Origin of the sequence: Burkholderia sp. AU45388 (assembly GCF_030481585.1) — a bacterium.
In the GTDB taxonomy this organism is placed as follows: Bacteria; Pseudomonadota; Gammaproteobacteria; order Burkholderiales; family Burkholderiaceae; genus Burkholderia; species Burkholderia sola.
Map to the genome: position 1 here is coordinate 1 of NZ_JAUJPV010000002.1, position 777,786 is coordinate 777,786.

The window sequence follows — 777,786 nt, forward strand, 5'->3', positions numbered from 1 at the left end:
ACTTGCATGTGTAAGGCATGCCGCCAGCGTTCAATCTGAGCCAGGATCAAACTCTTCAGTTCAAACCTGTTACTGTTTTCGGTTCGGTTAAGAACCGGTCGCTCACTCAAAGCTGACAGGAATATGAATCACTTCATAAACCTGACTTACTTTAGTGTGAGACTCTTGATACTTTCGCTATCTGATCCGAGGATCAGCTCGCTGCCATCAAGCGCCCACACTTATCGGCTGTTAATTTTTAAAGAGCATTTCTGCGAGGAACCTAGCGTTTCCCGGCAGCGCTGCGTTTTCAGCAGCAGAGAAGCGAGATTATGAACCGTGTTTCGCAGCTCGTCAACAACTTTCTACACGACTTCGTTGCGACTGCGGGGCTCAACTTCCTGTGCCGCCCAGGCTCGCTACCTCCCGAACCCAACAGCACTGCTTCCCTTCCTCCCGCGCCGCGTTTGCGTTAGCGCGAAAGAGGCGTGATTCTAAGCAGCTCACGTCGTGAGCGCAAGGGGTTTCGCGAAAAAATAAGGTGCCGCACGCTATCGCGTGCGGCACCTTATATAGAAGCAACCGGAATCGTCAGGAAGCCGCGCGCACCTGGCGCGCGACGATCTCCATATAACGAGCGAGATCCGGCGTCATCTTGCCTTCCTCCTTCGCCGTGTCGTCCCAGCGGCGCAGGCGCAACGCGTCCTCGGCGAAGGGCCGCCGCAGGAACGCCACCGCCTCCTCGTCACTGAAGATGCCGCCCTGCAACGCCAGACTGCGCACGGAGTCCGGCGACAGACTCTCGAAGTAGCCGGGAACCGTACGGCACAGGCAGCGCTTCGCGTCGACGTGCAGCCGGATCGGCTCCAGCACCGCATCGGCAAACAGCGGCCGCAGGAACGGCAGCACGTAATACTGATGCAGATCATCGATCCCGCGCGCGCTCGGCGTGTCGCCCTGGCGATTCAGCAAATGGCCGAAGTCGTGCAGGAACGCGGCCGCGACCAGCGCTTCGTCCGCCCCGGATTCCTCCGCCAGCAACCCGCTCTGCAATGCATGTTCGAGCTGCGTGACCGGTTCGCCGCTATAAGCCACATGGCCATGCGTGCGATACAGCTCGTGGATCTCTTCCACCGTCAACGCCATGCGCTTACTCCCAAGGCAGCGAAAACGTCTTCAGGTTCGTGAAGCTCCTCATCGCCTCCTGAACGCCTTCCTTGTAGCCGAGCCCCGAATCCTTGATTCCGCCGAACGGCGACAGCTCGATCCGGTATCCCGGCACTTCCCACACGTTCACCGTGCCGACGTTCAGCTCGTTCACGAATCGCACGACCGCCGCCGTGCTATCCGTACAGACGCCCGACGACAACCCGAATGCGGTGCCGTTGCTGATCCGGATCGCGTCGTCGATCGTGTCGAACGCGATGACGGGCGACACGGGGCCGAAGGTCTCCTCGCGCACGATCGTCATCGACGGATCGACATTGTCGAGCACGGTCGGCGCATACAGCGCGCCGCGCCGCACGTTGCCCGTCAGCAGACGCGCGCCCTGCGCGACCGCCTCGTTCACGCGCGCCTCGAACAGCCGCGCCGCCGCCTCGTCGATCACCGTGCCCATTTCGTTGGCAGGATCGAACGGATCGCCGTATTTCCATGCGCGCGTCTTCTCGACGAGCAATTCGGTGAACGCCGGTGCGATCGAGCGCTGCACCAGCATCCGCTTGACGGCCGTGCAGCGCTGGCCCGAATTCCGGTACGAGCCGAGCACCGCCAACGATGCGGCGCGGTCGAGATCGGCATCGGCGAGGACGATCAGCGGATCGTTGCCGCCCAATTCCAGCACGATGCGCCGGTAGCCGGCCCGCGCGGCGATCGCCTTGCCGATCGCGACGCCGCCCGTGAAGGTAATCAGCGACGCATGCGGATGCGTGACGAGTTCGTCCGCGATCTCGGCCGGGCTGCCCGTCAGCACCTGCAGCATCGGCTCCGGCAGCCCGGCTTCATACAGCAGGTCGGCCAGATAGAACGCCGACAGCGGCACCTTCTCCGACGGCTTCACGATCACGCGGTTGTTGGTCGCGATCGCCGGCGCGATCTTGTGCGCGACCTGGTTCATCGGATGATTGAACGGCGTGATCGCGACGATCACGCCGTCGAGCGGCTGACGCTGCGAGAACACGCGCCGCGTCTTGCCGAGGGGCGTCAGGTCGCACGAGAAACTCTGCGCGTCGTCGCGCAGCGCCTCGACCGCCGCGAACTTCAGCACGTCGGCCACGCGGCCGATCTCGTGGCGCGAATCCTGTTTCGACAGCCCCGACTCGAGCGTGATCAGGTCGGACGCTTCCTCGGTGCGCTCGCGCAGCAGCGCAGCCGCCCGTTCGAGAATCTGCGAACGCGCGTAGCGCGTGAGCGTCGGCCGGCAGGCCATCGCGTAATCGAACGCCGCGCGCACGTCGTCGACGCTGGCGAGCGGCACGGTGCCGACGCGCGTGCCGGTGTACGGATCCGTGACGTCGAGCGTGCGCTCGCGCATCGCGCGCGTGCCGCACCAGCGCAATGCTTCGGCACGAAACGACGGATGATCCTGCCGCGGATGAGCCATCATGTCGCGATCCGGTTCAACACGAAATCGAACACGTCGAAGTTGCGCGGGCGGCGGGCAGGATCGTCGCGTTCGATACGGCGATTGAACAGCAACGGCACTTCCTGCTCGGACACGCCGCCATGCGAACGCAACGGCACCGTGAGGCCCGACAGGTCGTGTTCGCGCTCGCGGGTGCCGAGCGTCATGTCGCGGCGGCCGATCACGACGAGATCGCCGATCCGGTCGGCCGGCAGTTCGAAACGGGCGGCGGCTTCCGCGTTGTCGAGCACGAGTTCGATGCCGTCGAGGCCGCCGACGCGCCACATCGCCTCGGCCCGGTCGACGCCCGGCGCCAGGTAGATCGTCGCGAACGACCCGAGCGCACCATGATGCACGACGTACGGATCGGTAATCGGCAGGATCACGCGCGCAGCCCGCGCGCCGTACCAGCCGTCGAACGCATCCTGCAGATAGATCACGTTCGGCCGGCCCGTCGCCGGATCGTGCTTCGCGTTCATCCCGTGGTCGGCCGTGAGGCCGATCGCCCAGCCGAGCGCATCGAGCTGCGCGAGGTAGCCGTCCATCATCGCGTAGAACGCGTTCGCGCCGGCACTGCCCGGCGCGCACTTGTGCTGCACGTAGTCGGTGGTCGACAGGTACATCAGGTCGACCTGCCGCGTCTGCGCGAGCCGTACGCCGGCCGCGAACACGAATTCCGACAACGCCGCGCTGTACACGTCCGGCGACGGCAGGCCGACCCAGTCGAGCACGTCGACGATCCCGTTTTCCGCGAGATTGGCCTGGGCAGCCTTCTCGGCCGAAAAGCAGATGCCCTTCAACTGCCAGCCGAGCAGCCGGCGCAGCTTGTCCTTCGCGGTGACGACGGCCACCCGCGCGCCGGCGTCGGCCACCGCCGCGAGCAGTGTGCCGGCGCGCAGGTAGGCCGGATCGTTCATCATGACTTCGGCGCCGCGCCCGCCGTCGGCGGCCGGATCCCAGAAATAATTGCCGCAGATGCCGTGGACCGCCGGCGGCACGCCGCAGACGATCGACAGGTTGTTCGGGTTGGTGAAGGTCGGCACGACGCAATCGGCGCGCCACGCAGTGCCTTCCGCAATCATCCGGCCGATGAACGGCGCGACGCCCGCTTCCACCGCGCGTTCGAGATAGTCGTACTCGCAGCCGTCGACACAGACGACGACGGTCGGCTCGACCGGCAGCCGGTAGCGTCGGCCGTTGACGTCGATCGAGCGTCCCGCGAGCTTCGTCGACCCGTTGCCGGCGGCCGGTTGCTCGCCGGGGCGCCGCAATGCGAACGCGGCGTTCATGATGCCACCCGCTTGCCGCGCGGCACGCGCGCGGCGATCAGCAGCAGCGCCGCGAGCGACGCGCCGAGCATCAGCAGCGACAGCGCCGATGCCGGCAGGTAATAACCGCGCTCGACCTGGCCGATCACGACGATCGGCACGGTCGCGAAGCCGGGCGGATACACCGTCAGCGTCGCGCCGAGCTCGCCGAGCGACAGCGCGAAGCCGAGCGCGAGGCTCGCGCGCAGCGCCGGCACGAGTTGCGGCAACAGCACGCGGCGCAGCACCATCGCGGGCGGCGCACCGAGGCTCGCGGCGGCTTCTCGCAGCACGGTCAGCTCCGGGCGCAGCGCGGCGGCCGCGCAGCGATAGCAGAACGGCAGAATCAGCGCGAGCTGCACCAGCACGACGATCGCGGCCGAGCTCGACAGGTCGAGCGGCTTCTGGTGATACGCGATCAGCACCGCGAGCCCGAGCACGACGCTCGGCACGCCGTTCGGCACCATCACGAGCGCGTCGACGACCGCGCCGAGGCCGCGCCGATCACGCCCTTCGAGCGCGAGCGCCAGCCACAGCCCGAGAATCGTGCCGAGCGCCGATACGCCGAAGCCGATTTCGAGGCTCGTCAGCAGCGCGTCGTATTCCGGTGAGCCCAGCCGCGCGAACCAGCGCAGGCTGTACCCGGCCGGCAAGATCGTGCCCGACCATTGCGTCGACACGCTCGACAACGCGACGACGATCACCGGCAGCACGAACAGCCAGAAGCACGCGAACGCGGCCAGCGCGAGCGCGGCGCGCGACGCATGCTTGAGCAGCGCGTCGGTCCAGCCGATCTGGTGGCGCGGCACGGCCTGCCCGATACGGAATTCAGCGGACATCGTTTCCTCCCGTCGCACGCCGGTTCACCCGGCGATAAACCGCATACAACGCCAGCGACAGCGACAACATCACGACCGCGCCGGCCGACGCGGTCGGCAGGTCGAGATCGACGGTCGCGCTGCTATAGATCGCGACCGGCAGCGTGACGAGCCGCGCGCTGCCGAGCACGAGCAGGATGCCGAACTCGTTCAGCGTCAGCAGAAAGCACAGCACGGTGCCCGCGGCGATGCCCGGCCATGCGATCGGCAGCACGACGCGGCGCGCGAGCATCCAGCCGGGCGCGCCGAGGCTGCGCGCGGCTTCGATCAGCCGCAAGTCGAGCGTCGCGAACGACGCAAGCGTCGGCCGGACGACGAACGGCGTGTAGAACACGGTCTGCGCGAGAATCACGCCGCCGATGCCGAACAGGAAGTCGAGCGGCGGATTCTCGAGATGGAACAGGTGCTGCAGTGCAATGCCGATCGAGCCTTGCGAGCCGTACAGGAAGATCAGCGTGAACGCGACGAGGAACGACGGAAACGCGACGTACAGCTCCAGGAAGCGCGTGACGAGCGACGCGCCCGGGAACGGCCTGAAGAACAGCAGCGCGGCCAGCAGCACGCCGAGCACCGACGCGGTGCCGGCGCTCGCGAACAGCACGCCGAGCGTCGTCAGCAGCACGTTGCGCGTGTCGGGATTGCCGAAGAAGGTCCGGTACGCGGTGAAACTCAGCCCGTGATCGCCGGTCACGCTCAGCAGCACGAGCCGCACCAGCGGATAGACGACGAGCGGGCCGAGCACGACGATCGCGAGCGCGGCCAGGTGCAGATCGCCCATGCGCCTGCGGCGTCGCGCGGCGGCGGCATGCGCGGCGGCCGACGCGAGCACGTGCGGCGGCAGGCCGGCTTCAGGGCTCGATAAGGACGACATCGTCTGCCTCGCAATGCAGGGACACGCGCGCACCGCGCTCGGGCGCCGCGCCGCGGCCGCGCTGCATCGTCACGCGCACGGGCTCGTCGGGCGCCGCGTCGATCACGACCGCGATCGACAGGTCCGCGCCCTGCCATTCGACGGCCGACACGGTGCCATGCAGGCCGCCGGCCGCGGGCGGCATCACGGTGAGACGCTCGGGACGCACGCATGCGACCTTGTCGCGCACTTCGTGACGCGGATCGCCGAGCGGGAAGATCACGTGCGGCGGCAACAGGTTCGCCGGGCCGAGATAGCGCGCGACGTAGCCGTCGCGCGGTGCGTCGTACAGTTGCTGCGGCGTGCCGAGCTGCGCGATGCGGCCGTCGCGCATCAGCAGCGCGCGGTCGGACAGCACGAGCGCGTCGTCGCGGTCGTGCGTCACGCAGACGACGGTCAGGTTCGGCAGGCGCTCGTGCAGCGCCTTCAGTTCGCTGCGCACCGACGCGCGCAGGTTGGCGTCGAGCGCCGACAGCGGCTCGTCGAGCAGCAGCACGTCGGGTTCGATCACGAGCGCGCGCGCCAGCGCGACGCGCTGCTGCATCCCGCCCGACAATTGCGCGGGCAGATGGTGGCCCGCATCGCCGAGTTGCACGAGCTTCAGCGCATCGGCGACGCGGCGCGTCACTTCCGACGACGCCATCCCGCGTGCACGCAGCCCGAATGCGACGTTCTCGAACACCGACAGGTGCGGGAACAGCGCGTAATTCTGGAACAGTAGACCGAGGTTGCGCTTGTGCGGCGGCGCATGGGTCAGGTCGCGTCCGGCCACGGTCAGCGTGCCGATCAGGCCATCGGCCTTCACGAACCCGGCGATGAAGCGCAGCAGCGTGGTCTTGCCGCAGCCGCTCTTGCCGAGCACGGTCAGAAATTCGCCGGCGCCGATCGATAGCGACAGATCCTCGAGCACCGTGCGGGCGCCGTAGCGCACGCTCAGGTGTTCGATCTGCACGCCGCCCGGCGCGCCGGACCGCAGCGTCGCGTGCGGTTCGGCGGCGCCGAATGCGCCGGGATGGGTCAGGGTGGTATCCACCGGGTTCATCCTCTTGCTCGCTGATACAGGCGGCGTGCGCCGCTCACTTCGGCTTGACGACGTCGAGCTGCTTGCCCGAGCTGCCGATCACATCCTTCTTCCAGCGCTCGATCCATTCCGGCTTCTTCGCCATCACGTGAGTCCAGTCGACCGGGATCAGATTCACGCCCGCGATCGCCTTCTTGACCGCTTCGCCGTTCTTGCCGGCCAGCGGCACGTCCGTGCGGCCCGGGATGCCGTACATGTCCGGCACCTTCGATTGCACTTCCGTCGACATCAGGTAGTCGATCAGCTTCCGGCCGGCGTCCTGGTTCGGGCCGCTCTTGATCAGGCCGATGCCGTACGGCAGCTGGAACGTGGTCGGCCGATCGCCGTCCTTCGCGGCCAGGAAGATCGGCTTGACCGACAACGCGCCGTGTTCGGCGTCGTCGAGATCCATCTGCAGGTCGCCGTTCGCGACGCTGATCTCGTTACGCGACAGCAGCACGTTCAGGTAGCCCGTGCCCTTCGTGTGGAACTTCACGCTCTGCGACAGCTTCGCGAGGTAGTCGAACGCCTTGTCCTCGCCCATCAGCGACGTCGTCAGGATCAGCACGGCCATCCCGTCGCCGGCCGTGGCCGGGTTCGAGTACGCGACCTTGCCGGCGTAGGCCGGCGCGAGCAGGTCGGCGAACGTCTTCGGCTGGTTCTTCACGACGTCCGGGTTGATGGCGAACGAGAAGTAGTTGTTGACGAAGGTCGCCCACGTGCCGTCCTCGGCCTTCGCGATGGCCGGCACGTTCTTGTAGTTCACGCTCTGGTACGGCTGCAGCAGGCCCATCTGGCCGGCTTGCTGGATGAACGGCGGCAGCGTGACGATCACGTCGGCCTTCGGGGAATTCTTCTCGATGTTCGCGCGGTTCACCACCTCGCCGCTGCCCGCCGTCACGATGTTGACCTTCACGCCTTCCTTCTTTTCGAAAGCCGGCAGCACATCGCGATAGAGGTTCTCGAGGCCATCCGCCGTGTACAGCACGACCGCATTTGCCGCGTGCGCCGGCATCGCGACGCCTTGCAGCAGGCCGGCGGCGCAGGCGGCCAGCGCGAGCTTGCGGAATGCGCCGGCGGCGGCGCGCGAGGGTTTCTGCAGTGTCATCTCACTTCTCCGTAGGCGGAACACCAAACGGCCGGGGCACGATCCGGCTCTCCTGTTATCTCCGGGCAGGCCGCTGAACGGCCGCCGCGCCGCCGCGCTCGGGCTGGGTATCGCGCGGCAACCGAAGGATCACAGCGTTCGATGACAAAGCCGTGACGAATGCCACAATTTCCAAAAAATGACACATTTTGCCACTATCATGCACGTCATCCGGAAATGCCGCCCGGCGTTTCGTTCGCCCTTTGCTGGAGACAAAAGCCATGCCCGCCCCGATCCTGCTCACGCCCGGCCCGCTCACCACGTCCGCCACGACACGCCACGCAATGCAACATGACTGGGGGTCGTGGGACGCCGCTTTCAATCAACTGACGGCCAGCGTTTGCGCGGATCTCGTCGCCATCGCGCAGGGCGGCGACGCATATGTGTGCGTGCCGATGCAGGGCAGCGGCACGTTCTCGGTCGAAGCGGCGCTCGGCACGCTGGTGCCGCGCGACGGCGTCGTGCTGGTGCCCGACAACGGCGCGTATTGCGCGCGCATCCTGAAGATCCTCGGCCGGCTCGGCATCGACGCGATCGCGTTGCCATTCGGCGAGGACGCGGCCGTCGACGCGGCGGCCGTCGAGGCCGCATTCGCGCGGGAGCCGCGCATCACGCACGTCGCGCTCGTGCACCTGGAAACGAGCGCGGGGATCCTGAATCCGCTCGATGCGATCGCGGCCGCATGCCGGCGGCACGGCAAGCGGCTGATCGTCGATGCGATGAGTTCGTTCGGCGCGCTGCCGATCGCGCTGGCGGACAGCGGCATCGACGCGCTGATCTCGGCCAGCGGCAAATGCCTGGAAGGCGTGCCGGGAATGGGGTTCGCGATCGTGCGGCGCGACGCGCTCGATGCGAGCGAAGGCCACTCGCGGTCGCTCGCGCTCGATCTCCACGATCAGTACGCGTATCTGCGCAAGACGGGGCAATGGCGCTTCACGCCACCGACGCACGTGCTTGCCGCACTGCGCGCCGCGCTCGACCAGTACCTCGCCGAAGGCGGCCAGCCGGCGCGCGGGGCACGCTATGCGGAGAACTGCCGGACGCTCGTCGAATCGATGCGCGCGCTCGGCTTCGTGCCGTTCCTCGACGCGAACGTGCAGGCGCCGGTGATCGTCACGTTTCACGCGCCCGACCATCCGGCCTACGATTTCCGCCGCTTCTACGACGCGGTGCGCGACGCGGGCTTCATCCTGTATCCGGGCAAGCTCACGCGGCGCGAGACGTTCCGCGTCGGCTGCATCGGCGCGATCGATGCCGGCGATATCCGGCGTGCGGTCGCCGCCATCGCGGCCGCGGTCGAATCGCTCGGCATCGCGATGCAGCACGCATGAGGTGGCGGACATGCGGGCCCGCCCGCCGGCGCCCGCAAACAAAAAAGCCCGGCGGCCGATCGGCCGCCGGGCGAACGCACCCTGTGTGCGGGGAACCAGCGCTTACAGCTCGATCCGCTTGATATCGCCGACGACGAAGATGTACGACAGCGCACCGATCAGCGCGATCACGCCGATGAACACGAGCGCGCCGACGAACGAGCCGGTGGACGCGACGATGAAGCCGACGACGAGCGGCGTGATGATGCCGGCGAGGTTCGCCGCGAAGTTGAAGATGCCGCCCGTCACGCCGAGCAGGCCGTCCGGCGCGATGTCCGACACGAGCGTCCAGCCGAGCGCGGCCATCCCCTGCGCGAAGAACGCGACCGACATGATGGCGATCACCGCCTCGTTGCTCTGCACGTAGTTCGCGAGAATGATCGTCGACGCGAGCAGCAGGCCGGCGATGATCGGCAGCTTGCGCGCGAGGTTCGCGGACTTGCCGCGGCGCAGCAGCCAGTCGGAGAAGATCCCGCCGAACATCACGCCGACCGACGCGGCGATGAACGGCATCACCGCGAAGAAGCCGATCTTCAGCCAGCCCATGTGGCGTTCGGTCGCCAGATAGGTCGGGAACCAGGTCAGGAAGAACACGAGCGTCGAGTTACCGGCGAACTGGCCAAGGCAGATGCCCGCGAGCTGGCGCTTCTTCACCAGCTTGCCGACCATCGACCAGCTGAACTTGGCCTGCGCCGGCTTGTCGCCGCTCTTGCGCGCACCGTGAACGAGGCCGCCGCCCGCTTCGATGTACGCGAGTTCCTCCGAGTTCGCGCCCGGATGGTTGCGCGGCTCGTGGTAGAACTTCCACCAGACGAGGCCGAACGCGATGCCGACCCCGCCCACGACCCAGAACAGCGAGCGCCAGCCGAACGCGCCCATCAGCGCGAACAGCACCGGGCTGAAGAACGCGAGGCCGATGTATTCGCCGACGGTATAGGTGCCGGTCGCCATCGCGCGCTCGTTCTGCGGAAACCACGTCGCGACGACGCGGCTGTTGGTCGGGAAGCACGGCGCTTCCGTCACGCCGAGACCGAGCCGGCATGCGAGCAGCGTCGCGATGCCCGGCACGAAGCCTTGCAGGAGCGTGCACAGCGACCACAGCGTCATCGACCAGTAATAGGTGACCTTGCTGCCGAAGCGGTCGAGGAACAGGCCGCCGGGCACCTGCATCGCCACGTACGTCCACGAAAACGCGGAGAACATGATGCCCATCACGGCCGCGTTGATGCCGAGCTCCTTGGTGAGCTGCGGCGCAGCCACGCCCAGCACGGTGCGGTCGAGATAGTTGATCATCGTGCCGATCGCGAGCAGCGCGAGGATCTTGTAGCGCGCCGACGTGCGCCGGACCGTGCCGGCCGCCTGCGCCGGCGCGGCGCTCGTGTGGGTGGTGTGCTGCATGGTCGTCTCCTGGTCTCTTTCTGTGTCTGTAAGGGGTCAGCGCGCGACGAGCGACTGAAAGTGATCGAACATCCGCTCGGCGTCGGGCGTGCGCCCGGTGAAGAGCTCGAACGCGTCGACGGCCTGGTACACGGCCATCCCGCCGCCCGGCAGCGTCGCGCAGCCGGCCGCGCGGGCGGCGTGGATCAGTTCGGTTTCAAGCGGGAAATACACGATGTCGGCCACCCACATGCCCGCATGCAGCAACTCGGCCGGCAGCGGCAGGCCCGGATGCTTGGCCATGCCGGTCGGCGTGCAGTGGATCAGGCCGGTCGCCACGCGCATCGCGGCCGTGAGATCGCTGCCCGGCGTGACCCGGGCGGCGGGGAAGCGCTGCTGCAATTCGCCCGCCAGCGCAGTCGCGCGCGTGCCGTCGACGTCGAAAATCGTCAGTTCGGCCGCGCCCATCTGCAGCGCCGCGTGCGCGACGGCCGCGCCCGCGCCGCCCGCGCCGAGCTGGACGACGCGTGCGAGCGACGCGCCGGGCAGCCCGCGGCTGAACGATTTCGCGAAGCCCGACCAGTCGGTGTTGTGACCGATCCGCTTGCCGTCCTTGAACAGCACGGTGTTCACCGCGCCGAGCGCACGCGCGTCGTCCGACAGCGCGTCCAGGTGCTCGATCACGCGCTGCTTGCACGGGTGCGTGATGTTCAGCCCGTTGTAGCCCATCCGCTGCGCGGCGTCGAGCAGTTGCGGCAGTGCGTCGGCGGTCACGCCGAGCACGTCGAGATCGATGCGCCGGTACACGTAGCCGAAGCCCTGGCGGAACCCCTCTTCCTCGTGCATCGCGGGCGACAGCGAACCGCCGATGCCCTGGCCGATCAGGCCGATCAGGAACGACGGACGGCTCATCGTGCGGCTCCCTTCGCGAACACCGTCGCCAGGCGCTGCAGCGCGAACACGTAGCCTTCTGTGCCGCAGCCGCAGATCACGGCTTCGGCGAGCGCCGACACATACGAATGGTGGCGGAACGCCTCGCGGCGATGGACGTTCGAGATATGCACTTCGATGACCGGCTTCGCGATCGCGGACAGCGCGTCGGCCAGCGCCACCGACGTATGCGTATAGGCGGCCGGGTTGATCACGATGCCGTGCGTGTCGTGACGCGCGGCGTGCAGCCAGTCGATCAGCTGGTGCTCGGCATTCGACTGGCGAAAGTCGATTTCCAGCCCGAGCCCTTCCCCCGCCGTACGGCAGCGCTGCTCGAGGTCGGCGAGCGTTTCCGCGCCGTAGATATGGGGCTCGCGCGTGCCCAACAGATTCAGGTTCGGGCCGTTCAGCACCAGTACCTTGTGCTTGCTCATCGTGTTTCTGCTCCTGAAACAGGGGCGGACCACGATCGGCGCCGCCCCGAAGACATCGGAATTTGGCGCTAGTGTGCGCCCGCGCAAGCGGGCTGTCTTTCCGGGTTTTCGCTAATTTGTACCATCTAGTTAGTTTGTACAATACGGATGACTAGCCTAGTAAATTCGGGATATGGCGCGTGCATCGAACTCAACGACTGGTTCATTCAGGGTCGGTTCGACACGGTCGGTTAGACACGGTCGGTCAGACCGGCGTCATGCCCCGCTCATCCGCAGGAATCGCCCCATGCAGCGCTCGATCGCCACCGTGTCCCTGTCCGGCACGCTCGCCGAGAAGCTCGCCGCCGTCCAGGCCGCGGGCTTCGACGGCGTCGAAATCTTCGAAAACGACCTCGTCTACTTCGACGGATCGCCGGCCGACGTCCGGCGCATGGCCGCCGATCTCGGCCTCGACATCGTGCTGTTCCAGCCGTTTCGCGACTTCGAGGGCGTGAGCGCGGCCCAGCTCGCGCGCAATCTCGACCGGATCAAGCGCAAGTTCGACGTGATGCATGCGCTCGGCACCGACCGCATCCTCGTGTGCAGCAGCGTGGCGGCCGACACGATCGCCGACGACGGCTTGCTCGTCGACCAGCTCGGCGTGCTCGCCGAAGCCGCGCGGCAGGCCGGCGTGGTGGCCGCGTACGAAGCGCTCGCGTGGGGCCGCGTCGTGAAGCGGTACGGCCACGCGTGGAAGCTCGTCAATGCGGTGAACAGCCCGCACCTCGGCCTCGCGCTCGACAGCTTCCACACGCTGTCGCTCGACGATTCGCCGGACGGGATCGCCGACATCCCCGGCGACCGGATCGCCTTCGTGCAGATCGCCGACGCGCCGAAGCTCGTGATGGACGTGCTCGAATGGAGCCGCCACTACCGCTCGTTCCCGGGCCAGGGCGACTTCGACCTGGCGCGCTTCACCGCGCGCGTGATCGAGTCGGGTTACACGGGGCCGCTGTCGCTCGAGATCTTCAACGACGGCTTCCGCGCGGCGCCGACCGCGCTCACGGCCGCCGACGGCCACCGCTCGCTGCTCTATCTGGAAGACCTGACGCGCGCGCGGCTCGCCCAGGAGGGCCGCGCGCCGGCCGCCAGCCAGCCGCTGTTCGCGCCGCCCGCGCCGCCCGCGCACGTCGGGTTCCAGTTCATCGAATTCGCGGTCGACGCGCAGGCGGCGGCGACCGTCGGCGAATGGCTCGGCCGGATGCGCTTCCGGCTCGCCGGCCGGCATCGCTCGAAGGACGTGACGCTGTTCCAGCACGGCGCCGCATCGATCGTGCTGAACGCCGAGCGCGACTCGTTCGCCGATGCGTTCTTCCAGCAGCACGGGCTGTCGCTGTGCGCGTCGGCGTTCCGCGTCGACGACGCCAAAGTGGCGTTCGAGCGCGCGGCCGGCTTCGGCTACGCGCCGTTCTCCGGCCGCGTCGGGCCGAACGAGCGCGTGCTGCCGAGCGTGAAGGCACCGGACGGCAGCCTCGAATATTTCGTCGACGAAGCGCCGAATGCGCCAACCCTGTACGAATCGGACTTCGTGCTGACCGACATCGACGGCCCGACCGAAGTCGGCCCGCTGACGGGCATCGACCATGTGTGCCTCGCGCTGCCGGCCGACGCGCTCGACACGTGGATCCTGTTCTTCAAGACGGCGTTCGGGTTCGAGGCCGAGCGCAGCTGGCTCGTGCCCGACCCGTACGGGCTGATGCGCAGCCGCGCGGTGCGCAGCGCCGACGGCTCGGTGCGGATCGCGCTGAACGCGTCGGTCGACCGTCACACGGCCGTCGCCGAATCGCTCGACCGCTACCACGGCACCGGGCTGAACCACGTCGCGTTCCGCACCGACGACATCGTGAAGACGGTCGCCGCGTTCGCGGCCGATGGCGTCCCGTTCCTGCGCATTCCGGCCAACTACTACGACGATCTCGCCGCGCGCTACGCGCTGCCGGACGAACTGATCGACACGCTGAGCGCGCACCACCTGCTCTACGACCGCGACGAACAAGGCGGCGAATTCCTGCATGCGTATACGGAACTGGTCGACAACCGCTTCTCGCTCGAGATCGTCGAGCGGCGCGGCGGGTACGACGGCTATGGCGCGGCAAATGCGGCCGTGCGGCTCGCCGCGCAGGCGCAGCGGCGGAAATAAGGAAAACGGGCGAATCAACCTGTTGGGGCCGGATCGCATCGCGCGATTCGGCTATCACGCAACGGGGCCCATCTCGCGTACGCCATCGCGGTAAATCGCACCGCCAGATACCGGCCGCGCGGCCGATCGAGCTCGCGCCAGCAACCCGCACGCCGTCCGGCGTTACATCCCGTAACCCGTACCGCGGTGCAGCATTGGGCCGCGCACTATGATTTTAAGAACCGCTTAAGTCTTCGACGGCACCATCCGCAACCAGTACCCGATGGTTATCTCGAAAAGGAGGACAGCGATGAGCGCCGTAGAAGCACCCGCGGGCCGCCCGGCCGCGCCCCCTGCAAAGAAGACGATGCTGCGCCGCCTGCTCAGTCATCATGAAATCGCGACGTTGCTCGTGCTGCTGCATGCACCGATCGGCGCGAACGCCAAACCCGAATTGCCCGCGTTGCAGGAAGCCGGCCTCGTCGAAATGGTCAAGCTCGACCCCGATACGGCCCCGAGCTTCCGGCTGACCGAAGACGGCACGGCCATCCTGAAAGGACTCGGCTACCGCTGAGCCATCGTTTCCCGACGCTTCACCCTTTCCCGTTTCCCCGCCTTACCCCGCCCCCTGCGACGCGCCGGCCACGCCGGCGCGTCGCGTCACCCTGCCCGCTCCTGCAGCATCAACCGGTATTCCGTCGGCGTCACGCCGACCGTCGCCTTGAACTGGCGCGTGAACGCGCTGTGATCCGTGTAGCCGCATAGCGCGGCGACGTCGGTCACCTTGTCGTGCGTGACGAGCAGCGCGGTGGCCGCGTCGAGCCGCGTCTTCAGCAGCACCTGGCGCGGCGTCAGGTGGAACACCTTGTGGAAGTAGCGCTCGAGCTGCGCGACCGACATCCCGGCCATCTGCGCGAGGTGCTTCAGGTTCAGCGGCTGCACGTAGTGATCCTGGATGTGCTGGACCACGTCGGCGAGCCGGCTGTACGCCGGGTGCGAGCCTTCGTGCGCCTTCAGGTCGCGCGAGATGCCCGCGAGGCCGACCACCCCGCCCGCGGCGTCGCGCAGCGGCTCCTTGCAGGTCAGGCACCAGCCCGGCTGGCGGCCCGGATACAGGTGCAGCTCGAGCTGGTCCATCAACTGCTGGCCGGCGTTGATCGTCGCCATGTCCTGCTCGAAATAGCTGCGGCCGAAGCGGCGCGGAAACACCTCGTCGGCCGTCTTGCCGAGCAGGTCGCGCTTGTCCTTGTAGCCGCAGCGCATCGCCAGCGTGCGATTGACGATCGCGTAGCGGCCACTTGCATCCTTCACGAAGAACGCGACGTCCGGCAGCGCATCGAACACCGGTTCGAGCAGGCGAAAATGCGCGAGCATCGCGCCGAAATCGGCGTTGTCGGGCTGGTAGCGCAACGTGTCGGACAGGCTCATGGGCGGTACGGCAAGCAAGGTCGTCATCCCGGCAACCGCGAAGCGAGTGGCAGATGGCGTCGATTATAGGAGCGCCCCTTCGATCGCGTCGCTTCGAATACAGGGCAGGCAAGACCGGTGGCCGGTGGGCGCCGCTGGTTGTGCACGCAACCAACGTACACGGCGCGCGGGCCGGCGAACGTTCTGCCTTCTTCGCAGCCGGCGCAGCGCATCGACACGCCGGCACCCCGCGCCCGAAACCATCATCCTAAAAATGCCGCCCCCCCGCGTCTTGGCGGGTTTGCGCATTCGTCATGACGATTTCGGCATATATCAGGGTAATCGACGATATGCCGATATCGTCGCCGGCCACGCATCGAACGCGCAAGACGCACGCATTTTCGCTGTCTAGACTTCGCTTCACGGTCACGAGACGACCTTCCGCCGCTGCCGCAATCGGCATGCACGGGCCACCGCCACCGCTGTCGCGCACGCCGATTCCGGCACAGCGCGTGCGGCGTGCGGCGCGCCTGCATGGCCGGCGCATCGGCCTGCCGACCGAACCGTCTCGCCCGGTTTACCGGCGTCGCCCGCATGCGGGCGGCAGCCCAACCACGCCATCAAGGGGAAGTGAAAGTGAAGCTGAAGGTATCGCACGTCGCGCTGGCCGCCGCCTGCGCACTGTCGGGCGCGCACGCCATCGCCGCCGACGTCGTCAAGATCGGTTTCGCCGCACCGCTGACCGGCCCGCAGTCGAATTACGGCACGGACATGCAGAAGGGCGTGCAACTCGCGATCGCCGATTTCAACGCGACGCATCCGACGATCGGCGGCAAGCCCGTCACGTTCCAGCTCGACGCGCAGGACGACCAGGCCGACCCGCGCACCGGCACGACCGTCGCGCAGCGGCTGATCGACGACAACGTCCGCGGGATCATCGGCCACTTCAACTCCGGCACGAGCATTCCCGCATCCGACCTCTACGATCGCGCGGGGCTGCCGCAGATCTCGATGGCGACGTCGCCGCAATACACGGCGCGCGGCTACAAGACGACCTACCGGCTGCTGACGAGCGACGCGCAGGCGGGCCGCATCGTCGGCACGTACGCGGTGAAGACGCTGCGCTTCAAGCGCATCGCGATCATCGACGACCGCACGGCCTACGGCCAGGGCATCGCCGACGAATTCGCGAAGGCCGTCGAAGCGGCCGGCGGCACGATCGTCAAGCGCGACTTCACCAACGACAAGGCGCTCGATTTCTCCGCGATCCTGACCAACCTGAAGGGCGTGAATCCGGACGCGGTCTTCTACGGCGGCGGCGACGCGCAATCGTCGCCGATGATCCGCAAGATGCGGCAACTCGGGATGAAGTCGGCGTTCGTGACGGGCGAGATGTCGCGCTCGCCGACGTTCCTGAAGGTCGGCGGCGACGCGGCCGAAGGCGCGATCGTCTACATGGGCGGGCTGCCGAAGGAAAAGATGCCGGGCTTCTCCGGCTACGCGGCACGCTACAAGGCGCGCTTCAACGAAGACGTGATCACGTACTCGCCGTATTCGTACGACGGCACGATCGCGCTGCTCACCGCGATGAAGGACGCGAACTCGACCGATCCGAAGGTATATACGCCGTATCTCGGCAAGGTGTCGATCAAGGGCGTGTCCGCGCCCAGCATCGCGTACGACGCGAAGGGCGACCTGAAGGACGCGCCGGTGACGATCTACAAGGTCGAGCGCGGCGCGTTCAAGCCGGTCGACACGATCGCCGGCAACTGACAACCGATTGGCCCCCAGCCCCGCGCGGCGCGTGCACGGCTCACCGGCCGCCCGCGCCGCGCGCGCTTCGGCTGCATGGTCCGAAGCCGCTCCCGACGCGCGCTCGCGCGCAGGCATTTCGCGCTCCTGTAGAATCCCCCCACCCGCTTTGACGCTTCGTCTCCGCCGCGCCCCATCCCGGTGCGGCGGCGCGTGTTGCGTGCCTCACCCGGCACGCGGCGCGCTTCGACGACGCAAGCCGCGCCTTGTCAGTCCATGCCGAAAAGCGGGCCCTGGAGACGCAGCACCGACAACTACATTCGAAAACCGATCGTCCTGACCATGCAAGCTTCCGAATTGAGCGGCGTGCCTCGCGCCGCCGAACGCGCGCTCACGCGCAGCGACTACAAGACCCTTGGCCTCGCCGCACTCGGCGGCGCCCTCGAGTTCTACGACTTCATCATCTTCGTGTTCTTCGCACCGGCGATAGGGCAACTCTTCTTCCCGCACGACATTCCCGACTGGCTGCGCCAGTTGCAGACGTTCGGCATCTTCGCGGCCGGCTATCTCGCGCGCCCGCTCGGCGGCGTGATCATGGCGCACTTCGGCGACCTGTTCGGCCGCAAGCGGATGTTCACGCTGAGCGTGCTGATGATGTCGGTGCCGACGCTGCTGATGGGCCTGCTGCCGACCTACGACACGATCGGCATCCTCGCGCCGGTGTTGCTGCTGCTGTTCCGCGTGCTGCAAGGCGCGGCGGTCGGCGGCGAAGTGCCGGGCGCGTGGGTGTTCGTGTCCGAGCACGTGCCGTCGCGCCACATCGGCTACGCCTGCGGCACGCTGACCGCGGGCCTCACGGCCGGCATCCTGCTCGGCTCGCTCGTCGCGGCCGGCATCAACAGCCGCTACTCCGCGGCCGAAGTCGGCGCGTTCGCGTGGCGCATCCCGTTCCTGCTCGGCGGCGTGTTCGGGCTGTTCTCCGTGTACCTGCGCCGCTGGCTGCATGAAACGCCGGTGTTCGCCGAGATGAAGGCGAAGAAGGCGCTCGCCGCCGAGATTCCGCTGAAGGCCGTGCTGCGCGACCACGGCCGCGCGGTGATCGTGTCGATGCTGCTCACGTGGATGCTGTCGGCCGCGATCGTCGTCGTGATCCTGATGACGCCCGCGCTGCTGCAGAAACAGTTCCACCTGACGCCCGCCACCACGCTGTTCGCGAACAGCGTCGCGACGCTGTGCCTGACGGCCGGCTGCATCACCGCGGGCTCGCTCGCGGGCTGGATCGGCGCGAAGCGCGTGCTCGCCATCGGCGGCATCGGGCTGGCCGCGTGCTACTACCTGCTGTTCGCGCAGGTCGCGGCCGACGCGTCGACACTGCCGCTCTACTACGGGATCGCGGGCTTCATGGTCGGCACGATCGGCGCGGTGCCGTTCGTGATGGTCAAGAGCTTCCCGGCCGTCGTGCGCTTCTCGGGCATCTCGTTCTCGTACAACGTCGCGTATGCGATCTTCGGCGGGCTCACGCCGGTGATCGTGTCGCTGATGATGAAGTCGAATCCGCTCGCACCGGTCGTGTACGTCGCGACGATCTGCGTGCTCGGCGCGATCGCCGTGCAGTTCTCGAAGGATGCGAAGGACGTGAAGGACGCACGCTGAACCGTCGGCGCGCACGCGCCGGCCGGATGAACGAAGGGCCGAATCCCGCGGCATGCGGGATTCGGCCCTTTTGTCTTGCGTCGGCTTGGCGCCGCGACGCGGATCAGTTCAACGCAGCACGCCGTACGACGAACTCGGCCGGCGCAGCGCGTCGATGCTCGCGCCGCCGGCGCCCGTGACGAACAGCAGCAGGAACCCGCCGGCGATCGCGACGTTCTTCCAGAAGTGAATCACCATGTCGTGCTGGACGGCGGCATTCGTCGCGTCCCAGAAATTGTGTCCGACCATCGCGGTCGCGATCGTGTAGACCGCCATCAGCAACGCGAGCGGCCGGACCTTGTAGCCGACGATCAGCAGCAGGCCGCCCAGCCCCTCGATCGCGACGACGATCGGCGCGACGACCTGTTGATAGGGCACGTTCATCCCGTGCAGATACGCGACGAAATCGCTGTAGCCGAGCAGCTTCATGATGCCGCCCCACAAGAACAACGCCGCCAGCGCCAGGCGTGCGAAAAAAATGACGCCGGAATCGACGGTACGCGTCATGCCTCTCTCCTCGTATGCAATTCGACCGCCCGCACCGGGCGCGCCCGGGCGGTTCGGCGCCGCGCGGCCCGGGAGGGCGCGCGGCAAATGGGCCAGCATAGAGGGTCTTTCCGCCGTGTCCAAGAGGTTGTAGCAAATCTTTACACTGCGGCGGCCGCGCCGGCGGCCCGGCGCGCTGAAAAACGCGTTTAGCCCGCGTCGCTCAACAGCACGCCTTTCTTGAAGATGAAGCAGCCGTAGCCGCGCGTTTCGCCGGTGACGATCACCGCATACGCCTGCTGCGCGCGCTCGTAGAACGCGAAACGTTCGACGCCGGTGAGCGGCACCGCGCGCCCTTCCGCGCGGTCGATCTCGGCCTGCACTTCGCGCTGCACGGGCGGCACCGCGGCTGCGTCGCCGACGACTTCCATCCGCCACGCGGGCGTGTCGACGAACGTGTCGAGCGGCAGCACCGACAGCACCGCGCGCACGACGCGCGCCGAATCGGCGCCGTCGACGCGCAGCGCGCGGCCGACCACCGTGTGCTCGGCAACGGATTCCGCCGGGAAATTCGCGTCGCAGATCGCGATTTCGTCACCGTGGCCCATCGCGCGCAGCGTGTGCAGGATGTCGGCGTGCAGCAGCGGGTCGAGATTCTTCAGCATGTGGGTTGGTCTCCGGGGTGGGTAACGAATCGCATAACGTTACCCGATCCCGGCGGCCGTGGTGCAGGCATCGTTCGCGTTACGACGCGGCGGCCGGCATTTCGTCGATGAAACCCGTGACCGACGCGAGGCGGCCCGACGCGTCGATTCAATCCGGCTCATGCAATCTGATGCGGTACTTGCAAATTCATCGCGTGTTTGCCGTGCATGTATTATCGAGGCTAGCACCGATACCCTTAAAAACAAAATCAACAACTATCTCAATGAATGAATCGGAAAATTGAATACTCTCCGATTCGGCCGCAATACTACCAGCCACCCAATTCACCACTCACATCAATCCGAACAGGAGCCCAATGAATAACGTCGAAAAAATCAGACGAGCCCTAACTGCGATTGCGACTGCATATCATGGAGCTTCATTCCAAAGCATCATTGAATCCGATCGCGAGTGCTTTCGAGGCTTACACGTGACATATGCGACTCGGGCGACGACACTCGACATCCAGGACATACAGCTCGACAAAATCGAAAGCGAGTGCCCGTTGCTAAAAAGCTTCTTTGATGGCACAGGACTCTTGTTCTATACCGACGAAATCTATCAGCAATCTTTGAATGGAAAGGCACCGATAAAAATCGATTTCTCCATTAGTCTTGATAAAAATGTAACCGATGCAGTTCGCTTGTTTGTCGAAGGCAAGCAGCCGTCACAACCTCAAAACCTGTACAAACTGCTGAAGCTCGCCTGCGGTCGTGGAGCAAGAAGTTTCAATTTCGATTACTTTGCCTACCTCTCCGAAGAATTCGAGCATTTCTCCGTAGAAGGGAACAATCGCCCTGTTCAGACCTTGATGGCGCTCAAGAAGCTCGATCACTTCGCCCCCGGCGCACTGGACGAGTCCCCAGGCAAACCAATATTCACCGTATCCGAAGACGAAATTGATTCGATCGTTCAGGACACGCTCAAGACCGTCGTGTTTGCCGAGCCCATGCGCTATCTGCAGACACGTCGACTAGCAACCTACCTTGTGCTTTTGAAAGCTGCATTACTGAATTGGCACGGGCAGCAGCGCGAACCCGTTCAGGCGCTGGAAGAGCTGGTGATGTTTAGTCTTGAGACGCTGGGCAAGTTTCCCAAGGCAGAAATCTACTTTGCGTGGAAATTGCTCGGCGGTGCCGGGGAAGTCCCTCTGTTCTTCACACCTGTAACCCAGCCGACAATGAAGTCTCTCGAACGCCTGCGGAGCATGTCATGGGATTTGACGTTGTTCCGAATGGCAGAGCTCTTGTCAGCAACGCCGCGGACAATTGGAACCGGCCATGCCGACTTCTTCGTCCCCTTCGTGGCCTCCTACGACGGCAAGTTCCGAGAAATGGTCGACGCCTGCCCATTGCAAGCAATCGTAATCGACTACACGTTCAAGGCCGTCAATCTCGTCTTTCGCGATGAATTCCCGTTTCAGCGCGACCTGTCAACCGCATCCGAGCGAGTCATGCGAAAGCTCAACGACCACCAGGCTTCCGCGCGCCGGCTACATAGCGACCTCGATCATCAACAACTCGAACGAGAGGTGCGCACGCTTGAGCAGGAAGCCTTAGCTCACCTCGCCACTCGCTGACGTCATCCAACCTCATCCCGTCGTATTGCTCAACAGCGGTTCAGGCGGGGAAAGCGCGCACGTTCGGCTTTGATGCCATCAGTTGGCGTGCGCGCCTCCCCAACGTCCTATTGCCTGGCTTGCCGGCACCGAATCAGCGGCGTCGGCGGATTCGTGGGCCTCCAATAGCAACGCCTGATAGCGTGTGCTTGCCGCTCATCCCATTGCGGCCGGCATTTCGTCGATGAAACCCGTGACCGACGCGAGGCGGCCCGACGCGTCGACGATGCCGAAATCCGAGCCTTTCACGATCGCCGCGCCGTCGGACGACACGAGCGCCCACGAGAACCGCAGGTGCGGGCCGAACGCGTCGACGTCGGTCGTGCGCCGAAAGCGGCAGGCAGGGAAGCGTTGCTGCACGGCGGCGATCATCGTGTCGATGCCCGCGTGGCCGTCGCCGGCCATCAGCGGATCGCGATAGGCCGCGTCGCTTGCGTAGGTCGCGTCGATCAGTTCGCGGCGGCGCGCGGCGTCGGGTTCGTTCCACGCGTCGAAGTAGCGGTCGATCAGGTCGGCGTGGACGGGCGATGCGGATTGAGCGGTGTTCATGGCGAGGCTCCTTGTATTGGTGGACGATGTCGCGGACGTTTCGGGTCCGCGTGCCGCTATCGTCGCCGGGCGCGTGACGGTGGTCGATTACGTACGAGGTAAGGAAATCGCGCCTGCCACGCGCGGTATGTTCGCGTCGAATCGCAAATACGCCGCCCCAATGAAAACGGGCGCCCGAAGGCGCCCGCATCGTCTCGCCGCAACCCGCGCACGCGTCAGGCGTCAGGTCACCGGCGCCGGATTGAACAGCGTCAGCGCATTCGCGAGCTTCCATTGCTCGGCCCACGTGCGGCGCTTGCCGCTCGCGACGTCGAGCATCAGCCGGAACAGTGCCCAGCCCGTGTCCTCGATCGTCGCCGCGCCGGTCGCGATCTGCCCCGCGTCGAGATCCATCAGGTCGTGCCAGCGGCGCGCGAGATCGCTGCGCGTCGCGACCTTGATCACCGGCACCTGCGCGAGCCCGTACGGCGTGCCGCGACCGGTCGTGAAGATGTGCAGGTTCATCCCGGCCGCGAGCTGCAGCGTGCCGCAGATGAAGTCGCTCGCGGGCGTCGCCGCGTACAGCAGCCCCTTCTGCTTCGCCCGATCGCCGGGGCGCACGACGCCGGCGATCGGCGCGCTGCCCGATTTCACGATCGACCCCATCGCCTTCTCGACGATGTTCGACAGGCCGCCCTTCTTGTTGCCGGGCGTCGTGTTCGCGCTGCGGTCGACGCGGCCGCGCTCCAGATAGCGGTCGTACCAGTCCATCTCGCGGATGATCTCGCGGGCGACGTCTTCGTTCGCCGCACGCGACGTGAGCTGCGCGACGCCGTCGCGCACTTCCGTCACCTCGGAGAACATGATCGTCGCGCCCGCGCGCACGAGCAGGTCGGCGGCGAAACCGACGGCCGGGTTCGCGGTGAGCCCCGAGAACGCGTCGCTGCCGCCGCACTGCACGCCGACGACGAGATCCGACGCGGGGCACGTCTCGCGGCGGCGGCGGTTCAGCCGCTCCAGATGCGATTCGGCCATCTTCATGATCGAGTCGATCATCGAGTTGAAGCCGACGTGCGCGGCGTCCTGCAGGCACACGACGCCGCCGTTGCCGGTCGCGCCGTCGGCCGCCACCGGAATCGCGCCCGGCGGCAACAGGCGCTCGGGCTGCAGCTTCTCGCAGCCGAGGCTCACGGTCATCACCTCGCCGCCGAAATTCGGATTCAGGCTGATGTTGCGCAGCGTGCGGATCGGGATGTCGGCGTCGGGCGCATCGATCGCGACGCCGCAGCCGTACGTATGTTCGAGCCCGACCACGTCGTCGACGTTCGGATAGCGCGGCAGCAGTTCGTCCTTGATCCGCTTCACCGCGTGCTCGACGACGCCCGACACGCACTGCACGGTCGTCGTGATCGCGAGGATGTTGCGCGTGCCGACCGAGCCGTCCGCATTGCGGAAGCCCTCGAACGTATAGCCTTCGAGCGGCTCGAGCGGCGGCGCGGCGCGCGTGGCGAGCGGCAGGGCGTCGAGCCCAGGCGGCTCGGGCATGCGCATCGTGCGCTCGTTGACCCAGCTGCCGCGCCGCAGGTCGGTCAGCGCATAGCCGATCACCACGTTGTAGCGAATGACCGGGTCGCCGGCCGCGAGGTCGACGAGCGCGACCTTGTGCCCTTGCGGCACGCCTTCGCCCAGCGTCAGCCCGTCGGCGAACGTCGCGCCTGCGGGCAAACCGCCGTCGTTGACGACGATCGCGACGTTGTCGTCCGGATGCACGCGGATGTAGAGAGGGGAAGCAGTCATCGGAATTCCTGGAGCCTATCTGCAATATCGTTAGTCATCATACGACATTCAACGTCAATTGATGATGCTGCGTAAACCCTTATCCGGAAACACCCTACCCTTGACCCGCCAGCAAACCGCTTGCGCCGCTCTTTCTTGCGTTGTACGATGACATACAACGACATCGCCAATTCGGCTCGTATGCCGTTTCCGACGAACCAGCACTCGCGCTAGACGGACGACACTCACCATGACTTCACCGCAAGAACTCAAACAGATCATCTCCCACGGCCTGCTGTCGTTTCCGCTGACGGATTTCGACGCCGACGGCAGCTTCCGTCCGACCACCTATGCCGAGCGCCTCGAATGGCTGGCGCCGTATGGCGCGAGCGCATTGTTCGCGGCCGGCGGCACCGGCGAATTCTTCTCGCTCACGCAGCGCGAGTATTCGGACGTGATCCGCGTCGCGACGGAAACCTGCAAGGGCAAGGTGCCGATCCTCGCCGGCGCGGGCGGCGCGACGCGCGTCGCGATCGAATACGCGCAGGAAGCCGAACGCCTCGGCGCGAGCGGCGTGCTGCTGATGCCGCACTACCTGACCGAAGCGAGCCAGGAAGGGATCGCCGATCACGTCGAGCAGGTGTGCCGCGCGCTGAAGATCGGCGTCGTGGTGTACAACCGCGCGAATTCGAAGCTGAATGCGGACATGCTGGAACGCCTCGCCGACCGTTGCCCGAACCTGATCGGCTTCAAGGACGGTGTCGGCGAAATCGAAAGCATGGTCACGATCCGCCGCCGCCTCGGCGATCGTTTCGCGTACCTCGGCGGCCTGCCGACGGCCGAAGTCTATGCGGCCGCGTACAAGGCGCTCGGCGTGCCGGTGTACTCGTCGGCCGTGTTCAACTTCATCCCGAAGACGGCGATGGCGTTCTACGAAGCGATCGCGAAGGACGACCACGCGACGGTCGGCCGCCTGATCGACGAGTTCTTCCTGCCGTACCTGAAGATCCGCAATCGCCGCGCCGGCTACGCGGTCAGCATCGTGAAGGCGGGCGCGAAGCTCGTCGGCCACGACGCGGGCCCCGTGCGCGCGCCGCTCGTCGACCTGACCGACGAAGAAGCCGCCGAGCTCGACGTGCTGATCAAGAAGATGGGCCCGCAGTAAGCCGGGGGCGCAGGCGGCGCGGCGCCTTCATCGGCACGGCGCGCCGGCGCCCGCAGTCCTCCGTAGCCGTATCACGCGATGGCCGCGCGGCTCGACGAGCCGGCGCGGCCATTGCATTACATCTGCGCGATCGCGCCGATGATCCGCTGGCGCACGGTCGCGAGCGTGCGCTGCGTCTCGTCGATCCCCTTGCGCGCCGCGAGCGGCCGGCCGCGCGCGGGCGACTCGGCGCCCACGATCTGTTCCAGCACGTCGCGGTCGACCACCGCATCGAAGAAGCGCCCGACCGTGAACATCGCGTACTGCTTCGCGGTCGCGAGATGCGTGTTGGCCTGCGTGAGCGCGTCGGCGCGCTCTGCGCCGTTCGGCTCGTCGATGCTGCGGCGATGCTTGAGCGCGAACACCACCGCCTCCATGTCGTACTTGAAACGCTCGACGGCCCTGCCGAAGATCAACGAATGCGGATCGGAGCCCGCGACGGGCCGCCCCTGGTTGATCGTCACGTCGAATTCGCTGCCGCCCAGCTCGCGCTGCAGCGCGAACAGCGCGTCGGCCAGCACGCGCCCTTCGCTGGTTTCGCCGATCTGGGTACGGACCGATTTCGCGACGTCGCCGATCGTTTTCCACAACCCGGCCGCGAACAGGTGGTCGCCACGCTTGCTGATATTCATCGGATGGTTCCTTGTTGGTCTTGTGATCTCTCAGGCTCGCCTGCGGGCCGGACGGCCCGAGGCTTCGCTACTGTAGGAGAAACGCGGGCAACAGGAAAGACACCCTGAAAAAAAGCGGAGGCGGCCATCGGCCGCCTCCGCTTTCATCCATCCGGCAAGCAGCCCGGCGTTCGCCGCCGGGCCGCCGCCACGTCACTCCGCCTTCCCGTCCCGCAGCCGCGGAATCGCGAGCGGATTGCCTTCCCGCAGCCCTTCGGGCAGCAGATCGTCCGGGAAGTCCTGGTAGCACACCGGCCGCAGGAAGCGCTCGATCGCGGTCGCGCCGACCGACGTGACGGCCGGGTTCGACGTCGCGGGGAACGGGCCGCCGTGCACCATCGCATCGCACACCTCGACGCCGGTCGGATAGCCGTTGACCAGCAGGCGCCCGGCCTTGCGCTCGAGGATCGGCAGCAGCCGGCGCGCGAGCGGCTTGTCGTCGGCGTCGATTTGCAGCGTGGCCGTCAACTGGCCTTCGAGCGCGTCGAGCACGCACGCGACTTCGTCGAGATCGCGGCAGCGCACGATCAGCGACGCCGGCCCGAACACCTCGTGGCTGAACGCCGGCTCGCCCAGGAATGCCTGCGCACCGACTTCATACAGCGCGCCGCCTGCCTGGCAGTCGGTCTGCGCGGCCTCGCCCACGCCGATTTCGCGCACGCCCGGCAGTTCGGCCAGCTTGCCGCGGCCATTGCGGTATGCGTCGGCGATGCCGCGCGTGAGCATCACGCCGGCCGCCTTCTTCGCGAGCGCCTGCGCGGCGACCGCCTCGAAACGGTCGAGATCGGGGCCGTCGATCGCGAGCACGAGGCCCGGATTGGTACAGAACTGGCCGACGCCGAGCGTCAGCGAATCGACGAAGCCCGTCGCGATCGCGTCGCCGCGCGCGGCGAGTGCGGCCGGGAACAGCACGACCGGATTGATGCTGCTCATTTCCGCATAGACGGGAATCGGCTGCGGGCGCGCGTTCGCGATCTGCACGAGCGCCATCCCGCCCTGCCGCGACCCGGTGAAACCGACGGCCTGGATCGCCGGATGGCCGACCAGCGCCGCGCCGATCACGCGGCCGGGGCCGACCAGCAGCGAGAACACGCCGGCCGGCATGCCGGTTTTCTCGACCGCGGCGCGAATCGCGCGGCCGACCAGCTCGGACGTGCCGAGGTGCGCCTCGTGCGCCTTCACGATCACCGGGCAGCCGGCCGCGAGCGCCGACGCGGTATCGCCGCCGGCCACCGAGAACGCGAGCGGGAAATTGCTCGCGCCGAACACGGCGACGGGCCCGAGCGCGATTTTCTGCAGCCGCAGGTCCGAGCGCGGCAGCGGCGTGCGTGCCGGCTGCGCGGGATCGATCGACGCGGCGAGGAAGCGCCCGTCGCGCACGACGCGCGCGAACAACCGCAACTGGCCGACGGTGCGGCCGCGCTCGCCCTGCAGCCGCGCGACGGGCAAGCCCGTTTCGGCATGCGCGCGCTCGATCAGCGCATCGCCGAGCGCGACGATTTCATCGGCGATCGCTTCGAGAAACGCCGCACGGGCCGCGAGCGGCTGCGTGCGGTATGCATCGAACGCATCGCGTGCGAGTTCGCACGCGCGGTCGACGTCGGCCTGCGTCGCGACGCCGAACGCCGGGGCCTCGATCGGCGCGCCCTTCGTCGGGTCGAACGCGTGCAAGGTGCCTGCCGAGCCGGCCACCGCTTCGGCGCCGATCAGCATCTCTCCTGTCAGTTGCATGGGTGTGCTCCGTGGTTCGGGAATGGATAGCTCATTGTAACGCAACAGATACGATGTCTGCCGACGGCATTGCGTCATGCTCGCCGCCTGTGAGGGCGCGGACGATACACCGCCGAGCGTTGTCAGGCCAGCAAATGACGACATTCCCATATTGTGGCGAGGATCTTCAAAGGGAAAACCCGAGGTTTCTGAATTCCGACATTGTCCATAAACTTTCGGCCATGTCATACGACGACGTACATTTAAAATGCACAATCAGCCCTCCCCTCGCGATCTTCCGCTCGACCTCGCGCGCACCGCGCGCCGAACCGCCGTGCGCTACTGGATCCTCGCGATGCTGTTCGTCGTCACGACGCTCAACTATGCGGACCGCGCGACGCTGTCGATCACCGGCACGCCGATCCGCAAGGCGTTCGGCATCGACCCGGTGACGATGGGCTATGTCTTCTCGGCGTTCAGCTGGGCGTACGTGCTCGCGCAACTGCCGAGCGGCTGGCTGCTCGACCGCTTCGGCGCGCGGCGCGTGTATGCGGCGAGCATCTTCCTGTGGTCGGCGTTCACCCTGCTGCAGAGCACGATCGGCCTCGGCGGCAGCGCCGCGTTCGCGGTCGCCGCGCTGTTCGCGATGCGCTTCGCGGTCGGCATGGCGGAGGCGCCGGCGTTTCCGGCGAACGCGAAGGTCGTCGCGAGCTGGTTCCCGACCGCCGAGCGCGGCACCGCGTCGGCGATCTTCAACGCCGCACAGTACTTCGCGGCCGTGGTGTTCTCGCCGCTGATGGCCTGGCTCACGCATGCGTACGGCTGGCACCAGGTGTACCTGTGGCTCGGCCTGGCCGGCATCGCGCTCGCGTTCCTGTGGCTGCGCGTCGTGAAGGATCCGGCCGACCATCCGGCCGTGAACCACGCGGAACTCGACCATATCGAGCAGGGCGGCGGGCTCGTGCGGTCGAGCGGCCGGCCCACCGGGGCGCGCGGCAGCGGCGGCGCCTCCGAAGGCAGCCGCGTAGCCGGCTGGTACTACGTGCGCCAGTTGCTGTCGAACCGGATGCTGATCGGCGTGTATCTCGGCCAGTACTGCGTGAACGTGCTCACGTACTTCTTCCTCACGTGGTTCCCGATCTACCTCGTCCAGGCGCGCGGGATGTCGCTGCTGAAGGCCGGCTTCATGACGTCGCTGCCGGCGATCTGCGGTTTCCTCGGCGGCGTGCTCGGCGGGATGCTGTCGGACGCGCTGATCCGACACGGCGTATCGCTGACGCTCGCGCGCAAGATTCCGATCGTCGGCGGGATGCTGCTGTCGATGACGATCATCGGCTGCAACTACGTCGACAGCGAAGCGCTGGTCATCATGCTGATGGCCGTGTCGTTCTTCGGCAAGGGGATCGGCTCGCTCGGCTGGGCCGTCGTCGCGGATACCGCGCCGAAGGAAGCGATCGGCCTGTCGGGCAGCCTGTTCAACATGTTCGGCAACACGGCGGGCATCGTCGCGCCGATCGCGATCGGTTACCTCGTCGGCGCGAGCGGCTCGTTCAACGGCGCACTGGTGTTCGTCGGGCTGAACGCGCTCGTCACCGTGTTCAGCTATCTCGTGATCGTGAAGGACATCAAGCGCGTCGAACTGCGACATCGCGCGGCGTGAGGTTCGACCTTTGAAAAACGGCGGCCGCTTTTTACGCGGCCGCCGTTTTTTTGCATCGGATCGACGTCAGACCGACGCGTGCACGACGCGCAGCATGTCGTGCACGCCGGACGTCATCAACGCAAGGAACGCGAGCAGGCCGACGTAGCAGAGCGCGTAGGTGGTCTTCGTCTCGATCGACGTCGCGTAGTACACGCGGTTCTCCGGCGCGTCGGGATCGTAGCGCCACGCGCGCTTCAGTTGCGGCAGCGCGAGGATCGCCATCACGATCAGCAGCGGGCTCGGCCGATACGCGAACAGCGCGATCAGCACCGGCACGCCCGCGAGCCAGATGCGCGGCGACAGCACCGCGGTGATCCGCCCGCCGTCGAACGGCGACAGCGGAATCATGTTGAACAGATTGAGGAAGAAGCCCGTGTACGACAACGCGAGCAGCAGGTTGCTGTCGGTGTGCCGCGCGGCCGCGTAGCAGGCCAGCGCGCCGAGCGTGCCGACGAACGGCCCGGCGAGCCCGACGTACGCTTCCGTTTCCGCGTCGTGCGGCATCTCCTTCAACTGGATCCACGCGCCGACGAACGGGATGAAGGTCGGCAGCCCGACGTCGAGCCCGCGCCGCTGCGCGGCGACGTAGTGGCCGGCTTCGTGCACCAGCAGCAACGCAACGAAGCCGGCCGCGAAGCGCCAGCCGTAAAACAGCGCATAGACCGCGATCGACGCGAGCATCGTGCCGGCCGATACAAGCACCTTGCCGAGCTTGAGGCCGCCGAAGATCAGCAGCAGCAGCTTCGTCATTCCTTGCGCTCCGTGGCGACCCCGTCGGATGCGTCGGCGACGGCCGGCACCGCGGCCGCCTTCGGCTTGCGCCCGAAGAAGCGCTTGAGCGCCGCGCCGCCGGCCAGCAGCGCGAGCGCGCCGACCTTGAAGAACTTCACCGCGAACGCGCCGATCAGCGCGAGCAGGCCGAGCTTTTTCGCGCCGACGCCGACGATCAGCGCCGCGAGCCCGTACTCGGCGACGTGGTCGGTCGACTGGTTGAAGTCGGCATAGCGCTTGCCGTCGTTGAAGCGGATGTTCGACAGCAGTTCGTCGGCCGAGGCCTTGTACTTCGGCAGATCGGCGAGCGTCGACGCCATCGTCAGCGACAGGTAGCCGTCGCGGCCGAGCACGAGCGTCCGGTAGTTCACGCCGTCGTTCGCGGCATTCGGCGCCGCGCCCTTGTCGCGGATGATCGCCGACCACACGAGCCGGTGCGTGGCCGCGTCGTAGGCGGGCGCCTTCGCCCAGCCGACCACCTCGGTTTCGGGCAGGCCGCGCTCCTTGCGCGCCGGGTTGCTTTCCTCGGTGCCGGCCTGCAGGCTTTTCAGCAGTTCGTCAGGCTTCCAGTCCTTCGCGTCGTCGTCGCGAATGTAGCCGCTCGGCTCGAACGACACGACCGAGAGCCAGTCGGCGTCCGGATCGTCGGGCAGCACGAGGCCGACCAGCTTCGATTCGTCGACCGAATTGCCCATCGAGCGCAGGTAGCGGCCGGCTTCGGCGGCCGGCACGAACGATTCGCCGGCCTTCAGCTTCAGCACGGCTTCGTGTTTGACGTCGATGTCGGTCGGCCCCTTCACGACCGCTTCGTTGGCGGCCGCGGCGGCGGCCCTCATTTCGACCTGTGCAGCTTCGGTCTGCGCGTGGCCGCGGGTCGCGGCGAGTGCGAGCGTCGCCACGCAGGCGAGCCGGACGGCAAGTTTTTTCATTGTTGGATTCCCCTGGAATGCCTTGTTGTCGATGTGCGCGGCGGCCGGCCAGGCGTTGTGGTCGCGGGTCCGGCGCCGCCTCTCAGGTGGCACGGGGGCTATGGTAACGCAGCGGCTGCACGCGACCGGGCGCGGCGCGATGCTTACCTCGCAGGTAATGCCGAAGCGGCGCGGGATTGCCTATCATCTCCTCCATGAACTCGACCGCCGCCTTCCATTCGCCTTCCCCGTCCGCCGGCCGCGCGTCCGGCATCGGCCCGCTGCTGCGCACGTGGCGGCAACGCCGGCGCCTGAGCCAGATGGCGCTCGCGCTCGAGGCGGACGTGTCCGCCCGCCACCTGAGCTTCGTCGAATCGGGCCGCGCGCAGCCGAGCCGCGAGATGGTGCTGCATCTCGCCGAACGCCTCGACGTGCCGCTGCGCGAACGCAATGCGCTGCTCGTCGCGGCCGGCTTCGCGCCGCTGTTTCGCGAACGGCCGTTTTCGGACCCGCAACTGGATGCCGCACGTCATGCGGTCGAAGCCGTGCTGCGCGGGCACGAGCCTTATCCGGCGCTCGCGGTGGACCGCCACTGGACGCTGCTCGCGGCGAACCGGATGCTCGGCGCACTGGTCGCGCAGGCGGACCCCGCGCTGCTGCAGCCGCCCGTCAACGTGCTGCGGCTGAGCCTGCATCCGGACGGTCTCGCGTCCCAGATCGTCAACTGGCACGAATGGCGCGCGCATATCCTGCATCGGCTGCAACGGCAGATCGATGCGAGCGGCGACCGCACGCTGCATGCGCTGCGCGACGAGCTCGCCGCGTATCCGGCGCCGGCCGGGCAGCCCGACGATTCGCACGCGCGCACCGATTTCGCGGATATCGCCGTGCCGCTGCGGCTGCGCACGACGCGCGGCGAGCTGACGTTCTTCAGTACGACGACGGTGTTCGGCACGCCGGTCGACGTGACGCTGGCGGAACTCGCGATCGAGGCGTTTTTCCCGGCGAACCCGGAAACGGTGGAGGCGATGCGAGCGCTGGCGGAGGCGTTGCCGGCGGCGTAACGCCGGCAGGCGTGCCGGCACCGTCCCGCTGTTGTTTACGTATAGAGCGACGCCGGCGGCAGCTCGCCCGTCAGCGCGAACCGGCCCACGTCGCGCAGCCGGTAGTCGAGCGGATCGTGCAGCGTATGCGTGCGCGCGTTCCGCCAGAAGCGGTCGAGGCCCAGCGACGCGGCCGTCGCGCGCGCGCCGCACGCGTCGAACAGCGCCTCGCCGTTATCCAGCGCCGCGCGCTGCGCGACGATCTTCGCTTCCGATACCGCGAGTGCGGCTTCGGCGCGTTCGTCGGCCGTCAGCGCATCCTGGCGCGCCCACGCGTGCTGCAACGCGCCGGCCGCGCGATCGGCCAGCGCCGCCGCGGCGATCGCGCGCACGCGCATGTCGCCGAAGCGCTGCAGCGTGTACGGATCGTCCTCGGCCCGCTCGACGCCCGCGTGGATCCACGGGCGACCATGCTGCCGCACGTAGTCACGCGCCTCGGCCAGCGCGCCTTCCGCCAGCCCGACGAACAGGTTCGTCAGCACGAGCTGCGACACGAGCGTGCGCAGCGTCGCGCGCGGCGTCGGCGCGGCCTCGGAGCGGTGCAGCACCTCGTCCGGCGCGAGCGTCACGCCGTCGAAGCGCACGCTGCCGCTGTCGGTCTGACGCTGGCCGACCGGATCCCAGTCGTCGTTGACCGTGATGCCGGCCCGATCGGTCGGCACCACGCCGAACACGGTGCGGCCGATCGCCGGATCGTGCGCGGACACCGTCATCCGCTGCGAGCCGCGCGTGCCGGAACAGAAGCCCTTCACGCCGTCGAGCCGGTAGCCGCCGTCGGACGTCGCCGTGGCGACGAGCCGCGTGTCGAGCGGATTGACCGCGTTGCCCCACCACCAGCGCCCGTCGACCGTGCCGCGCAAATAGCGCTCGCGCTGCGCGGCGCTGCCCCACACGTCGACGCTCACCACCTGCAGGCACTGGAAGCCGACCAGATGCGCGAGCGCGCTGTCGACTCGCGCGACCTGCCGGATGACGTCGTAGATCGCAGGCCACGCCGCTTCCTGCCCGCCGAACGCACGCGGCACCGCGAGCGTCAGCAGGCCCGCATCGGCAAGCCACTGCTTCTCCTGTGCCGCATGACCGCCGGCGCGGTCGCGCTCGGCGGCGCTCACACGCAGCGCATCGATCGCGCGCGCCAGCGCGGCGCGGTCGACGGCCGGTGTATCGGTAGCCGGCGCGAGCGTCGCCGGGCCGCTTGGATCGTTCATGCGACAGCTTCCTGTTCAACGGTTTCGCCCGACAGCGGAACGAGCGCACCCAGCTGACGGCCGGTCAGCCGCGACAGGATCTCGCGCCGCCAGTCGTCGTAGATCGCACGATATTCGGCGATATCCGCGCCGAATACCAGTGCGGTATGCGCGTATTCGTCGTGCAGATAGCCGTCGAGCCGCGCCTGGGTTTCCTCGTCGGCCGCGATCACGCGATCGATCAGCGCGTCGCGCTCGGCCGCCGGCAGCGCCTGCAGCGTGTCGAACCACCACTGGACGATCTGCACGCGATGCCATTCCTCGTCCGGGCGAATCCGGTTCTCGCCGTGCTCGCGCATCGCGCTGTCGCCGATGCGGCCGGTCTTGCGCTGGATCCACAGCTTCGCGAGGATGTGCAGCTCGTAATGCCATTCGAACGCGAGAAAGCCCGCGACGTCGCGCACCGCGATGTCGCCGATGCGCGCCCAGTGCGCGGCGACGAGCCGGTCGACTTCCGGCAGCGGATCGTGCCCCGTGAGTTCGGTCACGCGCTCACGGCCGATCACCGCGTGCGCGCCGTCGTCGCCGAGCTGGCGGGACAGAATCAGCTGGAAATGCGGATCGTCGCGAAACAGCGTGTCGATCGCCTTCGCGACGACCTGCACGATGAACAGGTCGTGCGACGCCATCTTCGTGTAGTAGTCGGCGACGGCGGCCAGTTCGTCGCCGTTGCGCGGCTCGCGCGGCGGCGTGGCCACCTTGTCGGGGAAGCCCGGACGATGGCGTCGCGCCACCTCCAGAAACAGCGTTTCCTCGAATTGTCCGTTCCATTCGCGCGGCGCGCCGATAGGCAAGGTCATGGTTTTCTCTCAGGATCAGGAATGAAGCGAGCGGACGCTTGTGGCGTCGCTCAGGTTCGCCGGGTCACGCGTCGGACCAGGCGGTCGCCCGTGATTTGCACGGCCGAGACGAGCGCGATCAGGATCACGATCACGGTCGCCATGACGGTCGTGTCGAAACGTTGATAGCCGTAGCGGATCGCGAGATCGCCGAGGCCGCCCGCGCCGACGGCGCCCGCCATCGCGGTCGAACCGATCAGCGCGACGACGGTGATCGTGAAGCCGCCGAGCATGCCGGGCAGCGCTTCGGGCAGCAGCACGTGCCATACGATGTGGCGGCGCTTCGCGCCCATCGCGAGCGCGGCCTCGATCAGCCCGCGATCGACTTCGCGCAGGCTCACTTCGGCGATCCGCGCGAAGAACGGGATCGCGGCGATCGACAGCGGCACGACGGCCGCCCACACGCCGATCGTCGTGCCGATCAGGATGCGCGTGAACGGCAGCAGTGCGACCAGCAGGATGATGAACGGCGTCGAGCGGAACACGTTGACGAGCGCGCCGAGCACCGTGTTCACGCCGCGCCGCGCGTAAATGCCGCCGGGCGCGGTGGTCACGAGGATCACCGCGAGCGGGATGCCGATCAGCGCGGCGATCGCGGCCGACGCGGCGACCATCGACAACGTGTCGCGGATCGCGTCGAGCAGTTCGGGCCACCAGAGCTCAAACATAGCCGAGCACCTCCGCATGGTTCGCATGGCGGCGCGCGCGTTCGAGCAGCGCGGCGACCGCATCGCCGCGCGCCGCCGACGGGCCGGCGTCATCCGCACGCGGCGTCGCGGCGATCACGAGCCGCCCCTGCGCATGCCCCTGGATGCTTTCGATGCCGCCGTGCAGGAACCGCACGGCGCCGCCGAGCGCCGCCGCGAGCGCGCCAACATCGGGTGCGCCGCCGCTCTCGCCCGTATAGCGCACGTCGAGCACGATCTGCGCGCCGTCGGGCAGCGCGGCCTGCTCCGGCAGCGGCCGCACACGCGCGGCCAGCTCGGGCGGCAGGTCGTGCTGCAGCGTGCTCAGCAGCGCGCGCGTCGCGCCGTGGTGCGGATCGCCGAACACGCGCCACACGGGGCCGGTTTCGACGACTTCGCCCTGTTCGATCACCGCGACCGTGTCGCACACCGCGCGGATCACCTCCATCTCGTGCGTGATCAGCACGATCGTCAGCCCGAGACGGCGGTTGATGTCCGCGAGCAGCGCGAGGATCGATTGCGTGGTTTCCGGATCGAGCGCCGACGTCGCTTCGTCGCACAGCAGCACCTCGGGATCGTGCACGAGCGCCCGCGCGATGCCGACACGCTGCTTCTGCCCGCCGGACAGGCTCGCCGGATACGCGTCGCGCTTCGCGGCGAGCCCGACGAGCTCGAGCAGCGCGTCGACCTTGCGCACGCGCTCGGCCTTCGGCACGCCGGCGATCTTCAGCGGCAGCGCGACGTTCTCGAACACCGTCTTCGCGGACAGCAGGTTGAAATGCTGGAACACCATGCCGGTGCGGCGCCGCAACGCGACGAGGCCATCCTCGTCGAGCGCGCCGACGTCGACGCCCTGCACGCGCACGCGGCCCGAACTCGGCCGTTCGAGGCCGTTCAGGAGGCGCAGCAGCGTCGACTTGCCGGCGCCGCTGCGGCCGATGATCCCGAACACCTCGCCGCGCCGCACGTCGAGCGTCACGTCGCGCAGCGCGGCGGCCTGGCCGCGCGGCGTCGCGAACACCTTGCCGACCTGCTCCAGCGACACGGCCGCGCCGCCGGCCGGCACGGCCGGTTCCTCATGCGCCGTTGCACCGACGCCGGCGCCCGCGCGCACGGCCGATGTCTCGATGAAACCCAGCGTATCGAACAATTGCGTCATCGCTTCGCTCCGTCAGGTTCACGCATGCGCGGGATGCGCGGGTTCGGCTGCGGCCGCCGGCCGGTGCTGCGCGCCGGTGTGCCAGACGGGCAGGCGCGGGCCCGCGCCGAACAGCTTGTCGCGCAGCGTCGGCGCGGGATCGTAGTCTTCCTTGTAGACGCCGCGGTTCTGCAGTTCGGGCACGACCCAGTCGACGAAATCCTCGAACGATTCGGGCATCACGGTGCGCGTCAGGTTGAAACCGTCGATACCGGTCTCGTCGCTCCACGCCTGCAGTTCGTCCGCGACCTGCGACGGCGAACCGACGATCGGCGCATAGCGGCCGCCGAGCGACATCTGTTCGAGCATGCGGCGCACGGTCCACGTGCCGGTCGTGCTCTTCTTCGAGATCGCGTCGACGGCCGACTGGATCGAATCGGTCTTCACATACGAGATCGGCTCGTCGAGGCCGTATTTCGCGAAATCGATGCCGGTCGAGCTCGCGAAATGCGCGAGGCCGGCTTCGGGGCTTGCGTAGCGCCGGTACTCGTCGAACTTCTCGCGGGCGAGCAATTCGGTCTCGGCCGTCACGACGCTCACGCCTGCAAAGATCCTGATCGACGCCGGGTCGCGCCCGTGCCGCGCGGCGGCCGCGCGGATATCGAGCGCCGCCGCGCGCGCCGCGGCCTTGCTCTGCCCGTTCACGAACACGCATTCCGCGTGACGCCCCGCGAACTCGACGCCGCGCGCGGACGAGCCGGCCTGGTACAGCACCGGCGTGCGTTGCAGCGACGGTTCGCTCAGATGAATCGCATCGATCGAATAGAACGGCCCGTCGTGCTTCACGCGCCGCACCTTGCCCGGCTGCGCGAACACGCGCGCCTTTGCGTCGCGGATCACCGCGTCGTCGTCCCAGCTCTGTTCCCACAGCTTGTAGACGACGTCCATGTAGTCGTCCGCGCGCTCGTAGCGGTCGTCGTGGCCGATCTGCCGCGCGAGGCCCATCCCGCGCGCGGCGCTGTCGAGGTAGCCGGTCACGATGTTCCAACCCACGCGCCCTTTCGTCAGGTGATCGAGCGTCGACATGCGGCGCGCGAACAGATAAGGCGGCTCGTAGGTCAGGTTCGCGGTCACGCCGAAGCCGAGATGCCGCGTGACCTGCGCCATCGCCGGCACGAGCAGCAGCGGATCGTTGACGGGCACCTGCACCGATTCGCGCAGCGCGGCGTCGGGGCCGCCGCCGAACACGTCGTACACGCCGACGATGTCCGCGAGAAAGATCCCGTCGAACTTGCCGCGTTCGAGCGTCTTCGCGAGATCGGCCCAGTAGTCGAGATCGGTGTAGTGCGCGGAGCGGTCGCGCGGATGCGTCCACAGTCCGTGGTTGATGTGCCCGACGCAGTTCATGTTGAACGCGTTGAGGAGGATTTTCTTGCGGTTCGCCGTCGTCATGCCGCCTCCGTCACCACGCGATCGCGTACAGCGAGCCGAACGCGTTGTCGAGCGCACGGCGCACCGCCGGCGAGTGCTGGTAGATCGAGATGAACTTGCGGATGCGCGGATCGTTCGCGCGCTCGGGCCGCACGACCCACTGGATCGCGAAGTTCTTGTTCTCGGTGCCGTCGAACAGCAGCGCGCTGTTCGGGTCGGTCGTGCCGGCGAGCTTGATGAAGCTCGGGTAACCCTGCGCGAGATCGACGTCGTCGAGCGAGCGCGCGAGCTGCGACGCTTCGAGCGGGATGATCTTCAGGTGCTTCGGGTTGGCGACGATGTCGTGCGTCGTCGCGCGGTAGTCGGCGCCCGGCTTCAGCGTGATGAGCCCCGCGCGCTGCAGCAGCAACAGCCCGCGCCCGCCGTTCACAGGATCGTTCGCGATCGCGACGCGCGCGCCGTCCTTCAGCTCGGCGAAGCTTTTCACCTTCTTCGAATAGAGGCCGATCTTCATGATCGTGCCGGGCGCGATCGAGATGAAGTTGTAGCCGCCCTGCTTCTTCGCGTTCTCGAGAAACGGGATGTGCTGGAAGTAGTTGACATCGATGTCCTTGTTCGCGAGCGCCGCGTTCGGCGTATTCCAGTCGGTGAATTCGACGATCTTCACGTCGAGGCCCTGCTCTTTCGCCTCCTTCGCGGCGATCTTCAGCGCCTCGATCTGCGGGCTGGTCGAGATGCCGACCTTCAGCGGCGCGGTGTCGGCGCGCGCACCGTTCAACAGCGCGACGCCGAGCAGCGCGGCCGTCAGCACACGGGCCAGGCCGGCCACACGGCCGGCGGAAAAGCGGGCGGAAAACACGGGATGCAGCATGGGAACCACTCTCCTGTCCAAAGACGGTGTCGACGGATGAGCGACGCCGCGGCGAACGCGCGGGCGTTCTCCGGACAGTCGTCGTCACGTCGGAAAAAAGATCAGCCGATGATAGAGAGCGGCGGGAAGGCGGTCTACGAAGCGATTGTGCGAAGAAAATCGCGCGCGGCGATATGGCGGGCGACATGGCAGGCGGCTGGCATGGCCGGGCGCCCGGGCCGCGGTCAGGCCGAAATCTCGGCCTCGCTGCCGCGGGAATTCCGAAATCTCGGCCACCCCGCGTGGGAAATCCTTTCCGCAGACGAAATAAATCCCTTACGAATCAATGGATTAAAAATATTCCGGCAGGCCGGAATTCTGGCATGGGGGTTGCGTAATAGACGGCACACGATGCCGCGAAGCGATGCAGGCATTCCAAACATCAGGAGACACGTCTTGCAGACCTCTATCCATACCCCGTCCCATCCCGAGCCGATTGCCGAAGCCGGCCCCGCCACGCGCGAACGCTTCTGGCCGGAAGGCTGGTGGAAGCTGATGGAAATCCGCATCGGCATCATCCCGCTGCCCGTCTACGTGATCCTGTTCGGGCTGATCGTCGGCTTCGCGGTGACGGGCAAGGTGCCCGGCGAGATCTCGATGGCGATCGCCGTGCTCGCGTTCTTCGGCTTCACCTGCGCGGAACTCGGCAAGCGCCTGCCGCTCCTGCGCAACATCGGCGCGGCCGCGATCTTCGCGACCTTCGTGCCGTCGGCGCTCACGTACTACCACGTGCTGCCGAAGCCGGTGCTGAACCTGACGGTCGAATTCACGAAGTCGACCAACTTCCTGTACCTGTTCATCGCATCGATCATCGTCGGCAGCATCCTGAGCATGGATCGCCGCGTGCTGATCCAGGGCTTCGTGAAGATCTTCATTCCCCTCGCGGCCGGCTCGGTCGCCGCGGCGATCGTCGGCACGGCGGTCGGCACCGCGCTCGGCCTCGGCGCGCGCCACACGCTGCTGTACATCGTCGTGCCGATCATGGCGGGCGGCGTCGGCGAAGGCGCGATTCCGCTGTCGATCGGCTATTCGGAACTGATGCATCTGCCGCAGGGCGAGATGTTCGCGATGGTGCTGCCGTCGGTGATGCTCGGCAGCCTGACCGCGATCATCCTGTCGGGCGCGCTCGACATGCTCGGCAAGCGCCTGCCGCACCTGACCGGCAACGGCCGCCTGCAAGTCGGCGAAAGCGGCGACATGACGCCGGAAAGCGAGGAAATCCGCGGCCACGTCGACGTCACGCACATCGCGGGCGCCGGCATCACCGCGATCACGCTGTACCTCGTCGGCCTGATGGCGCACAAGCTGTTCGGCCTGCCCGCGCCGGTCGCGATGCTGTTCCTCGCGGTGCTGGTGAAGCTCGCGCGCGCAGTGTCGCCGCCGCTGCAGGAAGGCGCGTTCGTCGTCTACAAGTTCTTCTCGACCGCCGTCACGTATCCGCTGCTGTTCGCGATCGGCGTCGCGATGACGCCGTGGGACAAGCTGACCGCCGCGTTCACGATCGTCAACGTGATCACGATCGTGTCGACCGTCGCGACGCTGATGGGCACCGGTTTCGTGGTCGGCCGCCTGCTGAAGATGTACCCTATCGACACCGCGATCGTGAACGCCTGCCACAGCGGGCAAGGCGGCACCGGCGACGTCGCGATCCTGACCGCCGCGAACCGGATGCAGCTGATGCCGTTCGCGCAGATCGCCACCCGCATCGGCGGCGCGATCGTCGTCACGGTGACGCTGATCCTGGTCGCGCACTTCGGGTAACGCGCGGCCGCGCGCACCGTCGCGCCGGCTGCCTCGCACGCGCCGCCGCCGGCCTTGGCCGGCGCGCGGCGCGCGTCGTTCCGGACGGCCGGTTGCGGACGGCCGGTTGCGGACGGCCGGTCGCGGACAACCGATCGCGGGCTTCGATGAGGGCGAACGTGCAGAAGAGCTTCAAGGGAATCCCGTGGTGGGGGTGGGCATCGGCCGCGGTGCTGTATGTCGGCGTGGCCGGCGCGGCCGTCGATTTCGCGTGGGAACGCGCGATCGACGCGCTCGAGGAAGCCGGCGCGCACCGGCTCGACCTGTATGCGTCGAGCCTCAAAAGCGAGCTCGGCCGCTTCGAGATCCTGCCCGGCCTGGTCGCGCGGCAGGACGGCGTACGCGCGATGCTGAAAGCCGCGCCGAACGAGGCGCCCGAGCTCGTGCATGCGGTGAACACCTACCTCGAAGCCGTGAACCGCGACGCCGGCAGCGGCGCGGTCGACGTGATCGATCTGCAAGGCGACGTGATCGCCGCGAGCAACTGGAACGAGACGATCAGCTTCGTCGGCACCAACGTGTCGTACCGGCCGTACTTCAAGGACGCGCTCGCGCGCGGCAGCGGCCGCTTCTTCGGCATCGGCACCAACACCGGCGTGCCGGGCGTCTACTTCGCGAGCGCGGTGCGCAGCGACGGCGTGCCGATCGGCGTGGCCGCCGTGAAGATCAGCGTCGATCCGCTCGAATCGGCATGGCGCGCGCCGGGCGTCGCCGCGATGGTCGTCGACGGTAACGGCGTGATCGTGATCTCGACCGAGCCCGCATGGAAATTCACCGCGCTGCGCCCGATCACCGCGCAGCAGCAGCGCGACATCCAGGCGTCGCGCCAGTACGCGGGCCGCACCGTCGACGCGCTGCCCTATCGCCGCATCGGCGACCGCAGCTCGGCCGCGTGGTTCGGCACCTTCCCCGATCCGCGCCACGCGGGCCGCACCACGCGCTATCTCGTGATGTCGCGCCCCGCGCCGCAGGCCGGCGATTCGCTGATGGTGCTGCTCGACATCGCGGGCGCGCGGCGCCAGCAGCAGACGGCGTTCGTGTTCGTCACCGGCGCGTTCCTGATCGTCGCGCTGCTGGTCGGCTATGCGATCCAGCGCCGCCGGGCGATCCTCGCGCGGCTGAGCGCGCAGGACGCGCTGCGCCGCGCGAACGACCGGCTCGAACTGACCGTCGCGCAACGCACCGCCGCGCTGACGGCCGCGAACGAGCGGATGCAGCGCGAGATCGACGAACGCGAGCGCACCGAGCAGCGGCTGCGCGATTCGCAGCAGGAAGTCGTGCACACGGGCAAGCTCGCGGTGCTCGGACAGATGGCCGCCGGCCTCACGCACGAGCTGAACCAGCCGCTCGTCGCGATCCGCACGCTGTGCGACAACGCACGCACGTTCTTCGAGCGCGGGCAGCCGGCGCCGGCGCTCGCGAACCTCGAACGGGTCGGCAAGCTGGTCGACGGCATGGCCGTGCTCACCGGCGAGTTGAAGGCCTTCGCGCGCAAGCCCGACGTCGAGCGCGTCGCGGTGTCGCTGAACGAGGCCGTCGCGCACGCGCGGCTCATCTACGAAGCGCGGATTCGCGACGAAGGCGTGCGGCTCGACGTGAACATCGCGCCCGGCACGACGGTATCGGCCGAATCGAGCCAGTTGCAGCAGGTGATCGTGAACCTGCTCGGCAACGCGCTCGACGCGGTGCACGACGCGCCGGTGCGCCGCATCGTCATCGACGCGGCCGGGCCGGACGACGACGGCCGCGTGCGCTTCACGGTGGCCGACAGCGGCGCCGGCATCGCGCCCGACGTGCTGCCGCACCTGTTCGAGCCGTTCGTCACGACCAAGCCGCGCGGCCAGGGCCTCGGGCTCGGCCTCGCGATCACGTCGCGCATCGTCGAGGCGTTCGGCGCGAAGATCGACGCGACGAACCGCGACGAAGGCGGCGCGCAGTTCACCATCGAATTCGCGGCGGCGACGCCGCAACAAAGGACAGAGCATGGAAGATGAGATTCGGGTGCTGGTCGTCGAGGACGATGAGAACGTCCGGATCGGCGTCGAGCAGGCCGTCGCGCTCGCCGGGTTCCCGGTCGACGCGTTCGCGTCGGCCGCCGACGCGCTCGCGCACGTCGCGCCCGGCGCACCGGTGGTGATCGTGTCGGACGTGCGGATGCCGGGCATCGACGGGCTGCAGTTGCTCGACCGCGTGATGGCCATCGATGCGCAGATTCCGGTCGTGCTGATCAGCGGCCATGCGGACATCTCGACGGCCGTCGGCGCGATGCAGGTCGGCGCGTACGACTTCATCGAGAAGCCGTTCTCGTCGGACGTGATCGCCGGCCGCGTCGCGCGGGCGGTCGAGAAGCGCCGCCTGACGCTCGAGGTGCAGGGCTTGCGCGCCGCGCTGAACAACTGGCAGGGCATCGAGGCGTTCGTGCTCGGCAAGTCGCCCGCGATGGCCGACGTGCGCAAGAAGATCCTGCGCCTCGCCGATACGTCGGTGTCGGTGCTGATCACCGGCGAGACGGGCACCGGCAAGGAACTCATCGCCCGCAGCCTGCACGACTTCGGCGGCCGTCGCGACGCGCATTTCGTCGCGCTGAACTGCGGCGGCCTGCCCGAGCAGGTGTTCGAGAGCGAGCTGTTCGGCCACGAGGCCGGCGCGTTCACCGGCGCGATCAAGAAGCGCATCGGCAAGATCGAATGGGCGGACGGCGGCACGCTGTTCCTCGACGAGATCGAGACGATGCCGATCGCGCTGCAGATCAAGATGCTGCGCGTGCTGCAGGAACGCGTGGTCGAGCGGCTCGGCGCGAACGACCTGATTCCGGTCGACTGCCGCGTGGTGGCCGCGTCGAAGGCCGATCTCGCCGAACTCGCGGCCGACGGGCGTTTTCGTACGGACTTGCTGTATCGCCTGAACGTCGCGCAGATCGAACTGCCGCCGCTGCGCGAGCGGCGCGAGGACGTGCCGCTGCTGTTCGAGCATTTCGTGCTCGCGGCCGCGCGGCGCTTCGGTCAGCCGGCGCCGGTCGTCACCGCCGCGCAGGTGTCCGAACTGATGACGCACGCGTGGCCCGGCAACGTGCGCGAGCTGCAGAACGTGGCCGACCGCTTCGTGCTCGGGCTGACCGGCGACAGCCTGCTGTCGTCCGGCGGCGCGCCGACGGCCGGCAGCACGCTCACGGAACAGCTCGCGTATTTCGAGCGGATGCTGATCGAGGACATGCTGCGGCGTCACAACGGCAACGTCGCGGACGCGAGCGAGGCGCTCGGCATGCCGAAGAAAACGCTCTATCACAAGCTGCGCCACCTGCGGATTCCCGCGCGCGGCGACGCGGCGGCCGACGGCGGCGAATGACGCGCACGAGGGCACGCACACCAGCATGGATCGCATCGACATCACCGAACGCGGCCGACTCGCCGGCCACCTGATTCGCGGCGTCACGCGCGCGCAGAAAACCTTTCGCCCGAGCGACTGGCCCGAGCGGCTCGCGGGCGTCATCACGCTGTTCGTCGGCGAACGGCGGCCCGGCTATCCGTGCGCGCTGTCGCGGCTCGCGATGCCGGTCGTGGACGGCGGCGTCAAATGCCTGTTCGTGTCCGACGAATTGCGCGCCGTGTGCGCGGATGCGTTCGAGTTCGCGATGCAGTTCGCGGCCGACAACGATCTGCCGGTCGAGCTTCGGATCGCGCCGGCGTTGACGGTGCGCTGACCGGCAAACCTTCCCTTTCCCGACGCAAAGACGCGTGCGCGCAGGCCCCCGCACACCCTTTCGGCACCGCAATCAACCGTCAGACGATTGAAGGCTTGGACGCATGACCAAGCTGTGACAAGGGTTTCCAGCGGAGCCATCAATAAAATTGATCGCCACGATGAAAATTATGCGTTTTCCTTGCAGGTCGCCGTGATGCATAGTTGCGTCGTGTTGACGCACCTTTGAGTCTTTCAGTCATGAACATGCGAATCGAGCCGTCCGTGCTCGCGAACCCCGACCTGCAATTTGCGACGCTTTCGTCAGGCATCAGCCTGCCGTATGTCGAGCGGGGCAGCGGTGCGCCGATGGTGTTCGTGCACGGCTCGCTGTGCGACTACCGCTACTGGGATCCGCAACTCGCGGCGCTGTCGGCGCACTACCGCTGCATCGCGCCGAGCCTGAGCCACTACTGGCCGGCCGTCGAAGCGGGCATCCAGGACGAGTTCAGCTGGCAGAACCACGTCGACGAGCTCGCCGAATTCATCGACGCGCTCGATCTCGGCCCCGTGCATCTGGTCGGCCATTCGCGCGGCGGCAGCGTCGCATTCAACGTCGCGCGCCAGCATCCGCACCTCGTCGAATCGCTGACGCTCGCCGATCCGGGCGGCCCGCTCCAGCAGCCGGGCGTGCGCGAAGCCGCCATGCCGGCCACCGCGATCGCGCTGCGCACGAAGGCCGTGAACCTGATCGATCAAGGTGACGTCGAAGCCGGCCTCGAAATGTTCGTCGATTCCGTGAGCCTGCCCGGCGCGTGGAAGAAGAGCACGTCGCGCTTTCGCACGATGGCGATCGACAATGCGAGCACGCTGCCGAAGCAACTGCGCGACCCGCTGCCCGCGTATTCGCTGCACACGGCCGGCGATATCGCATGCCGCACGCTGCTGATCGACGGCCAGCGCAGCCCGAAGATGTTCCGCCACAACGTCGACACGCTGTCGCAGTGGATCGGCAACGCGCAACGGCAAACCGTCGCCGGTGCGTCGCACGGGATGAATGCGGCGAGCCCCACGGTGTTCAACCGTTACGTGCACGAGTTCGTCGCCGCGTAACGCGGGCGGGCGGCATGCGCGCCGCCCGTCTTCCTTTCTCTTGCAGAAGCGAAACGGCGCGGGCAGTCCGCATCGTTTCGCGCCCCGCTGCATCCATCTGCATCACGCCACCGGCGCCGCCTTGCGCGTCACCGCATCCGGCAACCCGAACACGCTGTCGAACGCCCAGTTGTATGTAAACGTGAAGATCGGGAGGAACACGATCAGCACCGCGTCGTACAGGAACGCCTGCCATAACGACACGTCGAGCCACCACGCGATCAGCGGAATCAGGAACGTCACGAGCGCGACCTGAAACCCGCTCGCATGCTCGACACGTCGCCCGAGGGTGTGCATCGTTTCGGTGCGCCGCCGCTCCCACGCCTCGAACCCGAGGTTGTACAGAAAATTGACGGCGACGCCCGTCGTCGAGACCATCACGCCGAGCAGCCCGCTCGTTGCGCCGCGCATCCGGAGGCGATCGAGCGACTGTCGGGATTTCGGCAGATCGTGATCGCCGATCCGGAGCGTCCGCTCACCGACGTGCGTCCGCTGATCGGCAACCGCACGTAGAAGGTGACCGACATGGCGACCTCGATCGCGCTCGTGAAGGCCGGTCATGGCTGGGCGAATTTGCCGGAATCGGTCGTCGGCCGGTATGTGGCCGCCGGCGCACTCGCGCCGCTCGTGTTCGCGAACATTCGAAACGGGCTGCCGTTGCCGGTGTATGTGCGGCGGCCGCAACATACGGGGCTCGGCAAGGCGGCGGGGGAACTCGTGCGGGAGCTGCGGGCTGAAAACAGCAAGCGTTGAGCGGTGCGGCGACGAAATCGCCGCACCGTCCGCCAGCGCAAGAGGATTTGACCGTTAGTTGCGATCACCTCACCCCCGCCGCCTCCGCACGGCCCTGCACGAAGGTCCGCTCACGCGGCAGCACGTTCAGCGTGCGATCACGTTCGACGCCAGGAACGCGCCCGGCCCCTCCCTCGACTTCCCGACCGTGACGCGGGTCATACGACCGTGATGGCGAGCTCCTCCGCATACGCGTCCAACTGGTCGCCTACCCGCAACTTCAGGACATCGATGAACCGCTTGATCTTCGCGTCGACGAACTGACGGGACGAATACACCGCATAGACGTTGCGCTGAGCGGTGTGGAATTCGGGCAGAACGCGAACGAGCGCGCCTTTACGCAAATCGTCGATTGCCGAAAAGGCGGCGATCAGCCCGATCCCCGCGCCCTCGCGCAGTACCGTGGACATCGCATCCATGTCGTTGACGCTGAAGTGCGATCCCGCCGGACGATACACCGCCTCGCCGGCCGTGCCTTGCAGACGCCATTCGTCGGGCGCGTAGTCGACCGTGCTGAGGAGCACACAGGTGTGATCGACGAGGTCATCCACGCACGCGGGCGCCGGACGACGTGACAGATAATCGGGCGACGCCGCCAGAATGCAATGGCTGACGCCGATCTTCTGGCTCACATACGCCGAGTCCGGCAGCGTGCGCGCAATCACGATCGCCACGTCGAGCTGCTCTTCGAGCAGGTTCGGCATCCGCTGCGACAGCATGAGATCGACCGATACTTCCGGGTATGCGTTCCGATAGGCAAGCACGGCTTGCGAAACGAGTTGACGCCCTAATCCCGGCACCGCATGCACGCGCAATACACCACGCGGCTCCAGCAGCGCATCGCGCGCTTCCGCTTCTGCCCGTTCGATGTCCGAGAGGATCGCAACGCTGCGCTCGTAAAAACGTCGCCCCGCATCGGTAACGACGAGCCGTCGCGTCGAGCGCTGCAGCAACCGCGTGTTGAGATTGTCCTCGAGTACCGAGACCGCTCGAGAAATGTTGCCGACTGTCGTATCGAGGTGGTTTGCGACAGCCGTGAAGCTGCCCATCTCGACCACCTTCGCAAACACCGACATGGTGTGAACCTTGTCCATAACGCACCCTGTTTTGAATGGATCGCCGAATCGCTGCGTTTCGGCCCGCGCGAGCCTGTCGATCATAGGGCGCGCGCCTGTTTCCCGCAGTCAGCGCGCAATCCCCTGTCGTTTTTGCACATCCTTTCGACACGCTTTCATATTGGCAGGGGATTTTCCCTCCCGAGACAAGATTCATTCTTTCCGGCGCCTCTAAGTTGCCGCCCGCTTCACGCCTAGACTGGGTCCCGAAGTCAGGCAATCAGAACACGGAAGCATCAAACCCGAGCCCGGCCCGCCACGGCGAATCATCCAGACGCGGCGTGGCGCAGGTTCCCCTGCCCGGCTCGTGGCGAACGCACATTGAATCGCAATCCTAACCACAAAGGTACTACCATGGACATCAGTTACGACGCACTTCATCTTTTCATCGACGGCGAATGGATCGGTGCGAGCGAACGCGAAACGGCGTCGGTGATCAACCCGGCCACGCAAATCGAGATCGGGCGCGTCCCGCTGGCGACGGCAGCCGATCTGGATCGCGCGCTGCAGGCCACCGCCCCGGCCTTTGACGTCTGGCGCAACACCGTGCCAGCCGAACGCGCGCGCATTCTGAAGCGTGCGGCGGAACTGATGCGCGAGCGCGCCGAGCACATCGCTACCGTCATGACGCTCGAGGAAGGCAAACCCCTGGCGGAAAGCCGCGACGAAGTCCTGCGTGCCGCCGACTATTTCGAATGGTTCGCCGAAGAGGCTCGCCGTATCGACGGCCGCGTGGTGCCATCCAATCGCCCGGGCGTGCAACAGCTCGTGAAGAAACAGGCGATCGGGCCGGTCGCCGCATTCACGCCGTGGAATTTCCCCGCGATCACCCCGGCGCGCAAGCTCTCCGCCGCACTCGCCGCCGGATGCAGCGTCATCATCAAACCCGGCGAGGAAAGCCCCGCAACGGCGCTCGCGCTGGCACGCGCACTGGACGACGCCGGTTTGCCGAAGGGCGTGCTTCAAGTCGTATTCGGCGTGCCCGACCAGGTGTCGAAGCATCTGATCGCTTCCCCGGTCATCCGGAAGGTGACGTTCACGGGCTCGGTACCGATCGGCCGCCTGCTGTCGGCGCGTGCCGCCGAAGGCGTCAAACCCATCACGCTGGAGCTGGGCGGCCACGGGCCCGTCCTCGTATTCAACGACGCGGATGTCGAGAAGGCCGCGGTCGACGGTGCGGCGAACCGCTTTCGCGGTACGGGCCAGGTCTGCATCTCGTCGACGCGCTTCCTGATCCAGCGCGAAGTCTACGACGCGTTCGTCGGGCACTTCGTGCGCGCCACCCAGGCCCTCAAGGTAGGAAATGGCATGGATGCCGGCACGCAGGTCGGGCCGCTGGCCAACCCGCGCCAGCTTGCCAAGATGGAAGAACTCATCGCCGATGCAGTGGAACGTGGCGCAAGGGTCCTCGCCGGCGGAAAGCGCATCGAGGGCGAAGGATATTTCTTCGAACCCACGGTCCTCGCCGACGTACCGAAGGACGCGCGCGTGATGCACGAAGAACCGTTCGGCCCGATCGCGGTGCTGATGCGCTTCGATGCCCTCGCCGACGGCCTCGCCGAAGCGAACCGGTTGCCGTACGGGCTCTCCGCCTATGCATTCACGTGCAACGCGCGCACGGCCATCGATGTCGCGGACGGTCTCGAAGCCGGCATGATCGGCATCAACCAGTACCGCATCGTGTCGACCGAACTGCCGTTTGGCGGCATGAAGGAAAGCGGCCACGGCTCGGAAGGCGGCACCGAGGGCATCGAGTACTACCTCACGCACAAGTTCATCAGCCAGGCTTGAAGGAGTATCGCCATGTCTCATACGCATTTCGACAGTCCGCGCGAGGCCGCGCGGGCCTTCACGCCGACGCTCTCGGCATTCGTCGACGACACGCTCTATCCGCGCATCTGGAGCGATCCGGCGCTCGCGCCGCGCGACCGCAGCCTCGTGACCGTCGCCGCCCTGATCGCGGGAGGCCATCTCGACGAGTTGCCGGCGCACCTGCGGCGCGCGCTGACGAACGGCGTCACGCGCGAAGAGCTCTCCGCGGCAATCACTCACGTCGCGTTCTACGCCGGGTTTCCCGCGGCCATTTCCGCTTCCGCCGTGGCGCAGGCAACGCTGGGCGCACAACCGCGATCCGACGATCTCGCCGGTCATTCAGCTACGACGCAGGAAGGCATGAAATGAAAGCCATCACATTCAAGGAATTCGGCGAGGCCGAGGTTCTCGAACTGGCCGAAGTCCAGGCACCCGAGGTTCGGCCCGACGATCTGCTGGTACGCGTTCATGCCGCGGGCGTGAATCGCGCGGATCTGACACATCGGCGAGGCGGGTACGGCCGGCCGAACTTCGGCGACTCGACGATCATGGGGCTCGAAATCGCCGGGGAGGTAATCGAGACCGGAAGCACCGTGCAGGGTTACAAGGTGGGTGATCGCGTAATGGGCGTCGTGGGCGGCGGGGCCTATGCGGAACTGGCGCGCATTGACTGGAGAATGGCGATGCCCATTCCGGCAACGATCGACTACGTGCACGCGGCCGCCATACCGGAAGTTTTCGTCACCGCGCATGAAGCGTTGGTGCATCTGGGCCGCTTGCAGCGTGGCGATTCGGTGTTGATTCACGCAGCGGCGGGCGGGGTGGGTTCGGCAGCGGTCCAGCTCGCCTACGCAACCGGCGCGACGATATTCGCGACCGCCGAAGCGTCGAAACTGGAACGGATCGTTCAACTCGGCGTGGACCATGCGATCGACTACAACGCGCAGGATTTTTCGGAAGTCGTCGCAAGCAGCACAGGCAAACGCGGTGTCGATGTGGTCATCGACTTCGTGGGCGCGCCGTATTTTTCGCGGAATGTCGCGTCATTGGCAAACGGCGGCCGGCTGGTGCAAGTCGGCATCCTCGGCGGCGGCGGTGACGTGAGCGTTGCGCTCGATCAGGTCCTGTACCGTCATCTGCAAATCATCGGCACGGTGATGAAGTCGCGCGAGCCGCGCGAGAAACACGCGATGGTTCGGCGATTTCGCGAACATTGGCTGGACCGCTTCGCGGGAGGCGCGGGCCTCGAGCCGGTTGTCGACAGCGTGTTTCCTCTCGCAGATGCCGCGGCGGCTCATCGACGGATGGAGTCGGCCGTGAACGTAGGCAAGATCATCCTGGCGATGAACCCAAACGCCTGACGCCATAAAAAAACCCCGGCACACAGACCTGAGCCTGCATGCCGGGGTTCTTCGCTTCACGGCCGGCGAGCGACGAATCGCCCGCCGTTCGCGCTCATCGCGCAGCCACTTCCGCCTTGACGGCCCCCGCATCACCGACCGCCGTCGGCGCCGGGCCCCATCCGCCGCCCAACGCACGAATCAGATTGACGGTCGACACCGCCTGCGCACCCGTCAACTGGTTCGCCTGCAATTGCGACTGCAACACCGAGCGCTCGCTGTCGATCACATCCAGATACGCGACCTCGCCTTCCTGATACTGCGTGCGCGACAGCGTAGCGGCCCGACGCGACGCGTTGACGGCCGCATCCTGCGCGCGGATCTGGTCGTCGAGCAGGCGTAGATCGGCGAGATTGTCCTCGACCTCGCGGAACGCGACGAGCACCTGCTGCCGGTAGTTCGCGACCTGCTCGTCGTACTGCGCGCGCGCCTGCTGCACGCCTGCCGCACGCCGCCCGCCGTCGAACAGCGGCAGCGTCAGCGCGGTGCCGGCGAATGGCCCGAGCAGGAACGTGCGGCTCGACCACAGAAACAGGTTGCCGAGCGTCGACGCTTCATAGCCGAACGCACCCGTGATATCGAGCTTCGGGAAATACGCCGACTTCGCCAGCCCGATCCGCGCGTTCGCGGCCGCCATCGCGCGCTCGGCCGCCGCCACGTCCGGGCGCCGTTCGAGCAGCGCGGACGGCAGGCCCGGCGGAATCTTCACCGCGACCGGCACGATCGGCGTTTCCTTGAACGCGAAATCGGCCGGCGCCTTGCCGAGCAGAATGGCCAGCGCATGCTCCGACGCCGCGCGCCGGCGCGCGACGCCGACCGCATCGGCCTGCGCGCTCGCCAGTTCGTTCTTCGCGCGCGACACGTCGAGTTCGCTGATGTCGCCTTCGTTGAAGCGGCGCTGCACGAGCTTCAGCGCCTCCTCGCGCAACTCCACCGTGCGGCGGTACAGGTCCTGATCCGAATCGAGCTGGCGCAGTTCGAAGTAGTTCTGCGCGACGTCGGCCTGCAGCGCGAGCTGCACCGAGCGGAACAGCGCTTCGCTCTGCGCCTGGTCGGCACGCGACGCCTCGACGTTGCGGCCGACGCGGCCGAACAGGTCGGCTTCGTACGACACCGTGCCCTGCGCACGCCACAGCGTCGCGTTGGTCGGGCCCGTGCCCTGCGGCTGGAACTGCGACGCCGACGACAGCCCTTCGCGCGTCGGCCCGAACCCGGCGCCGATCTGCGGGAACCATTGCGAGCGCGCCGAACGGGTCGCCGCACGTGCTTCCTCCACTCGCGCGGCCGCGGCCTTCAGGTTCTGGTTCGCGGCGAGCGCCTGCGTCTCGAGCGAATCGAGCACCGGGTCGCCGAATACCTTCCACCATTCGCCGCGATGTTCGCTGTCCGACGGCTCGGCCGTCTTCCACGTGCCGGCCTGCTCGCCGGCGGCGAGGGCCGGCGCTTCCTTGAACGCGGCGGGCGCCGCCGCGTCCGGCCGCTTGTAGTCGGGGCCCACCGCGCACGCGGCGAGCAGCGTCGCGAGCAGGGTGCTCGCGGCCGCCACCTTCGCGAAGCGCATCAGGTCATTCGAGTTGTGCAAGTTATTCATTTTGTTGTCCTCAAGCATCGGGCGCCGGCACGCCGTACCCCGCCGAATCCTTGCCGGCGACGTGGATCTTGCCGCCCGCGAGCGTACGCAGCACGACGTAGAACACCGGGGTCAGCATCAGCCCGAACAGCGTCACGCCAAGCATCCCGAAGAACACCGCGACACCCATCGCATGGCGCATTTCCGACCCGGCGCCGGTCGACGTGACGAGCGGCACCACCCCCATGATGAAAGCGATCGACGTCATCAGGATCGGGCGCAGCCGCAGCCGGCTCGCCTCGATCGCGGCCTCGAGCGGCGTCCTGCCGTCGTGCTCCAGTTCACGCGCGAACTCGACGATCAGGATCGCGTTCTTCGCCGACAGCCCCACCAGCACCATCAGGCCGATCTGCGTGAAGATGTTGTTGTCGCCCTGCGTGAGCCACACGCCCGTCAGCGCCGACAGAATGCTCATCGGCACGATCAGGATCACCGCGAGCGGCAGCGTCAGGCTTTCATACAGCGCGGCGAGCACGAGGAACACGAGCAGCACGCTGATCGGGAACACATACATCGCCGAATCGCCCGCGAGGATCTGCTGGTACGTGAGGTCGGTCCATTCGAACCGCACGCCGCGCGGCAGCGTCTCGTGCGCGATACGCTCGACCGCGGCCTGCGCCTGACCCGACGAGAAGCCGGGTGCCGGGCCGCCGTTGATGTCGGCCGCCGTGTAACCGTTGTAGCGCACGACCATTTCCGGGCCGAACGTCGGCGTCACCGTCACCAGCGACGACAGCGGCACCATCTCGCCCTTGTCGTTGCGCGTCTTCAGCTGCAGGATGTCGTCCGCGCGCTGGCGGAACGGCGCATCGGCCTGCACGCGCACCTGGTACACGCGCCCGAAGCGGTTGAAGTCGTTCACGTACAGCGAACCGAGATACACCTGCATCGTGTTGAACACGTCGGTCACCGGCACGCCGAGCTGCTTCGCCTTCACGCGATCGAGATCGACGTTGAGCTGCGGCACGTTGATCTGGTAGCTCGTGAACAGCGGGCCGAGTTCAGGCGCCTGCTGCGCGCGCTTGATGAAGTCGTTCGTCGCATCCGACAGCTTCGCGTAACCGACCGCGCCGCGATCCTCGATCTGCATCTTGAACCCGCCGAGCGTGCCGAGGCCCAGCACCGGCGGCGGCGGGAACACCGCGACGAACGAATCCTTCATCGCGCTGTATTTCTGGTTCAGCGCACCCGCGATCGCCCCCGCCGACAGCGCCTTGCCGTGCCGTTCCGCGAACGGCTTCAGCGTGACGAACACGATGCCCGCGCTCGAGCTGTTGGTGAAGCCGTTCACCGACAACCCCGGGAACGCGACCGCGCTCTCCACGCCCGGCTGCTTCAGCGCGATCGAGCCCATGTCGCGGATCACTTTCTCGGTGCGGTCGAGCGATGCACCGTTCGGCAATTGCGCGAACGCGATCAGGTATTCCTTGTCCTGCGCGGGCACGAAGCCGCCCGGGACGACCTTCGACACGAGCACCGTCGCGCCCACCAGCACGAGGTACACGCCGAGCATCAGCGTCTTGCGCGACAGCACGCCGCGCACGCCGCGGCCGTAGTTCTCCGCGCCGCGATGGAACACCTTGTTGAAGCCGCGGAAGAAGCCGCCGAGCACGCGGTTCATCACGCGCGTGAGCCAGTCTTCCTTGTCGCCATGCCCCTTCAGCAGGATCGCGGACAGCGCCGGCGACAGCGTCAGCGAGTTGAACGCCGAGATCACCGTCGAGATCGCGATGGTCATCGCGAACTGCTTGTAGAACTGGCCGGTCAGGCCCGACATGAACGCGAGCGGCACGAACACGGCGACGAGCGTCAGCGCGATCGCGATGATCGGCCCGCTCACTTCCTGCATCGCCTTGTAGGTCGCCTGCCGCGCATTCATCCCGCCCTCGATGTTGCGCTCGACGTTCTCGACGACGACGATCGCGTCGTCGACCACGATCCCGATCGCGAGCACCATCCCGAACAGCGATAGCGCGTTGATCGAATACCCGAACGCGAGCAGCAGCGAGAACGTGCCGATGATCGACACCGGCACCGCGATCAGCGGAATCAGCGACGCGCGCCAGGTCTGCAGGAACACGATCACGACGATCACGACCAGCGCGATCGCTTCGAGCAGCGTGTGCACGACGGCCTTGATCGACGAGCGCACGAACTGGGTCGGGTCATAGACGATCTTGTAGTCGACGCCCGCCGGCATGTCCTGCTTCAGCTCGGCCATCGTCTTGCGCACTTCGTCCGAGATCTGCAGCGAGTTCGCGCCCGGCGACTGGTTGATCGCCATCGCGACGGCCGGCTTGTTGTCGAGCAGCGAGCGCAGCCCGTATTCGGATGCGTCGAGCTGGATCCGCGCGATGTCGCGCAGGTGCGTGACGCCGCCGTCCGGCGTCGTCTTCACGACGATGTCGCCGAATTCGTCCTCCGTCTGCAGTCGGCCGCGCGCGTTCACCGACAACTGCAGCGGCGTGCCGGGCAGCGACGGCGACGCGCCGATCACGCCGGCCGCGACCTGCACGTTCTGCTCGCGGATCGCCTGCACGACGTCCTCGGCCGACAGCCCGCGCTGCGCGACCTTCTGCGGATCGAGCCACACGCGCATCGCGTAGTCGCCCGAACCCCACAGCTGCACCTGGCCGACGCCCTGGATCCGCGACAGGCGATCCTTCACGTTGATCAGCGCGTAGTTGCGCAGGTAGGTCATGTCGTAGCGGTTGTCCGGCGAGATCAGGTGGACCACCATCGTCAGCGTCGGCGAGCTCTTCACCGTGGTGATGCCGAGCCGCTGCACGTCTTCCGGCAGGCGCGGCAACGCCTGGTTCACGCGGTTCTGCACGAGCTGCGTGGCCTTGTCCGGATCGGTGCCGAGCTTGAACGTGACGGTGATCGTCATGTTGCCGTCGCTGTTCGCCTGCGACTGCATGTAGAGCATGTCCTCGACGCCGTTGATCTGCTCTTCCAGCGGCGACGCGACCGTCTCGGCGATCACTTTCGGGTTCGCGCCCGGATACTGCGCCTTCACGATCACGGACGGCGGCACGACTTCCGGATATTCCGAAATCGGCAGCAGGAACATCGCGATCACCCCGCCGAGCAGGATGATCACCGATAGGACTCCTGCAAAGATCGGCCGGTCGATAAAGAATTTTGAAATGTTCATGTGTGGCTCTGTCTGGTTGAACGCGGATGCGAAGCGGCGCGCCGCTTACGAATCCGCCTTCGCCGGTGCGGCCGGCTTCGCGTTGCTCGCGAGCGGCGCGGACGGCTCGTCGCCGCCCGTCATCGGGACCATGTGCGGCTTCACCTGCTCGCCGGGGCGCACGCGCTGCGTGCCGTTCACGACCACGCGGTCGCCGGCGGCAAGGCCGCTCACGATCACGCGCCGGTTGCCGTGCTGCATCCCCGGCTGCACTTCGCGATACGACACGCGGCCCTGCTGATCGACGACGAACACGAACTTCTTGTCCTGGTCGGTGTTGATCGCCGCGTCGTCGACGAGCAGCGCCTCGTGCGGCGCGCTGCCGCCCACCTTCACGCGTGCGTAGAGGCCCGGGACGAGCATGCCGTCCGCATTGTCGAAGCGTGCGCGCACGCGGATCGTGCCCGACGACGTGTCGAGCCGGTTGTCGACCGAATCGATCTCGCCGCTGCGCGAGTAGCCGGTTTCGTTCGCGAGGCCCAGCTCGACCGGCACCTTGCGGCCGCTGCGCGCGCCGTTGATGTATTGCAGGTAGGTCTGCTCGTCCGCGTCGAACGACGCGTAGATCGGCGACACCGACACCAGCGTCGTCAGCGGCGCGGCCGATGCGCCGGCCGACACGACGTTGCCGAGCGTGATTTCCGCGCGCGACACGCGGCCCGATACCGGCGCCGTGATGCGCGTATAGCCGAGGTTGATGCGCGCCGTCTCCAGCGCGGCTTCGGCCGCCTTCAGGTTCGCGCTCGCTTCGCGCGCCGCGTTCTGCTTTTCGTCGTAGTCGCGCTTCGCGATCGCGTTGTCGCCGATCAGCCGCTGCGCGCGCTGCCAGTCGGTCTGCGCATAGCCGTTGCGCGCCTGCGCGGCCGCCAGCTGCGCGGCCGCGCGGTCGACTTCCGCCTGGTACGGGCGCGGGTCGATCACGAACAGCACGTCGCCCTTCTTCACGAGCGCGCCGTCCTTGAAGTTCACCGCGACGATCGTGCCCGACACCTGCGGGCGCACGTCGACTTTCTCGACCGCCTCGAGGCGGCCCGAATAGCTTTGCCAGTCGGTCACGGTCTGCGGCACGACGGTCGCGACGTCGACTTCGGGCAGCGGCGCCGCCGCTTTCTCGGGGGCGTTCGCGTTCACGCGCATCGCGCCGAACGTGCCGAGGCCGACGACGGCGAGCGTGACGATCGCCGCGGTCGCGATTCGGGAACGGGAGGTGCGTAGGATGGCCATGTGGATCTCCAGTAAGCGTGGATTGGTTCTGGTTATTCGGAACGGTTCGGCTGGCGCGCCTGGAAGCGGCACTGGAAGAAGCGCACGGCTTCCTCGAACGCGGCTTCGTGCGTGGCGAGCGCGGCGTGCGTGATGTCCGGGTAGCGGATCACCTGCGTGAGCACGCCCGACGAGATCAGGCAGCCCGCATATTTCTCCGCCTCGACGTGCAGCACGTCGTTCTGCGCGGTGACGACGAGCGTCGGCGGCAGCCCCGCGAGGCGCACCGATTCGATCGGCGCCGCGTACGGGTGCATGCGCTGCGCCGCCTGCGGCAGATACGCGCGGTAGCAGGCCGCGCATTCGCGCGCGGTGATGTCGGACGCGAGGCGCTCGGCGTCGCCGATGCGCGTCATGCTCGGGTCGAGCATCGGCCCGAACAGCGCCTGCGCGGCGATCGACACTTCGCCGCGGTCGCGGGCGATGAAGGCGAGACAGTTCGCGAGCTGGCCGCCCGCGTCATGCCCGGCGACGCCGATCTTCTTCGGGTTGCCGCCGAACGCGCGGGCGCGCGTCGCGGCCCACACGGCGGCGCGATACGCATCCTCCGGCGCGGCCGGAAAAGGAAAGGCCGGCGCGAGCGAATAATCGACCGACACTACGAGCGCTGGTAAGCGTTCTGCTAAAAAGCGCGCGGCGAAATCCGCGTCTTCGAGCGAACCGCGGACGAAGCCGCCGCCGTGGAAATAAAGCACTACTGGCAACCCGGTCTTGTCCGGGCGGCGGTAGAGGCGCAGCACGATGTCCTGTGCGTAGCCGGGAATTTCCACTTCGGCAACCGTCAGCCCCGCGCCCGCTATGGCTTGCGCGGGCAGCGCGGCTTTCAGGAATTTGCTGAATTCAGAAGCGTCCATGACGATGCAGCGTCCATTTCGAGATGGAACGAATTCTGGGTCCGGCAGACATTGGGATAAATGCCTATAATCCGGCAACACAATTCAACGCCCCCGAACAATCCGAGGCTGCGTTTACCCACGAGGTAGCGCAGCCTTCTTGTTCCGGCGGCAAATTAAATTGCGGAGGTTGTGATGGACCGGCTTCAGGCCATGCAGGTATTTACTCGCGTCGTCGATACAAGCAGCTTCACCAAGGCAGCAGAAACGCTCGGGTTACCGCGGGCGTCCGTCACGACGATCATCCAGAATCTCGAAGCCTTCCTCGGCGTGCGGCTGATGCACCGGACCACGCGCCGGCTCTCGCTCACGCCGGACGGCGCCGCGTACTACGAACGCTGCGTGCGAATCCTCGCGGACGTCGAGGAAACCGAAGCGAGCTTCCAGGCCAACAACCGGAAGCCGCACGGAAAGTTGCGTATCGACATGCCGGGCTCGATCGGGCGGCTGCTCGTGATTCCGTCGCTGTGCGAATTCCATACGCGTTATCCGGACATCGACCTGCAACTCGGCCTGTCCGACCGGCCTGTCGACCTGCTGCAGGAAGGCGTCGACTGCGTGATCCGCGTCGGCGCGCTGCAGGACTCGTCGCTCGTCGCACGCCGCGTCGGCCTGTTCGAATGCGTGACGGTCGCGTCGCCCGACTATCTCGAGCACCACGGCGAGCCGCAGACGATCGACGATCTCGGCCAGCACAAGGCCGTCAACTACTTCTCGAGCCGCACCGGCCGCACGATCGACTGGACCTTCCTGATCGAAGGCAAGGAAGTCGAGATGAAGATGGAGGGCATCGTGTCGGTGAACGACGCGGACGCGTACGTGACGTGCGGGATCGAGGGCTTCGGGTTGATCCAGCCGCCGCTGTTCATGGTGCTGCCGCACCTGCGCGAAGGCCGGCTCAAGGAAGTGCTGCCCGGCGTCAAGCCGCTGCCGATGCCGATCTCGGTCGTGTATCCGCACAGCCGCCATCTGTCGCCGAAGGTACGCGTGTTCGTCGACTGGATCGCCGAGGTGTTCGACCGTTGCCCGTTGCTGAGCGGCAAGGGCAGCCTCGATGCGACGTGCAGCAAGCGCACGTTCGAGGAAGCCGAACGCGCGCCGGTGCTCGATACGCCGGTCATCAACGAGTGGGTCGCCTGAATGGGGCGTCGCCGCGTCACTTCGCCCGCCAGTTGCGGATGAACGCACCGACCTGCGCGTGACGCGCAACGCGGCCGGGCCGCACCTCGTGCGCCAGCAGCCGCGCGAACGCGACGCGCTGCGTGTCCACATGCCGCGCGCAATGGCGATCGATCACCGCGATCTGGTGTTTCAGGAATGCGATCGTCTGCACGATGCCCGTGCGCACGCTCGCATGACACAACGTCAGCAGTTGATATTCCGCGATGTGCATGCGCGCCAGTTGACGTCGCCGCTGAACCAGCGCCTGCACGTGCGCCAGCTGCGGATCGGACAGCGGCTCGACGAGGCGCCCGCCCGACGGATGCCGGTCCAGCGCATCGGCGAGCGCCGCTAGGAGGCGCGCTCGCGCCCCTTTTCCGTCGAGCGGTAGCGTCGCCGAATCCGGGAGCCACTCCCGCGCCTGATGCGGCTTGACGATGGCAAGCGGCAATTGCAGCGCCTGAAGCGCACACGCCACCTCATGCTCCGCCCCGCCGGCCGATTCCAGCACGATGAGCGCGGGCGCCCATGCGGCGATCGCATCGGCCAGCGACTCGATGCCGAACGTCTCGTTCCGGTAGCCGAAAATCACGCTCAGCGATGAAATACACATCTCGAGCGTGTCGTGCGTCACGCCGATACCCATGCACACGGGCTCGAGCCACAGCCCCACGCGGTGGCGATCGTCCATTGCATCGTTCATGCGAATTTCCCCGTTGCCGACCCATCTCGCACCCCGCTGTCGGCATGAGATTGGTCCGTTCCACTAAATGTCACAATGAAAATGTAATATCGCCAAATGGAACCGGTACCATTTGGAACAGCATGCCGCCCCGCGCGAGTTCATCGGGGCGATCGCGTCAGCAAGCGGATGCACTGCGGGTTGCACCGCGGATGGCCGGCGTACCACGGAGGCGGACGCTCGCGAAGCGTCCGCGTCGTCACGTCGCCCGTACCCATGCACGCGTTCGCCGCGCATCACATCGTCAGGAATGCTCAGATTGATTCGAATCGCTCGCCGGTGCATCGATCGCGAACCGGCTTCGATCCTGCCCCCGCAACCACGTCGGCTCGCGGCCCACGCCTGACCACGTTTGCCCGGTGTCCGGATTGAAGTATTTCGCGCGACGCTTTCTTGCGTGTGTGCCGCCGTCGCCGGGAAAAATCTCGTTCGGTGTGAAACCGAACTCCTCGACGCAACGCCGTACCTCGAGCAGGACCGTCGCCGCTATGGCGAGACGCTCCCGCTCCAGTTGCGTCTCGAGGAGTGCCTTTTTTTCCACATAGGACTTGTAAATCAACATGCCCACTCCCGAATCGTTCGTTCCCGTCGTTGCGTCGACCGGCTGCCGACACGATCAAGCGTAATCGCGTGGTTCGCGCACATTGACAACGTTTGTCAACAAAAACCGGCCTCGAACTCCCTTCATCTATCCATCGAAAATTGAGTCATTGCTCTACATTCGCGCATTTCCAACGTTCAAAATCGTTGACAATTTTTCCAACGCATCGACGCGCATATCGCGGCAAATTAGGTGCTGCCGATCGTCGCGCGCCGCGTCGAATCATCCATTCCCGCCTGGATGCACGACACGGCCCGATCGCTCCGGTCAACATCGAAGGAGTACGCATATGAACGTCCTCTATCTCGAGGATGATCCCGCCTATGTCGAATTGATCGCCTCGATCCTGGAAATGGCCGGCTATCGCGTGCATGCGGTGAGTAACGGCAACCAGGCCATTCGCCACCTTGAGAGTTCGGTGGTCGACCTGCTGATTCTCGACTGGCTGGTGCCCGGCATGTCCGGATTCGAGGTGCTTCAGTGGACACGCGAACGCATCGGCGGCCGCCTGCCCATCCTTTTTCTGACCAACCGCATGCGCGAGGACGAGATCTTCTCCGCGATGAACGCGGGGGCGGACGACTACATGGTGAAGCCGATCAACCGGTTCGAATTGCTGGCACGGAGCAATGCATTGCTCAGGCGCGCCTATCACGGCGGCAACAGCCGGCACAACGTGCTCAATCTCGGCAGCTACGCGATCGACACGACGACGCGCACCGCGATGTTGAACGGCGTGCCGGTCAAGCTGACGCCGCGCGAGTTCGATCTCGCCGTGCTGCTGTTTCGCAATCCCGGGCGCATCATGCCGCGCGATACGCTGATTCGGTCGCTCTGGGGGCGCGACATGGCAGGCGTGTCGCGCAGCCTCGACACGCATATCTACCGGCTGCGCATGAAGCTCGCGCTGCAGCCGTCGAACGGCGTACGCCTCAGCGCGGTCTATACGCTGGGCTACCGGCTCGAAGCGATCTGACCCGCCCTCCACCGTCGGACGGCGTAGCCGGCCGTGCCCGTCGGCACGACGCGCGACGCCCGGCACGCGCCGCGGCATCCTGCCATCGTGCGCAAAGGACTATTGCTGCACTCGCACCGATCGCCGCGGCGCGCGCCGTCCGACCCGCCGTATCCCGCTGTCAGCCGCGCCAGGCAAGGCTGCGCGCATGTCCTCACTGCGTGTGCGGATTCCAATTGTTCCAGTACAGCGACAATTCAATTCGCGTCTGCCGCATTTATCGCGACGGAACGGATACCTAGAGTAAACCCTGTCGCGCACCTCGTTGCGCATCGAACAGATCCCGCCTGGCGGGACCGGAGTCAGCGCTCGGGCGCCAGCTCCGACATCTCTAGGAGTTACGCCATGAACCGCCGCCATCTTCTCTCGGTCCTTGCCCTCACGCTCGCCGTGTCCGCTCCCGCTTTCGCCGATTCGGGCACCGCGCCCGCCGGCGGCTACGCCAACACGTCGTGGTACGCGCAGCACAACGGCCCGCGTACGCGCGCCGAAGTGAGCGCGGAAGTCGAGCAAGCGCGCAAGGACGGCACGCTCGCGTATCTGCGCAAGGCGACCTCGTATCCGCAGGGGCTCGAACTCGCACAAGGCCCGTATCGCCCGATCCCGGAAGGCAACCAGCTCGCCGGCGGGGGTCGGTAAACGCGCGACGCCGCGCAGCGGGTTGCCCCGTGCGCGGCGTCTCGAACGCATTTATCGACGAGTTGCCGACTCAGTTAGTTACAGAGTTACAGGAGCACATGATGAACGATCAACTTCCTTCGTCGCTCGATCAATGGGACGACACCACGCCGGTGTGGACACCGTTCCGTTCCGGGCCGCAATCGCATTGAGGCTCGCGCCGACGCGTCGCCGATACCGTCCTGCGGCGATCAGCGACGCGGCACCCCATCACGCCATTCGCCCCAGTGCGTGACGATGTCCTGCACCAGCGGATTGCCCGCGCGGTACAGGTTTTCGGTCGCCGGTGCGAAGCCGCCTTGATCCGCATAGTTCAGCAGGTTGTCGGCGCTCGTCTGCCCTGCATACGGCCGGTCGAAGTCGGACCCCGTGCGCAGCACGGCGACGCGCGCCAGGTCGACGCGCTTCACGCTCGCCGCGCGCTTGAGCGCTTCGAACGTCGCGTTGTCTTCCTGCGCGGTCATGCAGTAGGTGCCCTTGCCGTCCGTCAGGATCTTGGTCCACTGGCGCGCGCGCTCGCCGATCAGCGTGCCCGAGAACCACGTGTTGCCCGATGACGTGTCGCACTGAATCACCGTCGGCGGCCGGTTCGCCGGCGCGTACGTGAACTTCGCGCGCGCGGCCTGCGCCTGTGCGCTGTCGGCGAGCACGACGTTGCGCGACAACGCATACGCGGCATCGGTCAACTGCGGGTTGAGCTGGAACACTTCGGTGCGATAGTCGAGCGGCGGCTTGTCGTTCGGGCTCTTCGTGTTGATACCGAGAAAGCCGGTGTTCCACCCGGCCGGAATCTCGCGTGCATCGAGCTCCCACTGCAGACTGAAATCGACGAGGTATTTCGACCACGCGGCCGAGCCGACCGTGCCCTGTGCAGGATCGACGCCCGCGATGCCCGAGACCAGGAAATACGTGCGGCGCAGATCGAAGCGCTGCGAGAACGTGAGAGCCATGATCGTCGCCGATGCATTCGCATAGCCCATGCCGGTCGTCACCACGCATACGTCCTGCTTGTTGCAGTGGACGGCCGGATAGTCGGGCGACAGGCCCGGCACGGTGATGTCGCGCCACGGGCCGAGCCGGTCGAGCCACGCGTGGCCTTCCGGGCCGAACATCGTGATGATCATGACCTTGACCGGGCGGCCATGCGAGCCGGTCTCGGCGAATGCGGCGTTGCCTGCATCGTTGCCCTGGTTGTCCTGCGCGATCGACGGCGCGGTCGCACAGGCGGCGAGCGAGAAGGCGGCGGCGGAAAGGATGGAGCGAGTCAGCATCGGTGTTCCTTGTTTCGATGATGTTGAGTGAGAACGGCTGTCGGAGACTGCGCGACGAGTATAGAACGGGCGTGCGCGATGCGGAACCCGACTACGAAACGGCTGGCCGTGTTTCGCGCGAACGGGTGCATGTTGCGTGATGGAAAACGCGTGTTCGTCGCGGCGTTGCAAACATCAGGAATGCTATCGGGTTCGTCGCAACGAGCGACGTCGGCCGCTTCTCCCCGCACTACACGCGCATCAGGCCCGCGACGCCGTAACCGAGCACGACGAGTGCGGCGACCACATGGCTCGCCGCGAGCCACCCGGCGATTTCACGAAGTGCCGATCGCACCGATCGTAAACGCGACGACCGCATAGCAACCGTCGGCAGCGGCCACGCCGATCGCCGCGCGCACGCCGGTCGCCGTGCCGGCGCGCATGCCGTAGTTCGCGATCATCAGTGCGACGGGCCCGACCGACAGCGCGATCATCAGCCCGAACAGGAAGTCGTTCATCAGTCGTCGATGGCATCGATATCGTCGATGGAAGACACCGATTCCAGCGACGTCGAAACGATCGGGCGTGTGTATCCGAAATCAGGCGACGTCGACGCGCGACGGCCCGTCCACCATCTCGCCGATCACGGCCGCGCGGTCGAAACCGTCGGCGCGGAAGCAGGCGAGCACGTCATCGACGGCCTCGGGTGCACACGCGACCAGCAGCCCGCCCGACGTCTGCGGATCGGTCAGCAACGCCTGCGCGACGGGCGGCAGCCCGTCGGCGAGCCGCACGTCGGCGCCGTACGCGGCCCAGTTGCGACCCGACGCGCCGGTGAACACGCCGTCCGCAACGAACGTCTCGACGCCCGCGAGCCACGGCAGCGACGCGTAGTGCACGCGCGCGGTGAGATTGGCGCCGCGCGCCAGTTCGAGCGTATGGCCGAGCAGCCCGAAGCCCGTGACGTCGGTCAGCGCGTGCACGCCCGGCAGCGCGGCGAGTTCGGCGCCCGGCCGGTTGAGCTGGGTGGTGGTCGCAACCATCTGCGCGTACCCGTCGGCATCGAGCTGGTTCTTCTTCAGCGCGGCCGACAGCACGCCGACGCCGAGCGGCTTGCCGAGCACGAGCACGTCGCCCGCGCGCGCGGCCGCGTTGCGCTTCACGCGCGATGGATGCACGACGCCGATCGCCGCGAGCCCGTAGATCGGCTCGACGGAATCGATCGAATGGCCGCCCGCGACCGGAATGCCGGCCTCCGCGCACACCGATTCGCCGCCGCGCAGCACGGCCGCGATCGTCTCGTGCGGCAGCACGTTGATCGGCATGCCGACCAGCGCGAGCGCGAGGATCGGCTTGCCGCCCATCGCATAGACGTCGGACAGCGCATTGGTGGCTGCGATACGGCCGAAGTCGAACGGATCGTCGACGATCGGCATGAAGAAATCGGTGGTGGCGACGATCGCCTGCTCGTCGTTGAGCCGGTAGACGGCCGCGTCGTCGGACGTCTCGGTGCCGACCAGCAGATCGGGGAACAGCGCGGGCGGCGTCGCGCGCTTGAGCAGTTCGGACAGCACGCCCGGCGCGATCTTGCAGCCGCAGCCGCCCCCGTGCGACAGGCTCGTGAGGCGCGGAACGGCAGGCTGGGCTTGGGTGGCTTCGGTCATCGTCGGCATCCGGTAAATAACAACCTTCTATTATCGACAATTCGGCGCGAGCGCGCCCGATGCGCCGCACGTTGCGGCAAGAATCGCGCTTCGACCGGCCTTTGACGGAATCGCAACCAGCCGATATTGCAGTGCTCGCGCGTCAAGCCAGCGCGACGGCCCCGCCGAACGCCCGCTCGTCGATCGCCTCGGCGAGGGTCGCGAACGCGGTCCCGATCTCGTCTTCCGGCACGCACGCATAGCCGAGCAGCAAGCCCGATGCGGCGCGCGAGCGATCCGCGTAATACCCGGACAGCGGCCGCACGACGATGTTGCGCTCCAGCGCGGCCTGCGCGAGCGCGCGATCGTCGACGCCATCGGGCAATCGCGTGACCAGGTGCAGCCCCGCGTCGCTGCCGAGCGCGTGCAGCGTATCGCCGTAGCGCCGCGCGACCGCGTCGAGCAGCACCTCGCGGCGCTGCCCGTACAGCGTGCGCATCTTGCGGATATGCGACACGAAATGCCCTTCCGCGATGAATTCGGCGAGCACCGCCTGCTGCAGCAACTGCCCTTCGCGATACAGCTCGGCGCTCGCGGTCGCGAAGCTTTCCGCGAGCGGCTCCGGCGCGACCAGGTAGCCGACCCGCAGCCCCGGGAACAGCGTCTTGCCGAAACTGCCGACGTAGATCACCTGCCCGGCCGTGTCGAGGCCCTGCAGCGACGCGAGCGGCCGGCTGCCGTAGCGGAATTCGCTGTCGTAGTCGTCCTCGATGATCCAGCAGCCGTGCTGGCGCGCGTATTCGAGCAGCATCCGCCGCCGCGCGAGGCTCATCACCATCCCGAGCGGATACTGGTGCGACGGCGTGACGAGCATCAGCTTCGGCGGCTCGGCCAGATCGGCGGCCGACGGCGCGATGCCTTCGTCGTCGACCGGAATCGGCCGCGTGGTGAGCCCCGACACGTTCAGCACGCTGCGCACGCCCCAGTAGCACGGATCCTCGGTCCAGATCGCGTCGCCCGGGTCGGTCAGCAGGCGCACCGCGAGGTCGATCGACTGGTGGATGCCGGTCGTGATCACGATCTGCTCGGGCGTGCAGCGCACCGAGCGCGACGTGCGCAGGTAGTCGGCCAGCGCCTCGCGCAGCAGCGCGAGGCCGCCGCCGGGCGCGTAGGTCAGCAGGTCCGGGCGCAAGCGCCGCCAGTACTTGTTGTGCAGCCGCGTCCACACGCGCGCCGGAAAGCGCGACACATCGGGCACGCCCGGCATGAACGCGCCGCCCTGCCGCTTCGACACGCCGGCGCCTTCGACGAGCCGCGTGCCGCGCGCGGACAGCCGCCGCGCGGACGGCGTCGCGACGGCCGGGCCGGCCGCCGCGTCGGGCGGTGCGCCGACGATCTCGTCCGGCGCGCTGTCGGCGACGAACGTGCCGCGGCCCGTCGCCGAGTTCACGTAGCCTTCGAGCGCAAGCTGTTCGTAAACCTGCGTGACCGTGTTGCGCGCGATCCCGAGCTCGGCGGCCAGCAGCCGCGACGACGGCACGCGCGTACCGGCCGGCAGTTCGCGCGACAGGATTGCCTGTTGCAGCAGCCGGTGCAGCTGCCGGTAGATCGGCTGTTCGCCGCCGCGCACGAGGCGCTGCGCCAGCCAGTCCGACAACACGCTCGCGCGCATGATTGGCTCCTGAATATTTATTGAAATGGCTCTGATTGCCAGAGCCAAATGTGATTATAGTCGCCTCCATGGGCTGCCAACGCGGCCGTTTTTTATCCCACCGGACAGAACATCAAGGAGATGACCGTGAAGAATGCCGACCTGCAGGCCCGCAAGAACGCCGCCACCCCGCGCGGCGTCGGCGTGATGTGCGATTTCTACGCAGCCCGCGCCGAGAACGCGGAGCTGTGGGACGTCGAAGGCCGCCGCTTCATCGATTTCGCCGCCGGTATCGCGGTGCTGAACACGGGTCACCGCCACCCGAAGATCGTCAAGGCGATCGCCGATCAGCTGAACCACTTCACGCACACCGCTTACCAGATCGTCCCGTACGCGTCGTACGTCGAGCTGGCCGAGAAGATCAACGCGCGCGCGCCGGGCGACTTCCCGAAAAAGACGGCGTTCTTCACGACCGGCGCGGAAGCCGTCGAAAACGCGATCAAGATCGCGCGCGCGGCAACCGGCCGTCCGGGCGTGATCGCATTCTCGGGCGGCTTCCACGGCCGCACGATGATGGGCATGGCGCTGACCGGCAAGGTCGCGCCGTACAAGCTGAACTTCGGCCCGTTCCCGGGCGACGTGTTCCACGCGCCGTACCCGAACGCGGTGCACGGCGTGACGACGGCCGACTCGATCAAGGCGATCGAGATGCTGTTCAAGGCCGACATCGATCCGAAGCGCGTCGCCGCGATCATCTTCGAACCGGTCCAGGGCGAAGGCGGCTTCTACGCGGCGCCGGCCGAATTCGTGCGCGCGCTGCGCAAGATCTGTAACGAGCACGGCATCCTGCTGATCGCCGACGAAGTCCAGACGGGCTTCGCGCGCACCGGCAAGCTGTTCGCGATGCAGCACTACGACGTGCTGGCCGACCTGATCACGATGGCGAAGAGCCTCGCGGGCGGCATGCCGCTGTCGGGCGTCGTCGGCCGTGCGGACCTGATGGACGCGGCGGCGCCCGGCGGCCTCGGCGGCACCTACGCGGGCAACCCGCTGGCCGTCGCATCGGCGCACGCGGTGCTCGAGATCATCGACGAAGAAAAGCTGTGCGAGCGCGCGACGCAGCTCGGCGACGTGCTGAAGGCGAAGCTGAACGCGCTGCAGGCCGACGTGCCGCAGATCGCCGACGTGCGCGGCCCGGGCGCGATGATCGCGGTCGAATTCCTGAAGCCGGGTTCGGGCGAGCCGGATGCCGAATTCACGAAGCGCGTGCAGACGCGTGCGCTCGAGCGCGGCCTGCTGCTGCTCGTGTGCGGCGTGTACTCGAACGTCGTGCGCTTCCTGTTCCCGCTGACGATCCCGCAAGCCGTGTTCGACGAAGCGCTCGTGATCCTCGAGGAAGTGCTGAAGGAAACGGTCGGCGTGCCGGCCTGAGTGCCCGTTCCCTTCCACTGAATGCGCCGCCGCCGTCGTGAAGACGGCGGCGGCCGTTTTCTTCCGTCCTTTTCAAAGCAGGCGATTCATATGAGCACCGTTCAGGAAACCCTGGCACTGAAAGATCCGTCGCTGTTCCGCCAGCAGGCGTACATCGACGGCGAATGGCAACGCGCGTCGAACGGCGAGACGTTCGACGTCCGCAACCCGGCGACCGGCGGCCTGCTCGGCACCGTGCCGGCAATGGGCACGGCCGAGACGCGTCACGCGATCGAAGCCGCGAACGCCGCATGGCCGGCGTGGCGCAAGAAGACCGCGAAGGAACGCGCGGCGATCCTGCGCAAGTGGCACGACCTGATGATGGAGAACGCCGACGATCTCGCGCTGATCCTGACGACCGAGCAGGGCAAGTCGCTGGCCGAGGCGAAGGGCGAGATCGGCTACGCGGCGTCGTTCCTCGAGTGGTTCGCGGAAGAAGGCAAGCGCGTGTACGGCGACACGATCCCGACGCCGGCGAGCGACAAGCGCATCGTCGTGACGAAGGAAGCAATCGGCGTGTGCGCGGCGATCACGCCGTGGAACTTCCCGGCGGCGATGATTACCCGCAAGGTCGGCCCGGCGCTCGCCGCGGGCTGCCCGATCGTCGTGAAGCCGGCCGAAGCGACGCCGTTCTCGGCGCTCGCGATGGCCGTGCTGGCCGAGCGCGCGGGCGTGCCGGCCGGCGTGTTCAGCGTCGTCACGGGCGACCCGAAGGCGATCGGCGGCGAACTGACGTCGAACCCGATCGTGCGCAAGCTGTCGTTCACCGGCTCGACGCCGGTCGGCCGTCTGCTGATGTCGCAATGCGCGGCGACGGTCAAGAAGGTGTCGCTGGAGCTTGGCGGCAACGCGCCGTTCATCGTGTTCGACGATGCCGATCTCGATGCGGCCGTGCAGGGCGCGATCGCGTCGAAGTACCGCAACAGCGGCCAGACGTGCGTGTGCACGAACCGCTTCTACGTGCACGAAGCCGTGTACGACCAGTTCGCGCAGAAGCTCGCGGCGGCCGTCGGCCAGTTGAAGGTCGGCCGCGGCACGGAACCGGGCGTCACGCAGGGCCCGCTGATCAACGAAGCGGCCGTGCTGAAGGTCGAGGCGCACATCGAGGACGCGCTCGCGAAGGGCGCGACCGTCGTGACGGGCGGCAAGCGCCATGCGCTCGGCCACGGCTTCTTCGAGCCGACCGTGCTGACGGGCGTCACGCCGGCGATGAAGGTCGCGAAGGAAGAGACGTTCGGGCCGCTCGCGCCGCTGTTCAAGTTCGGCAGCGACGACGAGGTGATCCGCCTCGCGAACGACACCGAGTTCGGCCTCGCCGCGTACTTCTACAGCCGCGACATCGGCCGCGTGTGGAAGGTGGCCGAAGCGCTCGAATACGGGATGGTCGGCGTGAACACGGGCCTGATCTCGAACGAAGTCGCGCCGTTCGGCGGCGTCAAGCAGTCGGGCCTCGGCCGCGAAGGCTCGCACTACGGCATCGACGACTACGTCGTGATCAAGTACCTCTGCCTGGCCGTCTGACGGTTCGGGGCCTGCCGCCTCGGCGACAGGCCCTGGCCGCCCGGCCGGAACCGGGCGGCCCGACGCGGGCCGGCACCCTCTCCGTCGCGCCCGCGTCACCTTCCCCTGCCGCGATCAGCGGAACACGTTCACCGCCTCCACCAACCGCGTCGCCTGCTGCTTCAGGCTCTCCGACGCCGCCGTGCTCTGCTCGACGAGCGCCGCGTTCTGTTGCGTGATGTTGTCCAGATGCACGACCGCCTGGTCGACCTGCGCGACGCCCGTGCTCTGCTCGGCCGTCGACGAGCTGATCTCCGCGATCAGGTCCGACACACGCTTCACCTGCGTGACGATCTCCTCCATCGTCTTGCCCGCGCCATCGACGATCCGCGCGCCCGACTCGACCCGCTCGACGCTCGCGCCGATCAGCGTCTTGATTTCCTTCGCCGCGTTCGCGCTGCGCTGCGCGAGCGCCCGCACTTCGCCGGCCACCACCGCGAAGCCGCGCCCTTGATCGCCCGCGCGCGCCGCCTCGACAGCCGCGTTCAGCGCGAGGATATTGGTCTGGAACGCGATGCCGTCGATCACGCCGATGATGTCCGCGATCTTGCGCGAGCTGTCGGTGATGTCGTTCATCGTCGCGACGACTTCGCTCACCGCCTGCCCGCCGCGCCCGGCCGCCTCGCTCGCGGAAACGGACAACTGATTCGCCTGCAGCGCCGTTTCCGCATTGCTCGACACGGTCGCCGTCATCTCGGCCATCGACGCGGCCGTCTGCTGCACGCTCGTCGACGCCTGCTCGGTGCGCGCGCTCAGGTCGCTGTTGCCCTGCGCGATCTCGTTGCTCGCGCGCTGCACGTTCAGCACCTGCTCGCTGACGTCGTCGACGAGCCAGCGGAACATCAGCCCGAGCTGGTTGATCGTGCGCAGCGTCATGCCGATCTCGTCGACGCGGTTCATCCGCACGCCGCTGCGGCTTTCGCCGGTCGCCACGCGCAACGCCTCGTCGCGCAGTTGCCCAAGCGGCCGCACGATCTGCGCGTCGAGCCACAGCCCGGCGGCCGCCGTCACGCCGACCGCCGCACCGGCGAACGCCGCGAGCCCGCCGCCGGTCAACCCGGCCGCCCAGCCGGCGCCGATGACGGCCGGCGCGAGCACGCACAGCGTCGACACCAGCCGGGCCCGCACCGACATCGTCTGGAACAGCGACGCGACGCGCATCGCGCCCGTGCGGACGATCAATCCCTTGTGGAACCGGCGGCTGCCGGCCTTGCCTTCGCGGAAATCGCGATACAGCGCCTCGGCGGCCGCGATCTCGTCGCGCGTCGCCTTCGTGCGCACCGACATGTAGCCCTTCGGCTGCCCGTTGCGCATCACCGGAATCGCGTTCGCACGCACCCAGTAGTGATCGCCGTTCTTGCGGCGATTCTTCACGAGCGCGGTCCACGGCTCGCCGCCCTTGAGCGTCGCCCACATGTCGGCGAACGCTTCCTTCGGCATGTCCGGATGCCGCACCACGTTGTGCGGCTGGCCTTCGATCTCCTCGGGAGAAAAGCCGCTGACCTGGATGAACGCCGCGTTCGCGTACGTGATGTGGCTGTCGACGTCGGTCGTCGACATCAGCGTCGCATCATCGGCAAATTCGAATTCGCGTTGCGTGACAGGCTGGTTGTTGCGCATGGTGTGGAACTCCGGGTGGCGGATCTTGCGTCCGCTCGTCGATTGATTCGAGACGCCGCGCATGGCGATCGAATCGCATGCGTGTGAGTCAGGCTCCTGCACTGTCGGCAAATTCGGCGAAAACCTTATGCCCCACCCGGGTAAATATGCATTAAACAGGCATCATCGCGTTTTTGCCGAATGCTTTGTTTATGGATAAACCGGAATGCATGCCCGTACGACGACCTGACGGCCATTCGTCCGACCATTCGACGTAATGCGTTCGGCCCGATTGAACGCGCAACGCCAATGTCGTCGATACGACGTGTTTGACGTCATTCGATTGAATTCGACAATCTGAACATGTGCCGTGCGCGACGTTCCGGAGTCGTTGATCGAATCCGCCCGTCGCGCACGCTTGCAACCCTCACCTGAACACGTTCACCGCATCCACGAGCCGCGTCGCCTGCTGCTTCAGGCTTTCCGACGCCGCCGTGCTCTGCTCGACGAGCGCCGCGTTCTGCTGCGTGATGTTGTCCAGATGCACGACCGCCTGGTCGACCTGCGCAACACCCGTGCTCTGCTCGGCCGTCGACGAGCTGATCTCCGCGATCAGATCCGACACGCGCTTCACCTGCGCGACGATGTCCTCCATCGTCTTGCCCGCGCCATCGACGATCCGCACGCCCGACTCGACGCGTTCGACGCTCGCGCCGATCAGCGTCTTGATTTCCTTCGCCGCGTTCGCGCTGCGCTGCGCGAGCGCCCGCACTTCGCCGGCCACCACCGCGAAGCCGCGCCCCTGTTCGCCCGCGCGCGCCGCCTCGACGGCCGCGTTCAACGCGAGGATGTTGGTCTGGAACGCGATGCCGTCGATCACGCCGATGATGTCGGCGATCCTGCGCGAGCTGTCGGTGATCTCGCTCATCGTCGTGACGACTTCGCTCACCGCCTGCCCGCCGCGCCCGGCCGCCTCGCTCGCGGACACCGACAACTGATTCGCCTGCAGCGCCGTTTCCGCATTGCTCGATACGGTCGCCGTCATCTCGGCCATCGACGCGGCCGTCTGCTGCACGCTCGACGCGGCCTGTTCGGTACGCGCGCTCAGGTCGCTGTTGCCCTGCGCGATCTCGTTGCTCGCGCGCTGCACGTTGTGAACCTGCTCGCTGACGTCGTCGACGAGCCAGCGGAACATCAGCCCGAGCTGGTTGATCGTGCGCAGCGTCATGCCGATCTCGTCGACGCGGTCCATCCGCACGCCGCGCCGGCTCTCGCCGGTCGCGACGTGCAGCGCCTGCTCGTGCAGCCGCTTCAGCGGTTGCACGATCTGCGCGTCGAGCCACCAGCCGGCCGCGGCCGCCACGCCGGCCGTCACGCCGGCAAACGCCGCGAGCTCGCCGCCGCTGAGCCCGCAAGCCCAACCCGCACCGACGACCGCCGGCGCCAGCACGCACAGCGCCGAATGAACGCGTGCACGCACCGACATCGTCTGCGGCAGCGAAGCGATCCGCAGCAGCCCGGTGCGAATGACGAGCCCCTTGTGGAACCGGCGCTGGCCGGCCTTGCCGTCGCGGAACGCGCGATACAGCGCGTCCGCGGCTTTGCTCTCGTCGTGCGGCGCCTTCGTGCGCACCGACATGTAGCCGTGCGGCGCGCCGTCGCGCATCACCGGAATCGCGTTCGCACGCACCCAGTAGTGGTCGCCGTTCTTGCGGCGGTTCTTCACGAGCGCGGTCCACGGCTCGCCGCCCTTGAGCGTCGCCCACATGTCGGCGAACGCCTCCTTCGGCATGTCCGGGTGACGCACCACGTTGTGCGGCTGGCCGACGAGCTCCTCGGTCGAGAAGCCGCTCACCTGCGCGAACGTCGTGTTTGCGTAGGTGATGATGCTGTCGGCATCGGTCGTCGACATCAGCGTGACGTCGTCGGGAAAATCGAATTCCTGTTGGGTAACGGGCTGGTTGTTGCGCATGCAAGGCTCCGAAAGGCGGATCTGTCGTCCGCGCCGCGCTGAATTCGCGCTCAGTAGCCGAAAAACGGTTGTTCGCTTTACGACCCTCTCGTCCTTGCTGTCGGCAATTCACCGGCAAACCTTAATTTCAAAACGAATAAAACGGGCACTCCGGTCATTGCCATGATTTAGATCAAATAATCCGGCGATAATCCCCGCGCACGTTATCTGTCCGTCACGAAGCACAACACGACATTGGTAATGCCAGCGGCCGTTGCGTGCGGCGAAACGATCGGCTTATCCTGCCCCGTTCCACCGGAATTCGAATCCGATGAAAAAGACATGGCACGGACTGAATCGGCTGTCCCGGAATACGGCGACGGTTGCGCAAGACAGCCATGAAGGCGATCAGGCTGCATTCTTTCGCAACGGCGGCTCGATGCCGTTTCCGGAAGAACGCGAACCGGACGGCTATCGCATGGTGCCGCCCGAAGGCATGCCGCGCCGCACCGCCGCCGAACGCGACGCGCTGTCGGCCCGCCCGCTGGCGCGCGCGATGGGCGCCGCGCGGCTGTACGTATCGGCCACGCCGTCGCGGCGCACGATCGACTTCTACCTGCGGCTCGGCTTCACGGTCAACCCGTCGCCCGATCCCGAGCTTTACGCGCTCGAGCCCGAGGATATTCATCTGGAAGGGCCGACGGCCTGACGGCCGGCACGCGGATGACGGCGCGCTCCGGCAACCGTCGCAAGCCGGTGAACGACGAAGGGCGGCACGAGACATCTCGTGCCGCCCTTCGTGGCGAAAACAGCGCAGCGGTAAAGCGGCGCGTATCCGGCCGCTTCACCGCATCACGCCGCTCACACGCGTTCGATCGCGATCGCGATGCCCTGGCCGACGCCGATGCACATCGTGCACAGCGCAAAGCGGCCGTTCGTGCGATGCAACTGGTACATCGCGGTGGTCACGAGGCGCGCACCCGATGCGCCGAGCGGATGGCCAAGCGCGATCGCACCGCCGTTCGGGTTCACGCGAGGATCGTCGTCGGCGACGCCGAGCATGCGCAGCACCGCGAGACCTTGCGACGCGAACGCTTCGTTCAGCTCGATCACGTCGAACTGGTCGATCGTCATCCCGAGCCGCGCGAGCAGCTTCTGCGTGGCCGGCGCGGGGCCGATGCCCATCACGCGCGGCGCGACGCCGGCCGTCGCGATCCCCAGCACGCGGGCGCGCGGCGTCAGGCCGAAGCGCTTCGCGGTGGCCTCGTTCGCGAGCAGCAGCGCGGCGGCGCCGTCGTTCACACCCGACGCGTTGCCGGCCGTGACCGAGCCGTCCGGGCGCACGACGCCCTTCAGCTTCGCGAGCGTCTCGAGCGACGTCTCGCGCGGATGCTCGTCGCGCGACACGACCAGCGGATCGCCCTTCTTCTGCGCAATCGTGACCGGCACGATTTCTTCGGCGAGCGTGCCGTCCTGCTGCGCGCGCGCGGCCTTCTGCTGGCTGCGCAGCGCGAACAGGTCCTGATCCGCGCGGCTGATGTGGTAATCGACCGCGACGTTCTCGGCGGTTTCCGGCATCGAATCGACACCGTGCAGTTGTTTCATCAGCGGATTGACGAAGCGCCAGCCGATCGTCGTGTCGTAGATGTCGGCCTGGCGTGCGAACGCGCTCGCGGCCTTGCCCATCACGAACGGCGCGCGCGTCATGCTCTCGACGCCGCCCGCGACCATCAGCGCGGCCTCGCCCGACTTGATCGCGCGCGCGGCCACGCCGACCGCATCCATTCCCGACCCGCACAGGCGGTTGATCGTCGAACCCGGCACGCTTTCCGGCAAGCCCGCGAGCAGCGCCGACATGCGCGCGACGTTGCGGTTGTCCTCGCCGGCCTGGTTCGCGCAGCCGTAGATCACGTCATCGATTGCCGTCCAGTCGACGTCGCGGTTGCGCTCGACGAGCGCCTTGAGCGGCACCGCGCCCAGATCGTCGGCGCGCACGCCGGACAGTGCACCGCCGTAACGCCCGATCGGCGTACGGATCGCATCACACAGAAAAGCTTCGGTCATCAGTGTCTCCGGTCCCTTGGAAGGCTGGGAAATGAACAGGGCGCGCCCCTTGCATTGCCCGCCGGGATGCGCTTAAATGTTCTATATACGAACATAAGATCGTGTATCGAACGTTCAACGCATCATAGGGAGTGCAGGGACGACCTGTCAAGCGCGCGGTCCGCCGGGCGGTTGGCGTGTCGGGCCCCATGCGCTATCTTCTCGGCTGCACGACATTCCAGGCGCTCATGACAACCGACGATATTCAAACGAAACCCGGCGACTCCTATGTGCAGTCGTTCGCGCGCGGCCTCGCGGTGATCCGCGCGTTCGACGCGACGCGCCCTGAGCAGACGCTCACCGAGGTCGCGTCGGCCACCGGCCTCACGCGCGCGGGCGCACGCCGGATCCTGCTCACGCTGCAGACGCTCGGCTACGTCGAGGCCGACGGCCGGCTGTTCAGGCTCACGCCGAAGATTCTCGAGCTCGGCTTCGCGTATCTGACGTCGATGCCGTTCTGGAATCTCGCCGATCCGGTGATGGAGCAACTGTCCGCGCAGATCCACGAAAGCTGCTCGGCCGCGGTGCTCGACCGCACCGAGATCGTCTACGTGCTGCGCGTGCCGACCCGCAAGATCATGACGATCAACCTGTCGATCGGCAGCCGGCTGCCCGCGTACTGCACGTCGATGGGCCGCGTGCTGCTGTCCGCACTCGACGACGCGGCGCTCGACGAAACGCTCGCGCAGAGCGGCATCCGCGCGCATACGCCGCGCACGATCACCGACCTCGGCGAGCTGAAGGCGGCGATCGCGCAGGCGCGCCAGCAGGGCTGGGCCGTGGTCGACCAGGAACTCGAAGTGGGGCTGATGTCGCTGTCGGCGCCGATCCGCAATCGGCGCGGGCAGATCATCGCCGCGATGAACATCAGCGGCAACGCGCAGCGGCATACCGCGAAGCAGATGGTGAAGGAGTTTCTCGGGCCGCTGCAGCAGGCCGCGCAGACGGTCTCGGAACTGGTGGCGCGGCGCGGGTGAGCGGCGACTTCGCTCGCGGGGTCGGCCCGACGGTCATGCGCGGATCGCGCGGATAAAAAGACGGGAGGCATTCGCCGCCCGCTCAACTCTGACTCTGCTTGAAACGTCCTTCTCACGGAACGCGGGGTGCGCTCCGCATCGACCAATTTAGGGGCGCGGCCACGCCCGGTCAATTTGACGAGAACGAAAATTGCGGGGCGCCGTTCGGACAGGGGCTCGCCGCGCCGCTCACGCGCCCAGCAGCATCCCGTGGCGCACCGGCACCGTGCCCGCCACACGGCCGAGCGGCGCGCCGGCCGTCACGAAGCGGATCGCGGGATCGTGCCGACGGCGGTCGGCCAGCGGCTGCTCGCGCGTTCCGGTTCAATCCTCGGCGAATGCGAGCAGGTCGAGCGGGAAATCCGTCAGTTGAGCGGCGCCTACGAAGGCACCGTCACGCTCGGCCTCGTGACCGAGCCGCTGATCGACGCGTTCGCGCCTGTACTGACCGCGTGCCGCGCGCACTTCGACAAGGTCGACGTGCACCTGCGCACCGGCACGTCGCGGATGATGATCGGCTGGCTGCGCGAAAGCGCGATCGATTTCGCGATCGCGCTGGTCGCGAAGCGGACCGACACGACCGATCTCGCGGTCACGCCGCTACGCACGTCGGCGCCGGTGGTCGTCTGCCGCAACGGGCATCCGGCGATGCATGCGCAATCGCTCGCGGAGCTGGCCGACTATGGATGGGTGTTGACGCGCTCGCCGAACCTGAGCGCCGATCCGGTCGTCAACCGGCTGCTCGCGTACTTCGACGCGCACGGCCAGCCGCCGCCGACGATTCTCGCGACCGTCGAAGGGATGTTCGAGACGCTGCGGATCGTCACGCAGACCGATTCCCTCGCGCTCGAAACCGAAGCCATCACGCGGCACGGGCCGTTCGCCGGCGCGCTCGTGAAGGTGCCCGTGCGCGAGCTTGCGGAATCGCAGGACATTTGCCTGCTGCAGCGCGCGGCCGTGCCGCTGACGCCGGCCGCGCAGGAACTCGCGACGATGCTCGCGTCGTACCTGAGAGTGGTGCGCGGGCGGTAAGCGCACACGGCCGCGTCGCCGCTCGCGCCGCGCATCGCGCGCCGGATCAGTCCAGCGATTCCCGCGCCGTCTCGCGCAGCATCGCGACCGCGATCAGCGACAGCACCACGCACGCGGCCACGTAGCCGGCCGGCGCGAGCTTGCTGCCGGTCGTCTTCACGAGCCAGGTCGCGATCAGCTGCGCGGTGCCGCCGAAGATCGTCACCGCGAGCGCATACGCGATCGAGATGCCCGTCGCCCGCACGTGGCGCGGCAGCGACTCGCACATCAACGCCATTTCCGACGCCGAACCGAGCGAATAGAACAGCAGCATCAGCGCCGTCAGCGGCAGGATCACCGACAGCGTCGGATGATGATTCATCAGCCAGAACGCCGGAAACAGCAGCACGACCAGCACGCCGCGGCCGACGAAGATCGGCAGGCGGCGGCTGCCGAGTTTGTCCGACAGCCAGCCGAACAGCGGGCACGTGACCAGCATCACGCAGCCCGACGCGACGCCGACGAACATCGACAGCTTCATCGGCAGGCCGAGCGTATGGATCGCGTAGGTCGGCATGTAGAACGTCAGGATGTAGGTCGACACCGTGCCGCCCATCACCGTGAGCATCAGCAGCAGCACCGTGCGCGTGTGATTCGAGAACAGCTCGCGCAGCACGCCGCGCTCGATGCCGTGATGGCGGTCGCCGGGCGCGTCGTCCGCGAGCCGGCGGCGCAGGACCATCCCGACCGGCGCGATCAGCACGCCGACGAGAAACGGCAGCCGCCAGCCCCAGCCCTCCAGCGCATCCCTCGTCATCGTGTTCGACAGCAGCGCCGCGAAGCCCGAGCCCATCAGCGCGGCGCCGCCCTGCGTCGCGAGCTGCCAGCTCGCGCGGAACGCGCGGCGCGACGTGCCGCCCTGTTCGAGCAGCGTCGACGTCGCCGCGCCAAATTCGCCGCCCTGCGAGAAGCCCTGCAGCAAGCGCGCGAACACGACGAGCAACGGCGCGGCCACGCCGACCTGCGCATAGGTCGGCGCGATCGCGATCAGGCCGGTGCCGAGCGCCATCAGCATGATCGTCAGGTTCAGCGCGGCCTTGCGCCCCTTGCGGTCCGCATAGACGCCGAGCACGACGCTGCCCAGCGGCCGCGTGAAGAAACCGGCGGCGAAGGTCGCGACCGACAGCAGCAGCGACGTGGTCGGGTCGCTCGACGGGAAGAACAGCTTGCCGATCAGCACCGCGAAGAAGCCGTACACGGTGAAGTCGAAGAATTCCAGCCAGTTGCCGATCACGGCCGCGGCGATCGCGCCGCGCTTGGTGACCGCAGGCGCATCGCGCGTGCCGGTTTCAACGGCCTCCGCCGACGCGGGGTGCAGCGCGAGATGGTCTTTCTGCATTGCTATCCTCTCCTGTCAATGCGCCGGAAGCGCCGGCCGCGCGCCGCCGCTGCGATCACCGCCCGAGGTAACGCTCGACGAGGCGCGTCCAGAACGCCGCGCCGATCGGCAGGTTGCGATCGTTGAAGTCGTATTTCGGGTTGTGCACCATGCAGCCGTCCTCGCCTTCGCCGTTGCCGAGCCGCACGAACGAGCCCGGCCGCTGCTGCAGCATGAACGCGAAATCCTCGCTGCCCATCAGCAGGTCGGTCTGCTCGACCACGTGCGCATCGCCGACGAGTTCGCGCGCGACCTGCGCGGCGAAATCCGTTTCGGCATCCGTATTGACGACGACCGGATAACCTTCGATGTACTCGACGTTCGCGCTCGCGCCGTAGCTCGCGGCCTGCGTTTGCGCCAGTTCGGTGATGCGGCGCTTGAGCAGCGCGCGCACTTCCGGGCTGAACGAACGCACGCTGAGCTCGAGGCGCGCGCCGTTCGGAATCACGTTGTTCGCGGTGCCCGCATGCATCGAGCCGACCGTGACGACGGCCGGCTGCGACGGGTCGACGTTGCGCGCGACGATCGTTTGCAGCGCCATCACGATGCTCGCGGCGACGACGACCGGATCGACCGTCAGATGCGGCCGCGCCGCGTGGCCGCCGACGCCTTCGATCGTGATGATCGCCTTGTCGCCGGCCGACATGAACGGGCCGCGCCGCGTGAGGAACACGCCGGGCGCCGCGCCCGGATGGTTGTGCATGCCGAACACCGCATCGCACGGAAAGCGCTCGAACAGGCCGTCGTCGATCATCTTCTTCGCGCCGCTGTCGACGCCGTGCTCTTCCGCGGGCTGGAAATACAGGTGCACGGTGCCCGAGAAGTTGCGCGTCTTCGCGAGATGCTGCGCGGCGCCGAGCAGCATCGTCGTGTGGCCGTCGTGGCCGCATGCGTGCATCTTGCCGTGCGTGCCGCTCGCATACGGCAGGCCGGTCGCCTCGACGATCGGCAGCGCGTCCATGTCCGCGCGAATGCCGATGCTGCGCGCGCCGTCGCCCACCCGCAGCGTGCCGACCACGCCCGTCTTGCCGACCCCGCGCGTCACCTGCCAGCCCCATTGCTCGAGCTTGTCCGCGACGAGCGCGGCCGTGTCGTGCTCTTCGTACGCGAGTTCGGGGTGGTGGTGGATGTGGTGACGGATCTCGCGCAGCCCGCCGGCGGCGGGCATCAGATCCTCGACTTCGGTGAATCGGGTATCGGTGGTCATCAAGGGGCTCCTGCGTTTATCTGCGCACGCCGATGGCGCGTGCGGGAAAGCGAGCCACTATATCCAGCCGATATCGGTTCAATAAGATGCGGAATTTTTCACCGTGATAAGGGTTTTTAATCAGGGTTAATACGGATGCGTCGGGTAACCCCCTTCGTCAGGAACTTCGGCCCAACGCGCAAGCGCTCATCCCTGACCTGTTCCATCGTGGAATGACACATCGGAGTCCTACGCCAATTTTCAATAAAAAATAGACGTCGTATCCTCCACGCTGTCGTGAACGTCCTTAAGCGAAACAATACCTGTCATTCGCCGATCGACTGGGTGGCATACCGCGCGCATCACTGAAAAGCGGCCATATCCCGGCCGCTAGTTGAGGGGACGCATCTCTCACACCATTTTCGAAGATGCATGGCATGAACGACCTCAGTCCCTGGGAACAGATGATCGCGGCGCTTGCGTCCATGCTCGACGGTGGAACCCGTGTACCGGAGCAGGGGCGCGGCAACGTGAGCGCAGCGCGAGAGCCGAACGGAACCGGCGTCCGGGCGAACGGTATTGACGAAGTCGCCAGGGCCATCGTCGCCGTCGAGCGTCTGAATGGGTCGACGGTCCTCGTGTCGTGGAGCGACTCGACACGCTGTCGCTATGACGAGCAGCGCTGGGTCAACGCGAAATCACGGCGCAAGGGGCGCTGTGCATTGAGTGGCGAACTCGTGCAAGTTGGCGACGATGTCTACAAGCCGCAGTGGCGTGGCTCGAAACGGCCGGGGAATAGCGCCGAGATGATCCTCGCGTCGGCAATGGATTGCATGATCCGCAGCCGCAGTTCAAGACTACTGCTTGATTGCGCTCAACTGCCGATCGAAGTCCGCGGGATCAAAGTAGTCTCGCCAAACCGTGATTCGATCATCGACGATGGTGAGTGTGCCCATCACGGGAAGTGTGATTTTTCCGCCTGATGCGTGTTGAAAGACGTCGATCCGCTCATTGAGAACGACGTTTCCCGCTGCGGCGATATGGGTCACCGTCCAGTCGGCCTTGAACGTCGTACCGATCCCGAAGTCGCCGTGGAATTTGCGGACATTGTCCCGTCCAACGATGGCGGGGAACGGAACGTTATCGTAGAGGACATCATCGGAGAGCATCGACAGTGCGTCGTCGATGCGGTTCTCCGTCCAAAGCGAAAAGAAGCGAAGCGCCACAGTCAAAACATCGGTAGTCATCTCAGCTCCACGGATTAGGGGGTGGAAAGCAGGCGCGGTACATGGCGCACAGGCAGGGTCTCCATGTACCGCCGGTCTTAGCCTTGAACGAATGCCAGCAATTCTGGGTTCAAGACACCTGCGTTGACGGTCAACATCCCATGAGAGAAGCCCGGGAACGTCTTCAGCGTGCCGTTCTTCAACAGCTTGATTGTCTTGAGCGCCGCGTCTTTGTACGGGACGATCTGGTCGTCTTCGCCGTGAAGCACCAGCGTCGGCACGTCGATCAACTGGAGATCTTCGGTCTGGTCCGTTTCCGAAAACGCCTCGATACCGTCGTAGTGGGCCTTCGCGCTACCCATCATTCCCTGGCGCCACCAGTTCTGGATCACGCCCGGATGAACGGTCGCATCCGGACGGTTGAACCCGTAGAACGGACCCGCGGGCACGTCTACGAAGAACTGCGCGCGATTTTCGGCGAGCCCCTTGCGTAGCCCGTCGAAGACATCCTGCGGCAGGCCTTCGGGATTCGATGGCGTCTTCAGCATCAGCGGCGTCACGGCGCTCACAAGAATTGCCTTGGCGACACGCCCCGCCGGCCCGCCGTGCCTTGCAACATAGCGCGCGACTTCGCCGCCACCGGTGGAATGGCCGATATGCACGGCATTCCTGACGTCCAGCGTCTCGACGAGCGCAAACACGTCCGCTGCGTAATGATCCATGTCGTGACCTTCGGCGACCTGCGACGAGCGCCCGTGTCCGCGCCGGTCGTGCGCAATGACGCGATACCCGTTCGACAGGAAGAAGAGCATCTGGGCATCCCAGTCATCCGCGGAGAGTGGCCAGCCGTGATGGAACACGATCGGCTGAGCATCCCTGGGCCCCCAGTCCTTGTAGAAAATGTCGACGCCGTCTCGCGTGGTAATGAATGACATGATCGTGTTCCTTTCGTACGGTTGCAGGGAAGTAACGGTTGCTGCGGAAGTCGTCGTGGCAAGCGCGATCTCGGGTGGTTGTCGCCCGAATGCGGCCGGCAGGCGAAAGGGACGTACACGGGTGCCGCCCGATCTTGAGCCCGCTTCAGGAAGGCAGAGTTACGTCGACGCCGCGAACGGGTAATCGATGTAGCCCTCCGCGTCTTGCGTGAACCACGTTGCCGGGTCGTCCGACGCGAGCGGAATCGCTTCGGCCAGACGCCGGGGGAAATCCGGATTGGAGATGAACGGGCGCCCGAACGTAACGGCGTCGCCAACGCCCGCATCGAGTTCCGCCTGAGCGCGAATGGCGTCGAAATCCGAGTTGAGCACCAGCGGTCCTTTGAAAGCCGGTCGAATTTTCGCAGCGAGCGGATCGAGGTAGCCGACGCCGAAACTGCCGTTCAGCGGAGGCTCACGCAGTTCCAGGAATCCGATCCCTACCGCGGATAGCGCCTCGGCGGCCGCGACAAACAACGGCAAGGGATCGCTGTCACGCACGCCCTGGGTTTCGCCGTTGGGAGACAGACGAACGCTGGTACGGCCGGGACCCGCTACATCCGCGACAGCCCGGGTTGCCTCGATGAGAAGCCTGAGCCGATTCGAGATCGATCCGCCATACGCGTCGCTGCGGAAGTTGGCACTGTCTCGCAGGAATTGATCGATCAGATAACCGTTCGACGCATGCAGCTGTACGCCGTCGAAGCCGGCCTGCAGCGCATTCCGCGCTGCGGCGGCGAACTGCTCGACAACCGCGGGAATTTCGTTTGTCTCGAGTGCGCGTGCCTGCGTGTAGGGCTGCTTGCCCGAGTAGGTGTGAGCATGGCCGGGCGCCGTCGTCCCGGACGAGGAGACAGGCGGTGCGCCATTCGGAAAGCTCGGATGCACGACTCGCCCCATATGCCAAAGCTGAGCGATGATGCGACCACCCGCTTCGTGCACGGCATCGGTCACCGTGCGCCAGCCGGCAATTTGCGCAGTTGCCCACAGCCCGGTGGCGTAAGGCCATCCCAGGCCCTGCCGGGAGATGCCGATCGCCTCCGAGATGATGACCCCGCGGACGCACGCTGACTGTAATAGTCCGCCATCATCGCGGTCGGTACGTGTTCGCGCGTTCCCCGCGCACGCGTCATCGGCGCCATGAAGATACGGTTGGGCGCTTCAATCGCACCGAGTCGCAACGGATCGAACAGCGTAGGCACCCGAACCTCCTTCTCGTTTTTGCCAACGTGGAAATGCCGGCATCTCTTTATCCGACTCAGACAAGGCGAGCGCCGCCGTCGACATGAATCGTCTCGCCGTTCATGGATCCATTGCTCATGAGGAACACCACGGCAGCGCCCACTTCTTCGGCGGTTCCCAAACGGTGCAGCGGCAATTTGTCCTTCAATGCGTTGACGTACGCGTCACGACCTTCGCCGAGCGTGCGAGCCAGCAACGGTGTATCGGTGGTGCCGGGCGAAACGGTGTTGACACGGCGAGGCGCAAGTTCGAGAACCAGCCCCCTGGCCAGCGCCTCCATCGCGGCCGACGCGGACGCAAGAATGGCTGTGCCATAGGCGTTGGGTCGATCGGCCAACACGCCGGAAATGAACGTGACGGAGGCATCGGCCGCCAGCCGGTCACCCAATGCGCGCAAGGTATGGACGGCTGCCCAAACGCGCTCGTCGAACGCCCGCCGTAGATAGTCGACGTCCGCCTCGAGTACCTTGCCTGCCACGAAGGTTCCCGCGAGGAGAACGAGATGGTCGACGTGAGCGATGTCCGCCAATGCCGCGACGATGGTCTCCGGCTTGGTCACGTCGGCGCTCCGCCAACCCGCGAATCCATTCTCGATCGCGACCTGTTCGGCGCCCTCCGGGTTGAACCCGACAACCGTGACGCTTGCACCGGCGGCCTTGGCCTGTTTGGCCGCGGAAAGGCCGATTCCGGACGTTCCGCCGAAGATGAGGACGGACTTGCTCTCGAGTGAATGCGAATCGAAATCGGAGTTCATGAAGTGGGCCCTGTCAGCCGGCGCAACTCAAGACGGCGCCGTGCAGAGCACTCTATACTTGGCAGCGGACATTGATAATCAGCGCCGCATTCGCTTCTATATTTCCGCCATGGAACAAATCAGCCTGGACCGCCTCACCGGTCTCATCGCATTTAGCCGCGCGGCATCGTTAGGAAGCTATTCAGCTGCAGCGCGCGCGCTTGGCGTAACGCCTTCCGCTGTGAGCAAAAGTATCCAGCGCCTGGAGCGTCACTTCGAGATCAAACTGTTCAACCGCACGACACGGTCATTGACGCTGACTTACGAGGGGCGCGACCTGCATGAACGCACGCTGCGCCTGCTGTCGGAAATGGAAGCGATCGAACAGGCTGCTGCCTCGGCGCGATCCGAGCCTGCGGGCATCCTGAAAGTGACCGCGCCGCTCCCGATCGGGGTCCATCTGATCGCGCCCGCCCTACCCGCGTTTCGTCAGCGCTTTCCAAAGCTGTCGCTCGACCTGCGCCTGGGCGATCATTTCGTCGACCTCGTCGGTGAAGGTATCGACGTGGCTGTTCGCGTGGGGGACCTCGCGGGCTCTCGTTTGGTCTCGCGAGCGCTTTCCCCTCACTACATCGGCGCCTACGCGTCTCCGGACTACCTTGCCAAACGCGGTGTGCCAAGGCATCCTGACGACCTCGTGGATCACGATTGCGTGAACTTTCGCTTTCAAAGTTCGGGGCAAGTTCTTCGCTGGACCTTTGCCACGGGCGAAGCGTCACTCAGCCTCACGCCGGATGCGGGCATCGTTGTCGACACCAGCGATGCGGTAGCTGCCGTCATGGCGGCAGGTGGAGGCGTGGGCATTTCACCGACGTATGTCGCTGCATCGTACGTTCGGCGCGGGGAACTCGTGCCGGTCCTCACCGAGTTCGTCGAACCGCGCTCACTATCACCGCGCTCTGGCCCGAGAGCCGCCGGAGTAGCCCGGCCGTCAAAGTATTCCTGGCATACCTGAAGAAAGTCTTTGCTTCGTATGCGGCAGGCCATTGACGACGTACCCGCTGTCGGGGCGCGCCGATGCCGGCCCACCGCATTGGGCTATGCAAATCCGTACAGCTTCGCCGGGTTCGTGACAAATATCCGCTGCTGCCAGTCCGGACGCCCGATCCACCCGGCAATCACGTCCAGCAGGCTTGCGTCGTCCGGCTTGTCCGTCTTCTGCGTCGGGTGCGGCCAGTCGGTGCCCCACAGCATGCGTTCCGGCGCCATGTCGATCAGCGCCTTCGCGACCGGCGCGACGTCGTCGTAGGCGGGCGCCCCCGTCTTGCTGTCGACGTACGGCCCCGACAACGTGATCCACGTATGGCCCTTTTCGACGAGGCGTTGCGCGGTGCGAAACGCGGCCGACGACAGCCCGCCGGGTTGCGGCACATGCGCGATATGGTCGATGACGAGCGGACAAGGCAGCACCGCAAGATGACGCTCGAGTTCCGGCAGCCGCGCGCCCTGCACCACCAGTTCGATATGCCAGCCGAGGTTCGCGATACGCGCGGCGAGCGGCGCCAGCATGTCGAGCGTCGTCGCGCCCGGATAGCTCAGGTTGAACCGGATCGCACGGATGCCGCCGCGATCGAGCGCCCGAAGTTCGTCGTCGCTCACGGTGCCGTCGACGACGGCCACGCCGCGCGCGTCGTCGCCGAACTGCGCAAGCGCCGCCAGCGTGCAGCGATTGTCCGTCCCGTACGTCGACGGCGTCACGACCACGTTGCGCTTCACGCCGATACGCGCCTGCACGCGCCGGTATTGCGCGACGGTCGCATTCGGCGGGCGCAGCGTCGTGCCCGGCGCGACCGGAAACCGGTCGTCGTAGATGTGCATGTGACAGTCGATCGCCCCTTCGGGCAATTGGAACACCGGCCGCTCGGTGCCGCTCGACCACGTTTCGTCGGCAGCGGCCAGCCTCGGCAATGCGGCCGAAGCCAGCGTCGCGCCGGCGATCCTGAGGAATTCGCGTCTCGCGATGCGCGCCATGATCAGATCGTCCCCGTCTTGCCGACCAGCTTGCCGGCCGCATGATTGCGCGTAAGCAGCAGCAGCGTCGCGACGCTCACGAGCGTGAGGATCGCGAGCGGCATCAACGCGAGCGCGTAGCTGCCCGTCGCCGCCTTCACCCACCCGTACACGTTCACCATCAGCCCGCCGCCGAGCAGGTTCGCGATCGCATTGACCGTCGCGAGCCCGGCCGCCACGGTGCTGTTGGACAGCATGTCGGTGGCGAGCGCCCAGAACGGGCCCTTGAACGAATACGCGCCGACCAGCACCGCGCAGAGCATGCAGACCGTCGGCAGCAGCGATCCGCTCAGCGACGTCGCGAACAGGCCCACGCCGATCAGCAGCATCGGCACGACCGTATGCCAGCGCCGTTCGCCGACGCGGTCCGAGCGCCGACCCCAGTACACCATCAGGACGGAGGCCACTGCGTACGGCACCGAGTTCAGCAGGCCGGTCTCCATGACGGTCAGGCCGAACGACTTCAGCAGTTGCGGCTGCCACACCGACAGCGTGCTGCCTGCCGCGGAAGCGCACGTGTCGACGAGCGCGAGGCACAGCACGTAGCGGTTGCGGAACAGTTGCGCGAGCGGCAGCGACGGCACCTTCTTGCGTGTCTTGTGGCCGGCGGCCAGCGTGGCCGAGAGCCATGCGCGCTCGTCGTCGTCGAGCCACCTCGCGTTCTCCGGCTTGTTCGGCAGCATGAACAGGCAGGCGACGCCGAGCAGCACGGTCGGAATGCCTTCGAGGATGAACAGCCAGTGCCATCCACGCAGGCCCCAGACACCGTCCATCTGCAACAGCAGCGCGGAGACCGGCGAGCCGATGAAGCTCGCGGCCGGAATCGCGACCATGAACGTCGCGACGATCCGCGCACGGTACTGCGTGGGAATCCAGTACGACAGATAAAGCAGCACGCCCGGGAAGAAGCCGGCCTCGGCCGCGCCCAGCAGGAAACGCAGCACGTAGAACGTCGTCGCGTTGTGCACGAGCGCGGTCGCCGCCGACACGATGCCCCACGTGATCATGATCCGCGCGATCCAGATCCGCGCGCCGTATTTCTGCAGCGCGAGGTTGCTCGGCACTTCGAAGAAGAAGTATGAAATGAAGAACAGGCTGCTGCCGAAACCGAACACCTGCGCCGACATCCCGAGGTCGTGGTTCATCTGCAGCGACGCCATCCCCACGTTGCCCCGGTCGATGAAGGCAAGCAGGTAGCAGATCATCAAAAAGGGAATGAGTCGCCAGACGACCTTTCGTATGGTCCGGCGCTCGATCGCGGACGCGTCCATGAAAGCGGTTTGCATGTTGTCTCCGTTTATTGTGCGCCTGAGCGCGTTCCTGTAAACCGTTGCCACGCGATGATCGCCACGACGCCGCACGCGAGCACGGTGGCCATGGCGGCGAAGGTGTGTCGCACGCCGAGCGCCTCCGATGCGCTGCCGACGAGCAGATAACCGAACGGCATCGTGCCGTTGTAGGCCATGCCGTACATCCCGACGAGCCCGCCGCGCACGTGTTCCGGACACTGGCGCTGAATCGTCGCGTTCGTCGACGTGGCCGCGAACGTGAGGCTGAAGCCGAGCGCATAGAACGCGGGAATCGATCCCGCCGCATCGGTCGTCGCGGCCAGCACGGCCAGTGCGCCGACCGCCGTCCACGGCGCATACGCGATGAACCGGCGCGACGCGCGCGGCCCGAACGCCGACGACAACAGCACCGCCGCGCTCAACGAACCGGCGCCGGCGCACGCGAAGAACACGCCGGTAAAGCGCGCCGCGTCGTGAAAGCCCTGGTCCGCGAGCAGCGGCACGAGCGTCTGGTAGCTGCCGGCGAACAGGCCGATGCACGCGAGAATCGGCAGATAGCGGGCCGAGAACGCATCGGACAGCACATAGCCGACCGCGTCGCGCAGGCCGCTTTCCGCGCGCGACGGGCGGTCCACCGACTCAACCCGGATCGACCGCACGCATGCCGCCATGAAGCACAGCGCGAGCGCATAGATCGCAAACGACGTGCGGGGCCCGAGCGTCGGATAGACGAATCCGGCGATGGTCGGGCCGACCATGCGCCCGACGTTGTAGACCATCGTGTTCATCGCGACCGCGTTGGAGGTGTGCGTCGCATCCTGCAGGCTCGTCAGCAGCAGCACCTGCCGCGCCGGCGTTTCCACCGCGCTCGACACGCCGATCGCCAGCGCATGCGCGAGGATCAGCTTCACGCCGAGCAGGCCGAGCAGCGACAACGTGAAGAGGCTGCCCGTCAGCAGCAGCGACGCCGTCAGCACGCATAGCGTCACGCGGCGCGCATTGGCCGAGCCGATGCGGGAGCCCGCCACCGGCGCGACGATCAACTGCGGGCCGTACAGCAGGAAATTGAGCAGCGCGAGGATCGCCGCCGAGCCGGACAGGTGATAGATCAGCAGATTCAGCGTGACGTTCTGCGTCCAGCTGCCGAGCACCGACGCGACCTGCCCGCTCAGATAGCGCCGCAGCGATGCCTCGGCCAGCGCGGGAAACAGCCGGCTCACCCACCCCGCTTGCGTGGCCACGTTCATGACAGCGTCTTCCCGCGCGTTTCGGGCGCGAACAGCACGACCGCGGCCGCGGCGACGAACGCGACGATCGTCGTCGCGAGCCCGAGCACGAAGCCGCCCGACGTCGACGCCAGCGCACCGATGATCAACGGCGCGATGAAGCCGCCGAGCCGGCCGCCGTTGTATGCGAGGCCCATGAAGAAGCCGCGCGATGCCGTGTTGCCGATGATCTCCGCGAGGAACGGGCCGGCACCCGCGAAGATGCCGTTCACGCTGAAGCCGGTCAGGAAGATCGCGGTCATCAGCAGCAACGGATTCGCCGACACGATGTACACGCCGACGGCCAGCGCACCGACCAGCAGGTAGGCCAGGAACATCGGACGCCGGCCGATGCGGTCCACCCATGCCGAGAACAGCAGGAATCCGGTGATCGCGCCGAACTGCAGCGCCAGCACGAACTTCAGGCTATGCACGAAGTCGAGGTGCTTCACCGTGACGAGGAACGTCGGCGTCCACGTGAATACGCCCCAGTACAGGTATTGCAGAAAGAAGATGAAGCAGAACGCGGTAAGCAGGCCGCGCACGTTCAGCTTCTCGCGACTGGCCGCGCCGGGCGCGCGGGCCTGCGACTTCGCGTGCCGGCGTTCGAGCCAGATCGGCGATTCCGGCGTCTTGCGCGCGACCCAGAACAGAATGAAGAACGGCGACGCGCCGATCAGGAACAGCAGACGCCAGCTGTCGCCACCCAACCCGCCATGCGCGGCGCCGACGATGCCCGAGATCGTGATCGCGAGAATCGCGCCGATCGGCAAGCCCATCTGCATCAGCGCGCCGCCCTTGCCGCGCCGGCTCGGGTGCCAGGTTTCCGCGACGAGCGCCGCGCCGGCGGTCCAGGTTCCGCCCATGCCGAGCGCGCCGAAAAAGCGCAACGCGGCGAACGTGTGCGCGTCGGGCGCGAATGCGATCAGGCCGGAAAACAGCGAGTAGATGCCGACGCAGAGCAGCGCGGTGCGCACGCGTCCGATCCGGTCCGACACGAAGCCGAACAGAATGCCGCCGACGATCTGTCCGGCCGCCGTGACGCTCGTGAACATGCCGAGTTGCGCCTTGCTCAACCCGAACTGCAGCGCGAGCGTCGGCAGCAGGAGCGACAGCAGGAACGAGTCGTAGCTCTCGAACGTCCAGCCGAGCCCGGCGAGCGACAGCGAACGCCATTCGATACCGGTCATGCGCGTGAGCCCTTTTTCCGCGGCTGCGGCTTCCATCTCCTGCGTCGTCACGATTGCATTCGTCTTCATGGGTTGTCTCCGGGAAGCGCGATGCGATACGTCGATGCGGCCGTCCGGCTGAACAGCGCGGCCCTTTCATCGGCCGACATCGCGGACGCGAGTCGTTTGAAGGCGTTCCACAGCACGCGATAGCCGAACATCCCCTTGTCGACGGGGAAGTTGCTTTCGAACATGCAGCGATCGACGCCGAAAAGCTCGACGCAGGTGTCGAAATACGGCTGCCACGCGGCCGCCAGATCCTGCGACGACGGCGGCAGGTCGCGCGCGGCGAAGTCGAAGCCGAACACGGTCATGCCCGCGCCGCCGAGCTTCATGCGCGTGTTCGGCAGCGCGGCGAGACGCGCGAGTGGCCGTTTCCATTGCGCATGGACTTCCGCGCGCCGGCCGGCATGCGGACCCACGCCGAGCGGACCGCCGAAATGGTCGATGACGACGGTGACGCGCTCGCATGCGCGCGCGAGTTCGTACAGGTCGTCGAGCTGCGTGTGATAGACCCACGCATCCAGCGACAGCCCGTAGCGGCCGAGCGTCGTCACGCCCTGCCGGAAAGCCGGGTCCGACATCCGGTCGCGCGGCGGCGTCACCGGGGTCGATCGCACGTCGGGGCTCGCATGCCACGCGAGCGGATTGCGGATCCCGCGCAGTCGCCCGCCGGACACCTGCGCCATCGTGTCGAGCACCGCCTCGAGTTCCGCGCCGAGCGACAGATCGGCGCCGCCGACGATGGCCTCGCAGCACCGCGCGGGACCGTATGCGCCGCTGTCGAACATCGCGGCGATGCCATTCGCGAATTCCACTTCGCCAACCGGCTTGAATGCGTCCGGGCCGCTTGCGCGCAACATCGATCGACACTGCACGTACACCGTCGACACGACCCGATGCCCGCTGCGCACGTCCGCGCCGAACTCGTCCGCGAGATAGCGTCCGGTCTGGCGGTCCCACAGGTGGTGATGGGCATCGACGATGGCAAGCTCGGGTTCGAGCACCGGCTCGTCGCGCAAGGCGAGCCACGCGGGCCGGACGGGCAGATGGGGCGCATGAACGGTCTGCATCGCGCTCGCCGTCAGAACTTCTGGCGCATGCCGATCACCACGCCCGTCTGGTTGTGATCGGGTGCGACCGTGCCGTAGCCGTTCAGGCCGAGCGCGGAGCCGCCCTTGTTGCGCGCGAAACCCGCCGTCGCATAGATGTCGGTGCGCTTCGACAGCAGGTAGTCCGCACTGAGCACGGCAAGCCACGGGTCGGCACTCGTCGAATGCACGTCCTGGTAATAGGCCGTTGCCGTGACCACGAACGCCGGCGACACCGCGTATTGCGCGCCGGCCCAGTACAGGTTCGCCGCGCTGGCGTCGGAACCGTTCGCGACACGGATCGGGTTCGCCGGCAGGAACGCGTTCGACGCCTGAAGATAGCGATAACCGGCGAATCCCTTCACCGGTCCGATCGCATACGACGCGGCGGCCGTCGCGCGACGCTCGATGCCCGTGTTGGTCGCGACGGTGTTGCTGTTGCGCTGCTCGTACGACACGCTCGCGGCGAGCGGCCCTTGTGCGAAAGTCAGCGCCCCGCTGAAGAAGCGGCCGGTGAGTTGCGCGCCCGGCACCTCGGCGCCGTACCCGGTGTCGTAGCGGGTGCTGTACATGGCCTGCGCCGTCAGCGGGCCGAACACGCCGGTGTACTTCGCCGAATTGTCGATACGCGCCGCTGCCGCGTAATCGACCGACAGCACCGAGTATCGCGACGACGCGCCCATCGGGTCGAAGGCCACGGCCTGTTCGTAGAAGAGCGAGTTCTGGCGGCCGAACGTCAGTTGCTGGCCCCGGTACGCCAGCCCGACCCACGCCTGCCGGCCGAAAATCCGCGACGTCGTGGCGGCATTCGAACCGAGGCCTTTCGTCGACTGCGCGGTCGTGCCGTCATTGATGTTGAAGCCGTTTTCCAGCTGGAAAAGGGCCTTCATGCCGCCGCCGAGATCCTCGACGCCCTTCAGCCCCCAGCGCGAACCGGACAGATTGCCCGACGCTTCGCGCGTCTGCGCGCCGCCGGTGCTCGCGTTGTTGATGTGCTCGATACCGACGTCGGCAATGCCGTACAGCGTGACGCTGCTTTCCGCATGGGCGGCGCCGCACCACGAGGTCGCGCTCGCGACGGTGAGGGCGCCGAGCACGAAGCGGGAGGTCGGGCGGGTATTCCGGCTGGCCTGATTCGACAACATGGAGTCTCCAAACTGTTTTTTATGGGTGGGTCCGACGAAGGAAAATTCACGGCTCGCGGGCGATAGGCGCTTCGCCGGCGCCCGAGCCCGGATCGCCGAGCCACGCGATGGTCAGCGCGCCGAGCAGCAGCACACCCGACACGGCGATGAGCGGCGCTGTGAAGCCGCCGGAGAATTGCTTGAGCGCGCCGATCAGCGACGGCCCGACGAAGCCGCCGAGATTGCCGACCGACACGATCAGCGCGAGTCCGCCCGCGGCGGCGCGGCCGGTGAGGAATCCCGACGGAATGGCCCAGTAGGTCGCCTGGAACGCGAGGATCCCGCTCACCGTGACGCACAGTGCGATCAGCTTGAAAACCGGCGCATGAATGAAGGCGCTCGCACACAACGCCGCCGCGGCGAGTGCCAGTGCACCGGCGACATACGGAATGCGGTTGGCCGCGCGATTGGCGACACGCGCCCACCAGAGCATCGCACCGGCGCCGATCGCATACGGAATGGCCGTCAGCCAGCCGACCACCGCGTGTTCGACGCCGAACTGCTTGATGATCTGCGGCATCCACAAGCCGACGCCGAGCGAGCCGACGATCCCGCAGAAGTTGACGAACGCGAGCACGAACACGCGCCAGTTCGTCATCGCGTCGCGCAGCTTGCTGCCGTGCTTCGCGCCGATGTCGCGTTGCTCGAACGCCAGGCGCTTCGCGAGCGACGCCTTCTCTTCGTCACTGAGCCACGCGGCTTTCTCGGGACGGTCGGCCAGCACGAACAGGCACGCGATGCCGAGGATCACCGCCGGTACGCCTTCGATCAGCAGCAGCCACTGCCAGCTGCGCAGCCCGTGCAGGCCGCCGAGTTCGAGCAGCGCACCGGAAATCGGCGAGCCGATCATGTTCGCGACGGGGATGCCGACGAGGAAGGCGGCCGTCACCTTCGCGCGCCACTTGCCGGGAAACCAGTGCGTGAAATACAGATAGATGCCGGGCGTGAACCCTGCCTCGGCGAGCCCGAGCAGAAAGCGCGCGGCCGCAAAGCTCTTCGGTCCGACGACGAACGCCGTCGCCATCGAGAACAGGCCCCACGTGATCATGATTCTCGCGATCCACACGCGCGCCCCGACCTTCTGCATGATCAGGTTGCTCGGAATCTCGAACAGGAAATAGCCGATGAAAAACAGGCCGGCGCCGACACCGAACTGTTCGGCCGTGAGACCGAGATCCTGGTTCATCGTGAGCGCGGCAAAACCGACGTTGGTCCTGTCGAGATAGCTGATCACGTAGCAGACGAAGACGAACGGCAGAATGCGCCGGAACGCCTTCGCGAGCGTGCGCTCGCTGGCCGCGTAATCGTCGCCGGCCAGGCGCTCCGCGGATGGCGCGTCGGCGCGCGGGGCGTCGTCGCCGGCATGCAGCGCGTGCGAAACGGTCATGCTTGTCTCCTTCGTCGCGCGGCTGGCGGCGCGATCTTTCGGCATACGGGCGAGAAGCCGACGCGCGGCTTCCCGGCTCTTGGGTCTCAGCCCTGCTTCGCGGCCTGCTTCGGCAGCGGGCCGGCAATACTCATGTCCGCTTTCAGCACGGAACCGGACGTCGATTCGGTGATGAAGAGCGTCTTCATGTCCGGGCCGCCGAAGCACACGCTCGTGAGCGACGCTCCTTTCGGCCCGGTCAGGATCTCGACGGGCTCCGCGCAGTGGTTGAGCACCCACACGCGGCCGAGCCCCGGATTCGCGACGAACAGGCGGCCTTCGAGATCGACGGTGAGGCCGTCGGGGCCGCTCGGTCCGTGGGACGTGAAGAACGGGCTGACCTTGGTGACCGATCCGTCGGCCTGCAGCGGCATGCGCCACACGGCATTGCCGCGCGTCATCGCGACGAACAACACTTTCTCGTCACGCGACAGGACGAGCCCGTTCGGGCTCGGGCAGGTGCCGAGCAGCATGTCGAGCTTGCCGTCGGGCGACAGCCGATACACGCGGCCCGTCGGATCATGCAGCCCGGTCTGCCCTTGATCGGTGAAATAAAGGTTGCCGGCCGAGTCGAACGTCAGGTCGTTCACGCCCTTGAAGCGCTCGGTGTTGCGGCGCTCGAGATACGGGCGAATTTCACCGCGCTCGATATCGAGCAGCATCAGGCCGTTCCGGTAGTCGGTGATGATCAGGTGCGATGCGTCGAAGCGCTTCATCCCGTTGGGCTCGCCGTCGTATTCGACGACCAGATCCCAGTCGCCCGACGGCGAAATGCGGAAGATGCGCCCGTGCGGAATGTCGGTCACGAACAGATAGCCGTCCGGATCCCACACCGGCCCTTCGAGAAAGGAATCCGTGACCATGCCGCCGCGATTCGCGCGCGCCCATTCCGTGCGAACGTCCGGCTTGCGAAACTTCTCCGGCATGCGCGTGAACACGTCGGCTTCGCGCACGTCGGGACTCGTCAGATAAAACATGCGTACCTCGATGTTCGGGTTTCAAGCCGCGCTGTGCGCGCGTTCGTCCAGCACCGCGAGAACGTTGGCGGCCGCGCCCTTGCCCATGTTCACGTACGCGGCATCGCTCACGCCGCCGATATGCGGAGACAGAATCACGTTGGGGATTTGCTGGAACGGGTGCGGCACCGTCATCGGCTCGACGTCGAAGCTGTCGAGCCCGGCCGCGCGCAAGTGGCCGCTCGCCAGCGCGTCGGCAAGCGCGGCTTCGTCGATCAGGCCGCCGCGTGCGGTATTGACGACAATCGCCCCGCGCTTGAAACGCGCGAGCGTGTCGCGGTCGAGCATGCGGCGGTTGTCGGCCGTCAACGGACAATGCAGCGACACGACGTCCGATTCCGCGTACAGCGTGTCGAGCGGCACGAGCTTCACACCGGCCGGCGCTTCCTTTGCGAACGGATCGAACGCGAGCACCTTCATGCCGAACGCCGCGCCGATCGCGGCCACGCGCCGGCCGATCGCGCCGAGGCCGACGAGGCCGAGCATGCGCCCGTCGAGTTCGACGGACTTGTGCGTCGACTTGTCCCAATGGCCTTCACGCATGCGGATATCGAGCTGCGGAACCGACTTCGCACACGCGAGCAGCAGCGCCCACGCGTGCTCGGCGACGGCGGCCGCATTCGCGCCGACCGCGGCGCGCACCGCGATGCCGCGCGCGGCGGCGGCGGCCTGATCGATCACGTCGATGCCGCTGCCGTGCTTCGAAATCACCTGCAGGTTTTCGGCGGCGTCCATGATGCGGGCGTTGACCTTGCCGTACCGGACGATGATCGCGACCGGCTTGTGCCGGGTGCAGAGCGCCACGATGTCGTCCTCGGTCGGTTGCTTGCCGGCGAACACGACGTCGAACTGCGCAAGCATCTCGAGCGCTTGGGGCGCCAGGTCGGCGGCGGTCACGAGGACCACGGGCTTGTGCGAAGCGATCTGCATCACAGTGCCTCGCCTTCGGCCAGCATGCCGGCTGCGCGCAGTTCCTTCTCGATCCAGCCCGGACGAAGGTCGCCCTTGTGGATCGCCGCGATACGCGCGGTTTCGAAGTCGAGCTTTTTCTGCGCGAGATCGACGATGCGCGCGACGTCGGTGCGCGCAATGACGACGACGCCGTCGGCGTCGCCGACCACCAGGTCGCCCGGATTGACCGCCGTGCCGCCCAGCGAGATCGGCGCATTCACGCGCCCCGCGACGCTTTTGGTCGGGCCGCACGGATTGAGGCCGGCCGCGAAGATCGGGTAGTCGCCGTTGGCCAGTTCGTGCGCGTCGCGCACCGCGCCGTCGATGACGATGCCGGCGATGCCGCTCGCCTTCGCCTGCGCCGCCATGATTTCGCCGAGCAGCGCGCACGAGATGTCGCCCTTGCCGTCGACCACGACGACGTCGCCCGGCTTCGCGACGGCGAGCGCCGCATGGATCGCCAGGTTGTCGCCGGCGCGAACTTCGACCGTGACCGCCGGGCCGGCGACCTTCATCTTCGGCGACAACGGCCGCACGCGGCCATGCACCGTGCCGCGGCGGCCCGCGACGTCGGCCAGGATCGCGGCCTGGTAGCGCGCGGCCGCCTGAACGAGTTCCGGCGAAACGCGTTCGATGTCGCGATTGATCGAAGAAGTGCCGGCGGATGTCTTGCTCATGATTCGACCTCGGGTTGTGTGTTGTACTCTGTACAACACTGGTGTACATGGTGAAATCACTATAGCCAAGCGAAGCGCGTCATGGCACTGGCGTTTACCCTTTTACGTGGTAAACCAGAGTTTTACCCTGTACAATTCCGAGTGAATGTCGACGGGAGAGAAGGAATGGGAAACGACGGGGTCGTTGCCGTGGAAAAGGCGCTTTCGCTGCTGGACTGCTTCAAGCCCGGCGCCGAATCGCAATCGCTCGCGACGCTGTCGCAGGCGTCCGGCATGCACAAGACGACGGTCTATCGGCTGATGAACTCGCTGGAGCGAATGGGCTACGTCGTGCGCGCGCAATCCGGCAATTATTCGCTCGGACATCGCGTGCTGTACCTGGGCAAGCTGTACGAGCAGTCGTTCCACCTGTCCACGGTGGTCGAACCGGCGCTGCATGCGCTGGCCGCGCTGACGAAAGAAAGCGCATCCTACTACGTGCACGACAACGGGCAGCGGCTTTGCCTGTTTCGGGTCGAACCGTCCGAAGGCTTGCGTGAAACGCGGCTCGCGGGGACGATGCTGCCGCTCGACGACACGGCCATCAGCCAGGTGATCCGTTTCTGGGGGCTTGGCGAACCGATCTACGACAAGCCGCCCGCACTGCCCCTCTTTACCGCGGGTGCACGCGACGTGCACACGGCGGCGTTCGCGGTGCCGATCTTCGGTGCCGGCGACAAGTTCATGGCGGCGCTGACGCTTTCCGGCCCTGCCTCCCGCCTCAGCGTCGCGCACGCGTCGGGCGAGCTGGATCGACCGCAACTGGATGCGGCCGCCGATCTGTCCCGGAAGCTGGGGGCGAGTGTCGCGCTCTGCGAGAACGTCTACGGCACCTGATTGCCGCTTCGGCGAAGGCAGGGTTCAACTCGGCGAGGCGTTCATCGCCCGCATGACGCGTGCGGGCGTTCCTTATGCATGCGTCGAGCGCGGCCGGTCGGTCGTCCGCACAACCGCATGGCCGGCGGACATCGACCGTGACTCGAAGTCCTCGCCGCGCGATTCGCGCGACGCGATCACCGCGACGAACGCGGGGAGCGCCATCAGCATCGCGTAACCCGCGACGAAGATCGCCGAGCCCGCATAGCTGACGAGCAGCGTGCCGACGATCGGGGCGATCGACCCGCCGAGCACCGATGCGAGCTGATAGCGGGTCGACAGGGCGGTAAAGCGCACCCGCGTCGGAAACAGTTCGGCCATCGGTCCGAGAATGATGCCGTGGCAGGCCAGGCACGCGATCAGCGCGAGTTGCGGATGCGCATAATCGCTGCCCGGCGACAACGTGAACAACGAACAACCGGCGACCGCCGCACCGAGCAAGCCGGCGATCAGCACCGGGCGCCGTCCGACCCGGTCCGACACGTGCGCGGCGAATTGCGCAATGACGCAGTGTCGGAAGCCGGCCTCGATCCGCCGCGCCGTTACGCCACGGCCGGAAAATCGAGCGTCGTATCGTTCACGCGATTGACGAGGTTCGTGAACGTGATCGATGCGATGGCCAGATTGATCTCGATGAGCTGGCGTTCCGTATAGCCAGCCGCGCGCACCGCATCGACGGCCGCAACGGGAACCGTGCCGCGCGTGCCGACGAGCGTACGGACATACGCGACCAACGCGTCGCGCGCGGCGTCGCCGGTGGCCGCGCCCGCGCGCACCTGCTTCATCTGATCGCTCGTCAGGCCTGCCAGCTTGCCCATCAGCGTGTGAGCGGCGACGCAGTAATCACACCCCGCGTATTCGCTGACCGCCAGCTTGATCACTTCGATATCGGCCTTGCCGAGCGTGCTCGCCGCGACCGCGGCATCGAACGCCAGCACCGCGCCGAGCGCGTCGGGGCTTTGCGTGCCGACGGTTGCGTATGCGTTGGGCACCTTGCCGACAGCCTTCTTGATCTTCGCGAACACTTCGGCGGCCGCGCCGGTTGCCTCTTCAGGGCGAATGGTGGTGAGACGGGACATGATCGACTCCTTGCTTCGTGGTTGAACGGTTAGCCATGTCGTATGGCATGGGAGTCAGTGTAGGGATGCGCGACGATTTCTTTAATGCCATACTGCCGCAACTTCATGCTCAAACGTCTCATATGGAAATGCTCGACCGATTGCTGTCGATGATGCCGGTCACCGGGCGGCTTGACGTGCGGTGCCACTTCGGCGCGCCGTGGCGCATCGACCATCCCGAGTCGAGCGAGTGGGAACTCCCCTATCACATCCTGTTGCGCGGCGAGGCTGTCGTCGAGTGCGAGACGGGCGGAGAAGACGAACCGACGCTCCGGATGAAGGCGGGCGACATCGTGGTGTTTCCGTCCGGCAGCGCCCATCGGCTGCACGACGGCAGCGGCGAGGCGCCGCGCGCGGCGCGCGAGCGGCACGGGAACGGCCTGACCGTTGCGACGAACGGCAGCGCCGATGCGAACACCGACGTGCTGTGCGGGCGCTTCGTGCTGCCTGCCGTCCCGCAGCAGTTGCTGCGCGACCATCTGCCGCGACGTCTGATCGTGAGCAGCGTAACCGCGGTCGATGGACAGACGCGCGACGCCGCGTTTGCAGCCACGCGACTCGCGCGGGTCATCGAATTGATGCGCGAGGAAGTACTGGAGCAACGCGCCGGCAGTGCCGCGGTCGTGGATCATCTATCCGGCGCGCTGTTCGCGTTGACCCTGCGCAGTGCGTCCGAGGCAGGCCACGCGCCGCGCGGGCTGCTTGCACTGGCACAACGTCATCGGCTGCAACCGGCGCTCGCAGCCATGTTCGACGAGCCCGAAAAGCCCTGGACGCTGGCACAGCTGGCCGAGCGCTGCCACATGTCGCGCGCGACGTTCGCACGCCACTTCGACGAGGCGATCAGCCGCTCGGCAAGCGACGTCCTGACGGAAATCCGCATGGCGCTGGCCGGGCGCAAGCTGGCGCAAACGACGATGTCCGTCGCCGAGATCGGCGAATCGGTCGGCTATCGATCCGAGGCCGCGTTCCAACGGGTGTTCAAACGGCAGGTAGGCATGACGCCGGCGAAGTGGCGCATGCGATCGTCGCGAATCGCGGAGCCGGAAGTGCGTTCATCCTGACGCACGATGCTTGCGCCGCGTTCGCCCGTCGACTCCGTCCGGGACCGACGTTCGCGCGATCGCCTGCATGCGGACCGGATTCGCGATGTTGCCGCATGCATCGCGGCCGGCCCACGACCGCGCATCCGTCGACGATGCATGTTGCCTGCACGAACAACGATCGTCCCGCACCGGCCCCACAGGCGGAGCGGGTTCGAAACTTTGCTATGCTGGCCGCCGCCATGCGGCGACATGGATGCGCACGATGCGCGCAAGGCCACGTTCACTTCACCCGGATATCTTTCATACATGGACAGGCTCCAGGCCATGACCACCTTCGTCACGGTGGTCGAGACGGAAGGATTCGCATCGGCGGCGCGCAAGCTGAACGTATCGCCGTCGGTGATCAGCCGCGTGATGACGGAACTCGAGGAATATCTCGGCGTGCGGCTGTTGACGCGGACGACGCGCGTGGTCCGCATCACCGATGCGGGCGCGTCGTTTTACGAAGACTGCCGGCGCATTCTGGCGGACATCGACGCGGCCGAGCTTTCCGCCACCGGCACCGGCAATGCGCCACGCGGCCAGCTCACCGTCACGGCGCCCGTGCTGTTCGGCAAGAGCTACGTGACGCCGATCGCGCTCGAGTATCTGGAGCAGCATCCTTTCGTCAATCTCAACTGCTGGTTTCTGGACCGTGTCGTGAATCTCGTCGATGAAGGCGCCGACGTGGCCGTGCGCATCGGCGAGCTGCCGAACTCGTCGCTGCAGGCGATCTCGGTGGGCAAGGTACGCCGCGTGCTGTGCGCGTCTCCCGCTTATCTGGACGCGCACAGCACGCCGCGGCATCCGGACGATCTCGCGGCTCACGTCACGATTCAGGCGACGGGCATCACGCCGGCGCCCGAATGGCGCTTCCGCGCGCGGGACAAGACGCTCGCCGTCCCTATCCAGCCACGCCTGCTGACCACGACGAACGATTCCGCGATCGCCGCGGCAACGGCCGGTCTCGGGATCGTGCGCCTGCTGTCCTATCAGGTGGTCGACGAACTCGCGCAAGGCGCGCTGCGCGTGCTGCTGGCCGAGCACGAACTTGCCCCGCTTCCGGTTCACGTCGTGCATCGCGAGGGCAGGCACGCGAACCGGAAAGCGCGCGCGTTCATCGATCTCTGCGTCGAAAAGCTGAGAGCCCAGGCGCCGATGTGGTCTGCATAGCAGGCACCGGCGAGTCGGCGCGGCGCGCGCGCGACGGAACCGTCCCGACCGGCACGCGTATCAGGCATCGCGTTCGGTAGGTAGGCAGGCAAGCCGCTCCTACAGGCCGAGATCGCTCAGGCCGGGATGATCGTCGGGCCTGCGCCCGAGCGGCCAGAAGAACTTCCGGTCGGCCTCGGCGATCGGCAGATCGTTGATGCACGCATGGCGGTGATGCATGAGGCCATCGTCACCGAATTCCCAGTTCTCGTTGCCGTACGACCGATACCAGTTCTGCGCGTCGTCGCGCCACTCGTAGGCGAAGCGCACGGCGATCCGGTTGCCGCCGTATGCCCACAACTCCTTGATGAGCCGGTAGTCGAGTTCGCGCTGCCACTTGCGTGCGAGCAGCGCGACGATCGCCGGACGGCCGGTCGCGAATTCGGCGCGGTTGCGCCACACGCTGTCGACGCTGTACGCGAGCGAAACCTGCTCCGGATTGCGCGTGTTCCACCCGTCTTCGGCGAGCCGCACTTTTTCGATCGCCGTCTCCAGCGAGAACGGCGGAAGCGGCGGGCGAACAACGTTGACGTCTTTCATGATCGAACTCCTTTCGTTGGGAATCGTCGCCGGGCGACGAGGGTTCTGAATTACACGTCGAGCAGCAGACGGTCGCCGCCGCCCGATTCGCGATGCGCGGGCACCGCGCAGCAGATCAGCGCTTCGTCGTCCGCTACCTTGAATTCCGGCGCGACCGGATACGTCACCGCGCCTTCGACGATCCGGGTGCGGCAGGTGCCGCAACTGCCTCCGCGGCACCCGTATTCGGGCGTCAGGCCGCGCGCCTCGGCCAGGTCCAGCAGCGAGCCGCTGCCCGGTTGCCAGCGCGCTTCCTTGCCCGACTTGACGAACGCGACGGGTGTCGGCGTATCCGCCGGCGCACGCAGCGGGGTACTCGCGCCCGCATCGGTTCGACGCCTGAGCCCGGAAGGGCCGAACGACTCCGCGTGGATTCGGTGGTCCGCCACGTTCAGGCCGCGGAGCCCGTCATAAACCGCTTGCATGAAGCCCGACGGTCCGCACAGATAGAAGTCGTAGTCGTCGAACGGCAGCGTGGCGCGCAGCAGGTTCGCATCGATGCGGCCCGCGACGTCGAACTCGTCGCCTTCGCGCGCGCCGGTCGCGTCCGACAGGACGCGCACCACGTTCACCGCGCCGTTCGCGGCCGACGCGAGCTGGCCGATCTCGTCGCCGAACGCGCGCTCCTTCACGGAGCGTGCGGCGTGAAAGAACCAGGTCTTGCGCGTGCCGCGCTTGCGCGCGCCTTCGTAGACGATGTGACGCAACATCGCCAGCATCGGCGTCACCCCGACACCGGCCGCCAGCAACACGGCAGGCCGGCGCTCGAGCGCATCGATCGTGAATTGCCCGGCGGGCGCCCGGACGTCGATGCGGTCGCCGACCCGCACCCCGTCATGCAGATGCGACGACACGCGCCCTTCCCGCTTGACGCTGATGCGATACACGCGGTCCGACGGCGCGCTCGACAACGTATAGGTGCGGATGAGCGGATCGCCGCCTTCCGACAGGTGCACGCGAATCGGCACGTGCTGACCCGCCAGGTGCGGCACCAATCCGGCGCCGTCCTCGGGTTCGAGCTGGAACGAGCGAATCAGCGTGCTCTCGTCGGTGATTTTCGCGACCCTGAACGGACGCCACGCCCGTGCCAGTTCGGCGGCGCTCAAGCGACTCGCGGCCTCGTCCCAGCTTCCTGTCATCAGCGAGTTGGGCGACCAGCCTTCCGCCCGGAACGTCCAGCGCAACGGCAATGCGCCGGCACGATAAACGACGCGGCGCGGCTTGAAACGCCACAGTCGCTCCGCGCCCTGAAAGGCGGCGATCTCCGGCGAATCGAGGTCCACTTCGGCTTCGCCGGTCATCTGCAACACGTCGCCGGTTTCGAAGTCGGCGAACACGATGCCCGCGCGCGGATTGACCAGGAAGTTGCCGAGCGTCGCGAAAAACAGGTTGCCGGCGAAATCCGGGATCGTCAGCACGCCGTCGTCGCCGATGCGCACGAACCCCGCCTTGCCGCCGCGATGCGAAACGTCGACCTGGCGCTCGGCGCCGTCGCCGACGTAGGACGCCACGAACAGCGTGTCGGCAGCCGCGATGATCGCGCGGGCGCGATCGTCGAGACGATCGCTTTCCTCCGGTGCGATCGCGGAGAACGTATCGGGTTCGCGAACGAACGCGAAGTCGCGCAACTGGATGTATTGCGGGCAGTTGCCGAAGCTCTGCACGACGTCGAGATCGAATGCGCGCGTCTCGCCGCGACGGATCATGCCGTTCAGGCGATTGCGACGCCGCGTATGCAGTTCGATGCCGAGCAGGCCGATCGCCGCGCCGTCGCGCGTGCCGCCGGCAGCCGGATCGTTCGGATCGGATACGGTGTCGATGCGCAGGCGTTTGTCGTTCGGCGACTGCATGAAGCCGGGCTGGCCGAATGCGAACGTCGCCCACGCATCGCCGTCGTCGGCCACCGCACCGACGACGACGAAAGGCAACTGCGCGAAGAACGCACGATGTTGGTCGGGCATGTGGTTCCTGACGAAGCGTCGTCCCACGCTGTCCATCTTCTGCATCACGCCTGTCTTTTCCTGCAGCTCGAGTTCGCCCCGATGCCACGGCGAGTTCGCTTCATTCGATACCGTGCTCACGATGTGTCTCCTCGACGGAATCCGCACATGACGCATTCGGCGCGCCTTGACGCGTCGGCGTCGCCCTCCGTCACCGCACGGGCAACGGGCCGACCTCGGTCACGCAGCGGCCGCGAGCCCGACCGGCGTCTTCACGAACTCGACGAAGCCCGACAACGCTTCGATGCGGCGCAGCCACGCCGCGACGTTCGAATAGCCGGACAGGTCCACATTGCCTTCGGGCGCGCGCGCAACGTAGCCATACAACGCGACGTCGGCGATGGTCGGCTTCGGCCCGACGATGAAGTCACGCCCCGCGAGTTCGGCGTCGATGAGCGCGAGGATGCGATGCGCACGGGCGATCACTTCGTCGGCGTTGAACTTCGCACCGAAGACCGTGATGAGCCGCGCGGCGGCCGGGCCGAATGCGATCTCGCCGGCCGCGACGGACAGCCAGCGCTGCACGGCGGCTTCCTGCGCGGGCGATTGCGGGAGATAGTCGCGGTTGCCCGACGTGCGGGCGAGATACACGAGAATGGCATTCGAATCGGCGATCACGGTCTCCCCGTCGACCAGCACCGGCACTTGACCGAAGCGGTTCAGCGCCAGAAATTCAGGCGACTTGTGCGCGCCGGCGGCCAGGTCGACTTCGATCAGTTCGTGCTCGATGCCGAGCAGCGAGATGAGCAGGCGGGCGCGGTGCGAATGACCGGAAAGCGGGTGAACGTAGAGCTTCATGACTGTTTCCTTTGGGAAGGTGCGACAAGCAGGTCTCATCGCTTGGAGCAAGTCTAGAAACTCGACGGTTGCGGCAGAATCCCCGCTGACGAGAATTGATCGTTCTCGTTTCGCGAATGGTCGGGCGAAAGCCGGCGTTGCGATGCGGACCAACGCGGCGTGTTGCGCGCCGGACCGCTGATGAAGTCGATCGCGCCGGCGCGCGACCGGGCTTGCGCGAGCGGCGCGCTCGACGCGCCGCCCGCGACGACGGCCGCCCTTACTCGAACGCCTTCAACGCATCCAGCCCGTCCGGCAGCGTCGCGTCCGGAAACTGCGTGGACAGCGTCGCGTCCCGCCACCGCGCCGCCTCTTCCGCGCGCTGCCGTTCCGCCTGCTCGCAGACGAACAGCGCATCGCCGCCGAGCAGCAGGCGCAGCGGCACGTCGTCGCGGCGCGACAGATCGACGATCAGCGCCGCGATCCGCGCGGGATCGCCAATCTCGCGGCCGCCATACGCGCCGAGCAGGTCGAGGATCTTCCCGACCGACGGCTGATAGTCGGGCAGCAGATCGTCGACGCCGCGCTTCGCCCGCGCGGCCCATTCGGTCCGCATCCCGCCCGGCTCGAGCGTGCACACGCGCACACCGAACGGCGCGACTTCCTTCGCGAGCACGTCGCTGAACCCGCCGACCGCCCACTTCGCGGCCTGATACGCGGACAGCCCCGGCGTCGACGTCCGCCCGCCGACCGACGACACCTGGAAGATGTGCCCCGCGCGCTGCCCGCGCATCGTCGGCAGCACCGCGCGCGTGAGGTTGATCACGCCGAACAGGTTCGTTTCGATCTGGTCGCGGAACACGTCGGCGCCCATCTGCTCGAACGGCGCCGTATGGCCGTAGCCCGCGTTGTTCACCAGCACGTCGATGCGGCCGAACGCGGCGCGGGCCGCCGAAACGGCCTGCGCCGCCGCCGCTTCGTCGGTGACGTCGAGCGCGACCGGCAGCAATCGGTCGCCATACCGTTCGGCCAGATCGGCCAGCCGCGCCGGATCGCGTGCGCCGGCCACCAGCCGGTCGCCCGCCGCCAGCACGGCTTCCGAAATCGCGCGCCCCAGGCCGCGTGCGGCCCCCGTTACCAACCAGACTTTCGACATTTTCCACTCCTTGACCATGGTGAAACGATGAAAATGAATGATTACTCACTCATTAATATGGACGATGAACCGATCCTTCCTGACCGCATCGCCCAGCCTGACACCTCGCTGCGCGCCATGGAGATGCGAGCCACCGCACGCGTCGCCATGACTTCCCTGCTCCGCTCACACCGTCTGCAACACGGCCCATATCGCGCGAAACCCCGCTTCCCGGTAGGCATCGGCCCGCGCAGGATCGCGCGCGATCGATTCCATCGCGGTTTCCGCGATCGACGTAAACAACGCCGAGCAGAACGCATGCGCTTCGTCGCGGTTCAGCCCGCCCGACGCGGCGACCTGTTCGCGCAGCAGCGCGCGGATCGCGCCGAAGCCCTCGGTGCCGGCCGCGCGATGCGCGTCGTCGATGCGACCGCTCACGCCGAGCTGCTGCAGCGCACGCCGGCCGTCCGGATTCGCGACGCCCCACGACACATAGCCGTTCCACGCATGCCGCACCGCCTGTTCGGCCGGCGCGCGTTCCGGAAACCCGGTCATCATCGCTTCGCGCATGTCGGCCTTCAGGCTCACGTACAGCGCGTTCAACAACGCATCCTTGGTTTCGAAATAGGTGAACACCGTGCCTTCCGCCACGCCGGCGAGCCGTGCGATGCGCGCGGTGGTCGCGGTCGCGCCGTCCTCGGCGAGCGCGACCGCGGCCGCGGCGAGGATGGCTTCGTGCTTGTCGGGACTGCGCGGACGGGCCACGTTCGATTCCTTTAATGAGTGAGCGCTCAATCATACTCAAGCCCTCGCCGGGAACGCAAGCCCTGTTACATCCGCGGGAACGCATACGCAATCCATCAAAACGGTGCACTATTGCGTTTTGCCGTACCGGCGCCCGCGCATCCGGCGCCGCATTGCCCTCGACGTTCGTTTCACGTTCACCGTTTCAAACCGCGAACCTCCCATGACGAATCAGCCTTCCCAGACGGCGGCCGACCGGCCCATCGACATGATCATCTTCGGCGGCGGCGGCGACCTGGCCGCCCGCAAGCTGTTGCCCGCGCTATACATGGCGCACCTGCACTGCAATCTTCCGCCCGAGACGCGCATCATCGCCGTCGGCCGCCGCGACTGGGGCATCGACGGCTATCGCAAGTTCATGGACGAGCAGTCGCGCCCGTTCATCGACGAGAAGGCGTTCGACGCCGACGCGTGGAGCCGCTTCCTCGACCTGTTCAAGTACGTGCTGATCGACGTCAACGTGCCGGACGACTACCTGCGCCTCGCCGAAGCGGCGCGTGGCGACGCGGTGCGCGTGTTCTACCTGTCGACGTCGCCGGAGCTGTTCACGACGATCTGCGACAACCTGTCGGCCGCGCACCTCGTCGACGCGCACTCGCGCGTCGTCCTCGAAAAGCCGCTGGGCCACGATCTCGCGTCCGCGAAGGCGATCAACGACGCGGTCGGCAAGCACTTCGAGGAATCGCAGATCTACCGGATCGACCACTATCTCGGCAAGGAAACCGTGCAGAACCTGATGGTGCTGCGCTTCGGCAACCCGATCTTCGGGCCGCTGTGGCAGGCGCCGAATATCCGCAGCGTGCAGATCACGGTCGCGGAAACGGTCGGCGTCGGCAGCCGCGCGGGCTTCTACGACCATACCGGCGCGCTGCGCGACATGGTGCAGAACCACCTGCTGCAGCTGCTGTGCATCGTCGCGATGGAGCCGCCCGTGTCGCTCGACCCGGACGCGGTGCGCGACGAAAAGCTGAAGGTGCTGCGCTCGCTGCGGCCGATGTCGCTGTCGGACGTCGCGCGCGACACCGTGCGCGGCCAGTACACGGCCGGCGCGGTCGACGGCCAGCCGGTGAAGGGCTATCTCGAGGAAGACAACGTGCCGGCGGACAGCCGCGCGGAAACCTTCGTCGCGCTGCGCGCGCACATCAACAACTGGCGCTGGGCGAACGTGCCGTTCTTCCTGCGCACCGGCAAGCGGCTGCAGCGCCGCCAGTCGGAAATCGTGATCGAGTTCGCGGACATGCCGTTCTCGATCATCCCGACCGGCCCCCGCAATTACGGCAACCGTCTCGTGATCCAGCTCCAGCCGGAAGAGTCGATCCAGCTGCAGATGCTCGCGAAGGAGCCGGGCAGCGGAATGAACATGGTGCCGGTCAGCCTGAACCTCGACCTGCAGCAGGCGATTCCGGAACGGCGCGCGGAAGCGTACGAACGGCTGCTGATCGACGTGATCCGCGGCCGCCTCACGCACTTCATGCGCCGCGACGAACTCGAAGCCGCGTGGTCGTGGGTCGAGCCGATTCTCGACGGCTGGAAGCAGCTCGGCGACCGGCCGCGCCTGTACACGGCCGGCACGTTCGGGCCCGCGGCTTCGTCGGCGCTGCTCGCGCGCGACGGGATGTCGTGGGCCGAAGAGGCGTAATCGCCGCACGACGGCGTGCCGCCGCGCGGCACGCCGGATTCCGCAGGGCAGCGCCGCCTGCGCTGCGCCGCTACTGCGGCTCCATCCACGCGGCCTTGCGCCGCGCCGGCGCATCGCCGCCGCTGCCGCCGCCCAGCACCTCGATCAGGTAGTCGACGAACGACGCGATCCGCGACGAGATCGCGGTATTGCGGTAGTACACCGCGTGAATCGGCTGCTGGACGTCGAGCGTCTGGCGCGCGAGCACCTGCACGAGCCGCCCGGCCTCGCGATCCTGCGCGGTCACGAAATCCGACAGGCATACGACCCCCGTGCCCGCCAGCGCGAGCTGCCGCAGCGTCTCGCCGCTCGACGACCAGACGTCGGGCTCGATGCGGCAGGGCTCGCCGTCCGTGCCGAGGATCGGCCATACGTTCAACGATTCGGGCTGCGTGAAACCGAGCAGCGTGTGCTTCGGCAGATCGTCGACCTTGCGCGGCTGCCCGTGCGCTTCGACGTAGTCGGGGCTGGCGAGGATGCGCACCCGGCTGTTGCCGATGCGCCGGCTGTGCAGCGTCGAATCCTTCAGCCGGCCGATCCGGATCGCGACGTCGGTGCGCCGCTCCAGCAGGTCGATGATGCCCTCGTTGCTGTTCAGCTCCAGCTCGACCTTCGGAAAGCGCTCGCGGTAGCCGCGCACGAGCGGCACGATCACGTGCAGCATGAACGGCGTCGCGGCGTCGACGCGCAGGCGCCCGGACGGCATCTCGCGCCGCGCGAGCATCTGCTCTTCCGCGTTCTCGACCGATTCGATGATCGCGCGCGCGTCCTGCAGGAACGCGCGCCCTTCCTCCGTCAGTTCGAGCCGGCGCGTGGTCCGGCGCAGCAGCGTGGTCTTCAGCTTTTCCTCGAGCCGCGCGAGCGTGCGGCTCGTCGCCGACACGGTGAGGTCGAGCTGCTGGGCGGCGGCGGTGATCGAACCGGTGTCGACCACGGCGGCAAAGGCCTGGAGTTCGTCTAGGGTGATCTTCATTGTTGATTTGAAATCAAAACAATTTGGTTTATAGACCAGTTTTTCCGCAAAAGTAAAGCCGGCACACTGCGATCCGTTCCTACTGAAACCCGGATCCCGTCATGCCACTCGCGTTGCTTGCGCTGACCATCAGCGCCTTTGCCATCGGCACCACCGAATTCGTGATCGTCGGGCTGATCCCGACGATCGGCGCCGACCTCGGCGTCAGCCTGCCGTCCGCCGGCCTGCTCGTCAGCCTGTACGCGCTCAGCGTGGCCATCGGCGCGCCGCTTCTCACCGCGCTCACCGGCCGCGTGCCGCGTAAGGCGCTGCTCGCCGGGCTGATGGCGCTCTTCACCGTCGGCAACCTCGTCGCATGGCAGGCGCCGGGCTACGAATCGCTGATCGTCGCGCGCGTGCTCACCGGCCTCGCGCACGGCGTGTTCTTCTCGGTCGGCTCGATCATCGCGACCACGCTCGTGCCGAAGGACAAGGCCGCCAGCGCGATCGCGACGATGTTCAGCGGGATGACCGTCGCGTTCGTCGCCGGCATTCCGCTCGGCACCTTCATCGGCCAGCACTTCGGCTGGCGCGCGACGTTCCTGATCGTCGCGCTGTTCGGCCTCGTCGCGTTCCTCGGCGCGGTTGCCTTCGTGCCGCGCGGGCTGCCGCAGACGCCGCCCGCCCCGCTCGCCCGCCAGTTGCGCGTGCTCGCCCAGCCGCGCCTGCTGCTCGTCTATGCGATGACGGCGGTCGGTTACGGCGGCTCGCTGATCGCGTTCACGTACATGGCGCCGCTGCTCGAACAGATCGCCGGCTTCACGCCGTCGCAGGTCAGCCTCGTGCTCGTCGGCTACGGCGTGTCGGTGGCGGTCGGCAACGTGTGGGGCGGCAAGCTCGCGGACGCCGTCGGCCCCGTGAAGGCGCTCAAGCGGATCTTCCTGCTGCTCGCGATCGTGCTGCTCGCGCTGACCTTCACGATCCACGTGAAATGGCTCGCGGTGCTGACGATGCTCGCGTGGGGCGCCGTGGCGTTCGGCAACGTGCCGGGGCTGCAGGTGTACGTCGTCAAGCAGGCGCGCCACTTCGCGCCGGACGCCACCGACGTCGCATCGGGCTTCAACATCGCCGCCTTCAACCTCGGCGTGGCGGGCGGGTCGTCGCTCGGCGGCCTGATCGTCGCGAACGTCGGCCTGGGCCACACGCCGTGGATCGCCGCCGTCGTCACGCTCGGCGCGTTTGCGCTCACTGCGCTGAGCGGCCGTCTCGACAGCCGTCAGGGCCTGCCGGAACGCACGGCCGAACCCGTCGAACTCGCCCATTGAACGTCATCCTTTCGCAGGAGCCCTCAGCATGAACGCATCGACCCAACGTCCGCCGTTCGCCGGCAAGACTTTCGAAGTCCGCTACGACGGCCTCACCGCGCTCAACGCGTACGACGAAGACGGCCTCCACATGCGCTACGCGATCACCGAAGGCCCGTACGCGGGCGCCATCGGCGAAGTCGAATACACGTGGCAGCCGATCGCCGGCGACACCTACGCGATCTCGTGGCAAGAAGCCGATCGCGCGACCGTCGTGCATATCGACGATTTCGCCGCGGGCACGTCGCGCTCGTTCTTCACCGCGCCGTCGCTCGATTTCCACCGGCTCGACGGCAGCCTGCGCGCGGTCTGAACGGAGCCCGACCATGTCCACTTCACTCGACTCGCTCGCCGCCGGCGGCTTCAGCATCGGCGTCGAACTGCCGCTCGACAACGACTGGACCCCGTCCGGCAACGCGAAACGCCGGCACGACGGCCGCCACCCCGGCGTGCCCAGCCTCGACATCCACGCGGAGCTCGCGCAACTGGCCGACACGCTCGGCTTTCGCGCGCTCTGGCTGCGCGACGTGCCGGTGTACGATCCGTCGTTCGGCGACGCCGCGCAGGTGTTCGAAACGTTCTCGTATCTCGGCTACCTCGCCGGGATCACGCGCGACATCCTGCTCGGCACCGCGGCCGTCGTGCTGCCGCTGCGCGAGCCGCTGCTGACGCTGAAATCGGCCGCGACGATCCAGGAACTGAGCGGCGGGCGCCTGCTGCTCGGCGTCGCGAGCGGCGACCGGCCGGTCGAATATCCGCTGTTCGGCCGCGACTTCGCCACGCGCGGCGCGAACTTCCGCGACCAGATCGCGCTGCTGCGCGACGGCGCGCGCGAGCATCTGCCGCCCGGCCTGGAAGTGCTGCCAGCCGCCCGTTCGCCGGTGCCGCTGCTCGTCGCGGGTCTCGCGCAGCAAACGCCCGAGTGGATCGGCGAGCACATGGACGGCTGTCTCGCGTATCCGGGCACGCCGGCCGATCACCTGCAGCGCGCCGCGAACTGGCACGCGGTGGCCGGCGACAAGCCGTACGTGAGCTTCATCCACCTCGACCTCGCGGAAGATCCGTACGAACCGCTTCAGCGGCACCGCTTCGGCGCCCGCGCGGGGCGCCTCGCGCTGACGGAAGAACTCGCGGCGATGCGCGACGCGGGCGTGCAGCACATCGGCCTGCATTTCCGCCGCAACCGCCGGCCGCTCGACGAGACGATGGCCGAAATCGCGGCGGACGTGCTGCCCGCGTTCCACCGGAACACGACGCCGCAGACGCGCGTCGCATAAGGGCGACCACGGTCCGGACGCCCGCGGCGCAACCAATATTTGACTTTAAATCAAATATTTTTGGCTTATGAAGGCGTTTATCTCATCAGTCTCACGCGCCAGAATGACGTCCATACCGCAATCGTTTCCTCACTTTCAGGAGCACATGATGAGCAAGATTCCCGCATTCGGCCTCGGTACGTTCCGCCTGCAAGGCCAGGTCGTCATCGACTCGGTCCGCAACGGCCTCGAAGTCGGCTACCGCGCGATCGACACCGCGCAGATCTACGGCAACGAAGCCGAAGTCGGCAAAGCGATCGCCGCGTCGGGCGTGCGCCGCGAAGACCTGTTCCTCACGACGAAGATCTGGGTCGACAACTACGCGCCGGAAAAACTGGCGGCCAGCCTCGAGGAAAGCCTGCGCAAGCTGCGCACCGACGTCGTCGACCTGACGCTGATTCACTGGCCGGCGCCGGGCAACGGCGTGTCGATCGACGCGTTCATGACCGCGCTGGCGGACGCGAAGGCGAAGGGCCTCACGCGCCAGATCGGCATCTCGAACTTCAACATCGAACTGACGAAGGAAGCGATCGCGGCCGTCGGCAAGGACGCGATCGCGACGAACCAGATCGAACTGAGCCCGTACCTGCAAAACCGCAAGCTGGTCGAGTTCCTGAACGCCGAAGGCATTCACGTGACGTCGTACATGACGCTCGGGTACGGCAAGGTGCTCGGCGACCCGGTGATCGGCGCGATCGCGCAGCGTCACGACGCGACGCCGGCGCAGGTCGCGCTCGCGTGGGCGCTGCAACTCGGCTACTCGGTGATCCCGTCGTCGACCAAGCGCGAGAACCTCGCAAGCAACCTGCTCGCGCAAACGCTGCGCCTGACCGACGCCGACATGGCGCAGATCGCCGCGCTCGAACGCAACGGCCGCGAAGTCGACCCGGCCGGCCTCGCGCCGAAGTGGGACTGAACGCCGCTTTCTTGATCGACCGCCCGCGGCCAGCCGGCCGCGGACACTGAGAGGACACCACCATGACCCAGGACCCGCTTTTCCAACCGCTGCGACTCGGCGCGCTGACGCTGCCGAACCGCATCGTGATGCCGCCGATGACGCGCTCGCGCGCGAGCCAGCCCGGCGACGAAGCCAACGAACTGATGGCCGCGTATTACGCGCAGCGCGCGAGTGCGGGCCTGATCGTCAGCGAAGGCACCTACATCGCGCCGCTCGGCAAGGGCTATGCATGGACGCCCGGCATTCACACGCCGTCGCAGGTCGCCGGCTGGCGCAAGGTGACGGACGCCGTGCATGCCGCGCACGGCCGAATCTTCGCGCAGCTGTGGCACGTCGGCCGGCTGAGCCACACGAGCCTGCTCGGCGGCGCGCAACCCGTGTCGTCGTCGCCGCTCCAAGCGAAGGGCGTGAACGTGTTCATCGCCGGCGAGGACGGCAGCACGCCGGGCTTCGTGCAGGCGTCCGAGCCGCGCGCGCTGTCCGTCGACGAGATCCGCGAGACCGTCGATCAATATCGCGCCGCCGCGCGTCACGCGATCGAAGCCGGCTTCGACGGCGTCGAGCTGCACGGCGCAAACGGCTACCTCGTGAACCAGTTCATCGATTCGAACGCGAACACGCGCACCGACGCATACGGCGGCTCGCTCGAGAACCGTCTGCGCTTCCTGCGCGAAGTCGCGCAGGCGCTGATCGAAGGGACCGGCGACGCATCGCGCGTGGGCATCCGCCTCGCGCCGCTGACCACGCTGAACGGCTGCGTCGACGACGATCCGGAAACGACCTACCTCGCCGCCGCGAAGCTGCTCGGCGAACTCGGCGTCGGCTACCTGCACATCGCGGAAGCCGACTGGGACGACGCGCCGCTGATGCCGGTCGCCTTCAAGCAGCAATTGCGCGCCGCGTTCCCGGGCGTGCTGATCTATGCCGGCGCGTACACCGCCGAGCGCGCCCGCGAAGCGATCGCCGCCGGCTGGGCCGATCTCGTCGCATTCGGCCGCCCGTTCGTCGCGAACCCCGACCTGCCCGAGCGGCTGCGCACCGGCGCCGCGCTCGCGCCGCACGATCGCAACACGCTGTTCGGCGGCGGCGCCCACGGCCTGACCGACTACCCGACGCTCGCGCAAGCCGCGGCCTGAACGATTCTCCTGTTCGTGCCCGGCCAGCCGCCGTACGTCGGCTCGACGCAGGTCAACATCAACCCGGCCGCGATCCGCTGATCGCGCCTTAGCCCTTCGGCAATCGCGGCGACTATCGCCGCGATTGTCATTTCCGGGTTGCGGCCCACGCGATCGGCGTCTAGTGTTGACAGGATCGACTCCACACGACCGTCACCCGACCTGAAAGGACGCCGCGCCATGCCAAGCCGCTCCCCGACACGCGACATGCTGCTGGCCGTTGCGGCCGGTCTTTCCTTCGCGGCATTCACCGCGCCCGCGCATGCCGACGACGCTGCCGGTCTCGCGCCGCCCGAGCCGGCCACGCCGGTGCTGTCGACCACCGCGAGCGGCTTGCAGGTCTACACGTGCGAATACGATGCCGAACACCGGCTCGCGTGGACATTCCAGCACCCCGAAGCGCTGCTGTTCGATGCCGGCGGCACGCTCGTCGTCCGGCACGGCGCAGGGCCGTCGTGGGAAGCGCTCGACGGCAGCCGCATTACCGGCAAGAAGCGCGCGGAAGCGCCAAGCGCAAGCCCGGCCGGCATTCCGCAACTGCTGCTCGCGGCGACGCCGGCCGCAACCGGCACGCTCGCCGGCGTGCGCTTCGTGCAGCGGCTCGACACGGCGGGCGGCACGCCGCCGGCCGCGACGTGCACGACCGAGCACGCGGTCGGCCGCTTTCCGTACTTCGCGCGCTACGTGTTCCTGAAGTAACGCGCACGACGCCGCAAACGACGGGCACCATCCCGTCGCCTTGCGCCACGCTTCCATTCAATCAGTTTTCCTATATTTGATGCAGGGAAGCGTGAAATCGCCGGCACCCTCGTTCCGTCTCGTCAGCGCAGCCGCATCGACAATTCGACGTCGCCGCCGAACGGCACCGACAGATAGCCGTTTTCCGGCGCGCGCACGTAAGCGAGGTAGTCGGGGCTGTATTCCGCGTTGTCGGCCACGACGAACGCGCCCGCCCTGAGCCGCGGCTCGACCAGCGCGAGAATCTCCGGATACAGCGCCTTCGCCCCGTCGAGCAGCAGCAGGTCGACCGCATCCGGAAGATCGGCGGCCAGCGTGCGCAGCGCATCGCCTTCGCGAATCTCCACGAGATCGGCCAATCCGCCTGCTGCCAGGTTGGCCTGCGCGCGTGCGACCTTCGACGGCTCGAACTCGCTCGTGATCAGCCGGCCGCCGCCGTTGTCGCGCAGCGCGGCCGCGAGATGCAGCGTCGAAATGCCGAACGACGTGCCGAATTCGACGATCGTCCTGGCTCCGCCGCTGCGCGCGAGCATGTACAGCAGCGTGCCCGTCTCGCGCGACACGGGAAGCGGATAGTCCTTCAGGCGCGCATACAGATCGGCGTAGTCCGTCTTGCTGCGCATCAGTCGCGCTTGCTCGTCGCGCGACACGTTCGCGAAGGCGGGGCTCGTCGCCGGGGACGACGCGTCGGCTTCATCGAACAGGCGCGCCAGCAGCGAAGCCAGCGGGTCGAGCATCAGGGTAGTCATGCGAATCTCCGGTATCGGGTTGAGTGCGTCGTTGCACCCGACTAGAATATGACGAACTATTCAGGTTTTACTATTCGCATTGGCAGACCGCTCATGACCGACCGCCGAAACGCCCCGATCGCCACGCGCAAGCAGCCTCGACAGGCACGCTCGACCCGTCTCGTCGAGGATGTCCTCCAGGCGGCTATTCAGGTTTTGGCGAGCGAAGGCGCGCAGCGCTTCACGATGGCGCGCGTCGCCGAGCGGGCCGGCGTGAGCGTCGGCTCGCTGTACCAGTACTTCCCGAACAAGGCGTCCGTGCTGTTCCGGCTCCAGCACGACGAGTGGCGGCAGACGCACGACATGCTGTGCGGGATGCTGCAGGACACGACGAAGGCGCCGCCCGAGCGGCTGCGCACCGCCGTCCATGCGTTCATCCGCTCGGAATGCGACGAAGCGCCGATGCGGATCGCCCTCGACGATGCCGCCCCGCTCTATCGCGACGCGCCCGAGGCGCAGGAAGTGAAGGCCGAGGGCAACCGGGCGTTCCGCGCGTTCATCCGCGAAGCGCTGCCCGACGTGCCCGACGCCACGCATGCGCTCGCGTGCGAGCTGATCCTGACGACGCTCACGACGGGCGGCAAGGCGTTCTCGGAAACCGCACGCACGCCCGCGGAAATCGACGCGTACTCGGACGCGATGGCCGACATGTTCTGCGCGTATCTCGCGCATCTCGCGCGCGATTGAGCGCCGCGCCGTGCCGTACCGGAACGGACACCGCACGCGCGCCGGCCTTCCGGGCCGCATTGAAAGTCATTCGTAATACCGGATGCCCGCCCGCTTGCGCCCTCACCCGCCGACCCTGCATTCAAATAGTCGCCTTAACGGATTCCAACTAGGCGTATACACGCGTGTCGGCGCGACGGAGCCCCGTTGCACGCCGATATAAGCGCTGCGACATGCGCTGCATGCTCTTCCCCCGATGGGACGTGATGGGCGGCTCGCCTAACCTTCGCTACGGCAAAGCACACGTGACGGGGTCGACCACACCACGCGTCGTCCGACGCGACACCCTCGCGATCGTTTCGATTCGCACGTAACGACACGCATCGCGCGTCAGGCGTCCCCGCGACGTTGCCGAACAATCCCAACTAGATACGAGACACCCTGACGACGGTTCGCAACGGGCCGTTTCAGCATGCTGATAAAGGAGCAAGCTCATGAGTGATACCCCGGTGCAGCCGACGGTCGGCGTCGGCGCGGAAGAAACTGACTTTGGCACCAAGGGAGTCATCGACCGCTACTTCGGCATTTCGTCGCGCGGCAGCACGCAGCGTCGCGAGATCATTGCCGGCGTGACCACCTTCCTCGCGATGGTCTATTCCGTGTTCGTCGTGCCCGGCATGTTCGGCAAGGCCGGCTTCGACACGAGCGCCGTGTTCGTCGCGGTGTGTCTCACCACCGCGTTCGGCTCGCTGCTGATGGGCCTGTGGGCGAAGCTGCCGATCGCGATCGGCTGCGCGATCTCGCTGACCGCGTTCACCGCGTTCGGCCTCGTGCTCGGCAAGGGGCTGCATCCGACGGTCGCGCTCGGCGCCGTGTTCCTGATGGGTCTCGTGTTCACGGGCATCTCGGTCACCGGCGTGCGTTCGTGGATCCTGCGCAACCTGCCCGCGGGCGTCGCGCACGGCACGGGGATCGGCATCGGCCTGTTCCTGCTGCTGATCGCGTCGAACGACGTCGGCCTCGTGATCAAGAACCCGGGCGCCGGCCTGCCGGTGTCGCTCGGCCAGATCACCGCGTTCCCGGTCATCATGTCGGTCGTCGGGCTCGCCGCGATCTTCGGCCTCGAAAAGCGTCGCGTGCCGGGCGGCATCCTGCTCGTCGTGATCGCGATCTCGGTGTTCGGCCTGATCTTCGATCCGGCCGTGAAATACCGCGGCATCTTCGCGCTGCCGTCGCTGAGCGCACCGGGCCACGCATCGCTGATCGGCGCGATGGACATCAAGGGCGCGCTGTCGATGGCCGTGCTGCCGAGCGTGCTCGCGCTGGTGATGACCGCCGTGTTCGACGCGACCGGCACGATCCGCGCGGTCGCGGGCCAGGCCGGCCAGCTCGACGCGAACGGCCGCATCGTCAACGGCGGCCGCGCGCTGACCGCCGATTCGATCAGCTCGATCTTCTCCGGCTTTCTCGGCGGCGCACCGGCGGCGGCCTACATCGAGTCGAGCGTCGGCGTGGCCGCCGGCGCGAAGACGGGGCTCGCGGCGGCCGTGGTCGGCCTGCTGTTCCTCGTCGTGATGTTCTTCTCGCCGCTCGCGGGGCTCGTGCCGTCGTATGCGACCGCGCCCGCGCTGATGTACGTCGGCCTGCTGATGCTCGGCAGCGTGAGCAAGCTGCACATGGACGACATGGTCGACGCGATGTCGGGCCTCGTGTGCGCGGTGTTCATCGTGCTGACCGCGAACATCGTGACGGGCATCATGCTCGGCTTCTCGACGCTCGTGATCGGCCGCCTCGCCAGCGGCGAATTCCGCAAGCTCAACGTCGGCACCGTGTTGATCGCGGCCGTGCTCGTCACGTTCTATCTCGGCGGCTGGGCGATCTGAGCACGCGACATGCGCGACGTCGCCTGCAGAAGGGCGGCGCGCATCGGGACGACACCGTCTCCTCCACCATCGTCGTCGATGGTCTGCCGCCTGGGAACGCGAGTTTCCAGGCTTTTTTTATCGGTGCGCCGCCGCGCGACGCGTTGCGCGAAAACGGCGCGACGCCGATTCGCGCGCGGTGCTACGATCGCGTTTTGCCCCTTCAGGAGTCGCGATGAACCCCCTTGGCATCGTCTCCGAATCGAGCACCCGGGCCTCGGCGCGCAAGCCGCCGTTCATTCCGTCGTTCGGCTTCCACGAAGTGCATGAATCGCAGCCGATCGACGCGCCGCCCGCATCCATCATCGATGTCGTCGCATCGCTCGACATGCGCGCCGATCCCGTCATCGACACGCTGCTGACGGTGCGCGAATTCCCGGCAGCCGTCGCCGGCGCGCTGCGCCACGCGCCGCGACGGCCCGAACGCGCGCGCTTCGGTTTCGACACCTTCACCCCGCTGCATCGCGACGACACGTCGCTGTCGCTCGGTCTCGTCGGCCGCTTCTGGCGCCCGACGCCCGACGTGCGCCCCGTCGCCGATGCCGACGCCTTCATCCGCCACGACGATCCGCGCGACGCGAAGCTGGTGCTCCGGTTCGAGGTCGTCGGGCTCGCGTCGGGCGCGCACATCCTGCGCACCGAAACCTTCGTCCATTGCCCGAGCGCGCGCACGCGCTGGCTGTTCACGCCGTACTGGCTCGCGATCCGGCTGGGCAGCGGCTGCATCCGGCGTCGCACGCTGGCGGCGGTCGAGATGGCGCTCGCCTGAACGCGCCGCGTCAGAACGGCTTGATCACGGCCAGCCCGACGACGAGCGCCATCGCGACGATCACCGCGCCCGCCGCGTGTCCGAGCCACGGAACCGGCGCGATCACGAGATCGTCGCGCTCCATGCGCCGCAGCGTGCCGGCCAGAATCCCGTGCAGCACCGACAGCGCGACGACGATCACAAGCTTCACCGACAGCCACGCGGCGCCGAACCAGTGACCGCTCATCGCGAGCGCGATGCCGGCGATCCAGACGATCGCGAGCGCGGGCGCCGTCACCATGCGATCCCAGCGTCGCACCGCGCGATGCACGGCGAGGTTCGCAATACGCACCGCGACGGACGACAGCAGCAACCCGCCGACGAACGTGACGACGGCCGCCAGATGCACGGCCTTCAGCACCAGGTAGATCATTGCGCGTGCCGCCGGCGCGCGATCCAGCCGGCGCTCGCCAGCCCCGCGAACGGCACGACGGCCGACAGCACGAGCCGCGCGACCTCGCCCTTGCTCCACAGCCCGCTCGACGCGGTGCCGACCACCGCCCACACGTACATCGCGAATGCGATGCCGTGAACCGGGCCCATGATCGATACCGCCACCGGATAGCCGGCCAGATGCTTGAGCGGCACGGCCACGCACACCAGCGCGACGAGCATGGTCGCCTCCAGCAGCGACAGGTATTGCAGGTTCCGCAACGCGTTGCGGTCGTCTTGTTTCATCGGCAGGCCTCCAGGGGGTCCGCCGCGATTGTCGCGTGTGGTGCCGGTCCGGGCCATTGGCTAGAATGACATCTTTCAACGGATTCTGGCCACGGCCGCACCCATCATGCACACGGTCGCCGTTCTTGCGTTGCCCGATGTCGTCCCGTTCGATCTGGGCGTCGCCTGCGACACGTTCGTGCGCGTGCGGGCGTCCCATGTCGAACCGGCGTACCGCGTACGCGTGTGCAGCGAGCTGCCGCGCGTCGGCGGCGAACTGTTCGAGCTGCGCCCGCCGTTTCGCCTCGACGCGCTGGCCGACGCCGACACGATCATGGTCCCCGGCACGTCGGCGCCGCTCGCGCCGACGTCGCGCCGCGTGCTCGACGCGCTGCGCGCGGCGGCCGCGCGCGGGCGCCGGATCGCGTCGATCTGCAGCGGCGCGTTCGTGCTCGCGGAAGCCGGGCTGCTCGACGGCCTGCGTGCGACGACGCACTGGCTCGCGGCCGCCGAACTCGCGCGCCGCTATCCGACCGTCGACGTCGACCCGAACGTGCTGTTCGTCGACAACGGCCGGATCCTGACCTCGGCCGGCGCGGCGGCCGGCCTCGATCTGTGCCTGCACATGATCCAGGCCGACTACGGCGCGGCGGTCGCCGTCGAAGCCGCCCGCAACGCGGTGGCGCCGCGCGTGCGCGAAGGCGGGCAGGCGCAGTTCATCGCGCCCGAATGGCCGGCCGGCGGCGACGGGCTGCACGACCTGATGGACTGGCTGCACGCGAACCTGCGCGAGCCGCTGACGCTCGACGCGATCGCGCGCAAGGCGTCGACGAGCGTGCGCACGCTGACGCGGCGCTTCCAGGAGCAGACGGGCACGTCGCCGGTTCAATGGCTGCAGACCGCGCGCGTCCGGCATGCGCAGCAGTTGCTGGAGGTGACCGGGCTGTCGATCGAACACGTGGCGACGGAAGCCGGGTTCGGCTCGGTCACCGCGTTTCGCGAGCGCTTCGCGCGCATCGTCGGCACGTCGCCGCAGCGCTACCGTCAGGCGTTCCGCGCGCGCGCCGACGCATGACCCTCATCGGGCTTGCCACCTGAACCCGCCCCCCCCTTTCGCGCCAACCGGACCCGACCGATGACCCGCATCCGCAATCCCCTGAACATCGCGCAGCTCCAGGCTTTCGTCTCCGCGGCGCACCTGAAGAGCCTGCGCGCCGCCGCGCGCGAGCTCGGCGTCACGCAGCCGGCGATCACGCACACGATCCGCGAACTCGAAACCGCACTCAACGCGGAACTGCTCGTTCGCAGCGTGCGCGGCGTCGAGCTGACCGCCTGCGGCGAGGCGCTGCTGCCGCGCGCCGAGCAGTTGCTCGGCGACGTCCGCCGCACCGTCGAGGCCGTCGAGCAGGTGAAAGGCGAGATGTCGGGCCGCGTCGCGGTCGGCACGATGCCGTCGATCGCGCTCACCGCGTTGCCGCACGCGGTGACGGCGTTTCGCCGCTCGATGCCGAACGTCAGCCTGCATCTGGAGGAAGTGACGGTGCCGGACGCGCTCGCGCAGTTGCGCAACGGCACGCTCGACATCGCTGCGATGCACCACGTGCCCGCGCTCGACCGCGATTTCACGCAATTGCCGCTGCTGTCGACCGAATTCACGATCGTGATGCGCGACGGTCATCCGCTCGCGCACGCGCGCCGGTTAGAGGAACTGCTCGACGCCGAGTGGATCGTCACCGTCGGCGCCGAGCAGTTTCCGCACAGCGTGATGGTGGGGATGTTCGAGGCGCACGGGCTGCCGCTGCCGAAGCGTTTGCTGCGCTCGCCGATGTCGTTCGCGGTGACGCTGGGGCTCGTCGCGCGCTCGGACGTGATCGGCTGCTTCACGCGCCCGCTCGCCGCGATGGTCGCGCCGCTCGGCATCCGCACGGCCGAACTCGACGAAAGCATGCCGCGCTTCGACCTGTCGATCATCGCGCGGCGCGACCTGCTGCCCACGCCCGCCGTGTCGCATTTCGCCACGTGCCTGCAACGCGCGGTCAACGAAACGCTCGGCTGAATCGTTCCTGTGTGTGAAACGGCGGTGCGTCCGACGCGCCGCCGCCGGGCCCGGTATCGGGGCTTGTCCTAGGCGCCCCGCCGGTATTTTGTCTTGATAATCTTCCGCACGTCGCGCGCCCCCATCGGGCGGGCGAAACGGACTGTCCGACGCGAAGCCGCGGCGGGCCGAAAGCTTACGGCGCGGCACAACCGCGCACCCATCGAACAAAACGAGGAGTCACCGAGTGAAAAAAATTCTTGCGGCTGTGACCGTGGCCCTGCTCGCCGTATCGGCCGGCACGGCATACGCGAAGGACTGGACGACCGTGCGGTTCGGCGTCGACGCAAGCTACCCGCCTTTCGAATCGAAAGGCGCCGACGGCAAGGTGGTCGGCTTCGACGTCGATCTCGGCAACGAGATCTGCCGCCGCATCCACGCGAAGTGCGTGTGGATCGAAAACGACTTCGACGGGATGATCCCGGCGCTGAAGGCCCGCAAGTTCGACGGCGTGCTGTCGTCGATGTCGATGACGCCGGCGCGCGCCGAGCAGATCGCGTTCTCGGCGAAGCTGTTCAACACGCCGACGCGTCTGGTCACGAAGAAGGGCGCGAACCTGCAGCCGACGGCCGAATCGCTGAAGGGCAAGTCGATCGGCGTCGAGCAGGGCACGATCCAGGAAACCTACGCGAAGACGTACTGGGCGCCGAAGGGCGTGAACGTCGTGCCTTACCAGAACCAGGACCAGGTCTACGCCGACCTGATCTCCGGCCGTCTGGACGGCACGCTGCAGGACGCCGTGCAAGCCGAGATCGGCTTCCTGAAGACGCCGCGCGGCGCGAACTTCGACTTCGCCGGCAAGGACCTCGACGATCCGAAGACGCTCGGCGAAGGCGCCGGTATCGGCCTGCGCAAGGAAGACACCGACCTGAAGACGAAGATCGACGGCGCGATCGCCGGCATGCGCAAGGACGGCACGTACGACAAGATCGCGAAGAAGTACTTCGATTTCGACGTCTACGGCAAGTAATCCGGCTGAACGACGCGCGATTCGGCGCGACGGGAACGGGCTCCGCGAGGAGCCCGTTTTTTTGCGCGCGGCGCGGGCGACGTTATTTTTTTCGCGCCAACCCGATGATTCTCAACGGAAATCCGCGCGCTCCGGCACCGGTTTGATGGCGGCGAGGAAGGCAACGTACAATCGATCTTCCACGCACACGGATCATTCGCGGCTGCGCCGCACTCTCCTCACCATGCAAACGCAGACCCATCCGCTGATTTCCCCCGCCGTCGGCACCGAACGCCAGATCACCAGCTTCCACTACGGCCCGCGCGGCGGAAAGAAGGTCTACATCCAGTCGTCGCTGCATGCGGACGAGCTGCCCGGCATGCTGGTCGCCACGCTGCTGCGTCGCAAGATCGCCGCGCTCGAGACGGCCGGCAAGCTGCAAGGCGAAGTCGTCATCGTGCCCGTGCCCAATCCGATCGGCCTGTCGCAACACGTGTTCGGCGATCATCTCGGCCGCTTCGAGCTCGGCTCGATGCAGAACTTCAACCGCAATTTCTACGATCTCGCGGCGCTCGTGCTGCCGCGTGTCGAAAGCCGCCTCGCGAACGACGCGCAACGCAATCTCGCCGTCGTACGCGCCGCGATGCGCGAAGCGCTCGACGAACAGAAGCCGCGCACCGAACTCGACTCGCAGCGCCTCGCGCTGCAGAAGCTGTCGTTCGACGCCGATATCGTGCTCGACCTCCACTGCGACAGCGACGCGGTGATGCACCTCTACACGAATCCCGATCTGTGGGCGGACGTCGAGCCGCTGGCGCGCTATCTCGATGCCAAGGCGTCGCTGCTCGCGCTGAATTCGGTCGGCAACCCGTTCGACGAAATCCACAGCTTCTGCTGGTCGGATCTGCGCAACCGCTTCGGCGACCGCTTCCCGATCCCGAACGGCGCGATTTCCGTCACGGTGGAACTGCGCAGCGAACGCGACGTGTCGTACGAGTTCGCGGAAAAGGACGCGCAGGCGATCGTCGAATACCTGACCGAGCGCGGCATCGTCGAAGGCACGCCGGCGCCGCTGCCGCCGCTCGCGCATCCGGCCACGCCGCTCGCGGGCACCGATCCGCTCGTCGCGCCGGTGTCGGGCGTGATCGTGTTCCGCACGCCGGTCGGCGCGATGATCGAGGCCGGCCAGGCCGTGGCCGACATCGTCGATCCGCTGACCGATCGCGTCGTCACGCTGAAGAGCAGCGTGTCGGGCGTGCTGTACGCGCGCCAGATCGTGCGCTTCGCGACGGCCGGCATGGAAGTCGCGCGCATCGCCGGCGCGACCGCGATCCGCACCGGTTCGCTGCTGTCGGCCTGAGGCTGCGCGCCGGGCCGCCGCGCCCATCGCGCGCCATCGGCTGCATCAAACGAAATCGCCCGCTTGCGCGGGCGATTTGCTTTCCGGAGCGCGCGTCGGCAGCCGATGCTTCGCCGCCGGCGCGCTGCGCGCGAAGGACGTTCAGAACGCCGGCACGATCGCACCGCCGAACTTCCGGTCGATGAACTTGCGCACGTCGTCCGATTCATAGGCCGCGACGAGCTTCTTCACCCACGGCTTGTCCTTGTCCTGCGCACGCACCGCGATCAGGTTCGCGTACGGCCCGCGCAGGTCCTCGATCGCGATCGCATCCTTCACCGGCGTGAGCCCGGCCTTGACCGCGTAGTCGGTGTTGATCGACGCGGCGTCGACATCGGGCAGTGCGCGCGGCAACTGCGCGGAATCGAGCTCGACGATCTTGATCTTCTTCGGGTTCTCGGCGATGTCGAGCGGCGTCGCGTTCACGCCGTTCGCACCGACGCCGGCCTTCAGCTTGATCACCCCGTACTTCTGCAGCAACAACAGCGCGCGGTTGCCGTTCGACGGATCGTTCTGGATCCCGACCTTCGCGCCAACCGGCAAATCCTTCAGCGACTTGAGCTTCTTCGAATAGAAACCCATCGGCGCGGTATAGGTGAGCCCGACGTTGACGATCTTGTAGCCGCGCTGCTTGATCTGGCTGTCGAGGAACGGCTGGTGCTGGAAGCCGTTCGCATCGAGATCGCCGGCGTCGAGCGCCGCGTTCGGCTGCACGTAGTCGTTGAATTCGATGACCTTGATCGCGAGGCCTTCGCGCGCGGCGACCTTCGTCACCTCGGTCCAGATTTGCGCGTCGGGGCCGCTCATCGTGCCGATCTTCAGCGTTTGCGAGTCGGCGTGCGCGCCGGGCGCGGCGAATGCCAGCGCGGCGGCGAGCGCGCCGAGGCCGGTCAGGATCGAACGTCGCATGTGGTGTCCTCTTGTCCCATGTCGTTTGTTGGAGGACGGATCGTGGCAGGGGGCGCGGACACGGCAAACCAAGCTTATTTCATGTGCATATTCCGGTTCGGGATCGAACGACTGGCGAATTCGGTATAACCCCGGATGTACAACCCGGGCAGAATTCGATGTCGCATCGGCACCACACATTCTTCATATGACAGGCGCTGTCATATTCATTACGTGGCCCGCCGATAAAGTTGCGCCGGTCCGTGAAAGCGCCCGTAGAGAGCGCCGGAACCGCAACTGGACACGCCATTCATTCGCTCGGAGAATCCTTTGAACAAGAAACTGTTGACCATCGCCGCCCTGGCAGCAACGGCCGGCACCGCGCACGCACAAAGCAGCGTGACCCTGTACGGCGTCATCGATGCCGGTATCAGCTACGTGAACCACAGCAAGACCGCCAACGGCGGCAGCGGCAAGCTGTTCAAGTACGACGACGGCGTGGCCCAGGGCAGCCGTTGGGGCCTGCGCGGCACCGAAGACCTCGGTGGCGGCCTGAAGGCGATCTTCGTGCTCGAAAACGGCTTCAACAGCGGCAACGGCACGCTCGGCCAAGGCGGCGCGATCTTCGGCCGCCAGGCTTACGTCGGCCTGAGCCAGGCGCAATACGGCACGGTCACGTTCGGCCGTCAGTACTCGTTCTCGACCGACATCCTCGGCTCGAACTACTCGACGGGCGGCAACACGGTCGCGGGTAACTACGCTTACCACGTGAACGACATCGACCAGCTGACGTCGAGCCGCATCAACAACGCGGTGAAGTTCCAGAGCGCGAACTACTCGGGCTTCACGTTCGGCGCGTTGTACGGCTTCTCGAACTCGACCGACTTCGCCGGCGCACCGTCGACGACGACGGGCACCACGACGACGCCGGGCTCGTCGCGTGCATACAGCTTCGGCCTGAACTACGCGAACGGCCCGTTCGCCCTCGGCGCCGCTTACACGGACATCCGCTTCCCGAGCCAGTCGACGCCGGCCTTCTCGACGTCGATCGCGAACCTCGCGCTGACGAACATCCGCGACCTGCGCACGTATGGCGTCGGCGGCCGTTATGTCTTCGGCCCGGCAACGGCATGGCTGCTCTGGACGCGCACGCAGTTCACCCCGATCGCGGCCGGCGCATCGGGCACGTTCTACAACGCCTACGAAGCAGGCGTGAAGTATGCGTTCACGCCGGCGCTGTCGGCGGCAGCGGGCTACACGTACACGAACGCGACGCAAAGCGGCAGCTCGGCGCACTGGAACCAGGGCAACGTGGGCCTCGACTACGCGCTCAGCAAGCGTACGGACGTGTACGGCCTGGTCGTCTACCAGAAGGCATCGGGCAACAACGTGCAGGCGCAGATCGGTTCGAGCACGAGCTACTTCAACACGTCGGGCAACGGTTCGTCGAACCAGCTGGCTGCTCGCGTCGGTATCCGTCACAAGTTCTAAAGCATCCGCTTAACTGGCCGCATCACGCGCGGATCAGGACGGCACGCAGCGCCCCGCTTCACGCGGGGCGCTTTTTTATGAGCTTTTAAGTTTCGCTTAATTCTGGGCTGAGACGATGCTTACACCCCCCCTGTTGGCCGCCTGAGCATCGGCGGCTTTTTTTTTGAGACCCCCTACGGCACCGCCATCAACTGCTCACAAGACAGGATCGGAGGCCACGATGATCGAAGATACCGTTTTCAGCCATCTGCACGCGATTCTGACGTGCCAACACTCGCTGCCGGTCCAGAGTTGCCGCGTCTCGGTGGAAATGCAGCGGCCCTGGGGCCGTCCGTATCGTCTCGTCGAATGGACGATGCATCTCGACGCGCCCGCGCGGCGCCAGATCGTGCCGGCCGAATCGACCGACGAAGAGATCGCCGAGGTGGTCGCGTCGCACGTGCCGGGCCGGCTTTACGGCGACGGCCGGCTGCAGTTCTGAACGCGTTGACGCGCCATCCGCTTCCCGTCTGCCGGCCGCGCCGCACGCGTCGTGCGGCAGTCGGTCTCGTTTGACGCGGCAACGAAACCTGCTACGCTGCGCGTTTTCGTCCACGTCACACACGATGGAAAACGCATTCAACGAACGTGGCGTCATGGTCACGCGCAACGGCCTGTCGGCCGCCGGGCAGGTATTCGCGCTGCGTGACATCCGCCAGGTCGATGTCGTCAAGATTCCGAAAAACCGTCTCGTGCCGTCGCTGATCTCGCTGATCGGCGCGGCCGTCGCCGTCGCGGGCGGCATCGGCGCATCGAGCGCCGCGCTGGTGGTCGGCGTGATGCTCGTCGTCGTCGGCTATCTCGCGTGGACCACGCAGGACGTCACGTATCGGCTGATGGTCGAGATGCCCGACGGCACGCGCGAAGCGCTGTCGAGCGTCGACGCCGCGTTCGTCGGACGCGTCGCGCAGGTCGTGCGCGACGCGCAGTCCGCCACCGCCGCCGGCTGATTCCATTCGCGTTCATGCACGCTCCGATTCGCGCTTGCCGCGTGCCCGCGGCGAGCGTCGGCGCGCGCACCCTTCCCGACGAATCGCATGCCATGCACCGTCGGCACGCACCTCGCCTCCACGGCGGACGCCGACCGCCTAGTATGGGAAGAGCGGCTCGCCGCCGCATCGTCCGAGGAGGCCAGCATGAACGCTCAATCGCTGTCCGGCATGCTTCGCGCGCAGGAACTGCTGATCGTGTCGATGATCCGCGCGCTTCCCCCTGACACACGCCGCGCGCTCGTCGAGCTCTACACCGAACAGATCGCATTCGCCGAACAGGCCGGCATCGAAAGCCACGGCGATCGCGCCACGCACGACGCGTTCATCGCGCATGCGCGCAATCTGCTGATTCGCATCGAAGCGCTGGCTTAGCGCCCGTTTCTCTCAAATTCGCGCCACGGCTCGCGCGAGCCGCGCAGGCGAGCGCTCACTCGCATGCGCGGCTTGGTGTCCTTGTATTGATAATAATTCTCATTTACACTGGCAAGGTTGTCAGTTGCCTTTCAAATCGCCGGTTGCCGCACGTCGCGCGCAACCGGGCCAGCCAGGTGAACGCGTCGCCCAGCCAGCCTTCGGGCTTGTTATCGTCAATGGGAGACCACCTGTGCATTGCTATACGCTGGCGCGGCGGCCGATCTGTGCCGCGCTGTTCGGCGCGTTCGGCCTGTCCGCTGCCCCGGCTCACGCCGATTCGTCGCCGCAAGGCGCCACCCCGCCTTCCGCCGTCCTGACCACCGCCGCCGCGTCCGTGCGCGGCGAGGCGGCGCTGCTCGACCCCGTCACCGTCACGGCCACCCGCACCGCCACCGCGGCGAGCCGCACGGCGGCATCCGTGTCGGTGATCCCCGACGAGGATCTCGAAGAACAGCAGGCCACCAACATCAAGGACGCGCTGCGCTACGAGCCGGGCATCACGGTGCGCCGCACCGCGTACCGGCCCGGCAGCGCCGCGCTCGGCGGCGGCCGCGACGGCGATTCGAGCATCAACATCCGCGGCCTCGAAGGCAATCGCGTGCTGCTGATGGAAGACGGCATCCGCCTGCCGAACGCGTTTTCGTTCGGGCCGCTCGAAGCAGGCCGCGGCGACTACGCCGATCTCGACACGCTCAAGCGCATCGAGATCCTGCGCGGGCCGGCGTCGGCGCTGTACGGCAGCGACGGCCTGACCGGCGCGGTGAACTTCATCACGAAGGATCCGCGCGACCTGCTGTCGATCTACGGAAAGCCCTACTACTTCTCGTTCCGGCCGAGCTACGACTCGACCGATCGCAGCATCGGCGCGACCGTGTCGGCCGCCGGCGGCAACGACCGCACCCAGGGGATGATCATCGCCGACGGCCGGCGCGGTCACGAAGTCGACACGCGCGGCAGCAACAACTCGGCGAGCACGCTGCGCACGACGTCGAACCCGCAGGACGTGTATTCGGAATCGCTGCTCGGCAAACTCGTGCTGACACCCACCACGCGCGACACGATCAAGTTCACCGCCGAAACGGTGCAACGGCGCGTGAACACCGACGTGCTGTCGGCGATCAACGCGCCGGCCACGCTCGGCCTCACGACGAACGACCGGCTCGAGCGCGATCGCTTCAGCGTCGACTACGACTTCCGCGACGACGCGTTCCGCTGGTTCCAGACCGCGCACGTGCAGTTCTACTACCAGGACGCGAAGCAGGATCAGTACGCATTCGAGACGCGCGGCCGGGCGGCTTCGCGCTCGCGCGACAACCAGTACAAGGAACGCACGTTCGGCGGTTCCGCGTTCGCCGAAAGCGGCTTCGCGACGGGTCCGCTCGCGCACAAGCTGCTCTACGGCGTGGACGGCAGCCTGTCACGCGTGACGAACCTGCGCGACGGCACGGTGCCCGGCGTCGGCGAAGCGTTCCCGAACAAGGCGTTTCCCGACACCGACTACACGCTGTTCGGCGCGTTCGTGCAGGACCAGATCGGCTACGGCCGCCTGCTCGTCACGCCGGGCCTGCGCTTCGACACGTACCGGCTGAGCCCGACCGAAAACGATCCGCTGTTCACCGGCAAGGCCGTATCGACGAGCGCGAACGAACTGTCGCCGCGCGTCGCCGTGCTCTACGAGATCACGCCCGCCGTCATTCCGTACGTGCAGTACGCGCACGGCTTCCGTGCGCCGACGCCCGACCAGGTGAACAGCAGCTTCTCGAATCCGGTGTACGGCTACACGTCGATCGGCAATCCGAACCTGAAGCCCGAAACCAGCGACACGTTCGAAGCCGGCCTGCGCGGCAAGGCCGGCACCGGCTACGGCGTCGTGCGCTACAGCGCGGCCGCGTTCACCGGCCGCTACCGCAACTTCATCTCGCGCACGACGATCGCCGGCAGCGGCCGGCCGGTCGACCCGTTCGTGTTCCAGTACGTGAACTTCGCCGACGCACGCATCCACGGCCTCGAAGGCCGCGCCGAGTGGGTGATGCCGAACGGCATCACGCTGAAGACGGCGATGGCGTTCACGAAAGGCTCGACGCAGAACGACGGCGCGGCCAGCCAGCCGCTCAACACCGTGAACCCGTTCTCGGCCGTGTTCGGCGTGCGCTACGAACCGAGCGAACGCTGGTTCGTGCAGGGCGACCTGCTGTTCCAGGCCGCCAAACGCGACAAGGACGTCGACAAGTCCGACTGTTCGAACAAGGCGTGCTTCACGCCGCCGTCGTCGTTCGTCGTCGACCTGCGCGGCGGCTACCGCTTCAACAAGCACGTGAGCGCGACCATCGGCATCCGCAACCTGTTCGACCGCAAGTACTGGAACTGGTCGGACGTGCGCGGCATCGCGGCCGATTCGCAGGTGCTCGACGCGTATTCGTCGCCCGGCCGCACGGTCGCCGTCAGCATGAAAGTGGATTTCTGATGCGCGTCGCCCGCGCGCCCACCCCAACCGTTACTCGAAGGAGTCCGACATGATGCAATCCGCCCTTCCCGGTCAATCGGCCACGCCGGCCCGCGCGGCCGCCGCGCTGCGCGATGCGTTCGTCAAGCTCAAGACCGAGCGCCAGCTACGCAACCGCGACGTCGCGCAGGCGCTCGGCGTCAGCGAAGGCGAGGCGCTCGCCGCGTTCGTCGGCGAGCACGTCGTTCGGCTCGACGCGCGCTTTCCGGCGATGTTCGAGGAAATGCCGCGCCTCGGCCGCGTGATGGCGCTGACGCGCAACGACACGGCCGTCCACGAAAAGGACGGCGAATACGCGCAGATGAGCCACGACGGCCCGGTCGGCCTCGCGCTCGGCGACATCGACCTGCGCATCTTCTATCGTCACTGGGTGTCGGCGTTCGCGGTGCGCGACGAGACCGCGCACGGCCCGCTGAAGAGCCTGCAGTTCTTCGATGCGCAGGGCCATGCGATCCACAAGGTCTATCTGCGCGCGCACAGCGATCACGCCGCATACGACGCGTTCGTCGAACGCTGGCGGGCGCCATCGCAGGAGCCGGGCCTCGAGGTCGCGCCCTCTGCGCCGAAAAAACCCGAGCGCGCCGATAGCGACATCGACGTCGCGGGCTTTCGCGCCGCGTGGGACGCGATGACCGACACCCACCAGTTCTTCGGCATCACGCAGCGCTTCGGCGTGAGCCGCATGCAGGCGCTGCGCCTCGCCGATCCGCACTACGCGTATCCGGTCGAAACCGCGCATGCGTTGCGCCACGTGCTCGAACACACCGCGAAAAGCGGCCAGCCGATCATGGTGTTCGTCGGCAACGCGGGGATGATCCAGATCCATACGGGCCCCGTCGCGAACGTACGCGAGGTCGGCGCGTGGATCAACGTCCTCGATCCGGGCTTCAACCTGCATGTGCGCGAGGACCTGATCGCCGCCGCATGGGTCGTGAAGAAGCCGACGAGCGACGGCATCGTCACGTCGCTCGAACTGTTCGACCGGAAGGGTGATCACGTCGCGCTGCTGTTCGGCGAGCGCAAGCCCGGCAAGGTCGAACGCGACGACTGGCGCGCGCTCGTCGCGACGCTGCCGGCCGCCGCACGCGGGGCCGCGCGGTGAGCGCGCGGTCGTTCGATCCGCGCCGCCGGTCGCTGCTGGCCGGCGCGGCGGCTGGCGCGCTCGCGGGCGCACTGCCCAGCAGCGTGCTCGCCCAGGCCGCGGCCGCCGCGCCGACACGCGTGATCGTGATCGGCGGCGCGCTGGCGGAAACCGCGTTCGCGCTCGGCGGCGCCGAGACGCCGCGTTACCGGCTCGTCGGCGCCGACACGACCTGCACGTATCCCGACGCCGCGAAGCGCCTGCCGAAGGTCGGCTACCAGCGCGCGCTGTCGGCGGAAGGGCTGCTGTCGCTGCGGCCCGATCTCGTGCTGGCCTCGGCGGAAGCCGGCCCGCCGACGGCGATCGCGCAAGTGAAAGGCGCCGGCGTCACGGTGACGACGTTCGACGAACGCCACGACGTCGAATCGGTGCGCGCGAAGATCACCGGCGTCGCGCAGGCGCTCGACGTACGCGATGCCGGCACCGCGCTGCTGCAACGCTTCGATCGCGACTGGCAGGCCGCGCGCGACGCGGTCGCCGCGCGCGTGCCCGGCGGCGCGCAGCCGCCGCGCGTGCTGTTCGTGCTGAACCACACCGGCGCCCAGGCGCTCGTCGCGGGCCGGCGCACGGCCGCCGACGCGATGATCCGCTACGCGGGCGCGCGCAACGCGATGCAGGGCTTCGAGCACTACAAGCCGCTGACGACCGAGGCGCTCGCGGCGGCCGCGCCCGACGTCGTGCTGATCTCCGACGAGGGGCTGGCCGCCGTCGGCGGCCACGCCGCGCTGCTCGCGACGCCGGGCTTCGGCGCGACGCCGGCCGGCCGCGCGCGGCGCGTCGTGTCGCTCGACGCGCTGTTCCTGCTCGGCTTCGGCCCGCGCCTGCCGCTCGCCGTCACGACCCTGCATCGACGCCTGTCGGATGCGCTCGCCTGATTCCGGATCGACCCGATGCCCGCTCACGCTTCGCCCTTCAACGCGCCGTCGTCCGCCTCGCGCGACGGCGCCGCACGCGTCGGTACGTCGCGCCGCTTCGCGCCGTTGGTCCTGGCCGCGCTCGCCGTTCTGGTGGGCGCGATGTCCGTCGTCGCGCTGTGCGTCGGCGCGTACCGCATTCCGCTGGCGGAAGCGTGGGCCGCGCTGAGCGGCGACGCGGCCGCTCAACAGGCGCGCGCGGTGCTGCTCGACATCCGCGCGCCGCGCGTCGTGCTCGCGCTGCTGGTCGGCGGCGGCTTCGGCGCGACCGGCGCCGCGATGCAGGCGCTGTTCCGCAATCCGCTCGCCGATCCGGGGCTCGTCGGCGTGTCGAGCGGCGCCGCGCTCGGCGCGACCACGCTGATCGTGCTCGGCCCCGCGCTCTTTGCCGCGCACGCGAGCGCGGCCGCGCTGCCGGTTGCCGCGTTCGCGGGCGGCCTCGCGGTCGCGGCGCTCGTCTACCGGCTGGCCGCGTCGCGCGGCCGGCTCGCGCTGCCGCTGCTGTTGCTCGCCGGTATCGCGATCAATGCACTGGTCGGCGCGGCGATCGGGCTGCTCACGTTCGTCGCCGACGACGCGCAGCTGCGCTCGCTGACCTTCTGGAGCCTCGGCAGCCTCGGCGGCGCGCAATGGTCGACGCTCGCGGCCGTCGCGCCGTGCGTCGCGCTCGGCTGCGTACTGCTCGTGCGCGAACGCGATGCGCTGAACGCGCTGCAGCTCGGCGAGACCGAAGCGCTGCATCTCGGCGTGCCCGTGCAGCAACTGAAGCGGCGCGTGCTCGTCGCGGTCGCGCTCGCGGTCGGCGCGCTCGTGTCGTGCGCGGGCATCATCGGCTTCATCGGGCTCGTCGCGCCGCATTGCGTGCGGCTCGCGTGCGGCCCGGACCAGCGCATCGTGCTGCCCGGCGCCGCGCTGCTCGGCGCGTTGCTGACGCTCGCCGCCGATCTCGCCGCGCGCACGCTCGCCGCGCCCGCCGACATTCCGCTCGGCGTGCTGACCGCGCTGCTCGGCGCGCCGTTCTTCCTGGCGCTGCTGTGGAAGAACCGCGGCGCGCTCGGCGGGTAATCCCTTCTTCACGACGACCATGCTGACTGCCCACCACCTCGACGTCGCCCGCCGGCACGACACGATCCTGCGCGACCTGTCGCTGTCGATCGAGCCCGGCCGCGTGACCGCGCTGCTCGGCCGCAACGGCGCGGGCAAGAGCACGCTGCTGAAAACCTTCGCCGGCGAGCTGACCGGCAACGTCACGCCCAACGGCGTGCGCGTGACGGGCGACGTCACGCTGAACGGCGAACCCCTCGCGCGCATCGACGCACCGCGGCTCGCGTGCCTGCGCGCGGTGCTGCCGCAGGCCGCGCAGCCGGCGTTCCCGTTCAGCGTCGACGAAATCGTGCTGCTCGGCCGCTATCCGCATGCGCGGCACAGCGGCGCCACGTCACATCGCGACCGCGACATCGCGTGGCGCGCGCTCGAACGCGCGGGCGCCGACGCGCTCGTCGGCCGCGACGTCACGACGCTGTCGGGCGGCGAACTCGCGCGCGTGCAGTTCGCCCGCGTCCTCGCGCAGCTGTGGCCGGACCACGACGCGACGGAAAGCGGCCCGCGCTACCTGTTGCTCGACGAACCGACCGCCGCGCTCGATCTCGCGCACCAGCACCGGCTGCTCGACACCGTGCGCGCCGTCGCGCGCGAATGGCAGATCGGCGTGCTCGCGATCGTCCACGATCCGAACCTCGCCGCGCGGCACGCGGATACGATCGCGATGCTCGCCGACGGCACGATCGTCGCGCAGGGCGTACCGCGCGACGTGATGACGCCCGCCCATATCGCGCGGTGCTATGGCTTCGCGGTAAGGATGGTGGAAACCGGTGACGGGACGCCGCCGGTGATGGTGCCTGCGTAGCGCGTGTATATATCGCATCGATGCCATGCGCTGTCATCAATGGCGACCTGCGCTCGAGATCTTTCGTCTATTCCCTTCGAGGAAACCTCCGTGTCGCTTCCGATGACCCGCATCATCCTGTACGTCCGCGACGTCGCATTGCTGAAGACGTTCTATCAACGACATTTCGCGCTGCCCGTCATCGAGGAAATCGACGGCGAATGGGTCGTGCTCGACGCAGGCGCGATCGAACTCGCACTGCATCGGGCCGGCCCGGCGTTCCGTGATGCGGCCATATCGGCAAACACGAACGCGCACGCGGCCACCGGCAACATGAAACTCGTATTCAGGATCGATGCCGATCTCGACGCGCATCGCGACCGGCTCGCCCATGATGGCGTGACCGTGCGCGATATCAAGCGCTACGACGGCTTCCCGTACCGGATGGTCGACGGCGTCGATCCGGAAGGGAACGTCTTTCAGGTGATGCAGCCGGATTGAATGCCGGCACGGCAACCTCCGGCACGAACGCTCAATGCTCGACGTCCGCCGCGCCGAAGGCCCGCATCTTCCAGCCGAGCCGCACCGCGAGCATCCGCATCGAGAAGCCGGCCGCGAGCGCGACGAGCGTCGCGAACCCCGCATCGACGCCGACATGCTGCATCCCGACATACAGCACCCCCGTGACGAACGCGACGCTCGCATACAGTTCCTCGCGCAGGATCAGCGGCATCTCGTTGCACAGCAGGTCACGCAGCATCCCGCCGCACACGCCCGTGATCGCGCCGGCCAGCACGACGATGATCGGCGCCGTGCCGGTCGACGCGCCGATGTCGCAGCCGATGATCGTGAACGCCGCGAGGCCGATCGCGTCGACGGTGACGAACAGCGTCTTCATCCGCGCGACGTGCCGCGCCGCCCACGACGCGACGGTCGCCGCGACGAGCGTGATCACCAGGTATTCGGGATGCGCGATCCAGCCGAGCGGATAGTGGCCGAGCAACACGTCGCGCACGGTACCGCCGCCGAGCGCCGTCACCGCGCCGACGAGCGCAAGCCCGAAACGGTCCATCCCGCGGCGCATGCTCATCAGCGCGCCCGACATCGCTTCCGCGACGATCGCAATCAGATAGAGCGTATGCATGGCGCGTGTCAGTCGTCGGTCCGGAACAGGTCGAGCACGCGTTCGCGCTCGGCCGCGTCGACTGCGGCAGGCATCGGTTCGTCGCGCTTGCCGTCGCCTGCCGGTGCGTCAGGCGCATCCCGCGTATCGCCGACCGCCGCGCCGCTGCATGCGAAGCGGCTGCGGATATACGCAGGCACGTCGGCCGTGCACGTGCCGCGCGTGTATTCGGCGTAGACGAAATCGCCGTCGACGAGCGCGACGTCCTGCGGCGGCGTCGCATCGACCGGCGTGCGCCCGTCGACGGCCGTCTTCATGTAGTCGAGCCAGACCGGCAGCGCGAGCGTCGCGCCGGTCGCGCGCCCCATCGGGCGCGGCGTGTCGTAGCCGAGCCACGCGACCGCGACGACGCCCGACGAATAGCCGGCGAACCAGACGTCCTTCGACCCGTTCGACGTGCCCGTCTTGCCGGCCGCATCGTCACGCTTGAGCGCGAGCGCGCCGCGCGCGGTGCCGGCCCGCACGACGTCGCGCAGCATGCTGTCCATCACGAACGCATTGCGCGCCGACACGACCCGCTCGCCCGCCGGCACGGTAGCCTCGTACATCGCGCCGCCGTGACGCTGCTTCACCGACAGGATCAGGCGCGGCTCCATGCGCGTGCCGCCATTCGCGAACACGCTGTACGCGCTCGCGAGTTCGAGCGGCGTCACGGCGCCCGCGCCGAGCGCGAGCGGCAGCGACGCCGGATTGCGCTGCGCGTCGAAGCCGAAGCGCACCGCATGCTGCTGCACGTAGCGCGCGTCGGCGGCCTGCATCAGGCTGACCGCGACCAGGTTCTTCGAACGCACGAGGCCGCGCCGCACCGGGATGAAGCCTTCGTAGCGATTGCCGAAATTGCGCGGACGCCACGGCCGCGCGCCGGTTTCCGCGTGCGTGAGCGTGCGTTGCGTATCGTCGACGAGCACGCCGGGAAAGTAGCCCTTCTCCAGCGCCGCCGAATAGACGAACGGCTTGAAGCTCGACCCCGGCTGCCGATACGCCTGCAGCGCGTGGTCGAACACGTTCCGATTGAAATCCGCGCCGCCGACCAGCGCGAGCATGTCGCCCGTGGCCGCATCGAGCGACACGAGCGCGCCTTCGAGGCCGTTGCGCGCATCGCGCGTCGCGCGCGACCGGCGGCTCAGCGTGCGATCGAGCGCGGCCTCGGCCGCGCGCTGGTCGCGCATCGAGATCGTCGTCGTCACGTCGAGGCCGAGCGTGTACGCGTCGTCATGAAACCGCTCGACCATCATCCGGCGCGCCCGCTCGGCGACGTACGGCGCCGCGATGATGCCGGGCGGCGGCGTGGTCGCCAGTGCGATCGGCGCGTCGACGGCCGCGCGATACGTCGCGTCGTCGAGTTGGCCGAGCGCGTGCATCCGGCCGAGCACGTAGTTGCGCCGTGCGGTCGCGCGCGCCGGATTGACGACCGGGTTGAACGCGGACGGCGCCTTCGGCAGCCCGGCGAGCACGGCCGCCTCGCCCGCGCTCAGCGCGTCGAGCGGCTTGCCGAAATACACGTGCGCGGCGGCCGCGAAGCCGTATGCGCGCTCGCCCAGATAGATCTCGTTCATGTACAGCTCGAGCAGCTTGTTCTTGCTGTATGCGCGTTCGAGCTTGGCCGCCATCAGGATCTCGGCGAGCTTGCGGCTCAGCACCTTGTCGCGCGTCAGGTAGAAGTTGCGCGCGACCTGCATCGTGATCGTGCTGCCGCCCTGCCCCGGCTGCCCCGTCACGACGTTCGCGAACGTCGCGCGCGCGAGGCCGCCGACATCGACCGGGCCGTGTTCGTAGAACTTCGCATCCTCGGCCGCGAGCAGCGCGTGCCGCATCAGCGGCGGGATGCGTTCGAGCGGCACGAACTCGCGCCGCTCGACACCGTATTCGGCCAGCAGGTCGCCGTCGCGCGAGAAGATCCGCAGCGGCAGCGCGGGACGATAGACGGCCAGGTGCTCGACGGACGGCAGTTGCGTCCAGATGCGATCGATCGTCCAGGCGCCGATGCCGGCACACGCGAGCGCCAGGCCGAGCAGCGCGCCCGCGAGCGTGCGCCATACGCGGCGGCGCGGTGGTGCGGATGGCGGCGCGGGCTGCGGAGGCGGATTGGCGGTGGGGTCGGTCATGTCGGGCTCCTTCTTCAGTGCCGCGACGATCGGCGCGAGACAGGCGCCGATCGGTCACGAAAGGCGCGCATTGTCGAAGGGATGGCGCTAAACCGGAACATTCTTTAGCCAAAGTTTGGTTGGCTAAATTTTATTTAGGAAATCGCTTTGGCGCCCGCTCGCACCGCGTATACGGGTTTGCGGCATGTCGTCACGGACGAGCGGGCCGGGCACGTGAACCGGTTCGCTTGTACCATCGTCGGATGTTCGATCGATACCTCGGCCTGTGGGGCCTCGTCCCCGACGGCGGCCCAATCCTGACCGCGAGCGGCGGCCTGTTGCCGGTCGTCTGGCACGCGCGGCCCGCGATGCTGAAAATCGCCACTTGTGACGAAGAGCGGCGCGGCAATGCGTTGATGCGCTGGTGGAACGGGCAAGGCGCCGCGCAGGTGTGGCAGCACGACGGCGACGCGATCCTGCTCGAACGCGCGCAGCCGGCGCCATCGCTCGCCGCGTTGTCGGCAGCGGGCCGCGACGACGACACGATGCGCATCGCCTGCGAGGTCGTCGCGCGGTTGCACGCGCATCACGCGCCGCAGGTGCCGCCGCTCGTGCCGCTGCATGACTGGTTTTACGCGCTGCTGTCGAACGATGCGGACAATGATGCGCTGCGCCGTTCGGCAGCGGTCGCTCGTCAGTTGCTGGCCGGGCCTTCGGTCGACGAAGTCGTGCTGCATGGCGACATTCACCACGGCAACATCCTTCATTTCGGCGATCGCGGCTGGCGCGCGATCGACCCGAAAGGACTGCGCGGCGAGCGCACGTTCGATTACGCGAATCTGTTCTGCAATCCTGCGCATGACATCGCGGTCGATCCCGCGCGTTTCGAGCGGCGCGTCGTGCTCGTGGCGGATGCGGCGCGGCTCGACCGGCGACGGTTGCTGCAATGGATGCTCGCGTGGTCGGGGCTATCGGCGGTGTGGTTGATGGAGGACGAGCTGCCGGCGGATACGCGGCTGGAGGTCGCGATGCTTGCGGCGAGAGCGCTCGGGCTGTAGCGATATGCGTCTGCCGTGAAGACACAGGTTCATCGCGGAGTTCTAGGGAAGTTGCGAAGACCACCGGTATTCGGCCAGTTTCAGACACTCGACCATACGACTAGATCACCGACAATCCTCGGTACCCGCTTGCCTTTGGTCAATATCGATGAAAGTTTCGAGAGATTTCGGAATCGTTGTCCGACGGGCTGCGCTAGCAGCCAAGAATGTCGACCTATCCACGGTCATGGTCGATTTCAATTTTCGCGAATATTTTGACGAATCCGATAGCCTCTTGTCGCTTGGCCCGTTTTTCGGAGGCGATGCGGCCGATGCGTGCACGAAGTCATTGGAACGGCTTGGGCTGACATACATCGACGACTTTTTTGTCTTCGAGCAGTTTGTGCCCGACTGGTGTTCGTTCGAAGTATTTTGATGTGAGCGTCGATATCGAGCTTACGAGGTCGGCTATCGGCCACCCGGCGACATTCGATCATCCCTTCGTTCGGACATGCAGACGTCGGCTCCTCGCTGCAAAGCGGACGGACTAGGAAAATTGGCTATGCAATCCCATATTGCAAAATAGTGTCCCGACCGTGGCCCTCGCGGCGACTTTGTCCTAGACGTCAGTGTCAGGCAGCTTTGGACCTGCGCCTTGTTGAGGCGCCTTCTTCGATTCTCGCCAGTACGCGCTTGCCCGAATCAATCACTGTCGAATCATGTGTCACCTGATAGCGCACAATCATGCCTTCTACGCAGAGCATCGCATCTGCGGCGACGGTAGCAGGCGACCGGAGCCCGAGGCGGCCAGCAAGTTCAGAAATGTACTGCTCGAGTGCGTGCTTATGGGATACGGCCTGCTGAAGGTGCCCCGGGTCTCCCGTCGACCCGGCTTCGGCGACCACATTGATAAAGGCGCAACCACGGAAGTCTTCCTGGGCGAACCATTCACCTAAGGCTTCCGCGATGACGGACAGCTCGGCACGCTGAGCAAAACGAGCCTCCACCTCTTCGACAAACCAGCGCATCCAGAATTCATGACGACGGTCCAGGAACGCTGCAATAAGTTCGCTCTTGGAGGCGAAGTGCCGGTAAAGCGACATTTTTGCGACGCCTGACTCGGCGATGATCTTGTCGATGCCCGTGGCACGGAACCCGTCCTGATAGAACAGGTGCGCCGCGGTTTCCAATATCCGGTCGCGTGCGGAGGGTTGTGACATTTCGGCCCCTTTTTTGCCAAATCATGTCTCCATTATGGCAGACAGACCTGTCTCTGCACAGGCATCGAGAGGCACAGAAATTTCTTGACAGACAGACCTGTCTACACCAATATTGATACAGACCTGTCTCAATCATTCAAGGTCGGTACGTCAAGGAGACTGTCATGTGCCCCTCGGATTGCGAAGTCACTGCCCTTCATCAAGCTCTGCAGGCCGATAAGTCGAATCCGGCCACATGGCGCTGGTACAGCGAGTTGGTCGACCACCAACGACTCGCGCTTCGCCTCAAAGAAGACCAGTGGGTCGTCGCGATTGACGGCAGCGACTTTGCATGCGCCGAGGGCCTGCACGCGGCCGTGCGTTGGGCGCACATCATGACGCACTCGGGCGGTTACATCACCTTCGCGGTGTAAGCGAGCGAAATCCGCCATGCAAACGGCCTAATCGCCAGACCAAGCGATCGAGAACACGCAGCACTGCTCTTATCCACCCTTCGGCCCGGAATCGGGTCTTCATCCACCAGCCATTGAGGTAACACCATGTCGACTAACACTGAACTCCGTCCGCCGCTTCCTCCTTTCACACGCGAATCCGCCATCGAGAAGGTGCGCCTGGCCGAGGATGGCTGGAACAGCCGCGACGCTGCCAAAGTGTCCCTCGCGTACAGCCTGGATACTCGGTGGCGCAACCGCGCTGAATTCGCGAACGGCCGAGATGAAGCCCGAGGGTTTCTTGAGCGCAAGTGGAAGAAGGAGCACGAGTATCGTCTGATCAAGGAACTGTGGGCGTTCGGCGGCAATCGCATTGCCGTGCGTTACGCATACGAATGGCATGACGACTCCGGCAACTGGTTCCGGTCCTATGGTAACGAGAACTGGGAGTTCCGCGAGGACGGTCTGATGCTGAATCGCTACGCTTGCATCAACGATTTGCCAATCAAGGAAGAGGAGCGGAAATTCCATTGGCCGCTCGGCCGTCGTCCGGATGATCATCCCGGCTTGTCGGATCTCGGCCTCTGATAGCTAGGCTGATCGTATCGATTCAGCTGGAAGAACGCGGGGAAAAATGGCAACGGTGAGGCAGTCTGTGCGACGGCTGCCTCACGAAACTTGGTATGACGGAGCAACCCCACCCAGCTTGGGAATTCCAAGGTGTCTCGCAGTCCTTCTCACCTCCGCCCTCAAACGATTGCGGCGCGTCCCACTTCCGAGTCGGTAGAGTTGGTGCCGATCGACTCAATTATGTCAAACGAAAATATTGAATCGCCGCTCGACCACTACCTCGGCTGGTACTCCTCCCTGCCGACGGAACAGCAAGAAATCATCGCCTTGAGTGCGCATTTCATTCCAGGTTTCAACATTGACGTTGCAGAAGCGATCTCGATGGCAGTTTCCAGCGTGAACGGCGGAAGCGGCGGGCGAATTTCGTGCTGTTGAGTCGACATGACGGCTTTCCTCTTCAGAACAGCGACTGCACTGCGTGCGTCGCGGATCGCCCGACCCGCGACGCGATGAGCTCAGAACGGCTTGGCCAGCGGATCTTTCACTGTAATCAAGAAGCCCTTCGATGATCTCGTTCACGATCGATCTCGATGTGTGCGTTGATTCGATGCGTAAAGGATGGACGCGAATTTCAATAGCGCCCAAGACTGGCTTGCGATAGAGTCGATAGGAATTGCCAATAGTTGAGGGGATTCCCGTGCTGCTACGTCATATCCGTTACTTCCTTGCCGTGGCAGAACAGAAGAATTTCACGCGCGCTGCCGAGGCCCTTCATGTGTCGCAGCCGACCTTGTCGCAGCAGATTCGGCAGCTCGAGGATACCTTGGGAACACAGCTGTTCGACCGTTCAGGCAGAACCGTTCAACTGACCGACGCGGGAGAGGCGTGGATGCGTTACGCCAAGCTCGCGCTACAGGACCTTGACGCAGGTGCGAGGGCGATACACGACGTGGCGGAACTGAGCCGGGGCAGCCTGCGTTTCGCAGTAACGCCGACCTATACGGCTTCCTTGGTCGGGCCGGTCGTCGATGGCTTCCACCAGATGCATCCTGGCATCAGGATCGATATCCGCGAACTCACACAGGATCAGATGGAGGCGCAGCTTGCAGACGACAGGCTTGATATCGGTGTCGCATTCCATCCGGCCTTTTCGGTCGACATCGAAAGCCAACCCCTCTTCGCGGAAACGCTGAGCATGGTGGTAGGCCGCAACCACCCGCGTGCCGCACGCCGCAAGGCACTCGCGGGGCCTGACTTTGGCAAGGAGCCGTTGGTCTTGCTGAACGACACATTCGCGACGCGCCGGTTCATCGATGAGCATTTTGCGCGTCACGCTATTCGACCGCTTGTCGCAATCGAAGTGGATACGATCGGTGCAATCGTTGAGATCGTGCGTCGCGGGCAGCTGGCGACGGTTCTCCCTGATCACATCGCACGCGTGCAAGAGGGCCTACATCCCGTGCCGCTCGATCCCCCTGTGCCAACGCGTACGGCTGCCGTCTTAGAGCGCAAGGGTGCGTATCGCACTGCGGCAAGCAGGGCGTTCTTACAACTGCTGACTGAGCGGTTTGGAAAGCCGACGTGAACACCACCGACATCGACGGCGTTGCGTAGTTGAGAGACTTGCTTCGAAGCTGATGCAGCGCGAGCGGATTGGCCCGCAACACCGCGTTTTGCCGAGATCGTCGACAGGAAGCCCGCATTTGCTGACTCGTCTCCGCCTCGTTAACGATCCGACATTTGGGTGGCGACCGGCCTTGGCGCAGCCGCGTTAGCAGGCGCGCCGACCCCGACACATTCCACTGCTGGGCGCTTAGTCAAACCGCTAACCGAGTGTTTGCTGGCCGTAGATTCGGCGGTATCGGCAAAGCCGATGTGGGCTGCGATCGAGGAGGCGTTCACGATCGAATTCGGCGTGATCGTTGCCGCTTGGATGCTGCAACCGACGATCCGCCGGACATAAACGCGTCGAGGCGACTCCCCCTTTTGAGGCGGCGTACGACTCCCTTCGTCGCAGCCGCTTGGTCTGGCGTCATGAGCCGTGGAAAACCGTATCGTTCAGGCGTTGCCGCGTACCGTCCTGATCGGCCTGGATCAGCTCGTTGATCACGTCGCGGCGGGTCAGTGCGCGCTGGGCTTCCGGCGCTGCATTCCGCTGGATCAACGGTGCAGAGGAGTGGTAACCCGGTGAAGCCGCTTCTGCGGAAGAGGCAGCAAACGCGGTCGTGGTGAAAGCAGCCAGCGTGAGTGCCGACAGGACGTAAGGAATGTGACGGATGCTCTTGTTCATGATGTTTCCCTTTCCTTGTTTCGATACAAATTCAATAGTACTAACAGTAATGATGTTGCGGTTCAAAGTTTCTGCTAGCCGAATCACCGGTCGAGATTCGCGCACCGCCCGACACAACTGGCAGTACCAGCCAACTTCAATACACGCCCAACAATCCGTCGTTCTTCGCAACCGGATCGTTGGGCGCTAATCGCTCACCGCGGCTGTAGCGATCCGGGCTTCAAAGCCCCAACTCGCTCAGCCCCGGATGATCGTCCGGCCGACGGCCCAGGGGCCAGTGATACTTGCGCTCGGATTCCTTGATCGGCATGTCGTTGATGCACGCATAGCGGTGTTGCATCAGGCCATCCTCGCCGAACTCCCAGTTCTCGTTGCCGTAGGAGCGGAACCAGTTGCCGGAGTCGTCGTGCCATTCGTAGGCGTAGCGCACGGCAATGCGATTGCCGCCGAACGCCCACAGTTCCTTGATCAGACGATACTCGTGCTCCTTCTTCCACTTGCGCTCGAGGAACGCCTGCGCTTCCGCTCGGTTGTTCGCGAACTCTGCGCGATTGCGCCATTTCGTGTCGAGCGAATAGGCGAGCGCGACCTTGGCGGCATCGCGCGAATTCCAACCGTCTTCTGCGAGACGGACTTTCTCGATGGCCGTCTCCAGCGTGAACGGCGGAAGCGGCGGACGGACTGCTGCGGGTGAGGTCATTTCGGATCTCCTTGTGGGGGACAGCGCGTTGTTGGTGCTCGACGTGGAGCGCGGCCCCGTCATCGTGCAACCCGAGAGGGCAAGGCCGCCCGAAGCAAGCGCGGCACCGGTGCTCAGTAAGAACTTTCGCCTTTGCATCATTGGTTCAGAACGGCTTGGTCGGCAGATACTTGCCGTTGAGCGTGATGACGGCACGCTCGCCGCCTTCCGGGTCCGGAACCTTCTGGATATCGAGTTTGAAGTTGATCGCGCTGATGATGCCGTCGCCGAATTTCTCGTGAACCAGCGCCTTCAACGTCGAACCGTACACCTGCACCATTTCGTAGAAGCGGTAGACGGTCGGATCGGTCGGCACGCCACCCGGAATGCTGCCGCGCACGGGAATGGTTTGCAGCAGGCGCACGGCGTCGTCGTCGAGCCCGAGGCGTTCCGCTACGAGCTTCGCCGCATTCTCCGGCAGCGCATGCTGACCAAGCAGCGCGGCTGTCGTGTATGCGAGGCTCAGGCCCGTGCCTTCGTTGATGGCTTCGAACGTGAGGTTCTTGCGCACCTTCGCGTCGACGATCGTTTCCGTCAGAGCTTCGCGTGCGTTCGGTGTGACTTGCGATTGGGTCATGATGTTGCTCCTTGAGTAAATCAACCTAGTGAGATCGGCAGTCGGTTTGACGAGCCGGGAATCAGAGCGCAGCCACGCACTCGGCGGGCGTCGCGGTGACATCGGGATGCGCGGCGAGCGGCACGAACTGGCGAGTCGCGGCGTCGAGCGCGTCGATCGAGCCGGATTCGATGTCGTAGACCCATCCGTGCAAATTGAGGCGGCCTTGCGCAAGTCCCAGTGCAACGGAGGGATGGGTCTTGAGGTTGTCGAGCTGCGCGATGACGTTCTCGCGCACCATCGAGTCGACGCGCTCGCGTTCGCCTGCATGTTCACGCGCCTGGTTGACGAGCTTCGCCGAGTCGGCGTAGCGCAGCCAGTTCGCGACGGCGGGCATATGGTCGAGGCACTTGCACGTTGCGACGGCCGTCATCGCGCCGCAGTCCGAGTGGCCGCAGATCACCACATCCGTCACGCCGAGCGCGGCCACTGCATATTCGACGGTTGCCGACACACCGCCCGGCTCGGGACCGAACGAAGGCACGATGTTGCCGGCGTTGCGGATCACGAACAGGTCGCCCGGTTCGCGCTGAGTGACCAGTTCGGGAACCATGCGGCTATCGGAACAGGAAATGAATAGAGTGCGCGGCGTCTGGCTGGTGGCCAGCTTGCGGAACAACTCCCTGCGAGCGGGCATGATGTCCCGTTGAAATTTCAGAAAACCGTCGATGATCTCTTGCATGGTCAGCTCCATTCAGTCTGGCGTTCGTCGCCGCGTCGGTCAGTGCGATGCGTTGAACAGAGAATGGACCTGTTGCGTCATAGTGTCCAAGACGGGTTTGTGATGCTAACAATAGGCAAGACCAATTGTTGTCGGACACGAGAAAATTCGCCGTGCTGTTGTGTGATGTCCGTTACGTCCCGGCCGTCCCGGAACACCGCAATTTCACGTACGCCGCCGAGGCACTGCACGTTTCGCAGCCCATGCTGTCGCAGCGGATACGTCAACTGGAAGACACGCCGTGGACTCAGCGGCTAGACCGTTCGGGGCGGAACGTGCAATTCATGGATGCCGGCACGGCGTGGATGCGCTATGCGAAATCCGTGCTACGGGATCTGGATGCGGGCGGGCGATACACGCGTTGGCGAACTGAAGGCTCGGCAGACTGGCGATGACGAATCGATGAGTTTTCCTGCCGATACCGCGAGCCACTGTCCGGCCGAGCAATGGGTGCCCGCGATGCTGGAAGGCGTATGGAGGCAAGTCACAAGCGCTCACGAACAGTAAGGTCCGCTTCGTTTGCGCCGTAGCCGGTGTGTACACGTCGAGCAAGGATATCGGCAGGCGAGATATCCTCCTGGTCATTCGGCTGTTGGTCTTCGTGAAGAACAAGCGCTGCCCCAAAATCAACGGAGACTGCGGCGGCTCAACATCGGAGGACCGGTTCATGGCGAACAAGAGTCATTGGCGCGAACGATGCGAAGGTCCGCTCAGGGTCGATGCCAGCCATCGACCTCCCGCGCAAGCGCATCGTTCGATGCGCGTCACGGACGGTGCCGCACCGATAAACGCAAGCGTTAACCCCGGCCTCGATCGAAACAGCCGCCGCCCGATCGTGGAGTAGTATTCCCCGATATCCAGGTGATTGCCCAGCCTCTACGGCGCACAGCCGCCCCATCGACGTATGGTGGCGCCAGCCGCGACGACGGCATTGACGGAAACGCATCATGTCCACCGAGTGGAAGCACCGCGTCCGATTGTTTATCCAGCGCTTCTGGCAGCCGACCAGCGCGTGCATGACCTGCATGCCCGGGAGCTGGGGAAACGTCATGAGCGTTGCCCACTGGACTATCGCCTTTCATACGGGTCTGCTGACCGGGCTCCTGGCGCTACTGCTGACTTTCACGCCTGTCTCGAAACTCTACGCGCATCGATACGGCAATGCGCTGATCGTTGGCATCCTGACGACGTTGGGCGATGCCTACTCGCACACGAGCCATTACCGCATCCCCTATGTCGAGCACATCGTGACCGGTGCGATTTCAGGTCTCTTGGCCCTTGCGGCCTCATACCTCTTCGAAAACCGCGCGCGACGCCTTCGGGCGGTGTGGGCTCGGGTCGTCGGGCAGCCTATCCGCTGACTTTCCGAACCGACGCCGAACCCGAAAAAAAGCCCGCCGGCAAACACCGGCGGGCTTTCATATCCGAGCTACGTCGCGCTTCAGCGCGCCGGGTTCAGCGTCAGATTCATGTGACGGTTCACGTCCTTGTACAGCAGATAACGGAACCGCCCAGGCCCGCCCGAATAGCACGCCTGCGGGCAGAACGCGCGCAGCCACATGAAGTCGCCGGCTTCCACCTCGACCCAGTCCTGGTTCAGCCGATAAACGGCCTTGCCTTCCAGCACGTACAGGCCGTGCTCCATCACGTGCGTTTCGGCGAACGGAATCACACCGCCCGGCTCGAACGTCACGATGTTCACGTGCATGTCGTGGCGCATGTCGCTCATGTCGACGAAGCGCGTCGTCACCCATGCGCCATTGGTGCCCGGCATCGGGATCGGCTCGACGTCCTGCTCGTTGGTCACGAACGCTTCCGGCAGCGGAATGCCGTCGACGGCCTGGTAATGCTTGCGGATCCAGTGGAAACGTACCGCGGCATCGCTGACGTTGTGCAGCGTCCAGTCGGCGCCCGGCGGAATGAATGCGTAACCACCCGGTTTCAGCGTGTGCTGCTTGCCCTGCAGCGTCAGCTCGGCTTCGCCTTCGACGACGAACAGCACGGCTTCGGCGTGCTTGTCCTGCTCGGGCTTGTCGCTGCCGCCGCCCGGATTCACTTCGACGATGTACTGCGAGAAGGTTTCCGCGAAACCCGACAGCGGGCGGGCGATCACCCACAGGCGCGTGTGGCTCCAGAACGGCAGCCAGCTCGTGACGATGTCGCGCATCACCCCCTTCGGGATCACCGCGTACGCCTCGGTGAACATCGCGCGATCGGTCAGCAGATCCGTCTGCGGCGGGTGGCCGCCATGCGGCGCGTAATACGTTGTCTTAGACATATTGCATCCTGCAATGGGTTGGTCCGGCCCCGGGCGCAAACGGCATCGGGCGGTTCGCCTGCGCGTGACACGCGCAAGCGATGGCGGGACATCGTTGCCGGGGTGGCTTGAAAGCGCATGCGCCTTCGGTCGGTCGGCCAGGCTTCGCGTCGGGTCCGTCCGTCGAGCGGACGCGGCGGCCCGGTGGTCGGGCCGGCCGTCGGGCCGCGGCCCTCGCGATCATGCAGCGAGGCGCGAATGGCGGCGCGGTTCGACTCCGTACGCGAGCATCGCCGACGATAGCGAAGTCGATCTCGATCGACCAATTAAATGTTGCGATGACATGCATTCGATTTCCCACTACCCTCCGGCCCCGCGATGCGCGGCGGGGAGGCGTGGCGGGGCGAGCCGGCTATCGGGGAAATCCTGACGGTTGCGAATGCTCGCGCGATGGGTCCGTGCACGACAACGCAGCGTACAAGCGTCGGTCTCGATGCATCACGTCAAGCGGATCGAAGGCAGTCGATACGTGCGCGTCAACTGCCCGCTGCGGCATGGTCTGGGGATACGGTCAGATCAGAACGAGCCAACGTGTCGAAGGCAAAGCGGATGGCATTCGGCTGCCCCTGTCCGGGCACATTCCGGCGCGGCAGGCGATGTCGTCGACAAAGGGGAAAACAGCGGAAGGAGAATGGCCGGCCCGTCGATCGGGCACATGGCAGCGGCTGATGAAGCCGGAGGAGAATCGCCGGTCTGGCCGGCGAAGCGGCCCGGCAGCACGCCGGGCTGAAGCTCGCGTCGGGATGCCGACGCCATCGGCGCGCCGGTGCGCGAATCGCGCACCGGGCCGCGCCAGCGGCGATCAGTCCCAGTCGCGGTGGTGGCGATGCTTGCGGCGATGGTAGCCGCGGTCGCCGTGATCGCGCTCGTACGAGCTGCGCGACATGTTGCCGCCAAGCGCCGCGCCGGCGCCGCCGCCGACGGCCGCGCCCAGCAGGCCGCCCGTACGGCCGCCCATCGCGTTGCCTGCCGCGGTACCCGCGCCGCCGCCGAGGGCGCCGCCGATGATCGCGCCGGTGCGCTCGCGACGGTTCGACGTCACCGCGCCGCCGGCGCCGCCGCCGATCGCGCCGCCGATGACGGAGCCCGTGCTGCCGCCGACCGCGCCGCCGACCGCCGCGCCGGCAACCCCGCCGAGCGCGCCGCCAAGCGCGTTGTTCAAGTCACCGGCTACGGCCGGCAGTGCAGTCGCGCCGGTCAACGCGGCGACGACGAGAGCGGGGGCGATTTTCTTCCACATTCCCGTATTCTTCCTTGTTCGCAATTCTGGTTATCGAGGTCCGCTCGGTACGACAATCTGAATCGATCGATGTCGGGCCAGGCATTGTGCCGAACCGCGGACCAATTCATTTCAACGAGCTTGCGGCGAAGAATAGCACCGGTCCCGCATTCCTGCCGTGGACATTGTGGTAACAAGTTGTTTACGAATAACTGGCGATGAACGCGGCCGTTTAATCCGGCTGAAACCCTTGCCGGTATTGGCTTCTGCGCGATTCCGGCCCCGCATCGCGACAGGCCGGTCATGCAGGCCGCCGCACATTCGAGACACAGGTGGCAACACATCTGCACATGCCGCGGGCGGCCTCCGAACGATGGTCAGGGGGGAAGACGACGAGGGTCAGTACACGCCGGGCAGCAACCGCCACGTCCGTGCGCAGTACGCGTCGTATTCGGCGCCGAATTCCGAACGCAGCAATGCCTCCTCCGAGCGGATGCGGGCGACGAGCGGCACCAGCGTCAGCACGACCAGCAGCACGCCCACGCCGGAACGGAACGCGAGCGCCCACCCGAGCGAATTGACGACCAGCCCGAGATAGCTCGGATTGCGGATGCGGCTGTAGATGCCCCCGGTCACGAGCGTATGGCCCGGCTGGATCGCGACGAGCCCGCTGAAGCGCTTGCCGAGCACGAACACGGGCCACATGCGTAGCACACCGCCCACGAGGTACAGCGCGACGCCAATCCAGCGCGCCGTGTCGCCGCCGAAGGTCCAGAGGTCGAGCCGGTCGGTCAGCGCGGGCAGGTATGCGAGCAGGAAGCCGCTCACCGCGAAGGCCGCGAGCACCCAGCGGTTGTCGCGACTCTCCCGCTCGCCGCTGCTCAGGTTGCCTTCGGTGAACAGCGCGGCGACGGCCATCGCGAGCGTCGCGACGACGATGACGACCAGCTGTGGATGCGAGAAGAACGCGGCGAACCCGCCGCTGCCGAGCACGGCGAGCCCGAGATACACGAGCGTGGACAGGCTCGACAGAACGATGACCTTGGGGGTGGCTGTCATGACGGCCTCGCAGGGATACGCATTCCTGTGAAGTATAGGAACTGCGCACCTCGAGTGCCGTGCCGCACCGTCATGCGGCGCGCGAACGCGCGTGTATCGTCCGGCCGACGGCAGCCGACCGGGCCGGCATGGCCGCGGCCGGCGCGCTGCGACGGATCAGCGGATGTGGAAGTGGCCGCCGATGCCGACCGTGACGGGCGGCGCATAATACGCGGGCGCATAGCCGTAGTAGGCCGGTGCGGGCGCGTAGCCGTACGGCGGCGCGACGTAGCAGCCGGACAGGCCGCCGATCAGGGCAAGCGTGATGAGAAGTCTGAACATGGCTCGGCTCCCGGCGCGAAAGACGAATGGCATCTCGCGAAGACCGCGCCGCCGCGTGTCGCCGCACCACGCGACGGCCGGCACGAAGAGGCGATCCGCCCCTCGTGTCGCTCGATGAAACAATGCGCGGAGTCTAGCGCCGGGCCCGGCCGGCCGAGTTTCCCGGGCGGTTACACGTGTTACCTCGCGTGACCGCCGAAACAACCTTGGGCGGCGCGGCGGCCGGCCGGTGGGCAGCCGCCGCGCCGGGTGCGGACGGGTTTGTTACACGAAGCGGGCGCGAATGCGCTGCGCGAGCGCTTCGAGCGTCGCGGCGTCGGCGATGTCGCGCGCATGCATCCGCAGCTCCGCGCCTTCCCAGCGCGGAATCACGTGGAAATGCACGTGCGGGACCGTCTGGCCGGCGGCCGCGCCATTGAACTGGCCGATGAACACGCCATCCGGCTCGAGTGCCGCGCGCACCGCGGCCGCGACGCGCTGCGTCATGCGGATGCCGGCCGCGGCCGCGTCGCCGGACAGCTCGAAAATCTGCGCGGCCGGCTCCTTCGGAATCACGAGCACGTGGCCGTCGGCCTGCGGCATCAGATCCATGATCGCGAGCGTCGCGTCGTCTTCGGCGACCTTCACGCACGGCAGTTCGCCGCGCAGGATTTTGGCGAACGGGTTGTTGTTGTCGTAGGACATGGCGTTTTCCGATCTCGATTGGACAGCAGGACTGGGGAAGCGATGCCGGACGATTATCGGTCGATGGCCGTCCCGATATCAACTCGCGCGACGTGCGACGCGTGCCGAACCGTCGTGTGGGCGGCAGCGCGACAGCATGCGGCCGTCGTCACGCAGCCGCGATTGCACCGCATCGCCCGAACCTGCGACACTGCCGGATCGTTGCCGGCCGGCACGCCACCGAGGACGCTCGCGCATGACGATTCCCCTCAAGAAGCTGATGCTGCGCGGTGTCGCGCTCGCGCTCGTGGCCGCAATCGGCTACACGGGCTACATGCTGTCCCGGCTCGCGCCGATCGCGACCGGCTATGCGGCCAAGGCGCTGTGTTCGGGCGTGTTCGTGTCGGGCCGCCCGGCCGCGTCCGTGATCGACGTCGACATCATGGCCGGCGTCCATCCGCTGCTGAAACTGGTGCGGCCGTCGCTCGATCCCGACCATCATCGCGCGGTGGCGACCTTCGCCGGCTTTGCCGAACGTGAAGCCGACTTCCGGCCCGGCCTCGGCTGCACGCTCGCGCTCGGGTCCGCGACCGGTGCGGCGGCGGCCACCTTGCCGGCCGCGTTGCCGCCCCTCCCCGATCCGCCGCCCGCTCAACCCGATCCGCCCGCTCCGGCCACGCCGCCCGCCGGCATCGACGCCCACACGCTGCAGACCGCGCTCGACCGCGCGTTCGACGAACCCGATCCGGCGCGGCCGCGGCGCACGCGCGCGGTCGTCGTGATGTGGCGCGGCCACGTGATCGCCGAACGCTATGCGCCCGGCTTCACGGCCGACACGCCGCTGCCGGGCTGGTCGATGACGAAGACCGTGACGGCCGCGCTGGTCGGCACGCTGGTCGCGCAACACAAGCTGTCGCCGGACGCGTCGGCGCTGCTGCCCGAATGGCGCGGCAGCGGCGATCCGCGCGCGGCCATCACGCTCGACGCGCTGCTGCGGATGACGAGCGGCCTGCAATTCAACGAGGACTACGACGATCCGCTGTCCGACGTCGCGGTGATGCTGTTCACGCAGCCCGATACCGCGCGGTTCGCGTCGGCGAAACCGCTTGCCGCGACGCCCGGCGCGCAGTGGTCGTACTCGAGCGGCACGAGCGCGATCGTCGCGCGCGTGATGCGCGAAGCGCTGGGCGGCAGCGACGCCGACTACCTCGCGTTTCCGCGCCGCGCGCTGTTCGCGCCGCTCGGGATGCGCAGCGCGGTGTTCGAGCCCGATGCGTCCGGCACGCTCGTCAGCGCGTCGTACCTGTATGCGAGCGCACACGACTGGGCGCGCTTCGGTCAGTTTCTGCTGCAGGACGGCGTGTGGAATGGGCAGCGGCTGCTGCCGGAAGGCTGGGTGCGTTACCTGACGCGCGCGACGCCACAGTCGTCGCGGCAGGAATTCGGCGCGCAGTTGTGGGTGAAGGTGCCGGAGCCGTTCAACGATCGCGGTCCGCATGCGCGCGCGATGCCGGCCGACGCGTTTCACGCGGTCGGCCATGAAGGCCAGTTCGTGAGCGTGGTGCCGAGCCGCGAGCTGGTGGTCGTGCGGCTCGGGCTGTCGCGGCCGGAAGCCGCGTGGAATCACGAGGCGTTTCTCGCGCGCGTGCTCGACGCGGTGCCGGCGCCCGGTGCGTGACGACGGGCGCCCGGCCGCCGCACGCGCTACGGCGGCGGCCGTGGCGACGCCGCCGCTTCACGCGCTATCCGCGCTGCATTACGGATTCGCGCTGCCCCCGTACTGCTTGAACCCTTCGCGCGTCGCGAGACGTTCGATGTAGCGCGACACCGCCGGCAGTTCCGGATGCTCGAACGGCGTGCCGAACCAGCGGTTCACCGACAGGCCGATCGGGATATCCGCCAGCGTGAACGTGTTGCCGGCCACGTACGCGCCGGTCTTGTCGAGCTGCGCGTTCAGCACGCGCATGTGCGTCGTCCAGCCCGCGATCGACCGCGCGATGCCGTCCGGATCCTGGTGCTCGGGAGACTTGCGCACGAGGCCGAGGAATGCACCGACCCACGAGCGGTTCAGGTCCGAGCCCTGCCAGTCGATCCACTGGTCGACGCGCGCACGCGCCTGCGGCTCGGCCGGATACAGCGCATCGCCGCCGTAGCGGTTCGCGAGATAGCGGATGATCGTGTTCGATTCCCACAGCACGAAATCGTCATCCTTGATGACGGGCACGAGCGCGTTCGGATTCAACGCGAGATAGGCCGGATCGTGGGTCGTGCGGAAACCCGCGCCCCAGTCTTCCTGTTCGAACGGCAGGTTCAGTTCGGTGCACAGCCACAGCACCTTGCGGACGTTGATGGACGGAATCTTGCCGAGGACGTGCAACATGCAGTCTCCTTGAGGGGTCGGGTGCGGAGCGTTCGGCGCGCACGGCACGCGCCGGACGCATTCACGCCGAATTTATACACGACCTCGCGGGAAACGGCAGAGCTCGGGCGCGAAATCGGTGTGCGGCCGATTCGTCAGATCGCGCAGCGCGTGCTCGGCCGTCGGGAAGCGGAACATGAATCCGTCCTGATGCAGCCGTGCCGGCACCACGCGCTGCCCGTCCAGCAGCAGCTCGGCCATCTCGCCCATCGCCGCGCGCAGCGGCCCGGCCGGCACGTGCAGGAACGCCGGGCGGCGCAGCACCTTCGTCACGACCTGCACGAACGCGCGCTGGGTCAGCGGCACCGGTGCGACCGCGTTGTAGACGCCGCGCATGCCCGCGTGGGACATCGCTCGCGCGACGATCCGCAATACGTCGTCGCGGTGAATCCAGCTCATCACCTGCGCGCCGTCGCCGAATCGTCCGCCCAGCCCGAGGTAATGCGGCAGCAGCATCGGGCGCAACGCGCCGCCCGGGCCGAACACGATGCCCAGCCGCAGCACCACCGCACGCACGCCGTGGCGCTCGAGCGGTTGCACGGCCGCCTCCCACTGCCGGCACAGCTCGGACATGAAGCCGGTGCCGGCGCGGCTGCCTTCATCGAGCCGTTCGTCGCCCGGCCGCACGCCGTAGTAGCCGATCGCCGACGCCTGGATCCACGTGCGCGGCTCGACCTCGGCGGTTTCGACCCAGCGCATCAGCGCCTGCGTGACGCCGACGCGGCTGGCGAGCAGCAGCGCCTGCCGACGCGGGCTCCAGCGCGCGCCCAGCACCGGCGCGCCGGCGAGATTGATCACCGTGTCGAAGCGCTCGTGCGGCTGCAACTGATCGACGGACGTCACGCTGCGCACGCGGCCTTGAAACAGGTAGGCCGCGCGCAACGGATCGCGCGCCAGCAACGTGACCGTATGCCCTGCATCGAGCAACCGGTTCACGAGCGTTTCGCCGATGAAGCCGGTCCCGCCGGTGACGAGCACGTTGCCCGGCCGCTGCCCCGCGAACGGGTTGGCGGCCGGCGCGCGTCGCGCGATGCGGCACGCGGCGATTCCGTCGCGCACGCCCGACACCGCCACGCCGACGGCGAACAGGCTGAGCAGCCAGCCGCGCCAGCCGACGTCGATCGCGTGCAGCGCGGTGGGTTCGTGCGCCCACACGGCGAGCTGCATCGCGATCATCCCGAAAAGCGCGCCGCCGTTGACGGCCAGCAGCGTATGCAGCACGCGCTCGGTCGCCGGCAGCTTGCGGCTCTGGTCCTCGACGACGAAATCCCACAACGTCAGCCCCACTTCGACGAGCACGACCGTCGCGAGCGCCGCGACCCACGCGCCGTGAAACGCGACGTTCGCGATCGACGCGAACACGAGGCCGTACAGCACGGACCGCACCGCGTGAATCGCCAGTTCGACCCGCGCGCGCGGGCTGTGCGGCAGGTCCTGCGTGAGTTCGTGGTGGTAAAGCGTATCGAATGCGCCCATCGCGCCCTGCACGATCAGCAGGTTGAGCGCCCAGTCGAAAGCCGGCAACGTGTTCATGCGGTATCCCTCCTCCACAACCAGATAAGCGGCGGCACCATCGCGACGAGCGCGGCCACATCGATCGCCACGTGCCCCCACACCTGCGCCTGCCACGACAACAGCATGTCCTGCGGCGCCCAGATCAACAGGCCGGCCAGCAGCCAGCCCCATACTTCCCGCTTCCGCAACCGGTTGCCGAGATGGACGAGCGCGAGCATCCAGACCGCGGCGCACTGCACCGTCGCGCCGAGCAGCGACAGCCACCAGACCTGCTGGGCGCGCGCGGCTTCGGGCGCCGCTGTCGACCAGAAATGCCGCTCGATGCCGCGGTGATAGGCGTCGAGCCATGGCGCGCCGGCAAGCCACGGAATCGCCACGCCGACGAGCAGATGCGCGATCGCGGCGGCGTACATTACGTTCACAGCGACGCGGCGCAGCTTGTCGCGCGGCTGGCGATTCGCCGCCGCGCTTTCGGCGTTCCTGCCGATGCTGCACACGTCGCCTTCGCAGCAGGCTTGCGCGCGATATCCGAGCCAGCGCGATACGGCATATCGGTTGCGTGCGAGGCGGCGATACAGCGGCGCGAACACGGCACGCATCGCTGGCACGCGAAGCAGCCAGGCGAACCCGCGACGCCCAACCAGCGCACGGGCGGCCGCGATGCCGTCGATGCCGGTCAGCATGCGTCCGTCGGGCAGGCGTGCATGCAGTTCGCGATTGAGCGCGGGCAGGTCGACGCCCAGCGGCGCCGGATCGAAACCCGGCTCGGCGATATCGACGAACGCCAGCCGATGTCGCACGTCGCGCTCGCCGAGACGCCGGACTTCCGCGACGCATAACGGACATCGCCCGTCGAAGTACAGCACCAATTCATTGGCATGCATGCTTTGCACCCCTTCTTGTCATCGCAAGCATCGTGAACCGATCGATCGACTGCTTTCCCGCGTATGCCGCCGCTCCCGCGCGACGGCGACGGGCTCACATCGGCTTGACCACCATCAGGAAATACACGGTCAGCATCGCGAAGAACGCCGGATAGCCGAGCAGCTCCCAGCGCTTCGCATAGCGCCAGTAGCGCTCCGGCAACGCGGCGTCGCCGTTCGCGTGCGCGAGCTTCGCCATCGATGCAAGTTCGAGCTGCAGCCACACGACCGGCAGCCAGCACGCGCCGGCGACCGCGTACAGCACGATCGATGCGAGCAGCCACGGCGTATGCCACGGCCAGCCGGCCGTATGCGCGAGCCACAGCCCGGACGCCGGCTGGAAGATCACGGCCGGCGTCGTGAACCACCAGTCCGCGCGCACCACGAGCCGCGACACGGCCGCGATCGCGGGCACCGACCGCGTGCGGTTCGCGAAGAACAGGTAGAACGCGGTGCCGAACCCCGTGCCGACCAGCAGCACCGAAGACAGGATGTGGAGCGCCTTGATGACGAGATAGGTATTCATGCGTGTTCTTCTTCTGAATAGAGGATCGACAGGATGGCGAGAATCGGCACGTTCTTGAGCACGGGGCCGAACGGTTCGGCCAGCAGGCCCGGCATCGTGACCGCGATGACCGCCGAGTACGCGATGATCAGCGCCGCCTGCGCGGCCCACAGGCGCCGCGACGGCGCGACGACGGTCGCGATGCCGAACGCGAAGTCCAGCGCGCTGGCCGCGTAAAGCGCGATCCGCGCGGGCAGGCCCGTCAGGTGCGCAGGCGCCAGCAGCGCGAGGCTCGCGTGCAGCGGATGGATGAAGGCGCTCGCGATCGCCGTCCAGATCCACACGATCGCGAGCGCCCCCAGCAGCAACGGGCGCCGCCACATCGCGAGCGCGTCGCGGCGCAATGCGCCGGCTTCCGCGCCGATGAAGCCGCCGAGGCCGCGCGGCGGGCGGCCCAGCACGGCCGTGACAGCCGCCGGATCGCCGGTGTTGCCGCCGCGCAGCATCGTCCATGTGTCGCGCGTCAGCATCGCCCCCGGCAGCGTGCCGAGCAGTGCGGCCGCCGCGCCGACCAGCGGGCCCGGCAGCGTCACGCGGGCCGCCGGCGGAAATCCCAGCGCGGCACGGTAGCCGGCCAGCATCTCGCGGTACTCGACCTCGTCGCTGCCGACCACGTCGATCACCCGGCTGCCCGCCGCCTGCGAATCGCCCGTTTGCGCGACGAGCCGCGCCACGACTTCGGCGAGATCGTCGACGTGCACCGGCCGCAACCGCTGACGGCCGCCCGCCGGCAGTACATGCACGGGCAGGCTCGCGAGCATCCGGAAGAACCGCGCGGACGCGCCGGCCGCCCCGTAGACGAGCGCTGGCCGCACGATGCGGAAGTCGATCGGCAGCGTCTGCAGGAAACGGTCGGCCGCCTGCTTGCTCGCGAAGTACCGCGTATCGCCGCGCTCCACCCCGAGCGCCGAAATCTGGATCACACGCCGCACGCCGGCAAGGCAGCACGCGGTAAAAAGCGCGCACGGCGCGGCGCGATGCACGGCGTCGAGCGTCGCGCCGCGTCGATCGGCCAGCATGCCGACCGCGTTGATCACCACGTCGACGCCCTTCAGCCGCGCGAGCCACGCTCGAGAATCGACGTCCTGCGCGAAGTCGATCGCGACGTCGTGCGGGCCGGCCGCGCGGCGCACGCCGCGCAGCACGCGATACCCGCCGGCTTCGAGCCGCGCGCACAGCGCCTGCCCGATGAAACCGTTCGCGCCGCAGACGAGCACGGTCATGCCGCGCGCGCCGGTGCGATCGGGCGGGCAATTCAATGGCAAGGCTGCGTTCATGCTCGCCCTCTATTTACAGTTATTTCTGTACAGACAGAAATAAAAGTCCCGAAAAAAGCGGGCTGCGTGCCCGCTCTGCCGTTACCGCTTACTTCGACGGCTTGCGCCTGACCGTCTGGCTGATCTTCGCGCCGATGCCGAGCGCCTTCATCAGCGTATCGGGCTTGAGCCGCAGCATTTCGTCGGACCAGGTCGTGAGCGTCTCGACGAACTGCAGCGTGTCGCGAATGCGCTGTTCGGTCTCGCGGCTCTCGTTCGCGATCTCCGGATTCGTCAGGCAATCGCGCAGCACCGTGAGCGTCGGCTCGATCTCGCGTTGCCGCCGCCCTTCGACGATCAGCTTGAACAACTCCCAGATGTCGGTCGACGTCTCGAAGTGGTCGCGGCGATCGCCCAGCACGTGCACGACCTTCGCGAGCCGCCACGCCTGCAGCTCCTTCAGGCTCGTGCTGACGTTGGAGCGTGCGACGTTGAGCGTCTCGGCGATCTCGTCGGCCGCAACCGGCCGTCCGGCCAGGTAGAGCAGCGCGTGAATCTGCGAGACAGTACGGTTGACGCCCCACCGCGAGCCCATTTCGCCCCAGTGGAGAATGAATCGTTCGGCAATCGGTGTGAGTTCCATGGTGGGGAATTTAGTTTTTTCAGTTATTTCTGTCAATAGAGAAATAGCCGGGCGATCCGGCGCCTGCCGGCCGCGGCCGCCCGCGATCGGCCGCTTCCTTTACAATGCGCGGGATTTTTCCGATTTCAGGCCGTCCCCGCCTTTCTGACTAGAGGTTCTCCCATGATCATCAAACCGCGCGTGCGTGGCTTCATCTGCGTGACGACTCATCCGGTCGGCTGCGAAGCCAACGTCAAGGAACAGATCGATTACGTGACTTCGCACGGCCCGATCGCCAACGGCCCGAAAAAGGTGCTCGTGATCGGCGCGTCGACCGGCTACGGCCTCGCCGCCCGGATCTCGGCCGCGTTCGGCTCGGGCGCGGACACGCTCGGCGTGTTCTTCGAACGCGCCGGCAGCGAAACGAAGCCCGGCACCGCCGGCTGGTACAACAGCGCCGCGTTCGAGAAATTCGCCGCCGAAAAGGGGCTGTATGCGCGCAGCATCAACGGCGACGCATTCTCCGACAAGGTCAAGCAGGTCACGATCGACACCATCAAGCAGGATCTCGGCAAGGTCGACCTGGTCGTCTACAGCCTCGCGGCACCGCGCCGCACGCACCCGAAGACGGGCGAAACCATCAGCTCGACGCTCAAGCCGGTCGGCAAGGCCGTCACGTTCCGCGGCCTCGACACCGACAAGGAAGTGATCCGCGAAGTGTCGCTCGAGCCGGCGACGCAGGAAGAGATCGACGGCACCGTCGCGGTGATGGGCGGCGAGGACTGGCAGATGTGGATCGACGCGCTGGCCGAAGCCGGCGTGCTGGCCGACGGCGCGAAGACCACCGCGTTCACCTACCTCGGCGAGCAGATCACGCACGACATCTACTGGAACGGCTCGATCGGCGAAGCGAAGAAGGACCTCGACAAGAAGGTGCTGTCGATCCGCGACAAGCTGGCCGCGCACGGCGGCGATGCCCGCGTGTCGGTGCTGAAGGCCGTCGTCACGCAGGCCAGCTCGGCGATCCCGATGATGCCGCTGTACCTGTCGCTTCTGTTCAAGGTGATGAAGGAAACCGGCACGCACGAAGGCTGCATCGAGCAGGTGTACGGGCTCCTGAAGGACAGCCTGTACGGCGCGACGCCGCACGTCGACGCAGAAGGCCGCTTGCGCGCGGATTATAAGGAGCTCGATCCGCAGGTGCAGGCGAAGGTCGTCGCGATGTGGGACAAGGTGACGAACGAGAACCTGTACGAGATGACCGACTTCGCGGGCTACAAGACCGAGTTCCTGCGCCTGTTCGGCTTCGAGATCGCCGGCGTCGACTACGACGCGGACGTGAACCCGGACGTGAAGATCCCGGGCATCATCGACACGACGGTCTGACGGGTCGATCCGCCGCCGCCCCGCGCACGGCGCGGGCGGCGGGTTCGCCTGCCGGCGGCGTCAACGCGGCGCCGGTTCTTCCAGATAGACGCCCGACGACAGCGTGGCCTTCACCTGCCGCGTGAACTCGTCGGTCGACACTTCCTCCGCCCCTGCCTCGATGGCGTCGTACGCCTGGCGCACGACGTCGGACGGCGTCGCTTTCGGTACGTCGAGGCCGGCCGTCAGGTCGGTGTCGATGAAGCCGGCATGCAGCCCGACCACCTGCGTGCGCTGCTCGCGCAGCGAATGGCGCAGCCCGTTGGTCAGCGCCCATGCGGCCGATTTCGATACGCCGTAGCCCGACAGGATCGGCCGGTTCACCCAGCTCGCGACCGACAGGATGTTCAGGATCGCGCCGCCGCCGTGGGCCGCAAGCGTGCCCGCGAACGCGCGCGACATCGCCAGCATCCCGAACACGTTGGTCTCCAGGTGAGCGCGCAATGCATCGACCGCGCCGTCGTCCGTCAGGCTGCCGAGCCGCGCGATGCCGGCGTTGTTGATCAGCAGCGTGACGTCGCGCGCCGCCTCGGCCGCCGCGGCGACCGCCGCCGGATCGGTCACGTCGAGCTTCACGGGCACCACGCCCGGCAGCGTCACGCTGGCCGGATCGCGTGCGCCCGCATAAACCTTGCGCGCGCCCCGCTCGAGCGCCTGCTTCGCGAACTCGAGGCCAAGCCCGCGATTCGCGCCCGTGATGAAAACGACTGCCCCTTCGATCTTCATGACCCTTCCTTTCGGAGATTCGATCCCGCGCGCGCCGGTTCGTCGCACGCCCGGAATCCGGTGAAAAACCACGCCGCCATCGCGTACCGAACCGTTGCACCGCCCGTGCGCCAGCCGGGCCGTCCCGCCGCCCTGGCCTCGCCGCACCCTGGACGCCGACCGACATCGATCCACGCTGCGCCGATTGCTTCGCTTCGTCCGCGAAGTCGGCTACACTCGAATCTCAATGTCGATCACCATCGTCTTGCGACGCATGGTGCCAGCGCGAGGTCGGCACGTCAATGTCGATCGCCATTGTGTTTTTTAATCGTGGCAATTGCCGGAAAGAGGGAGGGATCGATGGGCGTCTCGAGACAACAGGCCGCCGACAACCGCAACGCGATCGTCGCGGCCGCCGAGCGGCTGTTCCGCGTGCGCGGCGTCGACGCCGTCGGGCTGACGGAATTGATGAAGGAGGCGGGCTTCACACAGGGCGGCTTCTACAACCATTTCAAGTCGAAGGACGCGCTCGTCGCCGCCGTGGTGGACAAGGCCATGCAGGATCGCGCGGATTCGCCGAACGCGGGCAGCGTCGCGAAACAGGTGACCGCGTACCTGTCGGGCGCGCATCGCGACAACGTCGAGGGCGGCTGCCCGCTGTCGGGCTTCGCCGGCGATGCGCCGCGGCTGACCGACGCGGCGCGTGCCTGCTACACGCGCGGCGTCGCCGCGTATCTCGACCGGCTGGAACGCATGCTCGCCATGGAAGGCTCGGCCGCGGCGGACGCGCGCGGCGACGCGATCGCCGTCCTCAGCCAGATGGTCGGCGCGCTGGTGCTGTCACGGGCGGTTGCCGGCACCGATCCCGCATTCGCCGACGAGATTCTCGATGCGGCGCGCCGCACGCTCGTGGGGCAGCCGGACGATCCGGCCGTGCCGGCGTAGCGGCACGTCGCCATTCCCGCGCGACCGCATCGCCGTCGCGCGCTATTGGACTGCCCTCGCGGCATCCCACAGCGGCTGCGCGCCGCGCGCCGCATTCCACGCGGCAAACTGCGTGCGCCACGACTCGAACGGTTGCGCGAGCGGATAGCGCGGATCGTCGCTGAGCGAATACGCCATCCCTTCGATCAGCCAGCGCGGCTTGGTCACGACCGCGACGTTGCCGAGCACTTCCGCCTGCCGGTGATGAATCAGCTCGTGCGCGAGAAAGTAGGTCTGCCAGCCGCGCGGGGCGACGATCACGCCGAAATCCCCGAGCGTCAGCGCCGCGCGCGAGCCGAGGCCGAACGCATCGGCGCACGCGCGCGTCGAGCAGAACACGACGCGCGGTGAAGCCCGGAACGCGCCGACGGCCGCCGCCGCGCGCGCGTAGCCGTCGCGATAGAGCCGCCGTGCATCGCCGAGCTTCGCGACATCGTCCGTGCAGATGTCGGCGCTCGGGCACGACACGCCGGGAATCAGCGCGGGCGCGACGACGCGCAGCGGCTTGACGAGCGCATACGCGGCAAGCGGCAGCGCGACGAGGAGGCCCGTGACGGCGAAAGCGACATGGGCGCGTTTCATCGAGGCAGCGGTGTGACGAATGCCATTACGCGAGCTGCTTGTGGAAAAACGTCGTCGCGCACAGCGCGCCGTCGGGCATCAGCGCAAAGTTCGGCACGACGCCGACGCGCTGCCAGCCAGCCCGTTCGTACAGCCGCTCGGCGTCGCCGCCCGTCACCGTGTCGAGCACCAGCACGGTCTTGCCGGCGTCGCGTGCGGCCGCGTCGGCCGCCGCCATCAGGCGCGCGGCGACGCCCTGCCGGCGCGCGTGCCGCGACACGAGCATCTTCGCGATGTCCGCGCGGTGCGGCTGGTTCTCGGGCTGCGCGGTCACGACCTGCACGGTGCCGACGATCCGGCCGGACGCATCCTCGGCGACGAGCAGGATGCGCTCGTCGTTCGCGACGCCCTCGGCCACGTGTGTCCAGAACGCGACCGCGGTCGGCCGCTCGATCGGCAACATGAAGCTGACGGACGCACCGCCTTCGACGCAATCGATCAGCACGTCGGCCAGCGCATCGACACAGGCCATCGCTTCGCTCGCGCCGACGCGGCGGACGGTAACAGGTTCGGTCATGCAATCTCCGGTAGTCAGATAGGCCGCACGCGCGGGTTCGGCATGGGCCGGGTCGGAAAGAACGCCGGCCGGGCGTCGAGGCTCGCTCGGCGGCGGCACGCGTCCGGCAACACAGCGCCCGGTCGGCGCGCGTTACCGCCCCACTATCGTACGTGACGAATATTTTCGCTGCTTCGCAGCGCAATCGCCTACACTTAGCCAAATGGATAACCTTCAACCCGGCATCAGCGACGTGTTCCATGCCCTCGCCGATCCGACGCGCTGTGCAATCATCAGCGCGCTCGGCCACGGCGAGCGGACCGTCTCCGCGCTGGCCGCGCCGTTCGACATGGCGCTGCCGTCGTTCATGAAGCATGTCGCCGTGCTCGAGCGCAGCGGCCTCGTCAAGACCCGGAAAACCGGCCGCTCGCGCACCTGCGCGCTGGTCGGCAGCCGGCTGACCGAGGCCGAGGCATGGCTCGCCGCGCAGCGCGCGCAGTGGGAAGCGCGATCCGATCGTCTCGTCGAATTCGTCGAACGCCGTCACCAGGAGGAGCACGATGCCAGCCAGCCACGTCGAACCCGCTGAAGCCCACGATCTCGTCATCACGCGCACGTTGCGCGCGCCGCGCCACGCGCTGTGGCGCGCATGGACCGACCCGGAACTGTTGAAGGAATGGTGGTGCCCGAAGCCTTGGACCACCGAGGTACGCGCGTTCGACCTGCGGCCGGGCGGCGCTTTCCATACGTTCATGCGCGGCCCCGACGGCGGCACGAGCGACAACCCCGGCTGTTTTCTCGACATCGTGCCGGAATCGCGCATCGCGTTCACGTCGATGCTCGCGGGCGGCTGGCGGCCGCAGACGCCGTGGCTGGGCTTCACGGCGATCGTCACGATGGCCGACGACGACGCGGGCAGCCGCTACGAGGCGCGCGTGATGCATCCCGACGCCGCGACGCGCGAGCGCCACGAAGCGCTCGGCTTTTTCGAGGGCTGGAACACCTGCATCACGCAGCTCGACGCGTTCGCCGCCACGCTGCGCTGAACGCCGCCGCGCGTGCGGTCATTGCATGCCGCCGCGCCCGCGCCTAGGATTCCTGAAGGAAGCATGACGACACGCCGGGCGCCGGCGTGCACCGTCTCGCACGCTTCGCGGGAGGCGACATGTTGCACACGCACACGCATTCGACCCGGGTCAGCCGGCACCTGAACGCGCCGCGCGGGCGCGTCTATCGCGCGCTGCTCGACCCGCACGCGGTCGAGCAATGGAAGGTGCCCGACGGCATGACCTGCCGCGTGCACGCGTACGACACGCGCGAAGGCGGCGCGCTGCGCGTGTCGCTGAGCTACGACGCACCGTCGGCCGGCACCGGCAAGACCACCGCGCGCACCGACACCTATCACGGCCGCTTCGTCACGCTCGTGCCCGACGAGCAGATCGTCGAAATCGATGTATTCGAAACCGACGATCCGATGCTGCGCGGCGCGATGACGATCACGATCACGCTGTCGGACGAGGCGGGCGGCACGCGCGTGGACGCGGTGCACGACGGCCTACCGCCCGGCGTGCCGGCCGCCGACAACGAGAGCGGCTGGCAGATGGCGCTGGCGCGGCTCGCGGCGCTGGTGGAAGCCGGTTGACGCCGCGCACGCGCGTCAGCCGAGCCGGTACGCGCGCGTGACCGTGCCGCGGAACAGCGCGTCGCGCTCGTCCGCGCTGGCCTGCGCGGTCAGGCGCTTGAACGCGTTCCAGCCGTTCACGAACGAATACGAGCCCTTGTCGACCGGGAAATTGCTCTCGAACATGCAGCGCCCGGGGCCGAACGCGTCGATGCAGGTCATCATCCACGGCTTCCACGTGTCGGCGAGCTGTGCCGAAGACGGCGGCTTCGCGCCCTTCTCGAAATCGAACCCGTTGATGCGCATCCCGAGGCCGCCGACCTTCACGTACACGTTCGGCAATTGCGCGAGCGTGCGCATCGACGCCGACCAGCGCTCGAACACCTCCGGCCGCTTGTCCGCATAGCTGCCGATTCGCACGACGCCGCCGCAATGGTTGACGATGATCCGCGTCTCCGGGTTCGCTTTGGCGAGATCGAACAATTCGGGCAACTGCGGGAAGAACAGCCACGCGTCGTACGACAGCCCAAGCGGCGCGAGCTGCGCGACACCGGCCCGGTACGCGGGATCGAGCAGCAGCCCGCGCAGTACCGCCGACAGCGGATTGGCGAGCGTCGGGTCGACATCCCACGTACTCAGGTGGCGCACGCCGCGAAACCGTCCACGCCCGGCTTCGACATGCGCTTCCAGCACGTCGCGCACGCGTTCGCCGAGCCGCAGGTCCGCATGGCCGACGATGCCTTTCGCGACAGCCACGGGGCCGTGCTGCAGCGGCTCGGTCACGCCGGCGACGTAAGCCGTCTCGCCCACCGGCTTCAGTTCGGCCGGGCCCGAATCGCGGTAACGCGTCTGCGCCTGCATGTAGACGGACGCCTGGATGTTGTGGCCCGAGCGCGCGTCCCGCAGATAGTCGTCGAGCATGTAGATCCAGCCCGGCCGTTCGTAGAAGTGATGATGCGCGTCGACGATCGGCAGGTCGGGCTCGAGCGCGGGTTCGAGCGCCGACGCGAGCCAGTCGGGACGAACCGTGAGGTAGTTGCTTTGCGTCATGCGGGGAACTCCATCGTTGGCTGCCGTCTCGGCGAACGCGGGCAGCGCGAGCGAGGCGGCGGATGCACCGATCAACCGGCGCCGTTTGATCGAAAAGGTCATGTCATTCGCTCCTGTCGAACGCGTACAGCGACAGCGTGAGCAGCGTCGTGATCGCCAGCACGATCGCGAGGCCAAGCATCCCGGCCGTGAAGGTGCCGAAGCTGTCCTTCAGGTAGCCGACGAGATAGGGGCCCGCGAAGCCGCCGAGCGCGCCGATCGAATTGATCAGCGCCAACCCGCCGGCCGCGGCCTGGCCGGACAGGAAGCGCGACGGCAGCGTATAGAAGATCGTGCGGCCGGCAATCGTGCCGATCAGCGCGAGCGTGATGCCGACGAGCGCGGGCCCGAGCGTCAGGAAATGGGTCGACACGCCGAGCGCCACCGCGCCGATGCACAAGCCGATCGCCAGGTTCGCGACCGGGCCGCCGCGACGGTCCACCCGTTTCGCCCACCACAGCAGCGCGATCGTGGCGAAGAAGTACGGCACCGCGGAGAGCCAGCCCGTCTGCATCGTCGACATCCCGTGCGCCTTCAGCATTTGCGGCAACCAGATGCCGATGCCGTACGAGCCCATCGTGAAGCCGAACGAGATCAGCGCAAGCACGTACACGCGCACGTCGCGCAGCGCGACGCCGAAGCGCTTCTTGCGGCCGGCGGCCGCCGCGCCGTCGCGTTCGAACGCGCGCTGCAGCGCGGCGCGCTCGTCGTCCGACAGCCACGCGGCATTCGCCGGCGAATCCGACAGCAGCTTCAGCACGAGGAAGCCGAGCGCGCACGCGGGCAGCCCTTCGACGATGAACATCCACTTCCAGCCGGCGAGCCCGAGCGTGCCGTCGAGCTGCAGCAGCCATGTCGACAGCGGGCCGCCGACCAGCGACGACAGCGGCGTCGACACGGTGAACCACGCCAGCACACGCGTGCGGTAGCTCGCCGGAAACCACACGGCGAGAAAGAAGATCACGCCCGGAAAGAACCCGGCTTCGCCGATGCCGAGCAGCAGGCGGATCGCGTAGAAACTGGTCGGCCCGGTCGCGAGCGCGGTCGCGGCCGCCATCAGCCCCCACGTGATCATGATGCGGGCGAGCCAGCGGCGCGCACCGAAGCGATACAGCGCGAGATTGCTCGGCACTTCGAACACGCAGTAGCCGGCGAACATGATCCCCGCGCCCCAGCCGAACTGCGTTGCGGTCAGCCCGAGATCGCGGTTCATCGTGAGCGCCGCGAAGCCGACGCTCGTGCGATCCAGGTAGTTGAAGAAATACGCGAGCGCGAGCAGCGGGATGAAGCGCCACGCGGCCTTGCGCACGGCCCGTTGCTCGACCGACGTGTCGGTGTCGCGATCGACGGGCAGCGCCGGGGAAGCGGATGTCATGGTTGTCTCCGTGGATGCGGCGCTCCTCTGCCGCGCGGTGCGCGGCCCGGACGCCTTTGTTCGTTCGATGAATCGCGGCTGCGCTACGCGCTCGCCACTTCGTTCGCCGACGGCGCGCCGCCCGGCGCGTCGCCGTGCGCGGAAACGTTCGCGCCGTACCGCCCCGCGACGACGCCCGCCTCGATCAGCGCACGCGCGTCGTCCGGCGTGTAGCCGAGTTCGCCGAGCAGCGCGCACGTGTCCTGGCCGAGCGCGGGCGGCGCCGAGCGCAGCCGCAGGCGTTCACCCGCGAGCGTCAGCGGCAGCAGCGCGGTGCGCGTGTCGACCGGCCGCCCGGCGCTGCTCGCGTCGGCCGGCAGCGTCACGGTTTCGAGGCCGCCCGTGGCGAGCAGATGCGGATCGTCGAACAGGTCCTGCGGCTTCGTGATCGGCGCATACGGCAGGCCGGTCGATTCGAAGATCGCGCCGATCTCCGCTGCCGAGTACGGCGCCAGCCGCGAGCGCAGCTCGGGCAGCAACCATTCGCGCGCCTGTACGCGCAGGTTGTTGGTCGCGAGGCGCGGGTCGTCCTTCAGCGCGGCCAGGCCGAACGCGTCGCAGAACAGCGCCCACTGCGTGTCCGACACGACCGCGAGAAAAATCTGTTCGTCATCCTTGACGGAGAACACGTCGTAGACGGCCCACGCGGAAATCCGGCTCGGCATCGGCGACGCGGCCTGCCCCGTCACCGCGAACTGCATCATGTGCTGCGCGACGAGGAACACGTTGTTCTCGAACAGCGAACTCTGCACCTGCTGGCCGCGGCCCGTGCGTTCACGCTGCGCGAGCGCGGCCATCGCGCCGATCGCGCCGAACATGCCGCCCATGATGTCGTTCACGCTCGCGCCCGCGCGCAGCGGCCGCCCTTCGGGGCCCGTCATGTAGGCCAGGCCACCCATCATCTGCACGACCTCGTCGAGCGCGGTGCGATGCTCATACGGCCCCGGCAGGAAGCCCTTGTGCGACACGTACACGAGACGCGGATTCAGCGCGTCCAACTGCGGGTAACCGAGCCCGAGCCGGTCCATCGTGCCGCTCTTGAAGTTCTCGCTGAACACGTCCGCCGTCGCGACGAGCCGCCGCACGATCTCCAGCCCGCGCGGGTCTTTCACGTCGACCGCGACGCTCTTCTTGTTGCGGTTGAACATCCCGAAGAAGCCCGCGCCGGAACCGCGCAGTGCCCGCGTGCTGTCGCCCGCGATCGGTTCGATCTTGATCACTTCCGCGCCGAGATCCGCGAGCAGCATCCCGCACGTCGGGCCCATCACCATGTGCGTCATCTCGATCACGCGCACGCCTGCATACGGCAGCGCGGCAGCCGGTTGTCGATCGTTCATCGTGCGACTCCCGTCATGCATCCTTCCGGTTGCGCGGCCGACGGCGCGCGGCCATCCGCATAGCGGAATCCCTTCGGCAAGCCTGCGTCCGGCACGTGGCCGTACAGCGCCTCGGACGGCAGCGCCGCCTGCAGGATCGCGCGCGCGACGAGCAGCGCGTCGACGTCGACGCCCGTGTCGTATCCCATCGCTTCGAGCAGGAACACGAGATCCTCGGTGACGATGTTGCCGGTGGCGCCGGGCGCATACGGGCAGCCGCCGAGGCCGCCCTGACTCGCGTCGATCGTCGTCACGCCGGCGTCGAGCGCCGCGACGACGTTCGCGAGCCCCTGCCCGCGCGTGTTGTGGAAATGCGCGCCGCCGGCCTTGTCGCCGACTTCGCGCTGCAGCCGCATGAACAGCCGGCGCACCTGTGCGGGATTCGCATAACCGCTGGTGTCGGACAAGCCGATTTCATCGACCCCGCATTCGGCCATCGCGACGGCCATCGCAATCGTCTCGTCGTCGGAGACCGCGCCGGCAATCGTGCAACCGAACGCAACCGACACGCCGGCCTCGATCTGCACCGACGGAAACCGCGCGTCGCGCAGCGCGACGATCGCGCGCACCTCATCGATCATCTGCGCGGGCGTCTTGCGGATGTTGGCCAGCGAATGCGCTTCCGTGACCGAGACCGGCAGCGTCAGCTTGTGCACGCCCGCGTCGAACGCACCCTCGGCGCCGCGCAGGTTCGGCGCGAGCGCGGCGACGTGCAAACCGGGAATCGCGAGCGCGTGCGCGACGACTTCGCGCACGTCGGCCATCTGCGGCAACAGCGTGGCCGGCACGAACGACCCGACCTCGATCTCGCGCAGGCCGGCCGCGGCCAGCGCGGTGATCCAGCTCAGCTTGGCGGCCGTCGGCATCACGGTCTTGATGCTCTGCAGCCCGTCGCGCGGGCCGACTTCGCTGACCAGCATCTTCGGATTTTCCTCCATTCGACACCTCATCGTTCTATCTGAAAGAACATAGTTCTGTTTGACAGAACTTTAAGCGGGTGTTCAATGGGCGATAAGCGGGGTATACCCGTGAAATCGCGTTTTTCTGGAACTTGTGTTCTGCCAGATAGAACGATATAGTCCGCCGACCATCATTCGAAGGAAGCAGGCCGTGCCCAGGAATCCAGCAGATCACGCCGGCGGCGCAGCCGATCCGGCGACGGAAGAAGCGTCCAGCGGCGTCGCGGTGCTCGACCGCGCGTTCGCGATCCTCCGTGCGTTCGGCCAGACCGACGACCGGCTGTCGCTCGCCGAGTTGTCGCGCCGCACCGGGCTGTACAAGAGCACGATCCTGCGCCTGCTCGCCGCGCTCGAGCATGGCGGATTCATGCGCAAGCTCGATGATGGCCAGTACGCGGTCGGGCACGAGCCGTTGCGGCTTGCCGCGCTGTACCAGCGTTCGTTCCGCGTCGGCCCGGTGGTCGAGCCGCTCCTCGAGACGCTGAGCCGCGAGCTCGGGGAAACGGCGTCGTTCTATGTGCGCCAGGGCGACGTGCGCTCCGTGCTGTATCGCGTCGAACCCGCGCGGGCGGTGCGCGTGTCGATCCGCGTCGGCGAGGAGTTTCCGGTCGGCCAGGGCGCATCGGGCAAGGTACTGCTGGCCTTCACCGACACGCACGACACCCGCTGGAACGACGTGCGCGAACAGCTGTGGGCCGCGTCGTACGGCGAGCGCGACCCGGAAACGGCATCGGCGTCCGTGCCCGTGTTCGGCGCGGCCGGCGAATGCGTCGGTGCGCTGACGGTGTCGGGCCCGAAATCGCGGCTCGCCGCCGTGCCGGCGATGACGGCGGCGCTCACGATGTTGCTGCCGCTCGCGCAGAAGGCGACCGTCGCACTCGGCGGCGCGGGCGCCCGCTACGACGCGGCGGCCGTGCGCGACAGTCTCGCGCGGCTCGCGTCGTCGGCGGACGACGCCGCCCGGTCGTAGGACGCCGGTTGCGCGCGGCACGCGATACGGCAGCGCGAAAGGCGGCCGCATGCGACACTGGCCGGCGATGCACGCAGCGCGCCGTTCGCCGGCGACGCACCGAACGTGCAACCGTCAACCGGATCCGCCCGAGGAGACACCCGCGATGAACGCCGCGCGCACCGCCAGCTGGTATTTCGATTTCGTTTCGCCGTTCGCCTACCTGCAACAGGAACAGTTCGACCGGTTGCCGCCCGCCGCCGCGTTCGAGCCGCGGCCGATCGTGCTCGGCGCGCTGCTCGCGCACTGGGGCCAGAAAGCGCCGGCGGAAATCGCGGCCAAACGCGTGTTCACCTATCGGCATGCGCAATACCGCGCGGACAAGCTCGGCATTGCATTCCGGATGCCGCCCGCGCACCCGTTCAATCCGATCAAGCCGCTGCGCCTCGCGATCGCGATGGGCGGCTCGCACGACGCGATCCGGCGGATCTTCCGGCATATCTGGCGCGACGGCCAGGACGTCTCGACGCCGGCGGGCTTCGCCGCGCTGTGCGACGCCGTCGGCTTTCCGGACGGCGTCACGGCGGTCGAGGCCCAGCCGGTCAAGGATGCGCTGCGAGCGAACACGGATCGCGCGATCGCCGAGAACGTATTCGGTGTGCCGACGTTCGTACTCGACGACGACCTGTTCTGGGGCGAGGACGCGACCGACATGTTCGTCGACTGCGCGACGTCGCGCGCGTGGCTCGATTCGCCCGAGGTACGCCGGATCAGCGCGCTGCCGGAAGGAATCCGGCGCGGCTGACGGGCTGACGGCACGGCGGCCGTCACGCGCCGGCCGGCTCGCCCTCGCGCCCTTCGACAAGCATCGGCACGGCCTCGCGCATCATCGCGACGAACCGTACGAGCCGCGACGGATAGAACTGCGCATGCGGATAGGTCAGGTAGACGGGCAGCGGCGCGGCCTGCCACTCGGGTGCCAGATGGACGAGCTCGCCGCGCGCGAGATGGCCGGCGAGCATCCATGACGATCCGACGCACGCACCGACGCCCAGCAGCGCCGCGCTGCGCAGTGCATACAGGTTCGCGGTCGTGATGCGCGGCCGGATCGCGATGCGCCGCGTATCGCCCGTAACCGCATGCGTCAGCGTGAGTTCGTTGCGGTAGTAGGTGCGCAACGCGAGCCACGGCAGCGCGGCCAGCGCGTCGGGGTCGGCCGGGACGTCGGCACCGTTCAGCACCGACGGCGCGGCGACCACGAAACGCGGCACCTTCGCGATCCGGATCGCGACCACGCCCGGGTCGGTCGGCTCGCCGACCTGGATCGCGCAATCGATGCCGCTGCCGACGAAATCACGCACCTCGTCCTGCAGCAGCCACTCGACCGACACGCGCGGATAGTCGCGCAGGAACTGCGCGAGCGGCGCAACGAAACGCTGCTGGCCGAACGCGTGCGGCACCGCGACGCGCAGTAGCCCGTCCGGCTCCTCCTGCGCGCCGCGCAAATCGGCCTCGAACGCCGCCCAGCTCGCCAGCAGCTCCTTCGCCTGCTTGAAGCACCGCTCGCCGTCGACGGTCAGCCGCATCGTATGGGTCGTGCGTTGCAGCAACCGCATGCCGAGCGAATTTTCCAGCGCCTGCAGCCGCCGGCTGATGGTCGGCTGCGTCGTATGCAGCTGCACGGCGGCCGCCGACAAGCTGCCGGCCTCGACTATGCGCACGAACGTTTCCATCAGCTCGAAACGATAGCCGGCGCCGTCCACCGGCACCGCCTGAATGCGTCGAGACCCGCCAGCAGCGGGAGAAGAAGAGGATTTTTCGGTCATTCGTGGAGCGTATAACAAATCTGCGCGAGGCGGCACTACCGTCGCCGGCCGCGTACCGCCACACTCGCGTCCATCCCCTTCTTCAACCCAGGATGTACGCGATGTCCACCCCGACCCGTCTCGATGCCGCGCCCCGCGCGGCCCACGCTCCGGCCCGTCCGGCCGCCCATTCGATGCCCGATCGCCGGCTCGTGCTGCTGCTCGCGGCCGCCGCCGGCCTCGGCGTCGCCCCGCTCTACTACGCGCAGCCGATGCTCGGCGCGCTCGCGCCCGATCTCGGCGCGTCGGCGCGGGCGATCGGCTTCGTGCCGACGCTCACGCAGCTCGGCTATGCGCTCGGCATCCTGCTGCTCGCGCCGCTCGGCGACCGCTTCGACCGCCGCCGCGTGATCGTGACCAAGGCCGCCGCGCTGGTCCTCGCGCTGCTGCTGGCCGCCGTCGCGCCGTCGCTCGGGCTGCTGCTCGCGGCGAGCTTCGCGATCGGCCTCGCCGCGACGATGGCGCAGGACGTCGTGCCGGCCGCCGCGACGCTCGCGCACGATATGCATCGCGGCCGCATCGTCGGCACGGTGATGACGGGGTTGCTGCTCGGCATCCTGCTGTCGCGCGTCGTGGCCGGGTTCGTCGCCGAGACGGCCGGCTGGCGCGCGATGTTCGCGCTCGCGGCCGCCAGCGTCGCCGTGATCGGCGCCGTGGCCGCGCGCGGGTTGCCGCGCTTCGAGCCGACCACCCGGCTGCCGTATCGCGCGCTGATCGGCTCGCTCGGCGCGCTGTGGCGCGAGCATGCGGCACTGCGCCGCGCCGCCCTCGCGCAGGGGCTGCTGGCCGTGGGGTTCAGCGCGTTCTGGTCGACCCTTGCGGTGATGCTGCACGGCGCGCCGTTCCACCTCGGCAGCGCGGCCGCCGGCGCCTTTGGCCTCGCGGGTGCCGCCGGCGCGCTGGCTGCGCCGATCGCCGGGCGCCTCGCCGACCATCACGGCCCCGAGCGCGTCACGCGGATCGGAATCGGCATCGCAACGGTGTCGTTCGCGTCGATGGCCGCCGCGCCGCTGATGTCGCCGCATGCGCAACTCGTGCTGCTCGCGGTCGCGACGATCGGCTTCGATCTCGGCGTGCAGGCCACGCTGATCGCGCACCAGTCGATCGTCTACCGGATCGATCCCGCGTCGCGCAGCCGCCTCAATGCGGTGCTGTTCGTCGGCATGTTCATCGGGATGGCGGCCGGCGCAGCGATCGGCAGTCTGTTGCTCGCGCAACTGGGCTGGAACGCGGTGACCGGGCTGGCCGTCGCGACGTCGCTGGCCGCGCTCGCCGTACGGGTGTGGCGCAGCTGACGTCGGGCATCGCGTCACACCGGCGGCCAAGCCTCATCGGCTTGCCCGCTTTTTCTATTTTTTGATCGACGCGCATGACGCAGCGCCGCCCGGCAGATTCATACCGTTCCGGCGCGACAATCATTCATCCGGCGCAAGGTCCGCACGGGCCGGCAGAATGTCCAGTTCACCCAAATTTTTTTTCGGCGCTCGTGCACGCCCGCGCGCAAACGTCGGACGATTCATCCCTGCCGCACCGCTCGGCGCCTCCCCATCCGGCCCCACCGCCCAGCCCCGTTTTATCAGGGGAATCCCGGTATTTTTTCGCATTTTCTTCGAAATAACGGGTGACATACTTGCCCCCCGTTGCGCTCCGTGCGAGCGCGCTTTTCGATCCAGCCGGCCGCCCGTCATGCGCTGCGCGGCCGCCCGGGTCGCACAGGACATGAACAATTTCGACACGACGATCCAGATCTTTCTCACCCACCTGACGTTGGGCCCGTTGACGAATCACGCGATCCGCGTGATCGCGGGCCTCTACACGTTCAAGGGCTTCGTGCTCGTCCCGGTGCTGTGCTGGCTGTGGTTCCAGCCCGGCCCGAACCGCGAGCGGCAACGCGAGTTCGTCGTCGCCACCGTCGCGAGCGGGCTCGTCGCCCTCGCCGTCGGCCGCGTGCTCGCACAGGTGCTGCCGTTCCGCGTACGGCCGATCTACAACCCCGACCTGCACCTGCACTTTCCGTCGAGCGGACTGCGCGCGGCGACGTTGCAGACCTGGAGTTCGTTTCCGAGCGATCACGCGATGCTGTGGATGGCGATCGCGACCGGCATCTTCATCATCGCGCGCCGCGTCGGCATCGTCGCGCTGCTGTATTCGGTCGTGTTCATCTGCCTGCCGCGCGCGTATCTCGGCTTTCACTATCCGACCGACCTGATCGCGGGCGCGGCGATCGGCATCGCGATCGCGTGGCTGCTGACGCGCGATGCGATCCGCTCGCGCTTCGCACCGCAGGTGCTGGAGATGATCCGGCGCTTCCCCGCGCCCGCCTATACGCTCGCGTTCCTGCTGTGCTTCGAGTTGATCACGCAGTTCGACGAACTGCTGACGCTCGCGCAGTCGGCCACGCGCACGATGTGACGAGCAGGCGCGCGATGCTGCCGCTGCTGCTGTCGTTCCGTCGCCCCGGCGCGCGCTGCCGGCCATGCGCGGCCGCGGCACGGCCGGCGACGACCGCGTCCGTCAGTCGCGATCGGGCGCGCCGAGCGGAAAGAACGCACGATACGGCCGCGCCTCGTCGACCGCGCGCGCGAACGACGGCCGCGCGAGCAGACGCTTGCGGTACGCGATCACGTTCGCGAACGCCGGATCGATCCGGTGCGTCCAGTCCGCATAGAACAGGAACGGCGCCGCGCCGCAATCGGCGAGGCTGAAACGGTCGCCGGCCGCCCATTCGCGATCGGCCATCGTCTTGTCGAGCCACGCATACGACGTGTCGAGCATCGCGCGCGCGTCGGCCACCCCGCGCGCATCGCGCTCGGCTTGCGGTCGCAGCGCGTCGTACACGACCTTCTGCTGCGGCGTCGCCACGTAGTTGTCGAAGAAGCGGTCCATCGTCCGCACCTCCAGCGCGGCGCGCGGATCGTCGGGCAGCAGGCGCACGGGGCCCGGATAGGCGAGGCCGAGATACTCGACGATGATCGACGCCTCGATCACCGTGCGACCCGCATCGACGAGCACCGGGAAGCGCTTCAGCGGCCACAGCGCCGTCAGTTCCTGCATTGGCTTCGGATCGTCGTGCGCGAGCACGCGATACTCGAACGGCGTGTCGTTCTCGTACAGCGCGGTCAACACCTTCTGGCAATAGGACGAAAAGGGGTGGGCGTAAAGCGTCGGCATCATCGTGGAGGCTCCCGGGGTTGCGCGCCGCGTCACGCGGCGCCACATGATCGGATACCTTGACGACGCACGGCGCCCGGCCGTTTCGACATCGGCCCGATATTTTTTCGAAGGACAGGCCTGGGCCGCTACGAGCGGCCGTCCATCACGACGCGCCCTTCGGCGCGCCAGCGCAGCATCCCGCCGCCGAGATTCGCGACCGCGTCGAAGCCGGCCTGCTTCAGGATCACGGTGGCCTGCGCGGAACGGCCGCCGGCCCGGCACACGGTCACGACCGGCCGGTCGCGCGCGATTTCGCCGGTGCGCGCGGCCAGTTCGCCGAGCGGAATCGGCGTCGCGCCGGGCAGATGGCCGAGGGGGCCCGCGAATTCGTCCGGTTCGCGCACGTCGACGACCTGCACGGCCGGCAGATGATCCTCGAGCCATTGCGGATCGATTTCCCAGAAGCCGGCGAACGTATAGACGAGCGGCGCCCAGTCGGCGGCCGCCTGCGCATCGGGCGCGTTCGCGGCGACGCCGCACTGCAGGTTCGCCGGCACCGCGACGTCGATCTGGCGCGGATGCGCGAGCCCGAGGTTGCGCATGTAGCCGGCGAAATCGTCTTCGCTGAGATCGCCGCCGAGGCGCGGGTTGAAGCGGCGCTCCTCGCCGACGCTCGTCACCGTGAGCCCGCGATAGTCGTGCGCTGGGTACAGCAGGCACGCGGCCGGCAATGTGAAGAGCCGGCCGTGCACTGCGCGATACAGCGCGCGCGGGTCGCCCTGCTGGAAGTCGGTGCGGCCGGTGCCGCGGATCAGCAGGCAATCGCCGGTGAACGCCAACGATTCGTCGTCGAGCACGAGACTGATGCAGCCGCTCGTGTGGCCGGGCGTCGCGCGCACGGTCAGGTAGCGCGCGCCGAACACGCAGCGGTCGCCGTCGTTCAGGTAGCGGTCGGCGCCTTGCGCGCCACTTGCGGCCGAGATCGCGATCGTGCTGCCCGTGCGCTGCTTCAGCAGCCACGCACCCGTCACGTGATCGGCATGCACGTGCGTGTCGACGGTCGCGACGAGCCGCAGCCCGAGTTCATCGAGCAGCGCCGCGTCGCGGCGCACCTGCTCGAACACGGGATCGATCAGCAGGGCCTCGCGCGAGGCGCTGTCGGCGAGCAGGTACGTGTACGTCGACGATTGCGGGTCGAAAAGTTGCCGGAAGATCATGGCTCGGTTGCTCCGTTGTCGACTGACGCCGGCTGCAAGCAAAAGGGCACAGCCGTACCGCGCGTCCTTAAAGCGTAGATCAAAACGTGCACCGCGGATGATCCGCGAGTAGCTGATTCAAACCACACGTGCACGACGATTCAGTAGATATATCGATGACGAGTACACGCAATCTGTGACGGACAGCTCTCACCCTCGCCCGAGGGTCATACACCACGAGCCCTAGATATAATCGCGTGGTTGCGCTCTAGCCGCACCAGAGCTGTCAGTGCAAAGAGACACTTACTGAGAGAGACCATAATATGAAAAGAATCGCTGCAATCCTGCTCTGCGTCGCTTTGGCAGCCCCTACGATCAGCCTTGCACGGGGTGGGCACTATGCCGGTGGTCACGGGTCATCCCATAAGGGGGGCAAGTACAAGAATGCTCGCACCGGAGACCATTACGAGCGCCGCCGCTGAGCCCGTCCATACTGGTCCGAAACAATGATTAACGATCACGTGATCCAAGTGACGGAGGTCCTCGGAAGAACCACTCAAGGGATCACCGAACCATTCCTGTGTCGAGGCGACGATGGTGCGCTTTATTACGCAAAGGGCCGGGCTGCTGGCCGCAAGAGTTTGGTATCCGAATGGCTCGCAAGCTCACTCGCACGTGAATTTGGCCTCCCGATCGCACCCTTCGCTGTCGGCGAGGTGGACGACGCGATCGTCCAGTTTGGAGCTCCTGAGCTAGCCGACCTGGGCGCCGGCTACGTGTTCCTTTCCCGACGGGCCGAAAGCGTAATGGAATTTACTTGGCTGAACATACAAGAAGTCCCGTTAGTTGTTCGGAGCGATGTCCTTATCTTCGACTACTGGGTGAGGAATCAGGACCGCATACTCACCGATCTGGGAGGCAATCCCAACCTGCTTTGGGACCCGACACGCAAGGAACTTGTCGTCATTGACTTCAATCAGGCATTTGATACGGACTTCGATTGCGACACATTCTTTTCGTCCCATGCGTTCGCCGGATCGTGGGATCATGTCTTTGAGGACTTGATTGAGCGCCAACACTATGAAGATCGGCTTCATGCCGCCCTCGGCCAACTCGAGGGCATTTGCGATAGAATGCCCGATTCTTGGTGGTGGCTTGACGACGATCTTCCCCTCAATTTCAGCCAAGATGACGCAAGTTCAATCCTGACGGAGTACCTGCCCAACTTCTGGAGTCGCCGATGAAACATGCTTGCCGATACACCATCGTGCGCTTCATGCCGTACCCAGAGACTGGCGAATTCGCAAACATCGGCATCGTTCTGATGAGTCCGACGGCCAAGTACGTCGGATACAAGCTGATCGAGCGCGTATCTCGGATCACCGCATTCTTTGAAGAACTCGATGCAAACATTTTTCGTAAGGCACGAAAGGTGTATGCGACCGAGTTGGTCCGCATTGCACAATCAATCGAGCGAGCATTTGCGGAAGCAAGCATGGGGCCAAGTGCGGACTTCGCAAACTTCGCGTTCCGTGAACTTGTCAAACCGCGAGAAGGGTTGGTGACTGCTCAAGGCGACCGGGTAGTGATGACGGATGGGCATCCCAGCGAAAAGCTCGAGGAACTTTTCGATCACTATGTCGGTAGATCGTTTGCGACGAAAGCGTATCAAGAGCGATTCGTTGAGAAGAGGATTCACCAAATCCTCCGAGCGGCAGATCTGACTGGCCTTTACCGGGAACACACCTTAGGCAAGGACGATACCTACAAGGCACGCCTGCCCTTCGTTCGCGTCAACGCTGCCGGCGATGCCGTAAGGGCTATTAAGCCAATTTTCTTGGCCCATGACGATCCAACTCGGCTGTACGACCATGGTTGGGATTGGATCGGAAAAATCAGGAAGTTGCGACGCGATCAGACTCTAGTGGGTGATGTTCTCTTTGCCGCCGAAGCCCCGAAAGAAAGCTTCGGCCCGAGAGCAGCGGCCTATGCAGAAATCAGCGAGCAGTTGAAACTCAGCGATATTGCCTTGGCCCGTGAAACAGAACGCAGTCGTATTCTCGCGTTTGCGGGAGACACTCCCGACCTTGAAACCAGCGATTCTGACTAACCACTGTCAACTAGCCCCGCCCAGTGCGGGGCTTCTCATATATCGAGACGTGGCTGGCAACGCCAAGCCGGGACCTCATGTCCGACTTTCTCTTGTCTAATACATGTCGATGACGATCGATCCGAAGCAGGCCGCCGCGCTGCTGGCCGTCGCCGACACCGGCAGCTTCGAGCAGGCGGCCGTGCGCCTGCACGTGACCGCGTCCGCCGTCACGCAGCGGGTCCGCGCGCTGGAGGCGAGCCTCGGCACGCCGCTCGTGCTGCGCACGCGGCCGTGCCGCCCGACAGTGGCCGGACAGCGCGTGCTGCAGCACCTGCGCCGCGTCGCGCTGCTGCAGGCCGACCTGCAGAGCACGCTCGCGGCCGAGCGCGAATCGCCGATCTCGGTCACGATCGCGCTCAACTCCGACAGCCTCGGCACGTGGTTCCTCCCCGCGCTGACGTCCGTGCTCGCGGGCGAGCGGATCCTGTTCGAGCTGATCGTCGAGGATCAGGATCACACGTTCGCGCTGCTCGAAAGCGGGATGGCGGTCGGCTGCGTGACGACCGAGCCGAAGCCGATGCGCGGCTGCATCGCGACGCCGCTCGGCACGATGCGCTACCGGCTGCTCGCGGCCGCCGCGTTCGCGGTGCGCTGGTTTCCGCGCGGGCTGAACCGCACGAGCGCACGCCATGCGCCCGTCGTCGCGTATTCGCGGCGCGACACGCTGCAATCGTCATTTCTGAAGGAGAAGTTCGGGTTGCCCGAAGGCGCGTACCCGTGCCACTACGTGCCGGGCACCCATTCGCACTTCGCGGCGGTGCGGCACGGGCTCGGCTACGCGATGGTGCCGGAGCCGCTGATCGGCGCCGCGCCGCTCGATGCGCAGGGACTCGTCGATCTCGCGCCCGCGCATCCGACCGACGTCACGCTGTACTGGCACGCATGGACCGTGCAGTCGCCGACGATGGCGTCGCTGTCGGAGCGGGTCGTCGAAGCGGCGCGCCGGCTGCTCGCGCCGCTGCCGTAACGCGCTGGCGAGTGGGCGATCGACACGGCAAGGATCGGCCGACGACGCACCGCGCCACCCTTTCGGGTATTGCGTCATGCCACGCCGCGCCGGCCGGCGTGTTCTGCTTCATGCGCGACGCTGCGCGAAATACGCGCCGACCGCGCCGAGAAACGTGTCGATATCCGCACGCGACACGTCGCAATGGGTGACGAAGCGCGACGCATACAGCATCTGCGTGAGGATCCCGCGCTCCTTCAGCCACGCCTCGAGCGGTGCGCAATCGGCTTCGGGGAATTGCGCGAACACCATGTTCGTCGCACGCGACAGCACCTTCACCGAATCGATGCGTGCGAGGCCGGCGGCGAGATGTGCGGCATTCGCGTGATCGTCCGCGAGCCGCTCGACGTTGTGATCGAGCGCATACAGGCACGCCGCCGCGAGAATGCCCGACTGCCGCATCCCGCCGCCCAGCACCTTGCGCCAGCGCTGCGCGCGCTCGATCAGCGCACGGCTGCCGACCAGCACCGACCCGACCGGCGCACCGAGCCCTTTGGAGAAGCAGATCGACACGGTGTCGAACGGCGCGCACAGCTCGGCGATCGAGCGGCCCGATGCGACGGCCGCGTTGCAGACGCGCGCGCCGTCGAGGTGCGTCGACAGCCCGCGGCTACGCGCGAACGCGACGGCTTCCTGCACATAGCCTTCCGGCAAGACCTGGCCGCCGATCGTGTTTTCGAGCGCGAGCAGGCGCGTGCGGGCAAAGTGATTGTCGAGCGGCTTGATCGCCGCGGCGATCTTCGCGAGCGGCAGCGTGCCGTCCGGCGCGTTCTCGATCGGTTGCGGCTGGATGCTGCCGAGCACGGCCGCGCCGCCGCCTTCGTACTTGTAGGTATGCGCGAGCTGGCCGACGATGTATTCGTCGCCGCGCTCGCAATGCGACATCAGCGCGGCCAGGTTGCTCTGCGTGCCGCTCGGGAAGAACAGGCCGGCTTCCTTGCCGGCCCGCTCGGCCGTCACCGCCTGCAGGCGCAGGACGGTCGGGTCGTCGCCCCACACGTCGTCGCCGGTTTCGGCGGCGGTCATGGCGGCCAGCATCGCCTGGCTCGGACGTGTCACGGTATCGCTGCGTAAATCGATCATCGCTGTGCCCTGAGTAAACGCGAGCCGGCATCCCTGCGTCCGGCCCTGCCGAAAACGAGACTCAGAGTGTACGCAATTCACGCGGCATGTGCCGACGGATGCGCGGCGATCGCGTGCGTCAGTATCGCGGCGGCGGCGGCTGGACGCCCGCCGGCGGCATCGGCGGCGCGGCGCGCGGCGCAGTCCCGCCATAGCCCCCATATCCACCGCTCATCCCGCCCGGCACCGGCACGCGGTTGCCTGTCGCATACATGCATTGCAGATACGCGTAGTCGTAGCGGCGCTGGACGTCATAGGCCGAGCCCTGCGCGGCGCCCGCGCCGACGACGCTGCCCGCGAGCAGCCCCGCGCCCGCGCCGACCGCCGCGCCGGCGCCGCCGTTGAATGCGGCGCCGGCCGCCGCACCGAGCGCGGTGCCGACGGCCGCGCTGCCGACCGCGCTCGCGGTCGACGCCTGCCCGGCGCTCACGCCGCCCGATTGCTCGAACGCGTACTGCCGGCAACTGCCGTCGTCGGCGCGGAACTGGTCGAACGACTTGCCGGTGCCCGGCAGCGCCATCACGCTCGGCCCGGTCGGCATGTAGGCGCACGCACCGAGCAGCGCGGCGAGCGACATTACCGCCGGCACGCGCAGCAGTCGAAATACGGTTCTCATCATTGCGCCTCCGTCACTGCGGCCGCGCCGGCACCGAGCGCCAGCCCGACTTGCAGGTCTTCACGTACGGGTAGTAATGCTTCGACGCGTCGCAGTAGTACCAGAGGTTCGCGTCGCCGTTGTCCTGCGGCTGCCCCTGCTCGACATACTCGGTCGGCGGCGGCGGAGCGACCGGCACCGCGACGACGGGCGGCGGGTAGTAGTAAGGCGCAGGGACAACCGGGGCGTAATACGGGTAGCCGGGGCCGATATAGACTCCGACCCGGGCGGCATGCGCCACGCCGCCCGTCGCGACCGCCACCGCGGCGGCCGCACCCAGCGCGAGTTTCAATCCATTCACGTCACGTTCTCCGGCTGGCCGGTTCGTCGATGCGAACCCTGCATCCCGAACGCTACGCCGCATGCGATCCGGCATCCATTACCAACGCCCACGCGAATGTTGCGCGCCGTTACCCGTGTGACGAACGGCCCCGCCCGTCCGGACCGGCGCGTTACACGCTAACGGATCGAAACCGATCCCCGTCCCTGCACACGGTTTTCGCGCACGCAAAACCGTTCCGATGATGCGACGCGCCATATTGACGCACGTGCGGCAGACCGCCACGCCGCGGCCGCACGCGCCGCGAGCGGCCTTCTTGATACGAATCAACGATTTATCCGGAAATCGCCCGCGACGGGCTGGACATCTGCGACGAGTTGGCGCATTTCGCGGTGCAACATCGCGGCCCATACTCCAGCCAACCCCGACGCCCGTCCGCCGGGGGCCGCCGGCACCCGCCGGCGGGTATCGTCAGCCTCGGTCATCTGGTATGGACACCGCACTTTCGGCCCTCGATCTGGCCCGCCTGCAATTCGCGTTCACCGTCTCCTTTCACATCGTCTTTCCGGCGCTGAGCATCGGCCTCGCCAGCTTCATCGCCGTGCTCGAATATCGCTGGCTCAAGACCGGCAAGCAGTACTACAAAACGCTCTGCCTGTTCTGGTCGAAGATCTTCGCGGTCGCGTTCGGGATGGGCGTCGTGTCCGGCGTCGTGATGAGCTATCAGTTCGGCACCAACTGGTCGGGCTTCTCGAGCTTCGCCGGCGCCGTCACCGGCCCGCTGCTGATGTACGAGGTCATGACCGCGTTCTTCCTCGAAGCCGGCTTCCTCGGCATCATGCTGTTCGGCTGGAACCGCGTGAGCCCGCGCGCGCACTTCGGCGCGACGCTGATGGTCGCGATCGGCACGCTGATCTCCACGTTCTGGATCCTCGCGTCGAACAGCTGGATGCAGACGCCGCAGGGCTTCGAGATCGTCGACGGCCGGGTCGTGCCGACCGACTGGTTCGCGATCATCTTCAACCCGTCGTTCCCGTACCGCCTGTTCCACATGGCGATCGCCGCGTTCATCGTCGCCGCGCTGGTGGTGGCCGCGACCGGCGCATGGCACCTGCTGAAGGGCCGCCGCGACAAGGGTGTGAAGAAGATGTTCTCGATGGCGCTGTGGCTGCTGCTCGTGCTCGCGCCGCTGCAGGCCGTGATCGGCGATCAGCACGGCATCAACACGCTGAAGCACCAGCCCGCGAAGATCGCCGCGATCGAAGGGCTGTGGGAAACCGAAAAGGGCGGCACCGCGCTCAACCTGTTCGGCATTCCCGACATGAAAGCCGAAACGACCCGCTACGCGGTGAAGGTGCCGCACCTCGGCAGCCTGATCCTCACGCACAGCTGGGACGGCGAGATCCGCGGGCTGAAGGACTTCCCGCCGCAAGACCGCCCGAATTCGACGGTCGTGTTCTGGAGCTTCCGGATCATGGTCGGCCTCGGCTTCGCGATGATCGGCCTCGCCGCGCTCGCGTGGTTCCTGCGCCGCCGCGGCCGCCTGTATGAATCGAAGTGGTTCCAGCGCTTCGCGCTCGTGATGGGCCCGACCGGTTTCGTGTCGCTGCTCGCCGGCTGGGTGACGACCGAAGCGGGCCGCCAGCCGTGGGTCGTATATGGCGTGATGCGCACCGCGCAGGCCGTGTCGCCGCTGTCGGTGCAGCAGGTCAGCCTGTCGATGATGACGTTCGTGATCGTGTACTTCCTCGTGTTCGGCACCGGCGTGTACTACATGCTGAAGCTGATGAAGGCCGGCCCTGCGCTGCCCGACGTCAAGCACGACGATAAACCGGACACGCGCCCCGATCACACCGCGCGCCGCCCGATGTCGGCCGTCGACGAGCTGATCGAGACCGTCTGAGCCCACCCCATTCGCAAACGAGAAAACCTATGGACGTCACCGTAATCTGGGCCGCGATCATCGCATTGGGGCTCTTCATGTACGTCGTGCTCGACGGCTTCGACCTCGGCATCGGCATCGTCTTCCCGTTCTTCCCGGACGAAAAGGAACGCGACCTGATGATGAACACGGTCGCGCCCGTGTGGGACGGCAACGAGACGTGGCTCGTGCTCGGCGGCGCCGGGCTGTTCGCGGTGTTCCCGATCGTCTATTCGACCGTGCTGTCGGCGCTGTACCTGCCGCTGATCTTCATGCTGGTGTGCCTGATCTTCCGCGGCGTGTCGTTCGAGATCCGCGCGAAGGCACGGCGCACGAAGCAGCTGTGGGATCTCGCGTTCATCGGCGGCTCGGCCGGCGCCACGCTGTTCCAGGGGATCGCGCTCGGCGCGTTCCTGCAGGGCATCGACGTGAAGGACGGCGTGTACGCCGGCGGCGCGTTCGACTGGCTCACGCCGTTCAGCCTGCTGACGGGCCTCGGCCTGATCGTGACCTACGCGCTGCTCGGTTGCTGCTGGCTCGTCGCGAAGACCGAAGGCGACCTGCAACGCCGCCTGCATCGCGTCGTGTGGCCGCTGACCGTCGTGCTGCTCGGCTTCATCGCGGTGATCAGCCTGTGGACGCCGCTGCAGGATCGGGCCATCGCGCAGCGCTGGTTCGACTCGGGGCTGTTCTGGCGCCTGCTGCCGGTGCCGTTCCTCGTGGCCGCATGCGCGGTGTGGATGCGCCGCGCGGTGCGCGACCGGCATGACATGACGCCGTTCGTGCTGGCGCTGGCGCTGGTGCTGCTCGGCTACGTCGGCCTGCTCGTCACGCTGTTTCCCTATGCGATTCCGCAGACGATGACGATCTGGGAAGCGGCGGCGCCGCGTTCGAGCCAGACCTTCACGCTGGTCGGCGCAGCGGTTATCCTCCCGATTATCATCGCCTATACGACGATGGGTTATTGGGTATTCCGAGGCAAGGTGCGCCATGAAGACCAGCATTACTACCACCACTGATTCCACCGCCGGTCAGCCCGGCGCGCCGCGGCCGCGGATGCGCGGCTGGATGTGGTTCGTCGTTCTGTGGGCGGGCGGCGTGATCGGCGCCGTGACGCTCGGCTATGCGTTCAAGATCTTCATGAACCTGACGCTGTTTGCGGTGAAGTAGGCGGAGCGGCCGCCCGGGTCGAGCGATGGACCGGGCGGCCGTTTTGTCGTTGGGCCGCGGCTTCGGCCGGATGCAGCCAGCGCGGCAATAACCGGGGACCCGCGGACGACACGTCCCGCCCGGCTACGGGTTCTGTCGCACCACACCCAATTTAAGCCCCAGCATGCCGAAGATGCGATTCATCGTCTGTACCGTCCCGTCGCTGCGACCCTGCTCGATATCCTGAATTGTCTTGGTCGACACGCCGGCCAGCTTGGCCACTTCGGCACTCGTCAACCGCATCGTCTTCTTTAAATGACGCACCGATTCGCGCAGCGTCCATTCAGGATGTGCAAGAACCTCCTCGACCGCTTGCCGCCGCAGTGCGAGCTGCTCGGGAAGCGGCATCGTGTTATAGCGTTTGTCCATGGTGTCATCCCCGCTTAGCGCAGCGCATCCAGTTCGCGCGCAAACCGCTCCAGGCCCGGTTTAAGAAACGCATGCACATCGGGCTCCAGCCCACAATCCGTTCCTTGATCGGCGATCTCCTGTAGGCGCGGTGCCATTGCACGCAGCCGCGTCCGCAATGCATCGCGATCGAGCACGGGTCGCTCGCTCCCCGCCCGGGATTCGCTCGACCGGACCACCGTGTCAAGCACTCTCGCCCAGTCGGGCCGGCCACCGTCATTTCCCTCCCAGTGCATGCGTCGGGCAATGCCATCGGGATGCAGATACATCGGCGCGAAGTCGAAAAGCGGCGTCAACGCGATGCGTCCTTGGAAATCGCGTTGCAACGCGGTGTTTCGCGCATGATTGTCCTTATTGCCCAACGCAAGATTGGCGACGTCGCGACACAAGTACTCCGCAACCTCGGCCTGCGGATCGGTACATTGCCGTACGAGATGCGCGCATACCTCGTCGTGACTCGGCACGACGCCGAAGCCGGCTTTGCCCGTCAACGAAGCAATGCTTTCCTGGGCGAACCGGACAACGCCGTCACCCACTCGCGCGCGATCGAACCGTGGAATGAACAGCGCCCGCTCACGCAGCGTCAGCGGTGCATGCACGCGCAGACCGAGACGCTGGGCCAACGCCATGTAGGGCGCTTCGTGACGCAGAATCTGTGCAAGGCGCTCGTTGCTGCCGCGCCCGAACTTGACGATGTAGTGGGCAACCGCACGCTCGTCGGGCAGCGTGTGATCGAGATAGAGCAGCCCATCGTCGGCACGGGTCAGCAATAGCTTCGGCCATTCACCCTGCACACCCGAGGAGCCCGCAACGAAGAATCCGTGTTCGGCGAGATATTCGCTGAATGCGTCCCCGCGCATGGCGACGTCGTCGTCCGTGAAACCTTGCTGCGGCCCCTGTCGCTCGGCAAGCCACTGCGCGGCTTCCTTGATCCGCAGATTACCGATCGAATTGCCGGCTCCCGCCAGCAGTAATGGCCAATCGGCACGCTCCTCGGCCGTTTCCGGCAAATCGAGGCGGCGCAACAGTTCCTGGCGACCGAAACCCTGGGGCAACAAATCGATCAGGAAGACCGGCCAATGGGATGTCGCCAGCGGCTCAAGTTCGACGGGAAAGGTGCACGACGTCGCATGCGCATCGCGCGCGGCCTGATGACGGACGACCCATTCAACGCCGTAGCCCGAGTAGGCGCGAGCGCGCCATCCTTCGTCAGGCTCGCCGAACAAGGTGACGCTGCCGATGTCGTGCCAGTGACCGGCGGCGTGAAGCTGAATGGTGCAGGAATTCGTCATTTCGGCAAAAATCTATACAAATTGTATCTCTCGATACGAACAAAATATATAAATTTCTACTGAAATGCAAACTGCGGGGCCGAACTACCCGGAAAGGGATCTGCCGGCCTCATTGCGCCTCACCCCCGCCCGCGCAACGCCGCATCGATCTTCCGATCGGTCTTGTACTGGCTCAGCGCATATACCGACCAGATCGCGGCCGGCAGCCAGCCGATGATCGTGAGTTGCAGAAGGAGACAGATGATCCCGGCGATCGGGCGGCCGATCGTGAAGAACTGGAACCACGGGAGCAGCAGGGCGAGCAGCAGGCGCATGAACGATCCTCTCGGTACGTCGTTGAACGGGTGACACCCGGCCAATATGGCGGGTTGCGCGCCCCGTTTCAAGCCCGGGCGCGACGTTCGCCGGGCGCCCCCTCCCCCGATACCCTGCGCTACGCCGAATCGGCCAGCCACTGCGCGACGCGCAGGACGAGCGCGTCCGCTTCGTCGAAGCACTCGACCCCCGCCACCTGCGGCGCCCCGCAAATCGTGAACACCGGCTTGCCCCACTGCAGCCCGAGCGCGATTTCCGACAGCGTGCCGAGGCCGCCGCCGACCGCGATCAGGCACACCGACGCACGTGCGACCAAGGCATTGCGCGTGATGCCGAGCCCGGTCGGCAGCGCGACGCTCAGATACGGATTCGCCAGCGCGGCATCCTCCTCGGGCAACAGCCCGATCGCGCAGCCGCCGGCCGCGTGCGCACCGCGCGCGGCGGCCTCCATCACGCCCTGCTTGCCGCCGCCGACGAGCGCGACGCCCGTCGCCGCCACCGCGTGCGCGATCCGTTCCGCGACCCGCATCTGTTCATCCGTCGCGTCGCGCGGGCCGATCACGCCGACCGGCATCCGGTGCCGGTGCGTGCCGCGTTGCCGTTGCGCGAGTCGCGCGAGCGCGTCGCGCGCCGGTTCGGACCACGCGCATTCAATGACGTCGTTGGCGAACAAGGCCTTCCCCCAGTGCAAGAACGCAGGTACAGATGGCCGTCAGCACGATCGACAGCGCGGCCGCCTGCGAAAAATCGGTTTGCCCGTCCGACAGCTTCAGATACATCAGCAGCGGCAGGATGTTGATCTGCGTGCCGGCCAGCGCAATCGCCGTGCCGTAAGTACCGAGCGCGATCGCCGTCACGAGGCACCATGCGGACGCGACCGACGGCCACAGCTCGCGCCACGCGACGTCGAGCCACGCGCGCCACGGCCGCGCGCCGAGCGTCAGCGCCGCTTCGAGCGGCCGCCGGTCGAGATTCGCGAGCGTCGGGTAGATCATCAGCGCGACGCGCGGGATCAGGTAGTACGCATAGGCGACCGCGAGCCCCGGCATCGTGTAGATCGCGCCGCCGACCACGGTCGGATCGGCGCCGAGCGCGGCCAGCAGCGTGGTCACGAAGCCCGCGCGGCCGAATGCGAGGATGAAGCCGTACGCGATCACCAGCCCCGAAAACGCCAGCGGCACGCCGAGCAGCGCGAGCGACCAGTGGCGACGGGCCGGCGACTGCCCGGCGAGCGCGAACGCGACCGGCACGCCGACGGCGACCGACAGCGTGCCGGCGCCCACCGCCAGCGCCAGCGAGCGCGCGATCGCATCGGCGACGAGCGGATCGCGCCACACCGCCGCGAACGCGCGGCCGCCGCCCGCGCCTGCCGCATCGACCAGCGCGGCCAGCGGCAGCACGAAGCACACCGCGAGCAAGACCGCCGCGGGCAGCGCGCCGAAGCGGCGCAGCACGCCGCGCTCGGATAAGGAAGCGAGCATCCCGCGCCCCTTACTGGCCGAGCGTGGCCTGCGACCACAGCTGGTCGACCTCGGCCTTGCGCGCCGCCGCCTTCGCGACATCGAGCGGGCGCACCTGCGGCGCGTTCGGCAGCTTCGCCGCGACGTCCGCCGCGACCGGCGTGCCCGGCACCGCCGGGCGCACGTAGCCTTGCGCGAACAGCGCCTGCCCGACGTCGCTCATCACGAGGTTGAGCCAGAGCTGCGCGGCGGACGGATTCGGGCCGTTCTTCACGAGACTCATCGCATACGGCGCCGACACGCTGCCGTCCTGCGGAATCACGACGTCGGCCGCGTCCCCCATGCCGTCCGCGTACTTCGCCTTGAGGCCGTCGTTCTCGTAGCCGATCAGGATCGGAATCTCGCCCTTCACGAACTTCGCGTACGGCGTCGTACCCTCCACGCGCAGTACGTTGCCGGCCTGCTTCAGCTTGCCGAAGAAGTCGGCGCCCGGCTTCGGGTTATCGACGCTGCCGCCGTTCGCATACGCGGCCGCGAACACCGCGACCTGGCCCTGCCCGGTCGAGCGCGGGTCGAGATAGACCACCGCGTTGCGGTACTCGGGCTTCAGCAGGTCCGACCAGCGCTGCGGTACGTTCTTGACGAGCTTCCGGTTGACGAGGAACGCGATGTTCAGCGAATGCACGGCGAACCAGCGGGCGTCGGTCGCGCGGAACACGCCCGGCAGCTTGTCGAAGTTGACCGGCCGGAACGGCGCGACGACGTCCTTGCCCGCGGCGTCGAGCGCCGACGCCGCGAAGTAGTACGCGGTATCGGCCTGCGGACGGCGACGCGACTTGTCGAGCGCGACGACGGTCGCGGCCGAGCCGATGTCGTTGTACGTGATCTCGACCTTCGGGTAGCGCTTGCGGAATTCGGCGAACAGCGCCTTCCAGTTCGCCCATTCGGGGCCGGTATCGAACGACACGACGAGCCCTTCGTCGGCCGCCTTCGCGTACAGCGCGTCTTCGCCCGGATACAGCGGCGCGGCCTGCGCCGCCGCGCTGGAAAGCGCCGCGAGCGCGCACAGCGCCAGCACGCGGGCGCGCATGGCCTTCACAAAAAGGGAGCCTGCAAGCATCGTGAATCTCCGTTGAACGAAAGAGGTCATTGCGCGGCCGGCGACGCCGGCAGCACGAGCAGATGGCAAGGGTCGATCGCGATGCTGCGCGCGGCGGGCTCGCGCCCTTCGCACAGCAGCACGTCGGCCGAACCGTCCGGAATGAAGTCGTAGCGCTGCGTCGCGCCGAAATAGCGCACGTCCCCGCGACGGCCGTCGATGCGGTTGGCGCTGTGTTCGGGCGGATCGGCCTGCACGTGTTCGGGGCGCACCAGCACCTCGATTTCCGCACCCGGCCGGTGCCCGCCCGTTTCCGCGCGCAGCGTCGCGAAACGCACGTCGACGGTGCCCTGCGCGAGCACGCGGCCGCGCAGCAATGTCGAATGCCCGACGAAGCGCGCGATCTCGGCGGTCGCCGGGCGCTCGTACAGGTCGCGCGGCGTGCCGGCCTGAAGCACGCGGCCGCCGTCGACGATCGCGACGCGGTCGGCCATGCTCAGCGCTTCGTCCTGGTCGTGCGTGACGAACAGCGTCGTCGCGCCGCAGGCGCGCTGCAGTGCGCGGATCTCGTCGCGCAACTGATGACGGATGCCGGCATCGAGCGCCGCCAGCGGCTCGTCGAGCAGCAGCAGCTTCGGTTCGATCACGAGCGCCCGCGCGAGCGCGACGCGCTGCTGCTGTCCGCCGGACAGCATCGCGATGCCGCGCGTCGCATGCGACGACAACCCGACCCGCTCGAGCATGTCCAGCGCGCGCCGGCGCCGCACGTCGGCCGCGACGCCGCGCATCCGCAGCCCGTACGCGACGTTGTCGACGACCGACAGGTTCGGGAACAGCGCGTAGTGCTGGAACACCATCCCCACTTCGCGCCGCCACACGGGCACGCCGGCCACGTCGTCGCCGCCGATCGCGATGCGGCCGCGCCAGCCGTCGAGCAGCCCGGCCGCGAGCCGCAGCAGCGTGGATTTGCCGGACCCGCTGCGGCCCATCACCGCGAGCAGTTCGCCCTGCGCGGCCGACAGCGTGACGTCGTCGACGCCATGACGGGCGCCCGGATACTGGAAACTGACGTGTTCGAATTCGAGGCTCATGGATGACTCACTTCAGACGTTGCACGGTGCCGACGGACACGAGCGTCGCGAGCACGGCGAGCACGAGCAGCACGACCGTGGCCGCGCACGCCATCCCCGTCGCGCCGTAGAACGCCTGCAGCAACACGATCGGATAGTTCCGGTAGCGAAAGCCGGCGATCAGGTTCGAAATCTGGAATTCGCCGATCGACAGCGCGGCCACCATCACGAGGCCGGAAAACAGGCTGTGGCGCAGGTTCGGCAGCACGATCGTGACGAACTGGCGCAGCGGCGTCGCACCGAGCGTCGCCGCGCAGGCCTCGAGCCGCGCGAGGCCGAGGTGGCGCAGGTCGCCGAGCAGCGTCTGCAACAGATACGGCAGCGTCAGCACCGCGTGCGCCGCGATCATCAGCGGCAACGTGCCGAGCCACGGCAACGTGTCGCCGCTGAAGATCGCGATGTAGCCGAAGCCGAGCGTCAGCGCCGGCACGGCGACCGGCATCAGCATCACGATGCGCGTCGCGAACCCGCCGCCTGCCTGCGCGCGATGATGCAGCGCATACGCGAGCGGCAGGCCGATCACCGCGTTGAGCGCGCAGCACGCCAGCGCCACGATGAAGCTCACGCCGAACGCGCGCGTGAAGCTCCGGTTCGCGGCCAGATCGGCGAACCAGTGCCCGGTGACGCCGGCGGGCAGCAACGTGTTCGTCCACGATTCGCCCACCGCGCCGATCAGCAGCAATGCGATCGGCAACAGCAGGTAGAGGCCGAACACCGCGAGCAGCGCCTGCAGCAGCAGGCGCCCGACGGGCGGCCGGGCCGGTTTGTTACGACGAATCGGAATACCGTCGGCGATGGCCGGGGTGGTTGACGAAGACATGAAGACACTCGCGGACGATCGAAAAAACCTCGCGCAACGCCCGCCGGACGGGCCCGCATGCGTTGTCGAAGCCGGCGCAGTGTGCGGTTTCGACATGGCATCGTCATGAAAAAAACGTAAAAAGCGCGCATCGATCTATGCAAGGACGGAACAGCTCGCGATGAAGCACCTGTATCCGAACGTGGCGGAGCTGCATGCGTTCGCCACGTCCGCGAAGTACCTGAACTTCTCCTACGCGGCCCGCGAACTGGGCCTGACGCCGAGCGCGGTCAGCCGGCAGATCGCGAACCTCGAGGCGCTGTTCGGCGTGAAGCTGTTCGTGCGCGAGGGGCGCGGCCTCGCGCTCACCCGTGCCGGTCAGGTCTATCACGCGCGCGTCGTCGGGCCGCTGCGCGAAATCGGCAACGCGTCGATCGAGCTGCTAAGCGCCCGCGAGAACGGCGACCTGCTGACGATCGCGAGCGTGCCGACGTTCACGACGAAGTGGCTGTTGCCGAGGCTCACGCGCTTTCTCGCCGCCGCGCCGGGGGTCACGCTGAGCTTTCGCCGCCATCTCGCGCCCGGCGACGTGTTTCCGTTCGGGCTGGACGCGGCGATCCGCTACGGCGACGGTGGATGGGAGGGCGTGCGAAGCGACTATCTGGGCGGGCGGACCTTCGTGCCGGTCTGCTCGCGCGAATTCGTCGACCGGCATGCGCTGCGCGTGCCCGCCGACGCGGCGGCGGCGCCGCGCCTCGTGCACGAGCAGGCGGAGATCGCGTGGTCCGCATGGGCGGAACGTCATCGCGCGTCGCAGATGAACGCGCTGGCCGGGCCGCGCTTCGAGCAGTATTCGGTGCTGATCCAGGCGGCCCAGGCCGGGCTCGGGATCGCGCTCGTGCCGCGCTTCCTGATTCTCGACAATCTGGCGGCGGGCACGCTGATCGAGCCGTTCGACGCGCCCGTCGACGTCGACGCGCAGGGGCACTATCTGTGCTACGCGCCGGAGCGCCTCGACACGAGCGAGGCGTTGCGGCGTTTCAAGGAATGGATGCTGGACGAAGCCGGGCGTCCGTAGGGCGGCGCAGCGTCGTACGGGCCGCGCCGACGCGCACCGCCGCACGACAGCGCGCGCCCGTTGCCGGACGCCGCCCGACGGCGGCCTCCGGCCTGCAACGTCAACGCCCGATACCGAGCCCCGGCAGCACGCGCGTGTTCTCGGCCACGACCGCATGCAGCAGGCGCGGATCCGCGCCGAGCAGCGCCAGGATCGTCGGCGCGACCTGCTTCGTGCCGACGAGATCGCTCACCGTGCGCGCACGATGAATGCCCGGATACGACACCAGCAGGCCGAGATGGCTGTCGTCCGGCGCGTTGCCGCCGTGCTCCTCGTCCTTCTTCGTGCTCGACGTGTAGATCACGCCCGGATTCGGCTGGACGACGATGTCCGGCGTGCGGCCGTTGGCCGGATCGCCGAAACGGTCGGCCAGCGCCGCGCCGTACAGCACGTATGCCTGCGGGCCGTCCGCGCAGATCCCCGGCGCGTTGCAGCCGAGATTCGCCTTCAGCGCCTGCACGACGGCCGTGCGCTGGCCGCGGTCGCGCAGCCAGACCAGGCCGACGTCGTCGGTCTGCACGAAGCCCGTGCCGACCAGGCCCGAACCGTCGTTCAGGTTGCCCGTCGTCGTGTTGTTCTGGCCGAAGTTGCCGTTCGGGTCGAGGAAGTCGTTCGCTTCGAGCAGCTTCGTCAGCGTGTCGCCGTTCTTCACGAGCTTCGTGTGATCGCTCGGCGACTGGCCGTGCTTCGACGTGACGATCACCGCCGTCGACGTATACAGGTTCGCCTGCTTCAGCGCCGCGACGACATGGCCGATCGCGTCGTCGACGTACGTGATCGCGTTCGCGACCTGCCCGTTCGGCGTGAAGTCGGCATCGAGATAGCCGCCGCCCTTCGCGACCGGCGCCTTCTGCGCGACGCTCAGCGTCTGGAAGTTCGCGCCGAACAGCGTCGGCACCGGCGCGGCCTTCGTGCCGGTCGAATCGCGGCCGCCGATCTGGTTGATCAGCGCCTGCACGTGCAGGTTGTCGAAGCGCGCGGTGTGCGAGTAGACGTCCGTATAGTCGGTGTTGGTCGCCGGGTCGATCGAGTTGATCTCGGTGCGCATCAGGTCGTCGACGCCGGTGCCCGACGGGCCGTTCAGCCAGTCGTAGCCCCACGCGTGCTTGTCGGCCCACGCGGTGTGCGCATTCGGCACGCCGGCCTTCACGGCCTCGAACACCGTGTTGGTCTTCACGTAGTTGTGCGGGTAGACCGGCACGCACTGCCCGTTGACCTTCGCATGCGGTATCGCCTGCGGATTGAACGCGCCGCCGCCGTCGAGGTGCACGAGCTTGCCGCCGTTGAACGCATCGATGCCGGTCGTCTCGTCGAACACGACGTTCCAGCCCTGCTTGCCCGAACACGTCGTGTCGCTCGGCGCGTACAGGTTGCGGTCGTACGACACGTCGTAGAACAGGCCGGCCGTCTTCGGCGAGCCGCCCGTCACCAGTGCCGCAAGGCCCGGGAACGAATCCGACAGCCCCGGCGTATACGCATTCGCGTACGTCACGCCGCTCTTCGCGAGCACCGCGAGGTTCGGGCACGTATTCGCGCCGATGCAGCGCGCGAGATCCTGTTCGTGCAGGCCGTCGATGCTGAGCAGCAGCACGTGCTTCACGACCCGGCTCGCGCGGCCGCTGTCGTCCGGTTGCGCCGCGTGCACGCCCGCGCCGGCGAGCGCCAGCGCAGCCGCGACCATCGCCGCCGTTTTCCGTTGCTTGATGAACCTGGAAATCATCACCCCACCTCACCGATTGATGTTGAACTTCGTGACTTGCCGTCAGGCGCGCAAAATATCGCCGGGTCGTGCGGCGGCCGGATGAAGCGGGGCTTTCTGTTCTCTGTCAAACGTAACCAATCGCAAATGACGCGAAGCGGTCGCGATGCGCGGCCGTCGCGTGCGCCAGCCCGTGCGGCCGGATTTTTTTTCGGGTTGGCCCGCGACTATTGGCGTGGCATAAAGGGTTTTCCCTGACCCGGAGCACGAGTATGTCGACCCTGGAAGCCCTCCGGTTCGTGCTGGACGATGCACGTACCCCCGAAATCATTCGCCATCACGTCGTCGACGCGCTGCAGTATGCGTTGCGCAACCACGGACCGGTGTTCACCACGAAGGAAGTCGAATGGCTGGCGCAGTGGGACGACGCGCGTCTGCCGCTGGCCGCGAGGAAGGAGCTGGACAAGCGCGAACCGGCGATCGCCGGCCGCTGAAAAAAGCCGCCGCGCCCGGCGGGTGCGGGCGCGGCGGCGAATGACGGATAGCGGTAACGCTTACTGCAGCCCGAAGTCGACGCGGGTCGTCGCGCCCTTGTCCGAGATGCCCTTCGCGTCGAGCTTCGGCGCGACGACGAACATGCGGCTCGAGTCGATCTTGCCGTCGAGATACTGGCGCACCGCCTGCGCGCGCTGCTGCGCGAGCGCCCGCAGCGCGTTGTCGTCGGCCGGTGCGTGATCGGCGAGCGCCTGCTTCATGTCCGCATCGGGCAGCGTCTTCTGCAGGCCGACCAGGTTGCGCGGCTTCTTGAAATCGGCGGCCTTGTACGCACGCGTCAGGTATTTCGAGTATTCGGCCTTGTCGACCTTCACCGACATCGGATCGACGCTCTCGCCCTGGCCGATCACGTCCTTCAGCTTCTGCTGGCGCACCAGCCGCTCGACGTACGCGTCGCGCAGCCCCGGCGTGTCCTGCGCCGGATCGACACGGCCGATCAGGTCGAGGCGGATCGACGGCTTCTCGGTCAGCATCTTCACGACGGTATCGAGTTTCTTCTGCTGCGCGTCGGTCAACTGGTACGAGCCCGGCGCGAACTCGACGTAGCCGAGATCCTCGCCGCCGCTGCCGCCGAACGCATTCGCGAGCAGCGTGAACGGCGACGTGACGGCCTTCGCGATCAGGTTCAGCACCGCGTGCCAGATCAGCCCGCCGATGCTGAATTCCGGATTCGACAGCGACCCCGACACCGGCAGGTTCACGTCGATCTGGCCGCGCGTGTTCTTCAGCAGCGAGATCGCGAGCTTCACCGGCAGCTTCGTCGCCGTGTCGTTCTCGACGTGATCGCCGAACGTCAGTTGATCGATGAAGATGTGGTTGTTCGCCGACAGCTGGTCGTTCGCGAGCTGGTAGTGCAGGTCGACGTTGAGCTTGCCCTTCGTGATCGGATAGCCCGCGTACTTCGCCGAATACGGCGTCAGGTTGGTCAGCTCGATGTCGTGCGCGGTGGCCGTCAGGTCGAGCGCCGGCTTCTCGATCAGCGGGTTCACCGAGCCCTTGATCGTGATCGGCCCGTTGCCTGCGAGGTTCGCCGCGACGTCGACCGGCGCGGACGTCGTCGAATCCGTGCCGAACGCACCGACCGTGCCCTTGATCGCGACGAGGTTCGCCGTGTAGTTCGGCTTGATGAAGTTGTCCGTGTACGTGACGCGGCCGTTCTGCAGCAGCAGTTCGCCGAAATGCATCCGCACCGGGTTCTGCGGCTGCGGCGCGGCCTTCACGACCACCGTCGCCGACGCGGCGGCCGGCACGGACGCCTGCTGCGCGGCCGCGGCCGATGCGGCCCGCGCGGCGGCCGGCGGCGTCACGCCCGGCGACAGCGGCACCGGCTCGCCCTTGCTCGCGTCGCGGGTGAGCGACTGCGCGGGGCCCGTCTCCTTCGCGACCACGTCCTTCAGGTTCAGCCGACCCTGCGCGTCGAGCAGCACGCGGCCGTAGAAGTTCGAGAACGTCACGCGCGCGGCGTCGACGTCGGTGCCCTTCTCGTCGTAGTTCGCCTTCAGGTTCGACAGCGCGAGCGAGCGCCAGCCGGCGAACGGGTCGGACGTCGCCTTGTCGAGCATCCGCACGTCGACCAGCGCGACGTCGCCGCGATAGGTCGCGCGCGGCTTGTCCTTCACTTGCGCGAACGTCAGGTTGCCCTGCGCGTTGAGCAGCGCGCTCGCGATCGTCGCGTTCAGCGCGCTGCCGAAATACGGTTCGAACGCGGCCGCGTCGACGCGGTTGCCGTTGATCTTCAGGCCGAGCTTCAGCGGCTGCGCGGTCACGTCGCCCGTCACGTTCAGCGAACCCTTGCGATTCAGCGTCGCCTTCAGTTGCACGGGCAGCGGCTTCGTCAGGTCGTCGCTCACCTTCTGCACCGACAGCTCCAGCGGCTTGATCGCCAGCTTCACCGGGCGCGGCGTCGACAGGTCGGTGAAGTTCGCGGACGCATCCTTCACGTTCAGCGCGTCGATCCGGTAGTGCCACGACGGCGCGGCGGCCTGCGCCTTGCGCGCGACCGTGCGCGGCGGCACCGCCGCCTGCGCGGGTTCGCCCAGCGCCGCGAGGTCGATCTTGCCGTCCTTCAGGCGCTTCACGTCGAGCGCAAGGCCGCTCGCGTCGACGCTCGAGATTTCCGCGGTGCGCGCGGCGACGTCGACCTTCGCGATCTTCGCGTTCGCGTCGGGCAGCACGATCGCCGGCGCCTTGTTGTCCGGCGCGGCGATCTTCAGCGATTTCAGGCTGACCGTGCTGTCCGCGACTTCCGCGGCGAGCGGCGTCTTGCCCCAGTCGGTCTTCGCGTTGACGGTCGCGCCGAGCGTGCCGTCGAGCACGCGCGCACGCGTCGCCTCGCCGAGGTACGGCTGCAGCGCCGGCAGCGCGAGCGCGGCGACCGTCAGCTTCGTGTCGGCCTGCTTCGCGGCGAGATTGAATGCGCCTTCGGCCTTCAAGTCGCCGCCGCGCGACAGCGACGTCGACAGCGTGTATTTCGCCGGCGTCTTGCCCTGCAGCGTGAAGCCGTCGAGCGTCGCGGCGAGCTTCGTCAGCGACAGTGCGGTCGGCGTCGCCGGCACGCGGTCGTCGACGTTGATCGTGCCGCCGTCGATCGCGACGTGACGGATCGTCAGATCGAGCGGCGGCGTTTCCTTCGAGGCGGCGCCTTCGGCCTTCGCGCCGCTGGCGCCGCTGGCCGCGGCGACGGTCGCGCCGGAAGCCGCGGACGCACCGGAAACGGCGACGGCCGGCGCGGCCGTCTTGCCGGCTTCGGCCTTCGGTGCGGCGGCCGGTTGCGCGACGAGCTTCTCGACGTTCAACACGCCCTGCTTGTCGCGCGACAGGTCGACCACCGGCTGGTCGAGCCGGATCTCGTCGAAGTGCATCGCATTGCGCAGCGGTTCCAGCCCGGCCGCCGCGACGTGCACGCCGCGCGCGGCGAACAGCGGCCCCGACGCGCGGTCGGTCACCTTCGCGTCGTTCAGGTCGACGGTGCCCGACACGCGCAGCGCGGGCGTCTCGCCGCTCATCACGAAATTGACCGTGAGGTTGCTGCTGAGCAAGCCGCTCGTCACGGCCACCGGCAGTTTCGCCGGCACGTACGAGATCAGCTTCGGCACGTCGAGGCGGTCGAACTTCAGCGCGATCTCCGATTCGCGCGACTGCGCGAACGGCTTGGTCTTGCCGTCGATCGAGATCGGGCTGCCGTCGAAGCGCGCGCGCAGCTTCGGTTCGACGAAGATGTCGGTTTTCGAGGCCAGCGTCGCGATGTACGGAATGCCGAGCGTCCAGTTGTCGACCACGTGCTTTTCGTTCAGCAGGCGATCGTCGAAATCGATCCGGCCGTCGTTGATCTGGATGTTCGACACCGAGAACTGCGTCGGCTTGCTGTCGGGTGTCGGCGACGGCGACGAGAACTTCTCGATCAGGTCGGTGAAGTTGAAGCGCTGTGCGTCGTAGCGGACGACGTGAAAACGCGGCGAATCGAGCCGGATTTCGTTGACGATCGGCGCGCCGCGAAACAGCGACGACCACGACGGCCGCACGACGAGCTTGCCGATGTCGATGAAGTCGCCCTGGCCGCCGCGCTCGCCGAGGTGGATGCCGTCGGCTTCGAGGTTCAGCGTGTACGGGTTCAGTGCGATGCGCCGGATCGTGGCCGGCCGGTCGAGCTGCTTGCTCAACTCCTGTTCGGCGACATGGCGGATCAGCGGCGGCGCCGCGAAGAAGCCGAGCAGTCCGAACAAAACGACGAAGATCAACAGGCCGATGCCGATACGCCGGGTCCGGCGCGAGCGTGCAACGCCACCGAGGGCATGGAGGGTCGAGGGTAGGGTTTCTTTGTCTGCGCTTGCCATGCTTGAATGTCTCGGGAATGGATGCCGGGCCGCACCGCACAAACCGGGCGGCCGCGCACGCTATCCCGAAAGTATAGGCTCAGGAGGGGACGGTACGGCGGGCGGGCGCCGTCGCCGCGCCCGCCGTCGGACAACGGCGGCGGTCAACCGTTCATTTCCGGACGACGACGGGCGGCATCCACGCCCCGTCGCTCGCCTGCGGCTTCGGTGCGTACAGCCGTAACGCGAGCGCGAAATCGGTACGCGGCGCGGGCAGCCAGTTGGCCGCATGCGTGCCGCCCGGCGACGCCGATACGACGATGTCGATCGAGCCGTCGCGGTTGCGGCGCAGCCGGTCGCGATCGCCGAGCGAGCGCCGCGCCGACCCGACGTCGGGCAGCGCGCCGTTGGTCGTGTATGGGGTGAGCGTCCAGAATGCGCGCACCGGCGGCAGCGCGCCCGGCGCGAAATGCAGCACGTAGCGGTTCGCGCCGTTCAGTGCGTGACCGTCGCTGTCGACGCGGGTGACCGCGAGCGTCTCGTCGTCGCGCGTCGAGGTGCCGAACTGCGTGTAGGCCGCGTACGCGCGGAGCGCGTAGTCCTGGCCGTACTTGCCGGCCGTATCGCCGATCCACGTCCAGCCGTTCGCGTTCAGCAGGTTCGACGGCGGCGTCGCGAGCCGCGCGCGCGCCTCGGCCACGCCGGCCGTCGCGGCCGTGAGACGGTCGCCCGTCCACAGCACCGGATAGCCGGCCGTCACGCCGATGTCGCCGAGCGATTCCTGTGCGTGCGCGTCGTCGCCCGGCGGCGGATTGTCCTGCAGCGCCCGCGCGAAGCGCGTGAAGAACGCCTTCGGGTCGAGCGCGGCGACCTGCTCGGCCGGCGTGCCGCCGCCCACCGCTTCGGACGGCGCGCTGCCCGCGTGGACCGCGACCGACGCGCCGCGCTCCGCGCCCGTGTAGACCGACAGCGGCACCACGCGGATCGCGCGCTGCAGTTTCTTCACGTTTGTCAGGTCGCGCCCGCCGCTCGTCTGCAGCCGCACGTCGAGCCACGCATTGGCGGACGGCACGTCGACGCGCACCACGCCCTTCGGCAGCGTGCCCTGCCATGCCTTCGCGGCGAAGGCAATCGTTTGCGATCGCCCGGCGCCACGCGCACCGCGGGCGGCGACGCTCGACGACGACCACAACACGTTCGTCCACATGTCGAGTGCGCGCGCGTCCCAATAGCGGCCGCGCGTGTCGGGCAGCGTGACGATCACGGGTTCGGCGGCGACGTCGAGCCAGCCGCTCGAGTCGAGCGTGTCGACGCCCGGCAGCGGCGGATTGACCGCGCCGACGGGCGGCAGCGCCTGCGCGTGGCGCAGCGTGTTGAGCGGCGCCTGCCCCGGTTGCGCGCCGTCGCCGCCCGTCGCCGCTTCCTTCGCGACGTCCATCAGCACGAGCGGATACGCATAGATATAGGAGTCGGCGACTTCCGCGCGCATCCAGCCGGTTTTCCGCTGGATCGCGTCCGGTTGCGACGCGCATCCCGCAAGCAACGCCGCAATGGCCAGCGACGCGCACGCGCGTCGCAGAGAAACTGATTCTCGCTGGTTTTCAATCATGGATTACTGGCCGAATATCGTTCTTTTCAGTCAACGCCTTGTTCGTCTCGCGAACGGCGAAGCAAGGCACCCCAGCGTGCCCGGACGACCGTTCATGACGTTTCGTAACGGTGGGCGCTGATGTCAGGCCGGTATCATAGCGCCTAAGGGCATCCCCCAATATGCCGAATAACGGGTAAAACGCTAGCCGGATCGTCAAAAAATCTGAAATAGTTCACGGGATTCCGCAAAAATCCGGAACGGTTCGATCGCGCTGGAACGATGGTCGGGTGAGAACCGTCGACGCGGATTGAAAAATGGCGCCACTATTGACACCATTTTTGCTATGGCAAGCGAATGGAAGATCCTCGACCCAATGAGGCGCGAGCCCGCGAACGTGCGCTTCAACGATCTGTTCGAGATCTGCGAAGCCCACTTCGGAGCGGCCCGCCAATCCGGTTCCAGCCATGCTATTTTAAGACACCGTGCCAAGGCGATCCTCGAGTGAATATCCAGAATGATCGCGGGAAAGCCAAGGCTTATCAGGTGCGGCAGGTTCTCGACGCGATCGATCGACTGAAGGAACAGAAATCATGACCCAAGACCACTTTACGTACCGCGTAACGTGGTCCCCGGAGGACGGGGAGCACGTCGGCCTCTGCGCGGAATTCCCCTCTCTTTCGTGGCTCGATGCAACCCCGGAAGGCGCGCTGGTCGGCATTCGCCGGCTCGTTGCCGACGTCGTGAGCGACCTGACCGTGAACGGCGAAAAGGTGCCCGAACCGATCGCCGACCGAACCTACAGCGGCGAGTTCAAGGTCCGCATCCCGCCACAGGCGCACCGCGCGCTGGTCATCCAGGCCGCCGAACAGGGCGTCAGCCTCAATCGCCTGGCGAGCGCCAAGCTCTGCGCCTGAGCGCGTACGCGCACACCACGACACGATCGCCCGGCGCGTCCGTACGGAAGCCGGGCGATCGCTTTTTCCGCGTTGTGCCACCCTGTGCGCATAACCTGCGTCGCATCGTCGCCGACGCTTGACCTTACCATCATGGGAATGTTGATACTGGAACCATTCGCGGCACGAACCGCGCTTTTGGGGAATCCGACATGACTGAACCACTCGCCTCCGCGGCGCTGCAAACGATCGAGCTGAACGTCGACGGCATGCATTGCGGCGGCTGCACGGGCCGCGTGCAGCGAGCGCTGGCCGCCGTGCCGGGCGTCGTCGATGCGGCGGTCGATCTCGATGCGCATGCGGCGACGGTCACGGCGCAGGAAATCGTCGAGCCGGGCCGGCTCGTCGACGCCGTCCGGGAGGCCGGCTATCGCGCAGCGGTGCGCGAGGCGCCGGGCAAAGCCGGCGCGGCCACGCCTTCGGCGCACGCGTTGCGCGGCGAAACGCCGTCCGCGGCCTCCGCGTTTCCTCCCGCCGCCGCGACGATCGAACTCGATATCGACGGGATGACTTGCGCGTCATGCGCGTCACGCGTCGAAAAGGCGCTCGCGAAGGTGCCGGGCGTCACGCGCGCATCGGTCAACCTCGCGACGGAGCGCGCGACGGTCGACGCGTCGGCTGGCGTTTCGGCCACGCAGTTGGCGGACGCCGTGAAGCAGGCCGGCTATGGTGCGACGCCGACTGCGTCGGACACCGTCGTCCCGGCCGCCGCCACTGCATTGCCCACCGCGCCCGCGCCCGCAAGCATCGAACTCGACATCGACGGGATGACCTGCGCGTCCTGCGTGTCGCGCGTCGAGAAGGCGCTCGCGAAGGTGCCGGGCGTCACGCGGGCGTCGGTCAACCTCGCGACCGAACGCGCGACGGTCGATGCGTCGAACGACGTATCCGCCGCGCAGCTTGTCGAAGCGGTGAAACAGGCCGGCTACGGCGCGACTTCGGCCGCCGCCGTCGCCGCCGTCGCCGCCGTCGCCGCCGCCGCCGCGCTGCCCGCTACCGCCGCTGCCACCGACGTCGAACTCGACATTGGCGGCATGACCTGCGCGTCCTGCGCCGGGCGCGTCGAGAAAGCGCTGGCCGCCGTGCCGGGCGTCGCACGCGCGACGGTCAACCTCGCGACCGAGCGCGCATCGGTGCACGGCGCCGGCGCACTCGACGCCGCCACGCTGATCGCGGCGGTCACCACAGCCGGCTACCATGCGTCGCTTCCGGCCGCGTCACCCGCCGGCGCAACGGCCGGCGCCGACTTGCAGCCGGCCGGCCCCGCGCAGGACCCCGATGCCCGCAAGCGCCGCGACGCGATCCGCGAACGCAACTTCGTGATCGGGGCCGCCGTGCTGAGCGCGCCGCTCGTCGCGCCGATGCTCGCCGCCCCGTTCGGCATCGATCTGATGCTGCCCGGCTGGCTCCAGCTCGTGCTCGCGTCGATCGTGCAGTTCGGCTTCGGCGCGCGCTTCTACCGCGCGGCCTGGCATGCGGTGAAGGCGCGCACCGGCAACATGGACCTGCTCGTCGCGCTCGGCACGTCGGCCGCGTACGGGCTGAGCCTGTGGATGCTGCTGCGCGATCCCGCGCATCCCGGCCATCTGTATTTCGAGGCGTCGGCCGTGATCGTCACGCTCGTACGCTTCGGCAAGTGGCTCGAATCGCGCGCGAAGCGCCAGACCACCGAGGCGATCCGCGCGCTGAACGCGCTGCGTCCCGACCGCGCGCGCGTCGTCGAGCACGGCGTCGAACGCGACGTGCCGCTGTCGCAGGTGCGCGTCGGCACGCACGTCGGCATCCGGCCCGGCGAGCGCGTGCCCGTCGACGGACGGATCGTGTCGGGCCGCTCGCACATCGACGAATCGCTGATCACCGGCGAAAGCCTGCCCGTGCCGAAGGACGACGGCGACACCGTCACGGCCGGCTCGATCAACGGCGAAGGCGCGCTCGTCGTCGAAACCACCGCGATCGGCGCGGAAACGACGCTCGCGCGCATCATCCGCCTCGTCGAATCCGCGCAGGCCGAGAAGGCGCCGATCCAGCGGCTCGTCGATCGCGTCAGCGAGGTGTTCGTGCCGGCGATCCTCGGCATCGCCGTGCTGACGCTGGTCGGCTGGCTGATCGCCGGCGCCGGGATGGAGACCGCGATCCTCAACGCGGTCGCGGTGCTCGTGATCGCGTGCCCGTGCGCGCTCGGTCTCGCGACGCCCGCCGCGATCATGGCCGGCACGGGCGTCGCGGCCCGGCACGGCGTGCTGATCAAGGACGCGCAGGCGCTCGAACTCGCGCAGCGCACGACCGTGATCGCATTCGACAAGACGGGCACGCTGACCGAAGGCAAACCGTCCGTGACGGCGTTCGACGCCGTCGGCGTGCCGCGTGCCGAAGCGCTCGCGCTCGCGGCGGCCGTGCAGCGGCAGAGCGACCATCCGCTCGCGCGTGCGGTGGTCGCCGCGCATGACGCGGACGTGGCCGCGCAGGGCGGCGCGGCGGAGCCGGTCGTCGCGACCGATGCGCGCGCGGTGGCCGGACGCGGCGTCGAAGCGCACGTCGGCGCGCAGCGGCTCGCGCTCGGCAGCACGCGCTGGCGCGACGAACTCGGCATCGCGGTGCCGCCGGCGCTCGACGCCCGCGCGGCGGAGCTCGAGCACGCCGGCAACACGATCTCGTGGCTGATGCGTGCCGATGCGCCGCGCGCGGTGCTCGCGCTGATCGCATTCGGCGATACCGTGAAGCCGGGTGCCCGCGACGCGATCGCGGCGCTGTCGGCGCGCGGCGTCGCGAGCGCACTCGTGACGGGCGACAACCGCGGCAGCGCGGCGGCCGTCGCGGCGGCGCTCGGCATCGGCGAAGTGCACGCGCAGGTGCTGCCCGACGACAAGGCACGCGTCGTCGCCGAACTGAAGCGCACGCACGGCGGGATCGTCGCGATGGTCGGCGACGGGATCAACGATGCGCCCGCGCTCGCCGCCGCTGACGTCGGCATCGCGATGGCGACCGGCACCGACGTCGCGATGCACACGGCCGGCATCACGCTGATGCGCGGCGACCCGGCGCTCGTCGCCGACGCGATCGACATCTCCAAACGCACGTACCGCAAGATCCAGCAGAACCTGTTCTGGGCGTTCGTCTACAACCTGGTCGGCGTGCCGCTCGCGGCGCTCGGTTTGCTGAACCCGGTGATCGCAGGCGCGGCGATGGCGTTTTCCAGCGTCAGCGTCGTGACCAACGCATTGCTGCTGCGGAGATGGAAAGGCCGCGCGCGTTGACGAGGCGGGCGGTGAATGCGGGGGGGCCGGACGGGTCGTTTGGCGTTCGGCGTTTGGCCAACAAGAAGGATCGATCAGGAAGCGTGCCGGCGTTGGCCGGCGACGCAGCGCGCCAAACCGGCAGCATGTGACAACGCATCGTCGGCCCGCCGATTCAATTCGACACGACGGGTTTGATCAACGTCGTGGTGATCGGCGCGAAGCCGCACGCGCGATACAGCGCACGCGCCGCCGCGTTGTGATTGAACACCGACAGCCCGATCTCGGTAACGCCGTAGCGGCGCGCCTCGGCGTCGAGCGCGTCGAGCGCACGCGTGGCCCAGCCCTGGCGGCGCCGGGACGGGACGATGTCGAGGTCGTAGATGAACAATGTGCGGTTCGGCCCTTCGGGGACGATCGCGTACCAAAGGTCACCCACCGCGTCGCCGCTGGCGCCGTCGATGAGCGTGACGAGGGTCTGGCCGGCGGTCAGCAGGCCGTCCGGCAGCAGCGTGTCGAAACAGGCGCGCGCACGATCGGCCGCGTCGTCGACAGCATTTTGCCCGGAGGAAACGAGGTCGCGCGCGTAGCCGTCGATGGCTCGCGTGCGGTACGCGTGGAATTCGCCGGCCGTCATCGGCCGCATCTGCAGCATGGCCCGGTCGCCGTGAACGGAATCGGACTTCCAGTGTAGCGGGACAGTCGCACCGGCGCGCGAGGCGGCGGCGGAAAACAGGCAGGCAGGTGCGGCGGACGCCGCGCCGAATCAGCGAATCAGCGAATCAGCGACGGTACAGGACGATCGGCACGAGTTGCGCACGGCGCACGCGCTCGGCTTCCGCATGACGCGCGGCGTACGAGTATTCGGCGTCGAGCGGCAGATGCGGGGACACGAAGAGGTCGTCGATTTTTTGCAGCAGGGCGAAGATGAAGCTCATGTGAGACTCCTGACAGACGTGGCTAGGGTTTTCCCTTAGATGGCCTCTATTCTAAGGGTTTTCCCTGAACTCTGCCAGTGCACTGCATCGGTTTGCCGCGCGTGCGCGACACCCGGTCGCCGGTTCGGAACGGCGATCCTTGCTGCGTCGGGCTGTCAGGATGGGGTCGAAACGATTGATTACCGCGCGCGATGAGCCCGCTTCCCGACAGCCGCCTCGCGGTTCGCGTTGCGCTGAAGCCGGTCGACTTGCGACAGCAGCGCTTCGTGGTGCTCCTCGAGCGTCATCAGCGTGGCCTGCTGCGTCGACAGATCGGCCGCGAGGCGATCGATCCGTTGCTGCTTGGTGGCGACGTCCTGCTTCAGGTGCGCGATCTGGCGCGTTTGCAGCACCAGCGCGACGAGCCCAGCCAGCACGACGACCGCCAGCGCAAGCAGCAGGCGGTTGACGCGACGCATCTCGCGATCGGCCGAGCGCGTCAGGCCGTCCACGTCCGACTGCAGCGCGGCGATCCGGTCGGTCAGCGGGCGCAGGTGCGTGTCCGGATCGAAGGCCGGCGCGGCCGGTTGCGTACGCTCCGACGATGGCTTGGTCACGAACGATGCGGCGGAAGCCACCGGCTGCGCGACCGGCGACGGCGAAGCGTCGGGCTGCCGGGCCGTGTCGCGCGGCTTCGCGGAATGCGGGGCGATTGCCGGTTCGGGCGGTTGTGCCGGTTGTGCCGAGGTCTGCGGCTCGACCGGTGCGGCAACGACCGGCGACGCGTTCGAGTCAACCGCCTCCGGCTTCGAATCGATGCCTGTCGGAACCGGTGCGGCTTGCGTCGCCGTCGCTTCGCTTGCGCCGGCAGCCGCCCGGCGCTTGCCGCCCGACGACGCGCGACGCTCCTTCACGGCATCGCCCGAAGATTTCCCCTCGCGCGATTTGACGCCCGCCGCCTCGACGACAGGCTTCGCGCTCTCCGCCGCTTGCGATTCCGCCGCCTGCACCGCAGCGCCATCGGCGGCTTGCAGCTTCGCCGCCGCGTTCGCTGCGCCGTCGACCACGGGCACGTCGATCTGCGTTACACCGCCATCGCCTGCAGGCAAATCGGCGGCCTTCGTTGCAAGACCCTCTGCCGATGCGCCGCCGACGTTCGCGGCCACGTCGCGTTCCGGCGTCGAAACGACCTTGGCCGCCCCATCCGTCGTCGCCGCACCTTCGGCGTCCGCATGCGTTGCCCCAGCCGCATCCATATCCGCAGGCGGGGTGAACCCGTCCAGCGTGGCCTGTCGGCCATCGTCGACACCGACCGCAACATCGGCTTCCATGACCGCTTCATCGCGCGCCGCAACCGGCATGCGTTCGCCGGGCTCCAGCACCGGATCGCCGAACAAGTCGAGCGTCCGTTCGTCGCGCGGCGCGTCGCCGGCCGGTGCGCCGCCGGATCGTGCCGTCGCCCTGGCGGACGTGCTGCCGGCCGCAGCGGCCGAGCGCGGCCGCGAACGGGCCGACGAACGGGTGGAACGGGAGCGGGAGCGAGGCGGGGAAACGGATTCGGTCATGGAAATCGGATAGCGGGGCCCGCAGGCGCGAACCCGGATGTCGAACGGAATCGGTGGTCGGCCATTGTCGCACGCCCCGCAACCGAGTCACGCAATCGAATCACGCTATTCGTCGCCCCCCAGCCCGTTCCCGCCGTCGAAACGCGTGACGCCCGGCAGTGCGCGAAGCTTGGCGCAGATCGCCTTGTATTCCAGTTCCGACACCCGCGCCAGCGCGATGCGCACCTCGTCCTGCTCGCCCGTGTCGTCGGCACGCTGCACGATGAACTGCTTCACGCGCGCACTGTCGGGGCCGAGCGCCGCGTGCAGCGAATCGAACGTCAGCGTGCCGCTCGCCACCGTCAACGCAAGCTGGCGCCGCTGGCGCACCGTGAAATAGCGCCGCTCCAGCGGCTTGATGCCGGCCAGGATGATCAGGATGATGATCGTCGCCGAAATCGCCGCGACATAGAGCCCGCCGCCCACCGCGAGGCCGATCGCGGCGACCGACCACAGGCTCGCGGCCGTCGTCAGCCCGCGCACGATTTCACCGCGCAGCAGGATCGAGCCCGCGCCGAGAAAGCCGATGCCCGACACGACCTGCGCGGCGATCCGCGACGGATCGAGCACGACGTGGTCGCTGGAGCCGAGCACGTCGGCGAAACCGAACGCCGATACGATCATGATCAGCGTCGAGCCGACGCACACCAGCATGTGCGTGCGCAGGCCGGCCGCCCACGACAGGCGCTCGCGCTCGAAGCCGATGACGCTGCCGAGCGCCGCCGCGAGAACGAGCCGCATCACGAGTTCCAGGTTGCTGAGCATCGTATTTATCTCCTTTTTTTGGTGCTGGCCGCGCGGAATGTTTTATCCTTGGCCCCGGCCGCGCCGATTCTCCGGGCCGCGCCGACACGTTTCGATCCAAGCGCTCAACCCCGCCATGTCCGTTTCCGACTCCGCTTCCGCCCAGGCCGCCCAGTTGCGCCACCATTTCGCGCACGTCGTCTTGCCGATCTGGCGGGGTTCAGGGTTCGACCCAGCATTGCACCTGCCGTTCGAAGCCGTCGATCCGGCCACCCACGCGCCGTTGCCCGCGACCCGTTATCGCGCGATGGCGTGCGCGAGGCAACTGTTCGTGTTCGCGCAGGCCGGCGACACCGCGCACGCGGCCACGCTGTTCGATGCGCTGTGCCGGCACTTTCGCGATCCGCGCCACGGCGGCTGGATCTACAGCGTCGACGCGCAGGGCGCGCCGCTCGATACGAACAAGGATCTCTATACGCACGCGTTCATCGTGTTCGCGTGCGCCGCATGGCATGCGGCGTCGGGCGACGCCGCCGCGCGCACGGTGGCCGAAGCCACCGCCGCGCTGATCGAGGACCGCTTCGCGCCGCGCCCCGGCGACGCGTTGCTCGATGCCGCGCGCCACGCCGATTTCTCGTCATCCGGCAGCGGCGCGCTGCAGAATCCGCTGATGCATCTGACCGAAGCGTGGCTCGCGGCCGCCGATGCGTTCGGCGACCCGGCGTTCGACGATGCGCTCGCGCGCACCGCGCAGGCCGTCGAGCGTACCTTCGTCGACGCGGCGACCGGCTGCGTGGCCGAGCTGCCGCTCGGCGCGGCCGACAACCGTTTCGAGCCCGGTCACCAGTTCGAATGGTTCTATCTGGTCGATGCGGCCGGCGCGCGGCTCGCGCAGACGGGGCTCCCCGCCGCGCTGTCGCGCGCGTTCGCGTTCGCCGAGCAATACGGCGTCGATCCGCGGACGGGCGGCGTGTGCGCGGCGCTCGACGCGCAAGGCGCGTGCATCGACGGCACGCAGCGGATCTGGGCGCAGACCGAATACCTGCGCGCGCTCGCGACGCACGGCGGCACGCCGGCCTCCGCGCCGCTCGCGCGGCAGATCGAGCGGTTCGCCGCGCGCTTCCTGCATCCGCGCGGCTGGTTCGAGTGCAAGACGGCCGACGGCCAGGTGTCGCGTGCCGACATGCCGTCGACGACGCCCTACCACCTCGCGACCGCCTACGCGGCGCTGCCGGCCGGTTCGTAACCCGTCGCGGCGAACGACGGCGCCGCGCGATCGCCGCGGGCGGCGCGTCCGTCGCCCAGCTCGAACACCGACACCGCCTGCATCAGGTGCGCGGTCTGGTCGTTCAGCGACGCGGCCGCCGCCGCGACTTCCTCGACCAGCGCCGCGTTCTGCTGCGTGAGCTGATCCATCTGCGTGACGGCCTGGTTCACCTGCTCGATCCCGACGCTCTGCTCGACCGACGCGGCCGTGATCTCCGACATCGTCTGCACGACGCGCGTGATCGACGCCGACACCGTGCGCATCGCGTCGCCGGCACGTTCGACGAGCTCCGCGCCGCCGTTGATCTGCGCGACCGAATCCTCGATCAACGCCTTGATCTCCTTCGCCGACTGCGCGCTGCGCTGCGCGAGCGAGCGCACTTCGCCCGCGACCACCGCGAAGCCGCGCCCCTGTTCGCCGGCCCGCGCGGCCTCGACCGCGGCGTTCAGCGCGAGGATGTTGGTCTGGAACGCGATGCCGTCGATCACCGAGATGATCTCCGCGATGCGCCCCGAGCTCTGCGCGATGCCGCGCATCCGGTCGATCACGCTGTCGACCACGCCGCCGCCGTTGCTCGTCGCTTCGAGCGCCGCGTCGGCCAGCGCGCTCGCCGCGCGGGCGCTGTCGGTGTTCTGCCGGACGGTCGCGGTCAGTTCCTCCATGCTCGCGGCGGTTTCCTCGAGCGACGCGGCCTGCGTGCCCGTGCGCGCCGACAGGTCGGCGTTGCCGCCCGCGATCTCGCCCGCGCCGAGATGGATCGCATCGGACGCCTGGCGCACCGTGCGCACGGTGCCCGCGATGCTCGTCTGCATCGTGGCGAGGCCGCGCAGCATCCGGTCGATCTCGAACACGCCGCCCGCCCGCACGGCTTCGTCGAGACGGCCCTGCGCGATCCGCTCGAAATGGCGGCCCGCCTGCTCCAGCGGCGCGACGACCGCGCGCCGCGCGGCCGCGTAGATCGCGGCGCTCGCCGCGAGCATCGCCACCAGCAGCACGATGCCGACCGACTTGAACCAGAGCATGCCGCCGTCGATGGTGTCGAGCGCCGCGCGGCTCGAGGTGCCGCCATAGTCGGTGAAGCGATGCAGCTCGGCGATGTACGCGTCCTGGAAGCCCTGGGTCGGCTGGTCGAGGAACGCCTGGATGTTGTCGGCGTCGAGGAACTGCACGAGCTCGCCCAGCGCGCCGCGCAGCGCGCGATAGCGCTCGGTGAGCGCCGCGACGCGTGTACGGTTGGTGTCGTCGACCGCCTGCGCGGCCGTCAGCACCGCGAACGCCTTGTCCGCTTCCGCGAGCGACGCGCCCGCATGGCGGATGATGTCTTCGGGCTTGGGGCCGCCGCGCACCATTCGCGTGCCGGCCCGCGACAGGTTGATGCGCGCGTCGAGCAGTTGCTCGGTCGCCCGGCTGGCCGCCTCGACCTGCGTGATCGCAACGTTCGACAGATCGTCGACGCCGCTGCGCGTCGACGCGAGCGCCCAGAAGCCGAGCGCTTCGATCGCGAACAGGAAGAGGCAGAACACGGTCAACACGCCGAGCAGACCCGACGCGAGCTTGATTTTTCCGAACATGGGGGAATTCCTGGAAAGCGGACGATGAAGCGATGCCCCGGCATTAGCGGCATTTCTTCGTCGGACTTTAGGCGAAATGGCCCCCCACGCAGATCGATCGCGCGCTTCGCTCGCGCATTCGCGTCGAATCGCCCGCAAACGCGGGGATCTTGCGTATTCGGCGCAATAATCGCGACGCAGTGCGCCGGGATTTGCACGAAACGCGGACGAATTTCCTTGCTTATCCGGAGCCCCCTTCCTAGAGTTCAGCGCAAGCGGGCACTCATTTCGAGGGAAGTTCGATGACCGACATCACGGACCACGCGCGCGGCGCATTGCGCGCGCAGCCGTTCAGCATGCTGCTGGGCACGCAACTGATGCATATCGGCGACAACGAAGTGTCGCTGTGTCTGCCCGTGCGCGAGGAATTGCGGCAGCAGCACGGTTTCGTGCACGGCGGCGTCGTCAGCTATCTCGCGGACAACGCGCTGACGTTCGCCGGCGCGCTCGTGCTCGGCCCGCGCGTGATCACCGCCGAATACAAGATCAACTACCTGCGGCCGGCCGTGAACGGCACGCTCGTCGCCCGCGCGAAGCTCGTCTACGCGGGCCGGCACCAGGCGACCTGCCAGTGCCACGTGTTCGTCATCGACGGCGACCACGAGCGGCTCGTCGCGATCGCGCAAGGCACGATCAACCGCGTCGGCGACGGCAAGATGCCGGATGCGCCGGCGGAAACGGCGTGAGAACGGCCTGAACGGCCGGCGCCCAATATCGCGGCCGCCTGGCGCCTGAATCGCACCGCTAGGCCGCGTCATCCCCCGCCAACGGCAAGAACCGCGGCGCCACCCGTGCCCGCACGTTCCCGTGCTCATCCGTCCGATAGATCCCGCGCGCCACATTGTGCGGATGCACGGCCGCGTCGGCCACGCTCAGCACCGGCGCGAAGCACGCGTCAGTGCCTTCGAGCAGCGCGCGCCAGTGCGCGGACGGCTGCTGCGCGAACACCGCCGCGAAACGCGCCTTCAGCGCGGGCCAGCGCGCCCGGTCGTACTGCGACGCGGGATCGACGTCGGTCAGCCCGAGCCGTTCGACCAGCAGCGCATAGAACGGCGGCTCGAGCGCGCCGATCGTCACGCATTCGCCATCCGCGCAGCGATATACGTCGTAGAACGGCGCGTCGTGGAACAGGCTCGGCTGCGCACCGTCGAGCTGCCCGTTCGCGCGTGCCCACAACGCGAGCGAACCGAGCATCGACACGATGTCGACGATCGCGCCGTCGACCACCCGCCCCGGCCCGCCGCCGCGCACGTCGAGCAACGCGCAGACGATGCCGAACGCGAGCCCGAGCGCGCCGCCCGCATCGCCGACGACGGTCGGCGGCACGCCCGGCCGGCCGTCGCGCGGCGCGGACAACGACAGCAACCCGGTCAGCGCGACGTAGTTCAGGTCGTGCCCGGCCGCCGCCGCGAGCGGACCGTGCTGGCCCCAGCCCGTCATGCGCCCGTAGACGAGCTTCGGATTGCGGCGGGCGCAAGCGCCGGGCCCGAGGCCGAGCCGCTCCATCACCCCGGGCCGCAGCCCCTCGATCAGCGCATCGGCCTGCGCGATCAAATCGAGCGCGGCGTCCCGCCCGGCCGGCGCCTTCAGGTCGAGTTCGACGATCGTCTTGCCTTCGCGCAGCAAATCGCCGTCGCGGGCCCGCAGCGCGTCCGGGGCACTGGTGCGACCGGACGGACGCGCGATCAGCGTGATGCGCGCGCCCATGCCGGCGAGCATCCAGCCCGCGAGCGGGCCGGGGCCGAGACCTTCGAATTCGACGATGTGAATGCCGGAAAGCGGCCCATCGAGTGACATGCGATTCTCCTGTCGATCAGCGTTAGCGCTTTAGCGCTTACGCCGACCCCATGCTTCGCGGTCGGCCGGCGGCGGCGCTTTGGCGCTCACGCCGATTCCATGCCGCGCGATCGGCCGCCGTCCGTGCTGCGTGACGCACGCCGGCCCGGCGTCTGGCGTACCGGCATGCCTCCGTCACGCGTACGCCAAACGAAAAAAATCCCTGCGCGGCGGGTCCACTGCGCAGGGATCGCTCAAGCGTCAGTGGCGCCGGTTTGCACGCGCTCACCGCCATGCATCAGAACGCATCCCCCGGCACCCGCACCCAGCCTTCCATCAGCACGCGCGCGCTGCGGCTCATGATCGCCTTCGTGACGGTCCACTCGCCGTTCTCGTGCCGCGCTTGCGCGCCGACCCGCAGCGTGCCCGACGGATGGCCGAAGCGCACCGCGTTGCGTTCGCCGCCGCCCGCGGCCAGATTGACGAGCGTGCCGGGGATCGCCGCGGCCGTGCCGATCGCGACCGCCGCCGTGCCCATCATCGCGTGGTGCAGCTTGCCCATCGACATCGCGCGCACCAGCAGGTCGACGTCGCCCGCATTCACGCGCTTGCCGCTCGACGCGACGTAGTCGGCCGGCTTCGCGACGAACGCGATCTTCGGCGTGTGCTGCCGCGTCGCGATTTCGTCGAGCGTGTCGATCAGGCCCATGCGCAGCGCACCGTGCGCACGGATCGTCTCGAACTTCTCGAGCGCCTTCGGGTCGCCGTTGATCGCGTCCTGCAGCTCGGTGCCCGTGTACCCGATCGCTTCCGCGTCGACGAAGATCGTCGGGATGCCCGCGTTGATCATCGTCGCCTTCAGCGTGCCGATGCCCGGCACGGCCAGATCATCGACGAGGTTGCCGGTCGGGAACATCGACCCGCCCGCGCCTTCTTCCTCGGCGGCCGGGTCCATGAACTCCAGCTGCACTTCGGCGGCCGGAAACGTGACGCCGTCCAGTTCGAAGTCGCCCGTCTCCTGCACCGCGCCGTTTGTCATCGGCACATGGGCAATGATCGTCTTGCCGATGTTCGCCTGCCAGATCCGCACGGTCGCGACGCCGTCGCGCGGCACGCGCGCCGGATCGACGAGCCCGCCTCCGATCGCGAACGGGCCGACCGCCGCCGACAGGTTGCCGCAGTTGCCCGTCCAGTCGACGAATGCCTTGTCGATCGCGACCTGCCCGAACAGGTAGTCGACGTCGTGCCCCGGCCGCGTGCTTTTCGACACGATCACCGTCTTGCTGGTGGACGACGTCGCGCCGCCCATCCCGTCGATCTGCTTGCCGTACGGATCGGGGCTGCCGATCACGCGAAGCAGCAGCGCGTCGCGCGCGGCGCCCGGCGCCTGCGCGGCATCCGGCAGGTCCTGCAGCCGGAAGAACACGCCCTTGCTGGTGCCGCCGCGCATGTAGGTCGCGGGAATCCTGATTTGCGGAATGTGAGCCATGTTTGCGTTATCCCTGTGTGCGCCGGTCAGGCTGCCTGCGACGATTCGAGGAAGTCCTGCGCGAAACGCTGCAGCACGCCGCCCGCTTCGTAGATCGACACTTCCTCGGCCGTGTCGAGCCGGCACGTCATCGGCACCTCGACGCGCTCGCCGCTCTTGCGGTGAATCACGAGCGTCAGGTCGGCGCGCGGCGTGCGCTCGCCGATCACGTCGAAGGTTTCGGTGCCGTCGATGCCGAGCGTCGTCCGGTTGGTGCCCGGCTTGAACTCCAGCGGCAGCACGCCCATCCCGATCAGGTTCGTGCGGTGGATCCGCTCGAAGCCTTCGGCGGCGATCGCCTCGACGCCCGCGAGCCGCACGCCCTTCGCGGCCCAGTCGCGCGACGAACCCTGGCCGTAGTCGGCGCCGGCCACGACGATCAGCGGCTGCTTGCGATTCATGTACGTCTCGATCGCTTCCCACATCCGCATGACCTTGCCTTCCGGCTCGACACGCGCGAGCGAGCCCTTCTTCACCGCGCCGTCGACGACCGCCATCTCGTTGACGAGCGTCGGGTTCGCGAAGGTCGCGCGCTGCGCGGTCAGGTGGTCGCCGCGGTGCGTCGCGTACGAGTTGAAGTCCTCTTCCGGCAGGCCCATCTTCGCGAGATATTCGCCGGCCGCGCTGTTCGGCAGGATCGCGTTCGACGGCGACAGGTGGTCGGTCGTGATGTTGTCGCCGAGCACCGCGAGCGCCCGCATGCCCTTCAACGTGCGTTCGCCGGCCAGCGCGCCTTCCCAGTACGGCGGGCGGCGGATGTACGTGCTCTGCGCGCGCCAGTCGTACAGCGGCGCCGCGCGCTCGCCGGCGTCGGCGCTGCGCGCGAACATCGGCTCGTAGACCTTGCGGAACTGCTCGGGCTTCACGCTCGACGCGACGATCGCGTCGATCTCCTCGTCGGTCGGCCAGATGTCCTTCAGCGTGACGGGCTGGCCGTCCTGATCGTGGCCCAGCACGTCCTTCTCGATGTCGAAGCGGATCGTGCCGGCGATCGCGTACGCGACGACGAGCGGCGGCGACGCGAGGAACGCCTGCTTCGCATACGGATGAATGCGGCCGTCGAAGTTGCGGTTGCCGGACAGCACGGCCGTCGCGTACAGGTCGCGCTCGACGATCTCCTGCTGGATCTTCGGGTCGAGCGCGCCCGACATTCCGTTGCAGGTCGTGCATGCGAACGCGACGATGCCGAAGCCGAGCTTCTCGAGTTCCGGCAGCAGGTTCGCTTCTTCGAGATACAACTCGACCGCCTTCGAGCCGGGCGCGAGCGAACTCTTCACCCACGGCTTGCGCGTGAGGCCCTTCGCGTTCGCGTTGCGCGCGAGCAAGGCCGCGGCGATCACGTTGCGCGGATTGCTGGTGTTCGTGCAGCTCGTGATCGCGGCGATGATCACCGCGCCGTCGGGCATCTCGCCCGGCTTCTCTTCCCACTGGCCGGCGATCCCGCGCGCGGCGAGATCGGACGTCGGCAGCCGCTTGTGCGGATTCGACGGGCCGGCCATGTTGCGCACGACGCTCGACAGATCGAACGTCAGCGTGCGCTCGTATTGCGCGTTCGCGAGCGTATCGGCCCACAGGCCCGCCGCCTTCGCGTAAGTCTCGACGAGTTTCACCTGCTCGTCGCTGCGGCCGGTGAGGCGCAGGTAGTCGGTCGTCTGGCCGTCGATGAAGAACATCGCGGCCGTCGCGCCATACTCGGGCGCCATGTTCGAGATCGTCGCGCGATCGCCGAGCGTGAGGCTCGCCGCGCCTTCGCCACGGAACTCCAGATACGCGCCGACCACCTTCTCCTTGCGCAGGAACTCGGTCAGCGCGAGCACGACGTCGGTCGCGGTGATGCCCGGTTGACGCTTGCCGGTCAGCTCGACGCCGACGATGTCGGGCAGGCGCATCCACGACGCGCGGCCGAGCATCACGTTCTCGGCCTCCAGCCCGCCCACGCCGATCGCGATCACGCCGAGCGCGTCGACGTGCGGCGTGTGGCTGTCGGTGCCGACGCAGGTGTCCGGATAGGCGACGCCGTCCTGCACCTGGATCACCGGCGACATCTTCTCGAGGTTGATCTGGTGCATGATGCCGTTGCCCGGCGGGATCACGTCGACGTTCTCGAACGCCTTCTTCGTCCACTCGATGAAGTGGAAGCGATCCTCGTTGCGGCGATCCTCGATCGCGCGGTTCTTCGCGAACGCGTCCGGGTCGAAGCCGCCGCATTCGACGGCGAGCGAGTGGTCGACGATCAGTTGCACGGGCACGACCGGGTTCACCTTCGCCGGATCGCCGCCGCCGTCGGCGATCGCGTCGCGCAGGCCGGCGAGATCGACGAGCGCCGTCTGCCCGAGGATGTCGTGGCACACCACGCGCGCCGGGAACCACGGGAAATCGCGTTCGCGCTTGCGCTCGATGATCTGCTTCAGCGAATCGGCGAGGATCGCCGGATCGCAGCGGCGCACGAGGTTTTCGGCGAGCACGCGCGACGTGTACGGCAGCGTGTCGTACGCGCCGGGCGCGATCGCGTCGACCGCGGCGCGCGCGTCGAAATAGTCCAGCGACGTGCCGGGCAGGGGTTTGCGGTTGGCGGTATTCATGATGTGGGGCGGAATTCGGGGTAAGACGTGCCGCGCGTGCCGGCCGCCCGCATCGCGGGGCGCCGGCGTGCGCGGCGGGCGATCAGCGCTTCTCGATCGGCACGAATTGCAGATCTTCCGGACCGGTGTAGTTCGCGCTCGGGCGGATGATCTTGTTGTCGATGCGCTGCTCGATGATGTGCGCGCTCCAGCCCGACGTGCGCGAGATCACGAACAGCGGCGTGAACATCGCGGTCGGCACACCCATCATGTGATACGACACCGCGCTGAACCAGTCGAGGTTCGGGAACATCTTCTTCGCGTCCCACATCACCGATTCCAGGCGCTCGGCGATGTCGTACAGCTTGGTGTCGCCCGCTTCCTTCGACAGCTTGTGCGCGACGCCCTTGATCACCTTGTTGCGCGGATCGGAGATCGTGTAGACCGGGTGGCCGAAGCCGATCACGACTTCCTTGTTCTCGACGCGGCGGCGGATGTCGGCTTCGGCGTCGTCCGGCGAGCTGTAGCGGCTCTGGATCTCGTACGCGACTTCGTTCGCGCCGCCGTGCTTCGGCCCGCGCAGCGCGCCGATCGCGCCGGTGATCGCCGAGTAGATGTCCGAGCCCGTGCCCGCGATCACGCGGCCGGTGAACGTCGATGCGTTGAATTCGTGCTCCGCGTACAGGATCAGCGACGTGTGCATCGCCTCGACCCACGACTTCGACGGCGTCTTGCCGTGCAGCAGGTGCAGGAAGTGGCCGCCGATCGAGTCGTCGTCCGTTTCGGTCTCGATGCGCTTGCCGTTGTGCGAGAAGTGATACCAGTACAGCAGCATCGAGCCGAGCGACGCCATCAGGCGGTCGGCGATGTCGCGCGCGCCCGGCAGGTTGTGGTCGTCCTTCTCCGGCAGCACGGTACCGAGCACCGACACGCCGGTGCGCATCACGTCCATCGGGTGGGCCGACGCCGGGATCTGTTCGAGCGCGGCCTTCAGCGCGCTCGGCAGGCCGCGCAGCGCGCGCAGCTTGGTCTTGTAGGCAGCCAGTTCGGTCAGGTTCGGCAGCGTGCCGTGCACGAGCAGATGCGCGATTTCCTCGAATTCGCACGATTCGGCGACGTCGAGAATGTCGTAGCCGCGATAGTGCAGGTCGTTGCCGGTCTTGCCGACCGTGCACAGCGCCGTGTTGCCGGCCGTCACGCCCGACAGCGCCACCGACTTCTTCGGCTTGAATGCGCCTGCGGCGGCCGGTGCTGCTGCGTCTTTCGTCTCGCTCATGTTTTCTTTCTCCAATGGGTATCGGGGGTGCGGGCCGCGTTACTTCTTGCCCTGCGCGAACAGTTCGTCGAGCTTGCGCTCGTATTCGTGATAGCCGAGGAAGTCGTACAGCTCGGCGCGCGTCTGCATCGTCGGCACGGCCGCCTTCTGCGTGCCGTCGCGGCGCAGCGTCTCGTAGAAATTCAGCGCGGCCTTGTTCATCGCGCGATACGCGCCGCAGCAGTACAGCGCGATGTCGACGTTCGCCTCGCGCAGTTCGTCGACGGTGAACAACGGAGTCGAGCCGAACTCGGTCAGGTTCGCGAGGATCGGCACCTTCACGGCGGCCTTGAAGCGGCGGTAGTCGTCGAGCGTCTTCATCGCTTCCGGGAAGATCATGTCCGCGCCGGCCTCGACGTACGCGACCGCGCGCTCGATCGCCGAGTCGATCCCTTCCGCGGCGGCCGCATCGGTGCGCGCCATGATCACGAACTGGTCGTCGGTACGCGCATCGACCGCGGCCTTCACGCGATCGACCATTTCGTCGATCGGCACGACTTCCTTGCCCGGACGATGGCCGCAGCGCTTCTGGCCGACCTGGTCCTCGAGGTGCACGGCCGCGACGCCGGCGTTGATGAACGAGCGGACCGTGCGCGCGATGTTGAACGCGCCGCCCCAGCCCGTGTCGATGTCGACCAGCAGCGGCAGGTCGGTCGCGTTGGTGATCCGGGTCGCGTCGATCAGCACGTCTTCCATCGTGCTGATGCCGAGGTCGGGGATGCCGAGCGAGTTCGCGGCGACGCCGCCGCCCGACAGGTACACGGCCTTGAAGCCGACGGCCTGCGCCATCTTGGCTGCGTACGCGGTGATCGCGCCGACCACCTGCAGCGGCTGCTCGGCCGCGACTGCCGCGCGGAACTTCGCGCCGGCGCTCTGAAGATGCGTATTGCTCATGAACGGCCTCCTGATGGAATGCCTGATAACAGCAAGGACCGGGCCAGCTTGCGGAACGTCGCTAACCCACTGATTCTTAAGCCACCGCCGTGGGCGCGACATCGCCCGCTCATTTCAATTCCGCACTACATGTTTCAAAAATGAAATCACGCGCGCATAATCGGCCGTCATGGACCTCTCCTCGACCAAACCCGTCGGCCCGGCCGACCGCACGGTGCGCCCGCGCATCTGGGCGATGGGCATCAGCCGGCTGCGCGAGCTGTTTCGCGAGATCGCCGGCGAATTCGACGAACGCGCGGACGTGCGCATCGTCACGCGCGCCTATGAAGATGCGCTGAGCGCGATCGCGGAGGCCGGCACCGCGCGGCCCGACATGATCGTCGCGGCCGGCTCGAACGGCGGCTTCCTGAAAACGCGCGCGCCCGTGCCGGTGGTGGTCGTGTCGCCGACCGGCTTCGACGTGATGCAGGCGCTCGCTCGCGCGCGGCGCGATGCCACGCGAATCGCACTCGTGAGCGCCGGCGAGACGCCGCCCGAAGTGCGCCGCTTCGTCGCCGCGTACGGCCTCGACGTGCAGTTTGCGTCATATCAGTCCGCCCAGGAAGCGGAAGCCTGCGTGCACGACCTGCGCGATCGCGGCATCGAAACGATCGTCGGCCCGGGCCTCGTCACCGATCTCGCGGCCAGCGTCGGCATGGGCGCGGTATTCCTGTATTCGCATGCGTCGGTGCGCAAGGCCGTCGAGACGGCGCTCGAAGTCGCGTATGCGACGCACGCCGAGGCCTTCCGCCGCCAGCGGCTCGACACGCTGCTGCAGCATCTGCGCGACGGCGTGGTCGCGCTCGATGCGCACGGCCGCGTCGAGGCGATCAACGAGCGGCTCGCGTCGGCGCTCGGGGTCGAACCCGCGGCGGCCGTCGGCCGCGCGCTCGTCGACCTGCGGCCCGAACTCCGCACGCTGCGCGGCGAGGACGGCGACGCGCTCGCGACCGTGCGCGGCGTGCGCTACGTCGTGCATCGCGGGCCGCTGGTCGATCGCGGCGTCACGTCGGGCAGCGTGCTGACGTTCCAGGAATCGCGCGCGGTCGAACGGCTCGATCGCGCGTTGCGCTCGCAGCCGACCACGCAGCAGTTCGCCGCGCGCTACGCGCTCGACGACGTGGTCGGCGCATCCACGCCGATGACGCGCGTGCGCGAGCTCGTGCGCCGCTACGCGAAATCCGACGCGACCGTGCTCGTGCTCGGCGAAAGCGGCACCGGCAAGGAAATGATCGCGCAGAGCCTGCACGCGTTGTCGGCGCGGCGCAGCTATCCGTTCGTCGCGGTCAACTGCGGCGCGTTTCCGGAAGCGCTGCTCGAGAGCGAGCTGTTCGGCTATGAGGAAGGCGCGTTCACCGGCGCGCGGCGCGGCGGCAAGACCGGCCTGTTCGAGGCCGCGCACCGCGGCACGCTGTTTCTCGACGAGATCGGCGAGATGCCGCCGTCGCTGCAGAGCCGGCTGCTGCGCGTGCTGCAGGAGCGCGAGGTGATCCGCCTCGGCTCGACCGAGCCGATCCGCATCGACGTGCGCGTGATCGCCGCGACGCACCGGCCGCTGCTCGCGGCCGTCGAAGCCGGCACGTTCCGCGCGGATCTCTATTACCGGCTCAACATCCTGAATATCGGCCTGCCGCCGCTGCGCGAGCGCGCGGCCGACATCCCCGCGCTCGCGGCGACGCTGCTCGTGCAGGCCGCGCGCCGCGAGCCGCGTCTCGCCGACCGCATGCGCGATGCCGACGACGCGCTGCGCGTGCTCGCCGCGACGCTCGCGACGCTCGCGCGCTACCGCTGGCCCGGCAACGTGCGCGAACTGCAGAACGTGGTCGAGCGGATCGCGGTGGAGCTGGCCGAGGAAGTCGACGAAAACGATCCGGCCGCCGCGTGCGCGGCGCTCGCCCCCGACGCGCTGCAAGTGATCGCGCCCGAGCTGTTCGCCGCGCCGCCCGATGCGGCCGGCGCCGCCGACGACGATGCACGTACGCTTCAGGCGCGCCGCCGTCGCGCGGAAGCCGACGAGATCCGCGCGGTGCTCGACGCGTGCGGCGGCGACCGCGACCGCGCCTGCGCGATGCTCGGCATCAGCAAGACGACGCTGTGGCGGAAGTTGTCGGCGAAATAGGTCCCGCCCGCGCCGTCATTCGGCCTTGTGATAGTGGCGATACGCCTTCGCGCGATTGCCGCACGACGACATCGAGCACCAGCGGCGGCTGCCGTTCTTGCTGTCGTCGATGAAGAGCCACTGGCATGCGTCGTTCGCACAGCGCTTGACCTTCGCGAGCCGCGCGCCGCCGAGCAGGTCGATCGCCGACCACAGCACCGGGCTCAACAGCCCTGCGAGCGTCGCATCCGACGTGTCGATCCGCCACGCATAGCGGCCGTCGACGCGCGCCAGCGCAACGCGTGGCGACGCTTGCGCGAGGAAGCCGCCGAGCAGCGCGAGGTCGTCGGGTTGCGGCTCGCGCTGCTCCGCCTGTGCGTGAAAGAGCCGGTATAGCGTCTCGCGCAACGCGAGTGCGCGCGCCAGCATCGCCGGCTCGTCCCCTCTCTCTTCCCCTTTCTCCTCGTCGGGCACGCGACATGCGTCGACGAGGCCGGCCGGTACGCCCGCCTGCTCGCGGCACCACGCGAACAGGTCGTCGAGCGTGCCGAAGGTTTCCGTCGGCGGTTCGCTGCCGCGCCAATACAGCGTGTTCGCGAAATCGAGGCTCAACGTTTCGGGCGGTGCCGGGACCAGACAGTCCGTAGTGACGGAAGGTTGCGTTTTGTTCATGACGCGATCGTATCTAACCACCATGCCGGTTGACAAGCGCCTGAGCGATTTCTAAGATAACCGGCATGATGGTTAAAAAACACATTGGCTGCACCGAAGCCCCCTTCAACCCAAGGAGACACAGATGATCGATCGCTTTTCGTTCGGCGTTATCCACACCGCCGCTGGCCGCAGGTACGACGACGGCACGCCCGGCGCGCTTCGCTACAGGCGGCTGACAGGGTGCCTGTCGGCCGGTTTGCCGCACTGACGTCCCCTCAGTTCAAGGAGCCACAGATGATCGACCATCTTTCGTTCGGCGTTGCCCACATCGACCGCAGCCGCACCTTTTACGACAGCGCGCTCGGCGCACTCGGCTACAAGCGTCTGTATAGCGACGACGGCGCCCTCGGCTACGGCACGACCGAGCCCGAGTTGTGGTTGCAGCACGCGGCCCGGCCTGTCGTCGCCGATCCGGATTCGGGGTTGCACCTGTCGTTCAAGGCCGCGTCGCCGCTCGAGGTCGACGCGTTCTACCGCGCCGCGCTCGAGCACGGCGGCAAGGACAACGGCGGGCCCGGCAAGCGCGAGCACTACGGCCCCGGCTATTACGCGGCGTTCGTCGTCGATCCCGACGGGTATCGGCTCGAAGCGCATTGCGAACTCGACAACGTCGTGTGATTCGCTTCGCACGGACGGGCACGAACGACAAGAACCCGATTCCGCCTCGCGGGGAATCGGGTTCTTGGTGGTTGGCTATATCGCGGCTTTTTCGCGTTGATCACCGTCGGCGGTCATGCCGACGAGTCGGGCAACATGGCCAGCGTGCAGGTGGCCGCATCCTCCGGTCAGCCCGCGCCGCTCAAGCGCCTATTGCGCGTTGCGCGTGCGCTGCAACTGCTCGCCGAGTCCTTCAATCCCGAGACGCACCATCTGACCGGCCTTCAGGTATACCGGCGATGGCTTGATACCCATGCCGACGCCCGGCGGCGTACCGGTCGTGATCACGTCGCCCGGTTGCAGCGTCATGCAGGTCGACAGATACGCGATCAGCTGCGCGACGGTAAACACCATCGTGCGCGTGTTGCCGTTCTGATAACGATGGCCGTCGATCTCGAGCCACAGGTCGAGACGCTGCGGATCGGGCACTTCGTCGCGCGTGACGAGCCACGGGCCGATCGGGCCGAACGTGTCGAAGCCCTTGCCCTTGTCCCACTGGCCGCCGCGCTCGATCTGCCATTCGCGCTCGGATACGTCGTTGACGACGCAATAGCCCGCGACGTAATCGAGCGCGCGCGCTTCGTCGACGTCCTTGCATTTCGCGCCGATCACGACGCCCAACTCGACTTCCCAGTCGGTCTTGACCGAACCCTTCGGGATGTCGATGCCGTCGTTCGGGCCGCAGATCGAACTCGTCCACTTGCCGAACACGACCGGCTCCTTCGGCACCGGCATGCCGGCTTCGGCTGCATGGTCGGCATAGTTCAGGCCGATGCCGATGAACTTGCCGACTTGGCCGACGCATGCACCGATGCGCGACTCGCCGGACACGAGCGGCAGCGTGGCCGGATCGATCGCGCGCAGCCGCGCGAGACCCGCGTCGGACAGCACATCGCCGGCAAGGTCGGGCACATGCGCGGACAGGTCGCGAATCCGGCCGGCCGCGTCGAGGATGCCGGGCTTTTCCTGGCCGGACGGGCCATAGCGAAGCAGTTTCATCGTGCTTAACCTCTGTTGTCGAATGAGACAGGATACCGGCCGACGCGGCCTTTCACAGCCACGCGCCGGACTGATCGTCGATCGCCGATTACACGCGTCGGCGCCGCGTGCGGCATGCCGCCGATGCGCAAGCGTCGCACGGGCGCAGCGATCGTGGCGCCGCACGGCAGTACGGCGCGCATCGAACGGGCGGCCGCCGGTCTGCGCATCGGCGACGGCGGCCCGCCAGCCTTTGTACCATCGGCCGCGCGCCGTGAAATGACACGCGACGGATACCGACTATTGGTGCGACTGCCGAAGCTGCGGCGCAACACGCGCCGCATCCACGTCGATCCGCCGGCCGTCATTCGCAGGAGTGCCTGCCATCGGGGCATGAATACTGGCTATTCGGGGTGCCCCTGTCATCGAAAACGTTTGCCCATCCGTTCTTGTCACGTAATGATCGGTAAAAAGACGCTGCATTGCACACTATATGTTTATTGCTAAGCTCGTACGGATGGCTTTCATTGCCATACGCTGAGCAGAACCGGCCAGCGTGCGTCGCCACCGATCGACGGTAATCCCCCAACTTCACACCGACAATGCAGACAACCAACGACCCGCTTCCCGGCTGCGACGCACGGGAATCGATGGCCGCTCTTGATCGCTACCGCGCACCCGCGCTCGACAAGGGCCTCGACATTCTCGAACTCCTGTCCGAGCAGAAGGAAGGACTCACCCGCACCGAAATCACGAAGGAACTCGGCCGCAATGCGAGCGAAATCTACCGGATGCTCGAACGCCTCGTCGCACGCCGCTATGTGATGCGTTCGACCGGCGGCGACCGCTACACGCTCAGCCTCAAGCTGTTCGCCCTTGCGCACCGGCATCCGCCGATGAACCGGCTGATCGCCGAGGCGCTGCCGCCGATGCAGCGCTTCGCCGATGCCGCCGAGCAGTCGTGCCACCTGTCCGTCTACGATCGCGGCAACCTGCTCGTGATCGCCCAAGTGGACGGGCCCGGCCCATGGGGCGTGTCGGTCCGGCTCGGCTCGCGAGTCGGCCTCGCCGACACGGCGTCGGGACGGATGATGCTGGCATTCCAGAGCGCCGAGCAACGCGCGCACATGCTGGCCGAGCATCGCAAGGTCAAGGGCGAGGCGCCGCTGAACGAGCAGGAGCTCGCGAATGCGTGCCAGTCGATCCGGCAGTCCGGCTACCTGCGCCAGGACAGCCGCCAGGCGTACGGCGTGACCGACCTGACCGCGCCGCTCCTCGGTCCGGCCGGCCATGCGATCGCGGTGCTGACGTGCCCGTACATGCGCCGGATCGATGCGCACCTGGCGCCGTCCGTCGACGTGGTCGTCGACGCCCTGCGCGACACGGCTGCCCGTCTGTCGATGTGCCGCACCGAAACCTGCTGACACACGCGGGTTCCCGGCAACGCGCACGGGCCACGGCGCGGCGGCGCCGGCTCCGGTTGTGCGCGACGCCCGTGCGACGCCCGATGCGCGATGCCGCATCGGGCGCCCGCGGCGCTACGCTAGAATAGCGGCCCTCTCAAAAACTACGGCGGCCGGTTGTCGCGGCCGTCGTGTCCGATGGATGTCATGGCCAAACTTCTGAACGATCAAGAATTCCAGCGTTTCTCCGAACTTCAGCAGAAGCAGGCAAGCTTCACGATCACGCCCGAGGAAGCGGACGAGCTGCGCGACATCGTCGCGCGCGCGCAGAAGAAGCGCGACGATCGTGCCGCCGCGATGCAGGCGATCGAGAACTACATCGAGCAGTTCGACATCACGCCTGACGAACTCTTCTCGCCCGAGCAGATCGGCGACGCGGCGCGCACCTACGGGCTCATCACGGCGACCAAGAAGGAACGCACGCTGCCGCCGTCGATCACGTTCAACGGCAAGCCGTACCAGTGGACCAAGACGCTTCCGGACGACGTGCGCGGCGCACTGTTCGATGCGTTCACGTCCGGCGAGTCGGTCAAGCGCTTCATCGCGATGCCGAAAGACACCGCGCGCTGTGCGTTGACGATCGCCCGCCTCGAGCGCGAAACCGGCGCGGTCTATGCCGATCCGCACCTCGAGGAACTCGCGATTTCGCGCGACCAGGTGAACGACGCGGCATCGAAACTCGCTGCGTGAATGTGATCGCGGGCATGGTTCCTGCGTGCCCGCACCCAGCCGTCATGCCGGCACTGGCCGGCGCCGCGCCCGCGGGAGCCGTGCGTTCGCATGCTCCCGAAAAAGCTCACCTCGGCGTCCCGCAAGCACTCACCGCAGCCTCCCGAAAAGTCTCACCGCAGACTCCTGGAGACGCTCACTGATGTCTCCCGAACGTCCTCACCGATTGCTCCCGCAAGCGCTCACCGAGGCGTCCCGGAAAGGCTCACCGGCCTCTCCCGCAGGGGCTCACCGACCCTTCCCGGGAAGGCTCACCGAACACTCCCGTATCGGCTCACCACACTGCCCTGTAAAAGCTCACCCGCCGTTCCCGAAAAGTCTCACCTTGGGGACGGCCTTGAATTGGCAAGCCCGGAATGCGGCCACGAACCTGTACACGCACATCGATTGAAGCGGCTGCGGAAGGTGACCATCGCAGCACGCTGCATGCGTCTCCGGGCACCGTGCGTGCGTCGCGATATCGCCGCAATCGACAGATCCGACATGTTGGCCGTGGATTCAGTGCGAAGACCTCTGTGGCGTTATTTGCATTCCTCACTGAAATCGCGGCATGGCGGCACATTGCAACATCGACGCCATGCGCTGCCCTCAAGCGTCGAACCACGGACCGACACCTACGGCTGCAGCTTCATCCTGAAACCCACGACGCCGGGCTCCTCCGTCGTCGATACCGCAAACCCGCAAGCTTTTGCGAGCGAGATCATCGCCGAGTTCTCGCGCAGCGCCTCGCCGACCATCCATGCGGTGCCGCGCGCGCGTGCGTAGTCGATGATGCGGGTCATCATCAGCCGGCCGAGCCCCTTGCCCTTTTGATCGGGCCGTACCGCGATCGCGAACTCCGCCGTATCGTTGTCGGGATCCGCGACCGCACGCACCACCGCGAGCGTGTGGTCGCGCCCGGACACATCGGTGAACGACACGATGAAAGCCATTTCGCGGTCATAGTCGATCTGCGTCATGCGCGCCACCTGCGAATGATCGAAGCTGCGCACCGCGCCGAAGAAACGCATTCGCAGATCTTCCGGCGTCATCGCACCGAGCAGTTCGTTGTGGGCGGCCTCGTCCTCCGGACGAATCGGACGGATCGTCACCGTCTCGCCACGCCACTCGAGCGTCTGCTCGAGATGCCGAGGATACGGCATGATCGCGAGCCGGCTGCGCCCCGAAGCCAGCGTGATGCGCGGCGCGATCACCGATGCGCGGTCGGACAGCACGCGCAGCGTGACCGACATCGCGACCACTTCGCGTACGTCGCAGACGACCTGCGACAGTGCCGTCAGCGCGTCGAGCGTCGGCTCGACGCGCGTGCTGCGCGCATACGGCGAGCGCTCCATCACCGCGCGGGCGAGCACCGTGTTCAGCGGCGGCAGGCCGTAGACGACGAACGGCGCCGATACGCCATCGGCCGGCGGCACGGCATAGCGAAACACCGGACCGAAGTTCGAATCGTCGTACATGTCGACCGTGATATCGACGACCTTCTTGCCGGCGGGCTCGTTGGACTGCTCGCCCTCCAGACCGAAACGGGACAGCCAGCGCAGCGCGTCTTCGCCGGCCAGTTCATGCTGACCGGCTTCGACCAGGCGGCGTGCATCGGCCTGGGCGGACGCGACGCACTCGGCCGGCTGCAGCGGCGTGCCCTCCGGCGTCTGCATCAACAACTGGCGCCCGAGGTTGTAGTCGACGAGACGCGCATACGCGCGTGCGAGCCGCTGCGGCGTCGTGTGTACCGGAATGCCGTTCGCGTGCAGCGCATCGCGCGTCGCCGCGTCGACCGCGCCGAAGAAACACGCGAGGATGCCGCGATGCGCGTACTGCCGCGAATCGATCAGCGTGCGCGCGACCGACTCGGCCGGTGCACTGTGCGAAGTGGAATGAACGACGAACAGCGTGCCCGTCTGCGGAAACGGGGCGAGCGCCTTGATCGCCGCGGCGAAGTGCTCGGGACGCGCATCGTCGCCCAGCGTGAGCGGATTGCCGGGCGCCCCGAGATGCGGCAGCGCGACCGCGACGGCCGACGTTGCCGCGGGTGACCAGTCGGTCAGCACGTCGCGCACGTCGGCCACCGCATCGACCGCCAGTTTCGCCACGCCCGCATCGCTCGTCACGAGCGTCGCCGCGCCCCGCGCGGTGACGCGACCGACGCCGAGCGTCTCGATTTCGTCGAGCAGATCGTCGAGCGCATCGACACGCACCATGCCCGCGCGCTGGAACGCCGCCGTGTAGAGCGCGTCGCCGGGATCGGCACGGCCGGTGCGCAACGCGAGCACCGGCTTGTTGCGCGCGGCCGCGCGCGCCGCCGACATGAACTTGCGCGCCGCGCGCACGGTATCGAGCTCGAGCAGGATCGCACGCGTGCCGGGATCGCTGGCCAGATAGTCGAGGACGTCGCCCGCATCGACATCGGATTCGCCGCCGAGCGCGACGACATGCGAAAAGCCGAGGCCCCGCGCATCGGCCCAGCCGAGCACCGCGTTCGTCAGCGCATTCGATTGCGACACCCACGCGACGCCGCCCGATCGCGCCGTATAGGCAGGCGCGCCGAAATGCGCATGCCGCGCGGGCGACAACACGCCGAGGCTGCCGGGCCCGACGATACGGAGCACGAACGGCTTCGCCGCCTTCAGCGTGCGATCGACCGCGGCGCGATCGGCATCGGTGCGCGCCTCGCCGACGATCACCGCGACGCGCGTGCCGAGCTCGCCGAGCTTGCGCACGATGCCGGCCCAGGTCGCGGGCGGCGTGCAGATCACGGCAACCGACGGCGGCGCGGGCAGCCGGTCGACATCGGACACGACCGCATGCCCGTCCAGCTCGCGATATTTCGGATTGACCGGCCACACGGGCCCCTGGAACGCGCCGTCGAGCACACGCGACCACACCATCGCGCCGATACTGCCGGCGCGCGACGACGCGCCGACGACCGCAACGGACTTGGGCTGGAACAACGCATCGAGATGGCGAACGGTCACATCGGCTCCCTGCGGTGACGAAAGACGGCACGATCGGCATGCGGCCGGGCGGGCCGTGCGCCGATCGACGCGAACCCCAAGCATAGGCGAAGCGCTTGCGACTGCCTATATGCCGAACGGCCGACTATGCGACGGGCGTCAACGCCCGCACCATGGACCTGCAATACATGCGGCCCGGCATCGCAGCGCCGCATGCACGAGGCACGCAATGCGGCACGACGCTGCAGCCGCCTTCTCAAAGGTGAGGATTTACAGGAGCCATGGTGAGTATCTTCGGGAATCGCACGACACACCGCATCAGCATGAGAAAGGTGATGAAAATCCGCGTCATGCATGCACCGCGGAAATCGCGCATGCTACTGCGCATGCATTGCGCCATTACGCGGTTGTTTCCGGGAATTACCCGCAACATGCAACCGGATCGAGGCGAATTCGCGAAACGGGATCCGTTAATTGCGCGGCATTGCACTTCAATTCGTCGGGGAAAATCGCGTGACGATTACGCGAAAACAAAACGGTGCGAAGGCCGCATGGCCGTTCGCACCGTCGGTCGGCGCACGAAAGGTGAGTATTTTCGGGAGTTAGTCCTTGATCAGGAAACGTCCGCGATTCTTGCCGAGCCATGCCGGCGCGCGCCCGCGGCCACTCCACGTTTCGCCCGTCTTCGGGTTCAGGTACTTCGGCGGCAACGTGCGCTTGGGCTTCGCTGCCGCAGTGGCGGCGGCCGATCCTGCGGGGCGAAAACCGAGCTCTTCGGGCGTAATGTCGTATTCGTCGATTTTCGCGCGGATATGCGCGATCGCGTCGGCAATCGCCTTTTCACGTTCCTTGTCGATCTTTTGCTGAAGCCGTTCGAGCTGCGCGCTCAGTTGCCTGTAGGTCGCCATATGGATGGGACTCCATGAGTGTTATTCGTGAAAAACAAGTGACTCAAAGCAAACAGAAAAGCGCTTCGCCCGATCGTGGTCTCCCCAGCCGGTCATTTCGGGATCAATAACCGCTTTTCTTCTTGCACGCGAAGAGAAGATTTCGCACGGCGTCATCCGTCGATTGCTGGATCACGTCGAAATCTCCGTTGCACATGGCCCGGGCATTGTCCGTGCAATTGCTCCAGTCGCTGCCAGTGCATTGCACCTGAGTGGTCGGGCGCCCGTCCGACGTGAACAGCGGGGCACTGCCACCGCACCCGCCGAGCCCTGCAACCAGAGCCAACATCACGGCCGCCCGAGGCCACCGACAGACCGACGCAAGCATGTGTTTCATTGTTCTTCCCGTCAACCTTTTTTTGAATGTCGCGAGTATGCCATGGGCTGCCCTTCGGCCGTCAGTCCGGCGCGCGCTCGGGTTGCCCGCGCGCCTTGTACGGCAAGCGCTTGCGCGGATCATCCGTGATGCGAACGAAAACCTGCTCGACGTCCGGAAGCGCCTCGAATTCGCGTTGCAGCGCATGGCGATCGAGCGTCGTGTCCGCGCATCCTTCGACGTAGATGAAACGTCGCTGCACGGTGATCCACAGGCTCGTGCCGCGCAGACGATCGGAGCCGGCGAAGCGGGCCTTCGCCGCATCGGCGATCGACGCGTCATACATATACGAGTTCGGCTTCGTGCAGCGATGGGCGAGCCAGCAGGTCGTGCCGCGTTCGGCGCGGTAGTGCGCATCGTCGGTCATCTCAGCGCGCGTCATCCACGGGCCGAGCGGCAACGGGCATTCGGCCACGTCCTGCGACAGCGCGACGAACGGATCGTTGTACCAGTTGCGCCGCGCATCAGGTGCGTCGGGCGCGTCGGTGTTGTCGGCCTGCGCGAGCGCGGCGCTCGTCAGCAACATGGTCAACCACCCTGCGAAGCCGATCCGCTTCATCGTGACCTCCTGTTCGATGGGTTACATCGGGCCGCATCGGCGTCGCCGATCGACCTACCGGTCGATACCGAGCGCCGCCAGTTTCTTGTACAGCGTCGCGCGGCCGATGCCGATGCGCGCGGCCGCTTCAATGACCTTGCCGTCACAGGCCGCCAGCGCATCGGTCAGGAACTGGCGCTCCCACGCCGCCAGCGCATCGGCATACGAAGCGACCGGCGCACCGGAGGCCGCCGCCGCATCGCCCGCGCGCTGCTCGGCCGGCGCCGCCGCAACCCGCTGCGCCGGCACCGCGCTGTCCGGCGAGATGCGCACCGGCCCGAGAAACGGCGCGAGCGCGCGCGCATCGATCACCGAACGGTCCGACAGCATCAGCGCGCGTTCGAGCGTATTGCGCAACTCGCGCACGTTGCCGGGCCACGGGTACGCGCACAGCATCCGCAGCGCATCGTCGGTCAGCTCGCAGTGCGCGGCGCGCCCGTGCTGCGCGGCCAGTTCCTCGAGCGCCGCGTAGACGAGCGCCGCGATGTCGGATGCGCGTTCGCGCAACGGCGGCGCATGGATCGTCAGCACGTTCAGCCGGTAATAGAGATCCGCGCGGAAACGCCCTGCCGCCACCAGCGCCGGCAGGTCGGCCGACGTGGCGGCGATGATGCGCACGTCCGCGCGCACGATCCGGTTCGAGCCGACGGGCTCGAACTCCTTGTCCTGCAGCACGCGCAGCAGCTTGCCCTGCAACGGCAGCGGCATGTCGCCGATCTCATCGAGAAACAGCGTGCCGCGATCGGCCAGCTCGAACTTGCCGACGCGGCCCTTGCGATCGGCGCCGGTGTACGCGCCGGGCGCCGCGCCGAAGAATTCGGTTTCGAGCAGCGTGTCGGGAATCGCGGCGACGTTGACGGTCACGAGCGGCTGGAGCGCACGCGCCGACGCCGCGTGAATCGCGTGAGCCAGCAGCTCCTTGCCGGTGCCCGTCTCGCCGAGCAGCAGCACCGGCGAATCGACCTGCGCCGCGCGGCGCGCCTGGCGCTTGGTCTCGAGGCTCGCGGCGCTCGTGCCGACGAAGCTCGCGAACGTGTATTTCGCGCGGCGCGCCTGCGCGAGCGAGCGCTGCGTCGCGATCAGTTGCTGCTGAAGCTGCGCATAGCGGGAAAAAATCGGCGTGAGCGTCTTCAACTGATCGAACAGCGCGAAGCCGATCGCGCCGACCGTCTCGCCGGCCTCGTTCTTCAACGGCAGGCGCGTGACGACGAGCGGCTCGCGGCCCGTCTCCATGATGTCGAGCAGGATCGGCTGGCCGGTCGATACGACCTCGCGCATCAGGCTGTTCGGGATCACGGCCTCGCAGTCGAGGCCGACGGCCTGCTGCGGATCGGCGAATCCGAAGCGCGCCGCGTAACGCTCGTTCATCCACACGACGCGCGCGTCGCGATCGACGACCACCGTGCCCGCGCTCGAATCCTCGAAGGTCCGGAACAGCGACTCGGCAGCGCGCCGCAGCACGTCGCCGTAGTTGACGGGCAGGCGGGCCCAGTCGTTCATCATCGTGTCGTCGTCTCCCTATATTGTCGACCGGATGTCTCCGGAACGAGACGGATTATCTCACTCTGGAGACACGCCGCAATGCGTTATCCGGGAAAGCCCTGCACGATTTCGTGGGTTGGCCGGATGGCCGAAACGTCTCCAGATGGAGACGTTTTATGTAGAATCGTCACACCTGGACCGGCGCGGGCCCGCCGGCCGCCGGCGGCCCCATGCCCTGCGGCGCACGCCGGCCGATGGCACGAAACCTGCACGAACCTGAGCCGGTCCGCGGCGCATCGCGCGATCGAACAACAACCAAAGCCATTCCAAGCTTTTAGGAGACTCCCTTGTCTTTCGTGATCGTCCTCGCCGCGCTGGCGTTCCTGATGTTCGCCGCGTATCGCGGCTACAGCGTGATCCTGTTCGCACCGATCGCCGCGCTCGGCGCGGTGCTCCTGACCGAACCCGCCGCCGTCGCACCCGTCTTTTCCGGCATCTTCATGGAGAAGATGGTCGGCTTCGTCAAACTGTATTTCCCGGTCTTCATGCTCGGCGCCGTATTCGGCAAGGTGATCGAACTGTCCGGGTTCTCCGAGTCCATCGTCCATGCGGCGATCCGCTACATCGGCCGCTCGCGCGCGAATGCGGTGATCGTCGCGGTGTGCGCGCTGCTCACCTATGGCGGCGTCTCGCTGTTCGTCGTGGTGTTCGCGGTCTATCCGTTCGCGGCCGAACTCTATCGTCAGAGCAACATCCCGAAACGGCTGATGCCCGGCGCGATCGCGCTCGGCGCGTTCTCGTTCACGATGGATTCGCTGCCCGGCACGCCGCAGATCCAGAACATCATCCCGACCACGTTCTTCAAGACGACCGCGTGGGCCGCGCCCGCGCTCGGCACGATCGGCTCGCTGTTCATCATCGTCGTCGGCCTCACCTATCTCGAATGGCGCCGCCGTTCCGCGATGGCGAAGGGCGAAGGCTACGGCACGTCGCTCGTCAACGAGCCGGAGCGCGTCGAGGCGAAGGCGCTGCCGCATCCCGCGCTGGCGATCCTGCCGCTGATCCTCGTCGGCGTGTCGAACTTCGCGTTCACGAAGCTGATCCCGCAGTGGTACGGCGCCGCGTCGTATACGGTCGCGCCGGAAGTGCTGCCGGGCGTGCACGCGCCGGTCACCACGTCGATCAAGACGGTCGTCGCGATCTGGTCGGTCGAGGCCGCGCTGCTGCTCGGTATCGTGCTGGTCGTGCTGACCGCGTTCAAGCGCGTCAGCGGCCGCTTCGCGGCCGGCTCGAAGGCCGCCGTCGCCGGCGCGCTGCTCGCCGCGATGAACACCGCGTCGGAATACGGCTTCGGCGGCGTGATCGCCGCGCTGCCGGGCTTTCTCGTCGTCAGCGATGCGCTGAAGAGCATCCCGAACCCGCTCGTCAACGCGGCCGTATCGGTCAGCTCGCTCGCGGGCATCACGGGGTCGGCGTCCGGCGGCATGAGCATCGCGCTCGCCGCGATGTCGGACCTGTTCATCAAGGGCGCGCAGGCCGCCAACATCCCGATGGAGGTGCTGCACCGGGTCGTCGCGATGGCGAGCGGCGGCATGGACACGCTGCCGCACAACGGCGCGGTCATCACGCTGCTCGCGGTCACGGGCCTCACGCACCGCGAGTCGTATCGCGACATCTTCGCGGTCACCGTCATCAAGACGCTCGCGGTGTTCTTCGTGATCGCCGTGTACTACGCGACCGGGCTCGTGTAAGCGTCGGCATCCAGGCGGCACTTCATACGCCGCACGCCGTCGCCTTTCAAGATCGGACCGCATGCGCACCGGAAAGAATTCCGGAATGCGCATCCGGTCCGATTTCATTTCCGTGCCCGCCGATTCAATACGTCGGCGGGCATCCGGGCCGTCACTCGACCGCGCCCCAAACCCATTGTTACCCGCAGCAAAACACTGCGTTGGCCGCGATCGCATTTTTCGCGCGCCCGCCGCGGCCTACACTGGTTTCAACGTCGCACGGCGCTTCGACGAACGAAGCGCTGCGATTCACCGGAATCGTGGAGGTCCCGATCATGAAGCGCCTGATCCAAGCCGTTGCCCTCGCCCTGGCCGTCTCGGCCCCGTTCGCCGCACAGGCCCAGTCGAACCCACCGCTCACGCGCGCGCAGGTTCACGCCGAGGTCAAGGCGCTCAAGCAGGCCGGCTTCCAGTCGAGCGACTGGTTCTACCCGGCCAGCATCGTATCCGCCGAAGCGAAGATCGCCCGCGAGCATGACGCCGGATACGGCAGCGATCGCGGCGCATCGTCGGAGTGGGGCCGGTAATCCGTCGTCCAGGCCGCCCGACGATCCTTCCCCGCCCCGTTACGCCTTCACGGGCTGAATCAGCTTCGCGCACGCGGCCGCCTGCGGATCGCCGGCAGGCAGCTTGCCGCACACGCCGTCGAACTGCCTGACGACCGACCGAACCGACGCATCGTGCGCGCCGCTGCCGCGCCAGCGGTTCAGCTGCGTGACGACCTTGGTCAGCGCGCGCAGGTTCGCGCCGTAGAACGCGTCCCGGGTCTTGCCGGCCTGCGCGAGCACGCTGGCCGCAATCCCTTCGATGCGCGCCGAATCGTCCGGCGCCAGTTCGACCGCGTTCGCGAAATAAGTCGCGCCCCAGCGCAGCTTCGTCGCCGGCCCGCTCGCCGCGTCGTACGCCTTGCGATACCAGTCGAGCGCGGCCGCCTTGTCGCCGCGCGCCTTCGCGTTCGCGGCCAGTCCCGACATGAAGTAATACGGCGTGGACGAACGCGGCAACTCGGCCTTCAGCAACGCATCCGATTCGTCGTACAGCCCCGCGTCGGTCAGCGTGTCCGCGCCTTCGCTCACGAGCGCCTGCCGCTCGTACGCGTTCGCCGCGCCCTGCACCGACGCGGCGATCTGCTTGCGCGCGGTGTCGGCCAGCGCCGGCGCGGCAGGCGGTGCGCCGTTGCGCGCGTCGCCGCGCGCGAGCAGCACGCGACCGTGCAGCGCCATCAGCCGGTCGATCGACGACAGCGTGGTATCGGTCGACAGGCGCGCGAGCGCCGTGTCGTACGCGCCGCGCAACTTCGTGCGCTGCGCGTCGTCGCGGCCGAGATACGCGACCACGCGCGCGGGCGCCGCGACCAGCACGTCCGAATCGGCCCGCGACAGCGCCGCATCATGCAGCACCGTGCGCAGCGAATCGGCGAGCGCGGCCTTGTCGAGCGCGCCGGCCTGCGTCGGGTCGTCCGACGCGGCAACCACCGCCGACTTCAGCGCGAAGCGCGCCGATTCGGCTTTCGCACCGGCCGCTCGCGCGCGTTGCGCGAGCGACTGCAGCGTCTGCGCGACACGATCGGCCGGCACCGGCAGCGCGCCGTCGGTATCCCATGAATAGTCGGCCAGCAGGCGCCATTCGTCCGGCGTCAGCGCCGCGCCGTTCTTCAGCGCGGTCGCGAGCGTCTGCCGCACCGGGTGCGCGGCCGTCATCCCGAGCGACAGCGCCTGCATGTAGCGGTCGAGATCGGCTTCGCCGGGCAGCCGCGTCACTTCGGTGCCGTCGGGGCGGAACAGGATCATCGTCGGATAGCCGTGCACCTTGAAACGCTCGCCGAGCTTCTGCGCGCTTTCGGTATCGCCGTCGAGATACACGGGCACGAAGAACGACGAACGCGTCTTGAATGCCTGCTGGCTGAAGATCGTCGACTTCACCTGGTTGCACGACGGGCACCATACCGCGCCCCAGTACAGCAGCAGCGGCTTGCCCTCGCGCTTCGCGAGCGCGAACGCGGCATCGACGTCGCCGTGTTGCCACGTGATGCCGGGCGGCAGATGCGCACCGCCGGACGATGCGCTCGTCGCCGGGGCGCCCGCGGGCGTGGCGGCGGCAAGCGCCGCACCGGCGGCAACGAACAGGCAGGCGGCGGCGAGATTGCGGAGAACGGTTTTCATCGAAGCGGGTTCCGTTGAAAAGACGGTTTCAGGGCGATGCCGCGCACGCAACGAGGGCCGTGAAGCGATGACGATGAGGCCAGCCGACATGCAGCGCCGCGCATGCATCGATACGGAAAAGCGAAGCCGGCCGCGGCGACCGGCAAATCGTTCGACGATACGACGGGTACAGCCGAAGGAAAACGAACGAATTCTCGATTGGATATGACGCGCGGCAGCGTATGCCGTCACGTCCGCGACGGCCGGCCTTTCATTGCCGCGCCTTGATCCGGGCCATGTGATACACGGACGCGTGCACGCCGTCGCGCAATGCGTAATCCGGCGATTCGCCCTCGATACGGAAACCGTGTTTCTCGTAGAGCGCGATCGCCGCGCGGTTGTCGGTGAACACGGTCAGCTCGAGACGCGTGACGTTCAGCCAGTTCTCCGCGAGATCGATCGCGGCCGCGAGCAGCCGGCCGCCGATGCCGCGCCCGTGACGGGCCGCGTCGACCATCATGCCGAGCGCCGCCGCGTGGCGCCGGCGCGGATTCGGCTCGGGATGCAGGCCGAGATGGCCAACCACCGTACCGTCGATTTCGGCGACGAGGCTCACGCCGTGCTCGCGTATGGTGTCGAGCCGCTTCCGCCATTTTTCGAGCGACGGAAACGGCTGCTGCAACGTATTCATGTACACCGCGGGATGCGCGGCGATTTGCCGGATCGCGTCGACGTCGTGCGTCTCGCTGTGCCGGATCCTGATATCGGTCATGGGTGGGCCGGTTCCGAAAAGTCGCGCCGAAAGCGCGGGCTGCGCAGGCGCGCAGCAACGCATCGAGCTTAGCCGATTTCATGCATTTGAAACACGGGGGTCACGCGGTCGCACGTCAGGTTGCATCCGCAACGAAACGCGTTCCCGCCATCCCAGAAGATCCGGAAAATTCTGACCGGTCACACCTGCGGCGATCGGTAATTTCCGACCGCTTTCCACTTCGCATCGCGCTGCGCCGCATCGTTGCATACGCAACGTCACGTGCGCGGCATGCGATGTCATTTCTTCATCACGTCGACGTCATGTCGCCTCCCTAGACTGGGCGCCGCCCCAGTCCGGCATGCGCCGGGCCGGTGTGTGCCGACACCTGCGCCGCGCATCACGAGCGCGCGGCGCACGGGATCGCGGCGACGAGGCCGCGGCATCCGCGCGACGTCGGGCGTCGGGCATCGCGTGCGATGCCCGCAGCGCCGCGACACGCGGCCGACGCCCCGAACGCGCACGCATCGGCGCTCGCCCCGGGGCGGGAAAACGCCCGGGCACCACCAGACGCACTCACGAACGCTTCCACCCTCACAGGATCCGAACGCCATGACGTCACGCCGCAAATTCCTTCAGCAGACCGCCGGTTCCGGCCTCACCGCCGCTGCGCTGTCCGCGTTTCCGCCGAGCATCCGCCGCGCGCTCGCCATTCCCGCCTTCCACGAAACGGGCACCATCCAGGACGTCAAGCACGTCGTGCTGCTGATGATGGAGAACCGGGCGTTCGACAGCTACTTCGGCACGTTCAAGGGCGTGCGCGGCTATGGCGACCGCTTCGCGGTGCCGTCGCCGAACGGCCGCGACGTGTTCTATCAGGCATACACGAAGGGGACGCCCGCGCGACCGTGACGCCGTATCACCTCGACGCGCGGCAGGGCAACGCGCAGCGCGCGGGCGGCACGCCGCACACGTGGGCCGATGCGCAGGCCGCGTGGGATCACGGCCGGATGAACCGCTGGCCCGACGCGAAGACGCCGCTGTCGATGGGCTATTACGACGCGGCCGAAGTGCCGTTCCAGCGCGCGCTCGCCGATGCGTTCACGCTGTGCGACCACTACCACTGCGGGATGCACACGGGCACGATCGCGAACCGCCTGTTCTACTGGAGCGGCACCAACGGCCCGAACGGCATCAGCCCGGCCGACGGCAGCCGCGTGAAGATCGCCGCGCTGAACAACCAGTTCAACGGCGGCAACGACATCGGCCCGTCGAGCCAGGGCTGGACCTGGACGACCTATGCCGACCGGCTGCAACAGGCCGGCGTGAACTGGAAGGTCTACCAGAGCCTGATCGACAACTTCGGCTGCAACGAGATGATGAGCTTCCGCCACTGGCGCGCGGCGATCGAGCAGATGCCGGCCGCGCGCCGGCCCGCGTACGTCGCGGCGACCGACATCACGCAGCCGGTGACGGCGGCCGGCGCGTTCTACGACCCGGCGATCGACGATCCGCTGAGCCCGCTCGCGAAGGGCTTCGGCAACACGATGCCGTACGGCTTTCTCGAAACGTTTCGCGACGACATCCGCAACGGCAAGCTGCCGGAAGTGTCGTGGATCATTCCGCCTTCCGCGTACAGCGAACACCCGGGGCCGTCGAGCCCCGCGCAAGGCGGCTGGTACGTGCAGGCCGTGCTCGACGCGCTGACGGCGAACCCGGAGGTCTGGAGCAAGACCGTGCTGCTGGTCAACTACGACGAGAACGACGGCTTCTTCGATCACATGCCGTCGCCGGCCGTGCCGTCGCGCAACGCCGACGGCACGCTCGCGGGCGGCCATACGCTGTCGGCCGCCGACGTCGCGGCCGAATACCACGACTTCGCGCCGGCCACGTCGAGCCAGCCGGCGGCCGACGGCCGTCCGTACGGGCCGGGCCCGCGCGTGCCGATGTGGATCGTGTCGCCGTGGAGCCGAGGCGGCTGGGTCAATTCGCAGGTGTTCGACCATACGTCGACGCTGCGCTTCCTCGAGACACGCTTCGGCGTCGCGGAGCCGCAGATCGGCGCGTATCGCCGCGCGGTGTGCGGCGATCTGACGAGCGCATTCAATTTCCGCACGCCGAACGACGAGCCGCTGCCGACGCTCGCGGGCCGAGCGACGAAAAGCCAGGTCGACGCACTGAGCGCCGCGCAGCAAACCGCGCCGAAGATCGTGCCGCCCGCCACACCCGCGCCGCCCGCGCAGGCCACCGGCGTGCGTCCGTCGCGCGCGCTGCCGTACGAGCTGCACGCGAGCGCGCGCACCGATGCCGGCGCCGGCACGGTCACGCTCAAGTTCGCGAACACCGGCCGCGCCGCCGCCGTGTTCCACGTCTATGACAAGCTGCACCTCGACCGGCTGCCGCGGCGCTACGTCGTCGAGCCGGGCAAGAAGCTGCACGGCGACTGGGCCGCGCGCGCCGACGATGGCGGTAAATATGACCTGTGGGTGCTCGGCCCGAACGGCTTTCACCGCCGCTTCACCGGTGACCTGAGCCGCGTGGCCGGGGCCCGCGCGCCGCTTCCGGAAGTGCGCGTCGGCTATGCGGGCGCGAGCGGCAACCTCCACCTGCGGCTGCGCAACGACGGCGGCGGCACGGTCCGCTTCACGGTCAAGTCGAACCAGGTCTACGGGCCGCTGTCCGGGCGCGGCGGACACGACGATCACGGTCATGGCCATGGCAACGAGAACGGCCATGGCGCCGGCACTGCATGGACCGTCACGGTGCACGCCGGCGACCAGTCCGAACTGCACTGGAAGCTCGACTCGACCGGCCATTGGTATGACTTCATCGTGACCGCCGACAGCGACGCGAGCTTCTCGCGCCGCGTGGCCGGCCGCGTGGAAACCGGCCGCCACTCGGTGAGCGACCCGGCGATGGGGCTCGCCGACCGCTTCTGACGCCGCCGCGGCGACGCGCGGCGCGACGCGTGTCGCCGCCCACGCCGGCGTGGCCGCGAACGCCGTTCGGGTACCGGTTCGGCCGGTCCCCGATCCGGCGGAGACGCCCGCCCGGCGCGGCTCAAACTTCAGAAGGATCGGTGGTATAACCCTCTTTTCAGCCCCACGAAAATGCTCCGTGCCGCGGCCCGTTCGCGTTAAACTGCGTCAAGCTGTATTCAACAAAGACATCTTTGCCGCTACGGCATCCACGACACGAGGATAGGTTCGATGCGCACTACCGGCTCATCCGGGGCAATGACCCTGCTCACCGAACACGACGCGGCCGACGGCCGCGAACTGCGCTCGCTCCGGCTCGAAGCCACGGGCGACGGCAAGAGCGTGCTGCTGATCGAGGTCGACGAACGCAAGCCCGGCATCCACCGCGAGGTCCGCTACGAGATCACGCCGGCCGAACTGATCGCGGCGATCCGCTCGCACGGCGCCGAGCTGCCCGGCGAAAACCACGGCGCCGCATCGCTCGCCCGTACGCCTTCGTGATTCCGAACGGTGAGCCGCGTGCAATGCGTCGGCTCACCTCCATCCCCCTGCCGCCGTCAGGCGCTTTGCGTCATTCCCGCCACTGTCTTGAAAAAGGCCGATAATCGGTCTGTCTGCGTTTCCCGCCCACGCGTTTCCTTTTCGGCCAGCCGTCATGCTCCGTGACCTCGTCGCCCAGTACGGGCCGCTTCTCGTATTCGCCAACGTGCTCGCGGCGGCCATTGGCCTGCCGGTGCCCGCGATGCCGACGCTCGTGTTGTTCGGCGCGATGTCCGCGATGCATCCGGCGATGATCGGCTCGCAGCTCGTGACGGTCGTGGTGCTGGCGGTGCTCGGCGCGCTGATCGGCGACACGGTCTGGTACGTGGCCGGGCGGCGTTACGGCGGCACGACGCTGAAGACGATCTGCCGGCTGTCTCTGTCGCGCGATACCTGCGTGAAAAAGACCGAGCGCTTCTTCGGCCGCTACGGCGTGCGCGTGCTCGCGGTCGCGCGCTTCATTCCGGGGTTGTCGCTGGTGTCCGTGCCGATGGCCGGTGCGCTCGGCACGCGCTATCGCACGTTCGCCGGCTACGACGCGCTCGGCGCCGCGCTGTGGACGATCGTCGGGCTGGGCGCCGGCCTCGTGTTCTACCGGCAGATCGACTGGCTGTTCGCCGGCGCGAGCCGCCTCGGCCGCGCGGTGCTGGTGGTCATCGTCGCGCTGCTCGCGGTCTATGCGGCCGTGCGGTGGATGCGCCGCCGTGCGCTGATCCGCCAGCTCGCGAACGCGCGGATTGGCGTCGACGAACTCGACGTGCTGCTGCGCGACGCCACCGCCCCGGTGGTGCTCGACGTGCGCTCGCCCGAGCATCGCAAGCTCGACCCGTTCACGATTCCCGGTGCGCAGTTCGCCGACGAGCGCCAGATCGGCGATATCGTCGCGCGCTATCCGCTCACGCAGAAATTCGTCGTGTATTGCTCGTGTCCGAACGAGGTGACGGCCGCGCTGATGGCGAAGCGCCTGCTCGATGCAGGCTTCACCGATGCGCTCGCGCTGCGCGGCGGCCTCGACGCATGGCGCGATACGGGCCGCCAGCTCACGGCGCTCGCGGAAGAGACGCCCGCCGCGAACGATTCCGTAGCGGGCTGGCACAAGCCGGCCTGATCGCACCGATCGCAGGCCGGCGTGTACGACACCGGGGACGTGCGTCCCCGTTCCATCAGAACGCGTGCAGCGGCAGGTTCACGACCAGACGGTACTCGGTGTTCGTCGCGTCCGAGTAGTGTGCCGAGCCGTTGTGCCACATCGCGATGAACGTGACCTTCGTGTTCTTCAGCTTGCCGCTCTGGAACGTGTACGACGGGATGAAGCCGAACTCGTGGTGACGGCCCTGCACCGGCGCGCCGTTGCTCCAGTAGATGCTCGACTTGCTCGGGTCGTTGGCCGCGCCCGCGCTGCCGTCCGCGCCCCAGCCCGTCACGCCCCACACCATCGCCTTGAAGCCCGGCAGGCCCGCTTCCTTGCCGTAGAATGTGTAACGCAGCTGCAGCGATTTTTCGTGCGGCGCGTTGTAGTCGACGTCCATCGAGTTGGTCAGGAAGATGCCGTTCGTTTCGTTCAGGTAGTCGAAGAACTGGTCGCCGAGCACGTGCTGGAAGCCGAGCAGCAGTTCATGCGGGCCATGCTGCGCCGCGAGCGACAGGCTGTACGCGTTGTTGTTGATCTTGCCTTGCAGCGCATCGCCCGTGTCGTGCGTCGAGTAGACGTTGCCGAAGCCGGTCCACTTGATCGTCTGCGGGCTGCCGATGCTGTGCTTCACCGACGCGTAGTACTGGTGCCACACGTCGTCGGCCTGGTTCGCGTACAGCGCGACTTCGCCGTTCGGCGAGTAGTCCCACGTGCCGCCGACGTACGACAGGCGATTGATGCGCGTGCCGCCGTACTGCGTCGTCAGGTTGGTGAGCGTCGTATGGCCGCGCGCGTCGGTCTTCGTGAAGCTGCCGGCCTCGAGCATCACGTTCTTGAATTCATTGCTGACGAGCGTCGCGCCGAGGAACGTCGGCGGCAGCGCGCGGTTGTCGTGCTGCTCCATGAACGGGTTGTCGACGGCCTGCAGACCGTACTTGACCACCGTGTTCGAGATGCGCGCCTTGATGTCGTAGATGCCCGGATACGCCCACGCGAGCTGGTTGCCGCCGCCGCCGCCCTTCGCGATGTGCACCATGCTGCCGGCGCCCTGGCCGCCGTCGAGCTTCAGCGCCGCATACAGCGACGCATCGAAGCCGATCCCGATCAGGCCGGTCGTGTAGCCCGACTCGAAGTTCGCCATCGCGCCCTGGACCCACGCATGGCGATGCGGCCCGCCCTTGCTGTCGAGCACGTCCGCATAGTTGCGGAACAGGAAGTCGAGATGGCTGTCGGCGATGAAGCCGTTCGATTTCGACTGTGCCGACGGCTCGTCGGGCGGCGTGACGGCCTGGGTCGCCTCGGCGTTGACAATCGCGTTCGGCGTCGTTGCCTGCGCAACGGATGCGCCCGACCCGGCGGCCGGTGCGGCCGGTGCGGCCTGCGCGACCGTCAGCGGCGCCGGCGCCGCGTCGTCGGCGTGCGCGACGCCCGTCAGCGAGACGCCGGCAAGCGCCGGCAGCCCCCAGGCAAGCAGCATCTTCGATGCCGTCCCGATCTTCTTCTGCTGTTTCATCGTCATTCTCGTCTTGTGTTGATATCGTCCACGCCGGTCGCGATCCGCTCCCAGCCCCCCGGCGAGCCCGGCTAAGGACGCGCCTGTACCCGCGGCGCGAAGATCGTTCGCGCCGCACCTACCCCTGTTGACCTGCCTTGGTTATGTGTGCTGCGTCACTTCACATCACGCCGCGCCCGCGCGGATGCACGCGACGCGCGCCGCCGACCCCTGCCGCACTTCCGGCAGCGGCACGTCCTGCGCGCACGCGTCGATCGCGACCGGGCAGCGCGTGCGGAACGCGCAGCCGGACGGCGGGTTGAGCGGCGAGGGCATCTCGCCCGCCAGCAGCATCGGACGGCGAGCACGCTCGCGCGCCGGCTCCGGCGTCGGCGCCGCATCGAGCAGCGCCTTCGTGTACGGGTGCTGCGGCACGCCGTACACGTCATGCCGCGTGCCGAACTCCATCACGCGGCCGAGATACATCACGAGCACGCGCTGGCTGATGGCCTTCACCACCGCCAGATCGTGCGCGACGAACAGATAGGACAACGACAGTTCGCGTTGCAGATCGCGCAGCAGGTTCACGATCTGCGCCTGGATCGACACGTCGAGCGCCGAGACGGGTTCGTCGCAGATCACGAGCTTCGGCTCGCTGATCAGCGCGCGCGCAATGCCGACGCGCTGGCACTGCCCGCCGGAAAACTCATGCGGATAACGCAGCAGGTGATGCGCGTTCAGGCCGACGCGTTCGAGCATCGAAATCACGCGGCGGCGCACTTCGGCACGGCCGAGGCCCGGGTGGTGCGTGACGAGCGGCTCGGCGACGACCTGCTCGATCGTCATGCGCGGATCGAGCGAGGCGAGCGGATCCTGGAAGATCATCTGCACTTCGCGCCGCATCGCGGTGCCGCGCAGGTGATCGGGCGCCACGGCCTGGCCGCGCCATTTCACGGTGCCGGCCGTCATCGGCACGAGGCCGATCAATGCGCGCGCGAGCGTCGATTTCCCGCAGCCGGATTCGCCGACGAGCCCGACCGTCTCGCCGCGCTTGACGTCGAACGACACACCGTCGACCGCGCGCAGCGTGCCCTTCGGCGACCACGGATAGCCGCCGAGCGGCACGCGGAAATGCACTTTCAGATTGTCGACGGACAGCAGCGTGTCGTCCGTCGCGCCGGCTTGGCGGCGTTCATCGACACTCATCGCAGACCTCCCGTCAGATCGGCCAAGGGCCGGTGGCATGCGCGCACCGCGCCTGCGGCGCCATAGGTTTCGAGCGCCGGGCGCTCGGCGCCGCAGCGTTCTTCCGCATACGTGCAGCGCTTCGCGAACGCGCAGCCGGCCGGCGCGGTGCCGGGCATCGGCGGGTTGCCGGGAATCGCGACGAGCGGCGCATCGTCCGCGTCGGTCAGGCGCGGCAGCGCGTTGAGCAGGCCGATCGTGTACGGATGCGACGGCGCCGCGAAGATCGAGTCGGCCGGCGCGTATTCGACGGTGCGGCCCGCATACATGACCATCACGTCGTCGGCGAGGCCGGCGACCACGCCCATGTCGTGCGTGATCAGCACGATCGCGGTGCCGCGCTCGCGGTTCAGCTCGCGCAGCAGATCGATGATCTGCGCCTGCACGGTCACGTCGAGCGCGGTGGTCGGCTCGTCGGCGATCAGGATTTCCGGCTCGGACAACAGCGCCATCGCGATCATCACGCGCTGGCGCATGCCGCCCGAAAACTCGTGCGGATACATACGGATGCGGCGCGCCGCATCGGGAATACGCACCGATTCGAGCGCCTCGATCGCGCGCTTGATCGCGGCCTTGCGCGACAGCTTGCGATGCAGCTGCAGCGTCTCGGTCATCTGCCGCTCGATCGTCAGGAACGGATTGAGCGACGTCATCGGATCCTGGAAGATCATCGCGATGCGATCGCCGCGCACCGCGTTCAGCGCGCGCGTATCCATGTCGAGCAGGTTGTCGCCGCGGTAGCGCGCGGCGCCGGTCGTCGTGCCGTTGCCGGCCAGGAGGCCGAGCAGCGCCATCACGGTCTGGCTCTTGCCCGAGCCCGATTCGCCGACGATGCCGAGCGTCTTGCCGGCTTCGAGCGAGAACGACACGCCGTTGACGGCGTCGATCGGCGGCGCATCCTTGCGCGTGAAGCGCACGCCGAGGTTTTCAACTTCCAGTAGAGCGGCCATCTTCAGCGATCCTTCGGGTCTAGCGCGTCACGCAGGCCGTCGCCGACGAAGTTCACGCAGTAGAGCGTCACGCACAGCATGACGGCCGGGGCCAGCAGCAACCACGGCATCGATTCCAGTTTCTGCGCGCCGTCCTGGATCAGCACGCCCCAGCTCGTCATCGGCTCCTGCACGCCAAGGCCGAGGAACGACAGCACCGATTCGGTCAGCACGATGTTCGGCACCGAGACCGTGGCATACACGACGACCACGCCGAGCAGGTTCGGCACGACGTGGCGCAGCACGATCGACGTCGGCGACACGCCGATCGCGCGTGCCGCGTCGACGAACTCGCGATTGCGCAGCGACAGCGTCTGGCCGCGCACGACGCGCGCCATGTCGATCCACGAGAACGCGCTGATGGTCAGCACGACCAGCATGAACGAGCGGCCGAACAGGGTCATCATCAGGATCGCGATCAGCAGGTACGGGATCGCGTACATCATGTCGACGACGCGCATCATCACGGAGTCGACGCGGCCGCCCGCGAAGCCCGCGGTCGCGCCCCACGCGACGCCGAACAGGCCCGACACGAGCGTGCCGAGCAGGCCGACCTCGATCGATACGCGGCCGCCGATCAGCGTGCGCACGAGCAGATCGCGGCCAAGCTCGTCGGTGCCGAACCAGTGCTGGTTCGCCCAGGTCGGCGGCAGACTGATCGAGCCCCAGTCGCTCGCGGCGGGATCGGCCGCGAGCAGCCACGGGCCGACGAAACAGGCGAGCGTGATCAGCACGAGCAGCGCGAGGCTGAACAACGCCGCGCGGTTGTGAAGGAAGCGCGCGAACGCGAGCTCGAGCGGCGAGCGCGAACGCGGCGGCGAATCGGTCTGCACGGGCAGGCCGACGACGGGAGTGGTCGGAGTCATCGCTGTGCCTCGCTCAATAACGGATGCGCGGATCGAGCCATGCGTACGCGAGGTCGACCAGCAGGTTGAACAGCACCGCGAAGACGGTCGTCAGCACGACGAGACCGAGCACCAGCGTGTAATCGCGGTTGATCGCGCCGTTCACGACGAGCTGCCCGAGGCCCGGCAGCGCGAACACCGATTCGGTGACGACGGCCGCGGTGATCGACGTGATGCAGACCGTGCCGAACAGCGACACGACCGGCATCAGCGCGGGTTTGAGCGCATGGCGCAGCACGATCGTCGAGCCGGGCAGGCCCTTCGCGCGCGCGGTGCGGATGTAGTTGCTCGACAGCGTCTCGATCATCGAGCCGCGCATCACGCGCGCGAGCAGCGACACGTTGATGAGGGTCAGCAGCGCGATCGGCAGCAGCCGGTACTGCCAGCCGCCGTCGCCCCAGCCGCCGGCCGGCAGCCAGCCGTTGCCGGCCGACGTCTTCAGCAGGATCGCGAAGATCCACACCATGACGGGGCCGAGCACGAACGGCGGCACGACGTTGCCGAAGTTGCCGATCAGCATCACGAAGCGGTCGATCACGCTGTCGCGGCGCACGGCCGCGACGGTGCCGAGCAGCACGCCGAGCACGATCGAGATCGGGATCGACACGCCGCCCACGCCGAGGCTCACGGGCAGCGCCTTCTTCACGAGATCGTTCACCGACCAGTCGACGTAACGGAACGACGGGCCGAGATCGCCGTGCAGCAGCGAGCCGAGATACAGCAGGTACTGCTTCCACAGCGGCTCGTCGAGGTGGTACTTCGCGTTCAGGTTCGCGAGCGTCGCGGCGGACAGCTGCTTCTCCGTATCGAACGGGCCGCCGGGCGTGAAATGCAGCAGCAGGTAGCAGACGGTGATGACCGCGAGGATCGTCGGCACCGCCCACAACGTGCGCCTCAATGCGTAGGCCAGCATGATCGCTCCGTCAGTGCTTGATCAGGTACAGGTCCTGCGAAGCACGCATGTCGATCACGTTCTTCAGCGAATAGCCGCCCACGTAGGACTTCACGAGACGGTCGGCCGAGTACTGGAACAGCGGCACCATCGGCGTGTCCTTCATCGCCATGTCGTGCGCCTGCGTGAGCAGCGCGGTGCGCGCGTTGTCGTCGAGCTTCTGGTTGCCTTCCTCGACGAGCGCGTCGACCTGCTTGTTGCAGTAGCCGACGGTGTTCTGCGAGCTGCCGCAGCGGATCAGGTCGAAGAACGTCATCGCGTCGTTGTAGTCGGCGAACCAGCCGTCGCGCGCGATCTGCACCTTGCCGTCATGCCGCTGCTTCATCAGCACCTTGAATTCGACGTTCTCGAGCTTCGTGGTGATGCCGAGCTTCGTGCGCCATTCCGATGCGGTGAACAGCGCGACCTTCTTGTGCAGATCGTTGGTGTTGTACGTGAGCGTGAACGACAGCGGCTTCGCGTCCGAATAGCCGGCCTGCTTCAGCAGGTCCTTCGCGGTCGCGATGCGCTTGGCCATCGGCCACGACGCCCATTCCGGCGTGAACGGCCGCACGCCCTTCGTGCCGTTCGGCATCAGCCCGTACATCGGCTTCTCGCCGGCCTGCGTGAGCTTCGACGTCAGCACGTCGCGATCGATCACCATCGACAACGCCTGGCGCACGCGCTTGTCCTTCAGTGCCGGGTCGCTGTTGTTCAGGTAGTAGTAGTAAGTCGCGAGCTGCAGGCCCGGGCGCAGTTCGGCGCCGAACTGCTTGCTGACCTGCTGGAAGATGCCCGACGGAATCGAGTAGCTGTAGTCGATCTGCCCGGCCTGGTACATGCGCATCGCGGTTTCGTCGCTTTCGATCGGCAGGTACGTGACCTTGTTGATCACGACCTTCGGCGCGTTCCAGTACTTCGCATCCTTCGAGATCACGATGCGGTTGTTCGGCTGCCAGTCGACGAGCTGGTATGCGCCGTTGCTGACGAGATTGCCCGGGCGCGTCCATGCGTCGCCGAACTTCGCGACCACGTCCTTGTTCACCGGCACGAGCGGCGCCATCGCGGTCAGTTCGGGGAAGAACGCGACCGGCACGTCGGTCGTCACTTCCAGCGTGTACGGATCGACCGCGCGCACGCCGAGCGTCGTCGGTGCGGCCTTGCCGGCGATGATGTCCTTCGAATTCTTGATGAACTCGACGAGGATCGTGTACTTCGAACCCGTCTTCGGATCGACGAGGCGCTGCCACGAATAGACGAAATCGGCGGCCGTCACCGGCTGGCCGTTGCTCCACTTCGCGTCGTGGCGAAGCTTGAAGATCCACGTCTGCGGCGTCTTGCGTTCCCACGACAGTGCGACGCCCGGCACGACCTGGCCAGCCGCATCGATGCGCGCGAGCCCTTCGAACAGGTCGAGGCCGATCGTGTTGCCGGTCCACGATTCGATGTGCGCCGGGTCGAGCGACTCGACTTCGGCCGGCACCTGTCGCGTCAGGTCCTGTTGCGGAGCGAGCGCGACGTTCGACGGAACGGTTACGGCGTGGGCGACGGGCGTCGTCAGGGCGAGCGCGGCCAGCACGGCCGACATGGCATGCAAGGATTTCATCGTGGCAGTCTTGAGAAGGTGGTTCGGTGGGCGTCGCGCGGCGGATGCCGCGGCTTACGCGTGAGACGCTGACGGGGGCAGCGATTGAGGAGGCCCGTGATTCTCGTATTGCATGTTAGTATTCCTTACATTTCTTTCGACAGGCATCCCGTCGAAGAAACGAAGGAATACCCGTGCGTTAGAACAGTCGCGGCGTACCGACCCAGACCACCACCGACTCGATCTTCGCGGTGTTGACCCAGCTGTGCGGGACCGTCGACTGATAGTGCGAACTGTCGCCGGCCTGCAGGACGAACGTCTTGCCTTCCAGCGTCAGCGACACTTCCCCTTCAATCACGTACAGGAACTCCTCTCCTGCATGTGTCGTCACCTCGGACCGTTTCTGCCCCGGCGGCATCCTCACGAGAATCGCCTCCAGCTGGCGCCCTTCGGATACGTTCGTCAGTCGCGCGAACAGGTTCGCCGAATCGGCAAACCCGAAGAAGCGCAGCTGATCGCCTCGGCACACCGAGCGTTCCTCGCTCGGCGTATCGACGAAGTACTGCACCGTCACGCCGAGCGCGTGGGCGATACCGGCCAGCGACGTCAGTGACGGCGACGCGAGCCCGCGCTCGACTTGAGACAGAAACGGCTTCGAAATCCCCGCGGCGGTAGCGGTGTCGTCGAGCGTGCGCTTCAGACGTTGGCGCAACGCGCGAATCTTGCTGCCCAGTGCGACAGCGTCTGCCGATCGCGAGTTTTCAGTGGGGGGAACCATAGCAGGCCGAAAAGTGGTCGTCAAAAAATGTTTGATGGAAAGTAACTAAGTTAATTAGAGATAGCTTAATCTTCGGGTTCGCCCACGTCTTCGGCGTTGAGCCCGGTGCACTAAACAGGGCCCGAAGCGAGCGAAACGACGCGCTATCTTGCCAGACTCGAAGGCTTCACAGGCAAGCTGCAAGCGGCTCTCCGGGAATTTGCGGAGAACCGGCGTCAAGCTTACAAGTAGATGATGAGACAAATGTTCCTGAAAGCTGCCGCCATATCGGGAGTTTCCCTAAGTGGCGCGGACCCGACGCACCGGACCGGCAAACGTTACCATTCGCGCGCCGGTCGGGGCCGCGCTCCGCCTTCTCCGGCGGAGTCCGCCCCCGGCCCGGGCTAACCGCCCGATTGCTCCATCGCCGACGCAAGCCTACCCGGCCACAGTGCTCCGGCGCCAGTTCGACCCCAAGGCGACGCGCGATCCGCGCCGTCCGTTTCAAACGAGATTGATGATGCACGCACCTGTTTCACAGACCCGATCGTTTACGACGGTCTTCCTCATCGAAATGTGGGAGCGCTTCGGCTACTACGGCATGGCCGCGCTCCTGGTCCTCTTCATGGTCGACCGGCTCGGCTTCACCGACAGCCACGCGAACCTGACCTGGGGTGCGTTTACCGCACTCGTCTACGCCGCGCCGTCGATCGGCGGCTGGATCGGCGACAAGGTGCTCGGCGCCCGCCGCACGATGATCATCGGCGCGTCCGTGCTGTGCGCCGGCTACCTGATGCTCGCGGTGCCGAACGATCAGCTGACGTACATGTACGCGTCGCTCGGCGTGATCGTCGTCGGCAACGGCCTGTTCAAGGCCAACGCGGCGAACCTCGTGCGCCGCATCTACGAAGGCGACGACGCGCGCATCGACAGCGCGTTCACGATCTACTACATGGCGGTCAACATCGGCTCGACGGTGTCGATGCTCGCCACGCCGTGGATCAAGGATCACTGGGGCTGGCACACCGCGTTCGCGGTCTGCTGCGGCGGCATGCTGCTCGCGATCCTCAACTTCATGCTGATGCACCGCACGCTCGCGCACGTCGGCTCGCAACCGGACGACCAGCCGATCCGCTGGAAGCGCCTCGGCGCGGTCGCGGCCGGCGGCGTCGCGCTCGCGCTGATCACGCTGTACGTGCTGCAGCACAAGCAGCTCGCGGTCGCCAGCGTGTGGACGGCGGCATTCGCGATTCTCGCGATCTTCGCGTACATGATCGCGAAGTCGGAGCGCTCGGAGCGCGCGGGCCTGATCGCGGCGCTCGTGCTGATCGGGCAGGTGATCCTGTTCTTCATCTTCTACGTGCAGATGTCGACGTCGCTGACGCTGTTCGCGCTGCGCAACGTCGACCCGCGCTTCATGCTGTTCGGCACGACGCTGTTCACGTGGAGCGCCGCGCAGTTCCAGGCGCTGAACCCGATCTGGATCATGCTGCTGAGCCCGGTGCTGGTGTGGGTCTACAACGCCGTCGCGAAGGGCGGCCGCGACCTGCCGGTCGCCGCGAAATACGCGCTCGGTTTCGGCGCGGTCGCCGCGGGCTACCTGGTGTTCACGATCAGCGGCCGCTACGCGGTCGACGGCCGCGTGTCGTCGTGGTTCATGGTGTGGGGCTACGGGCTTTACTCGCTCGGCGAACTGCTGGTGAGCGGCCTCGGCCTCGCGATGATCGCCCGCTACGTGCCGGCGCGCATGAGCGGCTTCATGATGGGCGCGTATTTCGTCGCGACGGGCGTGTCGCAGTATCTGGGCAGCGTCGTCGCGAACTTCGCGCAGATGCCGTCGCACGAACTGCCGGCCACCGAATCGCTGCCGCTCTACCTGTCGCTGTTCGAGAAGCTCGGCTGGCTCGCCGCGATCGGCATGCTGCTCGCGCTGCTGCTGCTGCCGCTGATGAACCGCCTGTCGCGCCAGCATCAGCGCTGCGCGGACGAGCGCCGCGAAGAAGCGCTGCAGGCGCAAGCAGCCGCCGCGCAGTAAGTACTATCCCTCGGCGTGCGGCGTGCACGCCACATTCTCCCGCCGGAAACGCGAACGCGTCCTACACTGGTTGCAGGCAACGCATCCGCTTCGCGAGATGCGCACTGGCGGGAGAACACGATGAAAAGCAAGACGACGCGGCTTTTGAGGATCCTGTCGGACATCCGGCACGCGCAGCGCTGCACCGCGATGCGCGCCGCCCGGGCCGCGGCCGAAGCCGACGCGGTGCTCGCGGAGCGCGACGACCCGGCGCAGGACGAACGCGACGACGCCGAATCCGACGACGCCGCCGCCACGCCCCGCTCCCGTATCGGCTCACCTCACTGACGCGGCGCGGCGCCTGCCGCGCCGCACCCTTCTTGCGCGCGCCCAGGGCCGGTTCACGCCAATAACGGGCTTGCGTCGGCCCTAAGCCGCCGCGCCGCGCCATCGCGCGATCCACGTTCCCGAACCGGCCACCGCCATCATCAGCCCGACCGCGCACGCGTCGGCCCCGAGGCCCACGCCGACATGCCGCAGATCGGCGCTGCCCGCGACCGGATGCAGCAGCGAATCGATCACGAGCGAGATCGCCGCACCCGCGACGAAACAGATCAGCCCGCGCTGGCCGACCGCCACGACGGGCCGCACACCCTGCGCGATCCGCGCGATCCAGCCGAAGCGCGCGCAATCGGCCATCAGCCACGCGATCGCCGCGAAACTCACGACGCGCGGCAGCGCGAGATCGCGCTTGAGCACGCCTTCGGGCACCGGCAGCCCCGAGAACAGCTTGTAACTCGCGCAGCCGAGCACGATCGCGCACGCGAGCCCCGTCGCCGCGGCGCCCCAGCGGCCGAGCGCGACGCGCCGGTAGAACGGCTGGCAGCGCGCAAGCACGCCGGCGACGAACATCAGTTGCCACGCGAACGGGTTGAAGCTCCAGCGGAAGCCGTCGGTGTCCAGCAACTCGGAGCCGAGCCAGCCCGCCGCGAGCCACGATGCGGCGCTGATCGCGACGAGCGGCCACGGATGGCGCCGCGCGAACGGCACCAGCACCGGCGACGCGAGCGCGAACAGCACGTACATCGGCAGCACCGACGCGAGATACGGCTGGCGCTGGAACGTCAGCAGCTCGGCGAGACCCGTGAGCGGCGACGCGAGCATCACGCTGACGTCGTCGAGCGCGAGGTTCGGCGCATCGACGCCGAAGTGATCGAGCACCGCCGACACGACGAGCATCAGCGTCGACGTCGCGAGAAACGCGCGGTAGATCTGCGTCGCGCGCCGCACGAACCGCTGCTGCGCGGCGCGCGCGCCGTGGCGCTCGGCGATCGCGCCGTACGCGCTCGCGGTCGCGAAGCCGCCGAGGAACACGAACACCTCGGCCGCATCGCACAGCGCGAATGCGTGCAGCGTCACGCGCGACAGCACGCTCGCGCCGATGTGATCGACGACGATCATCAACAGCACGAGCCCTCGGAAGAAATCGATTTCGATCAGGCGGCCGCTGCGCGACGGCTGCACCGTGGCGGCATGCGGCGGGCTCAACGACATGAGCGCACCTGCGCGGCGGCGGTGCGACGCGCACCGGGGAAGGGATCGGGAGAGAGACGGCGAGCGCGATCGGCGACGATACGCGTATGCCCGTATCGTGCCAACCCGGCTGGCCAGGCGCGGAGATGACCGTTCATGGAAAGCTGCATACGAAGGGAAGTCGGTCAGGCCAGTCTAGTGGCCGATCAGGGGAGACCCTAAGTAACAAAGTGCAACCGAATCTTCTGTTCGATTACAAGCGCGAGCGTTGCGCGGCGAAGCAGGCAGCGTCGCCAGATTCGCGTCAGCGCGGCGCCAGTCGATGGTCAGTATCGACGGATTCGGCGGGACTCGGCAGCGGAACGCGCGCGGTTCGACGCGGTGGATGATGCGCGATGCGCGGCCCGTTGCGCACGGCCGGCGCATCGCGACGATGCAGTTATCCGCGCGCGGGCAAGCGCCGCATCAGCATCGCGCTGTGCCATACGGTGAGCGCGACGGCGACCCAGATCGGCGCGTACGTCGTGAGCTGCGCGACGCTCAGCGTCTCGCCGAGCAGGAGCAACGACACCACGACGAGCAGCACGGGCTCGACGTAGCCGAGAATCCCGAACAGCGCCATCGGCAGCATCCGGCTCGCCTTCAGGTAGCTCGCGAGCGCGAGCGTGCTGAGAAGGCCGAGCCCCGGCAGCAGCGCCGCCCACAGCAGCGGATGGCCGGCGACACGCGTCGCGCTCGTCGCGACCATCGCGAACGCGATCGGGCACAGCAGCACGATTTCGATCGCGAAGGCGGCCAGCGAATCGGCGTTGATCCGCCGGCGCAGCACGAAATACGGCGGATAGCCGAGCGCGACGACGAGCGTCGGCCACGCGAACGCGCGCGTCGCCCACACCTCGTGCGCGACGCCGAGCGCCGCGCATGCGACCGCCGCCCATTGCAGCGGGTCGAGCCGTTCGTGATAGTAGAAGCGGCCGACGAGCACCATCGTCAGCGGCAGCAGGAAATAGCCGAGCGACACTTCGAGCATGCGGCCATGCAGCGGCGCCCACAGGAACAGCCACAGCTGCACGCCGAGCAGCGCCGCGCTCACCGGCAGCGCGACCAGCAGGCGCCAGTCGCGCGCGCTGCGCCGCGCGAGCTCGCGGAGCGCCGGCCAGCGGCCGCGCAGCGCGATCAGCGCGAGCGCGCCCGGCGCGGTCCACACGATGCGCCACGCGAAGATGTCGAGCCCCGTCAGCGGCGCGAGCAGTTTCGCGTAAGCCGACATCAGCGCGAACAGCGTCGACGCCATCACCGACAGCATGAGGCCGCGCCCGGCTTCCGGATACCCCGTCATGTCGTTGTGCGCCGCTTACTGTTGCTGGAAGCGTTCGAAGCGCTTCTCGGTCCGGCGTTCCTCGAACGTCACCTCGGTCACGCGCGCGGCGGGCGGCCCGTGGCGCAGCCATGCGAGCATCCGGTCGATCTGCGCGCCGGGGCCCTGGATCATCGCCTCGACGGTGCCGTCCTCGAGATTCGCGACCCAGCCGCGCAGCTTCAGCGCATGCGCCTCGCGCACCGTCGCATGACGAAAGCCGACGCCCTGCACGACGCCGCGCACCCGCACGTAGTAGGTCTCGATCCGTTCGTCCAGTTCATTGCGGCTCATCGCGTCGCCCTCCCGTTGCATTCAAGCCCGGCATTGTAGTCGCGTCGGCCGCTTCGCACACGCGCCGGCCGGGCGTCGCCGCGCCCGTCGACCACGTACAATCTCGCCGATGCTCAACCGCCGCGCCGCCCGCGCGGCCCTGAAGGAAACGCATGACTGATACTTCCCGCGATCTCGTTCTCGTCACCGGCGCGTCCGGTTTCGTCGGCTCGGCCGTCGCGCGCATCGCGCAGCAGAAAGGCTATGCGGTGCGCGTGCTCGTGCGCCCGACCAGCCCGCGCACGAACGTCGCGGATCTCGACGCCGAGATCGTCACCGGCGACATGCGCGACGAGGCGTCGATGCGCGCCGCGCTGCGCGGCGTGCGCTACCTGCTGCACGTGGCGGCCGACTACCGGCTGTGGGCGCCCGACCCCGACGAGATCGAGCGCGCGAACCTCGAAGGCGCGGTCGCGACGATGCGCGCGGCCCGCGCGGAAGGCGTCGAGCGGATCGTCTACACGAGCAGCGTCGCGACGCTGAAGGTGACGAGCGCCGGCGATCCGTCCGACGAGAACCGGCCGCTCACGGCCGAACAGGCGATCGGCGTCTACAAGCGCAGCAAGGTGCTCGCGGAGCGCGCGGTCGAACGGATGATCGCCGACGAAGGGCTGCCGGCCGTGATCGTCAACCCGTCGACGCCGATCGGCCCGCGCGACGTGAAGCCGACGCCGACCGGCCGCATCATCGTCGAGGCCGCGCTCGGCAAGATTCCCGCGTTCGTCGACACGGGGCTGAACCTCGTGCACGTCGACGACGTCGCGCACGGCCACTTCCTCGCGCTCGAGCGCGGCCGGATCGGCGAGCGCTACATCCTCGGCGGCGAGAATCTGCCGCTGCAGCAGATGCTCGCGGACATCGCGCAGATGACGGGCCGCAAGGCGCCGACGATCGCGCTGCCGCGCTGGCCGCTGTACCCGCTCGCGGTCGGCGCCGAAGCGGTCGCGAAGTTCACGAAGAAGGAGCCCTTCGTCACCGTCGACGGGCTGCGGATGTCGAAGAACAAGATGTATTTCACGTCCGCGAAGGCCGAGCGCGAGCTCGGCTACCGGGCGCGCCCGTATCGCGAAGGGCTGCGCGATGCGCTCGACTGGTTCGGCTCGGCGGGCTACCTCAAGTAACACAAAGCGGCGCACGTCGCGCCGCTTTGCGCACTTTGTTACACGCCGCGCACGGACCGCTATCGGCGCAGCGGTTAAAATCGCGGGTCTTACGCAGAGAAGACACGCATGAACCTGAACGATCAGATCGCTTCGCTCGCCACGGGCGTCGATCAGCTCCTCCACGATCACCACGCCGCGCAGCAGGCGGCACGCAGCGCGGAAGCCTTCGCGCGCGCCGCGGCAGCGGAAGCCCGGGCCGCGGCCGAGCGTCACGCGGCGGCGGAAGCCGAAGCGCAGGCGGCCGCGCAGCGCCACACGGCCGCTGCCGCCGATGCCGAAGCCGCGCAGCGGCGTCATGCCGACGCCACCGCCGCCGCCGAAGCGGCCGCCCAACGTCATACGGATGCCGCCACGCAAGCCGAGGCCGCTTCGCAGCGTCATGCGGAAGCCACCGCGCTGACCGAAGCGCTCGCGCAACGTCACGCGGATGCCGAAGCCGCGTCGCAGCGACACGCGGCGGCGATCGCCGAAGCCGAGGCCGCCGCGCAGCGTCATCACGCCGCCGCGACCGAGGCTGAAGCGGCCGCGCAACGTCATGCCGCGGCGACCGCCGAAGCCGAAGCCGCTGCGCAGCGCCACGCGGAAGCGACCGCCGAGGCCGAAGCAGCCGCGCAGCGCCACATGGCTGCGATCGCCGAGGCCGAGGCGCTCGCCCAGCGGCACGCGCAGGCGCTCGCCGATACGCAGGCCGCCGCTCAACATCATGCCGACGCAACCGCCGAGGCCGAAGCCATCACGCGGCGTCACGCAGAAGCGATCGCCCAGGCCGAAGCAGCCGCGCAACGCCACGCGGAAGCGACCGCCGCGGCCGAAGCGATCACGCAGCGCCATACCGAAGCGATCGCCCAGGCCGAAGCGGCCGCGCAGCACCACGCGAAGGCCATCGTCGACGCCGAAGCGCTGGTCGAGGCCGTCGTCAAGGAAGCCGCGACGAGCGCGGTTGCTGCGTCGGCCGTGACGGCCGATGTCGTCGAGCCGGCAGTGGCGGCGCAAGCGTCGGCGAACGCGACCGCGCGGGCGGCGGCGGAAACGGTGGAAACGATCGATGTGGTCGAAGCCGCCGACGCCCCGGCCGATGCCGAGACCGCATTGATCCCAACGGCGCAAGCCGAAACCGCGGTTGAAACTGAAACCAATACCCCTGCCGCGCCTGCCGACAACGCGACGCTGCACGTCGCGCGCCCGTCCCAGAACGAACTCACGCTCACCATCAACGGCCAGTCGATCACGCTGCATCCGGAGCAACTGGGCCAGCTGATCGAGGAACTCGCGCACGCACGCGCGTCGATGCAGCCGGAGCCGCCGCCCGGCATTCCGGCCGGCTGGCGTTTCGTGACGACGAAGAACCCGATGATGGCCGTGCAGAAGCAGGCGAACGGCGACCGCCTGCTGGTCGCCCGCCACACGGGCTACGGCTGGGTGCCGTTCACGTTCTCGCCGGACGTCGTGATCCAGATGTACATGATGCTGACGCAGCGGTAAGCGCGCGCATCGGCCGGAAGCCGGCCAAAAAGCACACAGCCCGGATCGGCTCGAGCCGATCCGGGCTGTGTGCTTTCAGCGCTCCGGTTTATCTGGGCGGCCGGCCTCCGCCGGCGTGTGTCAACGCTCCACCGGCGCCTGCACGCGCGCCTTCCACTGGCCACCCTTGCCGCGCCAGTAACGCCACGCGGACGCAAACGTCGCGCCCACATAGAACAGCGCGACGAGTGGCAGCGCCGGCGCCCACAGCGGCGAGCGCCGGTAGTAGCGCAGCATCGGCGCATACGCGGCGCACATCGACGCCCACGCGAGCCACGCCGGCCATGCGCGCGCGCCGTAAGCGAGCGCGACGACGGGCGGCACCAGATAGATGATCGTCATCCCGAGCAGCGTGCCGGCCAGCAGCAGCGGCGAATAGTGCAGCTGCGTGAACGCGGTGCGCGCGATCATGTTCCAGATGTCGCGCCAGCTGTCGTACGGGCGCAGCGACACGCTGCGATCGGCGAGATCGAGCCGGATCGGATGGCGGCCGCTGCCGCGATGCTTGATCTGCGCGGCGAGGCTGCAGTCGTCGATCAGCGCGCCGCGAATCGACTCGATGCCGCCCGCTTCCTCGAGCGCCGTGCGCTTCACGAGCATGCAGCCGCCGGCGGCGCCGGCCGTCCGGTTGCGCGGGTTGTTGATCCACGAGAACGGGTACAGCTTCGCGAAGAAGAACACGAACGCCGGGATCAGCGCCTTCTCCCAGAACGAATCGCAGCGCAGCCGCACCATCAGCGACACGAGATCGCGCTGCTCGGCCTGCGCGCGCGTGACGAGCTGCGCGACGGCGTCGGGCGGATGGCCGATGTCGGCATCCGTCAGCAGCAGGTAGTCGGCCGGCAGGCCGAGCGTCTGCACGGCCGCGATCCCCTGCGACTGCGCCCACACCTTGCCCGACCAGCCGGCCGGCAGCGGCTTCGCGGTCAGCACCGTCAGCCGGTCGGCGCGGTTGATCGCGAGCGCGGCCGCGCGGGCCGCGTCGGCGGTGCCGTCGTCGCTGTGGTCGTCGACGATGATGAGGTGGAAGCCGCCCGGATAGTCCTGCTCGAGCAGCGAAGTCGCCGCGCGGGCGATCACGTCGGCTTCGTTGCGCGCCGGCACGACCGCCACGACGGCCGGCCAATCGGCCTCGGCCGCCGCGCCGCGGGCGTCGGGCGGCAGCGGCCGCGCCGGCTGCGCGCGCCAGAAGCCGCCGCGCGCGACGAGCAGCACGATCCAGATCACCAGCGACAGGCCGGACACCAGGAAAGCGATCGCGAGCATCATCGGCCTGCCTCCCGCCGCGCGCCTGCCGGCTCGGCATCAAAAAGGGTCTGGAACAACACACCCGAAGCCGCACGGGCGGACGGGCAATACGCGAGAGAATCGACGGTCATCGAATGGCCTTGAAATGAGCGCGATGGCGGGCAGCCGGAGCGGTCGCCCGCGAAACCGCGCAGTTTACCGGGTTCCGCGCGCGCCAGCGCCGACGCGGCTCTCCCGCAATTGCAACGGTGCCGACACGGCACCGAAGCAAGGACGGCCCGATAGGGTTAAAATGCGCGATTAATTCGGGGTTCCGGGGCCTGGCCGGCCGGTTCGTTCCTGCCTTCATAACATCAAGCCGGGGCGAGCAAGCGCGTGCCAAGCGCCTCGAACCCCGGCGTCTGTCGTCGGAGTTCGCTCACTTATGCGAGTCATCCTTGCCCAGCCCCGCGGCTTCTGTGCGGGGGTTGTCCGTGCGATCGAGATCGTCGATCGCGCGCTGCAACAGCACGGTGCGCCGGTCTATGTGCGTCATGAGATCGTGCACAACCGGCATGTCGTCGAAAACCTGCGTAATAAAGGGGCACGATTCGTTGAGGAACTCGACGAGGTGCCGCACGGCGCTGTCGCGATCTTCAGCGCGCACGGTGTCGCCCAGACGGTCGAGCGCGATGCTGAAACGCGCGGGCTCGACGTGCTCGACGCGACCTGCCCGCTCGTCACGAAAGTGCACGTGCAGGGCCGCCAGTACGTCGCGGCGGGCCGCCGGCTGATCCTGATCGGCCACGCGGGCCACCCGGAAGTCGAGGGCACGATCGGCCAGATTCCGGCCGAGGTGATCCTCGTGCAGAGCGAAGCGGAAGTCGATACGCTGACGCTGCCCGTCGACACGCCGGTCGCGTACATCACGCAGACCACGCTGTCGGTCGACGACACGCGCGGCATCATCGAAGCGCTGCAGCGCCGGTTCACCGACCTCGTCGGCCCGGACACGCGCGACATCTGCTATGCCACGCAGAATCGCCAGGCCGCCGTGCGCGAGTTGAGCGAACAGGTTGACGTGCTGCTCGTCGTCGGTGCGACGAACAGTTCGAACTCGAACCGCCTGCGCGAGATCGGCACCGAAAGCGGTGTGCCGAGCTATCTCGTCGCCGACGGCTCGGAAGTGAAGGCCGAATGGTTCGCGGGCGCGCAGACGGTCGGCCTGACCGCCGGCGCGTCGGCGCCCGAAGAAATGGTCGAGGATGTAATCGGCGCGCTGCGCGCGCTGGGGCCCGTCGATGTCGCGACGATGGCGGGCCGTGAAGAAAAAGTCGAATTCAAGTTGCCGGCGAAGCTCACGCAAGCTGTCGCCCGCGAAGTTTAAGGAGGACATCCCTTGTCTATTCCGCTGCTCCAGCAAGTCCGTGTCGGCGCCTACATCGTGCGCCAGCACCTGTCCGGCAACAAACGCTATCCGCTCGCGCTGATGCTCGAGCCGCTGTTCCGCTGCAACCTCGCGTGCAACGGCTGCGGCAAGATCGATTATCCGGATCCGATCCTGAACCAGCGCCTGTCCGTCGAGGAATGCCTGCAGGCCGTCGACGAGTGCGGCGCGCCCGTCGTGTCGATCGCCGGCGGCGAGCCGCTGCTCCACAAGGAGATGCCGGAAATCGTCAAGGGCATCATGAAGCGCAAGAAGTTCGTGTACCTGTGCACGAACGCGCTCCTGATGGAAAAGAAGATGGACGACTACCAGCCGAGCCCGTATTTCGTCTGGTCGGTCCACCTCGACGGCGACAAGGAAGCGCACGATCACTCGGTGTCGCAGGAAGGCGTGTACGACAAGGCCGTCGCGGCGATCAAGGAAGCGAAGCGCCGCGGCTTCCGCGTGAACATCAACTGCACGCTGTTCAACGACGCGGTGCCGGAACGCGTCGCGAAGTTCTTCGACACGCTGGGCCCGATCGGCGTCGACGGTATCACCGTGTCGCCGGGCTACGCATACGAGCGCGCGCCGGATCAGCAGCACTTCCTGAACCGCGACAAGACGAAGAACCTGTTCCGCGAAATCCTGAAGCGCGGCGAAGGCGGCAAGCGCTGGTCGTTCAGCCAGTCGTCGCTGTTCCTCGACTTCCTGGCCGGCAACCAGACGTACAAGTGCACGCCGTGGGGCAACCCGGCGCGTACGGTGTTCGGCTGGCAGAAGCCGTGCTATCTGGTCGGCGAAGGTTACGTGAAGACCTTCAAGGAACTGATGGAAACGACGGAGTGGGACAACTACGGCGTCGGCAACTACGAGAAGTGCGCGGACTGCATGGTCCACTGCGGCTTCGAGGCCACGGCCGTGATGGACACGATCTCGAACCCGCTGAAGGCGCTGCGCGTGAGCCGCAAGGGCATCAAGACCGACGGCCCGTTCGCACCGGACATCTCGATCACGAAGCAGCGTCCGGCCGAGTACGTGTTCTCGCGCCACGTCGAGATCAAGCTCGAGGAAATCCAGCGCGCCGGCAAGGGCAAGCTGCAGAAGCCGGCGAAGTCGGCAACGGCCGCTTAAGCAGCGCGGTTCGCCGTGCGGAGGTTCACGCCTTCGTAGCGGCCCGGTATCGAAGAAGCGCCACGGAGTTCGCTCCGCGGCGCTTTTTGTTTTTGACGGACGCCGTGTGATGCATTGCGTTTGCGCGCTTGCATGCCCGCGGGCGGGGGCGAACGTCCGTTGCCTAGCTTCGCGACTCCGCCGCGGCGATCAGTTGCCACGCGGTCGGCCCCGGATCGAGCAGCGGATCGGACGGCGGATCGAGATCGTGCGGATGTGCGTCCTCGGACGGCAACGCCTGCCATTTCGCAATGCCGATTTCGTCGCCGCATACGGTGCATCGATAAATGCCCGCTACCGTCACCTTGCTGCCCGGCGGCAAGTTCTCGCTGAATGCGCGGCCACTCCCACACGTGAAGTAGCCGCCGCTCCTGTATAGCGCCATCGCTCCTCCTGACCGAAACGAATGCGTTCGCGCCGATACGCACGATCGCCGCAAACGCGAGGATGGATCCTCGTCGCCCGGGCACGCCGGGTTCCAGTCATGTCATTAGACGGCGCGCGGCCGCGCGATGGAATGAGACGCATACGAAACACGGCCCACGGCCGGTCATTCAATGCAGAACGGCCGGCGCCCGCATCTTCGCCGCGGCCTGCGCGACGATCCCCGGCTGTTCGGCGGAAGCGAACGTGCAGACGTGACGCCACAGCTCGGCCAGCCGATGCCGCGTGAGCGTCGCCACGCACGCGTCGTTCGCGGCGAGCACGCGTTCGAGCACCGCGCATTCGCCGTCGTGCAGCGTCCACGCACCGCTTTGCGCGGCGCGCGCGACACTCGCGTCCAGCACGCGCTCGGCGTCGACGCAGAGGTCGATGGTCGCGTCGGCAGAGACCGCATCGTCGAGCGCGAGGAACACCAGATACACGCTCGTGCGCAGCCGCATCAGCAGCGTTTCGCTACCGTGCTCGCCGCGCAGCGCGACCAGCGCCATGTGGCATTTCAGCGAGATGTCGCGGGCATGCGCGGGCGGCAGCGGCAGCAGCCATTCGCGCGTCAACGGCGGATGGCGACGGCCTTTCCGGGCAGCCTTCATGATTCGCCCTCGCTCGCGGGCGCGTCGTCCGCCGCCGCCCCCGGCCACGCGCTGCGGCACGCAGCGACGCAGCGGCCCGCGTCGCGCAGGGTGTCCGGCCGGCGTCGCATGCCGTGCACGTCGGCGTGCCGCGATGCCGCGCTCGCTTCCGGCAGCCTGCGTATCGTCGACGCACGCCACACGCCGAGCGATCGGTTCGGGCACGCCATGTTCGTCTCCTGCATCAAAACGTGTTCTCGCCCTTCAGGTAGTACGCGGTTTTCACGAAGAACGCCTTCACCGGATGGCCGCTCTGCACGTCGCGGGCGGCCCGTGCTTCCATCGCGGCCTTTTCGTCGCGCCACCGGTCGGGCACCGGGTCGTACACGCGCTCGAGCGCACGCTGCATCGCGAGCGGATAGTTCTGGTTGCCGGCCGTCGTCGCGCGATAGCCGGCGCGCGTCATCTGCATCAGCTGGACATCGGTTTCGGCACGCGCCGCCGACCAGGTCAACGGCGCGGCATGCGCGGTGTCGCCGGCGCCGATCGACTGCGCGAAGCCGACGGCCGGTAGCGCAGCGAGTGCGCAGGAAAGAACGGCAACGGGAACGAGGGATCGCATAATGGCCTCCAGATGGTTGTCCCCGCATCGATCCATCATCGATGCGTTGAAATCATCGTATGTCGGACCGCATGCCGCTTGAATAGCCGAATCCGCAATTGTTATTTTCAGTCGCGCATTCGGCGTGCGACTTGCGTCATTCGCGCATCCCTTCGAAATGGAATTTCTTTATTTCATTCAACGATCTGATCGGACTTTTACCGACGCTCCGGTGGCGCGCTCACCCCGCTCTTTCAATTTAGGAAATGACGTGTTGCCGGTGCGATTCCGGCCGGCGCGCCTGCGCACAAGGCTTCCGGCGTGTTATCGCGCACGCGGATACCATCGAGGCGATTTCGTCGGATCAGCCGATTCTTCTGATGCAGAACAAATCACTCGCATCGTCCTGCCGGATTGAGACACGACGCAATCTGCAAGGACGCGCGATAATCATGCATCGGCCGTTTCGCACGGCATCTTAGGCATTTTCATTTTTAATCGAGCCTCTCCATGGTCGCCCTCGACATTACCGCCATCGACAGCTGGCACGCGCACGTCTATTTCGATGCGGCGAGCCGCGACGCGGCCTGGGCGTTTCGCCAGGTCGTCGACGCGCGGTTCGGCGCGGTCATCGAACTCGGCCGCTTTCACGAACGCCTCGTCGGCCCGCATCCGGCGTGGTCGTACCAGATCGCGTTCGATGCCGCGCGATTCGACGACATCGTGCCGTGGCTCGTGCTGAACCACGGCGCGCTCGATATCTTCCTGCATCCGAATACGCACGACGAACTGCGCGACCACCGCGATTGCGCGGTGTGGATCGGCAAGTCGTATGCGCTGAATCTCGACGCGCTGGGCGGCTGAGGGCCGACACCCGAGCGCCCGCGGCGCGGCGACGCATCCACGTTTCGGGTCGACGTGAAACGTCTCGCGGCGGAGCGCCCTACAGTGGTTTCCGTGATCGACTTCCGGAAACCCGCCATGACACCCGCAGATACCGACGCCAGCGCCGACGCCCGGCGTATCCATGAGGCGTGGCACGCCGCCGTCGTCGCCCGCGACTTCGACGCGCTGATGTCGCTGTATGCCGACGACGCGGTGTTCGAAACGCCGCTCGTCGTCGCCACGCTGCCCGAACACGGTTCGGGCGTGCTGCACGGCAAGGCCGCGATCGGCGCGTTCTTCGCGGCCGGCCTGCGCAATCCGGACAACAAGCTCGGGCGCTGGTACCGGACCGGGCTGTTCTTCTCGAACGGCCGCCAGCTCGTCTGGGAATACCCGCGCGCCACGCCGGACGGCGATCAGGTCGATCTCGTCGAGGTGATGGACCTGCGCGACGGGTTGATCGCGCATCATCGCGTGTACTGGGGATGGGTCGGGTTCAATGCGTTGCGGGCCGCCGCCTCGCCGACGCCCGAACGCGCATGACGGCCGCCGCACCGGATCGGGCCGCCGCGCGCCGCGTGCTCGCCGCGACCTGCGTGAGCTATACGCTCGTGTTGCTCGATGCGTCGATCGTCAACGTCGCACTCACCGACATCGCGCACACGTTCGGCAGCCGCGTGGCCGGCCTGCAGTGGATAGTGAACGCTTACACGCTCGCATTCGCGAGCCTGCTGCTGACGGGCGGCACGCTCGGCGACCGGCTCGGCGACCGCACCGTCTATGTGGCGGGGCTGGCCATCTTCGTCGTCGCGTCGGCCCTGTGCGGCGTCGCGCCAACGCTGCCGGCGCTCGCGGTCGCCCGCGCATTGCAGGGCGTCGGCAGCGCGATGCTGGTGCCCTGCTCGCTCGCGCTGATCAATCGCGCGTTCCCCGAGCCGGCCGCGCGCGCGTCGGCGATCAGCATATGGATGGGGTGCGGCGGCATCGCGATGGCGTCGGGTCCGCTGATCGGCGGCTTGCTGATCGATCTGTTCGGCTGGCGCAGCCTCTTCTTCGTGAACCTGCCGTTCGGGCTCGCCGGCATCTGGCTCGGCCGCACGGTCGCGCGCGCCGCCGTCAATAGGTCGCGGCAATTCGACTGGGGCGGCCAGGCGGCGGCCATCGTCGCGATCGCGGCGCTGATCGGCACGCTGATCGAAGGGCCGACGCTCGGCTGGCGCTCGGGACCGATCGTCGGCGGCGCAGTGGCGAGCGTCGTCGCGTGGATCGCGTTCATCGCGATCGAGGTGCGGCGCCGCGAACCGATGCTGCCGCTCGCGTTCTTCCGCAACCGGTTGTTCGCGGGTTCGACGTGCGTGTCGATGGCATCGGCGTTCGTGTTCTACGGCTTGCTGTTCGTGCTCAGCCTGTTCTATCGGCAGATTCGCGGCGCGGGCCCGCTCGATACGGGGCTCGCGTTCCTGCCGATGACCGCGATGGTCGCGCTCGGCGGCCTCGCGTCGGGACGGATCGTTGCACGCTTCGGCGCGCGCGGGCCGATGTGCATGGCGTTCGGGCTCTATGCGGCGGGCGCGCTCGGGATGACGACCATCGGCGCGACGACGCCCGCATGGCTCGCCGTCGCGCCGATGCTCGCGATCGGCTTCGCATCGGGCTTCATCTCGCCGGCCGCGACCTCGCCGGCGCTCGGGACGGTCGACCGGCACCGCGCCGGCGTGGCGGCAGCCGTGCTGAACGCGGCACGGCAAAGCGGATCGGCGCTCGGCGTGGCGATCTTCGGTGCGTGCATCGCGACGCTGCAGCCGTTTCCGGTGGCGATGCGCATAGTGCTGGCGTTGGCAGCCGGGTTGTCGGCGCTCGCGGCGGCGACGTGGTGGCTCACGGTGCAGGCGACGTCGACAGCCGCCGAAACGACCGCGCCTCCACGAGCCGTCGCGCGCCGATAGCATCCTCCCCAGCCGGCACCCGCGTGCCGGTGGTTATTGGCTCAACGCGCCATGCCGCTCACGCGACGTACATCGCGACACTGACGAACTGGCACAGGCTGCCGGCCAGCACGAACAGGTGCCAGATACCGTGCCCGTGACGGATGCGTTCGTCGTTGATGAAGAAGTAGATCCCCGCGCTGTAGATCACGCCGCCGGCCACGAGCCACGCGGTGCCGACCGGCGGCAGCGCATGGATCAGCGGCCGCACGGCGACGAGCGCGAGCCAGCCCATCAGCACGTACAGGATCATCGACAACAGGCGCGTGCGGCGCCCGAGCGTCAGCTCCTGCACGATGCCGAACACGGCGAGCCCCCAGCTCACGCCGAACAGCGACCAGCCCCAGGGGCCGCGCAGCGTGACCAGCGTGAACGGCGTATAGCTGCCGGCGATCAGCAGGTAGATCGCCGCATGGTCGCATTTCTGCAGGATCGCCTTCAGGCGCGGGTCGCGCACGCTGTGATACGCCGTCGAGATCGCATAGAGCAGAATCAGCATCGCACCGTACACGCTGAAGCTCACCACCTTGTACGGGTCGCCTTCGAGTGCGCCCATCGTCACGAGCGCGACGAGGCCGGCCACCGACAGCACCGCGCCGACGAGATGGGAAATGCTGTTGAAACGCTCACCGACATGCACGACGTGTTCTCCTGCGGTCCATCGGGAAAGAAACAGGGAAAGAAAGCCCTCATGATACCGGCGGCCGGATGCCGCCGTGCTGCGCGCGGGCAAACGGCCTGCAAGCGCCGTGCGATGCGCGCCGCGGCCCGGCCAAAGAAAAAAGCGCCGCGACAGCCATCGCGGCGCTTCCGTTTCGATACCGGGCCGATTCGTCAGGTCATTGCAACGGCCGGGTTCAGCAACACTTCCCCGCTCCCGACCCATACCGCGCATTCTGACGCTCGCGGAAGAATTCCTCGTACGTCATCGGCTCGCGCTCCGGATGGGTTTCGCGTATGTGCGCGACGTAGGTATCGTAGTCGGGCAGGCCGACCATCAGCCGCAACGCCTGCCCGAGGTAACGTCCCGCGCTGCGCAGGTCGCTGCCGAGATCGCTGAACATCGCGGCCTCCCGTCAACGTCCGCTGCCGAGCGCCTGCGAAGCCGGCATCGCTTCGTACGGTGTCTCGCGCACGGTGGGCTTCGATTCGCGGCGCGCGCGCAGCACGGCGATCACGCCGTACACCGCGATCGCGACGACGACGAAGATGAACAACCCGGCCAGCGCCGCATCGATGTAGTCGTTGAAGATGATCCGTTTCATCTGCGCGATCGACTTCGCCGGCGCGAGCACCTTGCCTTCGTCCGCCGCGGCCTGCAGCTTCGCGGCGTGCGCGAGGAAGCTGACCTTCGGGTTCGCGTCGAAAATCTTCTGCCAGCCGGCCGTCAGCGTGCAGATCAGCAGCCACGCGGTCGGCACGATCGTCACCCATGCGTAGCGCTCGCGCTTCATCTTGAACAGCACGACGGTGCCGAGCACCAGCGCGATCGCGGCGAGCATCTGGTTCGAGATGCCGAACAGCGGCCACAGCGTGTTGATCCCGCCGAGCGGATCGACCACACCCTGGTACAGGAAGTAGCCCCACGCGGCCACGCACAGCGCGGTGGCGACGAGGTTCGCGGGCAGCAACTCGGTGCGCTTGAGCGCCGGGTGGAACGTGCCGAGCAGATCCTGCAGCATGAAGCGGCCCGCGCGCGTGCCGGCATCGACGGCCGTCAGGATGAACAGCGCTTCGAACAGGATCGCGAAGTGATACCAGAACGCCATCATCGCTTCGCCGCCGATCACCTGGTGCAGGATGTGCGCCATGCCGACGGCCAGCGTCGGCGCGCCGCCCGCACGCGCGATGATCGTCGTCTCGCCGACGGCCTTCGCGGTTTGCGTGAGCATGTCGGGCGTCAGCACGAAGCCCCATTGCGTGACCGTGTTCGCCACTGCTTCCGGCGTCGAGCCGAGCACCGCGGCCGGCGCGTTCATCGCGAAGTAGATGCCCGGCTCGATCACGCACGCGGCGACCAGCGCCATGATCGCGACGAACGATTCCATCAGCATCGCGCCGTAACCGATGAAGCGCGCGTTGGTTTCGTTGTCGATCAGCTTCGGCGTCGTGCCCGACGAGATCAGCGCGTGGAAGCCCGACACCGCGCCGCACGCGATCGTGATGAACAGGAACGGGAACAGGTTGCCCGCCCACACCGGGCCCGTGCCGTCGACGAACTTCGTCAGCGCGGGCATCTTCAGTTCCGGTGCGACGACCAGGATGCCGATCGCGAGGCCGAGGATCGTGCCGATCTTCAGGAACGTCGACAGGTAGTCGCGCGGCGCGAGCAGGAGCCACACCGGCAGCACCGATGCGACGAAGCCGTAGCCGATCAGGATCCACGTGAGCTGTGTGCCGCTGAAGGTGAACCACGCGGCGATGGCCGGCGAGGCAGCCACGTTCTGGCCGAACGCGATCGCCGCCATCAGCCCGAAGAAGCCGATGATCGACACTTCGCCGATGCGGCCCGGGCGGATGTAGCGCGTATAGACGCCCATGAACAGCGCGATCGGAATCGTCGCGGCGACGGTGAACGTGCCCCACGGCGAATTGGTCAGCGCCTTCACGACGATCAGCGCGAGCACCGCGAGGATGATCACCATGATCAGGAACGCGCCGAACAGCGCGATCACGCCGGGCACCGTGCCGAGCTCCATCTTGACGAGGTCGCCGAGCGAACGGCCGTCGCGACGCGTCGAGATGAACAGCACGATGAAGTCCTGCACCGCGCCGGCGAACACGACGCCGGCCAGGATCCACAGCATGCCGGGCGTATAGCCCATCTGCGCGGCGAGCACGGGGCCGACGAGCGGCCCGGCGCCGGCGATCGCGGCGAAGTGATGGCCGAACAGCACGTACTTGTTGGTCGGCACGTAGTCGAGGCCGTCGTTGTACTTGACCGCCGGTGTCATCCGCAGCCCGTCGAGCTGCATGACCTTGCTGGCGATGAAACGGCTGTAGAAGCGATACGCGATCAGATACACGCAGACTGCGGCGATCACGATCCAGAGGGCACTGACGCGTTCGCCGTGCGCGAGTGCGATCGTGCCGAAGGCGAACGCGCCGAGCAGCGCGACCGCGATCCATAGCAGGGTACTGGAAGCCCGATTCATGGCGTCTCCTGGTCTCCAATGTGTTTTTGAGTGGATGCGGCGAGGCGCCGAACCCGCGTGACGTCGATGCGTCGTGCCGCGGCCTCGCAGAGACCGCGGCGATGGGCCGTAGTATTCCGCGCGACGGGGGACGCTTACAAGCGGATAACTACGTATGACGGGCTACGTAGAATTACGTAGCCGCTGGCGCCTGCCCGCCGTCAGGCCGCGATTGCCCGCGATCGGCGGGCCGCGTACAGTATTTGCCTGCTCCATTCCGGAACCGCCATGCCGATCGCATTTCAGAAGATGCACGCGAATGGCGATGACTTCGTCATCGTCGATCTGCGCGGTCAGGGGCACGATCCAGCACAGCGCATCGATCGCGACCTCGTGCGGCGCATGGGCGACCGTCATCGCGGCATCGGCTTCAACCAGCTCGCGATCGTGTCGGACTGTGACGACGCAGCCGCGCGCGTCGCGTTCCGGAACCCCGACGGCTCGGCGCTCGATACCTGCGGCAGCGCGACGCGCGGCATCGCGTGGAAACTGATGCGGGAAACCGGCGCGGCGTCGGTCGTGCTGCGCACGAATCGCGGGCGCCTCCACTGTACGCAGGATGCGGACGGGCTGATCCAGGTCGAAATGGGCGTGCCGCGGCTCGGCTGGCAGGACGTGCCGGTCTCGGAAGCCGTCGACACGCTCGCGCTGCCGCTGCCCGGCGCGCCGGCCGCATGCAGCATGGGCAATCCGCACTGCACGTTCTTCGTCGACGCTCTCCGCGCGATCGACGTGGCGGCGCTTGGCCCGGCCATCGAAACGCATCCGCTGTTTCCGCTGAAAACCAACGTGCATTTCGTTCAGGTCATCGATCGCACGCACATTCGGCTGCGCATCTGGGAACGCGGCGGCGGCGTGCCGCTCGGCTCCGGCTCGTGTTCGTGCGGCGCGGTGGTCAACGGCATCCGGCGCGGGCTGCTCGACGACACCGTGCGGGTGACATGCGATGGCGGCGACGTCACCGTTCGATGGGACGGCGCCGGCAGCGTGTTCCTGAGCGGGCCCGTGACGTTCGGGTTCAGCGGCGTGTGGCTGTGACGACCGACGACGCGGACGCGCTGATCGCAAACGAAAACGCAAACAAAAACGCGGCGCCCGCCGCATCGTGCAACGGGCGCCGCGCCGACACCGCGGATCAGTGCTTTTCGTCGACCTTCTTCGGCTTCGGCGGCGACGGCACCTTCGCGTACTGGAACGCCGGCGTGGCCTTCAGCGCTTCCTTGGTCGCGCCCGGCAGGTAGATGTTGCCGTTGCGCACGTCGAGCGACGCGATCGGCACCGCGACGTCATGCGCGGCCACGCCGAGGAAGCCGCCTGCCGACACGATCGCGGCCGACACCGAGCCGTCCGGTGCGACGATCAGGTCGCGCACCTTGCCGACTTTCTGGTTCTCGTCGTTGTACACGGTCTTGCCGAGCACGCTCTTCTTCACGCTCCAGCCTTCGAGCAGCGCCTGCGATTGCTCGACGGTCACGCTGATCGGCTGGGTGCCCGCGATCTGCGCGTGCGCGCTGACGCTCGAGGCGAGGACGGCTGCTGCGAGGAGGGTCTTGTAGAACTTCATGTGTCATGCACTCCGGTTCGGTTGTTGTGGATTCCGGGAGCGAAGCGGGCGCAACGGCTGATCGGTGGATGCCCCGCTTCGTCGGTCGCGTGATGGCCGGCCGCGCCGCCACGGCGTGTGTGCGTGGCCGGACTGCAGCGAGCAACACGTCCTTCATGGTAGCGGGATTCGCCGGGTCGTGCGTTCAGCGTGCAACGTGGCAGGCGGGGCGAGCCGGATCGGGATCAAGGATCGTGCGGACAGACGGGGGCGCACGGCGCGGAACAAGGGCGGCGCGGCCGGTCGATCAGGGCAATCTCGCGGGCGAGCGCCCGATCCTCGCGGCGCATCGAACACGTCGAACGACGCGCCGGGCGTCGCGCAGCCCCACGGCATCACGCATTCCGCGAATACACCCGACGATGCCGCACCGCTTCCGCCAGCACGTCGAGCACCGGCTCCGTCTGCGACCAGCTCAGGCACGCATCGGTAATCGACACGCCGTATTGCAGCGGCACGCCCGGTTTCAGGTCCTGCCTGCCTGCTTCGAGATGGCTCTCCACCATCACGCCGACGATCCGGTGCTCGCCCTGCCCCAACTGCCGCGCGAGATCCCGTGCGACCTCGATCTGCCGCTCGTGCGACTTGTTCGAGTTCGCATGCGAGCAGTCGACCATCACCTGCTCGCGCAAGCCGGCCTTGCGCAGCACCGCGCAGCTCGCTTCGACGTGCTCGGCATCGTAGTTCGGCCCATTCTTGCCGCCGCGCAGGATCACGTGCGCGTCGTCGTTGCCGCGCGTCTCGAAGATCGCGGCCATCCCCATCTTCGTCATCCCCATGAACGCATGGCTCGCGGCCGCGGCGACGATCGCGTCCGACGCGACCTGCACGCCGCCGTCGGTGCCGTTCTTGAAGCCGATCGGGCAGCTCAGCCCCGACGCGAGCTGACGATGGCTCTGGCTCTCGGTCGTGCGCGCGCCGATCGCGCCCCACGCGATCAGGTCGGCGATGTACTGCGGGCTCAGCAGGTCGAGGAATTCGGTCGACGCCGGCAGGCCGAGCGCGTTGATGTCGAGCAGCAGTTGCCGCGCGGCGCGCAGCCCTTCGTTGATGCGGAAGCTGCCGTCGAGGCGCGGATCGTTGATGTACCCCTTCCAGCCGACCGTCGTGCGCGGCTTCTCGAAATACACGCGCATCGTGATCAGCAGGTCGTCCTTCAGCGCATCGGCGGCGGCCTTCAGGCGGCGTGCATAGTCGAGCGCCTGGTCGTGATCGTGGATCGAACACGGGCCGACGACGAGCAGCAGCCGGTCGTCGCGGCCGTGCAGGATGTCGCCGATCGCGCGGCGCGTATCCTCGACGAGCGTCTGCGTAGCGGGCGGCACCGGCAGCTCGTCGAGCAGCAGCGCGGGCGAAATCAGCGGACGCACGGCGCCGATGCGGACGTCGTCGATGCGCGTGGTGTCCTGCGTCGCGTCGGCGCTGCCTACCTCGCGATCGTGGGACGGATTGTCGAGGTTCTGCATGGTGATTCTCCGGGGGACGTCTGTCTGGAATGATGGGCAGGCTCGATTATGGCACCCGCGCGGGACGATAGCGGGTGGCGGCGGGAGTCGATCGGCATCGACGCGACGCTCGCGAAGCGACGGCGATCGGGGGGCCGCCGGCCATTCGGCCGAGTGGTCGCGTGTCGCCGCGGCGCCGTACGATCGTGGTTGTCCGCTGCCGACGCGGCCCCTCGCTCGATGCAGGCGACGGCATGCGCCGCTTGCCTGCGATCGATCGTTCACCCCTTGCCCGACACGCCACGATGACCGTATCCGACCTGCTCAGCGCCATCCGCCAACCCTACGTCGACCTGCTCGCGCAAGCGGCCGCGCAACCGGCGGCCGTCGTCGAACCGGCCTACCGGAAAGCCGACGGCACGCTCGCCACCGAAGGGCCGCTCGCGCTGCCGTGCCGTGCCGACACCGTGCACACCGAGGGCGAATCGGCCGGCCAGCCGGCGATGATCGATTCGACCACGCAACTGGATTTCGAGCCGTTCGAGTTCGAGCTCGAAACGGTAGCCGTATCGATCCATCCGTTCGTGTGGGACTGGGCGACGATCGAAGCCGACGGGCTCGACGAAGCCGCGGCCACCGATGTGTTCAAGACCTGGTTCTTCGCGTGGTTCGACGCCGACGACGAAAGCATGCCGGCCGAAGACGGCCTGCACGGCATCGTTCACTATCTGTCGGAACCGGCGAACACGGAGCACGGATGGCGCGTCAACGCGGATCTCGGCTCGGCGCCGTGCGCGGCCGTCGAGGATCTGCTGTTCCGGCTCGTCGATGCGGGCGCCACGCGGATCAGTGTTGGTTGACAGGCATCTTCATCGTTCACGCACCGCCATGAAAACCATTCTGTTATCGCCCGTGATGCGCCCGTTGATCCGGAGCGCGTGCGTGCTGATCGCGCTGCATGCATCAAGAAGCGATCAGCCCGCGTCGCCCGGCGCGTCGACGTCGATGCCCAGTTCGCTCGCCATCCGCTGAACCAGCGCATTGAGTCGCGCCACTTCGTCCGCGAGACGCTTCTGCTCGGCCTTCAGCGCTTCGAATTCGGAAGGCGACACCGAATCCGCGCCACCGCCTGCCTCCGTGCTCGCGAAGTCGGCCATGTTCGCTTCGCCGCACATCAGGTGCATCCAGCGGTTCTCGCGCGCGCCCGGTGCACGCGGCAGCCGGACGACGAGCGGCTGCGCACGCGCCGCGAGTTCGTCGAGGAACGCCTCGACCGACGAGATATCCGCGAAGCTGTGCAGGCGCGCGCTGTTCAGGCGCAGCTCGGCGGCCGTCTGCGGGCCGCGCAGCAACAGGATCGTCAGCAGCGCGATGGCCTGGCTCGGGATGCCGAGCACGCGATTCATGTTGTGCTCGAAACGCGGCACGCGGCTGCTGCTGCCCTCCATCACGAGGCTCAGGTGCTTCAGCCCGTCGAGCGCGGTCGTGACTTCGTCCTCGCTGACGTTCATCACCGGCGCGCGCGCGGTTTTCTGGTTGCAGCCGGCGGTCAGCGCATTCAGCGACAGCGGATAGGTGTCCGGCACCGTATGCTGCTTCTCGACGAGCACGCCGAGAATGCGGGCCTCGAGGGGCGTGAGTTCGCGAAGGGCGCGGGGCGTGGGCGTATCCGGCGTGGTGTTCATGAGTGGCGTCGAAACGTGCGGCAGGTGAAGGGAAACGATCGCGGCCCGCGCGGCTTCGCGCACGGGCGAGCCATATGATAGCTCGCGACGCGCGGCCCGGCGCCGCTCGCCGCGCCGGCGCGCACACTCGCCTGAGCGGGCTTTCGTCCGACGCAGCGGCGCGCCGAGCGCACGTGCTGCAACGCGACGATGCGCGGGCCGCAGCGCCGCAGATTCATCCGTCACGCACGTCCCGGCGTTTGCGCGATGCTCACGCGGGCGCTACGATAAGCGTTCATCCCGAAATCAACGGTGCCGCGCGCGATCGTCTTCGCAGGTCGATACCACGCATCGCCCGCCCTGAACGCGCTGCCGCGTGCGTGCGCGCCGCTCGTCAAACCCGCTCATCCCCTCACCGGTTCACCACCATGACTGCATCTTCTCCCGCACACGTGCGCGCCATCGTCACCGGACACACCCGCGGCGTCGGCGCGGCGCTCGCCGAACAACTGCTGCAGGAAGGCATCGCCGTGCTCGGCGTGTCGCGCAGCCGTCATCCGTCGCTCGCGTCGCAGGCCGGCGAGCGCTTCGCCGAAATCGAACTCGACCTGTCGGACACCACGGCCGTCGCGGCCTGGCTGGCCGGCGACACACTGCGCCGCTTCGTCGACGGCGCGTCGCTCGTGCTGCTGTTCAACAATGCGGGCATCGTCGATCCGATCGGCCCGCTCGCCGCGCAGGATCCGGCGATCGTCGCCCGCGCGGTCGGCCTGAACGTCGCCGCGCCGCTGATGCTGTCGGCCGCGCTCGCGCAAGCCGCATCGGCCACGACCGAATGCCGGATCCTGCACGTGTCGAGCGGCGCGGCACGCAACGCGTATGCGGGCTGGAGCGTCTACTGCGCGACCAAGGCCGCGCTCGATCACCACGCGCGCGCGGTCGCGCTCGACGCGAACGGCGCGCTGCGGATCTGCAGCGTCGCGCCCGGCGTGGTCGACACCGGCATGCAGGCGACGATCCGCTCGACCAGCGAAGACAACTTCCCGATGCGCGAGAAGTTCGACGAGTTGAAGTCGAGCGGCGCGCTCGCGACGCCCGCGGCGGCGGCACGGCAACTGATCGGCCATGCGCTGAGCGACGCGTTCGGTAACGAGCCGACGGCCGACGTTCGCGAACTGCCCGCCGCCTGATCCGGGATAGAATTTCGCGGTTGCCCTTCCCGAAGGATCCCTCGATGGTCACGAAGACCACCGCACCGTTCCAGCAGATCAAGACGCTCGTTCGCCAGAATGTCGATGCGGGCGACTGGCGCCCGGGGGACCGCATTCCGTCCGAACTCGATCTCGCCGCGCAGTTCGGCGTCGCGCGCATGACGGTCAACCGCGCGCTGCGCGAGCTGACCGAGGAAGGCGTGCTCAAGCGCATCGCGGGCGTCGGCACCTTCGTCGCCGAGGTGAAGCCGCAGTCGAACCTGCTGATGATCGCGCACATCCGCGACGAGATCCGCGCGCGCGGTCACGAATACCGCTGCCGCGTGCTCAGCCAGTCGCGCGAGCCCGCGTCGTTCGACGTCGCGGCCGCGTTCGGCCTGCCGGTCAACACGCCGGTCTTTCACGTGGTGTGCGTGCACGAGGAAAACGGCCGCCCGATCCAGCTCGAGGATCGCTACGTGAACCCGGCCGCCGCGCCCGGCTTCATCGATCAGGATTTCCAGATCGAGCCGCCGTCCGAATACCTGTACAACAACGTGTCGCACTACGAACTGGAAATCGAGCACGTCGTCGACGCGTCGCTGCCGACCGGCGAACAGGCGCGGCTGCTCGACATGCGCGCCGACGAGCCGTGCCTCACGCTCACGCGCCGCACGTGGACGGACGGGCTGCCCGTCACGTTCGTGCACTTCCTGCATCCAGGCAATCGCTACCGGCTCGGCTCGCGTTTCAAGCCGGGCGCGGGGCGCCACCCGACCTGATCCTTCGTCGCACGCGCCAGGAACGCACGGCGGCCGTTTCGCCCCTGAAACTGCCGCCGGGTTCGTCACCTCGACGCACCGGAGTCAGATCCCATCGACCTGCCCCGCATCGCGCGACCACACGACCGGAAACAGCGGGTGATCGAGCGGTGCGCCGTCCGGCAGTTGATCCGCGAGCCCGGGGAAATCGGGCGACGTTTTCCAGCGGCGCGGCGCGTGACGGATGTCGTCGCCGACGAAGCGAATCGAAAACGCGCGCCGCCGGTTCTGCGTGCCGCCCGACGCATGCAGCGTGAGCATCTGGAAGCACACCATGTCGCCCGGTTCGAGCGCCCAGCGGCGGATCGGGAAGGCCGCGCGGTCGGCTTCGATGTCGGGCAGGTCGGCGAGGCTGCCTTCCGGAAACCACTTCGCCTCCTTGTCCATGAACGTGCGCGGCATCAGCCACGGCCCGCGATGCGAGCCCGCGACGAATTCCAGCGTCGATTCGAGCGGCACCGGATCGACCGGAATCCACATGCTCACGTTGTCGTCGCCTTCGATGTCGTAGTACGGCTGATCCTGGTGCCACGGCGTGCGCTGCCGCGTGCCGGGCTCCTTCACGAGCAGGTGGTCGTGATGCAGCCGCACGTGGTCCGTGCCCATCAGCGCGGCGGCGACCGACGGCGCCGGCGAGCGCACGATGAAGTCGCGATACGCGTCGTTGTGCCGCCAGTTGCAGAAATCCTCGAAGAACCAGCCCGGATCGTCGGGCCGGCTCGCGACTTTCGCGCGTTCGCTCGGTTGCGCGAGGTTCGCGTCGATGCCGGCCCGCAGCGCGGCCACTTCGTCGGGCGAAAAGATGCCCTTGATGCAGACCGCGCCTTCCTCGCGGAACGCGGCGATCAGCTCGGGCGTCACGGCTTGCGCGACGCGATCCTGAATGCTCGTCATGGTGTGCCTGTCGATCGGATGAGTCACGGGATCACGGCGCCGAAGTCAGTTGCTGCTTTGCGCCGTAGATGTCGAAGTCGAAGTATTTCGCGGCGATCTTCTGGTACGTGCCGTTCGCGCGAATCGCGACGATCGCGTCGTTCAGCCGCTTCTTCATGTCGGCGTCGCCCTTGCGTATGCCCATCGCGACGCCGTAGCCGGTGATCCGCGCGTCGGTCACGTCCGGCCCCGCGAACGCGTAGCCCTTGCCGCGCGGCGTCTTCAGGAACGAGTAGCCAGCCTGCGTCTTGTCCTGGAACGTCGCGTCGAGGCGGCCGTTGACGAGATCCTGGTACACCTGGTCCTGGTTCTGGTACGAGACGATCGTCACGCCCTTGGTCGCCCATTCGGCCTTCGCATACGCCTCCTGCGTCGTGCCCTGGTCGATCCCGACGCGCTTGCCGGCGAGCGATGCGGCGCTCGGCAGCAGCTTCGAGCCGACCGGCGCGACGAGTGCGCCCGGCGACGCGTACAGCTTGTTCGAGAAGTCGATCTGCTTGAGCCGTTCGTCGGTGGCGGTCATCGCGGACATGATCACGTCGAACTTGCGCGCGCGCAGCGCCGGGATCATCCCGTCGAAGCTTTGCTCGACCCACACGCACTTCGCATGCAGTTGCTCGCAGAGCGCATTGCGCAGGTCGATGTCGAACCCGGCGAGCGAGCCGTCGGGCTGCTTCGCCTCGAACGGCGGATACGTGGGGTCGATGCCCCAGCGGATCGTCGACGTGTCCTGTGCGAACGATACGAGCGGTGCGAACGCCAACGCGGTGACGAGGAGCTTTGCGATGCGGTTCATGGCGGGTCCTTGAAAATCTCGACGCGGCAGGCGATGCCGGCGTCCGGTGGAGGCGCCGCGACGAGAAGCCGGCACGGGGCGCGAAAGACGGACTTCGATGAAATTGCGATGCAGTCTAGACCGCATAATTTTTGGGCGCAAGCGGAGAAATGAGGAGCGCGGCGGATCGACGGAAGATAGAAGCCAAGGAAGCATAACGATGCTCGATTGACGGCTTTTTTACGGAATGCTCGAGTGTTTACCCTGCGCGATGCACGCGAGCGTCAGAACGTGTGTTCCGGATGTTAGCGAGAGGAAGTTGCCCACACCAGCAACCACGTCAATCTGTCGCCCGATATTCCGTTGAACCCGTCAGTAACGCGCCCTATACCGCGATCGAATTTTTCAATGCCGATATCGCACCTCGCCTCCGTGATCGACGTTCACGTTCGCCTCGATCAGCGTGCGTACCGTCTCGACATGATCGCGTTCGGCCGCCGGAATCAACCCGGAGCCGCGACACCGGTTCGTGCCGTGCAGATCGGCGTCGTGCGCGAACGTCCTCCACAGGATGTTCGTCAAGCACCTCACAACCCCGCAAAACACCCGCCCAGCTCCGGCGAAACCGCGATTGCCCGCGATGCCCCACCATGTTAAAAGTCGTCGCACGCATTTGAAAATGAAATGCCCGAATCCCTAGAAGTGCATAAATGAATAGACCCCTGTTCGACATCGACCTGCTGCGCGCGCTGGTGATGGTCGCCGACTGCGGCAGTTTCACGACGGCGTCCGCGCGCCTGCATTCGACGCAGTCGACGGTCAGTCAGAAGGTGCGTCGCCTCGAGGAAATCGCCGGCCACCGCCTGCTCGATCGCGGCACGCGCGACGTGCGGCCGACCGATGCGGGCGTGACGGTGCTCGGCTATGCGCGACGCATGCTCGCGCTGAACGACGAGATGCTGGAGGCGCTGTCGGGCGCGACGGTCGCGCTGACGATCCGGCTCGGCGTGCCCGACGATTTCGCGGCGGGCCGCACGACGCACGCGCTCGCGGCGTTCAAGCGCGAGCATCCGCAGGTGAAGCTCGAAGTGACGTGCGGGCTGAGCCGCGACGTCAGCGCCGCGTACGATCGCGGCGAACTCGATCTCGTGCTGATCAAGCAGCGGCGCGACAGCCGCGAGGCGGTCGTGCGCTGGCCGGAGAAGCTGCGCTGGATCGACAGCGCGAAGCATCCGTCGATCGATCTCGACCCGGTGCCGATCGTCGCGTTCCCGCCGCGCGGGCTCTACCGCGACGACATGATCAAGGCGATCGAGGAGCGCGGCCGCCGCTGGCGGATCAGCTTCACGACGTCGAGCCTGAGCGGCATCCAGGCGGCAGTCGCGGACGGGCTCGGCATCAGCGTGCTGCCCGCGCGTGCGGTGACGGACGAGCATGTGGTGCTGGCCGCGAAGCAGGGCTTCGCGCCGATCGAGCACATGGACATCGCGATCCTGCATCGGCCGACCGCCGACCCGATGGTCAGCGCGCTGACGAAGACGCTCGCGGCGATGCTGGAACTCGAAGGGCGGTAGGCGAAGCGGATTTCAAACGGGAGCGGCACACAGGCGCGCCGCGCGCCACACGCGTCAGAACATCGTGTTGCCGTTCGCCGCCTGCTCGGGCACCGGCTGGTTGACGTCCCAGTGTTCGACGATCTTGCCGTGCTCGAGCCGGAAGATGTCCATGATCGCGCCGCCGCGCGTGCCCGGTTCACGCACCGCGTGCACGTGCAGGATCACGTAGTCGCCGTCGACGAACGAGCGCTTGATCTCGCTGTGCGACTGCGGATATTTATCGCGCAGAAACGCGACGAACTTGCGGAAGCCGTCGCGTCCGTCGGCCGCGTTCGGGTTGTGCTGCACGTAGCGATCGCCGACATACGCGAGCGCGGCGTCCGCATCCTTCTCGTTCAGGCCTTTCTCGTAGAACGCGAGCACCGTGCGCCGGTTGGCTTCCTGCCGCGCGTCGGCCGGGCCGGCCGCCACCGCATGCGCGGCGCTCACGGCGAACAGGGCCGCCGCCATCCATCGTGCGGCCCGTGCCGCGGTCGTGCGTCGCATCGTCGTCTCCCGACATCCGGCTGAAAACCCGATCATACCGGGGCGACGCGACGCTCAGACCAGCGCGCCGTCGCGCGCGACGATCTTCCCGGACGAGACGACGACGCGCCGCACCGGTCGCGCGACGACGGCCTCGGCGAACGTCAGCGCATCGACCAGGACGACGTCCGCGCGGCTACCCGGCCGCAGCCCGTAATCCGCGAAACCGCAGCCGCGCGCCGCGCCGTGCGTCACGCAGTCGAGCGCGACTTCGAGCGCATCGTCACGGCGGAAATCGTTTCGCATGCCGATCAACATCGCGCGTTCGAGCATGTCGGGCGAACCGTACGGCGTCCACGTGTCGCGCACGCCGTCGTTGCCGCCGATCACGGTCACGCCCGCCGCGCGGCACGCGGCCACCGGCGGCACCGGTACCGCGGCCGGCGCGGTCGTGACGATCGCGACGCCGAGCTCGGCCATCCGCGCGAGCCGCGCATCGCGCTCGCGTTCGGCGAGATCGCCGAGACAAAAACCATGGCTGATCGTGACCTTGCCGTGCATGCCGTGCGCCGCGGTGCGCTGCAGGATCAGGTCGAGCGAATACGCGCCCATCGACCCGCGCTCGTGCAGATGGACGTCGAGCCCGCGGCCGTGGCGTTCGGCGATCGCGAACAGCACGTCCACCGCCTCGACCGGATCGCCTTCGATCGCGCATGGGTCGAGCCCGCCGAGCAGGTCGGCGCCGGCGTCGAGCGCGTCGGACAACAGCACATCGGTGCCCGGCCGCTTGAGCACACCCGATTGCGGAAACGCGACGATCTGGATCTCGACCTGTCCGCGCAGCGTTTCTCGCGTCGCGAGCACGCCGTGCAGATGACGCAGCCCGGCGTCGGTATCGACGTCGACGTGCGTGCGGATGCGCGTCGTGCCGGCCGCGAGAAACGCGCGCGCCAGCGCGAGCGACGCGGCGCCCGCGTCATGGCCGCTCGTCGCGCGATAGTGGCGTTCGTTCTCGATACGGTCGACGAGACGCGGCCCGACCGCGTTGCGATACCACGGCATCCCCCAGTGGGTCTTGTCGAGGTGCGTATGGCCTTCGACGAGGCCGGGCAGCGCCAACGCGCCCGCGCCGTCCTCGATCGCGCAGCCGGCCGGGGCCTCGAGCGACGGGCCGACGCGCGCGATGCGATCGCCTTCGATCAGGATATCGAGCGCGGCGTCGGCGTTCGTGCGGACATTGCGGATCAGCAGGTTCGTCATGTCGGTTCCGGTCGGGTCGATCGATGCAAGGCGGCCACGGCACATGCCGTGCCGCCGGTCGGGCGAATCAGCACGTGAAGCGCAGCGACGGCGCGAACGGTGCGCCCGTATCGCTTTCGCCGCGGCGGAATACCCAGCGTTCGGCCGGCACGCCCGCGACGGCCGCCGCCGCATTCGGCGCACGCACCGCGACGAAGCTCGCGTCGCAGCCCACCGCGATTCCGTAGTTCTCCTTGCCGATCGCGCGCGCACCGGCGTGCGTCGCCATGTCGAGTGCGACGCCGAGCGCTTCGTCGGTGTAGAAGCCCGATCGGTAGCCGACCATCATCGCGCGCTGCAACATGTCGCCGTTGCCGTACGGCCACCACGCGTCGCGGATGTTGTCGTTGCCCGCGAACACGTGCACGCCCGCGTCGCGCAGCCGTTGCACCGGCGGGAACGCGCAATCGCCCGGTGCTCGACGGCCGGCGGCGCGTCCGCGAGCTGATGCTTCTCGACGGCGAGCCGCTCGCGCAGCGAGCCGACCGGTTCGTGCGGCACCCAGCGATCGCCGACGAAGCTCTTGTCGAGATGGATGTGACCGTCGACGAAACCGGGCAGCACGACGCGGCCGTCGAGATCGATCGTCTGCGCGCCGGACGCGGCGGTGCACGCGGCGCCGATCGCGGCGAAGCGGCCGTCGCGGACGACGAGATTGACGGGCTGGCCGCCGGCGTCGCGGGCGTTGATGAAGAGTCGTTCGGTCATGGCTTCGAATGTGGGCGGTCGCGGCGCGACACCGGCGCGGACAGGGGAGGGAACCGCGGCCGGCGCGGCGCGACCGTTGGCAGGGAATCCGGCCACGATATCGGACGCCGCTGCGCGAGGCCAATTAAATGTCGCGATGCCGCGCATTCGATTTCGCGATGTGCGGCGCGCGGCGCCGCCGGGCCGGCGCGCAGACGGGTTGCGCCGGCCGTGGAAACGGCTGAAATGTCGGCGGCCGCGCGCGGGCCGCAGCGCGGGCACGCGTGCGCCGGGAAACCGCGTCGCGCCGTTGCCGGTCGGGGCTTCGGCGCCCCGCCCCACCGGCGATTTACGCGGCAACAGACTTTACACGTTGTTACCCGGCCACACCGGACGCGCATCCGGCCATTCCTTATACTCACGCCGAGTTCGCCACCCTGACGGGAATCCAGCGGCGGACACGTTGCCGATGCAGGAATCATCATGATGCGCATGCCTTCCACGAAGACCGTTCTGTTCGCCTCGCTCGTCGCCGTGGCGGCGCTTCCGCTCACCGCGTGTGTCGCGCCGGGCTACTACGGCGCGCAGCCGGGCTATCCGCAGCAGCAGCAATACGCGACGCCCGCTTATCCGCAGCCTGCGTATTCGCAGCCGGGCTACGTGCAGCAGCAACCGGCTTATCCGAACCAGGCGCCGCAACCGTACGATCAATACGGCAATCCGTCGCAATACGGCTCGCAGCCGTATGACCAGTACGGCAACCCGCAACAGCAATACGCGACCCCGTACGGCACGCAGTACGGCACCGTGTCGAACATCCAGCCGGTCAACGGCTCGGTCGCCCCGTCGGGCATCGCCGGCACCGTCGTCGGTGCGCTGGTCGGCGGGCTGGTGGGCAACCAGTTCGGCCGCGGTCACGGCCGCGATGCGGCGACCGTGATCGGCGCGCTCGGCGGTGCGGTGGCCGGCAACCAGATCGGCCAGCAGGTGGGCGCCGCGCAAGGCCCGAGCAGCTATCGGATCGACGTGCAGGTCAGCGACGGCTCGATGCGCTCGTTCGACGTGCAGTCGCCGGGCAACCTGCGTCCGGGCGACCGCGTGCAGATCAACGGCAATCAGTTGTCGCGCTATTGATTCCCGTTGCGTGCGCGTGAGTTGGTCGCGCGCACCTCGCCGGTTCGACGTCGCGCGTCAGCCCGACGCGACCGCGCATGCGCTTGACGCGCTCCCGCCTTGATAGCGGTACGACGCACCGCCATCACCGCGTTCTCCGTTCACGATCGTGCGCGCAGCCCGTACGGCGCACCGCACGTCGCCACCCGGCAGCCGGATTCCTATTAGGATAAGGACGATGCATCCCGCGACCGCGGCAGCGGCGCGCCGGCATGCACGCGCCCCTCAACCGGAATGCCCCCGATGACGATCACGATCCGCCAGCTTGACGCCGCCGACGCGGCGCAGTTCCAGACCGTCCGCCTGCGTGCGGTCGACACCGCACCCACGTCCTTCCTGCCGACGCTCGACGAAGAGTCGCAGGTGCCGGTCGACGAATTCGCGAAGCGCCTCACGCCGACGCAGGCACAAGCCGTGTTCGGCGCGTTCGACGGCGACACGCTCGTCGGCATCACCGGCGTACGCCGCGATGCGCGCATGAAGATCGCGCACAAGGCGACGATCTGGGGCGTGTACGTCGACGCCGCGTATCGCGGGCAACGCATCGCGCAGGCGCTCCTCGACAGCGCGACCGCGCATGCGGCCAACGCGTGGGGATGCAGCCAGCTGATGCTGTGCGTGAACGAGGTCAACAGCACCGCGGAGCAGCTTTACGCATCCCAAGGGTTCGTGCGGTTCGGCACGGAGCCGCGTTCCCTGTTCGTCGATGGCCGCTTCTACGACGAGCACTACATGATCAAGACGCTGGCTTGACGTATTCGCGTTCGCGTCCGGGCACCAACCGGGTCGCACGCGAACCTCGTGGCGTGTTGCTTCATCTCATCGCTTGTCGGTGATCGTCGTGTTGACAACCCTGCAGGGTGAGAGGGTATCGATGCGCCGATCGGCGGATCATGATTTATACGTCGTCGTACTACATTGCGGAGTCTGGACGCGACAGGCGCGAGATACGCATTCGTCGTTTAGGTCGTTTTCACCGAACATTTGTGCTGGATGTGTGCGCACACTCACATCAAAGAATGGACCGCCTAGAAGTAAGTTGTCGTATGTTTATGCGCAAAAACTTTTGCTGAATCGCGGCGTGCTGATCGCGCCGTTCCACAACATGATCCTCGTGCGCCCGCAAACGACGGCCGACGACGAGTGATCTCGACGCGTCGGCAACCCGGTGCGCTCGAGCATCGATGCGTCGTCGATGACGCAGGTGCACCGCCCGCGCAGCGAGCCGAATACGCGGCGACCCGCGCCCATCCCGCTATACCGCCTTCAACGCGCGCCGCGCCACTTCCGCGAAATATCGCGCGCCGATCGGCAAAATCTCGTCGTTGAAATCGTACGTCGCGTTGTGCAGCGGCACGCCGCCCTGCCCGGCCACTTCACCGGTGCCGATGAACACGAAATTGCCCGGCACCGCCTGCAGGAACGCGCCGAAATCCTCCGAGATCATCATCGGCTGCACGTCGGCGTTCACCGCGTCGGCGCCCGCGACGTGCGCGGCGGCCTGCACGGCCGTGTCGACCCATTCCGGCGAATTCACCGTCGGCGCGAACTCGTGCGTGTACTCGAACGTGCAGGTCGCGCCGTGCGTGCGGCAGATCCCTTCGCCGATCTCGCGCATCCGCGCCTCCAGCAGCGCCTGCACGTCGCGCGAATAGCTGCGCGTGTCGCCCTTGATCGTCACGGTCGACGGCAGCACGTTGCGCAGCCCGTCGGTGATGAATTCCGTGCACGAGATCACCGCCTGCTGGCCGGGGTCGAGATTGCGCGACACGATCGTCTGCAGCGCGAGCACGATCTGCGAACCGATCACGATCGGATCGATACCCATGTGCGGCCGCGCCGCATGCGTGCTGCGCCCGTCGATCCGGATCACGAAATTGTCTTCGCTCGCCATGATGCCGCCCGCACGCGTCGCGAACGTGCCCGCGCGCATGCCCGGCATGTTGTGCGCGCCGAAGATCGCGTCGACCGGAAAGCGCTCGAACAGCCCGTCGGCCATCATCGCCTTCGCGCCGCGGCCGTGTTCTTCCGCCGGCTGGAAAATGAAACGCACGGTGCCGTCGAAATCCTTGCGCTCGGCCAGCAGTTGCGCGGCGCCGAGCACCATCGACATGTGGCCGTCGTGCCCGCACGCGTGCATCTTGCCGGGCGTGCGCGACACGTGCGCGCGGTCAGGCGCATGCTCGACGATGTTCAGCGCGTCCATATCCGCGCGAATGCCGATCGCGCGCTGGCCGGTGCCGGCCGTCAGGTTCGCGACGAGCCCGGTGCCGCCAATGCCGCGATGCACGTCGAGCCCGAGCGTCGTCAGGATCCGCGCGACGTAGTCCGACGTGTTCACTTCTTCGAAACCCGTTTCCGGGTGCTGGTGCAGATACCGGCGCCAGGTCTTCAGTCGGCCCTGCAGCGTGCTTTCTGCCATTGCGTCGATTGTGTCCATTGCGTTCGCCTCGTCGGTGGTCATGTCGGTCGTCATGTCGTTCAGGCCGCCACCGCCGCGCGGCTCAGCCAGTCGCGCTGCCGCGCGAGCACCGCGTCGGCCGTCTCGCCGACGCAGTTCCGGTACACCGACGGCGCGGTCGCCCCTTCGGTGTTGATCGCCAGCACGCGCGCGTTGGCGTCGAGCCCGACCTGCCGCGCGCGCGCCGGGTCGCGCATCAGCACGGCCAGCCCCGCCACGCCGGCCGCGCCCGATTCGCCGGCGACGAGCGGCACGTCGCGTTCGCTGCCGGCCGCGAGGCCGCGCATCGCCTGCACCGCGTCGTCGTCGTCGATCAGCATGAAGTGGTCGATGCACATCTCGAGGAAATCCCACGCGAGCGGCGACGCCTCACCGCACGCGAGCCCGGCCATCAGCGAATCGACACTGCCGCTCGCCTTCGTCGCGCGCCCGGCCAGCGCGCTCTGGTACAGGCAATCGGCCTGGCGCGGCTCGACGACGACGAAGCGCGGCCGCCGTGCACCGTCGCGCTCCCACAGGTAACTCGCGACGCCCGCGGCGAGGCCGCCCACGCCGCCCTGCAGGAACACGTGCGTGAACGGCCGCCCGCCGCCCGCCGCCACCTGGATGGCCGCTTCGGCGGCGATCACGCCGTAGCCCTGCATCACGTCGCGCGGAATCGCTTCGTAGCCGTCGTACGACGTATCCGACACGACGTACCAGCCGTTCGCCTGCGCGAGCTGCGCCGCGCAGACCACCGATTCGTCGTAGTTCCCCGCGATGCGCACGATCCGTGCGCCATACGCGGAGATCGCGCGTTCGCGCTCGGCGTCGACGTTCGCGTGCAGCACGATCACGCACCCGCAGCCGATCGCGCGCGCGGCGGCGGCCAGCGCCCGGCCGTGATTGCCGTCGGTCGCGCTGATCACCGTCAGGTCGGCCAGCGCCGACGCGTAGCGGCCGGTGAGAAGCCCTTGCGGATCGAGTGCCTGCGCGCGGCGCAGCCGCTTCACGAGCCGCACCAGCGCGATCGGCGCGCCGAGCGCCTTGAAGCTGCCGAGCGGCGAGCGGCACGACTCGTCCTTCACGCTGACGTTCGCGACGCCGAGCCGCGCGGCGAGATCGGGCAGCGCGCGCAGCGGCGTGCGCGCGTGGCCGACGAGCGGCCAGTGCGCGAGCCACGCGCCGCTTTCGTCGGCCGACGCGATGTTCATCACGCGGCGCAGCGCGTCCGGATAGGCAGTGCGCGACGCGCGCGGGTTGGCGATCAGCATGACGTAAGGCTCCGGAGCGGGACCGCCGGGGGTCCGTCGGGTGAGTCGGGTCGGGCAGGCGCGGGGTTGCGCGCGCCTTCGGTCGGAAAAATAATATTGCGCGGGCGGGTGAACGAAATCGCCAAATCGACCGCTCCGACGCAAAAATTTCTCATTCTTTCGAGGTTGCACGCGCCCTCATGACGACTCCTCTCGATGCGTTCGATCGCAAGCTGTTGATGGAAGTCCAGCGCGACGCGCAGACGCCGCAGGCCGAGCTCGGCGCGCGCGTCAACCTGTCGACCGCCGCCGTGAACCGGCGGCTGCGGCGTCTCGCGGAAGCGGGCGTGATCGAGCGCTATACGGCCGTCGTCGCGCCGGACAAGGTCGATCATCCGCTGACGATCGTCGTGAACGTCGAGGTCGAGAGCGAGCAGATCGACCAGCTCGACGCGATGAAACGCGCGTTCGAGCGCTGCCCGCAGATCCAGCAGTGCTACTACGTGACGGGGGAATGGGATTTCGTGCTGATCCTCGCGGTGCGCAACATGGATCAGTACAACGCGCTCACGCGCGAGCTGTTCTTCGCGAACAACAACGTGAAGCGGTTCAAGACGCTGGTGAGCATGAGCCGCGTGAAGGTCGGGCTCGACGTGCCGGTCGATGCCGGCGAGTGAATGAAACGATGAAACGGCCGGCGCGCGACAGCGCGCGCCGGCCGTCTCCCATCGACGGCGACGTCAACGACAACTGAAGCTCGCCGCCGAGTTCAAGTCGCCCGAACCGTTGTAGCGCGCGACTTGCGGATACGGGCACAGCGGCCGCGTGCGTCCCGCGCCCCACGACGCGGGCACGTCCGCGTTCGGCACCGCGTTCGTCGCGTCGCGCGCGGTCGCCACGACCGCCGCGGGCGCCTGCCCCTGTTCGACCCACGCGACGAGCGGCGTCAGCATGTCGAACTGGTCGGCGGCCGGTCCGCCCGAGCAGTGGTTCATCCCCGGCACCGGATAGAAGCGTGCGAAGCTCGACGCATCGCCACCGTTCGCCTGCGCGACCTGCGCATACCAGTCGCGCGTGTCGTTGAACGAGAACACCGGGTCGCCCGTGCCGTGATAGACGAGCAGCTTCGCGCCGCGCGACTTCAGCGCGGCGAGGTTCGTCTCGTCGGGCAGCGTCATGAACGACCATGACGATTGCGTGTAAGTCCCGTTCGTCGCGAAGATCGCCGGCGCATCGTTGTCCATGTCGAAACCGAGCGCGAAGCCGGCGAGGTTCGCGAGCGTCGCGGTGGTCTTCGGCGGCGACATGAACGTGAACGCCATCGCGGCCGGGTCGAGCATGATCGAGTTCGACTGCTTCCACGCGGCCCAGCCCGGGCCCGACATGCCCGGATCGTACGGAAAGCTCGCGTACAACGCCGTGCCCGCGCTGTTGCGCGCACCGGCGAACACGTTCTCCAGCGCGGTTTTCTGCGCAGGCGTCAGGCAGGCGCCCGTGCGCGTACCGTTCGCGCAGGTCGGGATATCGACATCGACGCTGAAGTGCGCCTGGCACGCGGCGACGTCCTGCACCATCCCGTCGGCCGCGCCGTCGAGCGCGTCGCATTTTTCGAGGATCTTCGCGCCGACGAACTGGCGTTCCGCATCGTTGAAACCGCTGCGGATGTCCGGCAGCCCGTTCGTTCCCGTGGCCGACGCGATCTTCGCGAACTGCTGCGCGCCGTACATCTCGCCGATCGCCGCCTTCGGCAGATGGAAGCCCGGGTCGCCCGCGATGATGCCGTCGTAGTCGGCCGGGTTGCGCACCGCCGTCACCATCGCGTGACGGCCGCCGTTCGAGCAGCCGCCGAAATAGCTGCGATCGGGCGCCTTGCCGTACGCGAGCCGGATCACCTGCTTCGCCATCGGCGTCAGCGCGTCGACGGCGCCGTAGCCGTAGTCGATCCGCGCCTGTGGATCGAGGCCGAACAACGGATTCTGCGCGGCGCTGTGCCCGGAATCCGAGCTGATCACCGCGAAACCCTGGTTCAGCGCGTTGGTCAACGGCCCGCCGCCGCCGATCTCGCCGGTCGCGGTCACGACGTTGCCGTCGAGCCCGCCGTTCGCCTGGTAGAAGAAGCGGCCATTCCACGCTTTCGGCAATCGCATCTCGAAGCCGATCGCATAGGTCTTGCCGTCCACCGCGCTCACGCGCTCGTTCATCTTCCCTTCGATCACGCAGTGCTCGGCGACCGGCTTGCCGGCCACCGTCAGCGCGCCGGCCGCCGCGGTCGTCACCGACGTGAACGACGTGTTCGCATACGCGAGCTTCGCGGCGAGCGCGTCGCAGGTCTGCGCCATCGCGGCAGGCGTCGCGGCGCTCATGTGCGTGGGCGGGGCGCTGATCGAATCGTCGCCGCCGCAACCGGCGAGCAGGGCGGCGGCGGACAGCGGCGCGATACAGAGGAACGCAGATTTCCTGTTCAAGATAACTCCCGTTCGGTTCGTCACGCCGGTCAATCAGAACATGTGCCGCACGCCGACCATCGCGCCGAGCTGCCCCATCCCTGCGCCCGGCGTCGTGCCCGGCCCGCCGCCGCTGACCGCGTAGCGTGCATGCGCGCTGTTCCACAGATACGACGATTGCGCATAGACGGCCGTGCGCTTGGTCAGCAGATAGGTCGCGCGCAGCGTGGCCATCGTCGCGCGCGTGTCGTGCGCGCTGTTGACGATCCGGTAGCCTTCGCCGTCGACGATGAAATCGGGCTTCACCGCATACGACGCGCCGAGGAAGAACAGGTCCGAATGCGCGCCGGGCGCGGCCGGCGAACCGGTCGACACGCGCCGCCCGATCCAGCCCGCGCCGATCTTCGCGCCGGCCGCCTGCGCATACGCGCTCACGTGCGCGCGCGCGTCCTTTCCGCCGCTGCTCGTGAACGGGACGGGCGCCACGCCATCGAAGAAGTTCGCGGCCGCGCCGGTGCCGCCGCGCTGTTCCTCGTACGACGCCGCCGCACCGAAATACGCGCTGTCGTACTTGAGCATCAGCGACCAGTTGCGGCACTGCACCGCGTCGCCCGGCACCTGCCCCGCGCACGTGCCCTGCCCCGGCGAGTTGCCGGTGCCCGCGCCGTCGCGGCCGAACGAATAGGCGGCGCCGAACGTCACGCCGCGATACGTGCCGACGTAGGTCACCGCGTTGTCGGCGCGGCCGTTCGGCACGTATGCGTCGAACGAGCCGAGCCCGTAGATGTCGGGGCCGATGATGTCCGCGCCCTGCAGCGCGAGGTAGGTCATCGTGTACTGACGGCCGAACGCGAGCGTGCCGAAGCCGCTCTTCAGCCCGACGAACGCCTGGCGCCCGAACAGCCGGCCGCCTTGCCCGAGATCGCCGCCGCGCACGTTGAAGCCGCTTTCGAGCGTGAACACCGCCTGGTAGCCGCCGCCAAGATCCTCGGCGCCGCGCAGGCCCCAGCGCGACGGCAGCTCGCCAGTCACGCCCGGCATCCGCACGACGTGGTCGCCTGCCGCGTTCGCGTGCGACACGAACTCGACGCCCGTATCGATGATCCCGTAAAGCGTCACGCTCGACTGCGCGTGCGCGCCCGGCGCGGCGAGCGCGCAGCACGCGCCGGCGGCCAGCAGGCCGTTCCTTGTCTTCTTCATCGTTGCGTCTCCAGACCTTGAGTAAGCGCGCTCTGACGGCGCGCATTGAAAAAATCGAACCGTCAGCCGCCAGTCAGTCGCCGGCTTGCGGGCGGCGAATCAGCACGAATGCGGCGAAGGCCGCGACGAGCGTGACGGGAATGCTCGCGCCGATCACGACCGGCGCGCTGCGGCCCGCGGCCAGTAGCGTCGCGGCCGCGAGCGGCCCGACGACGGAACCGAGCCGGCCGACCGCCACCGCCGCGCCGACGCCGGTGCCGCGCATCGCCGTCGGGTAGTAGATCGCCGCGAGCGCATACAGCACCGACTGCCCGCCGACGACGAACATCCCCGCCGCGAACGCGGCCGCCGCGAGCGACGCGAAACCGGGCGCGGCCGCGAGCGCGGCGAGCGACAGCACGATCCCGACATACATGCCGCCGACCACGCGCGACGCGCGCATCCGGTCGAGCGCCGCGCCGATACCGAGCGCGCCGAGCCCCGCGCCGACGTTGAACGCGATCTGCACGAGGCCGACGTGTGCGCGATCGAGCCCGCGCGAGGCCATCAGCGACGGCAGCCAGTTCAGCAGGAAGTAGAGGACGATCAGCGTGCAGAAGTAGCTGACCCACAGCGCAACCGTCGACGTCGTGCGGCCGTCGCCGAACAGCGTCTTCCCGACGCTCGTGCGCGCGGCCTGCGTGCCGGCGACGTCGAGATACGCGCGCGATTCCGGCAGGAACCACACGAGCAGCGGCACGAGCAGCAGCGGGCCCACGCCGCCGACGTAGAAGATGTGCCGCCATTCGGTGTCGCCCGCGAGCAGCACGCCGATCACCGACGCGATCACGCCGCCGAACGGGATCCCGCAGTACATCGTCGCGACCGCGCTGCTGCGCGAGCGCGGCTCGACCGCTTCGGACGACAGCGCGATCAGGTTCGGCATCGCGCCGCCGAGGCCGATGCCGGTCAGCACGCGCACGACGACGAGCATCGCGAACGTCGATACCTGCGCGGTCGCGATCGACAGCAGCCCGAACAGCACGACCGATGCGATCAGCACGCGCTTGCGGCCGATCCGGTCGGCGAGCCGCCCGCCGAGCATCGCGCCCGGCAGCAGCCCGAAGGTGCCCGCGCTGAACGCGATGCCCATCTGCGACACGGACAGCCCGAATTCGCGCGCCATGCGCGGCGCGGCGACACCGACCGACTGCAGGTCGAGCCCTTCGAGGAGTGCGATCGCGAAACACAGCGCAAGCGTGGTCGCGACCGTGGATTTTTCGGCAACGTAAGTGTTCATGTCTCCATTCCCATGTCTTTGTCGTCGGTCGGCCCTGCAACGGCCGCCGCGCGCCGCCGCCGGCCAGTGGCGGTTCGGCGCGCGAGGTGTCGTATGAAGGGGCCGACTTTATCAGGCAACCTGATTCATTGGCCGCGAAAGTGCCTGCCGGTGTCGTGGCCGGCCGGTCGTCGTGCCTGCGTGTTGCTTACCGCTGCAACTGCTCGCGCGTGCTGCTTACGCGTAAATCACGTCGGGATCGCGCCGCGCCGGGTCGTACAGCGCGTCGATCGTCGCCGCGCGATGCTTCTGCACGGCCGCCTGGTTCAGCGAACCCTTGTCGGTCACTTCGCCGAGATCGAGCGACGGCGGCGTGTCGATCAGCCGGATCCGCGCGACGAACGTCGAACCGCCGCTCGCGTTGCGGTTCAGCGTGGCGAGCCACGCCGCGAACGCCGCGCGCACGGCCGGCGCGCGCAGCACGTCGGTCACGGACGCATCGGCCGGGAGCCCCGCCACCGCCCGGCATGCGTCGACGCGCGGAAACACCAGCAAGCCGATGTCGTCGCGATTGATGCCGGTCACGACCACGTCCTGCACGTACGGCGCGCCGGTCGACACCGCATTCGCGCGCAACGGCCCGACGCTGACGAACGTGCCGCTGCTCAGCTTGAAGTCCTCGGTCAGCCGCCCGTCGAACAGCAGCCCGAGTTCCGGACGCTCCGGATCGGCGAAGACGCCCGCGTCGCCGCTGCGGTAATAGCCTTCTTCGTCGAACACGTCGCGCGGATCGACGTCCGCATGCCAGTAGCCGCGCATCACGTTCGGCCCCTTGAAGCGCAGTTCGTGCTTGCCGCCGCACGGCACGAGCTTCGCGTCGCAGCCCGGCGCGGGCAGCCCGATATAGCCGGCGCGCATCAGCGGCCCGGTCGTGAACAGGCACGACGGCGACGCCTCCGTCATCCCGAGGCCGGCCATGATCCGGATGCGCTCGCCGCAATGCGCTTCGGTCACGCGGTCGAGCCGGTCCCACGCGGCCTGCGACAGCCCCGCGCCGCCGAAGAAATACAGCTTCACGCGCGAGAAGAACGTGTCGCGCAGTTCAGCATCGCGCTCCAGCGCGGCAGTCAGCTCTTCCCAGCCCTTCGGGACGTTGAAGTAGATCGTCGGCGCGATCTCGCGCAGGTTGCTCACGGTTTCGTCGAAGCGGCCGGGCATCGGGCGGCCGTCGTCGATATACAGCGTGCCGCCGTTGTACAGCGCGATGCCGAGATTGTGACTGCCGCCGAACGTGTGATTCCACGGCAGCCAGTCGACCAATACCGGCGGCTCGCGCGTGAGCTCCGGCATCGTCTGGCGCAGCATCTGCTGGTTGCTGCACAGCATCCGGTGCGTGGTCGGCACGGCCTTCGGCTGCTTCGTCGAACCGGACGTGAACAGGATCTTCGCGAGATGGTCGGGACCGACCGCCGCGTGGATCGCGTCGATCGTGCGCGGAACGGTGGCGAGCAGGCGCGACAGCGGCACCGCGCGACCCTCCGCATCGACATCGGCATCGCGCGCGACGATCAACGTCGCATCGGCCGGCAACGTCGCGTCGAGCGCACGCGCGAACGGCGCGCGCTCCGCGATGAACACCGCGCCCGGCCGCAGCACGCCGAGCGTGTGACGCAGCTTGCCGTAGTCGGTCGACACCAGCGAATACGCGGGCGAGATCGGCGAATACGGCACGCCGGCCAGCATCGCGGCGAACATCATCTGCAGATGCTCGAGATCGTTGCCGGACAGCACCGCGAGCGGACGCTCGGCCGACAGTCCGAGATCGACGAGGCCCTGGCCAAGCGCGCGGGCGCGTTCGAGCATCTGCGCGTAGGTGATCTCGATCCAGCGGCCGTCGGCGCCGCGCCGTGCGGCCAGCACGCGGTCGGGGTGCGCCTGCGCGCCGCGCACGAGGCAGTCGGTCACGCGCGTCGGGTAGTCGCCAAGCGGTTCGCGCGAGCGCAGATACCACGTGCCGTCGGCCGCGCGGCGAATCTCGGCCGCGCCGACCGCGACGTCGGCCGCGCGATAGCGCACGGCGTCGGCGTGTTGCGCGACCTGAAGCGGCGCCTTCTCTGCATTCATCGTCGGCTCGCTCATATGGGATAGTGCCGCGGCGCGGTCTGCACGGTGATCCAGCGCAGCTCCGTGAATTCGGCAATCGACGCGCGGCTGCCGAAGCGGCCGTAGCCGCTCGCCTTCGTGCCGCCGAACGGCATCTGCGCTTCGTCGTGCACGGTCGGCCCGTTGAGGTGGCAGATCCCCGATTCGATCCGGCGCGCGACGGCCATCGCACGTGCGATATCGCGGCTGAACACGCTCGCCGACAGCCCGAACTCGCTGTCGTTCGCGAGCGCGACCGCTTCGTCGTCGCTGTCCGCGCGCAGGATCGCGACGACCGGCGCGAACGATTCCTCGCGGTACAGCCGCATGTCGCGCGTGACGCCGTCGACGATCGCCGGCTGCATCGTCGCGCCTTCCACGCGGCAGCCGAGCGGCAGTTGCGCGCCGAGCGCACGCGCATCCTCGACCAGCGACGCCGCGCGCGCGGCGGCCGACGCATCGACCATCGTGCCGAGCGGATGGCCGGCTAGCGGATCGCCGGCGACCAGCGTGCGCGCCTTCGCCGTCAGCCGCTCGACGAGCGCATCGGCGATCGGCCGCGCGGCGATCACGCGCTCGGTCGACATGCAGATCTGCCCCTGGTTGAAGAATGCGCCGAATGCGATCGCGTCGACGGCCGCATCGAGATCGGCATCGTCGAGCACGAGCACCGGCGCCTTGCCGCCGAGTTCGAGCAGCACGGGTTTCAGGTGCGCGGCCGCGTGGCGCGCGATGATTCGGCCGACGTGCGTCGAGCCGGTGAAGTTGATCCGCTTCACATGCGGATGCGCGATCATCCGCTCGACGAGTTCGGGCGCATCGGCCGCCGCGTGCGTGATCACGTTCACCACGCCCGCGCCGAGCCCCGCTTCGTCCAGCACCGCGCCGATCAGCGCATGCACGCCCGGGCACGCCTCGGACGCCTTCAGCACGACCGTGTTGCCGCACGCGAGCGGCATCGCGAGCGCACGCGTGCCGAGGATCACCGGCGCGTTCCACGGCGCGATGCCGAGCACCACGCCGCACGGCACGCGCATCGCGAGCGCGAGATTGCCCGGGACGTCGGACGGGATCACGTCGCCGGCGATCTGCGTCGTCATCGACGCGGCCTCGCGCAGCATGTTCGCCGCGAGCGTCGCGTTGAAGCCGAGCCAGCCGGGCGTCGCGCCCGTTTCGGCCACGCCGGTCGCGACGATCTCGTCGATGCGCGCGTCCATCAGGTCGGCCGCTTTCAGCAGCCGGCGGCGCCGCTCCGTCGGCGCGAGCGCCGCCCATGCGGGGAATGCGCGATGCGCGGCGTCGATCGCCGCGTCGGCGTCGGCCACGCCGGCGGCCGGCGCGCGTGACGCGAGCGCGCCCGTCGCGGGGTTGAAGCGGTCGAAGGTGCGGCCGTCGCGGGCGTTGCACCGCTCGCCGCCGATCAGCATCCGTCTGTCGGTCATGTCGTCTCCTGCCTTGCCTGTCTCTTGCGATTACGCCGGCGGTGAAGCCGGCGGCTGCGTCCGCGCTTGTATCAGCGCTTGTATGCCTGCAGGCCCGGCTTGATCGTCTTGTCGTCGAGGAACTGCTTCAGACCCTGCTCGCGGCCGCGCTCCGGATCGCGCAGTTGCGCCTGGTCGAGCTTCGCATACAGGTAATCCTCGCACTGCTCCCACGTGAGTTCGCGCGAACGCTTGAAGCCGTGCTTCGCCGCGCGCAGCACGACCGGGTTCTTGTCCATCAGCCGCGCGGCGAGCGCGATCGTCGCGTCGCGCAGTTCGGCGAGCGGCACGCTGCTGTTCACAAGGCCCATCTCGGCCGCTTGCGCGCCGGTGAACGTATCGCCCGTCATGATGTAGTGCAGCGCGCGGCGGTGGCCGACCGTATCGGCCATCGCCTTGCTGACGAGGTTGCCCGGCGGGATGCCCCAGTTGATCTCCGACAGCCCGAACACCGCGTCGTCCGCCGCGATCGCGAGGTCGCACGCGACGAGCGGCGAAAACCCGCCGCCGAAACACCAGCCGTTCACCATCGCGATCGTCGGCTTGTTGTACATCCGCAGACGGCGCCACTGCCATTCCGACGCGTCGCGGCGCACCTTTTCCTGCAGCGCGTCGGAGCCGCCGTCGATCTCGCGGAAATATTCCTTCAGATCCATGCCGGCCGTCCACGCGGCGCCCGCGCCGGTCAGCACTAGCACCTTCGCCTCGTCGTCGAACTCGACCGCGTCGAGGACGTCCAGCATCTCCCGGTTCAGCGTCGGGCTCATTGCGTTGCGCTTCTCGGGGCGGTTCAGCGTGACCCACGCGATGCCGGCCTCCACTTTCACTTCAACGGTCTGCCAGCGGTTGTCGTACTTGCTCATGTCTGTTCCTGTCGTTCGTTTCCAGTGCGATTCGGTGCGCAGCATTCCTGCTGCGGACGGCTTCATTTAATATCAGGCTACCTGATATTGCAAGCGGCACGAGCGCCGGTGTAAACCCGGAGCGGAACGCGGAGAAAGCGGCGGGGAAATCAGGGAGCGGTGGGGCGGCCGTCGATGGCGCGTACGAAGCGCGCGCGGGCCAGGTGGGCCCGCATCGTGAAAACCGGGAAAGCGCTCAGCCGCGCAGGTTGCGGGAGAACAGTTCGAGCGCGCGCTGCACGTGCGCGGCGTCGTCGGCCGGGATGTCGCCGAGCATGCGCGCCTCCAGCGGGCGCAGCACGGCTTCGCATTCGCGCAGCATCGCCGCGCCCGCGTCGGTCAGCGTCAGCAGGATGATGCGGCCGTGCGACGGGTCGGCTTCGCGCGTGACGAAACCGCGGGCGGCCATCACGCTCATCACTTCGTTCGCCGATTGCGGCGTGATCCACGAGCGCTCGGCCAACTGCGCGTTCGACGATGCGCCGCGCGCTTCGAGCACCGACAGCGCCGTGTATTGCGCGAGCGTGATGCCGAGCGGCGCGAGCGCGTCGGTCATGTGGCGGCGCAGCAGCCGGTCGAGGCCGCCGATCACGTAGGTCAGGCGCTGTTGCACGCGCGGCTTCGGTTTGTCGCCCGGGGTGCGGGCGTTCTTCGCGGGGTTCTTCACGGCGCCTGCCGTGGCGCTCGTCGCGGCGTTTTTCGGTTTCGCGGGCTTGGTCGGAGTGGAACTCATGGCGCGGACTGGGAGGAATTGCGGGCCATCTTACCAGCAGGTCGGGGGGCGAACGCATAGTCGCGCCATCACGCTCTGTGTCCCTCCATGTTCTCAGTTGCCTCGTATAAGTACGAAATTATCGGTCGGCACACTAATTAAATTACCAAAAACAATCGATTCTCATCTTGAAAACGGTTCATCATTTCACGATGGGGTAAAAGAACAGCTTCAACCAAATCTTCACCGGGTGGAGTGACTGCGATGCTGGAACCAACAATGGCTAACATAGGACGAAATACGCAGACCGGCCTCCGCCGAATCACTGGGTTAGCCATTCTCGTATTTTTTCTGATTGGCTTTTCCATTCATATGACCAGGCCAAATTATCGTCGGTGTGATTTTTTTGAAAAAGAATTGAATGGAGGGAATAAAGAATTTGGAGGTGTGGAATATTATGCAAAGTTGTGTGGCGCGAATGTTCAGAATGGGCATGAAGTGAGACTTCAGCTTTTTGACGGAACTGGGGAATTGCGCGCTCAACGCTATTTTTCATACTACGTAAATTCGGCAACTGAGCGAGAACTGGCAGATGGTGTCGGCGGAATCGTATATTACGATAGCTCGAGCAGTGATGTGATGCAGTTGCTCGCGATTCCGCCTACCAAATGGGATTGGATTCGCGCCCGACTACCTTTATTTTAATTGTGGTGATCGTGTGCAAAAGAAAAGCCCCCGAACCTTCACAAGCCGGGGGCTTTCGTCATTCTGCGCCACTTCGGGTTGCCAGCCGATAGAACCTGTCGTCCATACCCACCATTCATCCAGTACGTGCCCCTGCAAACCGCGCCGTCGGCAACCCCGCGTAGCGCGTTTGCGCGACGAACACACCACCCGCGTGCGCATCGCCGGCCAGCGCGTCATCGCTCAGCCCGACACGCGCACTCGTCACATACAGCCGGCCGTCACCGTCAATTGCAACGCAACTCGGCTGCGCGGTCGGCACCTCAACGCGATCCGTCTCGACCCCGTCCGGCCCATAACGCACCACCCTTCGCCCGCCCCACTGCGCATTCCACAGCCCGCCGTCACGATCGACGATCGAGCCGTCCGGATCGCCGTCCGCATCGGTCAGCCGCGCGAACTGCCGCACGTTGGCCACATCGCCGCCCGCACGGTAATCGCACACGAAAATCTCGCGCACCAGCGAATCGCAGAAATACATCTTCGACCCATCCGGCGAGAACCCGATGCTGTTCGCGATCGCGGCCGGCGGCAGCGCGAGCCGTTCGAGCGTGAGGTCCGGATTGAGCCGATAGAACCCGCCGACCGCGCGCGGCGGCTCGGCGCCTTCGTCCTTCATCCCGAACACGAATGCGCCGGCACCATCACAGCGCCCGTCGTTCAGCCGCGTCGGCAGATCGGGCTCGACGTCGACGATCCTTGTGAATGCGCCGGTGCGCAAGTCAAAGAACGCGAGATGCGTCGCGAGCCCGACGAGCAGCACGTCCGGATCGTCGGTCAGCGCGAAGCACGCGAGCCGTTCGGGCATCGCCCACTGCGCGAGATCCGAACCGTCCGCGCGGCAGCGCCACAGCCGCGCGCCTTCGATGTCGACCCAGTACAGCGCGTGGGTCCTGTCGCACCACGTCGCGCCTTCGCCGAGCGTGTTGCGGCTGTCGGCCAGCAGCGTCGCCGACGCGGCCGGATGAGTCTGTTGCATGCCGTCTCCCGATATTCGTCGTCTATGCAGGCGGCCGCGCGGGATCGAAGTCAGATCTTCATCGCGCGCCGCTGGTTGCGACGATACTGGTCGAACAGCACCGCGAGCAACAGAATTCCGCCGCGTATCAGATATTGGTAAAAGGTCGGCACGTTCAGCAGGCTCATCGCGTCCTGCACGGAGCCCATGATCAGCACACCGACCAGCACGCCGGAAATCGTCGCGACGCCGCCGGTCAGCGACACGCCGCCGAGCACGCACGCGGAAATCACGCCGAGTTCGAGGCCGACCGACGTCTTCGGGTCGCCGAGGCTCATCCGCGACGCGAGCATCACGCCGGCGAAGCCGGTCACGAGCCCCTGCAGCACGAACACCGTGATCTTGATGCGCATCACCGGCAGCCCCGCGAGCAGCGCGGCCTCGCCGTTGCCGCCGACGGCCAGCACGTTCTTGCCGAACACCGTCTTGCGCAGCAGGAAACCGAACACGACGAAGCCGACGATGTTGCTCCAGATCGGATACGAGATACCGAGGAACGACCCGCCGCCGAGATCGAAGAAGCGCTCTTCCGAGATCATCACCGCGTCGCCGTTCGACGTGATGAACGCGAGCCCGCGCACGACTTCCATCATCGCGAGCGTGACGATCAGCGAGTTGATCCGCCAGCGCGCGATCAGCACGCCGTTCACGAGCCCGACCGCGCCGCCCGCCAGCACGCCGCCCGCGATACCGAGCACGACGCTGTGCGTCGCGGTGATCAGCGTCGAGGCGACCACACCCGAAAAAGCGACGATCGATGCAACCGACAGATCGACCTCGCCGAGCGCGAGCACGAACATCATCGTCACCGCGATCGAGCCGATCAGCGTGACCGACAGCAGCAGGCCCTGGATGTTGCGGGACGTGAGGAAGTCCGGCACGGTCAGCGACAGCGCCGCGAACAGCACCACAAACACCATCACGATGCCGGAGCGGTTGATCACCTGCCATAGGCCGCCACGCGGGCGAGCGGGCACGGCGGGCGTATCCGGGGAGGGGGAAGTACGTTGGGGTTGCATTGCCTGGCTCATAACGTTTGCTTTCCGGTTGACTGCGGGCCGCTAGCGCGGCAGCGCGAGCTTGATCAGCGCGTCGGGCGTCGCGTGCGCCTTCTCGACCTCGCCCGCGATCCGTCCTTCCTTCATCACGATGACCCGGTCCGACACGCCGATCACCTCGGCCAGATCGCTCGACACGAGGATCACCGTGCGGCCCGCTTCCGCGAGTTCGTAGAACAGGTTGTAGATTTCCGCGCGCGCGCCGACGTCGATGCCGCGCGTCGGCTCGTCCATCAGGAACACGTCGATGCGCTCGGCCAGCCAGCGCGCGAGCACGACCTTCTGCTGGTTGCCGCCCGACAGCGCGCCGATCGGCGTTTCGCCGTCGCGGGTCTTGATCGCGAGGCGCTCGATGTATTTCTGCGCGAGCTCGCGTTCGCGTCGCCCGTCGAGCAGCATGCGCGCCGGGCTGAAATGACGGCGCGCGCTGATGTTCAGGTTGTCGGCCACCGACGCGATCGCGACGATGCCTTCGTGCTTGCGGTCTTCCGGGCACAGCGCGATGCCGGCGCGCACCGCGTCGCGCGGGCTGCCGAACGCCACGCGCTTGCCGTTCAGCTCGACGTGCCCGGCGCTCGGCCGCACCGCGCCGTACAGCAGCTTCATCAGCTCCGAGCGGCCCGCGCCGACGAGCCCGAAGAAGCCGACGATCTCGCCGCGCCGCGCGGTGAAGGACACGGGCTCGGCCAGCCCCGGCCCGGTCAGCCCCTTCGCTTCGATCAGCACATCGCCGGCCGGGCGCGGCCGGTAGCCGTACACGTCCTCGATCGAACGGCCGACCATGCAGCCGATCAGCCGGTCGCGGTCGAGATCGGCGACGGAATCGAACGTGTCGATGCGGCGGCCGTCGCGAAACACCGTCACGCGGTCGCACAGTTCGTACACTTCCTCCATCCGGTGCGTGACGTAGATGATCGCGCGGCCTTCCGCGCGCAGCGCGCGGATGATCCGGAACAGTTGCGTGGTTTCGCGCGCGGACAGCGAGCTCGTCGGCTCGTCGAACGCGATCACGCGCGCGTCGCGCATCAGCGCCTTGCCGATCTCGATCATCTGGCGCTGGCCGATCGACAGATATTTGACCGGGATGCCCGGATCGATGTGCTCGCCGAGCCGCTCCAGCGCATCGAGCGCGCGCGCGGCGAGCGTGCGCTCGTCGACCACGCCGAGCCGGCTCGGCAACTGCCCGAGCATCAGGTTTTCCGCGACCGTCAGCTCGGGCACCAGATGCAGCTCCTGGTAGATGATCGCGATGCCGGCCTCGAGCGCCGCGCGCGTCGACGCGAAGCGCTGCTCGGCTCCGTTCAGCGTCAGCGTGCCGGCCTGCGGCTGGTTCACGCCGGACAGCACCTTCAGCAGCGTCGATTTCCCCGCGCCGTTCTCGCCCATCAGCCCGTGCACTTCGCCCGCGCGCACCGACAGCGACACCGCGTCGAGCGCACGCACGCCCGGAAACGTCACGGTGATGCCGTCGAGCGCAAGCAGCGGGCCGTCCGGCGGCGACATGCCCGCTTCGGCGTCGTGGCCGGGCACGGCCGTCATCGTCTGCATCGTCATCGCGTTCTCGCCTCGCCCGCTCAGATACCGAGTTCGGCGCGCACGGCCTGCCAGTTCGCGCGCGTCATCAGCTTGCCGCTCGTCTGCGTGTCGGCCGGCGGCATCTTGCCGTTGCGGATCCAGTCGACGAGGTTCTGCGTGCTTTCCTTGCCGTGGTTCGTCGAGCTGACCGCGATCGTCCCGTAGAAGCCGGTCGGCTCCTTCTTCTGGAATTCGGCGAACGCCTCGCCCGCGCCGTTGATGCCGACGCCGATCACGTCGGCCGCCGGGATGTGCAGCTGTTCCGTCGCGCGCACCGCGCCGAGCACGGTTTCCTCGTTCAGCGCGTAGATCACCCATTTCTTCACGTTCGGATGGCGAGCGAGCACCGGTGCGGCCGCGCTGAAGCCGCCTTCGTCGTCGGTCGTCTTCTGCGGCGCGTCGAAGATGTTCTCCTTGCGGAAGCCGTTCGCGAGCAGCGCCTGCGTCGCGCCGTCGGTGCGCAGCTTCGCGGTCGGCAGCTCGTAGTTCGTGATGCGCAGCGCGCCGACTTCCTCCGGCTTCCAGCCGCGCCGCTTCATCTCGTCGGAGATCGCCTGGCCGACCTGGTTGCCGATCTTGGTCGCCGACATCCCGAGGTGCGGCACGTTCGGCAGCGGCTTGCCGCTCGAATCGACGAGCTGGTCGTCGACGGTCACGAACTTCATGTTGTAGCGCTTCGCGCGCGACGCGATCGCCGGCCCCAGGCGCACGTCCGGCGCGCAGATCACGAAGCCCTGCGCGCCTTGCGAGCCGAGGTTGTCGATCGCGGCCAGCACCTTCTCGCCGTCCGGCGTGCCGATCTTCACGACCGAGAAGTTCTCCTTCTGGCCGAGCGCGGACGCCGCGTTCTGCTCGTTGATGAACCACGCCTGCTCGGGCATCTTGACGAGGAAGCCGATCTTCAGCGGCGCGTCGGCATGCGCGGCGGCCGTCATCCCGAGCGGCGCGATGCAAAGCGCGGCCAGCAGCGCGCGCAGGGTGTGTCGACGGATCGTGTGAGTCGTGCGGTTCATGGGTGTCTCCTTGGTATCGGCTGATGCCGTGATGCGTGTCGAAATATCAATCACTCGTCGCGTGCGCTTCATGCCGAAGCGCACGCAGGTTCAGCGGCCGAACGCGTCGGTCTGCACGCGCCGGCCGAACAGGAAGGCGTCGGCGACGAGCCGCAGCGGCCGCACGTCGACGTCGCTTTCGCCACGCGCGATCAACGCGTGGAAGTGCGCATACAGCGCCGGGTACTCGCGCTCCGGCCCGATCTCGACCGGCTCGCCCGCGATCGACAATTGCGCGCCGCCGCGGCTGATCGCGAGCACGCCGTCGGCCGTGTCGACCGCGATCTCCCATTGTTCGACCGGGCCGTGCCGCCAGTCGAATTCCGCGCGCACCGGCACGCCGTCGGTATCCGCGCAATCGAGTTCGGCCGCGATCGGCATCTGCGCGTCGCTCGGTACGATCAGCGTCGCCTCGCGCAGCACGAGCTCGCGCGGCAGGATGCGCGTGACGATCGACAGCGCGTTGATGCCCGGATCGAACACGCCGAGACCGCCCGGCTCCCAGATCCACTGCTGCCCCGGATGCCAGCGCCGCACGTCTTCCTTCCAGCGCACCTGCACCGCTCGGATCGTGCGCGTGGCGAGCCATGCACGCGCCGGCTCGACCGCGCTCGCGCAGCGCGAATGCCAGGTCGCGAACAGCGTGAGGCCGCGCTCGCGCGCGAGCGCGTCCAGCGCGGCCACTTCGCCGAGCGTGGCGCCCGGCGGCTTCTCGAGCATCACGTGCTTGCCGGCTTCGAGCGCCGCGCGCGCCTGCGCGTAGCGCACCTGCGGCGGCGCGCACAGCGATACCGCGTCGAGCTCGGGCTCGGCCGCCAGCAGCGCGTTCAGATCCGGATAATTGCGCACGCCGTTGACTTCCGCGTGACGGCTCGCGCAGGCAGTCAGCGCGAAGCCCGGTTCGGCGGCGATCGCCGGCAAATGCTGGTCGCGCGCGATCTTGCCGATCCCGATCACGCCCAGCGAAATCACCTTGCTCATTTGCGTTTCTCCTTCGACATTCGCTCAGCGCGCCCAGCGCAGCACGAGCGGATCGAGCCGGCGCGCGATCGCGAGCAATTCCGCGCGCGTGTCCGGGTGCAGTTCCGGCATCGGATGCCGCGGCCGCTCGCACGCGATCACGCCACCTTCGCGCATCAGCGCCTTCGCGGTGAGGATCCCGGACTGGCGGTTCTCGTGATTGATCAGCGGCAGCCACGCCTGGTAATGCGCGAATGCATCGTCGTGGCGGCCGTCGCGCCATGCTTCGAGGATCGGCCGGATGCCGTCCGGAAAGCCGCCGCCCGTCATCGCGCCGGTCGCGCCCGCATGGAGATCGGCGAACAGCGTGATCGCCTCCTCGCCGTCCCACGGCCCCTCGATCGCGTCGCCGCCGAGCCGGATCAGCTCGCGCAGCTTGTTCGCGGCGCCCGGCGTCTCGATCTTGAAGTACGCGACCTGCTCGATCTCGCAGGCCATTCGCGCGAGGAACGGCGCAGACAGCGGCGTGCCGCTCGCCGGCGCGTCCTGGATCATGATCGGGATGTCGATCGCATCGGACACGCGCGCGAAGAAATCGAAGATCTGCGCTTCGGGCACGCGGAACGTCGCGCCGTGATACGGCGGCATCGCCATCACCATCGCCGCGCCGAGCTGCTGCGCGCGCAGGCTGCGCGCCGCGCAGATCCGCGTGCTGTAGTGCGAGGTCGTGACGATCACCGGCACGCGGCCGGCGACGTGTTCGAGGATCGTGCGGGTGAGCACGTCGCGTTCGTCGTCGGTGATCGCGAACTGCTCGGAGAAGTTCGCGAGGATGCACAGCCCGTCCGAGCCGGCGTCGATCATGAAATCGACCGCGCGCTTCTGGCTCGCGAGGTCGAGCTCGCCGGTGTCGGAAAACGTCGTCGGAACGACGGGGAAGATGCCGCGATAGCGCGGTGTGCTGCTCGATGTCATGGTGGGTCCTGCGTCAGTCGAATCGGCGTTCAGCCGGAAAACAAGGCGTTCAGGATTCGCGGGCGAACGCGCCCGCGGCCGGCTCGGGCGCGCGCAGCGCGGCCCGGACCACGAACGTCATCAGCACCGCGAACAGCAGCGTCGCCGCGAGAAAGTACAGGCCGGCCGCGAGGCTGCCGGTCGATGCCTTGATCAGCCCGATCCCGTACGGCCCGACGTAGCCGCCGAGATTCGCGAGCGAGTTGATCGCGGCGATGCCGACCGCGGCGCTCGTGCCGGCCAGGAATTCGCCGGGCAGCGCCCACACGACGGCCTGGATCGAATAGAGCGAGAACGCGGTCAGGCAGATGAACAGGAACTGCAGCGCCGGCTGCCGCACCCACGCGCTCGCGGCCATCGTCGCGGCGGCGGCCGCCGACACGACGACGATGTGCCAGTAGCGCTCGCGCTTGCGGTCCGAATGGCGCGGCACGACGAGCAGGCCGACCACCGCGAACAGGTAGGGCACGGCGGACAGCAGGCCGGTCGTCGCATCGCCGGCGCCGAACGCGTGGATGATCGTCGGCAGCCACAGCGACAGCCCGTAGATGCACAGCGGGAACGGCAGGAACAGCGCGGCGAGCAGCAGCACGCGGCGGTCGCGCAACGCGGCGAGCGGATGGCGGTGCGAATCGGGGCGATAGGCGTCGCGGTCGGCGGCGAGCTGCCGCGCGATCCAGCGGCGTTCGTCGTCGTTCAGCCAGCGCGCATGCGCGGGCGATTCGGGCAACAGCCGCAGCGTCGGCCACGCGAGCAGCACGGCCGGCAAGCCGCTGACGACGAACAGCGTCTGCCAGTCCGACAGGCCGAACCACCCGTGCGTCGACAGCAGCCATCCGGCGAGCGGGCCGGTCACGATACCGGCGAGCGGTTGCGCGAGCACGAGCAGGCCGATCACGCGGGCGCGATCGCGCATCGGGAACCATTGCGTGAGGAAGTAGAGGATGCCGGGATAGAGGCCGGCTTCGGCCGCGCCGAGCAGGAAGCGCAGCACGTAGAAGCTGGTCGGCCCCTGCACGAGCGCCATCGCCATCGTGATCGCACCCCACGTCGCGAGGATGCGCGCGAACCACACGCGTGCGCCGAAGCGGCCGAGCGCGAGGTTGCTCGGCACTTCGCACAGGAAGTAGCCGATGAAGAACAGTCCGGCGCCGAGCCCGTACGCGGCGTCGCCAAGGCCGATCGCCGCGTTCATGTGAAGCTTCGCGAAGCCGACGACGGTACGGTCGACGTACGCGACCACGTAGATCAGCGCGAGGAACGGCACCAGCTTGCGCGTGAGCAGGCGGGTCAGTTGCCGTTCGTCGACGGCTGCCGGCGAATCGGACTGTTCCGCCGCGGCCTGCGCGGGCGTGTACTGCGTCGTCATCTTGTCTCCTGTCGGTGTGCGTCAGCGCTTTAGCGTTACGCACACCCCATGCTTCGCGGTCGGTCGCCGTCAGCGCTTCAACGCCGACGCGGGCCGTATCTCTGCACAACCGGCGATGACCGCCTGCCTATCAATGCGAATGGCTCGGCACGTCCGCGCCGCGCATGCCGACCAGGAAGTCGAGGTCGCACCCCTCGTCGGCCTGCAGCACGTGATCGATATACAGCCGCGCATAGCCGCCCTTGCCGAGTTGGCCGGCCACGCCGGGCGCGGCGGTCGGATCGACGTCGGACAGCCGGCGCTGCAGTTCTTCATCCGTAATGTCGAGATGCAGCGTGCCGGCCTCGCAGTCGAGCTCGATCCAGTCGCCGTTGCGCACGGCCGCGAGCGGGCCGCCGGCCGCGGCTTCCGGCGCGACGTGCAGCACGACCGTGCCGTACGCGGTGCCGCTCATCCGCGCATCGGAAATCCGCACCATGTCCTTCACGCCCTGGCGCAGCAGCTTCGGCGGCAGCCCCATGTTGCCGACCTCGGCCATGCCCGGATAACCGCGCGGCCCGCAGTTCTTCAGCACCATCACCGAGCTCGCGTCGATGTCGAGCGCTTCGTCGTTGATCGTCGCCTTGTAGTGGTCGAGGTTCTCGAACACCACCGCGCGGCCGCGATGCTTGAGCAGTTCGGGGCTCGCCGCCGACGGCTTCAGCACCGCGCCGCGCGGCGCGAGATTGCCGCGCAGGATGCAGATGCCGCCGTCCGCGATCAGCGGCCGGTCGAGCGGGCGGATCACTTCGTCGTCGTAGTTCGGCGCTTCGCGCACGTTGTCCCACAGCGACTTGCCGTTCACCGTCAGCGCGTCCGGGTGCGGCAGCAGCCCGCCTTCGCCGAGCCGGCGCAGCACGGCCGGCAGCCCGCCCGCGTAATAGAACTCCTCCATCAGGAAGCGCCCCGACGGCATCAGGTCGACGATCGTCGGCGTGTCGCGGCCGATGCGCATCCAGTCTTCCAGTTCGAGCGGCACGCCGATGCGGCCGGCGATCGCCTTCAGGTGAATCACCGCATTGGTCGAGCCGCCGATCGCCGCGTTCGTGCGGATCGCGTTCTCGAACGCCGCGCGCGTCAGGATCTTCGACAGCACGAGCCCTTCGAGCGCCATCTCGACGATGCGGATGCCCGACATGTGCGCGAGCACGTAGCGGCGCGAATCGACGGCCGGAATCGCCGCGTTGTGCGGCAGCGCGACGCCGAGCGCCTCGGCCATGCACGCCATCGTCGACGCGGTGCCCATCGTGTTGCAGGTGCCGGCCGAGCGCGACATGCCGGCTTCGGCCGACAGGAAATGATGCACGTCGATCTCGCCGGCCTTCAGCGCTTCGTGCAACTGCCACACGGCCGTGCCCGAACCGATGTTCTTGCCCTCGAGCTTGCCGTTCAGCATCGGGCCGCCCGACACGACGATCGCCGGCACGTCGCAGCTCGCCGCACCCATCAGCAGCGCGGGCGTCGTCTTGTCGCAGCCGGCGAGCAGCACCACCGCGTCGATCGGGTTGCCGCGAATCGCTTCCTCGACGTCCATCGACGCAAGATTGCGCGTGAGCATCGCGGACGGCCGGAGGTTCGATTCACCGTTCGAGAACACCGGGAACTCGACCGGGAAGCCGCCCGCCTCCGAGATCCCGCGCTTCACGTGCTCGGCGAGCTTGCGGAAGTGCGCGTTGCACGGCGTCAGTTCGGACCACGTGTTGCAGATGCCGATGATCGGCCGGCCGTCGAATTCGTGATCGGGAATGCCCTGGTTCTTCATCCAGCTCCGGTACATGAAGCCGTTCTTGTCGTTCGTGCCGAACCATTGAGCGGAACGCAGCCTGGGTTTTGTTGCCGACATCGTCAGTCCTGTGGTGACGGGATACCGGCGCAGTCTAGGCAGAATTTTGATAACTGGCTAATGACGATTTAGGCGATTACGATATCGATTCAGATATCGATATAAACCCGTACGATGACCGAAGCCAGCCCGTGGGGAAACCGCGCCCGCCTGAAGACGCGCCAGTTGCTGCTGCTCGTCGCGCTCGCCGACGAAGGCAGCATTCACCGCGCGGCGGCCGCGCTGAACATGACGCAGCCGGCCGCGTCGAAACTGCTGCGCGAACTCGAGGAATCGATCGGCGCGGTGCTGTTCGAGCGGCTGCCGCGCGGGATGCGGCCGACGCTGTACGGCGACGCGCTGATCCGCCACGCGCGCGCGGCGCTCGGCAGCCTCGACCAGGCGCGCGAGGAGCTGGCCGCGCTGAAGGCCGGCCATCTCGGCCACGTGGCCGTGGGGGCGATCACGTCGCCGGGCTTGCGGCTCGTGCCGCCGGCCGTCGCCGCGGTGAAGGGCACGCACGCGGGCCTGCACGTGTCGGTCGAGATCGACACCAGCAACGTGCTGCTCGAACATCTCGCGCAGGAAAAGATCGACATCGTGCTCGGCCGGCTGTCCGCCGAACACGACAAGCTGCGCCTGCGCTACGAGCCGCTGACCGGCGAATCGGTGGCTACGGTCGTGCGGCCCGGCCACCCGCTGCTCGCCCAGGCGCCGCTGTCGCTCGCGGACGTGCAGCGCGCCGCGTGGGTCGTGCCGCCGGCCGGCAGCGTGCTGCGCCACCGCTTCGAGCTCGTGTTCCAGCGCGCGAGCCTCGCGCCGCCGGCGAACGTCGTCGAGACGGCCGCGCTGCTGTTCATCACGCAACTGATCGAGCAGAGCGACATGATCGCGGTGCTCGCCGAGGACGTCGCGCACTACTACGCGCGGCACGGCATCGTCACCGTGCTGCCGCTGGAGATGGATTGCCGGATGGACGATTTCGGGCTCATCACGCGCACCGACCGGCTGCATTCGCCGGCCGTCGCGGTGATGGTCGATGCGATTCGGGCCGCGGCGCGGGAGGTGTACGGCGTCGCGCCGTGACGACACGGCGGCAATCGGCTTGCCGGATTGCCCTATCACCCGAAATGCATGCGCGCCGCCGCGGCGCGCATGCTGCCGCACTCGCGGTTACACCCACGGCGCCGCGAGCCCTTCCGTCTTCAACGCCCGCTGGATCGCCGGGCGCGCGAGCACCTGCTGCAGATAACCGCCGAGTACCGGCCGCTGGCGGGCCGGCGCCGCAAAACCGCGCGTCCAGCGGCACAGCATCAGCGCGTAAGAATCGAGCACCGTGTAGTGCGCACCGAGCAGCCACGGGCCGCCGCTCGTTTGCAGTTGCTGCTCGAGCTGATTCAGCAGCGTCGCGATCTTCGCTTCCGCATGCGCCTTGACTTGCGCGGCACCCGACGCATTGCCCGCATCGACCCAGCGCTCCGGATAGAAATACGCGATCAGCGTCGCCTGCAGCGTGTTGGTGAGCCACATGAGCCACTTGTAGAACTGCGCACGTTCCGGTGTGCCGAGTTCAGGCGCAAGCCGCTGCTCGGGATGCGTATCGGCAAGATGCAGGCAGATCGCGGCGGTTTCGTACAGCACGAGATCGCCGTCGACCAGTACCGGGATGAGCCCGTTCGGATTCAGCGCGAGATAGTCGGGCGACTTGTGCTGGTCGTGCGTGCGGTCGACGTACGCGAGCTCGAACGGCTGGCCGATTTCTTCAAGCACGAAGTGCGGCGCCATGCTGGCATTGCCGGGGTAGTAGAACAGTTTCATCGTCGATTTCGTTTGGCGGGTGTCGGCGTCAGGCGGCGGCCCACTCGATCACCGGTTCGCAGCGAATCGGGAAGTTGACCGAATTCGCGATGTAGCACTGCGCATGCGCATCATGATGCAGATGCGCCGCCCGTTCGCGATCGTCGCCGGCCCGGATCGTCACCCGCGGCCGCAGCACGATTTCGGTGAAGCGCCCCGCTCCCGCGCCGTCGAGCATCGTGCCTTCCGCGTGGTCGACGTAGGCCAGCACGCGGATGCCGGCCTCGGAACACAGGTGCAGATACCAGAGCTTGTGACATGCCGACGCCGACGCGAGCAGCAAATCTTCGGGGTTCCAGCGCGCCGCGTCGCCGCGGAACGCCGGGTCCGACGAACCGGGGATATCCGGCTTGGAACCGGCGCGGATCACGTGATCGCGGCCGTACTCGCGATACCCCGACGTGCCGGTGCCGCGATTGCCCGTCCACTCCACTGCGACGCGATAGTGATGTTCGCTCGATGCCATCTCGCTCTCCATTGATGTCGGTTGCCTTGACCGGGCCGAGCGGGCCGGACGCCATTGCGTGAGACCCGCCGGTGGTCGCTATTCTGGCACCGGATCGTCGTTTGGTATACCATTATTCCAAATTGACGAAATACGCAAGCATGGAAGCCAAACTCGACTCCACCGCGGACGCGGTCGCCGCGTCGCTGCGCGACATGATCATCAACGGCGAGCTGGCGGCCGGCGAGCGCCTCGTCGAGCGCGATCTGGCCGAGCGGTTCGGCATCAGCCGGATTCCGATGCGCGAGGCGATCCAGCGGCTCGAACGCGAAGGCTTGCTCGATATCTTCAGGAATCGCGGCGCGGTCGTGCGGATGCTGAGCGCGTCCGACGTGCAGGAAATCTACGATCTGCGCGTGCTGCTCGAAGGCGATGCGATCTACCGCGGCGTGAAGCGGCTCGACGACGAAACGCTCGCGCGCGCCGAACTCGTGCATCGGCTGCTCGGCGATGCAACCGTGCCGCGCCGGCAAGGCGAGTTGAACCGCGAATTCCACGCGTTGCTGTATGCGTGCTGCGGCAACGCGCGGCAGTTGAAGTCGATCGCCGAACTGCGCAGCCAGGTCGAACGTTACGAACGCCTGCAGGCCACGCTGCTCGCCGATACGCCGTCGTTCCAGGTCGAGCACGAAGAAATTCTGCAGGCCTGCCGCGAACGCAATGCGCGGGCGGCACGCGCGATGACCGTCGCGCATCTCGAGTCGGCGCGACGCATCGTGCTGCCGCTCGTCGAAGGCGGTTGAGGCCGGCGCGCGACCGCTCGCGCTTCGCTACACCGCGCGCGGCACCGGCCCGGTCGTGCCGCGCACCACGAGCTTCGGCAGCGACGCGACCCGCACGCGCGACGCGTCGTCGCCCTGCCCGCCCGCTTCGCGCAACGTATTGAGCAATTCGACCGCGATGCCAGCCGCCTCGGCGGTCGGGATCGCGACGGTCGTCAGCGTGGGCCGCGTGTCGCGGGCGAGATGGATGTCGGTGATGCCGACGATCGACAGATCGTCGGGCACGTGCCGGCCGCGATCGGCCGCCGCATGCATCGCGCCGATCGCGGGTAGATCGTTGGTCGCGACCAGCGCGGTCAACTCGGGATGCGCATCGAGCAACGGCCCGGCCGCGCGCACGCCGCCCTCGATCGAATCGTGCCCGGCGCCGACGCGCGACGCATCCAGCCCGGCTTCGCGCATCACGTCGACGCAGCCGTCGTAGCGCGCGGCCTGCACGCCGTTTGCCGACCCGCCGACGATCACGCCGATCTCGCGATGGCCGAGTTCGAGCAGATGCCGCGTCGCGATCCGCCCGGCCTCGCGGAAATCGATCGCCACGCACGGCAACCCGTCGGGCGGCGCCTCGGGCCGCTCCCACAGGCACAGCACGACCGGCACGCCGCGCCGCGCGACGTCGACCAGATCCGGCAGGTGCAGGTTCGCGTTGGTCACGAGAATCCCTTCGGAGATCGTGCCGGCGATCTGGTCGAGATATGCGCGCCCCTGCAACGGATCTTCGTTCGTGTTGCAGACGATCAGGAACTGCCCGTTGCGGCGCACCGCGCGCTCGACCGCCAGCGCGAACTCCGGATAGAACGGGTTCGCGATGCTCGATACCATCAGCGCGACCGTCGGCGCGCGCCCTTCCGCCAGCGCCCGCGCGGCGAGATGCGGACGATAGCCCAGCGCGTCGACCGCTTCGAGCACCCGCGCCCGCGTCGCATCGCCCACCCGGCCGCGGCCGCGCAGCACGTTCGACACCGTCGCGGCCGTCACGCCGGCGCGGCGCGCCACTTCATCCAGTGTTGCCATCGTTTGCTCACTATATGAGACGTCGATCCAGTATTTGCTTCGCTCACCGAAGCGGCGCACTATCGCCGCACACCTTGCCGCCCGACCGACGGGCGCGACTCGGCCGCGATCGCATCGCCCCTTTTTTTGATCGCGATGATTAAGCGCTTAATCAGGCAGTACGGCGCATTAAAACATGGAGCGGAGACAATGGCGAGCATCTCGATGCGGCGCGTGCAGAAAGCCTATGGCGAGCACGCGCCGGTCATTCGCGACGTCGATCTGGAGATCGGCGCGCATGAGTTCTGCGTGTTTCTCGGGCCGTCCGGATGCGGGAAATCGACGCTGCTGCGCATGATCGCCGGGCTCGAGGATCTGAGCGCGGGCGAGCTGTCGATCGACGGCCGCCGTGTCGATGACGTGCCGGCCGCCGAGCGCGGCGTCGCGATGGTGTTCCAGAGCTACGCGCTGTTTCCGCACATGACGGTGTACGAGAACATGGCGTTCGGGCTGAAGCTCGCGCGCGTGCCGAAGGCCGAGATCGACCGCAAAGTGCGTGACGCCGCGCGCATCCTGCAGCTCGACACGCTGCTCGAGCGCAAGCCGAAGGCGCTGTCCGGCGGCCAGCGGCAGCGCGTCGCGATCGGCCGCGCGATCGTGCGCGAGCCCGGCGTGTTCCTGTTCGACGAACCGCTGTCGAACCTCGACGCGGCGCTGCGCGGCCAGACCCGCATCGAGATCGCGCGGCTGCATCGGCAGTTCGAACGCGCGAGCGTCGTCTACGTGACGCACGACCAGACCGAGGCAATGACGCTCGCCGACAAGATCGTGCTGCTGCACGCCGGCGCGGATACCGCGCAGCACGGCAGCATCGCGCAGGTCGGCGCGCCGCTCGACCTCTACCACCATCCGGCCAGCCGCTTCGTCGCCGGCTTCATCGGCTCGCCGCGGATGAACTTCCTGCCGGCCGTCGTGACCGCGTGCGACGCGCGTCGCACGACCGTCACGCTCGTGCCGTCCGGCGAAACCTTCGTGCTGCCGCGCGACGGCTCGTCGCTCTCCGCCGGCGCCGCCGTGACGCTCGGCATCCGCCCCGAACACCTGACGCTCGGCGCCGTGCCCGACGCGACGACGCTCGCGCGCGACGTCGCGCTCGTCGAACGCCTGGGCGAGCAGACCTGCGTGCACCTCGATCCGGCCGGCCAGCCGAACGCGACGCCGCTGATCGCGAAAGTGCCCGGCGACGCGCAGGTGCGCACCGGCGAACGCGTGCACGTGCACGCGCCGGCCGCGGCCTGCCACCTGTTCACCGAAGACGGCCGCGCGGTGCCCGCGTGCGCCGATCTTCCCGTCCACCACTACGCATAAGGATCGGGCATGCGCCTCGGAGTCTGTTACTACCCGGAACACTGGCCGGAATCGATGTGGGCCGACGACGCCCGCCGGATGAAAGCGCTCGGCATCGAACAGGTGCGGATCGCCGAATTCGCATGGAGCCGCATCGAGCCGTCGCCGGGCGAATACGACTGGGGCTGGCTCGACCGCGCGGTCGACGTGCTCGGCGCGGCCGGCCTCGAGATCGTGATGTGCACGCCGACCGCGACGCCGCCGAAATGGCTGGTCGACCGCCATCCCGACATCCTCGCGATCGGCGCGGACGGCCGCCCGCGCGCGTTCGGTTCGCGCCGCCACTACGATTTCTCGTCGCCGACCTATCTCGAAGCGTCGCGCCAGATCTGCACGGCGGTCGCCGAACGCTACGGCCGCCACCCGGCCGTGCGCTACTGGCAGACCGACAACGAACTGGGCTGCCACCAGACCGTCGTCAGCTATTCGCCGGCCGCGCTCGTGCGCTTTCGCGAATGGCTGAAAGCGCGCTACGGCACGATCGACGCGCTGAACCGCGCGTGGGGCACCGTGTTCTGGAGCATGGAGTATCGCCATTTCGACGAAGTCGACGCGCCGGTGGGCACCGTGACCGAAGCCCATCCGTCGCACCGCCTCGACTACCGGCGCTTCGCGTCCGACGAGCTCGCGCGCTATCACCGGATGCAGGTCGACGTGATCCGCGCGCACTCGCCGGGCCGGCCGGTCGCGCACAACTTCATGCAACTGTTCACCGAATTCGATCACTACGAAGTCGCGCGCGACCTCGACGTCGCGACGTGGGACAGCTATCCGCTCGGCGCGCTCGAGGAGCTGTGGTTCGCGCCCGACGTGAAGGCGCGCTGGCTGCGCACCGGCCATCCGGATTTCGCGTCGTTCAATCACGACCTGTATCGCGGCATGTCGAAGCTGCCGTTCTGGGTGATGGAGCAGCAGCCGGGCCCCGTGAACTGGGCGCACTGGAATCCCGCGCCGCTGCCGGGCATGGTGCGGCTGTGGAGCTGGGAAGCGTTCGCGCACGGCGCCGGCTGCGTGTCGTACTTCCGCTGGCGGCAGGCGCCGTTCGCGCAGGAACAGATGCACGCGGGCCTGAACACCCCCGACAACCAGCTCGACGCAGGCGGCCGCGAAGCGCAGCGCGTCGCGCAGGAAATCGCCGCCGTGCTCGACGCCGGCGCAGATGCCGACGCGAACGGCGCGGTGCGCGCGTCGGTCGCGCTGGTGTTCGACTACGACGCGAAGTGGCTGTTCGAAGTGCAGCCGCAAGGCGCCGATTTCCACTACCCGCGCTTCGCATTCGAGTACTACTCGGCGCTGCGCTCGCTCGGGCTCGACGTCGACATCGTGTCCGCGCATGCGCCGCTCGACGGCTACCGGCTCGTCGTCGTGCCGCCGCTGCCGGTCGTGCCCGACGATTTCGCGTCGCGGCTCGCCGCGTCGGGTGCGCACGCGGTGTTCGGCCCGCGCACCGGCTCGAAGACCGCCGACCTGCAGATTCCGCCGGCGCTGCCGCCCGGCCCGCTCGCGTCGATCCTGCCGGTACGCGTGTGGCGCGTCGAATCGCTGCGGCCGAACGTGACCGAGCCGATCGACGGCACGCTGCGCGACGGTTCTCCGCTCGCGGGCGAAGCGCGTCACTGGCGCGACCTCGCCGAACTGAACGACGACGGCGCACGCAGCGTCGTGCACGCACGCTTCGCCGACGGCCATCCGGCCTGCGTGTCGCATGGCGCGCTGCACTACTGGGCCGCGCTGTTCGACGACGCGACCACCGCGCGACTGTTCGCCGACGTCGCAGCCGTTGCGGGTCTCGCGCCGACGCCGCTGGCCGACGGCGTGCGCGTGAGCCGGCGCGGCGGCCTGACCTACGTATTCAACTATCGCGACACGCCGCATGCGATCGACGGCATAGCGCCGTCCGCATTCGTGTTCGGCGCCGCGCAGGTCGAGCCGCAAGGCGTGGCCGTGTATCGAAGCCGTTCGTAGCAACGCCCCCGGCGCCGCCACGCGCCGGTCACGCACAAACAACGACACACAGGACTGGAGACACTCATGACCCATCGCCCCCTTCGCGTCGCTGCCCGCCTGGCGAGCGCCGCCGCCATCGCGTTCGCATCGTTCGGCGCGACGACGCCCGCCGATGCCGGCACGCTGACCATCAACATCGCGTTCAAGGGCGCAAGCCAGCGCGCGGTGTGGCAATCGACGATCGAAGCGTTCCACAAGGCCCATCCGGACATCGACGTGAAGCCCACCTTCGTCGACGAGGAGGCGTACAAGGTGCAGCTCCCGGCATGGCTCACGACCGTCGCGCCGGACGTCGTGAACTGGCATGCGGGCGAGCGAATGGCGTACTACGCGAAGCGCGGGCTGTTCGAGGACCTGAGCGGCGACTGGACGAAGAACGGCTGGGATGCGATGTATGCGTCGACGCGCAGCGCGTCGTCCTATAACGGCAAGCAGTACGCGGCGCCGACCGTCTACTACTCGTGGGGGCTGTTCTACCGCAAGGACCTGTTCCGCAAGGTCGGCATCGCCGACGAACCGAAGACCTGGGACCAGTTTCTCGACGCGTGCAAGAAGCTGAAGGCGGCCGGCATCACGCCGATCGCGATCGGCGGCCGCGACGCATGGACGCTCGCCGGCTGGTTCGACTATCTCGACCTGCGCCTGAACGGCAACGCGTTCCACCAGCAGCTGATGGCCGGCGACGTGCCGTACACCGACCCGCGCGTGAAGAAGGTCTATACGACGTGGAAATCGCTGATCGATTCGGGCTACTTCATCGACAACGCGCTGTCCTACGATCTCGATGGCGCGCAGCCGTTCCTGTTCCAGGGCAAGGCCGCGATGATGCTGATGGGCACCTTCATCGCGGCCGGCTTCCCGCCGAACGTGAAGCAGGAAATGGGCTACTACCGCTTCCCGATCATCGACCCGAAGGTGCCGACCGCCGAGGACGGCCCGGTCGAATCGCTGCACATCCCGACCAAGGCGAAGAACAAGGCCGACGCGCACACGTTCCTCGCATTCGTCGAAACGCCTGAGATCGGCGCGAAACTCGCCGAAGGGCTCGGCTCGCTGTCGGCCAACAGCAAGTCGCCCGAGCCGGCCGATCCGATCTCGCGTATCGGCTTCCGGATCCTCGCCGACACGAAGGGCGGCGTCGCGCAGTTCTACGACCGCGACATGACCAAGGAAATGGCCGACGAGGGGATGAAGGGCATGCAGCAGTTTCTCGCGAATCCCGCACAGCTCGATACGGTGCTCGCGCAACTCGAACAGACCCGCAAGCGGATCTACAAGAAGTGAGCGCGTGACCCAACCGGCGGCCGCGCGCCGCCGTGTCCGTTTCAGGAGGCTTGTCGTGTCCAGTCCGATCGCGTCCCCCTCGCCCGCCGGCACCGCGCCGCCGCGCGGCTCATCCGCCAGCACATTGCCCGCGCGCCGCCCGTCGCCCGCCGTGCGGCGGCAACGGCGCGCCGCGTGGCTCTTTCTCGCGCCGGCCTGCGCGATGGTGGCCGTCTACGTGATCTGGCCGATCCTGTCGACGCTGTGGCTGAGCCTGTACAACTGGGACGGGATGACCGAGCGCACCTTCGTCGGTCTCGCGAACTACGCGGAGCTGCTGCAGGCGCCGACGTTCTACACGGCGCTGCGCAACAACGTGATCTGGCTCGTGCTGTTCATGCTCGCGCCGCCGCTCGGCCTCGCGCTCGCGCTGTACCTGAACCAGGCGGTCGGCGGCATCCGGCTCGTGAAGTCGCTGTTCTTCGCGCCATTCGTGCTGTCGGGCGTGGTCGTCGGGCTGATCTTCTCGTGGTTCTACGATCCGACCTTCGGGCTGCTTGCACTCATCGCCGGGCACGGCATCCCGGTGCTCGGCGACGCGCGCTACGCGACCTTCGGCATTGTGTTCGCCGCACTGTGGCCGCAAACGGCGTACTGCATGATCCTGTACCTGACCGGCCTCACGTCGGTCAATCCGGAACAGATCGAAGCCGCGCGGATGGAAGGCGCGCGCGGCTTCGCGCTGCTGTGGCACGTCGTGCTGCCGCAACTGCGGCCGACCACCTTCATGGCGATCGTCGTCACCGTGATAGGCGCGCTGCGCAGCTTCGACCTGATCTCGGTGATGACGGGCGGCGGCCCGTTCGAAAGTTCGACCGTGCTCGCGTATTACATGTACGACCAGGCGATCAAGTACTACCGGCTCGGCTATTCCGCGTCGATCGCCGTCGTGCTGTTCGCGATCATGCTCGTCTACATCGCGTTCCAGTTGCGCCGCATGCTGCGCAACGAACAGTGACTTTCGGGAGTGCACTCATCATGTTTCCGACACCCGTTGCCCGGTGGAAGCCGGTATCGCGCCGGCTGTACAAACTGTCGCTGCCCGTCGCGCTCGTGATCTGGCTGCTGCCGATGATCGCCGTGTTCGTCACGTCGGTGCGCTCGACCGAGGAGCTCGTCGAAGGCCACTACTGGGGCTGGCCGCGGCATTTCTCGATGATCGAGAACTATCGCGACGCGCTGACCACGTCGCCGATGCTGCATTACTTCTGGAACAGCGTGCAGATTACCGTGCCGTCGGTCATCGGCTCGATCGCGCTCGCGGCGATGGCCGGCTTCGCGCTCGCGACCTACCGGTTTCGCGGCAATACCGCACTGTTCGGCACGTTCGTCGCCGGCAACTTCGTGCCCGTGCAGGTGTTGATGATTCCGGTGCGCGACCTGTCGCTGCGGCTCGGCGTGTTCAATACCGTCGAAGCGCTGATCCTGTTTCACGTCGCGTTCCAGACGGGGTTCTGCACGCTGTTCCTGCGCAACTTCATCAAGCAGTTGCCGTTCGAGCTGATCGAGGCGGCGCGCATCGAAGGCGCGGGCGAATGGACGGTGTTCTGGCGCATCGTGCTGCCGCTGATCCGGCCCGCGCTGGCCGCGCTCGCGATTCTCGTGTTCACGTTCGTGTGGAACGATTACTTCTGGGCGCTGTGTCTCACGCAGGGCGACGAGGCGGCGCCGATCACGGCGGGTGTCGCGGCGCTGAAGGGGCAATGGACGACGTCGTGGAATCTCGTATCGGCCGGGTCGATCCTCGCCGCGCTGCCGTCGGTCGCGATGTTCTTCGCGATGCAGAAGCACTTCGTCACGGGGCTCACGTTCGGCGCGACGAAAGGCTGAACGCCCGCCGATCGCGTTTTCGCATCTCCCCCTCCGCATCGTGAGGTTGCCCGCTTCGGCGGGCTTTTTTCATGCTTTGTGAAGGTGGGTGCATGTCGGTTGGCGAGCCCCGATCCGCCATCCCGGCTTCAACGGCATCGACGATCGCCTGTCGTCGATGCCGTTTGCCCGGATGATCGGACTCGCGATTACTCGCTGCGGCCCGAAGCGAGGTTGGCATTGATCCACGACGCCACGTCGGTGACCGGGATGGCGTGGCGTTGATTGAACGTCCCGCTCTTGTCCCATGCGACGCCCCGCCCTTGAGCAAATGCCGCGCGATACTTGCGCATCATGTTGTTCGGGTCGCGCGCCAGCTCATCGAGCAAGTACTGCTCGCTCCACGCCGAACGGCTGAAGGGGCGGCCGAGGGCCGCTTCCAGCTTGTCGGCGACCTCCCCGTAAGTCACGGTGTCGCCAGCCAGATACACGATCTCGTTCCGGATACGGGGTTGCGCGAACACGATCGCGGCAGTCAGCGCGCCGATATCGTCGGGCGTCGTCAGCGTCACGGCGGTGTCGAGGCTGCCCAGCGCGTGGACCGCGTCGTTTTGCAGATCGACTACACCGAAGTCCGGCTCGAACAGGTAGCTCGTGAACATGCCGGTCGAAATGATGACCCACTCGGTCTGGTGCTGACTGCGCAGCAATTCGCGCACGTCCAGCTGGGCGTCGAAGATGTCCTGCGGACTGCCGCGGCCGATCACGTCGAAATCGACCCCGAACTGCCACGGGAAGTACCTCGGGATGCGCGCCTGCAACGCAGCCCGCGCCAACTTCATCGGCGTATCGATGCCGGCTGTAATGCCCGCGCAACCGATTACCGTGTCATATCGCGCGAACAGGGCGGCGAGTTCGTCGATGGAATGCTTCACGAAATCGCCTACGACGATCTCGATCCCAAGCGCCCGAATCTCCGCGATATCATGCCGCTTGGCGGGTGCGCTGGACTCGAGGGCACTCGCGCGCAGCAGCACGCTGATCTTCGCGCCGGCGATGTCCTTCGCTCGACGTGCAAGATTGCGTAGTACCGGGAGGCCGAGTTCGCCAGCACCGAGCACGAGAATGTTTCGGGAAGTCGCGTCAGGGTCTGCTGGGTTCATCGTTTAGCCTGCTGAGGAATTGAGTTGCACGCAGTCTAGCGATGCATGGTTGTGTTTGAAAGAAGGTACACGCGTGATACCGGGAGCGAGATAGTTGGATCGAGACGAACTTCTCCGATATTCGCAGACCGTGTGCGACGGCCTGCGAGACGATGATGACGGGTTGCGGCGGGAGGTGCTCGCCCATGCCGGAAGCCGTTGGTCGCTCGGTGTCGTCCACACGCTCGGCGTGTACGGCCGACTGCGCCATGCGGAAATCGGCAGGCGCATGCATGGGGTGACTCAGCGCATGTTGACGCGCACGTTACGACAGCTCGAACGTGACGGCCTGGTGCTCCGTCACGATTTCGAAGAAGTCCCGCCTCGAGTCGAATACGAGTTGTCCGACACGGGCATGGACCTGCTCGTCAGGATGGTCCCGCTGTGGACCTGGATCGTCGAGAATGCGGACCGCTTCCGGGAAGCACGGCTGAATTTCGACAGGGAACACCGCGACGCAGACGCGTAGCTTGCCGGGATTTCGACGTGCTTCGCAGATGGGCGCGACTTTGATCGACATCGGTCGTCGAGATATGCTTCGACTTCCTGAGAAAGCCTGAGAGACAGCGTCCGCGGAAGTTTGGCGTCGTGCGGAACCGCCCTCCGCGGACGCCGGCCTTCGGTATCGAGCGACATCGATTCCACTACGCGTATTTGTCGCCGACCGTACTGCGAATCGGATGGGTGTCGTACACGATGATCATCCGTTCGATCAGCCCCGCGGTGTCGAACTCGAACACGTCGACGCACTCGAAGCGCGCCACCGAACCGTCTTTCAGGGCCCAGTCGTAGATGAAGTAACCTGTCGCACGTCGCGCCCCACTCGTGCTGACGCAGATATCGATCGGTGTAATCCTGCTTTCTCCCGATGCGGCCGCGACCTTCGAGAAGAAGGGCTCGGGGTGCATCCAGCCGAGAAATGGCGAGAAAATCCGCGCGTCCGGCGTGAATAGCGCGCAGATGGCGCCGACATCGGCGCGCTCCAGTTCCCGCAGGTAAGCGCGAACCCGTTCCGTGTAGAGTGATTCCGACGTTGAGCCCAAAATTATCCTCCGATCATTCGTCGACAGCCCCGTTCATTCGCAAGAACAGGGCATCCGGTAGACGCACGATAGCGACGCACCGATGACCGAACAATCGAAAAATTCGCAACCCGGGTATGCGGCGCATGCATATCCGCTCGCTGACCTGACGCGGCCGCTCCCGCCGTTGGCGGCGATTCAGTCGTTCGTCGCGGCGGCGCAGCTGGGCAGCGTCAGCAAGGCCGCGGATCATCTATGCCGCACGCAAGGCGCCGTGAGCCGCCAGATACAGCAGCTGGAGACGCACTATCGATGCGCACTGTTCGTGCGCCATGTATCGGGGCTGACGTTGACGCCAGAAGGCAATGCACTGCTGACGGTCGCGGTCGACGTGCTCACGCAACTGGTTCGGCACGCGGATTCCCATGCACGGGCGACCTCGGTGCTCACGTTGAAGTTGCCGTCCACGTTCGCCGTTCGCTGGCTGCTCCCGCGGCTGCCGGACATTCAACGCGCAATGAGCGGGACGGAGCTGCGTATTTCGACATCCGCGGACGACACGCCCGATTTCACGACGTCCGACGTCGACGCCATCATCGTGCGAGGCACGGGACAGTGGACCGGTATGGAAGCCGTACCGCTGTTTCCCGAGCGGCTCACGCCGATGTGCTCGCCCGCGTTGGCGACATCGCTGCGATCGGTTGCCGACTTGGCGCACGTCGCTTTGCTCCATCCCGGGCCCAGCCGCGCAGAGTGGAGATGCTGGCTCGATCACGTGGGGGCGCGCCAGATCGATGCGGGGCGCGGGCTCGTGTTCGATACCCTCGAATTGACGCTCGCGGCATCGATGGAAGGGCACGGCATTGCAATCGGCGACCCGCGAATGGCGAGAGACCGGCTCCGTGCCGGATCGCTGGTGACACCGTTTGACGATGTGGCTGAAGACGGCCTTTCCTACTTCCTCGTCTATCCGCCCCAACGGGCGGCACAACCGAAAATTCGGGCCCTCGCCGACGTCTTGCTACGACTGGCGCGAGAAGATTGATTGACACGAGAACGCCCGAAACGTGGTGGGCAGCCGACCTTCAAATGGCGCACCCAACGTACCGACGAATGACGGGCCTGGTCAGAGATCCCCGCGCACTTCGCCGGTTCCCAGCGCGCTGCGCTGCCGGTTGACTTCGGCCCACAACTCGTCGCTGTCGTCCTCGCGCAGCACGATCATCCAGTCCAGCTGCTCGTCGGTCACGCCGAAGTACGCCAGAATTTCCCGGCGAACCCCGTCGATGAACGCCGCGTATTCCGGGGTGGCCTGCGCCCGCGCGTGCAGGGCGTCGTATTCCGCATCGTCCATGCCGCCGCCCTGTTCGTCGATATAGCGCGAAATCCATTGGTCCCGTTCGTGGTCGTAATCGGCTTCGGCGCGCATCGCTTGCACGGCCGTGTAGAAATCCAGTTGGGCAAACGCGGCGATCGCCGCCGTCGTCGCCTCGTCGAATGTCGTCGTCATTCCATCTCTCACTTCAGTCATCGCACATCATGGGTCATGCGGGGAAGCCGCTGTCGTGCGCGGTTTCACGCCGCGAACGAGAAAACCGGCAGCGCTGTTCCGAGCCGCCCGTATGCGTTCACTGCATCGGGCGGTTCGATCGTATCGGGCACGTCGAAAAGGGAAGGGTTCAATCTACCGGGACGGCTTGCCCGGTTTGCCCCGCCCCCCGGCAGATTTGCCGGCGGCCTTCCCCGCAGCCGGCTTGGCCGCCGGTTTGCTACGCGGCTTCTGCACGCTGAACGGGCTGCCGATGGTGTAGTCCGGGCCTTGACCCGCACCATTGGCCACCGCGTGCTGCGTCCCGGACGTGCGCTTGCCTCCGCCACCTTGCGTATGCGGCTTCTTGCCCGGCGCCTGTCGGGCCGCCGGCGCAGCTTGCGGCACCTTGGGTTTCTTCGGCTTTTTGGGTTTCTTGATGAGCTGACCCGTCGCGCTCGTCTCCGGCACGCGGTGGTCGGCTTCGAAACCCGGCTCCTCTTCCCGCCGCAGCGTCTGCCGGATCAGCGCTTCGATCGCGGCCAGTTGCGGCGCTTCGTCGGCGCACACGAGCGACACCGCGATGCCGCTCGCGCCCGCGCGGCCGGTGCGGCCGATACGGTGCACGTAGTCTTGCGCGACGATCGGCAGATCGACGTTGATCACCAGCGGCAGATCGTCGATATCCAGCCCGCGCGCCGCCACGTCGGTGGCGACCAGCATCTGCACTTCGCCCGTCTTGAAGCGCTCCAGCGCGCGCAGACGCGCGGGCTGCGGCTTGTCGCCGTGGATCGTATCGACCGCATAGCCGGCCTTCTCCAGCATGACCGCCAGATAATCGACGCCATTGCGGGTCTTGACGAACACCAGCGCGTGCTCCCACTTGTTTTGGGCCACGAGGTGCATGAAGAGGTCGGGCTTGTTCCGCTTGTCGACGGGCACGACCCACTGCTTGATCTTGCTAGCCGTGGCGTTGGGCGGGCTGACGCTGATGTCGACCGGGCTGCGCAGAATGCCGGCCGCCAGCGTGCGGATTTCGTCGGAGAACGTCGCGGAGAACAGCAGCGTCTGGCGCTTGGCGGGCAACGCGGCAAACACCGCGTCGAGTTCGCGCGCGAAGCCGAGATCGAGCATGCGGTCGGCTTCATCGAGCACCAGTGTCTGGACCTGGTCGAACTGCACGGCGTTCTGGCGATTGAGGTCGAGCAAGCGGCCGGGCGTCGCCACGAGCACGTCGACGCCCTTGCGCAGCTTCATCATCTGAGGATTGATGCTCACCCCGCCGTAGGCGGCCAGGAATCGCAGATCGAGGCCCTTGCCGTACTCGACGAAGCTTTGCAGCACTTGCTCGGCCAGTTCGCGGGTGGGCACCAGCACCAGCACGCGCGCACGGTTGCTCGATACCGCCGGGCCGTGCTGCACGAGCCGCTGCAACAGCGGCAGCGCAAAGCCGGCCGTCTTGCCGGTGCCGGTCTGTGCGGCGGCCATGACATCCTTGCCGCCGAGCACGACGGGAATCGCCTTGGCCTGCACCGGCGTGGGTGTCTGGTAATTGAGGCCCTGCAGGTTACGCAGCAACGGCTCGATCAGGCCAAGCGAGGCAAAAGACATGGACGTGTTCCGGGCTAAAACCGCAATTCTAGCGGTTACCGCGCCGGCCAAGCCCGCCCGCTCACGTCCACCCTTCGAGCCTCAACGTCGAGCGCACGAGCCGCTGTTCCTCCTGCTCGATCTCGCGCAGATAGTCGACGCACTGACGGATATGTTCGCTCGCGGCCTTGCGCGCCTGATCGGGCAGCCGGCCGGTGACCGCGTTGTAAAGCCGCGCATGCTGGCGGTCGATCTGCTTCTTCAGCGGTTCGCGGTGATAGAGGTTGTTCACCGACGCGAACACCGAGCTGAGCAGCAGGTCGGTCAGCGACTGCAGCGTATTGACGAGCACCGGGTTGTGCGATGCCTCGCAGATCGCCAGATGAAACGCGTGGTCGAGCTTCGCGCGCGCGGCGGGATCGAGATCCTGCGCGTCGGCCGCCGTCATTTCCTCGTAGCGGCGCCGGATCAGGATGAAATCGGCCGGCGTGCCACGCAGCGCCGCGAGCCGGGCGGCTTCGGCCTCGAGCATCCCGCGCACCTCGAACAGGTCGTACAGCGTGCGCGGCTGCGAGCCGAGTAGATGCATCATCGGCGTGATCGCGCGCTGCGGGGTCAGGCTCGCGACGAACGAACCCTTGCCGTGCGTCGTGTCGATGATCCCGCGCGCGTGCAGCAGCTTCATGCCTTCGCGCACGGCCGTGCGCGACACGCCGAGCTTCTCGGTCAGCCGCCGCTCCGACGGCAGCGCCTGCCCGGCCTTCAGCACGCCGTCGACGATCAACTGCTCGATCCGCTCGGCGACGACGTCGGCCACGCGCCGCGCCGGCCGCTCTCGATCCTGCATTTCCATACTGGTATGACCACTCTGGACGAATGTCGTCGATTTTCTCACAAAGCCTTGTCGTCATTGGTTTTTATCGGTCATTAAAGAAACCGCACCCGATGACTTTCCAAAAACTGGTACGACCACCTTCAAGACGGCTGGACAGGCCCGCGCGTCCCGCCAAGAATGCCGTCCATCCGGCGTGTCGCGCATCGCGCGGCCAGCCGCAAGGTGGAGACGGAGACACACGATGAGTTTCATCTACGACGAACGGATCGACGGCCCACTGACGTGCGTCGACCGCGCCACGCTCGTCGCCGCGCTGCACGCGGCGGCGCCCGGCCTCGACGTGCTGCACGAACGCGAGGCGTTGAAGCCGTTCGAATGCGACGGCCTCGCCGCGTACCGCACGGTGCCGCTCGCGGTCGTGCTGCCCGATACGGTCCACCAGGTGCGCGCGGTGCTGCGCGTCGCGGCCGCGCACGGCGTGCCGGTCGTCGCGCGCGGCGCGGGCACGGGGCTGTCGGGCGGCGCGATGCCGCTCGAAAAAGGCATCCTGCTGGTGATGGCGAAGTTCAACCGGATTCTCGACATCGACCCCGATGCCGGCATCGCACGCGTGCAGCCCGGCGTGCGCAACCTCGCGATCTCGCAGGCCGCCGCGCCGCACGGCCTCTACTACGCGCCCGATCCGTCGTCGCAGATCGCGTGCTCGATCGGCGGCAACGTGGCCGAGAACGCGGGCGGCGTGCATTGCCTGAAATACGGGCTCACGGTGCACAACATCCTGAAGGTCGAGATCCTCACGATCGACGGCGACACGCTCACGCTCGGCGCCGATGCGCTCGACGCACCGGGCTTCGACCTGCTCGCGCTGTTCACCGGCTCCGAGGGAATGCTCGGGATCGTCACCGAAGTGACCGTGAAGCTGCTACCGAAACCGCCGAGCGTGAAGGTGTTGATGGCCAGCTTCGACGACGTCGCCGAGGCCGGCGCCGCGGTCGCGCGGATCATCGGCGCGGGCGTGATTCCCGGCGGCCTCGAGATGATGGACAACCTCGCGATCCGCGCGGCCGAGGATTTCATCCACGCGGGCTATCCGGTCGACGCGCAGGCGATCCTGCTGTGCGAACTCGACGGCGCCGCGGCCGATGTCGAAGAAGACGCCGAACGCGTCGCCGCGCTGCTGCGCGACGAGGGCGCAAGCGAGATTCGCGTCGCGCGCGACGAAGCCGAGCGCCAGCGCTTCTGGGCCGGCCGCAAGAACGCGTTCCCGGCCGTCGGCCGGATGTCGCCCGACTACTACTGCATGGACGGCACGATCCCGCGCCGCGAGCTGCCGCGCGTGCTCGAAGGGATCGCCGCGCTGTCCGCCGAATACGGGCTGCCGGTCGCGAACGTGTTCCACGCGGGCGACGGCAACATGCATCCGCTGATCCTGTTCGATGCGAACCGGCCCGGCGAGCTCGACCGCGCGGAAGCGCTCGGCGGCAAGATCCTCGCGCTGTGCGTCGCCATGGGCGGCAGCATCACCGGCGAACACGGCGTCGGGCGCGAGAAGATCAACCAGATGTGCGTGCAGTTCAACGCCGACGAAATCACGTTCTTTCATGCGGTGAAGGCCGCGTTCGATCCGCAGCGCCTGCTCAATCCCGGCAAGAACATCCCGACGCTGCACCGCTGCGCCGAATTCGGCGCGATGCACGTCCATCACGGCAAGCTGCCGTTTCCCGAACTGGAGCGCTTCTGATGCGACGCGAACGCGAACCCGAATCGATCGACGACAGCGCGGCGCTCGTCGCGCAGGTCGACGCGGCGATCCACGATCGCCAGCCGCTGCACATCCGCGGTGCCGGCACGAAGGCGTTCGTCGGGCGGCCGGTCGAAGGCCGCACGCTCGACGTGCGCACGCATCGCGGCGTCGTGTCGTACGACCCGACCGAACTCGTGATCACCGCGCGCGCCGGCACGCCGCTCGCCGATCTCGACGCGATGCTCGACGCGGCCGGCCAGATGCTGCCGTGCGAGCCGCCGTCGTTCGGCGGCGCGGCGACGGTCGGCGGCATGTTCGCGGCGGCGCTGTCGGGCCCGCGCCGCCCGTGGGCCGGCGCGGTGCGCGACTTCGTGCTCGGCTGCCGCGTGATCACCGGCCACGCGAAGCATCTGCGCTTCGGCGGCGAGGTGATGAAGAACGTCGCGGGCTACGACGTGTCGCGGCTGCTCGCCGGCAGTTTCGGCTGCCTGGGCGTCGTGACCGAGGTATCGCTGAAGGTGCTGCCGAAGCCGCGCGCGACCGGCGATCTCGCGTTGACGCTCCCGGCGGGCGAAGCCGTGCAACGCGTCGCCGCGTGGCGCCGCGCGGGGCTGCCGCTGGCCGGCGCGTGCCACGCGGACGGCGTGCTGCGCGTGCGACTCGAGGGCGGCGAGGGCTCGGTGAAGGCCGCGCGCGACACGATCGGCGGCGACCGGATGGACGATCGCGACGACGGCTTCTGGGCCCGTCTGCGCGACCTGTCGCTGCCGTTCTTCGACGATCCGCGCCCGCTGTGGCGTGTGTCGGTGCCGGCCGCCGCGCCGCTCGACGCGCTCGCCGATGCGCAGCTCGTCGACTGGGGCGGCGCACAGCGCTGGCTCAAGAGCGATGCCGCGCCGGCCGACGTGCAGCGCTTCGCCGCCCAGTGCGGCGGCCACGCGACCTGCTACACGCCGGGCACGACACCGGAGCCGTTCCAGCCGCTGCCGCCCGCGCTGCTGCGCGTGCACCGGCAACTCAAGGCGCAGCTCGACCCGCACGCGATTTTCAATCCCGGCCGGCTCTACGCCGACTTCTGACGCCAACCGACTTCGACCCGCCGATGCAAACCAACCTCAGCGAAGCAAGCAAGGCTCTCGCCCGGGCCGACGAAGCGGAAGCGATCCTGCGCGCCTGCGTGCACTGCGGCTTCTGCAATGCGACCTGCCCGACCTATCAGGTGCTCGGCAACGAGCTCGACGGGCCGCGCGGCCGCATCTACCTGATCAAGCAGCTGCTCGAAGGCGAGCCGTGCGGCGAACGCACGCAACAGCACCTCGACCGCTGCCTGACGTGCCGCAACTGCGAGACGACCTGCCCGTCCGGCGTGCGCTACCACACGCTGCTCGACATCGGCCGCGCGGAAGCCGAGAAGCGCGCGCGGCGGCCGGCGCGCGAGCGCCTGCTGCGTGCGGGGTTGCGTCACGTGGTGCCGCGCCCGGCGACGTTCGCCGCGCTGCTGAAGGCCGGCCGCGCGCTGCGCCCGCTGCTGCCCGGCGCGCTGCAGGACAAGATCCCGGCCGCCGTGCCCGCGGCCGCGCCGCGCCCGACCGTGCGTCATGCGCGGCGCGTGCTGATGCTCGAGGGCTGCGTGCAGCCGGCGCTGTCGCCGAACACCAATGCGGCCGCCGCGCGCGTGCTCGACCGGCTCGGCATCAGCGTGACGCCGGCGCGCGAAGCCGGCTGCTGCGGCGCGACCGAATATCACCTGAATGCGCAGGAAGCGGGCCTTCAGCGCGCCCGCCGCAACGTCGACGCATGGTGGCCGGCGATCGAGGCCGGCGCGGAAGCGATCGTGCTGACCGCGAGCGGCTGCGGCGCGTTCGTGAAGGAATACGGCGACCTGCTGCGCTCCGACCCCGTCTACGCGGAGAAGGCGCGGCGCGTCAGCGCACTCGCGCGCGATCTGGCCGAAGTGATCGCGGCCGAGCCGCTCGACGCGCTCGCCGATGCGACGCCACGGCGCGTCGCGGTGCACTGCCCGTGCACGCTGCAGCACGCGCAGCGCCTCGGCGGCGCGGTGGAAAGCATCCTCACGCGGCTCGGCTTCGATCTGACGAATGTCGCCGATGGCCATCTGTGCTGCGGCTCGGCCGGCACCTATTCGCTGACGCAGCCCGCGCTCGCGACGACATTACGCGACAACAAGCTCGATGCGCTCGAAGCCGCGCAGCCGGACCTGATTGTGACCGCCAACGTCGGCTGCCAGACTCACCTGAACGGCGCGGGCCGCACGCCCGTGCGCCACTGGATCGAGCTCGTCGACAACCGGCTGGTCGACTGACCGCCTATTCCGGAGGAACGCCATGCAAACGAAACCCGAACTCGAACTGGCCGATGCCGAGCGCATGCTCGCCGCGGCCCGCGCGGAAGCGGAACGCCACGGCTGGGCCGTGTCGATCGCCGTCGTCGACGATGGCGGCCATCTGCTCGCGTTCGCGCGGCTGAACGGCGCATCGCCGGCCAGCAGCGCCATCGCGCAGGACAAGGCGCGGGCGGCGGCGCTCGGCCGTCGCGAAACGAAGGCGTATGAGGATATGATCAACGGTGGCCGCACCGCGTTCCTGAGCGCGCCGCTGTCGGGCTTGCTCGAAGGCGGCGTGCCGGTGACGGTCGGCGGCCGGATTGCAGGCGCGATCGGTGTGTCTGGCGTAAAGTCCGAACAGGACGCGCAGATCGCCCGCGCCGGTACACAAAGCGTCGTGGCCTAGGGTCTGTTCACGCTAATAACGGGCTTGCGAACGTGCCTTTCCAGCCGCAGGGCAAGGAGAGAGGAGGCGCAATAGCCGTAGCTATTGCAACGACGAACGACGCCGCCATGCGGGTGGAAAGGCACGTTCCCCTGTTTGGAGAAATCGTTCGTGGGGCTGGCCCCCAGAAGGGCCGATCGCCGCGTCATGCTCCTCGCGAATACGTCGAGTATTCGCTTCGTCGCAATCCTTGCGCTCGGCCCTTCTGGGGGCCAGCGCAAGCCCGTTATTAGCGTGAACAGGCCCGACAGCCAACGCGCGCGCGTTTTTCATTCCCCGGGAGGAATCACGATGATCGACCAAGCAGGACTGCAAGTCGCGCCAGCGCTGAGCCAGTTCATTGAAAACGAAGCGCTGCCGGGCACCGGCATCGACAAGGCCGCGTTCTGGAGCGGTTTCTCGGCGCTGGTGCACGACCTCGCGCCGCGCAATCGCGCGTTGCTCGCCGAGCGCGACCGCCTGCAGCAGGAACTCGACGCGTGGCATCGTGCCCACCCCGGCCCGGTACGCGACCACGCCGCGTATCGCGCGTTCCTCGAACACATCGGCTACCTCGTGCCGGTCCCGTCGAACGTCGCGGCAGCCACCGCGAACGTCGACAGCGAGATCGCCACGCAGGCCGGCCCGCAGCTCGTCGTGCCGCTGTCGAACGCCCGCTATGCGCTGAACGCCGCGAACGCGCGCTGGGGCAGCCTGTACGACGCGCTGTACGGCACCGACGCGCTGCCGGAAGACGGCGGCGCCGAACGCACGGCAGCCTACAACCCGACGCGCGGCCAGCGCGTGATCGACTACGCGCGCAACGTGCTCGACAACGCGGCGCCGCTCGCGAGCGGCTCGCACCGCGACGCGCTGCGCTACCGCGTGCAGGACGGCCAGCTCGCGGTCGAAACCGCGCAGGGCACCGTCGCGCTCGCGCAGCCGGCGCAATTCGTCGGCTACCAGGGCGCGGCCGGTGCGCCGTCCGCGATTCTGCTGAAGCACAACGGCCTGCACCTCGAGATCCAGATCGACGCGTCGACGCCGATCGGCCGCGCCGATCTCGCGAACGTGAAGGACGTCGTGCTCGAAGCCGCGGTCAGCACGATCATCGACTGCGAGGATTCGGTCGCGGCGGTCGACGCCGACGACAAGGTCCAGCTCTACCGCAACTGGCTCGGCCTGATGCAGGGCACGCTCGTCGAGGAAGTGGCGAAGGGCGGCAAGACCTTCACGCGCCGCCTGAACGCCGATCGCGAATACACGACGCCGGCCGGCGGCACGCTGTCGCTGCACGGCCGCTCGCTGCTGTTCGTGCGCAACGTCGGCCACCTGATGACCAACGGCGCGGTGCTCGATCGCGACGGCAACGAGATTCCGGAAGGGATCCTCGACGGCGTCGTCACGACGCTGTGCGCGCTGCACGATCTGAAGGCCAAGCGCAATTCGCGCACGGGCTCGATCTACATCGTGAAGCCGAAGATGCACGGCCCGGCCGAAGTCGCGTTCGCCGATACGCTGTTCGCGCGCATCGAGGATCTTTACGGCCTGCCGCGCAACACGCTGAAGATGGGCATCATGGACGAGGAACGCCGCACCAGCGTGAACCTCGCCGCGTGCATCGCAGCCGCCGCCGCGCGCGTCGCGTTCATCAACACCGGCTTCCTCGACCGCACCGGCGACGAGATGCACACCGCGATGGAAGCGGGCCCGATGATCCGCAAGGGCGACATGAAATCGTCGGCGTGGATCCAGTCGTACGAGCGCAACAACGTGCTCGCGGGCCTGTCGGCCGGCCTGCGCGGCCGCGCGCAGATCGGCAAGGGCATGTGGGCGATGCCGGACCTGATGCATGCGATGCTCGAGCAGAAGATCGCGCATCCGCGCGCCGGCGCGAACACCGCGTGGGTGCCGTCGCCGACCGCCGCGACGCTGCACGCGCTGCACTACCACCTCGTCGACGTGCAGGCCGTCCAGCAGGAACTCGAAAAGACGCCGTACGCGCGCGAGCGCGACGCGCTGCTCGAAGGGCTGCTGACCGTGCCGGTCGTCGAGCACGCCGCGTGGAGCGAGGCCGAAATCCTGAGCGAGGTCGAGAACAACGCGCAGGGCATTCTCGGCTATGTCGTGCGCTGGGTCGAACAGGGCGTCGGCTGCTCGAAGGTGCCGGACATCCACGACGTCGGCCTGATGGAAGATCGCGCGACGCTGCGCATCTCGAGCCAGCACATCGCGAACTGGCTGCGCCACGGCGTGATCACCGAGGCGTTCGTGCTCGACGTGTTCAAGCGGATGGCCCGCGTCGTCGACCAGCAGAACGCCGGCGATCCGAACTATCGCCCGATGGCGCCCGGCTACGACCAGTCGACCGCGTTCAAGGCCGCGTGCGCGCTCGCGCTGCAAGGCACGTCGCAGCCGAGCGGCTATACCGAGCCGCTGCTGCATCGGTTCCGGCTCGCGTTCAAGGCGCAACAGCACGGCGCCTGACCCCGCGCATGCGGCTCGCCCGCATGCCGGGTGCGGGTTGTACGCCGACCGTGCGAAACGGGCAGCCCGCGCGGCTGCCCGTTTTCATATTCGCGTGCACCCGGCCGTTGAAACCGATAATCGGTACATATCGCGCGCTTTCGCGTGCGGAGCGCATCCGACGTTAATCCGCGCGGGTCCGCCGGCGTGCGCCGCGCGACTTTTCCGCGCTGCCGCAAAGGCTTGCGCGGTAACGCTCCGCCCGACATTTGCAAGCCCGGGATTACGCGGAAATTTGATCCCGATCAATGGGTTGCAACATTTTCCGCGCACGCAAACACGCGCGTTATACTCCGTTCAATTCGCGTCGCGATTCGTCAGAGGGTCGAATTGCAGCAGACGTTACCTGTGAATACCTGGTTTATCGGTTTCTCGGGCCGCGATTGTCGGTAATCGGCGCCCGGTTTCTCCGCCAAGCGGAAGGCAGGCACGGGAAGGGCGCGCACCGGGTCGCCACCGGTAGTCATACGAACAATCGCATCGGCCCGCCGCCCGGCGACGATGCCCCCGATCCACGGACTATGGCAGAAACCGACTACGCAATGCCCAGCGAATCCGGCGTGACGAGCCGTGTCGCCGCTCATCTGCGCCGGTCCCTCCTGCCGCACCTGATCTTCTATACGGGGCTGCTGATCGCGCTGATCCTGCTGCTGCTGTGCGGAATCGTGCTGTACGAAGGCCGCATCGACGCGCGCGACCGCTCGCGCAGCATGCAGCAGAACCTCGCGCTGATGGCGTCGTGGGACATCGAACGCAACATCGAGATCTATTCGCTGTCGCTGCAGGCCGTCGTCGAGGGCGTGAACGACCCCGCGGTGGCCCGGCTGCCGATGGCGCTGCGCCGCCAGGTGCTGTTCGACCGATCGACGACGGCCAAGTATCTCGGCGGCATCTACGTGCTCGACGCGAAAGGCGACATCGCGGTCGACGGCATGAGCGACGTGCCGCGCAAGGCCAACTTCCGCAACGAACCGTACTTCACCGTGCACCGCGACAGCCCCGACGTCGGCCTGTACGTAAGCCCCCCGTATCACTCGCGGCTGCGCGGCGGCTCGCCGAGCATCGCGCTCAGCCGGCGGATCACGCGGCCCGACGGATCGTTCGGCGGCGTCGCGGTGATGTCGATCCGGCTCGAATATTTCCAGAACCTGTTCTCGCGCCTGTCGCTCGGCGATCGCGGTTCGGTCGCGCTGATCAACACGGATGGCAGGATGGTCGCGCGCGAGCCGTACGACCCCAAGATCGTCGGCCGCGACATCAGCCGCGCGAGCACGTTCCGGCAATTCATGACCGCCAGCGAAGGCAGCTTCGCCGATACCGCATCGATCGACGGCGTGCGGCGCCTGTACGTGTTCCGGCACCTCGAGCACCTGCCGCTCATCGTCATGGTCGCGCGCTCGGAAGCGGACACCTACGCCGCGTGGTACGACCGCGCGATCCCGATCGGCTCCGCGATGGTCGCCCTCGCGATAGGCTTCGTCGGCCTGTCGCTGCTGCTCGACGAGCAACTGCGCAAACGCCATCGCGCGGAAACCGAGCTGCAGGCGCTCGCGCGCACCGACGGCCTGACGGGCCTCGACAACCGCAGGATGCTCGACGTCACGCTCGGGCGCGAATGGCGCCGCGCCGCGCGCTCGCAACATGCGCTGTCGCTGCTGTTCATCGACGTCGACGACTTCAAGCGCTACAACGACACGCAGGGCCACCAGGCCGGCGACGACGCACTCGCCGCGGTCGGCCATTGCATCGCCGGCTGCCTGCGTCGCCCGGCCGACTATGCGGCGCGCTACGGCGGCGAGGAATTCGTCGTGGTGCTGCCGGACATCGACACGGACGGCGCGGTGACGATCGCCGAAACCATCCGCACGGGCATCCTCGATCTCGGCATCCGGCACGACGCGGGCACGGTCGGCCGCCTGACGGTGAGCATCGGCGTGACGACCAGCTACCCCGAGCACGACGACAACATCCAGGCCGCGCTGAAACGGGCCGACGATGCGCTGTATCGGGCGAAGGAAGGCGGGCGCAACCGTATCGCCGTGCAGGCCGCCCCGTCGCCCGCCAATCTCGCATCGCGGCGGGCCTGAGCGCACGGGCAGCGGCCGGGCGACCGCCGGGCCGCTGCCCCCGCCCGCAAAATCGCCGACAATACCGGCTCGATACGCCACCGCGCGACCGATGCGCCCGGACGGCCGCGCCTGGCCGGCCGCGCCACGCCAGCCGCTTCGCACCCCCATGAGACTCAAGGCAAAGATCTTCCTTCTGGCCATCGTGCCGTTCCTGCTCGCGATCGCCGGCATCGGTTTCGGCGTGCGTCAGCAGGCGACGTCGCTCGCGCGCACGCAGCACGCGACGATCCAGGCCGCGTACCTGTCGAGCAAGGAAGTCGAGCTGAAACACTACGTCGAGCTCGCGACGAGCGCGATCATGCCGCTCTACGACGCGAGCGGCCGCAATGCGCGCGACGACGCGCTGCTGCGCACGCAGGCGCTCGCGATGCTGCAGAAGATGAATTTCGGCCCCGACGGCTATTTCTTCGTCTACGACCTGCACGGCAATTCGCTGATGCATCCGCGCGAGCCCGAGCGCGTCGGCCACAACTTCTGGTCGATGCGCGACCCGCAGGGCGCGCTGACGATCCAGAAGCTGATCGGCGCGGCTTCGCAGGGCGGCGGCTACGTGCGTTACGCGTGGCAGCGGCCATCGACGGGCCGCGTCGCGCCGAAGCTCGGCTACGTCGTCGCGCTCGAGCGCTGGGGCTGGATGGTCGGCACCGGCATCTATCTCGACGACGTCGACACCGCGCTGCAGCGCATCGACGCGCGCGCGTCCGCGAACATCGAGCGCACGATGAGCTGGCTCACCGCGATCGCGCTCACCGGCGCGGCGGCGATCGCCGTGTGCGCGCTGGTGCTGAACGTCAGCGAGTCGCGCAGCGCCGACGCGAAGCTCAAGCTGCTCGCGCAGCGCGTCGTCGAATCGCAGGAGCAGGAGCGTGCGCGGCTGTCGCGCGAACTGCACGACGGGATCAGCCAGATGATGGTGTCCGCGAAGCTGATACTCGAATCCGCGCTCGCGCGTTTCGAGCGCGGCGCGTCGCGCGTGCCCGAAGCCGAGCAGGCGCTCGCGTCGGGCGTCGGGCGGCTCGGCGACACGCTGCGCGAAGTCCGGCGCATTTCGCATGCGCTGCGTCCGTCGATGCTCGACGATCTCGGTCTCGCGGCCGCGCTCGAGCAACTCGTGCGCGAGCTGGGCGCGGAAAGCGGCATCGACATCGGCTATACGCAGGTCGCGCACGGCGGCACGCGGCCGCTGCCCGAAGCCGTCAACACCGCGCTGTTCCGGATCGCGCAGGAAGCGCTGAGCAACATCGTGCATCATGCGCGGGCGTCGCGCGCGGCCGTCACGCTCGACGTCGGCGCGCAATTCGTCACGCTGACCATCGCCGACAACGGCTGCGGCTTCGACGCCGAACGCTCGCAGGCCGACGCGCGCCGCGGCATCGGCCTGCGCAACATGCGCGAGCGCCTCGATGCGCTCGACGGCACGCTGACGATCACGTCGCAGGTCGGCCATACCGTCGTCGCCGCGCGCGTGCCGCTGCGGCGCGCCGCCGCCTGAGCATGCGCACCATAACCGGAGACCTTTGCCCATGAGCGCCCCCGATACCGCCCGGCCCGCCGCCCGACTGCTGCTCGTCGACGATCACCCGCTCGTGCGCGACGGCTTGCGGATGCGGCTCGAAGCGGCCGACCTGTCGGTGGTCGGCGAGGCCGGCAACGCGGACGAGGCGCTTGCGCTGGCCGCATCGCTCGAACCCGATCTCGCGCTGATGGACGTCGGCATGAACGGGATGAACGGCATCACGCTCGCGGCCGTGTTTCACGAGCGCTTTCCGGGCATTCGCGTGCTGATGCTGTCGATGCACGACAACATCGAGTACGTGACGCAGGCGGTGCGCGCCGGCGCGAGCGGCTACCTGCTGAAGGACTCGCCGGCGAGCGAGATCGTCCGCGCGATCGGCGCGGTGCTGGCCGGGCAGACGTTCTTCAGCGAAGGGCTGGCCGCGCGGATGATCCAGGCCAGCGCGATGGCATCGCCGCTGGACCGGCTGACGCCGCGCGAGCGCGACATCCTCGACGCGCTGGCCGAAGGGCTGTCGAGCAAGCAGATCGCGCAACGGACGGGGCTGTCGGTGCGCACGGTCGAGACGCACCGGCTCAACCTGAAACGCAAGCTGGAGATCGAAGGGCAGGCCGAACTGATCAAGTTCGCGGTCGAGCATCGGCGGCGGTAGCGGCGAACACGCGCGGATTACTCGCGCGCTGCGCACTTCACCCTCGAATTCATACTTGTCCAATCGACCTCGCCCTGGGAGCGATGGAATCCTTTCGCTTGCCGAAACGAGCACCGTGCTCGTGATTCGCATGACACGCGCGTGAACTCGTCATGCGGCACCCGGCATCGCCGGTAGATATCGGTGACCTGGACCGAGGAGCGAAATCATGATGCGCCGCATCGCCGTTGTCGGCGACAAGCTGGAAACCGGCGGACACATTCTTGCCTACGCAGGGCCACTATTCACGTTTGGCGACGCCGGCCATCAGGTTGCGCTGATCGGCGGCCTCGCGTTCTGCGAAGCGTGTGAAAGCACTGGCCAGATCGCCAAGACTGGCGGGCCGAAGCGCATCAAGTTTATGGGCGAAACGGCAGCGGACGGCGACATCGTTCAATGTCGATGCGCGACACCACCGCGCATCGTCGCGCTGCTCTCCGGCAATTCATGGTGCGACGACCAGGCGGAAGCAGAAGGCGCCGTTACTTCCGGCATGAATCGGGCAGGCAATGTCACGACCTTAGCCGCCAGACAACTTGAGTGGCGGTCATGTCGACCTCTGGAACGGAAGCAAACTCACCGGCTTCGGATCAGGCGTGCGGATTTCATGGAATATAGTCCTACCGGGCATCTGGTCGGATTTTCGAAATTCGAAAACTATCTTGTTTTTTCCCGTCAAATGAAACTCGTGACTGTGGTGGCAGGCGCACTTGTCGGTGGAGCGCTCGCGACAATGATCTGCTGGGGAACGCTCTACGTTTACGGAGCATTCGTCCTGCGTGGCAAGGGAAGTCTCTTCGACACGAACCCCGAGATCGCGAATCTATTTTTCGTCACATGGAGCGGATCGATTTTAGTTTTCGCAATGGCCGGCGCAATTGTCGTGACTCGCAGGAAACCCCGTTAACCATGCGACCGACGGCAACGCAAAATGAGACGCGTCGGATACTTGCTCCTGTACTGGATCGCCGGCCTGATCACTATATGGCTCGCATGCTGGATCGGAAGCCGGATCAACGGGCGAATTCATATCGGCTTGCGACTGCCTTCGGGCTGGCCCGGTTGCCATGAGATCGACCTGTGCTCACCGCCGTGGCTGCTTGTCGCTCTGCTAGTCGGGTTTCTGATTGGGCCACCGCCTGGGTTTGCCTTCGCGGGCTGGAGAGTAGGGAGACGACGGGCGACACCGCAAAAGGTACTGTGCTCCTTGGCCACATTGATTCCCCACGATGCTGTTTTTTTCGCTTCGTATGTAATTCGCTGAGTCAGTAGCGCGCAATCGCAGTCCCCTCTCTACCGCTCGGTCGCCCTACGAATAGAAAAAGCGCCCGAAGGCGCCTTCCATGCATCCGAACTACGCGCAGCGGCGCTCAGTTCGTCCGCGAATTGTGCTTCTGCAGATACGCGATCAGCCCGTCTATCCCGCCCGTCGCGAGCTGGCTCTTGAACTGGCCCTGGTACACCTGGATCAACCACGCGCCCGACATGTCGATGTCGTAGATCTTCCAGTCATTGCCGACCTTGCCGAGACGATAGCCGACCGACTGGCTGTCGCCGGGCGTCGTCACCGTCGACTGCACGAGCGCGTCGGCGCCCGACGCGCCGCCAGCCTTGAACGAGAACTTCGCGTCCTGGTTGCCGAGCTGCGCGAGCGACGCGGCGTAGGTGCGCGTCATCAGCAGCCGGAACTGCTTGTACAGCTCCTGCTGCTGTTGCGGCGTGGCCTGCTTCCACGCGTCGCCGACCGCGATGCGGGTCGTACGCTCGAAGTTGGTCGCGGGCAGGAAGCGCTGCTCGACGACCTGCGTGACCTTCGCCATGTCACCGCCGCGCGCGGCCGGATCGGCCTTCATCGCATTGACGGTGCCCTCGACCGCCGTGCGGACGATATCGACCGGCGCGCTCTGCGCGAAAGCGGAAACCGACACGGCGGCCGCCGCGACGAAAGCAAACAGATGACGTTTCATACGAATTTCGCACTCGATGGTAAAAAACGGCCGGCTCTTTGCATCGGCCGGTGGAGCAAAGTATACCGGGCCGAACGCCGCGGTGCCGGCCGGTGACCGACTGTTACCTTTCAGCGCCGTTTGTCACAGGCGCTTCGCGCGCCCGTCGACGCACCGCCGCGGGGATGATGTAAATATCCGCATACAAATCACCCAGCCCGCCCGATCCGATTGCCACGCCGGTAGCAAATATCCTTCCCGCCCCGAATCTCCGCAACGTCACGACCGTCGCCGCGCTGCGCCGGTATACTTGGCTACTTTGCCCTAGCCAGCCGCTCCCCACCGCCACATGGTGACATCTCTCATCGTCCGACTCGTTGCGTGGTCGGTGCGCCGCCCCGTCTGGGTCGTCGTCCTGTCGCTCGCGATCGCCGCCTTCAGCGGGGTCTACGTCGCACAGCATTTCAAGATCAACACCGACATCAGCAAGCTCGTCGATGCGGAGCCGCAATGGGCCGCGCTCGGCCAGGCCATCGACAAGGCGTTCCCGCAACGCAACGGCACGATCCTCGCGGTCGTCGAGGCGCCCGCGCCCGAATTCGCGACTGCCGCCGCGCATGCGCTGACCGAAGCGCTGCAGAAAGACGCCGATGCCGGCCGCATCGGCCCGGTCGCCGAACCGGGCGGCGGGCCGTTCTTCGAGCACAACGGGCTGCTGTTCCTGTCGCCGCAGGAAGTCTCCGATACGACCGCGCAGCTCGCGAGCGCGCGCCCGCTCGTCAACGAACTCGCAAAGAACCCGAGCCTCACCGGGCTCGCCACCACGCTGTCCACCACGCTCGGCCAGCCGCTGCTGACCGGCCAGGTAAAGCTGCCCGCGATGGCGAAGCTGCTCGCGCGCAGCGCGGCGACGGTCGACGACGTGCTGGCCGGCAAGCCAGCCGCGTTCTCGTGGCGCACGCTGGTCGACAACGACGCCGCGCGGCAGCCCGCGCGCGCGTTCGTCACCGTGCAGCCGGTGGTCAACTACGGTGCGCTGAAGGCCGGCGCGGCAACGAGCCAGGTGATCCGCGACGCGGCCCGCTCGCTCGATCTCGAAAAGCGCTACGGCGCGGCCGTACGCCTGACCGGCGAACAACCGCTCGCCGACGACGAATTCGCGTCGGTCGAAGACGGCGCCGCGCTCAATGGCGTGCTCACGCTGCTCGCCGTGCTCGTCATCCTGTGGCTGGCGCTGCGCTCGAAGCGGATGATCGCCTCAGTGCTCGTCACGCTGTTCGTCGGCCTCGTCGTGACGGCCGCGCTCGGCCTCGCGATGGTCGGCTCGCTGAACATGATCTCGGTCGCGTTCATGGTGCTGTTCGTGGGGCTCGGCGTCGACTTCTCGATCCAGTACGGCGTGAAGTACCGCGAGGAACGCTTCCGCGACGAGCGCATCGATCACGCGCTGATCGGCGCCGCGCATTCGATGGGCATGCCGCTCGCGCTCGCCACCGCGGCCGTCGCCGCGAGCTTCTTCTCGTTCATCCCCACCGCGTATCGCGGCGTGTCCGAGCTCGGCCTGATCGCGGGCGTCGGGATGTTCGTCGCGCTGCTGACCACGCTCACGCTGCTGCCCGCGCTGCTGCGCCTGTTCGCGCCGCCGGGCGAATCGAAGACGCCCGGCTTCCCGTGGCTCGCGCCGGTCGACGATTACCTCGATCGCCATCGCAAGCCGATCCTGATCGGCACGCTCGCGGTCGTGATCGGCGCGCTGCCGCTGCTCGCGTTCCTGCATTTCGACTTCAACCCGCTGCACCTGAAGGATCCGAACAGCGAATCGATGGCGACGCTGCTCGCACTGAAGGATTCGCCGGAAGCGGCCGTCAACGACGTCACGCTGCTCGCGCCATCGCTCGCGCAAGCCGATGTGGCCGCGAAGCGCCTCGATGCGCTGCCCGAAGTCGGCCGCACGACCACGCTGTCGACCTTCATTCCCGCCGACCAGCCGGCCAAGCGCGCGGCAATCGCCGCGGCCGCGAGCGAACTGCTGCCCGCGCTCACGCAGCCGGCCGCGCCGCCCGCGACCGACGCGCAACGCGTGGCCGCGCTCAAGCGCGTGTCCGACCTGCTCGGCTATGCGGCCGAGGATCACCCGGGCCCGGGCGCCGCGGCCGCGCAGCACCTGTCCGCGTCGCTCGCGAAGCTCGCCGCCGCCGACAGCGCGACGCGCGACCGTGCCGAACGCGCGTTCTCCGATACGCTGCGCATCGCGCTCAACCAGCTCGCCGCGCTGCTGCAGCCGCAGGACATCACGCGCGAATCGCTGCCGCCGCAGATCGTGCGCGACTGGGTCGCGCCGGACGGCCACGCGCTCGTGCAAATCTCGCCGAAGGTGCCGAAGGGCGTCGATCCGAACGACGACACGATGCTGCGCCGTTTCGCCAAGGCCGTGAAGGCCGCGGAACCGGGTGCGACCGGCGGGCCGATCTCGATCCTGCATTCGGCCGACACGATCATCAACGCGTTCCTGCACGCGGCGCTGTGGTCGATCATCTCGATCACGGTCCTGCTGTGGGTCACGCTGCGCCGCTTCGGCGACGTGCTGCGCACGCTGGTGCCGCTGCTCGTGTCGGGCATCGTGACGCTCGAGATGTGCGTCGTGCTCGGCATGTCGCTGAACTTCGCGAACATCATCGCGCTGCCGCTGATGCTCGGCGTCGGCGTCGCGTTCAAGGTGTATTTCGTGATGGCGTGGCGCGCGGGGCAGACGGGGCTGCTGCATTCGAGCCTCACGCACGCCGTGCTGTTCAGCGCCGCGACGACGGCGACCGCCTTCGGCAGCCTGTGGCTGTCGCACCATCCGGGCACGTCGAGCATGGGCAAGCTGCTCGCGCTGGCCCTGACCTGTACGCTGATCGGCGCCGTGGTGTTCCAGCCCGTCCTGATGGGCAAACCGCGCGTCAACCGCGCCAAGAACCAATCGCAAGGAATCAATGAATAAGGTGCGAATCATTGCGGCGACCGTCGCCGCCAGCGCGATGCTGACCGGCTGCGCGACGGGACCGAACCGCAATCCCAACGACCCGCTCGAGCCGATGAACCGGGCGATGTACAAGTTCAACGACACGGTCGACACGAACATCGCGCAGCCGATCGCGAAGGGTTACCAGAAGGTCACGCCGACGCCGGTGCGCACCGCGATCAGCAACTTCTTCTCGAACCTCGGCGATCTCGGCAACATGGCGAACAACCTGCTGCAGTTGCGCATCACCGATGCGACGCAGGATCTGATGCGCGTGGCGATGAACTCGCTGTTCGGCGTCGCCGGCCTGATCGACATCGCGACGCCGGCCGGGCTGCCGAAGCATCACCAGGATTTCGGGCTGACGATGGCGCGCTGGGGCATGCCGTCCGGCCCGTACCTCGTGCTGCCGGTGTTCGGGCCGAGCACGATCCGCGACGGCGTCGGCCGCGCGGTGGACGTGCGCTTCAACCTGCTGAACTACATCGAGCCGGCCGCGCGCAACCCGATGTACATCGCGCAGTTCATCAGCGCGCGTTCGGACCTGCTCGGCGCGACCGACCTGCTGAAACAGGCCGCGCTCGATCCGTATTCGTTCGTGCGCGACGCGTATCTGCAGCAGCGCAAGTCGTTGACGTATCACGGCCAGTCGGCATCGGCCGCGGCGCCGAACTACGCGGAGCCGGGTGAAGCCGGCGCGGTGCCGGCGGCTACGCCGGCCACGCCGGGCGGCTTGCCGAACTATGAGGATCCGGGCGAGTCGGGCGGCGCATCGGGCGCGGCGCCGAACAATGCGCCGGCCGCGCCGGGGTTGCCGCAGTACGACGACCCGGGTGCGGACAATGCGATGCCGGCGAGCGCGCCGGCTGCCGCATCGGCATCGGCCCCCGCATCGTCGGGCGCCACGACAGCGCCGGCCGCCAACGGTGCACCGATCGCGCCGGCAATGCCGACGCTGCCGGCGAGCAGCCCGGCCGCGCAGTAACGCCACAACGGCGGCCGCGCGAAAGCAAAGAGCGCTGCACGATGCAGCGCTCTTTTTTTGTCCGCACGAAACGGCAAACCGGGACGGGGCGAGGACAGCGGCGAATGCCGCTCAGACGATCCGCATCGCGCCCGCCCGCTCGAACGCGTGCCGGGCCTGAATCAGGGTCGTGCGCGCCGCCCGCGCATCGCCCGCGACCTGCAGCAGCGGGCCGAGCTGCGACGGCTGCTTCAGCAGTTCGCGCAGGATCGGCAGGATCGCCGTGCTGCCGTCGTCGCGCAGGCCGGCCGTCGCCGCGCGCGGCAGCGTGCGCCACGCCGGATCGACGATCGCGCGGCACACCGCGAACGGCACGCCGCGCGCGGCCGCGAAGGCCGCCGCGATATGCGATTCCATGTCGACGGCGAGCGCGCCCTTCGCACGATGCAGCGACGTCTTTTCCTGCTCGCCGACCACCGGCGCGCCGACCGCCGCCATCGTGCCGCGCGTGACCCGCGCCCACACCGGCGTGTCGTGCAGCGCGGCGACGAGCCGCGCGTTCCAGCCCGCATCGGTCTGCACGCGGCCGAACGGCCCGTCGATCGCGTCCGCGATCACGAGCGCGCCCGGCGCGAGGTCGGGCGCGAGCCCGCCGGCCGTGCCGAAGCTGACGATGCCCGCGCAACCGCGCGCGGTCGCTTCGGCCAGCGCGCGCTCGAGCCGGTCGGCCCGCGCGGCGAACACGGCTTCGACGCCGTCGCCGCGCGCGATGCGCGCCTCGAACGCCATTCCCGTCACCGCGATGACGGGCAATGCGCCGTTGTGCTGCGTCGTCGCCACGCGTTACATCCCGACCGTCACGCGCGTCGCGTTCGCGCGCTTCAGGGTGCGGTAGCGCGCGAGCGCCCACAGCGGGAAGAACTTGCGATAGCCGTGGTAGCGCAGGTAGAACACGCGCGGGAAGCCCGTCGCCGTGAAGCGCGTCTCGTCCCACAGGCCTTCTTCGTTCTGCTGGGCGACCAGGTAGTCGACGCCGCGCGCCACGGCCGGGTTGTTCACCTCGCCGGCCGCCATCAGGCCGAGCAGCGCCCAGGCCGTCTGCGACGCCGTGCTCGGCGCCTGCTCGTAACCGCGGTAATTGAGCTTGTAGCTGTCGCCGTCCTCGCCCCAGCCGCCGTCCTTGTTCTGGATCGACAGCAGCCACTGCGCCGCGCGCTTCATGCGCGGATCGTCCGGCGTCAGGCCGGCCGCGTTCAGCGAGCACAGGGCCGTCCACGTGCCGTACACGTAGTTCATCCCCCAGCGGCCGTACCAGCTGCCGTCCGGCTCCTGCTCCTTCAGCATGTAGTCGAGCGCGCGGCGGGCCGGCTCGCTGTTCAGCGGCGTCTCGCCGAGTTGCGACAGCATCGACAGGCAGCGGCCCGACACGTCGGCCGTCGGCGGATCGAGCAGCGCGCCGTGATCGGAGAACGGGATGTTGTTCAGGTAGTACTGCGTGTTTTCCGGTTCGAACGCGCCCCAGCCGCCGTCGCTGCTCTGCATGCCGACGACCCATTCGCGCGCACGCGCCATCGATTCGCGATACGTGTCCGACTGCGTGAGCTTCTGCGCGCGATCCATCGCCATCACGACCACGGCCGTATCGTCGACGTCCGGGTAGTGCGCGTTCGCGTACTGGAACGCCCAGCCGCCGGGCCGCACGTTCGGGCGGCGCGAGATCCAGTCGCCGCGCACGTCGAGAATCTGCAGCGGGCGCAGCCATTCGAGGCCGCGCAGCACGGCTTGCTCGGCACGGGCGTCGCCGGTCTCGAGCAGCGCATGCGCGACGAGCGACGTGTCCCACACGGGCGACAGGCACGGCTGGCAATACGCTTCGTCGTCGTGCACGACGAGCAGCTTCTCGACCGACTTGCGCGCGAGCGCGCGGTTCGGATGATCTTCCGCGTAGCCGAGCACGTCGTACATCATCACTGCGTTGGCCATCGCCGGATAGATCGCGCCGAGGCCGTCCTCGCCGTTCAGGCGCTCGTCGACGAACGACACGGCCTGGCGGATCGCGCGTTCGCGCGTGTAGCTCGGGAACAGGCCGTCGACCGCGCGCAGCGCATGGTCGACCACGCGAAAGAACGCGAACCAGCCGGCACTCTGGTGCCCCTGGCGCGGCAGCAGCCCGGCGTTGACGGGCGGGTCGATGAACAGCTCGTCGATGCGCACGCCGCGCGGGTTCTTCGCGAGCGGACGCTTCGCATTCAGCACGAGCAGCGGCACGATCACCGTGCGCGCCCAGTATGACACCTTCGACAGGTGGAACGGGAACCACTGCGGCAGCAGCATGATCTCGACCGGCATCATCGGCACCGCGCGCCACGGAATCGCACCGTACAGCGCGAGCTGGATGCGCGTGAACACGTTCGACATCTCGGCGCCGCCCATCGCATGGATGGCGCGGCGCGCGCGCTGCATGTGCTCGGCGTTCTCGTCGTCGCCGATCACCTTCAGCGCGAAATACGCCTTCACGCTCGCGCTGATGTTCGGTGCGCCGTCGGTGAACAGCGGCCAGCCGCCGTCGGCCTGCTGGATGCGGCGCAGATACTTGCCGATCTTCTGTTCGAGCTCGAGGTTCGGCGTCTCGCCCAGATAGTGGACGAGCAGCACGTATTCGGCGGGAATCGTCGAGTCCGCTTCGAGTTCGTAGACCCAGTGTCCGTCCGCCTGCTGCGCGGCCAGCAGCGCATCGGTCGCGCGCGCGACGGCCGCGTCGACGTCGGCCGGCACGGCGCCGGCGGACAAGGTAGCCATTTCGGTGAGATCGTTCATCGGTCCCTCTCTTTATTGCGTCTGGAGCACGTCCGCGGCCAGCTGGCCGGAACGGATCGCGCCCTCGATCGTGGCGGGCAGGCCGGTGGCAATCCAGTCGCCCGCGAGTACAAGATTGGTCCAGCGCGTACGCACGGCCGGACGTTTCATTTCCTGCGACGGCACCGCCGCGAAGCCCGCGCGCGGCTCGACGACGAGTTGCCACGCGGGGATGGTTTCCGGGTTCGCGCCGGTCACGCGCGCGACGTCTTCCCAGATGCGCCGCGCGAGCATGTCGCGCGGCATGTCGAGCCAGCGGCCCGCATCGCGGATCGTCGCCGCGAGCAGGCCGTCGCCGGTCCGCACCGCATCGACGACGCCGTTGACGACGGTCGTCTGCAGCGGATTGCCGGCCGGCGATTCGACCGCGAAATACGCGGTCGCGACCGCGCTGAACGTGTCGGGCGCGGCGAGTTCGGGCACGAGCGGCTGCGCGACTTCGGGCGGCACGGCCAGCACGACCGCGTCGCCCGGCGCGAGATCGATGCGCTCGCCGCCGACCGACACCGCATCGACCGCATTGCCGTGCGCGCCGAATTCGAACGCGTCGAGCCGCGAATTCAGCCGGATCTGCGCGCCGCCGTATTGCAGCATCCGCAGCGCCGGTTCGACGAACGCGCTGCAGAGCCCGCGGCGCGCGACGAGCGGGCGGCAACCGGGGCCGCCCGCGGCAAACGTGCCGAACAGCGCGGCGCGCGCGAGCTCGGCGCTCGCGTGGCGCGGCTCGATATTCAGCACGCCGAGGAAATACGGTCGCAGCCAGCGATCCCACAGCACGCCGTCGCATCGCATCGTCTGCGCGAGCGAGCGGCCCGTGCGGGCGAACGCGAGCGGGGCCAGCGCGAGATAGTCGAGCGGCGTCGTGCCCGGCGCGCGCGATGCGGCATCGAACAGCCACGACGGCCAGCGGCCGTTGCCGAAACGCAGCGTCCAGCGCTGCCGCGACGCGATGTCCATGACCGGGCATTCAGCCAGCGCGGGCCCCGCGAGCTGATCGGCCGCGCCGATCGCGCGCAGGTAGCGCTGCGTCGCGGGCTGTCCCGCGAAAACCGTGTGCAGCCCGCTGTCGAGCGTCGTGTTCAGCGTCCCGTCGAACCACGAGCGGCAGCGGCCGCCCGCGTGCGCATGCGCGTCGTGCAGCACGATGCGCCGCCCGCGACGTTGCAGCTCGACCGCGGCCGACAGGCCCGCGAGTCCTGCGCCGATCACGTGGACGGTTCTGGGCATCGCGTCGATCGACTCAGAACAGCGCGTAGCGCGCGGCGATCATCAGCATGCGCGCCTTCGGCTTGCGCAGCGGCGCGCGCGGCGCGGCAAAGCCGCGGGCGATCGCGGCCTCGAGAATGCAGCGATACGCGCCCGACATGATGCGCGGCGCCTTCACCTGCGCACGCGGGCAGGTATCCATCACCGCGTCGGCCTGGCGGAAGTGCTCGAGCGCGCGCTCGACGAGCGTCGCGCACACGCGCGGCAGCGCCGGATCGCGCACGATCGTCGCCGGATCGGTGATCGCGATGCCTTCGCGCGCGAGCAGCTCGCGCGGCAGGTAGCACCGGTTGATCGCCGCGTCGTCGTCGATGTCGCGCAGGATGTTCGTCAGTTGCAGCGCGCGGCCGAGGTGGTGCGACAGCGTGATCCCTTCGGCTTCCGGCATCCCGAAAATCCTCACCGACAGCCGGCCGGCCGCGCTCGCCACGCGATCGCAGAAGAGGTCGAGCGTCGGCTCGTCGGGCGCGCAGATGTCTTCCACCGCGTCCATCGCCATCCCGTCGATCATCGCGTGGAAATCGTCGCGCTGCAGGTTGAACGCGCGAATCTCGCGATCGAGCGCGGCCAGGTGGCGCGGCGGGCGGCCGGCGAAGCAGGCGTCGATGTCCGCGCGCCAGCGATTCAAGCCCGCGGTGCGCTCGGCGCGCGGCAGATCGCTGTCGGCGATGTCGTCGACCGCGCGGCAAAACGCGTAGACCTGGAACATCGCATCGCGCTGCACGGCCGGCAGGATGCGCATCGCCAGATAGAAGGAGCTGCCCGATGTGACGGCAGCGGCGTCGGTTTCTTGTTCGTCCACGACGGAATGGGAAACGGCCAAGACGAAGCTCCACGGAGACACCCACGCGGGGCGATTGAAGAAGCCATGCCCGGCTGGGATGGTCAGGGCGTCGAATGCGTGCGAGATATGCGAACGATCGACGCAGACAGGCACAAATTACCGGCCGGAAGCCGGAATTGGGCGAAAGTATAGCAATCTTTGAAGTTCGATGGCGGACGCGCGCCATGTCCGGCGGGGTGTCGAGCGCCGCCGGCGGGCCGGTGCGGCCGGACTTTGCGAACGGTCGCCCGAACGCGCGTCAGCCGTAGACGATGTCGCGCTGCAGATCGAGCGCGATGAGTCCCATTTCCCGCGTGAGCTGCAGCATCGAGCGGCGCTCGAGGCGCGAGCCCATGAAGCTCGTCACGCGGCCGTCGGGCTCGGCGGTGAACTGGAAAACCGCGCCGCCCGTGCCGAACCACGCGCCCGGCACATCGGGCGATTCCTGCCAGTCGATCTCCTCGAATACGCGCGCGATCCCGGCGCGCACCACGTCGCCCGGGCCGATCGGCGGAGCGACGTCGCCCAGGTCGTCGAGCGAATAGGGGCCGGGTTTGTTCGGCTTCCGGTAGAAGAGATAATCGACGTTCATGGGGCGCAATCGCAGGCAAAGCAACAAATTAGCGCGCTTCGGCACAAATTCAAATCGGATCCGGACGAAATGTGGCCTGTGCGATACAAAGGGACGGATCGTTGCCGGTCAAGAAACGCTCCGCGCGAGCACGTCGCGATGGCGGCGCGTTCGTCTAAGATGACACCTTTCTCGAAAAAATACGGACACCATGGAGACGAACGCCCCCGCCACCCCGCAGTCCGATCATCCCGTTTTCGTGCTCGTGCATGGCGCGTGGCACGGCGCGTGGTGCTATGCCCACGTGGCGGCCGCGCTGGCCGCGCGCGGCTACCTGTCGATCGCGCGCGACCTGCCCGCGCACGGCATCCATGCGCGCTTTCCCGCGTCGTATCTCGCCCGGCCGCTCGACAAGGACGCGTTCGGCGCCGAGCCGTCGCCGGTCGCGAACACGACGCTCGACGATTACGCGACCCAGGTGATGCAGGCCGTCGACGACGCGTACGCGCTCGGCCGCGGCAAGGTCGTGCTGGTCGGGCACAGCATGGGCGGCCTCGCGATCACGGCGGCCGCCGAACGCGCCCCGGAGAAGATCGCGAAGATCGTCTATCTCGCGGCCTTCATGCCCGCGTCGGGCGTGCCGGGCCTCGACTACGTACGCGCGCCGGAAAACAACGGCGAGCTGCTCGGCCCGCTGATGCTCGCGAGCCCGCGCGTGGCCGGTGCGCTGCGCGTCGATCCGCACAGCGGCGACGCCGCGTATCGCGAATCGATGAAGCGCGCGCTGTACGAAGACGTGCCGCAGGCCGACTTCGACGCGGTCACGAACCTGATGAGCTGCGACGTGCCGGCCACGCCGTTCGCGACCGCGATCCCGACGACCGCCGCACGCTGGGGCGCGATCGACCGTCACTACATCAAGTGTCTGGCCGATCGCGTGATCCTGCCCGCGCTGCAGCAGCGCTTCATCGACGAAGCCGACGCGTTCGCGCCCGGCAACCCGACCCACGTGCACCAGCTCGACAGCAGCCACTCGCCGTTCATGTCGCAGCCGGCCGTGCTGGCCGGCGTGCTCGCCGACATCGCGAAAATCTGAGCGCAGCGGGGGCGGTCGGTCAGGCGTACGCGACCGATCGATCGCGCCCGAGCCGCTTCGCACGATAGAGCGCGGCGTCGGCCTCGTTCACGAGCACGTCGGCGGTCAGCGCGCCGGCTTTCGCGCACGTGCCGCCGACGCTCGCCGTGACCGGCACGCTGACACCCTCCGCATCGACCGGTGTGCTGCCGATCGCCTCGCGCACCTTGTCGGCCACCCGCATCGCCTCGTCGAGATTCGTGCACGGCAGCAGCAACGCGAATTCCTCGCCGCCGAACCGGCCGAACGTATCCTGCGCGCGCACGATCGACGCGACGCGGCGCGCCGTCTCGCGCAGCACGGCGTCGCCCACCGCATGCCCGAAGCGGTCGTTGATCGTCTTGAAATGATCGAGGTCGAACAGCAGCACCGACAGGTCGCCGCCGTAGCGCTGCCAGCGCGCGAATTCGTCGCCGAGCCGCACCTCGAAAAAGCGCCGGTTCGCGATGCCGGTCAGCCCGTCGAGATTCGCGTGCTCGCGCAGCTTCGCGACCGCTTCCTCACGCTCTCGCTGCATCACGCTCACATGCGTGACGTCCGAGATCGTCACGCACACGGCCTCGACGTCGCGGCCGCGCGTGAGCGGCATGAACGTGCAGTCCTGCTGCATGTAGTCGACGCCGCCCGTGATCGGCCGGTCGTGCTCGAAGCGGAACAGGTAGGGCCGCTGCTCCCACGAGCTGAACGCGAAGCTGCCGAGCTGGAACACGCTCTCGAGCTTGCGCGACAGCCACGCGCGCGGCAGGTCGGGAAAGCGGTCGAAGATGTTGCGGCCGATCACGTCGGCGGCCGGGATCCCGCTGTGGTCCTGCATGAAGCGATTCCACATCAGGACGGTCATCGAACGGTCGAGCACGAACAGGCCGAAGCCGACCCGCTCGATCACGAGGTCGCTCAGCGACGGAGCGGCGGCCGTCATAGCGCGGACAGCAACGCGTCGAGCGCGTCGCCCATCAGCCGGATCGAATCCTCGGCCATCAGCATCACGAAATGCGCGCGGAACATGTGGTTCTCGAGCCCGAAGTTCACCTCGAGCAGCAGCGCGACGCTCCATCCCAGTTCGTTCGGCTGGAAGACGTCGTCGAACGACACGTTCGCGCCGAGCAGCCCCGGCGGGAAGAACACGGGCTTGCGGCCGAGTTCGTCGAGGATCGACGCGACGCAGGCGCCCATCAGCACGTTCGCGACGTCGAACACGAGCTCGTCCGGCGTCGCCATGCCGCCGTACACACCGTCGCCGAACGTGCGGTCGACGACCGACATGAGCCGCGCGACGCCCGCCGTGCGGCACAGCACGATCGCCTCGCCCTTGATGTCGGAGCGAAAGCCCTGGCGCACGGCGGTCACGTTGTCGTGGATGCCCGTCATCTCGCGCAGCGCATCGCTCGCGTCGGCCGCTTTCACGACGCGCACGCGCGGCACCGACAGCTCGATGAAGTGCCCGAGCAGCAATGCAAGCCGCGCGGCGGCGCGGCCCATTGCAAGGTTGGCGATTTCCTGCAACGCGTCGCGTTGCTCCGCCGTGAACACCGATTCAGGCATACAACCCATACTCCTTGAGAATGGGCAGCAATGCCTCCGACGTCACGGGCTTGGCAACGAATGCGATCGCGCCCAATTCGCGCACGCGTGCTTGCGCCTGCGGCTGAATATCGGCGGATACCACGATCACGAACGTGTTCAGATCTTCGTGGCGCAGTGTTTCCAGGACCTGATATCCGCTCATGTCGGGCATCGTCAGATCCAGAAACATCACGGAAGCTTTGCCGTCACGATAGAGCGCCAAGGCCTCGCGACCATTCGCTGCATACGCGATGTCGATGTCCCAATCTCCCGGCAGCGCCTTTGTCAGCAGTTTGCGAGCGAGCAGCGAATCGTCGGCAATTACAATTGGCAAAGGCATGGGGCGATGCGGTATACGGAATGGTCTCTCTCGCGTTAACGACCGCGCGGCGCATTTCTTTAGGGCCATGCGTTTCGGCGCGGGCAACCGCCTTGCGGCCGCGCACGGGCGCCGCGACGCAGGTGCGCGCGACGCACCGCGCGGCAATCGCCGGCGGGCGCATGTATCTGTCATAGGGAAAGCAAGGCGCGATTCTCGGAGTAAACCGGAGGCAATGCAACTCGCCATTTTCACCATTTCGAACAGAATTGGTCCGATCGAACGCGATTCCGAAAACAGCCTCGACCATTTTCGAGATAAGTACGCAAAATTTTTCCTTGTGTACGTTTGCGCTGCCGGATTCGTCGCGTTTTCAATCTGACGGTTTACCGCTGTCATATACGGCAGGAGCGCGCCTGTACGGGCCCCAGGATCGCGCACGTACGGCGCCGCGCGGCGGCCCGTGGCAACTCGTTTATGATGGCAAATACCTCTGCCTCACCCGCTTTCCTCGATGACGTCCGAACGGCCTGCCGACTCCCGCACTCCCGCGCCCCCGCCCGCCGACGACTGGCAGGACGACGGCAGCTACGCGTCCGGCGCACCCGAGCACGATTTCGCGGTGCGCCGCGTGACGCTGATCGTGCTGCTCGTCGCGGCGATCGTGCTGCCGTGCATCTACGTGGTGGTGATGGCGTACAACGACCTGAAGGCGCGCGAGGCCGCCGCGAGCGACGTGACGATGCGCACGGTGCGCGTGGCCGAGGAGCACGCGCTCAAGGTGTTCGACCTGAGCGAAACGCTCGATGCGCGCATCGTCGATCTCGTGCAGGACATGGACGACGCGACCGTGCGCAGCAGGGAATCGGACATCCACGAGGCGCTGAACACGATCGGCGGCGGCTATCCGCAAGTGGCCGCCGTGTCGATCTTCGGCGCGAGCGGGATGCTGCTCGCCAACAGCCTCTACTACCCGGCGCCGTATGCGTCGATCGCGAACCGCGACGACTTCGCCGGCATCCGCGACGGCAAGGTCATCGAACATATCTCGAAGCTGATGATGGGGCCGCTCAAGCTCGAGAACATCCCCGTATTCAACACGGGCGTCGCGCGACGCCATAGCGACGGGTCGTTCGCCGGCATGGTGTCGATCGCGCTGAAATCGTCGTATTTCAACGCGTTCTACCGCGACCTGCTCGGCGGCGCGAGCACGCCGATGACGATGGCGCTCGCGCGCTCGGACGGCGCGGTGATCGCATCGTACCCGCCGCCGCCGTCGCTGGCGCACACCGATCGCTCGCTCACGTTCGGCAACGCGCACAACGATCCGCGCGCCGGCATCGTGCGCGTGGGCCACGACGGCACGAGCAGCGAGATCGTCGCGTATCGCCAGGTCGGCAGCTATCCCGTCTACGTGACGTGCGCATATCGCACGTCGGCGATCTGGCATGAATGGTACGAACACCTGAGCGTGCTGTTCATCTCGATGTTCGCGCCGTCGGTCGCGCTGTGGTCCGTGATCTGGCTGTCGCTCAAGCGGCTGAAGGCGGAAGAGGAGGCGTGGGACCGCTGGCAGGCGGAAGCGTCGATGCGGCGCTCGATCGAATCGGCGTACCGGCAGTCGCGCAAGATGCAGGCGCTCGGCAATCTCGTGGGCAGCGTCGCGCACGATTTCAACAACCTGCTGATGATCATCTCGAGCAACGTGCAGATCGCGCGGCGGCGCGGCGTCCAGCATCTCGACAAGGAGCTCGGCGCGATCGAACGCGCGCTGAAGAACGGGCAGTCGCTCACGCGCCAGTTGCTCGGCGTCGCGCGCAAGCAGCCGCTGCACAACGAAACGATCGACATCGGGCAATGGCTCGGCACGTGTCGCGAGCTGCTGAAGACGTCGCTCGGGTCGAAGTCGTCGCTGGTCGTCGCGATCGAGCCGGGCGTCTGGCCGGTCCGCGTCGACGTCGCGGAGCTCGAGCTCGCGGTGATCAACCTCGCGGTCAACGCGCGCGACGCGATGGCGACCGGCGGACGCTTCACGGTCGGCGCGCGCAACCTCACGCTGCGCCGCGAGGACGGCTTCCCGCTGACCGGCGATTTCGTGCAGATCTCGCTCGACGACACGGGTTCGGGCATGGCGCCCGACGTGCTCGCGCGCGCCTTCGAACCGCTGTTCACGACGAAGGCGCAGGGGATGGGGACGGGGCTCGGCCTGCCGCAGGTGTTCGCGTTCTGCGAACGCTCGGGCGGCCTTGCAACGATCGACAGCGCGGTCGGCGCCGGTACGTCGGTGCGTCTGTACCTGCCGCGCGCGCGTGCCGAGGATGTCGTCGCGCGGCCGGCGGCCGTCGCGCACGGTGCGGGTAACGGCGCACTCGCCGGCCTGCACGTGCTGCTCGTCGAGGACAACGGCGAAGTCGCGGCCGGCACGGAAGCGCTGTTGTCGCTGCTCGGTCATCGCGTGACCTATGCGCCCACTGCCGACGACGCATTGCGCCTGATCGAAGGCGCCGCCGCGAACGACGCGTTCGACCTCGTGATTTCGGACATCCACATGCCGGGCCGCCTGAACGGCATCGACCTGGCCGAAGCGATCGAAAAGCGGCCGGGAAAGCTGCCCGTGATTCTCGTCACGGGTTACGCGGAGGAGCTCGACCGCACGCGCACCGTCAACGTCCGCGTGCTGTCGAAGCCGTTCGACATCGCGCTGCTCGACGAGATTCTGCTGGGCATCCGCGAAGCGCGCGACACACGACACGCCGGCGCGTGACCCGCGGTGTGCGGGGCGGCGCCGGCGCGATCGCGTGAACGGGCGCCGCGATCAGGCCGACGACGTCACGCCGATTTCAGCAGGCGCACCCAGCTCGCGTAGCGATCGACGAAGCCCTGCAGGAACTTGCGGGTGTCCTCGCTGACGATCTGCCCCTGGTCGTCGATGCGCGCCGGGTCGTGCTTAATGAACATCTCGGGCTGACCGAGCGTCTTCACGTCGAGGTAAGCGAGCACGTTGCGCAGGTGCTGCTGCGCGAGCGCGGTACCCACCGCGCCCGGCGACGTGCCGAGCACCGCGCCCGGCTTGCCCGACCACGAATTCGAACCCCACGGGCGCGAGCCCCAGTCGAGCGCATTCTTCAGCACGCCCGGAATCGACCGGTTGTACTCGGGCGTGACGAACAGCAGCGCGTCGGCGGCTTCGATCGACTGCTTGAAGCGCTTCGCGACTTCCGGGAAATCCGCGTCGTAGTCCTGGCTGTACAGCGGCAACTCGCCGATCTCGACGAACTCGAACGAAAAATCGGCGGGGGCGAGCGAGATCACGGCGTGCGCGAGCGCGCGGTTCGTCGACGCGCGACGCAGGCTGCCGACGACGACCGCAATACGATAGGACATGGCATTCTCCTTCCGGTGAGTGAGGAATCGGATCGATTGCTTCCGAATGGGCGACAAAGGTCTATTTATAGGCAAGCCAGCCCGCGAGCCGTCCCACGGGGCCGTCCGGCCGACTTTCCACAAGGTTTTCCACAGAAATTGTGGATAACTCGACCGTTATGTTCGGACGTTACACATTGCCCGCCGCACGGCATGGCCGTCGCGCGAAACGGGGTTCGGCAAGCATAGCGCAGCACGGCGGCCGGTTCCTTGAATGCGTGACGGAACATTCCGTTGCAGGCGCGGACCGCGCCCAGTAAGCTGCTCGCACCGCGACGCGCCCGCTCCCGTGACGCACGCGCGGTCGTTTCGAGACACCGCCACCCACCCATGCCGTCCGCACACGACGATCCCGCTTATCTCGCGCAACTGCGGCGCGACCTGCTGCGCTTCGCGCGGCTCCAGCTCCGCGACGCCGACGCGGCCGAAGACGCCGTGCAGGAAGCGCTGGCCGCCGCGTGGTCGCATGCCGGCGAGTTCGCGGGGCTATCCGCCCACAAGACCTGGGTATTCGGGATCCTGCGCAACAAGCTGATCGACGTGCTGCGCGCGCGCCAGCGGACGGTGAGCCTGACCGCGCTCGATGCGGAACTCGACGGCGAATCGGTGCTCGATCGCGAACTGTTCAAGGACAACGGGCACTGGGCCGCGCATGCGAAACCGCGACCCTGGCCGAAGCCCGAAACGCTGTTGCAGCAACAGCAGTTCTGGACGCTGTTCCAGGTCTGCCTCGACCATCTGCCGGAGCAGATCGGACGCGTGTTCATGATGCGCGAATTCCTCGATGTCGAGATTGTGGACATCTGCAGCGAATTGACGCTGACGACGAATCATTGCAGCGTGCTGCTGTACCGGGCGCGCACGCGCCTGCGAACCTGCCTGAGCGAAAAAGGACTGACGACCGAAGATGCTGCCGGGGAAATGTACTGACGTGACACGACTGCTGTCGGACGAGCTCGATCGGCATCTGACGCTGCACGAGCGCCTGCAGGTGCGTGTGCATCTGCCGACCTGCAGCGGATGCCGCGCGTATCGCGGACAGATCGCGCTGCTGCGGACGGCCGCGAAAGCGGCGGCGGGGCGGGAACCGGGCGATGATGATGGATTGTCCGGCGGCGGCTAGGCGCCAGGGTGCCGAGGTATCGTTCCGCCGGCCGCTAGCGCGTGCAGCCTGGCGGTCGCGTCGGCCTGGATTGCCATTGCGTGTGCCGGGCCCGACCCGGTAGCGCTGATGCAATAAGAAAAATACGCCCGACAAGAATTATTCGAACAACGCTTTCACCGATTCAGGCGGGCGACCGATCGCCGCCTTGCCGCGATATACGACGATAGGGCGTTGCAGCAGGATCGGATGAGCGGCGATCGCCGCGTAGGCTTCGGCGTCGCTCAAATCCGCGCGAGCCAGATTCAATGTCTTGTACGGCTCCTCGCCGTCTCGCAGCATGTCGCGAACCGGGCGGCCGAGCTGCCGATGTAGCGTTTCCACTTCCTCGGCCGTTGGCGGCGTCTTCACGTACTCGACGACGTTCAGCGGCGCGCCGGCCGTATTCAGCGACTCGACCAACGCGAGCGTCTCGCGGGACTTCGAGCATCGTGGATTGTGGTAGATCGTGATCATCATTCAAGGGCTGGATGGAGGAGCCCTGTATTGTAGCCAGTCTGCATGGAGGGGCTGGGCGGCAGGTGGTTCAAGCGAGATCGGGGCGGGCTCCTTTCGACAGGTCGCGGAGACGGTTCGGTTGACCGATGCGCCGTGATCGGGATAGGGGCGCGTCCAGGGAGACGCTTCAAAGTGCTGTGTTTATGCGCATAAACTGGGGGATGCTGCGCGAGGCTGCGAACTGGATCGGATCAGTTGATGCTTCATGACGGGCTGCCTCGGAAACGGAAGCGGGATGGCGACGCGAGGCGGCTGCTTTATGCGCATAAAGCGCGTGATCGTCGAGCAAGGGGCCGCGCGACTCTGCGGGGGGCGTATTTCGATGCGAGAGGACCGTGGGGATCGTTGTTATCCATAGGCTGTCCCGTCACGACACCATCGCGCGCCTGACCCTGGCGATGTCTCAACCTGCGGCGCTTCATCGCGGGCGATCATCGCGCCTGCTTTATGCGCATAAACACTGCGACCAGGCAGCGTGTTGCCTCGACGCACGTGCGTCGGCTTAACGGGGGAGCTCATGGACACGCATCCGACACGCACTCGGAGCTCACGCCTCTCGCTTCCGAATGCCGGGCACTCTGGCGATGAAGGCGACCGCCGCAGTCTCCGCGAGGTTTATGCGCACAAATTCCCCGACTCTTCGGCAACGCAGCCCCGTCCAGCGAAAGGGCAGCGCACCGAGACATCTCTGCGACGGACAGCCATCCGATGCTGCAGCACGCGAAGGTCCATCCATCGATCAGCCTGTCGCTCCCGCCGCAGCCGCCTCGCGATCTTCACCACACCGCCCGAACCGCCACCCATCATCTCCGCTCGTTTATGCGCATAAACCGATAGTCCAAATGGCCAACGCGTAGTCGTTGCACGACAATTTCATTGAAATTCAAATATCGTCCTGTAGAATTCCCACGACCAAAACAGGAGTGAAAATTGGCCGCGGAAATCATTGCAGTCACTCAACAAAAAGGTGGCGTCGGCAAAAGCACGATTGCCATGCATCTCGGCGCCGCATTCCATGAAAAAGGGAAGCGCGTCCTCGTCATCGACGCAGACCGTCAAAACACGTTGGTTCACTGGTCGAGCGCATCCGGCGACAGCGACAACGGTATCCCGTTTCCGGTCGTCAACCTGGCCGAAGCCGACGGCCAGATCCATCGCGAGATCAAGAAGTTCATCAACGACTACGACATCATCGTCGTGGACTGCCCGCCGTCGATCACCGAGAAAGTCTCCGGCGTCGTCCTGCTGGCCGCATCGATTGCCGTGATTCCGACGTCGTCGTCGCCAGCCGATTACTGGTCGAGCGTCGGGCTGGTCAAACTGATTCAGCAAGCGCAGGTGATGAACGAAGACCTCCGCGCGGTGTTCCTGCTGAACAAGACCGAAGAGAAGCGCATGCTGACCCGCGAGCTCAAGCGTGCGCTCGAGGAACTCGGCTTCCCGCTGCTGAAGACGCAGATTCCGACTCGGGAAGCGTACAAGCAGGCGATGGCGCTCGGTCAGACCGTGCTGCAAATGAACGATCGCGGCGGCAAGCTGGCCGCCGCCGAAATTCGCGCATGCGCCGACGAAATCGTCGCCATGCTGCCCTGACTTTATGCGCATAAAGGAGTCACATGAAACCTTCCCAATTTGCCAAAGGATTCCAAGCGCGCCCGGATATCACGACGAGCGAGAAGCGCACGGCGCTTGATCGGCTCAATGCGATCGACGGTATCGTCAAGTCCGAGACGCCTACCACGGCGCCGACCAAATCCGCGAAGAAGGACATCGCGCCGCCGCCTGCTCCGGAATTCACGATCGATCCGTCGATCGACGAATCGCCGCAATATCGCGCGTGGCGCCTCGAGAATCGCTATGCGCCGGGGCAGGTGATCGAGTTGCCGCTGAAGGCGATCAAGCACAGTCCGTTCAACCCGCGGCACTTCTATCTGAAATCGTCGATTGCCGAACTCGCGGTCAACCTCGCGAAGCAGGGCCAGCAGCAGGCCATCCACGTGATTCCGGATTACGACAATCCGGGCACGTACTTCGTCAGCGATGGCGGCCGCCGCGTGCGGGCGCTGAAGGAAGCGAACAAGGAGTCGGTCAAGGCGATCGTGATCGACGTGCCGATCGGCATCCAGAGCTACAAGCTCGGCTACGACCTCAACGTTCAACGCGATTCGCAGACGGTGTTCGACAACGCCGTCGTGTGGCGCCGCTTCCTCGACGACAAGCATTTCCAGAGCCAGAAAGAACTCTCCGAGCATCTCGGCCTCGACGAGTCGACGGTGGCCGTCGCGTTGTCGATCGGCAAGCTGCCGGAAGCGATCATGCAGGAAATGGTCGCGCGCCCCGATCGCTTCGGATCGAACATGGCGTATCAGGTCGGCCGCTATCACAATGCGCGCGGCACCGAGGCAACGCTGCGGCTGATCAACAAGATCGTGTCGGACGATCTCAGCACGCGCCAGGTGTCCGACATCGTCAAGGGTCGCGTCGCCGCGCAGGAGACGCCGAAGACGGCGGGCCGTCAGCGCTATGCGCAGCGTCTCGAGATCAAGCTTGGCGGCAAGTCGGTCGGCGACCTGAAGTCGTATGGCGAAGACCGCATCGAACTGCGTCTGCGTGGCCTCCCGAAGGACAAGCGCGACGCGATCCTCGAGCAGCTGGAGCGGATGCTGTTGTCGGAGTGAGGAAGACGGCCGGCAGGGCCTGACCAGGGCGCCGGCCGCACCCGACCAGGGGTGGAGACCGGCGGCGGCCCGTCAGCGGGCCTGAGCGGGCTTCAAGCGGCCCGTGACTGATTCAGCGTGAACGACAGCAGGTCGCCGTCCGTGGGCTCGCCCCAGGTCTTCTGGGCCAGCCAGTCGAAAAAGGCCGTCTCGGCCAGCTTGGAATCGAGGCCGCGCTTGCGCCAGTCCTCGCGCAGGTGCGAGCCCATCGTCGGCAATGCCTCCGACTCGAACGACTCGCGCGCGACTTCGCGCTCCGCGTCGCCCTGCTCTTCGTACAGCACCTTCGCTTCCTTGCGGCGGAACGCCGCGAACTCGCTCAACAGGCGCGCCTTCAGATCGTCCGGCTGCGCAGCCGCGACCTTCGTGGACGGCGTGCCGGCCGGCAGCGCGTCGACCGAGTCGACCGGCGGCGCATAACCCTTCTTCAGCGCATCCTTGAACAGCGCCGGCGCGCTGCGCACCGGCGGTAGCGTCGTGCTGCGCATCCGCTGTTCGGTCATCTGCAACGCGGCGCGAATCCGGTTCTCCTCGCTGTCCGCATAGAGCGTCTGCGCTTCCTTCAACGGGATCCCGAGCTTCACCATTCGGTCGACCAGCGTACTGTCGAACACGTTCGGGTGTTCGTCGAGCGCGAGCATCGGCTGCTTGCGCTCGGTCACGCGGAACTGGATCTCGGCCACCCGGCGCCCTTCGCGGTGCTCGATCAGCTCGACGAAGATGTTGGTGACCGCGTTGACTTCCGCGATCGCGGGGCGCAGGTAATCGCGCTTGAAATACTTGTACTCGCGCTTCGCTTCGTCGCCGGCTTCCGTGTCGGGCGTGCCCGACAGGATCGGCCGCCACCATTCCCACGGCTCACGCATCGTCAGATGGCTCGGGTTCGTCAGGTAGCGCACGCAGATTTCGTACAGCGCGAGACCGGCGCTGCTACGCAGCTGGCTCTGGAACTGCAGACTCAGGCGCGCATACTGGACCGGGTCGAGCAGCTTCTTCTTGATCTTCGGCGCGAACGAGAATTCGACCCACACGCGACGGGTGGTCGGATCCTCGAGAATTTCCGCATCGGCGATCAGCGTGGAGATCCCCCACTTGCGGCCCGGCTTCTGGCTCGACGTCCCGGTGCTCCATTCGACCTGCACCGATACCATGCGGCGCAGGTGTTCCTTCACCAGCGCGGTGTCGTTCGAATCGAAAGCGGAGTTGGCGACGATGTCCGACAGCAGCGCGCGATACGTGTCGCCCGAGTCGTCGGCCTGCTGCGCGACGGCCAGCAGGACATTGAACAGCTTGCGAGTGAGGAGCGTGATCTTGCCGCTCTTCGGCTGAATGGCGATCGCCTCGACGGCCTTTCGCAATTCGGCTGAACTGGCACTCACCACATCCACATCGGTTTTCTTGGCGCGCTTCGTCGTGGCCATACGTCGGGTCGGAGGAGAAGTTTCCCGGAAGGATAGCGCCTGCGGTGATGTGCGTCCAGAACGACATGCTCACCATAGCCGGTGAAGCGCGCTGGCAAAACGGCACTCACCCGAACCGCTCCCGGAAACGCTCACCCGTCCGCCCGTACGGCGTTCCGGACTCGTCCAGACGTGCCGCGGCATACGCCGATTCACAGAATTTCACCTGTGCACGACACGTGCGAAATCGGCTCCCGTATCGGCTCACCTTTCGATTTGTCGTAATTTTACGACTGCGCAACCGTGAGTTCGACACAGGGTCGCGATTGCACCTCACTGTCCGCCCCCGCAGCGTCGCCCATCTGCCTGTATGCATGTACAGGCGCGGCCCGGGGGAAGTTCGGCTCGGCTTCGGCACGTAAAAAGCCGCCGTCGAAACCCGCTCGTGCCCGCCCGATCAGCAGGTGCCTGACCAGCCCGGGCGCGCATTGTACAGCGGCGAATCGTATCCGGTCCCGAAAATACTCACCTTTGGCACAGCATGCGGATTCGTCCAGACGCCGACGAACGCCCGACACACGCGGGACTGGCTACCGACGACTCCCGAAAACGCTCACCTTATAGAGAAAATGCGGCACAGCAGCGGGGCCGGAAATGACTCCCGAAAAACCTCACCGTAACCGGCGCGGTATCAAAAATCCCAATCCCTTCCGATACTTATGCATAGAAGGCATTTGGCTGTGCCTCGCGGGAATCTCCCGAAAAGCCTCACCTTTCGACTGGAATCCTTCATACGACAATCGGATTTCTGCTCCCGAAAATTCTCACCTGTGCCAAAAAATGGCACAGCAAAAACGAGATTTCTGCCAGTCCTGGCGGGCTTTTCGGCGAATTCGGCGGCTCACAGGCCCCGAAAAACCTCACCTTTGACCATTTTTTAAGCAAATACGTCTCCTGGAAAGCCTCACCTTCGAAGCAGATCGCCGCCTGTGATCGATGCCCCGAAAAAGCTCACCTTAAGGGGATCGGAGCAGGAAAACCCGGATTTCCCTCCCGAAAAACCTCACCTTTGGGGCATCACAGGCGCCGGAAAGCACTTTTGCTGTGCAAAATGACGTTCGCTTCCCGGAAATCCTCACAGCAAATTCCCGTGGAGTCCCGTGAAACCTCACCTTTCGCCAAATCTGCCCAAAAGATGGGCAGAAGCGGGGCGCGAAGCAGGTCCTGCAAATCCTCACCTATGTCTGCACAGGCAGAAAACTGTGCAGTCAGGCACACCGCGGGTTCCGTGGCCGTGCGGCCCCGAAAACCCTCACCTGTGGAAAAACGTGTGTTTTACTGTGATCCCGAATCCGCTCACGACCCTTCCTGCAACAGCTCACGCAGTTCCCTGAACCCCATCACGTCAGCTCCCGCAGAAGATCACCTTGGCTCCCGTAAAACTTCACCTTGTCGGCCGGAAAGCCTTGCACCATAAGGCTGTGCCGTGGCGTTAACGTTTTTAACTAAGGGTTCAAGGGTGTTTACTTCTAATACTCTCAAGACATCGGCTGACGAGTTTTCCACAGACACCCCAACCCTAGAACACCCCACAGGCAATCGGATCCGCCGTCATGTGAAACAAATGCCCTAAATCGGGGTTCGCTGGGAATCCCTTGTAGTACAAAGGCTTGGCAGACATTCTTCGCTTTGTTTCACGGAATTCCGGGTCACCTTCAACGGGATGGGCTTGCGGATCCAGTTTCTGTGCAAAACGACGTAAATTCGCAACGAACCCTCTAAAGAAGTATCAATGGATACGTATTTCGTTATGATTGCCACACTTCATTGTTTGTGAGCATGGCCATGACCCTGGACGAAATGCGGCAAGTCATTCGGGAAGAACTGGAATCGCTGCGCGCAAGCGGTGCACGGCGTCAGGAATTGTCGCTGCATGCGTGCAAGCGCTTGTTCTTCGATCTCGGCATCCGGCCGTCGGCCGCCAACGTCCGCGATCTCACCCAGACCGGCAGCGCCAGCGACATCCCGAAAGACATCGACCACTTCTGGGAACGCATCCGTTCCGCCTCCAAGATCCGGCTCGACGGCGCGGCGATCCCGAAAGCCGTCGAGGAAAAGGCCGGCGCGTTACTCGGCGCACTCTATGAAGAAGCATTGAAAGCTGCGCGCGACAGCCTCGATGGGGACCGCGAACGGGTGCGCGCCGACATGGCCGACGCGGAACAGCGGTTGCGCGACGCAACCGTTCGTCAGGAAACGCTCGAAGGCGCGCTCGCGCGCGGTGAAGCGAGAAACGAGCAATTACAGGTGCGGGTAACCGAACTCGAGGTTCAGCTTGCGTCCCAGACTACCCACGGTTCGGCAAGCGAAGCCACGTTGCTCACCACAGTCGCTCGACTGGAAAAGGAATTGGCCGCGGCTGCCGGCCGGATCGACGCCGAACAGGCCCAGAACGCCGCGCTACGCGACCGCATCGATGCGCTGCAAGCCGAATTGCAGCAGCGCACCGAGCATTACGCGCAGCAGATCAAGGATGCGGTGGCCGAAGCCGAACGCCGCGTCAAGCCGATGCTGGTCGAACTGGATTCGTTGCGCAGCATGGCGTCGACCTACCAGAGCGGGTTGCGCGACGTCCAGCGCAAGGAGTTCGATTTCCTGCAGCAGTTGAGTTCGGCCAAGGCGCGTGCCGACCGGCTCGAAGAACAGTTGCGTACCCAGAGCGACGAACTGGAGCGCGCCACGCGCGACGCGAATTCGTTGCGCGCGAACCGCGGAATGAATCCGGAAATCGCCGCGCTGATGCGGCGTCCGGCCGAAGCGGGACGACTCGATGCCAACGCGTATGCCGCGATCGGCACTTCTCTGGATCACGAGATTCCGGCGCCGACCCGGTGCCCGCGTTGCGACGGCGAACCGGAACTGTCACATGGCAATGAGGGTTTTGAAGTCGCGTGCCCCGAGTGCGAGCACGCGTCGGGCGCATGGCCGTCCCGCTTCGAAGCCGTCGCGCGTTTTGCGCAATCCTGACCCGGACGTCGGCAGCGCCGCACTGGTGAGACGATCCGGGAAGCTTGAGGTGAGGTTTTTCGGGAGCTGTGAAACGGTGAGGCTGCGCCACGCAAGGCTGCTCACGGATCGTTTCCGTGAGCAGTCGTTTCCCGATCAGTCAGTTTCGTCGCGATCGGACGCGTCACCGTTGCCGTCGCCGTCGGCCAGCCCGTCGCGCCAGTTTTTCCACGCGCGATGCAGGCGATTCGACGAGATCGGCCGCATGAAACCCAGCCATTTGCCGACGCGCTCCGGCGGCACGTCGTGCTCGAACAGTTCGGCTGCGTAGGTATTGCGCAAGGTTTGCGGGCTGGCGCGCGCCGTGCGTGACGACGTGAGCCCGGCCGATTCGACGATCGCGTCGATCGCGCGCAGCATCGTCGCCTTGTGCATCGGCCGCCCGGCATGCGATGCGGGAAAGACGAGCTCCCCCGGAATCTCCTGGCGTTTGCGTTCGGTGAGCCAGGCTTCGAGCAACGCGATCGCGAACGAAGCCAGATGGGTCTCGCGCGAGTAATCCGGATGCGTCGACTCGATCCGCAGCGACGTGCCGCTCGTATTGATGCAACTAATCGTGAGTGCGCGTGCTTCGCCGGTTTTGATGCCGGCGCCGAGAAACGCGGCGACGAGCGCGCGGTCGCGGCGCTCTTTCCAGTACGCGGAACCGGAGACGCCGATCGGCGAAAACAGATACGCGAGCAACGTCGCGCGTTCCGCCGGCGTGAGAAAACCGGTCGGTTCGTTGTCGCGCGCCTTGCGCCAGTTCGCTTCGCCATCCTGAGCAATGAAGCGGGCCGGATTGGTCGATGCGTATTCGGTGCGGCGGACATGATCGAGTACACGCTCGATCAGCCGGAGATAGCGCATTCGCTGCGTCTTCTTGATCGGCAATTCGCCGACGAAATTCGCGATGGTCGGTGTATCGACCGTTGCGAGGTTCTTTTGATGTGCACGCATCCACGCGAGAAACGCGCCCCATTGCGCGCGATAGACGTCGGCCGACGAGCGGCGATAGTCCTGCATGGCCAGCCACGCGTCGAACGCGGCTTCGGGCGAGGCGACCCAGTCGGACGGATCGCGGTCGAACAGATCCTTTTCTTCCGGCGAGGAGGCGGTGTCGTGAGAGGCGGGAAGGGACATGGCATTAATTCCGTTAGTTGCGTATATGGTAGCCCTTTTCCGCAACGTATCGGGCAGCAAGCGGGTGAACCGACCACCATGCACGGCGGCCGGGGCCGGGCCGTCAGTCGCCCCAGGCCTTGGACTGGCGGTGCGGGCGCGCGGCGCGCGCGGTGTCGTGCGCGTTTGCCTCGGCTTCGTACGCGAGAACGGCAAACGAAAAGACCGCGGGCAGCGCATTCGAGCGCCCGAAGTCGATCGGATCGTCCGTTTCGGGAAACGTCATGTCCGACGGCCGTTCGAACAGTTGACGCATGCCGGCGTCGTGCCGGCTGGCAAAGCCGAGATCGGCGAGCGCTTCGGCTTCGATCGCATGCAGCAGGCGCCACGTCAGCGGCACGCGCTGACGGATGTAGCGCCCGGCGATATGGCGAACGATCGATTCGAGGTCATGCGCGGCAGCCTTGAAGCTGAGCGCGGCCAAATCTTGTTCTTCTGTCATTGCAGGCTCCTGTCGACCGGGGCAGACGCCTCGGTGCGCCCGCTCCAGCCCATGCATGGCGGAATGTCCGTATAACTGTACAAACATACAGTGTTTTCCGCAACTGGCCTGCGACTGACCGTTTGGCTAGCTATACGCGCCGTCAGCGATGTATCACGATCAACAAGGCCCGCGCTTCGGCCTTGCCGGGATTGCGGATCGCATGCGGCTCGTCGGCCGGGTAGCGCGCGGTGTCGCCCGCCTTCAGCCGGCGGCTGGCCGCGGCGGCCTCGATTTCCATCGCGCCCTGCAGCACGGTGAGGTGCTCCCGCGTGCCCGGTTCGTGCGCGTTCGATACCAGTGCGCCGCCCCCCGGCAGCGTCAGCTCGTACCACTCGAACTTGCCGGCGAGTTCGATGGGGCCCCATACGCGCAACTGGTAACGGCCGTCGTGGCCGGCGAGCGTCGGAATGTCGTGCGGGCCATCCACGCGGATCGCCTCGGGCGTCTTCGGCTGCGAGAACAATTCGTCGAGGGTGATGCCGAGCGCGTTCGTCAGCCGCCATGCGACGGCGATCGTCGGGTTGGCCTTGTCGCGTTCGATCTCGGAGAGCATCGATTTCGATACGCCGGCGGCGCGCGACAGGTCGTCGAGCGTCAACTTGCGCTCGTTGCGCAGCCGCTGGATCTGCTCGCCGACGCGCGGCGGGGTCGCGGCCGGCGGCTGCGGGGCGGCGTCGGCAGGCGTGCGCCGCGATTCGGAGGAACTTGCCATTTGGATTCCGTTCGCTTAGAGTTGTTCGATATTTCGAATTCTAGTTCGGAATATCGGATAAATGCGGTCAACCGAACGACCGACTATAACAGTAGTAGGCCGTTGCGCCGCCACGAGCCGTGCGCCGCGGAATGCGAAACCCTGTCAGGAGCTTTGCGATGCGTGATGCCTTTCTCGCCCAGGTGCGCGGGACGCTCGACCAGATCCGCGCGGACGGTTTTTACAAGACCGAGCGCGAGATCGCGAGTCCCCAGGCGGCAGCCGTACGGCTTGCCGGCGGCGCCGGCGTGCTCAATTTCTGCGCGAACAACTATCTGGGTCTGGCGAACGATCCTCGCCTGATCGACGCGGCGAAGGCCGGCCTCGACCAGGACGGCTTCGGCATGGCATCGGTGCGGTTCATCTGCGGCACGCAAACCGTCCACAAGCAACTGGAAAGCGCGCTGGCCGCATTTCTCGGCACCGAGGACAGCATCCTTTATTCGAGCTGCTTCGACGCGAACGGCGGGCTGTTCGAGACGCTGCTCGACGAGAACGACGCGGTGATCAGCGACGAACTGAATCACGCGAGCATCATCGACGGCATTCGCCTGTGCAAGGCGAAGCGTTTGCGCTACAAGAACAACGATCTGTCCGACCTCGAGGCGAAGCTCAAGGAAGCCGACGCCGCGGGCGCGCGCCACAAGCTGATCGCCACCGACGGCGTGTTCTCGATGGACGGCATCATCGCCGATCTGAAAGGCATCTGCGATCTCGCCGATCGCTACGGCGCGCTCGTGATGGTCGACGATTCGCATGCGGTCGGCTTCATCGGCACGCACGGCCGCGGCACGCCCGAGCACTGCGGCGTCGAAGGCCGCGTCGACATCATCACCGGCACGCTCGGCAAGGCGCTCGGCGGCGCGTCGGGCGGCTATGTCGCCGCGCGTCGCGAGGTGATCGAACTGCTGCGCCAGCGCTCCCGTCCGTATCTGTTCTCGAACACGCTCACGCCGAGCATCGCCGCGGCATCGCTGGAGGTGCTCGAACTGCTCGGCAGCGACGAAGGCGCGAAGCTGCGCGAACGCGTGCGCGAGAACGGCGCGCGGTTCCGCAAGCAGATGACCGAAGCCGGCTTCACGCTCGTGCCCGGCGCGCATCCGATCATCCCGGTGATGCTCGGCGACGCGCAGCTCGCGACGAACATGGCCGACAAGCTGCTCGGCGAAGGCGTCTACGTGATCGGCTTCTCGTTTCCGGTCGTGCCGCGCGGCCGGGCGCGCATCCGCACGCAGATGAGCGCCGCGCATACGCCCGAACAGATCGACCAGACGGTCGCCGCGTTCGTGCGCGTCGGCAAGTCGCTCGGCATCATCTGACGGAGGCGCGACCATGAAAGCACTGGCAAAGCTCGAACGCGGCCCCGGCCTCACGCTCACGCGCGTGAAGCGCCCCGAAGTCGGCCACAACGACGTGCTGATCAAGATCCGCCGCACGGCGATCTGCGGCACCGACATCCATATCTGGAAGTGGGACGACTGGGCGCAGAAGACGATTCCGGTGCCGATGCACGTCGGTCACGAATACGTCGGCGAGATCGTCGAGATGGGGCAGGAAGTGCGCGGCTTCGCGATCGGCGATCGCGTGTCCGGCGAAGGCCACATCACCTGCGGTTTCTGCCGCAACTGTCGCGCGGGGCGCCGGCATCTGTGCCGCAACACGGTGGGCGTCGGCGTGAACCGCGAAGGCGCGTTCGCCGAATACCTGGCGATTCCGGCGTTCAACGCGTTCAAGATTCCGCCGGAGATCTCCGACGATCTCGCGTCGATCTTCGATCCGTTCGGCAACGCGACGCACACGGCGCTGTCGTTCAACCTCGTCGGCGAAGACGTGCTGATCACCGGCGCGGGACCGATCGGCATCATGGCCGTCGCGATCGCGAAGCACGTCGGCGCGCGCAACGTCGTGATCACCGACATCAACGACTATCGGCTGGAGCTCGCGCGCAAGATGGGCGCGACGCGCGCGGTCAACGTCGCCCGCGAGTCGCTGCGCGACGTGATGGCCGACCTGCACATGACCGAAGGCTTCGACGTCGGTCTGGAAATGTCGGGCGTGCCGAGCGCGTTCACGAGCCTGCTCGAGGCGATGAATCACGGCGGCAAGGTTGCGCTGCTCGGCATCCCGCCCGCGCAGACGGCGATCGACTGGAACCAGGTGATCTTCAAGGGGCTCGAGATCAAGGGCATCTACGGCCGCGAGATGTTCGAGACCTGGTACAAGATGGTCGCGATGCTGCAAAGCGGCCTCGACCTGTCGCCCATCATCACGCATCGCTTCGCGGCCGACGATTACGAGCAAGGCTTCGCCGCGATGCTGTCCGGAGAAAGCGGCAAGGTGATTCTCGACTGGACGGTCTGAGTCGAGTATCGAGAAAGACGGGGCCGTGCGGCACGTTTGCCGGCTGCCCCGTTTTCGTTTGCACGCACACGCACACGCACACGCACCGTCGAGCGTCGAGCGTCGAAACCCGTGATTCAACGCTTGAGGTGAGATTATTCGGGAGTTGTGTTCGCGCGCCGAATCGTCACACGATCCCGCCTAGGTGACGTGCAATGGCGGATTCGCTTCACCTGTCGGCAGCCGCTTCGCTTCTCGTCGTTACGCCATTCGACGCCCGCTTCTTTCCTTCCACGTACTTCCCGCTTCGCTTGGCATGCGAGCGTCCGCTCGACGCCGCAGGCGAAATCGTACCGACCCGAACATCAACCATGAGCCGCATGCGGCGTTGCAACTCACTGATACGAGGTGCGCGATCAACCTCCCATTGATGCTCAGGGCCGCTGCCTGATTCGTTCACCCTCCAATCCGCACGAATCGCGCCGAAGGCACAACCCGACGCACCAGCGCTTCGGGCACGATTCAGCCCTCCCGCCGGCAGGGCCTTTTCACACGGGTCTTGATGGCGGAGAACGATCGTTCTACCGTAACCCCATGAACACACCTCTCGACTCCTCCGGCGAACCGGGCGTTCGCGACCGGCTGCTCGACGCGGCCGAAGCGCTGATCTATTCGGGCGGCATCCATGCGACTGGCGTCGATGCGATCGTCAAGCGATCCGGCGCGGCACGAAAGAGCTTTTATTCGCATTTCGAATCGAAAGAGGCGCTGGTCGTCGCCGCGCTAGAACGTCGCGACGCGCGCTGGATGCGCTGGTTCGTCGACGGCACGCTGGCACGTGGCAACGCGCCGCGCGCGCAACTGCTCGGCATGTTCGACGTGCTGCGCGAGTGGTTCGGGCAGCCCGACTTTCACGGCTGCGCGTTCCTGAATGCGTCGGGCGAGATACCCGAAGCCGACGATCCCGTGCGGGTCGTCGCCCGCATGCACAAGGCGCGCCTGCTGGCGTTCGTGCGCGAGCGCTTCGATGCCTATGCCGACGAAACCGGCGTCGCGCGCCGCGGGCTCGCGCGCCTCGCGCGTCAGTGGCTCGTATTGATCGACGGCGCGATCGGTGTGGCGCTCGTCAGTGGCGATGCAAACGCCGCGCGCGATGCGCGCGCGACGGCTGAACTGCTGCTCGATACCGTTTCACGGTAGCCGACGCAGCGAATCCGAACCGGCTGCGTGCGTTCGCGGCCAGAACCCTGAACAGGAGCAACCCATGTCCGCTTCCCCCGAAGTTCGTCCGCCCGTTCCGCCCTTCACGCTTGAAACGGCGCGCCAGAAAGTGCGCGCCGCCGAGGACGGGTGGAATACGCGCGACCCGCAGCGCGTGTCGCTCGCCTATACGCCGCAAAGCCGTTGGCGCAATCGCGCGGAATTCGTGACGGGCCGCGACGAAATCGTCGCGCTGCTGCAGCGGAAGTGGGCGCGCGAACTCGATTACCGGCTGATCAAGGAGCTGTGGGCGTTCGACGGCAATCGCATCGCGGTGCGCTTTGCATACGAGTGGCATGACGATGCGGGCAACTGGTTCCGTTCGTACGGCAACGAGAACTGGGAGTTCGACGAAAACGGCCTGATGGCGCATCGTCACGCGAGCATCAACGATCTGCCGATTCGCGAGGCTGACCGTCTTTATCACTGGCCGCTCGGCCGTCGTCCCGACGATCATCCGGGGCTGTCCGACCTCGGGCTGTGAAGCCGCGCGCGTTCAAGGGATCGGCGAACGCATCACAGGCGATTCAATGGTGAGAAAATTCGGGAGCCTTCCGCTGAAGGTGAGATTTTTCGGGATCAGGTGAAATGTCGCGTCGAACTGTGTGCGTTGAACAGGCCGACGCGACATCGCAAGGGTAAAGCGGTGCATACATCGACGTGCAGTGGTGTGCTTCACCGCGTGATGCATCTCACTGATCGTATCGAAGCGATCATGCGCGGACGATCGGTGTGCGCGAGCGACACGTGCAGCTCACCGATCGGATCGTCTTTCGACGTGCAACGAAAAACCGCACAAGCAGTGCGCGTTGCGATGTGTCGTTGCTCACCGATCGACTTTACCACCTCCGCATCAGCGGAGTTCGCAAACGTGCGCAACCGCATCGTGCGCCGCTTGCGGCAGACCGATTCACGAAGCGCCCGCCGCCCGGCGCGAGCGCCGGGCACGACCGTCAACCCTCAACCCGCGATCCGCGCGGCGATCGCTTCGCCCACTTCCTGCGTGCCGGCGTTGCCGCCGAGATCGCGCGTACGCGGCCCGGTGCGCAGCACGTCCTCGATCGCCGCGACGATCGCATCGTGCGCGTCGCGTTCGCGGCCCGTGCCGTTGCCGAGGAAGTCGAGCATCATCGCCGCCGACCAGATCATCGCGACCGGATTCGCGATGTATTGCCCCGCGATGTCGGGCGCCGAACCGTGCACGGGTTCGAACAGCGACGGGAACGTGCGGTCGGGGTTCAGGTTCGCCGACGGTGCGATGCCGATGGTGCCCGTGCAGGCCGGCCCGAGATCCGACAGGATGTCGCCGAACAGGTTCGACGCGACGACGACGTCGAAGCGGTCCGGCTGCAGCACGAAGCGCGCGCAGAGGATGTCGATGTGCTGCTTGTCGACCGCGATCTCCGGATAGCGTTCGGCCATCTCGGCCGCGCGCGCATCCCACCACGGCATGCTGATCGCGATGCCGTTGCTCTTGGTCGCGACGGTGACGCGCTTCGCGCGACGCTGCGCGAGCTCGAACGCGAATTTCAGCACGCGTTCGGTGCCGTGCCGCGTGAAGATCGACTGCTGCATCACCACTTCGCGCTCGGTGCCTTCGAACATTGCGCCGCCGACCGACGAATATTCGCCCTCGGTGTTCTCGCGCACGATCATGAAATCGATGTCGCCCGGGCGGCGGCCGGCGAGCGGCGACGGCACGCCGTCGAACAGGCGCGCGGGCCGCAAGTTGATGTACTGGTCGAATTCGCGGCGGAATTTCAGCAGCGAGCCCCACAGCGAAATGTGATCGGGCACCGTCGCCGGCCAGCCGACCGCGCCGAACAGGATCGCGTCCATGCCCGACAGTTGGGCTTTCCAGTCGTCCGGCATCATCGTGCCGTGTTGCGCGTAGTAGTCGCAGCTCGCCCAGTCGATCTCGACGAAGTCGAAGCGCACGCCGAAGCGCGCGGTCACGGCGGCGAGCGCGCGCAGGCCCTCGGGCATCACTTCGCGGCCGATGCCGTCGCCGGGGATCACGGCAATCCTGTAAGTCCTGTCGGTCATGCAAATCTCCTTGGCTGGTTGGCCGGCTGCCGGGAAGGCGGCGGCCCGTCACGACATTCTATTTATTTCCATCTGGATTAAAATCGCTCAAAAGTTAATCGACTTTCCACGAATCGTGAATAAATCGCCGAACCTCGACGACCTGCGCGTGTTCAGCCTGGTCGTCCGCCTCGCGAGCTTCAGCGCGGCCGCCGAGCAACTCGCGGTGTCGCCCGCGTATGTCAGCAAGCGCGTCGCGATGCTCGAGACGCAACTCGGCACGCGCCTGCTGCACCGCTCGACACGCCGGATGACGGTCACCGAGGCCGGCGAACGCGTGTTCGCGCGCGCCGAAAAGATTCTCGACGACGTCGATCATCTCGTCGAGGACGTGTCGACCACGCGCACGGTGCCGCGCGGCACGCTGCGCATGTCGAGCAGCTTCGGCTTCGGCCGGCACGTCGTCGCGCCGGCGCTGCTCGACTTCAGCGCGCGCTATCCGCAACTGAACGTGCGGCTCGATCTGTTCGACCGGCTCGTCGATGTGGCCGGCGAAGGCTACGACCTCGACGTGCGCATCGGCGACGACATTGCCGATCATCTGATCGCGCGCCGCCTTGCCACGAACCATCGCGTGCTGTGCGCGTCGCCCGACTATCTCGCCCGCCGCGGGACGCCGCGCTCGCTCGCGGATCTGGCCTCGCACGACTGTCTCGCGATCAAGGAGCGCGATCATCCGTTCGGCGTATGGCGGCTGACCGTGCGCGGCGAAACGGCCACGGTGAAGGTCGGCGGCGCGCTGTCGACGAATCACGGCGAGGTGGCCGTGCAATGGGCGCTGGCCGGGCGCGGGATCGTGCTGCGCTCGATCTGGGAGGCCGGGCCGCTGATCGAGCGCGGCGCGCTGTGCCGCGTGCTGCCGGACGCGATCCAGCCCGCGAACATCTGGGCCGTGTATCCGGAACGCGTCGCGGCGTCGGCGAAGGTGCGCGTGTGCGTGGATTTTCTGGTGGAGACGCTGGCCGGCCTGAATGCCGCCGCGGGTGACGATACGGCCTGAAACCGGCTAAAGGTGAGCTTTTACGGGGGCATGCGCAGGCACCGTCGACGATGCCTGCGGGCGCGTCACGCCGCGTGTCGCGCACCGAGCATCAAGTCGAGATTCTGCACGGCGGCGCCGGATGCCCCTTTGCCGAGATTGTCGAACACGGCGGACAGCAGCACCTGGCCGCCGTCTGCGTTGACGAACACGCCGAGCCGCAGGTCGTTGGTGCCGTTCAGCGCTTGCGGATCGAGATGCGTGGCCGCCCGTGTGTCCGCGAGCGGCATCACGTCGACATGACGCGCGTCCGCGTAATGGTGCGCGAGACACGCATGCAGCCGCTCACCGGTCACCTCGGCCGGCAATAGCCGCAGCTCGATCGGGATGGTGAGCACGATGCCTTGCCGATAGGCACCGTAGGCCGGCACGAAGAACGGACGGTGCGCGAGCCCCGCATGCTGCCGGATTTCGGGCACGTGCTTGTGCTCGAGCGCGAGACCGTAGATCTGCAGCGGCAACGCGTTCGCGGCGGCATCGCCCGATTCGAACGCGTCGACGGCGGCCCTTCCGCCGCCCGAGTAACCGGACACCGCGTGGATGCTCACCGGGTAGTCGCGCGGCAGCAGCCCTGCCTGCAGCAGCGGGCGAAGCAGGCCGATCGCGCCCGTCGGGTAGCAGCCCGGATTGGTCACGCGCTTCGCATGCGCGATGTGTTGCGCCTGTCCGTCGGCCATCTCGGGAAAGCCGTAGACCCAGTCGGGCTGCGTGCGATGGGCTGAACTCGCGTCGATCACGCGTACCGCCGGGTTCCGGATGAAGCCGACCGCTTCGCGCGCGGCCGCATCGGGCAGGCACAGGATGGCGATATCGCACGCGTTGAGTGCGTCGGCGCGCCGCGCCGCGTCCTTGCGTTCGGCGGCGGGAAGCGTGAGCAGCTGCATGTCGGTGCGGTCGCGCAGACGCGCGTGAATCTGCAACCCGGTCGTGCCCTGGTCGCCGTCGATGAAGACAGTGGGGAAGCTCATGATGGTCGTGTGCGTCGCGTTCGGTCGTCGAGGAAGCCGTATCGTCCACCGAACGCCTAGAATAGGAAAAGTTGAATTTGCTGATCGTCTGATTCAGTTTTTCTGAACGAGAGGGGTGTGATGCGCGAGATCAGTCTGGACCGTCTGCGTACGCTGGTTGCGATCGCGGACCACGGATCCTTCGTGGCGGCGGCGCAATGGCTTCATCTCGCCCCGCCCACCGTCAGTCTGCATGTCGCCGAGCTGGAAAGCCGCGTCGGCGCGCCGCTGCTGTCCCGCACGCGCGGCAACGTGCGGCCGTCGGTGATCGGCGAAGTGCTGGTGGAGCGGGCGCGGCGTCTGCTGGCGGAAGTCGAATCCACGCTGGACGACGTGCAGCGACAGGTGCAGGGGTTGACCGGGCGTGTCCGCCTCGGCGCATCGACCGGCGCGATCGCGCACCTGTTGCCGCAGGCGGTGGCCGGCCTGCGTGCGCAGCATCCGGATATCGACGTGCAGATCGCGGTGCTCACGTCGCAGGACACGCTGGCGCGCATTGCACAAGGCGCGCTCGATGTCGGGCTGGTCGCGCTGCCGCAAGCGCCGGTCGCGGGGCTGTCGATCCGCCCGTGGCGGCGCGATCCGGTGATGGCTTTCCTGCCCGCGGACTGGCCGCTTCCGGCCCGTGTGACGCCCGCGTATCTGGCCGCGCGGCCGTTGATTCTCAACGATGCGACGACGCGCCTGTCGCGGCTCACGACCGAATGGTTCGCGCTCGGCGGCCACCGGCCCGAGCCGCGGATCGAACTCAACTACAACGATGCGATCAAGAGCCTGGTCGCCGCAGGGTACGGCGCGACGCTGCTGCCGCACGAGGCGGGCGCCCCGCTGCCGGATGCGCGCATCGTCATGCGGCCGTTACGTCCGGCGTTGTGGCGCGAACTGGGCATTGCGCATCGGGCCGGCCCGGTCGAACGGGCGACACAGCACGTGCTCGATGCGCTGCGGGCGCTCGGCGCGCGATAGCGGGCCGTCGGGCGGCCGGCCGCGCGTTCAGAGCCGGTTGTCCTTCGCCAGCGTGAGCACGCGCGCCCAGCGCTGTGCATCGCGCTTGTCCATCATCGGCAGCTTCCATTCGCCGTGCACGGCGTCGCGCACGCGCACGACGAGATGCCAGCGGCCGTCGATCGGCGCGGCCTCGCAACCGTCGAGCTGCGACAGCGTATAGCGGCCATCCGCGCCGTCATGCGACAGCCACAGCAGCCCTTGCGTCGCGGATACGCGCAACTCGCCCCACGCGCGATGCACGATATGCGTCCAGCCTTCTTCCTTCGTGTTCGGTGCGATGTCGCGACGGCGCTTGAGCCACCACGCGACCAGTGCGATCAGGAGCGCGGCGGCCAGCACGGCGGCCGCGATCGCGACCGGCTGGCCGAACTGCGCGGCGATGACGTGAAACAAGTGAACGGCGCCCCACCCCAGGGCGACGAGCGCGAATAGCGCAATGAAAATCGGCATGTCGAATCGGAAAGGAGGACGAGCCGGCGCGGGCGGCGCGCCGGCCCGTTGCACACGGCATTACCGGCGGCGGTGAATGTCGTGCGTGACGAAGCCCGCGTCGTTGGTGGGCAGCGCGAGGCCGTCCTTCACCGCGAGCGTCTTGCGGATGTCGTCGAGACCCGCGGACCAGTGGTCGCGCATCGTCGACAGACCGAACTGATAGTCCTTGTAGTGATGCTCGTACGCTTTCTGCTGATAGATCAGGTGTTGAATGTTGTACTTCTTCCCGCTCGACATTTCCTCGGCCTCGACGCACCACGGATCTGTCTTGCGCTGTTCTTCCGGCACCCGTTCGAGCACGTGGCGCAGCACGTTGCGGTAGCGCTGTTCGCGCTGCAGCGTGTCGGTGACGAAACGCGTGCGGCTCGAATACTGCACGTCCTTCGTGCGCTCGGCGACGTCGGCCATCGTGCGCGGCAGCGGCCCGCGCGCGCTCCACAGATCGACCTGGAACGCGAGCGTGTCGCTGCGCGGCCGGGCGCGCAGCACTTCCATCAGCGGCGTGTTCGACACGACGCCGCCGTCCCAGTAATACTCGCCGTCGATCTCGACGGGCGGGAACGCGGGCGGCAACGCACCGGACGCCATGAAATGCTCGGGCGCGAGACGGATGCGCGAGTTGTCGAAGTACACGAAATTGCCGGTGCCGACGTTGACCGCGCCGACCGACACGCGCGTTTCGCCCGAATTGATCCGGTCGAAATCGCATAGTTTCAGCAGCGTCGTGCGCAGCGCCGACGTGTCGTACCAACTGATCTTTTGCGGATGATCGGCCACGCCCGGCAGCGGCGGCGGAAAGCGCGGCACGAAGAATCCCTGCTGGCCCTGCATCATCGCGCTGGCTGCCTGCGATGCGGTGAAGAACGTTCGGACCTGATCGATGCTGTTGAACAGCGCGAATTCGAACGCGGCCGGAATCGCGGGAAAGAACGCCGGCTGGCAGATCGTTTCCCAGAATTCGCGCAGGCGCTCGACGCGATGCTCGGGCGCATTGCCGGCGATCAGCGCGGTGTTGAGCGCGCCGATCGAGATGCCGGCGATCCAGTCGAGCGGAATGCCTGCTTCATGCAGCCCTTCGAACACGCCGGCCTGATACGCGCCGAGCGCGCCGCCGCCCTGCAGGACGAGCGCGATCGTTTCGTACGGCAGCGACCGCGCAGCAGCCGGCGCGCCGGCTTCGTGCTGCAGGTCCGCCGCATCGACGGCCTGCTTTTCTGTACGCGCGTGCGGTTTCATCAGTTGCTCCGAGAAATCCCGCCGTGGGCGGCGGTGATGGATGGCGTGACGTCGATCGACGGCACGCCATCTCGAGAAGGACGGTGGCGCGGAAGTCGCCTACCGTCGGGGAGGCACTCGCGTTACTGCATGAACCAGCCGTGGCTGACGACGAACGACTGGCCGGTGAGCGCGGCGCTCGGGAACGCCGACAGGAACAGCACCGTCTGCGCGACGTCCTGCACCGTCGTGAACACGCCGTCGACCGTATTGCCCAGCATCACCTTCTTGATCACGTCCTCTTCGCTGATGCCGAGCTCCTTCGCCTGCTCCGGAATCTGCTTGTCGACCAGCGGCGTGCGCACGAAGCCCGGACACACCACGTGCGAGCGCACGTTGTGCTTCGCGCCTTCCTTCGCCAGCACGCGCGCGAGACCCAGCAACCCATGCTTGGCCGTCACGTAGGCCGACTTCAGCGGCGACGCCTCGTGCGAGTGCACCGAGCCCATGTAGATCACGACGCCGCCGCGATCGTCCTTGTACATGTGCTTGAGCGCGGCCTTCGTCGTCAGGAATGCGCCATCGACGTGGATCGCCTGCATCTTCTTCCAGTCGGCGAACGAGTAGTTCTCGATCGGATTGACGATCTGGATGCCGGCGTTCGACACGAGGATGTCGACCGAGCCGAACGCCTCGGCCACCTTGTCGATGCCGCTGTTCACGGCATCTTCATTGGTCACGTCCATCGCGACGCCGATCGCCTTGCCGCCCGCCTTGACGATCTCGTCGGCGACCGCGTTCGCGCCGTCCTGGTTCAGGTCGGCGATCGCGACGGCCGCGCCGGCCTTGGCCAGCTCAAGCGCGATTTCCTTGCCGATGCCGCTCGCGGCGCCCGTGACGACTGCGGTCTTGCCATTCAGGTTGCTCATGTTCGAATTCCCGTGGTGAAAGGATTGACAGGGAGAAAGGGCTGTTGACGTGTTACTGGGCCAGGTAATCGTAGACGACTTCGCCGAGACCCAGCGTCAAATCTGCGACGAGGTGGCGCGCTTCGACGATCTCGAGCACGGGCAGGTCGGCCACCGGCGCGAGCGCGTGCGGCGCCAACTCGAGCGAGGCGGGGCCCGTCCATGCGCCCTTCATCTTGATGTCCTGCATGTAATAGCGCACCAGTTCGCATACGCGCGCGGTGCCGTCGACGTGCGGGATGATCTTCAACAGGAAATTGGGGCCGGCGAGTCGTTTCGCCTGCTCTTCGATATCGAGTTCCTTGTGCTTGTAGCCCATCGTGCCGGTCGCGACACGCACCTTGCCGTAGTCGAGCGTGCCCAGGATGTGATCGGTGTTCACGTGCAGCGTGGGCGACGCGAGCTTCTTCGGGAAGCCCCACAGCTCGCGGCCGCCGGCGATCGGCGGGTGATCGTCGAGATACATCGCGAGCGTATAGCCGCCCGGCTGGCCGTCGTATTCGACGGGGATCACCTGGCCGCTTTCGGTGTAATCGCCGAAGCCGGTCGAATCGGCCATGCGGATGAATTCGTAATGCACGAGCGGCTCGGTGACCTGTAGCGGCTCGGGGACGATTTCACGGAGGCGGTCCGGATCGGTGCGGTACGTGATGATCAGAAACTCACGATCGACGAAACGGTACGGGCCCATCGGGAACGCGGGGCTGGTCAACGGCATCGCAAACGCCTTCGATCGGACATCGCTGGGTTTCATGCGGACTCCTTGTTGTTGAGCGCTTCGTGGATGAGTGGTCGTAATCGTATGCCTGTGCGTTGCCGTTGTGCGATGCCGCATATGGAATTAATTGTTGCCGATTTCGAATTATTTGAGGCGTAAATATTGAGATGAACGAGGCAAACGGCCTGAACGGCACGCGGCCAAGCGAGGGTCGCATGCGTCGATGACGCCATCATGTGAAAAAGGTGAGGCTTTACGGGAGGCAGGGTGAGCTTTTACGGGGACCTTCACGTGGGAATGTGACAATTGTGTGAACTTATGTTGCAGTGCAGGTTCTAAGTGCGTTCGCCGCGCGGGCCTCGTCCGGGCGGCTGCCGCATTCAGCCCCGCTTAAGCGGCCACGCTCTGGCATCGTTCGACGCCGGCGGGGCAACCGGCCGAACTTTTACGCCTCACGCAACCGGATTCATGCAGAACGTCAATCTCGCTCTCTTTTCCGCCATCAACGCCGGCGGTGTGCCGCACCCGGGCGTTGCCCGCCTCGCGATCTTCGCCGCCGACTGGCTCGTCTACGCGCTGCCCGCGATGCTGCTGCTGACCTGGATCTTCGGCGCGCGCCCCGCGCGGCGCCAGGCGATCGAAGCCGGCCTCGGCGTTTGCGTGGCGCTCGGGCTCGCGCAGGTGCTCGGGCATGTCTGGTTCTCCCCGCGCCCGTTCATGGCCGGCGTCGGCACGCAGTTGATTCCGCACGCGCCGGACAGTTCCTTTCCGAGCGATCACATGACGTTCGCGTGGAGCATGGCGATCGGCCTGCTGCTCGGCGGCACGACGCGGGTCACCGGTTTCGTGATGGCCGCGATGGCCGTGGCGATCGCATGGGGCCGCGTCTATGCGGGCGTGCACTGGCCATTCGACATGGCGGGCGGCGTGCTGGTCGGCACGGTCGGCGCGCTGGCCGCGCACCTGTACGGGCAACGCGTGACCGCGCCGCTCGAACGGCTCGGCGATTCGGTGCACGCGGTCGTGATGGGGCGCCGGCAGGCGCCGTAAGCGGAAGGCAACCGGCAGGACGCCGTCAGCCGGACGAGCCGGGTGTGCGGGCCGCGTCGGCCGAGGCGGACGGGCCGCCGCCCGCGTCGCGCAGTTCGGGGGTATCGGCCGGAGGCCGCGCGGCATCGCGGTTGAGGGCGCTTTCCGTCAGGATCGCGCACATCGCGACGAACAGCGCGACGACTACCGCGGCGAGGCCGCAATAGCCGGCGATCTTCAGGTGGCGAAGGAAAGGCGAAGCGTGGCTTTCTTTTGTCATGACCGGGCGCTCCTGGGCGGGCTGCGGCGGCTGTCGCCCGACAGCGGCGCGCAGACATAGATATATACCAGCCGCGATGCCGGTGCCAAGCCCGCCGCTGCGCCGGCGCCACGATTGTTTCAGCCGCCCGGCAACCGGGCGCCCATCCCCCGCTCAGTCTTCCAGCGTTTCGTGCACGGCCGCCGCGCCGCGCTTCCAGTAGGCCGCCGCGCGGATGCGCGACTTGTCGACGCCGCGTTCGCCGGTCAGGTGCTGGCGCACCGCACGCATCGACAGCGCTTCGCCGGCCGCCCACACGTAGCCGTCGCCGGACGACGGCAGCGGCAGATCGCGGACGGCGTTCAGCAGCGTGTCGCCGTTCGCCGTGTCGGCTTCGGCGCGGAAGCGCCAGATTTCATGCACGTCGGCGCGCGTGTCGAACGAGATCTGTGCGGTGCGATCCGCGACTTCCAGCACGACCGCCGCGCGCGCGCCGGCCGGCAATTCCTCGAGACGCCGCGCGACGGCCGGCAGCGCCGTATCGTCGCCGATCAGCAGGTGCCAGTCGAAATCGGTCGGGATAACAAACGATCCGCGCGGGCCGCCGATGCCGAGCCATTGGCCGACGCGCGCTTGCGCGGCCCACTGCGATGCGGGGCCAGGATGGTTCAGCACGAATTCCAGATCGAGTTCGCAGGCGGCGCGATCGAAGCGGCGCGGCGTGAAGTCGCGCGCGACCGGCTTCGGTTCGCCTTCCGGAAACTCGGGGCCGTTCGCGCCGAGCGTCGGCAGCGCGGGCCGTTCCGCGCCGGGCGGCGGGAAAAAAACCTTCACGTGATCGTCGAACGACGCGGATTCGAAATCCGCGAGATCGGCGCCGCCGAGCGTGACGCGCAGCAGATGCGGCGTCACGGTGTGCACGCGCAGCACTTGCAGCAGGCGGAACTTGAGGGCGTGGCGCACGCGGGTGACGGTGCGTTCGGACGTGTTCTGCATCGATCCGTTCTCCTTGGGTTGTGACGGGGCGGCGCGGATCACGCGCCGGCGCCGCCTTCTATTTCGGCCGTCGCGCGGCGCATGATGGCCGCGATGCGGCGCTGTTCGTCGGCATCGGCGGCGCTCTTGTGCAGCAGCGCGCGCTTGAGCGCGAGACGCGCCTCGACGAATTCCGGCAGCCAGCCGGGCTGCGATGCGTCCGGCGCATCGGCGCCCGCCGATTCCCCGGCGAACGCGCGGCGCATGAATTCCATCTTGCGAGCGAGGTGCGTGAGGCGCGCGAACAGCGTGTCGACGCGTTCGCGCTGGGCATCGAGATGCTCGCGGCCGGCGTCGGTCAGCGCATAGCGCTTACGGTTGCCTTCCGCCTGCGACGCGACGAAGCCGACTTCGTCGAGATACGTGAGCGCCGGATACACCATGCCGGGGCTCGGGCTGTAGAAACCGTTTGAGCGCGTGTCGAGCGCCTTGATCAATTCGTAGCCGTGGCTCGGTTGCTCGGCCACCAGCGCGAGCAGCAGCAGTTGGAGATCGTCGGAGCTGAACTGGCGGCCGCGCGGCATCGCGTCGTCGCCGAAATCGCCAAAGCCGCCGCGCCCGCCCCGGCCGCCGAACGGGCCGCCACCGAATGCATCGTGGCCGCCGCGACGGTGGCGGCCGATCGCGTGCCAGAGACCGGCGAACCAGTCGGGGCGGGCATGCGCACCATGACCGTCGCATCGGGCATGGCCGCGGAAGTGGTTGTGTCGCATGATCGTGTCCTATATGTCGTAAAACATATCTAAAGATATATATCGAAAGATAGGGAGTCAAGGGGATTATTGGGGGCGGGATGGGGGGCGGCGTGACCGACGGCTTGCGGCGAAGCGGCCCCTACGGCGCTCTGTGGAATTTGAGACCGCATCGATCCCCAGGACCGCAACGCGTGATGCCTCCCGATGGTGGTGGCCCCGCGTGCCGGCCGTTGCGCGGGTGAAACGAGAATCTTGATCTGCGTGCGGTCGGCGAGCAGCGCATCGAAGCCGTCGGCGACGGCATCTTCGAGCGCGACGGTGCGCGTGACGATCGACGTGAGGTCGAGCGCGCCCGACGCGACGATGCGCAGCAGGTCTTCGTACGCGTGCCGGTAGCCGACGCTCGCGGTGAAGGTCAGCTCGTCGTTGACCGCGCGGAACGCGTCGAAACTTGCGTGCGGCATCAGGCCGACCATTACGACCCGGCCGCCTTTACGCAGTGCGCGCGTCGCCGATTCGAACGTGGCCTGCAAGCCGGCCGCTTCGAAACTCGTATCGACGCCGAGCCCGCCGGTGGCCGCGCGAATCGCGCCCTGCATCGACGATGGATCGAGCCCGCGCGCATCGAACGCATGCGTCGCGCCGAAACGCGTGGCCGCCGCGAGCCGTTCGGGCGACACGTCGACGGCGACGATCGTCGTCGCGCCCTGCAGCTTCGCGAGCATGATCAGCAGCAGGCCGATCGGCCCGAGCCCGAACACCGCGCAGGTGTCGCCGAGCCGCGGTTCGCCTCGCCGCAGTGCGTGCAGCGCAACGGCGGCCGGCTCCATCACGGCGGCCTGTTCGAGGCTCACGCCGTCGGGCAGGCGATGCAGCATGTAGGCCGGCATGACCGCGAAGTCGGCCATCCCGCCGTCACCCATCAGCCCGGCGAAGCCCATCGACACGCACAGGTTGTACGACCCCGAGCGGCAATACGCGCACTGGCTGCAGCGATATTCGGGCTCCACCGCGACGCGATCGCCCGCGCGCAGCGCCGTCACGCGTTCGCCGACTTCGACGACGGTCCCGCAGAACTCGTGGCCGAGCGTCAGCGGCGCGGTGCGGCGCGACAGCGGATGCGGCGCGTCGACCGGAATCGCGTGCGGGCCGTCCGCGTATTCGTGCAGGTCGCTGCCGCAGATGCCGCAATACGCGACCGCGATGCGCACGTCGCCGGGGCCGACGCGCGGCGTGTCGATTTCCACGAGACGGACGTCGCGCGGGCCATGCCATTGAAGTGCGCGCATGTCAGCGTCTTCCGAGGTTCGGGGTATCGAGACGGCCCGCGGTGGCGCCTGCGAGCGCACGCTTGTGCAGCACGGCCGGCGCGGTTTCGACGAGGCCTAACGACAGCACGCACGCGAGGATCGCGCCGGCGGCCGACGTCCACATCGCGAACTGCAGGCCGTAACTGTCCGCCGCGAAGCCGGCGACGGTCGGTGCGACGAAGCCGCCGATCAGCTCGCCCGCGCCCATGATCAGCCCGAGCGCGCTTGCGATTGCGCGCGGCGGCACCGTTTCGGCCGGGATCGTCGCCATGAACAGCGTGAAGCAGCCGAGCCCCGTGTACGTGGCGAACACGAGTGCGCCGAGCGCCCAGACCGAGCCGACGTGGATCAGCACGACCGGGCACGCGGCCGCGACCAGCGCGAACACGATCATCGTCGGCTTGCGGCCGATCCGGTCGGAGATTGCCGGCACCGCGAAGCCCCAGAACACCCACGCGGCGCCCAGGCAGGTCATCACGACGCCCATGTCGGATGGCGACAGGTGGCGGCTTTGCACGAGGAACACCGGACCGAACGAGATGATCACGACGAACCACGTGAGGAAGAAGCAGCTGCTCAGCACGCACAGCAGGATGTTGCGCTCTTTCAACAGCGCCCAGCGGCTGACCTCGGCGCCGCCGGCTGCCTGGGCGCCATGCGTGGTCGCGCTTTCCGCCTGCGCGTGGCGCACGCTGCCGGGCGGCGCTTCGCGCACCCAGCGCCACAGGCAGAACGCGATCAGGAAGCCCGGCACGCACGACACGTAGAACGCCTCGCGCCAGCCGTAGGCGGTCGCGATGCCGATCACGACCGGCGGCCCGATCATCGCGCCGAGCAGGCCGGCGGCCGAGCCCTGCAGCAGGCCCATGTTCAGCCCGCGGCGGCTCGGCGTCGAACTCTCGACCATCAGCGATTGCGACAGCGGCAGCACGGGGCCTTCGGCGATACCCATCAGCGCGCGAAACGCGATCAGGCTCGCGAAGCCGCCGACGAGGCCCGACAGCGCCGAGCACACGGAAAAGCCCAGCACGGCCGCGATCAGCAGCGGCTTGCGAGTGCCGCGCGCGTCGGACCACGCACTCGTGACGGCGCCCGACAGCGCCCACGTGAGCGCGAGCGCGGACGACACCATGCCGAGTTGCGCGTTCGTCAGGTGCAGCTCGGCTGACATGAACGGGAACAGGAACGACAGCGCGAGGCGGTCGAAGAACACGAAGCCGAACGTCATGAACAGGATCAGCAGCAGCCGGTTCTCGTATGTCCAGGCAGGTCTGGAGGAGCAAGCGGAAGTCATCGTGAGCCTCGCCGCGCGTCAGCGGAACAGCTTTTCGATTGCTTGCGCGCCGAGGCCGACCTTCTCGTAATGCGCCTTGCACATCGCGATGTACGAATGCACGTCGAAGTAGCCGTCGGGATTGCCTGCTTCGTCGAGCCAGATCAGCGGCCCCTTGACGATGAAGAACGCGCGCATCGGCTCGGGGTGATCGAACGCGACGAGCGTGTGACCTTCGCCCGGCGTCTCGTACACGAAATCGCCGCGCGTGGCGGTCCATGCGTGTTCCAGGTAACCCCATTTCCCCGACAGCGTGTACGCGAACACCTCGTGCGGGTGATAGTGCCGGTTCACGAGCCCGGCTTCCTTCGCCATCAGGATGTCGCACCATTTGTTCTGCGACGGCGAGATCCACAGCGGCCGCGATGAAACCGTTTCGGTGAACGGAACGTAATAGCGCTCGTCGTCGGTGGCCGTGTTCGGGATGTAGGCTTCGGGCAGCGCATCGGGCTTGAACGGATTGGCAATCGCCGGGATGTTTTGCCAGAATTCGGATACGGCTTTGTCGACCACGGTATGTCTCCTCGTATGGGTTGTCGTGGGCTCGACTTTAGCCAGCCGGTGCGCGCCGCTCTTGACTGGGCTGGACGAATTGCTTGACCGAGCCGGACATTGCATCGCACAAGCATCCAGACGAGCCATCTCCCAATCCGTGCCGCTCCGCACGACAGGCGCCAGCAGGAGGCGACGTGACGAATTCGACCGTTCTTTCATGCACGCGAGGCTCGACGGCCGACGTGCCGGCGCACGACAGGATGGCGTACTGGGATGCGTTCAATGCGGCCACGCTGGTCGGCCTGCGCTGCTCGTCGCTGTCGCCGGCCGGGCTCGAGGCCGAGAAGACGGACATCGCGCTGCCGGGCCTCGGCATCGCCGACATCAGCGGGCAGGACCACGTGATCGAGCGCAGCCCCGCGCTGGTGCGCCAGTTGCCGAAGGAGTCATTGTTCGCGTGCCAGATCACGAGCGGGCGCGCCTATTTCATTCAGCGCGACCGGTGCCTGCTCGCGGAAGCCGGCGATGTGGTCGTCTACGACACGCGCGTGCCTTATCTGTTCGGATTCCTGACGCCGATGCGGCAGTTGCTGATCGATATCCCGATCACGACGTTCGACGACCGCCTCGATGCGGAGCTGGCCGCGCTACCGCTGCGCATCGCGCCGAAGCCGGGCGCGGGCGCGATGCTCGGCGCGACGTTGCGGGCGAGTGTCGAGCGGTTCATGCAGGCGCCGGTCGAGCGCGACGTCGCCCGGTTCGTCGAGCACACGCGCACGCTGATCGCGGAACTCATCGACACGGAAGTGAACGGCGCGGGCGCATCGCGCGCATCGCTGTCGTACCTGCTGACCGCGAAGCAGTACATCGCGACGCATCTCGGCGAGCCGGGGCTCGGACCGCAAGCCGTCGCCGATGCGGTCGGGTTGTCGCTGCGGCATCTGGGCCGCCTCTTCGCGGCCGAAGGCGAATCGATCACGCAGCACATCTGGTCGGAACGGCTGTCGCATGCGCACCGCGAGCTGACCGATGCACGGCTGCGCAAGACGAGCATCGGCGAGATCGCGTTTCGTTGGGGATTTTCGAGCCAGGCGCACTTCAGCCGCGCGATTCGCGAGCGCTACGGCGCGTCGCCGATGGCGCTGCGCGATGCGGCGCGTGCATGACGAGCGTGACGGACGTAACGGGAACGGCGGGCAAGGTGGTTCATCGGCGGTTTTTATGTGTGATTTTGATTCGGCGCGAAGAAGCCCGGTCGAGCCCCGCGGCCATCGGATGCTCGCCATTGTATCCACCCGTCCTGCGTAAATCGCAGGCAGGCCGCGGAACCGCTCGAGCGTGCGATTCCATCGGCCTGCCGCCGGCGGCTTCAGGGCGCGCTGGCCTCGTCGATCCGGCGGATGTCGTCCTGATCGAGCGTGACGCGGATCGCTTCGCCGAGCAGCGCGAGCTGCTCGAGCGACGTCGCGCTCGCGATCGGCGCGGTGATCGTCGGCCGCGCGATTTGCCATGCGAGCGCGATCGCGGCCGGCTGCGTGCCGTGCTTCGCCGACACGTCGTCGAGCGCGGCGACGATGCGCAGGCCGCGTGCGTTCAGATAGCCGGCGACGCGATCGCCGCGCACGCTCTTCTTCAGGTCGGCCTCGCTGCGGTACTTGCCCGACAGGAACCCGCTCGCGAGCGCGTAGTAGTTGACGACGCCGAGCTTCAGCTCGCGCACGACCGGCTCGAGATCGCGTTCGTAGTCGGCCCGAGCGAGCAGGTTGTATTCGGGCTGGATGACCTGGTAGGCGGGCAGCCCGTCGCGCGCGCTGATGGTGGCGGCTTCGCGCAGGCGTGCGCCGCTGTAGTTCGACGCGCCGATGATGCGCACCTTGCCCGCGTCGATCAGCGTTTGATAGGCGCCGAGCGTCTCTTCGAGCGGGGCCGTGTCGGCCAGATCGCGATGCGAGAAATACAGGTCGATGTAGTCGGTCTGCAGGCGGCGCAGCGAATCGTCGACGGCCTTCAGGATGTTGTCTTTCGACAGCCCCGCGCGCGTGCCGAGCAGGCCGACCTTGGTCGCGATCACGACCTGCTCGCGCTTGCCGGAGCGCTTCAGCCACTTGCCGATGATCGTTTCCGATTCGCCGCCGTGGTTGCCGGGCGCCCAGGCCGAATAGACGTCGGCCGTGTCGATGAAGTTGATGCCGGTGTCGGCGAGTGCGTCAAGCAACGCGAACGATGCGTTCTCGTCGACGGTCCAGCCGAAGACGTTGCCGCCGAACGCGAGCGGCGAAACCTGGATGCTGGATGTACCGAGGGTGCGATGGGCCATGTTCCTCTCCGATAACTGCAGGTAACGGGATTGAACTGCGGGATGGGTCGAGGCGATCGCGGCGGGACGGCAGGATGCGCGGGGCGGTTCCGCCGTGGTCGCGGGACACCGGACATTCTCGCCGATCGTTTCGATTCGTGCAGGCGCGGTAACGTCGCGATGGTGGACGGATTGCGGCAGATGACGGAGGCCGTGTCCGCTGCGTGAGTCCGCCGGGTGGCTAAGCTCGATCGGGAGCGAATTTTTGCGGCGACGTGCGCGACGGGAATCACGCAGGTTGCGCGGGCGGGGCGCCGACGCGGAGGGAAAGCCGGACGGCACGCGGCCGCCCGTGCGCAGACGGTTCGGTCAGCGCAACTGCACCGCCGCGAGGAACAGCACCATGCTGCCGATCGCGCCATCCAGCACGCGCCACGCGACCGCCTTGCGGAACCACGGTGCCAGCAAACGCGCGCCATAGCCGAGCCCGAGGAACCACACGACGCTGACCGTCATCGCGCCGATCGCGAACGCGAGCCGTGCGCCTTCCGGCTCGCGTGCGCCGGCCGTGCCGATCAGCAGGAACGTGTCGAGATACACATGCGGGTTGAGCCACGTGAACGCGAGCGTCATCAGCACGATCGCGAGCGCGCCCTGCGGCGGCGGCGCGACGGCGTCGCCGCGCACGTCGAGCGTGTCGTGGCCAGGCTTGAACGCACGGCGCAGCGCATTGATGCCGAACCACGCGAGATACGCGAGGCCGACGTACAGCACAGCGTGAACGAAGGTCGGATAGCGCTCGACGAGCACCGAAGCGCCGCCCACGCCAGCACCGATCAGGATCATGTCGGACACCGCGCACAGCAGCACGATCTTGCCGACGTGCGAGCGCATGATGCCCTGGCGCAGCACGAACGCGTTCTGCGCGCCGATGGTGACGATGAGCGACGCGCACAGCGCGGCGCCGTGGGAAAAAGCGAGCCAGTTCATGAGGGGGGCAGCCGTGGAAGGAGTAGACGAATGAATCGGGTAGCGCTAGTCTGCGGTCGGTATGGGAATAAGAGAAGCTAAATCACCTAATGTGGATTAAGGAAATCTAATGCTCGACTACGCGTTGCTCGATGCCCTCGCGGCGGTGATCCGGCACGGCTCGTTCGAGCGGGCGGCCAAGGAGCTGAACGTCACGCCGTCGGCCGTGTCGCAGCGCGTGAAGCTGCTGGAGGAACGGGTCGGCAGCGTGCTCGTCAAGCGCGGGCAGCCGTGCGTCGCCACCACGTCGGGCGCGCTGTTGTGCCGGCATACCGAACGCGTGCAACTGCTGGAAGCCGAGCTGGGCGGCCGGATGCCCGCGTTGCCGGGCCAGATCGCGAGCGCGTGGCCGACGTTGCGCGTGGCCGTCAACGACGACAGTGTCGCGACGTGGTTCATCGACGCGGTCGGGCCGTTTTGCACCGAGCGCGAGACGCTGCTCGACCTCGTGATCGACGATCAGGATTACACGGCGTCGCGTATCCGCGACGGCAGCGTGCAGGGCGCGGTGACCGCGCAGGCCGAGCCGATCCAGGGGTGCCGCTCGGAGCGGCTCGGGCGGATCCGCTATCGCGCGGTATGCTCGCCGGCGTTCTACGCACGCTATTTCGACGCGGGAATCACGCGCGATGCGCTGCGCCGCGCGCCGTGCGTGATGTTCAATCCGAAGGACGGGTTGCAGGCGCGTTTCATCCGGCGCGTGACGCGCGCGGATCTCGATCCGCCGCAGCACTGGATACCGCACGTCGCGGGCTATCTGCGGGCATGCGAAACGGGATTGGGATGGGGGATGTGCCCGGACCGAATGGTCGACCGCCAGCTGGCGGCGGGTGAATTGATCGACATGTCGCGCGGGCGAACCATCGACATCGATCTGTACTGGCAGAGCTGGCGTTTGTCGATCGGCTGGCTCGACGATTTCAGCGCGGCGCTGAAGGCGCGCGCCGCGCTGTTTCTCGATTGACCGGCGACGTGACGCAGGCGGCGCGCACGCGGTGCGCGCCGGGCGGCGTCAGACGTGCTGCAGGCCGTCGAAGTCGATGATCTGCACGTGACGGCCCTGCATTTCGATCAGGCCGCGCTTCTGGAATTTCGACAGCGTGCGGCTGACCGTTTCGAGCGTCATGCCGAGATAGCTGCCGATGTCCTCGCGCGTCATCCGCAGGTTGAATTCCGACGGCGAGTAGCCGCGCTTCAGGTAGCGCGACGACACGTCGAGCAGGAAAGCGGCGACGCGCTCTTCGGCATTCAGCGAACCGAGCAGCATCGTTTGCGACGTTTCGCGCACGATCTGCTCGCTCATCAGCTTGTGCATGCGCAACTGCATCGAGCCGGCTTCCGAGCACAGCGCCTTGAGCGCGCTGTACGGAATCACGCAGACCGAGCTGTCTTCCAGCGCGACCGCGGTGCGCGGGTGCGTATCGTCGCAGATGCCGTCGAGGCCGAGCGCTTCGCCGGCGAGATGCAGGCCCGTAACCTGTTCTCGGCCGTCATGGCGCGTCGCGACGGTTTTCAACGAGCCCGAGCGCACCGCGTACAGGTTGTCGAATGCGTCGCCTTCGCGAAACAGCGCTTCGCCGCGCTTGACCGGGCGTGCCGCGCAGATGACCGACTCGAGGCGGCTGAGCGCTTCGGGCGCGAGGCCCTGCGGCATGCACAGGTGCCGCATCGCGCACGACGAGCAGTGTGCGGCCTGGCGGGGAGCCCAGCTGCCGGTATGGGGCACGGCGGCGGGGCGGGTGGCGACGGGCGTCAGCATGATCGTTTACTCCGGCATTGGATCGACGAAATCATTGTCCCACCGCAAGTTGCCGCTGTCGGGTGACAAAACGTCGCGACCGGCCGCGCGTGCCGAACGCCGCTCAGGCAGCCGGCTCGTCCGCGTTGGCGGCCGCCGGGATCAGCAGCACCGGCAGCGTCGCGTGGCGCACGCATTGTTCGGCAATGCTGCCGAGCACGAGGCGGCGGAAGCCGCGGCGGCCGTGCGTGCCGAGCACGAGCAGATCGGCGCCGAACGCTTTCGCGCCGTCGAGGATCAGCGACGATACGTCGTTGATCGACGTCGCTTCGTTCAGCCGCGTTTCGCCTTTCACGCCGGCAGCCTGCATCAGCTTCGCGAAATCCTGCGCGAGCGCGTTGCCCTGCGCGACGAGCTGATCGCGCAACACGGACGGATCGTAGCCGGGCACGTTGTAGTAGATCGCGGCGTTCTCGACGACGTAGAACGGCTGCAGCTCCGCGCCGTGCGCTTTCGCGAGCGCCAGCGCGGCATCGAACGCATGGCGGGACGTGTTGCTGCCGTCGACGGCAACCAGAATACGCTTGTACATAGTGTCTCCGAATGGCGGGTTGAAACGAAGTCGGCCGGATGGCCGATCGGGCCGGGCAATGCGCGACGCTGCGAGGCAGGGTAAACCAACGGCCGCGATCGTGCAGCGAGGCGCCTGCCGTGCCGTGCGACCGCGCCGTCTGTGCCGGCCGTGCGTGGCCATGCGCGCCACGCGTGATGCGTGTCGTATGGTTCGGCTGCGTCGTCGGCGAAAACGCATGCGCGCGCATCGACCCGGCATGGCAACCATGCCGATGCGGCGCACGTAGCGCCATTCAATCGAAATCGCGCCGTGACGCCATGACTTCGATCAACGCATGTGCGTCGATACGATGCGCGGCATGCATGATTGCGAATCCCGATGCCAATACGCGGAATCGTTTACCGCGACATCGTGCGAGCACGTCTCGGCCCGCGGTCCGGTCGCGCGCGAATGCACCGCCATCGGTCATCGTCATCGGCCGATGGCGGTTCCCAAACGAACGATCGATTCAAACGTCGCACGGGCTATCTCGGCACGACGGTCAACTCGATGACGCGCTCCGGCCGGCGGCCATGGCCGGGCCAGTACGCGCTGCCGTACATCCGATGAGCGGGACCGAACGGCGTGTCGCCCGCGGACGGCGCGTCGAAGCCCTTCTCGATCACCATGTAGCCGGCGCGCAGCGCGAACGCCGGATGGTTGCCGTCGGGGCGGCTGTCGAAACCGGCCAAACCGTCGCCGGCTTCCGGCATCGCATTGACGAGCGACGCGTTGCTGCGTGTGATCTGGTCCGGCGAGATCGGCCCGACGCCGGCGAGCCGCGACGCTTCGCGGTGCTTGCCGTCGGTGTCGACCGTGCTGTCGTGCGTGTCGTCGTTGTCGAGTTCGATGCTGCGCGGATGCGCACGACGTGTTTGAGCGGATGATTCCATCGCGGCTCTCCTGGCGGCGACACGCTCCGGATCGAAGCAAATCCCGTTCCGGGCACGACGGGAAAAGGCGCGCGGGCGATCGCCGCGGTCGCGCGGCGCGCACTGATTTGTCATGATTTATTTCAGCTAGAAGACGCGTTTTCTACAGAGTATGATTCTTTTCCTGCGAAGCGGCGACAGGGGATGAAGTCTCGCCGTCTCTGCCCGCGCCGGGGCGCCGCAGCACCCTTAAAGACGGGTAGCGAACAACAAAGCAAAGGGACTAGAGGTGGCGGACTCATGCAAGCGACTACTGCCTTCACGCATCGCGGTTATCTGTTGAATTGCGCGCCCGCACGCGCCAGTGACGGTTCGTTCAAGCCCTACGTCGTGATCTCCCGATCGAGCGACGGGGAGCTCGTGGCGAACCGGTTTTTCCCGATCGAGCTCCAGTTCAACGACGAAGGCGACGCGATCGCGCACGCGCGCGACTGGGCGGTGCGCTGGATCGACGCGAGCAGCATCTCGATGTGACGCCGTCGCGCGTGCGGCGTCGGCCGTCCGGCCGATCCGCGGGGCGCCGCTCCCGGACAAAAAACGCGGTAATCTTGCGGAACCCGTCACTTTATTAGCGGCCGTGCAACCGCGCGCGGCTGCCCGCATTGGCCTATGTCGACATCACCCGCCCGTCAGTGGGGCCTCGAAGAAATCGTTGCCGGCTTGCGCGAGTCGCGCGAGGAACTCCATCGCACGCGCCATCCGCGCGGCATCCGCGAACTGCCGTCGCGCGATGCAATCTGCAAGATTGTGACCGGCCTGCGCGCGTCGATGTTTCCGACACACTACGGCGCGCCCGACCTGACCGACGAAAGCGTCGACTACTACGTCGGCCATACGCTCGAAAGCACCCTGCGCATCCTGTCCGAGCAGATTCGCCGCGCGCTGCCGTTCCTGCCCGAGCATGTCGATACGCCGTTCGCCGAGCTCGACGAACGCGCGTTCGAGATCGCGCGCGCGTTCGGCCGGCAGTTGCCGGCGATCCGTGCGCTGCTCGTCAGCGACATCCAGGCCGCGTACGCGGGCGATCCGGCCGCGCAGCACATCACCGAGATCCTGCTGTGCTACCCCGGCGTGCTCGCGATGATGCACCATCGGCTCGCGCACGCGCTGCACCAGCTCGGCGTGCCGTTGCTCGCGCGGTTCATCAATGAAATCGCGCACTCGGCCACCGGCATCGACATCCACCCGGGCGCGCAGATCGGCCCGAGCTTCTTCATCGACCACGGCACGGGTGTCGTGATCGGCGAAACCGCGATCATCGGCGAACGCGTGCGCGTGTACCAGGCCGTCACGCTCGGCGCGAAGAGTTTCCCGGCGGATGGCGAAGGCGCGCTGGTGAAGGGCAATGCACGGCACCCGATCGTCGAGGACGACGTGGTGATTTATGCAGGCGCGACGATTCTCGGCCGCGTGACGATCGGGCGCGGCTCGGTGATCGGCGGCAACGTGTGGCTCACGCATAGCGTGCCGCCCGGCACGAGCGTCGCGCAGGGCAAGGTTCGCGAGGGCGGGAGCGCCGAGAAGCCGTAACGTGGCGGCGGGCGAATGCGCGGGCGTTGTTTCGCGCAACGCGGCGGATGAAGCGCAATGGATCGGCGGCCGGGCCGCCTTCGGGCGTGATCGGTCGTGAGCGGCGCGAAGCCCGCTCGACCCGGCACACGTTGGCGGCGCGCAGCCGCCTGCGTTCATCGAAGCCTCAGTGCTTGCCGTCCGGCGAGCGGTGCTTGTACAGCACGTCCTGATCGACGCGGATCAGGTTCTGGCCCGCATCGACGACGAAATCCACGCCGTTGTACGCATTGCCGGTCAGCAGCAGGATCGCGCTCGCGACGTCGTCGGGGCCCGCGATGCGTGCGAGCGGCGTCGATGCGCGGCTCGCGTGTTCGAAGTCGGCCTGCGTCTGGTCGTCGCTCGGCAGCATCAGCCCCGGGAACACCGCATTCACGCGCAGCACCGGCGCGGACGACAGCGCGAGCATCTGCGTGAGGTTGCCGAGCCCGGCCTTCGCGACCGTGTAGCTGAAATGGTCGCGGTGAAAGTTTTCCTTGATCTTCTGGTCGACCACGTTCACGACGACGCCCTGCGTGCCGGCCGCGCGGGCCCGTTCGTAGAACGCGCGCGTGAGCAGGATCGGCGCGCGGCAGTTGACGGCCCACGCCTGGTCGAACGCCGCGAGATCGAAGCTCGGGAAATGGTCCTGCCAGAACACCGACGCGTTGTTCACCAGCACGTCGAGGCGCCCGAAGCGTGCATACACCTGGTCGATCAGCGCGGTGATCTGCGCGGCATCGGACAGGTCGGCCTGCAGCGCGACCGAATCGTGCCCGCGTTCGGCGATCGCGCGGGCGGCGGCGTGCGCGGCATCGGCCGAACGGTCGTAGTGCACCGCGGTGCGATAGCCGTGCGCGGCGAAATACTCGGCGAACGCGCGCCCGGCCCGGCGCGCGGCGCCGGTCACGAGCACGACGGGCGCGTGCGCCGTTTGCTTCGTCTGCTCCATCAGGTATTCGTCAGGTTGACCGAGGAAGGATTGGCGACGATCGACAGGAATTCGCGACGCGTCGACGGATCGGTGCGGAACGAGCCGAGCATGCGCGACGTGACCATCTCGACACCCGGCTTGTGCACGCCGCGCGTCGAGATGCACTGGTGCGCGGCTTCGAGGATCACGCCGACGCCCTTCGGCTGCAACACGTCGAACAGCGTGTCGGCGATCTGCACGGTCATCTTTTCCTGGATCTGCAGGCGCTTCGCGAATGCGTCGACGAGGCGCGCGAGCTTCGAGATGCCGACGACGCGATGGTTCGGCAGATACGCGACGTGCGCGCGGCCGATGATCGGCACCATGTGGTGCTCGCAGTAGCTCTCGAAGCGGATGTCCTTCAGCACGATCATTTCGTCGTAGCCGTCGACTTCGCTGAACGTGCGCGCGAGGATGTCGCGCGGCTCCAGCGCGTAGCCGGCGAAGAACTGCTCGTAGGCGCGTACGACGCGTGCGGGCGTGTCGAGCAGGCCTTCGCGCGCGGGATCGTCGCCGGCCCAGCGCAACAGCACGCGGACGGCGTCTTCTGCTTCTTCACGGCTCGGCCGCGCGGCGACCGGCTGGGGTTGTGTGGTTTTCTTTCCCTTACCCATGTAGTGGCTCCATCGAAGGCCGCCTGCGGCGGCCGATATCCGGCCATTGTTTCATGCTTTCGCCGGTCGTGCGTGCGGGCCGCCGCCCACCTTTCTTCACTTCGGCCATTCGTCCTGCTCGTCGTTGAACAGCGACGCGACGACGCCGCGCAGCCACGCGGTGCGCGGGTCGTTGTGGTACTTGCGATGCCAGTGCTGCTTCAGGTCGAAGCGCGGCAGCGCGAGCGGCGGCTCGATGGGCACGATGAACGCGTGCTCGGCCGCATACGCATAGCCGATCGCATGCGGCACCGTCGCGATCAGGTCGGTGCGGCTCAGGATGAACGGCAGGCTCATGAAGTGCGGTGTTTCGAGCACGGCGCGACGCTGCATGCGCTGCTTCGCCAGATATTTCTCGAGCACCTCCTGGCTGCGCCCTTCGGCGCGCACCACCGCGTGCCCGCACGCGAGGAACTGCTCGACCGTGAACGGCGGCGTCTGCTCGAGCGGATGGCCGCGCCGCATCAGGCAGACGAACCGGTGCGTGAACAGCCGCTGCTGGAAGAAGTTGTTGCCGTCGAGATCGGGGAAGTAGCCGACCGCGAGATCGATCGATCCGGCTTCGAGGCCGCGACCGACTTCGTCGTGCGCGAGCGAGACCGAACGCAGGTTCGCGTGCGGCGCATGCGTCGCGAACGCCTGCAGCAGCTTCGGCAGGAAGACGATCTCGCCGACGTCCGACAGCGCGATCGAGAACGTATGCGTGCTCGCGGCAGGGTCGAAATCGTGCGGCGCGACGAGGCCGCGCTCGATCTGCGCAAGCGCGTCGCGGGCGGCCGGCAGCAGGGCGAGCGCGCGCGGCGTCGGCTCCATCCCGCGCGATGTGCGAACGAACAGCGGATCGCCGAAGTACTCGCGCAGGCGGCCGAGCGCCGTGCTCACGCGCGGCTGGCTCACGCCGAGCAAGTCGCCCGCGCGGCTCACGTTGCGCGTGTCGTCGAGCGCGACGAGGTACGGAATCAGGTTCAGATCGAGCGGGTCCATCGCCGGGCCGGTATCTTCAAAACGTATACAACATATCTCCTGAATCGCGTTGCCGCATAGTCGGGAAAGCGCTCAAATGTGTTCGACGATTCGAATTAATGTTCAGGAGACGAACAATGCGCACCCAAGTCGCGATCATCGGCGCTGGCCCGTCCGGCCTTCTGCTGTCCCATCTGCTGCGCCTGCAAGGCGTCGATTCCATCCTCGTCGAAGCGCGTTCGCGCGAATACTGCGAGAACCGCATCCGCGCCGGCGTGCTGGAGCAGGGCACGGTCGACACGCTGAACGACGCCGGCCTCGGCGAGCGGATGCGCCGCGAAGGGCTCGAACATCACGGCATCGAGTTGCTGTTCGACGGCCGGCGCCACCGCATCGACCTGTCCGAACTGACCGGCGGGCGTGCGATCACCGTCTACAGCCAGCACGAAGTGGTGCGCGACCTGATCGCGGCCGGCATCGAGCACGGCCATCAGATGCACTTCGAAGTCAGCGACGTCGCGCTGCGCGACGTCGAAAGCGAGCACCCGTTCGTCACGTTCAAGCACGCGGACGGTCGCGCGGACCGCATCGACTGCGATTACATCGCCGGTTGCGACGGCTTCCACGGCATCGCGCGCCAGACGATTCCCGCCGAGCGGCTGAACACGTTCGAGCGCGTCTACCCGTTCGCGTGGCTCGGCATCCTCGCCGACGCGGCGCCGTCGCTCGACGAACTCGTGTATGCGCATCACGACAACGGCTTCGCGCTGTTCTCGATGCGCTCGCCGACGGTCACGCGCCTGTACCTGCAGTGCAAGCCGGACGAAGACCTCGCCGAATGGTCCGACGCGCGGATCTGGGACGAACTGCACACGCGCTTCTCGAACGACACCGGCTGGACGCCGACCGAGGGCCGGATCACGCAGAAGAGCGTGACGCCGATGCGCAGCTTCGTGTCGGAGACGATGCAGCACGGCCGCCTGTTCCTCGCCGGCGACGCCGCGCACATCGTGCCGCCGACCGGCGCGAAGGGGATGAATCTCGCGGTGGCCGACGTTCGCGCGCTGTCCCGCGCGCTCGGCGCGCGCTACCGGACGGGCGACGCGACGCCGCTCGAACGCTATTCGGCGACCTGCCTCGAACGCGTGTGGCGCGCCGAGCACTTCTCTTACTTCATGACGAACATGCTGCATGCGTCGCCGGACGACTCGCCGTTCGTCAATCGCCTGAAGTTTGCCGAGCTGAAATACGTGACGCGTTCGCGGGCCGCCGCGCAGTCGCTCGCCGAAAACTACGTCGGCCTGCCGTTCGACGACGCGACGGCCCCCGAGGGAACCCGCCTTGACAACGCGCTGTGCGCGACTCTATGATCGGCCCATCGTTCGCTAATCGAATCTAGGTTCGATTAGCGAACAAAAGCCGAGGGTCGACGAAGGCCTCCGGCGCGGCACGCGGCACCCGCGTGTCCCCTCGACAGGCCGCGCACGAGCCGCGGGTTCGCATCAGGAAGAGACATGGTCAACAAGATTTTCGAATCGCTTCAGTCGGCGGTTGCCGACGTCCACGATGGCGCGACAATCATGATCGGCGGCTTCGGCACGGCCGGCATGCCGTCCGAGCTGATCGACGCGCTGATCGAACAGGGCGCGCGCGACCTGACGATCGTCAACAACAACGCGGGCAACGGCGAGACGGGCCTCGCGGCGCTGCTGAAGGCGAAGCAGGTGCGCAAGATCATCTGTTCGTTCCCGCGCCAGAGCGACTCGCAGGTGTTCGACGCGCTGTACCGCGCGGGCGAGATCGAGCTGGAGCTCGTGCCGCAGGGCAACCTCGCGGAGCGCATCCGCGCGGCGGGCGCCGGCATCGGCGGTTTCTTCACGCCGACGGGCTACGGCACCAAGCTCGCGGAAGGCAAGGAAACGCGCGTGATCGACGGCAAGCCGTACGTGTTCGAGACGCCGATCCACGCCGATTTCGCGCTCGTGAAGGCGTACAAGGGCGATCGCTGGGGCAATCTCGTGTATCGCAAGACCGCGCGCAATTTCGGGCCGATCATGGCCAGCGCGGCGAAGGTCGCGATCGTCCAGGTGTCGGAAGTCGTGCCGCTCGGCGGGCTGAACCCGGAACACATCGTGACGCCGGGCATTTTCGTGCAGCGCGTCGTCGAGGTGCCGCAGGCCGCCCACGCGGCCGAACTGGCCGCCGAACACGCTGCATCGCAAGCCGCCTGACCCACTTGGAACTTTGTATGGGACCGGCGTAAGCGCTGAAGCGCCAACTCCGGTCGACAGGAAACCGACATGAAACGACTGACCCGCGATGAAATGGCCAAGCGCGTCGCCCAGGACATCCCCGAAGGCGCGTACGTGAACCTCGGCATCGGCGTGCCGACGCTGGTGGCGAACCACCTCGACTCGAGCAAGGAGATCTTCCTGCACAGCGAGAACGGCTTGCTCGGCATGGGCCCGGCGCCCGCGCCCGGCGAGGAAGACGACGAACTGATCAACGCCGGCAAGCAGCACGTGACGCTGCTCACCGGTGGCGCGTATTTCCACCACTCGGATTCGTTCGCGATGATGCGCGGCGGCCACCTCGACTACTGCGTGCTCGGCGCGTTCCAGGTGTCGGCGAGCGGCGACCTCGCGAACTGGCATACGGGCGCGCCCGATGCGATTCCGGCCGTCGGCGGCGCAATGGATCTCGCGATCGGCGCGAAGCAGGTGTTCGTGATGATGGAGCACCTGACGAAGCAGGGCGAGAGCAAGATCGTCGCGCAATGCTCGTATCCGGTCACCGGCGTGCAGTGCGTGAGCCGTATCTATACGGATCTGGCCGTGCTCGACGTGACGGCCGACGGCCTCGCGGTGAGCGAGATCTTTACCGACCTGTCGTTCGACGAGCTGCAGAAGCTGACCGGCGTGCCGCTGATCGACGCGACGCAAAAGGCCGCCGCCTGAACGGCAAGCGTGCCGGTGCGCGCATTCGAGCGCACGCCGGCACGCTTGGGTAGACAATAGGCGCACGCCGTTTCCCCATTCTGATGCCATGCTCGAAGACAGCGCCCGCCTGACCTCCCTGATCTGCGGCACCGAGCCGCTCAACCGGATCTGGTCGCCCCGCGCGACGATCCAGCGGATGCTCGACGTCGAGGCCGCGCTCGCGCGCGCGCTCGCCGCGCAACAAGTGATTCCCGCCACTGCGGTCGCGCCGATCGAACGCGCGTGCGATGCCGGCCGGCTCGACGCCGATGCGCTCGCGCAAGGCGCCGCGCTCGGCGGCAATCTCGCGATTCCGCTCGTCAAGCAGCTCACCGCGCAAGTGAAGGCCGACGACCCCGAGGCCGCGAAATTCGTGCACTGGGGCGCGACGAGCCAGGACATCATCGACACCGCGACCGTGCTGCAGTTGCGCGATACGCTCGACGTGCTCGAACCGCTGCTCGACGAAGCCTGCGCGTCGCTCGCGGCGCTTGCGCGCACGCACCGCGCGACGCCGATGATCGGCCGCACGTGGCTGCAGCAGGCGCTGCCGATCACGCTCGGCCTCAAATTCGCCCAATGGCTCGACGCGCTGCTGCGCCATCGCGCGCGCTTCGCCGAGTTGCGCGAGCGGGCGCTCGTGCTGCAGTTCGGCGGCGCGGCCGGCACGCTCGCGAGCCTGCGCGAGCAGGCGGCCGGCGTGAGCGCCGCGCTCGCGGCCGATCTGAAGCTCGCGTTGCCGGCCGTGCCGTGGCATACGCAGCGCGACCGCATCGCGGAAGCTGCATCGTGCTTCGGGATGCTGACCGGCACGCTCGGCAAGATCGCACGCGACGTGTCGCTGCAAATGCAGACCGAAGTCGGCGAGCTCGGCGAACCGGCGGCCGCCGGCAAGGGCGGCTCGTCGACGATGCCGCACAAGCGCAACCCGGTCGGCTGCGCGGCCGTGCTGACGGCCACCGTACGCGCACCGAATCTCGTCGCGACCGTGTTCGCGGGGATGGTGCAGGAGCACGAGCGCGCCCTCGGCGGCTGGCAGGCCGAATGGGACGCGCTGCCTGATCTCGCGCGCCTGACGGGCGGCGCGCTCGCGCAGATCGCGCAGATCGTCGCGGGTCTCGACGTCAATACCGACCGCCTCGCCGCGAACCTCGACCTGACGCACGGGCTGATCCTCGGCGAAGCCGTGATGCTCGCGCTCGGCGATCGCGTCGGCCGGCTCGATGCGCACCACGTCGTCGAGCATGCGTCGAAGGAAGCTGTGCGTACCGGCGCGACGCTGTTCGACGTGCTCGCCGCCGATGCGACCGTGTCGGCCCACCTGTCGCGCGATGCGCTCGCGCGGCTGCTCGATCCCGCACATTACGTCGGCGAGGCGCAGGCCTATGTCGACGCCGTGCTCGCGCTGCACGCGGGCGCGCAATAACCAGGAGAACCTTGAGATGCCTTTCGCCACTGTCAACGGCGTGAAACTGCATTACCGGATCGACCGTGCCGCACGCGACGACGCACCGTGGCTCGTCTTCTCGAACTCGCTCGGCGCCGACCTGCAGATGTGGGCGCCGCAGATCCGCCCGCTCACGCGGCACTTCAATATCCTGCGCTACGACACGCGCGGCCACGGCCATTCCGACGCACCGGCCGGTTCGTACACGATCGAGCAACTGGCGGGTGACGTGATCGGCCTGCTCGACCACGTCGGCATCGATTGCGCGCATTTCTGCGGGATCTCGATGGGTGGGCTGACGGGCGCCGCGCTCGCCGCGCGCTACCCGTCGCGCATCGTGCGCGCGGTGCTGTCGAATACCGCCGCGAAGATCGGCTCGCCGGAAGTGTGGGCGCCGCGTGCGCAGAAGGCGCGCACCGAAGGGATGGCCGCGCTCGCCGACGCCGTGCTGCCGCGCTGGTTCACCGACGCATTCGTCGAACGCGAGCCGCGCCTGTTCGATGCGATCCGCGACACCTTCGTGCATACCGACAAGGACGGCTATGCGGCGAACTGCGACGCGCTGAACGCGGCCGACCTGCGCGAGGAAGTGAAGAGCATCGCGCTGCCGGTGCTCGTCGTGACCGGCGCGAAGGACATGTCGACGCCGCCCGATCAGGGCCGCGCGCTCGCCGCCGCGATCCCCGGGGCGCTGCACGTCGAATTCGACGCCGCGCACATTTCGAACATCGAGTGCACCGACGGTTTCAACCGCGCGCTGCTCGATTTCCTGACTGCATGAGGCACGGCGATGGACGACCAGGAACGTTATGAAGCAGGGATGAAGGTGCGTCGCGCGGTGCTCGGCGACGCGCACGTCGACCGTTCGCTCGAGAACCGCACCGAGGTGACGGAGGAGTTCCAGAACCTGATCACGCGTTATGCATGGGGCGAGATCTGGACCCGCGACGGGCTGCCGCGCCATACGCGCAGTCTGCTGACCATCGCGATGATGGTCGCGCTGAACCGCGGCGAGGAACTGGCGCTGCACCTGCGTGCCGCGCGCAACAATGGCGTGACGCGCGACGAGATCAAGGAGGTGCTGCTGCAGACCGCGATCTATTGCGGCGTGCCGGCCGCGAATTCCGCGTTCCATCTCGCGGACAAGATCTTCAAGGAACAGGATGGGGCCGCGTAGGCGCGGCAGGTTAAGCGCCAGCAGTGATCCGACCGCGCGGCTCGCCGATGCTGGCGAGCCGTGACGATCAACGCGCGCACCGGCAGCGAATCGGTGCGTGAACGAAGGAAAGGCGCGGCCACGAGGCCGCGCGTGTTGCATCTATATCAATGTTGGATGGGACCGGATCGCGCGCTGACGCGCCCACGCCGGCCGACAAGGAGACAAGCGATGAATCGCACACCCGTGGTCGATGTCCAGACCTTCATCAACGAGCAGCCGTTCGGCGGTTTTCAATGGCTCGTATTCCTCATGTGTTTCGTGATCGTGCTGCTCGACGGCTTCGATACGGCCGCGATCGGCTTCATCGCGCCGTCGCTGCTCGGCGAATGGAACCTCACCAAACCCGATCTCGCGCCCGTGCTCAGCGCCGCGCTGTTTGGCCTCGCGTGCGGCGCGCTCGTGTCAGGCCCGCTGTCCGACCGGCTCGGTCGCCGCTCGCTGTTGCTCGGCTCGGTGTTCCTGTTCGGCGTCGCGTGCCTGATGTCCGCGTTCTCGAACACGATCGGGCACCTGACCATCCTGCGCTTCGTGACCGGCGTCGGGCTCGGCGCGGCGATGCCGAACGCGGTCACGATGATGGGCGAATTCTGCCCGGACAAACGCCGCGCGACCGTAATCAACCTGATGTTCTGCGGCTTTCCGCTCGGCGCCGCGTTCGGCGGTTTCCTGGCCGCATGGATGATTCCGCATTTCGGCTGGCGCAGCGTGCTGATGCTCGGCGGCGTGACGCCGCTGCTGCTCGGCGTGCTGTTGCTGCTGAAGATGCCGGAGTCGGTGCGCTTCATGGTCGCGAGCGGCCAGTCCATCGACAAGATCCGCGCCACGCTCGCCCGCATCTCGCGCGACGCGCTGAACGCCGGTTCGTTCGCGCTGACCGAAGTCGCGCCGCAGACCGGCGGCAAGGGCCTCGGGGTCGTGCTGTCGCGCTCGTACATCGTCGGCTCGGTGATGCTGTGGCTCGCGTACTTCATGGGCCTCGTGATCTTCTACGCGTCGATCAACTGGATGCCGATTCTGCTGAAGGATGCGGGCCTGACGCCGAAGAGCGCGACGCTGATCTCCGCGCTGTTCCCGCTCGGCGGCGTGGGCGCCGTGCTGTGTGGCGTGCTGATGGACCGCTTCAACGCGAACCGCGTGATCGCCGTGTGCTACGCGCTGACGGCGGTGAGCGTGTATGCGATCGGGCAGGCGGCCGGCAATGTCGGCTTGCTGGTGCTGGTCGTGTTCGTGGCCGGCGTGCTGATGAACACCGCGCAATCGTCGATGCCGGCGCTCGCCGCCGCGTTCTATCCGACCGAAGGGCGCGGCACGGGTGTCGCGTGGATGCTCGGCGTCGGCCGTTTCGGTGGGATCGCGGGGTCGTTCCTCGTCGCCGAGCTGACGCGCCGGCACTTCTCGTTCGCGGGGGTGTTCGCGACGATCGCCGTCGCGGGCGTGCTGGCCTGCGCCGCGCTGCTGATCAAGCAGATGGCGCGGCCGCATGGCGTCGCGCAGCCGGCGGGCAAGATCGAGTCGCTCGGGCACTGAGTGGCCGGCAGGCCGGTGCGGTGCGCCGGCTCCCTGCCTGACGGATTCAAGTCGGTTGCAAGCAGATCGACCGACGCACGACGCCAGACCGGGCCGCCTTCGCGGCCCGTCGACATTCCGGCCATCGCGCCGTTACTCCTCCGCGTCGTGTTCCTTGACGAAGTTGCGCAGATACGCGCGCAACGCCGCTTCCCGGCGGCGATGATCGTCGCGGTTCGCGGCGCCCATTTCCTCCTCGTCGCCGAACAGCGTCGGCGGCGCGCAGTAAGTGCCGACTTCGATGTTCTCGCGCAGCACGCGGATGTCGTGCGTGACCGGGTGATACTCGGCGATCCAGTGCATGCCTTCGATGTGCTCGCCTGCTCTCAGCATTGGCTTCATCAGCAATCTCCATGCAGAGCAGCGGTGCAGCCGCCGAAACGGTTGCACGCGCCCGTACCGAAAGGGTACGCCTGCATTCCGTGAAGCTCAACGGGCGCGCTCGTGAGCGCTCACTGCGGCAGCAGATGGGCGACGAGCGGGTACAGCGACAGGATCAGCAGCGCGGCCATCGTCACGTTGAAGATGCGCAGCGCGCGGGGATTCGACAGGAAGCGCCGCAGCCCGAGGCCGAACGCGGCCCACAGGCAGATGCACGGGAAGCCGATCAGGATGAACACGACGGACATCCACGCGGCGTTCATCCCGTAGTCGGCGGACAACTGGACCGTCGTCGCGGCCGTCAGCACCATCATCCACGCCTTCGGGTTGACCCACTGGAACGCGGCGGCTTCGATGAACGTCATCGGCCGCGGCTTGGCGCCGTGCGCCTTTACTTCGCCCGACGTGCCGATGCGCCATGCGAGGTACAGCAGATACGCGACGCTCGCGGCTTCGAGGATCGTGTACAGCAGCGGCAGGCGCTTGAATGCTTCGCCGAGGCCGAAACCGACGCAGAGCATCAGGATCGCGACGCCGATGCTGATGCCGAACAGGTGCGGCATCGTGCGGCGGAAACCGAAATTGACGCCGGACGCGAGCAGCATCGTGTTGTTCGGGCCGGGCGTGATCGACGTGACGAGCGCAAACAGCATGCCGGCAGGCAGCGCGCTGAGGGTGAGGAATTCCATCGCGGATTCTCCATTCGGTTCGAGGCTGGGATGGAGATCAGTTTAGCGACGGTTTTCTGTACGGTACCGGTACAGTTGAGTGGGCAAATGCCGGTACGGGGGCGTCGAATCACTTTGTGTGTACGAAAGGGGCTCGCGCAGCAGGGATACTCGCTCTTCATTCGCGACGAACGTATCTACATTTCCGGCGCGTTGCGACACGCGTCCGGCCTATCCACGCACACCCGCATTTACGAAAGGTGGACAACTTGCCTATCAAACTGTAAGAAATCATGCCCTGATGAGCTCGATATTAGGCTTATTCAAAGCAGCATCGACGACGAGTATTTCCAAAATTTGGGATAGGCTAGATATTCTATTTTCTAGGCGTGCGTTAAACCTGATGTTTTTACGAGGTGCGCGATTCCTTAAGTATCGAATGATGTCGATGGGTAATTGTAAAAATGCGAGCTGTATGTGTGTTTCCCAATTGAAAGCACGACAGAGGCGTCCGGAAAAGTAGACGCGTGGGAAGGGACTGTTATGGATGGCCGGTGAAATTTTTCTTGCGCTACTTAAATTTGTTAACTTAGGATTGAGACTCATCGAATCGGGAATGCTTATATCCAGAACGGGAAATCTTTCAAACTCCTTTGGCCTGGTCGCCGCAGCGAAATGTCTGGCCCGGGTGTAATAGCTCGCATGAATCGCGATCGAGCGGGAACTGTCGTTTTCGCATGCTGAAGCGAAAGTAAATAAACTGCTGCGAAGTATTTAATCGATGCCTCTCCATATTCGTGAGTAGGCTGAGCAGAGTTGCGCCCATATTTCTTTGTTGGGCCGCACTGTGGCTCGGGATTTCTGCATCGCGTAGCTATATCGACGACATGGCCCGATGGGATATTTCAGGTATCCCGTGGCCGGTGTTTTCATGGTTTGATGGATTTGCATTTTGCAGTGTTGTATGGGCCGTATTTCGGTTGAGTGTGGTGTCGATGGTTTTCTATATGGCGCTCGGATCATGGGTCGTGTTGAATTCATGAGCGAAACGATACGTTGATCGCATTTCTTTGGTTTAGAGAGGAATGAGTAAAATGTTGATTGGAAATTCTGGTGGCGATAAAAAATATTCGGACAACTATCAGACTTTTGATGTCGCGTCTGCCGAATGGCGCGACTGGCGCTGGCAGCAACGAAACACCATCCGAGAGGAAGCATCGCTACGCGAGGCCTGCGGGGGCTGGTCGGACGAACTGAGTTCGCACATTCAAAACAACCTGAACGGCCGCAAGCTACAGATCACGCCCTATTACCTCCGCTTGATTCGCGAATCGCACGGCGACACCGACGCCGACATTGTCCGGAATCCGCTATGGCGTCAGGTCGTTCCGTTCTGGAGTGACGAAATCGTCGGAGGATACGATGGCGAATCGGAAAACTGGGAGCTGGCGCATGAAATGAAGACGCCGATCTGTCAGCACAAGTACGACAATCGCGTCATTTTGCGCATGGTCAACACGTGCAATTCGTATTGCCAGTTCTGCTTCGAGGCGCTCCGCACACTTGAAGTCAATAGCGAAAAGACCAACGCCAGCCGGGACACGTTCGGCGAAAGCGTGGCCTATATCAAGCAGAATCCGGCAATCGAGGAAGTTATTCTGAGCGGCGGCGACCCGCTGATGCTCTCCGACGCCAAGCTCGACGAGCATCTGTCCGCCCTGCGCGACGTCGGACGCGATCTCCTGATCCGGATTCACTCCAGATCGCTCACCTTCAATCCGTACAGGGTCACCGATCAGTTGGTCGCAATGCTCGAACGGCATCGGGTGAACGCATTCGGCGTTCACGTTTGCCATCCGGACGAACTCAGTCCGGCCTTCACGGACGCAGTGAAGCGGATTCGGTCGGCGGTGCCGATCGTATTTTCCAACATGCCATTCCTGCGCGGCATCAACGACGACGAGGAGACGCTGCATCGGCTCTTCATCGAACTGTATCGCCACGGCGTCAAACCGTACTACCTGTATCACTTCATGCCGTTCTCGCCGGGCGCGTCGGTCTACAAGGCTTCGATCCGCGACGCCATCCGCATCATGAACCGACTGAAGCGGCGCGTTTCGAACGTTGCGATGCCCGAGTATGTGCTGCCTCATGCGAAAGGGAAGTTTACGGTGCCGCTGTTCGAAGGCCAGGGCGACATCCCGCAGTTTGTAGAAACCGGCGAACAACGCATCTACCGGTTCGTCAACTGGCAGGGCGAAACGTGCGACTGGATCGACAACTGAACGGGCCTTGAGCGGTGTGCGGACTGATTTCTCATCCAGGTGAAAAGATGCGACAAGACGCGGTTTTATTTGTGCAAATCGAGGGCTCCTTGCTGTCGTTGACCAGCTATCGGGATTATCACTTCGAGGTCGCTCGCAAGATGGGTCTCGCGTGCCTCACGGCCGTCGTGCGCCGGCACGTGCCGACGGACGGCGATGCAGGCGGGGCGCGCGACGACACGTGGTGGCTCGATTCGCTTTCCGTCGAGTCGCTGCTGAGATTGCTCGAGCGTCTGGACGCGCACTATGACGTGAAGGCCGTCTTTTGCTATGCGGGGCAGGCGTCGGCCCATGGAGAGGTGGGCGCGGTGGTCGCCGACGTTTGCCGGATAACCGGCCGAGTCCATTCTCCGTCGGCGGCCGTCGCCGCCTGCAACAACAAATTCCTGATGCGTGCGGCGCTGGAGGAACGGGGGGTACGGTCGATTCGACACGCAATGTGCAGCGATGTCGACGCATTGCGAGAAGCCGCCGACACAGTGGGCTATCCGCTGATCGCGAAACCGCCTTACGGCGCGGGCTCGGCCTTTACCGCCAAGTGTCGCGACTGGAACGAATTGCGCGATCACTATCAGCGATTTACCGCGCAACATGATCAGGCAGTGGTTTCGGACTACTACGGCATGCCGCACGACGTCCACACCCGTGACGGTGCCCAGGTTCGCTATGAGCCGGGCAAGAGCATTCTGCTTGAACAGTACATCGACGGCGTCGAAGGCAGCGTCGAATGTGTGATCGTCGACGATCAGGTTTATCCGGTGCTGATCAACGAAAAACTGATCCTGACGGAGAAGCGCGGCACGGTGCTGGAAAACCTGTTGATCTCGCCGCCGGTGTCCTTTCCGGCGCCCGCGATTGCCGAGATCAATCGGTATGCGATCGATTGTCTCGAAGCGATCGGCCTGCGCAACGCGATCGTGCACCTCGAGTTCCGTCTGTCGCCGACCGGCCCGATCGTCATCGAGATCAATCCGCGGCTCGGCGGACTGTATGTGAACGCGGCGCTCAAGGACATCGCGGGCCTCGACCCGTACGAGTTCTATCTGCGGATGCTGACACGGGCTTCCGGGCTGCACGAACGCCTGCGAAGCGCCTGCGAACGCGCGGCGGACGGGCGTCAGCATTACTCGATGTTCGCGCTGTTTCCAGAGGCGAGCGGAACGTTCAACGGAATCCGCGGGCTCGATTCCGTCGCCGGCGATCCGGCGATCATCGAATGCAAGGTCGCCTGCCCGGTCGGTAGCGAGGTCCGGGCGGACATCGAGGAAAATTATCTGCTGAAGGGCTGGGCGGCAGTAAATGGACGCGATCATGCGATCGATCTCTATGACCGGATCGTTCGCGATCTCGAGCCGGAAATCGTTTCCTGAACGAATGGCCCGACTCACGGGAGACACGATGTCCATCGATACCATCATTGACGAGTTGAATCGCAACGGCTATTGCCATGCACCACGCTTCCACGGCGTGATCCGCTGCGATGGCGACGAGGTCGTTGCGTTCAAGCGCCACTGGGAGCGCCTTGTCGTCGACGAGAACTATAAGCGCTACACGCGACGCGAACGGCGCTTCCTGCTGTATCGCTTCAAGCCGGGCCAACCGTTGAAAATTGACCGGAACACGAATTTCGAGCCAACCGCGACCTACGATGTGGACTATGTGCCGGGCGTCAATCGCTTGACCTATGCCGAGGACTCCTTCATAGAAAGCGCGATTCTCCGCCAGTTGCTGGACGTCGACATCGCCGTCCTCGGGGAGCGGCTGGTTGCGGGGCGGGAGTACAAGATCGATGTACATTTGTTCCGGATCATTGCGGAACAAGGTGAGGTCAGTCCGACCACATCGGGGATTCATCAGGACGGGTTGGAATGGGTCTTCATGCATTTTATCGACAGTCACAATATCCGGCCGGTCGTCTCGGAGATCCATGCGTCGAAAGTTTCCACTGTTCCATTGTTCGCACGGCCGCTGACGGATTTCCTCGATACCGTGGTCGTGAACGACGCCGTGCTGTACCACAGTGCCAATGCCGTTCAGCAAGCCAACCCTGACGAACTCGCGTTCCGGGACATGTTGCTGATTTCCTTTTCCTCAGCGAGATGAGCTGCCATGAAATCCGAGCTGGTTCTAGAAAAACGCGCTTCGTCTTCGTTGGCGCAGTTGTACGTCTGGTTGTCGTTCAAGACGATCTCCGACATCAGTTCGACGATGATCAGCATCGTTCTGGCGACCTACGCGCTCGAGGTCACGGGCTCCGCCGCGCTGCTCGGCTTGACGATGGCGTCGCGCCTGCTGGGCGCGGTCGCGGGCGGCGCCGCGGTGCCGCGGCTGAGCCGGTTCTCCCGCCGTACCCTGATCTTCGCCGCGGAAGCGGGCAGTGCACTGGCGATCGGCGTGCTGGCCACGTCGTCGCGTGCCGCCGACGCGTCGCTCATCTATTTCGTGCCGTTCTTCATCGGCCTTTTTCAGGGGATCTATCGGGTGTCCATCATGTCCGAGGTTCCGGAAATGGTCGGGCAGGAGGGCCGGCATCGTTTCAATGCGATCCTCAGTGCGACCGATGGGGTGTCGGTGGTCGGCGGCAGCCTGCTCGCATCGGTGATCACGCAGTACCTGGCCTACAAGAGCGTATTCCTGATCGATTCGATCACGTTCGCGATCTCCGCCATCGCATTTCTGATGCTGGTGGGCAACATGCCGCGCCGGCATCGACCGGCCGAGGAGACGCACGCTGCGGCCGAGGCCGGCGCACTGCCGCGCGCGGCGCGTTATCTGTCGGTCATCGTGATGCTCGTGATCGGCGCGCGCTTCGTCGAAGCGTTCGGCTCCGGTACGCACAATGTCGGCTTCCCGATCAGGTCGCAGCTGTTCGATCCGAATCAGCCCGCGTTTCTGTATGGCTGGCTGATGGCTGTGTGGGGCGTCGGACGGCTCGTTTCCGCGGCAGTGACGCCGCACTTGCTGGAGCGTCTCGAATCGCGTCACCAGCCGCTCGAGCCGTATTTCATCGTGTTGCTGATCTTGACCTTCGCGTGCTTCCTCGGCGTCTTCCAGGTGCGTGGCATGCCGGGTATGTTGGGCTTCGTCTTGCTGGCGGGCATTTTCGACGCCGCAACGGAGACGATCTACTATTCGCTCCTGCAGTCGACGCCCGCCGCGTCACGCGATCGCGTGATCGGTATCTCGTACGTCGCCGAGCGCACCGGCCTCGGATTGGGCATGCTGGCGCTCGGGTTCGTGTTCTCCCGGCTCGGAACGGACGTGACGGCGCTGCTGTTCTATGGTGGCTCCATCGCGCTGGCCGGTCTGGCGTTCGTGGGCGTCAAAAGACGGCTTGCGCGGGGGGCGGCGGTCGGGCAGATCGATTGATTCCGGATGCTTTCCCTGATTCGTCAAGGCGGCCCGAGGCATCTTCTCCGAGCGCCCACAACGGGCCGACGAGCGCGAATGTCCAATGAGCGTCGAACAATCAAAGAGGCTTCCGCCGGTGCCCTGCCGTCGGCGAGGTCATGAGCCTGCATGCCCCGCGCTGCGCGGCCGGCATAGGGTCCACGTCCGCGGCTTCCGTAATTTCATTGATCGCGACGCCTTCCATTCCCTTTTGAGCCATGAGTACAAAGGCGGTATCCAGCAGGCGCGCCCGCGTCTCGCGTGGCCGGCCGGGCGGGCGGCGCGGGCTTCTCGTTCGTGAGCCTGACCTGGTCCGATCTGATCGACACGGTCTTCACCGAGTCCTTCAGCCCGCCCCAACGCACCCTTTCAAGCACTTGAACCACAGCCTCACGGCCCCCACCCCGTGCGGCGGCCGACATGAGCGCGGGCGCGGTGTTTCGGTATTTCGCCGACAAGCGCGAGATGATCGACGCGATCATCGCGGTCGAGGTCGAGCGTGATACGCCGGTCTTCAACCGCATCCTCGGCAAGGACGGGCGGCGTTGGCTGCCGACATCGCGGCCGGTGAACTGACCGGGATGCCTGACGCCGGCCCCGGCCGGCGCGCGCCGCGTTGACGCATTCGCCCGCTCGTCGCGCCTTTCCGGGCAAGCCGCTCCCTACCGGATCCGCCGACATTCCCCGGCATCCGGCCGCACGGGAAGCGGGCCGGACCGCGACACCGCCGCTTTCCCGACGACATCAGGACGCAAATCAACGCGCGGGGCTTTCAGATTTGAAAGCCGGTGCACCATTTGCGTTAGAATGCCCCCCCTTGTCCACCCTGGCGACTGCTTGAAGCGGACAAGTCGTCCGCATGGAGACACAGGTTTCGATTCGCAGCCGGACGCGAATGATTGGCCCGCCGTTAGCAACATACGCCTTGTAATTTGGATCACTAATGAAGAAGAAGCACAACATTACCAAGTACATCGTTGTCGCGATGATGCTTGGTATCGCCGTGGGTTACGCCTGCCACAGCGCGTTTCCCGACCCGAAGATGGCGAAGGAAGTCGCCGGCTACGTGTCGCTGCTGTCCGACGTGTTCCTGCGTCTGATCAAGATGATCATCGCGCCGCTGGTGTTCGCGACGCTGACCGTCGGCATCGCGCAGATGGGCGACGGCGGCGCGGTGGGCCGCGTGGGCGTCAAGGCGTTCGGCTGGTTCTTCATCGCGTCGTTCACGTCGCTGCTGCTCGGCCTGCTGACCGCGACGATCCTGCAGCCGGGCAGCCACCTGAGCCTGCCGCTGCCGCCGTCCGATGCGGCGCTCAACCTGAAGACCGGTGCGTTCACGCTGAAGGATTTCGTCGTGCACCTGGTGCCGAAGTCGATCGCCGAGGCAATGGCGAACAACGAAATCCTGCAGATCGTCGTGTTCTCGATCTTCTTCGGCACCGCGCTGTCCGCGCTCGGCGAACCGGGCAAGCGCCTGACCGGCGTGATCGACGATCTCGCGCAGGTGATGCTGAAGGTGACGGGCGCGGTGATGGGGTTCGCGCCGGTCGCGGTGTTCGCGGCGCTGGCGTCGACGATCACGACCGAAGGGCTCGGCATCCTGCTCACGTTCGCGAAGTTCATGGCGAGCTTCTATCTGGCGCTCGCGCTGCTGTGGGCCGTGCTGACGCTCGCCGGCGTGACGTTCCTCGGCAAGCGCGCGTTCACGCTGCTCCGGCTGATCCGCGAGCCGTTCCTGCTGTCGTTCGCGACGGCCAGCTCCGAGGCCGCTTATCCGAAGCTGCTGGACGCGCTCGACCGCTTCGGCGTGAACCGCAAGATCTCGAGCTTCGTGCTGCCGATCGGCTATTCGTTCAATCTCGACGGCTCGATGATGTACTGCACGTTCGCGGTGCTGTTCATCGCGCAGGTGTACGGGATCCATCTGCCGCTCGGCACGCAGATCACGATGCTGCTGATGCTGATGGTGACGTCGAAGGGGATGGCGGGCGTACCGCGCGCGTCGCTGGTCGTGATCGCGGCGACGCTCAACCAGTTCAATTTGCCGGAAGCCGGGTTGCTGCTGATCATGGGCGTCGACATGTTCCTCGACATGGGGCGCTCGGCCACCAACGCGGTCGGCAACTCGATCGCGGCGGCCGTGGTCGCGAAGTGGGAAGGGCAGCTCGATGCGCCGCGCGACGACGACGATTCGGACGACGGCGCGCAGGTAGCCGAAGTGAAGGTGCGCGAAACGTCGGCATGATATGCGGCAATGCGGCGGCGCAACACCGCATTGCCTGACCACGGCAAATGCTATTCGCCGGCCCGGATTCGATACGGATTCCGGCCGGCGATTTGTTTGGCGCAGTGGTTTTTCCCGATGTTTCAGAAATGGCATTCGCCGTTTCCATTGATCGACGTCGAATTGACGGCGATATTTCCACAGGCAGCAGCCGGATTCTCCCGATTCCCGATCCGGCGCGGAAGTGACCATTCACTGACGCACGGTCGCACTCGCGGCAAGCGTGGGCGATCCGCAATTTTTTTCGATTTATATAACGCTATTCTCGCCGTGCGCATCAGTGAGCGCATGCCGTACGTCATACCGACCGCGCCGGATGATTCGGGGAAGAATTTACATCTCGCGGACTTCACGCCATCTGGCCGGCCGATCCCTCGTGTGAACGACTACCCGATTCAGGAGAGCCTCCGTCATGGTCGCCAGAAAACGCATCCAGGCTGCGGTCGCCGCCGCGGCGCTCGCCGCGCTCGCGCCGGCCGCTCACGCAGCCAACACCACCGACTGGATCGCGAACACGTACGGCACGCTCGCGGCGCACGTCGGCAACGTCGCGCGCGCGATGTGGGTCGCGCCCGAAGGCGTGATCTACACGGCGTCGATGTGGGACGAGGATGAAGGCGGCGTCGCGATCTACCAGAACGGCAAGAGCCTCGGCTCGATCGGCGCGCATGCGGAATTCCAGGGCAGCGCGATCACCGGCAATGCAACGTCGCTGTTCGTCGCGCTGCAGCCGGGCAAAACGTACGGTAGCGGCGCGGTGGGGCGCTACAACCGCGCGACGAAGTATCGCGACCTCGTGATCCAGATCAGCGCGGCGACCAACCAGCCGCGCATCGACGTCGTCACCGGGCTCGCGACGGCCGGCTCGCTGCTTTATGCGAGCGACTTCTACGGTAATCGCGTGCGCGTGTTCACGACCGATGGCGTGTGGCAGCGGGACATCGCCGTGTCGGCGCCGGGCGCGCTCGCGGTGGACGGCGCGGGCAACGTGTGGGTCGCGCAGAAGAGTGCCGGCTCGATCGTCGGGTTCAGCCCGGCCGGCGCGTTGCTGAACACGATCCGGATGCCGGCCGGTTCGCACCCGTCGGCGCTGTATGTCGATACGGCGGCCGGGCAACTGCTGGTGGGCGACGAAGGCCCCGACCAGAACATCAAGCGTTATTCGATTTCGGGCCGGCCCGCGCTGGCCGGCACGTTCGGCGTGCGCGGCGGCTATCTCGACACGACGACGGGCATCAAGGGGCAGGTCGGCGCGCAACACTTCACGCGCATCGTCGGGATCGGCAAGGACACCGGCGGCAACCTCTATGTGCTCAACAATCCGTGGGGCGGCAGCTGGGATCTCGGCCGCAACGGCGCGACCGACATTCATGCGTACGGCAGCAGCGGCAACCTGCGCTGGACGCTGCAGTCGATGAACTTCGAAGGCATCGCCGCGCCGGACCCGGTCACGGACGGCGCAATGTTCTACGGCGGCACGCACATCTACAGCGGCAGCGCGGGCGGCAAGTTCGTCGCCAACACCGTCGATCCATTCACGTATCCGTCGGACCCGCGCATCAACATGAGCGACACGCAGCGCGACGAACACTTCGGGCTGCTCACGTCGGTCGGCGCGAACCGGATTCTCGTCGCGGCCGGCCAGAATCCGCCGGTTTTCTACTTCTATCACTTCAATGCGGCGAACGGCTACATCGCGATCCCGGACGGCTCGCTTCCGGGCCCCGCGTTCAACACGACGCAGCGCGTGACGGGCGGCTTCAGCGTCGACAGCCAGGGCGGCATATGGGCCGGGCTCGACAAGACCGGCGCGATCACGCATTACCCGCTGACCGGCTTCGACGCGAACGGCAAGCCGTCGTGGGGGGCAGGCGTCGCGACCCGCATTCCGGCCAGCATCCAGCCGCTCACGCGCATCGTCTATCTCGCGGACAGCGACACGATGGTGCTCGCGCAGGGCGCGGTCGGCAGCAACGACTGGACGTCGATCGGCACGCGCATCGAGGTGTATCACGGCTGGCGCGCGGGCAATACGACGAAGCCGGACCCGGTGATCACGCTGCCGCACAGCGGCGCGAAATCGATCGACGCGGCGGGCAACCACCTGTTCGTCGGCTACTGGTTCAGCAGCAGCGGGCCGCTGTGGCCGAACGTCGACGCGTTCAACCTCACCACCGGCAATCTCGACACGACGCTCGTCAACGCGAGCCCCGCGACCGTCGATACCAGCAGCGCGATCGATGCGATGTACAGCATTCGCGCGTACCGCCGCTCGAACGGCGAGTACGTGGTGATGAAGAACAACGTGAAGGGGAACAGCATCACCGTGTACCGGTGGACGCCCTGACGGTTTGAATGTTCGGCCGCCACGGGCAGCGGCCGTACTCGCGAAGTCGTGAAAGCAATCGTGAGCGCAATCGATGCGTTTCCGCGGGATTGTTGCGCAACGCGCATGCAATGAACCGCGCGCACCGTGCGGGTACGCGCCATGCCGGGCACGTTTCCGAACCTCCCGACGTGGAAATGCGGTTCCGTGCACAATGGCGGCGGCTCCCGCAGACGGTATGCGGGCGTGCACGATGAACGGGCGCGGCTGCCCCCAGCCGCGTTTCTTATGCTCGAAGCGACCCAACGATGAAGATGAAAACGACACCGAATCGCCTGTTGACGATCGTCGCGCTGGCCGGCGCATTGAGCGGCGCTGTTCACGCGCAGACGGCCGCGACCGTCGCGACCGTCAACGGCACGCCGATCACGCAGGCCGACGTCGATACGCTGCTGCGCGCGTCCGGGCAACCCGATTCGCCGCAGATCCGGCAGGCGATCAAGAATCAGCTGATCACGCGCGTGCTGGTGCAGCAGGCGGCCGAGAAGGCCAACTACGCGGACAAGCCCGAGGTCAAGGCGGCGATGCAGCAGGCGAAGGCGACGGCCGAGGTGCAGCTGTACTTGCGCGACAACGTGAAGCCGGAGCCGGTCACCGACGAGCAGGTCAAGGCGCGCTACGACGAACTCGTCGCGTCGCTTGGCAAGAACGAGTACAAGCCGCGCGTGATCGTCGTCAAGGATTCGGTCGCGGCGGCGACCGTGCTGAGCGAGCTGAAAGCGGGCAAGTCGTTCGACGGGCTGGCGCGCCAGTACAGCCTGGCGCCGAGCCGCGATACCGGCGGCGAGCTGCCGTGGGTGAGCTTCAACACGCCGGCCGCGGAAGGCAAGACGGCCGGGTTGCCGCTGCCGGTCGCGCAGGCGCTCGAGAAACTGCCGGTCGGCGCGGTGACGAAGGATTCGATTCCGGTCGACGGCGTGCGGGCGATCGTGAAGCTGGATGCGAAGCGGCCGACGCAGGTGCCGGGTTTCGAAACCGCGAAGCCGACGCTTCAGCAGCAGTTGCAGGCGATCGCGACCGAGAAGGCGAGCGCGCAGATGATCGGCAATCTGCTGAAGGACGCGAAGATCACGCAGTAATGCGAAAGCGTCGAATCGCCGCGCGTCACGCGCGCCAGATCATGTTCACGCTGGTGTCGGTTTCCGACGCGACGCGGAAGCCGAGCCGTTCGTAGAGCCGCCGCGCCGGATTGCCGTGCAGCACGCTGAGCGACACCGGCACGTGCGCGCGTGCCGCGTCGGTCAGCAACGCGTTCAGCACGGCCTCGCCGATGCCGCGGCCCTGGTGCGCGGGGAGGATCTGGATCTGGTGGACGTGCCATTCGCCTGCGGCGCGCGTCACCTTCAGCAGGCCGATGGCCGCGGTGCCTTCGCAGACGATCATCGCGTCGTCGAAGTGCGCGCGGATGCGCCGGTCGTGCGCTTCATCGTCGATCGGCGCGCCGACGCGCTGCAGGTGCTCGGTCATCGTCAGTCGACGGAGCGTCAGCAGGAAGGAGAGGTCTTCCTGAGACGCGGCACGCAGATGGATCGCGGGTTTCATGAGTAGTGAGCGGTTGTGTCGGGCGCGAGGCTGCGACGTGGATCACAGGCCCGGCAACTGAATCTGCAGGCCAGCCGCGCGATGTTCGAGGACATCCGTGACCTCATACTCGGTTTTTGCGCCGTCCGAAGTTTGCCACTGCTGCACACGGACATTGCACAAGAGGAGGTCTCCCTTGCTGAAACTAATCTGGCTGTTGTTCACGCGCGACAGGAAGCCGGCATCGGTGATCGTCGCGTGAATCGTCGCCGTTCCGTCGTGCAGCCGCCACTTGTTGTCGTCCTTGAACGCGAGCGACACGATCGAGAACGCCATCTTGCGATGCTCATCGAGCAGGAGCGCATCGGTTGGCTCCGGCGCATGAAACCATGCGATCTCGTTGCGGGCGACCATCTCGTACACCTCGGTATCGGTACCGACCGCAAAAATCTCGATGCCTTCGCGCGCGAGCGGCGCGAGCACTTGCGCGGTTGCACGGCGAACGCGGACGTCGCGTAGCAGCGTGAGCACGGGCAGGTCGATTTCGAGTGTGTCGCCATCGACGTCCAGCACCGCGGTGCGGCCCTGCATCCGCACGTGCGTGATCTCGCGCCCGCGCAGCCATTTGAGGACGGCGAAAAGCCCTTTCCTCGCCTTGGGTGCTGCGATGCCGAGGGCGGTCAGGATCGTGACCGCATTGGCGAGCGCCGTGCCTTCGTTGCCGCTCAGCATGTCGCGCATGCGGCCGAGCAGCGAGGTCGCGAGTGTGAAGTCGATGCCGAAGCTGCCGGTCTTGAAGCTGCCGCGCACGTTGACCTGCGGCCGGACCTGATCGCCGCATAGTGCGCGCGTCGACGCGTCGAGCAAATCGCCGAACGCCAGCAGCGCGGGCGCGAGTTCGCGCACGTCCATCTCGGACGATTCGAGCGCGGGCCCGTCGTACGTCACGCGAAATCGGCTCATCGCGTCGAAGGGGCCGATATCGGCCGGGCCGGTACTGTTTTCATGTGCGGTCATGTGGAATGCGGGTGTGAGAGGTGGACGATACCCGAAACGAATGCTTTCGGATGTCCGTCATGTTGAACGCGAATGGCCGTTTGCACGTGATTTTGGCCATCCGGACAAGACGACTTTTCCGACATGTCCCGATAGCGTCCGGCAAGCAACGAACTTTGCCGATCCCGGGCATGCGGTGAGCCCGGCGATGACGCGGAGGAGGGCGCGGCGGGATCCGGAGGCGAATCCATTTCCGGTTACTGCGATCATGAATCGGTCTGACGCACTGTGCGCGCAGATCGAGGCAATGCAACGCCAATTGAACGGCGAGCGATGGCTCGCGCTTCGCATCCGGCAGCGGGATGCGTACCTCTATCCGTTATCGAACACGGTGAAAAATCTGCTCGCTCGGCGGCTGGGCAGCAATCACGTGCCGTTACGCACGTTCATCGCGAGCGGCCGAATCTTGCGGCGCGTGTCGAGTTCGATCAATCGTACTCGACACGGGATGCGAAGGCCGGATATTGCCGAGCCATGTCCTGCAGACAGTCGCGCATCAGCCTCGCGTCGCGGGGAAAGCGGAGTTCGAATTCCGACCAGCCTTTCAGCCGAAGAATGCGCGGCATATCGACCAGCGCGGTAATGGCGTCCCGGAACGCATCCCAGTTTCTTCCATACCAATCCGGGAAACTCAACTGCTTCATCAGCCGTACATGCAAATGTTCGGTCGACTCGATATCGTCGAGCTCGATTTCTACCCGCGTGTCGCGTGCCATCATGTTCTCCGACGGACAGATCGCGAAGTATTCATTTCGCGCTCCGTACCAAGCATCATAGCGTGCGCTTCCGGCCGCCGCGCAATCCGCTCCCGGACCTCCGGCGCCGCCAGGCACGTGGCGACGGCTTCATACCCCGGCGCGCCGGGGTAAGGCGCCACACGCGCAGGCGGGCTGTGATTGGCCGGGCACAGCAGGATGGTTTCGTCGGGGCCGACCGCCGCGAGATCGAGGATCGCCGACGAGCGCGTCAGCAGGAACAGCGGCCGCATGCCGGCGGCCGCGCATGTGCGCAGATGCGCGATCAACGCCCGTTGCGTGGCCTGATCGAAATCCTGTTCGATCATGTCGACGACCTGCGCGCGCGGGCCTTCCGCTTCGAGGCTGACGAGCAGGGCGGTCAGCGCCGCCGACAGCGTCGCGCCGCTGCCGGCAAGCGCCGCCGCGGTGCGCTCGACGCGCGACTTCAGCTCCGGATCGGCGCGCAATGCATCGAATGCCGCGGCACAGTCGTCGTCCAGCCGATCGAGACCGACGAACACCGCGCCGGGCAACGCATCGGCCAGCCGAAGCGCGAGCCGCGTCTTGCCGCTCCCCAGCGAACCGATGATGTAGTTCAACGGCCGGATATCGCGACACTCGAACCGTTCGCCGCCCCACGGCCACGGCAGGTCGAACGCGACGCCGGCCGCGCCGGAGTCGACCAGCCGCGTCAATTCGCCGTTTGCCGGCATCCGTCCCCGTGCCAGGCCGGCACGCATCGCGCGCACACTGTCGAGCTTGCCAACGAGATCCTGAATCCCGCGATCGAGCGCCGCTTCGTGAGCCGCCAGCGCGGCATCGAGACTGCGCGCGTCGCCGTCGAGCACGTTCGCCACCTGAGCGAGACCGAGGCCGAGCTTGCGCAGCGCCGCGATATCCGCGGCACGCGCGAGGTCGTCCGGCCCGTACGCGCGGTAACCGGCCGGCGTGCGCTCCGGCGTGACGAGGCCGTGACGCTCGTACAGCCGCAGCGCCTTGATCGAGACACCGAGCCGTGCAGCGGCGGCCGAAGCGTTCAAGCGGAGTGTGTCCGTACCCATCCGTCACCTCTTTGCTGTCGATTCGTTGCGATCAGCATAAAGGCGATCCCAAGGGCCGGGTCAAGCACGATCGCGCGGCCGTTCAGTCGGCGGCCGCGAACTCGTCCCGCAGCGCGCGATACAACCGTCGATAGCGCGCGAGCCGGCCCGCCAGCAGCTCGACCGATGTGGGATCGGGCGTCACCGTTTCCGTGACGGGCGGCGCGATACAGACTTCTTCCAGGCTGTCGTTCGTCGCTGCCAGCCGTGCGAGCCGCGCGGCGCCGAGTGCCGCGCCGACCGCGCCGTCCGCATGGCGCTGCATCGCGATCCCGGTCGCATTCGCGCACAGCCGTGCCCAGAACGCGCTTTTCGAGCCGCCGCCGATGAACGACGCCACGTCGAGCGTCGTGCCGGCCGCGCGCAGCGCGTCGTAGCCGTCGGCCATCGCGAACGCGACGCCTTCCATCACCGCATATGCGAGGTCGTCGGCATCGTGTTCGTTCGTCAGCCCGAAGAACACGCCGCGCGCATGCGCATCGTTGTGCGGTGTGCGCTCGCCGCCGAGATAAGGCAGGAACAGCGGTGCGCGGGCGGCGGCCGCGTGTTCGGCGCGCGCGGCCAGCACGCCGGGCGTCGTGCCGTGCGCGCGCGCGAGCCAGTCGAGGCTCGCGGCGGCCGACAGGATCACGCTCATCTGGTGCCAGCGCCCTTCCACGCAGTGGCAGAACGCGTGCACGGCGGCGTCCGGGTTCGGCGCGAAGCGATCGTTGCCGGCGAACAGCACGCCCGACGTGCCGAGCGACAGGAAGCCGCTGCCGGCGCCCGTGACGCCCATGCCGATCGCCGACGCCGCGTTGTCGCCGGCGCCGCCGGCGATCGTCACGGGCCCGGTGATGCCCCATTCGCGCCGCAGCGCGTCGCGCAGCTGCGCGGCGGCCGCGTTGCCTTCGACGAGGCGCGGCATCTGCGCGCGCGACAGCTCGGTCGCGGCGAGCATCCGGTCGGACCAGTCGCGGCGCGCGCAGTCGAGCCACAGCGTGCCCGACGCGTCGGACATATCGGACACGAATTCGCCTGACAGGCGCCAGATCAGGTAGTCCTTCGGCAGCAGCACCTTGTGCACCGCGCGAAACACGGCCGGCTCGTATTTCGCGAGCCACAGCAGCTTCGGCGCGGTGAAGCCGGGCATCGCCATGTTGCCGGTGATCGCGCGCGACTCCGGCACCAGCGCCTCGAGCTCCACGCATTCGGTGCCGGCGCGCGTGTCGTTCCACAGGATCGCGGGGCGCAGCACCTGGTCCGCGCGGTCGATCAGCGTCGCGCCGTGCATCTGGCCGGACAGCGCGATGCCGCGCAGCGCGGCGAAGCCGGCCGGATGCGCGGCGCGCACCGACGCGATCGCGTCGAGCATCGCGTGCCACCACGCCTGCGGGCTTTGTTCGGACCAGTGCGGATGCGGCCGGCTGATCGACAGCGTGGCCGAGCCGCTCGCGAGGGGGACCGATCGGGAATCGGTGAGCAGAACCTTGACCTCGGACGTGCCGAGATCGATGCCGAGATATGTCACGTATGAAGCGGTCACGTATGAAGCGTCCTGTCTGGGGCGCGCGGCGGCGCGCGTCGCGGGGGCGGTGCGTCGTCGCGGCCGTACGGTTCGTTGAGCCGGTGCAGCGCGCGGAACTTCGACGGCGGCACCTGTTTCATCGCGAGAAACTGACGGTTGAAGTTCGACAGGTTGTTGAAGCCAACCCGGTAGCAGATGTCGGTCACCGTCAGGTCGGAAAACATCAGCAGCTCGCACGCCTCGTTGATGCGCAGCCGGTTCAGGTAGCGCACGAACGACGAGCCGGTGTGACGCCGGAAAAACCGCGTGAAGGTGCTGACGCTCATGCCGGCGAACGCGGCGACGTCGGCTTCGCGCAGCATGCCGGGCAGGTTCTGCTGCAGGTACGACAGCACCTGGTTGATGGTCGACGACATGTAGTGCTGCGCGTCGCTGCGGTAGCCGGGCCCCGCGAGCACGCGCCGCTCGCGGCACGACGACAGCCGGTCGAACAGCGACATCAGGATCTCGACGCGCCGGCAACCGTGCGCGTCAGCGAGTTCGAGCATCAGCGGCGCGACCTCGACGCCCACGCGGTCGGGAAACTGCACGCCGCGCGCCGCGTCGTCGATCAGCTCGATCACCGGCTGCAGCTCGCTGAACGCGTCGACCATCTTCTCGATCGCATCGCGCGAGAACTGCAGCACGACGTCGCGCGACGGCACGCGTTCGCCGTCGGCGAGTTCGCTGACCCAGTTGTGCGGCAGGTTCGGCCCGGTGACGATCAGGTTGCCGGGCCCGAAATCGCCGATGTGGTCGCCGACGAACACCTTGCCGCGCGACGCCTGGATCAGGTGAATCTCGTACTCCGGATGAAAGTGCCACTTCGCGACCGAATGCGGATAGTCGTGGACCCATGCGCGAAACGATTCGTCGCGGTGGGTGGGAACGATCTCGAGATCCGGGTTCATCGTGTGCTCCGTCGGGGCGTGCCGGCGTGCTACGGACGGGACATCGACCAGCCCGTCGCGGCAGGCGGCGTGGCGCGCGTCGCGGCCGTCGGCGGCGCCGCGTGCGCGGTCGGGTTCGCGTCCGGCAGCGCGACGTTGCGCTCGGTGCCGGCGTCGAACAGATGCAGGGCTTCTTCGTCGAAGCGAAACGCTACCACGGCGCCCGGCGCCGGGGCCATCGGGGCCGGCACGAGGGCCGCGCACGGCTGGCCGCGCCAGTCCAGCGTGACGAGCGCCTCCGCGCCGAGCAGCTCGACGAGCTCGACCGTGCCGGTCAGCGCGAGCGCGCCCGGGGTCGGATCGCCTTCGGCCACGAGCCGCAGGTGGTTCGGGCGAATCGCGGCCTTGACCTGCTGGCCGTGCTGCAGCCGCGCGAAGCGTGAAGACGCGAGCGGCCAGCGCGCGCCGTTGCAGTCGAGCAGCACGTTCGCGCCGACCCGCTCGATCGTGCCGTCCGCGAAATTCATCGCGGGCGTGCCGACGAAGCCGGCCGCGAACACCGTATGCGGCTGGCCGTACAGCTCGGCCGGCGTGCCGATCTGCTCGATGTGGCCGCCGCGCATCAGCACGACGCGATCGGCGAGCGTCATCGCTTCGAGCTGATCGTGCGTGACGTACAGCGTGGTCGTTTTCAGTTGCCGGTGCAGCCGCTTGATGTCGCCGCGCAACTGCGTGCGCAGCTTCGCGTCGAGGTTCGACAGCGGCTCGTCGAACAGGAACACGGCCGGCGTCTTGATCATCGCGCGCGCGATCGCCGCACGCTGCTGCTGGCCGCCCGACATCGCGCGCGGGCGACGGTCGAGCAGCGCGTCGAGGCTCAGGATGCGCGCGACGTCGCGCACGCGGCGGTCGATCTCGTCGGCCGGCACCTTCAGCCGCCGCAGGCCGAACGCGATGTTGTCGTACACCGTCATGTGCGGATACAGCGCGTAGTTCTGGAACACCATCGCGACATTGCGCTCGCGCGACGGCAGGTCGTTGACGACCGCATCGCCGATCACGAGCTCGCCGCCGGTGATCGCCTCGAGGCCCGCGATCATCCGCAGCATCGTGGACTTGCCGCAGCCGGACGGGCCGAGCAGCACGATGAATTCGCCGTCGGCGATCTCGAGGTCGAGCGGATGCAGCACGGCGGGGCCGCCGTCGTAGTGCTTCGACAAAGCGTGGCAGACGATTCGGGCCATGGCTCAATCCATTTCGATCTGAATCTTGACGTCGCTCGGCTGGCCGCTCGCCGCTTCCTCGAACGCGCGCACGCCTTCGGAAAACGGGAACGTGCGCGAGATGAACGGCTTCACGTCGATCGCGCCGGACGCGATCAGCGCAAGCGCGCGCGGGAAGATGTTCGCGTAGCGGAACACCGATTCGATGCGGCCTTCCTTCGCCTGCAGCGCGACCACGTCGAGCGGCACCGGCGCGACCGGCATGCCGATCAGCACCGCGCAGCCGCCCGGGCACATCAGGTCGACGAGGCCCGCATACGCGTTCGCGCTGCCGCTCGCCTCGAACACGACGTCCGCGCCCCAGCCGCCCGATGCTTCGGCCACCGCCTCGGCCAGCGGCCGCGTGCGCACGTCGACGGTCGTAACGGCCGGGTTGCCGGCGAACAGCGCGAGCTTGTCGGGCACGACGTCGGCGAGGATCACGCGCGCCGCGCCGCCGGCGAGCGCGGCGAGCGCCGTCATCGCGCCGATCGTGCCCGCACCGATCACGACCGCGAGGTCGCCCGGCTTCATCGCCGCCTTCTTCGCGGCCTGCAGGCCGATCGACAGCGGCTCGACGATCGCGCCTTCGGCGAACGACACGTTGTCGGGCAGCCGGTACGTGAACGCGGCCGGATGCACGACGAACGGCGTCAGGCAGCCGTGGATGGGCGGCGTCGCCCAGAAGCGCACGTCGGGATCGAGGTTGTAGAGCCCGCGCAGCGTCGCGGGCGAATCGAGGCGCGGCACGCCGGGCTCCATGCACACGCGGTCGCCGACGCGCAGGTGCGTGACGCCCGCGCCCGTCTCGACGACGGTGCCGGACGCTTCGTGGCCGAGCACCATCGGCGCGTCGACGCGGAACGGGCCGATGCCGCCGTGCACGTAGTAATGCACGTCGCTGCCGCAGACGCCGACCGTATGCACCTTGATCCGGACGTCGCCGGGGCCGACCGCCTGCGGCAGGTCGATGTCGCGCAGCGCGAGTTCGCGCGTGCGTTCGAGGACGAGTGCTTTCAACGTGTTCTCCTTATTTTCCCTTGACCATCGAATTGAGCAGCCGGCTCAGCATGCCGACGAAGACGAGCGGCGGCAGCGCGAGCAGCACGGTCGACGCGTTGATCACGCCCCACGGCACTTCCTGGCCGAGCGACGTGAACGCGGATGCGACCACCGGCAGCGTCGCGCTGCGCGACGACGTGAGCGCGAGCGCGATCATCAGTTCGTTCCAGACCAGCACGAAGCTGAACACGATGCCGCCGAGCAGCGTGCTCGCGCACACCGGCAGCGCGATGTGCCAGAACACCGCGTACGGGCCATAGCCGTCGAGCGCGGCGGCTTCCTCGATCTCGCGCGGCAGCCGGCGGAACACGGGGATCGACAGCCACGTGATGGTCGACAGCGTGACGAGCAGGTACGTGACGATCATCGACAGCTTCGTGTCGTACAGCCCGAGATCGACCCAGATCGCGATCAGCGGCAGCGCGACCGCGACGGGCGGCAGGAAGCGCAGCGACAGCAGGAAGAACTGGATGTCGCGCTTGCCGCGTATCGGGTAGCGCGCGATCGCATACGCGGCCGGCACGCCGAGCACCGCGCCGATCAGCACGGCCGCGCCGACGATCGCGATGCTGTTGCCGAGCCCGATCAGCACTTCCGGGCTCGACAGCACCTGTTCGTAGTTCGCGAGCGTCGGCGTGAAGAAGAAGCGCGGCACGGGCGTGACGATGTCGAGCAGGTGCTTGAGCGAATTGAGCACGGCCCAGAACAGCGGGAACGCGGCGACGAGCAGGATCGCGCCGGCGATCGCGACGGTGGAAACGGCGGCGGGGCCGCGGCGGGCCATCAGTCGTCCCATTTGTCGACCCTTTTCCAGATGAGCGTGAAGACGAGCGTGGTCGCGACCATCATCAGCACGGCCATGGCCGACGCATAGGACACCTTGCCGGCGAGGCCGATGCCCTGCTGGTACGCATAGAGATCGAGCGTCTCGGTCGCGATGCCGGGGCCGCCCTTGGTCATCACGTAGATCAGGTCGAACGAGCGAAGCGACTCGACCATCTTGATGAACACGAGGCTCACGAGCGGCGCCTTCAGCATCGGCAGCGCGATGTACGCATGCACCTGCCACGTCGTCGCGTAGTCGAGCCGCGCGGCTTCGAGCGGCTCGGGCGGCAGCGTCTCCAGCAGCTTCAGGATCACGACCGCGAAGAACAGCCCCCACTGCCACACGTCGACGAGCGCGACCGCGTACAGCGCGAGATGTGGATCGGCGAGGAATGCGGTGTTCTCGACGCCGAGCGTGCCGAGCAGCCAGCTCAGGATCCCGGTGAGCGGCGCGTACATGAACTTCCAGATGAACGCGGCCGACACGCGCGGCAGCAGCACCGGCATGATCAGCACCAGCGACGCGAGGCGGCGCCAGCGGCCGTGCACGCGCTCGAACAGGAACACCGCGAGCGCGATCCCGACGAGCACCGCGCCGGCGACCGTGACGACTTCCCACAGCACCGACACCTCGATCGCGTTCAGGAAGCGCCGGTCCGACGCGAGCCGCACGAAATTGCGCAGGCCGACGTATTCGCTGTCCGGGTAGCGCAGCACGCGGTTGCGCAGCGCGAGATTGATCGCGGCGATCGTCGGGACGAGGCTCAGGACCGCGAGCAGCGCGAGCGTCGGCGCAAGGAACACCCACGGCAGGCTCGTGCGGTCGCGGCGCGCGCGGCCGCGCCGGGCCGACGTGGCGGGAGAGGCCTGGCGGACGCCGAGCGCGCGTCCGCCGGCGCCGTCATTTGCGAGCGCCATGTTCGAGCGCGTCCTTCGCGTACTGGTCCGCGTCGTCGAGCGTGCCGCGGATATCCGTCTGCGTGCCGGTGAACACCTGTTCGAGCGCGATGCCGAGGTTGTCGCCGATATCCGGCCACTGCGGCGTGCGCCAGATCGTCACCTGCGTGACGGGGTTCGTGTCGTTCAGCCCGGCCTGGATCTGCGGCGCGACGTGCTGCTTGAAGTACGGGCTCGCGATCGTGCTCGAGCGGTTGTAGTCGCTGAACACGCCGTTGCGCAGCCGCGCCTGTTCCTGGTCCTTGCTGGTCGCCCATGCGATGAAGCGGCCGGCGGCCATCCGCGTGCAGTCGTCCTTCGCGCCGACCGCCGAGATCGCGAAGCCGTGGCCGTACGCGGCCGACGGCAGCGGCGCGGGCGGCCGCGTGTAGCCGACCTTGCCGGCCACGCTCGACTTGCTCGTGTCTTCCATCCAGTCCGCGAACGGCGTCGATTCGATCATGAACGCGACCTTGCCCGAACGGAACGCTTCGAGCGCGTTGCTCCAGTCGTAGGTCGCCGAGCCCGGCGGCGCGTACTTGAACAGGTCGCTGTAGAGCTGCGTGGCTTTCACGGCGGCCGGCGAATTGAACGCGGGCTGGCCGCTCTTGTCGGTCCACGCGCCGCCCATGCCGAGCATGAACGGCGACCAGCGCCACACGTTCATCCCCGAGCCGCGCTGGCCGCGCGCGACCCAGCCGTACAGTTTCGGCGGCGCGTTCAGCTTCTTGATCGCGGCGACGAGCTGATCGAGCGTCTGCGGCACCGGGATGTGCGCGGCATCGAGCAGGTCGCGGCGGTAGAACAGGAAGTCGCCGCCGCCGATCAGCGGCGCGAAGTACGCGACGCCGTTGTAGCTCGCGACCGCGCGGCGGCCGGGCAGGAAGTCGTCGTAGTCGTATTCCTTCGGGTAGTACTTGAGGAGCGGCACGATCCAGTGGGCCGACGCGAATTCGGCGACGTTCGCCTCGTCGACGTAGTAGATCTGGTAGGAACCCGCGCCGGTCGACGCGTCGAGCCGCGATTTCGCGCGGCGGTCGTTTTCGCCGAAATAGCTGATCTCGACCTTCGTGCCGCTCTTCTTCTCGTAGTCGGCCAGCGATTTCTCCATCACCGACAGGCCGAGGCTCTTCTGCGCGAGCACCCGAAGGGTCGGCACCTTGCAGGTTTGCGCGGCCGCGACGCCCGGCAGACAGGCGCCGAGCAGCACGCCGGCTGCGACGATTCGCATCTTGTTCACCCGTGTCTCCTTGATTCTGCTTGTTCGAATGCCGCCGATGACGGCAGGAACAATGGTGTGACGCGGGCGAGGCGATCACCACATCAAAAGAGTTCGGAAACCGATACTTTTTGCTCAGGGTCGGTCGTGCGATGCACAAAATGTGGTGGTCGGGCGCGAACCGCGCGCGTGAGCGGCAAGGCCCGCGCGTTACGCCGGGAAGCGTCCGCTGTCGGGCACCGGCGCGAGATCGTCGAGTTTTTTGCGCAGCTTGCTGACGTGGCTGTCGACCGTGCGCTCCAGCGCGTCGCCTTCCGGCAGGCAGGTCGCCATCAGCTCGGCGCGGCTGAACACGCGGCGCGGCGCGCGCGAGTTGCGCGAGCAACGTGAATTCGGCGAGCGTCAGCACGAGCGTGTGGCGCACGCCGCCGGCTTCGACCGTCGCCAGGCGGTCAGGATCTCGACGATCTCCGGACGGGCGGCCTCACACGAGGCGACATGTTTGGACGCTATGGATCGCTCACGGAGGATGCGCTTGCGCATCGGCGAGAGGCTGTGGCGGGTCGGGAGTGCGCGCTCGCACGTCGCGCACGCGTATCGGCCTAACAGCTTTATCGAAATGTGCGCAGAGGAATCGAGGGAGGCACTGCCGTGCTTTGTTGCGCGGGTTGCTTGCGTTTGTAAAGAAGTCGTGAGGGAAACCCCCGGGGCCGATACCGGAACGCGCGTGCCCATACCGCAGGCACGCGCGTCCATCCTCAGATGCGACCGAGCAGCACCAGTATCACGACAATGACGACGATCAGCCCGACGCTCCCCGATGGCCAGTAGCCCCAGCTTCGGCTGTGCGGCCATGCAGGAAAGGCTCCAATGAGCAGCAGAATCAGAACGATGATGAGGATCGTACCGAGCATCGCATCCCTCCAGAATTTATTCGACACGGTGTGCACTGTCGCAATTCGCGTGCCGCGACGAGGGACCGTTCACGCCGCAGGGCACCGCGGCCGCATCGAACGATTCGGAAGCGGGCGACCGCGATTACGCGCCGGCGTCCGTGCCGGCGGCGTCCGGCCAGAGCAGGGCCTGGGCGACGACGACGTGATCGCCGTTGAAGGTGGCGGCGGGCGATCCGTACAGGCGATAGCCGAGCGCCAGCGCGTCCGATACGCGGTGGCAAAACGTGGCGTCGTCCTTGCCTGTCAGCAGGCGATAGCGGGGCAGGTCGTTAGGCGGGGAATGCGACATGGGCGGGACTCCTGTGAAGGGGGCGGATCGGGCAGTATAAGTGGGACAAAGCTACGCCGCCGGCGAAGGCGGGCGGGGCATTTCCCTCATGAATGCCGATTCATTCAACAAATAAATTTTAAAAATGGCCGCCCGCTCGCTATGCTGAATCCTTCACTCAGGCGGGCATGCAATGGCTGAACTCTTTCTGGTACGGCATGGGCAGGCGTCGTTCGGCACCGACGACTACGACCGGCTTTCCGCGGCGGGCGACCAGCAGGGCGTGTGGCTCGGCGAATACTTTACGCGGCAGGGCCTGACGTTCGACCGCGTGATCTGCGGCACGATGAACCGCCATGCGCAGACGGTCGCCGCGATCCTGCGCGGAATGGGCGGCGAAGGCGTCGCGGTCGATCGCCATCCGGGTCTGAACGAATACGATTTCCACGGGCTGTTCGCGGCGGCCGCCAGCGACTACCCGGAGATCGCGCGGCTCGCGGCCGGCTCGATGAAGGAGCATTTCCGCGCGCTCCGGCAGGTGCTGCAACTGTGGACCGAGGACAAGCTCGGCGAGGCGGCACCCGAAACCTGGGCCCATTTCCAGCAGCGCGTGGCCGATGCGCGCGCGGCGATCCGCGCAGGCGGCGGCCAGCGCGTGCTTGCGGTGAGCTCCGGCGGCCCGATCGCGGTCACCGTGCAGCAGGTGCTCGCGGCGCCGCCGTCGAGCGCGATCGCGCTGAACCTGCAAATCCGCAACAGCAGTCTTTCGCAGTTTTTCTTCAACGCCGACGCGTTCCACCTCGCGTCGTTCAACGGCATCCCGCACCTGGAGGATCCCGAACGACACGCGCTGCGAACCTACGGCTGACCCACGAACGATCGCGACGATGACGAACCCTTCCCAGCAACTCGACGTAGCCCGCCTCGCGCGCTATCTGGAAACGCACGTCCCGGGATTCGAAGGCCCGGTCGACACGGAGAAGTTTGCCGGCGGCCAGTCGAATCCGACTTTCCTGCTGAATGCGAAAAGCGGCCGCTACGTGCTGCGCCGCCAGCCGCCGGGCGAACTGCTGAAATCCGCGCACGCGGTCGACCGCGAGTTCCGCGTGCTCACCGCGCTGTCGGGCACCGCGGTGCCGGTCGCGCACCCGTATCACCTGTGCGAAGACCGCGACGTGATCGGCAGCCTGTTCTACGTGATGAGCTTCGAGGATGGCCGGATCTTCTGGGATCCCGCGCTGCCGGAACTGCCGAAGGCCGATCGCGCGACCTGCTACGACGCGCTGCTGCAGACGATGGCCGCGCTGCACGACATCGACGTCGACGCGGTGGGCCTCGCCGACTACGGCCGGCCGGGCAACTACTTCGAGCGGCAGATCGGCGTGTGGACGAAGCAGTATCGCGCGGCCGAAACCGGTCGCCTCGACGCGATGGAGGCGCTGATCGACTGGCTGCCGAAGGCGTGCCCCGAGGACACGGGCCGCCCGGCGCTCGTGCACGGCGATTTCCGGATCGACAACCTGATGTTCGCGCGCGACGGCTACCGCGTGCAGGCCGTGCTCGACTGGGAATTGTCGACGCTCGGCAACCCGCTCGCCGATCTCGCGTACTTCTGCATGTGCCTGCGGCTGCCGTCGGGCGGGCAGGTGCGCGGGCTCGCGGGCCAGGATCGTGCCGCACTCGGTATTCCGGACGAAGCGGCGATCGTCGCGCGCTACTGCGAACTGCGCGGGATCGAGCCGATCCGCGACTGGCACTTCTACCTCGCATTCAGTTTCTTCCGGCTCGCGGCGATCGCGCAGGGCGTGAAGGCGCGTGCGCTGCGGGGCAACGCATCGAGCGAACAGGCGCTGCGCGTCGGCGAAATGGCCGGCCGGCTGGCCGAACTGGCCGTCGGCGTGATCGACGCGCATCGCTGACCTCGCCGCGAATCGCCGCGGTCACCACGCGGCGGCACGACAACACAATCAATGGAGGAGCACAGCAACATGGCAACGAATCTGTTCGACCTGACAGGCAAGATCGCATTGGTGACGGGCGCAAGCCGCGGCATCGGCGAGGAAATCGCGAAGCTGCTCGCGGAGCAGGGTGCGCACGTGATCGTGTCGAGCCGCAAGATCGACGACTGCCAGGCGGTGGCGGACGCAATCATCGCGGCGGGCGGCCGCGCCGAGGCGCTGGCGTGCCACGTCGGGCGCCTGGAGGACATCGCCGCGACGTTCGAGCACATTCGCGGCAAGCACGGCCGCCTCGACATCCTCGTGAACAACGCGGCCGCGAACCCGTATTTCGGGCACATCCTCGATACGGATTTCGCCGCGTATGAAAAGACCGTCGACGTGAACATCCGCGGCTACTTCTTCATGTCGGTCGAGGCCGGCAAGCTGATGAAGACGCATGGCGGCGGCGCGATCGTCAACACCGCGTCGGTGAATGCGCTGCAACCGGGCGACCGGCAAGGCATCTACTCGATCACGAAGGCGGCCGTCGTCAACATGACGAAGGCGTTCGCGAAGGAATGCGGGCCGCTCGGCATCCGCGTGAATGCGCTGCTGCCGGGCCTCACGAAGACGAAATTCGCCGGCGCGCTGTTCGCCGACAAGGACATCTACGAGACGTGGAAGGCGAAGATTCCGCTGCGCCGCCATGCGGAGCCGCGCGAAATGGCGGGCACCGTGCTGTATCTCGTGTCGGACGCGGCGAGCTATACCAACGGCGAATGCATCGTCGTCGACGGCGGCCTGACGATCTGAGCACGCGATGAAACTCGCCAGCTACGCCGGCCAGGCCGTGATGATCACCGGCGCCGCGAGCGGCTTCGGCGCGCTGCTCGCGAGCGAACTCGCCGCGATGGGCGCGCGGCTCGCGCTGGGCGACCTGAACGGCGACGCGCTCGAACGCGTCGCCGCGCCGCTGCGCGCGGCCGGCGCGGACGTGATTGCGCAGCGCTGCGACGTGCGCGTCGAAACGGACGTCGCTTCACTGGTGCATGAAGCCGTCGCGCGTTTCGGGCGGCTCGACGTCGGCATCAACAACGCGGGCATCGCCCCGCCGATGAAGGCGCTGATCGACACCGACGAAGCCGATCTCGACCTGAGCTTCGCGGTGAACGCGAAGGGCGTGTTCTTCGGGATGAAGCACCAGATCCGTCAGATGCTCGCGCAGCGCGAAGGCGTGATCCTGAACGTCGCGTCGATGGCCGGGCTCGGCGGCGCGCCGAAACTGGCCGCGTACGCGGCGTCGAAACATGCGGTGGTCGGGCTCACGAAGACGGCCGCGCTCGAATACGCGCGCCACGGCATCCGCGTGAACGCGGTGTGCCCGTTCTACAGCACGACGCCGATGGTCACCGACAGCGAGATCGGCGAGCGCCGGGATTTTCTGGCGCAGGGCTCGCCGATGAAGCGGCTCGGCCGGCCCGACGAAATCGTCGCGACGATGCTGATGCTGTGCGCGAAGGACAACACTTATCTGACCGGGCAGGCCGTCGCCGTCGACGGCGGCGTCTCGGCCTTCTGAACCGAACCGAACGAACCGAAACGCGAAAATCTCGAGGAATCGATCATGGACTTTGGCTACACCCCGAAAGTGGAAGCGCTGCGCGAACGCGTGAGCGCCTTCATGGATGCGCATATCGTGCCGCGCATCCGCCAGTGGAACGACGAAGTGCACGCGGGGCAGTATCCGGTGTCGTTCATGGAAGCGCTGAAGGAGCGCGCGAAAGCGGAAGGGCTGTGGAACCTGTTCCTGCCGCACCTGAAGGACGACGAGCCGGGCACGGGCCTGACGAACCTCGAATACGCGCCGCTCGCCGAGATCATGGGGCGCGTGAGCTGGGCGTCGGAAGTGTTCAACTGCAATGCGCCGGACACCGGCAACATGGAGCTGCTGCACATGTTCGCGACGCCGGAGCAACGCGAACAATGGCTGCTGCCGCTGCTGCGCGGGGAAATCCGCTCGGCGTTCGCGATGACGGAGCCCGACGTCGCGTCGTCGGATGCGACCAACATCACGACGCGCATCGAGCGCGTGGGCGACGAATACGTGATCAACGGCCGCAAGTGGTTCATCACGAACGCCGCGCATCCGAACTGCAAGATCTTCATCGTGATGGGCAAGACCGATCCCGCGGCCGAGTCGCATCGGCAGCAGAGCATGATCCTCGTGCCGCGCGACACGCCGGGCGTGACGGTCGTGCGCAACATCACGGTGGTCAATCACTACGCGCCGGAAGGGCACTGCGAGATCACGTTCGACGACGTGCGCGTGCCGGCGCGCAACCTGCTCGGCGAGGAAGGCAGCGGCTTCGCGCTCGCGCAGGCCCGCCTCGGGCCGGGCCGAATCCACCACTGCATGCGGTCGATCGGCGCGGCCGAGCTGGCGCTGGAACTGATGGTCGACCGCGCGCAGTCGCGCGTCGCGTTCGGCAAGCCGCTGAACCGGCACGGCACCGTCGGCGAATGGATCGCGCGGTCGCGCATCGAGATCGACCAGGCGCGCCTGCTGGTGCTGAAGGCCGCGTGGATGATCGACAAGGTCGGCGCGAAGGCCGCGCGCAAGGAGATTTCGATGATCAAGGCGCTCGTGCCGACCGTTTATACGGACGTGTGCGATCGCGCGATGCAGGTGTTCGGCGCGGCCGGGTTGAGCCCCGATACGCCGCTGGCCGACCTGTGGACCTGGGGCCGCGCGCTGCGCTTCGCCGACGGCCCGGACGAGGTGCACCTGCAGGCGATCGCGCGGATGGAGATCAAGGACGGCGAACCCGGTTCGACCGCACCGTACCTGACGCCGCCGCCGCGCGGTTGAGCGGCCCCCCACGCGGGAGCATGACCTGGACGAACGGGAGGCGCACGCCGTATTAAGATGCCGGCAAGGAGATCCGGCGATGCGCCTTTCGAAGATTGATCTGAACCTGTTCGTCGTATTCGAGGCGATCTACAACAAGCGCAACCTGACGCGCGCGGCCGAGGTGCTGAATCTCACGCAGCCGGCCGTCAGCAACGCGCTGGCGCGGCTGCGCAAGACGCTGAACGATCCGCTGTTCGTCAGCACGCCGGCCGGGATGATGCCGACACCGATGGCCGAGAACATCGTCGGCCGCGTGCGCGAGGCGCTGCAACTGCTCGATTCGAGCGCGCACGAAGGCGACGTGTTCGATCCGGCTTCGTCGGAGCGCGTGTTCCGGCTCAGCATGAGCGACCTGACCGAAGCGCTGCTGCTGCCGGCGCTCGGCGAACTGCTGCAGACGCATGCGCCCGGCATGCACGTGCGCAGCTACACGATGGACCGCCGTGAAGTCGCGACCGCGCTCGCGAACGGCTCGGTCGACATCGCGATCGACGCGCCGCTGATCGGCGATCCGCATCTGCACCAGGCGCTGCTCGTGCAGGACCGCTACGCGTGCATGATCCGCGACGATCATCCGTTCAAGGGCGACACGCTGACCATGGACGACTACCTGTCGATGGGGCACATCCACGTATCGAGCCGCCGCAAGGGCAGCGGGCACGTCGACGCGGAACTGACGCGGCTCGGGCTGCGCCGCAACATCCAGATGCGCGTGCAGCACTACATGGTCGCGCCGCTGATCGCGATGCGCGGCGATCTCGCGCTCACCGCGCCGCTGCGGCTGCTGCAGCGCTATCCGGCGCGGATTCTCGAACTGCCGTTCGAGATGCCGGGGCTCGATTACTTCTGCTACTGGCATCGCAGCGCCGATCAGGATCAGGGCAGCCGGTGGCTGCGCGGGCAGTTGATGGCGTTGATGGGCGGGATGGGGGAGGGGCGGTGAAGCCGCGCGGCGATGGCGTCGTCAGCATTGCAGCGCCTGCGCCAGCACGCGCGCCACATGCACGGCCTGCGTCTGTGCGCCATCGTGAATCTGATGCCGGCAACTCGTGCCGTCCGCGACGACGATCGCACCTTCGGCCCGCGCCCGCACGGCCGGCAACAGCGACAGCTCGGCCATCGCCTGCGACGCGTCGTAATGCTCGGCTTCGTAACCGAAGCTGCCGGCCATCCCGCAGCACGACGATTCGACCGGCGACACCTTGAGCCCCGGAATCCAGCGCAGCACGGTCTGCACCGGCGTGAAGGCGCCGAACGCCTTCTGATGGCAGTGGCCGTGCACCAGCGCCTCGGCGGTTCCGTCGAGTTCGCGCAGCCGTAGCGACAACCGGCCGGCTGCCTGCTCGCGGACGAGAAATTCCTCGAACAGGAACGCGTGGCTCGCGAGTCGCGCCGCTTCGTCACCGTAACCATAGGCAAGAAACTCGTCGCGCATCGACAGCAGGCACGACGGCTCCAGCCCGACGATCGCGACGCCGCGTTCGAGGTACGGTCGCAACGTATCGAGCGTACGCTTGGCCTCCGCCTTCGCTTCGTCGACGAGCCCGGCCGCGAGGAACGTGCGGCCGCAGCACAGCGGCCGCTCGCCCGCGCGCACGTTGAAGTGCACGGTGTAGCCGGCCGCTTCGAGCACCGCTTGCGCGGCGCGTGCGTTGTCCGGTTCCTGATAGTTGCTGAACGTATCGACGAAGAGCAGCACTTCACGGGGCGACGTGCCGGCACCCGCATGCGTCGCCGCATCCGCCAGAAACGGCCGCGCAAACGCCGGCAATGCGCGCTGCGGCGCGAGCCCGATCCATCGTTTCAGCGCCGACGCGACGATCGGCACGCCGTTCGCGAATGCGATCGCGCCGTGCATCCTCGACGCCCATGGTGCGTAACGCGGCAGATACGCGACGAGCCGTTCGCGCAAGGACGTGCCGTGCTTGCGGCTCCATGCGTGCCGCGCTTCGATCTTGAAACGCGCCATGTCGACGCCGGTCGGGCAATCGCGCTTGCAGCCCTTGCACGATACGCACAGGTCGAGCGCGGCCTTCACGTCGTCGCCGGCGAGGCCGTCGGCGCCGAGTTGCCCCGTCACCGCGAGCCGCAATGTGTTCGCGCGGCCGCGCGTCACGTGCTGTTCGTCGCGCGTCACGCGGTAGCTCGGGCACATCGTGCCCGCGTCGAACTTGCGGCAGTGGCCGTTGTTGTTGCACATCTCGACCGCCGACGCGAGCCCGTGCGTGACGTCGGCACCCGTGCCGGGCGCGGTTTCGTCGCCGGTCAGCGGGTTGCGCGTGACGTTCCAGGCCGACCAGTCGAGCGCGGGCTGCAGCGGCAGCGCGGCATAGCCGGGCGCGAAGCGGAAGTTTTCGCGCGCATCCATGCGCGGCGGATTGACGATCTTGTCGGGGTTGAAGCGGTTGTCGGGATCGAACAGCGCCTTGATCTCCGCGAACGCCGCATTCAGGCGCGGGCCGTACTGCCATGCGATCCATTCGCCGCGGCACAGCCCGTCGCCGTGTTCGCCCGAATACGCGCCCTTGTACTCGCGCACGAGCGCCGCCGCTTCCTCGGCGATCTCGCGCATGCGCGTCGCGCCGTCGCGCCGCATGTCCAGGATCGGCCGCACGTGCAGCGTGCCGACGCTGGCATGCGCATACCACGTGCCTTCGGTTTCGTGCCTGTGGAACACGTCGGTCAGGCGGCGCGTGTATTCGGCGAGATGTTCGAGCGGCACCGCGCAATCCTCGATGAACGACACCGGCTTGCCGTCGCCCTTCATGCTCATCATGATGTTCAGCCCGGCCTTGCGCACGTCCCACAGCGCCTTCTGTGCGCCGGCCTCGGTCATCTTCACGACGCTGCCGGGCAGCCCGAGATCGGCCATCAGTTCGGCGAGCCGGTCGAGTTGCGCCAGTTGCGCGTCGCGCGATTCGCCCGCGAACTCGACGAGCAGGATCGCCTGCGGCTGTCCGACCAGCGCCCGCTCGATCACCGGCCGGAACGCCGGGTTCTCCATCGACAGGTCGATCATCGTGCGGTCGACGAGCTCGACGGCCACCGGCTCGAGCTTCACGATGTGCTGCGCGGTGTCCATCGCCTGGTAGAAGGTCGGGAAGTTCACGACGCCGAGCGTCTTGTGCGCGGGCAGCGGCGCGAGCTTCAGCGTGATCTGCCGGCTGTACGCGAGCGTGCCTTCCGAGCCGACGAGCAGGTGGGCGAGATTCGCGTGGCCGTCGTCGGTGTACGCGCGCGGGTTCTGGCAGTCGAACAGGTCGAGGTTGTAGCCGGCCACGCGGCGCAGCACCTTCGGCACGCGCTCCGCGAGCTCGTCGCGCTCGCGTGTCGCGATCCGTTTGACGCCGTGCAGCAGCTCGAGCGTGCGGCGGTCGGTGACGGGCTGCGCGAGCGACCCGAACCGGCATTCGCTGCCGTCCGCAAGGATCGCGTCGATCGCGAGCACGTTGTGCACCATGTTGCCGTACTCGATCGAACGCGATCCGCACGAGTTGTTGCCGGCCATCCCGCCGATCGTGCATTGCGCGCCGGTCGACACGTCGACCGGAAACCACAGCCCGTGCGGCTTCAGCCATGCGTTCAGGTGATCGAGCACGAGGCCCGGTTCGACGGTGACGGTGCGCGCGTGCGCATCGAATTCGACGATCCGGTTCAGCCATTTGCTGTTGTCGACCACGAGCGCCTCGCCGACCGTCTGCCCGCACTGGCTCGTACCGGCGCCGCGCGCGAGCACGGGGATCTGGCGGTCGCGCGCGATGTCGAGCGCGATGCGCAGATCGTCCTGGTCGCGCGGCACGACCACGCCGAGCGGCATGATCTGGTAGATCGACGCGTCGGTCGCATAGCGGCCGCGGCTCGCGCGATCGGCGTGGACGTCGCCGCGCATGGCCGTGCGCAGCCGCTCGAACAGCGGCGACAGCGCGGCACCTTGCGACGGCACGAGATGGACGGGGCGAACCGGCGAGGGCGTGATGGCGGATGTCATGGTGGCGGTCGGTATCGGGGAGAACGGAACGGGCGACGCTCACGCGAGCGTGACGCTGACGGGCGGCAGCCCCGGCATGCGGCCGACGGCCGTGCCCGCGGTCCGCGGGAAAAACATTCCCGTGTACGAGCCGGTCGTGACGACGGTGCCGGCCGGCAGCGCGATCCCGCGCCGCGACGCGTGATTCACGAGCCACGGCAGCAGGCGGCGCGGATCGCCCGCGGGGTTGGCGCCCGTCGCGGCCTCGGCGATGTCGCGCCCGTCGAACGTGAAAGCGGGAGCCGGTGCGACGAACGGGAAATCCGCCCGATAGCCGGTCATCTCGCCGAGCACCAGCGCGCCGTGATTCTGCAGGTCGGCGAGTTGTGCGGCGGGGGCGACGTCCGGCCATTCGCGGAAGCGGCTCGCGACGATCTCGATCGCGGCGCCCATCTGCGCGATACCGTCGAACACGTCGTCGTCGGCATACGCGGCGGCGCGCGGCGCGAAGTCGCGGCCGAAGCGGAACGCGATCTCCAGTTCGAGCCCGAGCGGCCGGAACGCGCCGCGCGGCAGCGTGACGCCGCTCGCATGCCGGCAGTCGTCCGGCAGCGGCGCGCCCTGGATCGGGCCGTCGGGTTGCTTCGCGCCGACCTTCCATGCGCCGATCACGGCATGGCGTGCGGCGAGCACGTGCGCCTGCACCGCATACGCGGCGTCGGCGCTGGCGGGGACGAGTTCGGGCGGCAGCGCGGCGAACGCGATGCCTTGGTGCCAGCCGGCAACGAGCCGGGCGGCGAGATCGTGGGTAGCTTGGGTCATCGTCGGTAGCGGAAGAAAAGGCGGGCGCCGGCGGCAGCGCCCGGTTGGCGTCAGGCCGGCGAACGATTGGCGGCCGGGCGTTCGGCGGGCGCATCGGCGAAGCGGCTTTCCGGCTGCATGCGGAACGCGAGCAGCACGCCGACGCCCATCAGCACCATGCTGCCGATGAACGGCAGCTCCCAGCTGCCGAAGCGGTCGATCACGAAGCCGGAGATCACCGGCGACAGGATCGCCGCGAGCGCGGAGCCGGAATTCATCATCCCGCTCGCGGTGCCCGAGTATTCCGGCGCGATGTCCATCGGCACGGCCCACATCGGGCCGATCGTCATCTCGGCGAAGAAGAAGCCGGACGCGAGGCACGCCATCGACACGTACAGGTGATGCGTGAACAGCAGCGGCAACAGCGACAGCAACGTGAGCAGCATGCATACCGACACCATCCAGCTGCGCGCGCGCTTGAGGCTGCCGGTGCGCGCATAGATGCGATCGGTGACGAGGCCGCCGAGCGTGTCGCCGACCACGCCCGCGAAGAACACCGCGGACGCGAACACGGCCGATTTCTTCAGGTCGAGGTCGTAGCTGTGCAGGAAGTACTGCGGAATCCAGCTCAGGAACAGCCACAGCGTCCAGCCGTAGCAGAAATAGACGATCGTTACCGGCATCATCCGGCGAAACAGCGGCCCCCACGGCACGGTCGCGGGCTTTTGCTTCGGCGGCGGCAGCGCATCGAGTTCGGCCTGCGTGATGCGCGGATGATCCTTCGGATGTTCGGTGTAGACGAGCGCCCAGACCGCGACCCACACGATGCTGATCACGCCGCAGATGTAGAACGATTCGCGCCATCCGTACACGGCCATCACTGCGACGACGGCGGCCGGCGCGACCGCGTTGCCGACCCGCGAGAACGCATGCGTGATGCCCTGCGCGAAGCCGCGTTTCTCGCGCGGCACCCAGCGCGCCATCGCCGACGTGGCCGCCGGGAACGTCGCGCCTTCGCCGAGCCCGAGCAGCAGCCGTGCGGCGAGCAGCGATGCGAGGCCGCCGGCCATCCCGGTGAGCAGCGTCGCGACGGCCCACAGCAGCCCGCACGCGAGCAGCGTGCGGCGCGCGCCGAAGCGGTCGCTGACCCAGCCGCCGATGATCTGGAACACGAGGTACGGATACGCGAACGCGGAGAACACCAGGCCGATCTCCGTCCTGTTCAGCCCGAATTCCCGGCCGAACCCGGCGGCCGCCGTGCTCACGTTCACGCGATCGAGGTACGTGATGAAGTACATCACGCATAGCATCACCAGCACGATGCTGGTCGCCCGGAACAGCTTCATGGTGCGTCTCCTTGATGTTGTCTGGCTTGCCGCTGCCGCGGCGCCGGCTCTGGGGCCGGTTGCGTGCCGATGCAGCGCGGTCGCGCGTCGTGCGGGGCCGCAAAGGGGAACGAGCGGGGCGCCCGCGATGCGCCGCGGGCACCCGTGGTCAGGCCGCCGCGCGCAGCGCGGGCGTGTGGCTGTGCGATCCGAGCGCGTCCATCGCCGCGACGACGCCGCTCGCGGCAACCGGTACGCCGGCGAGCTTCAGCCCCATCTCGCAGCCGGCGAGCGTCGCCATCAGCGTGAGGTCGTTGCAGTCGCCGAGATGGCCGATGCGGAACATCCGGCCGCGCATCTTGCCGAGCGCCTGCCCGAGCGACATGTCGAAGCGTTCGTAAATCAGCTTGCGCACGGCGTCCGCGTCGACGCCGTCGGGCATCATCACGCCGGTCAGCACCGGGCTGTAGACGGCCGGATCCGCGCACTGGATCTCGAGGCCCCACGCGCGCACCGCGCGGCGCGTCGCCTCGGCGAGCCGCCGGTGGCGCGCGAACACGTTGTCGAGCCCTTCGCCGAGGATCATGTCGAGCGCTTCGGCGAGCCCGTACAGCAGGTTGGTGTTCGGCGTGTACGGCCAGTAGCCGTTCCGGTTTGCCTCGATGATCTCGTGCCAGCCCCAGAACGCGCGCGGCAGCGTGGCGTGCTCGCTCGCCGCGAGCGCCTTGGCCGACACCGCGTTGAAGCTGATGCCCGGCGGCAGCATCAGCCCTTTCTGCGAACCCGACACCGTCACGTCGACGCCCCATTCGTCATGGCGGTAGTCGGCGGACGCGAGCCCCGAGATCGTGTCGACCATCAGCAGCGCCGGGTGGCCGGCCGCGTCGATCGCGCGGCGCACGGCCGCGATGTCGGACGTGACGCCGGTGGACGTCTCGTTGTGCACCACGCACACGGCCTTGATGACGTGCGCGGTATCGGCGCGCAGGCGCGCTTCGACCAGGTCCGGCTGCACGCCGCGGCGCCAGCCTTCGATGCCCGGCAGGCCGAGGAACTCGGGCTTCAGGCCGAGCGCCTCGGCCATCTTTTTCCACAGCGTCGCGAAGTGGCCGGTCTCGTACATCAGCACCGTGTCGCCCGCGCTCAGCGTGTTGGTCAGCGCGGCTTCCCACGCGCCGGTGCCGGACGCCGGATAGATGACCACCGGCTGCGTGGTCTTGAAGATCTGCTTGATGCCGGCCAGCACCCTGAGGCCGAGCGCGCCGAATTCGGGGCCGCGGTGATCGATGGTCGGATAGCTCATCGCCCGCAGGATGCGGTCCGGCACCGGGCTCGGCCCCGGAATCTGCAGAAAGTGGCGGCCGGACGGGTGGAAGTCGAGGTGCAGCATGGTCATTCTATCTCCGTGGTTGTATTTTGAATTTTGCATGCAAAATACTTTAGCAGAGCGATCCCGACGAAACCAAGCGTTGATTTCGCCGAAGATGCCGGTGTTTACCCGACATTAGCCATGCGATATTCGGGTCGGGCCACTTGCAGTAAAATCGCGGGAAGCAAGAAGGAAGGACTTTGCATGCAAGATATGAATGATCTGGAGCATGCCGGCCGCGCGCCGGCACTGCCGAAACTGGAGCGGCAACGGTTGCACGACACGGTTGTCGAGCATTTGCGCAAGTTCATCGTCGAGGGCGTGCTGACGCCTGGCATGCGGCTGAACGAGCGCGAGCTGTGCGAGACGCTCGGCATCTCGCGCACGCCGCTGCGCGAGGCGTTCAAGGTGCTGGCGGCCGAGGGGCTGCTGGTGCTGTCGCCGAACCGCGGCGCGAGCGTGTACCGGATGACGGAATCGGAGATCCGCGAGACGTTCGAACTGATGTCGGGGCTGGAGGCGTTTTCAGGCGAACTGGCGTGCGAGCGCATCACGCCGGCCGAGCTCGCCGAGATCAAGGCGCTGCATTACTCGATGCTCGCGTGCCGGATGCAGAACGACCTGCCCGGCTACTACAGCCGAAACCAGGAAATCCACGACCGCATCAACGAGGCCGCGCGCAACTCGGCGCTGCGCGCGACGTACCAGTCGATCAACCGGCGGATCATGTCGATGCGGTTCCGTTCGAACCAGCACGTCGAGAAGTGGGATCGCGCGGTGCACGACCACGAGGAGATGATCAAGGCGCTCGACGCGCGCGACGGCAAGGCGCTCGCGGCGATCCTGCGGCGGCATCTGCTGGAAAAGCGCGACGCGGTGCTGTTGCTGCATGCGGAAGTCGATACCGACGTACACAAGCTCGCGTAACGACGCCGGTCGCGGCGCGATGCAGCCGCGTCACTGCAGGCGTGTCACGTCACGCAGCGTCGATATCCGCCGGCGTGGACGCAAGGCCATCGGCATTCCTGCGCGCTGCGCCGCCCCTCTGTCTGCGCGTGCTCCGTCCAGCGCTGGATCATGTTGCCGGTGCGCGCGGGCGCGAGCATCGTCTGTTAGGGCTTGAACAGGTCGAGGGTCGCGTCCTGCGGGCCGGCCCACGGGTTCGAGCCGTAGGTCAGCGACACCCTCTCGAACGGCACGTTGTATTGGCGGCCGAGCGCGAGCTGCCCGCCCGCGGCAGTGGTCGGATTTCACGTTCTCGACGTTTCTCGCGCGGATCGAATGCGTGTTCAACCTGACCGGCGAAACGGGGCCGGCCTCGCGGCACCGCGCGTGATGCGCGCCGTGTGAACGGGCACGGCGGCGGCGCGCACGTGCGTGCCACCGTTTCGTCAGAACGGCTCGTCGTCGAAGCGGGATGCGGCGGGCCGGCGCTTCAGGTCCTTCAGCCAGTCCCGGACCTTGTCCGGATCGTCGAACTCGCGCAGTGCGACGGTCAGATCGTGGTTGCTGCGCTGCATGCCGGCAATGTCCCGCGTCAGCATGCGCATCACCGTATCGGGCGCGATCTTGGTCGACGACGCGATGCCGTACGTTCGCCTGAAATCGTTCTCGACGTGCACGATCTCCCGGTCGAGCTCGCGGAGCTGTTCCTCCAGGATGCCGTTGTAGTGCGTCAGCCGCGCCTCGCTCAGGCCGTCGATCGCGCGCCGGTCGATCTGTTCGATCTCCAGTTGCAGCTCCAGCAGGTGCAGGAGGTTGCCTTTCGCATACGCGTGGTTGACGCGTTGCATCAGCACGGTCTTGCGCGCCTGTTCCTCGGGATCGGTTTCGCGATCGGGATGCAGCGCGCTGGCGAGCTTGCGATAGACGTCGCGAAGCGACTTGCTCGATTCGGCCTGCTCGGCTTCGCGTCGCGCCTGCGCGGCCGATTGCCGGGGCGCCTTCTTGCGCTTCGCGCGCTGTGCTTCGCGGGCCTCGTGGGCGGCCATGTCGCGCTTGAACTGTTCGTCGAGTTCGGCCTGCATGCGCGCGGCGAGTTCGTCGGGCGACAGCGCGTCGAGATCGTCCGCCGGTTCGGCGGCGGGTGCGGGATCCGCTTCCGGTTCCGGCTTCGTCCGTGCGGGGGCGGCCGCTGCGCGGTCGTTGTCATCGGACAGGCAGTGCCGGTTGTAGATGATTTTCAACGTCGCGTCGTCGCTGACGCCGAGCAAGTCGCGCGCCATGTCGGCGATCAGCGCGGACAGCGTGCGTTGTTCGGCCTTGCTCAGACCTTTCTGCAGGAACGCGTCGTCGAGCAGGTTGAGCAACTGGATTCGCAACGCCGTCGACGCCTGTTCGAGCGGCAGCAGCGCGTCGACGAACTTTTTCTGGAAGGCCGGCATGACCGCGTCCCACGCGCCGAGCCGCTCGCGGCGCTTTTCGATCTGCTTGACGAGCGTATTGAACGTTTGCTGGGCTTTCGACAGGCTGGCTGTCTCGTGGCCGGGTGCGATAGCGACCGCGGCACCGCGACGTGCGGTCATGATGAGTGTCCTCCGGCCGCGGCAGGACGCGCGGCAGGCCGGTATTTTAGCCGGATGCCTGCGGGGCGGCGCGGAATTTAGGAACCTGAACGACCGGATAAACGGCGATTCCTGGCGGGCTGTGTTCCAGAATGCGAGAGCGCGCGCAAGGACGCATGCCGCTGGGATCGTGCATCGCCACGTGCTGCGACGGCGCTACCCGCATTGACCACTCCTGATGCGCGTGACGCGGACAGAGACGGCAGCCGGAAGCGCGCGGTGTCCGAGTCCGATGTCAGGCCGGGGAAATGGGTGTTGCTTATCGTGTGGCGGGCGGGCGTGTACGAATGCCGATCGATGTCGCTATGGATCGATCGCGAAACAAGGGGAGACGCGCTGCTAGAAGGAAATCGGTTGCACGCGCAACGGGGCCCCCCGGAGTGGGGTCCGTCAGTCGCCGAACAGCTGCCCTTGCCCGGAGATCACGCGTTCGAAATCGTCGCGCAGGAACGGCAGGATCGCATCGGCGACGGGCTGAAGCTGACGGCTTAGGTAGAACGCGTAGTCGATCGGTGAGCGCATCGTCTCCAGCGGCTCGGGGCCGGCCGTCGTCATCACGTAGCTGATCCAGCCGCCGCGCTGATACTGCAGCGGCCGGCCCTGTGCGTGATTGAAGTCGTCGGCGATCCGCGCCGCGCGCACGTGCGGCGGCACGTTGCGTTCGTATTCGCGCAGCGGCCGGCGCACGCGCTTGCGGTAGACGAGCTGATCGTCGAATTCGCCGGCCAGCGTGCGACGCACGTAGTCGCGAATGAAATCCTGGTACGGCTCGCGCCTGAACACGCGCCGGTACAACTCGCGCTGGAACTGCTGCGCGAGCGGCGTCCAGTCGGTGCGTACCGTTTCGAGCCCCTTGAACACGAGATCCTCGCCGCCGTCGGCCGTCGCCGCGAGGCCCGCATAGCGCTTCTTGCTGCCTTCTTCCGCGCCGCGCACGGTCGGCATCAGGAAGCGGCGGTAATGCCGCTCGTACTGCAGCTCCAGCGCGCTGTCGAGTCCGAACTGCTCGCGCAGATGGACTTGCCACCAGCGATTCACGTGCTCGACGAGCGCGCGACCCTTGGCGCCGGCTTCGTCGTCGTCATGCGCATGGCCGAGCCACACGAACGTCGAATCGGTATCGCCGTAAATCACTTCGTAACCCTGATCTTCGATCAGTTGGCGCGTGCGATGCATGATTTCGTGGCCGCGCATCGTGATCGACGACGCCAGGCGCGGGTCGAAGAAGCGGCAGCCCGTCGAGCCGAGCACGCCGTAGAACGAATTCATGATGATCTTCAGCGCCTGCGACAGCGGCGCGTTGCGCTGCCGCTTCGCGTCGTCGCGGCCTTCCCACACGCGGCGCACGATCTCGGGCAGGCAGTGCGCGGTGCGCGAGAAACGCGCGCCGAGAAAGCCGGGCACCGATGCGTCGTCGGCGGGCTGCGCGAGCCCCTCGATCAGGCCGACCGGATCGATCAGGAACGTGCGGATGATCGACGGATAGAGGCTCTTGTAGTCGAACACGAGCACTGAGTCGTACAGCCCGGGGCGCGAATCCATCACGAAGCCGCCGGGGCTGTTCTGCCCTGTCACGTCGCCGAGGTTCGGCGCGACGTAGCCGAGCCGGTGCATGCGCGGCAGGTACAGGTGCGTGAACGCCGCGACCGAGCCGCCGGTGCGATCGGCCGCGAGGCCCGTGACGCTTGCGCGTTCGAGCGCGAAGGAGAGCAGGTCGGCCTTGTCGAAGATGCGCGTGACGAGTTCGCAGTCCTTCAGGTTGTAGCGCGCGAGCGCGGGCTTGTCATAATCGAAGCGGCGCTGGATCTCGTCCATCCGCTGGTACGGGTTGTCGATCGACTTGCCTTCGCCGAGCAGCGATTGCGACACGTATTCGAGGCTGAACGACGGGAAGGTCCACGTCGCGGATTTCAGCATGTCGATGCCATCGAGGATCAGCCGGCCGGCCGCGCCCGCGAAGAAGTGATCGGGCTGCTGGCCGTGCGCGCGCCAGTCGAGCACGCTGCCGCCGCGCCCGAGCTTCAGCGGGATGCCGAATTGCTCCGCGTGCGCGTGCAGGATGCGCAGGTCGAACTGCACGAGGTTCCAGCCGATCACCGCGTCGGGGTCGTGCGCGTCGAACCAGTCGTTGAGCCGCGCGAGCATGGCGGCGCGGCTGTCGCAATAGTCGAGGTTGAAGTCAAGGGGGGCTGCGCTGCCGCTTGCGTCGCCGTTTGGCGGGCCGAGCATGTAGACCTGACGTTGTCCGCAGCCTTCGAGCGCGATCGAGTACAGCTCGCCGTGAACGCTGGTTTCGATGTCGAGCGACACGCAGCGCAGCGTCGGGCGGTAACCGGTTGCGGGCTTCAGCTCGCCGCCGGTGAGCGTCCCGTCGCGGCCGGGCTGGCCGCGAAACTGAACGCATGCGGTGATGAAGCGCTCCATCGCGTAGCGGTCGGGCGGCTGCACGTCGGCTTCGTAGACATCGACACCGGCGGCGGCGAGCCGCTTCTGGAGCCCGGACAGATGGCGGTAGCGCTTGCAATAGAGGCCGACGACCGGGCGCTGCCGGAAGTCGCGCAGCGCGAGCGGGCGCAACTCGGCTTCGCGCTCGTCGGCCAGCGTCCGTTCGGCAAGCGCCTGCTGTTCGGCCGGGATGAACGCGACCGCTTCCTGCGGGCGCAACCGCACGCGGCGCGGACCGTGTTCGGTTGCCAGCCAGAACTCGATCTCGATGCCGGATGCGGTGTCCCGCCAGTGGCGGGTAAGGATGAAGCCCTGCTCGAACGCCGTCAAAACGCTTGCTCGTGGTGGATGCCCAGGCGGCGGATTTTAGCGCCTGGACGCGGTTTGCGCCGGCGTCGGGCCGATGGCATCAGGTGGCAGGAAAGGCGGCGCGTGATGCGCCATCCCGTGCGGGCCGCATCGATCGGCCCCGGCAACCAGTGGCGCATGACGATTGCGTGGCGCTTCTGCGTGACGTATTCCTCTATCGCGAGTCGAGGGCATCGTCACCGACGTGGGACAGTGTCGCGATGGCGCCGTCGCCATCCGGGAATTCGATGACGACGGGATGCGACTTGGCGGTGCGCGGCACATCATGGTCGAGCGTCACGATGCCGCCCCGGATAGAGGTGCGAATGGTAGGTACGCAGCAGGACGGAAGTGGGCATGGAAGGCACTCCGGAAAACGTCGGTTTGGGAGACGTGGGCCGGATTCTTGAGCCTACATCAAGGTGAGCGTTTGCAACGTCATGGCCGGCGGACGCCCGGATGTTCGGTGCCTGAGGCCGCACCCGAACCACCCTCCCCCCTCAAACATGCCCCTCATGCTCGATGGCCCCGCCATGCGCCGCCCGCGCCGCGACCCCCACCGGCATCCCTGATGCCTTGGCCGCCCGTTTCGCCCACATCGCCGTCAGAATCGGCACGAGAATCGCCGTCACGAGGCACGCGGTCGCGACGATCGCCGTTGCCGCCGGCACCATCGGTTTGAACTTCGGAATCATCTCGCCGATGATCGCCGGGTTCGCGACCGCGGCGCCGGCCGTCGACGACGCGGCCAGCCCCGCCGTGCCATTGCCGCCGCCCAGAAACTTGTCGGCAAGAATCAGCGGCACGCCCGTCACGACGATCACCGCGAGCCCGAGCGCGATGCCCGGCAGCCCGCTCTTCGCGATCACGTTGAGATCGATGCCGTTGCCCAGCGCGAAGCCGAAGAACGGAATCAGCGGATGGACGCAGCGCCCGAACAATTCGCGCAACGCCACGTCGAGATTGCCGAGCGTGAAGCCGATCAGGAACGGCAACACCGCGCCGACGAAAAGCCGCGTCTCGAACACCGCGACGCCGGCCGCGCCGAGAATCAGCATGCTGACGAGCGGCCCCGATTCGATCGACATCAACACGAACGCGCCGGCTTCTTCCTTGGTGCCGTACTGCTGCATCACGGCCGCATAGAGGCCGCCGTTGGTCATGTCCATCGACGTCGTGATCGCCAGCAGCGACAGGCCCGCGAGCAGGCCCGTGCGGATGCCGTCGTCGGGGATGAACCGCGCGGCGATCACCGTCGCGAGCCACGCGACCACGATCTTCGTCGCGAGCAGCGTGCCCGACTTGCGCAGCACGACGCCCGTCGCGCGCAGGTCGATCGTCGCACCCATGCAGAAGAACCACACGGCGAGGATCGGCACCGTGCCCGCGATGAGGCCGTTGGTGAACGAGCCGAAGTACTTCCCGGCATTCGGTGCGAACGTATGCACGCATGCGCCCAGCAGCATCGGGACCAGCATGAGCCCGCCGGGAATGCGGTCGATGGCCTGTTTCAGCTTCACGTCTCCTCCGTGGACGTCGATGCGTCCAGTTGTCGAATGATGTCTGCTGACTGACTATAGGACATGATTCGGAACGGTGGTCCGTTTTTATGCGTTTCGATGGTAGTCGTATCATCCGGAAGCGGCCGGCATCGAAGCGACGAGTCGACGCGACGAGTCGAAGCGACCACGGCCGCGCAGGATCGAGCGTGTGCCGGCCGCGAACCGGCAAACCGAAAAAACGATAAGGCGTAGAGGGCGAACGATGAAGATGAAAATGACGATGCGCATGGGCATCGCGATACTGGTGCTCGGCGTGAGCCTGGGCGCGAACGGCGCGCACGCGAAGAGCGCGGTCGATTGCGGGAAGCTCGACGCGGCCACGAGCGGCCCGGACGACAACTTCCGGCCGCCGGCGTTCGGCACGGTCATCGGCACGGGGCGCGCGTATTTCCATTCGGCGCCCGACGCGCAGTGCATCACGAAGCGGACCTTCATCGTCCCCGGCGATTCGGTGACCGTCTACAAGTCGCACGGGCACTGGTACAACATCATGTACGTGAACGGCAAGACCGGCGACGACTTCGAAGGATGGATCGAAGAGGGCCGCGTGCACCTCGGCGGTCAATACGGCGCGCAGTAGTCGCCGTCGGCGGCGCCGCTACACCGTCGCCGCGGCGAAATCGCGCGTCAGGTTCTCCGCGCGCATGGGTCGCTGATACAGGTAGCCCTGCGCGTACTGGATCCCGACCGCATGCAGCGCGCGATGCTGGGCCTCCGTCTCCACGCCTTCCGCGATGATCTTCAGGCCGTAGTGATGCGCGACGGCCGCGATCCCCTCGATCAGCTTCGCGCTGCCGGTATCCAGTTGCGAAACGAACTGGCGATCGATCTTCACGTAGTCGAACGGAAAGCGCGACAGCATGTCGAGATTGCTGTGATGCGTACCGAAATCGTCGATCGCGAACTTCGCGCCTTTGGATCGCAGCGCGTGGAAGATCTCGGTGGTGCGTGCGTTCTTTTCGAGCAGGATGCGCTCGGTGACTTCGAGCACCAGCGTGAAGCCTGGCGGCAGCGCACGGATCGCTTGCTCGACGACGGCCACGAACTGCGTGCGCTCGAGGTCCCGCGGTGCAATGTTCACGGCGATGCGCAGCGGTGCGGACGGTGTCAGCGCGGTCAGTTCGGACACCGCCGTGCGCAGCACGAATTCGGTGACCTTCGGCAGCAGCGTGCTCGATTCCACCTGCGGGATGAACACGGCCGGGCCGATGGCCCCCCACTTCGGATGGTGCCAGCGCAGCAGCGCTTCGACGCCGACCGTCCTGCGCGTCTGCACGTCGACGATCGGCTGGTACACGACATGGAACTCGTTGCGCCGGAGCGCATGGCGCACGGCCTTCAGCAACAGCCGTCGCGGCGCCATCGCGAGCAGGTAGGCAGCCATCACGAGGCTATCGGCCAGCACCACGATCGTCGCGCAGATCAGCCGGTAGTGGCGCCGGACCTGTGACGCATAGCGCGCCGATGCGACGGCCGACACCGTGAACGGCCAACGCTGCGACGCGATCGTGCTGCCGCCCGCAGGGCGTGCGTCCGTTTCCGGCGTGAATTTCCCGTGTTGATCGAGGCGGCCCGAACCCGCGATCGACAGCGTGGCCGTTTCCGCTTCGTTACTGGTGCCGTGGGCGAGCGCGTCGGCCACGTAGTCGCCTTCGATCACATACAGGACGCCCGCCCCGCGCGCGGTGGCGCGGAATACGGACAGCACCGGAATGCCACGCTGGAACGGCGTCTGGCGCAGCAGCGTGACGGTCATCGCGCCGGGGGCGGGCTCGCGTGCATACGCGTCGAGCGGCAGGTCGATCGAACCGAGTGCCGACGAGCACATCAGGCGACCGTCGTTCACCAGCCCGACCGCACGCAGATAGCGCAGGCGAGTGCCCACTTCGGCCAGCGTCCGGAACACCGTCGTGCAGGGCCGCCCGACGAGTGCGGTCAGCTCGTCCGCGTGTCGAAGGCGCACGCCATCCAGGATGCGGTCCACGGAAGCCACGATGTCGTTTGCCGCGACGCGCTCGTGCGTGGTGACGGCTTCGCGTGCGTAGCGGTCGGCCAGCACGATCGCGACCGCCGGCACGAGGACGCAGATGATCGCGGCGGCGAAAAGGATGGCGCGCGGCCGCGCGCCGCTGCGGTGGAAAAGGGGCGTCGAGCCCGGCGCGCGCGTCCGTGGTCCCGCGATTGCCTTTGGTGTTATACGCATGGATTGGCAAGTCGAACCGGTCGATGCGCCGACGGCGCGCATGCCGCATGCCTGATTCGGGCCATGCGGCTCGCGCGCCGGTTTCGGACGCCTATCGATTCGGCCGTCGCGACGGGCATTGGCCCGAGCCCGTCGCGATCGGCCATTTATCTGGCAGCATTTCTCAATAACGTGTGCGCATTGCGCGTGTATATCGACGCAGCGTACCGAAAAAAGCCCCGGCCGCACAGTGTGTGCAGCCGGGACAAAAGACACCGTCTCTTGGCACGAGGATGGTGCGCGGCCAGTATAAGACGCGGCGCGCTATTGCGAAATATTGTTGTCTAAATATTGATGAGGTTTCGTGATTGTGTCTCGGAGAGAAACATTTTCATGTGGCACCGTTGTCGGCAGACTGCCGCCCGCGTGTCAAAACCGGAGCGTTGTGATGGAAGAAAATGCCGCACCCACGGTCATCGTGACCGATGGCGCCGCCGTGGCGGACGGCGGTTCACTGTGGATTCGGATCTCGGTGGACGGCGCCGCCCGCGACTATTCGCTCGATCGGGCGCTCGCGTCGCGCGGTACGCCGCATTACGACAGCATCCGCGGCGCGCACGGCGTGTTGTCGGAAGGAGAACGACGGGAATTGCGGGGGCTGCTGGAGCGCATTGCCGACCCCGCGATGTGGGCCGGCATCGTCGGCGCCTTCATCCAGGTGCTGAAGCGCCCCGACGTGCCGTGAACGAGGCGATGCCGGCGGCGAGTCAGAAATCGTTGCGCATCTTGTGGAGCAGGCCGCCGGGCGATTGGTGCGTGTCCACCGCGGTGAGGATATCGGTCACGAACCACGGCAGATTCAGTTGTGTGTCGGAATCGCCCACGCAGACGCGGATCGGCGGCGCGTTGGAGGGGGTGCGGACGCCTTGCGCGGCCTCCCGCGACGGCACGCAATTTTTCGCGTATGCCGCCTGAGCCTGAACCGGCGCGGCGGCCCCGGAAGAAGCGCCGGCGAATGCCGGCACGGGCAGGCTGACGGCGGTAAACAGGGTCAGGGCAGCGGCAAGGGCGACGCGTTTCATGAGGGCTCTCCGACGATGTTCGTTCGACCATGCGAGCCGGCGCGAGTTCGTCGGCGCGAGATGCGTGTCATGTTCCCGAACCGGCCGCTTGGCCGCGTGCGACGCTGCGTGCGCTCCGACTGCCGGTCGCGCCACTGCCGCGGCGGTTCTCCACACGGGTGTCGTTCCGCGCATGTATATTGTCGCCGTGCATCGATCGGCCGGCGATCAGCGATATCACGCGGCTTCGTTTGCCGTCACCGTGTGCGCGCACTGCCAACCCGCCGGAGCGTGGTGCTCGCGGTGAAGCGCCAAGAGTAATTACAAGAACCAGAGAGCGTTCCGAGCCCCCATGAGCGATACCGAAGTCGTTTTCCAAATAACCGCGGATGACCTCGTCCATGCATACCGCCTGCATCTTTGGCGCAGGTACAACCCGAAATACCTGCTCAAGTCATTTGCGATCGGTACGATCGCGTACGTCGTCCTGCTCGTCGGCGGCGTTCGGGTAGCGAGCGGACATTTTCCGGAATGGCGCTATGTCTGGATGGCCGCGGGAATCGCGGCTGTCGTCGCGATCGGCGTGCCCATCCTGAATCATCTGATACTGCCGCGCGCAGGTCGCAAGATTTACGACCAGCAAAAGACGCTTCATCAGGTTTATACGGTCATTTTTCAAAGCGACCGGTTCATTGTGGAAACGCCGACTTCGCGCGACGAAATTCAGTATGCGGATCTCGTTCACTGGAGCGAGGATCGTCAAATGATCCTGCTGTATCAATCATCGGTGATGTTCCGCGTGGTACCGACGCGCGTGCTGAACGACGGACAAGTGGCATTCCTTCATCAAGTTCTGCTTCAGAACGGCGTGCGCAAAGTCTAGCGGGCGTGGAGCCCATGACGAAGTCCGGACGGTCTGCGCCGTCCCGGTTTCAAGGTGTGCTTGCGGCGCGAAAGCCTCACGCGTCAGATCACTGATACCGTAACACCGCTTGAGCCCCGCGTAGTCGTAGAAGTGGCTGCCCGCCGCGATCTTCGCGCCGTCGCACGCGGCCTGGAAATCGGTTTCGCGTTCGTTGTACAGCATCTTCACGATGAGCCGCGACCCGTTGCGATAGACATCCCACTGCATGTTCGCGGCCATCGGCGACACCTGGTCGCCGCGCCACGGGTTGTTCGCATACGTATACGTCTGCGCCTGCGGCGTCGGCACGAACACGTTCTTCAGGTTCATGATCGACGCGAACGGAATCACGATCTCCGCGTGCGTGAAGCGCAGCTTCGCGGCGTGCGTCAGGTCGCCGCGCGCGATCGCGTCGACTTCGCCGAAGAAATCGTCCTGCAGCACCTTTGCCATCCGGTAGGTCACCGGGTTGGCTTCCTGGATGCCGGGCCCCTTCTGGTAGTAGTCCTCGGCATCCTGCAGATACGCGAGGTACCGCGCCTGCTCGGCACCGATGTACTTCTCCATCGTGACGCCGCCGGTTTCCGCGGTCATCGCCGACGCGACCTGCAGCAGGTTGTACAGCACGTTTACCGCATCGACGGCGGTCGCGATCTTCGTCTTGCCGTCGCCTTTCAGCGTGTTGGTGAACTTGCCGTCCGTCGACGTGAACGCATAGGTGCCGGTGTTCGAGAACGTGTAGCCGTCGGCGCCGAGCTTGGCGATGAAGGTCGGCGACACGAGCGCGGACAGCACCGTTTGCGCGACGTCGGCCGCCTGTGGCGCGGCCTTGATCGCCTTCAGCTTCGCGGCCACCGTCGCGTCGTTTGCATAGGTCTGGTACGCCTGGCTCGCCTGATAGGTCGCGTAGTACGGATCGCTCGTGTCGGTCACGAGATCGGTGGCCGGCTTCAGCGAATGGAAATACAGCAGGAAGCGGTTGGTGCCGGCCGGTTGCGCGACCGGTGCGCTCGCCGGATAGCCGGCGGGCGCGGCCGGCAGCGTGATGGCCGGCGCGAGTGCCGGCTGCGCGGCAACCAGCGCCGCCGAGAAATACGTCGAGCTGTCGACCGCGCGATCCTGGCCCGAGTTGACGACGACCACCTGCCGGTTGCCCGTGGCGAACAGCGCGGGCAGCCGCTGCGCGAGACGCGTGGCGAGTTGCTGATGTTCGCGGATGCCGGTTTGCGTGAGGTTGCCGTACCCGGGTGTCGAGATGCCGTGCACGCCATAGCCGAGCAGCGCATTGGCCTTCATCATCGCGTACGTGTCGGCCTTGAGCTGCACGCCGAGCGGCGTCAGCGCGCCGTCGGCCTCGGCCTTGACCAGCATCGCATAGATCGCGCCGTCGTATTTGAAGCCCGACAGCCCGCGCGAGCCGTGACGGGCGACGAGTTCGGTATAGACGGGCGCGTAGCCGGCCGGCGGCGCTTCATACGTCGCGGCATCCTGCTGCGGGCGGTACGGCGTCTTCGTCTGGTAGTAGGTCGCGGGTGCGGGGGGCGGCGTGGGCTGCGGCTGCGGTGCGGGCGCCGTGCCGTTGTTGCCGGCCGACGCGGCGGGCGGTGTCGAATCTGCACCGCCGCAAGCGGCGAGCAACAGGCAGGTAATCGCGAGGGTGGCGGCGGTGCGGTGCGGGCGTGTCATCGTGGCGGGCAACGGACGGGACGAAGCGCTTGTGCGTCGTCCCGTCTCCGGGGGAATGTGGTCGAGCCCGGAAGTGTTGCAAGCGACTTTGACAGCAGAATGTCAGGGTGCGGTCGGGCAATCGTCGGATTGCCGCCGGATCCATGTTGACGGCCGGCCGTGGTCGGCCCGTGTGCCGACGTTCAGTGCAGCCCGGCGGATGCGATCGAGCGCACCGTATCGGTGATGTTCACGCAGCGCGACAGCCCGAAATGCTCGGCTTCACGGCGTTCCGGTTCGCTGCTCGCGATCCCGACCGCGCGCTCGCGCGGCACGCCGAGCGCTTGCAGCGCGACATCGAACGGATGCCGATTCGATCCGGAGTCCTGTTGATTCGTATCCGTGACGACGACCGAGAAGCGGTCGAGGTTCGCGCGGCCGAACTGGCCTTCGAACATGTCGTTGAGCCGCGCGGCCGGCAGCGTCGTGACGAGACCGAGCCGATAGCCCTCTTCCGATGCGCGGTCGAGCCACTGGATGATTGCATCGCGCTGATGGCGCGATTCGCGCGAATCCGGGGTGGCTTCGATCTGCGCGAATGCTGCGTCGAGACGGGTGACGATGGCTTCGATGACCACGGTGATTCCTTTTCAGAAACGTGATGATCCGTTCGCCGACGGGAATGCCACACACCTTAGCGTCGTTCCGGAAAACGCGACCAATTAATATTTTTATCCGACTCATACGATTCGACTAATGAATGAGGCGGCGAGCCAGAGCGGGCGGGGGATGCGTGTCGCGCGGCATGTCCCGCATGAATGGCGTCGTGTCGACGTCGTTCAACGTGATGCACCAGCGTGGCGCGCATTGTGAACGCATCGAGTGTATGCATATAAAAAAACGGCATATCGAGCGATGCCCGCCCGATATGCCGCGTTGCGATGCTGGAAGCGAACCGGAGCGATCAATGCAGCTTGATCGACGGCTGGTTGCGGCTTTGCAGCCAATGGCTCAGCGACTGGAACAGCGCGCGCTTCATGCCGACCACGCTGAACAGGTGCTTGCGATACAGGAGCTTGTACAGCCCGATCGCCGCGAGCCCGTCGACGATCAGCGAGCGCGAGCGCACGCCGATGTCCGCCTGATACACGGCGCCCGCATGCCCCAGCGACACGACGGTGCCCGCGTCGTGAAACGTGAAGCCGGCCACCGGCTTGCCGGCGATGCGGCGCGCGAATGCGTTGACCAGATACACGGCCTGCTGGTGCGCGACCTGCGCACGCGGCGGCAGGAACCCGCTTGCACCGGTCGACGGGCACGCCGCGCAGTCGCCGAACGCATACACGTGCGGATCGTCGGGCGTCTGCAGCGTGTCGGTCACGATCACCTGGGTCGACCGGTTGAGCGCGATGTCGCCGATGTCTCGCAGCATCGCGGGGCCCGCGACGCCGGCTGCCCAGATCGTGATGTCGCTCGCGAGTCGTTCGCCGGTCGCGGTCGTCACGGCGTCCGCGCCGACTTCCGCCACACGCGTATCGGTCAGCACGTCGACGTTCAGCGCGCGCAGCTGCGCGTGCATCTTGCCGGACAGCCGTTCGTCGAGTGCCGGCAGGATGCGCGGGCCGCCTTCGATCAGCCGGATGTGGACGTCGCGCGCGGACACCAGCGCCTTGAAACGATACGTGGTCAGTTGCTGGATCGCGTGGCGTAGCGCGGCGGCCAGCTCGACGCCCGTCGCACCGGCGCCGATCACGTTGATGCAGATCGGTGCCGCGCGTCGCGCGGGCTGCTGCTCGGCAACGTGATTCGCCTTCGTGCAGGCGGCGAGGAACTTGCGGCGGAAGTCCTCGGCGTGGTCGAGGTTTTCGAGCGGCAGCGCATGACGCTCGGCGCCCGGCACGTTGAAGAAGTTCGTTACGCTGCCGACCGCCAGCACGAGATCGTCATAGTCGAGCGTGCGCTGCGGCAGTATTTCCGTGCCGTCTGCATCTTGCACCGCCTCGATCGTCGCCGTGCGCGCCGCGCGATCGACCCGCTGCAGCGCGCCTTGCACGAAGCGGAAGCCGTGGCGCTTCGCCTGCGCCGCGTATTCGATCGTGTGGGAGGCCGGATCGCGATGGCCCGATGCGGCTTCATGCAAGAGCGGCTTCCAGAAGTGCGTCGGATAGCGGTCGACGAGCACGACGTCGGCCTGTCCGCGGCGTCCGACCGTATCGCCGAGGCGCGTCGCGAGCTGCAGGCCGCCGGCGCCGCCGCCGACGATCACGATGCGCGGCACACGCGGTGCGCGTTCCGTTGCAAGGGTGGGCGTGATGTTGTCCATGTTGGGCTCCCGCTGAATGACGATTCGGATGACATTGCTCAAGAACCGACGATATAGTTTCGTACCCAGTCGAACAATTTAATGTTTATAAGCGACTCATATGTATTCACTTATAGGAAAGACCGCGACGTTCAAGCAGTTGAAGGCGCTGGACATGATCGCGCGGCTCGGCAGCGTGTCGCGCGCGGCGGAGGAGCTGAACCTGACGCAGCCGGCCGTGTCGCTGCAGGTTCGCCTGCTCGAGGAGGCCGTGGGCGCCGCGTTGCTGCAGCGGGTGGGGCGTGGCGTGCAGCTGACCGCGGCCGGCGAGATCGTGGCGCGCTACGCGCGCGAGATCCTGCATCTGTGGAGCGAGGCCGGCGACGAAGTGGCCGCGCTGACGGGCGATCTCGGCGGCACGCTGCGGATCGGCGCGATCACGACGGCCGAATATCTGATCCCGCCGCTGCTGGTCAAATTCACCGCGACGCGTCCGCACGTGAAGACGTATTTCAAGGTCGGCAACCGCGACGACATCATTCGCATGCTCGCGACGCATGAAATCGATCTCGCGGTGATGGGCAGCGCGCCGAAGGAGCTGCGCACGCACGCGGTCGAGTTCGCGAAGCATCCGATGGTGTTCGTCGCGGCGCCCGGCCATCCGCTGATGCAGCGCAAGCGCGTCGCGCTGAAGGATCTCGAATCCGCGCACCTGCTCGTGCGCGAGCGCGGTGCGGGTACGCGCTCGACCGTCGAGAGCCTGTTCAAGAACGCGGGCTACCGCTTTCATGTGGGCTCCGAACTGTCGAGCAACGAGGCGATCAAGCAGATGGCCGAAGCGGGCCTCGGCGTTGCGTTCCTGTCGTTGCACGCGTGTGCGCTCGAACTGCGCACCGGGCTGCTCGGGCAACTGCCGTTTCCCGGCAACCCGATCGAGCGCGAATGGTATGTCGTCACGCTCGCCGACCGGCGGATCTCGCAGGTGACTGGGCTGTTCCGCGACTTCCTGATCAAGCAGGGCGCGCCGGTGATCGACGGCGCGACGGTGGCCTCGCACGAGCGGCGACGCAAATAGGTGGGGGTGTCGACCGTGCGGTCAGACGAGCCCGAAGTCGTCGTTGCTGTCGGGAATCGACGCGAGCAGCCGTTCGAGCCGGTACCAGCCGACGACGCGCAGGCACCACGCGGCGATGGCGGTGTGGCCGGTGCGGGAATCGGGGCTGGATGAAGGGCGCGCGGAAGACGGCGAACGCGCGACGAACGCCGCGCGTTGCGGGCAGTAATGGGGCATGACGGCGCTCCGTAGGTGTCGGATGAGCTGATCGTAAGCGGTGCGGCGCCCGCCGGCGCGCACGCAAGGATCGTCCCGAGCAGAAACGGATGATCTTTTTCTGCTTGATTCGCCGGCGGCCGAGCAGGGCCGGCACGCCGGCCCGAAACGCGTCACAATGCGCGTTCGGCACCCGATCTGGTGGAGACCATCAATGAGCGATCCGATTCTTGCCGCGCCGACGGACAACGGCGTCCCCGTCAGCCTGCGCTCCAGCCGCGGGCTCGGCTGGCGCGGCTTCGGCGCGTCGCTGCTGGAAATTCGCGCGGGCACGTACCGGATTCCGGCAGCCGCGCATCACCGGATCGGCGTGCATATCGGTGCGCCGGTGCGCGCGGATTGCGTGTGCGACGGCGAGCGCGTGTCGCGCATCCAGGCGCACGGCGACGTCGACGTGATTCCGGCCGGCCTGCCCGGCCAATGGACTGACAGCGCAGATTGCCGGATCCTGCACATCGCGCTCAGCGACACGTTCGTGCGACGCACCGTCGAACAGCTCGAACTGAAGCCGTCGCATGCGCAAATCCGCCGGCGGCTGCAGGTGCGCGACCCGCGGCTGCAGCACATCGCGTGGGCGATGGCCGCCGAACTCGAAGCGGAAGACGCATCGGATCCGCTCTACGCGGAAAGCCTGTGCACGGCGCTCGTCGCGCGGCTGGTCGACGGCCAGCCGGCGTTTCGCGAACGCCGGCGCACGCTGGCGCCGAAGGCCGCGGCGCGCGTGATCGACTATGTCGAGGCGAATCTCGACCGGCGCATGACGCTGGCCGAACTGGCGGCGCTCGTGTCGATCAGCGTGCCGCATTTCAAGGTGCTGTTCCGCGAAACGCTCGGGATGCCCGTGCACCAGTACGTCGTGCGGCGCCGGGTGGAGCGCGCGAAGGCGCTGCTGCTCGAAGGCCGGCTCAGCATCAGCCAGATCGCGCTGGAAGCCGGGTTTGCGCATCAGAGCCACATGGCGAACTGGATGAACCGCTTGCTGGGCGCGACGCCGACGGAGATTGCGCGGTCGGGCGCGCGGGGCGGGTTGCGGCTGGCTTATGACGGTGAGGATGGCGGGAGAGACGCATAACGCAACAGCGGTGCACGGGCGTTGCATTTGAGCCGAGGGTAATTGTTCAACAGGTTGTTGGACAATTACTGCATTCACCTTCTCCGGTTTTGACGCGCTTGCATCGGAGCCCCCCGCATGGCTACGGCCGCTCAACGCGTCATCCTTTCCTGCTCGATTCATCCCTCCGTGAGCGCCTTCGCGGCCGCGCATGCCGACAATCACAACACTTTCATCCATCAGGAGCGAATCGTGTTCGTGATCTTCGGCGCATCCGGCAACGTCGGCCTGTCCACCGTGACAGCCTTGCGCAACGCAGGCCATTCCGTGCGCGCGGTGCTGCGCGACGCACGTCATCGTGAACGTTTCGTGCAGCTCGGCTGCGATGTCGCGATCGCGGGCCTGGCGGACGCGAACGCGATCGCCGCGGCGATCGACGGGGCGCAGGCCGTGCAGCTACTGTGCCCGGCTCCGGCCGTCGATCCCGATCCGGCCGCGACGATGACGAGAACGATCGATGCAGCGACCGCCGCGCTCGCCGCGAATCCGCCGCCGGCATTGCTTGCGTTGTCGGACTACGGCGCGGAGCTCGAAGGCAATACGGGTATCACGCGTCTGTTCCGCGACTTCGAGGCACGTCTGAAGACGATCCCGACGCAGTTGACGCTGCTACGCTCAGCCGAGCATCTGCAGAACTGGGCGCGCGCGTTGCCGGTCGCGCTCGGCACGGGCGTGCTGCCGAGCTTCCACCACCCGGTCGGCAAGGTATTTCCGACGGTCTGGGCGCCCGACGTGGGCGTCGTCGCGGCGAGGCTGCTGCTCGATGCACCGGAAGGCGGAAGCGGGCCGCGCATCGTCAGCGTCGAAGGGCCGCGGCGGGTGAGCGTGACGGCGATCGCGGATACGTTGGGCGCCGTGGCGCGCCGCGCGATCGTCGCGCACGCGTTGCCGCGCGATACGTGGAGCGCGACGCTCCTGCGTGCCGGGCTCAGCGAACGTCATGCACAGCTGATCGTCGATCTGTACGACGTGCACAACGCTGGGCGCATCGATGTGGAAGCCGACGTGTCGGAGCGGGTGTACGGGACGACGACGCTGGAGGAAGCGCTTGCCGTGCTGGTGCGCGCGCATGCGGCGCGGGCGTGCAGCGGGTAACCGGCATCTGGTGTCCATATCGACGGACCGGGATTGGCAAGTTGCGAAACCCGGCCCGGACGTGAGGGAGCACTTCAATCGTGCCCGACACATCGGCGTTTCAACCACATGCGTCCGGGAGGCTCGAAATATGTACCGAACCGCACAAGTCCGGCTTTTTTCAGATGGCACGTCATTTCAAAACTCACCAGCACGCCGGGATCGTCGTTTTCGAGGATGGCGACGTCGATGGAGCGGATACGAGGCTCATATTTCACGAGCGTCGCCTCCATCTGCTGCTTGAGCATGTGGGCTGACGCGGGTAGCGCCTTGTAGATGTTCGTCAGATCCGGCAGACCATAGTCCGGCAGATGTTTCAGCGCACCGGCTCGCGTGTTCAGGATGCGCTGCACATTCTGCTGGACGCTCATGCACTCGAGTGTCCGGTCGTCGTAAGCATCGAGCGGCTCACCGCCGATCTGGCCGAGCAGCATGTCGTGGAGAGAGGGACGCGCCTGCATGATCCTGGCCTCCGGTTACGGGGTCGCGCGGGTCGGCTTCGTCGCGCCCGCCACGACGTTGCTTCGGTCGATGAAATCGATCGTCACGCTCGCTTCGGCCGAGCTCGACAACACGATCCTTTCCGGCGCGGCCCCGGCCGCCATGCGCGCAAGCAGTTCACGCGACACGTTCGGCAAAATCCGCTGGTTGAGGAACGCATCGACGTTGCGCGCACCGGACTCGCGCGCGAGGCAAAGCTCGGCCATCGTGTCGATCAATGATGCGTCGCACGCCAGCTCGACGTCGTGTTGCCGGCGCAGGCGGTCGGCGACCTTCGACAGCTTGAGCCGCACGATCGACGCGAGTGCGGCGGCATCGAGCGGCCGATAGACCAGCGACTGGAAGCGCGCGAGCAGCGCGGGCTGGAAGTGCGCCACGAGCTGCGGGTGGATCGACTCGAGCAGCGCCGCCTGGGAAACCCGCGGATCGTCGGCGGTCATCTCGTCGATTCGTGCGCTGCCGAGATTGGACGTCATCAGAATCACGCAATTGCGGAAGTCGATCTCGCGTCCTTCGCCGTCGCGCATCATGCCGCGGTCGAACACTTGATAGAACATGTCGAGCACGTCGCGGTGGGCTTTTTCGACTTCATCGAGCAGCACGACGCCGTACGGCCGCTGTCGCACGGCTTCGGTCAGGATGCCGCCGCGTCCGTAGCCGACATAGCCTGGTGGCGAACCTTTCAGTTGCGACACCGTGTGTGCTTCCTGATATTCCGACATGTTGATCGTCGTGAGGGCGGCCTCGCCGCCGAACAGCAGGTCGGCCAGGGCCAGCGCCGTTTCGGTCTTGCCGACGCCCGATGGCCCAGCGAGCAGAAAGACGCCGAGTGGCGCATGTTCATTCTTGAGCCCTGCCTTCGCGGTGCGCAGGCTCTCCGCGAGCGCAGCCAGCGCATCGTCTTGCGCGACCACGCGCGTCGCCAGTTGCCGTTCGAGATTCAGCAGGCTCAGCAGTTCGTCTTCGACGAGGTTGCCGACCGGCACACCCGTCCATTCCGCGACGACACGTGCGACGGCCGCTGCATCGACGTCGACCGAGATCAGCGGTGCGTTGCCTTGCCGATCGGCGAGTAAGCGTCTGATGTCATCGAGCTGGCCGCGGCTGGACGCCGAGCCGCCTTCGGCGACCTCCGCTCGACGCTGGTGAACGAGGCGGACCAGTTCGCGTTCGCCGACATGGCGCGCCTGCAGGCCGGTCAGGATGTTCCGCGCCTGGGAAAGCGCGTCCTCCAGCGTCGCGCGCCGGGGCGCAATGTCATCGATACCGGCCTGCGCGTCCGCGTCGAGCGTCGCCCGTTCGAGTTCGAGGGCGGAGACGGCGGCGCGCGCGCGTTGCAGTTCCGGGGGCGGCGATTCGAGCCCCATGCGCACCCGCGCGGCAGCGGTATCGATCAGATCGACTGCCTTGTCCGGCAGTTGCCTTGCGGGAATATAGCGTCGAGAGAGTTTCACTGCCGCGATCAGCGCATCGTCCCGAATGTGCACGTTGTGATATTCCGCATAGCGGGTCTTCAGGCCGCGCAGCATCAGGCATGCCGCATCGTCGTCGGGTTCGCCGACCTTGATGATCTGGAAACGGCGCTCGAGCGCGGCGTCGCGCTCGAAGAATTCCTTGTATTCCGACCATGTCGTCGCCGCGATCGTACGCAGTTCGCCGCGGGCGAGCGCCGGTTTGAGCAGGTTCGCGGCGTCGGCGCCGCCGGCGGCATTGCCCGCGCCGATCAATGTGTGCGCTTCGTCGATGAAGAGCAGGATCGGCTCCGGTGAAGACTGAACCTCGTCGATGACGTTCTTCAAGCGTTGCTCGAATTCCCCTTTCACGCCGGCGCCGGCCTGCAACAGGCCCAGATCGAGTGTCAGGATGCGCACGTCGCGAATCACGTTCGGGACGCTTGCCTCGGCGACGCGTAGCGCGAGGCCTTCGACGAGCGCGGTTTTGCCGACGCCCGGTTCGCCGACGAGGATCGGATTGTTCTTGCGCCGACGCGCGAGCACGTCGACCATTTGCTGAATTTCGCGATCGCGGCCGAATACCGGATCGATCTCGCCGCGTCGAGCTTTGTCTGTCAGATCGATCGCGAAGCGGGAGAGGGCGTCGCCGTCCGTGGTTCGGCAGGGCGTGCGCGTTGCTGCCGCGACGGGGGCGGCCGATTCTGGCGTCTGATGGGCCGCGGGGACGATCGGAGGGGCATCCGCACCGTTTTCGACGTCGTTCGCACGCGAGCGCTCGCATGAACGATGAGCAAGGCGCGGCAGGACGCGCCGGATCTGCGTGCTGCTGACGGACAGCAGAGGCCACGCGTTTTGCGCGCGCAGTACGTGGGGCCTATTGACGATCGCCTGCAGCAGGTCGCCGGACCGGATGGCCGCGTCGTCTGTCTCGGACGCAGCGTGCAGCCATGCGTCCTGCAGCACGGTCGCCAGTTGCGGAGACAGGGCCGGCTTGCCCCGAAGATTGCGTGGAAGATGCTCGATCGACGCGAGCAGCGCATCCCAGACGGTGTCGATATCGATGCCGTAGTGCCGCAGAATCGCCGGGATGTCTCCGTCACCGGCCTCGATCAGCTTCAGCAGCCAGTGCTCGACGGTGATCTCGTCCGCGAGACGGGTCTGGCATAAGCTCACGGCCGCTTCGAGCGCCTTCGCGCAGTGCGGATTGAGTCGGCGGAGCAGGTGGGTCGTGTCGCGCGGGGTCATGTCGATGCCTGGAGAGGGAAGGGGCGACGCGCAGTCGTTGGCCGGACTGGGTCTCGGGAACAGGAAGGCCAGCCTGAGCCGGTCAGGCTGGCAAAAGAACCGCTCGAGGCGCCGGCGGTTCGACCGTCGATAGGGATCAGGACCGCTCGTTCCAGGTGTCCTTGTGGATAATGTTGCCGTCCTTGTACGACCAGGTGATCGTTTCGTAACGAAGCTCCACGTTTTCGAGGTGGTTGTGCTTCTCGTAGGCCGGATTCTTGATGTCGTGCATGACCGGATTCACGGCGACGATCTTCACGTTGTCGAGCTTCGTGTTGAAGTACTCCTTCTCCTTGCCCGCATCGTCGATCTTGTACCACTTGATCTCGACCGACTTGAGCGTCTGGCCGCTCGTCACGGCCTTGTACAGATACGGCGTCGACGCGTCGGTTTCCTTCGTCAGCGTGATCGGCTTGTGGACGCGCGTGCCGGTCAGCTTGCCGGTATTGCCGTCGGTCGGGATATGTACGCCGTGGTCGAATGCGACGAGTTCGACGCTGCCTTCGCGTTCCTGAACCGTCACCGAGCCCTTGATGTCGGCGCCGCCGTCGTCCTTGAGCCACATGTAGGCCGGAATTGCCATTGCCTTGCTCCTTTATATTTCACTGTACGTACTACTAAACTCGCCAGGAGCGGGCCCCTGGGCTTGAGAATCCCGAAGCGGGTTGCTTCGGGGGCTGAGCCTGGATTGCTACCTTCCCGTGTCCGGTACGAGGGTAATTTCCACGCGACGGTTTCGCGCGCGTCCGTCGGGGGTGTCGTTGCTCGAGAGCGGGCGCGTCATGCCGTAGCCTTGAATCGCAAACCGGGTCGCGGAAATGCCGGATGCGTCGACCAGCCAGTCGCGCACGGCTTCCGCGCGCGCGGTCGAAAGCTTCAGGTTGCTGTCCGGATTGCCCACGTTGTCGGTGTAGCCGGCGACGAGGATGCGTTTATCGGGATGCGCGTGGATCATGTCGAGCGCGCCGACCATTGCACGGTTCGACCCCGGCTTCAGCAGTGCCTTGCCACTGTCGAACAGCGACATGCTGTCGAGCGAGACGACGGCGGGAGGAGGCGGCGGCGGCTCGTAAGATGCGATCGCGTTGTTCAGCATGGGGATCAGCTGCGCGCCCCGATACATGCCGAACGACAGGCGCAGCGGAATACCGGTGCGCGCGTAGCGATCGAGTTGATCGCGATCGGCCACGAGCGCCTGCAGTGCGTCCCGCTTTGCGGTGTCGTGCGTTTCCGGGATCGTCGAATAGCGGCCGAGATCGGCGGCGATACGATCCAGCAGCGCTTCGTTGTTCTTGGCCGCACCCCAGAATGCGACGGTAGCGGCGCAGGCGAGCAGGGCGAGTGCGTGGCCCACGGCGGCTTGACGGGGAGACGTCCGGTATCGTCGCGGTATCGCTTCGATCAGCGATTGCGGGAGCGGCCACGGCGTCGGCGAGGCGGTGGTGGTGACACGCGCCACTTGCGTCTGCATTTCGACATCGCGTTCCCACGGGTTCCGACATGCGCTCGCCGGTCCGTAGTCAATCCAGCCGGAACCGAACGGCGCCCATGGCGATGCGGGTTGTTGTCGGTCCGTCAGTGCGCCGAAAACCACGCGCTGCGTCCAGCCGACGATGGAGGCCAGCGCGGCGGCGCGTGCCGCTGCAACGCAATCGCCGGCCGCGCGCTGAACCTGGTTTTCCGCCGCGCGAACCACGGATTCGAAACGTTCGCCGACCGCGAGGCGGGTGGCCGACGACACGCCGTACCACACCGGCGTCGAGCGGTCGACGGGGCCAGTGGTGAGGCGCTGGTACACCGCGACATAGCCCGGCAGTCGCGTACCCAGCATGCGAGCGGCATCGCCGACGGCCTGCCGCACGGCACGCAGATTCTGGGTCAGCGTGTCGGTTTCCGCGTGCAGCGCAGGCGCGACCGACAGCACGACGCCGTCCGGGGCCCGCCCGCCGCGCCACTGCCGGACTGCAACGGCCATGCGCGGCAGATCCTGAGCGCGATCGACGCGCAGCCAGATGCCGCCGTCGCCGAGGTGTACGCGACGGACTTCTCCCATACGGTCGAACAGTGCGGGCAGTCCGTCGCCGGTCACCAGCACGAGCGGCATGCGCGTGCGCTGCTTCACCGGAATGTCGGCTGTCGCCGCGCCCAGCGCGGTCAGCACATGTGCGCTCTGGCTACGCGCGCGGCCAAGCGTGCACGTACACCACACCATCAGCGCGAGCGCGGCAATCCCGACGATGGCCGAAAGTGCCCATGCGACGCCGGACCCGAGCGGAAGTACCAGCCAGGTCACCGCGAGCGCCAACACGGTTGCGAACGCGACCATGAGCCGCGACGGATACCCGAGGCCTTCGTGCCCGCGATCAGGCGGCCGCTTCGATTCCGTGGAGAGAACAGACAGGTCGGATTTCACGGGCGAACGGCTTTTGCCGCCACAAGATGTGCGAGCTGTCCGTCGAGAGTGGCGGACCAGATGCTCCATACGATCGTGGCAGCCGCGCATGCGAGTCCGGCGATCGCCCAAGGAGACAGCCGGTAGAACCAGTCGGATAAGCGCCGTCCGACGCGATCCGCGATGAATGGCCGATCGGGGGCGGGGCGCAGCGTCTCCAGTCTGGCATTTAAAGACGCGATCAGCGCGATCCGCTCGGCTTCGCCGTCACGGGCGTACCGGCCGACGAATCCCATTCCGAGGATGGCCGAGTAGCACTCGAGCAACGCGACGGGCGGCGCTGGGTCGCGCATGCGCGCGTCGAGCCGATCGAACACGCGTTCACCGGCTTCGTGCAGGTTGAACTGCTCCACCTGCAGCGGCTCGCGCTCCCATGCGGACCGGGATTCGCCAGGCAAGTGTCGCAGCGCTACTTCGTCGAGCAGCCCGCACTGTGCGACGAGCGCCTCGTTGCGCACGTCGTCCGGAAACCCCCGGTGCTGCAGCGCGCTCGCGAATTGCTCGACAAGCTGCTTGCAGCGCGCTCGCAACGCGACCGCGTCCTGAGTCTGTCCGCCCGAGGCGAGCGTGGTCACAAGCAGTGCGGTGTCGCGCAGCAGATCGCGCATCCCGTCGCCGGGGAGGTTACTGGCGCCCGTCGTGTTCGGCATCAGGGCGGTATCGCTTCGATTGGAGGTCAACACATTCATGAACGCAGCACCGCATAGAGTTCGAGCGAGGCGTCCGGTACCGACGCGGGCAGATAGATCTGGCAGGCTCGCGCAGCGAGCATCTTCGCGTGCACGGCGCTGGACGCGTCCAGCGCGAAATAGTGATTGTCCAGACGCACAGGGATCGCGCCTGGCACGCGCTGGACAGCCTTGAGCGGGACGCCAAGCAAAGCCGAATTGACGATGTGTTCGACGTCGTCGGGGGCGCCGATCTTGCATAGCCGTGGAAACTGCTCGATCAACTCGAATGCGGGCATCGGCGCGTTGACCGACAGGTACCAGTCGGCGGCATCCGCGACGATCCGCTCGTCGAGGAACTGGCCAGTCCACGTGGTCGGCCCCTTGCGGGTGAGGCCGATCGACACGACCCGCGACGGAATGATGGCGTCGAGCAGCGCGCGAATCAGCGATTCCAGTTTCGCGAACACCTCGTCGGCGCGCACATGGTCGTACACCGGAATATCGGTGAGTTGCGCTTCGGTCGAGAATGTCATCAGCGCGCTCGTCAGTTGCGCGAGTGCCGTGTACAGATGCTCCGGAGGGCGGCTCGGATGCGCAGCGAACAGTCGCAACTGAGGCCATGCCGCGTGGATGCAATGAAGCAGCCAGAAGAGTTGCACGTCGGCCACGCCGTATTCCGCGACGTCGGTCATGCGTTCGCTACGACGCGTACCGAGCGCGAGGGTCCGGGCGTGAAGGATGTCCGTCAGACGATTGATCCGCTCGACGTGCAGCGGATGGCTGGCGAGCGTGAGGCACGGCGGCACGAACTGTCGATCGACCTGGAACTGGCCGCCGGCGCCGCGCGTCAGTCGCGCGATCGCGCAGATTGTGTCGTCGGCGTGCGACTCGAAGTCGAACACGAGCCGTACTGCATGCCGTTCGACCGCGATTTCGGCTTCGGCGGTCCCGTTCAGGTCCGCGACCTTGACGAATTCACGGTAAGCGCGCCGCGGGCGGGCGAGCGACGCCTCGTCGAAACGGCAGTTGCTGCCATTCGCATCCGGCAACGCAAGCGCCGCGAACACCACGACGCTTTGCAGGTCCGCCGGCACACCTTGCGTCAGGTCGCGCGCAGGCGGCAGCGTATCGGCGACGGACGTATCGATCGGCGTGCCGTCCGGAAAACACAGCTGCAGGCGGGCGAGTTTCAGGCGCCCTGTCGACAGCGCTTCTTCGTCGACCTCGACGGCAAGCGTTCCCCACGGCTGTGCGACAGCCGCGCAGGCGTACTGACGTAGCGCAAATTCGGCCCATCTATCCTGTTGCTGAAAATGCTGCTGGGTCAGGATGAGGCCCTCGTGCCATAGCGGCTTCGCGATTCGCATGGTCTCTCGTGTGGTTTGTTTGTTCGTTATTCAAGTCAAGGGCGTAACCTATACACGACATCTTTTCGGATGTGCAATCGATTTTTAGAATGACCATATAGCCCGGTTTACTAATTGGATGGTGTGAAATGTGAACGAATTTCACAATCCATCGGGAGTTTATTTTTGAGATATGTGGTTTGGTTGGTGAATTGGAGAGCCGTGGGAAAGGATGGCGTGCGATCGGTGGGAAGCGCGCGGATCACCGTGTAGAAAGGGTTTTCGCGTGATTATCGGTCGCTTCGATTAGCGATCGTTCGGATCGAACGTCATTTATCTCGAAAATAGTCGGTGCTTTTTGAGTTTGTAAATTGTTTCGGAATGTTTGCGATTTTTTGCATTTGATTGTTGTGGTTTTTTGAGCGACTCGCTTTGACTCGCTCGGAGTTTGACGTGTATAAATCCCGAGCGATTTCGTCGAGCGGACGGAGGCCATGCGATGAAAGATCAATCGGGGCACGCTGCGCATTGCGTTCACGGCTGATATATCGAAGAGACCATCGCGACGAACACGCCGTGCGCCCACCAATGCCTGACCATCACTAAATAAGGATTGCAAATGGATAGCTTCCAGAGAGAAATTCCGAAGAGCCGCGTCTCGATTACGCTGGATCTGCATACGGGCGGGGCCCAGAAGAAGGTCGAGCTGCCGTTGAAGCTGCTCGTTGCCGGCGACTTCAGCGCGGGCCGCGAACAGGCGCCGCTGGCCGAGCGCAAGAAGGTCAATATCGACAAGAACAACTTCGACGCGGTCCTGGCCGACCATGCACCGGATCTCAAGATTGCCGCGGAGAACACCCTGGCCGGCGACGGCTCCGAACTGCCGGTGAATCTTTCGTTTCGCTCGATGAAGGATTTCGAGCCCGAGCAGGTTGCTCGCCAGATTCCCGGACTGCAAGCGATGCTGGCGATGCGCAATCTGCTGCGCGACCTCAAGTCGAATCTGCTCGACAACGGCATGTTCCGCCGCGAGTTCGAGAAGATCCTGAAGGACAAGCGCCTGTCCGACAAGCTGCGCGGCGAACTGGGACAAATCGCTACGGCAACCCTGCAACAGGAAGGCCATGCGTGAGCGCGGCCGGCCCAAGACGGCCGTCACCGCCTCCCGCAACCACGCAGCCATACCAAACGTGACTAAGAGAAACATGAACCAGAATGAATCGCGCCAGGGCGCCACGGAAACCATCGCGCTCGACAACGACAGCGTCTACGCCGCGCTGTGCAACAAGATCAACCTGAAGCCGGTCGCCGAGGCTCGGCCGCTCGAAGCGTTTCGCGACAACGACGCATTGTCGGAAGCATCGGCCGACGAACGGGTCGCACGCGGCATGGACGCGCTGCTCAACCTGATCGCGAAGGAAAGCAAGCCGGTCGATCGACTCGACAAGTCGCTGCTCGATTTCTACATCGGGCAGCTTGACCGGCAGATCAGCCGCCAGCTCGACGCGGTCATGCATGCGCCGGATTTCCAGGCGCTCGAAGGTCGCTGGCGCGGGCTGAAGATGCTCGTGTCGCGCACGGACTTTCGCAAGAACGCCCGCATCGAGGTGCTGGATGTATCGAAGGATGCGCTGCAGCGCGACTTCGAAGATTCGCCGGAACTGATCCAGAGCGGCCTGTATCGTCTCACGTATATCGAGGAGTACGACACGCCGGGCGGCCAGCCGATCAGTGCAATGATCAGCGATTTCGAATTCGCGAACTCGCCGATGGATGTCGCGCTGCTGCGCAATATTTCGAAGGTCGCGGCTGCGGCGCATATGCCGTTCATCGGCTCGGTGGGCGCAGCATTCTTCGGCAAGAAGTCGATGGAAGAAGTGGCATCCATCCAGGATATCGGCAACTACTTCGATCGTGCCGAGTACATCAAGTGGAAGAGTTTCCGCGACACCGACGATGCACGTTACGTCGGCCTGACGATGCCCCGCGTGCTCGGCCGTTTGCCGTATGGCAAGGACACGACGCCGGTGCGTGCGTTCAACTACGAAGAGGCGGTGAAGGGCCAGGACCACGACAAGTATCTGTGGGTCAACGCGTCGTTCGCGTTCGCGGCCAACATGGTGCGCAGCTTCGTCAGCAATGGCTGGTGCGTGCAGATTCGAGGCCCACAGGCGGGCGGCAAGGTGGAAGACCTGCCGGTTCACCTGTATGACCTCGGCACCGGAGTGCAGCCGAAGATTCCGACCGAAGTGCTGATCCCGGAAACACGCGAGTTCGAGTTCGCGAATCTCGGCTTCATTCCGCTGTCGTTCTACAAGAATCACGACTTCGCATGCTTCTTCTCGGCCAGCTCGACGCAAAAGCCGGCGCTGTACGAGACGAAGGAGGCGACGGCCAACAGCCGCATCAATGCGCGCTTGCCGTACATCTTCCTGCTGTCGCGCATCGCGCACTACCTGAAGCTGATTCAGCGCGAGAACATCGGCACGACCAAGGATCGGCGTCTGCTCGAGCTCGAGCTGAACAACTGGATCAAGGGGCTCGTGACCGAGATGAAGGATCCGGGCGACGAACTGCAGGCGTCGCACCCGCTGCGCGAGGCGAAGGTGACGGTCGAGGACATCGACGACAACCCCGGCTTCTTCCGCATCAAGCTCTTCATCATCCCGCACTTCCAGGTCGAGGGCATGGACATCGGGCTGTCGCTCGTGTCGCAGATGCCGAAGGCCAAGGGCTGATCCGATGTTTCATGCACCTGCCGGGGCGTTGATGGCTGCCCCGGCGGTGCCGATATGTTCGTGCACCTGAGAGAAATCCATGTCGATGATACTGCCGTCGCAGGCTTATGAATTGAAGCTGGCGCCTCATCCGGCGCCGACGTCCGTGCTGCGGTTTACGGGCCGGGACGCCGTGAGCGAGCTGTACCGCTACGACATCGAATTCACGAGCCCGATGGCGGGTATCCCGATGGATCAAGTTATTGGCCGTCCTGCAAAATTCATCGTCGCGCCGGTCGATCCGAATTTCGACTACCTGCGCAGGATGTTTGGCGAGAACGCCGGCCAATTCAGCACGATGGCGCCGGCGTATACGATCCACGGCGTCATCACGCAGTTCGACGAGTTCGGCAGTTCGGCCGATCAGACCCACTATCGCGTGCGGCTCGAGCCGAAGCTCGCAGACTTGAACCGGGGTGTCACGAGCAGGTTGTTCCAGAAGCAGTCCGTCGAGGAGATCGTGACCGACACGCTGCGTCATTACGGTTACCGGGCCGGGGTCGATTTCCTGTTTCAGTTGCGCGGCGAATACAAGCGGCGCGAGTACGTTACCCAATATCACGAAACGACATTCGCCTTCATTCAGCGCCTTTGCGCGGAAGAAGGACTCTGGTTCCGCTGGGAGCAGAAGAAGGATCACGCCGTGATTGTGTTTGGCGATGATCTGGATGCTTACGCGCGGAAGCAACGCACCGTGTCGTACCGGAGAGACTCGGGGCTCGAAAGTTCCGGCGCGGACGCGATCAAGACGCTCGAGAAGCGGACTCGACGCGTGCCCGAAGCCGTGCGTCTGCACGACTACAACCATCGGCAGGCCGGTGTGTCGCTGCTGGTCGAGGAAAACGCCGCGCGCGACGACACGACGACGAGTGGCATCGATTACCGCTGGGGTGAGCACTATGAGACGCCGGAAGAGGGTAAGGGCGTGGCTCGACGACGTCACGACGCGCATCTCGCCACGCAGATCACGTTCAAGGGCACCGGTAATCCGTTCTGGCTCGAAGCCGGTGAAGTCATGCGGATCGAGCCGAACCCCGCCGACGCGAAGCATGGGGTCTTCATCACGGAGGTTCAGTCGCAGGGCGGTCGCGATCAGTCGTATTGGATGACGTTCGAGGGGATTCCGTCCGATCGTGTGTGGCGCACGTCCATCGATGCGATCAAGCGACCGGCGATCGACGGGATTCTGCCCGCGCGCATTACCTCTCCCGGGGATTACAAGTACGCGTATCTGACCGAACAGGGCTGGTATGTGATCAAGCTGCCGTTCGATCTCGATGAGTGGAGTCCGGGCGGCACGAGCCGGCCGGTGCGGTTCGCAAAGCCGTATAGCGGTGACGACTATGGGCATCATTTTCCGCTGATCGATGGGGCGGAGGTGGCTGTTGTTTTCACGCAAGGTCATCCGGATCGGCCGGTGATTATCGGGGCGATGCATGACAGCCTGCATCCGGATCTCGTCACTAGTCGGAATCACACCCGGAACCTGATCCGTACCGCCGCGCGGAACGAGATGCGGATGGAGGATAAGGAGGGTGGCGAGCATATTCATCTGACGACGCCGTTTCAGACCAGTGAGCTGAACCTTGGGCACATGGTCGATGGTGAGTGCAAGGAGCGCGGACAGGGCGCGGAGTTGCGCACCGACGGCCCGGCGGCGATTCGGGGATCGAAGGGCGTGTTGGTTAGCGCAGAAGGACAGCCGAACGCCGCAGGCCCGCAGCTCGCGATGCAGGACGCCGACGCGACGCTTGAGCAGGCCGAACAGATCCTGAGTGCACTCAACGACTCGGCGAACGCGGCAAAGGCGCTACAGGCCGACATCGATCAACAGCGCGTGTTGATCCAGCAAAAGCTCCAACGGCTTCAGAAGCCGGTCCTCGTCGCAACCGCTCCCGACGGCGTCGGGCTCGTCAGCGGGCAGCAGATGCAGCTTGCCGCCCGCAAGCAGATGTTTGTGACCGCCGGCGACGGGCTCGACATCGGCGTGATGAAGCGTATCGCAGTGGCGGCCGGTGAGGCGATCTCGCTTTTTGCAGCGAAGCTCGGGATTCGCATCTTCGCAGCGAAAGGCAAGGTCCAGCTGCAGGCGCAGTCCGACGCGATGGAATTGATGTCGATGCAGGACATGACAGCGAGCTCGTCGGATGGCAAAGTGATCATCACCGGTCGCAAAGGCGTCACGCTCGGCGATGGGGCCGGCGCCTACATCAAGCTCTCGGGCGGCAAGATCATTCTCGGCAGTCCCGCTGGAGAAATCGAACTCAAGGGGAATCTGACCGTCGTCGACCCTGACGGCGGCAGTTTCAAATTCCCGACATGGGCTGCGGCACCCGTCAACGACGTGAAGCACGCAATGAACTTCGGATTCTCCGAATAACGGACAACCATGGCAACTCAACCCAAACCGAAGACGCCGCAATCACCTACGCCGGCTCCGGCCAAGATAAAACCGCTGCCGTTCGCCTTTCCGTTTCTTCGAAAGGGACGGGGCAAGTCCGAGGCTTCCGCGCAATTTACCGATGAGCACGAGATCTACCGTCTCCTGGCCGAACGCGAGCCATCAGGCGCGTATCTCGTGAGCCGCAAGGGCATGTGGCATGGTGGCATCCACGTCACCGAGGCAGGCGCCGGGCAATCGTTGGATATCGACGCGGGCCTGCGCTGCATTGCCGACGGCACGCTGATTGCATTTCGCGCCAACAAGACCTATCCAGTCAGCGAATTCGGCAAGGCCGGGAGCGAGACGCCCGTTCAGGCGCCTTACAGCACGGGCTTCGCGCTGGTGCGGCATACGATGGAGTTTCCGCGTGATGCGAAGCTGACGTTTTACAGCCTGTACATGCACCTGATGTCGTGGGAGGACTACGCAAACTTCCCGAAGCGGAGCAAGCCGTCGTACTGGCCACGGCAATGGCAGGTCACGCAGTACGCGCAGGACCAGCCGTCGCCGGGTCGTAACGGGCAGGTTCCCGATGAGTCGCAACAGGGGCTGCGGGTTCGAAAAAGCTATCCGCGCGGCGAAATCATTGGCCTCCTGCCGCAGGGTGCGAGCGTCAGCATCGGCAAGCAGGAAAAGGGTTGGGGGCAAGTGACGGATATGTGCGACGCATCGCTGTTTGCCCCCGAAGCTGGCAGCTATGTCGAGCCGGCCGACGCCGTTGGTGGCTGGGTTTTTATCGGCCAGGAAAACGGTGGACCAACCGTCGAGGAGGTCATGCAGGATTTGGAGTTCGACCGAGTAATCGTCACGACAGAACAGACGATTCGGCCGGGCGATCCGCAAGGAGCCGGAGGCGGAATACCGATCAAGGCTGGCGACCTGATCGGCCATCTTGGCCGCTACGATTCGCTGAACAAATGCATGTCCGGTACCCGGATGGCGCACATCGAAGTGTTCTGCGACGACGGCATTCAGTTGTTCCTGGAGCAGGGGCGCGCGTGGGTCAACCAGCACGGTCCGCAAAAAGAGGACTGGACGGCGCTGGGCCTGCCGTCGGAGCCGACGATCCTGCGGATTGCGCCGGGCACGGTGCTTTACCAACGCACCAAAGGTGACAAGTTCGTCCCGGGCGATGACCCGCAGTCGCGAAAGACGGACGCCGTTCAAGTGTATTCGCTCGCCGAGCTGGCACGTGATTCGAATCGGCGAGTTCCCGAGAAGCATCCGAATCCCAATCCGGGTTACCCGGTGAACTGGTGGCACGTCGAGGGGGTGAATGCGCTAGGTCAGCCGATCGACGGTTGGGTGTGCGACTTCAACTTCCCCGGCGGGCGGGTGACGCTGGAGTTTGCGCAGAAGTGGGTCGATTTCGAGTGTCTGGCGGAAGCCCACGATCCCACACATACGATTTTTGCGACGACCCGGAAGTGGGCGGATTACGCGAGCGGCGCCGATGCTGCGGACCTTGTTTCGCGTTCGAACATCAGTCCATTGATGCTTAAGGTGTATGACGCCCTGTTCAAGAAAGGCGACGGCAAGCAAGCGGCTGATGAACTATGCACATTGTCGCAGACCGAGCGTGGCGAATATCCGTGGCTGATGCAGGCGGCGTCCCGGTTGATTGTGAAGCACGAAAGCGAATGGGCGAATCCATCGAAGTGGAAGCAGTTGATCGCCGAGTTGGAGAAGCAGGCGGGGCCCAAGGAGCAGCACGGCGAAGAGCAAAAGCGGATCGATATGCTCGCATGGTGGGATGACGTGAAGGCTCATGTCCCCACATTTCCGTCCCCGGATGTCTTTCATTTTAATCCAATTGGCTTGGCTGGGAATTTTTCGCGAGAACCGGAGGTTATTACACTTGAAATGCTTGCGGCTGTCGATCCAAATGGCAATAAAAACTACCATAGGCAGATCCTTCCCGCGCTCAATAAATACGCAAAAGGTTATCGGGTAACTACGCCAAAGAGAATTGCTCATTTTCTCTCGCAAATCGCCGTTGAAAGTGGCTTTAAGAATATCGAGGAAGGGCTTTCATATTCTTCGAAGAGAATGAAGCAGATTTTTGGATGCAACCCTGCACCAAAGGGCAAAAAAAAGTATAGCGAAGTAGATGGGGATATTGTTTGCAATTTCGGACGAATGCGGGATAAGTTGTGGACCGAGACTAGCAAATATGAGCACAATCCAAAAAACCTCGCAAGCTATGTCTATGGCGATCGACATAAAAATGGTAATGAAGAGTCCGGCGATGGTTATAAATACCGCGGTAGAGGGTTGATACAAACAACATTTAAAGGCAACTACATGGTGCTTACGGATGAGCATAATCGACGCTTCCCGGATGATCAACGTGACTTCGTGGAAAACCCGGATCTTGTTCTTAGCGATTTGGAGTATGGGATAGAATCGGCCTTTGTTTACTGGGCTGTTACTGGAGACGTAAATAGAATTGCAGATTCCGGGAATGTCCTTGCGGTCTCGAAGGTGGTGAACGGTGGAAAAATTGGGTATTCAGAGCGCCTTGCTGCCTACAACAATGTGGCGCCAATTCTTGGGCTAAAAAACGAGGTGGCGTAGAATGTTTCCCCCAAAACTGTTGGTGGCGAGCGCAATGTCGCTCCTTCTCCCGTTCAGCGCATATGGGGGTGAACTTGTCTCGAATTGCCCGAAAGTAAATATAAATAACAGCGTTTTTGATGCCTCGGCGCTGGGGCGCAATTCTCGGATCTCCATAGAAAATGGCACACCCGAATATCCGATTGTTCTCGATCTTTACCAGTCGACAAAATGTGGGTGTGAGAAAGCTGAATTTGCGCGATATTCTGTTGAGGGAGGGGTGCCGACGGTTGAGTCAATATTTTTTATGTCTCTTGATGGTCGCGTCAATGTATTCTCCATTGTTGCGTGGGATATAAACAGCCGCGGCGATGGAACCTATGGCCGGCTCTATCAGGTGTATGCCTATTTTTTTGATAAAAATGGAGTGCTAATTGAAAATGACCGTGTTTCTCAAGATGAAGCCATGACTGGGATCGATGGATATGCTCAGGGCGCGGAGTCAAAGTTTCGATACAGAACGGCTTCTGACGTCAAGAAATACTGGCGCCATGGATCGAGATAGATGAAGGTGGCGAGTTTGGTTGGTTATCAAACAGTTGACGGGCGGACTTTCGATGCAAAGCAATTCGATGCTCAATCTGCGTGGAAACTCAGCTTTACTGTGGGGCGATGTAAGCACCTTCGCGGGATGCTATAGGATTTCAAATGATTCGTAGATCCCTATTTTTGTTCTTAGCGGTACTGCCCGCGTGCGTGCAGGCCCAGGTTAGTGTGTCGGGTGAATTAAGTGTTTTACAGTATGCCGATCGCGGGCACAACGCCTACCAATCTCTTCATTTTAAACGGTCAGATGGCGCGACGTTTACCCCTTTCGATGAAGGATTGAGATTCTATGAGTCCGACATGAACAGTTTGTCTCCGGACAAACGGTACTCGATCGTGAATTTTTTTCGCTGAGGGAGATCTCACTAATTCAAGCGGTGTGTCTTTGCATTCCGAGTATATGTGTGCCTTCGTACGTATGAAGGACGGTTGCGTTGTGCACGTGGCGCAAGACGCAGTCTGTGGGGGAGAGTGGCGACCGCCTCACCAGTGGTCTGTCAACATTGAGCCGATCTTCGATAATCCACCTAATGTAACCGACATCTATGCCGCTTACTCATCGAAACACAAAGCCGGATACCAAATTTCGCGGCCGCCAATCTTGGCATATTTGGCAGAGGGTACCGCATTTGACAATCTGCTTGCGTGCGATCCCCCAAGTGCAGGTAACAGAAGTGTTTATTCGAAATTACTTGTTCAATTACAGAAGGATGAAGACATCGAAAACGCCGACAAGCTGAAGAAGATTTTGACTGGCGGCCAGAATGGCAATTCTATCCACGTAACATCGACGGAGTCGGGTGCCTGGGTGGAGCATGCAGTGATTTCAAAGAAGGCATATCTATATGCAATGCCTAATAAATCGTCATTTACCAGGGCCTATCTCGTGAAAGGTGATTCGGTATTCGTGAATGAATCTAGCTCGTCGACGGGCTTTGTGGTGTCAAGGTATCGTCAGAAGAACAGTAACGTTATCGAACGATGGATTCGTTGTGAAGATGTGAGTGCGTGTTTCTCGGGTAATTGACTCATTGGGTCCTAATTCCATATTTGATATTTTATTAAGGTGTGCGATGTTCGGTTGCGTTAATGAGCCGGTAAGCGAGCTTGCTGCAATTGTGGGCAATGACACGAATGGCCGTGGCAGGCGCGTCGATAATTTCAAGGAAATAAACGGCCGCGGGGATTTCAATTGATTTGTCGATCACTACATGTGTCAGCTGGTCTTCTTGGTGTAATTCTTGGATGTCAAGTAGTTAATGCCGATGAGATTACATTGTGCCAACCACATGAGGAAGTCTATTTCAGTTGTCCGATTGATGGGAAAGTAGTCTCGTTGTGCGCATCGGGGAATATTGCACCAGACAATGGGTACGTGCAGTACAGATATGGAGTGCCGGGTCGTGTCGAGCTTCAGTTTCCGGAAAAACCAAACCCTCCGAGGAATTTATTCGATATTATCGATATTTCAGTGGGAAATTTGAACTTTACACACATAAAATTCATGGCCGGAGCATACGGCTACGTAATTTATCAAGGTTCACCAAGTGGGGTGTATGTAAAAAGGCACGGGGGCCTTATATCAAATCATATGTGCGCACCGGGAATTTATCAGCAGCTAAATCAACGAGTATTTCGTGGATTAAGAACGAATTCATCTGTAGATGGTGTAGATGACTGACTGCATGCTTTTCCCTTCTTCGTGTCGGGTTTGAAAACTCTCTAAAATCGATGAAAAATCTCGCATATGAAGGCGACGCAACGAGCCACGGCGGCAAGATCCTGACCGGCTCGGATCGCATCAAGGTAAAGGGTCGCCGAGCCGCACGCGTCGGTGACAAGGTCTCATGCCCGATCCACGGCGATAACGAAATTGTCGAAGGTAGCGGCAGGATGAGAGATGGCACGACGCTGCTATCGCGCGACGGCGATCACACGCGGTGTGGCGCGGAACTGATTGCGTCGACCGACGGGGCGCGGGTTCGCTAAGCGATGCCTGTCGATTTCAATCGCGTGCCGCCGCGGGTGGCGGTGCCGCCTCCGCCTCAGGTCTCGATGATCATCTGGACCGTCCTGCTGGTGCTTGTGATGGCCGCGGGCGCGGGTCTGGCGATCATGCTCTGGCCAGCGGGCCGTCCGACCAACACGCTGTGGTTCGGGTTCTGCGTCGCGGGTTACCCCTTTCTGGTTTGGGCTTTTGGGCTGTTCGCATGGTTGGGATACGGGTACGCCCGCCGTAACCAGGCGCTTGCGACGAACCGGATCAGCGACGAAGCGGATCAGGCCTGCCATGCGTTGGCGGCCAGACCGCTGGCGATACTGGGTCATGCCTGGTGTTTCGCCGCCAACGATTCGGAGAACGCGCTCGAGAGCATCCTGAACGGAAGCGCACTGTCGACACGACGGCCAAGTGGCGCAGTCGCGGATAGCGACGTCCATGCACGTTGGCTCGACATCCCCGATCTGCGTTTTCACCCCGGGAACGAACTTGTCGAACATGCGCGCCATCATGCGATAGGTATGTGGTTGCTCGAACGTTTGATCGACGATCTCCTGCCGCAGCTCCGCGCGCTTCCACCACGAACGCAGCTTCAGGTCGAGCTACAGCACCGGTCCAGAATGAAGTCCGAGATCGTCGAGACTCGGATACGGGAGTTGATCGCTGAACGCGTCCCTGTCTTTAAGGTCGACATGAAGTCTGGAGAGCGCACGTCCTCCCTCTTTCGAACGGACGCGTGGTTCGACAAGCGAGACGTCAACACGGCGCACCTGCTCATCGCCGTTGAGCTTCGCGATGCCGTCAGTACCGTCCTGTCGGGTGGTGTTGCAGAGGCGGGCGTGGCCCTGCTCGTGGGGGACTCGCGACTTACGTCGACGGCAAATTCCGTCGGGCTACGGTTGCATCGTCCTGCCAAGGACTCGCTTGATGCTGCCGCCCGGACGGTCGGACTGGCTGCTCGCTGGGGGCAATCTCCGCTCGACCATTTGCGCACAGTGTGGACACACGGCCTGACGAGTGAAAGCGTCGGCGCGGTTCGGCAGGCCGCGCCGTTTTCCGGTGAGACGCATTGGAATGTGCTCGAGGCGTCAGTCGGTGATTGTTCGGGTGCGGGACCGTGGCTTGCCGTCACCCTTGCCGCAGAAAGTGCCCGGATAACGGGCGACTCGCAAATGGTGCTGTGTGGCGACGGAAGAGATTTGATCGCCCTCGTGTGCAGAAAACAGACATGAACGACAACAAAAACGACACCAAGACTCGACCGGCGGGCCTCTTTATTGGCATCGCGGCCGCCATCGTCTTCCTTGCACTCGGTATCGCAGTGTTGGTGGAAGGGCCTCGGCATGGCTGGTCCCTTGAGATACGAATCATCATCGAGCTTATTCTGTTCTCGGTCTTGCTGGTGGTGATCCTGCTGGTCAAGTACCTGGAGGGAGTGCTGCTTTGGATAGCATCGTTGAAAGCTTCCCGCTGGTTCGCCCGATACGACGCTGGTCAGCGTGCAGTGTCGGTTGACCCCAACGATCAAAGCCAACCGCCAGGACAGGCCGACCGGGCTGCTGCGCTACGCAATACGCTGCGCGACTACCACGGATCGCGCTGGCGCTATCGCGCACGATGGGTATTGATTGCCGGTGATGAACCACTCGTGAGGCGTCTCGCGCCGGGTCTGATCGAAACCGGCTATGCGATCTCCGGCGAAACAGTCCTGTTGTATGCAAAGCAGACGAGCAGCACACTCGACACCGCGTGGCTCGACGAGATCCGCCGCCTGCGCCGCCGCCGTCCGGTCGATGCAATCGTCGCAGTCACACGTAACCGCAATTCCGTCGATACCCCATTCGACACCGACAATCTGTCGCAACGGCTCGCACGCCACGCGCGTGCGCTCCGTTGGGCCGCGCCGGCCTATCTACTCAATGTGACGGATTTCGGCAGCGAGGCGTCGAGTCCTGACGAGGCGATCGGCTTCACCTGGGCCAACGCGCGCGTCAGCTCGGATGCGATCGACGCATCGTTGCAAGACCTGACTGACAACCTTGCGGATGCCGGTGTCGTGCGCCTCATGAAGGATGCGGGCGACCGCTACCCAGCTGAGCTGTCGCAGCACATTTCGAACCTTGGAAGTGCGCTGTCGGGCCTGGTGCTACAAAGCTCTCAATCACGTATCTGTCGGCATGCTGTCCACGGCCTTCTGTTCGCACCGCTATTCAAGGAACGGGAACTGGCGCCGCCGCAGGCACCGGCCAGCGCGAACGATGACGACTCGCTCATCGAACCGCAACACCGCACGATATGGCAAACCGTCGCCGAGCACAGTCGCAAGGTCCACGGTCGCCGCGTAGGCTTCTCCCTGTCGACTTCGGCGGCATGGTTCACAACCGGCCTGATCGGCTGCTGGATTGCCGGCACGATGCTGTCCGGCTTCGTCAACCGCGCGACGATCCAGCGCACCGCGGACACGATCGCTAACCTCTCCACGGTTCAGGACAACACACAGGCGTTGCAATCCCTGAACACGTTGGGCCAACAGATCGACACGCTCGAAGTCCATCAGCGCGAAGGCGCATCCTGGTCTTCGCGATTCGGTCTGAATCGCGACAGCGCACTCCTCGACGCGTTGTGGCCGAGCTACGCCGGCGCGGCTAACCGCATCCTCATCGCCCCGATTCGCCAGAAGCTCGAAGCGCGCCTGCAACAGCTCGCATCGCTGTCCGACGCTCAAATCGCCGATGGTGGCGACGCGCAGACCCAGGCCGCCTACGACACGCTCAAGACCTACCTGATGCTCGCGAAGCCGGAGCGCGCCGTGGCCGCTTTTCTGACGCCCCAGCTTGCCGCGACAGCCGTGCCTGCACGTCCGTCCAACTCATCCTTGTCGCCGGGCGCCTGGGAAGACCTGCGTCTGCACGCTATCGCGTTCTTCGCCAACCATCTCGGCCGCGCTCCCGCATCCAATGCATCCGCGTTCGCAATCACGCCGGACGGCAACCTGATTGCATCAGCCCGCCAAACGGTGATCGGTGTGCGGGGCATCCAGAATTCGACGGACGCGCTCTACCAGCAGATCATCGACGAAGCGACGCCGAAGTATCCGCCGGTCTCTCTCGCGACGTTGCTCGGCGACACGACGAGTCGAGGCCTGTTCAATACGACCGCGACCGTTCCGGGCGTTTTCACGCGTGCGGCATGGGAGGGGCGCATCTCGAAGGCGATCGACGACGCAAGTGCCAAGCGCGACGTGTCTGGTGATTGGGTGTTGCGCCATGAAGGAAACGCCATTGGCGCATCCGACAACAACGACAGTAACCTCCCTCCACCAACATTGAAAACCGAACTGCGCCAACGCTACTTCGACGACTACGCGCGCGCATGGGCGCTGTTCCTCAACAGCTTGCGCTGGCAATCCGCGCCAACGCTGTCAGCCACGGCCGACCAGTTGACGCTGCTGGGCGACTCGCAACGTTCGCCGCTCGTCGCGTTGATGAACGCGATCGTCTACCAGGCGGGCACCGGCGCGAGCGCGCAGTCACTCTCCGAGAGCCTGATCAACAAGGCGCAACAACTGGTCGGCGCTGACGAAAAGGATCCGTCGAAGCAGGCTCAACCGCCGCTCGCGCCGCTCGCCTCGGCCTTCGGCCCGATCCTGCGCCTGACCGGCAGCGATCTGGTGTCCGGCGCACCGGCCAACGGCAAGGCCGCCACGCAGCTGGCCGCGACCGGCGACCTCAGTCTCGCACGCTACCTCGAGCGGGTCACGGCGATGCGCCTGAAGGCATCGCAGATCGTCTCCGGCGCCGATCCGGACGCGATCGCGCGGCTGGCCGCTCAGTCGGTCCTGCAGGGCAAGACGTCCGATATTTCCGACAGCCGCGACTATGCGAGCCGCGTAGCCGCGAGCCTGGGAGAACAGTGGGCCGGCTTCGGTGCGCTGTTTCGTGCACCGTTCGATCAGGCGTGGCAAGTCGTCGTGCAGCCTGCGGCGGTGAGCCTGAACGAAATCTGGCGAACGGCGATCCTGGCCGACTGGAACAAGTCGTTCGGCGGCCGATATCCGTTCTCGGACGCCGACAACGACGCGTCGCTGCCCGAGATGGCGCGCTTCATGCGGCCCGACCATGGCGTCATCGCACAGTTCGTTGCAACGCAGCTTGCCGGCGTGATCGAGCGGCAGGGCGATCGGTGGGTCGTCGCGCAAGGCGCCGACCAGGGCGCGCTCACGATCGATCCGGTCTTCCTGAGCAGCCTGAATAAGCTCACGCGGATCTCGACCGTGTTGTTCCCGTCCGGAGACGCGCGTGTCCGGTACGAACTTCAGGCCGTACCGACGCCGGGCGTCACCGGCATGAAGTTCGTGTTGTCCGGGCGCGAACTGCGCTACTTCAACCAGAAGCAGGAATGGGTGCCGTTCGAATGGCCGGGCCAGTCGCTCGAGAACCTGTCGCACATCGAATGGCAGACCGAGCAGGGCGGATTGCGCACGGCACTCGACTCGCAGGGGCGCTTCGGCCTGATCCGGCTGCTGGAGCGTGCGAAGGTCGCGCAGCAGGACAACGCGCGTTACTTGCTGACCTGGATGCCGGACACGAGCCAGAGCATTCCGCTGAAGGTGCAGTTGCGTGCCGAAGCGGGCGCCGGGCCCCTCGACGTACTCCAGTTACGCAACTTTGCGCTGCCGGCACGGATTTTCGTGACCGGGGCGGCGGGTACCGGGCCAAAGATGTCGACAGCCAGTCCGCCGCCGTTGCCGGCTGCGGCGATCGCCGCGGCAAAGCATGCTGCCGTACCGTTGCCGCCGGGATTTCCGGGGGCGATGTCGTTGCAGGATGAGCCGATGCCGGCGACGCCGGCGCCTCGTCGAACCGCCGCAACGGAATCGGCTCGAACGGACGCGCAATCGGCTACGTCCGCGATGAAGTCGCCCAAGGCCGATCCGGAGATTGCGGTGTCGTCTCTGGCGACAACGTCGATGTCCGCCGACGCTTCCTCCAAACCGTTCGCACACGCCCTCCAGTTGCTGGGCGACGCATTTGCGTTTTGAGACCTCCATGACGCTAGCCAATTTCGTAAAAACACTTGTCGGCGGTTCACGCATCGATTCACTGCACGAAGCGCGCCGGCATACCTGGGCGGCATGGCTTGCCCCGATAGCGGGGGAGCACGCGCATGGCCGCGATCCCGGTTACGAGGATGCGTTCTTCGAACTGAAGGACGAAGCGACCAAGCTGTCCGGAATCGACGACGGCCTGATTACCCGCGCATGCGAACAGCTTCTCAAGGAAACCGGAAAGGATCTGCGTCTGGTCGGTTACTACGCGTTTGCGCGGCTGCGTCAGGATGGTCCCGCCGGATTCGCCGACGGACTCGAGCTGGCCGCTTCGCTGGTCGACCGGTTCGGCGAGACCTTGCTGCCCGCGCGGGCCGAGACTAAGCGCGCTGCGCTGGAAATGCTGTCGACCACGCGAATGATCGAAACGCTGGACAGCCGCGGTGGCTTCGGCGCCGCGGATCGCGAGCGCGCGATTGCAGCGCTCGAGGTACTCGTCACCCGCACCGGTACGTGGTCCGACGCCGCCCGTCCGAACCTGCATCCGCTGGTTGCCCGCTTCGGGAGCAAGGACGAACCGGTTCGCAACGTGAGCCCGGACATGGCGATGCAGCAGACGTCCGCCTCAGCAAGCGCATCGAGCGGATCGATCGCATCGGCGCGCGACCTGCGCGATCATGCCCGCGCGATGTCGGCATGGCTGCGCGGTCAGGAAAACGGCTATTTGCCGTCGGTGCGTATCGCGCGCAGCGTTCGGTGGGACACCTTGCACGACGTGCCGCCGTCGGATACCGCGTCGCACACGCGTCTGACGCCGCCACGCGCCGAATTGCGCCAGCAACTGAAGCGGCTCGTGCTGCAGAAGCAGTGGCATGAACTGCTCGAGCGCGTCGAAGGGGCATTCATGGAAGGCGTGAATCACCTGTGGTTCGACCTGCAGTACTTCCAGCACGTCGCGCTCGATCACGTCGGCGCGCCCTACCATGCATGGAGCGAAGTGCTGCGCACGGACTTTGCGTTGTTCCTCGAACGATTGCCGGGCATCGAGCGGCTTTCGTTCAGCGACGGCACGCCATTCTCCGACGACACGACGCTCGAGTGGATCGCCCGCCACGCGGTCGTGCGCGATCTCGAGGCGGGCGAGACCGTCGCGCCGTTGCCGGTCTCCGCGGATAGCGAGGGCGATGCGGGCGACTGGGCGGAGATCGAGGCGCAGGCTCGCGAGCTGGTCGCGAGCGACGGTGTCGAGGCCGCGTTCGCATGGCTTGATGTGCTGCCCGGCATGAAGACCGAGCGTCACCGTTTCCTGCGGCGGCTCGTGATGGCGCGCGTGGCCGATCATGCGGGGCGACCCGATGCCGCCCTCGCGTTGCTCGTCGAACTCGATACGTCGTCACGTTCGCTGCCGGTGATGCGCTGGGAGCCTGCGCTGGCGTTCGAGGTCAAGCAGCAACTCGTGCGAGCGTTGAAAGCGACGAGCAACCGCAAGGATGCCGACAAACCGACGCTCGCGCGCCGTATCGGCGAACTGCAGGCGGAACTTACCGTGCTCGACCCGGCTCGAGCGCTGACTCTTTCGTAACGAGAATCCATGGCAAACGACGATCCCATCCTGCGCTACTACGAAGCCGAAATGCGCTATTTGCGCGAGTCGGGCAAGGAATTCGCGAAGGCGCATCCCGATCGCGCACGGCTGCTCAACCTCGACCGTGTCGGCGATCGCGATCCGTACGTCGAGCGGCTGTTCGAGGGTTTTGCCTTTCTGACCGGGCGCCTTCGGCAGAAGCTCGACGACGAGTTGCCGGAACTGACGGAAGGGTTGGTCAGCCTGCTATGGCCGCACTACTTGCGCATGATCCCGTCGTTGTCGATCGTGGAACTCATCCCGCTGTCGGAAAAGCTTCAGAAGACCGAAGTCGTGCCGGCAGGCGTATCGGTACGCTCCGCGCCGATCGCCGTGCCGCCGCCGGCTGGCGCCGAAGGTTTGTCGCCGAAGACCGTGCAATGCATCTACAGGACCACGCAAGCGGTCACGCTGCAACCGGTCACGGTCACGCATGCCGGGCCGACCGTGCGCCATGACGGTCGCTCGGTGATTCGGCTCGGCTTCTCGCTGGGCGGGTCGGCACGCCGGATGGAAACGGATCTGTCCCGGCTGCGCCTGTACCTGAATGCGGATCTGCCGACGGCGTTCTCGATGCACCTTGCGCTCACGCGCCAGGTCGACACGATTCAATTGCGCATTCCGGAGATCCGCGACGGCGAGGCGATGCCGCTCGCCGGCGTCACGATCGAGCCGGCCGGCTTCTCGGCCGAGGAACGACTGTGGCCGAAGGCCGATGCAGCTTTCTCCGGCTATCAGTTGCTGCTCGAATACTTCACGTTCCGCGAGAAATTCCTGTTCGTGGATCTGTGCGGACTGGACGTCACGAAGCTGCCCGAACGTACCACCCGGTTCGAGCTGGAGATCGTGCTGACGCAGACCTATCCGTCGGACCAGCGCTTCAGCGCGGAGAACGTTCGGCTATTCTGCTCGCCGGTGATCAACCTGTTCGAGCTGGATGCCGAGCCGATCGAGATCGATCATCACGAAACCGAATATCGCGTGGTGCCGGCCGGCCATCAAGGCGAACATGTCGAAACGTATTCCGTCGACGCGATCGAGGCGTTCGACCACGAAACGGCCGAGCGGTACGAATACGTGCCGTTTGCGACGTTCCGTCATCGTGGCGGCATGCTGCGCCACGAGGCGCCGGAGCGGTATTTCCATTCGCGCGTGCGCTCGGGCGTGACGGGGTTGCACGAAACGTGGGTGGTGCTCGGTGGTCATGCATGGGAAACCATGGAGGCGCTGCCCGAGGAAAGCCTGTCGTTGCGTGTGACGGGCACGAACGGATTGCTGCCGCGCAAGGGGCTGCGGGAAGCCAGTCTCGACGAACTCGCGACCAGTTCTCAGAACGTCACCGGGGTGCGCAATCTCGTCTCGCCGACGCTGCCGCTGTATCCGCCGACGGAAGACCGGTTCCAGTGGCGGGTGCTGTCGCACCTGGCGCCGAACTTCCTGTCGATGATGAACGCGGAAGTGCTGCGCGGGGCGCTCGCGCTCTATGACTGGATGGACGACGAACTGAACCGTCGACGGCTCGCGGGCATCCTGTGGGTGTCGCAGGCACTGATCGAGGAGGTATCGGGTGGCGCGGTCGAGCGCGGCGTGCTGATCGAGGTCACGCTCGACAGCCATGCGTTCGCCGGGGACGGTGACGTGATGCTGTTCGGCGAACTGCTGCATCGGTTCTTCTCGCTCTACGCGGACATCAACCTGTTCACGAAGCTCGCGGTCGTCAGCCTGCCGTCTCAGGCTCGGATCGAATGGCCACGCAGCAAGGCAGAGCGGGCGCCGTTATGAAACTGCACGACTTCCCGAATCTCGATCCGCTGGTCGCCTCGCTGCTGGCGCGCGCACCGCTAATGAACTTCATGCAGCTTTGCCGGTTGCTCGAAGTGCGTTTTCCCGATCAGCCCGGGTTCGGTACACGGGATGCGCTCGAACATGAACCGGTGCGCTTCCGGCCGCGGCCGCGAATGGGGTTCCCGGCGAGTGAGATCGCGTCGGTCGAGTTCGATGATGGGTCGGACACGTTCGGGCCTCATTCACCGCCAACCGTGCGCACGACTTTCATGGGGTTGTACGGCGTCGACGCGGCGATGCCGTCGCACCTGATCGACGAGATCGTGCAGCGCGAGGAAGGGCACGAGGCGGTCCAGGCATTTCTCGATCAGTTCAATCATCGGTATGTCACGTTGCTGTATCGCGCGTGGCGGAAGTATCGCTATCCCGAGCACTTCAGGCCCGGCGGCGTCGATGCGCATTCGCGCAACCTGTTGTGTCTGGCCGGGTTCGGGTGGGGCGACAAGCCGAAGCGCGCGGGCCTGCCCGATTCGAGGATGCTGGCGTTGCTGGGGCTCCTGATTCAGCGCACGCGCACGCCGGAGGGGCTGGCGGGCGTCGTTGCGCTGGCTATTCCGCGAGCCGAGGTTCGGGTCGACGAGTTCTGGCCGGTCGTGACGTCGACGGGGCGGCCGCGACCGCTTGCCGGTGCCAGGCCTGCTGTCGGGAAATCGGGAACCAGTCAACGTAACGGGTTGGGCGGAGGCTACGTATTGGGAAAGCGGATGGCGTATCGCAGCCGGGCGGTACGGGTGACGTTGCGTCCGGCCGATGCTCGGCAGGCGCAGGACCTCTTGCCGGGTGCGGGGCTGCATCGCGATTTGATGGCCTTTGTACAGTTGTACGTCGGTGTCAAGGCGGACGTACACCTGCGTATGGAGATGTCGTCGCGATACACGCCGGAACCGACGCTCGGTCAGGGAAACGCCGGGCCGGCGCCTCGGCTCGGCTGGACTACCGTGCTGGCCGCTGACGAGGAACGGATCGTCAACATTGCGCTCGGTGTCTACGAGGCTTTTCCTGCGCCGATCCCGAATCCATACGTTGCCGCATCGCATGCTTGACCAGAAATGACGCATGGCCTTCTGATTTTTCGGATCAGCCGTTGCATCCGTTTTGCTGCGATCGGCTTGCGTTCTGCCTCGGGCCGGCAACTCTCGGCCTCAATACGCTGATGACCTACACCATGCACTGCTGAGGAGCATTGATGTCCATCCGTTTCGCTGTTTCAACTTTCTTGTCCGTCTTGCTGCTGTCCGCGTGCGGCGCCTGGCAATCCGTCTCGGACGCCTCGTCGAGTGCGTATCACGCGGTGTTCTTCAAGCAGGTCAAGGTGCTCAACGTCGATCTGTCCGCCCGGGAGGCACTGAACCCCGACGACGCCGGCCGCGCGACATCGGTCGCGGTGCGCGTGTATCAGTTGAAGGACCGGAAGATGTTCGATGGTGCGTCCTACGAGGATCTGCTGAAGAATGACCGGACGGTGCTTGCCCAGGACCTGCAGGCCAACCTTGCTGCGGTGTTGAATCCGGGGGCGTCGGCAAGTCTTACGCAGCCGATGCAGGCCGATACGAAATACGTCGCGGTCGTGGCGTTCTATCGCAACCCGGGCAATGGCGACGGCTGGAAGTACGTGATCGAAAGGAAGCAGCTCGACGCGGACAAGCCGTTGAAACTCGAACTTGTCGATCAGCTTCTATTGGCCGGCGGCGCTATTCGCAGCACATCGAGATAGTGCCTGACTGGCGGGGCTTCATGACGATCCTTGAGATGCAAAGGACGTTACCTGACCCGAATCGCGCGGGCCGACGAACCCGTGGTCGGGAAGGCATTGCACCGAGTGTTCGAGGACGACGTCATGCACGCGCTCAATCCCCCCGACGCCCCCGCACCCTGTTCAACACCCCATACGCCACCGACCCGATCACGATCCCCCAGAACGCCGACCCGAGCCCGAGCCACGTCATCCCCGACGCGGTCGCGAGGAACGTGATCACCGACGCTTCGCGGTGGTTCTCGTCCTCGAAGATCCCGTGCACGTTCGCACCGATCGCGCCGATCAGCGCGAGCCCGGCCAGAATCGCGACGAATGCCTTCGGCAGCGCGAAGAACAGCGTGACGATCGTGCCCGCGAAGAGCCCGCCGATCAGGTAGAACGCGCCGTTCGCGAGCCCGGCGACGTACCGCCGCTCCGGATCCTCGTGCGCGTCCTTGCCGGTGCAGAGCGCCGCGGTGATCGCCGCGACGACGATCGTGATCCCGCCGAAGCACGCGACCGCCAGCGACATCACGCTGGTCGCGGTGATGATCGGGCGCGCCGGCGTGTGATAGCCGGACACGCGCAGGATCGTCATCCCCGGCAGGAACTGGCCGGTGAGGCTGACGACGACGAGCGGCAGCGCGAGGCTGAGCGTCGTGCCGAGCGTCCATTCGGGGGCGATGAAGATCGGCCGCGCGAGGCTCGGCGATACGTTGCCGAGATGCGTCATCCCGAGCAGCGTCGCGAGCGCGGCGCCCGTCAGCAGCACGAGCACGATGCTGTAGCGCGGCAGCAGGCGCCGGAAGATCACGAACGCCGCGATCATCCCGAAACCGAGCACCGGCTGCGCGGTCGCGGCGGAGAACGCATGCATGCCGAACGGCAGCAGGATGCCGGCCATCATGCCGCAGGCGATGCCGCGCGGAATGTGGCGCACGAGGCGGTCGAAATAGCCGGAGACGCCGATCGCCAGGATGATCAGCGCAGCGGTGATGTAAGCGCCGACGGCCTGGTTGAGCGTCAGTTGCGGGAACAGGCCGACGAGCAGCGCGGTGCCGGGCGCCGACCACGCGGTGACGACGGGCACCTTCAGCTTCCAGCTCGCGAACAACCCGGACACGCCCGCGCCGATCGAGATCGCCCAGACCCACGACGACACCATTTCGTTGGACGCGTGGGCGACCTGCGAAGCCTGGAAGAAGATCGCGAGCGGGCCCGCGTAGGAAATCAGGACCGCGAGAAAACCCGCGGTGATCGCGGAGACGGACCAGTCGTTGCCGATCGTTCGGATCGCGCCGGGTGGGGTGTTCGGTTGCATCGTCGTCGGGAAATGCGGCGCGCGGCCGTGCGGCGGAGCCGGGGCGAATGATTGTCGGAAGCCCCGGATGAGCGGCCATTCTGCGCATTGCCGGCGCAATTGGCAATTCGCGCGCGACGATGGGTGCTGTCGGCTTTTCGTAAGGATGGGGGCCGAAACGCGGAAGCTTCTGACGTCAGGTGCTGATCTGTAACACCCTGTCGACCATCGCCACTTTCACGCCGCTGCCCGTCGACAGCGATGCCGTCCCTTCGTCGAACGGATGGACGGGCGGATCGGTCGGCATCCACGCATGGCGTGCGAGCAATTCACGATACCCGCCGCGGATCACGAAGCCGCCGCATTTTTGCGCATACGCGTCGCGCCGCATCCGGTATGCATGCGGCAGGTCGTACCACGGCAGCTTCGGCAGGTCGTGATGGACGAGGTGATAGTTGTTGTTCAGGTACAGCAGCCGCATTGCGAAGCCGGCTTCGTTGATCGTGATGCGCGCCTTCGGATGCGGCGCGGCGCGATGCTCGTACAGCGAGCGGATCATCGCGAGCGACAGCGCGGGCCACGTGACGGCCAGCAGGTAGTACCACCACGGCACGCCGATCGCCCATTGCAGCCACGCGAGCAGCGCGACCACGCTGGCAACGTGAGTTAACCACATCGGCAGATAGCGGAAGTCGCCGCGGCGGAACGCGACGAACGCATCGCGGAACGTCGCGGCGACGGCGAGCGGCGGCCCGACGACGATGCGTCCGAGGAAAGTCTTGCGCGCGACCGTCAGCGCCCGGCGCCAGCGCGGCAGCCGCGCCCAGCGTTCACGCGTGACGTAGTTCGTTTCGGGATCGATGCTCGGCACGGTCAGATCCTCGTCGCGGTGATGCTCGAGGTGCGTGTCGCGATAGAGCGTGTACGGATACCAGACCGTCAGCGGCGGATAGCCGAGCAGTTTGTTCACGAAGGCGGAACGCGTCGGATGGCCGTGCAGCAGTTCGTGCTGCAGCGACAGGTGCCACGCGCCGAGCAGGATCAGCGGCGGCGTCGCGGCGGCGAGCGACAGGTGCCTGGCGCGCACGAGCAGCAGCACGGCGAGCCAGCCGCCGTAGATGACCACGACCAGCAGCCAGGTCGGCCACTCGGTGCGGGCGGTGAAGCGGGCGTCGAGCGCGGCGATCGCGCGCGCGTGGTCGACGTCGAAGTATTCGGCCATGGCGTTGAGGCAAATGGATCGGGCAGTGCGGGGAACGCGTGATGGAACCGGGGCGCGCGGCCCGGGTGCGCGGGTGTCTCGCGGATCACGGTCGGCCTGCCCGGCATCGCGCACGCTGGCGGCGCCGGCAGGCATTCGAACGGTACCGGGGTGGCGCGGCTGCGCCAACCAATCGATTCGCATTTGCTTATCGTGTCGTGATCGATAAGCATCCGGGCCGCCGCCGATGCGTAAAATGCCCGCATGAAACCCTGGATCGCAGTCCTGCCGATGTACAACGTGACGCCGCGCCACGCCGCGCTGTGGCGCGCGCTGCTGCGCGACGCGCTCGATGCATTCGCGAACGCGGGCGGCCCGGCCGACGTCGCGCTGTCCGACGCGCCGGTCGACGACCTGCAGGCCCTGTGGCGGCGCGACGATCTGCTGCTGTCACAGACCTGCGGCTACCCGTACCGGATGCTCGGCTTGTGCGACGTCGTGCGATTGGTTGCGACCCCCGTTTTCGACGCGGACGGTTGCGACGGTGCGCGCTACAGCAGCGTGCTGGTCGTGTCGGCGCGCGTGCACGCGGGAGGTGCGACGACGCTGGCCGCATGCCGCGGGTTGCGGGCCGCGTTCAACGGCGAGGATTCGCACAGCGGGATGAACGCATTCCGGCACGCGGTTGCGCCGCATGCGCACGACGGGCGGTTCTTCGGATCGGTCACGCCGTTCGGTTCGCATCTGAACGTGCTGCGTGCGCTGGCGTCGGGAGAGGCGGATTGCGCGGCGATCGACTGCGTGACGTTCGCGTATGTGCGCGACGCGCTGCCCGATCTGCTGAAGGACATCCGGATCATCGGCGCGACGGCACCCGCGCCCGGCTTGCCGTTCGTCGCATCGCGGGCGCTGCCGGACACGCAGGTCGGCGCGTTGCAGGACGCGCTCGATCGCGCGGTCGCCGCCGATGCGGAACGGGCGCGCGTGCTGAGGCTGAAGGGGTTCGAACGGCTGTCGCCGGCCGACTACGACGCGATTGCGCGGTTCGCGCAGGCAGCCGCCGCGCACGGCTATCCCGAACTCAGGTGACGCACGGAGCGGCGCACGGCGGTGCGGCGACCGCCCGCGCCGCGCGCCGCTTACTCCTCGTCCATCAAGCGGACCTTGACCCGCTTGCCCTTGATCTTCCCCGCATTGAGCTTGCGCAGCGCGTCGCGCGCGACGCCGCGCTCGATCGCGACATAGGTCGAGAACTCGGTCACGTTGATCTTGCCGATCTGCTTGCCGTCGAACCCCGCGTCGCCGGTCAGCGCGCCGAGCACGTCGCCCGGACGGATCTTGTCCTTGCGCCCGCCGAGGATCTGCAGCGTTTCCATCGGCGGCAGCAGCACGCTGTCGTCCGCCGGCTTGAGCTCGGCGAGCGGATGCCATTCGACCTCGCGCTTCTGCGCCTGTTCGATCGCGCCGACGCGGCCCATCTCGTCCATGCTCGCGAGGCTCAGCGCCCAGCCGTCCTGATCCGCGCGGCCCGTGCGGCCGATGCGGTGCACGTGCACTTCCGGGTCGGGCGTCACGTCGACGTTGATCACCGCCTCGAGCTGCGCGATGTCGAGCCCGCGCGCGGCGACGTCGGTCGCCACCAGCACCGAGCAACTGCGGTTCGCGAACTGGATCAGCACCTGGTCGCGCTCACGCTGGTCGAGCTCGCCGTGCAGCGCGAGCGCGTGGAAGCCCTGCGCGTGCAGCACGTCGAGCAGGTCGCGGCACTGCTGCTTGGTGTTGCAGAACGCAATCGTACTCACCGGCCGGTAGTGGTTCAGCAACTGGCCGACCGCATGCAGCCGCTCGTCCTCGGTCACTTCATAGAAGCGCTGCCGGATCTTGCTGTCGTCATGGCGTTCCGCGAGCTTGATTTCCTTCGGATTGCGCAGGAACTGCTGGCTCAGCTTCGCGATGCCGTCCGGATAGGTCGCGGAGAACAGCAGTGTCTGGCGCGTCGTCGGGCACATCCGCGCGACTTTCGCGATGTCGTCGAAGAAGCCCATGTCGAGCATCCGGTCGGCTTCGTCGAGCACCAGTGTATTCAGCGCGTCGAGCTTCAGATTGCCGCGATCGAGGTGATCCATGATGCGGCCCGGCGTGCCGACGACGATGTGCGCGCCGTGCTCGAGGCTTTGCGCCTGCGGACGCATCGGCGTGCCGCCGCACAGCGTCAGCACCTTCACGTTCTCCTCGGCGCGCGCGAGGCGGCGCACTTCCTGCGCGACCTGGTCGGCGAGTTCGCGCGTCGGGCACAGGATCATCGCCTGCACGTCGAAACGGCGCGTATCGAGGCGCGCGAGCAGCGCGAGCGAGAACGCGGCGGTCTTGCCGCTGCCCGTCTTCGCCTGCGCGATCAGGTCCTGACCGGCGAGCGCGACCGGCAGGCTCGCGGCCTGGATCGGCGTCATGTCGACATAGCCGAGCTGCGCGAGGTTCGCGAGCGTGGCGGGCGTCAGCGGTAGCGCGCTGAACGGCGTGGCGGTCGGTTGGGTCAAGAGATGTCTCCGAGGTAGGGGCGGCCTTCCATCTGCTCGTAGACGACGTTGCCTTCGTCGTCCTCGAAGCGTTCGAGATAGTTGCGGGCGCCGCACAGCGGGCAGCGGAACAGCAGCCCCTGGCCTTCGTCCTTGATGACGACGTCGGACTGCTCCCACTGCGTGCCGCAGCTCTGGTTTCGGCAGGTAAACACGGTCTTTCTCCAGCTGAATTCGGTTGATGGCGCGCCCGGGCGGGCGCGGCCACGGCGGGCGGCGCTCGCGCGGCTCGGGCGCGGGCCGCACCGGCGGTGGCTCGGGTTGTATCGATGCGGATGATGGATCGGGCGGCGACGGGGTCGCGCGTGCCGCAATTCTAGCGGAAGCCGGTGCTTCCGCCCGGCGCGCGCCACGAAAAACGGCCGCCCCGGAGGGCGACCGTGTCGGGCGGCATAACGGTGCCGCATGAGTGCCGCGCGGGTGCCGCGCGGTGTCGGGCGCGTTACAGCGCCATGTCGGCCGACGCCTTCGCCGGGCGGGCCGGCGCGGCGCCGGTAGCCTGCGACGGCATGCCGAGGTCGATCTTCGGCGGCGGCGACAGTTGCAGCACGTCGCTCGTATACGTCCATTCCTCGACGACCTTCGCCGGGCTGTCGTTCAGCTTGGTGCCGTAGCTCGGCACGATCTGGCGGAGCTTCTGCTGCCACTCGGGCGTCGCGACCTTGTCCTTGAACACTTTCTTCATCAGGTTCAGCATGATCGGCGCGGCGGTCGACGCACCCGGCGACGCGCCGAGCAGGCCCGCGATGCTGCCGTCCTGCGACGCGACGATTTCGGTGCCGAGCTTCAGCACGCCGCCCTTGACCGGGTCGCGCTTGATGATCTGCACGCGCTGGCCGGCTTGCCACAGGCGCCAGTCTTCCTTCTTCGCGTTCGGGAAGTATTCCTTCAGCGCGTTGAAGCGGTCGTCGTCGGACAGCATCAGCTGGCCGGCGAGGTACTGCACCAGCGGGAATTCGTCGACGCCCACGCGCATCATCGGCGCGACGTTGTGCAGGTTGGTGCTCTTCGCGAGGTCGAAGTACGAGCCGTTCTTCAGGAACTTGGTCGAGAACGTCGCGAACGGCCCGAACAGGATGATCTTCTTGCCGTCGATGATCCGCGTGTCGAGGTGCGGCACCGACATCGGCGGCGAGCCGACCGACGCCTTGCCGTAGGCCTTCGCGAGGTGCTGCTTCACGACCTCGGGGTTGTCGGTCACGAGGAACGAGCCGCCGACCGGGAATGCGCCGTAGTCCTTCGCTTCGGGAATGCCCGACGCTTGCAGCAGGTGCAGCGCACCACCGCCCGCGCCGATGAACACGAACTTCGCGTCGACCGATTGCGGTGGTTCGTCGGAATGCAGCTTCACCCACGACACGTGCCACGTGCCGTCGGCGTTGCGCGTGATCTCGCGCACTTCGCTCGACAGCGACAGCGTGAAGTTCGGCTGCGTCTTCAGGTAGCCGACGAACTGGCGCGTGATCTCGCCGAAGTTCACGTCGGTGCCGATCGGCGTCCACGTCGCGGCCACCTTCTGGTTGCGGTCGCGACCTTCCATCATCAGCGGCACCCACTTCTTGATCTGGTCGTAGTCTTCCGAATACTGCATCCCGCGGAACAACGGGCTCGCCTGCAGCGCTTCGTAGCGCTTCTTCAGGAAGCGGACGTTGTCGTCGCCCCAGACGAAGCTCATGTGCGGCGTCGAGTTGATGAACGCGTGCGGGTTCTTCAGCACGCCTTGCTTGACCTGCCACGCCCAGAACTGGCGCGAGATCTGGAACGACTCGTTGATCTCGATCGCCTTCGAGATGTCGACCTTGCCGTCCGCCTTCTCCGGCGTGTAGTTCAGTTCGGCGAGCGCCGAGTGGCCGGTGCCGGCGTTGTTCCAGCCGTTCGAGCTTTCCAGCGCGACGCCGTCGAGGCGCTCGACCATCGTCATCGACCAGTCGGGCTGGAGTTCGTGCAGCCACACGCCGAGCGTCGAGCTCATGATGCCGCCGCCCACCAGCAGGACGTCGACCTTCTTCGGGTCGGCGGCGTGCGCGGACGATGTCGCGACGCACAGCGCGAGCGCCGACAGTATTACCCGTAACGTTTTGATCACAGCAGATCCCTTTTTCAACTTGGAAGCATCGGTTTGCCGTGCCGCCCGGCGTGCGGTTCCGTTGTGTCGAAACACGGGTCCGGAGATCCGGATCACGAATCCGGAATTCCGGATCGGCGATGCGCGTCGTTGCATTTGCGCACGTGAAGCCATTCGGAAGGACACCTTCGGATCGGCTCCCGCGAGCAGACTAGCGCCTGCGTCGCGACGGTGCGCCACGCGCCGGGGCCCTGACGGCAAGCCCGAGCGGACGGCGCTTCCGGCTGCGTTGAAAGAGGCCGCGCGCGACGCGTTTTGCGGGGGCGGGTTGGCAAGGGGCGCGTAATATAACCGAACTCGGACAACGTGTCGCAGACGACGAATATCCCCGTTTTCGTGGGGTTTTTTGTGCGTCCGGGTTTCCGGAATGACGGTGCGCGACGCGGGGAAAATCGATCGGGGTCGGCGGGGTGGGATGCGTGCGATTCGCATGCCATGCACCAGACCGGAACCTCATCGGATCGCGGCGTTGCACCGCGATCCGTTCACAGTTACATCAGTTAACCTCACTTCACTTCGTTCCGCCGTTCGCGCAGAACTGCTCATAAGCCTGTGCCGAATTCGCAAAGCCCTGCGCCTTCGCGAGTTCCCACGGACGCTCGCATTGTTGCGTCCGCGCGCACCACGCGTAGCCGGCCGAGCCGATGCAGCCGTGCGCGTCGCGATCGCCGCCGACCAGCGGGGGGGCCGCCTGCGCGGCGGTATCGGGCCGCGCGGACGCGTTGGCCGGCGCGGACGATTGCGCCGCACAGGCGCTCAATGCGAACACGCAAGCCATCGCGGCGGCAAACGATGCGGCGGGAGAGTAACGTTTCATCGGGTAGCGCTCCATGGGATGACGATCGACAGCGGATGCCCGTGCGCGGGCGCTTGAAAGCATGAGCGATCATGCGTCGGCACCGGCACGCGCGACGAGAACTTCACCTCGCGCAACGCGAGGCTCGACTGGATCGACGACACGCCAGCCGGATTCGTCAGCACGCGCTCGAGGAAACCGGCGAAGATGCCGGACACAGTCTATCGCGGCGTGATCGGCGAAACGCGCTTCGCGCCGCAGGGCGAGCTGAGGCACGGCGCGATCTCGGTGTTCACGTACAGGAGCGGCCGGAAGGTGGGTGCTCGACGTCGTCAGGATGCAACGCCGTGCGCCGCTGCCTTACGAGACCCGCACGCGTGCATCGCCGGTGCGACGCTCCGCGTCGTGCACGATGTGCAATTCCCGCGTGCGGATCGGCAGCGCGCAGTCCGCCTCGGCGAGCGCCTTGCGTACCTGGCGCGCGAGGCGCCAGCGCATCGCCCAGAACGTGTCGGTATGCGTCCACACGCGCATGTTCGCGACGGCCGTGCTGTCGTCGAAGCGCATCACCATCACGTCCGGCGCGGGGTCCTGCAGCACGTCGGGATCGGCCGCGGCCAGCGCACGCAGCGCGTCGAGCGCGCGATCGATGTCGTCGTGCACGGACACTTCCACTTCGAGATCGAGGCGGCGCGTCGGGTTGCGCGTGTAGTTGCGGATCGAGCTGCCCCACAGCGCGCTGTTCGGCACGTACTCGCAGATGCCGTCCGGCTTGGTGAGACGCGTCATGAAGAGCCCGACCTCGTCGACGGTGCCCGCGACGCCCGAGCCGCCGTCGATGTAGTCGCCCACCTTGAACGGCCGCAGCAGCAGAAGCATGATGCCGGCCGCGATGTTCTGCATCGTGCCCTGCAGCGCGAGCCCGATGGCGAGGCCGGCCGCGCCGAGCACCGCGACGATGCTCGCGGTTTCGATGCCGAGCTGCGACAGCGCGCCGACGATCGCGACGATGCGGATGCCCCACACCGCGACGTCGCAGAGGATCGGCCGCAGCGTGTCGTCGACGCGCTCCTTGTTCGAGAGCAGCCGGTTCAACCAGTTGCCGACGCGTTTCGACAGCCACCAGCCGGCGACGAGCAGCGCCAGGCCGGCGGACAGCTTGAGGGAGAGGGCGGACAACGCGTTCCACAGGAACGTCCAGCGTTCCGGATGAAAATGATCGAGAAACATGACGGGATTCCGGTTTTGAACACACAGTGCTCGGCGCGTGTCGCGCGCCGGCAGCCCTCGACTGTACACGGCAGCGCGGGTTCGGCGCGAATGCGTGGCGTCACGACTGCGTTGTTTTAGTACGAGTATTAAGCTGGCTTTCAAGAAAATAAGACAAGTCCTATTTTGCCGTTTCGACCGCGCCGATACACTTGCTTTCGAGTAGCCGGATCGCGACGATCGTTCCTCCGCGAAGCCTGGTTTTTTCCCGATTTTTCAATGAATAGCGAGTGACGACGTCATGCGGTCAGACCTGCGTTTACGTGTCGCACGCGAGCAAGGTCGACCCGCACCTCGCGGCGATCACCGTTTCCCGATTGGCCGTGCATTACTGCGCGGCATCATCGCGGCGGCCTGCGTGGCCGGCGCACAGGGCGCGGCAGCGCAGGCGTTTCACGACGCCGCGCCGGTCGCGCCCGCGACGGCGGAAACCACCGACCTTGACGACGTGCCTTTCTTCAACTCCGCGCGTACGACGTGGGGCGGCCTGCGTGCATCGTCCGCGCCGCTCGACGTCGCGTACGTGTCGCACGCGTTGAACGTGTCGACCGGCATCGGGCGCGGCGATCCGGTGGCGCGCTTCGGCGCCTGCGTCGCGTATCGCGTGCTGTGCGAGACCGCGCGCGACGCGGTCGAACGCGGTTATGCGTCGCGGTTCCATTACGGGCTGGCGTCGGCGCTGCCGGCGACGGGTGTGCAGTCGGCGTGGGCGCGAGGCGCGGTCGATCTGGCATCCGCCGAGCCGTTCACGCTCGCGCAGCCGGATCGCGGCACGCGGGCCGGCGCGATCGTCGACAGCCTGCACGCGTCGCTGGCGCGCGCGGATCTGCCGGCCGGCGTCGCCGCGCAGGTCGTCCGCGTGCTGGCCGGGCGCGTCGATCCGACGCAGCACGGCGCGCAGGGCGATACGTTCCGCGTGGCATTCGAGCCCGACCACGACGCAGCGCGGCCGGGCCGCGTACGCGTGACGGCGCTCGACGTCCGCTTTCGCGGGCAGAGTGTCGCGGCCGTGTGGTTCGCGCCGCAGGCCGGCTCGCCGGGTGCCTATTACGAACTCGACGGCATGCCGCTCGCCGGCGCGCGCTTCGCGATGCCGGTCGCCGCGACGCGCATCAGCTCGCAATTCGGCACGCGCGTGCATCCGGTGAGCGGGGCGCGTCACGTGCATTCGGGCGTCGATCTCGCGGCGCCTGCCGGCCGCGCCGTTCATGCGTCGGAGCGCGGCGTCGTGACGTTCATCGGCACCGAGCCGCGCGGCTACGGCAAGTACGTGGTGATTCGCCATGACGGCGGCTACGCGTCGTACTACGCGCACCTGTCGGCGTTCGAGCCGACGTTGCGAACCGGCGCGCGCGTCATGCGCGGTCAACGCGTCGGCGCGGTCGGCAGCACGGGCACGGCGACCGGCCCGCATCTGCATTTCGAGGTTCGTCGGCATGCCCGTCTCGTCGATCCGATCGAACTCGTGCATGCAGCCAAAGCGGCGCAGCTGAAGGGCGCGCAGCGCGTGGCGTTCAACCGCGTGGCGCGTGACGCACGCACGCAACTGGCGTCGGCCGCGTTCGCGCAGCCGATGGCGATGTCGACGGCTGCCGGGCCGCAGGCGGGGTGATCGGTGCGAGCCTGCGCTCGCAGAGGGCCGAAGCACACCGGCCAGTCGCCACGCCGGGCGGCGTGGCGACGACCGTCAGGCGCCTGCGGTTCAACCCAGCGGCCAGTTCAGGATCGCGATGCCGTCGTTGTAGTCGCCGTCGCCGCCATCTTCCGATCCGACCAGCCCGAAGTAGGTCTTCTTGAAGATGTCGACCTGACGCGAGCCGATCTTCGACGGCTTGCCGTTCGCCGTCACGACCACACGCACCTTGCCCTTGCCGGAGTTCACGATCTGCGTGTTCAGGTTCGCGTCCTGCGTGCCGGCGCCCTGGAACGTCGCGGCCGGCTTCGGATTGTCGTCGACGAAGACCTCGATCGTCTGCTGCGCGGACGAATTGACCAGCGCGGTCACGCCGAAGGCGATGTTCGGCGGCAGGTTGAAGACGCCGTCGCGTTCGCCGCCGCCGGTCGGCACGGGCTCCGGCTGCACGGGTTGCGGCGTCGCTTGCGAGAAGTAATTGACCACCGCGCCGACGCCGAACTTCGCCGCGGCGCCGGGCAACACGCCCGGCGCGCCGGCCCACGTCACCGTGCACGCGACGACCTGGCCGGTCGCATCGGTTTTCACCTTGTTCTGCCAGCTGCCGACGTCGAAGCTGTACGGGATCGTCGCGATATCGACGAACACGTCGTACTGCGGCAGTTTATCGACGAGCTGCGCGGTCATGAACTGACGCATCCGGTCGAGCACCGCCTGATCTCCATTGGCCTGCACGGCAGTGGCGTCGTTGCCCGCGAGTTGCAGCAGCGCGTACAGATCGTCGTGGGTAAAAGGTTGTGACATGTCGTCCTCGTCTTGATGGAAAGTCTCGCGCCGCGCGGCCGGTGAACCGATTTCACCGGGCCGCGCACGGCGCTGAGCGTGGAACTGCAAATGACTGCTCGAACGATTCGCAATGCAGGGTAGGCATAGCCATTGCGATGTTTCGCCACCGCCGCCGTTCAGCCGAGCGGCCAGTTCAGGAACACGATGCCGTCGTTGTAGTCGTCGTCGGCGCCATCTTCCGACCCGACGATCCCGAAATAAGACTTCTTGAAAATGTCGACCTGCCGCGAGCCGAGCCGCGACGGCCTGCCGTTCGCCATCACGATCACGCGCACCCGTCCCTTGCCCGAGTCGAGCACCTTCGTGCCGAGGTTCTGGTCCTGCACGCCGGTGCCCTTGAACGTCGCGGCGGGTTTCGGGTCGTCGTCGATGTAGATGTCGATCGTCTGGTCGTTCGCCGCGTGGGCGAGTGCGGTGACGCCGAACTTGATGTTCGGTGGCAGGTTGAACGTGCCGTCGCGTTCGCCGCCGCCGATGTTGCCCGATCCGTCGCCACCGGTTTCGGCGCCCGGATTGCCGCCGCCTTGCGACGGCGATGGCGTGGCCGCTTCCCCGATCGCGGACAGGCTCGCGTACGAATCGATATGCATCGCACTGCCGCGCACGCTTTTCCACTGGCCCTTCACGAACGTGACGCCGCTGCCGGCGTCGATCGTCGCGACGAGCGTGAACGGCATGCGTCCGGTGCTTTCGGGCACCTTCGACGAATAGGTGAAGCAGCCGTCCGCGACGACGCCCTTGTCGGTCGCGATCGCGAAATAGATGCCCGGGAAGTTGTTGCCGGTCGCGTAAGGTGTCGGCACGTTGAGGATGACCTGCAATTTCCCGTCGCGAATCCCGGCCTTCGCGATGTCGATGTACAGGCCCGGGATATCGACGTAACGCTCCGACGTCGCGACGGGCGCGCTGACGATCGAAGCGGAAAGGAGCTGCATGGATGTCTCCTGTAATGAGGCGGTTTTTTCTGGATGGGGCGTGAGGGTCCGCGGAACGCGGCGCAAACCCGCCGGCCGCCATGGAGGCGGGCGGCAGCGATCCAGCGTCGATTGCGCGTCAGGTCAGCCGATCGGCCACTGGAGTACGACGATCCCGTCGTTGTAGTCGCTGTCGTGGCCGTCTTCCGACACGACGATCCCGAAGTTGACCGTGAACGGCGAGCCGTCCGATTTCTTGCCGGTGATCGGCGCGAGGCGCGCATCGGTCGCCGATTTCTTCCCGTTTACCGACACTTCGAAACGGATCTTGCCGTTGCCGGAATTCAGCGTGGCTTCGCGCGGGCCGTCGCGCGTCGTCAGCTTGTGATACGCGGCGGGTTCCTGGCTGTCACCGATAAAAAGCTTGATGTGCTGTTGCTCGGCTGCATTCGCGAAGAAAATCGCACGGAAATCGGTATTCGGCGGAATCGAAAACTCGCCGGCGCGATTGGATGACGTTTGAGAGTCGGCCATGATTGCCTCCAGATGGTTATTGGATAAGGCATGCGCCTTGTCGCGCAAACGTTTTCAGTTTGAAGCGCGACATACAAAGCATGGCGAAAAATAAATAAAAAAATATTCAAGTGGGAATGGTTATTGTTCGGTAAATCGAAAAGCGGCGCTAATCGATTTAATGAAATGTGCTAAATGAAGGGGGTTTCGATATATTCGAGAAATGGTATCGATACGTATATCGGTTTCTTGAATGATGCGAGAGCGCGCAACGCGGAGCAAGACGGGCGAGGCGCAATCGGGCTTCGGAGCAGACGCTCGACGTTCGCATATGGCAGCGTTTCGTTTCAACATCGACATCTCTGTCGTGGCCGCGCCCACCGGCCACCGTCGAACGTCCACACCGAAACCCGATCGCAAGGGAGGGTGTGCGGCGACCGGCGAAGAGGACAGACCGACTCACTCCGAACATGAATAGGGCCTTACCGGCGCCGCACCCGTGAAGCATATCGACGGGGGACGGCGCCGCCTATCGGACGGGACTGATTCTGCGCGAACGCGCGTGTCGCGGGATCGGGCGAGGCGGAAGCGCACTCGTCCCCGGTTGACAACCGTGGCCACCCTGTGATTTGATGCCGGCCATGCACGCCGCTCAGTTCCTCTTCTCGCTACGACTACTAGCCCGCTTCTCCGGGCTGGGTCTGCGGCTGCGCGCTTTCCATCTGCTTCGTTCCTGAAGCGCCAGATTTTCCCCGCATCACCGACCTGGCCCCGGTTGTCGACCGGCGCCTGAGTTCGTCTTTCTTCCGTCATCACTCCGCTCCGTCCCGGTCGCTCAACCGCCAAGGCTGTCGTTTGCCGTACCGCTTTGCCGTTGTGCCGATTTTTTGCCGTTTTTACCGCTGCGCATGTAGCCGGCTCCTGACGCCGAAGGCTGCCGCGCCGCGTTTCACCGACAAACTGACCGAGGACCGACATCATGATGCTGAAGAACCCCGCGACGAAATACCGGCCGTTCACGCCCGTCAATCTGCCCGACCGCACGTGGCCGTCGCGCACGATCACGCAGGCGCCGATCTGGATGAGCACCGACCTGCGCGACGGCAACCAGGCGCTGTTTGAACCGATGGACGCCACGCGCAAGATGCGGATGTTCAAGACGCTGGTCGCGATCGGCTTCAAGGAAATCGAGGTTGCGTTCCCGTCCGCGTCCGAAACCGATTTCAACTTCGTTCGCGAGCTGATCGAAGGCGGTCACATTCCCGACGACGTGACGATCGAAGTGCTGACGCAGGCGCGCGACGATCTGATCGAGCGCACCTTCGCGTCGCTGCGCGGCGCGAAGCGCGCGATCGTGCACCTGTACAACGCGACCGCGCCGGAATTCCGCAAGATCGTGTTCGGCCTCGATCGCGACGGTGTGAAGCAGCTCGCGGTGAACGCCGCGCGCACGATCAAGCGGTGCGCCGATGCGGCGACCGGCACGCAGTTCACGCTGCAGTACAGCCCGGAAACGTTTACGGCGACCGAACTCGAGTTCGCGAAGGAAGTCTGCGACGCGGTGTTCGACGTGTGGCAGCCGACGCCGGCGCGCAAGTCGATCGTGAACCTGCCGGCCACGGTGGAAATCGGCACGCCGAATTACTACGCGGACCAGATCGAATGGATGCACCGCAACCTCGCGCGCCGCGATTCGCTGATCCTGTCCGTCCATCCGCACAACGATCGCGGCACCGCGGTCGCGGCGGCCGAACTTGCGGTGATGGCCGGTGCCGACCGGATCGAAGGTTGCCTGTTCGGCAACGGCGAACGCACGGGTAACGTCGATCTCGTGACGCTCGCGCTGAACCTGTACACGCAGGGCGTCGATCCGGGCCTCGATTTCTCGCAGATCAACGAAGTCGCGCGCACGTCCGAGGAATGCACGCAGTTGCCGATCCACCCGCGTCATCCGTATGTCGGCGACCTCGTGTTCACCGCGTTCTCCGGCTCGCACCAGGACGCGATCAAGAAGGGCTTCGCGGTGCAGCGCGCCGACGCCGTATGGGAAATGCCATATCTGCCGATCGATCCGAACGATCTCGGCCGCACGTACGATTCGATCATTCGCGTGAACAGCCAGTCGGGCAAGGGTGGTATCGCGTACCTGCTCGAACAGGGCTACGGCGTCGCGCTGCCGCGCCGCATGCAGGTCGATTTCAGCGCAGCCGTGCAGCGCCTGACCGACGACAGCGGGCACGAGGTGACGAGCGCGCAGATCTGGTCGTTGTTCCAGCAGGAATACGTCGAAAGCGATGCGCCGCTGCGTTACGTCGGCCATGAGCTGACCGAGCGAGATGGCCGCGAGACGATCGTGCTGACCGCCGACGTGCACGGCGAGCGCCGCGTGCTGCGCGGCGAAGGCAACGGGCCGCTCGATGCGCTGATGCATGCGTTGCATACGCCGCTGCGAATCCAGCATTACGAGGAACGCGCGCTGTCGCAGGGCGCCGACGCGAAGGCGATCGCGATCGCCGAGCTGGCCGGTACGGGGTTGCGCGGCAGTGCATTCGGTGTCGGCGTCGATGCGAATCTGACGACCGCGTCGATTCGTGCGGTGATCAGCGGCGTGAACCGCGCGTATGCGCGCGCGGACGCCGCGGTGCAGGCGACGTTCTTTGACGTGGCGCAGGCGGTGAAGGCCGTGGCGTAAGGGGACGGTGGCGGTCGCGCCGGGGCGCTCCGGTGTGGCCGCGTCGCAGCATGGTCGTTGCATTGCCCGCCGAGGGCAGCGTGCAGCGCCTGCTTCATGAAGTCCAGCCATGCGCGCGTCTTCGCATCGAGATACCGGCGCGACGGATATACCGGAAACATCCCCACTTCATCCGCGCGGTAGTCGGGCAGCGCGCCCGAACGCAGCGCGTCGTCCACGACGAAGTCCGGCAGCAGACCGATGCCTGCGCCTTCCTGTACCGCGATCCCAAGCGATGCGTCGGGTGCCGTCGCGGCGCCGTTCCAGCTCGGTAACGCACATGTGATCGTGAAGCTAGACGAGAAGCGCGTGACGACCGTGCCGACGTTTGAAGCAGCGAAGAACGTGCTGCGTCAGCAACTCGAAGCGCACGCGCAGCAGCGTGCGCTCGGGGTGGTGGTCGACAAGCTCGCTCAGCAGGCGACGATTCAGCAGTAAGCGGGGGTGTCAGGAAGTCGGTGGATCGTGTGATTCGCGGGGTGAGGCCGCTGCCGTTTGTGATGGCAGCGGCTTTTCTTTTGCGTCGAGCGTGTGCAGCGTGGCATAGGAGGGTAGATCGTTCGGCTAGCTGCGCGTAAAGGAGCGGGCTTGACGCAGGCGCAAGTCGCGGAGCGAATGGGAACCACAACATCCGCCGTATCCAGGCTCGAAGCCTCGCTGTCGAGCGAGAAGCATTCGCCGTCGTTTTCGACGCTGCGCAAATACGCTGCCGCATGCGGAAAGAAGCTCATTATCTCGTTTGCGTGACCGGGCCTGAAGTGCGCTGCGGTTAGCGTCGCGTCCGTCTCGACGGGTGAAGCGATGCGCGATGTGAGCGCGAGCGCGGCTTTGGTGGTCAGTTCCTTGGCGTCGTCGAAATGCAGATCGGCGAGCACGTTGCTCGTACAGCGAGACGCTACGTGTGGCAGTTGCATCCATGCGGCGGCAACTCCTTTGTTTTCGAATACGTCAATCGCACGTGCGATGCGATCCGATTCCTCGGCAGAGAGGCGCTCCGATTCGACGATACTGCGTGGGATCGTCGGACACGGGAGTTTCGGACCTACGAGTAATGTCTCGACCGGTTCATGCTGAAAATCAACTGCGTTCCGTAAGGCGATGTTGGTTACCATCCCTTGACCGATCAGTCGACGTAGTTCGAGCACATCGAATTGATCGAGAGAATTCTTGATGTCGTCGTAGACGGCTTCCAATCTCGTCGAATCGATATGTTGCCTGTTCGATTTCGTCGCCGTTGTACGGCCGCTGGTGGATTGCTTCAATGGCATCGCGAAACACCTCTCTACTGGAACGTCGAGACACCCATTCAGGATTCGACCTATGAGCGGCGAAGCAATCGTGTGCGGCCAGCGTTGAGGACACGTCGACCGGTTTTTAAAATCAGCCCGGTCCGATTGGCTGTAACAATCCGCCACGTTGAATGGATCGAGTGTGGCGACGGAGCCGCTTCGGCGGCGCCCGTTGAGCTCGGCCGTAGTCATGCTATGCAATTCGATAGCATTTATTCCTAACGCATGCCTCATGCGAGCGCTGATGCGCTTTCGGCTGCCACACACTTCTTGAAGCCGAGCTCTAGGCCGTCAGACTGAAACCGTGATTCCCGCCGGGCCAGACTCCCTCGCCGGCCTCACCACGATTTCCACATGCTGGCCGAACGACGCCAGCGTCAGCATCAGTTGGTCCAGCGTCACGTTCCGGAGCCGCTCGCGCTGCTCGGGGGTGACTACCGGCCGAGCCATTTCGGAGAGGGCCGCAGCCTCTTCTTCGGTCAGGCCGCGCGACGCCATCAATGCATTGAGCTTCAGTACGAGGACGGACTTGGCCGTCAGTTCACCGACGTCGTAGTAGTCGAAATCGTCAGGCACGTTGTCGCTGCGTTGATTCGATGCGTCGTCGTTCATCACGCTTCCTCCGTCATCATCGAAAAGCGCCGCTGCTGCCCGGTTCCGCGATCGATATCGGGGAATCCCGCGTTCTTGACCGAAGCGCAATCCGCGTCGTCTATCGGCGTGCTCACCAGCCGCTTGTGCGACACCTCGATTCGCAGGCGCTGCTCGGGATCGAAGCCTGCTGCCTCGATCCACCGGCCGCACAGTTTCGTCCACAGATACACGACAGGTGGTGCCATGTCGGACAGCCTGATGTGCGGAATGACGCGGCGAGATTGAAATGGCGATTGCGGGGAGACAAAACAATCGCGGAAATACGTTGGTGCGTTATGATTCGCGCCAGCCATGGTCAACTCCTTGGTGATGAGTTGGTTGTGGTCAGCGGCCCGCAGGTGGTAACAGCACCTGCGGGCCGCGCTCGTTTGCGCAGCCGATTTCGAGCGCCGCTCCATCACATGCATTGCATGCCGAAGCAGCCCAAGACTCTCCGCGAAAACGTGCAACCAATGTAGCGGAGAACATCGGGCGTCAGGCACCGGTCATGTACGAATTCATCGGCATTGGCCATTTGGCCGATGCCTGGAATGCTTGCTGCACAACGATGCCGGGACATTCGCATGGGCTCGACGCCTCCTCGTTTCATCGTCGATGTGTCAGAAAGCGTTTCAGAGACGGCTTCGGTCGGCCCACCGTGCGCCGCGCGAGTATCTCGTTCTCGCCCTGCCGATAGCGTTCGAACTCGCGCACGAACGCCGCCGCGACGGAGGCGGCGGAAACCGCGTCCGCGAAGCGCGTGCATTGCCCGTTACGGGCATCGGGTCGGCGGGTGAGACGGTGGCGGTTGCGATGGCTGTGGCGTCGAATGCCGTGGTCGCTCAAGCCGCGATGCCGCGACGCCGCGGCACGCCGTGCGACGCCGCCAGTGCGGCAGGCCGCCTCAGCGGCCGATACGCCGGCGGCCGCGCCGGTATCGATTCGACCCACGCCGTCGGCATGACGGCCGCCGAGTTCACGCAATGGCTTGCCGCGACGCGCGATACGTCGCGACCGGCAGCGGGCCGCACCGATCTTTCGGTCGAGGCCTGAGTCATACGCGGTTTATCTCCCACGGACTTCGGGGAGGTGTCACGCGCCTCGCCTCCCCTCGACGGAGGACCGTCCTTGCGACGCCGTGCATCAGCGTCGCTTCCATCGTTTCCATATTTCGACTATTATCGAAATATGGAAACGAACGAAACCATTGCCGCACTCGCGGCGCTCGCGCATGAATCCCGCCTCGCGATTTTTCGCGCGCTCGTGCAGGCCGGGCCGCAAGGCATGCCGGCCGGCCAGATCGCGACGCTGCTCGCCGTGCCGCCGTCCTCGCTGTCCTTTCACCTGAAAGAACTGGCGCACGCGCAGCTCGTGACGAGCCACCAGGACGGCCGTTTCGTGGTCTATTGCGCGAATTTCGACACGATGAACGGGCTGCTCGGCTATCTCACGGAAAACTGTTGCGGCGGCAATCCGTGCTCGCCGGTGTCCGGCTGCTCGCCTTCCGGAAAGGCCGACCGCCCCCGTCAATCCTGACGTGCATTCGCGCGCCCTGCCCATGACCACGAACGTCCTGATCCTCTGCACCCACAACTCGGCGCGCAGCGTGCTGGCCGAGGGCATGCTCAATCACTGGGCTGCGAAGCTCGGCAAGGATGTGCGTGCCTACAGCGCCGGCAGCGCGCCGAGCGGCCGTCTGAATCCGTTCGCGCTGGAAGCGCTGACGCATGCCGGTGTCGACGTCAGCGGCTATCGCAGCAAAAGCTGGGACGAATTCGTCGGCGACGATGCGCCCGACATGCGCGTCGTCATCACGGTGTGCGACAGTGCGGCGTCCGAGACGTGCCCGTACTGGCCGGGCAGCCCGGTCAAAGTGCACTGGGGCTACGCCGATCCGTCGAACGCGACGGGTGGCGACGACGGCAAGCGTCTCGCCTTCGGACTGACACGGCAAGCAATCGGCTATCGGATGCTGCAGTTGCTGGCGTTGCCGCTCGATCGTATGAATGACGACGCACTCCGGGCAGCGCTGATTGAAATCGCGCAACACTGATCGCGCGCAGTGCGATTTGCCGAAACGGCGGCTGCCCATGACTTCAAGACCGAATCATCCAATGAATACGCCGGACGTCACGCCGCCCGGTACGGCGGTCGCGCAACCCGCGATCAACTTCTTCGAACGCTACCTCACCGTCTGGGTGGCGCTGTGCATCGTCGCGGGTATTGCGCTCGGTCAGGTGCTGCCGGGCCTGTTTCAGGCGATTGGCCATATCGCGTATGCCCAGGTCAATCTCCCGGTCGGGCTGCTGATCTGGGTGATGATCATCCCGATGCTCGTCAAGGTCGACTTCGGCGCGTTGCATGAAGTGCGTCGGCACGTGAAAGGCATCGGTGTCACGCTCGTCGTGAACTGGCTCGTCAAGCCGTTCTCGATGGCGTTCCTCGGCTGGCTGTTCATCCGCCATCTGTTTGCGCCGCTGCTGCCGACCGAACAGCTCGACAGCTATATCGCCGGGCTGATCCTGCTCGCTGCCGCGCCGTGCACGGCGATGGTGTTCGTGTGGAGCCGGCTGACGGGCGGCGATCCGCTGTTTACGCTGTCGCAGGTCGCGCTGAACGACAGCATCATGGTGATCGCGTTCGCGCCGCTGGTCGGCCTGCTGCTGGGGATGTCGGCCATCACGGTGCCGTGGGCGACGCTGCTCACGTCGGTCGTACTCTACATCGTCATTCCGGTGGTCCTCGCGCAGATGCTGCGCAAGCGATTGCTCGCGAATGGTCAGGCGGCGTTCGATGCCGCGATGACGAAGATCGGCCCGTGGTCGATCGCCGCGCTGCTGGCTACGCTCGTGCTGCTGTTCGCGTTCCAGGGTGAAGCGATCTTGAAGCAGCCGCTGGTGATCGCGCTGCTCGCGGTGCCGATCCTGATCCAGGTGTTCTTCAATTCCGCGCTCGCATACTGGCTCAATCGCGCGGTCGGCGAAAAGCACGCCATCGCGTGCCCGTCGGCGCTGATCGGCGCATCCAATTTTTTCGAGCTGGCGGTCGCGGCCGCGATCAGCCTGTTCGGCTTTCATTCCGGCGCGGCGCTGGCCACCGTCGTCGGCGTGCTGATCGAGGTGCCGGTGATGTTGCTGGTCGTGCGCCTCGTCAACCGGTCGAAGGACTGGTACGAGTGCCGGGCTTGAAATCGCGAGAGCATCTACCTATGACCGACTACCTGAACGACTTGCCGCAACTCGACGTCGAACTGTTCCGTGTGCCGGACGCCGTGCAACTGCGGCCTGCGGCGCCGTCGACGCATCCGCCGCGGCTTTTGCTGCTGTACGGTTCGCTGCGCGAGCGTTCGTTCAGCCGCCTATTGATCGAGGAAGCCGCACGGCTGCTCGTGGCGATGGGTGCCGAAGTGCGTGTGTTCAATCCGAGCGGCCTGCCGCTGCCCGACGACGCGCCCGACAGTCATCCGAAAGTGGTCGAGCTGCGCGAGCTCGTGATGTGGTCGGAGGGAATGGTGTGGTGTTCGCCGGAACGGCACGGCGCGATGACGGGGATCATGAAGGCGCAGATCGACTGGATTCCGCTGTCGGTCGGCGCCGTGCGGCCGACGCAGGGCAAGACGCTCGCGGTGATGCAGGTGAGCGGCGGTTCGCAGTCGTTCAACGCGGTGAACCAGATGCGCGTGCTCGGGCGCTGGATGCGCATGCTGACCATCCCGAACCAGTCGTCGGTGGCCAAGGCGTTCATGGAATTCGACGAGGCGGGGCGGATGAAGCCGTCTGCCTATTTCGATCGCGTCGTGGACGTGATGGAAGAACTCGTGAAGTTCACGCTGCTGACGCGCGACGTTTGCCCGTATCTGGTCGATCGGTACAGCGAGCGGAAGGAAAGCGCCGACCAACTCTCGAAACGCGTCAATCAATCGCATATCTAGCGTTCGTCATCGAACGAACGCCGGGACGGCTGGACCAGTCGGATTCGAGCCGTGCCGCATCTAGCCGCGGCGCGTACGGTCGGATCACGCGCGTGAGCGTGTGAAACAGCGCACATTCTCCTTTCGAGCGGCGCGCGCATGCTGGCGGATCAAGTGCAACAGGCAGTCGATGAAGCAACGCGCCGCTCGTCGATCCGCGCGCCGTGCCGCGTGAACAGATGGTCGATCAGCGCGGCCTGGCCGCCCGCCGACGAATTCGGCATCAGTCGCGATCGAGCAGTTCGTGCACCGACGTCGCGCGTTCGCGCGGATGCCGGGCACTCACCATCACCGACGTGTCGTAGCGCAATAGCGGCTCGGACGCGAATTCGTGCGCGGCGCCGGTCATTGGACGGACGTGTCATTCGGCCGATACCGAACAGGTGGCGCGGCTTCTCGTCAGCCGCGGGGCGTTACTGCCCGAAGCGTTGCGTGACGGTGTCCTTCAACCGTGCGGCGGTCAACTCGCCCATGTGCGATTCGACGAGCTCGCCTTTTGCGTTGAAGAACAACGTGGTCGGCAACCCGCGCGAACCATACGCGTGCATCGCATGCAGCGACGGGTCGAGCAGCACGTGGTCGAAGCGCAGGCTCTGCTGGTCGAGGAAAGCGCGCACGGCTTGCGCGCTTTCCCCCTGGTTGAGCATCAGTATGGTGATGCCCGGGTGGTTGCGCTGCGCCTGTTCGAGGATCGGCATCTCGCGGCGGCACGGCGCGCACCACGTTGCCCACAGATTCACGACGGCCGGCTTGCCGACGAAGCCAGCCGGCAATACGGGCGTCGAATCGAGCGCCTGGAGCCGCATCTCGGCAAGCGGCGGCGCACCGCGCTGCAACGTCGCCAGCGTGCCTTGCGCGATGCCCCACGCACCGAGGCCCGCGACGATGCCGGCCAGCACCGGCCGACGCAATGCGGGCAGGCGGCGCAGGCGCCAGCCGGCGAACACCAGCGCGGCCGCGATGCCGATGCGCGCGTCGAAGCCGCCGTCGCCGAGCGCGACGATTGCGCGCGGTGACGCCGCATAGTCCGGCCACCACTGCGCGACGTAACCGGCACGCGCGGCAATCAACCCGAGCAGCAGCGCATCGAGGATCAGGCTCGACGCGGTTTTGTGATGCCCGTCCGGCGGGCGGCGCTGGATGACACGCGCGACGAGCCACGCCAGCAGCGCGGCGACGGCGACTGCAACGACGCGGATCGAGAAGGGACCGATGCTCAGCATGAAGTAGGAAGAATGGACGTGATCGAGCGGGGCAGAAGACGGGCTCGTCCGCCGCGGCGACGAGCCGTCGACAGTCGTGCGGCGTTTCGACCGGTTGCCGCGCATGAGGGTTCCCTTCGCGAACGTAACGGCGTGTTGCGGCTCGTGATGGGCCTCCCCGGCAGCTCAGGCGTGCATGATGTTCACGTTTGGGTCGGCGCGACGGGTTTGCACCGAGGAAGTCGAGATAATGTGCGGCGAGTGACGAACGGCGTTGGAGATTTGCTATTGCTTTCGCAGCGGCGTCGCTTCGCGGGCGATTACTGGCCGTTGCCCGCCCCTGCTTCACCGAGCCGATACGCGGTAAAGAATTCGTACCACGGCGACCCTTGCGCGACCGGCACGCCGAGCGCGGCCGTGCGCTGTTTCAGCGCGCCGAATACGTCGTTGATGAGTGCATTCGTCGCGCTGTCGCGGAATGGAATCGATTGCGTCCGCCCCGCGGCGAACGCGCCGTACGCGATCGCGAGCAGGCGTGCGCGGTCGTTCGTGCCCGCGATCGTCGCGTCGATCGTTTCGACGAAACGCGGCCGGTCCTCATCGCGCGCTGCGGACAGGCACAGGAACACGATCGCCGACAGTTCGTGCGGATCTTTCTCGCGCAGCAGCGCGGGCAGCCGTGTCACGATCCGGTCCACCCGTTCCTGACGCAGCGCATCGCCGAAGTCGAGCACGGCGGTCATGGGGTTCGTGTCTGTTTTCAGGCGGTCGAGCGCCAATTGCTGGGCCGACGGCGCGCCGTCCTGCGCTGCAGCCGATGCAGACCGCAACGTATCGGCCACCTGCTGAGTCCATTCCGGAAAAATCATTCGCACGTTGCCGAACTGCTCGCCGCCTTCCGCGGCCGGGTTCCACCGATAAACGATCGTGCCGCCGTGAATGAACGGCGAATACAGGTGCTCGGGCGTTTGCGGCAGCGGCCGCCGGTTGATCGGCAGCCACGCGAGCGTGAGCCAATCGTAGCGGCCTGCCGCGGGGACGGCCGGGCTCGAACTCGCGACGACCTGCCACGTGCCGCGATTCGCGTAGCGGCGGCGCGCGTCGGGCACCGGGACCGTCCGGCCTTTCGCGGTGTCGAAATACGTCTTGCCCGTGATGCTCGCGCCGCTGTCGGCGGCTGGCGTAATGGTCGAGATGACCCACGACGCGCCGTCCGCCGAGCGGTAGTCGGACAGCTTCAGCGTCGCCACGTCGTGCACCATGCGCGTTTCCGCCGCGACGGGGCTCGGCGTGGCATCGGCGAGCGCGGAGAAGATACCTGGCATGGGCTTTCCTCGGAATCGGGTGCGTATCGTCGAGGCGATGCGCGGTGGCACGGGTGGCGGTGTCGTAACTGTAGAACGTCGTGACCGGAAACGGAAACTGGCCAAACGGGGTAATCGGTGCACGTCGTTCGCGCTTCGGCTTACCATGCACATCCTGAGCCGACGACGCCCACCGGGCGGGAACACGCATGACCGACACGAAAGCCATGACCGAACACTGGACACAGGTAGCCGACCAATGGATCGACTGGGCCGGCAAGCCGGGCCACGATGCGTTCTGGAAATATCGCGCGGGGCTCGCGGCCTACATCGGTCGCGGCACCGGCGTCGCGCTGGAGATCGGCTGCGGCGAAGGCCGCGTGAGCCGCGAGTTGAAGGCGCTCGGCTACGACGTGACCGCGAGCGACGCGGTGCCCGCGATGCTCGATGCGGCGCGTCACGCGGATTCCGCGCATCGCTATCAACTGGCCGACGCGGCGGCACTGCCGTTCGATGCCGCCAGCTTCGATCTCGTGATGGCGTACAACGTGCTGATGGATCTCGACGACATGCAAGACGCGTTGAACGAGGCGCGCCGCGTGCTGAAGCCGGGCGGCACGCTGTTCATCTCCATCGTGCATCCGTTCCGCGATCGCGGCGGCTTTGCCGGGCCGCAGCCCGATGCGCCGTTCGTGCTGACGGGCAGCTATTTCGGGCGCGAGCATTTCGACGGCGTGGAAACGCGCGACGGGCTGTCGATGCACTTCGCGGGCTGGTCGCTGCCGCTGCAGGCGTATATGGAGGCGCTGGAGGCGGCCGGGTTCGCGATCGTGTCGCTGCGCGAGCCGCCGCCCGATCATGCCGATACGGATCAACTGAAGCAGTGGGCGCGCGTGCCGCTGTTTCTGTGGATCAAGGCGCGACCGCTGGGGTGAGTGCGGCGGGGACATGTTCCCGGGACGACAAATGAGTGCGTAGGAACGGTGCCCCTCGCGCGGCAGAAAATGACCGGCGGGCCGGTTTTGTATTCCCGGCTATCAAGTGGGCGGCCGTCTCGCCGCGGGCAGGCACGCGTGCCGGCCTGATGCCGAGGCCTTCGCGGCTTACCCCCGCATCGGCGGATTGAGCCGCGCGAACGCCGCTTGCCGGCGATACGGGAAGTACGGATACGGCGCTTCCACTGCGCTTGCCGCATCGAGCTTCGCGACCTGCGCATCGGTCAGCGCCCAGCCGACCGCTCCGAGGTTCTGCCGCAACTGTTCCTCGTTGCGCGCGCCGACGATCACCGACGACACGGTCGGCCGCTGCAGCAGCCAGTTCAGCGCGATCTGCGGCACCGTCTTGCCGGTTTCTTTCGCGATCGCGTCGAGCGCATCGACCACGTCGTACAGGCGTTCGTCGTCGACCGGCGGCCCATAGCTGGCCGTTTCATGCAGGCGGCTGCCTTCGGGCAGCGGCGCATTGCGCCGGATCTTGCCGGTGAGCCGGCCCCAGCCGAGCGGGCTCCACACCAGCGCGCCGAGGCCCTGGTCGGCGCCAAGCGGCATCAGGTCCCATTCGTAGTCGCGGCCGACGAGCGAGTAGTAGACCTGATTGGCCACGTAGCGCGACCAGCCGTGCCGGTCGGCCGCCGCGAGCGACTTCATGATCTGCCAGCCGGCGAAGTTCGACACGCCGATATAGCGGAGCTTGCCCGCGCGCACGAGATCGTCGAGCGTCGACATCACTTCCTCGACCGGCGTGCCGGCGTCGAACGCGTGCAGTTGCAGCAGGTCGATGTAGTCGGTGTCGAGGCGGCGCAGTGCGTCGTCGACGGCGCGCATGAGCCGTGCGCGCGACGTGCCCGCGTCGTTCGGGCCGTCGCCGGTCGGCAGGCCCGTCTTGGTCGAGATCAGCACCTGGTCGCGGCGCCCCTTGAGCGCGGCGCCGAGCACGCGTTCGGACGCGCCGTCGGAATACACGTCGGCCGTGTCGAACAGGTTGACGCCGGCTTCGAGGCAGATGTCGACCAGGCGGCGCGCTTCGTCGACGCCGGTATTGCCCCAGGCACCGAACAGCGGGCCGGCGCCGCCGAACGTGCCGGCGCCGAAGCTCAGGACGGGGACCTTGAGGCCGGAGCGGCCGAGCGTACGGTATTCCATGTGCATTTCCTCCCGTCGTGTGAGCGCGGCGCGGCCGCATATCGATCATCCGGCGATCAATGTACCGTTTGCGACTTTTTCAGATAATCCCGAAGATGACGAAAATATCCTTCGGAAGGAGCGAACAATGCTGCTCGACAACCTCGCGCTGTTCCTGCGTATCGTGGAGAAGGGCGGGCTGGCCGCGGCGGGCCGCGAGGTCGGCCTGTCGCCGGCCACGGTGTCCGAGCGGCTGACGGCGCTCGAGCGCCACTACGGCGCGGCGCTGCTCACGCGCACGACGCGCGCGATCAGCCTGACCGACGAGGGGCGGACACTGGCCGATGGCGCGCGACGCCTGCTGGCCGAGGCCGATGAACTCGAAAGCCGGGTGCGGCTGGGCGTGCAGACGCTGTCGGGGCCCGTGCGGCTGAGTGCGCCGGCCGATCTCGGGCGCGAGCGCATCGTGCCCGTCCTCGACGCGTTCCTGGCCGAGCATCCGGGCGTGACGGTCGACCTGCATCTCGGCGACGGGTATGTCGATCTCGTCGGGCAGGGCCTCGATTTCGCGATCCGTCGCGGCACGCTGGCCGACAGTTCCCTGCGCAGCCGCTCGCTCGGCCGCGCGCGGCGCGTGGTGTGCGCGGCGCCTGCGTATCTCGCCGCACACGGCACACCACGTCATCCGGACGAACTCGCCGCGCACGACTGCATCGTGATGCGCTTCGGCCAGGAGTTGTATGCCGAATGGCCGTTCAGCATCGATGGCGCATTGAAGCGCGTGGTGGTGCGCGGCCGGCGCGTCGCCAACGACGGGGCGCTCGTGCGTGCGTGGTGCATCGCGGGGCACGGCGTCGCGCTGAAATCGCTGGTCGACGTCGAACGGGATCTGGCGTCGGGCGCGCTCGTCGAGGTGCTCGGCGCGTTCTCGCCGGGCGATGTGGATCTGCAGATCGTCTATCCGGGCAGCGTCGCGCAGCCACGGCGCGTGCGCGCGTTGATCGACCGGCTGGCGGAGGCGCTCGCGTAACGGCGCGTGGCCCGTGCGCGGCTGGCGAGACGTTGCGACGGCGATCTCGCCGCGATCGCATCGAATGCGCGCCGGCGCGCGACATCGCAGGCTGAAACCGCTGCTCAAACCCATTGCCCACATTTCGTCATTTAGCTAATATTCAAAACGTCAAACGAAGCCGAACCCCATGGACGACGTCATCCGCATCAGCGCCTTGGCCAACGAAAGCCGTCTCGCCGTGCTGCGCTGGCTCAAGCAGCCGCGCAAGCATTTCCCGCCACAGCCGCACGGCGACTTCGACGAACTCGGCGTGTGCTGCACGTACATCACCGAGAAGCTCGGCATCGCGCCGGCCACGACCACGCGCCACATGCGCATCCTCGCCGATGCCGGCCTCGTGCAGGCCACTCGCGTCGGCAAGTTTACGTACTACAAACGGATCGACGGTGCGCTGCAGCAGCTCGGCCGCGATCTCTCCCAACTCTGACCTGACCGAGGCAACCGACATGGACGAACTCGCCCTGCTGGCCGACGCCGACCGGCGCGCGCACGCGTATCTGGCTGCAACGAGCGACCGGCGCGCGTTTCCCGATGCGGCCGCACTGGCCGGCCTCGCCGCGTTCGACGAAGCGCTGCCCGATGCGGGCCGCCCGGCCGACGAGGTGCTGCGCCTGCTCGACGAGCACGGCACGCCCGCGACGGTCGCATCGAACGGGCCGAACTACTTCGGCTTCGTGATCGGCGCGACGCTGCCGGCCGCGGCGGCGGCCGAGCGGCTGATGCTCGCGTGGGACCAGTGCGCGTCGTCGTACGCGAATTCGCCGGTGGCCGCGACGCTCGAGCGCCAGGCCGCGCGCTGGGTCGTCGAGGCGCTCGGGCTGCCCGAAGGCAGCGCGGTCGGCTTCGGCACCAGCGCGACGGCCTGCACGCTCGTCGCGCTGGTGACCGCGCGGCGCGCGCTGCTCGCGCGCAAGGGCTGGGATATCGACGAGGACGGCCTGATCGGCGCGCCCGAGGTGAAAGTCGTGATTTCCGCGCTCGCGCACATCACGGTGAAGAAGGCGCTGCGCGTGCTCGGCTTCGGGATGAAGCGCATCGTCGTCGCGCCGGTCGACGCGCACGGCCGGATCGACCCGGCGCAGTTGCCGCCGCTCGACGACGTGACGATCTTCTGCGTGCAGGCGGGCGAAGTGAACACCGGCGAATTCGATCCGTTCGCGGCATTGATTCCGCCTGCGAAGGCGGCCGGCGCGTGGGTGCACGTGGACGGCGCGTTCGGCCTGTGGGCGCGGGCGTCGTCGAAGCGCGCGCTGACGGACGGCATCGACGGCGCGGACAGCTGGACGACCGACGGTCACAAATGGCTCAACACGCCGTACGACGGCGCGATGGTGATCTGCCGCGACGCGGCCGCGCTCGCCACCGCGATGAACAGCGACGCCGTGTACCTGAGCGGCGCGCAGGATGCGCAGAAGAACCTGAACCTCGAATTCTCGCGGCGCGCGCGCGGCATTCCCGTGTGGGCCGCGCTACGCTCGCTCGGCCGCGCCGGCGTCGCGACGATGATCGAGCGGCATTGCGCGCAGGCGGCGCGGGTCGCGGACGGCCTGCGTGCGGCCGGCTACGACGTGCTGAACCGCGTCGTGCTGAACCAGGTGCTCGTGCGCGCCGGCACCGACGAGGAAACGGCGGCGATCCTCGAAGCCGCGCAGGCATCGGGCGACGTATGGTTCGGCGCGACCGTATGGCAGGGGCGGCCGGCGTTCCGGATCAGCGTGTCGTCGTGGCGCACCGAGGATGCGCACATCGATCGTCTCGTCGCGTTGCTGACGAAGCTGCGTGGTGCGCACGTGGGTTGAGCGTCACGCTTCGTTTTCCGCCTAAATGGTTGCGTATGCAACTTTCACGAATTCGATGAAGTGCAGCGCAGCCGGCGGAGCCTGCGATACGTCTGCAAGCGTGAAAATATCGGACAATAGCCGTTCCGCGCGGGCCGCGCCGGCACCGCGTCCAACCGAAGCATTCACGCTTGCGAGATCCCCATGTCGACTTCCTTTCCCCGGGAACTGCTGAAGGCCGCCGATATCGCGAAGATGGAACCCACGCGCGCGGTGCATTCGCTCAATCCCAATGCCGTGCGTCTGAAGCGGCAGCTCAGCGACCTGACCGGCCTGACGCAATTCGGCGTTCACCTGCTCACGCTGATGCCCGGTCACGAATCGGCCGAATATCACCGCCACCTGTACGAAGAGGAATTCGTGTATGTGCTGTCCGGTACCGGCGCGGTGACGATCGGCGGGCACGTCAGCGAAATCGGGCCTGGCGATTTCATCGGCTTTCCGCGCGGCGGCGAAGCGCATACGGTGCAGAACACCGGCGAAGCGCCGCTGGAGCTGCTCGTCGGCGGGCAGCGGCTCGAACACGACGTGTGCGAATACCCGCGAGTCGGCAAACGGCTTTATATCGCGGGCGGGCTCGAAGAGTATGTCGAGCTGCCGAAACAGCCGTGACGGTCGGGTGTACGTCATCACCGTAGCAGGCCGTTCGTTCAATGGACGCGCTGGACGGCCGCGGGATGGTGCGTGCACGTCAACCACACGAGGACTTCCCGTTTCGGACGACTTGAGCGACACCTGTCGTCGGCGCGTGCATCGCGAAGCAGTGAGGGGCGCGAGCGCGGCCACGCCAGATTCGCGATTCGTGCGCCGAACGAGCCCGATTTCAATGGAACGACTGCAGCCGGCAGCTGCCTACCTCGATGCGTCAGATCCCTTTTCTTGCCTTTGCACTCGCGGCCCTTGTGCCCGGCCTGGTGTGGTCGTATTTGGCCGACGATCCCGGCTCGCTCAAATATTCCATTCCGATCGCCTACTTCGGCACCGCAGCGTTCGCGGTCCCGCAATATCTGCTGGTCACGAAATACTGGCGCGTTTCCATCATTTCATCGTGCCTGTGCGGCGGCATCACGGGGTTGTTGACGTGGATTGCCACTTGTTTCATTTACACGTCCATCTGGAATGACGATGTTTTCAAGGGCGGCTTGTCGGCCGTTCTGGGTTTCCTGGCGTGCCTGGGCCTGGGGGCACTGGCGGGCTTGGTGTTCTGGCTGATGCATCGTTGGCAGCGATCCAAAGGGTAAATCCGCTTCTCGCGACCCCGTCACGCTTATGATGGGGGAACGCCACTGACAGGGTTCCTACGCCATGGACGCGCCGCTCCCGCCGATGTCTGCCCCGATTGCCGAAACCGCTCCTGAAACCGAAGCCGCCGGCGAGCCGCGCGCGTCGCGCGTGCACCAGCCGGTCGCGCTCGTCACCGGTTCGACGTCGGGGATCGGGGCGGCCGTCGCGCGGCGTCTCGCGGCCGACGGCTACCTGGTGATCCTGCATTCCCGCAGCTCGGCCGACACCGGACGCGCGATGGCGCGCGAACTCGGCGGCGCGTATGTGCAAGCCGATCTCGCCGACGATGCCGAACGCGTGCGGCTGATCCGCGACGCGCTCGCGGTGCACGGCCGGCTCGACGTACTCGTCAACAATGCGGGCATCAGCCGCGTGATTCCACATGACGATCTCGCGGCGGCCACGCCCGACGTGTGGCGCGAGATGCATGAAATCAACGTGATCGCGCCGTTCCGGCTGGTGGCCGAAGCGGAGGCCGCGCTGCGCGAAGCGGCGTCGCACGGGCGGGCCGGGTGTGTTGTGAACGTCAGCTCGCATGCGGGCGCGCGGCCGAAGGGCGCGTCGATTCCGTATGCGGCCGCGAAGGCCGCGCTCAATCACACGACGCGGCTGCTCGCGCGCACGCTTGCGCCGGCGATTCGCGTCAATGCGGTCGCGCCGGGGCTCGTCGATACGCCGCTCACCGCCGACTGGACGGAAGCGCAGCAGCTCTGGCGGGAGCGTGCACCGATGCGGCGCGCGGCGACGCCGGACGATATCGCGCAGACGGTCGCGATGCTCGTCGCGTCCGATTACGTGACGGGCGAGATCGTGATGCTCGACGGCGGGTTGAATCTGACGTGAGGCGCTGAGGCGGCGGCGCGGCGGCACGCGGTTATCGCGTGTGCAACGGCCGGGTCATTCGAAGAAGCGTCGTGCGATCAGCCGAGGTTCGACCGCAGCCGCGCGAGCGCCTGATCGTGCGTGCGCTCGAACTTGAGCGGCGTGACCGAGATATACCCGTCGCCGAGCGCGACCGTTTCCGAATCCGCATCGTCGTCGCGCGGCGCGCGCGCGAGCTTCAGCCAGTGATAGTCGATCTCGCGCGGATCGCGTCCCGACACGATCTCGACGCCCTGCAGCGTGCCGGCGCCCTGGTTCGTCACCTTCAGGCCGCGCACGTCGTCGGCCGGCCGCGGCGGGAAGTTCACGTTGAGGCACGCGTCGCTGTCCCAGCCGGCGGCGACGAGCCGGCGAATCACGTCCGGCGCATGCGCGAGCGCCGTGCCCCACGGCACCGCGTTGCGATCGGTGAAGGCCTGGCTCAGCGCGATGGCCGGCACGCCCACGAGCATGCTCGTCATCGCCGCGCCGACCGTCCCGGAAAACACCGTTTCGGTGCCGAGATTCGCGCCGCGATTCACACCGGACAGCACGACGTCGGGCCGCGCGCCCTTCATCAGGTGGCTGACCGCGATCGCGACGCAATCGCCGGGCGTGCCGCGCACCGCGAAGCGGCGCTCGCCCTTGCGATGCACGCGCAGCGGTTCGTGCAGGCTCAGCGAATGCGACGTGCCGCTCTGGTCCTCGGATGGAGCCACGATCCACACTTCGCGCGCGAGTTGCGTGGCGACCTGTTCGAGTATGTCGAGACCGGGCGCGTCGAATCCGTCGTCGTTGGTGAGCAGGACGCGGTCGAACAGCGGGCGGGTTGCTTGCATCGGGACGATCCTCGTGAAGAGCATGAGAGGGGAGTGCGGCATCGCGCAAGCCACAAGGCTAGCACTCCGGCGCGAGAATCGTCGTGTTGCGCCTAGGGTGCCGGCCGGCGCGGACGCGAAAACGGGCGCATCGCGCGCCGTTCGTCGTGTCGTGGAATGTGCGTGCCGGCGTGGCAGGCCGGCCCCGCTCAGCCGAGCAGGTAGCGCAGCAGGCCGGCCGACGCGACGCCGACGATGACGGTCGGCAGGATCGACAGGCGCGTCGCGGCGAACAGCGTGATCGCGAGCGCGAGCAGGTCGGCGGGTCGCGTCGACACGAATGCCGGCGCGATCACCGAAATCAGCACGCAACCGGGCACGTTTTCCATCACCGACGCCATCCGCGGGCTCAGCGTCCGGTTGCGCAGCAGCACGTAGCCGAGGATGCGCGACAGGTAGGTGGTCGACGCCATCAGCACGATCGTCGCGACGGTGCCGAAATCGGGAAGCTCAGGCATCGCGCGGCTCCCACAGCAGCGCGGCGACGAGCCCCGCGCAGGCGCCGGCCGCGACATACCACGCGCCGGGCAGCGCGAGATGGGTGGCCGCCGCGACGACGAGGCTCACGAACCACGGGCGGCTCGCACGCACCCCTTTCCACATCCCGCGCAGCAGCACCAGAAACACGGCCGTGAACGCCATGTCGAAGCCGTACTGTTCGACGTCGCCGATCGTCGGCCCGACCGCCGCGCCGAGCGTCGTCATCGAGATCCACGTCAGGTAGAGCCCCACACAGATGCCCGCGTAATAGGGCACGCTGATGTGCGTGGCCGAGCGCTCGCGCGCGTCGGCGAGCGACATCGCCCAGCTCTCGTCGCACATGAAGAACAGCGCGACGAACGCGCGGCGGCGCGGCAGGCGGCGGATATACGGCTCGAACGCGGCGCCCATCAGGATGTGGCGCGAGTTCACGAGGAACGACATTGCGACGATCAGCGCGATGTGCGGCGGCGACGTCCACAGATGGATCGCCGCGAATTCGGAGCCGCCGCCGAAGTTCAGGCCCGTCATCATCGGCACCTCGAATAGGCTCAGCCCTTTCTGCGCGGCCTGTGCGCCCAGCACCAGCGCGAACGGCACGAAACCCAGCATGACGGGCAGCGCCGCGCGCAAACCGCGGCCCATCTCGGCGACATAGGCGGGCCTGTCGCGAAGCCCGGACGACGTTGAAACGCTACTGCTCATTACTCCTCCTTCGGGGGAGGGATTGTCTGCTTTTTTGACTCGAATCGGGTTGCGTTGTCGCCAGATTTTTCTCAGAATTTGGCATTGAACGTGGGATATCGAAATTTTTTGGAATCGAATGCCAAATGAAACTTGACGCTATCGACCGCCGGATCCTGAGCGCGCTGCAGCGCGACGGCCGCATGCAGAACGTGGAACTCGCGCATGAGGTCGGGCTGTCGCCGTCGCCGTGTCTGCGGCGCGTGCGCCTCCTCGAGGAAGCCGGCGTGATCGAGAAATACGTGGCCGTGCTGAACCCGGCGAAGGTCGGCAAGGGGCTGACGATCTTCACGCGCGTGTGGCTGAAGGGGCAGGACGCGGAATCGGTGAACCGTTTCGCCGAGGCCGTCCAGCAGATGCCGGAAGTCGTCGAATGCCACCTGATGGCCGGCGACTGCGATTTCCTGCTGCGCGTCGTCGCGGCCGACATCGACGATTACCGGCGCTTCCAGATGGAATACCTGACGCGCATTCCCGGCGTGCTGAGTGTGAAGACCGACATTCCGATGCAGAAGGTCAAGCTCACGTCGGCGCTACCGACCTGACGCAGAGCGAGCCGCGCGGCGCGTGTCGACGAACGGTCATGGCGCGGAGACAATCGCCCGATAAACTGATGGGGTGACGCGCATCGCACGTATTGCCGGCGCGGTCGCATGCTGGTCGATGTGCAAGCAACTAACGGTCAATGCCGACGCGATCGGCCGAGCGGCGCTGCGTGGCGCGCCGGGCCGCGCGTCGACGCGAATGCGTTTCTTCCTGTCGAGCCCTACATGCAGCCATTCTTCAATACGCCGTGGAATTCGCTGGAAATCGTCAAGCTCGTGCTCGGCGTGCTGACGCCGTTGTCGGTCGCCTGTCTCGGCTGGCTCGTCGCGCGCCGGCTGAAGCGCCTCGAACTCGTGCAGTGGACCAACCAGCGGCTGATCGAAAAGCGGCTCGCGCTGTACGACACGGTCGCGCCGCAGCTCAATGCGCTGCTGTGCTTCTACACGTGGGTCGGCTACTGGAAGGACATCTCGCCGGACGACGTGATCCGCGCGAAGCGCGACCTCGACCGCACGTTCCACATCTACCGCTACCTGTTCGACGACGACGTGTACGACGCATATCACACGTTCATCCATGCGCTGTTCGAGATGCATACGGGGCCGGGCCGCGACGCGCGGATCCGCTCGCTGATCCAGGCGCCCGACGGCGATCGTAGCGTGCACGGTTCGTACGCGTGGAAGCCGGTGTGGTCCGAGCGTTTCGCGACCGCGAACGTCGTGCCGAAGGACGACGTGCTGCGGCATTACACGCGGTTGATGGAGCGGCTGCGCGTGGCGCTGGGGGCGACGCGCTGAAGGCTGCGGCGCGCGGTAACGACTGACATGCCTCGCCATCACTCCCGGTAGCCTGCCCTCAGTTCCGCCCCGCCACCGCGAGCCGCGCCGCGAGCCCCAGGAATACCGACCCGAGCAGATACTGCGGCATCTTCGACGGCCGGCGGCGCGCGCCGATCCGCTGGCTTAGCCGGCTCGCGGAGAGAATCACCGCGCCGTTCACGACGATCCCGATCAGGTTCAGCACCGTCGCGAGCACGAGAATCTGCACGGCGATGGAACCCTGCTCGGGCCGCACGAACTGCGGGAACAGCGCGAGCACGAACAACGCCATCTTCGGATTCAGCAGATTCGTCGTCAGCCCCTGGCGAAAGATCGTCGCGGTCGAGCGCCGACGTTGCGACGCGACGGGCGATAGTGCGGTCGCATCCGAACGAAACGTCTTCCACGCGAGATACAGCAGATACGCGGCGCCTGCGAAACGTACCGCGTCGTACGCGAGCGGCACCGCGACGAAGAGTTGCGACAGCCCGAGCGCGGCCGCGAGCGCGTGGCAGTAGGTGCCGGCCTGAATGCCCGCGAGCGTCGCGAAGCCGGCGCGCCGCCCCTGGCTCACGCTGCGGGACGCGATCAGCAACATGTCGGGGCCGGGCGTAACGGTCAGCGCGAGACACGCGCCGGAGAACAGCGCGAGCGTGGAGAAGTCGATCATGGTGGTCCCTTTTGCCGGTGCGGCGTAAAGGGAACTCAGTTTAGGAGGGCGCCCGAGGCCGGTCAATCGAGCGAACGGACAATGGCCGGACGGCACGGATCGCGTAACGCATGCATCGCGTACGTGCGGCCCGCCCCCCTCACTGTTTGCGACAGGCCACCTGGTAGTCGATCACGGTATTCGCGGCTGGCCGGTCCGGCTCGCCGCCCACCGTCGTGACGCCGAGCACGCCGGCCGCGTTCCGGTAACGCAGCGCGCAATACCCGACGCCGGTGCCCGAGCACGCTTCGGCTTCGATGATGCCGTGCTTCGCGAGCGTCGCCGCGCCGTCCATCGCGTCCGGTTTCTCGCGCGGCCGCAGCGGCTGCCAGCCATGCGCGATCAGTATCTTGCGTGCCGCGTCGAGCGGCTTGCCGTATACGTTCGGCACGACCGCGCGGCCGTTGCAGTGTGTGCTTTCGGCCGCGACGCCGGTCAGCCGCAGTTCGCCGTTTCGTTCGTGCAGCTCGCCGACGGGCGGCGCGGGGCCGTCGCCGCCCCAGATCAGCAGCGCGCCGCTCTCCAGCCGGTCGGCCGAGCCGAGCTGCCAGCCCGCCTTGCGTGCCGTATAGCCGAGTGCGACGAGTGTGGTGCCGTCGAATACGCCGATATTGCCGTTGCGCGCAAAACATATCGCGCTCGTGCCTGCGTTGAATCCGCTCGCGAAGGTCACGACCGTGTAGCGCCCGAGCGGTGCCTCGGACGTCACGATCCAGTCGCGCTGCGCGACTTCGCGGCCGGCCGCCGTGGTCGTTTTTGCGCGATACCGCGTGCAGAACGGATCGAGCGAACCGTTTTCAGGCGAGTGCGGCAGCGTATCGAGCGGCACGAGCGACGCTCCGGCGATATCGGAGCCCGTGCGCAGCGGTTCGGCCGATGCCGTGCCGCCGAACGCGGCGCCGGCAAATATCGCGATTGAAACGATCGAGGCAAGATGACGGGTGAGCGGTGAGGCAACGGAACGAAACACGCAGCTGTCTCCTGGGAAAGTGGGACGGGCGCGGCCATCGCGCCTTTTCGCCCCGATGTCGCGGTCGCGCGCACGGCCCGACGGCACGCGCGCGTGTCGCGGCCGATTCAGCCGTTCGCGACCACGTCGATGCGCAGCGCGTCGCCGCCCGCGACGATCGCCAGCAGACGATCGACGTTCGGGTGCGCGCCCGGACGATTGCGCGCGTCGGCCGTATGCTCGGCGAACACCGCGAGGCCGTGTTCGGCCGCCTTTGCGTCGAGCGTGCCGAACGTCTGCTTCAGATAGTGGTACACCGCGAGCGAGCCCTGCTTGCCCGGTTGGTTCTCGATGGTCGCGACCACGTCGCCGTTCGCGCCGACGAGATCGATGCGCGCGATGCCGTCGATGGCCGGCAGTTGCGCGAGGTTGTCCTTGAATACTTGGGTCGGTTGAATCACTGAAAACACTCCGTCGGTTCGGTCATCGGCCAAGGTGGGTGGCCGGCCGTATCTTATCCGATCGGCTTCGGCACGCCGGCCCGCGTGCCGGTGTCGGCGCGCGCGCCCACGCGAGCGCCGCGCCCGCGCGCTGCAACGTGCTGTCCGTCTGCATCGCGACCCGTATCCCGGTCGCACTGTCGCCGCCCGCGTCGTACAGCGCGCCCGGCATCGCGACGCCGAATTCCGCGCCGGCCATCCGCACCACGTTCATCAGCGCCGCCGCCGTGCCGATGCGTGCGGCGTCATGACCGTCCGGTGCCGGTCAGCATGCCCGCCTCTCGCGCGCGCTCGATGTCGGGGCTGCGATACGCGTGCTCGGGAATCTCGGCAAGCCGCGACGGATGCACCTGGCGCGGCGCCAGCCCGTAGAACTTCTGGAAGCTCATGATCAGCGGCGACCACTTGTCCGGATCGATGCGGTCGGGATGGCCATCCATCAGCAGGTCGGGGTGCGCGTGCACACGCCGGATGCGCACCTCGAACACGCGAATGCGGCCGCGCAGGTCGGGCATGTCTTCGCCGATCCCGTAAGTGGCCGCGACGACCGCTTCCATATGCACAGGACATTCGAGCGCGCGCGGCGGCGCGACGGTTCGCGACGCGACCTCGGTGAACCCGGCCGTGCCGAACTTGTCGGGTTCGAACACGTAGCCTTTCGCGCGCTTGCCGTCGGGCACCGGATACGTGCCGGTCGTGCGCGCGATCCGGTTGACCGCGTCTGCCTGCGCCGACGACGGCAGGTTCAGCACGCATTCGCCGGTGCGCAGCAGGTTGCGAGTGGTCTGCGAGCTGGCGGCGATGCCGATCACGCCGCGCCAGCCGAGCCAGAACGCGGATGAGATCGGCGCGAGATTGGCCGTGCCGTTTTCGTTCAGCGTGCTGACCAGCACGACGGGCGTGCCGAAGTAGAGGATGTTCGGTTCGGTGACGCAATGCGGCGCATTCATGGTCGAGTTCTTCGTTGACGGAATGGGTTCCCATGCTGATCCCCTCTCGTCGGCGCGGCGCTCCGAATCTTGTCGTGTCATTCCGAAACGTGCGTGCACAGGCGTCGCCGGCGTCGCGCCGGACCGAACCGGCAATGCGCGGTTTTTTCCGCTACAGTAAGTAATCGAAGGCCGCGCTCGCCGGCATCACGCCGGCGAGCGCGGTCACGTTCCGCCAATGCACACGAGGGCCTGATGGACACCGAGCAACGCTACACCGCCAACGCGCCGACCCGCGCGGAAGTCGACGCACTGGGCGGCGCAACCGTCATCGAATTCGGCGCGAACTGGTGCGGGATCTGCGCGGGCGCGCAGCCTGCTATCACCGCGTCGTTCTCGGCGCATCCTGCCGTGCGGCACCTGAAGATCGAGGACGGCCCAGGCCGTCCGCTCGGTCGCTCGTTCGGGGTGAAGCTGTGGCCGACGCTGGTATTCCTGCGCGATGGGGTCGAAGTCGCGCGCGTCGTGCGCCCCGCCGACGCGAAGCAGATCGAAGCCGACGGTTTCGCCGCGCTGGCCTGAGGTCACGACGATGCAACAGGCCATCACGCACATCGGCGTCGATACGCGCGGCAACGGCCTCGTCGAAGTCACGCAGCAGGTGCGTGCGTTCGTCGACCAGCAGGCGATCCGCACCGGCCTGCTCACCGTGTTCTGCCGCCATACGTCGGCGTCGCTGCTGATCCAGGAGAACGCGGATCCGTCGGTGCAGCGCGATATCGAACGCTATTTCGCGACGCTCGCGCCCGAGGACGACACGCGCTACGAGCACGATACCGAAGGCGCCGACGACATGCCCGCGCATTTGCGCGCGGCGCTTACGCAGGTACAGCTGTCGATTCCGGTCGAGCACGGGCGCATGGTGCTCGGCACGTGGCAGGGGATCTATCTGTTCGAGCATCGCCGCGCGGCGCACCGGCGCGACATCGTGCTGCATCTGATCGGCGAGTAGGCCAGGCAGGCGGACGGGAACGCGCGACGCCGCACCGGCGCGCGGCTCAGGCGAGCAGTTTTTCGACGAGCGCGCCGAGTTCGCGCAGGTGAACCGGCTTCGGCAGGAACGCGTCGAATACCCGCTGGTTCTCGCGCAACGCAGCCGATTCATACGCGCTGACGCCGAGAACGGCCGGATGCCGGCCGTCGTCGTCGGGCTCCGCCACCGCACGAATGCGTCGCGCCACGTCGAATCCGCTCAGGTCCGGCAGTTCGAGATCGAGCACGACGAGGTCGTAGCGGCCCGTCTTGAAGCGTGCGATCCCTTGCTGCCCGGAGCCGCACAGATCGGCCTCGATGCCGAGCGCCGACAGCATCGCGCCGAGCGTCTCGCGCGCGTTGTCGTTGTCGTCGACCACCAGCGCGCGCCGGTCGCGGTGCGGCAGCACGGGCGGCAGCGCAAGCACGTCGCCGGCCGCGGTGCCGGCCGTATCGACGCCGGGCACTTCGACCGGCAGCGTCACGACGAATTCGCTGCCTTCGCCGACCGCGCTGTGCACGTCCACATGCCCGCGCAGCGTCGTCACGATTTCGCGCACGACCGCGAGCCCCATGCCGATCCCGTCCACGTGCAGCCCGACCGCGTCGTTCGCGCGATAGAACGGCTCGAAGATCTTCGACAGATGCTGCTTCGCGATGCCGGCGCCGGTATCGCGCACGGCGATCTTCACCTGCTGGCCGGCCGGCGCATCGGCGAGCGTGATCGCCACCGTGATCGAGCCGCCGGTCGTGTACTTGACCGAGTTCTCGATCAGGTTCGACAGCACCTGTCGCAGCAGCTTGCGGTCGGAGCGGATCGCGAGGCCGGGCGGCTCGACGCGCTGCGTGACCGTGATCCGTTTCGTCGCGATCCTGTCGCGCAGCGGTTCGAGCGCCTCGGCAAGCAGCGGCGCGATGCGGACGGTATCGAGTTCGGCGACGCGCTTCGTCGAGCGCAGCTTGATGTAGTCGGTGAGGTCCTTGACGAGTGCCTCCAGCGACAGCGCGGAATTCTGCAGCCGCCGGATCGTCTTCAGGTTCGCGTCGGACTGCGGGCGTGCGAGCAGGATCTCGATCGATCCGCAGATCGCCTGCAGCGGCGTACGCAGTTCGTGGCTGACCATCCCGAGGAACGCGTTCTTCGCCTCGATCATCTCGAACGCGCGATCGGACGCCTTGCGTTCGGCGTCGAGCGCCGCGTTCTGCCGTTCGAGCAGGTCGTCGCGCGTGCGCATCGTATAGAACAGCAGCAGGAACAGCGCGCACAGGATCACGCCGAGCACGATGCCGAGGATCAGGATCGCGCGCTGCTTTTCCTTCAATTGATGGAACGTGAAATCGCGCTGCGCCATTTCGATCGCGCGGAAGTAGTTCGCGAGGCCGTTGACCTTTGGCCAGTACGCATTGACTTCGTCGATCACCTGCCGCGCCTGCTGCGGCGAGTCGCGCAGCAGCGGCACCTCGCGCTTCAGGCGCGTCATGAATTCGCCGAGCGCATCGATCTCGTTGCGCGCGCGCGGAATGCGCAGCCAGTATTGGGACACTTCGGACGGCCGCTGCAGGAACCCGAACGACACCGACAGGCTGTCGAGCTGCATCTGCACGTGATCGAAATCGCCGTCCTCGCGCGTCGCGTAGAGAATCAGTTGCCGGTCGAAGCGCGTGTAGACGTTGCGGTATTGCGCGGCGGTCCAGAACACGCCTTCGCGCGGCCCCTCGAGCACGCCCTCGTTGACCGAGGTGGCGAGGAGATCCCACAGCAGGAACGCCCACGCGGCGAATCCCATGATCCACAGCGAGCCGAGGATCAGGATGATTTTTCTATTTTTCCATCGCCGCCGCGTCATGTCACTTCACGGTCAGACCGATGATCTGCCACGCGAACTTGGCTTCGCCGAGCGGCGTCTTCAGCTCGTCGGGATACTGGTCGCGCGGATACATGATCCACAGCGGGCCGTAGTTGTCGTTACCGAGCACCTTGCCGTTCATCGTGCGCGCGAGGATCACGCCGTACCTGGCGGCATCGGACACGGGAATCGTGAACGTGTATTCGTCGATGCAGCGGAATTCGATCTGCGTGCCGTGCGCGCCGACCGTCTTCAGCACGTCGGACAGGCGCGGGCCGGTGAAGGTGGCCTTCGGCGTCCAGCTCGTCGACGTTACGATCGTATGTTGCGGCAGCGCCATCAGCGCCTGCTCGGAAAAGACGTAGGTCATCTTCCCCTGCTGGTTGCTCTTGCTGATCTTGCCGTCGACGGTGAACGTGAACGACGAAGCGGCCCATGTCGCGGCGGCCATCCCGAGCAGGCAGGCCGTCAGCAGGCTTTTGGTCCAGATGGTTGAAACGCGCATGTCTTTCCCTCGGTCTGATGGTTCGTGTAGCGGGTTGTCGTTCGGTCGTCGTTTCCGGCGCCCGGTTTTCAGTTCGTCGCCGCCGGCAGCGTGAGCTTCAGTTCGCGGGCGACTTCGGCGAACAGGATCGGCAGGCGCACCGGCTTTTCCTCGCAGCGCGCGTTGTAGTGCGACACGATGTGCGCGATCTCGTCCTCGCTCGCTTCGCCGGTCGAGATCTTGCCGGTCAGCAGGAAGATCGGCGCGCCGCTGTTCTCGCTCGAACGGATGCCGCGCACGAGTTCGGCGGCCGTCTGGTCGCCGAGCATCCAGTCGAGGATGTAGCCGTCGAAATCCTCGACTTCCAGCGCCTTGCGGAAGCTCGCGCCGTCGAAGTACGGAATCGCGTTCACGCCTTTCTCGATGAAATATTCACAGACCGTTTCGGCGACGTCGTGCGAATCGTCGACCACGGCGATCCGCGCCGCATACACGTTCGGCTGCGCCGAGCGCAGCTCGATCACGTCGACCGGATACGTGCGGCCCTCGCGCGCGTGCTGGCGTTCGGTGACGATCCATTCGCCCTGCCATTGCAACGCGACGAAGTCGGTTTCGATCTGGCTGGTGGCCTTCGTCGAGATTGCCGCGCGGCAGCGCAAGCGCTTCGATTCGATCACGAACGTCGCGTCGATCATCTCGGCCGCGGCCGGCTGCGTGCCCTTGTCGTCGAGCAGGATCGCGGGCGGCACCCCGAAGTGCGTCGCGATGTCCTGCAACTGCGACAGGTTCCACGGAATCAGGCCCTTCATCTTGCGCGTGACGACGGAGAAGCTCAGGCCGAGCACGTTCGCGATCGTCGTGTTGTGACTTCGCGGCGGAATGCCGTTCCGGTTCAGGAGGTCGCGCACCTTGTTGGCGGTGATGAGATCGACGTTGGCCTGCTCGGTGGTGGACATCTCGATGGGGTCTCCAGGGGGTTTTTGCGAGGGAGAGCATATCAAAGCTGACGCGTCACGCAAACTTTAAACACGCGAAGGACCTTGACATGACATTTTTCTCCATTATTATTGCTCACCACGTCACTATTGTTTGTTGCGTCATGTTTGGAGCGGGATGCCGGCACAGTCGGGCAGCGAAAAGCAGCGGCAATGAAACAGTGACGGAACGATTCGAAGAGAGAACCTGAGAGATCCTTGGGCGCGTGTCGGCGTTGGCGGATTGTATCCGCTGCGCCGCACGCAACCGGGTAAGAGCTCGCCGGGTACGAAAGCTCGAAGAATTGCGGCGCAGATAAAACTTGAGGAAAGTACCCAATGTATCGCCGTTTACTCGCACCGGGGCTGCTGTTGCTGTTGGCCGCGTGCGCGCAGGATCCGTCGGTTACCGCCAGCACGGTACGGATCTGCGACGACACAGGTTGTTCCGATCGCCCTAAAGATCAGGTCTCCTATCAAAAAAGGGACGATGCGGAAGAGCGGGACGATCCGCGCATCGCCGCGCTCAAGCAAACCGCGAAGACCCAGCCGAAGGCCGCCTACGACCTCGGCCTGCGCTACTTCCGCGGCGACGGCGTGCGCCAGGACAGCTACCAGGCCCTCAAGTGGATGCGCGAGGCCGCCGAGCGTGGCGACCTGAACGCGCAAAAGGCGCTCGGCAGTTTCTACCTGTTCGGCCTCGAGGAAATGGGCTCGGATGCGCGCGAAGCGGAGAAGTGGCTGTCGATCGCGGCGGGCCGCGGCGACAAGGAATCGAAAAAGCTGCTCGAACTCGCGCGCAAGGCGAAGAAAGAAGACGAAGAAGACTGGAAGTGGCGCACGCAATGGCGTGACGTTTACTACGGCTACTGGTACTCGGGCTATCCGTACTACGGCGTCTGGCAGCAGACGTACTGGTACTACTGACCGGGACTGAAGCAACGGGGGCAGCCGCGGGGAGACCACCATCGCGCGCCACACCGGGGGGCTTATCGAAGTTCGCACGGACACATAAGCCGAACAACGACTCTAATCGATCGACAACGACATGAAGACCAATCTTTCCCAACGTCTCATTCAAGGCGCGCTGGTTGCAGCGCTTGGCGCATCCGTCGCGGGGTGCGGCGGCATGGTGACGCCCGGCGGGCAGAACGCCGGCGTGACGGGCGCGGCGGGCGGCGGCACGAGCGCCGGCGCCGATTCGGGGCTGCAGCGCTGCACGTCGCCGCTGGGCACGATCGCGGTCGACGACGGCCGCAACGCCGACTGGTGGGGCCAGTTCGGCAGCGCCACCAAGGTGACGAGCATCGATCCGCTGCTGCGCCTGGCGGTGCAGCAGTCGAACTGCTTCGTGATCACGTCGATCGGCAACCAGAAGAGCGACGCGCGCCTGTCGCGCATCACGCAACTGCAGCGCAACTCGGGCGAATACCGCGCGGGCTCGAAGCAGCAGAAGGGCCAGCGCGTCGCGGCCGACTACTACATGGAACCGCAGATCGTGATCAACGATTCGCCGATCGGCGGGATCGGCAGCATGATCGGCGGGCTGATCGGCAACAGCGCGGTGGCGGCGGTGGCGGGCCATCTGCAGACGAAGGCGTCGGTGGTGACGCTGACGCTGTTCGACGTGCGCTCGGCGGTGCAGATCGCGGCGTCGGAAGGCAGTTCGACGGCGACCAACTACGGCGCGGCGCTGGGCGGCTTCGGCGGTGGCGTGGGCGGCGCGCTGGCGGGTTTCTCGTCGACGCCGGAAGGCAAGGCGACGGTCGTCGCGTTCATCGACGCGTACAACAAGATGGTCGTCGCGCTGCGCAGCTACAAGGCGCAGGACGTCAAGGGCGGGCTGGGCCGCGGTGGCCAGCTGCAGGTGAACTGACGTTGCCGGGCCGGCGGGGGCCGCCGGCCGCTTGTTATTCCTGATTCGTGATGATCGGTGCGTGCGGCGTGATCCGCGCGTGCCGGCTTCGTTCGTCCTGTTCGTTCAGAAGGTGATCCCGATGAAAGCCGTTGCACTGATTGCATTGACCTGTCTCGCGCTGACCGCCTGCGGCGGCGACGATAATTCCACGCCCGCTTCGTCAGGCGGATCGGGCACGAGCAACAACGGCGGCAGCGGCGGGACGGGCGGCACCGGTTCGGGCGGAACGGGGTCCGGCGGTAACGGCTCGGGCGGTTCGGGTGGCGCCACGCTGACCTGGCGCTACGAGGCGCAACCTGCCGCGGCCGATCGGGCGAGCTTCCTGACGCTGATCAACAACGAAGGCGCGAAGGGCTACCGCTATCTGGGCGACTACTTCTACAACGCGGGCAACGGCGGCACGCAGTCGATCTTCGTGAACGACGGCACCGTGCAGACCTACACGTACCAGCTGCAGACGGCGCCGGCCGACATGACGTCCTTCGTCAACGCGGCCAACGCGCAAGGGGCGAGCGGCTACCGCTACGAAGGGCCGCTCACGTACGGCGACCTCTATCGCAAGGACGGCGGTTCGTCCGCCACCTACACGTACACGACGACGGGCCTGCCGGCCGACGCGAATGCGTTCCTCACGCAGGCGAACGGCCAGGGCCAGTCGGGCTACTGGTTCCTCGGCCCGATGGTGGTGGGCACCGCGCAGGCGAACGTGTACATGAAGAACAATGCGTCGAACGCGACCTATACATACGACGCGCTGGCGCCGACGTCGACGGTCAGCGACTTCATCGCCCAGGCCAACAGCGAAGGGGCGAAGGGCTATCGCGCGAAGGGCGGGATGGCATTCGGCACGACGATCTCGTGGATCTACGTGAAGGACCAGACGCAGTCGCCAACCTTCACGTACCAGTCGGCCGCGATCCAGTCGACCGGCGCGAACTTCGTGCAGCAGGCGAACACGTTCGGCGCGCAGGGCGCCGCGTATCTGAGCGACCTCGCGCTCGGCACCGCGTCGCCGGTGATGGCTTCGTTCTATTTCACGCCGAAGAACTGCACGGGCTTCCTGTGCACGACGCTGAATCCGCTCACGCAGAACTGAGCGGACGTTTCCGGCGCGGGGACACGAGACGATGCCCCCGTTGCCGGATGCGCGGTATCGCGGGCCTCGGGCGCGTTGCGTCCATCGTGGATGCGTCTTTTGCCGCCGGCTTGCCAGCGGTATTTCATTTGCGCGACCGCCACGCGAATCGGCGGGCGACCTGGGCGAGCGGATCAGTCGTCATGACACGATTGCGCGATGAATTTTCGTTCAAGTTCAAAATCGTCTATGAATCAAATAGGACGTGTACTAAAAAGATAATACACAACTGATTTTCGCAGTGTCGTTTGGCATGATCGGGACATCGCCATCCCGAATGTATCCACCGTGACGCCCGGCCCGGCAGGGGCTCTGCCGCCGGCCCGCCCTCCGGGCGCCGTCACGTCGAGCCATGCCATACAGCACACTCCAGTCCATTCGCCGTTACCAGAGCATCTCGATGTTCGGGGGCGGCATCGTCGTCACGGTCCTGATCCTGATCGCCTGCGGGCTCGGGATCACGTCGATCGTCTACGGCTATCTGGACGGCGAGCGGCGCAATTTCCTGAACGGGGTGGAGGAGACGGTCGATCAGGTGCAGGTGGCCGAGACGTCGTTCCGCAACGGCGTCGCGAATACACAACTGATCTGGCGCGAGCTCGATGCGGCGCCGGCGGACGTCACGAAGGCATTCTTCGATAACGGTCAGCAGCTTGCGATCACCCCGTTCCCGTCGCTCGTGGTCGGCGTGCCGGGCCAGACCGCGCAACGCGACGAGGTCGCGCGTTACCTGGCCCTGTCGTTCCTGCTGTCGCGCATCTGCGCGGCGAGTTCGATCAATCGCGGGCGCACGCTCGAGGGTTACCACTACAGCACGCGAACCGGGATGTTCGGGCTCGTGCCCCACCTGTCGCGCGACAACCCGGCGCTTGCGTCGGCCGACGCACGCGCGAAGGTGTTCGATGCGCTGCACGTGAATTTCGACGGCCTGCCGTCGGCGCCGAACGACGGCCGGCCGAATGTCCATTGGCTGCCGCCTTATCTCAATCCGGTCACGGGGCAGGCGCGCATCCGGCTCGCCGCCGAGGCCCGGTCCGACGGCCAGCCGTTCGCGGTGCTGGTCACCGAATACGCGCCCGAATATCTGCTGTCATGGCTGCCAGAGCGCACGCAGGCCGGCGTGTTCTTCATTACGTCCGCGGACAACCGGCTCATTGCGATCGATCCCGGTGTCGAGCGTACTAACGCGCTGAGCGAGCGCTTGTTGAACCTCGACGTCGTACACGGCGATCGGGCATCCGGCGAGCCGCTTTTTCGCGACGGCGCGATCGTTTTCCGCAGCAAGCTCGCGGCGACGGGCTGGACGATCGCGTATGCGCTCTCCTGGGCTGACGTGGCAGCCGGTATCGGTGTGCAGGCCGGTGCGCTGGCGGCGGCGACGCTCGTCACGATCGTCGTGATGTGGCTGCTGCTCGCGCGATTCCACCGGCGCGTGCTCGTGCCGGTCTACGCGCGCTCGGCGCGCGTGTTCGACAGCGAGGCGCTGTGCCGCAGCGTGATCGCGATGGCGCCGGTCGGTATCGGCCTCGTGTCGCTGTCCGACCGGCGGGTGATGCTCGCGAGTGACGCGCTGACGCAGATGTTACTGCCGCACGGCGGCGATCATCATGTGCTGTCCGCGCAGGTGCTCGAGAAGTACGACTCGTTCGTCGCGGACGGTGGGGCCGGGCGGACGATGACGACCGAGTTCGTACTCGATGCACACGGCGATGCGCCGCTGCATCTGGAGGTCATCGCGCACAGCGCGCGTTACGAGGGCGAGGACGTGCTGATCGCCGCGTTCGCCGATACGAGCGCGCAGCGCCGCCTCGTGCACCAGCTCGAGGAAGCGGTGCGCGCGGCCGATTCGGCAAATGCGGCCAAGTCGTCGTTCCTTGCCGCGACGAGCCACGAGATCCGCACGCCGCTGAACGTGATTCTCGGCAATCTCGAACTGCTCGAACGCACGGCGCTCGATGCGTCACAGCAGAGCCGCGTGCGGACGCTGCGCGCGTCGGCCGAGGGGCTGCTCGCGATCGTCAGCGACATCCTCGACTTTTCGAAGATCGAAGCCGGCGCGATGTCGGTCGAGTCGATCGAGTTCGACGTGATTTCAGTGATCGAGCGCGAGCTTGCGGCGTTCGCGCCGGTCGCGAAGGCGAAAGGGTTGCCGTTGTTCGCCGATATCGATGCGAGCGGTGCGCAGCGCATGCGCGGTGACCCGACGCGGCTCGCGCAGGTGGTCGGCAACCTGTTGAGCAACGCGATCAAGTTTACGAGCGCAGGGCGCATCGTCGCACGCGTGGCTGTGGGACGAAGCCCGCACGGTTCGCCCGAGCTCGCGATCGGCATCGAGGATACGGGCATCGGAATCGACCCTGCGCAACGGGCGAGGCTGTTCAAGCCGTTTTCGCAGGTCGACGCGTCGATTACGCGGCGGTACGGCGGCACGGGGCTTGGGCTCGCGCTGTGCGATCGGCTGGTCGCGGCGATGGGCGGGGCGATCGCGGTCGATAGCGCGCCGGGCATCGGCAGCCTGTTCACCGTTCGCCTGCCGTTGCACATGGGTATTGCACCGAAATGTCCGGCCGGCGCTGGGGCGGGTGCCGGCAAGACGCTGATCGTCGTGTCGCCGGAGGACGCATGGCGCGCGTTCGCGTTTCCGCATCTGCGTGCATGGGGCTTCGAGGTCGCGATGCATCCGAGTCCGATCGGGATTGCCGCCGGGTGCCTCGTGCGCGCTCATGCGATCGTGCTCTTCGGCGATTCCGATCAATGGCGGCGCGAGGAGCTCGACAGCCTCAGCGGCGGTGCGCCGGTCATACTCGCCACGCCGGACGGCCCGACGCAGCCCGACGTCGCGGGTCGCACGGTCCGTGTGTCGAGCTATTCGCTGAACGGATTGCGCACGGCAATCGAGCAAGCCCGCGTCGCCACTGCCGAATTGCTGCACGGGCGGGGCCGCGCGGCCGATGCCGTTCAGCCGGCGCTGCCGGCTTCCAGCGCGCGCGTGCCACGCGTGCTGATTGCCGACGACGCGTCGGTCAACGGATCGATTTTCCGAGAGCAACTCGATGTGCTCGGCTGCACGGTCCGGTGCGTGTCGTCCGGTGGCGCGGCGCTCGACACGCTCGCCAGCGGCGCATGGGATGTGCTGCTGCTGGGTGCCGACCTGCACGACATGCCGGCGCGCGAGCTGGCGGAGGCTGTCCACGCCCGGGCGCTGCCGTGCGAGATGATCGTCGTCGCGTCGCATCTCCCGCCCGACGACGCCCGGCGTTACGCGGCATCGAACGTCGAATGCGTGCTGACCAAGCCGGTGACGCTGGCCGACCTGCGCCGCGGTCTGGCACGCATCGCGCGGCGGCGCGGAATCACGTTTCCCGCCGGTGCGGCGGACGAGCGGCCGGGGGCGAGCGTCACGGCCGCCGCCGCGCATTGGCCGGGACGATAAAAATGAAGCGACGTCGGTGAGGTGGAGATCGCCTGCGTCGGAACGGGGAAGGCAGACACGCCGCATCGCGTCGGTGCCGCGTGATTTCGACTGAAGAAGGAAGGGTAAGGCCGTGCGCTATATGGGAAAGGTGTTCGGGCTGCTGCTCGGATTTGCGACGCTGCCGGAGAAATCCAGACGGGATTTCCTCACGCAACTGAACGAATTCATGATGATGTCGCCATCGCAGAAGCGGCGGATCATCACCGAATGGCAGCACGCCGCGGATGACGGATCGGGCGAATCCGACACATCCTCGGTCAAACGTTAGACGGCGGCCTGGGCCGCCCTGCGGGACGCGATGGATCGACGGCGTGGGGGCGCCGCCGATCGGTTGCGTGCGGGCGTCGGATCAATGCAGGTTCATGCAGCAACAACGCTGCGCGCGGCGGGGCCGCCGTTGCATCGGATCGGTGCGGGCGCAGGCCGCCATGCCGCATCGCACCGCCGCGAAGCGGAACCCGGCTATTATCTTAAAATTACGCTGCGCACCGCCCGGTTCGCCGAACGTTGCAACGCGACCGTGTTGCAGGATGGATTCGAATCATGGCGCGTCGCACAACATGGCACGTTAGGCCGCGTGTATCGGGAGAAGAACAGAGATGGATGAATTTTTTGTGCGAGTGATGGTCGCGGACGATCATCCTTCGTCCGCACTCGGGATGTCGCAGGCGCTCGCGGGCAGCAGCACGATCAAGCTGCTGGGTACCGTCTCCAATTCGACCGACCTGGTGGCGATGCTCGACGAACAGCAGAGCGACGTGCTCGTGGTCGATTACGTGATGCCCGGCGGCAAGTACGGCGACGGCCTGTCGTTACTGTCGTTCCTGCAACGCCGCTATCCCGCGCTGCGCCTCGTGACGATCACGATGATCGACAACCCGAGCGTGCTGCTTGCGATCCAGAAGCAGGGCGTCGGATGCATCCTGAGCAAGTCCGATGCGATTTCGCACCTGGTCGGCGCGGTTCATGCGGCGTTCGTCGGAGCGAACTATCTGTCTCCGTTCGTCAAGAAGCTGCTGGAGGAGTGTCAGCCGTCCGCAGGTATCCGCACGCTGACTGCCCGCGAGATCGAAGTCGTGCGGTTGTACGGGGCTGGCCTGACGGTCGGCGAGATCGCGGTCCAGCTGCACCGGAGCAAGCAGACGATCAGTTCGCAAAAATCGAGTGCGATGAAGAAGCTCGGCATCGTCCGTGATGCGGACCTGATTCGCTACGCGAGCGAAGGCCAGTTGCCCGAATTGCCGGCGACCGATGCCTAGACGGGCAACCGGCGGGCAGCACCGAGCGACCCGGCCGGCACGTGATGCCGTGCCGGCACCCACGCAACTTCGACGATACGTATGCCCGGCAAACTGAAAACGGTGATCGCGCACGCCACCGCGGCGGCGGGCCGCAAGCCGTTCGAGCCAGGGCGCGTGCGACGCCAGCAGCAATGGCTGCTGTACGGAAGCGGCGTGGTGATCACGGTGTTCGTACTGGTCTGCACCGCGCTGGTTGCGCGACTCGACCTGCAGGAATCGGTGGTGCAGTTCCGCTCGGACTTCCTGGTACGCAAGGCCGATCTGTTGGCGGAGATGGAGGTGGTCAGGGCGCTCCAGAATCGCTACGTCGAGAACCTCGAACTGATCGCGCGGCAAGGTCCGACTGCATCGCCCGATACGCTCGGGCGGTTCGTCGACGATCGCGGCAGATTGGTCGCAGTGGGCCAGGCAGGGCGTGTGGCGTTTGCCGCGTTCGCGGTCGCTCCATCGTCGCAACCGGTGAGCGCCTACGCACCCTTGCTCGGCAAGCTGCTGGCGCAGGTCGAGCTCACCGGCAGCATGCCGATACAACAGCCCGGCGACCCGGGGATGGGCGGGTATCTGGTCGACCCGGACGGCAATTTCGTCGTTGTGACAGGCTATCCGCTGGTCAAGCAGGCGGTGGCGCTTCCGGCCGGTTTCGACATCAAGGCATTGATCCGGCAGTTGCAACCGTCGCGCGATTTCGTGTCGGCGGCGGCTGCGCCGGATTACCGGAAGATTCTCCTTGATCGCCGCGAGGATCCGCTGACCGGACGCTCGGTGCTGCGGTTCGTGCAGGCGGTGCGCGATGGGCAGGGCAAGCCGATCGCCTGGTTCGTCGTGGTCACGCGGCCGGCGGTCGACGATTTTCTCCGTTCCTCGTCGGCGGGCAGGGACTACGCGCTGGTCAGCCCGAACGGGCAGGTCCTGACCGGTCGCGCGGCCGATCCCATGCTGACTGCCCGGGCGCTCGACTTTACGCGTACGGCGCATGGCGAACGCGCCGCGGCCCATCGCGTCGGCATGAACATCGTGATCGGCGACCCGATGCCGGGGTTCCGCGAAGTGCTGACCGCGACGATTTCGTGGCGTAGCCTGTTTGACGATGTGGCCGTCCGCCTGGGTATTGCGGTCGGTCTCGCGCTGCTCGCGATCGGCACGGTATGGTTCGCGATCGTCATGTTCGACCGGCGCGCGCTGCGTCCCGCCAATCGCCGCGCGATCCGCCTGATCGAAAGCGAGGCGCTGAACCGCACGCTGATTCGCACGGCGCCGGCCGGGCTCATGTTGCTGTCGCTGGCCAACGGCGAAACCATGGTGCGTAACGACGCGGCACAGGTCTACGGCGACACCGGTCCGGCGCCGTCGCTCGGCAAGCGTATCTGGCACGCCTACCAGGGCAGCATGGCGAGCGGGAACGCGCGGCGCGTCGTCACGCACGAGTTGCCGGTCGAGCGTGCCGACGGCGGCACGACCTATCTCGCCGCGCACATCGTCCGTACGCGCTATCGCGGCGTCGACGTGCTGCTCTGTACGCTGACCGACATCACCGCGCGCAAGCAGGCCGAGGACAAGCTGCGCGAGGCGCGGGAAGCCGCGGACGATGCGAACAAGGCGAAGTCGACCTTCCTCGCGACGATGAGCCACGAGATTCGTACGCCGCTGAACGCGATCGTCGGCAATCTCGAATTGATGACGCGCGGGGCGTTGCCGGTCGACGAGCGGCGGCGCCTGCAGACGGTGATGTCGTCGTCGGATGCGCTGCTGCGCGTGATCAACGACGTGCTCGACCTGTCGAAAGCCGAATCCAACCAGATGGTGCTGGAGGCCGTGCCGTTCGATTTGCGTGCGGTGCTGCGCGACGTCGCGGCGATCTTCCGCCCGCTCGCGGAGGCGAAGCATCTGGCGCTCGACTGCCGGATCGCGCCGGAACTGGCCGACGGCTACATCGGCGATCCGACCCGGCTGCGCCAGCTCGTATCGAATCTCGTCAGCAATGCAATCAAGTTTACGGAGCGCGGCGGCGTAAGCATCGACGCGCGGCCGGCACCGGGCGAGGGGGCGGCGCGCACGCTCGAGATCGCGGTGCGGGATACCGGAATCGGCATTCCTGCCCGCAGCCTGCCATCGCTGTTCGACGTCTACATCCAGACGGATGCGTCGATCTATCGCCGCTTCGGCGGTACCGGGCTGGGTTTGCCGCTGTGCCACCGGATCGTCCGGCTGATGCATGGCGATCTGGCGGTCGAGAGCCAGCCGGGCGAAGGCACGGCGATCACGGCCTTGTTGTCGCTGCCCGCCGCACCGGCCGATTGGCGGGTAGCGTTCGACGAACCGCACGCCGAGGCGCCGATCGCGCCGGCGCGGCCGCACGAAGACGAAGCGCCATTGCGTGTACTCGTTGCGGAAGATCACCCGGCGAGCCGCGCGCTGTTGCGCGATCAACTCGAAGCGCTGCACTACGACGCGACGATCGTCGCGAACGGCATCGAGGCGATGCGTGCGTATTTTTCGCATCCGTTCGACGTCGTGCTGACCGATCTCGGCATGCCGGAGCTCGACGGGTTCGCGCTGGCGAACTTCTTGCGCGAGCAGGGGGCGAGCGTGCCGGTGATCACGATGACCGCTCATGCAACCGAAGAGGACTACCGTCGCTGCACGCAGGTCGGCGCGGTGGAGGTCGTGCTCAAGCCGCTGTCGATCGACGCGCTCGACGCAGTGTTGCGGCGGCACGGCAAGCGCGAGCCGACGGCGGAAGCCGATCCGGCGGTGGCGAGCGCCGCGCCCCTCATGACGGACGAGATGCGCGATGCGTTACGGACAGCGACGCAGCGCTCGCTGGTCGTGATCGACGACGGGCTGTTGCGTGGCGCAGTCGATCCGGTCCGGACCGAGCTGCATTCGATGCGCGGCGGTTTCGCGCTGGCCGGCAATGCGCCAGCAACCGACGCATGCGCACGAGGCGAACGTACGCTCGCCGACGGCGGCATCGACGCGCTGAAGCCCGAATGGCCGGCGATACGGGCGGCTGTCCAGGCCGCGCTTTCGAGGTTGTCCGGCAACTGAGCCGCCTGGCGTCGCGTCTGGCCACGTGGCCAAACGTCGCGAGTCGATTGACAGGCGGCATGCGGTTACCGACCGCAGGCGGGTTCATCCGAGGCCGTCTTCCTTTCCTCTCGTGTTCTCGTTCTCGAGCGTCCGCTCGCGGGACGGATCTCGGCCACATTGTATGAAATCCTTGTATTTGATCGGAGTCAGGTATTCACACGGTTGAAAATCAAAATTTAGTACCCGTACTAGGAATTTCTATGTAGATATCGTTCGGCAACTAAATACCAAATGTGCGTGGATTGGCATCATTCATCCTGCTCTGCAAAGAGTCGTTCAATCACGTTTCATTTGGAGAAAATCGTGGCTCTCAACAAGAAAATTCTCGCCGCGGCAGCAGTCGTGGGCATGGTCGCAGCAGGTTCGGCAATGGCCGCTGACGGCACGATCAATTTCACCGGCAGTATCACGGCGGCATCGTGCTCGATCACGGGTGGTGCGGGCACCAACGTGACCGGTGAAAAGGGCAAGCAGGACATCGCGGTCAACCTCGGCAAGGTCAGCGTCGATTCGATCGGCGGCACGGCTGGCAGCGGCGTCGCGGGCGGCACGTCGATCAACCTGAACCTCGACTGCGGCAATACGGCAACCGACCTGACGTTGATCAAGATGAAGTTCGATCCGCGCGCGGGCTCGGGCATCGACGGCAAGAACAACAAGCTGCTGCAGGTCTCGGGTGGCGCGAAGGGTGTCGGCATCGGCATCTACAACGGCAGCAACACGCTGCTGAACCTCGCGGCCAACGAGACGATCGATGCACCGCTGGTCAAGGGCGGCACGGAAGCCGCGCCGGTCTACACCGCGGCACTGGATCTGCGCGCTGGTTACGTCGCCAACGGTGACAAGATCGAAGCAGGTACGGCGAACGGCACGCTGCCGTTCACGCTGACGTACGAGTAAGTCGTTCAATCGAGCGGTGAAATGGCACGAGCCATTTCGCCGCCGCCTCCAGATTCGAATCCGATATGAAGAAATCTCTCATTGCCGGGCTGGTCGCGGCCAGCTCGATGTTTTTCTTGTCCGCGCCGTCGCATGCCGGCATTTCGCTGTCCGGTACGCGCGTTGTTTATCCTGGGCAAAGCAAGGAAGCATCCGTCGTCGTCAAGAATCAATCGAAGGACGACGTGATGATCCAGTCGTGGATTGAGTCCCTCGATGAAAAGCAAGGCGATTTGCCGTTTGCCCTCACGCCGTCGTTGAGCCGGCTCGGAGGCGACAAGCAGCAGATCCTGCGCATTTTCTACGCAGGAGAAGGCTTGGCGGCCGACCGCGAATCGGCGTTCTGGTTGAGCGTGCAGGAGATTCCGCAACGCGCGAAGGGCGATAACTCGCTGCAAATCGCCGTTCGTCAACGTATCAAACTCTTTTATCGGCCCGCCGATCTGCCCGGCAAAGCAGACGAGGCGCCTGCCCAATTGAAGTGGCGTTGGAGTAGCGACGGCGGAAAGCCGGCGCTGGACGTCGTCAATGACACTCCCTATTTTGTTTCGCTCGGCCACGCACGCCTCAAGGTCGGCACGAATGCCTATCCGATCGTCACCGAGATGGTCGCACCCAAATCCGTAAAGCGGCTGTCGCTCAAGGACTACACCGGGCATGCGCAACCGGTGAACGCCAAGGTCGAATTCAGCTCGATCAACGACTTCGGCGCAACTGTCGACACGCAAGCCGATATGTCGAATTAGCCTCCCAAGCGTCGGATGGCCATCTGGATTTTTCACGATAAATAAATACGTTGTACTAATAAAGGAGAGATGCGTATATCCGATAGCTCGATCGAGTGACAGGTGCGCGCAATAAAGACATGAACACAACTGTCAAGAAAATCGTAGAGGCTTGCCAGCGCGCGTCTTGTCTGATGGCGTTCGGCGCCATCATTGCACCTGTTTCCGGTAATGCGGCCGAGTTCAACGAGATGTTCCTCAAGAAGGGGGACGGTCCCGTCGAACTCACGTACTTCGAGCGCGGCAGTTCGGTCGCGCCGGGCATCTACGACGTAGACGTATCGTTGAACCAGCGGCGCGCGAAGCGGGAGTCGATTGCGTTCAAGGCGGACGAATCGGGCGAAGTACGTCCCGTGATCACGTATGGTTTGCTCAAGTCGCTCGGCGTCGATTTGAAGCGTCTTGAGCGCGAGCACAAGCTGGAAGCGGGGTTGGACGACAAAACGCTCGTTCGTCTCGACCAACTGGTCGACGGTGCGGCGGCGAGTTTCGACGTCGGTACGCTCACGCTTGATATCAGCGTCCCGCAGATCTATGCGCCGGGGCAAATACGTGGTCTTGTCGATCCGTCGCTGTGGGATGAGGGTGTCGCCGCGGCCTATTCGAACTATCAGGCGAACTTCAGTCACGATACGAATTCCGGATATCGCAGCGACTATGGGTATCTCGGGTTGCGCAATGGTGTGAACATCGGTGCCTGGCGGTTCCGTAACGAGTCGGCGCTGTCGTGGCGGCGTGGTTCGCCTTCGGATTTCAGCGTCAACCGCAGCTACGTTGAGCGCGACCTGATCGGCATCAAGGGCCGATTGGCCGCGGGCGAAGTGTACTCGTCCGGTGAAATCTTCGACAGCGTGCGTTTTCTTGGTGTGCAGGTCAGCTCCGATACGGGGATGCTGTCCGACAACGAAGTCGGCTATGCGCCGGTGGTGCGCGGTATCGCGCAAAGCAACGCGGTCGTCGAAGTTCGTCAGAACGGTTACGTGATCTATTCGGCGTCCGTGACGCCGGGCGCGTTCGAGTTCCGGGACATCTATCCGAGCGGCTCGAACGGCGACCTCGAGATCAGGATCATCGAGTCCGACGGGAGCACGCGCACTTTCCGGCAATCGTATTCGTATCTGCCCGTCATGATTCGTCGCGGCACGATGCGTTACGCATTTTCGGCCGGTCAGTATCGTGGCTATGGTCAGTCCCGCCCCAAGTTTGCCCAAGGGTCGCTGGTCTACGGCGTGTCGGACAACCTGACCGGCTATGGCGGCTTGATCGGCGCCGAGCGCTATGCGGCGATTGCGCTCGGCGTCGGCTATAACTCGCCATTGGGCGGGATCTCGTTCGACGTCACGCACAGCCAGTCGAGCACGCAAGGCCGCAAGTCGACCGGGCAGAGTCTCCGCTTCCTGTATTCGAAAACGCTGACATCTACCGACACGACCTTCACGATGGTCGGCTATCGCTACTCGACCGACGGCTATCGCACGTTCAGCCAGCACGTCGATGATCTCGATCGCCAGGGCGGAGGTGGGTATCGTCGTCAGAAAAGCCGCGTCGACCTGAACATCAACCAGTCGATCGGGTCGAGAGGTTCGATTTACGCGAGTGTCGGCGACACGAGCTACTGGAACCGCGGCGGTTCGAGCCGCAACATTCAGTTCGGTTATAGCGGCGCACTAAAGAATCTCAGCTACAGCGTCTCGGTCGCGCATACGCGGGACACCGGCGCATTCGGCCGTGCCGACACGCAGTTTTCCGCATCGGTCAGCATCCCGATCGGCGGCGGTGTGCGTTCGCATCGTGCGTTCGCGAACACGGTGGCGTCGACGAGTGGCGACGTGAGCGTTCAGGCGGGCGTGAACGGGTTCTTGAACGAAGCCAATACCGTCAACTATTCCGTGCAGGGCGATTACCGCAAGGATTCGGGCGGAACGGGCGGCGTGGGTCTCGGTTGGGATACGCCGATGGCCAAGCTGACGTCGAACTACACGCAGTCGGGCCGCGGGAAACACGCCGACGTCGGTGCGGCGGGTTCGATCGTCGTACACAGCGGCGGTATCACGTTGGGCCAGACGGTGGGCGAGACTTTCGCGATCGCGGAAGTGCCGGGCGTGCGTGGCGCACGTTTCTCGTCGTCGTCGAGCATCAGCACCGACCGTCGTGGTTACGCGATCGTGCCGTATGCGCAGCCGTATCGCTACAACTGGCTGAACATCGATACCGAGAGTCTTGGTTTCGACACGGACCTGACCGACAACTCGAAGTCGGTGGTGCCGACGCGCGGCGCAATCGTCAAGGCGCGCTTCACGGCAGAGACCGGTCGCCGTGTCCAGTTCGACGTGACGGGCAGCAACGGTGACAAGGTGCCGTTCGGTGCGACCGCGTACGACGAAAACGACAAGGTGCTCGGCATGGTCGACAACGCATCGCGTGTGCTTGTGTTCGGCGTCAAGGATCAGGGGCGCCTGTCGATCCGCTGGAGCGAGGGTTCGTGCGAAGGCAACTACGCGTTGCCGGAACGGAAGAAAACGCTCGCATACGAGCGGGTGGCGATGAGTTGCAAGATGGCCGGCCGATGATTGGCAGATGAAGTGAGGAATTTGGCGGGATGCCAAGTCAGAATGTTGAGCGTCCCGTATTCAATAGTTTCGGGTCGTCGCCGGAGATGGTGAAAATGGACGTGCAAGTCGCGAAATAACTGGCTGGCGCCTTTTATACGTCGATCTCGATTTGCTGCAAATACTTGCGGTGAAAGTAGGCAAGCGGCTTTGCTCTTTAGGTCGGGAGAGAGTGATGAAAATATTTGCCATTTGTACGTCCGCCATTGTCGCTGCGATTCCAGTGTCCGCGTTTGCGGTATGTCAGGTCAGGCAAGACTCGGGCCAAATTGTCCCTTTTCAGAGAGTCGAATTTCCATCCTTCCAACCCGCAGTGTTCGATCCCGAGGTTCCGAACGGTACTGTCTTGTATCGAGCCAACGGGACCGCTAGCGGTGTAGGGGGGGCCGCTACCTGAGATGGGAAAATCATGGGCGCGCGGATGTATCGGGGAACGGATACCTATAATGCGACCTATAGTACATATGCGACTTCTGTAGAGGGCGTTGGTTATCGAATCGCAGGGGGCATCAATGCGCCCCAATGGTGGCCACAGCAGGACTACTGCGATGGGGCAGCTGCGCCTCTGGCGGATTCGGCCTACTTTACGATCGAGCTTGTCAAGACGGGACCGATCACGTCCGGAGGGGTTTTAACCGGCAGATTGGGCAAACATATTTCCCCGATCAAGGATATGCGGCCCGTCGCGTTTTCTTGACCGGTGGCTTACCGATCAAGCCTACGGTGCCGACCTGTCCCGTACGGAACAACGTGATTGGCGTACCGCTTTGGTCGGTCTCGGCCAAGTCGCTCGAGACCAGCGGTGGATCCGACCTCAGACCATTCTCGATCGATTTGGACTGTTTTGGCGGGTCGCAAGGAGCGTCGACCAGAATGTTTATAACCATGACCGATGCCGCGAGCCCGGGCAATCGCGGTGGCGTGCTGACGCTGGCGTCGACCGGTTCCAGCGCGGCGGCTGGAGTCGGCGTGGAAATCCGGCGAGCGGATGATGCCATTGTCCGTTACGGATCCGACTCGTCCGCATCCGCTAATCCCAATCAATGGTTTGTCGCACAGTGCGGTAATGGGCTTGTGTCCATTCCGTCGAAAGCGCGCTATCTGCGAACCGTGGGGCCGATGAAGGGTGGAACGGCTAATGCAACGGCTACCTTCGCGATGAGCTATCAGTAAGCCGTGCAATGCAGGTTTCAACGGCCTTCAACTCAAGGCTGATTTCCCCGAATCCGGGTTAAAGCCCTGGCTGGGTTCTATCGTCACTTGCAGGGGATCGCGATTTCACTGGTAACTCATCGTGAAGTTTGCGATCGCATTTGCCGTTCCCGACTTGATACGCGGGCTGGTCTGCACATAGCGCGCCCGCAGTGCGATGCTCAGGCCAGCAGCGCCTTGGGCAACCGACCCGCCCAGCCATTGATTGGTGTTGCCGATAGCAGAGGATGCGGGACCGTATCCGAGCACGTCGTCACCCTTCAGAATCTGAAGGCCCACGCCGGTGGCTGTCGAGTCTTTCGACAATGATAGCGTTGTCGACGTGTTCCCCGGGTTCGTTGCATCGGTCAGCGTGACATATACCTTCGCGGTGGTACCCCTGTCGCCGCCCGAACAGGAAAGGTCGATCCCGAACGATCGCGACGGCGCGCTCGAGCCGACACCGGTGAAGACCGTCGAGGCCATTGTCTCGCCCATCGGCACCTGTATGCGCGGGGTCGTGACCGTGCAGCTCGGCACTTTGGGCGTGACCAGAACAGGTGCGGCGAAGCGATATTCGACCAGTAACTGCCCGGCGTCGTTGTCTACCCTGTAGTTGGCATAGGCGCCGCTCAATACGCCGCTCTCCGTTACGTTTCCGGTCTTGATCAGTTGGATTTTGGGTGCGTAATAGATGTTCCAGTACACCTGTGCTATTGGGAGTCCCGTCGAAGTGAAGGGAGCGACCTCCCCTAAGGGCGATATGATTCGCAACCCGACATTGGGTATGTTAGTCGGATAGATTTTGGATGCGTCGGGTATGCCGACGCCTGTTATGCGTCTCCGGAATGTGAAAGAGCAGGTTGTCACGGGATCCCACGGATTGATCGCATTGGTGAAGGTAAGCGCGTCCGCTTTCGCCTCGTAAATGATGCCGCCGATCGGAATGTCTCCGGGGCTGAAAGGCGGCGGGTTGAATCCGTTAACGGCAACGATGAAGTAATCTCGGCCGTCATTTGTGGTGGCCGTGCATGCTGCAAGAGCATGAATTGGAAGTACTGCTGATAGAAAAAGTACGAATTTTATTTTCTTCATTATCGAGCATTGGAATGAGGAGAGGTCACCCGAATTTCGGGGCTATAGATCGGCGATGGGTGCTGAATGCGGCATCCGTTCCCGATCGACTAGTGTGGTGTGGTCAACGACGTTGGCCAATTATCTATTGGCAGAGCGACGAGCGAAATGAGACAAGTACTAAATTCGCTTCCGGAACGGTGTCGCAGGCGCATGCATGAAGAACGGATTTGGTGCTTCGAGCCGGCTGCATACAGACCGCATCCACGCATTGACAAACGTCGGTCGCTCGATATTCGGTCCCTTGGAAATCCGAATAGCTGGCCGCCCGGTACGCCCGGCCGGCCAGCCTTAGCCAACGACGCGGAGGCCGTCAGCTACGCGCGTTCACGCCGCGCGCCGCGTCAAGGCGTTCGGGCGTCATTGAACCCACGACACCGAACGCCAGACCGGCATGCCCAGGGTTTCACTTGCCTGTAGCTGATACCGACCAGTTGACCGTGGAACCGGTTGTAGCCGTCCGTGACGGAGATCCGGCAGCGGGTCGACGAGTTTTGGAAGGGGGGCGAAGTTTCCGCGCGCAAGGCCGGCTGGCTATCGTGATGACCGTGAATGCGACCGATGAGGATCGGCGAAGCTGTGCGGAGGTCGGCGCGGTCGAGGCAGTGTTCGAGCGGCTGTCGATCACTGCGCTCGACGCGGTGCTGCACCGGCACGGCAAACGCGAGCCGATGCGGCGGTGGCGGCGCCACCTGTCATGACGGACGAGATGCGCGACAAGCTGCGAATGGCGACGCTGCACTCGCTTCCATGATTGACGATGCGTCGTCGCTTGATGCAGTCGATCCGGTCCGGATCGAGCTGCGCTCGTTGCGCGGCGGCTTTGCGCTGGCCGGTGACGCGTGCGCCGCCATGGAAGGGATCGTCAACGACGGCAGAACGGACACGTCCAAGGATCGCTGGCCAGCGTTCCGGGGCGAGATCGCATGCGCCGTCGATCGCTGATGGCCGATCGAACGACATTCAGAGCTGGGCCCGTCCTTGCCGGTTCAGCGTGGCAATTGCGACGCCGCCCGTCGGCACGGCAAACCGCAACCGGCGCGAAAGTAGCCATTCCGCCCATCCTGGACGCAGGCACCCGGATGAATCGATTCATGGAGACGTGTGTTGCCGAATTTCGCCTGGGACAAATCTCATGAATCTCGCAAATTGATAAGAAAATAACTATTTTATGTGCCATGCGTGCATTTCAGAATTTTATTTTTCTCATGGGGCGCTCTGTAAAACTTGATTTTTCTAATAAATAATAGAATTTTCATAAAATTTCATCATTAGTTCTCGTACGACCAATAAAACATCAAATGTCGTTCTCCAACTAGATACTGGATTTGTAAATATTGTCATCATTATACGTACTCTTATTCGGGTTTCCATTCCGATAAGGCGCTTCTGAATTGAGTCAAGACTGGAGAAGATAGTGACGGCTTTCAACAGGAAGATTCTCGCCCTGACGAGCAGCCGCAGGGATGTTCGGCGCCGGTTCGACCACGGCGGCCGGCGGCACGAACGTGAAGGGTGAAAAGGCAAGCGAACATCGGCGTGAACCTCGGCACGGTGAGCGTCGACTCGATCGGCGGTTGGTCGGCCACGGCATCGTGGGCGGCACATCGATCAGCCTGAACCCGGACTGTGGCAACACGGCAACCGCCGTGACGCTCGTCAAGCGTGCCCGTTTTTGGCATCCAGGTTCAAGGGCGCCTGTCGATTCGCTGGAGCGACGCTTCGTGCGAAGGCAACTACGTGCTGCCGGCGCGGCGGAAGGCGGTCGCATATGACCGCGTGGCGATGAACTGCAAGACGGCGGATCGGTAAGCGCCGAGTGATGGTATTGCGACAGGAGATTATTTCATGCGAAAGATGGAGTCCATTGGACGTTTATCGATTGTTTTTGGATTTTGGTCCGCGTTCTGCACGGGCTCGGCGGTGGCGGCCACGGCAGGCGACTGCTCGTTCTACGACATAGTCCACCAACCGACCGTGGGCGTGAGCGTCGAATCCTATGCGTCGTGGGAAATGGGTGAATTCGATCCGAGTGTGCCGGATGGAACCGTACTGTCGGAAGCGGTGGCAAGTATCGTGAGAGAAAACGATGTCTATTCGGCTTCGTGTAAAACGGACATCGGGCGGACGACCCTCGCCGGCATCGGAACACGCGGGCCGTACGAGACCTACGCATCCAGTGTTTCAGGTGTGGGCTTGCGTCTTTTGTCGAATGATGGCAAGTACGTTTATCCCTATAAAGAGTTCAGACTGGGGGGGCGCCTGCCCCTCATGGCGCTCAGAAATACAAGAATTCAACTCGTCAAAACCGGGCCCATTACGGCTCAAGGAAAAGTGACGGGACAAATCGCGCAATACACATTCGACGATAAAAATTTAGTCGTAGGCAGGCTCTATATTGCGGGCAGCGTGGAGATCAAACCCAAGGTGCCGACCTGTAGCGTCCTCACGAAAACGATCACCGTTTCCATGGCGAGCACGAACGCAAAGCGCTTTACCGGGGTCGGTTCGACGTCGCCCGGCAAGGCGTTCGACATCAGGCTGAACTGTGGAAACGGCACGTCCGGGGCGACGACCAAGATGTACATCACAATGACGGACGCCACCCATCCCGCTAACCGATCCACCATGTTGTCCCTCAGCAAGGATTCGACTGCGAGCGGTGTCGGCTATCAAATCGTGCGCCAGACGGACGGATCGCCGGTTACCTACGGGCGCGATTCTTCCGAGGCGGGCAATCCGGGACAGTGGTTTGTCGGTCAATATGGAAACCAGAGCGTGGATATTCCGCTGGTGGCGCGCTACGTTCAGACTCAGCCGAAGATCGCGGCCGGCACCGCGAATGCAGCGGCCTCTTTCACGATGAACTACCAGTAATACGCGCGATGCCGGGTTCGAATGGCCTCGAACCGGCAACCGATCCGGAAAGGTCACTCGCCCGGATGAAGCCGGTGTCGTTCGTTTCCTTTCCGCCTTCCCCCAAAAGTCAAAAAGCCGGCCGTCGGGTATGCCCGATCGGCCGGCTTTTTTGACCGGCAGCCCGGAGGCTGCCGGCCCGACACGGTGATGCCGCTGGCGACACGTCACGGCGTTCGGTCAACGGTGCGAACCGATCACGCGGAACGCCGTGCCGACGACGCTCAGGGTTTCACTTGCCCGTAGTTGACACCGACCAGTTGACCATGGAACTGGTTGTAGCCGTCCGTGACGTCGATCCGGCTGGTGGTCGATGAACCCTCGAAGCGGCCGAAGTTTCCGCCCGCGAGGCCGCCGAGCCTTGCATAGCGGCCGCCGGAAACCGTACCGCTCGACGACGACGCGGTGACGAACCCCCCGTTGCTGCCGATGAGGCCGCCGACGTAGCTGACGTCGCCCCCCTTCGCCGAACCGGTCGCACGCGACTGATCGACTTTCCCCGTCAGTTGGCCGATGAGGCCGCCGACGCTGGCATTCGCGCCGCCCTCGGCATCGCCCGATGCACTCGACAGGGTCACGTTGCCCTGCTCATTGGCGCCGATCAGGCCACCGACCACGGAGCTATCGCCGGCCTTCGCCGAGCCGCTCGCGCGGGATTCGGAAACTTGCGAGCGATTGCGCCCGATCAGGCCGCCCGCCGCGCTCGAATGGCCGGCCACGACGTTCCCGCTGGCTTTGGCCGCGTGGATCGTGCCGTTGTTGACGCCCGCGAAGCCGCCCGCGTTGCTCGCATAGCGGGCGGTGACGTGGCCGGACGCGGTCGACGTGTCGATCTTGCCCGCGTTGTAGCCTGCGAAGCCGCCGACCGTGCTGCTGTCGGTGGCGATCACGTCGCCGGACGCGCCGGATGCGTCGATCGTGCCCTCGTTGAGGCCGACGAAGCCGCCCGCGGTGCTGGCGCTGCCGCCTTGGACCCGGCCAAGTGCGCGGGACGTTTCGATGAAGCCGCTGTTCACGCCCGCGAAACCACCGGCCGTCGAATGGTCCCCGACGCGCACGCTGCCGGTCGCCTTCGATGCCCGGATGCGCGCGTTTTGATCGTTGCGGCCGACGAAGCCGCCGGCCGTGCTGTCCGAACCGACGACGAGGTCGCCGGTCGCGGTCGATGCGTCGATCTCCCCGGTGTTGGCGCCGACGAGCCCGCCGGCCGCCCAGATATTGTCGCCCGCCGTCACGCGGCCGTTGGCCTGCGAATTGCTGATGCGGCCGTGGTTCGCGCCGACCAGCCCGCCGACTATGCCGTAGTGGCCTGCCACGACCTCGTTGTCGGCGATGGACGATTCGATCGTGCCGAAGTTCAGGCCGACGAGGCCGCCAGCGGTCGAGATGTCGCGGACCAACACGTTTCCGCTGGCGCGCGACGATTCGATGGTGCCGAGGTTGATGCCCACCAGGCCGCCGGCGATCGCGTTGCCGTTTGTCCTCACGGTGGCGGAGGCGGAAGACGACGACTGGCGAATGATGCCGTTTTCGCGGTTGAGCCCGACGAGGCCGCCCACCATTGCCGCGTCGCCGTTTGCCATCACGCTGCCCGCGCTCGACGAGCGCTCGATCGTTCCGTTGTTGATCCCGACGAGGCCACCCGCGGAGCCGTCCAGCCCGACGCCGACTTGTACGTCGGCATGGCTGTCGCGAATCGTCGCCGTGGTCGGCGGTTGGTCCAGCAGCGTCAGGTTCTCGCCCGCGAGGCCACCGGCCGCGAGTACGCCGCGATCGCCCCCCACGGAACCTGATACCGTCGCGTGCTCGATCGTGCCGCCGTAGTTGCCGCCGACCAGGCCGCCGACGATCGTGCGACCCTTGGCCGACACGGCCACGTTGAGGGCCGTCACGTTCGAGATCACGCCGGTGTTGATGCCGGCGAGCGTGCCGACCAGAACCGGGCTGCCGTACGGCAGCCCCGTTGCGATCGTCATGGTGCTGCGCAAGTTGAGGTTTGCGATGCGACCGGCGTTCTGGCTGAACAGGCCGACGGTCGTCGAGTCGGGATTGTAGATGGACAGGCGGCTCAGCGTATTGCCGAGCCCGTCGAAGACGCCCGAGAACGCGCTGTCGCCGCCGATGCTGCGGAGGCGCTCGGTGTAACCGTTGTCGATCGCGTTGCCGAGTACATAGCGGCCCTTCAGGTCCGTGCCGATGTTGCGCAGGTCGGCGATCGTGTGCACCACCTTGTAGTCTTCGCCGTTCGAACGATACGACGCATTGTCGCCGGACAGCGTGACGACGGCCTGGTCGCCGGTGAACGTATGGCCGTTCTTCGAATTCAGCTCGAGATGGGCGTTACGGCCGGTCAGCTTGATCGCGTCGTTCACGCGGATCTTGTCGTCGGCATTGACGACGACACTGGCCTTTTCGCCTGCAGCAGACAGCGCCTGCTTCAGTTCGACGTCGCCGTGCTGCGCGGTGAGCGTCAGCGATCGGTCGCTGTTCCACGCGACGGGACCGTCGACGGTCAGGTTGCCGCGCGTGTTCGTCAGCGCGACGTTCGTGGTATCGAGGTTGCGCGACAACGTGTCGGCGCCGATCGACCGGTCGCCGCCGCCTTGCCCCTTCACGCCGGCGTTGGCTGCCTCGATCGTCCACGTACCGGCCGTGTTGCCCGCGCGCGTGTCGACCTGCGTGTCGGCCGCGACGTTCACGCGTTCGCCGCGGGTGAGTACCGTGCCGGCCGCGTCGCCGCCGGCATCGAGCTTGCCGGCGACATTGACGGTGCCGCCGTCGAGCGTGATCTTGCCGCCTCGGCCGGAGAGCCCCTTCGCTTCGATCGTGCCGGTGTTGTTGACCACCGCATTGAGCAGGTTGCCGGCCGCCCGCGCGGTCATCAGCACTTCGCCGCCGTCGGCCTTCAGCAGGCCGCCGTTGGTTGCCTGCGCATCGACCGCGCCGCCTTCGACCTGCAGGCTGAGCAGGTCGCTGCCGTCGAAATTGACCTTGAATGCATTGCCGGCGCCGAGCGCGACGCGCCCCATCTTCGCCTGGATCACGCCGTTGTTCGACACGCGTGCGCCGAGCAGGGCGACACTGCCGCCGTCGGCGGCAGTGATCTTGCCGTCGTTGGCGATCGACGCGGTGGACGTGCCGGAGAAGCGGTAGTTGCCGGCGAGGAAATCGCCGTCGGAGATGTTCTGTGTCGATGCGACGAGGCCGCCGACGTTGATCTGCGCGCCGGAGCCGAACAGCACGCCGTTCGGGTTGACGAGGAAGACTTTGCCGTTGGCGTCGATCTGACCGTGAATCTGGCTGCCGTTGTTGCCGATCACGCGGTTCAGCGCGATGGACTGGCTGCCGGGTTGGTGGAACGACACGCGCTCGCCGCCGGCGACGCTGAAGTCCTGCCAGTTGGCGATGAGCTTGTCGGAATGCTGGTTGATGGACATCGATTTGCCGTCGGCGTCGCGAATGATGTCGGCTTTGCCGGTGGCGATGGTTTCACCGGTGGGCAGCGCGAAAGCGGGCAGTGCGGCGAGGCCGAGCAGCGAGAGGGCGGCCGCCGCGAGACGCTTGCCGCCCGCGGACTTGCCGTGTCGGCGCGCGGTTTCCCCCACCGCGGTCCAGCATCCCTGGGTCTGGTTCCATACCAGTGCGTAGGTCTTGTTCATGAATTGTTGTCTCTCTTTGAAGATCCACAGTTAGCGCTCCGCGTAATCATCTGTATACCTAATGATCGCGCGAACACGTTGATCCGGAAGCGCTCGATCGAGGTGCCTCCGACGATGCGAACCGCAGTGCGGCTCGCAGTACTCACGACCCGGCACGTGACCGGGCCGCTCGTCCAAAGCCGCTCAGAAATACTGTGCGGCCTGTATCCAGACGGTCGGCGAGCGGGTGGCCGACGCGACCGCGTAAGCCGGACCAAGCGGCAGCGCGGCGCTCAGGTTGATTTGATGACGCTCGCCGAACCAGCTCGCACCGACGCCGAGCGACGACAGCTGTACGGTGTTGCGCTCGCGCGCCCACGGCTGCTTGCTGAGCTGCACGCGGCCGGTGTCGACGAACGTGCTGAATTGCCAGTGGGGTGCGGCGAAATAACGTAATTCCGCGCTCGCTTGCCAGCCCTGATCGCCGTTGCCGGCGCTGAGTGCGTACGCACGCACGCCGTAGGGGCCGCCGAGACTGAATTTTTCGGAAGAATCGAGATTGCGCGACGACAGTTGCGCGCTGAATTGCGTATAGAGCTGCAGCCGGGCGCCGAGCGCTTGAAGGCGCAATGCGTTGACGTTCAACTTGGCGAAGCGGCCTTGCGTATGCGTCAAATCGTTCCACCCGAGCGCATCGTTGCCGCGCAGGCGACCGATGCCGATGGTGGCCGAGAAGCCGTTTCTGCCGCCGCCGCCGACGCCGTCCTGGCTGTTGCCGCTCACGCCGAAGGTCCACAGGTCGACGGCCTTGTCGTTGTCGGTGTCGAAGTAGCCGTAAATGTCGCGCAGGTGTTTGTTGTCGTACGTGAACTGCGCGTCGAGTCGGGTTCGGCGGCCGCGCATCAGCGGCTGCGTGACGAACACCGAGCGGACGTCGGCGTTGCCGTGAGAGCGGAGATATTTCATGCTGCCGCCGACCCGGTAATACATGTCGGAATAGGCCACGCCGATGCGCGTCGACGCCGGGCCGACCGGCACTTGGTAGGCCGCGCGGTAGTAGCGCTGATTCGTATTGCTGGTGAGGCCGCGCATCGAGAAGCGATCGCCGAGCCGCAACGGCGAGTTGACGTCGACGCTGCCGGTTGCCCGATAACGGCCGGTCAACGGATCGCCGAAGTTGTCGAATTCGAGCGAGCCGGTGGCGAGCGGGCCGCGCTCCGCGTCGATCACGAGATCGGTCGTACCGGGTTCGGCGCCGGCCCGCAGCGTGCCTTTCGCGTCGACGCCGGCCATGTCGTCGAGCAGCATGAGACTGCGCTCGAGGCTCGCGCCTTGGGCGACGTCGCCGGGATGCAGCGCGGCGAGCGGCTGACGTAATGCGCGATCAAACACACGCGTTCGGTTGTGCAGCTCGATTTTGCCGTAGCGACCTTCGACGACGGCGATGCGAACAACGCCGTCGTCGACGTCCTGCCGGGGCAGGTAGGCGCGGGCGAGGACGTAGCCGCGTTCGCGATAGCGGGTGGTGATTCGGTTCGCCGCTTGCTGCAACTCGCCGAAGCCGAGTTCGCGACCGACGAGATCCGCGAGCAATGTTTCGAGCCGGGCCGTCGGAATCGCCGTGTTGCCTTCGATGACGAACGCGCGGACCACGACGCGCGGGCCCGCGACGTCTTCGGCCGCCGGCGCGGGTGCAGCCGGCGCAATGTCGATGTCCGGGCGGGTGGCGGCAGGCAGGGATGGACGCACGGTTTCGATGTCACGAATCGATTGCCCCGCGCTGGGGACCTGTGCATGCGCGAGACCGAAACCGGGAAGGAGCCATGCGATGGCGACGTAACCGGTGCGCCGGAGAGCGTCGCGCAGGGCGCGGGTGCCGGTCGGCGTCGCGGGGGCGCGTGCAGGGGCGACGTGCGAAATGAACGGCTGGCCCGCTGACACACTGGAGGCGGCTGTCGATGGGCCGACGATCACGGACGCTGGCGTGCGACGGATGATAGAAATATCTCACCCCGGAGAAATAATTATGGATCTGTCTCGGTCTTTAGAGACGGTCCGTTGAGAATGTCGGGGATATTACGAAAGGGACGCGGTCGTGGATATTGAACAAGTACGAGCGCGCGGGGGAAATGCCTCAGTCTTGCATGATTCTTTGCGAGATGCGCGGGGGCGTCAGGCGCGGCTCTGTCGGACGAGGCCGAAAAGCGGCGGCGCGGATCAGTCGTGGTCTGAAGAGGACTGCCACGTAACTGCTTGACCGTGAATGGTTCTTTCAATAGGGGCGGCTGTTTTGCTGAGATTAGGACGAAACACAGGCTAATCCCAATTTCTTTAGGACACGTCCGATTAAAAATGCGCTTTCACGATGGCAATATACGGGCTTACATTGTTTTGATTCGAGGCGTCCTGTAAATCAGCGCGGCGTGTCTTGGTTTTTTACGTCACGGAATGGCGCTGTATAAATCGAATAGTTAATAGTTTATGACGTTTTTGCTGGCTTGTCGTCATAAGCAATGATTTGTATCTCTAAATAACAGGATGAAACTCGTCGTCGATTTGACAATCGATCCGTGTCGGCACGACCGCATCGCGTAAATACTCGCTGCCGTCCCGCCGTCGTTCGATTTCGGCGGCTGATCGCTCAGATATGCATTCGTTCGACTCTGTTGATTACGCACTCGTTGCTCGCGGGAAGATGTCCTGGTTTCGGCTGGCCGATGGCGGCCTGCTTGTCGCCGCGGCATGGGCGGCGAAGCGCTGGTTCGACGACGCGCCCTGGTCGGCGGCCGATGCTGCGTTGACCGCTATTGCCATCGCCTGCGCGCTGGTCCTGTTTCCATTGATCGGCCTGTACGGCAATCGCGAGCGACGTATGTCGTGGCGTCGCGTGTGGCCGGCGCCGGCTGGTCTTGCCGTCGCCCTGTGCGTCGGCGTGATGTCCGTTACGGCACTCGACTGGCAATCCGGCGCGGCGCCCGGCTGGGTGATCGGCTGGTTCGTGTTGTCGACGGTCGCGCTCGTCGCGTCGCACGCCGTGCGGCAATGGCTGGGCGTCCATGGCGCGGCCCGGGACACGAGTCGCAAGCCTGTCGCGCTCGTCGGGTATCGCGAGCGATGCCTGGCGCTTGCGAGTTGCGATGCGCGCGAGGTCGGGGCGCCGTTTCAGGTGGCCGCGATCTTCGACATGTCCGGTGCCCCCGCACGCGATGCGGACAAGTTTGAAGTGCATGTCGATCTCGGCAGGTTCGTCGACTGCGTGCGCCGCGTGCACGTCGGCGAAATCTGGATCGTGCTGCCGCTGTCGGAGGCCGACCGCATCGGCGCGATCGTTCGTGCGTTCGACACGGATCTCGTGGATATCCGCTTCATGCCGGACCTCGCCGATCTCACGCCGCTCCATCCGCGCCGCGCGAGTCGCGGCCGCGCGCTCGATCTCGTGGCCGCGCCGCTGTCGGCACGGGCGCTCGCAGGCAAGGCCGTGTTCGATCGTGTGTTCGCAGGGCTGGCGCTGATTGCGATCGCGCCGCTGATGGGGGCGATCGCGATCGCGGTGAAGTGCTCGTCGCCGGGGCCGGTGTTGTTCCGGCAGCAGCGCAGGGGCGCGTACGGGCGCATTTTCACGATCTACAAGTTCAGGACGATGCGCGAGCACGACACCGACGCGCCGGGCGAGGTGCGTCAGGCGACGCGCGGCGATCCGCGCATCACGCGCGTTGGCGCGCTGCTGCGGCGGACGAGCCTCGACGAGTTGCCGCAGTTCCTGAACGTGCTGAAGGGCGACATGTCGGTGGTCGGCCCGCGTCCGCACGCGGTGGAGCACGACCGCTTCTACCAGCATCGGGTCGACGGCTATATCCAGCGCTACCGGATCAAGCCGGGCATTACCGGCTGGGCGCAGGTCAACGGGCATCGCGGCGAGACGGATCGCGTCGAGAAGATGCAGCAACGGGTCGAACACGATCTCTATTACCTGAACAACTGGTCGTTCGCGCTCGATATGCGGATCGTGGTCGCGACCGTGACGTGCGGATTCACGCATCGCAACGCTTATTGAACGACGCGTCCACGCACGCGGCTTGGAAAACACGAATGGAAACTGGAAAACGGTCCCGCTCCTGGGCGCAACGCTTGCGAACGGCGCTGACGGCCTTGCCCGTCGTGCTGTTGTCCGCTTGCGCGGTCGAGCCGGGCATGCACATGAACTTCGCGAACGAAGCGCCGGACAACGGCGGTATCGCGACGCGGACGCTCGACGACGGCCTGACGGTATCGATGCGCCGCATCGATGCGGTGTCGTTTGATCGAGCGCAGCAAGCATCCGCTTCGCGTGACGCGGCGTCGGTGCCGATCGGTCCGATCGACGGTGCACTGATCGCCGCCCAGCGCCGCGATGCCCGCGCACGGGACGAACGCACGCGCGCCGCGCTGTTTGCCGCGCCGGCGCCGTACGCGATCGACGCGGGCGACGTGTTGCAGATCACCGTGTGGGATCACCCCGAACTGGCGGCTGCGCAGGGCAATCCTGGTAATCAGCAGACGCGTGCCGCCGATCCGCCGACGGGCTTCGTCGTCGATCAGGCCGGCAAGCTGGCGTTTCCGTATGCGGGCGAACTGCACGTCGCGGGCATGAGCACGAGCGAGATTCAGGCCGCGCTGCGTGCGCGGCTGTCGAAATGGTTCGTCGCGCCGCAAGTGACGGTGCGCGTCGCGTCGTATCGCGCGAATCGTGTCTACATCGACGGGGAAGTCCATGCACCGGGCGCGCAGCCGCTCAACGACACGCCGATGACGCTGCTCGAAGCCGTCACGCGCGCGGGCGGCTTCACGGCCGAGGCCGATCAGAGCCGCATGACGCTCGTGCGCGGCGGTGTCGCGTATCCGGTCGATCTGCCGGGGCTGATTCGCGCGCGTCTCGATCCGTCGCGCATCGTGTTGCGCAAGGGGGACCTGCTGCAAGTCGGTGCGCGCGACCAGTTCGGCGTGTACGTGATGGGGGAAGTCAACCGGCCGACGACTGCGCTGCCGCTACGCAACGGTCGGCTCACGCTGGCCGATGCACTGTCGCAGGCCGGCAGCGTCAATCAGGCTACGTCCGATCCGAAGCAAACCTACGTGATTCGCGCCGCCGAGGGACGGCAGGCACAGGTATTTCATCTGGACGGACGATCGCCGGTGTCGATGGTGCTGGCCAACGCATTCGAGCTGCAGCCGCGCGACGTCGTGTACGTCGACAGCACGAAGCTCGCGCGCTTCGGCCGCGTGCTTGCGCAACTGTTGCCGGCCATCAACGCGGGCCTGACCGCCGCGATCGTCACGAAATGATGAACCGGATCCTGGTGGTGTGTACCGGCAACGTCTGCCGCAGCCCGGCCACGCAGGCGCTGCTGTCGCGCGCATTGCCCGGCCGCACGATCGAGTCGGCCGGCCTCGCGGCGATCGGCGGCACGCCGATCGATCCGGTGATGAACGAATTGCTGGCCGCGCGCGGCTTCGGGGGGGCGTCGCACCGGGCCCGACGCGTCGACGATCGCGTCTGCCGGTGGGCCGACCTGATTCTCGTGATGGAGACCGCGCAGCGCCATCTGATCGAGCGGAGCCACCCGATGACGCGCGGCCGCGTGTATCGCCTCACCGAGCGCTACCGGACCGACGTCCCCGATCCGTATCGCCGAAGCCGCCACGTGTACGACTACGCGCTGAAGCTGATCGAGCACGGCGTCGTCGACTGGGCCGACCGGATCGCCCGCCTCGAATCGGACTGGCCGCGACACCCCGATCCCGGCGCGGATGCGCCGGAACACTTGAAGTGAGCCTCAGATGAATGCAACCAACCCTGGTCGACTCCTTGAACGCGATGCCGACGAGTTCGACGTGCGAGGCCTGCTCGACGTGCTGATCGCGCATGCGGGCCGCATCGTCGCGGTCACTGCGACGTGTACCGCGCTCGGCGCCACGTATGCGCTCGTCGCGAAGCCGGTCTACAAGGCCGACATTGCCGTGCAGGTGGAAAGCGGCGGCTCCGACCTGCGCAGCATGGCGGAAGGCGGGCTCGTCGGCGGCCTCGGCGCGCTGTTCGACGTGAAGTCGACCGACGACGGCGAAATGGAAATCCTGCGCTCGCGGCTCGTGACCGAACCGGTGGTCGACGTCCAGCGCCTGTATATCGACGCGCGGCCGCGCCGTGTGCCGGTGATCGGGGCCGCGCTCGCGCGCTTCAATCGCGGGCTGTCGACGCCCGGCCTGTTCGGGTTCGGCGGGTTCGTCTGGGGCAAGGAGCGCATCGACGTGGCCGCGTTCGACGTGCCGTCCGACTTCCACGAACACCCGTTCATCGTCACGTTGCTGGGCGACGGTCGCTATCGACTGTCCGGCGACGATCTCGATCGCGACGTGGAAGGCGGGATCGGCGAGCCGCTGCGCGTGAAGACGGCCGCCGGCGATGTGATGTTGCAGGTCGCCGGCGTCGACGCCGCGGCCGGTGCGCAGTTCGTCGTGAAGGCCGAGTCGAAGCAGGTCGTGCTTGCCGAACTGCGGAAGAAACTGTCGATCGCGAACCGCGGCAAGGATCAGTCCGGCGTGATCGGCGTGTCGTACGAAAGCCGCGATCCGGTGCGCGCGGCGGCCGTGCTGAACGCGATTGCCGACAACTACGTACAGCAGAACGCGAACCGCAAGGCGGCGACCGCCGAGAAGTCGCTGGCGTTCCTCGACGATCAGGTACCGACGGTGGAGCGTCGGTTGCGTATGGCGGAGGACCGTCTCAACGCGTACCAGGCCCGCCATGAAATCGTCGATCTGACCGAACAGGCAAAGGCGATGCTGACGCAATCGACGACCGTGCAGACGTCGCTGTTCGAACTCGAACAGAAGCGGCTTGCGTTGGCGTCGACGTTGACGCCGGCGCACCCGGAGCTCACCGCGGTCGACCGGCAGATCGCCGCGGCCCGCGCGCAGATCGGGAGGGTGAACGACGCGATCCGGCGCCTGCCCGACGCGCAGCGCAACATCGTGCGGCTGCGCCGCGACGTGACGGTGCAGACCGAGATCTACGTCGGCCTGCTGAACAGTATCCAGCAGCTTCGCGTCGCGACTGCGAGCAAGATCGGCAACGTGCGCGTGATCGATCGCGCGATCGTGCCGGACGAACCCGTGCGGCCGAAGCCGTTACTGATCACGGCGATTGCCGCGCTGGTGGGCCTCTTGCTTGGCACGTGCGGCGTCGTCGGCCGTGCGGTGCTGTTCGGCCGCGTCACCGATCCGGCCGAGATCGAGCGCGACACGGGCCTGAACGTGATGGCGACGATTCCGCACAGCGCCGCCCAGCGCCGGCTCGCGCAGCGCGCCGCCGCGGCGCAGGGCGCTGCGCCCATCCTGTCGCTTGCACGGCCGAACGAACCGGCGGTGGAGGCGCTGCACAGCCTGTGCACGGCGCTGCGGTTCCAGCTGCTGGACTGGCCCGAACGCAACCGCGTGCTGATCACCGGGCCTTCCGCGGGCGTCGGGAAATCCTTCGTGTCGGCCAACGTCGCCGCCCTGCTCGGACAGTCGGGCCAGCGCGTGTTGCTGATCGACGGCGACCTGCGACGCGGGGAGCTGGCGAAGCGTTTCGGTGTACGGCCGGATATCGGCCTGTCGACCTTGCTTCGCGGCGGCGCGACCGTCGACGACGCCATCGTGCGCGATATCGCGCCGAACGTCGATCTTCTGCCGGCCGGCCCGCGTACCGATCGGCCGGTCGAGTTGCTGTCATCGGATCGGCTGTCGGCATTGCTGACACGCGTCGGCCGCGATTACGGCGTCGTGCTGCTCGACGCGCCGCCGCTGCTGCCGGTGACGGACGCCACGGTGCTGGCCGCGCACGCGGACACGATCCTGCTCGCCGCGCGCTCCGGTGTGACGACCACGGGCGAACTGCTCGAATCGGCGAAGCGCATCGAGCGTGTCGGCGCGCGCACGACGGCCGTCGTGTTCAACGGCTTCCGGCCGGGGCTGCGCTCCGCCCAGTACGGCAACTACGGCGCTTACGCGTATGACCGCGCCGATTCGCACACCGCTGCGGATCGCTCGTGATCCGTCGATGGAGAATCCGATGACCCACCCCTACGAAAACATTCTCGTGACGTTCGGCACCCGTCCGGAAGCCATCAAGATGGCGCCGCTCGTCCATGCGTTGCGGGCTCGCGAAGGCGTGCGCTGCGGCGTCTGCGTGACGGCCCAGCATCGCCAGATGCTGGACCAGGTGCTCGACCTGTTCGGCATCGTGCCGGATTTCGATCTCGACCTGATGCGCGCCGGGCAGACGCTCGGCGGCCTGACCGGGCACATCCTCAATGCGCTCGACCCGGTGCTCGATGCGTTCCGGCCCGATCTCGTGCTCGTGCACGGCGATACCACCACGACGCTCGGCGCGACGCTCGCCGCTTACTACCGGCGCGTTCCGGTGGGGCACGTGGAAGCCGGCCTGCGTACCGGCAACCTGTATTCGCCATGGCCGGAGGAGGCGAACCGCCGGGTGACGGGCGCGCTCGCGCTGCATCACTTCGCGCCGACCGAGACGTCGCGCGCGAACCTGCTGGCCGAAGGCGTCGAGGCTGGACGGGTCCACGTGACCGGCAACACGGTGATCGACGCGCTGCTGACGGTCACCCAACGCCTGACGCATGATCGGGCGCTGGTGCAGCAGATGCGCGAGCGATTCCCGTTCGTCGACGACGCACGACGCATGATTCTCGTCACCGGCCACCGCCGCGAGAACTTCGGTCGCGGCTTCGAACAGATCTGCGAGGCGATCGCGACGATCGCGAAGCGCTATCCGGCGTGCCGGATCGTCTATCCGATGCACCTGAATCCGAACGTGCGGGAGCCCGTCACGCGGCTGCTCGGCGACATCGACAACGTCATGCTGATCGAGCCGCAGGAGTATTTGCCGTTCGTCTATCTGATGAGTCGCGCGTGGCTGATCCTGACCGATTCCGGCGGCATTCAGGAAGAAGCGCCGTCGCTCGGCAAGCCGGTGCTCGTGATGCGCGACACCACCGAGCGGCCGGAAGCCGTCGCGGCCGGCACGGTCCGGCTGGTCGGCACCGAGGTCGAGCGGCTGGTCGGCGCGGTGGTCGAGCTGTGGGAGGACGGCCGCGCCTATCGCGCGATGAGCCGCGCGCACAACCCGTACGGCGACGGCCGCGCGAGCGGGCGGATCGCCGATCTGCTCGTGTCGCCGCCCACGTCGACGCAGGGGCCGGCCCATCTGGCCGGCACGCTCTGCTGAATTCCCTGACGTCTGGAGAAGCTCATTCATGTCATTCGAAACCGTTTCCGTCATCGGGCTGGGCTATATCGGCCTGCCTACCGCAGCGGCATTTGCCGCACGTCGTAAAAGCGTGATCGGCGTCGACGTGTCGCAACATGCGGTCGACACGATCAATCGCGGCCAGATTCACATCGTCGAACCCGAGCTCGACATGCTCGTGCATGCGGCCGTGACGCAGGGCCATCTGCGTGCGACGACGGCGCCCGAGCCGGCCGATGCGTTCCTGATCGCGGTGCCGACGCCGTTTACCGACGGCAACAAGCCCGACCTGAGTTACATCGAAGCCGCGTGCCGGTCGATTGCTCCGGTGTTGAAGAAGGGCGATCTGGTGGTGCTGGAGTCGACGTCGCCGGTCGGTGCGACCGAGCGGATGGCGGCGTGGCTCGCGGCGCAACGCCCGGATCTGACGTTCCCGCAGCAGGCCGGCGAGCGCTCGGACATCCGTATCGCGCATTGTCCGGAGCGCGTGCTGCCGGGCCACGTGGTGCGCGAGCTCGTGGAGAACGACCGCGTGATCGGCGGGATGACGCGCAAGTGCGGCGCGCGTGCACAGGAGTTGTACGCGGTGTTCGTGCGCGGCGAGTGCATCCTGACCGATGCGCGTACGGCCGAAATGTGCAAGCTGACCGAGAACTCGTTCCGCGACGTGAACATCGCGTTCGCCAACGAGCTCTCGGTGATCTGCGACCACCTCGACATCAACGTGTGGGAACTGATCCGGCTGGCGAACCGCCATCCGCGCGTGAGCGTGCTCCAGCCGGGGCCGGGCGTCGGCGGACATTGCATCGCGGTCGACCCGTGGTTCATCGTCGATTCGGCGCCGGAGCATGCGCGGTTGATTCGCACCGCGCGCCATGTGAACGACGACAAGCCGCATTTCGTGGTTCAGCGCGTGCGGCATGCGGCGAGCCGTTTTCGCGAGCCGGTGATCGCGTGTCTCGGCCTGGCGTTCAAGGCCGATATCGACGATCTGCGCGAGAGCCCGGCGATGGAGATCGTCGACGCGCTCGCCGAGCATACCGACGCGACGCTGCTGGTCGTCGAACCGAACGTCGACGCGTTGCCGGCGTCGCTCGAGGCAAAGGCCCGGCTCTGCGATCTGCATACCGCGCTGGCGGAAGCCGACGTGATCGTCATCCTCGTCGATCACGCGCCGTTCCGTCGCATGGACCCGGTGCGGCTGCAGACCAAGGTCGTGATCGACACGCGCGGCGTGCTGGCGCGCGCGTGACGGACGGGATGCACGCGTCATGATGCGGAACGCCGATGCCGGAAAGCTGCTGGGCCGTCTCGAGGCGCTCGTCTGTACGGGCGCGCCGGGCCTGTATCGCGTGCTGACGTTCTGGGTCATCCAGCGAATCTATTCGCTGGACGAACTCGGACATGCGGCGTCCAACATGTCGATCGCGCAGATGATCGGCTTCTTCACGGCCATCGGCTGGGCGACGCTGATCCTGGTGCGCGTGCCGGCCAGCGACGGGCGGCAGGCGGCGCGCGACGCGTTCTACTCGCTGGTGTCGATGGCGGGATGGACGACCGTGGCCGCCACGTTCGCGTGCGTGCTGGTATCCGCGAGCGGCCTTCTCGCGTTCGATCTCGGCGGCGTGATCGCATTGATGTGGGGCTGGACCGTGTATCAGCTTGCGCGGCATTTCTTCGTGTCGACGCGTCGCTACCGGATCACGATTGCGTTCGACTGCGTGCTGATCGCCGGTTCGTGCGCGATGCTCCAGGCCGGCACGCGTTACGGCTATTCGGCATCGATGTGCCTGGCGCTCTCGCTGATCGTGGTGGCCGTCGCGATGTTCGTCGCGATCGGTGCGCCGGCGCGTGGCGTGTTCTCGGCGCGTATCGACATGAAGGGGCTGCAGTTCGGGCTGACCAATTTCCTGTCCGGCGGTATCGCGCTGGCGACCGTGCCGGCGGCCAAGGCGATGTGCGGTGCGTCGTTCGCGGGGATGCTGTCGCTGTTCGCGTCGGTGACGGCGGTCGGCAACCTGCTGCCGCGCGCCATCTCGATCGCGCAGTTGCCCGATCTCGTGAGGCGGAAGAGGGACAAGGCGCCGCTGGATACGACGCTGGGCGCGATGCGGCGGAATATCGGGCGGTCGAATGTGGTCGTGCTCGTCGCGAATCTGGCGATCGTGGTGGGGCTGACTTATCGGGCGGGGCTGGATAGCCCGGACACGTCCATGACGCTCGCGGGCGGTGCATTGCTGGCGATTCAGTGCGCGGCCGGCGTGCTCGGCGTGGTGGGCAGCAACGTGATGATGGCGTTCGAGAAAAGCGCCGTCACCGCGCGGATCAACCTCGGTACGTCGGCGCTGTTCGTCGCGTTGCTCGGCGGCAGCGTCGCGATCGGCGGCGAAGCCGGGTTCTTTTGCATGCTCGCGTCGGCCATCGTGGTCACGCTGATCCGGAACGGGATCGTGGTCTTGCATGCGCGACGGGTATGTTCCGCGTATGCGGCATCGAACAGCGTAGGCAACGTTGCGGTCGCGTCGGGAGTGCGCCCATGAGCGTCGCGATTCGAGCGCCGGCGATGGTGGATCGTCGCTCGCGGGTCGCCGACCTGGGCGCCGGCCTGCTGGCGTTGGCGTATTTCGTCTTCTGCGTCAGCGATACGTTGCTCACGCTCGACGACGATCGCTCGCAGGTCGTCAAGATGAGCGCGTTCGCGCTGGTGTTCGCGGCGATCCTGCTGCGTCCGCGCGTTCATCGGCTGGCCGTCGTTGTGCTGCCCGTCGCGGTGTCGCTGTGCATCGGCATGCTGCTGTCGTTCAATAAGGCGGCGGGCGTCGAGGAACTCGTCCGCTTCCTCTTTCCGGTCGCGATCACGGTGGCGATCTTCCCGTACCGCGACCGGCTCGACGTGCTGGTCAAGACGTTCATCGGCGTGGTCGTCAGCAACGATCTATTCCAGTTGTACTTCTATGCTTCGTACGCGAGCGGGCTGCCGTTGTTCATGCCGGTCCGGATCGACTCGGGGCTGTTCCTGCGCGCACAGGGATGGATGGGATTCTTCTCGGAATTCAGCTTCATCAATCTCTGCGCCTTCCTGCTGTGCCGCTGGTACTGGTCCGGCCGCCGCGCGGCGATGGCGTCGTGGGGCTTTCTGTTCTTCGGATTGCTCGGCTTCTCGTTCAAGCTGTTCGCGGCGCTGGCGTTCTATCCGTTCGTGAGGAACGTCAGGGACGTGCGCGCCTGGCTGGCCGCGGCCGGTATTGCGGGCGCGACGCTCGTGCTGATGGCGATGGGCGTACTCGATTCGCTGTTGAAGGTCGGCATGGCGAAGATCCTGTTCTATGTCGTCGCGGGCAATTCGGCGCGCGCCGAGTCCTATCGCGTGATGTTCGAGTCGATCCGCAACGGCAATCTGCTCGGCGAGGGGCTGGGCAGCTTCGGCGGCCCGGCGTCGGTCAAATTCTCGTCGCCGCTGTACCCGCTTTATCACTTCGACTGGTATGGGCTCGGCGGGCTGTTGAAGACCACCGACACGTTCTATCCGCACCTGTTCGTCGAGATGGGCGTGGTCGGCGCGATCGCGTGGCTCGTGTTCGTGATGGCCTACGGACAGGCACGGCGCAAGCCGGCCGTCTGGTTCTACCTCGTCGGTGCGTTTTGCTTCGACAACATCTTCTCGATGGCATTCGTGTCGCCGTCTTACGTATTTTCCGCATTGCTGGCCATGTACGCGTTTTCATGGGGGCGGCCGGGGGCCGCCCGCGCGTCTCGCCATGGTGCGGTGGAGGTTCGCTCATGAAGATTCTCGTCGTCACGAACATGTATTTCGGCAGCAACCGCGCGAGCCCATGGCAAGGCGTGTTCGTGACCGAGCAGGTCGAGGCGCTCCGGCGTTCGGGGGGCTGCACGGTCGACGTGCTCGTCATCGAAGGGTATCGCGGCAAGGTCGAATACCTGCGATCGATCGGACAGGTCTGGAGGGCGGCGCGCGCGGGACGATACGACATCGTGCACTACCACTTCGGCCTCAGCGCGTGCTCCGCGCCGCTGGTTCGCCTGCTGACGCGGGCGCGAATCGTCATCACATTCCACGGCACCGACATCCTCGGCCCGTTGTGGATGCGGGTCGTGTCGAAAACGATGGCCTGCTTCGCGCACGCATGCATTGGCGTGAGTGCGGAAATTTCGTCGCGTTTGCGCCGGCTGTGCCGGCACTGCGAGACGATTCCGTGCGCAGTCGACGAGACGGTGTTCGTCGAGCACCGCGATGATGCGTGCATTGAATCCGCGTTGCCTGTCGTCGTGTTTCCGTCTTCCGCGCAACGTCCGGAAAAGAACTATCCGCTGTTTGCGCAGGTGCTGCGGCAACTGTCGGAACAGCACGGCATCCGGGTGCAGGAACGGCATATCGACGGCCTCGAGCGAGACGAGGTGCGCGACCTGCTGGCGCGTGCCGCGTGCCTGCTGATGACGTCGACCCGCGAAGGCTCGCCGCAATCGGTCAAGGAGGCGATGGCGGTCAATCTGCCGGTGGTATCGGTCGATGTCGGCAACGTGCGGCATCTGCTCGACGGTGTGTCGCCCGGCATGGTCGTGTTCGATCACGACGCGGGCCGGCTCACGAACGAGCTGGCGGATGTGCTGAAGGCCGGCATGCGATCCAACGGTCGCGCGCGGCTCGCGGCGCTCGGGTACTTCTCCGCCGATGTGTCCACGAAGTTGAAGACGCTGTATGCGTCGCTCTGCCCGACGCTGAGATTCTCCCGCGCGGCGCGGACTACCGAAAAACGCGATAACGAGGCCATGCAATGAACCGTGCCGAATTCTTTTCATGCCCGATCGATCTGATGTCGATGAACGAGACGGTCGACTGGATCGATACGAGAGTCGAGAAGCGGGAATTCACGCAGCACGTGGTCGTCAACGTCGCGAAGGTCGTTCACCTGCAGCGCGACGCGGCGCTTGCCGCGTCGGTCCGCGCGTGCGACATCGTCAACGTCGACGGCATGGGCGTCGTGTGGGGCGCGCGGCTGCTCGGTATCCCGGTGCCGGAGCGCGTCGCGGGCGTGGACCTTTTCCAGCGCTTGCTCGCACTGGCCGAAACGAAAGGGCTGCCGGTCTATCTGCTCGGCGCGACGCAGGAAGTCGTGGAGCGGGTTGTCGCGGTGACGGCGGCGCGGTATCCGCGACTGCCGATCGCGGGATATCACCACGGCTATTTCTGGAACGATGAACAGGCGGTCGTCGACGACATCCGTCGCTCGGGCGCGCGGTTGCTGTTCGTCGCGATCACGTCGCCGCGCAAGGAGAATTTCATCAATCGCTGGAAAGCGCAGTTGGGCGTCGATTTCGTGATGGGCGTAGGCGGGACGTTCGACGTGGTGGCCGGGAAGGTGAGGCGGGCGCCGCTGTGGATGCAGCGCGGCGGCCTCGAATGGGCGTTCCGCGTGATCCAGGAGCCGAGGCGGATGTGGAAGCGCTATCTGTCGACCAACAGCCGGTTCCTGATGATGCTGACGGGCGCATATGTGTTGCGATTGTGGCGACGAAAGGAAGCGGTCGATGCGCAGTAGAGTCGTGCTTGCCGCCTGCCTTATCGCATCGGCGTGTCAGGCAGGCCCGTATGGCGGCTCGCCTGAGGAAACGCACTTCTATCGATCGGACTGGGCGCGCGGCGTCGATCCGCGGCTGCGTCTGCAGGCGCCGGCACCCCGGAACATCGCGACCGGCGGCATCCCCGGGATTCACGGCCCGCTATTGAGGGTGACGATGAGCCGCTCGCAGGACTTCAGCGACGTGGCGAGCGGGACGCCGCGTTCGGAGGTCAGCTTCTTTCCGGTGTTTCGTTTCGTCAACGGACGCGACTACGAAGTGCGCTGGTCGACGGTGATTCCCGCCGACTACCGGTTCGATGCTCGACAGCCGGAACTCATCGCGCAGTTGCATCAGGGTAGCAACGACGGATCACCGCCATTCGCGTTGCTGCTGAACGCCGGGGCATACGAAGTCGACGTGCGCGGCGCGCCGGGTACGCCGAGCCGGTCGTTTGCGTTCGGCGATCCGTCGGCGGACAGAGGGCGAATGGTTCGATGGGTGCTGCGGTATCGCCCGGACGATCGCGGCGTCGACGCGCTGACCGAGGTGTTCCGGAACGGCGAGCGCGTCGTGCATGCGGCTGGCGTACCCAACGCGTTTCCGAACGAACGCCAGGCTTACTTCAAGCTCGGCCTGTACAAATGGTGGTGGACGACGCGCCCCTCCGACGTGGCCGACCGGACGATGTATTACGGCGACATCGAGATGCAGGTATTGCGGTAGGTCGCGGTGGGCAAGGCGATATCGGCTTCACGCAGGGCTCGCCGTTCGGGCGCGGCCGGCAAGCGGTGCACCGCCGAGAAAAAATAATAGTCAGAAATGCGGGAAATGAGCGTGCGAAATCAAATCGCGGCGGTCTACGTTATCGGCGATTCGCTCGAAGATGAAGTAATTTCGGTTCGTGAAAAAGTGGGCTCGCGCAATGAAATTAGATTGCGGTGTTCGGGGAAATTCTGTCGACGCATGCGCTGCCGGTGTAGTGCAGGCACCGCGGGCAACTGGGCGGACGCTCGCCGCCGATCCCCACGCATCCAACCTCGCCCAAAGGGCGCCCGAGCCGTCTGGACGGCCGCAGCCGCGCTGTCGCGCATGCCGCTGCACCGTCACGACGCCGCCTGGCGCGATCGCGTATGCTCGTTCCGTCAGCGGCGAAGGCAGCAGACGCCGGAGCCGGATCAATCGACAACCGATCAACGAGCGAGGGCATCATGGCAAGACAGACGATGGCGGAATACCTGGCGAAGACGCTGGCGGCAGCGGGCGTCGAGCGCATCTGGGGCGTGACGGGCGACAGCCTGAACGGCCTGTCGTTCAGCCTGAGCCAGATCGGCTCGGTCCGCTGGATGCATACGCGGCACGAGGAAAGCGCGGCGTTCGCGGCCGGCGCCGATGCCGCGTCTACCGGGCGGCTCGCGGTGTGCGCGGGCAGTTGCGGCCCCGGTAACCTGCACCTGATCAACGGGCTGTACGACTGCCACCGCAATCACCAGCCGGTGCTCGCGATCGCCGCGCACATTCCGTCCACCGAAATCGGTCTCGGCTATTTCCAGGAAACCCATCCGCAGGAGCTGTTCCGCGAATGCAGCCACTTCGCCGAACTCGTGACGAACGCGTCGCAGTTCCCGCGCGTGCTGGCACGGGCGATGCGCACCGCGATCGAGGAGCGCGGCGTGGCGGTGATCGTGCTGCCGGGCGACATCGCGCTCGGCGACGGCCCGGACGAGGCGCCGGCGTGGAGCGAATCGGCGCCGCCGTCGATCCTGCCGGCCGATGCCGATCTCGACCGGCTCGCGGCGCTGCTCAACGCGTCCGACGCGGTCACGCTGCTGTGTGGCAGCGGCACGCAGGGCGCGCACGACGAAGTGGTCGCGCTGGCCGACACGCTCGGCGCGCCGGTCGTCCATGCGCTGCGCGGCAAGCAGTTCGTCGAGTGGGACAACCCTTTCGACGTCGGGATGACGGGGTTGATCGGCTTCAGCTCCGGCTATCACGCGATGGAATCCTGCGACACGCTGCTGATGCTCGGCACGGATTTCCCGTACCGGCCGTTCTATCCGGCGAACGCGAAGATCGCCCAGATCGACTGGAAGGGCTCGCAGCTCGGCCATCGCGCACCGCTCGCGCTGGGGCTCGTCGGCACCGTGAAGGAAACGATCGCGGCGCTGCTGCCGCGGCTCACGCGCAAGACGCAGCGGCGCTTCCTCGAGAATGCGCTGAAGCACTACGCGGCCGCGCGCAAGGGGCTCGACGATCTCGCGGTGGCCGAGCCGCCGGGCCGCGCGATTCATCCGCAGTACCTGACGAAGATCGTCGACGAAGTCGCGGCGGAGGATGCGATCTTCACGGCCGACGTCGGCACGCCGACGCTATGGGCCGCGCGTTACCTGACGATGAACGGCAAGCGGCAACTGCACGGCTCGTTCAACCACGGATCGATGGCGAACGCGATGCCGCAGGCGCTCGGCGCGCAGGGCGCGCATCCGGGGCGTCAGGTCGTGTCGCTGTCGGGCGACGGCGGGCTGTCGATGCTGCTCGGCGATCTGCTGAGCGCGCGCCAGCTCAAGCTGCCGATCAAGGTCGTCGTGTACAACAACAGCCTGCTCGGCTTCGTGTCGATGGAACTGAAGGCGGCCGGCTATCTCGACACGAACGTCGACCTGAGCCCGACCGACTTCGCGGCGATCGCGAAGGGCGCCGGTATCTTCAGCGTGCGCGTCGAGCATTCGGAGAACGTCGAGCACGCGCTACGCACGGCGTTCGAGCATGACGGGCCGGCGGTGGTCGACGTCGTCACGTCGAAGTACGAGCTCGCGATGCCGCCGAAGATCGAACTCGCCCATGCGAAGGGTTTCAGCCTGTTCATGCTGCGCGCGATTCTCAGCGGGCGCGGCGACGAGATCGTCGAGCTGGCGAGAACCAACTTGCGGTGACGGCGGGTCGCGCGTCGCGTGGCGGCCATGGCGCGCGGGTGACAGCACGCGGGCTGTGCCGCCCACGCGCGCACGGCTTCGGCGAACGGTGGCGGCAGCGAGCAAGCGCGCCAACATACTGGCCCCATTTCGCTCGCCGTGGTGGCGACGTCCGGTGATTTCGACGCGAACGACGCCGTACTGCGGCCGATCCGGATCGTTCGCGCGCTATCCAGTGCACTTGCGGGAACCCGCCAAGCGTTGACCCGGCACGCATTGATCAGGCGAATCAGGGTCGATCTTCACGTCGCCTTAAGTTTGCGTTTCCTAGAATCGATTGACCGTCGCGCGTCCTGCGGCGGACCGATTCTCCCAGGAGGATGCGCATGAAACTTGCCCGTGTCGCCGTAGCCCTGTTCCGCGCGGTCATCGGCACGCCGCCGCCGACCGCACGAACGGCGGAGGCCCGCCGATGACGTGGCCGAACGCGTGGCGTGTCTCGGCACTGTTCGTGCGCGAGTGGGTCGGCCGGCCGGCCGCGGTGGGTGCGTTGTGCCCGAGTTCGCGACATCTGGCGCGCGAGATGGCCGATGCGGTGCCGGACGGCGACGGGCTGGTCGTCGAACTCGGCGGCGGCACCGGCGCGATCACCGCGGCATTGCTCGAACGCGGCGTTGCGCCACGGCGCCTCGTGGTGGTCGAACGTTCGCCGGCGTTCGTGCAGCATCTGCGGCGACGCTTTCCCGGTATCTCGATCGTATCGGGCGACGCCCGGCGGCTCGAGCGGCTGTTGCCCGCGGGCGCCACGGTCGATGCGATCGTGTCGTGCCTGCCGCTGCGCACGCTGCCGCGCGAGGACGTCGCGGCGATCGTCGGTCAGTGCCATCGCGTGCTGTCGGCCGACGGCGTGATGATTCAATTCACCTACGACCTGCGCGCGCCCGGCCGTCATCCGCTGGGCGATTCGGCATTCGTCGCATGCGACAGCCGGATCGTGTGGGCCAATCTTCCGCCCGCGCGCATCGTGACCGTGCGCTGCGTCGCAGCATACGCCGGCTGATTCCGGCCGCGCGGGGCGCCGTCGCGGGGCGCCGCATCCGGTCATCGGCCATGCCGATTCTTGCGGTTTCCCTTCATCTTGTCCCCGCTTCGGATTCCTGCATCGTGTTTGCGATTGCGATACAGCCGAGCCCTGGCCGGTTTTTGCTTTGCTCGCCGCCACGTGGAGAAGCTAGACGCGCGCGCTGTCCGGTACCTGCGCCGCGGGCCGCGACGCGACGCGCTTGATGACGCGATCGAGCGGCGTTGCATAGCCGCGTGCGATGACCGCGCTCAATACCGACGACAGCGCCAGATACGCGACGAGCAGCGCCAGCTTGTCGTCGCCATGCGTGGCGGACGGCGGCCAGAACGTGCGCAGCGCGCCGAGCACGATCAGATGGAACAGATACAGCTCGTAGCTGAGCCGGCCGCTCCAGCGCAGCGGCGCGAGCAGGCGGCCGTGAGCGGATGCGGGTTCGGCATGCGCGCCGATCAGCAGCACGGCCGTGCCGAGCGCCATCGCCGATACGCCGAGCACATGGCTTTCCGCGATCGGCCACGCGAGATAGAGCACCGTCATCGCGGTTGCCGCGAGCCATTGCACGGGCGCGGCCGCGAGCACCTGCCAGCGCGCGCGTTCGGCGAGCAGCGCGGTACAGCAGCCGATCGCGATGCCGTCGAAGCAGGCGAAGTACGCATACAGGAAGCCGCCTTCGTCGCCCGGATGCGTAAAGCGGTACACGGGACCGATCGCCGCAATCAGCAGCCAGAACGCGAACAGCCGCGCGTCGCGGCGCAGCGCGATGCACAGCAGCGGAAACGACAGATAGAACACCTCTTCCACCGATAGCGACCACAACACGCCGAGCGCGTAGTTGACCCATCCGTAAGCGCCGATCAGCACGTTCATCCAGAACGTGAGCGATGCCAGATTCACGAGCCAGTACGACACGGCGATGCCCTGCGGCGCGTGGTTCGTGAAGATCGGCACGCCGGCCGCCGCTAAGCCGTTGACGAGCGCGAGCAGCAGAAGCAGGCACGGGACGATCCGCGCAATGCGCGACACGTAGAATGCGCGCACGTCGAGCGCGTCGAGGCGACCCCAGCGGCGGCGCGCGTTCGACGTGATCAGGTAGCCCGAGATCGCGAAGAACATCGTCACGCCGTAGTTGCCGTTGCGCACGATCGCATGAATCGTGTCCCAGCCGAGCACGTGCGCGAGCGCGGTGTCGCGCAGCGGATACGCGATGTTGAAGTGATGCAGCAGAACGAGGAGGATCGAGACGCCGCGCAACAGGTCGATCCGGGCGTTGCGGGGGACGGCGCTCATTGCGGCCGGGTCGGGTCGGCCAGTGTCGGCAGCGCCGCGAGGAACGTGTCGCGCGAGCGCAGGCCGGCATTCGGCGTTTGCCGCTCGTCGTCCTGGATCAGGTTCGCGAACACCAGCGTGCGCGACCCCTTCGTCGCCCAGCCGACGAACCAGCCGTACGCGTGTGCAGCGTCGTACTTGATGCCCGGGGAGCCGGTGCCGGTCTTGCCATGCACGGTCCAGCCGCCCGGTTGCGCGTCGAGCAGCGTGATCCGACCAGTCATGTCGTATGCGTGCGCGCTGACGGGCAGCGTCCGCTGCGCGATCTTGCGCATGAACGCGACCTGTTCGAGCGGCGAAATTCGTAGCGACGAATTGACCCATGCGCCCATCATGCCGGGGAATTCGCCCTGCTGGCTGGTGGCGTCGGCGTTGCCGTAGCCGAACGCGCTCGTGTACTGCTGGAAGCGCGCCTGCCCGAGCGCCTGCGTGACCTGCTCCGAATACCAGAAGATCGACAGCTTCATCCAGCGCGCCGGATCGGTCGGTTCGCGCCACGGCGCGCCGCCCCAGTCGGGGTAGCCAGCGTGGAAATCGAGCGTGGGCGTGTGCGCGTCCTTCAGCACGCCGGCGTCGAAGCCCATCAGGCTGATGGCGACCTTGAACGTCGATGCCGGCGTCACGCGGGTCGTGCAGTCACCCTGCTGCACGAGCACCTTGCCGGTGGTGGCGTCGGCGACGACGGTGCAGACGGGATGGGCGTGAGAGGACGTGGCGGCCAGCAGGCCGGCGCAGGCGAGCAGCGTGTAATGCCAGTGCTTCAAGTGCAGCTCCTTGGAACGTGTGCGGAAGGTGTGCGGGGCGGACGGGAAGCAGGAGGATGACCCCGTGCGCAATCGAAGCGACGGCCGGCATCGATGAACGAGGGAGATCGCGGCCGTCGGGAGTGGCTCACAGTGTATCGGCGGATCGCCGGCTGTCGACCTGTCATGGTTGACGGGGTGCATGCGACCTTCACCGGTTCACGTGGCTCATGTCGATCACACGCTCATCACCGGACGGTCATGGTTGCAGGCAACGGGTGGAAAGCGCGCGGCATATCGCCGCGAACCCGGCGAGCCGAGTCCGCCAAACGGCCGATCGGGCGTCGACGTGGCTGCCCGGCGCCGGCGCCGCCAGCGCGACGTACGGGGCGCGATCCCGGCGCATGCCTGCCGTTTTTTGCACGACCGACCCGTTTTTTTGCACGGCATTGATACGGTCTCTTCTAAGCTGGGTACGTGTCGAACAGCCGAGACGGCTTCCGTCCGCGCCATGACCTTCATTCATCCCTTTCCAGCGTTCGATGTCCCCGGCCGCCGGTTGCGTGCCGGCGCATCCCCCAACGCCGTGCCGTTCCCGGCGCCGCGCCCGCGCCTGCAATTGCCCGTCACGCTGACGGCCGACTCCGCCGCGACCGCGCCCGCCCCGCTTGCCGCGTTGCTTCATTCTCCGCTCGGCGTGCATGTCGTCGGCGCGCGCGCCGTGCGCAACATGATTCACGTGCACTTCGACATCGCGCCGGAAGATCTGGATTTCACGCTGCACACGCTGATCGCGCAGCAAGTCGACGCGGTGATCGGGCCGGTCGCCCGCCCGTTGCGGGTTTTGCCCACCGCCCGTTGAGCCGGGAACGGCGATTGCTCGGCTAATCCGCCGCCGATTCGCCGGCCGCCGTGCTGTCCGCCGGCCGGTGACGGTGGACGTTTGTGCGCTGCGTCGAACGCGGCGCTACCCCTGAACAGGGAGGGCCTATGTACCTTACGGAAGAAGTGCGTATCGCGCGCCCGGCTGCCCGTCGCGCGCATACCGCGGCGTTGCCATCGGGCAGGCAGCTTGCCCGGCAGTTGATGGTGACGGTTCGCGCGGCTGACGTGCTGCTGCGCCAGGCGATTCGGGTGCCTGATCGCCATCAGTGGTCGGTCGACGCCGAACGCGTCGATGCGGCCGGCGGGCCGCTCGCCGCGTGGGATTCCCACGTGACGTTTCGCATCGTCAAAGTATTCGCGCCGGCGTTCGATACGGACGCGTGCGCGACCGACCCCGATCAAGTGGCGGTCGAGATCCGATTGTTTCTTCCCGAACAGGCTTACGTCGCCGAGCGGCGGATCGGCGTCTTCGGCCGGCGGCACGGCCACCGGTTCAGCGCGACGCTGTCGGTCACGGCCGGCTCCCAGTGGGGCGGCCGGCGCAGCGAGCACGTTTCGCCCGCGGAGCGCCACGTGCACGGCGACACGCTGGAAGCGCTCGTCGATACGGTGGCGGCCATCGTCAATGCGGCGTTGCTCGCGGCCGGGCATGGCACGACCGGCCATCGGTGACGCCGCGGCGAGCGAGCGCCGGCCGGCTCACGCGTCGCCGGTCTGCCCGGTCTGCCGCTGCAGGTCTTCCATCAATTGTTCCGCGAGGAAGTCGCACGGCGGCCGTTTCGACTTCGTGCTGCGTGCGAGGATCAGCTCGAGCGGCGGCAGGTCGGGCAGCCCGTGCGAGCGGCCGAGCATCGACAGTTGCGCGGGGATCGCGCAACGGGCGAGCGGCGCGACCGCGAGGCCGGCTTCGACCATGCTGAGCAGGCCGAGCAGGCTCGGGCTTTCATACGACGTGCGGTACGGCACTTTCGCGCGTTCGAGGCTGCGGATCGCGTTCTCGCGGGCGACGCTGCCGGGCATGAACACCGCGATCGGCAGCGGCCGTTCCTCCCACACGCGCGGCCCGTTCGTCATCGCGGCCCACGCCATCGGCTCGTGGCGGATGAAGTCGCCGGTGAGCCCCTTGATGCGCGTCCCGCACACGAGATCGACGGTGCCCTCCTTGATCAGCGGCGCGAGCGCGCTGCTCGGCAGCCCCATTACCTGAATCTCGACCTTCGGGTAGGTCGCGGAGAATTTCTTCAGCACCGACGGCAGCAGCGACGACGCATAGTCGTCCGGCACGCCGATCACCACCTTGCCGGTCACTTCCGGCCGCACCACGGCCGCCCATGCCTCGTCGCGCAGCGCCAGCATTCGCCGGGCGAATCCCAGCAGCACCTCGCCCTCGCGCGTCAGCACGATGCTGCGCGGCTTGCGCACGAACAGCGGCCGGCCGATCGCGTCTTCCAGGCTCTTGATCTGCATGCTCACGGCCGACTGCGAGCGGTTCACGGCCTCGGCCGCGCGGGTCATGTTGCCGGTTTCCGCGACGGCGACGACGGTGGCCAGCACGTCGTGATCGAGCATCTTCATGGGTATCAGGAAAACTGAACGTAACGATCAGCATTATGCGTTTTTATTGTTGCTGTGTGTCTGCCATAGTGCAATCGCGCTGGCGTTTCGCGCGAGCGGGACGCGGCGGTCGGGCCGGATGATCCGGCCGGCAGGACTGAACAGGGAAGCGTGGTGAATCGATGATGGACCATCCGTTGCGCGCCGCACTGGCCGCGGAATTGCATGCCCGGCCGTTCCTGCGGCTCGCCGAAGCCGTGTCGCTCACGCATTACGCGATCTATGCGGACGGGCAGCCCGACCTCCACGAAACGCTGCTGCATGCGCTGTGCCGCGATACCGGCATCGACGCGCCGCACGAAGGCGCGACGCACTATGCGGTGCAGTCGCCGTGCGGCTGGCATCTGAAGTGGGAGCGCCACACCGAATTCTCGACCTTCACGTTCGTCGCGCCGCGTCGCGACACCGGTTATTTCGACGATCTCGCGATCGACGGCATTCCGGCCGCGTGGTTCGCGCGGCTGGCCGGCATCCGTTTCGTCGCGGTGCGGATGGAATTGCTGTCGGGCGACGCCGCGCGGCGCGTGTGCGGCGACCTGCGGCGCTGGATCGACGGGCCCGCGCTCGTCGGCAGCTGCGTGCTCGGCGGCGGCAAGGTGTTCTGCGACTGGCACGTGCGCGACGACGGTTTCATGCGTTTTCTCGTCGTCGACGAGGATTTCCGCGAGGAGCAGGGCGGCCGGCTGTTGCAGCGCCTGTATGAAATCGAAACGTACCGGATGATGGCGCTGCTTGCGCTGCCCGTCGCGCGCCGGATGAGCCGCGAGCTCGACGAGATCCACGCGGCGCTGCATGCGTTGATGCAGCGGATGGACGCGAGCGGCGCCGATGGCGACGACACGGCGCTGCTCGTCAAGCTTACGCATCTCGCGGTGCGGGTCGAATCGTTGTCGGGTGCGGGCGCGCGCTTCAGCGCGTCGCGCGCGTACGAAAAGCTCGTGCTGGCCCGCATCCATGAGTTGCGCGAGGAGCGTATCGAAGGGATGCCGACGATCGCCGAATTCATGGAGCGGCGCTTCGCGCCGGCGATGGAAACCTGCCGCAGCGTGTGGGCGCGTCACGAGCAGATCGCCGCGCGGATCGCGCGCGCGGTCGACCTGCTGCGCACCCGCGTGAATCTCGCGCAGGAAAAGGACGTGACGCGCCTGCTGGCCGGCATGGAGCGCACCGCGCGCAACCAGCTTCATTTGCAGCACGCGGTCGAAGGGCTGTCGGTGGCCGCCATTTCTTACTACGTGCTGTCGCTCGCGACGGCGGCGTTCAAGGCGCTGCACGTGATGAACCTGCCGGTCGATCCCGAATTGGCGGAAGGGCTGCTGATCGCGCCGGTCGTGTTCGCGGTGATCCACATCACGCGGCGCACGCGTGCACAGCTCGCGCGGTCCGAGGCCGCGCATGACGGCGCGCCCGTGCCTGCGGCGGCGTTGAAGCAGGCTGGCTAGAACATCGACGACATATCAAGGCAAAGGAGTGGAGATGACTTTTTCGCAGAAGCAAACGGGTTTTGATAGCGGCTTCGATGCCACGTTCGACGAACCGGCCGCGGACGACGCGGGTACGCCGGAAGAAGCACGCGTGAGCTCGTATCGGGCCGTGCTGCAGGAACCGATGACCTCGCTCGTCGGCAATACGATCGATCGGCCGGAGGTCGCGGCCGTGGCGATCCTCGGGTACAACTGACGCGCGTATCGTTCGCGTCGTTTCGACGTCCCGTCGGCGTTTCGTTCGACTGAAACGCCGGACGTCCGCGCGGGACGGTTCGTCTTCCGTTCCGCGCGACTGCGTTCAGCCGGCCGCCTTTCTGCGTGTTGCACGCGCCCTGCCTTCCCCCTTCGAATTTTCCGCCCCCTGCGCGAGCGCCAGCTCGACGAACGCACGCGCGGCCGCGCTTCGGTACGCGCCCTTGCGCTGCAGCAGCACGGCCGTGCGCCGCAGCACGGCCGGATCGAGCGCGACCGCGACGAGATCGTCGTGCCCTGCCGCGATCGTTGCCGGCAGCAGCGTCGCGAGAGTCGTGCGGCGCACGATTTCGATCACCGCACCGAGCGAATTCGCTTCCATCAGCACGCGCGGCTGCACGCCGTGCGCGCGGAAATAGCGGTCGATCTGCGTGCGCGTCGCGAACTCCGCGGTGAGCAGCACGAGCGGCGCGTCGTGCAGCGCGTGCAGCCCGGCCTTGCGTTTGCCGGCGAGCGCGTGCCCGCGGTTCACGACGAGCGCGAGCGTTTCGACCAGCAGCGTTTGCGCATCGATATCCGCCGCCTGCACCTCGTCGAATGCAATGCCGACATCGAGCTCGCCGTCGCCGAGCAGCGCTTCCATGCGGTCCTGCGACATCTCGCGTATCGATAGCGACACGTCCGGGTAGCGGCCGTGAAAGGCCTCGACGAGCGGCCCGACGAGATAGCTCGTGAAGGTCGGCGTGACCGCGACGCGCAGCGAGCCGCGGCTCAGATCCTGCACGTCGTGAATGGCCCGCCGGCCCTCGGCGAGATCGTGCAGCGCCTGCCGCGCATGGCGGAAATACACGTCGCCGGCATCGGTCAGCCGCGTGACGCGCCCGGTGCGGTCGAACAACTGCGCGCCGAGCGTGTCCTCGAGCTGGCGGATCTGCTGCGACAGCGCGGGCTGCGACACGTGCAGCGCGGCGGCCGCGCGCGTGAAGCTGCGGTGTTCGGCGACGGCCAGGAAATAGTGGATGTGGCGCAGCAGCATGGCGGCTCCTATAAGTCGTGCTTATCCATCGGATCATAAATCAGTCTTTTACGTTATCGGAAGCCGGGCGTAACCTGTCCTTCATCGATTCCACCGGCACCGGAGAACACGCGATGAAGGACATCATCGAAGGCTTCCTGAAGTTCCAGCGCGACGCGTATCCGGCGCGCGCCGCGCTGTTTCGCGATCTCGCGCGCAGCCAGCACCCGCGGGCGCTGTTCATCTCGTGTTCGGACAGCCGGCTCGTGCCCGAGCTCGTCACGCAGCGCGAACCGGGCGACCTGTTCGTGATCCGCAACGCGGGCAACATCGTGCCGTCGTACGGCCCGGAGCCGGGCGGCGTGTCGGCGTCGGTCGAATATGCGGTTGCCGCGCTGCGCGTGACCGACGTCGTGATCTGCGGGCATTCCGATTGCGGCGCGATGACCGCGATCGCGACCTGCCAGTGCATGGATCACATGCCGGCCGTCGGCCACTGGCTGCGCTATGCCGATTCGGCGCGGGTCGTGAACGAGGCGCGCTCGCATCGCAGCGAACGCGAACGGATCGATTCGATGGTGCGCGAGAACGTCGTCGCGCAACTGGCCAACCTGAAGACGCACCCTGCCGTGCGGCTCGCGCTCGAGGAAGGGCGTCTCGCGCTGCACGGCTGGGTCTACGACATCGAATCGGGCTGCATCGACGCCTACGACGGCGCGAGCGGCCGGTTCGTGCCCCTCGCGGACCATCCCGGCGTCCGTGCCACCCCCGCGACGCAGCCCGTCGCGGCCTGAATCGCCCCCGCTCCCACTCCACTACGAGGAATTGCCATGATCCAGTCCCAGCACAGTCAGACGGCGCGTCACGCGCTGGCGGAAACCGTCGTCCTCGCGAAGGCGCGCAAGGACCTGTCGTTCGCGCAGCTCACCGAAGGCACGGGCCTGAGCGAAGCGTTCGTCACGGCCGCGCTGCTCGGCCAGCATGCGTTGCCGGCCGACGCGGCGCGCGTCGTCGCCGACAAGCTCGGCCTCGACGACGACGCGGTGCTGCTGCTGCAATCGATTCCGCTGCGCGGCAGCATCGACGATCGCGTGCCGACCGACCCGACCATCTACCGTTTCTACGAAATCCTGCAGGTGTATGGCACGACGCTGAAGGCGCTCGTGCACGAGAAGTTCGGCGACGGCATCATCAGCGCGATCAATTTCCGGCTCGACGTGAAGAAGGTCGACGATCCGGAAGGCGGTTCGCGCGCGGTGATCACGCTCGACGGCAAGTACCTGCCGACCAAGCCGTTCTGACGCTGGCGCGGCGCCGCTACGACGGTGCCGCGCCGTATCGCCCGACGTGTGCCGCCCGGCGCACGTTCCCGCCAAGCCGTTTCAACGAGGACACACCCATGGATTTTGTGAAGCGCACGATCGATCTCGCGATGAAGAACGTGGAAGAGGGCGGCCGCCCGTTCGCGACGGTGATCGTCCGCGACGGCGAGATTGTCGCCGAGAGCCCGAATCTCGTCGCGCAAACCAGCGACCCGACCGCGCACGCGGAGATTCTCGCGGTGCGCGACGCGTGCCGCAAGCTCGGTACCGAGCACCTGACCGACTGCGAGATCTACATCCTCGCGAGCCCGTGCCCGATGTGCCTCGGCTCGCTGTACTACTGCAGCCCGAAGCGCGTGATCTACATCACGACGCGCGAGGATTACGCGCCGTTCTATCGCGACGACCGCAAGTACTTCGAGCTCGATACGTTTTATGCGGAATACACGAAGCCGATCGGGGAGCGCCGGTTGCCGATGGTGCAGCAGAAGCACGATGGCGCGATCGACGTGTACCGGCGCTGGAAGGAATTGAACGCGAAGTGACGCGATGCGTGCGACGGTGGCGCGGTTCAGCGCGGGGCATGACGATCGGCGCGGTCGTCGCGGCCTGGCGGCGGCGGTCGCTCGCGGTGGCGTGAGCGCATGACGACGCGCTATAGTCGTGCGACGCCCGCCGCGGCCCCGCACGCCCGGCGCTCTTCTCACGTACGCGTTCGCCTCCATGACAGCCCATCCCGACGTCACCCTGCATCTGACCGACACGGAGCAGCCGGCCGCCCGAGACTTCATCAGCCGCAAGCTCGGCGAATTCAACCATGCGATGACGGGGCGCGCCGACACGGCCGCGCTCGACGTCTACGTGACCGATCCCGCGACCGGCGAGGTAGTGGGCGGCCTCACCGGCCGCACGTCGCTCGGCCTGTTCTTCATCGATCTGTTCTATCTGCCCGAATCGCTGCGCGGCGGCGGCTTCGGCAGCCGGTTACTGTGCGAGGCCGAAGCGGAAGCGAAGCGGCGCGGGTGCGCGCGTGCGGTGCTGTACACGATCTCGTTCCAGGCGCCGGACTTCTATCGGAAGCAGGGTTACGAGACGTTCGGCGAAGTGCCGTGCGAGCCGGAAGGCGCGGCGCGCGTGTTCATGGTCAAGGTGCTTTGAGCGGCAACGGGCGGCTTCGCGGCATCTCGTGACACGCCGGTTGCCGCGCATCGCGCACGGATCACCGCCCGGGCGCCGCCCGCTCGACGATCATGTCGTACAGCGCCCGCGCGGCCGGCGACAGTTGTGCGTTGCGGCGCATGACGAGCACGAGCGTGCGCGACACCGACGGCTCGACGAGCTCGATCGTGCGGATCATCGGATACGCATTCTTCTGGATCGCGAGCTTCGGGACGACGGCCGCGCCGAGCCCTTCGGCGACGAGCCCGAGCGCCGTCGAACTGCGCTGCACCTCGTAGAACGAATGCAGCGATACGCCGCTCGTCTTCAGCGCCCCTTCGAGCAGCCCGCGATTGCCGCTCACTTCGCCGGCGAAGATCAGCGGATGCGGCTGCAGCGCCACCCAGCGGATGCGCCGCCGCTTCGCGAGCGGATGATCGTCGCGACACACGAGCACGTAAGGATCGTGCGTGAGCGGCACGCTGACGAGTTCCGGGTGCTGGTCGCCGGCGATGCTGATGCCGAATTCGGCCTCGCGCCGCAGCACGGCCTGCAGCACCGACGCCGACGCGTGATCGAGAATCTTCACGCGATCGTGCGGCCGGTGCCCGGAGAACGCGCGCAGGATGCGCGGCAGGTACTGCACGCCGACCGTCGGCACGCACGCGATCGTGACGTCGCCGCGCTGGCTCAGGCCCGTCTCCCGGATTTCGGTCAGCGCGTCGGACAGTTCGTTCAGCAGCCGGCGCGCTTGCGGCAGGAAACGCCGGCCGATCTCGGTCAGCGTAGTGCGGCGCGTCGTGCGTTCGACCAGCGCGACGCCGAGATATGCTTCGAGCTTGCGCAACCGCTGCGTGATTGCCGTTTGCGTGACGTGCAGCGTATCGGCCGCCTGCCGGAAGCTGCCGCCATCGGCGATCGCGACGAAAGCCTGGACACCGAGCGTATCGATCTTCATCAGAATTTGCTCCGAGAGACCCCGCCATTGATGGGGGGAAGGAAAGGAGTGCTGTTGACAGGTAGCCTCTTCCGCGGGTCAGATCACCTGCATGCTTTTCGACCGGCGAGAAGCTGCCCAATGACCAGTTCGGTCGACGCGCGGCGGAGAAGCTGGCGAAAGCGCAAGCGGCATATCGCGAAGCTGCACGCCAAGGTCGCGAATGCGCGTGTGCATCGCCAGGTGTTGGACTCGTCCGCCTTTAGGCCGAGGACGACGTCAACAGAATTTTGAATCAATCACGATATTAAATTCATTTTACTTAAGGTCGGGCGCGGTCGCAGAATGCGCTGCATCGGCGGCCTGCGGCATTCCCCTGCGCGGATGCGCGGCGGCCGCCCATGCCGACAAGGAGCCCTATCGTGACGACCTCGCTCGATCAATATGCGAACCAGTACGTGCAGTTCGAGGACGAACGCACGCGCCCGGTGCGCGACCTGCTGGCCGCCGTGCCGAACACGCCGATCCGCACCGCGATCGATATCGGCTGCGGGCCCGGCAATTCGACGGAAGCGCTGATCGCTCGCGCACCGGATGCGACGATCCACGGGATCGATGCGTCGGCGGACATGGTCGCGGCCGCGCGCAAGCGCCTCCCGGCGCTGCGTTTCGACCTTGCCGACGTTACGACCTGGGACGACCCGGGCGGCTATGACCTGATCCTGTCGAATGCGGTGCTGCAATGGGTGCCCGCGCACGACACGCTATTCCCGATGCTCGTCGGCCGGCTCGCGCCGGGCGGCCATCTCGCGGTGCAGATGCCCGACAATCTCGACGAACCGGCGCATCGGCTGATGCGCGAAGTTGCCGCGGCCGGCCCGTGGGCCGACAAGCTGAAAGCCGCGGCGCGCACCGAGCGGTTCGATGCGCGCTACTACCATGCGCTGCTCGCGCCGCTGTGCGCGCGCGTGGACGTGTGGCGCACGACCTATTACCACCCGCTGCGCGGCGGCGCGGACGCGGTGGTCGAATGGTTCAAGGGCAGCGCGCTGCGGCCGTTTCTCGCGGCGCTCGACGCGTCCGAGCAGCGCGCGTTCGTCGCGCACTATCGCGATGCGCTGGCCGGGCCGAACGGCTATCCGGTGCAGGACGACGGCGCGGTGCTGCTGCCGTTTCCGCGCCTGTTCATCGTGGCGACGCGCAAGTAACGCGGCATCGATACGGCATTGACGCGCCGAATGGCGACGCGTCAGCGCACCGGCCGCACCGATGCCGGGTCGACCGTGCGGCTTCGCGCGGTCTGGCCGTCGCGCAGGTCCTTGTACCAGAACAGGGCGACTTCCCCGGCGTTTTCGCCATCGGCGTACAGGAAGCGGTCGTGGCCGCCGAGCGCGAAGCCCGCGCGCATACGCCGAGCAGGCGGCGACGTTGTTCGCCTGGGTTTCGAGCCGCATGAAGCCGAACCCTTGGCTGCGCGCCCACGCTTGCGCGGCCGCCAGCAGGAGCCGCCCGATGCCCTGGCGCCGGCAGTGGCGGTCGACGGCCAGCTCCGCGATCTCGGCCATGCCGTTCCAGCTTTCCTCGATCGCGACGAACCCGGCGAGCCGCTCGCCGGCCGTCGCGCGAAACAGCGCCGTTCGCCCCGGCGCTTCGCTCGCCCAGCGGGCCGGATCGAAGCCGTAGTCCTTGCGCCGCGCCGGCAGCGCGCGAAGATCGAGCAAGTCCTGATACGGCGCATTCAATTCCCACGCGATGTCGAACGAGAAATCGCATGCGTTCAGCTCATCGGCGGCAAGCGCGCGCGTCGGCTCGATGCTGATGTGTTCGGCTCGGTCCATGGGTGGGTGTCCTGTCTTCGGCGGAGTGGCGTGGTGGTGTTCGCGATGCGATCGTCGGCGCGTCGAATCGCGTGCTTGTCGTTGCTTCGTTTACCGCACTGGGACGCAGACGCAGCGAGCGGCTCGGGTCAGCGCGGGATGGCCGGCGGTGCGCCGCCGTCGTGCGATCCGTCGGCAGCGCGCGCGGCGGCGGCCGCTCCCCACGCGGCGAGTTCGCGTTTCGTGCGCACGCCGAGCTTCGCGAATGCGCGCTTCACGTACGACTCGGCCGACGCGACGCGCACGCCGAGAATGTCGGCGGTTTCCGGCACGGTCTTGCCCGAGAGCAGATGCTTGCAGGTTTCGTATTCGCGTTTCGACAGCTTCACGCCGTCGGCCGCGAGACGCGCATCGAATTGCGCGAGCGGATGGAGATCCGGCGTCGCATGCGCGATGCGCCGCGCGGCGGTGGTCGACGCATGCAGTTCGAGCAGCGGAAACAGCATGTCGCTGATGCTGCGGAAGCGGTTCATCTCGGCGAGCGTGAACGGCGGCCGGTCGCGGCCGCGCTCCAGGGCGATCGAATGCTGCGAATAGCGGGTGCCGCGTGCGAGCACGCATTCATGCCCGATATGCACGTCGTCGAACAGCCGCTGGCGGAATTCGCCGGGCGGGATCGCCGCGATGTCGCGCACGACGAGCATCGTGCCCGTCTTGCCGCGCAGCCCCGCGAACAGCGGGTCGCTGTCGAGAAAGCGCTCGTAGTAGAGCGTCATCACGTCGGAGATTTCGGTGGACGCGGCGCCGATGCCGCTGCTGCCGATCCATTCGCAACGATAGCCGGTGGGCATCGTGCCATCGACGCGCGAGCGTTCGACGTGTGCGACGTCGAGCGGCACGACGTCGTTCAGCAGTTGCGTGAGGCGCGGCACGAAGTGCGGCGTGCCGACCGTCTCGATCAGCTCGCCCAATGCCTTGAACGACAGGTTGACGCGATCGTCGTCGCGGTGGATGGAGTTCACGTTGAGCAGCATGCGGTTCCCAAGGGCCTGTTCCGCCCATGACGCGCGTTCCGTTGATACGAAAAAAGCATCTGCCCGGCTCGCGATCGGGAGGGCATGCCGGCAGGCGTCCTGTCGAGCCGTTCGCCCCGTAAAACGTCGCGTGTCATTCCGAAGAGGGCATATCGGGGCAGTGTAAACGAGTCGCGGCCTTTTTCAATCGACCGACAAGCGATGCCGATGAACAACGTGATCAGGCGCATCCTGCCGCCGGGCGCACGCTTGGGTGAATCGAAGACACGCGACTTCGGAGGGACGAGAGCGATTGGCGCGCGGCCGAAGGCGAGCGCGGCAATTGAATCGGCTGCGGCCAGGAAGGCAAGGGAGGGTTGGTAGCGTTTCCGGAGTCGACCGAATCGGCGGCGTGGCGCGCCAAGCGGGGCAACGTCGGCGCACCGTCGGCGTCGATACCGATACAGGTGCGCTCGACTACGCCGCCAGGTCATCCTGGCGATCTCGCGCGTGACGGGTGTCGGCGGTTGTGACGCCGACCGGGGCAGCGGTCAAGCAGCGCGGCACAGGTGTGCCGCCCTTGTGCGTCTACGCGTCGATACGTTCCACCTTGCCGACGAGCAACCCGTACGACAGGCTGCCGGCGAGCGCCATCGCGGCGATGTAGGTGATCGCACGCGAGAAGTCCGCGCCGTCGACCAGCAGCCCGATCACGATCGGCGTCGCGATCGCGGAGAGGTTGCCGATCAGGTTGAACACGCCGCCCGTGAGGCCGAGGAGTCGCGCGGGCGCGAGCCCCGACACGAGCGACCACGTGATCGACGCGAAGCCGTTGCCGAAGAATGCGAGCGTCATGAACGCGATCACCCAGCCGGTGGAGCTCACGTAGTTCGCGCCGATGATGCAGGTCGAGATCAGGAGCCCCGAGATGATCGGCAATTTGCGCGCGAAGCCTTGCGATGCGCCGCGCCGCATCAGCCAGTCCGACAGCACGCCCGAGCAGAGCACGCCGACGAACGCGGCGAGGAACGGCAGCGACGCGAGGAAGCCCGACTTGATGAAATCCATCCCGCGATACTTGACGAGGTAGGTCGGGAACCACGTGAGGAAGAACCACAGCGTCGAATTCAGCGCGAACTGGCCGAGGTAGATGCCCCACAGCTTGCGCCGGCCGAGCACGACGCCGAGGTCGCGCCACGTCGACGGCGCGCGTTCGCCGCGCGCCGCGATGCGGTCCTCGAGATCGACGAGCCCGCCGCCGTCGCGAATCAGCGCGATTTCGGCCGCATTGACGCCGCGCAACGCGCGCGGCTCGCGATACACCGCATACCAGATCGCGGCCCATGCGATGCCGGCGAGGCCGGTCGCGACGAACACCATGTGCCAGCCGAGACGCGCTTGCAGCCACGCGAGCACCGGCGTGAGGAACGCGAGGCCGACGAATTGCCCGGACGTGTAGCCGCCGATCGCGCTCGCGCGTTCGCGGGTCGGGAACCACGTCGTCACCACGCGGTTGTTGATCGGGTAGGCCGGCGCTTCCAGCGCGCCGACCGCGAGGCGCAGCACGATCAGCCCGACGAACGAGCCGGCGAAACCGAGCAGCAGCGTCGCGGCCGACCACAGCGCGAGCGCCACCGCATACAGCACGCGCGGCGACACCTTGTCGACGAGCCAGCCGCCCGGAATCTGCATCAGCGCATAGGTCCAGCCGAACGCGGAGAACACGAGGCCCGCGCGAACCGGATCGATGTTCAGCGCCTTGAACAGCTCGGGCGCCGCGATCGACAGGTTGCTGCGGTCGAGGTAGTTGATCACGACCGTGACGAACAGCAGCGCGAGGATCAGCAGCCGCTTGCGGCTCGGCGGCGTGGCCGGGGCCGTGGTTGCGGTTGCGCGAGTGGCGGATATGGATTCGGATGAGGCGCCGGCATGCGCGGATGGCCGCTCCGGCGGGTTGGCATGGGTGCTTGACGCGGATTGGGCCACGGTCGTCTCCTGTGTTCTATGCGCCGGCCGGCGCTCGCGAACGAGACGGCCGAATCGAATGGCATTGGGGCGAACGTTAGAGCCGTGGCGTGGCGCGCGTCAACATCTGGGCAGGCATCCCTATTAATGGGACGCATGGCGCTCAGTATGTGGGAACGAGATCCGGCAGGCATGTGCCGGCGTCGTGGCGAAGGAGCGTGCGTCTGCAGCCGGTCAGCCGTGCGTGCCGTCGTCGCGATAGCCGTTCTTGCCGACGAAGATCTCCTGCAGCGCGGCGCGCAGCGTGACCGGATCGTACTGGCCGGTCGCGAGATGGATCACGTAACGCGTCTGGCCGTCGAGGCGCGCGGCGACGCCGGGCTCGATCTCGACGTCGATCGTATCGTCGGTCAGCCGCACCGACAGATCCTTGACGCGCAGGTTGAGCTGGTCGCGCACCATCACTTCGATCAGCGTGTCGTCCGGAAAGCGCGACAGCGCGAAGCAATAGTCCTGCTCCGCATCGTGACAGTAGATGTTGGCGAAGCTTTCGTCGTCGTCGAGATCGGACGTGGCCGCGCCGACGGTAGCGTGAAGTTCCATGAACCTGATTCCTGCGTGATGGTTATCGGGGGGAATGCATGGCGGCTTCGGTTGCAACACCGGCGTCGGCGTCGGGCGTTGCATCGGCCCGTGCGTCGCGCGCCTTCAGCCACAACCCGAATTCGCGCATCACGTCGACCACCGGCCGCAGTCGGTCGCCGTCGGCGGTGAGATCGTACTCGACGCGCACCGGCACTTCCGGGTAGACGGTGCGCCGCACGAGCCCCGCGTCTTCCAGCGCACGCAGGTCGAGCGTCAGCATCCGCTGCGAGATGCCCGGCATGTCGCGCCGCAGGTCGCTGAAGCGGCGCGGCCCGTCGAGCAGATACGACACCAGCAGCAGCCGCCAGCGGCCGCCGAGCAGGCGCATCGCTTCTTCAACGGAACATCCTGTCGCACTCGTTTTCATCGTGCCGAATCCTGGTCGGTAAATTTTTTGTGACTACGGCACAAACGACTGCCGTCTTCCCGGCGCCGCGCCAATGCGAGATATTAGCGCCCGCGTCGCGGCGAATCGATACATGGACAACCCACGAAGGAAACGCATGAAGCTCTATCACGCTCCCGGCAGCTGTTCGCAGGCGATCTGCATCGTACTGCGCGAAGGCGGATTCGACGCCGAGATCGTCAAGGTCGACGCGCGCAAGCATGTCGTCGACGGCGGCCGCGATTACTACGACGTGACCGAACTCGGCTACGTGCCGCTGCTCGAACTCGACGACGGCACGATGCTGCGCGAAGGGCCGGTGATCGCCCAGTATCTCGCGGACCAGCGCCCGGAGGCCGCGCTCGCGCCCGCTTACGGCACGCTCGCGCGCTACCGGCTGATGGAATGGCTGAACTTTCTCGGCACCGAGATCCACAAGGGCTTCATCCCGCTGCTGTATGCGGTGCAGGCGGGGAAGTACGTCGAGCCTGTCCGGCAGAAGCTCGACGGCCGCTTCGCGTGGATCGACCGCCAGCTCGACGGCAGGACGTTCGTCACCGGCGACACGTTTACGGTCGCCGATGCGTACCTGTTCGCGCTGACCGGCTGGGGCAAGGCCGACTGGATGCGTTCCGTGTACAACGCGGATATCGACCTGAGCCGGCATGCGCATCTGCGTGCGTGGTACGAGCGGGTGCGCGAGCGGCCGGCGGTGCAGCAGGTGTTGCAGGCGGATGCACGGCCGGCCGCGACCTGACGCATTCAGCGCGTCAGCGTCAACGCCAGATACGCCGCATACCCCGCGCCGTTCGCGAACAGCGCCCAGATCGCGAGCCCGCGCGTGCGCGCGTTGACGCGCAGCCAGACCGCCGCCGCGAGCGTGATGATCACGCCGGTCAGCACCTCGGGGCGCGGCTCCCACGGTGTCAGCATGACGCCGATCGCGGGCAGCAGCGTGCCCTGGAACACCATCGCGCCGGTGATGTTGCCGAACGCGAGCGTGTCCTTCCCGCGGCGGATCCACAGCACGCTGTTGACCTTCTCCGGCAGTTCCGTCGCGATCGGCACGATGATCAGCGACAGCAGCAGCGCCGACACGCCGAGCACGTGCGACACGCCTTCGACGCCGTGAATGAAGCCCTTCGCGCCGCCGACCAGCAGCGCGACGCCGATCAGCAGTTGCAGCACGATCGTCGCCAGGTTGGTCGGCAGGCCGACGCGCGACAGGAACATCGCGTGCGGCGCCTCGGTGCCGTGCCCGGCATCGACGAGCCCTGTCGACGCGCGGAACGTCATCACGACGTACATCACGTAGAGACCGACCAGCATCGCGGCGAGCAGCGCGCGCACGGCCCAGTTGTGATGCGGGACGAACATCGCGACGGTCGCCAGCGAGAACGCGGCGAGGAAGGTGTTCACGTCGCGCACGAAGCCCGTGCGTTCGGGCGCGATCGTGCCGCGCAGCCCGCGCGAGCGCATCACGGCGAGCGTCATCAGGAACGTGGTGAGTGTCGCGAGCATCAGCGGCGCGCCGAGAATCGCGCCGACGCCGATTTCCTCGTTCACGGCCTGGTTCGACGTGCCGCCGGCCAGCGCGAGCAGCGGCACCATCGTTTCGGGCAGCGCGGTGCCGACCGCCGCGAACAGCGAGCTGGTCACGCCCTCGGAAATCTTCAGGCGTTCGCCGAGATGTTCGAGCGCGTTGGTGAAGACTTCGGCGGCGACGAGGATCACGATCAGCATGAACGCCAGTTCGACGAACATGAAGGTCATGCGGCACCTCCGCGGGCAGCGATGGCGTGGGGCAGGTGAGCAGGGAAGAACATGGGGACTCCGTGGTCGGACGCTGACGAACCATGACACATCCGCCGCCGTCCGACCAGGAACGACGCGATGTGCCGGTGGTCTCGCCAGGCCGATCAGGCTGAACGCGCCACGGCCGCAGGCCGAGTGTGTTGACACGTTCGCTTTCCGGGGACGGAAAGCAGGCTACTCCCCAAAGACGAAAAGCAGTCTAGCCGAGCGGTTTTTGTTCGACAAGCCTGCGTCCCGAAAAATATACCCCTCCATCCTATAGGGGCAGCATTTCGGAGATATACTCCCCTCCCCTATACAGGAGTCATCGATGAGTCATACCGTCCGCGAGAAACAGAAGCTGCTGAACCGCGTGCGCCGTATCAAGGGACAGGTCGAAGCGGTCGAGCGCGCGCTGGAGGAAGAGCGCGGCTGCAACGACGTGCTGCAACGGATCACGAGCTGCCGCGGCGCGATGAACGGGCTGCTGGCCGTCGTGCTGGAAGACCACATCCGGTCCCATCTCGTCGATGCCGATACACCCGACGCACACGAGGGCAGCGCGACCGAGCAGCTCATTGACGTCGTGCACAGCTATTTCAGGTAACCGGGCAGGAACATGAACGAATTCGACCGCACGCCGGCCGGCGGTGTGCACGGCCACGCGTTTCTGGGCGCCGCACATGCGCGGAACGAGCGGAAGACGTGGATGGTCATCGGCCTGTGCACGGCGATGATGATCGCCGAGATCGTTGGCGGCACGCTGTTCGGCTCGCTCGCGCTGGTCGCCGACGGGCTGCACATGTCGACGCACGCGGGCGCGATGCTGATCGCGGCGCTGGCCTATACCTATGCGCGCCGGCACGCCGACGATCCGCGCTTCGTGTTCGGCACCGGCAAGCTCGGCGACCTGGCCGGCTTCACGAGCGCGATCGTGCTCGCGATGATGGCGCTGCTGATCGGCTACGAGGCGATCGCGCGCCTGCTGGCGCCGGTGCCGATCCACTTCGAGGAAGCGATTCCGATCGCCGTGCTGGGGCTTGCCGTGAACCTCGCCAGCGTGTGGCTGCTGAGCGGCGATCACCATCACGGGCATGGCCATCATCATGCGCACGACCACGACCACGATCATGATCACGACGGCGCACACCACGATCACGGTTCGCACTCGGCCGCGCATCGCGACCACAACATCCGCTCGGCTTACGTTCACGTGATCGCCGACGCGGCCGTGTCGGTGCTGGCGATCGTCGGCCTGTTGCTCGCGCGCGCGTTCGGCTGGGTCTGGATGGACCCGCTCGCGGGCATCGTCGGCGCGCTGGTGATCGCCAACTGGGCGTACGGACTGATGCGCGATACGGGCGGAATCCTGCTCGACGTCAACGTCGACCGCAAGCTGACGGACAACGTGCGCCGTGCGATCGAGGCGCTCGGCGACACGGTCAACGACCTTCATGTATGGCGCGTGGGGCCCGGGCACATGAGCGCGATCGTGTCGGTCGAATCGGGCGATGCCGCGCGTGACGCGCGTTTCTACCATGCGCTGCTCGCGCGCTTCGACGGCATGTCGCACGTGACGGTCGAAGTGATGACGCCTGCGAAGGCGGCCTGATCGTGGCCGTGAAATCGCCGTGTATCGAGCTGTGCACGTTCGACGGCCGCACGGGCTTGTGTGTTGGCTGCCTGCGCACGCGCGACGAGGCGCGCGGCTGGAAGAAGCTGACCGATCATCGCCGGCACCAGATTCTGAACGACCGTACGCGCCGGCAGGCGAAGCTGCGGCGCGACGCGGCGCAATAGCAAGCATGCACACGTTCCCGCAGCCCGCGATCAGGGTCGCGGGCGTGCGGTAGCATCACAGGCATTCGGCATCACGATTCCTGAATCGGGAGCGATCCATGCAGACCGACGCGTCGACCGGCATTCTTCGGCAGATTCCGCGCAGCGTGTGGGTACTCGGCTGTGTCAGCCTGCTGATGGACGTGTCGTCCGAAATCATCCACAGCCTGTTGCCGATGTTCCTGATGGCCGGCCTTGGCGCGAGCGCGACGACGATCGGCCTGATCGAAGGGATCGCCGAGGCGACGTCGCCGGTCGTCAAGGTGTTCTCCGGCACGCTGAGCGACTACCTGCGCAATCGAAAATGGCTCGCGGTCGCCGGCTATGCGCTCGGCGCGCTCAGCAAGCCGCTGTTCGCGATCGCGCCGACGATCGGCGTCGTGGTGACCGCGCGGATCGTCGACCGCGTCGGCAAGGGGATTCGCGGCGCGCCGCGCGATGCGCTCGTCGCCGACGTCACGCCCGTTCACCTGCGCGGCGCCGCTTACGGGTTGCGCCAGTCGCTCGACACGGTGGGCGCGTTCCTCGGGCCGCTGCTGGCCGTCGTCATCATGCTGGTGTGGCGCGACGATTTCCGCCTCGCGTTCTGGCTGGCCGTGATCCCGGGTGTGCTGGCCGTGGCGCTGCTCGCGTTCGGCATCGACGAACCGGCGCGCGCGCCGGGCGAGAAGCGCGTGAATCCGATCCGCCGCGCGGTCGTCGCGCAACTCGGCGCCCGCTACTGGTGGGTCGTCGCCGTCGGCGGCGTGTTCGCGCTGGCGCGTTTCAGCGAGGCGTTCCTGGTGTTGCGCGCGATGGGCAGCGGCGTGCCCGTCGCGCTCGTGCCGCTCGTGATGGTCGCGATGAACGTCGTGTACGCGTTGTCCGCTTACCCGTTCGGCAAGCTCGCCGATACGACGGGCCACACGAAACTCATGGTGGTCGGGCTCGTGCTGCTGATCGCCGCCGATATCGTGCTGGCGCACGGCGCGCACTGGCCGACCGTGCTCGTCGGCGTCGCGCTGTGGGGGCTCCATATGGGGATGACGCAAGGGCTGCTCGCGACGATGGTCGCGCAGGCCGCGCCGGCCGAACTGAGGGGCACGGCGTTCGGCGTGTTCAACCTGGTCAGCAGCATCGTGACGCTCGTATCGAGCGTCGTCGCGGGCGTGCTGTGGGATCGGGCGGGCGCCGCGGCCACGTTCTACGCGGGGGCCGTATTCAGCGCGGCGACCATCGTGCTGCTCGTGTGCGTTCGCCCGTCTTTCGACGCCGGGCGGGATCGTTAGCGCCGAATGCGCGCGGCGGATGGTCTGGCTATCGGTGCGCGCGAGAAACGCATGTTCTCGAACATCCGCTGCAGCCGTTTGCAGTCCTCGATGTTCGATTCGATCAGCGCTTCGTATTCTTCGGCCGTGCTTGTGTCGAGCGCGTTGCCGGGAACGGGCTAGCGCGGCGCATTTTCCTCGGAAGGTTCGCTGCCGTGTCGAGACTTGGCCATACGACGCAGGGCGATCGCGGCGTGATGACGGCAATTACATCGGCCTGTCTGATTATTACCAAAAACTGTCATTGAGCGCCGCTAAGCTTTCGCCACCCTCACAACCGGGATTCCCGCCATGCGTTCGACAATCCGCCTGTTTGCCCCGCTATTGCTGCTCCCGACGCTCGCCGCGCCGGTATTCGCCGCCACCGCCGCGCCCGTCAGCCCGAATTGCGGCGGCAGCACGACGCCGATCGCCGATATCCAGGGGCCGGGCGCACCGTCGCCGCTCGCCGGCCAGAACGCGTCGATCGAAGCCGTCGTCACCGCGGATTTCGGCGGCACGGACGGCTTCGGCGGCTTCTTCGTCCAGCAGGCCGACGCGCAGCGCCGCAATCAGCCGGGCGTGTCCGAAGGCCTGTTCGTCTATGCGCCGAAGGTGCGTGCGAAAGCCGGCGATCTCGTGCACGTGACGGGCAAGGTCGAGGAGAAATACGGGCAGACGCAGCTTACGCTGTCGGGCGCGATCGCGGTGTGCGCGAACGGCCAGACGGTCACGCCCGCGACGCTCACGCTGCCGGTCGACAGCCCGAACGCGTTCGCCGCGTACGAAGGGATGTTGGTGCGCCTGCCGCAGACGCTGAGCGTCACCGACAACTACGAACTCGGCCGCTACGGCAGCGTGATGCTCAGCAACGGCCGGCTGCGTACGCCGACGAGCGTCGTGCCGCCCGCGCAGGCCCAGACGCGGATCGATGCGAACGCACGCAACCGCCTGATCCTCGACGACGGCTCGAACAAGCAGAACCCCGCGACCGTGCCGTATCCGGCGCCGGGCCTATCGGCTGCGAATACGCTGCGCGCCGGCTACACGGTGCGCGACGTCGAAGGCGTGCTCGAAGTCCGTTACGGCGCATGGCGCGTGCAGCCGCTGCCCGGCGCGGCCGTGCCGGCGTTCGACAAGCGCGAGAATCCGCGCACGAACGCACCGGCGCGCGATCCGAAATCGAACCTGCGCGTCGCGTCGTTCAACGTGCTCAACTACTTCAACGGCAACGGTCTCGGCGGCGGCTTCGACGATCCGAACAATCGCGGCGCGAAGACGTTCCAGGAATTCCAGCGCCAGGAAGCGAAGATCGTCAGCGCGCTGAAGGCGATCGACGCCGACGTGATCGGCCTGATGGAGATCCAGAACAACGGCTACGGCGAACTGAGCGCGGTGCGCCAGCTCGCGGCGAAGCTCGGCAGTCAGTGGCGCGTGGTCGATCCGGGCACGTCGCGGCTCGGCGGCGACGCGATCGCGGTCGCGATGATCTACGACAGCCGCAAGGTCGAGCCGGTCGGTCGCGCGGCGACGCTCGCGATCGACGACAAGAACCGCCAGCCGCTCGCGCAGTCGTTCCGGCTGGTCGGCGGCAACAAGCAGGCGCTGACGGTGGCCGTGAACCACCTGAAGTCGAAGAACTGCCCGGATGCCGCGAACGACGATCTCGACCAGGGCGACGGCCAGGGCTGCTGGAACCCGACGCGCACGCGCGCGGCGGCGAAGGTCGCCGACTGGCTGGCCGGCAACCCGACGGGCGTCAAGAGCCAGGGCGTGCTGCTGATCGGCGACTTCAACAGCTACACGTACGAAGACCCGATCCGCACGCTCGAATCGCGCGGCTACCGCAACCTCGTCGCGCGCTGGATCGGTGCGAACGCGTACAGCTACGTGTACAACGGCGAAGCCGGCTATCTCGACCACGCGCTCGCGACGCTGCCGCTCGCGTCGCACGTGAAGGCCGTGCACGAATGGCACATCAACGCGGACGAGCCGCTCGCGCTGCAGTACACGCTCGCGTACAAGTCGGCCGAGCAGCAGAAGACGTTCTATGCGGCCGACGCGTATCGCTCGTCGGATCACGATCCGGTGCTGATCGATATCGCGCTGCCGGGCGGCGGGAAGTAATCGTGGTTTGAGTTTTTACGACGGGTGCGACGGCCGGCAATACCGGACATCGCGCCTGTCCCGAAAGCCGTTCGAATACCGGGTAAATAATTCCGCGAATAATTAATCGAGCCGGTATTTTATGGATGATGCGCTGCACATCGGCACTTCGCTTGAAAAGCGATCGAGGTGGAAGGAATCATCGAATTGCATGTACATGCTGGGGCATTCGCTTTAATCGGCCAGTGATAATAAAATTGAAAGAATAACTCTATCGTTTTGAAGGCTTTGGATTTTGCTGCGCCAAGACGGGGAAGGCTTCTGCATTCCGCGTGAAAAGTAAAATATTCGGCGTAGCATTGCCGCCAAAACGCACCGTGCACGAATAATCCCGTTTTCTTTCAAATTCCACACACTGTCTGCCCTTCGCATCATTGCGGGATTTTTAATATCCGAATGATCTTTGACAACGCGGCGCAGCACCGCCTATTTTTGTCATGTCGTAAATTTCGGTAATACAAAAGTTGACCAAACTGCAGGGGGCGCGTCCGAGCACCATTCTCGCCAGCAGTTTGCTGTGTCTGTATCAAGTTCAGTCTCTGAGAAGTCCGATTCCCAACCGCCGACTGCCGACCGTGCAATGCGAGTGGCGGGGTAGGCCTGCGCGTGTCGCAGGCGTTGGCGGCCTTTGTGATGCGGTATCCGAAGCCAAAGGAAAGAGATGAAACCAGACAGGAGTAGTACCGGCAGCCGCCGTGTTCGTCGCGGCCGGCTGGCCGGGCTAGGCGCATTGACCGCCATGACACTGGCGCTCGCGGCATGCGGCGGCGACGATTCGTCGTCCGTCGGCGCGTCGAGCCTCGCGCAGGCCACCGCGAGCCAGCAGGCCGGCACGCAGGCGCCCGCCGCCAACCAGCCGTACGTCGACCCGGTCGCATACTCGATGAACGCGACCGACGGCCTCGCGCCGTCGCAGGTATCCGAGAAGGCGGCCGTCATGCATTACCAGTGGAAGGGCGGCGGCAGGACGATCGACTACACGACGACCACCGGCCATCTGACCGCGCAGGACGCGAACGGCAATCCGGAAGCGTCGATGTCGTATGTCGCGTACACCGCGCCGAGCACGAACGGCAAGCCGCGCCCGGTCACGTTCGTCTATAACGGCGGGCCCGGTTCGTCGTCGATCTGGCTGCGGCTCGGCTCGTTCGCGCCGACCCGCGTGGCCACGCCCGATCCGCTGTTCGGCAACAACTGGCCGAACTATCCGCTCGTCGACAACGCGGACAGCCTGATCGACACCACCGACCTCGTGTTCATCGACCCGCCCGGCACCGGGCTGTCGGAAGCCGTGTTGCCGAACACCAACCAGAAGTACTGGGGTTCCGACGTGGACGTGAACATCATGCGCGACTTCATCCAGCGCTACCTGAACGTCAACAGCCGCGGCACGTCGCCGATCTACCTGTACGGCGAATCGTACGGCACGCCGCGTACCGACATGCTTGCGCTCGCTCTCGAATCGGCCGGCGTGCACCTGACGGGCATCGTGCTGCAGTCGTCGATCCTGAACTACTTCGCGGACGCGGTGGAAGCGGTGGCGATCACGCAGTCGACCGAAGGGTTATTGCTCGACACCGATACGGTGGCCGGCTATCTGCCCGGCTATGCGGCGGTCGCGGCGTACTTCAACCAGGTGTCGCCGGCGCCGGTGAACCAGGATCTGTACGCACTGCAGACGGAACTGTTCACGACGCTGATTTACAACCAGTTGCAGAAGTATTCGCAGTCGTGGGTGCTGAGCCAGCTCGGCATTCCGGATGCGCTCGGCACGCCGGTGTTCCCGAGCGACGCGACGCTCAGGCTGTGGTCGATTCCGTCGAGCCTCACGCAGCAGGCGCTGCGCGGCTATTTCAACGCGAATCCGTTCGGCACGAGCCTGCTGCCCGGCACGACGATCGGCCGCTATGACGGGCGCGTGTCGCTGCCGAACTCGGACCCGCGACTGCAGAACGACGGCGATCCGTCCGACATCCTGATCTCGCAGCCGTTCACGAACGCGCTCGCGACGCAGATGCCGGACTACCTCGGCTATACGGCCCCGAACGCGACCTACCTGCCGCTGAACGACGACATCATCGGCGTCTGGGACTTCTCGCACGACGGCCAGCCGATGCCGGACACGATCCCCGATCTGCTCGGTGCGCTGCAGCTCAACCCGAAGCTTCGCGTGCTCGCGGAGAACGGCTTCCACGATCTCGCGACGCCGTTCTTCAGCACCGAAAAGCAGCTCGCTCGGCTGCAGACGGTGAAGGGCCTCAATCCGAAGCTGCAGGTGAACTTCTTCCAGGGCGGTCACATGATCTACCTGGACGACGTCGCCCGTCCGCAGATGAAGCGGGATTTGCAGACGTTCTACAAGGGCGCGCGGATTCCGACGGCGCTGACGCTGCACACGCTGCCGCCGCCGTGGCCGGATGAAAACTCGCCCAGCGTACCGACCGGCGGCGCCCCGGGCGCGACGGCCGCGACGACGCTGGCGGCGGCCCCTTGAGCGACGGACTCCTTATCGAAGGAACCCTCTATTCATCCATTGAATGCGAGCGATCATGTCCCTAATCCAATTGATGCGGCGTATGTCTCCGTTGATCGTGCTCGGTGCCGTGATGAGCAGTGCCTACGCGTTGCCGCCGCAGGCGGTGGCGCCGGTGAAGCTGCCGCACGGCGGGCGCGGTGTCGACGGTCCGTTCTTTCCGGCCACGCGGGCGGCGCCGGTGCTGCCGTCGACCGGCGCGGCGTTGCAGCAGCAGGCGCAGCAGCGCGTCGACGCGCGGCTCGGCGGCAATACCGTGCTGAGCAACGGCGCGGCCGTGACGAAGGCGCAGGCGCAGAGCAGCGGGCTCGGCTTCGTGTCGAAGCATTTCGACGAGATCGATGCGAAGCACACCGGCCGCGTGACGATGAGCGACGTGCGGCAGTTCATCCGGCAGCGGCAGGTGCAGGCGCAGCAGGAACAGCAGGACGAGTGACGTAGCGAGGCAGGGCGGCGGCCGGTGCGATGGAGATCGCATCGGCCGCCGCGCGTTTTTCATCCCGCATGCCGCGGGCATCGGGGGCGTCCTATTCCGTCTGTCGCTCGTCGCGTCCGGTTCGATCCGCGCGTCGGGGCGGAGCGATTCGGTGCTGCCCGGCCTGCTTGCCGATATCGCGGCGCGCTACGACGACGCGACGTCCGGCTGGGTCGCGCTGCAACTGGCGTATCCGAAGTAGTACCCGTCGTGCAGGCTACGGCGCGATCACCGTCATCCTGAACGGCCCGCCATGTTCCGCCGCATGCGCGACCGCGTCGTTCGCGTCGTCGAGCGCGAAGACCGTCACGTCGAAATGCCCGAGGTCGAGCAGCCCGCCGCGCACGAGCCCCGTCATCAGCGTCACGGCTTCCGTCGGGTACATCCATTTGCCGCGCAGCGTGATGTCGTTGCGCATGATCCACGGATACGGCAGCTCGAGCCCGGCTCCGCCGAGCATGCCGACGCCGCCCATCAGCACCACGCGTCCATAAGGACGCACGGCCATCACGGCGGCGCGCACCGTCGTCGCCGGCACCGACGGCGGCATCAGGTCGATCACGCAGTCGATCGGCCCCGGCGCCGCCTGCTGCATGCGGATGCGGTCCGCGGTTTCGTCGCCGGTCAGCGCGACCGTGCGCACGCGTTCGCCGAAGCGGCGTTCGAGATCCGCCAGCACGCGTGCATTGCGGCCGGGCGCGACCACGCATTGTGCGCCCATCGCCAACGCGACCGCGATGCAAGCGCTGCCGAAATTGCCGGTCGCGCCGCTGACGAGCAGGATCTCACCGGCGCGCAGGTCGGACGCAAGCAGGCCGCCGTACGGCACGAGCAGCGTATTGAGCGCGCACCAGCGCGCGGCGTCGGACGGCGTTATCGCGCCGATCTGCACCGCGTTCTCGGTCGGCACGCGCAGCCGCTCGGCGAACGGGCCGTCGTGAAAATAGCGTTGCAACTGCTTGCCGCCTTCGCCGCGTGCGCTCCAGCCCTGCAGCACGATGTCGGGCATCCGCGCATCGTCGCGCGAGCGTACGGTCGGGTCGCAGAACACCCAGTCGCCCGGCCGCAACCGCGTCGCGTCGGGGCCGGTTTGCCGGACCCGGCCGATCGCGCCGCAGCCGGGCACCATCGGCAGTTCGATCGGATAGCGGCGCTCGCCGCTGAACACTTCCCGCGCATAGGACAAGACCGGTGTCGCGACGACATCCACGATGACTTCGCCGGTGCCGAGCACGGGGTCCGGCATCGTTTCGATCGCGAGCGGCTGGCCGAGCGACTTCAGAATCGCAGCTTTCATGACGCTTCCTGAGGGTGGGGGACGCGCCGATTCTGGCAGGCTTAGAATTCGCAACAAGGCCCGGCGCGAGCCCAGGATTGGCCGGTACCACCCTGCATGGAGCGACCCCGATGACCGTCACCACGCGAACCCCGTTCGGCGATTTCCTGCGCTCGCGGCGCAAGAAGCTGCGCCCGGATGCCGTCGGCCTGCATGACGGCCCGCGCCGGCGCACGCCCGGCCTGCGGCGCGAGGAAGTCGCGGAACGGGCGGGTATCGGCGTCGACTGGTACGTGCGGCTCGAGCAGGGGCGCGACGTCAACCCGTCGGATGCGACGCTCGACGCGCTGGCGCGTGCGTTGCGACTCGACAAGGCCGAAGCCGCCCATCTGCGCATGCTCGCGCGGCGCGATGCGTCACGTGCGTTCATGCCGGAGCGCGTGCCGCCGACCATCGCGCGGCTCGTCGCGCATCTTCAGCAGCCTGCCTACGTGACCGGCCGGCGCTGGGACATCCTCGCGTGGAATGCCGCGGCGGCCGAGCTGCTCGGCTTCGATCGGCTGGCACCAGCGGATCGCAACATCCTCGTCTACATGTTCATCGAGCCGCATGCGCGTGCGCTGTTCGCCGCGGGCTGGGCCGACGAGGCGCGCCGGATGATCGCGCTGTTTCGCACGAACCACGATCTCTACGCGAACGATCCGGCGTTCGTCGAACTGGTCGCGCGCTTGCGCGTCGGCAGCGGCGAGTTCGCGCAATGGTGGGATGCGCACGACGTGCGCATCGGCGTGTCGGGCGAGAAGGTGCTCGTGCATGCGCAACGTGGCATCCAGCGCTACGAGTACGCGACGTTCCAGGCGAACGACGATCCCGCGCTGAAGCTCGCGATCTATACGCCGGTGAGCGACGATGAACGGACGTGATGCGGAAGTGACCGGCGCCACCTGGCGGCCACGCGGCGAAGCATCGGCTCCATGCGTGAGCGCAGGTGGTTGGGTGTAACGGCGGGGGGCGGCTTATGCCGTGCGTCGCGCGGACAACCGATTCCACAGCATGCCGGAGCGGCTGCCGCTGCGGCAATACGCGAGCACCGGCTTCGGCAGCATGTCGACCAGTGCGCCGAACGCATCGACTTCCGCGTCGCCGATGCGGTCGCGTTCGACCGGCAGGTAGCGCGCGTCCATGCCCAGTTCGCGCGCGGCAGCGGCGATCTCCTCGAACGCCGGCTGATCCGCGCCTTCGCCATCCGGCCGGTTGCAGATCACCGCACGGAAACCGGCATTGCGGATCGCCTTCAGGTCGGCCGGCGTGATCTGCCGCGACGCGGTGAAGCCGGTCGCGGCTGCCGCCCGACATTGCTCGATTGCACGCGCGAAACAGGCGATCGCGAAGTCGACGTCCTGTTCCGTCGTGAAACGCCCGAAACTGATGCGCACGGTGCGACCGGCCGCTTCCGCGTCGAGGCCGATCGCGGTCAGCACGTGGGACGGCGCGCCGCTGGTCGAATTGCATGCGGAGGTGGACGACACGGCGAGCGCTTCGCCGAGCATGAACGGGAAGAAGCCCGGCGCGTGCACCGTCAGGCTCAGCGTGTGCGGGATGCGGCGGGCCGCGGCCGCGTTCTGCGTGACGTCGCCGAGCGTGGACAGCGCTTCGGTGAGCCGCGCGCCGAGCGCCGCGATCCGTGCGGCTTCGCCGTCGAGTTTTTCGGCGGCGAGTTCGCACGCGATGCCCATGCCGACGATCTGATGCGTGGCGAGCGTGCCCGAACGCAATCCGCGCTCGTGGCCGCCGCCGTGGATCTGCGGCGCGATCCGGCTCGCGATCTCGCGGCGGACGAACAGTGCGCCGATGCCCTTCGGGCCGTACACCTTGTGGGCGGACATCGACATCATGTCGATGCCGAGTGCGCGCACGTCGATCGGCGTCTTGCCGAGCGCCTGCGCGGCGTCGACGTGGAGCAGCGCGCCGGCCGCGTGCACGATGCGGGCGATCGCGCCGATGTCGGTCAGCGTGCCGATCTCGTTGTTCACGAGCATCAGCGACACGAGGCCCGTGTCCGGGCCGATCGCAGCCGCCACCGCGTCGGCGGTGATTTCGCCGTGGGCGTCGGGCGTCAGGAAGGTGACCTGCATGCCATTCCTGGACAGGTTCGCCATCGTGTCGAGAATGGCCTTGTGCTCGAGGCGGCTCGTGATCAGGTGGCGCTTGCCGGTCGCGTTTTCCGCATAGCCCTTCAGCGCGAGATTGTTCGATTCGGTGGCGCCCGAGGTCCAGACGATCTCGTCGGCGTCTGCGCCGATGAGGGCGGCCACTTGCGCGCGGGCGTGCTCCACCTTGTCTTTCGCGAGCCGGCCGGCGGTGTGCGAGCTGGATGCGGGGTTGCCGAAGATGCCGTCGAAGCCGAGACAGGCTGTCATCGCTTCGATCACGCGGGGATCGGCGGGGGTCGTGGCTGCGTAGTCGAGGTAGTGCAGCGGGGTGGGTTCGCTCATATCCGTCTCTTGCTGATTGCGTAGTGATGGAAATGATACGGGGGACAGAAAGGAAAAAGGATCCAAAGTTGGTTGGGGATTCGGCTCGAAGTGGAATTACGTTTTCTTTGTGATGGGATTGGAGGAATTCGTTTCTCCGTGGGTTCGCTGGCTGGAATCGTCGCGATTACGTCGCCGCATCGGGGCCGGCTTGGGTCGATAACCGGTGCGCATCCCGCACCCATGCCAGTAGCGCCTGCTCGTACCTCGACGGAATCGTGACCGTGAGCGTCGTCAGGCAGGCGGCGTTGCATGGCAGCTCGAGATAGCGTCGCCAGGCCTTTCGCACAAGTTGCGACATCGCGGAGTGCGTCATGCCGAGTTCGGCGGCCAGCGCTCGCTGTGATCTGCCCTTCACGAAAATCTCATGCAAGGCCCACTGGTTCAGCGGCTTGATCCTCGTATCGTGCATCCGCAACAGCAGGAACTGTTGGGCGGTCATGCGTCGGGTCGTCGGCATTCAGATTCGCCCCGAATGTTGAAGCGACGAGATCAATTCCGCGCCGCACGAAGTCTTGTGGCCGTCGAACGCGGCGGGGCGGCCGTCGATGTCGAAGGCCGGGTCGCCTTCGGCAATCGTGCAGGCGCCATGAATCGGACACGAGCACGCGTCGCCGATACGAGCGACCGCGCGTCCCATCACCGTGCTTTTTCGGGCGCCGGATTCGACCCGGCCGCCGTGGGTGTGCGTATCGTCTACCCGGATAATTCCCCGCATGGGATTCCGTCCTCCAAATGGTTTGAGGTCTGACGCGGCGATCACGTTCGGATGAAGCAATCTGCCGCACCGGTGTGCATCACCATGAATAGCCTTGCATGCCGTAATTTGTATCGTGCCGACGCCCCCACCACGGCAGGTAGGCATTGTTGCCGCCGCGTGCGCGGAACCAGTCCTTGTCGGGATCGATCGGCGTGAGCTTCGACGGCGGCAGGACGACGACCGCGACGGGATGCTCGGGGGCGGTCGTGCCGGCGACGAGTGCGTTGCCGCCAAAGTGGTTGATCCGGCCGATGGCGAGCGCGACGTCGGTCAATGCGCTGCCTGTTCCCATGTCGCCGAGCAGGGCGGCCGTGTTGAATGTCTGTTTGCGGTGGTCGTATTCGGGGAGGGTTTCGGTCAAGGTCTGCGCGAGCACGGCAAGACGTGCCGACGATGCGTCGCTGCCTTTGCCTGCGTCGTGAACGACGTAGTTGAGGTCAGGGACCACGATGCCGGCGTTGCGTGCCGCTTGGTCGATGGTCGCCTTCCACGCCTGCACGGCGCGGGTCGTGCCGACCTTCTGCGGAAAATCACGCGTGTTACTGGTTGCGGCCTTGCCGATCCAGGCAAGCGGTTCGCGCTCAGTGTTGAACGTTGGACCAGCGAGGAACAGCACGACAAGGTTCTCGTTGATCTGCGCATCCGCGGGCGGGAAGTTGGGCGCGTCCCAGTTCATCACCCAGACGCTCTTGTCGGGGTTCGACTGCAAGTAGTCCAAGGCTTTGTTCAGGGATGTGAATCCGGCGTTTGGCCCGCCTTGTGTGATTTGCACATCGGGAGGCGTGTCGCGGCTCCACAAAGTCTTGGGGAACGGCGGGCCGATTTCGAAGTATTCGACAATCTCCTTGGTCAATGTTGCTCTGGCATAAATCGGGTCGAGCCTTGGGGGTATCGCAACTTCAACGTGAATGCCGGCGAGTTCGCGCCAGTCTTTTGAATTGTCTGGATTCACCGTGTAGAAGTACTTTGCGTTTGTCGCATAACGGGTATGCATCAACCCAAGTGCCTCGTTGATGTACTTGTGATAGAAGCCTTTAAACGTCTCTGTCCCATCATTGCCATACGCAATGCCTGCTACAGATTGCAGCGTTGCGAACGACTTCGGATCGGTTCGCACCATGTCATCGTTCTTGTTCGGTGCTGAGAGCCCTTGCGTCCACAATAATTGCCATTGCGTCGGGTAGTCTTTACGCTCCAATGGATTTAACCAGATTAACCCAGCGACCTGTACGACGAAAGGCTTCGACGCTTCTTCCGCAGAAGGCTCCGCATGCGTTACGAGTTCCGTCGCGGGGGCCGCGTGTGCCGACCGTACCATGGCCGTGGTGAATAGGAGCACCAGGAGTGCAGCCAGGCTGGGCACGACTACAAATCGCTTCATCCAATCTCCTATTTCCAGTTGTATCGGGTCCGGTTGTTCTACGTGCGCAATCAACGACGCCATGAGTATGGCCGCGATCATCCATGCTGCGACCGCAAGGGCTGCACGTCGCGGCCAGGTAGCGATCAGTGCCTTCATATCGCACCCCCCACCTTCAGATAGAACTGACCCTCTCGTTCATCCGTGATCGTGTCTGGCATCTTGCCTTCACTGCTTTCCGCATGTACCCATTCATGCATCGGCAATGTGTCAAGCATCCCTTTTGTGAAGTAGCCGGCATATTTCTTGTTTGAACTGTCTTCTGGGATACCGTTTCCCATCCGCCAATCGGCTTCAATCCGCAGCGCTTTCATTTGCTCGGGCGTCAGATAGCAAACCCCGATCGCCACATCGTATGCAAGTGCCTTTCTGGCATGCTTCGGATTGGTCATCGTCGTGGAGTGATTTGTCGGGCTGTTGGTCGAGCCACGATCGAGCCAATCTACAATCTGTTTATCGCGCCATTCCTTGTAGCCCTCCGGCATTTCGCTCTTGCCGTCCTCGCCGATCACGTGGCCATCACCATCGAGCCATGCCGTATTCAGCGTTCGCCGCGCCTCCATCCGCATCAACGCGCGGTCCTCGTAACGCTGTCCGGCTTCGCTCTCTGCCGTCCCTTGTGCGACGCTATCCTTGTTCTTCGCCTCGTACTGATCGTAAGGATCGTCCGCGCGCTTGTCTGCCTCGCTCTTGCTTGCGTCGCGCCATGCGGCCGGCGGATCGTTGCCTTCGTTGAAGTCGCTTGTTGCATTGCCGTCCTTCGTTTCGATGGGCTTGCCGAACCGCAACGCTTGCGGCGCGAACGGTTCGTCAAGTGCCGGCGCGTCCGCTACCACGGTCCAGCCCTTCGGCGGAAGGGCGTTCACGCGGAACATATTCAATGCCGAGCTGATCTGGGTCACGAACAACATGATCGGCGCGGATGCAAGCGTGGCCGCCACCCCGAACACGGACTCGTTTCCCTTGAGCGCACCGATAAGATTGAACTTGGCAGGTGGCGAAGGCGGATACCAGAATCCCGACGTCGTTCCCTTTTTGTTATACCGCCAGTCATCTTCCCAATACCGATAGCGTTCCTGCACGCCAACCTGGAAGCCGGAGGCAAAGACGCGCTGCGTCAGCACGCCGGGGACGCTGATATCGTTCAGCTCGTTCTCGTCGATGCCGCGCCAGCCGATGCCCTGAACCGTGACCGCCGAAATCACCTGGTCGTGTGGACAGCAATACGCGGTGACGCGACCATATGTCGACCCGTTCAGGCCGTGGCGAGCCCGATCCTCTTGTGCCGCGTAGGACCGCTTGCTGGTCGGTGATACCCGTTCGTTGGCCATGTCCTCATCGATCTTGCCGGCGGGCAGTTCGTAGGCTTTGCGCGTGCCGATGATCGACAGAAACTTGCCGAACGTTTTCGTGCGCGCGGCGTAGGTCTGCCGTCCGCGACGACCGCTGCCGTCCCTGGTCGCGCGTTGCGACCAGGTATCCATGAACGTATCGGATGGATTCGGGCCGTCTGCGCGCGCAAGGCTGTACGGCGCATTCGCCAGTACGTAGGCATCCGCCACGCAATGCCCGCTACGTCCCCACGGATCTTCGACGTCGGGCAGTGCATCGCCGAAGAACGCCGCCGTCAGGCCCACGATGTTGCCCTGGCTATGGCACACGACGGTAATCGGCACGTCGGCCTGCATGCGGCGAATCGACTCGATCAGCCTCGCAAGGCGCAACGCCGCGAGCACGCCATACGCACGGGGCGGTGCGCGATACAGCGGCCGGTTGGTCGGGTTGATCCCCTGGACGCTCAACCACCCGGCCGCACGATCGTCGAGGCCGCCGTGCCAGAGATCGGGCAGGCTCGCGCAGCCATTCGTGAACGGGCCGCCGCCCCAATAGTCCTTCTCGTTCAGAAAGATCTTGTCGCCGTACTCTTTCAGCTCTGCGGCGGTTGCCCGATAGCCCCATCGGAAATGGATGACGGGCGAGAAGGACGGATCGGCTTTGATGTAGTTGCCGGACCAAAGCTTCGGATTCAGAAACCCGTCCGGCGTCACGCTTTCCGTGTACTTCGCGGGCACCAATTGCCCGGCGTCGATGCCGTGATACTTGAGTTGATCATCCAGTCGGGCGAGCCGGCGGTTCAGGCCATCGCACAGCCCTTGCTCGGCCGCCTCGAACCATTCACCTTCGGAGTTCACGCCATGGACGAAGATGACGACACCAGGCAACGGCATTTGCTTGATGCAGATCAGCCGGGTGTCTTTCGTCCACATCGAGACCCCGTCGCTCCGGCCGACGACGATCTGAGGGGGCTCCGGGCGCCGCGCAGCCACGTCGGGCACGTCGGTCTTCGCGGCGTGCTCGTTGGTGCGTGCGTCCTCTTCCGGCCGAGGATCGAGAGATGCATCAATCATCCGGACTCCTGCGCTTGCGTTAAACATTCTTCTTGGTGAACTGCACCGCCAGCCTCTCGAACCGGTCGGTATCGACAGCCGGCAGTTCCCCGGCCCTGTCGGTCGTCAAACTCGACATCGTTCCCGATGCCTTTCGAACCTGTCCTTCGAACCCCGGCGCCGCGTTACCGTCCGTCGGGCGGATCAGTTTCGGGATGCGGCCGAGCGTATGTCGATCGAAGGCCGGCAGATCGACGCTCATGCTTGCGGGGCCGTCCCACGCATGACCATCGGATTTCACGGTGAACTTGCCGGGGCATCCGAGTTCGATATCGCTCCCGTGCAGCTTGAGATACGCGCCGCCGGACGTGACGAATACGACTTCGTCGCTCGCCGTGCCGGCAAGCCTGCCGTCGGCCGCGGTCAACTGGATGTTTTTGCCGGACTCGATTTGCGTGTCGTCGTTCTGCGATTGAAGGGCCACTTTCCCCTGATGCGCGATCGCCGATACACCGTCGCCATGCGCGAACATCGCGACGCCGCGCCCGGCATGCAGATTGATTCGCTCGCCGCTCGTGATTTGCATGTGTTGCTGCGCGATCTGATCGATGTTCTCGCCCGCATACGTGACGTGCGTTTTCGGCGTGACGTTCAGCGACCCCGCTTGCGCGCCGAACGCCATGAACGCGGATGCGTCGTTGGGGGCGCCGGATTCCGATTCGCCGGGTTTCCAGTGACGGAATGCATTGGCGATGTTGTCCTGGCCGGCCGTGTCGGCGGATTGCCCGCCGTGCTGGCCGGCGTGATCGCCGAGCGACTTGAACAGCGCCATGCATTGATCGAGCAAGCGGATCAATTCATCGCGATCGAGCTGACCACCGGTTGCGTGCGAACGCGCATAGGTCGTCAACAGCATGCCCTGGGCGGCGCGCAACGCCGCAGCGGCGTCGGTGCGCAACTCCGCGCCTTCGCCCCGATCGCTCCCGTGTCCATCCTTGCGCGGCTGCGTCAGGTAGCCGAGATTCAACTGGGTATGCGCATGTTCGCTTGCCAACTGCACGGAGATTTGCGACGGCGTATCGTCCAGGCGAAGCTGGTTGTGCCGACGGCCCTTGATCTCCCGCGTCTTGATCCCGGACACGTAGCGATTGCCCGGCAGCGCGCCGGTATTGCTGAAAGTCGCGGGTGGATTCGCGCCGTTGCTCAACACGCCGATAATCACCAGACGGTCCGGGTCGCCCGACAGGCTCCCCAGCAGGACCTCCATGCCGACACGCGGCAGGAACAGCGCGCCGAAGCATTCGCCCGCGAGACTCGCCGCGACGCGAATCGGCGCGCTGTCGCCGGCCAGGCCGTTCGTGCCGGCGCCTTGCGCGTGCGCATGGTCCGCCGGATCCAGCCCGTGAATCTGCACACGCACGCGGCCGGCCTTGTCGCAAAACACCTCTTCGCCCTGCGTGCCGACGATCGTGCCGGTCAGCAGGTGAACCGGCGGCACGTCGATCGACGGATCGTAGGCGGGCTTCAGCGGCACGCCGCGTTGCACGCACGTGAAACTGTTCTCGTAGCGCGTGTCCATTGATCCCGATGCGTCGGGTGGCGGGGCGATTGGCGTGAGGTTGTGGCTTGCCGTGAATAGCCCGCTTGCGCGGACCGACAGGTCTTTCGGCAGGTTGTTCCAGATGACGTGTCGAATCGACGTGACGACGAACCGGCGACGATCGATCGACTTCATGTCCAGTTCCGGGTCGCCCGTCAGCGTGAATCCGTGCCCCACCAGCATGTCGCGCACGGTGCCGATGCCTTCGAAGCGCGCGGCTTCGAACTGATGGGCCAGCATCCGGTCGTGCGCGATGCGCGCGTGATCGTTCCACGAGTCGCCGACGTGCGGGATGTCGATCGCGACGTCGGTCAGCAGGCGCGCAAGATCGTTCCCCGACTCGCCCTGGTCGAGGCCGGTGACGGCCTCGAAGTCGTCCATGCGAGCGGTCTTGTAATCCCACGACGGGCGGCGTACCTTGCCGGGCGACAGGCTCTGGTCGTACGCAAAGAGGGTGACGGTGTCACGTTGCTCGACGCCGGCGTCGCGCGGGTGAAGGCGCACGGTGCCGGCCGGTGCGTCCGGCAGACGATGCGGATCGTCGCAGAACACGAGCGTGTGAATCGGCCGCTCGTCGGTCGCGCTGCGCCTTCCGTCGACCGGCGCGGCCTTGGCAAAGACCGTGATGCCTTCCCGGCGCAGCAGACGCCGGATGAAGCGTGCGTCGGATTCGTTGACCTGCCGCGTCAGCTCGCGTGCCGGATACCGATCGGCCCGCAATGCCGACAGGTCGAAATCGAACGCTCGCGCGAGTGCGGGGCTACGCTGTTTCCACTCGTTCATCAGCGTCGCGAGAATGTCCGGCACGCTGCGCGAGCGGAACAGGCGGGCGTTCGTGCGACGATCCATCAATGAAAGGGCGTCGCACACATGGAGCTGATAGACGGTCAGTTCGCCGTCGGATTGACCGGCTCGCACTTCGCGCACGATCGCGTTGATCGCCTGGATGTTGCCGCGATCGGTCGTCAGCCGGATCGATACGGGCAAACCGAGAAACAGCGCAGGCGGCAGATGATCGTAGGTCGATACGCACGTCAGTTGCCCTTCGATGCCCGACATCAGCCCCTCGCGGATATCGGCATGATGGAGCGCCAGCAGATGGCCGACCGCGCGTTGCGCCTGCCCGAAATGAAGGGAGACGGGACGCTTGTTCAGGTCGACCCGACCCGACGCAAAATTTCTCAAAGTTGCTGCTATCGACATAACGACAATCTCGTTATTTTTGTTCCGGATTCGGATGGGTTCGAATCCGCCTCTCAGGGTGGCAATGCGACGGCGCTTGGAATTTCGGTGCGAAGAATAGCAAGCTATTTCTATCTTCAACTAATATTTTAATTTTGAGACGAGAAATAATTTCTTTTGAAACAATGGTTAATGTTTGGTTGGTTTGAGTGGCGTTTTTGTTTGGATGGGAATATATCGAGTCGATTGCTCTGGATTGGTATTTGTCGTGCCTCTTTTGTTCATATCGTGTAAATGAAACCTTTTTGTCAGGACGTGATTGAATTGGAAGTTGGGAATTCGGAATTGTCCCGAATCGAAATGAGCAACGTTACGGCACACCGATTGAAATCGGCGTGAGCGGGCTTGTGCAATGGCACACGATGTGTACGCCCGCCGATCGGGTGCTGGAGAAAGCATCTTTCAACATACAAATCCGCCGCCGGATGGTTCGGTTGCGCCGGTGAACGGCGAGCTGGATTCGGACGAATTCCGCGAGCCAGGCGATGCCGCGCGGTGCGTTTGCGGATGCTCGATGGGCGCCGCTGCTCGCTTCCCGTCAGTTGTTGTCGTCAAGGCAACACGGTAGTGTTGTGCTGGCCGTTGACGTGCAGCGGGGCTGATAACGAAGCTGTGACGAAACGTACCGGCATCGACGAATTTCGAACGGCGGGTGCGTTGCCGATCATTCCACCCTATAGTGCTCGTCGTTGATCGATCCGCAAGCAATCGGGGGGTTCGTCGTGTTTCACCGGAAATTCAAATTGGGTTGTTCGCGCTTCGCGTGCATCGTCGCCGTGACGACGATGCTGGCGCCCGTCGCGGCGCATGCAGAGGGCGAGGCCGGCGACACCCCGACGCACGTTGCGTCGGCTGTCGATCACGACGCGTCGCCGGCACGACCGATTGTCGGCGACGATCCGGTTGCGATCCGGGATGCGCTGCAGAAGGTGCACACCAGCACGCTCTCACCTTCGTTGCGCGACCGGGTTCGCGGCGCGGTCGCCGGTGCCGCCGGCCGGCACGACGCGAATCCCGATCTGGCGGCCGTCGGTCTGGATCGTGACGTGACGTTCGTGGTGCCGGTGCGGTACGGGCTGAGATACCGGTCGCGGCGGCAACTGCTGACGCTGGACGTCGACCTGTTCGATGCGGAGCGCGACGGCCGGGCAGGCATCCTGCTCCACAAGGTGACGAAGGGGCCGCGCGGGCGCGGGCTCGTGATTGCACCGGAAGCGAAGGCGAAAGGGTACATCCAGCACGTCGACATCATCGAACTCGAATCCGGACAGGGGAACAAGACCACGGTTCGGAGCCGCATGCGGCTTTCGCCCGCCGAATACGCGCAAACGCATGGCGACTTCGCACTGGTTTTTTCCGGACGCCTGGTTCGGCCTTACCTGACCGAACAAACCGAACATGCCGATCCGAGTATCGAGGAGCCGACGGACATTTCGACGCGGGTCTCGACGCTGCACATGGATCTCCGTGACATCCGGCTGGTGAGTCCGTCGAGCGGCGTCGTGGTGTCGAAGAAGCTGCGGTTGTCGAAGTAGCGGGTTTCGGCGGGCGGGTCATGCGCGCGGAGAGGGCGGGCCGGATCAGCGAAATCGTCCGGCCGAAGGGCCGCTTTCCGGAGCTGCTTGTTCAATGCCGGATTTTCGGTATAATGAACCAACGTTCGGAATGTCGAACGTGCGAATTCAAGCATCCAGAGTCGGGTTTTCCGACGCCAACCTGCCCTCCCGGGCAAGGTGGACGCCCTTGAGGCGATGCGGCCGATCGACGGCAACGAAACGGGAGCAGCATGGCTGGCACCGGTTCGATAACCATTCATCCGGAGCAACCATGAGCCAAGTTTCCTCCGCTTTCCGCCCGCCCGTCTGTGAAGACTGGTCGCATTTTCTTCCCGGTTTCACGTTGACGCACACGGTTCATCTCGTTTCGAGACGGAATCCTGGCATCGTCTCGACCGCGGCTGCCGTACTCGAAGGGGAAACGGCGACGGTCGATCGGTGGGCTATTACCCGATGTGGTGACGTTCTCGAGCAGAAAATCGTGCTCGGTGAGATGACGGAAGGGCAAGCGGTTCGGGTGCGTGAACGGCTTGCGGCGCTCGACGGCGTGCTCCGGACGAGGGTCGAGCATCATTTCGTTCGGGCGAGGGCGGCGGTGGGAAGTGCGTCGGAGGGCAGCCACTAGACGATGCATGCGCGTCGTCGCTGTATCCGGTGATATGTATGAAACTGGACTAGAGCAAACGGACAGTGTCAGTTCATCTGACTCAATTCGGCCATTTCGGCCGTTCGTTTGACCCGCGCAGCAGTCACTTGAACGGCCGCTCCGCTCCGAAAACTGCCCATTGTTTAGCACGCTTGTCGACCAGAAGCGGTCAATCATCTGAACGCCACCGGGCGAGCAGCTCCAAGCCAAAATTCTGACGCGCCGTTCGAGTCGACGACTCCAACGGCGGTCATTTAGATGTTTTTTTCGCGTCTATCGGGTTTCTTCAAGCCCTTCTCGCCGTCTTTGGTAGAAGGGGTTGACGGCGCCTCGCCGAAAGAAGGCCGCAATGCAGCAGTTTTGCGCTTTCCCGATCCCAGCTTCGGCTGCTTTGCCGTCGACTCAGTGATTCTCTTGACCTTCTTGGTCGCCTTGGTATCGATGCCGCGCCGCGTGAGGTCGATGCCGATCACACGAATGTCCTCAACACCGGGGTAGTCGTTCGATATAAGCACCCAGTGTCGCTGCAACTCGTCCACGAGCATCTCGAAAGCGTCAACTCGGTGCCCATTCGGCAGATCCCAGTAGGGTTTTGTCCCGAGATAGACTATGACGAAGATGCCGCGGCTTGAGCGGAGATCGCGCAGATAGTCACCACACAGCTGTGTTTCGAGGCGCTCAAAAAGGTGAGGGCCGGTCCACTTGTCAGCGAGCTTGAGTTCGGCCGGCACTGGAGCGTCAAAGCCGACGCCAAAGAATCGCAGATCGGGACGCTTCGCATCGGCCAGTTCCTCTTCTTGCGGGATGACGTATCGGCCGGCTGCGCGATCGCGACACCATCCACCCAAGAATTTCCTGAACTCCGTCTCTTGATCGATCGCCTGAAGGATCGAGGCGATGCTGGAATCGCCGTTCTCGAGGTCGTGCTTCAACGCTTCCAGCTTGTCGACGGCGTGATACCAGAGTTCGCGGTGATTCGTCGGCGTCGCTACTAGCGATTTCCCGAACTCCTGAACCTGCGACGGTGTCCACGCATCGACGTCTGCGTCTGCGGTGGCCTTGATCTTCGCGTGGTAGCTCATCCACGGCCGGGAGCGCTCATCAGGGTGCGCGCGTCCCATTTCGAGCAGCGCGAGGAACGCCTCCTTCCCAGGAGTCTCCCGGATAAATGCCATGAGCGCATTTCGCGCATCCTGCGCATCGTCTCGCAAACCTGGCGAGTATACGCCTTGCCCTGCGCGGTCGATGTCGTCCTGCTGCCGGATGTAGCGCGCCATGAGCAGATAGAGCGACTTCATGTGCTCGACCGTGCGATACGCCTGCCGGGCTTGTCCTTCCTGCGACCTGCCACCGACGAGGGCGACGACGAATGCAAGAGCCAGCTTAGTCTGCTGGCCCGCGTCATCCATACCGGCAAACCGGGCGGCAAGGGCTGGGATCGCGGCGGCAGGATCGGTTCCGACCCAGGCGGCGAACCAGATCGGAGAAAAAGTGAGGTTGCGAGTGGCGTTCGCCTTCCGCGAAGCAATTGCAGCGATCGTCTTGTCGTCGATCGATGATCGGTTGACGATCGCGAGAAGATGGCCGAGGTTCCGTGTATTGACCCGCTTAGCGCGCAACTCCGGCAAGAGCGCCGGAGCAATCTGATCCCAGATCCAATCGCCATGCCAACTGACGTCATAGAGCGCGTAGTGGCTCTCCCCCTCCTCCGTTTCGGTAGAGAGCTCGTATTTGATTTCCTTTAGCAGCACGTCGAAGACTTGCGATGGGAACGACGCATACAGCCGGGGAAGCCAAACTGGAAATCCATTGAGCTCCTGCAGGGCGTATCGTGCCGCGATCTCCGCATCAGCCGGAAAGAAAGAAGACGGCCAATCAATGGTTTCCCGCGCTTCGATCGACAGTCCGGTAAGACCGAAAATCGTCGAGAACGGCGTGGTGTTCGCGACGGCACCCTCGGAGCGGAGCACTGGCCTGTTCTGTCGCCAGTATCCTGCGACGCCATCTCGGAAAGCTAGTGCGACATCCTGGCCGAACTCTTCGATGAGCGATTGCCAATTGCCCTCTGTCCACCGGTTATACTGACTTTCGGCGCCACGCATTTGCTCGTGCAGGTAGTGCTGGTCGCGGGAGATCATGCCGGGCTTTCCGAAGTCGCGGATCTTGTCCAATCGGCCCGCGAGAATCTGCTTTGCCCTCTCCTTGGACGCCGCTTCCCTCTTCGCCTCCTTCTCGGACCTGCGCTTCCAGGCGGCTTTCTGGCGCTTGAACTTGGTATTGGCACCCCTGGACGGTTTGAGCAATTTGCCTAGCTCAGCATCCACGTCAGGATAGACCGACGACACCTTCTGGAGCGCCTCTCGCCACGCCCGAAGCCGACCATTTTGCTGGTAGAGAGTAAAGGCGAGCGTCAGTGCGACGAGTTTGTCGTCTTGGAGTCGCCGAGTGGTGATCTCGTCGCACATATAGTCGAAATCTGAACCGTCGAAGGCCCAATAGGTGTCGAAGATCGAGACGTGCCAATAGTCGGTCAGCCGCTCGCCGTTCTTGCGCTTCCGTCGCGCGCGCTCCTCGGCGACGCTATGCCAGAAAAGTGCGCGGTTGAGCGCGGGCCATTCGCGGACCAGTTGTGGCAGTTCGTTGAGCCCACCCTTGAATGTGCCGCGCTCGTAGATCTCGGCTATGGAAAGCTTTCGCAGGACCGAAAGCGCAGTTTTCTTCAGCGTGGCAGGATCGCAGCCTTTTATCAGCCGCACCAGGCCTTGGCCCGCGATCTGGCCGAGCCAGCTGTATCGCTTGGAAATCTCGCAGTGACGCTGCTCGACGACTGGCCTGCGGCTCAGAAGTTTGGCGAGTCCATCGAGAAGCGTGGGGAGGAGCGTCCGTGGAAGTCTGGTCACGTAGCTGGCGAGCGAATCCAAGAGCGGATCGGTCTCGTAGCGCTTCTTGGGTGCCGTGAGCGCAAGGGCCCCGAGCAGCCAGTCCACGTCGGCCCGCGTCTGGCCGAGGCCGACGACAAGCTCACCGAGCCATCTGCGCGAGAGCGGCGGCGTTTCCTTAATGAACGCCTCGCAGACCTCGAAGCAGTCGTGTCCCGACCCGACTTCGATCATTGCCCGGATAGCTGCGATCCGCGCGTACTCCGCGCGCGAGCTGAGTGCGAAGTGCTTGGCCTTGTCCGCGAGGGTAGCGATCCCGCCCTGTGCGACCATGCGAAGAAGAAACCAGACGATGTCCTCGTCGCTGCTGTGCCTGTCAAGGAGTTCCCGGATGCACTCCGCGAGGTCCGGATTCGCGAAGCGCTGCACGGCCGAGTACTCGGTGGCGCTTCGGCCATGCGCTGGCTGGGTGAGTTGCTCACAGGCTTCGCGCAGAATTTGGGCGCGCGTATCCACCGGCAGCTGTGCAGGATCTCCACCCTCAAACAAAACCTCGGGCGCGAGACGCATTACGCGCTCAAGGATCCGCTGGTCGAGTAGGGCTAGCCAGGGAAGAACCGGGCGCATCGTCGGCACCACGACCTCGATACCGTATTGGCGACGGAAAAAGAGGTTCTCGATCTTCGCCCGCGATCCTTCGTCGACAAGCATGGCGTTGAGCCATTCCGCTGTGAGAAATTCACGGACGGAACGGTGGTGGAAGCGTACCGTTCCGTAGATGCCCTCGTCGAATATCGGCCTGGTCAGGAGTGTCCGACAGTCGGTGTCGTTCCAGTCGGTCAGCACGTCCTTGATCGAGAGGCCGCGGTCGTTCTGCTGACCGTCGGGCACCCGGATAGCCGACTCCTTCGCGAGCGTCGCTGCCGCTGCGACAAAGCGCGCGCCCGCTCGGATACGATCCTTGGAGATCGGGTTAGCGTCGGCGCGGTCTTGGTCGCGCTCCTCCAAGCGTTTGTCGATGCTCGCCCGTATCAGCTCGAGACGCGAGCCAATCTTCTTGTTGGCGATCCAGAACTCGACTGTCTCGGCGAGGTCCAGTGGGCGGGCCGTGAACGACCATGCGTCGGCGCGTTCTATCGCCTTTTTGAAGCCCTTGATATCGGTGACGCCCTTGGCGCTGGCAAAGCGGTCGACCTGCTCGCCGGCGATCTCGTCGAGCGCGACGATACGAAATGGCGACTTCCGACCCTTCGGTACAGGGATGTCGCTAGTGGTTACGGCTTCATCGGACTCCTGGTGCTGGGCGGGCGCGGTCGCCGGCGGCGTCCACGGTAGCGCCGCCTCACAGATCAGGAGATCGGTCCTTGGCCGCCAAGCGTCGGTTCGCCCGGTGATGACGACATGGGTACGTTGAAGGACGCTGCCGAGCTTGCGCCCGACCTTCCGTATCGCGCGCTCGAAATCTTTCGGGTCTTTCAGCCGCGCTTCATCGACGGAGTCCAACAGAAGCCAGCCGCGCTCGCCAGAGGTCATCCACTCCTCAAACTCCTCGGGCGTTCCCTCCTCGAACGCGGCGTCGAAGTTCTGGGCGAGGTGCTCGATGCGCAGGAAGAAAGCTCGCTTAGCGCTCTGCCGCAAGTTGCGGCAGACGTGCCGGAGCTCTTCGGTTTTTCCGGACCCTGCCTCGGAGAGAAGGACAATACGCGGCTCCTCAAGTAGATCGGACCATTGCGTAGGTTTGTCGCGGCGCATCAGCCGGAATAGGTCCGACTCCTTGCCTTCCTCCTCGCTAAGCGCGAGATCGTGAAATGTGCGGTGAAGCTGGATAAACTCGTCGAGATCGACCGACATCTGCGTCTCCTTTGCATCCTCAGGGGCGAGAGATCGGTACACCTGTTTCGCACCGTCAGGTGGCTTATTATGACGTGGGCATGATTTCATGGGGCGATTACGTGAAAGATGCCGCTGTGCACCGTTTGGCTTATTCCGGCGAATGAAACGACATAATCAATTACACGTCGACTGCGGCTGCTGTCGGAATGAATCAGCATGAGTGACCGGGGCAGGCGATGTCTGCCATTGAAACTCTGGCCCTTGGCCCGGCGGCTATGGGAAACTGACCTGCTTAATCATTGGCGATGGCCAAGCGTCTGGTAAAGACGACAACTTGCCAGCCGAGAGGGGGTACGCGTGACGGTTCCAGCTTGCAAGCGCCCGTCGCACTTACCGAGATACCGTTTCGGATCGGCAGCGGGCATCGACGCCGCCCTCTTTCCGAGTCAGCAACGGGTCGATTTTGTCGCTTGATGAAGTGACTGCCAGGCAAATCCAAGATTCTGATCCGACGCTGACTGAGAGACCAGATCTTGGCTTACACAGGTGGCAGAAACCCCCCTCACTCCACCGTCACCGACTTAGCCAGATTCCTAGGCTTATCAATATCCGTCCCCCGAGCCAACGCAGCGTGATACGCAAGCAATTGCATCGGCACCGTATGCAAGATCGGCGACAACGGCCCGTAGTACTCGTTCAGCCGAATCACCTCGGTCCCTGCACTCGGCACCAACCCACAGTCCACATCCGCGAACACGAACAGCCGACCATTCCGCGCACTGACCTCATGCATGTTCGACCTGAGCTTTTCAAGCAGCATGTCATTCGGCGCAACCGCGATCACCGGCATTTCATTGCTGACGAGCGCCAGCGGCCCATGCTTCAGCTCGCCTGCCGGATAGGCCTCCGCATGAATATAGGAAATCTCCTTCATCTTCAGCGCGCCTTCGAGCGCGATCGGATAATGCATCCCGCGCCCGAGAAACAGCATGTTGTCGCGTCGCGCGAGCAACTCCGACCACGCCATGATCTGCGGTTCCAGCGCGAGCACTTTCGACATCGCGTCGGGCAGATGCCGCAGCGCGCGCAGATGTTCCTTTTCTTCGTCGTCGCTCAACCGCCCGCGCACCTGCGCCAGTGACAGCGTCAACAGGAACAGCGCAACGAGCTGCGTCGTAAACGCCTTCGTCGAAGCCACGCCGATTTCGACCCCCGCACGCGTGACGAATTGCAGCGCGCATTCGCGCATCAGCGCGCTCGTCGCGACGTTGCAGATCGCGAGCGTATGCATCATCCCGCTGCGTTTCGCGACATGCACCGCGCCGAGCACATCAGCGGTTTCACCGCTCTGCGACACCGCCACCACCAGCGTGCGCGGATTCGGCACACCGTCGCGATAACGAAACTCGCTGGCGATTTCCACAGTCGCCGGCAACTTCGCGATGCTCTCGATCCAGTACTTCGCGGTCAGCGCGGCGTGATAGCTGCCGCCACACGCGAGCAGCAGCACCGATTCGACGTCGTTGAACACGCGCCACGCGCCGTCGCCGAACAGTTCGGGCATGATCGACGAAACGTCGAGCAGCGTATCGGCCACCGCCTGCGGCTGCTCGAAGATCTCCTTCTGCATGTAGTACCGATACGACCCGAGATCGGCCGCGCCGCTATGCGCGGCGACGCGTTGCACCGCGCGCTCGACGCGCTGGCCGGCCGCATCGACGATCCAGTAGCGATGCAGCTGGACATCGGCGACGTCGCCGTTCTCCAGATAGGCAATGCGATCGGTGATGCCCGACAGCGCAATCGCGTCGGAAGCCAGAAAATTCTCGCCTTCGCCGACCCCGACGACGAGCGGCATCCCGTCGCGCGCGCCGACGATCCGGTGCGGTTCGTCGCGGCACATCACGGCGATCGCATAACTGCCACGCAGTCGCGCCACCGCACGCCGTACCGCATCGAACAGGTCGCCGTCGTACAGGTGGTCGATCAAATGCGCGATCGCCTCGCTGTCGGTCTGGCTCGCGAACACGTAGCCGTGCGCCTGCAGTTCCGCGCGCAGCTGGTCGCAGTTTTCGATGATCCCGTTGTGCGACAGCGCGATGCGCGCATTCGCGTCGCTCGGCGAGAAGTGCGGATGCGCATTGAGCGTGACGGGCGCGCCATGCGTGGCCCAGCGCGTATGCGCGATGCCCGTGTAACCGGCCAACGCCAACTCCGCGATCTCGCGCTGCAGGTTCGCGACACGATCGACGCTGCGGGCGCGCGCCAGCGCGCGGTCGCGGTAGACCACGACGCCGCACGAGTCGTAGCCGCGGTATTCGAGCCGTTTCAGGCCGTCGACCAGGTTCGGCAGGATGTCCCGCTGGGCAACCGCCCCGACGATTCCACACATATCGCGCTCCGTAAATGTCCTGTCTGGATCAGTGAGAGCGATGGTAGAACCGGTGAAATGGAATTAAATTTCAAAAATTTAGAAAATATGAAACAGGTTGATGATCGACTATCATGTTGAAATTAAATTTCACTTACTGAAGGGGAGGAACGGTTAATGGCCGGCATCACCCTCGACGATCTCGACCTGCGCATCCTCGCGATCTTGCAAGACGACGCGTCGGTGTCCAACCTGCAACTCGCCGAGCGCGCGCTGTCGTCGCCGCCCACCTGCATGCGTCGCGTGCGCCGGCTGACGGAGGCCGGCGTGATCCGCCGGCAGGTCGCGGTGCTCGATCCAGTGGCGATCGGCACGGGCGTCACCGCGCTGATCGAGATCAGCCTCGACCGGCAGACGGCCGAAGACTACGACGCGTTCGAAGCGTACGTGTGCGCAGAGCAGGCCGTCACGCAGTGCTACCGCGTGTCCCCGGGGCCCGATTTCGTCGTGATCGCCGATCTGGCCGACGTCGCCGAATACGACGAATTCGCGCGGCGGCTGTTCACCGGCGCGTCGAACGTCCGCAACGTGCGGACGTTTTTCTCAACGCATCGCGCGAAATTCGAAGCGAACGCGCGGATCGCGCATGCGATGCGCAAGCGCACGTAGCGTGAGGTAAGCCCGTCGTTCGTCCCGCATCACGCAGCGGTGGCCGCGTCCGCCAGTTGCAGCGGCTTGCCGTACCCGAAGCAATGCGCGGGCTCGGGAAACACGTCGAAATTCCGCATGACGCCCGGCGCGTATGCGAAGCGTGAAGCGCGCCGGCCGGTGTTGAGCGCGTAATGCGCCCCCTCCATCAGAACGCAAGCGCCTGCTGCAGCGGTTGATACGCGCCGCGCGAAAACCCCGCGCCTTCGAGCGACAGCAGCGCACGCTTGCGATCGATGCCGCCCGCATAGCCGGTCAGGCTGCCCGACGCGCCGACCACGCGATGGCACGGTACGATGATCGATACCGGATTGCGGCCGACCGCGCCGCCCACGGCGCGCGCGCCGCTCATCGGTAATCCGACGCGTTCGGTGATGTCGCCATACGACACGAGTTCGCCGAACGGAATCGCAAGCAGTTCCTTCCAGACCCGTCGCTGAAACGCGGTGCCGCGCAGGTGGATCGGTACCGAAAACGTGTCGCGCGCGCCGGTGAAATACTCGGCGATTTCTTCCGCGACCCGGCGTGCGAGCGGCGACTTGGCGAGTGCGTCCGCTTCGCGCACGATCGCAAGCGACGGAAAGTATTTCTGGCCGACGAAGTACAGGCCGGTCAGCACATCGTCCTCGATGCGCACGGCGATGTCGCCCAGCGGGCTCGGAATCAGGTGAGCGGGAGTCATCGCGACACATCTCCATGAAGGCGCCACACGTGCAGTGCGGCATACGCGCGCCACGGCGCCCAGCGCGCCGCTGTATGCGGCACGGAGGACGGCCCGGGCGCGGGTTCGGTCCGGGCGGGCAGCCACGCGTCGTCGGCGGGGAACGCGTTCGGCCAGGCCATCGCGCGCATCGCGACGTACTGCACCGCGCGTTCGTCGAAGCCGGGCAGCGCGCGCAGCGCGGCGAGCGTCGCGTCGAGCGGCGCCATCGGTTCGAGCGCGAGCGTGCCGTCGTCGACGGCGCGGGCGAGCGACACGATCGCGCGTGCGGCGTCGCGCTCGACGCCGACCGTTTCGAGGGCCGAAGGCGGCAGCGCGGCCAGCGTCGCGGCGCAGGGGAGTGCATGCGTGAGGCCCGGCGGCGCGCCGTCGACCGAATGACCGAAGCGTGCCGCGATCCGTGCGAGCAGCGGCGTATCGGCCTGCGCCTGGGCAAGCTGCTCGCCCACGACCGCGCGGATCGCGATCTCGAGACCGTCGAACGCGCCGGGCACGCGCAGGCCCGGCGAGCCGCTCGCGAGATCGCCGAGATGCGCATCGATCACGTCGGGGCGGCTGTCGAGATCGAACAGCCGGCGCACGCGTGCCAGCACGGCCGGCACGACCGGCGTCAGCGCGGGCGACACGGTGACGGCCAGCGCGAAGCGCTGCGGCACGTGCGCGACGGACAGCCAGCCGGCCACGCGGCGGCCGTCGTTTCGATTCGGCAATTCGACGATGCGCGCATAACCCTTCGCGTCGATCCGCTCGACGCCGTCGATCTGCCGCTGCGCGAGAAAACGCATCAGGTCGGCCCACGCGAACGGCGGCCGGTACGGCAGCGGGAAGGTCATGTCGCCGTCGGCCGCCGCACCGGCCCCTTTGCGCAGCCGCAGCGGATTGAGGCCGTAGCGCTCGCGGAACAGGTCGTTGAAGCGCCGCACGCTGCCGAATCCGGCCGTCGACGCGACGACGGCGACCGGCAGCGCGGTATCGGTCAGCAGCCGCTTGGCCATCAACAGCCGCTGCGTCTGTGCGAACTCGACCGGCGACACGCCGAATTGCGCGCCGAAGATCCGGCGCAGATGGCGTTCGGTCACGCCGACGCGCCGCGCGAGCGCATCGACGGAATGCGCGTTCAGGAAACCGTCGTCGATCAGCGTCGCGGCCGCGTCGGCGAGATTGCCGGACAGGTCGAGCAGCCCGTGGCCGGGCGCGAGTTCGGGGCGGCAGCGCATGCAGGGCCGGAAGCCGGCTTTCTCGGCGGCCGCGGCGGTCGGGTAGTAGCTGCAGTTTTGCGCCTTCGGCGGTTTCACCGGGCAGACGGGGCGGCAGTACACACCGGTCGTCGCGACGCCGACGAAGAACCAGCCGTCGAAGCGGCGGTTCCGCGAAAGCAGGGCGTCGTAGCAGGTGTCGGGGTCGAGGCGCATGCGACGACTGTAAACCATCCTCGCGGTCGATTCTGGCTGGAATCGGACATGTGTCTCGGCGGTCGCGCGGCTGCCGGGCTGCGGCGGGAAAATGAGTGGAAAAACGGTTAATGCCACTCTGCGAAACAGTCGTCTCTTTTGCCGCGACCAATTTGAGATGACTCATCGAAATCCCGGACTGACACGGCACCGGCAGACGGCCTATCCTTTGAAAAACGTTTTCCAGACGGATCGGCGAAGCAGGCCGCGCGCAGCAGTGCGCCGCCGCTCGCCCCGGCGCCGGTCGCCGGTCAACGAACTTCGTGCGGCGCGACGGGCGCGACCGCGCATCGGAGACATTCATGCCCTCTGCCGTCGTCGGCGCCGTGCGCGCGGCCGCCAGCCGCTACCGCTGGACCGTGTGTGCGCTGCTGTTTTTCGCGACCGTCATCAACTACATGGATCGGCAGATCCTCGGCCTGCTCGCGCCGATGCTGCAGCACGACATCGGCTGGAGCCAGGTGCAGTACGGCCGCATCGTGATGGCGTTTTCCGCGTTCTATGCGCTGGGCCTGCTCGGCTTCGGGCGTATCGTCGACTGGCTCGGCACGCGCGTGTCGTACGCGGTGGCGATGCTGGTATGGAGCATCGCCGCGATGCTGCACGCGGCGGTCGGTTCGGTGACGGGCTTCGCGGCCGTGCGCGCGCTGCTCGGGATCGGCGAGGGCGGCAACTTTCCGGCCGCGATCAAGACGACGGCCGAATGGTTTCCGCGCCGCGAACGCGCGCTCGCGACCGGCATCTTCAACTCGGGCGCGAACATCGGCGCGGTATTCGCGCCGGCGATCATCCCGGCGATCGCGGTGGCCTACGGTTGGCGCGCGGCGTTCGTGATCATCGGCGCGATCGGCATCGTGTGGCTCGCGGTGTGGCTGGTGATGTATCGCACGGCCGACACGCGCGCGCTCGCCGCGGAATACGACGAGCCGCGCGACGAGGCCGAAGCGCTCGACGCGGCGAACGCGAACGCCGGCGCGCCGCGCTGGGGCGAACTGATCCGCAAGCGCGAGACGTGGGCCTTCCTGATCGGCAAGTTCCTGACCGATCCGGTGTGGTGGTTCTACCTGTTCTGGCTGCCGAAGTGGCTCAACGAGTCGCGCGGGATGGACATGCAGCACATCGGTTTGCCGCTCGTCTGCATCTATGCGCTGACGACGGTCGGCAGCATCGGCGGCGGCTGGCTGTCGTCGATGCTGCTGCGCGCGGGCTGGAGCGTGAACCGGGCGCGCAAGACGGCGATGCTGATCTGCGCATGCTGCGTGCTGCCGATCGCGTTCGTGTCGCAGGTGCAGAGCCTGTGGATCGCGGTGCTGATCGTCGGCCTCGCCGCCGCCGCGCACCAGGGCTGGTCGGCGAACCTGTTCACGACCGCGTCCGACCTGTTCCCGCGCCGGGCGGTCGCGTCGGTGGTCGGCATCGGCGGGATGGCCGGCTCGATCGGCGGCGTGCTGTTCTCGGAAGTGATCGGCCAGGTGCTGCAGCGCACCGGCCACTACTGGGTGCTGTTCGCGATCGGCGCGTCGGCCTACCTGATCGCGCTGGCCGTGATGCACGTGCTCACGCCGAAGATGAAGCCGGCGAGACTCGATGCGTGATTGCGTATCGGCCAAGCGAAAACGCCGCCCTTCACTCGGGCGGCGTTTTTCGTTCGGGGACGCGACGTGACGTGACGCATCGCGTCGCGATCGCGTCAGCTGGCCGAGGCCGTCGACGCGCGCATGATCAACCGCGGCTCGAACGTCGAATAGCTCGCGTCGGTGCGCCCGGCGAGCGCGTCGATCAGCTTCTGCATCGCGAGCTCGCCCATGTTCTCGCTCTGGATGTCGACGGTCGTCAGCGCGGGCGCCGCGTATTCGCCGTACGGCACGTTGTCGATGCCGGCGACGGATACGTCCTGCGGCAGCCGGAAGCCGAGCGACGCGGCTTCCTTCATGAAGCCGAGCGCGATCAGGTCGTTGTAGCAGATCACGGCCTGCGGGCGCTGCGGCCCGAGCATCACGCGCGAGCACGCGCGCTCGCCGGCCTCGGCAGTCGGCGCGTGCGCGTCGTGCACGTCGAGCGTGAGCCCCGCTTCGGCGAGGCAGTCGCGCGCGCCCTGGATCCGTTCGTCGTTCACGCGCGCGGTGCCGAAGCCGAGATAGGCGATGCGTGTATGGCCAAGGTTGAGCAGATGGCGCGCGAGCATGTAGGTCGACAGCCGGTTGTCGATGCCGACGCTCGGAATCGGCAGGCCGGGGCTGCGGCGCAGCAGCACGAGCGGCTTGTTGAGGTCGAGCATCCAGCCGGCTTCCTCGTCGGGCATCCGCGTGCTGACGATCAGCCCGTCGACGCGCTGCGCGAGCGCCTCGATCAGCGAGCGTTCGCGCGCCTGGCTCTCTTCGGTATCGACGAGCAGCAGCGTGTAGTCGTGCTGCAGCGCGACGCGGTTCGCGCCTTTCACGACGTTCGTGAAGTGCGGGTTGCTGATGTCGAGGATCACGAGGCCGATGGTGCGCGTGCGGCCGGTGATCATCGAGCGCGCGAGCGGGTTCGACCGGTAGCCGAGCCGCTCGATCGCCTCCTTCAGCCGTGCCTCGACGGTCGGCGAGAAGCGCTGCGTGCCGTTCACGTACTTCGAGACCGTCGCGACCGACACGCCGGCTTCCGCGGCTACGTCGCGGATCGTCGAGGAAACTTTTTTCATGCGAAGGGTAACGTTTTCGTTCGATAACGCCCGATTGTGGCAGAAAAAGCCGGCGTGCAGACCGCCGCCGATATCGGGAAAGTGCGGATCGCTGCGAGCGAGTTCGACCATTGACGCTCGGCGGCGCGCCCGCGTATAGTTGGAAAACGTTTTCCGTCTTAGGTCAGATCCAAGGAGATTCGATGAACGCCTCATCCACCGCCGCGCGCAAACCGTTCGGCCGCCTGCTGCTGACGGGCGCGGCCGGCAACCTCGGCCGCCAGTTGCGCGGCGCGCTCGCCGACTGGGCCGACGTCGTGCGCGTCAGCGACATCGCGGCGCTCGGCGACGCGGCCGCGCATGAAGAACTCCGCGTGGTCGACCTGGCCGACCGGCCGGCCGTGATGGCGCTCGTCGACGGCGTGGACGCGATCGTCCACCTCGGCGGCATTTCGGTCGATGCGCCGTTCGACGATCTGGTCGGCGCGAACATCACCGGCACGTACAACTTGTACGAAGCCGCGCGCAAGCACGGCGTGAAGCGCGTCGTGTTCGCGAGCTCGAACCATGCGATCGGTTTCCATCCGGTCACCGAAGTGCTCGACGCCGATGCGCCGCTGCGCCCCGACAGCCTCTACGGCGTGACGAAGTGCTTCGGCGAATCGCTGTCGCGTTACTACTTCGACCGCTTCGGGATCGAGACGGTGTGCCTGCGGATCGGGTCGTCGTTCGAGGTGCCGAAGAACCCGCGCATGCTCGTCACGTTCCTCAGCTATCGCGACTTCATCGAACTCGTGCGCTGCTCGCTGCTGACGAACCGCGTCGGGCACGCGATCGTCTACGGCGCGTCGGACAACCCGGTGAAGTGGTGGGACAACACGAAGGCCGGCTTCCTCGGCTTCCGCCCGCGCGACAGTTCCGAGCAGTTCGCCGGGCTGTTCCCGGTGACGGCGCCGACCGCCGAGTACGACGACCCCGCGCAGCGGTTCCAGGGCGGCGGGTTCGTCGTCGGCGAGCCGATGGAGCGGAAGGCGTCGTAAGCGTCGGCGGCGTTGCCTGCGTCAAGATTCAGCGCAGGATGTCGGTGGCCTTGTGCCGCTCGTCGACGCCGTCGATCAGGATCAACGGGCCGCTCGCGTGCCGGGCGCGCAGCGGCTGGATCTGCCGGTACGCAGCCGAGTCGTACCACGCGCGCGCCGTGTCGAGATCGGGAAACGCGATCGCGATCAGGTCGCCATGCCACATGCCTTCGCGTACCTCCGGGCGTGCGCCGTGAATCACGAAATGGCCGTCGTACGGCGCGAGCGTGCCGTCGATCCGTTCGAGGTACTCGACGATGTCGTCGCACATTTCGACGTCATGCAGGTGGGCGATGGCGTAGGCGGTCATGGCGGGCTCCGTGGCGGGATGCGGTTCGAGAGTCGATGGAGCCCATGATCGCGGCGCGGGCGGCGCGCGTCGATTACCCGCGACGTAAGCAAATCGGGACAACCGCGTCACATCGTGCTTCAGGCCGCGGCGCGCATGGCTCGACGGACGGCGCCGCGCCATTCCGCATCCCGATCCATCACGCCCGCTTGCGCGCCGGCCGCACGACGGGCACCGGCTCCAGCGGCTCGCTGGCCTGCTCGCCCAGCCGATCGAGCATCCGTTGCGCGGCCACCGTGCAATCCTCGCCGGCCGGCTTGTTCTCGATCTCGTCGATCAGCGTTTCCAGATGCTGCCGGTTCTGCGCGAGACGCCGCTCGAGCAGCGCGATTTCGTCGACCTTGTGCCGCAGCGCGACCAGCAGTTCGTCGTGCGGCCATGCGCCGAGATCGGGCGGCAGCACCGCGCGGATCTCGTCGAGCGAGAAGCCTGCGCCCTGCGCGCGGTCGATGATCGCGAGCCGCGTCAACGCTTCCGGCCCGTATTCCCGATAGCCGTTCGCCTGCCGGCGGGCCGGTTCGAGCAGGCCGCTCGCTTCGTAGAAGCGGATACGCGACGCCGCGAGGCCGCTCGCCTTCGCCAGTTCGCCGATTTTCATGATGGGCTCCAAAAGAGCTTGACCTTAAAGTTGACTTTAAAGTTATCGTGGGCCATCGTCAATCGAGGATGTTCCATCATGAATCTGTTTGCGCCGATCACACTGCCCAACGGGGCGGTGATTCCGAACCGTCTGGCCAAGGCCGCGATGGAAGAAAACATGGCCGATGCGGACCACGCGCCGTCCGACGCGTTGCTGCGCCTGTACCAGGCGTGGGCCGACGGACAGGTCGGGCTGATCCTGACCGGCAACGTGATGGTGGACGGCCGCGCGATGACGGGGCCGAACGGCGTCGTGCTCGAAAGCGACGCGCATCTCGACCGTTTCCGCCGCTGGGCGCAGATCGCGCGCTCGGGCGGCGCGCACGTGTGGATGCAGATCAATCACCCGGGGCGCCAGATGCAGGCGGCGCTTGGCCAGACGACGCTTGCGCCGTCGGCCGTGCCGCTCGCGCTCGGCGCGCTGTCGAAGCAGTTTCCGGTGCCGAAGGAGATGACGGCAGCCGATATCGCCGACGTGCAGCAGCGCTTCGTGCGCGCCGCGCAGCTCGCGGAGCAAAGCGGCTTCACCGGCGTGCAGGTGCACGCGGCGCACGGCTATCTGCTGAGCCAGTTCCTGTCGCCGCTGACGAACCGTCGGCAGGACCAGTGGGGCGGCAGCATCGAGAATCGCGCGCGTTTGCTGCTCGACATCGTGAAGGCGGTGCGCGCGACGGTGTCGCCGGCGTTCGTCGTCGCGGTGAAGCTGAACTCGGCCGATTTCCAGCGCGGCGGCTTCAGCGCGGACGACGCGAAGCGCGTGGTCGAACTGCTGAATCCGCTCGGCGTCGATCTCGTCGAACTGTCGGGCGGCAGCTATGAAGTGCCGGCGATGCAGGGCGAGGCGCGCGACGGCCGCACGCTGGCGCGCGAAGCGTATTTCCTCGAATTCGCGCGCGACATCACGGCCGTCGCACGGATGCCGCTGATGGTCACGGGCGGCATCCGGCGCCGCGCGGTGGCCGAGCAGGTGGTGAACAGCGGCGTGGCGATGGTCGGCATCGCGACCGCGCTGTCGATCGACCCGAACCTGCCGCGCGACTGGCGCGCGGGCAAGGACAGCGCGCCGGTGCTGCAGCCGATCCGCTGGAAGAACAAGGCGCTGGGCGCGCTGGCGAACATGGCCGTCGTCAAGTTCCAGCTCACGCGGTTGAGCGAAGGGCGCCGCACGCACCCGCAGGTGTCGCCGCTGCGCGCGCTGGTGCGGCAGCAACTGGCCGCGCAGTGCCAGACGCGGCGCTACCGGAAGTGGATGGCGGGGCGCGCGGCGGGCACGCGTGCGTGATGCATCGATGCGAGCTGGCGATGCCGAACGCTGACCGGCACGCCGCCGCGCACGCGCCGCCTTGCACGGTGCGCGGCGGCATGCGCGCTCAGAACTTATAGTTCGCCAGCACCTCGAACCGCCGGTCGTTGCCGAGCAGATACTGCGTTTCGTCGTAGTACGCGGACTGCACATAGCGGCGATTGAACACGTTGTACGCGCGGGCGGTGATCGTCGTGTCCTTGCGCGGCTTCCACGCGAGGCCGAGATCGACCGTCGTGTACGACGGCATCACGAGCTGGTTCGCGGTATCGGCGAACCGCTTGCCGACGTACTTGACGCCCGCGATGCCCGTCCAGTCCGGCGCGAAGCGCCAGCTCACCCACAGGTTCGCGAGCCGCTGCGGCACCGACACCGGCACGTTGCCCGCGCGCGATACGATCGTGCCGCCGGACGACTGCCGGAAATCGTCGTATTTCGCGCGCAGGATCGACACGTTCGCATCGACGCGCCAATCCTTCGCGATCTCCGCGCCGACCGTCGCCTCGAGCCCGCGCGACGACTGCTGGCCGACCTGGATCGACTGGTTCGGATTCACCGGGTCGGCCGTCAGCAGGTTGTTCTTCACGATCCGGTACGCGGCGAGCGTCCATTCCGCCTTGCCGTCGAGGAACGACTGCTTCACGCCGATCTCGATCTGCCGGCCGGTCGCGAGCGTGAAATTTGCCTTCGATGCATTCAGTGACAGCAGCGAGCTGACCGGATCGGCCGCGACCGAATATTGGCCATACACGGCGAGGCCGGGCCGCACGTCGTACACGGTGCCCACGCGCCAGCCCGTGTTCGCGAACACCTTCGTGAATGCGCCGCCGTTCACGAGATCGTCGCGGTTCACGCTCGCATGGTCGTAGCGCAGCCCGCCGATCACCGACCAGCGCGGCGTGATCTCGAGCCGGTTCTCCGCGAACAGCGCGTACTGGTTCGACTGGCTGCGGTACTTCGGAAACGTGCCGGCCGTGTTGATGAAGTTGCCCGGATCGAAGTCGAACGGATCGACCGTCGACGTGCCCGCATACGGCGCGTTGTTGTCGTGCTGGAACGTCGTGTGGTTGAACTCGAAGCCCGCCGAAAACGTGTTGCGCATGCCGAGCAGCGCGCCGCCGACGGTGGCCGTCGTCACGTTGCCGTATTGTTCCTGGTCGTGAAAGATTTCCGTATAGCTGCTGCGCCGAACCTGCGCGCTCGACGGCAGGTACGTGTAGTACTCCGCATCCTTCCAGTGACGGTTGCTCTTCATCCGGTACAGCGTGCTCGTCACGTTCAGGCTGTCGCTCGGCTGCCAGTTCGCCGCGACGGTGGCCCAGCTGTCGCGGAACGCGATGTCGGCGTCGCCGACGTTGTAGTTCTTCTTGTCGAGCGCGCGATCGCGCGCACCATTGACGAGCGGCGCGCCGAAATACTGCATCGGATGCATGAAGCCCTGCGCGTACGACGCCGTCACGAACAGCTCGGGCGTCACGTCGTAGCGCAGCGCGCCGGAGATCGACAGGTCGCGCGAATCGCCGCGGTCGACCCAGTTCGACGATCGGTTGCCGCTGATGTCGAAGCGGTACGACAGCGTGTCGTTGATCGCGCCGCCGCTGCCGAACGCGGCGCGCGCGGTGCCCTCGGTGCCGCCGCCGACCTGCAGCTCGTTGCCGATCGGCGTGCGCGTCGGTTTCTTCGGGACGATGTTGACCACGCCGCCGATCGCGCCTTCGCCGTAGATCACCGAAGCGGGGCCGCGCAGCACGTCGATATGGTCGACCGACCACGTGTCGAACGGGAACGTGACGCCGATCGCGCCGTACGGGCGCACGCCGTCGTAGAGCTGCGTGACCGACGACGCGCCGACGAAGCCGCGCGCGGCGAGCTCCGAGTTGCCGTTGCCGGGATGCGGCGACGCGCTGATGCCGGCGGCGCGGCTCACGGCGTCGACGATCGAACTGTCGCCGCGCGTGTCGAGTGTCGCGCGGCTGATCCGCTCGACGCTCGCGGGCGTTTCGAGCGAGGACAGCCCGAGATGGCTGCCGGTGTCGAGCGGTTGCGTCAGCGCGGGCGCTTTCTGCGCATCGACGCGAATCGGTGCGAGCGTGGCGCCGCTGCCGTCGACGCCGTTTTCCTGTGCGTGTGCCTGCCCGGCCGGCGACAGCGCCGCGAGCACGGCAGCAGGCAGCATCGATCTGAACTTCATCATTTCGGTATCCTTCGAAGGGGAGAAGCGCTTGCGTCCATCACGCCGCGGCGCGCGCCGCGCGGCCGAACAGCAGCCGGTCAAGCACCCAGACCGCGACGATCGTCAGCCCCATCAACGGGAACACGATGCCGAGCAGCACGAGCCCGGCGATCCAGCCGCGCATCGGCGGCGCGCCGCGTTCGCGCGACGGTGCGCCCAGCGTCCGGGCCGGGCGGCGCTTCCACCACATCACGGTGCCCGTGACGGCCATCGCGGCCAGCCCGAGCGACAGCACCGCGCAGACGATCTGGTTCGCGAGCCCGAAATAACGGCCCATGTGCAGCGACGTGCCGTACGACACCGCTCGCGATACCGCGCCGTAGTCGTCATAGCGGATGTCCTTCAGTACCGCGCCGCTGTACTGATCGACGTAGATCGTGCGTTCGGCCTTCGGGTCGGCCGGAAAGTACGACGCGGTGAACACGCCGTCCGCGCCGGACGGCAGCGCGAGCGTATAGCCGCTCGTCACGCCGAGCCCGGCGACGATCGCGATCGCGCGGGCGAGCGGCAGCGGCGCGGGCGTCGGCGCGGACGGCGAATGCGGCACGGGCACGTTGCCGACCGCCCACGGCGTTTGCGGCAGCGGCAGGTCGTCCATCACCATCCCGGGCATCGATTCGTCCGATTCGTGGTGATGGCCGGACGGGGCGGTACCCGGCGCATGCGCACGCGCGGTCTCGGCCGTCGCGGCGGCGCCCGGGCGCGTCGAGCGCACCGACGCACCGCCCCACGCGCCTTCCGGCGCGCCTAGGTTCACGGTCGCGGCGAGCGCCTTGAAGTTCTTGCCCCACGAGCCCGACCACGGCAGCCCGGACAGGATGAATGCGATCGTGCCGGCCGCGAGCCAGATGCCGGCCGTCGCGTGAACGCTCTTCCACAGCGGCCGGCCGCGCAGCGACAGGTCGGGCTGCAGCGCACGCCCGACGCGTGCCGCGCCGCGCGGCCACCACAGCGCGATGCCGGTGCCGATCATCACGAACGTCCAGCAGGCGGCGAGTTCCATCAGCAACTCGCCGGTCTTGCCGAGCAGCAGCTTGCGATGCAGCATCCGGTCGACCTGCATGAAGCGGTTCTCGACGCTCAGCGTGCCGAGCACGCGGCCGTCGTACGGGTTCACGTACACGCTCTCGCGGCTGCCGTCGCGCAGCCGGAAAACATACTCGGCGCTGCGATCCGGCGCGGTGGAGACTTGCACGGAAACCGGCGTTGCGCCGGCCGGCATCGCGGTGCGGGCGCGGGCGAGCAGCGTGTCGGCATCGAGCCGCGGCGTCGCGCGCGGTTCGACGACCAGCCGGTGCGGATACAGCAGCGGCTCGATCTGCGGCTGGAAGCAGTAGAGCGTGCCCGTGATCGCGAGGATCACGAGGAACGGCATCACGAACAGGCCGGCATAGAAATGCCAGCGCCAGAGCGTCCGGTAACCGGCGCTGGCGGAACGGGCGGGCGAGATGGCCCGATCGACGATGGTCGACATGGTGTGAACTCCTCGGGTGCGTCGAACGGCGGAGCCGGCGCGGGCCGGCTGCCGTCAACGTGCGTCGCACCCGCGTGCGTGCGTCGGCGCGGCAGGCGGCGCGGCGCGCTGCGCAAACGGGGCGCAGGGCGGCGTCGCCCGCGCGAAGCGGGCAGGCGGGTGAACGCGTGAATCAGGTCGGGCGAAACGAACGGCGTGAACGCGCATGCACGTCGACGTGCATGCGCCACCGGGCGGAACGTTCAGCAGAACCGGGGAGGAGCGCGGGAGGGCGGGCGATCGTCGAATATCGATCGCACGAAAGGATGGCTGTAGACGTGAACGCGGAAGCGCCGCGGCGGCGCAGCGGGAAACAGCAGCGCCAGCAGCACGAACGAGGCGAGCGCGGTGAACAGCGCGGCGCCGAATGCGCACAGACTGTCGCCGTCGCGAGAGGATGGGGCCTTGTCGGCGTGCTTGTCATGCTTGAGTGCATCGACGAGCGCGAGCGCATCGTTGGCCGGCGTGATCGGCGCGCTCGCGTCGAAGCGGGCGGCCAGTGCGGCGCCGGCGACGATCAGCGGGCCTCGGCCCGAACACAGCACCACCGAGCCCGCCTCCGGACCGTCCGGATCGAGCATCACGGCGCCCGACATCAGCGCGCGGGACAGCAGCGTCACGAGGAGGAACCCCCACAGCCACTGTCGCGCGACGCCTGGCCGGAGCAGGAAGCGGCGAAGTGCGTTCATGGCGCGCGATTGTACCTCCGTTTGCGCGGAGGGGCAGGCGGGCCGTGCGTGTGCGGCGGGCGAATCACGCACGGCCGGCGTGGCCGCGGCGGTCGTGCGCGGCCGCCGGTCCGTTGTGCCGGCTCACACCGGATACGCGTCGTCGACCTTCAGGTTCGCGAGCCGGAACAGCGTGCGCAGCGTCTGCGGATGAATGTCGCGGTGCGCGGCGAGCGACGTCAGCATGAAGTCGAGCACCTTCGCGTAGCGCAGCAGCACGAGGCAGCGCGCGAGATCGGGCGTGCGGCCGCGCATGTCTTCGGCGAGCGTGACCATTTGCGTCGACAGCGCGTGCGCCATCTCGAGTTCCATCTGCTGTTTTTCGGTCCAGTCGGGCAGCGGCTGTTCGAGCACCTTCGCGAGGAACAGCTGGAACGACGAATCGGACGAATTGGGCTGCGCATCCATGGAGAGCCTCGTTGCGTGTGCATATCGTACGGGCGCGTCCGGCGAGCGCCCGGGGTGAATTCATGTCCGCGCGGTAACGGGCGCGGCTTCTGCCCGAACGGAATGCAGATTCCGTACCAGCACCGCCGGACGATTGTTGAGTAATGTTGAGCCGCGATCCGGCATCGCTCGGCGAGTCCCGTCGGGACTGGATTGCGCAGATGGCCGAGGCGTGCGTCTACGGGCGGGAGGCGGGCGGCATGGGGCGTCCGACGCGGCGCGACGATGCGAAATGCTTCACGGATGTAACGTAACGCGGGCATCCGACGCATCGCGCGTTTCTGCCGGCGATAGGCCGGAACGACGCGTGCCGGCGGATGGCCGCGCCCGCCGTACGTTCGCCGACGAGAAACGGCTGCACGCCACGCCCCGCCGCCGTGTCGCACGCACCGGTGGCGAATGCGCCGGTTGTTTCAAAACAGAGACGGTCGGCGCGCGACGAACGGTTGCATGGCCACACAACTGGCCCAGCGAATTGCCGCGCAATTGTCCATGGGCAGACGGCGCGGGTTTGCCAACAATCTCCCGACCATCTCCGCGAGGTTCGACATGAGCGTCCACGCTTTCTTCTCCGCCAACCTGCTGCTTGCCTACACCGCTTATTTCATCGGCACGGCCAGCCCCGGGCCGAGCAATCTCGCGATCATGTCGGTCGCCGCGAACCAGGGGCGCAAGGCGGCCCTTGCGTTCGCGCTCGGCGTGATTTCCGGTTCGATGTTCTGGGCGACGGTGGCGGCGCTCGGCATCTCGGCCGCACTGCTCGCGTGGTCGAAGCTGCTGGTCGCGATCAAGGTCTTCGGCGGGCTGTACCTGCTGTGGCTCGCATTCAAGTCGGGGCGCACGGCGCTGTCGGGCCCGCCGGCGACAGCGGCGAACGCGGCGCGCGAGCAACGGCTGTCGCGCTTCTACGTGCGCGGCGCGATGCTGCACCTGACCAATCCGAAGGCGATTCTCGTATGGGTGTCGATCGTCGCGCTGTCGTCGAACGGCGCGGGCGGCGCGCATGGCGCCGTCGTACCGGGCTGCCTCGCGATCGGCTGCCTGGTGTTCGGCGGCTATGCGCTGGTGTTCTCGATGGATGGGGCGCGCCGGCTGTACGTGCGCGGGCGGCGTGCGATGGAAGCGTGCCTGGCCGTCGTGTTCGGCGTGGCGGGGATCCGGCTGCTGGTGACGAACGTGTAGCCGCGCGATGCGTGCGTGAAACCCTCCGCCGCACCATGTGCGGCGGAGGCCCCGGCATCGATCAAGCCGGCTTCAGAAAATGAAGCCCGTATTGATGAACTTCGAGTGGTGATCCGACACGATCGAATCGAGCAGTTGCTTGCTGCTGTCGGTCTGCTTCGCCGCGACCATCGAGCGGATCGAGAACGCGCGCAGCGCGTCGGTCACCGACAGCGTGCCTTCCGCCGAATCCTTGCGTCCCGCGAACGGGAACACGTCGGGCCCGCGCTGGCACTGGCAATTGATGTTCACGCGGCACACCTGGTTCACGAGCGGATCGACGAGCGCGCCGATCTCTGCCGGATCGGAACCGAAGATGCTGACCTGCTGCCCGTGCTCCGACGTCGTCACGTAGTCGAGCGCGGTGTCCACGTCGTCGAACGGCGCGACCGGAATGATCGGCCCGAACTGCTCCTCGCGGTACAGCTTCATCCCTTCGGACACCGGATACACGACGGCCGGGTAGAACAGCGTCTTGCTGAATTCGCCGCCCTGATGGTTGACGACCTGCGCACCCAACGCCCTCGCGTCGTCGATCGCGTCGGTCATGTACGCGGTGCGATGCATGCCGGGCAGCGGCGTGATGCTGACGCCCTTTTCCCACGGCATGCCGATCTTCAATTGCTCGAGCGCGGCGGTGAAGCGCTTCAGGAATTCGTCGACGATCGAGCGATGCACGAGCAGTATCTTCAGCGCGGTACAGCGCTGGCCGTTGAACGACAGCGCGCCGAGCAGGCACTCCTTCACGGTGAGGTCGAGATCGGCGTCGGGCAGCACGATCGCCGCATTCTTCGCGTCGAGCCCGAGGATCGCGCGCAGCCGGTGCGACTTCGGATGCTGCTTCTTCAGATGATCGGCGACCTTGCTCGAGCCGATCAGCGCGAGCACGTTGATCTTGCCCGACGCGAGCATGTGCGGCACGACCACCGCGCCCGGCGCGTAGATCGTATTGATCACGCCCTTCGGGAACGCGTCGCGGAACGCTTCGAGCAGCGGCTCGAACAGCAGCGTGCCGTATTGAGGCGGCTTGAACACCACGGTGTTGCCCATCAGCAGCGCGGGGATCAGCGTCGCGAAGGTTTCGTTCAGCGGATAGTTGTACGGGCCCATGCACAGCACGACGCCGAGCGGCGTGCGGCGGATCTGGCCGATCGTGCCTTCCGCGATCACGAAGCGCGAGTTCGCGTTGTCGAGCTCCTTCAGCGCGTCGATCGTCTGCGTCATGTACGTGACGGTGCGGTCGAACTCCTTCTGCGAATCGGCGAGGCTCTTGCCGATCTCCCACATGATCAGGTTCACGACGAGTTCGCGCTGCGCGACCATCCGCTTGATGAAGTCCTGCATGCACGCGATGCGCTGCTCGACCTTCATCGTCGGCCACTCGCCGCGGCCGGCGTCGTACGCGCGCACCGCGGCGTCGAGCGCCGCGTCGCTTTCCGTCTCGCCCATCACCGGGTAGCTGCCGATCTCGACCTGTTCGACGCTGCCGTCCGCCTGCCGCACGCACACGGGCGACAGCACGGTCTTGGTCGTGCCGTCCCATGGTCGCAATTCGCCGTCGACGAGCGACACGCGCTGGTGAATCGGCGAAGCCAGCCGGAATTCGGCGGGGATGTCCTGTAACGCGGGAAACAGGTGCTGCAGGGAGGCGGAATCGGGCATGACGGTCTCGTTTGACGGGTGTCCGGGAAGGACGGGCGATGCGAATCCTGAAGGGATGATCCTCGATCCCGAATCGGCATCATGACGCGCGGGCGACGCCTCGTCACGCGCGAACATGGCCGACTCGACGAATGGAACCAGTTCCATTTAAAAGGAACGTCGCAACGAATGCAACACAGCGAGAATCGCGTCGCAATTACCGTAAGCATTCGGAAAGACTGTTGCCGAATCGCCGGGATAACAGCTGGGGTGCAACCGCAAACGTTTTACTTCCGCAGAATTGAGCGGATAATGGTCTGACGCGGTGAGGAAAAAAATGCAGTGAACCTGAGAGCAGACGTAGTGAAGAATAGAAGAAGATCCGCCGCACCGCCGATACGAGGTCGGCTGCCCGGAGCGCCGGGTCGGGGTTGCCCGGTCCGGCGCGCACCGGACTATTGAATCCGTCCCGCCTGTTTCTCCCGATTCTTTGTCATCCTCTCCAGCGTCTCCCGTCTCCCGTCTCCATCGCCCCCTCCCGAATCCCGCCTTTTCCCAAGCGTTGCCACATGCGGCGACCGGTTAAATTCTTTCGTTTTTATTACGGTCTCAGCCGCCCGATCGTCTAAACAGAAAGGCATTCGTCAGGAATGCAGAGCGCAATGCGCGTTCACGTTGCGGGCAGGCGACACGGTGAAAATTAATTAAAAACACGAATCATTCTCGTTTATTATTTCGCCGCATTACGGGCCGTGACGAGGCGTCACGGCTTTTTTCGTGCCGGTTGCGCGGGCCGGCAGCGATCCGCGCCGGCCGTTCGCCGTTTTCTTCACCACCTTCTACGTTCACGATGAAACTCAACACGAGCGCGTGCCATGCGCTTCTGATCGCCACGTCGCTGGCCGGCGCCCGCACTTCGTTTGCGCAGGCGACCGACGCCGCGGCGACCCTGCCCGCGATTTCCGTCAACGCGGCCGCCGAACATGCGTCGTACGACGGCGGCCACTCGCGCGCGGCGACCAAGACCGACATGTCGCTGATGGACGTGCCGCAGACTGTGAACGTCGTGCCGCATGCGGTGATCGAGGATCAGAACGCGACGTCGCTGCAGGACGCATTGCGCAACGTGCCGGGCGTCGGTTTCTCGGTCGGCGACGGCCAGCGCGACCAGATCACGATCCGCGGCTTCAACAGCATCACGGACCAGTACGTCGACGGCATTCGCGACGACGCGCTGTATTACCGCGACCTGTCGAACGTCGATCGCGTGGAAGTGCTGAAGGGGCCGGCGGCCGTGCTGTACGGGCGCGGCTCGGCGGGCGGCATCGTGAATCGCGTGCTGAAGCGGCCGCAGGCGAACCCGGTGAACGACGTGGGCGTGGCGCTCGGCACGCGCGGCGAGCGGCGCGGCGAATTCGACCTCGGCTGGAACGCGAACGACGCGGCGCGCTTTCGCATGACCGGCGCGGCCGAGAATTCGAACAGCTTCCGCGACCAGTTCCAGCTCAACCGGCAGGCGATCGCGCCGTCCGCGCAGTTCAAGCTCGATCGCGACACCGTGCTGAACGTCGAATTCGACTACCTGCACGACCGCCGCACGTCCGACCAGGGGATACCCGCGTATCGCGGCCGGCCGGTCGACGTGCCGATCAACACGTACTACGGGTCGGCCGACGGGGTGAACAGTTCGTACAACGACGTCTCCGCGAAAAGCGCGACGGTGTCGCTGGATCACCGCTTCAACGATTCGCTGTCGTTCCACGGCGCGATCCGCGCGTACGACTTCTCGCTCGAGCGGAAGAACTACGTGACGTACGAGCCGATCAAGACCGCCGCGCACCCGGTCGTCACGCTCGACCAGTCGACGCGCCAGCGTACCGATCACGGCATCGACGGCCTGTTCGAACTCACGCAGAAGACGTCGCTGTTCGGCATGCGCCACGAGCTGCTGTACGGGCTGGAGCTGTCGCAGCAGCAGAAGTTCGACACGATCTACAGCGTGACGAAGGTCGCGACCTACGACCTCTTCAATCCGCAGCCGGTCGTCCTCCCGGGCGTGCCGATCGGCTCGCGTGCGAAGACGAACGCGTCGACCGTCGTCGGGCTCGCGGGCGTCTACGCGCAGGACCTGATCTCGCTGACCGAACACTGGAAGGTGCTCGCCGGCCTGCGCTTCGACTACCTGAACCAGATCCGTCACGACTACACGTCGTCGAACGTCAATCTCGACCGTACCGACCACGCGTGGAGCCCGCGCGTCGGGCTGATCTACGAACCGCTCGACTGGCTCACGCTGTACGGGTCGTTCAGCCAGTCGTTCTCGCCGCTGGCCGACACGCTGATCAGTTCCGGCGCGTTCTCGAACGGCGCCGCGCTCGCGCCGCAGAAGACCACCGCGTATGAAGTCGGCTCGCGCTTCGACCTCGGCGGCAAGGCGACGGCCAGCGTCGCGCTGTTCGACATGCGCCAGACCAACCAGCAGATCGGCGACCCCGCGAATCCCGGCTACGCGCTGCCGATCGGCACGCAGCACGTGCACGGGATGGAGCTCGGCTTCACCGGCGAGATCGCGCCGAAGTGGTCGGTGTATGCGGGTTACGCGTACCTGAACGGCACGGTGGACGGTTCCGCGCAATCGACGGCGGCCGGCCTCGCGGTGTCGAGCAACACGCCGGGGCTGATGCCGCGCCACAGCGCGAACCTGTGGCTCAAGCGCGAGCTGCCGTACGGCTTCTATGCGGCGGCCGGCATGCAGTTCCAGTCGGCGCGCTATACGTCGGCGAGCGATCTCGTCACGCTGCCGTCGTTCACGGTGTTCAACCTGGGCGCCGGCTATCGCAGCAAGAAGGTCGACGTGACGCTCACGCTCGACAACCTGTTCAATCGCCGCTACTTCATCGCCGCGCACGGCAACGCGGACCTGTACAACATGCCCGGCGATCCGCGTACGCTGACCGCCACGGTGAAGTGGCACATGTAACGCACGCGGTGTGCGACGATGCGGGGCGCCGTCACGATGCCCCGCATCTGAATGCCCATGATCGCGCCTCGCGATCAATGTGCCGAGCATGAGCGGCCGCGCCCGCGCGCTGCTGGTGAAGATCGTGTCAGCCGACGCGCTGGCGCGGCACGCATGCGGCGCCAGCGCGCGATGACATCGGCGCCACCACGCCATTACTCGACGTCTTCGTCATCCTCTTCATCGTCGTCGTGCACATCGCGCTCCGGCGCCGCATACGCGCTCGCCTGTTCGAGCAGCCAGCCGCGGAACGATTCCAGCGGCTTGCTGTGGCTGAACTCGGTCGGATACACGAGGTAATACGCCGAATCGCCGACGGTTGCGGCGTCGCACGGCACGACGAGGCCGAGCTGCTGCAACTGCTCCTCGACGAAGAACTTCGGCACGAGCGCGACGCCGAGCCCGGCCGCGGCCGCGCTGATCAGCATCGTATGCAGTTCGTAGCGCACGCCCTGCATCGTGCGGATGTCCTCGACGCCGTGCGTCTCGAACCACTGCGCCCACGCGCCGGGGCGCGTCGTCGAGTGCAGCAGCGGATACGCGAGCAGATCCTCGACGCGCTCCACGGGCCCGTTCAGCAGCGCGGGCGAGCAGATCGGCACGACTTCCTCGCCGAACAGGTAGTCGGACGACGTGCCGGGCCAGGTCGGCTTGCCGTAGTGGATCGCGGCTTCGAAGTGCGTGTCCTCGAACGAGAACAGGTCGGTGCGGCTGCCCATGTTCACGCGCACGTCCGGCGTGCGGTCGTAGAAGCTCTTGATGCGCGGAATCAGCCAGTGCGACGCGAAGGTCGGCAGCACCGCGAGTTCCAGGTAACCGCCGCCGCTGCCGTGCGCGATGATCGACAGCGTGTCGCGATCGAGCGCTTCCAGCGCGCGCCGCACCTGCGTGCCGTACAGCTTGCCGGCGCGCGTCAGCACGACGCGCTGCTTCACGCGCGCGAACAGCCGCACGCCGAGGCTCGCCTCCAGCGTCGCGATCTGCCGCGACACCGCGCTTTCGGTCAGGAACAGTTCCTTGGCCGCGTGCGTGAAGCTCTCGTGGCGGGCGGCGGCTTCGAAAGCCACCAGCGCGCCCATGTTGGGGATCTTGAATTTGCGCATGATGCTCGATTCATCTGATAAAAAGGGCCGCGCCGGACGGGGGCGAGAGACGAGCGAAAAGCGGCTGATAATTCCAAAAACTCATCACATATCAATTTAATCTCGCTTTACGCCCCGCTGCAACCCTTTGAATAATGCTTCCCGTGCCAGGTCAGGCGCCCGCGGGCGGCCGGCCGACGAGTTTGCCGGCACGTTTGCCGGCGGGTCCCCCGAGACGAGAATCCTGATGCGCAATCCGAATATCGACAGCTTGCTGACGAAGCTGCTGGGACAGGCGAAGACCGACGCCTTGTTCTCGACCCTGAACATGCCGGCCATCCTCGAGGAATGGGAGGACGGCATCGTGACGCGCGCGGAAATCGCACAGGCGATGAACATGGCGCTGTTCGAAGGGTTGCTCGAGCGTTCGGCGAACGGCCGCGCGTATACGGCCGACGCGATCGAACGCGGCGGCTCCGTCTATTTCGACCACGGCGCGCTGCGCACGGTGCGCTGGCCGCACACGGGCGCGCTGCCGCCGGGCGAGGCCGCGTTCACGCGTATCCTGCGGCCGCTCGGCTTTCGCCTGAACGGCCGCTACCCGCTCGACAAGCTCGGCATGACCGGCCGCGCGTATGCGCATGAAGACGCGCCGGACGAAATCGCGCAGTTCTTCGTCAGCGAACTGCATCCGGAGCGCTTCTCGAAGGAATTCCAGCAGGCGGTGACGAACGTCGTCGGCTCGTCGCGCGATCCGCTGTCGCCGGCGGCCGTCGCGCTGCTGTGGGAAGTCGAGCGCGAAGGCTGGCTGCCGCTGGATGCCGCGCATGCGCTGCTGCCGGAAATCGTCGGCGCGTTCGCGCGTCAGCACGACGTGCCGAACGAACTCGACTACGAGACGCTGTTGATGGAATCGGCGGAAATGGCGTGGATCGCGACCGAAGGCAATGCGTTCAATCATGCGACCGACCGCGTCGCTGACGTGTTCAAGCTGTCCGACGACGAGAAGGCGAAGGGCCGCCCGATGAAGCCGGAAGTCGAACGCTCGCGCTCGGGCCGCGTGTTCCAGACGGCCTATCGCGCCGATACGGTCGAGCGCGAGTTCCGCACCCGCGACGGCGGCACGGTGAAGCGCGACGTGCCGGGTTCGTTCTACGAGTTCATCACGCGCAAGCGCACGTTCGACCAGGCGTCGCGTCGCTGGGTGACCGACCTGCGCTTCGACGCGGGCAACGCGCAGGGCATCTTCAAGATGACGGCGAACGCGGTGAAGTAAGCGCGACGCATCACGTACCGCACGCAAAAGAGAAGGGCCGGCGGCTGATTTCAGCCGTCGGCCCGTTTTCGTCGACGAGGCGTCGCGTGCGTCAGAAGAGGTGCGACACCAGAAAGAACAGCACCAGCAGCCCGATCGGTACGCCGAGCAGCCAGGCGATCAGATATTTGCCCATGTCGTTATCCTCCTCGTGGCCGCGACGCAGCGTGCGTCGCGGCGGGGTGAAACGGGCCGCGCGTTACAGCTCGCGGTCGAATTCCTTCAATTGCTTCTCGGCTTCGTCGCGGGCGATCCCGTAACGCTCCTGGATCTTGCCGGCCAGGTAATCGCGATTGCCTTCCGCGACCTGGAGATCGTCGTCGGTCAGCTTGCCCCACTTGGCCTTCAGCTTGCCGGTGAGCTGCTTCCACTGGCCCTTGATCTTGTCTTCGTTCATGGTGTGCTCCTTGTGTAAGGGGAGAAAAGTGCGGCGGTGGGCCGCGTGGTAGCTCAGGCCTTCGCCTTCAGGCCGGATGCGTCGACGTGCTTCACGCCCTTGATCGCGCGCGTCACGGCGACGGCTTTCTTCACGGCGGTCTTCGTCGGCAGCACGCCCGTGAGCGTGACGACGCCATCCACCGTCTTCACGCTGATGTCGGTGCTTTCCACACCCTTGGTCGTCGCGAGCTCACCCTTCACCTTGGTCGTGATCCACGTGTCGGTGACAGGTTGATTCGATTCGCTCGCCATGCTGCTGTCGGTCGACGAGGCCTGGGCATGCGCGTTCGTGAGCGGGGCAGCGGACAGCAGGAAGGCCGCGCTGACGGCGAGCAGGGTCGAAAGGTGCGAGGTCTTGTTCATTGATGTTCTCCTTCGATTGGCGGGTTGAATCAATCAGTGAGGGAGCACGGATCGTTCCCGTGCGCTCCCATCCGCTTCCGTGGCTTAGCGGGCGATCGGCGTGTCGTAGCCGGGTTCGCGCGGCGGCATGTCCGGGCGCGGCACGTCGGGCGGCAGCGGCACCGGTGGATCGGTCCCCGGCGCCGGTTCGGGCGGACGGTCCGGAGCTGGTTCGGGCCGCGTCGGATCGGGTGTCTGTTGCAATTTCATCGGTATGTCCTCCCTCTGCGGTAGGAAAGAGCAGCGCGTGAGCGCCGATGCAGTACCAGCGTACCGACACGAACGCGAGCGGACATCGCGCAAATTCACCTGTTCGACTAGTGCGTTTGCACCGCGGGATGGAACGCGCGGGCGGGCACGCGACGTGCACCATGACCCGGGCAACGCGGCATGACGGGCTTCGAGGCCGTGCCGCGCCGTTCGGCGGGGCGCCGCACGAACCGCGGCCGGCGTGCGAATGTACTATTCGAGATAGTGCATCCGCGCCTGTCGCGCCGTTGCGCCGCACGTGATCATCGCCGCACCCGCGGGCCGGCGCATCACGCTGCAACGGGCGCCCGGGCCGCGCACGGTTGACCGCTCATGTAAGACGACAGGGACAACGAACCGATGAACGAACCAGTAGACGAACAGGCGCTCAAGTCGCATACCGACCGGCGCCAGCTTCACCAGATCATCGCGGGGCTTACCGAGGGCGTGATCCTGATCGAGCCCGACCAGCGCATCGTCTGGGCGAACGAGGCCGCGCTCGCGATGCACGGCGTGACCGAGCTGAAGGCGCTCGGCGCGGACGTCACCGAATACCGCGAGCGGTTCCGGCTGCGCTACCGGAACAACCATCCGGTGCGCGACGGCCACTATCCGATGGATCGCGTGATCGCCGGCGAGGAGTTCAGCGACGTGACGGTCGAAGTCGAATCGGCCGCCGACGAATCGGTGAGCTGGGTGCACCGCATCCGCAGCCTGGTGCTGACGAACGCGGCCGGCGCACCCGACTGCCTCGCGCTCGTGCTGCACGACGCGACCGAATGGGCGAGCGCCGAGGAGCGCTTCGAACGCACCTTCAACGCGAACCCGGCGCCGGCCGTGATCTGCCGGCTCGACGACTTGCGCTACGTGAAGGTCAACCAAGGCTTCCTCGACATGACGGGCCACGCGCGCGACGACGTGCTCGGCCGCTCGGTATACGAGGTCGACGTGCTCGAACAGGCCGAGCGGCGCGAGCTGGCGATCGAGCGGCTCGGCGAAGGCGCGACGATCCCGCAGATGGAAGCCGTGCTGAAACTGGCCGACGGCAGCACCAAGGCCGTGGTCGTCGCCGGGCAGCCGATCGACATGAACGGCGAGGCGTGCATGCTGTTCACGTTCATGGATCTCGAGCCGCGCAAGCAGGCCGAGCGCGCGCTGATGCAAAGCGAGGAGCGCTTCGCGACGGCCTTCCGGATGGCGCCGGTCGCGACCGCGATCGTCACGGCCGACCGTTTCGAGCTGCTCGACGTGAACGACGCGTTTGCGGCGATGACGGGCCACGTACCGGCCGACCTGCTCGGCAAATCCGCGGACGAGATCGGGCTGTGGGCCGAACGCGGCGCGTGGCCGCGCATCGAAGGCCGGCTCTCGCGCGACGGCCACGTGCGCAACGTGGACGTGCAGATCCGCACGCGCGACGGCGACGTTCGCGATTGCGTCGTGTCGGCCGACCCCGTCGCGATTCACGGGCGCGACTGCCTGCTCGTCGCGCTGCTCGACATCAGCGACCGCAAGCGCACCGAGATGGAGCTCGTCTATGCGATCGAGACCGCGATGCAGGACGCATCGTGGTTCAGCCGCACGCTGATCGAGAAGCTCGCGAACGTGCGGCGCGCGAATGCGCCGGATGCGGGCGCGCAGTTGTCCGACCTGACCGCGCGCGAGCGCGACGTGTTCGACCTGCTGTGCCATGGCCTCGCCGACAAGGAGATTGCCGGTCGCCTCGGGCTGGCGCCGAACACCGTGCGCAATCACGTCGCGACGATCTACGCGAAGCTCGACGTGCACAGCCGCGCCGAGGCGATCGTCTGGGCGCGCGAGCGCGGGATCGTCGGCGCGACCGAAACGAACGGCGCGCGCGGCGACAAGGGCGGCGGGAAGGACAAGGACTGACCGCGGCGGGTACGAATGCACCATGCCGATTGGTGCATCCGCATCTACCGCGCGCGGCGCCCGCTTGCGATCCTGTCCACTCGGCGGTGCGACGGAGGGCGCCGCATCGCCGGCTCTCCCTCAAACCATCGCAGGAGATGACCATGGACAAGAATCGCGTCGAAGGCAAGCTCAAGCAGGTCAAGGGTTCGGTCAAGGAAGCAATCGGCAAGGTGACGGGCGACCGCGAGACCGAAGCGGAAGGCCTGGCTGAACAGCAGGCCGGCAAGCTGCAGGAAAAGGCCGGCGAGGCGGCCGATGCGGTGCGCAACCAGACGGGTGCCGATCGGCACTGATCGACGACGCGGCGCCCGCCGTGGGCGTCGCGAAGGCCGGCCGGGCGGCGTTGCGCCGATGATGCGTTGCCGGCATGACCCCGGCCGGCCTTGACCGGGCGGCGCGGCCGCCATTTCCTGCAAGACCCTCCATTCACGGCCCGCCGTCGTACGGGCTGCGGATCGGCCATGACCGCGGAACTTGATGAAAAATCCTCACAACATAGTTCCGATATTTCGTTTGCTGCACGGGTATTGGCTACCCACAATCCATTCACCTCTTTCGCGATGAAAGGTTCTTCGAGACGGAATCGCGGTGATCGGCGAACCGGTCGCGCGCATTGCGCGTCGGCCGCGCAAGGAATCGCCGGCGCAGGAGGTTGCCGACGCGCGCCGATCGCGCGTTGCATCCCGACCCTCACGAGAAGGACTGCCATGACGTTCCGCATTCGTTCGCTTTCCGGCGCTGCACTGACCGCCGTGCTTCTCGCGTTTCAGCCGGGCGCGGCCCAGGCGCAGGAGACGATCGTCAAGGTCGGCGTGGCCGGCCCGCTGACGGGCGGCGGCGCCGCGTACGGCAAGGACATCGAGAACGGCGTGCGCATGGCGGTGGACGAAGCGAATGCCGCGCGGACGACCGTCGGCGGCAAGCCGGTGAAATTCGTGATCGCGTCGCAGGACGACCAGAGCGATCCGCGCACCGGCGTGCAGGCCGCGCAGCAGCTCGCCGACGCGCAGGTGGCCGTCGTGATCGGCCACTTCAATTCGGGCACGACGCTGCCCGCGTCGAAGATCTACGCGAAGGCCGGCATTCCGATGATCACGCCGTCGGCGACCAATCCCGACATCACGCGCGCCGGCCTCGACACCGTGTACCGCGTGATCGCGACCGACACGCAGAACGCCGGCAATGCCGGGACGTATGCGGCGAGCGTGACGAAGGCGAAACGCATCGCGATCCTCGACGATCGCACCGCGTTCGGCCAGGGCGAAGCCGACGAATTCGAGAAGGCCGTGAAGGCGAACGGCGGCACGATCGTCGCGCGTGAATTCACGAACGACAAGGCCGTCGACTTCAGCGCGCAACTCACGAAGATCAAGAGCGCCAACGCCGATCTCGTGTTCTTCGGCGGCCTCGACGCACAGGCCGCGATGCTCGTGAAGCGCATGCGCCAGCTCGGCATCCGCGCGCAGTTCCTCGCGGGCGGCGGCGTGATGAACGCGAACTTCATCAGGCTCGCCGGCAATGCGGCCGAAGGCGCATCGGTGTGGGAATACGGGCAGCCGCTGGCGCGTCTCGCGAAGGGCAAGCAGTTCGAAACGAAATTCAAGCAGAAGTACGGCGTCGACATGCTCGCGTACGCGCCGTTCGCATACGACGCGACGTGGATCGCGATCAACGCGATGCAGAAGGCGAACTCGACGAAGCCGACCGATTTCAACGGCGCGCTGAAGGGCACGCGCTACGACGGCATCACGGGCACGATCGCGTTCACGAACACGGGCGACCTGAAGAACCCGAGTTCGACGCTGTATGAAGTGAAGAACGCCGCGTGGCAGCCCGTCACGACGAAATCGGCGGACTGAACGCAACAGGCGCGCGGACTTTCGCGGCGATGCCGGACGTGCTGAAATAGCCGAAGCGATCGCCCGCGAAGTGTGCCCGCGCGACGCCGCGCGGGGCGCGGCACGCATCACCCACAGGCCCTGCGCCTTTTACGTGCAACCGGAGTCAGTCGTGAGTTCTCAAGTCGTCATCGTCGGCGGGGGTGTGATCGGCAGCTCGATCGCTTATTTCCTGCGCGCCACCGACCCCACGGTCGCCGTGACCGTCATCGAGCGCGATCCCACCTATGCCAAATCGTCGTCGGCGCTGTCGGCCGCGTCGATTCGCCAGCAGTTCTCCACGCCGCTGTCGATCGAGATGTCGCTGTTCGGCATCGAGTTCCTGCGCACGATCGGCGAACGGCTCGAAGTGGACGGCAACCGGCCGTCGATCGATCTGCACGAAGGCGGCTACCTGTTTCTCGCGACGCCGGCCGGCGACGCGACGCTGCGCGAGAACCATGCGCTGCAGACGCGCCTCGGCGCCGATATCCGGCTGCTGGACCGCGACGCGCTGCGCGCGAAGTTTCCGTGGCTGAACGTCGACGATCTCGTGTCGGGTGCGTATGGCGCGAGCGGCGAAGGGTGGTTCGACGGCTACGGGCTCGTGCAGGCGCTGCGCAAGAAGGCGCAGGCGCTCGGCGCGCGCTACGTGCCGGCCGACGTGAAGGACGTGGTGCGCGACGGCCGCAGGATCACGCATGTCGTGACGGGCGACGGCGAGCGCCATGCGTGCGACACGCTCGTCAACGCGGCCGGTGCATGGACGCGCACGCTGTCGTCGATGATGGGTATCGACATTCCCGTGTATGCGCGGCGGCGCAGCATCTTCAACGTCTCGTCGCCGGCGAAGCTCGCCGATTGCCCGCTGCTGATCGATCCGACCGGCGTGTATTTCCGGCCGGAAGGGCGCACGTATATCTGCGGCACGTCGCCGAGCCCCGATCGCGACCCGGACGACCTGCCGCTCGACGAAGTCGACCACGACCTGTTCGACGACGTGATCTGGCCGACGCTCGCGCACCGCGTGCCGGAATTCGAGGCGCTGCGCGTCGAGAATTGCTGGTCCGGTTACTACGAATACAACGTGTTCGATCACAACGCGATCATCGGCTACCACCCCGAACTCGACAACGTCGTGTTCGCGAACGGCTACAGCGGCCACGGGCTGCAGCAAGGGCCGGCGACCGGGCGGGGCGTCAGCGAACTCATTCTGGGCGGGCGTTACGACACGCTCGACCTGTCGTCGCTCGGCTGGGCGCGTGTGCTGGAAAACCGGCCGATCGTCGAAAAGAACGTCGTGTAGTGCGGCGTGACCGCCCGGTATGGGGTGGGCGGGATTCTCCTTGTGTCTCAAACCCGTTGGCCCGGCGTTGTCGGGCTTTTTTTCGTGTGCACGCGTTAGCCGACGCCGTAGACGGCATCGCGCAGATCGAGCGTGTACTGCCCGTTCATCCCTTCGTAGAGCGTGTTCGACAGCGACACGACGGTGAGCCCGCGTGCGCGGTCGACGAACCACGAATGGCCGTAGACGCCGCCCCAGCGCCACGTGCCGACGGATTCCGGCGACGCGGCCGCCTGCGGATCGCGCAGCACCGAGAAGCCGATCCCGAAGCCCGCGCCGGGCAGGTCCGGCAATTCGGAATCGCCGGTCTGCACGCGTCCCATCTCGTCGACCAGCTCGGCCGGCAGGATCGTGCCGCCGCCCGCGCGCAGCGTGTCCAGCACCGTCAGCACGTCGCCCGCGGTGCCGACCATTCCGGCGCCGCCCGACGGGAACGCTTGTGGATTCAGCGCGCGCGACGGCGAGTACGTGACGCCGACGAAGCCTTCTTCGATGGGCACCGTCTCGTTCTCCGCGAGCCGATGCGGCTGCGGCGTGTCGTTCACGTACGGCGTGGCGAGCCGCGCGGGATCGCGTGCGACGAAGCCCGTGTCGCGTGCGCCGAGCGGGCGCAGCACGAGCGCATCGATCGCGTCGGCGAGCGGCACGCCGCACACAGCCTCGATCAGCGCACCGATGACGTCGATCGACAGCGAATAGTTCCAGCTCGTGCCCGGTGCGAACAGCAGCGGCACGCTCGCGATCCGGCGCAGGTTGTCGGCGAGCGTGATCGAGGCGCCGTCGAGCCCGTCGGACACGCCCGCACGCGCATAGGGGCCGTTCGCGTCGGTTTCGTTGAAGCGATAGTCGAGGCCGGCGGTATGCACGAGCAACTGGCGCACCGTGATCGTCGGCACGCGGCCGTCGGGCAGCGCCGGACGGAATTCGGGCAGCCAGCGCGTGACGTCTTCGTCGAGCGACAGCTTGCGTTGCGCGACGAGTGTCATCGCGGCCGCCGACACGATCGGCTTCGTGACCGACGCGAGCCGGAACTGCGTGTCCTCGCGCATCGGCGTACGCGACTCGCGGTCCGCGAACCCGGCTGCGCGGCGATAGACGAGCTTGCCGTCGCGGGCGACCAGGACGACCGCGCCGACGAGGCGTTGCGTATCGAGCTGGCGGGACAGGACCGCGTCGATGCGCTCGGCGAGCGCGGGATCGATTGACGACTGCAGTGACGATGCGGGAGAGGAGGTCATCGTGAATTCCGTCGTGAGGGGGCTGGTCGACATGTTAGGCGGCTGTTGCCGTACGCGTCGTTAACCCTTACACCGAACAGGGCGATGTGCGCGGCATGCGCCGGCGTCGGCGAATACCGTGCCCGGCAGCGGGAAAAAATATGCGCCAATCGGCCGGCGGCGTTCGCTAGAATCTGCTTTCGTCGAGGAAATGACGCAGTTGCATGGTGCAGAGCAGTATCGAATCGAAGACGCTGCTTGTCCTGATTCCAACGTTCATCTTTCGCCGGAGGCGAGCATGCCAGGTTTACTTCCCGATGTTGACCGCGAGGGGCTCCTCGAATATTCGGTGGTGTACACCGATCGCTCGGTCAACCATATGTCGCAGCGCTTTCAGGGCGTCATGCGCGACATTTCCGCCACGCTGAAAAAAGTCTACAACGCGAAGTCGGTCGCGATCGTGCCGGGCAGCGGGACGTTCGGCATGGAAGCCGTGGCGCGACAGTTCGCGACGAACAAGAAATGCCTCGTCATCCGCAACGGCTGGTTCAGCTTCCGCTGGTCGCAGATTTTCGACATGGGCAGCATTCCGTCAGAGACGACCGTGCTGAAGGCTCGCCCGGTCGAAGCCGGCAGGCAGGCCGCGTACGCGCCGGCCCCGATCGACGAAGTGGTCGCCGCGATCCACGCCAACAAACCCGATTTCGTGTTCGCGCCGCACGTCGAAACCGCGTCCGGCATCATGCTGCCCGATGCATACCTGCGCGCGGTGGCCGATGCGGTGCATGCGGTCGGCGGCATGTTCGTGCTGGATTGCATCGCGTCGGGCACCGTGTGGGTCGACATGGAGGCAAGCGGTGTCGATATCCTGATCAGCGCGCCGCAAAAGGGCTGGAGTGCGTCGCCGTGTTGCGCGATGGTCATGTTCAGCTCGCTCGCGCGCGAACGCATCGATTCGACGACCAGCACCAGCTTCGCGTGCGATCTGCGCAAGTGGCTGCAGATCATGGAGGCGTACGAGGGGGGCGGGTTCGCGTATCACGCGACGATGCCCACGGACAGCCTCACGACGCTGCGCGACGTGATGAAGGAAACCGACGCGTACGGTTTCGACAAGGTGAAGGCGGAACAGCTCGAACTCGGCGAGCGCATTCGCGCGCTGCTGACGGAGAAGGGGTTCAGGAGCGTGGCCGCGAAGGGGTTCGAGGCGCCGGGCGTCGTGGTCGGTTATACCGACGATGACGGCATTCGCACCGGGAAGAAGTTCGCCGACGTCGGTTTGCAGATCGCGGCCGGCGTGCCGTTGCAATGCGACGAACCGGAAGATTTCAAGACGTTCCGGCTCGGGTTGTTCGGTCTCGACAAGCTGCACGATGTCGATGGCGCGGTGAAGCGGCTTGCCGATGCGTTGAACCGGATCGTTTGAAGCGGTTGTGCGGAATCGGTGGCTTCGGTGGCCGCCGCTCGTTGGTTGAGTGGCGGCTTTTGCGTCGTTGAAGACGCAACCATTCAGGATCGTGACATGACCGAAGGCGCGCTGACGTTTGCCAGTCAAGCCGAATGGGAACGCTGGTTGGGGCAGAACGGCGGCACGTCGACCGGAGCATGGCTGCGGCTCGCGAAAAAAGGCGCGGGGCAGCGAACCGTCACCTATGAAGCGGCGGTGGAAAGTGCCCTCTGCCACGGCTGGATCGATGGTCAAAAGAAGGCCGACAGCGCGCAATACTGGTTGCAACGCTTTACCCCGCGCTCGGCGAAAAGCATCTGGTCCAAGCTCAACAAGGACAAGGCCGAAGCGCTGATCGCCGCAGGCAGAATGCGCGCGGCCGGCATGCGCGAAATCGAGAAGGCCAAAAAAGACGGCCGCTGGCAGGCGGCTTATACGTCGGCCAGCAACTCGACCGTGCCGGATGACCTGCAGGCGGCTCTGGACGACAATCCAACAGCCGCGAAGTTCTTTGCGACGCTGAACAGCCGTAACCGCTATGCGATCCTGTTCCGGATACAGAATGCCAAGAAACCGGAAACACGGGCGCGCAAAATCGCGGAATTCATCGACATGCTGAAGCGGGGCGAGACTTTTCATCCGTAGGGCGTAGGTTTCCGACGAAGATCTTATCGAACGCGATCGACGAGAATTGTTCTGGTCGCCATATGAATGGAAAAACAAGTGGCTAGCGTCAGGTCAGTCACGGGGTGCGCCGGAATGGTAGCGCCAACATAACGGGAAACGAGCGATGGTTTCGAAAAGTGTCCGTAGAGCGACGGTAGACGATGTGCCGGTGCTGACACAGATCCGGAACGATGCACATGCCAAGAAGGTCGCGCACGGCGACTACGTGTGGGGCAAGGAAGGCGAGGGCTTCTCCGAACGGTGGGTGCGAAACCATGTCGCCGAGAAAGCCGTGTACGTCGTCGAACAGGAGGGCGCGCCGGTCGGAACGTTCTCGCTCGACTTCGACGAGGACAGGCACTGGGGGCCTCAAGAGCCGATCGCAGGTTACGTGCACGGCCTCTGTGTGCGGCAAGGTTTCAACGGGTTCGGGCTCGGCGGCTTCATGCTCGACTGGTGCGCGCATGAGGTGAGCCGCTCGAATCGGCGTTTGCTTCGACTCGACTGCGGCGCTGAAAACACGAAGCTTTGCGCTTACTACGAGTCGCTGGGCTTTGTTCGTGTTGGGTTGAAAACGGACGGTATCGTCTGGTCTCTTTACGAAAAACCCGTCAGTTCAGCCGGCGAGTGATCGCGGCACCCCGGCGGCAAACCTCGGCGACGGCATCCACGTGAGCCTGGGTCGCGCGATTGAACATCGTGCGTTCGCGAACGTTCGACATCATCCGAAGCCGCGTCACCGTTACCCTGCTACGCCGGCAAAAGCCCCGCTTTCCGATAATTGTCGATCAGCGCGTCATAGAGCGAGAGATCGCCGCGACTCCGCGCGATGAGCTGGGCGCCGGCGATGGCGGCGAAGATGGCCCGCGCCCGCGGTTTGCTTTCCCGAGCGCCGACTATTGCCGCTGCGGACAGGACCTTGCTGAGCCACGCGACATTCACGTCGGCGAAGGCCAGCACTTCCTTCATCACGACTTCCGGCAGGTCGTCGGTTTCGGCGGCCATGAAGCTGCACAGGCACAGGCGGTTGCCGGTCGCGAGCGCCTTGCGGAAGGTATCCGGGTAGCGGCGCAGGCAGTCCAGCGGATCGCGCGATCCGGCCAGCATGTCGTCCAGCGCCGCCGCTGAATCCTCCCAATAACGCCTCGCCACCGCGGCGCCGAGATCGGCCTTGCTGTCGAAATGATGGTAGATGCTCGCGGCCTTGATGCCCACCTCGTTGGCGAGATCCCGATAGTTCAACCCGCCGTAGCCGTGCGTCTGCGCGAGCCTCGTGGCGGCTGCCAGGATTTTCTCTCTCGAATTCGAACTCGCGTCGTTCGTCACCGCTTCAGCCTCCGCGCGCAGGAAATGGATGTTGACACCCTGGATAGTACCTTATATGGTTAACCTAACAAACGTTAGGTAGATTCACGGGGCGACGTGTTTCACGTCGCCCGATCCCTTGCAACCGACTACGGAGCGCCCGTGCAATGACTTCCCGCAACGTCGATTTCGACCCAGCCCAACTGCCCATGATGAAGATCCACGATTTCCCGACAGGGCCCTATCCGACACGCGTGCGCATCGCGCTGGCCGAAAAGGGGCTGCAATCGCGCGTCCAGTTCGTGATGGTCGATCTTTACAAGGGCGAGCATAAAAAGCCCGAATTCCTCGCCAGCAAGAATTATTCGGGTACGTTGCCGGTGCTGGAACTCGATGATGGAACCTGCATTGCCGAGTGCACGGCCATTACCGAGTACCTCGATACGCTCGATGGCGTACCCACGCTCACCGGCAGCACGCCGCGCGAAAGGGGCATCATCCACATGATGAGCAAGCGCGCCGAGCTGGAACTGCTCGACGCGATCAGCGTTTATTTCCATCACGGCACGCCGGGCCTGGGGCCCGACGTGGAGACGTATCAAAACCCGGAGTGGGGATTCCGTCAGCGCGACAAGGCGCTGAGGGGCATGCGCTACTTCGATGCGGTTCTGCAACGGCAACCGTATGTTGCGGGCGAGACGTTCTCGATGGCCGACATCACCGTCATCGGTGGTCTGATCTTTGCGATGCTCGTGAAGCTGCCGGTGCCTGAGGAATGCGAAGCGCTTCGAGCCTGGTACGCGAGAATGCTGGAGCGTGAGAGCGTCAGGAACCAGCCCGTGTTTGCGATGCTGACCTGAGCTGACCCTGTATCGGTCGATAACGGCAGATGAGGCGAGCGAACGGATGGCCGCGCTATCGCGTCAAGCGATACAAAACATCGGGATAACCCTCCTCGTTTCTGCTGCCGTCGCTGTACGCAATGGCAACGAACCCGTGCTGCTCGTAAAACGCGGCAGCGTCTCGGTTCATTTGGCGCGCGGAATGCTGCTGAAGGGGGCTGAATTCAGCAGGTCCGCGCGATATATCGAGTTTGCAGCACGGACAATTGGCGCAGCGTCCGGCCAGAAGCAGGCATCGCATTTCGCCTTCAGCCGGACACTCGAATGTCATGATCCAGTCCGGAAACGGACCTTTCCTGTCTCGTCATAGATAATGATGTTGAATCCTTCGCCGAGTGCGGGCGGAACGAAGTATCGGGTGATCTGATCGTACTGCTCCTCCGATGTCTGGAAAGGATGCTCGCCTGACATGTTCCTCAGCAATAAACGAGATTTGCAGATCTCGTCGCTCACATCCAAATAGTGAAGTCGATGCTCGCAGCCAACAGCCTGGAATAGTGAGTGGCCCCACGCACGCGGAGCGGCCATCCGACGCAGGACGGCAGCTAACGCGTCGAAAGCGGCTCTTCCATTGGCGCTGATCCCAACGATGGCTCCGGGTCGTTCGAGCCGGTAACAGACCACCACCGCATATGGCACCATTGCGGTCATCGCGACATCACACCAGCGTGCCGACTGACCATCCATCGGAGTGAGCTCATGTTTGACCACGTCAAATTCGGCGTCAGCGACTACGCCGCCAGCAAGGCGTTTTTCCTGAAGGCACTCGAACCGCTGGGTGCCGAAATCGTCGGGGAAGGCGAGCCGTCGTACGGGATCGAGATCGGGCTGCCCAGCAAGTCTTCGCTGTGTCTGTTCCCGGCCGACGAGAAACCGGCGCCTCTTCACATCGCATTCGTGGCCGACACGCGGCAGCAAGTCGATGCGTTCCATCGCGCGGCGCTGGAGGCCGGCGGCAAAGACCATGGCGCGCCCGGGTTGCGGCCGCATTATCACGCTAGCTACTACGCGGCGTTCGTCGTCGGGCCGGATGGACACAATATCGAGGCGGTGCGTCATCGGGCGGAGGCGTGATGCGCTGGATCGGTAAAACGCTCGCGGCAATCGCAAGCATTGCGGTCGTCGGCATCGCCAGCGTTCAAGCGGCGCCCCGCGAAACCACATTCCCGCGCTTCACTCAGACGGAAGGCAAGCTCGACGGCGACGGGCTTCCGCTCTCCGGCGTGAAGCTCTGCGTGCTGCCCGACCGTGCGCCGTGCTTCGAGATGCCGCCGGCGCCGCTTCCTCGTTCGTCGAAGGAGCTGTACCAGTTCGGCCTGAATCCACGGTCCGAGCGGTTGCCGATTGCGTCGGGCGGCTCGTGGGTGTTCTTCTCGGGAATGTTCTCGGGTGGCGGCAGCGGGATGCTGGAGCGCGTGGCCGTGCTGCGTGTCGGCGCGAACGGCAAGATCGAGAACCTGATGCCGAATGTCACCGAAACGGAGATGGCCGATCGTGCGATGTGGAACGTGCCGGAGGTGTCGTCGTATCCGCTGTTCGTCCGGGCCGACTATGTGTGGGGCCAGGACGAGGATCATTTCGGCCAGCACTTCTTCGACGTCGACGCATGGGTGTTCGATCCTGCCGCCAATCAATACGCGAAGCGCTTTTCTTACCGCACGAGCAAACGCTACGACAGGGGCGAGGGCTCGGACCACGTGCTGGCCGCTGAGCGTGCGGAAATCCTGCGTCGCCTCGCCGCCGGCAAGTAACGCGCTATCGCTGCGCGTCCCCGTACGTCTCTTTGCACACCACGCGTAGCGCGTCGACGAGCAGATCGCGCGCGGGCGATTGCGAATCGGCGGAGCGCGTGAACAGTGCGATCGGCGGCAGCGTCCACACCAGCGAATAAGGCACGATCGCCACGCCGGCGATCCGCACCAGTTCCTCCGCGATATCGGCCGGCACGATCGACACGGCCTCGTCGCTCGACGCGATCATTTCGCCGATCAGCTTCGACGAATAGCTTTCGACGATCGGCACCGGCGGCGCGATGCCGGCCGACAGGAACAGGTCGGTCACCTGTTCGCGCATCGGCGTATGCGGCGCGCCGAGAATCCAGTCGAGCGCATGCAGCTTGTGCCAGTCCAGCGGCGCGCGGGCGAGCTTGGCGGCCAGCCGCCGGCTCGCGATCATGCGCGGCTGCTGCTGGTACAGCACTTCGAACGAAACCTGCCCGAGATCGATCGCCGACGACGCGCGCCCGATCACGATGTCGACGCTGTGATCCCGGAGTTGCAGCAGCAGCTGATCGCTGGTGCCTTCGTGAATCGTCACGGTCAGGCGCCGCTCCATGCGCGCTTGCAGCCGCTTCAGCGCGGCCGACAGCATCTGGCCGGAGATGAACGGAATCACGCCGATATGCAGATGGGCCGCATGCCCGGCGGCGACGGCCTCCATCTCGCGGGCGAGGTGGTCGAGATCCTTGATCATCGCCTTCGCCCGTTCGAGCACGACCGCGCCGAGTGCGGTGGGCCGCATGCCGCGCGACGAGCGCTCGAACAGCGGCGTGCCGAACATGCTCTCCAGTTCGGACAGCGCGTTCGTCACGGCCGGCTGGCTGCTCGCCATGTGCTCGGCGACGCGCGTCAGCGAGCCGTGCTGCTGGATCTGCAGCAACAGCACCAGATGCCGAATCTTCAGACGCGCGCCGAGCCGCCTGACCACGTCGTTTGCATCGAAATTCATTGACTGGTCATGCATTCATCAGGAAAAAGTGATGGGCCGATATTAAAACAGAATCATCATGTTATGGCGGATCCCTAGAATCACCTTCATGGATCGCGCCGGGACTGGCCTGGCGCCCACGCCGGGACCCAAAACATGAAACAGACAGAGACACAGCAGCAGGCCGCGTTCGACTATCACGAGTTTCCGACCCCCGGGAAAATCTCGGTCGTCGCCAGCAAGCCGCTGGTGACCCAGCGCGACCTGGCGCTGGCCTATACGCCCGGCGTGGCGAGCGTGTGCGAGTCGATCGCCGCCGATCCGCTGCAGGCGCACCGCTTCACGAGCCGCGGCAACCTGGTGGGCGTGATCACGAACGGTACCGCCGTGCTGGGCCTCGGCAACATCGGCCCGCTCGCGTCGAAGCCGGTGATGGAGGGCAAGGCCGTCCTGTTCAAGAAGTTCGCCGGGATCGACGTGTTCGACATCGAGATCAACGAGACCGACCCGGACAAGCTGATCGACATCATCGCGGGCCTCGAACCGACGTTCGGCGGCATCAACCTCGAGGACATCAAGGCGCCGGAATGCTTCACCGTCGAGCAGAAGCTGCGCGAACGCATGAAGATTCCCGTCTTCCACGACGATCAGCACGGCACGGCCATTACCGTTTCCGCCGCGTTCATCAACGGGCTGAAGGTCGTCGGGAAGTCCATCAAGGAAGTGAAGGTCGTGACGTCGGGCGCCGGTGCGGCCGCGCTGGCGTGCCTGGACCTGCTGGTCGACCTCGGGCTGCCGGTGGAAAACGTGTGGGTGACCGACATCGAAGGCGTCGTCTATCGCGGCCGTACCGCGCTGATGGACCCGGCCAAGTCGCGCTTCGCGCAGGAAACCGATGCGCGCAAGCTCGCCGAAGTGATCGGCGGCGCGGATGTGTTCCTGGGATTGTCGGTCGGCGGCATCCTCACGGCGGAGATGCTCAAGCAGATGGCGGCGCGTCCGCTGATTCTCGCGCTGGCCAACCCGACGCCGGAAATCTTCCCGGAACTGGCGCATGAGACGCGCGACGACGTCGTGATCGCGACGGGCCGCTCGGACTATCCGAACCAGGTCAACAACGTGCTGTGCTTCCCGTACATTTTCCGCGGGGCGCTGGACGTGGGCGCGACGACGATCACGCGCGAGATGGAAATCGCTGCGGTGCATGCGATCGCGGGGCTGGCCGAGGAAGAGCAGAACGAAGTCGTCGCGGCGGCTTATGGTGCTTACGACGTGTCGTTCGGCCCGCAATACCTGATTCCGAAGCCGTTCGACCCGCGCCTGATCGTGCGGATCGCGCCGGCCGTCGCGAAGGCGGCGATGGAAGGCGGCGTGGCGACGCGTCCGCTCGCGAATCTCGATGCGTACGTCGAGCAGTTGCAGCAATTCGTCTACCACTCGGGCGCGTTCATGAAGCCGCTGTTCGCGACCGCGCGCCAGCTCGTGCGTGAAGGCGGCAAGGCGCGGATCGTATTCACCGAAGGCGAAGACGAGCGGGTGCTGCGTGCGGTGCAGGTGATCGTCGACGAGAAGCTCGCGCGGCCGATTCTGGTCGGACGTCCGGAGGTGCTGCTCGCGCGGATCGAGCGGTTCGGGCTGCGCTTGCGACTCGGTCAGGATGTCGAAGTGACCAATCCGGAATATGACGAGCGTTTCCCGCAGTACTGGACGAAGTATTGGGAACTGCGGTGCCGCGACGGTATTTCGAAGGAAATGGCGCGCGTGGAAATGCGCCGCCGCCTGACGCTGATCGGCGCGATGATGGTGCAGCTCGGCGACGCGGACGGGATGATCTGCGGGACGGTGGGCGAGTATCACAATCACCTGCGGTTCGTGGACGAAGTGATCGGCAAGAAACCCGGTGCTTCGACTTATGCGGCGATGAACATCCTGTTGCTCGATCAGCGGACGGTCGCGCTGGTGGATACGCACGTGAACGATAATCCCGATGCGGAGCAGATCGCGGAATTCACGATCGCGGCGGCGCGGCAGATGGAATGGTTGAATCTGACGCCGAAGGTCGCGCTGCTGTCGCGGTCGAATTTCGGGTCGGGGAGTGCGGCTTCGGGCGTGAAGATGCGCCGCGCGCTGGAGATCGTGCGCGAGCAGGCGCCGGATATCGAGGCCGACGGCGAGATGCATGGCGACTGTGCGCTCGATGAAGGGCTGCGGGCGAAGCTGCTGCCGATGTCGCCGTTGAAGGGGGCGGCGAATTTGCTGGTTTGTCCGAATGTGGATGCAGGGAATATCGCTTACAACCTGCTCAAGACCGAGGCGGGGAGCAATGTGGCGGTGGGGCCTTTCCTGTTGGGCGTCAATGCGCCGGTGAACATCCTTACTTCCAGCGCCACCGTACGGCGGATCGTGAATATGGCTGCGTTGACGGTGATTGAGGCGAATCGGGGTGTCGCGGGCTGATCGGTTGTTGTGGGGCGGCTCGGGCCGCCCTTCGTTTGTCGGCATTCGGCGGCCGCTATCCCTGTAGCGATGTGTATTTTTGCGATTGCTCTTACGACGGCGGGCTTCTTTCAAGAAGCCAAATTGTCAAGCGGATCATCATGACAACGCTACAGGCAAAGTAGTAGCGCAAAGAATGACGCGATACAAGGATCGCATCATGGAAAGCTCACTGAACGTCCGCAATTGAGGTGAGCCGAGTGACTGCTCGGGGCAGCAGTCAATGGACTGACCGCCGTCGGCTCGCATTTCGCGAGATATGGTTGCGTCCAGTGCGCAAAAAAGGATTCAGCGCGACCTGCGTCATTTAATGCAAGGAAACATACCTGCTTTCTCGGCAAGTACCGACGGCTGGAAGCCATAGCGCTCATAGCACTTCGGCGTCCCGTGATCCGCCATCAGACTGACATAGGCAGTCGGCGGCGCGTTCTCGTGAATGTAGTTCATGAGTGCTCGCATGATCAGATCGCCTACACCCTTCGTCTGGTGTGTCGGCAATACTGCGATATCCACGACCTCGAAGAAGCAGCCACCGTCACCGATAATCCGGCCGATTCCGACCGGAGTGCTACCCGAGTACGCCACGACGCTAAAGAGGCCGTTCTGCAACCCGATAGTTGCAGCTTGCTCGGATTTCCGGCTCGACCCGCAGCAACGCGAATGTCGATATATGTCGATACGGAGGGCGCTTCCGGATGGATGATGTATTCCATGTGAACCCTTCAAGGTGGACGTGCAGGGGATGTGCGGTGCTCGATGAGCATCGCTAGGTCAGGCCGGCTTAGTTGAACAGCGGTATGCGTGTTCGCATTCAGGCAGCGATCGTTGAAGGGAAGGATATCTTGTGGTCCCGCTGCCCGAGTGGTTGTCGCATCGCCGTGACCACCCCCGGCGAAACAATCGCCCGAATCAAACACCCGTTCGACGAACCGTCCCCGAACCCCGCATCCCTCCGCGCCCCTAACCCCCGCCCAGCCGCGATTTAATGACCAAACCGCAAGACCTAGTGCATAGATATCGTTTGCCGAGCCCTTAATGACTATCGACAATCGTGGCTCGAATTCACCGCCGCGGCGTCAGAAGTGCCTTGGCGGCCGGCACTCGGCGGCTATCCCGGCCTTCCGCGCCCACCCGCTCACGACGACATGTACGCGTTCTCGCCCTCATTCCAAAACCCTGCCGGCTCGCCGATCCGCGAGTTGTTCAAGTACCTGTCCGAACCGGGCATGATTTCGTTCGCGGGCGGTTATCCAGCCAGCGATCTGTTCGACGTCGACGGCCTGAACGCGGCGGCCGAACGCGCGTACGCGCAGCCCGTCCGCTGCCTGCAATACGGCCCGACCGACGGCCTCGCCGAACTGAAGCAGCAACTGATCGCGCTGATGGCGCGTCGCGGCGTCGCGTGCACGCCAGCCGAACTGTTCGTCACGACCGGCTCGCAGCAAGGTCTCGACCTGCTGCTGCGCGTGATGGTGTCGCCCGGCGACGTCGTGCTGACCGAACAACCGGCGTACCCGGCCACGCTGCAGGCGATGCGTTTGCAACAGGCGCGCATCGTGACGATTCCCGTCGACGGCGAGGGCCTCGACGTCGATCGTCTCGGCGAACAACTCGCGTCCGGCGCGATCGCGCAACCGAAGCTGCTCTACACGGTCCCGACTTTCGCGAACCCGACGGGCGCGACGCTCACGCGCGAACGCCGGCTGAAGCTGCTGCGTCTCGCGGTGCAATACCGTTTCCTGATCGTCGAGGACGATCCGTACGGCGACCTGCGTTTCGCGGGCGAAGCCGTGCCGTCGATGCTCGCGCTGGCCGGCGAGGTGGATGGCGCGCGCGACTGGCTCGTGCATTTCGCGAGCCTGTCGAAGATCGTCGCGCCGGGGCTGCGCGTGGGCTGGACGATCGCGCCGGCCGAAATCGCGCGGCGCTGCGTGATCGCGAAGCAGACGGTCGACCTCTGCAGCGCGCCGTGGACGCAGGCGACCGCCGCCGAATATCTGGCGGACGGCGCGCTCGAACGTCATCTGCCGCGCATCACGGCCGCGTACCGGCGCAAATGCGACGCGATGTGCGATGCGCTGCGCGACGGCTTCGGCGATGCGATCGAATTCCATCGTCCCGAAGGCGGGATGTTCGTGTGGGCGCGGCTCGGTGCGGTGTCGTCGGACGCGCTGCTGCAACAGGCGATCGCCAACAAGATCGTGTTCGTACCGGGCAAGGCGTTCTTCGCGGACAACGTCGACGCAGCATCGCTGCGCCTGTCGTTCGCCGCGCCGGACGTCGATGCGATCCGGGAAGGCGTCGCGCGCCTCGTGCGCGCGTATGGTGCGGCGCGGGCCGCGTGAGGAGACGTCAGCATGACTATCACCATCAACGAAACGGCTTCGGTGGGCGTGGCGGCGAGCGCCGCCTATAAGCAGCCGGCGAAGCATCGCTCGTCGCAGATCAGCGCCGGGCCGCAGTATGTGGCCGACGTGCTCGGCCGCTTCGGCGCGGAGCCGGCAACCGATGCCGGCGATGCGGCGTCGGTCGTGCTCGGCTACAACTGACCGGCACAGGGCCGGCGGCTCGCGCCACGTGCGCGCCGTCGCCGACATAAGCGGTTAAGCTTGCGCGATCGAAACACCGACGATCGCCGCCGCCTCATGTCCGACCCGACCTCCGAATCGCTCGCGCAAACGTATGACCGCCTGTGGTCCTGCCTCGAAGCCGGCGTGAGCGAAAAGCGCTCGCCGTTCACGATGCTGCAGGCGGCCACGCTCGGCCTCGATGGTGCGCTGAAGGTTCGGACGATCGTATTGCGTCAGGTGAGTCGCACCGAGCGCGTGCTGTCGTTTCATACCGATGCGCGTTCGGAAAAAGTGGCGGAGTTGCGTCGCGATCCGCGCATCTCGATCGTCGCGAACGATCTCGACGCGCTCGTGCAGATTCGCGCGGAAGGTGTTGCGTCGATCTGCGAGGACGAAGCGCAACGGCGCGCGATCTGGGCATCGAGCCGCCCGCATACGTTGCTGCTGTATCGCGCGCCGTTGCCGCCCGGCACGTCGATCGCAGCGCCTGAAGCCGCGCATATCGGCGGCACCGCACCCACTGGCGACGGCTACGCAAACTTCTGCCTGATCCACATGACGATCGCGCGCATCGACTGGCTCGAACTTGCGCGCGCCGGCCATCGCCGCGCGGTATTCGACGTGAACGAAAGCGGTTACGACGCCCGCTGGATCGCACCCTGACGCTGGCCGAGCGCGCTCAACCGCTCAAGGCCGCCCGTCCGATGCGGCCTCGATCATCCACTCGCGCATCACCACGATCGCATCGTCGTCGCGGCGCTCGGCCGGATACACGAGATAGAACCCTACCGACAGCGGAAACGCGAAGTCGAACGGCTTGCACAGCCGTCCGGCGGCGATGTCGCGCTCGACGAGCGGCTCGGTCGCGAGCGCGATGCCCTGGCCGGCGACGGCCGCATCGATCGCGAGCGACGTCTGGTTGAAGCGCAGCCCCTTGTGCGGATCGACGTCGACCGGTTCGGGCATCGCCGCGAGGAACTCGGGCCACAGGTCGTGTGCATCGTGTAGCAGCACCTGCCCGGCGAGCGCGCGCGGCGAAGCCGGCGCGGTCAGCACCGACGGGTTGCACACCGCGCACACGTCGAGCGGGAACAGCGCATGAGTGGCGAGATGCTTGCCGAACGGCGGCTTGCCGTAGCGGATCGCGAGATCGACGCCGTCGTGGCGGAACGTCGCGATCTGCGGGTCGGCGATCACGCGCACGTCGTAGTCGGGATGTGCTTCGGTGAACTGCGCGAGCCGAGGAATCAGCCATTTCGACGCGAACGACGGCGTCGTGCTGATCGTCAGCGCGGCGCGCCGCTTCACGAGCTTGTCGGTTGCATCGGCGATCGCGTGCAGCGCACGCTGCACGTCGGAGAAATACGCGGCGCCGTCGTGCGTGAGTGCGAGGCCGCGCGGCAGGCGCTCGAACAGCTTCAGGCCGAGCACGTCCTCGAGGTGGCGCACCTGCTGCGCGACGGCGCCCTGCGTGACGCCGATCTCGTCGGCGGCGGCGCGGAAGTTGAGGTGCCGGGCGGACACTTCGAACGCGCGAAGCGCATTCAGCGGCGGCAGGCGGGAAGGGCGTGGCGGCATCGTTTGGCTGTAGAAAAGCTATCGGCTGACGGCAGAAATACTGGTTCGACAGCCGGAATCGATGCGCCTACATTACCACCATGGCGCGCCGAATGGCGGCTGCGCGGCGGCAGAATCGGAACGAGGAACGGATCGTGACTGTAGAAAAAGTAGCGTTGATCACGGCGGCGGGCAAGGGCATGGGCGCGGCGATCGCGCGCGAACTGGCGGCGACGGGCTATCGCGTCGCGCTGATGTCGCCGTCGGGCAGCGCGGTGGCGCTCGGCGAGGAACTCGGCGGTTTCGGCATCAAGGGCTCGGTGACCGAAGAGGCCGATATCGACAAGCTCGTGCGGGAAACGATCGCGCGCTACGGCCGCGTCGACGCGGTCGTGAGCAACACCGGCCATCCGCCGAAGGGCGAGCTGCTGGCGATCACCGACGACAACTGGCACGCGGGGCTCGACCTGATCCTGCTGAACGTGGTGCGCGTGATGCGCCGGGTGACGCCGATCTTCCAGAAGCAGGGCGGCGGCGTGGTGGTGAACATCTCGAGCTTCGCGGCGGATGCGCCCGAGCAACCGATGCCCGTGTCGTCGGCGCTGCGCGCGGCGCTGAGCGCATGGACGCGCCTGTACGCGGAACGCTATGCAGCCGAGAACATCCGGATGAACGCGGTGCTGCCGGGCTTCATCGACAGCTGGCCGGAAACGCCGGAGATCGTCGCGCGTATTCCGGCCGGCCGTTTCGGCCAGACCGGCGAGATCGCGAAGACGGTCGCGTTCCTGCTGTCGGACGGCGCGGGCTACATCACCGGGCAGAACATTCGCGTCGACGGCGCGATCGTCAAGGCGCTCTGAATATCACCCCGGCGGGCGGCCGTAGGGGCTTGGCCGCTCGCCGCGCAGCAGCTACAAACGCGTACAAATCAGACAAATCCGGGATACATCGGACCTTTCAAATGGGCGACGCCGCGTGGCATGGGCGCGCCGGATTGAAAGCCTCGGCGCGCTCCCGCGCGCGGCATGTTCACTTTCCATTTCACGAAAGGAGATGCCGAACGATGTCTTCCACACCGTTTTCCCCGATGCGTCGCCACCTGCTGGCCACTTCCGTGGCTGCCGGGGTCTCGGCGATGCTGCCCGCCGCGCTGCATGCGGCCACCGGCGCGAGCGGCATACGCCCGTTCACCGCGCACATTCCCGATGAGGCCGTGGCCGACCTGCGCCGTCGCATCGCCGCGACGCGCTGGCCGGGCCGCGAGACCGTCGCCGACGAATCGCAGGGCGTGCGGCTCGCGCGCATGCAGGCGCTGCTGCGCTACTGGGGCACCGACTACGACTGGCGCAAGGGCGAGGCGCGCCTGAACGGCTTCCCGATGTTCATCACGGAAATCGACGGGCTCGACATTCATTTCATCCACGTGCGGTCGCGGCACGAGAACGCGATGCCGATGATCATGACGCACGGCTGGCCCGGTTCGATCTTCGAGCTGCTGAAGGCGATCGGCCCGCTGACCGACCCGACCGCGCACGGCGCGAGCGCGGACGATGCGTTCCACGTCGTCGTGCCGTCGCTGCCGGGCTTCGGCTTCTCGGGCCGGCCGACGAAGACCGGCTGGGGCTCCGATCACATCGCGCGAGCGTGGGGCGAGCTGATGGCGCGGCTCGGCTATACGCGTTTCGTGTCGCAGGGCGGCGACTGCGGCTCGGTGATCTCGCACCGGATGGCGATGCAGCGCGTGCAGGGCCTGGCCGGGATTCACGTGAACATGCCGGCGACGGTGCCGCCGGATATCGCGACGCTGCTCGCGACCGATGCGCCCGCGCCGGCCTCGCTGTCGCCGAAGGAGAAGGCCGCGTACGAGAAGCTCGCGACGTTCTATCGCGACAACTGCGGCTACTCGGCGATGATGGTCACGCGGCCGCAGACGGTCGGCTATGCGCTGGCCGATTCGCCATCAGGACAGGCTGCGTGGATGTACGACAAGATCTCGCAGTGGACTTACAGTGGCGGCGTGCCGGAGCGCTCGATTCCGCGCGACGAGATCCTCGACGACATTTCGTTGTACTGGCTGACGAACACCGCGACGTCGTCCGCGCAGATCTACTGGGAGGATCACTCGAACAACTTCAACGCGGTGGATATCTCGCTGCCGGCCGCGATCACGGTGTTTCCCGGCGAGATCTACCAGGCGCCGCGTAGCTGGGCCGAGCGCAGTTATCACAACCTGATCTACTTCAACGAAGTCGACAAGGGCGGCCACTTCGCGGCATGGGAGGAACCGGAATTGTTTGCGCGTGAAGTGCGTGCGGGATTCCGGCCGTTGCGGCGCGTGTAGGCGGCGGGCGACGGTGCGCGCGGGCCGGTTCGAACAACGGCCTGCGTTTGTCGATGAAGCGCACCGTGCGCATCAAATGATGCGGCATGTATTGTGGACGTCTCTCAACCACGTAAGCAGTCCCGTGGCGGCATAGACGCTAATCAGCGCAATCAGGAATCGAAGCCACGTGATCTTGAAGCGCGGAAGGCGACGGGCGAGCGCGGCGAATGCGATGCAGGCCACCAGGCCGACGGGTATGAACGCCGGATAATCCCGGGAGACACCGAAGATCGCGGCGGCGGAAAAGAACACGACCCAGACCACGGCGCCGCCGAGCGTATCGCAGAATGCGGTCGAGTAACCGGAGAACCACGCGAGCAAAAGCGCCGCACTTCCGAACACGGTCCAGGCCGTGGCGAGCCAGAGTGGCGTGCTGGTTGCAGCCTGCTTCAGCGCGGGCGTGCCCGGTTCATTGGCATTGGCGTCGGTCAAATCGGTCCCCTCGAGTCGGATGGATGGTTGTCATGGCGGGCCGGCTATCACCGTCATCCCGCATCGCACGGCGCTTGTCGGTTGCTTCGTCGAGTCCGGCGAGCACGCTACGCCACCGCACTCAACGCCTGCGCGAACCGCTTGTCCGCGAGATACGCGACATTGAACCGGCAGTACTTCGACGGACGATCGGCCTGCGGCGAAAACACAGCGCCCGGCGCGAGAATCACGCCACGCTCGAGCATCGCCTGCGCGAGCGGCATCGAATCGGGCCAGCCGGGCAGCGCGGCCCACAGATACAGGTTCTGGTCGCAGGGCCGATAGACCTCCGCGCCGAGACGGCCGAGCGCATCGAGCGCGGTGCCGGTCGCGCGCCGCAGCTTCTCCTGAAGATGATTCGTGTGCCTGAGAAAGTGGCCATCGCTGACGATCGCATCGAGCGTACGTTCGCAGTATTCCGAGCTGCTGACATGCGTCAGCATCTTCACATCGGCGAGATCGCTCGCAAGCGCGGCATTGCACGCAAGAAATCCGACACGCAACGCCGCCGACACCGATTTCGAAAAACTGCCGATATAGATGGTCCGGCGCAACTGGTCGAGCGTCGCGATGCGCGTGAGCGAGCGCGGCCGCAGGTCGGCGAGCGCATCGTCCTCGACGATGATCAGGTCGTGCGCGTCGGCGAGTTGCAGGATGCGATGTGCCTTGGCCGCGCTCGTATCGGTCGCGGTCGGGTTGTGGCCGACCGATTGCGTGAAGAACAGCTTCGGGCGGTGCGTGGCGACGAGCTCGGCCAGCTTCGCGACGTCGGGGCCGTCGATCTCGCGCGGTACGCCGACGATGGTCGCACCGCTCAGCTTCAGCTTGCCGAACAGCGGGTAGTAGCCGGGATCGTCGACGAGCACGGCGTCGCCGGGGCGCACGAAGTAGCGCAGCACGAGATCCATCGCCTGGTTCGCGCCGTGCGTGAGCACGATCTGCGCGGGCGGCGCCTCGATCTCGTAGCCGGCGAGCTTCTGCTGCAGCGACTGGCGCAACGGCAGGTAGCCGAAGCGGCTGCCGTAACGGAACAGCGACGCGGCGCTCGTGCGCATGATGCGCTGCTGGTACTGGTTCAGCCGCGTTTCCTCGAGCCACTCGATCGGCGGGAAACCTTCGCCGAGGTTGAGCACGTCGGGCTTCACGTGCAGCTGCTCGCGCATCAGCCACACGATGTCCATCGCGCGGTCGAGCGAACTCGGTTCGTCGATCTCGGGCGCGGCCGCCGCGCGCCGCGTGACGAAGAAGCCCGAGCCGCGGCGCGGCTCGATCAGGCCGTCGGCCGCGAGCATCTCGAACGCGCTGATCACGGTGTTCTTCGAGCAGCCGGACGCCTCAGCGTATTCCCTGATCGAAGGCAGCTTCGCGCCGGCCGGCAACACGCCTTCCTCGATCTGTCTGGCGAGATTGTCCGCCATCGCGCCAGACAGGCTGGCTTTTGCACGCTGTTTCATCGGCGGGTTCCGTCGGGCCGGCTCACTGTCATGGGTACGGTTGGGCGACTGTCTGCGCGTTCTGTACCTTTTCAATGGGTACAGCGTGACTATTATTCGGCTATCCGCTGCCCGCCGCAAGCACCCACGGGCCATACCGCCACCCCGAACAGCAGACCCCTCATGCCCATCGATTCCGCCTTGCCGAACTTCCGCTCGCTCACGCCCGAGCAACGCCTGTCCCACCTGTCCCGTGCCGTCGGGCTCGACGATGCCGAGCACGCGCTGCTCGCGAAACCGGGCGCGCTGCCGCTCGACACCGCGAACGGGATGATCGAGAACGTGATCGGCACGTTCGAGCTGCCGATGGCCGTGGCCGGCTACTTCCGGATCAACGGCAAGGACGTGATCGTGCCGATGGCCGTCGAGGAGCCGTCGATCGTTGCGGCCGCATCGTATATGGCGAAGCTCTCCCGCGCGGCCGGCGGCTTTCGTGCGTCGAGCAGCGGCCCGCTGATGCGTGCGCAGGTGCAGGTGATCGGCGTCGACGATCCGTACGGCGCGCGGCTCGCGATCCTGCGGCACGCGGCCGAGCTGATCGATCTCGCGAACAGCCGCGACAAGGTGCTCGTCGGCCTCGGCGGCGGCTGCCGCGACATCGAGGTCCATGTGTTCCCCGACACGCCGCGCGGCGCGATGGTCGTCGCGCACCTGATCGTCGATGTACGCGACGCGATGGGCGCGAACACGGTCAACACGATGGCCGAAACCGTCGCGACGCGCATCGAAGCGATCACCGGGGGCCAGGTACGGTTGCGGATACTGTCCAACCTCGCGGATCTCCGGCTGGCCCGCGCAGAGGTACGGTACTCGGCCGCCACGCTCGCGACCGACGCCTATTCCGGCGAAGACGTGATCGACCGCGTGATCGACGCTTACGTGTTCGCGGCAACCGACCCCTACCGCGCGGCGACACACAACAAGGGCATCATGAACGGCATCGATCCGGTCGTGGTCGCGACCGGCAACGACTGGCGAGCGGTCGAAGCCGGCGCGCATGCGTATGCGAGCCGCAGCGGCCGCTATACGTCGCTGACGACGTGGGAGAGGGCCGCCGACGGCGACCTCGTCGGCACGATCGAGATGCCGATGCCGGTGGGGCTCGTCGGCGGTGCGACGAAGACGCATCCGCTCGCGCGTCTCGCGCTGAAGATCATGAACGTGACGTCCGCTCGGGAACTCGGTGAAATTGCGGTGGCGGTCGGGCTTGCGCAGAATCTCGGTGCGCTGCGCGCGCTCGCGACCGAAGGCATCCAGCGCGGCCACATGGCGCTGCATGCGCGCAACATCGCCGTTGCGGCGGGCGCGACCGGTGCCGACATCGACCGGATCGCGCAGCGGATGGTCGCGGCGAAAGACGTGCGCACCGACTTCGCAGTCGAGTTGCTCGCGGGCCGCAGCGGCGGCTGATGCGCGGACTGTCCGCCGCGTCGCGAACGCGGCGGGCAGCGCGCCACGCCGGCCAGGCCGGCGATAGATCAATCCAGGAGGAGACACATGGAACAGACCGGTTCAAGCGCGGTCGCAACCGCGCCGCATCGCGCGCGGTCGTTGGCCGGCGCCGATGCGTCGGCCACGACGCTCGTCGAGGTGTGGGGCGACACGGTGGCGACGAAACATCTTGCGTGGTCGGTGCTGCTCGGCATCGCGATCAGCCTCGGCGCGTTCGAGATCGGCCGCGTGGTGCTCGCGTCGTTCGTCCACGACGCGGCGATCGCGCGGGCTTACGCGATGCTGATCGGCCTCGGCGGCTGCCTGCTGGCCGGCACGATCTGCGCGAGGCTGTTCAAGCCGAAGCGCACGGTGATCGAACATGCGGCCGGCGGCGCCGAGCGCCACGAGGCATTGCGGCAGCTCGCCGAAGCATCGGGCGGGCTCGGCTCGACGAGCGACCTGTCGGCCAGCGCACGCGCCGAAATGGAGGAGCTCGGACTGCTCGATCTCTTCGCGTCGTACGACGCATCGTCCGAGCGCACACGCGCGGGAGGCCGCTGATGGACGCGCTGCTGCATGCAATGCCGGCCGCGTTCGCGATGGGGCTGCTGGGCGCGATCGTATTCTCCGGCATCGGGCTGATCTCGGGCACCGACGAAACGACGACGATCGCGCCGCTCACCTTGCTCGTCGCACTGCTCGGCGTGCCGCCGGCCGGCGTGTTCACGTTCTTCCTCGCGGGCGCGGTGGCCAAGCACATCACGCATTCGATCCCGACCGCGCTACTCGGTATTCCCGGCGACACGATGGCCGCGCCGCTGTTGCAGCAGGCGACGCTGTTGCGTGCGCTCGGCGTGCCGCACATCGCGCTGCGCAAGATGATCTCCGGCGCGATCGTCGCCGCGTTCGTCGCGCTGCCGCTCGCGGTGCTGTTCGCGGCGCTGCTCGCGCCGTTCGGTACGGCGATCGCGAAGGCCGCGCCGTGGGTGTTTCTCGCGGCGGCCATCGGCATCGCGTACTTCTCGGCGGGGCGCTGGGCGTCGGTGCTGCTGCTCGTGCCGTTCGTGATGCTGGTGGTCGGCTTGCAGGCGCTGACGGGCCGTTACGGCGTGAAGCTGAGCGTCAGCTACTTCCTCGGGATCGCGATCGGGCCGCTGGTGGCCGACCTGTTTTCGATCCTGTCGCCGGCCGAGCGTCGGCGCATGCGCCGCGACGGGCCGTCGACGTTCGTGCTCGCGCCCGACGTCAAAAGCTGGCGCGGCTATTTCCCGAGCCCGCTGAAGGTGCTCGACCGCGAGCAGGTCGCGTGGACGATCGGCACGGCTGCCGTGTCGAGCGCGACGTTCGTGTTCAGCCCGGTCGCGATGACGGTGCTGATGGGCGAGATCGTCGGCGCGCGCGTGCGTCATGCGTACCAGCGCCTGACGACCGTGATCGCCGCGCGCAACGGCGTGACGGAAGCGACCTACATCGCCGAGGCGCTGATTCCGCTGATCGCATTCGGGCTGCCGCTGAGCCCGGTGGCGGCCGGCCCGGCCGCGCCGCTGTTCAATGCGCCGCCGCGCTTCACGGTCGACGCGGCGTCCGGGCAGATCCACAACCTGCATACGTTGATGAGCTGGCCCGAGTTCCTCGGCTACGGGCTGCTGTCGATCCTGCTGGCGGCGCTGATCGCGTATCCGCTCGCGATGCACCACGCGCACCGCGCGGCATCGTTCGTCGCGCGCAAGCTGAGCCACGAGGCGATCATCGCGACCTTCGCGGGGCTGATCGTCGTGATCGGCGTGTGGGAAGGGCAACTGCTGGGGCTCGCCGTGATCGTGACGATCGGCCTGTTCGGCGGGATGCTGTCGCGCCTGTTCGCCTTCAACACGGGCGTGCAGTTCATGGGCTACTACGTCGCGGTGCTCGGCGTGCCCGCGATCGCCAAGCTGTTCTGACGTATCGACGTGCGGGGCCGCGTGTGCCGCGCGGCCGCCCGAACGTGGCGTTTTCCGCACGTTTTTTGAATCGCCGTGTGTCGTGTTCGCACACGGATACGTTGAGATACAAAGCCTCCTGACGGTTCGGATATAAAACCGGTGAAGCAATTCACACGGCGGCGCGGTGCCATTCGCCACCGCCGCGAACGACGACACCCGATTGCCCGCACGTGCCGCGGGCTCTTCCTTAGCGATCGACAATGGAGAACGAGTCATGACCGATACCGTGAACACCCGACGCCGCCTGATCCTGGGCACCACGCTGGCAAGCCTGAGCCTGGCCGACCTCGGCTTCGGCGCGCTCGCGCAGGCGCAGTCGGCGCCCGAGGCAGCCGGGGCGAAACGCCCGGCCGGCGTCGCGTCGCTGGGCACGATCCACCAGATCGACGCGGGCGTGCTGAACGTCGGGTATGCGGATCTGGGCCCGAAGAACGGCCCGGTCGTGTTCCTGCTGCACGGTTGGCCGTACGACATCTACAGCTACGCGGAAGTCGCGCCGCTGCTCGTCGCGGCCGGCTATCGCGTGATCGTGCCGTATCTGCGCGGCTACGGCTCGACGACGTTCCGCTCGGCCGACACGGTGCGCAACGGCCAGCAGGCGGTGACGGCCGTCGACATCGTCGCGCTGATGGATGCGTTGAAGATCGACCGCGCGGTGTTCGGCGGCTACGACTGGGGCGCGCGCACGGCCGACGTCATCGCGGCGCTGTGGCCGCAGCGCGTGAAGGCGCTGGTGTCGGTGAGCGGCTACCTGATCGGCAGCCAGGCGGCGAACGCCAAGCCGCTGCCGCCGCACGCCGAATTCCAGTGGTGGTATCAGTTCTACTTCACGACCGAGCGTGGCGAACTCGGCTACACGCAGAACCGCGATGCGTTCAACAAGCTGATCTGGCAACTCGCGTCGCCGAAGTGGCAGTTCTCCGACGAGACCTATGCGCGCTCGGCCGCATCGTTCCGGAATCCCGATCACGTGGCCGTCGTGATCCACAACTATCGCTGGCGTCTCGGGCTCGCGAAGGGCGAAGCGCAATACGACGACATCGAGCGGCGTCTCGCGGCCGGGCCTTCGATCACCGTGCCGACGATCACGATGGAAGGCGACGCCAACGGCGCGCCGCATCCGGACCCGGCCGCGTACGCGAAGAAGTTCACCGGCAAGTACCAGCACCGGACCATCACCGGCGGCATCGGCCACAACCTGCCGCAGGAAGCGCCGCAGGCCTTCGCCGATGCGATCCTGCAAGTGGAGCATCTCTGATGCGGGCCCGCGTGGGGGGATGGCGGCGCGGCGCGCGCCGTGCGCTCGTCGGGGGCGTGCTGCTCGCCGGCGCGTGGTCGGCGAGCGGCCCGGCCGCGTTCGCGCAACAGTCGACGCCCGCCGCCGCGGCCGCGTCGCCGATCTACGGCGTGACGATTCCGCCCGGCTACCGGAAGTGGGAAATGGTCGCGCCGGCCGAAGAGGCCGCACCGCTCGACGAGTTGCGCGTGGTGCTCGGCAATCCGGTGGCGATCCGCGCGCTCGAGAAGGCGACGCTGCCGTTCCCGGACGGCACGATCCTCGTGAAGCTCGCGTACAAACGCAAGCAGTCCGACGAGTTCGCGCCCGCGACGGTGCCCGGCCAGGCGACGACCGTGCAGGTGATGGTGAAGGATTCGCGTCGTTACGCATCGACGGGCGGCTGGGGCTTTGGTCGCTTCATCAACGGCGTGCCGGCCGATATCGGCCAGCATCAGACGTGCTTTGCCTGCCATCAGGCGCGGGTGAAGAACCACGATTACGTGTTCACGCGGCTCGCGCCGTGACGTGACGCGGCGGTGTGAAGGTGACGGAAAGGCGTGCCCCGCGAGGCACGCCTTTTTTCGTGGTGCGTCGCGCGGGCGAATCGCATCGCATCGCCAAGCGAGTATGTATCGCACTGTATCTGTGGCCGCTCCTGAAAAACTGGCATGCAGAAAGCCCCGTTTCGGAAACATGCCGGATACGTGCGCGGGTTCTACTGTCGACATGCAGCAAACGTTCGGTGTCACACGTTCGCACCGGACGCCCAGTGATCGACACCTCAACCTCGTTCAAGGAGAACCTTCATGAAAGCCGCTCGAATCCTCGCTGTTGCCGTCCTCGCCGTCGCCCCCGCGCTGTCGTTCGCCGATACCGGCCACAGCCTCACGCGTGCCGAAGTGCGCGCCGATCTCATCCGCCTCGAGAAGGCCGGCTACAACCCGGCCGGCAGCGAAGCGCACTACCCGGACGACGTCGCCGCCGCGGAGAACGCCGTCGCGGTTGCCCAGCAGGTCGCGCGTTCCGACCAGAACGGCCCGTCGAAGTCGCAAGGCGACAACGTGGCCGATGCGTCGGCGCCGGCCGCCCATCGCGACGCCGCGCAATCGCGCGCCGCACGCTACGCCGCCGACGACCTGTACGCGCATTCGTGATCCCGCGCCGCGCTTGCCGCATGCAGGCGCGGCCGCTCGGGAGCACGTCACTTCAACGACACGATAAACAAGGGAGCATGACGATGGCCGGTTTGATGAAACGCGTTCTGGTATCCGCCGCGATGATCGGCGGACTGTTCGGTGCGGTCGCGGCGCAGGCCGCGCCGAAGGACGACCTGAAGGGCACCAACGTCGTGCTCGTGCACGGCGCATTCGCCGACGGGTCGAGCTGGAACCGCGTGATCCCGCTGCTCGAGGCGCGCGGGCTGCACGTGGTGTCGGTGCAGAACCCGCTGAGCTCGCTTGCCGACGACGCGGCCGCGACGAAGCGTACGATCGACGAACAGAAGGGGCCGGTCGTGCTGGTCGGCCATTCGTGGGCGGGCGTCGTGATCAGCGACGCGGGCAACGACGACAAGGTGAAGTCGCTCGTGTACGTCGCGGCGTTCGCGCCCGACAACGGCCAGTCGATCGCCGACGTCACGCAGGGGCTGCCGGCACCGTCATGGGCCGGCGAACTGCGCAAGGACGCCGGCGGTTTCGCGCGGCTGTCGGACAAGGCGATCGCGCAGGATTTCGCGCCGGATCTGCCGCCCGCGCAGCAGCGCATCGTTGCCGCGACCCAGGGGCCGTGGTATAGCGGGTGCATCTCGGAGAAGGTCGCGCAAGCCGCGTGGCATGCGAAGCCGTCGACGTTCGTCGTCGCGACGCAGGACCGGATGATCGATCCGAAGCTGCAGGAAGCGATGGCGAAGCGGATCGGCGCGACGGTCGCGCGCGTGAACGCGAGCCACGTCGCGATGCTGAGCCAGCCGAAGGCCGTGGCCGACGCGATCATCGCCGCCGCCGAGCGCGCGAAGCAGGATACGCAGTGAGCGAATGCGGCGCCGCGCTTTCGTGAGGAAGCGCGACGCCGCGCGTGATTGTGATGTCTTTTCACCAGGAGAAGTCATGACCGAACTCTGGCAACTGTCGGCAACCGAACTCGCAAAACGCGTGCGGCAGCGTGACGTGTCGGCGCGCGAAGTGGCGGACGCCGTGCTCGACCGTCTCGATGCGGTGAATCCGGCGATCAACGCGGTGGTCGAACATCGCCCCGACGACGTGCGGCGGCAGGCCGACGAAATCGATCGCGCCATCGCGCGCGGCGACGATCCGGGGCCGCTCGCGGGCGTACCCGTGACCGTGAAGATCAACGTCGATCAGGCGGGCTTTGCGACGACCAACGGCACGCGCCTGCAAGCAAACCTGATCGCGCATGCCGACAGCCCGGTGGTCGCCAACATCCGCAAGGCCGGCGGGGTGCTGCTCGGCCGCACCAATTCGCCGACGTTCGCGCTGCGCTGGTTCACGTCGAATCGCGTGCACGGTCACACGCGCAATCCGCGCAATCCGTCGCTGACGCCGGGCGGATCGAGCGGCGGGGCGGCGGCGGCCGTGGCAGCCGGGATCGGGCCGCTCGCGGTCGGCACCGACATCGGCGGCTCGGTGCGCTACCCGGCCTATGCGTGCGGCGTGCACGGGATCCGGCCGTCGCTCGGTCGCGTGCCGGCATTCAATGCGTCGTCGCCCGAGCGGGCGATCGGTGCGCAACTGATGTCGACGGCCGGGCCGATCGCGCGCACGATCGACGATCTCTCGCTCGCGCTGCGGGCGTTCTCCGCACCGGACCCGCGCGATCCGTGGCATGTCGCGGTGCCGTTCGACGGGCGCGCGGTGCCGAAACGCGCGGCGCTGTGCGTGCGTCCGCGCGGCCTGGAGGTCGTGCCCGAAGTCGAGGCCGCGTTGCACGATGCCGCGCGCCGGCTCGTCGATGCCGGCTGGGCCGTTGACGAGATCGACGATACGCCGCCGATGCGCGAGGCCGCGCTGCTGCAGGAACAGCTGTGGCTCGGGGATGGCTTCGACGCGCTGGCGAACGCGGTCGAACAGGACGGCGATCCGGGCGCGGCCGCGGTGATCGCCGCCGTGCGCGGCAAGGTGCGCGATTTGCCGGTCGACGTGATCAGCCGCGCGCTGGTCCGACGCACGACGTTGACGCGCGAGTGGCGGCTGTTTCTTGATGAATATCCGGTGTTGCTGCTGCCTGTTTCGTCGGAACTGCCGTTTCCGGACGATCTCGACCGGCAAGGGCCGGACGGCTTCGAACGCGTGTGGGAAGCGCAGCTCACGTTGCGCGCGCTGCCTGCGATGGGGCTGCCGGGGCTGGCCGTCACGACGTCGGTCGTGGATGGCGTGCCGGTGGGCGTGCAGGTGGTCGCCACGCATCATCGCGAGGATCTGTGTCTGCTCGCGGGACGCGATATCGAGGCGCGTGGCGTGCCGGTCGCGGTGGTCGACCCGGTGGTATGACTGCGATGAAGTCGGTGCGCTGGTGCGGGCCGTCATGAGGCTGGCGAGCTCGCCGAGTTCGCGCAGCCATGCGCCGTCGACCATCATCACCAGCGTGACGGCGCCCGTGCGTTGCGCGAACAGGCTGCCGCGCCGTTCCGGGCGCAGCAGCCGATCGTGGCCTGCGTCGTCCCGTGCGACCGGCATCACGACGGGCACCAGCGCACTGGCGTGCTCGGTGGTGGATCGCGAACCCATTCTAGTGAACGGATGCGCGCTCGCAAGTAAAAAGGTCGTAAAGGCGTGTGAGTCGCGCGTTACGTGCACTGCCATAGATGCGCGCTGGTGCGGCACGGTGCGCACCAGAACGTGTAGTTCGCGCCGCCGCTGCCCCACAGCCATTCGCCGCCGTCGACCTGCGGAAGCTGCGAATCGAGCTGCATCGCGAAGTGCATCGTGCGGCCGCAGTCGGGACAAGCGGGATACCACGCGGACTGCACCCACGACGGCGGACCGCCAACGCGGTTCAGGTTCTGCCGGTCGTTCGACTCGCCCCAGTCCTGCCGGGTCCATCGTGCAGGGGCGGCGAAGAGCGCGACGTCGGATTCGACGAAGGCTGCCGCCGGGTAGTCGGGCTCGATCGGGGCATCGTGCTGCTGCGACGGGTGAGCGATCGCGTGGCCCGAGTCGTCGTGCCGGTAGAACAGCGGGCCGTCGCTTTCCCAGCCGAGACAGGACAGGCACGTGTCGAACGACACGGGTGTCGCGCTGTCGATGCCGGCTTCGGCGGGTTGCGGCAGTGTCAGCAGCCGGTGCAACGGCTGATGACACAGGCCGCATCGATGCGGCGATACGCCGCCGAAGTGCGCGGTCGATCGAGGCGATTCGCCTGCACGCCAGGTCGCGTGATTCGCCTGGATTTCGCGTTTCCACTTCGGCATCGCGCGAAGCGCCGGTGCACGCAGCGTGCGTCCGAAGTCGACATGCAGCGGTGCATCGTCGTGCAATGCACGCAACGTGCCGTGCTCCAGCGTGTAGCCCGCGGACATGAGCGCGTTCGCGGCTTGCTCCGGATCGTCCGGGAACAGCCGGCCCGCTGCGTCGAGCACGGCTGCCGGTCGCCGCGAATGGAGCAGCGCGACGGCGCGTGCGCGTGCCGCATCGTCAAGGGCTGGGGCTTCCGCCAGCCGTTGGCGCCACGCATCGATCGTCGCGGGATCGAGCGCCCGCCACGCGTGTTCGGCGAGATACAGGCTCGGTGATCGCCGGGCGAGGGCCACGTCGAGCAGTGCGTCCCAATGACCGGCGAACACCTGTGGCGAGCGCAGCGCCACGCTCGACAGCACATTCGCGAGCCGCGCATTCCACGCGCCTTCGAGCACCCGTCGCCATGCTTCGGAGGCAACCTGATCGAACGCGGCGCCGTCCATCAGGTCGAGTGCGGCGTCGATGAACGTCGCATGCGGCAACGTGCGATCGAACGATGCGATCACCAGATCGACGAGTGCGGTCGGCTCTTCGCGCCGCAGCGCCAGCATCCGCGACATCGGGTCGTTGCCGGTCCAGCCGAGGCGTTCGTAGTCGTCAAGAATGGTTTGTGCGGTAGACATGGGAGCGGAACGGTGGGGGAACTTCATCTTACCCGAGCAAGGTAGCGGCTCCGTATACGGTCGATCCAAAGAAAAACGCGTGACGACTTTCGTCGCCACGCGTTTTCCGTCACTACATGATCAACGTTTTCACGCCAAGGACGGCGAGGGTATGGAGAACGTTGTAGCGACCGCTCGACGCGACGACGGCGACGACGACCATACGCGTTTCCCATCGCTGCGGCACAATCGCCCGGAGCACGCGCACGCCGGATGACTACAGGCGTGTCGCGCCATTTCCTCCGCCTTCCTCGTCAAGAGCACGTCCATGTCATCCCGCACTTATCTCGTCACCGGCGCGTCGCGCGGCATCGGCTTCGCGATCAGCACCACACTCGCCCGCCGCGGCCATCGCGTCGTCGGCCTCGCTCGCCATGCGCAGGGCGTCGACTTCCCCGGCGAATTGCTCGCGTGCGATCTCGCCGATATCGAGCAGACCACCGCGACGCTCGCGCGGATCGGCGCGAGCCACGACGTCGACGGCATCGTCAACAACGCCGGCATCGCGTTGCCGCAACCGCTCGGCAAGATCGATTTCGAGTCGCTGCAAGCCGTGTTCGATCTCAACGTGCGGGCCGCGATCCAGGTCACGCAGCACTTTGCCGATGCGATGAAGGCGCGCGGCCATGGACGCATCGTCAACATCTGCAGCCGCGCGATTTTCGGCAGCCTCGACCGCACCGCGTATTCCGCCGCGAAGAGTGCGCTGGTCGGCTGCACGCGGACGTGGGCGCTCGAACTCGCCGAACACGGCGTGACCGTCAACGCGGTCGCGCCCGGCCCGATCGAGACGGAACTGTTCCGCCAGACGCGGCCGGTCGGCAGCGAAGCCGAACGCAAGGTGCTCGCGACGATCCCGGCACGCCGGCTCGGCACGGCCGACGACGTCGCGGCCGCGACCGCATTCTTTCTGTCCGACGAAGCCGGTTTCGTCACCGGGCAGGTGCTGTCGGTGGACGGCGGCGGCAGCCTCGGCGGGCGCGGCTGACGCACGTCGGCGCGGGGCGCGGCGGACGACGCGCCGCGCATATTCCCCCACCCCGTTAGCATGTGACGAATCCGACTTTGGCCGTTGCGCGCGCGACGCTAAGATCGCCGATCCCGTAGATCGAGCGTCAACAAGAATGAAAAAGTCCGCGTCGCCGTTGCATGCTGTTCGTTTCCGTGTCGTTTGCGCCGCGATTGCCGGCGCGGTGTCGCTCGCGTCATGCGGCGGCGTCGACAGCAATCCGCCGCCGCAGGCCAGCGCGACGCCCCCGGCCAAGCGCCCGAACATCCTGTACATCATGGCCGACGATCTCGGCTATTCCGACATCCATGCGTTCGGCGGCGAGATCGACACGCCGAACCTCGACGCGCTCGTCGCGTCGGGCCGCATCCTGTCGAACCACCACACGGGCACCGTCTGCGCGATCACGCGCGCGATGCTGGTGTCCGGCACCGATCACCATCTCGTCGGCGAAGGCACGATGGGCGTGCCGACCGACGAGCGGCGCGGGCTGCCGGGCTACGAGGGCTACCTGAACGATCGCGCGCTGTCGTTCGCGCAACTGCTGAAGGACGCCGGCTATCACACGTATATCGCGGGCAAGTGGCACATCGGCTCGGGCATCGTCGGCAGCGCGACGGGCGGCGGGCAGACACCCGACCAGTGGGGTTTCGAGCGCAGCTACGTGCTGCTCGGCGGCGCGGCGACGAACCACTTCGCGCACGAGCCGGCCGGCTCGTCGAACTACACGGAAGACGGCCGCTACGTGCAGCCGGGCCAGCCCGGGCAACCGGGTGGCACGGGCGGCAGCCCGGCCGTGTTCTATTCGACCGATTTCTATACGCGGAAGCTGATCTCGTACATCGACGCGAACAAGCAGGACGGCAAGCCGTTCTTCGCGTACGCGGCCTACACGTCGCCGCACTGGCCGCTGCAGGTGCCTGATCCGTGGCTGCACAAGTACGCGGGCGTGTACGACGCCGGCTACGATGCGATCCGCAACGCGCGGATCGCGCGGCAGAAGGCGCTCGGCCTGATTCCCGCCGATTTCAAGCCGTTCGACGGGCTGCCGGAGACGACGGCGGCATCGCCCGCGACCGCGAACAACGGCACGGCCAGCGCGAAGTACATCAACGCGGTGCATTCGGCCGGGGACGGCTACGGCGACTACGGCCCCGGCAAGGTCGACAAGCTGTGGTCGAGCCTGTCGCCGGCCGAGCGCAAGGCCCAGGCACGCTACATGGAAATCTACGCGGGGATGGTCGAGAACCTCGACTACAACATCGGACTCCTGATCCAGCATCTGAAGGACATCGGCGAATACGACAACACGTTCATCATGTTCCAGTCGGACAACGGCGCGGAAGGCTGGCCGATCGATTCCGGCGCGGACCCGACCGCGACCGACACCGCGAACGCGCAGGAGCCGACCTATTCGGCGCTCGGCACCGACAACGGCAAGCAGAACGCGCAGCGCCTGCAGTACGGGCTGCGCTGGGCCGAAGTGAGCGCGGCGCCGTTCCGGCTCACGAAGGGCTATTCGGGCGAAGGCGGCGTGTCGACGCCGACGATCGTGCACCTGCCCGGCCAGTCGCAGCCGTTGACGACGCTGCGCGCGTTCACGCACGTGACCGACAACGCGGCGACCTTCCTCGCGATCGCGGGCGTCACGCCGCCGTCGCAGCCGGCGCCGCCGCTGGTGAACACGCTGACGGGCGTCGATCAGAACAAGGGCAAGGTGGTCTACAACAACCGCTACGTGTATCCGGTGACGGGCCAGTCGCTGTTGCCGGTACTCACCGGTTCGGCGACGGGCGAAGTGCATACGACGCCATTCGGCGACGAAGCGTATGGCCGCGCGTATCTGCGCAGCGCCGACGGTCGCTGGAAGGCATTGTGGACGGAGCCGCCGCTCGGCCCGCTCGACGGTCACTGGCAGCTTTACGATCTCGCGGCGGACCGCGGCGAGACGACCGACGTGTCCGCACGGAACCCGTCGGTGATCGGCACGCTGGTCGACCAGTGGAAGGCGTACATGAGCAACGTCGGCGGCGTCGAACCGCTGCGTCCGCGCGGCTACTACTGATCCCGGGAGCGACACGATGCGGCTCCGCTTCTGGACGATCGGCGCGGCGCTGGCCGCCACGCTGTTCGCCGCCGCGTTCGCGGTGGGTTACGCGAATCCGGCGGCGCCGGCAGGCGGCGCGTTCGACACGCCGAATCGCGGCCGCGCGCTCGCGCCGCTCGGTTCGGAGCGCGAGTGCAAGCGCTATTCGGGGCTGCCGGCGAAGTGGCGCGACGATCCGAAGGCGGGCATGGTGCACCTGCACGGCGGCGCGTTCGTGTTCGGCAGCACGCGCGGCTATGCGGACGAGCGTCCGGCCGGCGACGGCAAGATGCGTGTCGGCGGCTTCTGGATCGACCAGACCGACGTGACGATCGCGCAGTTCGCCGTATTCGTGCAGGCCACCGGTTACGTGACCGAGGCCGAGCAGCAGGGTGGCGCGGCGGTGTTCCATGTGCCGACGCGCGACGAGCTGAATGCACGCGACCTCGCGTGGTGGTCGTGGGTGAAGGGGGCGTCGTGGCGGCACCCGCGCGGGCCCGGCAGCGACGTGGACGGGCTCGGCAACCTGCCGGTAACGCTCGTCACGCAACGCGATGCGCTCGCGTATGCGCGCTGGCTCGGCCGCGACCTGCCGACCGAGGCCGAATGGGAATACGCGGGCAAGGCCGGCCGCGACGACACATCGCTCGATGCGGCGCCGCGCGACGCGAACGGCCAGCCGGCCGCGAACTACTGGCAGGGCGCGTTTCCGGTGCTCGATACGGCCGAGGACGGTCATGCGGGGCTGGCGCCCGTCGGCTGCTACGCGGCGAACGGCTTTCGTCTTTACGACATGATCGGCAACGCATGGGAATGGACGAAGGATCCGTACACGGGCCCGCATCAGTCGCATACGAACGGCGACACGGCAGCCGTCGCACCGCCGACGCGCCGGCACGATACGCCGATGGTCATCAAGGGCGGCTCGTTTCTGTGTTCGCGCGATTACTGCGTGCGCTATCGCGCGTCGTCGCGCGAACGGCAGGAAGCCGATCTCGGTGCGTCGCATATCGGATTCCGAACGATCCTGAGGGACGGGTCGTGACGACGGGCATCGGGCGATTCGTTGCAGCGTGGCTGTTCGCTGTGTGCGCGGTGATGCAGCAGGGTTCGGCGATGGCCGCCGAAGCCGCGGTGCCGGCCGTGCGCGTCGGCGTCACGCGCGGCGTGCATGCGCAGATCCTCGACGAAGTGAAGCGGGTGGCCGCCGCGCGCGGGCTCGGTGTCGACGTCGTCGAATTCGACGATGCGTCGCGCATCGACACGGCACTGGTCGACGGGCGGATCGACGCGGCCAGCTTCGAGGATGCGCAGCGCCTGAGCGCTACGCGCGCGGCGAAAGGCTATGCGCTGAGCGCCGTCGCGCCGACCGTCACGCTGCCGCTGGCGTTCTATTCGCGCAAGCTGAAGAACCTGAACGAACTGCAACCCGGCGCGACGGTCGCGCTGCCCGCCGATCCGCGCGGGATGGGGCGCGCGCTCGTGCTGCTGCAGAACGACACGCTGGTGACGCTGCGCGAAAAAGCCGGCCTGCGTGCGACGCTGCGCGACGTGACGGGCAACCGGCTCGCGCTGAAATTCGTCGCGCTGCGCGGCGACCGCCTTTACGCGGCGCTCGATACGGCCGCGTTCGTCGCGATCGACAGCGACGACGCGGCCCGCGCCGGGCTGCAGCCCGCCCGCGACAGCATCAGCCTCGAGGACGCCCGCTCGCCGTATGCGAACGTGCTCACGGTGCGCGACGCCGATCGCGCGAAGCCGTGGGTCGCGCAACTCGTCGCCGCGTATCACTCGGACGACGTCGCGCGCTTCATCCTCACGCGCTACCAGGATTCGGTGCGGCGTCCTTGGTAGACACCTACCCGCTTGCGTGCACCGCGTGCGGCCGGCTGTTGCAACAGCGCGCCGACGCTGTCGTTGCGCGAACTGTTCCGGCATCGGTATCGCTTCGTCGGCGCGTTGACGATCCGCCGCGTGCCGAAGCGGCGGATCGGCGAACGCTGGCGGGCGGGCGCGAGCATGCGCTCGATGCGGACGACGTCGCGGCGGCCGATGCGCTGGCCGACCGGCTGTTTCATCGCGGCGGCGGCGTGCAGGGCGAATGGCTCGCGCTGACGCTGCAAGGCTACGACTATCCGTCGCTGGGCCGTTGCGCGGCGCTCGCCGACGACGGCCGCTGCGGCGTGCACGCGAACAAGCCGCCGGTCACGCGGCCGCGCCGGTTTCTCCTGGCGTCGCCGGTTCGTGCGCCGCGCGCTCCCAGATCGGGAACGTCGCGTTCTGGATCGACGTCTGCGCGTCGATGACCTTGCGGTGGTCGATGCCGGGCAGGTCGAGCAGCCGGTCGACCGCGGCCTTCGCGCCTTCGGCATCCTGCGGGAAGGCACACGCGAATTGCTGGTTCGTATCGAACAGAATCCACCAGACATCCGACGCGAACGGCCCCTGGTCGTTGGTTTCGATCACGATCGCGCCGAGATCGGCGAGCGCGATGCCGCGCGTCGCCCCGGTTCCGTCGGTCGCTTCGATGCGCGTATCGGTTGCCGTCACGGTCCAGCCGCTTTGCCGGGCAGGCGGCCGGGGCGATGACGGCGCGGCATTCGGCCGGGCCGGGCTGCCGGTGCCGGTGACAGCGCCGTTCGGTACGACCCCATCCATGGCCCCGACGGCACGGCTCGGCGTCACGCCATCCTGCCGTTTGAGCCCGTCGATCCACGGCAGCGCGGCGGCGCCGACCATCGCCGCGATCCACAGGTAGTACCCGGCCCCGAACGTGCGGATCGTTTCGTAGTTCGCGTCGGTCGGGATCGTATGCCAGCCGAGCGCGAAGACCACGACCACGGCCAGCAGCGCCGACACGGTACGGCTCGGCCGCAGCAGCGCGACCACGAGTAGCGGATTGCCGAGCCACGCGAATTGGAGGTCGAGGATCGCGAGCGGCCCGAGCGCGAGCACCGTGTAGCCGCGCCACCAGCTCACGGCGCCGGCCGCATTCGGCGGTTCGGCCGCGACGGGCAGCAGCAGCGACGCGACATACAGCGCGACGATCACGACGCGCGCGAGGTTCAGGCGGGACGGAGCGGAGCGAATCTGCATGTTGCCTTCTTGTGGTGCACGATCATGCGAAGCGACGAATGCCGGACGGCCGGGCCGTCATTCACGATGCACGGCGCCGAGATGGCGACGCGCCGAACGCGATTGTGGGCGATTCGCGCGGCGATGTCGAACGCGCGTCGTTCGCCGCTGCACAATCAAAGCGCTTCGACCAGCAACCGCGTGCTCTTTTCGCAATACTCATGACATGCCGCCCGCGCGGCGATCGACGCACCGTGCACGAACCGCGGCGCGTCCGCCCGTCGCGACATCGACACGACGATCGACGGCGGCGACGGCTGCAGCGGCAGTTCGACGACTTCGCCGCTTTCGATTAGCGCATCGACGAACAGCACCGGAATCGCGGCGACGCCGAAACCGTCGCGCACCAGTTGCACGATCACCGAGATCGATGGCGACCCGGTAATGCGCGTTTCCGACAGCGGCACGCCGTGTGCATGCGCGAGCGTGCGGACGATGTCTTCCAGCGCGCGATGGGGCGCGGTGCCGCGCCCGTAGGTGAGGATCGGCTGGCGCAGCACCTGCCGCGCGAGGCCGGTGCGCGTGTTCGGCAGCAGCCCGGCGCGCGCGATCCAGCGCACCGGGTAGTTCGCGAGCGCGTCGCACACGACCGACGCCTCGTCGCTGCCCTCGACGCGGATGATCAGGTCGAGCTCGCCGGCCATCAGCCGGCGCTGCAGCACGACGCTGACGTCGACGGTCAGGTCGATTTCCAGTTGCGGATAGTCGGCCGCGAGCCGCCGCATATAGTGCGGCAGCCAGCTGTGCACGACCGTCTCGATCACGCCGAGCCGCAGCTTGCCGCCCAGTGCACGCTCGCCGGAGGCGGCGGCCTGCAGTTCCTGCGTCGCCTCGACCACGGCTTTCGCATAGCCGAGCAGGTATTCGCCGTTCGGCGTGAGCCGGAACGCGCGGCTGTCGCGATCGACGAGGACAGTGTGCAGCTCGTCCTCGAGCGCTTTCAGGCGCTGCGAGATCGCGGCCGGCGTCGCATGCAGCGCTGCCGCGGTCGTGCGGAAGTTGCGCAGCTTCGCGAGCATGACGAAGGTTTCGAGAAAACGCGTATTCATGGCGGTCGGACGAGCAATGGATGCGCAGCTTGCCGGCGACGAAAAGTGAACGGGACCGGGGAAAACCCGCAGGCTCGTTAAGAAATTCTATACAACGGGCGCAAAAAAACTCGTTGGCGACAAAATTTTTTCCTTTCTATTCTTCGCCATATCCGATGACACACCACCGTCATCGCCCCGCCATCCCGATTTGCGACCGACCATCATGACGCCTTCCGAATTCCGCCAGTCCGTGCGCCGCGGCGCGTTCCGCGGCCCGACCGCAGGCCATTGCGGCCCGTTTGCCCAGGCGAACCTCGCGATCCTGCCCGACGCGTACGCGCACGATTTCCTGCGCTTCTGCCAGGCGAACCCGAAGGCCTGCCCGCTGCTGGGCGTCGGCGAACCGGGTGCGTTCCGGATCGCCGCGCTCGGCGAGGATCTCGACATCCGCACCGACGTGCCGCGCTACAACGTGTATCGCGACGGCCGCCTGACCGAGCAGGCCGAATCGCTGGAAGCGCTGTGGCGCGACGATTTCGTCGTATTTGCGATCGGCTGCTCGTTCTCGTTCGAGGACATGCTCGCCCGCGAAGGGATCGGGCTGCGCCACGTCGAGGAGGGTCGCAACGTGCCGATGTACCGCACGTCGATCCCGAACCGCCGCGCGGGGATCTTCGGCGGCCAGCTCGTCGTGTCGATGCGGCCGCTGCGCGGCGCCGACGCGATCCGCGCCGTACAGATCACGAGCCGGTTCCCGGGCGTGCACGGCGCGCCGATCCATATCGGCCATCCGCGGGAACTGGGCATCGAGGATCTGGACGCGCCCGAATTCGGCGACGCGGTGACGATCCGCGACGGCGAGCTGCCGGTGTTCTGGGCGTGCGGCGTGACGCCGCAAACCGCGCTGATGGACGCGAAGCTGCCGATCGCGATCGCGCATACGCCCGGCCACATGCTGATGACCGACATCACGAACGCGTCGCTCGCCGTGTTCTGACCCGGCCGGCCCCGCACGCGACGCACCTTCGACAGACACACCGCACCCCACGCCATTCGATCGGCGCACAACGACAGGAGCATCACCATGGAAAGCAAGACCCTCGCGGCGCCCGCCGCCGAGCCCGCGAGCCGCGAGCGCAGCGGCCTGTTCTCGTGGTACGCGGATGCGCAGCCGCGCGAACGCCGCGCGTTCTGGAGCTGCAAGGTCGGCTACATGCTCGACGGGATGGACACGCAGATGCTGTCGTTCGTGATCCCGACGCTCGTCGCGACCTGGGGCATCACGCTCGCCGACGCCGGCTTCATCGGCACGGTCACGCTGCTCGCGTCGGCGCTCGGCGGCTGGATCGCCGGCATCCTGTCCGACCGCATCGGCCGCGTGCGCACGCTGCAGCTCACGGTGCTGTGGTTCGCGGTGTTCACCGCGCTGTGCGGGCTCGCGCAGAACTACCACCAGCTGCTGGCGGCGCGCGCGCTGATGGGCTTCGGCTTCGGCGGCGAATGGACGGCCGGCGCGGTGCTGATCGGCGAGGTGATCCGCGCGCGCGATCGCGGCAAGGCGGTCGGCCTCGTGCAGTCGGGCTGGGCGATCGGCTGGGGGCTGTGCGCGCTGCTGTATGCGCTGCTGTTCTCCGTGCTGCCGGCCGAGCAGGCCTGGCGCGCGCTGTTCCTCGTCGGACTCGCGCCCGCGCTGCTGGTCGTCGCGATCCGCCGCTACGTGAAGGAGCCGGACGTCTACGAGAAGGAGAAGGCCGCGCAGGCGAAGGTGACCGACGCGCCGCGCCTCACCGAGATCTTCGCGCCGAAGCTGATCACGACGACGCTGCGCGCGGCGCTGCTGACGACCGGCGCGCAGGGCGGCTACTACGCGATCACGACGTGGTTGCCGACCTTCCTGAAGACCGAACGGCACTTGACGGTGATGGGCACCGGCGGCTATCTCGCGATGATCATCTTCGGTTCGTGGGTCGGCTACCTGACGAGCGCGTATCTGACCGACCGCCTCGGCCGCAAGCCGAACTTCATCCTGTTCGCGGTCGGCTCGATGGTGATCGCGTTCGCGTACACGTCGCTGAACCTGACCAACGCGTCGATGCTGTGGCTCGGCTTCCCGCTCGGCTTCTTCGCATCGGGCATCTTCTCGGGGATGGGCGCGTTCCTCACCGAATTGTTCCCGACCCGCGTGCGCGGCTCCGGCCAGGGCTTCTGCTACAACGTGGGCCGCGCGATCGGTGCGCTGTTCCCGTTCCTGATCGGCGCGCTGTCCAAGCAGTACGGGCTCGGCACGAGCATCGGCCTCTTCGCGGTCGCCGCCTACGGCGTGGTGATCGTCGCCGCGCTGACGCTGCCCGAGACCCGCGGCCGCGAACTCGACGCCGCCTGACCGACGGCAGCCGCGGGGCGTCCGGCCCCGCGTTTTTCTTTCCCTTTCATCGACACCGTGACGCGGCGCGCGACGCGCGCCGTGCGGCGGCGCTCGTCCCTCGAATCAACGACGCATCGACCGACATCATGACTGACCGACACCTTTCCTCCGTTCCCTCCGACGCCGCACGCTGGCAATTCTGGATCGACCGCGGCGGCACGTTCACCGACATCGTCGCGCGGCGGCCCGACGGCACGCTCGTCACGCACAAGTTGCTGTCGGAGAACCCCGAGCAGTATCGCGACGCGGCCGTGGCCGGCATCCGCCACCTGCTCGGCCTCGCGGCAGGCGAGCCGATCACGCCCGCGCAGGTCGACATGGTGAAGATGGGCACGACGGTCGCGACCAACGCGCTGCTCGAACGCAAGGGCGAACGCACCGCGCTCGCGACCACGCGCGGCTTTCGCGACGTGCTGCGCATCGCTTACCAGAACCGGCCGCGCCTGTTCGATCTCGACATCGTGCTGCCCGATGCGCTGTACGAGACGGTCGTCGAGATCGACGAGCGCGTCGGCGCGCACGGCGACGTGGTCGTGCCGCTCGATGTTCAGGGTGCCGAAGCGTCGTTGCGCCGCGTGTTCGACAGCGGCGTGCGGGCGCTCGCGATCGTCCTGATCCACGGCTATCGCCATACCGCGCACGAACGCATGCTGGCGGCACTCGCGCGCCGCATCGGCTTCACGCAGGTGTCGGTGTCGCACGAGGTGTCGCCGCTGATGAAGATGGTGTCGCGCGGCGATACGACCGTGGTCGACGCGTACCTGTCGCCGATCCTGCGCCGCTATGTCGAGCAGGTCGCGCACGAGATGCCGGGCGTGAACCTGCAGTTCATGCAGAGCAGCGGCGGGCTCACGCGCGCCGATGCGTTCCAGGGCAAGGACGCGATCCTGTCGGGCCCGGCCGGCGGCATCGTCGGGATGGTGCGCGCGGCGCGCGCGGCCGGCTTCGAGCAGGTGATCGGCTTCGACATGGGCGGCACGTCGACCGACGTGTCGCACTACAACGGCGAATTCGAGCGCGTGTTCGAGACGCAGGTGGCCGGCGTGCGGATGCGCGCGCCGATGATGAGCATCCATACGGTCGCGGCCGGCGGCGGCTCGGTGCTCGGTTTCGACGGCGCGCGGCTGCGCGTCGGGCCCGAATCGGCCGGCGCGAACCCGGGGCCGGCCGCGTACCGGCGCGGCGGCCCGCTGACGGTGACCGACTGCAACGTGATGCTCGGCAAGATCCTGCCCGATCATTTCCCGCGCGTGTTCGGCCCGCATGCGGACCAGCCGCTCGACCGCGACGGTGTGGTCGCGAAGTTCGCGGCGCTCGCCGACGAGATCCACGCGGCGACGGGCCGGCGCGAGACGCCCGAGGCGCTCGCCGAAGGGTTCCTGGAGATCGCGATCGGCAGCATGGCGAACGCGATCAAGAAGATTTCCGTGCAGCGCGGCCACGACGTGTCGCGCTACGTGCTGACGACGTTCGGCGGCGCGGGCGGCCAGCACGCATGCGGCGTGGCCGATGCGCTCGGCATGACGCAAGTGTTCGCGCATCCGCTCGCGGGCGTGCTGTCCGCATACGGGATGGGCCTCGCCGACCAGACCGCGATGCGCGAGCGCGCGGTGGAAGCCGTGTTGTCCGACGAATCGCTGCCGGCGCTGAACGCGGCGCTCGACCGGCTGGCCGACGAAGCCATCGGCGCGCTGCTCGAACAGGGCGTGCCGCCGGAGCGCATCGCGACCGAGCGGCGCGTGCATCTGCGCTACCAGGGCACCGATTCGGCGCTCGACGTGCCGGCCGGCTCGGTCGCGGCGATGCAGCAGGCGTTCGAAACCGCGTACCGGCAGCGCTACGCGTTCCTGATGCCAGGCACGCCGCTCGTCGCCGAGCTCGCGTCGGTCGAGGCGATCGGCCGCTCGGACGCGCCGGTCGACATCGCGCCGCTGGCGCCGCGCGACGCGGGTGCGGCGGCGCAAGCGCGCACGGCCGTGCGCTTTTATTCCGGCGGCCAGTGGCACGACGCGGCGCTGGTCGTGCGCGACACGCTGCGCGCCGGCGACGCGATCGACGGCCCCGCGATCGTCGCGGAGAAGAACGGCACGACCGTCGTCGAGCCCGGCTGGCGCGCGGAGATGACCGCCCAGGGCAATCTCGTGCTGAAGCGCACGACGCCGCTGCCCACGCGCCGCTCGCTCGGCACCGACGCCGATCCGGTGCGGCTCGAGATCTTCAACAACCTGTTCATGTCGATCGCCGAGCAGATGGGGCTGCGGCTGCAGAACACCGCGTACTCGGTGAACATCAAGGAGCGGCTCGACTTCTCGTGCGCGATCTTCGACGGCGACGGCAACCTGATCGCGAACGCGCCGCACATGCCCGTGCACCTCGGCTCGATGGGCGAGAGCATCCGCACGGTGATCGAGCGCAACCGCGGCCGCATGCGCGACGGCGACGTGTTCATGCTGAACGACCCGTACCACGGCGGCACGCACCTGCCGGACGTGACGGTCATCACGCCGGTGTTCGCGGACGGCGCCGACGCGCCGCTGTTCTACGTCGGCTCCCGCGGCCACCATGCGGACATCGGCGGCACGACGCCGGGCTCGATGCCGCCCGATTCGACCCATATCGACGAGGAAGGCGTGCTGATCGACAACTGGCAGCTCGTGTCGGCCGGCGTGCTGCGCGATGCCGAGACGCGCGCGCTGCTGGCATCCGGCCGCTATCCGGCGCGCAACGTCGAGCAGAACATGGCCGACCTGCGCGCGCAGGTCGCCGCGAACCAGAAGGGCGTCGACGAGCTGCGCCGGATGGTCGCGCAGTTCGGCCGCGACGTCGTGCTCGCGTTCATGACGCACGTGCAGGACAACGCCGAAGAAGCCGTGCGGCGCGTGATCGGCGCGCTGCAGGACGGCGCGTACCGCTACCCGCTCGACAATGGCGCGGAGATTCGCGTCGCGATCCGCGTGGACCGCGCGGCGCGGTGCGCGGAGATCGATTTCACCGGCACGTCCGCGCAGCTCGACAACAACTTCAACGCGCCGAAGGCCGTCTGCATGGCCGCCGTGCTGTACGTGTTCCGCACGCTGGTCGGCGACGACATCCCGCTGAACGCCGGCTGCCTGAAGCCGCTGACCGTGATCGTGCCGGTCCGCTCGATGCTGAACCCCGAGTACCCGGCGGCCGTCGTGTCGGGCAACGTCGAGACGTCGTCGGCGATCACCAACGCGCTGTACGGCGCGCTCGGCTGCGTCGCGTCGAGCCAGGGAACGATGAACAACTTCACATTCGGTAACGATCAATACCAGTACTACGAGACGATCGCGGGCGGCAGCGGCGCGGGCGACGGCTTCGCGGGCGTCGCCGCGGTGCAGACACACATGACGAACTCGCGGCTCACCGATCCCGAGGTGCTCGAATGGCGTTACCCGGTGCGGCTCGATTCGCACCGGATCCGCGCCGGCTCGGGCGGCGGCGGGCGCTGGCGCGGCGGCGACGGCGCGGTGCGGCGGATCCGCTTCCTCGAGCCGATGACCGCGTCGATCCTGTCGAACAACCGGATCCACGCGCCGTTCGGCGCGGCGGGCGGCGAAGCCGGCGCGCTCGGCCGCAACACGATCGAGCGGGCGGACGGCACGGTCGAGTCGCTCGACCACATCGGCCGCGCGCAGATGGCGCCGGGCGACGTGTTCGTCGTCGAAACGCCGGGCGGCGGCGGCTACGGCGCGGCAGGCTGAGTCGCGCCCCGGCGCGGACGCTCCGCGCCGGGGCGGGTGGCGCATATTGCAACGAACTGGGGAATAAAGACGCGCATTCACGCGCAAACGGAATCAAAAAGCAGCGGAAACGCGGCTCGCGGCAGCCGATTCGACCCTGCCGTCGCGGCCTCGCCAAAGATCAGGCCCCATATCGATGGATCGGCCTCGAATGCCCGCCCGGCGGGCGCCGGGCGGCCACGCCGCCGTCGATGTGCACTGCACCTTGCGCGCATTCGCAATGCGGCTAATCATGAAAAGTCCGTCTTGCCAATCGAGTCCCGATTCCTTGACACAATTCTCTAAATGTGAGTGCCAATCTTCATTGTCATTTGATAAGATGGCTCTCATTCGTAAGGCAGATCTCATCATTCGTAAGGCAGAACCTGCGCGCATCACGCGCGAACGCCGGTCGCATCAGCTGCAAACAAGGACGGGACGAGGCCGCTGTCATGGCAATCGCGGCTGCCCTGCCGGGTAGGCGCGCCGCGCGGCCCGGGAAGGCGGCGGGGTCACTCGCCTCCGTCTACACTGTGCGTTTTTTTTGGATCGGGGCGTGTCCATGGATGACGAAAACGATAGCGCGGTGCTCGAGGCGCACGTCGGTACGCGCAGCCCCTGCTGGCGTCTCGGCAGCGACAGCAATGCACTCGAACTGGCCGCGGTCCGCGGCCTGACCAACGTCGCGGTCGCGCTGACGGTCGAACAGGCTGCGCGCATCCGCGCGCTGACCGGCGTCACGTCGCACCTCGTGCTCGAAATCGTGCTGTTCGGGAGTCCGGTCAGCCTCCATCTCGTCGGCAGGAAGGTCAATACGGTCGACTGGGCCGGCACGGCGTCCGCCTATTCCGATACCGAGTCCGTCGCCGGCGATCTGTCGCACGGGCTCGCGTTCGCCGAGCAGGTCGTGTCGGAAGTGAATTCGCTCGTCGTGATCCTCGACCGCAACGGGATGGTGCAGCGCTTCAACCGCCTGTGCGAGGAAGTGACGGGCAAGCGCGAGGTCGACGTGATCGGCCGCAGCGCGTTCGAGCTGTTCATGAGCCCGGAGCAGGGTGCGCAGTCGCGCACCAACATCACGGGCTTCTTCGCGAGCAACCAGCCGTTCGCGGTCGAGCGCTACATCAACACGGTCAACGGGCCGCGCCTGTTCCAGTTCCGCAACAAGTTCGTGCAGAGCGGCAGCGGCGTCGAAGAGCAGTTCCTGATCTGCTCGGGCATCGACATCACCGAGGAGCGCAACGCGCAGCACCGGCTCACCGAGCTCGCGAACACCGACGTGCTCACCGGGTTGCCGAACCGCCACGCGATCAGCGAGCGCATCCATGCGGCGATCGCGCAGGAGGACGCCAATACGCACGGCCAGGTCGGCATCCTGTTCCTCGATCTCGACAACTTCAAGCGCGTCAACGATCACTACGGGCACATCACCGGCGACCGCCTGCTGCAGGACGTGTCGGCGATCATCAGCGGCTGCCTGCCGTCCGGCGCGACGCTCGCGCGGCTCGGCGGCGACGAATTCCTCGTGCTGTTCGAACACGGCACGCGCCCGCTGCTCGAGGCGACCGCGCAGATCATCCTCGAACGGCTGCGCACGCCGATCCATCTCGGGCTGATGGAGGTCTACACGAGCTGCTCGATCGGCATCGCGATGTATCCGCAGCACGGCGATTCGCTGGAGACGCTGATCCGCTGCGCCGACACCGCGATGTACGTCGCGAAGGAGGAAGGCAAGCATACGTATCGCGTGTTCTCGCTCGAGATGAACCAGAAGGTCGCGAAGTACATGTGGCTCGACACGAACCTGCGCAAGGCGCTCGAGGAAGAGCAGTTCGTGCTGTACTACCAGCCGGTCGTCGACATCGCGACGGGCGACGTGCATGCCGTCGAGGCGCTGATCCGCTGGCAGTCGCCCGATCGCGGCCTCGTCGCGCCGATCGAGTTCATCCGTTTCGCGGAAGAGTCGGGGCTGATCGCGCCGCTCGGGCGCTGGGTGATGCGCACCGCGGCCGCGCAGGCCGCCGCGTGGAAGGCGAAGGGGCTCGGCATCCGGATCGCGGTGAACGTGTCCGCGCGGCAGTTGCAGGACATGAACATCGTCCACCAGTTCGCGTCGATTCTCGACGGCGCGGGGCTGAAGCCCGGCCTGCTCGACATCGAGCTGACCGAGAGCTGCTTCATCGAGGACGAGGAGGCGGCCATCGGGCTGATGCGGCAGTTCCGCCAGCTCGGCGCGGAGATCCATCTCGACGATTTCGGCACCGGCTATTCGTCGCTGTCGCAGTTGTCGCGTCTGCCGCTCGACGCGATCAAGCTCGATCGCACCTTCATCACGGCCATCGACCGCAATCCGCGCTCGCAGGCGCTGGTGCGCTCGGTCGTGTCGCTCGCGAAGGCGCTGAATTTCGCGGTGGTCGCCGAAGGCGTCGAAACGCATGCGGAAGCCGAATTCCTCAAGCAGCTCGACGTCGATCACGCGCAGGGCTACTACTACGCGCGGCCGATGCCGGCGCAGGCGTTCGAGGCGTGGCTCGCGGAGACGAGAAAGCTCAGGCTGATCGCCTGAGCGTCGTTCCTGAAAAAGGCGCCGCCGGCCATCGGCGGCGCCCGTCGCATTACACCGTGCGCAGCTTCGACACGCGCCGGTTCTGCAGCATCACCAGGCGTTCCATGTACGCGAGATCCTTCGGCTCGATCGTGAACGCCGCATGCACCCACGCTTCCGTGATGTCCATCAGCTCCGAGCGCGACAGCTGGAACACGCGTTCGCGGGCGCGCAGCATCGCGCGGATGCCGTTCAGCTTCGGCTTCGCCACGTCGATGAAGGTGCGCGTCGCCAGATACGCATCACCGGCATCGAACGTCTCGTCGATCAGCCCCTGATCTTCGTACCACTCGGCCGCATGCGCTTCGCCGGTCGCGATCAGCGATTCCGCGAGGCCGCGGTTCGCCTTGCGCGCGACGAGCGAATAGCCGCCCATGCCCGGGAACAGGTTGAACGCGATCTCGGGGAACCCGAGTTTCACGCCCTTCTGCGCGAGCACGTAGTGATGCGCGAGCGCGGCCTCGAAGCCGCCGCCGAGCGCGCTGCCCTCGACCATCGCGATCGAGATCGCGCCGGTGCCGAAGCCCGTGTAGATCTCGTACACGCCGTCGATGCACGAGCGCGCGTAGGCCATCAGTTGATCGCGCCGGCCGCTGCGGATCGCGTCGACGAAGAAGCTCAGGTCGCCGCCGACGTTGAACAGCTCGGGGACGAGCGAGCCCGTCACCCAGAAGTCGAACGTGAGGCCCGAGTCGCGTGCGACGCGCGCGAGATGGATGATGTCGGTGACGAGTTGTTGGTTGAAACACGGCCGCGGCTCCGATCGCAGCATCATCCACATGACATTACGGCCTTCTTCGTAGAAGGCGGTCAGTTGCGAGAGTTCGCCGGCTTCGTAAAACGGGCGGCATGCCGGATGAGATTGGAGTTGCATGGTATGTCCTCGTGAGTTGTGGTTTTTGACGCGCGCCGCGCCAGGCGCCATGCGGGAATCGGGTCGCCTGCATGGCGCCTGGCGCGAGGCATCGCCATTGTTGCCCGCGCACAAATGTCGAATTGCGGGGAAAAACGCACGACCGGGACGCCGGCGCGGATCGTGTTCGGGCGAAGCGACGGGGGGCGACGGACGGCGGAACGAGGCGCCGAGGTCGGCGGGTCGGAGGGGGCGGGCGCGGGGCGCGGCGGCGACGACGCGGCCAGCGTCGCCGGTCGCTGACGCGCCGAAAACGGCGTCCTGACGCCGATCAGCGGTTGCGGGTTCGGGCGACCGGCGTGGGGGCGGCTCGTCTCGCCGGGAGCGCGAGGGATCGCGCGGCGCGCATGGCCGCGCGGTGTCGATCGGTTCCGGATGCTGCCGCATCGAGATGCCGCGTCGTCGGCAAGGTGCCGAATCCGCTCACACCCAGCCACGCGAGCGCAGTCACGCGGTTAACCGATGTCGAAAGCGCCGTCGATCGGCACGATGGCTCCTTCCCGATGGCGCGGCTTGACGCTCGCCGGCACGTCGCCCACACTGGCTCGCACGACGGCCCGCGTGCGGGTGGCGCGGGCGGCCGTCATGCACGCGTCACGCGGGACGACTTCCGCACGGCGCGCGGCGCCGACGTCCGGCAACGAACGCGCGGAGAACTTCGACGTGGTGCGTTTTCCTTCCCGATGGACCGCCTGCCTGTTCGCGTGCGCCATGGCGTTCGGCGCGGGTACGGCCGTGGCCGACACGGGCGACGCGGACCCTTTGCATGACATGCCCGACGCGGCGGATGCCGCGCCCGTCACGCTCGTCAGCGACGTCCACGAATTCGTGATCCAGCACGACGGTTCGCTCGACGAGCACGACGATTCGACGCTGCGCGCGAACGACGCGAACGGCATCGACGCGGTCGCGCAGCGCTACGTGTGGTTCGACAAGAATCTCGAGAAGGTCGAGCTGCTCGCGGCCGAGACGATCGATCGCGACGGCGTCGCGCATCCGGTCGGCGCGGACGCCATCCGCGACGTGCAGGAGCCGCGCTCGGCCGGCGCGCCGACGTTCCAGGACGGGCTGCTGCGCACCGTCGTGTTCCCCGGCGTCGAGGCCGGGTCGAGCACCCGCGTCGCGTTCCGCAAGACCCGCACGAAGCCGGTCAATCGCGGCTACTTCGGCTACACCGTCGAGCCGTCGCGCGAGCCGGTCGACAGCCAGCGGCTGATCTTCGACCTGCCGGCCGACATGCCGCTGTATGCGGATGCGCGCGGCTACGTCGCGCTGCCGCCCGTCACGGCGAACGGCCGCACGCGCTACGAATTCGACTACCGGCATGGCGCGTACGATCGCATCGAGCGCGGCGCGGTCGGCTACCCGACCTACGGCGACCGGCTCGTCGTGTCGACGCTGCCCGACTACGCGGCGTTCGCCGCGCGCTACCGCAACGCCGCCGTCGACCCGAGCGCGAACGATCCGGCGGTCGTGCAACTGGCGCGCGCGCTCACGGCGAATGCCGCCGATCCGCGCGACAAGGCGCGCATCCTGTACGACTGGGTGCAGGCAAACGTGCGCTACGTCGGGCTGTTTCTCGGCGAAACGGCCGCCGCGCCGCATCGCGTGACCGACATCCTGCGCAACCGCTACGGCGACTGCAAGGATCACGTCGCGCTGTTCGGCGCGTTGCTCGCGGCGGTCGGCATTCGGAGCGAGCCGGTGCTGATCAATCTCGGCGCGGTGTACACGCTGCCGTCGGTGCCCGGCTACGGCGGCGGCGCGATCAATCATGCGATCACGTGGCTGCCCGATCTCGCGCTCTACGCGGATACGACGACGGCCGGCATCGCGTTCGGCTACCTGCCGCCGATCGTGATGGATCGCCCGGCGCTGCTCGTCGATACGGGCGTGCTGTCGCGCACGCCGGCCACGCAGCCGCGCGCCCGCACCGCGCGGATCGCGATCGATGCCGCGCAGCCGGGCGCCGCGCGTGTTCAGGCGTATGTGCGGGACGACGGCTGGACCGCCGAACTCGAACGCAACCTGTTTCGCCGCGCGCCGCGCGACCGCATTGCGCAACTGGCGAACGAGCGCTTGCGGCAAAGCGGCCTGCGCGGCCGCGCGCAACTGTCGACCAGCGACCGGCGCGTGACCGACGGGCCGTTCGACGTGACCGTGACCGGCACGCTCGATCATGTCGTGTGGCCGGACGGCACGACCGCGTTGCCGGCGCTGTCGAGCCTGACGGGCGGTATCGCGACGCAGGTCGAGACGTGGCTGGCCGAGCCCGTCCGCACGCAGCCGTGGGGCTGCATCGGCGGCACGTTCGACGAGACCGGCCAGATCGCGCTGCCGGCGGGCGTGGTCCTGACCGACCTGCCGACCGATGCGGCCGTGCACGACCGCTTCGTCGATTTCACGTCCCATTACGTGTTCGATGCGGCCGCGCGCGTCGTGCAGGTCACGCGGCGGATGAACGCGGATTTCGGCCGTCAGGTGTGCACGCCGGACGAGTTCGCGGCGCTGCGCGCGTCGCTCGAGCGCATCGAGCGCGACACGCAGGCGCAGATCGTCGTGCGGGCGAAACAGCGTTGAGCGGCGCGGGCACGGCATTCGCTCCGAACCGGCGAGTGAGCGCCATTGCCGACGCGCAGGAGGACATCATGACGGAACGGGATCACGAGATCGCCGAACTCTCGAAGGAATTGCTTGGCAGGATCGTGCAAGGCACGGTCGCGGCCGGTGCGGCAGTCGATGTGGAGCAGTGCGCGGCGCTCGCCGTGCAGTGCGCGACGGCGCTCGTCGACAGGCTCGACGCGTTGAAGTGATGCAGGGCGGCGCGGCGGCGCGCGTCGGGCGTTACGCTTCGGCGGGCACGTCGCCGTCCGCGCGCACGGCACCCGGCGGCTTGCCGACCACGCGCTTGAACGCGCGGCTGAACGCGGCGAGCGAACCGTAGCCGAGCCGGTACGCGACCGCTTCGATCGTCTCGCCCTCGCGCGCGATCCACTGCGCGGCGAGCCGCATCCGCAGCTCGGTCAGGTAGCGCACGGGCGTCATCCCGGTCGCCGCGAGGAAGCGCTCGGCGAACACCGAGCGCGACACGCCCGCTTCGGTCGCGAGCTCCGCGACGCTCCAGTTGCGGCCTGGGTCGCGATGCAGCGCGACGATCGCGCGGCCGAGCTTCGGCTCGCGCAGCGCTTGGACCCAGCCGGTCGCGTCGCCGCATCCGCACTCGACCCAGCCGCGCACGATGAACGCGGCGACCACGTCCGCGAGCCGCGCGAGGATGCCCGCGAAGCCCGCGCGCGCCGTGCACGCTTCGCGCTCCATCGCGTCGAGCATCGGGCGGATTTCCGGGTAGCGGGCAAGCAGCGTGCCCACGTGCATGAACGCGGGCATCGTGCCGACCAGCGGCTGCATGCCGCCGAGGTCGAGTTCCATGCACGCGCTGAAGATCAGCGCATCGCCGGCGCCCGGCTCCGTCGTCGCGCAGGTCGCGGGCGACACGCCGGCCGACGCCACCGACGCGACCGTATCGCAGATCTTCGCGATCTCGAAGCCGTTGATCTCGCGGCACGGCACGTCCGGATCGGACACCAGCGCGTGCATGCCGCCGTGCGGCAACAGGATCGCGTCGCCGGCCTCGAGCCGCATCGTCTCGCCCGACGCGTCGCGCAGCAGCACCGGCCCGCGCACGACGAAATGGAACTGCGCGCGGCCCGGCGCATGGCCGAAATTCAGCCCGAACGGCCGCGCGACCTGGATGCGGCGGTACTGGACGCCGCTCAGGCGCATCCCCAGCAGCAGTTCGCTGACGAGGTCGTGCGCGTCGGGAATTGGGGGCAGAAGGGGATCGGGCATAGCGAGATACGGACGTTCGATCAACAAGAACGGATTGTATGTCATAGACCGTCCTGTCGCTGTTCCTTACGATACGCCCTCGTCAGTACTTTCCCTAACCGACACGGAACCCCGCATGAATCCCGGAATCTCCTCGGCCGCCTCGACGGCGGCCCCCCGCGAACCGGCCTGGGGCGCGGTATTCGCGATGACGCTCGGCGTGTTCGGGCTCGTCACGGCCGAATTCCTGCCGGCGAGCCTGCTCACGCCGATGGCCGACAGCCTCGGCGTGACCGAAGGCGTGGCCGGACAGGCCGTCACGGCCACGGCCACGGTCGCGCTCGTCACGAGCCTGCTGATCTCGGCGCTCACGCGCACGATCGACCGGCGGCGCGTGCTGCTCGTGTTCTCGGTGCTGCTCGTCGTATCGAACCTCGCCGTCGCGTTCGCGCCGAACTTGGGCGTGCTGCTGTTCGGCCGCGTCGTGCTCGGCATCGCGCTCGGCGGCTTCTGGACGATGGCGACCGCCACCGCGATGCGGCTCGTACCGACGGCGATGGTGCCGCGCGCGCTGTCGATCATCTTCAGCGGCGTGGCGGTCGCGACGATCGCATCCGCGCCGATGGGCAGCTACTTCGGCCACCTGATCGGCTGGCGCAACGTGTTCCTGATCGCGGCCGTGCTCGGCGGCATCGCGTTCGTGTCGCAGATCCTCACGCTGCCGTCGATGCCGCCGAGCGGCACCACGCGGCTGCGCACGCTGATCGACGTGCTGCGCCGGCCGACCGTCGGCCTCGGGATGTTCGCGACGATCCTCGTGTTCACCGGGCATTTCGCGTTCTTCACGTATCTGCGGCCGTTCCTCGAACAGGTGGCGGGCGTCGGCGTGAACGGGCTGTCCGCGATCCTGCTCGGCTACGGCATCGCGAACTTCGTCGGCACGTCGCTCGCGGGCCGCGTGCTCGAACACCGGCTGCGGCCGATGCTGATCGGCATGCCGGCGTTGATGGTCGTGCTCGGCATCGCGCTGGTCGTGCTCGGCCGCGCGCCGATGATCGACGCGGTGCTGGTCGCGTTGTGGGGGATGGCGTTCGGCGGCGTGCCGGTCGCGTGGTCGACGTGGGTCACGCGCACCGTGCCCGACGAGGCCGAGAGCGCGGGCGGGTTGATCGTCGCGGCGATCCAGCTTGCGATCGCGACGGGCGCGGCCGCCGGCGGCGTCGTGTTCGACGCGAACGGCGCGGCGGGCGTGTTCGTCGGCGCGGCGATCGTGCTGGCGGTGGCGGTCGCGACGATCGTGACCGGCGTGCCGAAGCGGGTCGGCGTGGTCGCGTCCTGACCGGCCTGGCGGCCCGCGCGCTGCACGGGCTGCCGGGCGACCGTCCTTGCGTCAGGCGCCGCTGGCGATGCGGTCGAGTTCCGCGAGCGCGTCGGCCGGCAGATCGAGATCGGCCGCCGCGAGATTCTCGCGCAGATGCGCGACCGACGACGTGCCCGGAATCAGCAGGAGATTCGGTGCGCGACGCAGCAGCCACGCAAGCGCGACCTGCATCGGCGTCGCGCCGATCCGGGCCGCGACGCCGGACAGCGTCGACGACTGCAGCGGCGAGAAGCCGCCGAGCGGAAAGTACGGCACGTACGCGATGCCGTCGCGGGCCAGCGCGTCGATCAGCGCATCGTCGCCGCGATGCGCGATGTTGTAGTGGTTCTGCACGCAGACGATGTCGCAGATCCGCCGGCCTTGCGCGACCTGCGCCGGCGTGACGTTGCTCAGGCCGATGTGCCGGACGAGCCCGCGCCGCTGCAGCTCGGCGAGCGTGGTCAGCGGCGCTTCGATCGATCCCTCGGCCGGCCCGTGCGTGTCGAACATGATGCGCAGGTTGACGACATCGAGCACGTCGAGCCCCAGGTTGCGCAGGTTGTCGTGCACGGCCCGTTCGAGTTCGTCGGGCGCGAAGGCGGGCAGCCACGATGCGTCGTCGCCGCGTCGGGCGCCGATCTTGGTGACGATCACGAGATCGTCGCGATACGGATGCAACGCGTCGCGAATCAACTGGTTCGTGACGTGCGGGCCGTAGAAGTCGCTGGTGTCGAGATGATCGACGCCGGATTCGACGGCTTCGCGCAATACGTTCAATGCGGCCTCGCGATCTTTCGGCGGGCCGAATACACCGGGGCCCGCAAGCTGCATCGCGCCGTAGCCGATCCGTTTGACGTGGCGATCGCCCAGCTTGAAGGTGGCGGTGTGGCGAATATCGGGCATGACCGTGCTCCTGTCGAAGAGATGAATGCGTTCAGCATAAGGACGCGTCGGCTGCGCGATAAGCCGGCATAATTCGCACGGGTTGTACGAAAAGGCGAACAATGCAAACCGATCTGGGCGATCTGAACGCGTTCATGGCCGTCGCACGCGCGAGCGGCTTCCGCGACGCCGCTCGCATGACGGGCCTCAGTGCGTCAGGGCTGAGCGAGGCCGTGCGCCGGCTGGAAACGCGGCTCGGCGTACGGCTGCTGCACCGCACGACGCGTAGCGTCGTGCCCACCGAAGCCGGCGAGCGCCTGCTCGCGCGTCTCGGGCCCGCCCTGACCGAAGTGGCGGCGGCGCTCGACGGTATCGATGAATTCCGCGGCCGACCGGCCGGCACGCTGAAGCTCAACGTGCCGGTCAGCGCATCGCGGCTCGTGTTGCCGGCGATCGTGCCGCGTTTTCTCGATGCGTATCCGGACATCCGGCTGGAGGTGACGGCCGACGAAAGTTTCGTCGACGTGCTGGCGGCCGGATGCGACGCGGGCATCCGCTACGACGAACGGCTCGAACAGGACATGATCGCGGTGCCGATCGGCCCGCGCATCCAGCGGTTCGCGACCGCGGCGGCACCCGGCTATCTCGACCGGCATGGCCGGCCGCAACATCCGCGCGACCTGTTCGGCCATCGGTGCCTGCGCGGGCGTTTCGCAAGCGGCGCGATGCCGCCGTGGGAGTTCGAGCGCGACGGCGAGGTCGTGCGGGTCGAGCCGCCGGCCGGGCCGCTGCTGGTCCAGATCGGCGGGGCGACGGAGCTGATGGTCGATGCGGCGATCGCCGGGACGGGCATCCTGCATCTGTTCGAGGACTGGGTGCGTCCGCATTTCGACAGCGGCGTGCTCGAACCCGTGCTCGAACCATGGTGGCGGCCGTTCTCGGGGCCTTTTCTGTATTACCCGGGGCGGCGTCTCGTGCCGCCGGCGCTACGCGCGTTCATCGATTTCATCAAGGCATCCTGAGCATAGGCCGGCGCGCCGTGGCGTGCGCGTCGGTGCGCGCGCGCTGCATGCGCCGCGGCCAGCGCGCGAGCACCGACGCGCAGGAGCCGGCGCCGATTACACGGAAGGCCGTCGTGTGATGTGCGGCAGGGCGCGCACGCCTCCGCGAATCCGTTACCCGCCTTGCTTGACCAGCGCCGCCAGCGCTTTCATCGCCTGCAGATACGGATACGGCCCGTGACTGATGCGTGCCACGCCGTAATCGGCGAGTTCCGCGATCGTCGGTGTGTCCGATACGCGCATCACGTTCACCGGCAGCGGCGACGCGGCCGTCAGTGCGCGAATCAGCGCCGGTGCGCGCAGGCCCGGCACGAACAGGCCGTCGGCACCGGCCGCCGCATACGCGCGGGCCCGCGCCAGCGTCGCGTCGAGCAAGCGTTCGTCGTGCGTATCGGCTGCGGCCGTGAAGAACACGTCGGTGCGCGCGTTGATGAAGTAGTCGGCGCCCGCGCGATCGGCCGCCTGCCGGGCTGCCGCGAGGCGGGCCGCCGCTTCGTCGACGTCGCGCAGTGCGCCCGTGGCCGGAAAACTGTCTTCGAGATTGCAGCCGATCGCGCCGGCCTGGATGCTGAGCGCGATCGTTTCGGCGATGTCCTCCGGCCGCTCGCCGTAGCCGCTTTCGAGATCGACGGTGACGGGCAAGTCCGTCGCGCGCACGATCCGCTCCAGCACGTCCATCATGAAGGCGCGCGGCATCTGCTCGCCGTCGGCGAAGCCGTTGGCCGCCGCGACCGACCAACTGCCCGTGGCCAGTGCGACGGCGCCCGCGTCGGCCGCCGTACGCGCACTGCCGGCATCCCAGACGTTGAACAGCGCCAGCGGTTGGCCCGCGCGGTGAAGCGACCGGAAAATCGCGCCTTTCTCGTTGTTGCCCATGCTCGTCTCCTGATGGGGGGATACCGGACCGGTTGTCGTGCCGAGCGATATTGCCACCGAATCGGGCGGTGCGACCGGCTTGCGCAATGTCTGCTGACAGCGCGTGACAGGAAGTGCGTGCGACCGCCGCGGCGCGATCCGCGCGGCGCTTCAGTCGCGTGAGCCCGGTTCGATCGACAGCGTGCGCAACTGGCCGCGCAACTGGTCGACTTCGCCCGGCGCGAACGGTCGCTCGATCTCGGCGTGCGCCTGCTGCCACAGCGGGAACGCTTCGGCCAGCAGGTCGTGCCCGTCCGGCGTCAGCGAGAGCAGGCGGCTGCGTCCGTCGTCGGGATCCTGGACGATCGTGACGAGGCCGCGCCGCTCGAGCGGCTTGAGCGCGGCCGTGAGCGTGGTGCGGTCCATCGCGAGCAGCGACGCGACCGATTTCATCGGCGCCGGTTGCGGCCGGTTCAACGACATCAGCAGCGAAAACTGGCCGTTGGTGAGGTCGAGCGGGCGCAGCACCTCGTCGAAGATGCGCGCGAGATTGCGGGCCGCGCGCTGCATGTGCAGGCACAGGCAGCAATCGCGCACCATCAGCGTCGTTTCGAAGGGAAGCTTTTCTTTTCGTGCCATGTTGCAATTGTGTTGATATCAACCTATCTTGTCAACGTCGAGGCGCGGCAACCTGCCGCGCCCGTCATCGGAGGAGAAGGCATGAGTGCGCAACAACAGTTGTATCTCGCCGTATTTCTCGGGAGCCAGGATAGCCCGGCGATGAAGGCATGGCTCGCGCTGCCGGAGGACGAGCGGCGCACGCGCGAGCGCGACGGCATCGCCGCATGGCATGCGTGGGTCGACCGGCATCGCGACGCGATCGTCGAGCTGGGCGGGCCGCTCGGCAAGACCAAGGCCATCGATGCAGGCGGCATCCGCGACACGACCAATGCGTTGACCGGCTTTACCGTCGTGCGGGCGGCGTCGCACGACGCGGCCGCCGCGCTGTTCGACGGGCATCCGCATTTCACGCTGTTCCCGGGCGAGTCGGTCGACGTGATGCCGGTGCTCGCGATTCCCGGCGCGTGAGCGGCACGTGATGCCCTGCGACGCGCGTCGCTTCGTTCGATGCGCAGTGGCCCGGCATGCAGACATTTTCCCGACATTCTGGATGGAGACTGGCGATGAAGCTTTACGGATTTGCCGGCACGCGCTCGCAGCGCGCGCTGTGGGGGCTGAAGGAACTGGATGCGGATTTCGAATTCGTGTCGGTCAACCTGCTCGAGGGCGAGCACAAGCGGCGCGAATTCCTGCGCCTCAATCCGGCCGGCAAGGTGCCCGTGCTGGTGGACGGCGACCTCGTGATTCCCGAATCGGCCGCGATCGTGCTGTATCTCGCGGACAAGTACCCGGAGAAGGCGCTGCTGCCCGTCGATCCGGCGTTGCGGGCCGAGGCCTATCGGTGGGTCATGTTCGCGGTGACGGAGCTCGAGCAGCCGCTGTGGCGAATCACGCGGCACACGTTCCTCTATCCGCCGGAGAAGCGCTCGCTGGCCGATATCGAACTGGCGCGCGAGGATTTCACGACGATGGCCGCGATTCTCGACAAGCATCTGGAAGGGCGAGAGTTCATCGTCGGCGATACGCTGACGGTGGCCGATTGCGTGACGGCCTACCTGAGCGACTGGGCGAGCGAATGCCACCTGATCGAACCGTTCCCACAGCTGCGCGCGTATCTCGAACGGCTGTATGCGCGGCCGAAGGCGCCGCAGCGGATCGCGGAGGCGAGGAAGGCGGCGTGAAAGTGAAACGGGGAGCGGGCCATGCGCGGCGCGGCGCAGCGCGCCGCGCCCCGCCTACGATCACGAAACCGTATCGGGCCCGCCCAGCGCACGACACAGCATCGCCAGATCGCGCAACCTGAGATGCGGCGTGACCGCATGCGGCGCCGCCGGCTCTTCATCCGCCGAAGGCTCGCGCACGACCCACGCGGCCTGAAGCCCCGCATTCACCGCGCCGACGATGTCGAGGTGGAAGTCGTCGCCGACGTGCAGCAGTTCGGCCGGCCGCACGCCGAGTGCGTCCGCCGCCGCATGGAAGATCTCGGGTTCGGGCTTGGCGAAGCCGAATGCCCGTGCGCTGAGCGTCGTGCGGAAGAATTCGCCGCCGCCAGTGAGCCGAAGATCGGCGTTGCCGTTGGTGACCGCGATCAACGGAAAGCGTGCGCTCAACCACGCCAGCGCCGGCAGCGCGTCTTCGTAGAATTCGACGCGGTTACGCGCCGCGTAGAAGACGTCGTAGGCGCGCTCGGTCAGCGAGACATCTTCGTTCGCGCGTTCCAGCGCCAGCCGGATCGACCCGATTCGCATCGCGCGATAGTCGCTGGCGAGATCCGGGCACAACCGTTCGTATTCCTCACGCAGCGCAGCGAGTGCCCGTTGCGTGGGCAGCACGCGCTCGGTATTCGGCGCGTGCTCGATCAACCATGCGCGAAGCGTCGCCTCGGCCCGTACGACGGATGGCCCGAACGGCCACAGGGTGTCGTCGAGGTCGAACGAGACGGCGGAAACTTGGGCGACACGCATGGCGGTTGAAAGCGGGAAGTCGTTTTACCAGGGCCACGGAACGGCGGTTCCGGTGCCGTTGTCGAGCGCGTGTCGATAGAGGAAGCGCGCGACGGTCAGGTCCTGCAGCGCGAGCCCCGTCATGTCGAAGACGGTGATCTCGTGCGCGGCACGGTCGACCGATGCCGCACCCGCGAGGATGTCACCGATTTCCGTGCGCGGCAAATCCGGCGCCCACTGGCACTCGCCGATGCTGCGCGCCTGATCGTGATCGTCGACGACGATGCGCGCGCGCTCCAGCACGCCGGCCGGAAGTTCGCGCTTGCCCGCGGTATCGGCGCCCACGCAGGTCAGGTGGGTGCCCGGCTGAACCGCATCCGCGTCGAACAACGCGCCGCCGCCGGGCGTGGCCGTGATCACCACGTCGCTATGGGCCACCGCATCGTTTCGGTCCCGCGCCACGCCGATCGTGCATCGAGCGACGAAGTGCGCTTCGAACGCCGGGTCCGGCTCGCCGCTGACGGTCACGTACTGCACCGTGCATCGCTGCGGCAGCAGCGCGAGCGCGTAGTCGAGCTGCACGCGCGCCTGCACGCCGGTGCCGAATACGCAGAGCCGCGTGCTGTCGCGACGCGCGAGCTGTTGCAGCCCGAGGCCGCCCGCGGCGCCGGTTCGCGCGGTGGTGATCGCGTTGCCGTCCATGATGCACAGCGGCCGGCCCGTCGCCGGATCGAACAACGCGACGGTGGCCTGATGCGGCTCGCCGCCGCGCGCGCGGTTGCCGGGCCAGAACCCGGCGGCCTTGAAGCCGAGCAGGTCCTGGCCGGCGACGTCGCCCGACTTGATGCCGAACACGCCGCCGGTATGGAGCTTCTCGCGCACGACCGGGAATACGCGTCCGGCCCTTTGACTGTGCAGCACGAAGGCTTCGCGCACGGCCGCCATCACTTGCTCGGCCTGCAGGGCGGACTCGACGGCATCGCGGTCGAGGAGAAGAAGGCGGGCGTCGGTCGGCATGGTCGGGGTGCCTGGTCGGCACGAGACGAATTCAGGGTGTTTAAATTTTGTCCAAACATGGACAAATAGTCAATGTATGTGACGGACGCGGGAAGGAAGGCGGCTAGCGCTTACCACCCGTAGAAGCGCGGCCACGTCTGCGCGGCGCCGTCATCGCCGACGGCCTGATATTCGGGATGTTGCGCGCCGGTCGCGCACGCATGATTCGGCAGGATGCGCAGCCGCGTGCCGATCGGAAACCGTTGCGCGATGCCCGTATCCGGCGTACCGCTTCGCGACACGATCCCGTGTTCCTGGTTGGCGCCGCTCAGCAGGTAGCCGCCAAGCACGTCGCCGTCTTCGGTGCAGACCTGCCCGTAGCCGAAGTCGCGCGCCTGGCGCTGCGTGCCGCGGTCGCGGCTCATCGCCATCCAGCCCGCGTCGACGATCGCCCAGCCTTTCTCTTCCTGGTGGCCGATGACGGTGGTCAGCACCGACAGCGCGATGTCGGACGGCGCGCACACGCCGATGTTGTGCATCACGAGGTCGAACATCACGTACACGCCGGCGCGCACTTCGGTCACGCCGTCGAGTCGTTGCGCCGCCAGCGCGGTGGGCGTCGACCCGACGCTCACGACCGGGCACGGCAGGCCGGCGGCCCGCAGGCGTTCCGCGGCCCGCACGGTGCGGCTGCGCTCCTGCTCGGCGATCGCGACCAGCGCCTCGTGCGTGTCGTATTCGTAGCTGGAACCCGCGTGAGCCAGCACGCCGCCGAGCAGCATGCCGCCGTCGGTCAGCGCGCGGCCGACGTCGATCAGCAGGTCGGCCTCGGGCGGGATGCCCGAGCGGTGGCCGTCGACGTCGACTTCGATCCACACGTCGAAACGTTCGCCGTGCTCACGCCCGAAGGCGGCGATCGCGTGGGCGGCCGGCAGGCTGTCGGCGACGATCTTCAGGTCGCAGCCTTGCCGCCGCAGCGCGAGCGCCTGGCCGAGCTTGGCGGGCACCATGCCGACCGCGTAGACGATGTCGCGGATGCCGTCCGCGAAGAACTGCTCGGCTTCCTTGAGCGTCGATACCGTGATGCCCTGCGCGCCGGCCGCGATTTGCGCGTCGACGACCTGCCGGCATTTGGTGGTCTTGACGTGCGGCCGGAACCGCACGCCGAGCGCGTCCAGATGCGTCTGCATGCGCGCGATGTTGCGCTGCATGCGGCCGACGTCGATCAATGCGGCCGGGGTGTTGAGGGTGCGAAGGTCCACGATGCGTCCGATTGCGGGGTTGCCGATGCGGACACTGTAGGGCGGTTGGCTCGCGTCGTGTTTAATGCGGGGCTAATCTGCCATTAAATTGAATTTAAGGATCATGCCTTGCCGCGCCACGGCGGCGGATCGAGAAACTGCCGCGCGGCGTCGAGAAAAATCCGCTGCCGCGCGGAGCGGCCGGTACGCGACGGCAACAGCGCCGTTACCGGCGCGGGCGGCAGGCGCCAGCCGGGCAGCAGCCGCACGAGCTTGCCGTTCGCGAGCAGCGGCGCGACGTCCCACTCGGAGCGTTCGACGATGCCGAGCCCGGCCAGCGCCCATTCGGTGATGACGGTGCCGTCGTTGGACGACAGCGCGCCGGTCACGCGGATGACGGTCGCCCGCCGCGATTCGCCCTCGACGCCGCTCGCGGGCGAGAAGCGCCAGCGCGGGATGTCCTCGTCGTTCTCCCGCAGGCACAGGCAGTCGTAGCGGGTCAGGTCGGACGGATGATTCAGGTCCTTGAGGCGGCGCGCGTACCCGGGGCTCGCGCACAGGAAGCGCTCGTTGGGCGCGAGCGGATAGCCGATCCACGAAGACGACTTGAGGCTGCCGACATGGACGACCACGTCGGCGCCCGATGCGCTGGTCAACGGGCTTTCCGACAGGTGGAGCGAGATTTCGAGCTTCGGATGCGCGCGCTGCACGTCGCGCACGATCCGCGCGACGTACTTGCGGCCGAAGCCGAGCGGGGCGACGACGCGCAGCGTGCCCTGCACGTCGCCGTGGTCGCCCGCGATGCTGACCGACAGCGCCTCCATGCGCTCGAGAATGCCGACGGCTTCCTGGTACAGCCGCTGCCCTTCGTCGGTCAGCGCAATCCCTTTCGGCTGCCGCACGGCGAGCCTCGCGTTCAGGCGCGCCTCCATCCGCTGCAGGCGGATCGTGACCGCGGGCGGCGTGAGGTCGAGCAGCCGGGCCGCCGCGGCCAGGGAGCGCGACGTGCCGATCGCGCGGACGAGTCGAAGGTCGTCGAGGTCGAGCATTTCATGGCTCTTAATGCGGAGGGTGTCGAGCATTAAACCGCAGATCGCGCGGGGAAGCTATCGACGTGGCGTGGAGCGGCTGCGATGAGGATGGCCGGAACGCGGCCGCCGCTTTCGCCCGATACATCGAATTTCCCGATCGACCGTGACGCCCGCTGTACGCCCGCCTACGCATCCAATCCGAAAATCAGCGACCGATGTGCGCCCACGCCGGCCGCCACGCCCGAGGCCGATGCGAACGTCGCGTTGGTCATCAGGCTCGACGCATCGCCGGCCGCATACACGCCGGCGACGCTCGTCTGCTTCCACGTATCGACGCGAATCGCGGTGCCGAGCGGTCCCTCGTCGAACGCGCAGCCGAGCTGCTGCGCGAGGTCGCTCGCCATGGCGGTGCGCGCGCCGACGAACAACGCATCGATCGGCACGACCTGCCCGTCGGCGAGCCGCAGCGCGTCGATACGCGGCGCGTCGCCGAGGATCTCGACGACCGGCGCGCGCTCGATGCGCACGCCGCGCGCAGCCAGCAACGCGGCTTCCTCTTCGTTCGCGTCGACCAGGCCCTGCGTGAACCACGTCGTCGGGCCCCAGTCCGGAATCAGGATCGCCTGATGGACCGACAGCGGATGCGTGGCGAGCACGCCGAGCCGCTGGCCGCTCACTTCATACCCATGGCAGTACGGGCAGTGCAGCACGCTGACGCCCCAGCGTTCGGCGAGCCCCGGCAGCGCGGGCAGTTCGTCGCGGATGCCGGTCGCGAGAATCAGCCGGTCGGCGCTCGCGCGGCTGCCGTCTGCCAGCGTCACGTGAAAGCGCCCGTCCGCGTCGCGTTCGGCGTGGCGCGCGTCGCCTTCGATGCGCTGCACGGTCGGATACGCGGCAAGCTGCGCGCTCGCTTCGGCGACGATCCGCGCGGGCGGCTTGCCGTCCTGCCCGAAGAAGCCGTGCGCGTGTTCGGCAAAGCGGTTGCGCGGCCGGCCGGCGTCGATCACGAGCACGCGGCGGCGTGCGCGCGCCAGCTGCATCGCGGCCGACAGCCCGGCAAAGCTGCCGCCGATCACGATCACTTCATGATGGGTATCCATACATCCACTCCTTTCTGAACCTGCGTGATGGACAGACGTGCTTCGCTGGCGGCCAACTCATGAAACACGAGAAGTTGCATGATAGGGCGGTGATATCATTCATGCAACTTCAGAAGTTTCGAGAAAGGGGAGTCCCGCCCGTGAGAACCGACAGCCGTTTGTCGCGCATGCTGCATGCGCTGATCCACATGGACCAGGCCGACGGCCCGCTGACGTCGGAGACGATCGCGACGATGCTGGGCACGAATCCGGTCGTCGTGCGGCGCCTGCTCGGCGGCTTGCGCGATGGCGGCTACGTGCAGTCGGAGAAGGGGCACGGCGGCGGCTGGGCGCTGAGCGTCGCGCTCGACGCCATCACGCTGCTCGACGTCTATCGCGCGGTGGGCGAGCCGCCGCTGTTTTCCGACCTGGTGTCCGAGGACGCGCCCGAATGCCTGGTCGAACAGGCGGTCAACGCGCATCTGTCGGCGGCGCTGAAGGACGCCGAAGCAGCGCTGCTCGCGCGCTTCGGCGAAGTCACGCTCGGCATGCTGTCGCAGGATTTCGAAGCGAAGGCGGCGCGGCTGCGCAAGCCGCGCTGACGCAGCGCAGCACGCCCGTAGTACGCGCATGACGCACGCTTCGGCGCGCCCCGGCGCGATCGAAACCGTCGCGCCGCGATGTTCTGTCCCTCAACTTCTGCCCGGTTCGCCCGCCACAGGGCAAAATACGGGTTTTCCGCACCCGCGAGGGCGCGTTCGAATCACGCGCCGGGCGGCGCCAGTGCGCAGGCCGCACGCCGCCGCCGGGCGCCCAGGCAAGAAACGCTCGCCCTGCCGCGAGCCCACAGGAGTCCAGACCCCATGCCCGAATCCAACCTGTCCTTCTTCGGCCGGCTGTCGCTGGCCGTCGGCACGTTCTTTTCCGTGCTCGGCAATCGCGAATTCGCCGCCGAAGTGCTGCGCGTGCGCGATGGCGCCCCGGCCCCGGCCCCGGTCGCGCCGGTCCCGACGCCGGCGCCCGCTGCCGCGCCCGTCGCACCCGCGCCGGTGAAGGCGTCGGCCCCGGAGCTGCGCGAAGCGAGCCCGCAGGCCGCCCTGCAACTGCTCGGCCTGCTGCAACGCGATGCGCGTTTCATCGATTTCGTCGAGGAAGACATCGCCGGCTACGCGGACGCCGACATCGGCGCGGCCGCGCGCCTCGTGCACGACGGCTGCCGTGCCGCGCTGCGCGAACACTTCACGATCGTGCCGGTGCGCGACGAAGCCGAAGGCAGCCGCGTGACGCTGCCGGCCGGCTTCGACGCGACGGCCGTGCGCGTGACCGGCAACGTGGTCGGCTCCGCGCCGTTTACCGGCACCGTCAGCCATCGCGGCTGGCGCGTGTCCGACGTGCGCCTGCCGAAGCTGACGGGCAGCCACGACGCATCGGTCGTCGCACCGGCGGAGGTGGAACTGTGAGCGATCCGCGCTATTCGATCGGTATCGACCTCGGGACGACCCATTGCGCGCTGTCGTACGTCGACAGCAGCACGAGCGACGGCGAAAAGATCGTGCAGCAGGTGCTGCCGATCGCGCAGCTCACCGCACCGGGCGCGCTGGAATCGCGCGACCTGCTGCCGTCGTTCCTCTACCTGCCGCATGAAAGCGAGCTGACGCAGGGCGACCTGACGCTGCCGTGGACGGCCTCGCGCGCGTTCGCGGTCGGCGAGATGGCGCGCACGCGCGGCGCCGGCACGCCGATCCGCCTCGTGTCGAGCGCGAAAAGCTGGCTGTGCCATCCGGGCGTCGATCGCCGCGCGGCGATCCTGCCGAGCGATGCGCCGCCGGAAGTGGCGCGCGTGTCGCCGCTGGAAAGCTCGATCCGTTATCTGACGCACCTGCGCGAAGCATGGGACCACGCGCATCCCGACGCGCCGTTCGCCGACCAGGACGTGACGGTCACGATTCCCGCGTCGTTCGATCCGGCCGCGCGCGAGCTGACGGCCGAGGCCGCACGCGCCGCCGGCTACTCGCGGATGACGCTGCTCGAAGAGCCGCAAGCGGCGCTCTACAGCTGGATCCAGAAGAGCGAAGGCGGCTGGCGCAAGCAGGTGCAGGTCGGCGACCTGATCCTGTGCGTCGACGTCGGCGGCGGCACGACCGACCTGTCGTTGATCGCGGTGGTCGAGCGTGACGGCAATCTCGAACTGCATCGCGTGGCGGTGGGCGAGCACATCCTGCTCGGCGGCGACAACATGGACCTCGCGCTCGCGCACGTGGTCGCACGCAAGCTCGCGCAGCAAGGCACGCAGGCCGATCCGTGGCAACTGCGCGCGCTGACCTACGCGTGCCGTTCGGCGAAGGAAACGCTGCTGTCCGACCCGACGACCGACGCGGTGCCGCTCGTCGTGCCGAGCCGCGGCTCGAAGCTGATCGGCGGCTCGATCCGCACGGAGCTGACGCGCGCGGAACTGACGCAGACGATCCTCGAAGGCTTCTTCCCGCAGGTCGATGCGGCCGCGCGCCCGGTGAGCCGCGCGCGTGTCGGCCTGACGCAGCTCGGCCTGCCGTATGCGCAGGATGCCGGCATCACGCGCCATCTCGCGGCGTTCCTCGGCCGCCAGGTCGCGGCGCTCGACACGCTCGAAGGCGTGCAGCGCACGCTGCCGCAAGGCGCGACGTTCCTGCATCCGACCGCCGTGCTGTTCAACGGCGGCGTGTTCAAGTCGACGCTGCTCACGCAGCGCGTCCTCGACACGCTCAACGGCTGGCTCGCCGCCGAAGGCGCGCCGCCCGCGCGCCTGCTCGAAGGCGCGGATCTCGATCTCGCGGTCGCGCGCGGCGCGGCGTACTACGGCTACGTGAAGCGCGGCCGCGGCGTGCGCATTCGCGGCGGCACGGCGCGCGCGTACTACGTCGCGATCGAATCGGCGATGCCCGCGGTGCCGGGGCTGGAGCCGCCGGTGCAGGCGCTGTGCGTCGCGCCGTTCGGGATGGAGGAAGGCTCGGACGCGGCGCTGCCGCCGCAGGAGTTCGGCCTCGTCGTCGGCGAACCGGTGCAGTTCCGCTTCTTCGGGTCGTCGGTGCGTCGTCAGGACCAGGTCGGCACGCTGCTCGACTACTGGTCGGCGGAAGAGCTGCAGGAGCTGGAGGAAATCCAGGCGACGCTGCCCGCCGAAGGGCGCACCGTCGGCGAAGTCGTGCCGGTGAAGCTGCATGCGCGCGTGACCGAAGCCGGCACGCTCGAACTCGAGGCGATCCCGAGCGGCACGAACGAGTGCTGGAAGGTCGAGTTCGACGTGCGCGGCGGCGCCTGAGCGCGATGAAGCGTTATACGGTCGGCATCGACCTCGGCACGAGCAATACGGTCGTCGCGTACGTCGAAGCCGGTTCCGACGCGATCCGCGTGTTCGACGTCGAGCAACTGGTCGGCCCCGGCGCGGTGGCCGCGCAGCCGCTGCTGCCGTCGGTGCGCTATCACCCGGCGGCGGGGGAACTGCCGCCGGATGCGTTGCGGCTGCCGTGGGCGGCCGATGCGAAGGCCGCTCCGAACGCGGATGCGAAGGCCGATCCGAAGGCCCACGCTAATGCGGCCGGTGCACGGCCCGCCGTGATCGGCCGCTACGCGCGCACGCTCGGCGCGCAGGTGCCGGGCCGGCTCGTGTCGAGCGCGAAGAGCTGGCTGTCGCACGCCGCGGTCGACCGGCTCGCGGCGATCCTGCCGTGGGGCGCGGCCGACGGCGTCGACAAGGTGTCGCCGGTCGATGCGAGCGCGAGCTACCTGGCGCACGTGCGCGACGCGTGGGACGCACGCTTTCCCGATGCGCCGCTCGCGCGGCAGGACGTGATCCTGACGGTGCCCGCGTCGTTCGACGACGGCGCGCGCGCGCTGACGGTCGAAGCCGCCAAACGCGCGAAGCTGCCGGCGCTGCGGCTGCTGGAGGAGCCACAGGCCGCGTTCTACGACTGGCTGTACGGCCAGCGCGCGACGTTGCGCGACACGTTCGCCGCGCCGCGGCGCGTGCTGATCTGCGACGTCGGCGGCGGCACGACCGACCTCACGCTCGTCGACGTCGCGCCGGGCGACGACGGCGAGCCGACCTTTACGCGCGTCGGCGTCGGCAATCACTTGATGCTCGGCGGCGACAACATGGACCTCGCGCTCGCGCGCCTGGTCGAGTCGCGGCTGACCGAGCCCGGTACGCGGCTGTCGGCCGCGAGCCTGTCGCAACTCGTCGAGCGCTGCCGTGCGGCGAAGGAGCGGCTGCTCGGCGACGACGCGCCGGCGTCCGTCACCGTCACGCTGCTTGGCGCGGGCAGCAAGCTCGTCGGCGGCGCGCGCTCGGCCGAGCTGACACGGCAGGAAGTCGAGCAGATCGTCGTCGACGGGTTCTTTCCGCAGGTCGAGGCCGGCGAATTGCCGCGCCGCGCGCGCGCGGCGATCGTCGAATTCGGCTTGCCGTATGCGAGCGACGCGGCTGTCACGCGCCACGTCGCCGCGTTCCTGAACCGTCATGCGGAAGGCCCGCTGCCCGACACGCTGCTGCTCAACGGCGGCGTGTTCCGCGCGGGCGCGCTCGCCGGCCGTCTCGCGCAGACGCTCGGTGCGTGGCGCGGCGCACCGCTCGACGTGCTGCACAACGCGCATCCCGATGTGGCCGTCGCGCGCGGCGCGGTGGCCTACGGGCTCGCGCGTGCCGGCCATGCGCCGCGCATCGGCGGCGGCTCCGCGCGCAGCTATTTCCTCGTGCTCGACGATGGCGAAGGCGACGCGGGCGCGCGCGGCGTCTGCCTGCTGCCGCGCGGTGCGGAAGAGGGCCGCGAGATCCGGCTCGACGATCGCACGTTCGCGCTGCAGCTGGGACAGCCGGTGCGCTTCCACCTCGTATCGACGGTGGCAGACACGAAATATCGACCCGGCGATCTCGTCGATCTCGACGGCGGCGATTTCGTGCGGCTGCCGCCGATCGCGACGGTCGTCGACGCGAAGGCGGCCGGCGACGCGCGCGAAACGCCGGTGAAGCTCACCGCGTCGCTGACCGAGGTCGGCACGCTCGAAATGCATTGCATCGCGACCGACGACGCGGCGCGCCGCTGGCGGCTCGAATTCCAGTTGCGCGGCGATGCGCCGGTTCACGGCGACGATGCGGCGCCCGCCCGGCATCCGCGGCTCGACCAGGCGATCGAGCTGATCGAGCGCTCGTTCGGCAGCAAGGTTGCGGGCGTCACGCCGAAGGACACGCGCCGGTTGCGCGCGCAACTGGAACAGGTACTCGGCGCGCGCGAAGACTGGGACGTCGCGCTGGCGCGCGAACTGTTCGACGCATTGCTCGCGCGGGCGCGGCGACGGCGCCGCTCGGCCGATCACGAGCGCGCATGGCTGAATCTCGCCGGGTATTGCCTGCGTCCGGGCTTCGGCCATCCGCTCGACGCGTGGCGCGTCGAGCAGCTGTGGCCGCTGTTCGACGACGGCATTCAATACGTGACCGACGCGCAGGTGTGGTCCGAGTGGTGGACGCTGTGGCGGCGCGTGGCCGGCGGCCTCGACGACGATGCGCAGACGCAGGTGCGCGACGCAATCGCGTTCCTCGAACCGTCCGACGACAAGCGGCGCAAGCTGCCGTTCGATCCGGCCAAGGTCGGGCCGGCGGACATGACGCGGTTGTCCGCGTCGCTCGAACGGCTGCCTGTCGAACGCAAGGTCGAACTGGCCGGACGCTTGATCGTGCAATTGCAGAAGCCGGCCGAACGCGCGTTGTGCGCGTGGGCGCTCGGGCGGATCGGTGCGCGCCGGCCGTTCTATGGCAGCGCGCATAGTGTGGTGCCGGCGGAAACCGTGATCGGCTGGCTCGATGCGCTGTTCGCGCTTGACTGGAAGCAGGTCGAGCCGGCTGCGTTCGCGGCTGCGCAGATCGCGCGGATGACGGGCGATCGTTCGCGTGATCTGCCGGACGACACGCGCGAGGCCGTCATCAAGCGACTGTCGGCCGCGAATGCATCGGCGGCGTGGATCGACATGGTCCGTGAGGCGATCGCGTTCGACGAAGCCGATACGGTGCGCGTGTTCGGCGAAACGCTGCCGGCCGGGTTGAAGCTGCTGGGCGATTGAGAACAGTACGGGACGCTTCGATCTCGTTCGCGGATCGAAGCGTCCGGTCTCGGTCGCGGTCGTGCCGCCCCTGGCACGACCGCGAAGCCGGTTTCATTCAGGCGTGCGGCACCACTTCGCGACGCTTTTCCGCTGATTCGGTTTCTGCTCCATCGCACGCGGTTACCGAACGGGTATCGCCAATACCGAAACGGGCATTGTGTTGTCGATGCACAAGGCGTGATGCGGGCACGGCCGCGCCGCGTTCGTGCGTGCGGTCACCGTGCGGCGACGGCGAATGTGCGTTCATGAGCCGCCTGGAAAAATCGTCACCGATACCGAAATTCACGGTAGATTGACGGTCTCCTGATCTCGACCGCCACGGGGTTGCCGCGCCATGTTGACCTATTCGATCCAGAAAGTCGGCTACGATTTCAATCAGCTCGATCAGCAGGGCGCGACCGACTACGCGTCGTTCGTTCATGCGTTCGATGCGTTTCCTTGGGCTGCTCAGCATGTCGAATGGAACGAGACGCAGGACGGCCCGCTACCGGCGCTCGTGCTGCAGCATGCCGACGATCAGCGCGAGCTGTGGGTGACTGCGTTGACGGACGCACGCTCGGACGGCTTCCAGCTCAATGCGGTGTCCATGCGGATGAAGAAGGGGCTTTTCGGCATCGGCAAGGGCAAGCTGGAGCAGTACGTCGAGACGATCGACGTGAGAAAGCGCGTCGACGTCGATGCGTTGTGCCGGTTGTTCTGCGCGCGCCAGTTTGACGAGCTGGACGAACGGGTTGCACGACACGCGCAGCGCAACGCCGACGACGATCGGGACAGCGACGACTGAACGCGTGTCGTCCGGCGGCGTTCAATCGGGCCTGACTGCGCAGGATCTGGGGTTGCCTAAGCGTCGCTTGCGGCGTGCGTCGCCGCCGCGCGCGGAAACGTCAGCACCACCGCGAACCCGCCTGCTTCGGGAAACGCGAACCCGACGCGCCCGCCGTGCGCCTTCATCACTTCCTGCACGATCGCGAGCCCGAGCCCGGACCCGGTACGCCGCTCGCTGCCGTCCGGCGCGATCCGCACGAACGGCTGCAACGCCGCGCCCCAATGCTCGCGCGGTATCCCGCGCCCGTTGTCGGTGACGGTCAGCGTCACCGCCTGATCCGCATTCCCCATGGTCGCGACCGACACGACGATGTCGTCCGCATGCCCATGCAGCAGTGCGTTGTGCAGCACGTTCGACAGCGCTTCCTGCAGACTGATCGCGTCGCCGTCGATCCATGCATGCGGCGCGTCGCTCGCGAACGCAACGGCCACGTCGCGCTCGCCGGCGAGCGGAATCGTGCGGCCCAGGACCTCTTTCGCGAGCGCGACGAGTTCGACCGGTTGCAGCGGCACGGCCTCGGTGCGGTGAATCACCATCGCATGATTGAGCAACTGGCCGGTGAGCCGGCCGACGTCCGAAGAGGTCGCACGCAACGCATCGAGCCGCGCCGCGTGGCGCGCCGGATCCGATTCGCCGTCGAGGAGCTCGATCTGCGCGTCGAGCCGCGCGAGCGGCGTGCGCATCTGATGCGCGGCGTCGGCGATGAAGCGCTGCATCGCGTTGATCCGCTCGGCGAGGCGATGCATCAGGCCGTTGATCGACCCGATGATCGCATCGATTTCGCTCGGCGTATCGACGGCCACCGGCCGCAGGTCGGCCGGGTCGCGCGCGGCGATGATCGTGCCGATCTGCGCGAGCGGGCGCAGGCCGCGCCGGATCGCGAGGCCGCTCGCGCCGATCGCGAGCACGCTCATCAGCAAGATCAGCGTCCATACCTTGATGCTCATGTCGTTCGTCAGTTGCTGGCGGGCGTTGGTTGTCTGCGCAACCGTCACGAGCGCCCAGCCCGGCGTGCTCTCCTCGGGCATGTAGCGCGCGATCGTCGCGGTGCGCACCCGGTGACCCTGGTAGACGGCATTCGCGAACGCGGGGCCCTGCTTCGCGGCGGCGAGCGTCGCGGAGCTCGCGAGATCGTTGTAGCCGGCCACGACCACGCCGCGCGAATCGACCACCTTGTAGTAGACGAGGTCGTAGCGCGACAGCGTCGACAGCGCGGCCACCGGCGGATTCAGCGCGAGCACGCCGCCTTGCACGTAGAGGTTTTCCGCGACCTGGATCGATGCGCCGGCGAGCAACTGGTCGTACGCGCGTTCGGCCGCGACGCCCGCGTAGTAGCGCGCGGTCGCGGCGAGCGCGAGCGCGCCGGTCGCGACGACGAGCGCGATGAACAGCAGCGTGCGCCCGAACAGCGTCTTCGGGAACCAGTCAGTGCGCCGCAATCTGATACCCCATTCCGCGCGCGGTGCGGATTTCGACCGAGCTGCCCTGCAGCTTCCTGCGCACGCGCGTCACGTATTGCTCGACCGCGTTCGCGGTCGGCTCGTTGCCGAAGCTGAACAGTTGATTCAGCAGTTCTTCCTTCGAGAAGATCCGCTGTGGGCGGCTCGCGAGGATTTCGAGCAACGCGAATTCCTGGCGCGACAGCGACAGCGGCTGGCCGTCGAGTTCCGCGAGGCGGCTGCTGCGGTCGATCACGAGGCCGGCGAGCGTCAGCACGTCGTTCGCGTGTCCGCTGTTGCGGCGCAGGAGCGCCTGCACGCGTGCGTCGAGTTCGCGGTAGTCGAACGGCTTCACGAGGTAGTCGTCGGCGCCGAGGCCGAGGCCGCTCACACGGTCGTCGATCGCCGAGCGCGCGGTGACGAGCAGCACGGGCGTCGTGCTGCCGGACGCGCGCAGGTGGCGCAACACCGTGAAGCCGTCCATGCCGGGCAGGTTCGCATCGAGCACGACGAGATCGAAGCGCTCGACGCGCAGCAGCCCGTTCGCGGTCGCGCCGTCGGTTTCGAGATCGACGGCGTGGCCGAGCCGCGCCAGCCGGCTGCGGATCGCCGCGCCGATTTCGGCATCGTCCTCCACGACGAGAATGCGCATGGTGCCGTTCGCAGGTAGGTGGATTAGGGGTTTTCCCGGGGCAGGGATGTCAGCATTTTCTCAGACTCGGCCGATAACCTGTGTCGAGCCGGAAGCAGGATGCAAGGACGGCATTAATACCAGAAATATTCAAGGAGACGGCAACATGCAGCATGTCACGGGCACGACGAACGCGCGCCGCGGCGTCACGCCGGCTTGCGCGCGGCCGCTGGCCGTCCGCCGCACGGCGGTGCGTGCATGATCGCGTCGCCGCGCCGCCGCGCGTTGATCGCAGCCGGCCTCGGCGTGCTGGGCGTGCTCGGAGCGCCGGCGCTCGTGCGCGCGAAGCCGCGCACGGTGCGGATCTCGAAAGGCTATGGCGTGCTGTACCTGCCGCTGCTCGTGATGGAGAAGCAGCGGCTGTTCGAGCAGCATGCGGCGCGCCACGGCGTGCGCGACGTCGCGGTCGACTGGGTGCTGCTCGACGGCGGCAATTCCGTCAACGACGCGATGATGGCCGGCACGCTCGATTTCGCCGGCGCCGGCGCGCCGGGTTTCATCGAGCTGTGGGCGCGGGCGCGCGGCATTCCGAACGTCGAGGTAATAGGCATCAGCGGGCTGTCGACCACGTCGCTGTCGCTGAACGCGAATCGCGCGGGCCTCGTGTCGCTGCGCGACTTCACGCCGTCCGACCGGATCGCGGTGCCGGGCATCCGCACGTCGCTGTCGGCGGTCGTGCTGCAGATGGTCGCGAGCCGGCAGCTCGGCCCGACGCATTTCGCGCAGCTCGATTCGATCACCGTGAACCTGCCGCATCCGCAGGCGATGCAGGCGCTGATCCGCCGCGAGAACGGCGTGACCGCGCACTTCACGTCGCCGCCGTTCTCGACGCTGGAACTGCGGCAGCCGGGTATTCACCGTGTCGTGAGTTCGGTCGACGTGCTTGGCCCGATGACGCTCGACGTCGTGTTCGCGCCGAAGCGGCTCGTCGATACGGAGCCGGCGCTCGCCGCCGCGTTTCTCGGCGCGCTCGACGAAGCGAACCGCCTGATCGCGCAGGACCCGCGCGCGGCGGCCGCGCTCTATGCGGCGTCGTCCGGCGTCGGCGTGTCGCACGACGACGTGACGAGGATGCTCGCCGCGCCGGACACGCGCTTCTCCGTGCGGCCGAACCAGCTGATGGACTACGTCGACTTCCTGTACCTGGCCGGCACGATCAAGGCGAAGCCGCGCGCGTGGCACGAGATGTTCGCGCCGATGCTCGACGACTACCGGTCGGGTTGAGCCACGCGGGTCGCGATCCGCGTCCATTCATCGAACCACGTGACGCCCGCGCGTTCATCAAGCGCGGCGCCGATTCAACCAATATGCAACCGATTCACCCCAAGGAGCCTGAAGTGAACGCTACCGACACCCTGGACCCCGCGTTCGCCGAAGAACAGCGCATCATGTCGAAGATGGCGCGGCGCCTGCTGCCCATCCTCGTCGTGATGTTCCTGATCGCGTTCATCGACCGGCAGAACGTCGGTTTCGCGAAACTGCAGATGGTGCACAGCCTCGGGATGACGGAAGCCGCGTTCGGGCTCGCGTCGTCGCTGTTCTTCATCGGCTACCTGCTGTTCGAGGTGCCGAGCACGCTCGCGCTGCATCGTTACGGCGCGCGCGTGTGGCTCGCACGCATCATGCTGACGTGGGGGCTCATCACGGTGCTGATGGGCTTCACGACGTCGATGCCCGCGTTCTGCTCGCTGCGCTTCGTGCTCGGCATCGCCGAGGCCGGCTTCTATCCGGGCGTGATCTATTACCTGACGCTGTGGTTTCCGCAGAGCTACCGCGCGAAGGTGCTCGGCATCTTCACGCTCGGCAGCGCGCTCGCGAACATGCTCGGCTCGCTGGTCGGCGGCCTGCTGCTGAGCCTGAACGGCGTGTGGGGGCTGGCGGGCTGGCAGTGGGTGTTCGTCGCGACGGGCATCCCGGCCGTGATCGTCGCGATTGTCGTGTTCCGCGTGCTGCCCGCATCGTTCCGCGAAGCGCCGTTCCTCGACGAGCGCGAGAAGCAGATCGTCGCGGCCGCGCTGGAGCGCGAAAAGCCGGCGCAGGCCGAGCACGGCCAGCCGTGGAAGGCGCTGCTCGATCCGCGCGTGATGCTGTTCGCGGCGACCTACATGCTGATGTCGACGTCGCTGTACGGCGTCACGTACTGGCTGCCGACGCTCGTGAAATCGTTCGGCGTGTCGAGCGCCACGAACGGGTTCCTGAGCATGCTGCCGTGGGCGCTCGCGGTGGTGCTGCTGGTGTGGCTGCCGGCGAAGCTGCGCCGCGCGAAGAGCATCCTGCGCACGATCGCGATCGTCGCGGCGCTCGGCGCGCTCGGCTTCCTGCTGAGTCTCGTGCTGCCGTCGACGCCGCTGCGCTTCATCGCGCTCGTGCTGGGCGGCGCGTGCATTCCGCTGCTGTATCCGTGCTTCTGGTCAATGCCGCCGCGCTACTTCACCGGCGCACGGGCGGCCGCGAGCGTCGCGGCGATCAACTCGATCGGCAACCTCGGCGGCTTCTTCAGCCAGAACCTGATGCCGTTCGCGGGCAAGGTGACGGGCACCGCGTTCGGGCCGATGATCGTGCCGATCGTGTGCCTCGCGTTGCTCGGCTTCGGTGCGCTGGTCGCGTGGACGCGCTCGGAGCGAGGGATGGTCGCGGCGCGGGCGTGATGGCGTGCGGCGTTGCCGCGGCGTCGTCCTGTTTCCGATGATCCGGAAACAGGACGACGCATGCCGGTTCGGCGGCAGGTACTCGAGCGCGCTACCGTGCCGGGCACATGCGACGAATGGAGCGGGAAATGACGAAAGGGGCGACGATGGACATGTCTTGCGACGGCGTTGCGCATCGCGCGCGGCGCGCGTTTTTCGCACGTGGGCGGGCATCGCGTGACGAGGCGCGGCGGACCGGCGAATACATCGATGCGGCAAACGTGCGCGCGGAACTCGAACGCCTGCCGAAAGCGGCGTGCTCGACGAAGGCAGTCGACTAAACCGTCGTTGTCCGGCGTCTCCCGCCGCCCCCTGTCTACCCCCGCGAACCTCCGTGCTCGCCATGCGCGAGCGCCACAGGCGACGGTACCCGCGGAATCTCGACCTCGACCGTCGTGCCTTCGCCGAGCGTCGTCGCGATCCGCAGCGTGCCGCCGACCAGATACGCACGCTCGCGCAACCCCACCAGCCCGAACGAAGCCGACTTGCGCGGCACGGCGGGATCGAAGCCCGCGCCGTCGTCGCGTATCGTCAGCGCGATCGCTTCGCTGCCGCACACGAGCTCGACGTCCGCGTGCGATGCGGCCGCGTGCCGGGCGACGTTCGCGAGCGCTTCCTGCGCGATGCGGAACACGGCCGTCGCATACGGCTCGTCGAGTTGCAACTCGGGCGGCTCGACGTGCAGCGAACAGGTAATCCCGTGACGATGCCGGAAATCTTCCACGAGCCATTGCATCGCCGCCGCGAAGCCGAGATCGTCGAGCATCAGCGGGCGCAAGTCCGACGCGATGCGGCGCGTCGCGGCCACCGCGCCGCGCGCGAGCGCATGCATCGCCGCGATCTTGCGTGCGAGCGATGCGTCGTCCTGCGGCACGCGGTCGATCAGCCATTCGAGATCGTTTTTCAGCGCCGCGAGCGACTGCGCCAGTTCGTCGTGCAGTTCGCGCGCGATGCGGCGCTGCTCGGCTTCGCGTGCGCTGGCGCTGATCGCGGCGATCTCGCGCAACTCCTCGCGCGACGCCTGAAGCGCCCGTTCCGCGCGCACGCGCTCCTCGACTTCGCGTCGCAAGTCGCGGTTCGACGCGCTCAGCTGCGCGGTGCGTGCGGCGACGCGCTGTTCGAGCCGTTCGTTCGCATCGTTCAACTGCGCGCTTTTCTGTACGACGAGCAAATGCTGAAAGCGTGCGCCGGCCAGCGCACGTACCGTCTGCGCGTGCAGCCGGCCGTTCTCGAACAGCATCGCGAACAGCACGACGCCCGATGCGACGAGACCATACGCGCGCCCCGCATAGAAACCGAGATCGAAGCGGCCGTGATTCAGCATCGACGACAGCGCGATGTCGAACAGCCACGCGACGAGCACCGTCATCACCCACAGGTCGAGCACGGAATGGCGGCGCCGCTGCCGCCACATTAGCATCAGCGCGACCAGGTTCAAGCCCCAGACGACGGTGATCGCTTTCGTCATCGTCGCGGTCATCCGGTTGCCGCTCATGATGTGCGGCAGCAGGTCGTGGCCGGCCGTCGCGAGCAGCGCGAGCGCGACCGTCGCGCCGATCGCGGCGGCGATGCAGAGGCCGACCGGAATCGCCGCGCGGCGCTGCGGTGCCGGAGCCGGGGCCGGGGCCGGACGCCCGCGCGACGTCGCGCGCAGCAGCGCGTACGCGGCGACCGATAGCGGAAAGCCGCCATGCCAGAACAGGTACAGCCATGCGGTGGTCTGCTCCCCGGCGCCGAGCAGGCCGGTCGGCGCGAACAACCCGGGGAAGGTCAGCATGTGCGTGCCGGCCATGAACGCCGTGAACAGGTAGCCGCCCGCCAGCACGAGCAGCGGCTTTTCGCGCAGGATCGCGTACTGGCCGAGCAGCAGGCCGGCCGTCACCATGTCGTCGACGACGATCGCCGACTGATACACGGGAATGAACGCCCAGCCCGGCGCGAGCGGCCTGGCCGCGAACGGCGCGAGCGCGGCGAAGATCACGGCCGATACGAGCACCGTCGCGAGCGCGAGCCGCCGTTCGCGACGGCCCGGCGGCAGCGACGACATGAACAGGCGCGACGTGTCCCGATCAGCGTCGTTCGGCGGCGGCGGCGGCGGAGCGGGCGGGAAGCGGAAGGCGGCCATCATGCGTCGTCGGCCCCGAGATCGAGATCGTGGCGCACCGTGTAGCGGACCAGTGCGGCTTCGTGCGGCAGCCCCATCTTTTCGAGGATCCGCGTCTTGTACGTGCTGACCGTCTTCGCGCTCAGCGCGAGTTCGGACGCGATTCGCGTGACGGTCTGACCGGCGACGATGCGGCGCATCACGTCGAACTCGCGCGCGGACAGTCGCTCGTGCGGCAGGGCCTGAGCCGGCGCGCGCAGCGTGTGGGCGAGGCTTTCCGCCGCGGACGGGCTCACGTAGACGCCGCCCGCCGCGACCTTGCCGACGGCCTCGACGAGCTCGACGGTCGCACTGTCCTTCGTCAGGTAGCCGGTGGCGCCGGCCTTGAACGCGCGCGCCGCGTACTGCGCTTCGGTGTGCATCGTCAACACCAGCGTGCGCAGCGACGGCGCCTGGCGCTTGACCAGCCGGATCAGCTCGATGCCGGTCGGCGCGGGCATCGACAGGTCGAGCAGCAGCACGTCGGCGGCCATGCGCTCGGCCAGCGCGAGCGTGCCCGAGCCGTCGCTCGCCTCGCCGACGATCTCGAAACCGCCGGCCATCTCCAGAATGTGACGCAGTCCGTCCCGCATGACTGCGTGATCGTCAGCCAGAATTACCCTGATCATCTTCCAGCGTTCCTCTTCGGGATGACGCCGCGCGTTGCTGTCGTTGCTGTCCGGTTTGTCGCCGCGGCCGTTCTTCTGACCAATATATTCCCCCGGACCCGAAAACGGTACTCGTTCGCGAAATTTTCAAGACGGTTGATCGAGGAATCCGCACTGCGACGAAATAATTCACGGGACAGCACCCCGTGCGCCGCCCATGCGAACCAGGGTATTCCCGGATGATCGTTGCACCCGATGCGGGCCGGCGCGGCCTCGACGGGCCGGCCCCGCGAATCGTTCCGATTCGGGACTAAACTGGTGCCCGATGCCGTCCGTTCGAACCGAGGAGCCCCGCAATGATCGACCTGGCCGATATCCTGCCGTCCGCATTGCCTGCCGCGGTCGCCTGGGCCGAAGCGGAGGCGGCGCGCGGGCTCGCGCAGGGCGCGCCGCTGACGCCGGCGCAAGCCGACGACGCGCGCACGGTGGACGTCGCGCACCCGGACCGGATTCGCGTGATGACGGTCGAGCGCATGCCGTTTCCCGACACGCCGACGCTTGCCGCGATCGCCCGCGATACCGGGCTGCTGGCGCCCGGGACGATCGGCCTCACGCTCGGTCACGCGGTGTACGTGCTGCGCGGGCAGGACACGCGCCGGCTGCTGACCCACGAGTTCCGTCACGTGCATCAATACGAGGCCGCCGGCTCGATCGGCGCGTTTCTTGCTCGCTATCTGCACGAGATCGCGACGGTCGGCTACCACGATGCGCCGCTCGAGGTCGACGCGCGGCAACACGAGTTCGATTGACGCTGGCCTCCGACGCCGGCGCGAGCACGCGCATGTCGCGATGAACGTATTCGATGCCTCTGCCGGCCCGCTGTTCGCGCATCGGGCCGCACCGTTCGGGAGTGTGCGATGAGCGACGCGATCCATGCGTGGGTCGGCGCGATCGGCGCGCATCCGCTGCTCGTACTGGCGATCGTGTTCGTGGCCGCGTGTGCCGAAGCGATCGCGCTGATCGGCACGGTCGTGCCGGCCGGCGCCGTGATGTTCGCGGCCGGGGCACTGATCGGCGCCGGTGCGCTCGACGCATGGGCGACGATCGGCGTCGCGGCAGTCGGCGCGGTGATCGGCGACGGGATCAGCTACGAACTCGGGCGACGTTACCGCGGGATGATCCGCGAGATGTGGGCGCGCTTCGGCTCCGCGGGCGTCTACGCACGCGGCGAGGAGTTCGTGCTGCGTCATGGCATGAAGAGCATCGTGCTCGCGCGCTTTCTCGCGCCGGTGCGGGCGGTCGTGCCGGTCGTCGTGGGCTGCGCGACGCTGCCGCGCCGGTCGTTCTATCCGGTCAACGCGATCTCGGCGCTCGTGTGGGCGCCCGTGCACGTCGCGCCCGGCATCCTGTTCGGCGCGTCGGCCGCGCTGGCCGCGGCGATCAGCGTGCGGGTCGCCGCGATCCTGCTGGTCGTGGCCGCGCTGGTCGCGCTCGTGTGGATCGGCGTGCGCGTCGCGCTGAGACGCGGCTGGCCGTTGTTGTGTCGTGCGCTCGCCGAAGCGGTGCACGCGTGCGTGCGTCGCTGGCCGCGGTTCGGCGCGCGGCTGCACGACGGGATCGCATACCTGCGCGGGTTGCCGGGCGCGGTGCCCACGCTCGCGCTGTTGTTCATCGGCTGCGTGTGGCTGTTCGCGGGGATCGTGCAGGACGTCGTCGCGAACGATCCGCTGATGCATGCGGACATCGCGCTGTACGCGTTCCTGCAGCGCCTGCGCACGCCGCCCGTCGACGCCGCGATGAGCGCGCTCGCCGTGCTGCATGGGCACGACACGGGGCTGATCGTCGCGGCCGCGTTTCTCGTCTGGCTGATGATCCATCGCTGCTGGCTGACGGCCGTGTGGTGGCTCGCGACGGTCGGCGTCGCCGTCGTGCTCGTGCCGGTGTTCGGCGCGGGCGCGCCCGGCGCGACGCCCATGAGCCTGCCGCCCGGCGCGCTGCACGTGCCGCTGCCGGACGGCGACGCCGCCTTCGCGATCCTCGCGAGCAGCGGCCTTGGCTGGGTGCTCGCGCGCGATCGGCCCGCGCCGTGGCGCATTCCGGTGGTGACGGCGGTCGTGCTGTGGATCGTGCTTGGCGGCTTCGCGCGGCTGTACGTCGGCGATACCTGGTTGTCGGGCCTGCTGGGCGGGTGGAGCCTCGGGCTCGCATGGTTCGCGTTGCTCGCCGGCGCCTATGCGTACTGGCGCGTGCGCGAGCACGTGCAGCCGCGCGGCGCGCTCGTCGCGGTCGTCGTCGTGCTCGCGACGGCCGGCGTATGGACGGTGCCCGCGCAATGGCAGCGCGATCGCGCGGCGCGTCCGCGTGTCGGCGACGTGGTCGCGATGACCGTCGACCAGTGGTTGCGTGGCGGGTGGCAGCGCGTGCCGACGCGGCGCACCGAGATCGGCGGCGACCGCGAGGAATATCTGCCGCTGCAATGGAGCGCGACGTCGGACACGCTCGACCGCCATCTCGCGCAGGCCGGCTGGCAGCGCGCGACGCCGTGGTCGCCGGCCACCGCGCTGCGCTGGCTAGTGCCGCAGCCGCCCCCCGATACGCTGCCTGTGCTGCCGCGCTATACGCATGGCGAGAGCACGCGGCGCGTGTTCGTTCGCGTCGATCCGGCCCACCCGGAAAGCCGCTTGGTGCTGCGGTTGTGGCGCTATCCGTACGTGTTGCAGGATGCGCTCGGCATGCGGCCGCTGTGGTACGGCGCGCTGTATCGCGAAACGCTGCGTCGGCCGGCGCGGCTGATGACGATCGTGCACACGACGACGATCGACGATGCGGCGGCGATCGCGCACGCGTTGGCGGTGGAGCCGACGATCGCGCATCCGCCGGCGGGGATGAAGGCCGCGCCGGATGAGATGCTGCTGGTGTGGATGGTTCAGCCGTGAGGGGGCATTCAGGTTTGCGGGCCGGCAGACGGAAGACCGGAAAGGTTGCCGGCTTCGATGACCGCTTGCAGTGCGACGACGGCCGCGGCGTGATTGTCGGGACCGTCGAGCGATTCAGCCGCGACCTTCAAATAGGCGGCTGCAAGCCCGGGGTCGGTGCGTAGTTCGACGATTTCCGCGTCGTGATGCGATACAGCGCCGTGGGATGGGTTCATGGTTGCTTCGTTGATATGGGGCGGGACGGGCTAGCGAATGGCTTTGGATGTCGGCGTCACGCGGGGATCGCCGCACAAGCGCTCGCACCCTCCGTCGCATATCGGGACCAGCGTCACGGCAATCTGATTGAGCGAAAGGCGTCCGTCGTTGTCGACGTCCGGGTGTTTGATGGTCCTTGTATCCACCCAGATGTTCTGTTCACCGATGCCTAACTGGATAAGGTAGGTTTTCAGGGCAACGGCGCGCCGATGAGCGAGGGCGGCCGGATCGCGTTCCCGGACGTAACCTCCTGCATAGACGATCCCGCGTATGCCGACGTTTGGCCAGTTGCGGGCTTCCAGAACCATTTCAGCGATCCGTATCCGTGCCTTGTTGGGGATGTCGGTGGAGTTCAGCGGCAACGTATCCGCCATGTCCGTCGAAATCGTGCAGGCGTAGGCGAGCGGTGTTGCGACGAATATCGAAAGCGCGAACAGGTGCGCGAAGAAAATGAGGCGCATTACGCGAGTTCCTTATCCTTCGAAGCCGACATAGCACGCAAGACTGTCCGCGTTGCGAATTGCTTTGTCGGGATTGGATTGTGCCCAGAAGGTCAAACCGATTGACACGCCATACATTTCGTCGGTGGAGTCGAACACATCCGCGAAATGCGTGCATTCGTGAATGAGTGTGAGTAGTTGGCATCCTCGCCAGCGTTGCGCCGGCGGCGATGTGCAGAAATGCGAATAGATCGCGATGATACGCTTCTCGGAATCGGGCTTGCATACTGCGGCATCCGTGTCGCCGTTGTCCGGAAAGACGGTGCACGTGATGTTCCGTTGTTTCTGCTGATCCCATCTGATGACGTTCTCCGGTTTGAGCGATTGCATGGCGTCCAACAGCCTTGGCATTCCGAGCCGCAGGGTATCGCGTGCGATGTCGTCGCTTCGGCCGAACCACTTCCGTGCGCGCGACTGCTCGGCATCGTCCCATCGCGCCAGCCCGGCAATGCGATCCTGAATCAAAGGAACGGCCATGTCGCGAAGTCGGACAATCGATGCCCGGAATGTCTTGTTCGACATGTTTTGGCATATCGGTGTCAGGTCCAGTTCGATATCCCGGATCGAGTCCGCTGTCGTATTCGTGGCAACGGTGCCGACTGATTCCCATCCGTCTTCGCGCGGCGGATTCGTACTTCTATTGCACATTGGTTAGGTTCCCCGATATATCTCGATGTCGATTACGTCCTGACCGGATGTCTCGACCCGGCATGTCAGACCTTTTTCATCGGTCCGCCCCTCGACGAGCCGACCTGAAGAGTCCGTGATTCGATAACGGATGTCGGCGAGTGGCCATCCGGAAAATCGATCGATCAACCGGATCTGCTCGTCGTGAACTGCCGGTTCGGGCGGTGCGGGGCACCGGTGGAAGGGACTCGATTCCGCGAGCGGCGCGTTTCCCGACGACTTTAGAAATATCCCAGGGTTGCGGCCTGCAACGACGCGATTTTTCATGCATGGGCACGTGACCCGGTCACCGTCGACCACGACGTTTCGGCCGATTTCTGACATGCCCTGTCCGGAGCCGGCAATTTCGAAGGTGCCCTCGCAATTTCCGCATGTCGCTTTATCGCCGCTCAATGCGACACGTTTCCCTTTGTCGTAAATCGTCGAAGAAATTGCGATGACGAAGCCGCGCGTTGTTGTCGGATCGTTATCCCGGACAGCCGCTTTTCTCATTGGGGTCCCCCGCTTTGCCAGTGTTTGTTGTCGCATGTTCGACGCCGCCCCACGGTTGCCGAGAATTGACGGCAGCGAGCGCTTACCGACGCCGAACCAGGCAAATGGGGAGAACCGCTACTACTTGGTCATTCCGCAGTTTTCTCCATCGATTTGGAATGCTGATGATAAGGCAGGAGGTTCGCGAAATGCCGTATTATTGAGATGGAATGGCGGTAGATTGTTGCGGATTGTCAGAGTGATCGGGGAGGCATGAATGGCGCGCGGTGGCGTGGATTCAGTCGATTCAGATTGCGACGAAACAGCGCTCGCGAATCGGCCAATGCAGACGTGTCTGCGTGGCCGATCTGCCCCGACGCGCAAAGCTTGCGAGCGTGCGCGATGTATCCCGCGCCGAGCGTAGATAAAACGCCTGCAGCTGAAACACATGACGGTGCGCCCGCGCGTCGGAAAACAGCACTGCCTGACTACCCGGCTTCATCAACCCGTCGAGTTTCCGCCAGGCGTCCAAGCGCTGATACGGCACGCCGCCGGTCGTATATCGCAGCGCGGCGATAACGCGACCGTCGATGAATCGCGGTACGATCGCTCGTTTGCCCGTCTGGCTTGCCGACATCACCTCACGAGAGCCCCCGCATGATCACGATTCGCCCGATGACCGACGACGATTTCGCCCGTTTCTGGCCGACCTACCGCGCCATCGTCGCTGCTCAGGAAACCTATGCATTCGATCCCGAGCCGGCCCAGGAAGCGGCACGCGCACAGTGGCTCGACGCGCCGCTCTGCACGTGGATCGCCGAAGAGGACGGCGTGGTGCTCGGCTCGTATTTCCTGAAGGCGAACGCGGCCGGCCCCGGCAAGCACGTGAGCAACTGCGGCTACATGGTGAGCGAGGCCGCGCGCGGCCGCGGCCTCGCGCGCCTGATGTGCGAGCACTCGCAACAGGTGGCGCGCGAGCGCGGTTTCCTCGCGATGCAGTTCAATTCGGTGGTCGCGACGAACGAGGTCGCGGTCGCGCTGTGGCAGAAGCTGGGATTCGAGATCGTCGGCCGGGTGCCGCGCGCATACCGTCACGCGCGGCTCGGCTTCGTCGACTGCTTCGTGATGTTCAAGTGGCTCGGCGACGCGGCGGCCGCCGAAGCCTGAGCAACCCGCCGCCGCGTCAGACGGCGAACGCGCCGTCGAACACGATCCGTTCGTCGAGCGCGAGCGTGCCGCGCGCGAAGATCAGGTCGAGATGGTGGCTGCCGTTTTCGCCGCCGCCGAGGCCGAGATGCAGGCCCGGATGGCGTTCCTCGAACCCCGCGTTGCGCCCGTACAGGCCGCGAATGCCGAGGTTCGTGCCGATGCCGAATTCCTCGATCCGCCGGTGATTCGCGTGCCGGTCGAGATAGGTCGTGAAATCGCGCCGGAAGCCCGCATCGTCGGTGTCGAAATCGACGATCGTGCTGTGTTCGACATGCAGCGTCGCGAGCCGCTCGGCCACCTTGTACTTGATCGCGAACGGCACGGTGCCGAGAAACGTGCCGCTGAACACGACGGTGCCGTTCAGGTCCGTCACGTGCGTCGCGATCTCGCCGGGCACGACGTCGAGGTTGCCCATGCCGTCCACGCTCGTCCATTTCTGGTCCGGCGCGAGCGAGCCCGTCAGCGTGTTGCCGGCTTCGTCGATGAAGCGGATCCGCGACGCGCGTGCGGCGGCGTCGATCAGCCGGCCGTTGCGCGCGGCGATGTCGTCGAGCGATTCGGCGAACGCCTCGTCGAGGTGCGGGCCGTAATCCTTGAATAAAACCGATTTGCTCCAGTGTTCGACGATCGCGGGGCGGATCGCGGCGAGAAAGGGCGGCCCGCTCGGCGACGGCGTCGGCAGGCACGACGAGTCGTACAGCAGCACGAACAGGTCGGCGTCGTCGAGCGCGGCGGCGATGTCGGCGGGCGCGGTGCTTTCGAGGCAGAGGGTGGTCGCGTCGAGCGAATCGGGCAGGGCGGAAAAGGCGCGCAACGCGGTGTCGCGGTTGCGGGAGTCATAGCCGACCAGCAGTTTTCCCGATTCGCCGCGCGCCAGCTTGTCGCGCAGCGCCGGGTGAAAACCGAGCGCGCGGTGCAGGTTCAGCATGCGTATCTCCGGAAGCGGCGGAAGGGCCGAGGCCCTTCCGCGAGAACGGGTGGCCCGCTCAGACCGGCCAGAGCGCGGTGCCGAACGGCACCACGGCGTCCTCGACCATCATGTCGACGGCCTCGGGGTGCGTGTCTTCCTGCATCCAGTCAAGCAATTCGATTTGCTGGGTTTCCTGCATGTCAATTCTCCTGTGGTGAACATGAGTGATTCAACATGAAAGCGCGGCAAAAATATTGCCGCTCCTCGTTCGGAATTTTGTGAATGCCGGGCGAGTGGCGTCGATATTAGTCTGACGAATTTGCGAATGCAATGCGTTGTATTGTTTTTAGCCGAAGCGTGCTAAACACGAGGATTTTCGATCCACATATTGGAAAACATGAATAAAACGAGCGACAGATCACGCATCTTTTTTTAAGAAATCGAACCGTGCGCGACGAAATGAATTCGGTTATTTTTAATTTGAATTCAATTGACCGGATTGATGCGATTCATGTCACTCACGAAAACCGTGTGCGCGATCGCCCGGTGCTCGAACCGGTCTGCCGATTCCATGCGTCACGCAGCCGGTCCGCCGGCGAGCGTTATCCGAGCAGCGCCTTTCCGATCGCCTTCGTCGGTTCCGAGCGCAGCACCAGCGAAGTCGTGACCGCGCCGAAGCGGGCAATCGCGTCGATGAGGGTTTCGAGCTGGCCCGGCGTCGGCACCAGCACCTTCAGCAGAAAGCAGTCCTCGCCGGTCATGCGGTGGACTTCGATGACGTGCGGCATCTCGGCGAACGCGCGCAGCGCCGGCTGGATGTGCTCGTGCGTTGTCTTGAGCCGGATGATGGCCATCATGCCCAACCCCAGCGCCGCCGGATCGATCCGCGCGCCGTAGCCGGCGATGATCCCGCGTTCTTCCAGCCGCTTGACGCGCTCCGACGTGGCGGGCTGCGACAGCCCGATGCGCCTGCCGATTTCCGACAGCGGCGTCCGCGCGTTGTCCTGCAGCGCTTCGAGGATCGCAAGATCCAGGCGATCCAGTGCTTCGTCCGGCATGACGGGCCTCCGATACCGTTGATTCATCGGCATTTTGTCTCAATAGCCGATGACTTGCCATTCCATGCCGACTCACGCGTGGTCACACTCTGGGCTTCAAGTTGACGGAGGGCGTAATGGATCGAGCGATCGTGATCGTGCCGGGTATCGGCAATTCGGGACCGGATCATTGGCAGAGCCACTGGGAGGCGGCGTTTCCCGGCGCCGCGCGCATCGCGCCGGCTTCATGGGACGCGCCCGATCTGGCCGACTGGATGGCGGCGCTGGACGAGGCCGTCGCGAACGCCGGGGCGGCCCCGCTAGTCGTTTGTCATTCACTCGGGTGTCTGTTGTTCGCGCATTGGCATGCGGTGTCGTCGCGCGCGGTGCGCGGCGCGTTTCTCGTGGCCATGCCCGACCCGGCGGGGCCGCGCTTTCCGGTTGCCGCCGCCGCGTTCGCGAACCTGCCGAACGGCGGGTTGGGGCGCGTGCCGGTGCTGGCGATCGCGAGTGCGGACGATCCGTACGATCCGTCGGGGCGCGCGCTCGAATGGGCAACGGAACACGGCGCGGCGCCGCTTCTGCTCGGCGCGCGCGGCCACCTGAACGCGGCGTCCGGGCTGGCCGGATGGGCCGAAGGGCGGGCGCTGCTGACGGCGTTTGCGGCCGGACTCGGGCGGTAGCGCGTGCCGGCGCCGGCTGGTCTCCCGCGTTTCCCGGCCGTCGTGTCGGGGAGCGGGAACCGGGCGCGGCGCCCGTCGCGGGTATGCCGCTGCCGCGTGTGCCGATTTCGTGGCGGCTCCAGTATGATCGACCGACGGCGGCGTGAGCCCCGGAACCGAACAACGAAGGAGACGCCCGATGCGCGTAGTGCCGCAACCGCAGCGTGCCGGCCGCTCGCGGCCGGACGCCGGCGCAACCGATCCCGGCCGCATGGCGGCCTGGCGGCTCGCGATGTGCCTGTCGCTCGGCAGCGCGATCGCGCTCGGCCTCGCACGCTTTTCCTATGCGCTGCTGCTGCCGCCGATGAAGGCCGATCTCGGCTGGACGTTCGCGCAGGCCGGCGCGCTGAACACGGCGAACGCGGCCGGCTACCTGATCGGCGCGCTCGCGTTCCCGCTGCTGTCGCGGCGCTGGCGCGCGGGGACGCTGCTTGCCGCCGGTTGCGCGCTGACCGCCGTGCTGATGGCAGCCTGCGGGCTCGCGTCGGACATGCATGTGCTGCTCGCACAGCGACTGGCGACGGGTGTCGGCAGCGCGTTGATCTTCATCAGCGGCGGCGTGCTGGCCGCGCGGCTCGCATCCGCGTCGCCGCGCGATGCGGGGCTGCTGCTCGGCCTGTACTACGGCGGCACCGGATGGGGCATCGTCGCGTCGTCGCTGCTCGTGCCGGCCACGCTCGTGCCACGCGTGCACGGCTGGCAGCCCGCGTGGTTCGCACTCGCGACGGCGTGCGTGCTGTTCTCGGCGGTGGCCGTGCTGGCCGCGCGCCGCATCGAGCATGCGCATGCGGCACCGGCCACGCGCGCCGACGGTGCGAAACCGGCGGCGACCGCGAGCCCGGCCCGCTTCGCGCTCGCGTTGGCCGGCTACGGCCTGTTCGGCGTCGGCTATATCGGCTACATGACGTTCATCGTCGCGCTGCTGCGCGGCGCGGGGATGAGCGGCACGGTCGTCGCCGCGTTCTACGTGATGCTCGGCGTCGCGACCGTCGTGTCGGCGCGGCTGTGGTCGGGGCTGCTCGACCGGATGCGCGGCGGCCAGGCGCTCGCCGTGCTCAACGCGCTGCTCGGCGTCGCGACGCTGATGCCCGCGCTGTTCGTGCACCCGGCCGCCGCATTCGCATCGGGCTTGCTGTTCGGCGCGACGTTCCTGTCGGCGGTCGCGTCGACGACGGCCTTCGTGCGGCACAACCTGCCGCCCGACGGCTGGGCGAAGGGGATCAGCGCATTCACGACAGTCTTCGCATTCGGGCAGATCGCGGGGCCGGTCGCGATCGGCTGGGTGTCGGACAGTGCGGGGCTCGCGCGCGGGCTCGTGTATTCGGCATTGACGCTGTTCGTGGGCGCGGCATTCGCGGCCGGGCAGCGCGCGTTGCGCACGTCCGCGTAGTCATGTGCCGGTCACCGCACGCACGCGGTGCGCGACACGCGATGAAACGCGCGGCTGAAGTAGATCAGGCTGTCGCCGTCGTCGCGCACGCGAATCGACGTCGCCTCGATGAACATCACCGAATGCGAGCCGACTTCCTTCATCTCGGCGATCGTGCCCTGCAGGCTCGCGAGCGCATCGCGCAGCACCGGCACGTCCCGTTCGCCGCGATCCCACACGGGCAATGCGAAGCGCTGCTCCATCGGCAGGTCGGTGAGCCCCGCGAAGTGTCGCGCGAGCAACTCGTGCTCGGCCGGCAGCACGTTGATGCAGACCTGACGGTTGCGCTCGAAGGTCGCATGCATCGCGCTCGACCGGTTCAGGCACACGAGCAGCGTCGGCGGCGCGTCGGTGACGGAACACACGGCGCTCGCGGTGATCCCGCAGCGGCCGTGCGGGCCCGCGGTGGTGATCACATTGACGGCCGCGCCGAGATGGGCCATCGCCTGGCGGAAGGCCTTCTGCGCGTCGGTCGGTTCGGCGCGCGCCGGTTGCGGGGTATCGGTCGTTGCGGACATGGGCGCTCCAGGTTGGATGAAGGCGGCGATCGCGGGCGCTGTCGATGCAGCCTCGCGTGGCCGACGATGACCCAAGCGTACGCCGCGAAAAGGCGGCCGACCATTCGCACGATTGGCGATCGGGATGGCGTTCCTGCCGACGCGTCTAAAGGTTCTACCTAGATGCACGCCATCGCGCGCGCAAAAAACCGCGATTGCGCGTTCGCGCGGCACGTGAAGGGGTTTGCAGCGGGTTTTCGGCTCGTTATGATGTGCCGCACCCCCAGCGAACGACGCTCGCGACACGCCGGCCACCGGCGTTGCGCGCGGCGCGTGCGATACCGATACCGACATTCAGCGAGACACCCGCGATGACGTCACCCGCACCGATCGTATATATCGTCGACGACGACGGCGGCATGCGGACGTCGCTCGCGTGGTTGCTCGAATCGGTGGGCATCGCGTCCGAAGGATTCGCGAACGCGGCCGACTTTCTCGCGCGCTTCGACGTGAACCTGCCCGCGTGCCTCGTGCTCGACGTGCGGATGCCGGAGAAAAGCGGCTTCGACGTGCAGGCCGAACTGAATGCGCGCGGTGCGACGCTGCCGGTGATCTTCGTCAGCGGACACGGCGACATTCCGATGTCGGTACGCGCGCTGCAGAACGGCGCGATCGATTTCGTCGAGAAGCCGTACAACTCGCAGCAGATGCTCGAGCGCGTGCAGCGCGCGCTGCGGCTCGCGCAGCAGCGGCATGCGGTGAGCCAGCGTCACCGCGAACTGCGCCAGCGGCTCGATGCGCTGACCGCGCGCGAGAAGGAGGTGCTGCGCGGCGTCGTGGACGGCAAGGGCAGCAAGCAGATCGCGTCGGATCTGTCGATCAGCGTGAAGACCGTCGACGTGCATCGCGCGAGCATCAAGGAGAAGCTCGGCGCGACGTCGATCGCCGCGCTCGTGCGCGACGTGATGGTCGTGTGGGGCGACGACGGCGAATCGTCGCGATGAGGCTCGGCGCGTTCAGCGCATGTACAACCCGCCGTTGATGTCCCAGCACGCACCGTTCGCGAAATGCGCGTCGCCCGATGCGAGCAGCACGGCCGCATCCGCGACGAAACCGGCCGATCCGAGCTTGCCGCCCGGCAGGCTCGCGAGCACCTGACGCAGTTTTTCGGGCGCGACGCTTTCGTACACGATCGGCAGATCGAGCGGCCCCGGCGAGATCGCGTTGACGGTCACGCCCTGCGCGGCGAGATCGCGTGCGAACACCTTGGTCAGCGTCAGCGTGCCGCCTTTCGCGGCCGCGTAGTGCGCGCCCGTCGCGGAGCCGCCGTTCTGCCCGGCGAGCGACGCGATGTTGACGATGCGGCCCGCGCCGCGCTGCGCGAAGTACTGGCCGAACACCTGGCAGCCGAACAGCACGCTGCGCAGGTTCACGTCGATCACGTGGTCGAACTGCTCGGCCGTGATCTCCATCGCCGGCACGACCTTCGATGCGCCCGCGTTGTTGACGAGCACGTCGATCGAGCCCCAGCGCGCGACGAGCGCATCGCGCGCCGCTTCGAAATCGCGTTTGGACGTGACGTCGAGCGGCAGCGCGATCGCGCGTTCGCCGCTCGGGTCGAGTTCGCGTGCATGCGCTTGAACGGCGTCGGCGGCGATGTCGGCCAGCGCGACGCGATAGCCGGCCGCATGGAAGCGTTCGGCGAGGACGGCGCCGAGCCCGCGCGCGGCGCCGGTGACGAGGACGACTCGATCTGACATGGTGTGGCGTTCCTTGGTTCGCGGGCGCACGCCTGTGGCGGCGCTCGCATCGTGGTTCATGCGGCCAATGCCGCTTCGAAGTGTGCCGCGATCGCGCAGACCCGTTCGTCCGCGCCCTTGCGTCCGACGATCTGCAAGCCGGCCTTCAACGGCGAACCGGCGAGCGGCAGCGGCAGGCTGAGCGCCGGATGGCCGCTCAGGTTGAACGGCCGGATCAGCGACGACATCGCGATCACCGATACGCCGTCGCGGGCCTGTTGCAGCGTGATCGGCAGTGCGGGCAGCGTCGGCAGCACCAGCACGTCCGCGTGTTCGAGCGCGGCATCGACCTGCGCGGTGAAGCGTGCGCGCACGGCTTCGGCTTGCGCGAGCGCGGCCGGTGTCGTCGTCGCGGCCGTGCGCAGTCGTGCGTCGAGATCGGCGCCGAGCTTGCCTGTTTCGACCAGATGACCGAACGCGCGCGACGTTTCCGCATTGATCACGGTGAGCCCTGCCGCGAACGCGGCCGGCATTTCATCGAGCACGACCGTATGCGAACGCAGACCCGACGCGCGAACGGCCGCATCGAGCGCGGCCGCGATCGCCGGATCGGCTTCGACGGCGAGTTGCGCGACCGTGCAGCCTTCGACGGAGGCGCTCGCCTGCGCGCGTTCGAAACCCGGCGCGATCGCGGCCATCACCGCGACGAGCGTGCGGATTTCGCGCGCGAACGGCCCGACGCAATCGAGCGTGGTGTCCGCGGGCGCGACCCCGCGCCGCGACACGCGGCCGAACGTCGGTTTCAGCCCGGCCACGCCGCAGCACGCGGCCGGCCCGCGAATCGAGCCGCCGGTATCGGTGCCGAGCGCCGCGTCGACGGCGCCGAGCCCGACGAGCGACGCGGAACCGCTCGACGAGCCGCCCGGAATGCGCGTGGCGTCCTGCGGATTGACGGGCGTGCCCGTGTAGTCGTTGATGCCGGTCATGCCGAACGCGAGCTCGTGCATGTTCGCCTTGCCGGCGATCTGCCAGCCGGCGTCCAGCAGCAGGCGGACCACGTCCGCGTGTCGTACGGCCGGCGGCGCATCGGCGAGCGCGCGGCTCGCCGCGCGGGTCGGATGGCCGGCGATGTCGATCGTGTCCTTGATCGCGATCGTCGGGCCCGGGCCGCCGAGCGTGAAGGTGTCGATGAATCCTGTCATGGTCGGTATCGTGCGAAAGCAGCGGGAAACATCAGGACCGTGGCGCGGCGGCGAGCGGCCACGGGCCGTCGAGCACGCGTTCGGTGCGGAAATGGCGAATCAGCCAGGCGGAGCCGTCGGCGGCCGGCGCGAAATCGATCGTCAGCCGCGCGGCGATCAGCTCGGCCGAGCCGTTTGCGTAGCGCGACGCTTGCAGCATGATCCAGCGGCCGCGCGCGCTGGCATGGCCGGCGCCGATCTCGATCGACTCCGACGTCAGAAAGTGCAGGTTCGCCGAGAAATGCGGATCGGGCGGCAGATAGCGGCCGAGCATCGCGACGATCGCCGCCGTGCCTTCGAGGCGGCCGAACTTCTTCGCGTACTGCGGGCCGATGCCTTCCCACACGGCGTCGGCCGTGAACAGTTCGGCCAGCGACGGGCCCTCGCCAGCCGCTTCGGGCACGTCGCACAGCGCCATGTAGCGCGTGATCGTCGCGCGCACCGAGCGCTCGGCGTCGAGCGCCGCGACGCGCTGCGCGAGCGCGTCGATCGCCGCGGGAGACAAGTCGGTCATCGCGCGCCTCACGCCGCGGGCTTCGCGGCCGGCGGCACGGTCAGCGCGCGGCCGACGCGTGCCTCGATCTTGCCGTAGCGCCACAGGTTGTATTCGCCGACGGGCGTCGTGCGGTACAGGTTGCACACGGCGACCGTCGTGTCGAAATCGGCGACGTCGGCCATGATGTAGAAGGTCCACGGCGCGCCGTCGGCCTGGCCGACCACGAGGCGGTCGTCGTCCATCACGCCGAGCACGCGCACGCCGGGCATCGCTTCGACGGCCGCGAGCATTGCACCATACGCCTGCCACACTTCGCCGATCTTCTCGCGCGGCAGGTCGAAGAAATTCTGCGACACGCCGCAGCAGAACAGCACGCGCAGCGGCAGCGGATTCGAATCGGACATATCGGGTTCTCCAGAGGGATCGGTGGGGTGCGCGAGCCGGCCGGCGACGGCGCGGCGGCTTCATGCGCGTTCATCAAAAGTGTCGGTCGATGCCGGTTACAGATAGCCGGGAAACGGCGTGACGCCGGTGAACACCGCGCCCGCGCCGTCGAAGTTGCCTTCGGCGAGGAACGCGTGCTGCGTGACGACCATCGCATCGCGCAGCAACCGCTGCAGCGGATGCGACCGATAGATCGCCGCCGTGCCGCCGAGGCGGTATGCGCGCTCGACGACGCTCGCGCCTTCGCGGGCGATCTGCGTGGCCGCGAGCCGCAGCAGGCTGACCTGATCGGGCGTCACCGCGTTGCCGGCGAGGATCGATTGCCACACGGTATCGGTCGCATCGTAGAAGAACGCACGCGCCGAGCGCAGTTGCGCTTCCGCCTTTGCGAGCTCGATGCGGAAATACGCGCGATCGGCGAGACGCGGCGCGCCGGTCGTCGTCTGGCGGCCGCCCGACATCCGGTTCACGACGTCGAGCGCCGCGCGCGCGAGGCCGAGGTTGACGACGGCCAGCACCTGCGCCGCATACGCGACGGTCGGGTAGCGGTACAGCGGCTCGTCGACGGTCGCCTCGCCGCCGCGCACGAAGGTCCACGCCTCGGGCACGAAGCGGTCGTTCACGCGCAGGTCATGGCTGCCGGTGCCCTGCATGCCGACCACGCTCCAGTTCTCGACGATCTCGACGTCGGCGGCGCGGAACACGGCCGTGCGCGGCTTGTTCGGCGCGGCGTGCTGCGCGCCGGGCACCGCGATGCCGACGCCGAGCCAGTCGGCGCCCTTGCAGCCGCTCGCGAATTTCCACGTGCCGTTCACGCGCCAGCCGCCCGGCGCGTCCTGCGCGGGCTGCACCGGGAACAGGCCGCCCGCGAACACCTGGTCCGGGCCGCTCGCGTACAGCTCGGCCTGCGTGTCGAGCGGCAGCGCGGCGAGATAGACGTTCGCGGAGCCGAAGCTCGCGACCCACGCGGCCGAGCCGTCGGCGGTCGCGATTCGTTCGATCATGTCGAGGAACGCGGTCGGCGCGAGCGCATCGCCGCCGAAGCGGCGCGGCGTGCCCGCGCGATAGATGCCGGCCTGCTTGAACAGCGCGATCACGTCGCGCGGCACGTGCGACAGCCGGTCGAATTCGTCGCGGCGCGCGGCGACGGTTTCGATCACCGCGTCGAGCGGCGACGACGGCGCAGCCGCGGGACGTGCCGCGGGCGGCGAGGTCGGCGCGGATTCGATGGCGAGGGCGGCTTGCGGCATGAAAGTCTCCTGGGGATGGGGGCGATGTCGATGTCGGTTGTCGGGGGCAAGACGATGCAGCCAGTCTAGAAACGCCGAAAACACGCAGCAATTGGTGCGTTGGGCCGCGCGACTGGTGACGCTCCGTGCCGGCCTAAAGAAATCTTCAGATGCGATCGGCGCGCGCCGGTGCTATGTTGGGTTTCCGGCCGCGCGATGCCGCGCGCCTTCCTCCGAATCCGATCATGAGTTTTCCCGACGAAGACGATTTCCACCGGCTGCTCGACGCGCTGACCACGTGCGTGCTGCTGCACGACGCGCGCACCCGGGCGATCGTGTGGGCGAATCGCGCCGCGTGCATCGCGCTCGGCTTTTCCGTCGAGGAATTGCTGCCGCTGAAGGCGCCGGACATGACGCGCCCCGAGCCGAAGTACCGGCGCGAGATCGCGGTGAGCGCGTGGGATCGTGCGCTCGTCGACGGCCCGCAGGTGTACGAATGGTGCTATCGCTCGCGTACGGGCGTCGACATGCTGTCCGAGGCCACCGCGACCTACGTGCCGCTGCGCGGGCGCGACGTCGTGATGGTGCAGTTCCGCGACATCAGCGCGGAAGAGGCGGTGCGCCAGCAGTTGCGCCGCTACGAGGCGCGGCTGCGCGAGTTCATGCAGGATCTCGACGAAGGGATCGCGGTCGTGACGCCGCACGGCGGTGTGCAGTTCATCAGCGAGTCGGGCCGCCGCGTGCTCGGGCTCGCGCCCGACGAGCCGCTCGGCGAGGTACTCGACTACTGCTCGGCGGCCGATCGCGACCGGCTCGTCGCGCAGTTGCGCGACGCGCCGTCCGCGTGCCCGTCCGCGCCGCAGCGCTACCGGATCGTGCGGCGCGACGGCTCGGCATGCTGGCTGCGCATCCTGTGCCGGCAGGTCGAGATCGAAGGCGATCTCGACGGGCTGCTCGTGCAGTTTCGCGACGTGAGCGACGAAGTCGCGATCGAGGACGCGCGGCGCGCCGAGGCGCGGATGCTCGAATACGCGGGCCGCTACAACGCGATGGGCGAGATGGCGACCGTGATCGCGCACGAACTGAGCCAGCCGCTCGCGGCCGTGCGCAATTTCATCGAAGGCGCGGTGCGGCGGCTGAACGGCAACGGCGCCGTCGACGACGCGATCTGGGGGCTGCGCAGTGCGGACCGGCAGGCCGAGCATGCGGCGCTGATCATCAAGAGCGTGCGTGAATTCATCGTGAAGCGCGAGCCGGTCGTCGCACGGGCCGACCTGCGCGACATTCTCGCGGACGTCGCGTACTTCATCGAGCTGCGCGCGAAGGAGGCCGGCGTGACGGTCGCGATCGTGCAGGCCGACGCGCCGCTGCCGATCCGCTGCGAGCGCGTGCTGATCGGGCAGGTGATCCTGAATCTCGCGTTCAATGCGATCGAGGCATTCGCCAGTTGCGAGCGCGTGCCGCGCACGCTGACGCTCGGCACCGCGAATGTCGATGGGCATGCGCAACTGCGGGCGATCGACAACGGGCCCGGCATCGCCGAAGGCGCGCACGACCGGCTGTTCGACGGCTTCTCGTCGTCGAAGGCAGGCGGCAACGGGATCGGGTTGTCGCTGTGCAAGAGCATCGTCACGCGCCACGGCGGGCGAATCGCCGCGAACCCGGCCGCGGGCGGCGGGCTCGACTGCCGCGTGACGCTGCCGCTCGCCGACGGTTGAGCGCAACCGCACGGACGCGTGGCGGCGAGGCAGCGACGCGCGACGCATGGTCAGCGTCCCAGCGCTCGCGCGGTCTGGCCGCCGATGCCGAAGTCGGTGTTCGGAATGTCCTTGATGATCACGCGCGTCGCCTGCAGCGGCGCATCGAGCACGTTCGCGCCCGCGTCGGACAGCGCGGCGATCAGCGCGCGCTTCTGTTCGTCGGTGCGCCCGGCGATCAGGATCGCGACGATCACCGGCAGCGACGGCGGCGCGCCGTCCGCGGCGCTGCGGCCGGCGAGGCCGATATGCGTCGCGGGCAATTCGGTGAGCAGCACGCGCACCGATTCGATCGGTGCGCCGATCGCGTCGACGGTCGCGTGGCTGAGTCGTGCGATCAGTTCGGCCTTGCGCGCGTCGTCGTGGCCGGCCGGCAGGAAAACTTCGAGTGTGGGCATGAGGGGCCGGAAAGGTGAAGGTGACGGGCTCACCGTTGCGTGAGCGATGGCGAAGCGCCCGCCGCTGAAAGGTGAAGGTGACCGGTTCACCTTTGCGCGGGCGACGGCGAACCGGCAGCCGCTCACAGGTGAAGGTGCCCACCTCACCATTGCGTTGGCGACGGTGAGCCGGCCACGGCTTACAGCAGGAAGCCGATCGCGCTGAGCGCTTCGGTCGAGTCGATCAGGCGCACGACTTTCTCGGCGATCCGCATCTCGCCTTCGGCATCCACGTGCAGCTTGTGCGTGACGTCGGCCGCGAACAGCGTCGCGACGCCGCGCTTGTACGCGACCACGACCTGCGCCGATTTCAGCTCGACGGTATCGGCGCTGCCGCTTTCCAGCGTGAAGCGCGACACGGTGCGCACCGTGCGCGCCGCGTCGGCGGCCGACGCCGAATAGCCGGACACCATCCGCTGCACGCGCTTCTCGCGCATGTCCTGGTCGTCGAACACGTAGTTCAGCGTCGCCGCGAAATCGGTCGCGTCGGGATCGATCGGCACCACGTAGTGGCCGGCCGGCTCCCACAGGGCGAGCCACGCGCGGTAGTCGCGGCGGTCGAGCATCTCGGCTTCGCGCCACACGAATTCGACCGCGCGGGCGAAGGTCTGCTCGGAAAAGAGGGCGTTACGGTCGTCCATCATTGCTGCTCCATCATGTTGCGCCATTGCCGGTAGGCCTCGCGCATGCCGGTTTCGTCGGTCGCGTGCGCGGTCTTTTCGCCGTTCGCGGCGGTCGTCTCGCGGTTCAGCCCGCGATTCACGAGGATCGGTACGTCGGGCCCCGCATGCGCGCCGCGCTGCACGCGTTCCCACGCTTCCGCATCGTCGGGGCTGCCGAAGCCGAACGGGCCCTGGAAATGCTCGTGGATGCGCAGCCGCTCGCGGTTCGCTTCGTCGGGGCCGCCGTCCATCGCGAGCGCGACGTGGCGGATCTCGGTTTCGTTCGCGGAGATCGGCCGCAGCACGCGGAAGAACGCCATCGACAGCGCGAGGTTCGGGAACAGGTTCAGGTTGAAGCCGACGCCCATCAGCGAGCGCACGATGCGGCGCACCGCTTCGGGCGGGTGACGCTCGGCGAGTTTCGCCGCGAGCGGCGCGAAGCGTTCGGGCAGCGGTGCGCCGTCGTCTTCGTCGAGGTCGATCAGCTCCGGCATCAGCACCGCGAGGCTGTGGCCGTTGCCGAGCGCGCGGCAGAACGCGTGCTCGCTCGTCATGAAGCTCGTGATCGCGGCGGCCGTCTCGTCGTCGATCGACTTCATCCACGACTTGTGCACGACCGGGAAGTGATAGAGATCGGTGGTGTTCTCGAGCTGGATCTTCCAGTTTCCCTTGAACTTGAACTTGTGCTCGCCGTTCGCCTTGATCGGGTAGCCGGCGCCCTGTTTCATGAACAGGTTGATCCACGGCTTCGCGCCGCCGAGGAAATCCTCGAGCGGCTCGATCGCGTCGTTGAAGCTCGCGAACACGAGCCCCCGGTACACGCCGACGCGCAGCTTCACGAGCGGCAGGTCGCCTTTCTCGCACACGCCTTCGTAGCCGTCGCCGTAGGGCAGCGCGCGCAGCGTGCCGTCGAGTGCGTACGACCAGCTGTGATACGGGCACGTGAAGCCCTTCGCGTTGCCCTTGTGCGCTTCGCACACGGTCGCGCCGCGATGGCGGCAGCGGTTCTGCAGCACGTTGACCTCGCCGGTCTTGTCGCGCACGACGATCACCGGCTGCCGGCCGATCGTCGTCGTGACGAAGTCGCCCGGGTTCGGCAGTTCGCTCTCGTGCGCGACCCAGATCCAGGTGCGGTAGAAGATGCGGTCGAGCTCGGCTTCGAACAGCGCGGGATCGTGATACATCGCGGGCGCGATGCGGTCGGGCTGCGCGAGGCCGTGCAACGCGCGGGTGTCGATCGTCTGGTAGGCAATGTCGCTCATCGTCGTCGTGGGGAAAGAGTCGCGAAAATCGGGCCGGGCTGTGCGCGGCGTCCGAAGACGAGTCTCGTCTTCTGCCGCATATCGGTCAAATTGATCTAAAATCGATAATCAAATAAATGCGGCAAATGATGGAGGTCACGATGACATCGGTCGATCATCTCGATCTGAACCTGTTGCGCGTATTCCAGGCGATCGTCGAGGAACGCAGCCTGACGAAGGCTGGCGAGCGGCTTGCGTTGTCGCAGCCGGCCGTCAGCTATTCGCTCGGCCGGCTGCGCACGCTGTTCGACGATCCGCTGTTCGTGCGCACGCGTTCGGGGATGCAGCCGACGCCGGTCGCGCTCGAACTCGCGGGCATCGTCGGCAAGGCGCTCGACATGGTGCGCGTCGCGCTGCGCTACGCGGAGCGCTTCGATCCGGCCACCAGCACGCGCACGTTCCGGCTGTCGCTGTCGGATGCCGGCGAGATGGCGTACCTGCCGGCGATCTGCCAGGCGTTGCGCGAGCGCGCGCCGCGCGTGACGCTCAGCGTGCAGCCGCTGCCGGTGGAGGAGATCGAGGAAGCGCTACGCGCGAGCCGGCTCGATTTCGCGATCGGCAACCTGCCGGAATTGATGCCGCGCACGCGCCACCAGGTGCTGTTCGAGGAAACCTACGTGTGCATGACGGGGCGCCGGCGCGGGCTGCCGACGGCGGCCGCGCTGAGCCTCGAGCAGTTCGTGCGCGCCGCGCACGTCAACGTGAAATCGGTCGAGCACAGCCACCACGCGCTCGACGACGCGTTGCGCGTGCAGGGCGTGGGCCGCAACATCGCGCTCGAGGTGCCGCACTTCGTCGCGCTGCCGAGCGTGCTGTCGGTCACCGATCTGTATGCGACGCTGCCGAAGCGGCTCGCGCAGATTCTCAATCGCGACAATGCATTCCGCCTGTACGACCTGCCGGTCACGCTGCCGCCCGCGCCGGTGACGATGCACTGGCACGAGCACTTCCACGAGGACGAGGGCAACGCGTGGATGCGCGCGCTGCTCGCCGAGATCGTCGAGCGTTTCGACGAGTGATGGTCGGGCGGCTCCCGCACGACGCCACCGCCGTGGCGGAGTGTCCGTCGCCCGCGCGCCTTTACATCAGTCAATCAGTAGATCGGCGCGGCAACATGGCGGCGCGCTCGGCGCATCAGAGATCGAGCACGAGCACCGCCGAGCGCGCGCGCGACACGCAGCAGCAGATCACCGTGTTGCTCGCGCGCTCGGCCTTGCTCAGGCAGTGGTCGCGATGATCGGGTTCGCCGTCGAGCACCGGCACCATGCAGGTGCCGCATACGCCTTCGCCGCATGACGTGTCGACCTCGATGCCGATCGCCGCGAGTGCGTCGACGATCGACGTATCGGGCGCGACGCGCACCGATTGACCGCTGCGTTTCAGGCGTACTTCGAAGCCATCGGCCGGGCTCGCGCCGGCTTCGGCATTGCCTGCATCCGCGGCGACGGGATCCGCCGCGAAGCGTTCGAGATGAATCGCATCTTCCGGGATTCGCTCGGCCGCGGCCGCGACAACGGCATCCATGAACGGCCCCGGCCCGCACGTATAGACATGCGCTTTCAGATCGATCGACTCGATGCAGCGGCCGAGTTCGGCCGCGAGTGCATCGGGCTCGACGCCGTAATGAAACGTCACGCGCGACGCGAACGGTTCGGCGGACAATTCGTCGACGAAGGCGGCATGGTCGCGGCTGCGCGCGAAATAGTGCAGTCGATAACGCGCGCCGCGCTTGTGCAGCGCATACGCCATCGACAGCAGCGGCGTGATGCCGATGCCGGCCGCGATCAGCACGTGCTCGCTCGCGTCATCGGTCAGACGAAACAGGTTGCGCGGCGTGCCGATCGACAATTCGGCGCCGACGCGCACGTCGTCGTGCAATGAACGCGAGCCGCCGCGCGACTGCGCTTCCTTCTTCACCGCGAACAGATAGCTGCCGCGCTCGTCCGGGTTGCCGCACAGCGAGTATTGCCGCGTGATGCCGGACGGCGCGGTGACGTCGATATGGGCGCCCGGTTCGTACGCGTCGAACGGCTGGCCGTCGACGCGCGAGACCCGGAAACAGCGGATGTCCTGCGCCGCGTCGATCAGCGCGTCGATCCGGACCTGGTGGCGGTTCGCTTGCATGGGAAATTCCGTGGGGGAGAGGAACGCGGCGCGGCAGAGCCCCGCGCCGTCATGCGATCGAGAATAGGGATGGGCATTGCATAAATCAAATCGATTAAAAATCGATACCGGAATAAGTGGGATGGATGATGGTGGGCGTGCCGATTGTCGCCGGTCAGCGTTGCGGCGATCGCGCGGCCGGTGCGCCGACCACGCGATCGGTGAACCGAGCGACTTCAGCGAGCGGCAATGGCGTTGCCGCCGTCGACGGCCGCGTCAGCCGGCACCGCGGCCGCTGCATGACCGCGTTCGCGCTCGAGGCTGCGGCGGTAGTGGCGGCAGCCGGCGGCGAGCAGCAGCGCGGCGAGCGTGGCCGCCGCGACGTTGACGATCGACATCGAATGACCGACCGCGGCCGGCGCGCCGAACACGCGGTCGGTAAACAGCGCGACGACGGTCGTGCCGATGCCGAGCGCGATCAGGTTCGACACGAGCAGGAACAGCGCGGAGATCTGCGCGCGCATCTGGTTCGGCGCGAGCGTCTGCATCGCGGCGGTCGACGTCGGCATCGGGAACGACGCGAAGAACATCGCGATCACCAGCATCGCGAGCGACGCCGGCAGGCTGTCGAGCTGCGTGAACAGCGTCGCGGGAATCACCATGCATGCGGCGCCGATCGCGCCGGCACGCATCGGCGCATCGCCGCGGCCGCGCCGCAGGAGCCAGTCGTTGAGCCAGCCGCCGCAGAACACGCCGGCTGTGTTCGCGACCAGCAGCACGATGCCGAGCGTGTAGCCGGCTTCGACGGCCGTCATCCCGAAGCGGCGGATATAGAACGCGGGCGTCCAGCTCAGCAGGCAGTACAGCGTCATCGCGTAGAACGAGAAGCCGAGGTAGTGGCACGCGAAGGTCGCGCGATGCGTGCCGACGAAGCGCAGCGAATCGCGCATCGACACGCGCCGAACGACGCCCGAGCGATCTTGCGCGAGCCCCTTGCGCTGCGGATCGCGCACCGTCGCGGCGAACAGCAGCGCGACGAGGATGCCCGGCAGCCCGACGATCAGGAACGTGACCTGCCACGCATGCACCCGCCCGACGACCGGCAGCGTGAATGCGCTCGCATGCTTGAGCAGCGCGATCACGTAGCCGCCGATCAGGAACGCGATGCCGCCGCCGATGAACGAGCCGAGCGAATACACGGCGATCGCGCGGCCGAGCTTCTCCTTCGGGAAGTAGTCGGCGAGCATCGAATACGCGCCGGGCGACAGCGCGGCCTCGCCGACGCCCACGCCCATCCGTGCGACGAACATCTGCACGAAGTGCTGGCTCATCCCGCACGCGGCGGTCGCGACGCTCCACAGCGCGATGCCGAGCGAGATGATGCGCGGGCGCGCATAGCGGTCGGCGAGATACGCGACCGGCAGCCCCATCACCGCGTAGAACAGCGAAAACGCGAAGCCGTTGAGCAGGCTGAACTGCGTATCGGACAGGTGCAGGTCGCGCTTGATCGGTTCGATCATCAGCACGAGGACCTGGCGATCGACGAACGAAAAGACGTACGCGAGCATGCAGATGACGACGACATACCATTCGTACGTATAGCGCTTGCCGTCGGCAGCGCGGGCCGTGGATGCGGACATGCGGGTTCTCCAGGAGCGGGCGGTGGAAAAGCGCGGCATCGGCCTCGCGGGCCGGGCGCCGTCGCAGCACGAAAGCGTGCGGATGACACGATCGGAGACGCAGCGTAGTCGGCCAATTTCGGCCGCCATAGCCGGAGTGACAGCCGCGCCACACGGACATTTACCGACCCGGATAAAGAAAACACCGAGGCCGTGCGCGCGGGCCGCCGCGCAGCGCGCGTGCGGCGGGGCCCGTGCGCGTCATGCGGCCCGTCTATAAGCGTTATAGAGCGCATTGCGTCGACGTCCGAAATTGTCGTTCCTAGACTCGGCCCGGTTTTGATCGGCAGCGTTCGCATTCGAAAGCGAACGCGCTTCACATCGAGCGGCGCGAGGCCGACAGGCGCCGCAACTTCTACGGGACGACGCAGATGAACCAACCGAACGGGCGGGCCGACCGGCTTGCCGTACCGCTTGCCGCGCTGCTCGCGAGCATGACGCTGCCTGCCGTCGCGCAATCGAGCGTGACGCTCTACGGCCGCATCGACACCGCGATCGAATACGCGAACGCCGGGCCGAATCACGTGACGCGCATGGGCAGCGGCAACCTGTGGGCGTCGCAGTGGGGGCTGAAGGGCGTCGAGGATCTCGGCGGCGGCTATGCGACGATCTTCAAGCTCGAGGACGGCTTCAACGCGGCGAGCGGCGCGTTGTCGAACAGCAGCGCGCTGTTCGGCCGCGAGGCGTGGGTCGGCATCACGGGGCCGTTCGGCGGCGTGCAGTTCGGCGAGCTCTATACGATCCTGCATACGACGCTCGTCACGTACAGCCTGCCGGGGCTCGGCGCGGGGCTCGCATGGGGCAACGCGACCAACAACTTCGTCGGGCCCGCGTTCCTGCGCGTGCGCAACGCGATGCGCTACACGTCGCCGCGCTACGCGGGCTTCATGCTGCGCGCGATGGCCGCGCGCGGCGCCAACGGTGCAGCCGGCCAGCCGGCGACGCTCGGCGATACGTACGGCGCCGGCATCAACTACGTGCGCGGCGGATTGTCGATCGACGTCGATACCATGCAGCAGAAGTTCAGCCCGGTCGCCGCATCGACGCTCGGCGCGACGAGCATGGCCGCGAACGGCAACTACACGCTCGGTGCAATCTCGTACGACTTCAACGTCGTGAAGATTGCCGCGCTGTACCTGCGCCATCGCGGCGGCCCCGACGTCGCGACCGCGATCGACAGCCAGAGCGCGTATCCGCACAGCGACATCATGGAACTGAGCGCGACGGTGCCGATCGGTCGCGCGTCGCTGCTGCTGAGCGTCGGCCATTACCGGAAGGTGGCCGACAGCGACGGCAACGCCGATTCGTACGGCATCCGCTTCGACTATCCGCTGTCGAAGCGCACGGTGCTGTATACGGGCGCCGCGATGGTGCGCAACGGCGCGCATGCGCGCTTCGTCGTCAACGGGGCGGCCGGCGGCGGCGTCGCCGTCGCGAAGCCGGGCGCGACCGCGAGCTCGCTCGTCGCGGGCATCCTCACGTCGTTCTGAGCGTGTCGGCGCGCCCGTGCCCCTGCTCGCTTGCGCCGCTACGCGCAGGCGGGCGGCTGCGGCGCGAGCCATGCGTCGAACGGCGCCTGCTCGCCGATGTTGAACAGTTCGAGCAGCAGCGCGCGCAGCCAGCGGTGGCCGGGGTCCGCATCGAAGCGGCGATGCCAGTACGCGTTGACGGTCCATTCGCCGGCGCCGGCAATCTCGTACAGCACGCACGGCTGGCGCGCCGCGAACGTGATCGCGATCGTCTCCGGCAGGATCAGCGCGTGATCGCCGTCCTGCAGCAACGCCGGCACCACCATGAAATCGGGCAGCGCGGCGCGCACGCGCGGCATCAGTTCGTGCCGTTCGAGCAGTTGCATCGACTGCGGATGCGACGTGATCGCGACGAAGCGCAGCGCGTCGGGCGCCGTGCCGTCGAGCACGAAATCGGCGGCCAGCCCGATGCGTTGCGCGGTGCGGCGCGGCATCAGCAGCACGCAGCGCTCGTGCAGCAGCGCGGTGCGCTGGAAATGGCTCGACGCATCGGCGAAATGCCCGAGCGCGAAGTCGATGCGCCCCGATTCGAGCGCGACGTTGAGCTGGCATTCGTCGACGTGCAGCGTCTCGATCACGGCGCCCGGCGCGCGCCGGGCGAACGCGGCGAGCAGTGTCGGCAGGAACGCGCTCGCCGCGAAATCGCTCATGTGCAGGCGGAACACGCGCTGCGTGCTGTCGGGCGTGAAGCGCGAGCCTTCGTCGAGCACGTCCTGCAGGATCGCGAGCGCCTTGTCGACCGAGATCGCGAGCCGTTGCGCGCGCGGGGTCGGCTCGACGCCGGTGCCGGTGCGCACGAACAGCGCGTCGCGGAACATCAGCCGCAGCCGGCCGAGCGCGTAGCTCACCGACGGCTGCGTGACGCCGAGCCGCAGCGCCGCGCGGCCGACGTGCCGCTCCTCATAGACCGCGCGAAACGTCTTCAACAGGTTGAGATCGAGATCCTGCACGCGCAGGCCGTCGGCGGAGTCGTTGTCGTGCGGCGCGGAGTCGGGCCGAGCCAAGGCGGCGGGGCGGCCGGGAGCGGAGAGCGTCATCGTGTTTGCCTCGCGGTGACGGAAGGCGCGTGGCCGTAACGCCGCGCATACGCCTTCGCGAAATGGCCGAAGCCAAGGATGCCGTGCGCGATCAGCACGTCGGTCACGCTGCGCGCGTCGCCGCGTTGCAGCGCCGCGTGCACGGCGGCGAGCCGGCGCTCGCGCACGTACGCGGCCGGCGTGGTGTGCAGGAACGCACGGAATGCATGCTGCAGCGTGCGCGGCGCGACCTCCGCGACGGCCGCCAGCGTGGCGAGCGCGAGCGGCTCGCCGAGGTGCGCGTCGACGTGCGCGCACGCGCGCCGCACGTGCGCGGGCAGCGGTGGCGTGCCGCGCAGCAGCGCGTCGCTGTAGGCGTGCGGCAGGTGCGTGAGCAGCAGCGACATCAGCCACGCGGTAAGGTCGGCGCCGAACACCGGCGACGCGGCGATGCCCGGCTGCGCGCCGAGCCGGCACAGGTACTCGAAGGTCGGCAGCATGAGCGCGGCGCCTGCGCCGGCGCCGCCGGCTGCCACGTCGAATTGCAACGGCCGCGTGAGCGTCGCGTGCAGCATGTCCTGCAACTTGCGTTCGAGCGCGCCGCGTTCGAGCCGCAGCACGAGGTTGCGGCAATCGGGGCTCGTACGCAGGCGGCTCGCGAGCGCGGGCGACGACACGGTCAGCTCGCCGGGGCCGGCGCGCGCGACGACGTTGCCGGCTTGAAGCTCGCACGCACCGGCGAGCGTCAGCCGGAACAGGAAGTGATCGGCGTCGTCGCCGAACTCGATGCGCGTTTCGCGGCCGTAGCAGAGTTCGAGCAGCGCGCCGTGATGCAGCGGCACCTCATATAGCTCCGCGCGAAACGGATCGCGGCTGGACGCGGCCATCCGGTGCGGCCCGAGCCGATGCGCGACCGCGCGTTCGACTTCGTCGGGCGCACGTAGCGTGCCGAGCCGGTTCGGCGCATGGCGGGAAAGGGCGATGTCCATTCGTAGACCTCGTAGCGGATGCGGGGGCGATGCGGCCTGCGCCGCGCCGCGATTGCGTTGCGCGAACCGGCGCGTCGTTGCGCGTTTTGAAGCGACGCGGCGCAGGCAACCGTGTAGTCTCGGACGTACTCGATCACCAGGAGAAGACGATGAAGGTATGTGTTCTGGGCGGTGGCCACGGCTGCCATGCGGCGGCCATCGACCTGCTCGAAAAAGGCCACGACGTGACGTGGTGGCGACGCGATCGCGAGCCGCATGCGCAGCTGCGCGCGCTTGGCGTGCTGAACGTGACGGACTATCGCGGCAAGCGGGCGGTGCCGCTCGGCGATGCGCCGGGTGCGATCCGCCTGGCCGACGATCTCGCCGCCGCGCTGCACGGCGCGCGGCTCGTCGTGGTGCCGCTGCCGGCCACGTCGCACGACGCACTCGCCGCGCAGGTCGCGCCGCTGCTGGAGGACGGCCAGGTCGTGTTCCTGCCGCCCGGCACGTTCGGCAGCGCCGTGTTCGCCCGCGCGGCGGCCGACGCCGGCAACCGCTCGCGCGTCGCGTTCGCCGAAACGGGCACGCTGCCGTACCTGGTGCGCAAGCATCGCGACAACGACGTCGTGATCAGCGCATACGCGACACGCCTGCCGACCGGCGTGTGGCCGGCGAACGCGGGCGGCTGGGCGTTCGACGTGCTGCGCGCGGGCTATCCGTCGGTCGAGCCGGTCGAGGATGCGTTGTCCGGCGCGCTGATGAACGCGGGCCCGGTGATCCACCCGCCGCTGATCCTGATGAACGCCGGGCCGCTCGAACACTTCGACGCATGGGACATCCACAACGAAGGCACGCAGCCGTCGATTCGCCGCGTGACGAACGCGCTCGACGCAGAACGGATCGCGGTGCGCGAAGCGCTCGGCTATCGCGCGCCGCATTTTCCGCTGGCCGATCACTACGCGACCGACGGCGACGAATGGATGTACGGCCGCGGCGCGCACGGCAAGCTGACCGATAGCGGCGACTGGCGCGAGAAGATCGATTTGCGCGCGCATCGCTACATGCTCGAGGACACCCGGCTCGGGCTGTCGTTCGTCGTGTCGTGCGGGCGCTGGGCCGGCGTGCCCACGCCCGTCGCGCAGGGGCTGCTGAGCGTCGCGAGCGCGGTCGCGGTGCGTGATCTGTATGCGGAAGGCCGCACGCTGGAGCGGCTCGGGCTCGCGGCGTTGTCGAAAGACGCGCTGCGCGCGCTGCTCGATACGGGGTATGCGGCATGAAGGCGGCCGACGATGTGACGCGCATCCACGTGCTCGGCGCGGGACGCATGGGGCAGGGCATCGCGCTCGTGTTCGCGTTCGCGGGCCTCGACGTGACGCTGATCGACTTCAAGCCGCGCGATGCGGCCGGCAGGCGCGCATTCGACGAACGCACGCGCGACGAGATCGCCCGGCCGCTGCATGCGCAGGTCACGCTCGGCCGCATCGATGCCGCGCAGGCGGATGCCGTCGTCGCGCGCATCGCCCTCGTGGCACGGGACGGCGCGGCCGACGCGGTGCGCGATGCCGATATCGTGTTCGAAGCGCTGCCCGAAGTGTTCGATGCGAAGGCCGACGCGCTGCGCTGGCTCGGCGAGCATGTCGATGCGCACGCAACGATCGCGTCGACCACGTCGACGTTCGTTGTCACCGAATTGCAGCGCCACGTTGCGCACCCGGCACGCATGCTGAACGCGCACTGGCTGAACCCCGCGCTGCTGATGCCGCTCGTCGAGGTCAGCCGCAGCGATGCGACCGATCAGGCCGTCGTCGACGCGCTCGCCGCGCTGCTCGAACGGGTGGGCAAGAAGCCGGTGATCTGCGGGCCCGCGCCCGGCTACATCGTGCCGCGCATCCAGGCGCTCGCGATGAACGAGGCCGCGCGGATGGTCGAGGAAGGCGTGGCCAGCGCGGAGGACATCGACACCGCGATCCGCACCGGTTTCGGCCCGCGCTTCGCGGTGCTCGGGCTGCTCGAATTCATCGACTGGGGCGGCTGCGACATCCTGTACTACGCGTCGCGGTACCTGGCCGGCGAGATCGGCCCGCGCTTCGCACCGGCCGCGAGCGTCGTGCGCAACATGGAAGCCGGGCGTGACGGCGTGCGCACGGGCGCCGGCTTCCACGACTATGCGGCGGTCGACGTGCCCGCGTACATGCGCCAGCGGCTCGGCGAATTCGCGCGGCTGCTCGACCATCTCGGGCTCGCGCCGGCGTTCGACAGCGCGCGGCGCGACGCCGGGCGCTGAGCGTCGCGCGGTCATGCCGGGTCGCGGCGCGAATCGTCGGCGGGCGTGATGCGCGTCTCGCGCATCACGCACAGCGTCGCGATCGTGACGAGGCCGAGCGCAATGAGGAACAGCGACACCGGCCACGACGCGTGATAGCGCGCGAGCAGCGCGGTCGCGATCAACGGCGACATCCCGCCCGCGAAGATCGACGCGACTTCGTGGCCCAGCGCGACGCCCGAATAACGCACCTCGGTGCTGAACAGCTCGCCGACGAGCGCGGGCAGCGTACCGATCATCGCACCGTGGCTCACCGCCGTGCCGACCGTCAGCGCGAGCCACACGAGCGGCGTCACGCGCGTGTCGAGCAGCCAGAAGAACGGAAACGCGCATGCGACGAGGCTCAGCGCGCCGATCAGGTACACGGGCTTGCGGCCGATCCGATCGGACAGACGGCCCCAGGCGAGCATCGCACCCATCTCGACGATCATCGCGATCATCACGCCGGTCAGCATCGTGCCGTTCGGAATCCCGACGTATTTGCCGTAGACGAGCGAGAACGCGAGGAAGATGTACGCGCCGCCGTTCTCGGCCACGCGCAGCCCCATCGCGAGCAGGATTTCCTTCGGATGGCGGCGGATGCACTCGACGATCGGCAAGTGCGTGTGTGTGCCGCGCTTGCCGGCCTGCTCGAAGTCGCGGCTTTCCGGCAGATGGCGGCGGATATAGATGCCGATCGCGAAAATGACGATACTCGCGAGGAAAGGCAGCCGCCAGCCCCACGTGCGGAACACGTCGTCCGGCAGCGCCTGCGCGGCGAGAAACGCGGCCGACGACAGCACGAAGCCGCCGCCCACGCCGAGCTGGCTCCACGCCGCGTAGTAGCCGCGCTGCTCGGGCGGCGCGTTCTCGCTGATCATCAGCACGCCGCCGCCCCATTCGCCGCCGGACGCGATGCCCTGCAGCAGGCGCAGCACGACGAGCGCGGCCGGCGCCCACAGGCCGACCTGCGCATAGGTCGGCAGCAGGCCGATCGCGAAGGTCGATGCGCCCATGATCAGCAGCGTCCATACGAGCGATGCCTTGCGCCCGTAGCGATCGCCGACGTGGCCGAACACGATCCCGCCGAGCGGCCGCGCGACGAAGCCGAGCGCGAATGCCGCGAACGCCGCGAGGCTGCCGGCGAGCGGCGAGGCGCCGGGCGGGAAGAACACGTGGCCGAACACCAGCGCGGCGGCCGTGCCGTACACGAAGAAGTCATACCATTCCATCGCGTTGCCGGCGACGGAGGCGATGACGATCCGGCGTAGCTGCCGGTCGGCGAGCGGCCGGACGGCGCTCGGGGATTGCACGGTGTCGGTCGGGTACATGGCGGACTCTGAGGGGAGGCGGGCGCGTGCCGTCTGTTGCAGCACTGCGGGCTAGTGTTGTCGGCCCGCCGCTCCCTGGTCAAATCCGCAGAAAAAGGGGAGTGTCATCACTCCGGCAAATGATGGTCAACCTTCTCGGGGCGCCGTGGCAGCGCGCGCCAGTGCCCCTTACCGCTCGATCTGCCGGTTCCAGCGCGTATCCCACTGTGCACGGCGCGCGTTGATCGCGGTCCAGTCGACCACCGTCACCTTGCGCACCAGATCATCGACGTTGCCGAGGCTCTGTTGCATCGCGGCCGGCATCTTCGCGAGGCGGTTGGTCGGAATCTGCTTGCCGGCCTCGGCCGCCTTCGTCTGCGCGGGCGCGGACAGCAGGAACTGCGCGAGCTTCTGCGCGAGTTGCGGATCGGGATTGTTCGCGACCACGCACAGGTCGACGAGCAGCAGCACCGGGCCTTCCTTCGGGTTCGCATACGCGACGGGGATGCCCTTGTCCTGCAGGTCGCCGACGCCGGTCGGCGTCAGCGGGAACAGGCCGGCCTCGCCGGTCTGCACCATCTCGGAGATCTTCGCCGAGTTCGGGATGTACTCGACGACGTTCGGCCCGACCGTGCTCGCCCACTTGCTGAAGCCGGGCTCGACGTTCTGTTCGTTGCCGCCGAGCAGCCGGTTGATCGCGAGGAAGCCGTGCAGCCCGAACGTGCTGCTCGACGCCGACTGGAATACGACCTTGCCCTTGTATTTCGGATCGGCGAAATCCATCCACGACGTCGGCGGCGCCCAGCCCTTCTCGGCGAACAGCTTCTTGTTGTACGCGATGCCGGTCATCCCGAGCTGCACGCCCGCGCCGACGTCGTCCTTCATCCGCGCGAACGGGTACAGCTCCTTGAGCACCGGCGAATCGTCGAGCTTCTGGCATACGCCCAGGCTCACCGCGCGCGCCATCACGCCGTCGTCGAGGAACGCGACGTGGATCTGCGGCTTGTTGCGGTTCGCAAGCAGCTTCGCGAGCACGTCCGACGACGTGCCGGGCACGATCACCACCTTCACGTTGTTCGCCTTCTCGAAGTCGGGCAGCACCTGGCTCGTATAGGCCTTTTCCATCGGCCCGCCGTTCATGCCGACGTAGATCGTCTTCGTTTGCGCGAACACGGGCGTGTGGGCGCCTGCGACGCAGAGGGCGGCGGCCGCCGCGATCGTTCCGAGCAGTTTCATCTTTGGATTTCCTCTTGACGGAAAGGGGCGGTCGGCGCGGCTTCGCGGAAGAAGCGGCCGATCGAGAATGCATCGAGTGGGGTGGCGGTTTCACCGGTGGTGACGAGATCGGCGAGCACGTCGCCGACGCCTGGCGCGAGCAGGAAGCCGCCGCCGGAAAAACCGAACGCGTGCAGCAGGTTCGGCGTGGTGCGGCTCGCGCCGATGATCGGGTTGTGGTCGGGCGTGCAGCCTTCGACGCCGCTCCACGTGCGGATCAGCAGTGCGTCGCGCAGCGCGGGCAACAGCGCGCATGCATCGCGCATCACCGCGCGCGTCGTGTCGACCGACGGCTGGCCGAATTCGCCGTCGCCGCGGCCGCGACCGCCGCCGATCACGCAGTTGCCGCGCGCGACCTGGCGCGCGTACACGCCGCCGCCGTACACGCCGAGGTTGTGCGCGATGAACGGCGGCAGCGGCTCGGTCACCCACATGTTCGGGTAGATCGGCTCCATCGGTACGGCTTCGCCGAAGCGTTCGGCGATCGTGTTCGCCCATGCGCCGGCCGAATTGATCAGCCACGTCGCGGTGTGCGCGCGGCCGCCCGCCTGCAAGTGAAAACGCGTGTCGTCGTGATGAACCTCATCGACGGCGGTGTGCTCGAACACGTCCGCGCCCGCCGCGCGGGCCGCGCGCGCGAACGCGGGCGACACGAGGCGCGGGTTCGCATGGCCGTCGGTCTCGCACAGCGAGCCGCCGAGCGCCGCGCGGCCCAGCCACGGGTAGCGGCGACGGAACGCGTCGCCACGCATCACCCGCAGCGGCAAGCCGTGTTCGCCGGCGAGCGCGGCGTACGCGTCGAGCGCGTCGAGATCGGCGTCGCTGCGTGCGAGCCGCAAGTGGCCGGACACGACGAATTCGCCGTCGATGCCGATCAGCTCGGGCAGGCGATCCCAGATACGCCGTGCACGCAGCGCGAGCGGCAATTGCTCGGCCGGGCGGCCCTGACAGCGCACGCCGCCGTAGTTCACGCCGCTCGCCTGCGCGCCGCAGTCGCGCCGCTCGAACAGCCCGATGCGCAGCCCGCGGTGCGCGAGCGCGAGCGCGGCCGACGCGCCGACGAGGCCGCCGCCGACGATCGCGACGTCGTAATGCCGGATGTCACTCATCGCGCGCCTCGTCGGGAATCGCCGCGACGTCGTCGCCCGCGAGCGCGGCCGAGATCGGGAACGGCTTCACGGGTGGTTGCGCACGCAACCGGCCGACGTCGGCGAGCGGCCGGCCGGTTGCGGCGGCCAGCACGAGCGCGGCCGCGTCGCCGCACATGCGGCCTTGGCAGCGGCCCATGCCGACGCGCGTCAGCGCTTTCAGCCGGTTCAATTCGGTCGCCGCGCCGTCGCGCACGCAGCGGCGCAGCGTGCCCGCGTCGATTTCCTCGCAGCGGCACACGATCGTGTCGTCGGGGCAGCGGGCAGCCTGTTCGGCCGGCGGCGCGAACGCCGCCTCGAGGCCCGCGCGGAATGCGCCGATGCGCGCGAGCGTGTGGTCGAGCACCGTCGCGTCGGGTTTGTCGGACGGCGCGAGCGACGCGATGCCGGCATCGTCTAGCAGCGCGAGCGCCGCGCGTCGGCCCGATGCCTCGGCCGCATCGGCGCCCGCGATGCCCGCGCCGTCGCCGGCGACGTAGAAGCCACGTACCGACGTGCGGCCGGCCGCGTCGCGTTCGGGCAGCCACGCGCGATTGAGCGGGTCGAATTGGAACCGGCAGCCGGCGAGATCGGCGAGTTGCGTTTCGGCACGCAGGCCGAAGCCGAGACCGAGCGCATCGCAATCGAGCATGCGCGGCGGCGCGGACTGCGCGTCGTCGCCGGCGGCGCGCCATGCGAGCCCTGTCACGTGCTGATCGCCGAGCACGCGCTCGAGCGTGACGCCCGTTTCGATCGCGACACCATGCGCGCGCAGCCAGCCGTTGTAGTAGAGCCCTTTCGCGAAGATCGACGGCATGCGCAGCAGCGCGGGCGCGGCGGCGGCCTGGCGGCGCAGCGGGCTCGTGTCGAGCACGGCCGCGACGTGCGCGCCGGCCTTTGCATACTGATAAGCGACGAGGTAAAGCAGCGGCCCCGTGCCCGCGAACACGATGCGCCGGCCGATCGCGCAGCCCTGCGCCTTCAGCGCGACCTGCGCGCCGCCGAGCGTATAGACGCCCGCGAGCGTCCAGCCCGGCACGGGCAGCATGCGGTCGGTCGCGCCGCTCGCGACGATCAGGTGCGAGTACGGCACCGTCACCTCGCGGCCATCCTGCAACGTGTCGACGCGGCCCGCGCCGCACGACCACGCGAGCGTGTTCGGCCGATAGTCGACGTGCGGCAGCAGCGCGGCCATCGTCCGGTGCACGGCGTCGGCCTTCGCGGCCTCGAAGCCGTACAGCACGCGCTTGCCGCGCACGAATGCGGCATCGGCCGGCGGTTGACGATAGATCTGTCCGCCCCAGCGCGCGTTCTCGTCGATCACGACCGGGCGCAGCCCGGCGTCGACCAGCGCCTCGGCCGCGCGCACGCCGGCCGGCCCCGCGCCGATGATCACCGGTTGCAGTGCGGCGCTCACGCTGCGTCTCCGGGCGTGATCGGCCGCGCGGACGTGAGAATCCGCATGCCTTCGGCGATCGGCGTCGAGCATGCGCGCAGCCGTGCGCCGGCTTCGGTGCGCACCCAGCAGTCCTGGCATGCGCCGATCAGGCAGAACCCGGCGCGCGGCTGACCGCTGAATTCGCTGACGCGCACGCGACGCTGCGCGACGAGGATCGCGGTGAGCACGGTGTCGCCGGCCAGCGCGTGCGCGGGGCGGCCGTCGAGCGTGAACGCGACGGCGGCGCGTTCGCGTTCGGCGACGCGCACGAACTGCGCGCCGTCGTCTGCGATGCCGGTGGAACGGGAAACGGGAGTCGTCATCAATGTTGGCCGATCAGGATGCGGTTCAGGCCGTACACGCGATCGAGCAGCAGCATCGCGCCGGCGGTGATGAAGATGACGAGCGCCGACACCGACGCCATCATCGGGTCGATCGATTCGGTCGCGTACATGTACATGCGCACGGGCAGCGTGACCGTCTGCGGCGACGTGACGAAGATCGACATCGTCAGCTCGTCGAAGCTGTTGATGAACGCGAGCAGCCAGCCGCCGGTGATGCCGGGTACGATCATCGGCAGCGTGATACGGCGGAAGGTCGTCCACGGGTCCGCGCCGAGCGAGCACGCGGCTTGCTCGATGCTGCGGTCGAGGCCCGCGACGGACGCGAGCACGAGCCGCATCACGAACGGCGTGATGACGATCATGTGCGCGAGCACCAGCCACGCGAACGAGCCGGTCGCGCCGATCAGCGCGAAAAAGCGCAGCAACGCGATGCCGAGCACGAGGCCGGGAATCACGAGCGGCGACAACAGCAACCCGTTCAGGAACGCGCGGCCGGGAAACGTCGCGCGGCCGATCGCGAGGCCGGCCGGCAACGCGATCGCGAGCGACAGCGTGGCCGATGCGAACGCGAGCTTCACGCTGTTGAAGAACGCGGTGACGAAGTCGGGATAGTCGAGGATCGCGCGGAACCAGCGCAGCGACACGCCGTGGGTCGGCAGCGTCAGCGTTTCGTCGGGCGTGAACGCGACGAGCACGACGATCACGAGCGGCGCGAGCACGAACAGGATCACGAGCGTGTGGAACGCAAGGGCGAAGGGGCCGTTCTTTCTCATCGCGTTGCGCCTCCGAGGCTGCGCGCGTAGCGGCGTTCGAGCACGCGGTAGTAGGTGAGCATCACGACGAGGTTGGCGGCGAGCAGCAGCACCGCGATCGTCGCGCCGAGCGGCCAGTTCAGCGAGCCGAGGAATTCGTCGTAGACGGCCGTGGCCGCGACCTTCAGCCGGCGTCCGCCGAGCAGGCCCGGAATCGCGAACGCGCTTGCCGACAGCCCGAACACCATCAGGCTGCCCGACAGCACGCCCGGCATCAGTTGCGGCACGACGATGCGGCGCAGCGTCGTGAACGGCGACGCGCCGAGCGACAGCGCCGCGTGTTCCGTCTGCGGATCGAGCCGCTGCAGCGCGGTCCACACCGGAATCACCATGAACGGCAGCATCACGTGCACCAGCGCGATCACGATCGCGAACGTCGTGTATTCGAGCTTGTACGGCCCGAGGCCGACGAGCCCGAGCGCCTGGTTCACGAGGCCGCTCGTGTTCAGCAGCATGCTCCAGCCGAACGCGCGCACGACGACCGAGACGAGCAACGGCGCGAGGATCGCGAGCAGGAACAGCGAACGCCACGGGTCGCGCATCTTCGACAGCACGTACGCTTCCGGCGTGCCGATCGCGACGCAGATCGCGGTCGTCAGGGCGGCGATTCCGAACGTGCGCGCGAAGATCGTGTGGAAGTACGACGAGCCGAGCACGTCCACGTAGTTGCCGAACTGGAACGCGGCGATCGGGCCGGTGGCCGGGTCGAAGCGGTAGAACGTCAGCACGAACGTCATCGCGAGCGGCACGAGCACGAGCGCGGCGAACAGCGCGAAGGCGGGCGCGCACATCAGCCACAGCGGCGCGTGGGCGCGCCACGTCGCGCGCATCGGGTGCGCGGCGGTGGCGCGTGCAGGCACGGCATCGTTTGACACCGCGGCCGACTGCGCGAGCCCGGCCGGTGCGCGGTCGGTCGAGAGCGGGCGGGAAGGCTGTCCCATTCACGCCTCCCGACGCATCACGCGCACGGCGTCGCTGTGCCAGTCGATGCCGACCGGCGCGCCTTCCGCGAGCGGCTCCGCGCCTTCGTTCTGGCAGCACACGAGCACTTCGCCGAGCGCGCTGTCGACGCGGTAAAGCCACTGGCTGCCGAGGAAGAAGCGGCTCGTGACGGTCGCGGCGAAGCGGCCGGCGTTGGGCGCGCACAGCCGCAGCTTCTCGGGACGGATGCAAACCGACACTGCATCGCCGACGCGGATGTCGCGCTCGCGCGGCGGCAGGTGCGCGGTGCGGCCGGTCTCGGCGAGATCGTGCCCGAGGTCGATGCGGATCGCGTCGCCGTCGTGCGCGACGATCGTGCCGGGCAGCAGGTTCGCCTTGCCGATGAACTGCGACACGAAATGATTCTCCGGGCGTTCGTACGCGCGGTACGGCGTATCGGTCTGCGTGATGCGGCCGGCTTCCATCACGACCACGCGGTCGCTGATCGACAGCGCTTCCGACTGATCGTGCGTGACCATGATCGTCGTCGTGCCGATCTTGCGCTGGATCGCGCGCAGTTCGAACTGCATCTCCTCGCGCAGCTTCGCGTCGAGGTTCGACATCGGTTCGTCGAGCAGCAGCACCGGCGGCTCGATCACGACCGCGCGCGCGATTGCCACGCGCTGCCGCTGGCCGCCCGACAGTTCGCGCGGAAAACGGTGCGCGAGCGCGTCGAGGCGCACCAGCGCCAGCGCCGCGCGGATGCGTTCGGCGCGCTCGGCCTTGTCGACGCCGCGCATGTCGAGGCCGAAGCCGACGTTCTCCGCGACGCTCATGTGCGGAAACAGCGCATAGCTCTGGAACACGATGCCGAGCCCGCGGCGGTTCGGCTTCAGGTGCGTGATGTCCTGCCCGTCGAGCGCGATGCGGCCGCGCGTGACGTCGACGAAGCCGGCGATCATCTGCAGCGTGGTGGTCTTGCCGCAGCCGGACGGCCCGAGCAGCGACACGAATTCGCCTTGCTCGACCGACAGGTTGACGTCCGCGACGGCGGTGAGTTCGCCGAAGGTTTTCGTCAGATCCGTAAGCGTGAGAAACGACATGGGGAGCTCCGGGTTCGCACACCGCATGGCCGGTGCGCCGATGACGCGGACTCTAGCCAGCCATATTTCGGAGCGTCAATTTGGAATTCTGCTGAACGGGAGGAATTTCCGAAAAATTCCATTCAATGGAACGGACGGGAAAAGTGCCTGCGAATCGTTCCGTTGGATGAAGGGCGGCCGACCCGCGAAACGCACGCGTCAATCCCGTGCACACCCGGATGCCCGCGGATTTTCGGCCGGACGACAATGGCGGCTATCGTATTCCGTTCAATGAAATCGTCGAGGAGAGCCGGCATGCAGGAACCCCATTCGACCGGAACGTCGCCGGCGGCACGTACGCCGTGCCTGGACGAGGCCGCCGTCGACCCGGCCGATACGGCCGGCGCGCCGGGCACCGGCATGCTTCAACGCGCGTTCGCGATCCTGCGCGCGCTGGCCGGCATGCAGCAGGACGGCGTGCGCGTCACGCATCTCGCGAAGGCCGTCGGCCTCACGCAGGGCACCGCGCACCGGATCCTGCAATCGCTGATCGCCGAAGGGATGGTCGAACAGGACGAGCAGTCGAAGCTGTACCGGCTGAGCGTCGACTTCTTCGCGCTCGCCGCGCTGGCCGGCAACCCGAGCAGCATGCGCACGCTGTGCCGGCCCGCGCTGCTGCGGCTGTGCGCGAGCCTCGGTGAAACCATCTTCCTGCTCGTGAAGAGCGGCTTCGACGCCGTGTGCCTCGACCTGTGCGAAGGGCCGTTTCCGATCCGCTCGTTTACCGGTGACATCGGCGGGCGCATCGCGCTCGGCGTCGGGCAGGGCAGCCTCGCGATCCTCGCGTTCCTGCCGGAGGCCGAGCGCGAGGAAGTGATCCGCTTCAACGTGCCGCGCATCCGCGGCTACGGCGTACTCGACGAGGTGTACCTGCGCACCGAAATCGAACGCGTGCGGCAACTCGGCTACGCGGGCCGCAATAGCGGCGTGCTCGACGGGATGGCCGGCGTCGCGGTGCCGATCCTCGATCGCACCGGTTATCCGGTCGGCGCGCTGAGCGTCGGCACGCTCGCGTCGCGGCTCGGCGACGACCGCATGCCGATGGTCGTCGAACTGCTGCGGCGGCAGGCCGACGCGATCGGCCCGCGCACGAATCCGTTCGACGCCGCGTTGCGGCGGCCGATGCACGGGCTAGCGGGGAAAACCGCATAGCGGCGTTACGCGTTGCCGTTTCGTCGGCTTGCTTGCGCAAGCCATTCACGTTCGATCGAGGCGCGCAGGGTCCAGTGGACCTGCGCGCTTTTGTTTTTTTTACGGCGTCGCTTGCCGGCTCGGACTGAATGAAGCGAATGGCGCTTTTCGAGGGTTATACGACCTTTGCGACATTTGCCTCCCGCTCCATACTTGACGTGAACGATCAAGCCGGAACACGCACGCACACGCCATCGCGTGTCGCGTATCCGGCCTGGTACTCACGACATGAAAAGGAACGGAAGATGAGACTCGGCAACAAATCGGCGTTGATCACGGGCGGTACCAGCGGCATCGGCTTGGCCACCGCGAAGCGGTTCATTGCGGAAGGCGCGCGCGTCGCGGTGACGGGGCGCGACGAGGCCGTATTCGAGCGCGTGAAGGCGGAGCTCGGCGAGCACGCGCTCGTGCTGAAGGGCGACGTGCGTTCGCTCGACGACATGCGCGCGATTGCCGCCGAGGTCGACGAGACGTTCGGCGGCTTGGACATCGTGTTCGCCAACGCGGGCTGGGCTTTCCCGTCCGCCGTCGACGACATCGACGACACGCTCTATAACGACATCATGGACGTCAACGTCAAGGGCGTGGTATTCACGCTTCAAGCGGCGCTGCCGTACTTGCGCGAAGGTTCGTCGGTGATCCTCAATACCTCGTTCGTCGATCAGACCGGCAAGCATGGCATTTCGTTGACCGCGGCGGCGAAGGCGGCCGTGCGATCGCTGGCCCGCAGCTGGTCGTACGAATTTCTCGACCGGAAAATCCGTTTCAACGCAATCGCGCCCGGCCCGATCGATACGCCGCTGCTCGCCAAGTGGGGCAAGCCCGACGACTGGGTGCGCGAGCGCAAGGCCGAATTCGCGCAAGCGATTCCGGCGGGCCGCATGGGCATGGCCGACGATATCGCGTATGCGGCGCTTTATCTTGCCAGCGACGAATCGTCGTACGTCGTCGGCACCGAGCTGGTCGTCGATGGCGGTGCGTCGCAGCTTTGAGCCGGCGCTTCGCGCTGCCCGCGCCCGGCACGTCACCCCGGTTCATCCCCATCCCCGATTTCACGTCCGCCACGCGATTCGCCGTGGCGATTATTCGACCTGGCCCGGCGTGGTGCGCTTACCCATGGGCCGAAGTGCAAGGAGCAATCATCTTGACCGACAGTAGCGATAACCATGCCTCTGCCAGGCAACTCACGCGGGCAGGCCGTTCGCGCCGCGATGCCCTGAAGTTCGGCGGCGCCGCCACGCTCGGCGCCGTGCTCGGCGGCGGCGCGTTGCTCGGGCACGCCACGCCTGCGCCTGCACCGACGGGCAACGTCGGGCTGCTTGCGCCGAACGAGCCGCTCAACATCCTGATCGTCAACTACGACGGCGGCACGCTGCTCGACTTCGCGGGCCCCAGCGAGATTTTCCACCGGCTGCCGAATACGAACGTTCGCTACGCGAGCCTCGATGGCGGCAACGTGACGCTCGAATTCGGCGTCGTGTACGGCAAGACCGAACGGCTGGCCGATATCGACAAGACCGACGTGATCCTCGTGCCCGGCGGTTCCGATTTGTCGGCGCCGATGCGTCCGGCGTATCAGGCGCAGATCCGACGTCTCGCGGAAAGCGCCAAGCACGTGACGTCGGTGTGCAACGGCTCGCTCGTGCTCGCCGCGACGGGCGTGCTCAACGGCAAGCGCAGCGCGTGCCATTGGGCGTTCGTCAACAAGCTGGCCGAATACGGCGCGATTCCCGTTCCCGATCGCTTCGTCGAAGACGACGACGGCCGCTTCATGAGCGGCGGCGGCGTGACGGCGGGCATCGACTTCGCGCTGCGCGTGGCGGAGAAGCTGCGCGGCCGGCAGGCGGCCGAATACACGCAGCTCGTCGTCGAATACGATCCCGATCCGCCGTTCCATTCGGGTCATCCGAGAGATGCACGGCCCGAACTCGTCGCGATGGTCGACAAGAAGCTGCCCGGCGCATCAAAGGGACTTGCACGCGTTCCCGGCGTTCGCTGACACGCTTGCCGGCGACGCGTGCAGGGTCGCCGCCTCTTCAATTCACACCCGATCCGGAAATCACTCGATGCGACAGATTCATCTTTGTACGGCTGCGCTTGCAGCGTGCGTGTCCTTTTTTGCGTTCACGGCGCCGGCTGTCGCCGGTGGTGCGCAACGTCTGCCCGAAGCGGCCATCAAGGCCGAAAACGCGCGCTGGGCAGATGCGTTCTCGCGAGGCGACTACGACGCGATCGGCCGCCTCTATACCGACGACGGCGCGCTCTTGCCGCCGGGCGGCGACAAAGTCATCGGACGCCGCGCGATCGCCGACTACTTCACGAGCGGATATGCGGGATCGAAGCCCGGCACCGTCTCGTTCAGCAACTATGAGTTCTACGGTAATGAACGGGTCGTGACGGAGGTATCGGATGCGGAGGTTCGCGACGGTGACGGCAAGCTCAAGGTCCGCGCGAAGCAGACGCTTGTTTTCATGAAGCAGCACGGCACGTGGAAGCTGCATCGCGACATGTGGAACGCTTACCCGCCCGTCAAGGATTGACGGACATCGACGTCCGGCGAAATGGCGCGCCGCGTAGTCATGCTACGCGCGCGCCAATCATCCGTTAGCGAGACGTCGACCCCGCAGCGCGCCGATCGGTGCGCGGTCGATCAGCGCGCTGCGTTCGACCGGCTCTCGCGTCGAACCGCTTGCGGCGGGTGTCCGAGCAGCTTGATGAAGGCTCGGCGCATCCGCTCCGGATCGGTGAAGCCGACCGCCAGCGCAATCTGCTCGATCGGTTCGCTGCCGCCCTGCAGGCGCAGCCTCGCGGCTTCGACGCGCAAGCGCTCGACGGCCCTCGCCGGTGTTTCACCGGTTTCCCGGCGAAAGGCGCGCCCGAACTGCCGCACACTCAAGCTGGCCGCATCGGCGAGCCGCTCGACCGGCAACGCCTCCGCCAGATGTTCCCGGGCGAAATTCAGCGCGATGCGGATGCGATCCGATTCCGGCTCCATCTGCGACATCGCGGAGAACTGCGACTGCCCGCCGGGCCGACGATACGGAACCACCAGCAGCCGCGAGACCTCGCGCGCGATCTCCGCGCTCATGTCCCGTTCGATCATGCCGAGCGCGAGGTCAATGCCGGACGCGATGCCCGCTGACGTCCAGACGCGGCCGTCGACGACATAGATACTGTCGCCGTCGACCCGCGTGCGAGGAAAGCGCGACTGCAATTGCGCGGCGTAGCGCCAGTGCGTTGCCGCTCTCAACCCGTCCAGCGAACCGGTTTCCGCCAGCAGAAATGCGCCCGTACACACGCTTGCCACGCGCGACGCCTTGGCGGCGAGTTTGCTGGCGGCGGAGATATTGTCCGGTGTCTGCATCGGCGCGATATTGCCGCCGACGAACACGACGGTGTCGAACGCGCGTCGCCCGATCGGCTTCGTGTCGATCGACAGGCCGGTATTGCCGGGAATCGGGCCGCCGGACGGCGAGATGACGTGAAGATCGTAGGGCGTGTGGCCGGCGGCCGTGCTCACCTGATTGAAGGCCGACAGCGGGCCGCCCAGATCGAGCGCGTCGTAGCCGCTGCAAACGAAGAATCCAATGCGATGCATGCCGAACCAATTGATCGAGAGACCCGGAATGGCGGATTTTACAGGGAACCCTCGCTTTGTGTCGTTTGACTGGAAACGACGGAAAAACGACGTTTACACCGTCATCGATCCACGATATTCGTTTGCGCCGCGCCGAGGCGATGCCGACAGGAAGCGACGATCAGCGGCGGTAGATGAACTCCAGGTCGGTCGATTCGCCGACCTTGAAATCGTACGTACCGACACGCTTGAAGTCTGCCTTCTCGTAGAACGCGATGGCCTTCGCGTTGCCCGACCACACGCCCAGCCATACCGGACCAGGGCGCGTTTCGGCGAGATACGCGAGCGCGGCGTCGAACAAGGCCCGCCCGGCGCCGGTTCCCTGGGTGCCGCGTCGAAGATAGATTTGATGGACCTCTCCCGACCCGTTCGCCACTTCCGGGTGCGGCAGCTTGCACGGCCCCGCGTGCGCATACCCGACCAGCGTGCCGTCGTCGCCTTGCGCGACCCACGTGCGGCACTGCGGGTCGCCGAGCTGCCCGGTGATCGCTGCCACCGAATAGGCACGGGCTTCGTATTCGGCCAGATCGTCCGGCGGGTAGTCGATGCCGAATCCGTCCTGCAGAAAGGTTTCGCGAAACGTATCGCGTTTCAATTCGGCAAGCGGGACGGCGTCGGCCAGGGTCGCAACGCGGATCAACATGGAGCTTCTCTCGGTTCGGTGTCGGGCCGTCAGTTTATCGTGGGCGGCCTCGCGCCCGCGCGCCGCCATCGGCTAACCCGCGAGCGTCGCGGTCGGACGCACGCCGATCTCGGCGACACGCGCGATCCGCGCAGGGGCATGATCCGGTGCGCGGTCCCGGATGCGGCTGCCCGATCCGGGAAAAGAACCGATTTTGCAGCGCAGCGAAACGCGGCGGCGCTTACCGCGCCCGGCATGCGTAACGAACCGAAACCGCCGGCACGGCAATCATGCGGATGCCGATGGTTGACCGTCGGCGGACATGCTAGGATTTCCGTCAAACAACTCCGGAGACTGCGATGCCGTTCATCTGCGAAAACGTCGAATGCCGTGCCGTGCTGGCTCGCGGGCAGGTCAGGCACCATCAGGAGGGCGCGGGCTGGTGCTTCTACTGCCCGGATTGCAACACCCGAAACGAGTTGATGAATGTCGGCACGGTCAGCGGCCCTGTCGAGCTGGTTCAGCCGGAGCGGGCCAGCCCGCCGCACCGGGTCGTCGCGACGGCCCGGCCGCTGGACGACGGCCGCTACGCGGCGCAATTGAGCGTCCAGCGGGCGCTCGCCGTGAAAGGCACCTACGCGGCCGAGGAGCACTGGGATGAACTCGGCGTATTCGGCGACGCGCAGGAAGCCGTCGCGCATGCGAAATCTTTCGCGACGGACTTGCTGCAGCGCGTCGCATAGTCGGTACGTTTCCGTGAACGAACAAGGGGCGTCGCGCATTCGTGCGCGACGCCCCTTTGCGTTTTTCGCGCGTGTTCGTGAGTGGTGATAGCGAACGACGAGATTTGTTTCGCGATCCGCCGATACGTGTCGTCCCGAATCAGGCTCCCGAGAAAGCCGCGTAAGGTTACACAGCCGGCGCTTGCACCGCGCGGGCCCGTTCGCGGGCCGCGACGAGTTCGCGGATCCGCGCACGGTCGGCCGGCGTCACCGGCGTGAAGATCACGAGGCTCAGGTCCGGGCTGCCGGTGACCGAGAACGCCGAATATTCGAGCGCGATTCGGCCGGCTTGCGGATGGCGAATCTCCTTCGTGCCTTCGTCGTGCGTACGGATAGCGTGGTCGCGCCACATCGCGTCGAATTCGGCGCTAGTCGCGCGCATCTCGTCGACGAACGCCTGCACGCTCTGCGTCGCGCCGCTGCGCGCGACGTCCGCGCGAAACGCGCCGACCGCGAACCGCGCGACGCGCTCCCAGTTCGGCTGCGCGTAACGCACGCCCGCGTCGACGAAGATCAGCCGCAGGATGTTGCGCGCGGCCGGCGGCAGCGTCGCGTAGTCGGTCAGCGTCGCGGCCGCCGCGTCGTTCCACGCGGCGACGTCCCACGTCGCGGTGCGGATGATCGCGGGGCTCGCGTCGAGCGAATCGAGCACGTGCCGCAGGCGCGGCGTTACGCTGGCCGGCGCGTGATAACGCACCTCGGGCGGATGGCCGACGCCGATCAGGAACAGGTGTTCGCGTTCGGCGTCGTTGAGCATCAGCGCGCGGGCGAGCCGGTCGAGCACGTCGGCCGACGGTGCGCCGCCGCGCCCCTGTTCGAGCCACGTGTACCACGCGGCGCTCACGTGCGCGCGCTGCGCGACTTCCTCGCGCCGCAGGCCCGGCGTGCGGCGGCGCGTGGCCGGCAGCCCGAGCGCGGCCGGGTCGAGTTTCTCGCGGCGGTCCCGCAGGTACGCGCCGAGCAGGTTGTCGGGGGCGTCAGCCATATCCTGTTAGTTCGTTTACTCGTAAACCGTCACGACTTCACCGCGAGCGGCCATCGGCAGATAGTAGGCCTCCATTTCATCCGGAGGTGCTGAACATGCGTGTCTTTGTTACGGGAGCGTCGGGATTCGTCGGCTCGGCCGTCGTCGCCGAACTCGTTGCCAACGGGCACTCGGTGCTCGGGCTCGCGCGGTCCGATGCGGCCGCGGCGGCGGTTGCCGCAGCCGGCGCCGACGTCCATCGCGGATCGCTGGAGGATCTCGACAGCCTGACGCGCGGCGCCGAAGCCGCCGACGCGGTGATCCACACGGGATTCAATCACGATTTCTCGCGCTTCGCGCAGAACTGCGAACTCGACCGCCGCGCGATCGAGACGATCGGCGCGGTGCTCGCCGGCTCGGCGAGGCCGCTCGTCGTCACGTCCGGCCTCGCGCTCGTCGCGCCCGGCCGCGCGGCGACGGAGGACGATCCCCACGTGCCGGTGTCGGCGCACTATCCGCGTGCGTCGGAGGCGACAGCGGTCGCGCTCGAAGCGCGCGGCGTGCATGCGTCGGTCGTGCGCCTGCCGCCGTCCGTGCACGGCGACGGCGATCACGGCTTCGTGCCGCGCCTGATCGCGTTCGCGAGGGAGAAGGGCGCATCGGCGTTCGTCGGCGACGGCGCGAACCGCTGGCCGGCCGTGCACCGGCTCGACGCGGCGCGCGTGTACCGGCTCGCGATCGAACGTGGTGCGGCCGGCGCGCGCTATCACGCGGTCGACGATACGGGCGTGCCGTTCCGCGAGATCGCGGAGGTGATCGGCCGGCGGCTGAACGTGCCGGTCGTCGCGAAGTCGGGGGCGGAAGCCGGCGAGCACTTCGGCTGGTTCGCGATGTTTGCGGGAATGGATGCGCCCGCAACCAGCGAGCGCACGCGGGCATCGCTCGACTGGGCGCCGACGCAGCCGCGACTGCTGGCCGATATCGACCGGCCGCGGTATTTCGAAAGCTGACGGGCGGCTCGGGCCGTGACGAACACCCTCCACGTCGCGGTCGCCCGCCTGCCGTGCGTCACTCGACCGGATGCAGATCCTGCAGCAGTGTCGGCAGCAGCTCCGACACGGTGGGGTGGATATGCATCGCGCGGCTGATCGTCGTGTACGGCGCGCCGGCGGCCATCACGTCGAGGATCCCGTGCACGACCTCGTCGCCGGTCACGCCGAGGATCGATGCGCCGAGGATCGCGTGGTTGTCCGCGTCGACGATCACCTTCATGAAGCCCTGGCTCTCGCCCTTCTCGACCGCCCGGCCGACGCGCGTCATCGGGCGCGTGCCGACCAGCAGCCGGCGGCCCGTCTGCTTCGCTTCCGCGAGCGTCATGCCGACGCGGCCGAGCGGCGGATCGATGTACATCGCATACGCCATGATGCGGTCGGACACCTTGCGCGGATCGTCGTCGAGCAGGTTCGCCGCGACGATCTCGTAGTCGTTGTACGCGGTGTGCGTGAACGCGCCGCGCCCGTTGCAGTCGCCGAGCGCCCAGACGCCTGGCACGTTCGTGCGCAACTGCTCGTCGACGGTGATGTAGCCGCGTGCGTCGGTGTCGATGCCCGCGCGGTCGAGCCCCAGATCGTCGGTGTTCGGCACGCGCCCGACCGCGAGCAGCAGGTGCGAGCCCGCGACCTCGCGGCCGCCGCCCGCGCAGTCGAGGCCGACGACGATGCTGTCGCCGTCGCGGCGTGCGCTCAGGCAGTTCGCGTCGAGTTGCACGTCGATGCCTTCCTTTTCGAGGATCTCGCGCACCGCCTGCGACACGTCTTCGTCCTCGCGGCGAATCAGGCGCGAACCTTTCTCGACGATCGTGACCTTCGAGCCGAAGCGGCGGTACATCTGCCCGAATTCGAGCCCGACGTAGCTGCCGCCGACGATCACGAGGTGGTCGGGCAGGAAGTCGACGTCCATCATCGTCGAATTGGTCAGGTACGGCACCGAGTCGAGGCCCGGCATCGCGGGCACCTGTGCGCGTCCGCCGACGTTGATGAAGATGCGTTCGGCTTCGAGCACGTCATCGCCCACGCGCACCGCGTTCGCGCGTTCGAAGCGGGCATGACCCTGAAAGACGGTCGTGTTGTCGAGGCCGCGCACCCATTGCTCGACGCCGTGGTTCGAGCGTCCCGAGATCTGGTCCTTGCGCGCCTTCACAGCTTTCATGTCGACGGTGACGGGGCCGCCGACCGACACGCCGTATTCGCCGGCGCGTCGTGCAAGTTGCGCGGCGTACGCGCTTGCGATCAGCGTCTTGGTCGGGATGCAGCCGGTGTTTACGCAGGTGCCGCCGAAGCGGCCGCGCTCGACGATCGCGACTTTCATGCCGGCGCCGGCGAGCCGTGCGGCGAGCGGCGGCCCGGCCTGGCCGGTGCCGATGACGATCGCGTCGAAGTGTTGCGTCATGACGTCCTCCTGTGCGGGGGCAACGAGGAAAGAGGCCGGCGCAAGCCGCATGCCGTGCCGGTGGTCGCGCGGGCGACGAGCGCCTATGGTAGACCTGTTGGCCGGGCGCGGCGAGCGGCGGGCGGACGGTGCGTCGCGTTGAAAAACGGCACTGCCGCGGGCGGCGCGGCGTGCAGCGTCTAGTCCTTGCGCTGCCACTGCTCGAACGACACCGGCCGGTGCGCGTCGGCGCGCGTGACGGTGACGTGGTCGGGCTGGTCATCGAGCGGAAACGATTCGGTGACGATCTGGCTCGAAAACAGCCAGCCATGCGTGCGCGGGTCGTAGCGGAACGTGACGTAGTCGGTCCAGTGCTGCCCGCACGCGACGATGTTCTGCACGGTGAAATAGCGGCCTTTCACCGACAAGCCGTTGTCGGCGGCATCTTCAGGATCGAAAGGGTCGCACTGGCCGCCTTCGTTCGCGCGCAGCACGACCTGGTCGTTGCGCGTGGCGAGCCGATACGTGTGGTCGGCCTGTTCCTCGTAGATCAGCAGCGGGCGCGGCGACGGCTGGTCGCGCGTGTCGACCGCGCGGTGCACGACGACGAGAAAGCTGTGCCGCCCGTTGTCGAGATCGGGGCCGGCTTGCGCGAGCAGCGGCTGGTAGCCGGGTGGGAGTTGCGCGGCGATCGATTTCGGCAGGGTGTCGGCGCGGGCGCCGAACGAGAGGGCGGCGAGCAGCGGGAGCAGGGCGGAAAGGCGAAGAGCGCGCATGGCGGGCGGTTTGGTCGAAAGAGGAAAGGGATTGAGCCGTGCGCCGTTACGCATTGCGCCCGGGAAGCTCGGCGCCCGGCGCGGGAATGTCGGGTCCGTCGTCCGCGAGGGCGAGGCTGACGGTCGGGCTCGCGATGGACTCGCGAAAGATCGCTTCGACGACGGCGTCGTCGTCGGGATAGCGGGCGGCGCGGATCTCGATCATGGGGCGGCGCGGGATGACGGGAAAGAGGGCCAGCATAGCAGCGCACGGCCGCTTTCGGCCATGCGCGAGGCGTGCCAGAATCGACCGCTCGACCGTCGGAAACGACACGCAGGCGCCGGCGCAGTGGCGTCGCTGACCAAGGAGACTTCGATGACCGCATCGGCTGCCGTACTCGCCATCCTGGCTGCGCTGTTCCTCGGCGCAATGATTCCGGGCCCGAGCTTCGTGCTGGTGGCCCGGAATTCGATCGGGCTGTCGCGCCGCGACGGGCTCGCCACCGCGCTCGGCATGGGGATCGGCGGCATCGTGTTCGGCGGCGTCGCGCTCGCCGGGCTCTACACGCTGCTGCAGGCCGTCGAATGGCTGTATGTGGGCCTCAAGGTCGCGGGCGGCGTGTACCTGATCTACATGGCGTCGAAGATTTGGCGCGGCGCCGACCGGCCGATCGCGATGGACGGTCCGCAGGCGATGGCGGACGGCAGCGCGCGCAAGTCGTTCTGGACCGGCCTTACGACCCAGCTCAGCAACCCGAAGACGGCGATCTGGTACGGCAGCATCTTCGCGGCGCTGCTTCCGCAGCATCCGCCGCTGTGGTGCTACCTCGTGCTGCCGCCGCTCGTGTTCGCGGTCGAATTCGGCTGGTACACGCTCGTCGCGCTGTGCTTCTCGACGCGCCGGCCGCGCGAACTCTACCTGCGCGCGAAAAGGTGGGTCGACCGCATCGCGGCCGGCGCGATCACGCTGCTCGGGCTGCGGCTGATCCTCAATGCGCCGAAAGCGGGGATCTGAGCGCTTCTTTATCGGCACGTGGCGGCGACGGCCATGCCGTCGCCGGTCAGCGGCGGGAACCGGCCGGCCCGCCCGGGCCGCTCGCCCGAGCGCGCGTCGGCGTCCCGAATGCCATGATTACCGGTTCATCGTTGGGCCAGGGTCAGGCGCGGCGTGCGGAACGCCCGCACCCGTCGCCGCGGCTCGGCCCGTTCATCGTTCATGGCGGGCCGGCACTGCAAACACGTGACGCATGACTTCCCGATGGCGCGACCGCTCGCCGGCCGCCGCCGACCGTGCTTCCCACCTTCTCACCGCCGCCCGCCGAGCCTTGCGCGACGGGCGTTCCCGTGTATCGCGCGGCACGCCGAACCGCGCCGCTTCCCCGATTCTGGCGGTCGACCGCCCGACGACGTGTAAACTGCTGCCTTTTTTGACGGTTTGCAGCATGGTGCAAGCATCTCCGCGCCCGGCGTTGAGCGGTCCGACGCTCGTCCGGCTGCTCGCGCGCCTGGCCGATGCCGACGTCGCGGAATCCCGGCAGACGCTGTCCGACCGGCTGAGCCAGTGGCTCGGCTGGACCGACGCGATCACGCTGTCGTCCGCGCTGAATGCGAGCCCGCCCGGCGTCGCGGCCGGCGTGCGCGGCTACGACGCCGAGCGCGACTGCGCGCGCGTGCGCCACGACCTCGCGCAGGCGATCGCTGCCACCAACCGGCCGCGGGCGCGGCGCCGGCCGGGCGACCTGCCGCCGCCGGCCGCCGACACGGCCGATTTCGCGGACTTTCGCCAACGTTATCTGACCCTGCAACAGGACATGGAAACGGCGATCGGCCAGTTGCGCGGCCGCCTGCGCGTCGCGCTCGCCGCGCGCTCGTCCGGGATGGCGCGACTCGCGACGCTCGACACGATCATGGAGCGCGTGCTCGGCGCGCGCGAGCGCAGCCTGCTGTCGGCCGTGCCCGCGCTGCTCGGCACGCGCTTCGCGCGGCTGCGCGACGCGGAGCGGCAGGCGCTGGCGGAGGCAGAAGCCGCGGCCGCCGGGGCGCCCGATACCACCGACGCGTCCGCTCCGGCCGACGAAGGCGCGGTGGCCGACACCCCGGCCGTCGCGGCGATCGTGCCCGGCGCATGGCTCGATACGTTTCGCGACGAGATGCACAGCATCCTGCTTGCCGAACTCGAAGTCCGGTTTCAAACGGTAGACGGGCTGCTCGCGGCCCTTCGCACCTGCTAATCAACACGCTATGTCCAGAATTCGCCTTGATCTCGTTGTCTTCGTCGCCGGTCTGCTCGCTGTGGGCTGGATCGGTGCCGGCTATGTCGCGTCGAACCCGCTGGCGGCGGCCGTCACGCTGCTGATCGGCGCGTGCTACGTTGCCGGCGCATGGGAGCTGCTGCGCTACCGGCAGGCGACCGCCACGCTGTCGCACGCGGTCGCCGGCCTGACCGAACCGCCCGCGAAGCTCGACACGTGGCTCGACATGCTGCATCCGGGCCTGCGCGGCGCGGTGCGCGCCCGGGTCGAAGGCGCGCGCGTCGCGCTGCCGGGCCCGGCGCTCACGCCTTACCTCGTCGGCCTGCTGGTGCTGCTCGGCATGCTCGGCACGCTGCTCGGGATGGTCGTCACGCTGAAGGGCACGGGCGCCGCGCTCGAAAGCGCGACCGATCTCGATGCGATCCGCGCGTCGCTGATCGCGCCGGTGAAGGGGCTCGGGTTCGCGTTCGGCACGTCGATCGCCGGCGTCGCGACGTCCGCGATGCTCGGGCTGTTGTCCGCGCTCGTGCGCCGCGAGCGGATCGACGCGGCCCAGCAGCTCGATGCGAAGATTGCGACGACGCTGCGCGTGCATTCGTCCGCGCACCAGCGCGACGAATCGTTCCGGCTGCTGCAGCGCCAGGCCGACGTGATGCCGGCGCTGGTCGACCGGCTGCAGACGATGATGACGACGCTCGAGGCGCGCAGCGTCGCGTTGCACGATCGTCAGCTCGAAAGCCAGCAGGCGTTTTTCGACCGGACCGAGCGGGCGTATGCTGGCCTGGCGTCGAACGTCGGCGACGCGCTGAAGGAAAGCGCGGCCGAAAGCGCGCGTGTGGCCGGCGCCGCGTTGCAGCCGGTCGTCGCCGCGACGATGACGGGGCTCGCGCAGGAGATGGCCGCGCTGCGCGACACCGTAACGGGCGCGGTGCAGCGTCAGCTCGACGGGCTGACGAACGGCTTCGAGAAGACCACCGGCAACGTGACGGCCGTCTGGAACCGCGCGATCGACGAGCAACGTCAGGCGGGCAACGCGGTCGCGCAGCAGTTGCAGACGACGCTCGGCCAGTTCACCGACACGTTCGCGCAGCGTTCGTCGGATCTGCTCGATGGCGTCGCGACGCGCCTCGAATCGACCGAGGGCCGCCTGTCGGCCGCATGGCGCGACGCGCTGGCGCGTCAGGAGCAGGTCGGCGAGACGCTGGCCGGCCAGCATGCGCGCGCGCTGGATGAAGCCGCCGCGACGTTCGAACGCCATTCGGCCGCGACGCTCGCCGCGATGCAGGAGTCGCATGCGGGGCTGCAATCTCAACTGGCGGCGCGCGACGAAGAACGCCTCGCCGCGTGGAACGACTCGCTGGCCGCGATGGCCGCGAAGCTCGGCGAAGAATGGCAGCGCGCGGGCGTGCACAGCGCCGGCCGCCAGCAGGAAATCTGCGATGCACTTGCGCAAACGACGCGCGACCTCGCTGCACAAGCGTCGACGTTCGAACGACGCTCGAACGATCTGCTGACGACGATTCGCGATTCGCACACCGGCCTGCAGTCGCAACTGGCCGCGCGCGATGAAGAACGTCTGTCGGCCTGGAACCATTCGCTTACTGCGATGGCCGCGAAGCTCGGCGAAGAATGGCAGCGCGCAGGCGTGCACAGCGCCGGCCGCCAGCAGGAAATCTGCGATGCCCTCGCACAAACGACGCGCGACCTCGCAGCACAGGCGTCGACGTTCGAACAACGTTCGAACGATCTGCTGACGACGATTCGCGATTCGCACACCGGCCTGCAATCGCAACTGGCGGCACGTGACGAAGAACGTCTGTCGGCATGGAACGATTCGCTGACTGCGATGGCCGCGAAGCTCGGCGAAGAATGGCAGCGCGCAGGCGTGCACAGCGCCGGCCGCCAGCAGGAAATCTGCGATGCCCTCGCACAAACGACGCGCGACCTCGCAGCACAGGCGTCGACGTTCGAACAACGTTCGAACGATCTGCTGACGACGATTCGCGATTCGCACACCGGCCTGCAATCGCAACTGGCCGCACGCGACGAAGAACGCCTCGCCGCGTGGAACGATTCGCTCGCGGCGATGGCCGCCGCGCTGCGTGACGAATGGGCGCGGACGAGCGCGCAAGCCGCCGCGCGCCAGCAGGACATCTGCGACACGTTGACCCGCACCGCGAACGGCATCACCGCGCAGGCTCAGGTGCACGCGAGCGACACGATCAACGAAATCTCGCGCCTCGTGCAGGCCGCGTCGGAAGCGCCGAAGGCGGCGGCCGACGTCGTCGCCGAGTTGCGCCAGCGCCTGTCCGACAGCATGGTGCGCGACACCGCGATGCTCGAGGAGCGCAGCCGCCTGCTCGCGACGCTGGAGACGCTGCTCGGCGCGGTGAACCACGCGTCGACCGAACAGCGTACCGCGATCGACGCGCTCGTCAGTACGTCGGCCGATCTGCTCGACCGCGTCGGTGCGCGCTTCAACGACACCGTCGACGCCGAAACGCGCAAGCTCGATTCGGTGGCCGCGCAGGTCACGGCCGGCGCCGTCGAAGTGGCGAGCCTCGGCGATGCATTCGGGACGGCCGTGCAGGTGTTCGGCGAATCGAACGACAAGCTGCTGACGCATCTGCAGCGCATCGAGGCCGCGCTCGAGAAATCGCTCGCGCGCAGCGACGAACAGCTCGAGTACTACGTCGCGCAGGCGCGCGAGGTGATCGACCTGAGCGTGATGTCGCAGAAGCAGATCGTCGAGGATCTGCAGCAGCTCGCCGGCCGGCGAGCGAGCGTCGGAGCGTAACGCATGCACGACGAAATCGACGGCGGCGCGCAATCGGCGCCGGTATGGCCCGCGTTCGCCGACCTGATGTCGGTGCTGCTCGGCGCGTTCGTGCTGATCCTCGTCGGCGTGATCGGCATGCAGCTTCAGCTCACGTCGAAGCTCGAGGAAGCGGTGCGCGCGCGGCAGCTCGAAGCGCAGCAGCGCAAGTCGCTCGAACAGGCGCTCGCCGGGCCGCTCGCGGCCGGCCGCGTGACGCTCGTGAACGGGCGCATCGGCATCAGCGGCAACGTGCTGTTCGCGTTGAACTCCGACCAGTTGCAGCCCGCGGGCCGCGACTTGCTGAAGACGCTGGCCAGCCCGCTCGCCACGTACCTGAAGACGCGCGACGAGATCCTGATGATCAGCGGCTTCGCGGACGACCAGCAGGTGCACGCCGGCAACCGCCTGTTCGCGGACAACTGGGAACTGTCGGCCAAGCGCGCGTTGACGGTCACACGCGCGATGATCGATGCCGGTGTGCCGGCCTCGTCGGTGTTCGCGGCCGCGTTCGGTTCCGAACAGCCGGTCAGCTCGAACGCCGACGATGAAGGCCGCGCGAAGAACCGCCGCGTGGAGATCGCGCCGGTGCCGCGCAAGTCGGCGTCGAACGGAGGAAAGGCCAAGTGACGGGCGGCGCGACGCACGCGCGCGCGACGCTCGACGCATGGCGCGAGCAGGGCGCCGATCGGCTCGATCCGGTGCGCTTTCAACGGATCGACGCGCTCGAGAAGCGCGCGGCCGTGCTCGATGGCGCTGCACGTGCGTTGCTCGATGCGCGGCTTGCAATGCTGATCGAAGGGTTTGCGCAGATCGTCGCGCGCGCCGGTGACGCCGAAGCCACGCGCGAGACGGCGCGAGCCGCGGCGGATGCGCCCGCGTGCGGCGCGCTTGCCGCGCTCGTCGCAGGGCTCGGCCGCGATGCGCAGGCCGACCGGCGCGGGCTCGATCCCGAATTGATCGATTACTTCCGTGCGACGTGGTCGAAGGTCCGCACGGAACAGCAATACCGTCAGTCGCTCGACCAAGTGCCGCGCAACGCAGGGCCGCTCAATTCGAACAGCCTCGTGCACCGCTCGCTCGCGACGATGCGCGAGCTGTCGCCGGAATACCTGCAGCAGTTCCTGTCGTACGTCGATGCGCTCGCATGGCTCGAGGATCTCGCGGGCGGCGGCGCGCAGCCCGAGAAGGAAGCGCCGCGCGCGAAGGCGGCCAAACCGGCGAGAAAGACGACGCGCGCGAAGGCGCGATAACGCCACGGCGCACGCGTTCGGCGTGTGTATCGTCTACCGGCCTGCAGCCGGGTCGTCGATCGCCGCGCGCAGCGCGTGCAATGCTTCGACGAGCGCCGACGCGAACGGCGGATGGGCGGCGATGCCCGCCGCGTCGAGCTGGCTCCCGAGAATCGGCAGCGTGATCGATGCGGGCTCGACGATGCGCGCCGACATCACCGACAGCGTTTCCCGCAACGCCGCGTCTGCGTGCTCGGCGCGCGGCGACGCGTTCAACACCGCGACCGGCTTGTACACGACGGCCTCGCATCCCACGATCCAGTCCAACGCGTTCTTCATCACGCCCGTCACGCCGTGCGCGTATTCGGGGCTGGCGATCAGCACGCCGTCGGCCGCGTTCAGGCGGTCGAACAGATCGCGCACCGCGGCGGGCGTCGGATATTCGGCATCGGGATTGAACAACGGGAATTCGCCGAGACGATCGAAGCGCGTGATATGCATGCCGCGCGGGGCAACGAGTGCGGCTGCGTCGAGCAGCGCGGCGTTGTACGACTGCGCGCGCAGGCTGCCGCACAGTGCGACGAGGTCGATGCGGCGCTCGGAAGCGGTTCGGGTGTCGTTGGCCATCGCGGAACGTGTGGGGAGGTGGCTCGCGCGGCGGCGCGCGGATCCGGCGAATTATCGCATCGGTGCGTGAGCCGCATGAGCCGCATGAGCGACGTGCCGCACGTGGCCGCCGCTCCGCGGAGTGTCATTCGTGTTCACCGCGCCGCGCGTTCACGTTCGCATACTCGGCGGCATCGATGCCGGTCATCCCGGTTGCTTGCGCCAGTTCACCGAGGGTCCACCCGTTTCCGAGCAACAGCCGCCGCGTATGCAGCGCACCGTGCACGTCGTCGGCAACGGTGTCGCCGAGATAACGCAGCGCGCGGCCTTCGACATCGACGAAGCCATGCCCGTAATCCTGCGCGAGCGCCGTCCACAACCGCGCGGCGCCGACCGACTGGCGCGCGCCGCTGATCAGACACAGGCCCGCGTCGAGCGCCCATCGATACAGCGTCGTCGCGAGTCCCTTGCGTTGTGCCGAGCCGCGCAGCCGCGTATGCGGCGCGCGCAGGTAGCGGTCGGCACGGCGCGGGATTTCGGGAAGTCGGTTGAACACCGTATAGCCGGCGAGCTGCCGGGCCGACGGATCCTCGATGTAAAGGAAGTATTCGCCGTCCGCCTTGCGGTGGCGGACGATCAGGCCCGAGCCGCCGAGCGCGATGGCCGGCAGCCCGTGCAGGCGATGGCCCGGCAGGTGCAGGCGTTCATAAAGGGTGTCGAGTTCGTCGTCGATGTCGTGCTGGGAATGCTGTACGTCGATACGCATGGCAAAAGGCGCCCGTCTCGGGCGCATCGAGAAAGGGGTTCATGGCAACGGGAGAACGGAAATGGAAGCGGCCCCCGGGCTCGGCGAAGCGAGCCGGGGCCGCGAATCAGCCGGGGATGTGCTGGAAACCGGCGGCGATCGCGGCGAGGCCCGCGATGCAGAGTGCGAACAGGATCAGGACTTTGTGGATCACGCCTCTTTCCTCATGAATGCGCGGCGCCGGCGGGCGGCGTCGCGGAGACGGTGAGCGGCGGGCACGGCCCGCACGGCCGTCGTGCGGGACGACGGTCGGGTGTCCGGGCGACGGGCGCACGCGGACGGTCGGCACCATACGCGATGGGCAGCGGGCGGGCAATCGGGCCGACGGAGAAAAGCGATGAAGCGCGACGAATCGCGGTGTTTCGCGACAATTAGCCGCATGGGGCGCGTTGAAACGTGCGGGGATCCACGCGAAAGTGCATCGTCAAGCGGCGGAGGGCCTACCTGGAAAAGTGTCGCGGGGGTGAATGCCGGGACAGGTCGACATCCGCGCCAGGACAGGAGCGGCATGGACGACCGCCCCCGTCGCTCCATCACACCGCCTGCCGCTCGCCGAACGCCTGCCTGATCCGCGCGAACAACCCGTGCTGCGCGATCCATTCGGCATACGCGCGATAGTCGGGATCGCGCATCAGATGACGCTCTTCCGTTTTCGCGCGCGTGTAGTAGATCAGGTTGACCGCGACGAGCCCCGCGCAGTGCATGAGCCCGAGCTGCCAGCCGAGCGGCTCGACGAACGGCACCGACACCATCCAGTACGACAGGTTCTTCGTGATGTAGGCCGGATGCTTCGTGAAGCGGTACGGGCCCGACGTGATGATTCCGCGGTTGGTGAGGTTCGAGAACCGCAGCCCGAACGAGATCGTGCACAGCGCGTAGGTCAGCAGCAGCAGGATGATCACCGTGCCCCAGATCACGCGCAGCGTCGGCGCCGACAGCAGCCAGTTGTCCCAGAACATCGAGCCTTCGTAGCGGATGTAGTTGTTCGAGATCAGCGACCAGAACGGCTGGTAGCAGATCAGCGCGGCGACCCAGCCGAGCGTCGTCGGCTCGACCGTGCGCACGTGGCTGTCGAGGATGCGGAACGTGCACAGGTAGCCGACGGTGCCGAACATCAGGTCCATCGTGAACGACAAGTCGTACATGAACACGAAGGTCGCGATCGTCATCGGCGCATGCATCGCGTTCGCGAGCGACGCGCTCAGGTGATCGGCGTCCTTCGACAGATAGACGGTCATCAGCGGCAGGAAGAACGCCTTCACGCCCCAGCCGGCCAGCATCTCGCGCACGGGCTTCCAGCTCGCGGGCTGCTCGCGTCGGAACAGGAAGCGGCCCCACAGCAGGTACGCGTCGTCGGTCTCGCGCTGGTGGCGGTCCATCCACGCGAAGTAGAACGGCGCGGCGACGATCACGTACGGCGCAAGCGAGCGCAGCAGCGACCAGAACGGGAGGTAGAACGCGCCGTGGTATTCGGGCAGCAGCCAGTAGATCGCGCCGATGCCTGCATAGATCGACGTCAGCGCGCCGAGCCGCGTCGCCACGCGCGCGATGCCGAGCGGCCGGACGGCCTGCCGCGACAGCCCCGCGCTCGGACGCAGGTAGACGCGCGAGATGAAGAGTTCGTGCAGTGCGATCGTGCCGATGATCGCGAGGCTCGCGATGACCGCGCGGGTGGCCGCGTCGAGGGACGGGTGGTCGCGCGTGACCCACAGCGCGAAGAGTCCGGCCGCGATGCCGAGCAGGCCGGCGCGCAGCGGCGTGGCGGAACGGGGTGGGCGGTCCGGGGCGGCGACGATGCCGTCGAGCGTGGAGTTCATGATCGGATCCTCGTAGGGATGAGGGCCGGCGCCCCCGCTTGGCGGGTGGCGCCGGCCGTCGGCCGGGCTGTTTATGGATGCGCGCCCGGCCATTGGCCTGTCGTTCTGATACGTGATGCGTTACGGCTTACTTCTTGGTGACGCCGCCCAGCAGACCGCCGAGCAGGTTCGTCACCGGCGACAGCAGGTTGCCGGTGCCGCTGGCGGCGCCGCCACTCGTGCCGCCGGTCAGGCCGGTCACCACGGAGCCGCTGCCGCCCGGCGTCGTCACGGTGGCCGTTGCGCCGCCAGGGCTGACCGTGCCGACGGCGCCGGCCGAGCCGGCCGGCGTGCCCAGCGCACCCGTGAGCGTGCCGACCGGGCCGCTCGTCAGTACGCCGCCGAGCGCGCCGGACACGTTGCCGCCCGGTGTCGTGACGGTGCCGGTGAGGCTCGCGCCGAGCGGCGTCAGCGAGTTGACGAGGTTGGTGACCGGCGCGAGCAGGCCGCCGACGCCTGCGCCGCTCGTCCCACTGGTGCCGCCGGTGCCGCTTGAGCCGATGCTGCCGAGCGCACCCGTCACCGTGCCGAGCAGGCCGGTGATCGGCGCAAGCGGGCCGCCGCTGGTACCGCTCGTGCCGCCTGAGCCGCTCGAGCTGCCGCCGCCGAGAGCGCCCGTCAGCGAACCGAGCACGCCCGTGATCGGGGCGAGCGGATTGGTGCCGCTGCTGGAGCTGCCGCTGGACAGCAGGCCGCCGGCCGATGCCACGGTATTGCCGAGCTGGGACACGCTGCTCCCAACGCTCGTGCCGACCGGATTGCCGGTGGCGCCGCCGACCTGCGAACCGGCGAGGCCGAGGCCGCTGCCGAGCGTGTTCAGCAGGCCGCTGAGCGGGGCGCCGAGCAACGTGGCGTTGCCGAGCGTCTGCGTGACGCCCGGCGTCGTGACGCCGCCGGTCAGCGTGTTCGTGATCGGGTTGATCACGCTGCCGAGCTGCGTCTCGAGTTGCTGCACCGGCGCGCTGTTCAGCGCCGTGTTCAGCGCCGATGCGGTCGAGTTGACCGCGGTGCCGACCGTGTTGACGAGACTGCCGACCAGGGTCGTCGCCGGCGCGAGCGGCGACAGCGGACCGGTGCCGAGGCTCGTCACGGCATTGCCGAGATTGTTGACCGCGCCGCCGGCGCCGGTCAGCAGGCCGGTGGTCGACGTGAGCGTCGGCCCGAGCGGGTTCGGCGACACGCCGATCGAACCGAGGCCGGCCGCGACGCCGTTGCCGAGCGATTGCACGCCGTTGCCGAGGCTGCTGACCGCGTTGCCGACGCTGTTGACCGTCGTCGCGTTCGTGCCGGGAATCTGCACGCCGCCGATCTGGGCGCCACCGTTCACGACCGTCGTACCGAGCGCCGTCACGAGGTTGCCGGATTGCTGAAGGACATTGCCGAGGGGGGTGACGCCGGTGCCCGACGTGCCGGAAGTGCCCGACGTGCCGGAAGTGCCCGACGTGCCGGAAGTGCCCGACGTGCCGGAAGTGCCCGACGTGCCGGAAGTGCCCGACGTGCCGGAAGTGCCCGACGTGCCGGAAGTGCCCGACGTGCCGGAAG

Annotated in this window: 706 protein-coding genes, 23 pseudogenes and 2 riboswitches; of the genes and pseudogenes, 343 read left to right on the forward strand and 386 right to left on the reverse strand. The window is 66.8% G+C overall.

The window, feature by feature from the left end:
- Positions 1 to 570: 570 nt before the first annotated feature.
- From QZM72_RS03820 to QZM72_RS03855, 8 genes are read right to left on the reverse strand one after another with little or no spacing between them, the layout of a single operon-like run.
- Positions 571 to 1,125 carry a phosphonate degradation HD-domain oxygenase gene (locus tag QZM72_RS03820; protein ID WP_089470645.1) on the reverse strand — a complete coding sequence of 185 codons (555 nt, stop codon included), beginning with the start codon at positions 1,123 to 1,125 and terminating at the stop codon, positions 571 to 573.
- A gap of 4 nt (positions 1,126 to 1,129) precedes the next feature.
- Positions 1,130 to 2,584, reverse strand: coding sequence for a phosphonoacetaldehyde dehydrogenase (gene phnY / locus QZM72_RS03825; RefSeq protein WP_089470646.1), 1,455 nt, complete (start codon positions 2,582 to 2,584; stop codon positions 1,130 to 1,132).
- A complete protein-coding gene (phnA, locus tag QZM72_RS03830; protein WP_089470647.1) occupies positions 2,581 to 3,891 on the reverse strand; it encodes a phosphonoacetate hydrolase in 1,311 nt (436 codons plus the stop codon). The genes phnY and phnA overlap by 4 nt, the downstream gene beginning before the upstream one ends.
- Positions 3,888 to 4,748, reverse strand: a complete 861-nt coding sequence (gene phnV, locus QZM72_RS03835) for a 2-aminoethylphosphonate ABC transport system, membrane component PhnV (RefSeq protein WP_089470648.1) — start codon at positions 4,746 to 4,748, stop codon at positions 3,888 to 3,890. The genes phnA and phnV overlap by 4 nt, the downstream gene beginning before the upstream one ends.
- Positions 4,738 to 5,658 carry a 2-aminoethylphosphonate ABC transporter permease subunit gene (gene phnU, locus QZM72_RS03840; protein WP_089470649.1) on the reverse strand — a complete coding sequence of 307 codons (921 nt, stop codon included), beginning with the start codon at positions 5,656 to 5,658 and terminating at the stop codon, positions 4,738 to 4,740. Before phnU ends, phnV begins: the two co-directional genes overlap by 11 nt.
- Positions 5,636 to 6,739 (reverse strand): 2-aminoethylphosphonate ABC transport system ATP-binding subunit PhnT, encoded by a 1,104-nt coding sequence (gene phnT / locus QZM72_RS03845; protein WP_301737244.1) that lies wholly within the window; start codon positions 6,737 to 6,739, stop codon positions 5,636 to 5,638. The genes phnU and phnT overlap by 23 nt, the downstream gene beginning before the upstream one ends.
- Before the next feature lie 34 nt (positions 6,740 to 6,773).
- Complete coding sequence (phnS, locus tag QZM72_RS03850; RefSeq protein WP_089470651.1) at positions 6,774 to 7,865, reverse strand: 2-aminoethylphosphonate ABC transporter substrate-binding protein; 1,092 nt, start codon at positions 7,863 to 7,865, stop codon at positions 6,774 to 6,776.
- 55 nt (positions 7,866 to 7,920) lie between these two features.
- The gene (locus QZM72_RS03855; RefSeq protein ID WP_301737245.1) at positions 7,921 to 8,127 is read right to left on the reverse strand and encodes a hypothetical protein; all 207 of its coding nucleotides are present in this window, start codon (positions 8,125 to 8,127) and stop codon (positions 7,921 to 7,923) included.
- On the opposite strand from QZM72_RS03855, the gene QZM72_RS03860 reads away from it, so the two are divergent.
- The gene (locus QZM72_RS03860; protein WP_301737246.1) at positions 8,126 to 9,235 is read left to right on the forward strand and encodes a 2-aminoethylphosphonate--pyruvate transaminase; all 1,110 of its coding nucleotides are present in this window, start codon (positions 8,126 to 8,128) and stop codon (positions 9,233 to 9,235) included. The two genes, QZM72_RS03855 and QZM72_RS03860, sit on opposite strands and share 2 nt — an antisense overlap.
- Positions 9,236 to 9,337: 102 nt before the next feature.
- Here the strand turns inward: QZM72_RS03860 and QZM72_RS03865 are convergent, their stop codons facing one another.
- Genes QZM72_RS03865 through aroQ form a run of 3 tightly spaced genes read right to left on the reverse strand, consistent with a single transcriptional unit; the run spans position 9,338 to position 12,015 of the window.
- Entirely contained in the window at positions 9,338 to 10,672 is a 1,335-nt protein-coding gene (locus QZM72_RS03865; RefSeq protein WP_089470653.1) for an MFS transporter, read from the reverse strand.
- 36 nt (positions 10,673 to 10,708) lie between these two features.
- Positions 10,709 to 11,563: a shikimate dehydrogenase gene (locus QZM72_RS03870; RefSeq protein WP_301737247.1), complete on the reverse strand. Its 855-nt coding sequence runs from the start codon at positions 11,561 to 11,563 to the stop codon at positions 10,709 to 10,711.
- A complete protein-coding gene (aroQ, locus tag QZM72_RS03875; RefSeq protein WP_050017300.1) occupies positions 11,560 to 12,015 on the reverse strand; it encodes a type II 3-dehydroquinate dehydratase in 456 nt (151 codons plus the stop codon). Before aroQ ends, QZM72_RS03870 begins: the two co-directional genes overlap by 4 nt.
- Positions 12,016 to 12,301: 286 nt before the next feature.
- On the opposite strand from aroQ, the gene QZM72_RS03880 reads away from it, so the two are divergent.
- Together QZM72_RS03880 and QZM72_RS03885 are read left to right on the forward strand one after the other, a co-directional pair.
- Positions 12,302 to 14,194 (forward strand): bifunctional sugar phosphate isomerase/epimerase/4-hydroxyphenylpyruvate dioxygenase family protein, encoded by a 1,893-nt coding sequence (locus QZM72_RS03880; protein ID WP_301737248.1) that lies wholly within the window; start codon positions 12,302 to 12,304, stop codon positions 14,192 to 14,194.
- Positions 14,195 to 14,483: 289 nt separating this feature from the next.
- A complete protein-coding gene (locus QZM72_RS03885) occupies positions 14,484 to 14,747 on the forward strand; it encodes a hypothetical protein (protein ID WP_089470656.1) in 264 nt (87 codons plus the stop codon).
- 86 nt (positions 14,748 to 14,833) lie between these two features.
- On the opposite strand, the gene QZM72_RS03890 is transcribed toward QZM72_RS03885, so the two are convergent.
- Positions 14,834 to 15,628, reverse strand: coding sequence for an AraC family transcriptional regulator (locus QZM72_RS03890; RefSeq protein WP_089470657.1), 795 nt, complete (start codon positions 15,626 to 15,628; stop codon positions 14,834 to 14,836).
- Between the two features lie 588 nt (positions 15,629 to 16,216).
- Between QZM72_RS03890 and QZM72_RS03895 the strand changes: the two genes are divergently transcribed.
- Positions 16,217 to 17,353 carry a branched-chain amino acid ABC transporter substrate-binding protein gene (locus tag QZM72_RS03895; RefSeq protein ID WP_089470919.1) on the forward strand — a complete coding sequence of 379 codons (1,137 nt, stop codon included), beginning with the start codon at positions 16,217 to 16,219 and terminating at the stop codon, positions 17,351 to 17,353.
- 321 nt (positions 17,354 to 17,674) lie between these two features.
- Positions 17,675 to 18,985 (forward strand): MFS transporter, encoded by a 1,311-nt coding sequence (locus tag QZM72_RS03900; RefSeq protein WP_301737249.1) that lies wholly within the window; start codon positions 17,675 to 17,677, stop codon positions 18,983 to 18,985.
- A gap of 108 nt (positions 18,986 to 19,093) precedes the next feature.
- On the opposite strand, the gene QZM72_RS03905 is transcribed toward QZM72_RS03900, so the two are convergent.
- Together QZM72_RS03905 and QZM72_RS03910 are read right to left on the reverse strand one after the other, a co-directional pair.
- Entirely contained in the window at positions 19,094 to 19,531 is a 438-nt protein-coding gene (locus QZM72_RS03905; RefSeq protein WP_006491342.1) for a DoxX family protein, read from the reverse strand.
- A 188-nt stretch (positions 19,532 to 19,719) separates the two neighbouring features.
- Complete coding sequence (locus QZM72_RS03910; RefSeq protein WP_041489346.1) at positions 19,720 to 20,175, reverse strand: RbsD/FucU family protein; 456 nt, start codon at positions 20,173 to 20,175, stop codon at positions 19,720 to 19,722.
- A gap of 356 nt (positions 20,176 to 20,531) precedes the next feature.
- On the opposite strand from QZM72_RS03910, the gene QZM72_RS03915 reads away from it, so the two are divergent.
- Entirely contained in the window at positions 20,532 to 21,794 is a 1,263-nt protein-coding gene (locus QZM72_RS03915; protein ID WP_301737250.1) for a hypothetical protein, read from the forward strand.
- Positions 21,795 to 21,989: 195 nt separating this feature from the next.
- Here QZM72_RS03915 and QZM72_RS03920 read toward each other — a convergent pair whose 3' ends face one another.
- Positions 21,990 to 22,382 (reverse strand): nuclear transport factor 2 family protein, encoded by a 393-nt coding sequence (locus QZM72_RS03920; protein WP_301737251.1) that lies wholly within the window; start codon positions 22,380 to 22,382, stop codon positions 21,990 to 21,992.
- A gap of 222 nt (positions 22,383 to 22,604) precedes the next feature.
- Positions 22,605 to 24,158, reverse strand: coding sequence for a galactarate dehydratase (gene garD / locus QZM72_RS03925; protein WP_301737252.1), 1,554 nt, complete (start codon positions 24,156 to 24,158; stop codon positions 22,605 to 22,607).
- Between the two features lie 229 nt (positions 24,159 to 24,387).
- On the opposite strand from garD, the gene kdgD reads away from it, so the two are divergent.
- Entirely contained in the window at positions 24,388 to 25,302 is a 915-nt protein-coding gene (kdgD, locus tag QZM72_RS03930) for a 5-dehydro-4-deoxyglucarate dehydratase (protein WP_089470663.1), read from the forward strand.
- A gap of 116 nt (positions 25,303 to 25,418) precedes the next feature.
- Here kdgD and QZM72_RS03935 read toward each other — a convergent pair whose 3' ends face one another.
- Positions 25,419 to 25,973 carry a hypothetical protein gene (locus QZM72_RS03935; RefSeq protein ID WP_089470664.1) on the reverse strand — a complete coding sequence of 185 codons (555 nt, stop codon included), beginning with the start codon at positions 25,971 to 25,973 and terminating at the stop codon, positions 25,419 to 25,421.
- A 192-nt stretch (positions 25,974 to 26,165) separates the two neighbouring features.
- Entirely contained in the window at positions 26,166 to 27,743 is a 1,578-nt protein-coding gene (locus tag QZM72_RS03940) for an aldehyde dehydrogenase (NADP(+)) (RefSeq protein WP_301737253.1), read from the reverse strand.
- A gap of 247 nt (positions 27,744 to 27,990) precedes the next feature.
- Here QZM72_RS03940 and QZM72_RS03945 point away from each other — a divergent pair, with 247 nt between their 5' ends.
- Entirely contained in the window at positions 27,991 to 29,382 is a 1,392-nt protein-coding gene (locus tag QZM72_RS03945; RefSeq protein ID WP_301737254.1) for an MFS transporter, read from the forward strand.
- A gap of 66 nt (positions 29,383 to 29,448) precedes the next feature.
- Here the strand turns inward: QZM72_RS03945 and QZM72_RS03950 are convergent, their stop codons facing one another.
- Positions 29,449 to 30,174: a site-2 protease family protein gene (locus tag QZM72_RS03950; RefSeq protein ID WP_301737255.1), complete on the reverse strand. Its 726-nt coding sequence runs from the start codon at positions 30,172 to 30,174 to the stop codon at positions 29,449 to 29,451.
- On the reverse strand, positions 30,171 to 31,124 hold the full coding sequence (locus QZM72_RS03955) for a DUF2167 domain-containing protein (protein WP_089470668.1): 954 nt from the start codon (positions 31,122 to 31,124) through the stop codon (positions 30,171 to 30,173). Before QZM72_RS03955 ends, QZM72_RS03950 begins: the two co-directional genes overlap by 4 nt.
- A gap of 194 nt (positions 31,125 to 31,318) precedes the next feature.
- On the opposite strand from QZM72_RS03955, the gene QZM72_RS03960 reads away from it, so the two are divergent.
- A complete protein-coding gene (locus QZM72_RS03960) occupies positions 31,319 to 32,167 on the forward strand; it encodes a helix-turn-helix domain-containing protein (RefSeq protein WP_301737256.1) in 849 nt (282 codons plus the stop codon).
- Between the two features lie 35 nt (positions 32,168 to 32,202).
- Here QZM72_RS03960 and QZM72_RS03965 read toward each other — a convergent pair whose 3' ends face one another.
- The 6 genes from QZM72_RS03965 to QZM72_RS03990 are packed head-to-tail and all read right to left on the reverse strand — an operon-like array spanning position 32,203 to position 38,418.
- Positions 32,203 to 33,414, reverse strand: coding sequence for an acyl-CoA dehydrogenase family protein (locus QZM72_RS03965; protein ID WP_301737257.1), 1,212 nt, complete (start codon positions 33,412 to 33,414; stop codon positions 32,203 to 32,205).
- Positions 33,411 to 34,253, reverse strand: a complete 843-nt coding sequence (locus QZM72_RS03970) for a hypothetical protein (protein ID WP_301737258.1) — start codon at positions 34,251 to 34,253, stop codon at positions 33,411 to 33,413. The genes QZM72_RS03965 and QZM72_RS03970 overlap by 4 nt, the downstream gene beginning before the upstream one ends.
- A 50-nt stretch (positions 34,254 to 34,303) precedes the next feature.
- Positions 34,304 to 34,960, reverse strand: a complete 657-nt coding sequence (locus tag QZM72_RS03975) for a methionine ABC transporter permease (RefSeq protein ID WP_089470671.1) — start codon at positions 34,958 to 34,960, stop codon at positions 34,304 to 34,306.
- Positions 34,953 to 36,137: a methionine ABC transporter ATP-binding protein gene (locus QZM72_RS03980; protein WP_301737259.1), complete on the reverse strand. Its 1,185-nt coding sequence runs from the start codon at positions 36,135 to 36,137 to the stop codon at positions 34,953 to 34,955. The genes QZM72_RS03975 and QZM72_RS03980 overlap by 8 nt, the downstream gene beginning before the upstream one ends.
- An 18-nt stretch (positions 36,138 to 36,155) precedes the next feature.
- Positions 36,156 to 37,568: an LLM class flavin-dependent oxidoreductase gene (locus QZM72_RS03985; protein WP_301737260.1), complete on the reverse strand. Its 1,413-nt coding sequence runs from the start codon at positions 37,566 to 37,568 to the stop codon at positions 36,156 to 36,158.
- A gap of 10 nt (positions 37,569 to 37,578) precedes the next feature.
- The gene (locus QZM72_RS03990) at positions 37,579 to 38,418 is read right to left on the reverse strand and encodes a MetQ/NlpA family ABC transporter substrate-binding protein (protein WP_301737261.1); all 840 of its coding nucleotides are present in this window, start codon (positions 38,416 to 38,418) and stop codon (positions 37,579 to 37,581) included.
- A gap of 435 nt (positions 38,419 to 38,853) precedes the next feature.
- Here QZM72_RS03990 and QZM72_RS03995 point away from each other — a divergent pair, with 435 nt between their 5' ends.
- From QZM72_RS03995 to QZM72_RS04015, 5 genes are all read left to right on the forward strand, one after another.
- Positions 38,854 to 40,218: a 2-hydroxycarboxylate transporter family protein gene (locus tag QZM72_RS03995; protein WP_301737262.1), complete on the forward strand. Its 1,365-nt coding sequence runs from the start codon at positions 38,854 to 38,856 to the stop codon at positions 40,216 to 40,218.
- A 146-nt stretch (positions 40,219 to 40,364) separates the two neighbouring features.
- Positions 40,365 to 42,251: an ATP-binding protein gene (locus tag QZM72_RS04000; protein WP_301737263.1), complete on the forward strand. Its 1,887-nt coding sequence runs from the start codon at positions 40,365 to 40,367 to the stop codon at positions 42,249 to 42,251.
- A complete protein-coding gene (locus QZM72_RS04005; protein ID WP_301737264.1) occupies positions 42,241 to 43,602 on the forward strand; it encodes a sigma-54 dependent transcriptional regulator in 1,362 nt (453 codons plus the stop codon). The genes QZM72_RS04000 and QZM72_RS04005 overlap by 11 nt, the downstream gene beginning before the upstream one ends.
- A 25-nt stretch (positions 43,603 to 43,627) precedes the next feature.
- Positions 43,628 to 43,957 carry a DUF3579 domain-containing protein gene (locus tag QZM72_RS04010; protein WP_301737265.1) on the forward strand — a complete coding sequence of 110 codons (330 nt, stop codon included), beginning with the start codon at positions 43,628 to 43,630 and terminating at the stop codon, positions 43,955 to 43,957.
- Positions 43,958 to 44,196: 239 nt separating this feature from the next.
- A complete protein-coding gene (locus tag QZM72_RS04015) occupies positions 44,197 to 45,048 on the forward strand; it encodes an alpha/beta fold hydrolase (protein ID WP_301737266.1) in 852 nt (283 codons plus the stop codon).
- 102 nt (positions 45,049 to 45,150) lie between these two features.
- On the opposite strand, the pseudogene QZM72_RS04020 reads toward QZM72_RS04015, so the two are convergent.
- Positions 45,151 to 45,486, reverse strand: a pseudogene (locus QZM72_RS04020) (PACE efflux transporter); the annotation flags it as partial.
- 3 nt (positions 45,487 to 45,489) lie between these two features.
- Here QZM72_RS04020 and QZM72_RS04025 point away from each other — a divergent pair.
- Positions 45,490 to 45,840 (forward strand): annotated as a pseudogene (locus QZM72_RS04025) (LysR substrate-binding domain-containing protein); the annotation flags it as partial.
- A gap of 197 nt (positions 45,841 to 46,037) precedes the next feature.
- On the opposite strand, the gene QZM72_RS04030 reads toward QZM72_RS04025, so the two are convergent.
- Positions 46,038 to 46,973, reverse strand: coding sequence for a LysR family transcriptional regulator (locus QZM72_RS04030; protein ID WP_089470680.1), 936 nt, complete (start codon positions 46,971 to 46,973; stop codon positions 46,038 to 46,040).
- 375 nt (positions 46,974 to 47,348) lie between these two features.
- On the opposite strand from QZM72_RS04030, the gene QZM72_RS04035 reads away from it, so the two are divergent.
- The 3 genes from QZM72_RS04035 to QZM72_RS04045 are packed head-to-tail and all read left to right on the forward strand — an operon-like array spanning position 47,349 to position 50,167.
- Complete coding sequence (locus tag QZM72_RS04035) at positions 47,349 to 48,785, forward strand: NAD-dependent succinate-semialdehyde dehydrogenase (protein WP_089470681.1); 1,437 nt, start codon at positions 47,349 to 47,351, stop codon at positions 48,783 to 48,785.
- Between the two features lie 12 nt (positions 48,786 to 48,797).
- Complete coding sequence (locus QZM72_RS04040) at positions 48,798 to 49,175, forward strand: carboxymuconolactone decarboxylase family protein (protein ID WP_089470682.1); 378 nt, start codon at positions 48,798 to 48,800, stop codon at positions 49,173 to 49,175.
- Entirely contained in the window at positions 49,172 to 50,167 is a 996-nt protein-coding gene (locus tag QZM72_RS04045) for an NAD(P)H-quinone oxidoreductase (RefSeq protein ID WP_089470683.1), read from the forward strand. The genes QZM72_RS04040 and QZM72_RS04045 overlap by 4 nt, the downstream gene beginning before the upstream one ends.
- 94 nt (positions 50,168 to 50,261) lie before the next feature.
- Here QZM72_RS04045 and opcM read toward each other — a convergent pair whose 3' ends face one another.
- From opcM to QZM72_RS04065, 4 genes are read right to left on the reverse strand one after another with little or no spacing between them, the layout of a single operon-like run.
- Positions 50,262 to 51,797: a multidrug efflux transporter outer membrane subunit OpcM gene (gene opcM / locus QZM72_RS04050; protein ID WP_301737267.1), complete on the reverse strand. Its 1,536-nt coding sequence runs from the start codon at positions 51,795 to 51,797 to the stop codon at positions 50,262 to 50,264.
- Positions 51,798 to 51,807: 10 nt separating this feature from the next.
- Entirely contained in the window at positions 51,808 to 54,993 is a 3,186-nt protein-coding gene (gene ceoB, locus QZM72_RS04055) for a multidrug efflux RND transporter permease subunit CeoB (protein WP_089470684.1), read from the reverse strand.
- A gap of 45 nt (positions 54,994 to 55,038) precedes the next feature.
- Positions 55,039 to 56,256 (reverse strand): multidrug efflux RND transporter periplasmic adaptor subunit CeoA, encoded by a 1,218-nt coding sequence (gene ceoA / locus QZM72_RS04060; RefSeq protein WP_089470685.1) that lies wholly within the window; start codon positions 56,254 to 56,256, stop codon positions 55,039 to 55,041.
- Between the two features lie 32 nt (positions 56,257 to 56,288).
- On the reverse strand, positions 56,289 to 57,149 hold the full coding sequence (locus tag QZM72_RS04065; protein ID WP_089470686.1) for an alpha/beta hydrolase: 861 nt from the start codon (positions 57,147 to 57,149) through the stop codon (positions 56,289 to 56,291).
- A gap of 174 nt (positions 57,150 to 57,323) precedes the next feature.
- On the opposite strand from QZM72_RS04065, the gene ceoR reads away from it, so the two are divergent.
- Positions 57,324 to 58,328: a putative multidrug efflux transcriptional regulator CeoR gene (gene ceoR, locus QZM72_RS04070; protein ID WP_089470687.1), complete on the forward strand. Its 1,005-nt coding sequence runs from the start codon at positions 57,324 to 57,326 to the stop codon at positions 58,326 to 58,328.
- 16 nt (positions 58,329 to 58,344) lie between these two features.
- Here ceoR and QZM72_RS04075 read toward each other — a convergent pair whose 3' ends face one another.
- Both QZM72_RS04075 and QZM72_RS04080 read right to left on the reverse strand, forming a co-directional pair.
- Positions 58,345 to 59,052: a hypothetical protein gene (locus tag QZM72_RS04075; RefSeq protein ID WP_144030167.1), complete on the reverse strand. Its 708-nt coding sequence runs from the start codon at positions 59,050 to 59,052 to the stop codon at positions 58,345 to 58,347.
- A 283-nt stretch (positions 59,053 to 59,335) separates the two neighbouring features.
- Positions 59,336 to 59,653: an H-NS family nucleoid-associated regulatory protein gene (locus QZM72_RS04080; RefSeq protein WP_089470689.1), complete on the reverse strand. Its 318-nt coding sequence runs from the start codon at positions 59,651 to 59,653 to the stop codon at positions 59,336 to 59,338.
- A 328-nt stretch (positions 59,654 to 59,981) separates the two neighbouring features.
- On the opposite strand from QZM72_RS04080, the gene QZM72_RS04085 reads away from it, so the two are divergent.
- Together QZM72_RS04085 and QZM72_RS04090 are read left to right on the forward strand one after the other, a co-directional pair.
- Complete coding sequence (locus tag QZM72_RS04085; protein WP_089470690.1) at positions 59,982 to 60,668, forward strand: response regulator transcription factor; 687 nt, start codon at positions 59,982 to 59,984, stop codon at positions 60,666 to 60,668.
- Between the two features lie 384 nt (positions 60,669 to 61,052).
- Entirely contained in the window at positions 61,053 to 61,346 is a 294-nt protein-coding gene (locus tag QZM72_RS04090) for a DUF4148 domain-containing protein (RefSeq protein WP_089470691.1), read from the forward strand.
- 230 nt (positions 61,347 to 61,576) lie between these two features.
- Here QZM72_RS04090 and QZM72_RS04095 read toward each other — a convergent pair whose 3' ends face one another.
- The 4 genes and pseudogenes from QZM72_RS04095 to QZM72_RS04110 all read right to left on the reverse strand — a co-directional run bounded on the left by QZM72_RS04095 (position 61,577) and on the right by QZM72_RS04110 (position 65,950).
- Positions 61,577 to 62,656, reverse strand: coding sequence for a purine nucleoside permease (locus tag QZM72_RS04095; RefSeq protein ID WP_089470692.1), 1,080 nt, complete (start codon positions 62,654 to 62,656; stop codon positions 61,577 to 61,579).
- Positions 62,657 to 62,976: 320 nt separating this feature from the next.
- Positions 62,977 to 63,153, reverse strand: a pseudogene (locus QZM72_RS04100) (lysine transporter LysE); the annotation flags it as partial.
- Between the two features lie 81 nt (positions 63,154 to 63,234).
- Entirely contained in the window at positions 63,235 to 64,299 is a 1,065-nt protein-coding gene (selD, locus tag QZM72_RS04105) for a selenide, water dikinase SelD (protein WP_089470923.1), read from the reverse strand.
- 142 nt (positions 64,300 to 64,441) lie between these two features.
- On the reverse strand, positions 64,442 to 65,950 hold the full coding sequence (locus QZM72_RS04110) for a PLP-dependent aminotransferase family protein (protein ID WP_089470693.1): 1,509 nt from the start codon (positions 65,948 to 65,950) through the stop codon (positions 64,442 to 64,444).
- Between the two features lie 126 nt (positions 65,951 to 66,076).
- Here QZM72_RS04110 and QZM72_RS04115 point away from each other — a divergent pair, with 126 nt between their 5' ends.
- Complete coding sequence (locus tag QZM72_RS04115; protein ID WP_089470924.1) at positions 66,077 to 67,360, forward strand: 4-aminobutyrate--2-oxoglutarate transaminase; 1,284 nt, start codon at positions 66,077 to 66,079, stop codon at positions 67,358 to 67,360.
- Between the two features lie 90 nt (positions 67,361 to 67,450).
- Positions 67,451 to 68,920: an NADP-dependent succinate-semialdehyde dehydrogenase gene (gabD, locus tag QZM72_RS04120; RefSeq protein WP_301737268.1), complete on the forward strand. Its 1,470-nt coding sequence runs from the start codon at positions 67,451 to 67,453 to the stop codon at positions 68,918 to 68,920.
- A 114-nt stretch (positions 68,921 to 69,034) separates the two neighbouring features.
- Here gabD and QZM72_RS04125 read toward each other — a convergent pair whose 3' ends face one another.
- Complete coding sequence (locus QZM72_RS04125; RefSeq protein ID WP_301737269.1) at positions 69,035 to 70,579, reverse strand: PAS domain-containing methyl-accepting chemotaxis protein; 1,545 nt, start codon at positions 70,577 to 70,579, stop codon at positions 69,035 to 69,037.
- A gap of 406 nt (positions 70,580 to 70,985) precedes the next feature.
- A complete protein-coding gene (locus QZM72_RS04130; protein WP_301737270.1) occupies positions 70,986 to 72,530 on the reverse strand; it encodes a PAS domain-containing methyl-accepting chemotaxis protein in 1,545 nt (514 codons plus the stop codon).
- A 310-nt stretch (positions 72,531 to 72,840) separates the two neighbouring features.
- Here QZM72_RS04130 and QZM72_RS35570 point away from each other — a divergent pair.
- Positions 72,841 to 72,972: pseudogene (locus tag QZM72_RS35570) on the forward strand (SAM-dependent methyltransferase); the annotation flags it as partial.
- A gap of 398 nt (positions 72,973 to 73,370) precedes the next feature.
- Here QZM72_RS35570 and pcaF read toward each other — a convergent pair.
- Positions 73,371 to 74,573, reverse strand: a complete 1,203-nt coding sequence (gene pcaF / locus QZM72_RS04140) for a 3-oxoadipyl-CoA thiolase (protein WP_301737272.1) — start codon at positions 74,571 to 74,573, stop codon at positions 73,371 to 73,373.
- A 227-nt stretch (positions 74,574 to 74,800) separates the two neighbouring features.
- Here pcaF and QZM72_RS04145 point away from each other — a divergent pair, with 227 nt between their 5' ends.
- Positions 74,801 to 75,589 (forward strand): IclR family transcriptional regulator, encoded by a 789-nt coding sequence (locus tag QZM72_RS04145; protein WP_179233545.1) that lies wholly within the window; start codon positions 74,801 to 74,803, stop codon positions 75,587 to 75,589.
- 309 nt (positions 75,590 to 75,898) lie between these two features.
- A pseudogene (locus QZM72_RS04150) lies at positions 75,899 to 76,660 on the forward strand (LysR family transcriptional regulator); the annotation flags it as partial.
- A gap of 46 nt (positions 76,661 to 76,706) precedes the next feature.
- Here the strand turns inward: QZM72_RS04150 and QZM72_RS04155 are convergent.
- Positions 76,707 to 78,038: an MFS transporter gene (locus tag QZM72_RS04155; RefSeq protein WP_301737274.1), complete on the reverse strand. Its 1,332-nt coding sequence runs from the start codon at positions 78,036 to 78,038 to the stop codon at positions 76,707 to 76,709.
- A gap of 55 nt (positions 78,039 to 78,093) precedes the next feature.
- Positions 78,094 to 79,284 (reverse strand): M20 aminoacylase family protein, encoded by a 1,191-nt coding sequence (locus QZM72_RS04160; RefSeq protein WP_301737275.1) that lies wholly within the window; start codon positions 79,282 to 79,284, stop codon positions 78,094 to 78,096.
- Between the two features lie 464 nt (positions 79,285 to 79,748).
- Between QZM72_RS04160 and QZM72_RS04165 the strand changes: the two are divergent.
- Positions 79,749 to 80,084, forward strand: a pseudogene (locus QZM72_RS04165) (DUF3331 domain-containing protein); the annotation flags it as partial.
- Positions 80,085 to 80,120: 36 nt separating this feature from the next.
- Here the strand turns inward: QZM72_RS04165 and QZM72_RS04170 are convergent.
- The 4 genes and pseudogenes from QZM72_RS04170 to QZM72_RS04185 all read right to left on the reverse strand — a co-directional run bounded on the left by QZM72_RS04170 (position 80,121) and on the right by QZM72_RS04185 (position 83,459).
- A complete protein-coding gene (locus QZM72_RS04170; protein ID WP_301737276.1) occupies positions 80,121 to 80,510 on the reverse strand; it encodes a limonene-1,2-epoxide hydrolase family protein in 390 nt (129 codons plus the stop codon).
- Positions 80,511 to 80,587: 77 nt separating this feature from the next.
- Positions 80,588 to 81,424, reverse strand: coding sequence for an alpha/beta fold hydrolase (locus QZM72_RS04175; protein WP_089470700.1), 837 nt, complete (start codon positions 81,422 to 81,424; stop codon positions 80,588 to 80,590).
- Between the two features lie 159 nt (positions 81,425 to 81,583).
- A pseudogene (locus tag QZM72_RS04180) lies at positions 81,584 to 82,665 on the reverse strand (alkene reductase).
- Positions 82,666 to 82,721: 56 nt separating this feature from the next.
- Complete coding sequence (locus QZM72_RS04185) at positions 82,722 to 83,459, reverse strand: SDR family oxidoreductase (RefSeq protein WP_089470702.1); 738 nt, start codon at positions 83,457 to 83,459, stop codon at positions 82,722 to 82,724.
- Here QZM72_RS04185 and QZM72_RS04190 point away from each other — a divergent pair.
- Positions 83,458 to 84,453, forward strand: coding sequence for a LysR substrate-binding domain-containing protein (locus tag QZM72_RS04190; RefSeq protein ID WP_301737277.1), 996 nt, complete (start codon positions 83,458 to 83,460; stop codon positions 84,451 to 84,453). The two genes, QZM72_RS04185 and QZM72_RS04190, sit on opposite strands and share 2 nt — an antisense overlap.
- Positions 84,454 to 84,536: 83 nt before the next feature.
- On the opposite strand, the gene QZM72_RS04195 is transcribed toward QZM72_RS04190, so the two are convergent.
- The 10 genes from QZM72_RS04195 to QZM72_RS04240 form a co-directional block, all read right to left on the reverse strand.
- A complete protein-coding gene (locus QZM72_RS04195; protein ID WP_089470703.1) occupies positions 84,537 to 85,469 on the reverse strand; it encodes an amidohydrolase in 933 nt (310 codons plus the stop codon).
- Positions 85,470 to 85,471: 2 nt separating this feature from the next.
- Positions 85,472 to 86,794, reverse strand: coding sequence for an MFS transporter (locus tag QZM72_RS04200; RefSeq protein WP_301737278.1), 1,323 nt, complete (start codon positions 86,792 to 86,794; stop codon positions 85,472 to 85,474).
- 11 nt (positions 86,795 to 86,805) lie between these two features.
- Positions 86,806 to 88,044: an MFS transporter gene (locus QZM72_RS04205; protein WP_301737279.1), complete on the reverse strand. Its 1,239-nt coding sequence runs from the start codon at positions 88,042 to 88,044 to the stop codon at positions 86,806 to 86,808.
- Entirely contained in the window at positions 88,041 to 89,321 is a 1,281-nt protein-coding gene (locus QZM72_RS04210; RefSeq protein ID WP_301737280.1) for an MFS transporter, read from the reverse strand. The genes QZM72_RS04205 and QZM72_RS04210 overlap by 4 nt, the downstream gene beginning before the upstream one ends.
- The gene (locus tag QZM72_RS04215) at positions 89,318 to 90,364 is read right to left on the reverse strand and encodes an amidohydrolase (protein ID WP_301737281.1); all 1,047 of its coding nucleotides are present in this window, start codon (positions 90,362 to 90,364) and stop codon (positions 89,318 to 89,320) included. Before QZM72_RS04215 ends, QZM72_RS04210 begins: the two co-directional genes overlap by 4 nt.
- 11 nt (positions 90,365 to 90,375) lie before the next feature.
- Positions 90,376 to 91,527 carry a porin gene (locus tag QZM72_RS04220; RefSeq protein ID WP_301737282.1) on the reverse strand — a complete coding sequence of 384 codons (1,152 nt, stop codon included), beginning with the start codon at positions 91,525 to 91,527 and terminating at the stop codon, positions 90,376 to 90,378.
- A 46-nt stretch (positions 91,528 to 91,573) separates the two neighbouring features.
- On the reverse strand, positions 91,574 to 92,953 hold the full coding sequence (locus QZM72_RS04225) for an MFS transporter (protein WP_301737283.1): 1,380 nt from the start codon (positions 92,951 to 92,953) through the stop codon (positions 91,574 to 91,576).
- An 86-nt stretch (positions 92,954 to 93,039) separates the two neighbouring features.
- Positions 93,040 to 93,969 (reverse strand): SMP-30/gluconolactonase/LRE family protein, encoded by a 930-nt coding sequence (locus QZM72_RS04230; protein ID WP_089470710.1) that lies wholly within the window; start codon positions 93,967 to 93,969, stop codon positions 93,040 to 93,042.
- A gap of 21 nt (positions 93,970 to 93,990) precedes the next feature.
- A complete protein-coding gene (locus tag QZM72_RS04235; protein WP_301737284.1) occupies positions 93,991 to 94,938 on the reverse strand; it encodes an NAD(P)-dependent oxidoreductase in 948 nt (315 codons plus the stop codon).
- Positions 94,938 to 95,636 (reverse strand): methyltransferase, encoded by a 699-nt coding sequence (locus tag QZM72_RS04240; RefSeq protein ID WP_089470712.1) that lies wholly within the window; start codon positions 95,634 to 95,636, stop codon positions 94,938 to 94,940. The genes QZM72_RS04235 and QZM72_RS04240 overlap by 1 nt, the downstream gene beginning before the upstream one ends.
- 165 nt (positions 95,637 to 95,801) lie before the next feature.
- On the opposite strand from QZM72_RS04240, the gene QZM72_RS04245 reads away from it, so the two are divergent.
- Positions 95,802 to 96,512 (forward strand): IclR family transcriptional regulator, encoded by a 711-nt coding sequence (locus QZM72_RS04245; RefSeq protein WP_089470713.1) that lies wholly within the window; start codon positions 95,802 to 95,804, stop codon positions 96,510 to 96,512.
- 72 nt (positions 96,513 to 96,584) lie between these two features.
- On the opposite strand, the pseudogene QZM72_RS04250 reads toward QZM72_RS04245, so the two are convergent.
- Positions 96,585 to 97,043, reverse strand: a pseudogene (locus tag QZM72_RS04250) (MFS transporter); the annotation flags it as partial.
- 50 nt (positions 97,044 to 97,093) lie between these two features.
- A complete protein-coding gene (locus tag QZM72_RS04255; RefSeq protein ID WP_301737285.1) occupies positions 97,094 to 97,630 on the reverse strand; it encodes a carboxymuconolactone decarboxylase family protein in 537 nt (178 codons plus the stop codon).
- A 65-nt stretch (positions 97,631 to 97,695) separates the two neighbouring features.
- On the opposite strand from QZM72_RS04255, the gene QZM72_RS04260 reads away from it, so the two are divergent.
- Both QZM72_RS04260 and QZM72_RS04265 read left to right on the forward strand, forming a co-directional pair.
- Complete coding sequence (locus QZM72_RS04260) at positions 97,696 to 98,733, forward strand: AraC family transcriptional regulator (RefSeq protein ID WP_301737286.1); 1,038 nt, start codon at positions 97,696 to 97,698, stop codon at positions 98,731 to 98,733.
- Positions 98,734 to 99,021: 288 nt separating this feature from the next.
- Positions 99,022 to 99,927: a LysR family transcriptional regulator gene (locus QZM72_RS04265; protein ID WP_301737287.1), complete on the forward strand. Its 906-nt coding sequence runs from the start codon at positions 99,022 to 99,024 to the stop codon at positions 99,925 to 99,927.
- A gap of 99 nt (positions 99,928 to 100,026) precedes the next feature.
- Here the strand turns inward: QZM72_RS04265 and QZM72_RS04270 are convergent, their stop codons facing one another.
- From QZM72_RS04270 to QZM72_RS04290, 5 genes are all read right to left on the reverse strand, one after another.
- Positions 100,027 to 100,506, reverse strand: a complete 480-nt coding sequence (locus QZM72_RS04270; RefSeq protein WP_301737288.1) for a nuclear transport factor 2 family protein — start codon at positions 100,504 to 100,506, stop codon at positions 100,027 to 100,029.
- Between the two features lie 50 nt (positions 100,507 to 100,556).
- Positions 100,557 to 102,626, reverse strand: a complete 2,070-nt coding sequence (locus QZM72_RS04275; RefSeq protein ID WP_301737289.1) for a pyridoxamine 5'-phosphate oxidase family protein — start codon at positions 102,624 to 102,626, stop codon at positions 100,557 to 100,559.
- 99 nt (positions 102,627 to 102,725) lie between these two features.
- Positions 102,726 to 103,343 (reverse strand): glutathione S-transferase family protein, encoded by a 618-nt coding sequence (locus tag QZM72_RS04280; RefSeq protein ID WP_301737290.1) that lies wholly within the window; start codon positions 103,341 to 103,343, stop codon positions 102,726 to 102,728.
- Between the two features lie 259 nt (positions 103,344 to 103,602).
- Positions 103,603 to 104,478, reverse strand: a complete 876-nt coding sequence (locus QZM72_RS04285) for an SDR family NAD(P)-dependent oxidoreductase (RefSeq protein ID WP_301737291.1) — start codon at positions 104,476 to 104,478, stop codon at positions 103,603 to 103,605.
- Positions 104,479 to 104,643: 165 nt separating this feature from the next.
- Positions 104,644 to 105,222, reverse strand: a complete 579-nt coding sequence (locus tag QZM72_RS04290; protein WP_301737292.1) for a TetR/AcrR family transcriptional regulator — start codon at positions 105,220 to 105,222, stop codon at positions 104,644 to 104,646.
- 202 nt (positions 105,223 to 105,424) lie between these two features.
- On the opposite strand from QZM72_RS04290, the gene zwf reads away from it, so the two are divergent.
- Positions 105,425 to 106,900: a glucose-6-phosphate dehydrogenase gene (gene zwf / locus QZM72_RS04295; protein WP_301737293.1), complete on the forward strand. Its 1,476-nt coding sequence runs from the start codon at positions 105,425 to 105,427 to the stop codon at positions 106,898 to 106,900.
- Between the two features lie 70 nt (positions 106,901 to 106,970).
- Here the strand turns inward: zwf and QZM72_RS04300 are convergent, their stop codons facing one another.
- Positions 106,971 to 107,912, reverse strand: a complete 942-nt coding sequence (locus QZM72_RS04300; RefSeq protein ID WP_089470722.1) for a LysR family transcriptional regulator — start codon at positions 107,910 to 107,912, stop codon at positions 106,971 to 106,973.
- Positions 107,913 to 108,013: 101 nt separating this feature from the next.
- Here QZM72_RS04300 and QZM72_RS04305 point away from each other — a divergent pair, with 101 nt between their 5' ends.
- From QZM72_RS04305 to QZM72_RS04330, 6 genes are all read left to right on the forward strand, one after another.
- Positions 108,014 to 109,216: an MFS transporter gene (locus QZM72_RS04305; protein WP_050012129.1), complete on the forward strand. Its 1,203-nt coding sequence runs from the start codon at positions 108,014 to 108,016 to the stop codon at positions 109,214 to 109,216.
- Positions 109,217 to 109,244: 28 nt separating this feature from the next.
- Positions 109,245 to 109,568 (forward strand): adenylate cyclase, encoded by a 324-nt coding sequence (locus QZM72_RS04310; protein WP_301737294.1) that lies wholly within the window; start codon positions 109,245 to 109,247, stop codon positions 109,566 to 109,568.
- Between the two features lie 13 nt (positions 109,569 to 109,581).
- Positions 109,582 to 110,532, forward strand: a complete 951-nt coding sequence (locus QZM72_RS04315; RefSeq protein ID WP_301737295.1) for an LLM class oxidoreductase — start codon at positions 109,582 to 109,584, stop codon at positions 110,530 to 110,532.
- Positions 110,533 to 110,680: 148 nt separating this feature from the next.
- Positions 110,681 to 111,487 carry a 2,5-didehydrogluconate reductase DkgB gene (gene dkgB / locus QZM72_RS04320; protein WP_301737296.1) on the forward strand — a complete coding sequence of 269 codons (807 nt, stop codon included), beginning with the start codon at positions 110,681 to 110,683 and terminating at the stop codon, positions 111,485 to 111,487.
- Positions 111,488 to 111,549: 62 nt separating this feature from the next.
- Entirely contained in the window at positions 111,550 to 112,665 is a 1,116-nt protein-coding gene (locus QZM72_RS04325; protein WP_301737297.1) for an alkene reductase, read from the forward strand.
- A 219-nt stretch (positions 112,666 to 112,884) separates the two neighbouring features.
- Entirely contained in the window at positions 112,885 to 113,403 is a 519-nt protein-coding gene (locus QZM72_RS04330; protein ID WP_301737298.1) for a DUF3455 domain-containing protein, read from the forward strand.
- A 122-nt stretch (positions 113,404 to 113,525) separates the two neighbouring features.
- On the opposite strand, the gene QZM72_RS04335 is transcribed toward QZM72_RS04330, so the two are convergent.
- Positions 113,526 to 114,191 carry an O-methyltransferase gene (locus QZM72_RS04335; RefSeq protein ID WP_089470728.1) on the reverse strand — a complete coding sequence of 222 codons (666 nt, stop codon included), beginning with the start codon at positions 114,189 to 114,191 and terminating at the stop codon, positions 113,526 to 113,528.
- A gap of 48 nt (positions 114,192 to 114,239) precedes the next feature.
- Here QZM72_RS04335 and QZM72_RS04340 point away from each other — a divergent pair, with 48 nt between their 5' ends.
- The 3 genes from QZM72_RS04340 to QZM72_RS04350 all read left to right on the forward strand — a co-directional run bounded on the left by QZM72_RS04340 (position 114,240) and on the right by QZM72_RS04350 (position 117,587).
- Positions 114,240 to 114,917 carry a TetR family transcriptional regulator gene (locus QZM72_RS04340; protein WP_301737299.1) on the forward strand — a complete coding sequence of 226 codons (678 nt, stop codon included), beginning with the start codon at positions 114,240 to 114,242 and terminating at the stop codon, positions 114,915 to 114,917.
- A gap of 473 nt (positions 114,918 to 115,390) precedes the next feature.
- Complete coding sequence (locus tag QZM72_RS04345; RefSeq protein WP_301737300.1) at positions 115,391 to 116,779, forward strand: NCS2 family permease; 1,389 nt, start codon at positions 115,391 to 115,393, stop codon at positions 116,777 to 116,779.
- A 214-nt stretch (positions 116,780 to 116,993) separates the two neighbouring features.
- On the forward strand, positions 116,994 to 117,587 hold the full coding sequence (locus tag QZM72_RS04350; RefSeq protein WP_301737301.1) for a hypothetical protein: 594 nt from the start codon (positions 116,994 to 116,996) through the stop codon (positions 117,585 to 117,587).
- 10 nt (positions 117,588 to 117,597) lie between these two features.
- On the opposite strand, the gene QZM72_RS04355 is transcribed toward QZM72_RS04350, so the two are convergent.
- A complete protein-coding gene (locus QZM72_RS04355; protein ID WP_301737302.1) occupies positions 117,598 to 117,999 on the reverse strand; it encodes a CopD family protein in 402 nt (133 codons plus the stop codon).
- The gene (locus QZM72_RS04360; RefSeq protein ID WP_301737303.1) at positions 117,996 to 118,304 is read right to left on the reverse strand and encodes a DUF3817 domain-containing protein; all 309 of its coding nucleotides are present in this window, start codon (positions 118,302 to 118,304) and stop codon (positions 117,996 to 117,998) included. Before QZM72_RS04360 ends, QZM72_RS04355 begins: the two co-directional genes overlap by 4 nt.
- Before the next feature lie 106 nt (positions 118,305 to 118,410).
- Between QZM72_RS04360 and QZM72_RS04365 the strand changes: the two genes are divergently transcribed.
- The 4 genes from QZM72_RS04365 (at position 118,411) to QZM72_RS04380 (ending at position 122,687) form a co-directional block, all read left to right on the forward strand.
- The gene (locus QZM72_RS04365; RefSeq protein WP_301737304.1) at positions 118,411 to 119,358 is read left to right on the forward strand and encodes a GlxA family transcriptional regulator; all 948 of its coding nucleotides are present in this window, start codon (positions 118,411 to 118,413) and stop codon (positions 119,356 to 119,358) included.
- 60 nt (positions 119,359 to 119,418) lie between these two features.
- Positions 119,419 to 120,339, forward strand: coding sequence for a LysR substrate-binding domain-containing protein (locus tag QZM72_RS04370; protein WP_050012143.1), 921 nt, complete (start codon positions 119,419 to 119,421; stop codon positions 120,337 to 120,339).
- 226 nt (positions 120,340 to 120,565) lie between these two features.
- On the forward strand, positions 120,566 to 121,348 hold the full coding sequence (locus tag QZM72_RS04375; protein WP_301737305.1) for an ABC transporter substrate-binding protein: 783 nt from the start codon (positions 120,566 to 120,568) through the stop codon (positions 121,346 to 121,348).
- A 223-nt stretch (positions 121,349 to 121,571) separates the two neighbouring features.
- Positions 121,572 to 122,687: a succinylglutamate desuccinylase/aspartoacylase family protein gene (locus QZM72_RS04380; protein ID WP_089470736.1), complete on the forward strand. Its 1,116-nt coding sequence runs from the start codon at positions 121,572 to 121,574 to the stop codon at positions 122,685 to 122,687.
- Positions 122,688 to 122,828: 141 nt separating this feature from the next.
- On the opposite strand, the gene QZM72_RS04385 is transcribed toward QZM72_RS04380, so the two are convergent.
- On the reverse strand, positions 122,829 to 123,635 hold the full coding sequence (locus tag QZM72_RS04385) for a MetQ/NlpA family ABC transporter substrate-binding protein (protein WP_089470737.1): 807 nt from the start codon (positions 123,633 to 123,635) through the stop codon (positions 122,829 to 122,831).
- A gap of 309 nt (positions 123,636 to 123,944) precedes the next feature.
- Between QZM72_RS04385 and QZM72_RS04390 the strand changes: the two genes are divergently transcribed.
- From QZM72_RS04390 to QZM72_RS04435, 10 genes are all read left to right on the forward strand, one after another.
- Positions 123,945 to 125,105, forward strand: coding sequence for a porin (locus QZM72_RS04390; RefSeq protein ID WP_089470738.1), 1,161 nt, complete (start codon positions 123,945 to 123,947; stop codon positions 125,103 to 125,105).
- Between the two features lie 220 nt (positions 125,106 to 125,325).
- A complete protein-coding gene (locus QZM72_RS04395; protein WP_011548992.1) occupies positions 125,326 to 125,586 on the forward strand; it encodes a DUF2866 domain-containing protein in 261 nt (86 codons plus the stop codon).
- Positions 125,587 to 125,710: 124 nt separating this feature from the next.
- A complete protein-coding gene (locus tag QZM72_RS04400; protein WP_301737306.1) occupies positions 125,711 to 126,094 on the forward strand; it encodes a DUF6232 family protein in 384 nt (127 codons plus the stop codon).
- A 186-nt stretch (positions 126,095 to 126,280) separates the two neighbouring features.
- Complete coding sequence (locus QZM72_RS04405; protein WP_006480384.1) at positions 126,281 to 126,508, forward strand: hypothetical protein; 228 nt, start codon at positions 126,281 to 126,283, stop codon at positions 126,506 to 126,508.
- Between the two features lie 232 nt (positions 126,509 to 126,740).
- Positions 126,741 to 129,014, forward strand: coding sequence for a TonB-dependent hemoglobin/transferrin/lactoferrin family receptor (locus QZM72_RS04410; RefSeq protein WP_301737307.1), 2,274 nt, complete (start codon positions 126,741 to 126,743; stop codon positions 129,012 to 129,014).
- A gap of 49 nt (positions 129,015 to 129,063) precedes the next feature.
- A complete protein-coding gene (locus QZM72_RS04415) occupies positions 129,064 to 130,155 on the forward strand; it encodes a hemin-degrading factor (RefSeq protein ID WP_301737308.1) in 1,092 nt (363 codons plus the stop codon).
- Positions 130,152 to 131,069: a hemin ABC transporter substrate-binding protein gene (locus tag QZM72_RS04420; protein ID WP_301737309.1), complete on the forward strand. Its 918-nt coding sequence runs from the start codon at positions 130,152 to 130,154 to the stop codon at positions 131,067 to 131,069. Before QZM72_RS04415 ends, QZM72_RS04420 begins: the two co-directional genes overlap by 4 nt.
- Positions 131,070 to 131,084: 15 nt before the next feature.
- On the forward strand, positions 131,085 to 132,173 hold the full coding sequence (locus QZM72_RS04425; protein WP_301737310.1) for an iron ABC transporter permease: 1,089 nt from the start codon (positions 131,085 to 131,087) through the stop codon (positions 132,171 to 132,173).
- Between the two features lie 19 nt (positions 132,174 to 132,192).
- Positions 132,193 to 133,014: a heme ABC transporter ATP-binding protein gene (locus QZM72_RS04430; protein WP_301737311.1), complete on the forward strand. Its 822-nt coding sequence runs from the start codon at positions 132,193 to 132,195 to the stop codon at positions 133,012 to 133,014.
- Between the two features lie 90 nt (positions 133,015 to 133,104).
- A complete protein-coding gene (locus tag QZM72_RS04435) occupies positions 133,105 to 133,494 on the forward strand; it encodes a VOC family protein (protein WP_301737312.1) in 390 nt (129 codons plus the stop codon).
- 31 nt (positions 133,495 to 133,525) lie between these two features.
- On the opposite strand, the gene QZM72_RS04440 is transcribed toward QZM72_RS04435, so the two are convergent.
- Both QZM72_RS04440 and QZM72_RS04445 read right to left on the reverse strand, forming a co-directional pair.
- Positions 133,526 to 134,137: a trimeric intracellular cation channel family protein gene (locus tag QZM72_RS04440; protein WP_301737313.1), complete on the reverse strand. Its 612-nt coding sequence runs from the start codon at positions 134,135 to 134,137 to the stop codon at positions 133,526 to 133,528.
- An 8-nt stretch (positions 134,138 to 134,145) separates the two neighbouring features.
- Positions 134,146 to 136,281 carry a penicillin-binding protein 1A gene (locus QZM72_RS04445; RefSeq protein WP_301737314.1) on the reverse strand — a complete coding sequence of 712 codons (2,136 nt, stop codon included), beginning with the start codon at positions 136,279 to 136,281 and terminating at the stop codon, positions 134,146 to 134,148.
- Positions 136,282 to 136,523: 242 nt separating this feature from the next.
- On the opposite strand from QZM72_RS04445, the gene QZM72_RS04450 reads away from it, so the two are divergent.
- Both QZM72_RS04450 and QZM72_RS04455 read left to right on the forward strand, forming a co-directional pair.
- On the forward strand, positions 136,524 to 137,318 hold the full coding sequence (locus QZM72_RS04450) for an aminoglycoside phosphotransferase family protein (RefSeq protein WP_301737315.1): 795 nt from the start codon (positions 136,524 to 136,526) through the stop codon (positions 137,316 to 137,318).
- A gap of 148 nt (positions 137,319 to 137,466) precedes the next feature.
- Positions 137,467 to 137,733 (forward strand): hypothetical protein, encoded by a 267-nt coding sequence (locus tag QZM72_RS04455; RefSeq protein WP_301737316.1) that lies wholly within the window; start codon positions 137,467 to 137,469, stop codon positions 137,731 to 137,733.
- 196 nt (positions 137,734 to 137,929) lie between these two features.
- Here QZM72_RS04455 and QZM72_RS04460 read toward each other — a convergent pair whose 3' ends face one another.
- Positions 137,930 to 138,517, reverse strand: a complete 588-nt coding sequence (locus QZM72_RS04460; protein WP_301737317.1) for a TetR/AcrR family transcriptional regulator — start codon at positions 138,515 to 138,517, stop codon at positions 137,930 to 137,932.
- A 164-nt stretch (positions 138,518 to 138,681) separates the two neighbouring features.
- Between QZM72_RS04460 and QZM72_RS04465 the strand changes: the two genes are divergently transcribed.
- Both QZM72_RS04465 and QZM72_RS04470 read left to right on the forward strand, forming a co-directional pair.
- Entirely contained in the window at positions 138,682 to 138,930 is a 249-nt protein-coding gene (locus QZM72_RS04465) for a hypothetical protein (RefSeq protein ID WP_060121138.1), read from the forward strand.
- A gap of 126 nt (positions 138,931 to 139,056) precedes the next feature.
- The gene (locus QZM72_RS04470; RefSeq protein ID WP_134256696.1) at positions 139,057 to 139,536 is read left to right on the forward strand and encodes a DUF1348 family protein; all 480 of its coding nucleotides are present in this window, start codon (positions 139,057 to 139,059) and stop codon (positions 139,534 to 139,536) included.
- A gap of 225 nt (positions 139,537 to 139,761) precedes the next feature.
- Here the strand turns inward: QZM72_RS04470 and QZM72_RS04475 are convergent, their stop codons facing one another.
- The gene (locus QZM72_RS04475; protein WP_301737318.1) at positions 139,762 to 140,097 is read right to left on the reverse strand and encodes a hypothetical protein; all 336 of its coding nucleotides are present in this window, start codon (positions 140,095 to 140,097) and stop codon (positions 139,762 to 139,764) included.
- A gap of 118 nt (positions 140,098 to 140,215) precedes the next feature.
- On the opposite strand from QZM72_RS04475, the gene cynR (QZM72_RS04480) reads away from it, so the two are divergent.
- A complete protein-coding gene (cynR, locus tag QZM72_RS04480; protein ID WP_301737319.1) occupies positions 140,216 to 141,103 on the forward strand; it encodes a transcriptional regulator CynR in 888 nt (295 codons plus the stop codon).
- Between the two features lie 140 nt (positions 141,104 to 141,243).
- Here the strand turns inward: cynR (QZM72_RS04480) and QZM72_RS35575 are convergent, their stop codons facing one another.
- From QZM72_RS35575 to QZM72_RS04500, 5 genes are all read right to left on the reverse strand, one after another.
- Complete coding sequence (locus QZM72_RS35575; protein WP_367620022.1) at positions 141,244 to 141,420, reverse strand: SDR family oxidoreductase; 177 nt, start codon at positions 141,418 to 141,420, stop codon at positions 141,244 to 141,246.
- Positions 141,421 to 141,550: 130 nt separating this feature from the next.
- Positions 141,551 to 141,808 carry a DUF4148 domain-containing protein gene (locus tag QZM72_RS04485; protein WP_301737320.1) on the reverse strand — a complete coding sequence of 86 codons (258 nt, stop codon included), beginning with the start codon at positions 141,806 to 141,808 and terminating at the stop codon, positions 141,551 to 141,553.
- 220 nt (positions 141,809 to 142,028) lie between these two features.
- The gene (locus tag QZM72_RS04490) at positions 142,029 to 142,508 is read right to left on the reverse strand and encodes a DUF1348 family protein (protein WP_301737321.1); all 480 of its coding nucleotides are present in this window, start codon (positions 142,506 to 142,508) and stop codon (positions 142,029 to 142,031) included.
- Positions 142,509 to 142,653: 145 nt separating this feature from the next.
- Positions 142,654 to 143,124, reverse strand: a complete 471-nt coding sequence (gene cynS, locus QZM72_RS04495) for a cyanase (protein ID WP_124657387.1) — start codon at positions 143,122 to 143,124, stop codon at positions 142,654 to 142,656.
- Between the two features lie 61 nt (positions 143,125 to 143,185).
- Positions 143,186 to 143,845, reverse strand: a complete 660-nt coding sequence (locus QZM72_RS04500; protein ID WP_059463702.1) for a carbonic anhydrase — start codon at positions 143,843 to 143,845, stop codon at positions 143,186 to 143,188.
- A 152-nt stretch (positions 143,846 to 143,997) separates the two neighbouring features.
- On the opposite strand from QZM72_RS04500, the pseudogene QZM72_RS04505 reads away from it, so the two are divergent.
- Both QZM72_RS04505 and QZM72_RS04510 read left to right on the forward strand, forming a co-directional pair.
- Positions 143,998 to 144,237 (forward strand): annotated as a pseudogene (locus QZM72_RS04505) (LysR family transcriptional regulator); the annotation flags it as partial.
- Positions 144,238 to 144,831: 594 nt separating this feature from the next.
- Entirely contained in the window at positions 144,832 to 145,245 is a 414-nt protein-coding gene (locus QZM72_RS04510; RefSeq protein ID WP_089470748.1) for a hypothetical protein, read from the forward strand.
- An 80-nt stretch (positions 145,246 to 145,325) separates the two neighbouring features.
- On the opposite strand, the gene QZM72_RS04515 is transcribed toward QZM72_RS04510, so the two are convergent.
- From QZM72_RS04515 to QZM72_RS04535, 5 genes are all read right to left on the reverse strand, one after another.
- Positions 145,326 to 146,162 (reverse strand): bifunctional allantoicase/(S)-ureidoglycine aminohydrolase, encoded by an 837-nt coding sequence (locus tag QZM72_RS04515; protein ID WP_089470749.1) that lies wholly within the window; start codon positions 146,160 to 146,162, stop codon positions 145,326 to 145,328.
- Positions 146,163 to 147,003: 841 nt separating this feature from the next.
- Positions 147,004 to 147,441, reverse strand: a complete 438-nt coding sequence (locus QZM72_RS04520) for a hypothetical protein (RefSeq protein WP_089470751.1) — start codon at positions 147,439 to 147,441, stop codon at positions 147,004 to 147,006.
- Between the two features lie 378 nt (positions 147,442 to 147,819).
- Complete coding sequence (locus QZM72_RS04525) at positions 147,820 to 148,479, reverse strand: isoprenylcysteine carboxylmethyltransferase family protein (protein WP_301737322.1); 660 nt, start codon at positions 148,477 to 148,479, stop codon at positions 147,820 to 147,822.
- 156 nt (positions 148,480 to 148,635) lie between these two features.
- Positions 148,636 to 148,800, reverse strand: a complete 165-nt coding sequence (locus QZM72_RS04530; protein WP_179233547.1) for a hypothetical protein — start codon at positions 148,798 to 148,800, stop codon at positions 148,636 to 148,638.
- Positions 148,801 to 149,064: 264 nt separating this feature from the next.
- The gene (locus QZM72_RS04535) at positions 149,065 to 149,484 is read right to left on the reverse strand and encodes an HIT family protein (RefSeq protein WP_089492911.1); all 420 of its coding nucleotides are present in this window, start codon (positions 149,482 to 149,484) and stop codon (positions 149,065 to 149,067) included.
- Between the two features lie 235 nt (positions 149,485 to 149,719).
- Between QZM72_RS04535 and QZM72_RS04540 the strand changes: the two genes are divergently transcribed.
- A complete protein-coding gene (locus QZM72_RS04540; protein ID WP_301737323.1) occupies positions 149,720 to 151,141 on the forward strand; it encodes a serine hydrolase in 1,422 nt (473 codons plus the stop codon).
- Positions 151,142 to 151,219: 78 nt separating this feature from the next.
- Here QZM72_RS04540 and QZM72_RS04545 read toward each other — a convergent pair whose 3' ends face one another.
- The 6 genes from QZM72_RS04545 to QZM72_RS04570 all read right to left on the reverse strand — a co-directional run bounded on the left by QZM72_RS04545 (position 151,220) and on the right by QZM72_RS04570 (position 156,784).
- Positions 151,220 to 151,843, reverse strand: coding sequence for a glutathione S-transferase family protein (locus QZM72_RS04545; protein ID WP_089470755.1), 624 nt, complete (start codon positions 151,841 to 151,843; stop codon positions 151,220 to 151,222).
- A 72-nt stretch (positions 151,844 to 151,915) separates the two neighbouring features.
- Entirely contained in the window at positions 151,916 to 153,415 is a 1,500-nt protein-coding gene (locus QZM72_RS04550) for a TIGR01777 family oxidoreductase (protein WP_301737324.1), read from the reverse strand.
- Entirely contained in the window at positions 153,412 to 154,281 is an 870-nt protein-coding gene (locus tag QZM72_RS04555; protein ID WP_089470757.1) for a thiol-disulfide oxidoreductase DCC family protein, read from the reverse strand. The genes QZM72_RS04550 and QZM72_RS04555 overlap by 4 nt, the downstream gene beginning before the upstream one ends.
- Positions 154,282 to 154,375: 94 nt before the next feature.
- Positions 154,376 to 154,846: a DUF2269 domain-containing protein gene (locus QZM72_RS04560; RefSeq protein WP_059238660.1), complete on the reverse strand. Its 471-nt coding sequence runs from the start codon at positions 154,844 to 154,846 to the stop codon at positions 154,376 to 154,378.
- Complete coding sequence (locus QZM72_RS04565) at positions 154,843 to 156,162, reverse strand: SDR family oxidoreductase (protein ID WP_301737325.1); 1,320 nt, start codon at positions 156,160 to 156,162, stop codon at positions 154,843 to 154,845. The genes QZM72_RS04560 and QZM72_RS04565 overlap by 4 nt, the downstream gene beginning before the upstream one ends.
- An 88-nt stretch (positions 156,163 to 156,250) precedes the next feature.
- A complete protein-coding gene (locus QZM72_RS04570) occupies positions 156,251 to 156,784 on the reverse strand; it encodes a GbsR/MarR family transcriptional regulator (RefSeq protein ID WP_006480371.1) in 534 nt (177 codons plus the stop codon).
- Positions 156,785 to 156,946: 162 nt separating this feature from the next.
- Here QZM72_RS04570 and fabV point away from each other — a divergent pair, with 162 nt between their 5' ends.
- The gene (gene fabV, locus QZM72_RS04575; protein ID WP_089470760.1) at positions 156,947 to 158,149 is read left to right on the forward strand and encodes an enoyl-ACP reductase FabV; all 1,203 of its coding nucleotides are present in this window, start codon (positions 156,947 to 156,949) and stop codon (positions 158,147 to 158,149) included.
- 60 nt (positions 158,150 to 158,209) lie between these two features.
- Here fabV and QZM72_RS04580 read toward each other — a convergent pair whose 3' ends face one another.
- The gene (locus QZM72_RS04580; RefSeq protein WP_089470761.1) at positions 158,210 to 158,914 is read right to left on the reverse strand and encodes an SDR family oxidoreductase; all 705 of its coding nucleotides are present in this window, start codon (positions 158,912 to 158,914) and stop codon (positions 158,210 to 158,212) included.
- Positions 158,915 to 159,253: 339 nt separating this feature from the next.
- Here QZM72_RS04580 and QZM72_RS04585 point away from each other — a divergent pair, with 339 nt between their 5' ends.
- The gene (locus QZM72_RS04585; RefSeq protein ID WP_301737326.1) at positions 159,254 to 159,838 is read left to right on the forward strand and encodes a TetR/AcrR family transcriptional regulator; all 585 of its coding nucleotides are present in this window, start codon (positions 159,254 to 159,256) and stop codon (positions 159,836 to 159,838) included.
- A gap of 42 nt (positions 159,839 to 159,880) precedes the next feature.
- On the opposite strand, the gene QZM72_RS04590 is transcribed toward QZM72_RS04585, so the two are convergent.
- Both QZM72_RS04590 and QZM72_RS04595 read right to left on the reverse strand, forming a co-directional pair.
- Complete coding sequence (locus QZM72_RS04590; protein ID WP_301737327.1) at positions 159,881 to 160,459, reverse strand: hypothetical protein; 579 nt, start codon at positions 160,457 to 160,459, stop codon at positions 159,881 to 159,883.
- 25 nt (positions 160,460 to 160,484) lie between these two features.
- Positions 160,485 to 161,015, reverse strand: a complete 531-nt coding sequence (locus QZM72_RS04595; protein ID WP_301737328.1) for a GNAT family N-acetyltransferase — start codon at positions 161,013 to 161,015, stop codon at positions 160,485 to 160,487.
- Positions 161,016 to 161,217: 202 nt separating this feature from the next.
- Here QZM72_RS04595 and QZM72_RS04600 point away from each other — a divergent pair, with 202 nt between their 5' ends.
- The 3 genes from QZM72_RS04600 (at position 161,218) to QZM72_RS04610 (ending at position 162,636) form a co-directional block, all read left to right on the forward strand.
- Positions 161,218 to 161,583, forward strand: coding sequence for a helix-turn-helix transcriptional regulator (locus QZM72_RS04600; RefSeq protein ID WP_301737329.1), 366 nt, complete (start codon positions 161,218 to 161,220; stop codon positions 161,581 to 161,583).
- Positions 161,555 to 162,040 (forward strand): SRPBCC family protein, encoded by a 486-nt coding sequence (locus tag QZM72_RS04605; RefSeq protein WP_301737330.1) that lies wholly within the window; start codon positions 161,555 to 161,557, stop codon positions 162,038 to 162,040. The genes QZM72_RS04600 and QZM72_RS04605 overlap by 29 nt, the downstream gene beginning before the upstream one ends.
- A 119-nt stretch (positions 162,041 to 162,159) precedes the next feature.
- Positions 162,160 to 162,636, forward strand: coding sequence for an SRPBCC family protein (locus QZM72_RS04610; protein WP_301737331.1), 477 nt, complete (start codon positions 162,160 to 162,162; stop codon positions 162,634 to 162,636).
- Positions 162,637 to 162,651: 15 nt separating this feature from the next.
- Here the strand turns inward: QZM72_RS04610 and QZM72_RS04615 are convergent, their stop codons facing one another.
- From QZM72_RS04615 to QZM72_RS04630, 4 genes are all read right to left on the reverse strand, one after another.
- Complete coding sequence (locus tag QZM72_RS04615) at positions 162,652 to 163,767, reverse strand: amidohydrolase (protein ID WP_301737332.1); 1,116 nt, start codon at positions 163,765 to 163,767, stop codon at positions 162,652 to 162,654.
- A gap of 1 nt (position 163,768) precedes the next feature.
- Complete coding sequence (locus QZM72_RS04620) at positions 163,769 to 165,079, reverse strand: MFS transporter (protein WP_226211241.1); 1,311 nt, start codon at positions 165,077 to 165,079, stop codon at positions 163,769 to 163,771.
- Between the two features lie 83 nt (positions 165,080 to 165,162).
- Positions 165,163 to 166,455 carry a CaiB/BaiF CoA-transferase family protein gene (locus QZM72_RS04625; RefSeq protein ID WP_301737333.1) on the reverse strand — a complete coding sequence of 431 codons (1,293 nt, stop codon included), beginning with the start codon at positions 166,453 to 166,455 and terminating at the stop codon, positions 165,163 to 165,165.
- Entirely contained in the window at positions 166,452 to 167,444 is a 993-nt protein-coding gene (locus QZM72_RS04630) for a hydroxymethylglutaryl-CoA lyase (protein ID WP_089470771.1), read from the reverse strand. The genes QZM72_RS04625 and QZM72_RS04630 overlap by 4 nt, the downstream gene beginning before the upstream one ends.
- 160 nt (positions 167,445 to 167,604) lie before the next feature.
- Here QZM72_RS04630 and QZM72_RS04635 point away from each other — a divergent pair, with 160 nt between their 5' ends.
- On the forward strand, positions 167,605 to 168,423 hold the full coding sequence (locus QZM72_RS04635) for an IclR family transcriptional regulator (RefSeq protein WP_301737334.1): 819 nt from the start codon (positions 167,605 to 167,607) through the stop codon (positions 168,421 to 168,423).
- Between the two features lie 145 nt (positions 168,424 to 168,568).
- The gene (locus tag QZM72_RS04640) at positions 168,569 to 169,207 is read left to right on the forward strand and encodes a 2-hydroxychromene-2-carboxylate isomerase (RefSeq protein WP_301737335.1); all 639 of its coding nucleotides are present in this window, start codon (positions 168,569 to 168,571) and stop codon (positions 169,205 to 169,207) included.
- Positions 169,208 to 169,229: 22 nt separating this feature from the next.
- On the opposite strand, the gene QZM72_RS04645 is transcribed toward QZM72_RS04640, so the two are convergent.
- Complete coding sequence (locus QZM72_RS04645) at positions 169,230 to 170,228, reverse strand: LysR family transcriptional regulator (protein ID WP_301737336.1); 999 nt, start codon at positions 170,226 to 170,228, stop codon at positions 169,230 to 169,232.
- A 101-nt stretch (positions 170,229 to 170,329) separates the two neighbouring features.
- Here QZM72_RS04645 and QZM72_RS04650 point away from each other — a divergent pair, with 101 nt between their 5' ends.
- Both QZM72_RS04650 and QZM72_RS04655 read left to right on the forward strand, forming a co-directional pair.
- Positions 170,330 to 171,562, forward strand: a complete 1,233-nt coding sequence (locus QZM72_RS04650; RefSeq protein ID WP_301737337.1) for an MFS transporter — start codon at positions 170,330 to 170,332, stop codon at positions 171,560 to 171,562.
- 424 nt (positions 171,563 to 171,986) lie between these two features.
- Positions 171,987 to 172,679, forward strand: coding sequence for a phosphatase PAP2 family protein (locus tag QZM72_RS04655; RefSeq protein ID WP_301737338.1), 693 nt, complete (start codon positions 171,987 to 171,989; stop codon positions 172,677 to 172,679).
- 102 nt (positions 172,680 to 172,781) lie between these two features.
- On the opposite strand, the gene QZM72_RS04660 is transcribed toward QZM72_RS04655, so the two are convergent.
- Both QZM72_RS04660 and QZM72_RS04665 read right to left on the reverse strand, forming a co-directional pair.
- Complete coding sequence (locus QZM72_RS04660; RefSeq protein ID WP_301737339.1) at positions 172,782 to 173,441, reverse strand: glutathione S-transferase family protein; 660 nt, start codon at positions 173,439 to 173,441, stop codon at positions 172,782 to 172,784.
- A 125-nt stretch (positions 173,442 to 173,566) separates the two neighbouring features.
- Positions 173,567 to 174,637, reverse strand: coding sequence for a rhodanese-like domain-containing protein (locus QZM72_RS04665; RefSeq protein ID WP_301737340.1), 1,071 nt, complete (start codon positions 174,635 to 174,637; stop codon positions 173,567 to 173,569).
- A gap of 485 nt (positions 174,638 to 175,122) precedes the next feature.
- On the opposite strand from QZM72_RS04665, the gene QZM72_RS04670 reads away from it, so the two are divergent.
- From QZM72_RS04670 to QZM72_RS04680, 3 genes are all read left to right on the forward strand, one after another.
- Positions 175,123 to 175,860 (forward strand): HipA family kinase, encoded by a 738-nt coding sequence (locus QZM72_RS04670; protein WP_301737341.1) that lies wholly within the window; start codon positions 175,123 to 175,125, stop codon positions 175,858 to 175,860.
- Entirely contained in the window at positions 175,857 to 176,726 is an 870-nt protein-coding gene (locus QZM72_RS04675; RefSeq protein WP_301737342.1) for a DUF3037 domain-containing protein, read from the forward strand. Before QZM72_RS04670 ends, QZM72_RS04675 begins: the two co-directional genes overlap by 4 nt.
- Positions 176,727 to 176,829: 103 nt before the next feature.
- Positions 176,830 to 177,735: an HTH-type transcriptional regulator ArgP gene (locus QZM72_RS04680; protein ID WP_301737343.1), complete on the forward strand. Its 906-nt coding sequence runs from the start codon at positions 176,830 to 176,832 to the stop codon at positions 177,733 to 177,735.
- 108 nt (positions 177,736 to 177,843) lie between these two features.
- On the opposite strand, the gene ltaE is transcribed toward QZM72_RS04680, so the two are convergent.
- The 3 genes from ltaE to QZM72_RS04695 form a co-directional block, all read right to left on the reverse strand.
- Complete coding sequence (gene ltaE / locus QZM72_RS04685) at positions 177,844 to 178,857, reverse strand: low-specificity L-threonine aldolase (protein ID WP_301737344.1); 1,014 nt, start codon at positions 178,855 to 178,857, stop codon at positions 177,844 to 177,846.
- Between the two features lie 118 nt (positions 178,858 to 178,975).
- Entirely contained in the window at positions 178,976 to 179,512 is a 537-nt protein-coding gene (locus tag QZM72_RS04690; RefSeq protein ID WP_089470931.1) for a hypothetical protein, read from the reverse strand.
- A 13-nt stretch (positions 179,513 to 179,525) separates the two neighbouring features.
- Entirely contained in the window at positions 179,526 to 179,852 is a 327-nt protein-coding gene (locus QZM72_RS04695) for a hypothetical protein (protein WP_027810181.1), read from the reverse strand.
- A gap of 469 nt (positions 179,853 to 180,321) precedes the next feature.
- Between QZM72_RS04695 and QZM72_RS04700 the strand changes: the two genes are divergently transcribed.
- From QZM72_RS04700 to QZM72_RS04710, 3 genes are read left to right on the forward strand one after another with little or no spacing between them, the layout of a single operon-like run.
- Positions 180,322 to 181,734 (forward strand): cytochrome ubiquinol oxidase subunit I, encoded by a 1,413-nt coding sequence (locus tag QZM72_RS04700; protein ID WP_301737345.1) that lies wholly within the window; start codon positions 180,322 to 180,324, stop codon positions 181,732 to 181,734.
- 29 nt (positions 181,735 to 181,763) lie between these two features.
- The gene (gene cydB / locus QZM72_RS04705) at positions 181,764 to 182,771 is read left to right on the forward strand and encodes a cytochrome d ubiquinol oxidase subunit II (RefSeq protein WP_089470780.1); all 1,008 of its coding nucleotides are present in this window, start codon (positions 181,764 to 181,766) and stop codon (positions 182,769 to 182,771) included.
- Positions 182,743 to 182,922, forward strand: a complete 180-nt coding sequence (locus tag QZM72_RS04710) for a hypothetical protein (RefSeq protein WP_050012191.1) — start codon at positions 182,743 to 182,745, stop codon at positions 182,920 to 182,922. The genes cydB and QZM72_RS04710 overlap by 29 nt, the downstream gene beginning before the upstream one ends.
- 123 nt (positions 182,923 to 183,045) lie before the next feature.
- Here the strand turns inward: QZM72_RS04710 and QZM72_RS04715 are convergent, their stop codons facing one another.
- The 8 genes from QZM72_RS04715 to QZM72_RS04750 form a co-directional block, all read right to left on the reverse strand.
- Positions 183,046 to 183,330, reverse strand: coding sequence for a helix-turn-helix domain-containing protein (locus tag QZM72_RS04715; RefSeq protein ID WP_301737346.1), 285 nt, complete (start codon positions 183,328 to 183,330; stop codon positions 183,046 to 183,048).
- 14 nt (positions 183,331 to 183,344) lie between these two features.
- The gene (locus tag QZM72_RS04720; protein ID WP_301737347.1) at positions 183,345 to 184,661 is read right to left on the reverse strand and encodes a type II toxin-antitoxin system HipA family toxin; all 1,317 of its coding nucleotides are present in this window, start codon (positions 184,659 to 184,661) and stop codon (positions 183,345 to 183,347) included.
- Between the two features lie 119 nt (positions 184,662 to 184,780).
- The gene (locus QZM72_RS04725; RefSeq protein WP_006480346.1) at positions 184,781 to 184,975 is read right to left on the reverse strand and encodes a YqaE/Pmp3 family membrane protein; all 195 of its coding nucleotides are present in this window, start codon (positions 184,973 to 184,975) and stop codon (positions 184,781 to 184,783) included.
- Between the two features lie 119 nt (positions 184,976 to 185,094).
- Positions 185,095 to 185,550, reverse strand: a complete 456-nt coding sequence (locus tag QZM72_RS04730; protein ID WP_301737710.1) for a TIGR00725 family protein — start codon at positions 185,548 to 185,550, stop codon at positions 185,095 to 185,097.
- A 76-nt stretch (positions 185,551 to 185,626) separates the two neighbouring features.
- Entirely contained in the window at positions 185,627 to 186,457 is an 831-nt protein-coding gene (locus tag QZM72_RS04735) for an ABC transporter permease (protein ID WP_301737348.1), read from the reverse strand.
- A 10-nt stretch (positions 186,458 to 186,467) separates the two neighbouring features.
- On the reverse strand, positions 186,468 to 187,556 hold the full coding sequence (locus QZM72_RS04740) for an extracellular solute-binding protein (RefSeq protein ID WP_301737349.1): 1,089 nt from the start codon (positions 187,554 to 187,556) through the stop codon (positions 186,468 to 186,470).
- 26 nt (positions 187,557 to 187,582) lie between these two features.
- Entirely contained in the window at positions 187,583 to 188,626 is a 1,044-nt protein-coding gene (locus QZM72_RS04745) for an ABC transporter ATP-binding protein (protein WP_301737350.1), read from the reverse strand.
- 7 nt (positions 188,627 to 188,633) lie between these two features.
- On the reverse strand, positions 188,634 to 189,485 hold the full coding sequence (locus QZM72_RS04750) for an ABC transporter permease (protein WP_301737351.1): 852 nt from the start codon (positions 189,483 to 189,485) through the stop codon (positions 188,634 to 188,636).
- Positions 189,486 to 189,645: 160 nt separating this feature from the next.
- On the opposite strand from QZM72_RS04750, the gene QZM72_RS04755 reads away from it, so the two are divergent.
- Complete coding sequence (locus QZM72_RS04755) at positions 189,646 to 190,542, forward strand: LysR substrate-binding domain-containing protein (RefSeq protein WP_301737352.1); 897 nt, start codon at positions 189,646 to 189,648, stop codon at positions 190,540 to 190,542.
- A 100-nt stretch (positions 190,543 to 190,642) separates the two neighbouring features.
- Here QZM72_RS04755 and QZM72_RS04760 read toward each other — a convergent pair whose 3' ends face one another.
- Positions 190,643 to 192,301, reverse strand: a complete 1,659-nt coding sequence (locus QZM72_RS04760) for an alkaline phosphatase family protein (protein ID WP_089470786.1) — start codon at positions 192,299 to 192,301, stop codon at positions 190,643 to 190,645.
- A 251-nt stretch (positions 192,302 to 192,552) separates the two neighbouring features.
- Here QZM72_RS04760 and QZM72_RS04765 point away from each other — a divergent pair, with 251 nt between their 5' ends.
- Complete coding sequence (locus QZM72_RS04765; RefSeq protein ID WP_089470787.1) at positions 192,553 to 192,774, forward strand: hypothetical protein; 222 nt, start codon at positions 192,553 to 192,555, stop codon at positions 192,772 to 192,774.
- 60 nt (positions 192,775 to 192,834) lie between these two features.
- Here the strand turns inward: QZM72_RS04765 and QZM72_RS04770 are convergent, their stop codons facing one another.
- Both QZM72_RS04770 and QZM72_RS04775 read right to left on the reverse strand, forming a co-directional pair.
- Positions 192,835 to 196,668, reverse strand: coding sequence for a DUF748 domain-containing protein (locus tag QZM72_RS04770; RefSeq protein ID WP_301737353.1), 3,834 nt, complete (start codon positions 196,666 to 196,668; stop codon positions 192,835 to 192,837).
- 151 nt (positions 196,669 to 196,819) lie between these two features.
- Positions 196,820 to 198,256, reverse strand: coding sequence for a DUF1254 domain-containing protein (locus tag QZM72_RS04775; RefSeq protein WP_301737354.1), 1,437 nt, complete (start codon positions 198,254 to 198,256; stop codon positions 196,820 to 196,822).
- Between the two features lie 289 nt (positions 198,257 to 198,545).
- Between QZM72_RS04775 and QZM72_RS04780 the strand changes: the two genes are divergently transcribed.
- From QZM72_RS04780 to QZM72_RS04790, 3 genes are all read left to right on the forward strand, one after another.
- Entirely contained in the window at positions 198,546 to 198,743 is a 198-nt protein-coding gene (locus tag QZM72_RS04780) for a hypothetical protein (RefSeq protein ID WP_301737355.1), read from the forward strand.
- A gap of 85 nt (positions 198,744 to 198,828) precedes the next feature.
- Positions 198,829 to 199,152, forward strand: coding sequence for a type II toxin-antitoxin system HicB family antitoxin (locus QZM72_RS04785; protein ID WP_124548662.1), 324 nt, complete (start codon positions 198,829 to 198,831; stop codon positions 199,150 to 199,152).
- A gap of 191 nt (positions 199,153 to 199,343) precedes the next feature.
- Positions 199,344 to 202,445 carry a heavy metal translocating P-type ATPase gene (locus tag QZM72_RS04790; protein WP_301737356.1) on the forward strand — a complete coding sequence of 1,034 codons (3,102 nt, stop codon included), beginning with the start codon at positions 199,344 to 199,346 and terminating at the stop codon, positions 202,443 to 202,445.
- Between the two features lie 154 nt (positions 202,446 to 202,599).
- Here the strand turns inward: QZM72_RS04790 and QZM72_RS04795 are convergent, their stop codons facing one another.
- From QZM72_RS04795 to QZM72_RS04805, 3 genes are all read right to left on the reverse strand, one after another.
- Positions 202,600 to 203,079 carry a GNAT family N-acetyltransferase gene (locus tag QZM72_RS04795; protein WP_089470792.1) on the reverse strand — a complete coding sequence of 160 codons (480 nt, stop codon included), beginning with the start codon at positions 203,077 to 203,079 and terminating at the stop codon, positions 202,600 to 202,602.
- Positions 203,080 to 203,206: 127 nt separating this feature from the next.
- Positions 203,207 to 203,362, reverse strand: coding sequence for a hypothetical protein (locus tag QZM72_RS04800; RefSeq protein ID WP_164725512.1), 156 nt, complete (start codon positions 203,360 to 203,362; stop codon positions 203,207 to 203,209).
- A 179-nt stretch (positions 203,363 to 203,541) separates the two neighbouring features.
- Complete coding sequence (locus QZM72_RS04805) at positions 203,542 to 204,672, reverse strand: flagellar hook-length control protein FliK (protein ID WP_301737357.1); 1,131 nt, start codon at positions 204,670 to 204,672, stop codon at positions 203,542 to 203,544.
- Here QZM72_RS04805 and QZM72_RS04810 point away from each other — a divergent pair.
- Complete coding sequence (locus QZM72_RS04810; protein ID WP_256979780.1) at positions 204,671 to 204,919, forward strand: hypothetical protein; 249 nt, start codon at positions 204,671 to 204,673, stop codon at positions 204,917 to 204,919. The two genes, QZM72_RS04805 and QZM72_RS04810, sit on opposite strands and share 2 nt — an antisense overlap.
- 92 nt (positions 204,920 to 205,011) lie before the next feature.
- Here the strand turns inward: QZM72_RS04810 and QZM72_RS04815 are convergent, their stop codons facing one another.
- The gene (locus QZM72_RS04815) at positions 205,012 to 205,710 is read right to left on the reverse strand and encodes an MgtC/SapB family protein (RefSeq protein WP_089470794.1); all 699 of its coding nucleotides are present in this window, start codon (positions 205,708 to 205,710) and stop codon (positions 205,012 to 205,014) included.
- Between the two features lie 115 nt (positions 205,711 to 205,825).
- Here QZM72_RS04815 and QZM72_RS04820 point away from each other — a divergent pair, with 115 nt between their 5' ends.
- Positions 205,826 to 206,935: an AGE family epimerase/isomerase gene (locus QZM72_RS04820; RefSeq protein WP_089470795.1), complete on the forward strand. Its 1,110-nt coding sequence runs from the start codon at positions 205,826 to 205,828 to the stop codon at positions 206,933 to 206,935.
- Here QZM72_RS04820 and QZM72_RS04825 read toward each other — a convergent pair.
- Positions 206,908 to 208,527, reverse strand: coding sequence for a methyl-accepting chemotaxis protein (locus QZM72_RS04825; protein ID WP_301737358.1), 1,620 nt, complete (start codon positions 208,525 to 208,527; stop codon positions 206,908 to 206,910). The two genes, QZM72_RS04820 and QZM72_RS04825, sit on opposite strands and share 28 nt — an antisense overlap.
- Positions 208,528 to 208,808: 281 nt before the next feature.
- Here QZM72_RS04825 and QZM72_RS04830 point away from each other — a divergent pair, with 281 nt between their 5' ends.
- Positions 208,809 to 209,252, forward strand: coding sequence for a PaaI family thioesterase (locus QZM72_RS04830; protein WP_089470797.1), 444 nt, complete (start codon positions 208,809 to 208,811; stop codon positions 209,250 to 209,252).
- Positions 209,253 to 209,310: 58 nt separating this feature from the next.
- Here the strand turns inward: QZM72_RS04830 and QZM72_RS04835 are convergent, their stop codons facing one another.
- The 5 genes from QZM72_RS04835 to prpB form a co-directional block, all read right to left on the reverse strand.
- On the reverse strand, positions 209,311 to 210,363 hold the full coding sequence (locus tag QZM72_RS04835; RefSeq protein WP_301737359.1) for a CaiB/BaiF CoA-transferase family protein: 1,053 nt from the start codon (positions 210,361 to 210,363) through the stop codon (positions 209,311 to 209,313).
- 277 nt (positions 210,364 to 210,640) lie between these two features.
- On the reverse strand, positions 210,641 to 211,831 hold the full coding sequence (gene prpF / locus QZM72_RS04840) for a 2-methylaconitate cis-trans isomerase PrpF (protein WP_301737360.1): 1,191 nt from the start codon (positions 211,829 to 211,831) through the stop codon (positions 210,641 to 210,643).
- Between the two features lie 26 nt (positions 211,832 to 211,857).
- Positions 211,858 to 214,452 (reverse strand): Fe/S-dependent 2-methylisocitrate dehydratase AcnD, encoded by a 2,595-nt coding sequence (gene acnD, locus QZM72_RS04845; protein WP_301737361.1) that lies wholly within the window; start codon positions 214,450 to 214,452, stop codon positions 211,858 to 211,860.
- Between the two features lie 82 nt (positions 214,453 to 214,534).
- Positions 214,535 to 215,707 carry a 2-methylcitrate synthase gene (gene prpC / locus QZM72_RS04850; protein ID WP_089470801.1) on the reverse strand — a complete coding sequence of 391 codons (1,173 nt, stop codon included), beginning with the start codon at positions 215,705 to 215,707 and terminating at the stop codon, positions 214,535 to 214,537.
- A gap of 39 nt (positions 215,708 to 215,746) precedes the next feature.
- Positions 215,747 to 216,640: a methylisocitrate lyase gene (gene prpB, locus QZM72_RS04855; protein ID WP_006480320.1), complete on the reverse strand. Its 894-nt coding sequence runs from the start codon at positions 216,638 to 216,640 to the stop codon at positions 215,747 to 215,749.
- Positions 216,641 to 216,809: 169 nt separating this feature from the next.
- Here prpB and prpR point away from each other — a divergent pair, with 169 nt between their 5' ends.
- Positions 216,810 to 218,798, forward strand: coding sequence for a propionate catabolism operon regulatory protein PrpR (gene prpR / locus QZM72_RS04860; RefSeq protein ID WP_301737362.1), 1,989 nt, complete (start codon positions 216,810 to 216,812; stop codon positions 218,796 to 218,798).
- Positions 218,799 to 218,813: 15 nt separating this feature from the next.
- Here the strand turns inward: prpR and QZM72_RS04865 are convergent, their stop codons facing one another.
- Complete coding sequence (locus QZM72_RS04865; protein WP_301737363.1) at positions 218,814 to 219,473, reverse strand: ABATE domain-containing protein; 660 nt, start codon at positions 219,471 to 219,473, stop codon at positions 218,814 to 218,816.
- Positions 219,474 to 219,573: 100 nt separating this feature from the next.
- Between QZM72_RS04865 and QZM72_RS04870 the strand changes: the two genes are divergently transcribed.
- Both QZM72_RS04870 and QZM72_RS04875 read left to right on the forward strand, forming a co-directional pair.
- Entirely contained in the window at positions 219,574 to 219,699 is a 126-nt protein-coding gene (locus tag QZM72_RS04870; RefSeq protein ID WP_301737364.1) for a hypothetical protein, read from the forward strand.
- Between the two features lie 26 nt (positions 219,700 to 219,725).
- Entirely contained in the window at positions 219,726 to 220,109 is a 384-nt protein-coding gene (locus QZM72_RS04875; RefSeq protein WP_089470804.1) for a VOC family protein, read from the forward strand.
- A 189-nt stretch (positions 220,110 to 220,298) separates the two neighbouring features.
- Here QZM72_RS04875 and QZM72_RS04880 read toward each other — a convergent pair whose 3' ends face one another.
- Positions 220,299 to 221,147 (reverse strand): ureidoglycolate lyase, encoded by an 849-nt coding sequence (locus tag QZM72_RS04880; protein WP_301737365.1) that lies wholly within the window; start codon positions 221,145 to 221,147, stop codon positions 220,299 to 220,301.
- Between the two features lie 123 nt (positions 221,148 to 221,270).
- On the opposite strand from QZM72_RS04880, the gene QZM72_RS04885 reads away from it, so the two are divergent.
- The 3 genes from QZM72_RS04885 to QZM72_RS04895 all read left to right on the forward strand — a co-directional run bounded on the left by QZM72_RS04885 (position 221,271) and on the right by QZM72_RS04895 (position 223,279).
- Positions 221,271 to 221,633 (forward strand): hypothetical protein, encoded by a 363-nt coding sequence (locus tag QZM72_RS04885; protein WP_301737366.1) that lies wholly within the window; start codon positions 221,271 to 221,273, stop codon positions 221,631 to 221,633.
- A gap of 95 nt (positions 221,634 to 221,728) precedes the next feature.
- Positions 221,729 to 222,550: an IclR family transcriptional regulator gene (locus QZM72_RS04890; RefSeq protein ID WP_089470806.1), complete on the forward strand. Its 822-nt coding sequence runs from the start codon at positions 221,729 to 221,731 to the stop codon at positions 222,548 to 222,550.
- Between the two features lie 177 nt (positions 222,551 to 222,727).
- Positions 222,728 to 223,279: a hypothetical protein gene (locus QZM72_RS04895; protein ID WP_006480314.1), complete on the forward strand. Its 552-nt coding sequence runs from the start codon at positions 222,728 to 222,730 to the stop codon at positions 223,277 to 223,279.
- 653 nt (positions 223,280 to 223,932) lie between these two features.
- On the opposite strand, the gene QZM72_RS04900 is transcribed toward QZM72_RS04895, so the two are convergent.
- The 5 genes from QZM72_RS04900 to QZM72_RS04920 all read right to left on the reverse strand — a co-directional run bounded on the left by QZM72_RS04900 (position 223,933) and on the right by QZM72_RS04920 (position 229,693).
- Complete coding sequence (locus tag QZM72_RS04900; RefSeq protein WP_301737367.1) at positions 223,933 to 226,290, reverse strand: GNAT family N-acetyltransferase; 2,358 nt, start codon at positions 226,288 to 226,290, stop codon at positions 223,933 to 223,935.
- A gap of 581 nt (positions 226,291 to 226,871) precedes the next feature.
- Positions 226,872 to 227,177, reverse strand: coding sequence for an H-NS family nucleoid-associated regulatory protein (locus QZM72_RS04905; protein ID WP_089470808.1), 306 nt, complete (start codon positions 227,175 to 227,177; stop codon positions 226,872 to 226,874).
- Positions 227,178 to 227,280: 103 nt separating this feature from the next.
- The gene (locus QZM72_RS04910) at positions 227,281 to 227,553 is read right to left on the reverse strand and encodes a hypothetical protein (protein ID WP_082741903.1); all 273 of its coding nucleotides are present in this window, start codon (positions 227,551 to 227,553) and stop codon (positions 227,281 to 227,283) included.
- A gap of 61 nt (positions 227,554 to 227,614) precedes the next feature.
- Positions 227,615 to 228,151 (reverse strand): BON domain-containing protein, encoded by a 537-nt coding sequence (locus QZM72_RS04915; RefSeq protein ID WP_301737368.1) that lies wholly within the window; start codon positions 228,149 to 228,151, stop codon positions 227,615 to 227,617.
- A gap of 54 nt (positions 228,152 to 228,205) precedes the next feature.
- Positions 228,206 to 229,693, reverse strand: coding sequence for a sigma-54-dependent Fis family transcriptional regulator (locus QZM72_RS04920; RefSeq protein WP_301737369.1), 1,488 nt, complete (start codon positions 229,691 to 229,693; stop codon positions 228,206 to 228,208).
- Positions 229,694 to 230,019: 326 nt separating this feature from the next.
- On the opposite strand from QZM72_RS04920, the gene QZM72_RS04925 reads away from it, so the two are divergent.
- Together QZM72_RS04925 and QZM72_RS04930 are read left to right on the forward strand one after the other, a co-directional pair.
- Positions 230,020 to 231,423: a GntP family permease gene (locus tag QZM72_RS04925; RefSeq protein WP_301737370.1), complete on the forward strand. Its 1,404-nt coding sequence runs from the start codon at positions 230,020 to 230,022 to the stop codon at positions 231,421 to 231,423.
- A 314-nt stretch (positions 231,424 to 231,737) separates the two neighbouring features.
- Complete coding sequence (locus QZM72_RS04930; RefSeq protein WP_301737371.1) at positions 231,738 to 231,989, forward strand: DUF4148 domain-containing protein; 252 nt, start codon at positions 231,738 to 231,740, stop codon at positions 231,987 to 231,989.
- Between the two features lie 39 nt (positions 231,990 to 232,028).
- Here the strand turns inward: QZM72_RS04930 and QZM72_RS04935 are convergent, their stop codons facing one another.
- A complete protein-coding gene (locus tag QZM72_RS04935) occupies positions 232,029 to 233,624 on the reverse strand; it encodes a thioredoxin family protein (RefSeq protein ID WP_301737372.1) in 1,596 nt (531 codons plus the stop codon).
- 250 nt (positions 233,625 to 233,874) lie between these two features.
- Positions 233,875 to 234,375 carry a GNAT family N-acetyltransferase gene (locus QZM72_RS04940; RefSeq protein ID WP_301737373.1) on the reverse strand — a complete coding sequence of 167 codons (501 nt, stop codon included), beginning with the start codon at positions 234,373 to 234,375 and terminating at the stop codon, positions 233,875 to 233,877.
- A gap of 591 nt (positions 234,376 to 234,966) precedes the next feature.
- On the opposite strand from QZM72_RS04940, the pseudogene QZM72_RS04945 reads away from it, so the two are divergent.
- The 3 genes and pseudogenes from QZM72_RS04945 to QZM72_RS04955 all read left to right on the forward strand — a co-directional run bounded on the left by QZM72_RS04945 (position 234,967) and on the right by QZM72_RS04955 (position 238,980).
- A pseudogene (locus QZM72_RS04945) lies at positions 234,967 to 237,293 on the forward strand (phosphocholine-specific phospholipase C).
- 270 nt (positions 237,294 to 237,563) lie between these two features.
- Positions 237,564 to 237,833, forward strand: coding sequence for a hypothetical protein (locus QZM72_RS04950; protein WP_059581751.1), 270 nt, complete (start codon positions 237,564 to 237,566; stop codon positions 237,831 to 237,833).
- A gap of 154 nt (positions 237,834 to 237,987) precedes the next feature.
- Positions 237,988 to 238,980 carry a DedA family protein/thiosulfate sulfurtransferase GlpE gene (locus QZM72_RS04955; protein WP_301737374.1) on the forward strand — a complete coding sequence of 331 codons (993 nt, stop codon included), beginning with the start codon at positions 237,988 to 237,990 and terminating at the stop codon, positions 238,978 to 238,980.
- Between the two features lie 55 nt (positions 238,981 to 239,035).
- On the opposite strand, the gene QZM72_RS04960 is transcribed toward QZM72_RS04955, so the two are convergent.
- From QZM72_RS04960 to QZM72_RS04990, 7 genes are all read right to left on the reverse strand, one after another.
- Positions 239,036 to 240,517, reverse strand: a complete 1,482-nt coding sequence (locus tag QZM72_RS04960; RefSeq protein ID WP_301737375.1) for an OprD family outer membrane porin — start codon at positions 240,515 to 240,517, stop codon at positions 239,036 to 239,038.
- 165 nt (positions 240,518 to 240,682) lie between these two features.
- Positions 240,683 to 241,702: an ABC transporter ATP-binding protein gene (locus tag QZM72_RS04965; protein WP_301737376.1), complete on the reverse strand. Its 1,020-nt coding sequence runs from the start codon at positions 241,700 to 241,702 to the stop codon at positions 240,683 to 240,685.
- Positions 241,699 to 242,691 (reverse strand): ABC transporter ATP-binding protein, encoded by a 993-nt coding sequence (locus tag QZM72_RS04970; protein WP_089470818.1) that lies wholly within the window; start codon positions 242,689 to 242,691, stop codon positions 241,699 to 241,701. The genes QZM72_RS04965 and QZM72_RS04970 overlap by 4 nt, the downstream gene beginning before the upstream one ends.
- Before the next feature lie 2 nt (positions 242,692 to 242,693).
- On the reverse strand, positions 242,694 to 243,596 hold the full coding sequence (locus QZM72_RS04975) for an ABC transporter permease (RefSeq protein ID WP_301737377.1): 903 nt from the start codon (positions 243,594 to 243,596) through the stop codon (positions 242,694 to 242,696).
- Positions 243,597 to 243,609: 13 nt separating this feature from the next.
- Positions 243,610 to 244,548, reverse strand: coding sequence for an ABC transporter permease subunit (locus QZM72_RS04980; RefSeq protein ID WP_089470820.1), 939 nt, complete (start codon positions 244,546 to 244,548; stop codon positions 243,610 to 243,612).
- A 10-nt stretch (positions 244,549 to 244,558) separates the two neighbouring features.
- Positions 244,559 to 246,172, reverse strand: a complete 1,614-nt coding sequence (locus QZM72_RS04985; RefSeq protein ID WP_301737378.1) for a peptide ABC transporter substrate-binding protein — start codon at positions 246,170 to 246,172, stop codon at positions 244,559 to 244,561.
- 178 nt (positions 246,173 to 246,350) lie between these two features.
- Entirely contained in the window at positions 246,351 to 246,929 is a 579-nt protein-coding gene (locus QZM72_RS04990) for a cupin domain-containing protein (RefSeq protein WP_011548888.1), read from the reverse strand.
- Between the two features lie 496 nt (positions 246,930 to 247,425).
- Here QZM72_RS04990 and QZM72_RS04995 point away from each other — a divergent pair, with 496 nt between their 5' ends.
- Together QZM72_RS04995 and QZM72_RS05000 are read left to right on the forward strand one after the other, a co-directional pair.
- Positions 247,426 to 248,943, forward strand: a complete 1,518-nt coding sequence (locus QZM72_RS04995) for a peptide MFS transporter (protein WP_301737379.1) — start codon at positions 247,426 to 247,428, stop codon at positions 248,941 to 248,943.
- 120 nt (positions 248,944 to 249,063) lie between these two features.
- Positions 249,064 to 249,270, forward strand: coding sequence for a hypothetical protein (locus QZM72_RS05000; RefSeq protein ID WP_089470822.1), 207 nt, complete (start codon positions 249,064 to 249,066; stop codon positions 249,268 to 249,270).
- 81 nt (positions 249,271 to 249,351) lie between these two features.
- Here QZM72_RS05000 and QZM72_RS05005 read toward each other — a convergent pair whose 3' ends face one another.
- The 3 genes from QZM72_RS05005 to QZM72_RS05015 all read right to left on the reverse strand — a co-directional run bounded on the left by QZM72_RS05005 (position 249,352) and on the right by QZM72_RS05015 (position 252,106).
- A complete protein-coding gene (locus QZM72_RS05005) occupies positions 249,352 to 250,476 on the reverse strand; it encodes an OpgC domain-containing protein (protein WP_301737380.1) in 1,125 nt (374 codons plus the stop codon).
- 418 nt (positions 250,477 to 250,894) lie between these two features.
- Entirely contained in the window at positions 250,895 to 251,794 is a 900-nt protein-coding gene (rarD, locus tag QZM72_RS05010; protein WP_301737381.1) for an EamA family transporter RarD, read from the reverse strand.
- Between the two features lie 15 nt (positions 251,795 to 251,809).
- A complete protein-coding gene (locus QZM72_RS05015; RefSeq protein ID WP_006480292.1) occupies positions 251,810 to 252,106 on the reverse strand; it encodes an acylphosphatase in 297 nt (98 codons plus the stop codon).
- A 152-nt stretch (positions 252,107 to 252,258) separates the two neighbouring features.
- Here QZM72_RS05015 and hpnA point away from each other — a divergent pair, with 152 nt between their 5' ends.
- The gene (hpnA, locus tag QZM72_RS05020; RefSeq protein WP_011353724.1) at positions 252,259 to 253,266 is read left to right on the forward strand and encodes a hopanoid-associated sugar epimerase; all 1,008 of its coding nucleotides are present in this window, start codon (positions 252,259 to 252,261) and stop codon (positions 253,264 to 253,266) included.
- Between the two features lie 108 nt (positions 253,267 to 253,374).
- Positions 253,375 to 254,790 carry a phage tail protein gene (locus QZM72_RS05025; protein ID WP_301737382.1) on the forward strand — a complete coding sequence of 472 codons (1,416 nt, stop codon included), beginning with the start codon at positions 253,375 to 253,377 and terminating at the stop codon, positions 254,788 to 254,790.
- Positions 254,791 to 254,910: 120 nt separating this feature from the next.
- On the opposite strand, the gene QZM72_RS05030 is transcribed toward QZM72_RS05025, so the two are convergent.
- Positions 254,911 to 256,098 carry a glycosyltransferase gene (locus QZM72_RS05030; protein ID WP_301737383.1) on the reverse strand — a complete coding sequence of 396 codons (1,188 nt, stop codon included), beginning with the start codon at positions 256,096 to 256,098 and terminating at the stop codon, positions 254,911 to 254,913.
- Positions 256,099 to 256,501: 403 nt separating this feature from the next.
- On the opposite strand from QZM72_RS05030, the gene ispH reads away from it, so the two are divergent.
- Entirely contained in the window at positions 256,502 to 257,443 is a 942-nt protein-coding gene (gene ispH / locus QZM72_RS05035) for a 4-hydroxy-3-methylbut-2-enyl diphosphate reductase (RefSeq protein ID WP_089470829.1), read from the forward strand.
- 12 nt (positions 257,444 to 257,455) lie between these two features.
- Entirely contained in the window at positions 257,456 to 258,616 is a 1,161-nt protein-coding gene (gene hpnH, locus QZM72_RS05040) for an adenosyl-hopene transferase HpnH (RefSeq protein WP_301737384.1), read from the forward strand.
- A 163-nt stretch (positions 258,617 to 258,779) separates the two neighbouring features.
- Here hpnH and QZM72_RS05045 read toward each other — a convergent pair whose 3' ends face one another.
- The 3 genes from QZM72_RS05045 to QZM72_RS05055 form a co-directional block, all read right to left on the reverse strand.
- Positions 258,780 to 259,040, reverse strand: a complete 261-nt coding sequence (locus QZM72_RS05045; RefSeq protein WP_089470830.1) for a hypothetical protein — start codon at positions 259,038 to 259,040, stop codon at positions 258,780 to 258,782.
- Positions 259,041 to 259,209: 169 nt separating this feature from the next.
- Positions 259,210 to 259,689: a hypothetical protein gene (locus QZM72_RS05050; RefSeq protein ID WP_301737385.1), complete on the reverse strand. Its 480-nt coding sequence runs from the start codon at positions 259,687 to 259,689 to the stop codon at positions 259,210 to 259,212.
- Between the two features lie 223 nt (positions 259,690 to 259,912).
- Positions 259,913 to 260,290 (reverse strand): hypothetical protein, encoded by a 378-nt coding sequence (locus tag QZM72_RS05055; RefSeq protein ID WP_089470833.1) that lies wholly within the window; start codon positions 260,288 to 260,290, stop codon positions 259,913 to 259,915.
- A 489-nt stretch (positions 260,291 to 260,779) separates the two neighbouring features.
- On the opposite strand from QZM72_RS05055, the gene QZM72_RS05060 reads away from it, so the two are divergent.
- The 3 genes from QZM72_RS05060 to QZM72_RS05070 all read left to right on the forward strand — a co-directional run bounded on the left by QZM72_RS05060 (position 260,780) and on the right by QZM72_RS05070 (position 263,100).
- The gene (locus tag QZM72_RS05060; RefSeq protein WP_301737386.1) at positions 260,780 to 261,133 is read left to right on the forward strand and encodes a DOPA 4,5-dioxygenase family protein; all 354 of its coding nucleotides are present in this window, start codon (positions 260,780 to 260,782) and stop codon (positions 261,131 to 261,133) included.
- Between the two features lie 117 nt (positions 261,134 to 261,250).
- Entirely contained in the window at positions 261,251 to 261,697 is a 447-nt protein-coding gene (locus QZM72_RS05065; RefSeq protein ID WP_089470835.1) for a nuclear transport factor 2 family protein, read from the forward strand.
- Positions 261,694 to 263,100, forward strand: coding sequence for an MFS transporter (locus tag QZM72_RS05070; protein ID WP_301737387.1), 1,407 nt, complete (start codon positions 261,694 to 261,696; stop codon positions 263,098 to 263,100). Before QZM72_RS05065 ends, QZM72_RS05070 begins: the two co-directional genes overlap by 4 nt.
- A gap of 58 nt (positions 263,101 to 263,158) precedes the next feature.
- Here QZM72_RS05070 and QZM72_RS05075 read toward each other — a convergent pair whose 3' ends face one another.
- The 3 genes from QZM72_RS05075 to QZM72_RS05085 all read right to left on the reverse strand — a co-directional run bounded on the left by QZM72_RS05075 (position 263,159) and on the right by QZM72_RS05085 (position 266,294).
- Positions 263,159 to 263,779 carry a hemolysin III family protein gene (locus tag QZM72_RS05075; RefSeq protein ID WP_089470837.1) on the reverse strand — a complete coding sequence of 207 codons (621 nt, stop codon included), beginning with the start codon at positions 263,777 to 263,779 and terminating at the stop codon, positions 263,159 to 263,161.
- A 217-nt stretch (positions 263,780 to 263,996) separates the two neighbouring features.
- Positions 263,997 to 264,203, reverse strand: a complete 207-nt coding sequence (locus QZM72_RS05080; RefSeq protein WP_301737388.1) for a YbdD/YjiX family protein — start codon at positions 264,201 to 264,203, stop codon at positions 263,997 to 263,999.
- 12 nt (positions 264,204 to 264,215) lie between these two features.
- Positions 264,216 to 266,294 carry a carbon starvation CstA family protein gene (locus tag QZM72_RS05085; protein ID WP_301737389.1) on the reverse strand — a complete coding sequence of 693 codons (2,079 nt, stop codon included), beginning with the start codon at positions 266,292 to 266,294 and terminating at the stop codon, positions 264,216 to 264,218.
- Between the two features lie 267 nt (positions 266,295 to 266,561).
- On the opposite strand from QZM72_RS05085, the gene dapF reads away from it, so the two are divergent.
- Complete coding sequence (dapF, locus tag QZM72_RS05090; protein WP_301737390.1) at positions 266,562 to 267,371, forward strand: diaminopimelate epimerase; 810 nt, start codon at positions 266,562 to 266,564, stop codon at positions 267,369 to 267,371.
- A gap of 97 nt (positions 267,372 to 267,468) precedes the next feature.
- Here dapF and QZM72_RS05095 read toward each other — a convergent pair whose 3' ends face one another.
- Both QZM72_RS05095 and QZM72_RS05100 read right to left on the reverse strand, forming a co-directional pair.
- The gene (locus tag QZM72_RS05095; protein ID WP_089470840.1) at positions 267,469 to 267,897 is read right to left on the reverse strand and encodes a PRC-barrel domain-containing protein; all 429 of its coding nucleotides are present in this window, start codon (positions 267,895 to 267,897) and stop codon (positions 267,469 to 267,471) included.
- Between the two features lie 374 nt (positions 267,898 to 268,271).
- A complete protein-coding gene (locus tag QZM72_RS05100) occupies positions 268,272 to 269,402 on the reverse strand; it encodes a 3-deoxy-7-phosphoheptulonate synthase (protein ID WP_089470841.1) in 1,131 nt (376 codons plus the stop codon).
- A gap of 284 nt (positions 269,403 to 269,686) precedes the next feature.
- On the opposite strand from QZM72_RS05100, the gene QZM72_RS05105 reads away from it, so the two are divergent.
- Positions 269,687 to 270,241, forward strand: coding sequence for a hypothetical protein (locus QZM72_RS05105; RefSeq protein WP_089470842.1), 555 nt, complete (start codon positions 269,687 to 269,689; stop codon positions 270,239 to 270,241).
- Positions 270,242 to 270,355: 114 nt separating this feature from the next.
- Here QZM72_RS05105 and QZM72_RS05110 read toward each other — a convergent pair whose 3' ends face one another.
- Positions 270,356 to 271,066 carry a YceH family protein gene (locus QZM72_RS05110; protein WP_301737391.1) on the reverse strand — a complete coding sequence of 237 codons (711 nt, stop codon included), beginning with the start codon at positions 271,064 to 271,066 and terminating at the stop codon, positions 270,356 to 270,358.
- Between the two features lie 407 nt (positions 271,067 to 271,473).
- Here QZM72_RS05110 and QZM72_RS05115 point away from each other — a divergent pair, with 407 nt between their 5' ends.
- A complete protein-coding gene (locus QZM72_RS05115; protein ID WP_301737392.1) occupies positions 271,474 to 272,235 on the forward strand; it encodes an SDR family oxidoreductase in 762 nt (253 codons plus the stop codon).
- 44 nt (positions 272,236 to 272,279) lie between these two features.
- The gene (gene hutC / locus QZM72_RS05120) at positions 272,280 to 273,017 is read left to right on the forward strand and encodes a histidine utilization repressor (protein ID WP_301737393.1); all 738 of its coding nucleotides are present in this window, start codon (positions 272,280 to 272,282) and stop codon (positions 273,015 to 273,017) included.
- An 84-nt stretch (positions 273,018 to 273,101) separates the two neighbouring features.
- Here the strand turns inward: hutC and QZM72_RS05125 are convergent, their stop codons facing one another.
- The 3 genes and pseudogenes from QZM72_RS05125 to QZM72_RS05135 form a co-directional block, all read right to left on the reverse strand.
- Positions 273,102 to 273,950 carry a phytanoyl-CoA dioxygenase family protein gene (locus tag QZM72_RS05125; protein WP_301737394.1) on the reverse strand — a complete coding sequence of 283 codons (849 nt, stop codon included), beginning with the start codon at positions 273,948 to 273,950 and terminating at the stop codon, positions 273,102 to 273,104.
- Positions 273,951 to 273,981: 31 nt separating this feature from the next.
- The gene (locus tag QZM72_RS05130; protein WP_089470847.1) at positions 273,982 to 274,785 is read right to left on the reverse strand and encodes an ABC transporter substrate-binding protein; all 804 of its coding nucleotides are present in this window, start codon (positions 274,783 to 274,785) and stop codon (positions 273,982 to 273,984) included.
- Positions 274,786 to 275,196: 411 nt separating this feature from the next.
- Positions 275,197 to 275,337 (reverse strand): annotated as a pseudogene (locus QZM72_RS05135) (ankyrin repeat domain-containing protein); the annotation flags it as partial.
- Positions 275,338 to 275,474: 137 nt separating this feature from the next.
- On the opposite strand from QZM72_RS05135, the gene QZM72_RS05140 reads away from it, so the two are divergent.
- On the forward strand, positions 275,475 to 276,338 hold the full coding sequence (locus tag QZM72_RS05140; protein WP_089470849.1) for a LysR family transcriptional regulator: 864 nt from the start codon (positions 275,475 to 275,477) through the stop codon (positions 276,336 to 276,338).
- A 54-nt stretch (positions 276,339 to 276,392) separates the two neighbouring features.
- Here QZM72_RS05140 and QZM72_RS05145 read toward each other — a convergent pair whose 3' ends face one another.
- The 3 genes and pseudogenes from QZM72_RS05145 to QZM72_RS35580 form a co-directional block, all read right to left on the reverse strand.
- Positions 276,393 to 276,866: a nuclear transport factor 2 family protein gene (locus QZM72_RS05145; RefSeq protein ID WP_301737395.1), complete on the reverse strand. Its 474-nt coding sequence runs from the start codon at positions 276,864 to 276,866 to the stop codon at positions 276,393 to 276,395.
- Between the two features lie 54 nt (positions 276,867 to 276,920).
- Positions 276,921 to 278,105 (reverse strand): amidohydrolase family protein, encoded by a 1,185-nt coding sequence (locus tag QZM72_RS05150; RefSeq protein WP_301737396.1) that lies wholly within the window; start codon positions 278,103 to 278,105, stop codon positions 276,921 to 276,923.
- A 67-nt stretch (positions 278,106 to 278,172) separates the two neighbouring features.
- A pseudogene (locus QZM72_RS35580) lies at positions 278,173 to 278,852 on the reverse strand (amidohydrolase family protein).
- Positions 278,853 to 279,314: 462 nt separating this feature from the next.
- Between QZM72_RS35580 and QZM72_RS05165 the strand changes: the two are divergent.
- Together QZM72_RS05165 and QZM72_RS05170 are read left to right on the forward strand one after the other, a co-directional pair.
- Positions 279,315 to 279,965 carry a glycine zipper 2TM domain-containing protein gene (locus QZM72_RS05165; protein WP_301737399.1) on the forward strand — a complete coding sequence of 217 codons (651 nt, stop codon included), beginning with the start codon at positions 279,315 to 279,317 and terminating at the stop codon, positions 279,963 to 279,965.
- 282 nt (positions 279,966 to 280,247) lie between these two features.
- Positions 280,248 to 280,757, forward strand: coding sequence for a GNAT family N-acetyltransferase (locus QZM72_RS05170; protein WP_089470937.1), 510 nt, complete (start codon positions 280,248 to 280,250; stop codon positions 280,755 to 280,757).
- A 502-nt stretch (positions 280,758 to 281,259) separates the two neighbouring features.
- On the opposite strand, the gene QZM72_RS05175 is transcribed toward QZM72_RS05170, so the two are convergent.
- Complete coding sequence (locus QZM72_RS05175; RefSeq protein ID WP_301737400.1) at positions 281,260 to 282,444, reverse strand: M20 aminoacylase family protein; 1,185 nt, start codon at positions 282,442 to 282,444, stop codon at positions 281,260 to 281,262.
- Between the two features lie 41 nt (positions 282,445 to 282,485).
- Positions 282,486 to 283,718 (reverse strand): diaminopropionate ammonia-lyase, encoded by a 1,233-nt coding sequence (locus QZM72_RS05180; RefSeq protein ID WP_301737401.1) that lies wholly within the window; start codon positions 283,716 to 283,718, stop codon positions 282,486 to 282,488.
- Between the two features lie 179 nt (positions 283,719 to 283,897).
- Here QZM72_RS05180 and QZM72_RS05185 point away from each other — a divergent pair, with 179 nt between their 5' ends.
- The gene (locus tag QZM72_RS05185; RefSeq protein ID WP_059581607.1) at positions 283,898 to 284,374 is read left to right on the forward strand and encodes an Lrp/AsnC family transcriptional regulator; all 477 of its coding nucleotides are present in this window, start codon (positions 283,898 to 283,900) and stop codon (positions 284,372 to 284,374) included.
- A 63-nt stretch (positions 284,375 to 284,437) separates the two neighbouring features.
- Here the strand turns inward: QZM72_RS05185 and QZM72_RS05190 are convergent, their stop codons facing one another.
- The 7 genes from QZM72_RS05190 to QZM72_RS05220 form a co-directional block, all read right to left on the reverse strand.
- Positions 284,438 to 286,162, reverse strand: a complete 1,725-nt coding sequence (locus tag QZM72_RS05190; protein WP_301737402.1) for a tannase/feruloyl esterase family alpha/beta hydrolase — start codon at positions 286,160 to 286,162, stop codon at positions 284,438 to 284,440.
- A gap of 33 nt (positions 286,163 to 286,195) precedes the next feature.
- On the reverse strand, positions 286,196 to 287,341 hold the full coding sequence (locus QZM72_RS05195) for a porin (RefSeq protein WP_089470855.1): 1,146 nt from the start codon (positions 287,339 to 287,341) through the stop codon (positions 286,196 to 286,198).
- 73 nt (positions 287,342 to 287,414) lie between these two features.
- The gene (gene mhpT, locus QZM72_RS05200) at positions 287,415 to 288,620 is read right to left on the reverse strand and encodes a 3-(3-hydroxy-phenyl)propionate transporter MhpT (protein WP_089470856.1); all 1,206 of its coding nucleotides are present in this window, start codon (positions 288,618 to 288,620) and stop codon (positions 287,415 to 287,417) included.
- Between the two features lie 216 nt (positions 288,621 to 288,836).
- Entirely contained in the window at positions 288,837 to 290,723 is a 1,887-nt protein-coding gene (locus QZM72_RS05205) for a feruloyl-CoA synthase (RefSeq protein ID WP_301737403.1), read from the reverse strand.
- A gap of 11 nt (positions 290,724 to 290,734) precedes the next feature.
- Positions 290,735 to 292,183: an aldehyde dehydrogenase gene (locus tag QZM72_RS05210; RefSeq protein WP_301737404.1), complete on the reverse strand. Its 1,449-nt coding sequence runs from the start codon at positions 292,181 to 292,183 to the stop codon at positions 290,735 to 290,737.
- 71 nt (positions 292,184 to 292,254) lie between these two features.
- On the reverse strand, positions 292,255 to 293,085 hold the full coding sequence (locus QZM72_RS05215; protein WP_089470858.1) for a p-hydroxycinnamoyl CoA hydratase/lyase: 831 nt from the start codon (positions 293,083 to 293,085) through the stop codon (positions 292,255 to 292,257).
- A gap of 235 nt (positions 293,086 to 293,320) precedes the next feature.
- Complete coding sequence (locus QZM72_RS05220; RefSeq protein WP_089470859.1) at positions 293,321 to 293,857, reverse strand: MarR family winged helix-turn-helix transcriptional regulator; 537 nt, start codon at positions 293,855 to 293,857, stop codon at positions 293,321 to 293,323.
- 243 nt (positions 293,858 to 294,100) lie between these two features.
- Between QZM72_RS05220 and QZM72_RS05225 the strand changes: the two genes are divergently transcribed.
- Positions 294,101 to 294,541, forward strand: a complete 441-nt coding sequence (locus QZM72_RS05225; protein ID WP_144030173.1) for a hypothetical protein — start codon at positions 294,101 to 294,103, stop codon at positions 294,539 to 294,541.
- A 115-nt stretch (positions 294,542 to 294,656) separates the two neighbouring features.
- Here the strand turns inward: QZM72_RS05225 and QZM72_RS05230 are convergent, their stop codons facing one another.
- From QZM72_RS05230 to QZM72_RS05265, 8 genes are all read right to left on the reverse strand, one after another.
- A complete protein-coding gene (locus QZM72_RS05230) occupies positions 294,657 to 295,559 on the reverse strand; it encodes an SMP-30/gluconolactonase/LRE family protein (protein WP_089470860.1) in 903 nt (300 codons plus the stop codon).
- 50 nt (positions 295,560 to 295,609) lie between these two features.
- Complete coding sequence (gene araH, locus QZM72_RS05235; RefSeq protein WP_089470861.1) at positions 295,610 to 296,629, reverse strand: L-arabinose ABC transporter permease AraH; 1,020 nt, start codon at positions 296,627 to 296,629, stop codon at positions 295,610 to 295,612.
- A gap of 30 nt (positions 296,630 to 296,659) precedes the next feature.
- Entirely contained in the window at positions 296,660 to 298,210 is a 1,551-nt protein-coding gene (gene araG, locus QZM72_RS05240) for an L-arabinose ABC transporter ATP-binding protein AraG (protein WP_301737405.1), read from the reverse strand.
- 20 nt (positions 298,211 to 298,230) lie between these two features.
- Positions 298,231 to 299,244 (reverse strand): arabinose ABC transporter substrate-binding protein, encoded by a 1,014-nt coding sequence (locus QZM72_RS05245; RefSeq protein WP_301737406.1) that lies wholly within the window; start codon positions 299,242 to 299,244, stop codon positions 298,231 to 298,233.
- Positions 299,245 to 299,334: 90 nt separating this feature from the next.
- Positions 299,335 to 300,264, reverse strand: a complete 930-nt coding sequence (locus tag QZM72_RS05250) for a Gfo/Idh/MocA family protein (protein ID WP_089470864.1) — start codon at positions 300,262 to 300,264, stop codon at positions 299,335 to 299,337.
- A 24-nt stretch (positions 300,265 to 300,288) separates the two neighbouring features.
- A complete protein-coding gene (locus QZM72_RS05255) occupies positions 300,289 to 301,218 on the reverse strand; it encodes a dihydrodipicolinate synthase family protein (RefSeq protein ID WP_089470865.1) in 930 nt (309 codons plus the stop codon).
- Positions 301,219 to 301,267: 49 nt separating this feature from the next.
- Positions 301,268 to 302,626 carry an MFS transporter gene (locus QZM72_RS05260; RefSeq protein WP_089470866.1) on the reverse strand — a complete coding sequence of 453 codons (1,359 nt, stop codon included), beginning with the start codon at positions 302,624 to 302,626 and terminating at the stop codon, positions 301,268 to 301,270.
- A gap of 130 nt (positions 302,627 to 302,756) precedes the next feature.
- The gene (locus tag QZM72_RS05265) at positions 302,757 to 304,508 is read right to left on the reverse strand and encodes an IlvD/Edd family dehydratase (protein WP_089470867.1); all 1,752 of its coding nucleotides are present in this window, start codon (positions 304,506 to 304,508) and stop codon (positions 302,757 to 302,759) included.
- A gap of 114 nt (positions 304,509 to 304,622) precedes the next feature.
- Here QZM72_RS05265 and QZM72_RS05270 point away from each other — a divergent pair, with 114 nt between their 5' ends.
- Positions 304,623 to 305,573, forward strand: a complete 951-nt coding sequence (locus tag QZM72_RS05270; protein ID WP_089470868.1) for a LysR substrate-binding domain-containing protein — start codon at positions 304,623 to 304,625, stop codon at positions 305,571 to 305,573.
- Positions 305,574 to 305,660: 87 nt separating this feature from the next.
- Here QZM72_RS05270 and QZM72_RS05275 read toward each other — a convergent pair whose 3' ends face one another.
- Together QZM72_RS05275 and QZM72_RS05280 are read right to left on the reverse strand one after the other, a co-directional pair.
- The gene (locus tag QZM72_RS05275; protein WP_089470869.1) at positions 305,661 to 306,305 is read right to left on the reverse strand and encodes a glutathione S-transferase family protein; all 645 of its coding nucleotides are present in this window, start codon (positions 306,303 to 306,305) and stop codon (positions 305,661 to 305,663) included.
- A 28-nt stretch (positions 306,306 to 306,333) separates the two neighbouring features.
- Positions 306,334 to 306,810, reverse strand: a complete 477-nt coding sequence (locus QZM72_RS05280) for an OsmC family protein (RefSeq protein WP_089470870.1) — start codon at positions 306,808 to 306,810, stop codon at positions 306,334 to 306,336.
- Between the two features lie 140 nt (positions 306,811 to 306,950).
- Here QZM72_RS05280 and QZM72_RS05285 point away from each other — a divergent pair, with 140 nt between their 5' ends.
- Positions 306,951 to 307,592 (forward strand): GntR family transcriptional regulator, encoded by a 642-nt coding sequence (locus QZM72_RS05285; protein ID WP_301737407.1) that lies wholly within the window; start codon positions 306,951 to 306,953, stop codon positions 307,590 to 307,592.
- A gap of 27 nt (positions 307,593 to 307,619) precedes the next feature.
- On the opposite strand, the gene QZM72_RS05290 is transcribed toward QZM72_RS05285, so the two are convergent.
- A complete protein-coding gene (locus tag QZM72_RS05290; protein WP_301737408.1) occupies positions 307,620 to 308,645 on the reverse strand; it encodes a LacI family DNA-binding transcriptional regulator in 1,026 nt (341 codons plus the stop codon).
- Positions 308,646 to 308,834: 189 nt separating this feature from the next.
- Here QZM72_RS05290 and QZM72_RS05295 point away from each other — a divergent pair, with 189 nt between their 5' ends.
- The 5 genes from QZM72_RS05295 (at position 308,835) to QZM72_RS05315 (ending at position 315,191) form a co-directional block, all read left to right on the forward strand.
- Positions 308,835 to 309,992: an ABC transporter ATP-binding protein gene (locus tag QZM72_RS05295; protein WP_301737409.1), complete on the forward strand. Its 1,158-nt coding sequence runs from the start codon at positions 308,835 to 308,837 to the stop codon at positions 309,990 to 309,992.
- Positions 309,993 to 310,001: 9 nt separating this feature from the next.
- Positions 310,002 to 311,996 (forward strand): beta-galactosidase, encoded by a 1,995-nt coding sequence (locus QZM72_RS05300; RefSeq protein ID WP_301737410.1) that lies wholly within the window; start codon positions 310,002 to 310,004, stop codon positions 311,994 to 311,996.
- A 66-nt stretch (positions 311,997 to 312,062) separates the two neighbouring features.
- Positions 312,063 to 313,322: an ABC transporter substrate-binding protein gene (locus QZM72_RS05305; RefSeq protein WP_089470875.1), complete on the forward strand. Its 1,260-nt coding sequence runs from the start codon at positions 312,063 to 312,065 to the stop codon at positions 313,320 to 313,322.
- 55 nt (positions 313,323 to 313,377) lie between these two features.
- A complete protein-coding gene (locus QZM72_RS05310; RefSeq protein WP_301737411.1) occupies positions 313,378 to 314,319 on the forward strand; it encodes a carbohydrate ABC transporter permease in 942 nt (313 codons plus the stop codon).
- 20 nt (positions 314,320 to 314,339) lie between these two features.
- Entirely contained in the window at positions 314,340 to 315,191 is an 852-nt protein-coding gene (locus QZM72_RS05315; RefSeq protein ID WP_301737412.1) for a carbohydrate ABC transporter permease, read from the forward strand.
- Positions 315,192 to 315,379: 188 nt separating this feature from the next.
- On the opposite strand, the gene QZM72_RS05320 is transcribed toward QZM72_RS05315, so the two are convergent.
- Positions 315,380 to 316,333 (reverse strand): aromatic alcohol reductase, encoded by a 954-nt coding sequence (locus QZM72_RS05320; RefSeq protein ID WP_301737413.1) that lies wholly within the window; start codon positions 316,331 to 316,333, stop codon positions 315,380 to 315,382.
- 94 nt (positions 316,334 to 316,427) lie between these two features.
- Between QZM72_RS05320 and QZM72_RS05325 the strand changes: the two genes are divergently transcribed.
- Positions 316,428 to 316,841 carry a helix-turn-helix domain-containing protein gene (locus QZM72_RS05325; RefSeq protein ID WP_089470878.1) on the forward strand — a complete coding sequence of 138 codons (414 nt, stop codon included), beginning with the start codon at positions 316,428 to 316,430 and terminating at the stop codon, positions 316,839 to 316,841.
- A gap of 175 nt (positions 316,842 to 317,016) precedes the next feature.
- On the opposite strand, the gene QZM72_RS05330 is transcribed toward QZM72_RS05325, so the two are convergent.
- Positions 317,017 to 317,415 carry a nuclear transport factor 2 family protein gene (locus QZM72_RS05330; protein WP_301737414.1) on the reverse strand — a complete coding sequence of 133 codons (399 nt, stop codon included), beginning with the start codon at positions 317,413 to 317,415 and terminating at the stop codon, positions 317,017 to 317,019.
- Between the two features lie 82 nt (positions 317,416 to 317,497).
- On the opposite strand from QZM72_RS05330, the gene QZM72_RS05335 reads away from it, so the two are divergent.
- Positions 317,498 to 318,439 carry a LysR substrate-binding domain-containing protein gene (locus QZM72_RS05335; protein ID WP_301737415.1) on the forward strand — a complete coding sequence of 314 codons (942 nt, stop codon included), beginning with the start codon at positions 317,498 to 317,500 and terminating at the stop codon, positions 318,437 to 318,439.
- A gap of 81 nt (positions 318,440 to 318,520) precedes the next feature.
- Here QZM72_RS05335 and QZM72_RS05340 read toward each other — a convergent pair whose 3' ends face one another.
- The 3 genes from QZM72_RS05340 to glcC form a co-directional block, all read right to left on the reverse strand.
- Positions 318,521 to 318,904, reverse strand: a complete 384-nt coding sequence (locus QZM72_RS05340; protein ID WP_301737416.1) for an ATP-dependent protease — start codon at positions 318,902 to 318,904, stop codon at positions 318,521 to 318,523.
- 174 nt (positions 318,905 to 319,078) lie between these two features.
- A complete protein-coding gene (locus tag QZM72_RS05345) occupies positions 319,079 to 320,533 on the reverse strand; it encodes a DEAD/DEAH box helicase (RefSeq protein ID WP_301737711.1) in 1,455 nt (484 codons plus the stop codon).
- A gap of 61 nt (positions 320,534 to 320,594) precedes the next feature.
- Complete coding sequence (glcC, locus tag QZM72_RS05350) at positions 320,595 to 321,365, reverse strand: transcriptional regulator GlcC (protein WP_050013449.1); 771 nt, start codon at positions 321,363 to 321,365, stop codon at positions 320,595 to 320,597.
- A gap of 223 nt (positions 321,366 to 321,588) precedes the next feature.
- Here glcC and glcD point away from each other — a divergent pair, with 223 nt between their 5' ends.
- The 9 genes from glcD to QZM72_RS05395 all read left to right on the forward strand — a co-directional run bounded on the left by glcD (position 321,589) and on the right by QZM72_RS05395 (position 333,628).
- Positions 321,589 to 323,088 carry a glycolate oxidase subunit GlcD gene (glcD, locus tag QZM72_RS05355; RefSeq protein ID WP_301737417.1) on the forward strand — a complete coding sequence of 500 codons (1,500 nt, stop codon included), beginning with the start codon at positions 321,589 to 321,591 and terminating at the stop codon, positions 323,086 to 323,088.
- Positions 323,088 to 324,170 (forward strand): glycolate oxidase subunit GlcE, encoded by a 1,083-nt coding sequence (glcE, locus tag QZM72_RS05360; RefSeq protein ID WP_301737418.1) that lies wholly within the window; start codon positions 323,088 to 323,090, stop codon positions 324,168 to 324,170. Before glcD ends, glcE begins: the two co-directional genes overlap by 1 nt.
- 23 nt (positions 324,171 to 324,193) lie before the next feature.
- On the forward strand, positions 324,194 to 325,414 hold the full coding sequence (gene glcF / locus QZM72_RS05365; protein ID WP_301737419.1) for a glycolate oxidase subunit GlcF: 1,221 nt from the start codon (positions 324,194 to 324,196) through the stop codon (positions 325,412 to 325,414).
- Positions 325,415 to 325,436: 22 nt separating this feature from the next.
- Entirely contained in the window at positions 325,437 to 325,841 is a 405-nt protein-coding gene (locus QZM72_RS05370; protein ID WP_301737420.1) for a heme-binding protein, read from the forward strand.
- A gap of 330 nt (positions 325,842 to 326,171) precedes the next feature.
- Positions 326,172 to 328,346: a malate synthase G gene (locus tag QZM72_RS05375; protein WP_089470888.1), complete on the forward strand. Its 2,175-nt coding sequence runs from the start codon at positions 326,172 to 326,174 to the stop codon at positions 328,344 to 328,346.
- Between the two features lie 560 nt (positions 328,347 to 328,906).
- Complete coding sequence (locus QZM72_RS05380) at positions 328,907 to 330,472, forward strand: sensor domain-containing diguanylate cyclase (protein ID WP_089470889.1); 1,566 nt, start codon at positions 328,907 to 328,909, stop codon at positions 330,470 to 330,472.
- Positions 330,473 to 330,620: 148 nt separating this feature from the next.
- On the forward strand, positions 330,621 to 332,006 hold the full coding sequence (locus QZM72_RS05385; protein WP_301737421.1) for a cache domain-containing protein: 1,386 nt from the start codon (positions 330,621 to 330,623) through the stop codon (positions 332,004 to 332,006).
- Between the two features lie 31 nt (positions 332,007 to 332,037).
- On the forward strand, positions 332,038 to 332,682 hold the full coding sequence (locus tag QZM72_RS05390) for a response regulator transcription factor (protein WP_089470891.1): 645 nt from the start codon (positions 332,038 to 332,040) through the stop codon (positions 332,680 to 332,682).
- 208 nt (positions 332,683 to 332,890) lie between these two features.
- Positions 332,891 to 333,628 (forward strand): PAAR domain-containing protein, encoded by a 738-nt coding sequence (locus QZM72_RS05395; protein ID WP_256979782.1) that lies wholly within the window; start codon positions 332,891 to 332,893, stop codon positions 333,626 to 333,628.
- 463 nt (positions 333,629 to 334,091) lie between these two features.
- On the opposite strand, the gene QZM72_RS05400 is transcribed toward QZM72_RS05395, so the two are convergent.
- On the reverse strand, positions 334,092 to 334,688 hold the full coding sequence (locus tag QZM72_RS05400) for a phospholipid-binding protein MlaC (protein WP_027781786.1): 597 nt from the start codon (positions 334,686 to 334,688) through the stop codon (positions 334,092 to 334,094).
- A gap of 328 nt (positions 334,689 to 335,016) precedes the next feature.
- Here QZM72_RS05400 and QZM72_RS05405 point away from each other — a divergent pair, with 328 nt between their 5' ends.
- Together QZM72_RS05405 and QZM72_RS05410 are read left to right on the forward strand one after the other, a co-directional pair.
- Complete coding sequence (locus tag QZM72_RS05405; protein WP_089470892.1) at positions 335,017 to 337,650, forward strand: MMPL family transporter; 2,634 nt, start codon at positions 335,017 to 335,019, stop codon at positions 337,648 to 337,650.
- A complete protein-coding gene (locus QZM72_RS05410; RefSeq protein ID WP_089470893.1) occupies positions 337,643 to 338,656 on the forward strand; it encodes a VacJ family lipoprotein in 1,014 nt (337 codons plus the stop codon). The genes QZM72_RS05405 and QZM72_RS05410 overlap by 8 nt, the downstream gene beginning before the upstream one ends.
- 111 nt (positions 338,657 to 338,767) lie before the next feature.
- Here the strand turns inward: QZM72_RS05410 and QZM72_RS05415 are convergent, their stop codons facing one another.
- The 5 genes from QZM72_RS05415 to QZM72_RS05435 all read right to left on the reverse strand — a co-directional run bounded on the left by QZM72_RS05415 (position 338,768) and on the right by QZM72_RS05435 (position 344,172).
- On the reverse strand, positions 338,768 to 339,475 hold the full coding sequence (locus tag QZM72_RS05415) for a phosphorylase (protein WP_089470894.1): 708 nt from the start codon (positions 339,473 to 339,475) through the stop codon (positions 338,768 to 338,770).
- A 3-nt stretch (positions 339,476 to 339,478) separates the two neighbouring features.
- Complete coding sequence (shc, locus tag QZM72_RS05420) at positions 339,479 to 341,452, reverse strand: squalene--hopene cyclase (RefSeq protein WP_089470895.1); 1,974 nt, start codon at positions 341,450 to 341,452, stop codon at positions 339,479 to 339,481.
- 12 nt (positions 341,453 to 341,464) lie between these two features.
- Positions 341,465 to 342,718, reverse strand: a complete 1,254-nt coding sequence (gene hpnE / locus QZM72_RS05425; RefSeq protein ID WP_089470896.1) for a hydroxysqualene dehydroxylase HpnE — start codon at positions 342,716 to 342,718, stop codon at positions 341,465 to 341,467.
- A 13-nt stretch (positions 342,719 to 342,731) separates the two neighbouring features.
- Positions 342,732 to 343,580, reverse strand: a complete 849-nt coding sequence (gene hpnD, locus QZM72_RS05430) for a presqualene diphosphate synthase HpnD (RefSeq protein ID WP_089470897.1) — start codon at positions 343,578 to 343,580, stop codon at positions 342,732 to 342,734.
- A 259-nt stretch (positions 343,581 to 343,839) separates the two neighbouring features.
- Positions 343,840 to 344,172 (reverse strand): hypothetical protein, encoded by a 333-nt coding sequence (locus QZM72_RS05435; protein ID WP_089470898.1) that lies wholly within the window; start codon positions 344,170 to 344,172, stop codon positions 343,840 to 343,842.
- 190 nt (positions 344,173 to 344,362) lie between these two features.
- Here QZM72_RS05435 and QZM72_RS05440 point away from each other — a divergent pair, with 190 nt between their 5' ends.
- Positions 344,363 to 345,247 carry an alpha/beta fold hydrolase gene (locus QZM72_RS05440; RefSeq protein ID WP_089470899.1) on the forward strand — a complete coding sequence of 295 codons (885 nt, stop codon included), beginning with the start codon at positions 344,363 to 344,365 and terminating at the stop codon, positions 345,245 to 345,247.
- A gap of 19 nt (positions 345,248 to 345,266) precedes the next feature.
- On the opposite strand, the gene QZM72_RS05445 is transcribed toward QZM72_RS05440, so the two are convergent.
- The 3 genes from QZM72_RS05445 to QZM72_RS05455 are packed head-to-tail and all read right to left on the reverse strand — an operon-like array spanning position 345,267 to position 347,189.
- Positions 345,267 to 346,205: a GGDEF domain-containing protein gene (locus QZM72_RS05445; RefSeq protein ID WP_089470900.1), complete on the reverse strand. Its 939-nt coding sequence runs from the start codon at positions 346,203 to 346,205 to the stop codon at positions 345,267 to 345,269.
- Positions 346,202 to 346,828: a chemotaxis protein CheC gene (locus QZM72_RS05450; RefSeq protein WP_050013469.1), complete on the reverse strand. Its 627-nt coding sequence runs from the start codon at positions 346,826 to 346,828 to the stop codon at positions 346,202 to 346,204. The genes QZM72_RS05445 and QZM72_RS05450 overlap by 4 nt, the downstream gene beginning before the upstream one ends.
- Positions 346,821 to 347,189, reverse strand: a complete 369-nt coding sequence (locus QZM72_RS05455) for a response regulator (RefSeq protein ID WP_089470901.1) — start codon at positions 347,187 to 347,189, stop codon at positions 346,821 to 346,823. Before QZM72_RS05455 ends, QZM72_RS05450 begins: the two co-directional genes overlap by 8 nt.
- A gap of 493 nt (positions 347,190 to 347,682) precedes the next feature.
- Here QZM72_RS05455 and QZM72_RS05460 point away from each other — a divergent pair, with 493 nt between their 5' ends.
- Positions 347,683 to 349,932, forward strand: a complete 2,250-nt coding sequence (locus QZM72_RS05460) for a hybrid sensor histidine kinase/response regulator (RefSeq protein WP_089470902.1) — start codon at positions 347,683 to 347,685, stop codon at positions 349,930 to 349,932.
- A gap of 65 nt (positions 349,933 to 349,997) precedes the next feature.
- Here QZM72_RS05460 and QZM72_RS05465 read toward each other — a convergent pair whose 3' ends face one another.
- On the reverse strand, positions 349,998 to 350,552 hold the full coding sequence (locus tag QZM72_RS05465) for an NADPH-dependent FMN reductase (RefSeq protein ID WP_006480199.1): 555 nt from the start codon (positions 350,550 to 350,552) through the stop codon (positions 349,998 to 350,000).
- A gap of 369 nt (positions 350,553 to 350,921) precedes the next feature.
- Here QZM72_RS05465 and QZM72_RS05470 point away from each other — a divergent pair, with 369 nt between their 5' ends.
- Both QZM72_RS05470 and QZM72_RS05475 read left to right on the forward strand, forming a co-directional pair.
- Entirely contained in the window at positions 350,922 to 351,521 is a 600-nt protein-coding gene (locus tag QZM72_RS05470) for an RNA polymerase factor sigma-70 (RefSeq protein ID WP_301737422.1), read from the forward strand.
- Positions 351,499 to 351,714: a zf-HC2 domain-containing protein gene (locus QZM72_RS05475; RefSeq protein WP_301737423.1), complete on the forward strand. Its 216-nt coding sequence runs from the start codon at positions 351,499 to 351,501 to the stop codon at positions 351,712 to 351,714. Before QZM72_RS05470 ends, QZM72_RS05475 begins: the two co-directional genes overlap by 23 nt.
- A gap of 138 nt (positions 351,715 to 351,852) precedes the next feature.
- Here the strand turns inward: QZM72_RS05475 and arsC are convergent, their stop codons facing one another.
- Positions 351,853 to 352,209 carry an arsenate reductase (glutaredoxin) gene (gene arsC, locus QZM72_RS05480; RefSeq protein ID WP_301737712.1) on the reverse strand — a complete coding sequence of 119 codons (357 nt, stop codon included), beginning with the start codon at positions 352,207 to 352,209 and terminating at the stop codon, positions 351,853 to 351,855.
- A gap of 972 nt (positions 352,210 to 353,181) precedes the next feature.
- Between arsC and parA the strand changes: the two genes are divergently transcribed.
- Together parA and QZM72_RS05490 are read left to right on the forward strand one after the other, a co-directional pair.
- The gene (gene parA / locus QZM72_RS05485; RefSeq protein WP_006480195.1) at positions 353,182 to 353,844 is read left to right on the forward strand and encodes a ParA family partition ATPase; all 663 of its coding nucleotides are present in this window, start codon (positions 353,182 to 353,184) and stop codon (positions 353,842 to 353,844) included.
- A 23-nt stretch (positions 353,845 to 353,867) separates the two neighbouring features.
- Positions 353,868 to 354,929: a ParB/RepB/Spo0J family partition protein gene (locus QZM72_RS05490; RefSeq protein WP_301737424.1), complete on the forward strand. Its 1,062-nt coding sequence runs from the start codon at positions 353,868 to 353,870 to the stop codon at positions 354,927 to 354,929.
- Positions 354,930 to 355,021: 92 nt separating this feature from the next.
- Here the strand turns inward: QZM72_RS05490 and QZM72_RS05495 are convergent, their stop codons facing one another.
- A complete protein-coding gene (locus QZM72_RS05495; RefSeq protein WP_301737425.1) occupies positions 355,022 to 356,389 on the reverse strand; it encodes a replication initiation protein in 1,368 nt (455 codons plus the stop codon).
- Between the two features lie 1,824 nt (positions 356,390 to 358,213).
- Between QZM72_RS05495 and QZM72_RS05500 the strand changes: the two genes are divergently transcribed.
- A complete protein-coding gene (locus QZM72_RS05500) occupies positions 358,214 to 359,395 on the forward strand; it encodes a DNA-binding protein (protein WP_301737426.1) in 1,182 nt (393 codons plus the stop codon).
- A gap of 135 nt (positions 359,396 to 359,530) precedes the next feature.
- Here QZM72_RS05500 and QZM72_RS05505 read toward each other — a convergent pair whose 3' ends face one another.
- The 3 genes from QZM72_RS05505 to QZM72_RS05515 all read right to left on the reverse strand — a co-directional run bounded on the left by QZM72_RS05505 (position 359,531) and on the right by QZM72_RS05515 (position 361,791).
- Complete coding sequence (locus QZM72_RS05505; protein ID WP_301737427.1) at positions 359,531 to 360,556, reverse strand: tyrosine-type recombinase/integrase; 1,026 nt, start codon at positions 360,554 to 360,556, stop codon at positions 359,531 to 359,533.
- Between the two features lie 103 nt (positions 360,557 to 360,659).
- A complete protein-coding gene (locus QZM72_RS05510) occupies positions 360,660 to 361,037 on the reverse strand; it encodes a DUF2471 family protein (protein WP_089470909.1) in 378 nt (125 codons plus the stop codon).
- 142 nt (positions 361,038 to 361,179) lie between these two features.
- Complete coding sequence (locus QZM72_RS05515; RefSeq protein ID WP_301737428.1) at positions 361,180 to 361,791, reverse strand: helix-turn-helix domain-containing protein; 612 nt, start codon at positions 361,789 to 361,791, stop codon at positions 361,180 to 361,182.
- Between the two features lie 158 nt (positions 361,792 to 361,949).
- Between QZM72_RS05515 and QZM72_RS05520 the strand changes: the two genes are divergently transcribed.
- From QZM72_RS05520 to QZM72_RS05535, 4 genes are all read left to right on the forward strand, one after another.
- Positions 361,950 to 363,149, forward strand: a complete 1,200-nt coding sequence (locus QZM72_RS05520; RefSeq protein ID WP_301737429.1) for a glycine C-acetyltransferase — start codon at positions 361,950 to 361,952, stop codon at positions 363,147 to 363,149.
- Between the two features lie 13 nt (positions 363,150 to 363,162).
- The gene (gene tdh, locus QZM72_RS05525; RefSeq protein WP_006480187.1) at positions 363,163 to 364,191 is read left to right on the forward strand and encodes an L-threonine 3-dehydrogenase; all 1,029 of its coding nucleotides are present in this window, start codon (positions 363,163 to 363,165) and stop codon (positions 364,189 to 364,191) included.
- Positions 364,192 to 364,764: 573 nt separating this feature from the next.
- Positions 364,765 to 365,370 carry a TetR/AcrR family transcriptional regulator gene (locus QZM72_RS05530; RefSeq protein ID WP_301737430.1) on the forward strand — a complete coding sequence of 202 codons (606 nt, stop codon included), beginning with the start codon at positions 364,765 to 364,767 and terminating at the stop codon, positions 365,368 to 365,370.
- Between the two features lie 64 nt (positions 365,371 to 365,434).
- Positions 365,435 to 365,914 (forward strand): nuclear transport factor 2 family protein, encoded by a 480-nt coding sequence (locus QZM72_RS05535; protein WP_050013484.1) that lies wholly within the window; start codon positions 365,435 to 365,437, stop codon positions 365,912 to 365,914.
- Between the two features lie 476 nt (positions 365,915 to 366,390).
- Here the strand turns inward: QZM72_RS05535 and QZM72_RS05540 are convergent, their stop codons facing one another.
- Positions 366,391 to 367,476: a tartrate dehydrogenase gene (locus tag QZM72_RS05540; protein WP_301737431.1), complete on the reverse strand. Its 1,086-nt coding sequence runs from the start codon at positions 367,474 to 367,476 to the stop codon at positions 366,391 to 366,393.
- A gap of 115 nt (positions 367,477 to 367,591) precedes the next feature.
- Between QZM72_RS05540 and QZM72_RS05545 the strand changes: the two genes are divergently transcribed.
- Positions 367,592 to 368,515: a LysR substrate-binding domain-containing protein gene (locus tag QZM72_RS05545; RefSeq protein ID WP_089470915.1), complete on the forward strand. Its 924-nt coding sequence runs from the start codon at positions 367,592 to 367,594 to the stop codon at positions 368,513 to 368,515.
- 65 nt (positions 368,516 to 368,580) lie between these two features.
- On the opposite strand, the gene argC is transcribed toward QZM72_RS05545, so the two are convergent.
- On the reverse strand, positions 368,581 to 369,522 hold the full coding sequence (gene argC, locus QZM72_RS05550) for an N-acetyl-gamma-glutamyl-phosphate reductase (protein WP_301737432.1): 942 nt from the start codon (positions 369,520 to 369,522) through the stop codon (positions 368,581 to 368,583).
- Positions 369,523 to 369,642: 120 nt separating this feature from the next.
- On the opposite strand from argC, the gene QZM72_RS05555 reads away from it, so the two are divergent.
- A complete protein-coding gene (locus tag QZM72_RS05555) occupies positions 369,643 to 370,527 on the forward strand; it encodes a LysR family transcriptional regulator (protein ID WP_301737433.1) in 885 nt (294 codons plus the stop codon).
- A gap of 27 nt (positions 370,528 to 370,554) precedes the next feature.
- Here QZM72_RS05555 and QZM72_RS05560 read toward each other — a convergent pair whose 3' ends face one another.
- From QZM72_RS05560 to QZM72_RS05575, 4 genes are all read right to left on the reverse strand, one after another.
- Positions 370,555 to 371,019, reverse strand: a complete 465-nt coding sequence (locus QZM72_RS05560; protein WP_301737434.1) for a signal peptide protein — start codon at positions 371,017 to 371,019, stop codon at positions 370,555 to 370,557.
- 60 nt (positions 371,020 to 371,079) lie between these two features.
- Positions 371,080 to 372,297: a patatin-like phospholipase family protein gene (locus tag QZM72_RS05565; RefSeq protein WP_179233551.1), complete on the reverse strand. Its 1,218-nt coding sequence runs from the start codon at positions 372,295 to 372,297 to the stop codon at positions 371,080 to 371,082.
- A 122-nt stretch (positions 372,298 to 372,419) separates the two neighbouring features.
- Complete coding sequence (locus tag QZM72_RS05570) at positions 372,420 to 373,205, reverse strand: 3-hydroxybutyrate dehydrogenase (RefSeq protein WP_301737435.1); 786 nt, start codon at positions 373,203 to 373,205, stop codon at positions 372,420 to 372,422.
- A gap of 52 nt (positions 373,206 to 373,257) precedes the next feature.
- On the reverse strand, positions 373,258 to 373,998 hold the full coding sequence (locus QZM72_RS05575; RefSeq protein ID WP_089468834.1) for an acetoacetate decarboxylase: 741 nt from the start codon (positions 373,996 to 373,998) through the stop codon (positions 373,258 to 373,260).
- Between the two features lie 432 nt (positions 373,999 to 374,430).
- Between QZM72_RS05575 and QZM72_RS05580 the strand changes: the two genes are divergently transcribed.
- On the forward strand, positions 374,431 to 375,012 hold the full coding sequence (locus tag QZM72_RS05580; RefSeq protein ID WP_301737436.1) for an undecaprenyl-diphosphatase: 582 nt from the start codon (positions 374,431 to 374,433) through the stop codon (positions 375,010 to 375,012).
- A gap of 25 nt (positions 375,013 to 375,037) precedes the next feature.
- Here QZM72_RS05580 and QZM72_RS05585 read toward each other — a convergent pair whose 3' ends face one another.
- From QZM72_RS05585 to QZM72_RS05610, 6 genes and pseudogenes are all read right to left on the reverse strand, one after another.
- Positions 375,038 to 375,271, reverse strand: a complete 234-nt coding sequence (locus QZM72_RS05585; protein WP_089468836.1) for a hypothetical protein — start codon at positions 375,269 to 375,271, stop codon at positions 375,038 to 375,040.
- Positions 375,272 to 375,424: 153 nt separating this feature from the next.
- A complete protein-coding gene (locus QZM72_RS05590) occupies positions 375,425 to 376,246 on the reverse strand; it encodes a siderophore-interacting protein (protein ID WP_301737437.1) in 822 nt (273 codons plus the stop codon).
- A 38-nt stretch (positions 376,247 to 376,284) separates the two neighbouring features.
- On the reverse strand, positions 376,285 to 376,998 hold the full coding sequence (locus QZM72_RS05595; RefSeq protein WP_301737438.1) for a PadR family transcriptional regulator: 714 nt from the start codon (positions 376,996 to 376,998) through the stop codon (positions 376,285 to 376,287).
- A gap of 182 nt (positions 376,999 to 377,180) precedes the next feature.
- A pseudogene (locus QZM72_RS05600) lies at positions 377,181 to 378,269 on the reverse strand (2,3-butanediol dehydrogenase); the annotation flags it as partial.
- Between the two features lies 1 nt (position 378,270).
- Positions 378,271 to 379,584: an MFS transporter gene (locus tag QZM72_RS05605; RefSeq protein WP_301737439.1), complete on the reverse strand. Its 1,314-nt coding sequence runs from the start codon at positions 379,582 to 379,584 to the stop codon at positions 378,271 to 378,273.
- Between the two features lie 18 nt (positions 379,585 to 379,602).
- Complete coding sequence (locus QZM72_RS05610) at positions 379,603 to 380,136, reverse strand: 2,4'-dihydroxyacetophenone dioxygenase family protein (protein WP_301737440.1); 534 nt, start codon at positions 380,134 to 380,136, stop codon at positions 379,603 to 379,605.
- Positions 380,137 to 380,312: 176 nt separating this feature from the next.
- Here QZM72_RS05610 and QZM72_RS05615 point away from each other — a divergent pair, with 176 nt between their 5' ends.
- Complete coding sequence (locus QZM72_RS05615) at positions 380,313 to 381,284, forward strand: helix-turn-helix domain-containing protein (RefSeq protein WP_301737441.1); 972 nt, start codon at positions 380,313 to 380,315, stop codon at positions 381,282 to 381,284.
- Between the two features lie 203 nt (positions 381,285 to 381,487).
- Here QZM72_RS05615 and QZM72_RS05620 read toward each other — a convergent pair whose 3' ends face one another.
- Positions 381,488 to 382,435, reverse strand: coding sequence for an aldo/keto reductase (locus tag QZM72_RS05620; RefSeq protein WP_301737442.1), 948 nt, complete (start codon positions 382,433 to 382,435; stop codon positions 381,488 to 381,490).
- A 348-nt stretch (positions 382,436 to 382,783) separates the two neighbouring features.
- Positions 382,784 to 383,404 carry a LysE/ArgO family amino acid transporter gene (locus QZM72_RS05625; RefSeq protein WP_011548718.1) on the reverse strand — a complete coding sequence of 207 codons (621 nt, stop codon included), beginning with the start codon at positions 383,402 to 383,404 and terminating at the stop codon, positions 382,784 to 382,786.
- A 109-nt stretch (positions 383,405 to 383,513) separates the two neighbouring features.
- Between QZM72_RS05625 and QZM72_RS05630 the strand changes: the two genes are divergently transcribed.
- Complete coding sequence (locus tag QZM72_RS05630) at positions 383,514 to 384,407, forward strand: LysR family transcriptional regulator ArgP (protein ID WP_006480142.1); 894 nt, start codon at positions 383,514 to 383,516, stop codon at positions 384,405 to 384,407.
- A 48-nt stretch (positions 384,408 to 384,455) separates the two neighbouring features.
- Here QZM72_RS05630 and fnr read toward each other — a convergent pair whose 3' ends face one another.
- From fnr to QZM72_RS05645, 3 genes are all read right to left on the reverse strand, one after another.
- Entirely contained in the window at positions 384,456 to 385,202 is a 747-nt protein-coding gene (gene fnr, locus QZM72_RS05635) for a fumarate/nitrate reduction transcriptional regulator Fnr (protein ID WP_089468844.1), read from the reverse strand.
- A 103-nt stretch (positions 385,203 to 385,305) separates the two neighbouring features.
- Complete coding sequence (locus QZM72_RS05640) at positions 385,306 to 385,773, reverse strand: universal stress protein (RefSeq protein ID WP_301737443.1); 468 nt, start codon at positions 385,771 to 385,773, stop codon at positions 385,306 to 385,308.
- A gap of 506 nt (positions 385,774 to 386,279) precedes the next feature.
- Complete coding sequence (locus tag QZM72_RS05645) at positions 386,280 to 386,687, reverse strand: DUF3005 domain-containing protein (RefSeq protein ID WP_089468847.1); 408 nt, start codon at positions 386,685 to 386,687, stop codon at positions 386,280 to 386,282.
- 279 nt (positions 386,688 to 386,966) lie between these two features.
- Between QZM72_RS05645 and QZM72_RS05650 the strand changes: the two genes are divergently transcribed.
- Positions 386,967 to 387,200 (forward strand): hypothetical protein, encoded by a 234-nt coding sequence (locus QZM72_RS05650; protein ID WP_006480138.1) that lies wholly within the window; start codon positions 386,967 to 386,969, stop codon positions 387,198 to 387,200.
- A 135-nt stretch (positions 387,201 to 387,335) separates the two neighbouring features.
- Positions 387,336 to 388,256, forward strand: coding sequence for a serine O-acetyltransferase EpsC (epsC, locus tag QZM72_RS05655; RefSeq protein WP_301737444.1), 921 nt, complete (start codon positions 387,336 to 387,338; stop codon positions 388,254 to 388,256).
- A 166-nt stretch (positions 388,257 to 388,422) separates the two neighbouring features.
- Here the strand turns inward: epsC and QZM72_RS05660 are convergent, their stop codons facing one another.
- From QZM72_RS05660 to QZM72_RS05670, 3 genes are all read right to left on the reverse strand, one after another.
- On the reverse strand, positions 388,423 to 389,226 hold the full coding sequence (locus QZM72_RS05660; RefSeq protein WP_301737445.1) for an SDR family oxidoreductase: 804 nt from the start codon (positions 389,224 to 389,226) through the stop codon (positions 388,423 to 388,425).
- Positions 389,226 to 389,861, reverse strand: a complete 636-nt coding sequence (gene folE / locus QZM72_RS05665) for a GTP cyclohydrolase I FolE (RefSeq protein ID WP_301737446.1) — start codon at positions 389,859 to 389,861, stop codon at positions 389,226 to 389,228. The genes QZM72_RS05660 and folE overlap by 1 nt, the downstream gene beginning before the upstream one ends.
- Positions 389,862 to 389,957: 96 nt before the next feature.
- Positions 389,958 to 390,884 carry a LysR family transcriptional regulator gene (locus tag QZM72_RS05670; protein ID WP_301737447.1) on the reverse strand — a complete coding sequence of 309 codons (927 nt, stop codon included), beginning with the start codon at positions 390,882 to 390,884 and terminating at the stop codon, positions 389,958 to 389,960.
- A 116-nt stretch (positions 390,885 to 391,000) separates the two neighbouring features.
- Between QZM72_RS05670 and pobA the strand changes: the two genes are divergently transcribed.
- The 7 genes from pobA to QZM72_RS05705 all read left to right on the forward strand — a co-directional run bounded on the left by pobA (position 391,001) and on the right by QZM72_RS05705 (position 398,034).
- On the forward strand, positions 391,001 to 392,233 hold the full coding sequence (gene pobA, locus QZM72_RS05675) for a 4-hydroxybenzoate 3-monooxygenase (protein WP_301737448.1): 1,233 nt from the start codon (positions 391,001 to 391,003) through the stop codon (positions 392,231 to 392,233).
- Between the two features lie 144 nt (positions 392,234 to 392,377).
- Complete coding sequence (locus QZM72_RS05680) at positions 392,378 to 393,094, forward strand: 3-oxoacid CoA-transferase subunit A (RefSeq protein WP_089468853.1); 717 nt, start codon at positions 392,378 to 392,380, stop codon at positions 393,092 to 393,094.
- Positions 393,095 to 393,163: 69 nt separating this feature from the next.
- Positions 393,164 to 393,820, forward strand: coding sequence for a CoA transferase subunit B (locus QZM72_RS05685; protein WP_301737449.1), 657 nt, complete (start codon positions 393,164 to 393,166; stop codon positions 393,818 to 393,820).
- 88 nt (positions 393,821 to 393,908) lie between these two features.
- A complete protein-coding gene (locus QZM72_RS05690) occupies positions 393,909 to 395,267 on the forward strand; it encodes a 3-carboxy-cis,cis-muconate cycloisomerase (RefSeq protein ID WP_301737450.1) in 1,359 nt (452 codons plus the stop codon).
- 16 nt (positions 395,268 to 395,283) lie between these two features.
- Positions 395,284 to 396,069, forward strand: coding sequence for a 3-oxoadipate enol-lactonase (gene pcaD / locus QZM72_RS05695; protein ID WP_089469406.1), 786 nt, complete (start codon positions 395,284 to 395,286; stop codon positions 396,067 to 396,069).
- A gap of 9 nt (positions 396,070 to 396,078) precedes the next feature.
- Positions 396,079 to 396,465 carry a 4-carboxymuconolactone decarboxylase gene (pcaC, locus tag QZM72_RS05700; RefSeq protein ID WP_089468856.1) on the forward strand — a complete coding sequence of 129 codons (387 nt, stop codon included), beginning with the start codon at positions 396,079 to 396,081 and terminating at the stop codon, positions 396,463 to 396,465.
- Between the two features lie 210 nt (positions 396,466 to 396,675).
- Positions 396,676 to 398,034 (forward strand): MFS transporter, encoded by a 1,359-nt coding sequence (locus QZM72_RS05705; protein WP_301737451.1) that lies wholly within the window; start codon positions 396,676 to 396,678, stop codon positions 398,032 to 398,034.
- Between the two features lie 132 nt (positions 398,035 to 398,166).
- Here the strand turns inward: QZM72_RS05705 and QZM72_RS05710 are convergent, their stop codons facing one another.
- Positions 398,167 to 398,415 (reverse strand): hypothetical protein, encoded by a 249-nt coding sequence (locus QZM72_RS05710; protein WP_301737452.1) that lies wholly within the window; start codon positions 398,413 to 398,415, stop codon positions 398,167 to 398,169.
- A gap of 110 nt (positions 398,416 to 398,525) precedes the next feature.
- Entirely contained in the window at positions 398,526 to 399,143 is a 618-nt protein-coding gene (locus QZM72_RS05715; RefSeq protein ID WP_301737453.1) for a LysE family translocator, read from the reverse strand.
- Positions 399,144 to 400,216: 1,073 nt separating this feature from the next.
- Here QZM72_RS05715 and QZM72_RS05720 point away from each other — a divergent pair.
- Genes QZM72_RS05720 through QZM72_RS05735 form a run of 4 tightly spaced genes read left to right on the forward strand, consistent with a single transcriptional unit; the run spans position 400,217 to position 404,815 of the window.
- Entirely contained in the window at positions 400,217 to 401,407 is a 1,191-nt protein-coding gene (locus tag QZM72_RS05720) for a KamA family radical SAM protein (protein WP_301737454.1), read from the forward strand.
- 47 nt (positions 401,408 to 401,454) lie between these two features.
- Complete coding sequence (locus QZM72_RS05725) at positions 401,455 to 402,816, forward strand: ATP-grasp domain-containing protein (RefSeq protein ID WP_301737455.1); 1,362 nt, start codon at positions 401,455 to 401,457, stop codon at positions 402,814 to 402,816.
- A 28-nt stretch (positions 402,817 to 402,844) separates the two neighbouring features.
- Positions 402,845 to 403,549 carry a 2OG-Fe dioxygenase family protein gene (locus tag QZM72_RS05730; protein WP_256979688.1) on the forward strand — a complete coding sequence of 235 codons (705 nt, stop codon included), beginning with the start codon at positions 402,845 to 402,847 and terminating at the stop codon, positions 403,547 to 403,549.
- Between the two features lie 6 nt (positions 403,550 to 403,555).
- Complete coding sequence (locus QZM72_RS05735) at positions 403,556 to 404,815, forward strand: MFS transporter (RefSeq protein WP_301737456.1); 1,260 nt, start codon at positions 403,556 to 403,558, stop codon at positions 404,813 to 404,815.
- Between the two features lie 181 nt (positions 404,816 to 404,996).
- On the opposite strand, the pseudogene QZM72_RS05740 reads toward QZM72_RS05735, so the two are convergent.
- A pseudogene (locus QZM72_RS05740) lies at positions 404,997 to 405,104 on the reverse strand (TetR/AcrR family transcriptional regulator); the annotation flags it as partial.
- 152 nt (positions 405,105 to 405,256) lie between these two features.
- Between QZM72_RS05740 and QZM72_RS05745 the strand changes: the two are divergent.
- The 4 genes from QZM72_RS05745 to QZM72_RS05760 all read left to right on the forward strand — a co-directional run bounded on the left by QZM72_RS05745 (position 405,257) and on the right by QZM72_RS05760 (position 410,585).
- Positions 405,257 to 405,412 (forward strand): hypothetical protein, encoded by a 156-nt coding sequence (locus QZM72_RS05745; RefSeq protein ID WP_367620023.1) that lies wholly within the window; start codon positions 405,257 to 405,259, stop codon positions 405,410 to 405,412.
- A gap of 367 nt (positions 405,413 to 405,779) precedes the next feature.
- Positions 405,780 to 407,081: a dicarboxylate/amino acid:cation symporter gene (locus QZM72_RS05750; RefSeq protein ID WP_301737457.1), complete on the forward strand. Its 1,302-nt coding sequence runs from the start codon at positions 405,780 to 405,782 to the stop codon at positions 407,079 to 407,081.
- Positions 407,082 to 407,532: 451 nt separating this feature from the next.
- Positions 407,533 to 409,467 (forward strand): SMP-30/gluconolactonase/LRE family protein, encoded by a 1,935-nt coding sequence (locus tag QZM72_RS05755; protein WP_301737458.1) that lies wholly within the window; start codon positions 407,533 to 407,535, stop codon positions 409,465 to 409,467.
- Positions 409,468 to 409,754: 287 nt separating this feature from the next.
- Positions 409,755 to 410,585 (forward strand): peptidyl-prolyl cis-trans isomerase, encoded by an 831-nt coding sequence (locus QZM72_RS05760; protein ID WP_301737459.1) that lies wholly within the window; start codon positions 409,755 to 409,757, stop codon positions 410,583 to 410,585.
- 25 nt (positions 410,586 to 410,610) lie between these two features.
- Here the strand turns inward: QZM72_RS05760 and QZM72_RS05765 are convergent, their stop codons facing one another.
- The 14 genes and pseudogenes from QZM72_RS05765 to QZM72_RS05830 all read right to left on the reverse strand — a co-directional run bounded on the left by QZM72_RS05765 (position 410,611) and on the right by QZM72_RS05830 (position 422,905).
- Positions 410,611 to 411,048: an N-acetyltransferase gene (locus QZM72_RS05765; protein WP_301737460.1), complete on the reverse strand. Its 438-nt coding sequence runs from the start codon at positions 411,046 to 411,048 to the stop codon at positions 410,611 to 410,613.
- A gap of 42 nt (positions 411,049 to 411,090) precedes the next feature.
- Entirely contained in the window at positions 411,091 to 412,044 is a 954-nt protein-coding gene (locus QZM72_RS05770) for a hypothetical protein (RefSeq protein ID WP_301737461.1), read from the reverse strand.
- Between the two features lie 467 nt (positions 412,045 to 412,511).
- On the reverse strand, positions 412,512 to 412,799 hold the full coding sequence (locus QZM72_RS05775) for a barstar family protein (protein ID WP_301737462.1): 288 nt from the start codon (positions 412,797 to 412,799) through the stop codon (positions 412,512 to 412,514).
- Positions 412,799 to 413,881, reverse strand: a complete 1,083-nt coding sequence (locus QZM72_RS05780; protein ID WP_301737463.1) for a MerR family transcriptional regulator — start codon at positions 413,879 to 413,881, stop codon at positions 412,799 to 412,801. The genes QZM72_RS05775 and QZM72_RS05780 overlap by 1 nt, the downstream gene beginning before the upstream one ends.
- An 82-nt stretch (positions 413,882 to 413,963) precedes the next feature.
- Complete coding sequence (gene xylB / locus QZM72_RS05785) at positions 413,964 to 415,430, reverse strand: xylulokinase (protein ID WP_301737713.1); 1,467 nt, start codon at positions 415,428 to 415,430, stop codon at positions 413,964 to 413,966.
- A gap of 11 nt (positions 415,431 to 415,441) precedes the next feature.
- A complete protein-coding gene (locus QZM72_RS05790; RefSeq protein ID WP_301737464.1) occupies positions 415,442 to 416,377 on the reverse strand; it encodes an AraC family transcriptional regulator in 936 nt (311 codons plus the stop codon).
- Between the two features lie 29 nt (positions 416,378 to 416,406).
- Positions 416,407 to 417,600: an ABC transporter ATP-binding protein gene (locus tag QZM72_RS05795; protein WP_301737465.1), complete on the reverse strand. Its 1,194-nt coding sequence runs from the start codon at positions 417,598 to 417,600 to the stop codon at positions 416,407 to 416,409.
- A gap of 3 nt (positions 417,601 to 417,603) precedes the next feature.
- On the reverse strand, positions 417,604 to 418,638 hold the full coding sequence (locus QZM72_RS05800) for an NAD(P)-dependent alcohol dehydrogenase (protein ID WP_301737466.1): 1,035 nt from the start codon (positions 418,636 to 418,638) through the stop codon (positions 417,604 to 417,606).
- 10 nt (positions 418,639 to 418,648) lie between these two features.
- On the reverse strand, positions 418,649 to 419,476 hold the full coding sequence (locus QZM72_RS05805) for a carbohydrate ABC transporter permease (RefSeq protein ID WP_301737467.1): 828 nt from the start codon (positions 419,474 to 419,476) through the stop codon (positions 418,649 to 418,651).
- Positions 419,464 to 420,423 (reverse strand): carbohydrate ABC transporter permease, encoded by a 960-nt coding sequence (locus QZM72_RS05810; protein ID WP_301737468.1) that lies wholly within the window; start codon positions 420,421 to 420,423, stop codon positions 419,464 to 419,466. Before QZM72_RS05810 ends, QZM72_RS05805 begins: the two co-directional genes overlap by 13 nt.
- Positions 420,407 to 421,681 carry a sugar ABC transporter substrate-binding protein gene (locus QZM72_RS05815; RefSeq protein WP_301737469.1) on the reverse strand — a complete coding sequence of 425 codons (1,275 nt, stop codon included), beginning with the start codon at positions 421,679 to 421,681 and terminating at the stop codon, positions 420,407 to 420,409. Before QZM72_RS05815 ends, QZM72_RS05810 begins: the two co-directional genes overlap by 17 nt.
- 189 nt (positions 421,682 to 421,870) lie before the next feature.
- A pseudogene (locus QZM72_RS05820) lies at positions 421,871 to 422,105 on the reverse strand (winged helix-turn-helix domain-containing protein); the annotation flags it as partial.
- Positions 422,106 to 422,418: 313 nt separating this feature from the next.
- Positions 422,419 to 422,574, reverse strand: coding sequence for a DUF3309 family protein (locus QZM72_RS05825; protein WP_011881216.1), 156 nt, complete (start codon positions 422,572 to 422,574; stop codon positions 422,419 to 422,421).
- Positions 422,575 to 422,698: 124 nt separating this feature from the next.
- Entirely contained in the window at positions 422,699 to 422,905 is a 207-nt protein-coding gene (locus QZM72_RS05830) for a DUF1737 domain-containing protein (protein ID WP_301737470.1), read from the reverse strand.
- 172 nt (positions 422,906 to 423,077) lie between these two features.
- On the opposite strand from QZM72_RS05830, the gene QZM72_RS05835 reads away from it, so the two are divergent.
- The 6 genes from QZM72_RS05835 to QZM72_RS05860 all read left to right on the forward strand — a co-directional run bounded on the left by QZM72_RS05835 (position 423,078) and on the right by QZM72_RS05860 (position 428,678).
- Complete coding sequence (locus QZM72_RS05835; protein WP_089468878.1) at positions 423,078 to 423,752, forward strand: histidine phosphatase family protein; 675 nt, start codon at positions 423,078 to 423,080, stop codon at positions 423,750 to 423,752.
- A 19-nt stretch (positions 423,753 to 423,771) separates the two neighbouring features.
- On the forward strand, positions 423,772 to 424,803 hold the full coding sequence (locus QZM72_RS05840; RefSeq protein WP_301737471.1) for a phosphotransferase: 1,032 nt from the start codon (positions 423,772 to 423,774) through the stop codon (positions 424,801 to 424,803).
- A 69-nt stretch (positions 424,804 to 424,872) separates the two neighbouring features.
- A complete protein-coding gene (locus tag QZM72_RS05845; protein WP_301737472.1) occupies positions 424,873 to 425,637 on the forward strand; it encodes an SDR family oxidoreductase in 765 nt (254 codons plus the stop codon).
- A 7-nt stretch (positions 425,638 to 425,644) separates the two neighbouring features.
- Positions 425,645 to 426,403 carry an SDR family NAD(P)-dependent oxidoreductase gene (locus tag QZM72_RS05850; protein ID WP_301737473.1) on the forward strand — a complete coding sequence of 253 codons (759 nt, stop codon included), beginning with the start codon at positions 425,645 to 425,647 and terminating at the stop codon, positions 426,401 to 426,403.
- Positions 426,404 to 426,448: 45 nt separating this feature from the next.
- Complete coding sequence (locus QZM72_RS05855) at positions 426,449 to 427,693, forward strand: acyl-CoA dehydrogenase family protein (RefSeq protein WP_301737474.1); 1,245 nt, start codon at positions 426,449 to 426,451, stop codon at positions 427,691 to 427,693.
- Between the two features lie 79 nt (positions 427,694 to 427,772).
- Positions 427,773 to 428,678 carry a LysR family transcriptional regulator gene (locus QZM72_RS05860; RefSeq protein ID WP_301737475.1) on the forward strand — a complete coding sequence of 302 codons (906 nt, stop codon included), beginning with the start codon at positions 427,773 to 427,775 and terminating at the stop codon, positions 428,676 to 428,678.
- A gap of 21 nt (positions 428,679 to 428,699) precedes the next feature.
- Here the strand turns inward: QZM72_RS05860 and QZM72_RS05865 are convergent, their stop codons facing one another.
- The 4 genes from QZM72_RS05865 to QZM72_RS05880 form a co-directional block, all read right to left on the reverse strand.
- Positions 428,700 to 431,723: an FAD-binding and (Fe-S)-binding domain-containing protein gene (locus QZM72_RS05865; protein ID WP_301737476.1), complete on the reverse strand. Its 3,024-nt coding sequence runs from the start codon at positions 431,721 to 431,723 to the stop codon at positions 428,700 to 428,702.
- A 39-nt stretch (positions 431,724 to 431,762) separates the two neighbouring features.
- Positions 431,763 to 432,524, reverse strand: coding sequence for a 2-keto-4-pentenoate hydratase (locus QZM72_RS05870; RefSeq protein WP_301737477.1), 762 nt, complete (start codon positions 432,522 to 432,524; stop codon positions 431,763 to 431,765).
- Between the two features lie 50 nt (positions 432,525 to 432,574).
- Positions 432,575 to 433,849 (reverse strand): MFS transporter, encoded by a 1,275-nt coding sequence (locus QZM72_RS05875; RefSeq protein ID WP_301737478.1) that lies wholly within the window; start codon positions 433,847 to 433,849, stop codon positions 432,575 to 432,577.
- Between the two features lie 148 nt (positions 433,850 to 433,997).
- Complete coding sequence (locus tag QZM72_RS05880) at positions 433,998 to 435,218, reverse strand: alanine--glyoxylate aminotransferase family protein (RefSeq protein ID WP_301737714.1); 1,221 nt, start codon at positions 435,216 to 435,218, stop codon at positions 433,998 to 434,000.
- Positions 435,219 to 435,401: 183 nt separating this feature from the next.
- On the opposite strand from QZM72_RS05880, the gene QZM72_RS05885 reads away from it, so the two are divergent.
- Positions 435,402 to 436,124, forward strand: a complete 723-nt coding sequence (locus QZM72_RS05885; protein WP_301737479.1) for a GntR family transcriptional regulator — start codon at positions 435,402 to 435,404, stop codon at positions 436,122 to 436,124.
- Between the two features lie 464 nt (positions 436,125 to 436,588).
- Here the strand turns inward: QZM72_RS05885 and QZM72_RS05890 are convergent, their stop codons facing one another.
- The 4 genes from QZM72_RS05890 to kdgT all read right to left on the reverse strand — a co-directional run bounded on the left by QZM72_RS05890 (position 436,589) and on the right by kdgT (position 442,074).
- Positions 436,589 to 437,722, reverse strand: a complete 1,134-nt coding sequence (locus QZM72_RS05890) for a J domain-containing protein (protein ID WP_301737480.1) — start codon at positions 437,720 to 437,722, stop codon at positions 436,589 to 436,591.
- A gap of 429 nt (positions 437,723 to 438,151) precedes the next feature.
- Positions 438,152 to 440,536: a DNA polymerase II gene (locus QZM72_RS05895; protein WP_301737481.1), complete on the reverse strand. Its 2,385-nt coding sequence runs from the start codon at positions 440,534 to 440,536 to the stop codon at positions 438,152 to 438,154.
- Positions 440,537 to 440,729: 193 nt separating this feature from the next.
- Positions 440,730 to 440,855: a hypothetical protein gene (locus QZM72_RS05900; RefSeq protein ID WP_301737482.1), complete on the reverse strand. Its 126-nt coding sequence runs from the start codon at positions 440,853 to 440,855 to the stop codon at positions 440,730 to 440,732.
- 199 nt (positions 440,856 to 441,054) lie between these two features.
- Positions 441,055 to 442,074 carry a 2-keto-3-deoxygluconate transporter gene (gene kdgT, locus QZM72_RS05905; RefSeq protein ID WP_301737483.1) on the reverse strand — a complete coding sequence of 340 codons (1,020 nt, stop codon included), beginning with the start codon at positions 442,072 to 442,074 and terminating at the stop codon, positions 441,055 to 441,057.
- Positions 442,075 to 442,336: 262 nt separating this feature from the next.
- Between kdgT and QZM72_RS05910 the strand changes: the two genes are divergently transcribed.
- Positions 442,337 to 442,696, forward strand: coding sequence for a hypothetical protein (locus QZM72_RS05910; RefSeq protein ID WP_256979719.1), 360 nt, complete (start codon positions 442,337 to 442,339; stop codon positions 442,694 to 442,696).
- Positions 442,697 to 442,714: 18 nt separating this feature from the next.
- On the opposite strand, the gene QZM72_RS05915 is transcribed toward QZM72_RS05910, so the two are convergent.
- The gene (locus QZM72_RS05915) at positions 442,715 to 444,319 is read right to left on the reverse strand and encodes an EAL domain-containing protein (RefSeq protein ID WP_301737484.1); all 1,605 of its coding nucleotides are present in this window, start codon (positions 444,317 to 444,319) and stop codon (positions 442,715 to 442,717) included.
- 427 nt (positions 444,320 to 444,746) lie between these two features.
- On the opposite strand from QZM72_RS05915, the gene QZM72_RS05920 reads away from it, so the two are divergent.
- Positions 444,747 to 445,043, forward strand: a complete 297-nt coding sequence (locus tag QZM72_RS05920) for a hypothetical protein (protein WP_301737485.1) — start codon at positions 444,747 to 444,749, stop codon at positions 445,041 to 445,043.
- A 22-nt stretch (positions 445,044 to 445,065) separates the two neighbouring features.
- On the opposite strand, the gene QZM72_RS05925 is transcribed toward QZM72_RS05920, so the two are convergent.
- On the reverse strand, positions 445,066 to 445,380 hold the full coding sequence (locus QZM72_RS05925) for a hypothetical protein (RefSeq protein WP_301737486.1): 315 nt from the start codon (positions 445,378 to 445,380) through the stop codon (positions 445,066 to 445,068).
- Between the two features lie 331 nt (positions 445,381 to 445,711).
- On the opposite strand from QZM72_RS05925, the gene QZM72_RS05930 reads away from it, so the two are divergent.
- Positions 445,712 to 446,242 (forward strand): YcxB family protein, encoded by a 531-nt coding sequence (locus tag QZM72_RS05930; RefSeq protein WP_089468895.1) that lies wholly within the window; start codon positions 445,712 to 445,714, stop codon positions 446,240 to 446,242.
- A 96-nt stretch (positions 446,243 to 446,338) separates the two neighbouring features.
- Here QZM72_RS05930 and QZM72_RS05935 read toward each other — a convergent pair.
- The 3 genes and pseudogenes from QZM72_RS05935 to QZM72_RS05945 all read right to left on the reverse strand — a co-directional run.
- A pseudogene (locus tag QZM72_RS05935) lies at positions 446,339 to 447,949 on the reverse strand (histidine-type phosphatase); the annotation flags it as partial.
- A 182-nt stretch (positions 447,950 to 448,131) separates the two neighbouring features.
- Entirely contained in the window at positions 448,132 to 448,566 is a 435-nt protein-coding gene (locus tag QZM72_RS05940) for a phosphatase (RefSeq protein WP_301737487.1), read from the reverse strand.
- A gap of 326 nt (positions 448,567 to 448,892) precedes the next feature.
- A complete protein-coding gene (locus QZM72_RS05945; protein ID WP_301737488.1) occupies positions 448,893 to 450,251 on the reverse strand; it encodes an NAD(P)/FAD-dependent oxidoreductase in 1,359 nt (452 codons plus the stop codon).
- 100 nt (positions 450,252 to 450,351) lie between these two features.
- Between QZM72_RS05945 and QZM72_RS05950 the strand changes: the two genes are divergently transcribed.
- Positions 450,352 to 451,305, forward strand: a complete 954-nt coding sequence (locus QZM72_RS05950; RefSeq protein ID WP_089468899.1) for a LysR family transcriptional regulator — start codon at positions 450,352 to 450,354, stop codon at positions 451,303 to 451,305.
- A 21-nt stretch (positions 451,306 to 451,326) separates the two neighbouring features.
- Here the strand turns inward: QZM72_RS05950 and QZM72_RS05955 are convergent, their stop codons facing one another.
- Positions 451,327 to 451,521 (reverse strand): hypothetical protein, encoded by a 195-nt coding sequence (locus QZM72_RS05955; RefSeq protein ID WP_089468900.1) that lies wholly within the window; start codon positions 451,519 to 451,521, stop codon positions 451,327 to 451,329.
- Between the two features lie 193 nt (positions 451,522 to 451,714).
- Between QZM72_RS05955 and QZM72_RS05960 the strand changes: the two genes are divergently transcribed.
- Both QZM72_RS05960 and QZM72_RS05965 read left to right on the forward strand, forming a co-directional pair.
- Positions 451,715 to 452,632: an AraC family transcriptional regulator gene (locus QZM72_RS05960; RefSeq protein ID WP_301737489.1), complete on the forward strand. Its 918-nt coding sequence runs from the start codon at positions 451,715 to 451,717 to the stop codon at positions 452,630 to 452,632.
- A 231-nt stretch (positions 452,633 to 452,863) separates the two neighbouring features.
- A complete protein-coding gene (locus QZM72_RS05965; protein WP_301737715.1) occupies positions 452,864 to 453,766 on the forward strand; it encodes an NAD(P)H-binding protein in 903 nt (300 codons plus the stop codon).
- Between the two features lie 74 nt (positions 453,767 to 453,840).
- Here QZM72_RS05965 and tssE read toward each other — a convergent pair whose 3' ends face one another.
- The 6 genes from tssE to tssK all read right to left on the reverse strand — a co-directional run bounded on the left by tssE (position 453,841) and on the right by tssK (position 461,534).
- The gene (tssE, locus tag QZM72_RS05970; RefSeq protein ID WP_089468902.1) at positions 453,841 to 454,266 is read right to left on the reverse strand and encodes a type VI secretion system baseplate subunit TssE; all 426 of its coding nucleotides are present in this window, start codon (positions 454,264 to 454,266) and stop codon (positions 453,841 to 453,843) included.
- A gap of 15 nt (positions 454,267 to 454,281) precedes the next feature.
- Positions 454,282 to 457,005 (reverse strand): type VI secretion system ATPase TssH, encoded by a 2,724-nt coding sequence (gene tssH / locus QZM72_RS05975; protein ID WP_301737490.1) that lies wholly within the window; start codon positions 457,003 to 457,005, stop codon positions 454,282 to 454,284.
- Positions 457,006 to 457,141: 136 nt separating this feature from the next.
- On the reverse strand, positions 457,142 to 457,627 hold the full coding sequence (locus QZM72_RS05980; protein ID WP_069617558.1) for an Hcp family type VI secretion system effector: 486 nt from the start codon (positions 457,625 to 457,627) through the stop codon (positions 457,142 to 457,144).
- A 108-nt stretch (positions 457,628 to 457,735) separates the two neighbouring features.
- Positions 457,736 to 459,370 carry an OmpA family protein gene (locus QZM72_RS05985; protein ID WP_301737716.1) on the reverse strand — a complete coding sequence of 545 codons (1,635 nt, stop codon included), beginning with the start codon at positions 459,368 to 459,370 and terminating at the stop codon, positions 457,736 to 457,738.
- 83 nt (positions 459,371 to 459,453) lie between these two features.
- Positions 459,454 to 460,185, reverse strand: a complete 732-nt coding sequence (locus tag QZM72_RS05990; RefSeq protein WP_089468906.1) for a DotU family type IV/VI secretion system protein — start codon at positions 460,183 to 460,185, stop codon at positions 459,454 to 459,456.
- Positions 460,182 to 461,534: a type VI secretion system baseplate subunit TssK gene (gene tssK / locus QZM72_RS05995; RefSeq protein WP_301737491.1), complete on the reverse strand. Its 1,353-nt coding sequence runs from the start codon at positions 461,532 to 461,534 to the stop codon at positions 460,182 to 460,184. The genes QZM72_RS05990 and tssK overlap by 4 nt, the downstream gene beginning before the upstream one ends.
- A 598-nt stretch (positions 461,535 to 462,132) precedes the next feature.
- On the opposite strand from tssK, the gene tssB reads away from it, so the two are divergent.
- The 13 genes from tssB (at position 462,133) to tssJ (ending at position 482,124) form a co-directional block, all read left to right on the forward strand.
- The gene (gene tssB / locus QZM72_RS06000; RefSeq protein WP_301737492.1) at positions 462,133 to 462,645 is read left to right on the forward strand and encodes a type VI secretion system contractile sheath small subunit; all 513 of its coding nucleotides are present in this window, start codon (positions 462,133 to 462,135) and stop codon (positions 462,643 to 462,645) included.
- A 73-nt stretch (positions 462,646 to 462,718) separates the two neighbouring features.
- A complete protein-coding gene (gene tssC, locus QZM72_RS06005) occupies positions 462,719 to 464,251 on the forward strand; it encodes a type VI secretion system contractile sheath large subunit (RefSeq protein ID WP_301737493.1) in 1,533 nt (510 codons plus the stop codon).
- Between the two features lie 79 nt (positions 464,252 to 464,330).
- Positions 464,331 to 466,670, forward strand: a complete 2,340-nt coding sequence (locus QZM72_RS06010) for a type VI secretion system Vgr family protein (RefSeq protein WP_301737494.1) — start codon at positions 464,331 to 464,333, stop codon at positions 466,668 to 466,670.
- Between the two features lie 9 nt (positions 466,671 to 466,679).
- Entirely contained in the window at positions 466,680 to 469,310 is a 2,631-nt protein-coding gene (locus tag QZM72_RS06015; RefSeq protein ID WP_301737495.1) for a glycoside hydrolase family 19 protein, read from the forward strand.
- Positions 469,311 to 469,344: 34 nt separating this feature from the next.
- Positions 469,345 to 469,854 (forward strand): hypothetical protein, encoded by a 510-nt coding sequence (locus tag QZM72_RS06020; protein ID WP_301737496.1) that lies wholly within the window; start codon positions 469,345 to 469,347, stop codon positions 469,852 to 469,854.
- A gap of 483 nt (positions 469,855 to 470,337) precedes the next feature.
- Positions 470,338 to 470,922: a hypothetical protein gene (locus QZM72_RS06025; protein WP_301737498.1), complete on the forward strand. Its 585-nt coding sequence runs from the start codon at positions 470,338 to 470,340 to the stop codon at positions 470,920 to 470,922.
- Positions 470,923 to 471,626: 704 nt separating this feature from the next.
- Positions 471,627 to 471,884: a PAAR domain-containing protein gene (locus tag QZM72_RS06030; protein WP_089468911.1), complete on the forward strand. Its 258-nt coding sequence runs from the start codon at positions 471,627 to 471,629 to the stop codon at positions 471,882 to 471,884.
- 3 nt (positions 471,885 to 471,887) lie between these two features.
- Positions 471,888 to 473,126: a hypothetical protein gene (locus QZM72_RS06035; RefSeq protein WP_301737499.1), complete on the forward strand. Its 1,239-nt coding sequence runs from the start codon at positions 471,888 to 471,890 to the stop codon at positions 473,124 to 473,126.
- Complete coding sequence (locus QZM72_RS06040; RefSeq protein ID WP_301737500.1) at positions 473,123 to 476,935, forward strand: ImcF-related family protein; 3,813 nt, start codon at positions 473,123 to 473,125, stop codon at positions 476,933 to 476,935. Before QZM72_RS06035 ends, QZM72_RS06040 begins: the two co-directional genes overlap by 4 nt.
- A gap of 7 nt (positions 476,936 to 476,942) precedes the next feature.
- Positions 476,943 to 478,523, forward strand: a complete 1,581-nt coding sequence (gene tssA / locus QZM72_RS06045) for a type VI secretion system protein TssA (protein ID WP_301737501.1) — start codon at positions 476,943 to 476,945, stop codon at positions 478,521 to 478,523.
- 9 nt (positions 478,524 to 478,532) lie between these two features.
- A complete protein-coding gene (gene tssF / locus QZM72_RS06050) occupies positions 478,533 to 480,347 on the forward strand; it encodes a type VI secretion system baseplate subunit TssF (RefSeq protein ID WP_301737502.1) in 1,815 nt (604 codons plus the stop codon).
- A complete protein-coding gene (tssG, locus tag QZM72_RS06055; RefSeq protein ID WP_301737503.1) occupies positions 480,344 to 481,453 on the forward strand; it encodes a type VI secretion system baseplate subunit TssG in 1,110 nt (369 codons plus the stop codon). The genes tssF and tssG overlap by 4 nt, the downstream gene beginning before the upstream one ends.
- 143 nt (positions 481,454 to 481,596) lie before the next feature.
- Positions 481,597 to 482,124 (forward strand): type VI secretion system lipoprotein TssJ, encoded by a 528-nt coding sequence (gene tssJ / locus QZM72_RS06060; RefSeq protein WP_089469413.1) that lies wholly within the window; start codon positions 481,597 to 481,599, stop codon positions 482,122 to 482,124.
- A 133-nt stretch (positions 482,125 to 482,257) separates the two neighbouring features.
- Here the strand turns inward: tssJ and QZM72_RS06065 are convergent, their stop codons facing one another.
- On the reverse strand, positions 482,258 to 483,466 hold the full coding sequence (locus QZM72_RS06065) for a benzoate/H(+) symporter BenE family transporter (RefSeq protein ID WP_301737504.1): 1,209 nt from the start codon (positions 483,464 to 483,466) through the stop codon (positions 482,258 to 482,260).
- 175 nt (positions 483,467 to 483,641) lie between these two features.
- Positions 483,642 to 484,667: a fatty acid desaturase gene (locus QZM72_RS06070; protein ID WP_301737505.1), complete on the reverse strand. Its 1,026-nt coding sequence runs from the start codon at positions 484,665 to 484,667 to the stop codon at positions 483,642 to 483,644.
- 243 nt (positions 484,668 to 484,910) lie between these two features.
- On the opposite strand from QZM72_RS06070, the gene QZM72_RS06075 reads away from it, so the two are divergent.
- A complete protein-coding gene (locus QZM72_RS06075; protein WP_301737506.1) occupies positions 484,911 to 485,735 on the forward strand; it encodes a phosphate/phosphite/phosphonate ABC transporter substrate-binding protein in 825 nt (274 codons plus the stop codon).
- A gap of 50 nt (positions 485,736 to 485,785) precedes the next feature.
- On the opposite strand, the gene dbpA is transcribed toward QZM72_RS06075, so the two are convergent.
- From dbpA to QZM72_RS06105, 6 genes and pseudogenes are all read right to left on the reverse strand, one after another.
- The gene (dbpA, locus tag QZM72_RS06080) at positions 485,786 to 487,183 is read right to left on the reverse strand and encodes an ATP-dependent RNA helicase DbpA (RefSeq protein WP_089468918.1); all 1,398 of its coding nucleotides are present in this window, start codon (positions 487,181 to 487,183) and stop codon (positions 485,786 to 485,788) included.
- Entirely contained in the window at positions 487,180 to 487,377 is a 198-nt protein-coding gene (locus tag QZM72_RS06085) for a hypothetical protein (RefSeq protein ID WP_089468919.1), read from the reverse strand. Before QZM72_RS06085 ends, dbpA begins: the two co-directional genes overlap by 4 nt.
- Before the next feature lie 287 nt (positions 487,378 to 487,664).
- Complete coding sequence (mqo, locus tag QZM72_RS06090; RefSeq protein WP_301737508.1) at positions 487,665 to 489,326, reverse strand: malate dehydrogenase (quinone); 1,662 nt, start codon at positions 489,324 to 489,326, stop codon at positions 487,665 to 487,667.
- A gap of 532 nt (positions 489,327 to 489,858) precedes the next feature.
- The gene (locus QZM72_RS06095) at positions 489,859 to 490,164 is read right to left on the reverse strand and encodes a hypothetical protein (RefSeq protein WP_179233461.1); all 306 of its coding nucleotides are present in this window, start codon (positions 490,162 to 490,164) and stop codon (positions 489,859 to 489,861) included.
- Between the two features lie 77 nt (positions 490,165 to 490,241).
- A pseudogene (locus QZM72_RS35585) lies at positions 490,242 to 490,349 on the reverse strand (Lrp/AsnC family transcriptional regulator); the annotation flags it as partial.
- Between the two features lie 154 nt (positions 490,350 to 490,503).
- Positions 490,504 to 491,373, reverse strand: coding sequence for a mechanosensitive ion channel family protein (locus QZM72_RS06105; protein ID WP_301737510.1), 870 nt, complete (start codon positions 491,371 to 491,373; stop codon positions 490,504 to 490,506).
- A 280-nt stretch (positions 491,374 to 491,653) separates the two neighbouring features.
- On the opposite strand from QZM72_RS06105, the gene QZM72_RS06110 reads away from it, so the two are divergent.
- Positions 491,654 to 493,024 carry a M23 family metallopeptidase gene (locus QZM72_RS06110; protein WP_301737511.1) on the forward strand — a complete coding sequence of 457 codons (1,371 nt, stop codon included), beginning with the start codon at positions 491,654 to 491,656 and terminating at the stop codon, positions 493,022 to 493,024.
- 90 nt (positions 493,025 to 493,114) lie between these two features.
- Here the strand turns inward: QZM72_RS06110 and QZM72_RS06115 are convergent, their stop codons facing one another.
- The 3 genes from QZM72_RS06115 to QZM72_RS06125 all read right to left on the reverse strand — a co-directional run bounded on the left by QZM72_RS06115 (position 493,115) and on the right by QZM72_RS06125 (position 495,339).
- Entirely contained in the window at positions 493,115 to 493,849 is a 735-nt protein-coding gene (locus QZM72_RS06115) for a fucose-binding lectin II (protein WP_301737512.1), read from the reverse strand.
- Positions 493,850 to 494,007: 158 nt separating this feature from the next.
- Positions 494,008 to 494,826 carry a fucose-binding lectin II gene (locus QZM72_RS06120; protein WP_301737513.1) on the reverse strand — a complete coding sequence of 273 codons (819 nt, stop codon included), beginning with the start codon at positions 494,824 to 494,826 and terminating at the stop codon, positions 494,008 to 494,010.
- A 123-nt stretch (positions 494,827 to 494,949) separates the two neighbouring features.
- Positions 494,950 to 495,339, reverse strand: a complete 390-nt coding sequence (locus QZM72_RS06125; protein WP_209939466.1) for a fucose-binding lectin II — start codon at positions 495,337 to 495,339, stop codon at positions 494,950 to 494,952.
- A gap of 961 nt (positions 495,340 to 496,300) precedes the next feature.
- On the opposite strand from QZM72_RS06125, the gene leuA reads away from it, so the two are divergent.
- Positions 496,301 to 498,010, forward strand: a complete 1,710-nt coding sequence (leuA, locus tag QZM72_RS06130) for a 2-isopropylmalate synthase (RefSeq protein WP_179233487.1) — start codon at positions 496,301 to 496,303, stop codon at positions 498,008 to 498,010.
- A gap of 143 nt (positions 498,011 to 498,153) precedes the next feature.
- Here leuA and QZM72_RS35590 read toward each other — a convergent pair.
- Positions 498,154 to 498,228: pseudogene (locus QZM72_RS35590) on the reverse strand (hypothetical protein); the annotation flags it as partial.
- Positions 498,229 to 498,250: 22 nt separating this feature from the next.
- Between QZM72_RS35590 and QZM72_RS06135 the strand changes: the two are divergent.
- Both QZM72_RS06135 and QZM72_RS06140 read left to right on the forward strand, forming a co-directional pair.
- Entirely contained in the window at positions 498,251 to 498,487 is a 237-nt protein-coding gene (locus tag QZM72_RS06135) for a hypothetical protein (RefSeq protein WP_256979692.1), read from the forward strand.
- Positions 498,488 to 498,613: 126 nt separating this feature from the next.
- Positions 498,614 to 498,796 (forward strand): annotated as a pseudogene (locus QZM72_RS06140) (helix-turn-helix transcriptional regulator); the annotation flags it as partial.
- An 833-nt stretch (positions 498,797 to 499,629) separates the two neighbouring features.
- Here the strand turns inward: QZM72_RS06140 and QZM72_RS06145 are convergent.
- Together QZM72_RS06145 and QZM72_RS06150 are read right to left on the reverse strand one after the other, a co-directional pair.
- A complete protein-coding gene (locus QZM72_RS06145) occupies positions 499,630 to 499,950 on the reverse strand; it encodes a helix-turn-helix domain-containing protein (RefSeq protein ID WP_089468928.1) in 321 nt (106 codons plus the stop codon).
- Positions 499,950 to 500,285, reverse strand: a complete 336-nt coding sequence (locus QZM72_RS06150; protein ID WP_089469414.1) for a SymE family type I addiction module toxin — start codon at positions 500,283 to 500,285, stop codon at positions 499,950 to 499,952. The genes QZM72_RS06145 and QZM72_RS06150 overlap by 1 nt, the downstream gene beginning before the upstream one ends.
- Positions 500,286 to 500,526: 241 nt before the next feature.
- Between QZM72_RS06150 and QZM72_RS06155 the strand changes: the two genes are divergently transcribed.
- From QZM72_RS06155 to arsH, 5 genes are all read left to right on the forward strand, one after another.
- Positions 500,527 to 501,024, forward strand: coding sequence for a hypothetical protein (locus QZM72_RS06155; protein WP_301737514.1), 498 nt, complete (start codon positions 500,527 to 500,529; stop codon positions 501,022 to 501,024).
- A 135-nt stretch (positions 501,025 to 501,159) separates the two neighbouring features.
- On the forward strand, positions 501,160 to 501,507 hold the full coding sequence (locus QZM72_RS06160) for a helix-turn-helix transcriptional regulator (RefSeq protein WP_089468930.1): 348 nt from the start codon (positions 501,160 to 501,162) through the stop codon (positions 501,505 to 501,507).
- A 22-nt stretch (positions 501,508 to 501,529) separates the two neighbouring features.
- Complete coding sequence (locus tag QZM72_RS06165; protein WP_301737717.1) at positions 501,530 to 502,024, forward strand: arsenate reductase ArsC; 495 nt, start codon at positions 501,530 to 501,532, stop codon at positions 502,022 to 502,024.
- Positions 502,025 to 502,085: 61 nt separating this feature from the next.
- Positions 502,086 to 503,159 (forward strand): ACR3 family arsenite efflux transporter, encoded by a 1,074-nt coding sequence (arsB, locus tag QZM72_RS06170; protein ID WP_301737516.1) that lies wholly within the window; start codon positions 502,086 to 502,088, stop codon positions 503,157 to 503,159.
- Between the two features lie 20 nt (positions 503,160 to 503,179).
- Positions 503,180 to 503,902, forward strand: coding sequence for an arsenical resistance protein ArsH (gene arsH, locus QZM72_RS06175; protein ID WP_089468933.1), 723 nt, complete (start codon positions 503,180 to 503,182; stop codon positions 503,900 to 503,902).
- Positions 503,903 to 504,164: 262 nt separating this feature from the next.
- Here the strand turns inward: arsH and QZM72_RS06180 are convergent, their stop codons facing one another.
- The 3 genes from QZM72_RS06180 to QZM72_RS06190 form a co-directional block, all read right to left on the reverse strand.
- Positions 504,165 to 504,290, reverse strand: a complete 126-nt coding sequence (locus QZM72_RS06180) for a hypothetical protein (protein WP_301737517.1) — start codon at positions 504,288 to 504,290, stop codon at positions 504,165 to 504,167.
- Between the two features lie 64 nt (positions 504,291 to 504,354).
- Complete coding sequence (locus QZM72_RS06185; RefSeq protein ID WP_089468934.1) at positions 504,355 to 505,164, reverse strand: TlpA disulfide reductase family protein; 810 nt, start codon at positions 505,162 to 505,164, stop codon at positions 504,355 to 504,357.
- A gap of 299 nt (positions 505,165 to 505,463) precedes the next feature.
- A complete protein-coding gene (locus QZM72_RS06190) occupies positions 505,464 to 506,468 on the reverse strand; it encodes a hypothetical protein (RefSeq protein WP_301737518.1) in 1,005 nt (334 codons plus the stop codon).
- Positions 506,469 to 506,656: 188 nt separating this feature from the next.
- Between QZM72_RS06190 and QZM72_RS06195 the strand changes: the two genes are divergently transcribed.
- Positions 506,657 to 507,382 carry a class I SAM-dependent methyltransferase gene (locus tag QZM72_RS06195; RefSeq protein WP_089468936.1) on the forward strand — a complete coding sequence of 242 codons (726 nt, stop codon included), beginning with the start codon at positions 506,657 to 506,659 and terminating at the stop codon, positions 507,380 to 507,382.
- A gap of 168 nt (positions 507,383 to 507,550) precedes the next feature.
- Here QZM72_RS06195 and QZM72_RS06200 read toward each other — a convergent pair whose 3' ends face one another.
- The gene (locus tag QZM72_RS06200) at positions 507,551 to 508,588 is read right to left on the reverse strand and encodes an aldo/keto reductase (protein ID WP_301737519.1); all 1,038 of its coding nucleotides are present in this window, start codon (positions 508,586 to 508,588) and stop codon (positions 507,551 to 507,553) included.
- A gap of 127 nt (positions 508,589 to 508,715) precedes the next feature.
- On the opposite strand from QZM72_RS06200, the gene QZM72_RS06205 reads away from it, so the two are divergent.
- From QZM72_RS06205 to QZM72_RS06230, 6 genes are all read left to right on the forward strand, one after another.
- The gene (locus QZM72_RS06205) at positions 508,716 to 509,597 is read left to right on the forward strand and encodes a LysR family transcriptional regulator (RefSeq protein WP_089468938.1); all 882 of its coding nucleotides are present in this window, start codon (positions 508,716 to 508,718) and stop codon (positions 509,595 to 509,597) included.
- Positions 509,598 to 509,766: 169 nt separating this feature from the next.
- Positions 509,767 to 510,066 (forward strand): helix-turn-helix transcriptional regulator, encoded by a 300-nt coding sequence (locus tag QZM72_RS06210; protein ID WP_050017894.1) that lies wholly within the window; start codon positions 509,767 to 509,769, stop codon positions 510,064 to 510,066.
- 19 nt (positions 510,067 to 510,085) lie between these two features.
- Positions 510,086 to 511,438 (forward strand): aminotransferase class V-fold PLP-dependent enzyme, encoded by a 1,353-nt coding sequence (locus QZM72_RS06215; RefSeq protein WP_301737520.1) that lies wholly within the window; start codon positions 510,086 to 510,088, stop codon positions 511,436 to 511,438.
- Between the two features lie 183 nt (positions 511,439 to 511,621).
- Positions 511,622 to 512,089, forward strand: a complete 468-nt coding sequence (locus QZM72_RS06220; RefSeq protein ID WP_089468940.1) for a cupin domain-containing protein — start codon at positions 511,622 to 511,624, stop codon at positions 512,087 to 512,089.
- A gap of 248 nt (positions 512,090 to 512,337) precedes the next feature.
- On the forward strand, positions 512,338 to 512,718 hold the full coding sequence (locus tag QZM72_RS06225; protein ID WP_301737522.1) for a hypothetical protein: 381 nt from the start codon (positions 512,338 to 512,340) through the stop codon (positions 512,716 to 512,718).
- Positions 512,719 to 512,782: 64 nt separating this feature from the next.
- On the forward strand, positions 512,783 to 513,604 hold the full coding sequence (locus tag QZM72_RS06230) for an SDR family NAD(P)-dependent oxidoreductase (protein ID WP_301737524.1): 822 nt from the start codon (positions 512,783 to 512,785) through the stop codon (positions 513,602 to 513,604).
- Between the two features lie 77 nt (positions 513,605 to 513,681).
- Here the strand turns inward: QZM72_RS06230 and surE are convergent, their stop codons facing one another.
- The 3 genes from surE to QZM72_RS06245 all read right to left on the reverse strand — a co-directional run bounded on the left by surE (position 513,682) and on the right by QZM72_RS06245 (position 515,685).
- Positions 513,682 to 514,461 carry a 5'/3'-nucleotidase SurE gene (gene surE, locus QZM72_RS06235; protein WP_089468943.1) on the reverse strand — a complete coding sequence of 260 codons (780 nt, stop codon included), beginning with the start codon at positions 514,459 to 514,461 and terminating at the stop codon, positions 513,682 to 513,684.
- A 188-nt stretch (positions 514,462 to 514,649) separates the two neighbouring features.
- Complete coding sequence (locus QZM72_RS06240) at positions 514,650 to 514,958, reverse strand: AzlD family protein (RefSeq protein WP_301737525.1); 309 nt, start codon at positions 514,956 to 514,958, stop codon at positions 514,650 to 514,652.
- A complete protein-coding gene (locus tag QZM72_RS06245; protein WP_089468945.1) occupies positions 514,951 to 515,685 on the reverse strand; it encodes an AzlC family ABC transporter permease in 735 nt (244 codons plus the stop codon). The genes QZM72_RS06240 and QZM72_RS06245 overlap by 8 nt, the downstream gene beginning before the upstream one ends.
- 125 nt (positions 515,686 to 515,810) lie before the next feature.
- Between QZM72_RS06245 and QZM72_RS06250 the strand changes: the two genes are divergently transcribed.
- On the forward strand, positions 515,811 to 516,269 hold the full coding sequence (locus tag QZM72_RS06250; RefSeq protein WP_006486309.1) for an Lrp/AsnC family transcriptional regulator: 459 nt from the start codon (positions 515,811 to 515,813) through the stop codon (positions 516,267 to 516,269).
- A 225-nt stretch (positions 516,270 to 516,494) separates the two neighbouring features.
- A complete protein-coding gene (locus QZM72_RS06255) occupies positions 516,495 to 517,067 on the forward strand; it encodes a hypothetical protein (RefSeq protein ID WP_301737526.1) in 573 nt (190 codons plus the stop codon).
- A 58-nt stretch (positions 517,068 to 517,125) separates the two neighbouring features.
- On the opposite strand, the gene QZM72_RS06260 is transcribed toward QZM72_RS06255, so the two are convergent.
- The 3 genes from QZM72_RS06260 to QZM72_RS06270 form a co-directional block, all read right to left on the reverse strand.
- Positions 517,126 to 517,758 carry a LysE family translocator gene (locus QZM72_RS06260; RefSeq protein WP_301737528.1) on the reverse strand — a complete coding sequence of 211 codons (633 nt, stop codon included), beginning with the start codon at positions 517,756 to 517,758 and terminating at the stop codon, positions 517,126 to 517,128.
- A 139-nt stretch (positions 517,759 to 517,897) separates the two neighbouring features.
- On the reverse strand, positions 517,898 to 518,767 hold the full coding sequence (locus QZM72_RS06265; protein ID WP_301737529.1) for a PASTA domain-containing protein: 870 nt from the start codon (positions 518,765 to 518,767) through the stop codon (positions 517,898 to 517,900).
- Between the two features lie 107 nt (positions 518,768 to 518,874).
- The gene (locus tag QZM72_RS06270) at positions 518,875 to 519,207 is read right to left on the reverse strand and encodes a DUF2322 family protein (protein ID WP_301737531.1); all 333 of its coding nucleotides are present in this window, start codon (positions 519,205 to 519,207) and stop codon (positions 518,875 to 518,877) included.
- A 38-nt stretch (positions 519,208 to 519,245) separates the two neighbouring features.
- Between QZM72_RS06270 and QZM72_RS06275 the strand changes: the two genes are divergently transcribed.
- A complete protein-coding gene (locus QZM72_RS06275; RefSeq protein ID WP_301737533.1) occupies positions 519,246 to 519,497 on the forward strand; it encodes a hypothetical protein in 252 nt (83 codons plus the stop codon).
- Here QZM72_RS06275 and QZM72_RS06280 read toward each other — a convergent pair.
- Entirely contained in the window at positions 519,492 to 520,196 is a 705-nt protein-coding gene (locus QZM72_RS06280) for a flavin reductase family protein (RefSeq protein ID WP_301737534.1), read from the reverse strand. The genes QZM72_RS06275 and QZM72_RS06280 overlap by 6 nt on opposite strands.
- Positions 520,197 to 520,430: 234 nt before the next feature.
- Here QZM72_RS06280 and QZM72_RS06285 point away from each other — a divergent pair, with 234 nt between their 5' ends.
- A complete protein-coding gene (locus QZM72_RS06285) occupies positions 520,431 to 520,757 on the forward strand; it encodes a thioredoxin family protein (protein WP_006485487.1) in 327 nt (108 codons plus the stop codon).
- 10 nt (positions 520,758 to 520,767) lie between these two features.
- Positions 520,768 to 521,187 (forward strand): secondary thiamine-phosphate synthase enzyme YjbQ, encoded by a 420-nt coding sequence (locus QZM72_RS06290; RefSeq protein WP_089468951.1) that lies wholly within the window; start codon positions 520,768 to 520,770, stop codon positions 521,185 to 521,187.
- A gap of 46 nt (positions 521,188 to 521,233) precedes the next feature.
- Here QZM72_RS06290 and atsR read toward each other — a convergent pair whose 3' ends face one another.
- From atsR to QZM72_RS06305, 3 genes are all read right to left on the reverse strand, one after another.
- A complete protein-coding gene (gene atsR / locus QZM72_RS06295; protein WP_301737535.1) occupies positions 521,234 to 523,054 on the reverse strand; it encodes a hybrid sensor histidine kinase/response regulator AtsR in 1,821 nt (606 codons plus the stop codon).
- A 1-nt stretch (position 523,055) separates the two neighbouring features.
- A complete protein-coding gene (locus QZM72_RS06300; protein ID WP_089468953.1) occupies positions 523,056 to 523,559 on the reverse strand; it encodes a molybdopterin-dependent oxidoreductase in 504 nt (167 codons plus the stop codon).
- Between the two features lie 68 nt (positions 523,560 to 523,627).
- Positions 523,628 to 524,494 (reverse strand): helix-turn-helix domain-containing protein, encoded by an 867-nt coding sequence (locus QZM72_RS06305; protein ID WP_089468954.1) that lies wholly within the window; start codon positions 524,492 to 524,494, stop codon positions 523,628 to 523,630.
- A 357-nt stretch (positions 524,495 to 524,851) separates the two neighbouring features.
- On the opposite strand from QZM72_RS06305, the gene QZM72_RS06310 reads away from it, so the two are divergent.
- The 12 genes from QZM72_RS06310 (at position 524,852) to QZM72_RS06365 (ending at position 540,937) form a co-directional block, all read left to right on the forward strand.
- The gene (locus tag QZM72_RS06310) at positions 524,852 to 525,439 is read left to right on the forward strand and encodes a tetratricopeptide repeat protein (protein WP_301737536.1); all 588 of its coding nucleotides are present in this window, start codon (positions 524,852 to 524,854) and stop codon (positions 525,437 to 525,439) included.
- A 121-nt stretch (positions 525,440 to 525,560) separates the two neighbouring features.
- Entirely contained in the window at positions 525,561 to 526,388 is an 828-nt protein-coding gene (locus QZM72_RS06315; protein ID WP_089468956.1) for a hypothetical protein, read from the forward strand.
- A gap of 121 nt (positions 526,389 to 526,509) precedes the next feature.
- Positions 526,510 to 527,526: a hypothetical protein gene (locus QZM72_RS06320; RefSeq protein ID WP_301737537.1), complete on the forward strand. Its 1,017-nt coding sequence runs from the start codon at positions 526,510 to 526,512 to the stop codon at positions 527,524 to 527,526.
- Positions 527,527 to 527,917: 391 nt separating this feature from the next.
- A complete protein-coding gene (locus QZM72_RS06325) occupies positions 527,918 to 530,998 on the forward strand; it encodes an ATP-binding protein (RefSeq protein WP_301737538.1) in 3,081 nt (1,026 codons plus the stop codon).
- Between the two features lie 121 nt (positions 530,999 to 531,119).
- On the forward strand, positions 531,120 to 531,308 hold the full coding sequence (locus tag QZM72_RS06330; protein ID WP_089468958.1) for a hypothetical protein: 189 nt from the start codon (positions 531,120 to 531,122) through the stop codon (positions 531,306 to 531,308).
- 84 nt (positions 531,309 to 531,392) lie between these two features.
- Complete coding sequence (locus QZM72_RS06335; RefSeq protein ID WP_301737539.1) at positions 531,393 to 531,647, forward strand: hypothetical protein; 255 nt, start codon at positions 531,393 to 531,395, stop codon at positions 531,645 to 531,647.
- Complete coding sequence (locus QZM72_RS06340) at positions 531,640 to 532,299, forward strand: response regulator (protein ID WP_089468959.1); 660 nt, start codon at positions 531,640 to 531,642, stop codon at positions 532,297 to 532,299. The genes QZM72_RS06335 and QZM72_RS06340 overlap by 8 nt, the downstream gene beginning before the upstream one ends.
- An 81-nt stretch (positions 532,300 to 532,380) precedes the next feature.
- Entirely contained in the window at positions 532,381 to 535,389 is a 3,009-nt protein-coding gene (locus QZM72_RS06345; RefSeq protein WP_301737540.1) for an ATP-binding protein, read from the forward strand.
- 345 nt (positions 535,390 to 535,734) lie between these two features.
- Positions 535,735 to 536,331, forward strand: a complete 597-nt coding sequence (locus QZM72_RS06350; RefSeq protein WP_256979694.1) for a fimbrial protein — start codon at positions 535,735 to 535,737, stop codon at positions 536,329 to 536,331.
- Between the two features lie 65 nt (positions 536,332 to 536,396).
- Positions 536,397 to 537,116, forward strand: a complete 720-nt coding sequence (locus QZM72_RS06355; protein WP_301737541.1) for a molecular chaperone — start codon at positions 536,397 to 536,399, stop codon at positions 537,114 to 537,116.
- A 119-nt stretch (positions 537,117 to 537,235) separates the two neighbouring features.
- Positions 537,236 to 539,725, forward strand: coding sequence for a fimbria/pilus outer membrane usher protein (locus QZM72_RS06360; RefSeq protein WP_301737543.1), 2,490 nt, complete (start codon positions 537,236 to 537,238; stop codon positions 539,723 to 539,725).
- 561 nt (positions 539,726 to 540,286) lie between these two features.
- The gene (locus QZM72_RS06365; RefSeq protein ID WP_301737545.1) at positions 540,287 to 540,937 is read left to right on the forward strand and encodes a fimbrial protein; all 651 of its coding nucleotides are present in this window, start codon (positions 540,287 to 540,289) and stop codon (positions 540,935 to 540,937) included.
- Between the two features lie 105 nt (positions 540,938 to 541,042).
- Here QZM72_RS06365 and QZM72_RS06370 read toward each other — a convergent pair whose 3' ends face one another.
- Positions 541,043 to 542,050, reverse strand: coding sequence for a fimbrial protein (locus tag QZM72_RS06370; RefSeq protein WP_089468964.1), 1,008 nt, complete (start codon positions 542,048 to 542,050; stop codon positions 541,043 to 541,045).
- 581 nt (positions 542,051 to 542,631) lie between these two features.
- On the opposite strand from QZM72_RS06370, the gene QZM72_RS06375 reads away from it, so the two are divergent.
- The 4 genes from QZM72_RS06375 to QZM72_RS06390 all read left to right on the forward strand — a co-directional run bounded on the left by QZM72_RS06375 (position 542,632) and on the right by QZM72_RS06390 (position 544,966).
- Complete coding sequence (locus tag QZM72_RS06375) at positions 542,632 to 542,790, forward strand: hypothetical protein (protein WP_179233465.1); 159 nt, start codon at positions 542,632 to 542,634, stop codon at positions 542,788 to 542,790.
- Between the two features lie 49 nt (positions 542,791 to 542,839).
- On the forward strand, positions 542,840 to 543,034 hold the full coding sequence (locus QZM72_RS06380; RefSeq protein WP_089468965.1) for a hypothetical protein: 195 nt from the start codon (positions 542,840 to 542,842) through the stop codon (positions 543,032 to 543,034).
- Between the two features lie 521 nt (positions 543,035 to 543,555).
- Positions 543,556 to 543,864 (forward strand): hypothetical protein, encoded by a 309-nt coding sequence (locus tag QZM72_RS06385; RefSeq protein ID WP_301737546.1) that lies wholly within the window; start codon positions 543,556 to 543,558, stop codon positions 543,862 to 543,864.
- 73 nt (positions 543,865 to 543,937) lie between these two features.
- Positions 543,938 to 544,966: a fimbrial protein gene (locus tag QZM72_RS06390; protein ID WP_089468966.1), complete on the forward strand. Its 1,029-nt coding sequence runs from the start codon at positions 543,938 to 543,940 to the stop codon at positions 544,964 to 544,966.
- Between the two features lie 263 nt (positions 544,967 to 545,229).
- Here the strand turns inward: QZM72_RS06390 and QZM72_RS06395 are convergent, their stop codons facing one another.
- Both QZM72_RS06395 and QZM72_RS06400 read right to left on the reverse strand, forming a co-directional pair.
- Entirely contained in the window at positions 545,230 to 548,664 is a 3,435-nt protein-coding gene (locus QZM72_RS06395) for a GLUG motif-containing protein (RefSeq protein ID WP_301737547.1), read from the reverse strand.
- Positions 548,665 to 548,847: 183 nt separating this feature from the next.
- Positions 548,848 to 550,392 (reverse strand): ShlB/FhaC/HecB family hemolysin secretion/activation protein, encoded by a 1,545-nt coding sequence (locus QZM72_RS06400; protein WP_301737548.1) that lies wholly within the window; start codon positions 550,390 to 550,392, stop codon positions 548,848 to 548,850.
- Between the two features lie 946 nt (positions 550,393 to 551,338).
- Here QZM72_RS06400 and QZM72_RS06405 point away from each other — a divergent pair.
- From QZM72_RS06405 to QZM72_RS06465, 13 genes are all read left to right on the forward strand, one after another.
- Complete coding sequence (locus QZM72_RS06405) at positions 551,339 to 552,697, forward strand: undecaprenyl-phosphate glucose phosphotransferase (RefSeq protein ID WP_301737549.1); 1,359 nt, start codon at positions 551,339 to 551,341, stop codon at positions 552,695 to 552,697.
- Positions 552,698 to 552,792: 95 nt separating this feature from the next.
- Entirely contained in the window at positions 552,793 to 553,965 is a 1,173-nt protein-coding gene (locus QZM72_RS06410; protein ID WP_301737718.1) for a polysaccharide biosynthesis/export family protein, read from the forward strand.
- Positions 553,962 to 554,453: a low molecular weight protein-tyrosine-phosphatase gene (locus QZM72_RS06415; protein ID WP_301737550.1), complete on the forward strand. Its 492-nt coding sequence runs from the start codon at positions 553,962 to 553,964 to the stop codon at positions 554,451 to 554,453. Before QZM72_RS06410 ends, QZM72_RS06415 begins: the two co-directional genes overlap by 4 nt.
- A gap of 7 nt (positions 554,454 to 554,460) precedes the next feature.
- Positions 554,461 to 556,713 (forward strand): polysaccharide biosynthesis tyrosine autokinase, encoded by a 2,253-nt coding sequence (locus QZM72_RS06420; RefSeq protein WP_301737551.1) that lies wholly within the window; start codon positions 554,461 to 554,463, stop codon positions 556,711 to 556,713.
- A gap of 19 nt (positions 556,714 to 556,732) precedes the next feature.
- Positions 556,733 to 557,911 (forward strand): non-hydrolyzing UDP-N-acetylglucosamine 2-epimerase, encoded by a 1,179-nt coding sequence (gene wecB, locus QZM72_RS06425; RefSeq protein WP_301737553.1) that lies wholly within the window; start codon positions 556,733 to 556,735, stop codon positions 557,909 to 557,911.
- A 28-nt stretch (positions 557,912 to 557,939) separates the two neighbouring features.
- Positions 557,940 to 559,184 (forward strand): UDP-N-acetyl-D-mannosamine dehydrogenase, encoded by a 1,245-nt coding sequence (gene wecC / locus QZM72_RS06430; RefSeq protein ID WP_089468972.1) that lies wholly within the window; start codon positions 557,940 to 557,942, stop codon positions 559,182 to 559,184.
- A 19-nt stretch (positions 559,185 to 559,203) separates the two neighbouring features.
- Positions 559,204 to 560,472 carry a hypothetical protein gene (locus tag QZM72_RS06435; RefSeq protein WP_301737554.1) on the forward strand — a complete coding sequence of 423 codons (1,269 nt, stop codon included), beginning with the start codon at positions 559,204 to 559,206 and terminating at the stop codon, positions 560,470 to 560,472.
- Positions 560,469 to 561,716, forward strand: a complete 1,248-nt coding sequence (locus QZM72_RS06440) for a hypothetical protein (protein WP_301737555.1) — start codon at positions 560,469 to 560,471, stop codon at positions 561,714 to 561,716. The genes QZM72_RS06435 and QZM72_RS06440 overlap by 4 nt, the downstream gene beginning before the upstream one ends.
- Complete coding sequence (locus QZM72_RS06445; protein ID WP_301737556.1) at positions 561,713 to 562,729, forward strand: glycosyltransferase family 4 protein; 1,017 nt, start codon at positions 561,713 to 561,715, stop codon at positions 562,727 to 562,729. The genes QZM72_RS06440 and QZM72_RS06445 overlap by 4 nt, the downstream gene beginning before the upstream one ends.
- The gene (locus QZM72_RS06450; RefSeq protein ID WP_301737557.1) at positions 562,726 to 563,490 is read left to right on the forward strand and encodes a WecB/TagA/CpsF family glycosyltransferase; all 765 of its coding nucleotides are present in this window, start codon (positions 562,726 to 562,728) and stop codon (positions 563,488 to 563,490) included. Before QZM72_RS06445 ends, QZM72_RS06450 begins: the two co-directional genes overlap by 4 nt.
- Complete coding sequence (locus QZM72_RS06455) at positions 563,480 to 564,235, forward strand: heparin lyase I family protein (RefSeq protein WP_301737558.1); 756 nt, start codon at positions 563,480 to 563,482, stop codon at positions 564,233 to 564,235. The genes QZM72_RS06450 and QZM72_RS06455 overlap by 11 nt, the downstream gene beginning before the upstream one ends.
- 485 nt (positions 564,236 to 564,720) lie before the next feature.
- Positions 564,721 to 566,442, forward strand: coding sequence for a ubiquinone-dependent pyruvate dehydrogenase (poxB, locus tag QZM72_RS06460; protein ID WP_301737559.1), 1,722 nt, complete (start codon positions 564,721 to 564,723; stop codon positions 566,440 to 566,442).
- Between the two features lie 451 nt (positions 566,443 to 566,893).
- A complete protein-coding gene (locus tag QZM72_RS06465) occupies positions 566,894 to 567,481 on the forward strand; it encodes a class I SAM-dependent methyltransferase (RefSeq protein WP_301737560.1) in 588 nt (195 codons plus the stop codon).
- 171 nt (positions 567,482 to 567,652) lie between these two features.
- On the opposite strand, the gene QZM72_RS06470 is transcribed toward QZM72_RS06465, so the two are convergent.
- Both QZM72_RS06470 and blaOXA read right to left on the reverse strand, forming a co-directional pair.
- Positions 567,653 to 568,792 carry an acyltransferase gene (locus tag QZM72_RS06470; protein WP_301737561.1) on the reverse strand — a complete coding sequence of 380 codons (1,140 nt, stop codon included), beginning with the start codon at positions 568,790 to 568,792 and terminating at the stop codon, positions 567,653 to 567,655.
- Entirely contained in the window at positions 568,789 to 569,601 is an 813-nt protein-coding gene (gene blaOXA / locus QZM72_RS06475; protein ID WP_301737719.1) for an OXA-1043 family class D beta-lactamase, read from the reverse strand. The genes QZM72_RS06470 and blaOXA overlap by 4 nt, the downstream gene beginning before the upstream one ends.
- Before the next feature lie 484 nt (positions 569,602 to 570,085).
- Here blaOXA and QZM72_RS35595 point away from each other — a divergent pair, with 484 nt between their 5' ends.
- Both QZM72_RS35595 and QZM72_RS06485 read left to right on the forward strand, forming a co-directional pair.
- The gene (locus QZM72_RS35595; protein ID WP_367620026.1) at positions 570,086 to 570,436 is read left to right on the forward strand and encodes a hypothetical protein; all 351 of its coding nucleotides are present in this window, start codon (positions 570,086 to 570,088) and stop codon (positions 570,434 to 570,436) included.
- A gap of 128 nt (positions 570,437 to 570,564) precedes the next feature.
- The gene (locus tag QZM72_RS06485; protein ID WP_301737563.1) at positions 570,565 to 571,131 is read left to right on the forward strand and encodes a hypothetical protein; all 567 of its coding nucleotides are present in this window, start codon (positions 570,565 to 570,567) and stop codon (positions 571,129 to 571,131) included.
- Positions 571,132 to 571,158: 27 nt separating this feature from the next.
- Here the strand turns inward: QZM72_RS06485 and QZM72_RS06490 are convergent, their stop codons facing one another.
- A complete protein-coding gene (locus tag QZM72_RS06490) occupies positions 571,159 to 572,034 on the reverse strand; it encodes a LysR family transcriptional regulator (RefSeq protein WP_027782171.1) in 876 nt (291 codons plus the stop codon).
- A gap of 161 nt (positions 572,035 to 572,195) precedes the next feature.
- Here QZM72_RS06490 and QZM72_RS06495 point away from each other — a divergent pair, with 161 nt between their 5' ends.
- Both QZM72_RS06495 and QZM72_RS06500 read left to right on the forward strand, forming a co-directional pair.
- Positions 572,196 to 573,515, forward strand: a complete 1,320-nt coding sequence (locus QZM72_RS06495; protein WP_301737564.1) for a DUF3422 family protein — start codon at positions 572,196 to 572,198, stop codon at positions 573,513 to 573,515.
- 34 nt (positions 573,516 to 573,549) lie between these two features.
- Entirely contained in the window at positions 573,550 to 573,753 is a 204-nt protein-coding gene (locus QZM72_RS06500) for a hypothetical protein (RefSeq protein ID WP_301737565.1), read from the forward strand.
- A 105-nt stretch (positions 573,754 to 573,858) separates the two neighbouring features.
- On the opposite strand, the gene cynR (QZM72_RS06505) is transcribed toward QZM72_RS06500, so the two are convergent.
- Positions 573,859 to 574,788: a transcriptional regulator CynR gene (cynR, locus tag QZM72_RS06505; protein WP_089468985.1), complete on the reverse strand. Its 930-nt coding sequence runs from the start codon at positions 574,786 to 574,788 to the stop codon at positions 573,859 to 573,861.
- 113 nt (positions 574,789 to 574,901) lie between these two features.
- Here cynR (QZM72_RS06505) and QZM72_RS06510 point away from each other — a divergent pair, with 113 nt between their 5' ends.
- From QZM72_RS06510 to QZM72_RS06525, 4 genes are all read left to right on the forward strand, one after another.
- Positions 574,902 to 575,561 (forward strand): carbonic anhydrase, encoded by a 660-nt coding sequence (locus QZM72_RS06510; RefSeq protein WP_301737566.1) that lies wholly within the window; start codon positions 574,902 to 574,904, stop codon positions 575,559 to 575,561.
- Between the two features lie 36 nt (positions 575,562 to 575,597).
- On the forward strand, positions 575,598 to 576,068 hold the full coding sequence (gene cynS, locus QZM72_RS06515) for a cyanase (protein WP_089468987.1): 471 nt from the start codon (positions 575,598 to 575,600) through the stop codon (positions 576,066 to 576,068).
- A gap of 98 nt (positions 576,069 to 576,166) precedes the next feature.
- A complete protein-coding gene (locus QZM72_RS06520) occupies positions 576,167 to 576,634 on the forward strand; it encodes a nucleoside deaminase (protein ID WP_301737567.1) in 468 nt (155 codons plus the stop codon).
- A gap of 178 nt (positions 576,635 to 576,812) precedes the next feature.
- Complete coding sequence (locus QZM72_RS06525) at positions 576,813 to 577,247, forward strand: N-acetyltransferase (protein ID WP_301737568.1); 435 nt, start codon at positions 576,813 to 576,815, stop codon at positions 577,245 to 577,247.
- Between the two features lie 61 nt (positions 577,248 to 577,308).
- On the opposite strand, the gene QZM72_RS06530 is transcribed toward QZM72_RS06525, so the two are convergent.
- Positions 577,309 to 578,205 (reverse strand): LysR family transcriptional regulator, encoded by an 897-nt coding sequence (locus QZM72_RS06530; RefSeq protein WP_089468990.1) that lies wholly within the window; start codon positions 578,203 to 578,205, stop codon positions 577,309 to 577,311.
- A 98-nt stretch (positions 578,206 to 578,303) separates the two neighbouring features.
- Here QZM72_RS06530 and QZM72_RS06535 point away from each other — a divergent pair.
- Together QZM72_RS06535 and tam are read left to right on the forward strand one after the other, a co-directional pair.
- Positions 578,304 to 578,415 (forward strand): annotated as a pseudogene (locus QZM72_RS06535) (RNA-guided endonuclease TnpB family protein); the annotation flags it as partial.
- A 191-nt stretch (positions 578,416 to 578,606) separates the two neighbouring features.
- The gene (gene tam, locus QZM72_RS06540; protein WP_301737569.1) at positions 578,607 to 579,392 is read left to right on the forward strand and encodes a trans-aconitate 2-methyltransferase; all 786 of its coding nucleotides are present in this window, start codon (positions 578,607 to 578,609) and stop codon (positions 579,390 to 579,392) included.
- A 41-nt stretch (positions 579,393 to 579,433) separates the two neighbouring features.
- On the opposite strand, the pseudogene QZM72_RS35600 reads toward tam, so the two are convergent.
- From QZM72_RS35600 to QZM72_RS06570, 5 genes and pseudogenes are all read right to left on the reverse strand, one after another.
- Positions 579,434 to 580,022 (reverse strand): annotated as a pseudogene (locus tag QZM72_RS35600) (GNAT family N-acetyltransferase).
- A gap of 128 nt (positions 580,023 to 580,150) precedes the next feature.
- Positions 580,151 to 581,035 (reverse strand): helix-turn-helix transcriptional regulator, encoded by an 885-nt coding sequence (locus QZM72_RS06555; protein ID WP_301737571.1) that lies wholly within the window; start codon positions 581,033 to 581,035, stop codon positions 580,151 to 580,153.
- A gap of 567 nt (positions 581,036 to 581,602) precedes the next feature.
- Positions 581,603 to 583,000 (reverse strand): MFS transporter, encoded by a 1,398-nt coding sequence (locus QZM72_RS06560; protein ID WP_301737572.1) that lies wholly within the window; start codon positions 582,998 to 583,000, stop codon positions 581,603 to 581,605.
- Positions 583,001 to 583,213: 213 nt separating this feature from the next.
- The gene (locus QZM72_RS06565; RefSeq protein ID WP_301737574.1) at positions 583,214 to 583,582 is read right to left on the reverse strand and encodes a hypothetical protein; all 369 of its coding nucleotides are present in this window, start codon (positions 583,580 to 583,582) and stop codon (positions 583,214 to 583,216) included.
- A gap of 22 nt (positions 583,583 to 583,604) precedes the next feature.
- Entirely contained in the window at positions 583,605 to 583,991 is a 387-nt protein-coding gene (locus QZM72_RS06570; protein ID WP_089468996.1) for a helix-turn-helix domain-containing protein, read from the reverse strand.
- A 136-nt stretch (positions 583,992 to 584,127) separates the two neighbouring features.
- Between QZM72_RS06570 and QZM72_RS06575 the strand changes: the two genes are divergently transcribed.
- Complete coding sequence (locus tag QZM72_RS06575; protein WP_301737575.1) at positions 584,128 to 584,766, forward strand: glutathione S-transferase C-terminal domain-containing protein; 639 nt, start codon at positions 584,128 to 584,130, stop codon at positions 584,764 to 584,766.
- A 5-nt stretch (positions 584,767 to 584,771) separates the two neighbouring features.
- Here the strand turns inward: QZM72_RS06575 and QZM72_RS06580 are convergent, their stop codons facing one another.
- Entirely contained in the window at positions 584,772 to 585,782 is a 1,011-nt protein-coding gene (locus QZM72_RS06580) for a sodium:calcium antiporter (RefSeq protein ID WP_301737576.1), read from the reverse strand.
- Between the two features lie 69 nt (positions 585,783 to 585,851).
- Positions 585,852 to 586,019: riboswitch (yybP-ykoY riboswitch) on the reverse strand.
- A gap of 115 nt (positions 586,020 to 586,134) precedes the next feature.
- On the opposite strand from QZM72_RS06580, the gene QZM72_RS06585 reads away from it, so the two are divergent.
- From QZM72_RS06585 to QZM72_RS06615, 7 genes are all read left to right on the forward strand, one after another.
- A complete protein-coding gene (locus QZM72_RS06585; RefSeq protein ID WP_301737577.1) occupies positions 586,135 to 586,410 on the forward strand; it encodes a metal/formaldehyde-sensitive transcriptional repressor in 276 nt (91 codons plus the stop codon).
- 12 nt (positions 586,411 to 586,422) lie between these two features.
- On the forward strand, positions 586,423 to 587,415 hold the full coding sequence (gene dmeF / locus QZM72_RS06590) for a CDF family Co(II)/Ni(II) efflux transporter DmeF (protein ID WP_301737578.1): 993 nt from the start codon (positions 586,423 to 586,425) through the stop codon (positions 587,413 to 587,415).
- A gap of 2 nt (positions 587,416 to 587,417) precedes the next feature.
- Entirely contained in the window at positions 587,418 to 587,603 is a 186-nt protein-coding gene (locus QZM72_RS06595; RefSeq protein ID WP_089469001.1) for a DUF1289 domain-containing protein, read from the forward strand.
- Between the two features lie 98 nt (positions 587,604 to 587,701).
- Positions 587,702 to 588,910: an MFS transporter gene (locus QZM72_RS06600; protein ID WP_301737579.1), complete on the forward strand. Its 1,209-nt coding sequence runs from the start codon at positions 587,702 to 587,704 to the stop codon at positions 588,908 to 588,910.
- A gap of 330 nt (positions 588,911 to 589,240) precedes the next feature.
- The gene (locus QZM72_RS06605; RefSeq protein WP_089469003.1) at positions 589,241 to 591,055 is read left to right on the forward strand and encodes an ExeM/NucH family extracellular endonuclease; all 1,815 of its coding nucleotides are present in this window, start codon (positions 589,241 to 589,243) and stop codon (positions 591,053 to 591,055) included.
- Positions 591,056 to 591,755: 700 nt separating this feature from the next.
- Positions 591,756 to 593,588, forward strand: a complete 1,833-nt coding sequence (locus QZM72_RS06610; protein ID WP_301737580.1) for a peptidase S10 — start codon at positions 591,756 to 591,758, stop codon at positions 593,586 to 593,588.
- A gap of 82 nt (positions 593,589 to 593,670) precedes the next feature.
- Positions 593,671 to 594,063: a 2-oxoglutarate dehydrogenase gene (locus tag QZM72_RS06615; RefSeq protein ID WP_227789689.1), complete on the forward strand. Its 393-nt coding sequence runs from the start codon at positions 593,671 to 593,673 to the stop codon at positions 594,061 to 594,063.
- 256 nt (positions 594,064 to 594,319) lie between these two features.
- Here the strand turns inward: QZM72_RS06615 and QZM72_RS06620 are convergent, their stop codons facing one another.
- Entirely contained in the window at positions 594,320 to 595,399 is a 1,080-nt protein-coding gene (locus tag QZM72_RS06620) for a zinc-binding alcohol dehydrogenase family protein (protein WP_301737581.1), read from the reverse strand.
- 110 nt (positions 595,400 to 595,509) lie between these two features.
- Here QZM72_RS06620 and QZM72_RS06625 point away from each other — a divergent pair, with 110 nt between their 5' ends.
- Complete coding sequence (locus QZM72_RS06625; RefSeq protein ID WP_301737582.1) at positions 595,510 to 596,301, forward strand: helix-turn-helix transcriptional regulator; 792 nt, start codon at positions 595,510 to 595,512, stop codon at positions 596,299 to 596,301.
- A 93-nt stretch (positions 596,302 to 596,394) separates the two neighbouring features.
- On the opposite strand, the gene QZM72_RS06630 is transcribed toward QZM72_RS06625, so the two are convergent.
- The 6 genes from QZM72_RS06630 to QZM72_RS06655 form a co-directional block, all read right to left on the reverse strand.
- On the reverse strand, positions 596,395 to 597,873 hold the full coding sequence (locus QZM72_RS06630) for an aminotransferase class V-fold PLP-dependent enzyme (RefSeq protein WP_301737583.1): 1,479 nt from the start codon (positions 597,871 to 597,873) through the stop codon (positions 596,395 to 596,397).
- A 166-nt stretch (positions 597,874 to 598,039) separates the two neighbouring features.
- On the reverse strand, positions 598,040 to 598,354 hold the full coding sequence (locus QZM72_RS06635) for a TrfB-related DNA-binding protein (protein WP_301737584.1): 315 nt from the start codon (positions 598,352 to 598,354) through the stop codon (positions 598,040 to 598,042).
- 18 nt (positions 598,355 to 598,372) lie between these two features.
- Positions 598,373 to 598,630 carry a PAAR domain-containing protein gene (locus QZM72_RS06640; RefSeq protein ID WP_301737720.1) on the reverse strand — a complete coding sequence of 86 codons (258 nt, stop codon included), beginning with the start codon at positions 598,628 to 598,630 and terminating at the stop codon, positions 598,373 to 598,375.
- A gap of 79 nt (positions 598,631 to 598,709) precedes the next feature.
- Positions 598,710 to 600,191: a virulence factor gene (locus tag QZM72_RS06645; RefSeq protein WP_301737585.1), complete on the reverse strand. Its 1,482-nt coding sequence runs from the start codon at positions 600,189 to 600,191 to the stop codon at positions 598,710 to 598,712.
- The gene (locus QZM72_RS06650; RefSeq protein WP_301737587.1) at positions 600,188 to 602,500 is read right to left on the reverse strand and encodes a hypothetical protein; all 2,313 of its coding nucleotides are present in this window, start codon (positions 602,498 to 602,500) and stop codon (positions 600,188 to 600,190) included. Before QZM72_RS06650 ends, QZM72_RS06645 begins: the two co-directional genes overlap by 4 nt.
- A 19-nt stretch (positions 602,501 to 602,519) precedes the next feature.
- Positions 602,520 to 605,282, reverse strand: a complete 2,763-nt coding sequence (locus QZM72_RS06655) for a type VI secretion system Vgr family protein (RefSeq protein ID WP_301737588.1) — start codon at positions 605,280 to 605,282, stop codon at positions 602,520 to 602,522.
- Between the two features lie 782 nt (positions 605,283 to 606,064).
- On the opposite strand from QZM72_RS06655, the gene QZM72_RS06660 reads away from it, so the two are divergent.
- Together QZM72_RS06660 and QZM72_RS06665 are read left to right on the forward strand one after the other, a co-directional pair.
- Positions 606,065 to 606,856: a hypothetical protein gene (locus tag QZM72_RS06660; protein ID WP_367620024.1), complete on the forward strand. Its 792-nt coding sequence runs from the start codon at positions 606,065 to 606,067 to the stop codon at positions 606,854 to 606,856.
- 146 nt (positions 606,857 to 607,002) lie between these two features.
- Positions 607,003 to 607,106, forward strand: a riboswitch (SAM-I-IV-variant riboswitch).
- Positions 607,107 to 607,148: 42 nt separating this feature from the next.
- Positions 607,149 to 607,502, forward strand: coding sequence for a hypothetical protein (locus QZM72_RS06665; RefSeq protein ID WP_301737590.1), 354 nt, complete (start codon positions 607,149 to 607,151; stop codon positions 607,500 to 607,502).
- Positions 607,503 to 607,777: 275 nt separating this feature from the next.
- Here QZM72_RS06665 and QZM72_RS06670 read toward each other — a convergent pair whose 3' ends face one another.
- Entirely contained in the window at positions 607,778 to 612,253 is a 4,476-nt protein-coding gene (locus tag QZM72_RS06670) for a hypothetical protein (RefSeq protein WP_301737591.1), read from the reverse strand.
- Positions 612,254 to 612,797: 544 nt separating this feature from the next.
- Positions 612,798 to 614,627, reverse strand: coding sequence for a glutamine--fructose-6-phosphate transaminase (isomerizing) (glmS, locus tag QZM72_RS06675; RefSeq protein ID WP_301737592.1), 1,830 nt, complete (start codon positions 614,625 to 614,627; stop codon positions 612,798 to 612,800).
- 156 nt (positions 614,628 to 614,783) lie between these two features.
- On the opposite strand from glmS, the gene QZM72_RS06680 reads away from it, so the two are divergent.
- Complete coding sequence (locus tag QZM72_RS06680) at positions 614,784 to 615,275, forward strand: Lrp/AsnC family transcriptional regulator (protein ID WP_089469015.1); 492 nt, start codon at positions 614,784 to 614,786, stop codon at positions 615,273 to 615,275.
- A 187-nt stretch (positions 615,276 to 615,462) separates the two neighbouring features.
- On the opposite strand, the gene QZM72_RS06685 is transcribed toward QZM72_RS06680, so the two are convergent.
- A complete protein-coding gene (locus QZM72_RS06685) occupies positions 615,463 to 615,996 on the reverse strand; it encodes a methylated-DNA--[protein]-cysteine S-methyltransferase (RefSeq protein ID WP_089469016.1) in 534 nt (177 codons plus the stop codon).
- On the reverse strand, positions 615,993 to 617,465 hold the full coding sequence (locus tag QZM72_RS06690; RefSeq protein ID WP_089469017.1) for a bifunctional transcriptional activator/DNA repair enzyme AdaA: 1,473 nt from the start codon (positions 617,463 to 617,465) through the stop codon (positions 615,993 to 615,995). The genes QZM72_RS06685 and QZM72_RS06690 overlap by 4 nt, the downstream gene beginning before the upstream one ends.
- 323 nt (positions 617,466 to 617,788) lie before the next feature.
- Between QZM72_RS06690 and QZM72_RS06695 the strand changes: the two genes are divergently transcribed.
- Positions 617,789 to 619,081, forward strand: coding sequence for an MFS transporter (locus QZM72_RS06695; RefSeq protein WP_301737593.1), 1,293 nt, complete (start codon positions 617,789 to 617,791; stop codon positions 619,079 to 619,081).
- A 95-nt stretch (positions 619,082 to 619,176) separates the two neighbouring features.
- Here the strand turns inward: QZM72_RS06695 and QZM72_RS06700 are convergent, their stop codons facing one another.
- A complete protein-coding gene (locus tag QZM72_RS06700) occupies positions 619,177 to 620,280 on the reverse strand; it encodes a LacI family DNA-binding transcriptional regulator (RefSeq protein ID WP_301737594.1) in 1,104 nt (367 codons plus the stop codon).
- Positions 620,281 to 620,351: 71 nt separating this feature from the next.
- Between QZM72_RS06700 and QZM72_RS06705 the strand changes: the two genes are divergently transcribed.
- Positions 620,352 to 621,188 (forward strand): NAD(P)-dependent oxidoreductase, encoded by an 837-nt coding sequence (locus tag QZM72_RS06705; RefSeq protein ID WP_301737595.1) that lies wholly within the window; start codon positions 620,352 to 620,354, stop codon positions 621,186 to 621,188.
- A gap of 28 nt (positions 621,189 to 621,216) precedes the next feature.
- Here QZM72_RS06705 and QZM72_RS06710 read toward each other — a convergent pair whose 3' ends face one another.
- The gene (locus QZM72_RS06710) at positions 621,217 to 621,537 is read right to left on the reverse strand and encodes a DUF1330 domain-containing protein (protein WP_301737597.1); all 321 of its coding nucleotides are present in this window, start codon (positions 621,535 to 621,537) and stop codon (positions 621,217 to 621,219) included.
- Positions 621,538 to 621,715: 178 nt separating this feature from the next.
- Positions 621,716 to 622,174, reverse strand: coding sequence for a MerR family transcriptional regulator (locus QZM72_RS06715; protein ID WP_301737598.1), 459 nt, complete (start codon positions 622,172 to 622,174; stop codon positions 621,716 to 621,718).
- Between the two features lie 78 nt (positions 622,175 to 622,252).
- Between QZM72_RS06715 and QZM72_RS06720 the strand changes: the two genes are divergently transcribed.
- Positions 622,253 to 623,497 (forward strand): NADH:flavin oxidoreductase/NADH oxidase family protein, encoded by a 1,245-nt coding sequence (locus QZM72_RS06720; protein ID WP_301737599.1) that lies wholly within the window; start codon positions 622,253 to 622,255, stop codon positions 623,495 to 623,497.
- Between the two features lie 88 nt (positions 623,498 to 623,585).
- Here QZM72_RS06720 and QZM72_RS06725 read toward each other — a convergent pair whose 3' ends face one another.
- The 4 genes from QZM72_RS06725 to QZM72_RS06740 all read right to left on the reverse strand — a co-directional run bounded on the left by QZM72_RS06725 (position 623,586) and on the right by QZM72_RS06740 (position 628,400).
- Positions 623,586 to 625,709, reverse strand: coding sequence for a TonB-dependent siderophore receptor (locus QZM72_RS06725; RefSeq protein ID WP_301737721.1), 2,124 nt, complete (start codon positions 625,707 to 625,709; stop codon positions 623,586 to 623,588).
- A gap of 40 nt (positions 625,710 to 625,749) precedes the next feature.
- Positions 625,750 to 627,225 carry a PepSY domain-containing protein gene (locus QZM72_RS06730; RefSeq protein WP_301737600.1) on the reverse strand — a complete coding sequence of 492 codons (1,476 nt, stop codon included), beginning with the start codon at positions 627,223 to 627,225 and terminating at the stop codon, positions 625,750 to 625,752.
- A 242-nt stretch (positions 627,226 to 627,467) separates the two neighbouring features.
- Positions 627,468 to 627,953, reverse strand: coding sequence for a hypothetical protein (locus QZM72_RS06735; protein ID WP_089469024.1), 486 nt, complete (start codon positions 627,951 to 627,953; stop codon positions 627,468 to 627,470).
- Between the two features lie 123 nt (positions 627,954 to 628,076).
- Complete coding sequence (locus tag QZM72_RS06740; protein WP_089469025.1) at positions 628,077 to 628,400, reverse strand: DNA-binding protein; 324 nt, start codon at positions 628,398 to 628,400, stop codon at positions 628,077 to 628,079.
- Positions 628,401 to 628,988: 588 nt separating this feature from the next.
- Between QZM72_RS06740 and QZM72_RS06745 the strand changes: the two genes are divergently transcribed.
- Positions 628,989 to 629,621 (forward strand): LysE family translocator, encoded by a 633-nt coding sequence (locus QZM72_RS06745; RefSeq protein WP_089469026.1) that lies wholly within the window; start codon positions 628,989 to 628,991, stop codon positions 629,619 to 629,621.
- 72 nt (positions 629,622 to 629,693) lie between these two features.
- Here the strand turns inward: QZM72_RS06745 and QZM72_RS06750 are convergent, their stop codons facing one another.
- Complete coding sequence (locus QZM72_RS06750; RefSeq protein ID WP_089469027.1) at positions 629,694 to 631,322, reverse strand: NADP-dependent glyceraldehyde-3-phosphate dehydrogenase; 1,629 nt, start codon at positions 631,320 to 631,322, stop codon at positions 629,694 to 629,696.
- 829 nt (positions 631,323 to 632,151) lie between these two features.
- Here QZM72_RS06750 and QZM72_RS06755 point away from each other — a divergent pair.
- A complete protein-coding gene (locus QZM72_RS06755) occupies positions 632,152 to 634,281 on the forward strand; it encodes a TonB-dependent siderophore receptor (RefSeq protein WP_089469028.1) in 2,130 nt (709 codons plus the stop codon).
- Positions 634,282 to 634,475: 194 nt separating this feature from the next.
- On the opposite strand, the gene QZM72_RS06760 is transcribed toward QZM72_RS06755, so the two are convergent.
- Complete coding sequence (locus QZM72_RS06760; RefSeq protein ID WP_089469029.1) at positions 634,476 to 635,423, reverse strand: LysR family transcriptional regulator; 948 nt, start codon at positions 635,421 to 635,423, stop codon at positions 634,476 to 634,478.
- 226 nt (positions 635,424 to 635,649) lie between these two features.
- On the opposite strand from QZM72_RS06760, the gene QZM72_RS06765 reads away from it, so the two are divergent.
- Positions 635,650 to 636,678, forward strand: coding sequence for a DUF1338 domain-containing protein (locus QZM72_RS06765; protein ID WP_089469030.1), 1,029 nt, complete (start codon positions 635,650 to 635,652; stop codon positions 636,676 to 636,678).
- 238 nt (positions 636,679 to 636,916) lie between these two features.
- Here the strand turns inward: QZM72_RS06765 and QZM72_RS06770 are convergent, their stop codons facing one another.
- The 3 genes from QZM72_RS06770 to QZM72_RS06780 form a co-directional block, all read right to left on the reverse strand.
- The gene (locus tag QZM72_RS06770) at positions 636,917 to 637,114 is read right to left on the reverse strand and encodes a CsbD family protein (protein ID WP_006479804.1); all 198 of its coding nucleotides are present in this window, start codon (positions 637,112 to 637,114) and stop codon (positions 636,917 to 636,919) included.
- 53 nt (positions 637,115 to 637,167) lie between these two features.
- Positions 637,168 to 637,518, reverse strand: a complete 351-nt coding sequence (locus QZM72_RS06775; protein ID WP_089469031.1) for a BON domain-containing protein — start codon at positions 637,516 to 637,518, stop codon at positions 637,168 to 637,170.
- 84 nt (positions 637,519 to 637,602) lie between these two features.
- Positions 637,603 to 637,767, reverse strand: a complete 165-nt coding sequence (locus QZM72_RS06780) for a hypothetical protein (protein ID WP_176730214.1) — start codon at positions 637,765 to 637,767, stop codon at positions 637,603 to 637,605.
- Positions 637,768 to 638,166: 399 nt separating this feature from the next.
- Between QZM72_RS06780 and QZM72_RS06785 the strand changes: the two genes are divergently transcribed.
- From QZM72_RS06785 to QZM72_RS06800, 4 genes are all read left to right on the forward strand, one after another.
- Positions 638,167 to 639,699: a helix-turn-helix transcriptional regulator gene (locus tag QZM72_RS06785; RefSeq protein WP_089469032.1), complete on the forward strand. Its 1,533-nt coding sequence runs from the start codon at positions 638,167 to 638,169 to the stop codon at positions 639,697 to 639,699.
- Positions 639,700 to 639,842: 143 nt separating this feature from the next.
- Positions 639,843 to 640,034 carry a CsbD family protein gene (locus tag QZM72_RS06790; RefSeq protein WP_301737603.1) on the forward strand — a complete coding sequence of 64 codons (192 nt, stop codon included), beginning with the start codon at positions 639,843 to 639,845 and terminating at the stop codon, positions 640,032 to 640,034.
- A 414-nt stretch (positions 640,035 to 640,448) separates the two neighbouring features.
- The gene (locus QZM72_RS06795) at positions 640,449 to 641,600 is read left to right on the forward strand and encodes a branched-chain amino acid ABC transporter substrate-binding protein (protein WP_301737604.1); all 1,152 of its coding nucleotides are present in this window, start codon (positions 640,449 to 640,451) and stop codon (positions 641,598 to 641,600) included.
- A 151-nt stretch (positions 641,601 to 641,751) separates the two neighbouring features.
- Positions 641,752 to 642,924 (forward strand): FAD-binding oxidoreductase, encoded by a 1,173-nt coding sequence (locus QZM72_RS06800; protein WP_301737605.1) that lies wholly within the window; start codon positions 641,752 to 641,754, stop codon positions 642,922 to 642,924.
- Positions 642,925 to 643,019: 95 nt separating this feature from the next.
- Here QZM72_RS06800 and QZM72_RS06805 read toward each other — a convergent pair whose 3' ends face one another.
- Entirely contained in the window at positions 643,020 to 644,201 is a 1,182-nt protein-coding gene (locus QZM72_RS06805; protein ID WP_301737606.1) for a serine hydrolase, read from the reverse strand.
- Between the two features lie 277 nt (positions 644,202 to 644,478).
- On the opposite strand from QZM72_RS06805, the gene QZM72_RS06810 reads away from it, so the two are divergent.
- From QZM72_RS06810 to QZM72_RS06820, 3 genes are all read left to right on the forward strand, one after another.
- Positions 644,479 to 645,606 (forward strand): aminotransferase class V-fold PLP-dependent enzyme, encoded by a 1,128-nt coding sequence (locus QZM72_RS06810; protein WP_301737607.1) that lies wholly within the window; start codon positions 644,479 to 644,481, stop codon positions 645,604 to 645,606.
- Between the two features lie 96 nt (positions 645,607 to 645,702).
- The gene (locus QZM72_RS06815) at positions 645,703 to 646,272 is read left to right on the forward strand and encodes a YdeI family protein (protein ID WP_089469037.1); all 570 of its coding nucleotides are present in this window, start codon (positions 645,703 to 645,705) and stop codon (positions 646,270 to 646,272) included.
- 190 nt (positions 646,273 to 646,462) lie between these two features.
- Positions 646,463 to 646,924: a GNAT family N-acetyltransferase gene (locus tag QZM72_RS06820; RefSeq protein WP_301737608.1), complete on the forward strand. Its 462-nt coding sequence runs from the start codon at positions 646,463 to 646,465 to the stop codon at positions 646,922 to 646,924.
- A gap of 119 nt (positions 646,925 to 647,043) precedes the next feature.
- Here the strand turns inward: QZM72_RS06820 and QZM72_RS06825 are convergent, their stop codons facing one another.
- On the reverse strand, positions 647,044 to 647,619 hold the full coding sequence (locus tag QZM72_RS06825) for a TetR/AcrR family transcriptional regulator (RefSeq protein WP_301737609.1): 576 nt from the start codon (positions 647,617 to 647,619) through the stop codon (positions 647,044 to 647,046).
- 146 nt (positions 647,620 to 647,765) lie between these two features.
- Between QZM72_RS06825 and QZM72_RS06830 the strand changes: the two genes are divergently transcribed.
- Entirely contained in the window at positions 647,766 to 648,458 is a 693-nt protein-coding gene (locus QZM72_RS06830) for a glutathione S-transferase (protein ID WP_301737610.1), read from the forward strand.
- 309 nt (positions 648,459 to 648,767) lie between these two features.
- Here QZM72_RS06830 and QZM72_RS06835 read toward each other — a convergent pair whose 3' ends face one another.
- Complete coding sequence (locus QZM72_RS06835) at positions 648,768 to 649,187, reverse strand: AAA family ATPase (RefSeq protein WP_301737611.1); 420 nt, start codon at positions 649,185 to 649,187, stop codon at positions 648,768 to 648,770.
- A 12-nt stretch (positions 649,188 to 649,199) separates the two neighbouring features.
- Between QZM72_RS06835 and QZM72_RS06840 the strand changes: the two genes are divergently transcribed.
- Both QZM72_RS06840 and QZM72_RS06845 read left to right on the forward strand, forming a co-directional pair.
- Entirely contained in the window at positions 649,200 to 649,574 is a 375-nt protein-coding gene (locus tag QZM72_RS06840) for a VOC family protein (protein ID WP_301737612.1), read from the forward strand.
- Positions 649,574 to 650,251 carry a hypothetical protein gene (locus QZM72_RS06845; protein ID WP_301737613.1) on the forward strand — a complete coding sequence of 226 codons (678 nt, stop codon included), beginning with the start codon at positions 649,574 to 649,576 and terminating at the stop codon, positions 650,249 to 650,251. Before QZM72_RS06840 ends, QZM72_RS06845 begins: the two co-directional genes overlap by 1 nt.
- Positions 650,252 to 650,255: 4 nt before the next feature.
- Here the strand turns inward: QZM72_RS06845 and QZM72_RS06850 are convergent, their stop codons facing one another.
- Positions 650,256 to 651,227, reverse strand: coding sequence for a LysR substrate-binding domain-containing protein (locus tag QZM72_RS06850; protein ID WP_089469043.1), 972 nt, complete (start codon positions 651,225 to 651,227; stop codon positions 650,256 to 650,258).
- A gap of 135 nt (positions 651,228 to 651,362) precedes the next feature.
- Here QZM72_RS06850 and QZM72_RS06855 point away from each other — a divergent pair, with 135 nt between their 5' ends.
- On the forward strand, positions 651,363 to 653,663 hold the full coding sequence (locus tag QZM72_RS06855; RefSeq protein ID WP_301737614.1) for an NADP-dependent malic enzyme: 2,301 nt from the start codon (positions 651,363 to 651,365) through the stop codon (positions 653,661 to 653,663).
- A 342-nt stretch (positions 653,664 to 654,005) separates the two neighbouring features.
- Here the strand turns inward: QZM72_RS06855 and QZM72_RS06860 are convergent, their stop codons facing one another.
- Positions 654,006 to 654,311, reverse strand: a complete 306-nt coding sequence (locus tag QZM72_RS06860) for a GNAT family N-acetyltransferase (RefSeq protein ID WP_301737615.1) — start codon at positions 654,309 to 654,311, stop codon at positions 654,006 to 654,008.
- Between the two features lie 536 nt (positions 654,312 to 654,847).
- Here QZM72_RS06860 and QZM72_RS06865 point away from each other — a divergent pair.
- The 3 genes from QZM72_RS06865 (at position 654,848) to QZM72_RS06875 (ending at position 656,935) form a co-directional block, all read left to right on the forward strand.
- Entirely contained in the window at positions 654,848 to 656,047 is a 1,200-nt protein-coding gene (locus QZM72_RS06865) for a PLP-dependent aminotransferase family protein (protein WP_301737616.1), read from the forward strand.
- A 12-nt stretch (positions 656,048 to 656,059) separates the two neighbouring features.
- Entirely contained in the window at positions 656,060 to 656,251 is a 192-nt protein-coding gene (locus tag QZM72_RS06870; RefSeq protein WP_301737617.1) for a hypothetical protein, read from the forward strand.
- A 96-nt stretch (positions 656,252 to 656,347) separates the two neighbouring features.
- Positions 656,348 to 656,935, forward strand: coding sequence for a pyridoxamine 5'-phosphate oxidase family protein (locus QZM72_RS06875; RefSeq protein WP_301737618.1), 588 nt, complete (start codon positions 656,348 to 656,350; stop codon positions 656,933 to 656,935).
- Positions 656,936 to 656,959: 24 nt separating this feature from the next.
- Here the strand turns inward: QZM72_RS06875 and gcvA are convergent, their stop codons facing one another.
- Positions 656,960 to 657,850 carry a transcriptional regulator GcvA gene (gcvA, locus tag QZM72_RS06880; protein WP_301737620.1) on the reverse strand — a complete coding sequence of 297 codons (891 nt, stop codon included), beginning with the start codon at positions 657,848 to 657,850 and terminating at the stop codon, positions 656,960 to 656,962.
- A 134-nt stretch (positions 657,851 to 657,984) separates the two neighbouring features.
- Here gcvA and QZM72_RS06885 point away from each other — a divergent pair, with 134 nt between their 5' ends.
- Together QZM72_RS06885 and QZM72_RS06890 are read left to right on the forward strand one after the other, a co-directional pair.
- A complete protein-coding gene (locus QZM72_RS06885) occupies positions 657,985 to 658,689 on the forward strand; it encodes an SDR family oxidoreductase (RefSeq protein ID WP_301737621.1) in 705 nt (234 codons plus the stop codon).
- 203 nt (positions 658,690 to 658,892) lie between these two features.
- Positions 658,893 to 660,170 carry an epoxide hydrolase family protein gene (locus QZM72_RS06890; protein ID WP_301737623.1) on the forward strand — a complete coding sequence of 426 codons (1,278 nt, stop codon included), beginning with the start codon at positions 658,893 to 658,895 and terminating at the stop codon, positions 660,168 to 660,170.
- 72 nt (positions 660,171 to 660,242) lie between these two features.
- Here QZM72_RS06890 and QZM72_RS06895 read toward each other — a convergent pair whose 3' ends face one another.
- Positions 660,243 to 660,644, reverse strand: a complete 402-nt coding sequence (locus tag QZM72_RS06895) for a hypothetical protein (RefSeq protein WP_301737624.1) — start codon at positions 660,642 to 660,644, stop codon at positions 660,243 to 660,245.
- Positions 660,645 to 660,751: 107 nt separating this feature from the next.
- Complete coding sequence (locus QZM72_RS06900; RefSeq protein WP_301737625.1) at positions 660,752 to 662,137, reverse strand: PLP-dependent aminotransferase family protein; 1,386 nt, start codon at positions 662,135 to 662,137, stop codon at positions 660,752 to 660,754.
- Positions 662,138 to 662,299: 162 nt separating this feature from the next.
- On the opposite strand from QZM72_RS06900, the gene QZM72_RS06905 reads away from it, so the two are divergent.
- The 8 genes from QZM72_RS06905 (at position 662,300) to QZM72_RS06940 (ending at position 670,377) form a co-directional block, all read left to right on the forward strand.
- Entirely contained in the window at positions 662,300 to 663,586 is a 1,287-nt protein-coding gene (locus QZM72_RS06905) for a hydroxymethylglutaryl-CoA reductase, degradative (RefSeq protein WP_301737626.1), read from the forward strand.
- An 87-nt stretch (positions 663,587 to 663,673) separates the two neighbouring features.
- The gene (locus QZM72_RS06910) at positions 663,674 to 664,171 is read left to right on the forward strand and encodes a hypothetical protein (RefSeq protein WP_089469052.1); all 498 of its coding nucleotides are present in this window, start codon (positions 663,674 to 663,676) and stop codon (positions 664,169 to 664,171) included.
- A complete protein-coding gene (locus QZM72_RS06915) occupies positions 664,171 to 665,550 on the forward strand; it encodes a tripartite tricarboxylate transporter permease (protein WP_301737627.1) in 1,380 nt (459 codons plus the stop codon). Before QZM72_RS06910 ends, QZM72_RS06915 begins: the two co-directional genes overlap by 1 nt.
- A 256-nt stretch (positions 665,551 to 665,806) precedes the next feature.
- The gene (locus QZM72_RS06920) at positions 665,807 to 666,850 is read left to right on the forward strand and encodes an alpha/beta fold hydrolase (RefSeq protein WP_089469054.1); all 1,044 of its coding nucleotides are present in this window, start codon (positions 665,807 to 665,809) and stop codon (positions 666,848 to 666,850) included.
- Complete coding sequence (locus QZM72_RS06925; protein ID WP_089469055.1) at positions 666,850 to 667,395, forward strand: cytochrome P460 family protein; 546 nt, start codon at positions 666,850 to 666,852, stop codon at positions 667,393 to 667,395. The genes QZM72_RS06920 and QZM72_RS06925 overlap by 1 nt, the downstream gene beginning before the upstream one ends.
- 282 nt (positions 667,396 to 667,677) lie before the next feature.
- A complete protein-coding gene (locus tag QZM72_RS06930) occupies positions 667,678 to 668,025 on the forward strand; it encodes a DUF4148 domain-containing protein (protein ID WP_089469056.1) in 348 nt (115 codons plus the stop codon).
- A gap of 83 nt (positions 668,026 to 668,108) precedes the next feature.
- A complete protein-coding gene (locus tag QZM72_RS06935) occupies positions 668,109 to 668,900 on the forward strand; it encodes an alpha/beta fold hydrolase (RefSeq protein ID WP_301737628.1) in 792 nt (263 codons plus the stop codon).
- Positions 668,901 to 668,976: 76 nt separating this feature from the next.
- A complete protein-coding gene (locus tag QZM72_RS06940) occupies positions 668,977 to 670,377 on the forward strand; it encodes an amidase family protein (protein WP_301737629.1) in 1,401 nt (466 codons plus the stop codon).
- 296 nt (positions 670,378 to 670,673) lie between these two features.
- Here the strand turns inward: QZM72_RS06940 and QZM72_RS06945 are convergent, their stop codons facing one another.
- A complete protein-coding gene (locus QZM72_RS06945) occupies positions 670,674 to 671,966 on the reverse strand; it encodes a hypothetical protein (RefSeq protein WP_301737630.1) in 1,293 nt (430 codons plus the stop codon).
- A gap of 79 nt (positions 671,967 to 672,045) precedes the next feature.
- On the opposite strand from QZM72_RS06945, the gene QZM72_RS06950 reads away from it, so the two are divergent.
- The 6 genes and pseudogenes from QZM72_RS06950 to QZM72_RS06975 form a co-directional block, all read left to right on the forward strand.
- Positions 672,046 to 672,222, forward strand: a complete 177-nt coding sequence (locus QZM72_RS06950) for a hypothetical protein (RefSeq protein ID WP_179233474.1) — start codon at positions 672,046 to 672,048, stop codon at positions 672,220 to 672,222.
- Positions 672,223 to 672,273: 51 nt separating this feature from the next.
- Positions 672,274 to 672,993 (forward strand): SDR family oxidoreductase, encoded by a 720-nt coding sequence (locus QZM72_RS06955; protein ID WP_089469059.1) that lies wholly within the window; start codon positions 672,274 to 672,276, stop codon positions 672,991 to 672,993.
- Positions 672,994 to 673,129: 136 nt separating this feature from the next.
- Positions 673,130 to 675,079: an arylsulfatase gene (locus QZM72_RS06960; RefSeq protein WP_301737631.1), complete on the forward strand. Its 1,950-nt coding sequence runs from the start codon at positions 673,130 to 673,132 to the stop codon at positions 675,077 to 675,079.
- Positions 675,080 to 675,095: 16 nt separating this feature from the next.
- A complete protein-coding gene (locus QZM72_RS06965; RefSeq protein ID WP_301737632.1) occupies positions 675,096 to 676,145 on the forward strand; it encodes a formylglycine-generating enzyme family protein in 1,050 nt (349 codons plus the stop codon).
- Positions 676,146 to 676,198: 53 nt separating this feature from the next.
- Positions 676,199 to 676,954 carry a MetQ/NlpA family lipoprotein gene (locus QZM72_RS06970; RefSeq protein ID WP_301737722.1) on the forward strand — a complete coding sequence of 252 codons (756 nt, stop codon included), beginning with the start codon at positions 676,199 to 676,201 and terminating at the stop codon, positions 676,952 to 676,954.
- Positions 676,948 to 677,307, forward strand: a pseudogene (locus QZM72_RS06975) (flagellin N-methylase); the annotation flags it as partial. The gene QZM72_RS06970 and the pseudogene QZM72_RS06975, both read left to right, overlap by 7 nt.
- Here QZM72_RS06975 and QZM72_RS06980 read toward each other — a convergent pair.
- Both QZM72_RS06980 and QZM72_RS06985 read right to left on the reverse strand, forming a co-directional pair.
- Positions 677,306 to 678,196, reverse strand: coding sequence for a hypothetical protein (locus QZM72_RS06980; RefSeq protein WP_301737633.1), 891 nt, complete (start codon positions 678,194 to 678,196; stop codon positions 677,306 to 677,308). The pseudogene QZM72_RS06975 and the gene QZM72_RS06980 sit on opposite strands and share 2 nt — an antisense overlap.
- A gap of 155 nt (positions 678,197 to 678,351) precedes the next feature.
- Positions 678,352 to 679,284: a LysR family transcriptional regulator gene (locus tag QZM72_RS06985; protein WP_089469064.1), complete on the reverse strand. Its 933-nt coding sequence runs from the start codon at positions 679,282 to 679,284 to the stop codon at positions 678,352 to 678,354.
- 205 nt (positions 679,285 to 679,489) lie between these two features.
- Between QZM72_RS06985 and QZM72_RS06990 the strand changes: the two genes are divergently transcribed.
- The 4 genes from QZM72_RS06990 (at position 679,490) to pdeR (ending at position 688,000) form a co-directional block, all read left to right on the forward strand.
- Entirely contained in the window at positions 679,490 to 680,263 is a 774-nt protein-coding gene (locus tag QZM72_RS06990) for a putative hydro-lyase (RefSeq protein ID WP_089469066.1), read from the forward strand.
- 87 nt (positions 680,264 to 680,350) lie between these two features.
- Positions 680,351 to 681,649, forward strand: coding sequence for an MFS transporter (locus QZM72_RS06995; RefSeq protein ID WP_089469067.1), 1,299 nt, complete (start codon positions 680,351 to 680,353; stop codon positions 681,647 to 681,649).
- 128 nt (positions 681,650 to 681,777) lie between these two features.
- Positions 681,778 to 685,416 carry a hydantoinase B/oxoprolinase family protein gene (locus QZM72_RS07000; protein ID WP_301737635.1) on the forward strand — a complete coding sequence of 1,213 codons (3,639 nt, stop codon included), beginning with the start codon at positions 681,778 to 681,780 and terminating at the stop codon, positions 685,414 to 685,416.
- Positions 685,417 to 685,996: 580 nt separating this feature from the next.
- A complete protein-coding gene (pdeR, locus tag QZM72_RS07005) occupies positions 685,997 to 688,000 on the forward strand; it encodes a cyclic di-GMP phosphodiesterase (protein ID WP_301737636.1) in 2,004 nt (667 codons plus the stop codon).
- Between the two features lie 49 nt (positions 688,001 to 688,049).
- On the opposite strand, the gene QZM72_RS07010 is transcribed toward pdeR, so the two are convergent.
- Entirely contained in the window at positions 688,050 to 688,913 is an 864-nt protein-coding gene (locus QZM72_RS07010) for a crotonase/enoyl-CoA hydratase family protein (protein WP_069618924.1), read from the reverse strand.
- 702 nt (positions 688,914 to 689,615) lie between these two features.
- On the opposite strand from QZM72_RS07010, the gene QZM72_RS07015 reads away from it, so the two are divergent.
- Together QZM72_RS07015 and QZM72_RS07020 are read left to right on the forward strand one after the other, a co-directional pair.
- Entirely contained in the window at positions 689,616 to 691,532 is a 1,917-nt protein-coding gene (locus QZM72_RS07015; protein WP_301737723.1) for a DUF3857 and transglutaminase domain-containing protein, read from the forward strand.
- Between the two features lie 35 nt (positions 691,533 to 691,567).
- On the forward strand, positions 691,568 to 691,765 hold the full coding sequence (locus tag QZM72_RS07020) for a hypothetical protein (RefSeq protein ID WP_089469071.1): 198 nt from the start codon (positions 691,568 to 691,570) through the stop codon (positions 691,763 to 691,765).
- 31 nt (positions 691,766 to 691,796) lie between these two features.
- Here QZM72_RS07020 and QZM72_RS07025 read toward each other — a convergent pair whose 3' ends face one another.
- On the reverse strand, positions 691,797 to 692,846 hold the full coding sequence (locus QZM72_RS07025; protein ID WP_301737638.1) for an AraC family transcriptional regulator: 1,050 nt from the start codon (positions 692,844 to 692,846) through the stop codon (positions 691,797 to 691,799).
- A 70-nt stretch (positions 692,847 to 692,916) separates the two neighbouring features.
- Between QZM72_RS07025 and QZM72_RS07030 the strand changes: the two genes are divergently transcribed.
- A complete protein-coding gene (locus QZM72_RS07030; protein ID WP_301737639.1) occupies positions 692,917 to 694,119 on the forward strand; it encodes an MFS transporter in 1,203 nt (400 codons plus the stop codon).
- A 51-nt stretch (positions 694,120 to 694,170) separates the two neighbouring features.
- Here QZM72_RS07030 and QZM72_RS07035 read toward each other — a convergent pair whose 3' ends face one another.
- Entirely contained in the window at positions 694,171 to 695,043 is an 873-nt protein-coding gene (locus QZM72_RS07035; RefSeq protein ID WP_301737640.1) for an aldo/keto reductase family oxidoreductase, read from the reverse strand.
- A 101-nt stretch (positions 695,044 to 695,144) separates the two neighbouring features.
- On the opposite strand from QZM72_RS07035, the gene QZM72_RS07040 reads away from it, so the two are divergent.
- Complete coding sequence (locus tag QZM72_RS07040) at positions 695,145 to 696,044, forward strand: LysR family transcriptional regulator (protein ID WP_301737641.1); 900 nt, start codon at positions 695,145 to 695,147, stop codon at positions 696,042 to 696,044.
- A gap of 153 nt (positions 696,045 to 696,197) precedes the next feature.
- On the opposite strand, the gene QZM72_RS07045 is transcribed toward QZM72_RS07040, so the two are convergent.
- Positions 696,198 to 696,959, reverse strand: a complete 762-nt coding sequence (locus QZM72_RS07045) for an isocitrate lyase/phosphoenolpyruvate mutase family protein (RefSeq protein ID WP_301737642.1) — start codon at positions 696,957 to 696,959, stop codon at positions 696,198 to 696,200.
- Between the two features lie 150 nt (positions 696,960 to 697,109).
- Positions 697,110 to 697,577, reverse strand: coding sequence for a MarR family winged helix-turn-helix transcriptional regulator (locus QZM72_RS07050; protein ID WP_089469077.1), 468 nt, complete (start codon positions 697,575 to 697,577; stop codon positions 697,110 to 697,112).
- Positions 697,578 to 697,658: 81 nt separating this feature from the next.
- On the opposite strand from QZM72_RS07050, the gene QZM72_RS07055 reads away from it, so the two are divergent.
- The gene (locus tag QZM72_RS07055; RefSeq protein WP_089469078.1) at positions 697,659 to 698,027 is read left to right on the forward strand and encodes a YciI family protein; all 369 of its coding nucleotides are present in this window, start codon (positions 697,659 to 697,661) and stop codon (positions 698,025 to 698,027) included.
- 95 nt (positions 698,028 to 698,122) lie between these two features.
- A complete protein-coding gene (locus QZM72_RS07060; protein ID WP_301737643.1) occupies positions 698,123 to 698,740 on the forward strand; it encodes a glutathione S-transferase family protein in 618 nt (205 codons plus the stop codon).
- 60 nt (positions 698,741 to 698,800) lie between these two features.
- On the opposite strand, the gene QZM72_RS07065 is transcribed toward QZM72_RS07060, so the two are convergent.
- The 5 genes from QZM72_RS07065 to QZM72_RS07085 all read right to left on the reverse strand — a co-directional run bounded on the left by QZM72_RS07065 (position 698,801) and on the right by QZM72_RS07085 (position 703,870).
- Positions 698,801 to 699,523, reverse strand: a complete 723-nt coding sequence (locus QZM72_RS07065) for an HAD family hydrolase (protein ID WP_301737644.1) — start codon at positions 699,521 to 699,523, stop codon at positions 698,801 to 698,803.
- A 24-nt stretch (positions 699,524 to 699,547) separates the two neighbouring features.
- The gene (locus QZM72_RS07070; RefSeq protein WP_301737645.1) at positions 699,548 to 700,519 is read right to left on the reverse strand and encodes an ornithine cyclodeaminase family protein; all 972 of its coding nucleotides are present in this window, start codon (positions 700,517 to 700,519) and stop codon (positions 699,548 to 699,550) included.
- Positions 700,520 to 700,629: 110 nt separating this feature from the next.
- On the reverse strand, positions 700,630 to 701,760 hold the full coding sequence (locus QZM72_RS07075) for a DSD1 family PLP-dependent enzyme (RefSeq protein ID WP_301737646.1): 1,131 nt from the start codon (positions 701,758 to 701,760) through the stop codon (positions 700,630 to 700,632).
- A gap of 101 nt (positions 701,761 to 701,861) precedes the next feature.
- Positions 701,862 to 702,821: a LysR substrate-binding domain-containing protein gene (locus tag QZM72_RS07080; protein WP_301737647.1), complete on the reverse strand. Its 960-nt coding sequence runs from the start codon at positions 702,819 to 702,821 to the stop codon at positions 701,862 to 701,864.
- Positions 702,822 to 702,955: 134 nt separating this feature from the next.
- Positions 702,956 to 703,870 carry an NAD(P)/FAD-dependent oxidoreductase gene (locus tag QZM72_RS07085; protein WP_301737648.1) on the reverse strand — a complete coding sequence of 305 codons (915 nt, stop codon included), beginning with the start codon at positions 703,868 to 703,870 and terminating at the stop codon, positions 702,956 to 702,958.
- A gap of 140 nt (positions 703,871 to 704,010) precedes the next feature.
- Here QZM72_RS07085 and QZM72_RS07090 point away from each other — a divergent pair, with 140 nt between their 5' ends.
- From QZM72_RS07090 to QZM72_RS07105, 4 genes are all read left to right on the forward strand, one after another.
- Positions 704,011 to 704,451 carry an Rrf2 family transcriptional regulator gene (locus QZM72_RS07090; protein WP_301737649.1) on the forward strand — a complete coding sequence of 147 codons (441 nt, stop codon included), beginning with the start codon at positions 704,011 to 704,013 and terminating at the stop codon, positions 704,449 to 704,451.
- Positions 704,452 to 704,712: 261 nt separating this feature from the next.
- Positions 704,713 to 705,309: a DUF2760 domain-containing protein gene (locus tag QZM72_RS07095; protein ID WP_301737650.1), complete on the forward strand. Its 597-nt coding sequence runs from the start codon at positions 704,713 to 704,715 to the stop codon at positions 705,307 to 705,309.
- Positions 705,306 to 707,147 carry an Hsp70 family protein gene (locus QZM72_RS07100; RefSeq protein WP_301737651.1) on the forward strand — a complete coding sequence of 614 codons (1,842 nt, stop codon included), beginning with the start codon at positions 705,306 to 705,308 and terminating at the stop codon, positions 707,145 to 707,147. The genes QZM72_RS07095 and QZM72_RS07100 overlap by 4 nt, the downstream gene beginning before the upstream one ends.
- A gap of 5 nt (positions 707,148 to 707,152) precedes the next feature.
- Positions 707,153 to 709,939: an Hsp70 family protein gene (locus tag QZM72_RS07105; protein WP_301737652.1), complete on the forward strand. Its 2,787-nt coding sequence runs from the start codon at positions 707,153 to 707,155 to the stop codon at positions 709,937 to 709,939.
- Between the two features lie 97 nt (positions 709,940 to 710,036).
- Here QZM72_RS07105 and QZM72_RS07110 read toward each other — a convergent pair whose 3' ends face one another.
- A complete protein-coding gene (locus QZM72_RS07110) occupies positions 710,037 to 710,267 on the reverse strand; it encodes a hypothetical protein (RefSeq protein ID WP_301737653.1) in 231 nt (76 codons plus the stop codon).
- 48 nt (positions 710,268 to 710,315) lie between these two features.
- Between QZM72_RS07110 and QZM72_RS07115 the strand changes: the two genes are divergently transcribed.
- Positions 710,316 to 710,765, forward strand: coding sequence for a hypothetical protein (locus tag QZM72_RS07115; RefSeq protein ID WP_301737654.1), 450 nt, complete (start codon positions 710,316 to 710,318; stop codon positions 710,763 to 710,765).
- A 56-nt stretch (positions 710,766 to 710,821) separates the two neighbouring features.
- Here QZM72_RS07115 and QZM72_RS07120 read toward each other — a convergent pair whose 3' ends face one another.
- Positions 710,822 to 712,246 (reverse strand): sensor histidine kinase, encoded by a 1,425-nt coding sequence (locus QZM72_RS07120; RefSeq protein WP_301737655.1) that lies wholly within the window; start codon positions 712,244 to 712,246, stop codon positions 710,822 to 710,824.
- Entirely contained in the window at positions 712,233 to 712,898 is a 666-nt protein-coding gene (locus QZM72_RS07125) for a response regulator transcription factor (protein WP_301737656.1), read from the reverse strand. Before QZM72_RS07125 ends, QZM72_RS07120 begins: the two co-directional genes overlap by 14 nt.
- 237 nt (positions 712,899 to 713,135) lie before the next feature.
- On the opposite strand from QZM72_RS07125, the gene QZM72_RS07130 reads away from it, so the two are divergent.
- Positions 713,136 to 714,161: an ABC transporter substrate-binding protein gene (locus QZM72_RS07130; RefSeq protein ID WP_301737657.1), complete on the forward strand. Its 1,026-nt coding sequence runs from the start codon at positions 713,136 to 713,138 to the stop codon at positions 714,159 to 714,161.
- 113 nt (positions 714,162 to 714,274) lie between these two features.
- Entirely contained in the window at positions 714,275 to 715,585 is a 1,311-nt protein-coding gene (locus tag QZM72_RS07135; protein WP_301737658.1) for an MFS transporter, read from the forward strand.
- Positions 715,586 to 715,940: 355 nt separating this feature from the next.
- On the opposite strand, the gene QZM72_RS07140 is transcribed toward QZM72_RS07135, so the two are convergent.
- Both QZM72_RS07140 and QZM72_RS07145 read right to left on the reverse strand, forming a co-directional pair.
- Positions 715,941 to 717,749 (reverse strand): sensor histidine kinase, encoded by a 1,809-nt coding sequence (locus QZM72_RS07140; RefSeq protein ID WP_301737724.1) that lies wholly within the window; start codon positions 717,747 to 717,749, stop codon positions 715,941 to 715,943.
- Positions 717,749 to 718,396 carry a response regulator transcription factor gene (locus QZM72_RS07145; RefSeq protein ID WP_301737659.1) on the reverse strand — a complete coding sequence of 216 codons (648 nt, stop codon included), beginning with the start codon at positions 718,394 to 718,396 and terminating at the stop codon, positions 717,749 to 717,751. The genes QZM72_RS07140 and QZM72_RS07145 overlap by 1 nt, the downstream gene beginning before the upstream one ends.
- Before the next feature lie 335 nt (positions 718,397 to 718,731).
- On the opposite strand from QZM72_RS07145, the gene QZM72_RS07150 reads away from it, so the two are divergent.
- Together QZM72_RS07150 and QZM72_RS07155 are read left to right on the forward strand one after the other, a co-directional pair.
- A complete protein-coding gene (locus QZM72_RS07150; RefSeq protein WP_089469096.1) occupies positions 718,732 to 719,184 on the forward strand; it encodes a hypothetical protein in 453 nt (150 codons plus the stop codon).
- A gap of 108 nt (positions 719,185 to 719,292) precedes the next feature.
- A complete protein-coding gene (locus QZM72_RS07155) occupies positions 719,293 to 721,311 on the forward strand; it encodes an LssY C-terminal domain-containing protein (protein ID WP_301737661.1) in 2,019 nt (672 codons plus the stop codon).
- An 8-nt stretch (positions 721,312 to 721,319) separates the two neighbouring features.
- On the opposite strand, the gene QZM72_RS07160 is transcribed toward QZM72_RS07155, so the two are convergent.
- From QZM72_RS07160 to QZM72_RS07180, 5 genes are all read right to left on the reverse strand, one after another.
- A complete protein-coding gene (locus tag QZM72_RS07160; protein ID WP_301737662.1) occupies positions 721,320 to 721,526 on the reverse strand; it encodes a hypothetical protein in 207 nt (68 codons plus the stop codon).
- 30 nt (positions 721,527 to 721,556) lie between these two features.
- Entirely contained in the window at positions 721,557 to 722,027 is a 471-nt protein-coding gene (locus tag QZM72_RS07165; RefSeq protein ID WP_089469099.1) for a hypothetical protein, read from the reverse strand.
- Positions 722,028 to 722,039: 12 nt separating this feature from the next.
- On the reverse strand, positions 722,040 to 722,588 hold the full coding sequence (locus tag QZM72_RS07170) for a M35 family metallo-endopeptidase (RefSeq protein ID WP_301737663.1): 549 nt from the start codon (positions 722,586 to 722,588) through the stop codon (positions 722,040 to 722,042).
- Between the two features lie 129 nt (positions 722,589 to 722,717).
- Positions 722,718 to 723,281 (reverse strand): PAAR domain-containing protein, encoded by a 564-nt coding sequence (locus QZM72_RS07175; protein ID WP_301737664.1) that lies wholly within the window; start codon positions 723,279 to 723,281, stop codon positions 722,718 to 722,720.
- A 250-nt stretch (positions 723,282 to 723,531) separates the two neighbouring features.
- Positions 723,532 to 723,861, reverse strand: coding sequence for a hypothetical protein (locus tag QZM72_RS07180; protein WP_301737665.1), 330 nt, complete (start codon positions 723,859 to 723,861; stop codon positions 723,532 to 723,534).
- A 20-nt stretch (positions 723,862 to 723,881) separates the two neighbouring features.
- On the opposite strand from QZM72_RS07180, the gene QZM72_RS07185 reads away from it, so the two are divergent.
- Positions 723,882 to 724,391, forward strand: a complete 510-nt coding sequence (locus QZM72_RS07185; protein ID WP_301737666.1) for a GNAT family N-acetyltransferase — start codon at positions 723,882 to 723,884, stop codon at positions 724,389 to 724,391.
- A gap of 16 nt (positions 724,392 to 724,407) precedes the next feature.
- On the opposite strand, the gene QZM72_RS07190 is transcribed toward QZM72_RS07185, so the two are convergent.
- From QZM72_RS07190 to QZM72_RS07200, 3 genes are all read right to left on the reverse strand, one after another.
- Positions 724,408 to 725,361, reverse strand: a complete 954-nt coding sequence (locus QZM72_RS07190) for a leucyl aminopeptidase (RefSeq protein ID WP_301737667.1) — start codon at positions 725,359 to 725,361, stop codon at positions 724,408 to 724,410.
- A gap of 58 nt (positions 725,362 to 725,419) precedes the next feature.
- Positions 725,420 to 725,542 (reverse strand): hypothetical protein, encoded by a 123-nt coding sequence (locus QZM72_RS07195; RefSeq protein WP_006479692.1) that lies wholly within the window; start codon positions 725,540 to 725,542, stop codon positions 725,420 to 725,422.
- 403 nt (positions 725,543 to 725,945) lie between these two features.
- Positions 725,946 to 726,401, reverse strand: a complete 456-nt coding sequence (locus QZM72_RS07200; protein WP_301737668.1) for an Lrp/AsnC family transcriptional regulator — start codon at positions 726,399 to 726,401, stop codon at positions 725,946 to 725,948.
- A gap of 116 nt (positions 726,402 to 726,517) precedes the next feature.
- Between QZM72_RS07200 and QZM72_RS07205 the strand changes: the two genes are divergently transcribed.
- Positions 726,518 to 727,063 carry an alpha/beta hydrolase gene (locus QZM72_RS07205; protein ID WP_301737669.1) on the forward strand — a complete coding sequence of 182 codons (546 nt, stop codon included), beginning with the start codon at positions 726,518 to 726,520 and terminating at the stop codon, positions 727,061 to 727,063.
- 178 nt (positions 727,064 to 727,241) lie between these two features.
- Positions 727,242 to 728,492: a YbfB/YjiJ family MFS transporter gene (locus QZM72_RS07210; protein ID WP_301737670.1), complete on the forward strand. Its 1,251-nt coding sequence runs from the start codon at positions 727,242 to 727,244 to the stop codon at positions 728,490 to 728,492.
- A gap of 11 nt (positions 728,493 to 728,503) precedes the next feature.
- Here the strand turns inward: QZM72_RS07210 and hpaC are convergent, their stop codons facing one another.
- Positions 728,504 to 729,049, reverse strand: a complete 546-nt coding sequence (gene hpaC, locus QZM72_RS07215; RefSeq protein ID WP_089469107.1) for a 4-hydroxyphenylacetate 3-monooxygenase, reductase component — start codon at positions 729,047 to 729,049, stop codon at positions 728,504 to 728,506.
- Between the two features lie 350 nt (positions 729,050 to 729,399).
- Here hpaC and QZM72_RS07220 point away from each other — a divergent pair, with 350 nt between their 5' ends.
- Positions 729,400 to 730,032, forward strand: coding sequence for a response regulator transcription factor (locus QZM72_RS07220; protein WP_027790826.1), 633 nt, complete (start codon positions 729,400 to 729,402; stop codon positions 730,030 to 730,032).
- 12 nt (positions 730,033 to 730,044) lie between these two features.
- On the opposite strand, the gene QZM72_RS07225 is transcribed toward QZM72_RS07220, so the two are convergent.
- From QZM72_RS07225 to QZM72_RS07245, 5 genes are all read right to left on the reverse strand, one after another.
- Entirely contained in the window at positions 730,045 to 730,788 is a 744-nt protein-coding gene (locus QZM72_RS07225; protein ID WP_301737672.1) for an SDR family NAD(P)-dependent oxidoreductase, read from the reverse strand.
- Between the two features lie 56 nt (positions 730,789 to 730,844).
- Positions 730,845 to 731,969 (reverse strand): amidase, encoded by a 1,125-nt coding sequence (locus tag QZM72_RS07230; protein WP_301737673.1) that lies wholly within the window; start codon positions 731,967 to 731,969, stop codon positions 730,845 to 730,847.
- 31 nt (positions 731,970 to 732,000) lie between these two features.
- Positions 732,001 to 732,522 carry a nuclear transport factor 2 family protein gene (locus QZM72_RS07235; protein WP_301737674.1) on the reverse strand — a complete coding sequence of 174 codons (522 nt, stop codon included), beginning with the start codon at positions 732,520 to 732,522 and terminating at the stop codon, positions 732,001 to 732,003.
- Between the two features lie 8 nt (positions 732,523 to 732,530).
- The gene (locus tag QZM72_RS07240; RefSeq protein WP_011356094.1) at positions 732,531 to 732,908 is read right to left on the reverse strand and encodes a hypothetical protein; all 378 of its coding nucleotides are present in this window, start codon (positions 732,906 to 732,908) and stop codon (positions 732,531 to 732,533) included.
- A 96-nt stretch (positions 732,909 to 733,004) separates the two neighbouring features.
- On the reverse strand, positions 733,005 to 734,198 hold the full coding sequence (locus QZM72_RS07245; RefSeq protein ID WP_301737675.1) for an acyl-CoA dehydrogenase family protein: 1,194 nt from the start codon (positions 734,196 to 734,198) through the stop codon (positions 733,005 to 733,007).
- A gap of 149 nt (positions 734,199 to 734,347) precedes the next feature.
- On the opposite strand from QZM72_RS07245, the gene QZM72_RS07250 reads away from it, so the two are divergent.
- Positions 734,348 to 735,895, forward strand: coding sequence for a sensor histidine kinase (locus QZM72_RS07250; RefSeq protein ID WP_301737676.1), 1,548 nt, complete (start codon positions 734,348 to 734,350; stop codon positions 735,893 to 735,895).
- Positions 735,896 to 735,945: 50 nt separating this feature from the next.
- Here QZM72_RS07250 and QZM72_RS07255 read toward each other — a convergent pair whose 3' ends face one another.
- The 3 genes from QZM72_RS07255 to QZM72_RS07265 form a co-directional block, all read right to left on the reverse strand.
- Positions 735,946 to 736,332: a 2-hydroxymuconate tautomerase family protein gene (locus QZM72_RS07255; RefSeq protein WP_301737677.1), complete on the reverse strand. Its 387-nt coding sequence runs from the start codon at positions 736,330 to 736,332 to the stop codon at positions 735,946 to 735,948.
- A gap of 179 nt (positions 736,333 to 736,511) precedes the next feature.
- The gene (locus tag QZM72_RS07260) at positions 736,512 to 737,015 is read right to left on the reverse strand and encodes an aromatic-ring-hydroxylating dioxygenase subunit beta (protein ID WP_301737678.1); all 504 of its coding nucleotides are present in this window, start codon (positions 737,013 to 737,015) and stop codon (positions 736,512 to 736,514) included.
- Positions 737,012 to 738,295, reverse strand: a complete 1,284-nt coding sequence (locus QZM72_RS07265) for an aromatic ring-hydroxylating dioxygenase subunit alpha (protein ID WP_301737679.1) — start codon at positions 738,293 to 738,295, stop codon at positions 737,012 to 737,014. The genes QZM72_RS07260 and QZM72_RS07265 overlap by 4 nt, the downstream gene beginning before the upstream one ends.
- Positions 738,296 to 738,435: 140 nt before the next feature.
- Between QZM72_RS07265 and QZM72_RS07270 the strand changes: the two genes are divergently transcribed.
- Positions 738,436 to 739,353 carry a LysR family transcriptional regulator gene (locus QZM72_RS07270; RefSeq protein ID WP_301737680.1) on the forward strand — a complete coding sequence of 306 codons (918 nt, stop codon included), beginning with the start codon at positions 738,436 to 738,438 and terminating at the stop codon, positions 739,351 to 739,353.
- Between the two features lie 115 nt (positions 739,354 to 739,468).
- Here the strand turns inward: QZM72_RS07270 and QZM72_RS07275 are convergent, their stop codons facing one another.
- Together QZM72_RS07275 and QZM72_RS07280 are read right to left on the reverse strand one after the other, a co-directional pair.
- Positions 739,469 to 740,458, reverse strand: a complete 990-nt coding sequence (locus QZM72_RS07275) for a PDR/VanB family oxidoreductase (RefSeq protein ID WP_301737681.1) — start codon at positions 740,456 to 740,458, stop codon at positions 739,469 to 739,471.
- Between the two features lie 215 nt (positions 740,459 to 740,673).
- Positions 740,674 to 742,077: an MFS transporter gene (locus QZM72_RS07280; protein ID WP_301737682.1), complete on the reverse strand. Its 1,404-nt coding sequence runs from the start codon at positions 742,075 to 742,077 to the stop codon at positions 740,674 to 740,676.
- A gap of 410 nt (positions 742,078 to 742,487) precedes the next feature.
- Between QZM72_RS07280 and QZM72_RS07285 the strand changes: the two genes are divergently transcribed.
- Positions 742,488 to 743,606 carry a porin gene (locus tag QZM72_RS07285; protein ID WP_301737683.1) on the forward strand — a complete coding sequence of 373 codons (1,119 nt, stop codon included), beginning with the start codon at positions 742,488 to 742,490 and terminating at the stop codon, positions 743,604 to 743,606.
- Between the two features lie 38 nt (positions 743,607 to 743,644).
- Here QZM72_RS07285 and QZM72_RS07290 read toward each other — a convergent pair whose 3' ends face one another.
- A complete protein-coding gene (locus QZM72_RS07290; protein WP_301737684.1) occupies positions 743,645 to 744,682 on the reverse strand; it encodes a LysR family transcriptional regulator in 1,038 nt (345 codons plus the stop codon).
- Positions 744,679 to 745,650: an AraC family transcriptional regulator gene (locus QZM72_RS07295; RefSeq protein ID WP_301737685.1), complete on the reverse strand. Its 972-nt coding sequence runs from the start codon at positions 745,648 to 745,650 to the stop codon at positions 744,679 to 744,681. Before QZM72_RS07295 ends, QZM72_RS07290 begins: the two co-directional genes overlap by 4 nt.
- A gap of 149 nt (positions 745,651 to 745,799) precedes the next feature.
- On the opposite strand from QZM72_RS07295, the gene QZM72_RS07300 reads away from it, so the two are divergent.
- Both QZM72_RS07300 and QZM72_RS07305 read left to right on the forward strand, forming a co-directional pair.
- Entirely contained in the window at positions 745,800 to 746,906 is a 1,107-nt protein-coding gene (locus QZM72_RS07300) for an NAD/NADP-dependent octopine/nopaline dehydrogenase family protein (RefSeq protein WP_089469434.1), read from the forward strand.
- Positions 746,903 to 747,913 (forward strand): 3-hydroxybutyryl-CoA dehydrogenase, encoded by a 1,011-nt coding sequence (locus QZM72_RS07305; protein WP_301737686.1) that lies wholly within the window; start codon positions 746,903 to 746,905, stop codon positions 747,911 to 747,913. Before QZM72_RS07300 ends, QZM72_RS07305 begins: the two co-directional genes overlap by 4 nt.
- A gap of 11 nt (positions 747,914 to 747,924) precedes the next feature.
- Here the strand turns inward: QZM72_RS07305 and QZM72_RS07310 are convergent, their stop codons facing one another.
- From QZM72_RS07310 to QZM72_RS07345, 8 genes are all read right to left on the reverse strand, one after another.
- A complete protein-coding gene (locus QZM72_RS07310) occupies positions 747,925 to 749,262 on the reverse strand; it encodes an MFS transporter (protein WP_301737687.1) in 1,338 nt (445 codons plus the stop codon).
- Positions 749,263 to 749,430: 168 nt separating this feature from the next.
- A complete protein-coding gene (locus tag QZM72_RS07315) occupies positions 749,431 to 750,477 on the reverse strand; it encodes an ABC transporter substrate-binding protein (RefSeq protein WP_301737688.1) in 1,047 nt (348 codons plus the stop codon).
- Positions 750,474 to 751,625 (reverse strand): FAD-binding oxidoreductase, encoded by a 1,152-nt coding sequence (locus QZM72_RS07320; protein WP_301737689.1) that lies wholly within the window; start codon positions 751,623 to 751,625, stop codon positions 750,474 to 750,476. The genes QZM72_RS07315 and QZM72_RS07320 overlap by 4 nt, the downstream gene beginning before the upstream one ends.
- A complete protein-coding gene (locus QZM72_RS07325) occupies positions 751,618 to 753,060 on the reverse strand; it encodes an NAD(P)/FAD-dependent oxidoreductase (RefSeq protein WP_301737690.1) in 1,443 nt (480 codons plus the stop codon). Before QZM72_RS07325 ends, QZM72_RS07320 begins: the two co-directional genes overlap by 8 nt.
- Positions 753,057 to 753,404, reverse strand: a complete 348-nt coding sequence (locus QZM72_RS07330; protein ID WP_301737691.1) for a (2Fe-2S)-binding protein — start codon at positions 753,402 to 753,404, stop codon at positions 753,057 to 753,059. Before QZM72_RS07330 ends, QZM72_RS07325 begins: the two co-directional genes overlap by 4 nt.
- On the reverse strand, positions 753,404 to 754,198 hold the full coding sequence (locus QZM72_RS07335; RefSeq protein ID WP_301737692.1) for an ABC transporter permease: 795 nt from the start codon (positions 754,196 to 754,198) through the stop codon (positions 753,404 to 753,406). Before QZM72_RS07335 ends, QZM72_RS07330 begins: the two co-directional genes overlap by 1 nt.
- Positions 754,195 to 755,178, reverse strand: coding sequence for an ABC transporter permease (locus QZM72_RS07340; RefSeq protein WP_301737693.1), 984 nt, complete (start codon positions 755,176 to 755,178; stop codon positions 754,195 to 754,197). The genes QZM72_RS07335 and QZM72_RS07340 overlap by 4 nt, the downstream gene beginning before the upstream one ends.
- Positions 755,179 to 756,261 (reverse strand): ABC transporter ATP-binding protein, encoded by a 1,083-nt coding sequence (locus QZM72_RS07345; protein WP_301737694.1) that lies wholly within the window; start codon positions 756,259 to 756,261, stop codon positions 755,179 to 755,181.
- 294 nt (positions 756,262 to 756,555) lie between these two features.
- Here QZM72_RS07345 and QZM72_RS07350 point away from each other — a divergent pair, with 294 nt between their 5' ends.
- From QZM72_RS07350 to QZM72_RS07365, 4 genes are all read left to right on the forward strand, one after another.
- On the forward strand, positions 756,556 to 757,452 hold the full coding sequence (locus QZM72_RS07350; RefSeq protein WP_301737695.1) for an IclR family transcriptional regulator: 897 nt from the start codon (positions 756,556 to 756,558) through the stop codon (positions 757,450 to 757,452).
- Positions 757,453 to 757,736: 284 nt separating this feature from the next.
- A complete protein-coding gene (locus tag QZM72_RS07355) occupies positions 757,737 to 758,483 on the forward strand; it encodes an SDR family oxidoreductase (RefSeq protein WP_301737696.1) in 747 nt (248 codons plus the stop codon).
- 152 nt (positions 758,484 to 758,635) lie between these two features.
- Entirely contained in the window at positions 758,636 to 759,490 is an 855-nt protein-coding gene (locus tag QZM72_RS07360; protein ID WP_301737697.1) for a DJ-1/PfpI family protein, read from the forward strand.
- A 67-nt stretch (positions 759,491 to 759,557) separates the two neighbouring features.
- Positions 759,558 to 760,031, forward strand: coding sequence for an SgcJ/EcaC family oxidoreductase (locus tag QZM72_RS07365; RefSeq protein WP_301737725.1), 474 nt, complete (start codon positions 759,558 to 759,560; stop codon positions 760,029 to 760,031).
- A gap of 110 nt (positions 760,032 to 760,141) precedes the next feature.
- Here the strand turns inward: QZM72_RS07365 and QZM72_RS07370 are convergent, their stop codons facing one another.
- Both QZM72_RS07370 and QZM72_RS07375 read right to left on the reverse strand, forming a co-directional pair.
- Entirely contained in the window at positions 760,142 to 761,089 is a 948-nt protein-coding gene (locus tag QZM72_RS07370) for a GlxA family transcriptional regulator (RefSeq protein ID WP_301737698.1), read from the reverse strand.
- A 160-nt stretch (positions 761,090 to 761,249) separates the two neighbouring features.
- Positions 761,250 to 761,771, reverse strand: a complete 522-nt coding sequence (locus QZM72_RS07375; RefSeq protein ID WP_301737699.1) for a GNAT family N-acetyltransferase — start codon at positions 761,769 to 761,771, stop codon at positions 761,250 to 761,252.
- 338 nt (positions 761,772 to 762,109) lie between these two features.
- Here QZM72_RS07375 and QZM72_RS07380 point away from each other — a divergent pair, with 338 nt between their 5' ends.
- Complete coding sequence (locus QZM72_RS07380) at positions 762,110 to 762,493, forward strand: hypothetical protein (RefSeq protein WP_301737700.1); 384 nt, start codon at positions 762,110 to 762,112, stop codon at positions 762,491 to 762,493.
- Positions 762,494 to 762,659: 166 nt separating this feature from the next.
- Here the strand turns inward: QZM72_RS07380 and QZM72_RS07385 are convergent, their stop codons facing one another.
- Positions 762,660 to 763,517, reverse strand: coding sequence for a helix-turn-helix transcriptional regulator (locus QZM72_RS07385; protein WP_301737701.1), 858 nt, complete (start codon positions 763,515 to 763,517; stop codon positions 762,660 to 762,662).
- Positions 763,518 to 763,612: 95 nt separating this feature from the next.
- Here QZM72_RS07385 and QZM72_RS07390 point away from each other — a divergent pair, with 95 nt between their 5' ends.
- The gene (locus tag QZM72_RS07390) at positions 763,613 to 764,506 is read left to right on the forward strand and encodes an SDR family oxidoreductase (RefSeq protein ID WP_089469435.1); all 894 of its coding nucleotides are present in this window, start codon (positions 763,613 to 763,615) and stop codon (positions 764,504 to 764,506) included.
- 58 nt (positions 764,507 to 764,564) lie between these two features.
- Here the strand turns inward: QZM72_RS07390 and QZM72_RS07395 are convergent, their stop codons facing one another.
- The 3 genes and pseudogenes from QZM72_RS07395 to QZM72_RS35605 form a co-directional block, all read right to left on the reverse strand.
- Complete coding sequence (locus QZM72_RS07395; RefSeq protein ID WP_301737702.1) at positions 764,565 to 765,944, reverse strand: FAD-containing oxidoreductase; 1,380 nt, start codon at positions 765,942 to 765,944, stop codon at positions 764,565 to 764,567.
- 179 nt (positions 765,945 to 766,123) lie between these two features.
- Positions 766,124 to 766,699, reverse strand: coding sequence for a hypothetical protein (locus QZM72_RS07400; protein ID WP_301737703.1), 576 nt, complete (start codon positions 766,697 to 766,699; stop codon positions 766,124 to 766,126).
- A 112-nt stretch (positions 766,700 to 766,811) separates the two neighbouring features.
- Positions 766,812 to 766,904: pseudogene (locus QZM72_RS35605) on the reverse strand (GNAT family N-acetyltransferase); the annotation flags it as partial.
- A 150-nt stretch (positions 766,905 to 767,054) separates the two neighbouring features.
- On the opposite strand from QZM72_RS35605, the gene QZM72_RS07410 reads away from it, so the two are divergent.
- Entirely contained in the window at positions 767,055 to 767,693 is a 639-nt protein-coding gene (locus tag QZM72_RS07410; protein WP_301737705.1) for a LysE family translocator, read from the forward strand.
- A 192-nt stretch (positions 767,694 to 767,885) separates the two neighbouring features.
- On the opposite strand, the gene QZM72_RS07415 is transcribed toward QZM72_RS07410, so the two are convergent.
- Complete coding sequence (locus QZM72_RS07415; protein WP_301737706.1) at positions 767,886 to 768,122, reverse strand: hypothetical protein; 237 nt, start codon at positions 768,120 to 768,122, stop codon at positions 767,886 to 767,888.
- Here QZM72_RS07415 and QZM72_RS07420 point away from each other — a divergent pair.
- The 4 genes from QZM72_RS07420 to QZM72_RS07435 are packed head-to-tail and all read left to right on the forward strand — an operon-like array spanning position 768,121 to position 772,998.
- Complete coding sequence (locus tag QZM72_RS07420; RefSeq protein WP_301737707.1) at positions 768,121 to 768,909, forward strand: DUF3348 domain-containing protein; 789 nt, start codon at positions 768,121 to 768,123, stop codon at positions 768,907 to 768,909. The two genes, QZM72_RS07415 and QZM72_RS07420, sit on opposite strands and share 2 nt — an antisense overlap.
- 10 nt (positions 768,910 to 768,919) lie before the next feature.
- Positions 768,920 to 771,727, forward strand: coding sequence for a DUF802 domain-containing protein (locus QZM72_RS07425; protein WP_089469140.1), 2,808 nt, complete (start codon positions 768,920 to 768,922; stop codon positions 771,725 to 771,727).
- Positions 771,728 to 771,730: 3 nt separating this feature from the next.
- On the forward strand, positions 771,731 to 772,375 hold the full coding sequence (locus QZM72_RS07430; RefSeq protein ID WP_089469141.1) for an OmpA family protein: 645 nt from the start codon (positions 771,731 to 771,733) through the stop codon (positions 772,373 to 772,375).
- A complete protein-coding gene (locus tag QZM72_RS07435; protein ID WP_089469142.1) occupies positions 772,372 to 772,998 on the forward strand; it encodes a DUF2894 domain-containing protein in 627 nt (208 codons plus the stop codon). Before QZM72_RS07430 ends, QZM72_RS07435 begins: the two co-directional genes overlap by 4 nt.
- Positions 772,999 to 773,031: 33 nt before the next feature.
- Here the strand turns inward: QZM72_RS07435 and QZM72_RS07440 are convergent, their stop codons facing one another.
- A complete protein-coding gene (locus QZM72_RS07440; RefSeq protein WP_089469143.1) occupies positions 773,032 to 773,604 on the reverse strand; it encodes an NADPH-dependent FMN reductase in 573 nt (190 codons plus the stop codon).
- A 124-nt stretch (positions 773,605 to 773,728) separates the two neighbouring features.
- Positions 773,729 to 774,349, reverse strand: a complete 621-nt coding sequence (locus tag QZM72_RS07445) for a histone acetyltransferase (protein ID WP_179233476.1) — start codon at positions 774,347 to 774,349, stop codon at positions 773,729 to 773,731.
- On the opposite strand from QZM72_RS07445, the gene QZM72_RS07450 reads away from it, so the two are divergent.
- Complete coding sequence (locus QZM72_RS07450; RefSeq protein WP_179233477.1) at positions 774,348 to 774,596, forward strand: hypothetical protein; 249 nt, start codon at positions 774,348 to 774,350, stop codon at positions 774,594 to 774,596. The genes QZM72_RS07445 and QZM72_RS07450 overlap by 2 nt on opposite strands.
- A 325-nt stretch (positions 774,597 to 774,921) precedes the next feature.
- Here QZM72_RS07450 and QZM72_RS07455 read toward each other — a convergent pair whose 3' ends face one another.
- Together QZM72_RS07455 and QZM72_RS07460 are read right to left on the reverse strand one after the other, a co-directional pair.
- Positions 774,922 to 776,205, reverse strand: a complete 1,284-nt coding sequence (locus tag QZM72_RS07455; RefSeq protein ID WP_089469145.1) for an isoprenylcysteine carboxylmethyltransferase family protein — start codon at positions 776,203 to 776,205, stop codon at positions 774,922 to 774,924.
- Between the two features lie 127 nt (positions 776,206 to 776,332).
- Positions 776,333 to 777,595, reverse strand: coding sequence for a collagen-like triple helix repeat-containing protein (locus tag QZM72_RS07460; RefSeq protein WP_367620025.1), 1,263 nt, complete (start codon positions 777,593 to 777,595; stop codon positions 776,333 to 776,335).
- Positions 777,596 to 777,786: the final 191 nt, after the last annotated feature.

Bases quoted from the DNA above. Each gene is read 5' to 3' on its own strand.
- QZM72_RS03870 (WP_301737247.1), bottom strand. From the start codon at position 11,563: ATGAGCCGTCCGTCGTTCCTGATCGGCCTGATCGGCCAGGGCATCGGC.
- QZM72_RS05395 (WP_256979782.1), top strand. From the start codon at position 332,891: ATGATGCGCCGCATCGCCGTTGTCGGCGACAAGCTGGAAACCGGCGGA.
- QZM72_RS05470 (WP_301737422.1), top strand. From the start codon at position 350,922: ATGCCGTCCGCACACGACGATCCCGCTTATCTCGCGCAACTGCGGCGC.
- QZM72_RS04650 (WP_301737337.1), top strand. From the start codon at position 170,330: ATGTCCACCCCGACCCGTCTCGATGCCGCGCCCCGCGCGGCCCACGCT.
- QZM72_RS06840 (WP_301737612.1), top strand. From the start codon at position 649,200: ATGTTTGACCACGTCAAATTCGGCGTCAGCGACTACGCCGCCAGCAAG.
- QZM72_RS05460 (WP_089470902.1), top strand. From the start codon at position 347,683: ATGACGTCCGAACGGCCTGCCGACTCCCGCACTCCCGCGCCCCCGCCC.
- QZM72_RS05060 (WP_301737386.1), top strand. From the start codon at position 260,780: ATGGTCGCCCTCGACATTACCGCCATCGACAGCTGGCACGCGCACGTC.
- QZM72_RS06525 (WP_301737568.1), top strand. From the start codon at position 576,813: ATGACAGCCCATCCCGACGTCACCCTGCATCTGACCGACACGGAGCAG.
- QZM72_RS06695 (WP_301737593.1), top strand. From the start codon at position 617,789: ATGCCCTCTGCCGTCGTCGGCGCCGTGCGCGCGGCCGCCAGCCGCTAC.
- QZM72_RS05605 (WP_301737439.1), bottom strand. From the start codon at position 379,584: ATGACTTCCGCTTGCTCCTCCAGACCTGCCTGGACATACGAGAACCGG.
- QZM72_RS03855 (WP_301737245.1), bottom strand. From the start codon at position 8,127: ATGGCTTTTGTCTCCAGCAAAGGGCGAACGAAACGCCGGGCGGCATTT.
- QZM72_RS06330 (WP_089468958.1), top strand. From the start codon at position 531,120: ATGGGAAAGGTGTTCGGGCTGCTGCTCGGATTTGCGACGCTGCCGGAG.
- QZM72_RS07440 (WP_089469143.1), bottom strand. From the start codon at position 773,604: ATGGCCAACGACACCCGAACCGCTTCCGAGCGCCGCATCGACCTCGTC.
- QZM72_RS07165 (WP_089469099.1), bottom strand. From the start codon at position 722,027: ATGCGCCTCATTTTCTTCGCGCACCTGTTCGCGCTTTCGATATTCGTC.
- QZM72_RS07095 (WP_301737650.1), top strand. From the start codon at position 704,713: ATGCCCGAATCCAACCTGTCCTTCTTCGGCCGGCTGTCGCTGGCCGTC.
- QZM72_RS05335 (WP_301737415.1), top strand. From the start codon at position 317,498: ATGACCGAACAATCGAAAAATTCGCAACCCGGGTATGCGGCGCATGCA.
- QZM72_RS06255 (WP_301737526.1), top strand. From the start codon at position 516,495: ATGCAGCCATTCTTCAATACGCCGTGGAATTCGCTGGAAATCGTCAAG.
- phnT (WP_301737244.1), bottom strand. From the start codon at position 6,739: ATGAACCCGGTGGATACCACCCTGACCCATCCCGGCGCATTCGGCGCC.
- QZM72_RS05005 (WP_301737380.1), bottom strand. From the start codon at position 250,476: ATGTCGTTGAGCCCGCCGCATGCCGCCACGGTGCAGCCGTCGCGCAGC.
- QZM72_RS04940 (WP_301737373.1), bottom strand. From the start codon at position 234,375: ATGACCGATATCAGGATCCGGCACAGCGAGACGCACGACGTCGACGCG.
- QZM72_RS05840 (WP_301737471.1), top strand. From the start codon at position 423,772: ATGACGAACCCTTCCCAGCAACTCGACGTAGCCCGCCTCGCGCGCTAT.
- QZM72_RS07425 (WP_089469140.1), top strand. From the start codon at position 768,920: ATGTCCAGAATTCGCCTTGATCTCGTTGTCTTCGTCGCCGGTCTGCTC.
- QZM72_RS06555 (WP_301737571.1), bottom strand. From the start codon at position 581,035: ATGCTGCTCAACGTGAACTCCATCCACCGCGACGACGATCGCGTCAAC.
- QZM72_RS07445 (WP_179233476.1), bottom strand. From the start codon at position 774,349: ATGCGTATCGACGTACAGCATTCCCAGCACGACATCGACGACGAACTC.
- QZM72_RS07380 (WP_301737700.1), top strand. From the start codon at position 762,110: ATGCCGTTCATCTGCGAAAACGTCGAATGCCGTGCCGTGCTGGCTCGC.
- QZM72_RS05290 (WP_301737408.1), bottom strand. From the start codon at position 308,645: ATGGCAACACTGGATGAAGTGGCGCGCCGCGCCGGCGTGACGGCCGCG.
- QZM72_RS03905 (WP_006491342.1), bottom strand. From the start codon at position 19,531: ATGACGCGTACCGTCGATTCCGGCGTCATTTTTTTCGCACGCCTGGCG.
- QZM72_RS04530 (WP_179233547.1), bottom strand. From the start codon at position 148,800: ATGTTCAGACTTCTCATCACGCTTGCCCTGATCGGCGGCCTGTCCGGC.
- QZM72_RS07155 (WP_301737661.1), top strand. From the start codon at position 719,293: ATGAGCGACGCGATCCATGCGTGGGTCGGCGCGATCGGCGCGCATCCG.
- QZM72_RS05250 (WP_089470864.1), bottom strand. From the start codon at position 300,264: ATGAGCAAGGTGATTTCGCTGGGCGTGATCGGGATCGGCAAGATCGCG.
- QZM72_RS04395 (WP_011548992.1), top strand. From the start codon at position 125,326: ATGATCGAAGATACCGTTTTCAGCCATCTGCACGCGATTCTGACGTGC.
- QZM72_RS06915 (WP_301737627.1), top strand. From the start codon at position 664,171: ATGGACGCGCTGCTGCATGCAATGCCGGCCGCGTTCGCGATGGGGCTG.
- QZM72_RS03965 (WP_301737257.1), bottom strand. From the start codon at position 33,414: ATGAACGATCCAAGCGGCCCGGCGACGCTCGCGCCGGCTACCGATACA.
- QZM72_RS04875 (WP_089470804.1), top strand. From the start codon at position 219,726: ATGATCGACCATCTTTCGTTCGGCGTTGCCCACATCGACCGCAGCCGC.
- wecC (WP_089468972.1), top strand. From the start codon at position 557,940: ATGTCATTCGAAACCGTTTCCGTCATCGGGCTGGGCTATATCGGCCTG.
- QZM72_RS03910 (WP_041489346.1), bottom strand. From the start codon at position 20,175: ATGCTGAAGAATCTCGACCCGCTGCTGCACGCCGACATCCTGCACACG.
- QZM72_RS04325 (WP_301737297.1), top strand. From the start codon at position 111,550: ATGACCCAGGACCCGCTTTTCCAACCGCTGCGACTCGGCGCGCTGACG.
- phnY (WP_089470646.1), bottom strand. From the start codon at position 2,584: ATGATGGCTCATCCGCGGCAGGATCATCCGTCGTTTCGTGCCGAAGCA.
- QZM72_RS06435 (WP_301737554.1), top strand. From the start codon at position 559,204: ATGATGCGGAACGCCGATGCCGGAAAGCTGCTGGGCCGTCTCGAGGCG.
- QZM72_RS06145 (WP_089468928.1), bottom strand. From the start codon at position 499,950: ATGAACGACGACGCATCGAATCAACGCAGCGACAACGTGCCTGACGAT.
- QZM72_RS04470 (WP_134256696.1), top strand. From the start codon at position 139,057: ATGTCGACTAACACTGAACTCCGTCCGCCGCTTCCTCCTTTCACACGC.
- QZM72_RS04330 (WP_301737298.1), top strand. From the start codon at position 112,885: ATGCCAAGCCGCTCCCCGACACGCGACATGCTGCTGGCCGTTGCGGCC.
- QZM72_RS05145 (WP_301737395.1), bottom strand. From the start codon at position 276,866: ATGCGACGCACGACCGCGGCACGGGCCGCACGATGGATGGCGGCGGCC.
- QZM72_RS05255 (WP_089470865.1), bottom strand. From the start codon at position 301,218: ATGACATCGAGCAGCACACCGCGCTATCGCGGCATCTTCCCCGTCGTT.
- opcM (WP_301737267.1), bottom strand. From the start codon at position 51,797: ATGAATAACTTGCACAACTCGAATGACCTGATGCGCTTCGCGAAGGTG.
- QZM72_RS03970 (WP_301737258.1), bottom strand. From the start codon at position 34,253: ATGACCTTGCCTATCGGCGCGCCGCGCGAATGGAACGGACAATTCGAG.
- QZM72_RS04805 (WP_301737357.1), bottom strand. From the start codon at position 204,672: ATGGAAGCCGATGTTGCGGTCGGTGTCGACGATGGCCGACAGGCCACG.
- ceoR (WP_089470687.1), top strand. From the start codon at position 57,324: ATGGACCGGCTTCAGGCCATGCAGGTATTTACTCGCGTCGTCGATACA.
- QZM72_RS05260 (WP_089470866.1), bottom strand. From the start codon at position 302,626: ATGACGACGCAGTACACGCCCGCGCAGGCCGCGGCGGAACAGTCCGAT.
- QZM72_RS06990 (WP_089469066.1), top strand. From the start codon at position 679,490: ATGACGCCTTCCGAATTCCGCCAGTCCGTGCGCCGCGGCGCGTTCCGC.
- QZM72_RS06705 (WP_301737595.1), top strand. From the start codon at position 620,352: ATGAACGCCTCATCCACCGCCGCGCGCAAACCGTTCGGCCGCCTGCTG.
- arsC (WP_301737712.1), bottom strand. From the start codon at position 352,209: ATGATCACGATCTACCACAATCCACGATGCTCGAAGTCCCGCGAGACG.
- QZM72_RS06135 (WP_256979692.1), top strand. From the start codon at position 498,251: ATGCCTGCGCCTTCCTGTACCGCGATCCCAAGCGATGCGTCGGGTGCC.
- QZM72_RS06940 (WP_301737629.1), top strand. From the start codon at position 668,977: ATGACCGAACTCTGGCAACTGTCGGCAACCGAACTCGCAAAACGCGTG.
- dmeF (WP_301737578.1), top strand. From the start codon at position 586,423: ATGAACGAATTCGACCGCACGCCGGCCGGCGGTGTGCACGGCCACGCG.
- QZM72_RS04815 (WP_089470794.1), bottom strand. From the start codon at position 205,710: ATGCTCAGCAACCTGGAACTCGTGATGCGGCTCGTTCTCGCGGCGGCG.
- QZM72_RS06125 (WP_209939466.1), bottom strand. From the start codon at position 495,339: ATGGCCGACTCTCAAACGTCATCCAATCGCGCCGGCGAGTTTTCGATT.
- QZM72_RS06075 (WP_301737506.1), top strand. From the start codon at position 484,911: ATGAAACCCTGGATCGCAGTCCTGCCGATGTACAACGTGACGCCGCGC.
- QZM72_RS06455 (WP_301737558.1), top strand. From the start codon at position 563,480: ATGCGCAGTAGAGTCGTGCTTGCCGCCTGCCTTATCGCATCGGCGTGT.
- QZM72_RS07245 (WP_301737675.1), bottom strand. From the start codon at position 734,198: ATGCCGCAAGCCGCCCTCGCCATCGAATCCGCGCCGACCTCGCCGCCC.
- QZM72_RS07225 (WP_301737672.1), bottom strand. From the start codon at position 730,788: ATGTCAGATCGAGTCGTCCTCGTCACCGGCGCCGCGCGCGGGCTCGGC.
- hpnE (WP_089470896.1), bottom strand. From the start codon at position 342,718: ATGCCCAGAACCGTCCACGTGATCGGCGCAGGACTCGCGGGCCTGTCG.
- QZM72_RS05220 (WP_089470859.1), bottom strand. From the start codon at position 293,857: ATGAGTTCCACTCCGACCAAGCCCGCGAAACCGAAAAACGCCGCGACG.
- QZM72_RS05180 (WP_301737401.1), bottom strand. From the start codon at position 283,718: ATGCTGATCGCCAACCCGCGCGCGTCGCGCACTGCCTATCCGGACGCG.
- QZM72_RS06655 (WP_301737588.1), bottom strand. From the start codon at position 605,282: ATGTCGATAGCAGCAACTTTGAGAAATTTTGCGTCGGGTCGGGTCGAC.
- QZM72_RS06720 (WP_301737599.1), top strand. From the start codon at position 622,253: ATGAATCTGTTTGCGCCGATCACACTGCCCAACGGGGCGGTGATTCCG.
- kdgD (WP_089470663.1), top strand. From the start codon at position 24,388: ATGACTTCACCGCAAGAACTCAAACAGATCATCTCCCACGGCCTGCTG.
- QZM72_RS06870 (WP_301737617.1), top strand. From the start codon at position 656,060: ATGACTATCACCATCAACGAAACGGCTTCGGTGGGCGTGGCGGCGAGC.
- QZM72_RS05725 (WP_301737455.1), top strand. From the start codon at position 401,455: ATGCGACAAGACGCGGTTTTATTTGTGCAAATCGAGGGCTCCTTGCTG.
- QZM72_RS04870 (WP_301737364.1), top strand. From the start codon at position 219,574: ATGATCGATCGCTTTTCGTTCGGCGTTATCCACACCGCCGCTGGCCGC.
- QZM72_RS05245 (WP_301737406.1), bottom strand. From the start codon at position 299,244: ATGAACCGCACGACTCACACGATCCGTCGACACACCCTGCGCGCGCTG.
- QZM72_RS05070 (WP_301737387.1), top strand. From the start codon at position 261,694: ATGACGGCCGCCGCACCGGATCGGGCCGCCGCGCGCCGCGTGCTCGCC.
- QZM72_RS06755 (WP_089469028.1), top strand. From the start codon at position 632,152: ATGAAACTCAACACGAGCGCGTGCCATGCGCTTCTGATCGCCACGTCG.
- prpC (WP_089470801.1), bottom strand. From the start codon at position 215,707: ATGAGCGAGACGAAAGACGCAGCAGCACCGGCCGCCGCAGGCGCATTC.
- QZM72_RS06670 (WP_301737591.1), bottom strand. From the start codon at position 612,253: ATGTCGGTCGATCTCGACGAGTTTATCCAGCTTCACCGCACATTTCAC.
- QZM72_RS06315 (WP_089468956.1), top strand. From the start codon at position 525,561: ATGAAGACCAATCTTTCCCAACGTCTCATTCAAGGCGCGCTGGTTGCA.
- QZM72_RS06580 (WP_301737576.1), bottom strand. From the start codon at position 585,782: ATGACCTTCATGTTCGTCGAACTGGCGTTCATGCTGATCGTGATCCTC.
- QZM72_RS05595 (WP_301737438.1), bottom strand. From the start codon at position 376,998: ATGCGACACAACCACTTCCGCGGCCATGCCCGATGCGACGGTCATGGT.
- QZM72_RS05925 (WP_301737486.1), bottom strand. From the start codon at position 445,380: ATGAAACGCGTCGCCCTTGCCGCTGCCCTGACCCTGTTTACCGCCGTC.
- QZM72_RS04345 (WP_301737300.1), top strand. From the start codon at position 115,391: ATGAGTGATACCCCGGTGCAGCCGACGGTCGGCGTCGGCGCGGAAGAA.
- QZM72_RS05385 (WP_301737421.1), top strand. From the start codon at position 330,621: ATGAGACTCAAGGCAAAGATCTTCCTTCTGGCCATCGTGCCGTTCCTG.
- QZM72_RS05910 (WP_256979719.1), top strand. From the start codon at position 442,337: ATGCGCATGGGCATCGCGATACTGGTGCTCGGCGTGAGCCTGGGCGCG.
- tssA (WP_301737501.1), top strand. From the start codon at position 476,943: ATGACGCTAGCCAATTTCGTAAAAACACTTGTCGGCGGTTCACGCATC.
- QZM72_RS03945 (WP_301737254.1), top strand. From the start codon at position 27,991: ATGCACAATCAGCCCTCCCCTCGCGATCTTCCGCTCGACCTCGCGCGC.
- QZM72_RS06930 (WP_089469056.1), top strand. From the start codon at position 667,678: ATGAAAGCCGCTCGAATCCTCGCTGTTGCCGTCCTCGCCGTCGCCCCC.
- QZM72_RS05505 (WP_301737427.1), bottom strand. From the start codon at position 360,556: ATGTCCCTTCCCGCCTCTCACGACACCGCCTCCTCGCCGGAAGAAAAG.
- arsB (WP_301737516.1), top strand. From the start codon at position 502,086: ATGAATACGCCGGACGTCACGCCGCCCGGTACGGCGGTCGCGCAACCC.
- QZM72_RS06650 (WP_301737587.1), bottom strand. From the start codon at position 602,500: ATGATTGATGCATCTCTCGATCCTCGGCCGGAAGAGGACGCACGCACC.
- QZM72_RS06810 (WP_301737607.1), top strand. From the start codon at position 644,479: ATGCCAGGTTTACTTCCCGATGTTGACCGCGAGGGGCTCCTCGAATAT.
- QZM72_RS07200 (WP_301737668.1), bottom strand. From the start codon at position 726,401: ATGCCGGACGAAGCACTGGATCGCCTGGATCTTGCGATCCTCGAAGCG.
- QZM72_RS04510 (WP_089470748.1), top strand. From the start codon at position 144,832: ATGTCCACCGAGTGGAAGCACCGCGTCCGATTGTTTATCCAGCGCTTC.
- QZM72_RS05625 (WP_011548718.1), bottom strand. From the start codon at position 383,404: ATGAACTGGCTCGCTTTTTCCCACGGCGCCGCGCTGTGCGCGTCGCTC.
- QZM72_RS05170 (WP_089470937.1), top strand. From the start codon at position 280,248: ATGACGATCACGATCCGCCAGCTTGACGCCGCCGACGCGGCGCAGTTC.
- rarD (WP_301737381.1), bottom strand. From the start codon at position 251,794: ATGACGGGGTATCCGGAAGCCGGGCGCGGCCTCATGCTGTCGGTGATG.
- QZM72_RS05405 (WP_089470892.1), top strand. From the start codon at position 335,017: ATGGTGACATCTCTCATCGTCCGACTCGTTGCGTGGTCGGTGCGCCGC.
- QZM72_RS05780 (WP_301737463.1), bottom strand. From the start codon at position 413,881: ATGGGTACGGACACACTCCGCTTGAACGCTTCGGCCGCCGCTGCACGG.
- QZM72_RS05000 (WP_089470822.1), top strand. From the start codon at position 249,064: ATGAAAAGCAAGACGACGCGGCTTTTGAGGATCCTGTCGGACATCCGG.
- QZM72_RS06745 (WP_089469026.1), top strand. From the start codon at position 628,989: ATGAGCGTCCACGCTTTCTTCTCCGCCAACCTGCTGCTTGCCTACACC.
- aroQ (WP_050017300.1), bottom strand. From the start codon at position 12,015: ATGAGCAAGCACAAGGTACTGGTGCTGAACGGCCCGAACCTGAATCTG.
- tdh (WP_006480187.1), top strand. From the start codon at position 363,163: ATGAAAGCACTGGCAAAGCTCGAACGCGGCCCCGGCCTCACGCTCACG.
- QZM72_RS07305 (WP_301737686.1), top strand. From the start codon at position 746,903: ATGAAGGCGGCCGACGATGTGACGCGCATCCACGTGCTCGGCGCGGGA.
- QZM72_RS05265 (WP_089470867.1), bottom strand. From the start codon at position 304,508: ATGTCGGCAACAAAACCCAGGCTGCGTTCCGCTCAATGGTTCGGCACG.
- QZM72_RS05715 (WP_301737453.1), bottom strand. From the start codon at position 399,143: ATGGAATTCCTCACCCTCAGCGCGCTGCCTGCCGGCATGCTGTTTGCG.
- QZM72_RS06995 (WP_089469067.1), top strand. From the start codon at position 680,351: ATGGAAAGCAAGACCCTCGCGGCGCCCGCCGCCGAGCCCGCGAGCCGC.
- QZM72_RS05810 (WP_301737468.1), bottom strand. From the start codon at position 420,423: ATGGCGCTCGCAAATGACGGCGCCGGCGGACGCGCGCTCGGCGTCCGC.
- QZM72_RS07370 (WP_301737698.1), bottom strand. From the start codon at position 761,089: ATGCATCGCATTGGATTCTTCGTTTGCAGCGGCTACGACGCGCTCGAT.
- araG (WP_301737405.1), bottom strand. From the start codon at position 298,210: ATGACGATGCAGACGATGACGGCCGTGCCCGGCCACGACGCCGAAGCG.
- QZM72_RS06185 (WP_089468934.1), bottom strand. From the start codon at position 505,164: ATGCTGAGCATCGGTCCCTTCTCGATCCGCGTCGTTGCAGTCGCCGTC.
- QZM72_RS06370 (WP_089468964.1), bottom strand. From the start codon at position 542,050: ATGAAGAAAATAAAATTCGTACTTTTTCTATCAGCAGTACTTCCAATT.
- QZM72_RS06790 (WP_301737603.1), top strand. From the start codon at position 639,843: ATGGACAAGAATCGCGTCGAAGGCAAGCTCAAGCAGGTCAAGGGTTCG.
- QZM72_RS05475 (WP_301737423.1), top strand. From the start codon at position 351,499: ATGCTGCCGGGGAAATGTACTGACGTGACACGACTGCTGTCGGACGAG.
- glcE (WP_301737418.1), top strand. From the start codon at position 323,088: ATGCGACGCGAACGCGAACCCGAATCGATCGACGACAGCGCGGCGCTC.
- QZM72_RS07130 (WP_301737657.1), top strand. From the start codon at position 713,136: ATGATCGCGTCGCCGCGCCGCCGCGCGTTGATCGCAGCCGGCCTCGGC.
- QZM72_RS04460 (WP_301737317.1), bottom strand. From the start codon at position 138,517: ATGTCACAACCCTCCGCACGCGACCGGATATTGGAAACCGCGGCGCAC.
- QZM72_RS05105 (WP_089470842.1), top strand. From the start codon at position 269,687: ATGACCGTATCCGACCTGCTCAGCGCCATCCGCCAACCCTACGTCGAC.
- QZM72_RS06970 (WP_301737722.1), top strand. From the start codon at position 676,199: ATGCAGCAGGGTTCGGCGATGGCCGCCGAAGCCGCGGTGCCGGCCGTG.
- QZM72_RS03920 (WP_301737251.1), bottom strand. From the start codon at position 22,382: ATGAACACCGCTCAATCCGCATCGCCCGTCCACGCCGACCTGATCGAC.
- QZM72_RS06965 (WP_301737632.1), top strand. From the start codon at position 675,096: ATGCGGCTCCGCTTCTGGACGATCGGCGCGGCGCTGGCCGCCACGCTG.
- QZM72_RS07415 (WP_301737706.1), bottom strand. From the start codon at position 768,122: ATGCTGCAAACCGTCAAAAAAGGCAGCAGTTTACACGTCGTCGGGCGG.
- QZM72_RS04365 (WP_301737304.1), top strand. From the start codon at position 118,411: ATGCACACGGTCGCCGTTCTTGCGTTGCCCGATGTCGTCCCGTTCGAT.
- QZM72_RS06420 (WP_301737551.1), top strand. From the start codon at position 554,461: ATGAATGCAACCAACCCTGGTCGACTCCTTGAACGCGATGCCGACGAG.
- QZM72_RS06030 (WP_089468911.1), top strand. From the start codon at position 471,627: ATGAAAAATCTCGCATATGAAGGCGACGCAACGAGCCACGGCGGCAAG.
- QZM72_RS06610 (WP_301737580.1), top strand. From the start codon at position 591,756: ATGAAACCAGACAGGAGTAGTACCGGCAGCCGCCGTGTTCGTCGCGGC.
- QZM72_RS03880 (WP_301737248.1), top strand. From the start codon at position 12,302: ATGCAGCGCTCGATCGCCACCGTGTCCCTGTCCGGCACGCTCGCCGAG.
- cynR (WP_089468985.1), bottom strand. From the start codon at position 574,788: ATGCTGCTGCGCCACATCCACTATTTCCTGGCCGTCGCCGAACACCGC.
- QZM72_RS04450 (WP_301737315.1), top strand. From the start codon at position 136,524: ATGTTCGATCGATACCTCGGCCTGTGGGGCCTCGTCCCCGACGGCGGC.
- QZM72_RS06900 (WP_301737625.1), bottom strand. From the start codon at position 662,137: ATGAAACAGCGTGCAAAAGCCAGCCTGTCTGGCGCGATGGCGGACAAT.
- QZM72_RS04010 (WP_301737265.1), top strand. From the start codon at position 43,628: ATGGATCGCATCGACATCACCGAACGCGGCCGACTCGCCGGCCACCTG.
- QZM72_RS04430 (WP_301737311.1), top strand. From the start codon at position 132,193: ATGCTGACTGCCCACCACCTCGACGTCGCCCGCCGGCACGACACGATC.
- QZM72_RS04385 (WP_089470737.1), bottom strand. From the start codon at position 123,635: ATGCGACGTTCGATCCTGACCGGCCTCGGCGCGCTCGCCGCCGCGCTG.
- QZM72_RS04565 (WP_301737325.1), bottom strand. From the start codon at position 156,162: ATGAACGCAGCCTTGCCATTGAATTGCCCGCCCGATCGCACCGGCGCG.
- QZM72_RS06760 (WP_089469029.1), bottom strand. From the start codon at position 635,423: ATGCGCAAATTCAAGATCCCCAACATGGGCGCGCTGGTGGCTTTCGAA.
- phnS (WP_089470651.1), bottom strand. From the start codon at position 7,865: ATGACACTGCAGAAACCCTCGCGCGCCGCCGCCGGCGCATTCCGCAAG.
- QZM72_RS05025 (WP_301737382.1), top strand. From the start codon at position 253,375: ATGAACCTGAACGATCAGATCGCTTCGCTCGCCACGGGCGTCGATCAG.
- QZM72_RS05080 (WP_301737388.1), bottom strand. From the start codon at position 264,203: ATGTTCAGCGATCTCGGCAGCGACCTGCGCAGCGCGGGACGTTACCTC.
- QZM72_RS04535 (WP_089492911.1), bottom strand. From the start codon at position 149,484: ATGTCCTACGACAACAACAACCCGTTCGCCAAAATCCTGCGCGGCGAA.
- QZM72_RS04370 (WP_050012143.1), top strand. From the start codon at position 119,419: ATGACCCGCATCCGCAATCCCCTGAACATCGCGCAGCTCCAGGCTTTC.
- QZM72_RS05745 (WP_367620023.1), top strand. From the start codon at position 405,257: ATGAGCGCGGGCGCGGTGTTTCGGTATTTCGCCGACAAGCGCGAGATG.
- QZM72_RS06220 (WP_089468940.1), top strand. From the start codon at position 511,622: ATGTCGACTTCCTTTCCCCGGGAACTGCTGAAGGCCGCCGATATCGCG.
- QZM72_RS03950 (WP_301737255.1), bottom strand. From the start codon at position 30,174: ATGACGAAGCTGCTGCTGCTGATCTTCGGCGGCCTCAAGCTCGGCAAG.
- QZM72_RS03860 (WP_301737246.1), top strand. From the start codon at position 8,126: ATGCCCGCCCCGATCCTGCTCACGCCCGGCCCGCTCACCACGTCCGCC.
- QZM72_RS05270 (WP_089470868.1), top strand. From the start codon at position 304,623: ATGACCGAAGCCAGCCCGTGGGGAAACCGCGCCCGCCTGAAGACGCGC.
- QZM72_RS07300 (WP_089469434.1), top strand. From the start codon at position 745,800: ATGAAGGTATGTGTTCTGGGCGGTGGCCACGGCTGCCATGCGGCGGCC.
- shc (WP_089470895.1), bottom strand. From the start codon at position 341,452: ATGAACGATCTCACCGAAATGGCTACCTTGTCCGCCGGCGCCGTGCCG.
- QZM72_RS06405 (WP_301737549.1), top strand. From the start codon at position 551,339: ATGTCCTGGTTTCGGCTGGCCGATGGCGGCCTGCTTGTCGCCGCGGCA.
- QZM72_RS04700 (WP_301737345.1), top strand. From the start codon at position 180,322: ATGGACACCGCACTTTCGGCCCTCGATCTGGCCCGCCTGCAATTCGCG.
- QZM72_RS06985 (WP_089469064.1), bottom strand. From the start codon at position 679,284: ATGAATACGCGTTTTCTCGAAACCTTCGTCATGCTCGCGAAGCTGCGC.
- QZM72_RS04445 (WP_301737314.1), bottom strand. From the start codon at position 136,281: ATGACCGACCCCACCGCCAATCCGCCTCCGCAGCCCGCGCCGCCATCC.
- QZM72_RS04225 (WP_301737283.1), bottom strand. From the start codon at position 92,953: ATGACCGTTTCGCACGCGCTGCATGCCGGCGACGACGCCCCGCGCGCC.
- QZM72_RS05045 (WP_089470830.1), bottom strand. From the start codon at position 259,040: ATGGCGCTATACAGGAGCGGCGGCTACTTCACGTGTGGGAGTGGCCGC.
- QZM72_RS04890 (WP_089470806.1), top strand. From the start codon at position 221,729: ATGCAGACAACCAACGACCCGCTTCCCGGCTGCGACGCACGGGAATCG.
- prpF (WP_301737360.1), bottom strand. From the start codon at position 211,831: ATGGCTCACATTCCGCAAATCAGGATTCCCGCGACCTACATGCGCGGC.
- QZM72_RS04310 (WP_301737294.1), top strand. From the start codon at position 109,245: ATGAACGCATCGACCCAACGTCCGCCGTTCGCCGGCAAGACTTTCGAA.
- QZM72_RS06690 (WP_089469017.1), bottom strand. From the start codon at position 617,465: ATGGTTTACAGTCGTCGCATGCGCCTCGACCCCGACACCTGCTACGAC.
- QZM72_RS05435 (WP_089470898.1), bottom strand. From the start codon at position 344,172: ATGAACGTCGATTATCTCTTCTACCGGAAGCCGAACAAACCCGGCCCC.
- QZM72_RS05185 (WP_059581607.1), top strand. From the start codon at position 283,898: ATGACGACTCCTCTCGATGCGTTCGATCGCAAGCTGTTGATGGAAGTC.
- QZM72_RS07395 (WP_301737702.1), bottom strand. From the start codon at position 765,944: ATGACGCAACACTTCGACGCGATCGTCATCGGCACCGGCCAGGCCGGG.
- arsH (WP_089468933.1), top strand. From the start codon at position 503,180: ATGACCGACTACCTGAACGACTTGCCGCAACTCGACGTCGAACTGTTC.
- tssH (WP_301737490.1), bottom strand. From the start codon at position 457,005: ATGACCCCGCGCGACACGACCCACCTGCTCCGCCGACTCAATCCGCAC.
- QZM72_RS06245 (WP_089468945.1), bottom strand. From the start codon at position 515,685: ATGAGCAGTAGCGTTTCAACGTCGTCCGGGCTTCGCGACAGGCCCGCC.
- QZM72_RS07045 (WP_301737642.1), bottom strand. From the start codon at position 696,959: ATGGGCAACAACGAGAAAGGCGCGATTTTCCGGTCGCTTCACCGCGCG.
- QZM72_RS04235 (WP_301737284.1), bottom strand. From the start codon at position 94,938: ATGCAGATCGCTTCGCACAAGCCCGTGGTCCTCGTGACCGCCGCCGAC.
- QZM72_RS05650 (WP_006480138.1), top strand. From the start codon at position 386,967: ATGCAAGCGACTACTGCCTTCACGCATCGCGGTTATCTGTTGAATTGC.
- QZM72_RS06320 (WP_301737537.1), top strand. From the start codon at position 526,510: ATGAAAGCCGTTGCACTGATTGCATTGACCTGTCTCGCGCTGACCGCC.
- QZM72_RS07125 (WP_301737656.1), bottom strand. From the start codon at position 712,898: ATGCGCATTCTCGTCGTGGAGGACGATGCCGAAATCGGCGCGGCGATC.
- QZM72_RS05130 (WP_089470847.1), bottom strand. From the start codon at position 274,785: ATGAACCGCATCGCAAAGCTCCTCGTCACCGCGTTGGCGTTCGCACCG.
- QZM72_RS04935 (WP_301737372.1), bottom strand. From the start codon at position 233,624: ATGAAAACCGTTCTCCGCAATCTCGCCGCCGCCTGCCTGTTCGTTGCC.
- QZM72_RS07230 (WP_301737673.1), bottom strand. From the start codon at position 731,969: ATGACAGGATTCATCGACACCTTCACGCTCGGCGGCCCGGGCCCGACG.
- QZM72_RS07170 (WP_301737663.1), bottom strand. From the start codon at position 722,588: ATGTCGAACAAGACATTCCGGGCATCGATTGTCCGACTTCGCGACATG.
- QZM72_RS07195 (WP_006479692.1), bottom strand. From the start codon at position 725,542: ATGCAGGAAACCCAGCAAATCGAATTGCTTGACTGGATGCAGGAAGAC.
- QZM72_RS07105 (WP_301737652.1), top strand. From the start codon at position 707,153: ATGAAGCGTTATACGGTCGGCATCGACCTCGGCACGAGCAATACGGTC.
- QZM72_RS05490 (WP_301737424.1), top strand. From the start codon at position 353,868: ATGAAACCTTCCCAATTTGCCAAAGGATTCCAAGCGCGCCCGGATATC.
- QZM72_RS05930 (WP_089468895.1), top strand. From the start codon at position 445,712: ATGAGCGATACCGAAGTCGTTTTCCAAATAACCGCGGATGACCTCGTC.
- QZM72_RS04995 (WP_301737379.1), top strand. From the start codon at position 247,426: ATGATGCACGCACCTGTTTCACAGACCCGATCGTTTACGACGGTCTTC.
- pdeR (WP_301737636.1), top strand. From the start codon at position 685,997: ATGGATGACGAAAACGATAGCGCGGTGCTCGAGGCGCACGTCGGTACG.
- QZM72_RS06920 (WP_089469054.1), top strand. From the start codon at position 665,807: ATGACCGATACCGTGAACACCCGACGCCGCCTGATCCTGGGCACCACG.
- QZM72_RS07145 (WP_301737659.1), bottom strand. From the start codon at position 718,396: ATGATCAGGGTAATTCTGGCTGACGATCACGCAGTCATGCGGGACGGA.
- QZM72_RS05805 (WP_301737467.1), bottom strand. From the start codon at position 419,476: ATGGGACGACTGATGGCCCGCCGCGGCCCCGCCGCCGTTTCCACCGTC.
- QZM72_RS07260 (WP_301737678.1), bottom strand. From the start codon at position 737,015: ATGATGGACGACCGTAACGCCCTCTTTTCCGAGCAGACCTTCGCCCGC.
- QZM72_RS04220 (WP_301737282.1), bottom strand. From the start codon at position 91,527: ATGTTGTCGAATCAGGCCAGCCGGAATACCCGCCCGACCTCCCGCTTC.
- QZM72_RS06830 (WP_301737610.1), top strand. From the start codon at position 647,766: ATGACTTCCCGCAACGTCGATTTCGACCCAGCCCAACTGCCCATGATG.
- QZM72_RS05345 (WP_301737711.1), bottom strand. From the start codon at position 320,533: ATGTCTTTTGCCTCGCTTGGCCTGATCGAGCCGTTGCTGCGTAACCTG.
- folE (WP_301737446.1), bottom strand. From the start codon at position 389,861: ATGGGTAAGGGAAAGAAAACCACACAACCCCAGCCGGTCGCCGCGCGG.
- QZM72_RS05585 (WP_089468836.1), bottom strand. From the start codon at position 375,271: ATGACAAAAGAAAGCCACGCTTCGCCTTTCCTTCGCCACCTGAAGATC.
- QZM72_RS05390 (WP_089470891.1), top strand. From the start codon at position 332,038: ATGAGCGCCCCCGATACCGCCCGGCCCGCCGCCCGACTGCTGCTCGTC.
- QZM72_RS04005 (WP_301737264.1), top strand. From the start codon at position 42,241: ATGGAAGATGAGATTCGGGTGCTGGTCGTCGAGGACGATGAGAACGTC.
- QZM72_RS07150 (WP_089469096.1), top strand. From the start codon at position 718,732: ATGATCGACCTGGCCGATATCCTGCCGTCCGCATTGCCTGCCGCGGTC.
- QZM72_RS04080 (WP_089470689.1), bottom strand. From the start codon at position 59,653: ATGTTGATTTACAAGTCCTATGTGGAAAAAAAGGCACTCCTCGAGACG.
- prpB (WP_006480320.1), bottom strand. From the start codon at position 216,640: ATGAGCAATACGCATCTTCAGAGCGCCGGCGCGAAGTTCCGCGCGGCA.
- QZM72_RS06770 (WP_006479804.1), bottom strand. From the start codon at position 637,114: ATGAACGAAGACAAGATCAAGGGCCAGTGGAAGCAGCTCACCGGCAAG.
- QZM72_RS06415 (WP_301737550.1), top strand. From the start codon at position 553,962: ATGATGAACCGGATCCTGGTGGTGTGTACCGGCAACGTCTGCCGCAGC.
- QZM72_RS04030 (WP_089470680.1), bottom strand. From the start codon at position 46,973: ATGGACAAGGTTCACACCATGTCGGTGTTTGCGAAGGTGGTCGAGATG.
- QZM72_RS07270 (WP_301737680.1), top strand. From the start codon at position 738,436: ATGACATCGGTCGATCATCTCGATCTGAACCTGTTGCGCGTATTCCAG.
- ceoB (WP_089470684.1), bottom strand. From the start codon at position 54,993: ATGAACATTTCAAAATTCTTTATCGACCGGCCGATCTTTGCAGGAGTC.
- QZM72_RS07280 (WP_301737682.1), bottom strand. From the start codon at position 742,077: ATGTCCGCATCCACGGCCCGCGCTGCCGACGGCAAGCGCTATACGTAC.
- QZM72_RS07030 (WP_301737639.1), top strand. From the start codon at position 692,917: ATGAATCCCGGAATCTCCTCGGCCGCCTCGACGGCGGCCCCCCGCGAA.
- QZM72_RS06600 (WP_301737579.1), top strand. From the start codon at position 587,702: ATGCAGACCGACGCGTCGACCGGCATTCTTCGGCAGATTCCGCGCAGC.
- QZM72_RS03900 (WP_301737249.1), top strand. From the start codon at position 17,675: ATGCAAGCTTCCGAATTGAGCGGCGTGCCTCGCGCCGCCGAACGCGCG.
- QZM72_RS05945 (WP_301737488.1), bottom strand. From the start codon at position 450,251: ATGGACAACATCACGCCCACCCTTGCAACGGAACGCGCACCGCGTGTG.
- QZM72_RS04835 (WP_301737359.1), bottom strand. From the start codon at position 210,363: ATGTCACTCGATGGGCCGCTTTCCGGCATTCACATCGTCGAATTCGAA.
- QZM72_RS05300 (WP_301737410.1), top strand. From the start codon at position 310,002: ATGCGCCTCGGAGTCTGTTACTACCCGGAACACTGGCCGGAATCGATG.
- QZM72_RS07310 (WP_301737687.1), bottom strand. From the start codon at position 749,262: ATGTACCCGACCGACACCGTGCAATCCCCGAGCGCCGTCCGGCCGCTC.
- QZM72_RS05125 (WP_301737394.1), bottom strand. From the start codon at position 273,950: ATGACGAGCATTCAGGATCGCGTCGCGCAAGCCGTGACGCCCGAGCTG.
- QZM72_RS04720 (WP_301737347.1), bottom strand. From the start codon at position 184,661: ATGACGAATTCCTGCACCATTCAGCTTCACGCCGCCGGTCACTGGCAC.
- QZM72_RS04980 (WP_089470820.1), bottom strand. From the start codon at position 244,548: ATGCTGGCCTACGCATTGAGGCGCACGTTGTGGGCGGTGCCGACGATC.
- QZM72_RS06765 (WP_089469030.1), top strand. From the start codon at position 635,650: ATGCGCAATCCGAATATCGACAGCTTGCTGACGAAGCTGCTGGGACAG.
- QZM72_RS05510 (WP_089470909.1), bottom strand. From the start codon at position 361,037: ATGACAGAAGAACAAGATTTGGCCGCGCTCAGCTTCAAGGCTGCCGCG.
- QZM72_RS04800 (WP_164725512.1), bottom strand. From the start codon at position 203,362: ATGAGCTTCATCTTCGCCCTGCTGCAAAAAATCGACGACCTCTTCGTG.
- QZM72_RS05860 (WP_301737475.1), top strand. From the start codon at position 427,773: ATGCGCCTTTCGAAGATTGATCTGAACCTGTTCGTCGTATTCGAGGCG.
- QZM72_RS04895 (WP_006480314.1), top strand. From the start codon at position 222,728: ATGGATGTCATGGCCAAACTTCTGAACGATCAAGAATTCCAGCGTTTC.
- QZM72_RS05865 (WP_301737476.1), bottom strand. From the start codon at position 431,723: ATGACATCCGCCATCACGCCCTCGCCGGTTCGCCCCGTCCATCTCGTG.
- QZM72_RS06725 (WP_301737721.1), bottom strand. From the start codon at position 625,709: ATGAAGTTCAGATCGATGCTGCCTGCTGCCGTGCTCGCGGCGCTGTCG.
- QZM72_RS04190 (WP_301737277.1), top strand. From the start codon at position 83,458: ATGAAGTGGGCCCTGTCAGCCGGCGCAACTCAAGACGGCGCCGTGCAG.
- QZM72_RS04205 (WP_301737279.1), bottom strand. From the start codon at position 88,044: ATGAACGTGGCCACGCAAGCGGGGTGGGTGAGCCGGCTGTTTCCCGCG.
- QZM72_RS04125 (WP_301737269.1), bottom strand. From the start codon at position 70,579: ATGCGCAACAACCAGCCTGTCACGCAACGCGAATTCGAATTTGCCGAT.
- QZM72_RS04615 (WP_301737332.1), bottom strand. From the start codon at position 163,767: ATGACCTTTTCGATCAAACGGCGCCGGTTGATCGGTGCATCCGCCGCC.
- QZM72_RS03935 (WP_089470664.1), bottom strand. From the start codon at position 25,973: ATGAATATCAGCAAGCGTGGCGACCACCTGTTCGCGGCCGGGTTGTGG.
- QZM72_RS04755 (WP_301737352.1), top strand. From the start codon at position 189,646: ATGAAGCACCTGTATCCGAACGTGGCGGAGCTGCATGCGTTCGCCACG.
- QZM72_RS07430 (WP_089469141.1), top strand. From the start codon at position 771,731: ATGCACGACGAAATCGACGGCGGCGCGCAATCGGCGCCGGTATGGCCC.
- QZM72_RS06095 (WP_179233461.1), bottom strand. From the start codon at position 490,164: ATGAAACGTTACTCTCCCGCCGCATCGTTTGCCGCCGCGATGGCTTGC.
- QZM72_RS07335 (WP_301737692.1), bottom strand. From the start codon at position 754,198: ATGAGAAAGAACGGCCCCTTCGCCCTTGCGTTCCACACGCTCGTGATC.
- QZM72_RS05850 (WP_301737473.1), top strand. From the start codon at position 425,645: ATGAAACTCGCCAGCTACGCCGGCCAGGCCGTGATGATCACCGGCGCC.
- QZM72_RS05640 (WP_301737443.1), bottom strand. From the start codon at position 385,773: ATGTACAAGCGTATTCTGGTTGCCGTCGACGGCAGCAACACGTCCCGC.
- QZM72_RS06585 (WP_301737577.1), top strand. From the start codon at position 586,135: ATGAGTCATACCGTCCGCGAGAAACAGAAGCTGCTGAACCGCGTGCGC.
- QZM72_RS06470 (WP_301737561.1), bottom strand. From the start codon at position 568,792: ATGAGCGCCGTCCCCCGCAACGCCCGGATCGACCTGTTGCGCGGCGTC.
- QZM72_RS06205 (WP_089468938.1), top strand. From the start codon at position 508,716: ATGCTGCTCGACAACCTCGCGCTGTTCCTGCGTATCGTGGAGAAGGGC.
- QZM72_RS05015 (WP_006480292.1), bottom strand. From the start codon at position 252,106: ATGAGCCGCAATGAACTGGACGAACGGATCGAGACCTACTACGTGCGG.
- QZM72_RS06345 (WP_301737540.1), top strand. From the start codon at position 532,381: ATGCCCGGCAAACTGAAAACGGTGATCGCGCACGCCACCGCGGCGGCG.
- QZM72_RS06615 (WP_227789689.1), top strand. From the start codon at position 593,671: ATGTCTCCGTTGATCGTGCTCGGTGCCGTGATGAGCAGTGCCTACGCG.
- QZM72_RS06775 (WP_089469031.1), bottom strand. From the start codon at position 637,518: ATGAACAAGACCTCGCACCTTTCGACCCTGCTCGCCGTCAGCGCGGCC.
- QZM72_RS07420 (WP_301737707.1), top strand. From the start codon at position 768,121: ATGGTGCAAGCATCTCCGCGCCCGGCGTTGAGCGGTCCGACGCTCGTC.
- QZM72_RS07160 (WP_301737662.1), bottom strand. From the start codon at position 721,526: ATGAACCCATCCCACGGCGCTGTATCGCATCACGACGCGGAAATCGTC.
- QZM72_RS06630 (WP_301737583.1), bottom strand. From the start codon at position 597,873: ATGAGCGAACCCACCCCGCTGCACTACCTCGACTACGCAGCCACGACC.
- QZM72_RS04680 (WP_301737343.1), top strand. From the start codon at position 176,830: ATGTCGATGACGATCGATCCGAAGCAGGCCGCCGCGCTGCTGGCCGTC.
- QZM72_RS05830 (WP_301737470.1), bottom strand. From the start codon at position 422,905: ATGTCGCATTCCCCGCCTAACGACCTGCCCCGCTATCGCCTGCTGACA.
- QZM72_RS06510 (WP_301737566.1), top strand. From the start codon at position 574,902: ATGAAGGACATCATCGAAGGCTTCCTGAAGTTCCAGCGCGACGCGTAT.
- QZM72_RS03990 (WP_301737261.1), bottom strand. From the start codon at position 38,418: ATGCTGCATCCCGTGTTTTCCGCCCGCTTTTCCGCCGGCCGTGTGGCC.
- QZM72_RS04760 (WP_089470786.1), bottom strand. From the start codon at position 192,301: ATGATTTCCAGGTTCATCAAGCAACGGAAAACGGCGGCGATGGTCGCG.
- QZM72_RS07385 (WP_301737701.1), bottom strand. From the start codon at position 763,517: ATGGCTGACGCCCCCGACAACCTGCTCGGCGCGTACCTGCGGGACCGC.
- QZM72_RS05515 (WP_301737428.1), bottom strand. From the start codon at position 361,791: ATGGCAAGTTCCTCCGAATCGCGGCGCACGCCTGCCGACGCCGCCCCG.
- QZM72_RS04955 (WP_301737374.1), top strand. From the start codon at position 237,988: ATGCTCCGTGACCTCGTCGCCCAGTACGGGCCGCTTCTCGTATTCGCC.
- QZM72_RS07115 (WP_301737654.1), top strand. From the start codon at position 710,316: ATGTTGACCTATTCGATCCAGAAAGTCGGCTACGATTTCAATCAGCTC.
- QZM72_RS04465 (WP_060121138.1), top strand. From the start codon at position 138,682: ATGTGCCCCTCGGATTGCGAAGTCACTGCCCTTCATCAAGCTCTGCAG.
- QZM72_RS05590 (WP_301737437.1), bottom strand. From the start codon at position 376,246: ATGCAGAACACGTCCGAACGCACCGTCACCCGCGTGCGCCACGCCCTC.
- QZM72_RS04655 (WP_301737338.1), top strand. From the start codon at position 171,987: ATGAACAATTTCGACACGACGATCCAGATCTTTCTCACCCACCTGACG.
- QZM72_RS07390 (WP_089469435.1), top strand. From the start codon at position 763,613: ATGCGTGTCTTTGTTACGGGAGCGTCGGGATTCGTCGGCTCGGCCGTC.
- QZM72_RS06710 (WP_301737597.1), bottom strand. From the start codon at position 621,537: ATGACCGCCTACGCCATCGCCCACCTGCATGACGTCGAAATGTGCGAC.
- QZM72_RS07000 (WP_301737635.1), top strand. From the start codon at position 681,778: ATGACTGACCGACACCTTTCCTCCGTTCCCTCCGACGCCGCACGCTGG.
- QZM72_RS05795 (WP_301737465.1), bottom strand. From the start codon at position 417,600: ATGGCCCGAATCGTCTGCCACGCTTTGTCGAAGCACTACGACGGCGGC.
- QZM72_RS05730 (WP_256979688.1), top strand. From the start codon at position 402,845: ATGTCCATCGATACCATCATTGACGAGTTGAATCGCAACGGCTATTGC.
- QZM72_RS04950 (WP_059581751.1), top strand. From the start codon at position 237,564: ATGCGCACTACCGGCTCATCCGGGGCAATGACCCTGCTCACCGAACAC.
- leuA (WP_179233487.1), top strand. From the start codon at position 496,301: ATGCTGAAGAACCCCGCGACGAAATACCGGCCGTTCACGCCCGTCAAT.
- QZM72_RS05720 (WP_301737454.1), top strand. From the start codon at position 400,217: ATGTTGATTGGAAATTCTGGTGGCGATAAAAAATATTCGGACAACTAT.
- QZM72_RS05215 (WP_089470858.1), bottom strand. From the start codon at position 293,085: ATGAGCAAGTACGACAACCGCTGGCAGACCGTTGAAGTGAAAGTGGAG.
- QZM72_RS06215 (WP_301737520.1), top strand. From the start codon at position 510,086: ATGGACGAACTCGCCCTGCTGGCCGACGCCGACCGGCGCGCGCACGCG.
- QZM72_RS05445 (WP_089470900.1), bottom strand. From the start codon at position 346,205: ATGACGGCCGCCGCTCCGTCGCTGAGCGACCTCGTGATCGAGCGGGTC.
- QZM72_RS03915 (WP_301737250.1), top strand. From the start codon at position 20,532: ATGAATAACGTCGAAAAAATCAGACGAGCCCTAACTGCGATTGCGACT.
- QZM72_RS06490 (WP_027782171.1), bottom strand. From the start codon at position 572,034: ATGAAGATGCTCGATCACGACGTGCTGGCCACCGTCGTCGCCGTCGCG.
- QZM72_RS05955 (WP_089468900.1), bottom strand. From the start codon at position 451,521: ATGCCCCATTACTGCCCGCAACGCGCGGCGTTCGTCGCGCGTTCGCCG.
- QZM72_RS06110 (WP_301737511.1), top strand. From the start codon at position 491,654: ATGCGGTCAGACCTGCGTTTACGTGTCGCACGCGAGCAAGGTCGACCC.
- QZM72_RS04545 (WP_089470755.1), bottom strand. From the start codon at position 151,843: ATGTTGCACGTCCTCGGCAAGATTCCGTCCATCAACGTCCGCAAGGTG.
- QZM72_RS05085 (WP_301737389.1), bottom strand. From the start codon at position 266,294: ATGAATCGGGCTTCCAGTACCCTGCTATGGATCGCGGTCGCGCTGCTC.
- QZM72_RS07365 (WP_301737725.1), top strand. From the start codon at position 759,558: ATGCGACAGATTCATCTTTGTACGGCTGCGCTTGCAGCGTGCGTGTCC.
- QZM72_RS05680 (WP_089468853.1), top strand. From the start codon at position 392,378: ATGGTCAACAAGATTTTCGAATCGCTTCAGTCGGCGGTTGCCGACGTC.
- QZM72_RS04745 (WP_301737350.1), bottom strand. From the start codon at position 188,626: ATGAGCCTCGAATTCGAACACGTCAGTTTCCAGTATCCGGGCGCCCGT.
- QZM72_RS04910 (WP_082741903.1), bottom strand. From the start codon at position 227,553: ATGAAACACATGCTTGCGTCGGTCTGTCGGTGGCCTCGGGCGGCCGTG.
- QZM72_RS06230 (WP_301737524.1), top strand. From the start codon at position 512,783: ATGGACGCGCCGCTCCCGCCGATGTCTGCCCCGATTGCCGAAACCGCT.
- QZM72_RS05890 (WP_301737480.1), bottom strand. From the start codon at position 437,722: ATGACCGCACGTCGCGGTGCCGCGGTCGCTATCGCACCCGGCCACGAG.
- tssK (WP_301737491.1), bottom strand. From the start codon at position 461,534: ATGCGAATCGCGAAGCCGCTATGGCACGAGGGCCTCATCCTGACCCAG.
- QZM72_RS04620 (WP_226211241.1), bottom strand. From the start codon at position 165,079: ATGACATCCGCTTCCCCGGCGCTGCCCGTCGATCGCGACACCGACACG.
- QZM72_RS06735 (WP_089469024.1), bottom strand. From the start codon at position 627,953: ATGAACGCACTTCGCCGCTTCCTGCTCCGGCCAGGCGTCGCGCGACAG.
- QZM72_RS06165 (WP_301737717.1), top strand. From the start codon at position 501,530: ATGACCACGAACGTCCTGATCCTCTGCACCCACAACTCGGCGCGCAGC.
- QZM72_RS04990 (WP_011548888.1), bottom strand. From the start codon at position 246,929: ATGGTTCCCCCCACTGAAAACTCGCGATCGGCAGACGCTGTCGCACTG.
- QZM72_RS04215 (WP_301737281.1), bottom strand. From the start codon at position 90,364: ATGCAGACCGTTCATGCGCCCCATCTGCCCGTCCGGCCCGCGTGGCTC.
- QZM72_RS04790 (WP_301737356.1), top strand. From the start codon at position 199,344: ATGACTGAACCACTCGCCTCCGCGGCGCTGCAAACGATCGAGCTGAAC.
- ispH (WP_089470829.1), top strand. From the start codon at position 256,502: ATGCGAGTCATCCTTGCCCAGCCCCGCGGCTTCTGTGCGGGGGTTGTC.
- cynS (WP_124657387.1), bottom strand. From the start codon at position 143,124: ATGACCCAATCGCAAGTCACACCGAACGCACGCGAAGCTCTGACGGAA.
- QZM72_RS05315 (WP_301737412.1), top strand. From the start codon at position 314,340: ATGTTTCCGACACCCGTTGCCCGGTGGAAGCCGGTATCGCGCCGGCTG.
- QZM72_RS06115 (WP_301737512.1), bottom strand. From the start codon at position 493,849: ATGTCACAACCTTTTACCCACGACGATCTGTACGCGCTGCTGCAACTC.
- QZM72_RS05140 (WP_089470849.1), top strand. From the start codon at position 275,475: ATGAATAGACCCCTGTTCGACATCGACCTGCTGCGCGCGCTGGTGATG.
- hpaC (WP_089469107.1), bottom strand. From the start codon at position 729,049: ATGTCCGCAACGACCGATACCCCGCAACCGGCGCGCGCCGAACCGACC.
- QZM72_RS06105 (WP_301737510.1), bottom strand. From the start codon at position 491,373: ATGTTTCTCGATCATTTTCATCCGGAACGCTGGACGTTCCTGTGGAAC.
- QZM72_RS06925 (WP_089469055.1), top strand. From the start codon at position 666,850: ATGCGGGCCCGCGTGGGGGGATGGCGGCGCGGCGCGCGCCGTGCGCTC.
- QZM72_RS04015 (WP_301737266.1), top strand. From the start codon at position 44,197: ATGAACATGCGAATCGAGCCGTCCGTGCTCGCGAACCCCGACCTGCAA.
- QZM72_RS04280 (WP_301737290.1), bottom strand. From the start codon at position 103,343: ATGAAGCTCTACGTTCACCCGCTTTCCGGTCATTCGCACCGCGCCCGC.
- QZM72_RS04455 (WP_301737316.1), top strand. From the start codon at position 137,467: ATGAAAGTTTCGAGAGATTTCGGAATCGTTGTCCGACGGGCTGCGCTA.
- QZM72_RS06815 (WP_089469037.1), top strand. From the start codon at position 645,703: ATGACCGAAGGCGCGCTGACGTTTGCCAGTCAAGCCGAATGGGAACGC.
- QZM72_RS04085 (WP_089470690.1), top strand. From the start codon at position 59,982: ATGAACGTCCTCTATCTCGAGGATGATCCCGCCTATGTCGAATTGATC.
- QZM72_RS05440 (WP_089470899.1), top strand. From the start codon at position 344,363: ATGGAGACGAACGCCCCCGCCACCCCGCAGTCCGATCATCCCGTTTTC.
- QZM72_RS04750 (WP_301737351.1), bottom strand. From the start codon at position 189,485: ATGTCTTCGTCAACCACCCCGGCCATCGCCGACGGTATTCCGATTCGT.
- QZM72_RS05630 (WP_006480142.1), top strand. From the start codon at position 383,514: ATGCTCGACTACGCGTTGCTCGATGCCCTCGCGGCGGTGATCCGGCAC.
- atsR (WP_301737535.1), bottom strand. From the start codon at position 523,054: ATGACGCGGCGGCGATGGAAAAATAGAAAAATCATCCTGATCCTCGGC.
- QZM72_RS03890 (WP_089470657.1), bottom strand. From the start codon at position 15,628: ATGACGACCTTGCTTGCCGTACCGCCCATGAGCCTGTCCGACACGTTG.
- QZM72_RS05885 (WP_301737479.1), top strand. From the start codon at position 435,402: ATGCAAGATATGAATGATCTGGAGCATGCCGGCCGCGCGCCGGCACTG.
- QZM72_RS05950 (WP_089468899.1), top strand. From the start codon at position 450,352: ATGTATTCACTTATAGGAAAGACCGCGACGTTCAAGCAGTTGAAGGCG.
- QZM72_RS04360 (WP_301737303.1), bottom strand. From the start codon at position 118,304: ATGAAACAAGACGACCGCAACGCGTTGCGGAACCTGCAATACCTGTCG.
- QZM72_RS07140 (WP_301737724.1), bottom strand. From the start codon at position 717,749: ATGGCCGCCTTCCGCTTCCCGCCCGCTCCGCCGCCGCCGCCGCCGAAC.
- QZM72_RS05560 (WP_301737434.1), bottom strand. From the start codon at position 371,019: ATGCCGATTTTCATTGCGCTATTCGCGCTCGTCGCCCTGGGGTGGGGC.
- QZM72_RS05960 (WP_301737489.1), top strand. From the start codon at position 451,715: ATGAGCGATCCGATTCTTGCCGCGCCGACGGACAACGGCGTCCCCGTC.
- dkgB (WP_301737296.1), top strand. From the start codon at position 110,681: ATGAGCAAGATTCCCGCATTCGGCCTCGGTACGTTCCGCCTGCAAGGC.
- QZM72_RS06290 (WP_089468951.1), top strand. From the start codon at position 520,768: ATGCAACAGGCCATCACGCACATCGGCGTCGATACGCGCGGCAACGGC.
- QZM72_RS35595 (WP_367620026.1), top strand. From the start codon at position 570,086: ATGACCTTCATTCATCCCTTTCCAGCGTTCGATGTCCCCGGCCGCCGG.
- QZM72_RS05920 (WP_301737485.1), top strand. From the start codon at position 444,747: ATGGAAGAAAATGCCGCACCCACGGTCATCGTGACCGATGGCGCCGCC.
- QZM72_RS05205 (WP_301737403.1), bottom strand. From the start codon at position 290,723: ATGAATGCAGAGAAGGCGCCGCTTCAGGTCGCGCAACACGCCGACGCC.
- QZM72_RS05990 (WP_089468906.1), bottom strand. From the start codon at position 460,185: ATGAATGTGTTGACCTCCAATCGAAGCGATACCGCCCTGATGCCGAAC.
- surE (WP_089468943.1), bottom strand. From the start codon at position 514,461: ATGCAAGCAACCCGCCCGCTGTTCGACCGCGTCCTGCTCACCAACGAC.
- QZM72_RS04670 (WP_301737341.1), top strand. From the start codon at position 175,123: ATGATTAACGATCACGTGATCCAAGTGACGGAGGTCCTCGGAAGAACC.
- QZM72_RS04920 (WP_301737369.1), bottom strand. From the start codon at position 229,693: ATGATGAACGACTGGGCCCGCCTGCCCGTCAACTACGGCGACGTGCTG.
- QZM72_RS06380 (WP_089468965.1), top strand. From the start codon at position 542,840: ATGATTGACGATGCGTCGTCGCTTGATGCAGTCGATCCGGTCCGGATC.
- QZM72_RS05280 (WP_089470870.1), bottom strand. From the start codon at position 306,810: ATGGCATCGAGCGAACATCACTATCGCGTCGCAGTGGAGTGGACGGGC.
- QZM72_RS05750 (WP_301737457.1), top strand. From the start codon at position 405,780: ATGAAGAAGAAGCACAACATTACCAAGTACATCGTTGTCGCGATGATG.
- QZM72_RS05520 (WP_301737429.1), top strand. From the start codon at position 361,950: ATGCGTGATGCCTTTCTCGCCCAGGTGCGCGGGACGCTCGACCAGATC.
- QZM72_RS06240 (WP_301737525.1), bottom strand. From the start codon at position 514,958: ATGCCTGAGCTTCCCGATTTCGGCACCGTCGCGACGATCGTGCTGATG.
- QZM72_RS06015 (WP_301737495.1), top strand. From the start codon at position 466,680: ATGGCAACTCAACCCAAACCGAAGACGCCGCAATCACCTACGCCGGCT.
- QZM72_RS04730 (WP_301737710.1), bottom strand. From the start codon at position 185,550: ATGCCGGTCGGCGTGATCGGCCCGCGCGACGCGACGGATGAACAGATG.
- tssB (WP_301737492.1), top strand. From the start codon at position 462,133: ATGGATAGCTTCCAGAGAGAAATTCCGAAGAGCCGCGTCTCGATTACG.
- QZM72_RS04690 (WP_089470931.1), bottom strand. From the start codon at position 179,512: ATGAGAACCGTATTTCGACTGCTGCGCGTGCCGGCGGTAATGTCGCTC.
- QZM72_RS05580 (WP_301737436.1), top strand. From the start codon at position 374,431: ATGCAGAACGTCAATCTCGCTCTCTTTTCCGCCATCAACGCCGGCGGT.
- QZM72_RS06010 (WP_301737494.1), top strand. From the start codon at position 464,331: ATGTCGATGATACTGCCGTCGCAGGCTTATGAATTGAAGCTGGCGCCT.
- QZM72_RS04795 (WP_089470792.1), bottom strand. From the start codon at position 203,079: ATGCTGCAGATGCGGCCGATGACGGCCGGCGAATTCCACGCGTACCGC.
- QZM72_RS06850 (WP_089469043.1), bottom strand. From the start codon at position 651,227: ATGAATTTCGATGCAAACGACGTGGTCAGGCGGCTCGGCGCGCGTCTG.
- QZM72_RS04715 (WP_301737346.1), bottom strand. From the start codon at position 183,330: ATGGACAAACGCTATAACACGATGCCGCTTCCCGAGCAGCTCGCACTG.
- QZM72_RS06180 (WP_301737517.1), bottom strand. From the start codon at position 504,290: ATGACCGGCGCCGCGCACGAATTCGCGTCCGAGCCGCTATTGCGCTAC.
- QZM72_RS05760 (WP_301737459.1), top strand. From the start codon at position 409,755: ATGAAGATGAAAACGACACCGAATCGCCTGTTGACGATCGTCGCGCTG.
- QZM72_RS04725 (WP_006480346.1), bottom strand. From the start codon at position 184,975: ATGCGCCTGCTGCTCGCCCTGCTGCTCCCGTGGTTCCAGTTCTTCACG.
- glcF (WP_301737419.1), top strand. From the start codon at position 324,194: ATGCAAACCAACCTCAGCGAAGCAAGCAAGGCTCTCGCCCGGGCCGAC.
- pcaC (WP_089468856.1), top strand. From the start codon at position 396,079: ATGGACGACCAGGAACGTTATGAAGCAGGGATGAAGGTGCGTCGCGCG.
- QZM72_RS04515 (WP_089470749.1), bottom strand. From the start codon at position 146,162: ATGTCTAAGACAACGTATTACGCGCCGCATGGCGGCCACCCGCCGCAG.
- QZM72_RS04210 (WP_301737280.1), bottom strand. From the start codon at position 89,321: ATGAAGACGAATGCAATCGTGACGACGCAGGAGATGGAAGCCGCAGCC.
- QZM72_RS07400 (WP_301737703.1), bottom strand. From the start codon at position 766,699: ATGCGCGCTCTTCGCCTTTCCGCCCTGCTCCCGCTGCTCGCCGCCCTC.
- QZM72_RS04740 (WP_301737349.1), bottom strand. From the start codon at position 187,556: ATGCTTGCAGGCTCCCTTTTTGTGAAGGCCATGCGCGCCCGCGTGCTG.
- QZM72_RS03985 (WP_301737260.1), bottom strand. From the start codon at position 37,568: ATGACGACGGCGAACCGCAAGAAAATCCTCCTCAACGCGTTCAACATG.
- QZM72_RS05400 (WP_027781786.1), bottom strand. From the start codon at position 334,688: ATGAAACGTCATCTGTTTGCTTTCGTCGCGGCGGCCGCCGTGTCGGTT.
- QZM72_RS06035 (WP_301737499.1), top strand. From the start codon at position 471,888: ATGCCTGTCGATTTCAATCGCGTGCCGCCGCGGGTGGCGGTGCCGCCT.
- QZM72_RS06250 (WP_006486309.1), top strand. From the start codon at position 515,811: ATGAAACTTGACGCTATCGACCGCCGGATCCTGAGCGCGCTGCAGCGC.
- pcaF (WP_301737272.1), bottom strand. From the start codon at position 74,573: ATGACCGAAGCTTTTCTGTGTGATGCGATCCGTACGCCGATCGGGCGT.
- QZM72_RS05465 (WP_006480199.1), bottom strand. From the start codon at position 350,552: ATGTCCTATCGTATTGCGGTCGTCGTCGGCAGCCTGCGTCGCGCGTCG.
- QZM72_RS04315 (WP_301737295.1), top strand. From the start codon at position 109,582: ATGTCCACTTCACTCGACTCGCTCGCCGCCGGCGGCTTCAGCATCGGC.
- QZM72_RS07355 (WP_301737696.1), top strand. From the start codon at position 757,737: ATGAGACTCGGCAACAAATCGGCGTTGATCACGGGCGGTACCAGCGGC.
- QZM72_RS04975 (WP_301737377.1), bottom strand. From the start codon at position 243,596: ATGACTCCGACCACTCCCGTCGTCGGCCTGCCCGTGCAGACCGATTCG.
- QZM72_RS04570 (WP_006480371.1), bottom strand. From the start codon at position 156,784: ATGGAACTCACACCGATTGCCGAACGATTCATTCTCCACTGGGGCGAA.
- QZM72_RS07220 (WP_027790826.1), top strand. From the start codon at position 729,400: ATGACGTCACCCGCACCGATCGTATATATCGTCGACGACGACGGCGGC.
- QZM72_RS05645 (WP_089468847.1), bottom strand. From the start codon at position 386,687: ATGGAATCATCCGCTCAAACACGTCGTGCGCATCCGCGCAGCATCGAA.
- QZM72_RS04600 (WP_301737329.1), top strand. From the start codon at position 161,218: ATGGATAACCTTCAACCCGGCATCAGCGACGTGTTCCATGCCCTCGCC.
- QZM72_RS07235 (WP_301737674.1), bottom strand. From the start codon at position 732,522: ATGACCGACTTGTCTCCCGCGGCGATCGACGCGCTCGCGCAGCGCGTC.
- QZM72_RS06355 (WP_301737541.1), top strand. From the start codon at position 536,397: ATGAAGAAATCTCTCATTGCCGGGCTGGTCGCGGCCAGCTCGATGTTT.
- QZM72_RS06730 (WP_301737600.1), bottom strand. From the start codon at position 627,225: ATGTCGACCATCGTCGATCGGGCCATCTCGCCCGCCCGTTCCGCCAGC.
- QZM72_RS05835 (WP_089468878.1), top strand. From the start codon at position 423,078: ATGGCTGAACTCTTTCTGGTACGGCATGGGCAGGCGTCGTTCGGCACC.
- QZM72_RS04500 (WP_059463702.1), bottom strand. From the start codon at position 143,845: ATGCAAGAGATCATCGACGGTTTTCTGAAATTTCAACGGGACATCATG.
- QZM72_RS05165 (WP_301737399.1), top strand. From the start codon at position 279,315: ATGATGCGCATGCCTTCCACGAAGACCGTTCTGTTCGCCTCGCTCGTC.
- QZM72_RS07010 (WP_069618924.1), bottom strand. From the start codon at position 688,913: ATGCAACTCCAATCTCATCCGGCATGCCGCCCGTTTTACGAAGCCGGC.
- QZM72_RS05685 (WP_301737449.1), top strand. From the start codon at position 393,164: ATGAAACGACTGACCCGCGATGAAATGGCCAAGCGCGTCGCCCAGGAC.
- QZM72_RS04865 (WP_301737363.1), bottom strand. From the start codon at position 219,473: ATGGTGGTTAGATACGATCGCGTCATGAACAAAACGCAACCTTCCGTC.
- QZM72_RS06565 (WP_301737574.1), bottom strand. From the start codon at position 583,582: ATGGAACTTCACGCTACCGTCGGCGCGGCCACGTCCGATCTCGACGAC.
- QZM72_RS04075 (WP_144030167.1), bottom strand. From the start codon at position 59,052: ATGAACGATGCAATGGACGATCGCCACCGCGTGGGGCTGTGGCTCGAG.
- QZM72_RS05540 (WP_301737431.1), bottom strand. From the start codon at position 367,476: ATGACCGACAGGACTTACAGGATTGCCGTGATCCCCGGCGACGGCATC.
- QZM72_RS04230 (WP_089470710.1), bottom strand. From the start codon at position 93,969: ATGTTTTATCTGACGAGTCCCGACGTGCGCGAAGCCGACGTGTTCACG.
- QZM72_RS04160 (WP_301737275.1), bottom strand. From the start codon at position 79,284: ATGACCACCGATACCCGATTCACCGAAGTCGAGGATCTGATGCCCGCC.
- QZM72_RS06700 (WP_301737594.1), bottom strand. From the start codon at position 620,280: ATGGTCGAACTCGCTCGCAGCGATCCGCACTTTCCCGATATCGGCGGC.
- QZM72_RS04405 (WP_006480384.1), top strand. From the start codon at position 126,281: ATGAACGCTCAATCGCTGTCCGGCATGCTTCGCGCGCAGGAACTGCTG.
- QZM72_RS06575 (WP_301737575.1), top strand. From the start codon at position 584,128: ATGAAGCTCTATCACGCTCCCGGCAGCTGTTCGCAGGCGATCTGCATC.
- QZM72_RS04550 (WP_301737324.1), bottom strand. From the start codon at position 153,415: ATGAACACGTTGCCGGCTTTCGACTGGGCGCTCAACCTGCTGATCGTG.
- QZM72_RS04425 (WP_301737310.1), top strand. From the start codon at position 131,085: ATGCCCGCTCACGCTTCGCCCTTCAACGCGCCGTCGTCCGCCTCGCGC.
- QZM72_RS06785 (WP_089469032.1), top strand. From the start codon at position 638,167: ATGAACGAACCAGTAGACGAACAGGCGCTCAAGTCGCATACCGACCGG.
- QZM72_RS04660 (WP_301737339.1), bottom strand. From the start codon at position 173,441: ATGATGCCGACGCTTTACGCCCACCCCTTTTCGTCCTATTGCCAGAAG.
- QZM72_RS06960 (WP_301737631.1), top strand. From the start codon at position 673,130: ATGAAAAAGTCCGCGTCGCCGTTGCATGCTGTTCGTTTCCGTGTCGTT.
- QZM72_RS04305 (WP_050012129.1), top strand. From the start codon at position 108,014: ATGCCACTCGCGTTGCTTGCGCTGACCATCAGCGCCTTTGCCATCGGC.
- QZM72_RS05450 (WP_050013469.1), bottom strand. From the start codon at position 346,828: ATGCCTGAATCGGTGTTCACGGCGGAGCAACGCGACGCGTTGCAGGAA.
- QZM72_RS04960 (WP_301737375.1), bottom strand. From the start codon at position 240,517: ATGAAACAGCAGAAGAAGATCGGGACGGCATCGAAGATGCTGCTTGCC.
- QZM72_RS07175 (WP_301737664.1), bottom strand. From the start codon at position 723,281: ATGCGACAACAAACACTGGCAAAGCGGGGGACCCCAATGAGAAAAGCG.
- QZM72_RS05825 (WP_011881216.1), bottom strand. From the start codon at position 422,574: ATGCTCGGTACGATCCTCATCATCGTTCTGATTCTGCTGCTCATTGGA.
- fabV (WP_089470760.1), top strand. From the start codon at position 156,947: ATGATCATCAAACCGCGCGTGCGTGGCTTCATCTGCGTGACGACTCAT.
- QZM72_RS05985 (WP_301737716.1), bottom strand. From the start codon at position 459,370: ATGGTCGCGTTCGCAACCGTGTTGGCGCTCGCGGTGACCTGGCTGGTA.
- QZM72_RS06665 (WP_301737590.1), top strand. From the start codon at position 607,149: ATGAGCCAAGTTTCCTCCGCTTTCCGCCCGCCCGTCTGTGAAGACTGG.
- QZM72_RS04880 (WP_301737365.1), bottom strand. From the start codon at position 221,147: ATGAAACTGCTTCGCTATGGCCCGTCCGGCCAGGAAAAGCCCGGCATC.
- prpR (WP_301737362.1), top strand. From the start codon at position 216,810: ATGGACCTCTCCTCGACCAAACCCGTCGGCCCGGCCGACCGCACGGTG.
- QZM72_RS04415 (WP_301737308.1), top strand. From the start codon at position 129,064: ATGATGCAATCCGCCCTTCCCGGTCAATCGGCCACGCCGGCCCGCGCG.
- argC (WP_301737432.1), bottom strand. From the start codon at position 369,522: ATGAGCTTCCCCACTGTCTTCATCGACGGCGACCAGGGCACGACCGGG.
- gcvA (WP_301737620.1), bottom strand. From the start codon at position 657,850: ATGCCGCCACGCCCTTCCCGCCTGCCGCCGCTGAATGCGCTTCGCGCG.
- QZM72_RS06605 (WP_089469003.1), top strand. From the start codon at position 589,241: ATGCGTTCGACAATCCGCCTGTTTGCCCCGCTATTGCTGCTCCCGACG.
- QZM72_RS05530 (WP_301737430.1), top strand. From the start codon at position 364,765: ATGAACACACCTCTCGACTCCTCCGGCGAACCGGGCGTTCGCGACCGG.
- QZM72_RS04300 (WP_089470722.1), bottom strand. From the start codon at position 107,912: ATGAAGATCACCCTAGACGAACTCCAGGCCTTTGCCGCCGTGGTCGAC.
- phnU (WP_089470649.1), bottom strand. From the start codon at position 5,658: ATGTCGTCCTTATCGAGCCCTGAAGCCGGCCTGCCGCCGCACGTGCTC.
- QZM72_RS06465 (WP_301737560.1), top strand. From the start codon at position 566,894: ATGACGTGGCCGAACGCGTGGCGTGTCTCGGCACTGTTCGTGCGCGAG.
- QZM72_RS07375 (WP_301737699.1), bottom strand. From the start codon at position 761,771: ATGTTGATCCGCGTTGCGACCCTGGCCGACGCCGTCCCGCTTGCCGAA.
- QZM72_RS06440 (WP_301737555.1), top strand. From the start codon at position 560,469: ATGAGCGTCGCGATTCGAGCGCCGGCGATGGTGGATCGTCGCTCGCGG.
- QZM72_RS05195 (WP_089470855.1), bottom strand. From the start codon at position 287,341: ATGAAGAAGACAAGGAACGGCCTGCTGGCCGCCGGCGCGTGCTGCGCG.
- QZM72_RS04585 (WP_301737326.1), top strand. From the start codon at position 159,254: ATGGGCGTCTCGAGACAACAGGCCGCCGACAACCGCAACGCGATCGTC.
- QZM72_RS05535 (WP_050013484.1), top strand. From the start codon at position 365,435: ATGTCCGCTTCCCCCGAAGTTCGTCCGCCCGTTCCGCCCTTCACGCTT.
- QZM72_RS07265 (WP_301737679.1), bottom strand. From the start codon at position 738,295: ATGAGCGACATTGCCTACCAGACGATCGACACCCGCGCGTTGCACGGC.
- acnD (WP_301737361.1), bottom strand. From the start codon at position 214,452: ATGAATACCGCCAACCGCAAACCCCTGCCCGGCACGTCGCTGGACTAT.
- QZM72_RS07295 (WP_301737685.1), bottom strand. From the start codon at position 745,650: ATGGACATCGCCCTTTCCCGCCATGCGCCGAACCGGCTCGGCACGCTA.
- QZM72_RS04555 (WP_089470757.1), bottom strand. From the start codon at position 154,281: ATGCATGCCAATGAATTGGTGCTGTACTTCGACGGGCGATGTCCGTTA.
- QZM72_RS06645 (WP_301737585.1), bottom strand. From the start codon at position 600,191: ATGAAGGCACTGATCGCTACCTGGCCGCGACGTGCAGCCCTTGCGGTC.
- QZM72_RS05705 (WP_301737451.1), top strand. From the start codon at position 396,676: ATGAATCGCACACCCGTGGTCGATGTCCAGACCTTCATCAACGAGCAG.
- QZM72_RS04965 (WP_301737376.1), bottom strand. From the start codon at position 241,702: ATGAGTGTCGATGAACGCCGCCAAGCCGGCGCGACGGACGACACGCTG.
- QZM72_RS04195 (WP_089470703.1), bottom strand. From the start codon at position 85,469: ATGGCGCGCATCGCGAGACGCGAATTCCTCAGGATCGCCGGCGCGACG.
- QZM72_RS05230 (WP_089470860.1), bottom strand. From the start codon at position 295,559: ATGCAACAGACTCATCCGGCCGCGTCGGCGACGCTGCTGGCCGACAGC.
- QZM72_RS04985 (WP_301737378.1), bottom strand. From the start codon at position 246,172: ATGAAATCCTTGCATGCCATGTCGGCCGTGCTGGCCGCGCTCGCCCTG.
- QZM72_RS07290 (WP_301737684.1), bottom strand. From the start codon at position 744,682: ATGACGCTCTCCGCTCCCGGCCGCCCCGCCGCCTTGGCTCGGCCCGAC.
- QZM72_RS04350 (WP_301737301.1), top strand. From the start codon at position 116,994: ATGAACCCCCTTGGCATCGTCTCCGAATCGAGCACCCGGGCCTCGGCG.
- QZM72_RS06640 (WP_301737720.1), bottom strand. From the start codon at position 598,630: ATGCGGGGAATTATCCGGGTAGACGATACGCACACCCACGGCGGCCGG.
- QZM72_RS05110 (WP_301737391.1), bottom strand. From the start codon at position 271,066: ATGAACACCACGCCGGATACGCCCACGCCCCGCGCCCTTCGCGAACTC.
- QZM72_RS06120 (WP_301737513.1), bottom strand. From the start codon at position 494,826: ATGCAGCTCCTTTCCGCTTCGATCGTCAGCGCGCCCGTCGCGACGTCG.
- QZM72_RS04355 (WP_301737302.1), bottom strand. From the start codon at position 117,999: ATGATCTACCTGGTGCTGAAGGCCGTGCATCTGGCGGCCGTCGTCACG.
- QZM72_RS04645 (WP_301737336.1), bottom strand. From the start codon at position 170,228: ATGACCGAAAAATCCTCTTCTTCTCCCGCTGCTGGCGGGTCTCGACGC.
- QZM72_RS04915 (WP_301737368.1), bottom strand. From the start codon at position 228,151: ATGAAGCGGATCGGCTTCGCAGGGTGGTTGACCATGTTGCTGACGAGC.
- QZM72_RS07035 (WP_301737640.1), bottom strand. From the start codon at position 695,043: ATGCCCGATATTCGCCACACCGCCACCTTCAAGCTGGGCGATCGCCAC.
- QZM72_RS06805 (WP_301737606.1), bottom strand. From the start codon at position 644,201: ATGACCTCCTCTCCCGCATCGTCACTGCAGTCGTCAATCGATCCCGCG.
- QZM72_RS04710 (WP_050012191.1), top strand. From the start codon at position 182,743: ATGAAGACCAGCATTACTACCACCACTGATTCCACCGCCGGTCAGCCC.
- QZM72_RS04775 (WP_301737354.1), bottom strand. From the start codon at position 198,256: ATGATTGAAAACCAGCGAGAATCAGTTTCTCTGCGACGCGCGTGCGCG.
- QZM72_RS07190 (WP_301737667.1), bottom strand. From the start codon at position 725,361: ATGCTGAACCTGCACCGCGCGCTCGGTTTTCACCCGGCGCTGCGCGAC.
- QZM72_RS05100 (WP_089470841.1), bottom strand. From the start codon at position 269,402: ATGCAGAACCTCGACAATCCGTCCCACGATCGCGAGGTAGGCAGCGCC.
- QZM72_RS05765 (WP_301737460.1), bottom strand. From the start codon at position 411,048: ATGAAACCCGCGATCCATCTGCGTGCCGCGTCTCAGGAAGACCTCTCC.
- QZM72_RS04665 (WP_301737340.1), bottom strand. From the start codon at position 174,637: ATGATCTTCCGGCAACTTTTCGACCCGCAATCGTCGACGTACACGTAC.
- fnr (WP_089468844.1), bottom strand. From the start codon at position 385,202: ATGCTGACGCCCGTCGCCACCCGCCCCGCCGCCGTGCCCCATACCGGC.
- tssF (WP_301737502.1), top strand. From the start codon at position 478,533: ATGGCAAACGACGATCCCATCCTGCGCTACTACGAAGCCGAAATGCGC.
- QZM72_RS04605 (WP_301737330.1), top strand. From the start codon at position 161,555: ATGCCAGCCAGCCACGTCGAACCCGCTGAAGCCCACGATCTCGTCATC.
- QZM72_RS07320 (WP_301737689.1), bottom strand. From the start codon at position 751,625: ATGAGTGACATCCGGCATTACGACGTCGCGATCGTCGGCGGCGGCCTC.
- QZM72_RS04765 (WP_089470787.1), top strand. From the start codon at position 192,553: ATGTCGACCCTGGAAGCCCTCCGGTTCGTGCTGGACGATGCACGTACC.
- QZM72_RS04170 (WP_301737276.1), bottom strand. From the start codon at position 80,510: ATGACTACCGATGTTTTGACTGTGGCGCTTCGCTTCTTTTCGCTTTGG.
- QZM72_RS05225 (WP_144030173.1), top strand. From the start codon at position 294,101: ATGCTGGAACCAACAATGGCTAACATAGGACGAAATACGCAGACCGGC.
- QZM72_RS07070 (WP_301737645.1), bottom strand. From the start codon at position 700,519: ATGCCGACCGACGCCCGCCTTCTTCTCCTCGACCGCGATGCCGTCGAG.
- QZM72_RS06635 (WP_301737584.1), bottom strand. From the start codon at position 598,354: ATGACCGCCCAACAGTTCCTGCTGTTGCGGATGCACGATACGAGGATC.
- QZM72_RS07050 (WP_089469077.1), bottom strand. From the start codon at position 697,577: ATGGCACGAAAAGAAAAGCTTCCCTTCGAAACGACGCTGATGGTGCGC.
- QZM72_RS04930 (WP_301737371.1), top strand. From the start codon at position 231,738: ATGAAGCGCCTGATCCAAGCCGTTGCCCTCGCCCTGGCCGTCTCGGCC.
- QZM72_RS05495 (WP_301737425.1), bottom strand. From the start codon at position 356,389: ATGGCCACGACGAAGCGCGCCAAGAAAACCGATGTGGATGTGGTGAGT.
- QZM72_RS04245 (WP_089470713.1), top strand. From the start codon at position 95,802: ATGGGAAACGACGGGGTCGTTGCCGTGGAAAAGGCGCTTTCGCTGCTG.
- QZM72_RS06890 (WP_301737623.1), top strand. From the start codon at position 658,893: ATGTCTTCCACACCGTTTTCCCCGATGCGTCGCCACCTGCTGGCCACT.
- araH (WP_089470861.1), bottom strand. From the start codon at position 296,629: ATGAGCCAGGCAATGCAACCCCAACGTACTTCCCCCTCCCCGGATACG.
- QZM72_RS03865 (WP_089470653.1), bottom strand. From the start codon at position 10,672: ATGCAGCACACCACCCACACGAGCGCCGCGCCGGCGCAGGCGGCCGGC.
- QZM72_RS06390 (WP_089468966.1), top strand. From the start codon at position 543,938: ATGCGAAAGATGGAGTCCATTGGACGTTTATCGATTGTTTTTGGATTT.
- QZM72_RS04640 (WP_301737335.1), top strand. From the start codon at position 168,569: ATGAACGCCGCGCGCACCGCCAGCTGGTATTTCGATTTCGTTTCGCCG.
- tssG (WP_301737503.1), top strand. From the start codon at position 480,344: ATGAAACTGCACGACTTCCCGAATCTCGATCCGCTGGTCGCCTCGCTG.
- QZM72_RS06040 (WP_301737500.1), top strand. From the start codon at position 473,123: ATGAACGACAACAAAAACGACACCAAGACTCGACCGGCGGGCCTCTTT.
- QZM72_RS05775 (WP_301737462.1), bottom strand. From the start codon at position 412,799: ATGGCACGCGACACGCGGGTAGAAATCGAGCTCGACGATATCGAGTCG.
- QZM72_RS04610 (WP_301737331.1), top strand. From the start codon at position 162,160: ATGTTGCACACGCACACGCATTCGACCCGGGTCAGCCGGCACCTGAAC.
- QZM72_RS07340 (WP_301737693.1), bottom strand. From the start codon at position 755,178: ATGGGACAGCCTTCCCGCCCGCTCTCGACCGACCGCGCACCGGCCGGG.
- QZM72_RS03960 (WP_301737256.1), top strand. From the start codon at position 31,319: ATGAACTCGACCGCCGCCTTCCATTCGCCTTCCCCGTCCGCCGGCCGC.
- QZM72_RS05305 (WP_089470875.1), top strand. From the start codon at position 312,063: ATGACCCATCGCCCCCTTCGCGTCGCTGCCCGCCTGGCGAGCGCCGCC.
- QZM72_RS04970 (WP_089470818.1), bottom strand. From the start codon at position 242,691: ATGGCCGCTCTACTGGAAGTTGAAAACCTCGGCGTGCGCTTCACGCGC.
- QZM72_RS04770 (WP_301737353.1), bottom strand. From the start codon at position 196,668: ATGGCAAGCGCAGACAAAGAAACCCTACCCTCGACCCTCCATGCCCTC.
- QZM72_RS06310 (WP_301737536.1), top strand. From the start codon at position 524,852: ATGTATCGCCGTTTACTCGCACCGGGGCTGCTGTTGCTGTTGGCCGCG.
- QZM72_RS05710 (WP_301737452.1), bottom strand. From the start codon at position 398,415: ATGAAGCCAATGCTGAGAGCAGGCGAGCACATCGAAGGCATGCACTGG.
- QZM72_RS06855 (WP_301737614.1), top strand. From the start codon at position 651,363: ATGAAACAGACAGAGACACAGCAGCAGGCCGCGTTCGACTATCACGAG.
- tssJ (WP_089469413.1), top strand. From the start codon at position 481,597: ATGTCCATCCGTTTCGCTGTTTCAACTTTCTTGTCCGTCTTGCTGCTG.
- QZM72_RS06625 (WP_301737582.1), top strand. From the start codon at position 595,510: ATGACCGTCACCACGCGAACCCCGTTCGGCGATTTCCTGCGCTCGCGG.
- poxB (WP_301737559.1), top strand. From the start codon at position 564,721: ATGGCAAGACAGACGATGGCGGAATACCTGGCGAAGACGCTGGCGGCA.
- QZM72_RS06620 (WP_301737581.1), bottom strand. From the start codon at position 595,399: ATGAAAGCTGCGATTCTGAAGTCGCTCGGCCAGCCGCTCGCGATCGAA.
- QZM72_RS03955 (WP_089470668.1), bottom strand. From the start codon at position 31,124: ATGAAAAAACTTGCCGTCCGGCTCGCCTGCGTGGCGACGCTCGCACTC.
- QZM72_RS05065 (WP_089470835.1), top strand. From the start codon at position 261,251: ATGACACCCGCAGATACCGACGCCAGCGCCGACGCCCGGCGTATCCAT.
- QZM72_RS05370 (WP_301737420.1), top strand. From the start codon at position 325,437: ATGCAAACGAAACCCGAACTCGAACTGGCCGATGCCGAGCGCATGCTC.
- gabD (WP_301737268.1), top strand. From the start codon at position 67,451: ATGAGCACCGTTCAGGAAACCCTGGCACTGAAAGATCCGTCGCTGTTC.
- QZM72_RS06740 (WP_089469025.1), bottom strand. From the start codon at position 628,400: ATGGATGCGCAGCCCAATTCGTCCGATTCGTCGTTCCAGCTGTTCCTC.
- cydB (WP_089470780.1), top strand. From the start codon at position 181,764: ATGGACGTCACCGTAATCTGGGCCGCGATCATCGCATTGGGGCTCTTC.
- QZM72_RS05410 (WP_089470893.1), top strand. From the start codon at position 337,643: ATGAATAAGGTGCGAATCATTGCGGCGACCGTCGCCGCCAGCGCGATG.
- glcD (WP_301737417.1), top strand. From the start codon at position 321,589: ATGAGTTTCATCTACGACGAACGGATCGACGGCCCACTGACGTGCGTC.
- QZM72_RS07025 (WP_301737638.1), bottom strand. From the start codon at position 692,846: ATGACATACAATCCGTTCTTGTTGATCGAACGTCCGTATCTCGCTATG.
- QZM72_RS05870 (WP_301737477.1), bottom strand. From the start codon at position 432,524: ATGACCCAAGCTACCCACGATCTCGCCGCCCGGCTCGTTGCCGGCTGG.
- phnA (WP_089470647.1), bottom strand. From the start codon at position 3,891: ATGAACGCCGCGTTCGCATTGCGGCGCCCCGGCGAGCAACCGGCCGCC.
- pobA (WP_301737448.1), top strand. From the start codon at position 391,001: ATGCGCACCCAAGTCGCGATCATCGGCGCTGGCCCGTCCGGCCTTCTG.
- QZM72_RS05210 (WP_301737404.1), bottom strand. From the start codon at position 292,183: ATGACCGACAGACGGATGCTGATCGGCGGCGAGCGGTGCAACGCCCGC.
- QZM72_RS04340 (WP_301737299.1), top strand. From the start codon at position 114,240: ATGACGAACTATTCAGGTTTTACTATTCGCATTGGCAGACCGCTCATG.
- QZM72_RS03980 (WP_301737259.1), bottom strand. From the start codon at position 36,137: ATGACGCAATTGTTCGATACGCTGGGTTTCATCGAGACATCGGCCGTG.
- QZM72_RS07205 (WP_301737669.1), top strand. From the start codon at position 726,518: ATGGATCGAGCGATCGTGATCGTGCCGGGTATCGGCAATTCGGGACCG.
- QZM72_RS04145 (WP_179233545.1), top strand. From the start codon at position 74,801: ATGACAACCGACGATATTCAAACGAAACCCGGCGACTCCTATGTGCAG.
- QZM72_RS06365 (WP_301737545.1), top strand. From the start codon at position 540,287: ATGGTGGCCACAGCAGGACTACTGCGATGGGGCAGCTGCGCCTCTGGC.
- QZM72_RS05755 (WP_301737458.1), top strand. From the start codon at position 407,533: ATGGTCGCCAGAAAACGCATCCAGGCTGCGGTCGCCGCCGCGGCGCTC.
- QZM72_RS06935 (WP_301737628.1), top strand. From the start codon at position 668,109: ATGGCCGGTTTGATGAAACGCGTTCTGGTATCCGCCGCGATGATCGGC.
- QZM72_RS07240 (WP_011356094.1), bottom strand. From the start codon at position 732,908: ATGTCCGATTCGAATCCGCTGCCGCTGCGCGTGCTGTTCTGCTGCGGC.
- QZM72_RS07065 (WP_301737644.1), bottom strand. From the start codon at position 699,523: ATGCGTGTCGCCCAAGTTTCCGCCGTCTCGTTCGACCTCGACGACACC.
- QZM72_RS04000 (WP_301737263.1), top strand. From the start codon at position 40,365: ATGAGGGCGAACGTGCAGAAGAGCTTCAAGGGAATCCCGTGGTGGGGG.
- QZM72_RS04175 (WP_089470700.1), bottom strand. From the start codon at position 81,424: ATGTCATTCATTACCACGCGAGACGGCGTCGACATTTTCTACAAGGAC.
- QZM72_RS06020 (WP_301737496.1), top strand. From the start codon at position 469,345: ATGTCGCTCCTTCTCCCGTTCAGCGCATATGGGGGTGAACTTGTCTCG.
- pcaD (WP_089469406.1), top strand. From the start codon at position 395,284: ATGCCTTTCGCCACTGTCAACGGCGTGAAACTGCATTACCGGATCGAC.
- QZM72_RS04590 (WP_301737327.1), bottom strand. From the start codon at position 160,459: ATGAAACGCGCCCATGTCGCTTTCGCCGTCACGGGCCTCCTCGTCGCG.
- QZM72_RS07410 (WP_301737705.1), top strand. From the start codon at position 767,055: ATGACCGCATCGGCTGCCGTACTCGCCATCCTGGCTGCGCTGTTCCTC.
- QZM72_RS04260 (WP_301737286.1), top strand. From the start codon at position 97,696: ATGCGCGACGATTTCTTTAATGCCATACTGCCGCAACTTCATGCTCAA.
- QZM72_RS04560 (WP_059238660.1), bottom strand. From the start codon at position 154,846: ATGAATACCTATCTCGTCATCAAGGCGCTCCACATCCTGTCTTCGGTG.
- QZM72_RS06500 (WP_301737565.1), top strand. From the start codon at position 573,550: ATGACTTTTTCGCAGAAGCAAACGGGTTTTGATAGCGGCTTCGATGCC.
- QZM72_RS06680 (WP_089469015.1), top strand. From the start codon at position 614,784: ATGGCCGGCATCACCCTCGACGATCTCGACCTGCGCATCCTCGCGATC.
- QZM72_RS06375 (WP_179233465.1), top strand. From the start codon at position 542,632: ATGACCGTGAATGCGACCGATGAGGATCGGCGAAGCTGTGCGGAGGTC.
- QZM72_RS07450 (WP_179233477.1), top strand. From the start codon at position 774,348: ATGGCAAAAGGCGCCCGTCTCGGGCGCATCGAGAAAGGGGTTCATGGC.
- QZM72_RS05380 (WP_089470889.1), top strand. From the start codon at position 328,907: ATGGCAGAAACCGACTACGCAATGCCCAGCGAATCCGGCGTGACGAGC.
- QZM72_RS06065 (WP_301737504.1), bottom strand. From the start codon at position 483,466: ATGCAACCGAACACCCCACCCGGCGCGATCCGAACGATCGGCAACGAC.
- QZM72_RS05150 (WP_301737396.1), bottom strand. From the start codon at position 278,105: ATGACGAACCTGCTGATCCGCAATGTCCGCACGAACGCCGACGCCGCG.
- QZM72_RS04490 (WP_301737321.1), bottom strand. From the start codon at position 142,508: ATGACCTCACCCGCAGCAGTCCGTCCGCCGCTTCCGCCGTTCACGCTG.
- QZM72_RS06685 (WP_089469016.1), bottom strand. From the start codon at position 615,996: ATGACTCCCGCTCACCTGATTCCGAGCCCGCTGGGCGACATCGCCGTG.
- tssC (WP_301737493.1), top strand. From the start codon at position 462,719: ATGAACCAGAATGAATCGCGCCAGGGCGCCACGGAAACCATCGCGCTC.
- QZM72_RS04335 (WP_089470728.1), bottom strand. From the start codon at position 114,191: ATGACTACCCTGATGCTCGACCCGCTGGCTTCGCTGCTGGCGCGCCTG.
- QZM72_RS06845 (WP_301737613.1), top strand. From the start codon at position 649,574: ATGCGCTGGATCGGTAAAACGCTCGCGGCAATCGCAAGCATTGCGGTC.
- QZM72_RS04090 (WP_089470691.1), top strand. From the start codon at position 61,053: ATGAACCGCCGCCATCTTCTCTCGGTCCTTGCCCTCACGCTCGCCGTG.
- wecB (WP_301737553.1), top strand. From the start codon at position 556,733: ATGACCCACCCCTACGAAAACATTCTCGTGACGTTCGGCACCCGTCCG.
- glcC (WP_050013449.1), bottom strand. From the start codon at position 321,365: ATGGAAATGCAGGATCGAGAGCGGCCGGCGCGGCGCGTGGCCGACGTC.
- QZM72_RS04400 (WP_301737306.1), top strand. From the start codon at position 125,711: ATGGAAAACGCATTCAACGAACGTGGCGTCATGGTCACGCGCAACGGC.
- QZM72_RS07040 (WP_301737641.1), top strand. From the start codon at position 695,145: ATGCAAACCGATCTGGGCGATCTGAACGCGTTCATGGCCGTCGCACGC.
- QZM72_RS04830 (WP_089470797.1), top strand. From the start codon at position 208,809: ATGACCGACATCACGGACCACGCGCGCGGCGCATTGCGCGCGCAGCCG.
- QZM72_RS06450 (WP_301737557.1), top strand. From the start codon at position 562,726: ATGAACCGTGCCGAATTCTTTTCATGCCCGATCGATCTGATGTCGATG.
- QZM72_RS03940 (WP_301737253.1), bottom strand. From the start codon at position 27,743: ATGCAACTGACAGGAGAGATGCTGATCGGCGCCGAAGCGGTGGCCGGC.
- QZM72_RS07285 (WP_301737683.1), top strand. From the start codon at position 742,488: ATGAACCAACCGAACGGGCGGGCCGACCGGCTTGCCGTACCGCTTGCC.
- QZM72_RS04110 (WP_089470693.1), bottom strand. From the start codon at position 65,950: ATGCGCGCGAGCGTGTTGTCGGACTGGCTGGCGCAGCGCCTCGTGCGC.
- QZM72_RS04380 (WP_089470736.1), top strand. From the start codon at position 121,572: ATGCAAACGCAGACCCATCCGCTGATTTCCCCCGCCGTCGGCACCGAA.
- QZM72_RS07315 (WP_301737688.1), bottom strand. From the start codon at position 750,477: ATGAAACTGCTCGGAACGATCGCGGCGGCCGCCGCCCTCTGCGTCGCA.
- QZM72_RS05275 (WP_089470869.1), bottom strand. From the start codon at position 306,305: ATGAAACTGTTCTACTACCCCGGCAATGCCAGCATGGCGCCGCACTTC.
- tssE (WP_089468902.1), bottom strand. From the start codon at position 454,266: ATGCAGGCGCGTCCCTCTCTCCACGACATGCTGCTCGGCCAGATCGGC.
- QZM72_RS06980 (WP_301737633.1), bottom strand. From the start codon at position 678,196: ATGCAGATTCGCTCCGCTCCGTCCCGCCTGAACCTCGCGCGCGTCGTG.
- QZM72_RS04485 (WP_301737320.1), bottom strand. From the start codon at position 141,808: ATGAACAAGAGCATCCGTCACATTCCTTACGTCCTGTCGGCACTCACG.
- QZM72_RS05620 (WP_301737442.1), bottom strand. From the start codon at position 382,435: ATGGCCCATCGCACCCTCGGTACATCCAGCATCCAGGTTTCGCCGCTC.
- QZM72_RS04540 (WP_301737323.1), top strand. From the start codon at position 149,720: ATGACGATTCCCCTCAAGAAGCTGATGCTGCGCGGTGTCGCGCTCGCG.
- QZM72_RS05770 (WP_301737461.1), bottom strand. From the start codon at position 412,044: ATGACCGCACATGAAAACAGTACCGGCCCGGCCGATATCGGCCCCTTC.
- QZM72_RS05455 (WP_089470901.1), bottom strand. From the start codon at position 347,189: ATGCCTTTGCCAATTGTAATTGCCGACGATTCGCTGCTCGCTCGCAAA.
- QZM72_RS05880 (WP_301737714.1), bottom strand. From the start codon at position 435,218: ATGCTGCACCTCGACTTCCACCCGTCCGGCCGCCACTTTCTGCAGATT.
- QZM72_RS04820 (WP_089470795.1), top strand. From the start codon at position 205,826: ATGTCCGTTTCCGACTCCGCTTCCGCCCAGGCCGCCCAGTTGCGCCAC.
- QZM72_RS05115 (WP_301737392.1), top strand. From the start codon at position 271,474: ATGACTGCATCTTCTCCCGCACACGTGCGCGCCATCGTCACCGGACAC.
- QZM72_RS06875 (WP_301737618.1), top strand. From the start codon at position 656,348: ATGTCCGACCCGACCTCCGAATCGCTCGCGCAAACGTATGACCGCCTG.
- selD (WP_089470923.1), bottom strand. From the start codon at position 64,299: ATGACCGAAGCCACCCAAGCCCAGCCTGCCGTTCCGCGCCTCACGAGC.
- QZM72_RS06195 (WP_089468936.1), top strand. From the start codon at position 506,657: ATGACCGACACGAAAGCCATGACCGAACACTGGACACAGGTAGCCGAC.
- QZM72_RS04040 (WP_089470682.1), top strand. From the start codon at position 48,798: ATGTCTCATACGCATTTCGACAGTCCGCGCGAGGCCGCGCGGGCCTTC.
- QZM72_RS04595 (WP_301737328.1), bottom strand. From the start codon at position 161,015: ATGACCGAACCTGTTACCGTCCGCCGCGTCGGCGCGAGCGAAGCGATG.
- QZM72_RS07055 (WP_089469078.1), top strand. From the start codon at position 697,659: ATGAGTGCGCAACAACAGTTGTATCTCGCCGTATTTCTCGGGAGCCAG.
- QZM72_RS06200 (WP_301737519.1), bottom strand. From the start codon at position 508,588: ATGGAATACCGTACGCTCGGCCGCTCCGGCCTCAAGGTCCCCGTCCTG.
- hutC (WP_301737393.1), top strand. From the start codon at position 272,280: ATGGTCACGAAGACCACCGCACCGTTCCAGCAGATCAAGACGCTCGTT.
- QZM72_RS06910 (WP_089469052.1), top strand. From the start codon at position 663,674: ATGGAACAGACCGGTTCAAGCGCGGTCGCAACCGCGCCGCATCGCGCG.
- QZM72_RS04035 (WP_089470681.1), top strand. From the start codon at position 47,349: ATGGACATCAGTTACGACGCACTTCATCTTTTCATCGACGGCGAATGG.
- QZM72_RS05790 (WP_301737464.1), bottom strand. From the start codon at position 416,377: ATGAACCCGGATCTCGAGATCGTTCCCACCCACCGCGACGAATCGTTT.
- QZM72_RS05690 (WP_301737450.1), top strand. From the start codon at position 393,909: ATGCTCGAAGACAGCGCCCGCCTGACCTCCCTGATCTGCGGCACCGAG.
- QZM72_RS06260 (WP_301737528.1), bottom strand. From the start codon at position 517,758: ATGATCGACTTCTCCACGCTCGCGCTGTTCTCCGGCGCGTGTCTCGCG.
- QZM72_RS05030 (WP_301737383.1), bottom strand. From the start codon at position 256,098: ATGATGCTCGCGATCGCTTTCCTGGTGTCCGGCCTGTCGCTGGTGATC.
- QZM72_RS06210 (WP_050017894.1), top strand. From the start codon at position 509,767: ATGGACGACGTCATCCGCATCAGCGCCTTGGCCAACGAAAGCCGTCTC.
- QZM72_RS04285 (WP_301737291.1), bottom strand. From the start codon at position 104,478: ATGTCGAAAGTCTGGTTGGTAACGGGGGCCGCACGCGGCCTGGGGCGC.
- QZM72_RS07060 (WP_301737643.1), top strand. From the start codon at position 698,123: ATGAAGCTTTACGGATTTGCCGGCACGCGCTCGCAGCGCGCGCTGTGG.
- QZM72_RS07085 (WP_301737648.1), bottom strand. From the start codon at position 703,870: ATGGATACCCATCATGAAGTGATCGTGATCGGCGGCAGCTTTGCCGGG.
- QZM72_RS06955 (WP_089469059.1), top strand. From the start codon at position 672,274: ATGTCATCCCGCACTTATCTCGTCACCGGCGCGTCGCGCGGCATCGGC.
- phnV (WP_089470648.1), bottom strand. From the start codon at position 4,748: ATGTCCGCTGAATTCCGTATCGGGCAGGCCGTGCCGCGCCACCAGATC.
- QZM72_RS06495 (WP_301737564.1), top strand. From the start codon at position 572,196: ATGATGGACCATCCGTTGCGCGCCGCACTGGCCGCGGAATTGCATGCC.
- QZM72_RS07455 (WP_089469145.1), bottom strand. From the start codon at position 776,205: ATGAACTCCACGCTCGACGGCATCGTCGCCGCCCCGGACCGCCCACCC.
- QZM72_RS07080 (WP_301737647.1), bottom strand. From the start codon at position 702,821: ATGCTCGACACCCTCCGCATTAAGAGCCATGAAATGCTCGACCTCGAC.
- QZM72_RS06945 (WP_301737630.1), bottom strand. From the start codon at position 671,966: ATGTCTACCGCACAAACCATTCTTGACGACTACGAACGCCTCGGCTGG.
- QZM72_RS05845 (WP_301737472.1), top strand. From the start codon at position 424,873: ATGGCAACGAATCTGTTCGACCTGACAGGCAAGATCGCATTGGTGACG.
- QZM72_RS07275 (WP_301737681.1), bottom strand. From the start codon at position 740,458: ATGCAAGCGAACCGCCACCAGGTCCGGATCGACGCGCTGATCGACGCG.
- QZM72_RS04095 (WP_089470692.1), bottom strand. From the start codon at position 62,656: ATGCTGACTCGCTCCATCCTTTCCGCCGCCGCCTTCTCGCTCGCCGCC.
- QZM72_RS03885 (WP_089470656.1), top strand. From the start codon at position 14,484: ATGAGCGCCGTAGAAGCACCCGCGGGCCGCCCGGCCGCGCCCCCTGCA.
- cynS (WP_089468987.1), top strand. From the start codon at position 575,598: ATGATCCAGTCCCAGCACAGTCAGACGGCGCGTCACGCGCTGGCGGAA.
- QZM72_RS06340 (WP_089468959.1), top strand. From the start codon at position 531,640: ATGGATGAATTTTTTGTGCGAGTGATGGTCGCGGACGATCATCCTTCG.
- QZM72_RS06520 (WP_301737567.1), top strand. From the start codon at position 576,167: ATGGATTTTGTGAAGCGCACGATCGATCTCGCGATGAAGAACGTGGAA.
- ltaE (WP_301737344.1), bottom strand. From the start codon at position 178,857: ATGATCGATTTACGCAGCGATACCGTGACACGTCCGAGCCAGGCGATG.
- QZM72_RS06335 (WP_301737539.1), top strand. From the start codon at position 531,393: ATGCAGGTTCATGCAGCAACAACGCTGCGCGCGGCGGGGCCGCCGTTG.
- garD (WP_301737252.1), bottom strand. From the start codon at position 24,158: ATGACTGCTTCCCCTCTCTACATCCGCGTGCATCCGGACGACAACGTC.
- QZM72_RS06530 (WP_089468990.1), bottom strand. From the start codon at position 578,205: ATGAAGATCGATACGCTCGGTGTCCAGGCTTTCGTCGCGATCGCCGAT.
- QZM72_RS06190 (WP_301737518.1), bottom strand. From the start codon at position 506,468: ATGCCAGGTATCTTCTCCGCGCTCGCCGATGCCACGCCGAGCCCCGTC.
- QZM72_RS06225 (WP_301737522.1), top strand. From the start codon at position 512,338: ATGCGTCAGATCCCTTTTCTTGCCTTTGCACTCGCGGCCCTTGTGCCC.
- QZM72_RS04240 (WP_089470712.1), bottom strand. From the start codon at position 95,636: ATGAGCAAGACATCCGCCGGCACTTCTTCGATCAATCGCGACATCGAA.
- QZM72_RS04185 (WP_089470702.1), bottom strand. From the start codon at position 83,459: ATGAACTCCGATTTCGATTCGCATTCACTCGAGAGCAAGTCCGTCCTC.
- QZM72_RS05375 (WP_089470888.1), top strand. From the start codon at position 326,172: ATGATCGACCAAGCAGGACTGCAAGTCGCGCCAGCGCTGAGCCAGTTC.
- QZM72_RS04625 (WP_301737333.1), bottom strand. From the start codon at position 166,455: ATGAACGATCGACAACCGGCTGCCGCGCTGCCGTATGCAGGCGTGCGC.
- QZM72_RS06795 (WP_301737604.1), top strand. From the start codon at position 640,449: ATGACGTTCCGCATTCGTTCGCTTTCCGGCGCTGCACTGACCGCCGTG.
- QZM72_RS06150 (WP_089469414.1), bottom strand. From the start codon at position 500,285: ATGGCTGGCGCGAATCATAACGCACCAACGTATTTCCGCGATTGTTTT.
- QZM72_RS07255 (WP_301737677.1), bottom strand. From the start codon at position 736,332: ATGCCCACACTCGAAGTTTTCCTGCCGGCCGGCCACGACGACGCGCGC.
- QZM72_RS06305 (WP_089468954.1), bottom strand. From the start codon at position 524,494: ATGTCCACCACCGAGCAGGCCAACGTCGATCTCATCACCGCCAACAAG.
- QZM72_RS04265 (WP_301737287.1), top strand. From the start codon at position 99,022: ATGGACAGGCTCCAGGCCATGACCACCTTCGTCACGGTGGTCGAGACG.
- QZM72_RS06485 (WP_301737563.1), top strand. From the start codon at position 570,565: ATGTACCTTACGGAAGAAGTGCGTATCGCGCGCCCGGCTGCCCGTCGC.
- QZM72_RS04270 (WP_301737288.1), bottom strand. From the start codon at position 100,506: ATGAAAGACGTCAACGTTGTTCGCCCGCCGCTTCCGCCGTTCTCGCTG.
- QZM72_RS06715 (WP_301737598.1), bottom strand. From the start codon at position 622,174: ATGAAAATCGGCGAACTGGCGAAGGCGAGCGGCCTCGCGGCGTCGCGT.
- QZM72_RS05875 (WP_301737478.1), bottom strand. From the start codon at position 433,849: ATGAAGCTGTTCCGGGCGACCAGCATCGTGCTGGTGATGCTATGCGTG.
- QZM72_RS06395 (WP_301737547.1), bottom strand. From the start codon at position 548,664: ATGAACAAGACCTACGCACTGGTATGGAACCAGACCCAGGGATGCTGG.
- QZM72_RS04525 (WP_301737322.1), bottom strand. From the start codon at position 148,479: ATGACAGCCACCCCCAAGGTCATCGTTCTGTCGAGCCTGTCCACGCTC.
- QZM72_RS06750 (WP_089469027.1), bottom strand. From the start codon at position 631,322: ATGCCCGATTCCGCCTCCCTGCAGCACCTGTTTCCCGCGTTACAGGAC.
- QZM72_RS05295 (WP_301737409.1), top strand. From the start codon at position 308,835: ATGGCGAGCATCTCGATGCGGCGCGTGCAGAAAGCCTATGGCGAGCAC.
- QZM72_RS07210 (WP_301737670.1), top strand. From the start codon at position 727,242: ATGCGCGTAGTGCCGCAACCGCAGCGTGCCGGCCGCTCGCGGCCGGAC.
- QZM72_RS03975 (WP_089470671.1), bottom strand. From the start codon at position 34,960: ATGTTTGAGCTCTGGTGGCCCGAACTGCTCGACGCGATCCGCGACACG.
- QZM72_RS04735 (WP_301737348.1), bottom strand. From the start codon at position 186,457: ATGCTCGCTTCCTTATCCGAGCGCGGCGTGCTGCGCCGCTTCGGCGCG.
- QZM72_RS04520 (WP_089470751.1), bottom strand. From the start codon at position 147,441: ATGTGGAAGAAAATCGCCCCCGCTCTCGTCGTCGCCGCGTTGACCGGC.
- QZM72_RS04130 (WP_301737270.1), bottom strand. From the start codon at position 72,530: ATGCGCAACAACCAGCCCGTTACCCAACAGGAATTCGATTTTCCCGAC.
- mhpT (WP_089470856.1), bottom strand. From the start codon at position 288,620: ATGAACACTTACGTTGCCGAAAAATCCACGGTCGCGACCACGCTTGCG.
- QZM72_RS05670 (WP_301737447.1), bottom strand. From the start codon at position 390,884: ATGGACCCGCTCGATCTGAACCTGATTCCGTACCTCGTCGCGCTCGAC.
- hpnA (WP_011353724.1), top strand. From the start codon at position 252,259: ATGACTGATACTTCCCGCGATCTCGTTCTCGTCACCGGCGCGTCCGGT.
- QZM72_RS05055 (WP_089470833.1), bottom strand. From the start codon at position 260,290: ATGCGATCCCTCGTTCCCGTTGCCGTTCTTTCCTGCGCACTCGCTGCG.
- QZM72_RS04785 (WP_124548662.1), top strand. From the start codon at position 198,829: ATGACCCAAGACCACTTTACGTACCGCGTAACGTGGTCCCCGGAGGAC.
- dapF (WP_301737390.1), top strand. From the start codon at position 266,562: ATGCCGATCGCATTTCAGAAGATGCACGCGAATGGCGATGACTTCGTC.
- QZM72_RS04065 (WP_089470686.1), bottom strand. From the start codon at position 57,149: ATGGACGCTTCTGAATTCAGCAAATTCCTGAAAGCCGCGCTGCCCGCG.
- QZM72_RS04200 (WP_301737278.1), bottom strand. From the start codon at position 86,794: ATGCAAACCGCTTTCATGGACGCGTCCGCGATCGAGCGCCGGACCATA.
- QZM72_RS05175 (WP_301737400.1), bottom strand. From the start codon at position 282,444: ATGGACACAATCGACGCAATGGCAGAAAGCACGCTGCAGGGCCGACTG.
- QZM72_RS04630 (WP_089470771.1), bottom strand. From the start codon at position 167,444: ATGAGGTGTCGAATGGAGGAAAATCCGAAGATGCTGGTCAGCGAAGTC.
- QZM72_RS06865 (WP_301737616.1), top strand. From the start codon at position 654,848: ATGTACGCGTTCTCGCCCTCATTCCAAAACCCTGCCGGCTCGCCGATC.
- QZM72_RS05915 (WP_301737484.1), bottom strand. From the start codon at position 444,319: ATGCGTATAACACCAAAGGCAATCGCGGGACCACGGACGCGCGCGCCG.
- QZM72_RS06780 (WP_176730214.1), bottom strand. From the start codon at position 637,767: ATGAAATTGCAACAGACACCCGATCCGACGCGGCCCGAACCAGCTCCG.
- QZM72_RS05095 (WP_089470840.1), bottom strand. From the start codon at position 267,897: ATGAAGTTCTACAAGACCCTCCTCGCAGCAGCCGTCCTCGCCTCGAGC.
- zwf (WP_301737293.1), top strand. From the start codon at position 105,425: ATGACGAATCAGCCTTCCCAGACGGCGGCCGACCGGCCCATCGACATG.
- QZM72_RS06300 (WP_089468953.1), bottom strand. From the start codon at position 523,559: ATGCGCGTTTCAACCATCTGGACCAAAAGCCTGCTGACGGCCTGCCTG.
- QZM72_RS04825 (WP_301737358.1), bottom strand. From the start codon at position 208,527: ATGTTCGGAAAAATCAAGCTCGCGTCGGGTCTGCTCGGCGTGTTGACC.
- QZM72_RS07350 (WP_301737695.1), top strand. From the start codon at position 756,556: ATGCAGGAACCCCATTCGACCGGAACGTCGCCGGCGGCACGTACGCCG.
- QZM72_RS06905 (WP_301737626.1), top strand. From the start codon at position 662,300: ATGCCCATCGATTCCGCCTTGCCGAACTTCCGCTCGCTCACGCCCGAG.
- QZM72_RS05565 (WP_179233551.1), bottom strand. From the start codon at position 372,297: ATGAAACCGCACGCGCGTACAGAAAAGCAGGCCGTCGATGCGGCGGAC.
- glmS (WP_301737592.1), bottom strand. From the start codon at position 614,627: ATGTGTGGAATCGTCGGGGCGGTTGCCCAGCGGGACATCCTGCCGAAC.
- QZM72_RS07330 (WP_301737691.1), bottom strand. From the start codon at position 753,404: ATGACGACTCCCGTTTCCCGTTCCACCGGCATCGCAGACGACGGCGCG.
- QZM72_RS06325 (WP_301737538.1), top strand. From the start codon at position 527,918: ATGCCATACAGCACACTCCAGTCCATTCGCCGTTACCAGAGCATCTCG.
- QZM72_RS05555 (WP_301737433.1), top strand. From the start codon at position 369,643: ATGCGCGAGATCAGTCTGGACCGTCTGCGTACGCTGGTTGCGATCGCG.
- QZM72_RS06285 (WP_006485487.1), top strand. From the start codon at position 520,431: ATGGACACCGAGCAACGCTACACCGCCAACGCGCCGACCCGCGCGGAA.
- QZM72_RS06070 (WP_301737505.1), bottom strand. From the start codon at position 484,667: ATGGCCGAATACTTCGACGTCGACCACGCGCGCGCGATCGCCGCGCTC.
- QZM72_RS05575 (WP_089468834.1), bottom strand. From the start codon at position 373,998: ATGAAACCCAGCGATGTCCGATCGAAGGCGTTTGCGATGCCGTTGACC.
- QZM72_RS06445 (WP_301737556.1), top strand. From the start codon at position 561,713: ATGAAGATTCTCGTCGTCACGAACATGTATTTCGGCAGCAACCGCGCG.
- QZM72_RS05320 (WP_301737413.1), bottom strand. From the start codon at position 316,333: ATGAACCCAGCAGACCCTGACGCGACTTCCCGAAACATTCTCGTGCTC.
- QZM72_RS05285 (WP_301737407.1), top strand. From the start codon at position 306,951: ATGGAAGCCAAACTCGACTCCACCGCGGACGCGGTCGCCGCGTCGCTG.
- QZM72_RS05980 (WP_069617558.1), bottom strand. From the start codon at position 457,627: ATGGCAATTCCGGCCTACATGTGGCTCAAGGACGACGGCGGCGCCGAC.
- QZM72_RS04045 (WP_089470683.1), top strand. From the start codon at position 49,172: ATGAAAGCCATCACATTCAAGGAATTCGGCGAGGCCGAGGTTCTCGAA.
- QZM72_RS04580 (WP_089470761.1), bottom strand. From the start codon at position 158,914: ATGAAGATCGAAGGGGCAGTCGTTTTCATCACGGGCGCGAATCGCGGG.
- QZM72_RS05050 (WP_301737385.1), bottom strand. From the start codon at position 259,689: ATGAAGGCTGCCCGGAAAGGCCGTCGCCATCCGCCGTTGACGCGCGAA.
- QZM72_RS05500 (WP_301737426.1), top strand. From the start codon at position 358,214: ATGACCCTGGACGAAATGCGGCAAGTCATTCGGGAAGAACTGGAATCG.
- QZM72_RS06835 (WP_301737611.1), bottom strand. From the start codon at position 649,187: ATGGATGGTCAGTCGGCACGCTGGTGTGATGTCGCGATGACCGCAATG.
- QZM72_RS05340 (WP_301737416.1), bottom strand. From the start codon at position 318,904: ATGACGACGACATTCGACGAGGCGACGACGGCGGCGATCGCCGCGTTT.
- QZM72_RS07180 (WP_301737665.1), bottom strand. From the start codon at position 723,861: ATGTCGGCAAGCCAGACGGGCAAACGAGCGATCGTACCGCGATTCATC.
- epsC (WP_301737444.1), top strand. From the start codon at position 387,336: ATGTCGACATCACCCGCCCGTCAGTGGGGCCTCGAAGAAATCGTTGCC.
- QZM72_RS04155 (WP_301737274.1), bottom strand. From the start codon at position 78,038: ATGCAGAAAGACCATCTCGCGCTGCACCCCGCGTCGGCGGAGGCCGTT.
- QZM72_RS04675 (WP_301737342.1), top strand. From the start codon at position 175,857: ATGAAACATGCTTGCCGATACACCATCGTGCGCTTCATGCCGTACCCA.
- QZM72_RS06280 (WP_301737534.1), bottom strand. From the start codon at position 520,196: ATGAATGCGCCGCATTGCGTCACCGAACCGAACATCCTCTACTTCGGC.
- QZM72_RS04255 (WP_301737285.1), bottom strand. From the start codon at position 97,630: ATGTCCCGTCTCACCACCATTCGCCCTGAAGAGGCAACCGGCGCGGCC.
- QZM72_RS04440 (WP_301737313.1), bottom strand. From the start codon at position 134,137: ATGCATACGCTCTATCTGATTGCGATCGTCGCGGAAGCGATGTCGGGC.
- QZM72_RS04905 (WP_089470808.1), bottom strand. From the start codon at position 227,177: ATGGCGACCTACAGGCAACTGAGCGCGCAGCTCGAACGGCTTCAGCAA.
- QZM72_RS06385 (WP_301737546.1), top strand. From the start codon at position 543,556: ATGTTCGGCGCCGGTTCGACCACGGCGGCCGGCGGCACGAACGTGAAG.
- QZM72_RS06570 (WP_089468996.1), bottom strand. From the start codon at position 583,991: ATGAAAACGAGTGCGACAGGATGTTCCGTTGAAGAAGCGATGCGCCTG.
- QZM72_RS05660 (WP_301737445.1), bottom strand. From the start codon at position 389,226: ATGGAGCAGACGAAGCAAACGGCGCACGCGCCCGTCGTGCTCGTGACC.
- QZM72_RS07345 (WP_301737694.1), bottom strand. From the start codon at position 756,261: ATGTCGTTTCTCACGCTTACGGATCTGACGAAAACCTTCGGCGAACTC.
- QZM72_RS04810 (WP_256979780.1), top strand. From the start codon at position 204,671: ATGACCGCTTCATCGCGCGCCGCAACCGGCATGCGTTCGCCGGGCTCC.
- ceoA (WP_089470685.1), bottom strand. From the start codon at position 56,256: ATGGCCATCCTACGCACCTCCCGTTCCCGAATCGCGACCGCGGCGATC.
- QZM72_RS06360 (WP_301737543.1), top strand. From the start codon at position 537,236: ATGAACACAACTGTCAAGAAAATCGTAGAGGCTTGCCAGCGCGCGTCT.
- QZM72_RS05735 (WP_301737456.1), top strand. From the start codon at position 403,556: ATGAAATCCGAGCTGGTTCTAGAAAAACGCGCTTCGTCTTCGTTGGCG.
- QZM72_RS04885 (WP_301737366.1), top strand. From the start codon at position 221,271: ATGCGCAAGCGTCGCACGGGCGCAGCGATCGTGGCGCCGCACGGCAGT.
- QZM72_RS05855 (WP_301737474.1), top strand. From the start codon at position 426,449: ATGGACTTTGGCTACACCCCGAAAGTGGAAGCGCTGCGCGAACGCGTG.
- QZM72_RS03820 (WP_089470645.1), bottom strand. From the start codon at position 1,125: ATGGCGTTGACGGTGGAAGAGATCCACGAGCTGTATCGCACGCATGGC.
- QZM72_RS05570 (WP_301737435.1), bottom strand. From the start codon at position 373,205: ATGAGCAACCTGAATGGCAAGACCGCAGTCGTCACGGGCGCCGCGAGC.
- QZM72_RS06160 (WP_089468930.1), top strand. From the start codon at position 501,160: ATGGAAACGAACGAAACCATTGCCGCACTCGCGGCGCTCGCGCATGAA.
- QZM72_RS07185 (WP_301737666.1), top strand. From the start codon at position 723,882: ATGATCACGATTCGCCCGATGACCGACGACGATTTCGCCCGTTTCTGG.
- QZM72_RS07250 (WP_301737676.1), top strand. From the start codon at position 734,348: ATGCGATCGGCGCGCGCCGGTGCTATGTTGGGTTTCCGGCCGCGCGAT.